Raw genomic sequence first — 910680 nt, forward strand, 5'->3', positions numbered from 1 at the left:
TGTCCACGGTCCGCCGGATCTTCTCCTCCACGGTGAGCGTCTCGTACACCCGGGCGCCGTCGCCCGGGTCCTTCTTGCCGCGCACGTACAGCGAGCAGTCCAGGTCGTCGCAGAGGTAGCTGCCCACCGAGTCGCCCTGCTTGCCGGCCCGCCCGGCGCGCGGGGCGACCATCAGGGCGACGCCGCCCGCCCGGGTGGTGAGGCAGATCGAGCACATGCTGTGCCGCTTGCGCCCGGGGGACGAGGCGGTGCTGCGCAGGGCGATGGCCTGCGGTCGGCCGGCGACGTCGGCGACCAGGTAGGCGCGGTCGGGCGCCCGGGGGTCACGCCAGCCGAGGTAGTCCAGCTCGTCCCAGGGGCGGGTGGCCAGGTCGAGGGGCACGTACAGCCGCTTCGTCTCGCCCTTGGAGCAGTTGACGAAGGAGGCACGGATCTCGTTCTCGGTCAGTGGCTTCATGGAGAGCCAGGCTAATTTGCCTAAAGGTGTTAGGCAAACGCATAATCACTATCGGGAAATCGGCGACAAGGGCAGGCGAGGAACATCATGGTGCGTGCGGGGCTGACCACGGACCGTGTGGTGCGGGCCGGAGCGGAGCTGGCCGACGAGGTCGGCTTCGACGAGGTGACCGTCTCCGCGCTCGCCCGCCGCCTCGGCGTCAAGGTCGCCAGCCTCTACTCCCACCTGAAGAACTCCCAGGACCTGCGAACCCGCATCGCGCTGCTCGCCCTGGAGGAGATGGCCGAGCGCGGCGACGCCGCCCTCGCCGGCCGGGCCGGACGCGACGCGCTCGCCGCCCTCGGCGACGTCTACCGCGACTACGCCCGCGCGCACCCCGGCCGCTACGCCGCCGCCCAGCTACGCCTGGATCCGCAGGCCGCCGCCGCCAGCGCCGGTGGCCGGCACGCCCGGATGACCCGGGCGATCCTGCGCGGGTACGCGCTGGAGGAGCCGGACCAGACGCACGCCGTACGGCTGCTGGGCAGCGTCTTCCACGGCTACGTCAGCCTGGAGCTGGGCGGCGGCTTCAGCCACAGCGCCCCCGACACCCAGGAGACCTGGACCCGCATCCTGGACTCCCTCGACGCCCTGCTGCGCCACTGGCCCGCCCCCACGCCCCCCGCGAACAGCTGAGACGCCGCGGCACACCGCCTCCGGCACCGCCGCGTCGCCGCGCGTCCCCGGGCCCGGCGACCGTGGGGCCTCCCTCGTGCGCTCTCCTGACAAGGGCCTGCCCCGCTGATAGCGTCCGACGGATGGATGGCCGCGATGACGCCCAGGACGTGTCCGTCAACTCCGTCTCGGGGCAGGTCCGGGCGGACACGATCGTCCAGGCGCGGCACGTCATCATGAATCTGGACCTCGATCCGCCGGCCCGCCCCCGGCCGCTGCCGCGCGAGGTACGGCCGCCGCTGGGTCCTTTCGTCAACCGCGCCGCCGAACTCACCCGGCTTGCGGCCCTGCTGGAGACCGGCCGGCACCGGGACGGCCGGGTGGTCGTGGTGGTCACCGGGCTCGGCGGGATCGGCAAGACCTCGCTGCTGGGCCACTGGATCCACGCCCTGGACCGCGAGCTGCACTCCCCGGACGGAGACCTGTATGTCGATCTCGCCCAGCACCGGCGGGACGGGGCGGTGGACATCGGGGCGGTGCTGACGGACCTGCTGCGTTCGCTGGAGGGGGACGGCGCGGGCCCGCCGGCCTCGCTGCCGGCCCGCGAGAAGCGGTTCCGCACGCTCACGGCGGAACGGCGGCTGCTGCTGTTCGTGGACGGCGTGCTCAACGCCTCCGAGGTGCTGCCGCTGCTGCCCACCCGGGGCGTGCTGGTGGTGGCCGCCCGGCGCGCGCTGCCGGGTCTCGCGCTGCGGGCGGATCTGGCCCTGACCGTGGGGCCGCTGGACGGCGCCGCGGGGACCGACCTCGTGCGGACCCTGGTGGGGCCGGCGGACACGACGGCGCCGGAGGAGCTGCTCGAACTGGTGCGGCTGTGCGCGGGGCATCCACAGGCGCTGTTCGCTGTGAGCGAACTGCTCGCCGACCAGGGCGGATTCGGCGAAACCGGCGCCGAGATCCTCACCAGGCTCCGCGACGCGCGCCGGCGGATGGGAGAACTGTCGGTGTCCCAGGTCTTCGACGCGGCGTTCGCGGACTTCCCGCCGGCCGCGCGCCAGGCGTATCTGCTGCTCGGCGTCCACCCCGGCACGACCTTCACGAAGGACCTGGTCACCCGGGTCGCGGGACCGGCCGCCGGGGCGGGGCTGCGCGAGCTGGCCCGGTCCCATCTGGCGGGGCCCGCCAAGGAGACCGGCTGGTTCCGGCTGAACGGCCTCGTACGCGAGCACGCCGCCGACCGCGCCCGGCGGGAGCTGACCGCCCCCGTCCGTGACCGGCTGCTGCGCGCCGTCGTCGACGACTACGTCGCGCTGGCGGCGGCAGCGGACGCGCTCGTGCTCGGCGACCGCTACCGCATCGCGCCGCCGCCCCAGGGCCCTTCCCCCTTTGCCGACCGGGAGGCGGCGGTGGGCTGGCTGGACGCGGAGCGCAGCAATCTGCTGGCGGTGCAGCGGGCGGCGTACGAGAGCGGCTGGTACGAGCCGGTGTGGCGGCTGAGCGAGTCGCTGTGGGCGCTGCACCACGGGCGGCTGCTGTACGCGGACTGGCTGGAGGCCAACCGGCTCGGCCTGGAGGCCGCCCGCTGGGAGGGGCGGACGCCCGCGCAGGTGCGGATGCTCAATCAGCTGGCGCGCTACCACCACGCGATGGCCGATCAGAGCGCGGACGGCGCGGAGGCGCGGACGCACCGGGCCTCGGCCAGGGAACTGCTGTCCGTGGCGGAGGAGCACTTCGGCGCCGCCGACGGGGACGGCACGGGCGGCCCGGGCGGTGCGGACGGGCCGGGCAGTGCCGACGGTCCGGGTCCGGTGCCGCCGGTGCTGCGCGGGGTGATCTGGGAGACCGGCGGGCTGCTGTGGGTGGCGGACGGCGAACCGCGCCGGGCCCTGCCGCTGTTCGCCCGCGCGCTGGCGGCCAACGAGGCGGCCGGCGACCGGCACGGTGTGGCGGTGCAGACCTACAACCTGGCCCAGGCCCACCTAGGCCGTTTCTTTTGGATCATCGTGCTGACCAGGTGTGGATGGCGGCGATGTGGAGTGCGGCCTGGTAGATGGTGGCGGTCTTGTCGTATCGGGTGGCCAGGCCGCGCCATTGCTTGAGTTTGTTGATGCAGCGTTCGACGGTGTTGCGCTGCTTGTATGCCTCTCGGTCGAACGCGGGCGGGCGGCCGCCCCGGCTGCCGCGTCGTTTGCGGTTGGTTGCCTGGTCAGCGGGAACGGGAATGACTGCCCGGATTCCGCGCCGACGGAGGTGGGCCCGGATAGCGCGTGAGGAGTAAGCCTTGTCGGCCAGGACCATCTCCGGTGTTGTCCGGGGCCGGCCGGTCGGCCGGGGCACCCGTAACTGGTTCATGACCTGGGCGAACGCGGGTGCGTCCCCTGCCTGGCCCGGGGTGAGGACGAAGGCCAGGGGCCGACAGCGGCTGTCGGCGGCGAGATGGATCTTGGTGGTCAGTCCGCCGCGGGACCGTCCGAGGGCATGGTCGTCCGGCTCGCCGGCCGGGGCCCCTTTTTGCGGGCCCCGGCGGCGTGCTGGTGAGCACGGACGATCGTGGAGTCGACCGCGATGACCCAGTCCATGTCGCCCTCGGCGTCGGCCTGGGCGAGCAGGGCGGTGAAGACCTTCTCCCAGGTGCCGTCGGCGGCCCAGCACCGCAGCCGGTTGTGGACGCCCTTCCACGACCCGAAGCGCTCGGGCAGATCCATCCACGGCGTCCCGGTGCGGTATTTGAAGGCGATCGCGTCGATCACCGGGCGGTGATCCCGCCACCGCCCTCCCCGCCGAGGTGTCCGGTCCGGCAGCAACGGCTCGATCCTCGCCCACTGGGCATCAGTCAACGACACACATCAACCAACGATCCGATGATCCGCAGGAAACGGCCTAGCCGCCGGGGACCTCCCGGCGGCGACGGCGGCGCTGGGCGACGCGCTGGCGGTGGTGGAACGGAGCGGTGACGACCCGATGCGGTCCAGGATCGGCATCGTGCTGGCGAAGGCGGCGCTGGCGGCGGACGACGCCCGGGCGGCACTGCGGCACGCGACCACGGCCGCGCAATGGGCCGCCCGGCTGGGCCAGCACCCCAAGCTGGACCAGGCCCTGACCCTGGTGATCGGGGCGGCGGAGCGCCTGGGCGACACCGCGCTGCGCACGGCGGCGCAGGCCCGGCGCAGCGCGCTGCGCCAGGACGGCTGACCCCGGGCGCGACGGGAGGGTACGGCCGCCGGCCGCCCGGCCTCAGTCGCCGGTCCGGTACTGCGGGACGAACCGCACCCGGACCGCCGCCGCCCCGGTCCGGATCAGCAGGCCGCCGGTGGCCAGTTCGGCCGCGCTGCCGCCCCCGTACTGCCACAGGTTCACCGCCGCGCCCAGCACCAGCGGGTGCAGCTCCGGCCGGGGCCGGCCCCATTCGCGCGGGCTCTCGGCCTCCAGCAGCCGGCCGTCGCGCAGCCGCAGCAGGCAGCGGTGCGGGCTCAGCGCCGCCGTCGCGACCAGCAGGGCGGGGCTGTCCGCCGCGCGGCGCTCCAGCCAATCGGCCGCCGGGAGTCCGGCGTCGGTCACGGTGCGCGCCGCGACCTCGGCCGCCTGCCGCCACAGCGGGCCGGTCTCGCCGTCGGTCACCGCCAGGAAGCCGCGCGGCTCCGTCCGTCCGGTGCGCGCGACCACCGGGAAGCGGCGCAGCGTCACCACGCCGTCCGTACAGTCCCCCGTCACATCGAAGGTGCACACGCCCGGGGCATCCGTGTGTGCCGTCCGCCGGGGCGGGTCGGGCAGCGCGCCGAGCGCCTCCCGGGCGTCGCCGGACGGCTCCCGTACGCCGCGCCCGGCGAAGAAGCCGTACAGCGCGCGCCGCACCCGGGCCGCCGCCTCGCCGGGCGCGCCGAGCCCGCCGTCCGTGATGCCGCGCAGGGCGTCCGGGTCGTGGTCCTCGATGGCCCGCCGCACCTGGTCCTCGATCGGCCCGTCCGGGTCGAGACGCGGCCCCCCGGTACCGAAGGCGTGGCTGGGTGAGGACGGGTCCAGTTCGTGTTCCCCGGTGGCGGCGAGCAGGACCGGCAGGCCGAGGGCGGCGCCGAGGAAGGAGGTGGAGCCGTGGTCGCCGATCACACAGTCGGCGGCCACCAGCGCCGCACGCCAGCCCTCCTCGGGCGGGATGATCATCAGCCCGGCGTCGAGGGCCTGGGCCAGCCGCCGGTCCACGCCAGCCGGGGTGTGGTGGGCCCACACGTTGGGGTGTGCCACCAGCGCCACCGCGTACTCGTCCACGGGCAGCTCCGTGACCAGCCGCAGCGGCAGGTCCGTGGCGCGGCCGAGCAGCGAGTGGGCGCGCCAGGTGCTGTTGACGACGATCAGCCGCCGGCCGCCGGTCACCCCCAGGGCCCGGCGGTAGTGGTCACGGCGCGGCAGGCTGGCGATCATCCGGTCGTACGACAGGTCGCCGACCACGCGCGCCCGGGGCAGCGCCTCCGGGCAACTGCGCGCCAGCCGCTCCAGTTGCTCCGGGTGCGACACCCCGATCACGGCCGGGACGATCCGTCCCTCGTGCGTGAGTTCCCCCCGGGAGAGCCCGGCGGCCACCGGCTCGCCGTCCGTGACCTCCGGCACCAGCCGGTTGTATCCGACCCCGTGCGGCAGCACCATCAGCGGCGCGTCCACCTCGCGCATGCTGGGGTGGACGGCGAACGCCACCGCCAGATCGAAGCCGCGGCCGGGCGCCGTGGCCTCCTCCCAGGTCAGGAAGCGGCCGGGGAGTGACCGTACGTACTCCTCCAGGCCGGCCGAGAACGCGGACCCGGTGTTGATGGTGAAGAACAGCTCCACGTCCTGCGGCGGCAGCAGGCGCACCAGATCGCGCAGCCGGGTCGCCGAGGTGAGGGTGCGGGCCACCCCGAGAACGTCAACCGCCGGGAGGGGGCGCAGCGTCGCCCAGGCGGGGTCGTACCGCCCGGGCCGGTGACGGGGACCGGACACAGCGGCCACGTTACCGGGTGGAGTGCCAGGTCACCTCGTTCGCCTGGATCAGGTTGCGCACCCGGGCGTTGCCCTGGACGACGTTGTGGACGCTCACGCCGCCGGCCGCGCCGCGCGCCTCCTCGCTCTCCCGCATCCAGGTCCGCAGGTCGGCGGCGAAGGCGGCGTCCTGGAGCGCGCGGGCGTAGATGACGGCCGCGAGCTGCTGCACCTCGGGGTCATCGGGCCGTACGGCGGGCACGGGCTGCGGGTCGGGGTCGGCGGCGGGGGACGGCGCGGGCTCCGGGTCCGGCTCGGCGTCGGCGCGCCCCAGGGCGCGCCGTCCCAGCCGGGTGAGCGCCGCCCAACTGCGCGTTCCCGCCTCCGAGCCGAGTGCGCCGGCCGCGGCCGTGACCGCCGCGGTGATGGCCGCCAATGACAGCGGATCGACCATGTGACCGCCCCCCTTCCGTTCCCGCCCCCTGTTTACCCGCGCGTGCGCCGTTCACGCCGGCCCTGTCCCGCCCCGTTGACCGCGATCAGGTCGAGCAGCGGCGTGCCGCTGTTCCACAGCCCCAGATAGTCGCGGTGAATGGCCAGAACCCGCTGCTGCGTCGCCAGTTCGAGCGCCTGCTTGGTGAACGCCCCCGCTGTGGTCACGAACACCGCCAGGTCAGCCCGGTGGTGCTGGTACACCGTGCCCAGGAACTTCTGCATGTCCGCGCTGCCCACCGAGCGGTCCGCCCGGTACTGCTTGCACTGCACCACCAGCCGCCGCCCGTCCGGCAGCAGCGCCGTCACATCGGCGCCGAGGTCACCGGCCCGCCCCGTCACCTCCACCTGGCCGCAGCCGTCGCGGCGGCACAGCCAGGCGACGTGCTCCTCGAACTCCCGCCAGCTCAGTATGTCCAGCGCCGCCACCGTGGCCCGCGCCCGCGCGCGCCGGTCCGCCGCGCGGAACTCCCGGTCCGCAGCCCTGGCCCGCCGGTCGCGCCGCCACAGCCACCAGCCGAGTGCCCCGAGCGCGGCGGCGCCGAGCGCGATCAGCGGGTACGGCCAGAAGATCACCACCGCTGCCGCCACCGCGATCCCCGTGGCGCCCCACCGGTTGCGCCGCACCTGCCGCTTCCGCCGATTCCGCTGGTTCTGCCGCTTTCCGCCCATGGCGCGCCAGTGTGGGAGGTACGCGCCCTCGTCCGCCAGAGCGCCTTCTCGGCCAGGACGGGGCCCGGGCGGGCGGACGCCGGGGACGGACGGGGAGCGGTCCTGGCACCGGACGATCTGGCTGCCGCTGCGGCCCTCTTCGAAAATTCATTCCCCAACTGCCCTCTGTGGAAATGAACTTGCTCTTGTTAGCGTGATGGATGGCTCTGTCGAGCACCGTACGTGGGCGGGGCGCCCGGGACGGGAGCGCGCGGATGGCGAACGACACGGACATCACTTCCCCGGACCCCGGCCCGCGTTCCCCCGCGCACGGGAGGCGCCGGCGCCGGAAGCCGCACGTGCCTCCCTGACCGAAGAGTTCGGCCCGTTGATGTCCGTCGAGAAGTGGGCACGCGCCGGCGTCCGCCGTGAACGGCCCCGGAAAGGCCAGGGATCGCCGTATGACGTCCCCGGAGGAAGCGTCGGCATGGGTGCGGCGGCTGCCCCGGACATCGACGGATCCGGCCGCCGCCGAACGGGAGGACCTGGCGTTTCTCCTGGCCATGGCCGCGGGCGGAATGCTCAGTGGCCCCGCGTTCCCCCGTCCGGAGGGGGCGCGGGAGAACGCGCCGGATTCCGTCCGGCACTCCGTTCCGAAACCGCCGGCCGGGGCGCGGAAGAACTTCCCGACCGGCATCGTCTTCCACGGCCGCGGCTCCTTCCTGTCCGACGCGGAACTCGCCGCGCTGGACCGGGAATCACGGGACTACCGCCCCCGGGCCGAACGTCTTCCCGACCACTGTGCGGCCTCCGGCGCTCCCGTTGCCGGGGAGGTCTCCCGCTCCCCGGCGATCCACGCGTTCCTCACCGAGAAGGTCGGGGCCTTCGCCGCCACCCGCCGGGCGCGTTACCTCTACTACGACGAGCCGGGACGCGGCGGCGATCCGCACGTCGAGCCGGACGCGTGCGCGCTGCACATCCTCACCCTGCTGGAGCACCGGCCGCCGAGCGGGCACAGACCGGTGAGGCAGGAGGAGCCGGCCCGCTCCGAACTCATCCTCCATCCGCCGGACCTCGGGGCGGTGCGGCTCCGGCTGAGGGCGGGAGAGTCCCTCGTCTTCTTCGCGGGCAGCGTCACGCACCGGCGCACCAGAACCGTCGCGGACGAGCGGGTCCGCCTCGTCTCCTTCGGCTACCGCGTGCTCGGGGACCCGCAGGAGTGACACCCCGGGGCCGGGGCCCCGCCTCTCACCGCTCCGGCGGCTCGGGCGACGGCGGGGGCGGGGGCGGGGTGGGGTGTTCGGGCGGCACCGGCGGCTCGGCGGGCGTGGGCGGCGGCGGCCGGTCGGGCGGCGCCGGGGGCCGGGGGTGCTCGGGCGGTACGGGAGTGGGCTCGCGGTGCGTGGACGGGCTCATGCGTCGACCTCCGTGACGGGACGGTCCGTGGCGTACGGGATGCCCCAGCGTTCGGCGGCGATCCGGGCCGCCTCGGCCGCCTGGTGGCGTGCGGCCGGCCCCCAGCCCAGGAGTTCGGCGGCCTGTGCCGGGGTGGCGAGCAGCCGGTGGTACCTCAGCCCGGTGGCCGGGTCGACGCCGCGCGGGCCGATGGCGGTCACCCGCCCCGCCATGCGGGCGAGCGCCCGTTCCGGGCCCGCCGGGGAGTGGACCCAGCCCAGCCAGCGCGCCTCGTCGACGGTGAGCCGGGCCTCCTCGTACGCCTCGCGGGTGAGCGTACGCACCGGGTCGGGGCCGTCCTGCGCCTCCACCGTTCCGCCGGGGAGCAGGACCACGCCCTCCTTCGGGTCGATGAGTATCACCACCCGCCCGTCCGGGGCGAACAGCCAGCCCCACACCTGGGTCACGGGGGTGCGGTGCGCCACGGGACGGTCGGTGCGCCAGGGCCAGTCGTGTCCCCGCACGACCCGGGTGATCACCGAGTGCTCCTCCAGCGGGGGGCGCGGGCCGGTGTGCCGGCCGTCCTGGAGGTAGACGGTGCCGGTGCCGCCGAGCCGGGCGCGCAGCGCCGCGAGCATGCGGCGGGCGTCGGGGCCCGCCATCCGGTCGGCCGCTTCGGCGGCGTCGAGGAAGGCGTGGTCCTTCAGTTCGCCGGCGGGCAGCCGGATGCGCGCCGCGTCGGCGGGCCCGACCGTGCCGCCGTCGAAGACCGTGTGGAACTCGCCGGGGAACGGCAGGTCCTCGGGCAGCCCTTCGATACGCGGGCTGACGTGGTCGACGGCGAGGGCCGCGCCCGGTGTCCTGGTGAGACCGGTCTCCTCCCACACCTCGCGCCGGCAGCCCTCGCTGGGCAGTTCGCCCGCCTCCACGCCACCGCCCGGCAGCAGCCAGGTGTCGCGGTAGGAGGGCCGTACGAGCAGCACCCGCCCCCACGGGTCGGTCATCAGCGCGGTGGCACACACCCATACGGCGTGCCGGGAGGCGGCGTACTCGGCGTTGGAGGTCACAGGATCTTGCGTCACACCTCATGATCAGCACGGATCGGCGGCCTCACCAGGGCGCTTGACGGCGCGCGGGAAGCGCCCGGGGGCGCACCCCCGGGCGCTTCGCGCACATCAGTGGCCGGCCGCGCCGACCACGCCGCTCAGCTCGTTGGGCACCTGCGGCAGCTCGACGCTGTTCAGCACCTCGCCCGAATGGATGTCCACGGCGTGCAGTTCCTTGCTGCCCGGCTCGGTGACGAAGACGGTGTGGTCACGGACGAAGATCGCCGGGCGCGGCTGCTGCCACTCCAGCGGCTCCTCCCAGGCGTCGATCACCGGGATGGTGTCCGTGACCTCGCCGGCCTCCGGGTCGATGACGTGGATCTGGCCGTCGGTTCCCAGGACCAGGGCCTCGCCGTGCGGGCCGCGCGCCAGGGAGCGGAAGGTGTAGCTGGTCCCGAGGTCGACGAGCTTCAGCGAACCGTCGACCGTGTCGATGAGGGATATCTGCTCGGGGCGCTCCAGTTCGGCGTCCTTGTCCTGCTTGTAGTCGCCGAGGACCACGGTGGACTCGTCCGAGCCGGCCTGGTTGCCGATCCGGCCGTACGCGGTGGGGCTGTCCACCTTGGTGAACGCGCCGTCGCGGTAGACGAGGACGCCGTCCTCGCAGCCGATCACGATGACGTCGTCCTTGGCCGCGGCCTCGCCGTGGACGCCGGGGCACTCCTCGCTGCGGGCGATCTCCTCGCCGTCGGCGTCCAGGACCATGGCGCCGACGCGGCTCTCCTCGTTGCCGAGGGTGACCAGCAGGTCGCCGCTCTCCAGCTCGACGGCGACACCGTGGTGGGCCTCGGCGGACTGGTAGGTGTCGGTGTCCGGCAGGCCGTCCCCGCCCAGGTCGTGCGGGTCGAACAGGGTGACCTCGCCGGTACCGTCCGCGAACAGCACCGTGCGGTCGCCGTGCCGGACGACGTGGCCCGGCTTCTCGCCCGCGAACTCGGCGCCGGTCAGCCGGGCGCCGACGGCGTCCAGGACCTGGAACCCGGTGGAGGTGGAGACCAGCACGTGCTGGTCGTCACCGGCGGGGTTGACCCGGTTGAAGCCGTCGAGGGGGAGGTCCCCGACGACCTCGAACGTGGTCCCGTCCAGGACGAGCAGCCCGCCGTCGTAGGTGACGACCAGCGGTTCGGCGGCCTCGACGGTGGGCGGCGCGCTGTCCTGCGGCTTCTCGCCCTCCTTCGCCGCGCTGCTGTCGTCGGAGGATCCGCAGGCACTGAGGACGAGGGCCGAGGCGGCCAGCACGGCCACCGACGCGGCGATTCTCTTCTTCCGCATGGTTCTTCTCTTCTCTTTTCTCTTCTTATCGCAAGCCGGTAACGATGGCTTCGGTGTTGGAACGCATCAGGTCGAGGTAGGTCTCGGCCCCGCCGCCCGGGGCGCTCAGGGATTCCGAGAACAGCGGTACGACGTCGACGTGCAGTCCGGTCTCCTCGGCGAGCACCCGGGCGAGCCGGTCGGGCTGTTCGGCGTCGACGAAGATCGCGGGGACGCCGGATTCCCGGATGGCGCCGGCCAGGGATTCCAGGTCGGCGGCGGACGGTGAGGCGAGAGTCGTGCCGCTGGGGATGACGGCGCCGACGACATCGAAGGCGTAGCGGTCGGCGAGGTAGCCGAAGACGTGGTGGTTGGTGACGAGGCTGCGGCGCTCCTGCGGTATGCCGGCGAACCGCTCCGTCATCCAGGTGTCCAGCTCGTCGAGTTCGGCGAGATACGCCTCGCTGTTGGCGCGGACCGTCTCCGGATCGACGCCCGGGACCCGCTCGGTCACCTGGTCGGCGATGAGTCCGACGGCGGTGGCGACCCGGGCCGGGTCGGTCCAGAAGTGCGGATCGGGCTCCCCGGCCATGGCGTCGGAGGTGTACGGGAGGGGGTCGATGCCGGCGCCGACCTCCAGCGTGGGGGTGCCGGATCCGGCCGCCGCCGCCACGTGCCGCAGGACGCCTTCCTCCAGGCCGAGGCCGTTGTACACGAGGAGCGCGGCGCTCTCGATGCCGGCGGCCTGGCGGGCGGAGATGCCGAAGGAGTGCGGGTCGGTCCCGGCGCCCATCAGGACGGTGACCTCGGCCTGATCGCCGACGATCCGCTGGGTGATGTCGCCGAGGATGTTGGTGGTGACCACCACGCCGGCCCGGTCCTCGGCGGCGGCGGAGCAGCCGGTCCCGAGCAGCCCGAGCCCGAGGACTCCGGCCAGTGCCGCCAGGCCCGCGCGGATGCCGTGCGCCCTCATCGCCCGGTCTCCACCATGTGGGAGGGAGCGATGTCGAGGTCGAAGGTGCGGGCTATCCGGAGATCATCCGCGTAATCGATCTCATGAATCTTCTGCCCCGCCACATCACTGACATAGGCACGGCTGCTGTCCACCTCAATGCTGTCTCCCGGGAGTTCGGTCCGTGCGATCTCCTCGCCGCTGTCGGGGTCGAGGGACAGCAGTTCCCCGCTGTCGGTAAGTGCGAGCACCACGCCGCCGTTCCCGACGGCGTTCACGGCGATGACGGAGTCGTCGGCGGTGAATTCCCACTGTCCGGTGAGGACATCGAGGGTCCAGAAGCCTTCGCCGTTCACCGCGGTGGCGGCCAGCGTGGTGCTGCCGGCCCGGTGCCGGAACTCCCCGGCCCGCGCGTCTTCCGCCGTACCGTCCGGGTACGGGAGGCGCGCGGCGGTGAACTGTCCTTCCTCCGCGTCGGTTTCCTCCGCCGCTGTGATCAGCAGCGCGCCGTCGGCGCAGCCGAGGACGAGGCCGGCCCGGGTGACGGCGGTGCCCTTGGGGGCGGCGCACGGCTCGTCGACGCCGGGCGCCCGTACGGTGCCGTCCGCGACGGTCACCTCGGCGTCCTTGTAGGGGAGGGTGCCGGCCGGGAGGGTCTCGCCCAGGGCGATGGTGGCGCGGTAGTAGTGCGAGTGATCGCCGTGATCGACGGTCCAGGCGCCGCTGTCGACGACCTGGACGGAGCCGTCGGCGGAGGTCAGGTACCCGTAACGGCCGTCACCGCGCAGGGCGGTGGGCTGCTGCGCGTGGCCCACGTCGGTGATCTCCTCGGTGATCAGGTCGAGCACCCGGATCTCACCGGTGTCCGCGTCGGCGAGGACCAGCCGGGACTGCGGTTCGGCGGCCTCCTCGGCGCCCTCCACGTAGCCGTGCGGGGCGGACTCGGCATCCTCGCTCCCGGCCCCGGCTCCGGACGCGGGTTCACTTTCCTTCTCGGCCGAGGCGCACCCGGCCAGCAGCAGCGCGGGCAGGGTTGCCGCGAGCATGACATTCCTGAGTCTCATGAATGAACTCTCTTTTCCAGCAGGGACTTGGCGAGGGTGGCCAGCGCGGAGGCGAAGAACAGCCCCACCGCGACAGCGGCGATCGTGGCCCCGGCGGCCGTCCCCGCGTGCCAGGAGATGACCAGGCCCGCGGCCGTCGACAGGGCACCGAGCAGCGCCGCGCCGAGCATGATCAGCGGCACCCGCCGCGCCCACAGCGCCGCCGCGGCGGGCGGGGCGATCAAGAGACCGAACACCAGCAGCGTGCCGACCACATGGAAGGACGCGACGATCGCCAGCGTCACCAGGCCGACCAGCACCCCGTGCGCCCAGCGGGGCCGCAGCCCCAGGGTGTGCGCCTTGCGGGGATCGAACGCCAGGGCCAGGAAGGCCCGGTGGCCGAGCACGGCCACCAGCGCCGCGCATCCCAGCGCCACGGTCAGGAAGACCAGGTCTCCGTCCCGCACCGCGAGCACGTCGCCGAACAGGAAGCCGGTCAGGTCGACCGCGAACGACTGCGAGCGCGACACGATGATGACGCCGAGCGACAGCATGCCGACGAACAGCAGCCCGATCCCGGTGTCCCGGGAGATCCGCTTCGAGCGCCCCAGCACGGTCACCCCGAACGCCATCGCCCCGGCGCTGGCCGCCGCCCCGATCAGCAGGGACCCGCCGAGCAGCGAGGCCAGTGCGACGCCCGGCAGCATCCCGTGCGCCATCGCGTCGCCGAGGAAGGCCATGCCGCGCAGCACGACCCACGTGCCGGCCAGGGCACAGATCAGCGAAACGAGGATCCCGCCCCACAGCGCCCGTTGAACGAAGGACACCGCGAACGGTTCGAGCAACCACTCCATGATGGGTCACTCTATAATGAAAACGATTATCGTCAGCAATTAAGGACTGTCATGCCGGTCACACTCCACGAGGTCACCGCCGACTACGCGGGCCACCGCGCCCTGCACGGCGTCAGCGCCTCCCTCCCCGCCGGCCGGGTCACCGCGCTCACGGGCCCCAACGGATCCGGCAAATCAACCCTGTTGAACCTGCTGGCCGGCACCCTCACCCCCACCAGCGGCACCCTCACGTACGCGCGCCCCTGCCGCCCCGCGTACGTCGTCCAGCGCAGCGCGGTGCCGGACACCCTCCCGCTGACCGTCCGCGAGACCGTCGCCATGGGCCGCTGGGCGGACCGCGGACCCTGGCGCCGGCTGACCCGCGCCGACCGCGTGATCGTGGACGAGTGCCTGGACCGGCTGGGCATCGCCCACCTCGCCCGCCGCCAACTCGGCGGCCTCTCCGGCGGTCAGCGCCAGCGCGCCCTGATCGCCCAGGCCCTGGCGCAGCGTTCCCCGCTGCTCCTGCTGGACGAACCCACCGCGTCCCTGGACGCCGAGGCCCAGCGGCAGATCACCGCGACCCTGTCCCGGATCGCGGCGGAGGACGGCACCACCGTCGTCCACGCCACCCACCACCCGGACGAAGCGGCGGCGGCGGACCTGGTGCTCACCCTGACGGCAGGGCACGTGCGCTGAGCCGCAGCCGCTCCTCCTCCACGATCCGCCGGGCCAGCTCCCCCTGCGACACATCCACCGCGTCGGGCGTGGCCGCGGCCACCTCACTGCGCCGCGCGTACGCGTCGAACAGCGCGCTCTTGCCGGCCAGTACCTCCAGCATCCGCTGATCGACGCTGTCGGCGACCAGCAGCCGGTGCACGCGTACGCTCCGTACCTGCCCCATCCGGTGCGCCCGCGCCACCGCCTGGTGCTCCATCGTCGGCTTGATCTGCGGCTCGCACAGGATCACCACCGAGGCGGCCTGAAGGTTGAGCCCCACACCGCCCGCCTGGATCTGGCTGAGCAGCACGGCGTGCCCGCGCGCCGCCGTGAACGCGTCCACCAGCCGCTGCCGTCCGGCCACCGATGTCGTCCCGCTGATGACCCCGGTGACCCGGTCTCCGTCGAGCGCGGCCAGGACGGTCTCCAGCACCGCCCGGAAGTAGGAGAAGACCACCACCTTCGTCCCGGCCTCGGCGGCCTCGGCCACCAGCTCCCGTATCCGCCGCACCTTCATCGACTCGGGAGAGGCGTACGCGGCGCGCCGCATGGCCATGAAGTTCCCCGACTCCACGGCCTCCCGGTAGGCGGCCCCGTCCTGCGGGCCGAACTCCTCCCACTCGTCCACGCGTACCAGCGCGGGCAGTTCGGCGAGCACGTCCTCCTGGTTGCGGCGCAGATAGACGGGGGCCACGGCCTGCCGGAACGCGCGCGAGCCGGCCACCAGCTCCCGCCCGGCCACCTGGGGCAGCACCTCGGGCTGCAACTGCCGCACCAGCGACCTGAACTCGGCCACCCGGTTCTCCATCGGGGTCCCGGTCAGGTAGGCGACCCGCCCGGCGCGCGCCGCCCACCGCCCCACGGCCCGCGACCGCTGGGCGTCCGGGTTCTTCACGTAGTGCGCCTCGTCGACGACCAGCATGGCCGTGGGCACCACGGACTCCGTCCCGCGCAGCGCGTCGAACGTCGTCACGGCGACGCCCCCGTCCGCCTCCCAGCGCGCGAACTCCGCGGCGCGCTCCGGGCCGTACACGGGCACCGCCCGCAGTGTGCTGCGCGCCCGTATCTCCCGCGTCCAGTTGATCAGCACACTCGCCGGGCAGACCACCAGGAAGTGACTCTCGCCGCGCGCCGCCAGGTGCGCGAGCGCGGCGACGGCCTGCACCGTCTTCCCCAGGCCCATCTCGTCCCCGAGCAGCACCCGCCGCTGGGCGAGCAGGAAGCGCGCCCCGAAGGACTGGTACCCGCGCAGCGACACCCGCAGCAGGGAGTCGTCCAGCGCGAAGGCCCGGACCCGGTCGCCGATCTCGGCCGGCACGAAGCCCTGCGCGGCGTCGGAGTCCGGTGGCTGCCCGTCGAGTTCGGCGAGGAGGCTGTAGTAGTCGGCGGACCGCAGCTCGAAGTCCACCCAGGCCTCGACCTCGGTGGCCGGGTCACGCAGCAGATCGACCGCGGCCTGCCGGAACGCCCCGGTCAGACCCCGGCGTTCGGCGTCCGCCGTCAGCTCCTCGATCGCGGCGACCGCCGCCCTGGCCCGGGCCCGCCCCTCCCGCCCGGCGACCAGCATCCGCAGCCGCCCCCTCGCGGGCCGGGCCGCCGGCAGCAACTCCGCCAGCCGCTCCTCGACACCCCGCGCCGCCTCCACCGTCCTGCGCAGCCCGGGCCCGGCCGCCAGCAGCCGGTGCAGCGCGATGACGACGGCGGTGGTCGCCGGGCCCGGCTCCTCCACGTCCAGCCAGACCGATACCGTGCGTTCCACCGCGCGCCCGATGCGGCGCGCGGCGGCCAGCGCCTGCCCGGCGGTCTGCGCCCCCACCCCCGGGACCAGCTGCAACTCCCCCACGGTCGCGGCCCACACGCTGCCGACCGTCCGGTACCCGCCCTCCTCCAGGGCGGCCACCCGCAACCGCCCCTCGGTGACCTCCCGCAGCCGCTCCACCGCCATCGTCCCGAGCCGCTCGGCGACCTCCGCGTCGCGCAGCGGCCGCACCGCCTCCCGCACCCGGCCGACGGCCGCGGCGTGATCGGCCACCACACCGTGCGCCAGCTCCCGCAACTCCATCACCGCATCACCCCACCCGCATCCTGCCACGGGTCACTGACAGTGACGGCCCGCTCGCCGGCCGGCGCGATTCAGGACGGCTCGCACACCGGTTCCGGCAGCAGATCGGCGGTGGTCACCGCCCGTTCGGGATCCGCGATCCGGCGCTGCCCCAGCACTTCGCACAACCGGTCCGCCCACGCCGGCCCACTGATCCGGAACAACGCCGAAAATTATCGGAGAACGATCACTGCCATAGCCGCACACGATTGACCGGAAAGGCGCCTGGACAAGACGAGAGGCCGGTTTTTCCTTCCGGAATCCCAGCGAGAACTGTTGACGCTCCATCGGCTCCACCCCACACTGCTGGGCACGCTGAGTGTTACCCCCACGACTGACCCGCACGGTCATGTCCCGCTGCTTGGAGGACACATGCACGAGGACAGCACTCCCGCCCGGCCGCTCAGCCGCCGGCGCTTCATCGCCCGTACCGGTGCCGTGAGCCTGGCCGCCGCCTCGGCCTCGGCCCTGGTGCTGCCGGGCGTCGCGCACGCCCAGACCATCACCCAGAACCAGACCGGCACCCACAACGGCTTCTACTACTCGTTCTGGACCGACGCCCAGAACACCGTCTCCATGACCCTCGGGAACGGCGGCAACTACAGCGCCTGGTGGCAGAACACCGGCAACTTCGTCTGCGGCAAGGGCTGGCCCAACGGCTCGCGCCGCAACGTCACCTACTCCGGCAGCTTCAACCCCTCGGGCAACGGCTACCTGTGTCTGTACGGCTGGACCGCCAACCCCCTGGTCGAGTACTACATCGTCGACAGCTGGGGCAACTACCGGCCCACCGGCGAGTACCGCGGCTCGGTCAACAGCGACGGCGGCACGTACGACATCTACCACACGATGCGTTACAACGCCCCGTCGGTCGAGGGCACCCGCACCTTCCCCCAGTACTGGAGCGTCCGCCAGTCCCGCCGCGTGGGCGGCACGATCACCACGGGCAACCACTTCGACGCCTGGAACCGCTCGGGCATGAACCTGGGCGCCTTCAACTACTACATGATCATGGCCACCGAGGGCTACCAGAGCAGCGGCAACTCCAACATCACGGTCAACGGCTGACACCGCCCTGATCACCACGGCCCGCCCCGGAAGACACCCCGCGGGGCGGGCCGCGCGCCCCCACCCCCGCGCGGTCCGCAGCCGGAGGACGCTCGCGCCTCAGCGGACTCCCCCGCAACACCCCAGGTCAACGCCACACAGGGCGTACACCCCGTTCGGGTTGATGCACCCCGCGCTCCCTTGTTGGGTTGTTGCCACACCTCTAGCCTGAGGGGGTGTCAACAAATGAGTGTCACGTGTGAGCGCGCTGGAGGGGGAACGATGGAGCGTCCATGGGAGGCGGACCCGGCCGCTTCGTTCAGGACCCGGCTGGGCAAGTCGGCGGCGGAACTGGGCACCACCAATGGCACCGACGGCTGCCCCGACATCTGGCAACTGGACAACGGCGACATCGCGGTCATCGGACGGGACCTGACGCACGCCTACCTGGCGCGACTCCCGGCGGACGCCCAGGTGGCGGCCGATGAGCGGATCGTCATCATCCCCGGCTCCACTCTCCTGGCCGCGAAGGCGGATATCCCGGATGCCTGACCGTACGCCGCCGGTCCTCCGTGCCCGGGACGGGAAGCGGCTCTCCTTCGACGGCTACAAGCAGGACTTCTGGCCGTTCCACCAGGCCATCGAGCACCGGTCCTCCTGGAAGCTGGAACGGCAGCAGAACTTCCAGGAGCTGGGCAGCCCCAGCTGGGAGGCCCACCGGGACGGCGACTGGGAGCGCTCGCTGCGGCTGATGGCCGAGGAGCGGGACGCACTGCTGCGCGTCAGGCGTGAGAACGACGAACGCGGCCATCTCCTCCACCGGGTCAGGGTGGCGGAGCAGCCGCTGACGCCCTACCTCCAGTGGGAGCTGACCTCCCTGCGACAACAGGCCGAGTGCGGGACTCCGGTACGGGTCGTCGGCGATGACGCGATCCGCCCGTACGAGACCGAAGGTCCGCTGCCGGAGCTCGTGGTGCTCGGCGGCGAACGGCTCTACCACGTCCAGTACTCCGCCGACGGCTTTCTGGACGGGGCGATCCTCTTCACCGATCCGGCGCTCGTCCAGCCGTGGGAACGCTTCATCCGGGGGCTGTTCGCGGCGGGCGAGGACATCGTGGCCTTCCACACCCGCGAAGTGGCGCCGCTGCCACCGCCCCGGGTGACCCAGCCGTACTTCCCGTCCGCAGCGCCACGGAACGCCACGTCGGAGAGGTGAGCCCACGCCGTGCCGGACGCCGGCGGAAACGAGCAGAGCGAACGGCGGCCACCGGCCGGCAGTTGGTCCGAGCTGTCGGGTTCCGCCCGCGACGCCGTCCAGGCCGGCCGCATCACCGGCGGAGTGCACTTCCACTCCCCCGCCGATCGCCCCCCGGACGACCCCGCACGACGCGATCCGCCCCGGCAACTGCCCTCGGCACCGCGCGGCTTCGTCAACCGCGCGGAACAGCTCGCCGAGTTGGACACCGTCCTCACCGGCATGGAGGGCATCGCCGGCACCGACGGTACGGAGCCGGCCGCCGGCACCGACCCCCGCGAACCGGCCGCGACGGTCTGCCTGATCGCCGGGACGGCGGGAGCGGGGAAGACCTCCCTCGCGCTGCGCTGGGCCCACCGGGTCAGCGACCGGTTCCCCGACGGTCAGCTGTACCTCAACCTGCGCGGCTACGATCCCGGCGCACCGGTCACCGCCCAGCAGGCGCTGCGGCACTTCCTGATCTCCCTGGGAGTCCCCGCCCCGGCCCTGCCGGACGACATCGACGCGGCAGCCGCGCTCTACCGCTCCGTGCTGGCGCACCGGCGGGTGCTCATCCTGCTGGACAACGCGGCCACCACGGCGCAGGTACGGCCCCTGCTGCCCGGCACTGCGGGTTCGCTGGCCATCGTCACCAGCCGGGAACGCCTGCCCGGCCTCACCATCCGGGACGGCGCCCACCGCCTCACCCTCGGCGTCCTGCCGGAACCGGAGGCCGTCGCCCTGCTGCGCGCGGTCACCGCCCGGCACCGTACCGGTGACGACCCCGATCTCCTCACGCAGCTGGCCCGGTTGTGCGCGCGGCTGCCGCTCGCCCTGCGGATAGCGGCCGAACGCGCCGTCGTGCACCCGCAGCTGCCCCTGGACGAACTGATCGGCGACCTGCGGGACTCCTCCGCCCTGTGGGACGCCCTCAGCGCGGGCGACGGTGAGGAGGCGGAGGCCGTGCACACCGTCTTCGCCTGGTCGTACCGCGCCCTGCCCCCGCAGGCCGCCCGGCTCTTCCGGCTGCTGGGTCTGCACCCGGGCCAGGACTTCGGGGTGGACGCCGTCGCCGCCCTGTCCGGGGCTCCCCGGCGGCGCGCGCGGCAACTGCTCGACACCCTGGTGGGCGCGCACCTGCTGGAACAGACAGGCCCCGACCGGTACACCTTCCACGACCTGCTGCGCGCGTACGCCATGGATCAGGCGGAGCGGGACGAGCCGCAGGAGGAACGGTCCAGGGGCCGGCGCCGCCTGCTCGACTGGTATCTGCACGGGGTGGCGACGGCCCGCACCCGGCTGGCCCCCGAAGGGAATCCGGTAGCCCTCGATCCGCCCGCCGAGGGCGTGCCGGCCGTGGTGTTCGCCGACTACGACCAGGCCGTCAACTGGACGGAGACCGAGTACCCCAACGCGCTGCCGCTGGCCCGCGCGGCCGAACGGGCCGGTGAACGGCGGCGGCTCGCACAGCTGGCGGTCGTACTCCACGACGCGCTGCCCCCGTCGGGCGCGGCGGCCGGCTGGCTCCCGATCGGCACGGCCGGACTGCGCGCGGCACGCGCGGACGGTGATCCTCGGCTGACGGCGCTGCTGCACGAACGCCTGGGCATGGCCCACACCCAGGCGGGGCGGGCCGCGCAGGCCAGGGAACATCACCGGGAGGCACTCGCGATCCGCCGGGAACGCGGGGACGAGGCGGGGGTGGCCGACTCCCTGAATCTGCTGGGGGTGACCGAGCTGCGCGACCGGCGTCTGGGCGAGGCGGAGAGCTGGTTCGGCCAGGCTCTCGAACGGTGGGAGGCGCTGGGTGAACGCCACCGGTACGCGGTCGCTCTGGCGAACCGGGGCGAGACCCGGTACCGGGCGGGGCTGTTGGACCGGGCGGAGCCCGATGTGCTCGACGCCCTCACGGTCTTCACGGAGCTGGGCCCCGCCGGCCTGCGCCAGCGGGGCAACGCGCTGCACCTGCTGAGCGCCGTGCAGCACGAGACGGGCCGGCCGCAAGAAGCACTGGACTCGGCCAAGGAGGCCGTGGACATCGCCCTTGAGCTGCGGTTCCACATCGGCGAGGCGTACTGGCTCATCACCCTGGGCAACGCACAGCGGGCGAACGGCGGGCCGGACGACGCGCTGAGCAGCTACCAGCGTTCGGCGGCCCTGCACCGGCGGTTGGGTCTGCGGGGGCGCGAGGCCCTGGCCTGGGTGGAGACCGCCCGAACCTGTCTGGCACTGGGGCGGGCGGGCCCGGCAGCCGACTTCTCCCGCCGGGCGGCCGGCGTCCAGCGGGAACTGGGCGACGCGTGGCACGAGGCGCAGGCACTGGAACTGCTGGCGCGGGCGGTGGAGACCCGGGAGACCGGCGAGAGCGGCGCGGACCCGGAGCAGGCGACCGCCGCCCGAGCCGCGGCGGCCCGGCATCGGGAGGCGGCACTCCGGCTCCTTGCCCCCTTCGAGGACGCCCGGACGGTGGCGCTGCGCGAGCGCATCACGGCATTGTCGGAGTGAGCGCCAATCTCACCGCACCGCATCCGAAGTGACGGCACCCGATCCCGGTCGGCCGAACACAACTCACCACGTGCCCCGGGCATCTGAACGGCCCGGCCGGCGATCGCCTGCCGGGCGGGCGCTGAGTGACGCACGCAGGGCGGTGATCGACTGCTCATCCGTACCCGCCTGTCGGGGCGGCCCGTCCCCGTGCCGGAAACCAACCTCTGTCGCCGCACGCCCCTTTGAGCGGACCGATCCGAATTTCTCCAAGTCGGGGGCGGTTCCTCCGGTCGGGTGGCACGATCGGTGGGGACGTGACGATCTGAGGAGTTCAGACATGGCGTTGGATGCCCCCGACGGAGCGGTTCCGGAGGCGGCCCCGCGCGGCCAGCGAGCCCTCGTTCTCCTGGACAAGGCCATTGGCGCCCAGAGCACCCTGGTGCGCAAGAACATCTCCCGCGCCCGCCAGCGGAACCCTGAGGCGACACCGGCACAGGTCATCCGCACCCTGGAGCGGATGTACGTGAGCTCCCTGACCGGGACGGGTGCCGCAGTGGGCGGAACCGCGGCGGCGCCCGGTGTCGGCACAGGAGTGGCCCTGGCGCTCTCTGCGGGCGAGGCGTTCTCCTCCCTCGAGTTGAGTGTCCTGTTCGCCCTCTCCGTCGCCGAAGTGCACGGCGTCCCCATCGACGAGCTCGAGCGCCGCAGGACGCTGGTCATGGGCGTCATGCTCGGGGGCTCGGGCTCCGCCACCATCACCAAGGTCGCCGAGCGCACGGGACAGCACTGGGGACGTCAGATCGTCGGCAGGGTGCCCATCGAGACGTTGCGTCAGATCAACAAGGTCCTGGGGCGTAACTTCGTCGCGAAGTACGGGACCAAGCAGGGCGTCATCGTCCTCGGCCGGGTGGCGCCGTTCGGCATCGGGGCGGTGATCGGTGGGACCGCCAACGCCGCGCTCGCCACGGTGGCGGTGCGGGCCAGTCGTCGCGCGTTCGGTCCGCCCCCCGCATCGTGGGCCCGGGAGACAGCCAACGACACGCCCTCCACCGAAGAGCCGCCCGGCCTGCCCCCGGCGCGCTGACGTCGCGCCTCGCCCGGGCGGCGCCGGGGCCCGCGTCGATGCGGGCCCCGGTGTCACTGTGCTTCGGGTGCCGCGTCCACCAGGTGGTCCAGGACCAGCATGTGGCCCGGGGCGTGGGTGATGGCGTACTCCGGGGCCGCGGCCGGGAGGGCCAGTTGGGGGGTGACCCCGCAGGCCCAGAAGACCGGGACGTCGCCGTCCTCGATCACCGGCGGCGGGCCGAAGTCCGGGCGGGACAGGTCGGCGATGCCCAGGGCCGCCGGGTCGCCGATGTGGACGGGGGCGCCGTGGCCGGTCGGGTAGCGGGCGGTGATCTCGACGGCGCGCGCGACCAGGGCGGCCGGGACGGCCCGCATGCTCACCACGAGCGGCCCCGACAGCCGCCCGGCCGGCCGGGTCGGCACGTCCGTGACGTACACCGGCGGCGCCGCCGAGTCCGGCGCGTACCGCACCGGGACGCCGGCCCGGCGCAGTGGCCCCTCGAAGGTGTGGCTGCACCCCAGCAGGAACCCCACCGAGTCCTCGCGCCAGTACGGCGTGATGTCGTGCGGCTCGCCGGCCGGTTCGCCGTGGCGCCACAGGCGGTAGCGCGGCAGGTCGGTGCGCAGGTCGGCCACCGTCGTCCCGATGCGTACCACCGGGTCGCCCGGTTCGGTCACCGCGATGACCGGGCAGGGCTTCGGGTTGCGGACGCAGTACAGCAGGACGTCGTAGGCCAGTTCGCGCGGCACGACGACGAGGTTGGCCTGCTGGTGGCCGTCCAGGATCCCGGCCGTGGGGCCGGTCCAGCGGCCGGCCGCCGCCAGTTCGCGCAGTGCCCGGGGGGTGTCGGGGGTCCCGGCGCTCATGTCAGCTCCAGCTTGCTGGACTCGGGCACGGTGCGCAGCGTGAGCAGCGCCATCGCGGCGGCGCCCATCAGCAGGAAGCCGGGGGCCAGGAGGTTGCCGGTGGTGGCGATGAGCCAGGTCGCCAGGTACGGGGTGAGCCCGCCGCCGATGATGGTGCCGATGTTGAAGCTGAAGGACAGGCCGGTGTACCGGACCCGGGTCGGGAACTGTTCGGCGTACGTCGGGTAGGTGACGGACTGGACGATCGGCATCGGCAGGGCGAGGACGATCATGGCGAGGACGGCGAGCGGGAAGCTCCCGATGCCCATGACGAGCATGGCCGGGACGACGAGGACCGCGTAGCCGGTGAAGCCAATGGTGATGACCTTCTTGCGGCCCCAGGTGTCGGAGAGTCCGCCGAACACGGGCATCAGGCAGGCCACGAAGAAGCTGATCCCGCCCATGATCCAGAACGTCGAGGACTTGGGGTAGCCGAGTTCCGAGGTGAGGTAGATGTTCATGAAGATCAGGCCGACCCAGTAGCCGCAGTTGGACCCGATGGCCAGCAGCGTGACCTTGAGCACCTGTGGCCGGTACCGGGTGAGCACCTCGGTCAGCGGTGCCTTGGCGGTGGCGTCCTCCTCCTTGGTGCTCAGGAACGCCTCGGAGTCCTCAAGGCGGTTGCGGGCGAGCAGCGCGACGGCGATCAGCGGCAGGGAGAGCAGGAACGGGATGCGCCAGCCGAAGTCCTGGAGCTGCTGTTCGGTCAGGACGGTGCTCAGGACGCCGGCCACCAGCGCGGCCGTTCCGCCGCCCAGCGCGACGCCCACAGGGGTGAAGGCGCCGAAGAAGCCGCGCCGTCCGGGCGGGGCGGACTCGGCGAGGTAGGTGGCGGAGCCGGTGACCTCGCCGCCGGCGAAGAAGCCCTGGGCCAGCCGTACCAGCAGCAGTCCCAGCGGTGCGAAGACGCCGACCGATTCGGCGGTGGGCAGCAGGCCGACCGCGGCCGTGGCGGTGCCCATGCCCACGACGGTGAGGATCAGCACGGGTTTTCGGCCCATCCGGTCACCGAGCCGGCCGAGCACGATGCCGCCCAGCGGGCGCATCAGGAAGGCGCTGCCGAAGACCGCGAGGGTGGCCAGCAGCGAGGCGGTGGGGTCGTCGTCGGGGAAGAAGTGCGGTCCGATGACGACGGCGAGGTAGCCGTAGACGCCGAACTCGTAGTACTCGATCGCGGTGCCCGCGGCGGCGGCGACGGCCGCCCTGCGGGAGCGCCGGGGGGTGCTGTCCCGACCCGCTGTTCTCTCCCCGGTCGCGGGTGGGGGCGTTGATAGGCTCGTCATGGGCGTGCTCCGGTTCTGACATGTCCTGTGGCAGGGATGTGCGGCCAGTCGTGCGGGGCGTCCGCGTGCAGACGCGGGTGCGGGTACGGCGCCGGGGGCCCGTATGACGGTCATCCGCAGGACTGGACCTCCTGCTGATGACCGTCGCTTCGTACGAGCGGTGTCAGACGGCGAAGAGCTGCTCCAGGTCGGCGAACGCCTTGAACTCCATGGCGTTGCCGGCCGGGTCGAGGAAGAACATCGTCCACTGCTCGCCGGGCTCGCCCTCGAAGCGGACGTAGGGCTCGATGACGAACGCGGTGCCGATCGCGGTGAGCCGCTCGGCCAGCGCCTTGAACTCCTCGACGGGCAGCACCAGTCCGAAGTGCGGCACCGGGACCTGGTGGCCGTCGACCGGGTTGGTGCCGGCGACGCCGTCCCGGGGGGTCTCGGAGGGGCCGTCGCCGACCTGGTGGGTGACGACCTGGTGGCCGCCGAAGTTCCAGTCGATCCACTTGGTGTCCGAGCGGCCCTCGCTGAAGCCGAGCACCGTTCCGTAGAAGGTGCGGGCCGCCTCGATGTCGTCGACGGGGATGGCGAGGTGGAAGGGGACGAGGCCGGTGGGCTTGGTGGTCATGGTGGCTCTCTTTCGGTGGGAGGGGTGAGGGGGACGGTCGTTGTCGTGCGGGATGGGGGTGGTGTGCGGGCCGGGGTCTCCTCTCAGCGGGCCGGTACGAGGCGCAGCTCGTCCCCGGGCAGGGTCTGGCCGACGAGGTCGATGTCGGTGTCCGTGACCACCCCGATGACCGGGTAGCCGCCGGTGACGGGATGGTCGGAGAGGAACACGATCGGCTCGCCGGACGGCGGGATCTGGATGGCGCCGCGCACCGTTCCCTCGCTGGGCAGGTGCACGGAGCCGATGGCCAGCGGCGGCCCGGTGAGGCGGGCGCCGACGCGGTCGGTCTGGGCGGAGATCCGCCAGGTGGTGGCGGTCAGCCGCTGCCGGTCGGCCGCGTCGAACAGGTCCTCGCGCGGCCCCCAGCGGAACCCGGCGGTGACGGCCCCGGCGACCGGTACGGCGCTGAAGGCCAGTTCGACCGGGACGCCGGGGACCGGGCGGGCGGGGCCAAGGCCCAGCACCGTACCGGCGGCGAGCGGCGGGGGCCCGAGGCCGGTGAGGGAGTCGCGGGAGGCCGAGCCCAGGACGCGTCCGGCCTCGACGCCGCCGCAGACCGCCAGGTACGTGCGGCAGCCGGCCCAGGGGCGTCCGATGGTGAGGCGGGCGCCTGCGGGCAGGTGCACGAGGGTGGGGTCGGGGACGCGGACGCCGTTCACCGTCACCGGCGCCGGGGCTCCGGTGACGGCCGCGTACCGGGCCGTCGAGAGCGTGAGGTCCAGTCCGCCGAGGGTCACTTCGAGGGCGGGGGTGTTCTCGGGGTTGCCGACGAGGCGGTTGGCGAGCGTGAAGCTGCGCCGGTCGGCGGGCCCGGCGGTGGGCACGCCGAGGTGGGCGAGCCCGGTACGGCCCAGGTCCTGGACGGTGGTGGCGACGCCCGCCGCGGCGACGGTCAGGGTGCCGGTGGTGGGGGTGCCGGTGGTGCGGGTGGTGACGGTGCCGGTGCCGTTGGTCATGGGCCGACCGCCTCGAAGACGACGCGGTCGCCGATGGCGAGGCGGTTCGGCGGGGTGGCGTCCACGTCCCACAACCGGGTGGTGGTGACCCCGATCTGGTGCCAGCCGCCCGGGGTTCCGCCGGGGTAGACGACGGTCTGGTTCCCGGCGATGGCGACCACACCGGCCGGGACCCGGGCGCGCGGGCTGTCCAGCCGGGGCAGCCGCAGGGGTTCGGGGAGGCCGTCGAGGTAGGCGAATCCGGGGGCGAAGCCGAAGAAGGCCACGGTGTGTCGGCCGCCGGTGTGCCGGCGGACGGCCTCGGCCCGGGTGAGGCCGGCGCGGGCGGCGACCGCGTCGAGGTCGGGGCCGTCGTAGCGGACCGGGATCACCACGGTACGGGCGGCGGCCCGCGGCCCGGAGCGTACGCCGTCCACACCGTCTCCGCCGTCCACGCCGCCCCCGCCCGCCGCCGCGTCGAGCAGCCTGGTCAGCCGGCCGGCCAGCCGCTCCATGGCGTCGGCGTGCTCGGCCACCACCAGCACGGTGGTGGCGGCCGGGACGACCTCCCGCAGTTCGGCGGACCAGGACGCGGCCCGGATGGCCAGGGCCAGTTCGGCGGGGCGGTGGCCGGGACACTCGATCAGCCAGCCGCGATCACCCGCCCGCCGCAGCCGCGCCTCGCCGGCACCCGCGCCCGTCACGGCGCGACCTCCGGCACGACCTCCACCGATTCCCCGGCCCCGCCCGGGAGTTCCGCCGGAGTGCCGACCGTTACCCCGCCCACCGACAGGGCCTCGCGTACGGCGGCGGCGATGGCGACCGCTCCGGGGGTGTCGCTGTGCACGCACAGCGCCGCGATGTCCCCGCCGTCCGGGGCGACCCGCACCGTACGGCCGTTCACCGAGGCCACCGTTCCCGTCTGCGCCATCCGCAGCGCGCGCCGCGCCGCCTCGGCCGGGTCGGTGATGACGGCGCCGGGCTGGGAGCGCGGGACGAGCAGGCCCTCGTCGGTGTAGCCGCGGTCCACGAACGCCTCGGCCAGGGGCCGCACCCCGGCGATCAGCGCGCGCTCCCAGACCTCGGTGCGCGGCTGGCACAGCAGCGGCAGGTCCCGGTCGTAGTGGGTGACGGCCTCGACGATCGCCGAGGCGTGCCCGGCGTGCCGGGCCGCCGCGTTGTAGAGCGCGCCGTGGGCCTTCACATAGCTGATCCGGCTCCCGGCCAGGCGGGCGAAGATCTCCAGGGCGCCCATCTGGTACAGCAGTTCGTTGACCAGCGTGGCGGGCGGCACCTCGATGAAGCGCCGGCCGAAGCCGGCCAGGTCGCGGTAGGAGACCTGCGCGCCGATCGCGACCCCCCGGGCGGCGGCGTCCGCGCACGTACGGCGCAGGATGTCGGGGTCCCCGGCGTGGAATCCGCAGGCGACGTTGGCGGCGGTGACCCGGTCCAGCAGCGGCCCCTCGTCGTCCGGGCCCCAGGCGCCGAAGCCTTCGCCGACATCGGTGTTGAGGGCGAGCGCGGTCATCGGCCGGACTCCGCCCAGTAGTCGTGGATGGTGCCGCTGCTGTTCTCCCAGGCCGTGTGCAGCCCTTGCTGGCCGCCGTCGATGTGGGCGGTGATCTGCCGGGCGAGTTCGGCGGCGTCGCCGTCGGCCAGGGCCTGGACCATGGCGGCGTGTTCGCTCTGGACGCGGTCGTAGGCGCAGGTGCCGTGCACGTAGAACCGCGAGTACGGCTCCAGGCGGTGGTACATCTGCGCGATGATCTCGTAGCGCAGTGGCAGCCGGGAGAGCCGGTACATGTCGAGGTGGAAGGCGAGGTTGGTGCGGGACCAGGAGTCCGCGCCGGTCTCGGCGACGCGGTCCATGTGGGCGACCATTTCCTCGAACCGGCTGATGTCGCGCCGCGACACGCGCTCGGCGACGTGTTCGGCGAAGCTCGGTTCGATCAGCCGGCGCAGGTTGTAGACCTCGTCGATCTCCTCCAGGTCGAGCACCGTCACGAAGGTGCCGCGGCCCGGTGTCGAGCGCAGCAGGCCCTCGCTGATGAGGGTGCGCATGGCCTCGCGCAGCGGGATGCGGCTCACCCCGAAACGGTCCGCGAGTTCGTCCTGCACCAGGCGGTGCCCGGGCGGGTAGACGCCCTCGACCACCAGTCGGCGCAGCTCACTGGTGACGGCGTCGGCGCCGCCCGCGTCACCCCGGAGAGTTCGGTCTGCTCGGCTCATGCCCATCTGTATACAGTGGATCCACCGAGTTGCGATACGTGTCGACCGGAGTTGATCGGGGATTTACCCGGCCGAAACCGGGCTCACCCCGCGCGCCCCGCCTCCCGGCCGGCCGCCACGGGCGTACGACCGGCGCACATGACCGTCTGCGCCCGTCCCCTGACCGTTCGGTGACCGCCCCCGGGCGGGCGCCGGCCGTTCCCCCGTGCTCCCGCGCAGGTCACCGGCGCCCGGCCCGCCGCCGGGCCGGGGCCACACAACCGCCACGGTGTGCACGGATTGCCAACATGTTGTCGCTGATCGTCAATGCCTGCACGGGTGCTCCTCATGCAGACTCCCGGAGTTGGGTGCCTCCCGGGCCGACCGGCTCACTCGGATCGCATGTCTCACAGAGGGTCAGACTGCGCATGTCTGTTTCCACGCCACCGTCCGTTTCCACACCCCGGACCACCTGGTACGGGGCGACGCCGGCCCAGCAGGGCATCTGGATCCTCGACGGGATCGAGCGCCTGCGCCCGACCTATCTCATCCCCTCGGTCCTGGAGTTCACCGGCCCGGTGGACCACCGGGCACTCACCGAGGCCACCCGCGCCACCGTCGCCCGTTACCCCGCTCTGCGTTCCCGGTTCCGGCTGGACACCCGGCACCGCCGGGTGGAGTACCGCACCGACGGGCCGCCCGCGGAGGTCGGCTTCATCGACGCGGTCGCCGAGGAGTGGACGGCGGAGGAACTGGCCGCCCTGATCGAGGCGCTGTGCTACACCCCGTTCGACCTCGGCTCCGAGGCACCGGCCCGCGCCGAGATCATCCGCACCGGCGCCGAGACGACCCTCCTCGTCCTCACCGTGCACCACATCGTGTTCGACGCGACCTCCCGGGAACTCGTCCTGGACGAGATCACCGGCCGCTACCGCGCGGCGGTCCTGGGCACGCCCTTCACCCCGCGCCGCGCCGTCCACCCGGACGAGGTGCGGCCGGCCGCCCCGGCGGCGGACCTGGCCGAGCGGGTGAGCGAGGCCGCCGCCCGCCTGCGGGGCGCCCCCACCACCGTGGACCTGCCCTACGTCCGTGACCCGCACGGCGACCTCCCCATGCTGGGCGCCCTGCACCGCACCACCCTCGACGCCGGCACCACCGAGCGGGTGACCGAGGCCGCCGCCCGCGAGGGATGCACCCCGTTCATGACGGGGGTGGCGCTGCTCGCCGGGGCGCTCGCCCGGCGCGGCGAGCAGCGCGACTTCCTGTTCGCCGTCGTCTGGCCGGGCCGGGACGACCCGGCCTCCGCCGAGGTCGTCGGGATGTTCATGTCGACGCTGATCCTGCGGGTCGGCCTCACCGCGACCACCACCTGGCGCGAACTCCTGGTCACCGCACGGACCGCGGGCATGGAGACCTTCATCGACTGCGACGTCCCGCTGGACGCGCTCGCCGCCGAACTCGACGCCGACCGCGAGGTCGGCCGGCTCCCTCTGTCCCCCGTCCTGGTCAACATGGCCGACAACCCCGGCACCGTCGACCTCGCCCCCGGCGTGCGGGGCCGCTACCGGCCGCTGGAACCCCAGTACAGCAAGTGGGACCTGGCCCTGTTCGTCCATCTCGACGAGGAGGACGGCGAGCGGCCCCGGCTGGGGTTCTCCCTGGACCACCCGGCGGCGCTGTTCGACGACGCCGCCATCAACGAACTGCTCACGGCACTGCGACGCGGTGCCGCCGATCTCGCACACGACCCGGAGGACCTGGTGCTGAAGCCCGCGGCGGAAGACAAAGTCAACGACCCGGCTGCCCGGCTGGAGATGGTGCGCGCGGTGTGGTGCGAGGTGCTGGGCACCGACCACGTCACCGACGACATCAGCTTCTTCGACGCCGGCGGCGACTCGCTGCGCCTGGTCGTCCTGGTGGAACGGCTGCGCGAGGTGTCGGGGCGGATGGTGAAGACCGTGGACCTCTTCCGGGCCGGCACCGTGCGCGGCCAGGCCGATCTGCTGGCCACCCTGGGCACCACCGGCGACGCGAACGGCGGCGGTGGCAGCGCACGCGACCGGCTGCTCGGCGCGGTGCGGCAGCAGAAAGCGGCCGGACCGCAGGGCTAGGTCCTGTCCGGCGGAGAGCGGCGGGCCCGCCCGGGAGCTCCTCCCGTGGCGGCCCCGCAGCCCCCGTACGCCCGTCCCCCTCGCCCGTCACCGACCGTCCGCCCCGACCTCGTTCCCCTCTCGCCCGTGGCCCCGGCGGCCGTGACGGCCGTGACGGCCGTGCCCGGCCGTGCGCGGGCGGGCCACGGCGGGAATCCGGCTCGCCCTGGAGAGAAAAGATGTCGCTTGATGCGTGCGCGATCGCCGTTCTCGGACCGGACACCGACCCGGCGGCCTTCACCGACCACAGCTTCCTGGCCCTCGGCGGTGATTCGCTGCGCGCCATGAGACTGGCCGCCCTGGCGCGCGAACGCCTGGGCGTACGGCTGTCGTTGTCGGCGCTGCTGGACCGGACCCCGCTCGCCGGGGTGTTCGCCGAGGCGGTGGCCGCCGCCCCGCCCGGCGGTCCCGGCACCGTGACGCCGGAAACCACCGCGGTGCAGCCGGTGCCCGCCGCTCTCTCCCCGGCGCAGCGCGGGATGTGGCTCATCGAACGGCTCACCGGCGACTCCCCGTACCACCTGGTCTTCGTCTGCTTCGTCACCGCGGGCCGGCTGGAGGCGGGCCCGCTCGCCGCCGCGCTCGCGCGGACGGCCGCCCGCCATCCCGGACTGCGCACCGTCTACCGCGAGCACGACGACGAGGCCGTGCCCGAGGTCCTCGCCGACCACACGCCCGAGGTCGAGACCCTCACGTTGAGCCCGTCCGCCACCGACACCGCCGGGACGGAGGCGGCGGTGCGGCGGGCCGCCGAGGAGTTCGGCCGGCGCCCCTTCGACCTCGCCGCCGCCCCCGCCCACCGCTATCTGCTGATCGAGGACGGCAGCGGCGGGCAGGCGCTGGTGCTGACGGCCCACCACATGGTGCTGGACGGCCGGTCCGTCGGCCTGCTCCTGGACGAGGTCATCGCCCGGTACGGGGCGCTGACCGCCGGCACCCCCGCGCCGCCCGACGAGCCCGGCGTGGCGCCCCAGGTGCTCGCCCGCCACCAGGCCGCCGCCCGCGACGGCGGCGACTGGGAGCGGCAGGCCGAGTTCTGGGTGAAGCACCTGGACGGGGTGCCCACCGTGCTGGAGGTGCCGGCCGACCGGCCGCGCCCCGCACTCCAGGACCCCGCCGGGGCCCGCGCCCCGCTGGACCTGGGGGCCGCCGCCAGCGAGGCCGTCACCGTCCGGGCCCGCGCGGCGGGCGTCACCCCGTTCGCGCTGCTGCTCGCCGCCTTCGCGCTGACGCTCGCCCGCCGCACCGGGGTCCGCGCCCTGCTCGTGGGGGTGCCGCTCACCGGCCGGGACACCAGCGAGCTGGAGCGGCTGGTCGCGGTGGCCGGCAATCTGGTGCCGGTCCGCGTCGACGTGGACGACGACGCGACCGTCGACGAGTACCTCCGGTCCGTCCACCACGCGCTCGGCCTCGCCATCGACGCCGGAGGGCTGCCCTTCGAGGAACTCTCCTCCCGGCTCGGCGTGGAGCGCGCCCTGGGCCACCACCCGCTGGTGCAGGTCTCCTTCGGGATGCACGACCAGCTGGTGCCGCAGCGGCTGCGCACCCCGGACGTCGAGCTGCGGGTCGAGGAGGCGCACGGCGGCGGGGCCCAGTTCGATCTCTCGCTGCTGATCGGCCGGTCCGATCCCTCGCTGGCCGGCCATCTGGAGTACGCCACCGGGGTGTTCGACGCGGCCGAGGCCGAAGGGCTGCTCGCCGACCTGACCGCCGCCGTGGCCGGCCTCACCTCCGACGGCGGCACGCCGCTGGCCGACGTGCGCTGCCTGGCACCGGAACGCCGCGCGCTCCTGGAGCGACTCAACGACGTACGGCGCGACTTCCCGGCCCGCTCCGTCGACGCGCTGTTCCGCGCGACCGCCGCCCGCACCCCCGACGCGATCGCCGTACGGGACGGCGCCACCGAACTGACCTACCGCGCGCTGGCACAGGCCGCGGAGGAGCAGACCCGGCGGTTGCGCCGGGCCGGGGTACGGCCCGGCGACCGGGTCCTGGTGGCGCTGCCCCGCTCCGCCGCCGAGGCCGTCGCGCTGCTGGGCGTGGCCGCGGCCGGTGCCGCCTACGTCGGCGTCGATCTGGACCAGGCGTCCGAGCACACGGCGCGGATCGTCGCCGCCGCCGCGCCCCGGGTCGCGCTCGCCGCCCCGCAGGACGCGCCCCGGCTCGCCGCGCTCGGCGTGCCCACCGCCCCGGCCTGGGACCCGTCCTCCCCACCGGACGACGCGGACACCGACGGGGACGGGGCGGCGGACGGCGGGCCACCGCCGGTGACGGACGACCAGCCGGTGTACGTGGCGTTCACCTCCGGCTCCACCGGCCGCCCCAAGGGCGTCCAGGTGCCGCACCGCGCCGTCGTACGCCTGGTGCACGAGGCGGACTTCGTCCGGCTGGGCCCGGGGGAACGCGTGCTGCGCATCTCCCCGCTCGCCTTCGACGCCTCCACGCTGGAGATCTGGGGCGCCCTGCTGAGCGGCGCCACCCTGGAGGTGCTGCCGCCCGGCCTGCCGGCCCCCACCGATCTGGGGCAGTTCCTCGCCGAGCGCGGGGTGACCGTCGCCTGGCTGACCGCCGGGCTCTTCCGGCTCGTCGAGGAGTTCGCCGCCGACACGCTGGGCGGGCTGCGGCAGTTGCTCACCGGCGGCGACGTGGTGCCGCACGAGCACGTCGCGCGCCTGCTGCGCCGCCATCCGGGCCTGGAGATCACCAACGGCTACGGGCCGACCGAGAACACCACCTTCACCACCACCCACACCGTGCGCACCCCCGAGGAGGCCGACGGGCCGCTGCCCATCGGCACCCCGGTGCCCGGCACCCGGGTGTACGTGCTGGACGACCGGCGCCGGCTGGTCCCGCCCGGCGGCGTCGGCGAGCTGTACACCGGTGGCGCCGGCCTGGCGGACGGCTATCTGCACGACGAGGCCGAGACCGCCCGCGCGTTCGGCACCTTCTCCCCCGACGTGCCGGAGCGCCTCTACCGCACCGGCGACCTGGTGCGCGTGGACGGCGGCGGCCGGGTGCGGTTCCTCGGCCGCCGCGACAGCCAGGTGAAGCTGCGCGGCTACCGCGTCGAACTCAGCGCCATCAGCGACGAACTGACCCGGGCCCCGGGCGTGCGCGACGCCGTCGTGGCCGTCACGGACGGGGACAGCGCGGGCAAGCAGCTGATCGCCGCCGTCGTGCCCGAACCCGGAACCACCCCCGACACCGCGCGGCTGCGGGACTTGCTGGCGCAGCGGCTGCCGTCGTACATGGTGCCGGTGCTGTGGGCCGTCCTGGACCGGGTGCCCCTGACCCCCAACGGCAAGGTGGACCGGCGCGCCCTGGCCGCCGCCGCGGGACCGGCCGTAAGAACGGCACCGGCCGCGCCGACCACCGCCCCAGGAGCCGCCTCCGGGCCCGGGTTCGAGGAAGTGGCCGCGGTCTTCGCCGAGTCGCTGCGCGACAAGGCGGTCGACCCGGCCCCCGGCACCGACTTCTTCCGGGCCGGCGGCAACTCACTGGCCGCCGTACGCCTGGTGCGGCTGATACGCGACCGCTTCGGCGTCTCCGTACCGCTGCGCGACTTCCTGCGCACGCCCACCCCCGAGGGCCTGCACCGGCTGGTGACGGACGCCGCCGCCGCGGAGCCCGCCGGCGGTCCGGCGCGGGGGCGGTGACCATGGACACCCACGAACCCCTGGCCGTCGTCGGCATGGCCTGCCGCCTCCCCGGCGCGCCCACCGTCGGCGCCTACTGGGCCGCGCTGCGTGCCGGTACGGAGGGCATCACCCGCTTCCGGATCGAGGACCTGCTGGCGGCCGGCGCCGACCCCGACCGGGTCCGGCACCCGGACTTCGTGCCGGCCATGGGCGTACTGGACGGCGCCACCGACTTCGACTGGTCCCACTTCGGCTACAGCCGGGCCGAGGCCGCCGGGATCGACCCGCAGCAGCGGGTGTTCCTGGAGGCCGCCGCGACCGCGCTGGACGACGCCGCGCTGGACCCCACCCGCTTCCCGGGCCGGATCGGCGTGTACGGCGGCGCCGACCAGGTCGGCGCGGACGACAGCGCGGACGACGGCGACGAGATGGCGGAACTGGCCCGCTTCATCGGGCGCGAGCGCGACTTCCTGGCCACCCGGGTCGCCTACAAGCTCGGCCTGCGCGGCCCGGCGGTCACCGTACAGACCGCCTGCTCCACCTCGCTGACCGCCGTGCACCTGGCCGCCGCCGCGCTGCGCGCCGGGGAGTGCGACGCCGCGCTGGCCGGCGGCGTCGCCGTCGCGGACCGGCGCGACCGGGGCTACCGCTACGAGCCGGGCGGCATCCTGTCGCCCGACGGCCACTGCCGCCCCTTCGACGCCGACGCGGCGGGGACCGTACCCAGCGAGGGTGTTGGGGTGGTCGTCCTGCGGCGGCTGGCCGACGCCCTGCGCGACGGCGACCGGATCGCCGCCGTGCTCATGGGCTCGGCGATCAACAACGACGGCGCGGAGAAGATGGGCTACACCGCGCCCTCCGTCTCCGGCCAGAGCGAGGTCATCCGGCACGCCCAGCGGATGGCCGGCGTCGACCCGGCCGACCTCGACTACATCGAGGCGCACGGGACCGCCACCCCGATCGGCGATCCCGTCGAGGTGCAGGCGCTCACCGACGCGTTCGGCCCGGCCGGCGGCGCGGACACCGGCTGGTGCCGGCTCGGCGCGGTCAAGAGCAATCTGGGCCACACCGGTTCGGCCGCCGGCGTGGCCGGGCTCATCAAGACGGTGCTCATGCTGGAGCGCGGCGAACTCGTGCCCACCGTGCACTACCGGCGCCCCAACCCGCTCCAGGAGCTGGAGACCACACCGTTCCTGGTCGCCGACCGGCACGAGCCGTGGCCCGAACGGGGTGTGCGCCTCGCCGCCGTCAGCTCCTTCGGCGTCGGCGGCACCAACGCGCACGTGATCCTCGGACAGCCGCCGCAGCGTCCCCGCCCTGCCACCGGCCGGGGCGCCCGGGCGCTCACGCTGTCCGCCGCCACCCCCGAGGCGCTGGAGAGGACCGGGGCCGGGCTCGCGGAGCTGCTGCGCGAGGAGCCGGACGCCGATCTCGCCGAGGTCGCCCGGTCGCTGACGGAGCGGCGGGCCCACCGGCACCGCCGTACCGTGGTCGCCGGCTCGGCCGCCGAGGCCGCGGAGCTGCTGGCCGCGCCCGTCAAACCCGCCCGCGCGGAAGGCGGCCGGCCCGCGATCGCGTTCCTCTTCCCCGGGCACGGCCCCCTCTCCTACGCGGCCGGGGCGAGCGCGTACCGCCTGCTGCCCAGCTTCCGCGACCACTTCGACGCGCTGCGCGCGCACGTGCGCGCCACCCACGGCATCGACCTGAGCCCGGTGGTGGACGAACAGGCCGCCGACCCGGGCTGGTTCTCCGATCTCACCCACCACCACCTGGGCCTGTTCGCCCTCGGTCACGCCCTGGGCCGGCAGCTCATCGACTGGGGCGTGCGGCCGGTGGCCATGCTCGGCAACAGCGTCGGCGAGTACGCGCCCGCCGCCCTGGCCGGGCTGTGGGAACCCACGGTCGCCGCCGACCTGGTGCACCGGCGGGCCGCCGCCATGGCGGACACCGTCCCCGGCGGCATGGCGGCCGTGCACGCGCCGTACGAGGAGGTCGCGGCGCGGCTGCGGCCCGGAGACGAGGTCACCGTCGCCGTCCTGGGCGCCGGGGCCGTGGTGCTGTCAGGACCCGAGGAGGCGATGGACCGGCTGCTGGCCGGGGACGCCCTGGCGGGCCTGGACGTGCGGCGGCTCGACATCCGGCAGGCGTCGCACTGCGCGGCGATGGAACCGGCGGCCGAGACACTCGCCAAGGCCGTCGCCACCGCCCCGAACGCCGCGCCCGGCCTGCGCTTCGTCTCCAACACCACCGGTACCTTCGCCGATCCGGGCGCGGTACGCGGCAGCGACTACTGGTCCGAACAACTGCGGCGCCCCGTACGGCTGGCCGACGCGGTCGGCACCCTGCTGGCCGCCGGCTGCGACACCTTCGTCGAACTCGGCCCCGGCACCTCGATGCTGGGCACCGTGCGCCGGCACCCCGACTGGCCGGCCGGGCACCGTACGGTCCCGATGCTCGGCCGTGAGGAGGACGGCGCACGCGGGATCCCGGCCGCCCTCGGCACGCTGTGGGAGAGCGGCGTGGACGAGGTACGGCAGGCGCTGCTCGACCTCGACCTGGCGGACGGCGGCCGGGCGACCCGCCGTTCCCTGCCCGGCCACCCCTTCGCCCGGGTCAGCCCGCAGGCCGCACCGGAGCCGGGGCCCCGGCCGGTGGCCGCCCCCACCGGCGCGCGCACCGCCCCGGTCACCGGCCGGGCGCGGATTCTGGCCGCCGTCGAGGAACTGTGGTGCGCCGCGCTCGGCGTGCCCCAGGCGGCGGAGGGCGACCACTTCTTCCGGCTCGGCGGCGAGTCGCTGATGGCCGTCCAGCTGCTGACCCGGGTACGGGAGCGGACCGGGATCGCCGTCCCGGTGGCCGAGTTCACCGCGCACCCGACGTTCGGCACCCTGCTGGCCCACGCGGCGGCGCACCCCGACCCGGAGCCGGAACCGGTCACCGTCGCGTCCGCCCCGGGCCCCGACCCGGTGACGGTGGTGACCCTGGCCTCCGGCGGCGCCGGTCTGCCGCTGTTCCTGATCGCCGACTCCACCGGCGGCTCGCTCGCCTACCGTTCGCTGGCCGGCGAACTCGACGGCACCCGGCCCGTGCACGCCCTCGACCTGGACCTCGCCCCGGCCGGGGGCACGCCCGGCGCCGAGTCCGTGGCGGCGCTCGCCGCGCACCACGTGGCGGCGCTGCGCCGGATCCGTCCCACCGGCCCCTATCTGCTGGGCGGCTGGTCCTTCGGCGCCGTCCTCGCGCACGAGGCGGCGCGCCAACTGGTGGCCGCGGGCGAACGGGTGGCGGCCGTCGTGTGCCTGGACGCCTTCGTCCAGGGCCGGTACGGCCTGCCGGTCGGCCTCGACCCGGAGTTCCTGGCCGGTCAGGCGTGGGTGCGGATCGGCGCCGCGCTGGGGGTCGGCGCGGTCGGCGCGGCGGTGCGGCGCGATCCGGGCCTGACCCGGGTGCTGCGCGCCAAGTCGCGCACGCTCGCGGTGTACCGCCCGGCGCCGGTGGCCACCCGGGCCGTGGTGCTGCGGGCCGGTACGGACCGGCGGCAGGCGCGGCGGCTGCTGGGCCGGCTGGCGCCGCTCTACGCGGGGGGAGTCGAGATCCACCCGGTGCCGGGGGACCACTGGTCGCTGCTGACGCCGCCCCATGTGGCGGTGCTGGCACAGCGGTTGCGCACTGTTCTGTCGAGAGTCGAAGGGTCGGTTCATGACCACTGAGTCCACGCGCGCCGGCGCCACCGGGACGGCCGGGAGCGCCGGGGCGAGCGAGGTGACCGGGCCCGCCGACGCGGCCGGGGCCGCCGAGGCCGCCGTACCCGCCGCGCCCGAGAAACCGCTGTTCCGCAATCGCGACTTCCAGGCGATGTGGATCAGCCAGTTCTTCGCCGCGGTGGCCAAGGAGTCGGCGGAGATCGCCTATCCGCTGCTGATCCTGGCGACGACCGGCTCGGCGACCTACGCCGGCGCGGTCGGGGCGGTCCAACTGGTCGTCGCCGGGCTGATGTCGCTGCCCGGCGGCAGCCTCACCGACCGGTTCGACCGGCGGATGACCATCATCCTGTGCGATCTGGCGCGGGTGGTGCTGCTGACGCTGTTCGGTGTGCTGGTGATCGCCGGGGAGCCGCCGATGGCGGTGATCTTCGCGATCGTCGTGCTGTCGGCGGCGTGCCTGGGCATCTCCAACCCGGCCGGGCTCGCCGCGATCAAACAGCTGGTGCCGCCGTCCCAGTTCACCCAGGCGACCGCGCAGAACCAGATCAGGTTCTTCGGGGCCACGGTGATCGGCCCGCCCATCGGCGGCGCCTTCTTCGGCATCGCCCGGGCCCTGCCGTTCCTCAGCGCGGCGGTGGCGTTCCTGATCTCGGCGGTGCTGCTGCTGTTCATCAAGAAGCCGCTCCAGGCGCCCCGGGAGACCACCACGGCCGACTCCCCGGCCACCGGGGACGCGGACGACGGGGACGGCAAGGACCCCAAGGGCGGCAAGGACGGGAAACCCGGGAAACCGGCCAAGGGCGGAATGCTCCAGGGCTTCCGCTTCATCCGCCGCCAGCCCGTCATCCTCATCCTGCTCATCTGGGCCATGGGCTCCAACATGGCGTTCAACCACTCCGGCATGTTCCTGGCCCTCATCGCCACCGCCGAACACCGCGACGCCTCCGAGGCCGCCATCGGCACCACCCTCGCCGTGGCCGGCAGCGGCGGACTCATCGGCTCGCTGCTCGCCGGGCTCGTCCTGAAGTGGGTCAAGCCCTCGCTCATCATCGTCTACGCCGTGTGGATCGGCCCGGTGGCGGCCGTCCTGCTGATGCTGACACCCGGCGTCCTGCCGCTGGGCGTCATCGTGGCCTGCGTCTTCGTCCGCGCCGGCGTCGTCAACGCCCTCATCTACGGCTACATCGCCGCGCTCGTTCCCGATGACCTCCAGGGCCGTGTCCTGGGCGCGGTCGGCTTCGTCGGGATGATCGCGCAACCCCTCGGCATCTTCTCCATCGGCGCCATCTTCGACCTGGCCGGCCCGACCTGGGTGTTCTTCTTCATGGCCGTCGCCGGAGTCCTGGCCGCCCTGCCCACCCTCACCCGGACCATTCGCACCCTGCCCGCCCCGCACGAGCTGGCGTCCTGATCCCCCTCGGAGGCTGCGCGATGACCACAGAGATACCCAAGAAGCCCAGCGACCCGCTGCCGACGGAGTTCTTCATGGCACCGGGCGACAACCCCTACGACGGGTACGCGGAGGTACGGCGCACCTGCCCCGTGCGGCGGGTCGACTACCCGGCGGACTCCGAGGCGTACGTCGTCGCCGACTACCGGACGGTGGCCGAGACATTCGGCAACCACACGGTCGCCAAGAGCGTGGAGCACGCCCCCGACTGGTTCCGCGAGGCGCTGAAGGAAAGCAGCCCCATCCTCATCAAGAACATGCTGACCTCCGACCCGCCCGTGCACACCCGGCTGCGCAAGCTGGTGAGCAAGGCGTTCGTGCCGCGCCGCATGGAACTGCTGCGGCCGCGGATCCAGGAGATCGCGGACGACCTGATCGACGAGATGCCCGAGCGCGGAGTGGTGGACCTCTTCCACGACTTCGCCCTCCAGATCCCGATGAAGGTCATCTGCCGGTTCCTCGGCATCCCGGTGGAGGACCGCGAACAACTGCACCAGTGGGGCCTGGTGCTCAGCGGCGCCCCGTACCCCGACGAGGAGTCCAACCGGCGGCTGAAGGAGGTCAGCGAGGCCGTCGAGGTGTACCTGACGGACCTGCTCGGAACCCGCCGCGCCGACCTGGGCGAGGACCTGGTCAGCGTGATCCTGCGGGCGGCGGACGCCGACGACGCCTACACCGACGAGGAACTCGTCTCCACCCTCATCCTGCTGATCATCGCCGGGCACAAGACCACCGCCAACCTGATCGGCAACGGCACCCAGGCCCTGCTGCGCCACCCCGACCAGCTCACGCTGCTGCGCGACCGGCCCGAGCTGGTGGACACCGCCGTCGAGGAGTTCCTGCGGTACGAGGGGCCGGTCTACCGGGCCCCGCCGCGGTACGCCGCCGAGGACGTCCAGGTGGGCGGGGTGGACATCCCCTGCCGCAGCTTCGTGCACCTGCTGATCAACTCGGCCAACCGCGACCCGGAGGTCTTCGAGGATCCCGACCGGCTGGACATCACGCGCAAGCCCAACCGGCATCTGTCGTTCGGGCACAGCATCCACTTCTGCCCGGGGGCGCCGCTGTCCCGGGTGGAGGGCCAGGTCGCGTTCACCACCCTGCTGCGCCGGCTGCCCGGGCTCGCCCTGGCCGTGCCGGAGAACGAGCTGGAGTGGCGGTACGACAACTCGGCCAGCCGGGGCCTGGAACGGCTGCCGATCACCTACGACCGCAGGCTGCCGCGCACGGCGCCGGCCGCCGGGGGGAACGGGGAGTCCGATGCCTGAGACCACGACCGGCGCGGTCGCCGAGGCCACCACCGGCACGGCGGCCGACCGGGAACCGATCCGCCTGGTGTGCCTGCCGTTCGGCGGCTCGGGCACCTCGTTCTTCCGCCCCTGGGACGAACTCACCGGCGACCGCTTCGAGGTGCTCCCGCTGCGGCTGCCCGGCCGCGAGCACCTGATCGACGTCGAGCCGTACCGGGACATCCACCTGGCCACCGACGGGCTGGTCGCCGATCTGCTGGAGGAACTCGGCGGCCCCGCCCGGGTGGTGCTCTTCGGGCACAGCGTCGGCGCGGTGCTGGCCTACGAACTGGCCCAGCGGCTGCGCGCCGTGCCGGAGGTCGAGGTGCTGCGGCTGATCGTCAGCGGCTCGCCCGAGCCCGGCACCCAGCGCACGCTGCGCGCCACCGGGCTGCCGGACGACGCCTTCCTGGAACGGGTGGGCGAGATCGCCGGGTACAGCCACGACGCGATGGCGGTGCCAGAGCTGCGGGAGCTGCTGCTGCCCACGCTGCGGGCGGACGTCGAGATGCACGAGGCGTACCGGCCCAGCACGCTGGATCCACTGCCGGTGCCGATCACCGCGCTCCGGGGGGCGGATGACCAACTGGTGCCGCAGGCGCAGGCGGCGGCCTGGCGGGAGGTCACCACGGCCGGCTTCGAGCTGCACGAACCGGCCGGGGGACACATGTATCTGGTGGACGGGGCGGCTTCTCTGGTGTCGCTGATCGACAGGGCCGTGCACGACCCCTCCGCACCAGACTGATCATTCCCACGAGCAAATAGTCAGGTATTCGCCAAGTATCAGATTTTTCCACCCCGCTCGGCTACAGTCGCCCCCGATCGCGAGCGCCATTCGCGGTGCAGCCGCTGGCCGAAAACAACTGGCCGGCCTATGGAATCCGCACGGAAGGAAACCATGAAATACCGCACGATTGGCAGTAACCCGACCACCCGCCGCGAGGTGAGCGTCCTGGGCCTGGGCGCCATGCTGTTCGGCACGAGCACGGACGAGGAAACGTCTTTCGCCATTCTCGACCGCTTTGCCGAGGCCGGGGGTTCGTTCGTCGACACCGCCAACAACTACGCCTTCTGGGCGAAGGGGACGCAGGGCGGCGAGAGCGAGGCGCTGCTGGGCCGGTGGCGGGCCAGCCGGGGTGTCGGCGACGAGATCACCATCGCCACCAAGGCCGGCGGCCGGCCGAACAAGCCCGGCCTCAGCTTCGCGGAGACCGGCCGGCTGGAGAACATCGAGGGCCTGTCCGCCAAGGCACTGCGCGAGGCGGCCGAGCGCAGCCGTGAACTGCTCGGCCTGGAACGGCTGCACCTGATGTACGCGCACATCGAGGACCCGGGCACCCCGCTCGAGGAGACCGTGCGCGCCTTCGCCGACCTGGTCGAGGACGGCCTCGTCGGCATGGTCGGGGTCAGCAACCACTGGGCGTGGAAGGTGGAGCGGTCCCGGTCCATCGCGGCCGCCGCCGGACTGCCCGGCTACGAGGTGCTCCAGTACCAGCACAGCTACCTGCGCCCGCGCACCGACCTGCCCGCCCGCCGCTCCCCCGACGGCAGCCCCGGCCTGCTCGACGGTGAGCTGCTCAGCTATCTGCGCGCCCACCCGGAGCTGACCCTGGTCGCCTACTCGCCGCTGCTCTCCGGTAGTTACGTGCGCGAGGACAAGCCGCTGGAGCACGACTACGAGCACCCGGGTACGCCGATCCGGCTGGCCGCGCTGCGCGAGGTGGCCAAGGAGGCGGACGCCACCCCCAACCAGGTCGTCCTGGCCTGGCTGATGGGCGGCGAGGTCCCGGTGCTGCCCATCACCGGCGCCTCCTCGGTGGCCCAGCTGAACGAGAGCCTGGCCGCCGTCGACCTGGAGCTGACCGCCGACCAGCGGGCCCGGCTCGACACGGCCTTCTAGCCACGACCGCCCCGGCGCCCGTGACCGGGCGACGGCGCGGCGCGCCCCACGCGCCGCGCCGTCGCCGGTTCCCGCCCGGTCGTCCCGGCCGGGAACCGATGACGTTCGACAGAGAGGAACGGACATGACCGCCCATCGGACCACCTCGGGATGCCCGGTACACCTGGGGACGACCGACCTGATCGACCCGGCCTTCTACAGCTCCGGCGACCCGCACCGGGAGTGGGCGGCCTTACGCGGTCTGGACGCCCTCAGCTGGACCCAGGTGGACGCCGACCGGGGCTTCTGGTCGGTGGTGGAGTTCGCCGACACCGAGCATGTCCTGCGCACCACCGCCGACTTCACCTCCGAACGCGGCACCATGCTCGAACTGCTCGGCATGGACGACCCGGCCGGCGGACAGCAGCTGGTGGTCACCGATCCGCCCCGGCACACCATCATGCAGGCCCGGCTGAAGAAGGCCCTGGCACTGAAGACCGTCGACAAGCAGCGGGACATGATCCGCGACCTCGTCCTGGAGCTGATCGAACCACTGGGCGACGGCGGGGTCTTCGACTTCGCCCAGGCCATGATCGACATGCCGATGTCGGTGACCGGCACCATGATCGGGCTGCCGCGTTCCGACTGGCCCTGGCTGATCCGCGCCACCACCGCCTGCATCGCCGCCGACGACCCCGAGTACCAGGACCCGGGCGGCAAGGAGGCGACCCTGGCCGCGGCGCACCGCGAACTGTTCGCCTACTTCCAGGACCTGGTCTCCTTCCGGCGCGACCAGCTGGGTGATGACCTGCTGAGCGCACTGATCTCCACCCGATTCGAGGGGCGGCACATGTCGCCGGGGGAGATCGTCGCCAACTGCTACAGCCTGCTGCTGGGTGCCAACGTCACCACGCCGCACGCCCCGAACTACGTGATGGCCGAGTTCATCGAGTCCGGGGTGCTCCAGGACTGGGCCGCGCATCCCGAGGTGGGCGCCACCGCCGTGGAGGAGGCGCTGCGCTGGTCCTCGCCGGTCAACCACATGCTGCGCTACGCCACCCGGGACCTGGAACTGCACGGCACCCCCATCGCGGCCGGGGACGCCGTGGTGGTGTGGATCGGCTCCGCCAACCGGGACGAGCGGGAATTCCCCGACGCGGGGCGGTTCGACATCCGGCGCAAGCCCAACAAGCACCTGGCATTCGGCATCGGCCCGCACTACTGCGTGGGCCACAGCGTCGCCCGTATCACCATCAGGACCCTCTTCGAAGAACTGCTCAAGGGTTTCGAGGACTTCCGCCCCGCGGGAAAGCCGGAGCGGATGATCTCCAACTTCGTCTCCGGGTACAAGCACGTGCCCATCACCGCCCGCCGCCGCACGGGAACGCGATAACCGAGCCGGTACATCTGCAAGAAGGCGCAAAGAACACCTAGGGGGAAAAATGGATTTCCCAGCCGACCACAGCAACAGCCCGAACCCTCAGCCGCCGACACCCTCGGCCCACGGGGAGCTGAGCCCCTCCTTACTCCTGCCGCCGCAACGGGAACTCTTCCTCGTCGTCCAGCAGTACATACGTGAGCGTCTCTCGGACCCCGACCTCTCCCCCAGCACCATCGCCTGCGCGCATCACATCTCGCTGCGCCACCTCCACCGGCTGTTCCGGCTGCACGGCCTGACGGTCGCCGCCTGGATACGCCGACAGCGCCTGGAAGGCTGCCGGCGCGACCTCACCGACCTGGCCAAGTTCGCCCAGCCCATCCAGTCCATCGCGATCCGCTGGGGCTTCACCGACAACGCCCACTTCAGCCGGGTCTTCCGGGCCGCCTACGGCTACCCTCCCAGCCACCTGCGGCGCGAGACCGAGACCCGCTGGTACGAACAGCTCATCTCCCGCTTCGGCCCCGTCCACCCCTTCCACGTCCTGGAGCCGCAGGAGACCCACGAGCCGGTCGCCTCCCAACGGATCGCCTGACGAAGGGCGCGGCCCCACCGGGCCGCGCCCCGCCACCCCGACCGCGCCGGGAGGAACTCGCCCTCCCCGGCCCCTCACCGACCTGGCGCACCCCACCGGCCCGCCTTGATCCAGCCCGTCAGCGCGCGGAAGGCCACGCGGTCCGCCTGTATGACCCGCCCCGGCTCATCACTCTCCCGAAGCGCGATCCCCGACCCCACCACGGCTATCTCCACGCAGTTGTTGCCGTCGTGCTCGGAGAACGAAGACTTCTGCCAGCGGCACTCGGTCATGCTTCCCTCACTCCTACAGCTCTTGGTGAATGGAACGGATCAGGTCCCGGGACTCCACAGCCGACAGCGCGACCCTCTCGTTGGCGTCCATCCCACTCCGGACGACAGCCAGCGATTCCGGCACGTCGATGAAGATCGCACCGGCAGGTGAGCCCATGTGTGCGGTGTCAAGCTGCCCGCCCTTGCCCTCCACATACAGCACCGACTCCCCCATCATGGGGAACTCACCCGCGCTGAAGGGAATCACCAAAAGCGTCACACTGTCCCACTCGCTGCCATCCAGCAGTTGGCCGATCTGCCGCTTGGCGGCCTTCCTGCCGCCCACCTGCATCCGCAGCGCCGCCTCGTGGATCACGCCCACATAGGGCACGGCGTCCACGGCGATCCTGGTCTGCCGGGCCAGTCGATGCGCCACCCGCAACTCCACTTCGAGGCGGGACAGAGGCGGATCCAAGAGGTTGAACAAGGCCCGCGCGTACTCCTCCGTCTGGAAGAGTGCCGGCAGGTGTGCCGTCTGCACCGTCCGCATCCGCTCGGCGAAGCCCTCAAGCTCCGAGACGTCGAGGAACTCCGGCGGGATCTTTCCCCGGTACTCGTCCCACCAGCCCTTCTTACGCCCACCCGTCATGGTGGCCAGCGCATCGACGAGTGCGACGTTGTCACACGCGCAGATCGCCGCGAATCGACGCAACCGCGCCTCGCTGATACCGAAACGGCCGGACTCAATGTTGGAAATCGTGGTGCGATCGGTGCTCAGCGCTTCGGCCGCCGCGGACGCCGACATTCCGGTCGCCTCTCGCATGCGCCGCAGTTCCGCACCGAAGCGACGCTGAAGGATCGTCGGCCCTTCCCGCTGTGCCATGTGCTCTCCCTCTCCGCTCGCGCCCATTGTGGCCGTCCGTGACGCTCTCGGTCGACTCAGTGAAGTCGGTGAAACACGTTGGAGTGAATCCATTACTACCTGTTGTAATTTCGGGCTAGCCTGTGATCTGTGCCACTCACCCTGCTCCCCGAGCGGAAGCGCACCGTCTCCCCGCGAGGCGGCAATGACACCGCTCGGACAGCCAGCCTGTGGCCAGCGTCCATTCCCCACCTGACCGCGTCTCAGGAGGCGCCGATGTCCCCGGAACCCCAACAGCCGACTGTGCCCACCCAGAACGCCACCTGCGCGGGGATTCCCCGCCTCGCCCCCATCCCGTTCGCCGAACCCTGGCGCTACGAACTCCACTTCCCCCGCGACCCGCGCGCCCCGCGCATCGCCCGGCTCACCCTCCGCACCGTCCTGCACGCCCACGGCCTCACCGAACTCACCGAGCGGGCAGAGCTCCTCACCTCCGAGCTGGCCTGCAACGCCGTGTGCCACACCGGCGGAGCGGCCTCCGTACAACTCCACTGGCGGCACCCCGTTCTCCGGGTCAGTGTGTGGGACACCAGCGCCGCACTCCCCGACACCCCGGGCACACCTCGCCCGGCCCCTCCCCCGGACTCCCACAACGGCAGGGGCCTGCTCCTCCTCGACGCCCTCGCGGACCACTGGGGCGGCTGCGCCCTCGAAGACGGCCCCTGGGGCCCCGGCGGCAAAACGGTCTGGTTCGAACTCCGCCTCATCCAAGCGGAACCCGCCGCCCTCGCAGCCTGATCGGTCCCCTCCGCTAAACGGACACGTGTCGGTGCACAGACACGTGTCAAGCGGCCAGCCGCCGACCGTCCGGATCCGGTTCGGCCAGATCACGGTCCGTGGCCCGGATAACGGCGTTGAGCAGCCACAGCAGCCGGTAGGACCGCGCCACGCACAGAATGAATGCCGCTTCCACCATCCAGTGGACTCCGCCGGAGTCGCGCTCGGAGACATCCAGGACAGTTGCCAACAAGCAGATGCCGGCGACCAGGAGCGTGGCGGACAAGATGCTCACCCAGTTCCTGCGGAACTGGGATCCCAGGTGCCCGGATGCTCGCAGCACCCGCATCCGTGGTCCGGAGGCGGCACCGTACTGGGCGATGGCCGCCGTGATGAAGCTGCCCGTCACGGCCACCACTGTGGCCCCGGTCGTGTAGATCGCCAATCGCTGTTCACGCCCGGGCCTTCCGAGGAGATCACCACTCCCCGTCAGATGGAACCAGGCCAGATGCGCCCCAAGAACCACGCAGACAACAAGCCAGTCGTATGCCGGCCGGGAGACCCACTGATGGAACAGCCGTCGCGGTCCAACTCCAGAGCCAGGCATCCCTTATCCCCCTGCGCGACCAGTAGAAATGCTTCCCCTCGTCGCGGCCCAGCCTAAAGGTCGGCACCGACAGCGACCCTCAGAATGCGCTCCTGCTCATGAGCCACCCGCGCCAACTCGACCAGGGCGAAGTGCAGGTCGACCGAGTGCCCATCGGTGGACTCAAGAGGAACCTGGCACTTGGTGGTGATGCGCTCGGCCACGAAGTCAATCTTCTCGTCCGCCGCCTGCTGCTCCCAGTCCTCGATGTGCGCGGTCGCCCGCGCCACGTCCACGGCGTCGCTGTTGTCCAGCCAGTCACCGATATCCCTCGCAAAGGCGCTCGTCGAGTCGAGGAGCTGCCGCTGCCCACGCGACCGGCGAACGGGCGAATACCACCGGCGCTTCTTGGGAACCTCCAGCGTCAGTGTGATCGTCATGTCCGGGTACTCCTCGTGCAGCCGGCCGATCGCAGCGCCCAGGTCGGAGCTCTGACTCAAGGCCGTTGGGCTGTCGTACGGCTCGGGCTGCACCCTGACCGTCAGTGTCTCCACCGCGCTGGCACGGGCAAGTTTCTCTCGGGACCGGGCGTTGACCACTGGGCGCAGCTCGATCTCGTCACTCATCAGGTTCATGCCGTTGAACCACCGCTGGAGGGCACTGACACGGGGAGCCGAGATCCCTCCGCTCATGGTCGCCATGACATTGCCGAAGGACAGGAAGTGCACCGTGGTGACGTCGACAAGGCCCTGATTCGCGGCGAGTTGCAGATGGCTGAAGGAACCGTCGTCAAAGTTGATCTGCTGAGGTGCTTCCCGGCGGACCTTCGCCAGGAGCAGATGCGGGGCCGGCTGCAGCGGATCCACCGCGCCGATGAGGGTCTCTCCGTTCCATAAAACCGTCCGATCCCGAAGCGGCATGTCGCGCAGCCGCCGCAGTAGTACGCCCCAGTCCTGAACCGGCAATGGCGGGGCATCGTCCTTGGTGTCGCACACCTGGTAGAAATGGACTGTTCTGTCGCGATTCCGTGCAGCCATTCGTCCCCTCGCAATGACGCTTGCCTACCAGCGTAAGCCGAGGCGGGGCCCGGCCGCACGGATCGTACGGGCCCGCCTCCGCGTCCGAACCGGCTACTCCGTTTCGAACTCGACTTTCAGCCGCAATGTGTTGGCGTTCTCGGTGAGAGTCCGCAGCGTGTCCTCGGGAAAACCCTCCGGCCGCTTCGCCTGAATCTCGAAAGTGATCTCGGCCTCCGCCCCGATCCCATCGAGATGCTGAAGGATATCGAAGACGTACTTCGTGGCGTTCTTGCTGTACTGCTCGGGGGTCATCTGGGCGTTGGCGTAGAAGCGGGTCGGGACCCTGGGGAGGCGGGGCTGTTCGGGTCCGGCCGCCGGAGCGCTGCCGGTGTCCGCGGTGATGGAGGCGTTCACTCCCGGTGGTGAGGTGCTGTGCGAGGCGGCCACGGATGCCGCTTCCCGCCTCAGAGCCGCCGCTTCCTCATCGGCCCGGCGCTGCCCGAGCGCCCGGTCCGGACGGACGAGAAGCGTGGTGTCCGTGATCTGACCGAAGGTGGCATCGCCACCGGGCAGCGCCAAGCCCTGGTAGCGCTCGGCCGCCTCGTCGTACCCGGTGGCGAGCGCGAAGCCTTCCTCCTCCCAGTCGAACATACTCAAGGCACCCTCGATGCCCTGATTCAGGACAGTGCGGTTCACCAGGCGATTCATATACGGGTAGGTGGTGTGCAGTTCCCAGAGGCGGCCGGCACTGATGTGACCATCTCGCTCCCAGATACGGGCGAGCGGGCGGCTGAGCTTCTGGTGCAGGACTGCGGGTGCCTGCTGAAGATTCAGCAGACCGCCGCGCTTCAGTCTTTCCCCGGTCCGTACCGCGACTTCATCCGCCCGCCCGGTTTCGACCTTGATGTTCTCCAGGACGACCCTGGCGCCCTGCTCTTCACCCTGCTCAGGCACCAGGACCCAGTGGTAGGTCTCGCCGATCCGGAGCTCGACCTTCTGATGGGCCTGGTCGCGGCGGGTCCGCGCCTGCTGGCGCTGGCTCTCCGTGAGGTCGTGTTCGAGATGCTGCTCCAGCACCTTGGACCACCCCATGTACTCCCGGGCCGCCTCCATGAGTTCACCCATGCGGGTCTTGTCCGGTGCGAGAAACACCAGCATGTTGCGGTGCGTCCGAGAGGTCGGGCCCTGCGAGGCGAGTGCTTCCTCGGCAAATTCCATCGCCGGGCTGTCGTCTCGGTCCTTGCGATGGGTGTGTTGGGGGTGCAGCAGGACGAGCCGGGCCTCCTCCCGATCAGGGACGTCCCTGGTGTGCCGCGGTGCGACATGCACCGCGGTGAAGTCCCCGCGCCGGTGCTGGATCGGGCTCAGACGCCGGGCGATCTCACCCCAGACGTCCTCATCGCGCCCGATGAGCCGGTCCGCTTCGTCCTTTGCGATGCGCGTGATATTGGCCTGGGTGTCGAACCAGTAGCGGTCGACGTCCCCGTAGAGATAGGTGGAGCGGTCGGCGAGAGTGTTGAGCGCGGTGCGGAAGTTGCCCATGGTGTCACCGGGCATCGCCATGCCCAGGCGGATATAGGGCTCGGCCAACCCCTTCTTCGCGGCTCGCAGCGTGGCCGCGGAGCCCATGAAAACGGTGCGGGCGATGCGCCGGCTCACCGCGCGCTGCCCCAGGTAGGTCTTTTCCCTGTCCACCTCGACGGGGGTGGAGCCGGAACCATCGACATCGGCATCGATGATCGGCTTCCAGCGGTCCTCCAGATAGTGCGTGAGGTCGTTGCTGACCAACTGGTTGTCGAGCGGGATGTCGCCGGGCATGATCATCGGGCTCTGGTTCTGGTTGTTCCACAGGGCGTGGATCACCGCGCTCATGAGTCTCAGCACGCCCCGCGTCCGCTGGAAACGCTCCAGGGTGGACCAGTCCTCATAGAGGCGGGCGAACAGCTCCGGATGGATGGGGTACGTCGCGCGCATCCGCTGCTCGTATTCCGTGCTGTCGGTTCCGGCCGGGAAATCCGCCTTGTGCGAGGCGTAGAACTGGCTGAAGATCCGGGCGGCCTTGTTGATCTCCGCCTGCACACCACCACTCGGACTCTCGAAGAGCCGGCGGCGGACGATCTCGAACGACTCATCCGCACTCGCCGGACGCCACGAGTCCGCCTTGCGGTGGATGACGCTCTGGAGACGGTCCAGCGCGGCGTGCCCCGCCGGCCCTCCGATCTCGTTGTCGTCGCCCTCATTGATCTTGCCGTCCTCGGACGCCGGGATCGAGAGGATGAGCTGGGCGCCGCTCACGGCCTCAACTGCTTCGGTCAAGGACTGGGCGAAGGAGAAGTGGGTCTCGAAGGTGCCCCCCGCGAGAGAGTCGTCGTTGACCAGCTGCCGTGCGTAGACAACCCACTCATCCACCAGGACCAGACACGGTGCGTACGCGGCCAGCAGATCCTGAAGCAGGTCGGTGCCGGGGCTCGTCCGGCTCTGATCAGCCTGGGCGATGATGTCGTACGCACGGCGGCCGTCGAGTTGCCAGGCGAGCTCGCCCCACAGGGTGTTGACCTTGGTGCCGTCGGGCTTCTCCATCGGCTGGCCGGGTGCCAGGGCGGTGCCGACGAGGACCGCCCTGCGCACCCGCTCCTGCGGCAGCCCGGAGGGCGACTCGGTGATCAGCTCCTGCATTTCCTGCGGAAGTCGTTCCTGTCGCAGTCCAGGTGCGTACAGGTGGTACAGGGCCAGCATCGAGTGGGTTTTTCCGCCACCGAAGTTGGTTTGCAGGTTCACCGTCGGCGAGGCGTTGTCGTCACCTGATACGCGCCGCAGGGACTTGCTGAGCAGATCGCGAAGCCCCTCGGTGAGATACGTGCGGTGGAAGAACTCCTCCGGTTCCGTGTACTCGGGCGCCCCCTCCCCCTTCGCAACCCGCGCCAGATTGGCCGCGAATTCCGAGGCATTGAATTTTCCCTCGGCTACGTCGGGGTGCGGGATGAGTACTTCACGCCACGGCTTGAGCCCATCGGCGGCGACGGAGGGCATGGCCGCCTTCTGCCGGGTCGCCCGCTTGGTCTCAGCCTCTATCACGGCACGCTGAAGTTCAAGACGCGACTTGCGCACCCGGTCCACCAGACCCGCGTCGGCCCCGACCGCGGAGAGAAGTCGCTCCGCCGTGTCCAATGATCGGCCGGTGTCATCGGCATTGAAGGACTTGTTGTGGGCCCACCTGTTGCGGATGTCGCTGAGTTCTCCGACGTAGTTCCGGGCGGAAGGCGGCAAGAGGTGCCGGAAGTAGGAACCCCAGTTCTTGATTATCGTGCTGAACAGGAACTGGGGATCCTGTTTCGACGGGGAGGCGTAACCGGCTTCCCGGGCTGCGGAGACCGCGTCATCGAACCAGCTCTCTCCTTGCCGCCGGGCCATCTCCCGTTCCACAAGCGGCAGCAGCCCGTCCGGCAACAGCTCAATCATTCGGCCGATGCGGTCACGGTTACTCAGTGCCATTGTCTCCGGAGTCCTGTCTTCCATTCTCGCGGCGTCCGTCCCACTGTCTTCGTACGCCGACTCGTTGTTCTGCATGCCCCGCCCCCTTGCCTTCTGGCAATGTGTGAGATCAGAAAAGTGGTTCGTCTCCGTGAGTCTTGCCTGTGTCGTCGCCATGGACTGCCTCGAAATGCAACTGGGCGGGCCTCGGCGTATTGATCCCATGCTTCTCGGCCAGGCGGGCGGACGCCTGCATGTCCGACCAGGAGCTGACAAGGTTGTTGAACCACTGACCGCTCTCTGACCATCCGTTGCGCTCACAGATGCTGTACAGGAGATAGGCCAGTTCCCTGATGCTGTCGTCGTCAACCCCGCCCCGGCTGCGGACCCGGGCGAGCAACTCGCCGGCATCCTCGACACCGGAGCGTTCCAGCGTGCGGGAGAGGTGCACGGCGAACTCCCAGATGGACACCCGCACATCGCCCAGCGGGTCATAGCCCGGCGGGAGCACGGTGGGCTTGATCAACTCCACCTTGCTGTCGCCGCTCTTGATCACGCCGGATTCTTCCAGCCCACGTACCGAGGTGTTGTACGCCTTCGACAGCGTCTCGGCGTCGCCGAACCCACCCGGGCTCCACTGAAACTGCTCGAACCACTTCACGCACCAGCGCGTGTGCATGTCGAAATCACCCTCCTGTTCGGAGAGCACCTCGCCAAGCACATCGTTGATCAGCGCGAGTGCCCTGCGCACCCGCATCGGCGTGCCATCCGCCTCGCTCACCTTGGCGTACCGGGAGTAGATGGCGATGCCGGGGCCGATGGCGGACTGCGCCATGTCGACGGGCGCCACGTTCCCCTGTTGAAGCTCACGGAGTGCCTTCGGCAACTCCTTGCGCAGACGACTGAGAAACCCGCGGCGGTCCGTGGTCTCGGCAGTGACCGGGCGGGGGCGGCAGGCGAGCACGATGGAGGAGGCGAGGGCGTTGGTCCCGATCCCAATGGAACGGCCCGCCCGCTCGGTCCGTACGGGCCAGGTGGCCGTCACCATGAGACCGGCTTCCATGAGCCCGTTGAGCATCGTCTCCCAGCCGGTGGATGCCGTGCCATCGATATCGTCGGTCTCAGACTGCTTGAAGGCATAGAAGATCGTGAGGGGAAAATCTGCGGGATGCCCTTCGCGAATCCGAGTAAAGGTCTCAATGAATCCACGCTCGAAGTGATGCTCCGCTTTCTCCTTGCTGCCGCCGTGGCGGTAAGGGGAAGCAATCAGCTCGGCCTGCTTCGGGGCGAGAATAGTGGACATAATATCGGGATACGCAGCCCCAAGTGTTCGACGGAGCCAGACATAGAAAAAGTCAGAAAGGTCGGAATATCCGATATTGTCGTAGTAGGGCGGATCGGTGCTTACTACCTGTCCGCCTCCAAGCTCCACCTTCTGGGCATCCATCTGTATAGCCGCTGCATGCCTGCTTCCAGGAAGCACATCTACCACCGCCGCAACACGGCGCACGGATTCGGAGATACTCCCCGTAGATGTATAGAACGGATTCGCTTCGGCATAATCCCATGTCATGGGCAGCGCCTGTCGCGAAAACGTGGCGCGCACGTGTTGCTTAGTCCCATTCGAGTCCCATGAGCTGATGGTCGATGACTCGTTGGCAAGTCGGTCAACCGAGAACGCCAGGTATGTTCCAACCGCGTCGCCATATTGAGCAGCAGCATGTGCATGCATGCCCGCAGCCACTGCGTCGCATACAACCCTTGCCCGCACTTCACTGACGAGATCACTGGAAGTCGTGAGTGATACCAACTGTCGATGGGTGAACAGTCGATCCATCGATGTGAGACCGTAGTTCACGCACCACAGATTTCGGGGGTCCTCGGCAAGTGGCTGATCAGGAACGTCCGCCGGTCGAGCGACTGCGGCAGCCCGCACATGCTCAGGAACCACTTCCAGATAAATCCGCTGCCGCTTGCCCTCAGCCACCGTCGCCAGGAGCATGGAGCCCATGCGCCCCGCCACACCCTCGCCCTTGATGTACGCGTCCGTGGTGACCTCACCACAGACCAGACAGGCAAACTTCGCGCCCCGCCCCTGCTTGGGCGGGTCGGGCGGTCCTTCCTTGCCGTCTCGAATCGCGAAGCGGATGTGGTTGCCCTCAACCACCGGCTGGATCCACCGCGGCCGATTCTTCTTCTTCGACAGCCACCACGTGGACACCAGCGGCATCTCCGCCCCACACGCCGGGTTCGGGCAGGTCACGGTCCTGGCCCAGAGCCAGGCGATGACCGTCGCCTCAGTACCGTCCGCCAGCCGCGCCTTCGGGTAGTGCTCGCCGATCCGCCGGAACGCCTCCTCGCGCATCCACTTCCCGTACTGACGAACGTCCTCGGCGAGACCGCTCACGCCCGACCAGTCGCCACGGATCTCCGCGTCCGGGGAAACCGGCTTGTGGCCAGCCCACTTGGGCGGGATCTCGATCAGTGCCTTGTTGATGAGCACCGGCACCGGGTTGAGGTCGCTGGCGTGCGCTTCCAGTCCGAGCCGCTGGGCCTCCAGCGGGATCGTGCCACCACCGGCGAAGGGATCAAGGACCGGCGGCGGGTTGCCACCGCACGACCGTGCGATCTCCTCGCGTACCTCGCGCATGATGCGCTCGTCCCGTGTCGCCTCCCACGGCACCATTCGCTCAATCAAGTCGAACAGCCGTGCCCGCTCTCGCTTCTGGTCCTCCTCAGTAGGGAACCGGTCCGGGTATGACGAGGGATCGTCCACAAGCTGGGCGAACAGAACCGCACGGGCCGCAGCAAGCGGCCTTCGTGCCCACCACAAGTGCAGGGTGGACGGGTGGCCATGGCGAATGGACTTCTCCCGTGCGGACTCCTTGTTGATGGCCTCCAGCGGCATCGCCACCTCGATGAGCTTCCGCCTCTGCGGTGCCGTCCGGTTATCCGTCGCGTCGCCGCTCACTGCGGGACCCCTCCCTTGCTCCAAGCGTCCGGCCAGGACAGCAGGAGCCCTTCGGTCTTCAGATCTCCGAACTCGATGTCGGAGAAGGCGTCGCGCACATAGCGCACTTCGTCCCGCTCCGGCCCGTCCGGATGGACGGACACCAGGGCAAGACGGTGCTGATCGCCACGGTTCTTGGCGACCAGAATCTCGTTCCGGCTGATGTAGAACTCCTTCGCTCCCAGTCGGCGGCCTTTCACCTCTATATGGATGAGGCGCCCGTCCGAGCTGAGCGAGCGAACGTCATATCCCGGATTGTTGTGGGCCATCTCCTCGGGGGTGCGGGACAGGCCCCTCTCCGCGCGTAGCACCGCCGCGACCGCCCGGCGATCGGTCTCGTACCCATCGGTGGCGATCGCCGTACGGTCTGGGGCCCCAACCCGGAGGTGCTTGGCCAGCCAGCCAACCGGTACCACCAGAGCGGAGCCCGCGATGACCGGCGGCTTGGCCTGTAAGGCCGCGTCCTTCTCCAGCTCGGACAGCCGCTTCTCACGGCGCGTCTCAAGCTCCTCCGCCCACCCCCGCGCCTTCTCCGGACGGTGCCGGACCTGTCTCCCGTCGGCGAGATCCTGTTCGAGCTTGCCGGCCTGCGCGTACCAGTAACTGATCTCTTGCTTCAACCGCTGCTTGACCTGATTCCTCGTCCGATCTATGACCGGGAGCAGACGCTCCCGCACGTTCCTCAGGTGTTCAGGCACCGCTTCGCGAATCGCCCAGTCCATGGCCCGCGCGTTCCCGCCGTCACGGAGCCAGTCCTCATCGAGCAGGGCCTTGACCGTTTCGGCCTCCATCGGAGTGGGCGGACGGTAGTCCAGGTACGGTGCCGAGCCGGCATTCCTGGCGCTGCCATCCGGCAGCAGCTCGGTGAACGCGAAGGCACGGTCCACCGGACGCCGATGTCCGTCCACCACGTCCTGGGCGAGGGCCACCAGCAGACGGGGCCGGTCACCCCCGTCTGCGGCGTCAACCAGGACGGTTCCTCTGTCCAGCAGGCCCTCGTGCTGGTACGCGGTCTCCTCAAGGACCGCGTCGAAGACAGGGTGCCCCGGTGCTATCAGGTCGGCTCGTGGCTTTCCCGTTACGGCAACCCGGTCACGGTCGAAGCACACCCGCTCGTACTTCCGCTGTGCCGCTCCACCGGGCCCGCTGCCGCGATGGCCGGGCTCCCTCAGGACCGCCGGCACATGGGTGATCTCGAACCGTCCACCTTCGCGCGGCTTGAGCTGCCCACCCAGCCGGGTGAACGCATCGCGGAAGAATGCCTGCACATAGTGCGGGTGCAGTCGGCGGGCCTGGGCTTCTTCCATCCGCAACCGCACCTTGTGCACATCCTCGATGCCCATGACCTGTGCGTCGAGGGCGAGCCCTTTGATCAGTTCAACAGCACGTTCGCCGACCCTGGCATCGATGACCTGGTCGAGCCTGGTCTTCGTCGCCGGGTCGTCGCCGTACCGGACTGCCTCCATCAGGAGCTCGCGCAGTGGCTCGCCCTCGAAGATGTCTCCGAGGACGTTGTAGACCTTTCCTTCGTATGCTTTGCTCTGCTGTTCGATCTTGTCCAGCAGCCGCTGGAAGACCTGGCCCTCTCTGGTGTTGTCGGCGACCAGGTTCCACAAGTGACAGACCTCGTCCTGGCCGATCCGGTGAATGCGGCCGAAGCGCTGCTCAATGCGGTTGGGATTCCACGGAAGGTCGTAGTTGACCATGAGGTGGGCACGCTGAAGGTTGAGCCCTTCGCCGGCGGCGTCCGTAGCGATGAGAACCAGGACATCGGGGTCCTGATTGAAGGCATCCCTGATGTCTCTGCGCCGCTGGCGCGGCGTACCGCCGTGGATGGCCACCACGGCCTCCGGGCGTCCGATCAGCGCTCTGATCCGGCGCGAGAGGTATTCGAGGGTGTCACGGTGCTCGGAGAACACGATCAGCTTGCGGTGCCGCCCCTCGGCGTCATACATGTGGTCGTTGTCCTGCAACAGGGCGGACAACTCCAGCCACTTGCGGTCCTCACCCGAGGCAAGGACCGCACGGGCGAGCTGCTCCAATCCGCGCAGGCCGGCGATCTCCAGCTCCAGCTCGGTGACCGTCAAGGCCGCTGAAGCAGCATCGACGACTTCCTCTTCCAGGGACTCCAGTTCTTCGCCCGTGAGATCATCCAGCCAGCCGTCCAGCGATTCAACGCCTCCGGGGCCACCGGCATCACCTGGCACGGCGCCCCTCCTCCCCGGCGTCCCGTGCCGTTTCCCGGCTAGCATTTCCTCCAGCCTGCCTTCGAGCCGCCGGCGACGCCGCTTCAGGGACTTACCGATCGCCTCGGGGCTGGATGCCAGGCGGCGCTGCAGAACGGTGAGGGCGAAGCCCACCTGGTTTCCGCGGCGGCCGTCGAGGCGCTCGGCACGGTTCATCTCATCCCGCACATAGGTGGTGACCCGTTCGTACAACTCCTGCTCGGCCACCGACAGCTGGTACGGCACGGTGTAGGCACGGCGCTCGGGGAAGAGTTTCCTGCCATCGAAGGTGAGCAGGTCCTCCTTGACCATACGGCGCATCAGCCCCGACGCATCATGCCGGTGTACACCGTCACGGTATTTGCCCGCGAATCGGTCGCCGTCGAGCAGGGCCATGAAGAGCTGGAAGTTCTCCTCGATGCCCGCGTGCGGAGTCGCCGTCATGAGCAGGAGGTGGCGGGTGACACGGCCGAGCAGTCGCCCGAGTTCGTACCGTTTGGTGGTCTTGAGTTCGGAGCCGAAGTAACTGGCGCTCATCCGGTGCGCCTCGTCCACGACGACCAGGTCCCACGCCGACTCCGCAAGCCGTTGCTGAAGCTCATCCGATCGGGCCAGGGAATCCATGCGCGCGATGAGGCGGGGGTGCTTGTCGAAGACACTGCCGTCGATGTTGGCCTCGACGAGCTGTCTGGTGAGCAGAGTGAAGTCCAGCCCGAATTTTTCCAGGAGCTCGTCCTGCCACTGATCAACGAGTCCCCCGGGGGCGACGATCAGACATCGTTCCAGGTCACCACGAAGGGCCAGCTCCTTGATGTAGAGACCAGCCATGATCGTCTTGCCGGCCCCGGGGTCATCGGCCAACAGAAACCTCAGAGGTGTACGTGGCAGCAGCTCGCTGTAGACCGCCTGGATTTGGTGTGGCAGGGGGTCGAGGGAGCTGGTGGAAACAGCCAGCATGCCATCACCGCGAGCCGCCATACGGATCCGCAGGGCTTCGGCTGCCAGGCGAAACGACGCGGGATCCGCATCGAACGCGTGATTCCCGGTAGAGGAAGCGCCTGGGGCAAGGCGAGTGTCGTGATCCCGGTAGAGAATCGCTTCCTCGACGGCACCGTCGGGGCGCCGGTATGTGACCTGGGCGGCAGCCGACCCGTACATCTGTAAAGCGACGATCACCACATCCGACCCCGGCGTGATCCCGGATATCAGCCGACCCGGCGTAAGGTCCTCAAAGCGAAGGCTGCCTTGTTCAGACATGCTTCGCCCCCCGACACGACGCGCTCTGATCAGTCACACGGTCCATCAGTACCTATGATGCCCCAGCGTGAATGTCCTCCACCAGGCTCTCATTTGACGTTCACTCATGAAAAACCGGAAGACGGCCGGCTTGCCTGGCGAAGCGCCTCTCGCCCAAGCGGATGGCAGCACTGACGCGACAACAGAACTGCGAGGCACGGAGTCCGGGACAGTGACGGTGGTGGCTCAGCGCGCGGGCAACCGGACGCCCAGCTCGGTGGCCGCCTCCTGGAGCACGGGTACCAGGGCGATCAGTTCGTCCAGGGAGCGGCGGAAGGCGGGGGCCGCGGTGGACAGGCAGGCGAACAGGCTGCCGTCGGGCCGCAGGATGGGGACCGCCACGGCGCGCAGCCCGGCGTGGTGCTCCTCGTCGGCCGTCGCGTACCCGTGTGCGGCGGCGCGGGCGACGTCCGCCCGCAGCACGTCCCGGTCGGTGATGCTGTGCGGCCCGTACGGGGTGAGATCGACGCGCTCCAGCAGGTCCTCGCGCACCTCGTCGGGGGCGAACGCCATCAGCACCTTGCCCATCGAGGTGCAGTGCAGCGGGCCGTGGCGCCCGGGCTCGCTGCGCACTCCGACCGGCAGCGGGCCGTCCACGTAGTGCACGTACAGGTGGCGGGTGCCGTCGAGCACGGACATGAGGGTGGCCTCCTCGGTGCGCTCCGTCACGCGTCGCATCACGGGGAGCGCGGTGCCGGCGAATCCGTACGCCTGGCCCGCCTGCTGGCCGAGCTGGAACAGGCGCAGGCCCGGCTTGTAGCGCTTGCCGCTCGCCTCGAAGTCCACCAGGCCCTCGCGGGTCAGCGAGCTGACCAGCCGGTGGGCCGTGCTGACGGGGACGCCGCTCGCCCGGGCCAGCTCGGAGAGCGTGATGCCGTGCGGATGCTCGCCGACCAGGACGAGGAGCCGGATCGCCCGGCCGACGACATCGGCCGGGACTGCGCTGGATTCGCTGGTGCTCACGCCCGAGAAATTACCACTGAATGGAAAGGTTTCTCATTCTGCGCTTGACAGCGCGCAGACCTCATGTCAACGATGATTTCCGGTCAGCAGATACTTTTCCCATTCAGTGGAAAAACAGCCAGTGCGGGCCGTGCCACACGTGAGAGGACGACCCATGAGCCACCCCCTGTTCGACGTCACCGGCAAGGTGGCCCTGGTCACCGGATCGAGCCGCGGCATCGGCCGGGCTCTGGCCCAGGGACTCCTCGAAGCCGGCTGCACCGTCGTCCTCAACGGCCGCGACGCCGCCACCCTGGAGGCCACCCGCGCCGAGCTGGCCGCGACCTTCGGGGACGGCACCGTCCTCGCCGAAGCCTTCGACGTCACCGATTCCGCCGCCGTGGCCGCCGCCGTCGGACAGGTCGAGGAGCGGGCAGGCGCGATCGACATCCTGGTCAACAACACCGGATCCCAGCGCCGCGCCCCCTTCACCGAGTTCACCGACGAGGACTGGCACGGCCTGCTCGACACCAACCTCACCAGCGCCTTCCTCGTCGGCCGCGAGGTCGCGCGCCGCATGGTGCCCCGGGGTCACGGCAAGATCATCAACATCTGCTCGCTCCAGAGCGAGGCCGTCCGGCCCGGCATCGCCCCGTACTCCGCCACCAAGGGCGGCCTGAAGATGCTCACCAAGGGTATGTGCGCCGACCTCGGACCCTCGGGCATCCAGGTCAACGGCATCGGCCCCGGCTACTTCGACACCGAGCTGACCTCCGCACTGGTCGCGGACGAGGAGTTCAGCGCCTGGGTACGCAAGCGCACCCCGGCCGGCCGCTGGGGGCAGACCGGCGACCTCGTCGGCGCCCTGCTCTTCCTCGCCTCCCCCGCGTCCGACTTCGTCAACGGCCAACTGCTGTACGTCGACGGCGGCATGCTCTCCGTCCTGTAATCCTCTGGAGCCCTTCATGCACCCCACGACCATCCGCGCCTGCACCGTGCACGCCGCCGGCGATCTGCGGATCGAGGAACGGCCCACCCCCGCGCCCGCCCCCGGGGAGATCGCGGTCGCCATCACGCTCGGCGGGATCTGCGGCTCCGACCTGCACTACTACCACCGGGGCCGGGTCGGCGACTTCGCCGTGCGCGAGCCCATGGTGCTCGGCCACGAGGTGGTCGGCCACGTGGCGGCCCTCGGCCCCGAGACGGAGGGCCCCGCCGTGGGCACCCCCGTCGCGATCCACCCGGCCACCCCGTGCGGCAGCTGCCCCGAGTGCGCCGCCGACCGCCGCAACATCTGCGGCCACACCCGCTACCTGGGCAGCGCCGCCCACCTCCCCCACGTCCAGGGCGGGTTCGCCGAGCGCGTCACCGTGCCTGCCGCCCAGATCCGCGCCCTGCCGCCCGGCCTCACCCTGAACTGGGCCGTGCTGGCCGAGCCCCTCTCCGTCGCCCTGCACGCCGTCAACCGGGCCGGGGACGTACGGGGCAAGCGCGTCCTGGTCACCGGCGCCGGCCCCATCGGCTGCCTCGTCGTGGCGGCACTGCGCCACCACGGCGCCGCCGAGATCGTGGCTTCCGACCTGGTGGACGAACCCCTGCGCATCGCCGCCGAGGTGGGCGCCACCGCCACCGTCCGGGCGGATCACCCCGAAGACCCGGCCTGGACCGCCCCGTTCGACATCACCATCGAGGCATCCGGCGCCCCGGCCGGCCTGCGCACCTGCGTGGAACGCACCCGGCGCGGCGGCACCGTCGTCCTGCTCGGGCTGCTGCCGCCCGGCGAGGTCGGCCTGCTGGGCAACGTCGCGGTCACCCGCGAACTCGACCTGCGCGGCGCCTTCCGGTTCGACAGCGAATTCGACGAGGCCCTGTCCCTCCTGGCTCAGGGCCTCCCCGTCGACCCGGTCATCACCCACACCTTCCCGCTCGCCCAGGCCACCGAAGCCTTCGACCTGGCCGGAAACCGCGAACGCGCCTCCAAGGTCCTGCTGGACCTCTCCACCACCTGACCGGCACCCGACCGGTGTCTTGCCGCCCCCGTCCGGGCGTGGTTGCTTGGATGGGGGAGGCCCCATGGATTTCTCACGCCGCGCCCTGCTGACCACCCTGCCCGCGTCCGCCCTGCTGGCCGCAGCCGCTCCGCTGCGTGCCACCGCCGCCGCACCGGGGGTGGACGACCACGCCAGAATCCTGTCCAACACCCTCGCGATCCTCACCGGCACCCCGGAGTCCAACGCCCGCCCCGAAGTGGCCGCGCGACTTGCCGACATCGCGTCCACCGCCCAACGTCACCTCACCGCGATGGACCGGGCCGCCCCGGGCGAACTCTTCCCGAACCTCCCCCTCGACACGAGCGACCCGAACCTCAACACCACCTACCGCTACCTGTACGAGATCGCCCTCGCCACCCCGGCCCCCGCCACCCAGCGCCGCGTCATCGACGCCCTGGTCTGGCTCCACGACACGTACTACGGCGACCAGTCCCGGGGCTACTACGGCAACTGGTTCACCTGGGAGATCGGCATCTCCACCCACGTGACCAGGGCCCTCATCCTGCTGCGGGACGAACTCACCACCCACCACCCCACCCTGACCGGCACCTACCTCGCCTCGATGGACGCCTACCTGCGCAACGGCAAGAACGGCGACGTCGATCTCGACTCCCGCTTCCACACCGGCGCCAACCTCGCCGACATCACCACCAACCGCATCCTCCAGGGCGCGCTCACGGGTGACGGCGCCCGCGTGACCAAGGCGGTCGCCGACCAACTCACCGTGTACGCGACGGTCGAGGAGGGCGACGGCTTCCACGCCGACGGCTCCTTCCTCCAGCACGAATCGGTCGCCTACACCGGCGCCTACGGCAAGAACCTCCTCACCCGCGCCGTCCAGACCCTCAAACTCCTGCACGGCACCGGCTTCGCCCCCGCCACACCCCTGGCCCCGGTCATCCAGGGCTGGATCACCCACAGCTTCGCCCCGGTCATCTTCGAGGGCTGGCTGATGGAGATCGTCAAGGGCCGCACCGTCTCCCGCCCACAGACCGGGTACGCGGACGTCTCCACCATCGTCGAAGCGGTCACGGACCTCTCCTCCCACACCTCCGACCAGGACGCCCAAGCCCTCAAGTCCTACGCGAAGTCCATCGCCCAGGTCTCCCCCTCACCCCCGGACCCGAAGGACTTCGTCTCCCCGGTCACCATCGCCACATACGCCGACATCCTGGCCGACCCCGCAGTGCTACCGCTGGACCTCTTACCCCGGGAACACCACGCGGCCTTCAACGCGATGGACCGCACGGTCCACCGCCGCCCCGGCTACGCCTTCGCCCTGGCCCGCAGCTCGCGGCGGATCAGCAAGTACGAGTACATGAACGGCGAGAACCTCACCCCCTGGTTCCAGGGCGACGGCGCCCACTACCTCTACCTCACCGGCCAGGACCAGACCGAGACCTTCGGCATCGACCACTTCACGACGGTCTCCCCGTACCACCTCGCCGGCGTCACGGCCCCGGTCGAACCCCGCCGCACGATCCCGGACCTCTACGGCACCCCCTGGTACGACAACCCGGAGGCCGGCTTCACCGCCTCCTCCGAGTCCCAGAACCGCTACGTCTACTTCCCCCTCGCCACCAACACCCACTCCGGCGGCGCCCACCTCGGCCCTTACGGCACGGCGTCCCTCGTCCTCAGCGACGACGCGGCCCACGCCGCCCGCCACGAACTCCCTCCGGACTTCGTCACCTACGCCAACGCCCGTGCCACAAAGTCCTGGTTCATGTTCGACGACGAGATCGTCATCCTGACCGCCGACGTGCACGACCCGGCCGGCCGCCCCCTGACCACCACCCTGGACACCCGCATCACTGACCCCGCCTCCCCCATGACCCTCGAAGAGGGCCCCGGCTGGCTGCACTGCACCAGCCCCGACTTCTCGATCGGCTACCTCTTCCTGTCCGGCACCACCCCCACCGCCCGACTGACCACGGTGACCAACTCCCGCCGCCTGATCCGCACCACCAACCCCGACACCCCGATCACAAAACAGATCTTCACCCTCTCCCAGGAACACCCCCCGACACCCCACCCCCATTCACTGGCCTACGCCCTGCTCCCCAACTCCACGCGTGCCCAACTGGCCTCAAACGCCGACAGCCCCCTGACCATCCTGTCCAACACCCCCCACCTCCAGGCCGTCGAACACAGGAACCTCTCCCTCCTGATGGCCAACACCTTCACCCCCGGCCCCCACCAAGCCGGCCCCCTGACCATCGAAGGCCCCGCCTCCGTCCTCCTCCACACCACCCCCGACGGCACCCTCTCGATCGCGATCTCGGACCCCACCACGAAGCGCGACACCGTCACGGTCCTGCTCCACGGCCATCGCCTGGATGTCGTCTCGGCGGACGAGGGCGTTCGTGTTCGACGGCTTTCGAGCGGAATTCGCCTCACGGCCGACACCCGCTCGTTGAACGGCAGGAGCGTGACTGCGACCTTGCGCTGATCGAGCCCGTGCACGGCCCCGCTTCGTCCGGCACCATGAGCTCCCGGGGCCTACGGCGTTTCGTATCTGCCCCCGTCCTTACACTGAGTACTCGCGCGGCCTCAGGTTCACGCGAGCAGATCACGTAGGGGGACGGGCATGGCACTTGTTGTTCTGCTGGCAGTGGTGGGCGGGGCCTTCGCCTTGTTGGCCTGGGTTGGGCCCCGGAAGCTCTATTGGACCCTCGGGGCATGGGCTCACCGAGACCCCCAGGCCAACGAACCATCAGACGCCGCCTACACCGTCCAGCGTTTCGGATACATCGTGCTGTCAGCGGCATCCGTCGTCGGCGCGATAGCAATCGCTCACTCGCAGGGGATGTTCACGTCGGAGGAGACCCGCGTTCGCCAGGCCGTCGAAAAGGCGGCCGAGCGGATGGAGGAGGCTCACGTCACGAGCGGCGGATCCGCCAACTCGGCAACCGGACGTTACAACTCACAAGTGCAATCGGCTGTCCGACAGGCTTCGCCCGACGACCTCGAACTTGTCGCCACGCATGTGTCGGGGGAGCAGTACACCGTGACCACCGCTGCGGGGGAGCACCCCTTCTGTCTCGTGGTCAAGGCATCGTCACAGAACGTGTACGTGCCAGGCGCCGAAGGCAGCACCATCACCACCTCGTACTTGAAACTCTCTGCCTCAGCACGCGAGGACGCCTGCGGTTGACCTGTCGCTGCTGGTAGGCCCTCACCCTCTCCCACCTGGACGGTGCGGCGAACCACCGACAGAAGAGGGGGTAGCGGTAGGCAATGCGGCGCATGGATGACGCCTTCATTCCGACACCCCAGCCACAACTGAGACGACGAAGGAGACTGTGCCGACCCCGAGCTGAACGCGCACGCCACCGGGCGGCGTATCTGCAGACATGGAAAAGCCCAGGTCACAGTGCATGTGACCTGGGCCTCCGGCTGAGCCGCCTAAGGGAATCGAACCCTTGACCTACGCATTACGAGTGCGTCGCTCTGGCCGACTGAGCTAAGGCGGCGGGTGGTGCTCGATGATTCTACATGGGGGTCGGGGGTGGGGTGACACGGAGGCGGCGGCGGTGGAGGTCGTCCGTTGCCGCGCGCAGGGCCCGCAGGCGTTTGGCCCAGCGGTTGCAGTCCGGGCACTCGGTTAAGTGGGCGTCCAGTTGGGCGTCCGTCATGCCCGCGGGGAGGGGGTTGCCCTCCGTGCGGGCCGAGATCGCGGGGCGGTAGCCCGCGCAGGCTATGGGCAAGAAGCACCTTCCTCGGGACTGACGTTCTCCAGCAGGTAGTCGTTCACCAGGGCGTCGATGCAGGCGTTGTCGCCGTAGGCGGTGTGGCCGTCACCGTCGTTGGTCAGCAGGATGCCGGATTCCAGCTGCTCGGCCAGGCCCTCGGACCAGGCGTACGGGGTGGCCGGGTCGCGGGTGGTGCCGATGACCAGGATGGGGTCGGCGCCGGCCGCCGCGATGGTCACCGGGGAGCCGCTGGGCTCCACCGGCCACACACCGCACAGCAGGGTGGCCCACGCGAAGTCGCGGCCGAAGGTGGGGGACGCCTCCTCGTAGGCGGGCAGCTGGGCCAAGACCTCCTCGGGGGTGCTCGTTCCGGCCGGGCTGTCCAGGCAGCTGATCGCCGGGAAGGCGAACATCGTGGTGCCGTACGAGCCGTCCGCCTCGCGCTCGTTGTACGAGTCGGCCAGCGCCAGCAGGGCCGAGCCGTCGCCGTCCTCCATCGCCGCCGACAGCGCCTGTCGCAGGTCCGGCCACAGGAACTCGGCGTACAGCGCCGCCGCGACGCCCGTCGTCGCCAGCGACTCGGTCAGCGGGCGGTCCTGGCCGGTCTCCAGGGGGTTCTCGTCCAGCTCCGCGAAGAACGCCGACAACCGCTGCGAGGCGTCGTCGCCGCCCTCCGGGCCCAGCGGGCAGGAGTTGCGGGCCGCGCAGTCCTCCGCGAAGGAGCGGAAGGCCGTCTCGAAGCCGCCGGCCTGTTCGCGGTCCAGGTCCACGGTGGACAGGCGCGGGTCCACGGCGGCGTCCAGCACCAGGTGCCCGACGCGCTGCGGGAACAGCCCGGCGTACACCGCGCCGAGCTTCGTGCCGTAGGAGAAGCCGACGTAGTGCAGGCGCTCGTCGCCCAGCACCGCCCGCAGGATGTCCATGTCGCGGGCCGACTCGATGGTGGAGATGTGCTCCAGGAGGCGACCGGAGTTGGCCGCGCAGCCGGCCGCGAACTCCTCGTGCGCGGTCAGCAGCGCCTGCTGCTCCTCCGGGTCGTCGGGGGTGCGGTCTACCTGGGTCGAGGCGTCCATCTCGGGGCCGGTCAAGCACTCGATCGGCTCGCTGCCGCCGGTGCCGCGCGGGTCCAGGCCGACCATGTCGTACCGCTCGCGCACCTCGGCCGGGAAGATGTAGCTCGCCGAGCTCTGCGCGAAGTCCGCCGCCGAGATGCCGGGGCCGCCCGGGTTCATCAGCAGGGCGCCGATCCGGTCGGCCCCGCCGGCCCGGGCCCGGGTGACGGTCAGCTGGATGTCGTCGGCCGGGTCGATGCTGTTGTAGTCCAGCGGCACCGTCAGCACCGCGCACTGGAAGCCCGGCACGCCGGTGCAGCCGCGCCAGGTCAGCTCCTGCTCGTAGTACGGCTGGAGGTCGGCCGCGATCTCCTCGGGCAGCGGTTCGAGCGCCGGGGCGTCGACCGCCGAGCCGCCCTCGGAACCGTCCGAGCCGCCGGTCGCGGTCTCCTCGCCGGCGGACTGCGAGGGGCTGGGGCGTTCTTCCGTGCGCTCTTCCGAGCTGCAGGCCGAGGCCAGCAGCAGTGCGCCGACCGTCAGCAGCGGTAGATACCGGGTCTTTCGAGTCATTTCGGGCCCCCGTGGCGTGCGTGACCTTGATCGCGGATCCCTGGAGCGTATCCGCTCACCGCAGGGCCACGGCCATCGCCTCCACCGCGAGCAACGGAGAAACATTGCGGTCCAGGGCCGTGCGGCACTCCAGGATCGCCTCCATGCGGCGCAGGGTGCGTTCGGGCGCGCTCGCCGCCGCCACCCGTTCCACGGCCGCCGCGCTCTCCCCGCCGGCCAGCGCGACGGCGGAGCCCAACTGCCGGGCCAGCACATCGCGGTAGAACCCGGTCAGCTCGGTGAGCGCCAGGTCCAGGGCGTCCCGCTGGGTGCGGGTGGCACGCCGTTTCTGGCGGTCCTCCAAGTCCTTCATCACGCCCGCGGTGCCGCGCGGCAGGCGTTTGCCCTCCGCCGCGCCCAGCGCCGCCCGCAGCTCCTCGGTCTCCTTCTCGTCCCGCTCCTCCGCGAGCTGCTTGGCGTCCTCGGCGGCGGCGTCCACCAGCTCCTGGGCGGCGCGCAGCGCGCCGCCGATGTCCGTCACCCGCTCCGGGATGCGCAGCACCGCCGCCCGGCGGGCCCTGGCCCGTTCGTCGGTGGCCAGCCGCCGTGCCCGGTCGATGTGGCCCTGGGTGGCCCGCGCGGCGGCCTGCGCCACCTCGGGATCGACACCGTCGCGCCGCATGAGGACATCGGCGACCGCGGCCACCGGCGGGGTGCGCAGCGACAGCGTGCGGCAGCGGGAGCGGATGGTGGGCAGGACGTCCTCGGTGGACGGCGCGCACAGCAGCCACACGGTGCGGGGCGCCGGCTCCTCGACGGCCTTCAGCAGGACGTTCCCCGCGCCCTCCGTCAGGCGGTCGGCGTCCTCCATGACGATCACCTGCCAGCGGCCGCCGGCCGGTGACAGCTGGGCGCGCCGGACCAGTTCCCTGGTCTCCTTGACGCCGATGGTGAGCAGGTCGGTGCGGATGACCTCGACGTCCGCGTGGGTGCCGACGAGGGAGGTGTGGCAGCCGTCGCAGAAACCGCAGCCGGGTGCGCCGCCCAGCGCGCGGTCCGGGCTCAGGCACTGGAGGGCGGCGGCGAACGCCCGCGCCGCGGTGGCCCGGCCGGATCCGGGCGGGCCGGTGAACAGCCAGGCGTGCGTCATCGAGGACCCCGCCAGCCGCGGCTCCTGCCCGGCGTCGATCGCCGTGACGTAGGCGTCGGCGTCCCGGGCCGCCGCCGTCAGCTGCGCCGCCACCCGGTCCTGGCCCACCAGCTCGTCCCAGACCGTCATTCCGTCACTGCTCCAAGCCGCTCCGCACCGCTGAATGCCGTCCCTCATTGTGCCGTCTCCCACTGACAGTCCGGGACCGGCGGCTCTCTGCGCCGTTCGGAGCAAGGCGGGTGGGGCGCGTAGGTCTTTGATCCTGTTCATCACACTATGTGGTCATCGTGTCACGATGATTGGAGTTCCCGGCTCATGTCCCCCCACAAAGCCCTCCCCGCCCTCGCCCTGGCCGCCCTCCTCACCGTCGTCCTTCCAGGCTCCGCCCAGGCCGCCGACCCCACCGGCTTCGCCGCCACCGGGTTCACGGCCACCCTCGGCGGCACCATCCAGATCACCGAGGCCCGCGCCGCCTACCCCACCGGGCCGGTACGCGCCGACGTCTCCTCCGCCCGCTTCAGCTCCCTGGGCACCGTCGCCGGCATCTACGCCGTCACCGGCGAGCACCGTACCGGCGGGACTGCGGCCGAGGCCGGCGTCGCCAGCACCGAACTCGACTTCACCGCCGCCACCCTCAGCACCGGCTCGGTCAGCGCCCGCTGCGTCACCGAGCCGGACTCCGCCCCCACCGCCCGGGTGCGCGTCCATGACGCCGTCGTCGCCGTCCCCGAGTCCGCCCGGATCAACGTCACCGGCAACCCGCAGCCCAACACGACCCTCCAGCTGCCCGGCGGCCTCGGCCAGATCGTCCTGAACGAGCAGGTCACCGGGGCGGACGGCTCACTCACCGTCAACGCCCTGCGCCTCACCCTGGGCGAGGGCGCCGGCAACCTCGCCGGGGACGTCGTCATCGGGTCCGCCACCTGCCCCTCCCTCGTCCCGCCGCCGGAGGAGGAAGAGGAGGAGATCGAGGAGGTCGAGGAGCCCGCCGAGGAAGAGGCCGTCGTCGAGGAGGGCGTGCTCATCTCCGTCGCCGAGGACGCCGACGCCGGGCACGGGGTCAAGGACGTGGTCTTCGACGTCGTGGACGAACGCGGCGCCCTCATCGACACCTGCACCACCGACGCCAGCGGCCGGTGCGGCGTGGCCTTCGTGCCCGGGGACCGCACGTACTACGCCTGTGTTTCCCAGACCCCCGCCGGCTACGGCATGCCCGCCCCGGACGAGGTCTGCGACGGCCCCTACCGCGTCGCCCCCGGCGCCGAGGTGACCATCCACGAGCCCTTCCCGCTGCTCCGGGCAGAGACCGGGACGGAGAACGAGACCGGGACGGAGGCCGAGGCCGAGACGCTCCCGGCCGCCGCCGATCGGTAACCCGCTGGCCCCCACAAGCCGAAACGGCGCTTCCCCCTCAGGGGGAAGCGCCGTTCCACGCGTCGATCGGCCGGCTCAGCGGCCCTTGCCGTCCTCGTCCTCGTCGCGGCGGCGCCCCAGCAGCTCATCGGCGAGCGTCGGCAGATCATCGAGCGGGGTCTCCTCCGCCCACGCCGGACGCGACCGCTGCTGCGGATCCTCCGGGGGCTTCCCGCGCCCCTCCTCGTCCACCTTCGGGATCGGCCGGGTCTCCCCCGCCTCGCCCGGCTTGGGCAGCACGCGCGTCTCGTCGTTCCCCGGGCCCGGGTACGAGTTCGGGATCTGCATCGTCTCGCTGTTGCTGTCGGCCGCGTCCGTGCCCGAGGGCCGGTCGGTGTCCTCGACCTGCGGGATCTGCACCGTCTCGCTGTTGTCGGCCTTCGCCAGGCGCGCCCGCTCGGCCGCGAGCAACGCCTCCTCGGCCTTGCGCTGCACCTCCCGGCGCCGCTCCTCGGCCTGCGCCCGCAGCCGCGCCTCCTCCTCGGCCTCCCGGCGAAGACGCTCCTCCTCCGCACGCCGCAGCCGCTCCTCGGCCTCCCGGCGGCGCCGCTCCTCCTCGGCCAGCCGGCGCGCCTCCTCGGCGACCCGCCGGGCCTCCTCAGCCTTGCGCCGCTCCTCGGCGAGCCGCGCCTCCTCGGCCTCGCGCGCCTTGCGCTCCTCTTCCTCCGCCCGCAGCCGCGCCAGCTCCTCCTGGCGCTCCCGCTCCAGGCGTGCTTCCTCCTCCTTGCGCAGGCGCTCCTCCTCGGCGCGCCGCCGCGCCTCCTCCTCGGCCTTGCGCCGGGCCTCCTCCTGCTCCCGCAGCTCCTGCTCGCTCAGCGGCAGCATCTGGTCCAGCCGGTGCCGTGCCGCCGTGGTGACCGACTCCGGGTCCTGCCCGGCGTCGACCACCAGATAGCGCGCCGGGTCGGCGGCGGCCAGCGCCAGGAACCCGGACCGTACCCGCTGGTGGAACTCGCTCGGCTCCGACTCCAGGCGGTCCGGCGCCTCCGTGAACCGCTCGCGCGCCGTCTCCGGCGACACGTCCAGCAGCACGGTCAGGTGCGGCAGCAGCCCGTCCGTCGCCCACCGCGAGATCCGCGCCACCTCGGTGGCCGACAGATCGCGCCCGGCGCCCTGGTAGGCCACCGCCGAGTCGATGTACCGGTCGGAGATCACCACCGCGCCCCGCTCCAGCGCGGGCCGCACCACGGTCTCCACGTGCTCGGCCTTGTCCGCCGCGTACAGCAGCGCCTCGGCCCGGTGCGAGAGCCCGCCGGTGGAGACGTCCAGCAGGATCGTCCGCAGCCGCTGACCCACCGGCGTGGCGCCCGGCTCGCGGGTCACCACCACCTCGTGGCCCTTGCTGCGGATCCACTCGGCGAGCTTCTCCACCTGCGTGGTCTTGCCGGCCCCGTCGCCGCCCTCGACGACGATGAAGAACCCGTTCGCGGCCGTCGCCTGTACCGGCTCCACACCACCGCCGCGCATCGCCGTCACCAGGTCACGGCGCAGCGGAACCCCGCGCCGGTCATCCGTACGGCCCAGCACCAGCGCGCCGACCGGCAGCAGCAGCGCGCCGATGATCATGAGGGTGTACGCCGCGCCCCCGTGGTCGATGACGAAGTCGCCGCGCTCCACCCGGTGCGGGCCGATCAGCGCCGCCACCAGCGGGGCCACCAGGACCCCGAGCCCGACCGCGATCCGGACCACGGCGTGCAGGTGCTGCGTCAGCCGCGGGCGCCGGAACTCCTCGGTCTCCTGGTCCAGCAGGACGTGCCCGGTGGCCGCCGCGACACCGGCCGCCACACCGGTGGCCGCCGCCGTGAACAGCACCGTCGCCGGGTCGGCGATCATGCCGACCCCGAACAGGCCCAGGCCCGTGACCGCCAGTGCCAGCGCGAAGACCCGACGCCGCGACAGGGCGGGCAGCACCGCCGCCGCCGAGCGCACCCCGGCCGCGACCCCGCCGGTCAGCCCGACGACGAACAGCCCGTAGGCGACCGGGCCCCCGCCGAACTCCAGAACCCGCAGCACGCCCAGCGCGACCGCCGCCGCCACCGCCGCCGCCAGCGCGGCGCACCCCAGCACCAGCACCGGGATCGCGCCCGTACGCCCGCGGTCCGGGGTGGTGCCGGCGGCCGGCCGGCGCAGCCCCTCCAGCGGGGACACCGGGCGGCGCCCGTCGCCCACCGGCAGCTTCAGGAAGTACAGCACCGAGATCGAGGCGGCGAAGAAGCCGGCCGCCACGTACGAGGCCAGCGCCGCCTGGTGCTGGCCGAACCAGTCGATCCCCGTGGCCAGCAGGTTGCTCACCAGGGTGACGGCCACCAGCACGGCGGCCGCGGCCGGCACCGACAGGAACGCGCTGCGCAGCCACAGCCGGCGCAGTGCCTCGCCGTGGTCGGGCAGCGGCCGTACGGCGGCGCCCTCCGGCGGCGGGGGCGGCAGCAGCGCGGGCGCCACGCCGTCCTTGGCGGTGGTCCACACCCGCTCGGCGAGCCCGGCCACACCGAGCGTCACCAGCAGATAGATGTACGCGCTGTCCGGCACCCACACGATCCACAGCGGGGCGACGATCAGCAGGGCGGCGCGCAGCCCGTCCACGCCGATCATCGTCCAGCGCCGGTCCAGCTTTCCGGCCGGCGCGAGCAGCTTGCTGACGGGCCCCAGCAGCAGGACGCCGCCCAGCACCCCGGCCGCCACCCGTACGGTCAGCGCGAGCGTGATGGCCAGCGCCACTCCCCGGTAGCCGCCGCCGAACAGCATCTCGCCGCCCGCGGTGACGTGGAACGCCGCCTGCACGGACAGCAGGGTGACCACCAGGACGGCGAGGATGTCGCCGATACCTCCGGTGAACTGCGCCTCCCACAGGCGCCGCAGCTCCGGCACCCGCAGCAACGCCCGCCGGGCGCGCTCCCGGGAGTCCGCGGCGAGTGCCTCGTCGGTGGCGCCGCAGGTGGGGTCAACAACCGGGTGTTGCTCTGCTCGCGTCATTCGGCCAGCGTAACCGCCACCACCGACACAGGCGTCAGCTACCCGAACATTTGCCCGGGGAACGACCGTGGCGGCGCCCCCATGAGCCACCCGGCCGTACGGCTTTCCTTCCGCACACACCGGCCGGGCTCCGCCTCCCGCGCGCCGCCCTGCCGGGGCTACTCCTCCGAGGGGCCGTTTTCGGCCTTTGACGTGGCCTTTTTCGCCGCCGAGGTTTTCTTCGCCGCAGTCGTCTTCTTGGCCGCCGTCTTCGTCGCCGTCGAGGTTTTCTTCGCGGCGGTCTTCTTCGCCGTGGTCGTCTTGGCGGCGGCCTTCTTCGTGGTCGTCTTCTTCGCCGCGGCCTTCTTGGTGGTCTTCTTGGCCGCCGTCTTCTTCGCGGTCTTCTTCGCCGGCCCCTTGGCCCGCTTCTCCGCCAGCAGCTCGAACCCACGTTCAGGGGTGATGGTTTCGGGATCGTCGTCCCGCCGCAGCGTCGCGTTCGTCTCGCCGTCCGTCACGTAAGGACCGAACCGCCCGTCCTTCACCACCACCGGCGCCTGCGTCACCGGGTCGGTCCCCAGCTCCTTCAGCGGCGGCTTGGCCGCGGCCCGCCCCCGCTTCTTCGGCTGGGCGTAGATCGCCAGCGCCTGCTCCAGCGTGATCGTGAACAGCTGCTCCTCGCTCTCCAGCGAGCGCGAGTCCGTCCCCTTCTTCAGGTACGGGCCGTACCGGCCGTTCTGCGCGGTGATGTCGTCACCGGACTCCGGGTCGGTGCCCACCACGCGCGGCAGGGACAGCAGCTTCAGCGCGTCGTCCAGCGTGATCGTGTCCAGCCGCATCGTCTTGAACAGCGAGGCGGTACGCGGCTTCACCGCGTTCTTCCCGGTCTTCGGCGTGCCCTCCGGCAGCACCTCCGTCACGTACGGGCCGTACCGCCCGTCCCGTCCCACGATCGGGTGCCCGCTCACCGGGTCGGTGCCCAGCTCGAAGTCGCCGCTCGGCTTCGCCAGCAGTTCCTTCGCCAGCTCCACCGTCAGCTCGTCCGGCGGCAGTTCGTCCGGCACGTCCGCCCGCTTGCCCGGCTCGCCCTCCGCGGCGCCCTCCTCGGGCGGCGCCTCCACGTACGGGCCGTACCGGCCCACCCGCAGCACGATGCCCTCGCCGACCGGGAAGGAGGAGATCTCCCGGGCGTCGATCGCGCCCAGGTCGGTGACCAGCTCCTTCAGCCCGCCCAGATGGTCGCCGTCGCCGTTGCCGGCCTCCGCCGCGACCCCGACGCCCTCGCCGCCCTCACCGAAGTAGAAGCGGCGCAGCCACGGCACCGCCTCCGCGTCGCCGGTGGCGATCCGGTCGAGGTCGTCCTCCATCTTGGCGGTGAAGTCGTAGTCCACCAGCCGCCCGAAGTGCTGCTCCAGCAGATTGACCACGGCGAAGGAGAGGAAGGACGGCACCAGCGCCGTCCCCTTCTTGAAGACGTAGCGCCGGTCCAGGATGGTGCCGATGATCGAGGCGTACGTGGACGGCCGCCCGATCTCCCGCTCCTCCAGCTCCTTGACCAGGCTGGCCTCGGTGTACCGGGCCGGCGGCTTGGTGGAGTGCCCGTCCGCCGCCAGTTCGCGCGCGGCCAGCGGGTCGCCCTCGGCGACCTGCGGCAGCCGCCGCTCGCGGTCGTCCAGTTCGGCGTTGGGGTCATCCGCGCCCTCCACGTACGCCTTCATGAAGCCGTGGAAGGTGATGATCTTTCCGGTGGCGCCGAACTCGCAGTCCTGCCCGTCCGCGCCGGTCCCGGCGACGCGCACCGCCACCGACTGGCCGACCGCGTCCTTCATCTGCGAGGCGACGGTCCGCTTCCAGATCAGCTCGTACAGCCGGAACTGCTCGCCGGTCAGCCCCGTCTCGGCCGGGGTGCGGAAGCGGTCGCCCGAGGGGCGGATCGCCTCGTGCGCCTCCTGCGCGTTCTTCACCTTGCTGGCGTACGTACGCGGCTTCTCCGGCAGGTAGTCCCGCCCGTACAGCTGCGTCACCTGCGCCCGCGCCGCCGCGACGGCCGTCTCCGACAGCGTGGTCGAGTCGGTCCGCATATAGGTGATGAAGCCGTTCTCGTACAGCCGCTGCGCCACCTGCATGGTGGCCTTCGCGCCCATCCCCAGCTTGCGCGACGCCTCCTGCTGGAGGGTGGTGGTGCGGAAGGGCGCGTACGGGGAGCGCCGGTAGGGCTTGGACTCCACCGAGCGCACGGAGAACGCCGCGCCGGCCAGGCTCTGCGCCAGCGCCCGCGCCGCCGCCTCGTCCAGCTGGCGCACCTGCCCGGGGTTCTTGAGCTGCCCGTCCGGGCCGAAGTCGCGGCCCTGCGCGATGCGCCGTCCGTCGACCGACACCAGGCGCGCGCCGAAGGTGTCAGGGCCGCCGTCGGTGCCGCCGCCGTCCGTGGCGAACGTCCCCGTCAGGTCCCAGTACGCGGCCGGGTGGAACGCGATCCGCTCGCGCTCGCGCTCCACGACCAGCCGGGTGGCCACGGACTGCACCCGCCCCGCCGACAGCCGGGGCATGACCTTCTTCCACAGGACCGGCGAGACCTCGTACCCGTACAGCCGGTCGAGGATGCGGCGGGTCTCCTGGGCGTCGACCAGCAGCTGGTTCAGCTCGCGCGGGTTGTTGACGGCCGCCCGGATGGCGTCCCGGGTGATCTCGTGGAAGACCATCCGGCGCACCGGCACCTTGGGCTTGAGGACCTCGCGCAGATGCCAGGCGATCGCCTCGCCCTCACGGTCCTCATCGGTGGCCAGGTAGAGCTCGTCGGATTCGGCCAGCAGCTCCTTGAGCTTTCTGACCTGGTCCTTCTTGTCACTGTTGACGACGTACAGCGGCTGGAAGCCGGCGTCCACGTTCACGCCGAGCCGGGCCCAGGACTCCCCCTTGTACTTGGCGGGCACCTCGGCGGCACCGTTCGGCAGATCGCGGATGTGTCCGACGCTCGCCTCTACCACATAGCCCGGGCCGAGGTAGCCCTTGATCGTCTTGGCCTTGGCGGGCGACTCGACAATGACAAGCCGGCGTCCGCCGTTCGTGGTCTCGCTGGTCGGGGACAACTTCTCGCTCTCTTCTCTCCGGTTTCTCCGGTAGCTCTCGGCGTGCTGCGTGCGATACGTACGGGGTGGGTACGCTCGCCGCGCCCCGTGCGGAGTGTGACGCTACCTCCCGGCTCCGTGTCAAACGGGAATACCCCGCGACGCCACTCGAACCGTAACCCGACAGCCCGCGTTCCCGCCGCCCCATGCCCCTGGCAGGATGTCGGCCGTGGACCCGGTCCGTCCCTGACCGGCCGCCCATCCGCTCATCCATCCGCAAGGGGGACTCATGACCGACCAGAATCCGTATCAGCAGCCGCCGCCGGACCCGGGCCAGAACCCGTACCAGCACACGGGTCAGCCCGGTCAGCCGGGGACCCCGCCGCCCGGGGGCCAGCCGGGCCAGCCGGGTTACGGCTACCCGCAGCAGCCGACCGGCCCGATGCCGGGCGCGCCCGGTGGCGGTTACGGCCAGTACCCGCCGCCCGGGTACGGCCAGCAGCCCGGCGCGGCCTACGGCGCGGTCGACCCCAACGCGCCGTTCGGCTACGACCAGTACGGCCGGCCGTACTCCTCCAAGTCGAAGATCATCGCGGGCGTGCTCCAGCTGGTGCTCGGCGGTGTCGGCGCCGGCCGCTGGTACACCGGCCACTACGGCCTGGCGGTGGCCCAGTTGCTCACCTGTGGCGGCATGGGCATCTGGTCGCTGATCGACGGCATCCTCTTCCTGGTGAAGGACGACCGCACCGACTCCGACGGCCGCGTCCTCAAGAGCTGACGGGGACCGGGACCGGACCGGGTGGCGAGGGGAGACGGGGTGAGCAGCATCACGCGGGGGCGGCGGCGGTTCCACCCCGCGGTGCTGCCGCTGGCCACCCTCGCCGCCGGCCTGGCCGGCTCCGTCTATCTGTGGCACACGAATCCGCACGAGGGCGGCGGGCTGCTGCCGCGCTGCCCCGTCAACTGGGCGACCGGGCTGCAGTGCCCGGCCTGCGGCGGTACCCGGATGGCGTACGACCTGCTGCACGGGGACGTGGCGGCGGCGCTGCACGACAACGCCGTGCTGCTGCTCCTGGGGGTGCCGCTCGCGGCGTGGGTGGGGGGCCGCTGGCTGTACGAGGGGCTGCGCGGGCGCCGTTACGTGCCGCGGCTCGGTGGCCGCGCCGGGATGGCGGCGATCGTCGGGATCGCGGTGGTGTGGGCCGTTGTGCGCAATGTGATGGGGTAACGGATCTCACTTCTGTATCGGTGGAAGATCCAGTGCAACCAGGAGCGGTTCCGGGGTGTCTGAGCACCAACAAGCCAACCGGCTTGTCAGTTGATCGCACCATTCGGAACGGAAACCCGCTCATGACCTATCCCCCGGCCCCCGCTCCCGGTGTCCCCGCCGGCGCTCCCGAGTCCCCCAAGTCCAAGGTCGTCGCCGGCATCCTGCAGATCCTGCTGGGTTCCGTCGGCGCCGGCCGCTGGTACACCGGCCACTACGGCATGGCCGTGGCCCAGCTGCTGACCTGCGGTGGTCTGGGCATCTGGGCCCTGATCGACGGCATCCTCTTCCTGGTCAAGGAAGACCGCACGGACTCCGACGGCCTGGTCCTGAAGAAGTAATCCGACGGCACCAGGCGGAGGGCCGCCCCGGGACGCCCGGGGTCGGCCCTTTTGCCATGCCGTCGCCCGCCCCTCCGGGCACCTCGGCCCCTGTGGTCACTCTGCTCACACCGGCAGCAGGAACCCGTCGCCCACCAGGGTCCGCAGCACCTCGGGCACCCCGGCCCGAACCCGCGCCGGATCCGCCTCCAGCAACTGCGCGATGGCGTCGACGATCACCCCGGCCGGCAGCGTCCCGTCGCAACTGCCCGCGAGCGCCGCGCCCACCGTGTCCACCGAGTGCGCCCGCATCATCCCGTGCCGTTGCCGCAGCACCACATGCTCCGGGTCCTCCGCGCCGGGCGCGCCCACCTGCTCCTGAACCACCCCGTCCGCCAGCGTGTACCGCGCCGCCAGCAGGGCCTGGTCGTCGTGCTCCCGCAGGAAGTCGGCGAGCGCGAAGTGCCGCCGTACGGTCTCCCCCAGCGGCTGCTCGACCGCGTGCGGCCACTCCTCCACCGTGATGGCGGGCCGGTCGGTGCCGGTCTTGCGCAGCGTGATCCAGCCGAAGCCCACGCCCCGGGTGCGCCGGCGCTCGAACTCGGCCAGCCACTCCCCGTACAGCCGCTCGTACGCCTCCGGGTCGCCCCGGTGCGCCCCCGCGTCCCGCAGCCACAGCTCGGTGTACTCCGTGACGTCCTGCCGCTCGCGCTGCACGATCCACGCGTCGCAGCCGGCCGGCACCCAGGAGGCCAGCCGCTCGCGCCAGTCCTCGCCCTCCACGTGCTGCCAGTTGGCGAGCAGCTGGCACCAGCCGCCGTCGTTCAACCGCGCCGCTGACTGCTCCACCAGGGTGCGGCACAACTCGTCGCCACCCATCCCGCCGTCCCGGTAGGTGAGCGCGTCCGTGTCGTCGCGCCGCGGCGAGATGACGAACGGCGGGTTGGCGACGATCAGATCGAAGCCCGCCTCCCGCGCCACCGGCTCGAACAGGGAACCCTCCCGCAGCTCCGGCTCCGCTGCACCCGACAGCGCGAGGGTGAGCGCCGCCATCCGCAGCGCGCGCGGGTTCACATCGGTGGCCACCACGCGCTCGGCGTGCTGCGCGGCGTGCAGCGCCTGGATACCGGAACCGGTCCCCAGGTCGAGCACCCGCCCCACCGGCTGCCGGACGGTCAGCTGGGCCAGCGTCATGGAGGCCCCGCCGACCCCCAGCACCACATCACGTTCCTTGCCGCCCGCACCGCCCGCACCGCCGACGCCGAACCCCGGGTCGGAGACGACCCACCAGTCCTCGCCGTCCGGGCCGGAGTACGGGCGGACGTCGACGGTGGCCCGTACGGCCGGGCCCTCGCGCACCAGCCAGCCGTCGCCCAGGAGTTCATCGGCCGGGAGCACGGCGCGCGCCGACTCGTAGGGCACGGGCCGCTGAAGCAGGAACAGCCGGACGAGTACGGCCGCGGCGCCGTCGTCACCGTGGATCGCGCGGGCCGCAGGGACGGTCTCGCCACGGGCCAGGGCGGCGTACGCGGGCGCGCCCAGCAGGTCCAGCAGACCGTCGGCGGTGAAGGCGTCCGCCGCCAGCGCCGCCCGGAGGCGGGCGGTACCGGCGGCGGTGGGGAGGGGGAGATCAGCAGTGCTCACCCTGCCATTGTGGGGCGCGCTCAGGCGTCGTCGGCGTCGGCGTCCGCCTCGTCGCCGGCACCGTCCGCGTCATCGCCCTCGGCGTCGGCGTCCGCGTCCTCACCGGCGTCCTCCCCGGCGTCGGCGTCATCCTGGTTCTCGCTGCCGGAACCGGACGGGGCGGGCGAGCTCTGGCAGCCCTCCTGCTTCAGCATCGCCGTGCGCAGATCCCCCGACTGCAACTCGCTCAGCGCCTGGTCACCGCTCTGCCCCAGCGTGCTCAGCTGGCCCGCGATGTCCTTCAGACCGTCGGAGAACGCGGACACGTCATCCGGGTTCAGCTCGTCGACCGAGGTCTTGAGACCGGCGTACGACTCGGAGATGTTGTTCAGCTCACCGACCGCGTCCTGCCGCAGCTGCGCGCCGTTGTCGACGGGCGGGTCCCCGGCGTCGTTGACGATGGTGGCGAGCGAGGAGTAGGCGTCGGAGATCTCCTGGAACGCCGCGGAGTCCGCCTGCTGCACCTCGGCGGCCGGCTTGCCGCCCTCACTGGCCGCGGTGATGTCGGCGCTGGCGGAACGGATCTTCTCGACCTCCGGCTGCATCTTGTCGCAGACGGACTTGGCCCATTCGTCGGCCTTGCCGCTGTCGTCGCTCCCGCACCCCGTCAGCGTGAGCGTGAGCGCCAGCACCGCGCCGCTTGACCATGTGACCGCGCGTCCGTAGTACACCGTTCCCTCATCCCTTCGAGCCGCTGGGGCGGAACCTACTACGCCGTCGATCCCTCTTCCGAGTGACGGGCGGTGCGGTCGCCCCGGATTGCAGCCATTTGCATCAGCGGCACCAGCATCTCCCGCAACTGACCGGCGTCTTGATAGTGCACCCCGGTCATTCCGGTTCTCCGTGCCGCCTGCACATTCTCCAGGGCATCGTCGACGAACAGACACCGGCCCGGCGCCACCCCCGCCCGCCGGGCCGCGATCTCGTAGATTCCGGGCTGCGGCTTGGCGATCCCGATCCGCGCCGAATTGACCACCTCGTCGGCCACATCGGCGGCGCCGAGCCGCGCGAGGTCCGCCTCCAGGCGGGTGGTGCCGTTGGACACCAGCACCACCGGTACCTTGCGGCGCACCTCCCGCAGCATCCCCACCACCTCGGGATCCAGCCGCCCGGCCCCCGCCGACCATTCGTCGGCCAGCGCCCGCTGACCGGCGGGCAGCAGCTCACGCACGGTGGCCCGCCACTGCTCGTCCGTGACCGCGCCGGTGACGGCGGCCAGCAGCCGGTCCGGCTGGAACGCCAGCTCGTACACCGGGCGCATCCGCTCCCGGTCCGTGTCGTCCCACAGCCGCAGCACCCCGTCGATGTCGCACAGCACCGCACCCAGCACGTTTCGTCACCTCAACAAGTCGGCCCAGGAATGGGACCCGTACACGAGCGAGATCGCGTCGCGCAGCCACCGCCGGGCGGCGGGGCCGAGCAGCGGCAGTGCCGCGGCGAAGTCGATCTCATCCTTCACCCGGGGAGCGGCCGCCTTGTGGAGGAGCTGCACCTGAGGCACCAGATGGGGCACGCCTTCCCCGCTTACGGGGCTCAACTCGCGAATCGGCAGCCTTACCCGCGGGTCCCGGTGAAAGACCCACGTCGCGCCGGCCGCCTCGGCGAGCATGATCTGGACGCGCCAGGGTTCGCCGGGGCCGCGCTGACACCAGATGTCCCGCACGGAGCGCGGCAGGGTCTCACCGGGCCGCCACGGGCGCAGCTGCCCGGGCGGGTCGGCGGCCCACCAGCGCCAGCCGGGCAGGGCACGCTGTACGGCGAGCTGGTCCCGGCGCAGCAGCAGGACATCGATGTCGGCGTGTGCGCGCAGCCGGCGGCCCACGGCCAGCTCGATGGCGTACCCGCCGGCCACCCACCAGGGCGCGGCGGTGGCGGCCGGGGCGAAGAGCGCGGTGACCTCCGTGGGCGTGGCGGGCTCCCAGCGGTCGAAGGGGGTGTGCGGGTGGGGGTACGAGTGCGGGTGCGAGGTCACAGTCATGTCCGAAATCCGCCGGACCCCGGGCCGGTGAGGGCGCAGGCTGGCAGGTGAGAGTGGAGAAGGAGAGAGAAACCGATGACGACGACCACGGTATGGACACGTACGGACAGCCCGGTGGGTGAGCTGGTGCTGGTGGGCGACCCCGGCGGCGCCCTGTCGGCCATCGGGCTCCCGGAGTCGCCGAAGGGCTTCACCGTCGACCCCGGCTGGCGGCGCGACGACGCCGTGTTCGCGGACGCCGTGCGGCAGCTGGACGAGTACTTCGCGGGGCGCCGTACCCGCTTCGAGCTGACGTACCTCCCCCTCGGTTCAGAGTTCCGGCGCCGGGTGTGGGCGGCGCTGGACGACATTCCGTACGGCAGGACGACAACGTACGGTGCTGTCGCCGCGTCGATCGGGGCGTCGCGGGCGGCGGTGCGTGCCGTGGGCGGCGCGATCGGGGCGAATCCGCTCATGCTGGTGCGCCCCTGCCACCGGGTGATCGGCGCGGACGGCTCGCTGACCGGCTACGCGGGCGGCATCGAACGCAAGCGGCTGTTGCTGGAGCGGGAAGGGGCACTGTGAGCGAAGCGGCGGGAACGGGGGCGGGTGCGGGCGCCGGGGTCACCCTCGGGCTGCTGGCGGCCTGGGTGGTGCACGACGCCGAGGAGCTGGCGATGGTGCCCCGCTGGACGCGCGCCCGGGTGCCCGAACTGCGGGAACGCTTTCCCCAGGTGCCACCGGCGCTGTGGCGCCGGCTGGAGTCGGCGGGCGAGAGGCCGGGGTTCGCGGTCGCGGTGGCCGGGGTGGGCGTGGTGATGGCCGCGGCCGCCGTGGACGGGCGGCGTACCGGTGGGCGCTCGGGCTTCTACCAGAGCGCCCTGACCGGGTTCGGGGTGCACGGGGTGGCGCACCTGGCGCAGGCCGCGGCCGTACGCGGGTACACGCCCGGTTCGGTGACCGCCCCGCTGGTGGTGATCCCCTTCACGCTGTGGGCACAGCGGCGGCTGCGCCGGGCCGGCGTGTTGCGGCCGGCCCGGGCGCGGGATGCCGTGTGGGGTCTGGCCCTGGCGGCCGCCGTCACGGCCGGGGCGCACGCGGTGGCCGGGCGGATCGTGCCCCGGGACCGGCCGCGCGGGACCGACGGCTGAGAGCCGGGGCCGACGGGCTGCGACCGGGACCGGGATCGAGGGGTGGCGGCCGGTCAGCGTCCGGGAACGGGCGCGGCGCTCACCTCCTCGCTCTCCTCGTCGTCCTCGACGGCGATGCCCCGCCGCTTGGAGACGTACACGGCGCCGACGATGATGACGAGCGCGACGGCGGTGATCAGGGCCCGCAGCGGCCCGCTCGCGTCGTCCCCGTAGCTGAGCGTGACGACTGCGGGGGCGATGAGCAGGGCCACCAGATTCATGACCTTCAGCAGTGGGTTGATGGCGGGACCCGCGGTGTCCTTGAACGGGTCGCCGACCGTGTCCCCGATGACGGTGGCCGCGTGCGCCTCGCTGCCCTTGCCGCCGTGGTGGCCGTCCTCGACGAGCTTCTTGGCGTTGTCCCAGGCGCCGCCGGAGTTCGCCAGGAACACGGCCATCAGGATGCCGGCCGCGATCGATCCGGCGAGGTAGGAGCCCAGCGCCCCGACTCCGAGGCCGAAGCCGACCGCGATCGGCGCCAGCACAGCCAGCAGGCCGGGGGTGGCCAGCTCGCGCAGTGAGTCGCGGGTGCAGATGTCCACGACCTTGCCGTACTCGGGCTGCTCGCTGTGGTCCATGATCCCGGGGTGCTCGCGGAACTGCCGGCGCACCTCGTACACCACCGAGCCCGCCGAGCGGGAGACCGCGTTGACGGCGAGCCCGGAGAACAGGAAGACCACCGCCGCCCCGATGATCAGACCGACGAGGTTGTTGGGCTGCGATATGTCCAGGGACAGCAGCGTCACATCGGTGATCTTCTCCACGCCCACGTCGCCGATGGCGGTGGCGATGGCGTCCCGGTACGAGCCGAACAGCGCCGCCGCGGCCAGTACCGCCGTGGCGATGGCGATGCCCTTGGTGACGGCCTTGGTGGTGTTGCCGACCGCGTCGAGATCGGTGAGCACCCGGGCGCCCTCGCCCTCCACGTCGCCGGACATCTCGGCGATGCCCTGCGCGTTGTCGGCGACCGGGCCGAAGGTGTCCATGGCGACGATGACCCCGACCGTCGTCAGCAGCCCGGTACCCGCCAGGGCCACCGCGAACAGAGCCAGCATGATCGTCGAGCCGGCCAGCAGGAACGCCGCGTACACGCTCAGGCCCACCAGCAGCGCCGTGTAGACGGCCGACTCCAGGCCGAGCGAGAACCCGGCGAGCACCACGGTGGCGGGCCCGGTCCGCGAGGTCTTGCCGATGTCCCGCACGGGGCGCCGGGACGGCTCGGTGAAGTAGCCGGTGAGCTGCTGGATGAGGGCGGCCAGCACGATGCCGATGGCCACGGCGGCGAGCGCGAACAGCCGGGGGTCGGCGTCGTGCCCGGCGATCTCCGGATCGCCGATCCCGGACAGCTCGGCGAAGGAGGCCGGGAGGTACGCGTAGGCGGCGACCGCCACCAGCACCAGCGAGATGCCCGCCGAGATGAAGAAGCCACGGTTGATGGCGGTCATGCTGCTGCGGTCCCCGCGCCGCGGTGCGACGAGGAAGATCCCGGCCATGGCGGTGACGACACCGATCGCCGGGACCAGCAGCGGAAAGGCGAGCCCGGCGTCGCCGAAGGCGACCGTGCCCAGGATCAGGGCGGCGACCAGCGTCACCGCGTACGACTCGAACAGGTCGGCCGCCATGCCCGCGCAGTCGCCGACGTTGTCGCCCACGTTGTCGGCGATGGTGGCGGCGTTGCGCGGGTCGTCCTCGGGGATGCCCTGCTCGACCTTGCCGACCAGGTCGGCGCCGACGTCGGCGGCCTTGGTGAAGATGCCGCCGCCCACCCGCATGAACATCGCGATCAGCGCGGCGCCCAGACCGAAACCCTCCAGCACCTTGGGCGCGTCGGCCGCGTACACCAGCACCACGCAGGCGGCGCCGAGCAGCCCGAGGCCGACCGTGCACATGCCGACCACACCGCCGGTACGGAACGCGATCCGCATCGCCCGGTGCCGTGCCGGTACCGCGTCGCGCTCATCGGCCGCACGCGCCGCTGCCGCCACCCGCACATTACTGCGCACCGCCAGCCACATTCCGATGTAACCGGTGGCGGCGGAGAAAAGCGCGCCGATCAGGAAGAACAGCGAACGGCCGATGCGCTGATTCCAGTCGTCGGCCGGCAGCAGAAAGAGCAGAAAGAACACGACGACGGCGAAAACCGAGACCGTGCGCAACTGGCGGGCGAGATAGGCATTCGCGCCCTCCTGCACGGCGGCGGCGATCTTCTGCATGCCGGCGGTGCCCTCACCGGCGGCGAGCACCTGCCGGGCCAGCACCACGGCCAGGCCCAGCGCGGCGGCGGCGACCACCGCGATGATCACCACCAGGCCACGATCACCACCGGTCAACTCGGCGGCATGGATGTACGGAATTCCCGCCATTCGTCCTCCTTGACGCTCAGGCGTTGATCCGAAACAGACGTGGCCGGAGTGTAGGGAGAACTACGCGATCCAAAAAGGGGATGCGAAGGGAAAACGTGCGATCAATAACGGGGAAAGATCAAATAAGGAAAGAGATCAAGAAACCGGTGGATCAAGAAATCCGCCCGGGAAAGGGATCACGAAGCGGAGACGGGATCAGGAAAAAGCGGCGTCCAGAGTCGGCCAGCTCATCCGGATCGCACCGCCGTGCTCATCGGCGATGACCTCCACGTCGTCCACCAGACCGCTGATCACCGCGAGCCCCAGCTCATCGGTCTCCTCGGCGGCCTCCGCCGCCGGCTTGCCGTGCGGCACCTGCACCACGCTCGGCGCGTCGTCCCCAACCTCGATCGTGAACGACTTCTCCGCCTCGGTGAGGGTCACGCGCACCGGGGACGTCAGCCCGTGGGACGTGTGCAGCCCCACGGCACGGCTGCACGCCTCACCCACCGCGAGCCGCAACTCGTCCAGCGCCGACTCGTCGACACCGGCCCGCCGCGCCACCGCGGCGGCCACCAGCCGGGCGGTCCGCACATGCTCGGGCGACGCGCTGAAGCGAAGTTCGACGGTGGCCATGCCATCCCCCTCGGTCGTACACGGACACCGCCCCGGGGACCGGTACCGGTCCGGGGCGGCTCACAGTGATGATGTCGTACGGATCCCGCGCCGACTCAGTCGGTCGCCGCGATCGCCTCTTCGACCGACTCGTGGATCGGGAACACCTTCGTCAGACCGGTGATCCGGAAGATCTTCAGGATCCGCTCCTGGTTGCACACCAGCCGCAGCGAACCCTCCTGGGCCCTGACCCGCTTCAGACCACCGACCAGCACACCCAGACCGGTGGAGTCCAGGAAGTCCACGCGCTCCATGTCCACCACCAGGTGGTGATTGCCCTCATTCACCAGCTCTACCAGCTGTTCGCGCAGCTTGGGCGCGGTGTATACGTCAATCTCGCCACCGACCTCGACGACCGTGCGGTCACCTACGGTCCTGGTCGAAAGGGACAGGTCCACGGACTCCTCCAGCACCTTGCTAACGAGCGGTCGCCCCCCATGGATCGGCAGCCGCCATGGCATTCAATCACTTACCGCCTGCCCACGACGACGTCTTACAGCCATTGTCCGTCCAACCAGTGACAGACTCGGTGCTGATGTCCCACGACCAGCCACCGCCAATCGCAGGCGTCCCCACCGCCCGCCGGCCCTCCCCGGGGGAGGTGCTGGCGCGCCTGGGCAGGCCAAGTGACCGCTCCGAGCGGATCACCCATACGGAGCACCTGCCCGCCAGAACGGGCCGTCATGCCCCCTGGCCGCAAGGGATACCGAGCGGGATCACCGACGCCGTACGGGCCGCCGGCATCGACCTGCCCTGGGCACACCAGGCACGTACCGCCGAGCTCGCGCTGGCGGGCACCTCCGTCGTGCTGTCCACCGGCACCGCCTCCGGCAAGTCCCTCGCCTATCAGGTGCCCCTGCTGACCGGGCTGCTCGACGGCGGCACCGCGCTCTACCTCGCCCCCACCAAGGCCCTGGCCGCCGACCAGCGCCGCGCCCTGCGCGCCCTGGCCGCCCCGCTGGGCAGCGCCGTACGCCCCGCCGTGTACGACGGCGACACCCCGCCCGAGGAACGCACCTGGGCGCGCGAGCACGCCAACGCGCTGCTCACCAACCCCGACATGCTGCACCGGTCCCTGCTACCGGGACACCGCCGCTGGTCCGGCTTCCTGCGCCGGCTGCGCTACGTCGTCGTCGACGAGTGCCACGTCTACCGCGGAGTCTTCGGCTCGCACGTCGCCCAGGTGCTGCGCCGGCTGCGCCGGGTCGCCGCCCACCACGGCGCCGAACCCGTCTTCGTGCTCGCCTCCGCCACCACCGCGGAGCCGGGCGCCGCCGCCACCCGCCTCACCGGGCTGCCCGTGACCGAGGTCACCGAGGACTCCGCCCCGCGCGGCGAGGTCGTCTTCGCCCTGTGGGAGCCGCCGCTCACCGAGGCCCACGGGGAACGCGGCGCGCCGCTGCGCCGCACCGCCACCGCCGAGAGCGCCGACCTGCTCACCGACCTCACGGTCGCCGGCGCCCGCACCGTCGCCTTCGTGCGCTCGCGGCGCGGTGCCGAACTGATCTCGCTGATCGCCCAGGAACGCCTCGCCGAGGTGGACCGCTCCCTGGCGGGCCGGGTCCAGGCGTACCGGGGCGGCTACCTCCCCGAGGAACGCCGTGCCCTGGAACGCGCCCTGCACAGCGGCGAACTGCTGGGTCTGGCCGCCACCAACGCCCTGGAGCTGGGCGTGGACATCGCGGGCCTGGACGCGGTGATCCTGGCCGGCTACCCGGGGACCCGGGCCTCGCTGTGGCAGCAGGCCGGGCGGGCGGGACGCAGACGGCAGGGTGCGCTGGCCGTGATGGTGGCCCGCGACGACCCGCTGGACACCTATCTGGTGCACCACCCCGAAGCACTCTTCCGGCAGCCGGTCGAGTCGACGGTGCTGGACCCCGCCAACCCGTACGTGCTCGCCCCGCACCTGTGCGCGGCGGCGGCCGAGGTTCCGCTGACCGAGGCGGACGGCCGCGAGGACCTGTTCGGCGCGGCGGGGGGCGCGCTGCTGCCCAAACTGGCCGCCCGCGGCCTGCTGCGCCGCCGCGGCGCCAGCTGGTACTGGACGCGCCGCGAACGGCCCGCCGACCTCGTCGACATCCGCGGACAGGGCGGGCGGCCGGTGCAGGTGGTGGAGCAGGCCACCGGGCGGCTGCTGGGCACGGTGGACGCGTCCGCCGCCCACTCCACCGTGCACGAGGGCGCCGTCCACCTCCACCGGGGCTCCAGCTACGTCGTGCGGGAACTGGACCTGACGGACTCCGTCGCCCTGGTCGAGGAGTCGAGCCCGCCCTGGTCCACCTCGGCCCGCGATGTGGCCGACATCTCGATCCTGGAGACGGAGACCGAGATCCCGTGGGGCCCGGCGAAGCTGTGCTTCGGCTCGGTGGAGGTGACCAATCAGGTCGTCTCCTATCTGCGCCGGAAACTGCTGACGGGCGAGATCCTGGGCGAGACCAGCCTGGACCTGCCGCCGCGCTCGCTGCGCACGCGGGCGGTGTGGTGGACGGTCACCGAGGACCAGCTGGACGCGGCCCGGATCACTCCGGAGATCCTCCCGGGCGCCCTGCACGCCGCCGAACACGCCTCCATCGGCATGCTGCCGCTGTTCGCCACCTGCGACCGCTGGGACATCGGCGGCGTCTCCACCGCCCTGCATCCCGACACGCTCCTTCCGACGGTCTTCGTCCACGACGGCCACCCGGGCGGGGCGGGCTTCGCCGAGCGCGGCTTCCACACCGCCCGCGCCTGGCTGACCGCCACCCGGGACGCGATCGCCGCCTGCGGCTGCGAGGCCGGCTGCCCGTCGTGCGTCCAGTCGCCCAAGTGCGGCAACGGCAACGAGCCCCTGCACAAGCGCGGCGCCATCCGGCTGCTCACGGAACTGCTGCGTCATGAGGCCCCGCCCGAGCCCGCGCCGTGACGGTGTAGGGACCCACGCCACCCTCGACCGAGAGGTCGGAGATCTCCCCGGCCATGTCGCAGCGCGCGAGTCGCACCCGATGCGCGAGGGCCACCCGTTCGGCCGCCGCACAGGCCGCACCCGCCCCGCCGAGTGCGTGATCGGCGGCGGAGAGCGCCGCCAGGTCGGCACCGGTGGCGACCCGCTGCCGTACCTCGACCACCTGTCCCAGGACGAGGACGGCGCCGAATGCCCCGCACAGCAGCGCCCCGACCGCCGCCCCCCACACGGAGGCGATCCCTCGATCATCCCGGCCGAGCGGCGCGTCGACCCGGCGCAGAGGGAAGGCCGCAGGTCGGACGCCCTCTCCAGAGTGGCGGGGTGGTACCGGAGGAGCCGACCGATGCTCCACCGGGGAGGGGCCGCCGGTGCGACAGCCCGCCGGCTGCCCGCGCCCCCTACCGTGCCCGGTACACCGTGTACCGGCGAACGGCCCAGGGTCGGACCGTGACGGCGGACGCCGGAGAGGCGCCAGCCCAGAGTCGGGCCGTGACGGCGGACGGTCGCCGGCCCGGGCTCGACCCGCACCTTCGCCGCGCATCGTGTGCCCGCCCGACGGCCCACGATCCGGCCGTGACGGCGGACGCCGAACAGCCACCGACCCGGCCTCCCCGGCGGGCGTCCGCCCGCTGCCGGGGGCGCGGCGGAAGGCCCCGAGGATGCCGCCGCCACGGCCCCCGTACGGAGGTGGCGGCGCACTCCGTCCACGGGCGCCGGTCTCCCGGCCCCGCCGACCCATCGCCGGGCGGACCTCCAACCCGCCGGTGACCAACCCACGGCCCTCCCGTGCTCCGCCCGGATCGGTGGAGCGGCCCGGGTCCTCCCGGACCCCGCCATGAGCGTCGGCGGGAACAGGCTGTTCCCGGACCTCGGCGTGGGCGATGGCGAAGGGGTGCTCATCCCGGGCATCGCCCTGACCGATGGCAAGGGCAGGCTCTTCCGGGGCCCGGGCCTCGGCCTGACCGGTGGCAAGGATCGGGCGCTCGCGAGGCTCGGCATGGGCGGTGGCAGCGGCGGAGACGTCGAGGCCCAGGGCGGCCGGGCCGGGGGTGCGAGCCTGGACCTCCACCCGGTGCAGCTTTTCCTCGGTGCGCAACCGGACGTCCGCGCCTTGGGGCGCCGCAGCCCGCGCCACCTCCAGCACGACAGCGGCCGGTTCGCCCCGGGCGGCGGCCCGGGCACCGGCCCGGGCGGCATCACCGCAGCGCAACTGGGTCGCCACCGCGCCCAGTGCCCACAGCAGCAGGGCGAGCAGGGCCACCAGCGCGGGCGCCACAATGGCCGTCTCGGCGGTGACATAGCCCCGTTCGCGCCCACGGCGACGCTCACAGCGGCCCACTGAACGCCTGCTCGATCGTGCCGCGCAGCAGGGCGACGACGGTGTCCGAGGTGAGCACCTGGTACAGCACGGCGGCCAGCGCCGCCGCCGCGATGGTGCCCACCGCGTACTCGGCCGTGCTCATCCCGGCGTCACGTCGCGCACCCCGCAGCGCACTCCAGTTCATCCACCTGGTCATCTCACATCAGCTCCTTCGCGAGTCCGATCACCACGGGGGCGACCCCGATCAGCAAGAACGCGGGCAGAAAGCAGAGGCCCAGGGGCCCCGTCACCAGGACCGCCGCCCGCCGGGCGGTCGTCTGGGCGGCGCGGCCACGCCGCGCCCGGCACTCGGCGGCTTCCGCCGCCACCGTGGCCACGGCGGGGGCGCCGCTGACATCGGCCAGCTCCAGCCGCCTGGCCAGCCCGGAAGCCCCGGGCAACTGGCCGAATCTCTTCCATACGGCGGCCGGCTCGCCGCCCAGCCGCAGTTCGGTGGCCGCCCGCCGCAGCCCCGCCGCGAGCGGTCCGCTCAGCGAGCCCCCCACCGCGCCCGCCGCCGCACCCGGAGCGGCGCCAGCTGCCAGGCAGGCGGCCAACAGCTCGGCCAGCAAGGGCAACTGCGGATCTTCGCGATGAGGCCGCCGCGCGCCCACCCCGGGCGACCGGAGCCTGTCGCGCCACGGGCCGGTACGGGACTCCGGTTCGCGGCCCCGCAACCGGAGCCACGCCCTGCTCGACGCCCACCGCGCCCCGGCAACGGTCCCGGTCGGTCCGGTCCGCGCGATTCTGGATGACGGCCTTCGTCCGGCAGCGGAATGGCGCCCTCGGTCATGACCGGTCCGGGCGGGCCCCGGGAGGTCAGCAGCGGTCGGCTCGGGCTCCACGCTCAGCCAGGCGACATCCCCGTCCACCTGCGCCACGCGAGCCGTGAACGGCGCATCGAGTACACCGGCTTCCCACGTCCGCCCGTCGGTTCCTCCCGACGGCTGCCCGGTGTCCTCGACGGCCGCACCACGTGGACTCCCGGGGGGACCGGGCAAGCAGGCAGGAAGGGCGTCGGCACGTGAATCCCCGGCGGCCTCGGCCACCGACCGCAGCGGTGCGGCACCCTCCTGTTCCGCGCCCCCGTTCAATGGGTCGCCCGTGTCCTCGACGTCGACCCGTCCGGGCGACCCGGGCGACCCGGGCGGCGCCTCGATGTCTGCTTCGCCGGAACCGGGCCGCCCACCCGGCGCCCACGGCGTTCCGGGATCAACGGCGCACTCCGGGGTGGTGGTTCGTGGCCCGGGTGGCCGTTCGGCCGGTGGGAGCAGTCCGGCTCGCTCCCCCAGCCGTGCGATGTCGTCCAGGAAGAGTTCGTGCGGCTCCCGTTCGCCTCCGCCGCCGCTGATGAGCCGCAGTTCGGGGCGCCTTGGCCCGACATCGTCCGAGGGCAGTTCCCCCATACGGTCCGCGGCCGTGTCCGGACGGGTCGCGGCCGAGGTCCGGGGCCACAGGTCGTGCGCCGGGCCCCGGTCCGGCCGGGCCCGGTGCCGTGAGGGGCGGCGTCGTGACCGGGTGGTCGTCGTGGCGCCGAGTTCCTTCCACAGGGCCGCCAGCCGGGCGGCCCTCGTCCGGCGTGCGGCCAGTACGCGCAGCAGCATCAGCGGGGCGGCCACCGCCGCCAGTAGGGGCAGTGCCGTGCGCAGGGTTCCGGTCATCGGGTCGCCGCCTTCTCCGCCGAGCGGGTGATGGCCGTGACCCAGGCCAGGCCCGCGAGTTCCAGCAGGACGCCGATCAGCAGGCAGCCGAGGCCGGCGGTGGAGTGCAGCAGCACACGCAGGGGTTCCACTCCCATCACCGCGCCCAGCAGCAGCCCGAACAGGGGCAGGGCGGCCAGCAGCACGGCGGTGGCGCGCGGGCCCGCGAGGTGGGCGCGCAGTTCCTCCCGTTGATCGTGTTCGGCGCGCAGCGCCCGCGCGACCTTCTCCAGGCCCAGGGCCAGGGACGCGCCGCTGTCCACCGCGACCCGCCAGCAGGCGGCCACGCCGCGCAGCCCCTCCGCTCCGGGGCGGTCGGCGGCGGCGCCCAGTGCCTGGGGCACGTCGCCGCCGTACCGGGCGGCGGCCAGGATCGCCGCACCCGCCCCGCCGAACCCGCTCACGCCGGTGGCTGCCAGTGCCTGGGACGGCTGCCGTCCGGCCCGTACCTCGGCCACCACCGAGCGGCAGAAGTCGATCACCGCCTCGCGGCGCCGGTCGGCCTCCCGCTGCTCCTGACGGCGGCGCCACCAGCGCAGCACCACGGGCGCCGCCAGGCCGGCCGCGATCAGCGGCAGCACGGAACGGCCCCACAGGGAGAGCAGTCCGCCCGCCGTCAGGCACCACAGGAGCACCCGTGCCGTGCCCTCCGCCGGTGGCTTCGGTCGTACGCGCCATCGGCGGCGGTGCCGCTTCGCCCGGTCCGGGTGACCGCCCTCCAGCACCACTCGGGCCCGGCGACCGCGCGACGGTGCGGCCGTGACCAGCAGCCACGCCGCCGCTCCCGCGCACAGCGCGACCACGAACGGCGCGAGCCGCATCAGGTACTCATCCATGCCCGCACCTCCTCCTTCCGTGTGTTTCCGCCGTCCTCCCGGTCCTGTTCACAGCTCCGCACCGCCCCTCGCGCACAGGGCCAGCAGTTCGGCGTGGCCCCGGTCGGGGACGAAGCCGTCCGCGCTCCAGTGGGCCGCCGGTGTGGTGGTGACCAGGCCGGTGGTGGGGTCGCGGTCCAGGGTGTGGATCTCGTCGATCCGGCGGCGCCCCGTGGCGCGGTCGCGCACCACGTGCACGATCAGGGAGAGGGCGGCGGCCGCTTGGCTGTGCAGGGCTGGTCTCGACAGGCCCGCGCCGCTGGCGAGGGCCTCCAGACGGGCCGGGACGTCGGCCGCGGCGTTCGCGTGGAGCGTTCCGCAGCCGCCCTCGTGGCCGGTGTTCAGGGCGTAGAGCAGTTCGAGGACTTCAGGGCCCCTGACCTCGCCGATGACCAGCCTGTCGGGGCGCATCCGCAGGGCCTGCGGCACCAGGTCGCGCAGGGTGACGCGGCCGGCGCCCTCCTGGTTGGCCGGGCGGGATTCGAGCCGCACCACGTGGGGGTGGCTGGGCCGCAGTTCGGCGGAGTCCTCGACCAGGACGATCCGCTCTGCCGGGTCGGCGAGGCCGAGCAGGGTGGCCAGCAGGGTGCTCTTGCCGGAGCCGGTGCCTCCGGTGACCAGGAAGGAGAGCCGGGCCGCGAGGACGGCCCGCAGCAGTTGTTCGCCGCCGGGCGGCACCGTTCCGGCGGCGACGAGGTCGGCCAGTTCGAAGGCGCGGGTCCTGATGACCCGCAGCGACAGCACGGTGCTGCCGCCGGCCGCGACGGGCGGCAGTACCGCGTGCATGCGGGTGCCGTCCGGCAGACGGGCGTCCGTCCAGGGGCTGGCGTCGTCCAGGCGACGCCCGGCGGTTGCCGCGAGCCGCTGGGCGAGGCGGCGCACGGCGGCGGCGTCGGGGAAGCGCACCGGGACCCGTTCCAGTCCGTTGCCGCGTTCGATCCAGACCTCGTCGGGGGCGTTGACGAGCACATCGGTGACGTCCGGTGCGGCGAGCAGGGGTTGCAGCGGCCCGGCGCCGTCCAGTTCGGACCGCAGGGTGCGGACCACCTCGCGCACGGTCGTGTCGCCCAGCAGCCGGCCCCGGTCGCCGAGTGCGGCGGTCACATTCCCCGGTGTCGGTTCGGCGCCGCGCTCGGCCAGTCGTACGCGGACCGTTTCGAGCAGGTCCGCCATGGCGTTCACGCGGCGGCTCGCGCGGCGGGCAGGGCGTGGGTGAGCAGTTCGGCGCAGAAGTGGGCGAGCGGCCCCGAGGGGTTGTCGCCGGGTGGACGGCCCTCCTCGATCTTCTGGGAGAGGCCGGGTTCCTCCGGCAGTTCGCCTGCGAGCGGCAGTCCGAGCACCTGCCCGAGCTCGGCTCCGGCCAGCCCGCCGGGCAGTCGTGGTCCTCGCGCGACCACCCGCAGGTCCCGTACGAGTGCCCCGGCGGTGCCCGCGACCCGGCGGGCGGCGGCGACGGCGCGCAGTTCGCCGGGGACCACCAGCAGGCCCAGGTCCAGTTGGGCCAGTGCCTCGGCGCCGGCCTCGTCCACGGTGCGCGGCAGGTCGAGGACGACCAGGCCGCCGCCGCGCTGCGCGGCGGTGAGGACGGACCGCATGGCCTGCCCGGTCAGCCGCAGGACGGAGCCCCGGTCCCAGCTGAGCAGGCTCACCCCGTGCACCCGGGGCAGTGATTCCTCCAGGGCGGCCCGGGAGAGCCGGCCCTGGGCGGTGACGAAGGCCGGCCAGCGTGACCCGGTGGCGCGTTCGCCTCCGAGCAGGACGTCCAGGCCGCCGCCCAGGGGATCGCCGTCGACCAGCACGGTGCGGTGGCCCTGACGGGCTGCGGTGACGGCGAGGGCGCCGGCCAGGGCGGAGGCTCCGACGCCGCCGCGCCCGCCGAGGACGCCGATGGTCAGCGCGGGGCGGCCGGTGGCCTCGAAGGCGTCGGCGATGCGGTCGGCCAACCACGGTTCGGCGTCCGGCAGATGGGCGACCTCCTCGGCCCCCAGGGCCATCCCCCGCGCCCACACGGTGTGGTCGTCCAGGTCCCGGGCGATGAGCAGCACGCCGGGACGCCGTCCCGGCCAGCCGCGGCCCTGCCGGGCGAGCGCCCGGTCGTCCCCGACCAGGACGAGCGGTGCGTCCGCCCACTGTTCGGCGGTGGGCACCCCGGGGGTGACCTCGGCGGGGGCGCCCGCCGCGGCGCACAGGCGCAACAGGTCGTCCAGCGTGTTCTCGTTCTCGGTGACGATCAGAATCGGGCGCGTGGTGGTCATGAGTCCCGTCCCCTTCGGCGGTGCGGCAGCGACGGGAATCACGGTGACCGATGTCACGGGATTACGGGGATCTCGCTGGGATTCTGTGGATAACCACAGCCCTGTGGATAACTTCGTCACCCCATTCGGTGAACCTCACGCCAAAGGCTTACCGCAGCACGACGATTACGTACGGTTAAGGGAGTGTGGATTCACCATCGCCCCGGCGCTCACGCGGGCGCATCGGTCGAGGTGGGCGCCGTAACCGGGCCCGGACATGCGACGACCCCCGCCGGGGGGGAGAGCGGGGGTCGTCTTCCACGGCCGACTCGGGGGGGAGGAGCCGGACCGGGTTAGCACGGTCGCGAACGATCCGTGACTTCCATGGTGTACCCGAGAGCCTTCTCAGGCAAACCCACGCGCCCCAGCGTACGCCGAATGGCGGCCCTTTATGCTCGGGCAGGTGGAAAACCTGTCCCAGCCGCGCACCGCCGCCTTCTTCGACCTGGACAAGACGGTCATCGCGAAGTCGAGCACGGTCACCTTCAGCCGTTCCTTCTACCAGGGCGGGCTCATCAATCGCCGTGCCGTGCTGCGCACCGCCTACGCCCAGTTCCTCTATCTGGTGGGCGGCGCGGACCACGAGCAGACCGAGCGGATGCGGGAGTATCTGTCGGCGCTGTGCCGTGGGTGGAACGTAGCCCAGGTGAAGGAGATCGTCGCCGAGACCCTGCACCAGGTGATCGATCCGATCATCTACGACGAGGCCGCCTCGCTCATCGAGCAGCATCACGCCGCGGGCCGGGACGTGGTGATCGTCAGCACCTCGGGCTCCGAAGTCGTCGAGCCCATCGGGCAGTTGCTGGGCGCCGACCGGGTGGTGGCCACCCGGATGGTGATCGAGGACGGCCGCTACACGGGCGAGGTCGACTACTACGCCTACGGCCCGACCAAGGCCGAGGCGGTCCGGGAGCTGGCCGCCTCCGAGGGGTACGACCTGGAGCGCTGTTACGCCTACAGCGACTCGATCACCGATGTGCCGATGCTGGAGTCGGTCGGCCACCCGCACGCCGTGAACCCGGACCGGGCGCTGCGCAAGGAGGCGGCGGCGCGCTCCTGGCCGGTGCTGGCGTTCGAGCGCCCGGTGCCGTTGCGGCAGCGGCTGCCGTCGCTGTCGATGCCCACCCGCCCCGCGCTGGCGGCCGGTGCCGCCGTGGTCGCCGCCGTGGCCACCGCGGGCCTGGTCTGGTACGTGGGCCGGCGCCGCGCCGCCCGGGCGGCCTGAGCGGTTCCGGCCGTTCAGGCGTTTCGCGAAGCTCCGGGCGAAAAGTAAAAAATGGCCGTTCGGGGACGATTCGGGTTTCCCTTCGCCCCCGAACGGAGTACAAAGGAATTGACGGCCCGTGAACCAGCGGCATCCGAGAGGATCCCGAGTCACAACGGCCCACGGACCGCATGACATGAACACCGGGCACCCACGCGAAGCCGACCCGCCAACCGGGCCAGCCGCACAGGGAACGGGGCGCGAGTCCCGCACCTGATCGGCTCACTGTCGCGCACGCACTGTTCACTCGGCGTTCGATGTCGGTCGGCGGCGCGGCGTCACAGCGGCGCCGCCGCTTCATGCCCCGGCCCGGCCGCGACCCGGGCTCAGGCCGCTCCGCGCTGCAGGGCCTCGCAGACGGCCACCGACTCCCGTACCCCCAGCTCCACCGCGCGCCCGCAGTGCGCGATCCACTGCGCCATGCCCTGCGCCGTACCGGAGGCGTAGCCGGCAAGGGCCTGGGTGTACGCCTCGGTTCCGGTCTCGGCGTGTCCGGCCTCGGCCGGGGCGACGCCCTTGGGGTCCAGGCCCGAGCCGAGCAGCACGATGCGCTGGGCGGCGCGAGCGACGAGGCCGTTGTGCGTGGTGAAGGGGCGCAGGGTGAGGAGTTCGCCGTGCACGACGGCCGCCGTGACCAGGGCCGGCGCCGCGGAGCCGGTCACCAGCAGCTGGTTGAGGCCGTCCAGCCGTGCCGCCAGCTCATCGGCGCCGGGCAGCGGGATCTGATCCTCCGCCAGTGCGGGCTCGGTGACCGCCTCGCCCGCCAGCCGGGGGCGGCCGATCGACTCCTGCGACGCCCCGTCCGGCACGCCCCCGGAGGCGGCCAGCAGGTGCAGCCGGGCGAGTACGCGCAGCGGCGTCGCGCGCCACACCTGAAGCCAGCCGCCCGCCTCGGCGGTGACCCGCAGCGCGGCGCCGATCGTCCGGGCCTGGTCGCCGTCGCCGAAGTCCGTGCGCCGGCGTACCTCTTCCAGGGCCCAGTCGGCACCGGCGAGGGCGGCGGAGCCGCGGGCGCCGCGCAGGGCGGCCTCGCCGGCGACCTCGGTGGCGCGGCGGCGCATCACCCGGTGGCCGTACAGCCGGTCGACGGCGGTACGGACGGAGGCCACCGTGTCGGGGACCCCCGGCAGTTCGGCCAGGGGGGTGAGGGGGTCGGCGGGGGTGTTGGCGTGCATGGTGCCGAAGCTTAGGGCTTGGCTCGCGGGGGGTCGCCGGGCCACTACGCTAATGAACATGAAGATCGCTTTCGTAGGCAAGGGCGGCAGCGGGAAGACCACGCTGTCCTCGCTGTTCATCCGGCATCTGGCGCACCGGGGGGTGCCGGTCACGGCGGTGGACGCCGACATCAATCAGCATCTGGGTCCGGCGCTCGGCCTGTCGGACGAGGAGGCGGCAGCGGTGCCGCCGCTGGGCGGGCGGCTGCCGCTGATCAAGGAGTATCTGCGCGGCGACAACCCGCGGATCCTGTCGGCCGAGACGATGATCAAGACGACGCCGCCCGGCGCCGGTTCACGGCTGCTGCGGCTCGACGAGGACAACCCGGTCTTCGCCGCCTGCGCCCGTACGGTGGAGCCCGTCGCGGGCGGCCGGCCCGTACGGCTGCTGGCGACCGGGCCGTTCACCGAGGAGGACCTCGGCGTGGCCTGCTACCACTCCAAGACCGGGGCGGTGGAGCTGTGCCTGAACCACCTGGTGGACGGGCGCGAGGAGTACGTCGTGGTCGACATGACGGCCGGCAGCGACTCGTTCGCCTCGGGGATGTTCACCCGCTTCGACCTGACGTTCCTGGTGGTGGAGCCGACCCGCAAGGGGGTGTCGGTGTACCGCCAGTACCGGGAGTACGCGCGGGACTTCGGGGTGGCGCTGCGCGTCGTCGGGAACAAGGTGCTGGGCGCGGAGGACGAGGAGTTCCTGCGCGCGCACGTCGGCGACGATCTGCTGGTGACGCTGGGGCAGTCCGACTGGGTGCGGGCCCTGGAGCGCGGGGTGCGGCGGCCGTTCCCCGAGCTGGAGGAGGGCAACCGGGCGGCGCTGTCCGTCCTGCACCGCGAGGCGGACGCGGCGTACGAGGGGCGGGACTGGGAGCGCTACACGCAGCAGATGGTGCACTTCCATCTGAAGAACGCCGCGAGCTGGGGCAACGAGCGCACCGGGGCCGACCTGGCGGCGCAGGTCGACCCCGGTTTCGTGCTGCGGGAGGAACGGGCGGCTCAGGCGGTCGGCTGAGTGTCGGGCCGAGTGTCCGGTTCGGTGGCCGGCTCGGCGGGCGTGGTCAGGAAGGTCTGCCAGCCCTCGGCCGGCTGCTCCCCGACATCCAGGGTGCGCAGCTTCTCCAGGACCTCCGGGTCCTGCGCGTCAAGCCAGTCGACGAGTTGCCGGAAGGAGACGCAGTGCACGTCCTCCTTCGGACACACTTCCTTGATCACGTCCTCGACGGCGTCCATGTACACGCCGCCGTTCCAGCTGTTGAAGTGGTTGCCGATGATCAGCGGGGCGCGGTTGCCGTTGTGGGCGCGGTCGAAGGCGGCGAGCAGGCCGTCGCGCATCTGGTTGCCCCAGGTGGTGTGCATGGCGGGGTCGCCGCTGCTGGGCCCTGACTGGTTGACCATGAAGTTGTAGTCCATGGACAGGGTTTCGAAGGAGCGGCCCGGCATGGGGACGGCCTGGAGGGGGACGTCCCAGATGCCGTCGGTCTGCTCGGGCCATACCTGCTTGCCGTTGCCGCTGGAGTCGTAGCGGAAGCCGAGTTCGTCGGCGGCCTCCAGGAGGGCGTCGCGGCCCTCCAGGCAGGGGGTGCGTCCGCCGATGAGTTCCTTGTCGTAGTCGAAGGGCAGGGGTTCGAGGTCGGTCCAGCCGGTGGTGCTCTTCCAGTTCTGCACCATCCACTTGGCCTGCTCGGTCTCGCTGATCCAGTCCTGGGCGGACCAGCTGTCGACGCCGGAGGGGCCGCAGAAGTGGCCGTTGAAGTGGGTGCCGATCTCGCTGCCGTCCAGCCAGGCGCCCCGCACCTGTTCGAGGGTGGCGGCGATGTTCTCGTCCTTGAGGTAGCCGATGTCGGAGGCGCCGGCGGAGTGGCCGGGCGGCTGGTACGCCATGCGTTCGGCCTCGGGCAGCAGATAGACGCCGGAGAGGAAGTACGTCATGTGCGCGTCGTACTCGCGGCCGATCTCGCGGAACCGGGAGAAGAGTTTGTTGCTGTCCTCGCCGGCGCCGTCCCAGGAGAAGACGACGAACTGTGGCGGCGTCTCGCCCGGTTCGAGCCGGGTCACCGCGGGCTGGTGGGGCTGGGCTCCGGTGAACGCGGTGGAACCGTCGCCGATCAGCTGCGGGGCGATCTTGGCGGGGGCGTCGCGGGCGGCGGCGCCCTCTTCCTCGCCCGTGCGGTCGGCGGCTGTGCCGGAGCTGCCGCCGTCGCCGCTCCCGCAGCCGGTCAGGCCGAGCACCAGGGCGGTGAGCACCGCGGTGCCCGTCACCGCCCCCGACCTTCCGCGCCGTGTGTGCCCTGTGCGCCGCGTGCCCCGTGGATCGCCCGTGCCGCCTGTGCCGCGTGTGACCGCCATCGGTCCTCCCGCCGTACTGAGTGCCTGGTGGCCGGGGTGGTCCGACCTGGACTCAACCTCTCCGTAAATCCGGTGAGATGTTTGTACGACAAGCGGCTTTTATGATTACTTCACTCAATAGGCGGAACTTGTCCGCTGATCGGGGATCTGCTCTAGAAACTGGCTTTACGCGGCATTACTCTTCGTTTACCAATGCTTGAGAGTAGCCATACCGTCACCAAGCGTGGTTGCTCTCGGTTCTGAACACTGGACCTGGACGGAGACGGAAATGTCCGCCTGCGCCCCCGCGCCCACCTCTTCCACCTCACCCCCTTCCCCCCCACCGCCCGCGAGCGGACGCCGCCCCGTGCTGCGCGCCGATCTGCCGGCCTCGATCTCGGTCTTCCTGATCGCGCTGCCCCTCTCCCTGGGCATCGCCCTGGCCACCGGAGCCCCGCTCCAGGCCGGGCTGGTGGCCGCCGCCGTCGGCGGGATCGTCGTCGGCTGGCTGGGCGGTGCCCCGCTCCAGGTGAGCGGGCCCGCCGCCGGCCTCACGGTGGTCACCGCCGAGCTGATCATCCAGTACGGCTGGCGCGTCACCTGCGCCATCACGGCACTGGCCGGGCTCGCCCAACTCGGCCTGTCCGCACTGCGGGTGGCCAGAGCCGCCCTGGTGGTGAGCCCCGCCATCGTGCACGGAATGCTCGCCGGCATCGGCATCACCATCGCGCTCGCCCAGCTCCACATCGTCCTGGGCGGCAGCCCGGAGAGCGAGGCGCTGGCCAACCTCGCCCAGCTCCCCGGCCAGTTGGCGCAGCCGCACACCACCTCGCTGCTCATCGGCGCGCTCACGGTGGCCGTGCTGCTGCTGTGGCCCCGGCTGCCCGGCCGGGCCGGCGGCAGCGTACGCAAGGCGTTCCCCGCCGCGCTGGCCGCCGTCACCCTGGCCACCCTGCTGACCTGGTCCACCTCGGCCGGGATCGAACGGGTCGACCTGCCCTCCTGGAGCAGCCACGCGCTGCCGCAGATGCCCGAGGGCCCGGTGCTCGGGCTGATCGCCGCCGTGCTCACCATCACGCTGGTCGCGAGCGTCGAGTCACTGCTGTCGGCCGTCGCGGTGGACAAGCTGGCCGCGGCGCGGCACCGACAGGGCGGACCGCGGGTGCCCAGGGCCGACCTGGACCGGGAGCTGCGCGGACAGGGCGCGGCCAACCTGCTCTCCGGATCACTGGGCGGGCTGCCGGTCACCGGGGTCGCGGTGCGCAGCGCGGCCAATGTGGCGGCCGGGGCCGTGACCCGCTGGTCGTCGATACTGCACGGCTGCTGGGTACTGCTGTCCGCCGGGCTGCTCGTCGCCCTGCTGGAGGAGATCCCGCTGGCCACGCTCGCCGCGCTGGTGATGGTGGTCGGCATCCAGATGGTCAACATCACTCACATCCGCACCGTCACCCGGCACCGGGAGGTGGTGGTGTACGCGGGCACCGCCCTCGGGGTGGCACTGCTGGGCGTACTGGAAGGGGTGGCGATCGGGATCGCGATGGCGGTGGCCATCGCGCTGCACCGGCTTACCCAGACCCGGATCAGCCAGGAGCGGCGGCCGGACGGCAGTCACCTGGTGCGGGTGCGCGGTCAGTTGACGTTCCTCGCGGTGCCCCGGCTCAGCCGGGCGCTGGCCCAGGTCCCCGAGAACGCCCCGGCGTCGGTGGAGCTGGACGGCTCCTTCATGGATCATGCCGCGTACGAGACGCTGCACGACTGGCGCACCGCGCACATCGCGCACGGGGCGGCGGTGGAGATCACCGGGCGCTCCGGGCAGGTGGTGGCCGAGCCGGAGGCCGCCCACCGCTGCCGGCCCTGGACACCGTGGCGCAACCACCAGTGCACGGCCACCCCGGCCCCGAAGGGCCAGGTGCCGGGCGGGCGGCGCGACGACGACCGGCTGATGGGCGGGGTGCGCAACTTCCAGCGGCACACCGCTCCTCTGGTGCGCGAGGAGCTGGCCCGGCTCGCCACCGAGGGGCAGCAGCCCGGGCAGCTGTTCGTCACCTGTGCCGACTCCCGGCTGGTCACCTCGATGATCACCTCCAGCGGCCCCGGCGACCTGTTCACGGTGCGCAACGTGGGCAATCTGGTGCCGTTGCCCGGCGCGGAGACCTCCGACGACTCGGTGGCCGCGGCCATCGAGTACGCGGTGACGGTGCTGCGCGTCCCGACCATCACCGTGTGCGGGCACTCGGGGTGCGGCGCGATGCAGGCGCTGCAGGCCACCGTGGACGGCGGGCTCGCCGTGCCGGGGGCCCACTCGCTCGGCCGGTGGCTGCGGCACGGCCGGCCCAGCGTGGCGCGGCTGACCGCGCCGGATGACGCGCGGCCGATGCTGGCCGGGCGGCCGGCGGCGGATGAGCTGGAGACGCTGTGCCTGGCCAACGTGGTGCAGCAGCTGGACCATCTGGCCCAGCACCCGTGTGTGGCACAGCGGCTCGCCGAGGGCTCCCTGGCGCTGCGCGGCCTGTACTTCCACGTCGGTGAGGCACAGGCCTATGTGCTGGAGCACGAAGGGAGTTCCCCGATGGCGGGCCCGCCGGTGTTCACCCCGGTACGGCCCGATGTCCTGACGGTCTGACGGCCCGGCCGCCTGCCGCGGGACCGGCGGCGGGCGGCACGCGGCGGGCGGTCCCCAGCCGGTCTCCGGAACCGTTCGGCGCCGGGTGGGGACCGTTCGCCGCACTCGGGGGGCATTCCCTTGTCAAAGGGACGTGGTGCTGATGGGGTGTGCTCTGGGACACAGCAGTGGGACCACGCCGCAAGGGAGCTGGACTGTGGGTAACGAGAGCCTGGCCAATCTCATGACGGAGGAGCGGAGGTTCGCTCCCCCCGCCGAGGTGGCCGCCGACGCCAATGTCACCGCCGGGGCGTACGCCGAGGCCGCCGAGGACCGGCTGGGGTTCTGGGCCGAGCAGGCGCGCCGGCTGAGCTGGCAGAGCGAGCCGACCGAGGTGCTCGACTGGTCCAATCCGCCGTTCGCCAAGTGGTTCGCGGACGGCACGCTGAACGTCGCCTACAACTGCGTGGACCGGCACGTGGAGGCCGGGAACGGCGACCGGGTCGCCATCCACTTCGAGGGTGAGCCGGGCGACTCACGGACCCTCACCTACGCCGAGCTGCTGCGCGAGGTCTCCCAGGCGGCGCACGCCCTCACCGAGCTGGGCGTGCAGGCGGGCGACCGGGTCGCCATCTACCTGCCGATGATCCCCGAAGCCGTCGTCGCGATGCTCGCCTGCGCGCGGATCGGCGCCCCGCACTCCGTGGTCTTCGGGGCGTTCTCCGCCGACGCGCTCGCCGCCCGCATCGAGGACGCCGACGCCAAGGTGGTCATCACCTCCGACGGCGGCTACCGCCGGGGCGCGCCCTCGGCGCTCAAGCCCGCCGTGGACGAGGCCCTCACCCGCCCCGGGGTGGCCGACCGGGTGCGCAACGTCCTGGTGGTGCGCCGCACCGGCCAGGACATCCCCTGGCAGGAGGGCCGCGACCTGTGGTGGCACGAGGTGACGGAGCGCCAGCCCGCCGAGCACACCCCGCAGGCGTTCGGTGCCGAGCACCCGCTGTTCATCCTCTACACCTCCGGCACCACCGGGAAGCCCAAGGGCATCCTGCACACCACCGGCGGCTACCTCACCCAGGTCTCCTACACCCATCACGCGGTCTTCGACCTCAAGCCGGAGACCGACGTGTACTGGTGCACGGCCGACGTCGGCTGGGTGACCGGGCACTCGTACATCGTGTACGGACCGCTGTCCAACGGCGCCACCGAGGTGCTGTACGAGGGCACCCCCAACACCCCGCACAACGGCCGGTGGTGGGAGATCGTGCAGAAGTACGGCGTCACCCTCCTCTACACCGCGCCCACCGCGATCCGCACCTGCATGAAGTGGGGCGACGACATCCCGGCGCAGTTCGATCTGAGCAGCCTGCGGATCCTGGGCTCGGTCGGTGAGCCGATCAACCCCGAGGCGTGGATCTGGTACCGCAAGCACATCGGTGCCGACCGCACCCCCGTGGTCGACACCTGGTGGCAGACCGAGACCGGCGGCATCATGATCAGCCCGCTGCCCGGGGTGACGGTCGCCAAGCCCGGCTCGGCCCAGGTGCCGCTGCCCGGCATCTCGGCCACCGTGCTGGACGACGAGGGCAACGAGGTGCCCAACGGGTCCGGCGGCTATCTGGCGCTGACCGAGCCGTGGCCGTCCATGCTGCGCACCATCTGGGGCGATGACCAGCGCTATCTGGACACCTACTGGTCGCGTTTCCCCGGCCGCTACTTCGCCGGTGACGGTGCCAAGAAGGACGACGACGGCGACATCTGGCTGCTGGGCCGGGTCGACGATGTGATGCTGGTGTCCGGCCACAACATCTCCACCACCGAGGTCGAGTCCGCGCTCGTCTCCCACCCCCGGATCGCGGAGGCGGCCGTGGTGGGTGCCACCGATCCGACGACCACGCAGGCGATCTGCGCGTTCGTCATCCTGCGCGGCGCGGTGGACGCCTCCGACGAGGACGGCGCCCTGGTCGAGGAGCTGCGACAGCACGTGGCGCGGGTGCTGGGGCCGATCGCGAAGCCGCAGCGCATCCTGCCGGTGGACGAACTGCCCAAGACCCGCTCCGGGAAGATCATGCGCCGGCTGCTGCGCGATGTCGCCGAGAACCGTGAGCTGGGCGACATGACCACCCTGACCGACTCCACGGTGATGGATCTGATCCAGGCCAAGCTCCCCGGGGCCGCCCGCGACGAGTGACCCACCCCGTATCCGAGCGACGCGCGAGGGCGTCCGGCGACCCGCCGGGCGCCCTCGCGCGTGTGAGGCGCCCTGTCCCGCATACCATGCAGGGGGGCCGAACGAGTGGGGGCGGGGCGGCTGTGATCACTCCCCAGGGCTACGACAGGGCGTCAAACGGCCGCTCGGGCGGCGTCGGCGCACCACGCGCACTACTGTCACACGCAGCAACGGCACGAGCCTCCTGGAGAGGGAAGAGGGGAACGCGATGAGCGACGCAGCCGACGAGGGCCGCAGCCTGCGAGAGCTGGTCGCCTCGGCCACCGACGATCTCACCGGACTGGTGCATGACGAGATCGCGCTGGCCAAGGCCGAGATCAGGCAGGACGTCCAGCGCGTGAAACTGGGCGGTGTCGTGGGTGTCATCGCCGGCGTCCTGGCGCTGGTGGCGCTGCCGCTGCTGGCGATCGCCCTGGCGTTCTGGATCCGCGCCTGGTGGGGGGCCCCGCCGGCCATCGCCTTCCTCGTCACGGCGGGTGTCTTCCTGGTGATCGCGGGGATCTTCGCCGCGCTGGCGGCGGCCAAGTTCAAGCGGATCACGCCGCCGGAACGGTCCATCCGTTCGGCCAAGGAGTCCGCGTCCGTGCTGTCCGGGGTACGGCCGCACCCGCGGGCCGCCGCGAACGGCAAGGCCGGCACGCCCGTATGAGCTCCGAGGGACACTCCGAGGCCCGTTCCGCGGTCGTGCTGCGCGACGGGCCGTGGACGCACCGCCATGTGGCGGCCAACGGCGCCAGATTCCACATCGCCGAGCAGGGTGATGGCCCGCTCGTCCTGCTGGTGCACGGCTTCCCGCAGTTCTGGTGGACCTGGCGGCATCAGATCACCGCGCTGGCGGAGGCCGGTTACCGGGCGGTCGCGATGGATCTGCGCGGCGTCGGCGGCTCCGACCGCACCCCGCGCGGCTACGACCCGGCCAATCTCGCCCTCGACGTCACCGGCGTGATCCGCTCCCTCGGGGAGCCGGACGCCGCGCTGGTGGGCCACGACCTGGGCGGCTATCTGGCGTGGACGGCGGCCGTGATGCGGCCCAAGCTGGTCCGGCGGCTGGTCGTCGCGTCCATGCCACATCCGCGCAGCTGGCGCTCGGCGCTGCTGCGCGACCCGAAGCAGACGCTGGCCAGCGGTTCGGTGTGGGGCTTCCAGCGGCCCTGGCTGCCGGAACGGCAGCTGGTCGCGGACGACGCGGCGGCGGTCGGCACGATGCTCACCGAGTGGTCCGGGCCGCGGCAGCCGGAGCCGGAGACGGTCCGGGTGTACCGGCAGGCGATGACGATCCCGTCGACGGCGCACTGCGCCATCGAGCCGTACCGGTGGATGGTGCGTTCCATCGCCCGCCCGGACGGCATCCAGTTCAACCGGCGGATGAAGCGGCCGGTGCTGGTGCCCACGCTGCATCTGCACGGCTCGCTCGACCCGGTGCTGCGCACGCGCAGTTCGGCGGGGTCCGGGGAGTACGTGGAGGCCCCGTACCGGTGGCGGCTGTTCGACGGTCTGGGGCATTTCCCGCACGAGGAGGATCCGGTGGCGTTCAGCACCGAACTCATCGACTGGCTGAAGGATCCCGAGCCCGACCGCCGCTGACGGCCCGTGCCGCCCGCGCACACATGCCTGGCGCATAGTCCGATTCCCCGCCCGCCGGGAGGTTACTGACCTTGGGGCCCGGGCAGGGAGCCCAGTATGGGCTGGACGCACGACTACCGTGACGTGGCACGTAATCGCAGCGGCAAAGGAGCCGCCGCTCGGGCGCCGGGCAGCGCCGTGCGGCGGTTTCCAGGGGGTGGTTTCCCGGATCCGCCGATCGGCTTTCCGCACATCCTGCGCCGCCGGGCCCGCTGGGTCGGCGCGCGCCTGCGGCATCCGCGGAGCTAGCAACAGGCGGCCCGACTCCCGGCGGACGGACTCCCGGCGGACGGACTCCCGGCGGACGGACGGCGGCGCGCGGGTGCGCGGCCCGCCCGGGGCGGGGAGCAGCACCGCGGAAGAACAGCGCCGCCCGCCGGGGCCCGTGGGCCCAAGAGCGGGCGGGTGCGCCCGGTCTCACATTGCGCAGTTCTGGCTGTCCACGGGCGCCGTGGCGGTCGTGCCGCGCTCGATGGTGTCCTCGATCTCCTCCAGGGTGAGCGCGTACCCGGTGTTGTCGTCGTCCAGGGACTTGGCGAACACCAGGCCGTACACCTCGCCCTCCGGGGTGAGCAGCGGGCCGCCCGAGTTGCCCTGCCTGACCATCGAGTACAGCGAGTAGACGTCGCGGCTCACGGTGCCCCGGCGGTAGATGTCGGGGCCGTTGGCGGTGAAGCGCTCGCGCACCCGGGCCGGCCGCACGTCGAAGGGGCCGCTCTCCGGGAAGCCGGCGATGATGGCGTCGTCGCCCGAGAGCGCGTCGCGGTCGCTGAACTGCAGCGGCGGCGCGTCGAGTCCCGGCACGTCCAGGATGGCCACGTCGGACTCCCAGTCGTAGAGCACGACCCGGCCGTCGTACAGCCTGCCCTCGCCCCTGATCTGCACGGTGGGCTCGGTGACTCCGCCCACCACGTGGGCGTTGGTCATCACCTTGTCCTCGGCGAAGACGAAGCCGCTGCCCTCCAGGACCTTGCCGCAGCCGGACGCGGTGCCCGAGACGCGGACGATGGAGCCGGCCGCCTGCTCGATGACCGGGCTGCCGGCCAGTGCCGGGTCGGGCGGATCGACGCGGGTGATCGGCTCGTTGGTGAACGGGGCGAAGACCTGGGGGAAGCCGTGCTGGGCGAGAATGGCCGAAAAGTCATTCATCCAGGTGCCGGCCTCGACCGGCATCACCTGCGAGACGCCCAGCAGCACCCGGGAGGTGCGTACTTCGCGCCCCAGGGTGGGCAGGGTGGTGGTGGCCAGCGCGGAGCCGATCAGCCAGGCGACCAGCAGCATGGCCATCACGTTGACGAGCGCGCCGCCGGTGGCGTCCAGCGCCCTCGCCGGTGACCAGGTGATGTGGCGGCGCAGCTTGTTGCCGAGGTGGGTGGTGAGCGCCTGACCCGAGCAGGCACACACGATGACGATGACGACCGCCACGATGACGCCTATCGGCCCGGGTTCGGCTCCGGAGCTGATCCGGTTCCAGATCACGGGGAGGATGTAGAGGGCGATGAGTCCGCCCCCCAGGAACCCGGCGACGGACAGTATTCCCACGACGAAGCCCTGCCGGTAGCCCACGACCGCGAACCACACGGCGGCCAGCAGCAGCAGCACGTCGAGCATATTCATGCCCGACACGCTCTCACGTATGGGCAGTTCATGCCCCGGGAGCCAGAGGTATCTCCCGATCGGCGTCCCAGGGAAGCTCCCAGCCGGCGAAATGCAGGACCCGGTCGATCACCCCGGCGGTGAACCCCCACACCAGGGTGTCGCCGACCAGGAAGCACGGACCGCGATACCCGGAGGGGTGCACCGCGCTGCGGCGCCGTGCCGGGTCGGCCAGCTCGGAGACCGGCACCGTGAACACCCGCGCCGTCTCGGCCGGGTCCACCGGCGACACCGGCGTCGGCTCGCGCCACCAGCCCAGGACGGGGGTGACGGTGAAGTCGGAGACCGGGATGTACAGCCGGGGCAGCACGGCGAAGATCCGTACCCCGGCCGGGTCGAGGCCGGTTTCCTCCTCGGCCTCGCGCAGGGCGGCGCGCAGCGGGCCCTGACCGGCCGGGTCGCCGTCCTCCGGGTCGAGGGCTCCGCCGGGGAAGGACGCCTGGCCGGCGTGGGCGCGCAGGCTGGAGGCACGTTCGAGCAGCAGCAGCTCGGGGCCGTGCACACCGGACCCGAACAGCACCAGGACGGCGGAGGGCCGGCCGCCGTGCGGCGGCGGCAGCCAGCGGCTGAGCTGCCCGGCCCGCAGGGTCACGGCCACCTCCGCCAGCGGTTCCAGCCAGGACGGCAGCCCCTCGGCGCTCACCCGCACCGGTGGTGGCTCGGCGCGGCGGGCGTCGCGCGGGGTCATGGGGTGGTCCCTTCGCTGGCGGCGGGTGGCGCTGGTGCCTCGGTCGGTGGGGGCGGCGGGCGGTGGCGTGGCGGGCCGTGCTGGTGCGGGGCGGCTCCGGTACGGGGAGGGCCGCTCAGCCGGCCGGTTCGCCGCCGGCCGCCGGGGCGGGCTTGCCCGGGTAGTCGGCCGGCGGCTTCAGCCGCTGCCCCGGGTAGCCGCCCATCTCGTACTTCAGCAGCTTCTTCGCCTTCTCCGGGTCGGTCTCGCCCTCCCCGAAGGAGGGGCACAGGTGCGCGATCGGGCAGGCCCCGCAGGCGGGCTTGCGGCTGTGGCAGATCCGGCGGCCGTGGAAGATGACCCGGTGCGAGAGCATCGTCCAGTCCTTCTTCGGGAAGATCGCCCCGACCTCGGCCTCGATCTTGTCCGGGTCGGTCTGCTCCGTCCACTTCCAGCGGCGCACCAGGCGCTGGAAGTGGGTGTCGACCGTTATCCCCGGCTTGCCGAAGGCGTTGCCGAGCACCACGTGGGCGGTCTTGCGGCCGACGCCGGGCAGCGAGACGAGGTCCTCCAGGCGGCCGGGCACCTCGCCGTCGAAGCGGTCGCGCAGGGCCGTGGACAGCCCTATCAACGACTTGGTTTTGTTGCGGAAGAAGCCGGTGGGGCGGATCAGCTCCTCCACGTCGGCCGGATCGGCGTCCGCCATCGCCGCCGGGGTGGGGTAGGCGGCGAACAGCCGGGGGGTCGTCTGGTTCACCCGCAGGTCGGTGGTCTGGGCGGACAGCACGGTGGCGACCAGCAGCTCGAACGGGTTCTCGAAGTCGAGCTCGGGGTGGGCGTAGTAGTACACCTCCGCCAGCTCGCGGTTGATCTTGCGGGCCCGGCGCACCATGGCCGTACGGCTCTCCGGTTTCGCCTGCTTCGTCCGCTTCGCGGGGGCGGCGGCCGCGCCCGCCCCGGCGCGCCCTCCCGATGTCGCCGGCCCGCCCGTACGGCTCCGCGCGGGCTTTCGTACCGGTTTCGCCGACCCGGCCGCCCCGCGTTCGCCATCAGCGGAATTCGCCGTCGCGTTCACCCTCCCGGCCTCTCTTCCTGGTCTCTCCGGGTGGCCCAGCCCCGTACGTGCACAGGGCCGTTGGCCACCCGGCCAGCGTAAACGGCCACACCGACAATCGTGGGGCGCTCACCCCATACGTCACCCGAATCAGCCCCTGGCGCTGTCCGGGCTTTCCCGGTAAGTCAAACTTGTGACTGATAGCACTGCTGTGGTGTCCGGCATGATGAGGGGTGCATGACCCTTCACGGCCTGGCCGACAAGGAGAGAGAACTCGTGGACGACGTTCTGCGGCGCGCCCCGCTCTTCGCGGCGCTCGATGACGAGCAGGCCGCTGAGCTGCGCGGCTCCATGACCGAGATCACCCTGGCCCGGGGTGAGACCCTCTTCCATGAGGGCGATCCGGGCGACCGTCTGTATGTCGTCACCGAGGGCAAGGTCAAGCTGCACCGCACCTCGCCCGACGGCCGCGAGAACATGCTGGCCGTACTGGGCGCCGGAGAGCTGATCGGCGAGCTGTCCCTGTTCGATCCGGGCCCGCGCACCGCCACCGCCACGGCGCTGACCGAGGTACGGCTGCTCGGTCTGGGCCACGGCGACCTCCAGCCCTGGCTGAACGTACGGCCCGAGGTCGCGGCGGCGCTGCTGCGCGCGGTGGCCCGCCGGCTGCGCCGTACCAACGACAACATGTCCGACCTGGTCTTCTCGGACGTTCCCGGCCGGGTCGCCAAGGCGCTGCTGGATCTGTCGCGGCGCTTCGGGGTGCAGTCGGACGAGGGCATCCACGTGGTGCACGACCTCACCCAGGAGGAGCTGGCCCAGCTGGTGGGCGCCTCCCGGGAGACCGTCAACAAGGCGCTGGCCGACTTCGCCGCCCGTGGCTGGCTGCGGCTGGAGGCCCGGGCCGTGATCCTGCTGGACATCGAGCGGCTGGCGCGCCGCTCCCGCTGATCCGGGCCCGGAGCCGGACCCGGACCCGCTGAGCACATCGGCACACCCCTCGCGGGTGGCCGGTGTGCTTTTTCATGCCCTCGGCCGGACACGACGCGGGTGCCGGCGGGCGCACCTACTCCGGCAGGGCGTCGTCCGGGGTGTCCGGCGGGATCAGCCCGTGCTCGCGCAGGTATTGCAGCTGCGCGAGGACGGAGAGTTCGGCGGCCGGCCACACGGCGCGGTCCACGTCCGCGTACACGTGGGCGACGATCTCGGGGGCGGTGCGGTAGCCGTCCTCGACCGCGTTCTCCACCTCGGCCAGGCGCTTGGCGCGGTGCACGAGGTAGTAGTCGATGACGCCCAGGGCGTCCCGCAGCACCGGGCCGTGGCCGGGCAGTACGGTACGGACCCCCTCGTCCTCGGCCAGCCGGCGCATGACGCGCAGCGAGTCGAGGTAGTCGCCGAGCCGGCCGTCGGGGTGGGCGATGATCGTGGTGCCCCGGCCGAGCACGGTGTCGCCGGTGAGCAGCGCGTTGTCGGCGGGCAGCAGGAAGCACAGTGAGTCGGCGGTGTGCCCCGGGGTGCCGATGACGCGCAGTTCCAGGCCGCCCGCGGTGAGGACGTCCCCGGCGGCCAGTCCCTCGTCGCCGAGGCGCAGCCGGGGGTCGAGGGCGCGTACCGGGGCGCCGGTCAGCTCGGCGAACCGGGCGGCGCCGCCGCTGTGGTCCTGGTGGCCGTGGCTGAGCAGGGTGTACGCCACCCGGCGGCCGGCCCGCTCGACGGTTTCGGCGACGCGCCGCAGATGCGCCTCGTCCTCGGGGCCCGGGTCCAGGACCACGGCGCGGTCGGAGCCGGGTTCGGCGAGGATCCAGGTGTTGGTGCCGTCCAGGGTCATCGCCGAGGGATTCGGCGCGAGCACGCAGGTGGCGCGCTCGGTGGCCGGGCCGGCCGGTGATCCGATCCGGGGTGCGCCGGGCAGCGCGGTCGCGTCGCTCATCTCTCCACCCGCCTTTCGAACTCGTCATGCCCAGGCCAGCTGAGCACAATCTGGTGGCCTTCGGTCCGCAGCCGTACGAGGACGGGCTCGACGGGCCCGGCGGGCGCGGGGTGCGGGCCGGCGGCGAGCTGGCGGAGGGTGGCGACGGTCGGCGGCATCATGATCATCTCGCCGCTCGCGTAGCCGGCCAGGGCTTCGGCGGGCGACAGCCAGAGGGTGCGGTCCGCCTCCGTGGAGGCGTTGCGGGTGCGCTGTCCCGCCGGGAGCGCGGCGCTGAAGAACCAGGTGTCGTAGCGGCGCGGCTCGAACTCGGGGGTGATCCAGCGGGCGCGGGCGGTGAGCAGATCGCTGCGCAGCACGAGGGAGTGGCGGGCGAGCAGCGCGGCGAGCGAGAGCTCGCGGGCGGCCAGGGCGGCGCGGTCGGCCTCCCAGCCGGGGCCGGTGGTGTCGTCGGCGACGGTGTGGGGGTCGGGTCCCGCGAGCAGGACGCCCGACTCCTCGAAAGTCTCGCGGACGGCGGCGCACACGATGGCCTGCGCGCCGTCCGCATCCACCCCGAGCCGCTCGGCCCACTCCTCGCGCCCCGGTCCGGCCCAGGCCACCGCGTCGGCGGCGGCGTCCCGGGGATCGACACCACCGCCGGGATAGGCGTACGCGCCGGCCGCGAACCCCATGGACAGCCGGCGCCGCAGCAGGAAGACCTGCGGCCCGTCCGGCCCCTCGCGCGTCAGCAGCACGGTGGCGGCCCGCCGGGGCACGGCGGGGGTGATCTCCCCGCGCACGAACTCACGCACCCGGCCGGCCCACTCCGCCGGAAACCACTGGCCGTTTCCCATGCCGGGATGCTATCCGGGACGGGTGGAGAGAGGATGGACAAAGGGGACAGGGGATGCGAACGCGACGACGCACGCGATCGAGGAGACGGTGACGATGTCGAAGCACCGGGCCCAGCACGAACGGGAAGCAGCCGGTCACGGAAAGCACGCGCTGACCCCGGAGCGGGTCAAGGAGGCCGAGCACCAGGCCCGGGCGGTGGCGGCGAAGACCCACGGCAAGACGGAGAAGGCGACGGTGAAGCACCGCTCGCGCCTGGGCTGAGCCGGGAAGGGCGCGCGGCCCGGGCCGCGAGGAAGGACAGGACACCCGGCGGCCGAGGAGGGCGGTAGCGCGGCGGTGCGGGCTGGGCACGGCATCCGTCCGCGCCGAAGTGGAGCGTGCCGCTACGCGCTCGACGGGTGAGGAAGCGCCGCCACTGCGAGGACCTCATCGACCGCCAACACCCGTGTGTCTGTGGCGATGTCGCGCCGTCACGAAACGAGGGGCGCGCGGGATTCCGTCCGGGCACCCGTGCGCAGCGGGCTCCTGCCGGGGCGTAATCTGATGTGTCATGGACGTACCGAGAGAAGTACGGATCGAGGAAGCCCTCACCCGGGCCATCCACACCAAGCTGCCCCGGCTCTCCCTGCGCGTCGGCGTCCATCTCCTCGCCATGCATGTCAGCGGTTTCGTGCTGCTGGCCACGTTCCTGTTCCCGCCGTCCTGGGCGGTGGAGGCGTACGCCGTGCCGGACGCGATGCCGGCAGTGGTCATCCTGGCCGTGCTGTTCGGCCTCACGATCTGCCACGTGGCCGTGCAGTTGCCGGCCGCCCTGCTGGGGACCCTGGGGCACCGCCGTTCACCGGCCCGCGCCTACGCGACGGCCCTGGCGACGGCCGGGGTACTGGTCGCACTCCTGGTCTGGATGATCGGCGGTACGTGGGCCGACTGGCTGGACCTCATGGTGCGCCTGATGCTCTCGCTCGCCTGCTACGTCGCCCTCGCGCTGGTCAGATGAGCGCGGCCGGCTCCGTGGCGAGGTGCTCCCGCACCCCGCTGCCCGCCCGCGCGTACAACTCCGCCAGCTGGAACGCCAGATCCAGCGACTGACCGTGGTTCAGCCGGGGATCGCACGCCGTCGTGTAGCGCAGCGGGAGGTCCTCGGCGCGGACCGGTGAGCCGCCGCCCGTGCACTCCGTGACGTCCTCGCCGGTCAACTCCACATGGACGCCGCCCGGATGGCTGCCCAACGCCCGGTGCACCTCCGTGAAGCCGCGCACCTCGTCCCGGATCGCCTCGAAGGCACGGGTCTTGTGCCCGCTGGGCGCGGTCACCGTGTTGCCGTGCATCGGGTCGCACACCCAGCCCACCCGTGCGCCCTCCGCCAGCGCCTTCTCCACCAGCACCGGCAGCACGTCCCGCACCCGCTCCGCGCCCGCCCGCACCACGAAGGTCAGCCGCCCCGGGGTACGGGCCGGGTCGAGCCGGTCGAGATAGCGCAGCACCGTGTCGGGCTCGGTGCCCGGGCCGAGCTTGACCGCCACGGGGTTGTGGACCCCGCTCAGAAAGTCGATGTGCGCGCCGTCCGGCTGCCGGGTGCGCTCCCCCACCCACAGCAGATGCCCGCTGGTCGCGTACGGGCGGCCGGTCCGCTCGTCGGTACGGGTCAGCGCCCGCTCGTAGTCCAGCAGCAGCCCCTCGTGGCTGACGAAGAACTCCGCCGTGCGCAGCCTGCTCTGGTCGGCACCGCTCGCCCGCACGAACGCCAGCGCGCGGCTCACCTCCCGCGCCGTGCGCGCGTAGCGCCCCGCCGCCGGCGAGCCGGCCACGAACTCCTCGTTCCACTCCGCCACCTGCCGCAGGTCGGCGAACCCGCCCCCCACATGCGCCCGCAGCAGATTGAGGGTGGCCACCGACGCCTCGTACATCCGCTCCAGACGGCGCGGATCGGGCCGCCTGGCCGCTTCGGTGAACTCCTGGCCGTTGACGGCGTCGCCCCGGTACGAGGGCAGCGTCAGCGTGCCGCGCCGCTCCACCGGGCTCGACCGGGGTTTGGCGAACTGCCCCGCCATCCGGCCCACCTTGACCACCGGGAGGCCGCTGGCGTGGCTGAGCACCACCGCCATCTGCAGCAGCGTGCGCAGCTTGCCGCGCACCGCGTCCGCCGTCACCCCGGCGAAGGTCTCGGCGCAGTCCCCGCCCTGGAGCAACAGCGCCTCGCCGCGGGCGACGCCCGCCAGCCGCTCCCGCAGCCGGTCGCACTCCTCGGCGAAGACCAGCGGCGGGGCCGCGCCGAGGCGTCCGGTGACCGCCCGCAGGAGGTCCGGGTCCGGCCAGTCGGGCTGCTGTGCGTTCACGGCGATTCCCCTTTCCTTTCCCTCATGTGCCACCAGCTCACGGGACGGGCGGCGGGCCGGTCAAGAATTCCGGGAATGGACCGCATCGAAAGCAGCGGACTGGTCTGGTCGCCGTACGGCGCCCGGTGTTTCGATTGCCGATATCGAAGGGCCGGGAATTCACGAGGAGTTCAGTCATGCCATTGCCGGACGGTGAACCGATAGGGATACGGGTGACGGCGTCCGGACTTCCTCCGCACGACCCTCTCGAACTGTGGACCCGGCTGCGCGAGACCCGCCCCGCCGATGACGTATTCCTGCTGGAGAATCTGGAGAACGACGGCGGGCGGCGATCCGCCGTCGTCGGACACGGGCGGCTGGCGGAGCTGCGCGTGTACGGGGCGGGTGACGGCGGCGGCCGGCTGGAGATCACCGGCCTGCCGGCGCTCCGCGAGCCGCTGGTGGCGCTCGCCCGCCGGCACGGCCTGGAGGGCGACGCCGACCGGCTGCGGTTCGGAGACCCGCGCCCGCTGTGGGACGTACTGGCCGCCGTCCACGGGCTGTTCGCGGTGGACACCACGCTGCCGCCCGACCGGTACGCCTTCGGGTTCCTGACCACCCTCGCCTACGAGTCGGCCTGGCTGATGGAGGAACTCCCGCCCCGTACCAAGGCGCCCCGCGGCCCCGACCTGACGCTCACCCTCTTTCGGGACACCGTCTGGTACGACGACGGGCCGGCCGGGCCACTGCACCTGCGCGCCGAGAGCGAGGCATTCCCCGCCGCGCCGCCGGCCCCGCTGCCGCTGCTGCCCCCGCCCCCGCTGCCGTACGAGGACGGCGTGCCCGACGCCCCGCGCCCGCGCGCCGTGCGGGACAGCGTCAGCCGCGCCACCTTCCTGGAGTGGGCCGATCGCTGCCTGGAACACATCAGGGTCGGCGACATCTACCAGATCCAGATCGGCCACCGCGTCGACGTGGAGACCGAACTGACGCCCCATGACGTGTACCGGCGGCTGCGGGCCCGCAACCCGTCCCCGTACATGTACCTGGTGCCGCGCGCCGACGGACTGCTGATCGGGGCGAGCCCCGAGCTGCACATCCGCACCGAGGGCGGCGAGATCACCATGCGGCCCATCGCGGGCACCACGCCGCGCGGCCCCGACGACGCCGAGAACCGGCACCGCGTCAAGGAGTTGCGGGCCAGCACCAAGGAACGCGCCGAGCACGTCATGCTGGTGGACCTGTGCCGCAACGACCTGGGCCGCGTCACCGTCCCCAGCACCCGGCCGGTGGACGGCCTGATGGAGGTGGAGACGTTCTCGCACGTCTTCCACCTGGTGTCCACCGTCACCGGGCAACTCGCGCCGGGCACCGGCGTGTGGGACGCGATCCGGGCCACCTTCCCGGCCGGCACCATGACCGGCGCGCCCAAGATCCGCGCCATGGAGATCATCGACGGCCTGGAGCAGGAGGCTCGCGGCGCGTACGCGGGCGCCGTGGGGCTGCTGGACGCGCGCGGCACCTGGAGTGAACTCGCCCTGTGCATCCGCACCGTGGCCTACGACGGCGCCACGTACTCCACGCAGACCTCCGCCGGCCTGGTCGCCCAGTCGGAACCGGCGGCCGAATGGCGGGAAACCCTGGCGAAGATGGGGGCGACCTACTGGGCGCTCACCGGTGAGGAGTTGCTGTGACCACCACCCCCGACGCGGGCGGCGCTGCCGCTGCCTCTGCCACTGCCGCGAAGGCCCCCAAAGTGCTGCTCGTCGACGCGTACGACAGCTTCGTGCACATCATCGACCAGTACCTGCGCACCCTGGGGGCCGAGACGGTGGTGGTGCGCTCCCGGACCGGAACACCGGACGAACTGGCCGCGCTGGGGGCGGACGCCGTCGTGCTCGGCCCGGGCCCCGGGCATCCGGCCGCCTCCGGCCATGTGGAGCTGGTCCACCGGTTCGCCGGCCGGGTCCCGCTGCTGGGGGTGTGCCTGGGACACCAGGCGATCGCTCTGGCGTACGGCGGCCGGGTGGAGGTCGCCGACCAGGTGATGCACGGCCGCACCAGCTCGGTACGGCACGACGGTGACGGGGTGTTCGCCGGGCTCGGCAACACCCTGGAGGCCACCCGGTACCACTCCCTCATCGTGGCCGAACCGCTGCCGGAAGCCCTGCTGACCACCGCCGTGTCCGTCGACCACGGCTATGTGATGGGGCTGCGGCACCACTCCCTGCCGGTGGAGGGGGTGCAGTTCCATCCGGAGAGCGTGCTGACCACGGGCGGGCTGCAACTGCTGGAGAACTTCCTGTCCGGCGTCGGGTCCGGATCCGGCTCCGGTGCCGGCGTGGCTGTGGGTTCCGGCGTCGGCTAGGCCGCCAGCTCCCGTACCGCCTCCGCCACCCCCGTCCTGGGCAGCCGGGCATGTCCCAGCACCAGCGCGGGGGTGTCCCGGCGCGGTCGCGCGTGGAACGCCGCGCCGCCCCGCACCAGAACGGAACGGCGCAGCGCCCCCGCCACCAGCGCCGCCTCGTCCGTGTGCCGGGGCAAGCGCACATAGGCGTGCAGCCCGGCCGCGGGACCGAGCACCCGGGCGCCCGGGAGATGCCGGCGTACGGCCTCGTCCAGGGCGGCGCGGCGTACGGCGTTCAGCTTGTTCAGGCGGCGCAGATGCCGGTCGAACAGGCCGCCGCGCAGCAGCTCGGCGAACGCCCGCTGGCCCAGCGACTCACTGCCCAGATCCAGCCGGGCGCGCTGCCGCAGCAACCGCCGCAGCACCGGTTCCGGGGCGGCGAGCCAGCCCAGGCGCAGCCCGGGGCTGAGCGTCTTGCTGGCCGTGCCCGCGTAGATCACCCGGTCCGGGACGAGCCGTTGCAGCGCGAGGGGGCGGGTGACGGCGGGGTCGTACCACAGGCCGCCGTCGTAGTCGTCCTCGATGATCCAGCCGTCCCGCTCGCGCGCCCAGCGGGCCAGCGCCTCGCGGCGGGCCGGGGTGAGGGTGATGCCGGTGGGGAACTGGTGGGCGGGGGTGACCAGTACGGCGCGGGCGCCGGAGGCGGCCAGCCGCTCCACGTCGATGCCCTCGCCGTCCACCGGCACCGGGCAGGGGCGCAGCCCCGACTCGTGGATGAAGTGCCGCAGTCCCGGATGGCCAGGATCCTCCACGGCGAGCGTGCCGATGCCCTGGTCCAGCAGGTCGGCACCGAGCAGGCTGAGCGCCTGCGCGAACCCGCCCGTGATGACGATGCGTTCGGGGGCCGTACGGACGCCGTGCGCGCGGCCCAGATAGCGGGCGAGCTCGACGCGCAGCACGGTCTCGCCCGCCAGCGGCGGATAGCCGTCGTCCCGGTCGCCCGCGCCGGGCGCGGCCAGCGCCCGCTGGTACGCGGCCAGCCACTCGGCGCGCGGGAAGACCGCGCTGCTGTGACCGCCGGTACGCAGGTCCCAGCGGGCGGCCGGCACATGGCCGCCGTCCAGCAGCGGGGAGAGCACCGTCTCGCGCGGCAGGTGCCGCACGACGCGGGTGCTGGCGCCGCGCGCGGTGTCCAGGTAGCCCTCGGCCACCAGTTGGGCGTACGCCTCGACCACGACGCTGCGCGAGACGCCGAGATCCTCGGCGAGCCGGCGGCTGGAGGGCAGGCGGGTCGCGGGCTGGAGCGTACCCTCCTCGATTTCCTCCCTGATGAACGCCTGGATCTGGGCGGTGAGTGACGCCCCAGAATTCCGGGATATGGAGATGGCCATGTGCAGGGGCACGGGAATGCTCTCCCTCACTGGTATGTGCCGGTGGTGCGGAACTGGTCTGGCGCGGCCTCGAAAAGGCGGCCACGATGGGCGGCGCGATCCTTCAATTCCGGCCTTTTGCCGCGTTGTCTCAGCGGAGGAGAATTCCGTGACCGAATCGGAGCAGGACCGCTGGCCGCAGCTGTTGAATTCCCTGCTGGCCGACCGGGATCTGGACGCCGACGCCACCGAAGAGGCCATGGGCCGGGTGATGTCGGGCGAGGTGGGCCCCGCCCGGCTGGCCGCGCTGCTGGTGGCGCTGCGCGCCAAGGGCGAGACCTCGGCGGAGATCGAGGGGCTGGCCCGGGCGATGCGCGCGCACGCGCTGCCGCTGCCGGTGCCGGGCCCGGTGCTGGACATCGTGGGAACGGGCGGCGACGGCTCCGACAGCGTCAACGTCTCCTCCATGGCCGCGATCGTCGCGGCCGGTGCCGGGGCGCGGGTCGTCAAGCACGGCAACCGGTCGGCGTCCTCGCGGTGCGGCTCGGCCGATGTCCTGGAGGAGTTGGGCGTGGAGTTGCGGCTGCCGCCGGAGGCGGTCGCGGAGATCGCCGACGAGGCGGGCATCACCTTCGCGTTCGCGCCGCTGTTCCACCCGGCGATGCGGCACGCGGCGGCGACGCGGCGCGAGCTGGGGGTGCGTACGGTCTTCAACCTGCTGGGCCCGCTGGCCAATCCGGCCGCGCCGGCCGCGCTGGCGCTGGGCGTCGCGGACGCGACGGCGGCCGGGACGCTGGCCGGGGTACTGGCCAGGCAGGGCGTGTCGGCGCTGGTCTTCCGGGGCGACGACGGCATGGATGAGATCACGGTGACCACCACCTCGACGATCTGGTCGGTACGGGACGGCACGGTGCGCCGCGAGACGTTCGACCCGGCGGCGCTGGGCGTCGCGCGCGCCCCGCAGGACGCGCTGCGCGGCGGGGACCGGGCGTACAACGCGGCGGTGGCGCGGGCGCTGCTGGGCGGGGAGCCGGTGGCGCGGGCGGTACGGGACGCGGTGCTGCTGAACGCGGCGGCGGGCCTGGCGGCCCTTGAGCCGGCGGACGGCACCGTGACCGAACGACTGGCGGCCGCGCGGGAGCGGGCGACCGCCGCCCTGGACTCGGGCGCGGCGGCGGCCGTCCTCTCCCGCTGGACGGACGCCTGCGCGAAGCACGCGGAGCGCGTGGAGCGCGCTCCGGGGGTGTGAGGGACGCGGGCGGGTGAGCGGCGTGGGCGACCGCCCGCCGTAACCCGTCGGGGAGCCCTGGCCGCGCCGCGCCACCGGCGTGCACGAAGCGGGCACGCGACGCACGCCACGACGCCCACCGGCGGTACGCGGCGAACCGCCCGCCACCGTCCGGGGGTTGCCGGACAGTGGCGGTGGCGGTGGGGGTGGGTCATCGGGGGGCGGTGGGAGTTGTCAGGGCAGTGACCGCCGTGGCCGGGTCGTCGCCTCGGACCAGCGCTTCGCCGACCAGCACCGCGTCCGCGCCCTGGCCCGCGTACCGGGCGGCGTCCGCCGGGCCGCGGACGCCGGACTCGGCGATCCGTACCACCGTCTCCGGGATCAGCGGCGCGACCCGCCCGAAGGTGTCCGGGTCCACGTCCAGCGTGCGCAGGTCGCGGGCGTTCACGCCGATCACCTCCGCGCCGGCCGCCAGCGCCCGCCCGGCCTCCTCCTCGTCGTGCACCTCCACCAGCGGGCACATCCCCAACTCCGTGGCCAGCGCGCTCAGCCCGGTCAGCTGCCGCTGGTCGAGCGCCGCCACGATCAGCAGCAGCAGGTCCGCGCCGTGCGCCCGCGCCTCCCACACCTGGTACGGGTCGACGACGAAGTCCTTGCGCAGGACGGGCACGTTCACCCGCTCCCGTACCGCCGTCAGGTCCGCCAGCGAGCCGCCGAACCGGCGGCCCTCCGTCAGCACGCTGATCGCCGCCGCGCCACCCGCCGCGTACGAGGCGGCAAGCGCGGCGGGGTCGGCGATCGCTGCCAGCGGGCCCTTGGACGGGCTGGCCCGCTTCACCTCGGCGATCACCCGCAGCCCGCCAGGACCCGGGCGCCGCAGCCGCGCCGCGGTCGCCGCCCCGGCGGCCGGACCGCCCGCGTACGCCGCCGCCCGCTCGCGCAGTGTGCTCTCGGGTACCTCGGACCTGCGCCGCTCCAGGTCCTCGCGCACCCCGGTGATGATGTCCGCCAGCACGCTCATCCCGTGCTCTCCTCGCTCTCCCGGCTCAGCGCCGCTTCGAAGACCCGCGGGTCGGTCTGAGCACCCTCGAACCGTTCCCCTCCGCTGAAGCGGTACACGGGAACGGCGTGAATCCCCTGATCACGGGCCGAACGGACCGCGTTCCTGACCTCTTCGGTCCCTTCCCCGGAGCCGAGGAACGCCCGGGCGGCGTTCTCGTCCAGGCCGGCCGCCGCCGCGCGGGCGGTCAGCACGGCGGGGTCGGAGATGTCGGCGGCCTCCGTGAAGTACGCCGCGAACACCAGCTCCTCCAGCCGTCCGCGCGCCGCGCCCCCGTACTCGCGCCCCGCCCACCACAACAGCCGGTGCGCGGGCAGGGTGTTGGCGGCGAAGCCGCTCTCGTTGTGGAAGGTGACGCCGTGGGCGCGCCCGGCCGCCGTGACCTCCTCGCTCATCGCCCGCGCCCGGTCCGCCCCGTACTTGCTCCCGAGCCACTCCAGCATCGGCATCGGCTCGGCCGGCAGTTCGCCGTCGATCTGGTAGGGGTGCGACACCACTTCCGTGCCCGGCCGGCCGAAGGAGGCGAGGGCGCGTTCGAAGGTCCGCTTGCTGAGGTAGCACCAGGGGCACGACACATCGGACCAGACATCGATTCTCACCGGGACGCCCCTTCGTTGACGGTGGCCGGGTCAAAGCCGCCGACCCGTGCGAACTCATCCGATATGTCTCGCAGTTCGGTGCCCGGGAAGACGTCGTGCACCGCGCGGAAGCCGCCGGGCGCGCGCTGGTGCGCCAGGTCGATGACGACCTCAGGCCCGCGGGCCCGGGCGCTGTGCTGGATGCGGGTGACGGCGGGCAGCCGTTCCGCCTCGTAGCCGGCGAGCGCCGCCCGTACGTCGGTGGTGCCCGCCAGGTGCCGGGCCAGCGACCGGGCGTCGATGATGGACTGGGTGGCGCCGTTGGAGCCCATCGGGTACATGGCGTGCGCGGCGTCGCCGAGCAGCGTGACCGGCCCGTGGGTCCAGCGGGGCAGCGGATCGCGGTCCACCATCGGGTAGATGTACGCCTCGTCGGCGGAGCTGATCAGCCCGGGCACATCCAGCCAGTCGAAGGCCAGATCGGCGAAGTCGGGAAGGAACTCCCGCGGTGACACGGCCCGGTTCCAGTCGGCCGGCTCGAACTCCTCGCCGGGTGCCGCCGCCCGGGCCACCGCCCAGTTCATCAGCACGGAACCACTGCCCGAGGGGCCGGACATCGGGTAGATCACCGCGCGCCGCCGGTCGTCCCCCGCGATGATCATGGTGTGTCCGTCGAGGAACGGCGGCGCCCAGGTGGTGCCGCGCCACACGATGAGCCCGCTCCACGGCGGCGGCCCCTCGCCGGGAACCAGGGCGGCCCGTACGGCGGACCGGATGCCGTCCGCGCCGATCAGCGCGTCCGCCTCGTACCGCCGGCCGCCCGCGTGCACCCGCACCCGGCCGCCGCCCGGCGGTTCCTCGAAGTGCTCCACCCGCGCGCCGGTGACGATCGCGCCCGCGCCGAGCCGCTCGCGCACCGCGTCCGCCAGCACCGACTGGAGCGCGCCCCGGTGGATGGAAAGTTGCGGCCAGTGGTATCCGGCCGCCCGCCCGCGTGGTTCGTGCCAGATCAGCTGGCCGTGCCGGTTGTGGTAGCCGAGCGCGCCGGTGGGCACCGACACGGCCGACAGCCGTTCCAGCAGGCCGAGTCCATCCAACTCCCGTACGGCGTTGGGCAGGATGTTGAGGCCGACGCCCAGCGGCCGGATCTCCGGGACGGCCTCCAGCAGCCGCACCTCGCCGACGCCGGCCGCGTGCAGGCTGAGGGCCGTGGTGAGGCCGCCGATGCCGGCCCCCGCGATGAGCACGCTCATACCGCCGCCCTCCGCTGCCCGTGCGACGCGCGGCCGGCGGACGGCCGGGTCAACTGCGCGGCGGACCGGGTGAGATCGATGATCTGCCGCAGCAGATCGACGCTGGCGCCGCCGCTGCCGACCGGGTACAGCCGCAGGTCCGCGTCGTACGCCTTGCGCGCGATGCCCAGGTGCCGGCCGCGGAAGACCACCAGGACGCGTAGCAGACGGGCCAGCGCCTCGGTACTCGCGCGCAGCGCCGGGGCGCGCCGCTCCGCCTCCGCCGGGTCCTCGCCGAAGGCTTCCACCAGCCGGCCCACGACGGAGGGGGTACGGACCCACCGGTCGTACAGGTCGCGCCAGCGGCGCAGGCTGTACGGGATGGACTCGCGCAGGAACACCTCGTAGCCGGGCTCGCTGTGGTCGGCGGCCCAGATCGCCAGGTCGATCAGCCACAGCGGCACCTGGGCGGCGGCCGGGCCGAGCAGCACCCGGTCGCCGACGTCGATCGCCTCGAAGTAGGGCCGCAGCACGCGCGCGAAGAACTCGGGGCCGACGTTGGCGACCACCATGTCGATGGCGGTGACCGTCATCTCCGTGTGCCGGGTCAGCTCGTCGGTCAGCAGCGCGAACTTGGGGTCGGCCAGGTCGGTGTCGCTGAGGGTGGCGGCGAGTTCGAGGCCGTCGCGCAGCGGCGAGAAGACCATCCGCACGGACTCCTGGAGGTACGCCTCCTGGACGTCACCGGTGTACATGCGCTGCCGGGTGCCCAACGGGTTCCAGGTGCAGTAGTGGTGCACGGTGTCGCGCGGCACCATGTCGGTGCGGCGGCCCAGTTCGAGCAGGACAGGCAGCGCCTCGGGCACCACGTCCAGCGGTTCGGTCCCGTGCCGCTTGAGGGAGCCGAGGAACATGCCGAGGTCGCGCATCGCGGCGACGGACTCCTCGACCGAATAGCAGGCGAGCGCGTCGGGGGCGGGCAGCAGCGCGCGCAGGGCGGCGGCCATCGCCGGGATGTCGGCGGCCTCGTTCTGCCGGCGCAGCGCGAAGCAGGCGCGGTCGGCCGTTAACGGGTCGAGGTCGCGGATGGTGGCCACCCGTATGGGGTTGCCGAGGTCGAGGTCGAGGTGCGGCGTGGCGGGTTGGCTGCGGGTGGGCATCGCGGTCTCCAGAGGGAGGTGTCGGACGATCGGAAGATTCGGGCGAACGGCACGCATCGGGACGGCGGCACAGCGGGACGGCCGGACGGCGCCCGCGCGCGTTACGGCGTCGGCGCGTTACGGCTGACCGCGTACCGCGCGTGACGGCGTGCGGCGTCCGCGTTCGGGCGCGCGTGGGGATGCGGCGGCTCGCGGGCCGGCGCGGGCGCGTGGGGATGAGGTGGCTGCCGCGCGGTGGGGGCGCAGCGGCGGGAGACGGGCGCCGCGTCAGGCGGGCGGCGCGACCAGGGCGCGGGTGTGCGGCGGTGGACCGGTGGTGCCCGGTACGGGCGGTGGTGCCGCGCGCAGGACAACGTGGACGTTGACGCCGGAGATGCTCTGTCCGTTGACGGCGGCCAGGGCGTCCCCGGTGCCGGTTCCGGGGTCGATGTCCGTGGACGGCAGCGGCTGGGCCGCCGTCGGCACGGTGATCGGCAGCCGGCCCCAGTCCACGTACGGCGAGGGGGTGGTGAAGTGCAGGCTGGGCGGCACGGTGCGGTGTTCCAGGCACAGCACCGTCTTGATCAGGCCGGCCACTCCCGCGGCGGCCTCGCAGTGCCCGATGTTGGTCTTGACGGACCCCACCAGCAGCGGGCGCCCGGGGGGCCGGCCGGCGGCCAGCTCCTCGTTGAGGGCGGCCAGTTCGACGCGGTCGATGCCAGTGCCCGTGCCGTGCGCCTCGACGTACCCGACGCTGCCCGGCGGTACGCCGGCCGCCTCGTACGCCCAGCGCATCGCCAGGCGCTGGCCGGTGACCGAGGGGTCGGTGAGCCGTTTCTTGGTGTCGCCGTCATGGCTGATCGCGCTGCCCAGCAGCACCGCGCGCACCCGGTCGCCGTCGGCGAGCGCGGCGCGCAGCGGCTTGAGGACCACCACGCCGACGCCCTCGGCGCGTATGAAGCCGTCGGCCGAGGCGTCCGCGAACTTGCAGCGCCGGTCGGCGGCGAGCACCCCGGCCCGGCCGAAGAGGTCCTCGGCGAGCGGTGACAGCACGGCGTTGACGCCGCCGGCCAGCGCCAGGGTGGATTCGCCGGCCCGCAGGCTGGTGCAGGCGAGGTGGACGGCGGTGAGCGAGGACGCCTGTCCCGTGTCGAGGGTGACGCTGGGGCCGTGCAGCCCGAGCGCGTACGACAGGCGGCCGGCGAGGACGGAGCGCTGCTGGCCGCCGCCGGTGAGGGCGGTGAGCGGGTCGAGCCGGTGTGCGGCGCCGCTCTCGCGCAGCCGCTCCCAGTGGTCGGCCTGACTCTGGCCGGCAAAGACCGCGGTGCGGGTGCCGGCCAGGGTGGCCGGGTCGGTGCCGGCGTCGGCGAGCGCCGCGCGGGCCGTGCTGAGCAGCAGGCGCTGCTGCGGGTCGATGGCGGTGTCCCCTTCGGGGTCCGCGTCGGGGAGGGCGGTGGCGCGGTCGCCTTCGCGTGCGCCCCGGTCGCCGTTCTCGTTGCCGTTCTTGTTGCCGCCCGCGTCGACGTCGTGGTCATCGATGTCGTCGAGGCGTGGTGAGGGCGCTTCGGCGCCCCGGCACAGCAGGTCCCACAGTTGCGCGGGCCCGGCCGCCCCCGGCAGCCGGCACGCCATGCCGATGATGGCGATCGGCTCGGCCGCCGACTGCGCTTCCCCCTGGTGATGTGCGGTCATGTGTCGTTCCCCCCTTTCGCTGATGATCCGGTGGCCGGCGCGGCACGGACCCCCGCCCGCGCCGGCCGCCGTATCACTCCGCGGCGCCTGCCCAGGTCTGCCAGGGCTGCTCGATGATCCATTCCAGTGCCGGGGTGAGGTGCACACCCAGCTCGCGCTCGACGTCCGCCGGTTCCGGGTCCAGCAGGTGCGCGGCCGTACCGCCGGCCACGTGGTGGTAGATGCCGGCCACCCCGGCGGCGGCCGCGGCGCCCACGACCTGGCCGAGGCCCGCCTCGAACTGCTCCACCGGCAGCGGCAGATAGCTCACCTCACGGTCCAGGCCCCGGCTGAACCGGTCGGCCAGCTCGGGCCCGGTGAGGATCTCGGCGCCGCCGACGTTCAGCACCCGGCCGACCACGTCCTCGGCCTCGAAGGCGGCGGCCACCACCTTGGCGAGGTCGTGGTGCGACATCCACGCCACGCGCTGCTCGGCGGGCAGCGGGTACGCGAGGACGCCGTCGTTGACCAGCGCCGGGCCGTTCCAGGGGCTGAAGAGGTTGTCGAGGTAGACCGGCGGGCGGACGACCACGGTGGGCACGCCGCTGCCGAGCAGGATCTCCTCGGCCGCGCGGCGGGTCTCGAACCCGGCGAAGCCGGTGACGGCGTCCGGCAGCGGGGTGTTGGTGTTGTACACGATCCGCTCGACGCCGGCCGCGCGGGCCGCCCCGGCGATGTTGCGGGCGTACCGGGCGACGGTGTCGGCGTCGTACTCCAGCGGCATCACCACGGCGGCGTGCGTGACGCCGTCGAACGCCTTGCGCAGGTCATCGGCGTTGCCGAGGTCGGCGGCGACCGGTGTGACGAGCGGGGCGCCCGGGCCGTCGGAGCGGTCCGGCTGCCGGGCCAGGCCGCGTACGTCGTCGCCGCGGCCGGCCAGCAGCCGTGCGACGGCGCCGCCTTGGAAGCCGGTGGCTCCGGTGACCAGGTAACACCGCTCCCGGCGGTTGTGCGTCATGTGTCTGTCTCCCTTTGATCGGGTGTGGGGACGGGGGGGGTGGGTGCGTACGGGTACGGATACGGGTGGTACGCGGGTGGTGCGGTTCAGGGGGCGGCCGGGGAGCCGCGGGCGGCGCTCTCGGCCGGTGTCCCGGTGGTGGCGGCGGGCGGCGGCGGGGCGGGCACGATCAGCCGCGTACTGAGCAGGGCCGCCAGGACGGCCACGGCGGCGCCGACCAGGAAGGCGGTGCCGAACCCCTCGGTGAGCGCCACCCCCGCGTCCGTGGCGTCACTCGCCCCGGTACGGGCGGCGGCCACGCCGGAGAGCACCGCGAGGCCGATGACGGAGCCGAACTGGAGGCTGGTGTTGACCAGTCCCGAGGCCAGGCCCGCCTCCCGCTCGTCGGTGCCGAGCGTGGCGGCCACGTTGGTGGTGATCGACACCAACGGCAGCGCCACGCCGAGGATCAGCGAGGGCGGCAGCACGTCGGTGACGAAGGAGCCGTCCGCGCTGAGCAGCGACTGCCAGGCCATGCCGAGGGCCACCAGCGCGAACCCGGCGGTCATCACGGCGCGCAGCCCGAACCGTCCGATGAGCCGGTCCGCGAACGACGCGGTCACCACCACGACCAGCGACAGCGGGAGCAGCCCGAGACCGCCGATCACCGGCTCGTGGCCGAGTACGGCCTGGAGGTAGAGGCTGACCAGGAAGAACATCGGGAACAGCGCCATCTGCCACATCGCCGCCAGCAGGTTCGCCAGCCGCAGGGTGCGGCGCCGGAAGATCTCCAGCGGTACGAGGGGGTGCGTGGCCCGGCGTTCCACGGCGACGAAGACGGCGAGCAGGACGAGCGCGGCGGCCCCCGTACCGAGGGTCTCGGGTGCCCGCCAGCCGGTCTCGCCCGAGCTGACCAGGGCGTACGCGAGCAGGGCGAGCCCGAGGGTGACGGTGACGGCGCCCGGCAGGTCGATGCCGCGGCCGTCCTTCGCCGGCCGGTCGGCGGGCAGCAGCCGGCGGACCGGCAGCATGAGGGCGATGCCGACCAGGACGTTCATGGCGAAGGTGGATTCCCAGCCGAGCCAGCTGGTGAGCACGCCGCCGAGCACCGTGCCGGCCGCGCCGCCCGCGCCCGCCATGGCGGCGAAGATGCCCAGCGCGCGATGCCGTTCGGGGCCGTCCTGGAACAGCATCAGCAGCAGCGCGAGGGCGGCGGCCGCGGCCATCGCGGCGCCGACGCCCTGCGCGGCGCGGGCCGTGATGAGCAGGGCGGCGCTGTTGGCGACCGTGCCCAGCATCGAGGCGACGGTGAGGGTGGCGAGCCCCGCGACGAACACCCGGCGCCGGCCCAGCAGATCGGCGGCCCGGCCGCTGAGCAGCAGCAGCCCGCCGAAGGAGACGAGGTAGGCGTTGGCCACCCAGGACAGCGCGGCGGGCGAGATGCCCAGGTCGGCACCCATGGAGGGGGCGGCGACGTTGATGACCGAGGTGTCCAGCAGCAGCAGGAACTGGGTGCAGGCCAGCAGGGCGAGCGCCCACCGGTGGTCAGCGCGCATGCCCGGCCCCCGGCTCCGCCGCGCCGGCCGGTCCGGTGCCCAGGTCGTAGCCGTCCAGGCAGGACTGGGTGAAGGCTTCGAGCCGGTCGGGGTTGCCGTCGCGGACGATGCCGGGCAGGTAGACGTGCGGGGCGCCGTGGTAGAAGCGCTCGTACTGCTCGTGACGGGAGGCGAACTCCGAACCCAGCGCGTCCCAGGCGAGCTTGAGCAGCTTGATGCGCTGCTCGGAGGGGGTGCCCGGGGAGCGTACGTACTTGGCGACCAGCGGGCCGAGTTCGGGGTGCGTCAGGTCGTAGCCTGAAGCGGGCAGCTGGATCAGCCCGCCGCCCGCGAGCATCTTGATCTCGGCGAGGACCTTGGGGTACAGCTCGCCGGCCATGGCGCGGTGCGCGGAGCCGATCTCGCGGTTGATGTGCACCGGGCCGTTGGGGTCGTCGCCGACCCGCTCGTACTCGCTCTCGGCGGCCAGCACCATCGACCGGGCGATGTTGAGCCAGCCGATCAGCCGACCGATCTGCATCTGCACGGGCGGCAGTTGGTAGGTGTTGTTGGACTTGGCGATGAGGATGGCCAGGCCGGTGAGGAACTCCAGCTTGGTCCAGAAGCGCACCGAGGCCTGGTGTACGAAGTTGTGGTACGCGGGGGTGCCCCACCACATCAGGAAGCTGGACTGCACGTCGCGGTAGGTCAGCACCCGCTCCCAGGGCACGAACACGTCGTCGCACACCAGCAGCGCGTCGTTCTCGTCGAAGCGGGAGGAGAGCGGGTTGTCGAAGACGCTGCGGGCGCTCGCCTCGTAGGAGGCGCGGGAGATGAACTTCAGGCCCGGGGTGTCGATGGGCAGCGAGAAGGTCAGCGCGTGCTCGACGTCCTGGGGGGCGAGCGGCTCGATGGTGCCGACGATGACCTCGTCGCCGAAGACGGCGGCGGTGCCGATCATCTTGGCGCCGCGCACCACGATGCCGTCGTCGCGCTCCTTGACGACCCGCACGTACAGGTCGTTCTCCTCCTGTTCGGCGGCGGACTTGGTGCGGTCGATCTGCGGGTTGGTGATGGTGAAGGCCTGGTACAGGCTTCCGCCGCTCATCCGCCGGTAATACGCGTCGAGGTTGGCCCGGCCGTCGAAGCCGCCGTCCGCGCCGGCGAAGATCTCGGGGGCGGAGACGAACCCGGCGATGCCGGCCGCCATGTAGTCGGGCGAACGGCCGAGGAAGCCGAAGCCGGCCTCCGACCAGGTCTTGAACGCCTCGCGGCGCTCCACGAGTTCGTCGTACGAGCGGGGCACGTGGTAGGCGCGCAGGATACGGCCGTCGGGGGCACCCGTGCCGTCCGTGCCGTCCGGGGAGACGGTGAGGACGCCCCGCAGTTCCTCGTCCCGGGCGAGGTCGTACAAGTGGGCTATCGACCGGGTGGTGTTGCGGAAGGCGGGGTGCTCGGTGATGTCCTTGACGAGTTCGCCGTCCAGCCACACGGACCGTCCGTCGCGCAGGGAGTCGAGGTAGTCCTGGCCGCTGCGGGTCATGTCTGGTGTCTCCTGAGGTCACACGGTCGGGAATGCGGTTCTTGGTTCACGCGGGTCCGGGGCCGACTCCGGCTCCGGTTCCGGATCCGGGAGCGGACACGGCCGCGGGTACGGGCGTGGTGGTGCTGTACGGCGAGGGCAGGTTGGCGGCGCCCGGGTCGAAGTGCCCGGCGCGGGCGTACGTCCGTGACAGGGCGGCGAGTTCGGCCCGGTCGATGACCTCGCCGATCCGGCCGAACCCGTCCGGGGCGCGCTCGCAGGCCAGATCGATGACGGCCTCCGGGCCCTTGGCCCGGCTCATCAGCGCCAGCCGGTTCATCGCGGGGCGCCGCTCGCGGTCGTACGCCAGCAGGGCGCGCTCGGGGTCGGGGTCCGGGTCGCGCGCCAGCGCGTGCGCCAGGGCGCGGGCGTCCACGATGGCCTGGGTGGTGGCGTTGGAGCCCATCGGGGCCATGGCGTGCGCGGAGTCTCCCAGCAGGGTGACCCGGCCGAAGGACCAGCGCGGCAGCGGATCGCGGTCGATCAGGGGGAACTGGACGACCGGGTCGGTCCCCGCCAGCACCTCGCTCAGCCGCAGATCGCCCACCCGCCAGGTGTCGAAGTGCGGGGCGAAGGCGGTACGGGGCACCGGGCGGGTGCGCTCGTCGGCCGGCTCGTCGGGCGCGGCGGCCCGGGAGGCGGCCCAGTTGACGGGCACAAGACCGTCCGGACCGGGGGCACCCGCCAGCGGGTACACCACCACCTTCCAGCGGCCGTCACCCATCACCACCATGGAGTCACCGCCGAGGAACGGGCGTACCCGGGTGACGCCGCGCCACACGACGGTGCCGCTGGCGGGCGGCGCGCCCTCGCGGGGGTAGAGGGCGGCGCGCACCGCCGAACGGATGCCGTCCGCACCGATCAGCAGCCCGGCCCCGGTCGTGCTCTCCGTCTCGGTGGGGCCGCCCCGGTGCGTCAGCCGGACCCGTAACCCGCTCTCCCCCGCCCGCTCGAAGCCAGTGACCTTGGCGTCGGTGCGCAGGGCACCGGGACCGAGCCGCTGAGTGACGGCATCAGCCAGGATGGTCAGCAACTCGCCGCGATGTATGCCAAGTTGCGGGTGATGGTGGCCGGCGGCCCGGCCGCGCGGCTCGCTCCACACGGTCTGGCCCAGGTGGTTGTGGTAGCCGAGGCGGCCGATGGTGGCGGCGCGGGCCGCGACCCGCTCGTACAGTCCGAGCGCGGCCAGTTCGCGTACCGCGTTCGGCTGGAGATTGACGCCCGCGCCGTGTGGTCGCACGGCGGGTGCCGCCTCCACGAGTCGCAGGTCGCGAAACCCCGCCTCGTAAAGGCTCAGCGCGGCTGCCAGACCCCCAATACCGCAGCCGGCGATCAGGATTTTCATCGACTGTTCCCCCATGCGTCGGTGATGCGTGGCCGGTCGCCCCCCGCACCCGGTCCCACTCCTGACAGCTTTCATCAGCGCGCGGCTAGGATCAATTAATAAGAAACCAGCACGACTTAAGGATCATCCGTGGACCAAAAAGACGTGCTCAGCGAACTGCTCAAACCGCTGCGGCTGACGGATACGTACTACAGCAAGTGGCTGACGGGCGGAGCTTGGGGAGTCGCGGGCCAGGAAGACAGCCACGCCGTACTGCATTACATGGTGCGCAACGAATGCTTCATCAGCTACGAGGACGCGGAGCCGATCCGGCTGTACGAGGGCGACCTCGCGCTGTTCCCGCACGGCACCGCCCACACCTTCTCCTCCGCCCCCGGCCTGACCACCACCCAGCTGCACCAGGTGCTGCCCGCGCGGACGGCGGGCAGTTCCCATGTGGTCACGGTCGGCGATGCCCGCCCGGACACCGAAATCCTGTGCGCGAGCCTGCACTTCGACAGCACCACCGAACCCGCCCTGTACCGGGCGCTGCCCGAGGTGATCGTGCTGCGCGCCCACATGCTGGGTGACGAACCGCTGTTACTTCGCACCCTCCAGTCCCTCCCGGCGGAGATCACCCGCACCGCGCCGGGCGCCCAGATGGTGTCGCTGCGCGCCTTCGAGATGGTGCTGGTGCTGTCGCTGCGCACCGCCATGGAACGGCTCGCGGCGGCCTCCCCGGCGCTGCGGGCGCTGCGGCACCCCGGGATAAGCCGGGCGCTGACCGCGATGTACGCCTCGTACGCGACCCCGTGGACGGTGGAGACGCTCTCCAGGGAAGCGGGCATGTCCCGTTCGGCCTTCGCCCAGGTCTTCCGCGAACTGGTCGGCGAACCACCCGCCCGCCATCTGATGGTGCGCCGGCTCCAGGAGGCGCGACGGCTGCTGGCGGACCTCTCGGTGCCGCTGCGGGACATCCACCAGCTGGTCGGATACCAGAGCCACGTGGGCTATCACCTGGCATTCCGCAAGGAGTTCGGCGTCACCCCGGGGGAGTTCCGCGCACGCTGCGGACCGGATGAGAATTAACCCGGACCAGACGATAATTGATTGATGAGCCGGGCCCGGGGATTGCAGGGTGGACAGGACCGATAAACCTTGGTGAAAGGGTCCTGCGATGCGCCATCAGCCGTCCCCGGGCGAGATAGTGGACACCGCGGAAAACCTGTCGAGAAAACAGGGTCATGACAATGCCGGGCCGCTGTCGTGGGCCACCGGATTCACCTCGGCGACGCCACCCGCCCAAAGGCTGCCCGCCTCCCACGCCTTGTGGGACGAGGTGGCCGCCGAGCTGCCCGGCCTGTACGCCGGGCTCGGCCTGCGCCGCCGCCTGGAGGCGCTCCCCACCCTGGATGCCGGGCCAAGGGCACTGCCGGACGCCTCTCTGCAACGGGCCGCCACCGTCCTGGGCATCGTCGTGCACGCCTACCACCGGGTGGAACCGCGCCACGACACGCCGACCCCGGCGTCCGTTCTCACTCCCTGGCACCAGGTGTGCGAACGGCTGGGCCGGGCCGAGCCCTTCCTGTCCTACCTCGATCTCGTCATCACCAACTGGCGCCCGCGCACGCCGGAAGGCGATCCGGCCCGGCCGCTCCTGGTGGAGGACGTACGGCTGCTGGTGCCGACCGTCGGCACCGACGAGGAACAGGTCTTCTACCTCACCCAGCTGGAATGCTTTCCCGGGGCACCCCGCTGGTTCCGGCGGCGGCCGACGCCCACGCGGCCGCCGCCGGGAACGACCCGCACACCCTCACCGACCGGCTGCTGCTGATGACCGAGTGCGTGCGGGAGATCACCCGGTACGGGCTGCGGAAGATCGAGCCGAGGGCGGGGCGCCGGTTCCACGTCGACCCGGTGGTGTGGGCCAAGACCGTGGCCCCGCTCGCGGTGCCGCTGGTACGGCACGGGCTCGGTTCCAGCGGTACGGCCTCCCCGATGTTCCACCTGCTGGACGCGGTCATCGGCCGCACCGGCTACCGCTCCTTCATCGGCGAGGAGGCGAGCCGGCTGCGCGCGAACTACCCGCCGAACTGGCGGGCGTTCATCGAGAGCACGGCGGCCGCCGACATCAGCGGCCACCCGGCGGCCACCACCCACCCGCCGCTGCGCGAGGCCCTGATGGGGCTGCGGGCGGCGTACGCCGGGGAGGACGGGCTGCTGGCCCGGCACCGGCTGAAGGTGGCCGGATACCTCAACACCTCCTACCGGGTGGGCCGCGACGTCACCATCTCGGGCTTCCCGGCGGCGGCCCGGGTGGCGGGCGAACTGGCCGCCTCCCGCGCGGAACGCCCCGCCCCGGCGGCACCCGCCACCACCGCCGCGCGCCCCGGCGCGGCCGAGGAGACGACGGTGCGCCTCTCGGAGGTCCTGCGCCACGACCACACGGCGGACCGCTCTTGGATCGTGGTGGACGACGGCGTCTACGACGTGACGGACTTCCTCCCCCGCCACCCCGGCGGCGTGGCCCCGCTGCACAGCTACCTGGGCACCGACGCCACCGCGATCTTCGAGCAGCTGGGCCACCACCGCGACCGGGGCGTCGCGGCCCGGCTGCGCACCCTGCACGTCGGCCGGCTGCACCGACCACCCGGCGCCACCACTGACCCGTACGCCACCTGGCTGCGCTGGGCCACCGAACTCACCCAGCGCGGCAACGCCCTCCACACCGACCTCTCGATCCGCGAGACCCGCACCAGCCTGGCCTCAGAGACGGCCGAACTCACCCCGTACACCCTCCAGTTCGCCATCGAGGCACACGAACGCTTCCACGACCGCACCTACGGCGACATCACGGGCGAGCTCCTGCACGACCTGACCGGTACCCCGCCCTCCCCACCCCCGGCCGACCCCCTCTCCCCCCACCTGTACGCGGCCCTCCCCGGCGCGGACGCGGCCACCCTGCGCCGCCTGGAGAAGACCTGGCGCGAGGCGATCACCCTGGACCAACTCTTCCTGCACACGGTCCGCTCCGCCCTGATCGCCGGCCTGACCCACCTGGAGTCCCACCCCACCACCCCGGCCACCCTGCTCCCCCACCCCACCCACATCCACACCGCCGCCACCACCTACCACCACGACCTGACCACCCTCACCCGCGCCCACACCCACACCGCCGGGTGACGCCCCTCAGCCGCCCAGCAACCCGTTCAGCGCGTCACGCCGAATCCTCCGCGTCAAGCCGAGCTGCGCCCGCAGCACGCGCTCGTGGCTGTCCAGCTGCGTCATCGCCCTCCCGATCGACTGCTGTGTCGGGATGTCGGGCAGTACCACCGGCAACTCCCCCAGGACGCTGAGCGAGATGGTCTTCATCGTCATACTTCCGGTGGAACGGGACTCAAGCCACGAGCGCGTGCGGGCGGTGCGGAGATACGCCGCGGCATAGCCGGGGTCGAGCCCGGCGGGGGGCCGCAGGAGGAAGCAGCCGGTTCCGCAGAGCCAGCCCTCCTGCTCGTCCCCGACCACCGCGCAGCGCCCCAGCTCCCCTCGCCGTGCCAGCACGACGTCTCCCCTGCGGAGACGGAACCGGTCCAGGCGCTTGGCGAGCTCCTCACTGACGCGCCGTATGTCGTCCTCGTCGAAACCGCTGTCGGTCAGGTCCTTGGGCATCACGACGGGGACGCCCGCCTCCTGGTATTCCTCGGCGCGGATCAGGCTCCCCGAAGGCCCGGCGAGAAGCAGGCCGGGCCGCGTTTCCTCAGGGGCGTCCCCGACCTTCCCGTCCACGATGTCCCGCAGCCGCGCGCGCCGCGGCTCGATCCCGCCGAGGGCCGATTGCTCGAAGCTCTCGAAGCGGTCGAAGCTGTTGCGAAGGTAGTCGTACGAGAGGGAACCCCTCTCGCCGAGATCAGCCAGCTGCCTCAGCAGGTGACTCGTTTCGGACGGCTCCGCCTGCTCCTCCGCGACACCGACGTACAACCGCGGATCGAGACTGCCCTCGTTCTCCAGGACCTGCCGGTACGGAACCACACGGGAGAACCCCGGCTCGTCCTGGTCCCGTTCGTGAAGCCGAGCGCTGATGCGCTCCGTGTCCCGCGCGGTGAGGACGCGGGGACGCCGCGGCATCTGCGTACCCAGCCGACTGGCATCGATGAAGATCACCGAGCCCTCTTCGACGGCCGGCAGGCGGGAGGACCTGCCCCGGGCCAACACCCAGATGTGCACCGCAATGGACGTGTGCGTGAAGAGATTCGGCGGCAGCGCGATGACCCCGATCAGGGCACCACCGGAGATCATCGCCCTGCGCATCTCCGCCTCGCGACCGGGACGCCACGCGGCCCCCGTCGGCATGATCACCATCGCGACCCCGTCCTCGCTCAACCGGCTCCAGGCGAACTGCAACCAGGCGAAGTTCGCGCTGCCCTCGGGCGGGGAGCCGAAGGGCCAGCGGGCGTCGCCCACCGGGCCGAGCAACTGATTGAACGGCGGATTGCTGACCACCAGGTCCACATCACCGTGGTCCCGTCCCTGGAACAGCGACGCCGGATCAGAGGCACGGACCACCGGCCGGTCCACCCCGTGCAGCGCCAGGTTCATCGTCGCCAGACGGGGGTTGCTGCGGTCCGTCGCGTACGCCTCGAACGTCGCACCGTCGACGCCACCGCCGATCCGCTCGGCGGCGGCCGCCAGCAGACCGCCCGACCCGCAGGCCGGATCCAGGATGCGATCCCCTGCCCTCGGCGGCGCCAACTCGGTGAGCAGGCGCGCGACCTCACGCGGCGTGTAGAACTCCCCGGCGGTACGGGTGTTCTCCTGAACATGACGGTCGAGAAGCAGGTCGCAGACGTCCGCCCATTCAACCGGGGCAAGTGCCTCGGCCCGCCCCAACAGGCTGATGAAGGCGGCGGCCCACGGCACGTCGTCCAGGTCTTCACCGCCGTTCAGCAGCCCGACCTCATGGTTGCGCATATCGGGCACCGGGAATGCCGGATGCCGGCCGGCGATCCGCATCGCCGCGCGCACATCCGCGAGCGGCGAACGCGAGCTTCCCGCATCGAGGACCGCGCGATCCCACCGTTTGACGAGCTCACCGCCCGCCGCGCCGTTCGACTGTACGAATTTCGCCAGCACCAGGATCGCGAGCATGGACGCGAGGTCCTCGGAGGTGTTGCGCCCACGCTGGTACGGCGCGTACACCCGCCAGAGTTGGTCAACGAGTTGTGCGGCGCGGCTGTCGGTGCTCATGGTCTCCACGGTGGGTCTCCTCACTCGGGGGGCGGCTTACAGCAGGTGACTGACGGCGTACGCCATCGCGCCCGCGACCAGCATCAACAGGGACAGCCGCAGCGTCTTGTCCGTGCTCTGCATCGCCTGTGCCAACAGTTCGAAGAACGACTTCACTCCACGTCTCCCCGGTTCCCGGTCTCGAATATCGAAAATTGCGCAGCGCCAGTGCGCATTTTTCTGATCGCGAACTGGCGGCGCTGCCACGCCGCCTGACTGCGAACCAGAGGCTGAGTGATATGAACTTAGCAGGACAGCAGGGCAGTTGAATGGTGTCCGGCGGCCCACCACCGGGCCGCGCGCAGTCTTGCGCAGCAGCTCTGCGCACTCGCGCGCGAGGGCTTGCTGCTCACGGGCACAACGAGAGAGGGGCACACAGAGAGGGCCGACGCTGGAACGTGCCGAAGATGTGGCGCGCGCCACATCACGCGGCGCGAGGCCCGGGGCGGAGTCCGGCCGGCCCGCCCTTGAAGGCAGTCATGGGCGGGTGGGACCGTGTCCCGGAAAACGCTCAGGGGCCCGATCCATGATCTGGATCGGGCCCCTGGTCTGTCGGGGTGGCGGGATTTGAACCCACGGCCTCTTCGTCCCGAACGAAGCGCGCTGCCAAGCTGCGCCACACCCCGGTGCAGCGAGGCTTACTCTACCCGGCCCGGGGGCGTACGCGAAATCAGGTTTCGCCGTCAGCTGTCCCGGGGGGTCAGCGTGAGCAGCGAGGCCTCCGGTGGGCAGGCGAAGCGGACCGGGGTGTAGCGGTTGGTGCCGCAGCCGGCGGAGACGTGGAGGTAGGCGCGTTCGCCCGCGGATTCGTGGGTGGAGAGGCCCTTCACCCGGTCCGGGTCGATGTCGCAGTTGGTGACCAGCGCCCCGTAGAACGGCACGCACAGCTGACCGCCGTGGGTGTGGCCGGCCAGGATCAGCGGGTAGCGGTCGGCGGTGAAGGCGTCCAGGACGCGCAGGTACGGGGCGTGGACCACGGCCAGGGACAGGTCGGCGCCCGGTTCGGGGCCGCCCGCCACCTCGCCGTAGCGGTCGCGCTTGATGTGCGGGTCGTCCAGGCCGGTCAGCCCGATCTCCGCGCCCGCCGTCTTGACCCGGCCGCGGGTGTTGGTGAGGTTGACCCAGCCCGCCTCGTCGAAGGCGTCGCGCAGCTCCCACCACGGGTTGCGCGGGACGCCCACGGCCGGTGCGTTGCCGTTGAGGCCGTGCCGGCCCTGGACACGTTCCACCAGGTAGCGGCCGGGGTTGCGCAGCTTGGGCGCGTAGTAGTCGTTGGAGCCGAAGACGTACGCCCCGGGGAACTCCAGGAGCGGGCCGAGCGCGTCGAGGGTCTCCGGGACGGCCTCGGGGTCGGAGAGGTTGTCGCCGGTGTTGATCACCAGGTCGGGGCGGAGGGCGGCCAGGGACTGGAGCCAGCGCTGCTTCTTGCGCTGGCCGCTGACCATGTGGATGTCGGAGACCTGGAGGATCCGCAGCGGGCGCATGCCCGGCGGCAGGACCGGCACGGTGACCCGGCGCAGTCGGAAGGATCGGACCTCGAAGCCGGCGGCGTAGGCGAGGGTGGCGGCCCCCAGGGCGGCGATGCCGAGCGGGGCGGCGTAGCGGGCGCGCATGCGTCCCATCGTAGGCAGCCCGGGCCAGGGCTCCGTACCGCCTGTCACAATGACCGCATGACCACGTTGAAGTCCCGGCTCTCCGACGATCTGACCACTGCGATCAAGGCGCGTGACGAGCTGCGATCGAGCACGCTCCGGATGACCCTCACCGCTGTCGCCTACGAGGAGACGGCGGGCAAGCAGGCGCGTGAGCTCTCCGACGACGACGTGCAGAAGGTCATCGCCCGGGAGGCGAAGAAGCGGCGTGAGGCGGCGGAGGCGTTCGACAAGGGCGGCCGGGCGGAGCAGGCGGAGCGGGAGCGGGCCGAGGGCAAGGTCCTCGCGGAGTACCTGCCGCAGCAGCTGAGCGACGAGGAGCTGGCCGCGATCGTGACGGACGCGGTCGCCGAGGCGAAGGCCGGCGGCGCAGAGGGGCCGCGGGCGATGGGCGCCGTGATGAAGATCGTGTCCCCGAAGGTCGCGGGGCGGGCGGACGGCGGCCGGGTGGCCGGGCTGGTGAAGCGGACCCTGGCCGGCTAGCCGCGGCGCACAACGGCGAAGGGGCGGTGGTCGGGTCCGACCACCGCCCCTTCGCCGTGCCGTTCAGTTGTCAGCGGTCACGGCCCCAGCCGTTGCCCGGCCGGTTGTCGCCCCAGTCGAAGTCCTCCCAGTTGCCCCAGTCGCCCAGGTCGATCTCGGGGGTGTCGTCGTCGTTGTCCCGGTCACGGTCGCGGTCCCGGTCTCGGTCCTTCTTGTCGTCGTCCTTCTTGTCGTCGCCGCGCGGCACGTCGACCTCGTTGAACGTCGAGCCGGGTACGCCCGCCAGCGCCCCGCTCATGGCCTGCCGCCAGATCGGGCCGGCGACGGAGCCACCGCCCGCCTTCTCCCAGGTGGTGCCGGCGATCGAGATGTTCTCCATCGGGATCATCTCGGCGTCACCGCCCACCCGGACCGCGGTGGACAGCTCGGGGGTGTAGCCGACGAACCACACGTTCTTGCGGTTGTCGGAGGTACCGGTCTTGCCGGCGTTCTCCCGGTCGGTGAGACCGGCGGTCTGCCCGGTGCCGTCCTCGACGACGCCCTTGAGCATCTGGTTGACGGTGTCGGCGGTGTGCTCCGACATGACCTGGGCGCAGTTGCCCCCCGGCACGTCCATCTCGTTGCCGTTGCTGTCGGTCACGGACAGGATGGCGACCGGCTCGCAGTAGGTGCCGCGGTTGGCGAACGTCGCGTACGCGTTGGCCATCATCAGCGGGGTGGTCTCCAGACCGCCCAGCGTGGCGGACGGGCTGGCGGGCAGCTCGGCGTCGTTGCCGCCGCGCACGCCCATCTCACCGGCCAGGGTGACGGTCTCGCACACGCCGACCCGGCGTTCGAGGTCGGCGAAGTAGGTGTTGACGGACTGGGCCAGGGCATCGCTCATGTCCCAGGTGCCCTTCATGTCCGCCCGCTCGTTCTGCACCGGCCAGTCGGGCTCCGTGGCGGAGCCCAGCGGCTTGTTCTCGCAGTCCTTGAACTCGTTCATGGGCAGCGTGATCTTGCGGTCCGAGCTGTACGTCTCGGCGGGGCTGATCCCCGCTTCCAGGGCCACCGCCGCCGTGATCGGCTTGAACGTCGAGCCGGGCTGGAAGCCGTAGGTGGTGCCGCCCATGGAGCTGGAGACGTTGAGGTTGAGCGTCGTCTCGTTGGCGGAGATGTCCAGGCCGTAGGGGCGGGACTGGGCCATCGACAGGATGTGCCCGGTGCCCGGCTGGATCTGGACGACGGCCGCGGTGACCTCGTCGTCCTCGTAGGCGCCGTCCTTCGCCGCCTGGGCGGCGGCCGCCTGGGCGGTGGGGTCCAGGGTGGTCCGCACGCGCAGGCCGCCGATGCGCCACAGCTCGCTGCGCTCTTCCTCGGTCTCGCCGAAGACGGGGTTGTTGAGGATCTCCTTGCGCACGTAGTCGCAGAAGAAGCCGGCGTCGTGGACGGCGGTGATGCAGCCGTTCTGCGGCCGGGAGACGTTGAGGCCGAGCTCCATCTCCTTGGCCTCGTCCGCCTCGGCGCGGGTGATGTCCTTGGACTCGACCATCTTCTCCAGGACGGTGTTGCGCCGGTTGAGCGCCTTGTCGGGGGAGTTGACCGGGTCGTACGCGCTCGGGGACTGGACGAGGCCGGCCAGCAGCGCCGCCTCGTGCAGTTCCAGGTCGGCCGCGGGCTTGGAGAAGTACCGCTGCGAGGCGGCCTCGACTCCGTACGCCTGCTGTCCGAAGTACGTGATATTGAGGTAGTTGGTAAGGATTTCGTCCTTGGTGAGTTCCTGCTCCAGCTGGATCGCGAACTTCATCTCGCGGATCTTGCGGCCCATGCCCTCGGCGCCGCTCTGCGCGGTGGCCTCGGCCACCGCCTCCGCGTCGTCACCCGCCGCCTCGACGAAGACGTTCTTCACGTACTGCTGGGTGAGCGTCGAGGCGCCCTCCTGCACGCCACCCTCGGTGACGTTGCGGTTCAGCGCCCGCAGCACGCCCTTGAGGTCGATCGCGCCGTGCTCGTAGAAGCGCGCGTCCTCGATCGCCACCAGCGCCTGGCGGACGTACGGACCCATCTCGTCCGCCTCGATCACCGTGCGGTAACGGGAGTACACCTCCGCGATCTTGTTGCCCTCGACGTCCAGGATCATCGTGCTCTGGCTCAGCGGTGGCCGCGTGAGCTCGCTCGGGATCTCGTCGAAGGTCTGCACCGTCCCCTTGGCAGCCAGCCCCAGGGCGCCGACGGCCGGCAGCGCCAGCCCCGCCAGTACGGCCCCGGACAGCACGCTGACCCCGAGGAACTTGGCCATCTGCTGAGTCGTGCTCAGCCCGCCTCCCGGGCGCTTCCTACCCATGGACACCAGCGTAAGCGGTCAAACGCCGGACAGACGGCCGGGCGTTCGTTAGGCTGCCCATACATCGGACAAAACAAGAGCCGTCAAACGATCTTCACTCATGGGAGTGGGATATCGAAATCGCTCTTGTCATATGCACCGGACTGTTGCTAAGAGCAACCCTCGCCCGAAATGCGGATCTTGTTCGACGTTCACTCACGTGGGTGACCAGCGACGTCGTCTAGTCCGAACGGGCCATTCAAAATGGGGCCCACTGGGGGTGTTGCGCCCCCGCCGCCTTCCGTAACGTCCTCAACCGGCAAGGTGAATATGCCACTTGCCGCCGTGGGGGAGCCTCGATTCGGGAGAGGACGGCACCGGTCATGAGCTGGGTTACCGACTGGAGTGGGCAGGCCGCCTGCCGCACCACAGATCCGGATGAACTATTCGTCCAGGGCGCGGCACAAAACCGCGCCAAAGCGGTGTGCACCGGCTGCCCGGTGCGCACCGAATGCCTCGCCGACGCACTCGACAACCGCGTGGAATTCGGCGTCTGGGGCGGCATGACCGAACGGGAACGACGCGCATTGCTGCGCCGCCGCCCCACGGTCACGTCCTGGCGCCGGCTGTTGGAGACAGCCCGCTGCGAGTACGAGAACGCGTACGAGAGTGACGGAGGTTACGCGGCGGCCGGTTAGGGCCTCCGAAAGGCAGTGTGCCCGGTGCGATGATCGACAATCCCTTCCGGGCCGAGAATCACCGCGATCCGCCGCCGCCCCCACCGGCGGGCGGTCCCCACCTGGGCGGACGCCCAGGCCGTACCGCTCCCGGTCGTTAGAGTGGGCGCCATGACGACCGTGACCAAGTGGGAATACGCGACCGCGCCGTTGCTGGTGCACGCGACCAAGCAGATCCTCGACACCTGGGGCGAGGACGGCTGGGAGCTGGTGCAGGTGCTCCAGAACCCCGCCAACCCCGAGCAGCTGGTGGCGTACTTCAAGCGCGAGAAGACCCAGTGAGCGCCGGGCGCGTGGCGGCCCGGCTCGCCGAGCTGGGAATCACCCTGCCGCCGGTGCCCGCCCCGGCCGGGGTGTACGTACCGGCACTGCGCTCGGGCCGCTACATCCACACCTCGGGCCAGGTGCCCCTGGTCGACGGCGCGCTGCCGCGCACCGGCAAGGTGGGCGCCGAGGTCAGCCCGGAGGACGCCAAGGAGCTGGCCCGGATCTGCGCGCTGAACGCGCTGGCCGCCGTCGCCTCCGTGGCGGGCGACCTGGACCGCGTGGTGCGCGTGGTGAAGGTCGTGGGCTTCGTGGCCTCCGACCCGTCCTTCACCGGGCAGCCGGGCGTCATCAACGGCGCCAGCGAACTGCTCGGCGAGGTGCTGGGCGAGGCGGGCCGGCACGCGCGCAGCGCGGTCGGCGTCGCGGTGCTGCCGCTGGACGCCCCGGTGGAGGTGGAGATCCAGGTCGAGATCGACGACAGCGACGACACCGGCGACACCGACAGCGAGGGAGCTCCGGGCACGCATGACTGATCACACACCGGACCAGGACGGGCAGGGCGCGGACGGCGCGCACGAGGCGGACGAGATCACCACCGTCCCCGACTGGGAGCGCCGCTTCCGCGCCCCGCGCCTGAGCCTGCCCCAGTGGGCGCTGGAGGCCCCGCACCGCTCCCTGTTCATCTCGAACGCCACCGGCACCTTCGAGCTGTACGCGTGGGACCGCACCACCGGCTCCCGGCGCCAGGCCACCGACCGCCCCAACGGCACCGTGCACGGCACGCTCAGCCCGGACGGCGAGTGGATCTGGTGGTTCGCGGACAGCGACGGTGACGAGTTCGGCGTCTGGCGCCGCCAGCCCTTCGCGGGCGGCGCCGACGAGATCGCGGTCGAGGGCCTGGAGCCCGCGTACTCGGGCGGTCTGGCCTTCGGCCGCGACGGCACCGTCGCGGTGGGCCGGATGACCGAGGACGTCGGCTCGACCATCCATGTGGCGCGCCCCGGCCAGGCCCCGGCGGAGATCTACCGGCACCGCGAGTCCGCGAGCGTCGGCGATCTGTCGCACGACAGCACGCTGCTGGCCATCGAGCACACCGAGCACGGCGACGCCATGCACTCGGCGGTCCGCGTCGTACGGCTGGACGGCACCCTCGTCGCCGAGCTGGACGACACCGAGGGCGCGACCAAGGAACTCGGCCTGGCCGTGCTCGGCTTCGCCCCGGTGGACGGCGACAGTCGGCTGCTGCTCGGGCACCAGCGGCACGGCCGCTGGGAGCTGCTGATCTGGGACCCGGTCACCGGGGACCAGCGGGAGCTGGCCTGTCAGCTACCGGGTGAGGTGGGCGCCGAGTGGTACGCCGACGGTTCCGGTCTGCTGATCGAGCACGACTACCGGGCGCGCAGCGAACTGTGGCGCGCGGACCTGGACGGCAACGTCATCGGCGAGCTGACCCAGGTGCACACCCCGGCCGGCACCGTTTCGGGGGCGACCGCCAGGCCGGACGGCTCGGTCGAGTTCCTGTGGTCCTCGGCCGCCGAGCCGCCGCGGGTGCAGTCCAGCAGCGGCGCCACCGTGCTGGACCCGCCGGGCGAGATCGCCCCGTCCTCGGTGGCGGTGCAGGACGTGTGGGTGGACGGCCCCGGCGGGGCGGTGCACGCGCTCGTGCAGCGCCCGGAGGGCGAGGGCCCGTTCCCGACGGTCTTCGACATCCACGGCGGCCCCACGCACCACGACAGCGACTCCTTCGCCGCCGCCCCGGCCGCCTGGCTGGACCACGGCTTCGCGGTGGTCCGCGTCAACTACCGGGGGTCGACCGGCTACGGCCGGGAGTGGACGGACGCGCTGCGGCACCGCATCGGGCTCATCGAGCTGGAGGACATCGCCGCGGTCCGTGAGTGGTGTGTGGAGACCGGTCTCGCCGACCCGGAGCGGCTGGTGCTCAGCGGCGGCTCGTGGGGCGGCTATCTGACGCTGCTGGGCCTGGGCGTGCAGCCCGCGCTGTGGACCGTCGGTGTCGCGGCCGTGCCGGTGGCCGACTATGTCACCGCCTACCACGACGAGATGGAGGCGCTGAAGGCGATGGACCGTACGCTGCTCGGCGGCACCCCCGAGGAGCAGCCGGAGCGCTGGCGGGCCTCGTCCCCGATCACCTATGTGGACGAGGTGACGGCGCCGGTCTACATCTCGGCGGGTCTCAACGACCCGCGCTGCCCGATCCAGCAGATCGAGAACTACGTGGACCGGCTGAAGGAGCGCGGCGCCACCCACGAGGTGTACCGGTACGACGCCGGGCACGGCTCGCTGGTGGTGGAGGAGCGGATCAAGCAGACGCGGATGGAGATCGAGTTCGCGCTGAAGCATCTGCCGGGCTGACCGGGTCCTGGTCCTGGTCCGGTGCCTGGTCCGGGTCCGGGGGCGTCTCCTCCCGGGCCCGGTCCTGAGCCGGCGCAGGCGCCGGTACGGGCGCCCCGAGGCCCAGCGCGGCATCGTGCTGGGCCTCCAGCTCGCGGCGGAAGAACCGGTACCACATGAAGAGCGCGAACGCGATGAACGCGAACCACTCCGCCGTGTACCCCAGGTTCTGGAACGCCTTCATGTCCAGACCGGTGTTGGTCGCCGACGCCGGCGGCACCGCCAGCAGCGGGGCCTCGGCCTCGCGCACCGTCACCCAGGCGTTCTCCACCGGGTACGGCAGCACGTTGATCAGCGAGGCCGCCCCGATCACGCCCAGCTGCCCCGGCGGCAGCCCCGTCGGCGGACTCACATCACGCGGCGACTCGGCGCCCTGCAGCGCCCCCACGACCGTCACCTCGCCGGACGGCGCGGCGGGCACGGCGGCCGGATCGGCCTCACCGGGCAGCCAGCCGCGCACGACCGGCAGCGCGTCGCCGCCGTCGGCGGGCAGCAGCGGGGTGAGCACGTAGAAGCCGCGCTCGCCGTTCAGGTCGCGCCGCGGGACGAGCAGTTCCTGCTCCGGGTCGTACGTACCGGTGACGGTGGCCTGCTCCCCCAGCGTCGCGGTGGTGACGGGCAGCAGCTCACGCAGCGGGCGCGGCTCGGAGGTCTCGGCGCGCGCGGCCTGTTCCTCACGCTCGCGGTGGGTGTCCACCCGGCCCTCGAAACGGTCCAGCTGCCAGAAGCCCATCACCAGACAGAACGGGATGGACAGCGCGACGAAGACGTTGATCCCCCACCATCGGGGAGTCAGCAGAAACCGGTACACGTGCCCACGGTACGGGGTGCCGCCCGGCGGTCAGCCGGCCGGGGGGCCCAGCGACTCCAGGACGCCGGTGCGGTAGACGGTCCCGTTGCAGGTTCCCTCGAGGTGGATGTCCACGGCCGGGCCGCCGGCGGGCGGGGTGTAGCGCAGCACGACGGTGCTGTCGGACGGGTCGGGGTCGGGGTCCGAGGTGCCGCCGGAGGGGCCGGAGCCACCGTTGCCGGGGGTGCCGTTCCCGTTGCCGTTGCTGCCGCCGCCCGGGGAGCCGTCGTCGCCCCCGTCGCCCCCGCCGCCGTTCCCGATGCCGTTCCCCGCGCTCGGCTGGTCGACGCCCGGGGACTCGCCGCCCGGACCGCCGTCCGCGCCACCGCTGCCCGAACCGTCCGAGCCACCGGCGCCCGCGGCACCGCCCTCCAGCTCGGAGACCGGATCCGGGGCGGCGCCGGCGTTCGTGCTCAGCCCTGTGGGGTCGGCCTGCACGGCACACACGGTGCTCAGCGCGCTGCCGCCGCTGGGCACCCACGCGAACCGCACCTCATACGCCTCGCCCGGCGGCAGCACCAGCTCGGCGACCGCCTGATCGGGGGTGGGCAGCCCGGTCGCCCGGTCGCCCTCGGCCCGGTCGGCGATCTGGACGTCGCCCGCCGTACCGCCGAGGGCCGGCAGGACGGCGAGGTCGTCGGCCGAGCCGCTGACCCGGCAGGGCTCGGCGGACACGTTCGCGACGCGGATGGTGCCGTACACCTTGCCCTGCGCGTCGGGCTGTTCGGTCACCGCGCTCGCGGCGCCGAGCTGACCGGCCGAGCAGCGCGGGGAGTCGATGCCGGTGATCTCGCCCTCGTACGGCGCGCCGGTCTCGGCGACGGCGCCGCTCGTCCCGTCCGGCTGGTGGGCCTGCCCGTCGTCGCTCCCGTGATACTCGCCGCCCAGCGGGGGTTCACCGATCCCGTCGTACGCCTCGGCGCCGCCGTCCGCGCCGCCCGAGGGCACCGGCTCGCCCTCGGCGGTGCTCTCCCCCGCGAGCCCGGTCGCCTGGTCGTTGCCGCGCCGCCCGCCGTTTCCCGTCGCCTCCAGGACGGCGGGGGCTCCGATGGCCAGGACGCCGACGGCGGCCACGGTGCTCAGCAGCAGCTGGCGCCGGCGGCGGCGCCGGGTCGCGATGCCCTCCCGCAGCGCCTCCAGCGAGACATCGGGGACCGGGATGACGCCGACCGCGTCGTGCAGCAGGCGGCGCAGCGTCTCCTCGTCGGAGAGCTGGCCGGGGCTGTCGGGGATGTCGATGCCTTCGGGCAGGGCGGGGAGGTCGCAGTCGTCACCGGAACGGCCCTTGCCCCCGGAACGGGACCCGGCACCGGAAGCGGAGCCTGTACCGGCCCCGCCGTCCGCCCCTTCCCGGCCGCCGCCACCCCTGCCGCCGGGTTCTCGTTCCTCCCGCGGATCCGGATCGCGGTCGGTCATCGGGCCGCCTCCATGGCGACCCGCAGCGCGGCGATGCCCCGCGAACCGTACGCCTTCACCGATCCGGCCGAGATCCCCAGCGTGCTGGCGACCTCGGCCTCCGTCATGTCCGCGAAGTAGCGCAGCACCAGCACCTCGCGCTGGCGGCGCTGGAGCCCGCGCATCGCCTGGATCAGCTCGGCGCGCTCCAGTTGCTCGTACGCGCCCTCCTCCGCGCTCGCCATGTTCGGCATCGGCTTGGAGAGCAGCTTCATCCCCAGGATGCGGCGGCGCAGCGTGGAGCGGGAGAGGTTGACGACGGTCTGCCGCAGATACGCGAGCGTCTTCTCCTGGTCGCGCACCCGGCCGCGCGCCGAGTGGACGCGGATGAACGCCTCCTGGACGACGTCCTCGCAGGAGGCGATGTCGTCGAGCAGCAGCGCGGCGAGGCCGAGCAGCGAGCGGTAGTGCGCCCGGTAGGTCTCGGTGAGGTGGTCCGTGGTGGTGCCCTCAGCCATGACGGCGTCCGCGTCCTGGGCCGCGCGCCGGGACGCCGGGGCACAGGCGCCGGACGTGGCGGCCGGGGGCGGGCCGGAGGCGGCGGCCGGCAGCGGCGCGATCACGGGCATCCCTCCGGTGGCCCCGCCGGCTTCGTGCTCCGGATCCCTGGGGCGCGCGAGACGTGGAGGTGCCATTGCGGTGAATTCCAGGACCTCTGCCACGCCAGTTGGACACTCTCTCCCCCGCGAAGGTTGTACGGCGCGGGTGGGTTTCTGAATGAGTCACATCGGCTCACACCTACCGCCTACCCTGAAATGCCCGTGTCGTGCAGCGCCACGACGGCCCTCGCGCGAGGGTACGAAAGACGCTCCCCGCACCGCGCCAGGTTCCGTCAGCGGGTGCGGGGAGTTGAAATCGTCCCCCGGGGGATTGGTCCGGATCAAGCGATCCGGACCTACGAATTGGTCACGGGAGCTTCACATCCCGCCAATCTCGTTCAAATGGTCATGCATGACCCGGGTTGTCGTCCGTCAGCGGCCGGTGCCCCCGTACACCACGGCCTCGTCCGACTCGCTGTCGAGCCCGAACGCCGTGTGGACGGCGCGGACCGCCGGGTTCACATCGTCCTCGCGGGTGACGACCGAGATGCGGATCTCGGAGGTCGAGATCAGCTCGATGTTCACGCCGGCGTTCGACAGCGCCTCGAAGAAGTGCGCCGTGACACCCGGGTTGGTCTTCATGCCGGCCCCGACGAGCGAGATCTTCGCGATCTGGTCGTCGTAGCGCAGCGCGTCGAACCCGATGTCGGGACGCCGCTTCTCCAGTGCCGTGATGGCCGAACGGCCCTCGTCCTTGGGCAGGGTGAACGAGATGTCCGTCAGCCCGGTGGAGGCGGCGGACACGTTCTGCACCACCATGTCGAGGTTCAGTTCCGCGTCGGCGAGCGCGCGGAAGATCTTCGCCGCCTCGCCCGGCTTGTCGGGCACACCGACGACCGTGACCTTGGCCTCGGACGTGTCGTGCGCGACCCCAGAGATGATCGCCTGTTCCATCGACTGCTCCCCTTGTCCTTCCCTGTGTGCGGGATGCTCCTGCGGCGGCTCGCTGCTGACCCAGGTGCCCTTGAGACCCGAGAAGGACGACCGTACGTGAATCGGGATGTTGTAGCGGCGCGCGTACTCCACACAGCGGTGCAGCAGCACCTTCGAACCGGAGCTGGCCAGCTCCAGCATGTCCTCGAAGGAGATCCATTCGATCTTGCGGGCCTTGGACACGACGCGCGGGTCGGCGGTGAACACGCCGTCCACGTCCGTGTAGATCTCGCACACCTCGGCGTCGAGCGCCGCGGCGAGCGCGACCGCCGTGGTGTCGGAACCGCCACGCCCGAGCGTGGTGATGTCCTTCTTGTCCTGGGAGACACCCTGGAAACCGGCGACGATGGCGATGTTGCCGTCGTCGACGGAGGAACGGATGCGGCCCGGAGTCACATCGATGATGCGGGCCTTGTTGTGAACGGAGTCGGTGATGACACCGGCCTGGCTGCCGGTGAAGGACTGCGCCTCGTGCCCGAGCGCTTTGATCGCCATGGCCAGCAGCGCCATGGAGATGCGCTCGCCGGCGGTCAGCAGCATGTCCATCTCACGTCCGGAGGGGACGGGGGACACCTCACCCGCGAGATCGATCAGCTCATCCGTCGTGTCACCCATCGCCGAGACCACGACGACCACCTGGTGGCCGTTCTTCTTGGCTTCGACGACTCGCTTGGCGACGCGCTTGATGCCCTGGGCATCGGCAACGGAGGAGCCGCCGTACTTCTGCACGACAAGGCCCACGTGTGCTCGCTCCTCGTATCTCTCACGCCGTGATCCGAGCGGGGACCACGGTCTGCTGAAGTCTACCGAGCAGGCGATTTCCGCCCATCCGGTGCCACATCCTGAGACACCGGGCTCATCCAGCGGGAAGCCCTGCCCGCCAAGGGAAATCGCACACGAAATACGTCCGAAACGTAACGCAGCTCACACGGACGGTCGCCGTCCGGTGGGGGCGCGTGAGCGGTGCGCGCCGGGCGGGCCGCCGCCGCGTCACTTCAGCAGGTGGGAGTGCAGATAGGCCGCCACATCGGCCAGCGAGCCGCCGGAGGAAACGATTCTGCGCTGCCGGGCCGCCCACGAGCCGTTCTCCCGCAGCTCCGCCAGCAACCCAGTGACCAGGGCGAGATCCCCCGCGTCCGCGAGCGCGGGCGTGACGTGTTTGAGCAGCTTCTCCGTCCAGGACCAGGCCGGTACCGGATGCCCGGTGAACACGTCCACGGCGTCCCCCTCCATCCCGTACCGCGCCGCCTGCCAATGCGCGGCGGCCAGCAGCTGATCCGATACGGCGGGCGGCGCCGCGCCCGCCTCCGACTCCTCCAGGCAGGTGGCGACCAGACCACGGGTCAGCGCGGCGAGCAGCACGGCGGTGTCGCCGGTGGGGCACACATCGGCGACCCGCACCTCGATGGTGGGCACGAACTCGGACGGGCGGGCGAACCAGTACGCCATCTTCCGGTCGAGAATCACCCCGGAGGCGACCAGCCCGTCCAGCACCGCGTCGTACGCGGGCGCGTCGGCGAACAGCGGGGCGGGACCGGCGACCGGCATGTAGCCCCACCACACGGAGCGGAAGCTGGAGTAGCCGGTGTCCTGCCCGAGGGAGAACGGCGAGTTCCCGGCGAGGGCCTGGAGCGCCGGTAACCAGGGCCGCAGATGGTTGCTCATGCGGACCGCGTGCTCCCGGTCGGGGATGCCGATGTGGATGTGCATGCCGCAGGTCATGTGCCCGAAGCGCAGCGCGCCGTACTTCTCGTAGATCCGGCGGTACCGCGGGCCCGCGGTCGGTGGCGAGGGCGCGGCCGGGAGCAGTTCGGTGGCGACCGGCACCACGGCGCACCCCACGGACTCGGCCGCCGCCGCGGCGGCGGAGCGCAGGGAGCGGAGGTCTTCGGCGAGCAGCCGCAGATCGCTGTGCGGCTCGGTGGCCGTCTCGATGACGGACTGGGAGGTCTCCGGCTTCAGCCGCTCGGCCGGACCCGCGGCGGCGTCGGCCGCGATGACCTCTTCGGCCACCGGCATCGCCTCCCCGGTCGACGGGTCGGCCAACAAGAACTCTTCCTCAACACCCACGGTGAGCGGTTCCATTGCTGGATGCTCCCCAACCGCCGGGACCGTGAATCCCGGCGGGGCGGCGGCTCCACGGGGAGCCCGCCGACGGTGTACGGGCGGGTTCGGTTCAGTGCAGCCCGTGGGCGGCGAGGGTCGCGTCCAGCAGGCCGCTCTGGACTGCCGGGGTGTAGGTGTCCGGGTCCCCGGCGGCGAGGGCGGCGGCGCCCTCGACCGTCGAGACGAGCGCGTCCATGACGGTGATGACCCGCTCCGGCGGCCAGTCGGGGGCGGCGGCGGTGACCAGCCGGGTGACGCGCTGCCGCCAGGCCCGGTGGTGCGCGCGGTGCAGCGCGGTCAGTTCGTCGTCGCCGACGGCCGCCGCCAGGAAGCCGGTCCACACGACGCTCTCGCGCCGGCCCGGGGCGTCCAGGGAGAGGCCGTGCCGCAGCACGTCGCGCAGCGCGGCGCGCGGCGTGGGGGCGGCGGCCTCGGCGGCCTCGGCGCGGGCGCGGGTGCGTTCGTGCATCAGGCGGCGGGCGTGCAGGAGCAGGGCGCGGCGGTGCGGGAAGCGGTGCATGACGAGCCCGGTGGTGCAGCCCGCGGCGGTGGCGACGGCGCGGATGGTGAGGCGTTCCAGGCCCTGGTGGGCGAGGACGTCGTAGACGGCCCGGGAGAGGCGTTCGTCGGCGTCGCCGTCGGCCGGTCGTGACATGGGTCTCGCCCTCGGAGTCTGGGAAGGCTGGCGTAACGCTTGTTACCGTAACAGCTGTTACGGCGGAGGGAACGCGATGCGCTGGACGATCGAGGACATGGCCTGGGAGGACCCCGAGGGGGCCGCCCTGCGCGCCGGGCAACGGGCCGAGCTGAACGCCCGGTACGGGTGCGAGGACCACGAACCGGGCGCCGCGCCCTCCGCCGCCGACATCGATGTGTTCCTGGTCGCCCGGGACCGGGTGACGGGGGCGGCGCTGGCCTGCGGGGCGCTGCGGCGGCTGGACGCGGGCAGCGCGGAGGTGAAGCGGATGTACGTCGCTCCCGGAGCGCGGGGCACGGGGGTGGCCACGGCCGTCCTGCGTGCGCTGGAGGCGGCGGCGGTGGAGCGTGGCTGGGCGACGCTGCGGCTGGAGACCGGGACCCTGCAGCCGGACGCCGAACGCTTCTACCGGCGTGAGGGCTACCGGGAGATCCCGCTGTTCGGCGCGTACATCGGCTCACCGATCTCGGTGTGTTACGAGCGGGTTCTCGCATGAAAAGCTTTCCCCATGCATGACTCGTTGCGAAAAATGATCGGTCTGGCAGGAGTACTTCTGGGGGTCGGGCTGGCGTTCTGGCTCTTCTTCGGGGCGCCGAACGGCTGGTCGGGCGACATGCGGTACGTCAGGTTCGCGCTCGGCCTCGGGGCCTACGCGCTGATCCACGCCGGGGTGGTCCTCAGCTACCCCGACGAGCTGAAGCCGGGGCATTCGGCGGCGGACCGGGAGGAGAAGGGCCGCACGGCCTGACGACGGGCGGGCGACCGGGCGGGCGATCCGCCCCTCGCCCCGTACCGGCGGGGAAAATCGGGGAACGGACCGCCGCGCAGCGACAACTCCAGCCATACGATGATGAGATGACCACCGCCAGGCAGGCATCCATCGGCGGCCCCGGCTCGCGCTTCGGGCACCGGGCCGCCGCCGTGCAGTGCTGGCTCAGCGCGCTGGTCCTGACCGGACTGCAGATCACCGGCCAACTCGGCCTGGGGTGGTGGCACGCGGTCATCACCATCGGAGTGTCCGTGTTGCTGGTGCTGTTGGGCCTGGCGATCTGGTCCTCGGCCGCCGAGCAGAAGCTGGACACCGAGCGACTGCGGCGGGCGGGGCGGCCGGCCGTCGCGGAGGTCCTCGACGTGGAGGTGAACGAGGACTCCGAAGGCGTGCCCAATATCGTGGTGCTGGAACTGCGGATCAGCGGTACGGATGTGCCGGAGTTCGTGGCCTCCTACCGTGCCGACCGCGAACCCCACTTCCGGACCGGAGCGCGCTTCCACGCCGTGGTCGACCCGTCCGACAACCTGTTCACTCTCCGACCGCTCTGAGCGCCCGCGTCACGGCGCGGACAGCGCCGCGTCAGCCGGCGTCAGGTGCGCGGTTGCGGGCGCAGACCCAGCGGGGCGGCGATCTCGGCGGCCATCACCCGGCCCGCCTGACGCTCCAGGTCGCCCTCCGCCGTCTCGGCCGCCTCGCTGTCGGTGTCCAGACCGTCCAGCTCGGCCAGCGGCGTGTCCAGCCGTACGTGCGCCACCAGGGACTGGAGCGCGCGCAGGGCGGCGCTCGCCGTCGGGCCCCAGTTGGACAGGTAGGAGAACTGCCACCACCACAGCGCCTCGCTGACCCGGCCGGCCCGGTAGTGGGCCATGCCGTGCCGCAGGTCGGTCATGACGTCGGCGAGATCGTCGGAGATCCGGCTCGGCACCGGCATGCTGCGGGGCACGTACGGGTCGAAGACCTCCGAGTAGACGTCGACGGGCGCGAGGAGCAGAGCGAGGCGTTCCCGCAGCTCGTCCATGTCGGGCTCCGGGCCGGTGTCCGGCTCGTACCGCTCCTCGGGAACGATGTCCTCGTGCGCGCCGAGACGGCCGCCGGCGAGCAGCAGTTGCGAAATCTGGAGCAGCAGGTACGGTACGGCGGCGTCCGGATCGTCGCCCTTGGCGACCTCCGCCACCGCGACCGTGAAGCTCTCGATCTGGTCGGCGATCTGTACGGCGAAGGCGTCGGGCCCCTCGGGGCCACCGGCCCCACCGATATCACCGGTCCCGCTACTGAGGGTGTTGGCTTGGGCGTGGACGGTGGACGTCATGCGATCGCCTCCCCAGCGACAGCTCCCCTGGCGTTACACATCGAGCAACCGCCTTCCCTCGAAGGCTCGTCCCAAAGTGACCTCGTCGGCGTACTCCAAGTCTCCCCCCACCGGCAGCCCACTGGCCAGCCGGGTGACTTTGAGCCCCAGCGTGCTGACCATCCGAGCCAGGTAGGTGGCGGTCGCCTCGCCCTCCAGATTGGGGTCGGTCGCCAGGATCAGCTCCGTGACCGTGCCATCGGCGAGGCGGGCGAGCAGTTCCCTGATCCGCAGATCGTCGGGGCCCACGCCCTCAATGGGGCTGATGGCGCCGCCCAGCACGTGGTAGCGGCCCCGGAACTCGCGGGTGCGCTCGATGGCCACCACGTCCTTGGCCTCCTCCACCACGCAGATGACGGCGCGGTCGCGGCGCGGATCCTGGCAGACCCGGCAGTGCTCCTGCTGCGCGACATTGCCGCACAGGGCGCAGAAGCGGACCTTCTCCTTCACCTCGGTCAGCGCGTGCGCGAGCCGCCGTACGTCGGTGGGCTCGGCCTGAAGGATGTGAAAGGCGATCCGCTGGGCGCTCTTGGGACCGACACCGGGCAGCCTGCCCAGCTCGTCGATCAGGTCCTGGACCACGCCTTCGTACACGAGATGCCTTATGCCTTCCGCTGGTTCCTGCGGATGAGGCTAGTTGCCGGTGCGCCGCAGGGCTAGAGAAACCGAGGTACTGGGGGGCCTAGAACGGCAGTCCGGGGATTCCGCTGCCGCCGCCGAGGCTCTGGGCGAGCGGGCCGAGCTTGGCCTGGGCCAGCGCCTGCGCCGCGTTGTTGGCGTCGCGGATGGCGGCGACCACGAGATCGGCGAGGGTCTCGGTGTCCTCGGGGTCCACGGCCTTCGGGTCGATCTCCAGGCTCTTCAGCTCACCGGCACCGGTGACCGTCGCCTTCACCAGGCCGCCGCCCGCGCTGCCCTGCACCGGAGTGCCGGCCAGCTCCTCCTGGGCCGCCGCGAGGTCCTGCTGCATCTTCTGGGCCTGCTGCAGCAGCTGCTGCATGTCGGCCCCACCACCACCGGGAAACACGGGCGATCACTCCTGGCTCGTCGGCAACGTTTCTTTCTTCGCTGTCCTGTCCGAGCCTACGGGCTCACGCCGCCGGGGTCTCATTCGTGGTGGAACTCCTCGATGACCGTCGCGCCCAGCTCGCGCATGATCAGCTCGTGGCCGGAGAGCGAGGAGCTGCCGGGATCACGGTCGTCGGGCTCCGGCAGGTCCTCCTCGGGCGCCGGCGGCGGAGGCGGGGGCGGCGCGGCGGCGGGTGAGGGCTCGGGGGTGGGGGGTACGGGCGGGGGGGCGGAGACAGGGGCGGTGGCGGAGGCGGGTGCGGCGGCGGGCGGGGGTGGCGGGGCCTGCGGGGCCGGGCCCGGCGGGAGGGGGCGGGTCACGGCGGGGGCCGGCGTACCGCCGATTCCGCCGTCGATGACGGTGTCGATCTTCCACTGCACGTGGAAGACCTCGCTGAGGGTCTGCCGCAGCACTTCCTCGCTGCCGCTGCCGAGGAAGCTGTCCCGGGCGCCGACAGTGGCGAAGCCGAGCTGGAGGGTGGTGCCGTCGAACCCGGCGACGTGAGCGTTCTGGCTCAGCAGAATCCAGCTGAACCGCCGCCGCCCCTTCACCGCGTCGAGGATGTCCCCCCACATGCTCTGCACCCGGCCCAGATCCGCGCCCCCGCCGGGGGCGGGAGCGGCGGCCGGAGCGGGAGCGGGTGCGGCGGGAGCCGGTGCGGGTGCCGGGGCAGGCGTGGGAGCCGCAGCGGCGGGCGCGGTGGGTGCGACGGTGGGCCACGCGCCGGGCCGCGGGCCGTCCCCCTGGGCGGGTGCGGCGGTGGGAGGCGTCGCGGGTGCGGCGGTGGGCCAGGCCCCGGGACGGGGCCCCGAGGGGGCGGGAGGCGGCGCCTGGGGCGCCGGAGCGGCCGACGCCTGCGGGGCCGGGGGCTGCGGGGCCGGGGGCTGCGGTGCCGGGGGCTGCGGTGCCGGGGGCTGCGGTGCGACGGCCTGCGGTGCGGGAGCGGGCGGGGCAGGAGCGGCCTGCGGTGCGGGCACGGCGGCCGGCGGAGCCTGCGCGGCGGCGGCCCCGGCGGGCGGCCCGAGCCTCTCCAGACGCTCCACCCGGGACTGCAGCGCCCGCTCGTCGTTCCCGTACGCGGCGGGCAGCAGCACCCGGGCGCAGATCAGCTCCAGCTGCAACCGGGGCGAGGTGGCGCCCCGCATCTCCGTCAACCCGGCGTTGACAAGATCGGCGGCGCGGCTCAGTTCGGCGGCGCCCAGCTCACGCGCCTGCCCCAGCAACCGCTCCAGCACATCCGCCGGGGCGTCGATCAGCCCCTTGTCGGCGGCGTCGGGCACCGCGGCCAGGATCAGCAGGTCCCGCAGCCGCTCCAGCAGATCCGCGACGAACCGCCGCGGATCGTGCCCGCCCTCGATGACCCGGTCCACCACGTCGAACGCGGCGGCCCCGTCCCCCCGGGAGAACGCCTCCACCACGGAGTCCAGCAGCGCCCCGTCCGTGTAGCCGAGCAGCGCGGTGGCCATGTCGTACGTCACACCGCCCTCCCCCGCACCGGCGAGCAGCTGGTCCATGACGGACATGGAGTCCCGTACGGACCCGGCCCCGGCCCGCACCACCAGCGGCAGCACCGTGCCCTCGACGGGGATGGCCTCCTGCTCGCAGACCTGCCCCAGGTACTCGCGCAGGGTGCCGGGCGGCACGAGCCGGAACGGATAGTGATGCGTGCGCGACCGGATGGTGCCGATGACCTTCTCGGGCTCGGTGGTCGCGAAGATGAACTTCAGATGCTCGGGCGGCTCTTCGACCACCTTCAGCAGGGCGTTGAAGCCCGCCGGGGTGACCATGTGCGCCTCGTCGACGATATAGATCTTGTACCGGCTGGACGCCGGCCCGAAGAACGCCTTCTCCCGCAGCTCCCGCGCGTCGTCCACACCACCGTGCGAGGCGGCGTCGATCTCGATCACATCGATCGACCCGGGGCCGTTGCGCGCCAGGTCACGACAGGACTGGCACTCCCCGCACGGGGTGGGCGTGGGGCCCTGTTCACAGTTGAGACAGCGAGCGAGGATACGCGCGCTCGTCGTCTTGCCGCAGCCGCGCGGGCCGCTGAAGAGGTAGGCGTGGTTGACCCGGTTGTTCCGCAGCGCCTGCTGCAGGGGGTCGGTCACATGCTCCTGCCCGATGACCTCGGCGAAGGTCTCGGGACGATAGCGGCGGTACAGCGCGAGAGACGACACAACCCCGACGATAACGGCCACCACTGACAAGGGCCCCCCACGCACCCACCAGAGCCCGCCTACCCTTGCTGCCTTCCGGCCCTGGGGGAGTTCAGCGAGATAGCGCCACGTGAGGGGCTGACGCCAGCCTACCCGATCGGAACCCCTCCCCGCCCCCACCCCCAGCTGGTCGCGACCACCCCTCCGCGTCTTGTATTGTTTCCGGCGGAGGATTCGCCTAGTGGCCTAGGGCGCACGCTTGGAAAGCGTGTTGGGTTCACACCCTCACGAGTTCGAATCTCGTATCCTCCGCCCAGCCTTCACCGGGCTGTACTGAAGGGCCCCACCGTTCGCGGTGGGGCCCTTCGACGTTCTCCCCGACCCCGTTGTCCTGGTTTCTGTCCACAGCGGGTGTCTCCGGAGTCGTCCCCGGCAGGGAACGCGCCCGCACACCCGCCTACTTCCTTTCACGCCAGATGACCGCCAGGACTCAGCCCTTGGGACTGCGCCCGGAACGACGGCTCCCATCTCCGGGAGCCCGGCCACCGGCTTCAGCACCCCCACGGGTCAACAGGGAGCAGCACGGATCTGGAGCGCGATGCGCAGGTGGACGGCCAACTGGTGGAGCGGCTGTACACAGTGGGCGACGAGAACGTCCCCGTGGCCGTCGACGCGGCGCGGCTCACAGGTGTCCGGGACGCCGGCGCGGTGGCCCTTGCGCCCCTCGACCGGCCATCCGGTCCGGGATGGCCACGCCCGTGCGTGACGCGGATGGCGGGACGTTCCCGGAGAGGGGACGTGGATGGACGTGACGTTGTTGCCATGTCGCGCTTGCGCTGAGTTCGCCGTCAGGCGGCGCCACTTCGCCGGCACGGTCGGCGGTCAGTAGTGGTAGCGGGCCTGGACGATCTTCACTTCTTTGTCATCGGTCCGGTAGACAAGCCGGTGTTCGTCATTGATCCGGCGCGACCGGTAACCCGTGAGGTCGCCCTTCAGCGGCTCCGGTTTGCCGATGCCCTCGAAGCGGGTGAGCTGAATCTCAGCGATGAGACGAGTGATCCGCCGGGCCGTCTTCCTGTCCGACGCGAGCCGGAACAGGAAATCGTCCCAGGCAGCGGGGGCGAAGTTGACGTCCCTCACTCCTCTCCTCCGGCCATGTCCCGAAGCTCGTCGATCGTCCTCGCAACTCCGGTCTCGCCCGCCCTGTCCCGGGCGATCGCCTCCATGAGGCGCCGGGCATTGGCGGGGGAGCGCAGAAGATGGATGGTCTCCTGCCAGGAGTCGTCATCATCGGCGGACATCAGGACGGCGTCCCCGGCCTTGGACGTGATCCGCACCGGGTCGTGGTCGGTGTTGACGCGTTCGATGAGGGGAAACAGGCTCTTTCTGGCTTCACCGGCACTGATACTCATGCTCCGCCTCCCTGACTTGACGCTACGAAAAATCGGTGCCGCACTGGTACCACCTTCTGGTACCAGAGCAGTCTTCCCGAGGCTCATCAGGGCTGGATCATCGGGATTCTCTCGCCCCGTGAGGAGCCACCGTTCGCGGTGGGCCCTGCGACGTGCGGGGGTATGACGGGCCCGGGGCTCCGGGCGCCGGAGCACCGCGGTCCGTCGTGGCGTTGCCGCGTCGTGTCACTCGTTCCGGTGGACGGAGCAGTCGTTCTTCGTCTCGGCCGTGCTGCTGAGCCGGTTCATCCGGTCGAGGAGCCGGAGCCGAGAGCGGCCCCCCGGGGGGGTTTCACGCTCCGGGCCGTGGCCGCTGATGCTGAACAGCCGCGGGCTCAGCCCGGGATGGCGGCGAGGCGGCGCCGTTCGAGGACGGCGGCGACGGCGTAGGCGCCACCGCCCGCGATCGTGAGGACCCAGTAGAAGGCGGGGTTGCCCAGGAGCAGGGCCGCGGTGGAGGTCAGGGCGAGCCAGGTGCCGAGGGTGTAGTGGAGCCGGTTGCGGCGCGCGGCGCCTTCGGCGACGTAGAGCAGACCGACGACGAAGCCGGAGCCGGTGGGCCACAGCAGCGTCTGGATGTCGGGGTGGTCGACGGTGGCGCCGAGGCCCGTGATGACGAGGAAGAGAGCGACGAAGGCGGTGACCCAGGCGGCGCCGAGAAGTTGTCCGGTCACGGCCTCCGGTCCGGTCGCGTCCCGCTGGGCACGGAGGGCGGCGCGGGTGGCCAGCACCGTGCCCACCGCGAGTCCGGCACCGAGCAGCGTCATGGGCAGCCAGCCGGGCAGGTCGAGTACGGCAGCGCCGTTCTCGCCCCGGGAGAGGGCGGCGCTGCCATGGCCGAGCACGTAGGCGAGCCCGAAGCTGATGTACGTCGCACGGTTGTCCACCTCGTGCGAGGCGTGCGCCGGGGCCGTGATGACGGCGGTCGGCATGGTGGGGGCCGGCGTGGCGGGGGCGGTGAGGGACATGGCGGATACCTCGGGGTGAGAAGGACGCGGCGGAAGGGGGTGGCGGCGTGCGGCGGTGCGAGACGGGAGAGGGTTGCGGCGTGGTGCGCCGGGCGTCACCTCTCGGGGACGATGACGACCTTGCCGGCCACAGTGCGGGACTCGGCGAGCCTGACGGCGGCGACGGTGTCGGCCAGGGCGAACCGCGCGGCGATCTGCGGGACCAGGCGGCCGTCGGCGACCAGACGCAGGACCTGGGCGAGGTCTTCGGTCGTGCGGCGCTGCCATGAGGCCCGGCAGCGGCGCTTGCCGGCCCAGAGGTTGTAGAAGTGGGCGCTCTTGCCGTTGGGCAGGGCGTTCCAGGCGTTGAGGCGGGCGAAGAGCTTGAGGACGGGCAGCTGCGAATTGCCTTCCTCGTCCTTGCTGGCCGCGGTGCCGTAGGAGACCAGGGTGCCGCCGCGCCGCAGGAGTTGCCAGGAGTCCTCGATGCCGGGCCCGCCGACGTGGTCGAAGACCGCGTCCACACCGTCGGGGGCGAGCTCGCGGATGCGGGCGTACATCTGCGGGTCCCGGTAGTCGACCGGGGTGGCGCCCAGTGCACGCACGGTGGCGTGGTGGCGGGATGAGGCGGTGCCGATCACGGTGATGCCGGCGTGGCGGGCCAGTTGGACGAGGGTGGAACCGACGCCGCCGTTGGCACCCAGCACCACGATCGTCCGACCGGCGCGGACCTTGGCGACGCGGTGCAGCATCTGCCAGGCGGTGACGCCGTTGACGATCACCGTCTCGGCCGCGGCCGGCTCGACCTCGTCCGGCACGGGCATCAGGTCGGCGGCGTCGATCAGCAGGTGGCTGGCCCAGGCTCCGATTTTGGTGATCGCGGCGAACCGGCGCCCGACGAGCGCGGCGTCGACCTGCTCGCCGGTGGCGACGACGGTGCCGACCAGGTCGTAGCCGGGCACGAAGGGGAACGGCGGCTGGTCGTAGTACTTGCCGCGGCGCATCTGCTGCTCGGCGAAGCAGACACCGGTTGCCTCCATCCGCAGGACGACCTGGTCCTTGCCCGGGGCCGGCAGGTCGCGGCTCCGCGACGTCAGGCCCTCGGGCTCGACCTTGCCGGGCAGGACGATCTCGGTCGCGGTGACGGTGGCGGTGCTGCTCATGGGATTGCTCCTTGGGTTTCCCACTGTGTACTTACGACCGTAAGGTTATAAGCGCCAGATCAAGCGACGCAAGAGGCTACGGTCATAAACTTACAGCCGTAAACACTAGAGGAAGGCACAAGGGCGTGACCGGGACAGAACCCGGTCACGCCCTTGAGTCAGGACCCCTTCTCAGGAGTGCGGCCCTCACCCACACGCCCGGTGAGCACGCACAGCGGGCGCCCGGCCGTCCCGGTCGTGGCTCACAGCGCCTTGAGCTGCCTGAGCAGGTGCAGCGAGTCCGAGTTGAGCCAGTACTCGGCCAACCGGCCCTCGCGTATGCGGAGCGTGTCGCTTCCGGTGAAGGTGACCACGGTTCCGGGCGCGGCACCGGCGCCGGGGAAGCCGCCGCTGTACGTGCCGGTGGCCGTCCAGCGCACGGACAGATGGGCGCCGTCGAACAGCGGCGGGACCTCGGCCGCGAACTCCAGGTCGGGGAAGGGCGCGCGGGCGGCGCGGATGTAGGCCACCAGGCCGTCGGCACCGCGGACGGAACTGCTGTCGCCGCCGTCGAGCATGTGGCTGTGGACGCGGAAGTCCTCCGGGACGATGTCGGCGGCGAGGGACAGGTCGCCGTTCCAGAGCCTGAGCCAGGCGTCGAAGAGGGCCTGGTGGCCGAGGGTGTGGGCGGTGGTCATGACGGTGCCTTTCGGGCCGGCGGGGCAGCGCAGGTGGCGAGAGGGAGATGGGTCCTGGAGAAGCCGGGGTCAGCAGCCGGTGCGGGCTTCGGCGGCGGTCTTGAGGTCCTGGAGCCAGATCTCCAGGCCTTCGCCGAGTGCCCCGGTCGAGAGGTCGACGTCGGCCTCGGCCTGGTCGCCGGTCCAGGTCTCCTCGGTGCGGACGAGGGTGCCCCCCTTGACCTTGGTGAAGGTCCAGACGTGGGTGCCCTCGTCGATGTGGATCCCCTCGCCGGTCGCCGGCCCCGTCCAGCGGATGCAGTGGTCGCGCTGGATCTGCTGGACGGTGGAGGTGACCGTCAGGGTGGTGGCGGGCGTGGCGGGGGTGGCGGGCACCGGGGTGGTCCAGCGGAAGGCGGAACCGGTCCGCAGAGGGCCGCGGTCGAGCCGCTCGCTGGTGAGGACGGCGTCCTGCCAGGACGGCCACTGCTCCACGTCCGTCTGGGCCTTGAAGACGGTGCTCGGCGGGGCCTCGATCAGGATCTCGGTCCCGTAGCGCACGAGAGCGTCCGGATCGGTGCCCTGTCCGCGGCATTCGACGGCCTCGCCGTGGTGACCGGCGTGCGCCGGTCCGGATGCGGCCCGGGCGGGCGCGGCGGTGACGGCGAGGGTGCCGGCGGCCGCGGCGAGGGAGAGGGCGAGTGCCGCGAGGCGCGTGCCGGAGGGGGAACGGTGGGGACGGGGAGCGGACATGACAGATTCCTTCCGTGGGCGGCTTCGAAGCGGTTCCGAGGCCGGGGAGCGGGGGTCGGTGCGGGCAGGGCGGCGGGTCAGCGGCGCCGGGCGCCGTGGAGGAGGCACAGGAGAGCGATGGCAGCGGCCACGATCAGGCCGATGAACCCGGGGTGGATGTCCTTCGACAGGCTCGGCGCGCCGTCCGGCCGCAGCTGCCAGATGGCGAACGGGATCGCGTAGACGACGGCGAGGAGTACGGCGCCGGCCCTGACCGCCGTGTCGCGAGTCCGGGCGAGGGAGCCGATCAGCACGATCAGGACCGGGACGAACGCGACGAACGCGAATCCGGTGAGTACAAGGAGAGGGGCCGCCCAGGCGGAGACGGTCACCGCCAGGGGGATGCTCCGCCGCTCGCGGACCGGGGGAACCGGTGATCCTGACATGGCTGTCTCCTTGTGTTCTGCTGTGTCCCGAACTTCGAGCTAACAAGTGTAAGGCTACACTTGTAAAGCGAGCGCGGGCAAGGATTGCCCTCATAAGCTTTTGCGCGTAAGGTTACGAGGATGAACGGGACAGAAGCGACAACTTCGGATGGCCAGAAACGCGCGGCCCGGGTACGCAACCGACGCGGCGAAGGCAGCCGGCTGCGGGAGGACATCGTCGACGCCGCCGCCGCGCTGCTGGACGAGACAGGGGACGAGCGGACGATCACCCTGCGGTCGGTCGCCCGCAAGGTCGGCATCGCCGCCCCGTCGATCTACCCGCACTTCCCCGACCAGCCGTCCATCATGCTGGCCGTCGTCCAACGCGAGTTCGCCACGCTGGAGGCCCATCTGCGCGCCGCCGTGGCGGAGGCGGGCGACGTTCCGCGAGACCGGCTGTACGCCCTGTGCCGCGCCTACCTCGGCTACGCGCACGAGCATCCCGCGCGTTACCGCACCATGTTCGGCGGCCTGTGGATGCCGACCCTGGGCGACAGTTCGCTGACCGAGGAGGAGCTCACCACCCTCGGCGCGACCGCCATGCAGTTCCTCGCCGAAGCCGTCGCCGAGTGTGTCGCCGCGGGGCAGTCGTCGGCCACCGACCCCCCGGTGGACGCCGTCACCCTGTGGGTCTGCCTGCACGGCCTCGCCCACCAGCACGCCGCCACCCGTGTCTTCCCCTGGCCCGAGGAGCCCATCGCCGACGCCATCATCAGCAGGGTGGCGAAGCTGACCGACCCGCCCCCGGCCGGGTGATACGCCCCGCGTAGCCGCCGTCCCCGCCCGACCGCGACACCGGGCCCCGGTCCTGGAAACGACCGGGGCCCTCGTCGTGTCCGCGTCGCGCACCGGCCACCCTGCCCGGGTGCCCGCGGGACGCCGAAGATGCCGGCCGCGACCGGTGCCGGATGTCCGAGCGCTGTGGTGGGGTGGGCCCATGACGTTCGCGACGGAGCGCAAGTCCCTGCTGGAGCCCGGACGGCTGTGGTCGGCCGGTGAGGTGCTGGGGAAGCCGGGGCCGGTGCCCGCAGTGCCCGGGGTCTACGGGTGGCGGTTCGAGGTGGCGCCGTACGACGGGCTAGCGGTGGGCGAGTTGCTGTATGTAGGCATCGCTCCTCGGCGCATGGCCAATCGGACCAGCCGGCAACACCTCCGGTCCCGCGTGCGATACCACTTCCGGGGGAATGCCGAAGGTTCCACATTGCGGCTCACTCTTGGGTGTCTCCTCGGCCTGGAGCTGCGCCGGGTGGGCAGCGGGCGGCGGATGACCTTCGGGGTGCGGGGAGAAGCGGAGTTGTCGGCCTGGATGGCCGAACACGCCCGGGTCTGCTGGGTGGCCTACCCGAAGCCGTGGCTGCTGGAGAGTGCGCTGATCACCGGCCTCGATCTTCCGCTCAACCTCGACCAGAACAAGCACAACGCCTTCCACTCCACGCTGAAGGCCCTGCGCGCCGCCGCCCGGCAGCGGGCCCGCGCGCTTCCCGTCGGCGGCTGACCAGAGTTCGCTTTACAGCACCCCCATGCCCGCATGGCGGGTCGCCCCATTTCGTTCCGGAGGATGCGATGCATGATCTCGGACCTCTCACCGTTCATCGCCGCAAGGGGGAGGAGCCGTTGACGGCCGTCGGTCGGCCGGTGGAAACCCTGGGCGGCTTCTGGAGCTGGGCCTGCTCGGATCTGGCGAGCAACACCATGCGTGGCGTGCTGGCCGAGTACATCGTCGCGACAGCACTCGGCGCGGCGGAAGGAACGCGTACGGAGTGGGACTCGGTCGACATTCGTACCCCGGACGGCACGCGTGTGGAGGTCAAGTCATCGGCCTACCTGCAGTCCTGGGCCCAGGGGAAGTTGTCGGAGATCACCTTCAGCATCGCGCCCGCCCTCGGTTGGGACGGGCAGACCGGGGCATCCTCGACCGAAGCGCTGCGGAACTCCGACGTGTACGTGTTCTGCGTTCTGCACCACCTGGACAAGCGCACTCTCGACCCGCTGGATCTCGACCAGTGGACCTTTCACGTCCTCGCCACCCGCGTGCTGGACGAGAGGTGCGAGCGGCAGAAGACAATCAGTCTGGCCAGCCTCCTCCGCCTCGGCCCCCTGCAGACGGACTTCACCGGGCTGGCGAAGTCCGTCGCCGTCTGCACGGCCGGGTAGGGCTACGCGTCCGCCAGCAGGGGGTCGTACGGGGTGGAGCGGTGGCGGCCGGTCATGAAGGAGAGGAAGTCGCGGACGAACGCGCCGCGCGAGTACGCCTCGTGCGTCCCGGCCTCCGGAGTGCGGTGGAAGCCGGTGCGGAACAGGGCGCGGTACTCGGCCTCGTCGATGACGCCGTTGCCGTCCGTGTCGGTGACGTCGAAGAGGACTTCGGCAACCCGGATCAGCGCGGGACCGGCGTGGGTGGGGGCCGCCGTGGTGTATTCGGCTTTGCTGATGCGGCCGTCGCCGTCGGTGTCCAGGGCGCTCTGGAGTTCGCGCCACCAGTCGGCGTACGCCTGGTACAGCCGGGTCTCCTCGGGTTCCTCGAGGTCGAGGCGGGTCGACAACTCGCGGGCCATGGCGGCGAGGTCGGGCCATTCCAGGAAGCCGTCGCCGGTCTGGTCGAGTACCTGGGTGAAGAACTCCTCGGCGCTGCGGGACGCGCCGCTGCCCCCGGACGGCTCGTCCCGGTCGGCGAACGGGGTGACCAGCCGCAGCAACGCGCCCGCCTGCTGCATCCGTTCGCGCAGTGCGGTGAGCGTCGCGGCGTGCGGGGAGCCGCTTCCCGGGGAGAGGTAGGCGAGGTCCATGAGGGTCTCGGTGCGGATCCAGCCGTCGGGCAGGAAGCGGGCCAGGCCGGTGGCCAGGTAGGCGCTCTGCATGAGGGTCTGGGCGCCGGGGATCTCCGGCAGGCCGGCCCGGCGGCGGAACGGTTCGGGGAGGGACGCGACGGTAATGGTGCCCAGCGCGGGCCCGGCGACGGCGCGGCCGGCCGCCCAGAGGGTGGGCAGGCCGGCCAGCAGCGGCGGGGCCGGAAGGTGGTCGAAGAGCCGGTAGAGGATGATCCGCAGCGCCTCGGTGTTCTCCAGTTCCTCCTCGACCACCCGGTCGTAGTACCGCCAGAACTCCGGGAGGGTGGCGGGCAGATGGTCCGCGTCCACGCCGAGGGCCGCCATGAAGGCGCGGAATTCGGCGTAGAGCTGTTCCATCGCGGCCTGGTCGAGGGCCTGTCCGCTGAGCCGGCACATGGTGACGGAGCTTTCGAAGAGCGTCGCGACCACCCAGGCCCGCACCTCGGGGTCCATCGCGTCGTACGGCCGTTCCTGGGCGTCGGTGCCGCTCAGCCGGGAGTGCAGCCGGTTGAGGCGGGAGGCTTCCTTCTGCCGCACGGCCTCGTCGGCGCCGAACATGCGCTGCAGGCTCACCAGGGTGTTGCGCAGCCGTCGCCACGGATGCATGACGAACGTCGAGTTGTCGATCAGCGCGGCGCCGACCTGGGGATGGGCGGCCTCCAGGACCGTGGCGCGGACGACGGCGAGCGCCCACCGGGGGTCGTTGAAGAACCGGTGGAACTGCGTGTCGGGCCCGAACAGGGCTCCGGGCGGTGTGCCGGTGTCCGTCATGGTGGGGGTTCTCCGTTCGCGTGCGGGGCGATGCCGCCGAAGCGGCGGGCGCGTTGCCGGTAGGCGTGCAGACACTCCACGAAGTGCGGGGCGCGGAAGTCCGGCCACAGCACCGGCGGGAACATCCACTCCGCGTACGCCACCTGCCAGAGCATGAAGTTGGAGATGCGCTGTTCGCCGGAGGTGCGGATGACGAGGTCCACGTCGGGGGTGTCCGGGTAGGGCAGGTGGGCCGCGAAGTGCCGCTCGTCGACGGCGTCTGCCGGTATGCCGCTGCGGATGAGGGAGCGCGCCGCCTCGACGATGTCGCCGCGTCCGCCGTGGTCGAACGCCACGGTCAGCGTCATCCCCCGGTTCGAGCGGGTCAGCGTCATCAGGTCGGTGAAGTCCCGGGCCAGCGGGGCGGGAATCCTCGGGTCGCTCACGCCGAGGAACCGGCAGCGGATGCCGCGCGCGTGCAGCAGCGGGGCGTGTTTGCGCACCACGCGGCGCACCAGGCGCATGAGGAAGTCGACCTCGCCGGCGGGGCGCCGCCAGTTCTCGGTGGAGAAGGCGTACAGGCTCAGCCACTCGACGCCGGCCGACCGCGCGGCCGTGATGACGTCGATGACGGTGCTCTCGGCGGCCCGGTGGCCGGAGGTACGGGGTAACGAGCGCTGTGCGGCCCACCGGCCGTTCCCGTCCATGACGCAGGCGACGTGGCGGGGGACCGCGCCGGGCCGGTCCGGCGGAACCGGGGTCGCCGGGGGGAGTCCCCCGACCTGTTCCATCACTACGAGCGCCCCCCGTACTCCCGGTCGACCGTCCCCACGACGCACGGGGCCACCGGCGTCGGCCGGGTCTGCGGTGCCCGGCGGCACGGGCAGCGCCGGGATGTCCTTCCGCCCGCGCGCGTGCCACTCAGCAGTGTGGGGCCGCCTGACCCCGGCCGCCCTGTTCTCTCGGTACGTTCACCCGCCGGACTCCTGTCCTATTAACTGCCTCGCGTGCGCGGCCGGGCTGGGCCGGGACGGCGACGGGGTCGCCTGCGAGACCTGAGCCGGCGGCGCCCCTCCCGTACACCAACCGCCCCGGCCGGCGGCCCTGTTGGGGCCGGCCCTCGGTAGGGTGCAGCGACCGTGGTCGTACCGGGCGCGGCGGGGAAACGTTCGAGGGGGCTGGGACGGTGTTCGCGGAGCTGGAGGCGGGGGACCCGCGTCAGGTGGGGCGGTACCGGATCGAGGCGCGGCTGGGGGCGGGCGGCATGGGGCGGGTGTTCCTGGCCCGTTCGCCGGGCGGACGGACGCTCGCGGTCAAGGTGCTCCGCGCCGAACTGGCCGAGGACGCCGGGTTCCGGCGCCGGTTCGCGCGGGAGGTGGCCGCCGCGCGGCGGGTCACCGGTGTCTTCACCGCGGCGGTGGTCGACGCCGACCTGGAGGGCACTCCGGCCTGGCTGGCCACCGAGTACGTGCCGGGCCTGCCGCTGGGCCGGGCCGTGGCGGAGCATGGTGCGTGGCCCGAGCCCGCCGTGCTGGCGCTCGGGGCGGGGCTGGCCGAGGCGCTGGAGGCCATCCACGCGGCCGGGATCGTTCACCGGGACCTCAAGCCGTCGAACATCCTGCTGGCGCCGGACGGCCCGCGCGTCATCGACTTCGGGATATCGGTGAGCGACGACGACGGGGCGCTCACCCAGACCGGCGTGGTCGTCGGGACGCCCGGCTTCATGTCGCCGGAACAACTGGCCACGGGGGGACGGGTCGGCCCGGCGACCGATGTGTTCGCGCTGGGGGCGGTGCTGGCGTTCGCCGCGAGCGGTTCCGGCCCGTTCGGCTCCGGTGCCGGGCACGCCCTGAGCTACCGCATCGTGCACGAGGAGCCGGACCTGGGCGCGCTGCCCGCCGGGGTGCGCGCCGTGGTGGCCCGGTGTCTGGCCAAGGACCCGGGGCAACGGCCCACCGTCGCCGCGCTGCTGGAGGAGCTGGGCCGGGCGCTCGGGGACGGGGAACGCGGCCCCGGGCACGACCGGCTGCCGGACGCGGTGGCCGCCGCGCTCCGCGAACGACCCGGCGTCCCCCCGGCACCGCTGTTGCCCACGGGTGCGCCGGACCCGCACGGACCCACCCATGGCGGAAGCACCACGGGGGCCGCCCCCGTGCACCCGCCGACCGCCCTGTCGGCGCCCGCTCCCCCGGCCCCGCCCACCACGCCCCCGGCGGCGCCCCGCCCGGGCGACGCCCCGCCCGGACGCTCCCGCCGTCAACTGCTGGTCACTACCGCTGCCCTGGGGGTCGGGGGCATCGGCTTCGCCGGCTGGCGGCTGCTTGGTGGCGGGACCGGCGATCCGGCCACCGGCGGTCCGGCCGCACCGGGTTCCGGCGACGACGCACCGTCCGGCTCCGGCATCGTGGGCGGCACCCGGCGATGGTCGCTACCGGAGTTCGTCAGCACCTCGGTCCCCGCCCACGCCGACGGGACCCTCTACGTCGCCCTGATCGCGGCTGACCGGTCGCCCATCGTCCACGCGGTGGACACCGCCACCGGCGAGTCCCGCTGGAGCTCACCCCTGCCCGGGGGGAGTTGGTTCCCCACACCCGTGGTCGCCGGAACAACCGTGTACGTCAGCGGCTACGGCAGCGGCCTGTACGCCCTCGACACCGCCAGTGGCGAGCGGCTCTGGGAGTTTCCCCTGCCCGAGGGGCAGAGAGCCAGTTCCCCCGCCTTCGCCGACGGCACGGTCTACGTCGGCGGTGCGAACGGCAGGCTCTACGCCGTCGACGCCGAAACCGGACGGGAGCGCTGGCTCCACCTCTACTCACGGAACGGGATCGGCGGCACCATCCCGGCGCCGGTGGTTGTCGACGGGGTCGTCTACATCGGCGGCGGAGAGGGCGAACTGTTCGCGGTCGACGCCGACACCGGACAGGAACGGTGGGTGCGTCCGGCGGCCAACGACTGGCCGGTGATCCACTCCGTGGCCGTCGCGGACGGCACCGTCTACTTCGTCGACAACAGCAGCACACTGTGCGCGCTGGACGCCGCCGACGGGGAAGAACTCTGGACCGTCCCCCACGACCTCATGCCCTCCCGGCCGGAGGTCCTCGACGGCACCGTCTACGTGCATGACTTGAGCGATGCCTTGTACGCCCTCGACGCTTCCGATGGGCGGCAGCTGTGGAGTTTTCCTCTCGGGGGCCGGGTGCAGGGAGACCTGTCCGCCGGGAACGGCACCGTCTGCTTCGGTGGCGCCGAGGGCACGGTGTACGCGGTCGACGCCGCGACCGGGGACGAGCGCTGGGCGTTCGACGTCCGGGAGCCGGGCGCGGACAGCAGGATGGTCAAGGTCCCGCCGCTGATCGCCGGGGACACGGTCTTCTTCACCGCCGCCGACGACACCCAGATCGAACTGCCCATCCTGTACGCCGTGGCGCTCTGATCCGGCGCCCCACACGGAGTGTCCGGCGGGGCGCGGGCGTCACGCCGCCCCGGGGGTCTCCTTGGGTGAACTCCGGCGCGCCGACGGACCGTCGAGGTGGAGGACCACCGAGGTGTGGAAGCGGTGCACGGCGTCGTCGACGCTGCGGATGAAGCCGCTCTCGGCGTTGCCCCGGCCGCTGCCCATCCCCTTGAAGAGGGACAGCCGGAACCCGGTGATGCGGGTGCCCGCCGCCCGGGGCAGCAGGTCGGCCGGCTCCGGGCGCAGCCGTTCCAGGGTGCCGCGCGGGCCGCCGCCCTCGCCCTCCACCAGGGTTTCGATGTGCAGATCGGCCGGAGCCTCGGCCAGTCGCCGGATGAGCCGTTTCGCCCAGGTCAGCGGGTAGCCCTGCTCGGGGGCGGGGATCTCGACGGAGGTGCGGAGTTTGCCGGTGCGCAGATCGGCGGTGATGGCCAGTACGCCGGGGCCGTTCTCGATCTTTATGTCGGCGTGCAGGCGCCCCTCCGCGCAGAGTTGGTCCGCCGAGCGGGCCCGCCGGACGCCGTGGTCCCCGCCGCGCCGCGCCCGCTGGACGGGCAGGACCCGGAGGCCGAGTTCGCCGCCGAGCCCCAGGCAGACCTGCCGGATCAGCCGTTCCCAGCTCTCGACCACCTCCAGGGCGCGCGGGTCGCCCTGGGAGAGGGTCTCGTCCTCGATGCCGTTGCGGACCGGCACCCAGGACGCCCCCATGTTCTGGAAGCCGTGGCAGCCGGAGTTGTCGTGCTGGAGGTAGTGGAGAAGCTCCTGGAGCAGCCAGGCGTGGGCCGGGTTGCCGACGCCCTCGTGCCGGATCAGGGTCTGTGCCTGGTAGGTGACCTCGGCCCAGGGCAGGTGCCACAGGGCTACCTTGTGCTTGCGGCGCCCGTCCACCCGGACGTCGAGGAGCGGAGTGCCCTCCAGGGCCACGTCGTTGGAGAGCGTGATGACGGCCTCGTAGCCGCGGCGGGCGGCGATGTCCATGTACGCCTGGACCTGCTCGGCCTTGAGATCGTTGCCGTTGGTCTTGGTCTCGACCAGGGCGGTCCACAGCTTTCCGGCGCGTTCGACGCGGATCACCCCGTCCGGGCGGCGGGGGGTGTCGCCGTGCGGCAGGGAGACCTCTGTGAAGGTCTCCATCCGGCCGGCCGGGGCTCCGAACCCGGCGATGAGCCGGCGGCCGAACTCCGGCACCTGCGCCATGACGGACAGCAGGACGGAGGTGGCGCGGTTCTCCCGTTCGCGGTCGCTGCGCAGCGCGGACACGGGGAAGAGCCGGGCGTCCTTCCAGGACTCGTTCTCCGCGAGGGACTTGCGGCTGATCCGGGGCAGGGTGATCTTCTTCTTGGCGGTACGGGGCCTGCGGGGCCGGGCGGCCGGTTCCTCCCCGGCGGGCGGCGGCCCGCCGCGCTGGGCGGGGACGGACGGGGCGGCGGAGCCGGCTGCGGAGGGCTGTTCGCTCCCCGGGGAGGTGACGGGCGCGTCCACGGGTGCGGGTTCGGCGCCGCCGGTGTCCGGGAGGTTCCCCTCCTCGGCCGCGGCGGTGCCCGTGCCGCCGTCCTCGTCGTCGGAAGCTGCGTCGACGGCGTCGACGGCGTCGTCCTCGATGTCCACACCGAAGTCGGTCGCCAGGCCGGCCAGACCGGAGGCGTAGCCCTGGCCAACGGCCCGGAACTTCCAGTCCGTGCCCCGCCGGTACAGCTCGCCGAAGACGAGAGCGCTCACCGCCTCCGTTCCCTCGGGGGCGAAGCGCAGCAGCCGGTCCCCCGCGGCGTCGGACAGGGTCACCCGGAGGTCGTCCAGTTCGTCGAAGCCCGCCGCCCCGTCACGGCTGGCCGCCACGACGATCCGGTCCACGGCGGCCGGCAGCGCCGTCAGGTCGAAGCCGATGCGGTCCTCGCTGCCCTCTGTGCCCGCCGTCTTGCCGAGCAGGTGCACGCTGCCGTCGGGGGCGACCGGGTTGTTGTAGAAGTAGAAGTCGTCGTCGCCGCGCACCTTGCCGTCGGCGTCCACCAGCAGCACACAGACGTCGGCGTCGCCGTCCCCGCCCTGGCTGGTCCAGCCCAGGCTGACGATCACCGATCCGGTGTGCTCGCTCAGGGCCGCCAGCGAGACGTTCGCGCCCTTGACCATGGTGTGCACAGCTGCCCCCTCGTCCCCTGTCCGGACAGGGGTGACCAGCACCCGGACACCCCCTGGCTCCCCGATGTGACGTGGAGCACGGCGCAGACTCTAGTGTGCGCGGGGTGAACGATGTGGCGATTCTGGAAAGTTGATGCCCGCGGTGAGGGCGTGGAACGCCGGCGGGCCCGCAGCCGCACGAGCGGTCCGGATCGGGGCCGCCTCGGCCGTCCCCTCCTCGCCGACCGCAGTGCGATGGTTTGTCTGTTCTTACAATGCGGCGGACGGTGCACGCACAGGGATCGGAACGCACATGGGACGGCAGGGGCCGCGCGGCGGGCTGGAGCGGGAGCTGGAACGGCTCGACGGGGCGCCGTACGGGCGGTACAAGGGGCTGGTCGGCACCTGGGAGCTGGGCCCGGGACGTACGGTGCGCGTCGTGCGGGCGCAGGCCGATCCGTTCGCGCCGCCCGGCCGGGTGGCGCTGCGGCTGGACGGCGAAGCGGCCGGATTCGACCCGGAGTTGTGGGCGACCCCGGTACGGCGGCGGGCGCTGGCCGGGTATCTGGTGCGGTCCGCCGCCCGGGAGATGCGCGCGGAGCGGGCGTACCAGCTGGACGCCGGCGGGCAGGAGGTGCTGGACCGCGGCTCCTGCACGGTGGGGGCGGACGGCTCGGTGACGCTGCGGTTCGGGGTGTCGCTGCCGGGGCCGCGGCGCCGGATCGACGGGCGGGAGGCGTGGCGCCTGCTGGGCCCCGGGGCGGCCCGGGTCGCCGACCGGGCGCTGGTCGCGCGGGCCCACGAGGCGGCGCGGGTACGGGAGTTCGTGGAGACGGTGGAGGACTCGGCGGCGCTGCGGGCGGAGTTGCCGGGGCGGGGCCTGGTCGGTTTCGTGGCGGACGGCGCGCTGCTGCCGCGCCGCAGCGGGGCCGATGACCGTCCGGCGCGCGGCGCGGGCGTGGTGCCGTTCCGTTCGCCGCGGGAGTTGCGGGTCACCGTGCGGCTGCCGAACGCCGGAGAGGTCAGCGGCATGGGCGTGCCGGAGGGGGTGACGCTGATCGTCGGCGGCGGTTTCCACGGCAAGTCGACGCTGCTGCGGGCGCTGGAGTCGGGCGTGTGGGACCACGTGCCGGGCGACGGGCGGGAGCGGGTGGCCGCCCGCGCGGACACCGTGAAGCTGCGCGCCGAGGACGGGCGGCGGGTGGAGCGGGTGGACCTGCACGCGTTCGTCGACCATCTGCCCGGCGGCGCGGACACCACCGACTTCTCCACGGACAACGCCTCGGGGTCCACCTCGCAGGCGGCGTCGCTGTGCGAGGCGGTGGAGGCCGGGGCCCGGGTGCTGCTGATCGACGAGGACACCGCCGCGACCAATCTGATGATCCGGGACGCCCGGATGCAGGCCCTGGTGGCGAAGGAACGGGAGCCGCTGACCCCGCTGGTGGACTCGGTGCGCTCGCTGCACCGCGACCACGGGGTGTCCACGGTGCTGGTGATGGGCGGCAGCGGCGACTATCTCGATGTCGCGGACCGGGTGATCATGATGGACGCCTACCGGCCGGCGGACGTCACGGCGCGGGCCCGGGAGGTCGCGGCGGTGCCCACCGGGCGGCGGGCCGAGGCGGAGTCCTTCCCCGGTGTGGTGCACCGCCGTCCCGACCCGGCGTCGCTGGACGCCACCGCGCGCGGGCGTACCCGCGTCCGCTCGCGCGGTACGGACCAGCTGGTGTTCGGCGAGCACGAGGTGGACCTGCGGTCCGTCGAGCAGGTGGTGGACGGTCCGCAGGTGACGGGGATCGGGCTGGCGATGGAACTGCTGGTGCGCCGGGGCCATCTGGACGGACGGCGGACGCTGGCGGAGGCGCTGGATCTGCTGGACGCGGAGCTGGCGGGCCCGGAGGGCGTCGAGGCGCTGCTGTCGGTGCACGACGAGGATCTCGCCGTACCGCGCCGGTTCGAGGTGGCCGCCGCCGTCAACCGGCTGCGGGCGCTGCGGGTGTTCCGCTGACGCGCCCGGTGCCGGTCAGCCCAGGCCGAAGTGCCGGCTCACCTCCTCGGCGGTGAAGCGGGCCCGCAGCTTGCAGGCGGAGTTCTGGTTGGCGAAGAACCCGGTGCGCCACAGCGCCAGTTCGCGGGGCACCGTCCGCTCCCAGGTGACCGGCACCACCCATTCGCGCCGGTCCTCGCCGTCCGCGCCGTCCTCGGCGGGGGCGGCCGGGGCGGGCCGGGTGTATGTACCGCTCAACGACAGTGCGGCAAGCGGCTGTTCCCGGCCGCCGATGTCCAGGACGGCCTCCTCGAAGGGCTGGGCCCGGCCGGTGACGGTGCCCACACCCACGTACCCGGACTTGGGGATGTGGGTGAACACCCGCGCGCCGATCGGCAGGGCGCGCAGGGTGCGGGAGAACCAGGCGCCGCCGCCCGCCGAGACGAAGCCGTGCCGCCGCGCGTCGTCCCAGTCACGGCCGCCGCTCTCGTCGCCGAAGGAGACGTACCAGTCGGTGCCGTTCCACGGTTCGCGGGTGCCGGTCCTGCGGCCTCCGGTGGGGTCGGTCGCTGTCTCCGGTTCGTCGATGAGCCAGGTGCGGGCCAGGTAGGAGCGGCCGTCGTCCTCGAAGGCGCGGAAGAACATGACGTTCACGGGCACGCCGAAGCCGGTGGCGAGGTAGGTGATGATCCGTTCGGTGGCCGGGTCGAGTTCGCCGGCCACGACGGTGAGGGTGTGCGTGCTGTTGAGGGTGTCCGGCGGGGAGCCGCCGAAGCGGGCGGCGAAGGCCTCGTCCAGTTCGGTGGGCAGGCCGTGTTCGCGCGCGTGGTGGGCGTAGAGGGCGCGGATCTCGTCGTTGCCGAGGTCCCGTACCCAGGAGCCGTAGTCGAGAACCTGGGCCACCACGTCGCGCGGGGTGCGGTCGCGTTTGAGTTCCAGGACGTGCAGGGAGCCCTCTTCGTCCATGCCGAGCAGGTCGATGAACCCGTTGTGGCCGGTGTGCACCTGGCGTCCGATGAGCAGCATGGGGCGGCCGAGGACGTCCGGGTCGGCGACGATGAGGTCCTCCAGCGCGGCCTCGCGCGCCAGGGCCTGCTCGGGGACGCGCTGGGGGACGCGTTCCGGCTTTCCGTCGATCCGCCACAGTCCGAACTCCAGTGGCATGTCGTGTCCCCCTGTGGGTGAGGTGCGGTGTCCCGGATCGGACCGGAGGTCAGGGTATCCCCGTCCCGAGAGTCGCGCCCCCTGCCTCAACTCCCGTGTTGTGCGGTCAGGTTGGGGCATCGAGGAGGCAGGGCGGGCTACCCCTCCGTGCCCGTCCGCTGCCGGGGCACCGGGCGGGCACAGGCGAGCAGCGTCCGGGCGGCGTCGCCCGGGGGCCGGTCGGGGCGGTGGACGGCCCGCAGCCGGCGGGTGAGGTCCAGGCCGCGCACCGGCAGCGGCACCACGGCCCCGGCCGCCGCGTCCCGGGCGGTGGCCAGCGAGCTGAGCACCGCCGGGCCGACGCCCTCGCCGACCGCCGTCTTGATGGCGGTGGTGCTGGAGAGTTCGAGCAGTGGCGGGACCGGCCCGGCGCCGGTGTGACGGTGCAGCGCCCGGTCCAGATGCTGCCGGGTTCCCGAGCCGGACTCCCGGGCGATCAGCGGAGTGGCGGCGAGCTCCTCGGCCGGGACGCCGTCCGCGCCGTACCGGGCCCAGGGGTGGCCGGGCGGGACGATCACGGTCAGCGTGTCGCGGGCCACGGTGCGGCTGACCAGCCCGGCCGGGTCCTCGGGCCCCTCGACGAAGCCGAGGCGGGCGGTGCCGGAGCGGACCGCCCGCGCCACGTCGTCGGAGTTCCCGGTGGTGAGGGAGACGGCGGTGTCCCGGGCCACCGCGCGGAAGCGCGCGAGCCAGTGCGGCAGCAGGTACTCGGCGACGGTGAGGCTGGCGGCGACCGGCAGCCGGGCCCGTTCGGCGCGGGCCAGTGAGCCGATGCCCGCCTCCAGGACGGCCGCCGCGTCGGTGGCGGTACGGGCCCAGTCCGCGACGAGGGCGCCCTCGGGGGTGAGCCGGGAGCCGCGCGGTGAGCGTTCCAGCAGGCCGAGCCCCAGGCGCCGCTCCAGTTGCCGGATGCGGGAGCTGGCGGCGGGCTGGCTGATGCCGTGCTCGCGGGCGGCCGCCCCCAGACTGCCCAGCCGGGCGACGGAGAGCAGCAGCTCGAAGGGGGCGAGGTCGCTGACGCGACGAGGCAGGGGCATAAGAGCAGTTTATGGGCTCATACCGGAATGATCCCTACCGTCGTCCGCCCCCGGACGACAGGCTGGAGACCATGGCCGTCGACTCCCCCACCCGTCCGCTCGCCCCGACCGCGCCCGCGGACCGGCCCCCGCGCCGCCTGCTCCCCGAACTCGACCGGCCCGCCGACGCCCTCCGGAACCTGGGCCCGAACTGGTTCGCCGCCGTGATGGGCACCGGCATCGTCGGCAACGCGGCCGTCGCCCTGCCCGTGGGCGGCCAGGCGCTGCGCCCGGCGGCCACGGTGGTGTGGGGTCTGGCCTGTCTGCTGCTCGTGGCGCTGCTCGGCGCCTGGACCGTGCACGCGGTCCGGCACCCGGAACGGGCCAGGGCCCTGGCCGGGCACCCGGTCATGGGCCACTTCTGGGGCGCCCCGGCGATGGCGCTGCTGACCGTGGGGGCGGGCACGGTGGCGCTGGGCGCCGATGTCCTGGGCACCGCGCTCGCGGTACGGGCCGGCGCCGTGCTGTGGGCGGCGGGCACCGCACTGGGGCTGCTGACCTGCGTGGCCGTCCCCTACCGCACGATGACCGGGGGCCCGGCCCCGGCGGACGCGGCCTTCGGCGGCTGGCTGATGCCGGTGGTGCCGCCCATGGTGTCGGCCGCCACCGGCGCCGCCCTCGTCCCGCACCTGCCGGCCGGCCAGCCCCGGCTGACGCTGCTGCTGGTGTGCGGGGCGCTGTTCGGCGTCAGCCTGTTCTCCTCGCTGATCCTGCTGCCGCAGCTGTGGTCGCGGCTGGTGCACCACGGCACCGGACCGGCCGCCCTGGTGCCCACGCTGTGGATGGTGCTGGGGCCGCTGGGCCAGTCGGTGACGGCCGTCCATCTGCTCGCGGACGCCGCGCCCGGGGTGCTGCCGCAGCCGTACGCCGACGCGGCGCGGGCCGCGGTGCCGCTGTACGGGGTGCCGGTGTGGGGGTTCGCGCTGATGTGGCTGGCGCTGGCCGCCGCGCTCACCGTGCGCCAGGCCCGGCTGGGGCTGCCGTTCTCCCTGGCCTGGTGGGGCTTCACCTTCCCGGTGGGGACCTGTGTGACGGCCTCCGCCGGGCTGGCGCAGCGGCTCGGCTCCGACCTGTTCACCGGTACGGCGCTCGTGCTGTACGCCTTCCTGGTCCTCGCCTGGCTGACGGTGAGCGCCCGCACCGCCCGGGCCGCCCTGCGCGGCGGCATCTTCCTCCCCCCGCCGGGCCCGCCGCCCGCGCCGGAGGGGACGCCCCGGACCTGAGCGGAACGGTCGGGCGCGGGGCGCGAGGCGCTCTGGCGGGACGGGGTGAGCCGTGGCATGTTCACGGGGTTACCCGCGTTCACCTGCGTGAAAGGGCTCCATCACCCATGCACAGACGCCAGTTGCTGCGTACCGCGGCCACCTCGCTGACTCTGGCCACCGCCCTGCTGGCCACCGGGGGTGCCATCGCCCATGACGTGACGCCGACGGCAACGGCGGACTGGGAGATATCCCTGTCCGGCGACAGCCTGATCGAATCCGTCACCTCGGTCTCAGCCGTCGATGAGAACCTCGCCTGGGCCGTCGGCAGAAAGGATCAGCGCGGTGTCCTGATGCGCTGGGACGGGGCGGTGTGGAGTGAGGAGACGGCACCGGAACTGCCGCAGGTATGGACGTGGTCCTCGGTCAGTGCCGTGTCGGCGGATGACGTCTGGGTGCACGGCCTGGCGGAGCGGGATGCCGTTCTCGCGCACTACGACGGCGAGAGCTGGACGACCGTACCCATCCCGCACCCGGTCGGCGATTCCTGGCTCGAAGTCCCCATCAAAGCCGTACCCGGACGGCTCTTCGTGGGCGGCGACTCCCTCCAGACCTACGCGGACGGCGTCTGGGAGAACTTCACGCTTCCCCACCTCGTCAACATCCGGGACATCGACGCCTTCTCGGCCGACGACGCATACGCGACCGGCATGCAGTACCCGGTGGACGACGGACACCCGGTGGCCTATCACTGGGACGGCATCACCTGGACCCGGATGACGCAGCCCCCGGTGCGTACCGGAACGGACACCGCCAAGATCGCCACGGGGGAGCCCGACAACGTCTACGTGGCCGGATGGGCCACCGCACCGCGTGGCGCCCCGCCCGTACCGGGCGTTGCTCACTGGGACGGAACACAATGGCGGGACATCACCGGATCGCTCTCCGATCTCTACGTGCAGGCGATCACCACGGACGGCCGGGGAGGTCTGTGGGTCGCCGGCATGGACCAAACCGAGCCCGCCTTCTCCGGACCGGTGTTCTGGCACTACGACGGCGCGATCTGGAGCAAGGAATTCGGCGCCTGGGCCACGGACGCGGACGCCCGATGGCCGCACTATTTCTTCAACGACCTGGCACCGGTCGGCGACACCGGTGCCCTGTGGGCCGTCGGTAACTACTCCGCCCACCTGCCCGATGGCGACCGTGTCGGCGGCGGACTCATCCAGCGGTCACGGAACGCCCTCCGTGGCACCGTGAACCGGCGGCCGGCGGCATGAGGACCGAGGGCCCCGCCGTGAACGGTGGGGCCCTCGCAGGAAACCGCTGCGGGACCGACGTCTCAGGCCACGCCCGCCAGGGTGAGCACCAGGTCCTTCACCTCCGTCGCCGCCAGCTCCGTCCGGGCGGCGTCGGGGGTGGAGCACAGCAGGAGCGGGCCGTCGTCCGGGGTGGTGGGGAGGCGGCCGTGGGTGCCGGTGACCCAGGTGCCGGTCATCGGGACGACGTTCATCGCGTACCGCAGGCCCAGCTTCTTGCGGGCCAGGCCGGCCGCCGCCTGGAGGCGGGCGCGCGGGTTGTCCGGGTCGAAGAAGAGTTCCGCCGGGTCGTAGCCGGGTTTGCGGTGGATCTCCACGCCCCGGGCGAAGTCGGGGGCGCGGGCGTCGTCCAGCCAGTAGTAGTACGTGAACCACGCTTCCGGCTCGGCCACCAGGACCAGTTCGCCCGAGCGTTCGTGGTCCAGGCCGTACGCGCCCTGCTCCTCCTTGGTCAGGACCTCGGCCACGCCCGGCAGTTCGGCGCACAGGTGCGCCACCTTCTCCAGGTCGGCCGCGTCCGGCACGTAGACGTGGGCCACCTGGTGGTCGGCGACCGCGAAGGCGCGGGAGGTCCAGGGGTCCAGGTACTCCATGCCCTCCTGGGTGTAGACCTCCAGCAGACCGGCGCGGCGCAGCGCGCGGTTGATGTCCACCGGCTGGGACGCCTTGGTGATGCCGTACTCGCTCACCACCACGACGGTGGTGCGGCTCTCGCGCGCGTCCCGCAGCAGGGGGGCCAGGATCCGGTCGACGTCCTGGACGGCGCGGATGGCCTGCGGGCTGTCGGGGCCGTAGCGCTGGAGGTCGTAGTCCAGGTGCGGGACGTAGGACAGGGTCAGGTCGGCGCGCGGCATCAGGCGGCGGGTGGCGGCGACGATCCATTCGCTGGAGCGGATCGAGGCGGTCGGCCCCCAGTAGTGGAACAGCGGGAACGGGCCCAGTTCCTCGGTCAGTTCGTCGTGCAGCTCGGGCGGCCTGGTGTAGCAGTCGGGCGACTTGCGGCCGTCCGCGTGGTAGACGGGGCGCGGGGTCACCGTCCAGTCGGTGTCGGCGCCCATCGCGTACCACCAGCAGACGTTGGCCACCCGGTAGCCGGGGTCGGTCCTGCGGGCGGCGTCCCAGATCTTCTCGCCGCCGACCAGGCGGTTGTGCTGGCGCCACAGGTGGATCTCGCCCTGGTCGCGGAAGTACCAGCCGTTGCCGACGATGCCGTGTCCGGACGGCGGCAGGCCGGTGAGCATCGAGGACTGTACGGAGCAGGTCACGGCCGGCAGCACCGGCGTGAGTTCCGCCTGCCAGCCGGCGTCCGCCACGGCGCGCAGGTTCGGGGCGTGGGCCAGCAGGCGGGGGGTGAGGCCCACGACGTTCAACAGGAGGATGCGGTTGCGGCTCATCGGTGAACGACTCCCACTTCGTGCAGGGCTTGTGCGGTCCAGTTGAGTTCGGCGGCCAGGCCGTCGGCCAGCTCCGCCTCCGTCGTCGGGCGGTGGTGTTCGGGCAGGACGGACCAGGTGTACGTCTCGACCTCCAGGTGGTCGGTCAGCGCCCTGGGGCCGCCCAGCAGTGTCGTGAGGGTCGAGCGCAGATGGCCGGTGGTCGAGGTGAGCGGGGGTTCGGGGTGGCGGTGCAGGGGGGCGTGGAAGTGGACGCGCCACGGGGAGCCGGCGGGCAGGGTGTCGAGCGCCTCGGGGAGGTCGTCGGTCGATCCGCCCGAGGCGTCGCGGACCTGGTGGAGGAAGCGTTCCTCCGTGTAGCGGGACAGTGCCGCGGCGGTGGCCGGGTCGGCGGGGTCGGCCGCCTCAAGAGCCGCCGACACCTGGGCCTTGACGATCGGCAGGCCGGCCCCGGCGAGGTTTCCGATGGCCCGGTCGGGGTTCTCGAAGGCCACGGCCAGATGGCACAGGTCCAGGCAGACGCCCAGGCGGTGGGTGTCGACGCCGGACAGCTGCCGCGCGGCCTGTTCCGTCGTCTCCACGACGCAGCCGGGTTCGGGTTCGAACGCCACCCGGATCGTCCGGCCGGTCTCCGCCTCGATCTTCGCCAGGCCGTCCGCGAGCCGGTCCAGCTGGAGCCGGGCGCGGGCCGCGCTCGCGGGGTCCCACGGGGTGCGCCAGGCCAGCGGAACGGTGGAGATGCTGCCGCGCGCGGCGTCGTCCGGGAGGAGGGCGGCCAGTACCCGGGCGCAGTCCAGCGTGTACGCGAGCCGGTCCTCCCGCGTCCAGTCGGGGTGGTAGACCGCCTGCTTGACCACGGGGGCGTGGAAGCCGCGGTAGGGAAAGGCGTTGAGCGTCACCGTTTCCAGGCCGTGCCGCGCCAGTTCGCCGCGCAGGGCGGTCAGGTCGGCCGGATTCCGGGCCAGGTTCCGGGCCAGCGGGGCGGGGAGCCACAGGCCCAGGGAAAGACTCGGGACGCCCAGCCGGGCGCGCACCGCGGCCCCGTACACCTCCAGTTGGCGGTGGACGCCGGCCAGGTCCTCGGCGGGGTGGACGTTGGTGCAGTACGCGAGGTGGACGGTCGTGCCGTCGGGGTGCCGGAACCTCATGCCGTCCCCCCGACGCCGCCCGCCGCCCCGCCCGCCTCCGGTGCCGGGTCCGGGTCCTTGCGTTCTCCGCGCAGGATCGAGTTGCCCTCCCAGGTGGCGGCCCCGGCGACGTCCTCGTCCAGCAGCAGCCGGCCGCTCTGGGCGTAGAACTCCACCGGGTTGCGCCACAGCACCTTGTCGACGTCGTCCTCGCTGAACCCGGCCGCCCGCATCGCGGCGCCGGTCTTCGCGGTCTTCAGCGGGTCGCTGCGGCCCCAGTCGGCGGCCGAGTTCACGATCATCCGCTCGGTGCCGTACTCCTTCAGCACGGCCGTCATCCGGCCCTCGTCCATCTTGGTGTCGGGGTAGATGGAGAAGCCCATCCAGCAGCCGCTGTCCGCGACCAGGCCCACCGTCACCTCGTTCAGGTGGTCGATCAGCACCATCCCGGGCGGCAGTCCGGAGGCCGCCACCAGCTCCAGGGTGCGGCGGGTGCCCTCCGCCTTGTCGCGGTGCGGGGTGTGCACGAGGACCGGCAGGCCGTGTTCGCGGGCGAGGTCGAGGTGGTGGACGAGGACCTTCTCCTCCGCCTCCGTCATCGCGTCGAAGCCGGTCTCGCCGACCGCGACCACGCCGTCCTTCACCAGGTAGCGCGGCAGCAGGTCCAGGACGCCGGCGAGCCGGGGGTCGTTGGCCTCCTTCGGGTTCAGCGCGATGGTGCAGTGGTGCCGGATGCCGAACTGGGCGGCGCGGAAGCGTTCCCAGCCCACCAGCGTGTCGAAGTAGTCGCGGAAGGAACCCACCGTCGTACGGGGCTGGCCCAGCCAGAACGCCGGTTCGGTGACGGCGCGCACCCCCGCCGCGTACATCGCCTGGTAGTCGTCGGTCGTGCGGGACGTCATGTGGATGTGGGGGTCGAAGATGCGCATCAGTCGGCGTTCCGTTCCGTCAGTCGTATGGCGTCGTCCGGGATCGCCCGGCCCGCCGCCGCCCGTTCGGCCACGAAGGCGCGTGTCATCCGGGTCAGTTCCGCGTCGGCGCGGCGCTCCCAGCTGGCGACCGCGTCCAGCGGCACCTCCATGAACAGGCACTTCAGTACGCCGTGCCGCCAGGGGGAGTCCGGCAGCCGGCGGGCCGCGTAGCCGCCCATGGCCGCCGCCACCAGGCGCGGGTCGTTGGTGCGCAGCGCGTCCTCGACGAGCGGCAGCAGGCCCGGGCGGTCCAGGAGTTCGGGCTCGCCCAGAGCCCGCAGGATCGCGTGCTTCTCGTCGGTGTCGCCGAAGTCGTACAGCTCGCTCAGTTCGGTGTCGGTGAGCGTGCCGACCCGTGCCGCGTCCTTCAGCAGCGCGATCCGGGTCTCCTCCGCCCGCGCGCGGCCGACCTTCCTGGCCACGGCGGGGAAGACGAGGGCGAGCGGGGCGTCGGTCCCGGGCGTCACAGCGTCGCCTCCGCCGCGCGCAGGGCCGCCAGGGCGCGGGCCGCCACGGTGGGGGCGGCGTGGGCGTGGCGCGGGAGTTCGACCGCGACCAGGCCCCGGTACCCGACCTCGCGCAGCGCCGCCAGCGTCGCCGGCAGGTCGATGTCGCCCTCGCCGAACTCCAGGTGGTCGTGGACGCCCGGGCGCATGTCGTCCGCCTGGACGTTGGCCAGCAGCGGGCCGACGGAGCGTACGCAGGTGGCGGTGTCGGCCGGTTCGTTGCACACGGTGTGGCCGATGTCGATGGTGTGGCGCAGGCGCGGCGGGTCGCCGAGGCGGCGGCGCAGTTCGGTGACGCCGGCCAGGGTGTCGAGGAACATGCCGGGTTCGGGCTCCACCGCGCAGAGCACGCCGTGTTCCTCGGCCGTGGTCAGGACCTGGGCCGTGCCCTTGGTGATCCGTTCCCAGCCCTCCTGCGGCGCGGTGTCCCCGGGCAGGATGCCGGACCAGAAGGAGACGGCCTGCGCGCCGAGGTCGGCGGCCACCCGTACGGCCAGGTCGAGGTACTCCACGCGCCGGTCGCGGCCCTGGGTGGAGACGAGGGTGGGCTCGTGCTTGTGCCGGGGGTCCATGAGGTAGCGGGCGCCGGTCTCGATGACCACGGACAGGCCGAGCCGGTCCAGGCGGCGGGCCACCTCCTGGGTTCGGGCGGCCAGTTGGGGCGCGAACGGGTCCAGGTGGTGGTGGTCCAGGGTCAGTGCCACCCCGTCGTAGCCGAGGTCCGCGATCACCTCCAGGGCGTCTTCGAGGCGGTGGTTGGCGAAGCCGTTGGTGCCGTAGCCGTAGCGCAGCGGTGCGGGGGTCGTCATGTGGGGGACACCTTTCGGGAGGCGATGCGGGCCAGCCCGCCCAGCGCGGTGAGCGCGCCCGCCACCACGGGGGCGCCCGCCGCCGCCAGCAGTGCGGATTGCAGGCCGGTGACGCCGCGGACGCCGGTGCCGGTCGCGGCGCGTACGGTGCCGGCGTCGCCGGGGGTGCGCAGCGCGGCGAGCTGGGCGCGGCCGACGGTCGCCGCGTAGCCGGCCAGCGATGCGGCGACCGCCCAGCGGTCCCGGGGGCGGCGGCGCGGTCCGGCCAGGGCGGTGGCGGTGGCGGTGGCCGCCGCCGCGGTGCCTGTCGCGGCCAGGGCGGCGGTCGCGGTGGCCGGGGTGGCGCCGTGCACCTCGCCGCGGCTGAGCGTGGTGACGCCCGCCGTGTGGGCGGCGATCGCCAGCGCGGGCAGCGCGGCGCGGCGCGGGTCGCCGCCGGCTCCCAGCAGCACGTCGAGGCCGCGGGCCAGCGCCATGACGGCGGGTCCTGCGGCGGTGCGCTGTGCCCACAGGTCGTAGGTCCAGATGGTGGCGGTCAGCGGGATCGCGACCCGCAGGGCCCGCTTGCCGCCGGCGACCGCCGACAGGGTGAGGCCGGCGCCGGTGAGGGCGGCGGCCAGGCCGAGGGCCTCGAAGGCGTCCACCCGGCCGGAGGGGATGGGCCGTTCGGGGCGTTCGGAGGCGTCCAGGTCGGCGTCGGCGAAGTCGTTGAGCGCCATGCCCGCCAGGTAGAGGCAGACGGACGCGGCGGGTGCGGCCCAGGTGCGGCCGCCGTACGGCCAGCCGGCAGCCGCCGCGCCGGCCAGGCTGTCGCCGGGGACGGTCAGGGCGGCGGGCAGCCGGACGAGTTCGGCGGCGTCGCGCGGCTTCACGCGCGGGCCCCCAGCTCCGTGCACCAGTCGGTCAGCGCCTGCCACTGCCGGCCGAGGTCGTGTTCGGCCGTGCCGGCCGGGTCCTTGAAGAAGAAGCCGAGCGCGGGCAGCGGGCCGGCCTCGCCCGCCTCGCGGGCCCGGGCGGCGAGCCGCACCAGGTCGAGGACGAGGGGTGCGGCCAGTGCCGAGTCGCAGCCGTTCCAGGTGAACTGGAGGGACATGCGGGTGCCGAGGAAGCCCTCGAAGGAGACGTGGTCCCAGGCGGTCTTCCAGTCGCCGAGGTCGGCGACGTAGTCGATGTGCATCGGGCCGTCGACCGGGTGGCCCAGGATCGCCTCCAGGCCCTGGCCCTTGGTGCGCAGCTTGCTCTGTGCCGCCTCGGGGTCGGCGAGGGTGCGGCCGTCGCCGCCGCCGAGCAGGTTGACGGAGGCCCAGGACCGTACGGCCAGCGCCCGGTGGGCGAACATCGGGGCCAGCGCGGACTTCAGCAGGGTCTCGCCGGTCTTGCCGTCGGAGCCGGCCCAGGGCAGGCCCTCGCGCAGCGCGAGTTCGCCGAGCGCGGGCAGCTTGGGGCCGGGGCTGGGGGTGAAAGCGACCACGGGGCAGCCGGCCCGGAAGGCGGCGTACGCGTACAGGGAGCTGGTGGGCAGCGGGGACTCGCCCCGGTCCAGGGCGGCCTCCAGCAGGTCCAGGCGGTGCAGTTCGGGGGTGTCGGGGGCGGGCGGCTCGGTGCTGGAGACGTCCACGACGACGACCTCGTCCAGGCCGTGCCGGTCGCGGAACGCCCGCAGGTCCTCCTGGATCCGGTCGGCCGCCGCCCGCTGGGTCTCGCCGCCGGGGCCCGCGCCGGGGCGTATCCGGTCGTCGGCCTCGGCGAGTTCGGCGCACAGTGCGCGGGCCAGGGCGGTGGGGAAGACGCCGCCGGCCGCGAGTTCCTCGGCGCGCTTGGGCAGGGAGCCCTCGCCCACCTCGTGGCCGCCGGTGATGATGCCGGTGAGGGCGGGCAGCCCGGCCGCCGCCACCTCGGGCAGTTCGCTCACGCAGCCGTCCGGCGTTCCGAGCCCGGCGCGCAGCGCGAGGGTGCCGACCGTGGCGGTGGTCGCCACCGATCCCCTGGCGCCGATGAACCACGCCCCGATGCGTGGGGTGAGCGGTGACGGTGACATGTGCAGACCTCCTGGTCAGTGGTTCCGCCCGGGTGGCCCCGGCCCGTCGTCCCATGGGCCGGGGCCACCCGGTCAATCTCCGGTCAATACCGGTCAGTCCTGTTCAGTGGCGATCATTCCCAGATCGGTCACGGACGTACCGGATTGAGCGTGACCTCGGCCGTACCGGTGAGCGGAGGCAGCCCGTCCACGCCGGGGTCGGTGTAACTCGCCACGAACACACCCTTGAGGTTGTCGTGATCGGGATCGTGCGAGTCGTCGGTGCCGGTGGTGATGGTGCCCTTGCAGCCGCGCGCCGTGGTCATCGGGTGACCGTGGTCGTCATGGCCCAGGATGTAACTCACCGTGACCCGGGCGCAGTCCACCGGCTGGTCGTCGGTGACCGTCACCTCGAACTCGATGGCGTCCCCGAACCAGAAGGAGCCGCCCGTGACCGGCTTCACGAAGCTGACCTCCGGCGCCTCGTTCCCGATCACGATCTTGACCTCGGCGTTCGCCGACCGGCCCCGGTCACGCCCGCCGATGTCCGTCACCCGCAGCGAGGCGGTGTACGTGCCGTTCTTCTTGTAGGTGAAGGACGGGTTCTTCTTGCGCGAGTCGATCTTGCCGTCGTTGTTGAAGTCCCAGGCGTACAGGAGCTTGTCGCCCTCCGCGTCGGACGTCCCCTCGCTGGAGAAGTTGACCGTCAGCGGCGCGTGCCCGTTCGTCACGTCGGCCGAGGCGACCGGCACCGGGGTGTTGTTGCCGTTCTTGCCGATGTAGTCGATCCGCGCCAGCTGGGCCTCGGGGTTCTCGCTGAAGAAGCCCTTGCCGTACTCGAGGACGTACAGCGCGCCGTCCGGGCCGAACTCCATGTCCATCAGCGCGGAGAACGGCATGCCGGCCACCACGTCCTCGACATGGCTGATGTCGGCGTTCCGGTCCAGGGTCAGGCCCCAGATCTTGTCGCGGGTGAACTCGAAGAACAGCGGCTTGCCCGCGTACTCCTTCGGCCAGGCCCGCGACCCCGGCAGGTTGGCGATGATCCGGTTGTACTCGTACACCGGGCCGGCCATCGGGCCGATACCGCCCGCGCCCAGCTCCGGGAACGCGTCCTCCTCCTCGTACCCGTACAGCAGCTGCGCCGGCTCCACCGGGGGCAGCTCGCGCAGCCCGGTGTTGCGCGGCGAGTCGTTCACCGGCGCGGCGCAGTCGAAGGGCTCACCGGAGACACCGGTCGCGAAGTCGTACTCCACGTACGGCATGTCGGGCGAGACACAGTACGGCCAGCCGTGGTTGCCGGCCTCGCGGGCGGCGACCCACTTGCCGGTGCCGGCCGGGCCGCGATCCGGGTTGTCGAAGCGCGCGTCCGGCGAGTAGTCGGCGACGAACAGGGTGTCGTCACGCGGGTCGATCTCGATCCGGAACGGGTTGCGCAGCCCCATCAGGTAGATCTCCGGGCGGGCGTTCTCCGTCCCGGGCTTGAAGAGGTTGCCGCGCGGGATGGAGTACGAGCCGTCCCGGTTGACCTTGATCCGCAGCACCTTGCCGCGCAGGTCGTTGGTGTTGGCGGAGGTGCGCTGCGCGTCGTACGCGGGGTTGCGGTCCGCGCGCTCGTCGATCGGCGTGTAGCCGGCCGAGTCGAACGGGTTGGTGTCGTCGCCGGTGGACAGGTACAGGTTGCCCGCCCGGTCGAAGACGATGTCGCCGCCGACGTGGCAGCAGATGCCCCGGTCGGCCTCGACCTCGATGATCTGCTGCTCGGTGCTCAGGTCCAGGGTGTTGCCGCGCAGCTGGAAGCGCGAGAGGCGGCTGACGCCCTCGAACGGCGCGAAGTCCTCGGGGGTGCCGGTGATGGGCGCGTCGCCCTCGTTGACGTCCGGGGTCGCCGGGTCATCGGCGGGGGTGTCCAGCGGAGGCGCGTAGTAGAGGTACACCCAGCGGTTGGTGATCCCGTTGAAGCCGGGGTCGATGGCGACGCTCTGCAGGCCCTCCTCGTCGTGGGTGTACACGTCGAGCTGGGCGGCCAGCGTGTTGAGCCCGTTCCACGGGTTGTTGAGCCACACCTCCCCGCCACGGGTGGTGTGCAGCACGCGGCCGTCCGGGAGGACGGCCAGGTCGATCGGCTCGCCCGGGCTGTCGTTGAGAGTGACCTTCTGGAACTCGGAGGTCGGGGCCGGGGGGTTGGGTTCCGGGTGCGACCCGTCATGGGCGGTCGCCGCGGCGGGTACGCTCAGCAGAGCGGCCGCCATCACCGCCACCCAGGCGGTCAGGGTCTTTTTTCTTCGCATTGCATCCCCAATTGGTGCAGTACTTGCGGAGTGGGCCGGCGGTTCCAAGTCCGTGCCGTCCGTGCCGTCGGACAGCACGGCTTCCTGGCGGCGGTCATCCAGCCGCCGCCAGGAGCACGTGGGGTGGTACGGGGCAGGCTCCGGGCATGCCGCCCGGGGCCGTCGTGTCCGGCTACTTGCGGCGCAGGTAGCCGTAGCCGACGCGCGCGGTCTCGATCGGCGTCACATCGGGGCGGTCGTTCTCCACGATGTACTCCTTGACCTGGTGCGCCTTGAAGATCCTCGGGAAGTCGATGATCCCGGTGCCCAGGTCGGCGGTGTCGCCGTCGGTGGCGCTGCGGTCCTTGACGTGGTACTGGAGCACGCTCTGCGGGGCGGCCCGGATCACGTCCAGCGAGAAGCCCTCCGGGTCGCGCTCGCCCAGCTCGACGGCGGCGGTCACCGTCCAGTAGAGGTCGATCTCCAGGTGGACGTAGCGCGGGTCGAGTTCGGCGGTGAGGATGTCCCAGGGGGTACGGCCACGGCCCAGGTCGGTGGTGAACTCGTGGGCGTGGTTGTGGTACCCGTAGCGGATCCCGGAGCGGCAGGCGGCACGCGCCTCGACGTTCATCCGCTCCGCCCAGCGCTGCCAGTCATCGGCGCTGGAGGAAGCCAGGTAGGGCACGTTCATGTACTTCTGGCCCAGGATCCGGGCGTTGTCGATCTTCGTGCGCAGCGCCTCGTCGGTCTCGCTGATGCCCTCGTGGCTGGAGGTGGTGCGGATGCCGAGACGGTCGTGGAAGCGGCGCAGTTCACGGGCGGACCGGCCGTGGTACCCGGCCTGCTCGACCTTGTTGTAGCCGATGCGGGACAGCTCGCGCAGCGTCGCGTCGTACCCGGGCTCACCGCCCAGCGAGTCGCGCAGCGTGTAGAGCTGGATGCTGATCTGGCCCGGGGGGACCAGCGGCTTGCGGCCGTTGCCGTGGCCGGGACCGCCCTGCACGGTCGCGGCCGGGCTCGCCGCGAGCGCGTTGGCGGCACCGCCGGCGGCCAGCGCGCCGGCGCCGAGCGCGACGGCCGCGCCGCGCAGCATCGAGCGGCGGCCCATGCCGCGCGCGGCCAGTGACTGGGTGAGCGTTCTGTCTCCGTCGAATCCGTAGCACATGACGGCTCCTGTGGGTTGGGGGGTGGCCTACGGGGGTGGAGCGGGGGGTGTGGGGGGACAGGGGCGAGCGTCAGGGGGTGGGGACGGCGGTCCAGACGCCGTTGCCCGCGGCGCTCTCCTCCACCGCCGCCAGCAGGCGCTGCACCCGCAGGCCGTCCGCGAAGGACGGTTCGGGGTCGGTGCCTTCGGCGATGGCGGTCAGCAGGTCGACGGACTGGTGGGCGAAGGCGTGCTCGTAGCCCAGGCCGTGGCCCGGCGGCCACCAGGCGTCGAGGTAGGGGTGTTCGGCCTCGGTGACGAGGATCCGGGTGAACCCCTGGGTGACGGTGTCGGCTGTGGCGTCGTGGAAGTGCAGGACGTTGAGGTCCTCCAGGTCGAACGCCAGGCTGCCGCGGGTGCCGTTGAGTTCGAGCCGCAGCGCGTTCTTGCGGCCCGTGGCGTACCGGGTCGCCTCGAACGAGGCGAGCGCCCCGCCGCCCAGCCGCCCGACGAAGACGGCCGCGTCGTCCACGGTGACCTGCCCCGTGCCGCCGCTGCCGTCCGCGAGCGGACGCTCGCGCACGAAGGTCTCGGTGAGCCCGGAGACCCCGGTGATCCACTCACCCGTCACGTACTGGGTGATGTCCACGGCGTGCGCCCCGATGTCGCCCAGCGCGCCGGACCCGGCCCGCTCGCGCGACATCCGCCAGGTGTACGGGGCGGTGGGGTCGCCCAGCCAGTCCTGGAGGTACCGGGCCCGTACGTGGCGCAGTTCGCCGATCCGGCCCTCGGCCACCAGCCGGCGGGCCAGGGTGAGGGCGGGGACCCGCCGGTAGGTGAAGCCCAGCATGGAACGGATCCCGCGGGCGCGGGCCGTCTCCGCCGCCGCCACCATCGCCTCGGCCTCGGCGACCGAGTTGGCGAGCGGTTTCTCGCACAGCACGTGCTTGCCCGCTTCCAGCGCGGCGATCGCGATCTCCGCGTGGGTGTCGCCCGGGGTGCAGATGTCGACGATGCCGACGTCGTCGCGGGCGATGAGCGCGCGCCAGTCCGTCTCGACGACGGGCCAGTCGAACCGGTCGGCGAGCTGGCCGGCGGCCTCCCGGTTGCGGCCTCCGAGGGCGGCGAAACGCGGACGCAGCGGGGGGTCGAAGAAGCTGCGGGCGTTGCGCCAGCCCTGGGAGTGGGCCGCTCCCATGAAGCCGTAACCGATCATGCCGATGCCGATGCCGGTCCGCTCCGTGCCCCGGGGGTCCCCCGAGGCCGGTGGTGGCGTTGGCGTGCTGCTGAGAGAACTCATGAAGGCTGGCCTTCCTTAGGACTCGAAACCCATCGGGGTGTACTGGTCGAGGTTGTCGGCCGTCACGACAGGGGCGTCGAGCACGATGCGGCGCGGGACTTCGATCTGGACGAGGTCGGACAGGCCGCGGTTCTGGGCGATGAGACGGGCCAGCTTGATGCCGTCCGCGGCCTGGGTGGCCGGGTAGATGACGGTGGCCTCCATCTCGCCCGCCTCGATCCAGCGCATGGCGTTGGCGGATCCGGCGCCGCCGATGAAGAAGAACTCGTCGCGCTCGGCGTTGTCGAAGGCGGCCTTGACGCCGACGCCCTGGTCGTCGTCGTGGTTCCAGAGGATGTCGATCTCGGGCGCGGCCTGGAGGAGGTTGGAGGCGGCGCGCTCCCCCGAATCGACGGTGAACTCGGCGGCGACCCGGTTGTCGACGTCCTGGCCGCAGGCGGCGAGGGCGTCGGCGAAGCCCTGGGAGCGTTCCTGGGTGAGCGGGAGCGAGTCGATGCCGGCGATCTCGGCGATGACGGCGTCGTCGCCGAGGTTGTGTTCGGCGATGAGGCCGCAGGCGTACTCGCCGGCCGAGACACCCATGCCGTAGTTGTCGCCGAGGAGGGTGAGGCGGGCGGCGGCATCGTCGGAGAACTCGCGGTCCACGTTGATCACCGGGATGCCGGCCTCCATGGCCTGCATGGCGACCTGGGTGAGCGCGGCGCCGTCGATGGGCAGCAGGACGATGGCGTCCACCTGGTCGTTGATGAACGTCTCGATGTGGCTGACCTGGGTGCTGGGGTCGTCGGTGCCCTCGGCGACCCGCAGTTCGACGTCCTCGTACTGGGCGGCCGTCTCGGTGGCGAACTGACTGATGGCGCCCATCCAGCCGTGGCCGGCCTGGGGTCCCGAGAAGCCGATGACGACGTTCTCGCCGGGGTCGTCGTTGGAGCTGACGGTGGTGGAACCGCCGTCGCTGTCGCCGGTGTCGGCGGAGTTGCTGGTACAGGAGGCCAGCAGACCGGCGGTGGCGAGGGTGGCACAGGCCAGAGCGGCTTTTCTGGGCATGGACATGGCTGTCTCCGAGCGAGAGAGAGATAAGGAGAAGGCGAAGCACGTGGTGCGGAGTGGTGCGGGTGGAGCGGATGGTGCGCGGGCGGCGCCGCGTCGCTAGGGCGTACTGCCCCGGGAGGCCACCCGCTGCTGGAGCAGCACCGCGGCGACGATGATCGCGCCCTTGGCCACGGCCTGGGTGGAGGTGTTGAGGTTGTTGAGCACGAACACATTGGTGAGCGTGGTGAAGATCAGCACCCCGAACACGGTGCCGACGACCGTGCCCCGCCCGCCGCTGAGCAGCGTGCCGCCGATCACCACGGCGGCGATGGCGTCCAGTTCGTACATGCTGCCGTGGGTCGCGATGCCGGCCGTCGTACGGGCCATGATCATCACCGCGGCCAGCCCGCAGGCCAGGCCGAGCAGCACGTAGAGGATCGTGGTGTGCCGCCGGACATCGATGCCGGCCAGCCGGGCGGCCTCCGGGTTGCCGCCGACCGCGAGGGTGCGGCGGCCGAAGGTGGTGCGGTTCAGCAGCACCCAGCCGCCGGCCGCGACCAGCGCGAAGATGATGACCAGCACCGGGACGCCCAGCACCTTGCCGCCGAAGAAGTCGATCAGGCCGCGCTCGGTGACCACCTGGGTCTTCTTGTCCGAGATGAGCTCGGCCAGACCGCGGGCGGCGGCCATCATCGCGAGGGTGACGATGAACGGCGCCATCTTCCCGTACGCGATCAGCAGTCCGTTGACGAGTCCGGCGCCCGCGCCCACCAGCAGCGCGGTGGTCACGATCACGATCCAGTGGAAGTCGGCCGCCATCTGCTGGGTGGCGAGCGTGGTGGCCCAGACGGAGGCCAGCGCCACCAGCGCGCCCACCGACAGGTCGATGCCACCGCCGGTGATGACGAACGTCATGCCGACGCTGATCACCCCGATGACCGAGGCCGCCCGCAGGACCGTCATCATGTTGTCGAAGGAGCCGAACCGGTCCCCGACCGTGGCCAGTCCGACCACACACAGCAGCAACAGGGCGACCACCAGGCCCAGATTGCGGCCGGCCGGACTGCCGAGCAGGGCGCCGATCCGGGCCTTGCCGCTGGGCGGGGCCTGGGGCGCGGCGCCGTCCGGCGCCTGCTGGGCGTGGGTCTGCGCGGTCACGCCGCATCACCTTCCATTACGAGGTCGAGCACGCGGTGCTCGTCGATGTCATCGGCGGCCGCCTCGGCGACGATCCGCCCGTCGGCTATCACCAGCACCCGGTCGGAGAGACCGATGACCTCTTCGATCTCGCTGGAGACGACCACCACGGCGATGCCCTGGGCCGACAGTTCACGGATGAGGGCGTAGATCTCGCTCCGGGCGCCGACGTCCACGCCGCGGCTGGGCTCGTCCAGCAGGAGGACGCGGCAGCCGCGCAGCAGCCAGCGGGCGAGCACGACCTTCTGCTGGTTGCCGCCGGAGAGGTTCTTCACCGGACGGGTCACCCCGGCCGGGCGCACGTCCAGCGCCTGGGTGTGCTCGGTGGCGGCCTCCTGCTCACTGCCGCTGTCCAGGAACCCGGCGCGCTGGAAGCGGGCGAGGGAGGCGAGGGTGATGTTGCGGTAGACGGCGTCCGAGAGGATGAGCGCCTGGCTCTTGCGCTCCTCGGGGCAGAAGCCGATGCCGGCCGCCATGGCGGAGCCGACCCGTCCCGGGCGCACCTTCTCGCCGCCGACCCGGACCGTGCCGGTGGCGGCCTTGCGGGCGCCGTAGACGGTTTCCAGGATCTCGGAGCGGCCGGAGCCGACCAGACCGGCCAGGCCCAGGATCTCCCCGGGACGCACGGCGAAGCCCACGTCGGAGAACTCGCCGGGGCGGGAGAGGTTCTCCACCTCCAGCACCGGCTCCTCGCTCTCGCGCACACCGGGGCGGTCCGGGAAGACGTACTCGATGGACCGGCCGGTCATCAGCCGGATGATCTCCGAGGTCGGGGTGTCGGCGGCGGCGAGCCCGGTGGCGACGGTGCGGCCGTCCTTGAGGACGGTGATCCGGTCGCCGATGCGCCGGATCTCCTCCAGGCGGTGCGAGATGTAGATGATCGCGATGCCCTGCGCGGCCAGATCGGCGACGACGGTGAACAGCCGGCCGACCTCCTCCTGGTCCAGGACGGCGGAGGGCTCGTCCATGATGATCAGGCGGGCGTCGTGGGACAGCGCGCGGGCCATGGAGACGATCTGCCGGCCGGCGGCGGAGAGCCGGCCCACCTCGGTGGTCGGCGACATCTCCGGGTGGCCAAGACGCTTGAGCAGTTCGGCGGTGGCCGTGTTGATCTCCCCGCGGGCGGTGAACCCCCAGGAGGCGCGCTCGTGACCGAGGTAGATGTTCTCCGCCACGGACAGGCCCTCCACCAGGTCGAGCTCCTGGTAGATGGTCGCGATGCCGCGCTCCAGGGAGGCCTGGGGACGGGGGAGGCTGACCTCTTCGCCCTGCCACAGGATGCGGCCGGCGTCGGGCTGGTGCGCTCCGGCGAGCACCTTGATGAGGGTGGACTTGCCGGCGCCGTTCTGGCCGAGGAGGCAGTGCACCTCGCCGGGGAGAACGTCCAGGTCGATGCCGTCGAGGGCGCGGACGCCCGGGAAGTGCTTGACGATGCCGTGCATCGCCAGAAGCGGTTCGCCTGCGTCCGTGACCGGTGCCTGGTGCTGTGGCTGCTCCGGGGACGGGCCGGACGCCTTCGGTGGGCCTGTCATGGCCGTCAACGTAGGGAGGCTTTTGCCGGGAGTCAATAGAAAGTGCAGCAGTTTGTGCGGGAAGATCGGGTGGTACAAGACGTAAGCCCGGTGCGTTGTATCGTGAATCATGCGCTTACGGTCCGCAGTCGACAGAAGGGCAGGGCTCACCATGGCGGAGGCGGAAGACGGCCTGCCATCGGCCGGGCAGGCGGCGGGGGCCGCCACGCTGCTGCGGCTGGTGCGTGACGGCCGGCCGCGTACCCGGGCCGAGCTCGTCGCGGAGACCGGCATGGGCCGCTCGGCCGTCGCCGAACGCGTGGACACCCTGCTCACCTCGGGACTGCTGACCCAGACCGACAACGCCCGCTCGACCGGCGGCCGGCCGCCGTCGACCTTCGTCTTCAACCCGTCCTCGCGGGTCGTCCTGGCCGCCGACGTCGGCGCCACCCACGCCAAGACCGCGGTCACCGACATGGCGGGGGCCGTGCTGGCCGAGGAAGACCTCACCCTGGAGATCGCGGCCGGACCCGAGACCGTGCTCAAGCAGGTCAGCGAACACGGCGAGGCCCTGCTCGGCCGGGCGGGCCGGGACCGCGGCGACCTGCTCGGCATCGGCATCGGCCTGCCGGGGCCGGTCGAACACGCCTCGGGCAAGCCGACCAATCCGCCGATCATGCCCGGCTGGGACGGCTTCGACGTACCGGCGTACGTGGCCGACCTGCTCGGCACCCGGGCGCTGGTCGACAACGACGTCAACCTGATGGCGCTCGGCGAGCACCGCACCCAGTGGCCCGAGTGGCAGCACATGATCTACGTCAAGATCGCCACCGGCATCGGCAGCGGACTGATCGCCGACGGGCGGCTGCACCGGGGTTCCCAGGGCGTGGCCGGCGACATGGGCCATGTGCAGCTGCCCAACGAGGCGGACGTCCCGTGCCGGTGCGGCAACACCGGCTGCCTGGAGGCGCTGGCCAGCGGGGCGGCCCTCGCGGCGAAACTGACCGAACTGGGGATGCCCGCGCTCAGCAGCGCCGATGTGGTGGCCCAGGCGCGCAACGGGTCGGTGACCACGCTGAAGCTGATCCGGCAGGCCGGACGGCACATCGGGGAGGTCCTGGCGACGGCGGTGAGCCTGTTCAACCCGTCCGGGATCGTGATCGGCGGGGCGCTCTCCCAGGCCGGCGAACACCTGGTGGCCGGCATCCGGGAGGTCGTCTACCAGCGGTCACTGCCGCTGGCGACCCAGGACCTGCGCATCGTCCAGTCGGCGGCCGGCGAACGGGCCGGGGTGTACGGGGCGGCCGCGATGGTGGTGGAACACGCCTTCACCCCGGCCGAACTCCCCCAGCACCTGCTGCCCCCGGCGCCCCGGGCGGCGACGGCCTGAGACCGGGCTGCAAGGCCGGGCGAGGCCGGGCGCCCACCCATGACAAAGGGCCGGGCCCCGCATCCGAGGGATGCGGGGCCCGGCCTTCACGCGTGATTCAAAGGTGCGTGAGCGCCTCAGGATCAGGCGGGGACGATGTTCTCCGCCTGCGGGCCCTTCTGGCCCTGCACGACGTCGAAGGTCACCTTCTGGCCTTCCTGGAGCTCACGGAAACCCTGGGTGGCGATGTTCGAGTAGTGGGCGAAGACGTCGGGGCCGCCACCCTCCTGCTCGATGAAGCCGAAGCCCTTTTCCGAGTTGAACCACTTCACAGTGCCACTGGCCATGTCATATCTCCTTCGGGGCAGTTCCGGAACCCGCACCTTGCGGGCTCCGTGTCGCCGCGATGATTGCCCCACCGGAGGAAAACCGGAAAAACAAAAAAACTCCTATCGTCCGGGAGTAACGACCCCGGAGAGCGACAGGAGCATTTCACGTCTGGGAACCACAACTGCAACCAGTTTCCGAGGCTAGCACGACACCGGAGAAGGACGAAGAAAAAACATGAGCAGGGCGCGAAGATCACTCTCCACACCGTGACGAATCGGTCACGGCGTGCCTCATCCCGCCGTCCGCGCCGGGAGCGACCCCGCCCCGGTGCGCCAGAGATCGAACAGGTGCACCCGTTCTCCAGTGGCGCACGGTCACCGAATCATCCGAACGAGGTGTTTGTCGCGGGAAGTTCCGGGACAGACCCGGGCGGTGGGCGCGGCGTGCCTACATTCGTGAGGCCGCCGACCGGGCGGGGACGGGAGAGGTGGTGGCCGGGCCGATGCGACAGACCGTACTGGAGGGTGTACCGGCCGACACGGGCCTCGCCCTGCTGAGAGAACTCGTCGACGAGGCCGTCTGGCTGGACCGCTCCCCGTACCTCAGCCACGCCTTCGGCACCGAGGGCACCAGGCGCTGGCTGCGGCCCGCCACCCTCCCCCGGCAGGCCGCACGGGAGACGGCGGACCCCGCGGCCGGCGCGGGCACCGGCCGCCGGGTGGCCCTCGCCCCCGGCCCTGAACACGGCCCCCGGGCCGCCGAGTGGGCCCGGTCCCACGGGCACCGGCTGCTCTCCCCCGCCGCCGGCATCACCGCCACCGCCGGGGACAAGATCGACGCGCTGGCCCTGCTGGCCGAGGCCCGGGTCCCCGTGCCCGAACACGTCCTCGTCCCCGCCACCGGCCGCCGCGGCACCGCCGCGTACTGGCCCTCCCGGTGGAAACAGGCCGTCCTCCAGCGCCGCGAGAACACCCTGCGCGGCCGGGGCACCGTCCGCGTCACCAGCCGCCCCGAACTGACCCGGGCGCTGTGCGTGTGGGAGGGCCACCGCCTCAAACTCAGCCGGCTGGTGCCCGGCCTGCCGCTCACCGTCACGGGCTGCGCAGGCGGCGACCGCACCGTGGTCTCCGCCGTCTCCCACCAGTTGGTGGGGCTGCCGGAGCTGACCCCGCACTGGGGCACCCCGTGCGGCGGCCAGCTGGCCGGGCCGGCCGACCTGCCGCCCGGGGTGCACGCGGCGGCCCGGGACGCCGCGCACCGGGTCGGTGAGGTGCTGCGCGGGCGCGGCTACCGGGGCGTGTTCGGGCTCGACCTGGTCGCCGAGGACGGCCGGGTGCTGGCGGTGGAGATCAACCCCGGGTTCCAGACGGCGGTCTCCCTCACCCACGCCGCCGAGCGGGCCGCCGGACTGCTGCCCGTCCTGGGGCTGCACATCCTGGCGCAGTTGCTGCCCGCCCTGCCCCCCTCCCGCGCGGTGCACGGCGATCTCCCGCCGCTGAGCCAGATCCTGGTGCACGCGCGGCGCGCGGCCGGCCTGGGCCCGGACCTGCCGAGCCCCGGCCGGTACCGGCTGACGCCGCACGGCCCGCGCCCGCTGGCGGACAGCCCGCCGGTGACGGAGCTGGCGCCGGGTGAGGCGCTGTGCTGGCCGCGTGTGGTGCGCGGGGACGGCCCGGTGCGTACCGGCGACGAACTCATGCTGGTGCAGTTCAACGACCGCGCGGTGCCGCTCGTCCCGCGCCCGCGGCTCAGCAGGGCCGCCAGCGGCTGGGCGACGGCCATCAACCAGGCGCTGGGCGCGGGACGGTAGCGGGACGGCTCAGCCGGCGGGCGCCGGGGCCGGCACGGCCGCTTCGTCGACCGGCGGCACGGACCCCTCGTCCGCCGCGGTGATCCCGTCCTGCGGCGGGCACGCCTCGGCGGCCTCCCCGGCCTCGGCCGCTTCCGGCGCCGGTGCGACGGTGGGCGGCACCTCCCGCGGCGCCTCGGCGATCCCGTCCGCCTCCGGCACCGGCACGATCTCGGGGACCGCCTCCAGCGGGGCGTCGCCGTCCTCGTCCACCGGCGGGACCGGCGCGGGCACCAGCGCCTCCTCCTGCGGCGCCTCGTCCACGGCCTCGTCCACCGGCGCTGGTACGGGCGCGGGCTCGGCCGGCGCCTCGTCCAGGGCCTCCACCTCGGGCGACGGCGCGGGCTTGTCGGCTGCCGAGGCCGACGCCACGCCCCACCCGGCCACGGCCAGCGCACCCCCGGCCGCGAGAGAGACCAGCACCCGACGCATCCGCTGCTTCCGAACGTTCATCACCACTCCAACCGAACCACGCGGCAGGGGCCGACTGCCCCTCGCACAAAGGGAGTACGGAGTGCGGCCGTGCCGGGTTGCACGGCCGGCGGCGCTTGTCCCGGCGCCCCCGGCTGGCGAGACTGGGCCGCATGCAGGGGGATCAGGGGCAAGCGCAGCAGCAGGGGCAGGGGCAGGGCCGCAACGAGTTCTCGGGGCGGGCCCGGAATGTGGTCCAGGCCCACACCGTCCATCTGCACGAGAGCGCGCCCCCGGCCCCCGCCGTACCGCGCATGGCACCCGCCGCCCCGACCCGGTTCGTCGTCCGGGAGGAACTGGGCCGTGCGATCACCGAGGCGCTGCGCCCCGGCGCCCGCGTGGTGCTGGCCGGAGGCGGCGGCTACGGCAAGACCGCCATGGCCGGCTGGGCGGCGCGCGGCTTCGAGGGCGCGGTGCTCTGGGCCGAACTGGGACAACAGCCCGGCACGGAACGGATCGTGGCCTCCCTCGCCGGCCTGACCGCCGCCCTCACCGGTGGCCGGGCCCGGACCTACGCCGATGTGCACGCGGCGTCCGGGGCGTTCGGCTCGGCCGTCGCGACGGCGCGCGGGCGGACCCTGCTGGTGGTGGACGACGCCTGGCAGGCGGACGACGTACGGCCGTTCCTGGTCGGCGCCGACGGGCTGACCGTCCTCGTCACCACCCGCCGCCCCGGCCTGGTGGACGGCACGGAGATCCGGGTCGACGCGATGAACGACCACGAGGCGGTCGCCCTCCTCGGCGGCGGCGACCACGCCCCGCTGCTGCCGCTGCTGGACCGGATCGGCCGCTGGCCGCTGGCGCTCGCCATGCTGCGCGGCCTGGTCACCCTGGACGGCATGACCGTCACCGAAGCGGTCGCCGCCCTGATCGGGGAACTGGACGCCGCGGGACCGGCCGCCCTCGACGAGCTGTACGACGACCGGCAGGTACGCGGCATCGCCCGCACCCTGGAGCTGAGCCTGCTGGACCTCCCGGGACCGGACTCCCGCGACCGCTACGTCTCCCTGGCCGCCTTCCCCGAGGGCGAGGTGATCCCGTACTGGCTGCTCGGCCGGCTGTGGGGACTGAACCCGCTGCGCACGAGGAACGAGGCGCGCCGCTTCGTCTCCCGTTCCCTGGCCCAGCTCCCGCACCCCGACGGCCTCCAGATGCACGACCTCCCCAGGGAGACCCTGCGCCGGGCGGAGCCGGAGCGGATGGCGGCGGTCAGCGCCCAACTCCTCGACGCGCTGCGCCCGGCGGACGGCTGGCACGCCCTGCCGGAGCCGGAGCGCGACGTCCTCCAGGGGCTGGCCTACCACCTGCGCCAGGCCGGCCGCCCGGACGAACTCGGCGCACTGCTGCGGGACATGCGCTTCGTGGTCGCCCGGCTGGCGGATCACGGGCCCACGGCCCTGGAGGCGGACCTGGCGATCCACGCGTCGACCCATCCGGAGGACGAGCACGCGCGGGAACTCACCGTGCTCGTCCGCCAGGAGAGCCACCTGCTGACCGGCCCCGGCCTGTCGGCGACCGATGTGGCCGTCACGCTGGACAGCCGGCTGCACGGCCGGCCCCTGACGATGACGCCGGGACCACACATCCCGCTGCGTGCCCGGCACCCCCTGCCGGACCGCGACGACGGCACCCTGCTGCGATCGGTGCCCATCCGTGGCGACGGAGGGTCCGCCGGGTTCATGGAGGCGCACCCGAGCCTGCCGCTGCTGGCCACCGCCGGTTACGGGCCGGCCGTCGCGATCCATGACACGCGCACCTGGCAGGTGACCGGCTCGATCGAGGTCCCGGGCGCGATCATCAGCACCGCCCGCTGGAGCCCGGACGGGCGGTGGCTGGCGCTGCTCGGCGACACGGACCGGTTCACCGAGCGGCCCCGCGCGCAGGATCCGGAGGACGTGGACACCCGTACCGTCGTCTTCGCGCTGTCGGTGGTCGATCCGCACACGGGGGCCGAGCTGGATGTCCTTCCGGTACCGGGCCGCGGGTTGTTCCACAGCACCCCGCCGGAATTCACCTGGGCCCCGGACTCCCGCTCGCTGGCGGTGATCCGGTCGGAGCGCGAGGTGCACCGGTGGGAGCCGGGGTCCGGCAAGGACCCCGACCCGCTGCCCGGCCCGCCCGACGACGACCTCGGCTGGTGGGACACCCTGGACTGGCACCCCACGCACGGCCTGCTCGCCCATACCGCGGGCGAGGGTGACGCCGAAGGGGCGTTGCTGCACTGGACGGATCCGGATACCGGTCGGGCGCCGTCGGTGTGGCGCCATCCGGACTTCCGCGGTAACGGTGCGGGGCTGCGCTGGCGGCCCGGCGGTTCGACGGCGGTGGTGACCGCGCGCGGACAGTGGATGCTGGTGTTCCCCCGTACCCGGCAGGTGTTCACGCATCCGGACAACGCGTGCCGGACGCGGGCCTGGTGGTCACCCGACGGTACGGCCCTGGCAGCTCTCCACGGCCCGTCCGCCGAACTGATCTCGTGGCGGGTGCCGGGCGACACCGAGATCGCCCGGGGCGCGGCACCGCACCGCGTGCCGGGCGGGGTCCAGCCCGGCAACTTCGTCGCGATCAACGAGAACATCGTCTGGCAGCCGGACCGTACGGCGATCGCCACCGCGCTGGACCGCAAGACGCTCAAACTCTGGCGGCCGATGACCTCGCGTGTCGCGGAACGCCCCCCGGCCGGCCACGGACTGTGGCGCGCGGCATGGCGCCCCGACGGCCGGGCGCTGGCCGTGCGGGACGGCGGTGGCGCGTGGCGCACGACCGAACGCGGCCTTCCGCTGACGGGGCTCCCGGCACGGTCCGATCCGCCCTCCTGGGTCCCCCGGGATCCGCAGCGGAACGTCGGCGAGACCTTGCGGGAGCTGGGTGAGGCACGGGAGTGGGAGTCGGCCCACGGCCGCACCGTGCTGGTCGAATACGCCCCCGGCGAGCGTGCCTACGCCGTGGCGCGCTGGATGGAGCCCCTGCGGGTGGTCTCCACCGACCTCGGCGCGCACACGCTCCCCCTCCCCGAGGACACCTGGCGCTGGGCCGCGCTCTGCTTCACCCCCGGCGGGGAGCGGGTCATCGCCGCCGGCCGCCGGGGGGAGTACACGCGCCTGACCCAGTGGTCGCTGACCGACGCCGCACCGGAGACCTCCGCGACGCACTGGGTCGCGGACCACTCCGCCCCGGTCACGCCGCCGATCGAGCACATCCGGCGCATCACCGCCGACGACACCCACCTGGCGCTGATCGCCAATCCGCGCCTGATCGGGCTGTTCGACCTGGCCACCCTGCGTCCGCTGTGCTGGCTGCGGACGAACTCCCCCGTGCACGACGCGGCGTTCTCGCCGTCCGGCGAGGAGTTGGCCGTCGTCGGCGAGGCTGGCCCGTACCTCTTCTCCGTCTCCCCCTGACCCCGGCGCCGGCCCCCGTCCGGCCCGCCCCCCGACGGGCCGGTTCGCGGGCGTACCTGCGTACGTGATCCGACACCCGCAACCTAGCCGCAGCCACTGACAATCGGCGGTGGCGCGAGCGGCCCGCCCGGGTAAGGGTGGGGGGAACCGACCAGGAGGGGGAGAACATGCTGGAGGAACTGATCATCGCCGGGGGTGCCACCGTCGTCGGGGCGATGGCCACCGAGGGGTGGCAGGTGGCCCGGGACGGGGTGGTGCGGCTGTTCCGGCGGGGCGGTGCGAGCGAGGAGGAGGAAGCCTCGCAGGTGCGGGGGCAGTTGGACCGGGGCGCCGCACGCGTGGCCAGGGCCGGGGACACCGATGAGGCGCGGGCGCGGCTCGCCCCGCTCTGGCAGGACGAGTTCGAGGATCTGCTGCGCCGGCATCCGGAGGCCGCCGAGGAGTTGCGGGAGCTGATCGGGGAGATCTCGGCGGCGCTGACCGCCGACCAGCGCGACCGGGTCGCCGCCGACATCCGCGGCCAGGTGCAGCACGTCACCACGTACGACAACAGCAGCGCCTACGTGTCGCAGGGCGGCGACGTCCACGTGTACCACCGCGACGAGCGGTGAGCCGCCAGGTCTTCCACGTCGAGAGCGGCTACGGCTACGGGGTGGTCGGCGCCGACCTGCACGTCTTCGCCGACCGGGGCCCGGTGTACCTGCTGGCGGAGTACCGGTCCACCGCCCTCCCGGCCGGCCGCCGCGTACCACCGGGGCAGCCGAGCCGGCTGCTCAACTCCCGCTACGAGGTGGTCGACTTCACCGGCCGGGAGCGCGAGCGGGCCGCTCTGGCCGGCTGGCGTGACACGGACGAGGAGTTGTCCGTGCTGTGGCTGCACGGCCCCGGCGGGCAGGGCAAGTCCCGGCTGGCCGCCCAGGTCGCCACCGAGAGCGCGGCGGCCGGCTGGAAGGTGGTCACCGCGACCCACGGCCCGGGCAGCATCGTGCCCTCCCCCGGCAGCCACGACGTACGCCCCGGGCCGGGCGCCCGCGGCCTGCTGCTCATCGTCGACTACGCCGACCGCTGGCCACTCACCCACCTCACCTGGCTGCTCAGCAACAAACTGCTGGACCTGCCCCTGCCCACCCGGGTGTTGCTGCTGGCGCGCTCCGCGTCCGCCTGGCCGGCCGTGCGCGGGGCGCTGGAGGGGGGCGAGCGGTGGGCCGAGACCCGGGACCTGGCGCTGGAGCCGGTGGACGAGGGGCGGGAGGCGATGTTCCGTACCGCCCGGGACTGCTTCGCCGCCCGTTACGGGCTCCGGGACCCCGGCGCGGTCGAGCCGCCCGGCCCGCTGGACGGACCGGAGTTCGGGCTGGTGCTGGCGCTGCACATGGCCGCGCTGGTGGCCGTGGACGCGTACACCCGCGCCGATGAGCTGACGCCCCCGCGGGACATGGCGGGGCTGTCCGCGTACCTCCTGCACCGCGAAGCGGCCCACTGGCGCCGCCGGTACGAGAACCACCGCGAGGGTCTCGACCACCCGACGCCGCCCGGCGAGCTGCGGCGAGCGGTGTTCACGGCCGTGCTGACCGGCGCGACCCCGCACGCGGACGGCGTCGCGGCCCTGGGCCGGCTCGGCTTCGGTACGGAGTCGGCCGGCCGGCTGCTGGATGATCACCGCGCCTGCTATCCGCCGGGGGAGCCGGGAGCCGTCCTCGAACCGCTGTACCCGGACCGGCTGGCCGAGGACTTTCTGGCGCTCACCCTCCCCGGCCACCCGGTCGGCGGCGAACCCGGGGAGCCCTGGGCGCGGGACGCGGTGCGGGGGTTGCTGGCCCGCGACCCGGCGGGTGCCGCACCGGGGTACGCGGGGCGGGCGCTCACCTTCCTGGCCGCCGCCGCGACGCCGCGCCGCTGGCCGCACGTGGCCGGGGTACTGGCGGAACTCCTCGGCGCCGACCCGGCGCTGGCCGTCGACGCGGGCGGCGCCGCCCTCGGGGCGCTGGCCGAGGTCGAGCTGGCCGCGCCGGTGCTGGAGGCCGTGGGCGGCACGCTGCCCGAGCTGGGGCAGCTCGATCTCGACGCGGGCATCGCACCGTTCGCCGAACGGCTGAGCACGGTACGGCTGGCCGCCGCCGGGACTCCCCGCGAGCGGGCCCTGGTCTTTCAGGAGCTGGGTTTCCGGCTGGCGCGGGCGGGCCGGCGCGAGGAGGCCCTGACCGCCAGCCGCCGGGCGGTGGAGGAGCTGAGACAGACGGCGGACCCGGGCGCCGACCCGGCCGGGCTGGCCGCGGCGCTGGGGCAGCTGGCCGAACAGGCGGGCCGGGCGGGACGCCAGGCCGAGAGCGTACGGGCGGCGCGGGAGGCCGTCGCGCTGCACCGGCGGCTGACCCGTGCGGATCCGGTGATGTACGAACCCGAACTCGCCGTCTCGCTCTCGCAGCTGGGCCAGGGACTGCTGCGCCAGCGGCGCGGCCGGGAGGCGCTGGCCACCATGGAACGGGCGGTGGGCACCTTTCAGCGGCTGGCCGCCTCGGACCCCTCGGAGTACGAGCCCGCGCTGGCGATCTCCCTGGGCAACCTCGGCGCCCTGCTGTGGAGTCACCGGCGGTGGGCGGACGGGCGGCAGGCCGTCGAGCGGGCGGTGGACATCCTGCGGCAGCGGATGGCGCGCGGCCCGTCCGGCGGCGGGCTGGGCCGCGCGCTGACGGTGGAGGAGTCCGACCTGGCGGCGCTGCTCAGCAACCTCGCGGTGATGCGCTGGTCGGCCGGGCAGCGCCCGCAGGGGGTGGCCGCCGCCGAGGAATCGGCCGGCATCCTCCGGCGGGCGGCCGAGGTCAACCCGGCCGCGTTCGAACCCGAACTGGCCCGGGTGCTGCACGATCTGAGCCGCTTCCTGCCCGAGTCCGGCCGCTGGCGGGACGGCCTGAACGCCGGCGACGAAGCGGTCACGCTCTACCGGCGGCGGCTCGCGCAGACCGCCGAGGACACCACCAGCCCCCGGCCGTACGAGGCCGAACTGGCCCGGTCGCTGCGGCGGTCCGCGTGGTCCCGGATCCACGCGGGGCACGAACCGGCCGTGGCGCGCGCGGCGGCGGACGAGGCGATCGGGTACTACCGGCGGCTGGTCGGGGTGCGGTCCTCCTGGTTCGGTGACGATCTGCGGGACGCGCTCAAGGCCCGGCAGGCGGCCGAGGACCGGGCCGCCGGGATCCCCGTCGAACCGGCCCCGCGGACCTGGATGGCGGAGGAGCACTGGGTGGTGCTGCTCAACCAGGACGAGATCTGGCAGGACGCCCAGAACAACCGCTACCGCCTCGACAGCATGTCCCCTGCCTACTGCGGCAATGTCGCCCGGTTCGTCCTGCGGCAGGCCGACGAGATCGTGCATCTGCTCGTCGAGCACCTGGGCATCGCGCCCGACGCCCTCGGCCTGCGCCAGGAGGAGCGGGCGACGGTCTGGCTGGAACGCCAGCCGCTGCTCGTCGCGCTGCGCCGCCGCGCCCGTGGGCTCGACGCCCGGCCGGCGCACTGCCACTGCGGCTACCCGGTCCAGCCGGACTGGCACCACGAGCACTGCTACCCGGGGATCGTCGTGGACTGACCTCCACCGGCCCCGACGGACCGGGCGCGCCGGCCGGTGCGCGCCGCCTGGCCATCCGCTGCGCGCCGACGGGCCGACGGGCCGGCGCGCCGGCCGGTCAGCGGTGGTACGCCGGGGCCGGGCCGCGCAGGGTGTGCCAGACGGCGTCGATGCGGTCCAGGGCCTCGGCCGGCAGCGGGCCGCGCCCGGCCGACGTGATGTTGGCGCGCAGCTGACCGGGCGTGGAGGCGCCGATCAGCACCCCGGTGACCAGCGGCCGGTCCACCAGCCAGCGCAGCGCCAGTTCGGGCAACGGGATACCGAGCCCGTCCGCGACCACCGTCAGTTCGGTGACAGCGGCGAACAACCGCTGGTCCCAGTACCGCTCGCGGTACAGCGCCGCCAGCCGCGAGTCCCGGAACCTTCCGTGCTCCGGCGGCTCCCCGAACCGGTGCCGCCCGGTCAGCAGCCCGCCGCCCAGCGGGTTGTAGACGATGGTGGCGATCCCGGCCGACGCGGCGTACTCCGCGTACTCCTCCTCGATGCGCCGCGCGACGAGGTTGTACAGCGACTGCGAGACCCCCGGGACGGGGGCGCCGCGCAGCCGTGCCTCGGCGCGGAGTTCGGCGATGCGCCAGGCGGAGTGGTTGGAGACACCGACCTCCCCGATGAGGCCCTCCGCCGCCAGTGCCGCGAGGGCGTCCAGGGTCTCGCCGATCGCCGTCTCCCGGTCCGGCTTGTGCAGGTAGAAGAGGTCGAGGCGGTCGGTGCGCAGCCGCCGCAGGCTGCCCTCGACGCTGCGCCGCAGCGCGCCGGCGGACAGCGGGGCGGCCCCGGCGGCGTCCTCGTGCGGCATCCCCGCCTTGGAGGCGACCGCGAACCGCTCGCGGCGCCCGCCGGCCGCCAGCAGTGCGCCCAGCATCTCCTCGCAGGCCCCGCCCGCGTACACGTTGGCGGTGTCCAGCTGGGTGATGCCGGCTTCCTCGGCGAGATCGAGCATGGCGGCGGCACCGGCCGCGTCGACGGTGTCGCCGAAGGTCATGGTGCCGAGCACCAGTTCAGCGGGCATGGGCGGGAGCTCCTTCGGTGAACGGGGTGCGCGGGGCCCTCGCCGGGCGGTACATCATGCGGCAGAGAATATCCGCGCAACGGCAGAAATCGGCGGTCATCACCCGGTGCCCGTGGACACGAGGCCCGTGCTGGCGCGGGTTCGGCGGCGCGCGGGCGAGGAGAACATCAACACCTTCGGCGGCTGGGTCGCGCGATGACAGCGGGCGGCACCCCTCCCCCGGGGTGCCGCCCGCTGTCCCGGGTCCGCCGGCCTGAACCCGCCCGCCCCCGGTACGGCGGGGGCGGACGTCCGGCGGACCCGGAGCCGGTGACCGGATCAGACCCCGGCCGTCTCCTTCACCGCCGGGGCCGGCTCCGGCGCGGTGCCGCCCTCGCGCAGGCCGATCCGGGCGTGGACCCTGCGCAGCGGGCCCGGCGCGTACCAGTTCCAGCGGCCCAGCAGGCGCATCGAGGCCGGCACCAGCACGCCGCGCACCACCACGGCGTCCAGCAGGATCGCCAGCCCGCTGCCCAGGCCGAACATCTGCATGAAGCTGATCTGCGAGGTGCCGAACGCGAAGAAGCTCACCGCGAGCAGCAGGGCCGCGGCCGTGACGATGCGGCCGGTGTGCCCGAGGCCGTCGGCGACGGCCGTCTCGTTGTCCGCGCCGGCGTCGTGGAGTTCCCTGATCCGGCTGGTGATGAACACCTCGTAGTCCATCGACAGGCCGAAGGCGATGCAGAACATCAGCACCGTCATGGCGACTTCCATCGGCTGCGGGGTGAAGCCGAGCAGCGAGGACAGGTTGCCGTCCTGGAAGATCCAGGTCATCACGCCGAGGGTGGCGCCCAGGGTGATCATGTTGAGGACCAGGGCGCGCAGCGGCTGCACGACGCTGCCGGTGAACAGGAACAGCAGGATGAAGGTGGTGACGGCGATCAGGCCCAGGGCGAGCGGGATCCGTTCGCCGATGGAGTCCTTGGAGTCGATGAGCGCCGCGTCCGAGCCGCCGACCAGCGGCTGGGACCCGTCCGGGCCGTTCACCGCGCGGACCTCCCTGACCAGGTCCTGCGCGGCGTCGGACGCCGGGGCCAGCCCGCTCACCAGGGTGATCCGTTCCGCGTCGGGCCGGCCGAGACCGGGGTTGCCGGGGGCCGTGGCCGCGGACTCCCCGTCGGTGAAGGTGCCCGCGCTGGTCTCGACCCGGACGACGCCCGGCAGCGCGGACAGTTCGACCGCGTACGCGGCCAGTTCGTCCTGACCCACGCCCCGGTCGATGACGACGTGCACGGCGGCGTCGTCGTTGCCGTCGAAGTCGTTCCGCAGCGCCTCGGATACCTGACGGCTCTCGGCGCCGGTGGGCAGCACCCGCTCGTCGGGGACGCCGAAGGTGATGCCGAGCAGCGGGGCCGTGGCCGCCACCAGCACCGCGAGGACCGGCAGCGCGGTGAGTACCGGACGGCGCATGACGGTACGGGCCAGCCGCCCCCACAGCGAGCCGCCCGCGTCGCGGACCCCCGCCTTAGCCCAGGGCATCCGGCCCTTGTTCACCCGGTGCCCCAGGACCATGAACAGCGCCGGCATGACGAACAGGGTGCTGACGGCCGCGATGACCACGACCCCGACGCCGGCGTACCCGATCGAGCGCAGGAAGTACTGCGGGAAGACCAGCAGGGTGCCCAGCGCCGCCGCCACCGTCGCGGCGGAGAACGCGACGGTCCGGCCCGCCGTGGAGACCGTCTGCCGCACGGCGTCCTCGACCCGGGCCCCGGCGGCGAGTTGCTCGCGGAACCGGCTGGTCATCAGCAGCGCGTAGTCGACGCCCAGGCCAAGACCCAGTGCGGTCGTCAGGTTGGTCGCGGAGATCGACACCTCGGTGATCGAGCCGAGGACCGCCAGCTGCGCGAACGTTCCTGCGATGGCGATGACCACGATGACCAGCGGCAGCAGGGCCGCGACGACGCTGCCGAAGACGACCAGGAGCAGCAGGAGCACCAGCGGAACGGCGATGATCTCGGCCAGGATGAGGTCGTCGACCACCTGCGTGGACATGTCGGAGCCCACGGCGGCGCCGCCCCCGGCGCGTACGGTCAGCGTGCCGTCGTACGTGCCGGTGTAGGTGTCGATGACGGCGTCGGTGTTCTCCTCGAGTTCCATCTCGTCGCCCGCCACATGGACGAGGACGATGGCGCCCTTGCCGTCCCGCGAGCGCAGGTCCGGGCTGCCGGTGTCCCAGTAGGAGACGATGTTGGCGAGGTGCTCCTCCGCGCGCAGTTCGGCCAGGAGCGCCTCGCCGCTCTCCCTGGCGGCCGGGTCGTCGACGCCCTCCGGGGCGCCGACCAGCAGGATCAGATTGGTGCCGCCGCCGAATTTCTCCTCGATGAGCTCCCCGGCGCGGGTGGAGGAGGACGCCGGATCGTCGAACCCGCCGCCCCGCAGCTTCTCGAACGCGCCGCCGCCCACGGCGCCCATCACGAGCACGGCCACGAAGGCGGCGATGAGTACGAGCCGGGGCCGGCGGATCGCCAGCTCGGCTATACGGTCAAACACGTACATTCTCCTTAAAAACGCGCAGGGTGAAGCGGGATACGGCAGCGGGGTGACTGCGGGGAAGCCGACAGGGTGCTCCGCGGGGGCACTTCGCCCTGATCACAGGCGGGTGCGGTGACGCACTCCTCGTCGCCGGCACGACGTTAGTGAGCCCGGCACGGATGCGGGAGTGTCAGATTTGCCTGACACCCCCGCACGTTTGTCACCCGGCGGGAGCGGCATAGGGTCGCCGCATGCCGGCAGACGACGACGCGAAGCCCCCGCTCTCCCTGCGCGAGAGGCGGCGGGCCACCGCCACCCGGGAAATCCTGGAGACCGCCGAGCGCCAGATCATCCGGAAGGGGCCGGAAGGTCTGTCCCTGCGCGGGATCGCCCGCGATCTCCGGATGAGCGTGCAGTCGCTCTACCACTACTTCCCCAACCGGGACGCCCTCATCACCGGGCTCATCACCAAGACCTACGACGATCTGGGCGACGCCGTGCGGGACGCCGTGGACGCCGTGCCGGACGGCGAGGTCGTGGCCCGCGTGCTGGCCGGCATCGAGGGCTACCGGCGGTGGTCCCTCACCCACCCCGAGCTGTTCCAACTGCTGTACGGGACACCGCTGCGCGGCTACTCGGCGCCGCCGGACGGGCCGACCACCCAGGCGGTGCGCCGGATCAGCGCGACCTTCGAGCACGAACTGTTCGGCGGCTTCACCCCCGAACAGCTCGCCGCGGCCGACGTCCCGCCGCTCTCACCCGAACTCCGCGCCCACCTGAACCTGCTGGGGGCGGGCGTCCTGCCGACCCCCGCGACATCGCTGCTGCTCAGCATGTGGGGGCACATGCACGGGCTCATCGTCCTGGAGGTGTTCGGCCACACCGCGTTCGTGGGCCCGGAGCACCAGGCGGAGATCTTCCGCATGTCGATGCGCACGATGGTGGAGGACACCTACCGCCGGATCGCTTCACCCGGAGGGTGAGCCGGCGCGCCCCGGGATCGCACGCGCTGCCCCTGGTCACGGGCTGCGTCGGGCCGGCGGACGGCGGTGCGGCGGCCGTCCGCGCCCGAGGTGCGCGGTGCGCACGGAGAACGCCCGGCCCGGCCGCGTACCGCCGGCCCGCGCGGGCCCGTGGCACCTGCCGGGCTTTCGGCGCGGCGATCGGTCGACCTACCCGTGGTGACACGCACCCGTGTCGTCATGGGCGGGCCGGCCGCTAACCCTCCCGGTGGCTGTCCCGGGTTCCGGGGAGTTCGCGGAAGCCCGCCGACACGTACGTGGCGACGGCCGCGGTGTTGGCGGTCGGGGTGCACACCAGTGCGCTGGAGGAGCCGAGTTCGCGCAGGGCCACCGCCGCGGCCACGGCAATCGCCCGGCCGTGGCCGCGCCCGCGGTGGTCGCGGTGGGTGCCCAGCGGCTCCAGCAGACCGGGCCGCCCCGGCCCTGCCGACCAGACCGTCACCGTCGCGACGGCCGCGCCCCGTTCGTCGTACGCGACCAGGCAGCGGGCGTCCGCGTACGGCACTCCGGCCGCCATCGCGTGCCAGCGCTGGTCCGTGAAGGTCGAGCTGTCGAAGGACGCCCGTTGCACGGCGACCCGGTCACCGACCCGTTCCGGCCGGACCACCTCGATCCGTACGCCGGGGTCCGGCACCGGCCCGGTGAGGTCGTGGCGCAGTGGCGTCCACGGTTCGCCGGCGTGCCAGCCCCGTTCGGCCAGCAGGTCGTGGACCGGGGAGTCCATCGGGGCCTCGACGTCCGCCGTCCCGGGGCCGAGCACGCCCCGTTCCGGGCGCGTCACGTCGTCGACCAGCCGCCGCGCCAACTCCTCGTCGCGGCGCACATCGGGGGCGGTGGTCACCCGGAACAGCCGGGGCCCGTCCAGCAGTCCGACGGCGAGGATCCGTCCGCCCCGGCTCCAGGTGCGGACCGCGGCGGCCGTCGCCCGGGCCCCGAACCGCCAGAACCAGCCCAGGTCCCCGGGGTGCAGCTGGATCGGCTGCCCGTCGTCCTGCCACTGCCGCAGCGCGTCCACGGCCTCGGTCAGTCCGTCGGTCTCCGGCGTGCGCAAGGCGATCGTCATGGGCCTCATCACAGCGCACCGGCGCGGCGGTCCGCACCCGGTTTACCCGCCGGTGGTCCTCAGGGGGAGCCGGTCCCGCCCGTGGCGCCCCGCGACGTGGCGTGGAGGGTGCCCAGCAGGGTCAGGGCCTGCGCGGCGGCGGAACCGGGAGCAGCCTGGTAGATGATCAACTGCCGGCCGGGGGTCTCGCGCACGTCGAACGCGTGGTAGGTCAGGGTCAGCGGGCCGACGTCCGGGTGGTGGAGGTGCTTGGCCGCCCGGGTCTTGCCCCGGACGGTGTGGGCGTTCCACAGTCGGCTGAACTCCGGGCTGCGGCTCGTCAGTTCGCGGACGAGGGCGCGCAGGCGCGGATGGTCGGGATCGGGTCCCGCGGCCTGGCGCAGGTGGCCCGCGAGCGCTTCGGCCGTGGCGTCCCAGCGGGTGTAGAAGTCCCGCCCCGCCGGGTCGAGGAACGCCATCCGGGCCAGGTTGTCCGGCTGTCCGAAGGGGGAGTGCAGGGCCTGGGCCAGGGCGTTGGCCGCCAGGATGTCCAGGGTGTGGCTGATGACGAACGCGGGGGCGCCGGGGTAGCCGTCGATGAGGTCGCGCAGCGCGGGGGCGACCCGTTCCTCGGCGGGCCGCGTGAACCGGTGACCCGGTGTGGTGCCGGCCAGCAGGTGCAGGTGTGCGCGGGCGTCGGTGTCCAGCCGCAGGGCGTCGCCGAGCGCGTCGAGGATCTGGGCGGAGGGGTGGCGTTCGCGGCCCTGTTCCAGGCGGGCGTAGTAGTCGGCGTTCACCCCGGCCAGGACGGCGACCTCTTCGCGGCGCAGTCCGGGCACCCGGCGCTGCCCGTAGCTCGGCATGCCCACGTCCTGCGGGCCCAGGCCGGCCCGGCGTGCCCGCAGGAAGTCGCCCAGGTGATTGCCGGATCCGGAAGGGGACGGGGACGAGGGGCGCGGGGCCCCGGACGGGGAACGGTCGCCGGTCATGTTCTCCAGGCTAGGCCGCCCCGCCCGGCGCCGCCTGGGTGTGCCGCACCCCGGCAACGACCGTCCTGGCCGGCACCGCCCGCCCACCCCAGGCTGGGCCGTGACAGCCAGCGAAGGGAGTCCGGCATGACGGACCACACAAGCGTGGTCGGCCTGTGGGTGACCGCCGACGGTCACATCCGCCAGGAGTTGCGGGCCGACGGCCGGTACGAGGAGGCCCGCGGCGGGCGCCGCGGCGCGTACACCGGCCGCTACACGGTGACCGGTGACCACATCGACTACGTCGACGACACCGGGTTCACGGCGACCGGCGACATCCGGGGCGGCGTGCTGTACCACGAGCACCTCGTCCTCCACCGGGAGAGGACGACGCGATGACCCGCACAACGGCCAAGGTGGTGGCGGTCACCGGCGCGAGCAGCGGGATCGGCGAGGCGACCGCCCGGCGGCTGGCCGCCGACGGGCACCGGGTGTTCCTGGGCGCCCGGCGCACCGACCGGCTCGCCGCGCTCACCGAGGAGATCAACGCGGCGGGGGGAACCGCCGCGTACCGGCCGCTCGATGTCACGGACGCCGCGTCCGTACGGGACTTCGTCTCCGGCGCCCATACCCGTTTCGGGCGGCTGGATGTCCTGGTGAACAACGCCGGGGTGATGCCGCTGTCGCCCCTGGACGCGCTGCGCACCGACGAGTGGGACCGCATGATCGATGTGAATCTGCGCGGCGTGCTGCACGGCATCGCCGCCGCGCTGCCGCTGATGCGGGAGCAGGAGGGCGGCGGGCATCTCGTCAACGTCGCCTCGGTCGGGGCGTACGAGGTCTCGCCGACCGCCGCCGTGTACTGCGCGACCAAGTTCGCGGTGCGGGCGATCTCCGAGGGGCTGCGCCAGGAGTCGGGCGGGCGGGTGCGGGTCACGCTGGTCTCTCCCGGGGTGACCGAGTCGGAGCTGGCGGACGGCATCTCCGATCCGGTCGCCCGGGCGGCCATGGCGGCGTACCGGGCGGTGGCGTTGCCGGCCTCGGCCGTCGCGGACGCGATCGGGTACGCCGTGGCCCAGCCGCGCGAGGTCGATGTCAATGAGATCGTCGTGCGTCCCGTGGGGAGTGCCCAGTGAGTGATCGTCTCGCGGCGCTGGAGCGCCGGCTCGGGGTGCTGGAGGACAAGGAGGCGGTGCGCGCGCTGCTGATGCGGGGGTGGCGGGCGCTGGATCGCGGGGACTGGGAGACGTGGAGCGCCTGCTGGGCCGAGGACGCGGTGCTGGAGTTCGGGCCGTGGGGGGAGATCCGCGGGCGGGACGCGATCCGGGCGCGGGTGGAGGAGGCGGAGTCGCCGTACGCCGCCATGCAGCACCACATCCTCAACCTGCACGTGGAGGTGGGCGGGGGCGCGGCGGGCGACCGGGCGACGGGGATCGGCTACATGTGGTTCGTCGCGGTCGGCGGGCCCGCTCCGGGGGCGGCCGCGGCCCCGTACGCGATGGGTGGCCCGTACGACTGGGAGTTCCGCCGTGATCCCGGGCGCGGCTGGCTGGTGGCGCGCCAGCGGCTCGGCGTCCACTGGACGGACGGAGAGGATCCATTGCGCGCCTTTGAGTGAAGTCCTCGTCTTTTGTGCGCAAAGGGTTGACGGTGTGCAGGGGGCACCGTAGCGTCTCGGCCGTTTATTGAGACGATTCAATCATCGGTCGTGGAAGGGACGTTCCCATGAGACCGTACGGAAGAACGCGAGCCGTCGCCGTCACGGCGGCGCTCGTCGGCGGATTGCTGGCGGGTGCCGCCGGGCCCGGGGCCGCAGCCCCGGGCTCCGGCTCAGGCGCCGGCTCCGCCGCCCTCCAACTGGAGGAGCTGGACCGGGGCCTGGTGGCCGTCGCCACCGACGAGGGCGTGTTCCTCAGCTGGCGGCTGCTCGGCCACGAGGTGACCGGGGCCGGGGAGAACGGCATGACCGGCGCCGACTTCCGGGTGTACCGGGACGGCGAGGCCATCGCCACCGTCACCGACAGCACCAACTTCCTCGACCCGGACGGACAGGACGGCGCCTCGTACCGGGTCGCCGCCCTCGTCGGCGGCACCGAGGTGGATCGCAGCGACGCCGTCTCCCCCTGGTCCGAGGGCTACTACGACATCCCGCTGCGCAAGCCCGCCGACGGCGTGACCCCGGCCGGCGAGGCGTACACGTACCGCGCCAACGACATGAGCGTCGGCGACGTGGACGGCGACGGCCAGTACGAGTTCATCGTCAAGTGGGACCCGTCCAACTCCAAGGACGTCTCCCAGGTCGGCTACACCGGCAATGTCTACATCGACACCTACCGCTTCGACGGCACCCTCCTGCACCGTATCGACCTGGGCGTCAACATCCGGGCGGGCGCCCACTACACCCAGTTCCTGGTGTACGACTTCGACGGTGACGGCCGCTCGGAGATGATGTTCAAGACCGCGCCGGGCACCAAGATCACCCGGTACGGGAAGGACGGCCGCGCCCTCTCCACGAAGTACATCACCATGCCCCGCGAGGACGTTCGCGCCGGTTACGGGCACGGTGACGACTACCGGATGAGCGCCGAGGACTACGCCGAGCACCTCGCCGGCATCTTCCGGGGCTGGCACGAGCACCCCGAGGTCGTCGCCGGGAACTGGCCGGCCACCGTCGAGGAGGCGCTGGGCGCCGAGGACGAGTTCAGCCACAGCTACCCGCTGTCGGCCGCCGACGCCGCCGAACTCACCGACTACTTCATCGATGTCTACGCCCCCTCGCGCAGCGCCAACAACCGGCTGCGGAACTTCGAGGGCTTCATCGTCGACGGGCCCGAGTACCTGACCGTCTTCAACGGCCTGACCGGCGCCGAGCTGCAGACCATCGCGTACAAGCCCGGCCGTCACGACGACGGGCTCATGTGGGGCGACTACGCGATGAACCGCATCGAGCCGGGGAACCGGGTCGACCGCTTCCTGTCCGGCGTCGCGTACCTCGACGGCACGCACCCCTCCGCCGTGTTCGCCCGCGGCTACTACACCCGCTCCACCGTCGTCGCCTACCGCTGGGACGGCCACCGGCTGACCGAGGACTGGTACGTGGACAGCGGCTGGACCCCGATGTCCAACCCGTTCAACGACGGCCCGCACGGCGTCGAGGGCACCGACCCCGAGTACGGCACCCTCACCACCCAGGGCTTCCACTCGCTGTCCGTGGCCGATGTGGACGGCGACGGCAAGCAGGAGATCGTCTACGGTTCGGCGACCCTGGACCACGACGGCTCGCTGCTCTACAGCTCCTACGACTTCGGCCCGCCGGAGTCCAGCGTCCCGGGCGAGTACGTGAAGCTGGGCCACGGTGACGCCATGCACGTCGCCGACATCGACCCGGACCGCCCCGGCCTGGAGATCTACACCGTCCACGAGGGCGGGCCGTGGGCCCCGTACGGGTACGCGCTGCGCGACGCCGCCACCGGCGAGGTGCTGTACGGCGGTTACACCGGCGTGGACACCGGGCGCGGCATGATCGGGGACATCGACCCCTCCCGCCCCGGTCTGGAGACGTGGGGTTCGGGGATCGGGCTGTGGAGCGCCGGCGGTGAGCGGCTGGGCTCGCAGACCCCCGGCACCAACATGAGCATCCGCTGGTCCGGCGACATGACCACGCAGCTGGTCGACGGCGCGATCGATGTCACCCCGACCATCGAGGACTGGCAGCGCGGCACGCTGCTGACCGCCACCGGCACCCTCACCAACAACCACACCAAGGGCAACCCGTCCCTGGTGGCCGACATCTTCGGCGACTGGCGCGAGGAACTGCTGGTGCGGACCGAGGACAGTTCGGCGATCCGTGTCTACACGAGCACGGAGGTCACCGACCGCAAGCTGTACACCCTGATGCACGACCCGCAGTACCGGGTGGACGTGGCGCGTCAGCAGACCACCTACAACCAGCCGTCCTACCCCAGCTTCTACTTCGCCTCCGACACCGACTGGGCGGACGTCCCGGTGCCGGACTACGTGACGCCGGGCGGGGTGAGCGCGCTGAAGGACGCGCTGGACGGGTTCGTCCGGGCCGGGGACGTCGACCGGGTGACCGGGATCCTGCTGTCGGTGCCGCTGCTGGTGGCCAAGGTGCAGTGGGAGCAGGCCGGCAGCGCGCGGGGCGCGGTGGCGGCGCTGGAGTCGTTCGCGTGGCAGCTGGAGAAGGCGCCGAAGCGTTCGGTGTCGGACGGCGCGCGGGCCGCGCTGGGCCATCGGGCGCAGGTGCTGATCAGCCAGTTGCGGTGATGAACGTCTGAAATTCATGGCGCGCCGGAGCCGTTCGGGGCTCCGGCGCGTCTCATCATCGGACCACCACAACGGCTATACATACTGAGTATACACCTCGTGTATAGTCGCTCCGCATGTACGCCAACGCGTTCGCGCCCGAATATCAGGGCGCCCTGAACTCCCTGTCGGTCAACTCCTCGCTCACCGATGTCCTGCGTGCGGCGAGCGAACAACTCCAGATCGCCGAAGCCTCCGGCGACCGGCGCGAAGTGGCCCGTGCCGGACTCGGCGTCGCCGAGGCACGGCGCCGCCTCGGCCAGGTCGCCGAGGCGGACGCCGCGTGGAAGGCCAGCTACCGTGCCGCCCGCGCCGCGGACGACCTCGGCGCCATGGCCTGGGCCATGTGGAGCGGTGGCACCCTCGCCCGGCAGCGCGGCGCGCTGCCACTCGCCCGCCGGCTGCTCACCCTCGCCGCCGATCTCGGCAAACGCGGCGACGACGTCGTCGCCCGCGGCTACTCACTCGCCGGGCTCGCCGAAACCGGCCGAATACAGGGGGACTACCAAGCCGTCGGCCGGCTGCACGAACAGCTCCTCGCCGAGGCCCGCAAGCGCGGCGAGGCCCGGCACACGGTCTGGGCGCTGGAGGGGATCGCCCAGATCCACCGCAACACCGGAGACTTCGACCGCGCGCTCGCCCTCTTCGAGGAGGCCGCCGAGATCGCCCGGGGCGCCGATGACCGGCGCGGCTGGGCCTGGGCCCAGCGCGGCATCGCCGACATCGTCTCGGTCCGCGACGGCGACGCCGACCGCGCGCTGCGCATCCTGGAGAAGGCCGAACGGGCCTGCCGCCGGATGAACCTCACCTCCGCGCTCGCCTACAACCACAAAATGCGCGCCAACGTCCTCTTCCGCGCCCGCCGTTACCGGCAGGCCAAGCGCGGCTACGAGGAGACGCTCGCCGAGTTCCGCGCCATCGACGAGCTGCGCGGCCAGGCCCTGTGCCGGCTCGGACTGGCCAAGACCCTGCACCGGCTGGGGCAGCGCGGCCCGGACGAGACCGCCGCCGAACTGCGGGAACTGCGCACCCTCTTCCAGCGGATCGGGCTGTACCACGCCAGAGCCATGACCGACAAAGCACTGGCCGAACTGCCCACGCCCGCGCCCGCCCCCGCGGAGGCCGCCCCATGATCCGCGAACTCACCCCCACGACAGCCCCCACGGCCACCACCCCCACGACCCCCACGGCCCCGAACACCACCGCGGCCGACATCCTCGCCCGCACCCGGGCCGCCACCGCCCCCGCCCTGGACCGCGCACTGCGCCAACTGCACCCCTGGCTGCACGAGATGGCCACCCACACCCCGGACGGCAAGGGCATCCGCGCCGCCCTGACCCTGCTGGCCGCCGAAGCCGTCGGCGCCGCCCCGGCCACCGCCGTCCCCGGCGCCGTCGCCGTGGAACTCGTGCAGACCTTCTCCCTGGTCCACGACGACATCATGGACGGCGACGAACACCGCAGAGCGCGCCCGGCCGTGTGGAAGGCGTACGGCACAGGGCCCGCCGTGCTCGCCGGCGACGCGCTCCACAGCCTGGCCCTGGAGACCCTCGCCGCCGGCGGCGGCCCGCACACCGCCACCGCCGTACGGCACCTGATCGGCGCCCTGCGCGACCTGGTGCACGGCCAGGCCGAGGACCTCCGGTTCGAGCAGGCGCCCTGGCGCGGCAAGGGCGCCGTCACCCCGCACGCGTACCTGGGCATGGCGGGCCGCAAGACCGGCGCGCTGTTCGGCTGCGCCACCGCGCTGGGCGCGGCCCTCGGCGGCGCCCCGCCCCGTACCGTCGACGCGCTGCGCCGCGCCGGGCTGCACGCCGGGGTGGCGTTCCAGGCCATCGACGACGTGCTGGGCATCTGGGGCGACCCGGCGGTCACCGGCAAGCCCGTGTACGGCGATCTCCGGCGGGGCAAGAAGACCCTGCCGGTGCTGCTGGCCCTGTCCGCCGACCGTGCGGACGCCCGGGCCCTGGCCGCCGTGCTGGACACGGACCCGCTGGGCGACGAACACGCCCGGTACGCCGCCGCCCTGATCGAGGCGGCCGGCGGGCGCGCCGCCGCGCTCGCCGAGGCGGACCGGCAACTGGCCCTGGCCCACCGGTCGCTGCGCGCGGTGCCGCTGGCACCCGGCCCCGCCGGGGAAATCCGCAGCCTTCTTTCATATCTCACCACCCGCCGCGGCTGAACAACCGGTGCGCGGAGAATTCCGCGCACCGTCACCCGGCCCCCCGCGCGCCCGCCGTGGCCGCGCCAGGCACCGCCCATCGGCGCCCTGCCTGCGGGTTTACCGCAACGTCACACGCGCCGCCGCCTGTTACCAGCCGCGCACTGCCCGTATGCCGCCCGCCCGCAAAGTCTCCCAGGTATCGGTAAACAAAAATCTGAGCTACATCTGAGCTTATTGGCCGGGATTTTCCCCTCCAACTGGAGAAACATGGACGCGGACATGAATACGCTCTCCACGCCGAGACGCTGAGGATGGAGCAGACCCATGCGTACCGCTCAACGCGACCCAGGCGAATTGCTGGACCGGCTCAGCAGCGCGTACCGTGCCCGGCTGCTGCGCTACGTGAACCGGCTGACTCTGGGAGACCCCCACCGCGCTGAGGACATCGTGCAGGAGACCATGCTCCGGGTATGGCGCCTGGCCGTGCGGCAGTCCGCGCGAACGGGCGCCGCCGAGCACGAGATCGACTACGACGAGGACCGCCTGGTCGCCTGGCTGTACACCGTCGCGCGTAACCTCGCGGTGGACGCCCACCGCCGTGACCGCACCGTCCCCATGGGTGTGGTCCCGGCACCGATGCTCCAGCGCTGCACGGAGCCCGACATGGCCGACGCCGTCGTCGACCGCCATGTGGTGCACGGAGCGCTTGCCCGCCTCACCCCCGAACACCGCGAGGTCCTCGTCCAGGTGCACCTGTGCGACCGGTCCCGCGCCGATGCGGCCCGCGCCATCGGCGTCCCCCAGGGGACCGTCAAGTCCCGTACCCACTACGCTCTGCTGGCCATGCGCCGCGAGATGCGACGGGAGAATGCCGCGGCATGAGAAACACCGATCCCTTTGAGTTCTTCAGCACGCACCGTGACACGATCTTCCGCATCTGCGGGATCATCGGCGCGCTGCTGATCGTCTTCCTCATCCTGCGGGCCATCGCCATGCGGATGGGCGGCTGGAAGGCCGCCTGGGCCCGCGTCAAGCGCGAACTGGCCGTGACCCGCAACGCGTTCGCCGCCCCCTTCCGCGCCTGGTTCCAGCACCAGCGCCGGCTGCGGCGCCTCGTCCACCACCTGGGCGCCCCGCTCACCTGGCGGGACGCCGAACGCGCCCTGGTCCGCGCCCGTCAGGAGGCCGCCCCCGCCCGCCCGTACGCCGCGCTCGTGGACGACCGCGAGGTCACCGTCCTGCTCGCCGACTCCTCCGAGGCCGGCACCTGGACCATCGACCGCACCGAACTCCCCGCCGTCACCCCCGACCCGGACGCCGTCCGCCCCGTGATCGTCGCGCTCGGCGCCAGCGAGGACGGCACCGGACGCGCCGTCTTCCTCGATCTGGCCACCGGGCCCCAGCAGTTCGCGATCGAGGGCGACCAGCGCGCCGCCGCCGCCCTGCTCCAGGCCATCGCCGCCCAGCTGGACGTACGGCTGCCGGCCGGTCTGGTCACCGTCGCCGAGGGAGTCCACCGCAACCACCAGGGCGAGCCGGTGCGCAACGCCTACCGCGCCGCCCGCGAGACCGAACCGCACTTCGGCCTGGCACCCGTGCTCATCGCCACCGAACTGCCCGACCCGCTGCCGGTGGAGCTGAGCGCGCCACCGTCCGCCGACCTGACCGTCCCGCGCGTCATCGTCACCGGCCCCGGCCGCGGACACGTCCGCCGGCTCCTCGCCGACCGGCACTCCCGCGTGTACGTCACCGGCACCCCGCTGCTGCCGTTCTTCGACGCCCTGGGCCGCGCGCTGGCCCGCGTCCTGCCCCACATCCCACCCGTCCTGCCGCCCGCCCCGCCCACCGGCAACGCCGCGAGCGACCTCTTCGAGGAGGCCGAGGGCCAGGAACAGCAGCAGACGACCCTCGTCAAGACCCGCAAGGCCGAACCCGAGGAAGTCCCGCTCGGCCGCAGCGCCGCCACCCCGCTCGAATCCGTGGCGGACGCGGAGGCCGGCGAGACCTCCGCGGGCCCCGCCGCCGACGCCACCGCAGGCACCGCCCCCTCCACCACCAGCCGCTCCCCGCAGCCCTGAGCTGAGCCGAGAGCGCCCGACGCCGCTGGACTCCCGTGAAACTGACCGTCTCCACCGCCGTCCCCGACGGCCCGCCCACCGACCACCTGCTGGACGTCCCCGAGGACGCCACCGTCGCCGACCTCGGCTCCGTACTCGGCGCCGGGCAGCTCTACCTCGGCGACCGGCAGCTCGACCCCGACGCCACCCTGGGCGCCAGCGGCATCCGCGAGGGCGCCCTGCTCGGCGTGGACGCCCCCGCCTCCCGCGATGGGCGCTCCCTCACCCGCGCCTGGGCCCCGCACGCCACCGACGCCCCGCTGATCGAGGTCCGCCATGTCTCGGGCCCCGGCGCCGGCCACGTCTGGCTGCTCGGCCCCGGCAGCCACGAGATCGGCACCGACCGCGGCTGCGCCCTGCGCCTGGACGGCGGCGGCGCCCCCGAACGCGGCACCTGGATCACCGTCGCCGCCGACGGCGGCGTCAGCTACCGGCTGCCCGAGGAGGCCGACCCGGACCGCTGCGGGCTGCGCTCCCTCACCCCGCCGCCGCCCGTCGACCCCGAGACCGGCACCCCGCTCACCGCCGAGGAGCCCGCGGGCACCCAGGACGGCGGCCCCGGCGGGCACTCCGTGGCGCCGCCCCCACCGGGCCCCGACGGCCAGCCCGCCCCGCCGCCGCTGCCCCCCGTGCACCAGCTGCCGGAGCCCGACGACGGCGAGGAGGAGTGGCCGGCCTGGGCCGACCTGTCGCTCGGCGACCATCTGCTGCGCCTGAGCACCCCGTTCGAGCCGGACGCCGCCACCAACCCCTCGCCCGACGGCCTGGCCGTGGAGTACAACCGGCCGCCGCGCATCGCCCCGCACCTGGACGCCGAGTCCATGCGGATGGCCGGTCCGCCCGCCAAGCGCGGCAACCGGCCCTTCCCGTTCCTGATGCTGATCGCCCCGCTCGTCATGGGCTTCGTGATGGTCAGCCTCTTCCGCACGTTCTTCTTCGTCGTCTTTGTCTTCTTCACCCCGATCATGGCGATCGGCAACTGGCTGGTCGGCCGGCGCAGCGGACGCAAGCAGTACGAGGAGCAGCTGCGGCTGTTCCGGCTGCGCCGCGCCGCGCTGGAGCTGGAGGTCCGCAACGCGACCGTCGCCGAACGCGTCCTGCGCAACGACACGTTCCCCGACCCGGCGTCCCTGCTGCTGACCGCCACCGGCCCCGGCCACCAGCTGTGGGAGCGGCGCCGCCGCGACCCCGACCATCTCGCGCTGCGGATGGGCACCATCGCCCGCGCCTCGCTCAAACAGATCAACGACACCGCCCGCGAGAGCAACCACACGAGCGTGCACTGGCGGCTGGCGGACGTGCCGTACTGCGTGGAGATGACGCAGCTGGGCGTCGTCGGCATCACCGGCCCCGGCGCGGGCCCGCGCCGGGTGGCGTGCTGGGCCGTCGCGCAGTCCGCTGTCCTGCACAGCCCGCGCGACCTGCGGATCGTCGTCCTCACCAGCAACGAGCACGCGGACACCTGGAGCTGGGTGCGGTGGCTGCCGCATCTGCGCCAGGACCGGCCGGCCGCCGCCTCCGCCACCGTGATCTCGGTCGGCAACGACCCCGAGTCCACCGCGCACCGCGTCAACGAACTCGTCGCCGACATCAAGGCCAGGACCGACGCCGCCACCTCGGCGCTGGGCCGCACCCTGATGCACTTCCCCGACACCCTGGTGATCCTGGACGGCTCCCGGCGGCTGCGCGACGTCCCCGGCATCATCGAGGTCCTCACCGCCGGGCCGGGCGTGCGGATCTTCAGCGTCTGCCTGGACGAGCGGGAACGGCTGCTGCCCGAGGAGTGCACCGCCGTCATCACCACCGCGTCCTCCGACACCACGGCCGCGGACAAGGACACCCTGACCGTCCGCATCTCCGGGCTGCCCACCGTCGAGGGCGTCCGCGCCGACCTGGTGACCAGCGAATGGTGCGAGGAGGTCGCCCGCGCGATCGCCCCCGTCCGGGACGTGACGGTGGACGCCGACTCCGGGCTGCCGGCCGACGTCCGGCTGCTGCCGCTGATCGACCAGGAACCGCCGGACCCGCAGGCGCTCCTCCAGACCTGGGCCCGGCGCCCCGCCTCCACCACGTTCACCCTCGGCCAGGGGTACGAGGGCCCCCTCCGCATCGACCTGGTGCGCGACGGCCCGCACGGACTGATCGGCGGCACCACCGGATCCGGCAAGTCCGAACTGCTCCAGACGATGATCGCCTCGCTGGCCGCCGCCAACCGGCCCGACGAACTCGCCTTCGTGCTGGTGGACTACAAGGGCGGCAGCGCGTTCCGCGAATGCGCCCTGCTGCCGCACACCCTGGGCATGATCACCGACCTGGACGGGCACCTCGTCCAGCGCGCACTCGCCTCCCTGGAGGCCGAACTGCGCCGCCGCGAGCAGCTGCTCGCGGACGTCGAGGCCAAGGACCACGCCGAGTACCGGCTCAAGCGCGCCCGCGACCCGCGGCTGCCCGCCCTGCCCCGGCTGCTGCTCGTCATCGACGAGTTCGCCACCCTGGTACGGGAACTGCCGGACTTCGTCCCCGGGCTGATCTCCCTGGCCCAGCGGGGCCGTTCGCTCGGCCTCCACCTGATCCTGGCCACCCAGCGGCCCGGCGGCTCGGTCAACAACGAGATCAAGGCCAACACCAACCTGCGGATCGCGCTGCGCGTCACCGACCGCTCCGAGAGCCAGGACATCATCAACAACCCGGACGCCGCGGCCATCTCCGCCGGCAACCCGGGGCGGGCACTGCTGCGCCGTGGCCACAACAACCCGACCCCGTTCCAGACGGCCTGGGTCGGCGCCGAGCGCACCGACGCCGACCCCGCGCCGGAGCAGGGAGTCGACGAGGACGGGCCGCAGGCACCGGCACCCGGGCGCACCGTCCGCGCCGCCGAGCTGACCTGGAGCGGCCTGGGCCGCCCCACCGATCTCGGCCCGGACGACGACGACCTCCCCGAGGCCCAGCGCCCGGTCCCGGTCGAGCGCCCCACCGATCTGCTCGCCCTCGTCCACGCCATCACGACCGCCGCCGCGCAGCTGCCGGGCTACACCGAGCAGCCCAGCCCCTGGCTGCCGCCGCTGTCCGAACAACTGCGGCTGGAGGACCTTCCGCCCACCGAGGCGCCGGAGACCCCCGGCGGGCTGCCGCTGGTGCCGTACGGGCTGCTGGACCTGCCCGAGTTCCAGGACCGGCGGCTGGGCACCATCGACTTCGCCACCTTCGGCCACCTGTACGTCATCGGCGCCCCGCGCTCGGGCCGTACCCAGGTGCTGCGCACCGTCGCCGGCTCGGCCGCCATGGCGGTCAGCAGCGCCGATCTGCACATCTACGGCATCGACTCGGCCGGCGGCGGGCTCGCCGCGCTGGAGACGCTGCCGCACTGCGGGGCGGTCGTCGACCGGCACGACAGCGAGCGCCTGGAGCGGCTGGTGAGCCGGCTGGTCACCGAACTCAACTCCCGGCAGCGTGCGGTGTCCCAGCACAGCTGCTCCAGCCTCACCGAGCTGCGCGCCAAGCTGCCGAAGGACCAGCGGCCGGCCCATCTGCTGCTGCTCATCGACGGCTGGGACGCGCTCAGCGCGATGATCGACGACTACGACGGCGGCCGGATGTACACGGACGTCATCCGGCTGGTCCGCGAGGGCCAGGCGGCGGGCATCCATGTCATCGCCACCTCCGAGCGGCTGCTGCTGGGCGGCCGGATGGCCGCGCACAACGACCGGCGGCTGCTGCTGCGGCAGACCGACCCGAGCGACTACCACCTGGTCGGCATGGCGCGCGGGAAGGTGCCCGGGCATGTGCCGCCGGGCCGCGGCTGGATGGCGCCGGCCGGCGTGGAGACCCAGATCGGCCTGCTGCCCCAGGAGGGCGACGGCGATCCGGCGGCCGACCAGGGCGAGGCGCTGCGCGCCGTCGGCCGGCGGACCAGCAAGCGGGACACCAAGGTGCCGCAGGCGCGCCGCCCGTTCCGGATCGGGCAGCTGCCCGCGCTGATCGGCTTCACCGAGGCGATGGAGCAGCTGCCGGCCGAGCGGCGGCGTCCGCTGTGGGCGCTGCTGGGCATCGGCGGCGACGCCGGCGTACCGCTGGGCTACGACTTCGCGGCGGGCGGCGGCAGCTTCGTGGTGGCGGGTCCGCCGCGCTCGGGCCGCTCCACCACGCTGGCGGCGATGAGTGTGTCGCTGCTGCTGGGCGGCACCTCGCTGGTGGTGATCACCCCGCGTGGCTCGCAGCTGCGCCGGCTGGGCGTGCACGAGCTGGCGAAGGTGATGACGGACACCGACCCGTCGGCGGAGGAGCTGACCGAGGCGCTGGAGGAGGTCTCGGGCCGGCCGGTGGTCGTCGTGGTGGACGACGCGGACATGCTGGCCAACTGCCGCGCCGACCGGGTGCTGCGGGCGGTGGCCACCTCGGGCCGCGACCAGGGCCGGGGGCTGCTGCTGGCCGGTCCGGCCGAGTCCATCTCCTCGCTGGGCTGGATGGGCGCCGCGCGGCGCTCGCGCAGCGGCGTGCTGCTGGGGCCCAAGACGATCGGCGAGGGCGATCTGATCGGCTCGCGGCTGTCGTCGGAGCAGGTGCGGTCCGCGCTGCCGGAGGGCCGCGGCTGGACCTCCGGGTCGGGTGGCCACGCCGTCGCGGTGCAGATTCCGCTGACGGTGCTGGACGGCTGACGCGCCGGCGTCCGCGCGCGCCGCGGACACCACGAACGGCCGCCCCCGGGAGGAAGGGGGCGGCCGTTCGTGTGCGCGCGGTCGGCCGGGCGGGATCAGCCCTCGGCGTTGGCGGCGGCCTCGGCGGCGGCGGCGTTGACGTCGTTGGTGATCTGGTCGTCCGAGTTCGCCATCTCGGTCGCGAAGTTCTGGAACATCTTCGCGTATTCGTCGATGTTCTTGGCCGAGGCGTCCAGCTGGTTGCTGAACTGGTTGTACGCGTCGGTCATCGCGGGGCTGGCCTTCTCGAAGACCAGACCGTTCTGGAGCAGATTGGCCACGGTGGTCTTGAGGTTCGTCAGCTCGGCGGCGATATCCGCGAGCTTGTTGCCCATCGTCGACGCGGTGGTCTCGATCGCGTCGTAATCAAAGACGACATCATTCGCCATGGGGTTCTCCGGTGGTGGTGAGTGGTGCGTGCGACAGGGAAATCAGCCGGCGTTGATCTTCTCGGCCATGTCGGCGTCCATGTTCTCGATGGACTTCTTGATCTCCTTGAACTGGTTGGCGTACTCCTTGATGGCGTTGGCGCCGGCGATGAGGTTCGTGGTGAACGTCTCGTACTTGGCCTCCAGCGCCGGGCTGGTCGCGGTCAGCACCAGGCCGCTGTTGAGCAGGGCTTCGACCTCTTTCTGCGCTTCCTGCATGCGCGGCACGAGCGTGCTGTCGACGGCGTCGTCCAGGACACCGCACACCCGCTCGATCTCGGCGTAGTCCAGACTGATGTTGGCAGCCATGAGTGGTTCTCTCCTTCATTCGCTGACGTGACGAGGGCTAGTCCTCGACCTCTTTCCACTCGGCGTCCTTCTTGCCGTTGTGGGTGTACTTGGTCACCTCGTCGTCGGAGGTGACTTCCATGGTTCCGGTACCGTCGTCGTTCCACTTCACCACGGCCACACTCTCGGTGCCGTCACCGTAGGTGGTGGTCATGGTGTAGTCCTGGATGGTGCGTTTCTCACCGTCGACGGTGACCTCTTTGGCCGGCCCGTCGAATTCCTGCTCCGAGGTGTAGGACAGGCCGTTCGGGTTGCTGATCTCCGAGGTCTGCTTGGTGATGTTGTAGTCATCGTCGTATTCGAGCGTGACCTTCACCGTGCCCTCGTCGTCCGTGTACGTGTACTCGGTCGGCGGCTTGTCACCCTCGGGTTTCGGGGGCTCGTCACCGGGCTTGAGGGCGTGGTTCCCCTCCGCCTCCAGCTCCCGCCACGCCTCACAGAAGTCGGGCGCGTCGGCCCCGCTGCACACCTGCCGGATGGAGTCGTCGGGGTTCTCCTCGAAATACTCGGTCGCCCCGATGTCCTCCAGCATGTTGTCCCATGCCTCTTTGTCGTCGAGCCACTTGTCGTGGGCCTCCTTGGCGTTGACCCAGTCGTTGAACTCCACGCGCTGGGCGTCACCGCCGCCCCCGGCCGCCATGTTGGCGTCGGTGTCGAACCAGTAGTCCGAGACGCCCTTGAAGGTGTCGGCGAGTTCGGTCAGCCCGTCCTTGGCCTGCTTGGTGCGGCTGCGGGAACGGCTGTAGAAGGTCTGGAAGGCGGCGGCCAGCGACCGGTTGCCGAAGACGTTCTGCGCGTCGCCGAGGCTTCCCTCGCCGAGCTCCTTGAACTTGCCGTCCCCGCCGCCGGATCCGGCCTCGTCCGCCAGGGAACGCATCTTCTCCTGCACGGTGTGCAGCTGGCTGTAGTCGATGGAGAAGTCGGCCACGGGTCCTCCGGACGTTCCTCGGGTGCTGCCCTCTCTACGCGCCGGCCGGGAAGAAGGTTCAACACCGTGGCGTGAGGTGTGCCGCGTTCCGGCTCCGCCGGGTGCCGTTTCCCGCCCCGTCATCTCCGGTTCCCCGGGGATCACGGCGGCGGCGCGCGGGTGAACGGGCGGCAGCTTCCGGTGACATGACGCGAAAGCACGCCGTCACGGGGATCGGATTGAACCACCGGGGGGTCTGCCGCGTAGTAGTGGTGGAAACCCCTCCGTGCAGTGTCGCCGGGGAGTGCCCTCACCGAACGCGGGGACCCGGAAGGAGTGCCGACCATGGCTCGTCCCGAGGACTGGAGCGCCCTCGGCCTCAAGAATGACCCGACGCCCGGCGATCCGGGTCAGCTGGACGAGCTGATCACGTCGCAGGCGAAGCTCGTCACGCTCGCCACGACGATCGACGACGGTCTCACCGAGGTCAAGAACACGGCGGACGGCGCCTTCGTCGGCAAGACGGCCGACGCACTGCGCAAGATCATCGACAACGATCTGCGGAACTACGTCTCCTCCTTCAAGGAGGCACAGGAGAAGGTCCAGTCCGCGCTCAAGACCTATGTCGAGGTCATGCGGACCGAGCAGGAGCGGGCGGACGAGGCCCTGTCCGCCGCCGCGGGTCTCGACGAGGACGACGAGGAGGGGCGCGCGGGCTACAAGTCAACCGCCGAGGACGCCAAGTCGAACCTGGAGAGCGCCGCGAGCACGGCCGCCAGCGAGATCCGTTCGGCCGGCAACAGCATCGACTCGCCGGTGAACGAGTGCGACGAGTTCTGGAAGGCGCTCGGCTGGCTCGCGATCATCCTGATCATCCCGGCCATCATCGTCGGTGGCCCGCTCGCCCTGTTCGTCCTCGCGCTGAACGTGGCGCTGCTGATCAAGACCGCGATCGACTTCTCCCGCGGCAAGGCCAGCGTCACCGAACTGGTGCTGTCCATCCTGGGTGTCATCGCTCCGACCACCAAGGGCCTGTCGGTCGGCAAGCTGTGGAGCGGGTTCAAGGGCGCTTTCAAGGGCGGTGTCGCGGGTGGCAAGGCGTTCTTCGGCATCACCGGCGCCGCCCAGTTCGGTGCCCTGTGGGTCAAGGGCGCGGGCGGACTGTGGACGGGATTCCGCTTCTCGTCCAACTTCCTCAAAACCAACAACCTCGGGATCAAATTCGGCGCCAACCTCAATCACTTCCGGTTCGCCCCGGGCATGGCCGGACTGGCCGTGATCAACAACGTCGGGGTCAGGTCGTTCCAGATCGGCAAGCTGTTCGCCGGCGCGGTCTTCACGGTCAAGAACCTGCCGGTGAACATCTGGCGGGGGATCACCGGCACCCAGGGCCTGCGGTTCTTCCTGCCGGTGGCGGCCAACGAGATCCGGCTGGTGGGTCTCGGCCAGGCGCTGAAGATCGGCTTCATCGACCGCGGTCTGTTCGGCATGCACCGCTACGGTCTCGACCCGGCCGTCCTGGCCGGCGGCGCCAGCAAGGTGTCGGGCGCCGCGTCCGCCGGCGTCAACATCTTCTCCCCGCCGCCCGGCATCGGTGAGCTGGTGCGCTTCAACAACACCGGGTTCGGCACGATGCCGCCGGTGAACATCGGCGGCGGGCTGACGCCCGGCGGCTTCGGCAGCAACTTCTCCGGCGGCGTCCAGGTGGTCTCGCCGCCGCCGGTCAACCTGCACCTCGCCAACCAGAACATCGGCGGCGTCGGCTTCTCCCTGCCCCCGCTGCCCAACATGGGCGCCCTGATCGCGGATGTGCCGTTCTCCGGCGTCGGCGCCATCGGCGCCCCGACGCTCGGCCCCATGGTGCCGGTGGTCAGCCCGCCCGCCACCGGGATCGGCGTCGTCCCGGTGACCAACGTCGGTACGTCCATGCCGACGGTCAACACCCCGGCTCCCGGGACCGTCACCGTGCCCGCCATCGGCACGAACATGCCCGCGGTGAACACCCCGGGCGTGGGCGGCGTCACCGTCCCCGGCATCGGCGCGAACATGCCGGCCGTCAACACCCCCGGCGTGGGCGGCGTCACCGTCCCGGGCATCGGGGCCAACATGCCGGCCGTCAACACCCCCGGCGTGGGCGGCGTCACCGTCCCCGGCATCGGGGCCAACATGCCCGCGGTCAACACCCCCGGCGTCGGAGCCGTCACCGTCCCCGGCATCGGGGCCAACATGCCGACCCTCACCACCCCGGGCATCAACGGCGTGACCACGCCCGGCGTCGGCACCGTCACGGTCCCGGGCCTCGGCACCAGCATGCCCGTCGTCAACGCCCCCGGCGTCGGCGCCGTGAACGTCCCGGGCGTCGGCGTCAACATGCCCGCGCTCAACACCCCGGGCGTCGGCGGCTTCAACCTCCCTGGCATCTCCACCAACATGCCGGGCGTGAACACCCCGGGCGTGGGCGGCGTCACCGTCCCCGGCATCGGCACCAACATGCCCACCGTCAACGCCCCCGGCGTCGGGGCCATCAGCCCCTCGATCTCCTCGCCCGGCATCGGCAGCTTCAACACCATCAACGTGCCGGGCGTGGGCGCGGTCGACGCGCCGGGCCTTGGCGGCCTGGGCAACATCAACACCGGCGGCATCGGCCAGGCCATCACCCCGCCAACCCTCAACAACGTCGGCGGCAAGTTCGGCTCGCTCCAGCTGAGCATGCCGAACATCGACGCCAGGATCGCGGATCTCCCCTCGATCAACGCCCACGTGAACGCCGTGCCCGGCACCGGCGGCACCCCCGCCGCCGGAGGCGTGAGCGTCCCCGAACTCGGCATCAATCTCAACTCCGGCCAGGGCCTCGGCAGTATCAGCACCCCCGAGATCAACGCGATCAACCAGATCGTCCCGCCCGCCGGCGCCACCGTCACCCCGCCGTCCGTCGGCGGCGTCACCGTCCCCACCGTCGGCAACGGCATCCCCCCGCTCAGCACCCCCGGCGTGAACGGCGTCACCACGCCCGGCGTCAACGGCGTCACCACCCCGAGCGTGGGAGGGGTCGGCGCCGTCGACACCCCCGCGGTCAACGCCCTCAACAACGTCAACACCAGCGTCAGCCACGGCATCACCCCGCCCACGCTCCAGAACGTCGGCGGCAAGTTCGACTCGCTCCAGCTGAACACCCCGGGCGCCACCACCCGCCTCGCCGACCTCCCCTCCGTCAACGGTCAGGTGAGCGCCGTACCGAGTACCGGCGGAACTCCCGCCGTCGGCCACGTCAGCGTCCCCGAACTCGGCATCACCCTGGGCGGCGGCAACGGCGCCGGGCGGATCGACACCCCCGAGATCACCACGACCGGCCAGGTCAACCCCGGAGTCGGCGCCACCCTCACCCCGCCCTCCGCGCACGTCGCCCCGCCCGCCGGGCAGGTCGCCCCCGCGACCGGCCAGGTGACACCGCCGCCCGTCGCCACCCCGGCCACCGGTGCCGTCACCCCCACCGTCACCCCGGGCACCTCGCCCGTCGGCCTGGGCGGCACCCCGCACACCACCACCCCCGCCGGTGGCCAGGTCAACGTGCCCGAGGTCAACGCCAAGCACGGCGGCACCCCCGCCGCGAACGAGGTCGGCCGCGTCGACCTGACCCAGCCCGCACCGCCCGCCAAGCAGCCCGGCATCGAATCGCTGGAGCTGAAGACCGGCGGCGCCCACCTGAACCCGCTCAGCCCGATGGACCTCCAGGTCCTGCGCACCCTCGGCCTGTTCGGGCCGAGCGCCGTGGCGCCCCGGCCGATGGTCACCCAGGTGTTCATGATGAGCTCCTCGTCCACCATCCCCGCCGTCCACACCTACAACGGCATCGCCGACCTGCCCGGCGTCTCGGTCCGGGTCGACGCCCCGCACGCCGGCTCCGGCGGCCGCTTCCCCGTCACCATCACCCAGAACACCGAGAGCATCCCCGGCCTGAACGCCTTCGAGGCCCACAACGGCACCCGGCCCGTCATCCGCATCGAGCAGGCGCTCGACGGCGGATCGGTCCGGCGGTGGGACTTCGACATGGCCAGCCACGAGCCCATCGGCGCCCCCACCGTGGTCTCCCCCACCTCGGCAACCGGCACCTCGGGCATCACCGGCACGGTCGCCCCCGCGCTGCCCGCCCCGCGCACCGTCGATCTGCCGGGCCTGGGCGGCCGGCAGATGGAGGTGCGGTTCGGCGCGGGCGGCGGGGTGAGCGGCATCGGGCCGATCGGCCGCGGATCGGACGTCCTCGACATCCGTACCTCACCCGACCTGCGCATCCTCGACATGGACATCCGGGTCGGCCCCCGGCAGATCGACAACCACAGCTTCAACCTCGGCCCGGACGGCACCCCGACCTTCCGCGGCCACCAGCAGAACATCACCCTGACCAACGGCGACTTCCACAACGTCCAGGTCTCCGTCAACCGCGCGGAGGACGGCGGCTTCCTGAGCGCCGACACCCCCCGGGGCAACACCGTCGTCGAGGTGAACGGCGGCGGCGGGCTGCGCATCGACCCGACCGACGGCGGGCGCGTCACCGTCTTCTACGACGCGCACCACGCCTTCAGCCACCGGGACCTGGCCCTGGCCGCCGGAGCCCTGCACGGCATCCAGACCCTGCGGGTCGCCGCGGACGGAACGCTCAGCCTGATCCGCCCGAACGGGACCGTCGCGTCCGCCCCCGGAGACGTCACCACCGTGTCCATCGGTGGCAACCGTGTCCAGTTCGGCGGCCGGGACATCGTCATCGGCCCGAACGGCGACCACACGCACAACGTCATCACCCTGCGGGACGCCGACGGCAACACCGTCGGCGTCGTCCCCCGGCCGACCGCCCCCGGGCACGCCGCGCCCGGCGCGCATCCGCTGGACACGGCCGGCAACCCCATCAACACCACCGACCTGGTCCGGCACGGCGACACCGAGTTCGTGCTGCGCACCGACGACTCGCTCACCTTCCACACGGGCAACGGCGACCACAGCTTCAGCGCCCCCGCCCTCCGCGACACCCCGCTGGACGGCCACTTCCTGCGGGGCGGCACCAACCCCGCCCTGTTCGACGCGAACGGCGGCCTGGTCTCCACCCCGACCGTCCAGCCCGGCGGCGCGCTGCGCATCCAGTACGGCGGCCACGACATCATCCTGGGCCCGGGCAACGTCCACACCCACAACGTCACCACCCTCACCGGTGCCAACGGCGCCACCGTCGGCCACGTGCACCTCCCGGTCGACGGGACGCGCCTCACCCCGGGCAGCCACCCGGTCAACGCCGGCGGCCAGGCCATCACGGACCTCACCGTGGTCCGGCACGGCGACGACGCGTTCGTGCTGCGCGGCAACAACGAACTCACCTTCCACGGCGCGAACGGGCACCACACCTTCAGCGCCACCGCCCTCAACGGGACCCCCCTCAACGGCACGTTCCTGCGCCCGGGCGCCCACCCCCAGCTGTTCAACGCGGGCGGCGACCTCGTCGCCACCCCCACCGTCCAGCCGGGCAACGCCCTGCGCGTCCAGCACGGCGGCCACGACCTCATCCTGGGCCCGGGCAACGTCCACACCCACAACGTCACCACCCTCACCGGCGTGGACGGCAACCCCATCGGCGTCGTGCACCGCCCGACCTCACCCGCGCACGCCTCCCCCGGCGCCCACCCGCTGGACGCGGCCGGCAACCCGGTCAACACCGTCGACCTGGTCCGGCACGGCGACGGCGGCTTCGTCACCCGGACCAACACCGACATCACCTTCCACGGCGCGGGCGGCGGGCACCAGCTCACCGCGCCGCGGCTGCTCGACACCCCGCTCCCCAACACCTTCCTGCGCCTCGGTGACCACCCGGCGCTGCTGGACATGAGCGGCAACCCCATCGCGAACGTCGATGTCGTGCCCCAGGCCGGCGGCGCGACCCGCATCCACAGCGGCAACCAGGGCATCATCCTGGGCCCGGGTCGCGACCACACGCACAACGTGGTCAGCCTCACCCACGGCACCGACACCCTGTTCGCCCCCGTCCCGGTCGGCGGGGCGCTGCCTCCGGGCAGCCGCCCGCTGGACGCGGCCGGCAACCCGCAGACCACCCTGGATCTCGCCCGCCACGGCAGCGACGGCTTCCGCACCACGGGCGACACCCGCATCACGGTGTACAAGAAGGACGGCAGCTTCGACTTCGACACCGTGCGGCTGGGCACCACCGACAACAGCGTGCGGACCTTCAGCGTCACCACCAACGGCCAGACGGTGACCGCCCTGGACGTGGTGAACAACAACACCCTGGCCAAGGTGGACGACGTCCGCATCACCCAGGTCGACGGCGGCGGCTTCCGGTTCCGCAGCGCCGACGGCAACACCATCACCCTGCACGGAGCCGACGGCCGGGTGACCACGACCGCGCGGACCGTCGAGGTCGCGGTGGACGGCGGGAACGTCACCCGGTTCCGGGTCACCCACACCGACGGCACCGCCGGCTTCGACGCGATCCGGCTCTCCGACGACGTGGACGGCGCGTTCCTGCGGGTGGACAACAACACCCTGCTCGACGGGAACTTCGCCACGGTCACCAACCCCCGCTCCACCGTCACCGCCGAGGGCAGCAACTTCCGCGTCGCCCGCGGCAACGGCCAGGGCCTCAGCGCCGGCGAGTACAAGATCTACGACGGCGGCGGCAAGCTCGTCGAGCAGCGCATCAACGTCTTCCGGGACGGAGAGCTCAACCAGAACCAGCACCTCAAGGTCACCTACACGGACGGCGCCACCAAGGGCACCTGGTCGCGGATCAAGACCGACAACGCCGGCGCGGTCATCGCCCCGCCCCCGAACCGGTACACCGGCCTGTACGACGGCGGCGCGGTCGACATGAAGGGCCACGGCAACGGCGTCGTCCGCCTCACCCACCACGGCGGTGCCGAGGTGTTCATGCGCCGGCCGCTGCACAACGGCAACACCCTGGACGTGCACGCCTCCTCCAGCGGCGGCGACTTCGGGCTGACGAGCCAGCGCCCGCGCTGGTCGGAGATCACCCCGGGCGGCACGATCGCCCAGCATGGCACCCGGCACTGGGGCGAGTCCACGCGCAGCTGGTTCGACGTCGCCGACACGGGTCGGATCAGCTCGCTCAGCGGCCGGGTGCGGCACTTCCGCGTCAACCCGGACGGCGGTCACGTGCTCACCGAGATGAACGCCGTGCCGGCCGGCCAGGCCCTCACCAAGGGCACCTGGCATCGCTACGACGCCGACTTCAAGCACCTCGCCGAGGGCACCAGGGACTGGGGCCACGGCCGGGGCTGGACGGACGTCGCGATCAACCCGCGCACCGGCAACAGCGTCACCGTGCACGAGAAGTTCGGCCGCTTCCAGCCCACCCCGCACGACGTGCGCCGCTACCAGCAGCTGACCGTCAACGCCGACGGCTCCTTCAAGGAAGGCAGCTGGATCTCGCACTCCCCGGCCGGCAAGGAGACCGGGATCAGCAAGCAGATGGAGAACGGCAACTGGCTGGAGAGCCAGCGCCTGGCCGAGCAGCGCCCGCCGGTGTGGTTCCGCAACGTCCTCTCGCCCAACATCTACCTCCACACCTCCCTGGACAACTTCAGCTACCTGCGCAGCGACAGCGCCTTCCAGATCTCCGTCTGGAAGGAGAGCCCCACCGCGGGCGGCGCCCCCACCACCAAGGGCATCACGGCCACCAGCGGCGCCGGCACCGTCCAGTCCATCAACCAGGCCGGCGACATGGTCCGCGAGGTGCGCAAGCTCGGCAGCGGCAACGAACTGACCGTCGGCGACGTGAAGATGCCGGCCGGCACCAGCCTCCAGGGCAAGGACCTCCCCTGGTCCGAGGGGACGGGCAAGCTCCAGGGCTTCCGCACCTTCGACCAGGCCGACTTCGCCGTCACCAACACGCGGCCGGGCCCCGCTCCGGCCCCCGCCCCCGGCGCCGCGGCGGGCGCCCCGGCGCCGCAGCCGCCGGTCCGCCCGGACCTGGCCGCCCGGCCGGACACCGACGCCAACACCATGCTGTTCCAGGACCGCTTCCGGCCCGACCAGGCCACCGACGGCGTCAACCCGTACACGCGCGGCGACGGCGACACCCGCGTCACCCGCATCGGGTTCAAGGACGGCTCCCTGATGGAGTTCCGGCCCTCGCCGGCCACCCGCACCGGCGAAGGCGTGACCGTGGGCAGCGGCGACCGGGACTTCCGGCTCACCGTCGACTCCCGCTCCGGCGACTGGACGCACTACGACATCCACGGCAACGTCATCGGCCGCTCCGACACCTTCACCAGCGGCACCGGCGGACAGATCACCGTCATCTCCAAGGGCGCGCCCGACAGCAAGAACCTCACCTGGCAGGCGTTCGACGCGGACGGCGTCGTGGTCGGCTCCGGCACCCGCGGGATGGCCTTCAACGGCAAGGTGGGCAACAAGCTGTACTGGGACCGCGAGTCCTACCAGGACTTCGCCCCCGTCCGCGACGGCGGCGGCAATGTGATCCCGGGCCGGACGGAACTCGTCCGCGAGCACCGGATGCTGGCCGACGGCACCACCCTCGACGCCTGGAAGCAGACCGGCGCCGACGGGAACGTCACCTGGCACTGGAACAAGACCGACCGGCACGGCAACATCCAGTCGTTCGGCGACGTCGGCGACCGCACCCGCATGTGGATCGACGCGAACGGCGCCAAGCACGCGGACTGGCAGAACGGCTTCCGCTGGGAGGACACCTTCACCCGGGGCGACACCACGTACAAGATCCAGGAGATGCCCAAGCAGCCGAACAACGGCTCCACCAGCGCCTGGAGCAACGACGGCCCGCCCCGGGTCCGGGAGTACCACGCACAGGCGCCGGCCGCCGGCACGGTGGGCGGCCTCAACCAGGACCTGCGGGTGTGGAAGGAGTTCGACAACGGCATCGAGATCCGCCGCAGGATCAAGCTCGACGACGGCACCTTCCTGGAGAGCCACGAGTGGACGAAGCAGTGGCGCCGCTACGCCGAGCCCGGCGGCGTCCAGTTCGTCATCAACGAGCGCACCATGTCCGGCTACGTCTACAGCTACGACCCGTTCGGCCGGGTCTCGCTCACCGGCCAGGACGCCCTGCACCGGCTCGGTGACTGGGCGGGCGGCCTGGTACCCGGACGGGCGGCCGCCGCGCCCGCACCGCCCGCGCCGATGTCCTCCATGCCGCCGGCGCAGCTCATCGGCCGCGACACCAACTACCTCGGCCTGGCGACCGAGTACCGCGGCTTCAGCCGGATGTACCGCGAGGTCAACGACCAGCAGTGGACCCGCCCCAACATCGGCGCGGGCGAGTCGCAGTACGCCTCGTTCATGAGCAAGGGCGCCCGGTCGCTCGCGGTGGACATGGCCCAGGAGTGGATCATCGACTTCCTGGCCACCCTCACCATCACCGGCATCATCTCGGCCGCCACCGACACCGAGTTCACCTGGCTGGACGTCGCCAAGGCCGCCTTCGGCGCCACCATCGCCGCGGGTGTCAAGGGCACCTTCGCGCTCGGCCACTTCTCGGACAACCGGGGCGGCTGGACGAAGGTCGGCAACAGCCAGGTGGACGCGGGCAACCCGTTCACCCGGCGCCCCAACGACGACAACATGGGCGGCGAGTACGCGGGCATCGAGAAGATCACCCGCTGGCGGTCCGGCAGTTACGACTTCGGCATCGCCATCGCCTCCGGCATCATCGGCGGCTTCATCTCCGGTGCCGCCTCGGCCGCGATCTTCGGGGTCAAGGACGCCGACGGCAACCTCGTCAAGCTGACCGGCACGGACGCCCTCCTGGAGGGCGCCAGCGCCGCGCTCGGCGGCGTCATCGGCGGCGTGAGCATCGGCGCCGGCCGTACCGCGCTGATCCACAACATGAGCGGCCGGTGGTACCACCGTCAGGGCGCCCTCGACATCTTCGGCATTCCCTTCCTGGGCAAGATCGGCGACAAGGGCTTCAGCCTCGGCTTCATGGGCGGCTGGCTGCGCGAACAGATCGCCCCCGACTGGTACACGGGTGCGGGCGACAATGAGACCGGCGAGAGCACCGAGAGCACCGAGGAAACGAACTGATACCGATGAAGATCCTGGTCGCCCCCAAGGGCCGCGGCGCCCACCGCACCATCGCGCGCGCCCTGGCCGCCGCCGAGGCGGGCGCGGTGATCTCCATCGCGCCCGGCGAATACCCGGAGGCGCTGCGCCTGGAGCGCCGCGTCACCCTGGAACCGGCCGCCGGCGCGGGCTCGGTCGTCATCCGCCCGGTGCAGAGCCCGGCCCTGACCGTGGCCGCCGCCGACTGCCTGGTGCGCGGCCTGGTGCTGCGCGGCCAGGACCCGGCGCAGCCGCTGGTCCGGGTCGAGGACGGCTCCGGGCTCACCCTGGAGGACTGCGGGCTCAGCCACGGCCGGGTGGAGGTGCTGGGCTCGGCCGGGGTGCCGGCCGACCCCGACGGCGGTCCGCTGCCGCTCACGGTGGACGACGATCTGCGCGCCCAGCTGGACGATCCGGTGGCCGGCGGCGTGCTCGTGCTGCGGCACACCCGGCTGCACGGCGCGCACCACACCGCCCTGCACCTGGACGGCGACGCCCGGGCCCGCGCCGAGGACTCCATCATCGACTCGGTGGAGGGCATCGGGGTGGTGCTGTCGGGCGCCGCGGTGCTGCTGGCCGAGCGGCTGCGGGTGAGCGAGGTGTCCGGTTCGGCGCTGCGCGCCCGGGGCAACTCCCGGCTGCTGGTGCGCGACGCGCGGCTGTCCGGGGCGGGGCGGCATGGGGTGCTGGTGCAGGACACCGCGCGCGCCAAGGTGGAGGACTGCCGGATCGACGGCGTGGCGATGTCCGGGGTGCAGCTGGACCACGAGGCACGTGCCGACTTGACGGACTGCCGGGTCACCCGGGCCGGCGGCAGCGCGCTGGCGGCGGGCGGCACCACCCGGCTGACCGCGAACGGCTGCCGGATCGTGGAGCCGGCCGCCAACGGCCTGCTGGCGCTGGGGGACGCGACGGCGGAGGCGGTGAACTGCCAGCTGACCCGTACCGGTTTCTCCGCCCTGCACTTCGCGGACCGCTCCACGGGCACGGTGCTGGGCACCGTCGTCGCCGACAGCCGCGAACACGCGGTGGCCGTCACCGACTCGGCGAGCGCCGAGCTGACCGGCTGCACGCTGACCGGCGCGGTGATGTGCGGGGCGCAGGTGACGGAGGCGGCCCGGCTGACGATGCGCGGCAGCCGGGTGGTGGGCGGCGAGACCGGGGTGCGGGTGCGCTCCTCGGGCGAGAGCGAACTGCGCGAGTGCGCCATCGGCGGCCAGAGCAAGGGCGGCGTGGAGATCGGCACGGACGCCACGGTCGCTCTGCTGGCCACCTCGGTGACCGGGGTGGGCAGCGCCGGGGTGACGGTGGACTCCGGGGCCCGGCTGCGGATGGAGGGCGGCGGGGTCTACGGGTCCGGCGGCAGCGGCCTGGTCGTGTGGCAGGGCACCGAGCCGCAGGTGCGCGGGGTGCGGATCGAACGGGCCGGAAAGAACGGCATCCTGGTCGGGGAGAAGGCGCGCGGCGTCTTCGAGCACTGCGACGTGTCGGTGACCACCTTCCCGGCGCTGCACATCGGGGCGGACGCCGAGCCGGTGTTCCGCGGCTGCCGGGTCTTCGACTGCGAGCAGGACGTGGGTACGGCGAACGGGGCGAAGCCGACGTTCGAGGAGTGCGTGTCGGTCCGGGTGGGCAGCGCGACGCTGACCGGCGGACCGATCGGCACCGGCCCCAAGGGCGGCGGGCCCGCGGGCCCCGGCCCGGGCCCCGGAAGCCCTCCCGCCGTGCCCCAGGACATCAACGGCGGCACCGGCCCGGCCTCGGCCGATGACCCCGACGCGGGCCTGGCCGACGCGGGCGAGGCGGAGCCGGAGCCGGAGACCCTGGAGGAGCTGCTGGCCGAACTCAACGAGCTGGTGGGCCTGGACGGGGTCAAGGGCGATGTCGGCGGCATGGTGAAGCTCATGCAGATGGTGCGGATGCGCGAGGAGGCGGGGCTGCCCGCCCCGCCGCTCTCCCGGCATCTGGTCTTCGCGGGCAACCCCGGTACGGGCAAGACGACGGTGGCGCGGCTGTACGGCCGGCTGCTCAAGGCGCTGGGGCTGCTGGGCAAGGGCCACCTGGTGGAGGTGGACCGCAGCGCGCTGGTCGGCGAGTACGTGGGGCACACCGGCCCCAAGACCACCGAGGCGTTCCAGCGGGCGCGCGGCGGCGTACTCTTCATCGACGAGGCGTACGCGCTGGTTCCGGCCGGTGTCGCCAATGACTTCGGCGGGGAGGCGATCGCGACCCTGGTGAAGCTCATGGAGGACCACCGTGACGAGGTCGTGGTCATCGCCGCCGGATATCCCCAGGACATGGACCGCTTCATCGGCTCCAACCCTGGTCTGTCCTCGCGGTTCACCCGTACGCTGCTGTTCGCCGACTACTCCTCCCAGGAACTCGTGTCCATCGTGGAACACCACGCCCAGCAGCACAGCTACGAGCTGAGCGACGGCGCCCGCGACCGGCTGGCGGCCTATGTGGAGGCCATTCCGCGCGATGACCGGTTCGGCAACGGCCGTACCGCGCGCCAGCTGTTCCAGGCCATGACGGAGCGTCAGGCCATGCGTGTCTCCGAACTGACCAACCCCGAGGCGCAGCAGCTGATGACGCTGCGCGAAGAAGACCTTCCCCTCTGACAGGAGAAGTCCCCATGTCCGATGCACGATTCGCGGAGACCTTCGCCCGCGCGCCCGCCCGGGCGCCGCGCGGTCTCGTTCCCGGCCGCCGGGTGTGGACGTCGCTGGGTTCCGGCGTCGTGCTCGCGGCGGCCACCGTCCTCGCGGTGCCGCTGCTGAGCGCCAACGTCTTCGACAGCGGCAACACGGAACTGGCCGCCGACGTCCGTACCCCCGAGTTCGAACTCCCGCCCCTCATCATCGAGGAACTGCCCGCCGACGAGCCCGAGGAGGAGCTGGTCGAGGAGGAGGAAGAGGAAGAGGAGAAGGAGGAGGAGAAGAAGCCGGCCGACCCGCCGGCCGCGCCCCCGCCCGCCGCCCCGCCGGTGGTGGTCGAGGAGGAGAAGAAGGCGGACCCGCCGGCCGAGAAGGAGGAGAAGAAGAACGATCCTCCGGCCGAGCCCAAGAACGAGGATCCGCCGGCCCCGTACATCACCCGCGGCAACGTCCAGATCAAGGGTCTGGACGGCAAGTGCCTGGACGTGGCCAACTCCCGCACCGACAACGGCACGCCGGCCACCTTGTTCGACTGCAACGGCAGCAACGCCCAGAAGTGGAACTTCTGGTCGGACGGCACCCTGCGCGCGATGGGCAACTGCCTGAGTCTGGTGGGCGCCAAGACCACCGACGGCACGCTCCTGCACATGTGGGACTGCACCGGGAACGCCACCCAGCGCTGGGCCGTCAGCCCGAACAACGACATCGTGAACATGTCGGCCGACAAGTGCCTGGACGTGCCCTGGGCGGACTCCTCCAGCGGCATCCAGCTCCAGATCGCCATCTGCTCGGGCAACCCGGCGCAGAAGTGGACCATCTCCGGCTGATCGCACGGGCGTCCACGGGTGACAGAAGCTGACTCGGGGCAGGGGAAGGGCGTGGGCCGGGTACGTTCCGGCGCATGGCCTACCCCTGCCCCGATTGCGATGCCCCGCAGGCGGTGACCGCGCTGGACGTGCGCGGCGAGATCTTCCTCCACCCGTGCCTGTCCTGCAACTGGGTGCCGGCCGCCGCCCCGCGTGCCTCCGCGCTGCGTGCCAACGCCCCGTGTCCGACCCGGGGTTGTGATGGCTCGGTGGGCGAGATCTACCGCTACGACGACGCGCGTTCGCCGCTGGAGGTGCGGCGCGAGCACTGCCCGCAGTGCTACGGGGGCGGCGCGGCGGCGAAGCCGCTCAGTGCGCCGTCCCGCCGCGCAGCGGCACGGTGAGGTCCGCGCGCAGCGGCGGGAGCGCGCCGGAGTCCAGGGGCGTCAGCGCGCCGTCCACGACCGCCAGCGGCAGCGCCTCGACCTGGGAGCGGCGCGGCGCGCTGTCGGGCTCGGGCTGGGTGAAGTAGACGAGCAGTCCCGCGTCGTCGCCCTGGCCGATCGCGACGGCGTGGTGCGCGGGGTTCTCGCCGGCCAGGACGGCGCCGGGCTGCCGCTCCCAGTGGGTCAGATCGGTGGAGCGGTACACCAGCAGGCCGTCCCAGCAGTCGGTGAGCATCCAGTACGCCCCGGCGTGGGCGAGGACGGTGGGGCCCTCGTGGGCCTGCTCACCCTCCAGGGCGCGGCCGATCGGGCGCCAGGAGAAGAGATCGGGTGAATCCGCGGCGTGAATTGTGGAGCCGTCCGCCTCGTCCTTGAACCACATCCGCCAGCCGCCGCCGGCCTCGGGGGGCAGCGGCCACACGCAGGCGTCGATGACCTTCCCGGAGGAGAGTTCCAGGCGGGAGACGAAGCTCCAGTGCTCCAGGTCGGCGGAGGTGTAGTGGAGGATGTGGCGCGGGCCGCTCCAGTCGGCGCGGATGCCGGTGAGGTAGGTGACGTACATGTGGTACGTGCCGTCGTGCCACAGCACCTCGGGGGCCCAGTAGGTGTTGCGGCCCGCCTCGTACTCCAGGCCGCGGGCGATGCCCCGGTACTCCCAGTGCGCGCCGTCGTCGGTGCTGACGGCGATGCCGATGTCGGTGCCGTGCACCCACTCCACGCCCGCGCCGTCGTGACCGGCCCGGCGGGCGGTGTAGAACATCCACCACGCGCCGGTGTCGCGGTGCCGGATGAGGGTGGGGTCGGTGGCCCCGTCGTGCACGGGGTCGCGGAAGAGAACGGTCATAGGGCCGAAGCGTAGGAGAAACGCCCGCGAATCAACAGAGCTGAACCTAACCCAACATCGCGGGCGGGCGGCCGGTGCGCCGCCCCCGGTCAGCCCAGCAGGGCGGCCACGACCACCAGCACCGGGATGGCCAGCACCGTCGACAGCAGGATCGACTCCCGGGCCAGCCGCACCCCCACCTGGTAGCGGGAGGCGTAGGTGAACAGGTTCTGCGCGGCCGGCAGCGCGGAGGTCACCACCACGTGGAAGACGTCGGTGGCCCCGAGCCCGAAGACCCCGGCCGCCACCGCCCAGGCCACCACCGGCATGCCCACCGACTTCAGGGCGACGGACAGCAGCATCGGCCAGCGGTCGTCCCCCTGCCCCGGCAGGCTGCTGCCGTGCAGCGAGATCCCGAACGCCAGCAGCACGGCGGGCACCGCCATGTTGCCGATGAGCACCGCGGGCTCCAGAAGCTGCTCGGGCACCGTCCAGCCGGAGCCCGCCACCGCGACGCCGGCGAGCGCGCTGATCACCACGGGGTTGCGGAACGGGGTCAGCACCCGCTGCCACACCGGGGTGCCCGCGCTGCCCTCGCCCGACAGATCGAGCACGGTGAGCGCCACCGGCATGACGATGAGCTGCTGGAAGAGCAGCACCGGCGCGACCAGGGTGGCGTCGTTCAGCACGTACACCGCGATGGGGATGCCGAGGTTGCCCGCGTTCACGTAGCTGGAGCACAGCGCGCCGATGGTGGTGCGGCCCACCCCCCAGCCGCGGATCGCGCCGAGCGCGATGAAGACGGCCGCGACCGCGAACGTCGAGATGGCGGTGACCAGCAGCGGGGTGGAGAAGATGACGCCCAGATCGGCGCCGGCCAGGGTGGTGAACAGCAGCGCGGGGGTGGCGACGTAGAAGGCGAGCTTGGTGAGGACCTCCCGCCCGTTCTCGCCGAGCGATCCCCGCCATCCGAGCAGATAGCCGGTGCCGATCACGCTGGCGATGATCGCGAACCCTGTGATCACACCACCCATGCGGGCAACTATGTGTCGTGTACATCTAATAGGTCAATGTGATCTCAACTACGGGGACGCACCGCTGACCTGCGTGACAGCACCGAGCCGGACGCCTACCGTCACCCTCCGTGCACACGAGAATGCGTACGATCATCGCGCCGCTGGCCGTCCTCCCCCTCCTCCTCGGGCTCGCCCCCGAAACCCCCCGGACCGCTGAGGCCCCCGGCCCCGGCGACCGCCTCGCCGAGGTCCTCGCCGAGCGGACCACCGCCGAGGGCGCCCTGCGCCACCTGACCGCCCTCCAGCGGATCGCCGACGCCTCCGGCGGACACCGCGAGGCCGGCAGCCCGGGCCACGAGCGCTCGGCGCGGTACGCCACCGCGCAGCTGGAGGCGGCCGGCTACCGGGTCAGCCACCAGCCCTTCACCTTCTCCCACCGGGAGACCACCGCCGAACGCCTCACCCTCACCGGCGACGGGGAGCGCGCCGTCCCCGTGCGGGCCCTCACGTACACCGCGAACACCCCGCCCGGCGGGCTGACGGCCCCGCTCGCCGTCGCCGGGGGCGAGGGCTGCGCGCCCGGCGACTTCGCGGGCGACGTGTACCGGGGCCGGATCGCCCTCATCGCCCGGGGCACCTGCACCTTCGCCGAGAAGGCCGCCAACGCGGCGGCGGCGGGCGCGGTGGCCGCCCTCGTCCACGACAACGTCCCAGGCGACACCCCCTTCACCGGCAGCCTCAGCGACCCGGACGCCGGGGTGATCCCGGTCGGCGGCCTCACCCTGGCGGACGGACGCGAACTGGCGGCGGCGGACGGGGCGACCCTCCACCTGGAGCTGGAACAGCTCGCCGAGGAGCGCGAGACCTTCAACGTCATCGCCGAGAGCCGGGGCGGCGACCCCGACCGGGTGGTGATGGCCGGCGCCCACCTGGACTCGGTGCGCGAGGGCCCCGGCATCAACGACAACGGCTCCGGCACGGCCGGCGTCCTGGAGACCGCCCTGCGCCTGGCCGAGCACCACCGGGGCGGCGGCGCCACCGTACGGTTCGCGCTGTGGTCCGCGGAGGAGTGGGGGCTGCTCGGCTCCCGCCACTACGTGGCCGGGCTCACCGGCGCCGAGCGGGACGCGATCTCCGTCTATCTCAACTTCGACATGATCGCCTCCCCCAACCACGCCCTGTTCGTCTACGACGGGACCGAGGGGCCGGCCGGCTCGGCCGCGGTGACGGAGCACCTGGTGGCGTCCCTCGCCGAGCAGGGCCTGACCGCCGAACTCACGCCGTTCGGCAGCCGCAGCGACCACGCCCCCTTCGTCGAGGCGGGCATCGCGGCCGGCGGCCTGTTCACCGGCGCCGAGGGCCTCAAGACCGAGGAGCAGGCCCGGCTGTGGGGCGGCACGGCGGGCGAGCCGTACGATCCCTGCTACCACTCCGCCTGTGACGACCTCGGCAACATCGGCCACGCGGCGCTGGCCGCGAACGTCCGCGTGATCGCGCAGACGGTCGGCCGTGCCGTGTGGCACCCGGAGGCGCTCACCACCGCCCCCTGAGGCCGGAAAAAACTGTGCGGCTGCGCGGTGGGGGCCCCGCCCGGTAGGCTCTGCCTGTGATCTTCAAGCGCATCGGAACCGGCCGACCCTACCCTGACCACGGCCGGGAGAACACGCGGCAGTGGGCGGACGTCGCCCCGCGCCCCGTGCGCCTGGACCAGCTGATCACCACCAAGGGCCAGCTGGACCTGGAAACGCTGCTCGCCGAGGACTCCACCTTCTACGGCGACCTCTTCGCCCATGTCGTGAAGTGGCAGGGCGACCTCTACCTGGAGGACGGCCTGCACCGGGCGGTCCGCGCCGCGCTCCAGCAACGCCAGGTCCTGCACGCCCGGGTCCTGGAGATGGATTATCCGCTGTGAGGCCGCGGCCGGTCCGCCGTTCGGGGCCGGTTCCGCCCATCGGTTGATCATTTAGTAGGTCCTGGCGCCGCACATGACTACGCTGCGTCCATGAGCATGCTGACGCCTCCCGGCATGGGCGGAAAGAAGAACCGCGTCACGGGTGACCGCTACCCCCGGATGCGCCCCCCGCGCCGTCGCCGCCGCACCGTTGCCGTGGCCCTCTCCACCCTCGCGGTCCTCGGCCTGGTGGGCACCGGCACGCTCCAGCTCATCCGGGTGTTCTCCGCCGACGCGGAGGGCGACGGCACCCAGCCGGCCGCCTCCGGCGTACGGGAGTGCGCCACCGACCGGCCCGAGGCCGGGGACGAGGCCGAAGGCGCCTCGGGACCGCTGGCGGAACTGCCGGAGCCCAGGACCATCACCGTCAACGTCTACAACGCGACCGCCCGTACCGGCCTCGCCCAGCAGACCGCCGACGCGCTCGCCGAACGCGGCTTCACCATCGGCACGGTGGACAACGCCCCCGAGGAGCTGGACGGCAAGGTCGCCGCACCCGGGCTGCTGATGGGCGCCGCCGACGCCCAGGAGTCCGGCGCGCTGGCCGTGGTCGGCGCGCAGCTGGCCGGCGCGGAGCAGGCCGAGGGGGACGCGGCGGCCGGCACCGCGCCCGAGGGCGAGGAGCAGGACGAGGAGGCCGCGGCCGGCCCCCAGGTCGACTTCGTCATCGGCGAGGGCTTCAAGAACCTGTCCGCCCCCCAGGACGCCGCCCGCGCCCTGGAGGAGCTCAGGAAGCCAGCGGAACAGGAGACCGCCCCGGCCTGCTGACCGGCCGCGTCAGCCGGCCGTCCCGTACAGCCGGTCGCCCGCGTCGCCAAGACCCGGCACGATGTAGCCCAGCTCGTTCAGCCGCTCGTCGAGCGCCGCCGTCACCATCGTGACCGGCGCCCCGGCCAGCTCGCGCTCCATCAGCTCCACGCCCTCCGGGGCGGCCAGCAGACAGATCGCGGTCACGTCGTCGGCGCCGCGCTCGATCAGGTCCCGGATCGCCGCCACCAGCGTGCCGCCGGTCGCCAGCATCGGGTCCAGCACGTACACCTGGCGCCCCGACAGGTCCTCGGGCATCCGCGAGGCGTACGTCGCCGCCTGCAGCGTCTCCTCGTCCCGGACCATCCCCAGGAAGCCCACCTCGGCGGTCGGCAGCAGCCGCACCATGCCGTCGAGCATCCCCAGACCCGCCCGTATGATCGGCACGACGAGCGGCTTGGGGTGTGACAGGCGCACCCCCGTCGTCGCGGCCACGGGGGTGGTGATGTCCACGAGTTCGGTGCGGACGTCACGGGTCGCTTCGTACGCCAGCAGGGTGACCAGCTCGTCAGCCAGCCGCCGGAAGGTGGGGGAATCGGTGCGCTCGTCGCGCAGCGTGGTCAGCTTGTGCGCCACCAGCGGGTGGTCGACGACATGGGTCCGCATGAGTGCGACAGTACCGAATGCCCCGGACACTCCGGCTGCCGGGCGGATGCGGAATATTCCGCGGGTGAACTGCCGGGTTACCCGACAGGGCACCCCTTTTCTGCCACGATGCTGAGTGGCAGAGCCAGACCGAGTGGGGAGAGTCACGGTGTACTTCACCGCACTGCTCGCGCGGACCGATGATGGTTGGGAAGCGAGTGATACCGAGTTCGACGATGTGGAGAGCCTGGACGAGTTGGCCGATCTGGCCCGGGAGGCAGCTCCCGATGACGACACCGTCCTGGTCTGCATCGAGCAGGAGGGCGTCTGGTTCGGCATCGTCCGGATCGACGGCGAGGACGATCCACGCGTCTTCGTCTCGGACGCCGCACGGGCCATGCGCAGCGCGTACGGCGAGATCCTGCTGACGGACGAACTGCTGGGCCGGGAGGCGGCGGAAGCCGACATGCTGGCCCTCGATGACCTGGACGAGCCCGCGGACGACGAGGTCGGGGCCGACCGGGACACGGACGACGACGGGACCGGCGCCGGCGGCGCCCTGGACGGCGAAGGCGACACCGATCCGGACGAGGTGCCGCGCGGCCCGGTCGGGGACGCGGGACTGCTGGCCGATCTCGGCATCGACGCCGGGACCGTGCTCAGGCTCTCCGCCGACGACGCGCTCGGCGAGATCGCCGAGACGCTGGGCGCCGCGGATGTGCTGGAGGCCGTCAGGTGACCGCCCGGGGTGCCGCGCGGGATGGGTGACGGAACGGCTTGCGGCCCCCCGTACCCCGCACACCCCGCGGACCCCGTGCGCGATCCCTGGATCCCCGCGATGCGGCAGGCCATGACCCTGGCAGGCACGGCGGGCGCGGCCGGAGACGTACCCGTCGGGGCGCTGGTGCTGGGCCCCGGCGGGCCGGACGGCGCGGCCGTGCTCGGCCGGGGCTTCAACGAGCGGGAGGCCACCGGCGACCCGACCGCGCACGCCGAGGTGCTGGCGCTGCGCGAGGCGGCCGGGCATCTCGGCGACTGGCGGCTGACCGGCTGCACGCTGGTGGTCACGCTGGAGCCGTGCACGATGTGCGCGGGGGCCATCGTGCTCTCCCGGGTGGAACGCGTGGTGTACGGCGCCAGGGACGCCAAGACGGGTGCGGCGGGCTCGCTGTGGGACGTCCTGCGCGACCGGCGGCTCAATCACCGTCCCGAGGTGATCGGCGGCGTGCTGGGAGAGGAGACCGCGGGCCTCCTCACGGAATTCTTCCGGCGCGGCGGATGCTAAGCTTCCGCACGGTAGCGTGTCCGAGCGGCCTAAGGAGCTCGCCTCGAAAGCGAGTGTGGGGGCAACTCCACCGAGGGTTCAAATCCCTCCGCTACCGCGTGTGTGCGACGGGCCCGACCCCCTTCCGGGGGCTCGGGCCCTCGCCGTATCCGCGGGAGGTGGCGCTGCTGTGACGCTGGAACGCACCCGTCGGCTGCTGCTCTTCGCCCTGCTCGTCTTCGTGCTGTACGCGGTGATCGCGGAGCCGGGGCGGGCCGCGGATTTCGCGGCGATGACGATCGAGGCCGTGTCGGGGGCCGCGCTCGGGGTGGGCCGGTTCGTGGCCTCCCTGGTCCACTGACGCCCGGGGCCCGGCGATCAACACGTCGTACTCGGGTGCTTGCACACAGTGGACATGTCTTGTGATGCTATGACCGCTTTTGCCGTTGATTGAAACGTGAAAGGTCGGTCGGCTGGTGGCGGTGACGCAGACCCGGGGCGCCCAGGCACGGGCGCTGACGCAGGCGCTGTTCGAGCAACTGGACCGGCTGGAGGCCGGCACCGCCGAGCACGCCCGGGTCCGTGGAGCGCTGATCGAGGCCAATGTGCCGCTGGTGCGGTACGCGGCGCTGCGCTTCCACAGCCGCAACGAACCGATGGAGGACATCGTCCAGGTCGGGACGATCGGGCTGATCCACGCGATCGACCGGTTCGACCTGGAGCGGGGGGTGCAGTTCCCCACCTTCGCGATGCCCACCATCGTGGGCGAGATCCGCCGCTACTTCCGTGACAGCGTGCGCTCGGTCCATGTGCCGCGCCGGCTGCACGAGTTGTGGGCCCAGGTACGGGCGGCCACCGAGGAGCTGACGGTGGCGCTGGGACGGGACCCGAACCCGGCGGAGATCGCCGAGCGGCTCCAGATCCCCGAGGAGGACGTGCTGGCCTCGCTGGAGGCGGGCAGCGCGTACCGCGTCTCGTCGCTGGAGGCGGCGCAGGAGCGCGACGACGGGTCCGCCGGGCTGATCGAGCGGCTCGGGTACGAGGACCCGGAGCTGGCGGGGGTCGAACACCGGGCGCTGGTACGGCATCTGCTGGTGCAGTTGCCGGAGCGCGAGCAGCGCATCCTGCTGCTGCGCTACTACCGCAATCTGACCCAGTCGCAGATCAGCGCGGAGCTGGGCGTCTCGCAGATGCACGTTTCGCGGTTGCTCACCAGGAGCTTCGCGCGGCTGCGTTCCGCAAATCCGATCGACGCGTAACTCGTACGAGGGACCCAACTCCTGGAACTCCGGGCTTCGCTGTGCCGTTTTATCGACATGACGCTACATCGTGTTGATGACATGTGACATTCTGCTAGAACCGCGTTTGCCGTGGCGGCAGCTCCGGTATCCACGAGGGTGACGCCACTTCTCGTACCGAGTGCGCCGCCGTGACCCGTCCACGACCTCAAGGGGGTGGCATGTCCGTAGAACTGGGCAGCTCCAAGGTGCTCACCACAGCCGGCACGCCGCAGGAACCCGAACCGCTCCCCGCCGTACCGCCGACCGAAGGCCTCGACACCCGCACGCTCTCCCGTTCCCTCTTCCAGCGCCTCGCCACCCTGGAGAAGGACAGCCCCGAGCGCGGCTATGTCCGGGACACCCTCATCGAGCTCAACCTGCCGCTAGTGCGGTACGCGGCGGCGCGGTTCCGCAGCCGCAACGAGCCGATGGAGGACATCGTCCAGGTCGGCACCATCGGCCTGATCAAGGCGATCGACCGCTTCGACTGCGAACGCGGGGTGGAGTTCCCGACCTTCGCGATGCCCACCGTGGTCGGGGAGATCAAGCGCTTCTTCCGCGACACCTCGTGGTCGGTACGGGTCCCGCGCCGGCTCCAGGAGCTGCGGCTCGCCCTCACCAAGGCCAGCGACGAACTCGCCCAGCGCCTGGACCGCTCTCCCACCGTCGCCGAACTCGCCGTGTGCCTGGGGGTGTCGGAGGAGGAGGTCGTCGACGGCCTCGCCGTCGGCAACGCCTACACCGCGAGTTCCCTGGACTCCCCCGCGCCCGAAGAGGACGGCGGCGAAGGCTCGTTGGCCGACCGGCTCGGCTACGAGGACGGCGCGCTGGAGGGCGTGGAATACCGCGAGTCCCTCAAGCCGCTGCTGGCGAAGCTGCCCGCGCGTGAGCGGCGCATCATCATGCTGCGCTTCTTCGCCAATATGACGCAGTCGCAGATCGGCGAGGAGGTCGGCATCTCGCAGATGCATGTCTCACGGCTGCTGACCCGCACCCTCGCCCAGTTGCGCGACGGTCTGACGGCCGAGGAATGAGAAACCCGGACCGGCGTCGGGGCGCCGGTCCGGGGACGTGACAGGGGTCAGTTGAAGGCGAGCCAGGCCACGCCGGCGAGCGCGATGACACCCACCACGATGCCCACGATCAGCCCGATACGCGGGCCGGCCGACGCCGACTGCTGGGCGCGCCGCTGCGGCGGCTCCTCGTCGACGAAGGCGCGGAACATCTGGGTGCTGCCCGCGGGATCCTGCTGCGGGTTCTGGGGTGCTTGGGGGTTGTGAGCCATGTCCGGTGACCCTAGCGAACGCCTGCCCGCAGAACACAGTCCGGGCCCTTGAGGATGGCTTAACCTCGCCCTAAGCCTGGTCTATACCAACACCTTGTCATGCGCAGAGTGAGCCGCTGAAATAAGGGCCATGAAGCGGAGACACGCACTGCGTACCCCCACCCGCAGACTTCTCGCGGCAGGTCTGTCGCTGGCCCTGGGCTGGACGGCGCTGACGACCATGACCGCGACGGCCGACCAGGAACCGGACACCGATGTGTCCACCGCGGCCGTCCTGTTCCACGACGACTTCAACGGCCCCGCGGGATCGGCCGTCGACAGCTCCAAGTGGCAGATGGAGACGGGTGACAACAGCGGCAACAACCGCGAGCACCAGTACTACACGCCGGGCAACAACAACGCCGCCCTCGACGGCAACGGCAACCTGGTGATCACCGCCCGCAAGGAGAACCCGAACAACTACCAGTGCTGGTACGGGACCTGCCAGTACACCTCGGCCCGGATGAACACGGCCGGAAAGTTCACCACGACGTACGGCAAGGTCGAGGCCCGCATCAAGCTGCCGCGCGGGCAGGGCATCTGGCCCGCGTTCTGGATGCTGGGCAACGACATCGGCCAGATCGGCTGGCCGGCCAGCGGCGAGATCGACATCATGGAGAACATCGGCCGCGAGCCCGGCACGGTGCACGGCACCCTGCACGGCCCCGGCTACTCGGGCGGCGGCGGCATCGGCGCCTCGTACACCCTGCCCGGCGGACGGGCCTTCGCCGACGACTTCCACACCTTCGCGGTGGACTGGGCCCCCGACCGGATCAGCTGGTCCGTGGACGGCGTCACCTACCAGACCCGCACCCCCGCCGACCTCGGCGGCAACCAGTGGGCGTTCAACAAGCCGTTCTTCATGATCCTCAACCTGGCCGTCGGCGGCGAATGGCCCGGCTACCCGGACGGCAGCACCACCTTCCCGCAGCAGATGATCGTCGACTACGTGACGGTCACCTCGTACGACGGCGGGGGCGACGACGGCGGGGGCGGCGACGGCCGCACCGGCCAGATCTCCGGCCTGGCCGGCAAGTGCGTGGACGTGGCGGGCGCGAACACCGCGAACGGCACCCCGGTCGTCCTGTACGACTGCAACGGTTCCTCGGCGCAGCGCTGGACGGTCCACTCCGACGGCACCCTGCGCGCGCTGGGCAAGTGCCTGAGCCTGGTGGGCAGCGCCACCGGCGACGGCACGAAGGTCCACCTGTGGGACTGCACGGGCAACGCGACGCAACGCTGGGCGATCAGCGGCGCGCGGGACATCGTGAACATCTCCGCCGACAAGTGCCTGGACGTCCCCTGGGCGGACCCGGCCAACAACAACCAGCTCCAGATCGCGACCTGCTCCGGGAACGCGGCCCAGAAGTGGACGGCACCCTGATCCGTCCCCGTTCGTTCACCGGGGTATGAGAGCCACGGACAGACCCCTCACACCTCCCAGCCGCCGCGCCCTGATCACGGGCGCGGCGGCGACGGCCGGCACCCTGTGCCTGGCGGCCTGCGGCGCCGGCGGGGACGGCGGGGACAAGAGCACGCCCCCCTCCGAGCTGTCCCTGACCGACGTCCCCGTCGGCGAGGCGGTGGAGGTCGCCACCGCCTCCGGCGAGGAGGCACTGCTCTACCGCGCCGACGACACGGAGCTCGTGGCCTTCACCGCGGTCTGCACCCACATGGGCGGCAAGGTCACCCCCGAGGGCACCCAGCTCCGCTGCCACCTGCACAACTCGGTCTTCGACGCCGCCACCGGCGAACCCCTCTCGGGCCCCGCCCTCAAACCCCTCCCGCCGCTGGACGTCCGTGTACAAGGGGACGAAATCACCGTCGGCTGAAGCTCGGGATGGCAGTCTTGGCCCATGACGCTGAAGCAGCTGAAGGACACCATCGGCAGGATCGGCATCTGGACCCCCGTGCTCCGCTCGGAGGACCCCGAGCGCCGCGCCCAGATCACCGAGGCCGCCACCGAGCTGGACCGCCTCGGCTACGGCGCCATCTGGCTCGGCGGCAGCCCGCACGTCCGGGACACCGTCCCGCTGCTGGAGGCCACCTCACGGATCGTGGTGGCCACCGGCATCCTCAGCATCTGGAACGACGAGCCGGCCGACGTCGCCCAGGCCTTCAGCCGCGTCAACGCGGCCTTCGACGACCGGCTGCTGCTGGGCCTGGGCGTCAGCCACGAGATCCTCACCGAGCGCTATGAGAAGCCGTACGCCTCGATGCGGGACTTCCTGACCGCCCTGGACGAGGCCACCACCCCGGTCCCCAGGGACCACCGCGTCCTGGCTGCCCTCGGCCCCCGCATGCTGGAGCTGGCCCGCACCGAATCCGCGGGCGCCCATCCCTACCTGGTCACCGCCGAGCACACGGCGCAGGCCCGCGAGGCCCTCGGCCCGGACGCCCTGCTCGCCCCCGACCTGAAGGTCGTCCTGGACGACGACCCCCAGCGCGCCCGCGAGACGGCCCGCACCTACCTGGCCCGCTACCTGGCCCTCCCCAACTACACGAACAACCTCCAGCGGCTGGGCTTCACCACCGAGGACTTCGAGAACGGCGGCTCGGACCCCCTCCTCGACGCGGTCTTCGCCCTGGGCACCCCGGACGAGATCGCCGCCAAGGTCGAAACCTTCCACACGGCCGGCGCGGACCACGTCGCCCTGAACGTGGTCACCCAGAACGAAGAAGAAATCCCCCTCCCCCAATGGCACACCCTGGCCGAAGCCCTGCTGTGAGCCCCGCGCTCAGTCGTACGCGGCCAGCACGGCGTTGTAGACGCCCGGCCACCCCCCATAGGTGTCCCGCACCCGCCGTATCGCCTTGCTGAGCGGAACCGGCGATCCGACGATCGCCTCGTTCCGCAGGGCAAGGCGCTCCAGCAGGGCGAACGACGGGCGTCTGCTGGACTTCTCGGCGTTACAGACCCGATGGACGGGCGCAAGATTCCACAAGGCGTCGAGATCGGGCCCCTGCCACGGCCGAACACCACGGCAGCGGTCCATCATCGTGAACGGGAAGACGTGGTCGATCTCGATCGCGTCGTCCTCCGCCAACGGCTCCAGGCACAGCAGGCATCGGCCGTGCTGAAACCCCCGGACGGCATCGTCGACCCGCGCCACCGACCGCCGACGCCGCCGGTCCCGGAGCACTCCACTGCCCAGATCCGCGATCACCTCGCCGGCCATGAGATCCCGGCCGATGCCGGAGTCGAAGGACGCCTCGACGATGGCCAGCCTGGCCCGGTTCTCCGCCCGCAGTCCGGCGATGTGCCCCGCGGCGGCGACATCCCGCATCTCGGGGGTCAGCACGACCGTGCGCTTCTTCCCACGCCCGTCCAGCCGGTAGAAGAGGACGGGCAGGCTCTCCCCACCCACGTTCGGGAACTTCTGCATCACCATCCCGGGCACAGACAGCCTTGCGGCCTCCCGCAGCACATCGGTGGGATGCCCGAGCCTGACCGACTCCCCGGCCTCCCGCCGCAGCACGGCCAGGAAGTCGCCGTCCCCGATCGGGGTGGACGCCGGAGCGTGCGCCGCCCCTTCCGTCTCCCTGCGGGCGAGCGTCATGGCATACGGCTCGACGAACTCCTCCAGCGGCACCTCCTCCCGTCCCTCTCCCCCGAAGTCCAGCAGCGCTTCGGCGAGTGCGAACTTGTATGTACGGGCGTTGGCCCCCATCAGCACCGCCATCCGGAAGCACGCACGGGCCGAACGCTCCAGCTCAAGAAATCCGCTCACCCGGCCACCTCAAAGACCAGCGCGTCCCAGTGCACCAGCGGCCTGCCCATCCGGTCCGGATTCCCGCTTCGTTGCACCAGCGCCAGCCCATGCTCCTCGGCCAGGGCGATCGTCTCATCGGCCGGCACATCGAACATCCGCCGCCCCTCGGGCGGCGGCCCGTGCCGCAGCGTGATGACCACCTTTCCCTCGGGCTCGGCGACCAGCTCCCGCAGCCTTGCCATCCCCACCCGCCGCTCGCCCTCGTCGAGATGCATCCACACCGCCGAGAGCAGCACCAGATCGAAGACCCCACTCACCCCGCCAATCTCGGGCAGCGCGGCATCGACCCACTGCACGCCTGACCCGGAGTGCAGTTCCCTCCCCACATCCCGCAACGCGTCGGTCGGCTCCACAGCCACCACCCGATAGCCACGTCTCGCCAGGGCGGCGGCATCCCGCCCGCTCCCGGCCCCCACATCGAGCACCCGAGCACCCGGCGGCGGCAGATGAGGCAGCACCTCCCGGTGCACATCCTCGAACCGCACCCCCTCATACGCCCGGGCCAACTCCCCCGCCCGAACCCCGTACTCCTCCTGCCCGACAACCCTCACCCCAGCACCTCCCCTTCCCCACCTAGGCTATCCACCCCCACTGCCAACCGACGGGCTCGATTCGGCATTCGGCCTCGTCACGCTGGCCGAGCAGGCTCCTGGTCCTGCCCCTGCAGCAGGGCAGATGGCACCCGGATCACCGTCTCATCGATATCCGACAGACCAAGATCGGCCGCCCCATCGGCGAACTCGTGAGCGTTCAATGGACCACGTCCGCCGCTGTGGGGAACACCCGGCGAAATCCTGCAGATCGGCATCGAAGAAGAGCGGACTCGTGCGCCACCGCCCTTACGAATAACCGGCGCCGCCGACCCGATGCCCCAAGACGACCGTTCCGAATGCCCGCCACCGAAAGATCTGCGCATGCCGCCCGGTCCCATGAGTTCACATGTCAGTTGAAGATCATTTCTCGCGCCCGGCCGATTGATGGCAGAGGCCGGTCGCGGTTACATCGAACGGTGGACGTTCGCAACATGTCGGCCCTGTCGGCCAGCGTCGGACGAGTCTGATCACTGGTTGCCGTGCTTCGGTGCCGTGTTGCAACGTCACTGCACACATTGAGAGATCGATGCCGTGCACCTGAAAAGGACTGGACTACGGGCGGGTTCCTGACCGGCCGCAGGAAGTCGCTTGCTTCGAGCGGATGTTCCAGTATCTTTGCTCCCACGTCGCATCCCATCGCATGGCATCAAGCCGCCCTCCTTAGAGCGACGCAGAAAGGGCAGAGGTATGCCCAAGAAGTACCCGTACCAGCTCCCGCAGCACAAGGTCGATCACGGCGTCGAGATCCCCGTCGAGGAACTCAAGATCGACGACAAGGCCCAGCGCACGCTCAACGAACCCCGCGCCATGGGCATCGCCAAGAACCTGGTTCCCGAGGCACTTGGCACCATAGTCGCGTCACAGCGGGCCAACGGGGACCGCTTCATCGTCGACGGGATGCACCGTTGGCATGCCGCAAAGCTCTCTGGGATCCCTACTCTGATGGCTGAGGTTCACCACGACCTCGATCAACAGGAAGAGGCGATTCTCTTCCTGATCAAGAACCGCGAGTCGAGCAAGCCCCGGCCACTCGACGAGTACAAGATCGGGTTGACCGCAGGGCTGCCCCTCTTTGTTGACACGGAGTCGGCGCTGTTGGCACGTAACCTGTCCATGGGATCGTCCGGGACGAACACAGTGGGCGCCGTCGCAGGCGTGCTTCGCATCACCGACCTGTACGGCCCCGAGATCCTTGAGCGCACGCTCAAGGTGGCCGAGGAAGCGTGGGGTCGAACGAAGGACACCTGGGACGGAATGCTCCTCGGAGGCATCGGCATGTTTCTCGGCCGGCATGGCGATCACGTGGATGACCAAGCGCTTGCAGAGAAGATAGGCAAGAAGGATCCGGCATTCCGCTGGCGTGCCAACATCACTGCCCTCGCATCTGCTGGTGGCACGCAGCACAGCGGAACAGGTTCGAGGGTGAGTACCTGCTACCAGCTTCTCATCACCGAGTGGAACAAGGGAAGGCAGGCGAAGAACAGGATCGCCGTCTGATCTCGTCAGTTCTTCGTAGCTGAGGGCCCGGAAGCTCCGGGCCCTCAGTCATTCCTCGTCCCACCACCGGCTTCCATCGCGTGCACCATGCATGCCACCGCTCTGTGGAGCGGTCGTGGCCCACGACGTGCGGTTGGAACAGCGACTGAAGAACCCACCTGGAGGAGTGACACCAGCACTCAACGCTGTCCCGATCCACGACTGGCCAGAACACTGCCCTGCGACAGCAAGGGACGGACGTACTCCTGCCGAAGCACTCAGCCGGTCACATCAGGGAGTCACCCGGCGTGGTCGACCGGGCTCCCCGAGGGCTGGCAGTGCCGTACCCGGGGAAAGGACGCGCGGCCGCCGAGCCGTCCGAGCGCCGCACGGCTCGATGCGGGTAGCACTCATTCACGCAGTGGCCGAGGAAGAGGTCAGCAAAAGCTCAGCCGCCCCGGCACATTGCACGACCCCAATCGACAGAGGATCGAGCCGCGTGCTCACCGCTACGAGATCCGGCCGATCCCGCTGACTTAGAACCCCCGGCGCACCGCCAGCTCGCTCCTGGTGGCACTCAAAAGGGCGCTCGCAGATCGCCCAGCGCAGCCCGCAACGCTCCCCAGACCGCCATGACCCTGGAGGTCTACGCTGCGGGAAGCGGTACAGCGGCTCGCCAGCGGGTTCAGTGCCGCTGAGAAGCGTGCTGTACTCCACTGCTGTGCGGCACGAAAAAGCCCCGTTCCGGTGAGGAACGGGGCTCCATTCTGTGCGCTCGGCAGGATTCGAACCTGCAACCTTCTGATCCGTAGTCAGATGCTCTATCCGTTAAGCTACGAGCGCCTGCGGCCCGTGTGGACCGGCTTGCGGGGACAACATTACATGACCTGCGGCCGAGGGGGAAATCCGTTCGTCCAGCCCCGCTGAGCTGGGCAAACACACCAAAGCCCTGGTCCTTGGGACCAGGGCTCACGGCGGAGGCTCCGGGATTTGAACCCGGGATGGGGGGTTACCCCAAACCGCATTAGCAGTGCGGCGCCATAGACCAGACTAGGCGAAGCCTCCTCGCACACGGTGCGTGGCACATGATGCCACAGGCGTGGCGGGGTCAGCCAATCCGTTCCGCAACGATCCGGGGGGACGGGCGTTAGGCACGGCGGCGGGGAGTGCCCCGTCCGGAGTCGATCGTCCTGGAGGCCCCCGTGTACAGCAGCTCTCTCGCCGCCCTCGTGCTCGCCGCCCTCGCCGGCACCGCGCAGCCGGCGCCGGCGCCCGCGCCCACCCACGAGCTGACCATCACCGTCAGCGATCACGGGTCCGCCGACGGCGTCCAGCGGCTCCGCTGTTCGCCGGCCGGCGGGGACCACCCGCGGGCGGCCGACGCCTGTGCCGCCCTCGAGGCCGCGCGCACGCCGTTCGCGCCACTCGCCGACGGCACCCTGTGCACCCGCGTCTACGGCGGACCGGCCACCGCGCGGGTTGAAGGGGTGTGGGACGGGCAGCGGGTGGCCGCCGAGTTCAGCCGCACGGACGGGTGTGAGATCGCCCGTTGGGACGCCCTCGTCCCCGCCCTGCCGCCGGTCGGCAACCACTCCTGAACAGCGCTTCCACGAACACACCACCGCGCCGGGGACCGCTGGCCGTAGACTCCCCCCTAACGACTGGCACGGGCTAGGGAGGAACGACGTCGTGAGCAGCAGGCCAGCGAGAGGCGCTGCTCGCCTCGCCGCCATACTCGACGCGCTGCCGGACGCGCTGTTGCTCGTCAACGGCAACGGCACCGTCGTCAACGCCAACGCCATCGCGATGGAGACCCTCGAGGTCCCCGGCGCGCCCCTCATCGGACGCGGACTGCTCGACATCGTCCCGGACTTCGATCCGCGGCGTATCCCGGGCTCCATGCGCCGTCCCGAGGAGGATCCCGCCGCGCGCACCAAGCCGACCCGCATGGTCGCGCGGCGCACGGACGGCGTCGAGTTGCCGGTGGAGGTGACCAGCGCCGGGCTCAACAACCGGCACGCGCACTACGCCTCGGCCGTCGAGGCCGCGTTCGCCGATGACTACTCGGGTGAGGAACTGCTGGTTCTGGTGGTGCGGGACCTGTCCGGGACACTGGACACCGAGGCCGAACTCGTCCGCCAGCAGCGGCAGACGGAGATGATCCTGCGGGCCGCCTCCGAGGGCGTGGTGGGGGTGGACACGGCGGGCCGCATCGTGCTCGTCAATCCGGCCGCCGCGCAGATCCTCGGGCACCGGGCCAGCCAGCTCGGCGGCCAGGAACTGCACCCGCTCATCCAGCACTCGCGCGCCGACGGCAGCCCGCTGCCGTACGAGGAGACCCCGCTGCACGACACGCTGCACTCCGGGCGCAAGCACCGGGTGCGCGGCCGGGTGCTGTGGACCAAGGACGGCCGTGCGGTGCCGGTGGATCTCACCACCGCCCCCGTCCGGGACGGGCAGCAACTGGTGGGCGCGGTACTCACGTTCACCGACCGGCGCCCGTACGACGCGCTCGTCGCCCGGCACGTGCAGCTCCAGTCGGTGCTCAGCGAGAGCCTGCGCGGCCCGCTGGAGCAGCTGCGCGACGAACTCACCACGCTGGCCGCCGATCCGGCCGGGCAGCTGTGGCCGGAGGCCAATCAGCTGCTGCACCATCTGGCCGCCGGGTACGCCCGGATGACCACGCTGGTCGACAACGTGCTCAGCTACCAGCGCCTGGACGAGGGCACCGAGAAGCTGTCCCTGGAGAAGGCGTCGCTGGACGAGGTCGTGGCGGCCGGAGTGGAGGGCGCGACCGAGCTGATCGGCCCGGGCCGGGTGCAGTTCGCCGTGCACGCCCCGCCGATCGACGCCGAGGTGGACCCGGAGCGGCTGGCGCAGGCGCTGGCCCATCTGATCGCCGATGTGGCCGGGGTGGACGCCACCGGCCGCGGCGGCGGTGGCGGGGACGCCACGATCGTGGTGGCCGCGGCGCAGCGCGGGGATGTCGTACGGATCGAGGTACGCGGGCCCCGTCCCGGCGGCGGCGCGGTGCACGAGCCGATCGTGCGCGGGATCGTGCGGCAGCACGGCGGTGTGCTCCAGACGCACGAGGTGCCGGGGGCGGGCGGCAGCGCGTACGTGCTGGAGGTTCCGGTCTCCGGCGGCGACGGCGCGGGCGCGCCCCAGGCCGTCGGTACGGGCGTGGGACCCGGCCGGGACGCCAGCGGTGACACCACGGTGATGCCGGTGCCCGCGCAGCCCGCGCGCGGGACGCAGGCCAAGAAGAAGCAGCCGCAGCCGGCGGCGGAGGCCGAGGCCGAGGCGCCCAGTGGGCGGCGCCGGCGGCAGGGGGAGGCGCTGCCCGCGCTGCCCCCGGGGCCGACGTCCGCTCCCTCGCCGGCCCCCGCTCCCGTGCCGGTGCCCGCGGCGCTGCCTGCGGCGGGGCCCGAGGAGCCGGAGGGGCAGGGCGGCACGCTGGGCGGTCGCCGCCGGCGCGCGCTGGGCCCGGTGCCGGCCGCCGGGCCTGAGCCGGAGATTCCGCAGCAGTCGACGGGGCCCTCCGGCGAGGCGCCGACCGGGCGCCGTCGCCGGGCCAACCCGGGCGAGAGCCAGGGGGCCGAACCGCAGGGGCCCGTTCCCGCCCCGGCGCCCGCGCCGGAGGTGGAGGCGGAGCCCGAACCGCAGCCCGTCGAGCACTCGGTGGTCGCGGCCAGCCCGATCCTGGACGGCAGCGCCCCGCAGAACGCCCTGCCCGTACGTCAGCCCCGCGCCCTGCCGATGCCCGGCAGCGACCGGGCCGGCAAGCCGGACGCCCGGGCGGCTGTGAGCGTGCAGACGCTCGGCCAGGGCGTCCCGGTGCACACGCCGCCGCAGGGCACCGGCACCGGTGCCGCCGGGACGGGAACGCATCCGGGCCGCCGCCGTAAGCTCGCCGCCCCGCCCGCCGAGATCGACCCGCCGCAGCCCGCGGGTGCCGAGGGCGCCGCCGCGCCCGCCGAGGCCCGTGCCGTGGGTGCGGCCCGGCAGGCGGCGCAGAACGTGACGGGCGGCGGGCGGGAGTTCGCCATCAGCGCCCCGGCGGCCGGTGCCGCCGAGGGTCCGGAGCCGCTGGACGGTCCCGGCGGCGCGGTGGAGGTCACCGAGGGCCGCCCGGGCGGCGCCCCGCGGGTGCCCGCCCCGGCCGACGACGAACTGCCGCCGGAGCCGCTGGACAATCCGCGCCGGCTGCTGGTGTGGCCCGAGCCGGACCCCTCCACCCAGCAGGCGCTGACCGAGCGCGGCTACCGTCCGGTCCTGGTGCACTCGCGGGAGGAGGTCGACGCGCAGATCGCCGCCTATCCGGCCGCGCTGTTCGTCGATCCGCTGACCGGTCCGATCACCCGTACCGCGTTGCAGTCGCTGCGGCAGGCGGCGGTGGCCGCCGAGGTGCCGGTGCTGGTGACGGCCGGTCTGGGCCAGGCGAGCCGGGAGGCGGCGTACGGTGCCGATCCGGCCGTCCTGCTGAAGGCGCTGGCGCCGCGCGACAGTGAGCAGCATCCGCCGCGTGTCCTGCTGGTGGAGGAGCAGCCCGCCATCGCGCAGGCCCTTGCCATGTCGCTGGAGCGGCGCGGCATGCAGGCGGCGCACGCCGTCTCGGACGCCGAGGCGATGGAGGTGGCGGCGCAGATCCGGCCGAACCTGGTGGTGATGGACCTGAACCAGGTCCGCCGTCGCCGGGCCGGCATCATCGACTGGCTGCGCATCAACGGGCTGCTGAGCCGTACTCCGTTCGTCGTCTATACGGCGGCCGAGATGGATCCGACGCAGTTGCCGCAGCTGGCCTCGGGCGAGACGGTGCTGTTCCTGGCGGAGCGGTCCACCCATCCCGAGGTGCAGAGCAAGATCGTGGATCTGCTGACCAAGATAGGCGCGCACTAGGCCCCCTGTCCGGCACGGGGCGCATGAACGCATGGCGCCTGCCGGGCCCGCGCCTCCGCACGCCGTGTGGCGGGCGGGGGCGCGGCCGGCCGGACGCGGAGCCGGGCGCGGTTAGCGGGGGACCGGGTCGAGGGTGGTGACCGTCAGGTCGCCCGCCGCGTGGCGGGCTCGCAGCACCTTCTTGTCGTACTTGCCGACGCTGGTCTTGGGGACCTCCTCGATGGTCGTCCAGTGTTCGGGGAGCTGCCAGCGGGCGAGCCGTTCGCCGAGGAAGGCGCGCAGCGCGGCGTAGTCCACCTCGCCGGTGGTGACAGGGACGACGCAGGCGAGCGGGCGTTCGCCCCACCGTTCGTCGGGCACGGCGACCACGGCCGCCTCCCGTACCTCCGGGTGGCCCATCAGCAGCCCTTCCAGCTCCACGGAGGAGATCCACTCGCCGCCCGACTTGATCACGTCCTTGGCGCGGTCGGTGAGGCTGAGGTAGCCGTCGGGGGTGATGGTGCCGACGTCGCCGGTGCGCAGCCAGCCGTCCGGGCTGAAGCGGTCGGCGGGGCGCTCGGGGCCGGTGGCGTCGGCGCCGCCGTAGTAGCCGCCGGCGATCCAGGGGCCGCGCACCTCCAGCTCGCCCGCCGCGGTGCCGTCCCAGGGCATCTCGGCGCCGTCCGGGCCGATCAGGCGGGCCTCGACGCCGGCCGGGAAGCGGCCCTGGCTGAGCCGGTAGGGCCACTCCTCCTCGGGGGTGAGGCCGGGCGGCGGCTGGGAGGTGGTGCCCAGGGGGGAGGTCTCGGTCATGCCCCAGGCGTGGGCGACGCGTACGCCGTACCGCTCGTCGAGGGTGCGCATCAGGCTCTCGGGGCAGGCGGAGCCGCCGATGGTGACGGATTCGAGGGCGGAGATGTCGCGGGGGCGTTCGGCGAGTTCGTGGACGAGGGCCTGGAAGAGGGTGGGCACGGCGGCGGCGTGCCGGGGGCGTTCGGCGGCGATCATGTCGGCGAGGGGCCCCGGCTGGAGGAACCGGTCGGGCATCAGCAGGCTGAAGCCGGAGAGCAGGGCGGCGTGCGGCAGGCCCCAGGAGAGCACGTGGAACTGCGGGACCACGGCCAGGGACACGTCACCGGCGGTGAAGGCCATCGACTCGGCCATGTTGACCTGCATGGAGTGCAGGTAGATGGAACGGTGCGAGTAGACGATGCCGCTGGGGTCACCGGTGGTGCCGGAGGTGTAGCACAGGGCTGCGGCGGCGCGTTCGTCCAGGTCGGGCCACGGGTACGTGGTGGGGCGGCCGGCGAGCAGGTCCTCGTAGTCGTGGACGCGGGCCCGGGTGCCGTCCAGGAGTGAGGTGTCGCCGGGGCCGCTGACCACGATGTGCTCGACCCGGTCGAGGGCGGGGAGCAGGGGCGCGAGCAGCGGCAGGACCGAGCCGTTCACGATGATCACGCGGTCGTCCGCGTGCTGGATGATGAAGCTCAGCTGGTGGGCGGGGAGCCGCAGGTTGAGGGTATGGAGGACGGAGCCCATGGCGGGGATCGCGAAGTACGCCTCGACGTGCTCCGCGTTGTTCCACATCAGGGTGGCGGCGGGCTGCCCGGGGCGGACGCCCAGCTCCCGCAGACCGTGGGCCAGCTGAGCGGCGCGGGCGCCGATCTCGGCGTAGGTGCGGCGCCGGGTCGTGGCCGGGTCACCGGTCCAGGTGATCACCCGGGAACCGCCGTGGATGCGCTGCCCGTGGCGCAGTATGCGTGTGACGGTGAGCGGTACGTCCTGCATCGTGCTGAACACCGGAGCCTCCCGAGGTCACTCTGAGTAACACCATGATGCCTCGGCAGTCTGACAGTGCGGACGCGATCTGTCAGGAGGGTGTGCGGGACGCGCTGTCCGCGCGGGGTTCCCGGCCCGGGTCACGCAGGCCGGATCAGGCGGCGAGGACCTGGGGGCGGGTGACCGCCACCAGCTCGGTGTCCTCGCGCAGCTTGGCCAGCGCCCGGGAGACGGCGCTCTTGACGGTGCCGACCGACACCCCGAGGAGTTCGGCGGTGGCGGCCTCACTCATGTCTTCGTAGTACCGCAGGACGACCATGGCGCGCTGCCGCTCGGGCAGCTTGCGCACGGCCTGCCACATGGCCTCGCGTATCGCCTGCTGCTCGGCCGGGTCGGGCTCGGGCAGCGGGTCGGGCTCGGGCAGCTCGTCCACCGCGTACTCGTCGACGCGGCGCTTGCGCCACTGCGAGGTGCGGGTGTTCACGAGGGCGCGCCGGACGTAGCCGTCCAAGGCGCGGTGGTCCTCGATGTTCTCCCACGCCACGTACGTCTTGGTCAGCGCGGTCTGGAGCAGGTCCTCGGCATCGCTGGGGTTGGCGGTCAGCGAGCGGGCCGTACGCAGCAGCACGGGGCCGCGTGCCTGCACGTAGGAGGTGAAGGTCAGCGGCGTCCCCGACTGGGCCGTCCTGGGCGTGGTCATGGAAACCAACGTAGGCGGGGGCACCCCCTCACCGGATCGGCCACAGGTCGCGATGAGGTATCCCCCCCAGGGAGTAGAGGTGGTCCTGGTGACACCTCCCAGGGGTGGAGGAGCGGTGCACGTCTCCTCAGGGGTCCTCAGGGATCTCCCTGGTGATCGGGATGATCGTCCGCGACCGTCCAAGACCGTCCGCGAGCACACGTGACCGGAGACACGACCGCAGACACCACCACAGACATGACCGTGCGGCCGTACCTTCCGGTACGGCCGCACGGCCTGCCCCTGCCCGGTCACCCTCTGATGACGCACCCCGGTGGGGTGGGCTCAGTGGGCCCGACGGTTCACCACAGGGGGGTGAAGATGACCTGGAAGTTCGTGGTGTCCTGGTCGATCGCCACGAAGGCCGCGTCCTTCACCTGGGCGGCGTTGCTCTGGTTGGTCGCTCCGGTTCCGGTGGCACCCTGCTGGATGGTGCCGGAGTTGCCGGTGTTGATGCCGGCCACCCCGCTGCCGACGGTGCTGATGGCGGTCGCGTCGGAGGCGAGACCCGCCAGGGCGCCACTGTCGCCTACCAGCGCGTGGGCGGTGCCACCGAGCAGACCTACCGCCAGCGGGACCGAGGCGGCGGCAGCGATGACACGGGCGGTGCGGATGCTTGCCATGGAATTCCTCCAGTGAACCGAAGTGGTTGTTGAGCACGACGTCGCGGAAGCAGAGTTGCCCAACCCCACTCCGGTCATTCGCACTCCACCGGGTCATTCCCTCGCACGAATGAAGAGGTCGCGATAAACGTCTTCAGCCGACACGAAAGGCTGAACCCACCTCAGGCAGAGGTGGTCAGTTCTTCGATTCTCTGGGCGAAATCGACGGCGGGAAGCGGCAGTTCGATTTCGTCGACGAAATGTACGGCGTCCGGCACATACCGCAGGACGGCGCTGGCCACGTCCGTCAGACAGCAGTGGTTGCCGCGCAGCAGGCCCAGCACGCGCAGCACCAGGTCAGTGGTGGCGCCGCCGCTCTCGGTGCTCTCACCGGCGTCCGCGGCCTCGCCGGAACACTCGGCGGCCTGGCCGCGCCACAACTGCGCCTCCCACACCTCTCCGAGGGTGAGGTGGTGCAGATACAGGCAATAGGCGGCGGCACCGTCCCCCGCGCCCGCAGCGAACTGCCACCAGAACCGGGCGCTGTCCTCGCGACCGGCGAGCTGGAGCACACAGCCCAGCACCCGCGCCCCGTCCGGGTGCGGAATACGCCGGCCCAGAAAAGCGGACATGTGCTGGAGCGCGCCCTCCCGTTCGATGACGGTGCGGCACAGAATCTCCAGATGCCCGGCGGCCTCGGCGTCGATCTGCACCCGGCGCGGCGGCAGCGCCTCGCCCCGTACCGAACGGATCTCGTCGTCGAAGTGCAGGGCACCGAACAGCACACGGTGGGTGATGCGCGCGGCCAGCCGCAGTTCGGCGGCGTCCAGCTCGGCCTCGGTGTAGGGCCGGGCCGTGAGAGTGGCCTTGGCGAGCATCCGGTCAATCGGCGAGATCGGTGAGGTCACCGCTGCCTCCTTCCCGGTCGAGGCCGAGTGCTTCCTTCAGCCGCCGCCTGGCGTAGCGGGCGGTGGAACGGACCCCGGGCACGCTGATGCCCAGCACATCGGCCGTCTCCTGGACACCGTAGCCAAGGCAGTACAACAGGACGATCACATCATGCTGCCGTTCCGGCAGCTCCCGGATCGCCTGGTAGATGCTGAGGCTCTCCTCCAGTTCGCCGACCGGGTCCACGGCGTCCCGCAGGGCGGCGGTCTCGAAGGCGGCGGTGTCCATCACCACGGGCCGGCGGCCGCGGGCGCGGGCGGCGTCCAGCGTGCGGCTCCTGAGGATGGCCCAGGCGTACCCGGCGGGGCTGTCCAGCCGCAGCGCCTCGCCCCAGTCCTCGGCGAGCTGCTCGAAGGCGGCGTCCACCACGTCCTCGGCACCGGGACGTTCCCCCAGGTACAGCTCGGCCCAGCGCACATAGGCGGGCCGGTACAGCTGGTGGAACGCCCGGAGGTCCGCGGGCAAGGGCACCACCCCCGCCAACGGGGCGCGAGATGCTTCGGTCACCGGTACCCCTCCTGGGCGCGTAGGGCGGCGGGAGTGTGACGCGGGATCACAGACCCACAGGTCCTCTCAAGTCGTGCGCGGCGAAGACACGTTGTGCGCCCTCTGCCCCTCGCAACGAACAACGGGACCCCATCGTGCATCATCAAGACCAGAAAACTTACGGAATGAAGCGTTCCGACTACCCGAAACGATCATTCCCGGGCATACGTCGAGGGGCACCGCCGTACGGAAACGCGTCGTTCCGGACTCCGCGGCACCCCTGGCGAGAACGGTGGCCCGTGGACCGGGGACGGCATCGCCACCCCGACGGTCCTCACGACCACGCATTCCGCCGAGCAAGCCCAGCTTCCTGACCTGCGCCAGTGGCAGGCAACCCCTACCCTACCGCCGCCACTTGCCGACGGAGCCGGTCGTGACGGCCCCAATAGCGGTCCGACGGCCGGTCGGCCACAGGAAACGGGGTACCCCTCCGGACGAAACCAAGACCTTTGCCAGACAGGTAGGGTGACGTCACATCACCTCCTGAGCCCGCACTGAACGCCCCTGGCGCGACAGTCGGCAGGGGTCTCCTCCGGGAGCCGGGAAGGAGGTGATGTTGATGGCACGAGCGCGGCGACAGCGGCAGCGGTGCACGCCCCCGCAGCGGCCCCATTGGCCGGTCTGGGCGGTGGTGACCGTTTCCGCGCTGGGCGCTGTCTCTGCCGTCGCGAGCTGCATCGAGGCGTTCGCTCGCTGAGCGTGGGCTTCGAGGTGAAGGACCGGCCGACGGGCCACCGTAGGGTGGGCCCGACCGCGATGTAATCGGCCGGGCCCACCCGCATCTCGCACTGGGCCTGTCCTCGGCGGCTACCGGGGGCAGGCCCTTTCGTGCGAGAGCTCTGAGCACCCAAGAGCCTCTTTTGCATGAACCATCACCCGTGCTCCTGGGCAGCGCGCCGACGCCTGGACATGCGCGCTCGGTGCCCCTTCCCGGACGGCGAAGCTCCATCGCCGCGACCGGCGCACGGTCCCGCTTCCGTGGCCAAGCTGCTTGTCAATCAGCTTGTCAATCAGCTTGACCAAGCGCCTTGGCCACATCGTATGCGACACCCTGTGGCAACGTCAGGTGACCATCCCGCGTCGCATCCCGACCGCGGATGCCCCCCATGCACAGCCCGATCCTTTGCACCGCGCGGGAGTGTCCCTCTCCACCCCGCCGCCACAGGAAGGCAGGCACCCAGCTGGGACATCGGCCCACTGCGATGTCGCACCGGACGTGACGGAGGGGGTGTCCGGGGTCCGGACACCCCCTCGGGGTCGGCGGTCAGCCGTGCTGCGGAGACTGTGGGATTTGAACCCACGGTGACATCGCTGCCACGACGGTTTTCAAGACCGTTCCCTTAGGCCGCTCGGGCAAGTCTCCCCTGCCGTCCGTCGGGACGGCAGGAGTAAGGGTAACGGCTCGCGGTGGGTGGGACGGTGCTACGCGTCGCCCACCCGCTCGCCCAGCACGATGTCGGCCGTGTGCTCCTGGCCGCCGCGCTGGTACGTCACCGGGACGGTGTCGCCCGGTTCGTACGCCCAGATCTCGCTGATCAGCGTCGGACCGCTGTCGATCACCCGGTCGCCGAAGCGGGTGATCACATCGCCCGGCTGCAGGCCGGCCTCGGCGGCCGGGCCGCCCGGGGTGACCGCGTCGGTGCCCGCGGCGTCGGCGTCCGAGATCTTGGCGCCCAGGGTGTCGCCGCGCGTCTCCACCGAGGCGCCGATGATCGCGTACACCGGCTGACCGTTGTCGATCAGATCCTGCGCGACGCGCTGCGCCTGGTTGATCGGGATCGCGAATCCGAGACCGATGCTGCCCGCCTGGCTCTGGCCCATCCCACTTCCGGGGGTGGACTGGATCGCCGAGTTGACGCCGATGACCTCGCCGTCGCCGTTCAGCAGCGGGCCTCCGGAGTTGCCCGGGTTGATCGAGGCGTCGGTCTGCAGCGCGCTCATGTAGGAGGCGCTGCCGCCCTGGCCGTCGCTGGAGGCCACTGGGCGGTTCTTGGCGCTCACGATGCCGGTGGTGACCGTTCCGGACAGGCCGAACGGGGCGCCGATGGCGATCGTGGCGTCGCCCACCGCCACCGCGTCCGAGTCGCCCACCGGCAGCGGCACCAGGTCGCGGTCCCCCGCGTCCAGCAGGCGCAGCACCGCCACGTCGTACCCCTCGGCGCGGCCCACGACCTCCGCCTCGTAGCTGGTGCCGTCCGAGAAGGTGACCGTCAGGGTGCCCCCGTCGGCGGCCGAGGCCACGACGTGGTTGTTGGTGAGGATGTGGCCCTGCTCGTCGTAGACGAAGCCGGTGCCGGTGCCGCTCTCGGTGGTGCTCTGCGCCTCGATCGTCACCACGCTGGGCAGTGCCGCTTCCGCTATCCCGGCCACCGACTCCGGTGGGCGCGCGGAGGTGCCCTCGCCGGTGCCCGAGCCGGATGCCGCCGTACTGGTGGTGGCCGAGTCGCCGTCCGCCACCAGGTAGCCGACACCACCGCCGACGCCGCCCGCCAGCAGTGTCGCGGCGATCACGGCCGCGATCAGGCCGGTGCGCCGCTTCTTGGGCGGCGGGGCGCCCCCGAACGCCGTCCACGGGACATCGGGCGGACCCGCCGGGGGACCCACCGGCGGGCCGACCGGACCGCCGAACGCGCCCGGCGGCGGACCGGCGGGCGCCGGCGGCGCCTGCGCGCCCGTCACGGTCGGGATCGGCGCGGTCGGCGGCGCCACGGGGGCGGGCGGCGGGCCCGGGGCGGCCGGCGGCACGGGGACGGGCGCCGTCGCGGGCGCGGCCGGGGGCTCCTCCGGCGTGACCGCCGCCGGGGCCGGGGTGGGCCGCTCCTCCGGCTGGGCCAGGCCCTCCTTCTCGGTGCTCACAGCTGTCTCCTCGGGTGCACGAGCGGTCGGGGGTGGTGCGGGGCAGTGCGGGAAGTCTTCCCCAGTGTCTGTCAGCGGGACGTAAACCCGGTGCATGACAGGATGAGCCGATGGAACCCGCACCCCACCGGATTCAGGTGATCGCGCACCGGGGCTCCTCCGAGGACGCCCCCGAGCACACCCTGGCCGCCTACCGGCAGGCCATCGAGGACGGCGCGGACGCGCTGGAATGCGATGTCCGGCTGACGGCGGACGGCCATCTGGTGTGTGTGCACGACCGGCGGGTCAACCGCACCTCCAACGGCCGCGGCGCCGTGTCCACCCTGGAGCTGGCGCAGCTGAACGAGCTGGACTTCGGCTCCTGGATGACGCCCTCCGGCGGTGCCGAGGCGCCCGACGCCGCCGATCCCGAGCGGACCACGGTGCTCACCCTGGAACGTCTGCTGCGGCTGGTCGCGGACGCCGGCCGGCCGATCGGGCTCGCCATCGAGACCAAGCACCCCACCCGCTGGGCGGGGCGGGTCGAGGAGCGGCTGCTGGAACTGCTGGACGCGCATCCGCTGCCGGGCCAGGTCCGCGTCATGTCCTTCTCCGCCCGTTCGCTGCACCGGGTGCGCAAGGCCGCCCCACAGCTGCCCACCGTCTTCCTGATGCAGTTCCTGCTGCCCAGGAACCGCACCGGCCGGCTGCCCGCCGCCGCCTCGATCGCCGGCCCCGGCATCCGGATCCTGCGCCGTGATCCCGGTTATGTGGAACGGGCGCACCGCGCCGGTCACCGGGTGCACGTGTGGACGGTGGACGACCCTGCGGACGTCGAGCTGTGCGCGCGGCTCGGGGTCGACGCGATCATCACCAACCGGCCGCGTACGGTGCGTGACCAGCTGAGGCGCATGGGTTGACCAAAGCCTGACAGGGAGTGCACCGGCGCATTCGCTTCGTATCCGATCATTACGAATACGTCAACGGATGGGGCACGGCCGGTTTCCGCTTTCCGCCCCGGGGGCATCCCCTTCTTGGCGTGGGGCAAAGGAGGTCTCGGGGGTGGCGTTGGTGGTAACTCAGCAGGTACCGACGTCGTCGTCCATGTCGGTCCCCCATGGCCCCGGTGGCGTGGGGACGGCACGACGGCGTATGCGATCGGAATTGCTGGAAAATGGTGCCAGGGAATCGGTCATCGACGATGCGGTATTGATCCTTTCCGAACTGCTCAGTAATGCATATCGACATGCACGGCCACTGAACGAAGGCCGCCATGTCCGGGCGTCCTGGTCCCAGGACGCCGACGGTGAGATCACCATCTCGGTCACGGACGGTGGCGGGCCGACCCGGCCACGCGCCGGCTCCCCGTCCGTCACGGCGCGCGGCGGCCGCGGGCTCACCATCATCACCTCGCTCGCCCGCGCCTGGGGCGTGCACGACGCCGATCCGTCCGGCGCGGTGACGGTGTGGGTGGTGCTGGACCCGCGCTGAGGGGCGGCGGGCGGCCCGCGCGGAGCCACTAAGCTCGCGGCGAAGCCGTAGGAGTACGCGACACACGCAGGAGAGCCGTCCGCATGGCCAAGAAGCGCCGCCCCCGTACCCAGCCCAGCGCCGCGGCCACGCCGCAGCTCACCGACGGCGAGATCCCCGTCGTCGGCGCGCGCGAGCCGTGCCCGTGCGGCTCGGGACGCCGCTACAAGGCCTGCCACGGCCGCGCCGCCGCCCAGGCCGCCACCGAGCTGGTCCGCCGCCCCTTCGAGGGCCTGCCCGGCGAGTGCGACTGGGTCGCGCTGCGTGAGCTGGTGCCCGCCGCCACCGTGCCGCTGACCCTGCGCGAGGGCCTGCCGCAGGACGTCCCGGCGCTCACCCTGGCCACCGTGCTGCCGATGGCCTGGCCCGCGCTGCGCCGCGACGACGGCGCCGTGCTGCTCGGCCTGCAGAACGACACCGCCACCGGCGACCTCTCCCGCGACCTCGCCGATGTGCTCACCCGCGCGCTGGCCACCACCCCCGGCAGCCCGGTGGCCGCCGCCCGCACCACCTCCGGCGGGCCCCGGCTCCAGGACCTGCTGGACCTGTCCGCCCCGTTCGTGCCCGAGGTGCACAGCGGCTTCGAGTTCTGGCTGGACGACGCCGAGTCCGCCACCGGCGAGGTAGCCGCCTCCCTGGAGCGCGCCAACGCCGCCGCCGTGCCCACCACCCGGCTGACCGGTGTGGACGCCGCGTACTGGTGCCGCACCCCCGACAAGAACCACCTGCGGTGGGTCATGCCGCACCCCGAGGACCAGCTGCTGGACGCGCTCGCCCGGCTGCACGCCGCCGGCGCGTCCTCCCTGGGCGAGGACACCCGTCTGGTGGGTTCCTTCCGGGCCCACGGGCTGACCGTGCCGGTGTGGGACCTGCCCAGCGCCTTCGGGGCCGAGGAGTGCGAGAAGCCGGCCACCGCGTTCGGCGAGCGGCTGGCCGAGGCGCTGGCCGCGACCACCCCGCTCACCCCCGAGGAGCGCAAGGCCCGCAGCGGCCTCACGAACCGTCAGATCACCCTGAACTAGGCGCGATAGAGCACAGAGAAGCCCCCGACCTGCGGTCTCCCGCCTGCCGGGGGCTTCTGTCGCCCCTCGTGGGCCGTCTGTGGGCCGTCAGCCTGCCCTGAACTGCTCGAACACCCCGCTGATGACCCGGCGCGTCCGTTCGCGGCTGCTCGGCATCAGGTGGGCATACACCCGCAGTGTCATCGAGGTATCGGCATGACCCAGGTACTCACTCACCGCCTTGATGTTCTCGCCACCGTCGAGCAGCACCGACGCGTAGAAGTGCCTGAGCGCGTGCATGCCGTGTTCCCGGGCCGCCGCCGGACGTTCACCCTCCCGAGGCGCGGGGATGACGCCTGCGGCCACGAGAGCGGGCTTCCATGCCAGCTTGTTGAAGTCGCCCCGCCGGACGTTGCCCCCGCCCGGTGTGGTGAACACCAGCCGGGCCGTAACCGGCGGCCCGTCAAGCCGCTTCCACGGCAGAGTGACGCTCATGGGCGTGTACTCCTTCATGTGGGCCCGGAGACTCGCCGCCACGGCGGCAGGGAGCGGCACGTCTCGTTCTTTGTCGCACTTCGGCGGCGCGAACACCGGCTTTCCTCGGATGAGCTTCACCTGTCGGACCACGTGCAAGGTGTCCGACTCGAAACTCAGCGCGTCCGTTGCCAGGCCGAAGACTTCCCCCTGCCTGAGCCCGCATCCGCCGGCCACGTCCGTCATAGCCCGGTAGGGCGGTGGGAGCGCGGCCCGGACGGCGAAGACGCGTTCCGGCAGCCATGGGACAACTCGCTTGGCGTCAGCAGTCGGCGGCCGTACGGATTGGGCGGCGCACGGGTTGCGACTCAGGTAGCCGTCGTCCACGGCGGCGGACAGAACGGCCCGGACATTGCCATAGATCACGTGGCCGTATGAGCCGGGGATACCGGCGTCTTCGATGTCACGGATCCACTTCCGCATATGGGCAGGCTGGAAAGACCCGAGCGGACGAGAGCCGATGTAGGGGAAGACGTGCAACCGCAGGCGGCTCTCTACCGCGTCACGGGTCACGATGTCCGTGGTCTGCGACGCGAGCCACTGTTCGGCGTACTGCTGGAAGGTGGTGCGGGCGTTCTTGGGGTCGATGTACTGGCCGCGTTCCATGTCGGTACGGGTGTGGTCGAGCCACTGTTCGGCCTCACGGCGCTTGCGGTCGGGGAAGCTCTTGCTCTTCTCGGTGCCGTCGGGGCCGATGTAGCGGGCGCGGTAGCGCAGGCCGGTGCCGTGGCGGTCGGTCTTGACGCGTTTGGTGGTGCCGTCGTTCTGCTTCTCGTCTTTGAACCAGCGGTCTTGGATGTGGCCTGCCATCGGCGGATGTTCCCCTTGTCGTGTGGCTTGTCGCTTGTCTTGTCGCTTGTCGCTTGTCGCCTTGCAGGTCAGAAGGCGTTTTCGTGCGCCCTGCGGCGCCCCGCCCCAGGTGTTCGCGGGCGGGGCGACAAGCGACAAGCGGTGAGTGGTTCAGGCGGCGTTGTACTCGGTGAGGGATGCGACCCAGGCGTGTACGGCGTCGGGGTGGTAGCGCAGGTGCTTGCCGATTCGGATCACGGGCGGCCCGGTGCGGGTCTTGCTCCAGCGGTAGACCGTCTGGACGCTGGGGAGCTGGAGAAGGTGCACGAGGTCTTCGGGGGTGAGGTACTGGGCGGGGAGCTGGTTCGCCGGGGCGGGCGACTGGTTGCCCGGCCGACGACGGGCGGCGGACCGGTCGGCCCCCGACTGGACACCCCGACCGGTCGCCCCGACTCGGGGGTGTTCAGCGGTGTTCAGTCGGGTGTTCACCGCGTTCACGGCCCCCGGACCGGTCGCCTTCAGAGGCGGGCGTCCGGGCCGGTCAGAGGGCGACCACTTGACCCGACTGGACACCCCGACCGGCGGGTGTTCAGCGGCGTTCACCGCGCTCCCATCGGCGTTCACGGTGCTCGTTGGGGTGTTCACGCGGCCACCTCCAGGGCCCACACGGGGTGCGGGGAGTCGGGTGCGGTCGGGGGGTGGACGGGTGTGGTGTTCGCCTGCGGTCGGGTGAGGAGAATGCCCAGGCGGGCGGCTTCCGCGCGTTCGGTGTCGGGGTCGGCCGGCGGGGGCCCGGGAGGGGGCGTGAACACCGGGTGGACACTCGTGGTGTGCACCTGAACGAGGGGGGTGTTCACCTGGACGCCGGGGGTGTCCACCCCGGGCGCCCGGACCGGGCCGGGAAGGTCCTCGGTGGGCTTGTGGAGCGGCGGCGTGAACACCTTGTGGTTGTCGACGTGGACGGGCCGTACGGCGTTGATGAGGACGCCCGGGGTGTTCAGCAGCACCCAGACCAGAGTCCAGGGCAGCGCGCTGCCCTTGGCCTGGTTGCAGGGATCACAGGCGATCACCAGGTTCCGGGGCTTGTTCATCGGCCACAGGCAGTGCGGGATGTAGTGGTCCAGGGTGGCCCCGGCCATGTCCGGGCCGAACGGCACCCGGCAGTAGTGGCAGTGGGCCCCGTCACGCTCCACCAGGTGCGCGAGGATGTCCCGGCGGATGGAGCCCTTCAGGCGCGGTTTCGTGGTCCGCTCCATGCCGGTCACCACCCTTCCCGCACGCCGCGCTGGGCGGCGGGGGAGGCGGGGGCGACGGCCCCGTAAAGGGTGGTGCCGTGGTCGGGGCGCACGATGAGCGGGAGCTGCCAGGCGCCACTGTCGGTGGCTCGTTGCCAGCACGCGGCCCGGCGGCGGGCATCGGGCATCGAATGCCGGTAGAGCCAGCGGCCGGCCGTCGCGCCGTCCGATCCGCGTACGGGCCCGGTGTCGGTGCCGGGGGCGAACTCGTCCGCGAACGCGGTACCGAGCTGGCGGAGCATGAGCGGGGGAAGGTTCCCGCGGCTGGTCGCCCGGATGGTGGCGGCCCCGCCGATGGGGTGAGTGTCGGCGAGGTAGAGCAGCGCGGCGACTTCCCCGGTGTTCATGGGGCGGGCGGTCGCGCCGTGGTACCAGTAGGCCAGACACAGCCTCCAAGCCGCGTGGCGGCAGGCGTGGACCTCCCAGAACTCCTCGACGTCTTCGAGGCCCTGAAAGGCAAGGGCTTCCTCCCGCAGACCGTCCCGCCCCAGACGGCCGGCCGTTCCTTCCACGGCCGCGTGCAGGGTCGGAAGGCTGTGGTCATCGAGCTCGTCAACCTGCGCCTCGAACAGCGCCGCCCCGACTTCGAGGTAGGACAGCTCCCCCGCACGGGTGGGGACGGTGGGCAACGGGGCCCCGGCAGCGCGGCGCTCGCGCAGCCGGGGGCCAGGGGCGGGGGCCGGACGCCCGCCCATGAGGGCGAGCAGTCCGGCGGCGGTACGCGCGTTCACAGGGACACCGCCACAGCCTCAGCAGCGGCACGGGCCCGGATGTCCGCCATCAGGGCGGCCCCGTACGGGCACGGCGGCACATAGGCGCCCGGGGCGCCCCAGGTGCGGCACAGCCGCCACGCGTACGACCACGCGTCGGTGGCGTCCGGGTCACCCAGCGCCTCACCCTCCAGCTCGCACAGCCGCTCCTGGAGCCCTTCCACACCGAGCACCCGCACGACGTCACCGACGACGGCGAACAGCTCCTCATCGGTCGCCAGCAGCGGAACGCGGTCCGCATCCAGGTACAGCGCCACCGCGATCAGCTCACGGGACAGCAGCCCCACACCGGCGACCGGTACGAGCGGGAACGCCGGGGCCTTCATCAGGGAAGTCAGCACGCTCATGCCTCGATCCCCCAGCCCTCCGACCGGACCGGCCCCGAGGACCAAAGGACCTTCTCCGGCTCGAAGAGCGACCGAGGAGCCACCACGTAGCCGGTGGACTCCTCACCGTCCGACTCCGCTTCGACCACACGATCAACCGCAAGCTCAGGCATCATGGAACAACCCCTTTCAGGGGACTCAGGGGCGCGGTGTTCTTGCTGCCAGGCGGGCACCGCGCCCTTTCTTTTGATCGCTTAAGCAACGGCATCCACGCAGGTCACAGACCGTGCGCATCCCCCGTCAAGCGATGCTTAGGGGGGGTTGCCGCCTTGCTTGTTAGGGACCATAGGCGCCCGGGATTCACGGCGTCAAGCCCCCCTTGCTGTATGGTCGCTATGCCCCCTAGGCAGTCGGAGGAGATCCATGCACGACGAGGTTGAGCAGGTGGCCCGGATCGCAGTGCCGGTCGAGCGCGCCAAGGCGGCGATTGGGCTCATGGCGGACTACCAGCACCGTGTGACTGAGCTTTCGCGCATCAGGCGCGAGGCCATTGAAGACGCGGCAGGCAGCGGCATGTCACAGGCCGAGATCGCCGCCCAGCTCGGCGTGAGCCGGGGAAGGGTCGGTCAACTCGCCTCGGCGGGACCGCCGCCGGAACGGGCGTTCTTCGGCACCGGGCCCATGACCGTTCCCCTGGGGGGAAAGTACGAGGCGGGAAAGACTCCTGAGCAGAATCCCAGCGAGGTAATCACCCGGGAAGACCTCAACAACTTCGAGCATCTGCGGAAGCTGTTCACGTCACTCAAACTCGAGTCCGAGTACGAGGTAATCCCTCCGACAGGGATCATCAACCTGAACCGCGATAACCTAGTGGTCATTTGTGGTCCGCGACTGTCGCCGATCATCGCACAAGTTCTGGAAGGAGATAACAATCTCCGATTCCGGAAAGATCGCGCTTGGCATCTCGTTGACCTGAAAACAGAAAAAGAATATAGGTCGCCAATAGACGAGGATGGAACTGCGGGCGACGTCGGCTACGTGGGTCGCCTACCACGACTGGACGGCCGAGGAACGTTCCTTTACATTGCCGGAATCCATTCCATCGGGGCGAGCGGCGTTGTGCACTATCTAGAAAACAATCTAGGAAAGCTCTACCGTGAAGCAAAGACACGCCGATTTTCGGCACTCGTCTCGTGCCAGTATGACCCGAATTCACTGGAAGTACTAGAAAGCCGCCTGGAAACGCCATTGTATATTCACGAGGGGTCCTGATGCGGGTATCAATCGCTACTCAGCCGGGTGGGGCCAAGCCGAACGAGGACTGGGCAGCCGGGACCCCGAAGTTGGCCGTAGTCCTTGATGGCTTGAGCACAGCAGGTCTGGATACTGGCTGCTGCCATGGCGTTCCCTGGTATGTGGCCCACCTCGGCGGCCATCTGGTCTCAACTCTCATGGATCAAAGTCGCCCTCTGCCGGAGTGCTTCGCGCTCTCCCTGAAGCGCGTGGCGGAACTTCACTCTGAATGCGACCTCAAGAACCCCGGAACACCGTCATCAACGGTCTCCATTGTTAGGCAAGGCGAGGAATCCTATGAATACCTCGTGCTGGCCGACTCGCCAATCGCATTCGAGCTCGAAGATGGGCATGAAGTCATCACAGATTCGAGCGTAGATCGAGTGGTAGCCGATCTTAAGAGGGAGGTTCTTAAATACCCCCCGGGCTCCGATGAACATACTGAGAGCCTTCGCCATATGGTCAGTGCTCAGCGAAAAATGCGCAATGTACCGGGCGGATACTGGGTAGCCGGGGCTGACCCGCAGGCTGCCGCCCACGCGATCACAGGGGAAATTCCTGTGGGCGGGGTGCGCTCAATTGCTGTAATGACGGACGGCGCTTCCAGCCTCGTGGATGAATATGCCGTGGCAGATTGGCAGGAAGTATTCAGCATTCTCCGGGAGGCTGGCCCTCAAGCACTGATCGAAGCCGTTCGGGAAGTCGAAGCGACCGACCCTGAGGGCCAACGATGGCCCAGGTTCAAGGTCGGCGACGATTCCACCGTCGTCTTCTGCATTGCCTGACGTTGCGGATACCAACGTGGCCGCCGGGAGCCGACGATGAGCCGCTGAGCAGTGGAGGCAGCGGGTGGGCCACACGAGGCGCGGCCAGCCCGTTGGCTGCGGCTCAGGACCAAAGGCATGAGGGAGCGGCCTTCGGCCGCACGTCCCTCGGGCGCCTGCCGTCTGCGGTGGCTGGCGTGGTCAGGCGCCAGCGGCACCGCGTGCTTGTCACTGTTCGTGTTGGGGAGGGAGACAGGGGGGTTGCCTGATGCCGCGTTTCCGGGGGTCTGATGTCGCGTTCCGGGTGCCTCCCCAGCCTCCCCCGCAGGTCAAAGCCGCTGATCACATGGGGGAGGCAGCCCCGGGGAGGCGTTCGGGGAGTTCTCCCCGCCTCCCCGAACGCCTCCCTTCACTCTCAGCTACATTCGGGCGGCGGTGCGGGGTCGAGTGTCTTAGGTTCAGAAATCTGCGTCCCCCCTTGGTCCTGTGGACCACTACAGGGCTGACCTGCGGAAACCGGGGGGACGCAGGGGGGACGCAGGACCACAGGAGGGGGACGCAGAAACCCCGCCGTGGTCCACAGGGGGTGGCTGGTCTGTCCGAGGTGCTGATTTCTGCGTCACAGCGTCACGAGCGTCACGCGGTGCTGTGACCTGCGGCTTTGCGTGACGCGGTGGCTTGGGGGTGCGTCACCGGTGCGTCATGGACTGCGTCACGGGGTGACGCAGGTGACGCAGGATGACGCAGAGTCCGAGGTCTGCGTCACGCCCGTAATCGCAGGTCAGGAGCCGTTTTCCGTCCAGGCGTGACGCTGTGACGCAGACCTTCCCTACTTAGGACAAAAGAAGGGGTGTCTGTAGTAGTACAGCGCCTTGGGAGAGAAGGGGCCTGCCTGGCGACGCGTTCGTCGGGTGGGCGGCGTCGCCGAACAGCAAGAGGAGCACCCCGTCCCGTGCCCGGTGCCCAGTCGGCGCCTCCTTGCGCACGACAGGTGGAGGGGCCCCACCCAGCGGGCCGCCGGCGGATGCCCCGGACAGGGGCGCCCCGGGGCTGCCGTTGGGCGGCTCGCGGGTCACCTCCCCCCTACACCACGGTCATGGGCCCGGTCATGGCCCCTGGGCTGCAAGGTCATGCCGGTAGAGGGGGGCCGGGTCTTCACCGGAAACCCCCGGATCGCCCTGTGCCCGCCGTGGTGCTCTTCTTGCTGGTTCGGCTGTCGGTTGAGAAGAAGCCACCTCGCGCGGGACGGGGTGGCTTCTTCTGGTCCAAGCAGCGGTGCGGGGTCGAGTGTCTTAGGTTCAGAAATCTGCGTCCCCCCTTGGTCCTGTGGACCACTACAGGGCTGACCTGCGGAAACCGGGGGGACGCAGGGGGACGCAGGACCACAGGAGGGGGACGCAGAAACCCCGCCGTGGTCCACAGGGGGACGCAGGGGGGACGCAGACGGAAAGCTCTGCGTCCCCCCTGGAAACCGCAGGTCAAAGGCTCTTTCGGGGCCCCTGTCCCACAGGGGGACGCAGAACTCCCCCTCTTAGGACAGAAAGCATTCTCAAAGAACTACAAAAGGGACACCCGCAGTGCGGGACCCGCACCCGGCCGCACCCGCCGAACCAGCCCCGGCCACCGAGCACAGCAGGCGCCCGAGGGACGCGCGGCCGAAGGCCGCTCCCTCATGCTCTCCTCTGTGACCCGCGCCCGCCGACCGGGCCGCCACCACGAGCCGGGGCCACAGGGAGGGAGGCAAGGGGGGCGCCCGAGGACGCGGTTTCCGGGGTTCTCGGGGTGGGTTCCGGGGGTACCTCCCTGCCTCCCTGGACGGCCGTTTCCACAGGTGAGAGCGCCAGGGAGCCGTCAGGGAGGCGGACAGTGAGTTCTCCCTGCCTCCCTGACCGCCTCCCTGACCGGAACCGGGCCCCGGGGCCGTCTGTGGGCCGTCAAACGACAGCCAACGACGACTAATAACGACTAACAACGACCCCAACGAGTGATGGGACGCCAGGCCCCCGGCAGGTTGCCGCACGTCGATCCGACGCACCGTCAGTCCACCCTGAACTAGCGGTCATCCGAAAGGAGTGATTCCGGTCACAGGGCCCCAGGTGGATGGCGGGATCCACCCGCGCGGGGGCCGTCCGGGATTTGCGATTCCCGCTGGAGTTGTTACCGTCTGAAGTGAGCCCGGTCGCTGGTGCATCCCCCGTCGCCAGCGACCGGGTTCTTGCGTGTCCGCCCGCGGACGGCCCTCAGTGCGCCAGCCGCGATCCGCCGCCCGGCGTACGGATCGCCGCCTCCACGAGCACATCGAGCAGCGCCGCCGTGCGCGGCAGCCGGATCCGGCCGTCCCGCCCCGGCCACGGGCCGCGCAGCCAGGCCGCCCGGCCGGCCGCCAGTTCCGAGGGCGGCAACGGCACGTAGCCCCCCGCCGAGTGGAACCGCAGCGAGCCCGGCACCAGGTCCTGGGCGTACAGCAGCTCCCCCAGCTCGGCCGGGTCGTACGGCGCCACCAGCCAGCAGGCCCGGGTGGGGGTGACCAGCACCGGCCCGGTCCGCACGCCCCTGTTCGCCAGTTCGGCCTGGGCCCAGGGGGCGGCCGCGGCGGGCAGGCTCAGCGCGCACGGCGCCCCGTCGGTACCGGTGGCCAGGATGATCGGCGCGGTGGGCCGTACGGTCCACCACCACCGCACCATCCGCGGATCGCTGCTGGCCGCCAGCAGCTCGGGGTCCAGGGGGTGGGCACCGGGCACCACGCAGGTGGCCTTCCCGCAGCCGCAGCGGCCGTCCGCTCCCCGCTCGACGCCGGGCAGCACCGGCCAGCCCCAGCGCCGGGCGTAGCCGGAGGCGGCGTCGCGCAGCGCGCGGTCGTCGCCGTGACCGGATCCGTTGTCGTCCTTCCCCCCGCTTTCGCCCTTGCCGTTCTTGCGTCGCATTCCGAGGATCTCGCGCATGAGCGCTCGTCCCTTCCTTCGCGGCTGATTGAGGGCCGGAAGAGATCTTCCGGCCAATCACTCACGTGGAACTTAGATCACCGTGTGTAGCGTCTTGCGCATTGGTGAGGACGCCAGAACCCAAACAACCGTTCCGGCCGTGACTGGCCCGGAGCACTACCCCGTACGTACCCAGCCCGTCCGGCGCGACCGCCGCCGGCTCCTCCCAGTCGATCGCGCGTCCCACGCACCGGCGTTCCTTTTACGCCAAACTCTTCTGGACCCGGCCTGTCGATCAGAGAACACCACAGTCACACGGGCATCATCATTCCCGACCCAAGAGCACACCGGACACCAAGGTCCCGCCCACCGGCAGCGGTGCGCCGTTCCCGGCCGCCACGCACAACAGGGGGGTTTGCGATGAGATCGCGGCAGTCGCTCCTCGACGGAAGAGAGCGCCCATGAGCACATCCGTCCCCTCGAATGTGGCCGGAATCCACCCAACGATCACCCCTGTACCGCAAACTCCTTCACCCGCCGACGCACCCGTCCCACCCGGCGCGGGGCCCGAGCGGCTCGCCTCCTGGATCAGCGACCTCAGCGCTCTCCACGACCTCACCGAGCGCCTCGCCCGTACCAGCACGCTCAGTGATGCAATTCACGAGACTCTGCGTGCCGGCGCGCACCTGATCGGCGCACGCCGCGGCTTGATCGCACTGCGCCCCGAGGAGCCCGGCGACCCCGGCGCGCCGGACGGCGACACCGCCGTTGGCCGGACCCGCCCCGCCGCCCCCGACCGGCTCGTCGGATACGGCCTCACCCCCGGCGAACTCGGCCACCTGGAGACCGTGCCGGACACCGCCGCCCCCCACACCCGGCTCCTGGACGCCGCGGGGGAGGCCACTCCCGCCGGCCCCACCGAGCTGACCCACCACGACATCGCCGCCGACGAGACGCTCGACCCCCGGCACCGCGACGTCGCCCGGCGCCTGGGCGCCGCCGCCAGCCACGCCGTCCTGCTCACCGCCGGGCCGGGCGCGGACAGCGACCCCGCCCGGAGCCCGGACCGCCGGCTGCGCGCCGCCGCCGTCTGGCTCTACGACCAGCCCACCGAGCCCGACCAGCGCCAGCGCCATCTGCTCAGTCGCTATCTGCGGCACGCCGCCCAGCAGCTCGCCCACCACGCCACCCTCGCCGCCGCCCGCGCCGAGCTGGCCACGCTGCGCGAAGGACTGCTGCCCAGCCGGCTGCCGTATCTCCCCGGCGTCACCCTCGCCGTGCGCCACCGGCCCCTGCCGGCCGGCGGCGGCGACTTCTACGACGCCCTCGCCCTGCCCGAGCAGGCACTGGGCCTGGCCATCGGCAGCACCGGCGGCAGCGGCCCGGCCACCGTCGCCGCCATGGGGCGACTGCGCGCCGGGCTGCGCGCCTACGCCGTCATGGAGGGCGAGGACCCGGTCGCCGTCCTCTCCGACCTGGAACTGCTGCTGCGGCTGACCGAACCCGCCCGCTCCGCCACCGCGCTGTTCGGCTACGCCGAGCCCGCCGCCGGACGCCTCGTGCTCGCCTCCGCCGGACACCCGCCGCCCCTGGTCATCGGGGAGCACCGGGCCGAGTTCGCCGACACCACGCTCTCCGCCCCGCTCGGCATGCTCGCCTGCTGGGAGGCGCCCAGCGTCGAGATCGACGTCGCCCGGGGAGAAACGGTCCTGCTGTACAGCGCCGGACTGCTGCGCCGCACCGGCGAGCCCATGGACCGGGCCTTCACCCGGCTGAGAACCGCGGCCCGCGCCGCGGCACCCGAGGTGCGCGCCGACCCCGAGGCCCTCCTCGACCACATGCTGCGCACCGTGACCGCCACCGACAGCGCCACCGACAGCCGCAGCGGCGCCGAGGAGGTCGTGCTGCTCGCCGTTCGCTTCCACTGAGCCACGCCGCGTCACACGGGTGCCACCAGGCGGTACCGGGGAGTGCCATGCCATATGTCTGGCCCTGAACGGCTCTGTCCGGCATCCCCCACTCGCACATACGATGGAACCCGGTCCCCACCGGGACCCGCCGGCACGCGAGGAGGCAGCAGGGTGGCCGAGGAAGCCAAGCCCACGGACGGGAAGAAGCCCGCCGAGACCATCAAGCAGCGCAAGAACAACGTGAACAAGACGGTCTCCGACGAGCTCGCCGAGAACATGAAGAGCGGCTGGGCCGACACCGAGCAGCGCGATCTGGCCCCCGTCCCGCAGGCCGGCCACACCGCCGCCCGGCGCGCCGCGCTCTCCGCCCGTTTCCCCGGCGAGCGGCTGGTCATCCCGGCCGGCCGGCTGAAGACGCGCTCCAACGACACGGAGTACCCCTTCCGCGCCGCCACCGAGTACGTCTACCTCACCGGCAACCAGACCGAGGACGGCGTCCTGGTCCTGGAGCCCACCGAGAACGCCGAGGGCGCGCCGGACGGCCGGGGCCACGAGGCCACGCTGTACCTGCTGCCCCGCTCCGACCGCGAGAACGGCGAGTTCTGGCTCAGCGGCCAGGGCGAGCTGTGGGTCGGCCGCCGCGACAGCCTGGCCGAGGCCGAGCAGCTGTACGGGCTCCCCGTCGCCGACGTGCGCACCGTCGCCGCGCTGCTCAAGGAGGCCACCGGCCCGGTGCGCGTGGTCCGCGGCCACGACAGCACCATCGAGGCGGCTCTCACCGACAAGATCACCGCCGAGCGCGACGCCGAGCTCAAGAGCTTCCTGTCCGAGCAGCGGCTGATCAAGGACGAGTTCGAGATCGCCGAGCTGACGTACGCCTGCGAGGCCACCGCGCGCGGCTTCGAGGACGTCGTCCGGGTGCTGGACAAGGCCGTCGCCACCTCCGAGCGCTACATCGAGGGCACCTTCTTCCTGCGCGCCCGCGTCGAGGGCAACGACGTCGGGTACGGCTCGATCTGCGCGGCCGGACCGCACGCCACCACCCTGCACTGGGTCCGCAACGACGGGCAGGTGCGTCCCGGCGAACTGCTCCTGCTGGACGCCGGCGTGGAGACCCGCTCCCTCTACACCGCCGATGTCACCCGCACGCTGCCCATCGACGGCCGCTTCACCGCGCTCCAGCGCACGATCTACGACGCCGTGTACGAGGCCCAGGAGGCGGGCATCGCCGCCGTGCGGCCGGGCGCCAAGTACCGCGACTTCCACGAGGCGGCGCAGCGCGTGCTGGCCGGGCACCTGGTGGCGTGGGGCCTGCTGGAGGGCCCGGTCGACCGGGTGCTGGAGCTGGGGCTGCAGCGCCGCTGGACCCTGCACGGCACCGGCCACATGCTGGGCCTGGACGTGCACGACTGCGCGGTCGCGCGGCGTGAGGCGTACGTCGAGGGCACCCTGGAGCCCGGCATGGTGCTGACCGTGGAGCCGGGTCTGTACTTCCAGGCCGATGACCTCACGGTGCCCGAGGAGTACCGGGGCATCGGCGTGCGCATCGAGGACGACCTGCTGGTCACCGAGGACGGCACCCGTAACCTCTCGGCCGGCCTGCCGCGCGAGGCCGGCGAGGTCGAGGCCTGGATGGCCCGGCTGACCGGCTGATTCCGTACCTCCGCCGGCCGGGGCCGCGGCCCCGGCCGGCGCCTGAACGTTCCTCCTGGGACGCGAGGTGTCAAGAGGGCGTTTTCGGGTACAGCCCTGGGAACACGGACACCTCCCGTCCCGTTGAACAAGCAGCCAGACCGTTCGCAACCGTGCTGAACGGTGTCACCCACCACGAAAGGAGATAACTTGTCCGCCAATTCGTCGGACCCTCCTGGGCATAGTCCCCGACCACCTCGTCCGCAGAGAACGCACAGCGGCACACGGCGAGGTGGTGTCAGTTGAGTGCCGCGCTACTGGGTCTGCTGGCAGTGATCGTGCTGACAGCGGGTACCGGATATTTCGTCGCCCAGGAATTCGCCTATGTGGCCGCCGACCGGCTGGCCCTGCAGAGCGAGGCCGACGCGGGTGACAAGCGTGCCGCCCGCGCGCTGAAGGTCCAGGAACGGCTGTCCTTCATGCTCTCCGGCGCCCAGCTGGGCATCACCGTGACGGGCCTGATCGTGGGTTTCCTGGCGGAACCCGCCTTCGCCACCCTGCTCGATCCCGTACTGAGCGGCATGGGCGTGCCCGAGGCCGCCGCGACGGGTGTCGCGCTGGTGACGGCGTTCCTGCTGGCCACCGTCATCCAGATGGTCCTGGGTGAGCTGGGCCCCAAGAATCTCGCGCTCGCCGTGCCCGAGCGCCTGGCCAAGTCCCTCGCCGCCTCCACCCTCGCCTACCTGAAGATCGCGGGCCCCGTGGTCCATGTCTTCGACTCGGTGGCCAACAAGCTGCTGCGCAAGGTCGGCATCGAGCCGGTCGAGGAGCTCCACCACGGGGCGACCCTGGAGGAGCTGGGACGGCTGATCGACGAATCCCACGAGCACGGGCAGCTGACGCATGACACCGCGCAGCTCCTCGATCACGCTCTGGAGTTCTCGGACCGCACCCTCGCAGAGGTGATGGTGCCCAGGGTCGACGTGTCCTATGTACGCGCCACCGATCCGGCCTCCTCCGTCGTCGCGCTGATCGGCGAGCACGGCCACTCCCACTACCTGGTGGTCGGCGAGCGGATCGACGACATCACCGGCGTGCTCGGGGTGCGCGAGCTGATGCGCGCGACCCCGCCGGAGCTGGCGGACGCCCAGGCGGGCCCGCTGGCCAGGACCGCGCTGCTGCTGCCCGACACCCTGCCGCTGCCGGGTGCCGTGGAACAGATGCAGGCGGCGGGCGAGGAGTTCGCCGTGGTGCTGGACGAGTACGGCGGTCTGGCCGGCATCGTCACCCTGGAGGACATCGCCGAGGAACTGGTCGGCGACATCGCCGACGAGACCGACGAGATCGAGCTGCCGGCGATCGCCGACGGCACCAGCTGGCTGGTGGACGCGGGCCGCCGCGTCGACGAGGCGGCCGAGGCCACCGGCATCGCACTGCCGGAGGAAGAGGACTTCGAGACCGTGGCCGGTCTGATCATCAACCGCTGTGGCCGTTTCCCCGGCGTCGGCGACCGCATCGAGGTCGGCCTGGCGGACGGCGCCACGGCCGTCATCGAGGTGCTCACCCTCGACCGGCGGGTGCCGGGCCGGGTCCGGCTGGAACGCGTCGAAGCGCCCGCGGAGGGCACCGCCGGGGATCTCCCGGTGGGCGCGCCGCGTGAACGGGTGGAGCAGCGCTCATGAGCATGGGCATGGCAGCGTTCATCACCGTGCTGCTGCTGATCGGCAGTGGCTTCTTCGTGGCCGCCGAGTTCGCGCTGGTCGCCGCCAAGCGGCACCGCCTGGAGCAGGCCGTCACCGAGGGGAAGCGCGGCGCCAAGGCGGCGCTGGCCGGAACGCGTGAGCTCTCGCTCATGCTGGCCGGTGCCCAGCTGGGCATCACCGCGTGCACCCTGGGGCTGGGCTCCATCTCCAAGCCGGCGATCTCGCACGAGGTCGATCCGCTGCTGGAGAAGCTGGGCCTGCCCGGCGGGCTCTCCTACGGCATCGCGTTCCTGTTCGCGATGGTCGTGGTGGTCTTCCTGCACATGGTGGTCGGCGAGATGGCGCCCAAGTCCTGGGCGATCTCCCACCCGGAGCGCTCGGCGATGCTGCTGGCACCGCCGTTCCGCGCGGTGGTGGGGGCGGTGCGTCCGGTCATCTGGGTGATGAACAAGATCGCCAACGGTCTGGTGCGGATGTGCAAGGTGACCCCGCGCGAGGAGCTGACCTCGATCCACGACCGGGAGCAGCTGGCCCATCTGGTCGGCGAGTCGCAGCGGCTCGGCCTGATCAGTGAGGCCGACTCGGGGCTGATCACCCGCTCGCTGACCCAGCCGCTGTCACCGGTGGGCGCCATCCTGGTGCCGGCCGACAAGATCGCGGAGATCCCGGCGGAGGCTGGCGCCGACGCGATCCTGACCGCGGCCACGGCCAGCGACCACACCCGGCTGCTGGTACGGGACGGGGAGCGGATCCTCGGCTCGGTGCACGCGCGCGACGCCATCGTGGCGCGGGCCCGCGGCCAGCGGGTCACCGCGGGCGAGCTGGCCCGGCCGGTGCCCGAGCTGGCCCCGGACGACACCGTCTCCCACGCGGTGGAGCAGCTGCGGCAACGGCGCGCCTCGCTGGCGGTGGTCCGCGACGGTGACGGACGGCTGTCCGGGCTGATCAGCCTGGACGACCTGCTGGTACGGCTGATGCGGCCGGAACCGGTGGCGTAACGGAGCGGGCGAGGGCCCCGGGACGGAGAACCGTCCCGGGGCCCTCGTGTGTGGACGGGGGCCGGGTCAGCGGTTCGGCGCGGGCCGCGGTGCGGTTCCACACGGTGACGGAGTGCCCGGCGTCCAGGAAGGCACCGGCGAGGGCGCTGCCCATGCCGCCCAGGCCGAGCACGGTGACGTCCGTGGGGTGCGGGGTCATCGGACGGGTTCCTTCCCCGTGCCGCTCATCAGGGTGGCGAGCGCGGGGCTGTCCTGGTCGCCGAGTCCGGCGGAGACCGCGCGGTTGAGGAGTTCCTGTACCGGGATCAGCAGCGCCGGATCGACGCCCTGCGCGGTACTGGCCTCAATGAGATTCACGAAACCGGTGGCCTGCATCGCGAGGGGGGAGGACACCGGGCCGAATTCTCCGCTGTCGATCTGCCGGGCCCAGTCCGGGAATCCGGACATCATCGCGGTCATCCAGGGAATCAGCAGTTCGTCGGTGAATTCCCGGGTGCTCCCGCCCTCCGTTCGGGCGAGCGCGGTGGCGTGCAGATATCCGGCGAACATCCCGTACATGCCGCTGAGCAGCGCGAGATCGTACAGGGACGCCAGGCCGGGATCCTCGCCCAGCCAGCGGGCGGCGCCCAGCAGTTCGAGGGCGGCGCGGTGCTCCTCGACGGCGGCCCGGTCGCCGCTGTACAGCACCAGGGAGCCCGGCCCGCCGATCATCGGCGGGACGGCCATGATGCCGCCGTCCACGTACCGTGCGCCGCGCTGGGTGGCCCACTCGGCGAACTCCCGTGCCTGGGCCGGGGTGCCGTTGGTGAGGTGGACCAGGGTCCGGCCCTTCAGGGCGTCGCCGATGGCGCCCAGGGTGGCGTACGCGGCGGTGTGGTCCAGCACGCACAGCAGGACCAGTTCGCCGGCCGTCACGGCCTGCCGGGCGTCGTCTGCCCGGGCGGCACCGCGTGCGGCCAGGGCGTCCGCCCTGCCCGGGGTGCGGTTCCAGACGGTGACCGGGTGGCCGCCGTCGAGGAACGCGGTGGCCAGGGCGCTTCCCATGGCGCCCAGGCCCAGCACCGTCACCGGGGTGACGGGGGATGTCCCGCTCACGTGTATCGCTCCGCTTCGTGTCAATGGGTATGAGAACTGGCGCCAGGAGAAAGCCTGTTCCACGGCGGTACGATCGGCAAGTACCGACTGAAAAGTCAGGTACCTACCAAAAGGTCAGTACGGGCGGGGAGCTGTGATGCGGGAACAGCCTTATGTGTGCGGAATTGACGCGGCCGTCGATGTCATCGGCGGAAAGTGGAAAGTGCTCATTCTGTGGGCGCTGAAGGACGGCAAGCAGCGTTTCGGGGAGGTGAAACGGCAGATTCCCGGGGTGAGCGAGAAGGTGCTGATCCAGCAGTTGCGGGAGCTGGAGTCCGACGAGATCGTGCACCGGGAGGTCTACCGCGAGGTGCCGCCGAAGGTGGAGTACTCGCTGACCGCGCTGGGGGTTTCGCTGAACGAGGCGCTGGGCCCGCTGGGGGACTGGGGCCGGGAGAACATGGCGCACATCGCGGCGGTCCGCGGCGAACTGTGCACGGACAAGGCGGGGAAGACGAAGGCCGGGGCCATGGGCGGCACGCGCTGAGCGTGCCGCCCATGGCCCCGGCGGGCAGTACGGGGGTGGTGCGGGTGCGGTGCGGTCAGTCGCCGATCGTCACGGACTCGATGACGACATCCTTGACCGGCCGGTCCTGGGCGGCGGTCTCGGTGGTCGCGATGGCGTCCACCACGGCCCGGGACTCCTCGTCGGCGACCTCGCCGAAGATGGTGTGCTTCCCGTTGAGATGCTCGGTCGGGACCACCGTGATGAAGAACTGCGAGCCGTTGGTGCCCGAACCGTCCGGGTTCAGCCCCGCGTTGGCCATCGCCAGCAGGTACGGCTCGTCGAAGGTCCGGCCGGAATCGACCTCGTCGTCGAACTGGTAGCCCGGGCCGCCCATGCCGGTGCCCTGCGGGTCACCGCCCTGGATCATGAAGCCGTCGATCACCCGGTGGAAGATGAGGTCCTGGTAGAGCGGCTCGCCGTCCTGCTGCCCCTCCCAGGGCAGCGAACCGTCCGCCAGACCGGCGAAGTTGGTCACCGTCAGCGGCGCTTCCCCGGGGAACAGCGTCACCGTGATGTCGCCCTCGCTGGTGTGCAGGACGGCGCTGGTGGCCTGCGACGCCTCCGCTCCGGCGGGGCCGGCCAGGGAGGACGGGATGTCCTGCCCGGGGTCGCTCTGCTCCTCTTCCTGCCCGTCCTGCTCCCGCTGCCCGCCCTGCTGTTCCTGGCCCTGGGAGTCCGAGGACCCCTCGTCCCCGGATTCGGAGCCGCAGGCCGTCATCAGGCCCAGGCACAGCAGCGCGGCGGCCAGCCGCCGGGATGTGCGGTTCATGTGCGACGCCTTCCGTCCGTGGTCATGTCGGCCAGCACATCATGCATCACACCGGCCCCGCATCACTCGAAAAGGTCACGCCATTCCGGGGCGAGGGCGATCTCCCTCAGCTGCTCCATCGTCAGCGGGCTGCCGGGGCGGCTCACGACATCGTCGTCCTCCAGACCCGGCATATTGCTCACCGTGATGTCCAGCATCCCGCCGTCGGAGAACCCGACCGACGCCGACCAGATACCCGTCGGGTCGCCTTCCGACGGGCCGAGGTCGCACAGCTCGACATGCGTGGCGTCATCGACCCGTTCGTTCGCGCAGCCGAACTCCTCCAGGGCCTCCCGCTCCTCCGCGGTGAGATCCAGGTCGTCCCAGCTGTCGAAGTACCCCTCCATGCTGGGGTCATAGGGCTCGTACGGCTCGTAGGAGGCCCACAGCTGGATCGAGACGTAGGCGGGACCGTCGCCGTCGTCCACCACCAGGTACGCCTCGCCCGGCCCCTCCTCCTCCCGCACGTCGTCGGTGACCGTCAGACGCTCCGGAGCCAGGTCGCGGAACAGGTCCCGCAGCACCTCGGGCGCGACATTGACCATCTCGGGGTCGAAGTCGTCGTCGGCCGGCGCGCCCTGGGTGTCGTCCACCAGGTCGAAGACCTGCTGCCAGACCGGCGCCATGGCGATCGCCGCCAGCTGGTCCTCGTCGAGGAGCGGCTCGTAGCTGTCCGGATCGCCGATCCGCGAGAGGTCCTTGTCGAGGTCGACGGAGACGGAACGCATGGAGGGAACGTCCTCGAAGGGCCCCTCCTTCTCCAGCGTCGCGCTCCAGCTCGTCATGTCCGGCATGTCCTCCATGCCGTGCCAGTCCCACCGCAGATGAGTCAGCACCGAACCGTCGTCCAGGTCCTCCTGGGAGCACCGGTAGCCCGGCTCGTCCGGCGCAACGCACCCCGCCTCCACCCGGAAGTCCTCGGTCGCCCAGCGGTGGAGCGTCACGCCCAGGGTGACCTCCCCGGGGACGGTGTCCCGCAGCGTCAGGAAGATGCTGGGGGTCTCCAGGCCGCGCGGGCTCTCGGCCTCGCTGCTCAGCACCTCCACCCCCTCGGGCAGCATCGAGCTGAGGGTCTCGATCATCTCCTCGCTGTTCTCCGGGGGGGAGTCGGCCACCGGGGTGGTCTGACCGCCGCCGGTGAGCTGGACCGCGCCGACGGACAGCAGTGCCACCGAGGCCGCGCCCGCCACGATGCCGGCGCGCCGGCGGAACACCCGGGTCCGGCCGCGCCGCAGCCCGCCCTCGGCCAGCCGCAGCGGGTCGGGCTCGAAGCCCTCACCGGTCTGCCGGAGCATGGTGCTCAGTTCGTGTTCGAAGCTGGCGGGAGTGTCGTCGTTTCTCTTCATGGGGTGTCTCTCCATCGGCCTTACTGCGCGATCAGTTCAGCGAGACCGGACGCGCCGAGCACGCCTCGGAGCTTGGTCAGGGCCCTACTGCTGCGGGTACGCACCGCGCTGGAGCTGGTGCGCATCATCTCCGCGGTCTGCTCCACGCTCAGGTCCTCCCAGAACCGCAGCACCAGGACCGTCCGGTCCAGGGGCGGCAGCTGGGCGAGTGCCTGGAGCAGGGTGACCTTGAGGGTGGAGTCCGTCGAGGGGGCGGGCTGGTCGGGCAGCGCCACCGCGGGCCGTTCACCGCTGCTGCGGCGGCGCTTGTAGGTCAGGAAGCAGCGCACCAGAACGGTGTGCGCGTACGCCGCCGGGTTGTCGATGCAGCGCTTGCGTTTCCAGGCGGTGTACATCCGCCCGAGCGTCTCCTGGACGAGGTCCTCGGCGAGGTGGGTGTCGCCGCTCGTCAGCAGGCACGCGGACCGGTACAGCGCACCGCTTCGCCGCATGGCGAAGTCGTGGTACGCCTCCAGATCCCGCTGCTTCATCAGGTCCCCCTCAACATTCCCCGGGGCTGCCCCCGCTCACTTCCATGACGCGCGAGCAGCCGCCGGACGTTACAGCCTATTTCCGGGGGTGGCGGTGATCGCCGTCACCGCCACCCCCGGGCGTACCGAACGGATCAGACCGCGGAGGCGCCGAACAGGTCCTGCCAGGCGCTGTCGGCGGCGATGTCGGCCAGCTGGTCCACGCTCAGCGGGGCGTCGGCGCGGGTCGGGTCGCTGTCCCAGTCGGCGACGTTGTACTGGGTGATGTCGAGGCTGGAGCCGTCGGCGTAGTACACGGTGGCGGACCACAGGCCCAGCGGGTCATCGTCGCTCGGCGCCCAGGTGCACACGTTCAGCTCGTTGCCGTTGTCCAGGATGGTGTGCTCGCACTCCGGGCCGAACTCCTCGTCGGCGGCGGCGTCGAAGTCGATGCCCTCCTCGAAGCCCTCCTCGTCCCAGGGGCCGAAGGCGAAGATGTCCACCAGCACGGCGCCCCGGCCGTCGTCGACCAGCAGGGAGGCGTAGTCGACCTCCTCCTCACCGGCCTCGACGGGGGTGACCTCGATGCCCTCGGGCGCCAGCGAACGGAAGGTGTCCTGGAGCTGCGCGGCGGGGATCTGCGGGCCGTCGCCGAAGCCGTCCCACTCCTCCTCGACGGGCTCGCCGTACTCGGCGTCGAGCGCGGCCAGCAGGTCCTGCCACACCTGGGACTGCGCGGCCTCGGCCAGCTGCGCCTCGTCGAGGACCGGGAGGTAGGCGCCGGTGTCGGCGACCTCGGTGAGGTCCTTGTACTGCGAGAGGTAGATGTTGCGGCCGGTCTCGTTCTCGAAGTCGGGGTTGCCCGGGCCCTCCAGCCACACATCCCAGCCGATCGAGTGGTGGGCCTCGCCGTCCTCGCCCTCGCCGGTGCCGTCGGTCTCGTACTCCCAGGTGTTGACCGAGAGCAGCCGGCCGTCGGACAGCTCGGTCTCGACACAGTCGCCGCTCACGACATCCTCGGTGTCGCCCTCGTCGATGTACTCCGGGCAGCCGGCGTAGTCGCGCCAGTCACCGACAGAGCGGTGGACGCCCACATCGATGGTGGTGGCGCCGCCGGTGTTGTCCGTGGCCTCGACGAAGGCGTACGGGTACTCGCTGTCCTGGTACCCCTCGCCGAAGGACTCGGTGATCTCGGTGCCCTCCGGCAGCAGCCCGGTCAGCGCCTCGACGATCTCCTGCCCGGTGGCCGGAGCGGTGCCCTGCTCGGACGCCGCGCTCACGGACGCCGCCCCCATGGTCGTCGCCGCGGCGACGGTGGCGATGGCCGCCGTCAGAGCCGCCCGGCGCCGCCAGCTGCGCTTCACAATCTTCTCCATCGTTCCCTGACCCCCATCCACACCGGCCGCCGGCCGGTGAAAGTGCCTGGCGAGGCGGGGTTTCCCCGTCGCTCTCGCCCTTCACTCCCTTCGATGCGGTGGGCCCGGAACGATGTTGCAGCCCGCCGGAAAGTTTTCCGGCGGGCTGCGGCGGCGGGGCGGGGGGTGAGGGGGTCAGGAGGCCCTGAGGAGGGCGTCCTCGCGCCACTTGAGGACCTTGTCGAAGCTGACGACGGCGCCACCGCCGCCGGGGTGGTTGCCGAACCGGGACGCGTCCGAGAGCGCCTCGATCAGCTGGAGCCCGCGCCCGCCCTGCTCCAGGGCCTGGCTCTCGCGGCGCGGTCCCGGGGGGTCGGCCGGGAAGCCGGGGCCCGAGTCGGTGACCTCGATGCGGCACACGTCCCCGTCGATCGAGGCCGTCACGCGGTACACGGCCCCGCCGCCGCCCCCGTGCTGGACGGCGTTGGCGCAGGCCTCGGTGAGCGCCACGCACAGTTCGTGGGCGATGTCGGCGTCCACCCCCGCCGTCTCCATGGCTCCCAGCAGCAACCGCCGGGCGAGCGGGACGCTGGACGCTTCCCGCCGCAGTTGGAGTGACCACCAGATGCTCATGCTCCAGCCTCCCGACCGCGCCGTGAATTCCCCCTAGGCATTGCCGGTGAGCGCGGCCCGTAAGCGTGGGAGGGAACCAACAACCCCCATTCAGCGGATGTACCGGGAGGCTTACGTCGATATAACGACAGCTGGGTGAGGGTGAATGCGGGCACATGCGTACGATCCCTGATCCCGCCCGTCTCCGGCGTGGCGGCCGGTGAGATGATGAGCCCGCCATGCGAGCCGGAGCCGATCTGCGTCTGCTGAGGGCCGCGGTCTTCGCCGCGGCCTGCACGGCGCTGGCCGCCGCCGGGCACCTGAGCGCCGGTGGCCCCCCGCTGCCGGCCTGGACCCTGGTCACCGCCTGGGCCGCCCTGTGCGCCCTGTCCCTCCCGCTGGCCGGGCGCGAACGCCGCTCGGTGGCCGCGCTGGCCACCGCGCTGGCCGCCGGACAGTTCGCCCTGCACCACCTCTTCTCCCTCGGCCAGTTCGGCCTCCCCACCCACCACGGCGGCGCCGGCGGCGAGGGCCCGCTCGCCCTGGCCGGGCGGCTGCTGTGCAACGGCTACGCCGTCCCCCTCACCGAGGAGCGGGCCGCCCAGATCGTCCGCGACGCCGGACTCGACCCCACCGCGGGCGCCGCACAGAGCGCCGAGGCGACCGCGCACGCCGCCGGGGCCGCGCCCAGCGGCTCCCTCATGCTGCTCGGCCACCTGCTGGCCGCGCTCGCCACCGGCTGGCTGCTGCGCCGCGGCGAGGCCGCGCTGTGGCAGCTGGTGCGGCTGGCCACCCGGGTCGCCGCGGCCCACCTGCCGTGGCCGCTCGCCGTCCGGCTGACCCACCTGCTGTACGGCGCCGCGCGGCCCGTCCCGTACGGCCCCACCGCGCCCCGCGCCGACCGGTACCCGGCCGCCGCCAAGCCGCCCACGCTGCTGCTCGCGCACAGCATGCACCGGCGCGGACCGCCGCCCGGGCTCGCCCTCGCGGCCTGATCGCCCGCCTCTCCGACGGACCCCCGAAGGGAGCGCGGCGCGGTGCCGCGCGCTGCTTCTCCCCCCTCATTCACCCGACGTCCGTCCGTGGAGTGTCCTGTCATGCATCGCACTCGCGTCGCCGCCCGCGCGGCCACGCTCCTCCTCACCGCCACCGGCGTCCTCGCGCTGGCCGGCACCGCCCAGGCCCATGTCTCCGTCGACCCCGGCGAGGCCGGGCAGGGCGGCTACAGCGTCGTCAACTTCAAGGTCCCCAACGAGCGCGCCGACGCCTCCACCGTCCGGCTGGAGATCCACCTCGACCCGGCGTACCCGCTGTCCTCGGTCATGCCGCAGCCCGTTCCCGGCTGGGACGTGGAGATCGAGACCGCGCCGCTGGACGAGCCGCTGGAGCACCACGGCAGCCAGATCACCGAGGCCCCCAGCGTCATCACCTGGAGCGGCGGGGAGATCGCCCCCGGCACCTTCCAGCAGTTCCCCGTCTCCCTGGGCCCGCTGCCCGGCGACACCGATCAGCTCGTCTTCAAGGCCATCCAGACCTACGACAGCGACGAGGTCGTGCGCTGGATCGAGGAACCGGCCGAGGACGGCACCGAGCCCGAGCACCCCGCGGCCGTGCTGGCGCTGACCCCGGCCACGGACGGCGGGCACGGCCACGGCGCCCCCGAGTCCGGGGCGGCCGACGCGGACCACGACGGTACGGAGTCGGTCGTCGCCGAGGCCGCCTCCGCCAGCGACACCACCGCGCGGGTGCTGGCCGGGGCCGGCCTCGCCACCGGCGTCGCCGGCATCGCCATCGGGGTGCTCGCCGGCCGCCGCCGCGCCACCCCCGCCGACCAGCAGTCCTGAGCCGGACGGACGGGACGGGGCAGGCGGTCGTCCCGCCGCCCGCCCCGCCCCGTCCCCCGCCGGCCCCCTGTCCCGAACTCCGCACCACAGGAAAGCCACATGCGTCCGCACACCACTCGCACCCTCACCCGTACCGCCGCCGTCGCCCTCGCCGCGGCCTTCGCCCTCACCGCCTGCGGCGGTGACTCCGGCTCCGGCTCGGACGGCGACGCGGCCGTCGCCGACATCTCCGGGGAGCAGGACCCCACCCAGGGCACCGTGCTCGACACCCCGTTCGCCAAGCCCGCCATCACCCTCACCGACACCGAGGGCGAACCGTACGACCTGGTCGCCGAGACCGCGGGGCACGCCACCCTCGTCTACTTCGGCTACACCAACTGCCCCGACGTCTGCCCCCTCACCATGAGCAACATCGGCAACGCCACCGCCGGGCTCACCCCCGAGCAGCGCGAGGACCTGCGGGTCGTCTTCATCACCTCCGACCCCGAGCGCGACACCCCCGAATCGCTCGGCCCCTGGCTGCGCGCCCAGGGCGAGGACTTCGTCGGCCTCACCGGCGACTTCGACACCATCCAGGAGGCCGCCCGCTCGCTGGGCATCTACATCGACCCGCCCAGCCAGGACGAGGACGGCAACTGGATCTCCACCCACGGCTCGCAGGTGCTGGCGTTCCTGCCCACCGATGACAAGGCGCACGTCATCTACATGGAGGGCGTCACCCAGGACACCTACGCCGCCGATCTGCCCGGCCTGATCGAGGGGCGCACCCCGTGAGGCGCGCGGCACGCGCGGCGGCCGGCCTCGCACTGGCGCTCACCGTGCTCACCGCCTGCTCCTCCGACGGCGGCGGCGAGCCGGAACTGACGGCCGCGGGCGCGTACATCCCCGAGCCCATCACCGCGGACATGGCGGGCGGCTTCCTCGTCATCGAGAACACCGGGGACGCGGACGACACCCTCACCTCCGTGCACAGCGACCTCGCCGGGAGCGTCGAGATGCACGAGACGGTGAACAACGCCATGCGCCCGGTCGACTCCTTCCCGGTCCCGGCCGGCGGGCGGCTGAGCCTGGAGCGGGGCGGCAGCCATCTGATGCTGCTCGGCCTCTCGCACCAGCCGCTCGAAGGCGAGACCGTCTCCCTCGAACTGCGCTTCGAGAAGTCCGAGCCGATCACCCTCGACGTACCGGTCCGGGCCACCACCTACACCGGGGAGTGACCTCCCGCATGCCCACGACCACCACCGCCACCCGCGCCGCCCGGCTGCTCGTCCTGCTGGCGGCGCTCGGCACCCTGCTGTTCGCCGGGGCCCCGCAGGCCGCGGCGCACGCGAGCCTGACCGGGAGCAGCCCGGCGGACGGGGAGGTGGTGGCCACCGCCCCGGACACCGTCGTCCTCACCTTCTCGGAACGGGTCACGCTCAGCGGCGACAAGGCGCTGCGCGTACTCGACCCGGCGGGCGGCCGGGTGGACACCGGCGAGATCACCGACCTGAGCGTGGACGGGACGGTACGGCACGGGGTGGCGCTGACCGGCGGCCTGGCGGACGGCACCTACACCGTCGCCTGGCAGGCCATCTCCGCCGACAGCCATCCCATCGCCGGTGCCTTCACCTTCTCCGTCGGCGCCCCGTCCGAGACCTCCGTGCGGCTGTCCGACCAGCAGCCGGGCGGCGGAACGGTGGGGCTGCTGTACGAGACGGCGCGCTTTCCCGCGTACGCCGGGTTCGTGCTGCTGGTGGGCGGCGTGGCGTTCACCCTGCTGTGCCGTCCCGGCGCGGGGGCGGCGCGGGCCGGCGGGAGGCTGGCGCTGGCCGGCTGGACGGCGCTGACCGGCGCCACGCTCGCGCTGGTGCTGCTGCGCGGCCCGTACACCGGGGTCGGGCTGCGGGACGCCATCGACACCAAGACCGGTACGGCGCTGCTCAGCCGACTGCTGCTGCTCGCCGCCGCCGCGCTGTTCCTCGCGGTGCTGTACGGCGGCGGGGCGCGGGAGCGGCGCGGCGGCCGGGGCCTGCCGGGGTACGCGCTGCCGGTCGCGGGCACGCTGCTGGCGGTGGGGCTGGCGGCGACCTGGGCGCTGTCCGAGCACGCGTCCACCGGGCACTGGACACAGGTGGCCGTCCCGGCGGATGTGATCCATCTGCTGGCGGCGGGGGCCTGGCTGGGCGGGCTGGCCACGCTGCTGACGCTGCTGTTCCGCTTCCCCGGGCAAGTGTCGCGGGCGGTGGTGCGGCGCTTCTCGCTGCTGGCGTTCTGGTCGGTGGTGGCGCTGGCGGTGACCGGGATCTTCCAGGCGTGGCGGCAGGTCGGCGACGCGGACGCGCTCCTCAGCACCCGGTACGGTCAGCTGCTGATCGTCAAAGTCGCGCTGGTGGTGCTGATCCTGGCCGCCGCCTGGATCTCCCGGCGCTGGACGGCCCGGCTGGCCGAGGGGACCGGCCAGCCGGACGCCGACCCACCGGCGGACCACGAGGACCGGGCCCCCGAACCCGCCACCGTGCCGTCCGCCCCCGGGGACGACAGCGACGAGGACCCCGTACGCCGGGCGCAGCTCGCCCGCCAGCGCGCCGCCGTCCGGCAGGCCCGGCGCCGCCGCGACCGCGACGCCGACGCCGAACGCTCGGGACTGCGCCGCAGCGTCCTCGCCGAAGCCGCCATCGCCGCCCTCATCCTCGCCGTCACCACCGCCCTCACCGGCAGCACCCCGGCCCGTACGGAGGCCGCCGCCGCGACCGCGAGCACCCCCGAACCGATTTCCGTCCAGCTCCCCTACGACACCGGCGGCCCCCACGGGCAGGGCACCGCACTGCTGGACATCACCCCGGGCGGCACCGGCGACAACGTGCTGCACCTGCGCCTGACCGACCCCGAGGGGCTGCCCAACGGCGCCGAGGAAGTACGGATCTCCCTCACCCTCCCCGCCGAGGACCTCGGGCCGCTGCGCTACGAGCCCACCCACGTCGACGTCGGCCACTGGGTCTCCGACGACCTGCGGCTCCCCCGCCCCGGCGACTGGGAACTCTCCCTCACCCTGCGCACCTCCGAGATCGACCAGACCACCGAGACCACCACCGTCACCGTCGGATAGCGAACCCACTGCCATGCCAGAACCCACCGCCCCCCGGCCCATCAGCCGACGCCGCCTGCTGGGCACCGCCGGGGCCACCGGCGCCGCCGGACTCGCCGCGGGAGCCACCGGCGGCACCCTGCTCGGCACCGCCCACGCCGGCTCCGGAACCACCCCGCTCACCAGCATCGGCACCACCGCCCACCCCTTCCACGGCACCCACCAGCCGGGCATCACCAGCCCGTTGCAGACCCACGGCCACCTGCTCGCCTACGACCTCGTCCCCGGCACCGACCGGCGGGGCGCCGCCGCCCTGCTGCGCCGCTGGTCCCAGCTGGCCGCCGCGCTGATGGCGGGCGAGGCGGCGGACGTGGACGGCACCCACATCGCGCTGGACGCCGGCCCCTCCGCCCTCACCGTCACCTTCGGCTTCGGCGCCGCCCTCTTCGACACCCTCGGCCTCACCGACGCCCGGCCCACGGCGCTCGCCCCGCTGCCCGAGTTCAGCGCCGACGCCCTGGACCCGGACCGCTCGGGCGGCGAACTGTGGATCCAGATCGGCGCCGACGACGCCCTCGTCGCCGTCTCGGCGCTGCGCCTGCTGCACCGCGCCGCGGCCGGGTCCGCCGTCCAGCGCTGGCAGATGACCGGCTTCAACCGCACGCCGGGCGCCACCGCCCGCCCCATGAGCCAGCGCAACCTCATGGGCCAGATCGACGGCACCAACAACCCCCAGCCCGGTGACGAGGACTACGACCGGCGGATCTTCGTACCGGCCCAGGGGGAGCCGCCGTGGATGGCGGGCGGCTCGTACGCCGTCGTCCGCCGCATCCGGATGCTGCTCGACCCCTGGGAGGAACTGGCCCAGGAGGAACAGGAGCGCGTCATCGGCCGCCGCAAGAGCGACGGGGCGCCGCTGGGCGGCGACAGCGAGACCACCCCGGTGGACCTCGCCGCGCTGGACGGGGCGGGCCGGCCCGTCATCCCCGTCAACGCGCACGTGCGCGTCTCCTCCCCCGAGACCAACGACGGCGCGGCCATGCTGCGCCGTCCCTTCTCCTACCACGACGGGCTGCTGCCGGACGGCGCCCCGGACGCCGGGCTGCTGTTCGTCTGCTGGCAGGCCGACCCGCTGCGCGGCTTCGTCCCGGTGCAGCGCAAGCTCGACCGCGGGGACGCCCTGTCCCCCTTCCTGCGGCACGAGGCGAGCGCGCTGTTCGCGGTGCCGGGCGGCGCGGCGCGCGGCGGCTACGTAGGGCAGGCGCTGCTGGAAGGCTGACCGGGGGCCGGTGGGGAGGGGATACCGTTGCGCCATGACAGCAGCGAGCCGCTACACGTATCTCGGCCCCGAGGGCACGTTCACGGAGGCCGCGCTCCGCACCCTGCCGGAGGCGGCCACCCGGGAGCTCGTCCCGATGATCTCGGTGCCGGCCGCCCTGGACGCGGTACGGGGCGGGCAGGCGGCGGGCGCGCTGGTGCCGATCGAGAACTCGGTGGAGGGCGGGGTCTCCGCCACGGTCGACGAACTGGCCTCCGGCGCGCCGCTGATGATCTACCGCGAGGTGCTGCTGCCGATCGCCTTCGCGCTGCTGGTGCGGCCCGGTACGACGCTGGCCGACATCAAGACGGTGACCGGGCACCCGGTGGCGCAGCCGCAGGTACGGGGCTGGCTGGCGGAGCATCTGCCGCAGGCGCAGTGGGAGTCGGCGGCCTCCAACGCGGACGGCGCGCGGCTGGTGCAGGAGGGGCGGTTCGACGCGGCGTTCGCGGGGGAGTTCGCGGCGGCGACGTACGGTCTCGATCCGCTGGTCACGCAGATCCACGACGCCGACAACGCCACCACGCGCTTCGTGCTGACCGGCCGTCCGGCGCGGCCCGCGGCGCCGACCGGCGCGGACAAAACGTCGGTGGTGCTGTGGCTGCGCGACGACCACCCCGGTGCCCTGCTGGAGGTGCTGCAGGAGTTCGCGACCTGCGGGGTGAACCTGATGCGGATCGAGTCGCGGCCGACGGGGGCGGGCATCGGGCAGTACAGCTTCTCGCTCGACTGCGAGGGGCACATCTCCGAACGGCGGGTGGGCGAGGCGCTGATGGGGCTGCGGCGGTTGTGCCGGGATGTACGGTTCCTGGGGTCCTACCCGCGCGCCGACCGGGTCGCGCCGACGGTGCGGGAGGGGACCACGGATCCGGATTTCCTGCGGGCGGCGGACTGGCTCACCCGGTGCCTGGACGGGCGGAGTGCGTGACGCCGCGTGACGCCTGTGGACGTACGGGGCAGGGACGCGGGGGTTATCCACAGGGTCACCTGGTCGGCTGTGGATAACCCGGCAGGTAACAATCGGTCATTGTCGACATAACGGCTTGGCGACCGCGCCCCTTGTCCACACCTCATCCACAGGGGACAGATCACCCTTCGTCACCCCATTCGCCCGAAGCAACTCTTTGGAGTGAGGGAAATCACCGTTCGATTCACCGGGATTCCCTCGGAAGAGCGAGTGAGGGACGTTTGAAAGGGGAATTGCCAGCCGCACATCCTAGTGGGTCGGTCGCGATCCCCATTCATCCACAGGGGCGCCGGGAGCCTGTGGAAAACATGTGGGAAACCCCGCCCTGACCTGTGGATTCAGCACTGGGAGCCGCACCGACAAAGCGGACAAAGGGCGCCAATCAATTCCCCGGGATTCTGCCCGGAATCACCGGTAGCCTGGTGGGGTGATTGACCTTCGCCTGCTTCGTGAGGACCCTGACCGAGTACGCGCCTCCCAGCGCGCCCGTGGCGAGGACGTCGGCATCGTCGACTCACTCCTCGCCGCCGACGAACTGCGCCGGTCCTCCAGCGTGCGCTTCGACGCGCTGCGCGGTGAGCAGAAGCAGCTCGGGAAGCAGATCCCGAAGGCCACCGGCGACGAGAAGACCGCGCTGCTCCAGCGGGCCGGCGAGCTGTCCGCCGCCGTCAAGGCCGCCGACGCCGAACGCGACGAGGCCGCCGCCCGCGCCCAGGAACTCCTCCTGGGCATCGGCAACCTCGTCCACCCCGATGTCCCGGTCGGCGGCGAGGACGACTTCACCGTCCGGGAAACGCTGGGCACCATCCGCGACTTCGCCGCCGAGGGCTTCGAGCCCAAGGACCACCTGGAGCTGGGCCAGGGCCTGGGCGCCATCGACACCGAACGCGGCGCCAAGGTCTCCGGATCCCGCTTCTACTACCTCACCGGCATCGGCGCCCTGCTGGAACTCGCCCTGGTCAACGCCGCCGTCGCCCAGGCCACCGAGGCCGGCTTCACGCCGATGATCACCCCGGCGCTGGTCAAGCCGCGCGCCATGGAGGGCACCGGCTTCCTCGGCCAGGCCGCCGCCGATGTCTACCACCTGGAGAAGGACGACTACTACCTGGTCGGCACCTCGGAGGTGCCGCTCGCCGCGTACCACATGGAGGAGATCCTGGACGCGGACGCGCTGCCGCGCCGCTACGCCGGGTTCTCGCCGTGCTTCCGCCGCGAGGCCGGCTCGTACGGCAAGGACACCCGCGGCATCTTCCGCGTGCACCAGTTCGACAAGGTGGAGATGTTCTGCTTCGTCGACCCAGCGGAGGCCGAGGGAGAGCTGGAGCGGCTGCTGGCCTGGGAGAAGCAGTGGCTGACCTCCCTCGAACTGCCCTTCCAGGTCATCGACGTGGCCTCCGGCGACCTCGGCGCCTCGGCCTCCCGCAAGTACGACTGCGAGGCATGGGTCCCCACCCAGGGCAAGTACCGCGAGCTGACCTCCGCCTCCAACTGCAACGAGTTCCAGGCCCGCCGGCTCCAGGTGCGGATGCGCGAGAAGGGCGGCGCCGTACGGCCGCTGGCCACGCTCAACGGCACCCTGTGCGCCATCCCGCGCACCATCGTCGCGCTGCTGGAGAACCACCAGCAGGCCGACGGCTCGGTGCGGGTGCCACAGGTGCTGCGCCCCTACCTGGGCGGCCGTGAGGTACTGGAGCCGGTCCGGAAGTGACCGCCTCCCGTTTCCCCTATCAGCTCATCGCCACCGATCTGGACGGCACGCTGCTGCGCGGCGACCAGACGATATCCGAGCGCACCCGGGCGGCGCTGGCGGCGGCCGGCACGGCCGGGGCCGCCCACATCGTGGCGACCGGGCGCACCGTGGCCTGGACCCGGCACATCCTCGACGACCTCGGCTACACCGGACTCGCGGTGTGCGGCCAGGGCGGACAGCTGTACCACGCCGGGGAGGACCGGCTGCTGACCTCGGTCACCCTGGACCGCGCCGTGGCGCGGCGGGCGCTGGAGGCGCTGGAGCAGCGGGTCGGCCCGGTCGTGGTCGCGGCCTCGCTCGACGGGCTGGACGGCGGCATCGCCATGGGCCCCGGCTTCGCCTGGCGCCAGAACCCGGAGGCCGTGCCGCACCCGAATGCCCCCGACCTGTCGCGGCCGGTGGCCGACCGGGAGGGGCTGTGGGCGGCACCGATCAGCAAGCTGTACCTGCGCCACCCCGAGCTGTCGGACGACCAGCTGGCGGCGGCGGGCACGGAGGCGGCGGGCGCGTACGCGGCGTTCGTCGTCTCGGGCGAGGACCTGGTGGAGATGCTCCCGCTGGGCCTGACGAAGGCGACCGGCCTGTCCCTGGCCGCCCGCCGGCTGGGCGCGACGGCGGCCGGCACGATCGCGTTCGGCGACATGCCCAACGACATCCCGATGCTGTCGTGGGCGGCCCACGGCGTCGCGATGGCCGGGGCGCACCCGCACCTGCTGGCGGTGGCGGACGAGGTCACGGCGGGCAACGACGCGGAGGGCATCGCGAAGGTGCTGGAGCGGCTGCTCCTGGGCTGACGCCGGGCGGGAGCGGGGCCCGGGGTGAGGTACGAGAGGGCCGCGGGACGCCAACCTGCGCGATTTTGAGAGTGACACGATGTCACTCTCAAACGGGAGTTACCCACGCCCCCTCTATTTCGCCCCGAACGCGTGACCGTCTGACGATCGGCTCGTTGGACATATCGCGCGGGGGCGACGGGAGCATGAGGCGTCGAGAGGTTGCGCACGGTAGGGGCCGGAGAGCGACGTACCACCCACTGTGAGCCGGTGAAGTGACGAGTAGAGCGGATCTCCTCTCCTGAGCCCTGGTCACGGGCGCACCGGACTCCGGATGCGACGGGGTCCGTCCACCTGCCACAGACGCCCTGAGAGGCCCATCTCGTCATGATCAAGGAACAAGCACTGCTGGAGTCGCGCACCCTGCGCGAGAACGTCCGGGGGCGCACCGAAACCCTCGACAAGGTCAAGGCACTCACGCTGCTGCCCGATGGTCTGCATGTGACGACGGCGCTCGTCGCCACCTACTTCGTTGTCCACAGGAGCACCATCAAGAACCTCGTGGCACGGCATCGGCAAGAGCTGACCGAGAGCGGCCTGACCGTGTTGCAGGGCGCTGACCTGCAAAAGTTCGTTGGACTCAAAATGAGTCCAACGGACGAAAGTTATCCACAGGGCAATCGACGGCACCTCACCCTCTACACCCGCCGCACCGTCCTCAACATCGCCATGCTGTTGCGCGACAGCCCCGTCGCGCGCGAGGTTCGGGCCTATCTGCTCGACGCCGTCGAGGGGAACGGAACGCCCGCCTCCGATCTGGAGCCCCGGGTCGCTGCCCTTGAGGGCCTGATGGCCGACATCGGGCCGGCACTGCGGGATCTCGGGATGGTTCTCCACAGGAGGGACCAGCGGGTTGTCCACAGTCTGCGGCGTGTGGACAACCGGCTGGAGAAGACCGAGTGGATCGTCGCCGGGATGAGTGCCCGGCTCGCTGAGCTGGCCGGGGATCCGGTCATCGCGAACCGGCTGCGCCGCCGTCGGCGCGGACGGCCGTAATCCGTAAGGCTGGTCACGCGGGCGGGCCCGGCGGTCCTTCGCCGGGCCCGCCCCTTTTACTCCCTTCGCTCAGCCCTCGCTCGCCAGCGTCAGCACCCGCAGCCGGCGCGCCGCGTACCAGGTGCCCGCCACCGTCGCCGCGGTCAGCAGGATCAGGGCGGCCGGCAGGCCCACCTCCGAGGTGATGTTCGCGCCCGGCGCGGCCACCTGCTCGGCCAGGGCCAGCGACCACTGCTGGATGCTCAGGGCGCGCGCCCCCGGTACCAGGCTGCCGAACAGCGACTCCCACACCAGCGCGTAGATCAGCCCGTGCACCACCGCGTTCCGCGAGATGGTGCCCAGCAGCAGGAACACCGCGCTGTAGGCGATCGACGAGGCCGCCGCCGCCACGGCCAGCGCGCTCGCGATGGCCTGGCTGTTGCCGTTGAGGATGATCCCCGCCAGCAGCGTGGGGACGACGGTGAAGGCGAGGGTGACGCCGATGGCCACCCACAGCTTGGTCAGGATGATGGTGTGCCGCTTCAGCGGCTTGGCCAGCAGATAGACGATCGAGCCGTCGTCGATCTCGGGCGCTATCGCCCCGGTGCCGGCGATCACGCCGATCAGCGGCACCATGACGGCCAGGGCGAAGCCGCCCAGGATCTCGGTGGCGGCCCGGTCGTCCGCGCCGCCCACGATGCGGATCGCCAGCGCGATGGCGATCAGCAGCGCGGGCAGTGCCAGCAGGATGAGGGCACGGCGCCGGCCCAGCAGGGCCCGGAGGGTGAGCCGGGCGACGGTGTGGTGGTACATCGCAGGGGCTCCTTACGCGCTGACCAGGTAGGAGAAGACGCTCTCCAGGGATTCGTCCGACGGGGAGACCGACAGCAGCTGGATCCCGTGTTCCCGGGCCAGCCGGGGCAGTTGGGCGGTGAAGCGGGGGAAGTCGCCCGCCTCGATCCGCAGTCCGTCCTCCTCGGTGTCCAGGTGGATGCCGGTGGTGGACGGGTCGGCGATGAGGGCCGCGGCCAGCGCGCGGTCGTCGCTGGAGCGCACCAGGTAGCGGTGCGGCCGGTCGGTCATCAGCCGGCGGATGGTGCGGAAGTCCCCGGAGGCGGCGTGCCGGCCGGCGACGATCACCTCGATGTGCGAGGCGAGTTGTTCGACCTCCTCCAGGATGTGGGAGGAGAACAGCACGGTGCGGCCCGCCTCGCCCATCCGGCGCAGGAGTTCCATCAGCTGCATGCGCTGGCGCGGGTCCATGCCGTTGAACGGTTCGTCCAGCAGCAGCACCGACGGGTCGTGGACGAGCGCGGAGGCCATCTTGACGCGCTGCCGCATGCCCTTGCTGTACGTGTCGATGCGCCGGTCCGCGGCGTGCGCCATGTCGACGGTGGCCAGGGCGGTCCTGGCGGCGGCGCCCGGGTCCGGCAGGCCGTGGAGTTCGGCGTTGGCGACCACGAACTCCTCACCCGTCAGGTAGTCGTACATGCCTTCGCGTTCGGGGACGAGCCCAATGTGCCGGTAGACGGTCTCGTTGCGCCAGATCGGTTCGCCGTCCAGCGTCACCGCCCCGGCCGACGGCGGCAGGAAGCCGCCCATCATGTGGATCAGCGTGGACTTCCCGGCGCCGTTGGGGCCCAGCAGCCCGGTGATGCCGGGGCCGATCGACACGCTCACGTCGTTGACGGCGACGACGTTGCCGAACCAGCGCGAGGCGTTCTCGATGCGGATGGTGGTCACAGTCCCGCCTTCCGGTAGCGGCGCAGCAGCAGCGCGTAGCAGGCGGCGGTCAGCCCGATGATCACCGCGAGATAGCCGACGCCCATCGCGCCGGAGGGGACGTACATGTGCGGGAAGTCGGTGGACCCGCCCAGCAGCGCGCCCTGGAACCCGTCCATCAGCGAGCCGGGGGACAGCAACCCCAGCCAGCCGATGGCGCCCTCGCTGCCCTGTTCGCCCAGGACCGCCTGCACCACGGTGACCGCGAAGTACGGCACGGTCAGCGTTGCGATGATGGCCGCGACGCCGAAGCCGCGGCGCGGGGTGAGGGAGGCGATGAGCAGCGCGATCGCGGCGTGCAGCACCGAGAAGACGGCCGACGTCAGCAGCCCCTTGCCGAAGCCGATGGTCTCGTCCACCACGGAGAGCTTCGCGAGCAGGGCGCCGGCGTACAGCAGCACCACGGGGGTGGCGGTGAACAGGAAGAGCGCGGCGGCCAGCGCGGCCACCTTGGCCCGTACGTAGTCGGCGTGCTCGATCGGCCGCGAGAAGTACAGCGGCAGCGTGTGGAAGCGCTGGTCGAGGGAGACGAGCTGCGGCCCGGCCAGCGCGAGGTACAGGCCGACGATCGGCTGCATGAACAGGGCGTACTTGGTGTAGTCCAGCGGCAGGCTGTTCATGCCGACCGTGACCGCCACCGCCACCATCACCATGGCCGGCACGCACATGACGGCGAACAGGGCGAAGGGCAGGATCTTCGAGCGGGCCGAGCGGCCCAGGCCGTACGCGCCGCGCAGGGAGTGCGTGAACAGGGAGAGCCGGGCGTAGGAGACGCCCAGCCGGGGTCCGTCGTAGTGGCGGTAGCCGATGTTGTGGATCCGCGCCGCCGGGGTGGCGGCCACGGGCTCGGTGGGTGCGCTCATGAGGCCGCTGCCTCCCTGTCCTCCTGGAAGACCTCGGCGATCCGGTGCCGGCGCTGCTCCATGCGCACCATGCCCAGGCCGAGGTCGGCGATGGTGTCGCGGACCGTGTCGTACACGCTGTCCTCGTCCGCCTCGACGACGACCAGGCGGGCCGCGCCGGGCAGGGTGCCGGGCTCCGCCACCGGTTCGACGCCGGCGGCGGCCAGCGCGGTGCGCAGCGCCCGCGCGCCGTCGGGGTGGGCGTCGGAGTCGGTGACCTCGACGAGCAGGGTGGTGGTGGTCTCGGTGAAGCTCTGGGTCGACTGCGACTTGAGCAGTTTGCCGCCGTCGATGACCACGATGTGGTCGCTGGTGCGCTCCAGTTCGCCCAGCAGGTGCGAGGTGACGAGCACGGATATGCCGAAGTCGGTGTGCACGCGGCGGATCAGGCCGAGCATCTCGTCGCGGCCGGCCGGGTCGAGGCCGTTGGTGGGCTCGTCCAGCAGCACCAGCTTGGGGTCGTGGACCAGCGCCTGGGCGAGCTTCACCCGCTGCTTCATGCCGGTGGAGTAGCCGCCCATGGGGCGGTACCGCTCCTCGTAGAGGCCGACGTGGCGCAGCGTGTCGGCGGTACGTTCGCGGGCCGCCGTGGCGGGCAGGCCCGACATCCGGGCCATGTGCACCACGAACTCCGTCGCCGACACATCGGGCGGCAGGCAGTCGTGTTCTGGCATGTACCCGACCTGCTCGCGGATGGCGGCGCCGTCCCGGGCGGAGTCGTGCCCCAGGACGGCCGCGCTGCCCTCGCTGGCGGGGGCGAGCCCCAGCAGGATCTTGATCAGCGTCGACTTGCCGGCTCCGTTGGCCCCCACCAGGCCGGTGACACCGGGCCCGATGTCCACGGTCAGCCGGTCAAGGGCGGTGACCCGGGGGTACCGCTTGCTCAGGCTTTCGGTCGCAATCACACTCACCCGGCAGACACTAGTGCCGGCCGGCGGGCGCGTACCTCACTCTCGTGGCTCCCTTTCCCCTTAGGGGAAGGGGAGCACTGCCCCTGAGGACCACGGCGGGCCGGTGCCCGGCCGGGGCTCAGTTGGTGAGCTGGGCGAGGCCCTCGGTGGCGATCCGCTCGAAGACGTCCATGTCGGCCGCGTACACCGAGTCGGGCACCGGGTAGTGCACCACCAGCTCGGTGAAGCCCAGCTCGGCACAGCGCCCGGCGAAGTCGACGAACGCGGTCACCGACTCCAGGGGGTTGACGTCGGGGGCGAGGGAGGAGTCCAGCACGATCTTCTCCAGGGCGCCGGGTTCGCGTCCCGCCTCCTCGCAGATGCCGGCCAGCCGCTCCACCTGGCGGCCGAGCCCGGCCAGGAACGCGTCGGGGCCGCCGTCCAGGGACTTCGGGTCGCCGGTGGTGACCCAGGCCTGTCCGTGCCGGGCCGCGAGCCGCATGCCGCGCGGGCCGGTGGCGGCGACCGCGAACGGCAGCCGGGGCCGCTGTACACAGCCGGGGATGTTGCGCACCTCGTGGGCGGAGTAGAAGTCGCCGCGGTACGAGACCCCGCCGGTGCCGCCCTCGCTCAGCAGCCGGTCGAGCAGCGGGACGAACTCGGCGAACCGGTCGGCGCGCTCCCGGGGCGTCCACGCGTCGTGGCCCAGCGCGGTGGCGTCGAATCCGGAGCCGCCGGCGCCGATGCCCAGGGTGATACGGCCCCCGGACAGGTCATCGAGAGTGATGAGTTCTTTCGCCAGCGTGACGGGGTGCCGGAAATTTGGCGAGATCACCATGGTGCCCAGCCGGATGCGCTCCGTGACGGCGGCGGCTGCGGTAAGGGTGGGCACCGCGCCGAACCAGGGCTGGTCGCGGAAGCTGCGCCAGGACAGGTGGTCGTAGGTGTACGCGGTGTGGAAGCCCAGTTCCTCTGCGTGCTGCCAGCTTCGCCGGCCCCCTTCCTGCCATCGCCAGACGGGAAGGATCACGGTGGAGAGCCGCAGGGGGAGGGCGGGGGAAACAGCCATGCGGGGAAGCCTAGGCCCTTTCCGGTCAGGAATTCACCGCTTCCGGGCGATGGCTCATCCGGGCGGGCCCCCTGCACGCATGGGCGGGCATATGCTGCATGACTGTGCCTGACTCTGTGCCCCCGCCAGTTGCCCGCACCCTCACCCTCCTCCCCCGTCAGCCCAGCAGGGCCGCGCTCCCCCGGCTGATCGCCACCGATCTGGACGGCACCCTGCTGCGCGCCAACGGAACCGTCTCGCCCCGCACCGCCGCCGCGCTGGCCGCCGCCGCCCGCGCCGGCATCGAGGTGCTGTTCGTGACCGGCCGCCCCGCCCGCTGGGTCGCCCCGCTGCGCGAGCACGCCCACGGCGGCCTCGCCATCTGCGGCAACGGCGCCTCGGTCATCGATCTGCGGCGCGGCGGCGCGCTGCTGGCGGCCCGCCCGCTGCCGGTCGGCAACGCGCTCGCCCTGATCGCGGCCCTGCGGGCCGTCGCCCCCGGGGTGACCTTCGCCGTCGAACGCCTCGGCGGCATCCACTACGCCACCGGCTACCCCCCGCTGCACGAGGAGGACCCGACCGTCGTCGGCGTCACCCCCGTCGAGGAACTGCTCGCGGACGACAGCCCGTACGCCGGCCAGCCGCTGCTCAAGCTGCTGGCGCACCACCGCACGCTCGCCCCGGACGCCTTCCTCGCCCTGGCCCGCTCGGTGGCCGCCGGGCGCGGCGAGATCACCCGCTCCTCGCCCACCGCCCTGCTGGAGATCAGCGGACCCGGCGTCAGCAAGGCCAGCACACTGGCCCTGCACTGCGCCCGGCGGGGCATCACCGCGCAGCAGGTGGTGGCGTTCGGGGACATGCCCAACGACCTGGAGATGCTCGGCTGGGCGGGCCGCGCCTACGCCATGGCCAACGCCCACCCGGCGGTGCTGGCGGGCACCGCGCGGCGCACCGCCTCCCACCAGGAGGACGGGGTGGCGGTCGTCATCGAGCGGCTGCTCGCCCGGGGCTGAGCCGGGCCGGGGCCGGGCGGCGACCCGGCGGCGGCCTACGGACGGTTCTCGCCGCCCGTGCCCTCCGTGGTGCCCTCGCCGTCGCCCGCCTCGCCCCTGCGGCGCGGACCCGCGTAGTCGGGGCTGCCGAACCCGGGGGTCGCGTACCCCTTCCCGGGACGCTCGCCGTCCGCGCCGTCGTCCTTGCCGCCGGAGGAGTAGTCCGGGCTGGCGAAGTCGCCCGAGGAGTACTCCCCCGCGGAGAAGTCGCCGGCGGAGAAGTCACCGGCGGAGTAGCCACGGCTCGCGCTGCCGCCGCGCTCGGGGGAGGAGAAGTCGGGCGCCGCGTACCCCTTGGCCCGCGCGCCCTCCTCCGGGTTGCCCTGGGTGGAGAACTCCGGGCTGGAGAAGCGGGGCTGGGAGAACTCCGCGCGGCCGGCGCGCGGGGTGGTACGGGCAGCGCCGCCGGTCGGGCTGGAGAAGTCGGGGCTGGAGAACCGCAGCTGCGGCGTCTTCCGCCCGCCGGCCCCGCTCCCGTCCCCGGGCCCGGACGCGTCCGCGCGCCCGGCGCCGCTGTCACGCAGCGCCGCCGCCTCGCGCAGGAACGGTCCGATGCCGCGCTCCGCCAGGGCCCGCCGCCAGTCCTCGCGCGCCTCGGCCACGTCCCCGGCGAGAGCGCCGCGCCCCGGCGTCCGGTCGCCGGCCCTGATGGCGGAGGCGGAGCCGTTGCGGGCCGCGGTGACGACCAGGCCCGCCACCGCGAGCAGCAGTCCGAACGCGGCGAACAGCGCGAACACCCAGCCGATGTCCCGCATCGATCCGGCCACCCCCGCCTCGTCGTCGGAGAGCCCCATGCCGTAGCCGACCAGCAGGAACACTACGGCCGCGATGCCCGCCAGTACCGGGATCAGCACCGAGATCACCGCGAGGTTACCGCCGCCGGAACGCTCGGGGGCGCCCAGCGCCCCGTCGGGGGCCCGCAGTTGCTCGCGCAGCCGGACATAGCGGTGGTACTCGTCGGCCGCCGTGGCGGTCAGCTGCGGTCGCGCCTCCAGCGCGGCCTCCCGTACCCGGCGTACGACGGTCGCGTCCGCGCCGCCGCCCCCCGGCCGTGCCGAGCGCAACGCCTCGTCGAGGACGCGCTCGAATTCAGCGCGATCCTCTGGCAGCACATCCTGAGCGCTGTTCATATAAGTCCCCAGATGCTCCGAAGGGCCTTCCTGCCGACCGAGCGGCCAGGGTGGGCAGAGAGCTGGTGAGGGACTGATGGTAAAGGGCTTCCGGCGCCCCGTGATAGGAGATCGCCGGAATCTTTCTCTCCACCACCCTCGCCAGAGGGATATCTGGCACCCCCGGGGCGCTTTGTGCCCCGTCTCTCATCTGCCCGCCCTCAAGGCCGCGCACTCCGTACAACAGGGAGCGAACGCTCAATCATCCAGGGGGAGTCGGGCGACCAGCAGCTTTCCGGCCATGGTGACGCCGCCGTCCATCGCGATGGCGAGGGAATCGGCGTACAGGTGCGGGCCGTCGATCCGGGGAGCGGCGTCCGGCGCGTCGGGGTCGCCGGACTCGGATTCGGCCGGCTCGCCGGTCAGATACGGGATCGGGCTGTGGCCGTGCACGATGCGCAGACCGCCGTAGACGTCCAGCAGTTCGCGGGCGGCCTGCGGCCCGTCCTCGTCCCGGAAGGCGAAGCGTTTGGTGAATTTACGGAACAGATCCCAGGTCTCCTCCACGTCATTGCGCGCGAGGGCCTGCCAGATGGCGTCATTGACGTCGTCGACGTTCTCGCCGTATTCGAGATAGGCGGTGGTGTCGGAGTGCAGCAGCAGATGGCCGTCCGCCACGGCCATGGAGTCGAGCCGGGACATCCACTGGATGTGGTGGTCGCGCAGCCGTTCCATGTCGGCGCGCTGGCCGCCGTTGAGCATCCAGGCGGCGTGGAAGGAGGCGGTGCCGGCGCCGGATTCGACCGGGGTGTCACCGAACCGGCTGGCGCCCAGGAACAGCAGTTCGTGATTGCCGAGCAGCGCCTTGCAGTACCCGCCGGCGGCGGCGGCCTCCGCGGACAGCCGCATCACCATGTCGATGACGCCGATGCCGTCCGGGCCGCGGTCGGTGAAGTCCCCCAGGAACCACAGCCGCGAGTTGCCGGCCGCCCAGCGGTCCTCGGCGTCGGTCAGCCCGGCCGCCCGCAGGGCGGCGCGCAGCTCGTCCAGGTAGCCGTGGACGTCACCGACCACGTACAGCGGCCCCGCGCCCTCCAGCACCGGCAGGTCCTGCACGGTGGGGGTGTACAGATCGGGCTCCTGTGCGGGCCGCGGGGGAATGGCCGGACCGCCCTCGGTCGCGCCCTGCCACGTCTTGGGTCCCTCGTCGGCCCCGTGAGTCATCGACCCCTCCACCATCACACGCCGCCTTCACCTGCGGGACCTGCCGTTTCGGCCGGATCCCGGTCTCATTCGCCCATCATAGGAATCCAGCCGCTCACTTGTGACACACCCGGGTGTGACGATCCCCCGGCATGGTTCGCCGGGGCGCCGAGGTTCTGTCGTAAGACGATATTGCCGGAAGCAGCGGCTGGAAACTAGCGATCGCCGAGAGGCGGCGTACGCGGCGCCGTGACGGTGGTGCGCGCGATCCTGCGGGCGGTGCGCTGGGAAGAGGCACGGACGATGAGTTCGGTCGGCATGAGCTGGTGCGAGGGCACCCGGGCCGCCGCCCGTACCCGGTCGCGGTCGTGCTCACGGCCGCGCTCCCCGGCCCCCTCGATGGCGTCGATCAGCAGTTGGACGACGGTGGAGCCGATCCGCCCCGGTTTGAGGGACAGGGTGGTGATGGGCGGTTCGGTGGTGGCGTACACGGGGGACTCGCTGCAGCACACCACCAGCAGGTCATCGGGCACCCGCAGGCCGTAACGGCGGGCGGCGGCCAGCAGATCGGTGCCGTTGGGGTCGAACAGGCCGTAGACGGCGTCGGGCCGGTCGGGCCGGGCCAGCAGCCGGTCGGCGGCCACCGCCCCGGCGCACGGATCGTGTGCCGGGTAGGCCTCGTAGACGGGCTCCTGGCCGACCCGCTCGCACCAGCTGAGGTAGGCGGTGGTGGACAGCCGGGTGTAGGTGTCGGTGCTGGTCCCGGTGAGCAGGCCGATGCGGCGGGCGCCCGAGCCGGCCAGGTGGTCCAGCAGGCCCAGGACGGCGGCCTCGTGGTCGTTGTCGACCCAGGCGGTGACGGGGAGCGCGGCGTCGGGGCGGCCGTCGGAGACCACCGGGATGCCCTGCCGGACGAGTTCGGTGACGACCGGGTCGTGGTCGGCGGGGTCGATGACGACGGTGCCGTCCAGCGCCACGTTGGACCAGACGTCGAAGTCACGGTGGTGGGAGGTGGCCGGGAGGATCACCAGGGCGTAGCCGCGGGCGAGGGCGGCGGAGGTGGCGGCCCTGGCCATCTCGGCGAAGTAGGCGAACTCGGTGAAGGTGAAGGGTTCTTCGCCGTAGGTGGTGACGGTGAGCCCGATGAGCCCGGATTTCCCGGTGCGCAGCGTCCGGGCGGCGGCCGAGGGTCGGTAGCCGAGGCGGTCCGCCACGCTGCGCACGTGCCGGCGGGTGGCGTCGGGCAGCCGGCCCTTGCCGTTGAGCGCGTCGGAGACAGTCGTGATCGAGACACCGGCTGCCGCGGCGACATCTCGGATGCCGGCCCGCCCGCTCGGCCGGCGCCCGGCGGACCGAGTCACCTGATGCTTCGCTGCTGTCATGGCGACCTGATCGTAGGCCCGGGGGCGGGGCCTGCTGAGCCGACGGAGCATGGGGGGCGCGATTACGTTTCTGCAAGGTCAACTAGGCGTTCTGCCTTGGATCAACAGGGGCGTTCGGCCACTTTCCCTGTGATGGAACCGATGTGCGGGCGCTTACTTCCGAACACTTCACTCGAATTCAACGGGCGCCGGTTCACTCTCACGAGTGAAGCGCGCCAGGGCGCTCGCCACCGGCGCGAAATTTCGGGTGGGCGCCGTACCTCGGTCACCGGCAACGCCCGGGGGATACGCCCGGCGCGGCTTTCCTCATACAGTGTGGAGGATGACCGTATCTTCCCAGGACACCCCGCGGGACGCCGCGCCCGAGTCCGCCGCCGCCGAGGTGGCCGGCCCCCGGCTGCGCGCCGTACTGGAGGACATCCCGGCCTACGTACCGGGCCGTCCCGCCGCCGACCGCGCCGACGGCCGTGCGGTGTACAAGCTGTCCTCCAACGAGAACCCGTACCCGCCGCTGCCCGGTGTGCTGGAAGCCGTCGTCGGCGCGGCCGGGGCCTTCAACCGCTACCCGGACATGACGGCGGGCGCCCTGCTGGCCGAACTGGCCGCGCACTTCGGGGTCCCGGTGAGCCATCTGGCGACCGGAACCGGCTCGGTGGGCGTGGCCCAGCAGTTGCTCCAGGCGACGGCGGGCCCGGGGGACGAGGTGATCTACGCCTGGCGCTCCTTCGAGGCCTACCCGATCATCACCCGCATCTCGGGGGCGACCTCGGTCCAGGTGCCGCTGACGGACGGCGAGGAGCACGACCTGGACGCGATGGCCGAGGCCATCACCGACCGCACCCGGCTCATCTTCCTCTGCACCCCCAACAACCCCACCGGCACCGCCCTCGGCCATGCCGAGCTGACCCGTTTCGTGGACCGGGTGCCCCGCGACGTGCTGGTGGTCATCGACGAGGCCTACCGGGAGTTCGTCCGGGACGACGCCGCGGCCGACGGCATCGCGCTGTACCGGGACCGGCCCAACGTCTGTGTCCTGCGCACCTTCTCCAAGGCGTATGGGCTGGCCGGGCTGCGGGTGGGCTTCGCGGTGGCCCACGAGCCGGTGGCGGCGGCGCTGCGCAAGACCGCGGTGCCGTTCGGGGTGAGCCAGATCGCGCAGAACGCGGCGATCGCCTCGCTGCGCGCCGAGCCCGCCCTGCTGGAGCGGGTGGCCGCGCTGGTCGCCGAGCGCACCCGGGTGACGCGGGGCCTGCGGGACCAGGGCTGGACGGTGCCGGAGTCCCAGGCGAACTTCGTGTGGCTGCGCCTGGGCGCGGACACCGCGCGCTTCGCCGCGGCCTGTGAGGAGGCCGGGGTGATGGTGCGGCCGTTCGGTGGGGAGGGCGTACGGATCACCGTCGCCGAGCCCGAGGCCAACGATGTGGTGCTGGCCACGGCGGCCGCCTTCCGCGACGTCGCCTCCGCCTGATCACACCCTTCTGACCTGCGCGTTTACCGCACTACACCGCTCTCGGACCCCCCTGGGGGACCCCGGGAGCGGTGTGCCATCATCGTACTTGTGAATGTGAATACGTTCACAAGGTACGGGGCGCAGGGAAGGAGACCCCCGTGGATCTGGCGCTCGCCGACGAGACACTGGCACGGTGGCAATTCGGCATCACCACCGTCTACCACTTCCTCTTCGTACCGCTGACGATCTCGCTCGCCTCCCTCACGGCCGGCTTGCAGACCGCCTGGGTACGCACCGGCAAGGAGAAGTACCTCCGGGCCACGAAGTTCTGGGGAAAGCTCTTCCTCATCAACATCGCGCTCGGCGTGGTGACCGGGATCCTCCAGGAATTCCAGTTCGGCATGAACTGGTCGGACTACTCCCGGTTCGTCGGGGACGTCTTCGGCGCCCCGCTGGCCTTCGAGGCCCTCATCGCCTTCTTCTTCGAATCCACCTTCATCGGCTTGTGGATCTTCGGCTGGGACAAGCTGCCGCAGAAGATCCACCTCGCCACCATCTGGATGGTGGCGATCGGCACGGTGCTCTCCGCGTACTTCATCCTGGCCGCCAACTCCTGGATGCAGCACCCGGTCGGCTACCGCATCAACGAGGAGACCGGACGGGCGGAACTGACCGACATCGTCCACGTCCTCACCCAGAACACCGCCGTCGCCCAGTTCGCCCACACCATCACCGCCGCGTTCCTCACCGGCGGCGCCTTCATGGTCGGCATCGCCGCCTACCACCTCATCCGCAGGCAGCACATCCCGGTGATGCGCACCTCGCTGCGGCTCGGCCTGATCACCATGGTCGTCGCCGGCATGCTGACCGCCTTCTCCGGCGACCGGCTCGGCAAGATCATGTACGACCAGCAGCCCATGAAGATGGCCGCCGCCGAGGCCCTGTGGGACACCCAGGCACCGGCACCGTTCTCGCTGTTCAGCATCGGTGACGTCGCCCGGGGCCACAACGACGTCGCCATCGAGATCCCCGGACTGCTGTCCTTCCTGGCCCACGACAACTTCAGCGACCCGGTCCCCGGCATCAATGACACCAACGAGGCGATGCAGGAGCAGTACGGGCCGGGCGACTACCGCCCCAACATCCCGGTGGCCTACTGGAGCTTCCGCTGGATGATCGGGTTCGGCATGTCCTCCTTCGCGCTCGGCGCCGCCGGACTGTGGCTCACCCGCCGCCGGCTGTGGCTCTCCGAACGGCTGCGCACCGACGAGGAGACCGTCCCGCGCCTCGCCCTCACCCGCGACCGCGAACTGGGCCCCACCCTCACCCGCGGCTACTGGCGTCTTGCCCTGCTCACCATGCTCTTCCCGCTGATCGCCAACGCCTGGGGCTGGATCTTCACCGAGACCGGCCGGCAGCCCTGGGTGGTGTACGGGGTCATGCGCACCTCCGACGCGGTCTCGCCCGGCGTCTCCCAGGGCGAGGTCATCGCCTCCATGACGCTCTTCACCCTGCTGTACGCGATCCTCGCCGTGGTGGAAGTGCGGCTGCTGGCCAAGTACGCCAAGGCCGGACCACCGGAGCTGACCGACGCGGACCGCAACCCGCCGACCCGGATCGGCGGCCACGACCGTACCGATGACCCGGACGACCCGGACCGCCAGAAGCCGGCGGACCGTCCCATGGCCTTCTCCTACTAGGTGTCCGTCAGGAGCATGTGATGGAACTCCCCAACCTCTGGTTCGCGCTCATCGCCGTCCTGTGGATCGGCTACTTCTTCCTGGAGGGCTTCGACTTCGGCGTCGGCGTCCTCACCAAGACACTGGCCCGCGACCGCACCGAGCGGCGGGTCCTCATCAACACCATCGGGCCGGTCTGGGACGGCAACGAGGTCTGGCTGCTGACCGCCGCCGGGGCCACCTTCGCCGCTTTCCCCGACTGGTACGCCACCCTCTTCTCCGGCTTCTACCTCCTCATGCTCACCGTGCTGCTCAGCCTCATCGTGCGCGGCGTCGCCTTCGAGTACCGCGCCAAGCGGCCGGGGGAACGCTGGCAGCGCAACTGGGAGCACGCGATCTTCTGGTGCTCGGCGATCCCCGCCTTCCTGTGGGGCGTCATCTTCGCCAACATCGTGCGCGGGGTGCCGCTGGACGCCGCCCACGAGTACACCGGCAATGTCTTCGGCCTGCTCAACCCGTACGCCCTGCTCGGCGGGGCGCTCACCCTGGTGCTGTTCACCTTCCACGGCGCGGTCTTCACGGCGCTCAAGACGGTCGGCGACATCCGGGTACGGGCCAGGCGGCTGGCCACCGGCCTCGGCCTGGCCGCCCTGGCACTGGCCGCCGGCTTCCTGCTGTGGACCCAGAGCCAGAGCGGCGACAGCCGTACCCTGGTCGCCATGGTGGTCGCGGCGGTGGCGCTGGGCGCCGCGCTGGCGGCCAACGCCCGGGGACGCGAGGGCTGGTCCTTCGCCTGGTCGGGGCTGGCGATCGTGGCCGCGGTGGCCATGCTGTTCCTGGCGCTGTTCCCCGAGGTCATGCCCTCCACCGGGGACCCGGCGGGCACCCTGACCATCGACAACGCCGCCTCCAGCCCGTACACCCTGAAGATCATGACCTGGTGCGCGGCCATCGCCACCCCGGTGGTCCTGCTCTACCAGGGCTGGACGTACTGGGTGTTCCGCAAGCGCATCGGCACCCAGCACATCGCGCCGGCGGCGCACTGACGTGAGCGGCGACGGCCGAGGCAGCGAGGGAGTGCACCGATGAAGCCCGTGGACCCGCGACTGCTCCGCCACGCCCGGGCGACCCGGGGCTTTCTCGCCGCCTCGGTCGTCCTGGGGCTGGCCGGCGCGGTGCTGCTCATCGGGCAGGCCATGCTCATCGCCGAGATCGTGGCCGGCACCTTCCAGGACGGCAGGGAACTGACGGAGCTGCGCACCCCGCTGCTGCTGCTCGGTGCCGCCGCGCTGGGGCGCGGCCTGGTGGCCTGGCTGACCGAGCTGGCCGCCCACCGGGCGGGCGCGGCCGTCAAGTCCGAGCTGCGACTCCGGCTGCTCGGCCACGCCACCCGGCTCGGGCCCGGCTGGCTGAGCGGCCAGCGCAGCGGGGAGCTGACCGCGCTGGCCACCCGGGGCGTGGACGCGCTGGACGACTACTTCGCGCGCTATCTGCCGCAGCTCGGCCTGGCGGTGGTCGTGCCGGTGGCCGTGCTGGCCAGGATCGTCACGGACGACTGGGTCTCGGCGGCGATCATCGCGGGCACGCTGCCGCTGATCCCGCTGTTCATGATCCTCATCGGCTGGGCGACCCAGGCCCAGATGGACCGCCAATGGCGGCAACTGGCCCGGCTGTCCGGACACTTCCTCGACGTGGTGGGCGGACTGACCACCCTGAAGGTGTTCGGCCGGGCCCGAGCACAGGCCGAGAACATCCGGGCCATCACCTCCGACTACCGGCGCTCCACCCTGCGCACGCTGCGGGTGGCGTTCCTGTCCTCCTTCGCACTGGAACTGCTGGCCACCATCTCGGTGGCCCTGGTCGCCGTCAGCATCGGCGTACGGCTGGTGCACGGCGAACTCGACCTCTACACCGGTCTGGTGGTGCTGATCCTGGCGCCGGAGGCGTATCTGCCGCTGCGCCAGGTGGGGGCCCAGTTCCACGCCGCGCAGGAGGGCCTGTCGGCGGCGGCCGAGGTCTTCGAGGTCCTGGAGACCGAGCCGGCCAGGGGCAGCGGCACGGTGACACCGCCGGAGAACGCGTCGATCGTGCTCGACGGCGTGGTGATCCGCCATGCGGGCCGGCAGCAGGACTCCCTGGCACCCACCACCCTGACGCTCTCCCCCGGTGAGACCGTGGCGCTGACCGGCCCCTCAGGGGCCGGGAAGAGCACCCTGCTGAACGTCGTCCTGGGCTTCGCACAGCCGGTACGGGGGCGGGTGCTGGTGGGCGGCGCCGACCTGTCCACGGTGGATCTGGCCGCCTGGCACCGCCGGATCGCCTGGGTGCCGCAGCACCCCCGGCTGTTCGCCGGCACGATCGCCGAGAACGTCCGGCTGGCCCGGCCCGAGGCTACCGACGAGGAGGTCCTCGCGGCACTGCGGGCGGCGGCAGCGGGCGACCTGGACCCCGGTCACCGACTCGACGAATCGGGCAGCGGACTGTCGGCAGGTCAGCGCCAGCGGGTGGCCCTGGCGCGTGCCCTGCTGACCGACCGCCCGATCCTGCTGCTGGACGAACCCACCGCGGCCCTGGACGGCACCACGGAGGCGGAGGTGGTCGCGGCGATCACCGCCCTGGCGGCCGACCGTACGGTTCTGCTGGTCACCCATCGCCCCGCTCTGCTGGCCGCGGCCGATCGGGTGTTTCACGTGAAACAACCCCCCGGTGGCGCACCGGACCAGGGGGAGCAGCACACCCCGCCGGCACAGCCGGCCGGGGCGATCGCCGCCGGCCCGGACCAGCACCGGCCGGCGGCCGGACGCCCCGACGCGGCGGATACGGCCGAAGCGACGGAACCGGCCGGATCGACGGATGCGGCGGACACCGTGGGGGCCACCCCCGCACCCGGCACCCTCGGACCGCTGGCGTGGGTGCGGCGGACCGGGGCCGGATGGCGCGGCCGGCTCGTCCTCGGGGCCGTGTTCGGGGCCCTCGCCCTCGGATCGGCCACCGGACTGATGGCTGTGTCCGGCTGGCTGATCTCGCGGGCCTCGGAACAGCCGCCCATCCTCTACCTCATGGTCGCCGTGACCGCGACCCGGGCGTTCGGCATCGGCCGGGCCGTCTTCCGCTACACCGAACGCCTCATCAGCCATGACGCGGTGCTGCGGATCCTCGCCGGGCTCCGGGTCTCGGTCTACCGGCGTCTGGAACGCCTCGCACCCGCCGGGCTGCGCACCACCCGGCGCGGGGATCTGCTCTCCCGGGTCGTCTCCGACGTCGACGCCCTCCAGGACTACTTCCTGCGCTGGCTGCTGCCCGCCGTCGCGGCGGGCACGGTCTCGGTCGCCGCCGTGGCCTTCACCACCTGGCTGCTGCCCCTCGCGGGTGCCATCCTCGCCGCCGGACTGCTGCTCGCCGGGGTCGCGGTCCCCGCCCTCAGCGCCGCCCTCGCCCGCCGCACGGACCGCCAGCTGGCCCCCGCCCGGGGCGAACTGTCCACCCGCACCGTCGATCTCCTCACCGGCACCGCCGAACTCACCGTGGCCGGGGCGCTCCCCGCCCAGCTGGGCGCCGTCCGCGAGGCCGACACCCGGCTGACCCGGATCGCCGCCCGCTCGGCCGCCGTCACCGGCCTGGCCGGCGGACTGCTCGCCCTGACCACCGGCCTCACCGTCACCGCCGCCGCCTGGGCCGGCGTCCCCGCCGTGACCGGCGGAGACCTGAACGGCGTCTGGCTGGCCACCGTCGTCCTCATCCCGCTGGCCGCCTTCGAGGCGGTCCTCGGCCTGCCGCTTGCCGTACAGCACCGGCAGCGGGCCCGCCGTGCGGCCGAACGGATCCGGGACGTACTGGACGCCCCCGCCCCCGTCCGGGAACCGGACCGGCCGGCCGCCGCCCCCGCCACCCCGTTCCCCGTGCGGCTGCGCGGACTGACCGCCCGCTACCCGGGCGCCGCCCCCGGGACCCCGCCCGCCCTGGACGGGCTCGACCTGGACCTCACCCCCGGCCACCGGATCGCGGTCGTGGGCCACTCCGGCGCCGGAAAGACCACCCTGGCCCAGGTGCTGCTGCGCTTCCTGGACCCCACGGACCCCGGCGGCTACACCCTGCACGGGATACCGGCCGCCGAGCTGGACGGCGACACCGTACGGCGCCACATCGGCCTGTGCGCCCAGGACGCCCACCTCTTCGACAGCACCCTGCGCGAAAACCTCCGGCTGGCCGCCCCCACCGCCGACGACGACGCGCTGCGCGCCGCGCTGGCCGCCGCCCGGCTGCTGGAGTGGGTGGACGCGCTGCCCGAGGGCCTGGACACCGAGGTCGGCGAACACGGCGCCCGGCTCTCCGGCGGCCAGCGCCAGCGGCTCGCCCTCGCCCGCGCGCTGCTCGCGGACTTCCCCGTCCTCATCCTCGACGAGCCCGCGGAACACCTCGACCTGCCCACCGCCGACGCGCTCACCCACGACCTGCTGGCGGCCACCGAGGGCCGGACCACGGTGCTCATCACGCACCGGCTGGCCGGACTCGACGCCGTCGACGAGGTGCTGGTCCTGGCGGCCGGCCGCCCCGTACAGCGCGGCCCGTACGCCGAGCTGGCCGCCGTCGGGGGTCCGTTCCGGCGGATGCTGGAGCGGGAGGCCGAAGCGGAGGCGGGGGCCGAGCGGCAGCCGCGATCACCGATCCCGACTTTCGCCGCAAAGCCGGACTAATTACCCTCACAGCTATGACACAGCAGGAGGCACCCGCGCCACCGCTCAGCCCCGAGCTGGCCCGCCGGATGCCCCGGCTGCTCGCCGCCATGACCTCCCTGGGCGGCGATGTGGCGCTGCCCACCCTGCTGGAGCGGATCGTGGGCACCGCCGCAGAACTGGCCGGCGCCCGGTATGCCGCGCTGGCCGTGCTGACCGACGACGGCGAACGCGTCGGCGAGTTCGTCACCCACGGCCGTGACCCCGGCATCCCCGGCCGCGACCAGCTCCTGTCCGAACTGCTGGAACGCGGCGGCCGGCCCCTGCGGCGCGCGGAGCCCGACGACAACGCCCCCATGATCGGCGTCCCCATCCTGGTGCACGGGGCCGGCTTCGGCGGCCTGTATCTGGCGGACAAGCCCGGCGGGGAACCGTTCACCCCCGAGGACCTCCAGATGCTCCGCATCCTGGCCACCGAGGCGGGCATCGCGGTCGGCAACGCCCGGCTGTACGAGGCGGTGCGCCAGCAGGCCCGCTGGATGGACGGCAGCGTGGAACTGTCCGCCTCCCTGCTGGCCGAGGACGTGGACAACGCGCTCGCGGTCGTCGCCGAGCAGGCCAGACGGCTCGCCGACGCCGACGCGGGCCTGGTGCTGGTGCCCACCGAAGAACCCGGGACGGTCCTGGAGGTGGTCGCCGCCAGCGCCTCCCCCGGCGGCCCGCCGCTGATCGGCAGCGCGCTGCCCGTCGACGCCGAGACCGTCGCCGGTCTGCTCTCCGGCGAACCAGTCTTCATCGACGACGCCGCCACCGACCCCCGGCTCACCGCCCCCCGCTTCGCCGAACACTTCGGCCCCTGCATGCTGCTGCCCCTCACCAGCGGCGACAAGACCCTGGGCGCTCTCGGCCTGCCCCGGGCCCCCGGCGCCGAGGTCTACTCCGTACCCGAGCGGGCGATGGCCACCCAGTTCGCGCAGCAGGCGGCGCTCGCCCTGGTGCTGGCGCAGGCCCGTTCGGACCGCGAGGCGCTCGCGGTGTACGAGGACCGCGACCGGATCGCCCGCGACCTGCACGATCTGGTGATCCAGCGGCTCTTCGCGGTCGGCATGCTGCTGGAGGGAGCCCGGCGCGCCGCACCCGAGGGCGCCTCCCAGGACACCGATGAACGGCTGGCCAAGGCGGTCTCCGAACTCGACGCGACCATCCAGGAGATCCGCACCACTATCTTCGCGCTCCAGCAGCACCCGGACGAGGCGCACGCCGGACTGCGCACCCGGGTGCTGCGGGAGACCGGCACCGCCGCCCAGGGGCTGGGTTTCGCCCCGTCGGTGTCCTTCACGGGGCCGGTGGACACCCGGGTGGGGGAGGGCGTCGCCCAGAACCTGATCGCCGCGCTGCGCGAGGCACTGTCGAACGCGTCCCGGCACGCGGAGGCCGGCCGGGTGGAGGTGACGGTGGACGCCACCGTCACCCTGTCGGACGGCCGGGAGGCGGTCCGGCTGACGGTCGCGGACGACGGCGTCGGCCTCCCGCCCGAAGGCGCCGCACGGTACAGCGGCCTGCGCAATCTCATCGACCGGGCCACCGCGCTGGGCGGCTCGGCCGACCTCGGCCCGGGCCTGTCCGACCGGGGCCTCGCCCTGGTGTGGCAGGTGCCGCTGTAAGTGACAGCCGATCACCCGTGCGGGTACGGTCGCGCCCATGGTGATCGGGCGCACAGTGGTGATCAGTGGCGGCGGCACGGGCATCGGCCTGGCCACGGCGGAGGCGTTCGCGCGCGGGGGCGACACCCCGGTGCTGATCGGGCGCCGCGCGGACGTGCTGGAACGGGCGGCGGAGCGGATCGAGGGGGCGGTGCCGGTACCGGCCGACCTGACGGACCGGGCGCAGGTGGCGCGGGCGGCGGCGGTGATCGGGGAGCGGTTCGGCACGGTGGACGTACTGATCCACAACGCGGGCGGGCTCGCACCGGCTCCTCCCGGTGACGGGAGCGACCCGCTGGTGGCGGCGGCGCACGAGTGGACCGAGTCCTTCCGGATCAACACCCTGACGGCGGTGCTGCTGACCGAGGCGCTGCGGGACCGGCTGGCCTCACCGGGCGGACGGGTGCTGTTCGTGTCCTCGATCGCCGCCCTGCGCGGCTCCGGGGCCGGCGGCTACGGCGGCAGCAAGGCGGCCCTGCACCCCTACGCCTTCGACCTGGCACGGCGGTTCGGGCCGCGCGGCGTCACGGTCAATGTGGTGGCGCCGGGGCTGATCGACGACACGGAGTTCTTCGGCGGCGGCATGTCGGAGGAGCGGCACCGGGCGCGGGTGGCCGAGACCCTCAACGGCCGGGCGGGCGAGCCAGGTGATGTGGCGCAGACCCTGCACTGGCTGGCCTCACACGCGGCCGGGCACATCACGGCCCAGGTCATCCAGGTCAACGGCGGCGCGGAGCGCGGTCGCTAGGGTTTGACGGCCAGGCCGACGACCAGCAGCTGCTGCCAGATCGTCAGCGACGAGCGGTGCTCCAGCGCGGGCCGCCACTCGGCGGCGGGGCGGATGCCGGGCTCCAGGATGTCCAGGCCCTCGAACAGCGCGGATATCTCCTCGTCCGTGCGCCAGCGGCCCCGGCCGAGCGACCCCTGGAGCAGCCCCTCCAGCTTCGCCGACTCCGGGTCGCGGCGGCTGCGGAAGTGGCTGATGAAGAAGTAACTGCCGGAGGGCACGGCCTCCCGCCAGAACCGCATGACGCCGTACGGGTCCTCGTCGTCGTTGAGGTGATGGAGCACGGCGGAGAGGATGACGCCGACCGGCCGGTCGAAATCTATGAGCCGCAGGAGGGCGGGGTCCTCCCTTATGGCACGGGGACGGCGCAGGTCGGCCTGGATCACGACGGTGTGGTCGTTCTCGGCGAGCAGCGCCCGGCCGTGGGCGAGCACGATGGGGTCGTTGTCGACGTACACCACGCGCGCCTCGGGGGCGTGCCGCTCGGCGACCTGGTGCACGTTGTCGGCGGTGGGCAGGCCGCTGCCGAAGTCGATGAACTGCCGGATCCCCGTCGTACCGGCGATGTCCCCGATGGCCCGTACCAGCGCCTGCCGGTTGTCGATGGCCATCTGGACGGCGCCGGGCAGTTTCACGATGAACTCGTCGCCGAACTCCCGGTCGACGGCGTAGTTGTCCTTGCCGCCGATGAGGTAGTCGTAGGTCCGCGCGATGCTGGGCCGGCTCAGGTCGATCCCCGGGATGGCCTCGTCGCTCATCGCAGTGTCCCTCCGCCGCCGTCGTGGTGAGTGCCCGTCAGCTTAATGCTGAGCAGGCTGGGGCGGGAGGGGTGCGGTCAGGGCCGGGAGGATCGTCCGGCGCGCCGTCCCCGCCCTCCGAAGTCTGGAGGAATGCCGGAGGTTCCGGCACCGGGGGTCTTCCCGTTCCCGGACGTCCGGGTGGGTCACCGGGCGGGGCGGGGCTGCGGGACGGCGTGCCGGGGCGGGTTGATCAGGGTGATCTGGCGCACCAGTTGGTGGAAGGCCACCAGCGCGGAGATCGGCGGCAGCCCGGCGACGGCCAGATCGGTGACCGTGTTGGGGGCCTGCTCGACGCAGAGGTAGACCGCGAGGCCGGAGAAGAAGATCACCACGGCCCAGGAGTGGGCGGCCCGGCGCTGGTGCAGGGCGGCCCGCACGATCGACAGGGACGCGACCAGCCACGGCCCGTAGATCAGCACCGGCCACCAGCCGGTGAGCCCGCTGGCGGCGGTCGGGGAGACCATCTCGCGCAGCGGGACGTAGGAGATGAGGCCGCCGAGAATGCTGAGCATGGCGGCGATGACGGTGAGGCACGCGGCGATGAGCAGACTGCTCCAGCGCAGCCACTGCACCGGGCCGGGCCGGCTGGGCAGCGGGACGCGCCGCCGGGGCCGCCGGTGGCGGGCGCTGGGATCGCCCGCGTCGGGGACGGGGGCGGCGTGCGCCGGTGCGTGGTGGCGGGGGGTCGGCTGGGGGGCGGCGGCGGTCTGCAGGAGCTGGGCGAGATCGCCGTCGAACTGCCAGCTCCCTTCGCCGTTCCGCAGCAGGTGCTGGGTGTCCTCCGCCTCGTACAGGACCGATCCGTAAGGGGGTTCGGGGTGGGCCGAGGGATTCTGTGGAGTCATACTCCGCCAACGACACTGCATTTGGCCTCGATGCGTGGCATTGGAGTGAATGTCCAGTTTATTTATTAATGAAACGATGAATGCCATGGCTTATCTCGGAATTGCGGCTGAATATCCCACTCCCGGGTGAACTTCAGTTCGTTCGGAGCAACATGGCGGAAAGGCACGCTTACCGTACAAACATGAATGATCAGCAGCCCCAGCCGGTACCGCGCCACGAAGCCATCGACATCGGCGACTTCGTCTTCGCGGCGACCGGGGCCCGCGCCCGGCGGCTGACCACCCCGGAGGGCGAGCACTGGTTCCCGGCGGCCGACGTGTGCCGGGAGCTGGGCTACACCACCACGCGCAAGGCCCTGACCGATCACGTCCCCGAGCGGTTCCGCCGGCCGCTGGCAACTGTGACCGGAGGTCACAGTTCTCGCAACATCGCAGGTCAGAACTGGCGGAGGAATTTGCAGATGGTGAATCTCCAGGGGCTGCTGTTCCTGGTGACCGGCTGCACCAAGCCCACCTGCGGGCCCTTCAAGGAGTGGATGCTCGACGTCATCGTCACCATCCAGCGCGAGGGTTCCTACTCCCTGCCCGCCGCCGAACTCCAGCCCGCCGCCCCCGGGGCCCCCGTCGTGTACGCCATGCCGCCCCAGGTCGCCGACGCGATCGTGCGGCTGGAAGAGCGCGCCCTGCGCGATGACGCGGCGCTTGCCGCCGTGCAGCGCGAGGCGAACGCCGCGCGGCGGGAGATGGCGGATGCCCTGCGGTCCGTCGCCGACGTGCTCGGCGGCATCCGTGACCGGCTCGGCCCCGCACCGTCACCGGTACCCGCACCACGGGTGCCCCGGCAGCGTACGGCGCCCCGCCCGCGGGGGCGGGGCGCCGAGGAACTGCTGGCCGGCTGGCGGGAGCGGCTCACGGTCACCGACGACGTGTGGGCCGTCGCTGTGCTGCTCGCTCCCGCCCTCGTCACCGACGGCCAGGTCAACTGGTCCGTCGACGAGATCGCCGCCCGCACCGGCCTCAGCTCGGCCCGGGTGCACGACAGTCTGCGTTTTCTGCTCAGGCGGCACTGCATCCGCCAGATCGGCATTCTGCACAACGCACCGGTGTACGCGCTGCACTGACCGGCGCCGGCCGGAACGCGCCGTGCCCGTCAGCTCCCGTCGGTCTCCGCCAGCGGCAGGTACACCCGGTTCCCGGCCTGCGCGAACTCCTCCGATTTACGGTCCATCTCGGCCCTGATGTCGTGCGAGATCTTCATCGAGCAGAATTTCGGCCCGCACATCGAGCAGAAGTGCGCCGTCTTCGCCGGCTCAGCCGGCAGGGTCTCGTCATGGAAGGCCCGCGCCGTGTCCGGGTCGAGCGCCAGATTGAACTGGTCCTCCCAGCGGAAGTCGAACCGCGCCTGCGACAGCGCGTCGTCCCACCGCTGCGCCCCCGGATGGCCCTTCGCCAGATCCGCCGCGTGCGCCGCGATCTTGTACGTGATCACGCCGGTCTTCACATCGTCCCGGTCCGGCAGCCCCAGGTGCTCCTTCGGCGTCACGTAACACAGCATCGCCGTGCCCCACCATCCGATCATGGCCGCACCGATCGCCGACGTGATGTGGTCGTACGCGGGCGCGATGTCCGTCGTCAGCGGCCCGAGCGTGTAGAACGGCGCCTCCTCGCAGATCTCCTGCTGCAGGTCCACGTTCTCCTTGATCTTGTGCATCGGGACATGCCCGGGGCCCTCGATCATGGTCTGCACGTCATGGGACTTGGCGATCCGGTTCAGTTCGCCCAGCGTCCGCAGCTCCGCGAACTGCGCCTCGTCGTTGGCGTCCGCGATCGACCCCGGCCGCAGCCCGTCCCCAAGCGAGAACGTGATGTCGTACGCCCGCAGGATCTCGCACAGTTCCGCGAAGTGCGTGTACAGAAAGCTCTCCTCGTGGTGCGCCAGGCACCACGCCGCCATGATCGAGCCGCCGCGCGAGACGATCCCCGTCGTACGGCGCGCCGTCAGCGGTACGTACCGCAGCAGCACCCCGGCGTGCACGGTCATGTAGTCCACGCCCTGCTCGGCCTGTTCGATCACCGTGTCGCGGAAGATCTCCCAGCTCAGCTCCTCCGCCCGGCCGCCGGTCTTCTCCAGCGCCTGGTACAGCGGCACCGTGCCCACCGGCACCGGGGAGTTGCGCAGCACCCACTCCCTGGTGGTGTGGATGTCCTTGCCGGTCGACAGGTCCATGATGGTGTCGGCGCCCCAGCGCGTCGCCCAGCGCATCTTCTCCACCTCCTCCTCGATGGAGGAGGTGACGGCGGAGTTGCCGATGTTGGCGTTCACCTTCACCAGGAAGTTCTTGCCGATGATCATCGGCTCGGCCTCCGGGTGGTTCACGTTGGCCGGCAGCACCGCCCGGCCCGCCGCGATCTCCTCGCGCACGAACTCGGGGGAGCGGTCCTCCCGGATCGCCACGTACTCCATTTCCTCGGTGATCTCCCCGCGCCTGGCGTACGCCAGCTGCGTCAGCCCGTCCGCGGGGCGCCGCCGCGCGGCCCGTTCGGCCAGCCATCCGGCGCGCAGCGCCGGCAGTCCGCGCCGTACATCCGTGGTCACCTCCGGGTCGGTGTACGGACCCGAGGTGTCGTACAGCGTCACGTCCCGCCCGTCGGTGAGGTGCACGCGCCGCACCGGCACCCGCAAGTCCGGGCGCGATCCCGTGACATATCCCTTGTGCGATCCGAGCACACGTGTGTCCTGCTTGGTCATGATGACCCAACTCCCTACGCCGGCATTACCCGGTACCAGGTTCGGCGGTCGGCGCAGCTCGTTCAGCGCCCTCTCAGCCCCGTGCTCGGAGCTCCCGCGATGTCACATAATCGCCGCCTACGCTAACGGTTCCCCGGCCCGGCTGAACAGTGCGCCCGGGATTCTCTTGCGATGATCGGCGCGTGACAGACACCCATGGACACAGCCACGGCCACAGCCACAGCCACGGGCCGCCGCCCCCCGTCTCGGCCCATCTGCGGCGGGTCATAGCGGCCGTGCTGATCCCGTTCGCGGTGGCGGTGGCGGGCGGTCTGCTCCTGCTGTGGCCCGGTGGCGCCCCCACCGCGGGCGACGAGCACACCGGCGTCGGCTTCGACCAGCAGTTCGAGGAGGCGAAGGTCACCGGCGTCGAGGAGCAGGACTGCGCCGAGCTCGGGGTGCAGGTTCCGCGCGGCGTGGAGGGACAGTGCGCCCAGGCCACCATCGAGGTGACCACCGGCCCGCACACCGGCCGTACCTTCCAGGAGGTGGTGCCCCCGGACGCCACGCAGAAGTTCCACGCCGGGCAGAAGGTGATCGTGGCGTACGCGCCCAACGCCCCCGAGGAACTCCAGTACAGCGTCTCCGACGTCGACCGGAAGTTCCCCATCCTCCTGCTGGCCGCCGTCTTCGCCGTCGCGGTCGTCCTGGTGGGGCGGATGCGCGGGCTGCTGGCGCTGATCGGCCTGGTGGTCAGCTTCGGGCTGCTGACGCTGTTCATCCTCCCGGCCATCCTGCACGGCTCGAACCCGCTGCTGGTGGCGGTGATCGGCGGCAGCGCCATCATGCTGGTGACGCTCTACCTGTGTCACGGTGTCAACGCCCGCACCTCGGTGGCGGTGCTCGGCACACTCATCTCGCTGGTGCTGATCGGCCTGCTGGGCTCGCTGTTCACCGCTTGGGCGCATCTGTCCGGCAACACCGACGACCAGACCGGCCTGATCCACGCCCTCTACCCCGGCATCGAGATCCGCGGACTGCTGCTGGCCGGCATCCTCATCGGATCGCTCGGCGTCCTCGACGACGTCACCGTCACCCAGACCTCGGCGGTGTGGGAACTCAAGGCGGCCGAGCCGGACGCCGGCTGGCTCAAGCTCTACCGGGCGGGCATGCGCATCGGCCGGGACCACATCGCCTCGGTGGTCAACACCCTGGTGCTGGCGTACGCGGGAGCCGCGCTGCCCCTGCTGCTGCTGTTCACGGTGGCCAACGCGAGCGTGGGCACCGTGGCGTTCAGCGAGCTGGTGTCCGAGGAGATCGTACGGACCCTGGTCGGTTCGATCGGCCTGGTCGCCTCGGTACCCGTCACCACCGTGCTCGCGGCGCTGGTGGTGAGCGCCGACCGGCCCGCGGGGGACGGGCCGGACGGCGGCACGGCTCCTACCAACCGCCGCCGGAGGAGGAGGAAGAGGTGAACTTCCGCACGATGAAGATCAGCAGCGCGATGAGTGCCGCGCAGACCAGGATCTTGAACATCAGACTCATCAGCCACGTGAGCACCGAGGTGATCAGCCCGCCGAAGACCACCAGCACGATGGCGGGGATGGCGACCCAGCGCACCCACCACGGCAGTGACCTGAACAGTTCTTTCATGACGCACGGCTCCTCACATCCGCTCTCCGACATCCCCCGGCACCGTCATGTCGATGCTAAGCGGGCCCGTGGGCGGACGGGAGGCCCCGCGGCCCCGGTCCTCCCCTGACCGTCCCCCGAGGGAACCCTGAGGTCCACGGGCCCGGAGGTCACCCTTCGGGCGGAGAGAAGATGACCATCACCCGCAGATCTTCCGTGATGTGGTGGAACTTGCACGGGGTGTGCGCCGGGACGTAGACGATGCTGCCGCGCGCCACCCGGGTGGTCTCCCCACCCACCGTGACCTCGGCATGACCGCTGACCACGAAGTTCAGCACGTCCTGCCGCTGCGGCCCCTGCGAATCCGTGTCGCCCACATTGAGCGCGTACAGCCCGGCCGACATGCTGCGCTCACGGAGAAACCGCAGGTAGGCGCCGTTGTGGGCGGTTCGCTCCGCCTCCAGCTGATCCAGCCGGAACTGCTTCATCGCCTCGCACCCCTTGCCCGGCCCATGGCCCGGTCTGCAACGATCTCCTGCATGAAGAGCATCCTGTTCAAGTTCATCGCCAACGCCGTGGCGCTCCTGGTGGCGGTATGGCTGGTCAGCGGCATCACTCTCGGCGACGGGGAGACGACCACCGGCGGCAAGGCCCTCACCCTCATCCTCGTCGCGCTGATCTTCGGCCTGGTCAACCTCGTCGTCAAGCCGATCGTGAAGGTTCTGGCCTTTCCGCTGCTCGTCGTCACCCTGGGGCTGTTCACCCTGGTGATCAACGCGCTGATGCTGATGCTGACCGGCTGGATCGCCGGGGACTCCTTCGAGGTCAACGGCTTCGGATCAGCCGTGCTCGGCGGTCTGATCATCTCCATCGTGTCGTGGGCCGTCAATCTCATCCTGGACCGGGACTGACGAACCGGCCATGACCACGCGCGCCGCGCGCGGGGGCCCGTCCGCTCCGTCCGCGCGCCGGCGTCCGCCCCTCGCCGACGGGCTGGGCCTCCCGTCGGGGCGGGCCCGGGGAACAGGCACCGCGGAACGCCGGTAACGGGGCGGTGCTGCCGCCCCTCCCGCCGGCCCCGGGGCCACCGGACGGGGGTACCTCCCGGCCTCCCCCGGACTCCGTCCGGGGGGAGCCCCATGGCTGGGGCAGGATCGAGGGCGCCCCGCCCCACCCGCTGGCCCAGGCCGGCACAGCACTCCACGGAAAGCAGCACCACCCATGAGCCACCCCCCCATCACCGGACCCGGCGACGGAACCCGCTCCGTCCACGCCGGCCTGCCCGCCCCGCGGCCCGGCAAGCCCGCGCTGCCGGGGCCGGTCTTCGCCGCCCACTACCACCTGCCGGGCGACCCGGCCGAGGCCACCTACGGCTACGGCCGCAACGCCAACCCCACCTGGACCGCGCTCGAAACCGCCCTGGCCGAGCTGGAGTCGCCCGACCGGGAGGCGCACGCCGTCGTCTTCGCCTCCGGGATGGCCGCCACCTCCGCCGTACTGTTCACCCAGCTGCGGGCCGGCGACACCGCCGTGCTGCCCACCGACGGCTACCACGGCACCTCGGGCCTGATCCCGCGCCTGGAGGCGTTCGGCATCCGCGTCACCACCGTGCCCACCGGCGGCCCGCGGCAGTACGCGGCGCTCGACGGCGCCCGGCTGCTGTGGACCGAGTCCCCCTCCAACCCGGGCCTCGATGTGTGCGACCTCGCCGCGCTCGCGGACGCCGCCCACGCGCACGGCGCGCTGCTCGCCGTCGACAACACCCTCGCCACTCCGCTCGGTCAGCGCCCCCTGGAACTGGGCGCGGACTTCTCCATGGCCAGCGGCACCAAGGCGCTCAGCGGCCACGGCGATCTGCTGCTCGGCTACGTGGTGACCCGCGACGCGGAGGCCGCCGAGGCGCTGCGCGGCTGGCGGGCCGCCATCGGCGCCATCCCCGGCCCCATGGAGACCTGGCTCGCCCACCGCAGCCTGGCCACCCTCCAGCTGCGCGTGGACCGGCAGGCGAGCAACGCGCTGGCCGTCGCCACCGCGCTGCGCGCCCGCCCCGAGGTGACGGGACTGCGCCACCCCGGGCTCCCCGACGATCCGGCGCACGCCCTCGCCACCCGCCAGATGCGGCGCTTCGGCTGCGTGGTCTCCTTCACCCTCCCCGACCGCGACACGGCCGAACGCTTCCTCGCCGCCCTGCGCATCGTCGACAACGCCACCAGCTTCGGCGGCGTACGCTCCACCGCCGAGCGGCGGGCCCGCTGGGGCGGCGACGACGTCCCCGAGGGCTTCATCCGGCTGTCGGTGGGCATCGAGGACGCCGCGGACCTCGTGGCCGATCTGACGGCGGCCCTGGACCACGCGACCGGCTGAGGTTTCGTACCGGGCGGTACGGGCGACAAGTACCCGCATGACCGATGCACGGCCCGTGGTCAAACGCACCGCCCGCGCCATCCTTCTGACCGCGGACGACACCGAGCTGATCGTGATCAAGCGCACCAAGCCGGGCCAGCCGGCGTACTGGATCACCCCGGGCGGTGGCGTCGAGTCCTCCGACGCCACCGTGCTCGACGCCCTGCACCGCGAGGTGTTCGAGGAACTGGGCGCCAAGATCACCGATGTGGTGCCCGCGTTCGTCGACACCGTTCCGCACCTGCCCGAGCCGGGCGAGACCACCCCGCCGGGGCTGAAGGTGCAGCACTTCTTCGTCTGCCGACTGGCCTCCATGGACCCGGCGCTGCGGCACGGACCCGAAGTGACCAATCCGTGCGGCCGGTACGAGATCGTGCGGCTGCCGTTCACCCCGCAGGGGCTCGCCGCCGTCGACCTCGTCCCGGCAACCCTGCTGGCCTATCTCACCCGCAACATCGCCGGAATGCGGGCGCTCCTCGCCCGCGACCTGGGCTGAGCGGCGAGACGCCCTAGCCGAACCAGCCCGCGCCCGGGTCCTGCGGAGCGCGCCGCTCGGCCTCGGCCAGCGCCCGTTCGGCCGCTTCCTGCCAGTCGTGGGGGCGCGGCGGCGGGACGGGCACCGAGGGCGGCGGCAGCGGCAGTTCGGACTCCGCCGGGACGAGCGGCGGCGGTACGGCGGCGGGCAGCGGCAGCGGCGCGGGCGGCGGTACGGGTCCGGCGGCGGGCGGCGGTACGGGGGCCGGTGGCGGCACGGGAGCCGGGGCGGCCACCGGGGCGGGCAGCGGCGCCGGTACGGACGGCGCGGCCGACGCGCCCGGCGCCGGTCCCGTACCCGGGCCCGCCCCGGCCCCCCTGGCCTCGCCCGCCCCGCGGGCCTCGCGCGCCTGCCGGGCGGCCCCGAAGAAGTCGCCGCCCTTGCGCCGGTAGTCGTCGCTCCCCCACGCCCGCGCCGTGCGCTTGGGCGCCTTCACCAGATGCGGTATGTGCTTGGCGCAGTGGATGTACGCCTCCTCCACGTCCACCCGTACCCACAGCTCCGCCCTGCGCCCCGGTGCCGTGTCGCGGGGCAGTTCCGGGTGCAGCGCCCGCAGTTCGGCGTCCGGCACGATCCGGGCCCGCCCGTTGATGTGCAGCCCGATCCGCGCCCGGTCGAAGTCCATGAGCAGCATTCCGGCGTGCGGGTTCTCGGTGATGTTGCCCATCGAGGCGTGCACCCCGTTGCCCCGGTACTCCGGGTAGGCCACCGCCCGGTGGTCCAGTACGTGGATGAACCCGGCAGGGCCGGCCCGGAAGGTGCTGTCGCACTCGCCGTGCCGGTCGGCGGTGGCCAGGAAGAACATCTCCGCCCTGGCCACGAACTCGCGCATCCGCTCGTTGAGATGATCGAGGAGCTGCTCCTCGTAGAAGCGGTCGGCCCGGTGTTCGCTGCCCAGCTGCCGCTGCAGTTCGTGCTCTCCGTCGCTGCCGGGCAGGCGCGCGCCGTCATCCCCGTGATTCATGATCGATCCGACCTTGCGTCGTGCTGGTCACTGCCGGCGTGCTCACGCCCCCGGGGACATCCCCGCGGCGGCCAACGTACCCGTGAAGTCGTGCCGTATCCGCCGCTCCTCGATTCCGGCGGACACCAGCGCGGCGACGCTGTGCCGGATCATCTGCGGCGGTCCTGACAGATAGCCGTCGAACTCGGGCCACGGACCGTACTCCTTGACCGCCTCCGGCAGCTGCCCGGCGAAGCCGCGGGTCGCGTACTGCGCGACCACCGGGCGCACCGACAACCAGGGGTGCCGCCGCTCCAGTTCGAGGAAGGTGTCCAGTTCGTACAGGTCGGTGTCCCGGTTGGCGCCGAAGAACACCTCCATGCGGCGCTGTCTGCCGCGTTCGGCGACATCCTCCACCAGTGCCTTGATCGGGGCGATGCCCGTCGAACCCCCCACGCACAGCAGCCCGCTGTCGGAGGTGTGGTCGATCGTCATCGCGCCCTCGGGCGGTCCGAGCCGGATCACGTCGCCGCACTGCGCCCGGTGCACCAGGGCCCGCGAGACCCAGCCGGCGGGCACCGCCTTCACATGGAACATCAACAGCCCGTCGGGGCGCGGTGAGCAGGCGAAGGAGTACTGCCGCCACTCGCGCGGCCACCACGGGGTCTCCATGGCGGCGTACTGGCCGGCGCGGTACGGGTAGGGCTGGTCGGGCCGTACGGTGACCACCGCGACGTCGGCGGTGCGCGCCTCGTGGGCGACGATCTCCGCGTGCCACCAGGCGGGGGCGCGCAGTTCGTCGTCGGCGGCGGCGTCGATCATGATCTGGGAGATGGCGGTGTAGGCGCGCACCCAGGCGGCCTCCGCCTCCTGGCCCCAGGTGCGCGGCGCGAACCGCTCCAGGGCCGTCATCAGGCACTCGCCGACGGCCGGGTAGTGCGTGGAGCGGGTGCCGTACTTGCGGTGGCCGCGGCCCAGTTGCATCAGGTAGTCGGTCAGGGTGACCGTGTCGTCTATGTGTTCCGCCGCCTTGAGCAGCGCGCCGAACAGCCGGTCGCGCTGGGCGTCCATCGCGGGCGGGAACATCTGCCGCAGGTGGGGGTGGTTGACGAAGAGCAGGGCGTAGAAGTACGAGGTCACCTCGTCGGCCGCCGGCTCGATCTCCGCCAGCGTGCGCCGGATCACCACAGCGTCGGGGGACGGTCGGCGCCCCTGCTGGAATCCTGTGGCGGCGGTGCCGTCCTCGGCCGGTATCGCGGTCATCTGCTCTGCCTCGCCTCGATCAACTCCCGGTGGCACAGCGGGTCGGTGTGCGCACCGGGGCCGGGTGGTGAGCCGGAAATTCCGGCTTCGAGCCCCCGAACCTCATGAACTGAGCGGCTGGCCGTCGCCCAGCAGGCGACACCGACCCTACCGTTATAGGGACGAGACACAACCCCCTTCCTGTGCCGCGATGGCCGGTCCGAAGGGGTTTTCTAGACTCGGTGGCATGAACATCACCATGAGATACGCGACGAGCGAGGACATTCCGGAGATCGTCGCGATGCTCGCCGACGATCCGCTGGGCGCGGCCCGCGAGAGCCCGGACGACCTCAAGCCGTACGAGACGGCCTTCGAACGCATCGCCGCCGACCCGAACCAGCATCTGATGGTGGCCGAACCCGCGGACGTGGCGGGCCAGGTCGTGGGCACCCTGCAGCTGTCGGTGATCCACGGGCTCTCCCGCCGGGGCGCCTCACGGGCGCTGATCGAGGCGGTGCGGGTGCACGCCTCGCAGCGCGGCAGCGGGCTCGGTACCGAGATGATCGGCTGGGCGGTGGCGGAGGCGCGGCGCCAGGGGTGCGCTGTGGTGCAGCTCACCTCCGACGCCACGCGGGTGGACGCGCACCGGTTCTACGAGCGGATCGGGTTCGAGGCGAGCCACCTCGGCTTCAAGATGACGCTGGGCGACTGATCCGGCGCGGCGGCCCGCCTCCGCCCGCGCCGCCCGGACCGGTTGGACGGGGCGGGGCTCACAGCCCGCCCCAGCCGCCGGGGTCGGCGCCGCCGGGGGTGGGGGCAGCGGGGTCGTAGGGGGTGCGGGTGAAGATGAAGCTGCCCAGGTCGAGATGGGGCGCGGGTCCCTCGGGAACGGCGTGCAGCGTCTCCCCGGCGTAGTACCCCTCCAGGCCCTTCCAGCGCCGGCTGTCCCCGTCCACCGGGCGGAACCGCGAACCGCGCCCGCCGCCGTTCGCCGGGGCGAGGGTGAGGGTGCGTCCGGCGAGCAGCCGCAACGTGTAGGGGATGGTGCCCCAGTACCAGGTGCCGGTCAGGTCGAGCAGCCACGGTTCGGCGTCGGCGGCCGGCATCGGCCGCCAGGGGGCGGGCAGGACCGGCTCGCGGTCGGCGACCTCGGCCAGCAGCGCGGCGGCGAGCGCGCCGGTCCCGACGCCCGAGGTGGCGTTGGCGAACGCGACGGCCACCAGGCGCTCCTCGGGGCAGGTCCACAGCCCGGCGGTGAACCCCGGCATGGAGCCGCTGTGTCCGGCCAGCACCCGGCCGTCGTCCAGGGCCAGTTGCAGGCCCAGGCCGTAGGAGGACTCCCACTGCGGGTCCTGCGGGGCGACGGCGGGGACGCGCATCTCGGCGAGGGTGCCGGCGTCCAGCACCCGCTCGTCGCCCTCCAGCAGGAAGTGGCCGAAGAGACCCAGATCGGTGACCGTGGACCACAGCTGTCCGGCCGGGGCCATCCGCCCGGTGTCGGTGAGCGGCTCCGGCTGCACGGCGTCGGCGTACGGGTGCACCGCCCAGCCGCGCGCGTACGGGGCCTGTGGCAGCGCGGTGGTGCGGGTCATGCCCAGCGGCCGGAGCACTTCCTCGCGCAGCACCTCCTCGAAGGGCGCGTCGCGCAGCCGCTCAACGAGGGCGCCGAGCAGCGCGTACCCGGGGTTGGAGTAGTGGTACAGGCGTCCTGCGGGGTGCTTGTCCGGTGTGTCGCCGAAGATGTCGGCGAGTGCGGGGCGCAGGGCGCCGTCGGTCCGTTCCCACCAGGGGCCGCGTGCCTCGGCGGCGAGGCCGGCGGAGTGCGAGAGCAGCTGGGAGAGGGTGGCGTCGCCGGCGTACGGGGCGTCGGGCAGATGGGTGCGCAGCCGGTCGCCGAGGTCCAGCAGTCCGGCGTCGCGCAGCCGCAGGACGAGGACGGCGGCGAAGGTCTTGGTGATCGAGCCGATGCGGTACTGCCGGTGTGCGTCGGCGGCGCCCTCGCCGTGCGCGCCGTGCCACACCGCGGTGCCCTCCCGTACGACACCGGCGACCACCGAGGGCGCCCTGCCCCGGGCCTGGGCGGTGGCGACCCGGTGACGCAGGGCGCGGCGGGTCTCGGGCAGCAGCTGGTGATCATCGGTCATGGCGTCACCCTGCCACCGGTGCGGCGCGGGGAGTAGTACGCCGGACCTCGCGCGGGCGGGGGAGGCGCCGGGACCGGCCGGGCGGGCAGGGCGGCGGGGCGGCGGGAAAACCGGTCGCGGCGAACGCGTGCGGCGGGTAAGCCTGGACGGCGTGCCGACCTCATCACTCACGCTGCCCGTCCGCCGTCTCACCCGTGCCGATCTGCCGGCGGCCCTGGACCTGGCCGCCGACCGGTCCTGGACCCGGGAGGCGCACAAGTGGCGGCTGCTGCTGAGCGCCGGAACGGGGTACGGGATCGACGCCCCGGCCGATGACCCGGTGGGCGGCCTGATCGGGGCGTTCGTCCTGACCCCCTACCCGGGGTACCGGTGCGTCAGCATGGTGCTGGTCGCGCGGCGCCACGAGCGGCGCGGGCTCGGGGAACGGCTGATGCGGCACGCGATCGCCGAGTCGGGGGACGCGGTGCTCTTCCTGAGCGCGACCGACAACGGCCGTCCGCTGTACGAGAAGCTGGGCTTCACGGCAGTGGGAGCGGTGACCACGCTCCGAGGCCCGTTCACCGGCGGGGAGACCGGCCAGGACGACGGGCGCCGGGACAACGGGCGCGGCCCGGACGGGGTGCGGGTCCGGCCGGCCACGGCGGCCGACATGCCGGGGCTGACGGCCCTGGACCGGCCGGTGTTCGGTACCGACCGCACCGGACTGCTCGCCCGGCTGCCGTCGTTCGCCGACCGGCTGGCGGTGGCGCAGGCCCCGGACGGGCGGCTGACCGGTTACGCGGCGTCCTGGCCGAACGTCACCACCACGGTGATCGGCCCGGTCGTGGCGCAGGACCTCCGCACGGCGCAAGCCCTGATCTCCCACCTCGGCGCGGCGGCCACGCTGCCGCTGCGGTACGACGTGGACGACCGCCACCCCGAGTTGGCCGGCTGGCTGCGCTCCCGTGGCCTGTCGGGCGACTTCCGGTGCGCGCTCATGGTGCGCGGCGCCGCTGACCTGCCCGGGGACATCAGCCGCCGGTTCGCACCGTACTCGGTGGCGCTGGGCTGAACCGGGCGGCGGCGGACCGCCGTTCCAGCGTGGCGGCGAGGACCGCGAGCCCGAGGGCGGCGGTGGTCATCGCCGCGCCGACGACATTGGGCGCGGTGTCGCCGAGTCCGCCCGCGATCACCAGGCCGCCGAGCCAGGCGGCGAGCGCGTTGCCGAGGTTGAACGCCCCGATGTTGACGGCCGAGGCGAGGGTCGGCGCCTGGGCGGCGTGGTCCAGGACCCGTTTCTGCAGCGGGGCGACGGTCGCGAACCCGAACCCGCCGATGAGCAGCAGGGTGAGCGCGGCGCCCGCCTTGTGGTGGGCGGTGGCGGTGAACAGGGCCAGCAGCACGGCGAGGCCGCCCAGCGACACGTACAGCATGGGCAGCAGCGCGCGGTCCGCGTACCGGCCGCCGATCAGGTTGCCGATGACCATGCCGGCGCCGAAGAGCACCAGCAGCCAGGTCACGCTGCCCGGGGCGTATCCGGCGGCGCCGGTCATCATCGGTGCCAGGTAGGTGATGGCGGCGAAGACCCCGCCGAAGCCGAGCACGGTCATGGCCATCGCCAGCAGCACCTGGGGGTCGCGCAGCGCGGCCAGCTCGCCGCGCAGCCCGCCGGCCGGTGCCGGGACCGGTGCCCCGTCGCCGGCCGGTTCCCCGACCCGGTGCGGCACCAGGGCCGCCACCCCGGCGAGGGCGATGACCCCGATCCCGGCGATCACCGCGAAGGTGGCCCGCCAGCTGACCTGCTGGCCCAGCCAGGTGCCCAGCGGGACGCCGACCACATTGGCGACGGTGAGCCCGGTGAACATCAAGGAGATCGCCCCGGCGCGTTTGTGCGGCGCCACCAGCCCGGCCGCCACGATCGCGCCGATGCCGAAGAACGCCCCGTGCGCCAGGGAGGCGACCACCCGTCCGGCGAGCATCACGGCGAAGACGGGGGCGGCGGCGGACAGGGCGTTGCCGGCGATGAACAGCCCCATGAGCGCCATCAGCATCCGCTTGCGGGAGACCCGGGCCCCGGCCACGGCCAGTACGGGCGCCCCGATCACCACGCCCAGGGCGTAGCCGGTGGCGAGGTATCCGGCGGTGGGGATGGACACCGAGAAGGTCTCGGCGACCTCGGGCAGCAGGCCCATGATCACAAACTCGGTGGCACCGATGCCAAAGGCGCCGATGGCCAGCGCGAGGAGCGCGAGTGGCACGGGGTCCCTCCGATTTATTGCATGCAGACAACCTTTAACGGCTTGGACAATAATTGCAGACGCGGGATATATGCAAACGCCGACTCTTGCGGAGGTGAGCTAACCTGGGCACGGCAACCGCCGCCGTGGAAGGAGAGGCCCGATGACGCGCCCCGACCAGAGCCTCAGCCAGGGCTGGTGCGCCCTGTCCGCCCTGCACGGCCGCATCGAGACGGCCATCGAACGCGCCCTCCAGGCCGCCCACGACCTGAGCGTGCGCGAGTACTCCGTCCTCAACGTCCTCGTCCAGCAGCACGAGGGCACCGGCGGTCACTACCGGATGAACGAACTCGCCGAGGCCGTCGTCCTCAGCCAGAGCGCCACCACGCGCCTGGTCAACCGCCTGGAGGACCGCGGCCTGCTCACCCGGTACCTGTGCGCGGACGACCGCAGGGGCATCTACACCGATGTCACCGAGGCCGGCCGGGCCCTCCTGGACCGGGCCCGCCCCACCAACGACGCCGCCCTGGACCGGGCCCTCACCGAGGCCGCGACCCACCCCGAACTGGCCCCCTTGGTCACCGCCCTCCGCGACCACGCCCGGCGCTCCAGCACCCCGGCCGCCACCCCGGCCTGAGCCCCGGCCCCCGGCGTCGCGCCACCCCGGCCCACACGCCCGGCTACGCCCCGGCGCGCCGCACCTCGCGCAGCGGGGCCGAGCACAGCGCCCCCACACCCGTCACGGCCACCGCCAGCGCGCACCCGGCCAGCACCACCCCCACCGGTATGTGCTCGGCCGCCGCACCCAGCGTCAGATTCATCAGCAGCAGCGACCCGGTCTGCACCATCGTCAAAATCGCCTGCACCCGGGAGAGATGGGACTCCGGCGCCGCCGTCAGAATCAGCGGCGCCACATGCGCCCCGAACAGCCCGTTCCCGGCCCCCACCAGCAGCCCGGCGACCACCGCCACCACCGGCGACGCCACCAGCCCCAGCACCGCGATCCCCCCGCCCGCCACCAGCAGCCCGACCCCCGCCGCGACACCGGGCCGCGCCGCGCCCCCGCGCCGCAGCACCACCAGCGACACCGCGACGATGCCCAGCGCCTGCGCACCACTCACCAGACCCACCGGCTCCACGCCCCAGCCCTGCTCCCGCGCCAGCAGCGGCACCAGCAGCGCCACCACCGGCAACAGGAACGCCGCCGCCACCGACACCACCCCCAGGGACACCCGCAACAGCCGGTCCCGCCACGCCAGCCGCAGCCCGTCCGCGATGTCCCCCAGCATCGAGCCCCCGGCCCCGCGCCCGGCACCCTCCCCGGCGAACCGGCCCCGTATCCCCACCAGCACCGCCAGCATCAGCGAGAACGTGCCCACCTGCACCAGCGCCACCCCGGACAGCCCCGCCCGCGCCACCAGCACCCCGCCCAGCGAGCCGCCCGCGAACATCGTCAACTGCACCCCCGTCTGCCGCAGCGCCAGCGCCCGCGGCAGCACCGCCGCCCCCACCAGCCGCCGCGGCATCGACCCCGAGGCCGGCAGATAGAACGCGTCCACCACCCCCGTCAGCAGCGCGGCGGCCAGCAGCAGCCACACCGGCGACCCGAACCGCCACGCCGACAGCGCCACCGCCAGCGACACCAGCACCATGGCGAGATCCCCCGCCACCATCACCCGCCAGGCACCCGCCCGGTCCCCCAGCGCGCCGCCGACCAGCAGCAGCGCGAAGCGCGGCAGATTGACGGCGGTCAGCACCGCACCGGCCACCATCCCCCCGTGCGCCGAGGCGGCCCACCCCAGCGCGAAGAACATCAGACTCGTGCCCAGCATCGACACCAGCGCACCGGCCAGCCACACCCGGTACACCCCGGGCAACCGCACAGCGGGAGCGGCACCGGCCGGATCGTCGGGATCGGTGGGAACGGTGGGATCGGTGGCATCGGGCGCGGTGGACGTCGGGGGAGCGGTCATGCCCCAGACCGTAGGGCGGCGCACTGACAACCCGACCCGGCGGCGGGAAAGTTATCCACAGAACCCCGAATTCTGTGGACAATCAGACCGGACCGGCACCCCGACCGCACGTGTCCGTTTCCTTCAAGACCCCCGCCACACCCCCGCCTACGCTGCCCGCATGGCACCACGATGCGACCTCATCGGACTGATCACCGACGACCTCAGCGCCTCCCTCGCCTTCTACCGGCGACTCGGCCTCGACATCCCCGACACCGCCCCCGACACCCCCCACGTCGAGGCCCTGCTCCCCGGCGGACTGCGCCTGGCCTGGGACTCCGTCGCCACCATCACCTCCTTCCAGCCCGACTGGACCCCACCCCGCGGCGGACAGCGCATCAGCCTCGCCTTCCTGTGCGACAGCCCCGCCGAAGTCGACTCCCTCTACGCCGAACTCACCGCCACCGGCCACCCCGGCGCCACCCCGCCCTGGGACGCCGTGTGGGGCCAGCGCTACGCCACCGTCCTGGACCCCGACGGCAACCACATCGACCTGTTCGCACCCCTCGGCTGACCCCACCGGCCCCACGCCGCACACCACGCCGCAACCCGCACCACCACCCCCGCGCCCACCCCGTACCACGCCGCGATCATGCCCATCCCGCCGCACACCACCGCATTACAGTGCACCGCATGACCGCACTCCAGGGAAAAACCGCCGTCGTCACCGGAGGCTCACGCGGCATCGGCCGGGCCGTCGTGGAACGACTCGCCCGCGACGGAGCCCATGTCGTCTTCAACTACGCCCGCAGCGAGGCGGCCGCCGCCGAGGTCGTCGCCGCCGTCCAGCGCTCCGGCGGCCCCGGCAGCGCCCACGGCATCCTCCTCGACCTCACCAGCCCCGGAGCCGCCGAGGAACTCCTCGACCAGGCGACAAGGTTGCACAGCACCCCCGACATCATCGTCAACAACGCCGCCCTGTCCTTCCCCCCGACCCCGCTCGCCGAGACCGACCCGGCCGCCTTCGACGCGGTCATGACCGTCAACACCACCGCCGTCTTCCGCACCCTGTGCCACGCCGCCCGCCACATGCCCGACAACGGCCGGATCATCAGCGTCTCCTCCCTCAACACCACCCGCCCCGCACCCGGCATCGCCGCGTACGCCGCCAGCAAGGGCGCCCTCGAACAGCTCACCGCCGTCGCCGCCCAGGAACTCGGCCCCCGCGGCATCACCGTCAACACCGTCTCCCCGGGCGCCACCGACACCGACATGCTGCACGGCACCAACCCGCCCGAGGCCCTCGAACACGTCGCCGCCCTCACCCCCCTGCGCCGCCTGGGCACCCCCGCCGACGTCGCCGACGTCATCGCCTTCCTCGCCGGCCCCGACGGCCGCTGGATCACCGGCCAGAACCTCCACGCCACCGGCGGCCTGACCTGACCCACCCTCACCCGCCCTCATCCGCCCAACGCCGCCACCACCTCCCGCGCGGCAGCCCACTCCCGCTCCCCACCGAGCCAGTCCGCCGCCAGCACCATCCGCACCGCCGTCCCCAGCCGCACCGTGTCCCCCTCACCGCCCAGATCCCCCAGCTGAGCGGGCAACAGCAGAGCCAGCGCCCGCGACTCGCCACGCTCCCCCAGCGACGCCACCAGCTCACCCAGCGGACCCGCCACCGCCTCCGGCCGCACCACCCCCGCCCCCGTACGCCGCAACCCGCCCGCCACCGCGATCCGCAGCCAGTTCCCGTACGCGTCCTCGCTCAGCACCCCGGCATGCCCGGCCGCCCGCTCGAAATGCGCCCGCGCCCTCACGCCGTCCCCCGCCTCCTCGTACCCCTGCCCGAGAGCGGCGTGCAGCGACGGATAGAACCCCGCCACCCTCGCGTCCCCGACCGCGTCCGCCAGTTCCAGACACCGCAGGTTCCAGCGCAGCCGCTCCCCGGCCGTGGTCCGCGTCCGCGCCACATAGTGCGCGGCCACGCACCGCTCATAGTCGTCCGACGCCACCTCCCAGGCCCGCAGGAACAGTTCACCGTCATCGTTCGCCATGCCCCGCGCACACAGCCGCACCACCGGGTTCTCAGGATCCATCACGCACCGGCATCACCAGCGTCGTGAAACTGCCCTGGTCCGCCGAGCGCACCAGCACCGGACCGCGCCCCGGCTCCCCCAGCTCCAGCAGCACATCGGGCCCCACCGCCGACTCCACCGCCCCGGCCAGCACCACCGGATCGAACGCCACCCGCACCCCGGGCCCCGTGACCAGCGCCGGCACCCGCACCCCACCGACCGTCAGCCCCTCCTCCCCCGCCGTACGGACCACCACCGGCCCCGTATCCCGCTCCAGCGCCGCACGCAGCGCCACCCGGTCCGCGATCACCCGGTGCCGTACCGGCTCAAGACCCTCCAGCACCAGCCGGTACGCCGGGAACTCCCCCTCCGTCAGGGACACCTCACGCACCCGCTCCCCGTCCCGCACCCGCGCCCGACCCGCTCCGGACACCTCCAGCACCACCTCACCGGCACCCCGCGCCCACTCCGCGACCTCCCGCAGCTCCACCGCCTCCACCAGCAGCGGCCCCGGCCACGCACCGGTCACCGTCCGGGCCCGCAGCGTCCGCACCGACAGCCGGTACCGGTCCGTCGCCACCAGCCGCACCTCCTCCCCGGCCGCCTCGACCAGCACACACCGCAACAGCGGATGCCCGGGATCGGTCGCCGGCACCACCTGCCGTACGGCACCCGCCAGCTCCGCACCGCCCAGCACGACCCGCGCCGGCACCGCCCCCGGCCACTCCCGCAACACCTCGGCGAACACCGCGCCCGCCGCCCGCGCCTCCTCCCGGGTACGCCGCTGCCACTCCTCCAGCACCGCACGCCCCCGCTCGGCCGGACCGTCCAGCACCACGGCGGCCTCCACCAGCGGCAGCCCCGCACCACGCAGCCGGCGCAACAGCACCGCACGCTCCGCCTGACCCGGCGCGTACCGCCGGTAGCCCGTCACCGCGTCGACCTCGGCCGGCGGCAGCACCCCGCAGTCGTCGTAGAAGCGCAACGCGCTGGGGCTCAGCCCGGCCAGCCGGGCGAACGCCCCGATCCCGAGCAACATCTCGTCCTGGTCCTCGTCCATGCCGCTCATGCTGAGCCTTCAGCCAACCCGAGGGTCAAACCCCGCCACCACGACACCCCGGCCCCTTGCCCTGACGCCGACGTCAACGTTTACCGTCACCGACATGCGCATCAGTGAAATCGCCGAACGGGCCGGGGTCAGCACCCGCACCCTGCGCTACTACGAAGCGCGCGGCCTGCTCAACGCCCCGCGCGCCGCCAACGGATACCGCGTCTACGACGACGCCGACCTGGAACTGGTACGCCAGATCCGCACCCTCCAGGAATCCGGCTTCGGCCTGGAGGAAACCCGCCCGTTCGTCGAATGCCTGCGGGCGGGCCATCCGCGCGGCGACTCCTGCCCCGACTCGCTCGACGTGTACCGCAGGAAGCTCGCCGAGATCGACGCGCTCATGGAACGGCTGCGGGCGGTACGCGCCGAGGTGAGCGAGCGGCTGCTGCGCTCCGCGACGGAACCGAAATGCCACCTGGGAGGCTCACCATGAAAACCGGGCTCGCCGACGTCACCGACGCCACCTTCGCCGAGGAGGTCCTGGCGGCGGACCTTCCCGTCCTGCTGAAATTCACCGCCGACTGGTGCCCGCCCTGCCACCAGCTGAGCCCGGTCCTGGCCGCGATCGCCACCGAACGGGCCGGCGAACTGAAGGTCGCCGAACTGAACGTCGACCACAACCCCGCGACGGCCGCCGCCTACGGCGTGCTGTCGGTCCCCACCCTGATCCTCTTCCGCGCCGGGGAACCCGTGACCTCCCTGGTGGGCGCCCGCAGCAAGCAGCGCCTGCTCCAGGAACTCGACGGCCGGTAGCCACCGGCTGCGCCGGGCGGGGCGGCCGGGGCCGCAGGGCTCAGAACCCGCCCTCCATGTTGACGAAGCGCGAGTAGTGGCCCTGGAACGCCACCGTGATGGTGGCCGTGGGGCCATTACGGTGCTTGGCCACGATCAGATCCGCCTCGCCCGCCCGGGGGGACTCCTTCTCGTAGGCGTCCTCCCGGTGCAGCAGGATCACCATGTCCGCGTCCTGCTCGATGCTGTTGTGGATGTTGATGCCATTGGCGATGAAGTTGTGGGTCCCGGGCACCGTCGCGTCGAAGACCTCACGTTCTCCCAGGCTCCGCACCGAGACGACCTCGTCCCAGAACACATCACTGGTGGCCAGCAGTTCGAGATCCTCGGCCCGCAGCACCTCCGCGACCCGGCCCAGCCTGCCCCGGCTCGGGGCACTGCGGTAGAGCGCCGAGCCGTTGTAGCGCACCCCCAAGGCGCTCTGGAACGCACGGGTGCTCATGTGCTCGACGCCCATCAGCGCGCGGACGGTGCCCCAGACCTCCTTGGGAACCGTGTCGATGTTGGTGTTCATCCGGACGTCGCGCAGTCGCTCGGCGGCCGTCACGACATGCCGTGCCCGGGCCCCATGGACGCCCACCCGCTCCAGGAAGCGGCGCTGGTCCTCCACCCCGGAGATGTCCAGGGTCCAGCCCGGACGGCCGGGGGAACCGGTCACCGAGCGCAGACGGGCGCGAATGTCCAGACGCAGCAGCAGCAACTGCAGGTCACGGGCCAGTCGCTCGCTCGTCGTCGCGTAGTACACGCGCACCGCTCCCGAGCGCGACACGGTCACCGAACCGTCGGTGGCCCACAGGTGGCGCAGGAAGAGCCTCAGCTGCTCGTCCGGCAGGGCGAAGATCCCGCCCGGCAAGAACTTCTCATGAGAACGCTTGCCGTAGAGACCGAAGCCGTCGAGCCACTCCGCGATCGGGTTGCGGCGCCCACGCCCGGTCAGGTGCGGCGAGGGCAGGTACAGGTGCCACCAGCTGTCCTGCCGCACCAGCCGCGGAGTGATACCGAAATGCGCCGCGGCCTCCTTCACCGCGGTCAGATTCGCCTCGTCGTTGCTCGTGTAATGCACGGGCTGGCGCGGCGCGACACAGCCGTCACCGATCAGATGGGCGAGCATGATCAGCTCAGCCTCGGGCCATTCCCTCGTGTGCTGCGGCACGCCCGTCCCGCGCGGCACCGCGATCCGCGAACCGGGCGACAGCTCGCCCAGCGGTCGCCAGCCGTCGTACATGAGGAACGGGTGGTTCGCGGTGGCGTCGATCTCCCGCCCCGAGGCGAGCGTCAGCCGGAAGACTTCCTTGACTCCGCTGGAGAACACATGGGTCATCGGCCGGCGGACCAGTCGCAGTTGCTCGTCCAGCGACCACACGGGGAAGCCGCGTTCGCCGCTCTCCATCAACTCGGCGATCGTCACCTCCGCGCCGGTGTCGGCGCGCAGGATTCTGGTCTCGGCCGTGACACAGCCCGATTCACGCAGGTCGGAGACCATCGGCTTCTTGTCGGTGCGCTGCTCGGGGCCACGGTTCAGCTGGGAGAGCGCGATCACCGGGACCTCCAGCTCCTTCGCCAGCAGCTTCAGGTTCCGGGACATCTCCGAGACCTCCTGCTGCCGGCTCTCCGGCCGGCGGCTGCCGCCGGATTGCATCAGCTGGAGATAGTCGATGACGACCAGCCGCAGGTCGTTGCGCTGCTTGAGCCGCCGGCACTTGGCGCGGATCTCCATCATCGAGAGGTTCGGCGAGTCGTCGATGTACAGCGGCGCGTCGTTGACCTCCGTCATCTGCCGTGCCACCCGGGTCCAGTCCTCGTCCGTCATGCTGCCCGACCGCATGTGGTGCAGCGCCACCCGCGCCTCGGCGGACAGCAGACGCATGGCGATCTCGTTGCGCCCCATCTCCAGCGAGAAGATGACGCTCGGCAGTTTGTGCTTGATGGAGCACGCGCGTGCGAAATCCAGAGCGAGCGTCGATTTGCCCATGGCCGGCCTGGCCGCGATGACGATCATCTGGCCGGGGTGGAGACCGTTCGTCAGGGAGTCCAGGTCGGTGAAGCCGGTGGGGACGCCGGTCATCTCGCCGCTGCGGGCGCCGATCGCCTCGATCTCGTCGAGGGCGCCCTCCATGATGTCGCTGAGCGGCAGGTAGTCCTCCGACGTCCGCTGCTCGGTGACCTGGTAGACCTCCGCCTGCGCGGTGTTGACGATGTCGTCGACGTCGCCGTCCGCCGCGTATCCCATCTGGGTGATGCGGGTGCCGGCCTGCACCAGGCGGCGCAGCACCGCCTTGTCGTGGACGATCTCCGCGTAGTACAGGGCGTTGGCGGCGGTGGGGACCATCTGCACGATCGAGTGCACATAGCCCGCGCCGCCCACCTTGGCGAGTTCGCCGCGCTTGGTCAGCTCGTTGGCGACGGTGATGGGGTCGGCCGGCTCGCCCTTGGCGTACAGGTCGAGGATCGCCGCGTAGATCGTCTCGTGGGCGGGCTTGTAGAAGTCGGCGCCGCGCAGTGTCTCGACCACGTCGGCGATGGCGTCCTTGGACAGCAGCATGCCGCCGAGCACCGACTGTTCTGCGCGGACGTCCTGGGGCGGGACGCGTTCGAAGGCGGTGGAGGACGCGCCGTCGTCCGGGCCGGAGCCGTGGCCCTGCCCCGCCCCGGGGCCGCCGCGGGCCGGCGGCGGCCCGTCGCCCGACGCCGCATCGTCCCAGGGGGGTTCACCGTGCTCGAAATCGGCCACCGACCCCACCTCCTCCCGGACCCGTTGTACGGCCCGGCTCCGACATTTCCGTACCGAGCGCGGACCTACGCTACGGCAGTCGGCCGGTGGTCGGGACAGCCGGGGGAGGGCTCCGCCGGACAAGTTATCCACAGGCTATGTGGATTTCAGATCGCACCCTGTGGATAAGCCGGGGCTTCCTGTGGACAAGGTGCGGCGCCCTCCTGCCACCACCCGTTCATGATCCACTTCGCACCCACTCTGACCTGGGCGTTCACTGTCCGCCCACCCCTGATTACGGGAACACCCGTTCACTCGCCGGGCTCACGACAACACCCGCAGAACATCACACCGGAGGTCGACCGAGGTAAGGATCACAAAAGCATTGCGTCTATTACCTGTGGATGTTTGGATCTCCTCGTGTCCCAGCAGAGCGCCACGCACCGCCGCCACGACCGCGAGATACTCACGCTCGCCCTCCCCGCCTTCGGCGCCCTCGTCGCCGAACCCCTCTTCCTCCTCGCCGACAGCGCCATGATCGGCCACCTCGGCACCCCCCAGCTCGCCGGCCTCGGCATCGCCGCCGCCATCCTCACCACGGCCGTCAACGTCTTCGTCTTCCTCGCCTACGCCACCACCGCCGCCGTCGCCCGCCGCCTCGGTGCCGGCGATCTGCCCGCCGCCCTGCGCCAGGGCATCGACGGCATCTGGCTCGCCGCGCTCCTCGGCCTGGCCGTCGTCCTCATCGGCGTCCCCACCGCCCCGGCCCTCGTCGACGCCCTCGGCGCCTCCGCCACGGCCGCCCCGCACGCCACCACCTACCTGCGCATCAGCATCCTCGGCATCCCCGCCATGCTCATCGTGCTCGCCGCCACCGGCGTCCTGCGCGGCCTCCAGGACACCCGCACCCCGCTCTACGTCGCCATCGGCGGCTTCACCTCCAACGTCGCCCTCAACGGGCTGTTCATCTACGGCCTCGGCTGGGGCGTCGCCGGCTCCGCGTGGGGCACCGTCATCGCCCAGTTCGGCATGGCCGCCGTGTATCTGCGCACCGTCCTGGCCGGCGCCCGCCGGCACGACGTCGCCCTGCGCCCCGTCCCGGCCGGCATCCGCGCCAGTGCCAGGGCCGGCGCCCCGCTGCTGGTCCGCACCCTGTCGCTGCGCGCCATCACGCTGCTCGCCACCCTGGTCGCCGCCCGGCTCGGCGACGCGGACGTCGCCGCCCACCAGATCGCCCTGACCATCTGGACGCTGCTCGCCTTCGCCCTGGACGCCATCGCCATCGCGGGCCAGGCCATCATCGGCCGCTATCTGGGCGCGGGCGACGCGGCCGGTGCCCGGGCGATCTGCCGCCGCATGATCGGCTGGGGGGTCGTCTCCGGGATCGTGCTCGGCGCCCTGGTCGCCGTGCTCGGCCCCCTCGGCATGCCGCTGTTCACCGGTGACGACGCCGTGCACGACCGGCTGCTGCCGGTCCTGCTGATCATCGCCGTCACCCAGCCCATCGCCGGGGTGGTCTTCGTCCTGGACGGCGTCCTGATGGGCGCGGGCGACGGCACCTACCTGGCCGCCGCCATGCTGCTCACCCTCGCCGTCTTCGCCCCCGTGGCCCTGCTGGTCCCCACCATCGGCGGCGGCGTCAGCACCCTGTGGTGGGCGGTGGCCGGACTGATGATGGCCACCCGCCTGGTCACCCTGGGGCTGCGCACCCGCACCGGGCGCTGGCTGATCACGGGCGCCGAGCGCGCCTGACACCCGCCGCCTGCCGGCCGGAACGGGGCACGGCAACGGACGAAGGCAACGGGGACAACAACGGAAACGGCGCCGGCCGCGGACCCCGCCCTGCTGGGACGGGGACGCGACCGGCGCCGTACCGGTACTGCCTACCGCGTGCCGCGGATCACCGGAGGATCACCGCGGACCGCTCACTTCGCGGACGAGTCGACGTGCAGTCCGACCTTCGCCACGACCTCCGGGTGCAGCCGGACCGAGACCTGGTGGGTACCCAGGCTCTTGATCGGGTTGCTGAGCTCGATGCGACGCTTGTCGACATCGGGACCACCGGAGGTCTTCACCGCGGAGACGATGTCCGCCGGGGTGACCGAACCGAACAGCCGGCCGCCGGAGCCCGCACGGACCTTCAGGCGGACCGTGACCTTCTCCAGCTGCGCCTTGATGTCGTTCGCCTGCTCGATCGTGGCGATCTCGCGGATCTTGCGCGCGCGCCGGATCTGCTCGACGTCCTTCTCGCCACCCCGGGTCCAGCGGATCGCGACACCGCGGGGGAGCAGGTAGTTACGGGCGTACCCGTCCTTCACCTCGACAACGTCACCGGCCGTGCCCAGGCCGGAGACCTCGCTCGTCAGGATGATCTTCATGATGCTGAACCATCCTTCCTTAGCGCGCGGTCGAGGTGTAGGGCAGCAGCGCCATCTCACGGCTGTTCTTCACGGCCGTGGCGACGTCACGCTGGTGCTGGGTGCAGTTGCCGGTGACCCGGCGGGCACGGATCTTCCCGCGGTCGGAAATGAACTTCCGCAGCAGGTTCGTGTCCTTGTAGTCCACATAGGAGATCTTCTCCTTGCAGAACACGCAAACCTTCTTCTTTGGCTTGCGAGCAGGCGGCTTCGCCATGGTCTCTCTCCGTTGATCTCAATAAGAAGTGAATAGCCGAGCCCGGCCGTTCCCTTCAGCCCGCCGGGGCGGGCCTCAGAACGGGGGCTCCTCCGAGTAGCCGCCACCGGAGCCACCGCCGCCCCAGCCGTTACCACCGCCGCCCTGCTGGCCACCACTGGCCGGCGCGCCGGTCGCCCACGGGTCTCCCCCGGGAGCGCCGCCACCGCCCTGCTGCTGGCCCTGGCCGCCACCGGGGCCGCCGCCCCAGCCGCTGCCGCCACCCTGTCCGCCGCGGCCGCCGCCGCTGGCGCCCCGGGTGACCTTGGCAGTCGCGGTCTTCAGGCTGGGGCCGACTTCCTCGACGTCCAGCTCGTAGACCGTGCGCTTGATGCCCTCCCGGTCCTCGTACGACCGCTGCTTGAGGCGGCCCTGCACGATGACACGCATCCCCTTGGTCAGGGACTCGGCGACGTTCTCCGCCGCCTGCCGCCAGACGGAGCAGGTCAGGAACAGGCCTTCGCCGTCCCGCCACTCGTTGCTCTGCCGGTCGAAGATGCGCGGCGTGGACGCGACACGGAACTTCGCGACCGCCGCACCTGAGGGGGTGAAGCGCAGCTCGGGGTCGTCGACCAGATTGCCGACAATCGTGATGACGGTCTCGCCTGCCATGGTGAACCTCTCGGCGGGGTGCTAACTGCTGTTGCTGCGATGATTACTTATGGCACTGACATCGCTACTCGGTGTCCCGCTGATCCCGCGGAGCGTGATGCTCAGTGGGTCGAGGGACGGAGGACCTTGGTCCGCAGAACCGACTCGTTGAGGTTCAGCTGCCGGTCGAGTTCCTTGACGGTCTCGGGGGCTGCCTGCAGGTCGATGACGGAGTAGATGCCCTCGGGCTTCTTGTTGATCTCGTAGGAGAGCCGACGGCGACCCCACGTGTCGATCTTCTCGACCTTGCCGTTGCCCTCACGGACGACAGCAAGGAAGCTCTCGATCAGCGGGGCGACAGAGCGCTCCTCAAGATCGGGATCGAGGATGATCATCAGTTCGTACTGACGCATTGTGGAACCCACCTCCTCTGGACTCAGGCGGCCACGGGCGATCCGTGGCAGGAGGGTCGTGATGCGTGTCCCCTGCCGTCAGTGACGAAGCACGGGACAGTACACCGTACCCGGCGAGCACCTTCCGGTTGAAATCCGGCCCCGACCCGAGCAATCTGGAGAGATCGGGTACACGGCTTCCGCAGCGCTCCGCAGGAGGTTCCCCATGGCCCACATGACGCTCAGCAGCGTCTTCAACTCCGACGGCCATTCCCATCCCGTCCCCAACATCCTCGCCGCCGTCACCGCGGTCCTCGGCCCGGCGGCCCTCCTTCTCTCCCTGTGGCCCGGCATGCACCTGGCGGCCTCCTGGGCCGGCCTGGCGGGCATCGCCACCGGCGGCTGGGGCCAGCTGGTCTCCGCCACCACGGCCGAACGCTTCGTGCTGGTCATCGGCCTGGGCGCCGCCGCCACCGGCTTCTATCTCGGCATGGCGCACGGCGGCCTGTTCGGCGGCGTCCTGGGCTGACCCGGCCCCCGCGGCCACGGCCCGGCGCCCGGTCCGGCGCGCGAGCGGAACAGCGCCGGACCGGGTGCCGGGCCGGTACGGGAACGGCCCCGCCTCCCGCCCGCGGCCGCCCCGATCCGGCCCCCCGGGCAGGCCGCCGCGCCCCCGGCGTCCACCGCGCCGCTAGGCTTCCCGCCAGACGCCGCGATTGACGCCCAAGGAGCGCCCCGAATGAGCCTGACCCTGAGGACCATCAGCCGCGAGGAGCATCTGGCGTATATCCGCTCCCTGCCGGCCGCCAGCCACATGCAGGTGCCGGCCTGGGGCGACGTCAAGGCCGAGTGGCGTACGGAGTCCCTGGGCTGGTTCGACACGTCCGGCGTCTGCGTGGGCGCGGGCCTCGTCCTCTACCGGCAGCTGCCCAAGGTCAAGCGCTACCTCGCGTACCTCCCCGAGGGCCCGGTCATCAACTGGTTCGCGCCCAATCTGGAGGAGTGGCTGCGACCGATGCTCGCGCACCTCAAGAAGCAGGGCGCGTTCTCGGTCAAAATGGGCCCGCCGGTGGTCATCCGCCGCTGGAACGCCGCCGCCATCAAGGCCGGCATCCAGAACCCCGAGGTCAAGCGGCTGCGCGACGTCGAGGCCAGCGAGCTGGAGCCGCGCGCCTTCGAGGTCTCCGACAAGCTGCGCCGGATGGGCTGGCAGCAGGGCGAGGAGGAGGGCGCCGGGTTCGGCGACGTCCAGCCCCGTTACGTCTTCCAGATCCCGCTCAAGGACCGCTCCCTGGAGGATGTCCACAAGGGCTTCAACCAGCTGTGGCGCCGCAACATCAAGAAGGCCGAGAAGGCCGGCGTCGAGGTGGTGCGCGGCGGCTACGACGATCTGCCGCTGTGGCAGGAGCTGTACGAGGTCACCGCGGTCCGTGACAAGTTCCGGCCGCGCCCGCTGGCGTACTTCGAGCGCATGTGGAAGGCGCTCAACTCCGAGGACCCGGACCGTATGCGGCTGTACATCGCCAAGCACGAGGGAGAGCCGGTGGCCGCCGCCACCATGCTGATCGTGGGCGGCCATGTGTGGTATTCGTACGGTGCCTCCGCCAACCACAAGCGTGAGGTACGGCCCTCCAACGCGATGCAGTGGCGCATGCTCCAGGACACCCACGCGCTGGGGGCCCACGTGTACGACCTGCGGGGCATCGGCGACTCGCTGGAGGACACGGACCATCTCTTCGGCCTGATCCAGTTCAAGGTGGGTACGGGCGGGGAGGCGGCCGAGTACCTGGGCGAGTGGGATTTCCCGCTCAACAAGCTGCTGCACAAGGCGCTCGACATCTACATGTCGCGACGCTGACGACGCCGACCCCGCACTCCGCCCCCACCGCCTTCCCTCACCCCCACACCCCTTCCCACCTCGTACAACCCCAACAGAAGGGTCCCTCCCGGCCATGGCGCTCACCCTTTACGTCGACACCGACCGCTGGCGGGCGCACCAGCGGAAGATCGTCGCCGACTTCCCCGACCTGGTGCCGGTCTGCAAGGGCAATGGCTACGGCTTCGGTCACGACCGGCTCGCCGAGGAGGTCACCGAGCTGGGCATCGAGACCCTGGCGGTCGGCACGGCGTACGAGGCCGAGGCCATGAAGGACCGCTTCAGCGGCGACCTGCTGGTGCTGACCCCCTACCGGCGGAGCGAGGAGCCGGTCCCGCTCCCCGATCGGGTGATTCGTTCGGCCTCCTCGGTGGACGGCGTGTACGGGCTGGTGGGGTCGCGGGTGGTCGTCGAGGTGATGAGCTCGATGCGCCGGCACGGGGTGACGCCGGCGGATCTGGGCAAGCTGGGCGCGGCGCTGGAGGACGTGCGTCTTGAGGGCTTCGCGATCCACCTGCCGCTGGACCGCACCGATGGCACCGACGGGGTGGAGGAGGTCATCGGCTGGATGGACCGGCTGCGGGCCGCCCGGCTGCCGCTGGACACCATGTTCGTGAGCCACCTCAGCGCCGAGGAGCTGAACCGGCTGCGCCAGCAGTTCCCGCAGACCCGGTTCCGGGCGCGGATCGGCACCCGGCTGTGGCTGGGGGATCACACGGCGACGGAGTACCGCGGCGCGGTGCTCGATGTGACGCCGGTGGCCAAGGGGGACCGCTTCGGGTACCGGCAGCAGAAGGCGCCCGGGGACGGCTGGCTGGCGGTGGTGGCCGGTGGTACGTCGCACGGCGTGGGCCTGGAAGCGCCCAAGGCGCTGCACGGGATGTCCTCGCGGGCGAAGGGGATGGCGCGGGCCGGGCTGGCCACGGTGAACCGCAACCTGTCGCCGTTCGTGTGGGACGGCAAGCAGCGGTGGTTCGCGGAGCCGCCGCACATGCAGGTGTCGATCCTGTTTGTGCCGGCCGAGTCGAAGGGGCCGAAGGTCGGGGACGAGCTGCGGGCGATCCTGCGGCACACCACCACGCAGGTGGACCGGGTCGTCGACGAGTGAGCGGACGTATCTCCTGAACAATGACGGCGGCCCGGGCAGATGCCCGGGCCGCCGTCATGGGGGAGCGTGGTGCGTGAGCGTTGCTCAGCGCTCCAGCTCGCCGTTGATGAACTTCTCCACGTTGTCGCGGGCCTCGTCGTCGAAGAACTGGACCGGCGGGGACTTCATGAAGTACGAGGACGCGGAGGTGATGGGGCCACCGATGCCGCGGTCCTTGGCGATCTTCGCGGCGCGCAGCGCATCGATGATCACACCGGCGGAGTTGGGGGAGTCCCAGACCTCCAGCTTGTACTCCAGGTTCAGCGGCACGTCGCCGAAGGCGCGGCCCTCGAGGCGGACGTACGCCCACTTGCGGTCATCGAGCCACGCGACGTAGTCGGAGGGGCCGATGTGCACGTTGCCCTCGCCCAGCTCGCGGTCGCGGATCTGGGAGGTGACGGCCTGGGTCTTGGAGACCTTCTTGGACTCGAGCCGGTCGCGCTCCAGCATGTTCTTGAAGTCCATGTTGCCGCCGACGTTCAGCTGCATGGTGCGGTCCAGGATGACCCCGCGGTCCTCGAACAGCTTGGCCATGACGCGGTGCGTGATGGTGGCGCCGACCTGGGACTTGATGTCGTCACCGACGATCGGGACACCGGCCTCGGTGAACTTGTCCGCCCACTCCTTGGTGCCGGCGATGAAGACCGGGAGCGCGTTGACGAAGGCGACCTTGGCGTCGATGGCGGCCTGCGCGTAGTACTTGGCGGCGTCCTCGGAGCCGACCGGCAGGTAGCAGACCAGGACGTCGGCCTTGGTGTCCTTGAGGACCTTGACGATGTCGACGGGCTCGGCGTCGGCCTCCACGATGGTCTCGCGGTAGTACTTGCCCAGGCCGTCCAGGGTCTGGCCGCGCTGGACGGTGACGCCGGTGGCCGGCACGTCGGCGATCTTGATGGTGTTGTTCTCGCTGGCGCCGATGGCGTCCGCCAGGTCGAGGCCGACCTTCTTGGAGTCGACGTCGAACGCGGCCACGAACTCGATGTCCGAGATGTGGTAGTCGCCGAACTGGACATGCATCAGACCCGGCACCCGGCTGTCCGGGGCGGCGTCCTTGTAGTACTCGACGCCCTGTACCAGCGAGGCGGCGCAGTTGCCCACGCCGGCGATGGCTACGCGAACCGAACCCATTCCGGTTGCTCCCTGTGTGTGTTTCGGCATGGCCCCACGCCGTCGCGGGGCCCGGAATTGTCAAGTGATGGTCAAGTGGTGGTGTCGTTGTCGCCGGAGCCCCCCGGCGGACCGGAACCACCCGGCGGAGCGGTGCCGCGTTCGCGGCCCTCCCGCTCGCTCTCGATCAGCTCATTGAGCCAGCGGACCTCGCGCTCCACGGACTCCATGCCGTGGCGCTGCAGCTCCAGCGTGTAGTCGTCCAGCTTCTCCCGGGTACGGGCCAGGGAGGCGCGCATCTTGGCGAGACGCTCCTCCAGGCGGCTGCGGCGGCCTTCCAGCACCCGCATCCGTACATCACGTGAGGTCTGGCCGAAGAAAGCGAACCGGACACCGAAGTTGTCGTCTTCCCAGGCGTCGGGGCCGGTCTGGGTCAGAAGCTCCTCGAAGCGTTCCTTGCCGGGGCCCGTGAGCCGGTAGACGATCCGGGCGCGCCGCCCCGACAGCGCGGTGGCCCGTGGGTCCTCCGCATCGCTGCCGGGCTCCTCGGCGAGCCATCCGTGCTGGACCAGCGTCTTGAGACAGGGGTAGAGGGAGCCGTAGCTGAACGCCCGGAAGACGCCCAGCGAGGTGTTGAGCCGCTTGCGCAGCTCGTACCCGTGCATCGGGGATTCCCGCAGGAGCCCGAGTACGGCGAACTCCAGGACTCCGGAGCGTCGGCTCACGGCTGGAATCACCTCCCGGGTGGACTGCCTGTCGTGTCGTGCTGTGTCTGAACGGTCTGTATCGCTGGTGCGATGTATTGGGTCGATGTATCGGCCCGATACATCGCCACGATAGAACGGCCCGAGAGGTGCTGCAAGAGGGGTCCTGGTGAAGGGGATCACATCTTCGCTTCACTGAAAGTTAAATGACCGAAGTGGCCGTTATGCCAGGAAAATTGGTCTTTGAGGCTGCGTACGCTGAACCCCGTGTGCGGATCACTGTCCGGGAACCCTGGGGCCGAATTCAGCGTCCTCGTTCACGGTGACGTGCGTCCCGGCCATCGGCCGGGCCGCGCACAACGGGGGGACTGCAAGACACCACACGTCATTGCCGCAGCAGACGTCTCACGTCTGTCCGAGGAGTAGCTGTCCATGAGCGAGCACCGTCGCAAGCCGCCGCAATCGCGCGGCCGCCGCGCCGCGGCGCCTTCCGGCCGTCGGGCCGCGCCGCCGCCGCCGCGCGAGGAGAGCGGCGGGAGCGGGCATCGGCGCGAGGCAGCCGCGAACGCGGCCGAAGGCGCGGGCCGCCGCGCCGCCAGGCGTCGGCCGGAGCCCCCCCCGAAAAAGCGATTCATCGACTACCCGCGCGCCCAGCACACGGGCGCGCGCCGCTGGCTGCCGTCCTGGAAGCAGGTCCTGGGCTCGGCGATCATCTTCATGGGCATGCTGGTCGGTCTGGTCGGCCTCGCGTACGCGATGGTCGACATCCCGGACCCGAACAACTCCGCCGAGAGCCAGAAGAACGTCTACTACTGGGACGACGGCACGGAGATGGTCGTCGCGGGCGGCGGTGACTACAACCGGCAGATCATTCCGTTCACCGAGATCCCCACCGACATGGTGGACTCGGTGGTCGCCGCGGAGAACGCGACGTTCTGGGACGACCCCGGCGTCGACCTCAAGGGCATCGGCCGTGCCGTGGTGAACATGGCCCAGGGCGGGGACACCCAGTCCGGCTCGACCATCACCCAGCAGTACGTGAAGAACATGTACCTGGACCAGAGCCAGACGCTGAGCCGTAAGTTCAAGGAACTGCTGATCTCGGTGAAGGTGTCCTCCGAGGTACCCAAAGAAGAGATCATGGCCGGGTACCTCAACACCGCGTACTTCGGCCGGGGGGCCTACGGCATCCAGGCGGCGGCCCGGGCGTACTACGACAAGGACGCCAAGGACCTCAACGCCAATGAGTGTGCCTACCTCACCACCCTGCTGAAGGGTGCCGATCTCTACGACACCTCGGGCGGCACCGGCGGCGCCGAGCGCGCCCCGGCCAACATCGAGCGGGCCACCAACCAGTGGGTGACGGTCCTGGACCGCCGGGTCGCGGTCGGCAGCATGGACGCGTCGGAGCGCAATGAGTACACCGAGTTCCCGATGCCGCAGGAGCTCAAGCCGGCCACCAACCTGGCCGGCCAGATCGGCTACCTCAAGGAACTGGCCGACAACTACCTGATCAACAACGACGACATCGACGTCGACGCGGACAAGCTCGCCATGGGCGGCTACTCCATCCACACCACCTTCAACCAGGAGATGGTGCGCCAGATGGAGGAGGCGGTCCAGCAGGTCATCGACGACAATCTGGACCCGGAGAACCGCGAGGAGGACGAGCACGTCCAGTTCGGCGGCGCGGCGGTGGTCCCCGGTGACGGTGCGGTGGTCGCCATCTACGGCGGGCACAACGCGGTCGAGCACTACCTGAACAACGCCAACAACGCAGGGGCCCAGGTCGGTTCGACCTTCAAGCCCTTCGTCCTGGCGGCGGCGATGCGCGACGGCGTGCGGGATCCGCAGAAGCCGGCCGATCAGCCGGACAAGGACCGCACCCCGATCTCGCCGGAGAGCGTCTACTCCAGCGAGAACAATCTGCTGATCCGCAACTACGACGGGGAGATCTGGTACGGCGAGGACCCCGAGACGGGCGAGGACAAGGAATGGCATCAGCCGAACTTCGAGGCCGGTGAAGAGGGAGACATCACCATTCGCCGCGCGATGGAGATCTCCTCCAACTCCCCCTTCGTCCAGTTGGGCATGGACGTCGGCCCGGCCACCGTCAAGGAGGCCGCCATGGACGCGGGGCTGCTGGAAGGCACCCTGGGCCCGGCGGATGACAGCGTTCCCTCCTTCGCCCTCGGTGTCTCCACCCCCGGCCCGATCCGGATGGCCACCGCGTACGCCACCTTCGCCGCCAGTGGCGAGCAGGCCGACCCGTACTTCGTGACCCACGCGGAGCGCGAAGGCGTATCCGTCTACGAGCACGAGACGAAGACCGAGCGGCACTTCGATGCCAACATCGCCGACAACGTCACCGATGTGCTGGTCAATGTGGTGACCGGTGAACAGGGCAGTGGCCGGAAGGTGCAGGCGCTCGGGCGACCCGTCGCCGCCAAGACGGGCACCACGGACGGCAACAACAGCGCCTGGTTCGTCGGCTACACGAAGCAGTTGTCCACCGCGATCGGCATGTGGCGCTTCCCGGACTCCGAGGACATCGATCCTGCGGACCGCAAGTTCCTCTCCATGAACGGAACCGCCGGGATGGAGAAGATCACGGGTGGCTCTCTCCCCGCCGACATCTGGCTGGGCTTCATGAAGGAAGCCACCAAGAACGACCCTGTCGAGGACTTCCCCAAGCCCGGCAAGGTCGGCGAGGAGTACCGCGGCATCGGCACTGAGCCCGAGCTGCCCGACCCGCCGCCGGTCGAGGAGACCGAGGAGCCGGACGAGCCCGAGGTCGACGAGAACGAGGAAGAGGAGAAGGAAGAGGAGACGGTGCCGCCGCCGGACAACCCGGACCCGGACCCGACCGACCCCTGTCAGCCCGGGGACCAGAACTGCGCCAGCAACGGTGGCAACTCCCAGGGCAACGACAACGGGGGTACCGGCCTCCCGGGCGGTGGCAACGCCGGCAACAACGAGGGCGGCAGCGGTACCGACTCCGGAGCGGACGCGGGAGCGGATGCCGGAGCGGACGGCGCCTCCGGAGAATCCGACTCCAGCGGCGATTCCGACAGCGGAACTCCAGGCTGGTGGAGCGGAGGAACCGGTTAGCGGTTCTGACAGCTAGCCGAGTCATCGGCTGACCCTGGTGGGTCGTACGGCAGGATTGTGGGCATGGCACCGACCAACCCACCCGTGCCCGTACGGCCCACCACGCATGATGAGGTGGCCGCCGCCGGCAGTGAGCTGATCGGGGGGCCCGCGGGGAAGCGGGTCGCCCCGGGGCGCGGGTGGTGGAACCCGGCCCGGGTCATCGTGCTCGTGATGATCGGGATGTTCGCCCTCGGCATGGTGCAGAAGCTGCCCTGCTACACGGACAGCTGGGTCGGCGGGCCCACCGCCCAGTACACCCAGGCGTGCTACTCGGACATCCCGCACCTCTACTACGGGCGGGGCTTCGCGGACGGGCTCATCCCCTACTTCGACCGCATCCCCAACACCCTCTCCCCCGACAAGGACTTCCTCGAATACCCGGTGCTCACCGGGCTGTTCATGGAGGTCGCCGCCTGGCTCACCCCGGCCGCCATCACCACCCCGGCGCCCGCACAGCTGTACTGGCTCGTCAATGCGGGAATGCTGCTGATCTGTGCGGCGGTCATCGCGGGCTGTGTCAGCCGCATCCACCGGGACCGGCCCTGGGACGGGCTGCTGGTGGCGCTCGCCCCCGCGCTGGCGCTGACCGCCACCATCAACTGGGACCTGCTGGCCGGGGCGCTCATGTGCGGGGCGCTGTTGATGTGGTCGCGCAGCAGGCCGCTCGCCACCGGGGTGCTGCTGGGGCTCGCCACCGCCGCCAAGCTCTATCCGCTGCTGCTGCTCGGCCCCTTGTTCCTGCTGTGCTGGCGGGCCGGGCGGCTGCGGGAGTTCGGGACGACGCTGCTGAGTGCGGCCGGGGCCTGGCTGGTGGTGAACGGGCCGGTGATGCTGCTGGCCTGGGAGGGCTGGGCAACCTTCTACACCTTCAGTGAGGAACGGCCCGTGGACTTCGGTTCGTTCTGGCTGATCCTCGCCCAGCGCACGGACTTCCCCCTGGACTCGGTCAACACCTACGCCACGGCGCTGACGCTGCTCGGCTTCGCCGGCATCGCCCTGCTGGCGCTCCGGGCACCGCGCCGGCCGCGACTGGCGCAGCTGGCCTTCCTCGTCGTGGCCGTGTTCATCCTCACCAACAAGGTCTACTCACCGCAGTACGTGCTCTGGCTGATCCCGCTCGCCGCCCTGGCCCGGCCCCGCTGGCGCGACTTCCTCGTCTGGCAGGCAGGTGAGGTGCTCTACTTCTTCGGCATCTGGATGTACCTCGCGTACATCACCGGGGACGGCAATGACGGGCTGCCGGTGGGCGGCTATCAGCTGGCCATCGCGGCGCATCTCTTGGGCACGCTCTATCTCTGTGTGATGATCGTTCGCGATGCGCTACGGCCCGATCATGATGTGATCCGCCGCGGTGGATCCGACGACCCAGGAGGAGGTGTCCTGGACGGTGCGCCCGATGTCTTCACCCTGCGCCGCCGGACCTCCGCCATCCGCTGGGCCGTTTCACGTGAAACATGAAGGGCGGAACGCGTGACTGTCGTCACCGATCTCCGGACGCTGTGGCGCTTCCCCAACTTCCGGCGGTTGCTGACCGTCCGGCTGCTCTCCCAGTTCTCCGACGGCGCCTTCCAGGTCGGGCTGGCCACCTACGTGGTCTTCTCTCCCGAGCAGCAGACCACCCCAGGCGATATCGCGGCGGCCATGGCGGTGCTGCTGCTGCCCTACTCACTCCTCGGACCGTTCGCCGGTGTGCTGCTGGACCGCTGGCGGCGGCGCCAGGTGCTGCTCTACGGGAATCTGCTGCGGTCGGTGATGGCGGCCGTCACCTGTGCGCTGGTGATCCACGGAGTGCCCAACTGGCTCTTCTATCTTTCGGCGCTCTCGGTGACCGGGGTCAACCGCTTCATCCTGGCCGGGCTCTCCGCTTCACTGCCCCGGGTGGTGGATCCGGACCGTCTGGTGGTCGCCAACGCGCTGTCCCCGACCGCAGGCACCCTCGCCGCCACCGTGGGCGGCGGGGTGACCCTGGTGACCCAGGTCCTCACCCACACCGCCGTCAGTGAGGACGCACTGGCGCTGATCGTGGCCTCGCTGATCTACGGTGCCGCCGGCGTCGCCGCCCTGCGGATGGGCCGGGATCTCCTGGGGCCGAACCCGGGGGAGATCCAGCCGCGGGTGATGGCCGCGCTCGCCTCCACCGCGCGGGGGCTGGCCGCCGGGCTGCGGCACCTCACCGAACGCCGACTGGCCTCCTGGGCCCTGGCCGGGGTGGTGCTGATGCGTTTCGGCTACGGCGCGCTGCTGGTGATGCTGCTGATGCTGGCCCGCAACTCCTGGGGCAACGACGGCAATGGCAGCGGCATGACGCTGCTCGGACTCGCGGTCGGCAGCACCGGCGCCGGTTTCTTCGCCGCCGCCGTGCTGACCCCCGGTGCGGTGGTGCGGTGGGGACGGCTGGGCTGGTTCTCCCTCTGCGCCGCCACCACCGCCGTACTCCTGCCTCCGCTCGGGCTGCCCTTCCACCCGGTGCCCATGCTGATCGCCGCCTTCGTGCTCGGGCTGACCTCACAGGGCGCAAAGATCGTCACGGACACCGTGGTGCAGTCCTCCATCGACGATGTCTACCGGGGCCGGATCTTCGCCCTCTACGACATGCTGTTCAACATCGCCTTCGTCGGCTCGGCCGGGCTGGCCGCGCTGATGCTCCCGACCGATGGACGCTCCGTGCCACTGCTGCTGCTGGTGTCCGCCCTCTTCGCCCTCACCGCGGCCCTCATCTTCCGGCTGCATCGCGGCACTGTTTCACGTGAAACACCACCGCTGCCGCCCGTCAGCCCCGGGAAGCCCACCATTCCTTGAGCGCGGCCACGGCCGCCTCGTGCTCCATCGGGCCGTGCTCCAGGCGCAGCTCCAGGAGGTGGCGGTAGGCCTCACCGATCTCGGGCCCGGGGCCGATGTCCAGGATCTTCATGATCTCGTTGCCGTTGAGGTCCGGACGGATCGCGTCCAGCTCCTCCTGCTCCTGGAGCTGGGAGATCCGCAGCTCCAGCCCGTCGTAGGACTGGGAGAGCGCCAGCGCCTTCCGCTTGTTCCGGGTGGTGCAGTCCGAGCGGGTCAGCTTGTGCAGCCGGTCCAGCAGGGGGCCGGCGTCCCGTACATAGCGGCGCACCGCGGAATCGGTCCACTCGCCGGTGCCGTAGCCGTGGAAGCGCAGATGCAGCTCCACCAGCCGGGAGACGTCCTTCACGAGCTCATTGGGGTACTTGAGCTTGATCATGCGGGCCTTGGTCAGCTTGGCACCGACCATCTCGTGGTGGTGGAAGGAGACCCGGCCGTCCTTCTCGAAGCGTCGCGTCTTCGGCTTGCCGATGTCGTGCAGCAGCGCCGCGAGCCGCAGCGTCAGATCGGGGCCCTCGGTCTCCAGCGCGATGGCCTGCTCCAGCACCGTGAGGCTGTGCTCATAGACGTCCTTGTGCCGGTGGTGTTCGTCCCGCTCCAGTCGCAGCGCCGGCAGCTCCGGCAGCACATGGCGGGCGAGCCCGGTGTCCACCAGCAGGGTCAGTCCCCGGCGCGGACGGTCCGCCAGCACCAGCTTGTTCAGCTCGTCCCGGATCCGCTCGGCGGAGACGATGGCGATACGGTCCGCCATCGCCGTCATCGCGGCGCGCACCTCGTCCGCCACCTGGAAGTCCAGCTGGGCGGCGAACCGGGCGGCCCGCAGCATCCGCAGCGGATCGTCGGAGAACGACGCCTCCGGGGTGCCGGGGGTACGCAGCACCCTGCGGGCCAGGTCCTCCAGGCCGTGGTGCGGGTCGATGAACTCCTTGCGCGGCAGGGCCACCGCCATCGCGTTGATGGTGAAGTCCCGGCGCAGCAGGTCCTCCTCCAGGGAGTCCCCGTAGGCGACCTCCGGCTTGCGGGAGTCCCGGTCGTACGCCTCCGACCGATAGGTGGTGATCTCCAGCTGATAGTCACGATGACCATCGCCCGGGCCGTTTTGCCCCTCTTCAGGGGCGCGCTTGCGACAGCCGACCGTGCCGAAGGCGATCCCCACCTCCCACACCGCGTCCGCCCAGGGCCGCACGATGCGCAGCACGTCCTGTGGCCTGGCATCCGTGGTGAAGTCGAGATCGTTGCCCAGCCGCCCCAGCAGCGCGTCGCGCACCGAGCCGCCCACCAAGGCCAGTGAGAAGCCCGCCGCCTCGAACCGCCCGGCGAGATCATCGGCGATGGGGGAGACCCGCAACAACTCACTCACGGCCTGCTGCTGCACCTGGCTCAGCACGGGGAGGGACTGCGGGGCGTGGGTGTCTTTCCTGTCGTTCGGCACAACAGCACAGGGTACGTGGCCCACCCTCACCGGACCGCCGCTTCCCCCGGCCCGCTCCCCGGCACGGACCCCCGTCAGGCATCGTTACCATGAGTGCGGGTTCTGGGACGAGGGAACGGGGCAATCGCGTGACAGAGGTGCCGGCGATGATCTCCCGTGCCCACCCGGACCGGCGCCGGGGCCCCGCCCTGCGCCGCGCCCAGCTGATCCTGGCCGCGCTGCTCAGCCTGCTGGTCGTGCTCCCCCTGGTCACCGCCGTGAGCCAGGCGCCGCAGGCCGCGCCCGCCCAGGATGTCGGCAGCGGCCAGCGCACCGCCACCATCTCCCTCACCGAGATCACCCCCGATGTCCCGGCGCAGGGCGACACCCTCACCCTGCGCGGCACCATCACCAATGAGGGCGACTCCGCCATCACCGGCAGCCGGCTGGCTCCACGCACCGGCACCTTCCTGGGCTCCCGGGAGGGTCTGAGCGAGGCGCTGGCGCGGACCGGCTTCGACTCCGCGCTGGACGGCCGGCTCGTCAACGAGCACGGTCAGGACATCGGCACCATCGCGCCGGGCATGTCCGCCACCTTCGACCTCCAGCTGCCGGTCGCCGATCTCGATCTGGGCGCGAACGGCGTCTACCAGCTGGCGGTCACCCTGACCGGCCAGACCGAGGCCGAGTCCTGGGACCAGATCCTCGGCGTGGGCCGCAGCCTGCTGCCCTGGCAGGAAGGGACGGGCGACGCGGGCTCCGGCACTCAGCTGACCGTGCTGTGGCCGCTGATCTCCTCCACCCACCTCACGGCCGAGACCGACGCCGACGAGGAGCAGACCCCGGCCTTCCGCGACAACTCCCTGCTCACCGACATCTCCCCCGGCGGCCGGCTGCACGAGCTGGTCGCGCTCGGCGCCGACCTCCCCGTCACCTGGGTCATCGACGCCGACCTGCTCGCCTCGGTGGACGCCATGACCGAGGACTACCGCATCCACACCCCGGACGGTCTCCAGCCCGGCACCGGCCAGGAGGCCGCCCGCAGCTGGCTCGCCGCCCTCGAGGACGCCGTGCAGGGCCAGGACGTGATCGCGCTGCCCTTCGGCGATCCCGATCTGGCTTCGCTCGCCCACCGCGGCAAGGACGTCCCCGGCGCCCTGGGCCAGTTGCGCACCGCCACCGAGGTCTCCGCCCTCACCGTGGAGACGGTCCTGGGTGTCCAGCCCAGCACCGACTTCGCCTGGCCCGTCGAGGGCGCCATCGACCCGGACATCGTCTCCGTGGCCACCTCCGCCGGCGCCCACCACATCATCAGCCGCAGCGACAGCCTGCGCCCCGGCGACTCGCTCGGGTACACCGAGACCGCGGCCCGTCCGATCGGTGGCGGCACCACCGCGCTGGTCGCCGACAGCACGCTCTCCCGCCTCTTCGAGGCCGACATGAGCCTGCCGGCCAACGCCACCACCGCACGCCAGCAGCTGCTGGGCCAGGCCCAGGCCATCGCCCAGCAGGACCCGGGCCGTGACCGCAGCCTCCTGCTCGCCCCGCAGCGCACGCCGACCGCCGACCAGGCCCGGGCGATGGCCGGCGCGATCACCGCTCTCAGCGCGCACCCGGAGTGGATCACCTTCACCGGGCTGACCGAGGCCGCCGACGCCCAGCCCGACCCCGGCGCCAACCGCCAGGTCCCGGGCAGCGGCGCCTACCCCGAGCGGCTGCGCGACCAGGAGCTGCCCACCAGCGCCTTCCAGGAGATGCGCGAGACCCAGCGCACCCTGGACGACTTCCAGGTCATCCTGACCCGGCCCGGCCGGGTCACCACCCCCTTCGGCAACGCCATCCGCCGCGAGATGTCCGTCTCCTGGCGCGGCCACGCCACCGAGGCCGCCCAGTACCGCGCCACCGTGCAGAGCGATCTGACCGGCCTCACCGAGCGCGTGCACCTGATCCAGAAGACCAAGATCACCCTGTCCGGGCGCAGCGCCACCATCCCCATCTCGGTACAGAACAACCTGGTCCAGGGCGTGCAGAACCTGGAGCTGCGGCTGACCTCCAGCCGCAAGATCGGTCTGGATGTCGGCGACGCCCAGCAGGTCACGGTCAACGGCGGCCACAGCGCCTCGGTGAAGTTCTCCACCACCGCCCGCGCCAACGGCCTCACCTATCTGGAAGCGCAGCTGTACACGGCGGACGGCAAGCCGTACGGCACGCCGATGCGCTTCCAGGCCCAGGTCACCTCCATCACCTCCGCCGTGCTGATGGTGATCGCCGGCGGTCTGCTGCTGGTGGTCCTGGCCGGGGTCCGTATGTACACCAAGCGCAAGCGCGCCGCCCGGCCCGCCGACGCCGACACCGCTCCCGAGCAGCGAGGGGCCGCCGAGCCCGCGCCCTCGGGTGAGAGCGGTGCCGACACCGGCGACGACGGCACCAGCACCCCTCCCGATGGTGAGAGGGTGGATCGAAGCGAGTGAGCCGGACTCCGGCCGGGAACCAGAGGTGGGGTAGCGATGCAAGCGCCGTACGACCGTGAAGACGGCCGGGATCCGGGGGACGGCGACCCGCAAGCCGGCCCGTATCCCGCGGGCCCCTACCACCACCAGCAGCACCCCTATCAGCAGCCGCAGCAGCCCCCGTACCCGCAGCACCCGCAGCAGCACCAGCAGCCCTACGCCCCGCGCGACCCGCAGGGCTGGTCCGGCACGCCCCAGCACCCGCAGCAGCCCCAGCAGCCCCACCAGGACGCCTTCGCGCACCTCTTCCGCGACCAGCAGAGCCCGGCCGGGCCCGGCCCCGCTCAGGGCCCCGGCGGCGGCTACCCGGCACAGCCGGCACCGGGACCCGGCACGCTGGCCCCCGCGCCCGCCGCCCAGCAGCCACCGCCGCCCACGCCCGCCCCGGTTCCGGATCCGGCTCCCGCGCCCAAGCGCGGCGGCAAGGCCGCCGGAATACTGCGCTCCAGCGCCATCATGGCCGCCGGCACCCTGGTCTCCCGGCTCACCGGCTTCGTACGCCAGCTGGTCCTGGTGGCCGCACTCGGCGCCGCCGTCCTCGGTGACACCTACACCGTGGCCTGGGCCCTGCCCTCGATGATCTACATCCTCACCATCGGCGGCGGCCTCAACTCGGTCTTCGTGCCCCAGCTGGTCCGGGCCATGAAGAACGACGACGACGGCGGCGACGCCTACGCCAACCGGCTGCTCACCCTCGTCATGGTCGTCCTGGGCGGCCTGGTGGTCGCGGCCGTACTGGCCGCGCCGCTGCTCGTCCGCATGATGTCCGCCAAGATCGCGGACGACCCGGCCGCCAACGAGGTGGCCGTCACCTTCGCCCGCTACTTCCTGCCCACGATCTTCTTCATGGGCGTCCACGTGGTCATGGGCCAGATCCTGAACGCCCGCGGCTCCTTCGGGCCCATGATGTGGACCCCGGTCCTCAACAACATCGTGGTGATCTTCACCTTCGGCATGTTCCTGTGGGTCTACGGCACCCAGCGCAGCTCCGAGCTCGGCGTCACCACCATCACGCCCGAAGGCGTCCGGCTGCTCGGGATCGGCACCCTGCTCGGCCTCGTGGTCCAGGCCCTGTCGATGATCCCGTACCTGCGCGCCGCCGGCTTCCGCATGCGGCTCCGCTTCGACTGGCGCGGCCACGGCATGGGGAAGGCCGCCAAGCTCGCCAAGTGGACCGTGCTGTTCGTCTTCGCCAACCAGGCCGGCCTGGTGGTCATCACCCAGTTCGCCACCTGGGCCGGTGACAACGCCGAACGCGCCGGATTCCCCGGTACCGGCTTCATCGCGTACAACAGCGCCCTGCTGATCTGGCAGATGCCGCAGGCCATCATCACGGTCTCCGTGATGGCGGCGCTGCTCCCCCGCATCTCCCGTTCCGCGGCCGACGGCGACACCGCGGCCGTACGGGACGACCTCTCGCACGGTCTGCGCACCTCGGCGGTGGCGATCGTGCCGATCGGCTTCGCCTTCGTCGCCCTCGGCATCCCCATGTGCACCCTGCTGTTCGGCTCCGCCGGCGACGAGGGAGCCCGGTCCTTCGGCTACATCCTGATGGCCTTCGGCCTGGGCCTGATCCCCTTCTCCGCCCAGTACGTGGTGCTGCGCGCCTTTTACGCCTATGAGGACACCCGCACCCCCTTCTACAACACGGTGATCGTCTCGGCCGCCTGGATCGTGCTGTCCGCCGTGTCCTTCGTCACTCTTCCCGACCGCTGGGTCGTGGCGGGCATCGCGTTCAGTTACGGAATCGCCTACGGTCTGGGCGTCTCCATCGCCTGGCGCCGGCTGCGCGCCCGGATGGGTACCGACCTGGACGGCGCCCGCGTGGTCCGCACCTACATCCGGCTCGCCGGGGCCAGCATCCCGGCCGCGCTGCTCGGCGGCGGCGCCGGCTACGCCATCACCGGCGCCCTCGGCCACGGCACCATCGGCTCCCTCGCCGCCCTGGCCGGCGGCGGAGCGGTCCTGCTGGTGGTCTTCTACCTCACCGCGCGCCGGATGCGGGTCGAGGAACTGACCGCCATGGTCGGCATGGTCCGCTCCCGGCTCGGACGCTGACACCCGCGCTCCCACCGGCCGAAAACCGGTGGGAGCGCCCCTCGTCGGGAACGAGCCGGCCACGCGCTGTACAACCCCTGGCCGCACTCACATGTCGTGCAGGGTGACGGACTACCGGCACAATGAATCTGGCAGTGTCACCAGCGGCAGCCAACACGGGGAGGCGGATTCAACGGTGGCGGAACGGAGCACGGCGACCAGCCCTCCGCAGCGTTCGCAGCGGGACGCGGAGAAGGCGGAGACCGCCGCAACAGCGACGCCCAGCACACCCCCGGCGCCCTCCCGCGCCACCGATCCGCACAGCGGCCACAGACTCGCCAAGCGGTACCGGCTGGAGGAGTGCATCACCCGGCTGGACGGCTTCAGCAGCTGGCGGGCCGTCGACGAGAAACTGCGCCGGGCGGTGGGTGTGCATGTCCTGCCCGCCGACCACGACCGCGCCGCGTCCGTAATCTCCGCCGCCCGTTCCTCCGCACTGCTGGGCGATCCCCGTTTCGTCCAGGTCCTCGACGCCGTCGAGGAGAACGATGTCGTCCAGGTGATCCACGAGTGGCTCCCCGACGCCACCCCGCTGAGCACCGTGCTGCAGAGCGGCCCGCTGGACGCCCACGAGGCGTACGCGCTCGTCAGCCAGATCTCCCAGGCCATGGCCGCGGCCCACCGCGAGGGACTGCCTCATCTGCGGCTCACCCCCGCCACCGTCCTGCGGACCGGCCCCGGCCAGTTCAGGATCCGCGGCCTGGCCGTGGACGCCGCCCTGCGCGGCATCACCTCCGAGCACCCCCAGCGCACCGACACCGAGGCCATCGGGGCGCTGCTGTACGCCGCGCTGACCCAGCGCTGGCCGTACGGCGACGGCGGCTATGGCCTGAATGGCGTAGCGGGCCTGAGCAAAAGCTCGCGGGAGGCCCTGGCCACCCCGGAGCAGGTACGGGCCGGGGTGCACCGCGGCCTTTCCGAGCTCGCCATGCGCGCCATGGTCAACAACGGGGCCACCCCCACCAGCCAGCAGCAGCCCTGCACCACCCCGGAGGAGCTCTCCCGGGCGATCGCGGCCCTGCCGCGCATCCCCGCCCCCGAGCCGCCCCCGGTCGATCTCGCGGGATACCAGCGCACCACCTACCAGCGCGGCCCGCTGGGGGCCGGCAGCCCCCAGGGCGCGCCGCTGCCGCACACCGCCCCGGCACCGCCCGCACCGCCCACCCTGCCCGGCCGTACCGGGGCCGCGCTCAAGTGGGGTGTCTCCGCGCTGCTGATCGCCGCGCTCGCCCTGGGGAGCTGGCAGCTGGCCGACGCGCTGATCACGGGCGACACCCCGGCCGACCCGCCCGCCAAGAACGATCCGCCCGTGGCGGAGGAAGAAGTCTCCGACCCGCAGGTGCACGCGATCCAGGAAGCCGTCGAGTTCGACCCCGCCAAGCCGGGCGGTTCGCAGAACCCCGAGGCGGTGCCCAACGCCTTCGACGGAGACCCCGAGACGTTCTGGCACACCAGCAACTTCTACGGCTACTCGAAGTTCGGCAATCTCAAGGAGGGGCTCGGCCTCATCCTCGATCTGGGGGAGCCGAAGCCGGTGGACACCCTCACGGTGAGCACCGTCGGTGCCACCCAGCTGGAGTTCCGGGTGGCGGGGCCCGATGTCACCACCCGGCCCACGAGCCTGGCAGACTTCCAGCTGCTGGCCCAGGGGGGCGGCGAGTCGCACACCCTCACCGCCGAGGAGCCCGTCACCACCCGGTTCGTTCTGGTCTGGCTGACGGATCTGCCGCAGGGAAGCGACGGCAACTACCGCGGCCGGGTCAGCGAGATCACCGTCTCGGGCTGATCAGCGGGCCGGGCCGCACCCGTCAGAGCAGCGCGACCAGCACAACAGAAGGGGAGGACCCGCCGTGAGCAGGCGCACGCGACGCGTTCCCTCCACCTCCGCCCCGCCGGACGGCCCCACCGACAAGGAGCTCCTGGCCCAGCACGCCGCCGGTGACCCGGACGCCTTCACCGAGTTGGTCCGCCGGCACCGCGACCGCCTGTGGGCCGTCGCCATCCGCACCCTCGGTGACCGCGAGGAGGCCGCCGACGCCGTCCAGGACGCGCTGGTCTCCGCCTACCGGGCCGCCCACACCTTCCGCGGCCAGTCCGCCGTCACCACCTGGCTGCACCGGATCACCGTCAACGCCTGTCTCGACCGGCTCCGCAAGGCCAAAACCCGCCGCGCCACGTCCGTGCCGGAGCCGCAGCGGCTGGAGACCCTGCTCGAACCCCATGAGTCCGCCGCCGCACCCGCCGAGCGCCAGGACCTGCGCCGTCAGCTGCGCACGGCGCTGGACGTCCTGCCCCCGGAACAGCGCGCCGCCCTGGTTCTGGTCGACATGCAGGGCTACCCGGTGGCCGAAGCCGCGGCCATCCTCAACATCCCGGTCGGCACCATCAAGAGCCGCTGCGCCCGGGCCCGCGCCCGGCTGCTGCCGCTCGTCAGTCATCTCCATCCCCGCGAATCCGAGGACGACTCCTCACCGGACCGAGCGGGCAGGAACCGGACACCAGGTACATCCGTCCCACCTCCGAGAGATACCGGAGAGAATGGGGCCGTGCGGGGTGGAGGCGGACGCACATGACCGATATGCATCCCGAGCCCGCTGATATCGCGGCTCTTGACGACGATCTGCACCCGGCCGCAGAGGCACGCCGGCTGCGGGCACATCTGGCCGACTGCCAGGAGTGCCGACAGGTTCAGCAGGAACTCCAGCTACTGCGCCAGGAACTGGCCCAGATGGCGGCTCCGGAGATGCCGCCGGATGTCGCGGCCCGGATCGACGCCGCGCTGGCAGCCGAGGCTGCCGCGACACCCGTCGGCGGCCGTCGGTTCCGCGCCCTGGTTTCACGTGAAACAGGACGCTGGCCCCGGCTGGCGCTGGCCGCCGTGGGCACCGTGGTGGCCCTCGGACTCGGCACCATCGTGGTGCAGGGGCTCAACCTCGGCGGCCCCGGCTCCACGGACGAGCTGGCCACGGAGGCGGCCACCGACGGCGCCGATGACCCGCTGGAGCACCAGGTGCGTGAACTGCTCGCAGAGGCGGACGTGCCGCAGTACGCCGATATTCTTGAGTCCGGCGAAGCCGGCGCGCTCGCCGAGGAGTCCGAGCGGGAGTCCGACGTGCCGGTCCCGGAAACCACCGAGGCGGCAGAGCCGGACGGCAGCGACAGCTTCGGAGCGGCGTCCGCCCCCATCCCCTCCTGTGTCGAGTCGGCGATCGGCCGCAGCGAGGACCCGCTGGCGGTGGAGCCGGAGCGCTACGAGGGCAACGACGCCTATCTCGTCCTGCTGCCGCACTCCGTGGACCCGCTCCGGGTGGACGCCTACGTGGTGGACGCCGACTGTGTGAGCGCCTCCCCGCCGGTCGAGGGCGAAGTCCTGGCCAAGGAGAGTTACCCGCTCGACGAGTAACCCCTCGCACCACCCCCTCGGGGCGGCTGACCGCCGGGAATGTCTGGGACCCTAGGATCTGTTACTGGACTGTGGACCCCATCCGGGGCCCTGGGTGAGTGCCCCGAGACAAGGAAGAATTCCGTGAGCGACGTCCGAAACGTGATCATCATCGGCTCCGGACCCGCGGGCTACACCGCCGCGCTCTATACCGCCCGTGCCTCCCTCAAGCCGCTGGTCTTCGAAGGCGCGGTGACGGCGGGCGGCGCACTGATGAACACCACCGAGGTGGAGAACTTTCCCGGCTTCCAGGACGGGATCATGGGCCCGGACCTGATGGACGGCATGCGCGCCCAGGCCGAGCGGTTCGGCGCGGAACTGATCCCGGACGACATCGTCGCCGTGGACCTCTCCGGGGACATCAAGACGGTCACCGACACCGCCGGCACCGTCCATCAGGCCAAGGCGGTCATCGTCGCCACCGGCTCCCAGCACCGCAAGCTCGGTCTGCCGAACGAGGACGAGCTGTCCGGTCGCGGCGTCTCCTACTGCGCCACCTGTGACGGCTTCTTCTTCCGCGAGCAGCACATCGCCGTGATCGGCGGCGGTGACACCGCGCTGGAGGAGGCCACCTTCCTGTCCCGGTTCGCCAGCACCGTCACCGTCGTGCACCGCCGGGACACCCTGCGCGCTTCCAAGGCCATGCAGGAGCGTGCCTTCGCCGACCCCAAGATCACCTTCCTGTGGGACAGCGAGGTCGCCGAGATCCAGGGCGACGGCAAGCTCTCCGGCCTGAAGGTCCGCTCCACCACCACGGGTGAGCTCTCCGACCTCCCGGCCACCGGCCTGTTCGTGGCCATCGGTCACGACCCCCGGGTGGAACTGTTCAAGGGCGTCCTCGACCTGGACGAGGAGGGCTACCTCAAGGTCGACGCCCCCTCCACCCGCACCAACATCCCCGGCGTCTTCGCCGCCGGCGACGTGGTCGACCACACCTACCGTCAGGCCATCACCGCCGCCGGTACCGGCTGCTCCGCCGCCCTGGACGCCGAACGCTACCTGGCGGCCCTCAGCCACTCCGAGGCCGCCGAAGCCCTTCAGGCCTGATCTCACCGCCTCCCGCCCGGAGGCGCCTCCCACCCCACACCCTCGCAATCCGAAGGAGAACCACCATGGCGGATGCCAAGTCCGGCGCAAAGGCCACCATCACCGTGACCGAGGCCGACTTCGACGAGAAGGTCCTGCAGAGCGACAAGCCGGTTCTGGTCGACTTCTGGGCCGAGTGGTGCGGCCCCTGCCGCCAGGTGGCACCCGCCCTGGAGGCCATCGCCGCCGAGAACGCGGAGAAGCTCACCATCGCCAAGGTCAACATCGACGAGAACCCCGCCATCGCCGCTCGGTACGGGATCCTCTCCATCCCCACCATGAACGTCTACCAGGGCGGCGAGGTGGCCAAGACCATCGTGGGCGCCAAGCCCAAGGCCGCGCTGGAGCGTGACCTGGTCGACTACATCGGCTGACATCACCCGGCCGATTCGGGCGCCACGCGCTCATGAGGAAGGCCCGCTGTTTCACGTGAAACAGCGGGCCTTCCTCATGGAACGAGCCGTGTGCTTACTCGTCCTCGGATTCCTCGCCCTGCAACTGCTGCTCCAGGACCCGTCCCTCGCCCGGGGCCAGCTGACCGAGGATGCGCTCCAGATCGTCCATGGAGGCGAACTCCACCACGATCTTGCCCTTCTTCTGCCCGAGGTCCACCTTCACCCGGGTCTCGAAGCGGTCCGACAGCCGGCCGGCCAGGCCGTCCAGTGCAGGGGAGATCAGCTTGCCCGCCCGGGGCTTACGGTGCCGGCCACCGCTCTTGGCGGCTGCCGCCTGCACGCTGACGATCTCCTCGACCGCCCGCACCGACAGGCCCTCGGCAACGATGCGCCGCGCCAGCTTGTCCTGCTCCTCGGAGTCATCCACCGACAGCAGCGCCCGCGCGTGACCGGCCGACAGCACGCCCGCCGCCACCCGCCGCTGCACCCGCGGCGAAAGCCGCAGCAGTCGCAGCGTGTTGGAGACCTGCGGGCGCGACCGCCCGATCCGGTCCGCCAACTCGTCGTGGGTGCACTTGAAGTCCCGCAGCAGCTGGTCGTACGCCGCCGCCTCCTCCAGTGGGTTCAGCTGCGCCCGGTGCAGGTTCTCCAGGAGGGCGTCCAACAGCAGCTTGTCGTCCTCGGTCGCCCGGACGATCGCCGGGATCGCCTCCAGGCCCGCGTCCCGGCACGCCCGCCACCGGCGCTCGCCCATGATCAGCTCATAGCGCTCCGCGCCGAGCTGCCGGACCACCACCGGCTGCAGCAGACCCACCTCCTTGATGGAGGTGACCAGTTCCGCGAGGGCGTCCTCGTCGAAGACCTCACGCGGCTGCCGCGGGTTGGGAGTGATGGCGTCCAGGGGCAGCTCCGCGAAGTGCGCGCCCGCCACCGTCCCGGCTTCCTGAACACGCGGCAGGTCCGGCTCCGGAGCGGGCCCGGGGACCTCGCCGTACACCTCGGGCTCCGGCGGCGAGACCACCTTGGCCGCGGCGGTCCCCCGCTCGGGGGTCAGCACCGGCACCGCGCTGGGCGAGGTGGTGCCACCCTGCTCCACTGTTGGCGTGGTGGTCTCCGCGCCGGTGGGCGCCGCCGGAATCAGCGCACCCAGCCCGCGCCCCAGACCCCTGCGTCGTTCGCTCACTGATGATTCCCCTCATGCTGCCGTGGAATGGGACCCCGCAGGGCAATCTCCCGGGCCGCCTCCAGATAGGACAGCGAGCCACTGGAACCCGGGTCGTACGTGAGGACCGTCTGCCCATAGCTGGGCGCCTCCGAGATCCGCACCGACCGCGGGATGTTGGTGCGCAGCACCTCCTTTCCGAAGTGACCGCGCACCTCCTCCGCCACCTGAGACGCCAGCCGGGTCCGGCCGTCGTACATCGTCAGCAGGATGGTCGAGACATGGAGATCGGGGTTGAGGTGGCCGCGCACCAGCTCCACGTTGCGCAGCAACTGGCCCAGGCCCTCCAGCGCGTAGTACTCGCACTGGATCGGGATGACCACCTCGGCGCCGGCCACCATCGCGTTGACCGTCAGCAGCCCCAGCGAGGGCGGGCAGTCCACGAAGATGTAGTCCAGCGGCTGTTCATAGGCGCTGATGGCGCGCTGGAGGCGGCTCTCTCGGGCCACCACGGACACCAGCTCGATCTCGGCACCGGCCAGGTCGATGGTGGCGGGGGCACAGAACAGCCCCTCGATGTCCCGGACGGGCTGCACCACTTCGGCCAGCGGACGGCTGTCGATCAGCACGTCATAGATGGAGGGGACCTCGGCGTGGTGGTCGATGCCCAGCGCCGTACTGGCGTTGCCCTGGGGGTCGAGGTCGATGACCAGCACCCGGGCCCCGTGCAGTGCCAGCGAGGCCGCCAGGTTCACCGTGGTGGTGGTCTTGCCGACGCCGCCCTTCTGATTGGCGACGATCATGATGCGGGTACGGTCCGGACGGGGAAGACCGCCGCCGGCCCGGTACATGGCCGCGACCGTCTGCTGCGCCGCCCGCCCCACCGGGGCATCGGCCGCCGCGGGCGCGCTGTGGGCGATGTCAACGGCGCCGCCCGGCGCGTCCACCGGCTCGGACCGGGGTCCGGGGACGGGATCGGCCGTCTGCCCAGCGATATTGGCGTCGGACCGCAATGGTTCACTCTCCTCGACGTGCGAAGGCTCCGTGGAGTCAAAGCCTGCCATGTCTCGGGGGTTGTGAACCAGCGAGGCCCGGTTACGTGTGGACAACTCGGGGGGTGTGGATACGTCGGTCACCCTTTTGGAGGCCGACGACGACTTACGGTCGCGCGGCGCGGCGGCCGCGCGACCACGGCTGAGGATTCCGTTCAGCAGTGAGCGGCGTTTCACGTGAAACACGATGCCCACGCCACGCCGCTCACGGCCGGGCGACACTCCGCGCCCGGGATATATTCAGCTCTTTTGCCTGGTTCGGGGATGCCGCACCGGGAACATCCGGCTCAGCGTGCCCGGCGACCGCTGCGGTTCCCCCGGCTCGGCCAGCCGTCCCGGCTCCCGCGCTGCGAGCGCGACGCCTTGGCCCGCTTCGCCGCGAAGCGCACCCCGCCCGGGCTCTCGCCGACCTCGACCCGCACCACCGTGGACAGCGGATCCACCAGACCCTCGCCCACCTGGAGCACCGAGGTCTCCACGACCCCCAGCTTCCCGAGCGCCGCCCGGGCCGCCTTCAGTTCCTGCTCGGCGGTATCGCCCTTGATGGCGAGCATCTCGCCGTACGGACGCAGCAGCGGAACGCCCCAGCCGGCCAGCCGGTCCAGCGGGGCCACCGCCCGCGCCGTGACCACGTGCACCGGGGTGAAGCTGCCCATCACCTCCTCCGCCCGGCCCCTGACCACGGTCACATGGTCCAGGCCCAGAAGCTCCACGACCTCCTGGAGGAAGTTGGTGCGCCGCAGCAGCGGCTCCAGCAGCGTGATCTCCAGGTCCGGCCGCACCAGCGCCAGCGGAATGCCGGGCAGCCCGGCACCCGAACCGACATCGCAGACCGTCACACCCTCGGGCACGACCTCGGAGAGCACCGCACAGTTCAGCAGGTGCCGCTCCCACAGCCGGGGCACCTCGCGGGGGCCGATCAGCCCCCGCCGTACCCCGGTGTCGGCCAGCAGTTCCGCATAGCGCACCGCGTCCGGCAGCCGGTCGCCGAACACCTCCGCGGCCACCGCCGGCGGCGGTGACAGCTCGGCCTCCGGCGACGGCCCGGGTGTCGCGTCCCCGCTCACGGCAGGACGACCACGCGGCGCTGCGGTTCCTCGCCCTCCGACTCACTGCTCAGACCGGCCGCCGCGACCGCGTCGTGCACGACCTTGCGCTCGAAGGGTGTCATCGGGCTGAGCTTCACCGACTCGCCCGACTCCTTCACCTGCTCCACGGCCTCCTGGGCCAGCGCGGTCAGCTTCTCCCGCTTCTGCGCCCGGAACCCGGCGATGTCCAGCATCAGCCGGCTGCGCTCACCGGTCTCCCGCAGGACCGCGAGCCGGGTCAGCTCCTGGAGCGCCTCCAGGACCTCACCATCGCGGCCGACCAGCTTCTGGAGATCACGCGAGGTGCCCTCGGAGATCACCGACACCGCGGCACGGTCCGCCTCGACATCCATGTCGATGTCACCGTCGAGGTCAGCGATGTCCAGCAGCCCCTCGAGGTAGTCGGCCGCGATCTCGCCCTCCTGCTCCAGGCGGGTCAGGGCGTCGGTGCCCTCAGCGGCGGTCGAGGTGGTGTCCGTCACGGGGGACTCCTTCATCACTTCTTGCTGTTGGGGGACTTGGGCTTACCCGGCTGCGCCTTCTTGGGACGCTGCTTGCCCTGCTGCTGCTTCGGCTGAGCCCGCTCCGGCTTCTCCGGCTGCTCGTCGGAGGGCTGGCCGCTCTCCGGCTTGCCCTGCGGGTGCGTGCCACCGGACTGCCGCTGCGACTTGCTCTGCCGCTTGGGCTGGGTACGGGTGCCCCGCGCCGTCTCGGCGGCCTTCTTGGCCTCCGCCACGGCCGGGTCCTCCTTCAGCTTGCCCTTCTTCTTCAGCCGCTCCTGGCGCTGCTGGAAGGCGATGCTGCCCGGGGTGGGGTTGCGCGTGATGACGTACATCTGCTGGCCGAGCGTCCACACGTTGGTGGTCAGCCAGTAGATCAGCACACCCACCGGGAAGTTGATGCCGAAGACGGCGAACATGATCGGGAAGATGTACATCAGCATCTTCTGCTGATTCATGAACGGCGTCTTGACCGTCAGGTCCACGTTCTTCGTCATCAGCTGGCGCTGGGTGAAGAACTGCGAGGCCGACATCAGCACGATCATGATGACCGTGACCACCCGGACGTCCGCCAGGGAGGCGCCCAGCTCGGCGAGCTTGTCCGCGCTGTCCAGGAAGCGGGCCGCGATCGGGGCGCCGAAGATGGTGGCCTCACGCGCGCTGGTGACCTGCTCCTGGGTGAGCACGCCGACCTGGTCGTTGTTCGCGATGTGGTTGAGGACCTGGAAGAGCGCGATGAAGAACGGCGACTGCGCCAGGATCGGCAGACAGCTGGAGAGCGGATTCGTACCGGTTTCCCGGTACAGCTTCATCATCTCCTCGGACTGCCGCTGCTTGTCGTTCTTGTAGCGCTCCTGGATCTTCTTCATCTTCGGCTGGAGCGCCTGCATGTTGCGCGTCGACTTGATCTGCTTGAAGAACAGCGGGATCAGGGCGATGCGGATCACGACCACCAGGGACACGATCGACAGGCCCCAGGCCCACCCGCTGTCCTCGTTGAAGACCAGGCTGTACAGATCGTGGAACCGGATGACGATCCACGACACTGCGTAATAAAGGGGACTGAGGATCGAGTTGATCGTGTCCACGAGTCAGACTCCTTGGGCATTGTGAGAGGCGCCCCCGGATGGGATCTGGGGGAGAGTCCGGTGCCGCCAGCGATCACGCAGACGCCGATGCCAGACGGGACGCTTACGCGGCGGCACGTGGTCCACACCACCGGGAGACCAGGGGTTGCACCGCAGGATGCGCCATGCGGTCAACGCGGATCCCTTGATCGCGCCGTGCCGGCCGACCGCTGTGTATCCGTAATGGGAGCACGACGGATAGTAACGACAGACCGGCCCGAGCAGCGGGGAGATGGTCCACTGATACAGCTTGATCAGCAGCAACAGCGGGTACTTCACTGACGTACCCCTCCCAGCAGCCGCTCCAGCGCGGCATCGAGATCCCGGGCCAGCTGATCGTTGTCGGCGGTGCCCGCGCCGGGCAGGGCCCGGACAACGACCAGGCTACCGGGGGGCACCCGGAACAGCCGGGCCCGTATGAGATGCCGCAGGCGCCGCTGTACGCGATTGCGCACCACGGCGTTGCCCACGGCCTTGCTCACGACGAAACCCGCACGCGCCGGAAGAGGACTCTCCCGGCCCGCGTGCGGGTCCGTACCACTGCTCAGATGGACGACGAGACGCCGGTTACCGGCCCTGCGACCACGGCGTACCGCGGTCGCAAAGTCCTCACGCCGCCGCAACCGGTTCTCGGGGGGCAGCACCGCATGGACCCGTCGATCCGGCGGCGGCTCAGGCCGACAGCCGAGCGCGGCCCTTGGTGCGGCGGGCGGTGATGATCGCGCGGCCGGCACGGGTCCGCATGCGCAGCCGGAAGCCGTGGGTCTTGGCCCGACGACGGTTGTTCGGCTGGAAAGTGCGCTTGCTCACTCGGGGGCTCCAGAAGTTTTCGGTGTACCGGCACAGGCTGCCGAGACAGGATGCGGCGGGCCGACAGGCTGCCACCGTGCGCCCACGAGGGACTCGCAACGGAACGATTTCCCGCTCGCACGGGAAGGGCGGACCATCGGAGGCAGGCGGCAGCAGCCGTCGACAATGAGACCTCGCAACGGTACGTGCGACACGGCCGTACGGTCAAACCGGACCGGGGCCGGTTGTACACACCCTGTGGACAATGACTTGATGTCCTTGCGCCCCGCTGACTAACGTGGCTCAACTCGACATCTATGTCCCGGTCGCCTCCGCGTCACACCTCATGACCACAGCCGGCGCCACCCCAGCGAGTGAGAGAGCGTGCCCCGTGGCTGACCTACCTGCAGATCTTGCCGCGGTGTGGCCCAGGGTGCTGAGCGCCATCCTCGCCGAGGGGCAGGGCGTGGAGTCCAAGGACCACCGCTGGCTCCATGACTGCCGCCCGCTCGCCCTGGTCTCCGGCACCGCCCTGCTCGGCGTCTCCAACGAGTACGCCAAGAGCGTGCTGGAGGGCCGGCTGGCGCCGATGATCGGCGAGGCGCTCAGCCGCGAGTGCGGGCAGCCCATCGGGCTGGCGATCACGGTCACCGCACCGCCGCCCGAGCCGCAGACCGCCGCGCCGCAGCACCAGGCACCGCACCTCCCGGAGGAGCCCGCGCAGGGGCCCGCGCCCCGCCACGAGCAGCACCGCCCCGCCGAGCCGGCCCGCGACGGGTACGACGGGGGGTACGGCGGCTACGACGGCGGCCGGTACGACGACGGCGGCGGCAACCGCGGCGGGTACGAGGGCTACGACCAGGAGCTGCCGACCGCCAGGCCCGCCTACCCGGACCACCCCCAGGCACCGCGCCCGGCGAGCGGTGGCCGCGCCCCCGGCAGCTGGCCGGGCCCGGACGGCTATCCGCAGATCCCGGCCCAGCCGGCCCGCTACAACCGGCACGAGCCGCCGGCCTACGACTCCGGCTACCGCGGCTACGACCACACCCCCCAGCAGCAGCTGCCCCCGGACGCCCTGCCCGGCCAGAACAGCGGACCCGGCTCCGGGCAGCACGGCCAGGGGCCAGGACGCGGCCAGGGGCACGGGGCGGAGCACCGCGGGGGCCCGGCCGGGTCCTCGCTGCCCGAGCCGGCCGCCGGCGGCGGCACCAGCGGAGTGGGCCCGGCGGAGCCCACCGCGCGGCTGAACCCCAAGTACCTCTTCGACACCTTCGTCATCGGTGCCTCGAACCGCTTCGCGCACGCGGCGGCCGTCGCCGTCGCCGAGTCCCCGGCCAAGGCGTACAACCCGCTGTTCATCTACGGCGAGTCCGGCCTGGGCAAGACGCATCTGCTGCACGCCATCGGGCACTACGCGCGCAGCCTCTACCCGGGCACGCGGGTGCGCTACGTCAGCTCCGAGGAATTCACCAACGAGTTCATCAACTCCATCCGCGACGGCAAGGCGGACGCGTTCCGCAAGCGCTACCGCGACATGGACATCCTGCTGGTGGACGACATCCAGTTCCTGGCCTCCAAGGAGTCCACGCAGGAGGAGTTCTTCCACACCTTCAACACCCTGCACAACGCGAACAAGCAGATCGTGCTCTCCTCGGACCGGCCGCCCAAGCAGCTGATCACCCTGGAGGACCGGCTGCGCAACCGCTTCGAGTGGGGCCTGATCACCGACGTCCAGCCGCCCGAGCTGGAGACCAGGATCGCGATCCTGCGCAAGAAGGCCGTCCAGGAGCAGCTGAACGCCCCGCCTGCCGTCCTGGAGTTCATCGCGTCCCGGATCTCCCGCAACATCCGGGAGCTGGAGGGCGCGCTGATCCGGGTCACCGCCTTCGCCAGTCTCAACCGGCAGCCGGTGGATCTCGGGCTCACCGAGATCGTCCTCAAGGACCTGATCCCCGGCGGTGAGGAGTCGACGCCGGAGATCACGGCGGACGCGATCACCTCCGCCGTCGCCGAGTACTTCGGGCTGGGCGTGGAGGACCTGGCGGGCTCCTCCCGCAGCCGCACGCTGGTCACGGCCCGGCAGATCGCCATGTACCTGTGCCGGGAGCTCACGGACCTGTCGCTGCCCAAGATCGGCCAGCACTTCGGCGGCCGGGACCACACCACCGTCATGCACGCCGACCGCAAGATCCGGGTGCTGATGGCCGAGCGCCGGCCCATCTACAACCAGGTCACCGAGCTCACCAACCGCATCAAGAACGGCTGAGCCGCCCGCCCCACCGACGGCAGGACCTCACAGCGCCCCCGGGACGTCCCGGGGGCGCTGTTCGATTACGGGGTCCCGCGGGCCGGTTTTCCACAGAACTGGGGGTCCCTGGGTGTCCACACCCTGTGGGAACGGCGCGTCGCCCACATCTGTGTCCACAGGGGGCCGGGTGATCGGTCTTCTTCGCAGGTCAGTCGGCTGTGGAAACGTGGATAACGATCTTCCACAGGCTGTGGACAACGACCGAGGTGGACAGGTGTTCACCCCGGGTTTCCCCAGGCGAACCCGCTTGATCCACAGGAGAGGCCAGGTTACCCACAGGTGATCCACAAGGCTGTCCACTGTTCGGCAACACAACGCGCCGACTCACCGTTGAGGGTGAATCGGGTCACAGCGGAGGGCCGCGCGCCCTGTTGATAAGGGGGCCGGATTCTGTGGACGTGGCTGTGGGTAACTCGGGGGCTTCTGTGGACGCCTGTGGACGACCGGGCCGCCGTCCACAGGGACCCCCTGTTCATCCACCGGTCCATGCACAGGGCATGTGGACAAAAAACCGGGCCTGAGCTGGGAAAAGGGAGTTATCCACGGTTTCCACAGGCCCTACTACTACTACGACACAGTTAGAGCGGGGAAGTCGTTTCGAAGTGGGTGCTGTGGATGAACGGGCCTCCTGCGGTCTACCCGTCCCGGATCGATTTGACGCACTCGAGCCCCTACTGTCAGTGCCGTGCGTCAGACTGGTGGCCGGTAGAGAGCCAGCAAGGCAGCAAGGGCTGGGAGCAGCCAGCGACAGCAGGAGGCGGCTGAAGTGAAGATCCGGGTAGAACGCGATGTGCTCGCGGAGGCGGTGGCATGGGCCGCGCGGAGCCTGCCGGCCCGACCGCCGGTGCCGGTTCTCGCTGGCCTGTTGCTGAAGGCCGAGGACGGCATGCTGAGCCTGTCCGGCTTCGACTACGAGGTCTCGGCGCGGGTCTCGGTGGAGGTGGACGCCGAGGAGGAGGGCACCGTCCTGGTGTCCGGCCGGCTGCTGGCCGACATCTGCCGGGCGCTGCCGAACCGTCCGGTGGAGATCTCCACCGACGGGGTGCGGGTCTCGCTGGTGTGCGGCTCGTCCCGGTTCACGCTGCACACACTGCCGGTGGAGGAGTACCCGGCGCTGCCGCAGATGCCGACCGCGACCGGCACCGTGCCGGGCGAGGTCTTCGCGGCCGCCGTCTCCCAGGTGGCGATCGCGGCGGGCCGTGACGACACCCTGCCGGTGCTGACCGGTGTGCGGATCGAGATCGAGGGCGACACGGTCACCCTGGCCTCCACCGACCGCTACCGGTTCGCGGTGCGCGAGTTCCTGTGGAAGCCGGAGATCGCCGATGTGTCGGCCGTCGCCCTGGTGCCCGCGAAGACGCTGCTGGACACCGCGAAGTCGCTCAGCGGCGGCGAGACGGTCTCCCTGGCGCTGTCGGGCTCGGGGTCCGGCGAGGGCCTGATCGGCTTCGAGGGGGCCGGGCGGCGTACCACCACCCGGCTGCTGGAGGGCGATCTGCCGAAGTACCGCACGCTGTTCCCGACCGAGTTCAACTCGGTGGCGGTGATCGAGACGGCGCCGTTCGTGGAGGCCGTCAAGCGGGTGGCGCTGGTGGCCGAGCGGAACACCCCGGTGCGGCTGAGCTTCGAGCAGGGCGTGCTGACGCTGGAGGCCGGTTCCAGCGACGACGCACAGGCTGTGGAGCGGGTGGACGCGGACCTGGAGGGCGACGACATCTCGATCGCCTTCAACCCGGGCTTCCTGCTGGAGGGTCTGAGCGCGATCGACTCCCCGGTGGCCCAGCTGGCGTTCACGACCTCGACGAAGCCGGCGCTGCTCAGTGGCCGCCCGGCGAAGGACGCGGAGGCGGATCAGGCGTACAAGTACCTGATCATGCCGGTGCGTCTGTCCGGCTGAGGCCGGTCGGGGGCGGGACGGGTCACGGGGTCGCGCCGTACGGTCACCGGCCGTACGGCGTCAGCCGTCTGAGCGGCTGACCCCGCAGGTGAGCGCGGGGGCGCGGGCGTAGGCTCGGCGTGAAGTGTTGAGCACGATGAAGGAGTCCTGATGGAGCTGGGTCTCGTCGGCCTGGGCAAAATGGGCGGGAATATGCGGGAACGCATCCGCCGTGCCGGTCACACCGTCGTCGGGTATGCCCACCAGCGGGATGTCTCGGATGTGCACAGTTTGAAGGAGCTGGTGGATTCGCTGGCCGCGCCGCGCGTGGTGTGGCTGATGGTGCCGGCCGGTGAGGCGACCCAGTCCACCGTGGACGAGCTGGCCGAGCTGCTGGAGCCGGGCGATGTCGTCGTCGACGGCGGCAACTCGCGGTGGACCGATGACGAGAAGCACGCGCGTGAGCTGGCGTCCAAGGGCATCGGTTTCGTGGACTGCGGCGTCTCCGGCGGTGTGTGGGGCCTGGAGAACGGCTACGCGCTGATGTACGGCGGTGACGCCGAGCACGTGGCGCGGGTGCAGCCGATCTTCGACGCGCTCAAGCCCGAGGGCGAGTTCGGCGCGGTGCACGCGGGCAAGGTGGGTGCCGGGCACTTCGCGAAGATGGTCCACAACGGCATCGAGTACGCGATGATGCAGGCCTTCGCCGAGGGCTGGGAGCTGCTGGAGACGGTGGACTCGGTCACCGATGTGCGCGAGGTCTTCCGGTCCTGGCAGGAGGGCACGGTGATCCGTTCCTGGCTGCTGGACCTGTCGGTGCGGGCGCTGGACGACGACGAGCACCTGGAGCAGCTGCGCGGCTACGCGGCCGACTCGGGTGAGGGCCGCTGGACGGTGGAGGCGGCGATCGACAACGCGGTGCCGCTGCCGGCGATCACGGCGTCGCTGTTCGCGCGGTTCGGTTCGCGGCAGGACGACTCGCCGCAGATGAAGATGATCGCGGCGCTGCGTAACCAGTTCGGTGGTCACGCGGTCGAGAGCAAGTAGCGGCGGGCCGGCGGGGCGCATCGTGCATGTGACGCATCTGTCGCTGGCGGACTTCCGGTCCTATGCCCGGGCCGAGGTGGAACTCGGCCCGGGCGTTTCGTCGTTCGTGGGCCCGAACGGGCAGGGGAAGACGAATCTGGTCGAGGCGGTCGGCTATCTGGCGACGCTGGGCAGCCACCGGGTGTCCTCGGACGCCCCGTTGGTGCGTTCCGGGGCGGAGCGCGCCGTGGTGCGGGCCGCGGTGGTCGAGGGAGACCGGCGTCAGCTGGTGGAGCTGGAGCTGAATCCCGGGCGGGCGAACCGGGCGCGGATCAACCGTTCCTCGCCGGTGCGGCCGCGGGAGCTGCTGGGGATCGTGCGCACGGTGCTGTTCGCGCCGGAGGATCTGGCGCTGGTGAAGGGCGATCCGGGGGACCGGCGGCGGTTTCTGGACGAGTTGGTGACGGCGCGGGTGCCGCGGCTGGCGGGGGTGCGGTCGGATTACGAGCGGGTGCTGCGGCAGCGGAACACGCTGCTGAAGTCGGCAGCGATGGCGCGGCGGCACGGTGGCCGCGGGGTGGATCTGTCGACGCTGGATGTGTGGGATCAGCATCTGGCGCGTGCGGGTGCCGAGTTGTGGGGTCAGCGGCTGGGGCTGCTGGCGGCGGTGGGGCCGTTGGCGGACAAGGCGTACGAGGAGCTGGCGCCGGGGGGCGGTCCGGTCGGGCTGGAGTACCGTTCGGCGGCCACCGAGGAGCCGTTGGAGGGGGAGCCGGGCCGCGACGAGCTGTACGGGGTGCTGCTGGCGGCGCTGGGGGAGGCGCGCAAGCGGGAGATCGAGCGCGGGGTGACGCTGGTGGGGCCGCACCGGGACGAGTTGGTGGTGCGGCTGGGGGAGTTGCCGGCGAAGGGGTACGCCAGTCACGGGGAGTCGTGGTCGCTGGCGCTGGCGTTGCGGCTGGCGGCGTACGGGCTGCTGCGGGAGGAGGGCCCGGAGCCGGTGCTGGTACTCGACGACGTCTTCGCGGAGTTGGACGCGCGGCGGCGGGATCGGCTGGCGGGGCTGGTGGCCGGCGGGGAGCAGGTGCTGGTGACGGCGGCGGTGGCCGAGGACGTGCCCGCGTCGTTGGCGGGGGCCAGGTTCGCGGTGGCGGACGGGCGGGTCGAGCGTGCGCGGTGACGGGAGCGGGCCGCAGGGCCCGGGGGCGGGGCAGGGGAAGAAGGACGGTGCGGGGGCGCCGGAGCCCACCGGGGTCGATCTGGCGCGGGTGGCGTTGCGGGCGGCGAAGGCGCGGGCGCGGGAGCGCGGTGATCAGGCCGGTCAGCGCCGGCAGGCGCGGCGTGGTGGGGGTCTGCGGTCGGGGGCGCGTCCGGGTGGGCGTGATCCGTTGCTGCTGGGGGCGGCGGTGGAGCGGTTGCGGACGGAACGGGGCTGGGAGGTTCCGCTGGCGGTGGGCGGGGTGATGGGGCGCTGGCCGGAGCTGGTGGGGCCGGAGATCGCCGCGCACTGTGAGCCGTTGTCGTTCGACGAGGCGGAGCGGGTGCTGGCGGTGCGCTGTGACTCGACGGCGTGGGCCACGCAGTTGCGGTGGATGGCGCCCCAGGTGGTGCGGAAACTGAACGCGGATGTGGGTCAGGGTTCGGTGCGGTTGATCAAGGTGTTGGGGCCCGGTGGTCCGCCGCGTTCCGGTGGTGCGGGTGGCCGGTTGAGGGCGCCGGGAAGCCGTGGCCCCGGCGACACGTATGGGTAGATTTGGGCCCCTTGCGATGTGATGCCGGTCACGTTGCTGTGGGTTGACAGGTGAAGGCGCTGTGCGCCGCCTGGAGCGGATGCGGCCCCGGGGCCGCATATGGGGAGTCGGGGGATGCCAGTTCAGGGCGGCACATGCGGACTCAGGGGCCCGCAAACCGCCATCGAGGTTGGCGCTAGCGGTAGACTGGAACGCATCCGTGCTGTCACGGACCAAGTCGAACGACGCAGCCGTTTCTGTGGGAACGCAAACGGCTCGCGCTGTGCCAGAAAGGGCGCTTCGTGGCCGATTCCGGCGATTCCAACAAGAACATTCCGACCCCCGGCGAAGAGCCGGAGGTCGCGCTCGGTGTGCCGGCTGAGGCTGCGGCGTACGACGCCAGTGCGATCACGGTGCTGGAGGGTCTGGACGCGGTGCGTATGCGGCCGGGCATGTACATCGGGTCGACCGGTGAACGCGGTCTGCACCACCTGGTGTACGAGGTGGTGGACAACGCGGTCGACGAGGCGCTCGCCGGTTACGCGGACACCATCGATGTGACGCTGCTGGCGGACGGCGGGGTCCGGGTGGTGGACAACGGCCGCGGTATCCCGGTGGGCGTGGTGCCCTCGGAGGGCAAGCCGGCGGTCGAGGTCGTGCTGACGGTGCTGCACGCGGGCGGCAAGTTCGGCGGCGGCGGTTACGCGGTCTCCGGCGGTCTGCACGGGGTGGGCGTGTCCGTGGTGAACGCGCTGTCCACCAAGGTGGCGGTGGAGATCCGCACGGACGGCTACCGCTGGACGCAGGAGTACGCGCTGGGCGTGCCCACCGCCGAGCTGGCGCGGCACGAGGAGACGTCCGAGACGGGGACGACGGTCGCGTTCTGGGCCGACGGTGACATCTTCGAGACGACGGTCTACTCCTTCGAGACGCTGTCGCGGCGCTTCCAGGAGATGGCGTTCCTGAACAAGGGGCTGACCATCTCGCTGACGGACGAGCGGGAGGCGGCGAAGCAGACCTCGGGTGCCGACTCGGTGGCGGCGGAGGACGACGACCAGCCGCGTACCGTGACGTACCACTACGAGGGCGGTATCTCCGACTTCGTGCGGCATCTCAACTCCCGCAAGGGCGAGCCGGTGCACCCCTCGGTGATCGACATCGAGGCGGAGGACACCGAGCGCAAGCTCTCGGTCGAGATCGCGATGCAGTGGAACACCCAGTACAGCGAGGGGGTCTACTCCTTCGCCAACACCATCCACACGCACGAGGGCGGCACCCACGAGGAGGGCTTCAGGGCGGCGCTGACCGCGCTGGTCAACCGGTACGCCCGGGACAAGAAGCTGCTGCGCGAGAAGGACGACAACCTCACCGGTGAGGACATCCGCGAGGGTCTGACGGCGATCATCTCCGTCAAGCTGGGCGAGCCGCAGTTCGAGGGCCAGACCAAGACGAAGCTGGGCAACACCGAGGCGAAGACGTTCGTGCAGAAGATCGTGCACGAGCACTTCACCGACTGGCTGGACCGCAACCCGTCCGAGGCCGCCGACATCATCCGCAAGTCCATCCAGGCGGCCACCGCCCGGGTGGCGGCCCGCAAGGCGCGCGACCTCACCCGCCGCAAGGGCCTGCTGGAGACGGCCTCGCTGCCCGGCAAGCTCAGCGACTGCCAGTCCAACGACGCCGCCAAGTGCGAGATCTTCATCGTGGAGGGCGACTCGGCCGGCGGCAGCGCCAAGGCGGGCCGTGACCCGCAGTTCCAGGCGATCCTGCCGATCCGCGGCAAGATCCTCAACGTGGAGAAGGCCAGGATCGACAAGGTCCTGCAGAACACCGAGGTCCAGGCGCTGATCTCGGCGTTCGGCACCGGTATCCACGAGGACTTCGACATCGACAAGCTCCGCTACCACAAGATCATCTTGATGGCGGACGCCGATGTCGACGGCCAGCACATCAACACCCTGCTGCTCACCCTCCTCTTCCGCTTCATGCGCCCCCTGGTCGAGGCCGGGCACGTCTTCCTCTCCCAGCCGCCCCTGTACAAGATCAAGTGGGGCCGCGACGAGTTCGAGTACGCCTACTCCGACCGGGAGCGCGACTCGCTGATCCTGCTGGGCCGCGAGCGCGGCAAGCGCATCCGCGAGGACTCCATCCAGCGCTTCAAGGGCCTGGGCGAGATGAACGCCGAAGAGCTGCGCGTGACCACCATGGACGTGGCGCACCGGGTACTGCGCCAGGTGACGCTGGATGACGCGGCGGCCGCCGACGACCTGTTCTCCATCCTCATGGGCGAGGACGTGGAGGCACGGCGGTCCTTCATCCAGCGCAACGCGAAGGACGTCCGGTTCCTGGACATCTGAGCACCACCCACCTGGCAGCCGTAGCAGCCTGAGCAGCTTGAGAGGAATCGGACTTCAGTCATGGCCGACGACATCACCCCCCCCTCGGACGGCGGGGACTCCCCCGTCGCCGAGAACCCCGCCGCGGTGCTCGAAGAAGAAGTGGTCCAGCGCATCGAGCCGGTGACGCTCGAGACCGAGATGCAGCGTTCGTATCTCGACTACGCGATGAGCGTGATCGTCTCGCGCGCGCTGCCCGACGTGCGCGACGGCCTCAAGCCGGTGCACCGGCGCGTGCTGTACGCCATGTACGACGGCGGGTACCGCCCCGAGCGCGGCTACTACAAGTGCGCCCGCGTCGTCGGTGACGTCATGGGGACGTACCACCCGCACGGCGACAGCTCCATCTACGACGCCCTGGTGCGGCTCGCCCAGACCTGGACCATGCGGATGCCGCTGGTCGACTCCAACGGCAACTTCGGCTCCCCGGGCAACGACCCGGCCGCCGCCATGCGGTACACCGAGTGCCGCCTGGCCCCGCTGGCGATGGAGATGCTCCGGGACATCGACGAGGAGACCGTCGACTTCCAGGACAACTACGACGGCCGCAACCAGGAGCCGACGGTCCTCCCGTCGCGCTTCCCCTCCCTCCTCATCAACGGCTCGGCCGGTATCGCGGTCGGCATGGCCACCAACATCCCGCCGCACAACCTGCGCGAGGTGGCGGCCGGCGCCCAGTGGTACCTGGAGCACCCCGAGGCGAGCCCCGAGGAGCTGCTGGAGGCCCTGATCGAGCGGATCAAGGGCCCCGACTTCCCCACCAGCGCGCTGGTGGTGGGCCGCAAGGGCATCGAGGAGGCGTACCGCACCGGGCGCGGCTCGATCACCATGCGCGCGGTCGTCGCGGTGGAGGAGGTCCAGGGCCGGCAGTGCCTGGTGGTCACCGAGCTGCCGTACCAGGTCAACCCCGACAACCTCGCGCTGAAGATCGCCGATCTGGTGAAGGACGGCCGGGTCGGCGGGATCGCCGACGTACGGGACGAGAGCTCCTCGCGCACCGGCCGGCGGCTGGTGATCGTCCTCAAGCGGGACGCGGTCGCCAAGGTGGTGCTGAACAACCTCTACAAGCACACCGACCTGCAGACCAACTTCGGCGCCAACATGCTGGCGCTGGTGGACGGGGTGCCGCGCACCCTGTCGCTGGACGCGTTCATCCGCAACTGGGTGAACCACCAGATCGACGTGATCGTGCGCCGCACCCGCTACCGGCTGCGCAAGGCCGAGGAGCGCGCGCACATCCTGCGCGGTCTGCTGAAGGCGCTGGACGCCATCGACGAGGTCATCGCGCTGATCCGGCGCTCGGACACCGCCGATGTGGCGCGCGGCGGCCTGATGCGGCTGCTGGAGATCGACGAGATCCAGGCGAACGCGATCCTGGAGATGCAGCTGCGCCGCCTGGCCGCCCTGGAGCGGCAGCGGATCATCGCCGAGCACGACGAGCTCCAGGCGAAGATCGACGAGTACAACGCGATCCTGGCCTCGCCGGAGCGGCAGCGCACCATCATCTCCGAGGAACTGGCGGCGACCGTCGCCAAGTTCGGGGACGACCGGCGTACGGCCCTGGTGCCGTTCGAGGGCGACATGTCCATCGAGGACCTGATCGCCGAAGAGGACATCGTCGTCACCATCACGCGCGGCGGCTACGTCAAGCGCACCAAGACGGTGGACTACCGGGCGCAGAAGCGCGGCGGCAAGGGGGTGCGCGGCACCAAGCTGCGCGAGGACGACATCGTCGACCACTTCTTCGTCTCCACCACGCACCACTGGCTGCTGTTCTTCACCAACAAGGGCCGGGTGTACCGGGCGAAGGCGTACGAGCTGCCGGACGCCGGCCGCGACGCGCGCGGCCAGCACGTGGCGAACCTGCTGGCGTTCCAGCCCGATGAGCGGATCGCCGAGATCCTCGCGGTGCGCGACTACGAGGCGGCGCCGTACCTGGTGCTGGCCACCAAGTCGGGTCTGGTGAAGAAGACGCCGCTCAAGGACTACGACTCGCCGCGCTCGGGCGGGGTCATCGCCATCAACCTGCGGGAGATGGAGGACGGCCGCGACGACGAGCTGATCGGTGCCGAACTGGTCTCGGCGGACGACGATCTGCTGCTGATCAGCAAGAAGGCGCAGTCCATCCGGTTCACCGCCACCGATGACTCGCTGCGGCCGATGGGCCGGGCCACGTCCGGGGTGAAGGGGATGAGTTTCCGCCCCGGTGACGAGCTGCTGTCGATGAACGTGGTGCGGGCGGGCACGTATGTGTTCACCGCCACGGACGGCGGTTACGCCAAGCGGACCCCGGTGGACGAGTACCGGGTGCAGGGCCGTGGCGGCCTGGGGATCAAGGCGGCGAAGATCGTCGAGGACCGCGGTTCGCTGGTCGGCGCGCTGGTGGTGGAGGCCACCGACGAGATCCTGGCCATCACCCTGGGCGGTGGCGTGATCCGTACCCGGGTGAACGAGGTGCGCGAGACCGGCCGTGACACCATGGGCGTCCAGCTCATCAACCTCGGGAAGCGGGATGCCGTCGTCGGCATCGCACGCAACGCCGAGGCGGGCCGGGAGGCCGAGGAAGTCGAGGCCATCGAGGGCGACGGCGGCGCCGAGGGCGACGCCGGCCCGGTCACAAGCGACGAGGAGTAGGCGTGAGGGGTGCCGCGGGCGCCGCACAGGGCGCTACGAGCGGTACGAGCAGTGAGGCCGGGCCACAGTCCGCCGGGCCGTCCCAGGAAGAGACGACTCGTGGGGGTTCCACGATGACCAGCGCCAGACCGGTGGATCCTTATTCACAGGACGGGCAGACCGGCCAGACGTACCATCCGCCGCAGGCCTACCCGGCGCCGCCGGGCGGCGCCCCGTCCGTCGGCCACCAGGCCGGCGGCGGGGGCACCTCCGGCGGAGGCACCCTGGGGGGTGGCACCTCCGGCGGAGGGGTGCGCCGGCCGCGTACGGGGGCCCGTACGGTGCCGCGTACCCGCAAGGCGCGGCTGCGGGTGGCCAAGGCCGATCCGTGGTCGGTGATGAAGGTCAGCTTTCTGCTGTCGATCGCGGTCGGCATCTGCACGATCATCGCCGTGTGGGTGCTGTGGATGGTCATGGACGCGATGGGGGTCTTCTCCTCCATCGGTGATGTGATCATCGAGGCCACGGGCGCGGAGGACGGCTCGGGCTTCGACCTGGAGGCGTTCCTGTCGCTGCCGCGGGTGCTGATGTTCACCACGCTGATCGCGGTGATCGACGTGGTGCTGGCCACCGCGCTGGCCACGCTGGGGGCCTTCATCTACAACCTGTCGGCGGGCTTCGTCGGCGGTGTGGAGGTCACCTTGGCGGAGGACGAGTAACCGCAGATCAGGGTTCCGCCAACCGATTTGGGAAGCGGGGCCGGGATGCGCTAACCTTGCCGTGCGCGAGGGGCTATAGCTCAGATGGTTAGAGCGCATCCCTGATAAGGATGAGGCCACAGGTTCAAGTCCTGTTAGCCCCACCAGCGAAAAGGGCCCCGGTCACATGTGACCGGGGCCCTTTTGACGCCTTTACTTGACGACAGTAGTTGTGTCGGGGCCCATCTCCTCCCCGTTCAGCAGATCCGCGAGCTGGTCAGCCGCCGCTCGCTGGTCCTCCGAAACCACCTGGGTGTACACGTCCATCGTCATCCGGATCTGGCTGTGCCGAAGGATCGCCTGGGCGACCTTCGGGTGCACCTTGAGGAAGGCCAGCAGGGTCCCGCACGTGTGCCGGGCGAGCCGGACCGTGATGCGCCGGATCCCGACCTGCTCGCTTCCCTCGGTCGCCTTGACTGTCGCCCTGCTCAGAAGCTGGTCGGGCGACCGACCGGAGTCTTCTGCCATCACGTGCGGACGCAGCGGGATCTTCACCACCTCAGCCGCCCTGCTGACCAGCGTGTCGAAGGTGCGGGAGAAGCCACGGGGTTCGATAGGTCCACCGTGCCGCTCGGTGAAGATCAGGTCCTCACCAGGCGCCTGGTGCCACCGCTCTCCGGCCCGCTCCATCTCCTGCTGCTGAACGAGCTTGCGTCCCCGCAGGGCGGTGGCACAGAAGAGTGGCAGCGGTAGCGGCGCCTGCGACGAGTCGGTCTTGAGCTTCTTGAGGACGAGCTTCCCCTTCTGTCGTTGCACCTGATAGATGGGGGTGAACTGCTCGTTCTCGAAGTCGATGTCCTGCCAGCGCAGCCCTAGGATCTCGCCCCGGCGCAGCCCGAGAACGAGCAGCAGAACGAAGGCCGCGTACAGCCGGTGGAAGCGGGCGAACTTCAGGAAGCCGATCGCTTCTTTGGCCGTCCATGGTTTGCGTTCCGGCTTGTCTGCTGTGGGCATGTCCACCAGCTCCGCGACGTTCCGCGTCACCAGTTCTTCTTTGCGGGCCCGGTTGATGGCGTTCCGGAGCACGCGGAGTACTTCCTGCCGGGTGGGCGCGGGCACCTCGTTCTTCTTCATGGCGACGAGGGCTTGCCGAACCTGGGCGGGGGTCAGCCGGGTCAGCGACTTCGTGCCCAGGTGGGGGATGAGGTAGAGCCGCACCTTGCCTTCGTACTTGGCGTAGGTGTTGTGCTCGGTGTTCGGCTCAACGATCTCCCTGAGCCAGTAGGTCAGCCACTCGCCGATCTTCCAGGAACGGGACGGGACGGGAACTCCTCCACGCTCCTGGTCTTTCAGGGCGCTCAGCTTCTCGTCCACCTCGTCATAGGTGGCGCCGTAACGATCGACGCGGCGTCGGCTTCCGTCGGTGTCGGTGACGTACGCGCGTCCGTGGTACCGGCCGTCCTTACGCCTGGAGATGGTGCCCGCACCGTTGGGGCGTCGCTTGGCCATTCAGTGTTCCTCTTCGAGCTGGTGGTGCATGAAGTTCCGTACGGCGTCGGCGGGAATCCGGCGGGCCCGGCCGATCCGGAAGCTGTCGAGCTTCCGGGTACGCATGAGGTCGTAGATCTTGTTCCGGCTGACTCGCAGTGCGGCCATTGCTTCGGGGACGGTCAAGGCCTGGATGTCTGCTGTGTGCTGCACCGTGTTTCTCCCGATCTGGTGAGACTGGAAGCAGCCAGGCCGCGCGGGCGGTGCGGCTAAGAAGAAGCCACCTCGCGGCGGAGCGGGTGGCTTCTTCTGGTCACGGATAGCGGACGGTGAATGTCTTAGGTTCCGGAATCTGCGTCCCCCTGCGGTCCTGTGGTCCGGAACGCGTTGTGACCTGCGGAAATCGGGGGGACGCAGGGGGGACGCAGGACCACAGGAGGGGGACGCAGAACGCCTTCTGTGGTCCACAGGGGGACGCACGGGGGGACGCAGAGCGCGGGTCTGCGTCCCCCCTGGAAACCGCAGCTCAGGGGCCCTTTCGGGGTGCCTGTCCCACAGGGGGACGCAGGGTTCCCCTTCTTAGGACAGAGAGAGCTTCAAAGAGAACTACTTAGGCCCGGTTGGCTTGGTGGTGATCTCGATGAACCTGGAGCGTCCGGGGTCTTCCTGTCGGGAGCGACGGCCCCATTCGACGATGACGCCCCGGGCCGCCAGTGTCGGCTGCAGCCGCTTGAGCCGGTCGGAGAGCACCTTGCCGGTGGTCGGCCAGCCCTTGGGCACGGGGCGGTAGGCGCTGTCTTCGCTGCTGCCGGAGTAGAGCCGGGTGAAGATGTCGAGCCAGGCCGTGGAGGACTGCTGAGCCGGGGCGGTGCCCATGGTGGCGGCGTACTGGAGCACCGTCTGTGCCAGGACATCGCCTTCGATCACATCATCGGTGAGGTCATCAAGGCTGGCCCGGTAGGCGTTCACCGCGCCCAGGTGATGTGTCTGGTCGAACTGGCTGCACAGGTGGGCGAAGTCCGCCATGCGCAGATCGGTCGGCGTCTCCACCTGCTGCGTCCGGGCTTCAGCGGCCAGGTCGAGAACGCCACCGAGGATCGCGGGCAGGGCTTCGGCGAAGTCGGCCCACAGGTCAGCTTCCGGCCGCCGCCGCTCGGGCCGCTCCAGCTTGAGGTGCAGGAGGCGTTCACCGAGGTCGGGGCGGATGACGCCGACATCGATACCGGTCAGCAGTAGCGGCCGGCGGTAGCGGGAGCGGTGCACATCCCCATCGGTGTAGAGGGCGCGCTTGAGGGTTTCGGCGCCGGTCACGATGCAGCACATCAGGTCGGACATGTCCGCCGACAGGTGCGAGAGGTTGTCCAGCGGGGTGATCCACCCCGCCGCCACGGCCGTGATCAGGCCGTCCTCATCCTTCGGCGCCCTGCGCAGGTCCGCGCTCATGCCCTCGATCACGCGGGTGAGCATCCGGGCCGACGTGGACTTCCCCGAGCCCTGCGGGCCGGTCAAGAACGGGGCGGGCACCGGCACCGTGGGGTCAAGGCACCCCAGCAGCCACGCCACCGCCAGCGCGGAGGACTCGGCGTCGGAGAAGTTGCACAGCCCCCACAGCCGATCGATGCCCGCCAGGCCGTGACCGGACTCGGGGATCGGCAGTTCCCCGGTGAGCTGAGTCCGCCGCCACACCACCTCATTGACCTTCGGGATGCGGACTTCCCAGCCGTCCGGGGCGATCCGCACCGACTGCCCGTCATCCCGCCCCAGATCGAGCCACGTCACACCCGGCGTTGCCGAACACCGTGCGACGCGAAGGCTGACCTCCCGCAGTTCACCGCGCAGGGTCAGGGCCTCGATCAGGTCGAGCGCTTCCTTCATCGCCGTGCCCGAGAACACGCCAAGTCCCTCGTGGAACATGTCGAGCATCAGCTCTTGGCGGTGGCTTCCGGCGACGCCCTGGCTCTTCATCGGCCGGGCCACCGGGTGCCCGGCCCGCTGGGCATAGGGGGTGCCGTCCGGGGTGCGGAAGTACTCGAAGTGCTCCAGCGCGTACTTCGCGATCAGCTCGCGTGCCGACTGTTTGTCGTCCTGCTCGCTCACGCCGCCGCCACCTCTACCCCGGCCGTGGCGAACCCGCGCGCAACGGCGCGGGCCGCGTAGTCCTGCGGGACACCGACGGAGACGGCGGCGCCGATGATGTCCGCGCCGATGCCTTCCAGGTCGCACGGCCCCGGGCAGTCACGGTGCTGGGCACCGAGGAACCGCGCGACCCCGAACGCCTGAGACCCGGCACCGGACTCGGTGCGCGAGCGGACGAGGGACAGGCCCTTGTCCAGGCCGTGACGCACGTACCGGGCGGTGTGACGGCAACCCGTGGCCACCGTGCGATCCCAGCAGGCCGAACGCACCGCCATCGGCCCGGGGGCGGGAACTTCCTTCACTGGCAGCGCGCGAACGGCGGCCGGGAGCGGGGCGATGGTGCCGGTGCCGGGCCCCAGCCAGCGGGCGTAAGCGCCGTAGGACTTGATGTCCACACCGGGCCGCACCGCGTTGTGGGAGCGCATCACGCCCCGGTAGACCCAGTGCTGACCCCGGGTGGTGGCCACCGTGACCGTGGGCGGCAGCGTGGCCCGTGCCCACCCGACGGCGGCCGGGTTGTCCAGGTCCACCACGGTGACGCCCGCGCCGCCGGGGTGGTAGGCCAGCGCTTCCGCGTGCTGCCAGGCACGGACCCACGGGCTGGAGGTGATGACGGCGGGGTCGGTGGTGGCGGCTGCCCAGCCGTGGCAGGGGCGCGGGCAGACGCAGGGCCCGGCGGTCAGCATGTTCGGCCGGCCGCCGCAGCGCGGGACGCGGCGGCTGTCGTTGCGGCAGCCGTCGCAGTTGCCCATGGGCAGTTTCCCGGCGCGCAGGGGCAGCACCGGAAGCCCGTGCGTGGCCCGGTCGAGCGCCACGCGGTGCAGCGCGGGCAGGGTCTGAGATGTCATGCTGGTTGGTGCTCCGTTCTCTGAGCGGGGTGGGTAGAGCCGGGCGGCGGGCTGCATTGGCGTGGAACCCGCCGCCGGGCACATTCAGGCGTGGTGAACGTGGTCGAAGCCCTCAGTAGCCAGCTCGGCGGCGGTGGGCTTGTGGGCGTATTGCTGGCGCACGATCGCGGTGGGCACCTGCCGAGCCCGGTTGGCGTTGCGCTTCTCGCACTCGGCGAGCGGCAGGCCGAAGAGCACCGCTTCGGCGCGGCGCCCCCAGAATCGGGCGGCGGCGAGCAAGCCGCCCCGGACGTGCGGCGCGAGGTTGGTGTCCGCGATGAGCGTCGTCAGACCCCGGGACAACCGCGCCTCCACCAGCGCGTGCTGGACTCGAAGCGCGTCAAGGGTCGCGGACTGGTCGGCTTCGTCGTCGGCGACCTGACCGCGCAGGGTATCCAGACACAGGCTCCAGGTCGCCGGATAGCGGGCGGCGAAGGTGGACTTCCCGGACGCGCTGGGACCCACAAGGACAACGAGCGTCCCGGGGGCGAAGGTGATGGGAGTCATGACGCCTTCCGTCTGCGGAACCGGGCTGTCCGGCTCCCCTCACCGCCGGGAAGGTCCGGCGGATCGGGCAGCCGTCAGCGGGCCGCGTGGTGGAGCTTCAGGGCGTCGGTGAGGATCGCGGCGTGGTCGAAGGCCAGCGGCGGCAGATGGCGCACGTCCCACCAGCGGGCGGCGCGGGCGTCGTCGGCGGCGGTCGGCTGGGTGGGGTGGGGGATGACGGCGGCGTAGGCGGTGGTGACGTACGGGCCCCGGGGGTCGCGGCCGGGCTGGTCGTAGACGCCGACCAGGCGCAGGCTGCCGTCAACGGCGGGGACGCCGGTCTCCTCCAGCAGTTCGCGGTGTGCGGCGGCAAGGGCGGTCTCGCCGGGGTCGATGTGACCGCCGGGGATGGCCCACATGCCCTCGAAGGGCTCCCAGTTCCGCATGATGAGCAGAACGCGCAGGGGGCCGGGGGTGAAGATGATGGTGTCGGCGGTGTGGATGCTCACCGGTTGGGCTCCTATCGGATGTTGAGGTTGCGGGCCTTGACGCGGGCGCCCCGGTGGACGTGGATCTCGGTGCTGGCGCCCGCCCCGGTGTTGTCGGCGGCGGTGGCGCCGGTGCGGGGCATGCGGGCGACGACGGCGGCGAGCGCGAGTGCGGCGAGTCCGGCGGTGCCGAGTCCGGCGAACGCGGAGAGGACCTGTCCGATGCCCCAGCCGGTTCCGGCGGCGAAGACTCCACCGGCGGCGATGACCTGAGCGCGGGGGTCGATGCCCGCCCCGATGCCGCCCCGGGCCGGGGGCGCCGGGGCGGGGGCGGGCGGGGTGAAGTAGTCGGCGGGCAGGATCGAGCGGGGGACGGCGACGAAGCCGTTTCCGGGGCCGGGGACCCACACCATCGGCTCACTCGCCGGGGCGGGTTCGAGGGGTCCGGGGGTGATGGTGGTGGCGGTGAGCGCGGTGGTGGTGTCGGGCAGGCGATCCATGACGTTCCTCACTGTGTGTATCGGGGAGGGAGGCAAGGGGGCGCCCCGGGGATGCGGTTTCCGGGGGTTCCGGGGCGGTCCCTGGGGGCGCCTCCCTGCCTCCCTCGCAGGTCATCGCCGCTGATCAGGCTGGGGAGGCAGGGTGAGGGAGGCGGTTGGGGAGTTCTCCCCGCCTCCCTCGCTGCCTCCCTTCACTCGCTGTCACTTTCGGCGGTGTCGTCGGGCCGGGTGGCGATGGCGTCGCGGACGCGGGCGCGGGCCACGACCATGACGCCGCCGCTCTTGTAGGGGGCGGCCCCGGCCTCAGTCAGGAGGTGGGTCAGGTCGGATGCGGTCCACTCGCGGTACTCGCGCGGGTTGCGTTCGGCGAGCCGCTGCCGCACCTCGTCCGTCCGCATCCGCTCGGCGTCCCCGAGGACGCCGGCGATGTCGGCAAGGTGATCGACGGGGGTGTCGTCCACGGTCGTGGTGGCGGTGGTGACGTTCCCGCGGCTTGCCTTGGCCCGCTCGGCAATCTCGTTCGCGGCGGCGTCATCGACGTAGTGCGTCCGCACGGTGATCGAGGACTGCCCGGCCGGGACCTTGATGCCGTCGCCCGCGACCACGACGGTGCCCTTGTCGAGTCCCTGCCGCAGCAGGTGCGGGGCGGCCCCGCCGTCGATCGCCTTGTCCCCGAGCGCCATCCGGCCCTGAGACTCCGTTCCCAGCACGAGGGACGCGCGGATGTGGGCACCCTCGCGCACGAGCTTGGGAAGGTTGTCGTTGGTGGGGTCCTGCGTCCCCTGCCACAAGGTGACGGACACCGCGCGGCCCTGGTTGTGGATCTTCCGGACGGCGTTGAAGTACCGGCTGTTCGCCTTGGTGCCGCCGTAGGGCCGCTTGTCCTTCCCGATGGCCGGGCACATGAACGCGACCTGCGCTTCGTCCACGATGCCGACCAGCGGGGGGAAGACCGTCCCCTTCGGGGCGAGCATGCGCCGTTCCATCTCGGCGACCAGCCCTTCCACCATCTCGGTCGCCTCGATCACGTGCTCATCGGTCGGCCCCTCGATCAGCACCGTGGCCAAGCCGTCGAACATGCCCCAGTCGCCGATGCCCTTCAGGTCGGCAAGCCGGAACTCGACCGTGGGGTCGAGCGCGAGCCACAGCGCCAGCGCCCGCAGCGAAGCGGTCTTGCCCTGGTTCGACAGACCCGTGATGAGAAGGTGCCGCTGGAACAGGCTGATCGCGGCGGCATCGCCCCGCAGGTCCTGACCCCACGGGGCCCGGCCGGACTTGTAGTCGGCGCCGGTGTCGGGGTCGGTGACCAGCGGGGACGGCCCGATCGGCTCATCCAGCGCGCCCGAGTCGGCGATCCACAACCGCACCGTGCGGGCGGCCGGGGGGATCGTGATGAACACCTCGTGCTCATGCCTGCTGAGGTTCTCAGCGAGCTTCTTCCGGCGCTTTTGCACCTCGTCCGTGGACACACCGGACGGCAACGTCACATCGACTTCGACGCCGCACCCGGCGATCACGATGGGTCCGAGCATCTGCGCTCCGGCGTCGCCCATCCGCTTGATGGCCGTCCGCAGCGGAGCGATCCCCAGATCCCGCAGGGCAGTGACCACGATGCTCGGGGTGATCGGCGCCCCCGCATCGGTCCCGACCGCGCGCTGTGCGGCGGGCATAGCCCAGGTCGGGGCGGTCTGCGCGTGCCGGCCGACCGCCCACAACCCGGCGACGGCGAGCCACGGGGCGGCGGTGGTGGCCGGGCCCCACACCATGGCGATGAAGTCCGCTGCCCAGCGGATGCCCTCGATCAGGCCGATCGTGGGGGTGAGGACATCCGCCCACGAACCGGTGGACCACGCCAGCGCACCCCCCAGCGCCAGCAGCACACCCGCCCCGGTGGCGGCACCGGCGACGGCACCCCGGGCGATCTTCTGCGGGGCGGTCAGCAGGTCCATGCGCCGCTGATGACGGGCCGCGCGGAATGCACGGCCGCGCTCCTCCCACTCCCGCGCAACATCGTGCAGACCGGCGGCTTCAGCGGCCTGCATCATCCGCTCGTACCGGGCGGCGGTACGGGCCGACCACGCCCGCCGCGCGACCACGCGGGTGCCACCGGTGATGTAGAGGCTGTGCCGCACGGCCAAACGGCCTGCGGTGCGGGCGTGTTCGCCCGTGACTGCCTTCCGCAGCGCGCGCCCGGCCTTAAGCACCCGCCGCTTCTTACGCGGCCCCACAGCGGCCGGTGCGGCGGCGGGCGCGTGGGGGTGGAGGGGAACGACCGGCGCCAGCGTCTCAGCGGCGGGGGGCTTCTTGGCCAGCGACACCGGGCTGGGGCGGTTGGCGAGTTTGGGCGGGCGGACGGTGCCGTTCACGGATACGTCGGTCATGCTGAGGGCTCCTGTTCTCACACGTTGGGTCAGGGGCCCCGGGGACGGCCGCGTTGCTGCCAGGCTGGGCAGCCGTCCCCGGGGGCGAAGTCAGCCGCGCGGCTCGGCGCGCTCCACGCGCTTCAGCCGGTTCTCGGCGTCCTTGCGGGCCTTCTTCGCGTCGCCCTTCTCGGCGCGGGACGCGCACCGCTCGGTGGTCCGCGCCACCGCGAGCGTGTTCTTCGCGTCCTCCAGCTCGACCTTCCAGGCGGCGTACTCGCGGGCGAACCGCTCCTCACCGCGCTTGTTGATGCGGTCGATCGCGTTCAGGTGCTTGTCGCTGGCGCCTTCGCCGGCCATCAGGTCGCGGGCCAGTTCACGGATGCGGGCGGCCTTCTCGGACGGGGTGAACAGACGGGGGGTAGACACGGGGATGTCCTTTCGTCGGCCGTGTGGCCGGGTCACAGGGGGTGGGTCAGAGGTCGAACAGCCCGGTCTGGCCCGGGTCCGGCGCCGACGCGGCGGCCTTGCGGGCGGCGCGTCGGGCCTGGTCGAGACAGCCCGGGCACCAGGCGGCCAGCTCACCGCGCGGCAGGCGGGCGGCGGCAACTCCGGTGATGGCCGGGTCGGCGGGTGCGGCGGACAGACGGACCGGGGCACGCCGCTTGCTGGCGTACTTGCCGTGCTCGTGCGTGCAGCGGCCTTCGCCCGTCTTGTGGGGCTGGCCGCACGCGCCCCGGCACTGGCAGCGCCAGCCGGCGGCCCGCATCACCGCACTCCACAGCGACGCGCAGACGATCGGCTCGTTCATGCGGCCACCGCCACGGGGAACATGCGGGCGGCCAAGCCGTGGAGCGCGGCGGCGGCCTGGCGGGGGATGACGCCGTTGCCCAGGGCGTGGAGCTGCTGGTTGCGGCTCAGTCCGGGCACGTCAGTGACCCAGCCGGCGGCCAGGCCCTGCATCCATTCGACGAAGGGCGGGTTCAGTCGTCCCAGAGCGTCGGTTGGAGCGGGTGCGGGCCGTCCGAGGACGTGTTCCCAGCGTCGGATCGCCGGCGCGAACTTCCCCCAGCCCTGGCCGCCTGGTCCAGGTTCACGATGACCTCGTTCAGCGGCCGGGAGTTCCTGTCCAGGATGTTGGAGGCGCCGGACTTCCAGTCCCGGGCGGCCGGGGTGGGCAGCAGCGCCGGCGAGGACGAACAGGCGCTTGCGGATGTGCGGGGCTCCGATGGCCGCCGCGCTCGCAACGTCCCATTCCGCATCGAGCCCGAGGTGGGCAAGGTCGGCGAGGACGGTGTCGAAGCCGCGTCGAAGGTGTCCCGGGACGTTCTCAAAGACCGCGAGTGCGGGTCGTAGACCGCGAAGGGAACCAGCGATCCAGGGCCAGATGTGCCGCTCATCGGCGGTGCCTTTCTGCTGTCCCGCGTCACTGAAGGGCTGGCACGGATACCCGCCGATGTAGATGTCCACCAGCGGCACATCCGCCCAGTTCACGGTCTTGATGTCGCCCAGGTTCGGCACCCCGGGGAAACGGTGCGCGAGGATCGCCGACGCCCCCGGATCGGGGTCCGCGACCCACACCACCTCACCCCCGAACACGGCCTGGACGGCCAAGTCCAGGCCGCCGTACCCCGTACACACCGAACCGATCCGCAGACCGCTCACGACACAACCCCCGCACGGTCGGCCCTGAGAGCGTCCCGCAGCCGGCGGGCGGACTCGGCGGACGTGCGAACCGCCAGCCGGATCGAGTTGGCAGTCAGCCGGGTGTCGTCCCAGTCGGCCGTAGCGGTCCGGGCTTCGGTGAGGAGTTCGTCCCACGACCGCTTCCGGTTGGCCGTGCGGGCGGCCGGGGGAACCGGCGCGCTCACCCGGGCCGGGCGGGGCGAGTCGGCCGCCGCAACCACCGGTCGGGGCGACCGGTCGGGGTCGGAGTCGGGCACGACTGCCGGAGCGACCGGGGCCGACTCGGCAACGGTCTCGGACTGCTGTTCGAGCAGGTCAGAGGGCGACCGCTTTACGGTGTCCTGTGTGGATTTCTCCACATTCACGAGGAGCGGAGCGGGGTCTTCCACCACGACCGGGCCGACCGGTGCAGTCGGGGCGCCTCCGAACATGTCGGCAAGGGCCGCGTCGGCACCGGACTGGAGTCGGGCCCGCTGGATGTCCAGCAGTCCACCGGCGAGAGTCGGGTCACCGTGCCCGACCTTCCGGGCCAGCACCCACGACCGGCGCTCAGACGCTTTCCGCTGCCGGTCGCCCGGGTGGGAGGTGGCGCGGGCGCGGTGGTAGGCAAGCTCCCGGACCAGTTCGGCCGCGCGGGCTTCCGCCTCGACATCCCGGCCGACCTGATGCACCACGATTCGACGCGCAAGGAAGGCCATGCCCTCAGCCGCCACGGTCATGCCCATCGGGGTGACGGCGTAGATGACGCCCTGGCCGATGTCGTCGGCTGCGGTGACGGCCATCGCGGACGCGGCAGCAGGAAGAAGCCACAGCCCGATCCGCACGACGGCGGGGGAGGACTGTCCCAGCATGGTCAGCCCGAGCAGAACCAGCGCGAGCACCGCCGTGGCGCCTTCACCGGCCGCGACGGCGCCGACGGCCGTGCCCTGCCCGTACTCGGCAGCGATGTTCGTGTAGGTGCCGATCCCGCCCGCGACACCGGTTCCGAGCATCGGCACGAACGCCAGCGACAGAACCAGCTTCTGGGCCCAACTGAGCGACCGGCCGCCGCCCTGTGTCTGGGTGTCGTTCACAGGGCACCGCCGATCAGGGTCAGCGCGGCGATGACCAGCAGCGCGCCGCCGGTGCGGATGGCGTCCACGGCCCGCTGAAGCGCGCGGTGCTTGGCCACCGCGATGCGGGACAGCACCGCGATCGCGTGGTGACGGCGGTCCTCGGTCAGCGACTCCCGCACCTGCTCACCGGTCAGACCGGCCCAGTACGGGAAGCTGGCGCGGTCGGTGCCACCGAGGCGGGGGCGGATGACCGACAGCAGCATGACGGCGGCCACCACGAGGGCGGCGGCGCCGGTGCCGGCGGCGATCGCGCCGACCAGCGGCAGCGTCACCGAGCTGCCGGCCGCGCCGATCGCGGCGAGCGAGCCGGTCACCACCGCCATCAGCAGACCGGCCTTGGTGTCCGTGCGGGCGATCTGCGACTGCACCTCCGACAGTGCACCGGTCAGGGCGGTGTCAGCGGCGGGGGTCAGGTCCGGGGTGGTGGTCACTGGGACACCGCCGTCCGGCCCCGGAGGGCGGTGACGAGCTGGCGGTGGGCGAACTCCTCGACGGCCATCACCGTGACGGCGGCCACCGGGGCGATCAGCTCGGGGTCATCCGCCAGGATGTCGGCCGCCGCGTCCATGCGGGCGGCCCGCTCCTCGTCGGTCTCGGTCTCGGAGCCGAGCCACAGCTCGGGCGGCGTGCCGAGCGCCAGCTCCAGGTAGTCACTGTTGTCCAGCACCTCATGGGTGCCGATGAAAGAACGCATGTGAAGGCCCTCCAAGGGGCGGGTAGAGCCGGGGGCAGGCTGCATTTGGCGTGGAACCTGACGCCCCGGCGGCGTGAGAGCGGAACGGGCTGTCCGGCTCCCCTCTGCCCCGCCCGGCACGTGTCCGGGCGGGGGAGGCAACCGTCAGCGGCTTGAGCGGCGGTTGGCCCGCTCAGCGGCAGCGTCAGCGGCCTTCCGGCTGCCGTAGGTCTGCCGGTACTCGCCGTCCGGATCCACGAGGGTCCAGGTCGGACGGCTTCGGGGTGTGTCCTGCGCGACCTCGACCGTGAACCGCCGGCCGGGCATCAGATCGCCGCCAGGACCAGCGCGGCGGCGGCGAGCACCACGACGTGGGCCGTCTGATCGACGTGCGCGGCCCCGCCGTTCTTGGCCCATCCCTGCTGGCGGGCTACCCGCATCCACCACGCGACCGGCCACCGCCGATCGATGAAGGCGTGCGTCCCACCGATCCAGGCCAGCGCGGCGAGCGCGGGTACGAGCGGCAGGCTCCAGCCGAGAACGACGGCGCCGACCGCCAGCAGCAGCCCGCAGGCAGCCACGTGGGTCAGGGCGTGAGCGGCGTTGGCCTTCCACCCGGCCGCCCCGCAGGCCGCCTTGTGTGCGGCCTGGTGATCGGTCTGCAACGGGTAGTCGGCCAGCAGGTGCGCGACGTACAGCAGGATGAAGACCTCAGCGAACACGCTGGTCACCGCCCCTGCTTGAGCTTGGCGTCCTCGGTGGACTGCTTGTTCTGCTTGTCGACCTTGGCCCACAGCTCTTTCTTCTGTTCCTCGGTCATGCGTCCGGGGATACGCTTCACGGATCACTCCTACTTGGCTTAGGTGTGGTCCGGCCCGGGCCAGCGGTCGAGTCGCTGGTTCCGGGCCGTTGTCTTGCGTGGGCGGGGGAGGGATCGCACCTCCATCTCCGCAGAGACCCACTGAGGGCCGCCCTTGGGGTTGCCACCGCCGTGCCCGACACCTCCTTCCGGGGGCTTCGGCGGACCCTTTTCAGTTCTCAAAGATCAGCAGGTCACAGACGGACGGAGCGCGCGGACGTACCGCCTTCTCCGGAGCCGTCAGGCCCGAGTGGAAGCAGCCCAAAGAAGGCCCTTCCGGGGTCTCACTTCGCTTTCGCTCGGTGCGACGTGAACAACATACGCAGCCTGGCTAGGTAGGTCAACCAGGCAAGGAAGGATGAGCAGGATGGCCTTCCTGGGAATCATGGGGAGGTGGCCTACCATGGGAGCCATGAGCCTTGACCCAGATGACACGCGTCCCGCTTTTCAGCAGGTCAGCAGTGCGCTGCGGGCCGAAATCCGAACCGGTAAGTACGGGCCCGGTGACCAGCTCCAGTCAGGCCCCGAGCTGGTGAAGCGCTTCGGTGTTGCGAAAGCGACCATCGCCAAGGCACTCGACCAGCTCCGGGACGAAGGGCTGATCGTGACGCGCAAGGGCAAGGGGAGCTTCGTACGCCAGCGGACGGAGCGGCCGATCGGCCTGCGTCCGCACCTGGAAGCAGCCTTCGAAGAGCAGCAGGTGACCATCGACTTCGCCGGGTTCTCCAGCGAGACCCTGCACGGGGCCATTCAGGAACCGCTCGACAAGGTCCGGTCGGGACGGCTCACGCCGCAGTCCATCACCGTGCGGCTGCTGCTGCCGGACAGCACGGCGCCCATGGCGGTGCCCGTGCTGGTGGACGAACTCCGTGACGACAACGCGCTCCGAGCACGGGCGGGGCGGATCGCCGTGACTCACGCCGGCGGGATCAAGCACTCGGTGGAGGTGCTCGCCGAACTGGGGCTGGTGCAGTCGGCCAAGGTGGAGATCCGGGTCTGCCGGGCATCGGCGCTGTTCAAGCTGTACATCGTGAACGGCTCCGAAGCCTTCTTCGGCTTCTACCCCCTGCGGCAGCGGACCATGGAGGTCGCGGACGAGGAGAAGACGTTCTTCGACATCACCGGCAAGGACACGACACTCTTCCACCATTCGGCGGGAGCGGACGAGTTGGCCCTCGGCTCCCAGTACGTACAGCAGTCCCAGCGCTGGTTCGACAGCGTCTGGGAGAGCATCGCCTTCGAGAGGTCGGCATGAGCGAGCCAATGCGGCAGCTCGTTGCCGCTCTTCCCAGGGTGAAGTGCGTCCTCGCCGACTTCGACGGGCCCTTCTGCGCCGTCTTCGCCGGCCTTCCCGCCGATCAGGTCGCCGTCCGGCTGGTTGAACGGCTGTCGGCTTCGGGCCACAAGGTTCATGAGGGATGGCGAGCGGAGAGCGACCCCTTCACCCTGTTGCACCGCATCGACCGCGAGGCCCCGGAACTGGTGGCCGCTGCCGACGCGATCCTGGTGGAGCTGGAGACCGAAGCCGCCCGCCGCGCCCGGCCGAACGCGGACATGGCGCCGATGCTCGACGCCTGTGCCGAGTCCGGGCGCTCCGTCATTGTCGTCAGCAACAACGCGGGGCCCGCCATCGACGCCTACCTGGAGCAAGAAGGGCTGGCGGACCGCATCGATCGGGTAGTTGGTCGGGCCCCCGGCGATCCGTCGTCCATGAAGCCCAGTCCGCGCCTGCTGCTGGATGCGATGGGCACGACCGACCCCGTGGCCTGTGTGTTCATCGGCGATTCGGTCCGCGACGTGGAAGCGGGACACGCGGCCGGCGTGCCCACCATCGGCTACGCGAACAAGCCGGGCAAGGACAAGAAGCTCACCGAGGCGGCAGCGGCCGTGGTCGTGCCCTCGATCGCTGACATCACCGAAGCCCTGCGCCTGACGCCAGTTGACGACATCGTTTGACGCCAACACCGGGGTACACCGGAGGACTGCGGCGTACGTGCGGGTCATGCGGGGGCGGCTCCGGCCATGGCTCAGCTGGTAGCCTGATCGCCGGGGGATTGACCTGATAAGGATGAGGCCACAGGTTCAAGTCCTGTTAGCCCCACCAGCGTGAACGCCCCCGGCCGGATTCGGCCGGGGGCGTTCTGCGTCACTGGTTGACGCCAACCGCCGGTCGGGGCACCGCGCTCGGGGGCCCGCCCGACCGGGTGAGCCGTACTCGCTCTTGACAGCGGCGCTTCGCCCGGCTCATTCGGTATCATCGGGCGGCGGATGATTGTTTACGTCGAAGAAGGACGAGGTAGCGCGGTGAAGAAGCTCCTCCTGGTCGCACTGGCCACCGTCGGTGGCCTCCTCGTGTACCGGCAGCTCCAGGCCAAGAAGGCCGAGGACGACCTCTGGACGGAGGCCACGGACACCGTGCCGGCCGACTCCACCCCAGCGGGCGTCTGACTCCCAGGAATATCGCCTCCGGGCCCCTGCCGCGCAGCTAGCGGCCGGGGTCCGTTGTGCTGTCGGGCGCCTTCTGGTGGTGGTCCAGGCGGCGCAGTCCGTCGAGGACGATGTCGGTGGTGCGGGTGATGGCGGCGTGCAGGTCCTCGGGGGAGCCGCCGTTCTCCAGGACCACCGAGGCGACCAGCTGCTGGGCGCCGCCGAGCGCGCCGACGGCCGCCATGGCGTCGAGCGGGGTGAGTTCACCGGCGAAGACCTCCGTCAGGGCGTCGGCCAGATCCCGCTGGAGGGCGAAGGTGAGGTGGAGTTCGCGGGCCTGGAGGGCGGGGACCGTGGCCACCAGGGCGTCGCGGACGGGAGCGAGGGCGAAGAGCAGGTCCACTCCGGTGTCCCGGTCGGTGGTGATGCCCCGTACGGTGCGGCTCAGCAGTGTGCTCAGGCTCTCGCCGGGGGCGCGGTCGCTGATGATGGCCAGCGCGTGCCGGCGGCGCGGCTCGAAGTCGAAGAAGACCACATCTTCCTTGCTCGCGAAGTAGCTGAAGAAGGTGCGGGTGGAGATGTCGGCCGCGGCGGCGATCTGATGGAGCGTGGTGCGCTCGTACCCCTGCTCGGTGAACAGGCGCAGGGCGGCTTCGATGAGGGCTTGCCGGGTGCGGCGTTTCTTGCGTTGGCGCAGCCCCGGTTCCTCGGTCACGGCGAGAACCTAGCACATCGTGGCCGAAAACAGCGCTTGCTGAATATTTTCACCGGATGAGATTTTGCATCGAGTGCTTTTTTCTGGGGTAAGGCGTGGTCATGAGCGATGTGACGATGTCCGGCACGGCCGCCGAACCCGCACCACAGGCGCTGCCCCTCACCCGGCCGAACCCCTTCGATCCGCCGCCCGGGCTGACCGCCCGGGCCGGCGAACCGCAGATCCGCCGCATGACCTTCGCCGACGGCCACCTCGGCTGGCTGGCCACCGGCCACACCACCGCCCGCGCGATCCTCGCCGACCCGCGGTTCAGCACGCGCCCCGAACTCAACCACCCGCCCATGGGGCGGCCCGAGAAGCCGAAGGACGTCACCCCCTCCGGCTTCTTCCTGTTGATGGACCCGCCCGACCACATCCGCTACCGCAAGCTGCTCACCGGGCAGTTCACCGTGCGCCGGATGCGGCAGCTGGAGGGCCGGATCGGCGAGATCATCACCGAGCGGCTCGACGCGATGGCCGCCGCCGGACCCCCGTCCGACCTGGTCCAGGACTTCGCGCTGCCCATCCCCTCCCTGGTCATCTGCGAACTGCTCGGCGTCCCCTACTCCGACCGGGCCGGCTTCCGGCGCGACACCGAACGGCTCATCGACTTCGAGCTCCCGGAGGAGGAGGTCACCGCCGCCCTGGACCGGCTGACCGGCTACCTCCAGGAACTGGTGGCCGACAAACGCGCCGAGCCCGCCGACGACCTGATCAGCTCCCTGGCCGCCGACCCCACGCTCTCCGACCGCGAGATCGCCGGCATGTCCACCCTGCTGCTCCTCGCAGGACACGAGACCACCTCCAACGTGCTCGCACTGGGCACCTTCGTCCTGCTGACCGATCCAGCCGTCCGGGCGGCCGCCGCCGATCCGGCCACCGTCAACACCACCGTCGAGGAACTGCTGCGCTACCTCAGCGTGGTGTACGTCCTCGTCCGTACCGCCCTGACCGACGTCGAGATCGAGGGGCAGCTGATCCGGGCCGGCGAGACGGTGACCCTCCACCTCGGCGCCGCCAACCGCGACCCGGCGCGCTTCACCGACCCGGACCGCCCCCACGCGGCGGCCGACCGGCCGGGGCATCTCGCCTTCGGCCACGGCATCCACCAGTGCCTGGGCCAGCAACTCGCCAGGATCGAGCTGCGGCTGGCCTTCCCCGCTCTCCTGCGCCGCTTCCCGGGATTACGGCTCGCCGCCCCGCCCGAAGAGGTACCCGTACGCGCCCGGGCCACCATCCACGGGCTGCACCGGCTGCCCGTCACCTGGTGAGCGGGGAGCGGACCGCCGTCCGGATCACGGCGGATCAACAGGTGTGCGTGGCGGCCGGGATGTGCGCGCTCACCGCGCCGGAGGTCTTCGACCAGGAGGAACACCAGGGCACCGTGGTCCTCCTGACCCCCGAACCCACCCGGGAGCAGGAAGCACTGGTACGCGAAGCGGTCGCCCTTTGCCCGTCCGGCGCGCTCCGGCTGGGCACCGGGTAACCCGCCGGCCGGACCGGCGGGCGGGATGAGCCCGGCGGGTCGGGATCGCGGGGCACGTGACCATGGACCGGATACGACGCACGGACGGGGTTCTCGTCGGCGCGGCGGGCACGATGCCGAGGCTCATGCCGGCCGCGCCGGCGCGTATCTCACGACGCTCGCCGCGTCGGGCCCGGGCGCCCAGGTGCTGAAGGACGACCGGTGCCGGACAGGGCTCGGGGTGCTGCTGCTGGTCGCCCTGGGTGGACGGCGGCTGCGCGACCTCTGCCCGCTGCCGTGCCCCCATGGCTCTCCTCACCGGTCAGCAACTCGACGGCCGCCGTGAGGACCTCCCCATCAGCCCTGGTGGCTCTCGTAGTGCTCGACGGCCTCACGGGTGCGGGCGATGCCGTAGATCCGCAGGAATTCCGCCAGTTCGGGATGGCTGCCGGCGAGCAGCCGGGAGGCGCTCTGGATCTCGGTGGCGTCGGAGACCGAGCGCAGCAGTGCCTGGATCTCGCGGACGACGCGCTTGGTGGGGTTGGCGGGGATGCCCAGGGAGCCGGAGCGGGCGGTGCCGGAGTGGGCGCCCAGGACGTTGCCGCCGGAGTTGCGGCGGATGTCGTCCATGGCGGCGGTGGCCTCGGCGGCGCTCAGGTGGCCGGCGCGTACCTCGGTGGCAAGTTCCTGCAACGCGCGGACCCGCTGGACGACGGCGGGGTTGCCGATCTTCGCCCGCTGGCCGCTCATCAGCTGGGAGAGCATGGGCGCGGAGAGCCCGAGAACGACGGCGAGCCGTGCCTGGTTGAGGCCGAGGTCGGTGATCAGCCTGCGGAAGAGGGTGCCCAGGGGCTCTCCGTACCAGGTGGTCTGCTGCTCTCTCGCCTTCTCCGTGGCCTCCTGCTGGGCTGAGTCCATCGTTCTCTCCCCTTTGTTCTCCCCTGATCGCTTCACGTGAGCGAAGTTGCGCGTCATCCTACGGAGCGCGGTGGCGCGGGGCGATACCCGGTCGGTTTCCGGTGGGAAGATTGGGTACGCTAGGGCATGCCCGAGAGGGCCCCGGGGCCTTAGCTCAGTTGGTAGAGCGCCGTCTTTGCATGGCGGATGTCAGGAGTTCGACTCTCCTAGGCTCCACGATCAAGTCCCCTCTGAACTGCGGAGACGCAGTTTCAGAGGGGATTTTTCGTGACCATCGGCGGGCGCGTTGGTTCTCTCCGGGCGTGGGGGGAGCCCCTGCCTCCCCAGGGATGTGCACTCCTTTGTCTCTTCCGGTGATCTCCTGGGACGTATGCCGGTGCGTGAGGGCTTCCCGCGGGTGCAGGTGGGCTCGGTGGTCGCGACGGTGGGGCCTGGATCCGTGCAAAGTCCGTCACTCCATGGGCTGGTATCGGCACATCCGTGAGACCACCCCCGGCCCTTCCATGGCTCGCCACACTCCAGCCGCTCACCGAAACCCGCAGCTCGGACAGCGAAATCCCGCTGGAGTACTAGGCCGTTTCCTGCGGATCATCGGATCGTTGGTTGATGTGTGTCGTTGACTGATGCCCAGTGGGCGAGGATCGAGCCGTTGCTGCCGGACCGGACACCTCGGCGGGGAGGGCGGTGGCGGGATCACCGCCCGGTGATCGACGCGATCGCCTTCAAATACCGCACCGGGACGCCGTGGATGGATCTGCCCGAGCGCTTCGGGTCGTGGAAGGGCGTCCACAACCGGCTGCGGTGCTGGGCCGCCGACGGCACCTGGGAGAAGGTCTTCACCGCCCTGCTCGCCCAGGCCGACGCCGAGGGCGACATGGACTGGGTCATCGCGGTCGACTCCACGATCGTCCGTGCTCACCAGCACGCCGCCGGGGCCCGCAAAAAGGGGCCCCGGCCGGCGAGCCGGACGACCATGCCCTCGGACGGTCCCGCGGCGGACTGACCACCAAGATCCATCTCGCCGCCGACAGCCGCTGTCGGCCCCTGGCCTTCGTCCTCACCCCGGGCCAGGCAGGGGACGCACCCGCGTTCGCCCAGGTCATGAACCAGTTACGGGTGCCCCGGCCGACCGGCCGGCCCCGGACAACACCGGAGATGGTCCTGGCCGACAAGGCTTACTCCTCACGCGCTATCCGGGCCCACCTCCGTCGGCGCGGAATCCGGGCAGTCATTCCCGTTCCCGCTGACCAGGCAACCAACCGCAAACGACGCGGCAGCCGGGGCGGCCGCCCGCCCGCGTTCGACCGAGAGGCATACAAGCAGCGCAACACCGTCGAACGCTGCATCAACAAACTCAAGCAATGGCGCGGCCTGGCCACCCGATACGACAAGACCGCCACCATCTACCAGGCCGCACTCCACATCGCCGCCATCCACACCTGGTCAGCACGATGATCCAAAAGAAACGGCCTAGCCCTCTTCCGGACGCAAAGTGTCAAAGGTGGCCGTTACGTCGTCCGGGTGGTAGTAGGTGCGCCCGGTGTCGGTGTAGCGACGCCATCGATACGTATGGGCATAGCGGTAAATGGTGCCCTTGGGAATGCGCCAGAGAGTGGCGATGTCATGGGCGGTCAGGCCGGTCACGGCGATTTCGCGATTCACGCTCTTTCCCCCTGGCTGTTTTGCATCCGGCGCGCGAGTTTTGTCCACCAAGTGATCGGCCACGTGTGACCCGAGGACATCGTGCAGGCAATCTCGGAGGAGAAATCCCTGTGCGGGCGGATACGTGCGACCAGTTCACCACCGCATTCGCTGTCGGGGCAGTAACCGACACGCACACGTCGAACGCTGCCCGGATACGCGATGTCGTTGGCGGTACGCGTGAGATCCCGGATTTCGTTCACCAGCTCGCCCGCGGCGGGATGGCGGCTCAGCCACTCGGCGTGCCGCACCAGAAAGTGAGCGAGCGTCCGGACCTCTCGGATCGGTGGCTCCAGTCGGCGCTCGTTGGCGACGAGGCCGGCCCAGGAGGCGAGGACCGTGCAGATCGAAGACCGTATCTCCGCGGCGGCGGGGTTCATCGAATCGGTGCCGGCGGCCTTCCGTGGCACCTTCCGTATGACGCGCACCAAATTTTGTCGGGTGCCCGTGCCGCAGTCGGAATACAGCGTGGGCAGATTGAGCAGATCATTGATGAGACGATCCCGGCACGACAAGCATAAAGTTCCCCCGTCACCGGAGCGGCCTGGTCTTTCCCCCGGACTTCCGCATGCGGATCGGCACAGTGCTCTGCCCACCACATTCCCCCTTCTGGTGTGCATACAACCTCGGCTGGTCAGTCGAGGAATGGTGCCCGTGTGCCCCTGCCACGGGATGATGCGCGGCGCACCGGCAGAACTGTGGTCGGGCCGGACAGCGGCCGCGAGATTGCCGCGTGGCGAAGGATGGCCCAGATTCCTAGAGATGACAGCACTCGTCAAGAGCGATTTGCCATTCTCACTCTGAGTGTCTGATTCCGCTTACTCGCGAGGGTGGAGCGGCGACATGGAGGACCGTGTGACGCAGGTCACTTTTGCTCGTGTCACAGGGGAACCGTCTGTCTCGTCCCATGGGGGAACCCATCCCGACGCAGGAGGCAGACATGAAGGTTGCGGTGGCAGGCGCCGGGTACGCCGGGACTCTCGCGGCGAACCGACTGGCGAAGAAGGTTCCTGAAGCGGAGATCACGGTGATCAATCCGCGGCCCGACTTCGTCGAGCGGGTGCGACTGCACGAGCAGGTCGCCGGAACGGGCAAGGCCGCCACCCCCCTCACGAAGATGCTGCGCGACGGCATCCACGCACGACTGGCGTCCGTCGAGAAGATCGGCAACGGCAGCGTGACGCTCGATCTGGGAGAGAACCTCGACTTCGACTACCTGTTCCTGGCGGTCGGCAGCACGGTCTCGCCGCTGCCCGGCACGATCCCGGTCGGGACGTGGGAGGGTGCGGAGCATGCCCGCACGGCACTGGCGCGGCTGCCCGCCGGCAGCACCGTGTCCGTCATCGGTGCGGGGCTGACCGGCATCGAGACGGCGGCCGAAGTCGCCTACGGGCGCTCCGACCTGCGGGTGCGGCTGGTGGGACAGAGCCTCGCGCCCACCTTCTCGGAAGGGGCCCGCAAGCGGGTACGCACCGGCCTGGAGCGCTTGAAGGTGACGGTGCTGGAGGACACCGTGACCCAGGTGCTGCGCGGTGAGGGCGAGCCGGGAGCCGACAAGGTGCTGCTGCGATCGAACGGGGAGTTCGGTTCGGACCTCACCCTGTGGGCCGTGCTCGGCACTGTTCCCGATCTGGCCGCGCGCAGCAGCCTGAAGGTCGATGAGCACGGCTACGCCGTCGTCGACGCGTATCTGCGCAGTGTGAGTGACCCGCGGATCTTTGTCATCGGCGATTGCGCCGCCGTCCCCGGCGCCCGCCCGGCGTGCCAGACGGCGGGTCCGCAAGGAGCGCACGCCGCCGACACCCTGGCCCGGCTGCTCAAGGGCCGCAAGATCAAGCCGTACTCGCAGGGGTACACGGGGACCGCGCTCAGTCTCGGCAAACGCGATGCCGTGGTCCAGCTGACCCGGCGGGATGACAGCCCGAAGCGGCTGTACATCGCCAGCCGCATCGCGGCGGTGGGCAAGGAAGCAGGGGCACGGACGGCCAAGTACTGCGCGCGCACCGCGAAGATCACCTGGCGGTCGGGGCCGAAGCAGCCAAGCGGCGCCAAGTAAGCCGGAGCCGGTACCGGCTGCCGGGCCCTTGCCGGTCCGGGCGGTCGGCGAAGTCCGCGCCGGACCACCCGCACCGGCCCCGGGCGCGCTCGGTTCTTCCCGTCAATCCGCAGACCGACGGGCCTGGTTCACCTCGCGGTTGACCTCCCAGGCATCGGCCACCGGACCCACATGGCCCAGCTTGTCGGGGTTGATCACCGAGCGGATGGTCTGGATACGCCCCTCGACGATGTCAAGGGACAAGGTGTTGAGCACCTTGTTGTCCCGGTCCCGGAAGATCGCGCCCGGGTGGCCGTTCACCTCGCGTGGCTCCCACTCCACCCCGATCTCGACCATCCAGGGGAAGATCGCACCCAGCAGCCGGGCCACATTCTCCAGGCCGCTGGTTCCATGGGCCAGCTGCGGGGCCTTGCCGCCGCCGTCCCCGACCATCTGCACGTCGGCGGCCAGCAGTTCCCGCAGGCCCGCCACATCGCCTTCCCGGAGCGCCTCGAAGAAGCGCGCCGCCAGTTTCTCCCGCTCCTGGCGGTCGGCCTCGAATCGGGGGCGGCCCGCGTCCATGTGGCGCCGCGCCCGGGCCGCGAGCTGGCGGCATGCAGGCTCCGACCTTCCCACCGCCGACGCGATCTCGGAATAGCCGAACCCGAACACCTCCCGCAGGACGAAGACCGCCCGCTCCAGCGGGCTGAGCCGTTCGAGCAGCAACAGGGCGGCCATCGACACCGAGTCCGCCAGCTCCGCCGACCGCGCCGGGTCCTCGTAGGGGTCGCTGAGCAGCGGCTCGGGGAGCCACTGCCCGACGTACCTCTCCCGCCGGAAGCGGGCCGAGCGCAGCACGTCGATGGAGATCCGGGTGACCGTGGCCGAGAGGAATGCCTTGGTCGAGGTGTGTGGTGTGCTGGAGGACTCGAAGCGCAGCCAGGTCTCCTGGACCGAGTCCTCGGCCTCGCTCACGCTGCCGAGTATCCGGTAGGCGATCGAGAACAGCAGGGGTCTCAGCTGTTCGAACTCCTCGGTCCGGGTCATAAGAACTCCTCTGTGAAGCCTGGGCGCCACGAGGGGTGGCGCGGTTGCCGGCCAAGCTCCGGCTCGGCCCGGGCGTTGGAGAAAGCACGCCCTTCGGTCATCCGCGCACCGCGCGAACCGCGCGGGTCGGCGGGAGCGCCCGCGCCGGCCTGATCTCCCGTCACGCGGTGCCCGTGGCGGTGGTCAGTCCGTGATCAGCTCGGCCGGCGGGGTGCGCTGCTCGTCCACGGGCTCGGTGCGCTCCAGCTCACCCCACACGATGTAGCGGTGGCGGGAGGTGAACACCGGGGTGCAGGTGGTCAGGGTGATGTACTGGCCGGCCTCGGTGGCGCCGGACTCGGTGGGGATGTCCTCCAGGACGGCGGTGTTGTACCGGGAGGTCTCCGGGAGGATCGCGTAGGCCCGGTAGATGTACCAGGTGTTGCGGGTCTCGAAGACGATCGCGTCGCCTTCCTCGATCTTGTGGATGTTGTGGAACTTGGCGCCGTGGCCGTCCCGGTGGGCCGCCACCGAGAAGTTGCCCTCCTCGTCCCAGGGCATGGCGGACTCCACCGGCTCGTTGTAGTAGCCGGCCACGCCGCCGTTGAGGGTGTCGAGGTCGGTGCCCTCCAGAACCAGGATCTCGTCCTTGGTCATGGTGGGGACGTGCAGGAAGCCGATGCCGTCGGAGGGGTCGTACGCCACCGGGTCCTCGGGGTCGGCCTCCTCGCTCTCCCAGTGGTCGCGCACGGCGTCACTGGCGCGGGAGGCCTCCTGGTTGGCGACCACGTTGGTCCACCACAGCGAGTAGGCGACGAACAGGCCCAGCACGATGCCGCCGGTGATGAGCAGTTCGCCGAAGACGGAGATGGCGAGCGCGACGCGGCGCCGCGCGGCGCCGGGCTGCTTCCCGGGCGGTGCGGGGTCCGGCTCGGCGGCTATCTCTTCGGCGCCGGTGTCCGGTTCAGTCGACGAGGGCATCGGGTTTTCCTTCGCTGCGGGGACGCTCCTCGGTCAGCTGCCCCCAGACGATCATCCGGTAGGTGGAGGTGAACTCCGGTGTGCAGGTGGTGAGGGTGATGTAGCGGCCGGGTTCGGTGAAGCCGCCCTGGTCGGGCACGGCGTCGAGGACGCTGATGTTGGACGGGGAGGTGGAGTCGAGCCGGGAGGCCATCTCGTACACGTAGTACGTGGTCTCCGTCTCGATGACGATCGGGTCGCCCGGGTTGAGCTTGTTGATGAAGCGGAACGGCTCGCCGTGGGTGTTGCGGTGGCCGGCGAGGCCGAAGTTGCCCTCCTCGTCCCAGGGCATGGCAGTGGGCAGCTGGTCCTCGGCGGTGTAGTGGCCGACCATGCCCTTGTCGAGGACGGCCTTGGGGTCGACGCCCTCGGCGATGGGGGCGCGGACGTCGAGGGTGGGGAGGTAGATGATGGCGAAGCCCTCACCGGGGGAGAAGACCCCGGCCTCGCGGTCCTCGTCCTCCTCCTCGCGCTCGCCGTTCTCGGCGCGGTCCCACTGTTCCTGGAGCGAGTCGGCCTGGCCGTTGGCGTGCGCCCTGGCCTCGACGTTGGTCCACCACAGCTGGTAGACGACGAACAGCATGAGCAGCACGCCGGTGGTGATGAACAGTTCGCCGATCACATTGCTGATGGCGGTGCCGGTCTGCTTGGCGGCCTTGGCCGCTTTGCGGCGGGCGGCGCGGCCGCCGGTCTCCGGCGGGGCCTCGGGCGGTGCCGCGGGCCGTGGCTCGGGCGCCGGGGCGGCGCCGTGCCGGCCGGCGGCCCTGGCCGCCTTGCGGCGGGCGGCGCGGCCCTCGCCCGGCGGGGGTACGGGGGTGGAGCCGGCCGGGTCCCCGTCCGGTGGGACCGGCGGCAGCACGGTGGTGGCCGCCTCGTCCCCGCCGAGGCCGGCCGGGGGCCGCAGTCCCACGGTCTGCGGGTCGGCGGTGCCGCTGTCGTACGGGGACTGCTCGTACGGGGTGTCCTGGTACGGGGTCTCGTCGTACGGCTGCGGTGACCAGGACGGGTACGGCTCCTGGTAGGACTGCTGCTGCGGTGCTTCCTGGTGCGGCTGCGGGGACTGCTGGGGCTGCTGTGGTTGCTGGTGCGGCGGGTAGTAGGCGTCCTCCCCGGGGTACCAGGGGCCCCCCTCTCCCCCACGCCCGTCGGTCACGCCGCGGGCTCCTGCCGTCCGGCCCGCCCGACGACCGGGGCCAGCCCGTGCGAGCGCTCGACCGCGCCCGGATCGCCGCAGGCTGCCAGCCAGTTGGCGAGCATCCGGTGGCCGCCCTCGGTGAGCACCGACTCCGGGTGGAACTGCACGCCCTCCACCGGCAGGGTGCGGTGCCTGAGCCCCATGACGACGCCCCCGGTGTGGCCGGTGACCTCGAACTCCTGCGGCACGGTGCCCTCGGCGACCGCCAGCGAGTGGTAGCGGGTCACGGTCAGCGGGGAGGGCAGCCCCGCGAAGACGCCGGCGCCGCCGTGCTCGACCTCGGAGGTCTTGCCGTGCAGCAGCTCGGGCGCGCGCCCCACCACCCCGCCGTACGCGACCGCCATGGCCTGCAGCCCCAGGCACACCCCGAACACCGGGACGCCGGTGTCCGCGCAGTGCCGCACCATGTCGATGCACACGCCCGCCTGTTCGGGGGCGCCGGGCCCGGGGGAGAGCAGCACCCCGTCGTAGCGGTCGGCGGTGACGTCGGCGGGGCGTACGGCGTCGTTGCGCAGCACCTCGCACTCGGCGCCGAGCTGGTAGAGGTACTGGACGAGGTTGTAGACGAAGCTGTCGTAGTTGTCGACGACCAGAATGCGTGCGCTCATCAGCCGGCTGCCCCTTGTCCCTGCTCGCCGTTGATCGGCACGTCGTTGAACGGGAGGAGGGGTTCGGCCCAGGGAAAGACATAGCTGAACAGCAGATAGACGACCCCGAGGGCCAGCACCAGGGAGATCAGCGCGCGCACCAGCGTGTTGCCCGGCAGGTGCCGCCAGATCCAGCCGTACATGGCGTCGCTTCTCCTTCGTGTCCCGCTCCGCGCGGCGGCGCCGCGTGCCCCCAGCCTACGACGGGTGGCGGGTGCCCTTCAGAGGATCGGGATCATTCGGCCGGGCCGGCGAACTGCAGGGCGGTGGACCCGGTGTAGGCGGGCAGGGTCACGTCCGTGCCCTCCTCCACCTTCCAGCCCAGGCCGTAGGCGTCCACGTAGGCACGGTAGTTCTGGATGGTGGGGTCCTCGTCCAGGGCGGAGCGCAGCGTTTCGCGGTCGCCGACGGCGGTGACGGTGTAGGGCGGGGAGTAGAGCTGGCCCTGGAGGATGAGGGTGTTGCCGACGCAGCGCACGGCGCTGGTGGAGATGAGCCGCTGGTCCATGACCTGGATGCCCTCGGCGCCGCCGGCCCACAGGGCGTTGATGACGGCCTGGAGGTCCTGCTGGTGGATGACGAGGTCGTTGGGCAGCGGGTCGGGGAGCCCGGGGAGCAGCGGTACGGCGTCGGCGGGTGCGTCGGTGAGGGTGACGGTGAGGGCGTCGCCGGTGAGCTCGCTGAGCCCGGCGGCGTCCTCGACGCGGGCGAGGCGTTCGCTGCCGGCGGGGTCGGCCGGGTTCTCGCGCTTGGTGAGGGCGTCGACCTCGGCGCGCAGCTCGGCGGCGTCGGATTCCAGGCGGGCGTTGTCGCGGCCGCGCTCCCTGATGAGGTCGGACATCTGGAGCAGGGAGTCGTCGGTGCGGATGTTGCTGCCACCGGAGACGCTGAAGCTGACCCAGAAGAGGAGCCCGGCGAGTGCGAAGACGGCGATGGTGCCCAGTCGGGCGGGACGTATCCGGTTCACTCGCACCCCACTCCCACCCCTGGTCTCCTGTATTGGCCGTGGAAGCACTACGCTAGCTGACGATCCCACCGCTGTGCGCGCCCCAGCCGCCGCACGATCGACAGGAGAGTCCCTCGTGCCGAAGTCCCGGATCCGGAAGAAGAAGGACGATTCCTTCAAGGCCCCGGAGAAGAAGGAGACCACCAGGCTGGACATGGGCGGCCGCCGGTGGGTGGCGCCGCTGATGCTGGCGATGTTCGTCATCGGCCTGGCATGGATCGTGTTGTTCTACGTGACCCAGGGCGATCTGCCGGTGGGTGCGCTGGGCAACTGGAACATCGTTGTGGGCTTCGGCTTCATCGCCGTGGGGTTCGTCGTCTCGACGCAGTGGAAGTGACCGGGGCCACACCCTGAGTTATCCACACCGATCATCGGATGGGCTGTGGATAACTTGGGGCGAAGCTCCGGGTGCCACCTCCGGGACGCTGTGTGCCTACCCCGGTTGACCTGCGGAAACGTAGATGTGACGGAGGCGGTCACAGGTTGTGCACAGGCCTGATGCGGCCTGTGGATAAGTAGGATCAGCCCACGAGCTGCTGTGTGCGGATCACGCAGGCCACCACGATCACGGCCAGCACCACCGCACAGGTCGCGACCTGCACCGCCGTCCGGCGGGTGCGCGGCGCGTGCACCATGCCGTAGGCGATCGCCGCCCCGGCCACCAGGCCGCCGATGTGCGCCTGCCAGGCGATGCCCGACCAGGTGAACGTGATCAGCAGGTTGATCGCCAGCAGCACACCGATCGGCCGCATGTCGTACCGCATCCGCCGCATGAGCACGGCCGTCGCGCCGAACAGCCCGAAGATGGCCCCCGAGGCGCCCAGCGAGAGCTGATTCGGCGCCGCGAGCACGTACGACAGCGCCGAGCCGGCCAGCGCCGAGATCAGATACAGCGCGATGTACCGGAGCCGGCCGAGCGCCGCCTCCAGCTGCGGGCCCAGGAACCACAGCCCCAGCATGTTGAATCCGATGTGCCAGATCTCCTGGTGCAGGAAGGCCGAGGTCAGCATCCGGTACCACTGGCCGTCGGCGACACCGATGAAGTCCCAGCCGCCGCGCGAGGGGTCCCAGGCATGCCCGAGCATGCCCAGATCGGTGACCAGCCGGTCCCCGGCCGACAGCACCGCGATGAACACGGCGACGTTCAGCGCCAGGATGATCTTGGTGATCAGCCGGGTGTCCGCCACCAGCGAACCGCCGGCCAGCGTGCGCGGCGCACTGGCGCGCGAGGCCGCCGAGGCGCCCTGCACACAGGACGGGCACTGATAGCCGACCGAGGCCGAGATCATGCACTCCGGGCAGATGGGGCGCTCGCAGCGGGTGCAGCGGATACCGGTCTCGCGGTCCCTGTGGCGGTAGCAGACGGCCAGACCCGCGGGTGGCGGCTGCTGTCCCTGCTGCTCCGTCATGACGTCCCCTCGGCTCCCGGCACCATGGATAGGCCCCCCTGATCCTACGGACAGGGGGGCCTCAATGGTTCCCGAGGTACGGGTCCGGGCGCGAGTCCCGGATCAGCGGCTCTCGATGACCACGGACTCGATCACCACGTCGTTGACGGGGCGGTCGGTCCGCGGGTTGGTCTGGGTGGTCGCGATCGCGTCCACGACCTTCTTCGACTCGTCGTTGGTGACCTCGCCGAAGATGGTGTGCTTCCCGGTCAGCCAGGTGGTCGGCGAGACCGTGATGAAGAACTGCGAGCCGTTGGTGCCCGGGCCCGCGTTGGCCATCGCCAGCAGGTAGGGCTTGGTGAAGGCCAGGTCCGGGTGGATCTCGTCCTTGAACTTGTACCCCGGGCCGCCGGTGCCGTTGCCCAGGGGGTCGCCACCCTGGAGCATGAAGCCCTCGATCACCCGGTGGAAGACCGTGCCGTCGTACAGCTTGTCGGTGCTCTTGACACCGGTGGCGGGGTTGACCCACTCCCGGGTGCCCTGCGCCAGCTCGGTGAAGTTCTGCACCGTCTGCGGCGCGTGGTTCGGGAAGAGCTCCAGCTCGATGTCGCCGCGGTTCGTCTTCAGAGTGGCGTACAGCTTCTCAGCCACGATGTACCTTCCGTTTACGTCAGTGACGGTGAACGATCCTGCCATGCGGTGGCGACACACCCTGCGCCCGGATGCCCGTTTCGCGTGCTGAGACCTCCCCCAAGCGGCATGATTTCCACACAAGTGGAGAGCAGGTCTTGATCGCAGAAAAGCGGTATGGAGGAGGACGTATGACGCACAAGCAAGGGGTGCGGTCGGTACGCGAGCAGGCGGCCTGCTACGCGCGCGGCGCCGGCGCGTATCTGGCCCCACACGCCCAGCGCGCGGCCTGCGCCGCCCGGGACGGCATGCGGCAGGGGTTCAGCCAGGCGCGGCAGAACCTGCCCGAGGGCATGGACGCCGCCGCCGTACGCGCCGCAGAGCGGGCCCGGGTGGCCGCCATCCGCACCCGCGAGGTCGCCGGGCCACGGATCGAGGCGGCCATGGCGGCGGCCGGTCCGGCGAGCCACGAGGCCGCGGAACGGTCCACGGCGGCGCTGGCCGCGCTCCGCGGACAGGTGACCCCCCAGGAGATCCAGCAGGTCCTGCACCGCCGCCGCTGTGTGGCGCGGCGCCGGCGCAACCTGCGGCGGCTGGGCGTGGCCGGCGTGGTGGTCGGGGTGACGGTGATGGCCTGGCGGCTGTGGCAGAACCAGTCCAGCCCCGACTGGCTGATGGAGCCCACCCCGGCCACGGAGGCCGACGCGGCGGACTCCCCCCGGGACCCCGACGTCCTGGGCGAGGACAGCGCACCGCGCCCGTAGGCGGCCCGCGGTGGACCGCCGCCCGGTGGCGCCGGGGCGGTCCGGATACGGGTGAGGGCCCGGCAGCGTGTGCTGCCGGGCCCTCACCCGTGTGCTGCTCGACTCCGCGGTTCCGCGGGGATCAGCCGGTCGCGCCGCCGAACGGCCAGCCGCCACCGCCACCGTTGTCGTTCCCGCCGTCACCGCCGCCCGGGTCGCCGACCGCGCCGGGGTCATAGGTGTAGACGGTCACCTCGGTGTCCTTGTCCACCGTCTGGCCGGGCGCCGGGTTGGTGACGGTGACCACGGCCGTGTCGTTCTCCGGGCCCTCGACCTTCACCCGCAGCCCCAGACCCTCCAGCGTCTGCCGCGCCGAGCCGATCGGCTGGTTGGCCAGCTCGGGGATCTGCACCTGCTCCGGCGGCTGGTTCGGCGAGGGGATCGCCACCGTCAGGGTCACCGTGCCGGTGGGCGACTGCTGGCTGCCCGCGGTCGGCGACTGGCTGATCACGGTGTTCTCGTCACGCGAGTCATCCGTCTGGTTGACCCGGGTGACGGTGAAGCCCGCACCCTCCAGGGTGGCCTTCGCGCTGTCGAACGGCTGGCCCACCACATCCGGCACCGCGATGGTGTCCGGCTCGGTCGCCACCGTCAGCGTGATGGTCTCGTCCGGCTTCGCCTCCGCACCGCCCGACGGGTCCTGGGAGAGCACGGTGCCGGGCTCGACATCGGCGTTGACCTCGGTCTCCTGCTCGATGGAGGTGAAGCCGGCCGCCTCCAGCTCGGCGAAGGCGTCGTCGTACGACTTGTCCGTGACGTCCGGCACCTCGATGGCCGCCGGGCCCTCGGACATGATCACCGTGACCGTGTCACCGCGCTGGATGTCCGAGCCGGCCACCGGGTCGGTCTCGCAGATGGTGCCCTCGGCCTCCTCGCACGCCTTGCTGGCGCCCTCCTCCAGCTCGAAGCCGTTGGCTTGCTGCCCGGCCTCCTCCAGGGTGAGGCCGGTGAGGTTCGGCACCTTGATCGAGCTGGCCGGCGGGTCACCCGCGAACAGCGCCTTGCCGATGAAGATCGCGCCGATCAGCACCAGCACACCGGCCAGCACCAGCAGGATCGTGGAGGTGTTGCTCTTGCGCTGGCGCCGGTCGGCCCGCCCGTAGCCGTCGTCGTAGCCGCCGCCGTCGGCGGGCGGCATCATCGCGGTCTGCGGGTCGGTCGCCCGCAGCGCGGTCGTCGGCCGGTCGTCGTACCCGTACGCCGCGGCGCCCACCGGCATCGCGGCCGAGATCGGGCGGCCGTCGAGGGTGGCCTCGATGTCGGCGCGCATCTCGTCGGCGTTCTGGTATCGGTAGTCCGGGTCCTTCATCAGGGCCTTCAGCACGATGGCGTCGGTGTCCTGAGTGATCTCCGGGTCGAAGACGCTCGGCGGCTGCGGCTCCTCGCGCACATGCTGGTAGGCCACCGCGACCGGGGAGTCCCCGATGAACGGCGGCCGGACCGCGAGCAGCTCGTACAGCAGACAGCCCGTGGAGTACAGGTCGGAGCGGTTGTCGACCTGCTCGCCCTTGGCCTGCTCCGGGGAGAGGTACTGGGCGGTGCCGATCACCGCCGATGTCTGCGTCATGGTCATGCCGGAGTCGCCCATGGCCCGCGCGATGCCGAAGTCCATGACCTTGACCTGGCCGGACGTGGTGAGCATCACGTTCGCCGGCTTGATGTCCCGGTGCACGATCCCGTTGCGGTGCGAGTACTCCAGCGCCTGGAGGACGCCGATCGTCATCTCCAGCGCGCGCTCGGGCAGCAGCTTGCGCCCCGAGTGCAGCAGCTCACGCAGGGTGGAACCCTCCACGTACTCCATCACGATGTACGGGATGGAGATGCCCTCGACGTAGTCCTCGCCGGTGTCGTACACGGCGACGATCGCGGGATGGTTCAGCGAGGCCGCGGACTGGGCCTCGCGGCGGAAGCGGGCCTGGAACGTGGGGTCGCGGGCGAGGTCGGTGCGCAGGGTCTTGACGGCGACGGTCCGGCCCAGGCGCGTGTCATGGGCGAGATGCACCTCGGCCATGCCTCCGCGACCGAGCACGTGGCCCAGTTCGTACCGCCCGCCGAGGCGACGCGGCTCATCCATGATTCCTGCCCTCTCCGTTCGATCCCGGCCGCACCTGTGGTCGGCCCGGCTGGGGTCCCCCGCCCTCGGGCACGAGGGGTCCAAGCTCTGGCTTACGGTACCCGCCGCGAGCCGGGCGCCCGGCTCCCGGCCGCTCGCCGATACGCAACCGGTATCGCGTGCCGCCGGGAAGGGCCCAGTACGGGCCGGTCATGTGTATGACGTGTGACGGGTGGGCGCGGTTGTCACGGTGTGGTCAATTCTGGCCGGCCAGGACGGCTTCCATGACGTCCTTGGCGATGGGGGCGGCGAGCGCGTTGCCGCCGACCTCGTTCCGGTCCTGGGAGCCGTTCTCCACGACGACGGCGACCGCCACCGGGGAGCCGTTGTCCGTCATGGCGTAGGAGATGAACCACGCGTACGGGATGGCCTCGTTGTTCTCGCCGTGCTGCGCGGTACCGGTCTTGCCGCCGACCTTCACCCCGTCGATCTTGGCGTTGGAGGCGGTGCCCTCGTCGACCACGGACTCCATGGCGGACTGGAGCGCCTGGGCGTTCTCGGCGGACAGCGGCCGGGACATCTCCTCCGGCTCGGTCTGCTCGATCACATTCAGGTTCGGGGCGACCAGCTGGTCCACCATGTACGGCTGCATGAGCTTGCCGTCGTTGGCGATGGCGGCGGCGACCATGGCCATCTGGAGCGGGGTGGCGCGGTTGGACGCCTGGCCGATGCCGGCCATGGCGTTCTGCGGCCGGTTGTCCTCGGGGTACTGGCTGGCCTCGGCGCGGACCGGGGTGAAGACCTCTTCGTTGAAGCCGAAGGTCGCCGCGGTGTCCATCATCGCCTCGTTGCCCAGCTCGTCACTGATGCCGAGGAAGACGGTGTTGCAGGACCACATCAGGGCGGTGCGCAGCGAGGCGTCGGGGCAGTAACCGTCGATCAGGTTCCCGACCTCCTGCCCGTTGGTGTCGGGCAGCGGGAACGGGTCCGGGTAGTCGGTGTTCTCGTCCACGCCGTCGATCAGGCCGTTCTCCAGCGCCGCCGCCGCCGTGACCACCTTGAAGGTGGAGCCGGGCGGGTAGGTCTCGCGCAGTGCCCGGTTGAGCATCGGGTCGTCCGGGTTGTTCTCCTTCTGGAGCGCGCTCCACGCCTCGGTGTCGTCCGAGGAGTTCCCGGTGAAGGTGGAGGGGTCGTAGGAGGGAGTGGAGACCAGGGCGAGGATCTCGCCGGTGCGGGGGTCGATCGCGGCGACCGCGCCCTTCTTGTCGCCCAGGCCCTCGAAGGCGGCCCGCTGGGCGTCCTCGTTGAGGGTGGTGACGACGTTGCCGCCGGTGCGGTCCTTGCCGGTGAGCATGTCGATGGTGCGGTTGAAGAACAGCCGGTCGTCGTCGCCGGTGAGGATCGAGTCGTAGATGCCCTCGAGCAGGGTGGTGTTGAACAGCGAGGCGAAGCCGGTGACCGGCGCCCACATCTCGCCGTCCGTGTAGGTGCGCTTGTACGCGAAGTCGTTGTCCTCGGTCTCGACCGAGCCGGTGATGGAGTTGCCCTCGACGATGATGTCGCCGCGCGGGTGCGCGTACCGCTCGATCAGCACCCGCCGGTTGTTGGCGTCGGTCTGGAGCTCGTCGGCTTGGACGAACTGCACCCAGTTGACGCGGACCAGCAGGGCGAGGATGAGCAGGCCGCAGAAGACAGCGACGCGTCGCATTGGTTTGTTCATACTCGTACTACCTGAGTCTGTTCGACGTCCGTGTTGGGCGCGGGGGCGGGTGCGGGTCGTCGTGCAGTGTCGCTGATCCGAAGTAGGAGCGCGATCAAAGCCCAGTTCGCGATCACGGAGGAACCGCCCTGGGCGAGGAACGGCATGGTCATACCGGTGAGCGGGATGAGGCCGGTCACACCGCCGGCCACGACGAAGATCTGGATCGCGAAGACGCCGGAGAGGCCGACCGCGAGCAGCTTGCCGAACGGGTCACGGGCGGCGAGGGCGGTGCGCATGCCGCGCTGCACGAGCAGCCCGTACAGCAGGATGATCGCCATCAGGCCGACAAGACCGAGCTCCTCGCCGACGGTCGCCAGGATGTAGTCGGACTTGGTGGCGATGCCGCCGATGAGGCGGGAGTACCCCTGGCCGAGCCCGGAGCCGAAGAGTCCGCCGGAGCCGAAGGCGTACATGGACTGGGCGGTCTCGGTGACGCCGCCGTTGGCGCCCAGCGCCAGCGGGTCCAGCCAGTTGTTGACGCGTTCGCCCACGTGGGCGTTGACGGAGGCGACCGCCACCGCGCCGGAGACCGACAGCAGCAGACCGAAGATGATCCAGCTGGTGCGCTCGGTGGCGACGTACAGCATCACCACGAAGATCCCGAAGAACAGCAGGGACATGCCCAGGTCGGTCTCGAAGATGAGGATCATCAGGGAGACGGCCCAGATCGCCAGGATCGGGCCCAGGTCGCGCCCGCGCGGCAGGTAGACGCCGAGCACCCGGCGCGAGGCCAGCGCGAGGGCGTCGCGCTTGACCATCAGGTAGCCGGCGAAGAACACGGCGATGACGATCTTGGCGAACTCGCCGGGCTGCAGCGAGCCGACCCCGGGGATGGTGACCCAGATCCGGGCGCCGTTGACCTCGCCGAAGAACAGCGGGGAGATCAGCAGCACCAGCGCGACCACCATGGAGATGTAGGTGTAGCGCTGCAGGATGCGGTGGTCCTTGAGGAAGATCAGCACCCCGAGGAAGAGCGCCACCCCCAGCGCCGACCACATGAGCTGGTTCGGGGCCATCGGTCCGCCGAGCCGGGCGGTGGTGATGGTCGGCTCCAGGTCCAGACGCCAGATCAGCACCAGGCCCATGCCGTTGAGCAGGGTGGCGATCGGCAGCATGAGCGGATCGGCGTACGGCGCCCAGCGCCGGACCACCAGATGCGCGACGGCGGCCATCAGGCCCAGGCCCAGGCCGTAGCCGAGGGTGCCGGTCGGGACGGTGCCGTCCTTGGCCAGGCCCACGTTGACGTAGGCCAGCACGGGGATGAGCACGGCGAACACGAGCATCGCCAGCTCGGTGTTCCGGCGGCTCGGCAGCCCTCCGGTGGAGACGGTGGTGTTGCTGGTGCTCATCGCTTCAGGTCTCTGGGTCGCGCCAGGCCGTACGGCCCGGGAGAGGGCCGGTACGGGCCGCGCTCACGCGGGACGCCTGCTAAGGGGCGCACTGCCGCGAGAGCTGCTGCTGGCGTTCGGTGAGGGTCGGGATCTCGGGTGCGGCGGCTTCGTCGCCCCCGCTGGGCGGATCGGTGGCTTCGGCATCCTCCGGAGTGTCCGGGGCGTCCGGGGTGGGGCTGTTGCCGTCGTTCTTGGCGTCCTGCTTGTCCTGCTCGGCCTGCTCAAGGGCCTCGCGATAGTCGGCGAGCGCCTGGCAGGCGTCCGCCTGCTCACCCAGCTCGGTGATGCGGGTCTGCGCCTCGGCGAGATCGTTGACGGAGATGGAGCCCTCGACCTGGCTGCGCTGGTAGTCGGGGAGCATCTCCAGGGTGATCTCGGGATGGTCCTCCTTGACGCTGGACAGGCTGAGCGGGCCCAGGTCCTGGCTGACGCCCTGGAAGAGCGCGACGTGATCGCCGTTGGCGCCGACGTAGTACTGGTTCTGCGTCCAGCGGTAGCCGGTGTACAGGCCGGCGCCGGCGACGGCGAGGGCCAGGACGGACAGGGTGATGGTGCGCCAGGGGCGGCGCCGGGGCCGCTGCGGTACGTACTCCTCGTCGGTGAACGCGCCGAAGGTGCCGGGCGGTACCGAGCCCTCCGCCGCGCCGGCCGGGGCGCCGGGCTGGGCGCGGCCCAGTTCGGCGGCGCGCGAGGCGGGGGTGGCCGGGGCGTCGCCGCCGGTCTGCGCCTGGGTCTCGGCGACCGCGCCGACGATCTGCGGGGCGTCGTACATCTGCTGGGCGAGGGTGTCCCCGACCTGGGTGTCGACGTCGAGGACGTCGGCCACGATGCAGGTGATGTTGTCGGGGCCGCCGCCGCGCAGGGCCAGCTCGATCAGATCGCGGACGGTGTCCTGCGGGGGCAGGAAGGTGCCGAGGGTGTCCTGGAGGGTGTCGTGGCTGACGACACCGGACAGGCCGTCGGAGCAGACCATGTAGCGGTCGCCGGCCCGCACCTCCCGGATGGAGAGGTCGGCCTCGATGTGGTCGGCGCTGCCCAGGGCCCGCATCAGCAGTGAGCGCTGCGGGTGGGTGGTGGCCTCTTCCTCGGTGATGCGGCCCTCGTCGACCAGGCGCTGCACCCAGGTGTGGTCCTGGGTGATCTGCGTCAGCTCGCCGCCGCGCAGCAGGTAGGCGCGGGAGTCGCCGACGTGGACGACGCCGAGCCGCTGGCCGGTCCACAGCAGGGCGGTGAGCGTGGTGCCCATGCCGTCGAGGCGGGAGTCCTCCTCGACCATCGCGCGCAGCCGGTCGTTGGCGCCCTGGACGGAGGCGTCGAGGGAGGTGAGGATGTCGGAGCCCGGGATGTCGTCGTCGAGCTGGACGAGGGTGGAGATCACTTCGGAGGAGGCGACCTCGCCGGCCGCCTGGCCGCCCATGCCGTCCGCGATGGCCAGCAGCCGGGGCCCGGCGTAGCCGGAGTCCTCGTTGTGGTCACGGATCATGCCGACGTGCGATCCGGCGGCGAATCTCAAGGACAGTGTCATGCTCACCTCACCCGCCTGTTCCGGGGCTCCGAACACGCTGCCCGCCCTCCGGTCATCCCGGTCCTCATGGTGGCCGTCCCTACTTCCGCAGCTCGATGACCGTCTTGCCGATCCGGATCGGCGCTCCGGGCGGGATCGGTACCGGGGTGGTCAGCCGGCCGCGCTCGAGGTAGGTGCCATTGGTCGATCCGAGGTCCTCGACGATCCACTGGCCGTCGCGGTCGGGGTAGATCCTCGCGTGCCGCCCCGAGGCATAGTCGTCGTCCAGCACGATCGTCGAGTCATGTGCCCGGCCGAGCGTAATGGTCTGCCCCTGGAGGGCGACAGTGGTTCCGGTGAGGGAACCCTCGGTGATCACCAGCTTCGTCGGGGCACCGCGCCGCTGCCGGCCGCCGCGAGCGGGCTTGGCCTGCTGCGGCGACTGCTGCTGCCGGCTGCGCGGCTGCATCGGGGCGGCGCTCTGGCGGGCGGCGCCGCGCTGGGTGACCCGCGTACCGAACAGGTCGCTGCGGATCACCTGTACGGCGACGATCACGAACAGCCACAGAACGGCCAGGAAACCCAGCCTCATGACCGTCAGGGTCAGCTCTGACATTGCCCCCGCTTCACCCTTCGGCTTGCCGGTAAATGACGGTGGTGCTGCCCACGACGACGCGTGAGCCGTCGCGGAGCGTAGCGCGTTTGGTGTGCTGCCCGTCGACCACGATGCCGTTGGTGGAACCCAGGTCCCGGATTGTGGCCGGTTCTGTGGCCTGGATCTCGCAGTGCCTGCGGGAGACACCGGGATCGTCGATCCGGACGTCGGCCTCGGTGCTGCGACCGAGGACGAGCGTGGGGCGGGAGATCTGGTGCCGGGTGCCGTTGATCTCCACCCAGCGGCGCACGGTGCCCCGGACACCGGGGGCGGCACCGGGCGGCGGCCCGGCGGGCACCGGGGGCGCGCCCGCCGGCATCCGGGGCGCGCCGGGCGGCGGTGCCATGGGGGCGGAGCCGCCGAAGGTCGGGGCGCCCGGGCCCTGCGCACTGCTGCTGGAGGCCAGCGTGCGGCTGCGGACCCGGTAGAGACCGGTGTCCAGGGTGGGCGACTTCTCCAGGTTGACCTTGATCTCGCCCATGAAGGTGTAGCGCTGCTGCTTGGCGTACTCGCGGACCATTCCGGCCAGTTCGTCGCCGAGCTGCCCGGAGTAGGGGGCGAGCCGGTCGTAGTCGCCGCCGCTCAGTTCGACGATGAAGTCGTTGGGGACGACGGTGCGGTCACGGTTCCAGATGGTGGCGTTGTTGTCGCACTCGCGCTGGAGAGCGCCGGCGATCTCCACCGGCTGCACCTCGGACTTGAAGACCTTGGCGAAGGTGCCGTTGACGAGACCTTCGAGGCGCTGCTCGAAACGCTTCAAGACTCCCATGACGCACCTCCTTCCGGTGTCCCGACAGCCTGCGGTTCGGCGCGGTCATGCTTACTGATCGTATCCACGCGCGAGACGATCAGGTGGTTCCCGGGGTGGCCCCGGACGGTGCCCGCACCCACGCCGCTGCTCCCCCCGGGATCGTAAAGGGGAGCAGAGAACAGTGTCCCGCATGCGCGAAGGTTCTGCGGAGGGATGGGGAGGGTTTACGGCCGTGGGCCGGGGTCGCGGGGGTGCGGAACGGGGGCGTGGATCACCGAGGTGAGAGCGGTGCCCGGTGCGTGCTAATCTTCTGTTCGTCGCCAGGGACCACGGTCCCGACGCAGAACAAGGCGGCAACACCCAATGCGCGGGTGGCGGAATAGGCAGACGCGCTGGATTCAGGTTCCAGTGCCCGAAAGGGCGTGGGGGTTCAACTCCCCCCTCGCGCACCAGTCGGAGCGGCCGGCATCGTCAACACGATGCCGGCCGCTCCGCTTTTGGCTGCGCTCCGTGATCGGCTCCCGCGTCGGAGGGGGACGGCCGGACCGAGGAATGCTGCGGTGTGATTTACACCACGGAGCTTTCCGGCGGGTTGCCGGTGGCGGTCCGCCAGCGGTCCGCCGGCCGACACCGATGCCGACGGGGTGCCGACGGGGCGCCGACGGGGCGCCGACGGTGGGCCGGGGAACGTTCGTCCCGGAGAGAGGGCCGCGTCCCGCGCATCCGCATGGTGCCGCCGCGTACCGCGCACCGGTGTTCACCCGCACGGGGTCAGGCGGCTCCCGGCCCGTCCTCCTCCTCCTCCTCCTCCGGCGCCGCCGGCGCGGGTGGGGCGGCGGGGCAGCGCTCCGGCGGCTCCACGGAGACCGGGTCCTGCGCGAACACCAGCCGGGCCGCGTCCTGCCCGGGGACGAAGCGCACCAGCGCCTCCCCGTCGGGGCCCTGATGCTGCGCGGTGATGCGCTCCTTGATGCCGGCGTCGAACGCGGTCAGCGGATTCCAGAACATGTGCGCCCCGTGCATGACGGCCATGTCCAGTTTCTTCATGTGGCCGATGACGTCCGCCTCTTCGAAATCGGCGACGCGCTCGCTGTCGGTACGCGTGATGTCGAACACGTCGTGGTCGCCGGTGTAGGGCTGCGGCACACCGTTCATGTCCCACCCGTACACCACACCGCCCGTCACGAGGAGCCTTCCCTCGTCCTGGTACCGGGCCATCGTTTCCGCCAGTTCGTGGTGTTCCTCCAGCCTGCGGTCGTAGCGGTCGCGCAGGCCCTGATCGGCTCCCTCGGGCAGGACCGGGACGAAGAAGCCGACCTTGCCCACGTCCAGGTCCGTGATTCCCTCGGCCGCGCCGAGCAGGACGTCGCGGTGGTTGATGGTCTTCGCCTTGATGTGTTCGGGCTTGGGCAGCGCCCCCGCCTTGAGGAGGGGCACCGCGTCGGGATTGGTCGGCCGTACGTCGAAGACGAACACGCGCTCGGCGGAGACCTGGTGGAATTTCTCCTGGTTGGATTCCGGAATTCCCTGGTCCGTCTCGACCGTGCCGGCCGCGACCTCCCGGCCGCAGAACACCGCCGCCCGCTGTTCGGTGGCGTGTCCGACCGCTCCTCCCGACCAGGGGAGGACCGGGAAGAGCGCCGCTGTGAAGGCGACGGCGCACAGGCTCCGCCTGCGTGACCGCGTCCATTTCGTGTTCATGTCTGCCTCGCTCGCGTGGGGGAGCACGGGAGGGTCCCGGCGGCGCGATCCTGCCCCGGAAAAGGGGCCCGGCCACCCCGACCCCCTCCCGGCGAGGCCGAATCACCGGAACGGCCGCGCGGTCCGGTGCGGTGGTCTGCTGAGAGGATCACCGGATGGACATCCCGGCCCGGCGGGAACGGCTCAGGCTGTTCCGCGTACGGCGATGGTGTGGGAAACGACGCTTCTCCGCGCCGCCCGGCGCACCATTCCTGATTCCTGATGGTATGTAAATCCTAGGGTCGCTTCGTGCGTTCAACGCCGTGTGTTTTACGTGCTTTCCCTTTTGTTTTCTGTCATGGTTTTCAACGCCTGTCGGGAAATGGCTTGGGAAGGTTGGTCATGCGCTTTTCTGTGGGGTTCGGAAAACGCGCGGTGGTCTGTGCACTGTCCGCGCTGCTGTTGTCCATCGGGGTGTCCCAGCACACCGCCGTCCCCGCGCCCTCCGATCGGGGGGAAGCCGAGACCGTACCGTTCGCCGAGCGCTACCACGCGGTGCAGCACGGCGGGATCGCGCGGGCCGCCAACTCCGTCATCACCTGCGGCGCGGCCGTCACCATCACCGCCCCCGCCTGCACCGCCGTGCAGCGCGAAGGGGCCGGCGGACGCAGCGGGCAGTACGAGATGACGTACATCGACGTCGACTCCGACCGCAATACCTACAACTCCTCCAGCGCCGATCTGCGGCTGCCGCAGGGCTCCCGGGTGAGCTACGCGCGCCTGTACTGGGGCGCCAACCTCCGGGTCGGCGAGCAGAAGCCGCCGGCCGACAACGACCGCGTCCTGGTCGCGGAACCCGGCGGGAAGTACAAGGAGATCCGCGCCGACTCCGTCGTCGGGCACCGCGACGCGGACGTTCACCAGGGGTTCTCCGCCTCCGCCGACATCACCGAACTGGTGCGGTGGTCCCAGCCGGGCGCCTGGACGGTCGCCCAGATCAATGTCGCCATGGGCAACTCGGACATGGGCGCCTGGGGCGGCTGGACGCTCGTCGTCGCCTACGAGAACCCCGCCGAGCCGCTGCGCGAACTCGCCATCTGGGACGGCTTCGAGTCCGTTGACGGGCCGGGCACGGATGTCGTCCTCACCCTGGACGGGCTGAACATCGACCGGGGCGCCGAGGGCAGCGTCGGGGTCGTCGGCTACCACGGCGAGCGCACCGCGGGCGGGCACGGGCTGACCGTACAGGCCCCGGAGGGGGCGACGGTGCGGCACCGGGCGCTGGAATCCACCATCGCCGACCACGGGCGCAACGTCACCGCGCGCGACCCGGCGTACGTCAACACCCTCGGCTACGACTCCAACGTGCTGGACGTGACCGACGCGCTGGGCGCCGGGCCCGACGAGCTGGAGCTGCGGTTCACGGGCGGGTCCCGCCCCTACCAGCTCGGTGCGGTCTTCTTCCAGGCCGACGCCCGAGAGTGAGGCGGCCCCCGATGACAGCGATGACCGTATTGCACGTCGCGCAGCCCACCGGCGGAGGCGTCGCCCAGGTCGTGACCGATCTGGTGCGCACCCAGACCGCGGCCGGGATCCGTACCGCGCTGCTGTGCCCGCCCGGCGGCCCGCTCGGCGGGGCGGCGCGGGCGGCCGGCGCCGAGGTGCGCGACTGGGTCGCCGGACGGGAACCGGGCGGCAACCTGCCCTGGGAAGCGGCCTTCGTGGCCCGCGCGGTGCGCGGTCTGCGGCCGGACGTGGTCCATCTGCACAGCGCCAAGGCCGGCCTGGCGGGCCGGCTCGGACTGCGCGGGCGGGTCCCGACGGTGTTCCAGCCGCACGCCTGGTCCTTCGAGGCCGCGGAAGGGGTGACGCAGCGGGCCGCGGTGCGCTGGGAACGCTTCGCCAGCCGGTGGGCGGACCGGGTGGTGTGCGTCAGCGAGGCCGAGCGGGACCTGGGACTGCGGGCCGGGATCACCGCCCGCTGGTCGGTGATCAGGAACGGGATCGACCTCGGCCGGTACCCGGCCGCGGGAGAGGTCGACCGGCGGCAGGCGCGGGCCGCGCTGGCGGCCGTGCACGGGCTGCCGCAGCGGGCCCCGCTGGTGGTGTGCGTGGGACGGCTGTGCCGGCAGAAGGGGCAGGACCTGCTGCTCGCGGCCTGGCGGCGGGTCCTCGAACGGGTGCCGGGCGCACGGCTGGTGCTGGTCGGGGACGGCCCGGAACGGGCCCGGCTGGAGGCGATGGCCGACCCGCGGCACGTGCTGTTCGCCGGGCACACGGACGACCCGGTGCCCTGGTACACGGCGGCCGATCTGGTCGTCCAGCCCTCGCGGTGGGAGGGGATGGCGCTCGCGCCGCTGGAGGCGATGGCGGTGGGGCGGGCCGTGCTGCTGAGCGACGTGGGCGGCGGGCGGGAGAGCCTGGCGCCCGGCCAGGCGGACGAATGCCTGGTCCCGGCGGGGGATGTGGCCGCGCTGGGGCAGGCGATGACGGCACTGCTGACCGCGCCCGAGCGGCGGCGCGCACTGGCTCGGGCCGCGCAGGCGCATGCGCGGGCCACCTGCGGGACGGACACGATGGCGGCGGCGTACGCGGAGCTGTACGCGGACGTACGGGGCCCGTGCGGGCCGGCGCACCAGCACCGGTACGGGCACGGGCTCGGCAGCGTCCGGGCCGCCGCAGGACGGCCGGCGCGGCGCGGCCCGGCGGCCCCCGGCACGGCGGCGGCCGAGGGCCGGCCGGCCGACGAGCGGGTGGACGACGTGGGCCCGCAGGTGCCGGTCGCCGACGGGACGGGTGCCGGGGAGACATCGACGCGGGACGGCTCCGCCCCGGTCGCTGCGTCCGCCGCCGAGGGCGCGGACGCCCGCCAGGCGGGGCGGCCGGCCGGTGCGCCCAGGGGACCGGGTGGTCCCGAACGACTGCCGGGCAAGGGCCCGGGTGCCGTGTTCGTGGTCGCGGGCTGGTCACCGGGAACGGAGGGCCCGGACGGGGCGCCGGTGCCGGACGGTGCCGCCGGCCTCCCGGCGGACGCGCACGGTGCCCTGCCCGCCGCGGCGACGGAAGCCGTTCCGGCGCCCGGTGGCGCCCCGACCGCCGGGAGCGGGGAAGGCCCGGACGCCGGTGACGGCGCCCCGGTGCGCGGCACCGAGCCGGCGGCCGTTGCCGTGCCCCCGCCGGCTACCGACGCGGAGTCCGGGGTCCTCGCCGACAGCCCGTCCACCTCCGTGTCCACCTCCGTGTCCACCTCCGCGTCCCCGTCGGCCGCCGGTGCGAACGGAGGCGGGCATGCCCACGGATAGCGTCAGCGTGCCGGACACCGGCACCCGGCCGCGTACCCTGCTCCCCGCCCGCGCCCCCGCACCGGGGCCCGCCCCCGTCGTGCTGCCCGCGCCGGGACGGGCCACCGCACCCCCGCCGGACGCGCCCCGCGCCGCCCGGCGCCGCCGGCGGCCCGGAATCACCGGGCTGCTGCTCGGCGCCGACGTGCTCGCCGTCGTCCTCGTGGCCGCGCTGAGCACCGAACTGCTGCACGGCCTCGCGGCGCTCGCCGTCCTGCTGCCGCTCAACGCCTGGGCCGGGTTCTACCGCCCGACCCCCATGGCCGCCGCCCTCGACGAACTGCCCCGGCTGTGCGGCCACGGCCTGCTCGGCTGGCTGCTCGGCGGCGGCGGCCCCGCTTTCCTCCTCGTACCGCTGCTCGCCGCCGCCGGGCGCGGCGCCGTCTACCAGCTGCGCCGCGTCGCCGTGCGCGAACGGCCGCGCGCCACCCTCGTCGTGGGCACGGGCACCGCGGCCCGCCGGGTCGCCGCGCTGCTCACCGAGCACCCCGAGTACGGCATGCGCCCCACCGCCCAGGCCGAACCGCACGAGGTGGCCGCCGCTCTGGCCGAACACGGCGTGCGCACCGTCGTCTTCACCCGCGCCCAGGAGGACGGCACCCCGCTGCGCCGGTGCTGGGAAGCCGGCTGTTCCGTGTGGCTGGTGGACCCCGAGCCGCCGTTGTGGTTCCCGGCCCCCGCCACCCACCTGTGGGGCTACACCTGCCGCCGCCTGGACCCGCCCGAACGCCGGCCCTGGGGGGCCGACTTCCTCAAGCGGCTGGTCGACATCACCGGCGCCGCCCTCGCCCTGCTGCTCGCCGCACCCGTGCTCGGCGCCTGCGCGCTCGCCGTCCGCCTCGCCGACGGCCCCGGGGTCATCTTCCGGCAGGAACGCGTCGGCCGGGCCGGCAAGCCCTTCACCATGCTCAAGTTCCGCACCCTGCGCCCCGACACCGACCAGGAGTCCGCCACCCGCTGGAACATCGCGGGTGACGACCGCATGAGCCCGGTCGGCCGGCTGCTGCGCCGCACCTCCCTCGACGAACTGCCCCAGTTGTGGAACGTCCTGCGCGGCGACATGAGCCTGGTCGGCCCGCGCCCCGAACGCCCGCACTTCGTGGACGAGTTCAGCCGTACGTACCCCGGGTACGCCGACCGCCACCGGATGCCGGTCGGGCTGACGGGGCTGGCCCAGGTCAGCGGCCTGCGCGGAGACACCTCCATCGAGGACCGCACCCGTTTCGACAACCTCTACATCGAGACGTGGTCGCTGTGGGCGGACCTGCGCATCATGCTGCGCACCACCGCCTCCTGCTTCCGGCTCGGGGGCAGTTGACGATGGCGGCACTCGCCCTCCCCGCCCGCGCCGCGCGGTCCGCCGCATCGCACTGGACGGTGCTGCTCGCCGTCCTGCCCGTCGCGCTGCTGGCGCTGCCGGTGACCAGCCGGGTCACCCCGGCCGACGCCGCCTCGCTCGCCCTGGTGGTGGCGTGCGCGCTGGTGCTGGTGCGGCGCTGGTCCGCCGCGCCACGGCTCAGCGCGCAGGCGGCGGCGATCCTGGGCGCCCCGGCCGTGGCGTTCGCCGTCGTCACGATCGGGGCGGCCGATCCGGTGGCGGCGCTGCCCGGATTCCTGCGCTACGTACAGGTGTTCGTGCTGGTGCCGCTGGCGCTGGTGCTGCTGCTGCGCTCGCGGCGCGATGTGCGGCTGGTCGCCGTGGCGGTCGTCGGCCTCGCGCTGGTGCAGGGTGCGGTCGGGGTGGTGCAGTACGCGACCGGCAGCGGCGCCTCGTACATGGGCGAGAACGTGCGGGCCGTGGGCACCTTCGGCCCGCTGAACGTGATGGGCATGGCCACCGTCGTCTCCTACGGGCTGATCGCCGCGCTCGCGCTCGGCCTGGCCCCGCCGGCGGGCGCGCCCCGCTGGTGGCGGCCGGCGGCGCTGGGCTGCGCGGGCGCGCTGTGCCTCCCGCTGGCGGTGTCGTTCAGCCGGGGCGCGTGGCTGGCCACCGGGGCGGCGGTGTGCACGGTGCTGCTGATCGCCGGCTGGCGGCGGGCGCGCCGTACCCTCGCGCTGCTGGTGTGCGGCGGCGCGCTGCTGGTGGGCGGTGCCGCGCTGGTGTCGGACGCGGTCGCGGACCGGCTCACCAGCATCGGAGCGGTGACCGGCACCCCGGACCAGTCGGTGATCGACCGGTACGCGATGTGGGACGCGGCGCGGGCGATGTGGCGGCAGGAGCCGTGGACGGGGGTGGGCCTCAAGGGGTTCGCCGAGTACCGCGACACGCACGCCCCGCTGGCGCTGTCGGCCGGCAGCGACACCGCCGGGGCGGGCCTGGACTTCCAGGTGCAGGAACTGCTGTCGCCGCACAACATGTATCTGCTGCTGCTGAGCGAGCAGGGACTGCTGGGCGCGGCGGCGGTGGTGGGCAGCTGGGCGGCGCTGCTGCTGGGCGCGGTGCTGCGGCTGCGGCGCTGCGGTCCTGTGGACGGCGGGCTGCTGGCGGCGGGCCTCGTGGTGTGGCTGACCGTCAACTTCCTGTACGCGGACATCGGCGGGCCGACGACGGTGCTGACGGCGGTGGCGTTCGGCCTGGTGGCGTGGTGGGCGCTGGCGCCGGCGGCGCTGCGCCAACAGACGCCGCCGGGCGGTGCGCGGGCGCCGGGTGAGCGGCCGGTGCCGGTGGCCGGGGCGGTGGGTCATGAGCGGCGGTGAGGGCGGCGGGGTGCTGGAGCGGCCCTCCCCCGGCCGTGGTGCGGACACCGGCAGCCGGTTCGTCGCGCGGGCGGCGACCCTGACGGCGGCGCTGGCGGCGGGCGGGGCGCTGTTCGGGCTGCTGCGCGATCAGATGATCGCACGTCTGTTCGGTGCGGATGGGGCGACGGACGCGTTCCTCGTCTCCTGGACCCTTCCCGAGTTCGCCTCGACGCTGCTGATCGAAGAGGCGATGGCGCTGGTGCTGGTGCCCGCGTTCAGTGTGGCCCTCGCCCGGCGGGCAGCCGCCGGGAGCAGCGGCACGGACGAGGACCCAGGCCCCGACCCCGTACGGCGGCTGCTCGCCGACTCCCTGCCGCGTGTGCTCCTGGGCCTGGCGGTGGCCGCCACGCTCGCCGCGCTCGCCGCCCCCCTGCTCGTACGGCTGCTCGCCCCCGGCCTCGCCGACCCGGCGCTCGCCGTGGACTGCACCCGGCTCACCGCCGTCACCGTGCTCACCTTCGGCATCGCCGGCTACTTCAGCGCCGCCCTGCGCGCCCACCGCAGCTACCTGGCCCCGGCCGCCATCTACATCGGCTACAACATCGGCATCATCGCCACCGCGCTGGCGCTGCACGCGCGGTTCGGGGTACGCGCCGCCGCGCTGGGGGTCGCGGTCGGCGGCGCGCTGATGGTGCTGCTGCAACTGCCGTTCTTCCTGCGCAAGCTGCCGGTGCGCGGCGCCTGGGCCGACTGGCGCGCCCGGCGCCGTACGGCTGCGGCCGGAGGGCGACCGTACGTCCTGGGCGTGACCGTGGCTCTCGTCGCACCGATCGCGCTCTTCGCGATCAGCCGTCAGGCCCAGGTCCTGGTGGAACGTTTCCTCGCCTCCTCGCTCACCCCCGGCGCCATCTCGCACCTCAACTACGCGCAGAAGGTCAGCCAGATCCCCATGGTGCTGGCACTCATGATCCCCACCGTCACCCTGCCGCTCGTCGCGCGCGCCATGGCGGAGGGCGACACCCACGGCGCCAGGCGGCGGGTGGAACGCGACCTGCTGCTGGTCGGGATCGTGGCCGTGCTGGGCGCCGCGTACGTCATGGCCTGCGCCCCGCACCTGGTGCAGCTCCTCTTCCAGCGCGGCGAGTTCACGGCGGAGGCGACCGCCGCCACCGCCGAGGTGATGCGCGTGTACGCGCTCGGGCTGCTCGGCCACACCCTGGTCGGCGCGCTCATCCGGCCGTTCTTCTCCGCCGCAAGACCCACCTGGTTCCCGCTGGCCGCCATGGGGGTGGGGCTCGCCATCACGGTGGTCGCGGGCGCCGTCGCCGTCCGGTACTGGGGCGCCGCCGGGATCGCTGCGGCCAACGCCGCCGGCATCACCGCCACCGCCCTGCTGCTGATGCGCGGCCTCGCCGGGCGGGTCGTCCCCATCGACCCGGCCACCGTCATGGCCGGGCTCGGCCGCCTGCTGCTGTCCGGTCTCGCCGCGGGCGCGGCGGGGTGGGCGGTGGCGGACGCGACCGGTTCCCCGCTGCTGTCCGCCGCACTCGCCGCCCTGGCGGTGCCGGCGGTGTTCGCCGCCGGCGCGTGGGCGCTCCGGGTGCCGGAGGCCGTGGCGCTGCTGTCCGCCGCTCAACGAAAGCTGAAGGCCACACCATGACCGAGACGGAACGGGACACGATGTCCTCGCTCGACGAACTGCTCACGGAAGCCGAGCCGGAGCACGACGGGGAAGGGGAACGGGAGCAGACGCCCGTACGGGGCCGCGCCGCGAGACGTCACCTGTGGACGCTGATGTACCACTCGGTCACGGTGACCCCCGCCGATCCGTACAACATCACCGTCACCCCCGACCGGCTGCGCGACCAGCTCGGCTGGCTGCGCAAGCGCGGCCTGCGCGGCGTCTCCGCCGCCGAACTCCTCGCCGCGCACGACGCGGGCGACCCCTCCGGACTGGTCGCCCTCACCTTCGACGACGGCTACACCGACTTCACCCGGCACGCCGTACCGCTGCTGCGCCAGCACGGGTTCACCGCGACCGTGTTCGTGCTGCCCGGGCGGCTCGGCGGCGAGAACGAGTGGGACGAACTCGGCCCGCGCAAGGAACTCCTCGACGAGGCCGGCATCCTGGCCGCCGCCGAGGCCGGCATGGAGATCGGCTCGCACGGGCTGCTGCACCGGGCGCTCCCCGACCTCGACGAGGACACCCTGCGCGCCGAAACGGCCGGCAGCCGCGAGCGGCTGGCCGAGCTCACCGGCCAGGACATCGCCGGCTTCTGCTACCCCTACGGCACGATCGACGAGCGGTCGGTGGACGCCGTACGCGAGGCGGGCTACGCGTACGCCTGCGCCATCGACCCCGGCCCGCTGACCGGGCGGCACGCGCTGCCGCGCGTCCACGTCGGGCAGTCGGACGGCGGGGCGCGGCTGCGGGCCAAGCGGCTGCTGCACCCGCTGCGGCGCCGCCCGGTGGAGGCCCTGCCGTTCGTGGGGGACGGGCAGGCCGCGGCGTGAAGCGGGCCCTGCACATCATCACGGGCCTGGGCGTCGGCGGCGCCGAACGCCAACTGCGTTCACTGATCGCGCGGTTGCCGGTGGAGAGCGAGGTGGTGACCCTCACCAACCCGGGCGCGGTCGCCCGCGAACTGCGGGCCGACGGCGTCCGCGTGACGCACCTGGGCATGGCCGGCAACCGCGACGTGGGCGCGCTGCCCAAGCTGGCCCGGCTCATCCGCCGGGGCCGGTACGACGTGGTGCACACCCATCTCTACCGGGCCTGCGTGTACGGCCGCGTCGCCGCCCGGCTGGCCGGCGTACGGGCGGTCGTGGCGACCGAGCACTCACTGGGCGAGAAGGTGATGGAGGGCAGGCCGCTGACCCGGGGGACGCGCGAGCTGTATCTGGCGACCGAGCGGCTGGGCCGGGCCACGGTCGCCGTCTCCGGCACGGTGGCGGGCCGGCTGCGGGAGTGGGGGGTGCCGGCGGAGCGGATCCACGTGGTGCCCAACGGCATCGCGGCGCGGCGGTTCCGGTACGCGGCCGGGGCGCGGGCGGCGGAACGCTCCCGGCTGGGCGTCCCGCCGGACGCGGTGCTGGTGGGCGGGGTGGGCCGGCTGGTGCCCGGGAAGGGCTTCGCCGACCTGGTACGGGCGGTGGCCGGGCTGCCGGGGAACGTGCGGCTGGTCCTGGGCGGCGAGGGTCCCCTGCGGGGCGCACTGGAACGCCTGGCGGCGGAGTGCGGGATCGCGGACCGGGTCCTGCTGCCGGGTGAGTGCGAGGTGCCCGCGCTGCTGTCGGCGATGGACGTTTTCGTCTCCGCCTCGACGGAGGAGACCTTCGGGCTGGCCACGCTGGAGGCGCTGGCGGCCGGGCTGCCGGTGCTGCACGTGACCTGCCCGGCGATCGACGAACTCCCGCGGCAGGCCGCCCCGGGCGCGCGCCGGGTGCGGGGCGGGGCGGACGCCCTGCGGGCGGCGCTGCGCACCGAGGTGGACCGGGCCCCGTACCGCTTCCCGGTCCCCGAGGCGGTGCACCACTACGACATCGGCCGGGCGGCCGGGCGACTGATGGATGTGTACGAAGGGGCGCAGAGCCGATGAGACGCAAGGCGAAGACGCGAGCGAAGGCCATGGTCCGCCCGAAGCGGCAACGACCACCCGGCCAGGCCCGCCCGGTGGTGCGGGCGGCCCGGGCGGAGCAGGCGGCGGGGGAGGCCGTGGCGGCGGAGGCCGGTGAGGTGGAGGTGGGCGCGGTGGCCCCGGCGGGGGCCGAGGCGCCGGCCGTCCGCGCCGGTGACGGCGGCGCGGCTGAGCGTCCCGGGAACGCGTCCCCGCACGCCGTGGGCGCCGGGGCCGGTCGTCCGGCGGAGGGCGGCGCCGAGGGGCCGTCGGCTCGCCCCGGCGGGCCGGACGCGGTCCACGAGGGAGACGGCACAGACGCGTCACCGATCGCCGCCCGAGCGCCCCGGGGCGGCCGTCGTGGGCACGGTGTCGCGCGGATGGTGGGCGTGGCCTGGCTGCTGTGGTTCCTCATCAACGCCCGGCGCCCGCTGCGGGCCCGGCGGCCGGGCGTCCTGACCTCCCGCCGACCGCGCCCGGCGGGCACCCCCGGGCTCCGGCCGGGCCGCGCCGGCCGGATCCGTACCAGGCCGGGGCTGTCAGCCGCTCCCGCTCGGCAGTCGGCGGGCGACCGGGGAACCCCGCCGAGGGGGAGCACCGACGGCGCGGCGGATCCGGGACCTCAGCGGCCAGCCGGGCGGGACGCCCAGGGCGGTTGCGCGGAGCAGGCGCCCCTTGCGGCTGCCGTGCCGGACAGCGGTGTGGGAATGGGGACGCAGCGGCGAGTTGACGGTGAACGTGCGGAACCCACGCCCGCCTCGGCCGGCCTCCCGGACGGCGAGCTGGAGGCGGTGGCCGGTGGCGTGGACCCGGCATCGCAGGAGGCGTCCGTACGGGGCGCGGTGGGTGCGGAGGGTGGGCGGGTGCAGCCGTCGTCCCGTCCGGCCGAAGCGCGGGGAAGCGAGTCGGAGGTGCCCGCAACCGACGTGTCCGGGCAGGCTCCGGCGAAGGGGGCCTCGGGCCCCGGCCGGTGGTCCGCTCTGCTGCTGAGGGCGCGGCGGCTGTCGGCCCGCGCCGCGCACGCGTGGCCGTTCCCGGGCCCGGGTGGCCGGGAACGCCCCGTCGCGGATCCGGCGCACGAGCCGGAGCAGCGGCGGGAGCAGGTGAGCCACGCGGCGACCGAGTCCGTCCCGGCGCGGCGCGGGCCGGAACCCGGCGTGCCGGCGGGTGAGGAGGGCCGTACGCGGACCGTCCCGGCGGGCTCGCCGGCTGATCCGGCAGCGGCCGGGCCGTCCGGCGAGCGGCCCGGTGGGACGGCGCACGGAGCGGGGGAGAAGGCCGGTACGGAGCCGGCCCGGGGCCGGAAGGTGGCGCGACACCGTGCCGGTGGCGCGCCGCGTGCCCTGCCGGTGGGCTTGTGGCCGGCCCGGGCCAGGCGCGCGGGGTCCGCCGGGTGCCGCGACCTCCGGCGCGTCGTGGCGTGGGCGCGTGGCCGCCGCCGGGTTCCGCTCTGGTGGCCGCTGGCGCTGTGCGGGGTGGCCGGCGCGCTGCTGGGCGGGGGGTACGGGCTGCTGGCCGACCGGGAGTACGCCGCCAGTGGCTATGTGGTCGTCCGGGACGCCGGTCGGGGGGCGGATCCGGCCGCCGCCGTGGGGCTGGCCCAGGCGTTCGGGCGGATCGCCACCGGGGACGCCGTGCTGACCACCGCGCAGACCGATGCCGGGGTCTCGCTCGACCGGCTGCGGGACGGCGTGCGGGCATCGACGTCCCCCGACGCGCCGATGATCGAGATCACCGGCACGGCCGCGCGGGCGGGGCGGGCCGCCGAGATGGCCAATGCCGTCGCCCGTGCCCTGATCGCGTACGGCAATGACGCCACGGACAGCACCGGCGCCCGGCTCACCGTCTTCGCGGAGGCGCAGCCCTCGGCCGCCCCGGTGTCGGCCGCTCCGCTCGTGCGGCTGGCGGTGGGCCTGGTGGCGGGGCTGCTGGTGGGGCTTCTGGTGCTGCTGGTGCGGAGCAACGCCGGTGACCCGCCGGGGCCGGTCAGCACCGTGCCGGCCCAGCCGCGCGACCAGAGCGGCCGGCACGACCCGTCCGAGGAGCGGGAGCCGACGGCACCGCAACCCCGGACGGACCGCCCGATGTCCGGTCGGCCCTAGCCGTCGCCCGGGCGCGGGCCCCGGCCGGGGCCCGTGTCCCCGTCGCCGTCCTCGCCGTCGGCGCCGTCGTCGCCGGGGCGCGGCCCGCGGCCGGGGCCGCCCGTTCCGGACTCCGGCGGCGTCGCCGACAGCGCGGTGCGGAAGACCTCCGAGGACGCCGGGTTCTGGACGCATTGCCACACACCGTGCGGGCAGTAATCACTGATGGAGTGATACACCGGCTGGACCGCGTCGATCCATTCCAGCATCCGCCGCATGTATTCGGGGTTGTCCCCGTTGCGGAACAGGCCCCATTCCGGGAAGGAAATCGGCTTCCCGTGCGCCGCCGCGAAATCGACATGGAACTGAAGTCCGTACGGCTGGCTGATCTGCTCGTCAAACGTTTCGCCGGGCGGCTGGTCGTAGGTGTCCATTCCGATGATGTCGACCACGTCGTCCCCCGGATAACAGCGGTCCCACTCGATCGCGTCGGTCCCTCTGTTCGGTGCGAAATCGAAACGGAAGTCCTGTCCCGGTACGGCGCGCATCGTGGTCACAATGCGCCGCCAGTACCGCTTCCACGCCTCGGGGTCCGGCGCGCAGCGGTGCGTGTACGTCGTTCCGTTCATCTCCCACCCCAGGACGAGCACCGCGTCCGCGAGCCCGGCCGCCACCAGCCGCTCGCCCAGCACCCGGAAGTGCTGGTCGTAGCTTCCCGACGCCCCCGAACGGAGCAGCTGCCCCACCAGGTGGTCGGGCAGATCGTCCTCGTTGCGCTCCAGCATGGGGACGTTGAGGACGAACAGCCGGTCGTCCTTCTCCTGGCGCCATCCCGCCCAGGGGGCGAGGAACTCGGGCCGGCCCTCGATGTTCGACCACAGGTCCCCGGGCAGGTAGGTCCGGCCGACCGTCATCTCCGTGCCGCCCAGCCAGCGCTCCAGCAGTTCGGCGCGGTCCACGCCCTCCGCGCCCGAGCCCAGGAACGCGCCGAAGGAATCGTTGGACAGGGGGGTGACGGAGGTGGTCGCCGCCAGCAGGACGGTCGTGGCGATTCCGAGGCCGATCATGATCCGAGGTTAAGCACAAAATCCCTTGAATGGGCCGCACGAAGGCATTCTGATAGGCCGATCGAGGAGGCTGCCGATCGTATGCGCGGGTGCGGGGAATGATCTGGGGCATGTCGCCGCTCGACACCAGAGTGCCCGCACTGCTGCTCCGACTCGATCACCATCCCTTTCACCACGGTTCGCTCGGTGCCGTTCGCTCACTCGGCCGGGCGGGCGTGGAAGTGCACGCTTTCGTGGAATCCACGCGCGGCCCTCTCGCCCGGTCCCGTTATCTGCACCGGGCGCACCCCATTCCCGGGGCCGCGGATATCGATGTCGAGCGGCTGCTGCTGCGTACCGCGGAACGCATCGGGCGGCCCGCCGTTCTCCTTCCCATGGACGACGCGGGCGCGCTCGCCCTGGCCTCCGGCCTCGCGGACCGCCTGCGCGGCGCCTATCTACTGCCCGGGACGGTGCCCGGCGCCGTGGAGCGGGCCGCCGACAAGGCGCAACTGGCCGGGCTGTGCGCGGAGCTCGGGCTGCCGCACCCCGCCACCGTCGTCCCGGAAGGGCCGGAGGAGGTGGCCGCCGCCGTACGGGAGCTGGGGCTGCCGCTGATCGCCAAGTGGAGCCGCCCCTGGCTGCTGCCGAAGGGCAGCGGGCTGCGCAGCGCGACCGTGATCACCTCGGCCGGTCAGGCGCTGCGGCTGTACGCGGCGCGCGCCCGGGCCGGGAGCCGGCTGCTGCTCCAGCGGCGGCTGGCCGGCGGCCGGAACGCCGACTGGTTCTTCCACGGCTGTTTCGGCCGGGGCGGGGTGCCGCTGTACGGGGGCACCGGGCGCAAGGACGTGTCCTGGCCGCTGGGCGCCGGGGCCACCGCCGTGGGGAGCTGGCGGGAGAACCCCGAGGTGGCGGCGGCGGCCGGTCGGCTGGCGGCGCACCTGGGCCATCACGGCATCCTCGACCTGGACTTCCGCCGCGAGGCCGGCTCCGGCGCGTACCACCTGCTGGATGTCAACCCGCGTCCCGGGGCGCAGTTCCGGCTGTTCACGGATCCGTCGGGGCTCGACGTGGTGCGGGCGCTGCACCTGGATCTGACGGGGCGGCGGGTGCCGGCGGGGCGGGCGGTGCCGGGGCGGATGTTCGTCGCCGAGAACTACGGGCTGCTGGCCGCCCTGACCGCCCCCGCGCGGGTGGCGGCGCTGCGCGGGCGGCCGGTGGAGGCGGCGTGGTTCGCGGCGGACGATCCGGCGCCGTTCGCGGCGATGGCGGGCGGGTGGACGGCGCAGGTGGCGCGCAAGGGGTGGGAGCGGGCGCTGTCCCTCTCCTCTTCCTCCCGCTCTCCTTCCCCGTGCTCCCCGGCCCCCGTCCCGCCCGTCCCGCCCTCCCCGCGCGATGCCGGTCCCGGCCCCCGTGCCGGTGCCCGCGTCGTCCCCCCTTCCACCTCACCCAACCGAGCGAGAGAGAGCGGCGAACCCCGATGCACGACCTGGTAGTGGTAGGCGCCGGCCCGTACGGCCTGTCGATCGCCGCGCACGCGGCGGCGGCCGGTCTGGATCTGCGGATCCTGGGCCGGCCGATGGCGTCCTGGCGGGATCACATGCCCGACGGCATGTTCCTGAAGTCGGAGCCCTGGGCGTCCAATCTGTCCGACGCGGCGCGCGAGCACACCCTCGCCGCCTACTGCGCGGAGCGCGAGGAACGGGCCGAGCACGGCCATCCGTTGCCGATCGAGACGTTCACGGACTACGGCATGTGGTTCGCGCAGCGGCTCCCGGTGCCGGTGGAGGAACAGAACGTCGTGTCCGTGACGCCGCACGGCGACGGCTTCCGGGTGGAGACGGACACCGGCGAGGTCATGCTGTGCCGCACGCTGGCACTGGCGATCGGCGTCATGCCGTTCGTCCATCTGCCGCAGGCGCTGCGCGAACTGCCACGGGAACTGGCCTCGCACAGCAGCGGGCACCGTGACCTGGCCGCGTTCAAGGGGCAGGAGGTGACGGTGGTCGGCGCGGGGCAGGCGGCGCTGGAGACGGCCGCGCTGCTGCTGGAGCACGGCGCGCTGCCCACGGTGGTGGCCCGGGCGGGCGCCATCAACTGGAACACCGTGCCGCAGCCGCTGCGCCGCAACCCGCTGGCCCGGCTGCGCGCCCCGCACAGCGGGCTCGGCACGGGGTGGAGCAGCTGGGCGTACTCGCGCGTGCCGTGGGCGGTGCGCCGGCTGCCCGAGACCACCCGGGTCAAGATCGCCACGACGGCGCTGGGCCCGGCGGGCGCGTGGTGGCTGCGGGAACGGGTGGAGGGGGCGGTGCCGGTCCGGCTGGGACACCGGATCCGGCGGGCGGTACGGATCGAGGACGGCGTGCGGCTCGAACTGGCCACGCCGGGCGAGGGGCGGTCGCTGATCGAGACGGAGCACGTCATCGCGGCCACCGGCTTCGTACCGGATCTGCGCCGGCTCGACCTGCTCGACCCGGCGCTGCGGGACGGGCTGACGGCGGTGCTGGGGACGCGGGCGCCGCAGCTGGACTCGGGCTTCGAGTCATCGCGGCCCGGCCTCTTCTTCGCGGGGCTGCTGGCGGCGCCGACGTTCGGGCCCTCGATGCGGTTCGTGTACGGGGCGTCCTTCACGGCGGGGCGGCTGGTGAAGGCGGTGCGGCAGCGGCTGGCGCGGCTGGCGAGCGTGCCCGGGGGCGCGACGGCGGGGGTGTCCGTGCCGAGCGTGCCCCGGCCGGCCGCCCAGGAGAGCGACGCCGGGAAGGCCGGGAAGGCCGGCGAGGACGGGAAAGCCGGAGCGGACGAGACGGGCGGGACGGGCGTACCGGACCGGGCCGAGGAGGAGGCGGGGGCGGCCGGGCAGGAACAGGCGCGGTCTTCCGCCGGCTGAGGAGAGGCGCCGGACAGCACGAAGCCCCGCCCGTGACGGGCGGGGCTTCGTGGCGTCCGCTGTCGTGCGCGGCGGCGCCGGGGCGCCGGGGCGCCGGGGCGCCGGCTCAGGCGGCGAGGGCCTTGGCGCGGTCGCGGGCCTCCTCGTGCGCCTTGGCGCGGGAGGCGTCGGCCTGCTCGATCAGCCCGGACATGGCCGGCACGATCCGGGCCAGGGTCAGTTCCGGAACGATGAAGCTGACGTCCAGGGCGAGGGTGCTGCCGAGAACGAAGGTGAGGTAGTTCTGGGCGAAGTCGTTGCCCTCCATGGGGGTGCCCGGCGCGTACGAGCCGCCACGGCTGGTGACCACGGTGACGGGGGTGCCGGCGGCGCTCGGGGTCTCGGCCATCGAGGTGCGGCCACCGATGATCACGTGGTCCAGCCAGCTCTTGAGCGTGGAGGGGATCGTGTAGTTGTACAGCGGCGCGCCCAGGACGACGGCGTCGGCCTCCTCCAGCTCCTTGGCCAGCTCGTCGCGGAGCGCGTACGCGGCCTGCTGCTCGGGGGTGCGGTCCCCGGCGTCGACGTTGGGCGCGTAGTGCGAGACGGCGGTGGTGTGCGGCAGCGGCTCGGCGGCCAGGTCGCGGTAGATGACCTTGCCATCGGGGTGATGCGCGAGCCACTCCTCGCGGAAGGTCTTGGTGACCTCGCGGGAGACGCTGTTGTCGCCGTTCAGGGAGGAGTCGATGTGCAGCAGCGTGGGCATGAGGGTGATTCCTTCGTGACGGTCACCGTGGCTGTGACACGCGGTGATGAAAGACGTACGTTACTGCGGCAGAGTGCGCAGATTTCTTTAGCGTAGCAGCTTACTTTTATATAGCAATGTGCCCCTCTTCCCGTAGAGTGGATCCATGGCGGAGCAGCGGGATGGCGAGGAAAGGCCCCCCGTGGGGGTGAAGGAGACGGACGGCGGCCGGTGTACCGAGCCCGACGACGCGATGACCAGGGTCTTCGGCGTCTTCGGGAAGCGGTGGACGGGATTGGTGGTGGCCGCCCTGATGGGCGGACCCGGTCAGTTCGCGGTGCTGCGCCGCTCGATCCCGGGGATCAGCGAGCGGATGCTTTCGGACCGGCTGAGCGAGCTGGCCGCGCTCGAACTCGTCTCGCGCGAGGTGGACCCCGGGCCCCCGCTGCGTGTCACCTACCGGCTCACGGCGGCCGGCGAGGATCTGCGCCCGGCCCTGGTGGAGCTGTCGCGCTGGGCCGAGCAGCACCTGGTGAACGGCGCGGAGCAGTGCCCGGAGGCGCTGCGCGAATGACCCCCTAGGCTGACGGGGTGACAACTGGGGAAGAGCACGAAGCCCGCGACGAGCCCGACGCCCGCGACGAGCGTGAGGAAGCCGCCGCCACCGAGCGTCTCGATCAGGCGGTGCGGGCCGCCGAGGCCGCGCTGATCGAGTTCGAGATCGCGGTGGAGACCTTCCGCATCGAGGTGGAGAACTTCTCCCGGCTCCACGAACAGCGCCTGGGCCCGCTCTACGGCCGCCTCGAGGAGATCGAGGCGGAGATCGCCGAGGCGGTCGCCGCCCGCACCAAGGACCCCGAGGACGAACGCCGGGCCCGCGAGGCGCGCGCCATGGTGGCGCCGATGCCCCAGGTCTCCGAGCTGTTCCAGGGCTGGCTGGACGGCGAGGGCTTCTCGCCCGAGGCCGCCGCGATGCTCACCGAGCAGTCCGTGCAGCCCCCGCCGAAGGTGCGCCCCGGCGAGGAGGCGCGCAAGCTCTACCGCGAGCTGGTCCGCCGGGCCCACCCCGACCTGGTCGCCGACCCGACCGAGCGCGACCGGCGCGGCGCCTTTCTCGTACGGGTCAACCAGGCGTACGGGCGCGGCGACGCGAAGGCGCTGCGCGAGCTGACCGCCGAGTGGGACAGCGGTGTCGGCCCGTCCCCGGAGCCCGCCGCGTACGGGCGGCGCGAGGAGCTGTACGCGCGCCTGGAGTGGCTGGCCAACCGGAAGGAACTGCTGGCGGACGCCGCCGCCGCGCTGGAGGACAGCGCGATCGGGGCGATGCTGCGGATGGCGCCCGAGGACCCGGACGTGCTGCTGGAGGAGATCGCCGGCGAACTGCGGCAGAAGGTCGCGGCCAAGGAGGCGGAACTCGCCGCCCTGCTGGCCGGCGAGTGAGCGTTAGGGTCGGGCGTATGAACTTCGCGAACATCCCCACCGTTCCCGCGGGTGACGTGCCCGCCGATGCCGTACTCCTGGACGTGCGCGAGCCGGACGAGTGGGCGGCAGGGCGCGCCGAGGGCGCGCTGCACGTCCCCATCCGTGAGGTCGTGGACCGGCTCCCGGAGATCACCGAACGGGCCGGGGACGGACCGCTGTACGTGCTGTGCCGGGTGGGCGGCCGGTCGGCGCAGGTCACCGGGTTCCTGGTGCAGCAGGGCATCGACGCGACCAATGTGGCGGGCGGGCTGCAGGCCTGGCACGAGGCGGGCAAGCCGCTGGTGAGCGACGCGGGCGAGCCGTTCGTCCTGTAGCGGGGCGGACGGGCTCACGGGTGCGGGCCGTCGCCGTCGCCGTCAGCGGCCCGCGGTCCTGCGCAGCCCGGCCGCCGGCTCCGTTCCGCCGCCCGTCCCCTCCTCGTCCTCCGTGCGCTTCTTCCTCTTCTTGACGCCCGCGGCGGGGGCGCAGTCGGGGAGACAGACGGGGGTGGCGTGCACGGCCGCCGGCGGGAAGTGCGCCGCCAGCTCCTCCCGCGCCCGCAGGGTCGCGTCGCCGACGCAGATCTCCCGCAGGCTCTGCTCGCGCGCGTTGCCCATGGCCAGCCAGCGGGAGAACACGCACGGGGTGACGCGCCCGTCGGGCAGCACCGCGAGCCGCCCGTGGCCGCAGCGTCCGCACAGCCCGCCGCACTCCGGGGCGCGTCCCGCGCCGTCGGCGGCGGCCCGCCCGTACGGGCGGACCCGGTCCGTACCGATCTCGCGCACCCCCAGCTCCAGCAGATCGCGCCGGGCGCCGTCCCCGGCACGCTGTTCCGGCACGGTGCGCACCTCCTCGATGAGGCTGCCGCGCAGCGGTACGCCCAGTTCGCGGGCGCGCCGGATGTTGGCGCGGGTGCGGGCGTGCGCCCCGGCCGCTCCGGTCACCTCGTCGTGGGCGGCGGGGTCCGCGCTGTAGTAGCTGAAGGCCAGCCGTACCCCGTCGCGGCGCAGCGCCTCCCACAGCGGGGGGCCGATGTGCGTCATGTTGCTGAACACCTCCACCTCCATGCCATGCCGGCGGGCGCGGTGGATGTACGCAGGCAGACCGGGGTGCAGGGTGGGCTCGCCGCCGATGAACTGCACGTCGCGCACGCCGAGATCGCTCAGCTCGCCGAGCACCCGCAGCCAGTCGGCGTCGGTCATCTCGCCGTGGGTGCCCTGCGGGGAGGAACCGGCGTAGCAGTGCCGGCAGCGCAGATTGCAGAAGCCGGTGATCTCCAGCCAGGCGAAGCGGGGGCGCAGGGGGTGCGTGGGCATGGGCGGCGGTCCCTCCGGGGGTGCGGTCGCGTCGTTCGCGCTGTCCGTCGTGCGTCGTGGTCACAGCGCTAACGACGTGACCGCGCCCGAAGAGACGCCCGGCGACGGCGGGTGGCCCGTACAGGGGGAGCGGTACGGATCCGGCCGCGGCCTGTCGGGGTACGCCGGGTGTCAGCCGTGGATCCTCGGGGCCCGGGGCGTTGAGGGAAAGTAGTTCTCGATGCGGATGAATATATGGCGCCAACCATTTCTGTTTGAGAAGATCTTGGGCTTGCTAGCATCTGCGCATGAGCAGCGGCGAGCTTGAAGACGACCTGCGATGGCTGCTGCTGCAGATGAAGTTCGGGCTCACCGTGGCCGAGGACCGGGCCGTGCGGCAGCACGGCATGGACCTGTGGGGGTACACCGTGCTCCTCGGGCTCGCGGAGGAGCCGGCCCGCACCCAGCTGGCGCTGTCCGAGGCGTCGTCCATCGACAAGAGCAAGATGGTCGCCGTCCTGGACGACCTGGAGAAGGCCGGGCTGATCACCCGGCGCCCGGACCCGGAGGACCGCCGGGCGCGCATCGTCACGGCCACCGACGCCGGACAGCTGGCCCTGGCCGCCGCGCGCGCCGAGGTGGCGGCCATCGAACGGCTGGCGCTGGCCGGCCTGGACGAGGCCGAACGCACCGCGCTCAAGGCGATGCTGCGGCGCGCGGTGACCGGCCCGCTGCGCAGGCTGGCCGCCGGCGAACGGCCGCCGGAGGGGACGGGGCCTACGCCGTGGGGCGTGACGGCGCGGCCGTCGGAGCAGCCCCCGCCGCCGGTGCCGCCGCACTGAGCCGTTCCGCCGCCTCCCGCAGCGACTCCGGCCGCTTGCAGAACGAGAACCGCGCCAGCCACGGCGGGGATCCCGGCCCGCCCGGGTTCAGCTGGAAGGCGGAGGTCGGGATCGCGACCACCCCGGCACGCTCGGGCAGTTCGCGGCAGAACCGCACCCCGTCCCTGTACCCCCAGGGCCGGACATCGGCCTGGAGGAAGTACCCGGCCTCGGCGCGGTACGGGCGCAGTCCGGCCGCCGTCAGTCCCTCGGTGAGCAGCGCCCGGTTCGCCCGCAGCGTCTCCCGCAACTGGGCCGTCCACTCCTCGACGCCGTCCAGCGCGCGGGCCAGGGCCGCCTGGTACGGGGTGCCCGAGGCGTAGGTGAGGAACTGCTTCACGGAGGTGACGGCGCTGACCAGGCGGGGCGGGCCGCAGACCCAGCCCACCTTCCAGCCGGTGACATTGAACGTCTTGCCGGCCGAGGAGATGGTCAGGGTGCGCTCGCGCATCCCGGGCAGCGCGGCGAGCGGCAGGTGCCGGCCGCCCTCGTCGTACAGCAGGTGCTCGTACACCTCGTCGGTGACCGCGATCAGGTCGTGCTCGCGGCACACCGCCGCCACGGTTTCCAGTTCGGCGGGGGTGAAGACCTTGCCGGTGGGGTTGTGCGGGGAGTTGAACAGCAGCAGCCGGGTGCGCGGGGTGACGGCGGCGCGCAGCGCGTCGGCGTCCAGGACGAAGCGGTCCCCGTCGGCGGCGAGCGGCACGGCCGTCAGTGTGGCGCCGCTGAGCCGGGCGCCGGCGGGGTAGGCGTCGTAGCAGGGGTCGAAGGTGAGGATCTCGTCGCCGGGCCCGGTGAGGGCGAGGACGGCGGCGGCCAGCGCCTCGGTGGCGCCGGTGGTGACCAGGACCTCGCCGTCCGGCGCGTGCCGCAGGCCGTAGCGGCGCAGCTGGTGGGCGGCGATGGCCTCGCGCAGGGCGGGCAGCCCGTAGGCGGGCGGGTACTGGTTGTCGCCGGCCAGCACCGCCGCGCTCACGTCGCGCAGCAGTGCGGGCGGGCCGGGCAGTTCGGGCACGCCCTGCCCGAGGTTGACGGCCCCCGTGCGCCGGGCCAGTTCGGTCATCTCGGTGAAGACGGAGGTCGCGATCGCCCGGCTGCCGCTGCTCATGGACCTACCTTAGGCGGCGGGTCCCTGGCCCGGCTGCTGCGCGCCCTCCTCCGCGGCCTGCTGCTCGGCGAGCTTCTGGTGCACCTCGGCCATGTCGACCTCGCGGACCTTGGCGATCAGCTCCTCCAGCGCGGTGCCGGGGATGGCGCCGGGCTGGGAGTACAGCACGACGTTGTCGCGGATCGCCATCAGGGTGGGGATGGAGGTGATCTGGAAGGCCTGGGCCAGCTCCTGCTGGGCCTCGGTGTCCACCTTGCCGAACATGATGTCGTCGTGCCGGCCGGCCGCCTCCTCGAAGACGGGGGCGAACTTGCGGCAGGGCCCGCACCAGGAGGCCCAGAAGTCGACGAAGGCGATCCCCTTGCTGGCGACCTGCTCCTCGAAGTTGTCCTTGGTCAGCTCGATGGTGGTCATCGCACTCTCACTCTCTCGGCCATGCGGGTTCGGGTTCCGGCTGCCCCTACCCGGAACCCCCCGGGGTCGATGCGTATTCCGTCGGGCTTCTTGCGCCGAGATACCCCTCAGGGGTATACAGGAGGCAGGGGGCGGGATACCTCCCTAGGGTATATTCGCCCGTGAGGAGAGCAGGCATGAACGACAGCATGAGTGGCAGCGGCACCAGGGACGAGATCGAGCTCGCCATCGGCGGGATGACGTGCGCCTCCTGCGCGGCGCGGATCGAGAAGAAGCTCAACCGCATGGAGGGGGTGACGGCGAGCGTCAACTACGCCACCGAGAAGGCCAGGGTCAGCTACGGGGGCGAGGTGGCGGTGCCCGATCTCATCGCCGTGGTCGAGCGGACGGGGTACACCGCCGCCGTACCGGAACCACCGGTACCCGAGCCCGCCCCCGCCGCGCCGGGCGGCACGGGCACCGGCGCCCGGGCCACCCCCGGTGCCCCCGACGAGCTGGCCACGCTGCGGCACCGGCTGCTGGTCACCGTGGCGCTGTCCGTCCCCGTGGTCGTGCTGGCCATGGTGCCGGCCTGGCAGTTCGAGTACTGGCAGTGGCTCTCCCTGACCCTCGCCGCGCCCGCCGTGATCTGGGGCGGCTGGTCCTTCCACCGGGCCGCCTTCACCAACGCCCGGCACGGCGCCGCCACCATGGACACCCTCGTGTCCATCGGCACCATGGCCGCGCTGCTGTGGTCGGTGTGGGCGCTGTTCTTCGGCATGGCCGGCCACCCCGGCATGACCCACCCCTTCGAGCTGACCATCCAGCGCGGCGACGCCAGCGGCAACATCTACCTGGAGGCGGCGGCCGGGGTCACCGCCTTCCTGCTGACCGGCCGCTATCTGGAGGCCCGCGCCAAGCGCAAGGCGGGCGCGGCCCTGCGGGCCCTGATGGAACTGGGCGCCAAGGAGGTCACGGTGCTGCGGGACGGCGTACCCGTCCTGGTGCCGGTCGGCAGCCTCGCGGTCGGCGACCGCTTCCTGGTGCGCCCCGGCGAGAAGATCGCCACCGACGGTGTGGTGGTGGAGGGCTCGTCCGCCGTGGACGCGTCCATGCTGACCGGCGAGTCCGTACCGGTGGAGGTCGCGGCCGGGGACGCGGTCACCGGCGCCACCGTGAACGCCGGCGGCCGGCTGGTGGTCGAGGCCACCCGGGTCGGCGCCGACACCCAGCTGGCGCGGATGGCGAAGCTCGTCGAGGACGCCCAGAACGGCAAGGCGGCGGCCCAGCGGCTCGCCGACCGGATCTCGGCGGTGTTCGTACCGGCCGTGATCGTCCTGGCCCTGGGCACGCTGGCCTTCTGGCTGCTGACGGGCGGCGGGGCGTCCGCCGCGTTCACCGCCGCCGTGGCCGTGCTGATCATCGCCTGCCCGTGTGCGCTGGGCCTGGCCACCCCGACGGCCCTGCTGGTCGGTACGGGGCGCGGCGCGCAGATCGGCGTCCTCATCAAGGGCCCCGAGGTCCTGGAGAACACCCGCAAGGCCGACACGATCGTGCTCGACAAGACCGGCACGGTCACCACCGGCCGGATGACCCTGCTGGACGTGCACGTCGCGGACGGTACGCGGGAGGCCGACGTGCTGCGGCTGGCCGGGGCGCTGGAGCACGCCTCCGAGCACCCGATCGCCCAGGCGGTCGCGGCGGGCGCGGCGCAGCGCCTGGGGGCACCGCTGCCCACCCCCGAGGACTTCGCCAATGTGCCGGGGCTCGGCGTGCAGGGAGTCGTGGAGGGCCACGCCGTCCTGGTGGGCCGGGAACGGCTGCTGAGGGAGTGGGCCATCGAGCTGCCCGAGGTGCTGGCGGCGGCCCGGGCGCAGGCGGAGGCCGCCGGCCGCACCGCGATCACCGTCGCCTGGGACGGCGAGGCGCGGGCCGTGTTCGAGGTCGCCGACGCGGTGAAGGGGACCAGCGCCGAGGCGGTCGCACGACTGCGCGACCTGGGCCTGACCCCGATCCTGCTGACCGGTGACAACGAGGCCGTGGCCCGGTCGGTGGCGGCGGAGGTCGGCATCGACGCCGAGCACGTCATCGCCGAGGTGATGCCGCAGGACAAGGTGGATGTCGTCCGGCGGCTGCAGGACGGGGGCAGGACGGTCGCCATGGTCGGCGACGGCGTGAACGACGCCGCCGCGCTGGCCACCGCCGACCTGGGCCTGGCGATGGGCACCGGGACGGACGCCGCGATCGAGGCCGGTGACCTCACCCTGGTACGCGGCGACCTGCGGGCGGCGGCGGACGCCATCCGGCTCTCCCGCAAGACGCTGTTCACCATCAAGACCAACCTGGTCTGGGCGTTCGGCTACAACGTCGCCGCGCTGCCGCTGGCGGCGGCCGGGCTGCTGAACCCGATGCTGGCGGGCGCGGCGATGGCCTTCTCCTCGGTGTCTGTGGTGGCCAACAGCCTGCGGCTGCGCACCTTCCGGGCGGCCGAACGCCGGTGACGGCGCGCGGGGCGGACGGCGGCCGGGGAGCGATCCCCGGCCGCCGTCGCCGTTTCCGCCGGGCGCGCCGATGGGCCACCCTGGGACGATGACGCGACAGCCCGACCAGCCCGCCCCGTCCCCATCGCCGGACGAGCCCGACCAGTACGACGCGATGGGCGCGGAGTACGCCGAGCACACCGCCTCGAACATCGTCAACGTCCACTACGACCGGCCCGCCATCCTCGCGCTGGCGGGGGACGTGACGGGCCGGCGGGTGCTCGACGTGGGCTGCGCCGCCGGGCACCTGTCCGCGCTGCTCATCGAGCGCGGCGCCGCGTCCGTCACGGGGATCGACGCCAGCGCGCAGATGGTGCGGCTGGCGGGCGAACGCTGCGGCGACAGCGGCCGCTTCCACCACGCGGACCTCGCCGCCCCGCTGGACTTCCTCCCGGACGCCTCCTTCGACCTGGTCACCGCCTCCCTCGTGCTGCACTACCTGGAGGACTGGAGCGGCCCGCTGGCCGAACTGCGCCGCGTGCTGCGGCCCGGCGGCGCGCTGGTGATGTCGGTGCACCACCCGGGGGAGGACTGGCACTGGTTCGAGCGGCCCGACTACTTCCGCACCGAGCGGGTGACGGACACCTGGACGGTGGCCGACCGCCCCCGCACCGTATGGTTCTACCGCCGCCCGCTCGGCGCGGCCTTCAACGCCCTGCGGGACGCCGGTTTCACGGTGGACCGGCTGGCGGAGCCGATGCCCCGCCCCGAGGCCCGGGAGCAGGACCCGGCGTGGTTCGACCTGCTCTCCACCGCGCCCCGGTTTCTGTACTTCCGCGCCCTGCGCCCGGGGCCGGCGCCGGGGCTGTGACAACGCGCCCCCGTCCGTACGGAACTCGTGTCCCACCCGGGTTCGTTGACGTCAGGTAAGGCTGACGCAACGCACGTCGAGGAGAGCAGACCATGGCCCTGTGGGACCGGATCAAGGATTCCGCCCAGACCATGCAGTCCCAGCTGGTGGCGAAGAAGAACGACCTCAAGAGCGGGGCGTTCCGGGACGCCAGCATGGCCATGTGCGCGCTGGTGTCCGCCGCCGACGGTTCGGTGGACCCGGCCGAGCGGCAGCGGGTCGCGGCGCTCATCGGCGGCAACGAGGTGCTCCAGAACTTCCCGGCCGACGATCTGCGGCAGCGGTTCAACAAGTACGCCGACCAGCTCACCGCCGACTTCGACTTCGGGAAGATCGGGGTGATGCAGGAGATCGCCAAGGTGAAGAAGAAGCCGGCCGAGGCGCGGGCGGTCATCCAGATCGGCATCGTGATCGGCGGCGCGGACGGGGACTTCGACGCCCAGGAGCGCAAGGTCGTCCGTGATGTCTGCTTCGCGCTGGACATCCCCCCGGCTGAGTTCGACCTCTAAACTCAACTGACCGGATGTGAACGAACATGGCCGGGCTTGGTCAACTCCTTGCCCTGCCATGCCAGTTCCTTGACCAACTCTTGGAGAGCGTTTCACCGGGGGCCTGTACTCATGGGCCCTATGCGTAAGATCACTTCGCGATCCCGGACCGGCTACGCGGTCGCCGCCAGCAGCCTGCTGCTGCTCACGGCGGCCTCCGGGGCCACCGCCGTCGCCTCTGCCGACATCAGTGCAGAAACGTTTGGTCACGGTCGTCACCGGCCGCACACCACCTACCCCACCCAGCAGGAGATCCGGGACCAGTTCGACACCTGGAACGACGCCCTCGCCACGCTGGACCCGGAGCAGGTCGCCGACCTGTACGCTCCCGACGGCGTGCTGCTCCCGACCCTCTCCAACCAGATACGTTCGGACCGCGACGGCATCGTCGACTACTTCGAGCACTTCCTGGAGAAGCACCCCTCCGGTGAGATCAACGAGTCCCACGTCGACATCCTGAGCCCGACCTCCGCTGTCGACTCCGGTTCGTACACCTTCACCCTCACCGAGGACGGCGTCACCTCCACCGTCGACGCCCGCTACACCTTCGTCTACGAGAAGGACAGGCACACCGGCGAGTGGCTGATCGTCAGCCACCACTCCTCGGCCAACCCCGAGGGCTGATCGCGCCTACGGGAAAGCCCGGGAGGCGGCGTGGCCGTCCTCCCGGGCTTCACCCTTGTCCGCGTGCTACTTCTCCTGCGCCGGCGGCTTGCGCACGCTCAGGTGCAGCTCCCGCAGCCGGGCCTCGTCCACCTCGCTCGGGGCGCCCATCAGCAGGTCCTGGGCGTTGCCGTTGAGCGGGAAGGCGATGGTCTCGCGGATGTTCGGCTCGTCCGCCAGCAGCATCACGATGCGGTCCACGCCCGGGGCGATCCCGCCGTGCGGCGGGGCGCCGAACTTGAACGCCCGCAGCATGCCGCCGAACTCCCGCTCCACGTCGTCCCGGGAGTAGCCGGCGATGCCGAACGCCTCGTACATCACGTCGGGCTCGTGGTTGCGGATGGCGCCCGAGGACAGCTCGACGCCGTTGCACACGATGTCGTACTGCCAGGCCAGGATGTCCAGCGGGTCCTTGCCGCGCAGCGCCTCCAGGCCGCCCTGCGGCATGGAGAACGGGTTGTGCGAGAACTCGATCTGCCCGGTGTCCTCGTTGCGCTCGAACATCGGGAAGTCGACGACCCAGCAGAACCGGAAGACGCCGTCCTCGAAGTGCCCGGCGCGGCGCGCGGCCTCCACCCGCACCGCGCCCATGATCTTCGAGACCTCCTCGAAGTCACCGGCGCCGAAGAACACGGCGGTGCCCGCGGTGGCGTTCAGCTTGCCGAGCAGGGCGTCGGTGTCGGCCTCGGTGAGGAACTTGGCGATCGGACCGGTGAGCGTACGGCCGTCCTCGCCGACCCGGACCCAGGCCAGGCCCTTGGCGCCCTGGGTGATGGCGTACTCACCGAGCTGGTCGAAGAACTTGCGCGGCTGCCCGGCGGTGTCCGGGACGGCCAGCGCGCGCACGTGCTTGTCGGCGAACGCCTTGAAGCCCGATCCCGCGAAGATCTCCGAGACGTCGGTCAGCTCCAGCCGGGCCCGCAGATCCGGCTTGTCGGAGCCGTACTTGAGCATCGCCTCGCGGTAGGGGATGCGCGGGAAGGGCGAGGTGACGTGGCGCCCGCCGCCGAACTCCTCGAACAGTTCGGTCATCACCTTCTCGATGACCTGGAAGACGTCCTCCTGCTCGACGAAGCTCATCTCGACGTCGAGCTGGTAGAACTCGCCGGGCGAGCGGTCGGCGCGGGCGTCCTCGTCGCGGAAGCAGGGCGCGATCTGGAAGTACCGGTCGAAGCCGGCGATCATCAGCAGCTGCTTGAACTGCTGCGGAGCCTGCGGCAGGGCGTAGAACTTGCCGGCGTGCAGCCGCGAGGGCACCAGGAAGTCGCGCGCGCCCTCGGGGGAGGTGGCGGAGAGGATCGGGGTCGCCAGCTCGGTGAAGTTCTGGGCGGTCATCTTCTGCCGGATGGCGGAGATGACCTGCGAGCGCAGGATGATGTTGCGGTGCATCCGCTCCCGGCGCAGGTCCAGGAAGCGGTACTCCAGGCGGCGTTCCTCGTTCACCCCGTCGTCGGCGTTGATGGTGAACGGGATCTGGTCGGCGGCGCCGAGCACCTCGACCTCGCCGACCTCGACCTCGATCTCGCCGGTGGGCAGCTCGGGGTTGACGTTGTCCGCGCCACGCGCCACGACCGTGCCGTCGACGCGGATCACCGTCTCCTTGGAGAGCGAGCTGAGCTGCTCGTTCACGGCGCTGCCGGGGCGGACGACCAGCTGCACGATGCCGTAGTGGTCGCGCAGGTCGATGAAGAGGATGCCGCCCAGATTGCGGCGATTGTGCAGCCATCCCGACAGTCGGACATCCTTGCCGATGTCCGCGGAGCGCAGCTCGCCGCAGAGGTGGGACCGGTACCTATGCATCATTCATCCAAGTCGTCAACACGTTCCGGGAATGGACCACTCAGACTACCGTCCCGTCCAGGGCCCGGTCACCGCAAAGGGATAAAGCGGTCAAAAGGCAAGAAAGACCGCTTGTCTCCCCTCGGCTCTCCCGTCGGCTCTCCCGTCGTTCAGCGCTTCTCGCGGGTGGCCGGGATGCGCCCCAGCCGTCCGGCCTGGAAGTCGTCGAAGGCCTGGGACAGCTCGGCGTGCGAGTTCATCACGAAGGGTCCGTAGTGGGCCATCGGCTCCCGGATCGGCTGCCCGCCCAGCAGGATGACCTCCAGCGCCGGGGTGTGGGAGTCCTGGCGCTCGTCCGCCCGCAGGGTGAGCGTCTCGCCCTCGGCGCCGAAGACGGCGGTCTGGCCCAGCTCGACCGGGCGCCGCTCGGTGCCCACGGTGCCGCGTCCGGCCAGGACGTAGGCGAGCGCGTTGAAGCCGGGACGCCAGGGCAGCGTCAGCTCGGCGCCGGCCGTGACGGTGGCGTGGATGAGGGTGATGGGGGTGTGGGTGACGCCCGGGCCCTCGTGGCCGTCGAGGTCACCGGCGATCAGGCGCAGCAGGGCGCCGCCGTCGGGGGTGGAGAGCAGCTTGACGTTGCCGCCGCCGATGTCCTGGTAGCGGGGGTTGGTCATCTTGCTTTTGGCGGGGAGGTTGACCCACAGCTGGATGCCGTGGAAGACGCCGCCCGCGAGGACCAGCTCCTCCGGCGGGGCCTCGATGTGCAGCAGGCCGGAGCCCGCGGTCATCCACTGGGTGTCGCCGTCCTTGATGACGCCGCCGCCGCCCTCGGAGTCCTGGTGGACGAAGGTGCCGTCCAGGAGGTACGTGACGGTCTCGAAGCCGCGGTGCGGGTGCCAGGGGGTGCCCTTGGCCTCGCCGGCGGCGTACTCCACCTCGCCCATCTGGTCCATCATGATGAACGGGTCGAGGTGCCGGTAGTTGATGCCCGCGAAGGCGCGGCGGACCGGGAAGCCCTCCCCCTCGAAGCCGGTGGGCGCGGTGGTGACGGTGAGCACCTTGCGGGCCGGCACGGGGGTGTCGCCGGTGGGGGCGGGGGCGGCGACCTTGGGCAGGGTGAGCGGGTTCTCGACGGTGATGGCGGGCATGGCTTACCTCCTCGGCAACGGTCATCAGAATAGTTGAACGATGAACATTCGTCGAGTGGGCGCCCCCGGCGCTGCTTCCGGGTCAGCCGTACATACGGCGCATGGTGTAGTCGACCATCTCGTTCACGGCGGCGGCCTCCAGGACAAGGCGGTGCTCGCCCTCCATGTCCAGCGCGAAGCCGTAGCCGGTGGGCAGCAGGTCCAGCACCTCGCCACCGGTGACCGTGAAGTAGCGCGACTCCTTGCCGGCGTAGCGGCGCAGCTCCCGCAGCGAGGTGAACAGCGGGATGACGGGCTGCTGGGTGTTGTGCAGCGCCAGGAAGCCGGGGGTGTCGCCGCGCGGGCAGTAGATCTTGGCCGCGAGGAAGATGTCGTGGAACTCCTCCGAGGACAGCGCGCCCGAGGTGTACGCGCGCAGGGCGTCGGTGAACGACGGGGGCGCGGGGGCGGCGCCACCGGCGGCGGGGGCCGCGGCGGCCTGCTGCTGTGGCTGGGGCGGCTCGGGGTAGAGCTGCTGCCCGTTGTAGGCGTCCCCGTAGGGCTGCTGCTGCTGACCCTGGTACGGGGTCTGGTCGTAGCCGTACATGCGCAGCAGCCTACTGAGTGAGGAGGGCCCGGTTTCCGCTTGCTTCTTATTACCGGTGGGTAGCATGATGGGAGTTACTGCCCGGTACTGGAGCGAGCTGGAGTCGTCGCCATGGGTCACTACAAGTCGAATCTCCGCGATATCGAGTTCAACCTGTTCGAGGTCCTCGGCCGCGGCTCGGTGTACGGCACCGGGCCGTTCACGGAGGCGGACACCGACACCGCCCGCACCGTCCTGCGGGAGATCGCCCGGCTCGCCGAGAACGAGCTGGCCGCCTCGTACACCGACGGCGACCGCAACCCGCCGGTCTTCGACCCCGCGACGCACACCGCCCCGCTGCCCGAGTCGTTCAAGAAGAGCTACGCCGCCTACATGGACGCCGAGTGGTGGCGGCTGGGCATCGGCGAGGAGCTGGGCGGCACCGTCGCCCCGCGCTCGCTGCTGTGGGGCTTCGCCGAGTTCATCCTCGGTGCCAACCCGGCGATCTGGATGTACGCCTCCGGGCCGGCCTTCGCCTCGATCCTGTACGACGAGGGCACCGAGGAGCAGCGCAAGATCGCCCAGCTGATGGTCGACAAGCAGTGGGCCTCCACCATGGTGCTCACCGAACCGGACGCCGGCTCGGACGTCGGCGCCGGCCGCACCAAGGCGGTGCGCCAGGAGGACGGCAGCTGGCACATCGAGGGCGTCAAGCGCTTCATCACCTCGGGCGAGCACGACCTGAGCGAGAACATCGTCCACTACGTGCTGGCCCGGCCCGAGGGCCACGCGGGCGGCACCAAGGGCCTGTCCCTGTTCATCGTCCCCAAGTACGACTTCGACTGGGAGACCGGCGAGCTGGGCGAGCGCAACGGCGCCTACGCCACGAACGTCGAGCACAAGATGGGCCTGAAGGTCTCCAACACCTGCGAGCTGACCTTCGGCGCGGGCGGAACACCGGCCAAGGGCTGGCTGCTGGGCGAGAAGCACGACGGCATCCGCCAGATGTTCAAGATCATCGAGTTCGCGCGGATGATGGTCGGCACGAAGGCCATCGCGACCCTGTCCACCGGCTACCTGAACGCCCTGGAGTACGCCAAGGACCGCGTACAGGGCCCGGACCTGGCCCGCTTCACGGATAAGACCGCGCCGCGCGTCACCATCACCCACCACCCGGACGTGCGCCGCTCGCTGCTGACGCAGAAGGCGTACGCGGAGGGCATGCGGGCCCTGGTGCTGTACACGGCGAGCGTCCAGGACGGCATCGAGCTCAAGCGCGCGGCGGGCGAGGACGTCGCGGCGGACGAGGCGATCAACGACCTGCTGCTGCCGATCGTGAAGGGGTACGGCTCGGAGCGCTCCTACGAGCAGCTCGCGCAGTCCCTCCAGACCTTCGGCGGGTCCGGCTACCTCCAGGAGTACCCGCTGGAGCAGTACATCCGGGACGCCAAGATCGACACCCTGTACGAGGGCACGACCGCGATCCAGGGGCAGGACTTCTTCTTCCGGAAAATCGTCCGCAACCAGGGCGTGGCGCTGGGCACGGTCTCGGCCGAGATCAAGAAGTTCCTGACCGACGCCCCGGGCGGCGAGGACCTGGCCACCGCCCGCGAACGCCTGACCACGGCCGCCGCCGACCTGGAGGTCATCGCCGGCATCATGCTGACCGACCTCGCGGCCACCGAGAAGGACGTGAAGTCCATCTACAAGGTCGGCCTGAACACCACCGACTTCCTGCTGGCGACGGGCGACGTGGTGGTCGGCTACCTGCTGCTGCGCGGCGCGGCGGTGGCGGCGGAGGCGCTGCCCGGCGCCTCGGCGAAGGACAAGCCGTTCTACGAGGGCAAGATCGCGGCGGCCAAGCACTTCGCGACGACGGTCCTCCCGAAGGTGACGGCGACCCGCACGGCGGCGGAAACGACGGACCCGAGCGTGATGGACCTGGACGAAGCGGCGTTCTGATCCTCCGGCCACGATGACGACTCCGGTCCCCGACACTTACAGGTGTCGGGGACCGGAGTCGTTTCTCGTGCTGTTTCACGATATGCCGGCCGGTATGTCGATCCCTGCCGTGAAGGGGCGTCTAGCGGCTTTCATTCGCGTCGAGGTAATCCAATGAGATCGCGTCCAAATCGGTGACGGGCTGAGGGGAGAGGTGGTCTTCGATATTCTTGTGCAATACCATCCCCTCGCCGACATTGATGAACGGGCCTTCGAGTGTGAACGGGCCTCCCCGTTCGTAGAAGAGAAGCAGCGGTTCGTACGGATCTTCCAGTGCGGGAAGTTCTGCCAGCGTATCCGGAGGAAGGGCTGCCCAGTGGACAGCTCCCCAGCACGTGTTCCTGATGGATCCGCGTGTCACATTCTGGTAGAGGAAGTCCTCCATTTCGGCAGCCAGATCACCGTCGACGTGAATACCGGGTTCGATGGCTTCCCCGAGATCGAAGAACGGCCAGGATTCGGCGGCACCGACCGCTTCTGCCCACTGGGCGGAACGGCGAAGATATTCACGCATGAGTGCCATTCTTGAGCCCGTGTGGTCAAAGGCACCGGTGTCGTCGAGCCAATCGATGGACTTCAGGCGCTCGAAGGCGGATCTCGGGCCCAATTCATGCCTCACTTCAAATTCCATCCCTTCAGGTTCAGGAGCGTCTTGGCGGTCTTCACTATAGCGTCGACATTGGATAGATCTGCAGCGATCTCCATGTGCGCGTGCTCTTCGCCAAAAATCCTTTCCCAGGACCTGAAGTTGCCGTTCACTGGGTTCGGTGCCATCTCATGGGCTCCGAGAAGTTTCGGATCGTGGAAGGGTATTCTTTTTCCGTCCTCGCTCCAGCCGGCGCTGGGATTGTGCGAAATGTATGGCATTCCTGATGCCATCAGGCGGCTCTCAATATATTCATGCGCCATGAGGAATTTAAATTCTCTGAGCTGGGCGGGGGAGATGTTCCCGTCTCTTGCTGCATTCCACATTTCGGCAATGTCATCGCGTGGCGTAAAGGGGCCCCGTTGAAACTCGCCCGGGCCAATGGCAATGTCATGCTGGGATCGGAAGAGATGGCTCTTGACCTGTCGGAGGACAGCTTCGTCAATGCCAGTGTTCTGTGAAATTGCTGGGAGATCCACCTTGTTCGGAGTGCCGCGGATCTCTTCGTAAGCTCTTGCCGCACTCTCCGTGGGTCTCTCGACCCAGCCCGCCCCGCTCCAGCCGGGCTGATCGTGACCACCGGGGGGAACGTTGTGGTCACCGGGCCCTTCGGCCGCCACATTCTCGTTCGCCTCCGCATGGCGCGGACTTTGATGGCCGGTCGAGTCGGAGGCCGTCTCGGTGGGGCCGTCATGGGACCCCCGAGGATCGTCGCTTCCACCGTGTCTGCCTGTGGGCGGTTCGGAATGGCTACTGGACGGCAGATTTCCATCAGCAGCATGCGCAGACGAATGTACGGGGGTGACGTCCGTCTGCGGACGTGGGGCGCCCACCCCGGAGGGCTCGGGGGTGGTGGAGTCCAGGATGGAGCGGTCGCGGGCGGAGATCTCGACCGGGATCTCGTCGGCGGTCTGGATGGTCTGGCCGGTGGGGGATTCCAGGCGGCCGTCCGGGTGGAGGATCGTGCCGTCGTCCCACAGGACCGAGCCGTCCGGCCGGCTCACCGCGTGCTGGCCCGGGGGGAGGGCGTCCATGCTGAAGGGGCCGTTGGACGGGATCACCGAGCCGTTGTCCAGGCGCAGGCCGCCGCCGGGAATCTCGAAGCTGCGGGCCGTGGTCAGGTTCGCCAGCTGGCTGCTGATCTCGCCGAAGCGTGTCATGGTGCTCAGCCCGCGGGTGACGTACGTCATCGGGTCGATGACCGTGCCCACCCGGGCCGCCGCGGCCGTGATGCGGGTCGCCGTGCCCGCTCCGCTCGCCGCCGCCCGGACACCGGCGCCGGCGCCGAAGCTGGCGACCGTCGTCAGGACGTTGAACGTGGTCAGGCCGGCCGCGCGAGCCGGGTCCTCGCTCCACATGTCCCAGGCGACCAGGCCCTTGGCGGTCTCCAGGGTGACGTCCAGGCTGTCGTCCATCCAGTCCTTGACCGCGCCGTCCGGCATCAGGGAGTAGGCCAGCGCGTTCAGCGGGCTGGTGACGATCGCCAGGCCCGTCGCGAGCTGGCCCAGGCCCTTCCAGGACTCCTTGAAGACGTCCCAGCCCTGGAAGCCGAGCAGTCCGCCGAGCCCGGTGATCGTTCCCCAGATCCCGTCGACGATGATGCCGTCCCACACGAAGCTCTTGAGGTGCTGGTCGACGCGGTACCAGGAGTACTCCCGTTCCACCGCGCGGCCCCAGGGCGTCTCACCTGCCTGGGCCATCTCCTCCTCGCTGACGCCGTACATGTGCTCGCCGCCGGAGCCGTCGTCCGTGGTCCACTGCGGGCCGCCCCACAGGGCGTTGATCCGGTTGGCGCAGGACCGCTCGGCGGCCCAGAACTGGGCGACGGTGGTGGAGATGTCCGTGAGGAGTTCGTTGTTGCGGTCGACCTTGGACTCGCTCTTCTTCCAGTCGTCGTCGTTCCGGATGGACTCGACGAACTGTTCCGTCTCGTACCGCAGCCGGTTCAGCCGGCCGACGATCGGGGTGATCTCCTCGTGGTAGTCCCACAGGGCGGAGCGCACCGCCGCCAGATCGTCCGCGAACTCCGCGGCCCGGTCCCGGGCCGGTCCCGTGGTGGCGAAGAGCTGTTCCGCCTCGGGGGCGGTGTAGAAGGAGGACAGGCCCTGGAATTCGTCGTGGACGTCCGAGCCGATGCCGCGGATGCCCGACTCGGCCGCGTCCAGGCCCATGCAGTCGGCCGCCAGCATGGACAGGTTGCCGGTGAACTCGGGGATGCCGGAGGGGTCGACCCGCTCCACTTCGTCGCTCATCGGACCTACACCGGTCCGTTGGGGTCTTCGCCCGGCGCGCGCAGGTCGAGCACGGGGGCGCGCAGTGCCAGGCGCTGGGCCTCGGCGGCCATCGCCTCGTCGCCCTCCAGATAGGCCACGGCGGCGTTGTAGGCGCCTTCCAGCGACTTGCCGATGCGCGCGCCGATGTACATCACATCGCCGCGGGTGTTCTCGGCGAACTGTGACAGCGCCAGGCCGACGAGGCCGATGCCCTCACCCTCGCCGCCCCCGCCGCCGCCCCCGAACGACAGCGTGCCGGCCGATGCCGCCGCGCTCTCCAGGGTCGAGCCGTAGTGCTCGCCCCACCCCTCCAGATCCGAGGCCCGTTCGCCGGCCGCCTCCAGGACGCCCTGCACGCCCTCCGGATCGATGTCCCACCCCGTCATCCCCGTCGTCCCCTCCCTGAGCCGGGTCAGCCGATGCCGTCCACCGCGCCCTGTGCGCGGCGCAGCGTGTTCTGCGCGGTGCCGTCGTTGTTCTCCAGCGTCGACTTGAGCAGGCCGATGATGGTGCGGACTTCCTCCGCCGCCGTGTTCCAGCGCTGTTCCGCGCCGTGGTACTGCTCCGAGACCCCGTCGGCCTGGAAGTCGGCCATGGCGTTCTTCACGTGGCCGTCGCGGGCGCTGATCACCTGCTCCAACTGCTGGATGACGCCGTGGATGTTGGTCTGCGCCTCCCCCGAGGCGTTGACGTCGTACCCGATCCTGTCGTTGCTCATCCCGCCCCCTGTCAGCGGCCCGAGAAGCGGGCGCCGTCGAAGTTGGCCGCCGACATCGCCTGCCGGGCGTTGTCGGAGGCTTCCTGGTCACCGGTACGGAACGCCTCGTCCATGCCGGCCTGGCCCCCGAGGATCGCGCTCAGCGCGCCGTTCAGCTCCGCGGAGATCTCGGTGGAGCGGGCCTTGAAGGCGTCGAAGGCGGCCTTGCCTCCCCCGCTGAACTTGCCTTCCAGTGGTTCCGCCGCCGCGATCAGCTGCTGGATGAGCGTGCCCAGATCCGTGCTGGCACCCTGCGACTGCTGACGCAGCGTCGACAGCACCTGATTGCCCATGTCGAACTTCATGCCCATGGTCCGGCTCCCCTCCCCTGAGTCCGTGTACGGGTGATGACGTTCCGTCTGCCGGAATGGTTCCCCGGATGTGACGCTCTGATCATGGCACGTGTCCGTACGGGATCGTAGGGTGGTGAGCGGAGTGGGAGGGGGGACGGCGTGGCTCGGGATTATGACAGTCAGTTGCTGGAGTCGGTGTCCGTGCGGCGCCGACGGCTGCGGGACGCCCTGCTGTTCGGAGGACAGCGCGTCCGGATGACCCTGGACGAGAACCTGGGGAAGAGCGTCGGCGGGATCGTGCTGGGCGCCGTGCTGTGTGCCGGCTGCGTGGGATGGTCGTTCCTCTCCGGGCGGATGGGGTCGGGCTCGTGGTGAGCCGGGTGACGCTGGTCGGGGACCGGCGGCGGATCGATCTGGTGCTGCCGGCCGAGGACCCGATCGGGGAGTTGCTGCCCGATGTGCTGCGGCTGCTGGGGGAACGGCCCGGCCGTACCCCCGCGTTGCGGCGGCTGGTCACCTCCGACGGCGCCGTGCTCGCCCAGGACGACACGCTCGCCTCGGCGGGCGTCGCCGACGGCGCGGTGCTGCGGCTGGTCCGGGAGCAGGAGACACCGGCCGCCCCGGTGGTGCACGACGTCACCGATGAGGTGGCCGAGGATCTGGATCTGCGGCGCGGGAGATGGGACGCGTCGGTCCGCGCACTGAGCGTCGGCGGGTTCTCGCTGCTGCTCGCGCTCGTCGCCGTCACCCTCGCGACCGCGTGGTACGGGACCGACCGGGTCGGCGGGTGGATCGTCCTGGCCGCCGTGGGCGCGGCGGCCGCCAGCGGGCCGGCCGTGTGGCTCAGGGCCCGGGAGCTGGGGACGGCGCTGATCCTGCTGGGTGGCGTGCTCGGGGTGTACGGGGCGCTGGTCATGACCTGGTCGCACAGCGGTGCCGTGCGGCTCGCCGCCGCGGGGGCCGCCGCGGTCGTCGTGCTGGCGCTGCTCGGTGCCCTCACCCCGCTGGGCCGGGGCGGGCTGGTCGGTGCCGTCGCGGTCGCGGTGATCGTCGGCGTCTGGGAGGTGGGGGCCCTGCTCATCGGCGGGGCGAGGACCGGGGTGCTGCTGGGGGTGATCTCCGTGCTGGCACTGGGTTTTCTGCCGAGGTTCGCGATGATGGCGGCCGGGCTGACGCGGCTGGACGATCAGCGTTCGGGCAGCATCTCGGTCAGCCGGTACCGGGTGGACACCGCGCTGTCCGCCACCCACCGCGGTCTCGCCCTGGCCACCGTGGCCATCGCGGCCTCGGCCGCTGCCGCCGGATGGCTGGCGGTCGGCGAGGTCAGCGGCTGGACGGTGGCGGTCACGGCGCTGCTCGGCATCATTCTGCTCTCCCGTGCCCGGGCCTTCCCGCTCGCCGTCGAGGTCCTCGCGCTGCTGACCGCCGGGGCCGTGCTGTGGGTACGGCTGATCGTGCTGTGGGCGCAGACCCCCGATCAGTCCGCGGCGTGGCCACTGGTGGTCCTCGGGGCATCGGCCGTACTGCCGCTGGCCCTGCTGGTCGCCCGGCCGCCCGACCATGTACGGGTCCGGCTGCGGCGGTTGACGAACGGCATCGAATCGGTCGCGGTGGTGGCCCTGATACCGGTGGCCCTGGGCGCGTTCGGTGTGTACGGCCGGCTGCTCGACACGTTCTGACACAGGGAAGGGGAGGCGGTGATGTCCGCACCGGTACCGGGGGATTGGCAGCGGGATGTCTTTCAGGAGTTGGGCGGGGTGGCGGCCGAAGCGGTGCCGCCCGGCCCGGAGCCTCCGGCCGTGCCCGCGCCGCCGGCCGCCGATCGGCCTGTCGCCGCAGCGGCTCTTCCGCCCCCCGCGCCCGTCTCCGTACCCGTGGTGATGCCCGCGGTACAGCGCGCGGGGCAGCGTGCCCGGCACGGTGATCCGCTGGGCCGGCGAGCCGTGCGGGCGCTGCGCGACGGGCTGTCGTCCACCGCGCGGGACACCGAGGAGGCCACCCGGCTGGCCAGGTCCGTGCAGCAGCCCATCACCACCGGGCGGCAGATCGCGGTCACCAGCATCCGCGGTGGTGCGGGGAAGTCCACGGTGGCGGCGCTGCTCGGGCTGACCTTCGCGCACTACCGCGCCGACCCGGTGCTCGCCATCGAGGCCGACCCGGCGCTGGGCACCCTGCCGCGGCTGCTGGGCGCCAGCGAGGTCCGCTGGACGTTCCACGACCTGGCGCGGATCCTCGACCCCTCCATGCGGGTCACCGATGTGACGGGCTATCTGCTGCCCTACGCGGGCGGTGGCTGGCTGCTGCCCGGCAGCCAGGGTGCCGTCGGGGCCCAGCTCGACATCGACTCCTACCGGATCGTGATGACCTCGCTGCGGCGCTGGTTCGGCACCACCGTCGTGGACTGCGAGACGCTGCCCGCCGAGGTCGCCAGGACGGCGCTGACCACCACCCAGGCGCGGGTGCTGGTCGCTCCGGCCACCGCCGCCGGGGTGGCCACCACCCGTACCGTCCTGGACTGGATCGGCGGGCTGCACCGCAGCATGCTGCCCACCACGGTGGTGGCGCTCGCGCACACCTCCCCCGGCATGGGCGTCGATGCCCGCAGGGCCGCCGAGTATCTGGGCGTGGGCGGCGCCGCCGTCGTCCCGTTGCCCTACGACCGGGCGCTGGCGGAGGGCGGGGAGGTGCGCACCGAACTGCTCGCGCGCGCGACGCGACAGGCCGCGCTCGGGCTCGCCGCCGAGGTCATGGACCGGGCCATGTCCCGAGGGCGGGGCGGAGCGAGGGGCGGCGGGACGGCCGCCGGGGTGGGCAGATGAGCAACCGGCAGGTGCACCGGCCGGCGCGTACCACCCGTCCGCTGCCCGAGCCCGCCGAGCGGGTCATCGAGGCGCCGCCCAACCTCCCCGAGGGCAAGACGGGTTCGGCCGTCACCTCGCTGCTGCCGCTGGCCGGGATGATGGGCTCGATGGCGATGATGACCATCGTCCGCAGCAGCCAGTTCGCCGTGATCGGCGCCGTGGTGCTGGTGATCGCGTTGGTCGGCGGCATCGGGCTGCTGTTCTCCCAGCGCGGGCGGGCCCAGCGAACGCGGCGTACCCAGCGCGAGCGCTACCTGGAGTACCTGGAGGAACTGCGCGAGGAGCTGAGCGCCGAGGACCGCGCCCGCCGGAGCGCGGCCCGGGTGCTGTCCCCCGCCCCCGAGGCCCTGTACGACGTGGTGGCCGATCCCGCGCGGCTGTGGGAGCGGCGCCGCGGTGACCGTGACTTCCTGCGCGTCCGGCTGGGCACCGGCCAGGTGCCGGTCCGGGCGCTGCGCCTGGAGACCAAGAGCGGCTCGGTGCTCACTCCACCGGACCGGTTCATGATCAATGAGGCCGCCGGGCTGCGTGAACGCTTCAGCACCGCCCCCGAGATGCCGCTGACCGTGCCGCTGGACCGGGCGGGCCACGTCAGTGTCGTGGGGGAGCGGGACGATGTGCTGGCCGTGGTGCGGACGCTGCTCGCCCAGACCGCCGTCGGCCATGCCCCGGACGACGTGGCGCTCGCCCTGGCCGTCCCGCGTGAGCGGCTGGCCGACTGGGCGTGGCTGAAGTGGCTGCCGCACATCCTGGACAGCGAGGAGCACGACGGGCCCGTACCCGCCCGGCGGATCGCCCCCGGGCTGCCGGAGCTGGCGCGTGCGCTCGGCGGCGAGCTGCGGCAGCGGGCCACCTTCGCCGCCGAGGTACGGCGCGGGCTGGCCGGGCGGGAGGCGCTGCGGCAGGCGAAGCGGATGGTCGTGGTGGCCGACGGCTACGGCGGCACCGCGGGTGAGCTGGCCCGGCCCGATGACGCGGTGTCGCTCACCGACATGGGCATCACCGTGCTCTACCCGCTCGCCGAACGCACCGACGAACCCGGGCAGGTGTCCGTACGGATCACCGTCGCCCGGGACGACGCCGGCGAGCCGGCCGTCTCCGTCGAGGACCTGCGGGGGGAGGAGCCGGTCACGCTCACCGGAACCCTGAACGAGGTCACCGCCGCCGGGGCGGCCGGTCTGGCCCGGATGCTGGCTCCGCTGCGGCTCACCCCCGAGTCGGCCGCGTCCGGCGCCCCGCTCTCGGGCCCCGTGGACTTCGGCGACCAGCTGGGCGTCGAGGACCCGGGGGCGCTCGACCTGGACCGGCTGTGGGCGCCGCGCCGCGGCGACCAGGCGTTCCTGCGGGTGCCGATCGGCCTGGGCGACACCCGGGAGCCCGTGCTGCTCGACCTGAAGGAGTCCGCCGAACTCGGCATGGGCCCGCACGGTCTGTGCGTCGGGGCAACGGGGTCGGGCAAGAGCGAGCTGCTGCGCACCCTGGTCCTGGCGCTGGTCGCCACGCATCCGCCGGACGATCTGGCGATGGTGCTGGTGGACTACAAGGGCGGCGCCACCTTCGCGCCGTTCGCTCCGCTGCCGCATGTCGCCGGGGTCATCACCAACCTGGAGAACAAGGCGGGGCTGGTCGAGCGCGTGCACGCCAGTCTGGCCGGCGAGGTGCAGCGCCGCCAGCAGGTGCTCAAGCGGGCCGGAGAGCTGCCCGACATCGCCGCCTACGCCGCCGCCCGCGAGGAGCGCCCCGAACTGGAGCCGCTGCCCCACCTGTTCGTCGTCATCGACGAGTTCGGCGAACTCCTTACCGCCAAGCCCGACTTCATCGACCTGTTTCTGTCGATCGGGCGGATCGGGCGGTCCATCGGCGTCCATCTGCTGCTCTCCAGCCAGCGCATCGAAAGCGGCAAGCTCAAGGGCCTGGACACCTACCTCTCCTACCGGCTGGGACTGCGCACGTTCTCCCCGGAGGAGTCACGGACCGTCCTGGACACCCCGGACGCCTTCCACCTGCCGCCCCTCCCCGGTTTCGGCTACCTCAAGGTCGACACCAGCGCGTACGACCGTTTCAAGGCCAGTTACGTGTCCGGGCCCTACCAGCGGCCGGTGCGGCAGGAGAGGGCGTCGCGGGACGACGGGCCCAGGGCCCTGCCGTACCCGGCCTACAACACGCTCGGCCAGGACGGGGCGAAGGACGGCGACGAGCCCGCGGCACCCGCCCCCGCCCGGCGCACCGCCGGCCCCAGCCTGCTGGCCACCGTCGTGGACCAGCTCAGGCAGGCGGCCCCGCCCGTGGCGCAGATCTGGCTGCCCCCGTTGCCGGCCGCGCTCCCGCTCGACGCGGTCGCCGGGCCGCTGGAGGCCGGTGACCCGGCCACCCGGGGGCTGCGCTTCTCCCGGCCCCCGGCGGGCGGCGCCCTGCGCGTCCCGCTCGGGCTGCTGGATGACCCCGGCAAACAGTGGCAGGGCCAGTGGGTCCTGGACCTCACCCGCGCCGGCGGGCACGCGGCGATCATCGGTGGCCCGCAGTCGGGCAAGACCACCCTGCTGCGCACCCTGATGCTCTCCCTGGCCCTGGGCCACACTCCGCACCAGGCCGCCGTCTACGGACTGGACCTGGTCGGCGGAGGACTGGCGACGATGGCCGGGCTGCCGCACACCGGAGGGGTCGCGGGCCGGGCCGACCGGGAACGGGCCGCGCGCACCGTCGAGGAGATCCGCACGATGCTGACGGCCCGCGAGGAGCTGTTCCGCGAGCACGGCATCGACTCGATCGACCATCTGCGGCGGCTGCGCGCGGCCGGCGGCTTCCCCGAACTGGGCTCCACCGACATCGTGCTCGTCATCGACGGCTTCGGCGAACTGCGGGAGGAGTTCTCCGACCTGGAGGACACCATCGGCGAACTGCTGCGGCGCGGCGGCGGGTACGGCATCCACGTGGTGGCCGCGATGCTGCGCTGGAACGACGCGCGCCTGGCCGTCCAGTCCACCTTCGGCACCCGCGTCGAACTGCGGCTGAACGACCCCGGCGACAGCGGCATCGAACGCCGCCTCGCCCAGACCCTGAGCGCCGACGAGCCGGGCCGGGTGCTGACCGACGGCAAGCTGTTCGCGCACGCCGCGCTCCCCCGGATCGACGCCAGGGCCGACGACACCGACCTGGGCGCCGCCGTCGAACGCGCCGTGAGCGCCGTGCGGGCCGCCTGGTCGGGGCCGGGCGCGCCGCCGGTACGGGTCCTGCCCACCCGGCTGCCCGCACGCCGGCTGCCCGGTCTGGCCGCCGAGCCGCTGCGCGTGCCGATCGGCCTGGACCAGAACGCGCTGCGCCCGCTGCCGCTCGATCTCTTCGAGCGCGATCAGCATCTGCTGGTCCTCGGCGACAGCGAGTGCGGCAAGACCAACCTGCTGAAGCTGATCGTGGACGGCCTGGTGGAGCGGTACGGCGACGAGGAGCTGGTGTTCGCGGTGATGGATCCGCGGCGCGGGCTGCACAGCGCCGTTCCCGAGCCGTACCGGGGCGGCTACGCGCACAACGCCCGGCTGGCGGCGGCGCTGTCCGCCGGGATCGCCGGGGAACTCGACAAGCGGATGCCGGACGACACGCTGTCGCCGGAGGCCCTGGCGGCGGGCGGCGCGGTGCCGGGCGGGCCACGGATCGTGGTCGTCGTCGACGACTACGACATCCTCACCACCGCGCGCCAGCAGCCGCTCGACCCGTTCGTCCCCTACCTCTCCTCGGCACAGGACATCGGGCTGCACTTCGTGGTGACCCGGCGGGTGGCCGGGGCGTCCCGGGCGATGTACGAGCCGTTCCTGATGACGCTGCGGGAGAGCGGCACCTCGGCGCTGGTGATGACCGGCGACCGTTCCGAGGGCCAGCTGTTCCCCGGCCTCTACGCCAAGGCCCAGCCGCCGGGGCGCGGCACGTTCGTACGCCGCGGGGAGCCGCACCGGCTCGTGCAGACCGCGCTGGCCCGCGAACCGGAGCAGCGGTGACCACCGCGCAGGGGGAGGAAGAGTGACGACGGACGTCATCGCGCTCACCGAGCGGATGCCCGACCCGTGGAGTGTGGTGGCCAGCCTGATGGCCGGCGGCCCCGACACGCTGCTGTCGGCCGAGCGGGCGGAGGGGGCGCTGCTCCAGCTCTGCGACGAGCGGGGCAGGCCGGTGGTGTCGGTGGAGACGCCGATGCTGGTGCGGCTGCCGGGCGAGGTGGCCCGGCTGCTGGGACCGGAGGCGGCCGTGAGCGGTCCGGTGTGGTGGACGGAGGTGCGGGCCGCCACCGGTGCGCCGCGGGCGCCGGAGCTGGCCGGGGTCATCGCCGCCCGGCTGGCGCGCCGTCTCGGCGGCACGGTGTGGCCCCGGGGGGCGGTGCCGCCCGACGGCGGCGAGGCCCCGGTGACCGGCGTGGTCGGCGCGACGGCCCCGGCCGCGGCGCAGCCCGCGGTGGACGTGCTGACGGACAGCGCGGCCGTCGTCATCCAGGAGCGGCCGCTGGTGGCGGCGACGGCCTGGCTGGGCGACGCGCTGCGGGCGGCGCAGGCCGCGGGACGGGCGCTGCAGATCGTGACTCCGCGCGGTGCCCGGCTGTCCCTGCCGATGCGTTCGCTGCTGGGCGGGCTGCCCAACCGGTGGGTGGTGCAGGACGGCGCCGGGGGCACCTCCCGGGCTGAGCCTGGGGGAGGGTACTACGACGGGCTGTCCGGGTCCGTACTGCGCTGGCAGAACGGGGCGTTCGCCGCGACCGGCACCCCGGCGCCGCAGTTCCTGGACGGGGTGCCGCGGGCGGCGGTGAGCGAGGAGGGGCAGTTGCTGCTCACCTTCACCACCCGGCGGCCCGCCGAACGGGAACTGCTGCTGGGCGGGCCGCTGGAGACGGTGTGGCGGGTGCTGACGGGCGGACCGCCCGCGGGGTGGGGGACCTGCGAGCCGGCGGCGCTTCCGTGGTCGCGGGAGGAACTGACCGACCTGGTACGGGCCCGGGCGCCGGAGCCGACCTGGCTGGTGGTCGTGGGGCATCCCGAGAGTGCGGCGGCGATCGCCACCCTGCGGGTGCGGATCACCACGGGCGGGGTGGAGGAGGAGGTCACCTTCGCGCTCGGGCGTGCGGGCGAGGCCCCCGCCGAGGTGCCCGGCCTGCCCGAGCTGGCCGGGGCGCTGTCCGCCCGGTACGGCCTGGTGTCGCTGCTGGCGCAGCACCGCCGGGCCCGTGCCGATCTCGCGGTGCCCGCCCAACTGGAGGCCGGGCCCGCGCCGCTGGCGTTCGCGCTCGGGGCGGACGACGTGCACCGCATCGGGCTGCCGCACGCGCTGCGCCCGCCCGTGTCCACCACCCCCGTACGGCTGGACCCGGCGGAGCGGCCCGGGCTGTACTACCCGGTCCCGGACGGCGACTGGCAGGCGTTCCAGCACCTCATGGCGCATCTGCACAGTGCCGACCCGGCGCGGGGGCGGGCGGCGGCCGGCGGCTGACGGTCGGGGCCGGGCCGGACACGGGCGGCGGGGGAGGTGTCCGTCGTGCGTGCTCTCGGCGGAAGGTGGCATTCGGGGGATTCGTATGCTGAGGGGTATGAGTTCTTCGCCTTCTTCGTCCAGACCCTTCGATCTCGCGCACACCGACGACCTCATGGGGTTCCTCGCCGCGACGCCCTCGCCGTACCACGCGGTGGCCAATGCCGCGCAGCGGCTGGAGAAGGCCGGGTTCCGGCAGGTCGCGGAGGAGGCCGCCTGGGACGGGGAGAGCGGGGGGAAGTTCGTCGCCCGGGGCGGGGCGATCATCGCCTGGTACGTGCCCGAGGGCGCCACGCCCGCCACCCCGTACCGGATCGTCGGCGCGCACACCGACTCGCCGAACCTGCGGGTCAAGCCGGTGCCGGACAGCGGGCGGCACGGCTGGAAGCAGATCGCCGTCGAGGTGTACGGCGGCACGCTGCTCAACACCTGGCTCGACCGTGACCTGGGCCTGTCCGGGCGGCTGTCGCTGCGCGGCGGCGGCAGCGTGCTGGTGCACGTGGACCGGGCGCTGCTGCGGGTGCCGCAGCTGGCCATCCACCTGGACCGCGGTGTCAACGACGGGCTCAAGCTCGACCGGCAGCAGCACATGACCCCCCTGTGGGGCCTGGGCGAGCCGCGTGAGGGCGAGCTGATCGAGTTCCTCGCCGCCGAGGCCGGCGTCGAGGCCGGGCAGGTCGCCGGGTGGGACCTGATGGCGCACAGCGTCGAGGCGCCCGCCTATCTCGGCAAGGACCGCGAGCTGGTGGCCGGGCCGCGGATGGACAATCTGCTGTCCGTGCACGCCGGGGTCGCCGCGCTCGTCGCCGCCGCCGGGGCGGAGCCCACCGCCATCCCGGTGTTCGCCGCCTTCGACCACGAGGAGTGCGGCAGCGAGTCGGACACCGGGGCGGGCGGTCCGCTGCTCGGTTCGGTGCTGGAGCGCTCGGTCTACGCGCGGGGAGGAACGCCCGAGGACCGGGCGCGGGCGCTGGCGGGCACGTTCTGCCTGTCCTCGGACACCGGGCACGCCGTCCACCCCAACTACGCCGAGCGGCACGAGCCGGGCCACCACCCCATGCCGGGCGCGGGGCCGATCCTCAAGGTGAACGTCAACCAGCGGTACGCCACGGACGGCCGCGGCCGGGCCGTGTTCGCCGAGGCCTGCGAGCGGGCGGGGGTGCCGTGGCAGACGTTCGTGTCCAACAACGCCGTGCCGTGCGGCACCACCATCGGGCCGATCACCGCGGCCCGGCACGGCATCAGCACCGTCGACATCGGGGTGGCGATCCTGTCCATGCACTCCGCGCGCGAGCTGTGCGGCGCCGCCGACCCGTACCTGCTGGCGAACACCATGACGTCCTTCCTGGGGCACTGAGTCCGCCGCCACGGGGACGGGAAGCGGGCCCGGTCCGCATCACGGTGCGGACCGGCCCCGGCAACCCCTCGAACTGACAGGCGTTCGCACCCTAGGATTTGACTCACTCAAGGCATTCACCGGTCCCGCGCGAGCGGCGTACCGTGTGAATACTCCAAGCGACGATCGCCACGAGGGGCCCCGTGACCGTGCATCCCAGCCTGCAAACGTCCATCGATGCCTGGACCCAGTCGATCGAGGCGATATCCGAGCTGGCATCGGAGCTGGTGGGCGGGGAGTGGAATCGCGCCACCGAATGCCCCGGCTGGTCCGTGCGGGACGTCATCTCGCACGTCATCGGCAGCGAGTGCGAGGCGCTCGGCGACCCGCGCCCCATCCACTCCCTGCCGCGCGACCTCTACCACGTACGCAGTGAGGCGGGGCGTTACACCGAGGTGCAGGTGGATGTCCGCCGCCACCACACCGGTCCGGAGATGACCAGCGAGCTGGAGTACACGATCATCCGCCGCTCCCGGCAGCTGCGGAACGAGAAGCGCGACCCGGGGCACGAGCTGTCGCACCCCGTGCTGGGCGACATGACGCTGGAGACGTTCCTGAAGGTGCGCGCCTTCGACGTGTGGGTGCACGAGCAGGATCTGCGCCGCGCGCTCGGCAAGCCGGGCAACCTCGCCACGGACGCCGCGGTCATCAGCCGCGACGTGCTGCTCGGCATGCTCCCGAAGGTCGTCGCCCACGACGCGCAGGCGCCGAAGAAGTCGGCCGTGGTTTTCGACGTGCACGGGCCGGTGGAGTTCCTGCGGACGGTCCGGGTCGACGAGGAGGGCCAGGGTTCGGTGGACCGCAGTCCCTCGCTGGGCCCGGTCGTCACCTTCACGCTCGACTGGGAGACGTACTTCCGGCTGGCCTGCGGCCGTACCCGGGCCCGCCGGGTCGCCGACAAGGTGAAGATCGAGGGCGACGAGGAGCTGGCGGGGCGGATTCTCGCCAACTTCTCGGTCACCACCTGACCCCTCAGCCGCGGTCGGGCTCCCGGCCGGTGGAGACGGTCAGTTCGATGACCATCTCCTCGGGGTCGAAGGGCTCACCGCGTGCCGGGGTCTGGTTGACCACCATGTTCTCGCCCAGCAGCACCTCGTCCTTGTAGACGAGGTTCTCCTCGTACCGCCAGCCGGCCGAGCGGATGCACTCCTTCACGGAGTTGATGTGGAAGCCGTAGAAGTTGGGGGTCGACTTGGCGCCGGGGCTCGCGTCCTGGTCCCAGTAGTTGTTGGCGTGCACGCAGGACGTCGCGTCGATGACCTTCTCCGGGTCGCCCTCCTTGAAGCGGGGCTCCCGTTCGGTGTCGGGGTCGGTCACCTCTTCGGCTCCCGTGTCCGAGCCGCCGCCCGCCTCCGAGCCGTCCTCGCCGTCGCCGTCCAGCAGCGTGAAGACGGCCACCGTCGCGACCACCGCGATCGCCACCACCGCCGCGATCACGACGCCCACCGCACCGCGCCGCCCGCCGCCCGCACCGGCGGCACCGCCGCCGGGTGACACCGGCACGGTGGGGGTGATCGCGTACGGCGCGGGGGTGCCGGGGCCGTGGCCCGGCTGCGGGTAGCCGTACCCGCCGGGCGCGTACGGCGAGGCGAGGGGCGTGGCCGGGTTGGCCTGCGCGACCGACGGCGGGGTCGGGGCGCCGAACTGCGGGTACACCGACGCGGCTATCCCGGCCCCGCTGTTGCCGGCCGCCGCGGCGGCCGGGTCGATGCGCGGTGCCTCGCCGCTCAGCGTGCCGGCCACCCGCAGGCACTCGGCGCGCAGTTCCTCGGCGGAGGGGAAGCGCTCGTTGGGGTTCTTCCGCAGCGCCCGGCCGACCAGCGCGTCCACCGCGGGCGGCAGCGCCGTGTTCACCGTGGACGGAGCCGGCGGCTCCTCCTGCACATGCGCGTACGCGATGGCCAGCGGATTGTCCGCGTCGAACGGCAGCCGCCCGGTGAGCAGCTCGAACAGCATGACGCCCACCGAGTACAGGTCGGAGCGGGCGTCCACGCCGCGCCCCAGCGCCTGCTCGGGCGACAGGTACTGCGGGGTGCCGACGACCATGCCGGTCTGGGTCATGGCGGTGCCGCTGGACTGCATCGCCCGCGCGATGCCGAAGTCCATGACCTTCACCGTGCCGCCGCGCTTGGCGATCATCACGTTGCCGGGCTTGATGTCGCGGTGCACCAGCCCCATCTCGTGGCTGATGTCCAGCGCGGCCAGCACATCGGCGGTGATCCGCAGCGCGGTGGCGGCCGGCATCGCCCCGTACCGTTCGACGTCCTCGTCCAGGAGGTCGCGCAGCGGCCTGCCCTCGACGAACTCCATCACGATGTAGGGGACGGGGGACTCGCCCTGCAGGTCCTCGCCGGTGTCGAAGACCGAGACGATGTTGGTGTGGGTGAGCTTGGCGACCGACTGGGCCTCGCGCTTGAAGCGCTCCCGGAAGTCCCGCTCGCTGCCCAGCTCGGAGTGCATGGTCTTGATCGCGACCTGCCGCTCCAGCACCGTGTCCCACGCCAGGTGCACGGACGCCATGCCGCCGCGCCCCAGCAGGGCCCGCAGCACGTAGCGCCCGCCGCCCACCGTGCGGCCGGTCAAGTCCGCAGGCGGACGGGCCTGGTCATTCATCGGTACTGATCCCCCTAGGCATATGGAGTGTTCCGGGCGCGAAAGGCCCCGGATCCCCGCCCGTATCATACGGACCCGCGTTCCGGGCTCGGCGTGGCGGCGGATAACGACCGCATCAATACTCAACTTGTCAGCGCCACCCCCGAACGGGTTTGATGGCGATTGGACACGCGGCGACAACGGCGAGGACTGATGGCACAGGAGCAAGGCGCGTCGGGCCCGGGCGGGGAAGAGGCCGGGGGGACCGCCAGCGAAGTGCCGGACTCTCCCGAGATGTGGGGAAATGCCGGGTTGGTGGGTGAGGGCCGTTACCGGCTCACGCACCGCCTGGGGCGCGGCGGCATGGCGGAGGTGTTCGCCGCCGAGGACGTGCGCCTGGGCCGTACGGTCGCCGTCAAGCTGCTGCGCGCCGATCTCGCCGAGGACCCGGTCTCCAAGGCCCGCTTCACCCGCGAGGCCCAGTCGGTGGCCGGCCTGAACCACCACGCGGTGGTCGCCGTGTACGACTCCGGCGAGGAGACCGTCGGCCGCAACGTCGTCCCCTACATGGTGATGGAGCTGGTCGAGGGCCAGACCATCCGGGAAGTGCTGATGGGCGCCGAGCCGCCCACCGTCGGCCAGTCCCTGCACATCGTCTCCGGCGTGCTGGAGGCGCTCGCCTACAGCCACCAGCACGGCATCGTGCACCGTGACATCAAGCCCGCCAACGTCTCCCTCACCGACTCCGGCGCGGTGAAGGTCATGGACTTCGGCATCGCCCGTGCCCTGCACGGCGCGGCCCAGACCATGACGCAGACCGGCATGGTGATGGGCACCCCGCAGTACCTGTCGCCCGAGCAGGCGCTCGGCAAGACCATCGACACCCGCTCCGACCTGTACGCGGTCGGCTGCATGCTGTACGAGCTGCTGGCGCTGCGTCCCCCGTTCGTCGGCGAGACCCCGCTGTCCGTCGTCTACCAGCACGTCCAGGACATGCCGGCGCTGGCCTCCGAGGTCAACCCGCAGGCGCCGCCGGAGCTGGACGGCCTGGTGATGCGCTCCCTCGCCAAGGACCCGGACGACCGGTTCCAGACGGCCGAGGAGATGCGCGCGCTGGTGCAGTACGCGGTGCGGATGCTGGAGGAGCACGGCAGTCACACCGCCGGGCTGTGGAACACCGGCTCGGTGACGCCCGGCGGCACCCCGCCGATGGGCACCCCGGCCGCCTCCCGCAACGACGCGCCGACCAGCGCCATCCACACCTCGCCGCTGCTGCTGGGCCACCCCGACGCGGGCGGCGACGGGTACGACCGGTACGACGGCGGCGCCTCGGGCCGGCGCGGCCGGCGCGGGATGATGATCGTGGTGGCGGTGCTCGCCGTGGTGGGTATCGGGGTGGGCGCGGTGATCGCCGCCAACCTCGGCGACGACGGTGGGGAGAAGCCCCCGGTCGACAACGAGCAGGTCATCGACCCCACCGGTGAGGCCGACGATCCGGCGGACGACGAGGAGGCCGACACCACCGAGGAGGACCCGCCCGCCGACGACGACTTCCAGTGGAACCCGGGCGGCAGCAACTCCAGCGGCGGCGGCAGCGGCACCTGGGACCCGCCGGCCAACGAGGACCCCGACGAGCCGACGGACCCCGAGAACACGGACACCGGCTCCCCCGACCCCACCGACACCACGGCGGGCAACGGCTCGGAGGACACCGAGGGCGCGGCCGGCGAGAACAACGGCGCCGACGGTGCCGACCAGGGCGGGAGCGAGACGGACCCCGCGGGGGGCAACGCGACCGGCGACACAGGTGACGGCGGGCAGGACCCGTCCGGCGGCACGCCGGGTACGCCGGGCGGCAGCCCTGCGGGCGGCGGCGAGAGCGGTGCCCTCATCGAGGGTTCCTCCAACTGACCCGGCCCGGGCCCTGCACCGCCTTGACCGTCCGTACGTCCGCACGTCCCGCCGCAGGGGAGTTATCCGGCCGTGCGGCCCTGCACGCCCTGACCCGGCGGTACGGGACGGGCGAGCCGCTGTCCTGCCAGCCGCTGTCCGAGGGGCTGCTCAACCGCGGCTACCGGCTGGCCACCACGCGGGGCCGGTACTTCCTCAAGCAGCACCTGGCCGGTGACCCCGACACGGTCCTGCCGCTGCCCCGCCAGCACCGCGCCACCGCCGAACTGGCCGCCCTGGGCCTGCCCGTCGCCCCGCCGCTGGCCGACCGCGACGGCGCCACCGTCACGCTGCTGGCCGGCCACTGCTTCGCGCTGCACCCGTGGATCGACGGGCGGCACCGCGGCGGCGGCGACTTGGGCCGCGCGGACTGCCGGCGGCTGGGCGCGCTGCTGGGCCTGGTCCACCGGGCGCTGGAACGGGTCATACTGCGCACGGCCCCCGCGGGCACGGCACCGGCCACCGGCCGGGTCACCGCAGCCTGCCCGCACGAGACGCACCAGGTGATCGACGATCTGCTCGCCCGGGTACGGCACCGGCCGCGCCGCAGCGGCTTCGACGAGCTGGCCGAGCACCGGCTGCTGGAGCGGCGCGCGCTGCTGCGGCGGTACGGGGGCCTGCGCCCGGGGGTGACCGAGATACCCGCGGCGGGGTGGGTGCACGGCGATTTCCACCCGCTGAACCTGCTGTACCGGGCGGAGGGGCCGGCCGATCCGCTGGCGATCATCGACTGGGACCGGCTGGGGATACGCCCGCGCGCGGAGGAGGCGGTACGGGCGGCGGCGATCTTCTTCCTGCGGCCGGACGGTTCGCTGGAGCTGTCCAAGATCAGCGCGTACGCCCGTGCCTACCGCATCGCGGCGGGCGCGGATCCGGCGGAGCTGGCGGCGGCGGTGCACCGGGTGTGGTGGGAGCGGCTGAACGACTTCTGGATGCTGCGCTGGCACTACGAGCGCGGCGACACCCGCACCGATCCGCAGTTCGCGGCGGCCTCGGCCCTGGTGGTGTGGTGGACCGGGCACCGGCGGTCGGTGCGGGACGCCTTCTGCGACTAGGCCCTGTCCGGGCGATCTTCTTCGGGCCCGCGACGCCATACACGGCACCTCGCTGCGTTACCGCATCGCGCGAATACGGCCAAGTATGAGCTGCGATCCGGTGCCTTGCGATGCACCGCGTCTGACGTCGCGGGCTGATCCTCGAAGATCGCCCGGACAGGACCTAGCCGCGCGGGCCCGCGTCGCCGCGCGGGTCAAGGTCGCGTGGTTCTGGGCCGTGGTACCCGGCCAGCAGGGGGCGCGGGAGCGGGCCCTTGATGCGGATGCCGCTCTCCTTCTCCTCCCAGGCGTGCGCCAGGATGCCGACGCTGCGGGAGAGGACGAACAGGCCGCGTCCCAGCTCGGGCGGGAAGCCGAGTTCGGCGTAGATGATGGCGGTGGCGCCGTCGATGTTCATCGGGACGGGCCGGGTCCGTCCCTCGGCCAGCGCCGCTTCCAGCGCGAGGCCGGCCGCGAGCGCGTCCCCGGGCACCTCGCCGCTCTCCACCGCCCGCGTCACCAGGGCGAGCAGCGGGTCGCGGCGCGGGTCGCGGGGGTGGAAGCGGTGCCCGAAGCCGGGGAGGTACGTCTTGTTCGCCCGGTACTCGGCGACGACGGCGCGGGCGTCGTCCCCGCCGGTGATGCGGGCCAGTACCTCCATGCACTGCTGGCCGGCTCCGCCGTGCACGTCGCCGAGCAGCCCCGCGCCGGTGGCGACGGCGCTGTTGAGGCCGACGCCGCAGGTGGCGGCCATCCGGGCGGCGGCGATGGACGGCGCCTGCGGGCCGTGGTCGACGGCCGCCACGAGCGCGGCCTCCAGCAGCCGGCCCTGGACGGGGGTGGGCAGGTCGCCGCGCAGCAGCAGCCAGATCTGTTCGGCGAAGGTGATGTCGCCGATGAGCTGCTCGACGGGGTAGCCGCGCAGCAGGATCTCGCCGGGGCGGATGCGGCTGACGGCGGTGGACCAGTAGTCGGTGACGGCGGCCTCGGTGCGGTCGGCCGTGCGGTCGGCCGTGGTGTCGCGCGGGCTGCCGGTCGCGGTGCCGCCGGTGCTGTCGGCGTGCTCGCTCATATCGCGCCCCGTTCCCTGAGTTCGTCGATGTCCGCCGTGCTGTAGCCGAGTTCGGCGAGGACGGTGTCGGTGTGTTCGCCCAGCAGTGGCGGCCTCGCCGGTGGCACCGGGGGCGCGCCGTCCACCCGCAGGGGCCCGCCCAGGACACGCAGCGGGCGGTCCCGGTCGCCGGGGAAGGGCAGTTCGTGGACGAAGTCCCGTTCCGCGAGCTGGTCGAGGTCCAGCGCGTCGGGCACGGACAGCACCCGGGCGGCCGGGACCCCGGCGGCGGACAGGATCTCCTCCCACGCGGCGGCCCCGCGTGCGGCCAGCGCCGACTCCAGCTCGGCGCGCAGCTCCTCGCGGTGCGTCTTGCGGTCGGCGGGGTGCGCGAACCGTGCGTCGGTGATCAGGTCCTCCCGGCCGGTGAGCCGGCACAGGGTGGCGTACTGCTGCTGCCGGTTGGCGGCGATGTTGAGGTGTCCGTCCGCGGTGCGGAAGGTGCCCGAGGGGGCGGCGGTGAAGTTCTCGTTGCCCATCGGCTGCGGCGCGCGGCCGGTGATGAGGTAGTTGGAGGTCACCCAGCCCAGGGCGGTGAGCGCCGACTCCAGCATGGAGACGTCGACGAACGCGCCCTCGCCGGTCCGCCCGCGGCGTACCAGGGCGGCGGTGACGGCGTACGCGGCGGCCATGCCGCCCAGGGTGTCGGCGACCGGGAAGCCGGCCCGCAGCGGCGCGGTGTCCGGGGTGCCGGTGACGCTCATCATGCCGCTGAGGCCCTGGATGATCTGGTCGTAGGCGGGCCGGTCGCGCAGCGGTCCGGTCTGGCCGAAGCCGGAGATGGCGCAGTAGACGAGCCCGGGGTTCTCGGCGCGCAGCGTCTCCCAGCCCAGGCCGAGCCGGTCCAGGACGCCGGGGCGGAAGTTCTCCAGCAGGACGTCGGCGGTGCGCACGGCGCGCAGCAGGGCGGCGCGGCCCCCGGGGTCCTTCAGGTTGAGGGTGAGGGAGCGCTTTCCGCCGTTCTGGGCGAGGAAGGAGGCGCCCAGCAGGTCCTCGGACAGGGCGCGGTCGGCGCCGAGCTGGCGGGCGAGGTCGCCGCTGCCGGGCATCTCGACCTTGATGACGTCGGCGCCCTGGAGCGCGAGCTGGTAGCCGGCGAACGGGCCCGCCAGGACGTTGGTGAGGTCCAGGACGCGGACGCCGTCGAGCAGGGGGGTGGGGGTCGTCATCAGGCGGTGCCTCCGATCGAGCCGAGGGCGGTGAGCGCCCGCGCGGTGTCCAGCAGGGCGGGGACGAAGCCGGCGATGGCCTCGTCGGTGAACCGGACGGTGGGCCCGCCCAGCGCGACGGCCGCCACCAGCCGGCCCGTGGCGTCGAAGACGGGGGCGGCGGCGCCGGACACCCCGGGCTCGCGCTCGCCGTGGCTGACGGACCAGCCGCGGGCGGCGGCGCGCCGCGCGCGTTCCCCGAGGGTGCCGGCCCATTCGCGGTGCGGTCCGTGGGCGGCGACGGCGGCGATCTCGGCGGGCTCGGCGCGGGAGAGCAGGACGTGCGAGGCCGCGCCGGCCCACAGCGGCATCTCGGCGCCGACCCGCACGACATGGCGCAGGGTGCGGTTGCCCTCGTGGCGGGCGACGCAGACCCGGACGTCGCGCTGCCGTACGTACAGGCCGATGCTCTCGCCGCCGCTGGCCTCGCTCAGGTCGCGCAGCCGGTGCAGGGCTTCCTCGGGCAGCTGCCAGGTGGTGCGGGCGAGTTCGGCCCAGCGCAGGAGTCCGGGGCCGGGGACGGTGCGGCCGTCGCCGCGGCTCCACAGCAGGCCGCACTGTTCGAGGGTGTGGACCAGGCGCACCACGGTGGACTTGGGGAGACCGGTGGCGGTGACCAGTTCCCGGACCGTGCGGCTGGGGTGTTCTGCGTCGTAGAGGGCGAGCAGATCCACGGCGCGTTGCACGCTGCGGACCCCGCCCTGGTCGGTTTCCGGCATGGCGGCATCACATCATTGAACCGCTGAACGGCACAAGTGTTCCATCTAGTGGTACGGGCAGGTCAGCGCCGTACCGTGGCCAGCGTCGGGGTCAGCCGCAGATAGTGCGGGGCGGCGGGGTGCGGGGGGAAGGCGCCCTTCTCGCCCGGCGAGGGGACCAGCGCGCGGGCGGTGCCGATCACCTGCACCCCCCAGGGGTGCAGCGACTCGCCGGCGTCCCGGCTGTTGGTCTCGTACGCCACCACCGTGCCGTCGATCAGCCGTCCGCCCTCCAGGGCGCCGGCGGCGATGCGCAGCAGCACCGTCCTGCCGTCGTCCGCCAGCCGGTGCCAGGCGGGGACGATGTACGGCAGGGCGTGCCGGGTCACGGCGGCCCGGCCGTGCGGGGCGCGCGGCAGCAGCCGCAGGGCCTCGGTCAGCTGGTCATCGGCGGGTGGAACGGCATACATGTCCCCCACCCTGCCCGCGCGCGCCACGCGCCCACACGGGGGAAAGGTCCCGGGGGCGGGGGGCGAACGGCCCTATTCCGGGCCGCCGCCCGTGCTGCCCGCGCCGCGCCGGCTCTCCCGCTCGGCCTGCCGCCGGGCGACGAACGCGGCGGCCTGGGAACGGCGTTCCATGCCCAGTTTGGACAGCAGGCTGGAGACGTAGTTCTTGATGGTCTTCTCGGCCAGGTGCAGCCGCTCGCCGATCGCCCGGTTGGTGAGCCCCTCGCCGATCAGATCCAGGATCCGCCGCTCCTGGTCGGTCAGCCGGGCGGTGCGGTCGTCGGGCGCCTCCTCGGTGGTGCCGCCGCGCAGCCGTTCCAGTACCCGCTGGGTGGCGACCGGGTCCAGCAGGGACTTCCCGGCGGCGACGTCCCGCACCGCGGACAGCAGTTCCGTGCCCCGGATGGCTTTCAGGACGTAGCCGGCGGCGCCCGCCATGATCGCGTCGAACAGGGCCTCGTCGTCCGCGTAGGAGGTGAGCATCAGGCAGGCGATGGACTCGTCGCGCGAGCGGATCTCGCGGCAGACCTCCACCCCGCTGCCGTCCGGGAGGCGGACGTCCAGGACGGCCACGTCGGGGTGGGTGGCCGGGATCCGGACCAGCGCGTCGGCGGCGGTGCCGGCCTCGCCGACCACCTCGATGTCCGATTCCATCGACAGCAGCTCGTGCACCCCGCGCCGGACCACCTCGTGGTCATCAAGCAGGAATACGGTGATTTTTCCGTCTTCGGGCACGGGCTCAGTCTCACACAGCTCCCCGGACGCCGCCCCGCATCACCCGTGCATCACCCTTCCGCTGCGCCGGGTGGCGGGGATAACGTGCGAATGTCCCAGGCACTTGCGAGGCTGTGACCACGGTGTTTTCCGCGGATCTTCCCCACCACCCGCGATTTACTTGGAAATCCAGGTAAATCCGCAGGTCAGGGGTGGTTTCGCGGCTTGTGAGCACAATGGGTACCGTGCTTCTAGCGGGCCGCCGGACGGGACAATCCAGTACCGCTCGGATCCGTCCGCGCCGCACCCGACCCCGTGCGCCGTACGGGGCCGAGCGAGCCGCACTGGCTGCCCGGACGACCCCGGGAGCCGGACCGACGGAGGAGCAAGTGACCGTGGAGAGCACCGCCGAACGCGGCACGCCGCGCCGTGGCACCGCCGCCAAGAAGACGGCCGCCAAGAAGACCGCGGCGAAGAAAACCACCGCGAAGAAAACTGCGGCCAGCAGGGCGCCGGCCAAGAAGACCGCGGGCAAGAAGGCGGCCCCCGCGAAGGGCACCGCGCAGCGGACGGCCCCGGGCACGGCGGGCGGCGTCCCGCAGGACCGGCCCGCCATGGTCCAGCTGCTCACCCCCGAGGGTGAACGCGTCGAGCATCCCGACTACACGCTGGACCTGGACGCCGACGGGCTGCGCGGCCTCTACCGCGACATGGTGCTCACCCGCCGCTTCGACGCCGAGGCCACCTCCCTCCAGCGCCAGGGCGAGCTGGGCCTGTGGCCCTCGCTGCTGGGCCAGGAAGCCGCCCAGATCGGTTCGGGCCGGGCCCTGCGCCCGGACGACTACGTCTTCCCCACCTACCGCGAGCACGGCGTCGCCTGGTGCCGCGGGGTGGACCCCACCAACCTGCTGGGCATGTTCCGGGGCGTCAACCACGGCGGCTGGGACCCCAACAGCAACAACTTCCACCTCTACACGATCGTCATCGGCTCCCAGGCCCTGCACGCCACCGGCTACGCCATGGGAGTGGCCAAGGACGGCGCGGACTCCGCCGTCATCGCCTACTTCGGTGACGGCGCCTCCAGCCAGGGCGACGTGGCGGAGGCGTTCACCTTCTCCGCCGTCTACAACGCGCCGATCGTCTTCTTCTGCCAGAACAACCAGTGGGCCATCTCCGAGCCCACCGAACGGCAGACCCGGGTGCCCCTCTACCAGCGCGCGGCCGGCTACGGCTTCCCCGGGGTGCGGGTGGACGGCAACGACGTGCTGGCGGTGCTCGCCGTGACCCGCGCCGCCGTCGAGCGCGCCCGCTCCGGCGAGGGCCCGATGCTGGTCGAGGCGTTCACCTACCGGATGGGCGCCCACACCACCTCGGACGACCCGACCCGCTACCGCCCGGACGACGAGCTGGCCCAGTGGGAGGCCAAGGACCCGATCCTGCGGCTGCGCCGCCACCTCGACCTGACCGGCGCGGCGGACGACGCCTTCTACGCGGCGGTCGAGGAGGAGAGCGACGCGCTGGGGCGCCGGGTGCGGGAGACCATCCGCACCATGCCGGACCCCGACAGCATGGCCATCTTCGAGAACGTGTACGCGGACGGCCACGCCCTGGTCGACGAGGAACGCGCCCAGTACGCCGCGTACCTCGCCTCGTTCGAGCCGGAGGAGAACTGACATGGCCGACTCGGCGACAGCCAAGCTGCCGATCGCGAAGGCGCTGAACACCGCGCTGCGCAACGCCCTGGAGTCCGACCCCAAGGTCCTGGTCATGGGCGAGGACGTCGGCAAGCTGGGCGGCGTCTTCCGGATCACCGACGGCCTCCAGAAGGACTTCGGCGAGGAGCGGGTCATCGACACCCCGCTCGCCGAGTCCGGCATCATCGGCACCGCGATCGGCCTCGCGCTGCGCGGCTACCGGCCGGTGGCGGAGATCCAGTTCGACGGTTTCGTCTTCCCCGCCTACGACCAGATCGTCACCCAGCTGGCCAAGATGCACGCGCGCTCGCTGGGCAAGGTCAAGCTGCCGGTCGTCATCCGCATCCCGTACGCGGGCGGCATCGGCGCGGTGGAGCACCACAGCGAATCGCCCGAGGCGCTGTTCGCGCACGTCGCCGGGCTCAAGATCGTCTCCCCCTCGAACGCCGACGACGCCTACTGGATGCTGCGCCAGGCCATTGAGTGCGACGACCCGGTGATCTTCTTCGAGCCCAAGTCCCGCTACTGGGACAAGGGCGAGGTCAACACGTCCGGCATCCCCGGGCCGCTGCACGCGGCGCGCGTGGTGCGCCCCGGCTCCGACCTCACCCTGGTGGCGTACGGGCCGACCGTGCGCACCGCGCTCCAGGCGGCGGCGGTCGCCCAGGAGGAGGGCCGGTCGGTCGAGGTGATCGACCTGCGCTCGATCTCCCCGATCGACTTCGACACCGTGCAGCGCTCCGTGGAGAAGACGGGGCGGCTGGTGACGGTGCATGAGGCGCCGGTGTTCTTCGGGGCCGGGGCGGAAGTGGCCGCGCGGATATCAGAACGGTGCTTTTATCATCTGGAAGCCCCGGTGCTGCGGGTGGGCGGCTTCCACTCCCCGTATCCGCCGGCGCGACTTGAGGAGGACTACCTCCCCGGGCTCGACAGGGTGCTCGACAGTGTCGACCGCTCGCTGGCGTACTGAGAGAGGCTGAGGAGCGTCGTGACGATGGCTGCTGTGACCCAGCGCTACCGCGAATTCAAGATGCCCGACGTGGGAGAGGGCCTCACCGAGGCCGAGATCCTCAAGTGGCACGTTCAGCCCGGCGACACGGTGAGCGACGGCCAGGTGGTCGTGGAGGTCGAGACCGCCAAGGCCGCCGTGGAACTGCCCATCCCCTTCGACGGGACGGTGCGCGAGCTGCTGTGGGCGGAGGGTGACACCGTGGATGTCGGCTCGCCGATCATCACGGTGGACACCGCCCCGGGTGAGCCGGAGGAGGAGCCGGCCGGCGCCGCGCCGGAACCGGAACCGGCGGCGGAGCCCGCGCCCGCAGCCGAGCGGCCGGGGGAGGAGCCCGGGCCGGAGAAGCCGCCGGCCCGGCAGCCGGTGCTCGTCGGCTACGGAGTCTCCACCGCCGCCACCAAGCGCCGCCCGCGCAAGGCGCCGGTGGCCGCCGTACCGGAGCCGGCCGCCGCACCCGAGCAGGAACCCGAGCGGGCTCCCGCACCCGCGCCCGCGTCGGTGCCCGCCGCCGCCGGCGGCAAGCCGCTGGCCAAGCCGCCGGTGCGCAAGCTCGCCAAGGACCTGGGCATCGACCTGCGGGTGGTCCGGCCGACCGGCCCCGAGGGCACGATCACCCGCGAGGACGTCCAGGCCGCCGCCGCCCCCGCGCCGCAGCCGGCCGACACCGGGGCCGTACCCGAGCCGGAGCGGGAGACGGAGCCCGCGGCCCCCGTCCCGGTCCCCGGCGAGCGGCGCGTCCCGATCCGGGGCGTGCGCAAGGCGACCGCCCAGGCGATGGTGGGCAGCGCCTTCACCGCGCCGCACGTCACCGAGTTCATCACGGTCGATGTCACCCGCACCATGAAGCTGGTGGCCCGGCTCAAGGAGGACCCGGACCTGGCGGGCGTACGCGTCAACCCGCTGCTGATCATCGCCAGGGCGCTGCTGGTCGCGCTGCGCCGCAACCCCGACGCGCACGCCGCCTGGGACGAGGCCAACCAGGAGATCGTCTACAAGGACGCCGTCAACCTGGGCATCGCGGCGGCGACCCCGCGCGGGCTGCTCGTTCCCAACATCAAGGACGCCGGCCGCATGTCGCTCGCCGAGCTGGCCACCGCGATCGGCGACCTGGTCGCGACGGCGCGCGAGGGCCGTACCACCCCCGCCGACATGCAGGGCGGCACCGTCACCATCACCAATGTGGGGGTCTTCGGCGTCGACAGCGGCACCCCGATCCTCAACCCGGGGGAGTCCGCGATCCTCGCCGTCGGCGCGATCAAGGCCCAGCCCTGGGTGCACAAGGGCAAGGTCAAGCCCCGCCAGGTCACCACCCTGGCGCTGTCCTTCGACCACCGCCTGATCGACGGTGAACTCGGCTCGCGGCTGCTGGCCGACATCGCGGGCGTCCTGGAACACCCCAGGCGGCTGCTCACCTGGGGCTGACCGCCCCGGGGCGGTCACACCGGAACAGCGGAAAGGCGCCGGCCCGAAGGGGGGCCGGCGCCTTTCCCGTTTCTCGTGGGTGTCGCCTGTCAGAGGTAGGGACCCGAGCGTGCCGGGCCGTGCGGATCGGCGGGGTGCTCACCCTCGTCGGGCAGCGCCCCGGGCGGCAGCGCCCGGCGCATCTGCTCCAGCTGGGCGCGGGCCGCCATCTGCTGGGCGAACAGCGCCGTCTGGATGCCGTGGAAGAGCCCCTCCAGCCAGCCGACCAGCTGTGCCTGGGCGATCCGCAGCTCCGCCTCGGTGGGCAGCCGGTCGTCGGTGAACGGCAGCGAGAGCCGTTCCAGCTCCTGCACCAGCTCGGGGGCGAGACCCTCCTCCAGCTCCTTCACGGAGCTGGAGTGGATCTCCTTGAGCCGGTACCGGCTGGCCTCGTCCAGCGGGGCCGCCTTGACCTCTTCCAGCAGCTGCTTGATCATGCTGCCGATCCGCATGACCTTCGCCGGCTGCTCCACCATCTCCGTCACGGGAACCTCGGAGTGCTCATCGCCGCCGCCCTCGCCATCGCGCGGGGCGGCTCCGGCGAGCGCCATGCCGTCCGGCCCCACGACCAGGACCTGCGGGCTCTGGTTCTGGCTCTCCTGAGAGGGTTCATTCCTCGGCTGAGTCATACCTCCATCATGCAACGAAGGTCACCCCGCGCGTCGGGCCAGGGTCACCCGGGAGCGGGTGAGCAGCGCGGCGAAGACCAGCGCGATGAGCGGCACCACCACGATGAGCTGGCCGAACGTCTCCCACGGCAGCGCCAGGTGCAGCTCGGGGCGCTCGCCCGAGTCCCAGCCCTCCGCGACGGACTCCTCCCACCAGGTGAGCCGGTCGCGGTGGTCGGCGAGCAACAGGCCCACCGCCGGGATGAGCCCCGAGACGCATCCCAGCACCACCCCCATCGCGGCGATCATCCCGCACTGGAGTCCGGAGAGGGTACGCCGGATGCGCGGTGCCGCGCCGACCGCCGCGAGGGTGGCCAGGTCCGCCTCCGAGTCGGCCTGGGCCAGACCGGTGGCGATGCCCGCCGCGCCCAGCGCGATGACGGTGGCGGCGAGGGCGACGATCAGCAGCGCCATCGAGTTGTCGGCCTTGAAGCCGTTCTCGATCGTCCACTCGGTGGAGCCGGCCGTCAGGTCGCCGATCTCACCGCGGAACGCCTGCTCCTCCGCGCTGGTGGGCACGTGCGAGGTGGCGTAGTAGGTGCCGGTGAACGTGGCGGCCAGGCCGGCCTTCTCGGCGGTCTCCGGGGTGATCAGCGCGTCGATGCCGTAGCCGTGGCCCTCGGCGAGCACGCTGCCGGGCAGGGTGACGACGGTGTCGGGCTTCTCGGTCTCCCAATTCTCGTACAGGTGGAGGGTGACGGTCCCGTCGTCCTCGATGCGGTTGGTGTCGAAGGCCAGGGCCCCGCCGTTCTCCAGCGCCTCCCGGTACTCGGGGCGGTCGATGCCCAGGACCTTGAGGATCTCGGCGTCGCCCACGGCCACCGAGCCGAGGTTGCTCAGGCCCCAGCCGCCGTCGTTGTTCCACGTGCACCGCTCGTCCTGGCGGAGTGCGCGCTTCTCCTCCTCGGTGTGGTTCGCGTCGTCCTCCCAGAGCGGGCAGACCTTCTCGGGCGGGGTGACCACCGCGATGTAGCACTCGGAGAGGTTGTTGCCCCACTCGTCGCGGGCGCCGGATCCGCAGGCGGGCAGGGCGGGCACGGCCGAGGCCAGGTCGGCGCGGTCGGTGACGGGCAGCGTCTTGTCGGCGGCGGCGCGCAGCGGGTCCAGCTGGCTCTCGCCGGCGTTCCACACGGTGAGCGCGACGGTGCCGTCCGGCAGGTCGGGGATGTACCCGGCGCGCTGTTCCGCCTCGCCGCTGGCGACGATGGTGGCGATCGCGACCGCACCGGCGGTGGCGGCGAGCACGGCGGCCACGGCGGGCGCCGTACGGCCCCGGTTGCGGGCGGCGTCGCGCATGGCCAGGCGTCCGGACAGCGGGAGGAAGCGGGCGAGCCTGCCGAAGCCGCCGACCAGCATCGGGGTGAGCGCCACCAGGCCGAGTTCGGCGATGATGGCGCCGGCGCCGACCATCTCGGCGGCGCTCATGACCAGGCCGCCGTACAGGGCGAGGGCGATACCGGCGACGAGGGCGATGGTTCCGGCGATCGGCAGCGCCCGGCCGCCGCGGCGCACGCCCTTGGTGCCGGTGAGCGACTCCAGGACGGAGGAGCGGGAGGCGTTGATGGCGGGGATGAGGGCGGCCAGGGTGCCGATGAACACGGCGAAGGCCGCGACGCCGAGCAGTTCCACCCAGCGGAAGTCCCAGGCGCCGAACCGGGCGCCGTTCATGTTCTCCAGGAAGGGCCTGCCGAGGAAGACGGCGAGGATGCCCAGGATGATGCCGACCACGGCCGCCGCGGCGCCGAGCACGACCCCGCTGGAGAGCATGATGGCGCGCAGTTGGGCCTGGTCGCCGCCGTTGGAGCCCACCAGGCCGAGCTGGCGGCGGGAGCGGCGGGCGCCGACCGCGAAGGCGGGTCCTGCCAGCAGGCAGATCTCCAGGACGACCAGGGCGACGGCGACGCCGAGCACGGCGTAGAGCTCGCCGTCCCCGCCCGAGTCCCAGCGGTGGTAGTCATCGCGCTGGACCAGCGGGATCTCGCTGTCCGCCGGCGGGTTCAGGTGCACCTGGCGGGAGAGGACCTGCAGCCCGTGGGTGTTGGCCTCCATGACCGTGTCCCAGCTGACGCCCCCGTCGACGGCGACCAGGTAGCGGGCGTCGTCCCCGCCGTCCTCGCGGGGCAGCAGCGGCAGCAGCGTGTCGTTGAGCGCCAGCAGCTCATCGGACTTCAGATCGTTGGGCAGTTCGTAGGAGCCGGTGATGCGGACGGTCCGGTCGATCTCGGGGAGTTCGGCGTCCTCCCCGACCCGCAGCCCCGTGTTCGTCAGGAACTGCTCGGTGGCGGCCACCTCACCGGGGCCGGTCGGCCACTCACCGCTGAGCAGGGTGTACTTGCCCCGGCTGAGCGGGTCGGCTGGGTCCGTCTCCTGGATGTCCGCCCACATGACGCCGTAGTCGGTGGTGACGTCGGCGTAGCCGGTGCGCTCGCGCAGCACGGTGGCGCCGTCCGGGAGGTGATCCTCGACGCGGAAGTCGCTGGGTCCGGTCCCGGCCTCGGGCTGCTCGCCGCGGGTGTTCTCCTCCTCCTCCCAGGAGGAGGACCACAGGTCGTCGTTGGTCGGGTGCTGCATGATCGGGGCGCCGGCCTCGTACACCTGGTACTCGGCGTCGGCGGTGCCGATCTGGCGGGCCAGGCTCTCCTCGGTGGAGAGCTGGTTGGTGCGCACGGCCAGGTCGGCGCCGGCCACGCCCAGGATGGGCAGCGCGATCATGGCCACGACCAGGGCACTGCGGCCCTTGGCGCGCAGCGCGTCGCGGCGGGCGATGCGCAGCCCGAGCCGCCAGCGGTTGAGCGTGCGATTCACTGCGCCACCTCGCCGGTGAGCAGCGACTCGGCGGACGGGGAGACGGTCTGGTCGACCATGGAGCCGTCGCGCAGGAAGACGACGCGGTCGGCCCAGGCCGCGTACCGGGACTCGTGGGTGACCATGACCCCGGCGGCGCCCTGGTCACAGCGCTTGCGCAGCAGGGCGAGCACGGCCTCGCCGGTCTCGGAGTCGAGGGCGCCGGTGGGCTCGTCGGACAGGACGAGGCGGCGGTCGCCGACGAGGGCGCGGGCGATGGCGACGCGCTGGCGCTGGCCGCCGGACATCTCGTCGGGGAAGCGGTCGGCGACCTCGACGAGGTTGATCTCCTCCAGCGCGACGAGGGCTTCCTTGCGGGCGGCGCGGGCGGATATGCCGTCGAGTTCGCGGGGGAGCGCGATGTTCTCGGCCGCGGTGAGGGCCGGGATGAGGTTGTAGTCCTGGAAGACGTAGCCGATGCTGGTGCGCCGGATCTTGGCGAGCTGGCTCTTGGTGAGGGCGCCGAGGTCGGTGCCCTCGATGAGGACCTGGCCGCTGGAGGCGGTGTCCAGGCCGCCGGCCAGGGTGAGCAGGGTGGACTTGCCGGAGCCGGAGGGGCCCATGACGGCGACGAACTCACCGGCCCGGACGGTGAGGTCGATGTTGTCCAGCGCCTGGACGGTGGTGACGCCGGTGCCGTGCGTGCGGCTGAGGGCGCGGAGCTCCAGGATGGGCGTGGTGCCGTTGGCGGCGGTGTTCGGGCTGGTCATGCGGTGTTTCCCCCGGTGATGTGGTGGTGCTCGCGGTGATCGGTGTGCTCTGCGTGGTGGACGGTGTCGTCGGCGCCGTTGTCATCGGGCTCGGTCCCGGTCAGCGGCCTCGCGGGGCGCCGGGCCGCGAGGCGCAGCAGCCGGGACTCGCAGTGGTCCAGCCAGCGCGCCTCGGCCTCGGCGGAGAAGATGAGTTGTTCCAGGACCAGCAGCCAGGCGATCTCCTCGCCGGACTCGGGGCCGCCGTCGGCGAGCGCCTGGGCCTTGAGGCGGGTGTAGTCCTGCATGGCCTTGAGGGTGTGGCGGCGCTGGGACTGGATGATGCCGGCCACGTCGACGCCCTCGGTGCCCACGGCCATGGCGAGCTTGATGGCGAGTTCGTCGCGGGAGGGGTGGGTGCGGTCGACGGGCTGCCGGTACCATTCGGCGAGTTCGCGGCGGCCGGCCTCGGTGATGCGGTAGCGCTGCTGCTTCCCGTCGCGTTCACCGGCGGGCTCGATGAGGGTGTCGCGTTCGAGGCGGCCGAGGGTCGTGTAGACCTGGCCGATGTTGAGCGGCCAGGTGGCGCCCGTGCGGGACTCGAATTCGGCGCGCAGCTGGGAACCGTACTTCGGGCCGTAGTCGAGGAGGGCCAGCAGGCCGTAGCGGATGGACATACCGCGTATGTATACCGAGTATGTTCCGCCCTTGGCAAACCGGCGGGCGTCTTGTTACGCCTTAGATACGCCGCAGTCGCAGAGCCAGGACACCAAGACCCGCGCCCAGGCAGGCCAGTCCGGCCCCGAGCGGCAGGACGGGCAGCACCTCACCGCCCCGTACCACCGGGTCGGCCTCGCGGTACGGGACCGGCTCACCGCGCTGCTGGCCGACGCTGTGGTCCGTGGCCCCGTCCGCGTGGGCGGCCGGGGCCGCCAGTGCGAGAAGGGTGGCGAGCGCCGCCGCGATCATGATGACTTCCGTCCACACCCACACCCTCACGGCGCTCGATCCTCCGTAGACCGTCCGATGATGTAACCAGCGTCACATATGCGAAGGAAACGGGCATCTTGAACACGGGGAAAATCTCAGGGTGTCAGGATGATCTTCCCTGTGTGGCCGCTGCGTTCCACGATCCGGTGCGCCTCGCCCGCCTCGCTCATCGGCAGCTCGCGATCCACCACGGGACGCACCCGCCCCTCCTCGATCAGCGGCCACGCCCCCTCGCGCACCGCCGCCACGATCTCCGCCTTCCCTGCCGCCGGGCGGGCCCGCAGCGAGGTGGCGGTGACGGTGCCGCGCTTGGCGAGCAGCGCCCCCAGGTTCAACTCGCCCTTGCGGCCCCCCTGGAGCCCGATCACCGCGATCCGTCCCCCGGTCGCCAGCGCCCGCAGATTGCGGTCCAGATACTGCGCCCCGACGATGTCCAGCACGAGATCGCAGGAGTCCGCCAGCACCCGCGCGAAGTCCTCCTCCCGGTAGTTGACCAGCACCTCGGCCCCCAACTCCCGGCACACCGCCAGCTTCTGCGCACTGCCCGCGGTCACCGCGACCCGCGCGCCGCGGGCCACCGCCAACTGGATCGCCATCGTCCCGATCCCGCTGCCCCCGCCGTGCACCAGCAGCGTCTGGCCGGCCCGCAGCCCGCCCTCCCCCATGAACACGTTCGACCACACCGTGCACACCACCTCGGGCAGCGCCGCCGCCTCCACCAGGGACACCCCCGCCGGCACCGGCAGCAGCTGCCCGGCCGGCACCACCACGCGCTCCGCGTACCCGCCGCCGGCCAGCAGCGCGCACACCGGCTGCCCCACCGACCAGCCGCGCACCCCGGCCCCGACCGCCGCCACGGTGCCCGAGCACTCCAGGCCCGGATACGGCGAGGCCCCGGGCGGCGGGTCGTAGAACCCCTGCCGCTGGAGCAGGTCCGCCCGGTTCACGCCGGCGGCGGCCACCTCGACGAGCACCTCCCCCTCGCCGGGAGCCGCCGGCTCCGCCACCTCGTCCCACACCAGCGCCTCGGGTCCGCCCGGCTTCGTGATCGTGATCGCTCGCATGCCCCGACGCTATCGCCGATCGCCCGCCCCGGCCGGGGACGCCCCAGCCGTTCACGGGACGGGCACGGTCACCTGGGCACGACGGGGTGCGGGCGACGGGTGCGGGCGCGGTGGCGTCGGGGCGGTCGTCAGCGGCGCGGGATGCGCCAGGAACCCGGGCCCTTGCGGGGCTTGCCCCGCTCCCCGTCGGGCGGCACCGGCAGCGTCTCCTCCGCCTCGCGGATGCGGTGGATGACCACCAGCCGGTCCGTCAGCTCCAGGGTGGCCGCGTCCGGGTGGTCGAAGGGCAGCAGGCGGTGGCCCCGTATGACCGAGACGACCAGGTCCTCGACCTCGCGCGGCGAACGGCCCGCCTCCGCCTTGGTGACCGGCCGCTCCCGCAGCGACAGCCCCTTGCCCTGCTGGATCAGGTCCTCCATCACCGCGCCGCTGCTCGGGCTGATCATCGACAGGCCGAGCAGCCGGCCCACCGCGCTGGCGCTGGTGATCACCGAGTCCGCGCCGGACTGCTTGAGCAGCGGCACGTTCTCCTCCTCGCGGACCGAGGCGACGATCTTGACCGTCTTGCTGAGCTGGCGCGCGGTCAGCGCGACCAGCACGGCGGTGTCGTCGCGCTGGGTGGAGATCACGATCTGCCGGGCCCGGTCCGCCCGCGCCCGTACCAGTACGTCGCTGCGGGTCGCGTCGCCGACCACACCCGCGTAGCCGGCGGCGTTGGCGGCGGCCACCACGCCCTTGCTCGGGTCGACCACCACGATCTGGTCCTGGGTCAGCCCGGTGCTCATGAGGGTCTCGGCGGCGCTGCGGCCCTTGGTGCCGAAGCCGACGATGACGGTGTGGTCGCGCAAGATCTTCCTCCAGTGGGCCAGCCGCCACTGCTCGCGGGTGCGCTCGGTCAGGACCTCCAGTGTCGTCCCGACCAGGATGATCAGAAACAGTATGCGCAGGGGTGTGATGAGGAACGTCGTCAGCAGCCGCGCCTTGTCGCTGACCGGCACGATGTCGCCGTAGCCGGTGGTGGAGAGCGAGACGGTGACGTAGTAGAGGGAGTCGAGGAAGCCGACCGGCTCCCCGGTGATGTTGTCCCGGTACCCGTGCCGGTCGAAGTAGACGATGACCACGGCCGCGGCCATCACCGCCGTCGCCATGAACAGCCGCCGCACCACCTGGAGCAGCGGCCCGCCGAGCGAGCGCGGCAGATGGACGCCGTGCGACTGGTCGTCGACGTCACCGCGCTGGGGCGCGACCGTGGGGAAGGCGGCGAGCCTCGGCAGTCTCATGCCGGCGGGAGCTCCAGAAGCTGGACCGGGTCGTGGGGGGCGACCCCGCCCGGTGGGACGACCGCGAGGGCGGAGGCGGCGGCGATGCCGCGGAGCATGGCCGGACCCGCGTAGTTCAGCGGCACCGCGACGCCCGCGCCCCCGCCGCTGCCGCCGTCACCGGCCGGGCAGCGTACGGGCACCAGGTGGGTGTCGGTGCGGTGGCCGCCGAACGCCTCGCCCGCGGTGGCGGTGCGGGTGACCGGCGGCATCCGGCCGGAGAGCGCGTGCAGCAGCGGCGCGGCGAGGGTGAGCAGCCCGGCGACGGCGGCGAGCGGGTTGCCGGGCAGGCCGACGACGGGCGTGCCGTGCTCGGGGAGTTCGGCGAGCAGCATGGGGTGGCCGGGGCGGACGGTGACGCCACTGATGAGGGTGGTGGCGTCCAGGGCGCGCAGGGTGGACCGCAGATGGTCGACGGGGCCCGCGGCCGTACCGCCGGTGGTGACGATGAGGTCGGCGCGGCTGGTCTCGATGGCCTCGCGCAGCGCGTCGGCGTCGTCGCCGAGGCGGCGGGTGACCAGGACCTCGGCGCCGAGGGCGGCCAGCCAGGGGCCGGTCATCGGGCCGAGCGCGTCGCGGATGCGGCCGTCGTGCGGCAGGCCGTGGTGCAGGAGTTCGTCGCCCAGGACGAGTACTTCGGCGCGCGGGAGGGGGTGCACGGCGAGTTCGTCGTAGCCGGCGGCGGCTGCCAGGCCGAGGGCGGCGGGGGTGAGGCGGGTTCCGGAGGGCAGGAGTTCGGCGCCGGAGCGGCACTCCTGCGCGCGGGGGCGGATGTCGGCGCCGAGTCGGGGGAGACGGCCCTGCAGCCGGCTGCCGCGGGCGGTGGCGTGTTCGGCGCGGACGACGGCAGTGGTGCCCTCGGGGACGCGGGCACCGGTGGCGATGCGCAGCGCCTGGCCGTCGCCGAGCCGGGTGGGGTGCCCGGGGGCGCCGGCCAGCAGACCGGGGCCGCCGGCGAGTTCCCAGGGGCCCGGGCCGTTGACCGCCCAGCCGTCCATGGCGGAGGTGTCGAAGGCGGGCAGGTCGGTGAGGGCGGTCAGCGGGGCGGCCAGGGTGTGGCCGAGTGCGCGGTCCAGGGGGAGCCGGCGGGGGGTGAGCGGGACGGCGCTGCGGTACGCGACGGTGCGGGCCGATTCCCAGGTGTGCGGGGGTACGGGGCGCTCGTCGGGGGCGCGCGGCGGGTCGGGGATGACGGGCGCGGCGGGGCCGGCCGGGGTGGTGGGGCGCTCGTGGGCGGGGCGGGGGTGGCGCTCGTGCGGGCGGTGGCCGTTGGCGAGCGCGAGGGCGTCGTCGAACTCGTCGGTCATGCGGGGTGCCCTTCCTTCCCTTCCGGACCCCCTGATGACGTCCCGGCGGACGCCCCCGGCCCCGCCTGGCCCTGCCCGCCCCGGCCCTGGTCGTCCTGTTCCTGCTCGTCCTGTGCGTTCCCGTGCTGCGCGTTCCGTTGGCGCACGGCTTCCCCGCCCGGGGTCTTCCCGGGGTCCTCGCCGGAGTCCTTCTCGGCCTCCCAGCGGGCGGCGAGCGCGGTGACCCGGCGGGCGGCCTCGGCGGGGGTGATGCCGTGCTTGGCGGCGGCGTACCCGATGAGGAAGGTGGTCAGCGGCGCGGCCGGGCGGGCGACCGCGTGGGCGACGTCGCGGGCCGTGTCGAGCAGCACGGTGCGGTGTTCGCCCGGTTCGATGTCGAGTTCGGTGGCGGCGGCGGCGATCCATTCGTCCAGCACGGTCCCATGCTCCTTGATCCGGTCCCGGGCGGTGGCGATCTCCGCCCAGGTGTCGCAGTCGAACGTGGTGGTGGCCCCGGCCAGCCGGTGCAGGTCGAGGGCCGGGAGCAGCGTACGCAGGGGGGCGTGCCGGGTGGCGGGCAGCGCCCCCAGCGCGGCGCGCAGGGCAGCGGTGCGGTAGACGGCGGTCAGGGGCTGGTCGCGGCCGTCGGAGTCCTGGAACAGCACGCCGTCCGCGTCCGGGGGGAGGGCGCCGATGAGGGTGCGCGGGGCGGCGGGGGTGAGGAAGGGCAGGTCGGTGGCGAGGACGGCGACGAGGGGGGCGGTGGCGTGGACGGCTCCGGCGGCGAGCGCGGCGAGCGGGCCGCCGCCGGGCGGCTCCTCGCGCACCCAGTGGACGGGGTGCCGGGTGGGACGGGGCGGGCCGACGACGATGGTGCGGCCCGCGTCGCGGCAGGCATCGAGCACGCGTTCGAGCAGCGGCCGGCCGCCGACCGTCACCGCCGCTTTGTCCACGCCGCCGAGGCGGCGTGCGGCGCCGCCGGCGAGCACGATCGCGTCGAACGCGGGATGGTCGGCCGTCACGTTCCGCACTGTAGACGAGGGGTGGCGGCCGGAGGGGGCCCTGTCCGGCCATCTCGCGAACAGGGCCCTTTCACTCTCCGGAGTGATGACGCAGAGACGATGTACAACTACTCTGAGTAGCGAACGATCGACGCGGGGTGGGTCCGCCGCCCCGGCGATGTTCTTCCGAGGAGTTGAGTGTGATGGGGTCTCGTCTCGCCGCCGTGGCCGGTCTGCTGGCGATCGCCGTGGGTTCGGGGGTGGGCCTCGCCGCCCCGGCCTCCGCGGCGCACGGGGAACTGCGCGGCAAGCACTGGTTCGTGACCAATCCGAGCGGCTGCGTCAACGTCCCCGAGCTGCCGCTCAAGGTCTACAACTTCACCAATGAGTACGCCCTCGTCTACCAGAACCGGGACTGCACGGGCGCGATCGCCGAAGTCATCGCACCCGGTGGCACGTCCGGCGACTTCTCCGCCTCGATCGGCAGGTCCGTATGGGTCGACTGAGGGGCGGGCCGTGATGTCGTGGCGCGTCAGTTCTCGTTCAGCCAGGCGAGGGCGATGACCATGCCGTCGAACCGCCGGCCGGCCGGGGCGCGTACGGCGGTGCAGGCCGTCCGCAGGCCACTGGTGCGGTGGGGGGCCTCGCCGTCGCGGTAGAAGTACGTGAGCTGGTTCGCCGTCGCCCTCGCGCGGTCGCCCGCCGCGACGTCGTCGCGGCGGTGGGAGAGCTCGTCGAGCGGGGTCACGTCGACCGGACACCCGACCCGGAGCACGGACGGCGCAACAAGGTGCCCCTCACCGAGGAGGGGCTGCGGCAGGTGCGGCGCATGGACGAGGTGCTCGACGGGGCGCAGGACGACCTGCTCACGCCGTTGTCGGCGGGAGAGCGGCGGACGCTGACCCGGCTGCTCAGCCGGGTTCTGGGCGGGCACGAGACGAAAGGAGAGGAGGACAGGTGAGGTGACCGCGTGCGCGAACCCGGGGGCGGCGAGCCGGGGATGCCGTGCCTGGTACGGGCGTTGACGGGTTCGGGCCGTCGGTGCGGCAGTACGCTGCCGGGATGACCGCTGCGCCGAAGGACCGGACACCCCCGATCGGCGAAGACGACCGCGACACGGCCGTGCGACGTCTGCACGAGGCGTATGCCGAGGGGCACCTCTCCCACGAGGAGCTGGACCGGCGCCTGGATCAGGTGCTCACCGTCACGACCCGGGGCGAACTCGACTCGGCCCTGGCCTCGCTCCCGGCCCAGAAGGCGCCCACCACTGCCACGATCGCCGCGGCGGGCGGACGGATCCGGCGGCGCGGCGCATGGCGGGTGCCGCGGAACCTCAAGGTCGAGTCGGCGTTCGGCAAGGTGCGTCTGGACCTGTCCCGGGCGGTCATCGAGCACGCGGTCGTCGACATCGAGCTGCAACTCGGTTACGGAGGGGCCAGGATCACGGTGCCGCGCGACGCGGTCGTGGACCTGGACGCTCTGACCACGGGGTGGAAGGACTCGCTCTACACGATCCGGCGGCCCTCCCGCCCCGGTGGGCCGACGATCCGGATCACCGGGACGATGGGGTTCGGCCGGCTGAGGGTCCGCCACGCGCGGCGCCGCTGAGGCGGCACCGGGCCGTTACCGCACGCGGCCGTCCCGTGCGGCACTTCGTGAATCGGGCCGCTCCCCCCGGCCTCCGGCCTGGGTGCCCCCCGGGGGGCGGTACTCCCCGGCTGATGCCGGGAGGTGACCCGGTCGCCTCGCTCAAGGCGCCGGGGCGTCCTCGGGGTGGTGTTCTCCGGGCAGTTCGCCAACGTGGCGAGGGCCCCCGGCCTTCGGCCGGAAGGCGCCCCCCGTAGCCGGGGGCGCGGCCCGGCGAAGGTCCGAAAGGAGACGGCTTCAGAGATCGGCGAGAAGGGAGAGTGGGGATTCCACCCGGTCGGCCACGTGACGCAGGAAGCCTCCGGCGACCGCGCCGTCGCAGACGCGATGGTCGAAGGTGAACGACAGCTGGACGACATGACGCAGGGCCAGCTCACCTTCGTGGGCCCACGGCTTGGGGATGATCCTGCCGACGCCGAGCATGGCCGCCTCGGGGTGGTTGAGGATCGGGGTCGAGCCGTCGACGCCGAACACCCCGTAGTTGTTGAGGGTGAAGGTGGAGCCGGTGAGTTCGGCGGGGGACAGTGTGCCGGCGCGGGCGGTGTCGGTGAGGCGGGCGAGTTCGGCGCCCAGTTCACGGGTGGTGCGCGTGTGGGCGTCGCGCAGGACGGGGACCAGCAGACCGCGGTCGGTCTGGGCGGCGAAGCCGAGGTGGACGGCGGGAAGGGTGACGATTTCGTTGGTGGAGGCGTCGAAGGTGGCGTTGAGCTGTGGATAGCGGGCGAGGGCCGCGACGCAGATCCGGGAGAGGAGGGCGAGCAGCGGGAGTTCGGTGGCACGGCGGGCGGCGAGCAGTTCTGTGGCGTCGGCGTCCACCCAGCAGGTGGCGTCGGGGATCTCGGTCCTGCTGCGGCTGAGCTTGGCGGCGGCGGCAGCCGCGATACCGCGCAGCGGAGTCCGCAGCGCCGCCCCGGCCGGGCCCTGGCCGGGTGGGGACGCCGGTGCGGGGGCTGGCGGTGCGGTGCATGCCGTGACGTCGGCCCGCAGGATCAGGCCGTCGGGCCCGGAACCCTTCACGGTCCGCAGGTCGATGCCGTGGTCACGGGCGAGCTTGCGCACCAGCGGCGAGATCACCGCGACCGCCGACCGGGCGGGGGACGAGGAGGAGGCGGAGGGAGGGGGCGGGGGAGGGGCCCCGGGGGAGGTGGTGGTGCCGGTGCCGTAGCCCACCAGAACCTGACCGGAACCGCCGCCGGACGGTTCGCCGTTCGGAGGGACGGTGTGCGTTCCGTGGCCGTTCGCCCCCTGCGCACCGTTCTCCCCGTGCGCGCCGTGCGCCCCGTGCGTGCCGTCGGTGGCGGCCGTGGCGCCGGTGGCTGTGACGCCGCGCGGTGCGGCGCCGCCCGGGTTGGTGCCGGTGCCGTGGGGCGCGGCGGTGTTGCCGCCGGCCGGGCTCGCGCTTGCCCCGGTGCCCGAGACCGGGCGCGGTCCCGGGCCGGGGATGGTCGCCGGGTGGGCGACGCTGATCAGGGGGGAGCCGACCGGGATTTCCTCGCCGGCCGCGCCGAAACGCTCGGTGACCACGCCCGCGTAGGGGCAGGGGACCTCGACCATCGCCTTGGCGGTCTCGACCTCCACCACCGGCTGGTCGACCGTCACCGCCTCGCCGACCTCCACCAGCCAGCGCACGATCTCGGCCCCCGTGAGGCCCTCGCCCAGGTCCGGGAGGAGAAACGTCTCGGTCATGGCGTTCACTCCTCCCACTGGAGGCGGGCCACCGCGTCCAGGATCCGGGCGCTGTCCGGCAGATGGTGCCGTTCCAGCAGCGGCGGCGGGTACGGGATGTCGTGGCCGGTGACCCGCAGCACCGGCGCGGCCAGGTGATGGAAGCACCGTTCCGTGATCCGGGCCGCGATCTCGGCGCCCGGCCCCGCGAAGCCGGTCGCCTCGTGCACCACGACCGCCCGCCCCGTACGCCGCACCTCCGCGCACACCGTCGCGTCGTCGAACGGGACCAGGGTGCGCAGATCGACCACGCCCAGGTCCCAGCCCCGGGTGCGGGCCTCCTCCGCCGCCGCCAGGCACAGCGGCAGCGAGGGCCCGTACGTGATGAGGGTGGCCGAGGTACCGGGGCGGCGCACCACGGCCCGGCCCAGCGGCTGCACCTCGGGCGGCGCGTCCAGATCGACCGCGTCCTTGGACCAGTACATCCGCTTCGGCTCCAGGAACACCACCGGATCGTCCGAGGCGATGGCCTGCCGCAGCAGCCCGTACGCGTCGGCGACCGTCGCCGGCGTGACCACGTGCAGGCCCGGGGTGGCCATGTAGTACGCCTCGGAGGAGTCGCTGTGGTGTTCCACGCCGCCGATGCCGCCGCCGTACGGGATGCGGATCGTCAGCGGCATCGGCATCGCGCCACGCGTCCGGTTGCGCATCCGGGCGACGTGCGAGACCAGTTGCTCGAACGCCGGATAGGCGAACGCGTCGAACTGCATCTCGACCACCGGCCGCAGCCCGTACATCGCCATGCCGGTGGCGGTGCCCAGGATGCCGGCCTCGGCCAGCGGTGTATCGGCGCACCGCTCGGCCCCGAACTCCGCCGCCAGGCCGTCCGTGACACGGAAGACGCCGCCCAGCGTGCCGATGTCCTCGCCCAGCAGGTGTACCGAGGGGTCCTCGGCGAGCGCGTCGCGCAGCGCGCGGCGCAGCGCCTCCGCCAGGGTGGCCGAACGGGCCGCCGTGATCGTCATCGGGTCCTCGCCTCCTGCCGCAGCCGCGCCGCCTGTTCGGTGAGCTGCGTGGTCGGCCGCGCGTAGACGTGGGCGAAGAGATCGTCGGGGTTCAGCACCGGTTCGGCGTTCAGGCGCTCGCGCATCCCGGCCGCCATCTCCTCGGCGGCGTCCCGGGCAGCCTGTTCGTGTTCCTCGCTCAGCAGCCCGTGCCGGCGCAGCGCGTCGGTGAGCAGCGGCAGCGGATCGTGCTCGCGCCAGGCGGCGACCTCCGCGTCCTCCCGGTAGCGGGTGGCGTCGTCGGCGTTGGTGTGCGCCTCCAGCCGGTAGGTCAGCGCCTCGACCAGGGTCGGCCCGCCGCCGGCGCGGGCCCGCCGTACCGCCTCGGCCAGCACCTCGTACACGGCGGGTGCGTCGTTGCCGTCCACCAGCCGCCCCGGCATGCCGTAGCCGACGGCCTTGTGGGCGATGGTCGGGGCGGCGGTCTGCCGGGCGAGGGGGACGGAGATGGCGAAGCCGTTGTTCTGGACCAGGAACACCACCGGTGCCTGCCAGACGGCGGCGAAGTTCAGCGCTTCGTGGAAGTCGCCCTCGGAGGTGCCGCCGTCACCCACCAGCGCCAGGGCGACCACGTCGTCGCCCTTGAGGCGGGCGGCGTGGGCGAGGCCGACCGCGTGCGGCAGTTGGGTGGCCAGCGGGGTGGCCAGCGGGGCGATGCGGTGGTCCTGCGGCCGGTAGCCGGTGTGCCAGTCGCCGCGCAGCAGTCCGAGCGCGGCGACCGGGTCCAGGCCGCGGGCGACGGTGGCGAGGGTGTCGCGGTAGCTGGGGAACAGCCAGTCCTGTTCGGCCAGGACCAGCGCGGCGGCGATCTGGCACGCCTCCTGGCCGGTGGAGGAGGGGTAGACGGCGAGCCTGCCCTGCCGGGTGAGGGCGGTGGCCTGCTGGTTGTAGCGGCGGCCCAGGACGAGCCGGCGGTGGAGTTCGCGCCACAGCCCGGGGTCGGCGTCGGGCCGTTCGCGGGAGGAGCCGAGGACGTGGTACGGCTCGGTCTCCGGGAGCAGTGGCGCCGGGTCGGTGCGGGGGCCGCGCCGCCAGGGGGGCGGGGGGCCCGTAGTGGCGGCGTCGCCGGTGGCGGTCGGTTCGGTGGCGGTCGGTTCGGTGGGTGACGACGTCTGTGGTTCGTGCAGCACGGTCATGGGTCCGCGCCTCCCCTCTCGCGTCTCCTGCTCCATCTCCCTACCGATTGTTCGGTTGATGAGGCAGGTTGGCCAGAGCCGGTCGGGCGCTGTGGACTGCTGGCCCCGATTGGCGTGCTATGGGTGCAGTACGTCCAGAAAGGGGAGGCCGCTCCATATGCCGGAGGACCAGATGACTTCGAACCCCGCCAGACCCCTCGACGCCATTGACAGCGCGATCCTGCTGCACCTGCGGGCGGACGGGCGGGCCTCGGTCCGTGAGGTCGCCCAGCGGGTGCACATCTCCCGGGCGAACGCGTACGCCCGCATCAACCGGATGCTCGAGAACGGGGTGATCCGGGGCTTCACGGCCCGTGTCGACCAGGAGCGGGCCGGGCAGGGGGCGGCGGCGTACATCACGCTGAAGATCGTTCAGGACAGCTGGCGCACGGTACGGGCCCGCCTGGAGCGGTTGCCGGGCGCCGCGCACATCGCGCTGGTCAGCGGGGATTTCGATGTGCTGCTGCTGGTGCACACGCGGGACAACCGGGAGTTGCGGGAGCTGGTGCTCACCCGCATCCAGGCCATTCCGGAGGTGATCAGCACCCGCACCCTGCTGGTGTTCGAAGAAACGGATCTGCTGCCCGAACGCCGCCCGGTGCGGCAGGTGGAGAAGACACCGCCCGAACGCCGGTGAGTTCCCGCCCGGTGCCGGGTCCGCCCTGTGAGAGAACGAGATCTCGGCGTCCGCGCCACCCGCATCCGCGCGCACTCAGGAGAGCATGATGGGCACCCCGGTCACGTTGCAGACCTTCCTCAGCCTCGACGGCGTCATGCAGGCCCCCGGCGGCCCCGACGAGGACACCAGCAGCGGCTTTCCGCACGGCGGCTGGACGTTCCCGTACGCGGACGAGCAGTTCGGCGAAGTGGTCGCGGACTGGTTCCGGGCGGGCGAGGGCTATCTGCTGGGGCGGCGCACCTACGACATCTTCGCCTCGTACTGGCCGAACGTTCCCGACCCGGAGGAGCCTCCGGTGGCGCAGATGCTCAACAGCCTGCCCAAGTACGTGGCCTCCCGGACCCCCGAGCTGCGCCTGGAGTGGCGGAACTCGGCGCAGCTGGGCGCGGACGTGGTGGCGGAGGTGGCCACGCTGAAGCAGCGCGAGCCGCAGCGTCCGGGCGGGGAGCTCCAGATCCACGGCAGCGGCGACTTCGCGCAGACCCTGCACGGGGCCGGGCTGATCGACGAGTACCGGCTGTTCATCTACCCGGTGGTGCTGGGCACCGGCAAGCGCCTCTTCCCGGAGGGCTCCACGCCGACGGCGATGAAGCTGGTCAACTCCACGGTGACGGCCAGCGGCATCACGATCCAGACGTACCGCCCGGCCGGCAAGCCGACCTACGGTTCCTTCGCCGCCGACGCGTAGACCCCGGTCACCGGGCGGCCGGCCACCGGAGCGGGCGCGGGCGGGTCCGGGTCAGTACGCGTGGTGCTGGACCGGGCACTTGCCTTCGCTGCGGGCCCTGGCGTCGTCGTCCAGGTAGAAGTTCGGGCGCAGTTCCGCCTCGTCGTAGTAGCGGTGGAAGACGGGGGTGATCCCGCCGGAGACCGGGGGGACGATCCAGCTCCAGTCGGCAGGGACGATGCGGCCCTGCTCCTCCTCCCGCGCCAGGTGGGTGAGGAAACGCTGGGACTCGGTGTGGTGGTCGGAGACCTTGACGCCGGCCGCCGCGAAGGAGTGCAGGACGGCGATGTTGAGTTCGACCAGGGCGCGGTCGCGCCACAGTGTGGTCTCGCTGCTGGTGTCCAGGTTGAGGAGCCGGGCGATGACCGGCAGGAGGTTGTAGCGGTCGGCGTCCACGAGGTTGCGGGCGCCGATCTCGGTGCCCAGGTACCAGCCGTTGAAGGGCGCCATCGGGTAGTTGACGCCGCCTATCGACAGCCGCATGTGGGAGATCGCGGGGACCGCGTGCCAGCGCAGTCCCATGCGGGTGATCTGCGGGTAGGCGGGGTGCTCGATCGGCACCTCCAGTACCAGCTCGCGCGGCACGTCGAACAGCTGGGGCTTGTCGCCGGGCACCTGGATGACCAGCGGCAGGACGTCGAACCAGCCGCCGGGCGCCTGCCAGCCGAGCTGGCGCACCTTCTCGGTGAACTCGACGTGCGCCGGGTCGCCGATGACGGTGCCGTCGGGGCGGCGGTAGCCGGCGTACCGGATCAGCTGGCTGTTCCAGACCCGGGGGGCCTCGCGGTACGGGGTCTCGGGCGCGAAGATCGATATGACCGGGCGGATGCGGCCCTCGTTGGTGGCCACCCGCAGGTGGTCGCACAGGTGGGTGTGGATCTCCTCGGGGGTCTGCGCGGTGCGCCGGTCCAGGACGCGCAGGCTCTTCCAGTAGAGGCGGCCGATGCAGCGGCTGGAGTTGCGCCAGGCGACCCGGGCGCCGAAGGTCAGCTCGTCGGTGGTGTGCCGGTACGAGCCGGTGTGCTCGATGTGTTCGCGCACCTGGTGCAGCCGCAGGGTGAGGGGGAGCGGCTGGTCGGGGTGTTCGGCGTAGAAGAGGCGGATGAAGTCCTCTGCCTCGTCCCAGTCGGCCTGGGCCGGCGGGCTGGTGGCCGGAGCCGGTTCGCGCGCGGGTGCCGGTACCGGGGCCCGGGTCTGGGCCTGGGGCCGGGTGGGTGCCGGTCCGTGCACCCGTGGCCGCACCGGAAGCTGCGCGGGTGCCGTGGCGGGCCCCGTGGCCGGTCCCGTGGGCGTTCCGGTGGCTGTTCCGGGCGCCTGCCCCGGCGCCTGGCCCGGGTGGTGCGCGGTGGGCGCGCGTCCGATGAGACGGTCGTTGTTCATGGGCTCCCCGGGGTAAGCGTGCTTGGCGCGCGCGGCTCGGACAACGCCCCCGTCAATAAAAGTGGTTGGCCGATAACAGTAGTTGATGTGTGGCACATGCCGGACCGCTTTGCCCACGGCAGGTGGGCGCGCGGGCTCAGCGGTGCAGCCGCAGCCCCGCGAAAGCGGTGCTCACCACGGCGTCCACCACGGCTTCGTCCACCACGCCCAGCGCGTCCCGGTCCTCCTCGGACGGCGGCCGGTACCACTCCGCCACCGAGTTGATCATCCCGAACAGCAGCCGTGCGGCCAGCCGTACGTCCACTTCGGGCCGCAGATCCCCCTCCGCCGCGGCCTGCCGCAGCAGCGCCGCCACCCGCTGGTCGAACTCCCGCCGCCGCGCCAGCGCCCAGCGCTCGGTGTCCGTGTTGCCGCGCACCCGCAGCAGCAGCGTCACGTACGGCAGCCGGCGCATCAGGACGGCGGTGGTGCGGCGCGTCACGTACTCCAGGCGGTCGATGGCCCGGCCCTGCCGGGCGCCGGGCTCGTCCAGCACGGCGGCGAGCCCGTCCAGGGCATGGCTGACGGCGCGCCGCAGCAGCTCCTCCTTGCTGCGCACATGGTGGTAGATGGAGGATTTGGAGATCCCGGCGGCCTGCGAGAGGTGTTCCATCGAGGTGCCGTCGTAGCCGCGTTCGTTGAACACCGCGACCGCGACCTCCAGCAAGGTCTCCGGCGTGTACGTGGCTCTCGCGCTCACTGGGCGCTCTCCCTCTTCCTCTTCACGCTTCCGCGGTCTTGCCCGACCGATCGTTCGGTAGCAGTATCGTGCATGTCCGACGCACTCGACCCTGACTGCCGCCGACGAGGAGTTGGTCCCGGCCATGACATCTTCGCAGCGCCATCGCGCCACGCTGGACACGGCACTTGAGACTATCCGGACCCGTTCCCACTGGTCCCCGTACCCCGAACACCCCAAGGCTTACGGCGACGGGACGGCCGGCGCCGCCGCCTTCGCCGCGCTGCGCGAACGCGGCCGCTTCGAAGCCCCCGGCCAGCCCGGCACCGACGACTGGGTGGGCGCCGAGGTCTCCCCGTACGGCTTCCCGCTCGGCATCAGCTACCCGCACCCCGACCCCGACGTCCTGCTGCCCGCGATGCTCGACGCCGTACCCGCCTGGCGCGACGCCGGACCCGAACAGCGCGCGCTGACCTGCCTGGAGATCCTCGACCGGATCAGCGCCCGCACCCCCGAGTTCGCCCAGGCCGTCATGCACACCACCGGACAGGCGTACGTCATGGCCCTCCAGGCGGGCGGCCCGCACGCCCAGGACCGGGGGCTCGAAGCGGTCGCGCACGCCTACCAGGAACAGACCCGCACGCCGGAGCGCGCGCCGTGGGCCAAGGGTCAGGGACGGCGCGGCACGCTGCGCCTCACCAACGACTTCACCCCCGTCCCGGTGGGCGTCTCCCTCCTCATCGGCTGCAACACCTTCCCCACCTGGAACGGCTTCCCCGGCCTTTTCGCCTCCCTCGCCACCGGCAACCCGGTGCTCGTCAAGCCGCATCCGCGCGCCGTCCTGCCGCTCGCGCTCACCGTACGGATCGCCCGCGAGACGCTCGCCGAGGCCGGCTTCGACCCCAACCTCGTGGCGCTCGCGGCCGAACGGGACGGCGAGGGCAGCGCCAAGACGCTCGCGCTGCGCCCCGAGGTGGCGCTCATCGACTACACCGGCTCCACCGCGTTCGGCGACTGGCTGGAGGAGAACGCCGTCCAGGCGCGCGTGTTCACCGAGAAGGCGGGCGTGAACACCGTCGTCATCGACTCCACCGACGACTACCGCGGCCTGCTCGCCAACCTCGCCTTCTCCCTCAGCCTCTACAGCGGCCAGATGTGCACCACCCCGCAGAACCTGCTGATCCCGGCCGCCGGCATCACCACCGAGAACGACGGACACCGCACCTACGACGAGGTCGTCGCCGACCTGGCCGCCGCCGTGGACCGGCTGCTGGGGGACGACACCCGCGCCGCCGGGCTGCTCGGCGCCATCGTCAACCAGGGCGTCCTGGACCGGCTGGAGAGCGCCGCCGCGCTCGGCGAGGTCGCCCTGCCCTCCCGCACCGTCAAACACCCCGACCACCCCGAGGCGACCATCCGCACCCCGCTGCTGGTCAAGCGCACCGAACCGGTGGAGGCCGAGTACTTCGGCCCCATCGCCTTCGCCGTCGCCACCGCCTCCACCGCCGAATCCCTGGCCGTCCTGCGCCGCACCATCCGCACCCACGGCGCCATGACCGTCTCCGGTTACACCACCTCCCCCGATGTCGAACGCGCACTCGTCGGCGTCTGCCTCGACGAACGCGCCCAGCTCTCCCTCAACCTCACCGGCGATGTCTTCGTCAACCAGACCGCGGCCTTCGCCGACCTGCACGGCTCCGGCGGCAACCCGGCCGCCAACGCCACCCTGGTGGACGCCGCCTTCGTCACCCCCAGGTTCCGTACGGTGCAGGTGCGCCGGCCCGGCTGATCCGGGGCCTGGATAATCCGGGGTATGGCCCCCTCCCACAGCGTGGCGGTGCTCGCCCTGGAAGGGGTCGTGCCCTCCGACCTGTCGAACCCCGTCGACACCTTCAGCTGGGCGCGGCTCCCGGACGGCAGCCCCGGCTACCGGGTACGGGTGTGCGGTACGGCCCCGGGCGCGGAGATCGCGGCCGGGCCGTTCACCGTACGGGTGGCGCACGGACTGGAGGCGCTGGACGACGCCGACACGGTGATCCTCAGCGGCGTCGACGATCCGCCCGACCCGCTACCGCCGGGGGTACGGGACGCGGTGCGCGCCGCGTACGACCGGGGCGCGCGGGTCGCCTCGATCTGCACCGGCGCGTTCCTGCTGGCGGCCACCGGGCTGCTCGACGGGCAGCGGGCCACCACCCACTGGATGGGCACCGCGCTGCTGGCCGCCCGCTACCCGGCGATCACCGTCGACCCCGACGTGCTCTACGTCGACAACGGCCGCACGCTCACCTCCGCCGGAGCCTCCGCCGGCCTCGACCTGTGCCTGCACATGATCCGGGGCGACCACGGAGCGGCGGTCGCCGCCAACGTGGCCCGCGCGGCCGTCAGCCCGCTGGAACGGGACGGCGGCCAGGCCCAGTTCATCAACCACGAGCCACCCGCCCCGGACGGCTCCTCGCTGGAACCCCTGCTGGCCTGGCTGCGCGAGAACGCCCACAGCGACCTGACCCTGGCCGCCATCGCCGGGCACGCCGCGCTGTCGGTGCGCACCCTCAACCGGCGGTTCCGCGAACAGACCGGTACCACCCCGATGCGCTGGCTGCACCGCGTCCGCATCCGGCGCGCCCAGTACCTGCTGGAGACCACCGACCGGCCCGTCGAACGGATCGCGGTGGACGTCGGCTGCGGCTCACCGACCTCCTTCCGGGACGGCTTCACGCGCGTGGTGGGCGTCAGCCCACGCGCCTACCGCAGGGCCTTCCGCGCCAAGGTCTAGTGGGCGTGCGGGACGCTGCGTACGCTGAACCGGGTGGATATCGGGGGACGTTATCGACTCGACGGTGAACTGGGCTCCGGCGGCTTCGGGCGGGTGTGGCGCGCCCGTGACGAACGGCTGGGGGTGCCGGTCGCCATCAAGGAACTGCGGTTGCCGGAAGCCCTGCCGGAGGCGGACCGGGCCGAACGCCTGACGCGCGCCGCACGCGAGGCGCGCAACGCCGCCCGGCTGCGCGACCACCCCGATGTCCTCACCGTCTACGACGTCGTCATCGAGAACGACGCGCCGTGGATCGTCATGCGGCTGGCGGAGGGCGGCTCGCTCGCCGACCGGATCGCTCGCGGCGGGCCGCTGCCGGTGGACGAGGTGGCGGGCATCGCCCAGGCGTTGTTACGCGCCCTGGGCGCGGCCCACGAGGCCGGCATTGTCCACCGGGACGTGAAACCGGCCAACGTCCTGCTGACGGGTGAGGGCCGGGCGCTGCTCACCGACTTCGGGATCGCGGTACACCGGGAGGACACCACACTCACCGTCACTGGGGCGCTGCTGGGGTCGATGGAGTACGTCGCCCCCGAACGGGCACGCGGCACGACCGCGCCCGGCGGGGACCTCTTCTCGCTGGGCGTGACCCTGTACGAGGCGGTCGAGGGTGTCTCCCCGTTCCGCAGGGACACGGCGACGGAGACCCTGACGGCCGTCCTGTTCGACCCGCCACCCGCTCCGCGCCGTGCGGGACGGCTCGCGTCGCTGATCACCGGGCTTCTGGAGAAGGACCCGGCCGACCGCCCCACCATCGCGGACGCGCTCGCCGAACTGGCCGGTCAGGACCGGACGCTGCGCAGGACGATACGGGTGCCGCGGGAACCCGGGCGGTCGGAGTCGTCGAAGCAGCAGAGGCGGTCGGAGCAGCCGGGGCAACTACAACGGGACACCGGGCGGGTCTCCCTGCCGTGGCAAGGCTGGGCGTCGCTCGCGACCGTCCTGCTGATGTGCTGGCCGGCCGGCGCCGGTCTCGTCAAGGGCCCCGGTCCTCTTGAAAGCATGCTCAGGCAGCTTCACCACGACGCACAGGCCGCGGCGATGACGCTGCTGTTGCTGAGCGCGGTGGCGGCCGGAGTGGCCACCGCCACCGTTCTGGTTCGATTCGGGCGCTTCGCCCTCAGGCGAGTCACCGGCACCATCGGCACGACGATCGCCGGTCTGCTCCACACGGTGACAGCTGTCGTCGGCTTCCTCCTGCCCACCGCCGCGTACATGGGGACGGTGTATCGACTGGAGGAAGCCATGCCGGTGTCCGCCGCCCTCTGGGTCGCGCTCGGCGTGCTCACCGTGGGGCAGATCCTTGTGGTCGGCTGGCAGCGGGAGGCACTGCCGGGGACCGTGAAGGACTGATCACACGCCCGTCGTTGACCCCGGCCGCGCGATCATCAGCACCACGACCACCGCCCACAGCAGGTTGAAGATGCCCACCGTCATGCCGAGTTGCCTGCTCTCCCGGAGCGCCGCGTCGCCCTGCGGAGCCAGCAGCCGAGCCTGTACCGGCAGCACCCGTCCCAGCAGCAGGGCCGCCGCCCCGGCGGTCAGTACCATCGAGACGATCAGCCAGGCGTCCGTGAGCACCCCCAGCCCGATGGCGGTGGCCACCCCGAAGACCGGCACGACGATGCCGACCGCCGCGTATCCCCGGCAGATCCGGTGCAGCAGCCCGAGCGCGGCGGCCGTCCGCTGATCGTCCGGATCGGCCACGGCCTTGCGCACGTACGGGGGGAACATGCTGGCCGCGATGGTCACCGGACCGATCGCGATGATGGCCGCCAGCACATGGACACTCAGCAGAAACTTGTTCACCACCCGACGCTATGAACGGGTACGCGCCCGCAACACGCCATGCGCTGCCACCTTCCGCCGGATTCCCGCCAGGGCGGGCGCGGAAGGCGAGTACGGGGGGTCTTCGGCGCCGTGCCCCGGGTCACGGTGCTCGGTCAGCCGTGGAATGTCGTGGTCTCCGCCAGCGGGGCGCGGTCGGTGACGAAGTGGTTCACGGGTGCGGCGTCGTCGGCGTGTCCGAAGGAGATGCCGAGCAGCAGTTTCCCCTCGGTGACGCCGAGCTCGGCGCGTACCTCGTCCGCGTAGAAGCTCAGCAGTCCCTGCGGGCAACTGGCCACGCCGTAGGCGGTCATCGCCAGCAGGAGCGTCTGCATGTAGGCGCCGACGTCGGCGGCCAGCCGCGCGTTGTCCCGTTCGGGGACGAAGAGGAACGCGACGTGCGGTGCGCCGTAGAACCCCAGGCTCTCGGCGTCGTACGCCGCCCGCGCCGCGTGGTCGTCGAAGCCGATGCCCAGTGCCCCGTAGAGCCGGCCGCCGAAGGCGGCCCGCCGTTCCCGCTGCACCGGCGAGTAGAGGTCATCGCTGTACGGGAGCTCGATCGACGTGCGCCGTGCGGCGTGGGCCGCCCGGAGGGACGCCGCCAGACGGTCGCGCGGCGCGCCACTGACGACCTCCACCCGCCACGGCTGCGCGTTGGAGTTGGACGGCGCGGCACCGGCCAGCGAGAACATCGCGCGCATCGTCTCCTCGGCCACGGGCTCGGGCCGGAAAGCGCGGGTGGCACGCCGGGTACGGATCAGCTTCTCCGCGTAGCCGCTCAGTTCGGTGGGGGCGGACTGGCTCATGGGGGCTCCTCAGGGACAGGGCAGGGCAGAGCAGGTAAACGTGACCGTTTACCTGTGGATCGATGGTAGCCCTGTGCTCCCAGAAAAGTAAACGCGACCGTACACTTTCTTCATGGACGCGATGAGTGAGACGACACGGCGAGGAGGACGAGGCGCCCGGGACCGCATCCTGGCCGCCGCCGCCCAACTGTTCGCGGATCAAGGGATCACGGGGACCGGCATGGAGCAGGTCGCGGAGCGGGCGCCGGTCTCCAAGCGGACCCTCTACGCCCACTTCCGCTCCAGGGACGACCTGGCGATCGCCCACCTGCGGGCGCTGGTCTCCTCGGGGAACACCATGGAGAGCGTGTTGACCCGTGACGACCTCAGCCCGCGCGAGCGGCTCCTGAGTTTGTTCGACCAGCCCGCCACGGACACGTCTTCGGTGCGGGGGTGCCCCTTCATCGACGCGGCGGCGGAGTTCCCCGACCCGGAGCATCCGATCCACGCGTACGCGCGGGAACAGAAGCTCCGGATGGTGCGGCTGGTCACCGATCTGGTGGCGGAAGTGGGCTGCCGCGAACCCGCCGCACTCGCCGAGCAACTGGTGACCCTCGCGGACGGAGCGGCCAGCCGCGCCATGGTGCTGAACGAGGCGGACTACGGTCGGCACGCGCGCGCGGCGGCGGAGACCCTGGTGGAACAGGCCCTCACACCTGCCTCAAGCCGCTGACGGACGGGCCGATCCGCCCCGGCGGTGCCCTCTCCCGGCACGGGGCCACCACCACAACCCGGCCCCCCGCGCCGGGCATCCCCCGTCGGCGCCGCGAGCCGCGCGGAGGGGGACCGGTGGACTACTTTCCCTTGTCCTCCGCGAGGGTGTGGGCGACGAGGGCGTTGGCGTGTCCGTGCCCCAGGCCGTGCTCGGCCTTGAGCCAGGAGACCAGCTCCCCGTGCTTGGTCAGGGGCGAGGCGCGCAGGAGCGTCTTCCACTCGGCGATCGGCCTGCCGTACGTCTTCTCGATCGACGGAAATAACTCGCGGGACCCTTCACACTGTCAGCCATACCCGCAGCATCGCAGGCACCACTGACAACGCCGCCCGCTTGAGCCTGTGCCCCGGCCGGACCGCAGAAGGACGGTGCGGAGCGGCCCTCGCCGGTGTTCCTCACGGGAGAGGGATGCATGCGGAGTTGACCCGTGGTCCGCCGTGAGGACGTAGCGTGGTGGTATGGCAGGTGAGCACCTGGGTGACCGGCTTGCCCGGTTGCGGTGGATGGCCGATCTGACGCAGGAACGACTGGCCGAGCGGGCGGGCGTCTCCGTTGATGTGGTGCGGAAGCTGGAGCAGAGACGCAAGCACTCGGCCCGGCTGCCCACGCTGCACGCGCTGGCGCGTGGCCTGGGAGTCGAGTTGACCGCCCTGCTCGGTGACCCTCCCGGCGTACCGTCCACGGGAGAGGTGGATCCACCGCAACTGGTGGCGATCAGGCGGGCGATCCTGCCGCCGATGTTCGCCGTGCCGCCTGATCCGGGCGGTCCCGAACGGCTCTCCCTGCCCCTGGTGTTCGCCGAGATCACTCAGGCGTGGACGCTCTACCACGCCGCCGGGTTCGGTCGGCTGATGGACCTGCTGCCCGGTCTCATCGATGACGCGCGCTTCGTCGCCACCGTCGGGACGTCCGGCGAACGCGCGGCCGGACAGGCGGCGCTGGCCAAGGCGCTGCAACTCGGCGGTCATCTGGCCATCCGGCTGGGGAAGTCGGATCTGGCGATCTCCGCGCTGGAGCGAGCCATAAGGGCCGCCGAGGCGTCGTCCGACCCGCTGCTCGCGCCGATGATCTGCAACTCGGTCGCCTGGGCCTACCAGCGGCAGAACCGGCTCGATGACGCCGGCCGCCTGGCGGTGTGGGCGGCGGACACCGTGGAGCGCGAGGGCGCCCTCAGCGCCGAAAGCGTGCGCGTGCGCGGCAGCCTGCTGATGTCCGCCGCCACCAGTGCCGCGCGCGGCGGCGACTACGACCGGGCCCGGGACATGATGGGAACGTCCGAGCACTTGGCCGGTTCACTCACCGCGTTGCCGCCACCGGTCAACGGCAAGCTGGTGTCCGTCTTCAGCCGCTCCTCGGTCCGCATCGAGCGGGTACGCCTCGCCGTACAGCACGCACGTCCCGAGGAGGCCCTGACGCTGGCGCGTGGGCTGCGGCTGAGCCGGGACACCCCCGTTTCGTGGCGCACCTGGCTTCTCTTGGACGTCGCCCGTGCGCACGCGGACCTGGGAGACGCGGCCCGTGCGGTCAAGACGCTGGAGTCACTGCGCCGGGCCGCACCGGGGTGGATGCGGCACCACACCCTGGCTGTTGCCGTCGTCAGCGATCTGTGGGCCGGTCCTGTGCGTCCCCCCGGCTTGCGAAAGCTCGCCACAGAATTGGGAGTTGCCGGATAGCCGACGAAAGGTGGGACGTTCCGTCCCTGTCACCGCCCGTGCCCGAACTGTCACCGTGAAGTTATGGACAGTCAGAGCGAACAGCGACCGCCGGTGGGCGAACTGGTCCGCGACACCACCACCCAGCGGGTCGGCCGGGTGATGGATCACCAGGTGGGGTGGGTGTGGTTGCGGCGCCTAGAGGGTGGGGGCGGGAGTGGTGCGTGCTGCCCGAGGACGTGGAGGCGCTGTGAGGCGGCTGGTGGTGGCGGGGGCCGCCTGGGTGCTGGCGGAGCAGACCGGGGAGGGCGTGCCCCGGGGGATCTTCCGGACCGTGTGCCTGACCTGCGGCGCGGAGTCGGGGGCGGTGCGCGACGAGTCGGTGGGGGTGGAGCGCTGGGCGCTGACGCACACGGGTTCGGTGCCGGGGCACCGGGTGTTCCGGCTGGTGAGTGAGTGGTTTCTGCGGGTGGAGCCGGGGCCGGGCAACCCGCTGCGGGACCTGGAGCGGGAGGTGGGGGAGTGACGCGGGGTGATGCCGGGGTGTGCCGGGTCTGCCGGGGGCGGCTGGACGAGGACGGTGCCTTCGATCCGTACGCCGCTCATCCGACCGCCGGTGGCCTGCTGTTCCTCGGCGGGGTGGCCTGTGCCGTGGGCCTGGCCGGGCTCATCGGGCTGGTGCTGGGCCTGGCGGCGCCTCCGGGGTGAGGGTGGCCGCGTACCAGGCCGCCGTCGCCGTCCCCCGCTCACCGTTGCCGTCACACGTCGCGGCGCGCGGGTTCAGTGCGGCGCGGCGTCCGGGCCGTGGTGCGGCCCGCGCTCGGGCCCGGCCCCGCCCGCAGCCGGGGCCGAGGTGAGCAGCCAGTGGTAGAGGGTCATGGCGACGCTGGTGGCGAGGTTGTAGCTGGAGACCTCGGGCCGCATGGGCAGCGCGATGAGGTGCGTGGCGCGGGCGCGGGTCGCGGCGGACAGGCCGTGGCGTTCCGAGCCGAAGGCGAGCAGCGCGTCGGGCGGGATGGGGGTGGTGAGGGTACGGATGTCCGCGCCGTCCGGGTCGAGCGCGTAGAGCGGGCCGGGAGGCAGCTGAGCCGGGCCGTCGCGGTGGGCGACGGGGAGCGCGTAGTGCAGGCCGGCGGCGGCGCGGACGACGTTGGGATGCCAGGGGTCGGTGGTGCCGGTGGTGATGACGCCGGCGGCGCCGCTGCCGGCGGCGAGGCGGATGACGGCGCCGATGTTGCCCAGGTGGCGGGGGTTGTCGAGGACGACGGTGGGGGCGGTGCGCCCGCTGTCCGGCAGGTGCTGGTCGGGCCGCAGCGCGCGGGCGGCCACGCCGGTGGGGTGCGGGCGCGGGGTGAGGGCCGCCAGCTGCGGCGCGGGCACCTCGGTCAGCAGGGCGTCCAGCCGGTCGGTGAGGTCGGGCGCGAGCTGCCCGGCGAGGGTGAGGGCGGCGGCCTTGTCGGTGGTCAGCGCCTCGGTGATGTGCGCGCCGAAGCGCAGGGCGTGCTTCAGCGCGTGGAAGCCGTCCAGCAGGACCGTCCCACCCGGCAGGTCCGTCCCGCTCACGGTTTGTCCGCCCAGGCGGGGGCGTCGCGCGGGGCCTGCGGCGGGATCGGGAGCTGGGACGGTACGGGCCCGGGCGTGGCCCCGGCGGTTGCCGTTGCCCCGTCCGGTCGGGGACGGCGCAGCAGCCGGTCCCGTACCCGGCCGGTGCGCGAGCCCAGCCACAGCAGGAACGCGGTGGGCAGGAATACGGCGTCCATCGCGATCATCGCGAGGGAGAAGAACGGCAGCCCCATCAGTACCGCGATGCCGATGTGCTCGCCGATCATCAGGAACAGCAGGACGTTCTTCGCGCGCCGGTTCAGCAGCGCGAACAGGAACGCGATCTGCACGAAGACGGTGCCGTACGACAGCGCCATCACCACCAGGCCGCTGTTGCTGAGCAGGTCGGTCAGCATGGGCCACGGGGTGAAGTAGTCGAGCTGCATCGGGTAGTAGACGGCGGTGCCGTCCTGCCAGCGCGAGCCCTGGATCTTGTACCAGCCGGCCGTCGCGTAGATCAGGCAGACCTGGAACATGATGACGAGCAGGGTGGCGTTGTGGGTGAGGTTGCCGAGGATGTCGGCGACCGTGCGGGGCTCACCGGCCGGCGCGTACCGCTCCAGCAGCCACCAGCCGGCGTACACCAGCCACAGGCCGGTCAGGAACAGCGACCAGACGGGGCTGGTCAGGTTGCCGCTCACCAGGGAGGCCAGCAGGGCGGCGCCGCTCACCGACCACACGATGATGTCGGCGCGGTCGGTGCGGCCGGGCCGTGCGCGGCGGCGGGCGTCCAGCGACCACACCTGGGCGCAGCGGGTCAGCACCAGGTACATGGCCATGAGGTGGATGACGTTGTCGCCGCCGTCGCCCATGAAGATGGAGCGGTTCTGGAGGGACAGCACGCCGAGCATGAACAGCACGCTCATCAGGCGGGTGCGCCAGCCGAGCAGCATGCCGATGCTGGCGGCGATGGCCGCGTGGTAGACGAACTCGAACCACAGGGTGGAGTCGGACCACATCAGCACGGTGAAGGCGCCGTTGTCGGCGAGCAGGCGCTGCGCCATGTCCCAGCCCCACGGGCTGTCGGGGCCGTACAGCTCGGAGCGGTGGGGCCATTCGCGCAGCAGGAAGATCAGCCAGGTGGCGGCGAACCCGATCCGTACGATCGCCGTCTGGTACGGGCCCAGGGCGCGGCGGGTGATGTGGCCGATCCCCCGGCCGAGCGAGGCATCGAACTTCTTCCCGAGTCCGGCGAAGGGGGAGGGCGGGGGTGCGGAGGCGGGCGTGCCCGGGGTGCCCGGGGTGACCGGGGCGTTCGGCGTACCGGGGGTGCTGGGTGTGCTCACTGGGTGTTCCCCCCGCCGGGCAGGTCCTCGGCGCGGACCGTGCGCCACTCCAGCTCCTGGTAGCCGGTGGTGGTGTCGATGTTCTCCTCGCTCCAGGCGGGCGCCGGGATGCGGGTGGTGGCCGAGCGCAGCTGGATGCGCTCCACGGTGTCGAGGTCGTAGCCGAGGTTCTCGCTCAGCCGCAGCAGCGCGATGCGGGTGACGTACTGCTCGGACAGCTCACCGCGCAGGCCGCGCGGGGCGCCGTCCTCGTCGTGCGAGGAGACGTAGAAGTCCCAGGCCCGGCGCAGTTCGTTCTGGGCGGTGTGGCTGGGGAGGGGCTGGTGCCGGATGTGGGCGACGTCGATGGCCGTGAGGTCCATCCAGTCGGTGGTCTCGATGCTGCCGTCGGCGGGGTCGGTGAGTTCGGCGCGGACCTCGACGGCGACGTTGCGCTGGAGGGGGTTGGGCGCGAACAGCTTCCAGTTCTGTTCGAACTCCGGATAGATGTAGCCGCGGATGGCCGGTCCGTGATCCTTGGTGATCGTGTTGGACGGGGCCACGAAGAGGAACGCGGCGAACGCGTGCCAGGCGGCGAAGACCGCGAGGCCGCCGATGCCGAGCGCGACGGTCAGCCGGGCGGGCAGCGACAGACTGCCGAGCCGTACGGTCGCGGTGTCCCGCGGCGCCGTCCCACCCCGGGCGGGCCCTGTCTGATCGGTTTGATCGTTCTGATCGGTTGGCACCATGCTCCGCCGGCTCCCCCAGACTGCACATGCTTGACCCGAGCACGGTACTACCTGTCGTGCGCCGCCTTGACACGTTCGTGCCCTCCGTCCACCATCAGACCGAACGATCGGTCGGTGAGGATCGACGGGAGGACCGCTCCATGACGGACCCGCACACCCATGACCCGCACACCGCGCGACTGACGGAAGCGTTCGAGCGGACACTGGCCGCCGACGAACGGGTGGAGCCGCGCGACTGGATGCCCGACGCGTACCGCGCCACCCTGATCCGGCAGATCGCCCAGCACGCCCACTCCGAGATCATCGGCATGCAGCCCGAGGCGAACTGGATCACCCGCGCCCCCTCGCTGCGCCGCAAGGCGATCCTCATCGCCAAGGTGCAGGACGAGGCCGGGCACGGCCTCTACCTCTACGGCGCCGCCGAGACCCTCGGCGTGGCCCGCGCCGATCTCCTCGACGCGCTGCACGAGGGCCGCCAGCGCTACTCCTCGATCTTCAACTACCCCACCCTCACCTGGGCGGACGTCGGCGCGATCGGCTGGCTGGTGGACGGGGCGGCGATCACCAACCAGGTGCCGCTGTGCCGCTGCTCGTACGGCCCGTACGCGCGCGCCATGGTGCGCGTGTGCAAGGAGGAGTCCTTCCACCAGCGGCAGGGGTACGAACTGCTGCTGGCCCTGGCGCGCGGCACGGACGCGCAGCGCGCGATGGCCCAGGACGCGGTCGACCGCTGGTGGTGGCCGTCGCTGATGATGTTCGGGCCGCCGGACGCCGAGTCCCCGCACACGCGGCAGTCCATGGCCTGGAAGATCAAACGGCACTCCAACGACGAACTGCGCCGGCGCTTCGTGGACATCTGCGTCCCCCAGGCCGAGAGTCTCGGGCTGACCCTCCCCGACCCCGCGCTGCGCTGGAACGAGGAGAGCGGCCACTACGACCACGGGCCCATCGACTGGGCCGAGTTCAAGGCGGTGCTGCGCGGCGCCGGGCCCTGCAACGAGCAGCGCATCGAACAGCGGCGCCGGGCGCACGCCGAGGGCGCCTGGGTACGCGAGGCCGCCGCCGCCCACGCGGCCAAACAGCGCGAACGCCGCGCGCAGCAGGAGGTGGTGGCCGCATGAGCGCCGAGGACTGGCCGCTGTGGGAGGTGTTCGTCCGGGGCAGGCGCGGACTCGCGCACACGCACGCCGGAAGCCTGTACGCCCCGGACGCCGAACTGGCCCTGCGCAACGCCCGCGACCTGTTCACCCGGCGCGGCGAGGGGATTTCGCTGTGGGTGGTGCCGGCGGCGGCGATCACCGCCTCCTCCCCGGACGAACAGGACCCGTTCTTCGCCCCGGCCGCCGACAAGACGTACCGGCACCCGACCTTCTACACCATCCCGGACGGGGTGAAGCACCTGTGAAGCGGGAGGAGTTGCTCGGGCTCGGCGACGACGCGCTGATCCTCTCCCACCGGCTGGCCGAATGGGCGGGCCACGCCCCGGTGCTGGAGGAGGAGGTGGCGCTGGCCAACATCGCCCTCGACCTGCTGGGGCAGGCCCGGGTGCTGCTCTCCCTGGTCGGTGACGAGGACGAACTCGCCTACCGGCGCGACGAACGCGACTTCCGCAACGTCCAGCTCGTCGAGCGCCCCAACGGCGACTTCGCGCACACCATCGTCCGCCAGCTGTACTTCTCGGTGTGGCAGGAGCTGCGGTACGAACAGCTCGCCCCGGTGCTGCCGCTGGCGGCCAAGGCGGTGCGCGAGACCGCGTACCACCGCGACCACGCCGAACTGTGGACGGTGCGGCTCGGCGACGGTACGGCGGAGAGCCACGCGCGCACCCAGCGGGCGGTGGACGCGCTGTGGCCGTACACCGGTGAACTGTTCGACAGTAACGAGGAGTTGGCCGAGCCGTGGCGGGAGCGGGTGACCGCGACCCTGACCGCCGCGACCCTCACCCCGCCCGAGGGGCCGCCACCGCGCACCGCCTGGTCGGCGGGCGGCGGGCGGCACGGCATCCACACCGAGCCCTTCGGGCGGCTGCTCGCCGAGATGCAGCACCTGCACCGCAGCCACCCCGGGGCGGTGTGGTGAGCGGCGCGGAGCGGCCCGCGACGGCCGGCACGGCGCCCGGGGCGGTGAGCGAGCGCGAGCGCGAACTGTACGCGGTCGCCGGTGCCGTGCCCGACCCCGAGCTGCCCGTCCTCACCCTCGCCGAACTCGGCGTGCTGCGCGCCGTCCGGCTGCCCGCCCCAAACCGCGCCGAGGTGGAGCTGACCCCCACGTACACCGGCTGCCCGGCCGTGGAGACCATGGCCGCCGACATCGGCACGGCGCTGCGCGCGGCCGGGGTCACCGAGGTGGTGGTCCGTACCGTGCTGACCCCGCCGTGGTCCACCGCCGACATCACCGACAGCGGGCGCAGCAAGCTGCGCGCCGCCGGGATCGCCCCGCCCCGGGGCGGGGGCGGCGCCGGAGGGGGTACGCCGCTCACCCTGGCGATCCACTGCCCGCGCTGCGATGCCGTGGACACCCCGCTGATCAGCCGGTTCTCCGGCACCGCGTGCATGGAGCTGCGGCGCTGCGCCCAGTGCGCCGAGCCCTTCGACCACATGAAGGAGATCTGAGGTGGCGGCCTTTCACCCGCTGCGCATCGCCCGCCGCGAGCAGCTCACCGAGGACGCGGTGGCACTCACCCTCGCCGTACCCGAGCCGCTGGGAGACACCTTCCGCTACGTACCAGGACAGCACCTGACGATCCGTCACCGCGACGCGTCGGGCGCTGAACTGCGCCGCACGTACTCGGTCTCGGGCCCGGTGCCCCCCGCCGAAGGACCGGTGCGCGAACTGACCATCGGCATCCGGCACCTGCCCGGCGGAACCTTCTCCGCGCACGCCGTCAAGGACCTCGCGGTGGGCGACACCCTGCATGTCCTGCCCCCGGTGGGCGGGTTCACGCTGCGCGGGGCGGGCGAGGGGAGCGGCGGACACGCGGTCGCCATCACCGGCGGGTCCGGGATCACCCCGGTGCTGTCGATGGCCGCCACCGCCCTGTCCCGCGACCCCGGCGCCCGCTTCACGCTGCTGCGCAGCGAACGCACCGCCGCGGCCACGATGTTCCTCCAGGCGGCGGCCGAGCTGAAGGACCGCCACCCCGACCGGCTGCAACTCCTGTACACCCTCACCCGCGAGGAACGGCGCACCGGGCCCGCAACCGGCCGCCTGGACGCCGGCCGACTGCGGGCCCTGCTGCCCTCCCTGGTGCCGGTACGGGAGGTGACCGCCTGGTATCTGTGCGGCCCGCAGGGGCTGATCGAGGGGGCGCGTGCCGCGCTGGACGCGCTCGGGGTGGCCCGGACCCGGGTGCACACGGAGCTGTTCCACGCCGGTACGGAGCCCGCCGCACCGCCCCCGCCCCCGCCCGCCGTGGCCGGCGGGGCGCTGCTGACCGCCACCCTCAACGGCCGCCGCGACACCTGGCCGCCCCGCCCCGCCGAAACGGTGCTGGAGACGACGCTCCGCAACCGCCCCGACGCCCCGTACGCCTGCAAGGGCGGCGTGTGCGGCACCTGCCGCGCCCGGCTGCTCCACGGCGAGGTGCGGATGGCCCGCAACTACGCCCTGGAGGAGGAGGAACTGGCCGCCGGCTACATCCTCCCGTGCCAGTCGCACCCGGTCACCGGCTCGGTCGAGGTCGACTACGACGCGTAGCCGACCGCGTCCGCAGCCGCACCCGCGCCCGGACAAATCGGCTGCGCCCGTTCCGGCCGGCTGGCAGGATCCGGGACATGCCGTTCGCCGATGTGTCCCCCGGAGTCACCCTCGCCCACGAGACCTTCGGCGACCCCGCCGATCCGCCGGTGCTGCTGGTGATGGGGTACGCCGCCCAACTGATCGCCTGGGACGAGGACTTCTGCCGGGCGCTCGCCGACCGGGGCCACTACGTGATCCGGTACGACAACCGCGACAGCGGCCTGTCCACGATGTTCGACGCGCACCCCGTGGACGTGGGGCGGTTCATGGCCACCGTCGAGGCGGGGGACCTGGACGCCGCCCGCGCGATGGTCCCGTACCGGCTGCGGGACATGGCGGCGGACGGTCTGGGCCTGCTCACCGCGCTCGGCATCGAACGCGCCCACGTGGTCGGCACGTCGATGGGCGGCATGATCGCCCAGACGATGGCCATCGAGCACCCCGAGCGGGTGCTGACGCTGACCTCGATGATGTCCTCGACGGGCGAGAGCGCCTACGGACAGTCCACCCCCGAGGCCCTCGCCGCGCTCGCCCGGCCCGCGCTCGCCCGGCCCGCGCCGGCCGACCGCGCCGGGTACATCGCGGCGGCCGAGCGTGCCCTGGTGTGGTCCTCGCGGCGCTACCCGGACCCGGCCGGCCTGCGGGACCTGGCCGCCCGTGGCTACGACCGCGCGTACCGCCCCGAGGCGGCGGGGCGTCAGCTGGGCGCCATGGTGCTGAGCGGTTCCCGCGCGGACGCCCTGCGCACCCTGCGGGTGCCGACCCTGGTCATCCACGGTCTGGACGACACCCTCATCGACCCGAGCGGCGGGCGGCGCACCGCCGAACTGGTCCCCGGCGCCGAACTGCTGCTCGTCCCCGACATGGGGCACGACCGGCCGCGCGAACTGTGGCCGCTGATCGTCGGCGCCATCGCCGACCACACGCGACGGGCGGAGCAGCCGTGATGCGCGCGACGGAGCGGATGACGCTGCGGGCGTTCACCGAGAACGCGTCCGACGCGGCGCTGGTCCTCGCGCTCGACAGCGACCCCGCCGTGCTGCGCTACATCAACGGCGGCCGGCCCAGGACGCCGCAGGACGTACGGGAGCGGGTCCTGCCCCGGCTGGCCCGCCGCCACCCCTGCCTGGGCGGGCGGCCCGGCTTCTGGGCGGCCGAGGACCGCACGACGGGCGCCTTCCTCGGCTGGTTCGAGCTGCGGCCGGTGGACGAGGACAGCGCCGCCGTTCTCGAACTCGGCTACCGGCTGAACCGTTCCGCCTGGGGCCACGGGTACGCCACCGAGGGCGCCCGCGCCCTGCTCGCCGCAGCCTTCACCGACCTCGGGGCCCGGCGCGTCACCGCGAACACGATGGCGGTCAACGCCGCCTCGCGCCGGGTGCTGGAGAAGGCCGGACTGCGCTTCGTGCGCGGCTACTTCGGCGAGTGGCCGGAGGCCATCCCGGGCTCCGAGCACGGCGAGGTCGAGTACGCGCTGACGGCGGCGCAGGCCGCCGCTACGGGAGATCGCTGACGCCGCCCAGGTTGGCGGCCATCCGGCGCAGGACGTTGACGGCGGCGGCGTACTCGCCCGCCGGCACCCCCCGGTGGATCTGCTCGTGCGCCGCCGCCAGCAGCGCGCGCGCCCGCAGCCGGCCCGCCTCGCCGGCCCCGGTGAGGGTGAAACCCGGGGTCTCCGTCAGCCAGCCGCGCGCCACGAGATCGTCGAAGACCGGCCCGAACTCCGTGCCCGGATCGGCGAACGGCAGCAGCTTGCGCGCCAGCGGGCCGCGCTCCCAGCCGCCCGGGTCGCCCGCCACGTGGTTCAGCGTCCACCAGTGCGGCTGCGTCAGTCCCTCCGTGGACAGCTCGGCGCGGATCCGGCCCAGGACGGCCCGGCTCACCGCCGTGCTCCAGTAGCCGATGGGCTGGGCCGCCAGTTCTTCGGTGGGGTATTCCCTCAGGTCGCTCATGCAGCCGACGCTAGAACCTCAACCTCACCTGAGGTCAACTCCCGTCCAGCACCCGCTGGACCGGATCTCGCGCCCCACGGGTGAACGGACGCGAACCGGAAGACACAGGGGGACCCATGAGTCTCGCGATCGAGACGACAGGGCTGGTGAAGACCTTCGGCGCGCAGCGCGCCGTCGACGGGGTGGACCTGGCCGTGCCGGCCGGCACCGTGTACGGGGTGCTGGGACCCAACGGGGCCGGCAAGACCACCACCGTACGCATGCTGGCCACGCTGCTGCGCCCGGACGCCGGGCGGGCGCTGGTCTTCGGGCACGACGTCGTGCGGGAGGCCGACGCCGTACGGGACCGGGTGAGTCTCACGGGTCAGTACGCCTCCGTGGACGAGGACCTGACCGGCACCGAGAACCTGGTGCTGCTGTGCCGGCTGCTGGGCCACGGCAAACCGGCGGCCCGGGACCGGGCGGCCCAGCTGCTCGGCGTCTTCGGGCTGACGGCCGCGGCCGGCCGGCAGGTGAAGAACTACTCCGGCGGGATGCGCCGCCGCCTGGACATCGCGGCCAGCATCGTCAACACACCGGAGCTGCTGTTCCTGGACGAGCCGACCACCGGCCTGGACCCGCGCAGCCGCAACCAGGTGTGGGACATCGTGCGCGCCGTCGTCGCGCAGGGCACCACGGTGGTGCTCACCACCCAGTACCTGGAGGAGGCCGACCGGCTGGCCGACCGGATCGCCGTCATCGACACGGGCCGGGTGATCGCCGAGGGCACCCCCGGGGAGCTGAAGGCGTCGGTTGGCGCCGGCACTGTCCTGGTCCGGCTGCGCGACGCCGGGCAGCGCGAGCGGGCCCGGCAGGTGCTGGCGGTGGCGCTGGGCACCGAGGTCCGGCCGGGCGCCGACCCGGTGGCGCTCACCGCGCGGGTACCGGCCGGGGGCACCGCCGGGCCGGCCGCGCGGGCGCTGGCCGAACTCGGCGCTGAGGGCATCACGGTCGACGAGTTCTCGCTGGGCCAGCCCAGTCTCGACGAGGTCTTCCTCGCCCTGACCGGCACGGACCCCGGCACCGGACGGACCACGGCACACAAGGAGGCATCCGCCGCATGAGCACCAGCGTGGACACCACGACCGGCACCCCCGCCGACGGCGGGCCCGGCGCCTCCCCCGACACCGGTGTGGCGGACCTCGGAGCGCTCGGGACCGTCCTGGCCCCGGCGGACCGGCCACCGCGCCCCAGCGCGCTGTCCGCCTCGCTCACCTTCGGCTGGCGCGGCATGCTCAAGATCAAGCACGTCCCCGAACAGCTCTTCGACGTCACCGCGTTCCCGGTGATGATGACGCTGATGTTCACGTACCTCTTCGGCGGGGCGCTGGCCGGCTCGACGGGCGAGTACCTGGACTTCCTGCTCCCCGGGATCATGGTCATGAGCGTGACGATGACCACCATGTACACCGGGATGTCCGTCAAGACCGACATCGACAAAGGCGTCTTCGACCGGTTCCGTACCCTGCCCATCTGGCGGCCGTCGGTCATGGTCGGCTATCTGCTGGGCGACGCCTTCCGGTACACCGTCGCCAGCGCCGTCATCCTCACGGTCGGCCTAGTGCTCGGGTACCGGCCGGGCGGCGGGGCCGTCGGGGCGCTGGCCGGAATGGGCCTGCTGGTGCTGTTCTCCTTCTCCTTCTCCTGGCTGTGGACCTATCTGGCGATGCTGCTGCGCTCGGAGAAGTCGGTCATGGGGGTGTCGATGATGCTGATCTTCCCGCTGTCCTTCCTCAGCAATATCCTGGTCGACCCCGGCACCATGCCCGGCTGGCTCCAGGGCTTCGTCGACGTCAACCCGGTGGCCAGGGTCGTGGCGGCGGTGCGCGGGCTGATGGACGGCGCTCCGGTGGCCGGCGACGTCGGCTGGGTCCTGATCGCGTCGGCGCTGCTGACCGCCGTCTTCGGGACGCTGACGATGCGGGCCTACAACCGGAAGTGAGCCGGAGCCGTTCCGGGGTCGGGGCGGTCGTGCGGGCGGTAGACGCAGTGGGTGCCGGTGGACACGGTGGCGCGCAGATGGGCGGCGAGCGCCGGATGGCGCGCGTCGAGTTTGCGCAGGGTGTCGCGGATCCGGGCGGTGACCGTCTTGCGGGCCCGTTCGGCCGCGTCGCCCAGACGCCGGGGGCGGCCCGCGAGACCGGCGGCGGCCCGCAGTTCGGCCAGCAGCGCCGCCCGTTCCGCGTCGAGTGCGGCGGCCCGGTCGTCCTTCCCCAGGGCGGCGGCCCGGTCGATCTCCTCGTCCAGGGCGGCCAGATGCCGCCGGTACCGGGCCCGCGCCTCCTCGTCCAGGACCGGGTCGGAGCCGGGCGCGGGCGCGGCGCCGGCCCCGTCACCGCCGAGCAGCCGTACGGCGGGGATGTCGGTGCCGGGCTGGGCGATCAGCTGCCGCAGGTCGCGCAGCCCCTTGGCGTCGGGGACGTGGACGGTGACCCCGTCGTAGGTGAGCGTCCACACGCCGTCCGTCAGCCGGAACTCGTTGCCGGCCGGTTCCGCCGCTGCCGCCTGCTCCGTCCGGGCCGCCTGCTCCGTCCGGGCCGCAGCCGTCCCCGCGCCGGCCGCCGGCGGGGTCCTGCCACCGGCCAGCCGCGCCATCCCCAGCGCGGCGGCCTCCGTCCGTACCGACTCTCCCAGCGTGGCGGCCCGTTCCGCGTCCCCGGCCGCGCCGCGCGCCGCCAGCGCCGCCGCCAGCCGCGACCCGGCCTCCACCACCCACGGGCGCGCCCCCATCCGCTCCGCCGAGGCGACCGCCGCCTCGAAGGCGGCCACCGCCGCGTCGGCGTTCCCGAGCGCCGACTCCGCGACACCGCGCCACAGCACCAGCGGCCCGCCGATGTCGAACCCGTACAGCGAGACCGCCCACTCCCGCGCGAACGGGGCCAGCGCGTCCCGGGCCCGGGACGCCAGCTCCCGGTCCCCGGTGACGGCGGCGGCCATCGCCTGGAACCGCAGCCACAGTGCCAGCACATCACCCGCGTACCGCGCCCCGTCCTTGCCGGTGCGGGCCAGCGCGCGCAGCACCGCCTCCCGGTCGCCGCGCTGTGCCGCCGCGATGCCCGCCAGCAGTTCGCCGCACGGGTGGTCCTCCGGGTCGAGCCGCCCGGTCAGGGCCTCCAGCGCGGCGACGTCCCCGCGCAGCATGCCGAGTGCCCAGCCCAGATGGATCTCCGTGAACGCCAGTTGCCCCGCGTACATCTCGGTGTCCGCGTCCAGCGCGCGCAGTTCCCGCAACCGGCGCTCGGCCAGGGCGAAGTCGCCGCGCAGCGCGGCGGTGATGGACTCGTCGACGAGGACCGACACCAGGAACCGGGGCGAGCCGTGCCGGGTGGCGACGGCGGTGAACTCGCGCAGCGCCTCCGCGAAGCGCGGGTCGCCCAGCTCCACCAGGGTGACCCAGCGCAGGGCCATGCCGAAGTGCTCGGCCTCCAGGTCGTCGCCGCGCCGGGCGAGGGCGATGATCTCCCGGGTGAGCACCTCGCGTTCATCGGCGTGCCCCGGCGACCAGATGGTGCTGTGCCGCGCCCACAGGCTGAAGGCGAGCGCCTCGTCGTCGCCGCCCCGGCGGGCGTGCACCGCCGCGCGCAGCGCCACCTTGCGGGCCAGCCCCTCAAGACCCGACCAGCCCTCCACGGCGCCGGCCTCGGCCGCCCGGCCCACCGAGTCCAGCGCCCGGGTGGCGGCCAGCAGCAACTCGGTCCGGAACACCTGTTCCCCCTCGCCCTCGGTCTGGAACAGGGACAGCGCCACCCGCGCCAGCAGCCCGGGGTCGGCCAGCGCGAGGGAGATGTCCGCGGTGTCGCGCAGGATCTCCCAGCCGCGTGCCGAGGCGCCGGTGCGCTGGAGGGCGGCGGCGTAGCTCAGCCCGGTCAGCACCTGGTGACGGGTGTCGCCGGCGGCGCCCGCCACCTCGTACGCGTGCCGGCGGTGGCGGACGGCCTCCTCGTGGGCCAGCCGGTGGGTGGCCTCGCTCGCGGCGGCCGTCAGGATCTCCACCCGGCGGGCCACGGGGAGCGCGTCGCCCGCCGGCAGCGCGTGCCCCGCCAGTTCGGCGGCGGACGCCCGGCCGGCGCCCTCCAGCGCGCGGACGGCGGCGGCGTGCCGTTCCCGCGACCGCTCGGGCGGCAGCGCCTCGTACAGCACCTCGCGGACCAGATCGTGCGCGAACGCGTACCGCCCCGGCTCCTCCCCGGCGGTGACCAGCCGGGCGGTGAGCGCCTGCCGGAGCAGTTCCTCCGCCTCGGCGACGGCCATCCCGGCGGTGGCCGCCAGCAGCGGTGCGGCGAATTCCCGTCCCAGCACGGCGGCGTCGGTGAGCAGCGCCCCGACCGGCGCGGGCAGCAGCCCCAGGCGCCGGTGCAGAGCGTCGCGCACGCCGGGCGGAACGGAGCCGAGCGCGGCGGTCTGCTCGATGAAGAACGGGTTGCCGCCGGTGCGCCGGTGCGTCTCGTCGATCAGCTCCGGGCTCGGTTCGCGGCCGGTGGTCCGGGCGAGCAGCGCGCCGGTGGCGGCGCGGCCGAGGCCGGGGAGCACGAGCGTGGTGGCCCCGGCGGGCGGGGGGTGCCGGGTCTCCGAGTCGCGGTAGGCGCCGACGAGCAGCACACGTTCGAACCAGGTGTGGCGGGCGGCGAACTCCAGCAGCCGCAGGGAGGCGCCGTCCGCCCAGTGCAGATCGTCCAGGACCACCAGGACCGGACGTTCCTGGGCGGCGGTCACCAGCGCGGTGGTCACGGCGTCGTGGAGGGCGAACTCGTCCGCGCCCTCGTCGGCCCGGCCCTCGCCGAGCAGCGCGGCCAGCGGGCCCTCCCGGCCGGCCCTCCCGCCGTCCGGCGGTCCTGCGGGCCCGGCGAGCGCGCCGGGGACCTCGCGCCGCAGCGCCCGCAGGACCTGCACCCAGGGCCAGTAGCCGGGGGTGTGGGCGGAGTCCCAGCAGGAGCCGCCGAGCACCAGCGCGCCCTCGCGGCGCGCCTCCTCGGCCGTGCGCCGTACCAGGGTCGTCTTCCCGATCCCGGCCTCACCCGTCACCAGGATCAGCCCGCCGTGGCTCCCGGCGGACCGGCGTACGGCGGAGCGGAGAACCTCGGCGGGGTGGTCGCGTCCGATGAGTACGGGATCAGTGGTCATGGTGCGCCCGACGATACGCGGTAATCGAACAGGCGTTCCTTCCCTTTGGTCCGCATGTTGTAGAGGATGGCACGATGCAGCATTCTGACTCCTCCCCCACCACGCCCCGCCGGATCGCCGACACCTACGTCGACCAGCTCGTGGAACTTAACCCGGTCGTCGGCACCCAACTGGGCGTCAACCCCGGCGCGGACGGCTTCCCCGACTACTCGCCGGCCGGCCACGCCGCCCTCGCCGCCGTCGAGCGGGACACCCTCACCGCCCTGGACGCCGCCGAACGCGCCGGCCTGGCCGAGTCGCCCGACGAGCGGCGCGCCGCACGGCTGCTGCGGGAACGGCTGGGCGCCTCGCTCGCCCTGGAGGAGGCGGGCGAGAACCTGCGACAGGTCAGCAACCTGTTCTCCCCGCTGCAACAGCAGCGCTCCGTCTTCCTGATGATGCCCACCACGACCGACGACGACTGGGCCGTCATCGGCCGCCGCCTCCACAACGTGCCGGCCGCGCTGCGCGATTACGCCGAATCGCTCCGCGCGGGCACCGGGCGCGGCCTGAACGCCGCGCCCCGCCAGGTCGAGACCGTCATCGAACAGCTCGACGCCTGGCTGGAGTCCGACTGGTACCGCACCTTCGCGGCGAGCGGCCCCGAGGCCCGGCGCGCCGAACTGGCGGCGGCGGCCGACGCCGCGACCGGCGGCCTGGCCGAACTGCGGGCCTACCTGCGCGACGACTACCTGCCCGCCGTCGCCGGCACCCCCGACGCGGTCGGCCGCGAACGCTATCTCCTGTCCGCCCGCCGCTGGACCGGCTCCGACCTGGACCTGGCGGACGCGTACGCCTACGGCTGGGAGGAGTTCCACCGCCTGGAGCGCGAGATGCGCGCGGTGGCCGCCGAGATCCTGCCCGGCGAATCGACCTTCGCCGCGATGCACCACCTGGAGAAGAAGGGCCAGGCGATCGACGGCGAGGAGGAAATGCGCCGGTGGCTCCAGGACCTGATGGAACGCGCCATCGTCGACCTGGACGGTACGCACTTCGACCTCGCCGACCCGATCAAGCGCGTCGAGGCCCGGATCGCCCCGCCCGGCAGCGCCGCCGCCCCGTACTACACCCGCCCCTCCCTGGACTTCGCCCGCCCCGGCCGCACCTGGCTGCCGACGCTGGGCGAGACCCGCTTCCCGGTGTGGAACGTCGTCTCCACCTGGTACCACGAGGGCGTTCCCGGGCACCACCTCCAGCTGGCGCAGTGGGTCCTGGTGCAGGAACGGCTCTCCCGCTACCAGGTGAGCGTCGGCTCGGTCAGCGCGGCCACCGAGGGCTGGGCACTGTACGCCGAGCGGCTGATGGACGAACTCGGCTACCTCACCGACCCGGCGCACCGGCTCGGCTACCTCTCCGGCCAGATGCTGCGCGCCGTACGGGTCATCATCGACATCGGCATGCACCTGGGCCTGAAGGTCCCGGCCGGCGAGAGCTACCACCCCGGCGAGGTGTGGACGCCGGAGCTGGCTACCGAGTTCTTCATGACCCACACCGGCCAGGAGCCCGAGTACACCCGCTCCGAACTCACCCGCTACCTGGGCATGCCGGGACAGGCCATCAGCTACAAGCTCGGCGAGCGGGCGTGGCTGGCGGGCCGGGACGCGGCCCGCGCGGCGCGGGGCGAGTCCTTCGACCTGAAGGCGTGGCACATGGCGGCCCTGTCGCTCGGCTCGCTCGGCCTGGACGACCTGACGGAGGAGATCTCCGCGCTCTGACCACCCGCGTGCCCTGCCCGACTCGCCGTCCCCACGCACGGTTGGGCAGGGCACGACGGCCCTCGCGAGGGCTCCCGCCCGCCTAGAATTGCCCGGGTCGGGGTGGGGCACGATGGGGCGGGACGGGGTGGGAGATGTCCGACTGGGACGCGGAGTGGGCCGCTGCCAAGGCGGCGGCGCGCGAGGAGATCGCGCGCACCCGGCTGAACACGCACGAGGGCGGCGGGGCCGGCGGCAACAGCGGCCTGACGGTGACGGCCGGCGCGAAGGAAGCGGCGGCGGCCTACCTGGAGGAGGAACTGAAGCCGGCGGTGACCAGGGAAGGCGCCCTGGTCATGGCGGCCTCGGTGCGCTCGGCCGCCCGGATGGCGGGCTGGCGCTCGGCGGCCGGGCTGGCGCACACCTCCCAGGCGTGGGAGCACAAGCTGTCGGCCCTCGGTGAGTGGCTGGACCTGGAGGCGCAGGCGCTGCGCGGGGTCTCCCAGGCGTTCGTCCACCAGGAAGCCCAGATCGTGCACGACCTGCAGGCCGTCCGCGCGACGCCCATCAACGGGATGCCCGACTGACATGGTGTCCTATCGCGAGGTGGCCGAGCAGGACTTCGGCGCGCTGATCTCGGCGGCCGAGTCGTGGGAGCGCGCGGCGGAGGGTTTCGGGGAGGCGGAGGCGGACCACCGTACCCGCGTCCACCACGCCACCAGCGGCAACGCCGAGGTGTGGAGCGGCCTGAGCGCCGACGCAGCCACCGACCGGTTCGCGGCGACCGAACGCGAACTGGCGGCGGCCCAGGAGGAGTGCCGGGGCATCGCGCGGCTGTTGCGGGACGGCGAGGCGGAACTGGCCCGGCTGCGCGGCCGGCTGATGTCGCTGGTGGAGGAGGCGAGGGCGGCGGGCTTTGCCGTGAACGCCGAGGGCCAGGTGTCGGTCGCCGACCGGCAGCCCAACGACCCGGAGACACAGCGGCTCGACCAGGTCGCCGCCGAATGGCGCCTGGAACTGGACCGGGCGGTGTCGCTGGTGTCGGCGGCGGACATGAGCCTGGCCCTGGAGCTGAAGGACGCGACGACCGGCCTGGACCTCATGGGCGGAGGGATCTTCAACGGTGCCGCGCTGACCGACGCGCAGGTCCCGGCGGGGAGGCAGGCGGCGGACCTGGCCCTGCGGCTCAACGAGGAGGGCGAGCTCTCCGAGCAGGAGTGGTTCGAGCTGAACCAGCTGATGGCGAGCCACCTCGATGACCCGGCGTTCCACCGCATGCTGCTGACGGAACTGGGAGCCGACGGCCTGCTCGCGCTGTCCGCCCAGGTGGCGGGCCACTTGGGCGACGGCGGCGACGAGGAATCCCGCCACCGCTACGCAATCCTTGAACAGCGCCTGGCGAACACGGTGGCGGTGGCCACCCAAACCCCGGCCCTGGACGGCGGGATCCCGTACGGCCAGTGGATCCACACGGAGGAAGGCCGGTTCTACGAGAGCTGGATGTCCGACCTGCGCGAGGTGGGCACCACCCGTTACCCCGTCCCGGGGCTGACCGACCACAGTGTCACCGGGTACCAACTCCTGGCCACCGTCATGTCCTCGGGCGAGGGCTACCCGGACCGTTTCCTCCGGGACCTGGCCGACGACATCCGTACGGCGGAGGATCCCTCGCGCGGCGGCAGCCGGGACATCTGGCAGCAGCGCGCCGAGGAGGGAAACGTCGACGGTCTGAGCGCCGAGGAATTGGAGCGCTTCGCGCTGGACCCCCTGGACACCGTGCTCGGCCTCATGGCGTCCGCACCGGACACGTCGGCCGCCTACCTCGACCCGGATGCCAACGACAACCTGGACTACTTCCTGCACGACCGGAAGTGGAACCATCTCGTGTACTACGGCGAGATGGACATGAACGACCACGCCTACGGCGGGGGAGACAGCATCACGCACCGGCCGACCGAGCCGGACGGCGCCCGCGACGGCCTGGTCAACGCCTTGGAGGCGGCCACCACCGGCATCCCCATGGGCCCCGACTCCCCACCGGCGGACCGCGCCCTGAACCGCACGGAGGAGGGCGCCCGGGTGATGCAGCATCTCGTCGCCGCCTTCTCCGAGGACGGGGGCGCGATGATCGCGGACGACGGCGACTGGGCCTTCATGCGGCCGGAACTGGGGCGGATGACAGCTGCTTATATGGGTGACTTCCAGAACCACGTCAGTGGTGGAATCGAAGTGGTTCCGCTTCCCGAGCACAGACTTGATCTGAACGGCGAAGGCCCTGCCAAGTTCCTCGCACAGCTGGGACGGGATCCGGAGGCCTACGGATACGTCACGGCTGCACAGCAGGCATACACTGCCCTTTCGGTCGACCACGTATTCAAGGACCCGGACGGCACTGGCCTCCCGGCCGGGGATCGATTGCCTCATGCCATCAAGCCGGGGACCATGATCGCTGGAATCATGGCCGATGCACGGGTGACCGCCGTATATGAGGAAAGGATCGCCGAGGACGAGGCGTTCAACGCGAATGTCGACGCCTGGATGACGTTCGCCGGACTGATCCTGGATGAAGGTGTGGGGAAGGCCACCGATGCGATGCCGTACGGTGGCTCACTGGTCGAATGGGGGGTTGAGGAGTTGATGGGATCCGTCACGGAAACCCTTTATCGTGATTCCGGTCCGGAAGCAGCTGCCGAAGCGGGATCCATCTATTTCGGGTTCTACGAGGATTCACTGAGCGCCGCAGTGCTTGCCGTGGAGCTGGCGGCGGGCAACGATTACACGGACGCCGAGAAGCAGCATCTTCAGAATATTGCCATTGAATCCGTGACCGATAGTTTTGATCGGCTCATCGACTGGGACAACCCGGTTTCCAAGGAGTGAGATGTTCGCGAGGTTCCACAGGGGCAGCCGTGCAGTGATGCTTTCATCGGTGCTGTTGATCACCTCCTGCGGAGGTGAATCCGCAGAGCGCAACTATGCGGTGCCGAGTGACCTCTGCGGCCTCGACGTGCCCAAGGATCTCTACGATCCCGCATTCCCGCCGGGATCACAGCTCGCCGTGGAAGATACCTTCGATGTCTCCGGGCCGCTCACCTTGCTCGGAGATACCTGCACGATTGAGGTCGACGGTAGCCAGGTGGTTCACTCCGCCACCTATGCCTGGGACTCCTTCGAAAAGGTCTCGGTGGGCGAGGGGCGGATACTTTCCACGGCGGAAGGTGAAGTCGTCAGTGGTGCGTTCAACGCCATGGTGTGGCCCGGTGTCGCCATGGCCCAGGCGCCTTGCACCATTACCGTGAGCGAGCATCACAACATGACGGAATCCTTCATGGTTTCCCTGGAGATGACCCATCCCGACAATGACGCAGAATCCGTCGAGGTCCTCTCCCAGCTGATCCAGCCCTATATGGCCGCCGCCATCGAAGGCGTGCCCTGTGCGGAGCGCGACGGCTAGGGGCGGTGGTGTGGGGTGATCAGGGCGGATTCGTAGGCCATGACCACCGCTTGGGCTCGGCTGGAGAGGTTCAGCTTGCTCATCACGCGTTTGACGTGTGTCTTCACCGTCGCCTCGCTCAGCACCAGCCGTTCCGCGATCTCCGCGTTGGTCTGCCCGCCTCCGACCAGCCGCAGTACCTCCGTCTCCCGCGGGGTGAGCCCGCCGAGCATCCGCCGGTCCACCGTCGTGCGGTGGTGCTCCGCGTACGTCTCCACCAGGTCCCGGGTGATGCGCGGAGCGATCAGCATGTCGCCCGCCGCCACCGTGCGGACCGCCGTGACGATGCGGTCGGGGGGTGTGTCCTTCAGCAGGAAGCCGGCCGCGCCTTCTCCGAGGGCCGTGTACACGTAGACCGGCAGGTCGAAGGTGGTCAGGATGAGGATGCGGGGGCCGTCCTCGCCCGCCGCCGCCATGATGGCGCGGGTGGCGGCGATGCCGTCCATGCCCGGCATCCTGATGTCCATCAGGATCACGTCGGGCCGCTCCGCGGCGGCCAGTTCCACGGCGCGGGCGCCGTTGTCGGCCTCGCCGACGGTGGTGATGCCGGGGGTGGCGTTCAGCAGGGCGGTCAGGCCGGCCCGGATCAGGGGCTGGTCGTCGGCGACCAGGACGCGGATGGGGTTCACCGGAGGACACCGGCCGGCAGCCGCAGCCGTACCTCGAAGCCGCCGCCCGCCCGGGGGCCGGCGGTCAGTTCGCCGTCGTGGAGCGCGGCACGTTCCCGCATGCCCCTGATGCCGTACGAGCCGGGCTGTCCGGCCGGTGCGGGCACGGTCACGGTCGCCGTTCCGGTGTCGGTCACGGTCAGGGTCACCGTCCGTTCGCCGTGGTCCACGGTGACGCGCGCGGTGGCGCCGGGGCCGGCGTGTTTGAGGGTGTTGGTCAGGGATTCCTGGGCGACACGGTGCAGGCACAGGGCGATGTCCGGCGGCAGGGCGCGGCGTTCCCCGGTGACCGTCAGTTCGGTGGGCAGTCCGGAGTCGCGGGTGCGGCGTACCAGTTCCTCCAGCAGGGTGAGGTGCTCCGCCGCCCGGGGTGGCGTGGAGGCCGGGGCGTCGTCGTCGTCGACCCGCAGCACGTCCAGCAGGCGCCGCAGTTCGGTCAGGGCCTCGCGGCTGGAGTCGCCGACGGTGGCGATCGCCTTGCGCGCGGTGGGGGCGTCGTTGTCCATCACGTATCCGGCGAGTCCGGCCTGGAGCGAGACCACCGACATGTGGTGGGCGACGACGTCCTGGAGTTCGCGGGCGATCCTGGCGCGTTCCCTGGCCGCCGCCCGGCCGGCCTCGCGCGCCCAGCTGCGGGTGGCGCGGCCCAGCATCCAGGCCACGATCGTCACCAGCACCGCCTGCACCACCTCCGACCAGGCCGGCGGCGTCACGGCGGTCTCGTAGACCACGACGGTGAGCGTCGCCATCGCGCCGCACAGGACGGCGGCGGTGGTGCGGGGGCACAGTGTCGCGACCGTGAACATGGCGACCAGCAGTCCGGCCCCGGCGTTGGGGAAGTCGCCGTACCCGAGCACGCTGTAGGCCAGCTCCGCCGCCATGATGACGGTCATCGTCGCCACGGGGGCCACCCGGCGCAGCGCGACCGGCGCGACGGTCAGCGCGGCGAGCGCGCCGGCGGCGGGCCGGATGCCGTCGTCTCCTGAGGTGTGGGCGGTGGTGATCAGGGACAGGGTGGTCAGTACGCAGGCGAGGAGTACATCGACCTGGATCTGCCGGAAGTTCGTCCCCACCCGTCCCACCGTAGTCATACCGGGCGCGGCGTACCCCCAGGGGGGTACGCGAAGTTACCGCACCCGGGTGACGTGGCACCGTCACGCCGCCTCGTAACGTCGGGTCGTGTGAACCGACGTGTCAATACCCTGATAGCCCTGACGATCCTTCCCGCCGTCCTGGTGGCCTGCAACGACGAGGGGGGTGCGGGGGAGAGCCTGGAGTCCCCCGAGGAGACCTCCGCCGCCCAGGTGGCGCTGCAGGCCGACGCCGACGCTCTGCTGGATCTCGGTGCGCCCGGGGTGCTGGCCCATCTCGTCACCCCGGACGAGGAGGTGACGGTGCGCGCCGGGTACGGGGACACCGAGGCGGAGACCGAGGTGCCGTGGGACGCGCGGTTCCGGATCGGCAGCTTCACCAAGCCGCTCGTGGCCACGGTGGTGCTCCAGCTGGTGGGGGAGGGCCAGCTGTCGCTGGAGGATTCCGTGGAGGACTGGCTGCCCGGTCTGGTCCAGGGGGAGGGCATCGACGGCTCCGCGATCACGGTGCACCAGCTGCTCCAGCAGACCAGCGGGCTGCCGGAGTATCTGCTGGGGCTGCCCGACCTGTTCACGCAGGAGGGGTTCGGGCCGGCGCAGGAGGCGGAGTACACGGCCGAGGAGCTGGTCGCGCTGGCCGTGGCCCAGCCGCCGTACTTCGCACCGGGCGAGGGCTGGCAGTACTCGAACACCAACTACGTGCTCGCCGGGATGATCATCGAGAAGGTCACCGGGAACAGCTGGCAGGACGAGGTGACGCGGCGGATCGTCGAGCCGCTGGGCCTGACCGGCACCACGGCGCCCACCGGCGGCGACCAGGAGATTCCGGAGCCGCACGTCACCGGCTGGACCCGCTTCGCCGTGGACGTCACCGGCGAGCAGCCGGTCTTCGGCGATCCGGTGGACACCACGCTGCTGAACCCCGGCCTGCCGGGCGCGGCCGGGTCGGTCATCAGCACCACCAAGGACACCAACATCTTCCTGCGCGAGCTGCTCGGCGGCCGGCTGCTGGGCGAGAGTGAGCTGGCCCTGATGCTGGACTCGGTGCCGGCCGAGGGGCTGCACGCGGCGTGGCCCGACGCCGAGTACGGGCTCGGGATCATGCGGCTTCCGATGGAGTGCGGGGACATCCTGTCGCACGGCGGCGACATCCAGGGGTTCATGACCCGCAACGGCATCACCGAGCACGGCACCCGCAGCGTCGTCGTGTCCGTCAACACCAACATGCTGGTGCCCGATGGCGACACCCCGCTGCCGGAGGGTGACGCCACGCGCGCGCTCATCGAGAACGCGCTGTGTTCCTGACCTCCAGATGAGCCAGCAGGTGTTCGGTGGCGGCGGTGATGTCCGAGACCGCCGCCTCGAACACCTCCTTGTTGTGCGCCGCCGGCTCGCGGAAGCCGCTCACCTTGCGTACGTACTGCCGTGCCGCCGCCTCGATGTCGCCCTCCGTCACCTCGGGGGTCATCGGGGGCCGCAGGGTCTTGATGCTTCTGCACATGTCTCCAGTGTGCCGCGCCCCACTGACAACGCCACGGCGCTGACGCCTCGCGGACGGGCCGCGGAGTTCGCACAGCCGAACAGCCTCGCACCCCCGCCTCACAACACAAGCGCGCAATAGTCCACAGGCGGCCCGTCATCGTCCACACGGTTCCGCCCTAGCATCGAGGCATTGCTCCACGGCATCAGCGCATCACTCCCTGTATGCCGAGCCGCGCGACCCATCCCTCCCACCCCCCACACCGGACGGAGAATCGCATGCGCAGGACGAGCGCAAGGTTCAAGCTGGCATCGGTCGCGGCCATCGCGACCGCCGTGGCGACGCTGGGCGCACTGACCGCCTCCAGCGGATCGGCCGCCGAAGTACCGCAGGACACCGTGTCGACCCTCGCCGTGGGCAGCCCCACCGGCTTCGGGGCCGGCACCACCGGCGGTGCGGGCGGCACCACGGTGACCGTCACCAACGCCAGCCAGTTCACCGAGGCCGTGCAGCGCTCCGGCGCGGTCGAGGTCCGGGTCAACGGCACGATCTCGCTCAGCTCGATGACCAAGGTCTCCGCCAACACGACCATCCTCGGGGTCGGCACCAGCGGCCGGATCACCGGCAGCGGCCTCAATGTGACCGGTGTCAGCAACGTCATCATCCAGAACCTGACCTTCTCCGGTTCGAACGACGACGCCATCAACATCGAGAACTCGACCCGGGTCTGGGTCGACCACAACACGCTGTCCAGCGCCTACGACGGCCTCGTCGACATCAAGCGCGGCTCGGACAACATCACCGTGTCGTGGAACCGCGTCTTCAGCCACGACAAGACCATGCTGCTGGGTCACGACGACGGCAACGCCTCCCAGGACCGGGGCAAGCTGCGGGTCAGCTACCACCACAACTGGTTCGACGGCACCAACCAGCGCAACCCCCGGGTCCGCTTCGGCAACCCGGTGCACGTGTACAACAACTACTACGGCGGGGTGACCAGTTACGGGGTCGCCTCCACCAAGGAAGCCGGCGTCCTGGTCGAGGGGAACTACTTCGAGAACACCAAGGACCCCTTCCACCTCGGTGAGGGCTCGTCCCCGGCCGGCACCCTGGTCGCCCGCAACAACCACTTCGTCAACTCCGGTTCGGGCCAGGCCGGCGGTTCGGTGAACGGCATCCCGTACAGCTACAGCCTCGACGCGGCGTCCAGCGTCAAGTCGATCGTCCAGTCGGGAGCGGGCGCCGGGAAGATCTGACACCCGCACCTACCGCGTACCATCACGCGCCTCCCGCACCACCCGTACCCGGACAGGCCATGGCCTTGTCCGGGTACGGTCATGGGGCTATCTTCCTCTGCACGTTTCCCACGGCGGACGAGGAAGCCCTCCATGGCCACGGCACGACGTCAGCCCCGGCCCACGATCGGGCTCGTCACGGCCAACATTCACCTGGGCGTCGGCGCCACCCTGTGGTCCGGCGTCCTGGAGGCGGCCGAGCGCAACGACGTCAACCTCCTCTGTTTCCCCGGCGGCGCCGTCCGCCCGGAGGGTGCGGACGGCGCCGCCCGCAACGCCCTCTACCGGCTGATCTCCCCCGAGCACCTCGACGGCGCGATCTGCTGGACCTCCACCCTCGGCCTGCCCGCCCCCGGCACCGCCCCCGCCGCCCGGCTCACCGAACGCCTCGCCGAGCTCCCCGCCGTCGTCAGCCTCAACCGCGCGCTGGAGGACCACGAGACGCTGCTGCTCGACAGCAACACCGGCATGCGCCGCGCGGTCGGCCACCTCGCCGGGGAACACGGCCGCCGCCGGCTCGCCTGCCTGCGCGGGCCGCTCGCCAACCCGGTGTCCGTGGACCGCTTCCGCGCCTATACGGACGCCCTCACCCGGCACCACATCCCGTACGACCGCGCCCTGGTGGCCGCCTCCGTCGACTTCGCGCCGGGCGCGGGCGCCGCCGCGATGCGGGTCCTGCTCGATGTGCGCGGGCTGCGCCCGGGACGCGACTTCGACGCCGTCATCGCGTGCAGCGACGCGCTCGCCGCCGACGCGCTGCGCTTCCTCACCCACCGGGGCATCCGGGTCCCCGAGGACGTGGCGCTGATCAGCTTCAACGACTCCGTCGAGGCGCGGATCAGCGACCCGCCCCTCACCTCCGTCGCGCTGCCCTTCGGCGAACTCGGCGCGCTGGCCGTGGACACCCTGCTCGCCCGGCTGCGCGGCACCGCGCCGCCCACCCGCCGGGCGGTGCCCGGCACCCTGGTGATCCGCAGGTCCTGCGGGTGTCACTCGCCGCTGGTGAGCCAGGGTGAACCGCGCGCCGACGGGGGCCCCTTCGGCGGCGGCCCGGGCGATGACCCGGGGAAAGGTCCGGGGGAGGGCCCGGGGGAGGGCCCGTCCGCGCTGCCGCGCGCCCTGGCCGAACTGGCCCCGGCGCTGCGGGAGGAGGGCGGCGGTACGGCGTTCCTGGCCGGTCTGGAGCGGCTGATCGGCAGCCGGATCCACAGCCACGAGCAGGCCGCCGTCTGGGACCGGGCACTGCTGGCGATGCGCGCGAGCGCCCCGGTGCCGGGTGACGCGCGCCGCGAACGCCTGCTGGGCCAGGCCCGCCTCATGGTGGCCGACAAGGCGCAGCGGCTGCTGGAGTACGAGCGCTGGACGAAGGAGCAGGAGGCCCGGCGGCTCCAGGAACTCGCCACCGCGCTCACCACCGTCACCGACACCGCCGCGCTGACCGCCGCCCTGGACCGCCAGTTGCCCCCGCTGGGCGTCCCCGGGGCCGAGTTGCTGCTGGGCGGGGCGCCGGAACTGGCCGCCGCTGCCCGTGCGTTACCCGCCGGCCGGCGCTGGACGGCCGTCCTCGAACCGCTGCACATCGGCGCCGAACACCTCGGGTTCGCCCTGTTCGCCGCCGGGCCGCGCCGCGTCGCCGCCCGGCACGGCGGGCTGTTCCGGGCGCTGGGCGACCAGATCAGCGCGGCGCTGAAGGGCGTACGACTGTTCGAGGAGGTGCGCCGGGCGCGCGACGCCGCCGAGCGGGCCAGCCGCCGCAAGACCCGGCTGCTGGACGACGCCACCGATGAACTGCGCACCCCCGTCGAGGCGATCCTGCGGCATCTCCGGCCGGGCGACGCGGGGCACGCGGACGCCGCACGGCTGCTGCTGCTGATCGATGACCTGCTGGATCTGTCACGTTCGGAGATAGACGCGCTCGATCTCGATCGGCAACTGCTCGATCCCCGGCCGCTTCTGATCGAGATGTACGGTGCCGGGTGCGCCGCCCTCCCCCGCCGGCTGCCGGCCATCGCCGCCGACCCGGCCCGGCTGCGGCAGATCCTCGGCAATCTGCGCCGCGCCGCGGCAGGGCCCGGCAGCAGGCTGACCGCCGACGTCCGGCCCCCGTACCTCGTACTGCGGCTCACCGCCCCCGCCCTGCGGCCCGCCCCGGGCGAGACGGACCAGCTCTTCCAGCCGTTCGCCACCGGGGAGCCCGGCTCCCGGCTGGGCCTGGCCATCGCCCGGCGGCTCGCCGTGCTGCACGGCGGCGCGCTCGGCTTCACCGACGGCGCCTTCGTCCTGCAACTCCCGCTGCCCGCCCCGCCGCCGGACTTCGTCCGGGGAGCGCCCCCGGCCGACCGGGCCACGGGCCCCGGCCGCACCCTGCTGATCGCCACCTCCACCGCGCCGCCCCCCGAACTCACCGCGCTCGCCCGCCTGCACGGCCTGCTGCCGCACCTCCTGCACCCCGACGACGACCTCGCCACCCTCACCGCGGCCCCCGGGCCCGCCGCCATCGCCTGGGACACCGCGCACGCCCGCCCCCAGGAGTGGTCGATGATCCGCCGACTGCACGATCACCCGGCGCTGCGGCACACCCCGTTCCTGCTGTACGGGGGCCCCGCCTCCGCCGCGTACGGCCGTCCCGATCTGCACAGCGCCCTCACCGCGCTGCGCCCCCCGGGGCTCACGCTCCCCGCGCTCATCGCGACCACCTCGCCGTCCGCGCGCGAGGAACTGCGCCGGCTGGCGACGGCTGTCCTGCCGGGCCGTACGGTACGGGCCGCCGCCGACGGCACCACGGCGCTCGCGCTGCTGGCCGAGGACGCCGGGCAGCCGCCCGCGCTGCTGATCACCGATCGCGTGCTGCCCGACATGGACGGCTTCGACCTGGTCGACCAGGCCCGCGAACTGACCGGCGCACCCGCGGCGACGCCCGTACTGATGCTGAGCGACGACGGGTTCACGGCGGCGGACGTCCGGCGCGCCGAGCCGCATCCCGGCCTGGTGCTGCTGGGGCGCGAGGTGCTCACCGGGCCGGAGACGGTGGCGCTGCTGACGGCGATGACCCAGCGCACGGAGCCCGCGCCCGCGCCGGTGCGCGCGGCGCTCGCCTATCTGGAGGCGCACTACCGGCAGCGCATCACCCGCTGGCAGGTGGCGCAGGCGGCCGGCATGAGCGAGGACCATCTGGGGCGGCTGTTCCACCGCGAGATCGGGCTGACCCTGTGGGACTACCTGACCCGGCTGCGCATCCGCCGGGCCAGGACGCGGCTGCGGAACAGCGACGACAACATCCAGACCATCGCCCGCGCGGTCGGCTTCCACGACCGCGCCTACTTCACCCGGGTCTTCCGCCGCCACACCGGCCACACCCCGCACGCCTACCGGGACGGCGGCGGGGGAGCGGGCGGCTGAGCCCTCCGCCCGGCGCCTCGACACGGCGCGAGTGAACGAAATGTTCAACTCAATCCGTTGACAGGGATGCGTTCAAGCACGCAGCATGGAGGCATGACGGAGAACGACCCCTTCACACCCCCCGACGCCGGCGCCGCCCGCGCCCGGCGCGTCTACACCGCCCTGTTCCGCATCGCCGAGCGGCACGCCGCCGACGCGGAGCAGCGCGCGCGGCAGACCCACCCGCACATGCTGGCCCCGCACGAGGCGGTCCGGCTGGTGTCGTTCCTGCTCAGCGGCGCCGCGCTCCCCGTCGAGGGGGAGCCGGAGGTGGACCGCGCCGACATCACCGCCGCGCTCACCCTGGTGCCCCGCGCCCGCGCCGAACTGGACGAGGTGGAGGCCGGGCTGATCGAGATGGCCCGGGGGCGCGGGCTCACCTGGCAGGAGATCGCCTTCGGCCTGGGCCTGGGCACCCCGCAGGCCGCCCGCCAGCGGCACGCCCGGCTGACCGAGCGGCTGCCGGAGGGCGAGGGCGACGCGGCGGCCCCGGCCTGAGACGGATCCGGCCCCGCGCCCGGGCGCGGGGCCGCGGGCTCAGACTGCCCGCAGAAGATCCGCCGCCGCGAGTGAGCCGGGCGCCCGCCCCTCGCGCGCGAAGAGGTTCGCGGTGCGCTGGAGCGCCTCGTTCACCGGGGTGCGCACCCCGTGCAGCCGTCCCAGCTGCACGATCTCGCCGTTCAGATAGTCGGCCTCGATCGACCCCGCGCCGCGCCGCAGGCTCTGCCAGGACGAGCCGTGCGCCGGGTCGCCGCCCGGCACCGGACGCAGCCGCATCCGCTCCCCGCGCAGCGCAGCCTGCTCCGCCTCGCTCGCGTACCCGATGCCCGCGGCCTCCAGCACCGCGACGCCCTCCGCCCGGGCCCGGGCCGCCAGTTCGGCCGCGTCCGGCTCACTCGCCGAACCGGTCACCGCCTCCACCGCGTTCGCCAGGTTCGACAGCAGCTTCGCGTACTTCCAGCGCATCACGTCGGGCGCCACCGGGGCCAGGAAGTACGCCTTCTCCAGGTCGGCCGCGATCCGCGCCGCCACCTCGTCCGTACCGCCGGGGAAGCGGCCGATGTGCAGCATGCCGGTGAGCGGCGCGCACGGCGCGGTGATGATGCCGGGGGCCAGGAACTGCGCGGGCAGCCACACGCACACCCCGTACACCCGCCGGAAACGGCGCAGCGCCAGCCGCTCGTTCACCACCCCGTTCTGCGCGCACAGCAGGGGCAGCAGCTCGCCGGCGGTGCCGCCGCCCTCGACCGGCCGGCCGGCCCAGGCGTCCAGCGCGGCCACGCTGTCCTGGGTCTTGACGGCCAGCACGAGGACATCGTCCGGGCGCAGGCTGACGGCCTCGGGCCGGTCGGCCGCCGGTATGGGCAGGGTGAGGGAGGCGTCGGGGGTACGCAGTCGCAGGCCGCCGTCGCGCAACTGGGCGTAGTGCGCGCCGCGCGCCACGAGAACGACCTCGTGACCCGCTTCGTGCAACCGCCCGCCGATGGCTCCGCCGACCGCTCCCGCTCCGATGATGATGTAGCGCATAACCGCCATCATCACCCGGGCGTCGCCGGATCGGCGCAGGTACGGTTGCGCGGCACGCCCGCCGACCGCAGCGTGGAGGCGTGCCCCTCCACCGTGTGACCCAGGAGCGTACGGACCAGGCCGACGATCTGTACGCGCTGCCCGGCAGCGGCCGGGCCCTGCCGCGCTACACCCTCCCCGAGGGGCCGATGCCGGCCCGCGAGGCGTACCAGCTCATCCGCGACGAGCTGGCCCTGGACGGCAACTCCCGGCAGAATCTGGCCACCTTCTGCACCACCTGGTCCGAGCCGGAGATCCGGGCGCTGATGACGGACACCCTCGACAAGAACATGGTGGACAAGGACGAGTACCCGCAGACCGCCGAACTGGAGTCGCGCTGCGTCCACATCCTCGCCGCGCTGTGGCACGCGCCGCACGGCGAGGCGGCCGTGGGCTGCTCCACCACCGGGTCCAGCGAGGCGGCGATGCTCGGCGGGCTCGCCCTGCACCGCCGCTGGCGGGCGCGGCGCGAGGCGGCCGGGCTGCCCGCGGACCGCCCCAACCTGGTGTGCGGCCCGGTGCAGGTGTGCTGGGAGAAGTTCGCCCGCTACTTCGACATCGAGCTGCGGCAGATGCCGCTGCTGCCCGGCCGCACGACCGCCGACCCGGCGCAGCTGGCCCGGTACTGCGACGAGCGCACCATCGGGGTGGTCGCCACGCTCGGGGTGACCTTCACCGGCGCGTATGAGCCGGTCGAGGACATCGCCGCGGCGCTGGACGCGCTCGCCGCCCGCACCGGGGTCGATGTCCCGATCCATGTGGACGCGGCGAGCGGCGGCTTCGTGGCGCCGTTCCTCCAGCCGGGCCTGAAGTGGGACTTCCGGGTGCCCCGGGTGAAGTCCGTCAACTGCTCGGGGCACAAGTTCGGGCTCGCGCCGCTGGGTGTGGGCTGGGTGGTGTGGCGGGACGCCGCCGAACTGCCCGCCGAACTCGTCTTCCACGTGGACTACCTGGGCGGTGACATGCCCACCTTCGCGCTCAACTTCTCCCGCCCCGGCGGGGAGATCGTCGCGCAGTACTACAACCTGCTGCGGCTGGGCCGGGCCGGCTACCAGGCCGTTCAGCGCGCCTGCGCCGACACGGCGGTGGCGCTGGCGGATTCCCTCGCCGCGCTCGGACCGTTCCGGGTGCTGCACGACGGCCGCGCCGGGCTGCCGGTGGTCTGCTGGACGCTGGCGCCGGACCACAGCACCTGGACCCTGTACGACCTGGCCGAACGGCTGCGGCTGCGCGGCTGGCAGGTCCCCACCTACCCGCTGCCGGCCGACCGGCAGGAGACCGTGGTGCAGCGGGTGGTGGTCCGGCACGGGGTGAGCCGCGATCTGGTGCAGCTGCTGCTGGAGGACATGCGCGGGGCGCTGGCCGAGCTGGGCCGCCATCCGGCGGCCACAGCAGAGCAGCGCCCCGCGTTCCATCACTGAGCCGGCGTGCGCGCCGGCCGCGTCGTCACCAGTGGACGATGACCTTGTCGCCCTCGCGCACGTCGTCGAAGAGCGCGGCGATGGCCGCCTCGTCGCGGACGTTCACACAACCGTAGGAACCGCCGTTGTAGCCGTTGGCGGCGAAGTTCTCCGAGTAGTGCACGGCCTGGCCGCCGTCGAAGAACAGCGCGTACGGCATCGGGGAGTCGTACAGCGTGGAGTGGTGGTTGCGGGACTTCCAGTAAACGTCGAACTCGCCCTCACGGGTGGGGTACTCCTCGGTACCGAACCGCACGTCCATCGTCGTCTGGACCGTGCCGTCGATCACCCACGACAGCGTGTTGGTGGTCTTGGAGATGCACAGCGCGCGCCCGGTCATGCAGCGCTCGTCGAGGTTGGCGGGGGTCTCGACCTCCGGCACCTCGATCGGCGGGAACATGTCGTCCCGGGCCGGCTCGCTGGTCTGCTCCTTCAGCGCGGACCAGGTCGACTCGTCCACCTGGCCGGTGGCCTCGATGCCGGCCGACTGCTGGAAGGCGCGGACGGCGGCCGAGGTGACATCGCCGTAGTAGCCGGTGGGCTTCTCGTCGAAGTGGCCGAGCTGGATCAGCCGCGCCTGGAGCTCGCGCACCGTGTCGGTGTTGTCGCCGTAGCCCATGACCAACTGCGGCGGGTACAGCTCCTGCTGGCTGGGCTCGGCGCTCAGCTCGGTGATCGCCGACCAGGTGCTCTCGAAGACCGTGCCCGAGACCTCCAGGTCCTGCGCCTCCTGGAAACCGGCGACCGCGCCGACGGTGACATCGCCGTAGAAGCCGGTGGGGTCGGCGGCGAAGTGGTCCAGCTGGGCGAGCCGCGCCTGCAACTCCCGCACCTGGTCCGACTCGTCGCCGAAGTCGAGTACGACCTCCTCTTCGGGCTCCGGCTCCTCCTCCGGCTCCTCGTCGGCCGGCTTGTCGTCCACCTGGTCGGCCTCGGGGGCCGAGTCGGCGGGCGGCGGAGCCGCGTCGTCCGAGGTGCCCTGGCCACCGCATCCGGTCAGCAGCAGGGCCGCCGCGGCGAGTGCCGCGACGGCGACGGACGATCTGTGCATGAGCGCGGAGCGCACCATGTCCCCCTGAAGGTTTCGTAGGTCTCAGTAGTAAAGATGCGCTAACCGGCCGATCCGTTGCCGACCAGGCCATAACGATGGGGTATCGGAGGTGTGTCGGATGTACTCGTGCGCCGGTCGCGCGCTCGGGGGGCGTGTGTGTGGGCGCGCGCGGCCCGGTTCCGTCCCGCTATCGGCGCGCCATTCACCGGCTGTTCCGCGGGCCGTGCCGGTCCGCCGACCGGCGTAGCCGATGGGGCAGGCCGAAGTCGGCCTGTCTTCGCGCGTCGCGGCTGGGCAGGATGGGCGGGTCTATTGTCTTCCGCAGGGTGAGGCGACGGTATGGGAAACAAGGCAGCGGCCTTTTTCGATGTCGACGAGACAGTCATCAGAACCAAGAGCATGTTCGCTTTTCTGCGATTCTGGATGGCCGCCAACGGCGATTCGGGCGACGCGTACGAGAAGACGATGGCGGAGATCAGGGCACTCGCCGAGAAAGTCGACCGCAGTGAAGTGAACCGCGCCTACTACCGGCTGTTCGCGGGAATTTCGCTGGACGAACTCACCCGCGCCGGGCAGGAGTGGTACGCGGCCTACCGGGTCACCCCCGACGCGTTCGTGCCGGCCGTCACGGCGGAGTTGTCCCGGCACCGTGCCCAGGGTTCCGCCATCGCTTTGGTATCAGGTTCCTTCCGCCCCGTACTGGGGCCGCTGGCCGAGGAGTACGGGGCGGGCCTGCTGCTGTGCACCGAGCCGGTCACGGACCCGGCCGGGCGGCTCACCGGCGAGGTGGTGCGGCCGATGATCGGCCCGGCGAAGGGGGAGGCGGTGGCCGCCGCCATCGCCTCACTCGGCCTGGCGGCGGGCGACTGCCACGCCTACGGGGACCACCTGTCCGACCTGGGCATGCTGCGGCAGGTCGGTCATCCGCACGTGGTGGCCGGCGGTGATCCGGCGCTGCTCGCGCACGCGCGCGAGCACGGCTGGACGGTGCTTCCCGACGGCCCCGCGGCCCGCCCCGGGGCCCATTCCGTACCGCATTGATTTCCCATCGGTTTCCCTGGTGCCCGGCAGGTGAACGCGGGGTTATTTCCCGGGCGTTACGGATTCTTTGACTTCTCCGACTTCTTCGAGACAATGCCCGGTGACCCACGTCACATCCGAACTCCCGGCCGGTTCCCGGGCAATCCTTGGAGTAACCTTGACGGGTTGACCGCAGGTCGTGCGAGAGCAACTCAAACGGACGGGGAGAAGCCGTGTTGGGTGCAAGGGGAAGTCAGAACGAGAATCACCGAGAACCCGAAATCAATGCCCGTAGAGTCGTGATCGGCATTGGCAACGGACTGCTCCGTTACGGCGTCGAGCGCATGCTTCAGCTGCCGCCCGGAGTGGAGGTGCGGGCCGTCGCCGGTCTCGGCGGCGCGCTCGCCGCCGGACTCGGCGCGGGCGATGTGCTCATCGCCCTGCTCGGTGAGGTCGAGGAGTCCTCGGCGGCCGAGTTACGGCAGCGTGAGGAGCGCGGCGCGAAGATCATGCTGCTCATCGACGATGACGGCCTGGTGGAACTGCCCAAGGTGACAGGATTGCGAGCGGGATTCATGAAGATCGGCAACGTGAACGAGAGCACTCTGAACAAGGGCCTGGCCGCCGTCGCCCAGGGCAAGGTCGCCATCCCGCCCGAACTCGCCCACGATCTGCTGGTCCTGGCCACCCAGCGCCATGAACCGGCCCGCTCCCAGCTGCGGCTCACCCCGCGCGAGCAGCAGGCGCTGGTCCTCATGGTGGACGGCATGAGCAACAAGCAGATCGGGCGCCGGCTCCAGATATCGGAGCACGGCGCCAAGCGGCTGGTCGCCAACATCCTGGCCAAGATGGACTGCAACAACCGCACCCTCGCCGTGTCCAGAGCACTCAGAGAGGGCCTGTACGAGAGATACGCGCGCGCCACGTGAGGGCGGGCGGTGGTCGGACGGGCGCGACGACGGCGACGCGCCGGCCCCTCACTCCAGCGGTACCGCGTACAGGGAGGCGTCGCCCCAGGTGGCCGTGGCCAGCAGGCCCGCCGCGTCCACCCCGAGGGCGACCGGGGAGTTCAGGCCGCTGAGCACCGCCTCGGTGCTGCCGTCCGGGTCCACCCGCTTGATCTCGCCGGCCGCGCGGTCCACCGCGAACAGCTCGTCGTTCCCGGTCACCACCAGGCCGACGCCGAGACCGTCGAAGTCCGTGGAGAACGTCTCGACCGTTCCGTCCGGCGTGACCCGGGACAACTCGCCGCCCACGTAGTTCGACACGAAGATCTCACCGCCGGCGTTCGCGGCCACCCCGACCGGGGTGTGCAGGCCCCGCGCGATCACCTCGGCGCCGCCGTCCGGCGCCACCCGCACGATCTCGTCGCTGGCCCGGTTGGTCACCAGCAGATTCCCGTCCGGGTCGAAATTGATGCCGGTGGGGGTGTGGAACCCGGCGGCGAACTCGCTCACCTCGCCGGGCGCGCTCACCCGCACGATCACGTCCCGGGTGTAGTCGGCGACATAGAGGTCGCCCTCCGGGTCCACGGCCAGTCCGGCGGGCGAGCCGAGACCCTCGGCGTACGTCGTACGGGTGCCGTCCGCGGCGATGCGCTCGACCGTGCCCGCCGACCAGTTGGAGACGTACACCGCGCCGTCGGGCCCGAAGGCGATCCCGGTCGGCGAGGAGAAGCCGTCCGCGCCGTGCCAGGCGTCGGACCCGGCCGCCGTGTCCGTGTCCGTGTCCTCGTCGGTGTCCGGTCCGGGGTCGCCGGTGGCGGGCGGGGACGAGACGGAGGTTCCGCCGGTGGCGGTGTCACCGTCCGCCGCGTCGCCGCCGCCGGCGCACGCCGTCGCGCAGGTCACCAGCAGGCCGGCCATGACAAGTCGCGGCAATAAGGGACGCATGACCACCTCGTGGCAGAAAGGAAAGGGGGCGGGAAACCCCGGTGGGTAAACAACATACAAAATGGAGTGCACTCCAGCGCAAGGGCGAACGGACCACGCTGTCCGTCAACGCCCCGGGGCCCGTTCCGGTTTCGTATACGGAACGGTCAGGACGGCCCGGTCAGCCGCGCGCTGCGGCTGGGGCCGACGCCTTTTCCAGCACCAGCCGCAGCAGCCCGGAAACCGTCAGCTCGGCGGAGAGTTCCTCCTCGTCGACGGGGGTTTCGAACTCCTTCTCCAGCGCGGTCGCCAACTCCACGATGGTGAGCGAGTCGAAGGCCAGATCGTCCAGCGTCGGGTCGCGGTCGAGGGCCGCCACGTCGACTTCGAAATTTTCCCTGAGGATTCCCGTAACCTTCGCCCGCACGTCCGCTTCCATTCCATTCGCCTCTCTCGTGTCCTGCATGTCCTGAACTCCCTCTCCGCTCGTTCGTGTTCAGCCCGCGACCGGCGTGACGTCCGGCCAGCGCAGTACCGTCGATCCCCAGGTGAGCCCGCCGCCGAAGGCCGTCAGCAGCACCCGGTGCCCGGGCCGCAGCCCGCCGCCGAGCGCCGCGTCGGCCAGCGCCAGCGGGATGGAGGCGGCCGAGGTGTTGCCCACCCGCTCGATCTGCGAGACCACCCGCCCGGCCGGCACCCCGAGTTCGGCCGCGACCGCGTCGAGAATCCGCTGGTTGGCCTGGTGCGCCACCACCCGGTCCACGTCCGCGACCGTCCACCCGGTCCGCTCCAGCACCGCCCGCGAGGAGGACGCCATCTGCGCGACCGCCCGCCGGAAGACCTTCTTGCCCTGCATCCGGAAGTACCGGTCGCCACCCACCGGCTGGCGCGAACCGCCCCCCGGCACCGTGATCAGATCGGCGAACGCGCCGTCACTCCCCAGGTCGAACGGGCCCAGCGCGCCCACCTCGGACGCCTCCCCCGCCCGCAGCACCACCGCGCCCGCCCCGTCCCCGAACACCGCGCGGGTGGTGCGGTCCGCCGGGTCCAGGATCGTCGAGTAGGTGTCGGCGCCGATCAGCAGCACCCGCCGCGCGGAGCCGCTCGCGATCAGCCCGGACGCCACCGCGAGCCCGTACACGAACCCGCTGCACACGGCCGCCACATCGAAGGCCGGCACCGTGCCGAGCCCCAGCCGGCTCGCCACCTCGGGGGCGGTGGCGGGGCACGGCCGGTCCGGGGTGGTGGTGGCCACCAGGACGGCGTCCGCCTCGGCCGCGCCCGCCGACTTCAGCGCCCGGCTGCCGGCCTCCACCGCCAGATCGGAGGTCGCCGTTCCCGGCGCGCTCACATGCCGGCTGCCTATTCCCGTACGGGTGCGTATCCAGGCGTCGCTGGTATCGAGTTCACCCGCCAACTCCTCATTCGTGACGATCCTGGGCGGCAGCCACGAGCCGATTCCGGCCAGCACCGCCGCCCGTGCTCCTAATTCCATGTCGGGTCATCTCCTCCAGAGAATCCGGAGGCCCATGGAAGCGTGCGGAACAAAGCGGCGTCAACGCGCAGAGCGGTGACGCCGGCAGTGGATATCGGGGGGCCTGCCCGAAGGGCTACCCCACTCTTCCCGATTGTGGCGGCGGAGCCCGGAAACGAGGATGATCCGCGGGCTTCCCGCATCGATGTTACATCTCTATTTCCAGGAGAGGAACGGGAAATGAGCACGCATGTCATGGTGGTTGCGGATCGCTTCAGCGGATTCGCGGGACCTGGCGTGGTCCGCACCGTCTCCGCCCTCGCGGCCGATATCGGCGCCGGCCGGTACGACGCGGAAAACGGCGACACGGAAAGCGCTGACGCGGACGGCGGTGTCCGGCTCCACGAGGGCCAGGGCGTGGGCCGCTTCGAACGCGCCTATCTGCAGGCCGCGATCGACCGGCGCGGTCTCGCCGGACGCATCCGGTTCGCCGACCCCGGTCTCGAACCGGTCGGGCGCGACATCGTCCACAAGCGCAGCGCCGACAACGTCCTGCTGGCCGGCCTGCGGCGCACCGGCGACCGTACGTACACGGCCGGCATCCGGGTGCACGGCGACAACGAACTGCTGCTGGACCACCAGACCGGCGAGCACGTCCAGGGCATGGTCATCGTGGAGGCCGCCCGCCAGCTGTTCCTCGGCGTCTTCGAGCAGGGCTACCGCGACCGCTGGCCGCTGACCAGCTTCTACATCGTGTGGAACTCGGTCCGGCTGGACTTCGCCGGCTTTCTCTTCCCGCTGCCCGCCCAGATCAGCGGCACCGTCCGCGAGATCTCCCTCGAACGCCCCGGTCAGCAGCTGGAGTTCGCGCTGAACACCGAGCTGAGCCAGGGCGGCCGGCCGGTCGCCGCCGGGGAGATCGGCTTCTCCGCGCTGCCCACCGACCGGATCGCGGCCATCGAACGCCGCAAGGCCGCCCGCGCGGTGAGCGGCGTGCTCGCCACCGTCGCCGCCTGAGACACCAACCGCCCACCCCCACCCCCCGCCCCGACCACGGAGGAGACCCCCGTGTCCGCACCGCTGCTGCTCGTCACCGAAGTCCCGGTCCTGACCGACGCCGTCGACAAGGCCGCCGAGACCTGGAGCGCCCATCCCACCGCCCCCGGCTCCGCCCTCTTCCGCTCCCTGGACGGCGAAGGGCTGCTGGTGGAGCTGACCCCGCTCACCGGCACCGACGGGATCGCGGAGCACGCCGACGCCCACCGCGCCGCGGCCGACGCGCTCGCCCCGCTGCTGGCCGGCGACTTCCGCCGCCAGGTCGTCGCGTTCGTCGAGGCGCCCAAGGACACCGAGGACCCGCTGCCCGCCACCCCGTACCTCCAGCTGCGGCACGTCGAGGTCAAGCCCCCGGTGTACGACGGGTACCGCGCCTGGCGCGAGCGCACCATCTTCGAGGTGGTGCGCGAGCACGCCGAGGTCGAGGTCTTCCTCGCCTACCACTCGCTGCTGTCCACCGAGCCCGGCGTGCTGTTCGTCTCCGGCTTCTCCGTCGAACCCGACACCTACCAGGCGGTGTTCACCTCCCCCGCGTACCAGGAGATCGTCCGCCAGGCCGGCGACACCTACATCACCGACCGGGGCCTGTACACCCGGATCTACGCCCGCGTCACGGCCTGAGCAGGGAAGCGAGCAGCCACATGAGCGACATCGCAGTGATCTCGGGCGCGACCGGCGGCATCGGCGGCGCGATCGCCGAACGCCTGGTGCGCGACGGCGCCACCGTCATCCTCCTCGGCCGCGACGCCGCCCGCCTGGAGGCCACCCGCAAACGGCTGGAGGCCGGCGTCCCGGTCGTCCTCGACATCAACGACCCCGACTCCGTGACGCAGGGCGTCCGCACCGTCCTGGAACGGTTCGGCCGCATCGACGTCCTCGTCAACGCCGCCGGGGACGGGCCGGTCGCCCCGCTCCTGGAGACCACCGACGCCCTGTGGGACTCCACGATCGGCGGCAAGCTGCTCGGCGCGGTGCGCCTCACCCGTACCGTCGCCCGCGCCATGGTGGAACGGGGCAGCGGCCGGATCGTGTTCATCAATGGCTCCTTCCGCCGCGAGCCCGACCCGCTGTTCGTCATCAACGGCACCGTCAACGCCGGGCTGGGAGCCTTCGCCAAGGCCATCTCCCGCGATCTGGGCGCCCACGGACTGCGCGTCAACACCGTGGACCCCGGCGCCACCGACACCCCGCTGTGGTCGCGCACCCTGGAGGACCTGGCCCGCCGGTTCGGCGGCACCGCGCGGGAGACCGGCGCGGACTTCGCCGCCAAGACCCCCTACGGACGGCTCCCCACCCCCGAGGACGTCGCGCAGGCGGTGGCGTTCCTGCTCTCCCCGGCCGCCGCGCAGATCAACGGCGCGTCGATCACCGTCGACGGCGGCGCCTCGGTGGCGGTGTGATGACGGCGCTCGCGCCCCCGGACGCGCCGGCCACCGCGCTGCGCGCCCCCCTCACCGCGGCGGCGGCCACCTGCTGCGCCGTGTCCACCGTGTATCTGACCCAGCCGGTCTTCCCCGAGATCGCCGCCTCCCTGGACACCGGCGCGCAGAGCGTACGGCTGGCGTTCACCGTCACCACCCTCGCCTACGCGCTGGCGTTCTTCCTCTTCGGGCCGCTGACCGACCGGGTCCGCACCACCGTGCTCGGCGGCTGGGGCGCGGTCGCCGTCGCCCTCCTGCTCCCGGCGGCAGCCGCCGCGCCGAACCTGCCGCTGTTCGCGGCGCTGCTGACGGTGGCGGGCATCGCGGCGGCCGCGGTGCCCGCGGCGATGATCGCGCTGATGCCCAGGATCGCGCCGCCGGGCCGGACCGGGCTGTACTTCGGGCTGATCATCGGCGCCACCGTCGCGGGGATCACCCTGGGCCGCTCCTTCACCGGCCTGGTCGCGGGCTGGGCGGGCTGGCGGGAGGCGCTGCTGCTGCTGGCCCTGCTGAACCTCGCCGCCGCGTTCGCGGTGACCCGCCTCCCGGCACCACCGGCACCACCGGCGGCGGCACCGAACTCCCCGGGCCTGGGCCAGGCGTACCGGGCGGCGGCCCGCATGACGACGCACCCGCCGGTGCTGCGCCCGCTGGCCATCGGCTCGCTGCTGTTCTTCGGCTACCTGGGCGTCATCACGTTCCTCACCTACCGGCTGCGCGGCGAACCCTTCGGCTACGGCGCGGGCGCGATCGGCGCGGTCAGCCTCGCCGGACTGATCGGCGTCGCCGGGGCGCCGCTGGCCGGTCGCCTGAGCAGCCGGATCGGCGCCCGCCGCATGGTGCTGCTCGGCCTCGCCCTGGTGGCGGCCGGCATCGGCGCGCTGGGCGTGGCCACCGGCCCCGCGCTGCTGACGGCGGGCGTACTCCTCGTCTTCCTCGGGGTGTTCTCCTGCCAGCCGGCCGTCCTGGTGCTGCTGGCCCGGGCCGCCCCGCCGGAGCGGGCGGGCGCCGCGTCCTCGCTCTACCTGCTGGTGTGCCTGCTGGCCGGCTCGCTGTCCAGCGCGGCGCTCGGCCCGGTGTGGTCGGCGGGCGGCTGGGCCGCGGTGACCGGCACCGGGGTGGCGGCCATCGCCGGGGCGCTGGCCCTGGCCTTCCTCGGCTTCCCGCGAACGGAGGAGACCCCCCGATGAGTACGCGCCTGTCCCGTACCTACGCACTGGACCTCACCACCCAGGGGCCGCCCTACCCACCGAGCGAGATCATGAACGAGGACGGCGACTTCGTGGTCCTCGGCATGCTCAACCACGCCTCGGGGGAGCGCTCGTGGGGCGCGGCGATCGTCAGCGCCACGAGCGAACTGCCGCCGTTCGGTGAGCAGGCGCCGTACACCATCGTCCGCGAGCTGGCGCCGGACGGCGCCGGCGACGAGGACATGGTGCTGTACACCCTGCCGCTCCCGCTGCCGTGCACCAACTACCCCATGGTCTTCGCCCCCGAGCAGCGCCCGGAGGCGGGGCGCGAGGTACGGCCCAGCTATCCGCTGCACCGCGCGCCGATCCCGGATCTGCGGCCGGAGGACGGCCCGAAGGTCACCGAACCGATCACTTACGGCCAATGGTTACGGGCCCGGGGCGAGCTGGAGGTGACCCAGTCCGCCGACCGGCGCAGCGCCGACTTTCGTATGCGATGCGAGGGGCTGATCCCCAACAGCCTGTACACGGTGATGTCGCTGCGCGCCCACGACCTCGACCCGGCGGGACCCACCCGGCCGGGACCGCTCGGCGTCCCCAACGTCTTCGTGACGGACGCCACGGGCGCGGCCGACTACGGTGCGACGCTGCCGAACCCGTTCCCGGTGGACCCGGGCGGCAACCGGATCGTCAACGTCATCGTGCTGTGGATGAGCTATCAGACCAGTTACGGCGGCGCGATCGGCTGGTACGGCCTGGGCGGCGACATCCACGCCCAGCTGAAACTCAAATCCCTCGCATTTCACGAGTTCGCCACACAACCCTAGGAGCGATTCATGCCCTTTATCACGGTGACGACCTGGCCGAATCAGACCGATGAGAAATGCCAGGAGCTGATCGAGGAGATCACCAAGGCCACCCATGCCGTGACCGGCGCACCCCTGGACAAGATCGCCGTCGTCATCCAGGAGATTCCGCAGAATCGCTGGGGCGAGGGTGGGATCATGGCCACCCACCCGGAATTCCCCGAACTCAGCCGGCGGCGGGGCTGACCGTACGCCGTACAAGGAGCGACCGACCATGGCAGCGAACGACCGCGACCGCTTCGGCGAGGGCCTGACCATCCTGCGGGAACTGGCGGGCGAGGAACATCCGTCGGTGCTCGACAGCTTCTCCGACGTGGCCCCGGACCTGGGCAGATTCACGGTCGAATTCCCGTACGGCGACATCTACGCGCGGCAGGCGCTCACCCTGCGGCAGCGCCAACTGGCCACCATCGGCGCCCTGACGGCGCTGGGCCACGCGCTGCCGCAGCTGCGCTTCCACATCAACGGCGCCCTGAACGTGGGCTGCACCCGCCGCGAGATCACCGAAGCCATCATGCACGTGGTGATCTACGCGGGCTTCCCGGCGACCATCAACGCGCTCACGGTGGCCAAGGACGTCTTCGAGGCCGCCGGGCAGGAGCGGGGGAACGAGGAAGAGAACACCGCGGGGAACGCGGGGCGGAACACGGCGGAAACCACCGGGGAGGAAAGCGGGGAATCGCGCTACGACCGCGGCTGGCGGGCCCTGAGCGATATCGACGGAGAGGCGGGCGAAGCGGTCATCAAGAGCCTCGCGGACATCGCCCCTGATCTCGCCCGCTACATCATCGAATTCTCCTTCGGCGACATCTACGTGCGCCCCGGACTCGATCTGCACGCGCGGGAAATCGTGACCATCGCCGCCTGCACGGCCCTGGGTACGGCCCGCCCCCAGCTGAAAGTCCATGTGCACGGACTGCTGAATGTCGGCGGCAGCAAGGAGGAAGTCGTGGAAACGATTCTCCAGATGGCCGTCTACGCCGGCTTCCCCGCCGCCATCAACGGCATCACAGCGGCCCGCGAGGTCTTCACCGAACGAGCCGCCGCCTCCTGACCGCCGTGCCGGTGGCCTCCCTGCCCGACACCGGCACGGGAGGCCACCGCGGTAACCGCCTGTGCCTGGTCGTCTCCCCGGACCCTCCCGTCACGGCGCCGAAACCGGCATGATGGTGGGTTCCGCCGGTACGGGTGAGCCGCTCGCCTCGGTCGGTCAGGGGTGATCGTCGCAGAAGGAGGAGCACGGTGGGGGAGAGGCCGGGCGACCACGGGCGCAGGGCGAACATCGTACGGTTCTGGCGGGCCGTGGAGCTGTTCAGTCCGCAGAAGGTTCCCGCCGTACATCACGCTGAACGAGTGGTGGCCGTCAGACCGGGGCGGGCGCTGCCGTGGGAAGACCCCGACCGGCTGCCGCCGCCCCGTCGTGGATACGTCTGGCAGCACATCGTGTACTGCGGCGTGTTCGGCATTGAGCGGGTGCGTGATGTCCTCGCGGAGCTGTTCCCCGACTCCGCGGCCGAGGACCGTGACGGCCGGCTCACCGGGGACAGCGCCCTCATGTGCTTCACCGTCGACCAGAACGGGCTGCTGCTCAAGGACTCCATCACGTTCTCCGCCTGTGCCTGGGCGGTTGGTCGTACCAGGTCGCCGGGGCCCGGCGATGCCCAATGGCTCGACGGTTTTTCCGATGAGGCGGGTTTCTGCGAGCGGCGGATGCTCGATCTCGGGGACGGAAAGCTCGTGGTGGGAGGGGGAGGGGCGGCCCACGGGGGGTTGCTGGCGACCGCGGGACGGCTGGTCGGTGACGCTCTCAGCGGCGGACTGGTATCCGGAGTCGGAGAGCTGGTGAGGGGCGTGGTGGGTCAGGCTGTTGGGGGCGTTGTGGGCGAAGCCGCGCAATCAGGTGCGGGAGAGGCGGCCGAGACCTTCACCCGGGGAGCCGTCGACCTGATCGGTGGTGACGGGCAGGCGGAGGCAGAAGCTGAAGACACCCCCGTCGGCGGGGCGGAGGCGGAGGATCTCGGCACCCACCCCGTGACGGTGCCGGCCATCGCGGCCTTCACCGCCTGGCTCGCGGACCGTTTCGCGGTCACTGTGGATCTCGCACCCGACGCCGCTAGGGTGAAGAGCGTTCAGGTCCGCGAGGACCGGGCCGACGGGACGACCACCACGGACTTCCTCAACAGCTTCATCAGCGACGACCTGGAGAGGGTCGCCGACGAGCTGGCCCGCGGCCGGGTCGGCCGGGCGCTTGAGGCCTACCTCACCGGTGCCGATCGGATCGAGAGCGCACGCCGCCTGGATGTGCGCCAAGTACCGGAGGCGATCCTGGCAGGGGTGATGCCCGAGGACATTCCGATGGGGCGCTGGCCGTCGGCATCCGATCGGCCACTGGTGCTCAGCCAACAGTTCGCCGTCAACCGGATACTCGCCGAGTTGCGCCCCGGAGACGGCTTGTTCTCCGTGAATGGCCCGCCCGGAACGGGTAAGACCACGATGCTGCGCGATGTCATCGCGGCCCTGGTCACGGAGCGAGCGCACGAGCTGGCGGGACTACGAGACCCCCAGCACGCCTTCGGAAAGGCTCACACCTGGCGAAGCCAGCAATACTCCCGCTCGGTGCGAGAACTGAAGCCGGCGTTCGCCGCGTTCTCCATGGTGGTGGCCTCGGCGAACAACGGCGCGGTGGAAAACATCACGGAGGAGATCCCTTCCCGGGCTGCCATCGCCGAACAGTGGCGCCAAGAAGCGGACTATCTGGGCGAGCAGGCGAGCCTGATGCTCGATGGCAAGGATGCCTGGGGAGCTGTCGCGGCCCGGCTGGGCAACAAGAAGAATCGCAACGACTTTGTCCGTAGCTTTTGGTGGGGCAACCTTCGAGGGAAAGGAGCGGGAGGCCAAACCCGCACCGAACGGGGACTGTGGCATGTGCTGAGGGGGCAGGACGGTACCCCCACGGAGAGGCCGGACTGGGGCGCCAGTGTGGCGCGGTTCACCGCGCAGTGGCGAGTCGTGGAGCGTCTGCGGAGGGAACGACAGCTGGCCGCCCGGGCGTTGCTGGAACTGGCGGCCGCCGAGCGGGATCTGTCGGAGGCGGCCCACCGGGCCAACCAGGTCCGTGCAGCCTTGCCCGGCCTGTCGGGCCGCGCCGCGACGGCACGCCAACGACTTCAATCCCTCCAAGAGGTGGAAGGACAGCTTCGCGCGGAACGCCATGACCACCAGGCGGGGAGACCGGGCCTGCTGCACAGCCTGTTCACCGGCGGACGGACCAACCGTCACTGGCAGGAGGAGTACGAACGTCTGACCGTCGGCATCCGAGAGGCCGGCGAAGCAGTCGCGCAGGCGCGGAGTCACTGCGAGGCGCTTCGCCGTGAGGTGGAGGACGGGCAGCGGGTGGTGGATACGTGGCGGAATCAGCAGAGCCGGACGGCCGAGTGCGCGCAGACCGTGCGCAGCGCCCGGGAACGCTGGGGCGCACACGTCCCCGACCTGGCCGACTACATGCCCGGAGCCGGCCAGGACGGCCTCGAACGCCGGGAGAAGAGCGCTCCCTGGTCGGACGAGGAGTTCACCGCCGCCCGCACCCGGCTGTTCCTGGAGGCTCTGCGGCTGCACCGGGCATTTCTGAGTGCGACCGGAAACACCATGATCAAGAACCTGCACGCCACGATGGATGTTCTCACCGGCGACGCCCCGAAGGATCTCGCCCCCGAGGCCGTGCGGGCTTGTTGGCAGAACCTCTTCCTCACCGTCCCTGTCGTCTCCACCACCTTCGCCTCGTGCGACCGGCTGTTCAGCGGTCTGGGACGGGAGGACATCGGATGGCTTTTCATCGACGAGGCGGGGCAGGCCGCACCGCAACAACCGGTCGGGGCGCTGTGGCGAAGCAGCCGCGCGGTACTGGTCGGCGATCCGCTGCAACTGGAGCCGGTCGTAGTATTGCCCTGGACCGCGCAGCAGCGCCTGCGGGAACACCATGGCGTCGCACAGGAGTGGGTGCCGGCTTGGACGTCGGCCCAGCGGGTCGCCGATCGACTCGGGCGGTGGGGCACAACACTGCCCGCGGCGCTCCCCGACGGCTCCACCCACGTATGGGTAGGCTCTCCCCTCCGTGTCCACCGGCGCTGCGACGACCCGATGTTCTCGGTCAGTAATGAGATCGCCTACGCCGGGCTGATGGTCCACGGAGTGGGTGACCGTGGTGAGTTCAGGCCGCCGAAGGAGAGCTTCTGGTGGGATGTGCGCTCGCAGCAGGCCTCCGGAAAGTGGGTTCCCGCTGAGGGAGAAGCCCTTGTCGAAGCGGTCCGGCAACTGCGCGAACGAGGCCTTCCCGCAGAACAGCTGTACGTGATCAGCCCGTTCCGTGAGGTGGCAGGACGCGCGGCCGAGACGCTGCGTGACCTGGTGCCCGGCCAACGCGTGGGGACCGTGCACACGGCACAGGGCAAGGAGGCGGACGTGGTGATCATTGTTCTCGGCACTCATCCGGATGCTGCGGGGTCCCGGCGCTGGGCCGCGTCGCAGCCCAATCTGCTCAATGTCGCCGTCAGTCGCGCCAAGCGCCGGTTGATGGTGATCGGAAATCACGCGTCGTGGCACGACCAGCGCCACTTCTCCGTCCTGGCCCGTCGGCTCACACTCGTTCGCCGCGACCCGGCTCCGGGATCGAACTCCGGGTGGTTGCCCGGCTCTCCAGGCCTGTCCGGCGGATAAGGGTTCATCCGCCGGACAGAGCACATGATCGGGAGTCAGACCGGAAAGGACGGACCGTTCCGGATCAGAACAGTGCGGACACCAGCGTGCGCAGCCCCGCACCGGCCGGTGTGACCGTGCCGGTCGCCGCCGCGGACGCGGTGTGGCCCTCGTGCGCGCTGTGGTCGGTGTGCTCGGCGTGCCCGCTGTGGGACGCCGCGGCCGCCGCCTCGGCGGTGTTGGCCAGCTCGGTGACCTCCTCCGCGCTCAGCGTCTCACCGTCGCCCATGGTGACCTCGCCGTTGCCGCCGTCGAAGACGATGTCGGAGCAGGAGTAGAAGTTCTCCTGGCTGTCGGAACGGATCCAGTGCACGTACAGCATGTGCGTGCCGGTGCGCTGCGGCAGCTGGACGTCCCAGTAGTAGTGGCCGTTGTCGGAGCCGACGCTGCCGCGCTGCGGCGGGTTGGTCACCGAGTTGATCTGCTCCAGGTCACCCCAGCCCAGGGCCCCGCCGTTCCAGCCCTGCTTGGTGATGTACACGTTGAACTGGCCGGGGTGGTGCGCCCAGTTGCTGTGCCGCAGCTCGATGTTCTGGCCCGAGGTGAGGTGCGTGATGGGCCAGTCGCTGCGGACCGCGTCGTAGGAGGAGAAGTTGAACGGGCCCCGGTTGCCGCCGCTGCACAGCTGCCCGTCCGGGATGTAACCGCTGGTGCGGCCGGCCCCGTTGGAGTCGAGAACGGCGAACCAGTTGTAGAGCGGGCCGGTGCCGGTCGCCTGCACCGCCGCCGCACAGGCGGGGTTGGTCGGCATCTGGGTGCCCATGTTGCGCTGCAGGTCCAGGTAGCACAGGTACGTCCGCGCGCCCGGCAGCATGGTCGCGCCGTGCGCGGACGCGGGGGAGGGGATCAGCGCGGCGACGAGGCCGAGCACCGCGGCGCCGAGTACGGCCAGCAGCCGGGCCTTGCGCGTGGTGGGGGGATGAGTGCTCACGGTTCTCCTTGAAAGGGGATGGACCGTGACGGGCATGCGGCAGCGACGGCCCTGTAGGTCGTACGGGCCGGCGGTACCGACGGCCCGTCGCCGGTACTTCAGTCCGTGCATGGGAGCGCTCCCGCACAACAAAATAGCGCCCTGCGGGCCATTCCAGAACCCCCGCCGCACGCGCCGGGCCCGGAACGCCCACCGCTCGGCGTACGTTCCGGGCCCGGCCGCCGGTTCAGCGGTGCCCGCGCGTCCTCATGCCGCGCTCACGCCCGCGCTCACGCCCGCGCCGCCGGGGCCGCCGGGACCGCCGCGCGCTCCGGCCCGGCTCCCGCCGGCTCCGCCGCCGCGGCCTTGCGCCCCGGGATGAAGGCGGCGATGGCCAGCGCGAGCAGCGCCGCGCCCGCCCCGATGGCCATGACCGTCTTGAAACCGCTCTCGGACGGCAGCGCCTGCCCACCGAAGTCCATCGTCATCTGCGCCAGGATCACGCCCGCGATGGCGCTGGCGGTCGAGGTGCCGATGGAGCGCATCAGGGTGTTGAGGCTGTTGGCCGCGCCGGTCTGGGACGCGGGGACGGCGCCCATGATCAGCGCGGGCATCGCCCCGTACGCGAAGCCGACCCCGGCGCCGATGACGCAGGAGACCAGGACGAGGTGCCAGACCTCCGACATGAGCACGATGTTCAGGCTGTAGCCGGCGGCGACGATGACGGCGCCGGCCATCAAAGTGATCTTCGGCCCCTTCGCCTTGGTGATGGCGGCCGAGAGCGGGGCCATCGCCATCATGATCAGCCCCTGCGGCGCCATCACCAGGCCGACGGTCATCATCGACCGGCCCAGACCGTACCCGGTGGCCTCCGGCAGCTGGAGCAGCTGCGGCAGCACCAGCGACATCGCGAACATCGAGAAGCCGAACGCCACCGAGGCGAGGTTGGTGAACAGCACCTGCGGGCGGGCGGTGGCCCGCAGGTCCACCAGCGGCTGCGGCGCGCGCAGTTCGTACCACCCCCACGCCACCAGCAGCAGGACGGCCGCGGCGCCGAGCCCCAGCGTCGTCGCGCTGGTCCAGCCCCAGTCGCCGCCCTTGGAGATGGCGAGCAGCCCGGACACGAGCGCGGCGGAGAGCCCGAGCGCGCCGGTCAGGTCGAAGCGCCCCCCGGTGCGTACCCGGGACTCGGGCACGAAGGCGAGCACCAGGGCGAGGCCGAGGGCACCGGCCACGGCCGAGGTCCAGAAGAGGAGGTGCCAGTCGAAGGTGTCGGCGATGAACGCGGCGGCCGGCAGCCCGAGCGCGCCGCCGACGCCCAGCGAGGCGCTCATCAGGGCGGTGGAGCCGGCCAGCCGCTCCGCCGGCAGTTCGTCGCGCATGATGCTGATGCCGAGCGGGACGACGGCGGCGGCCAGGCCCTGCAGGACGCGGCCGACGATCATGGGGACCAGGGAGTCGCTGAGGGCGCAGATCACCGAGCCGGTGATGAGCAGCCCCAGGCTGACCAGCAGGGCGCGCCGCTTGCCGAACATGTCGCCGAGCCGGCCCGCGACCGGGGTGGCGACGGCGGCGGCGAGCAGGGTGGCGGTGACGGCCCAGGCGGTGTCGGCGGCGGAGGCGTTCAGGTATCCGGGCAGTTCCGGGACGATCGGGATCACCAGGGTCTGCATCAAGGAGACGACGATGCCGGCGAGTGCCAGGACGGCCACGATGGCGTTGGTGTTCGGGGTGCGTCCCGAGGCGCCTTTCTCGGGGGGTCGGGTGAGCGGATCGGACATCGCGGGGCCCTTCGGGATGGTGACGGTGGTGAATTGCTTGACTTACTCAAAGATACTGCCTCGATTGATTGACTTAGGCAACTTCTAGGTAAAGTCCGGCCGCCCTCACCCGCGCACGGTTACGGTGATCACGCGTGGACGAACCCAGGACCCGGAACCCCCGACCAGGAGACAGGCAGCCACCCATGACGACCGTCGACATCCCCACCCCGGACGGCACCGCCGACGCGTACCTCGCCCACCCCGCCGACGACCGCCCGTACCCGGCCGTCCTCATGTACATGGACGCCTTCGGTGTGCGCCCGCCCCTGAAGGCCATGGCCGACCGCCTCGCCGCGGCCGGCTACACGGTGCTGCTGCCCAACGTCCTGTACCGCGCGGGCCGCGCACCCGTCCTCGACCTGCCGGAGTTCATCGGCCCCGCCGAACGGCCCGCGATCTTCGAACGCCTGGGCCCCGCCCTGCGCGCCCTCACCCCCGAGGCCGCCGGGCGCGACGCCGCCGCCTACCTCGACTGGCTGGCCGCCTCACCGCTCACCACCACGGGCCCGGTCGGGATCACCGGCTACTGCATGGGCGCCGCGCTCGCGCTGCGCACCGCCGGCACGTACCCGGACCGGGTCGCCGCCGTCGCCGGCTTCCACGGCGCGCGGCTGGCCACCGACGCGGCCGACAGCCCGCACCTGCTCGCCGGGGATCTCCGGGCCGAGCTGTACTTCGGCCACGCCGACCAGGACGCCAGTAACCCGCCCGAGCAGATCGACCGCCTGGAGGAGGCCCTCACCTCGGCCGGGGTACGGCACCGGTCCGAGGTCTACGCCGGGGCCCGGCACGGCTTCACCCAGGCCGACACCGCCGCGTACGGCGCCGAGGCCGACGCACGCCACTGGCGGGCCCTGCTCGATCTCCTCGGCCGCACCCTTACCCCCTGAACCGGGGGAGCGGCGCTACGAACGCCGCCGGGGCCGCCCGCGCCGCGCCCCGCCCTTGCCGCCGCCGGACGAGGAAGAGGAGGAGGACGGGGAGGCGGCGGCCCGCCGTTCGGCCCGCGCCTTCGCCTTCGCCCTGGCCTTCACCTTCGGCGCCGGCTCGGCCTGCTGCCGCCCCCGCGAACTGTTCACGGTCCGCCCCCGGACGATCCCGATGAACTCCTCGACCAGCTCACCCGGCTCCCCGTCCGCCCGCCAGGCGAGCCCCACCCGCGAGGCGGGCGCGTCCGTGACCGGCCGGTAGGTGAGGTCCTTGCGGTGGTACAGCCGGGCCAGCGACTGCGGTACGACCAGCACGCCCACCCCGGCCGCGACCAGCTCGATCGCGTCCTCCGTGGTGGCCGGCCGCTCCACCGCGGGCCGCCCCGGCAGCCGCTCCCACTCCAGGGTGTCGTCCAGCGGGTGGAACACCACGTCATCGGCGAGATCCGCGACCGTCACCTCGTCGGCCGCCACCACCACATGGTCCTTGGGGACCACGACCACGGTGGTCTCGGTGTAGAGGGGGATCACGTTCAGCCCCTCGCGGTCCTGCGACATCCGCAGCAGCGCCGCGTCGGCCCGGTCCTCCCGCAGGGCGCCGGGGGCCTCGGCCGCCGCCGTCGCGTCGAGCACGAGCGGGACGCCGGGCAGCCGCTCGTTCCAGATCCGCACCCACTTGCCGGGCGTCACACCCGGTACGTAAGCGAGCCGGAACGTAGGGGCAGCGTCCGCGTCCGAGTCCGAGTCCGAGTCCGTCACAACATCAGGCTATCCGGTCATGGTCGGAGGTATCGCGCGCGCTCGCTACGCTTGAGCCCATGAGCTCGAACCGGACCGACCAGACGATGAAGCCCGCCACGGCGGCGAAGAAGCTGGGTGTGTACCTCCCCGCCACCCCCGCCGGATTCCAGGAGGGCGTCGTCACCCGCAGCGAACTGAACGCGCTGCAGGCCGATCCGCCCCAGTGGCTCCAGACCCTGCGCGCCGAGGGGCCCCACCCCCGGCCCGTGGTCGCCGCCAAGCTGGGCATCTCCATCGCCGGCCTCGCCCGCGGCGGGGTGACCGACCCCCTGACCACGGCCCAGATCGAGGCGCTGAAGACCGACCTCCCCGAGTGGCTCCAGCAGGAACGCGCCACCCAGGCCGACGTCCGCAAGGAAGCCGTCCGCGTCAAGGAGAAGCAGGAGCAGCAGGAGAAGCAGGAGCGGGAGCAGCAGGAGAAGCGCGACAAGCCGTCCCGCCCCTCGCGCCCCTCCCGCACCACCGCGCCGCGCCGCCGTTCCTGACCGGACGGCCCACCGCCGTCAGCCGACCGGCTCGGCCCCGGCCTCCCGCACCACCGCGAGGACCTGGGCCGCGGCCCGGTCCGCCCCGGCCAGCAGGGGGGACGGGGTGCCCGGGGTGGCGCCGATCGCCGAGCCCGGCTGCACCGCCTCCGCCGGTATCCCCAGCACCACGACACGCTCGTCCGCGCCCCCGTCCGCGTCCAGCAGGTGGAAGCCGTCCGGGGTCACGTCCAGGGTGCCGCTGGTGGGTGGTGGGCCGTGGTCGCTGGGCCAGTGGTGCAGCCGCGCCCGGCCCGTGCGCAGCAGCCCCGCCAGCAGCGGGTCGTCGGTGTCCGTCACGATCCCCTTCGACATCCGGGTCTCCACGAACGCCCGGGCCCGCACCGGCGCGTCGCGCCGTACCGCCGACCGGCCGGTGAAGGCGCCGTCCTCGTGGCTCACCGTGGTGTCCTCGCCGAGCAGGTCGAGGACACCCGCGTCGATCAGGGCCAGCACCTGCGCCGTACGGTGCGGCGGCGGGCCGGACGCCAGGGCGAGGCCGAGCGCGGTGAACCAGCCGTCGATGTCCCGCGCTACGCTGCGGCCGTCCAGGGCGCCGCGCGTCACCAGGCGCCGCACCGGGCCGCGTACCGCCGCCATGGCCCGGTTGACGGTGTTGCGCGGGTGGGTGAGCGGAGCGTGCATCGCGTCGAGTTCGTCCTCGACGTGCTCGCGCACCCACCGCCGCCACGTCCCCGGATCCACCGGTCCCGCGCCGCGCGGCCGGTCAAGACGCGCCACCGACAGCGCCCAGCGCTCGTCGGCGACCGCCCCCGCCACCACCGCGTCCACCGCGGCGTCGCTCCGCGCCGCCCGCAGCGCGGCGAGCAGGTCCGGCTCCGCCGCCCCGGCCACCAGCGCCCCGGGCCGGTGCGCGAGCAGCGTGGACAGATGGGCCCAGGCGAACTCGCGCGCCAGCTGCGGCCACACGTCGCGGCGGAAGTCCTGCCCCGGTACGGCGGCGATCCGCTCGAACCACTCCCGGGTGGCCAGCCGGGGCTCGTACCGGGGCGGGAAGCCGCGCGGGTACGCCGCCTTCGACCGGTAGGGCAGCCCGCGCCGCGAACCCGCCACCAGGTGTGGCTCGCGCCCGCCGGGCACATAGCGCAGCCGGGCGGGCCGCGCCGGGTCCCCGGCGGGTTCGAAGTGGCCGCCGCGTCCCTCGGTCAGCAGCGCGACCACGTCGAAGAAGTTGGCGCCCAGCCCCGTCACCAGTACGCTCTCGCCGGCCGGGACCCGGTCCCAGTCGCGTTCGGCGGGCATGCCGGGCTCGATGTACACCAGGCCGTCGCGCTCCGCCGCGGCCACCAGTGCGCGCTCCCGCGCCGAGCGTCTGGCCTGCACCATGCCCTGGGCGAGGATCACGAACCGGCCGGTCAGCGTCCCCCCGTCGGCCAGCAACACCGTACGGGCACCGTCCCCGTCCCCGTCCCCGTTCGCGTCCCCGGTCCGTTCCAGTCCGGTCGCGGTGCCGAGCACCCGCGTCACCCGCACCCGTCCGGTCGCCTCCGCCCGCGCCAGCTGCTCGCGGTAGTACACGCCCTGGATGCGCCGGCTCGGATAGGACCACGGCCGCAGGGCCGCCGCCTCCGCCGCGACCCACGCGGGCCGGTCCGGCGGCGCGGTGCTCTCCCGCGCCCAGGTGATCAGATCGGGGCCTGACGTCACCGGCCCCGTCATCGGCGTGGACGCGTCCGGGTAGATGGTGGTGTGCGCGCTGTAGGTGTTGTTGAGCAGCAGCGGCGACTGGTCCGTGCGCCAGGTGGCTCCGGCGCCCGGCTCCACCCGGTCCAGCACCGCCACCCGTACCGGCGGCGCGCCGTCCGGGTGCCGGGCGGCCAGCCGTTCCACGACGGAGACCGCGCGCGGCCCGCCGCCGACCACGACCACGTCGTAGGCCCTCACGCGGCCTCCAGCGCGGAGGGCCGCACCTGGACGCCGTTCTCGCCGTGCGTCACCCGCACGTCGAGCCCGTACACCCGGCTCAGCACGCCGGCGTCGAACGCCTGCGCCGGCGGCCCGTCGGCGACGATCCGGCCGCCGTCCAGCAGCACCGCCTGGTCGCAGAAGTGCGCCGCGTGGTTGAGGTCGTGAATGGCGATCAGCGCCGTGACCCCCTCCTCCCGGGTCACCGAGCGGACGATCTGCAGCGTCTCGATCTGGTACCGCAGGTCGAGCGCGGAGGTGGGCTCGTCCAGCAGCAGCACCCGGGGCTGCTGGGCCAGGGCGCGCGCGATGAGCACCCGCTGCGCCTGCCCGCCGGAGAGCTGGGACATCGGGCGGTCGCCCAGCTCCGCCAGGCCGAGCCGTTCGATCGCGGCGTCCACGATCTCCCGGTCCGCGCGGGTGGGGCGCAGCCCGATGTGCGGGGTGCGGCCCAGCAGCACGGCCTCCCGTACGGTCTGCTCGAACGGCGTCGCCCCCGACTGCGGTACGTACGCGACGACCCGGGCGTGCTCGCGTCGCGGGGCGGTCAGCAGGTCCCGGCCGCCGAAGGAGACGCTGCCGCCGGCCGGGGTCAGCACCCGGGCGATGATCTTGGTGAGGGTGGACTTGCCGGAGCCGTTCGGGCCGAGCAGGGCGCAGAACGCGCCCTCCGCCACTCGCAGGTCGACGCCCTGAAGGACCTGGTTGCGCCGGTAGGCGAACCGGACCGCGCCGATGTCGAGACTCACTGGGCGGCCCTCCGGGTGAGGATGAGGTTGATGAAGATCGGGGCGCCGATGAACGCGACGACGATGCCGACCGGGATGACTGACGGGGCCAGCACCGTACGCCCCACCGTGTCCGCGATCACCAGCAGCAGTCCGCCGGTCAGGAACGAGAACGGCAGCAGATAGCGGTGGTCGGCGCCGATGGCCAGCCGGGCGATGTGCGGTCCGACCAGGCCGACGAAGCCGATCACACCGCAGAAGGACACCACGACGGCGGCCAGGACGACGGAGACGACGATGAGGCCGACCCGTACGGCGGTGACGTTCACGCCCAGGCTCTTGGCGGCGTCGTCACCGGCGAAGGCGATGGCGTTGAGGTCGCGGCTGAACCACAGCAGCAGCGGCAGCGCGGCCAGGGTGCACGCCCCCACGACGACGACATCGCCCCAGCCGGCGTTGTTCACCGAGCCGAAGGTCCAGCGCACGATGGCCTGGAGGGTGTTCTCGTCCGCGACGAACTGGAGGGCCGCGGTCATCGCCTCGAACAGTTGGGTGAGCGCGATGCCGAGCAGCAGCAGGGTGGCGGTGGACATCGCCTTGGCCGAGGCCAGCCCCAGCACCACGGCGGACACGGCCAGCGCGGTGACCAGCGCGCTGCCGATGACCAGCCACGACCCCGAGCCGGCCGAGCCGCCGGTGAGCAGGATGGCCAGCGCGGCACCGAAGGCGGCGGCCGGCGAGACACCGAGCGTGAACGGGGAGACCAGCGGGTTGCGCAGCAGCCCCTGCATCACCACGCCCGCCAGGGAGAGCGCGGCGCCGGCCACGAAGGCGAGCAGTACCCGGGGCAGCCGCAGGTTGATGATGATCGAGTACGTCTGGGCGAAGTCCCGCTCCAGCACGCCGCCGAGCACGGCGAGCCGGATCGCGCGCCACACGTCCAGGAGCCCGGCGCCGGCCGTTCCGGCGGTGACGGACCAGGTGAGGACGAGGACGGTCAGCGCCGTACCGGCCCACAGGACGGCGGGGCGGCCCAGCCGGGCGGGCCGGGAGCGGCGCTTTTCGGGGGTGGGGCGCGGGCCGGGGGCGGTGCCGGGGCCCGCCGCGGTCCTCGCGTCCCCCGTGGAGATGCTCATCGCCGCTCAGCCCGCCTTCTGGATGTACGCGTCGTCGCCGGGGAAGTCCGCGCCCTGGAACTCGGTGGCCCAGCGCTCCAGGTACGTGCCCGGGTCGATGTCGGCGAACTCCTGCGGGTGCAGCCAGCTCGCCAGGTACAGCGCGCCGATGGCCTTGGACAGGCCGCTGGTGGCCCAGCCGTTGGTGACGAAGACCCGGTCCTCGGCGACGGCCGTGAGGTCCTGCCAGCCGGCCCGGCCGGTGAGCTCGGCGGCCAGGGTGTCGAAACGCTCCTGGCCGGTGGGTTCGGCGGAGGGCCCGAACTCGTGTACCACGACCTGCGGGTCGCGCTCCAGGATCGAGGCGGGGTCCACGGTGGTCTCGGCCTGCTGGTCGCCGCCGGTGTCCAGGTCGCCGTAGATGTTCTCGCCGCCGGCGGCCACGATGATCTGGTCGAAGCCGGAGCCGGGGAGGCCGGTGAGGTAGGGCTGCTCGGTCTCCCAGTACACGCGCACCGGGTCGGTGCCGGCCACCCGCTCGCTGATCACGCCGAAGATCTCGTCGTAGAACCCGGAGACCCGCTGCGCCCCCTCGGTCTCGCCGAAGACCTCACCCAGCAGTTCCACGGTCTCGTGGAAGACATCGAAGTCCCAGGCGGTGGCGACCACGACGGGGATGCCGAAGGGCTCCAGCTGCCGGGCGGCCTCCTGCCAGGCGCCGTTGCGGGGGATGATGAGGACATCGGGGTCGAGTTCGGCGACCGACTCGTAGTTGATCTCCTGGAGGTCCTCGCTGACCACCTCGTCGTCGGATATCCCCAGGTAGGGCAGCCGGGCGGCGGAGACCCGGTCGTAGCCGACGACTCGGTCGCCGGCGCCGATGGCCTGGGCGAACTCGTTGCCGTAGCTGTTGAGGACGACGGCGCGCTCGGCGGGGCCGTCGAGTTCGACGGTGCGCCCGGCGTCGTCGACGACGGTGAGCGTCCGATCGCTGCCGCCGCCGTCACCGCTGGTGTCGTCCGTCTCCTTGACCACGGTGCCGCACGCGCCGAGGGACAGCACGACACCGGTGACGGCGGCGAGGGCGGCGGTGCGGGAAAGCCGTTGGCTCATGATGAGGGGTTCCGTTCTGCGGGTGGGTCAGCGGGCGGGGGTGGGCGCGGCGTCCGGCCAGTACGGGTCGCCGAGGCTGAGCATCAGCCGGTTCGCCCAGCCGAAGAACGCGGTGGCGGCGACCAGGTCGGTCAGCTCGGTGTCCGCCAGCCCTTCGGCGCGCAGCCGGTCCACGTGGGCGGTGGTGGCGCTGACCGGCGTGGTGGCCAGGGCGGCGGCGAACTCGATGACGGCGGCCCACCGCGCGTCCTGCCCGGCGGCGAGCGGGGCGGTCGCGGCCGGAAGCCAGTCCGCGTCCCGCTGGAGGGTGACACCGAGCAGCCGGTCCACGTCCTCGGGCCGCTTCGACATCTGGGCGGACTTGCGCGCGTGCACGGAGGCGCAGTAGACGCAGTCGGTCACCTTGCTGGTCGCGGCGGCGGCCAGTTCGCGTTCGGCGCGGGGCAGCCCTTCGCGGGTGGCGAAGATCGCGGCGTCCAGGGAGGTGCGGGCGGCCAGCACCCGGGGCAGCCGGGCCAGCAGCCGGAAGTACTCGCCGTTGGTCTTGCCCCGGAAGGAGTCCTCCTGCTCGGGGGTGAGTTCGTCGGTGGGAACGGGGGGCACCCAGGCCGTCCAGGACAGCAGCTCACGGGTGTACGCGACGGGGCGCTCGCGGCCGTTGGACGCCACCCGGGCGGTGCTCTTGGTGCGGCCCCGCCCCGGCGTGGGGCGGTGCGGCGTGCCGGCCGGCTCGGGGTTGTGCCCCTGGAGCAGCCGCAGTCCCTGGATGGCGCGCGCCTGGAAGGCGGTGAACGCGGCGACCTGCGAGATGACGACGATGTCGTCGGGCGTCCAGCCGGCCTCGGTCAGCAGGTCGAGGTCCGCGCGGGTGGCCAGGGCGGGGGAGACGGAGAGGAGGTCGATGTGGGCGGCGGCGGCGCGCAGCCTGGGGTCCTCGGGCAGTTCGTCGCTCAGGAACGCGGCGTCCGCCCCGAGCCGTACGTGCTCCCGGACGAGCGCGTCCACGCCGTGCCGGCGCGCGGCCAGGGCGGCCAGCCCCCGGCGTACCGGTACGCTCACCGCCGCCTCGCCGCCGAACAGCGCCTCCGAGGCTTCCTGGGCGCGCTGCGCGACCAGCGGTTTGGTGGCCCTGGCCGCCGCGATCCGCTCGTCGAGCCCGGCCAGTCGTGCGATGTCGTCGGGGTTGCTGCTCATGAGTTCCGCCTCGTGGTGCTCGGTCGCGTGGTCGGCCGAGGCACGGGCAAACATGTCGAAATCGTCGAGGACGAGAACGAGGTCTCACGAGGAGCACGCTTGCCGCATCACCGCAGCCCGGTCGTCGGTCCCGGGGGCACCCCGCCGTGCAGGAGGGTTGCCGGCCAGCGAGCCGGGACTTGGCGCTGGCGCTCTTGACCTGATCAGCAACCTAGCACCACCGACTCCGCGCGAAACACCCACTGTCCGCCATATGAGACCAACGCGTCTCACGCGGAGGGACAGCCCAGTCCTCGCAAGGGCACCCTGTCCGTCATGTGAGACACGCACACGGGTGCGCACACGGGGACGGGCCCCGGGTCGGCGACCCGGGGCCCGCGCGTGCTCAGGGGGAGATCAACAGGAGGAGCCGACCTTGAAGGACGTCATTTTGTCGTTGAAGTGCGAGGCCACCGCCGCTTCGGACTTGCCAGGACCGACGGAGAACATGCAGCCGGTGTACTTGTCGTGCTGGTAGACGGCGACCGTCTTGTCGGTGCGGTTCCAGTAGGAGGTCATCTTGTCGTTGAAGTCGTTGCCGACGTTCGACACGGAGCTCTTGGACTGCAGGAACTTGCCGGTGTAGCTGGAGTGCTCCCACACGCAGAAGTTCCCGGCCGAGCACTGACTGGAATCAGCCGCCGCCGGCACCGCCGCCAGCCCCGCGGTCGCCACCGCGAAGGTCAGCGCCGCCCCGATGCTCGCCAGACGAGAGGCAATCTTCCGGTTTTCCACCTGACATCCCCTATGCCTTGTGTGCCTGTCATTGCACGATGTGTGCGGAAGAATGCTATGAGCGCCACGGTTGCCCGGACCAGAGCACCTACAACCACCCGAACACCGCACCGCTCCTCAACTCGTTCTGAAAACAGCCGAGATGAGAGACGGCCGCACGGGCCGGATCCCCCTGAACGAGTGACCGACACGGCACCGAACTGACGCCCACAGCACCCCCACAGCTTGCTCGCCACCGGCCCCGCAACGACATCGGCGCGTACATCGCTCCACAGCGCGAAGTGGGAGCGAAGATCGACGCGCCGCGGAAGAGGCATGCCGAGGTGGCCGGGCGACGGGAATCCGGCACGAATCTCGCACGGGGCGCCTAACGGATTCGAACACGACGAAGGCCCAGATCGGGGATGGTGTCCTTGACCTGGGCCTTCGTGTAAAGAGCGGGCGACGAGAATCGAACTCGCGCTCTGAGCCCGGGAAGCACTGAACTCTTGGCAGGCCACGGAGGACCGCCGTTGACCGTGAACGACCGCCTTGACGGGCACGCATCGGGCACGGCTCACCGGGCCACAGGGGCCCGCGCAGCCCGCCAAACCTTACGCGGGTGTGTCACTCGAACTGTGCGAAGAACCTCCAGATCTCTCCCTCGGTCCAGGTGGCGACGCCGCTTTCGTCGGGGGAGCCGTCGACCGGACCGGGGATGTGGCCTCCGTCGAACGCGGCCCACTGGACCGGGTACCCGGCACGGCCGGGCCCCATCAGGTGACGGCCCAGCGCTGGTTGCTGCCGTTCCAGCAGGAGTAGAGCTGGAGCGAGGCGCCGTTGCCGGAGCCCGTGGCGTCGAGGCAGAGGCCGGACTGGACGCCGACGATGGAGCCGTCGGAGTTCACGCGCCATTTCTGGTTGTCGCCGCCCCAGCAACTGTAGATCTGGACGCTGGTGCCGTTGCCGGTGCCGCCGGCGTCCAGGCACTTGTTGCCGTAGACCCTGAACTCGCCGTCGGCGGTGCGCGTCCACTGCTGGTTGGTGCCGCCGTGGCAGTCCCACAGCTGGACCTGGGTGCCGTCGGTGGTGCTGGAGTTGGGCACGTCCAGGCACCGCGCCGAACCGACGCCCCTGATCTGCCCACCCGGAGTGGGCGTGGACGAGCCGCCGTTGAGCGCGTTGAGGACGGCGTCGTAGGCGGGCTTCTTGCTGCCGTCGTTGTTGAACAGCAGCGGCGTGTGCTGCGATCGCCAGGAGTCGCTGTCGCGCACACCCCAGACGGTGATGCCGACGCAGCGCGCGACCGCCAGGCAGTCATTGGTCACGTTGGCGTAGGTCGTGGGCGAGGCGCCCTGGATGTCGAGCTCGGTGACGGACACGTCGACGCCGAGCGCGGCGAAACTCTGCAGGGTGGTGCGGAAGTTGCTGTTGTAGGGGTTGCCTTCGTTGAAGTGCGCCTGGAAGCCGACACAGTCGATCGGCACGCCGCGCTGCTTGAAGTCCCGGACCATGGCGTACATGGCCTGCGTTTTGGCCGCGTTCCAGTTCTCGACGTTGTAGTCGTTGTAGCAGAGCTTGGCGGCCGGGTCGGCGGCGCGCGCGGTGCGGAAGGCGACCTCGATCCAGTCGTTGCCGGAGCGCTGTAGGTTGGAGTCGCGCCGGGCTCCCGAACCGCCGTCGGCGAAGGCTTCGTTCACGACGTCCCACTCGACGATCTTGCCGCGGTAGTGGGTCATCACACCGGTGATGTGGTCGGTCATCGCCTGGCGCAGCGCGCCGCCGTTGAGGCTCTGCATCCAGCCGGGCTGCTGGGAGTGCCAGGCCAGGGTGTGGCCGCGGACCTGCTTGCCGTTCTGCACCGCCCAGTTGTAGACGCGGTCACCGGCGGTGAAGTTGAACTGTCCCCGCTGGGGTTGGGTGGCATCGATCTTCATCTCGTTCTCGGCCGTCACCGAGTTGAACTCGCGGTTCGCGATACTCGTGTACACCGAGTCGTTCAACCTGCCCGAGGCGATGGCGACGCCGAAGTAACGATCGCTCTGCGCCGCCGCGGCGCCGAGCGTGCTCTCGGCGGCGTGTGCGCTCGGCGGGTTGACCAGTGCACTGACCACCCCGAGGACGCCGACGACCAGCGCTATCAGGAGACCGTGGAACTTCCGGCGGGCGGTGGGTGGAGATATGGCGTACGAGCCCATGACTGTGCCTCCTGGGTAGACGTCACGGAAGGGCTGAAGTGCGGCGGAGGCGTCGTCCGCCCCCACGCGGCGGGCGGACGAGGCGGGCCGGAACCCAGGGATTACGGGATGACCGGACACCATGGGCGCGCCGAAGGGCAGCGGATTCGGCGGGGACGATGAGCGACGACGACGCCGGGCCGTAGTGGACGACCACGGCCGCGCGTACCGGACGCGGGGCCGTGGCGGGGTTGCGACAGAGGCATGGGGTACTCCATGGCGGCTCAACCGGCGGACCGCCACGCGGAGCGTCGCTTACCTCTCCCATGGTGCGAAGAGCCAGGATGCGCCGGCGTGAAGCTCACCGGATCGGAAACGAGGTGGCGCGGGTGCTGTGGTGCGCGGCTCTGCTGGGCACCACAGATTGCTCGAGGCGGACTGTTCGATGTTCGAACGGCAACGGTCTTCTCAGACAGCGAGATTGGGGGACTGACGGTGGATCGTCAATCTTCCTCGCGGAATGTTCCGCGTCTCGGCCGAAAACTTCCGGAAGCCTGGCGAGTGCGACGGGGTCGGCCGGACCCCCAGCGCCGCCGTCGGTGGGGGCGGTTGGCACGGGCCCCGACGAAAGGATCGAAACAGCAGGTCGGCGAGCTCAAGCGGTCCCTGAGGCGACAGGTCCATGTGCCGGCCGGTCGCGCGAGGTCGGGTGCCGGCCGGGGTCGGACGTGCCCCCTCAAGCGCGAAGGAGAGGCGCTGTTTGTGGACAGATGGGTGACAGGTCTTGACCGAGAGGTCACATGTTCCTACCTTGTGGCGCCAAGGAGTCCGTGAAGTTTCGTAAGTTTTCGATGCTTGACGCTTCCCGTTCCGGAGCTCTCCATGGCCAACACCCACCGGACGCCCAGTGGATCCGCTGGTGTGACGGCCCCCTGGCGGTAACCGTCACAACGGGTCGTCAGCCGGGACGGCTGAAGGCTGGAGGTATCTCTCGGCTCCGTGCACGGCGAAGCGCTCCGGCTGAGCGCCCAGCGCACCACCTCTTCGGCATACGCGGCCGCTTTCGCACCTCTCCCGTCCCTGACCCCCGGGGGCGGCCGTTGCGGTTCATCGGGGTCACCTCACCCCCGACCCCCAGAAAGGGATGCCTCTTATGTGGCTTCGCCGTCCGTCCCCGCTCCGCCTGAGACGCCTGCTCGCCGTCCTTGCGCCCTTGCTGCTCGTGGCCACCTTCCTCGGTGCCCAGCCCGCCAGCGCGGCGACCGTCGATCCCAACGCCTCGTATGTGCTGGTCAACCGCAACAGCGGCAAGGCCCTGGACGTCTACAACCAGGCGACCGGCGATGGCGCCCGCATCACCCAGTGGACCAGGAACGATCAGGCCCAGCAGCAGTGGCAGTTCGTCGACTCCGGCAACGGCTACTACCGCATCAAGTCCCGCCACTCCGGCAAGGTCCTGGACATCCACAACTGGTCCACCGCGAACGGTGGCTCGATCGTCCAGTGGGCCGACCTGAACGCCACCAACCAGCAGTGGCGGCTGGCCGACAGCTCTGACGGCTACGTGAGGTTCATTTCGCGCCACAGCGGCAAGGCCCTCGAAGTACAAGGCGCCTCCACCGCCGACAGCGCGAACATCGTCCAGTACGACGACTGGAACGGCGCCAATCAGCAGTGGCAGCTCGTCAAGGTCGGCGGCGGCAACCCCAGCCCGTGCGCTCTGCCATCGACATACCGCTGGACATCAACGGGCGCGCTGGCGCAGCCCAAGCCGGGGTGGGTCTCGCTCAAGGACTTCACCGTCGCCCCCTACAACGGCCAGCACCTCGTCTACGCGACGACGCACGACACAGGGACGCGCTGGGGTTCGATGAACTTCAGCCTGTTCGGCAACTGGTCGCAGATGGCCTCGGCCAGCCAGAACACGATGTCAGCTTCCACCGTCGCGCCCACGCTGTTCTACTTCGCGCCGAAGAACATCTGGGTGCTCGCCTACCAATGGGGCAGGACCTCCTTCTCCTACCGGACCTCAAGCGACCCCACCAACCCGAACGGCTGGTCAGCCGAGCAGGAGCTCTTCTCCGGAAGCATCTCCGACTCCCAGACCGGTCCCATCGACCAGACGCTCATCGCTGACGACACGAACATGTACCTGTTCTTCGCCGGCGACAACGGCAGGATCTACCGGGCCAGTATGCCGATCGGGAACTTCCCGAGCAGCTTCGGCTCGACCTCGACCGTGATCATGAGCGATACGACGAACAACCTGTTCGAAGGCCCGCAGGTCTACAAGCTTCAGGGTGAGAACCGCTACCTCATGATCGTCGAGGCGATCGGCTCGCAGGGCCGCTACTTCCGTTCGTTCACGGCCACCAGCCTGAACGGCTCGTGGACACCCCAGGCCGCGACCGAGAACAACCCCTTCGCCGGCAAGGCCAACAGCGGCGCCACCTGGACCAACGACATCAGCCACGGCGAACTGCTGCGCACGAGCGCCGATCAGACCATGACCATTGACCCCTGCAATCTGCAACTCCTCTACCAGGGGCGCAGCCCCAACTCCGGCGGCGACTACGGTCTCCTCCCCTACCGCCCAGGCCTGCTGACACTGCAGCGCTGACGGCGTGACACGACTCCGGCTCTGACATGGAGCCGACGTGGCGGGCTCGGCCTTCCGCCGAGCCCGCCGGGTCACGCGACAACGTCAGGACGCATACGGCGACAGAGCGCGGGCCGCACAACGCTCACCAGCCCGAGCGCTCCCACTGCAGCGTCTCGACCTCGACCACCGCGGTGATGCAGAGGAGACCGCGTTGGACGAGCGGGTCGAGAAGACCCCGGACTCCTGAGCCACGTGGTGATGATTCTCCGAGATCCCGCCTCCCGCGGTGATGCGATTTCCTGACCAGCCAGTTCCAGGCCGGTCTTCAGACCAGAGACTTCGGCCGGGTGCGCTTGCCGCTCACGCGCCGCATCGGCTCGGCGACATCCTTGAACGACGCCACGTGCCCCGGGTCGGCGACGACAACCCGTTCAGCGAAAGCCAGTTCCGCCTCCGGAGTGGTGTGGCCAGAAGGAGTCTTCCCGGTGCTCGGGGCGCTGCGCACTCGAAGCTGTTCGGGCATGCCGCTGGATGCACGGGTAGGCGGTGCGGATAAGTGTGGTGCGCATCACGCATTATGTGTGTCGCGAAATGGATACCGGCGGTCTCCGGCGGTCACGCACGAGTTGCAGGCGCGGCTGTCCGGGCGCCTGAGGGCTCCATTTGGCGCGGATCTGGCACGTGACCCCATGCCGGCCTCGCTCAGCAGAAACCCCCAAGCCGTTGACCTGGGGGTTTGAGATGGAGCGGGCGACGAGAATCGAACTCCGCTCTGAGCTTGGGAATCACCGTGCCACCGGGCCAACATGGAGCGCTCACCTGCTGAAACGGCGATCGTTAGCGGCCCGTACCAGTCGTGGTGCACGCCTTGGACGCCCGCAGTGCACCGCCCGGCGGGGCACGCGTCGGGCACGGGCCGACGATCAGGCGTCGGTGGGCCGACCGCGTACCCGGCTTGGTTCCCGCTGGTGAAGGCGTACGGGACCGGTCAGTTTCTGAAGTCCGGTTGCGGCCGACCGCTGTGGCGCAGTTGGAGTCGGCGCCGGGGATGCGAGCGCAGTACGGGGTGGAGGTTCCAGCCTTGTTCCGAGGCGACGCGCAGGACGTAACCGGCGCCCGCGCCTCGGTAGTAGTGCACTCCGAGTTCCAGGTCGCGGTGGACGTACCCGTGGGAGGTTCCCACCAGCCGGGTTCTCTTGTTGATGCGCCGGTCCACTCGTGCCCGGTAGTAAGCTGTGTCGCCCTCCCGCACCAGCGCCACCGGTGTCACGCACCAGCGCGGGATGAACGGCGCCCGGCCCAGCGTGGCGTCCAGCAACCGTGTCGCGCCGTTCTCGGCACGTGGCAGCACGTAGACGATCAGCTGGACCACCATGGCTATGCCGTAGAAGCAGAACGCGAGGCAGAGCCACACCATCCACCACAGTGGCAGGAACACCAGGGTCAGGGGGAGAAGCAGCAGCCAGCGCAGTGCGGCCGGTCGGACGGGGAGTGGCCTCCAAGCCGGCTCATCGTAGTCGTGCACGAACGGTATCCCCCGGGTTCGTCATGGCACTCGACAGCGCACCAGCGAGTCTACGCCGGGCCGCCCCTTCCGAAACGGCGGTGGCCCCGGCTTCAGAACGGTTCCCGCCGGTGTCTGATGTCCTCCCCCTCCCCGACGAGCGCTCGGCGGCGCCGAGCTGATCACCGGCCAACGGGTGACCGGCGACATTACCTTCGAAGCAGCCAGGTTTCCTGTGCGTCGACACGTGGCGTCACCTCGACCGGTTCGCCGCCAAAGGAACCCGGCGCGGTGCATCCTGTGCTGCTCCGCCCTCCGGCCGGACGTGGCGCAAGGTCCGGGACACGGCGGGGCCGCCGCCCAACTTCCGTTTCTACGACCTCCGGCACACCGGCAATACCTTTGTGACCGAGTCCTGCGGTACGCGCGAAAAGGTCATGATGCGCGCTGGCCCGATCGATGGAGAAGACGGGTCTGGACAATAAACAAGCCCCAGGTCACTGACCTGGAGCTTTGTCGTGGAGCGGGCGACGAGAATCGAACTCGCGCTCTGAGCTTGGGAAGCTCATGTTCTACCATTAAACTACGCCCGCCGGGAGCTGGAGCTAGTTTAGCGCATCCTGGGAGTGGCTGGGGACGGGTGTCGGAGGGATCCCTTAAGGTGGCCGCGTTGTCGGCGTCTGGAGGGGTCTCTTTGCAGGTCACCGTTGTCCGTTGTGCCGAGGGGCATGTGTTCGCCGCGCCCCGCTTCCCCCTGCGGCAGCTGCGTCGTGAGCGGATCGGGCCCGCGCGGTTGCTGAGGTGTCCGCGGTGCGGGCGGCTGCGCAGTGCCGTGCCCGTCTCAGACCTGGGTGCGGTGGAAGTTCAGGTATGACCGGGACGGGGTCGGCCCGCGCTGGTTCTGGTAGCGGGAGCCGACCCCGCTCGATCCGTAGGGGTGTTCGGACGGCGAGGTCAGCCGGAACATGCACAGCTGGCCGATCTTCATGCCGGGCCACAGCTTGATCGGGAGCGTCGCCACGTTGGACAGCTCCAGCGTCACATGGCCCGAGAAGCCCGGGTCGATGAAGCCGGCCGTCGAGTGGGTGAGCAGCCCGAGGCGTCCGAGGGAGCTTTTGCCCTCCAGCCGGGAGGCCACATCCTCGGGGAGCGAGACCACCTCGTACGTCGAGGCGAGGACGAACTCCCCGGGGTGCAGGATGAACGGCTCGTCGCCGGCCGGCTCGATCACGCGGGTCAGGTCGGGCTGCTCGACCGAGGGGTCGATGTGGGGGTAGCGGTGGTTCTCGAACACCCGGAAGTAGCGGTCGAGCCGCACGTCGATGCTGGAGGGCTGCACCATCGACGGATCGAAGGGGTCGATCCGTACCCGTCCGGCGTCGATTTCGGTCCGGATGTCCTTGTCTGAGAGAAGCACCCCCGAAGGCTACAGCGTCACAGCGTGCCCAGCTTCACCAGCATCAGCAGGGACAGCAGTTGGATGGCCGACGCCGCCAGGGCGCGCGGCCAGGGGAGTTCGTGGGAGCGGGACACCATCAGGGTGAACAGCGCGCCCGCGAACAGCCAGGTCGCCCAGCCCAGTATCTGCACCACCGGGCTGGCCCCGCCGACGAAGATGGCCACCGCCAGTCGGGGCACATCGGTGAGCGCCATGATGAGCATCGCGAGGCCGGTGGTCGGCGCCCACAGTCCGTTGCCGCCGAACTGCCGCGCCAGGTTGTGGGTCACCGTCGACAGCAGCAGCGAGCCGAGCACCATGGCGACGCCGGTGATCAGCAGGTAGATCACCGCGTTGGAGACCGTGGTGTTGAGTATGTCCTCGCGCGCCTTGTCGAGGCCGAAGACCGCCACCGATCCGTACAGGAAGGTGACGATCAGGGCCGGGCCCCACATGGGGTAGTCCCGCATCCGCCAGAACGTCGGCTCCGGCCGCAGGAGGACCGCCGGCAGCAGTTCCTTCCAGTGCAGCGGGGGCTGAGGGGGCTCGGGTGGCGGTTCGGTCGGATCCGCCGCGCCGTAGCCGTACCCCTGGTGCTGGTTCCCGCCGCCGTCGTCGTAGTACGGATCGGGGACCGGCTGCTGGTACGGGTACGGCTGCTGCGGATCTTGCTCGCGCTTCCTTCGTTGTCCGGGCACAAGTACGAACGTACCCCCTCCCGGCGGTCTTCCGGACCCGGTCCCTGTCAGCTGACGGGGTCTTCCACGCTGCCCTCCGGCTCGGCGGCCGCGACCGGGGTTTTCACCGAGGTCAGCAGGAGCTGTGCGACGTCCACGACCTGCAGGTTCTCCTTCGCGGCGCCGCTCTCCTTCTTCCCGTTGACGGAGTCCGTCAGCATCACGAGACAGAAGGGGCAGGCGGTGGAGACGATGTCCGGGTTGAGGGAGAGGGCCTCGTCCACGCGTTCGTCGTTCACGCGCTTGCCGATGCGCTCCTCCATCCACATCCGGGCGCCGCCCGCGCCACAGCAGAAGCCGCGCTCCTTGTGGCGGTGCATCTCCTCGTTGCGCAGCCCCGGCACCCGGCCGATGATCTCGCGCGGCGGGGTGTACACCTTGTTGTGCCGGCCCAGGTAGCACGGGTCGTGGTACGTGATCAGGCCCTCGACCGGGGTGACCGGCACCAGCCGGCCCTCGTCGATGAGGTGCTGGAGCAGCTGGGTGTGGTGGATGACCTCGTACCGGCCGCCCAGCTGCGGGTACTCGTTCGCCAGCGTATTGAAGCAGTGCGGGCAGGTGGCGACGATGCGCTTGACGGGGATGGAGCCGAACGCCTCGTTGAGGGTCTCGACGTTCTGCTGGCCCAGCTGCTGGTACAGGAACTCGTTGCCGAGCCGCCGCGCCGAGTCGCCGGTGCAGGTCTCCTCGCCGCCCATGATCGCGAATTTCACCCCGGCGGTGTGCAGCAGCTCCGCGAACGCCTTCGTGGTCTTCTTCGCCCGGTCCTCCAGGGCGCCGGCGCAGCCCACCCAGTAGAGGTAGTCGACCTCGGTGAGGTCCTCGACGTCCTGGCCGACGACCGGTACCTCGAAGTCGACCTCCTTGGTCCACTCCAGGCGCTTCTTCTTGGCGAGCCCCCAGGGGTTGCCCTTGCGCTCCAGGTTCTTCAGCATCGTGCCGGCCTCGCTGGGGAACGCCGACTCGATCATCACCTGGTAGCGGCGCATGTCGACGATGTGGTCGACGTGCTCGATGTCCACCGGGCACTGTTCGACGCACGCGCCGCAGGTGGTGCAGGACCACAGCACGTCGGGGTCGATGACGCCCTGCTCCGCCTCGGTGCCGATGAGCGGGCGCTCCGGGGCCTCCTCGCCGGCCAGCAGGTACGGGGCCTTGGCGTGCGCGTGGTCGCGCAGCGACATCACCAGCAGCTTCGGGGAGAGCGGCTTGCCGGTGTTCCAGGCCGGGCACTGCGACTGGCAGCGGCCGCACTCGGTGCAGGTGGAGAAGTCCAGCAGGCCCTTCCAGGAGAAGTGCTCGACCTGCGAGACGCCGAACTGGTCGTCCTCGCCCGGGTCCTCGAAGTCGATGGGCTTGCCGGCCGAGGTCATGGGCTGGAGCGCGCCCAGGGCCGTGCCGCCGTCCGCCTCGCGCTTGAGCCAGATGTTGGGGAAGGCCAGGAAGCGGTGCCAGGCGACGCCCATGGAGGTGTTCAGGGCGACGGTGATGGCCCAGATCATCGAGACGCTGATCTTGATGAGGACGACCAGGTAGACGAGGGTCTGCAGGGTGCCGACGCTGAGCCCGTCGAAGAGGGCGACCAGCGGGTAGGAGACGAAGTACGCCGCGCCGTACCCGTCCACGTGGTGCAGGGCGCCCTCCAGGCCGCGCAGCAGCAGGATGGCGACGCCGATGGTGAGGATGACGTACTCGACGAAGTACGCCTGCCAGGCGGTGGACCCGGTGAAGCGCGATTTGCGGCCCGCCCGCGAGGGCAGGTTCAGCAGCCGGATGGCGATGAGGACGAGGATGCCGACGGTGGTGCCGGCGGCGAAGAACTCCGTCCACATCTCGAAGGGGGTGAAGCCGCCGATCACCGGGAGCAGCCAGTCGGCCTGGAAGAGCTGGCCGTACGCCTGGAGCAGGGTGGGTACGAGGGTGAGGAAGCCGAGGGCGACCAGCCAGTGGGCGACGCCGACGACGCCCCAGCGGTTCATCCGGGTGTGGCCGAGGAACTCCTTGACCAGGGTGAGGGTGCGCGCCCCGGGGTCGCCGGTGCGGGCGCCCTCGGGCACGGGTTGGCCCAGGCGCAGGAAGCGGACGATCTCCACGATCGCCCGGCTGAACAGCGCCACGGCGACAGCGGTGAGCACCAGCGAGACAACGATCGCGGCCAGTTGCATGTCAGCTCCTGTCGGTCTTACTGGGCGGTAACTTAACGGCTTCGTATGAGGGTACCCACTTCACCGGCCATCCTGGAAACATCTTGGAGGACAGTGATGACAAGCCGCCCCGACATTCAGGTGCGGCGGGTGTACGACCCGCCGGACAAACAGGACGGGACCCGGGTGCTGATCGACCGGATCTGGCCGCGCGGCATCTCCAAGGCGGACGCGCACATCGACGAGTGGCCCAAGGAGATCACGCCCTCGACCGACCTGCGGCACTGGTTTCACGGGGAACAGGGGTCGTACGCGGAGTTCCGCCGCCGCTATCTGGCCGAACTGAAGGCCCCCGAACGGGCCGATGAGCTCGAACGGCTGCGCGCCGAGGCCCGGACCCACACCGTCACCCTCGTGACCTCGGTCAGGGAGCCGGAACGCAGCCACGCGGCGGTGCTGGCGGAGCGGCTGCGGGGCCGCTGAGCCGGCCCCGGGGGCCGCTGCCGGGGTCCGGTCGAGGTGCGGGCCCCCGGGGTGCGTGGTGCGATGAGCCCATGATCGTGACCATCGTGGGTGCCGGCAGCATGGCCCGGGGCATCGCCACCCGGGCGCTGGTCGGCGGGCACAGCGTACGGCTCATCGACCACTCCGCCGACAAGGCGCGTGCCCTGGCCGACGAGTTGCGCCAGGCCCACCCCGCCGGCCATGTGCAGCCCTCGGACGCGATCGGCGTCGAGGACGCCGACATCGTCGTGCTGGCCGTGCCGCACCCCGTCGGCCGCGACCTGGTGAACGACTACGGCACCGCGCTCACCGGCTCGGTCGTCGTCGACATCTGCAACCCCGTCGACTTCACCACCTTCGACTCCCTCGTCACCGCGCCAGGGGTCTCCGCCGCCGAGGAGATCGCCGCCGAGGCGGCGCCCGGCGTCCCGGTCGTCAAGGCGTTCAACACCACCTTCGCCACCACCCTGGTGGCCGGTGAGGTGGCCGGACAGCGCCTCGACGTGTTCCTCGCGGGTGACGACGAGGGGGCCAAGGCCACCGTCGCCGAGCTCGTCTCCTCCGGCGGGCTGCGGCCCCTGGATGTCGGGCCGCTGCGCCGGGCGCGGGAACTGGAGGGCTTCCAGTTCCTGCTGATGACGGTCCAGGACCGGCTCGGCTTCGACTGGGCCGGCGCACTCAAGATCATTTCCTAGGGGTGGCGTGAGGCAGATCCGGATCACCACAGCCGACGGGCCGCGCCGCCGCTGGGCGCTGGCCGCAGCCGTGCTGCCGCTCGCCCTCCTGGTGACCTGGGACGGGGTGCCGCGCACCGGGGACGCCGGGGGCGGCGGCGGGCAGCCGGACGGCGGGCCGGCCACCGCGCAGCGGGCCACCGCCCGCCCGGAGGGGATCATGACCCGCCAGGAGTGGGGGGCGGACGAGGAACTGCGCTCCGGGCCGACCACGTACACCGGCGCGGTGAAGGCCGTCTTCGTGCACCACACGGCGCACGACGACGTGTACGACTGCGCCGAGGTGCCCGAGATGCTGCGCGAGATGTACGGGTACCACGTCGGCCGGCGCGGCTGGGACGACCTCGGCTACAACTTCATGGTCGACCGGTGCGGCACGATCTACGAGGGCCGGGCCGGTGGCCTGGAGCGGGACGCGTACGGGGCGCACACCGAGGGCTTCAACAGCGACACGGTGGGTATCGCCGTGCTGGGGACCTTCGACCAGACCCCGCCGCCGCAGGCGGTGCTGGACGCGATCGCGCGGGTCGCCGCCTGGAAGCTGCGGTCCGGGGTGGATCCGCGCGAGCACACGCAACTGGTGTCCACGAATGACGACAGCCGTTTCGGGGAGGGGCAGGCGGTGGACGTCGAGGTGATCTCGGGGCATCGCGACACCTCGTACACCGACTGTCCGGGCGACGCCCTGCAGGAGGCCCTGCCCGTCATCCGCGCTGAGGCCGCCCGGCTGCGGGCGGAGGGGGCCGGGGCCGAGCCCTCGGGGCCCCCTTGAGCGTAAGAATGGGATAAGAGTTGAGTCGGCCACGCTCAGGTCATTTGACGCCGGTGGCAGCCTGCGGCACTCTTGAGTCAGATTCACTCAACAGTGCTGGAGGAAACCGAAATGGCACGAGCGGTCGGCATCGACCTGGGCACGACGAACTCCGTCGTCAGTGTTCTCGAAGGCGGTGAGCCCACCGTCATCACCAACGCCGAGGGCGCCAGGACCACGCCGTCCGTCGTCGCCTTCGCCAAGAACGGTGAGGTGCTCGTCGGCGAGGTCGCCAAGCGCCAGGCCGTCACCAACGTGGACCGGACGATCCGCTCGGTCAAGCGCCACATGGGCACCGACTGGAAGGTGCACCTGGACGGCAAGGACTTCAACCCGCAGCAGATGTCCGCGTTCATCCTGCAGAAGCTGAAGCGGGACGCGGAGGCCTACCTGGGCGAGAAGGTCGCCGACGCGGTGATCACCGTCCCGGCGTACTTCAACGACCACGAGCGGCAGGCCACCAAGGAGGCCGGCGAGATCGCGGGCCTGAACGTGCTGCGGATCGTCAACGAGCCGACCGCCGCCGCCCTCGCCTACGGCCTGGAGAAGGACGACCAGACCATCCTGGTCTTCGACCTCGGCGGCGGTACGTTCGACGTCTCGCTGCTGGAGATCGGCGACGGCGTGGTCGAGGTGAAGGCCACCAACGGTGACAACCACCTCGGTGGTGACGACTGGGACCAGCGCGTCGTGGACCACCTGGTGCGGCAGTTCGCCGCCGCGCACGGCGTGGACCTCAGCAAGGACAAGATGGCCCTGCAGCGGCTGCGCGAGTCCGCCGAGAAGGCCAAGATCGAGCTGTCCTCGTCCACCGAGACCTCGATCAACCTGCCCTACATCACGGCGTCCGCCGAGGGCCCGCTGCACATGGACGAGAAGCTCACCCGGGCGCAGTTCCAGCAGCTGACCGCGGACCTGCTGGAGCGCTGCAAGACCCCGTTCCACAACGTCATCAAGGACGCCGGCATCCAGCTGTCCGAGATCGACCACGTGGTGCTCGTCGGTGGCTCCACCCGGATGCCCGCGGTCGCCGAGCTGGTGCGCGAACTGACCGGTGGCAAGGACGCCAACAAGGGCGTCAACCCGGACGAGGTCGTCGCCATCGGCGCCAGCCTCCAGGCCGGTGTGCTCAAGGGTGAGGTCAAGGACGTCCTGCTGCTGGACGTCACCCCGCTGTCCCTCGGTATCGAGACCAAGGGCGGCATCATGACCAAGCTGATCGAGCGCAACACCACGATCCCGACCAAGCGCTCGGAGATCTTCACCACGGCCGAGGACAACCAGCCGTCCGTGCAGATCCAGGTCTACCAGGGCGAGCGCGAGATCGCCGCGTACAACAAGAAGCTCGGGATGTTCGAGCTGACCGGTCTGCCCCCGGCGCCGCGCGGCGTCCCGCAGATCGAGGTCACCTTCGACATCGACGCCAACGGCATCATGCACGTCTCCGCCAAGGACCTCGGTACCGGCAAGGAGCAGCGGATGACCGTCACCGGTGGCTCCGCGCTGCCGAAGGACGACATCGAGCGGATGATGCGCGACGCCGAGCAGTACGCGGATGAGGACCACCGCCGCCGCGAGGCCGCGGAGACCCGCAACCAGGCCGAGCAGCTCGTCTACACCACGGAGAACTTCCTCAAGGAGAACGCCGAGAAGGTTCCCGCCGAGGTGAAGACCGAGGTCGAGACCGCGGTCGCCGACCTCAAGGAGAAGCTGAAGGGCGAGGACACCGCGGCGATCCGCGAGGCGTCCGAGACCGTCGCCTCCACCAGCCAGAAGCTGGGCCAGGCGATGTACGCCGACGCGCAGGGCGCCCAGGCCGCCGGTCCCGGCGGCGAGGCGGGCGCGGGCGCGGCCGGCGGTGCCCAGGGCGGCGCGGCCTCCGGCGGTGCCGATGACGACGTCGTCGACGCCGAGATCGTGGACGACGACAAGCCGAAGGGCGGTGCGGCGTGACCCAGGACCCGCAGGGCTTCGACAAGGAGCCCGAGGTCCCCGACGGCGATGCCGCGAACGCGGACGCCACCCCCGCCGAGCCGGAGAACCCGGACGGCGGGGGGGCTTCGGCCCCCGGTGACGGGGCGGGAGCCGGTGGTACGGGCGCGGGCCAGGGCGGTCCGGGCGGCCAGGGCGGCGACGCCGGGCAGTCCTCGGTCGAGGTGGCGCTGACCGCGCAGCTCGACCAGACCCGCTCGGCGCTGAACGAACGCACCCAGGACCTTCAGCGGCTCCAGGCGGAGTTCCAGAACTACCGCCGCCGGGTGGAGCGGGACCGGATCGCCGTCAAGGAGATCGCGGTCGCCAATCTGCTCACCGAGCTGCTGCCGGTGCTGGACGACATCGGCCGCGCCCGGGACCACGGCGAGCTGGTCGGTGGCTTCAAGCAGGTGGCCGAGTCGCTGGAGACGGTGGCGGCCAAGATGGGTCTGATGCAGTTCGGCAAGGAGGGCGAGCCCTTCGACCCGATGATCCACGAGGCCCTCATGCACAGCTACTCGCCGGACGTCACCGAGACGACGTGCGTGCAGATCCTCCAGCCCGGGTATCGCATCGGCGAACGGACGATCCGCCCCGCGCGGGTCGGTGTCGCCGAGCCGCAGCCGGGCGCGCAGCCCGCGGCGGCGGGGGCCGACTCCGCGGCCGAGCAGCAGGAGGACAGTGCGTCGACGTCCGAGCCGGAGAACGGAACCGGCGGCGGCAAGAGCGATGCCGCCGCTCCGGACGAGGGCTGAGGCCGGGGGAATGCGGCTGCTGATCGGAATCGGCCTCACCGGGACGACCGGTGAGGCCGGACGGGCCGGGAAGGCCGGAGAGGAGGGATGCCGGGGATGAGCACCAAGGACTTCATCGAGAAGGACTACTACAAGGTCCTCGGCGTCCCGCGCGACGCCACCGAGGCGGAGATCAAGAAGGCGTACCGGAAGCTCGCCCGCGAGAACCATCCGGACGCCAACAAGGGTGACTCCCGCGCCGAGGAGCGGTTCAAGAACGTCTCCGAGGCGTACGACGTGCTCGGTGACGTGAAACGCCGCAAGGAGTACGACGAGGCGCGCGCCCTCTTCGGCGGTGGCGGCTTCCGGCCCGGCCCCGGGGCGGGCGGCCAGCAGTTCAACTTCGACCTGGGTGACCTCTTCGGGGGCACCCAGGGCGGTCCCGGCGCGCCGGGCGGCCCGGGCGGGCCCGGTGGCCCGGCCGGCGGCTTCGGCGGCGGCGGGGGCATCGGCGACGTCTTCGGCGGACTGTTCAACCGGGGCGGCGCGGGCACCCGTACGACCGCGCCGCGCCGTGGGCAGGACGTGGAGTCCGAGGTGACGCTGAGCTTCACCGAGGCGGTCTCGGGTGCCACCGTGCCGCTGCGGATGTCCTCCAGCGCGGCGTGCAAGGCGTGTTCGGGCACCGGCGACAAGAACGGCACGCCGCGGGTGTGCCCGACGTGTGTCGGCACCGGCCAGGTCAGCCGGGGCGGCGGGGGCGGGTTCTCGCTCACCGATCCGTGCGTGGACTGCAAGGGCCGGGGCCTGATCGCCCAGGACCCGTGCTCCGTGTGCCGGGGCAGCGGGCGGGCGACCAGCTCCCGCACCATGCAGGTCCGCATTCCGGCGGGCGTCGGCGACGGGCAGCGTATCCGGCTGCGCGGCAAGGGCGCCCCGGGCGAACGCGGTGGCCCGGCCGGTGATCTGTATGTCGTCGTCCATGTGGACGAACACCCCGTGTTCGGCCGCCGTGGTGACAATCTGACCATTACGGTGCCGGTGAGCTTCCCCGAGGCGGCCCTCGGGGGCGAGATCTCCGTGCCGACGCTGGGCGGCCCGCCGGTCACGCTGAAGCTGCCGCCCGGCACCCCGGGCGGGCGCACCATGCGCGCCCGGGGCAAGGGCGCGGTGCGCAAGGACGGTTCGCTCGGCGATTTGCTGGTCACGATAGAGGTAGTGGTTCCGCGGGATCTGAACGAAGCGGCGCGCAAGGCCCTGGAGGAGTACCGGACGGCCGCCGGGGACGATGACCCTCGGGCAGCGCTGTTCGAGGCCGCGAAGGGAGAGTGACGAATGGACGGCTGGAACGCACCAGGATCCGGGCCCCGCTCACCAGGTGGAGGCCCCGGGCCGGGCCCCGGCCCGCTGACCGACGACACCCCCGTGTACGTCATCTCGGTCGCGGCCCAGCTGTCCGGACTTCACCCGCAGACGCTGCGTCAGTACGACCGGCTCGGTCTGGTCTGCCCCGACCGTACGGCCGGGCGCGGGCGGCGGTACTCCGCCCGTGACATCCAGATGCTGCGCGAGGTGCAGCGGCTGAGCCAGGACGAGGGCATCAACCTCGCGGGGATCAAGCGGATCATCGAGCTGGAGCATCAGGTGGCGGTGCTGCGCGCACAGGCCGCCGAGATGCAGCAGGCGCTGGAGGGCGCGGCGCTGGCCATGCGGCAGCGCGAGGCCCAGGTGCACGCCTCCTACCGGCGGGACCTGGTGCCCTACCAGGACGTCACCCACCAGGGTGCCGTCGTGGTGTGGCGGCCCGACCGGCGCGGCTGAGCGGAACGCGCGTACGAGGGGCCCGGTGCGAACGCACCGGGCCCCTCGCCGTGCGCGGGGCGGCTGTCCGGCTCGGGCGCCCGCCGGGCGTCCGTCACCCGGCGCCGGGCGGCGCGGGACGACGAGGGGCCGGGGGCGCTCCGGTGGTCGGCGGTGGTGGCTCTCCGCTGGTGCCGGGCCGGGAAAACGGGGGGACCGGTGCGTGTCCGGGAACCTAAGGTCGCGTGCATGGCATGGACAGCACCTGGACTGGATTCGGGCGGGGACGGGATATCTCTGCTCGCCCTGCACGGCAGCTTCGGGCGGGGGGCGATCTTCGCGCGTCTCGCCGCCGATCTGGGCCCCGCCTTCCGGGTGCTCGCGCCCGACCAGCGCGGTCACGGGCACTGTCCGCCGCGCCCCGGTGGTTTCGGCGTCGAGCGGTTCACCGACGACGCCGAGCGGTTGTTGACGGATCTGGTCCAGGAGCGGGGCGGCCGGCCGGTCGCGGTGCTCGGCCACTCGCTGGGCGGGATCGTCGCGTACCACCTCGCCGCGCGCCGGCCCGACCTGGTGTCCGCGCTGATCATCGAGGATGTCGGCCCGGTGATGCGGCGCCCGGAGATCGAGCGTCCCGTGCTGGACGTGCGCGGCTGGCCGGCCACCGCGCCCACCCGGGAGGCGCTCGCCGCCGCGATCGAGGCGGCCGGCGTACCGGATGCCACGTACTTCATGGCCAGCGCCGTCCCGGACGAGGAACGCGGCGGCTGGCGGCTGCTGTTCGACTGGGACACGATGACGGAGGTGCAGGCGGGCGGAGTCGGGGACTGGTGGCCGCGATGGCTCGGCTCCCGCTGCCCCGCGCTGGTGCTGCGCGGCGGACACAGCACGCTGCTGCCCGGCCCGCTGGCCCGGGAGATGACCGCCCGCCGCTCGGGGGCCCGGCTGCTGGAGTTTCCCGCCGCCGGGCACTGGATCCACGACGACGACCCGGTGGGCGTGGCGGAGGCCGTCCGCGGCTTCCTCACCCCCTGAGTGGGGCGCGGTCAGTCGAAGACCATGTCGCACCAGTCCCGTTGCCACTCCTCCAGCCACTCACGGGCGGGTCCGCAGTGACCGCCGCCGTCCCGGTTTCCGTGGTGATCGCCGCGGCCGGGGCCCGGTGCGTGTTCCTCCGTACCGGCGTCCTCCTCCGCGCCCTCCGCGCCGGCGGGCGCCGGGTCCGGTTCCGGCTCGGGTTCGGGTTCCGGCTCGGGCGCCGGGGGCGGTGCCGGGGTCGGCGAGGCGGGCGTGAGCCCCTCCTCGGGAGGTTCGGCGGCGACCGCCTCCGGCGTCCACGGCGCCACCTTCAGCGGGGTGTCCGGGCCGGGCGCCGTCCGTTCCACCTGCGGGGAGGGCCCCGGATCCGGCCCCGCCTCGACGGCGGCACCACACCCGGCAACGGCTGACACCACGGCCACCACGACGGCGGCTCCCAGCGAACGCGAACGCATCCGCCGAGTATGGACCTCTCAACACCCCTGGTGCCACCGGCTGTTCACCGGCAGGGACCGTACGCGGCGGACGCCCGGTCAGACCGGCAGGGGCAGCCGTTTGGGCGCCAGCGTCGGGACCGCCGGCAGCACCAGGAACACCAGGAAGCCGGCCAGCAGCCAGCCCCCCAGCACATCCGTCGCCCAGTGCACCCCGAGGTACACCCGGCTCACTCCGACCGCCACCGTCCAGCACAGCAGTAGCACCACGGCCGCCGTCCGTGCCGCGCTGCGCCGCACGGTGAGCAACAGCACCGTGCACAGGGTGAATCCGGCCAGCGCCGAGGTCGTGGTGTGCCCCGAGGGAAAGGACGGCGCGGCGGCGTGCACCACCCAGTCCACCGACGGCGGACGGGGCCGGTTGATGACCTGCACCAGCCCGTACCGCAGCAACTGCCCCACCACCAGCGCCCCGACCCCGGCCAGCGCCCCGACGGCGATGCCGCCGGAGCGCCGCGCCGCCAGCGCGCCGGCCAGGGCCATCAGCAGGATCGGCACCACCCCGGTACCCGAATCGGTGATCGCTCTCATCACCTGGGTGAGCCCGGAGGAGCGGTGCTCCACAAACCAGTTAGTCAGCGCGGTGTCGATCCCGAACGGCTCGCGGCCGTGCACCAGCACGGCCACGGTCAGCAGCACGAACAACACACCTGAGACGGCGGCGGTCAGCAAAGAGCGGGCCATTGGGGCAGGTTAGGCCCCCTTCCGGCCCCTGCCGCGCGTCACCGCGCGGACCAGCGCACGCTGACATCGCTCGCTTTGACGAAGCCGATCCGGTGCCCGACCTGTATCTGGTAGTACGTTTCGCCGCGCACCACCTGATGGTCGGCCGGGTCGAACGTCACCGCCCGGTAGTACTCGCTGGTCGTCCGCAGCCCCACCGCGTACACCTGGTCCGCCGGCACTTCGTAACTCAGCGGGCTCACCGGCTGGTACGGCACGTCCGGCGGGTACGCGGACTCCTGCGGGTAGGCCCGCCCGTACACCGGGATGGTCTCCGCGCCCCGCTTGCCGGTGACGACCCAGCCCTGCGCGTCGAAGGCGGTCGGTGCTCCGGGCGGATTGTGGAACCACGCCTTCTGGCCCAGGTACCAGATCGCCGTCCACTCCCCGCGCCGCTCCGCGACCGCGAACCGCTGCCCCGCGGTGGCCCGCGCGCCGACGTCGTTGACCCCGGTGGAGGACGTGCCGTCCCCGCCGGGATGGGTGCCGATGTCCCGGACCAGCGGGGCGCCGGCGTCCGGCACGGTGTGCAGCCGCACCGCCGAGGAGCCGTGCGGCGCACAGGCGGTGCCCTCGCAGTCGGTGTACACGGGAGAGTGACGGTCGTAGTCCGGGGCGATGGTCACCAGCCCGCCGCGCGGCCCGGCCGTGGGGTGCAGCGGGGCGCCCAGCAGGTCGAAGTAGTGCGACCAGTCCCAGTAGGGGCCGGGATCGGTGTGCATGCCGGGCACGTTGGCGGTGACGGTGCCCTGGACGTTGTCGTGCCCCAGGATGTGCTGCCGGTCCAGCGGAATGTCGTAGGCGCGGGCCAGATGGCGCACCAGCCGGGCCGAGGTGCGGTACATCGCCTCCGTGTACCAGGCGTCCGGGTCGGTCAGGAAGCCCTCGTGCTCCAGGCCGATCGACTTGGCGTTGACGTACCAGTTCCCGGCGTGCCAGCCGACGTCCCTGGTCGGCACGTGCTGGGCGATGTGGCCGTCGGCCGAGCGCAGGCTGTAGTGCCAGGAGACATAGGCCGGGTCGGCGACCAGCGAGAGAGTGCGCTCCCAGGTGGCCTCGGTGTCATGGATGACGATGTAGTCGATCGACTGGGAGTGCGGCCGGTCGGCCTTGTCGTGGTTGCCGTAGCCACCCTCGTCGTCCAGTTCCTCGTACGGCGCGGGCAGCCAGGCGCAGGAGACGGTGCGCGGGCACTCCACCCGGGGGTCGCGCGGCGGATCGGGCAGCCCCAGCGCCGTGCTCTGCGCCCTGTCCGGGGTGACGGGGGTGGCGGGCAGGACCACCCGCTGCCCCTCGGGGGTGGTGCGGGCGGCGCCCTCGCGCAGGACCGTGTAGACCTCGTCGGCGAAGACCTCGGCGGCCTCCCGGGTGTCGGCGCCCGACCAGGCGGCGACCGCCCCGTACCAGTCGGCGGGGTCGGGGCTCGGCGGCAGCCCCAGGGCGCGCTGATGCTCCGCCAGCAGGGCGGCGCCGCCCGCGACGTTGGCCGCGTCCCGCGCGCGCAGCTCGCCCGGGTCGAGGCCGGTGAGCGTGGCGGCCCGCGCCAGGGTCTGCGGGGTGCGGGCGTCGTCCCCGCGCGGGTCCGGCTCTCCGGCGAGCGCGGTGGCGGCGTCCGTCAGATGCATCGGTCCGTACCCGCCGGTGACGCTGGGGGCGCCGCCGTGGCTCTCCCAGCGGGAGGAGAGATAGGAGACCGCGAGGAGCACGGGCTCGGGGACCCCCGACTCCCGCGCGGCGGCGCCGAACGCCGCCTGCAGGGCCCGGTCGTCGTCGGCCGCGACGGCCCCCGGGGAGCTGGGCCCGGCGAGCAGCAGCGGCAGCGCGAGGGCCAGGGCGGCGCAGGCGGTGCTGAGGCGGGAGAACCCCGGGGGGTGTCGTCGCATGGCGGGCTCCTTCGCTGCGCGTCGGGTACAGGGGTAGTGGTTGTTCATGTCCGCGTCAATGCGTGGGTGCGACAGGGGTGTTGCCGTCATCGGTCCACACCCCTGAAGACCGGCCGGATGCCCCTCTCCGTTGCCGTTCCGTGATCTCTTCACCCGATCGAATGACGGAGCTGGACAGCGCCCGCGCCCCGGCAGGACCGTTTCCGCATGGACCTCCCCCACCGCCTGCTGTCCACCCTCACCGCGGGCGCCCTCACCGTCACCGTCCAGGGCGCCGCTGCCCCCGCCGCGCTCGCCGCCGACCCCTGGGCGGACGGTGCGCCCGGCACGGTCGGCAAGATCATCTGGGAGCTGGACGACAACGGCCGTCTCGGGGTCTGCTCCGGCGCGATCGTGGACGCGCCGGGCGGCAGCGTCATCGCCACCGCCGCGCACTGCGTCAGCTCGCCCGAGCGGCCGCAGCCGCCCGCCGAGGTGTGGTTCGTGCCCGGGTACGACCACGGCCTGAGCACCTATCAGCGCGACGGCTGGCGGGTGCTCGCCTTCCACACCCCGCAGCAGTGGCAGCCGGAGCCGGACGGGGACATCGCCGACCTCCTGCCCCACGACTACGCCTTGCTGACGGTGGAGGAGAAGGACGGGCGCACCATCCAGCAGACGCACGGCGCGAACACCCTGGCGTTCGCGCCGGTGCCGGACGGCAAGGACGTGGACGCCCTCGGCTATCCGGCGTCCGCCCCGTACGACGGGGAGTCGCTGCGCGCCTGTTCGGGCGCCACACGGGTGCTGGACGGCCCGGACGCGCCCGCGGCGAATGTCGGCGGGCTGCTGCTGGAGGACTGCGACCTCACCGAGGGCGCCAGTGGCGGGCCCTGGCTCCAGGACTACGACCCGGAGAGCGGCAGCGGCACGCTGGTGGCCGTGATGTCGGCCGGCACCGGCACCGGCCGCGTCGTGGGCCGCCCCTTCCCCGAGGAGGCGCGGGACCTGCTGGAGCAGGCGGCGTCGGCGGACGCCCCCTAGCGCGGCGCGGGAACGCCGTGCACGGCCGCGTACTCGGCGGCCAGCCAGGGGGCCGGCTCCTCGATGAGGAAGCGCAGCGCGGCCGGATCGGCGCACGGCTCCCGGCCGATGGCCGCAGCACGGCGCACCTGCGCGGCCCGTCGCGGGTAGTAGCGGCCGAAGATCTCCGCGGAGGCCGCGAGGTCGCTGGTCCAGCCGCCCCAGCGCGGCATCACCAGGGTGAACCCGGTGCGCACCACCCGCCGCGCGACACGGCGGCTCAGCGCCCGGCGCTCGGCGTCCGTACGGGCCCCGGCCGCCTCGGCGCGCCAGCCGGGGATCCTGCGGGCGAGATCGCCGTTGGTCTCGCGGGCGAGGAGCGAGGTGGGACGGTAACGGGGCAGCCGGGCGGCGAGGTCGGGGCCCAGCAGCGGGGTGCACAGGCAGGCGAGGAAGAACCCGGCGTCGTACCGGACGTCCTCGGCCAGCAGCGCCCGGCGGCTGCCGAGCAGCACGCCGGCCCCGTCGATCTGCGGGAACGCCGTGTCGAGCGCGGCCTCCAGGGCCCTGGCATCCGCCCGGTCGGCGGGGGTGGGCTCGTCGTGCAGCGCGAGCTGGAGGTCGAGGTCGGAGATCCCGGGCACGGCGGTGCCGCGCGGGATGCTGCCGTACAGGTACGCGCTGTGCAGCCGTGAGCCCCCGAAGACCTCACCGATCCGCTCCCGGGCCGCCGCGACGACGGGCCGGTACGGCTCCGCGACCCGCGCCAGGGAGCCCTCCCGCGCGATGGTCCCGTCCGGGTTCAGCCCTCGCTCGTCCATGGAGCCACTGTCCCGGTACGGCGCCTGTCCGGCGAGTGGTTATCCGGCGCTCTGGCCTCAGCCGAAGTCAGTGGTCTCCAGCGCGAACCCGAACGGCTCGACGAGGGGCAGTGGCCTGCCGAACGGGACGGTGCGGATCAGCGTGTACTCCGCCCCGGACGGCTCGGTGCACAGGGACACGGTCCGGCGCTCCCGGTCCACGAGCAGATGGCACGGGATCCCCGCGGCGGCGTAGCAGCGCCGCTTGTCGTGGCGGTCCCGCCCGGGGTTCCCGCCGGTCACCTCGCCGGTGAGCACCACCTCCGCGGGCGGCATCCACGCCGGGGTGCCCCGGAACCCCCGGGCCGCCGCGACAGCGGTGAGATCCGGGATGACGTGGTGCGCCGGCCCGCCGGCCGCACTCCCGGGCAGCGCCAGTCCTTTGTTGAAGGAGAACGCCACGGTGTCCGGTGTCCGCAGGCAGAACTGCCGGGTGATGCGGCTCAGAATGTGTTCGTGGTGGCCGTCCGGCGGCGGTGAGAGGACGATCTCCCCGTCGATCAGTTCGGCTCGCAAGCCCTCCGGCGTGTGGTCACTCAGGGCCAGAAAGCTGTCCGTGAGCCACCGGCCCCCGCCGTCCGCCGCCGCCGTCGCAGTCGTCACGGGGTCATCCTGCGTCCTCGGTCATGGCGTGGGTGGTGGAGGAGGGGCTCTTCACTCGAAAGAGGCCGGCGACGGCCGGGTCGGCCGGTGGTCCTTTTCCCCGGCTGCCAGGTGCGAAAATTGCCTTGAGTGGAGTACGCTCAACTTATCGCATGGTCCATGAGGCAAGCCGGAGGAGTAACGCGACGTGAGTGCCGAGCTGACCAACAGGAGCCGGGAAGCGATCAGTGGTGCCAATGACCGGGCACTCACCGAAGGCCACAGTGACATCACCCCGGCGCATCTGCTGCTCGCCCTCCTGGAGGGGCAGGACAACGAGAACATCCGCGATCTGCTGGCCTCCGCCGGCGCCGACGCCGCCGCACTGCGGGCCGGGGCCGAGCGGCTGCTCGGGGCGCTGCCCACCGTGCAGGGCAGCACCGTCAGCCGTCCGCAGCCCAACCGCGAGCTGATGGCCGTGCTCGCCGACGCCGGGCGGCGGGCCGCCGACCTCGGGGACACGTTCGTCTCCACCGAGCACCTCCTGATCGGGATCGCCGACCGGGGCGGCAAGGCCGGCGAGCCGCTGGACGCCAAGGCGCTCGCCGACGCCTTCCAGAACTCCCGCGGGGCCCAGCGCGTCACCACCGCCGACCCCGAGAACACCTACAAGGCCCTGGAGAAGTACGGCACCGACTTCACCGCCGCCGCCCGTGAGGGCAAGCTGGACCCCGTCATCGGCCGTGACCACGAGATCCGCCGCGTCGTCCAGGTGCTCTCGCGCCGCACCAAGAACAACCCGGTCCTCATCGGCGAGCCCGGCGTCGGCAAGACCGCCGTCGTCGAGGGGCTGGCCCAGCGCATCGTCAAGGGCGACGTCCCCGAGTCCCTGCGGAACAAGCGCCTGGTCTCCCTCGACCTCGGCGCCATGGTGGCCGGCGCCAAGTACCGGGGAGAGTTCGAGGAGCGGCTGAAGGCCGTCCTCGCCGAGATCAAGTCCTCCGACGGCCAGATCGTCACCTTCATCGACGAACTGCACACCGTCGTCGGCGCCGGGGCCGGCGGTGACTCCGCCATGGACGCCGGCAACATGCTCAAGCCCATGCTCGCCCGCGGCGAACTGCGCATGGTCGGCGCCACCACCCTCGACGAGTACCGCGAGCGCATCGAGAAGGACGCCGCCCTCGAACGCCGCTTCCAGCAGGTCCTGGTCGCCGAGCCCACCGTCGAGGACTCCATCGCGATCCTGCGCGGCCTCAAGGGACGGTACGAGGCGCACCACAAGGTGCAGATCGCCGACGCCGCGCTGGTCGCCGCCGCCACCCTCTCCGACCGCTACATCACCTCCCGCTTCCTGCCGGACAAGGCCATCGACCTCGTCGACGAGGCCGCCTCGCGGCTGCGCATGGAGATCGACTCCTCCCCGGTGGAGATCGACGAACTCCAGCGCTCGGTGGACCGGCTGCGCATGGAGGAGCTGGCCCTGGCCAACGAGTCCGACGCCACCTCCAAGGAGCGGCTGGCCCGGCTGCGCCGCGAGCTCGCCGACCGCGAGGAGGAGCTGCGCGGCCTCACCGCCCGCTGGGAGAAGGAGAAGCAGGGCCTGAACCGCGTCGGTGAGCTCAAGGAGCGCCTCGACGAGACGCGCGGCCAGGCCGAGCGCGCCCAGCGCGACGGCGACTTCGAGACGGCCTCCAAGCTCCTGTACGCCGAGATCCCCGCCCTGGAGCGGGAACTCGCCGACGCCGCCGAGGCCGAGCAGGAGACCGTCGCCCGCGCCACCATGGTCAAGGAGGAGGTCGGCCCGGACGACATCGCCGACGTGGTCTCCTCCTGGACCGGCATCCCGGCCGGCCGCCTGCTGGAGGGCGAGACCGAGAAGCTGCTGCGCATGGAGGAGGAGCTGGGCCGCCGCCTCATCGGCCAGACCGACGCCGTACGGGCCGTCTCGGACGCCGTGCGCCGCTCCCGCGCCGGGGTCGCCGATCCCGACCGGCCCACCGGCTCCTTCCTCTTCCTGGGCCCCACCGGCGTCGGCAAGACCGAGCTGGCCAAGGCCCTGGCGGACTTCCTCTTCGACGACGAGCGCGCCATGGTCCGCATCGACATGAGCGAGTACAGCGAGAAGCACTCGGTGGCCCGCCTGGTCGGGGCGCCCCCCGGCTACGTGGGGTACGAGGAGGGCGGCCAGCTGACCGAGGCGGTGCGCCGCCGCCCGTACACGGTCGTGCTGCTCGACGAGGTGGAGAAGGCGCACCACGAGGTGTTCGACATCCTGCTCCAGGTGCTGGACGACGGGCGGCTGACGGACGGCCAGGGCCGTACCGTCGACTTCCGCAACACCATCCTCATCCTCACCTCCAACCTCGGCAGCCAGCACCTCATGGACCCGCTGGCCAAGCCGCACGAGCGGCGTGAGCAGGTGCTGGCCGCGGTACGGGCCGCCTTCCGTCCCGAGTTCCTGAACCGGCTGGACGACCTGGTCATCTTCAGCGCCCTGGACATCTCCGAGCTGGGCCGGATCGCGCGGCTGCAGATCGACTCGCTCCAGCGCCGGCTCGCCGACCGCCGCCTCACCCTGGAGGTCACCGAACCCGCGCTGCACTGGCTGGCCGAGGAGGGCCTCGACCCGGCGTACGGTGCCCGCCCGCTGCGCCGGCTGGTCCAGACGGCCATCGGCGACCAGCTGGCGCGCCGCATCCTGGCCGGGGAGGTCCGGGACGGGGACACCGTGCGGGTCGAGCCGTCCGCCGAGGGCGGCGGGCTGCTGGTGTCGGCGGTTCCGGCCGGATGAGGTGATCTTTCCCGTCCCGTACTGCTTGCCAGAACGGGGCGGGGATGAGCGAGGATGGCAGTGTCTCCTTATACCGAGGAAAGGGACCCATCCCGTGTCTGTCGATCCCTCCGCGATTCCGAACTTCGGCGGCGAACCGGAGAAGCCGGAGAACAAGACCCCTGGTCAGGGCGGAGCGAAGAAGCCGACCGGACCGATCATGCCCAACCAGGACCTGATCAAGCAGCTCCTGGAGCGGATGAAGCTGAAGTACGTGACGGACAAGGAGGGCGACCTGGTCGCCCCCTGGGAGAAGTTCCGCACGTACTTCATGTTCCGCGGGGAGAAGCAGCAGCGGATTCTTTCGGTGCGCACCTTCTACGACCGGCCGCACAGCATCGAGGACAAGGGCCGGCTGCTGGAGACCATCGACGACTGGAACCGCCGCACGCTGTGGCCCAAGGTCTACACGCACACCAATGACGACGGCACGGTCCGGCTCATCGGTGAGTCGCAGCTGCTGATCGGCCTGGGCGTGGCGCCCGACCACTTCGTCAACACGACGGTCAGCTGGATCCGGGCCTCGATCGAGTTCGACAAGTGGCTGGTGGAGACCCTGGGTCTGGAGCAGGACGCCGAGTCCGGCGACGGCGACACCGGCGACGGCGAGCCCGGCAACGGAGACGCCGGTAACGGCGACGACAACGGTGGCGAGACGCGGAAGGGTGGCGACGACGCGTGATCGTCGCGTTCTCCGTCACCCCCATCGGCACGGGTGAGGATGTCGGCGAGGCCGTGGCCGACGCCGTCCGCGTGGTCCGCGAGAGCGGGCTGCCGCACCGCACCGACGCCATGTTCACCAGCGTCGAGGGCGAGTGGGACGAGGTCATGGACGTCGTCAAGCGCGCCACCGAGGCCGTCCAGGCGCACGCCGGGCGGGTCAGCCTGGTGCTGAAGGCCGATCTGCGCGAGGGCGTCACCGACGGCCTGCACAGCAAGGTCGCCACCGTGGAGCGCATCCTCGGCGAGGGCTGAGGGCAGCCAGACACCGAACGGCGGGCCCCGGGGTGATCCCCGGGGCCCGCCGTCACGCGTTCGGGCCTGCCGCCCGCGCTCACACCACCGCGGTGTTCTCCTCGGCGAAGTGGCACGCGACCGGATGCCCGGTGCCGCGGTCCTTCAGCTCCGGCTCCTCGGTGGCGCAGATGTCCTGCGCCTTCCAGCAGCGGGTACGGAAGCGGCAGCCGCTCGGCGGGTCCAGCGGGCTCGGCACGTCACCGGTGAGCACCGTACGGCGCCGCTGCCGCTCCTTCTTCGGGTCCGCCAGCGGGGCCGCCGACAGCAGCGCCTGCGTGTACGGGTGCGAGGGCCGCTCGTACACCTCGGAGCGCTCGCCGGTCTCCACCACCTTGCCCAGGTACATCACCGCGACCCGGTCGGAGATGTGCCGCACCACCGACAGGTCGTGCGCGATGAAGACGTACGCGACGCCGAGCCGGTCCTGGATGTCCTCCAGCAGGTTGACGACACCGGCCTGCACCGACACGTCCAGCGCGGACACCGGCTCGTCCAGCACCAGCAGCTTCGGGGACAGCGCCAGCGCCCGGGCGATGCCGATGCGCTGCCGCTGGCCGCCGGAGAACTCGTGCGGGTAGCGGTTGCCGTGCTCGGGGCTCAGCCCCACCAGCCGCAGCAGCTCCGCGACCCGGTCCTTGCCGCCGTCCCGCCACTGCCCCTGCACCTTCAGCGGCTCGGCGATGATGTCGTTCACCGGCAGCTTGGGGTTGAGCGAGGCGTACGGGTCCTGGAAGACCATGCCGGTCTCGCGCTGCACCGGGCGCAGCTGGGAGGGCTTGAGCCCGGTGATCTCCTTGCCGTTGAACTTCACCGAGCCGGAGGTCGGCTTGATCAGCTGGAGCACGGCGCGCCCGGTCGTCGACTTGCCGCAGCCCGACTCGCCGACCACGCCGAGGGTTTCGCCGGTGCCGACGCTGAAGGACACGCCGCTGACGGCCTGCACCTGGCCGGTGACGCGGCGGATCAGGCCGCCGCCGCGCACCGGGAAGTTGACCACCAGGTTCTCGACCCGCAGCAGTTCGTCGCCGGGTCCCGCGGTCTTCTCGGGGGCCTTCGACAGGTCCGTGGTTGCCGTGGTCGTCATCGTCACCCCTCCTTGCTCTCGGTCGTTTCCGTCACTGCGGCGGTGTCCTCGCGGAAGAACGCCGTCGGGTCCTCCGCCTCGGCGAGCCGGTCGCTGTGGTGGCAGGCCGCCCGGTGGCCCTCGCCGGCCTCGGTCAGCTCGGGTTCGCTGTCCGTGCACTCCCGCGTCGCCAGCGGGCAGCGCGGCGCGAACGGGCAGCCGGGGGGCAGGTGGATCAGCGACGGGGGCGTGCCGACGATGGGCCGCAGCCGGTCCTCGCGGTCCCCGTCCAGCGACGGGATGGAGCCCAGCAGACCGGCCGTGTAGGGCATCCGGGGCTCGTAGAACACCTGGTCCGTGCCGCCGATCTCCACCGGCTTGCCCGCGTACATCACCAGGGTGCGGTGCGCCATGCCGGCGATCACCCCGAGGTCGTGGGTGATCATCAGGATCGCCGCGTTGACCTCGTCCTTGACCTCCAGCAGCTTCTCCAGGATCTGCGCCTGGACGGTGACGTCGAGTGCCGTGGTGGGCTCGTCCGCGATGATGACGTCGGGGTCGTTGATGATCGCCATCGCGATCATCACCCGCTGCCGCATACCGCCGGAGAACTCGTGCGGGTACGCGCCAAGACGCTTCCCGGCCTGCGGGATGCCGACCAGGTCGAGCATGTTCTTCGCCCGGGCCAGCGCCTCCTTGCGCGGCACGAGGTGGTGGGCAAGGACGGCCTCGGCGAGCTGGTCGCCGATGGAGCGGACCGGGTTGAGCGAGGTCATCGGGTCCTGGAAGATCATGGCGATCTTCTTGCCGCGCAGCGCCCGCTGTTCCTTGGGGCGCATGGTCAGCATCTCCTGGCCCCGGTAGCGGATGGAGCCCTTGATGCGGGCGGACTTGGGCAGCAGGCCCATGACCGCCATCGAGGAGACCGACTTGCCGGATCCGGATTCGCCGACAATGCCCAGCACTTCGCGGGCGTGCAGGGTGTAGTCGACGCCGCGCACGGCACGGACGACACCGTCGTCGGTGGGGAACTCGACGGTCAGGTTGCTGACTTCGAGGATGGCCTCATCGGTGGGCCGCTGGGCGTCGGCCAGGGTCAGTGCCTCGTGGACGTCCTCGGCCGCCTCGGTCACCGCGGGGGGTTTGGTCACAGACATCAGTCACGCACCCGGTTCTGTCGGGGATCGAAGGCGTCACGCAGACCGTCGCCGATGAAGTTCACCGACAGGGCGATCAGGATGATGAAGGCACCGGGCCAGTAGAAGAGCCACGGGCGGGTGCCGAGCGCCGTCTGGTAGTCGCTGATCAGCCGGCCCAGGGAGGTGTCCGGCGGCTGGACGCCCAGGCCGACGAAGGACAGGCCGGTCTCCAGCAGCACCGCGGAGGCGATCGCCAGCGTCACGGAGACGATGATGATGCCGATGGTGTTGGGCAGGATGTGCTTGAAGATGATCCGCTTGGAGGAGGTGCCCACCGAGCGGGCGGCCTCCACGAATTCCTTCTCGCGCAGGGACAGCACCTCACCGCGCACCAGGCGGGCGGTCTGCATCCAGGTCACCAGGCCCAGGAAGACCCCGAACAGGACGATGCCCCGGCCCGCGATCATGGTGCCGATCAGGCCGGCGATCAGCAGGGTGGGGATGGCGATGAGCACGTCGGTGGACCGCATCAGGGAGGACTCGGTCCAGCCGCGGAAGTAGCCGGCGGCGGCACCGATGACCGTACCGACGAAGGTGGCGATCAGGCCCACCAGCAGCGCGATGACCAGGGAGACCTGGGCGCCGCGCATGGTGAGGGCGAAGTAGTCGCGCCCGATGTTGTCCTGGCCGAAGGGGTGTTCGCCCAGGTGGACCCCGCCGCCCCCGAGGAACTCGGGGATGACGGAGAGGGTGGGCCGGCCGCCGTTGAGCGCCGTGCCCGTGGTGGTGGGGTCCTTGTCCCACCAGCCGGGTATGGGGCCCGCGCCGATGGAGGTGACCGCGAGGCCGACCACCAGGATGAACAGCACCAGGCCCAGCATGGCGCCCTTGTGCCGGAAGAACCGGCGGCGGACCAGCTGACCCTGGCTGCGGGCGACGACGTTCATGCCCTGGGCGGTGTCGGCCGTGCTCTGCTGGGGTCCCGGCTCCGGCTCCGGCCCCGCCGTCTGCGCTGTGCGCTTCGCGTCCGTCATGTCAATCTCCTTCAGGACAGCCGGATACGGGGGTCGAGGACGGCGTAGGTGATGTCCGCGATCATGTTGAAGACGATGATCGCGCCACCGGAGACCAGGAAGAACGCCATGATGGGCATCGGGTCGCCCTGCTGGATGCCTTCCAGCAGCATGGTGCCCATGGCCCGCCAGCCGAAGACCTTCTCGGTGATGACCGCGCCGCCGAGCACCGTGCCGATGTCGAGGCTCACCAGGGTGGTGATGGGTATCAGGCCGTTGCGCAGGACGTGCCGGGTGACCACGGCGCGCTCGCTCAGGCCCTTGGCGCGGGCGGTGCGCACGTAGTCCTGGTTCATGACCTCCAGCATGCTGGCGCGGGTGTAACGGGAGTAGCTGGCCAGCGAGATCAGCACGAGCGCCAGGCTGGGCAGCGCCAGGTGGCCGAACGAGTCGAGACCGCTCTGCCAGAAGGTGCCGTCGTAGTTGGGGGTGTTGGCGCCGATGGTGGAGACCGGCCGGCCGCCGACCGAGTCGCTGTAGGAGGCGAAGGACTGGAGCATCCGGTCCAGGAAGATCACGGCGCCGGTGAACAGGCCGGTGAAGATGGCCGCCGGGATGGCGTTGCGGCGGTACAGATCGCCGCCGAGGAACCAGCCCAGGCCGTACCCGATGCCGGCGGTGACCAGGGCGAGCAGCACCATGGTCAGCAGGTTCGGGTCCTCCAGGACGGGGCCGAGCGCGAAGTAGGCGACGATGCCGATCACGGCCGAGGCCAGGGCCGCCTTCATGGGCGGTGCCCACTCCAGGCCGCTGACCAGGGTGGTGAAGCCGATGGCGCCGCCGAGGGCGGTCAGGGCCACGACGACCGGGCCCAGGCCCGGGTCGGTGAACCAGCCGGTGGCGGAGACGACCGCGAGCAGGACGGCCATGCCGGCGGCGGTGGTGCCGAAGACGGTGAGCCGGGTGCGGCGGTCGCCCACGACGAGTCCGCCGGCCGCCAGCGCGGTGATGAGGGCGATGCCCGCGATGAACGGCACCGAGATGACGGGGTCGGCGAGCCAGTCGTTGAAGTCGATCGCCATGAACTCCTTCAGGAGGGTGGCGATCCAGAACGACGGGAGCGAGAAGCAGACGAACGCCACGAAGGTGACGGACTGGTCCAGGGCGCTGTACTGGCGCAGTGCGGAGATCACGCCGATGGTGATGCCGACGATGATCGAGATCACGGTGGCGCCGATGACCAGCTGAAGAGTGGCGCCCACGGCCGCGTCCAGCATCGAGTTGACGCTCAGCCCCTGCCGGTTGACGCCGAGATCACCTCTGATCGCGTCGCCGAGCCACAGGAAATATCTGACGATGAAGGGTTCGTCCAGATGCATGCGTTCGACGATCACGGCGATGGCGTTCTCGCGCGTGTTGTCCGGCAGCTGGCGCGCGTCGGCGAGCGGGTCCTTGACCTTGGTGGCCAGGAAGAAGATCACGACCGTGGCGGTGAGGAACACCCAGATCGAGACAAACAGCCGCCGCACGATGAAGACGAGCATGGCGCTGACTCCTGAAGGTGCGAGTGGTGTGGGAGGTGTGTACGGGCTGAAACGGGAGGTGAGAAATGGCAGACGGGGCCGGGGGTTTGAGGCCCCCGGCCCCGTGAGGCGTGTGCCGTGTGGTGCGGTGCGGCGGGTTCAGCTCACCCGGGGAGCGGGTGGGCCGTCACCGCCGCGGCCTCAGCCCTTGGACCACTCGTGGACGTTCCAGGTGACGGAGCCCTGGGACGGGTTGGGAACGATGTTCTGCACGCTGTCGCCCCAGGCGGTGATGCCGGGGTGCTGGAAGATCGGGATGGTGGCCAGGTCTTCCCACAGCAGCAGCTCGATCTCGGCGGCGATGGCCTGGGCGTCCTCAGGGTTGGGGGCGACCAGGATGTCGTCGAGCAGCTGGTCCACCTGAGGGTTGGAGTAGCAACCGTTGTTGTTGCCCTTGCCCTCGACGGTGCACTCGGAGGTGCGGAAGGTGGAGTTCCAGCCGGACATCTGGTTCGAGCCGATCCAGGCGTACTGGGCGACATCGAAGGTGCCCTGCGACAGGCCACCGGTGGTGTCGAAGAAGTCGGCGGAGGAGACGAACTCGACGTCGAAGCCGGCCTGGTCACAGGAGGCCTTGACCAGCGCGCCGGAGTCGTTGCGGCGCTGGTTGTCCAGGGTCTCGACGCGGATCTTGGTACCGACCGCGTCCTCGGCCTCCAGGATCTGGCGGGCACGGTCGATGTCGGTGGTGCCGAATTCGGCGATCACCGGGGCGACGGCGTCCACGCCCAGGTCGTAACCCGGGTCCCAGGGAGCGAGGTTACGGACTTCCTTGACGGTGGCGTCCGGCACGATCGGCTGGATCAGGTTCTCGACGATCTGCTGGCGCGGGGCGCACAGGGCGAACGCCTGGCGCAGCTCCAGCGAGTCCGAGAACGGACCGCGGTCGAAGTTGAAGTCCCAGTGCTCGTACGTGTACTGGTCACCCAGGAAGGTCTGGATGCCGGTCGCGTTCTCCAGCTGGTTGGCGACGTCCACCGTCGGCTGCGGCTGGATGACGTCGACCTCGCCGTTCTGGAGCGCCTGGACCTGCTGCTCCTCGGCGACCATGCGGATGACGATGTTCTTGGTGGCCGGCTGCTCGCCCCAGTACGCCTCGTTGGCGGTCAGGGTGACCGACTGGCCCTCCTCGTAGCCGCTCAGCTTGTACGGGCCGGAGGAGGGGATGATCTCCTCGTTCGGCAGCGCGCCGTTGATCAGCCAGCCCTCGTTGAAGAAGGCGGCGGCGTCGGCCAGCGCGTCGGCGTCCTCCTCCAGCAGCGCGGCGAGGAGCTCCTCCTCGCTCAGACCGCCCTGCGCGGCGACGACGTGCGCCGGCATGATCTTGTTGTTGCCCACACCCGGGCCGGCGGTCTCCCAGTCGGCGTACGGGGTGTCGTAGACGAGGGTGAAGGACTTGCCGCCCGGCTCGCACTCGGGGCGGGTGGTGTCCTCGATGCCCTGGGTGCCGACGGCGGAGAACAGACCACCGATGGCGCCGGCCTGCTGGGTCCACCACAGCTGGATGTCGACGCAGTCGATCGGAACCCCGTCCGACCACTGGGCGTTCTCGTTGATGGTGTATTCGACCGTCAGCGGGTCGTCGGACACCTTCTCGTAGGTGCCGAACTCCTCGTGCGGGGTCACCAGACCGCGCTCACCGTCGAAGCCCCAGAAGCCGCCGACGGTGCCGTTGAGTATCGTGCCGTTGGCGTTGGAGTTCGCGCCCGCGGTCGTGGGGTTGTAGCTGTCCAGCGGCTGGGCCCAGGCGAGCGTCACCGTGTCGGAGGACCCCCCGCCGCCGTCGTTCTTCTTGCCTGCGTCGTCGCCGCCGTCGCTGTCGCTGCCACATGCTGAGAGGACGAGTGCGCCTCCCAGCAGGGCTGCGCCCAGCTTTGACGCCCTGCCGATTCGGGTCATCTTGGGCCTTCCACGGTGTGATGACTTGTAGTGTGAAGTTGCGGAGAGCTTCGTCACAGAACAGCGCGCGAACAAGTGCGCAAGAGTGACCGTTGTGCAGCCGAGATGTGAAACAGACTGAGTTGTTACCAGTATCTACGCGCATATATGGAACAAACGGGCGTTTCCGTAGTGCTAGCACATCGGCAACGTGAACGCGTGTTCGCATTGCGGGCACGGGCAGGAGAACACCTGACCCACCCTGTCCCCGGGGGGATGGAAACCTGCTGAAGTTGGGTAAAAACGCTGTGGGGGCGGCGTGTTCCGTGATTCGGTGATGTCCGTATCCGGGTTCAGCGCCTGGGCGTCCCGCCCAGTGCCTGCCAGGCCCGGCGGACGGAGCCGGCCGAGGGTAACCGGTGGCCGGTCCGTCCCACCATCGATCGCGTGCATGCGGGAGCCGACCCATGCTCACCACCATTCACACCGCCTATACCGACACCAGGGCCGACGACCTGGCCTGGGCGCTGGGCCGCGAGCCCTTGCCGTCCCTGGCCACCCTCGATCTCGAACTCGCGGGCGCGAGCGTGCAACTGCGCGTGCTGGGCGCCTCCCATCAGGTGCTGCTCAGCGCGCTGGGCGACTCCTGTTCCGAAACCGTGGCCTGTATGCCGGGCAGCAACACGCCCCTGCCGCTGGGGGTCTCCAAGCGGCTGGGCAGCTTCGACTACGAGTTCGCCGCCCGCGTCGAGACCCTGAGCGCCGGCTCCTTCACCGGCCGCGCGCAGGAGCTGCTGGCGCTGGTCGCCGAGCATCCCTACGGACTGGCCGCCACCTTCCCCGGTGACCCGAACGCCTTCACGGCCTTACTCGCCCAGCGGCGCGGCCACCAGGTGCACTGGCGCACCTGGCACGCCTATCCGCAGGAGCGGCGCCTGGTGGTCACCCGGACCAGGATCGGCGTGCACAGCTCTTCCTTGGGTGACAGAGTGGGTGCGGGGAGTGACGTAATGTTCGGCTCGTGATAGCTCCATCCGCCCCCGCACCGGGGCGGCCCACGCCCCGGCGGTCCGGTGCGCCGCATGACAACGGGCCCGGCTCCGACGCCACCTGGCTGCCGGTGCCCCCCGGTATCGGCCGGGCGCTGGTGCTGGCGGGCGTCTTCGTCTGCGCCGCCTGCGGCCTGGTCTACGAGCTGGAACTGATCGCGCTGGCCGACCACTTGGTGGGGGACACCGTCACCCAAACCTCGGTCGTGCTGTCGCTGATGGTCTTCGCGATGGGGATCGGCTCGCTCGCCTCCAAACGGCTGCGGGGGCGTGCCGCCGCCAACTTCGCGCTGATCGAGGCGTTCCTGGGCCTGGTGGGCGGCAGTTGCGCCATGGTGCTCTACCTCTCCTATGTGTGGAGCGGCGAGGCACGCTGGGCGCTGTTCGCCTACGCGCTCGCCATCGGGGCGCTGATCGGTGCCGAGATGCCGCTGCTGATGGCGCTCATCCAGCGGATCAGGGAGCAGGAGGCGGATCGCGCCGTGGCCGATCTGTCGGCGGCGGACTACGTGGGGGCGCTGCTCGGCGGGCTGGCCTTCCCCTTCCTTCTGCTGCCGCTGCTGGGGCGGGTGACGGCGGCGCTGGTCACCGGCGCCGTCAACGCGGCGGCGGGCGGGCTGCTGGTGCTGTGGCTGTTCCGGGACGATCTGACCCGGTCCTGGCGGTGGCGGTTGCTCGCGCTCAACGCGGGGGTCATCGCGGTGCTGCTCGGGCTGATCACGTGGGTGGCTCCGCTGGAGCGGGCCACGGACGCGGCGCTGGCGGAGCGGGCGGTGAGCGGCGCGGCCGGTGAGGAGCCGGGATAGCGGGGCGGAGCCGGGCGGCGCCCCCGGGTTTCGGCCGGGAGTGCCCCCAGGTGGGGTGGCCGGATCCGTGTCCTGTGTCGGACTAGTCGTTTAAGCGGCCCCAGTGGGTAGGGTCGCCGCATGGAACACGAGGTCTACGTCCCGTTCTCCGCCGCCGTCCTGCGGAGCGCGTTCGCCGATCCGGAGCGGGTGGCCCGTTGTGTTCCCGGCCTTGAGCTGGACCGGGAGCAGCCGGCCGGGCCGCCCGGGGAACCCTCAGCGCCCGCCGCGGGTTCCGGCGCCGCGGCGGAGCCGGCCACCGTCGCCGGCCGGCTGCGGCTGCGCATCGGCGGCACCTCCATCACCTACCGGGGCACCCTGACCGTTACGGCACCGGCCGGAACCGGGGCCCTCACCCTCACCGCCGAGGGCGGCGAGGCCCGGGGCCCCGGCACCGCGGCGCTGACCCTCACCGTCACCCCGCGCACGCTTGCCGACGGCTCCGGCACCACCCTCGCCTTCAGCGCCTCCGTGCGCGGCGAGGGCCGGCTGGCGGCCGTCGAGGCACGGCAGCGGGAGACGGCGGGCCGCCGGCTGCTGGACCGCTTCCTGGAGGCGCTGGTGGCCGATCTCGGCCAGGAGGAGGTGGAGCGGGGCGAGGTGCCCCCGGTGAGCGGCGCCGGAGGCATCGGCGAGCCCGGTGACAACGAGCGCGTCATCCCCGGCATCCCCGCCCCCGAGAGTCAGCCTGCGGCGGCGTCCGCGCACGGTGGGCAGGAGTTCGAGGACCTGGAGAGCCTGGAGGGTCTTCCGGAGCTGGAGGACCTGGAGGAGCTCGACGGTCTGGAGGATCTCCAGGACCTCGAAGGCCTGGAGGACTTGGAGGATCTGGAGGACCTGGAGGAGGAGGGGGAACGCGCCGCGCGCCGGCACACCCCGGCCCCCGAGGCCGACTTCGCCCGCCGGACCATGATCGGCCGCAGCGCCGAGGAGGTCGACCACGCCCCGCCGCGCGGCCGTTACGCCCCCGCGCCGCCGCCCGGCACCGGGGGCGCCGTCTCCATCTCGCTGCGCTGGGTGGCCCCGGCCGCCGCGCTCGCCCTCGCCTCGGCCGTCGTGGTGGGACGGGTGCTGCGACGGCGCCGCTGAGCGGGCATCGTTATGGTCTTCGGGTGACCACGGATGACTCAGACCGCCCCGACCGCCAGGACGACCGTGCCGAGGAGGGCGTCTCGCTGCGTGCCGGCGGCACCCGGCTGACGGTGCGCCCCGACCAGGGCGCCCGGCTGTCCTCGCTGCTGATCGACGGCACCGAACTGCTGCGGCAGGGCGAGCGCTTCGGCTCCTTCGTGATGGCCCCCTGGTGCGGCCGCACCCGCGAGGGCCGGTTCCGCAACGGCGGGATTTCGCACCAGCTGCCGGTGGACGAGGGCCAGCGGCACGCCATGCACGGCACGGTACGGGGCAGGCCGTGGCGGACGCTGCGGGCCGATGAGCGCTCGGCGGTGTTCAGCCGCGCGATCGGCGCCGGCGAGCAGGGCGACCCCTGGCCGTACGCGGGCACGGTGACCCAGCGCGTCGAACTGGCCGAGGATGGCAGTGGGCTGACGCTCACCCTGGGGGTGGAGACCGCCAAGGTGTCCTTCCCCGCGCAGGCCGGCTGGCACCCCTGGTTCCTGCGGCATCTCACCCCCGGCGCTCCGGGCGCGGAGCTGGGTTTCAGCGCCGGCTGGCAGGAGGAGCGCGGCGACGACCATCTGCCCACCGGGCGGCGCATCACGCCGCTGCAGGGGCCGTGGGACGACTGCTTCGGGATGCCGGAGGGGGTGGACGTCACCCTGACCTGGCCCGGGCAGCTGGAACTGAAGGTCGCGAGCCGCAGCGAGTGGGTGGTGATCTACGACGAGGTGGCCGAAGCGCTGTGCGTGGAGCCGCAGTCGGGGCCGCCGAACGGGCTGAACACCACCCCGCACCTGGTCACTCCCATCGAGCCGCTGGAGATCTCCACGGTCTGGACCTGGCGGCGGCTGCCGTAATGTCGGCTTTCATGAACGCGCGTGAGACCCTGCTGCGGCAGATTCAGAACAAGGCCGTGGTGTACGGCAAGGTGACCCTCTCCTCCGGGGTGGAGTCCGACTACTACGTCGACCTGCGGCGGATCACCCTGGACGGGGAGGCCGCCCCGCTGGTGGGCGAGGTGCTGCTGGAGGCCACCGCGCATCTGGAGTACGACGCGGTGGGCGGGTTGACGCTGGGCGCCGATCCGGTGGCCGCGTCGATGCTGCACGCGGCGGCCGCGCGTGGCCGCCGGCTGGACGCGTTCGTGGTGCGCAAGGCGCAGAAGGTGCACGGACTCCAGCGCCGGGTGGAGGGCCCCGACGTGGCGGGCCGTCGGGTGCTGGTGGTCGAGGACACTTCCACCACCGGTTCCTCGGCGCTGGAGGCGGTGGCCGCGGTGCGTGAGGCCGGTGCCGAGGTGGTCGCGGTCGCCGTGATCATCGAACGCGGCGCGGCGCCGGCCGTCGAGGCCGCGGGGCTGCCGTATGTGCAGATCTACGGCCTGCCGGAGCTGGGCCTGGGCTGACGCCCCCGCCAGCAGTTATCGCGGAGAGTCACTGTTTCACGTGAAACGGTGACTCTCTGTGCATATGGCGGCCGCCACACTGGTGCATCTGTTCCGGTCTGGGAGGATGGGCGGGACGCGGAACCGCACGGATACCAAGGAGCGGACAGATGCCCATCGCAACTCCCGAGGTCTACAACGAGATGCTCGACCGGGCGAAGGCAGGCCAGTTCGCCTACCCCGCCATCAACGTCACCTCGACGCAGACCCTGCACGCCGCACTGCGCGGCTTCGCCGAGGCGGAGAGCGACGGCATCGTACAGATCTCCACGGGCGGCGCCGAGTTCCTGGGCGGCCAGTACGACAAGGACATGGTCTCCGGCGCCACCGCGCTGGCCGAGTTCGCCCACGTCGTCGCCGCGAAGTACCCGGTGAACATCGCGCTGCACACCGACCACTGTCCCAAGGACAAGCTGGACGGCTACGTGCGCCCGCTGCTCCAGCTTTCCAAGGAGCGCGTCGACCGCGGCCTCAACCCCCTCTTCCAGTCGCACATGTGGGACGGCTCCGCCGAGACCCTCAAGGACAACCTGGAGATCGCCGAGGAGCTGCTGGCCCTCGCCGCCGCCGCCAAGATCGTGCTGGAGGTGGAGATCACCCCCACCGGCGGTGAGGAGGACGGCGTCACCCACGAGATCAACGACAAGCTGTACACCACCGTCGACGACGCCCTGCGCACCGCCGAGGCGCTGGGCCTGGGCGAGAAGGGCCGCTACCTGCTGGCCGCCTCCTTCGGCAACGTGCACGGCGTCTACAAGCCCGGCAACGTCGTGCTCCGCCCCGAACTGCTCAAGGACCTCCAGGAGGGCGTCGGCGAGCGCTACGGCAAGCAGAGCCCCTTCGACTTCGTCTTCCACGGCGGATCCGGCTCCACCCGCGAGGAGATCGCCACCGCGCTCGGCAACGGCGTGGTGAAGATGAACCTCGACACCGACACCCAGTACGCCTTCACCCGGCCCGTCGCCGACCACATGCTCCGCAACTACGAGGGCGTGCTGAAGGTCGACGGCGAGGTCGGCGACAAGAAGACCTACGACCCGCGCAGCTGGGGCAAGCTCGCCGAGGCCGGCATGGCCGCCCGCGTCACCCAGGCCTGCGGCGACCTGCGTTCCACCGGCACCCGCCTCAAGTGACACCCCGGGCACCGAGGTGAAAGGCGCCCCCGAGCAGGCAGACTGGACCACATGTCCCTTCACGAGAACCTGCTCGGGGGTCCGCCCCCGACCCACCTGCCCGACGACCCGGAGCCGCGCGAGCTGCTCGCGTCCGGCACCGCCCCCTCCGAGGTGGCCGCCAAGTACCCGGCCTCCTCCCTGGCCTGGGCCCAGCTCGCCGACGACGCGTTCGCCGAGGGCGCTGCCGTCGCCTCGTACGCGTACGCCCGCACCGGGTACCACCGCGGCCTGGACGCGCTGCGCCGCAGCGGCTGGAAGGGGCACGGCCCCATCCCGTTCGAGCACGAGCCGAACCGGGGCTTCCTGCGCGCCCTGCACGCGCTGGCCCGCGCCGCGCAGGCCATCGGGGAGCAGGAGGAGTACGAGCGCTGCACGACTTTCCTGCGCGACAGCTCGCCCACCGCGGCCCAGACGCTGTCCTGAACCTCCGCACCTGATCCCCGGGCCCCCGCGACGCCCATGACGACGAGAGCGCCCCCGCGTACCACGCGGGGGCGCTCTTCGGGCCCCAGGGACGTACTCTGCGGCTGTACCCCGGCGATCCCGGGAAGTACGCAGGTGTACGGACCAGCGTGAAGGAGCGAGCGAGATGTCGGACACCCCCGGCGAGCCGACGCTGCACTACGACGGCAGCACGCCGTACGAGGACTATGTACGGGCCGAGGTGCTGACCCACCTCCAGCGCCCGCTCTCGAAGGACCCGGGCGAGATGGCGTTCCTCGTCACCACCCAGGTCATGGAGCTGTGGTTCACCGTGATCGTGCACGAATGGCGGACCGCCGCCGACGCGCTGCGCGGTGATGACCTCCCGCGCGCGCTGGCGGCGCTGCGCCGCTCCGGGTACGAGCTGAGCGCGCTCAACGCCTCCTGGGAGCCGCTGGCCCACCTCACCCCCGGGCAGTTCAACGCCTACCGGGCCGCGCTGGGGGAGGGCTCGGGCTTCCAGTCGGCGATGTACCGGCGGATGGAGTTCCTGCTCGGCGAGAAGTCCGCCGCCATGCTGGTCCCGCACCGCGGCACCCCGAAGGTCCACGACGAGCTGGCCAAGGCCCTGCACGAGCCCGGCCTGTACGACGAGGCACTGGCCTACCTCTCCCGGCACGGCGACCGGCCGCTGCCCGCCGAGGTGCTCGGCCGCGACTTCAGCGCCCGTTACGTGCCGCACCCGGCGGTGGAGGCGGCCTGGCAGCGGGTGTACGCGGCCGACGGCGGCCCCCTCCAGACGCTGGGGGAGGCGCTGACCGAGGTGGCCGAACTCGTGTGGCGCTGGCGCAACGACCATCTGGTCGCCACCCGGCGGGCGATGGGCGGCAAGACCGGGACGGCCGGCTCCGCCGGGGTCGCCTGGCTGGAGAAACGTGCCGCCAAGAACGTCTTCCCCGAACTGTGGACGGCGCGCAGCTATGTCTGAGGCCGGCACCGGCACGGAGACCGAGGCAGACACCGGGGCCGGGACACCGGCCGTGGCCGGGAACAGGAGCGGACCCGGGGCCGAGGCACGGCGGCTGGACGCGGCCGACCCGCTGCGCACCACACGCGCCGCGTTCGTCCTGGACGACACCGTCTACCTCGACGGCAACTCGCTGGGCGCCCTGCCCCGTACGGTCCCGGACCGCCTCGCCGAGGTGGTGTCCCGCGAGTGGGGGCAGCTGCGGATCCGCTCGTGGACCGAGTCCGGCTGGTGGACCGCCCCCGAACGGGTCGGCGACCGGATCGCCCCGCTGCTCGGGGCCGCACCCGGCCAGGTGGTGGTGGGCGACTCGACGAGCGTGAACGTCTTCAAGGCCATGGTCGCCGCGATCCGGATCGCGCCCTCCGACCGCGACGAGATCCTGGTGGACGCCACCACTTTCCCCACCGACGGCTACATAGCGGACTCCGCGGCCCGGCTGACGGGCCGGACGCTGCGCCCCGTCCCCGCCGAGCGGATCGCGCGGGAGGCCGGACCGCGTACGGCCGCGGTGCTCATCAACCACGTGGACTACCGCACCGGCGAACTGCGCGACCTGCCCGGCATCACGGCGGCGGTCCACGCGGCGGGCGCCCGGGCGGTGTGGGACCTGTGCCACAGCGCGGGCGCCCTGCCGCTCGCGCTGGACGCGGACGGCGTGGACTTCGCGGTCGGCTGCACCTACAAGTACCTGAACGGCGGCCCCGGCGCCCCCGCGTTCCTGTACGTGCGCGCCGGGCACCAGGACGCGTTCGACTCGCCGCTCCCCGGGTGGAACTCGCACGCGGAACCGTTCGCGATGTCCCCCCGCTACCGCCCGGCCGACGGCGCCCCGCGCGGCCGGGTCGGCACCCCGGAGATCCTGTCGCTGCTCGCCCTGGAGGCCGCGCTGGAGGTGTGGGACGGGGTCGACATGGCCCAGGTGCGGGCCAAGAGCCTGGCCCTGACCGCCTTCTTCGAACGCCGGCTGGCCGGGCTGCTGCCCAGCCTCACCCCCGCCGACCCGGACCGGCGCGGCAGCCAGGTCGCCCTGCGCTGCCCGGACGCGCGCCGGGTCACTGCGGAGCTGACCCGGCGCGGGGTGGTGGCGGACTTCCGTGAACCGGACGTGCTGCGCTTCGGCTTCACCCCGCTGTACACCTCCTTCGCGGACGCGGACCGCGCGGCGCGGGTGCTGACCGAGGTGCTCGCCGGGACCCCGGCGCCGCCCCCGGGCGCCGGGGCGCCGGACACCGGCCGGGACGCCGACGAGGCCGCCGTGCTGCTCTCCCGGCCCCCGGCCCCGCCCGTCCGCACCGTGCGGTACGGCCCGCACTCCGCACAACTCGTCGATCTGTACGGGGACGGGGACCCGAAAGTGGCGATCGTGCACGGCGGCTGGTGGCGCGAGCGCTACGACCGCGCCCATCTGGCCCCGCTCGCGGCGGCGCTGGCCGGGCACGGCGTCCCGGCGGCACTGATCGAGTACCGCCGGGGACCGGGATGCTGGCCGCACGCCGCCGAGGACGTGCGCGCCGCCCTGGACGCGCTGCCGGGCAGCGCCCCCCTCACCCTGGCCGGCCACTCGGCCGGCGGCCAGCTGGCGCTGTGGGCGGCGGCCCGCGACCACCGGCGGGTGGCCCGTACGGTCGTGGTTTCCCCGGTCGCCGACCTGGCCGCTGCCGACCGGCTGGGCCTGGGCGCGGGCGCGGTCCGCGCCCACCTGGGCGGGCCGCACCCGCAGGCCGATCCGCTGCGCCTGCCCACCCCGCCGGGCCCGGTGACCGTGCTGCACGGCACGGAGGACGGGCAGGTGCCGCTCGCCCACTCGCTGGCGTACGCCACCCGGCACGGCGCCACGGTGATCCCGCTGCCGGACATCGGGCACTACGCGCCGATGGATCCCGGTACGGCGGCCGGTGCCCGGCTGCTCGACCTCCTCAGGCGAGGCTGAGCCGCAGTTCGGCGAGCCGGGCGAGGTCGTCGGGGACGGTGGCCCGTTCCGCGTCGGAGAGCGGGACAGCCGCCGCCTCGTCCAGGCGCCGGACGAGGGTGGCCGCGTCCTCCCCGGCGCGGTGCGCGACATCGGCGCGCAGGATCAGCAGCCGCGCGAGCTGCACGGGCGTGGGCCGCTGGTGGGTCAGGGCCAGCACCCGGTCCAGCACCTTGGTGGCGGCCGGCAGGTCCTCCTTGGAGTCGGCGAAGAGCACCGCGAAGTGCAGGGCGCGGTCGAAGGTGTCCTGGGGCGCGGGTTCGAAGTGGCCGTCGCCGCCGGTCGGCTGCCCGACCCGGATCGAGTTCCCGCCGGGATCGGTCATGAGGAACTGCCGTATGCCGTACGCCATGTCCTTCACCGGCCCGATCCGGGGTATCCCGCGGGTGGGCACCTTGCCGTAGGTCTCCTTGAGGCCGGCGCGGAAGATCTCGTGGAGGGCGTCGACCTCGTCGGTGAGGATGTAGCAGCCGCCGAGGGAGGTGGCCGGGTCGAAGTCCTTCATGCCGAAGAACTGGAGCTCGACCGTGCCGCGTTCGACGACGAGGTAGGCGTACGGGCGGTGCTGCTCGAAGGTCACCGTGAAGCCGAGCGCGGTGTAGAACTCGGCGACCGGCGCGATGGCCGGGCAGGTGAGGAGCGGAATGGTCTTCTCGGTCATGCCGGGAGTCTAGTCAAATTTGACTAGCGGCGCCTGTGGCGGCGCGGAGCATCGCCGCGTACCGCCGGCCACGGTGACGGCGCGCGGCGGTGCTCCGGCTCAGGCGAAGAACCCCATGACCCCCGCGCCCGGCTTCGCCGCCGCCCGGCGCAGCCACTCCGCGATCGACTCGACGGCCTCCAGGACCTCCCCGTCCAGCGCGGACCGCTGCTCAGGGGTGGTGGACTCCCACTCCGTCAGCGCGCGGGCACAGTCGGCCGCGCTCCACACGCCGTGCCCCGGCACGTCGTCGGGGCGGGGCAGCGGGCCGGGGAAGTCGTGGTACGTGAAGGAGCTGACCTCCACCGCGGTGATGCCCAGCCGCGCCAGGCCCTCGTCCACCCGGCTCAGCCATCCGTACCGGAAGGGCGAGAAGCTGTTGTTGTCCAGCGGCTTGCCGTGGAAGGCACAGATCCGCCGGTAGGCGTACGCGTACTGGAAGGCGTGCGCCTTCTCGAACGGGCCACCGTCGATCACCGCACGCAGCGCCTCGTACGCCGTGGGCGCCCCCTCGGCTATCCGATCGGCGAACCACTCGTCGTCCTGGGCGAGTTCCCGCTTGAAGCGGCCGCCCATCATCCGCCGCTGCTTCTCGTCCCCGCCACCGACGATCCCGCGCACCAGCGCGGGATCGACGAGATACAGGCTCAGTGCGTAACTCATGGCGCGAGTCTAGGAGTCGGCGTCCGCCAGGCGGACCGCCGTGCCGTACGCACACACCTCGGTGCCGAAGTCCGCCGTGCTCACCTCGTACCGCATCGCCAGCACCGCGTTGGCGCCGCGCGCCCGGGCCTGTTCCATCAGCCGCTCCACGGCCTGGGCCCGGGACTCGGCGAGCGTCTTGGTCAGCCCGCGCAGTTCGCCGCCGAACATCGACTTGATGCCGGAACCGATCTGGCTGCCGAGGTTGCGCGAGCGCACCGTCAGCCCGAAGACCTCACCGATCACCTCGGTGACCCGGCGCCCCGGAACGTCGTTGGTCGTGACCACCAGCACTCCCGCGGCCGCGCTCGGGCCGCCGCCGAAATCGTCGATGCTCATGTCCCAACCCTAGGACGGGCGGCCGGTGATGGCGAGAAGGCGTGAGGACGCCGCCGGCCGGGCCGTGGGCCGGGCGGGAAGCCCGGCACCGGGGTGGGGTCATGCCAGGTGCGTGTACGCCACGATGTTGGAGTCGTAGCCCGTCTCCGCCGACCAGGCGCCGCCGCAGGTGATCAGGCGGAGCTGGGGGGTGTCGTCCGAGCCGTAGACGAGGTCGGAGGGGAAGTTGTTCTTGGCGTACATCTCCACCGCGTCCACGATGAAGGTCGCCATGGTGCCGTCCTCCCGGTCGACCTCGACCGTCTCGCCGGGCTGGAGGTTCGCCAGGCCGGCGAAGGCCGCCGGGCCGACGTACGTGTCGAGGTGGCCGACCAGCAGGGCCGCCCCGCGCTCACCGGGGGAGACACCGCCGGAGTACCAGGCGGCGCGCATGGCGTCCTCCTCGGCCGGGGTGGGCGGGCCGCCGTCGGGGTCGAGCTGGGCGCCGAAGACCTCGACGTCCGTGCCCAGGGACGGGACGCGGACCCGGGTCGGGCGGGAGCGGGGCAACGGGGCCCCGTATCCCTCGGCGCCGGTGTAGGAGGGACCGATCGTCGGGCTGGCCTCGGCCTCGGCCGCGGCGGTCTGCTGCTTGCCGAACTCGATCACCGGCTCGGGCGGCCAGATGCCGGCCGTCAGACCGACCGTCACCGCCGCCACCGCAGCCGCCACCTCGTAGCGGCGGCTGCGGCGCGCGAGCCGTTGGAACCGGGTCAGGCTGGAGGCCGGACGCTGGGCAGCGGCGTGCCTGAGACCCCGCCCGCGCGGCGCCGGACGGCGCCGTCCGCTCGGGGTACCCGGACGGGAGCGGGCGCAACGGTAGCGCTCGCCCGCCCGGCGTACGAGAGCGGCCGGACCGCCCAGGAGGCCGCGCAGGATCTCAGTCACGCTCGTGCCCATCAGTAGTAGTGGTTACCGGCGGAGCGGCGGCGCCGGGCGAGGAACACGTAACCCACCGCACCGGCGACGGCGAGACCGCCGCCGACGGCCAGCGCCGTGGTCTGGGCGGTGCTGCCACCGTCCGCCGTGCCGCCGAAGCCGGCCCCCGCGCCACCGGAGGGGGTCGCCGAGGTGAAGGTGAAGTTGGTCGTCAGGGTGACGCCATCGGCGCAGACCAGGGTGACCGGGTAGCTCTTGCCGATGGTCAGGCCGCTGGTCCTGATCTTGCCGGTGCCGGCCCAGCGACCGTCCGACTCCTTGGTGGACAGGTTGATGTCGGCCTGGAACGCCTCCGAGGTGGCGGGCCCGCCCGGCTGGCAGGTGGACCGGACGGTGACCGAGGTACCGGCACCGCCAGCGCTCGGGCTGATGGACAGCGGCGGGTTGGTGGTCTGGCTGCCCTTGTTGTCGCCTCCGGCGACGGCGGGAGCGGCGGCCAGACCGAGGGTCAGAAAGGCGGCGGCGACGCCGGTGACCAGGCGGCGCCCGGTCGAGGACGTCCTTCGCGGTGACTGGGACTTCATAGGAGCGATGACCTCCGGGTCGTCGGCGAACGGCACGCGCGGTGGCGTGACGGGTTGTCACCTATGCGAACAGCGGGTCATGTGATCCGCATCCGGAGTGCGTCCCTGCGGGTGCCGCGTTGCTCCGTACCGGGGTACGGGTGCACCGCGACGGCCTACGGAAGGGCCCGGTCGCCCCTCGGGGGAAAGGACGGCCGGGCGTCTGCGGGAAGGGGACGCGATGCCGCCCTCCCTCCCTTCCATTGTGCTCCCGCGCGGTGCTTCCGCGGGCCCTGCTCGGTGCCCTACTTGGTGTCCAGATCCCGCCTGCCGAAGCCCGCCAGGCCAAGCGCCAGCAGGGCCGCGGCCAGCGCGGTGAGCGTCAGCAGGGACAGCCACGCGGCCCCGTCCAGGGCCGCCGCGGGCAGCTGCGGGACATGGCCGAAGGGGGAGAGATCGTTCAGCCAGGAGGGGAAGCCGATCAATTCCCCCAGATAGCCGCACACGAATGCGTACGCCGGCACGATCCACGCGGCGGGGCTCGCGCGCGGGAACCATCCGTACAGCACCGCCGCGAGCCCGGCCGTGACCCACAGCGCGGGGGCGTACGCCAGCGCCGCGCCCAGCGTCTTCCACAGCAGCGCGCCGTCCGATCCCGACAGCGCGCCGGTGGCGCCGAGGGCGAGACCGCCCACCGCCAGCACGGCGGTGCCGCCCGCCAGCGCCACCAGCAGATGGGAACCGGCCCACCGGGTACGGGACAGGCCCGTCGCCAGCACCGGCTCCGCCCGCCCCGCGCTCTCCTCGGCGTGCGGCCGCAGCGCCGCCATCACCACGTACACCGCCGCCACGATCGCCGGGACGATCAGCACCACGGACAGGAAGGACTCGGCCACGGTCGCCCCGCCGGCCCGCGCCACCTGCTCCCGCACCGCCTCGATGTCCTCGATCATCTTCTCGACGTCGCCCAGGATCGAGCCGTACATCACCCCCAGCAGCGCGAGCCCGGCGGCGAACGCCACCAGGACGCCCCGGTGCAGCCGCAGCGCGAACCCCAGCGGGTGTCCGAGGGCGGCGGAACCGGTCGGGGAGCCCAGCCGCTGCGCGCGCAACCCGGCGCCCACGTCCCGGCGTACCGACAGGGCGAACGCGCCCCACCCGCCGGCCGCCGCCAGCCCCACCGACAGCAGCAGCGGCCACCAGTGGTCACCGGCGAACACATAGGTCCGCTGCGCCCACCCGATCGGCGACAGCCACGACAGCGCGCCGCCGCCGCCGTCCCCGCCCACGTCGCCGACCGCCCGCAGCGCGTACGCCACCCCGATGGCGGCCAGCCCCAGGCCGGAGGCACCGCGCGCGTACGGGGTGATCTGTACGGCGACGGCCGCCAGCGCCGCGAACACGAGCCCGGTGGCGGTGTGCGCCGCCCCGTACAGCAGCGCGCCTGTGGCGCCCTGCCCCCCCACGGCGGCCGTCACCCCGAGGCCCAGCAGCGCGTTGGCGAGGGCGGCGAGCACGAGCGCCGCCGCCAGCTGGGCGTGCCGCCCCAGCACGCCGGCCCGCAGCAGTTCGGCGCGCCCGCTCTCCTCCTCGGCCCGCGTGTGCCGCACCACCGTGAGGACACTCATGAGTCCGACCACGACCAGGACGAAGCCGAGCATCTGGTGGCCGAGCATCGCGCCGAAGCCGTAGTCCCCCTCCAGATAGCGGGCCGGGCCGGTCATGGCGAGCCCGGCCGGGCTGCCGAGGGTGTCGGCGACGGCCTGCCGGTCGGCGGCGTCCGCGTAGGTGGACTCGAAGCTGGAGAGCGAGGAGGCGGTGCCCAGGACGAGGGCGCCGATCCACACCGGCAGCCGTACCCGGTCGCGGCGCAGCGCGAAGCGCAGCAGGACTCCGGTGCCGGTCAGCGCGCCGGCCGGGGCACTGTCCCGGGTGGGCGGGGGGAGGGGCGCGGTGCCGGGCGCCGTCGTGGTGGCGGCGGTCACCGGTGGGCCGCCAGTTCGTCGCCGTAGTGCCGCAGCATGAGTTCCTCGAGGGTCGGCGGATGGCTGACCAGCGACCTGACCCCGTACCCGGACAGCTCCCGCACCACCGCGTCCAGCCGGGCGCCGTCCACCGTGAAGCGCACCTCACCGGGCGCCTCGCCGCCGCGCAGGTCGTGCACCCCGGCGACCTGGGCGAGCCCGGCCGCCGGGCGCTCGGTGACCGCCTCGATGGTGGTGCGGGTCAGGTGCCGCATCTCCTCGAGGGTGCCGGTCTGGACGGTCTTCCCGAGCCGGATGATGCTCACCCGGTCACACAGCTTCTCGACCTGGGCCAGGATGTGGCTGGAGAGCAGCACGGTCTTCCCGGCGGCCTTGGCCTGGAGGATGACGTCCTGGAAGACGACCTCCATGAGCGGGTCGAGGCCGGCGGTGGGCTCGTCCAGCAGGAGGAGTTCGGCGTCGGAGGCGAGGGCGGCGACGATGGCCACCTTCTGCCGGTTGCCCTTGGAGTAGGTGCGGCCCTTCTTCGTCGGGTCGAGGTCGAAGCGCTCGATCAGCTCCGCGCGGCGCCGCGCGTCGAGCCCGCCGCGCAGCCGGCCGAGGAGGTCGATGGCCTCACCGCCGGTGAGGGAGGGCCACAGTTCGACGTCGCCCGGTACGTAGGCCAGCCGCCGGTGCAGGGCCACCGCGTCGGCCCAGGGGTCGCCGCCGAGCAGTGTGGCCGTTCCGGTGTCGGCGCGCAGCAGGCCGAGCAGGACACGGATGGTGGTGGATTTGCCGGCGCCGTTGGGGCCGAGGAAGCCGTGCACCTCGCCGGAGCGGACGGTCAGGTCGAGGCCGTCGAGGGCGCGGGTCCTGCCGAAGGTCTTCACGAGCCCCGTCACCTCGATGGCGGTGGGGGGAGTTGCCTGGGTCATCTCTCGAAGTTATCGAACTTTCAGTAATGTGTGAAGTTAAGAAAGCGCCAAGGGGGGCGGCCGGCGATGAGATGGGAGTATGAGCAGGTGAACGATCAGCAGCCCCGGGACGAGGCAGCCGTGGCGGCCTTCGTGGAACGGTTCGCCGCCGACCTCATCGAAGCCGGCATGGCCCGGATGCCGGCCAGGATCTTCGCCTGCCTGATGGCCTCGGAGGAGGGGGTCCTCAGCGCCGCCGAGATCGGCCGCCGGCTCCAGGTCAGCCCGGCCGCCGTCTCCGGCGGCGTGCGCTACCTCGCCAACGTGCACATGGTCAGCCGCGAACGCGAGCCCGGCTCCCGGCGCGAGCGCTACCGCCTCCACCAGGACGTCTGGTTCGCGGCCCTGCTCCACCGCGACCCGATCATCGCGCGCTGGACGGCCAGCATGCGGGCCGGTGCCGCGGTCGTCGGCACTGGCACCCAGGCAGCCGAACGGCTCGCCGAGACCGCCGACTTCATGGTCTACCTCCAAGAGGAGCTGGGCGGGATGCTGGAACGCTGGCGGGCCCGCCAGGCCGTCGCCGGCGGCACCGGCACCCATGCGGGCAACGGCAACGGCACCAGCACCGGCACCATGGGCACAGCCCTGCCCCCCGCCGCCGACTAACCCCGCGGCATCCGCAGCCGCAGTCCACCCTCCAGCACGGTCCAGGTCCGCGCCCGGGTCGGCCCGCAGTCCATCGCGTCCGCCCGGTACCGGAACCCCTGCCCCGTCTGCCCGGTCACCGTCACCGACGCCGCCCGCACCCGTAGCTCGGACCCACCCCGGACCACCACCTCGGCCAGTCCGCCCGCGGCCCGCACCGACACCGCCGTCACCGGCCGGTCGCCGACCACCAGCACCCGCCCGTCCGCCTCCACCCGCAGCCGCTCACCGCGGACCTGGGCGGCGCCGAACCCGCGCCGCCACCACGGCACCACCGGCGGACGCGGCGCCGGAATGCCCAGCGCCCCGAGCACCACGTCCCCCGCGTCGTCCGTCAGCAGGTCCAGCGGGCGGTCCGCGCCCGCCAGCACCGCCCGCGAGGCGGCCACCGCGTCCGTCGGCACCCCGAGGCCGCGCGCCAGCGCCACCGCCGGACCCGCGCCCACCGGCACCATCGCCAGCGGCGCCACCGCCAGCTCACCCGCGCGGTGCAGCGCCCGTACCGCGCGGACCAGCGCCCGGTCGTCCCCGACGATCACCACCCGGTGGCTGCCGCGCCGGGCCAGCGCCCTCGACATCGCCTGCGGGCCCTCCAGCATGCGGACCTTGGCCTCACCCGCCCCCACACCCGCGCACAGCACATCGCGCGCGATCCTTACCGATTCCCCATCCGCACGCCGTGCCGCCGGGTCGATGACGATGAGCACCTGTTCGCCTCCCGCCCCCATCTCCCGTAAGCTCTCTGTGCAAGAGCCCCTGTCGCGATTGCGCCAGGGGTTTCGTCGATCCGGGGCAGCTGACTTTCCAATGCCCCGCTCGGAAGGGGTGTACGCCTGTGCCCGCACTTGTGCTGCTCGGCGCTCAGTGGGGTGATGAAGGCAAGGGCAAGGCCACCGATCTGCTCGGCGGTTCGGTTGACTACGTGGTGCGTTACCAGGGCGGCAACAACGCCGGTCACACGGTCGTCGTCGGCGACCAGAAGTACGCGCTGCATCTGCTGCCCTCCGGCATCCTCTCCCCCGGCTGCACCCCGGTCATCGGCAACGGCGTCGTCATCGACCCCAAGGTCCTCTTCTCCGAGCTGGACGGCCTGAACGCCCGCGGGGTGGACACCTCGCGGCTGCTGGTGAGCGGCAACGCCCACCTCATCACCCCCTACCACGAGACCCTCGACAAGGTCTCCGAACGCTTCCTGGGCAAGCGGAAGATCGGCACCACCGGTCGTGGCATCGGCCCGACCTACGCCGACAAGATCAACCGGCAGGGTATCCGGGTCCAGGACCTGTTCGACGAATCGATCCTGCGGCAGAAGGTCGAGGCGGCCCTCGACCAGAAGAACCAGCTGCTGGCCAAGCTGTACAACCGCCGCGCCATCGGCATCGACGAGATCACCGGCGAACTGCTCGGCTACGCCGACCGGCTGCGCCCGTACGTCGCCGACACCACCCTCCTCCTCAACCGGGCGATCGACGAGGACAAGGTCGTGCTGCTGGAGGGCGGCCAGGGCACGCTGCTGGACGTCGACCACGGCACGTACCCCTTCGTCACCTCCTCCAACCCGACGGCGGGCGGCGCCTGCACGGGTGCGGGCATCGGCCCGACGAAGATCAGCCGGGTGATCGGGATCCTCAAGGCGTACACGACGCGGGTCGGCGCCGGTCCTTTCCCGACCGAACTGGAGGACGAGGACGGCGAGGCGCTGCGGCGCATCGGCGGCGAGTTCGGCGTCACCACCGGGCGCGACCGGCGCTGCGGCTGGTTCGACGCGGTGATCGCGCGGTACGCGACCCGGGTCAACGGGCTCACCGACTTCTTCCTCACCAAGCTGGACGTGCTCACCGGCTGGGAGCGCATCCCGGTCTGCGTGGCGTACGAGATCGACGGCCGCCGGGTCGAGGAACTGCCCTACAGCCAGACCGACTTCCACCACGCCAAGCCGGTGTACGAGTACCTGCCCGGCTGGAGCGAGGACATCACCAAGGCGCGCTCGGTGAAGGACCTGCCGGTCAACGCGCAGCGGTACGTGCAGACCCTGGAGGAGCTCTCCGGCGCCCCGATCTCCGCGATCGGCGTCGGCCCCGGGCGGGACGAGACGATCCAGATCAACTCGTTCCTGTAACCGCGCACCTCGGTACAACGGCCGGGGGCCGGAACGCGGATCGCGTTCCGGCCCCCGGCCGTTCGTTCTCGCCGTGTGCGGCGCCGCCGGTCAGTACCGGCTCTGGTACGCGCCGGTCAGCGTGTCCGAGAGGGTGGCGCCCTCCAGGGGCTCCATCGTCAGCTCCGGCGCCTCGCTGTCCTCGTCGGAGGTGACGTGGTAGGCGGGCAGCGGGTCGCAACCGCCGCTGGTGACCTCACCCGGGCTGACGGTCATGCCGTCGCCGTTGATGTCGCCGGACACCATCTGGAACTCCCAGGTGCAGGAAGAACCGGTGACGGTCAGCGCCGTCTGGCCCGGGTAGGCGATGGTCTCCGGGGAGACGGTGGCCGAGCCCGCACCCGGGATGTCCACCACCCAGGACTTGCTGATCAGCGCGTACGGCATGGCGTCGCGCTGCACGCCGCCGACCGCCAGCTCGAAGTCGGCCTCCATGCCCGCCGCCGGGACGGTCCAGGTGACCTCGGAGCCGTCCATCTCCAGCGTCTGGTTGCCGAGCGCCGAGCACGAGGCCGAGCTGGGCACGGTCTCGGTCATCTCGTTGGTGAACGTCAGCACCCCGCCGGTGGTGTCCAGCAGCGTGCCCTCGCCCTTGCACAGCACGTCGCCGTACAGGTCCCAGGTGGTGAGGTGGGGGTTGTAGTCGTCGTCGTACGAGACCTCCATCCGGCGCAGCGCGGTCTGGCCGGAGGGGTTCTCGACCTCCGCCTCCCACGCGTTGTAGATGTCGTACGGGATCTCGTTCGGGTCGATGTTCCCCGGCACCTCTTCGATCGGGTCCGGCTCGGGCTCGGGGTCCGGCTCCGGGTCCGTCTCCGGGTCGGTCTGCTCGGTCGGGTGGGGGTCCGGGTCCGCCTGGTTGTTCTTGTCGTCGTCACCGCTGGTCAGGGCCAGGGCCACGCCGACCGCGATGCCGAAGACGGCCACCGCCGCCGCGACGATGAGCCAGGTGAACTTCTTCTTGCCGTTCTGCCCGCCGGGTCCGCCGGGAGCACCCGGTCCGCCGGGGCCGCCCGGGCCCATCGGGTAGACCGCGTTCATGCTCTGGTGCCCGTACGGCGTGGGCTGCCCCGCGCCGGGGCCCTGCGGGTAGCCGTAGCCGGGTCCCTGCTGGCCCGGGTAGCCGTACCCGGTGGTGGGCTGGCCGTACGGCGTGGGCTGGGCCGTGCCGTACATCCCCGGCGGCGGCATCGCCGAGGTCATGGTCTGCATCGCGTCCATGCTGCCCGGACCCTGCCCCGGCACCGGGCTCGGCGGCGGGGTGCCCGGGGCTCCGGGGGCACCGTGGGCTCCGGGGGGCGTCATCTGCGTCGGGGTCGGCAGGGCACCGGGCGGCGGCGGGGTCACCGGGGCGCTCGGCGGGCCGGAGTTCGGCGGCGGCGACGCGGGCGCGGCCGGCGCGTTCACCGAGGACGGCGGCGCGGACGGCATCGCCGGCGGCGGCGACATGGCCGGCCGGGGCGGGGTCACCAGCGGGTCCTCGGAGTCCAGCAGCTCCACGGCGTGCTTGCCGAGCTTGGCGATCAGGGCGCCCGGCAGCCACGGCTCGTCGTCGCCGATCTCGTCGGCGTCGACCGTCCGCTCCAGCAGCGCGTTCAGCCCGGGCCGTTCGCCGGGGAACTGCGCCAGGCAGTCCTCGATCAGCGGGCGGATGCCGTCCGGCACCCCGTCCAGGTTCTTCTCGTCCTGGACGATCCGCAGCATGAGCGCGTGCATCGCGCTGTTGGCGTCGCCGAACGGGGTGTGCCCGGTCGCGGCGAACGTCAGCACCGACCCCAGGCAGAAGATGTCGCTGGCCGGGGTGACCAGTTCACCGCGGCACTGCTCGGGCGACATGAAGCCCGGCGAACCCACGGCCGCGCCGGTACGGGTCAGCCCCTCGCCGTGGGCCTCCAGCGCCCGGGCGATGCCGAAGTCGATGACCCGCGGGCCGTCGATGGTGAGCATGATGTTGGACGGCTTGAAGTCACGGTGCACCAGGCCGGCCGCGTGGATGTCGCGCAGCGCCTTGACGAGGCCGTTCGCGAGGATCAGCAGCGTGCGCTCGGGCAGCTTGCCGTAGGTGGAGGTGACCACCTCGTGCAGGGAGGGGCCGGCCACGTAGCCGGTCGCCACCCACGGCGTGTCGGCCTCGGTGTCGCAGTCCAGCACCGGCGCGGTGAACTCCCCGCCGACCCGGCGGGCGGATTCGACCTCCTGCTGGAAGCGGCGGCGGAATTCGGGCTGCCGGGCGAGTTCGGGCTGCACGAGTTTTACGGCCACCGTGCGTCCACGGTCGGAACGGGCGAGATAAACGCTGCCCATCCCGCCGGCGCCCAATTTCCCCAGCAGCCTGTACTGGCCCACACGTTGGGGATCGGTGGGCCCGAGCGGTTTCATGCTGTGGTACTCCTCTTCGCTCGCGTAAGCCCCCTGAGGATACGGGTGCCTGTACGTACACATGGGGACAGAAGCCGAACCGTAACCGGTTCCCGTTCTCGGGTGTGAGCTTGCGCTCCTTGCCAATTTGTGATCTGGATCATCGAATACCGATCACTTACTGATCAGTAGTCGTGTCAGCCGCTATTGCCGGTAGAAGTCCAGGGTCCGGCCGCCCGGATCGTCGATCCAGCCGACCGTGATCGTGTCATTGGTGCCCCGCGCGACCGTCAGCCGGGGAGCACTGAATTCGCCGCAGGAGTCCAGGCTCGCGGCGGACGCGGACTCCACGTAGACGTCCGGCCCCAGGACGACCTCCCGGTCGAAGACCTGCGCGAGGTTGTTCTCCCACACACAGGTGCCGCGATGGTGGTTCCACTCCTCGTAGGTGAGCACGACCTCGCCGATGGTGCCCTCGGAGACGGTCAGGGTGGTGGCCCACTCGACGCCGTCCTCGTCGGTCCAGGTGTCGCCCCACTCGCCGACCAGCAGATCGGGTACCGCGTCGCTCCCGGCGCGCTCCAGGTCGATCTCCTCGCCGGCGAGGGCGAGCGTCATGTCCTCTTCGCCGACGGCCACCATCCGCTGCACCTCGGGGGTGTCGGGGGTGGGGCAGTCGTCGTCCACCTCGTCGGCGGGCACGCTCCACACCGGCTCGGCCCGGAAGCCCAGCTCCTCGGCGTCCTTGTCGAAGGAGCTGAGCCGCATCTCGTAGGTGCACAGCAGATGGTCGGTCACGGCGGTCACCGTGCCGACGTTCTCGCCCTCCTCGCCCTGGACGACGTCCAGCCGCACCCCGTGCCAGACGTTCTCGCCCTCGTCGTCCACGGTGGTGTACTCGCCCTGCCAGGAGCCCAGATACGCCTCGGTGATCGCTTCGTCACCGCCGCCACCACCGCCGCCACCGCTGCCACTGCCGTTGATGACGTTGGCGGTGATGATGCCGCCCCCGATCAGGGCGACGAAGGCGACGCAGATGCCCGCGATCGCCGGGCCGGACAGCCGGCGGCCGGCGGTGCGGCCCGGGGGCTGGTGCGCCTGCTGCGTGTACACCTGCTGGGAGGGCGGGCCGAACCCGCCCGAGTGGTGCGCGTACGGGCCGGGTGCCGCGCCCGGCTGACTGTAGGGCGAGGGCACCGGGCCGCCGAAGGTGGCCTGGTGATGCGGCGGCTGGGCCACCGAGGGCGGCTGCTGCTGCTGCGCGGCGGCGGGCGTGGCCGGGGTCGCGAGCGCCGTCGGGGTGGGGGAGGAGGGCTCGGGCGCGGGCTCGGGCGAGGATGCGGGCGCGGCCACCGCCGGGGTGTCCGTGCGGCTCTCCGGGTCCTCGGAGTCCAGCAACTGGACGGCGTGCCGCCCCAGCTGGGCCACCAGCGCGCCCGGCAGCCAGGGCTCACCGTCGCGTTCGGCCGCCGTGTAGCGCTCCAGGTCATCCAGGGTGGGACGGGCCGCCGGTTCCTTCGCCAGACACGCGGAGATCAGGCCGCGCAACTGCTCGGGTATGCCGTCGAGTTCCGGCTCCTCCTCGGCGATCCGGAACAGCAGGATGTGCGCCCCGCTGTCCAGCGCCCCGTACGGGGTGCGCCCGGTGGCCGCGTACGCGAGCACCGAGCCCAGGCAGAACACATCACTGGCGGGGGTCAGCCGCTGGCCGCGTATCTGCTCGGGCGACATGAACCCGGGGGAGCCGACCGTGGCCCCGGTCCGTGTCACCCCGGCGCCGGGCTCCGACTCCAGGACGCGGGCGATGCCGAAGTCGATGACCCGGGGCCCGTCGATCGTCAGCAGCACGTTGGACGGCTTGAGGTCGCGGTGCACCAGACCGGCGGCGTGGATGTCGCGCAGCGCCGCGGTGAGACCGTTGGCCAGCAGCCGGATGCTGCGCTCCGGCAGCGGCCCGAAGTCACGGCCCACCACCTGGTGCAGGGAGGGGCCGGCGATGTAGCCGGTGGCGACCCAGGGCGTCGCCGCCTCGGTGTCGGCGTCCAGGACGGGCGCGGTCCAGCGGCCCCCGACCCGCTGGGCGGCGGTGATCTCCAGGGCGAACCGCCGCCGGAAGTCCTGCTCCCGCGCCAGCTCACCGCGGATGGTCTTGACGGCGACGGTGCGGCCGCGGTCGGAACGGGCCAGGTACACCTGACCCATGCCGCCCTCGCCCAGTCTGGCCAGCAGCCGGTACTCACCTATGCGCTGCGGGTCCTGCGGCGTCAGCGGGTCCATGCGAAACGAACTCCCCCGTTCGAAACCTTCGTGCCTCACTGAGGATAGAGGCCCTCCGGCGCGGCTCTGTCAAGCCGCGTTGACCATCCGCTGCTCCTGAAGCCGGCTGAGCCGCTGGACGAAGACGATGGCGGCGATGGAGGCCACGAACAGCAGGAACTCGCTCACCAGCAGCACCCCGAGCACCACCTGGGCCGACTCGATGCTCGACACGCTCGTCCAGGAGTCCCAGGCGAGCGGAAGGTGGAGGCAGGCCATCCACAGCGCCCACAGCACCCACCAGAAGTCGACCGCCTTCATGGGCGGATACGCCTGCGGATGGCTGGCCCGCCAGATGTCCCGGGCGATGCCCCGGGGCAGGAAGAGCATCCCGATCGGAATGAACCAGGACCCGATCGCCATCCCCTTGCCGTACCGGATCCGGCCCGGCGCGAAGATCTCGGCGTTGTGCCGCACCCGGTAGAACCAGATGAGCCACAGCACGATCACCACGCACTGGAGCAGCAGGGCGCCCGCGGCCAGGATCGCGGTCAGCGTCACGATGGTGCGGATCTCGCTGTTGTCGGCGAAGCCGGAGATATCACCGCCCCAGCCCGTCATCCGCTCAACGATGTCGATGTACTGACTGAGGCTGAACGTCGAGATGACCGCCGTGAGCACCAGCAGCCAGGTCAGCGCCGTGGCCAGCCCCTTCACGGGCTTGGTGCCGTGCAGGCGCCCCCCGGGGCCACGGCTGCCGCCCCCGGAACCCGCCTGCGGCGTGCGCGGTGCGGCGGCGTGCGCCGCGTGGGCGACCGGGGAGACCAGCGGCGTGGTGAGCGCGGGGCCGAACCCGGCCGGGGCCGAGGGCACACCGCTGTACGCCGGGGCGGCCTGCGGCCCGCCGTGCGGCGGGGTCTCGGCCAGGGCGACGGCCGGCGGCACCGTCGGCTGGGCCTGCTGCTCGGCCGCCGCCGGCTGCTGCTCGGCCGCCGCAGGACCGGCCCGCCCCATGGCCGGCAGGGGGTCCTCCCGGTCCAGCAACTGAACGGCGTGCCGTCCCAGTTGGGCCAGCACATCGGCGGGCAGCCAGGCGCCGCTCGGCGGTTCGCTGCCGGTCAGCTCCAGCAGCGAGTCGACGGAGGACCGAACCTCCGGGTCCTTGTGCAGACAGCCGCTGATCAGCTCGTGCAGCGGCCCGTCGGGCACCCCGTCCAGCTCGGGCTCCTCCTGCACGATCCGGTACATGAGGGCGTGCCCGCCGCTGTCGGTGGTGCCGAACGGCAGCTTGCCGGTGGCGGCGTACGCCAGCACCGAGCCGAGGCAGAACACGTCGCTGGCGGCCGACAGCCGCTTGCCCATGATCTGCTCGGGCGACATGAAGCCCGGCGAGCCGATCACCGAGCCGGTCCGGGTGAGGCCGCCACCGGTCACCCCGTCGTAGGCGCGTGCGATACCGAAGTCGATGACGCGCGGACCGTCGATGGTGATCAGTACGTTGGCGGGCTTGAGGTCCCGGTGCACCAGGCCCACGGCGTGGATGTCCCGCAGCGCCAGCAGCAGCCCGGAGGCCAGGGTCAGGACCGACTTCTCGGGCAGCGGCCCGTAGTCCTCCGACACCACCTGGTTGAGGGCGGGGCCGGCGATGTAGCCGGTCGCCACCCAGGGGGTGTCGGCGTCGGTGTCGGCGTCGAGCACCGGCGCGGTCCACTGCCCGCCGACCTTGCGGGCGATGGTGATCTCCTGGGCGAACCGCCGCCGGAACTCCGGCTCCCTGGCCAGCGCCGGCTGCACGGTCTTGACGGCCACGGTGCGGCCGCGGTCGGACCGGGCCAGGTAGACCTGCCCCATTCCGCCCTCGCCGAGCTTGCCCAGCAGCTGGTAGGCGCCGATGGCGGGCGGGTCTTCGGGCGCGAGCGGTCGCATGAGCGGCGTTTCCCTCCCCGTATTGCGGTCCCGAACGCCACCGAGAATAGAGGCCGGTCAGCCGGGTCCGTACCGCAGGAGCCCATGAACTGCCCGTGCGGGCAGGGCCGCGGGCACCCGGCACGGCCACGCAGCATACGCCGTATGTACGGTGCGTGCCCGTCCTGGTGCCCGAACCCGGCATACCGCCTGTACCGCCCGGCTCGACCCTTCCGTGCGGGCCGCCCGCGTGTGCCGGGCCCTTCACTGGACCTTCACCCCGGCTCCCTGCCTGGGTCCGGGCGCCGCCCCCGGCCCGCGCCCCGGCGCCGCCTCCCGTTCGTGCTCCGGTGCCGCCTCCGGTCCGGCAGTCGGGGCGGCGGACCCGCAGGGCCGCCCGTACGGCGCCCGCGCCCCGCCACAGGCAGCCCGCCCGCCCTGCCATCCAGGGGAACCACGCCTCCATCGCCCGCTCCCGCATCCCGCTCACCCCCGCGTCGTGCCCACCGTCACCACGAGCGTAGTGTGTGATTACAGAGAGTGACATCATCCGTTCGGGGGATTCTCCGCCTCCAGCCGGTCGAGGGCCTCGCTCAGCCGGCGGAGGGCCGCCAGTGCCCGCGCCAACTCCCCGTCCCCGCCCAGCGCCTCGCTCAGCCGGTCCGCGAACGCCGCGTGGTCGGGGCCGATCGCGCGCATCGCCTCCCGCCCCTCGGCCGTGGGCCCGAACAACTTCGCCCGCCGGTGCGCCGGATTGGGCTCGTATGCCGCGAGGCCGCGCTCCACCAGCAGGTCCGCGATCCGCTGCACGCTCTGCCGGCTGATGCCCATGGCCCGTGCGATGCCCGACACCGGCAGCGGTTCGTCGACGACCGCACCCAGCACCTGCCACCAGGCTGCCGTCAGCCCTGCCGGCCTGGCCAGCCCTTCGGCGACCGACAGAAACTGTCCGTTCAGCCGGAAGGCCGTCAGCGCCGTCCCCGAGAACAGCGCCTGCCGCTCGGCCCCCGCCCCGCTCCCGGCCCCCGCTCCGGCGGCGGCATCCGCGTCCCCGGGCCGCTCCGCGCTCACGCGCCCGCCACCACCGGGTACGCGGCGGCGTCGGACTCCGCGTACAGCCGGAACCACGCGTCGAGCACCTCGGGGGTGAAGACGCCGAGCCGCCGGAAGATCTCCCGCGCGAACGCCTCCTGGTCGGTGGGCCCGGCCGTGATCAGATCCCCGTCCGTCACGGCGTCGGCCTCCCGGTAGAGCGCGCCGCCCGCGTACCCGGTCATGGCCAGGACCGGCGCCGCCGCCCCGGTGTGCGCCCGGGTGTCCAGCAGTCCCTCGGCCGCCAGCCCCGCCGTCGCCCCGCAGATCGCCGCCACCGGCACCCCCGCGTCCAGGAAGCGCCGCGCGGTCCGCGCGAACGCCGCCGTCGGGCCCTCGCCGCTCTCCCATGCCGGGGAGCCCGGCAGGATCAGCAGCGCGCTGTCCGCCGGCCGCAGCTCGTCCAGGGCGAGGTCCGGCAGGACGCGCAGCCCGCCCAGCGTCGTCACCGGCCGGTCGGTGACGCCCACCGCCCGGACCCGGTACCCGCGTTGGCGCAGCTCGGCGATCGCGTGTCCGGGCTCCCAGTTGGCGAGGCCGTCGTACACGGCGAGGTGCACCGTGCTGTCCGTTGTCCGCGGGTGCGTTCCCGCTGCCCTGTCGCTCATGGCAGTATTCTGTCAAGTGGACAGGATGCTGTCAATGAAATCGGGGAACTGTAGTGTGGGTCGGCGTGATTCAACGCAGTACCCTGCGCGAGCAACTCGCCGATGCCCTGCGGGAAGAGATCCTGGCCGGCCGGCTGGCCCCCGGCGGCGAGTTCACCGTCCGGGAGATCGCCGAGCACTACGGCGTCTCCGCCACCCCCGTGCGCGAAGCCCTGGTGGACCTCTCCGCCCAGGGCCTGCTGGAGGTCGAGCAGCACCGGGGTTTCCGCATCCGCCAGGACACTCTCAGCGACTTCGAACGGCTGATCGAGGCGCAGGCGCTCGTCTGCCAGGGTGTGCTCCACCAGAACCCCACCCTCGCCCTGCCGCAGGCCGACCCCGGGGAGTTCACCTCCATCCGCCGCCGCGCCGCCGCTGCCCGGCAGGCCGCCCTCGGCGGCGATCTCGACATCCTCATCGGGTACGACCTGCGCTTCTGGCGCGAGTTCGACGCGCTGCTCACCAACCCCCACATCGGGGAGTTCATGGACCGGATGCGCGTCCGGTGCTGGGCGTACACCGTCCCCTATCTCCGCCGCCGGCACTCCCTCAACGGCCGGCTCTGGTCGGGGCACCTCGAACTCGCCGACGCCGTGGAGCGCCGCGACGCCAAGGACACCGAACGGCTCCTCGGCGCCCACCGCGCCCACACCCTCGCGCTGGCGATCGAACTCTCCGGGGCGTGACCCGGCCGACGGCGGGGGAGACCTCTCCCCACGAACACCCTCGCCGACCCCGACCCGACCCGGCCCCAACACCGACACCGACACCGAGGCCCCTACCCGTATCCGTACCGCACCACCTCCGAGCCGTCCGCCGAACCTCCCTCCGAGAGAACGTGATGCCGTGGCCTGTGATCTGTGGCTGGTCCCCCTTGTCGACGTGCTGTGCCACAGCCCCGACAACCCCTTCGCCGAAGAACTCGCCGAGTACGACCGCGCCCTGGCCGAGGCCGGCGCCCCGCCCGTCCCGGTGCACGGGTACGTCCCCGGCATGTCGGGCGACGTCGCCCCCGTCGCCGGCTTCGACTACACGGCCCTCCATCTCCTGCGCCGCGCCTACCTCCTGCGGCTCAGCGGGCTGCCCGTCACCCCGGTCGAGGACCTGGACGGCGACTACCAGCAGCTGCTGGAGATGTTCGAGGCCGCCGCTCAGCAGACCCACCTCGTGTGGCACTTCGACCACGCCGGCGCGTACGTCCCCGTCGACTTCCCGCACCCGCTCGTCACCGACTCCCTGCTGGCCGGCGGCGGGCCGCTGGGCTCCAGCCACGGTCTGCTGCGCGAGCTGGAGACGGTCGCCCCCGCCTTGGGCATCGACCCCTTCCACCCGCCGCCGAGCCCGCCGCCGCCCGGCCGCCCCACCCGGCTCGACGAACCGGCGCAGGGGTACGCGGACGACGGCCCGTTCGCCCGCGAGCGCCATGTCTGGCTGGGCCTGCACGCCGCCGCCACCCGCAGCCTCGCGCAGGGTTCGATGATCGTCTTCAGCTGATCCGGCGGCGGCCGCCGTGACGTTCAGGGGCGCGGTCCCTCCGGGGGCCGCTGCCTCGGCATGTTCGCCCGGCCGCCGCCCCCGCCGCTCCCGCCGGGCAGCGGCGCGAACCGCGCGCCGCCCACCGCCGGGCACTCCCCGTACCGCTCCTCCCGGTGCCCCCGCTCCGGCCCGATCTGGGCCGGCAGCGGGCCCGGCGCGGACCGGAACTCCACCATCCAGTCGGCGGTCTCCGCCCGCACCAGCTCGGCCAGGTCCTCCGAGAACCGCCGCAGCACCCACAGGCAGCGCTCCGCCGCGTCGCCGGCGCTGCCCTCGGCGGGCCCGAGCACCTCCCGTACGCTCTCCGCCGCCCAGTCGTACCGCAGCGCCTCCAGCCGCCGCCGTACCGCCTGCGCCACCGCCATGTCCCGCATCCAGCCCGAACTCAGGCCGAAGCAGCGGTCGGACGCCGCGCACAGGCCCGCGCCGAGCAGCGCCAGATACCCCCAGCCCGCCAGGGCGCCCCCGCCGCCGCCCCCGCCCGCCCCGGTGAACGCCAGCAGCGGCAGCCCGGCCCCCACCGCCAGCCCCGCCAGCATCCCGCCGCGCAGCGCCCGGGCCGCCCGTCGCTTGCGCTGCCGCGATTCCAGGTACCACTCCATGGTGGCCAGCGCCTCCCGCTCGGCGCGTTCGTACAGCTCCACCAGCCGGTCGGTGGGCTCGTGCCAGTCGGCGCAGGGGGCGGGGCCCCCGGTCAGATCCGCGCGCCGGGCGTGCTCCGGATGGCTCATCCCGCGACTCCCTGAAGAGGTATGAACGAACGAAGATCCCCTTTCCTACCCCGGGAAACAGCGGCGGACGGACCACTTTCGGAGTAATTGCGCCCGTAAGCGGGCGAGATCGGAGGGTGATTCCGTTTGCCTGCTCCGCTCCCCTCACCCGAAGGAGTGAGCCGGGCGGCGGCGCGGATAGGCTGCTGCCCGTGAGGATCCTTGTCATCGGCGGCGGTGCCCGCGAACACGCTCTGTGCCACGCCCTCTCCCGCGACTCCGAGGTGACGGCGCTGCACTGTGCGCCCGGCAACGCCGGGATCGCCGAGGTCGCGACCGTGCACCCCGTCGACGCCCTGGACGGCGCGGCCGTGGCCGCGCTCGCCGGAGAACTGGACGCCGCGCTGGTGGTCGTCGGCCCCGAGGCGCCGCTGGTCGCCGGGGTGGCGGACGCGGTGCGGGAGGCGGGGATCCCGGTCTTCGGCCCGTCCCGGGACGCCGCCCGCCTGGAGGGCAGCAAGGCGTTCGCGAAGGACGTCATGGCGGCGGCCGGAGTGCCCACGGCACGCAGCCACGTGTGTACGACGGCGGAGCAGATCGACGCGGCGCTGGACGCCTTCGGCGCCCCGTACGTGGTGAAGGACGACGGCCTCGCGGCCGGCAAGGGCGTGGTCGTCACCGAGGACCGCGCGCAGGCGCGGGAGCACGCCCTGGCGTGCGAGCGGGTGGTCATCGAGGAGTTCCTGGACGGCCCCGAGGTCTCGCTGTTCGCCGTCACGGACGGCACCACCGTCGTTCCGCTCCAGCCGGCGCAGGACTTCAAGCGCGCCTACGACGGCGACGAGGGCCCCAACACGGGCGGCATGGGCGCGTACTCGCCGCTGCCGTGGGCCCCGGCCGGGCTGGTGGACGAGGTCATGGAGACGGTCCTGGAGCCGACCGTGGCCGAACTGCGCCGCCGGGGCACGCCGTTCTCCGGGCTGCTGTACGCGGGTCTGGCGGTGACCTCGCGCGGCGTGCGGGTCATCGAGTTCAACGCGCGCTTCGGCGACCCGGAGACCCAGGCCGTCCTGGCGCGGCTGCGCACCCCGCTCTCCGGGCTGCTGTACGCGGCGGCCACCGATGAGCTGGCCGCGCTGCCGCCGCTGCGCTGGAGCGAGGGGGCGGCGGTGACGGTGGTCATCGCCTCCGAGGGCTACCCGGCGGCGCCGCGCACGGGCGATCCGATCACGGGGCTCGACACGGTGGCGGAGGTGGACGGCCCCGACGCGTACGTGCTGCACGCCGGTACGCGGCGGGGTGCGGACGGCGCGGTGCTGAGCGCGGGTGGCCGCGTCCTGTCGGTCACGGCCACCGGGGCGGACCTGACGGCGGCCCGCACCCGCGCGTACGCGGCGGTGGGGCGCGTCGAGCTGAAGGGCTCCCACTACCGCAAGGACATCGCGGAGGCGGCGGCGCTGGGGACGAACCCGGCCTGAGCCCCGCCGGGGTGCACCCCGGTCTCCCGCTTCCGGCGCCCCGGCCGCCCGACCCGGCCGGGGCGCCGGCGCGCGCCCGCCCGCTCCGGGCCGGGCCGGGACCCGGTACGCCCTCGTACGGCCCGGCCGTCGGTGCCTTTCCGCCACCGGCGGGTTTGCGTCGGGGTGGCTGAATCAGGTCGTCATCCTTTGCCCAAAGCCCCTCCATCGGGTGACCGATGGTGCTGTCCGGCTGACGCTCGCGCCGCGCGCAACTAGGGTGCGGCGGGAGTTGTCCCACGCCGGGCCGCCGTAGTGATCATGCGATCGGCTCAGCGCACATTGCGATGTCGCTCGGCGGTGCCACAGTGGGATGACGAGCGGTATCGGGGCTGGGCAGGCGGAGGGCAGGGGCATGGGGCAGCGTCAGCAGCACAGAGCCACACACTCCGCGCGCGACCACGCGCTGGCCGTCTTGCGCGCGCGCAACAGCGCGCTGGCGCTCGCGCTCCTCCCGTGCGCCGTCGGCGTCGTGCTGTTCGCCGCGGGTCCCGGCGTGCCGGACGCCGTACGGTGGCCGGTGGCCGCCCTTGCCGTCGTCACGATCGGGGTGGCCGTCGCCGTCGGCGTGCTCATCACCCGCGCCAGGCCGGCCGTCACGCCCACCGTCGAGGTGCCGGAGGCCGCCGCCCCGGCGCTGCACGGCCTGATACGGGACCTCGCCGACCGCCTCGCCGTCCCGCACCCCGGGGGGATCGCCCTCACCCCCGACTGCGACAGCTGGCTGGAGGAACAGCCCCGGGCCCGGGATACGGGTGGCCCCCGTCCCGAGCCGTCCGCCGACACCCGTGCCCCGGTTCTGGTGATCGGGTCCCCCTTCCTGTGGTGGATGCGGGTCAGCGAGCTGCGCGCCCTGCTCGCACCCGTCGTCGCCGGCACCGGCCCCTCCGCCCACCCCGACATCGCCGCGGCCCGCCGCTGCGTCCGCAGCTGGGACGCCGCCGCGGGGCTCGCCGCCGCGGCCTCGCCCCTGCGGCATCCGCTGCTCGGCTTCTCCGGCCTGGTCGCCCGGCTGCTGCTGCGCGCCGCCGGAACGCACGCCGCCGAGATGGAACGCGGGGTGGCCGCTGCCGCCTCCGCCCGCGCGCACAGCGTGGATCACGGCGTGCGGATGGCCGCCCAGGAACAGGTCGGACTCGCCTACGCGGGCTGGGACCGGCTGCTGACCAAGGTCGCGCTGCCCGCCTGGCGCGTCGGCCGCTGGCCGCGCCGCCTCAACGCCGGTGTCGTCTCCGCCCTCACCGAACTCTCCCGCCGCGACCGGCTCGCCCCCCAGGGCTTCGCCTCCCGGCTCGGCGAACGCCCCGCCTGCGATCTGCTGGAGGAGCCGGGACGGATGGACGAGGAGATCTCCTTCCTCGCCGCCCGGCTGTTCCACGGCGGCCCCGCGCAGGGCGGCGCGCCCTGGGCGCCGCTGGACTGGGCCGCCTACCCGGAGGAGGTCGTGGACCGCATCTGGCGGGACCGCGCGGCCCGGCTGTTCGCCGCGCTGGACACCGAGGAGACCCCGACCCTGGCCCGCGCGCTCAGCGAGCTGACCGAGGCCGCCACCGGGCCCGGCGGCGCCGACGCGCTCGCCGCCAGGATCGGCGCCGCCACCCCGCCCCGCACGGCGCAGGAGCCGCCCCCGGCCGCCGCCGACGTCCACACCGGCCTGGTGGCACCGCTCGGCTTCCCCGCCCAGCCGCCGCCCAGCGGACGGGAGTTGCTGGTGGAACACGTGGCCGCCGCGGTGTGCTGCGCCGCCGCCGACACCACCGGCGCCACCCCGGCCCTCGACTGGCTGGACGGGCCGGTGCTGCGGACCGGCAGCCCGCGCCGCCGCGCCGATCTGAAGCGGCTGGGCGGCTGCGTGCACAGCCTTGTGGACGAGGCGGACCCCGAGCCGCTGCGCGCCTGGCTGACGGCGGCCGGGGTACGGCCGGACAAGCCCGTACGCCTGGTCTGAGCCGGCGGGCCGGGGCCGGCGCACCCCGGTGCTAGGGTGACGCCCCTCACTCCAGGGGGCGGACGGCACATGACAGAACCGAGCGGATTCCTGATCGGCGGGGACCTGGCCGTACGACGGCTCGGCTTCGGCGCCATGCAGCTCCCCGCCTCTCCCGCGGCGGCCCGGGAGAACGCGGTCGCCGTCGCCCGGCGGGCCGTCGAACTGGGCGTCACGCTCATCGACACGGCCTATCTGTACGGCGGTGGAGCCAACGAGGAACTGCTCGTCGAGGCCCTCCACCCCTATCCGGACGGACTGGTGATCACCACGAAGGTGGGCGTCGCGCGTTCGGCGGCCACCAATGAATGGGAACTCAACGGTCGGCCGGAGGTACTGCGGGACCAGGCCGAGCGCGGCCTGACCCGGCTGCGCCTGGAGCGGCACGCCCTGCTCCAGCTGCACCGCGTCGATCCGGCAGTGCCGCTCGCCGACCAGCTGGGCACGCTGCGCGAGCTGCGCGACGAGGGCAAGATCGCCCGCATCGGGCTCTCGGAGATCACCGTCGCCCAGCTCGCCGAGGCCCGGCAGATCGTCGAGGTGGCGAGCGTGCAGAACCGCTACAGCGTCTTCGACCGTGAGCACGAGCCGGTGCTCGACGCCTGTACGGCCGCGGGCATCGCGTTCCTGCCCTGGCGGCCGGTGGCCGGTGCGGGAGAAGAGGCGGCCGGGGGCCTCCCGGGGGAGGTCGCCGCCGTCGCGGCCGAACTGGGAGCTACCCCCACCCAGGTGGCGCTCGCCTGGTTGCTGGAGCGCTCGCCTGTCGTCCTCCCGATCCCCGGCACCGCCGACCTCGCGCATCTGGAGGAGAACGTCGCCGCGCAGCGGATACGGCTGACCCTGGAACAGCGCGAGCGCCTGGACGCGCCCGCCGTCTGAGCCGCCCGCCGAGACCGGCCCCGCCGGGCCCCGCTCCTCTCCGGGGCGTTCCCCTGGCGGGCCCGGCTCCCCCGGAGCTCGCCCCCGCCCGCCCCGGCCGGGCCCCTCCCACCCCCCGCCCACCGCTGCGGAGGCAATCACCTCCAGCCATTTCACGACGAACGGTGACAACGCCCTCGCGATGTGTGATGTGCTGGTTCGGCAGTGGAGTTGGGGCGGAGGAGGGGACCTTGTCTCTGGGATCTGTGGGAACCGATCGGATCCGGCGGTGGGAGTCGGGCGCCCTGGCGCACGCCGTGTCCGATCCGTTCGGGCAGGGCCCGCTGCCCTGGCTGCGCGGCAGCGAGCACTACTTCGACGACACCGGACGAGTCGTCCCGTGGTACGTGGACCCCGACGCCCAGGGGCTATGTTCCCCAGGTCGGCGGGGGGACGACCAGCCCGCCGCGGGCCCCCGCACCCCCGATGACGTCGACTGCCAGATCAAGGGTTTCGCCCCGCAGAGCGCCGTCGCGCCCGGCCAGTCCCTCGACTTCCGGGTCACGGTGAACCCGCCCCAGGACTTCTCCATCGACATCTACCGGATCGGGCACTACGCGGGCGACGGCGCCAAGATGCTCACCCGCAGCCCCACCCAGCGCGGCACCCGGCAGCCGGAGCCGCTGCTCGCCGACCGCACCGCCTCCTGCCACAACTGGTGGCTCTCGTGGCGGCTCCAGGTCCCGCCCGACTGGCGGCCCGGCGCGCACGTCGCCGTCCTCACCACCGCGGATGGCCGATTCCGTTCGCACGTACCTTTCACTGTCCGGGACGACCAGCCCGCCGATCTGCTCCTGCTGCTCCCCGACATCACCTGGCAGGCGTACAACCTCTTCCCCGAGGACGGCCGCACCGGCGCCAGCCTCTACCACGCCTGGGACGCCTCGGGTCATCTGCTGGGCGAGCAGGACGCCGCCACCACCGTCTCCTTCGCCCGCCCCTTCGCCGGCGCCGGCCTGCCGCTGCACGTCGGGCACGCCTACGACTTCATCCGCTGGGCCGAGCGCTACGGCTACGACCTCGCCTACGCCACCGCCCGCGATTTGCACGCGGGCCGCGTCGACACCTCCCGCTACCGCGGTCTGATCTTCCCCGGGCACGACGAGTACTGGTCGGTCCCGATGCGCCGCGCCGTCGAGCACGCCCGTGACACCGGCACCTCGCTGGTGTTCCTGTCGGCGAACACCATGTACTGGCAGGTCGAGCTGAGCGCGCTGCCCTCCGGCGACGAGGACGGCCTGCTGCGCTGCCGCAAGCGCCACGGCCCCGGCCGGCCCGCCCTGTGGCGCGAGCAGGGCGAGCCCGAGCAACTGCTGCTCGGCGTGCAGTACGCGGGCCGGGTGCCCCGCCCGTACCCGCTGGTGGTCCGCAACGCCGACCACTGGCTGTGGGAGGCCACCGGCGCCGCCGAGGGCGACGAACTCCCGGGCCTGGTCGCCGGGGAGGCCGACCGCTACTACCCGCGCACCGCGCTGCCCGACAGCGAGAGCCGGATCCTGCTGGCCCACTCCCCGTACCGCGACGAGTCCGGGGCCCGCCGCCACCAGGAGACCTCCCTGTACCGCGCGCCCAGCGGGGCCTGGGTGTTCGCCTCCGGCACCTTCGCCTGGTCGCCGGCGCTGGACCGCCCGCAGCACACCGACACCCGGATCCAGAAGGCCACCGCCAACCTCCTGGACCGCATCTGCAAACGGGACTGACGGGGCGGGCCCCGCGCGCCGGTCACCGGCCGCCATGCGTGAGAATGAACGCCGCGTGGCCCATCGACCGACCGACCGCTTAGCCGCCAGGAGGCACAGTGCCAGGATTCGTCACGAAGCCTGAGCCCGCGCGGGTGCCCGGTCTTGTGCATCTGCACACCGGGAAAGTCCGCGATCTCTACCGCAACGAGGCCGGTGAACTGATCCTCGTCGCCACCGACCGGATCTCCGCCTACGACTGGGTGCTGCCCAACGGGATCCCCGACAAGGGCCGCATCCTGACCCGGCTGTCGCTGTGGTGGTTCGACCAGCTCGCCGATCTGGTGCCGGGGCATGTCATCTCCACCGAGGTGCCGGCCGGCGCCCCCGCCGACTGGGCGGGCCGGGTGATGGTCTGCCACGCGCTGGACATGGTCCCGGTGGAGGCGGTGGCCCGTGGCTACCTGACCGGTTCCGGGCTCGCGGAGTACGAGCGCGACCGTACGGTGTGCGGCCTGGCCCTGCCGGCCGGCCTCGTCGACGGCTCCGAACTGCCCGCCCCGATCTTCACCCCGGCCACCAAGGCGGCGGTGGGGGAGCACGACGAGAACGTCAGCTACGAGGAAGTCGCCCGCCAGGTCGGCGCCGAGACGGCGGCTCAGCTGCGCCAGGCCACCCTGTCGGTGTACGGGCGGGCCCGGGACATCGCGCGGGACCGCGGGATCATCCTGGCCGACACCAAGTTCGAGTTCGGCCGCCGGCCGGGCGCGGGAGAGGGTGCCCAGGAAGGCGAGCTGGTGCTCGCCGACGAGGTGCTGACCCCGGACTCCTCGCGCTTCTGGCGCAAGGACGAGTGGGAGCCCGGCCGCCCGCAGAACGCGTACGACAAGCAGTTCGTCCGCGACTGGCTGTCCTCCCCGGCCTCCGGCTGGGACCGTACGGGCGACACCCCGCCGCCGGAACTGCCGCAGGAGGTCGTGGACCGTACCCGCGAGCGCTACACGGAGGCGTTCCGGCTGCTGACGGGCACCGCGTGGGACTGACCGTGAACGGTCAAGTGGGCCCCGGCCTGGCCGGGCCGGGGCCCACTTGGTAAAAACTCCCCCAACAGGCATGCCGCCGGGCCCGACCACCCCGGCACCGCACCGCCCGAACGGGGAAGAACATGCACGCCGGCACGGATCGCAGCCAGGACAGCCCGCGCGGGCCCGGACGAACAGGGCGCGATGACCGGTCCGGTCCCGCCGTCCCCGCCGACCGCATCGGGCGGATCGAGCGGCTCACCGACCCGGCCGCCATCCGCGACCGCATCGAGGAACTCGCCTTCCACGCCCGCGAGGACATCCTCACCCTCGTCCCGCACACCGAGCTGTCTGCCGCCTACCTCGCCTGGATCCGCCCGCTCGCCCTGCGCTGTCTGCGCCGTGGCGTGGCCTTCCGCACCGTGATGCTCTGCGAGACCCTGGAGGACCCGGCCACTGCGGCGTACCTGCGCGAGATCGAACGGCACGGCGCCCGGGTGCGGCTGATCCCGCACGCCACCGAACGGCTGCTGGCCTGCGACTCCCGCGCCGTGGCGCTCCCGCTGGGCGGCGGCCCCACGGTCGAGCACGGGGCGCTGTTCACCGAGGAGCCGGCCATCGTGGCCAGCGTCCGGGCGCTGTTCGAGCGCGCCTGGGAGCGGGCTACCCCGCTCACCCCCGCGCCGACCCCGACCGAGAACGTCCGGCTGATCCTGGCCGCGATGTGCTCAGGTGCCAAGGACGAGACGGCGGCGCGCGGCATCGGCGTCTCGGTGCGCACCTACCGGCGCCGGATCGCCCATCTGATGGACCATCTCAACGCCGGCAGCCGGGCCCAGGCCGCCCTGCTGGCCCGGGACCGCGGCTGGATATGACACCGGACCGCCCGCTGGCCGACGCCTGAAATGTCCGCTTATTCTCATCGTGCGACGGAGGCGGGGGACCGATCACGGCGGGAGAGGCGGCATGGGCGCAGACGACGCCGCCCGCACGGCCCGCGCCGGTCCGTCGCGGCGGCCCATGCGCGGCCGGGACCCGGGGGAGGCGCACCGCGCCGCGACCCCGCTGGAGCTGCTGTTCGACCTGACCTTCGTGGTCGCCGTCTCCCAGGCCGCCGCCCAGCTCCATCACGCGCTGGCGGAGGGCCGCACCGGATCGGGCCTGTTCGGGTACGCGGCGGTGTTCTTCGCCATCTGGTGGGCCTGGATGAACTTCACCTGGTTCGCCTCCGCCTACGACACCGACGACGTGCCCTACCGGCTGCTGACGCTGCTCCAGATGGCGGGCGTCCTGGTGCTGGCGGCCGGGGTGCCCGGCGCGTTCCAGCACGGCGACTGGGCGCTGGTGGTGGCGGGCTATGTGATCATGCGCGCCGCGATGGTCGCCCAGTGGCTGCGGGCCGCCGCCGCGGATCCGGCCGGCCGCCGGGGCGCGCTGCGGTACGCGGCCGGGGTGGCGCTGGTGCAGGCCGGATGGGTCGCCCGGCTGTGGGTCTCCGGGGGGTGGGCGGCGGTCACGTTCGTCGTTCTGGTGGCGGTCGAACTCGCCGTACCGGCCTGGGCGGAGTTCCGGGGGAGCGTGACGCGCTGGCATCCGGGTCATATCGCCGAGCGGTACGGGCTGTTCACGATCATCGTGCTCGGGGAGGTCATTCTCGGCTCGCTGACGGCCGTCCAGTCGGCCGTCACCGACCGCGGCCTGTCGACCCCCATCCTGCTGATCGCCGTGGGCGGGCTGCTGCTGGTCTTCGCCCTGTGGTGGCTGTACTTCACCGGTCGCGAGGTCCGGCTGACGACCCTGCGCACAGCTCTGACCTGGGGGTACGGGCACTATGTGGTGTTCGCGGCGCTGGCCGCCCTCGGTGCGGGCCTGGAGGCGGCGCTGGATGTCACCGAGCACCACGCCCATCTCTCCGAGCGGTCCGCGGGGCTGACGGTCGCCGTGCCGGTGGCGGTCGTGCTGCTGTTGCTGGGGGCGCTGCACCGGATGACGGGCGCCGCAGCGGTGGGGCTGTGGCCGCTGCTGGCCGGTGCGGCGGCGGTGCTGGTCCTGGGGTTCGGCGCACCGCTGCTGGGCCCTGGCGGTGCGGTGCTGGGCATGGGGGTGGCGGTGGCCGCGACGCTGGCGGCCGGCCTGGTGGCCGGCCGCCGTGCTCCGGCCGGGTGACCGGGGGCCCCGGGCCCCTGCGCTCGGCCGCCCGTCGGCCGCCCGTCAGCCGGCGGTGCGCGTGGCGGTACGGGCCAGGTCCTCCCCGGCCGCTTCGCTCTCCGGTGCCGCGTCCGCCTCGGGGGCCGCGCCCCGCAGCCGCGCTCCCGGGATGAACGCGGCGATCAGCGCGGCCAGCAGCGCCGCCCCGCACGCGATGGCGAAGCCGGTGCGGAACCCGGTCAGCGAGGGCACCTCGACCCCGCCGAAGGTGAGGGTGCTGTTCGCCAGCACCACGCCGATCGCCGCGCCCGCGGTGCTGGTGCCGATCGAGCGCATCAGGCTGTTCAGGCCGTTGGCGGAGGCGGTCTCCGAGACCGGGACGGCGCTCATGATCAGGGTGGGCATCGCCGCGTACGCGATGGCGATGCCGGAGGTGACCACGCAGGAGAAGACGATGACCTGCCACACCTCGTCCATCATCACCAGGCCCAGCGCGTACCCGGCGGCGATGACGACCGAGCCGAGGATCAGCGAGGTCTTGGGCCCCCGGGACTTGGTGATGACGGCCGACAGCGGCGAGAAGAGCATCATCATCAGCCCGCCGGGGGCCATCGCCAGTCCCGCCGCGAGCATGGTCTGGCCGAGCCCGTACCCGGTCTCCCGCGGCAGCTGGAGCAGTTGCGGCGCGATCAGCGACATCGAGTACATGGCGAACCCGATGACCAGCGCGGCGAGGTTGGTGAACAGCACCTGCGGCTTGGCGGTGGTGCGCAGGTCCACCAGCGGGTCGGGGGTGCGCAGCTCGTACCAGCCCCAGGCGAGCAGCACGAGCAGGCCGGCGGCGAAGAGGCCCAGGGTGCTGCCGCTGCTCCAGCCCCAGTCGGCGCCCTTGGAGAGCGCGAGCAGCAGGCAGACCAGGCCGATGCCGATGCCGGCCGAGCCGGCGAAGTCGAAGCGTCCGGGGGAGCGCACCGGCGACTCGGGTACGTAGCGGGCGATCAGGACGAGGGCGAGCGCGGCGAGCGCGGCGGAGGCGTAGAACAGCACGTGCCAGTCGAAGTTCTGGGCCACCAGGGCGGCGGCGGGCAGTCCGAGCGCGCCGCCGATGCCCAGGGAGGCGCTCATCAGGGCCATCGAGGAGGCGACCCGCTCGGGCGGCATGACGTCGCGCATGACGCCGATGCCCAGCGGGATGAGGCCCATGCCGAAGCCCTGGAGGGCCCGTCCGGCGATCATCGGGAGGACCGAGTCGGACAGCGCGCACACCAGCGATCCGGCGATCAGCAGGCCGAGGTTGACGAAGATGATCCGGCGCTTGCCGAACATGTCGCCGAGCCGGCTGGTGGTGGGCATGGCGACGGCGGCGGCCAGGAGGGTGGCGGTGACCACCCAGGAGGCGTTGGCGGCGGTGGTGTCGAGCAGCACGGGCAGCTGGACGAGCAGCGGGATCACCAGGGTCTGCATCAGCGCCGTGACGATGCCGGAGAAGGCGAGGATCACGACGATGACGTTGGCCGACCCCTTGGCGCCGGGGGTGGGTGGCGCGGCGGCGGGCGGCGGCGCGGTGGAGCTGGGCATGGGAAGGCGGCCTCCGGACGGAGTGTGCGGGAGAGGAAGGGAAGGGAGACGCGGGCAGCGGGGCGGAAGGGCTCTCGTCCCCTTCGTGCAGCATACATACGATGTGCATCATGCATATTTCGTTCCGGTGTGGAACGCTCGGCCTTGGGGTTTTCTTTAGGATCCGACCCAGGAGGTAACCAAGGTGGCCCAGTCGCGGGAACGGTTCGAGGGGCTGCAGCGTGAACTGCTGCTCCTGACCCGGTACGAGTTGTCCAGCCGGCAGCGTGACGGCGGCGCCGCCCTGGAGCGCTCGGCCCATCTGCTGCTGACCCGGCTCGCCGCCCAGGGCCCCATGACCATCGCCGAACTCGCCCAGGCCTTCGCCCTGGACACCTCCACCATCAACCGGCAGACCGCCGCCCTGCTCCGGGAGGGCCTGGCCCGCCGGGTGCCCGACCCCGAGGGCGGGATGGCCCGCCGCCTCCAGATGACGGAGGAGGGCGCGCGCCGGCTCGCTGACCGCGAACAGCGCAGCAGGGAGGGCCTGGCCAAGGTGCTCGCCGCATGGGACCCGGAGGACGTACGGGTCCTGGAGGAGTCGCTCACCCGCTTCAACCAGAGCATCGAGGCACGCACCGGACGCTGCTGGCCGCGCCCGGCGGGAGCCGCCGGGCCCGCCGGACCGGCCGGGACCCCGGACAACGCCGCCGGCTGAACAGGCCCGCCGCGCGCCCGCCCGGCCCGGCCGCCTACCTGTCGCGCTCCTCGGCCTCGCGCCGCGCGTCCTCCGCCCGGAAACCGCGCCAGGCGATCCAGGCCACCGTCCCGATGGAGATCGCGAAAACGATCAGGGTGGCAGTCGTCATGGTGCGGCGATCCCTTCGATGGTGCGGGGGTGGGGCCAGGGCGGTACGGGTGGACGCGCGGTCACAGCCAGCCGCGTTCCCGCGCCAGCCGTACGGCCGTGTGCCGGTTCTCGGCGTGCAGCTTGGCCGCCGCAGAGGAGAGGTAATTGCGTACGGTGCCCGGGGCCAGCGCCGCCCGTTCGGCGATCTCGCTGACCGGCGCCCCGTCGGCCGCCAGCTCCAGCAGCTCCGTCTCCCGGGCGGTCAGCGGCGAATCACCCGCGCTGATCGCGTCCGCCGCCAGCTCCGGGTCAATGTAACGGACGCCGCCGTGCACCGTTCGGATGATCTCCGCCAGCCGCTGCGCCGACACCGTCTTCGGCAGGAACCCGCGCACCCCGGCGGACAGCGCCCGCTTCAGATGCCCGGGCCTGCCGTGCCCCGTCACGATCATGGTGGTGCACTCCGGCAGCTCCGTCCGCAGCCTGGCCGCCACCGTCACCCCGTCCGCACCCGGCATCTGGAGGTCGAGCACCGCCACATCCGGCCGGTGCGCCCCCGCCATGGCCAGCGCCTCGGGACCCGAGGCGGCCTCGGCGACCACGACCAGATCGTCCTCCAGCGAGAGCAGCGCGGCCAGCGCACCCCGGATCAGATGCTCGTCGTCCGCCAGCAGCACCCTGATCACGCGCCCACCTCCCGGCCGCCGGCCGGACCCGGCGGCAGTGCCCCGTCCGGCGTCCCGGCCGCCCGCTCCCCGGTGGGCGGCAGGGCCGCACCCGGCTCCTCGCGCCCCGCCGCGTCCGCAACTGAGCCCGTCCGCGACCGCCCCACGGCACCCGCCGGGGAGGGCACCGGCACCGTCGCCGTGAGCCGGAACGAGCCGCCCTTCCGGTCCCCGCCCCCGGCCCCGGCGGCGCCGGGCTCCGCGACCCCGCCCCCGTACGGTCCCGCCGTCAGCGTCCCGCCCAGCGCGCCCAGCCGGCCGCGCAGGCCCCGCAGCCCCGTACCGTCCGACCCACCGGGCGCCGCGCCCGTGCCCCGCACCCCGTCGTTCTCCATCTCCAGCACCGCCACGATCCCGCCCCGCGCCGGCGGCCGCAGCCGGATCACGCACACCGCCGCGTCCGCGTGCCGCAGCACGTTCGTGGTGCCCTCCCGCACCACCCACCCCAGCGCCGACTGGACGGCCACCGGCAGCTCCGTACTGCCCCCGTCCTCGATCCGGCAGCGGATCCCGGCCGCCTCCAGCACGCCGCGCGCCCCCGCCAGCTCCGCCTGGAGATCCGCCTCCCGGTAGCCGCGCACGACCTCGCGCATCTCCTGCTGCGACTCCCGCGCGATCCGCTGGACCTCCGTCATCTGTTCCACCGCCGCCGGCGACCCGCGCCGCGCCAGCTGCGCCGCCAGTTCGCTCTTGAGCGCGATCACCGACAGGTTCCGCCCCAGGACGTCGTGCATGTCCCGGCCGAACCGCAGCCGCTCCTCCGCGACCGCCAGCCGGGCCTCCGTCTCCCGCGCCGCGTCCAGCTTGTTCACCACCCGCAGCGTCCACGCCGTCACCCGGCAGGTGAACGCCATCAGCACCGACAGCCCTCCGGACACGAGCGCCAGCACCAGCGTCAGCTGCGCCGCCATCCCCGCCGCCGTGCCGCCGGCCACCATCGCGCCCACCAGCACCCCCAGGCCCGCCCACAGCTGCCGCTGCGACAGCAGCAGCGAGGCACCGGAGATGCCGAACGCCCACAGCGAGACCAGCGCGCCCACCGTCGTCTCCGGCGCCTGCCCCGCCGCCACCGACACGAACACCAGGCCCAGGATCAGCGCCGTCAGCACCGCCTGCGCGGCCAGCAGCCGCCCCGGCCACACGACGCCGCGCCCCTCGGCCAGGTACCAGCGCAGCCCGACCCGGGTCAGCTGGATGTTGCACAGGCCGTGCAGCAGGATCAGCGTCCCGATCCCGACCGCCGACAGCGGATGGCTGTTCGCGATCCACTGCGGCATGTTCAGCGGCACCGCGACCAGCTCCACACCCGCGAAGGTGTACAGCGTGTACCGCGTGTAGTGATGCACCCGCGCCCGCTGGCTGCTGCCGATCAGCCGGTCCACCCAGCCGCCGCCACCCGGTGCCGCCGTTCCCATGCCGCTTCTCACATCCCTCTCACTGCCGCGGATCCCAGCGGAACCACCGCCGTACAGCAAACACCGACAGACCGGTCCACACCACCGCCAGCAGCAGCGCGAGACGGAGCTCGCCGCCCGTCATCCCGCCCAGCCAGCCGCCGCGCACCAGCTCCACCACCGGCGTCATCGGCAGCGCCCGGAAGACATTGGCCACCCCGTCCGGCAGCCCGTCCAGCGGGACGAAGAGCCCGGAGGCCACCGCCGACAGCATGAAGAACGGCAGGCTGGTGATCTGCGCGCTCTCCACGGTCTTGGTGAACGCCGCCGTGACCGCCGCCAGGCCCACCATCATCACGATCCCCAGCAGCACCCCGACCACCAGCACCACCGGCTGGTCCGGCACCCCCACGTCGAGGAACAGCGCCCCGGAGATCACCAGCAGGGCCACCTGCGCCAGCGCCAGCACCAGCGACGGCAGCGCCGTACCGGTCAGGATCTCGGCGTCCGTCACCTCCCCGGTGCGCAGCCGCTTGAGCACCCGCTCCTCACGCCGCGCCACGTACGCCGTGATGGGGTTGAAGTACGCCACCAGCAGCAGGACGAACCCGATGCCGGCGGTCAGCACCATCTCCCCGACGCTCAGGCTGGTCTGCGTCGACTCCAGGTTGCCGGCCGAGACGTAGGACACCAGCACCATGCCGACCGGCATCGCCAGGCTCATGAACAGCGCCGTGCGGTTGCGCAGCAGCAGCGTCAGCTCGGCCCGCCCCAGCGAGCCCATCCGCCGCAGCGACGCCTTGCTGGGCACCCCCATCAGCAGCCGCCACGTCTCGGTGCTCATCCCCGCGTGCCGTTCGCCGCCACCGCCACCGCCACCGCCGTGCGGCACGTGCCGAGCGTCCTCGGTGCGCTGCTTCATGCTCCCGCCACCTCCAGAAAGACTTCCTCCAGCGAGGCCGAGCGGGCGTCCAGATCCACCAGCTCCACCCCCGCGTCCCGCGCCCACAGCAGCACCTCGGTCAGCGCCCGCTGCAACTCCCGGGTACGGATCTCCACCCGCTGCCCGTCCGCCGCGGCCGGCACCGTCAGCGGCAGCCGCTCGGGCCCCACCCCCGGCGGCAGCGTGAACCGGATCCGGGCCGGCTGCGCCTCCAGGACCTCCCCGGTGGTTCCCGACACGACGATCCGCCCCTCCCGCATGATCGCCAGCCGGTCGGCGAGTACCTCCGCCTCCTCCAGGTAGTGCGTGGTCAGCAGCACCGTGGTCCCCGCGTCGCGCAGCTCGCTCACCAGCTGCCAGGTGCGCTGCCGCGCCTCCGGGTCCAGACCGGTGGTCGGCTCGTCCAGGAACAGCAGCGCGGGCCGCCCCATCAGCGCCATCGCCAGGTCCAGCCGCCGCCGTTCACCGCCGGACAGCTGCTTGACGCGGACATCCGCCCGGTCCGTGAGCCCCACCAGCTCCAGCGCCTCGGGCACCGGACGCGCCCCGGTGACGCAGCCGGCCCACATCCGCGCCGTCTCGGTCACCGTCAGATCGGCCGGGAACCCGCCCTCCTGGAGCATCATCCCGACGTACGGGCGCACCCGGGCCCGCTGCCGGTACGGGTCGTGCCCGAAGACCCGCACCTCGCCGCCGGTCGCCGGGGCGAGCCCCTCCAGCAGCTCCACGGTGGAGGTCTTGCCCGCGCCGTTGGTGCCCAGCAGCGCGTACAGCTCCCCGCGCCGTACCTCGAAGTCCATCCCCCGCACGGCCTCGAAGCCGCCGGGCCCCTCCGGACCGTAGCGGCGGCGCAGTCCGCGCGCCTCGATCACCGTCGTCCCCCACGCATCACCCTTGGTCATGCCTCAAGGGTTCCGCCGCCGGGGCCCGGATCCCACTGCCGACTGTCATGGATCCGTATGACGAATGTCAGATCGGGCGGGGGCACGCGCGCCCCACAACGCCGAAGGGCCCGGTCTGTTGAGACCGGGCCCTTCATCTGAGCGGACGACGAGATTCGAACTCGCGACCCCAACCTTGGCAAGGTTGTGCTCTACCAGCTGAGCTACGTCCGCCTGGTTGCCCCGCCCGGGGCTTCCCGGGTGGTGCGGCACCTACTGTACCCGATCCCCGAGGGGGTCTTGTACCGAGTACTGAGATGCAGAGCGGGTGACAGGAATCGCACACTGCGCTTCCCCCTTGGAAAGGGGGCGTTCTACTACTGAACTACACCCGCATCTCCACCGGCTGGTGCGTATGACGGGCATACGCACCGGAGTGGATAGAGCGGGTGACAGGAATTGCACACTGCGCCTCCCTCTTGGAAAGAGGGTGTTCTACTACTGAACTACACCCGCGCATCCGCCTCGTTCGGGGCTTTTCCGGCCCCGCCCTTCGGCGTGATCCAGACTCTAGCCGATCACCCGGGGTCGTTGGCAAATCGGCCCAACGACCGGATCAGTGCGCCTCGTTGAAGGCGTCGTAGACCTTGCGCGGGATGCGTCCGCGGGCCGGTACGTCGAAGCCGTTGGACTCCGCCCAGGCGCGCACCGCGCGGGGGTCGGGGGCCACCGAGGTGTGGGTGAAGGTCCGGCCCGACTTGGCGCGCTTGCGGCCGGCCGTCACATAGGGGGCGAGGGTGGTGCGGAGTTTCTCCGCGTTCTCCTCGCTGAGGTCGATCTCGTACGTCTTCCCGTCAAGCCCGAAAGCCACCGTTTCCGACGCTTCTCCGCCGTCGATGTCGTCGGAGAGGGTGACCACGACGCGCTGTGCCACGGATATCGGTCCTTTCGGCGGGTGCGTCCCCCGTGCCTGACGGCGACGACGGCGGCGACGGAGCCGGTCCTGGCCGGACCGCGCGCCGGTGTCGCGGGGGCGTTCCCAAGATCGGGAGCAAGGTGCTGTACTGCTGTACGGCGGTGCCGCGTTCGTTATTTGTACATCGGCTGGCTTTTTCTGCGAAGCGCGAAGTCCCGGCGAGTGGGAATTCGGCCGCACGTGTCATGCCGCAATGGGGACCTTACGGTTTTCTCGCCGCTTCTTGCAGGGGTTTCCGTCCCCGATACCTGAACGTGACCGATTCATGCCAGAGGCAGGGCCGTCCGGCGTCAGGTCTACCCGTGTAGATTTGTCCGACAGGTACGCTGATGGGCAGCAGCGTCAGCACCAATCCCACCGGGAGTACCTGTGGCCCGCGTCGTAGTCGACGTCATGCTCAAGCCGGAGATCCTCGACCCCCAGGGCCAGGCCGTGCAACGCGCGCTGCCCCGGCTCGGGTTCGCCGGAATCTCCGATGTCCGCCAGGGCAAGCGCTTCGAGCTGGAGGTGGACGGCCCCGTCGATGAGGCCGCCCTCGCCCGTATCCGCGAGCTCGCCGAGACCTTCCTCGCCAACACGGTGATCGAAGACTTCACCGTGCGCGTGGAAGAGAGCGCGGAAGAGGTCGCGCCGTGAGCACCCGTGTGGGAGTCGTCACCTTCCCCGGCTCGCTGGACGACCGCGACGCGCAGCGCGCGGTCCGGCTCGCCGGCGCCGAGCCGGTCGCCCTGTGGCACCGCGACACCAGCCTGCACCAGGTCGACGCGGTGATTCTGCCGGGCGGCTTCAGTTACGGGGATTATCTGCGCTGCGGTGCGATCGCCCGTTTCTCCCCGGTGATGGAAACCGTCATCGAGCAGGCCAGGGCCGGCCTTCCGGTCCTCGGGATCTGCAACGGCTTCCAGGTGCTGTGCGAATCGCACCTGCTGCCCGGTGCCCTCACCCGTAATGACCACCTGCATTTCATCTGCCGTGATCAGCGGCTGCGCGTCGAGAACGCCGCCACCGCCTGGACCGCCGACTACACGGCCGGCCAGGAGATCACCATCCCGCTGAAGAACGGCGAGGGCGGCTACGTCGCGGACGAGCGCACCCTCGACGAGCTGGAGGCGGAGGGGCGCGTCGTCTTCCGCTACCTGGACGGCAACCCCAACGGCTCGCGCCGCGACATCGCCGGCGTCAGCAACGCCGCCGGCAACGTCGTCGGCCTGATGCCGCACCCCGAGCACGCCGTCGAGTCCCTCACCGGGCCGGGCACCGACGGCCTCGGCTTCTTCACCTCAGTCCTCAAGAAGATGGTCGCCGCCTCATGACGCTCGACACCGTCAAACACGCCGCCGACACCCCGGACACCGAGCTGCCGTGGGCCGAACTCGGCCTCAAGCAGGACGAGTACGAGCGCATCCGCGCGATCCTCGGCCGCCGCCCGACCGGCGCCGAGCTGGCCATGTACTCCGTGATGTGGTCCGAGCACTGCTCGTACAAGTCGAGCAAGGTGCACCTCAAGCAGTTCGGCGAGAAGGCCCCGCACTCCGACGCGCTGCTGGTCGGCATCGGTGAGCAGGCGGGCGTCGTGGACGTCGGCCAGGGCTACGCGGTCACCTTCAAGGTCGAGTCGCACAACCACCCCTCGTACGTCGAGCCCTACCAGGGCGCCGCCACCGGCATCGGCGGCATCGTCCGCGACATCATCGCCATGGGCGCCCGCCCGGTCGCCGTGATGGACCCGCTGCGCTTCGGCGCCGCGGACCACCCGGACACCAAGCGCGTGCTGCCCGGCGTCGTCTCCGGCATCGGCGGGTACGGCAACTGCCTGGGCCTGCCCAACATCGGCGGCGAGATCGTCTTCGACGACTGCTACCAGGGCAACCCGCTGGTCAACGCCCTGTGCGTGGGCGTCATGCGGCACGAGGACATCCACCTCGCCAAGGCGTCCGGCGCCGGCAACAAGGTCATCCTGTACGGCGCCCGCACCGGCGGCGACGGCATCGGCGGCGCCTCCATCCTCGCCTCGGAGACCTTCGAGGACGCGGACGGCAAGCCCGCCAAGCGCCCCGCCGTCCAGGTCGGCGACCCGTTCCAGGAGAAGCTGCTCATCGAGTCCACCCTGGAGCTGTTCGCCCAGGACCTGGTCGTGGGCATCCAGGACCTCGGCGCGGCCGGCCTGTCCTGCGCCACCTCCGAGCTGGCCTCCAACGGCTCCGGCGGCATGCGCGTCGAGCTCGACACGGTCCCGCTGCGCGACTCCTCCCTGTCGCCGGAGGAGATCCTGATGAGCGAGTCCCAGGAGCGCATGTGCGCGGTCGTCGAGCCGGAGAAGGTCGAGCGCTTCCTCGCGGTCTGCGAGAAGTGGGACGTGATCGCCACCGTCATCGGTGAGGTGACGGACGGCGACCGGCTGGAGATCTTCTGGCACGGCGAGCAGATCGTGGACGTGCCGCCGCGTACCGTCGCCCACGAGGGCCCGCTGCTGAACCGCCCGTACGCCCGTCCCGAGTGGCAGGACGCGCTCCAGGCGGACGACGCGGGCGCGCTGCCCAGGCCGGGGACCTCCGAGGAACTGCGCGAGCAGGTCGTGCGGCTGGTCTCCTCACCCAACCAGGCGTCCAAGTCCTGGGTGACGGACCAGTACGACAAGTACGTCCTCGGTAACACGGTGCTGGCCCAGCCGGAGGACGGCGGGATGATCCGGATCGACGAGGAGACCAACCTCGGCGTCGCGATCGCCACCGACGGCAACGGCCGGTACGCGAAGCTCGACCCGTACGCGGGCGCGCAGCTGGCGTTCGCCGAGTCGTACCGCAACGTGGCCGCCACCGGCGCCAAGCCGCTGGCCGTCACCGACTGCCTGAACTTCGGCTCCCCCGAGGACCCGGCCGTGATGTGGCAGTTCGCCGAGGCCACCCGCGGCCTGGCCGACGCCTGCCAGACGCTGGGCACCCCGGTGACCGGCGGCAACGTCTCGCTCTACAACCAGACCGGCGAGCAGGCCATCCACCCGACCCCGGTGGTCGGTGTGCTCGGCGTGATCGACGATGTCACGCGCCGTACCCCGCACGCCTTCGAGGAGGCCGGGCAGCTGATCTACCTGCTCGGTGACACCCGGGCGGAGTTCGGCGGCTCGGCGTGGTCCCAGGTGATCCACAACCACCTGGGCGGTCTGCCGCCGAAGGTGGATCTGGAGCGCGAGCGGCTGCTGGCCGAGGTCCTGATCAACGCCTCCCGCGACGGCATGATCGACGCGGCGCACGATCTGTCGGACGGCGGTCTGGTGCAGGCGGTCACGGAGTCGGCGGTGGCCGGGGGAGTGGGCGCCCGCCTGGTCGTCCCGGACGGCCTGGACGCGTTCACCTTCCTCTTCTCGGAGTCGGCCGGCCGCGCGATCGTGGCCGTGCCGCGCAGCGAGGAGACCCGCTTCACCGACATGTGCGCGGCCCGTGGCCTTCCGGCCGCGCGGGTGGGTGTGGTCGACGGCGAGTCGATCGAGGTGCAGGGCGAGTTCGGCATCCCGCTGGCGGAGCTGCGCGAGGCGCGCGAGGCGACGCTGCCGGCGCTGTTCGGCTGAGCACGGGAGTGTGGGACGGGGCCGGTACGGACGTACCGGCCCCGTCGTGCTGGGTCAGCGCAGGACCAGCTGAACGATCGCGACGGATCCGACCACGACGATGAGCGTCCGCAGCACGGTCTGGCTGAGCCGCCGCCCGACCTTCGCGCCGAGCTGGCCGCCGATCGCGGAGCTGACGGCGAGCAGCGCGACGGTGGTCCAGTGGAAGTCGGCGAGGAAGAGGAAGAAGAGCGCGGCGACGCTGTTGACGATGGCGGCGAGGACGTTCTTCACGGCGTTGAGCCGCTGCATGCTCTCGTCGAGCGTCATGCCCATCAGGGACATGTAGATGATGCCCTGGCCGGCCGCGAAGTAGCCGCCGTAGACGCTGGCGAGCGCGAGCCCGACGGACAGGACCGGCCCGCCGTCGGGGCGGGCGGTGGAGCCGTTGCGTTCGCGGCGCTCGCGCAGTTTCCGGCTGATCCGGGGCTGGAACACCACGAGGATCAGGGCGAGCCCGACCAGGACCGGCACGATCCGTTCGAAGGCGGAGGCCGGCAGCGCCAGCAGCAGCGCGGCGCCGGTGAGACCGCCGACGAGGGCCCCGGCCCCGAACTTGAGGACGCGCGGGCGCTGCCCCCGCAGCTCCCGCCGGTAGCCGATGGCGCCGCTGATGGCGCCGGGGATCAGGCCCATGGCGTTGGACACGGTGGCGGTCACGGGCGGCAGTCCGACCGCCAGCAGTACGGGGAAGGTGAGCAGCGTCCCGGAGCCGACCACGGCGTTGATGGCACCGGCACCGAGGCCGGCGCTGAACACGGCGATCATCTCTCCCAAGGACATGTGCATGTTCGCGATCATAAAACCTGAACATTTCGGCGAGGACCGAAGGGTAGTGGGGCGACACTGGACAGATGGACACCGCTCCTGACCTCGCCGCCGTCGCCCGGCTGCTGGCCGACGGCACCCGCGCCCGGATCTGCTGGGCCCTGCTCGACCGCCGGGCCTGGACGGCCACCGAGGTGGCCCGGCACGCCGGAGTGGCGGCCTCCACGGCCACCGAACACCTCAACCTGCTGGTGCGCGGCAATCTGCTCACCGAGGAACGCCAGGGCCGGCACCGCTACGTACGGCTCGCCGACCCCCAGGTCGCCGACCTCGTCGAGACCCTCGCCGCCCTCGCCCCCAACCGCGCCGCCCCCGTCCGCTCCCTGGCGGGCGTCCGCCGGCACGAGGCCCTGGCCCGGGCCCGCACCTGTTACGACCACCTCGCGGGTGAGGTGGGGGTGGCCATCACGGACGCGATGACCGAGCGCGGGCTGCTGGACTGGCAGCAGGGCGTCCGGCTCACGGGCGACGGGGCGGTGTGGCTCGCGGAGGTGGGGATCATGCTCCCCGTCGTCCGCACGCGCCGCCCGCTGGTCCGCTCCTGCCTCGACTGGACCGAACGCCGCCCGCACCTGGCGGGCGTGGTCGGGGCGGCGCTGTGCCGCCACGCGTTCGAGTCGGCCTGGCTGACCCGTGACAAGTCCACCCGCGCGGTGAGCGTGACGGACGCCGGCCGGGACGCCCTGTCGGCGCATCTGTCCCTGACGCTGTGAGCCGGTGAACGGTGAGGTCGGCGGCGGTGGCGCCGTACGCGGCCGGCCGTGCCCCTACGCCTCCGGGAAGCGCCGCAGCGGACAGTGCGGCCGGCAGGCGTACAGCTGGTACCGGTACCCCCACCGGTCGAGCAGCGGCGGCCCCAGCCGGCGGGCCATGGCCCCCAGATAGCGATTGCACAGCACACAGCGGATGCCCATGAGCTGATGCGGCTGTAACCGGCGCAGGTCCGGCAGTGGCTCGGTCACGGTGCTCACCCCCTACGACGGGGCCCCGACCGCTCCCTGACCGCCTCGATGTGCCAGGTGCTGATGCGGTGATGAGCGACGGCGCGAATGAGACGGAGACGAAGAAGGCGACTGCGATGGCTACGAGCATGACATTCTTCGACCCCGCGCGACAGACCCACCGGGAGCGACCGGCCCGGACGGCTCGGTGACGCCCGCGCTCCGGGCGCGGTCGGGGTCGGTGGTCGGCGAAAACCGGGGTGACAGCGCAGGCGCGCTCCGACGACGATGAGGGCCCACGTCACCGTCGCCGAAGGACACGCCCATGCCCCGCGCCGTCACGCTGATCCGTTCCGCCGAGCTCTCGGACGCCGCCGAGTACGCGTACGCTGCCACCGCTCCGGCCGAGGCCCGGCTGATCTTCCCGGCCGGTTCCTGCCCGCTGAACAAGGACGGCTCCACCGCGGCGATCGGTGACCACGCCGGGCAGGCGGCCGTGTGCGTGGAGAACCTGCGGATCGCGCTGGCCGCCGCGGGTGCCTCGCTGGAGGACGTCATCAGCACCAGGGTGCTCGTCGCCTCGTCCCGGCAGGCGGACCTCGTCGCCGCCTGGGAAGTGGTCCGGGACGCCTTCGGCGACCACGACGTGCCCAGCACGCTGCTGGGGGTCACGGTGCTGGGCTACGACGACCAGCTCGTCGAGATCGAGGCGGTCGCCGCCGTGCTCGACTCCTGAGCGCGGAACACCACAGGACGGACCGGCACCCCTGCCGCGCACGGCGCGATCCGGTCGTACGGGGCTAGGCAGCGCACACCCGGGGGGCGCACAATCTTTCGTCGCTTCACGCAACTCCCACCGGAAGGTTGCTCAGTGAATCGCTTAAGACGCGCGTGCCTGCCGCTGCTGGCCGCCACCCTGCTGCTCTCCGGACTCGCCGGGAACGCCTCCGCCGAGGACCGGACCGACCCGGCCGGTACCCGTACGGCCGACGCCCAGCTCTCGGGCGGGGGCGCCGCTCTCGCCGCCCTGGCGGACACCGACCCCGCCGCCGCGCTGGAGGAGTACTGGACCCCGGAGCGGATGGCCCGGGCCCTGCCCGCCGACAACCTCGTGCCGGGCGCCGCGGATGCCGCGGAGACTGGTGAGGCCACCCCGGCGGCGCAGGCGCCGGGGGACTCGGGGGGTGAGCCCGGCTCGACCGAGCCGGCGCCGCCGCTCCGGCAGGAGGGCGGCGACGTCTCGGCCGCCCTCACCGAAACCCCGGTCGTGGGCCGGGTCTTCTACACCAACCCCAACAACGGCGGGGACTACTGGTGCTCGGCCGGTGCCCTCAACAGCGACTCCAAGCAGATGCTGGTCACCGCCGGACACTGCGTCAACGTGGGCGGCAGCAACGGGAACGCCGGCGCGTGGATGACCAACTGGACGTACGTCCCGCGCTACCGCGAGGGCGCCCGCCCCTTCGGGACGTTCGCGGCCAAGCAGTTCCGGTCATTCAACGGCTGGATCAACAACAGCAACTTCGAGTGGGACGTGGCCATGGTGACCACGTGGCCGCTCAACGGCAACAAGCTGGTCAACGTCACCGGCGGACACGGCCTCAGCTGGAACTACAGCCGCAGCCAGGCCGTCACCATCTGGGGCTACCCGGGGAACCACGCGAGCGGCCAGGTGCAGTGGTGGTGCCAGGGGACGACCGTCGACTCCGGCGGCAGGCTCCGGCTGGACTGCAACTTCGGCGGCGGTTCCAGCGGCGGCCCCTGGCTGCGCGTGTACAACGACAGCACGGGACTCGGCCAGGTCAACGGGGTGACCAGCACCGTCGACTCGGCGGGCGCGAACCGGAGCCCGTACTTCGGTGACAGCGTCAAGGAGATGTTCGACGCCCAGGGCAGCTACACCTAGTGGCCGCCTCCTGCCCGCCCGGTTACGCTGAACCGGGCGGGCAGGGCACGGCACGGCAGACGGTCGCGGAGCCGCCCGAGGAGGACGGACATGGGACGTTCCACCCGGCGCGCGCTCGCCGCCGTCGGCATCCTGACCGGCGTGCTCGTCGTTGGCGCGCTGGCGGGCATGGCGATGGCGCTGGCCTCGGACTCCGGGGAGGCCGAGGACTCCGGCGTCATCACGCACACCACGGACGAGGATCCGCAGGACGTGCTCGACTACTGGACCCCCGAACGGATACGGGACGCCGAGCCCGCCCCCATGCCGAACCCCGACTGACGCCGGCCGCCCGACCCCGCTTCAGGACGGACGGCGCGCCCAGAACAGGGCGTGCCCGCTGTCGCCCTCCGGGACGAACTCCTCCCGCTCGACGGCCAGACCGGCCCCGGTGATCCATTCCCGGTTGGTGGCGGCGTCCGCGTGGCTCCACCACATCGGGGCGCCGCCGCCGAGCCAGTTCTCCTGGGTCCCCGTCCACGCGCCGTGTCCGGTGGTCGCCACGAAGCAGCCGCCGGGGCGCAGCCATCCGGCGATGTTCCGCAGCAGCGGCGGCTGTTCGGGCAGCGGGATGTGGATGAGGGCGTAGAGGGAGACCACGGCGTCGAAGGACGCGGGTGCGAAGGACGCGGTGGTGGCGTCGCCCACCACGAACTCGGCCCCCGGCACGTGCTCCCGGGCCCGGCGGATCTGGGTCGCGCTGATGTCGATCCCGGTGACCCGGTATCCGGCGGCGGTCAGCACCCGGGCCACCGGCACGCCGCTGCCGCAGCCCACGTCCAGGATCCGCCCGCCGGCCGGTACGCGTCGGCACAACTCGCCCAGAAGCGCGGCGTACTTCGTCCCGGAGCCGTACGCCTCGTCGTACCGCGCGGAGACGGCGTCGTACCCGCGCCGGACCAGGTCTTTGGGGTCGATGGCGTCCACGCGCGCGACGCTAACCCGTGACGGCCCGGCCCAGCGAACGGATATCGCGCCCGGAGGGGCCGGCGACTCACCCGCCCACGATCGCCCGCAGCACGAAGTACAGCAGCGACGGGCCGAGCAGGCAGCCCACGCCGGTGTAGAAGGTGGCCGTCATGGCCCCGTACGGCACCAGTCGCTTGTCGGTGGCCGCCAGGCCGCCCGCGACGCCCGAGGTGGTGCCCATGAGCCCGCCGTACGCCATGGCCGACTTCGGGTTGTTCAGGCCGATCGCCGGGGCCACCAGCGGGGTACCCACCATGACCACCACGGACTTGACCAGTCCGGCGGCCACGGACAGGGCGATGACGTCCGATTCGGCGCCCACCGCCGTGCCGGTCACCGGGCCCACGATGTAGGTGGCCGCGCCACCGCCGATGGTGGCCATCGACTTGGCGTCCGTGTAGCCGAACGCGGCGGCGATCAGGGCCCCGGCCGCGAACGAGAGCAGCACGCCCAGCAGGATCGACAGCGCTCCGGCCGCCCCGGCCCGCTTGATGGTTCCGAGGTCCACGCCGTACGCGGTGGAGACGATCGCGAAGTCCCGCAGCATCGCCCCGCCCATCACGCTCAGGCCGGACAGGGCGGCGAAGCCGGCCAGGCCGGAATCGCCGCCGGTCACCGAGCCTCCCCAGTAGGCCAGTGCCAGGCCGAGGAGGATGGCGATGGCCGAGCCCTGGAGACGTCCCCGGGTGAGCGCTTTGGACAGCCATCCGGAGAGCAGCATGAGCGCCCCGACCAGAGCGAAGGCCACCAGCAGGCCGTTGTTCTCGAAGACGGAGGCGAACCGGTCCAGTTCCATCTCAGGCCCCCTGCCGCTCTTCGGAGGCCGCCGGCGGGGGCAGTGGCTCGCCCGGTTCGCCGATCCGTGCCAGTACGGGCACCAGCGCGAGGCCGGCCGCGATCGCGGCGAGACCCGCCAGGATGGCCATCGGGCCTCCGCTGACCGCCTTCACCACGTTCTGGGTGGAGGCCATGGCGATGACGATGGGTATGTACATCGCGCTCCAGAAGAGCACGCCCTGCTCGGTGGCTTGGGGGAAGCGACCCTTCGCCCGGAGCCAGCCGGTGACCAGCACCAGCATGATCATGGCGAATCCGACTCCGCCGACGTTGGCGTCGACCCCTACGGCGGCGCCGATCAGTTCACCGGCGAGTGTGCCCGCGAGCATGCACACCGCCAGTGCCGCGACTCCATAAATGATCATTGTCTTCTCCACGCTGAGAGACCGGGGGCAGGAAAGGGTGAGGAGGGGGGAACAGGGCGAGCAGGGCTGGGTCAGGCGTCGTCGCCGGTGAACAGGCGCGCGTAGCGCCTGCGCAGTTCGGCCTTCTGCACCTTGCCCATGACATTGCGGGGCAGCGCCTCCACGAGCCGGACGGCCCGCGGATGCTTGAACCGGGCGAGGTCACCGCCGATGAAGTCCAGCAGTTCCCGCTCCCCCGGCTCCCGGCCCGGTGCGGGGACGACGACGGCCACCACCGTCTCGCCGAAGTCCGGGTGCGGGACTCCGATCACGGCGGACTCCAGCACCCCCGGGTGCGCGTCGAGCAGTTCTTCGATCTCCTTCGGGTAGATGTTGTAACCCCCGGAGATCACCAGGTCCTTGCCCCGGCCGACGATGCACAGATAGCCGTCCTCGTCGACGCGGCCCAGGTCCCCGGTGATGAAGTAGCCGTCCGCGCGGAACTCGGCGGCGGTCTTCTCGGGCAGCCGCCAGTAGCCGGTGAAGACGTTCGGGCCGCGTACCTCGATGCTGCCGACCTCGCCGTCCGGCAGCACCCGGCCGGTCGCGGCGTCCACCACCCGGATCTCGGTGCCGGGCAGCGGCTTGCCGACGGTGCCGGGCTTGCGTGGCCCGCCCGCGTACGGGTTGGTGGTGTTCATGCCGGTTTCCGTCATCCCGTAGCGCTCCAGGATGGTGTGCCCGGTACGCGCCCGGAACGCCTCGTGGTCGCTCGCGAGCAGCGGCGCCGAACCCGAGACGAACAGCCGTACCGAGGAGCAGGACGCGGCGGTGAGCCGGTCGTTCCGCAGCAGCCGGGTGTAGAAGGTGGGCACGCCCATGAGCACGGTGGCCCGGGGCAGCAGATCGATGATCCTCTCCGCGTCGAACTTCGGCAGGTAGTACATGGAGGCCCCGGCCGTGAGGGTCATGTTCGCGGCGACGAAGAGCCCGTGGATGTGGAAGATCGGCAGGGCGTGGATCAGCCGGTCCTCGTGCGTGAACTGCCACGTGTCGAGCAGCGCTCGGCAGTTGGAGGCCAGATTGCCGTGCGAGAGCACGGCGCCCTTGGAGCGTCCGGTGGTGCCCGAGGTGTAGAGGATGGCCGCCGGGTCGTCGGCCGAGGCCGTGAAGGGCTCCGGCTCCGGGGCGTCCGCTCCGCCGTCCAGCAGGGTTCCGTCCCCCGCCGTGCCCAGGGTCTCCAGGACGAGTTCCGGGCCGGCCCGGTGCGCGTGGCCGGCCCGCTGCTCCGGGGCACAGACCAGGACGCGGGGCCCGGCGTCCTGGATGAAGTACTCCATCTCGGCGCCGGTGTACGCGGTGTTGAGCGGCAGGAAGACACCGCCGACGCGCAGCGTGGCCAGGTAGAGCGCGATGGCCTCCGGGGACTTCTCCACCTGCGTGGCCACCCGGTCGCCCGGGGTGACCCCGTCCGCCAGGAGCCGGGCGGCGATCCGGCGCACGGTCCCCTCCGTTTCGCCGTAGCTGACGCTCCGCCCGTCGGGCAGCTCGAAGAGTGCCTTGTCCGGCCGCCGTTCCACCTGTTCGGCGAAGGACTGGTGGATGGGCCTCAGCAGGGGTGGTGCCATCGGGGCTGTTCCTTTCACGTTCCGCTCGTGTCCCGTGCGGCTGCGGTGTGGGCGTCCCGCATCGGCCCGCCGAGAGCGACGGTGCGGTGGCGTACGAAGTCCTCGTGCCGGCGCTCCAGGTGCTCCGGTTCGTAGCGGTAGTTGATCATCGCGCCGTACGACTGCCGCCAGGCCATGGGCGAGGTGTCGGCCGGCCAGTTGAGCTGCCAGGCGGCGGCCCCGTTGCCGAGGTGGAAGCGGGCGACCGGGTCGAGCGGTCGCCCGTCGCTCTCCCGGGTGCCCAGCACGATATAGTGGGCCAGGGCCGGGAGGAGCCGGGAACGTATCCGCTCGGTCTCCGCCGCCGGGAGAGCGGACATCCGCTGGGGCCCGGCCAGGGCGTCCAGCTCTTCCTGGAGGGCACGCAGCCGCGGGTCGTGCCCGGCCCGGCCGGTGAGCCAGCGGCGGAAGCCGGGGAGCGGGGAGAGGGTGGCGAAGCGCCGCAGATGCGGCAGCCGTTCGCTCACGTCCTCGATGACCTGCTTGATGAGGAAGCTGCCGAAGGAGACCCCGGCCAGCCCGTCCAGCGCGTTGTTGATCGAGTACAGCGCGGCGGTGTCCGCCTGCGCCGGGTCCAGCTCCGGGCCGGGTTCCAGCAGCGGGCCGATGCGGTCGGGCAGGCCGCGTACCAGCGCCACCTCCACGAAGATCAGCGGCACGTCCCCGGTGGCCGGGTGGAAGAAGGCGTACAGGTGGCGGTCGGCGGGCTCCAGCCGGCGGCGCAGTGCGTTCTCGTCCGCCATCGGGTGGACCCGCTCGCCGCGCAGCAGCTGACCGCGCAGCTCCGGCGGCGCGTCCTGCCAGGTCACCCGCGCCATGCGCAGGAATCCGCGGTTGAACCAGGAGGTCAGCAGGTGGTGGAAGTCATGGTCGAGGGGCCGCAGCCGCGGGTGGTGGAGGGCGAGCCGGAGCAGGTCCTCGCGCATGCCGACCAGGGCCAGGGTGGCGTCCGGCGCGTGGTGGAGGCGGCGCAGCAGCTGCTGCCTGGCGGGTTCGACCGCGTCGAAGAGCCGGACGAGTTCGGTGTCGCCGCCGAGGCCGCCGTCCCTGGCGGCTTCCCACTGGTGGAAGGCCGCGCGGACCCGGTCGGCGTCGACGCCGTACGCCGTCGTGACGTGGGTGAAGAACGCCAGCCTGCCGTCGTCGTCGAGTGCGCCGTAGGCGGTGAGGGCGCGGGCCGCGACCGTGCGCAGGGACGCCTCGCCCACGCCGCTCATCAGCACTTCGCAGTCCGCGAGCAGTCTTTCCAGCGGGTCCTGCGGTCCGGGGCCGGAGGCGGGGAAGGGGTCGCTGGGGGGCCGGCCGTCATGGTGTTCCACGTCCGCTCCTCCCGAGAGCCGGTGTACGCATGTGTATGCATCACCGGTCGTGATGTATATAACAGCCGCACCGTAGGTCACCTACGTGCGGTGCGCTACCCCCTGGAACACACCGATTGACCGGATAGCCTGAGCCCGGAGGTGCGCATGGCTCGAATCCCGGAGGCCCGGCGGGTACGGGACGCCCTGGAGAAAGCTGTGGTCGAAGGCCGCTACCGCCCCGGCCAGCGACTGGACCCCGCCCAGCTGGAGCGGGAGTTCGGCTGTTCTCGCACCCCGGTGCGCGAAGCGCTCCAGGCCCTGGAACGCTCGGGGTTGGTGCAGATCCGGGCCAAGCAGGGCACGTACGTGACCGAGTTGAGCGTCCCCGAGCTGGCCGAGCGGTTCGAGGTCATGGCCGAGCTGGAGGGCATGGCCGCCAGACTGAGCGCCCGCCGCATCGAACGCGAGCCACTGGATGATCTGGGGCGGGCCCTGCGGGAGTGCGAGAAGCACGCACTGGCCGGTGACGCCGACCGCTACTACTACGCCAACGCCGACTTCCACGGCATCGTGTACGACTCCTGCGGCAACGAATATCTGCGCCAGCAGGTCCACGCGCTCAAGCGCGTCCTGCAACCGTACCGGCGGCTGCAACTGCGGGTTCCGGACCGCATGCGCCGCTCCCTCGCCGAGCACCGCACGATCGCGCAGGCCATCACGTGCGGCGACGCCGAGGCCGCCGAGGCCGCCGCCCGCGAGCATGTGCTGGTCCAGGTGCGGGAGTTCAGCCAGCTGGTGCGGACCTGGCGCAGCCTCACCCAGGACGTAAGGAAGGTCCCGTGATGATCGACTCCCACCACGACATCGACGAGGCGCTGGTCAGGGCCCTGCTGCGGGAGCAGCACCCGGATCTCGCCGGGCGGGAGCTGCGGCTCGCGGCGACCGGCTGGTCGAACCAGCTGTGGCGGCTGGGGGAGGATCTCGCGGTCCGGCTGCCGCGCCGGGAATCCGCCGCCCCCGAGGCGCTCAAGGAACAGCGCTGGGCCCCCGAAGTGGTGCCGGGCCTGCCACTGCCGGTTCCCCTCCCGATACGCGCCGGGGCGCCGTCCGCGCACTTCCCCTGGCACTGGTCCGTCGTCGCCTGGGTGCCCGGGGAACCCGCGGACCGTGCCCCGATCACCGACGGGCCGCACGCCGCCGCCGAACTCGCCCGCTTCCTGCGGGCGCTCCACCGGCCCGCGCCCGCCGGTGTGCCCGGGCACGCCTACCAGGCCGCTCCGCTGCGGACCCTCGAGGTGCTGCCCGGCATGGAGGACGACCCGGCGGTCCTGGCCGTCCAGCGTGATCCCGCGCTCCGCGCCGTGTGGGAGGACGCCGTGGCCGCGCCCGACTGGTCCGGGACGCCGGTGTGGCTGCACGGGGATCTGCATCCCGCCAACGTCGTGGTCAACGGCGGCACGCTGGCCGGGGTCGTCGACTTCGGTGAACTGTGCGGCGGCGACCCGGCCATCGATCTCGCCGCCGCGTGGCTGCTGTTGCCGGCCGGGGCGGACCTACCCTTCCTGGCCGCGTACGGCGCCGCCGACGAGGCGGTCGTGCGCCGTGCCAGGGGTCTGGCGCTGACCAAGGCGCTCTCCCTCATCGGCATCGGGCGGGCGGGAGAGTTGGGCCGGCCGGGCGGGCAGCCTACCTGGGGGCCGGCCGGCCGAGCGGTGATCGAGCGGCTGCGCGGCGCAGCGCCAGCAGTCCACCCACTCCCGGAATGAGCGACAGCGCCCGGACGGCGGGCGTGGCGTGCGGGAGGCGCCAGGCCAGCAGGATCACGAACAGGTAGGCGCAGCCGTGGACGGGGCCCATCAGGGAGGACAGGGGCCGCAGGTGCACGGTGGCGAGGTTGGCCAGCAGGATGAGGAGCGAGGCCAGCTCGATGTGCGCGGCGATGCGCAGGGGCCGCAGGTGCACGGTGACGTCCTTCGGGGCGGGGGTCGCGGGGGTACGGGCGGCGACTTCGGGCCGCGGCCCGTACGGGGCGTCACCGACGCTAGGCCGCGCGTCCCGCCCGTCCCAGGGGCCCCGGTGCCACGTTTCAACGGGATGGCGCCACCGCGTCGTCGTGGTCCTCGCCATTGCCCCGTCCGCTCGGCCGTCGCCGGTCAGGGCGCCGCCGGCACCGTCCCGAGGGAGAGCCAGATCCGGTCGGGGAGCGTCCGGGCGGCCTCCTCCAGGTCGAACCCCTGCGTACCGGCCAGCCACCGGGTGACGGCGAAGGTCACCGGCCCCATGATCAGCATCTCGGCCTGGGCGGGCGGCAGCGGGCGCAGCCCGTCGGCGGCCAGCCGCGGCCCGAAGAACTCCAGCAGCTCCGCGACCCGGGGCGCCCGCCCGGCGTCCACCCGCTCGGTGTGGGCGCGCAGATAACCGGCGTACGGGGAGGCGTGGATGATGAGCGCCTCCGTACGGTGCGCCGCCGACCAGCGCAGATAGCCGCTGACGAGCGCGGTGACGGCGTCCTTGGCCGAGGTGGCGGGGCGTACCGCCTCGGTGAGGGCGGCCAGCAGGTCGTCCTTGCACCGGATGAACAGGGTGGCCGCCAGCCCGTCGAAGCTGCCGAAGTGGTGGTAGAGGCTGCCGACGCTCACCCCGGACGCCTCGATCACCGCCGGCAGGGTGAACCCCTGGGGCCCGGCGTCCCGGTACACCTCGAACGCGGCCCGCAGCAGCCGGTCGACGGTGTCCTGTCCGCGCCGCTGCTTCGCCGGCCCGGCCGGGGCTGTACGTACCCGCTCCGTCACGTGCCATCACCATATCTTCACTGTCCTCAACGGCCCCGTCTCCTGAGGATATTGACGCACGCCGGGGACCAACTGGAAAGTAGTTCTAGAACAGCGTTCCAGAAGGGGGAGCCCGGGGGGAGGGCTACGGCCATGGAGGATCTCGGGGGCGCCGATCCGCGCCGGATCGGCCGCTACCGGCCGCTCGCCGTGCTGGGCGAGGGCGGCATGGGCCGGGTGCTGCTGGCCACCGGGCCGCACGGCAACCTCGTCGCCGTCAAGCGCGTGCACGAACACCTCGCCGGTGACGCGGAGTTCCGCAAACGCTTCAAGCGTGAGGTCGCGGCGTCGCGCAAGGTCCGCAGCCCGCACACCGCGGCCGTGGTCGACGCCGAGATCGACGCGGATGTGCCGTGGCTGGCCTCCGAGTTCGTGTACGGCCCCTCGCTGCACCGGGTCCTGGACGAGACCGGTCGGCTGCCGGCCGACGCCGTCCTGCGGCTGGCCGCCGGCCTCGCCGCCGCCCTGCGCGACATCCACGCCGCCCGCCTCGTGCACCGCGACCTGTCGCCGTCCAATGTGATGCTGGCCGACGACGGGCCGAAGGTCATCGACTTCGGGATCGTGCGCGCCGCCGAGGGCGCCGGCACCACCCGGCTGCAGACCATGACGACGGCCGTCACCCGCTCCGGCTCGGTCATCGGGGCGCCCGGGTTCATGTCGCCCGAGCAGGCACAGGGCGCGGAACTGACCCCGGCCAGCGACATGTTCTCGCTCGGCACGATCCTGCTGATGGCGTGCACCGGCACCAACCCCTTCGAGGGCCCCGGCATCCCGCAGACCATGTTCAACGTGGTGTACGCGACGCCCGATCTGGGCGCGGTCCCCGACCGGCTGCGCCGCGTCATCGAGCCGTGCCTGTCCAAGACCCCGGCCGAACGGCCCACCCCGGCCCGCGTCCTGGAGCTGATCGGCCCGCTGCCCGGGGCCGGGGCCGGGGCGGGGGCGGGAGCGGCCCGTCCCTGGCCGCCCGCCGTGCACCGGATGACCGAGGCGCAGCGGGCACGGGTGCGCGGACTCGTCCCGGCGGCGGACGCGCCCACGGTCACCGCGGACGCGGTGCCCCCGACGGTGATCGCCCCGCCCACCGGGCCCCGGACGCCGCCGCCCGACCGGCAGACCCCGGCCGGCGGGATGGTGGCCGCCGTGGGCCTGGTCGTGCTGCTGATCCTCGCCCTGGTGGTGTGGTTGCCCGACGACGGCAAGGACGACACGGCCGGCGGCGCCACACCGAGTCCGACCGCCATCGACACCCCCGACGAGGAGGAGTACGAGCCGGACACCGGCACCGACACCGAGTGGGAACCGGAGCCGGAGCCGGAGCCAGAACCCGAGCCCGACCCGGAACCCGACCCGGAGCCCGACCCCGTCGGGGACGCGGAGCAGGGCGACTGCTTCACCAACCACGGCACCATGCAGGACCTCGACCTGGCACCGGCCGGCTGCGGCGACGGCACCTTCGAGGCCGTGGCCGTCTACCACGACAGCACGGACTACGACGACTGCGACGGCGTCCAGGACGTCGACTGGTCCGTCAACTACCCGTACTGGGAAACCACCCTGTGCCTCAGCTACCACCACGGCAACGGCACCGCCTACCACGCACAGCCCGGCGACTGCGTGTACGGCGAGCAGAGCGACGGCAGTTACTGGGGCGAGGCCGACTGCGAGACCGGCAACTTCACCGTGGTCGCCCGCTTCGGCGAGGACAGCCCCTCCAGCGACTGCGATTCCTGGACCTGGCACCACAGCCGCTACTTCTCGGTGGACGGCTGGCCGGAACTGGGCGTACGACTCTGCCTGGCCATGAACTACCCCGACGACGCGGGCGTCGCCCAGCAGAACAACTGCATGATCAAGTCCGGCCCGGACACCTCCGCGACCTTCACCTTCTCCGGCTGCGAGGAGGGGAACGTCTACGTCACCGGCCGCACCAGCACCTACAACGACATCGCGTTCTGCGGCAACGACGGCTCGACCACCTGGCAGAACTCCGACTTCCCCGACCTCGGCTACACGATGTGCTGGCAGTGGCTGTGAGCCGCCGCCGCACGGCTCACGGCGTCAGCCGTGCGCCCAGGACGAGCAGCCCCGCCGCGCGGTCGCCGGACCATGACAGGCTGCTCTCGCCCTCGGCCCTGCGGCCCCACAGCAGCAGAAGCAGCTCCCCGGCCGGCCCCGCCAGGGTGGCCACCGGTTCGCCGGGCCCGTACGTCCACGAGGCCCCGGTGTCCGTCGCCGTCACGCGCAGCGCGTGCGGCGGCTCGGCCGCCAGACCCCGGGTGATCATCCGGGGCGCCATCGTGTCGAAGACCTCCGCGACACCGTCCGCCGCCAGCGCGGGGTCGAGCGGCTTGGCCGCCCCGAGCGCGTGCTCCGCGTCCCACCGGTGGATCAGCGTCTCCTGCGCCCGCCGCCGCTGCCAGAAACCGACCGTGCGCGGCGGGGCGAACGACCAGGCCGGGGCCGCCGGATCGGCGTCCAGGGCGGCCAGCAGCGTCGCGCACCCGCCGTCGTACCACTCCAGCAGCGCTCCGGGGTCCCGCGGCGCGGGCGGGTGATGGTCCCCGTGCCCCTCGGTGACGGCGGCGGCCGCCCAGAGATTGCCGCTGCCCAGGTGCCCGGCCAGATCGCGCAGTGTCCACCTGCCGCAGTGTTCGACGGGCGCGCCCAGGTCGGCGCCCAACGTGGCCCGGAACGCGTCGAGTTCGCGGCGCAGATGGCTCAGGTACGACGCGGGATCCATGCGCCGGACCCTACTCCTGTACGGCAGGATGCGGGGATGCGTTCCGATGTGGCCCTGCTCCCGCTCGACCGGCCCCTGCTGGCCGCGCTGCTCGCCGTGGCGGTCGCGGACGCGGACCCGCCGGAGGTGATGCCGCCGGTCCCCGACCCGGTGGGCGGCGACGGCTGGACGGTGGAGCGCCGGGCCGCGTTCGAGCGGTTCCACGCGTGGCGCTCGCTGCCGCCGGACCCGGTGGAGTCGACGTACGCGATCACCATGGCCGGCCGGGTGGCGGGCGCGGCGCGGCTGTGCGCCCGCCCGGACCGGAACCGGAACCGGGAGCGCGAGGGGCCGGGCACGGTGGAGGCCGGCCTGTGGATCGGCCGCTCGCACCGGGGCGCGGGAGTGGGCGGAACGGTCCTCCGCCTGCTGATCGACCGGGCCCGGGCGGACGGTCACGACCGGCTGTATCTGTCCACGACCCCGGAGAACACAGCGATGCGGCACCTGATGGCCGGCCTCGGCCTGACCGGTGTCCAGGGGGAGTTCACGCTGTGACGGGTACCACCGGTCACGGCGGGACGGCCCCACGGCCGGCGGGCGCGTGGCGGGAGCAGGACGCGGCGGACCGGGGCGCGTACCTCTTCGGCCGCCGCTCAGGGCCGCCGTGGCCGCCCGACCTCGCTGAACCACTCCCGCCCCAGCAGCGCCCGGAAGAGCGGGACGGGCAGACCGAGCAGCGTGCCGGGCAGCTTGCCGCCGGTCTGTGAGCGGTGCTCGGCCAGGGCCTGCTGCTTGAGGGCGGCGTAGCGGCGGACGTTGACGGCGTGCGTGATCTCCGCGCGCGGCAGGAACATCCGCTCCAGGCGGGTGGCGTCCTCGCGCAGCGCCCGCGCCAGCCGGGCCGCCGTCTCGCGCGGCACGGTGCCCTCCAGCAGCCGTGGCACGGCGCCGGACGCGAACGCCCGGCGCCCGATCTCGTGCACCTTCACGTGGTCGCGGTGCCCGTAGCCGCCGTTGCGGTCATAGCCCAGCAGCAGATCGGCCCGCTCCTGCCGCAGCACGTCGGCGAGCCGCCCGGCTGCCTCCTCCGTATCGGCCCGTACCAGGCGCGGCCGGTCGGCCGGGTCGGGGTACAGGTCCTTGCCGTGCCCGCTGTCCGCGTACCCGAGATGGACCACCCGGTGCGCGCCGAGCACACCAGCGGCGGCCCGGAGTTCGGCGAGGCGGGGCGCGCCGTCCGGGGGCACGGCGTCCATGTGGCCGTCGGTCGCGGCCACGATCACCACCCGGTGCCCCTCGGCGGCGGCCCGCGCCAAGGTGCCGCCGGTCAGCAGGACTTCGTCATCAGGATGCGCGTGGAACGCCACCAGAGTCGCCATCGCCCCATCCTGCCTCGCCGGGTTACGGTCCTGCCATGGACGATCCCGGACCGGTCCCCGCGCGCACCTTCCCCGCCCGGCCGGCCCGTGACGTACGCGTGGCCGTCCGGGACATGCTGCCGCACCCGGTCAACGCCTCCGGGCGCGGCTTCGCGATGGCCGGCCGGCTCGCCGCCGCCGAGGCACTGGACCTCCTCGACGGCGCCGTGCGCACCCCGGTACGCGGGCGGCTCGCCGCCCCGGTCAGAGGCCCCCGGCGTACAGCAGCAGATTCGGGGAACCCGCGCCGATCGGTGCGATGACGTCCGGGGTGGCCGAGCCGAGGATCAGGTCGCTGACCTCGCTCGGGGTCGCCCGCGGGTGCTCCTCCTTCACCAGCGCCGCGGCCCCGGACACGTGCGGGGCGGCCATGGAGGTGCCGCTCAGCGTGCGGGCGCCGCCGTCGAGCCAGGCGGAGACGATGCCGACGCCGGGCGCGTACAGGTCCAGGCACCGGCCGTCGTTGCTGAACCCGGCCTGCTGGTCCTCGCGGTCGGTGGCGCCGACGGTGAGCGCCTTCGCCGCCCGCGCGGGCGAGGCGTCGCAGGCGTCCCGCGCGTCGTTGCCCGCCGCGACGACGGGCAGCACACCGGCGTCCGCGACGGCGTCGACGGCGTCGTCGATGGCCTGGGACGCGGCGTCGCCGAGCGACCCGTTCAGCACGGCCGGCTGCCGGGCGTGCTCCGCCACCCAGTCGAGCCCGGCGAGGAACGCGGCGGTGTCGCCGTCCCCGTCACAGCCGAGCACCCGGACCGCGACAAGCGAGACGCCGGGCGCCACCCCGTACTCCGCACCGCCGACCGTGCCCGCGACATGGGTGCCGTGGCCGTGGCAGTCCGCTCCCGCGCGGCCGTCGCCGACGGCGTCGAACCCGGCCGTCGCCCGGCCGCCGAACGCCTCGTGCCCGGTCTCGATGCCGGTGTCCACGATGTACGCGGTGACGCCCTCCCCGGTGCCGGCCGTCACGAAGCGGCCGTCCAGCGGCAGCGCGCGCTGGTCGATCCGGTCCAGGCCCCAGCTGACGGGCGGCGCCTCCTCGGCGGGGGCGTCCGGTGTCACGTCGATCAGACCGTTCTCCTCGACGGCGGCCACCGCGGGCAGCGTCCGCACCAGCCGCAGCTGTGCCGGGCTCAGCGTGGCGGCGAAGCCGCTCAGCGCCTTCCCGTAGACGAACCGCGCCTGCGTGCCGAGTTGCCGCAGCACCTCATCGGGTGAGAAGCCGGCGGCGAGCGTCACGATGTACTCACCGGGCACCGCGCGCCCGGCCCGCTCCACCGGAGGCGGTGCCGCGACCGGGTCCCCGCCCGGTCGGGGCAGCGCCCCGGCGCTCGTGCCGCCGCCCACCACCGGAAGGAGCAGCAGCAGCGCGGCCGACGCCCACCGCACACCACGGCCCCTGCCCCGAACCCGACCCGTACTCCACCGCATGCGGACCCTCACCTCTCCTGCCTCGGACGATCGAACTCCCTTCCCTTCGGCCCGAGTCGCCCCTCTCTTGAACGGGAACGGCCGGACGGAGCACCAACGGACCGGGTCGGCTCCGTCCCGGGACCGATGCGGACGGGCCCGCGGACGGTGAGGATCGGGGGATGCCTGACCACCCGTTCGACGTCGACGCCTTCCTCGCCGCGCCCCGGACCGCGCGCCTGGCCACCAACGGTCCGGCGGGACCCGCCGTCCGGCCGGTGTGGTTCCTGTGGGAGGACGGCGCGTTCTGGACGCTCACCGGCCCCTGGGCGAAGCTGCGTCAGCACGTGGAGGCCGACCCCCGGGTGGCCGTGGTGGTCGACGAGTGCGACCTGGCGACCGGCCGGGTCCGGCAGGTCATCGCGCGCGGCAGCGCCGAACTCCTGCCCTTCGACGTGCCGCGCGGCCGCCGCAAGCTCAGCCGCTACCTCGGCCCCGACGAGTCCCGCTGGGACCGGCGGTTCACCGGGTACCTGTACGGCGACTCCACTGCGGGCGGCGCCGTCTGGCTGCGCCTGACCCCGGCCACCCTCACCGTCAAGGACCTGAGTTACGCCGTGGAGCCACCCGCCGGCCCCGCCTCGCCGTAGCAGCGGCGAAGGGGCGGCGGAACGGCTCAGCCGCCCAGCAGCCGGGCCTGCTCCGCCTTCAGCTCGGTGAACCCGCGCCGCGCGTAGGCGCGGATTTCCTCGCCGGGGAACGGAACCACCGACAGGTGTTGGCTGTAGTCCTCACGCGCCCAGCGCGCCGCGGTGATCTCGTATCCGGAGACGTGCGCGCACAGTTCGAGCAGCACGGGCGGCACCTCGCGCTCGCGCAGCAGGTCGGCGCGCTGGATCACCAGATCGCGCATCGCCTGGATGTTGGGCAGGAACACGGTGGACGCCCACAGCCGCCACTCGCTGCTCTCCCGCTCGGTGGGGCCGGATCCGCCCTCGCCGAACGGCGAGCTGCCGTCCGGCCGTACGTTGCGCTCCAGGAACTCGGCGTAGCTGCGGCTGTTGCCCTCGGTGAGGGCGAACAAGGGCCCGTAGAAGTCGCTCAGTTGCCGGTTCACCCGGGCGAGCCGCTCCTGGCGCTGGGAGAGCCGTACCCCGTTGAGGTACGTGGCGAGATAGCCGGCGAACGCCAGCGCGATGGTCACCACCAGTGCGATCACAAGAAATGATCGTAGTGTCTCAACGGGGGATGCGGCCCGCCCCGGCTCAGTCGTCGACGCGGTCCAGCGCCTCGTACACCCGGTTCTTGAACTCCTCCGGGCTCGGCACGTGCTTGAAGGTCATCTTGCCCTGCTCGGAGGCGGACTGGACGTGCAGCGTGCCGTACCGCATGATCCGCTCCCACAGGGAGGCCGAGAACGACACGTCGTTCACCCGGCTCAACGGGATGCTGCGGCCGACCTTGTTGAGGAAACCGGTGCGCTTGTGCAGGCGCTTGGTGGTCAGGAAGTACACCGTCGAACGCCACTGCAGCATCGGCACCAGCCACCGCCAGATGATCGCGATCCCCGCGAGCCCCAGCACCACCCACGCCACGGGGGAACCCAGGTCCCCGATGATCAGCGTCAGTACGGCCGCCACCGCCGCGATGACGACCAGTTGCACGAACTCACTGACCAGCGTGGTCCAGTGCTGCCTGGTCTCGTAAAGGAGTTCTTCGTCGTCGGCGAGGTAACGGTCCGCGTAAGCCATACCGGGAGCATGGCACAGCGCGCCGAGGGCACAGCCGCCCTCCGGCCACTTGGTATCAGGTTGTCATGTCGTTGCCACCGCGCTGCCACCCCACTTCACCTCCCCAAACGCTGATCTTCCCGCAGGAATGGCCGTAAGCTCCCTCCCATGTGTGCCGTCCGGCGCAAGTCGCGCGCCTACCACCCCGACCGAGTCCGTGACGCGCTGCTCGCGCAGGTGGAACACGTACGGCTGGCCGCCCACGCCCTCACGCCCGAGCAGCTCGCCCGGCCCGCCGCCCTGCCGGGCCGCGACGTCAGCTCCCTGCTCGCGCACATCGCGGGCCAGATCGACGCCGTCCCCCGGCTCCTCGCCCAGCCCGCCCCCGCCGCCACCCGGCCCGCGCTCGACCTCGACGAGTGGGCCGTCCACCCCGGCGCCGGCATCGGCGACGCCCCCGAGGCCGCGGGCGACCCGGTGGAGGCCATCGACGCCGCCGCCGAGGAGCTGGACGCCGTCCTGGAGACGGCCGTCCGCGAGGACCTCCTCCTCCCGCACCGCTTCGGCCCGATGCGCGGCCTGGACTTCACCGTCACCCGGGTGGTGGAGCTGGTGGTGCACAGCGACGACCTGACCCGCTCCCTGCAGAGCCCCGTCCGGCTGGACCGCGGCGCCCTGGCCATCGCCGTCCGGGTGCTGGCGGACGCCCTCGCCGCCAAGGCCCCCGGCAACTCCACCGAGCTGCGCGTCCCGCCGTTCGTCGCCGTCCAGTGCCTGCCGGGCCCCCGGCACACCCGCGGCACCCCGCCCTCGGTCGTCGAGGCCGACCCCATCACCTGGCTGCGGCTGGCCACCGGCCGCGCCACCTGGGCGCAGACCGCCGCCACCGGCCGGCTGAAGGCGAGCGGCGAACGCGCGATCTCCCTCGCCGGCCAACTGCCCGTGCTCGGCTGATGCCACAGGGTGCGGAAACGGGGCAGGTCAGGCACCCGCTGGGGGATGTCTCACAATCCACTGGTTCTTCCCCAGCGGAGAACCTGTCCTAGACTCAACCACGTGCCTCGTGGTGATGGACTCCTCAGCCACGACCTCGACCCCGGTGAAAAGGGCCCGAGGGACGCTTGCGGCGTCTTCGGTGTCTGGGCCCCGGGCGAGGAGGTCGCCAAGCTCTCCTACTACGGTCTGTACGCACTCCAGCACCGCGGACAAGAGTCCGCGGGCATCGCGGTGAGCGACGGATCCAAGATTCTGGTCTTCAAGGACATGGGACTGGTGTCCCAGGTCTTCGACGAGACCTCTCTCGGCTCCCTGCGGGGGCATCTGGCCGTCGGCCACAACCGGTATTCCACCACCGGTGCCTCCACCTGGGAGAACGCCCAGCCGACGTTCCGGGCCACCGGCCACGGTTCGATCGCGCTCGGCCACAACGGGAATCTCGTCAACACCGCCGACCTCGCCGACCTGGTCGCGGAACTCCCCACCGACCACGGCCGCCGCCAGCGCGCCGCGGTCACCAACGACACCGACCTCGTCACCGCGCTGCTCGCCGGCCAGCGGGACGAGGCCACCGGGGAGCCGCTGACCGTCGAACAGGCCGCCCCGATCGTGCTGCCCCAGGTCAAGGGCGCGTTCAGCTTCGTCTTCATGGACGAGAACACGCTGTACGCCGCCCGCGACCCGCAGGGCATCCGCCCGCTGGTCCTGGGCCGCCTGGAGCGCGGCTGGGTGGTCGCCTCCGAGCAGGCCGCCCTGGACATCGTCGGCGCCTCGGTCATCCGGGAGGTCGAGCCCGGTGAGCTGATCGCCATCGACGAGAACGGTCTGCGGTCCTCCCGATTCGCGGACGCGAAGCCTGCGGGCTGTGTCTTCGAGTACGTGTACCTGGCCCGCCCCGACGCCGAGATCGCCGGCCGGAACGTGTACGTCTCCCGGGTGGAGATGGGCCGCCGGCTCGCCGCCGAGGCACCGGTCGAGGCCGACCTGGTCATAGCCACGCCCGAATCCGGCACCCCCGCCGCGATCGGCTACGCGGAGGCCAGCGGCATCCCGTACGGATCGGGACTGGTCAAGAACAGCTACGTCGGCCGTACCTTCATCCAGCCCAGCCAGACCATCCGGCAGCTCGGCATCCGCCTCAAGCTCAATCCCCTCAAAGAGGTGATCCGCGGCAAGCGCCTGGTGGTCGTCGACGACTCCATCGTCCGCGGCAACACCCAGCGCGCCCTCGTCCGCATGCTGCGCGAGGCCGGCGCCGCAGAGGTCCACGTCCGGATCAGCTCCCCGCCGATCAAGTGGCCCTGCTACTACGGCATCGACTTCGCCACCCGCGCCGAGCTGATCGCCAACGGCCTGTCGGTCGAGGAGATCGGCACCTCCCTGGGCGCCGACTCCCTCGCGTACATCTCCATAGACGCGATGATCGAGGCCACCACCATCGCCAAGCCCAACCTCTGCCGGGCCTGCTTCGACGGCCAGTACCCCGTCGAGCTGCCCGACCCCCAGGTGCTCGGCAAGGACGTCCTGGAGCAGGAGGACGCCCGTACCTCGCTGACGCTGCTGACCGGCCCCGGCGCCGCCGACGCGCTGCGCCGCCCCTAGCCGCGGGCGGCCGGGCCCGTACGACCGACCCGACCGCGAGGCGGGTACCTCCCGTACGGACCCCGCACCTTCCCCTTCCCCCGCCCCATCCACAGAGAGACGCGCGATGACCACCCACTCCGGGCAGCCCGGCGCCAGCTATGCGGCCGCCGGTGTCGATATCGAGGCCGGCGAGACCGCCGTCGAGCTGATGAAGAAGTGGGTGGCCAAGACCCAGCGCCCGGAGTCCGTGGGGACCCTCGGCGGCTTCAGCGGGCTCTTCGACGCCTCTGCGCTCAAGAACTACCGCCGCCCGCTGCTGGCCTCGGCCACCGACGGCGTCGGCACCAAGGTCGCCATCGCCCAGCGCCTGGACATCCACGACACCATCGGCCACGACCTGGTGGCCATGGTCGTGGACGACCTGGTGGTGTGCGGGGCCGAGCCGCTGTTCATGACCGACTACATCTGTGTCGGCAAGGTGCACCCCGAACGGGTGGCGTCCATCGTCAAGGGCATCGCCGAGGGCTGTGTGCTGGCCGGCTGCGCGCTGGTCGGCGGCGAGACCGCCGAGCACCCGGGGCTGCTGGGCCCCGAGGAGTACGACGTGGCCGGCGCCGCCACCGGTGTGGTCGAGGCCGACCGGCTGCTGGGCGCCGACCGCATCCGGTCCGGCGACGCGGTGATCGCGCTCGCCGCCTCCGGCCTTCACTCCAACGGGTACTCCCTGGTCCGCCATGTGCTGCTGCGGCAGCTGGGCTGGGCACTGGAGCGCGAGGTGCCCGAGCTGGGCCGCACCCTCGGCGAGGAGCTGCTGGAGCCCACCCGGATCTACTCCCTGGACTGCCTGGCGCTGGCCCGGGACAGCGAGGTGCACGCGTACTCGCACATCACCGGCGGCGGCCTGGCCGGCAACCTCGCCCGCGTCATGCCCGAGGGGCTGCACGCCCGGGTGGACCGCGGCACCTGGAGCCCGCCGCCCGTCTTCGGCCTGGTCGGCGACGCCGGCAAGGTGGCGCGGGCGGAGCTGGAGCGCACGCTCAACATGGGCGTGGGCATGGTCGCGGTGGTGCCGCCGCACGCGGTGGACGGCGCGCTGGCGCTGCTCGCCGAGCGCGGGGTACCGGCATGGGTGGCCGGTGAGGTGACCGAGCGTGCCGAGGGCGATGAGGCCGTGACGCTCAGTGGTGACTACGCCTGATCGGCGAGGGGCAGTACGTGGACAGCACAGCACCCGGTCCGGTGGTACCGGGACCGGGTCGCGTGCTGCCGTCGCTCAGCAGGCTGCTGAGGAACTGCCTGAGATACCGCTCAGGTGCCCCGGCGTTTCGGGGCACCTGACGAGCCGGAGGACCCATGGGACCTGCCGGACCCCTGTTCGTCCTCGTCCTCGTCGCTGTCGTCGCCGTACATCTCCGCGTACTTCGCGTACGGGTCGTTGTCCAGCTCATCGTCCAGCTCTTCGTCGTCCTTGAACTGGTCGCCGTTCGGCGGCTCGTTCGACGGCGATGCACCCAGCTCTTCGGCCAGACGTGTCAGGTCGGTCCCGCCACTGCTGTACTTCAGCTGGCGGGCGACCTTCGTCTGCTTGGCCTTGGCCCGGCCGCGCCCCATTGGCTCGACCCCCTCAACGACGGAGCCCAACGGCCCCGGAGTGTTGACATCCGTTCATAAAGGAGAGCGGGCTCTCGGACGAGGGCCCGATCCATCGGGTTTCAACCGTACCTGCTTCCGCGCGCCTGCGGTACGCCGTCCGCAGGTCCCGGGTCGCCCGAACGATTCCGGTGAAACTCTCCTTGCTGGTCAGCGGCGATTTTACCTTCTTTCGGAGCGCGACTCGCCCTAGGGGTGGTGACATGTCTTACCCGGGGGGCGAGCCGCCGCCCCCGTACGCCCCGCGCGGGGGCCTCAGCGCGGGCCCGCGGCCGCGATCCTGGCCTCGGCGATCCGGTCGGCGGCCACCGCCGGCGGGACCCCCTCGGTGTCGGCGCGCTCGAAGATCTCCAGGGTCGTCCCGTAGATCAACTCGGCCTTCGCCTTCGCACGTGCGAACTCAAAACCATGGAGTTCGTCGGCCACCTGGATGACCCCGCCCGAGTTCACCACGTAGTCCGGCGCGTACAGAATGCCCCGGTCCGCGAGGTCCTTCTCGACGCCCGCGTGGTCCAGCTGGTTGTTGGCCGCCCCGCACACGATGCCCGCGGTCAGCGCCGGCACCGTGCGGTCGTTCAGCGCGCCGCCCAGCGCGCACGGGGCGTAGATGTCCAGGCCCTCGGTGGTGATCAGCGCCTCGGTGTCCGCCACCACCCGTACCCCGGGGTGCGCGTCCTTGACCCGTGCCACCGACTCCGCGCGCACATCGGTGATCACCACCTCGGCGCCCGCCTCGATCAGGTGCCCGGCCAGCAGGTGCCCCACCTTGCCGACGCCCGCGATGCCCACCGTGCGGCCGGCCAGGTCCGGGGCGCCCCAGCGGTGCGCCGCCGCTGCCCGCATCCCCTGGAAGACGCCGAAGGCGGTGAGCACCGAGGAGTCCCCGGCGCCGCCCTGCTCGGGGGAACGCCCGGTGGTCCAGCGGCACTCGCGCGCCACCACGTCCATGTCGGCCACGTAGGTGCCCACATCGCAGGCGGTGACGTAGCGGCCACCGAGCGAGGCGACGAAGCGCCCGTACGCGAGCAGCAGTTCCTCGCTCTTGAGGGTGTTCGGGTCACCGATGATCACGGCCTTGCCGCCACCGTGGTCCAGGCCGGCCAGGGCGTTCTTGTAGCTCATCCCGCGCGCCAGGTTGAGGGCGTCGCGCAGCGCGGCCTCCTCGGGCACGGCCGCCCCGGAGTAGGCGTGGAAGCGGGTGCCGCCGAGCGCCGGGCCCAGAGCGGTGGAGTGGATGGCGATGACGGCCTTGAGTCCTGAAGCCCGGTCCTGGCAGAGCAGGACCTGCTCGTGGCCGCCCTGCTCGGAGCGGAAAAGGGTGTCCAGGACGGAGCCGGAGGGGGCGAAGGGAACACTGTCGGCGCTGACAGCGGCTGTTACGTCGGTCACGGTGGTGACTCCTGCGCTACGCGGCGGATGCCCTCCAAGTGGTCGGGAGGGCCTGCTGAGACGAGCTTAGGGCCTGTCTGATGGATAGCGCCGGTCAGGCCCGCGGCTCCCCCGGCCGAAGGCTGGGGGAGGGTCGCGGGCCAGGCGGGATCGATCAGACAGGCCCGAAGCCTGATGCCGCGCACGGGATGCCGTGGGTGCGTCACACTGCCACGATCGAGGGGTGTGCGGCGGCGGCCCGGCGGGACCGCGCGGGCCGCCCGTGCCGCCGGAGCCGGGACTTGGAGGGACCGCACGTGTCGAAGGTGCCGTACGCGGCGTATCTGCGGGTGTACGAGCCGTTGGGGGCGTTCCCCGAGCCGGAGCGCTCGCACTGGGCGCGGTACGCCGAGCGCGGGGACCTCCCGGGGCCGCAGGAGGAACTGCGGCGCTCGATCCGCGAGCTGATCGCGGTACCGGGACGGGTGGTGCCGCCCAAGGAGAGCGCGGACGCGTTCGTGGCGGTGGTGGACGGGGTGGTGTGCGTGTGCCCCTGGCGGACCAGGCTGCGCTCCTGGGAGGCGCTGGGCGAGGTGGGGCACTGGCTGATGCCGCAGTCGGTGCTGGACGCGGCGCTGCCGCCGCAGGCGCGGGAGCGCGCGGCGGAGGAGTACGGGCGGTGGCGGGAGCGGAACCCGGACGCCCGGCCGTGGATCAGGTCGGCGCTGTGGCATGTGCCGGTGCGCTGGTTCGCGCTGTTCGCGGACGACGAGCGGGAGTTCACGGCGCGGGAGCCGGCGGGGGAGGGGCTGAGGGAGGGCCGGCCGGCGGCGCTGCGCTACCGGACGCCGATGGTCCGGGCGCGGCAGCGGGTGGCGCGCGGGCTGCGGACGGTGCGGGACGCGGCCCGGCAGGCGGCGGCCGAGGCGCCGTCCGAGGCGGGGATCGAGGCGGGGATCGAGGCGGGGGCGCAGGGGGAGGAGCCGGTCGGCCCGCTGGCGGCGGCGCTCACCGATGTGGGTCGCTGGCTGGAGGAGTTTCATCCCCGGTCACTGGTCGAACTGGACTACGGCGGATTGGTCTATACGATCACTGAGGAACAGCTCGCCGCCGATCGCTCGGCGGCGGAGGTGGCGGCGGGGCTCTCCGCGCTGGCGGAGGGCGACCTGGAGCGGGCGGGCAGGCTGTACGAGGAGCTGACCGAGCGCTGGATGACCGTCCGGGAGCGTCAGTTCGCCAACTGAGAGCCGGCCGGGACGCCGGGGCCATGGGACTAAAGGCCCAAGCGTGATGGATGGCACTCTAAGGAAGTCTTGTCAGCAACCCGTCTCCTCGTGCCAAAATAGGACAAGGAGCCCGATCGGGCTTCTTCTATCCGTCGAAGGGCGGATAGATCGGTAATGCACTCCTTGGTGCGCCAGATGCGGACTGATCACGATAGTGACTGATTGTCACTCATCGATAACTGTCCGCTATGGCATGGTCCATCGGCTTCCGCCGAGGTTGAACACCTGAGAGCGCAATTCCATCGGTTTGGCCGACCCGGCTGGACGGATGGTGTAGTTGTAGTGCCGAGGACAAGCCGTTCGTCCTATAACCGACTCGGCCCGCGTCTGCCATTTCGGGCAACGCGGGCCAAGGTGCAGAATTTAGAGGAAAGAACCGTGATGGTTCGGTTCTCCCGAGGAGGCCGCTCATGACCGCTCGCACCCCTGATGCCGAGCCGCTGCTGACCCCGGCTGAGGTTGCCACGATGTTCCGCGTCGACCCCAAAACGGTCACACGCTGGGCAAAGGCGGGCAAACTCACGTCTATCCGCACGCTCGGTGGGCACCGCCGCTACCGCGAAGCGGAGGTGCGCGCACTGCTGGCGGGCATCCCGCAGCAGCGCGGCGAGGCCTGAGCCAGCAGCACAGCAAGCGCAACACCCTGCAACACCTGGCTACACCCGGTAAAACCCCAGTACAACCCAGGTTTCGGGGCCCCCATCCCGGCCTCCTGGTCATAGATCGCGTCGGACTCCGCCGGGTCCGGCGCGATCTGCTTTTCCCCCGGCGTACGCCGGGGCGCCGGCTTCCGGGCCCTTCCGGCATCTTTCGGAGGATCTTCCGGAAGCCCTCTGGGGGCAGTGCAATTGCACATATTAAATAAGCGGGTGTCTCTGCGGGGTCGAACCAGCCCGCTGAGCGATCGTTCCAGGTGACTCCCGTCACACGGGAAAACCCTTGCCCGCACGGCAGTTGCTGAGGTAGTGCGAACCGTTCGCCCGGGTCCGGGCCGCTCCTCCGCGGCGGGGCCCGTTCTTCCTCTGCCCCTCTCCTTCCCCTCAACTCCCCTTTTTCATCGGGGTAGTTGAAAACGTGACACAAAAAAACCGGACCCCCTGTGGGGGTCCGGTTCGTGATGCGGTCCTGACGGGATTTGAACCCGCGGCCTCCACCTTGACAGGGTGGCGAGCACTCCAAACTGCTCTACAGGACCTCGTTCCTTGCGTCGATGACTCTACCCCACCGCCGGGGCGCGGAGCCAATCGGAAGATCGGCCCGCCGCACCGCCGGCCGGCTCAGCGCGCCGGCCCCGGCACCAGCGCGTCGATGGCCTTCACGATCCGCTTGTCGGAGATCGGGTACGCGGTGCCCAGCGCGTGCGCGAAGTAGCTCACCCGCAGTTCCTCGATCATCCAGCGGATCTCCCCGGCCTGCCGCGGCACAGGGCGCCCGGCCGGGAACTGCTCCAGCAGCCACGCGTACTCGTCCCGCATCTCCGCGACCTTCGCCATCCGCGCCCGGTCCCGCTCCGCCTGGTGCGGCAGCTGCTGCAACCGCCGGTCCACGGCCGTCAGATAGCGCAGCAGATCGGCGAGCCGGCCGGCCCCGTGCGCCGTGACGAAGCCCGGCCGCAGCAACTCGCCCAGCTGCTGCCGGACATCGGCCACCGAGGACGCCAGGACGGGGCTGGTGGTGGCCTTCAGCCGCCGCTCGCACGCCTGCCAGGCGATCAGCACCTGCCGCACCTGCCGCACGATCCTGAGCGTCAGATCGACGATGTCGGCGCGCACCGCGTCGAACAGCTTGGTGAAGCTCTCCTGGTCCCACACCACCCCGCCCCGGTCGGCGATCAACCGGTCGGCCGCCGCCGTCACACAGTCCGCCAGCAGCGCCTGCACGCTGCCGTGCGGGGAGGCGGCCAGCGCCAGCTTCGCCGCGTTGTCCAGCTTGCCCACCGCGAACTTCGCCGGATCGGAGGGCAGCTGGAGCATGACCAGCCGCCGTACCCCCGGCCACATCGCGGCCAGTTGCTCCTCCTCGGTGTCGAACAGCCGCACCGCGACGCTCGACCCCTCGTCCACCAGCGCCGGGTACGCCTGCACCGGCTGCCCCGCCCGCCGGGTCTCGAACCGGCGCGGCAGCGTCCCCACCGTCCAGGAGGTGATGCCGCCGCGCTGCTCCAGGGCCACCTGGGAGGTCTCCCCGCCGGCGGCCTGCCCGGACGCCTTGAACGCCCGCGAGATGGCCTCCCGCGTCTTGGGCTTGAGCGCCAGCCGCAGCGCCTCCAGGTCCTTGTCCTCGCCGAGCGTGCGGCGCCGCTCGTCCACCACCCGGAAGGTGATGCGCAGATGGGCCGGCACCGCCTGCGGCGAGAAGTCCTCGGCCGACACCCGTACCCCGGTCATCCGCTGGAGCGCCGCCGCCAGCTCCACGCGCAGCGGCCGGGAGGTCGGCCCGGAGATCCCGGCCAGGAAGCGGGAGGCGTAGTTCGGCGCCGGTACGCAGTGCCGCCGGATCGGCTTCGGCAGCGAGCGGATCAGCTCGGTCACCAACTGCTCGCGCAGCCCCGGGATCTGCCAGTCGAAGCCGTCCGGGGTGGCCTGGTTGAGGACCTGGAGCGGTACGTGCACGGTGACGCCGTCCGCGTCCGTGCCCGGCTCGAACTGGTACGTCACCCGGAAGGAGAGCCGGCCCTGCCGCCAGGTGTCCGGGTAGTCCGCCTTGGTGACGCCCTCGGCCCGCTCGTTGATGAGCATGGACTTCTCGAAGTTCAGCAGATCCGGCTCGTCACGGCGCTTCTTCTTCCACCAGGAGTCGAAGTGCGCCCCGGAGACGATCTCTTCCGGAAGCCGCTGATCGTAGAAGTCGTACAGCGTCTCGTCGTCCACCAGGATGTCGCGGCGCCTGGCGCGGTGTTCCAGCTCCTCGACCTCGGCGAGAAGTGCCCGGTTCTCCCGGAAGAACTGGTGCTGGGTGCGCCAGTCGCCCTCCACCAGGGCGTTGCGGATGAACAGGTCCCGGCAGGTCTCCGGGTCGATCCGGCCGTAGTTGACCTTGCGCTGGGCGACGACGGGGATTCCGTACAGCGTGACCCGCTCGTACGCCATCACCGCCGCCTGCTTCTGCTCCCAGTGCGGCTCGCTGTACGTGCGTTTGACCAGGTGCTGGGCGAGCGGCTCGATCCACTCCGGCTCGATCTTCGCGTTGACCCGGGCCCACAGCCGGGAGGTCTCCACCAGCTCGGCCGACATGACCCAGCGCGGCGGCTTCTTGAACAGCGCCGAGCCGGGGAAGACCGCGAACTTGGCGCTGCGGGCGCCCAGGTACTCGTTCTTGTCGGTGTCCTTGAGCCCGAGGTGGGAGAGCAGCCCGGCCAGCAGCGACTGATGGACGACGGTGGGGGAAGCGGCCTGGTCGCCGGGGGTGACCCCCATGGTCTTGCCGACCGAGCGCAGCTGGGCGTAGATGTCCTGCCACTCCCGTATGCGCAGGTAGTTCAGGAACTCGGTGCGGCACATGCGGCGGAAGGCGGAGGAGGACAGCTCGCGCTGCCGCTCGCGCACGTAGTCCCACAGCGCGACCAGGGCCAGGAAGTCGGACTCCTCGCCGGGCCCCTCGCGGAACCGCCGGTGCTTCTCGTCCGCCGCCTGCTGCTTGTCGGCGGGACGCTCGCGCGGGTCCTGGATGGACAGCGCGGCGGCGATCACCATCACCTCGCGGGCGCAGCCGTTGCGGCCTGCCTCCAGCACCATCCGGGCCAGCCGGGGGTCGACCGGCAGCTGGGAGAGCTTGCGCCCGGTGTCGGTGAGCTTGGCGCCGTGCAGCGCGCCCAGCTCCTCCAGCAACTGCACGCCCGCCTTGACGCTGCGGTGGTCCGGGGGATCGATGAAGGGGAACTTCTCGACCTCGCCCAGGCCGGCCGCGTTCATCTGGAGGATCACGGAGGCGAGGTTGGTCCGCAGGATCTCGGCGTCGGTGAACTCGGGCCGGGAGAGGAAGTCCTCCTCCGAGTACAGCCGGATGCAGATGCCGTCGCTGGTCCGCCCGCAGCGGCCCTTGCGCTGGTTGGCGCTGGCCTGCGACACGGGCTCGATCGGCAGCCGCTGCACCTTGGTGCGGTGGCTGTACCGGGAGATGCGGGCGGTCCCCGGGTCGATCACGTACTTGATGCCGGGCACGGTGAGCGAGGTCTCGGCCACGTTGGTGGCGAGCACCACCCGCCGCCCGCTGTGCTGCTGGAAGACCCGCTGCTGCTCGCTGTGCGAGAGCCGCGCGTACAGCGGCAGGATCTCGGTGAACCGCAGCCGGCGCTTCTCCAGCGCGTCGGCGGTGTCCCGGATCTCGCGCTCCCCGGAGAGAAAGACGAGGATGTCGCCCGGCCCCTCTCCCTGGAGCTCGTCGACGGCGGCGCAGATCGCGGAGACCTGGTCGTCGTCCTCCTCCGGCTCCCGGTAGCGGACCTCGACCGGGAACGTCCGCCCGGACACCTCGATGATCGGCGCCGACCGCCCCTCCCCGGGGTCGAAGTGCCGGGCGAAACGCTCGGGGTCGATGGTGGCCGAGGTGATGATGATCTTCAGATCGGGCCGCCGGGGCAGCAGCTGGGCGAGGTAGCCCAGCAGGAAATCGATGTTGAGGCTCCGCTCGTGGGCCTCGTCGATGATGATCGTGTCGTACTTCAGCAGCTCGCGGTCGTGCTGCACCTCGGCCAGCAGGATGCCGTCCGTCATGAGCTTCACCAGGGTCGAGTCCCCGACCTGGTCGGTGAACCTGACCTTCCAGCCCACCGTCTCCCCCAGCGGCGTCCCCAGCTCGTCCGCGACCCGCTGCGCGACGGTACGGGCCGCGATCCGGCGCGGCTGGGTGTGGCCGATCAGCCCGCGCACCCCGCGCCCCAGCTCCAGGCAGATCTTCGGGATCTGGGTGGTCTTCCCGGACCCGGTCTCACCGGCCACGATCACCACCTGGTGATCACGGATCGCGTCGCGGATCTCGTCCTTCTTCTGGCTGACGGGCAGCTGCTGGGGATAGACGATCGCCGGCAGCGCGGCCCGGCGCGCCTCCACGCGCAGCTCGGCCCGGTCCATCGCCTCGGCGATCTCGGCCAGCACGGACTGCCGCGCCTCGGGCTTGCGGATCCGGCGGGCACCGTCGAGCCGCCGGCCGAGCCGCCGCTCGTCGTGCAGCATCAGCTGGGGCAGGCGCTCGGCAAGGGCGGCGGGGGAGGGGGGCTGCGTAGACATACGTATCCAAGCGTCTCACCTGGCGACGGGGAGCGGCGAACCAATATCGGGAAGATTTATCCCTTTAGAGTGCGTATGTGAGTCGCTGGCAGGCGTTCAAACACTCCCCCTACTACGCGGCGGTGGTCATCTCCCTGCTCGCCGCCGTCGGCGCGGCCGTCTTCGCCGGCTCGTACACCTACGCCCTCGCCAACCCCACCCCGCACCGGATGCCGGTGGCGGTGGCGGGCGAACCGGAGTCGGCCAGGACCACCGCGTACGTCTCGGCCTTGGAGGAAGCCCTCCACACCACGCTGCGCATCCGCGCCTACCCGGATTATCCACAGGCTGTGGACGCGGTGGAGCGACAGCGGGTCTTCGCGATCGTGCGGGAGCGGGACGACGCGATCGAACTGTCGGTCTCCAGCGCATCGGGCGCCTCGGTGGCGGAACTGCTGAAGACGGCCGGCCCGGCGGCGGCCCAGAAGATCGGCGCCCGGGTCACGGTGACCGACCTCAAGCCCCTGCACTCCGGCGACCCGCGCGGCCTGGCGCTCTTCTACATCACCCTGGCCGCGGTGATCATCGGCTTCCTCGGCACCATCCAGCTGAGCGTCCACGCCGCCCGGCTCACCCCGGGCGAGCGGATCGTGGCGGTGGCCGGCTTCTCCGCCCTGGGCGGCTTCCTGATCGCGGCCACCGTGGACTGGATCCTGGACGCGGTCCCGCTGCCGCTGATCAGCTGGCTCCAGCTCATGCTGACGATGTTCACCGCAGGCATGGTCTTCACCGTCTTCAACACCTTCTTCGGCCGCTGGGCCCTGCTGCCGACCTGGGCCCTGCTGGTCATCCTGGGCAACCCGGCCTCCGGCGGCCCCGTCTCCTGGCCGCTGCTCCCCAGCGTCCTGGGCATCCTGGGCCGCTGGCTCCCCCCGGGCGCCTCCGTCAACGCCCTGCACAACGCGGTCTACTTCCACGGCCACCAGCACCTGCAGCCCTATCTGGTCCTGCTGGGCTGGGCCCTCGTCTCCTCGGCGATCTTCTGGACCTGGCGCACCCGCCATCCCGGCGGCCGGGAGAAACACGAAAGCCCCGCGCTGTGAGGCGCGGGGCTTGTCGATGAAGGAAGGTGGCTGGGGCCGGGGTCGAACCGGCGACCTTCCGCTTTTCAGGCGGACGCTCGTACCAACTGAGCTACCCAGCCAGAGCGGTCCTGACGGGATTTGAACCCGCGGCCTCCACCTTGACAGGGTGGCGAGCACTCCAAACTGCTCTACAGGACCTGGCTTGTGCGACCGGCTCTCCCGATGTCGCTGAAGCAGCGTATCACGGTGCGGAGACCCCGCTGAGCGGCGCTTTCAGCAGCCGGCAGACCCGCTCCACCGCGAACGCGTACCCCTGGACACCGCAGCCGACGATCACTCCGGCGGAGGCGGCGGCCGAGACGTAACTGTGGTGCCGGAACGCCTCGCGGCGGTGGATGTTGGAGATGTGCACCTCCGCGATGGGCAGCCGGTCGCACGCGCTCAGCGCGTCCAGCAGACCGACCGAGGTGTGCGAGTACGCGGCCGGGTTGATCACGATGCCCGCGTGCTCCTCCCTGGCCTCCTGGATCCAGTCGATCAGCTCGCCCTCGTGGTTGCTCTGCCGGGCGTCGACGGTGACGCCGTACGGGGCGGCCGTCTCCACGCACAGCCGGACGACGTCGGCCAGGGTGTCCGTGCCGTAGATCGCGGGTTCGCGCTTGCCCAGCAGATTGAGGTTGGGACCGTTGAGGACCAGGAGCGGTCGGTCGGACACCCGGCATCACTTCTCTCGTTCTCGGGGCGGCTCGGGGCCGCGGGAGGCGGCGAAAAGGCGGCGGAAAAACGGAAAAAGGCAAAGAGCCACCCACAGACGGAACGCTGCGGATGGCTTCGGGTGGTGCCCCCAACGGGATTCGAACCCGTGCTACCGCCTTGAAAGGGCGGCGTCCTGGGCCACTAGACGATGAGGGCCTCCGGTCACACCGACACCGCGAAGTGACGGGTGAACGCGAGAAGCATAGGCGATGCCCGAACGGATCACCAACACGGATCCTCATCCCCAGCCCAGTTCGTGCAGCCGCTCCTCCTCGATGCCGAAATGGTGGGCGATCTCGTGCACGACGGTCACCGTCACCTCGTGCACCACGTCCCGCTCCGTCTCGCAGTAGCGCAGCGTGGGGCCCATGTAGATGAGGATCCGGTCCGGCAGCACCCCCGCGTACCACTCGCCGCGCTCGGTGAGCGGCGTTCCCTCGTACAGGCCCAGGAGTTCGGGGTCGGACGGGTCGGGTTCGTCCTCGACGAAGACGGCGACGTTGTCCATCAGACGGGCCAGTTCCGGGGGGACCTGGTCCAGCGCTTCGCTCACCAGTTCCTCGAATGACTCACGTGTCATCTTCAGCACACCCCCATTGTCCGTGACCCCCGGGCCCGGATGGCAGTTGGGCAGGGCGCCTGTCCTTGCCGTCCCACCGTGCCCCGGAGGTGCGCCGCCGTGCGTCCACTCGTTCCCGTCGCTGTCACCTCTCTCACCTCGCTGCTGGCGCTGACGCTCACCGGCTGCCTCAGCGTCGATCCCGAGGCGCCGGCCGGCGGTCCGACCGAGGCCGGGAACGCCTCGCCGCTGGTCGAGGAGGAGGCCGGGGAGGGGCCGGCCGAGGAGGGCCGGGAGCCGGCCGCGCCGGACGGGTCCCCGCCGGGCGAGGACGCCGGCCAGGACCCGGAGGACGACGGCAAGGTCGGCGCGGACGGGGCGCAGAAGCGGGAGGACCGGCCCACGGGGCCCGCCGAGCGGCCCGAACCGGGCCGGGTGCCCGCCCCGTCCGCCGACGACGGGGAGCCGGGCCCCGCGCCGGGTCCGCGCCCCGGGGGCACCCCCACCTCGCCGGGCACCGTGGCGCCGCCGCCCGCCGAGCCGGAGCCGAGCACGCCGCCGGCCCCGGAGCCGCCCGCCTCGCCCGAGCCCAGCTCGCCGCCGGCCGCGGACCCCGACCCCGAGCCGGAGCCGGACCCCGAGCCGGAGGGCGACGGCTGAGCGCCGTTTGCGTTCGCGCCGGTGCGGTGCGTATGCTTGTAGATCGTTTGATCCCACTTGCCCGGCGCCCGATCGCAGCGCGCCGTGTGGCGCGTTCCTCGTCAAGCCGTGGCTGACCGCAAAGACAGGCGGTCTTGAGCACCTACGGAGCTAAGGCGCGTGCCGACCAAGACTCCGGAAGGGTCTCATTTCGCATGTCCGTAACAACCGCTGACGCCATCCTGCCCCTGGATGAGCCGACGACCACCTTCGCCGACCTCGGTCTCCCGCAGCCGGTCGTGCGCAAGCTCGCCGAGAACGGCGTGACCACCCCGTTCCCCATCCAGGCCGCGACCATCCCGGACGCGCTGGAGGGCAAGGACATCCTCGGCCGCGGCCGTACCGGCTCCGGCAAGACGCTGAGCTTCGGTCTGCCGACGCTGGCCCGCCTGGCCGGTGGCCGCACCGAGAAGAAGAAGCCCCGCGCGGTCATCCTCACCCCGACCCGTGAGCTGGCCATGCAGGTCTCCGACGCGCTGGAGCCCTACGGCCACGAGCTGAACCTCCGCTTCAAGGTGGTCTGCGGCGGCACCTCCATGGGCAACCAGATCTACGCCCTGGAGCGCGGCGTCGACATCCTCGTCGCCACCCCCGGGCGGCTGCGCGACCTGATCGCGCGCGGCTCCTGCTCGCTGGACGACGTCGAGGTCGCCGTCCTGGACGAGGCCGACCAGATGGCGGACCTGGGCTTCCTGCCCGAGGTCACCGAGCTGCTGGACCTGGTGCCCCCGGGCGGCCAGCGCATGCTGTTCTCCGCCACCCTGGAGAACGAGATCGACACCCTCGTCAAGCGCTACCTGGTCGACCCGGTCAGCCACGAGGTGGACGCGGCGCAGGGCGCGGTGACCACCATGACCCACCACGTGCTCGTGGTGAAGCCCCGCGACAAGGCCCCGCTGACGGCGGCCATCGCGGCGCGCGAGGGGCGCACGATCGTCTTCGTGCGGACCCAGCTGGGCGCCGACCGGGTCGCCGAGCAGCTGCGGGAGTCCGGGGTGCGCGCGGACGCGCTGCACGGCGGCATGACGCAGGGCGCCCGTACCCGCACCCTGGAGGACTTCAAGGGCGGCAAGATCAAGGTCCTGGTCGCCACCGACGTGGCGGCGCGCGGTATCCACGTGGACGGCATCGACCTGGTGCTGAACGTGGACCCGGCCGGGGACCACAAGGACTACCTGCACCGTTCCGGGCGTACGGCGCGGGCCGGGCAGTCCGGCACCGTGGTGTCGCTGGCGCTGCCGCACCAGCGGCGCACGATCTTCCGGCTGATGGAGGACGCGGGCGTGGACGCCTCGCGGCACGTCATCGGGCGGGGTGACCTCTTCGACGACGAGGTCGCCGAGATCATCGGCGCGCGTTCGCTCACCGAGGTGCAGGCGGAGGCCGCCATGGGCGCGGCGCTGCACGCCGACCGTGAGGTGAACCGGCTGACCCGGGAGCTGGAGCGGGCCCAGGAGCGGGCCGGCGAGCTGCGTTCCGAGGCGGAGAAGCTGACCGGGCGTGCGGCGCGCGAGCGCGGCGAGGACCCGGCGGAGGCGATCGCCGCGGCGGCCGAGGCGCAGGCCGTGGCCGAGGCCGAGCGCGAGGCCAAGCGCGAGGCGCGGCGTGCGGAGCGGGCCGCGAAGGCGGCCGAGGAAGAGCGCGAGCGCGGCGACCGGCGCGATGACCGGCGTCCGTACCAGAACCGGCGCGATGACCGCGGTGGGTTCCGGCGGGACGACCGGCGCGATGACCGCCGGGGCGGCGACCGTGACCGGCGGGACGACCGCGGTGGCTACCGCGGTTCCTTCGACCGGGACCGGCGCGATGACCGCGGTGGCGACCGCGGCGGCTTCCGGCGCGATGACCGGCGCGATGACCGGCGTCCGTACCAGGGCCGCCGTGACGACCGCGGCGGCAGCACCGGCGGCGGCGACCGCGGTGGGTTCCGGCGGGACGACCGGCGCGATGACCGCCGGGGCGACGACCGCCGGGGCAGCACCGGTGGCGGCGGCTACCGCGACGACAAGCCGCGCTGGAAGCGCGGCAGCTGACACCGTGACAGCCCACCGGGGCCCGGCCACCGCGCCGGGCCCCGGTGGGCGTGCACTCCGCCGCGTCTGTGCCGTATTGCCTGCGAGCCGCGCCAGGGGTGCGACTATGCTGCTGTCTGCGGGCCGTTAGCTCAATTGGCAGAGCAGAGGACTTTTAATCCTTTGGTTGTGGGTTCGAGTCCCACACGGCCTACCGTTCCGTTTCTGTGGACGAAAGCTCCCGCGCGTGCCGTGCGGGAGCTTTCGCGTGCCGCCCGGCCGGCCCCGTCGGCCGGCGGTCGCGTGGCGTACGCCCCGCCGGTGCCCTCCGCCGGTGATCGACTCGCCGCCGGTCGCCGGGCGCGGCAGATTGGGTGTGTGTACCCGACACCACAGCAGCCGGCCAGGGGGCTGAGATACGTACGCCTCGTCCCCGCCGTGCTGATTGTCAGCGGTCTGGTGCTGAGTGCGGTGACCCCGCCGCATCTGACCTTCACCCCGTTGTTCGTGGCCCCGCCCGTGCTGGCCGCCCCGGTGCTGAGCTTCCGGGGCACGCTGTACACGGGGCTCGCGGCCATGCTGGCGTCGGCGCTGCTGGTGTTCACCGGGCGTACCGCGGTCACCGGCCAGGAGATCATCACCTTTCTGACCGTGTTCACGGTCTCCGGCCTCGCCCTGCTGATCAACCGGGTCGTCGCCCAGCGCGACCAGTGGGTGGCCTCGGCACGCGGGGTGGCCGAGATCGTGCAGCGCTCGGTGGTGCCCGAGCCGCCGGGCCGGGCCGGGCCGCTGCTGGTGGCGGCGCGCTACCGGGCGGCGCAGCGCGACACGCTCATCGGCGGTGACCTGTACGCGGTGCGCGAGACCCCGTTCGGGGTGCGGCTGCTGGTGGGCGATGTGCGCGGCAAGGGGCTCGGCGCCACCGAGATGGTGTCGGTGATCCTCGGTACGTTCCGGGAGGCCGCAGAGTACGAGGAGGAGCTGGGGACGCTGTGCACCCGGCTCCAGGCGGCGGTGGACCGGGAGAAGCGGGCGCGGGGGGCGATCGATCCGCAGGAGGAGTTCGCCACGGCGCTGGTGGTGGAGGTGCCCAGGGCGCCGCCGCACGAGCTGCGGCTGATCAACCTCGGCCACCCGCCGCCGCTGCTGCTGCCCGGGGGCGCCCCGGCGCACTATCTGGAGGTGACGGACCCGCAGCTGCCGCTGGGCCTGATGGATCTGTCCGGCTGGACGGGCTGCCCGCAGACGTTCGCGTTCCCGCCCGGTGCGCAGTTGCTGCTGTACACGGACGGGGTGAGCGAGGCGCGGGACGGGCGGGGCGTCTTCTTCGATCCGGCGCACGCGCTGGACGAGGAGACCTTCCGGAACCCCGAGGAGCTGCTGGACCGGCTCGTCACGGACGTACTGCGGTACACGGGTGGCCGGCTGAACGACGACATGGCCCTGCTGGCGGTCGCCCGGCCGACGGGGAACCACGGCAGCTGACGCGCGCACCATTGCTGTGTCACAGGTCACTCATACAATCGGGTGACGGTTTGTCAGCGTGTCCGGGGGAAGGGCGGGAATGCGACGATGACGGCCACCGTACGGATTCGGGTGGAGGGGACGGGAGCCACCCAGGAGGACATCAGGCAGCTGCGTCTGTGGCTGGAGGCCGATCCCGAGCTGCGGGAGGTGACCGAGCGGATCGGCCGGGAGCCCCGGCCGGTCGACAACGCCATGGGGGTGTGGGACGACCTGCTCCTCCATCTGGCGCAGCGGGCCGCGGGGGCGGCGATGGTGCTGTTGCTGCGCTCCGTGTACAACCATCTGCGCAACCGGCCGCGCCGCGATCTGCGGGTGACCGTCGAGGTGGCGGGGAATCTGCGGGTGACGGTGGAGGGGGACCGTACGTACTCGCGCGGTGAGCTGGCCGAGAAGGCGCGGCTGGCGGCGGAGGCGATCGACCCGGGGGCGGGGGCCGGGCCCGGCTCGGGTTCGGGTCCCGGCCCCGGCGCGGCTCCTGGTCCGGGCCCTGGTTCGGGCCCCGCCGAGTGACGGGGCGGTGAGCTTTCAGCCGGACGCCGGGCGGTCCCGGGTGGTGCTGATCGGGGTGGCGCGGTACGACCACGCCGCCGACTATCCGCCGCTGCCCTCGGTGACGGCGAACATCGATCAGTTGTACGAGGCGCTCGGCGACGACGTGCTCGGCCGGCTCGGTCCCGCGCTCCTGCCCCCGCTGCACTCTCCCCGCCGCGAGGAGATCGTCCGCACCGTCCGGCGCGCGGCGGAGGAGGCCGAGAGCCTCCTGCTGTGCTACTTCAGCGGGCACGGTCAGCTCGTCGAGGAGGAGTCCGGGCCCGGCCGGCTGCACCTGCAACCCCGCGAGGCGAGCGCGAGGGAGGCCGGACTGCTGGGCATCCGGTACGCCGAGCTGCGCGACCTGCTGTGCCGTACCCGCGCCGAGCGGGTGGTGCTGATCCTGGACTGCTGCTTCTCGGGCAACGCCCGCCTGGAGCCGCTGCGGGAGGAGGTGCCGTTCGCACTGGTGACCTCCTCCCGGCCGCTGGGCCGGCAGGACGCCGGGGACGGCCGGGGCCCGACCCCGTTCACGGCCGCGCTGCTCGACATCCTGCGGGAGGGCACCGGCAGCCCCGACGGGGGGCCGGTGACGGTCGCGGCGCTGCGCGCACCGCTGCGGGAGAGGGCCGGGCGGGACGCGGCGGCGGCGCCCGCCGACAGCGACCCCGACGACTGGCAGCCGTACGTCGGTTTCCAGAACGGCGCCGAGGACACCGTGCTGTCCCAGGCGATCGCCACCCCGCCGCCGCGTGCGGCGCGCCGGCTGCTGCCCGCCTGGCCGGCCACGGCCCGGCGCCTGATCAGGGAGCGCCCGGCCCGCGCCCTGCTCGTGGCGGCCGGTGCGGCGCTGGCCGGTACGGGCCTGCTGGCGCTGGGCGCCGCGGTCGGCGGCGCGCTCAACCCGCCGCCCCCCGACTGCCCCGTCCCGCTGGAGCTGCGGATCCTGACCAGCCCCGAGTACGAGCGGCCCCTCGCCCGGGTACTGGAGACGTTCGAGGGCTCGGCGGCGGCGCGGGAGGCCATCGGCGGCCGTCCGGCGGGCTGCCGCCAGCTGAACGCCTTCGTCTACGCGGCCCCCGACGGGGACGCCGCGCAGGCGCTGGGCCGCTCGGCCGCCTGGGCGGAGCCGGAACGCACCTGCGCGGCCGACGCCTCGTCGCACGCGGCGGGGCAGGAGTGCGCGCGGCCGCTGCGCGACATCGGGCCGCGCCCGGATGTGTGGCTGCCGTCCTCCTCGATCGCGTTACGGGGGACGGCGGAGGCTGTGGACGGGGCGGAGAGCGCCGCGTACCCGGGGGAGCCGGTGACGGTGGCCACCTCGCCCGCCGTCGTCCTGCTGCCGGGCGAGCCGCCGGGTGGACTGCGGCGCTCCGGCGAGCCGCTGGAACGGCTGCTGGCGGCGGCCGGCGAGCAGGACCTCACGGTGGTACGGGCCCGCCCCGCGGGCTCGGCGGCGGCGCTGCTGCACGGGATGACGGCCGGGCCTGGCGGGATCCGGGACGTGCCGCTGCCGCCGGCGGACGACGCGGCGCTGCTGTGCTCGCTGGCGCGGCCGGCGGGCGGCGGGCCCGCCACTGCGGCGCCGGCGCTGCTGGTCGCGGAGCGGACGGCGGTGGACCTGGTGCGCGCCGAGCGGCGTCCGGCCTGCCTGAGCGGTGCGGCCGGCGCCCATCTCGACCAGCTGGCCTGGGACCAGCGGTACCGGGCGTACTACCCGCGGGACGTACCGCCGCTCGATCTGACGTTCGTGCCCGTGCACTGGGAGCACGCCGCCGCCGACGACGCGGAGCGGCGGGAGGCGATCGGGCGGCTGGGGGCGTGGCTGGGCTCGGCGGAGGGGACGCGGGCGCTGGGCGCGCAGGGCTTCCGGGACCCGCGGGACGAGCGGCGCGCGCTGATCGAGGCGCCGCCGCTGAATCACGAGGCGTTCGTGACCGCGCCCGCGCTGCCCCGGCTGCTGGCGCCGGACGAGGCGGCGGCGGCCGGGTATCTGCGCGCGGAGGAGAGCCGGCAGGGGCCGCGCGACGTGGTGTTCGTGGTGGACGTGTCCTCGGGTTCGTACGCCCGGGAAGCGCAGTACGCGGCGCTGCTGCGGACGGCGATCGGGGTGCTGGGGCCCGAGGACGGGTACGCGCTGCTGGCGACACCGGGCGGCGGCGCCGGTCCGGTGCATACGGTGCGGGGCCTGGCGCCGTACGACGGGGCGGACGGGGTACGGGCGGCGGTCGACGCGCTCGCCCCGGTGGAACGGCACGCCCCGATCACCCCGGCGCTGGAGGCGGGCCTCGCGCTGCTGACGCGGGAGCCGGACGCCGCAGAGCCGGACCGGGGCCGGCTGGTGGTGCTGATCACCGATGACGAGGACAGCGCCGGGCGGCTGGACGTACCTGCGGACGCGGCGCCGCCGGTCGCTGTCGTCTCGTACGGCTCGCTCGGCTGCGAGCACCTGTACAACCGGATGCTCATCGCCTCGGGCGGCCTGTGTTTCGACAGCTCGGGGTCGCCGGGGGCGGCGCTCGCCGGGACCCTGCGGGGCCTGACCGCGCCCCGGGAGCCGTGATGACGCGGCATCGCGCGGTACGGGCGCGGGTACTGTCGGGGCTGCTGGCGCTGTCGGTGGCGGCCGGGTGCAGCGGGGCGCCGGACCCGGGCCGGACTCCGGCCCGGCCGGACGACGGGCGCCCGCTGGTGGTGGTCAGCGGCGCGGACCTGACCAGCCGCGAGGGCGAGGGCGTACGGCAGGCGCTGATCGACGCCTGGAACGCGGACGAGGACAACCGCCCGGCCCGGCTGGTGGAGCTGCCGCGCACCGAGGACGGCCAGCACAGTGAGCTGATCGCCGCGCTCCAGTCGGGCAGCGCCGACTTCGACGTGCTGAACCTGGACACCACCTGGGTACCGGAGTTCGCCGAGGCCGGGCTCATCCGTCCGCTGGACGACACCCTGCTGGACGCCGGCTTCCTGGCCCAGGCCGCACAGGCGGGCCGCTGGCGCGAGCGGGCGTACGCCGTGCCGTTCAACACCGACGTCGGACTCCTCTACTACCGCCAGGACCTGCTCACCGCGCTCGGCCGCGAACCGGGGGAACTGCTGGGCCACGAGACGCTCGGCGAGCTGATCGCGCAGTGGCCGGGCGGCCAGGAACACCCGCTGTACGTCACGCAACTGCGCCCGTACGAGGGGCTGACGGTCAACGTGCTGGAGGCGTTCTGGAGCGTGGGGGTGGAGCTGACCGACGAGCGGGGCCGCTACCGGGGCAGCGAGGAGGAACTGCGGCGCGGGCTGAGGGAACTGCTGCGGATCGCGGACGGCAGCAAGCTGAGCGAACGCGCCCGGGAGGCGGACGAGACCGGCGCGCTGCGCGAGTTCACGGGGGAGACGGACGGCGGCGACCCGTCCGGGGTGGTGCTGATGCGGAACTGGCCGTACGCGTACCAGCACCTGGACGCCACGCTGCCGGACGGCGCGGACTTCGGTGTGGTCCCGCTGCCGGGGGCGGCGGCGCTGGGCGGGCAGTCGCTCGCGGTCTCGGCCGACAGCGCGCGGGCGGCGGACGCCGAGCGGCTGATCCGCTTCCTGACGGCGGAGCCGGACAGCCAGCGCAGGCTGCTGGAAGCGGGGTTCGCTCCGGCCCTGCGGGACGCGTACGGCATCGGGGACCCGACGGAACTGGACTGCGCGGCCGTCACGGCGGTGGCGGTGCCCCGGGCGCCGGGGGAGCCGGCGGAGGGCGCGGTGCGCGAGGTGCCGCCGGGGTATCCGGAGTTGCTGTGGTGCGCGCTGGAGGAGGCCAGGGCACGGCCGGCGAGCCCGTACTATCCGGCGTTCTCGCGCGAGTTGCGGCAGGAGGTGGCGCAACTGCTGGCCGGGAACGGGTCGGTGGAGGGGACGGCGGAGCGGCTGCACCAGAAGCTGGCGCTCGCACTGGAGGGACGCCTTTCACCGTGAGTGATCGGAAGACATCACTCCGATAACAACTGACACACCGTCAGAAACACTTGCCATGGCAGCAACAAAAATCTATGGGGTAATTTGCCATGATCCACACCTGTTTGAGGGGGGAAAGTGCCTGACTCAATTCCCGGATCCACTTGGAATTACGGCGGGCCGTCTATTAACGTTCGATAACGCAGCGCGGTCGTCTCCGCCGTCGCCAAGACGGCGGTCGTGCTGTACCGCCTAATCCACGGCACGCCACCAGCGCGCCGGGAACCGGGGAACCACCACTTGGGGTGCATCGGACGGCCCACCGTCCGTAGGAGACCTTCCTGCTCCGAACCCGTCAGCTAACCCGGTCGGCGAAGGAAGGAAAGGAGAACGCCTCCGTGGCGTCGAACCCGCACGGGTCCCACCCCGCCTACTACGGGCCGCAGACCATCGAGGACGAGCCCCGTACCGAGTGGAACCCCAGCGCCGAGACCCTGCGCCCCGTGCGCGGCCGGCACCGGGTCGCCCGGCAGCGTGGCGGCACCATGGCACGCAGCCGCGCGGTCCTCGGCGTCGGCATGTTCGCCGCCGTCGGTGCCGGCGGCATGGCCACCGCCCAGGAGGGCGGCACGGGTTCCGTACCCGGCCTCGACTCCGTGCGCTCCATCCCCGACCAGATCCCCGTCCTCGGCGACCTGATCTCCTCCCCGGAGAGCGAGCCGGAGGTGCAGGACACCACCTCGGTGACCGCGTTCACCGAGGCCCAGGACGCCGGCGAGGCGCTGCGCGCCCGCATCCTCCAGCAGGCCGAGGAACAGGAAGCCACCGCCCAGGCCGCCGAGCACGCCCAGGTCCTGGCCAGCGCGCAGAGCGACGCCGTCGCCGCCGCCGCCGAACTCGCCGAGGCCGAGCGGCTCGCCGAGGAGCAGCGGCAGCGCGAGGCCGAGGAAGAGCGTCAGCGCCTGGAGGAGGAGCGCCGCCTCGCCGAACTGCGCGCCAGCTACACCCTCCCCCTCACCAGCTACACGCTGTCCTCCGGCTTCGGCGCCAGCGGCTCCATGTGGTCCTCGACCCACACCGGGACCGACTTCGCCGCCCCCACCGGCACCCCCGTGAAGAACGTGCACACCGGCACCGTCAAGGAAGCCGCCTGGGCCGGCTCGTACGGCTACCGCATCATCATCGAGCAGGAGGACGGCACCGAACTCTGGTACTGCCACCTCTCCTCGATGAACGTCACCGCGGGACAGTCCGTCGACACCGGCGACACCATCGGCCGGGTCGGCTCCACCGGGAACTCCTCGGGGCCCCACCTGCACCTGGAGGTCCGCCCCGGCGGCGGTGACCCGATCGACCCGCTGGCGTGGCTGCGTGGCAAGGGCCAGGCGGTCTGACCGGCCAACGACCATCCCCCCACACCGCCGCCGGCCCTGGTGACTCCCCCCGACACCAGGGCCGGCGGCATACCCTGACCGCCATGAACCCCATCGGCGATCTTCAGGTGTCCGGGCTCTGCCTGGGCGGCAATGTCTTCGGCTGGACGGCGGACGAGGCCGAATCCTTCGCGGTACTGGACGCGTACGTCGCGGCCGGCGAGAACTTCATCGACACCGCCGACGCCTACTCGGCCTGGGTGGAGGGCCACCGCGGCGGCGAGTCCGAAACGGTGATCGGCCGCTGGCTGGCGCGCCGCGGCCGGCGCGACGACGTGGTGGTGGCCACCAAGGTGGGCCGCCACCCGGAGCACATGGGCCTGTCGGCCGACACCATCAAGGCGGCGGCGGACGCCTCGCTGCGCCGCCTGGGCGTGGACCACATCGACCTCTACTACACCCACTTCGACGACGAGTCCGTCGAGGTCGCGGAGATCATCACGGCCCTGGACGACCTGGTCCGCGCGGGCAAGGTCCGCGAGATCGGCGCCTCCAACATCTCCCCGGACCGCCTGGAGGCCTCGCTGGCCTTCTCCACCCGGGAGAACAAGGCCCGCTACACGGCCCTCCAGCCCCGCTACAACCTGATGTCCCGGGACAGCTACGAAGGCCCCCTCGCCGACCTGGCCACCCGCCACGGGCTGGCGGTCATGCCGTACTCGGCCCTGGCCAGCGGCTTCCTGACCGGCAAGTACCGCCCCGGCGCCCCCGTCACCAGCGCCCGCTCGACCGCGGCCTCCCGCCACCTGGACACGGACCGGGGCCGCGCCGTGCTGTCGGCCCTGGACGAGGTGGCGACGGCCCACAACACCGAACTCTCCACCATCGCCCTCTCCTGGCTGGCGGCCCGCCCCACCATCACCGCCCCCATCGCCAGCGCCCGCACCCCCGACCAACTCCCCCCACTCCTGAAGTCCACCACCGTGACCCTCACGGAAACAGACCTCACGACCCTGACAAACGCCTCGGCCTGAGGAAGCCGGTGGGTGGACGATCACATACGATCGTTCGGTCCGTTGTGGCCGAGAACTGGAGGGCGCGTGAACGAGGGATCGCGGAGCGCCGATCCGCGCCCCACGCCGTCCTCCGCCGCGGTCTCCTCCCGCATGAGCCGGCAGGCCAGCCGCAACACCGGTCCCGAGCTGGCGATCCGTCGTCTTCTCCACGCCACCGGGCACCGATACCGCCTGCACCGGAAGGTGCCCGGGATGTCCCGTCGAACCATCGACATCGCCTTCCCGGGCCCCAAGGTCGCCGTATTCGTGGACGGCTGCTTCTGGCACGGTTGCCCCGAACACGCGACGCAGCCGAAGGCGAACAAGGACTGGTGGCGCCAGAAACTCGACAAGAACATCAACCGGGACCGGGAGACGACCGAGCGATTGTCCGCCGAGGGCTGGAGGGTGCTGCGCTTCTGGGAGCACGAGAAGCCGGATGCGGTGGCCGTCCGGATCGCCCAAGTGGTGGCTGCCCGCGGGGCGGGCGAATGACAACAAGAATGAGGGAGAGATCTTGATCTGCCTCGCACCTCCGGACAGGGAAATGACCGACGTTCATATGTGAGACGTACGAGGAGACCAGTCTGACAGTGAAGGCTTCCCCGAAGGTCGCCACAGCATCCATGGCGCTTGAGGAGTTGAAGTCACCAACAGCGTCCCCGCCGCCTGCGAATGGACGGGTGAACTTGAAGGGGAGGTCCTGCAAGCACGCTCAGACCTGCTGGGGTGGCGCTGTTGCCATCCCCGAGGAGTTCATGAACACAGCCACCAATTTCTCCATCGCTACTGGGCGGGGTTCGCACCCATCTTGCTCGATGGCTGGCAGTAGTGAGTTCGCGGTTCTCGTCCAACAACCGCCAGCAGTAGTCGTTCTGGCCACCGCACCTTCTCTGAAATCCTGGAGGGGCCTGGAGGTCTCAATCGCCAGGCTGGCCAAGGTGACTCAACGGCTTTTGCGTTATGCCTCGCGAAGCCGGGGGACAGCGCTCCGAAGAGATGGCCTTCACCAGACAAGCACCTTTCGGTACCATGCGCCGAGGGGGATTTCGGTTGGGGTGGGACGAGGCAGCGCATCCTCGTACGAGGCTTGAGAAGTCCTGTCACATGCCGCTGCGCAGAGCACACAGACGAATCGACCGCACAGGGCTGACCGGGTACGGAGCGTAAAAAAGATGGAGTTCGACGTTGCTGCTCCCGACCCTGCCGGCATGGTGGCGTCCCTCAGTTCACTCGGCTACTCCCTTCCTGCCGCCGTCGCAGATCTCGTGGACAACAGCATCTCGGCAGAGGCCAAGAACATTGACATCGACTTCACATGGGATGGACCGGGTTCCTGGATTGCGGTGACGGACGACGGCAGGGGGATGACGGAGCCGGAGCTGGTGACCGCCATGACGGTGGCGGCCCGCGGCCCGTCCACCGAGCGGAGCGCCACGGATCTCGGCCGTTTCGGGGTGGGGTTGAAGTCCGCTTCCTTCTCCCAGTGCCGCAAGCTCACCGTCGCCACCGTCAAGGACGGGATTTGGCACGTTCGGACGTGGGATCTCGGTGTCGTGGAGCTCTGCAAGGAGTGGCGGCTTCTCCGTAACTCCGGCGACATGACCACGACTCGCCTGCGTCGGATCGCAGGAAGTATGCAGCACGGGACTGTCGTCCTTTGGGAGCACCTCTCCGGCTACCACAACACCGCTGTGACCAGTGACGACGAAAGGATGCAGTCCCAGTTCTATACGGAGGCCGAGCGAACTCAAGCCCACCTGTCAATGGTCTTCGCCCGCTTTCTGCAGCGTCCTGCCCGGTGCCGGATCCGGGTGCGCGGCTCCGAACTTTCCCCCTGGGACCCGTTCCTGTCCACGCACCCATCGGTACAGCGGGTCCCCTGGGAACCGTTGCCGCTGGGATCGGAGTCGGTGCGCGTGGAGCCCTTCGTCCTCCCGACAGCCCAGCGCCTCTCGGGGGCCGAGTATGAGTCGGCTGCCGGGCCCAGGGGATGGCTGGGGCAGCAGGGGTTCTACGTCTACCGACGTGACCGTTTGATCCTGGCCGGTGACTGGCTGGGGATCCGCGGGCTGCGGTGCGAGGAGAAATACAACCTCGCGCGGATCGCGGTGGACATCCCTGCGGAGACCGATGTCGACTGGGGCGTGGATGTGCGCAAGGCGAGCGTGGTTCCCCCCGTCTCCTTGCGTCGTCACTTGGAGAGGATCGCCAGGTACACCCGTGAGGCCGCCTCACGTTCCGCACGACAACGTGGTCAGGTGGTGTCGCGAGCGCATGGTAGCCCCCTGAAGTTCGCCTGGAACGTGAAGCGTCACGATGGCCGGATCGTTCTGCGTATCAACAGAAAACACCCTTTGGTGGAGGCCGCGATGGATTATCAGGGCGGGAATCCGGACGTTCTCCGCTCGATGATCCGCCTCTTGGAGGAGACGGTCCCGGTCACAGCGCTCCGCATGCTCCACGAGACCGACACGGTTGACGACCCCGAACCTTTCGGCGGCCCGGGGCCGGCCGCTCCGGAAACCGTCGCCATCGCCCGCCAGGTGTACGAAACACTCCTTGGGCAGGGCCGCTCTCCTGAGAACGCCCGGGGAGTGCTCAGCTCCATGTCTCCCTTCGACGAGCAACAAGGTTTCTGGAACTCCTGACCCACCTGGTAGTCCCCACTCCCAACCGATCCGGCCGCAGGAGGTCGCTGTGAGCACCATCCCCGAAGACAGTCTCGAGAAGGCCGAGCAGACTGCGGTACTGCTCCTGCCAGGTGACCGCCAGGCGACGTCGGCCGAGGTGGACTTCGCCGTGAACACCGCGGTCAGTATCCTCGCTGCGCAGGGGATCACCGTAGAGCGTGGCCAGGTGCGGAAGGTGCTCGAAAGCCGGACTTCCGTGTTCCAAGCTGATTCCTCCGCATTGAAGAACGACGAGGGCCACGTACCCTGGCTCGCCGACGCCAAGGCCGACCGTAAGTGGGACTTCTGGGACCGCTACCGGCGCTACCTCCTGAGCGTCTCCAAACTCCCAACGCAGGTCGTACGCCGACTGGACCAGAGCACCGACGACGTTCTCGGTGAGCTGGAAGACCCTCAGCGAGAAGGCGCCTGGCGCCGGACCGGGCTCGTGATCGGACAGGTCCAGTCCGGCAAGACAGGACAGTTCATCGGGCTCGCGGCGAAGGCAGCCGACGCCGGATACCGGCTTATCGTGGTGTTCGCCGGGATCCACAACGACCTGCGCAGCCAGACCCAACTCCGTATCGACGAAGGGCTCCTCGGGTTCGACACTCAGTACCAGTTCCGCTCGGACGATGACGCTCGTCGTCATATCGGTGTCGGCGCGATGTCGCACGACAAGCGTCTGAAGGCAGCGTCGCTTACCACCAGTCACGAGAAGGGGGACTTCGCCCGGAAGACGGCGGTGTCCGCGAACGTGCCGGTGGGCAGTGTCCCGGTAGTCCTCGTGGTCAAGAAGAATCGTCGAATCATTGACAACCTGCGTGACTGGGTGATCGACAACCACGGCGTGAAGGACCCGGAGACCGGCCGGATGGTCGTTCCGGACCTTCCCTTGTTTGTGATCGACGACGAAGCCGACAACGCTGGGGTGAACACCTCCAAGGACCCTGACACCAACCCCTCGGCGATCAACAAGGCCATCAGGCGGTTGGTCAACAGCTTCACAAAGGCGTCCTACGTCGGCTACACCGCGACCCCTTTCGCGAACATCTACATCAACCCGGACACCGACCACGACGAACTGGGCCCCGACCTTTTCCCGGAGAGCTTCATCCGCACCCTGCGGGCGCCGTCCAATTACCTTGGTCCCGAACGTCTCTTCGGTTTGCAGACCGATGGCGATGAGGAGGACATCGAGCCGCTGCCACTTATAAAACACATCAAGGACACGGACCTCTGGGTGCCGGATAAGCACAAGTCCTACCACCGGGTTCCCGAATTCCTGCCCGAGTCGCTGCAGCGCGCCATCCGGTCCTTCGTCCTGACCTGCGCCGCACGTCGAGCACGGGGGCAGGTCTCCGTGCACAACTCCATGCTGGTGCACGTGACCCGCTTCACGGCGGTACAGCAACAGGTCCGCGACCAGATCGACGCTCACGTGCGTCTACTCTTCGACGTTCTCCAGGACCGGTTCAGCAGTGCCCGCGAAGAACTAGAGGAAGAGCTGCAGCAGCTGTGGGACGAGGACTTCGTCCCCTGCACCGAGGACATGACAGGGGACAGGCTCGACTGGGAAGAGGTCGAACCGCACCTCCACGCCGCCCTCGCGAAGATCACCGTCATGGCCGTCAACGGCGCGGCGAAGGACGCCCTCCAGTACTACGAGCGCAGGGAGAACGGCCTGTCGGTCATCGCCGTCGGTGGCGAGAAGCTGTCCCGCGGTCTGACCCTCGAAGGGTTGTCGGTCAGCTACTACCTGCGTGCCTCCAAGACGTACGACACCCTGCTGCAGATGGGCCGCTGGTTCGGCTACCGCCCCCGTTACGAGGACCTGTGCCGGTTGTACACAACACGTACGCTGCAGCGCCAGTATGCGGAGATCACCGCAGCCACCGACGAACTCCGACGCGACGTCGAGGAGATGTCTGCGGTGGGACTCACCCCCCGCGAATACGGTCTCAAAGTCAGGACCTCGTCGCTCGGCCTCGGCATCACCGCCTCGAACAAGATGAGGCAGGGCACGCGTGTCCGCCTCAGTTACTCAGGTGAGCTTCCCGAGACGACCATCTTCGACCTTTCCGAGAAGGTGGTTCGTAACAACCATGAGCTTCTCGAGTCGTTCGTTGCGCGCCTCGATGCGCTCTCCGCCGGGAAGGTGGACGATCGGAGCGGGAGCATCACGTGGAGTGGCGTCGCAGCCTCGGACGTCACCGAGGGTTTCCTCGACTTCTACCTCACCGACCGGCAGGCCCAGCGGGTTCGGCCGGCCTTCATCGCGGAGTACGTACGTCAATGTGCCGTGCAGGGTGAGCTGGGTAGCTGGACGGTACGCTTGGCCAGTCGGCTGCCCGAGGGAGCGGCGGCGGAGATCGCGGGCCATTCCGTCGGTCTCATCACGCGCAGCCACTCCAAGTCATCGGAGGTCGTTCCCGGCCGCTACACGATCAAGCGCGTACTCAGTCCCGCCGACGAGCTCTGCGATCTGACGGGTGAGCAGAAGATCCGTGCGCTGAAGGCCACGAAGGAGGCCGCGAAGGGGAAGCTCAACCGGCAGGGCGATCCGCTGGACCCCGACACCCCCCGGGGTCGGCCTCTGCGTCACCAGCGCCGCCCCGACCAGCCGTTGCTTCTGCTATATCCTCTCTGCCCTGCCGAGGCGGCCAAATCGTCAGGGAACACCGAGCCGGTGGCCCCTCTGGTCGGGTTCTCCATCAGTTTCCCCTTCTCCCGCCACCAGTTGAAGACCGAGTACGTAGTCAACGACATCTGGTTCAAGCAGGACATGGAGTTCGACGACTTCGAGGGCGAAGAGTGATCGACGAGAGTGTGTGGCAGGAGTTGGAGGCCCACCAGCAGACCCCGGGTAGGTCCACCCGGCGGCTCCATCCGGACTCCCCGCACGACATTCAGATGTCGGTGACGCATCCTGCCCTCCGGCGGATGCTGCTGCTCGGCACGGACGCCAGGACCGCCGACACCGTACGTCAGGAGATCCAGGAACTGCAGGCCACCCGTGGCCTGCAGTTGAACCTGTCGTCGGTGTCCGGCGACCACTACGAGCTCCAGGTCATGCTCACCGACGACGAACTCACGGAGGTGTTCACCCCGCTCGTCTCCGACATAGCAGAGGTGGTGCGGGACGCGCCGACTACTGAGACTGCGGCGGAGGCTGCGGTTCGCCGCTACGCCCGGTGGCAGCAACTGCTGCGTTCCGTGTCGCGCGAGGGCCTGTCCCGGCAGGCCCGGTGCGGCCTCTTCGGCGAACTCCACTTCCTCCTTGAGTACGTACTTCCGGCCGTGGACCAGCACACGGCCGTCAGCTCTTGGACCGGCCCACGGCAGACGAACCAGGACTTCCAGCTGCCCGGCGCCGCGGTCGAGGTGAAGGCGACCACAGCGCGCTCTCCCAGGACGGTCCAGATCGCGAGTGAGCGCCAGCTGGACACGGCCGGCTCGACATCTCTCGCGCTGGCGCACGTCGTCCTTGACGACCGCCAGCGGGGGCTCGGCACGAGTCTCAACGCCTTGGTGGACGAGATACGGGCCCGTCTGACCTCACCGTCCGCCTCCCAGCGCTTCGAGAGCCTGCTGGTCCAGGCCGGATATCTGCCTAACCAACGGGACCTCTACGACCACGACCGCTACACCCTGCGTCGCAGCGAGTTTTGGATGGTCGGGGAGGGTTTCCCTCGGATCGTCGAGGCCGAGCTGCCGCCCGGGGTCGGCAACTGCACCTACACGATCGACGTGTTGGCTCTGGCCACCCACAGCGTGACCGCCGAAACACTGGTTGACCTGATTCGAGGAACCCATGGTTGAGCACGACCTCCACGAGTACTCCCGCGCGCTGGTCACCGACATCCAGGCGCTGGCGGACGCCGAGGGCGGCTCGATCCCGAACACGTTCACCCAGCACGTACTCGAGATCCTTGAGGAAGCCGGTGTCGTCACCGACGCCGCACTCGCGTACCACTCCTCTCGGGGACTGGAGATCTACGGCTATGGCCTGCCCGAGGACGGGTCCAGCCTCGATCTCTACACAACGGACTTCAACCTGACGCCGTCGAGCAGCAAGCTGACCAAGGCCGAGTCCGATAGACTCTTCCGCAGGCTGTTCGCGTTTCTGGGCAAGCACGCGACCATCCGCCCCAATCAGGAGGACAACACCGATGTACATGACATGTGCGTCGGTGTCGAGAAGGCGCTGACGAGTGTTCCGAAGATCCGCCTCTTCCTTCTCAGCAATCGGGTAAGCACGACGACCGCCCCGGAGCCCACGGAGTTCGCGGGAATCCCCGTCGCCTACGAGCTCTGGGACCTCGTGCGGTTCCACAGGCACGAGACCTCCGGGAGCATCGGCGAGCCCATCAAGGTCACCTTCGATCGTCCCCTTCCTTGCCTGGCGGCGCACAGCGATGAGCCGAACTACTCGGTCGTCTTGGCCGTCATCCCAGGCCGGCAGCTTGCCGAGCTGTACAAGGAGCACCGGACCCGGCTGCTCGAACTCAATGTGCGGTCCTTCCTCCAGACCCGTGGTGCCGTGAACAAGGGCATCCGCGAAACCCTGCTGAACGCCCCCGGCCGGTTCCTCGCCTACAACAACGGCGTGACTGCCACTGCCTCGGACGTGGACTTCGAGACCGACGAGGCCGGAAGCCCCGTCGCCATCAGGAGCATGACCGGCCTCCAGATCGTCAACGGCGGCCAGACCACCGCCTCACTGCACCACGTCCTGATCCGTGACAAGCGAGACCTGGACGGGGTCCACGTTCAGATGAAGCTCACGATCGTCGACCCCGCGCACCTTTCCGATATCGTTCCGAGGATCTCTCAGTATTCCAACACCCAGAACAAGGTGACCCTGGTCGACTTCAGCTCGAACCACGAGTTCCATGTTGCCTTCGAGCGTGTCTCCCGCAGTCTGTGGGCTCCTGCGGCCGATGGCAGCGGCCAGGAGACACGATGGTTCTACGAGCGGGCACGGGGCCAGTACACCGACAAGTCCGCAGAGCACGAGACCCGCGCGGCCCAGCGCAAGTTCAAACTGATCACGCCGACGCGGCAGAGATTCAGCAAGTCCGACCTGGCAACCTTCGTGCACTCCTGGGAACAGCTTCCGTACTGGGTGAGCCGCGGCGCCCAAAAGAACTTTGCCCACTTCATGGAGCGGATCGAGAAGTCCGACCCCGTCGTGGACGTGCAGTACTGCAAGCGCGCCATCGCGACCGCCCTCCTCTTCCAGGCAGCCGACAGGATCGCACGTACACACTCGGCCGGCAGCCACAAACGCCTGATCACGACCTACACAGTCGCCCGGCTCTCACTCGCCGCAAAGAAGCGGATCGACCTCGACAAGATCTGGAACGAGCAGGGCACCACGGACGTCCTGAGGGATGCTCTCGACGAACTCTGCCCCCTGATCATGGAGACGGTGCTTTCCGGCGACCGGCACGTGTCGGAGTGGGCGAAGAAGCCTGACTGCTGGGACGAGGTGTCCCGCATCCCGTGGGCGCTCCCCGACGCGCTGGCCGCCGAACTCACGACCGAGCCTTTCGAGATTGCGTCCCCGGAGAACACCGTTTCCGACGAGGCCGAAGCCGCCATCGAGGACATCCCTGGCGATGTTTGGCGGGCTCTCGCGGATTGGGCCCGCGAAGGCCGGTTCCTGCGCTCCGTGGACAGGCAGCTCGTCGAGCGAGTTGCGAATCGTTTGTCCGCGGGGCGAAAGGTCGTCGGGGCACAGGCCAGGCAAGCGATGCAGGTCTACGAAGAGGCCCTGCGGCATGGGTTCCACCCAATGCCTGGGAGATTCGACCACGGGATGGCATGAACGCGGCAGTCACCGGAACTGCTGGGGCTGCCGCTACAAAGTTCCCCTGCCCAAAGCGCATCGCCGACGCCACGTCGCAGTGTCCCTGTTGCCCCGGGAGCGTCCCGGTCAGTCTGCGGTCAACGCAACATCGAAGGTGACTCCGGTTCCCTTGTCCTCTTGAGGACGAGTCGGGCAGTGGTTGCTCAGCGGGCAGCTTCCACACACGGGCTGCTTATCCCGGCACAGATTCTCACCGATGAATCTAATGGCGGCCATGCGCACAGGCGCGTCACGGCCGGCACCCAGAAGCTTGATGAGGTTGAGCCGACCCTCGGTCAGCCGGTTGGTCAGGTGCGATTGATTCTGCTGCATCCTCGCTGCCACCCGCAACGCACTCTGGCTGACCAGCATTATGTCGCCGCCGGCCAGCAGCTTGAACAACGCGAGTTCGGCCGGCTTGAGTTCCAGCACTTTGCTGTGATCAAGAATTGAATCCGCGTTCAGGAAGACCTCGGGCCTGTCGACGACCGGGCCGAGTCGGCCTTCCAAACGCTTGCGAACTGCTTCTGTCGGCGCCGCGTTCAGGAGCCTGAGGTAGACGTCTCGGGTCAATTCCTTGCACCCAGCGACATTGTCCATCACATGAACGAGCTGCCTAGGGTTCAGTTTGCTTCGTGAGAGCAGCGCCATGACGAGAGCCCCGAGCGGCTTCATCTTCAGACCATGGGGAAACTGGTGCCACCCCTTACCAGCACGCTGCTCCTTGGCCCAGCTGGTCAGCTCCGCGCGCACCTTCGGCCACTTGTCCGCGACCTCGTTCTCGGCGGGAACATCCTGAGGCAGGAGAACCCGGGCTGCGGCTTCGCCCAGCAGGGGGGGAACCGCATTGCCGATTTGTCGAAAGGCATCGCTCCGAGTACCTGCGAACCGAAAGCGATCCGGGAATGTCTGGATTCGCGCGGCTTCGCGCACAGTCAGCGTCCGTGGCTCTTCAGGATGGATGTACCAGTAACCGTCCTTGGCGATGTGCGCGGTGATGGTGCGGCTCAGTTCGTTCCAGTCGAGTTTCTTGTATTTGTCTGTGAACTGCTCCGCATCGTACCTTTGGAATTCCTTCTCGTCGTCTCCTAGCTTCTCGCCAAGCTCGGAGTACAGGGTTTTGGAATCCATGATGGTGAAGATCTTGAAGTCGTCGGTTCGAACCCGCCGCGTCATGTGGTCATGAATCACACCTTCATGCGCTTCCTCGCGCATCTCCTTGGCGAAGGAAGAAAGCGAATCCTGCTGCTCGTTGTAGTCGAGAACTCGGGCGCCGACCGGATCCAAAGGTTTCGGGTTGATCGCAGGAAGGTCACCGATGGCATCTCGGAGGGTGGTCTGCTTCTTTGGCTTATTCCAAGTGAAGCCGCCGCTATCTCTCCGCGCGACCAGGATCAGCCGCTTCCTGTGCTGCGGCACACGATAGTTCCACGCATCGACGAGACGCACCTGGGTCAAGTATCCAAGGTTCTCCAGCTTTGCCTCGATGATGCGGATCACACTGAAATCATCGCCGAGCCCCATGTCGGGGACATTCTCCATGAGGACGGCGCGTGGAAGGAGCTTCTCCACGACATCGACATAGGCGCGCCACAATTCTTTACGAAGATCGTGCGGGTCACGGTTGTGATATTCGACCAAGTGTCGGATCTTGCTACGTCCGGCACGACTGAATGGCTGACAGGGGGGGCCTCCCGCCACGATGTCGATCTCGGCGCCGGAGTCAAGAATTCGCTGGACGAAATCGCCTCGCTGCGCATCATCCCCGAGGTCGATACAAAGACTCATGCCGGGGAAGTTCGCTGCATGTGTCTCGCGAGCTCGCTCGTCGAAGTCCACGGCTGCAGCAGTTGTCCATCCGGCCCGCTCAAGTCCGAGGCTCAGTCCGCCGGCGCCTGAGAAGAGGTCAACAGCCAGACGCTTGCCTTTTCCGTAACCGGACTGGACCCATTTCCTGAAATATTCGGGCTCGCAGTGGTACTTGTGCTTCTCCGGCTTGAGGTAGTCGCTCCGCTCCAGGGGCACGCCATACGTGTTTTTCTCCCCCTTCTCCTTCGCCACGACTCACTCCTCCAACCTGTTGACCTGAACGACCACCAGGAGATCACGCACGACGCCGCAGAGGCAAGGCTTCCGGTCGGTCCGCGCCGCGATGAGCCTGGATTGCAACCCGGGTGACCTGCCCAGCGAACACTGCGTTTCGCTCACCGTAGTCCAGCCTCGGCCGGAGCAGGGCCCTCCTCTTGAGGCCCCATATTAATGGACGCCCCATGGGCTTCTTCTAGCGACTGGCTCTGTCCGGGGGGTGCCACATCCACGAACGTCATCTGTCTCAAGCAACCCCTGAACAAAAAGCCCGTTCGATCCTAGGAGTGTGCCTCCTTCTGTGCCCTGCAACCACCTCGTTCGCTGCCCCAGTGCACTTTCCGCCCAAATCTCTCGCCCCGTCAGCCTCAGACCCGCCACCGTACTTCGGCACGCGAGGCGCGGATCGCGTCAAGAGCCTTCGAGCCTGACACGGGAAGAGCTTTGAACAGTCAGGAGACCATCGGCTCGGAGGCCACCTGCCTCAACACACCTGGCCCGCCCTGCAGCATGCTGACGTCCGCCAGACAGTGTCCACCGAGTGCCTACGGCTCGTGGCGGAAGAGGAGGTCTTTCACCGCGTGGCCCTTGGAGAGGCCCTGGGACTCGAAGCGGGTGAGGGGGCGGGTCTCGGGGCGGGGGGTGAAGGTCTGGGTGGGGGAGAGGTTCGTCAGGGTGGGGGACGCGGTGAGGGCCTCCAGCATCGCGTCGGCGTACGGCTCCCAGTCCGTCGCGCAGTGCAGCAGCGCGCCCGGGGCCAGCCGGGTCACCGCCAGGTCGATGAAGTCGCGCTGGATGATGCGGCGCTTGTGGTGGCGCTTCTTCGGCCAGGGGTCGGGAAAGTACACCCGCAGGCCCGCCAGCGAGGCCGGCGGGAGCATCTCGCGCAGCAGGATGATCGCGTCGCCGTTGGCCACCCGGACGTTGGTCAGGCCCCGCTCCTCCGCCAGCCGCAGCAGGTTGCCCTGGCCGGGGGTGTGCACGTCCACCGCCAGGATGCCGGTGTCCGGGTCGGCCGCCGCCATCGCGGCTGTGGCCTCGCCCATGCCGAAGCCGATCTCCAGCACCACGGGCCGGCCGGCGAAGAGGGCCGGCAGGTCCAGGACGGACTCCCCGTCCACCTCCAGGCCCCACTGCGGCCACAGCCGCAGCAGCGCCTCCCGCTGCGCGGTGGTGACCCGGCTGCGGCGGGGCTGGAAGCTGCGGATGCGGCGTTCGTGGCGGTCGCCGGCGGGGTCGGCCGCCGGGCCGGTGCCCGCCGCGAACATGGGGCGGGGGGCGTCGGACGGCGCGGGGTTCGGTTCGTTGTGCACAGTGGTGCCATGGTACGTCCGGGGGCGGATGTGACCGGGGTCATACCCGGCACCGGCCCTTACCGGCCATGCCGGGGGCCAGTGCCTCTGTCATGTGCAACGTCACGCAGGAGCAGCCAGGAGCGGACGGGCCTGCTCCTGGAGTTCTTTGACCAGCGGTTCGTTGCCGTACGGGGCCAGCCGGTGCAGCAGATCGCGCACATAGTCGGTGGTGCGCGCCGAGGAGATGCGGGCGGCCACCTCCACGGCCCGGGCACCGACCGCCACCGCCGCGTCCAGATTGCCCGATTCCAGTTCCGCGACCGCCGCGACCACCAGCCGCAGCCCGTGGGAGCGCACGAACTCCTCGGTGGGCTCCTGGAGCGCCCGTTCCGTGAAGCGCCGCACCTGCCCCGGCAGCTTCAGGTCGCTGTAGCACTCGGCGGCGTCGGCGGCCAGCCGGTCGTAGGCGTAGAAGGACAGCCAGCTCGGGTCGCCGTCTCCGGGGCGCGAGCGCTCCAGCCAGCCCTCCGCCGCCGAGAGCGCCGAACCGCAGCCCGGCGCGTCGTTGGCCTTCGCCAGCGCGCGCGCCTCCACCAGGTGGAAGAAGCTCATGGTGCGCGCGGTGGCCAGGGAGCGGTTGCGTTCCAGGGCCGCCTGGGCGAGGTCCACGCCTTCCTCGGCGAAGCCGCGGTAGGTCGCCTGGAGGGACATCGAGGCCAGGACGTACCCGCCCAGCGGTACGTCGGCCGCGGCCTTCGCGAGCCGCAACGCCTGGATGTAGTACCGCTGTGCCGCCTCCTGCTGTCCGGTGTCGAAGGCCATCCAGCCGGCCAGCCGGGTGAGTTCGGCGGTGGCGCGGAAGAGGGAGCGGCCGACCTCGTCGCTGTAGCTGCCCAGCAGCAGCGGCGCCGCGTCGGTGCGCAGGCACTCCGGCACCATCGAGGAACGCCAGTCCCCGCCGCCGTACTTGGAGTCCCAGCGGCGTGCCTCCTCGGCGGCCTCCTGGAGCTTGGACACGTCCGAGTGCCCGACCCGGCCCCAGCCGCCCTCACGCGGACGTTCGGTCTCGCGGGTGACGGTGGCGTCGGCCGGGCGTATCAGCCAGCGGGAGACGGGTGTCGCGTAGGCGCTGACCGCGAAGGAGCCGGCCAGCGACTGCCAGATCCCCTTGCCGGGCGAGGAGTCGAGCCGGTACAGCTCGGTGGCGGACTCCACGGCGTGCGCGACCTTGCGCGGGAACGCCAGACCGACCTCCGGCGCCGGATCGGTGTCCGCGAGGCCGATCTCGTGCAGCGGCACGGGTCTGCCGAGCTTGCTGCTGATCGCCGCCGCGATGAGATGCGGGGCGGAGCCCTGGGGCACCATCCCCTTCGTCACCCATCGTGCGACGGAGGTTTTGTCATATCTCAGAGTCAATCCCCGCTGCGAGCCGAGATCGTTCACCCGGCGCGCAAGACCGGCGTTACTGATACCGGCCAGAGCGAGGATCGTCCCCAGCTTCTCGTTCGGCCCGCGTGGCTCCCTGGTCATCCGCGCACCCCTGACACACACCGACGCCTTCCGCCAACCCAGCGTAGTTCGGTGCCTGCTGACCGTTAAGGGGTTTGTTCCCGGATGGCGGAATCATGTCCGTACACAGATTCGAGCGCTTCCCCTCTTCCGGATTGTGCTCCGGGCATGTGGCCGTGCGCCCGGGTGTGCGCTCTGGGCACCGGGCGAGGGCAGAGGTTCGATGGATAACGCGTGGGTCGGCCCGTTGGCCCTCAGGGTTCCGGCGGGCCGGGGGAGCCGCCGTCTCATTCCCCGCGGACGGCGGTCTGGTCCGGGAGACGACCAGCGTCTCCCGGACCACAACATCTTCCGCCCTCCGGGCGTCCTCGCCAACGGCCTTTCCTCAGCCAGAGTTTGGCCGAAACACACCGGTTTTTCGGAGCGGGTGCCGGAGCCGGTCGGTTTGGCATGCCCGCCGAACACCCCCCTGGGTATGTCCCGTTCACCGCGCTCCCATGGCAGCATGGGGCCTAAGGTCCAGTGGGGGAGGCGGCGATGCGGTGGTTGGTCGGGTGGTGCGGCGCGTCGGCCAGCGCTGCCCGTGACATCCAGCCCCTGGGCGCGCACTTGCTGTGGGACGGCCCCGACCCGCTGTGGGCCGTGGGCGACTGGCGTCCCGACGAGATCCGCCTCGTCTTCGCGGACGGGGACACCCATCTTGCCGTTTTCGGCTACTGCGGTGCCACCGATGAGCAACTGCGGCGCTCGCTCGTCTCCGCGCGCGCCGGCGCGCTGCGCCAGCTCACCCTGTGGCCCGGCAGCTACACCGCCGTCGCCCGCTTCGGACGGCGCACCGTCATCCCCGCCGACCTCGCCGGCACCCGCCCCGTCTTCCACACGGACTGGGCCGGCGGCACGGCCTACGCCACCGCCGCCCTCCCGCTCGCCGACCTGACCGAGGCACAGCTCGACGTCCCGCACCTCGCGGCCCTGCTGGCCTGCCCGGACACCCCCGAGGCGTACGGCGACGGCACCCCGTACGCCGGGGTCAGCCGCGTCCCGCCCGGCCACGCGCTCAAGCTGCGCGAGGGCGGCAGCCGCAGCACCGTCGACTACGAGCCCACCGCCCCGCTGGTCGTCGCCGCGCCGCCGCTCGCCGGCGAGGACGCCATCGCCGGAGTGCGCGACGCCCTGATCGAGGCCGTCCGCACCCGGCTCGCCGCGCCACGGCACGCCGACCTGGCCGAGGGCGGTGGTACGGCGCCCGGCGTCGGCGCGGATCTGTCCGGCGGCAGCGCCTCGGCGACACTGGCGCTGCTGGCCGCCGGGCTGCCGGGGATGCCGGGCACGGTGTTCGGTACCGGCGCCACCCAGGCCGGCGAACGGCTGCTCGCCGTCACCTTCAACGACCTCACCGGGAGCGGCAGCTCGCCCCTGGACCTGGAACGGGCCCGCCTGATCGGCGAGAACCCCCGGCTGCACCACGTGGTGGTCACCGGCGGCGAGGAGGCCCTGCCCTACTCCGACCTCGACAACGGCCCGCTGACCGACGAGCCGGGGCCCTCGCTCATCAGCGCCGCCCGGCACCGGCACCGCCTCGCCGCCGGCAGCGCCGACCACCTCATCGGCAACGGGGCCCGCCAGGTGCTCGACGCCCACCCGGCCCGGCTGGCCGACCTGCTGCTCGACCGCCGCCGGCGCCATCTGCTCAGACCGGTCTCCGCCCTGGCCAAGGCCTCGGCGACGGGGGGCCTGCTGGTGCCGTTCACCATCTACCGCGCGGCGCGGCGGCTGGCCCGTACCCCGTACCCGGAGGGCCTGACCAGCACCGCGCTCCAGCTGCGCCGGCCGCCCGACGAGGCGGCCCCCGGGACGCGGGACGGCGCGCTCGGCGCCTCGCTCGCCGCGCTGGCCTGGAGCCGGCCGGGGCCCGCGGCGCGCTGGCTGACGGGGGAGTCGCTGGCGGAGGTGTCCATCCGGCTGGAGGCCGCCGCCGCCCGCCCGCACTCGGGGTCCTCGGCCGGCCGGCCGGGCGTACGCCGGGCGCGTGCGGCGCTCGCGCGGCACGCCGCCGACCACCGGGTCTTCGAACAGGCCACCGAGGTGCGCCACCAGCGGCTGCACGCACCCTTCTACGACAATCAGGTGGTACGCGCCTGCCAGGCGCTTCCGGAGAGCCTGCGTGTCCAGCCGGGAGCGCGCGCCCAGGTACTGCGCGCCGTGCTGGAGGGCGCGGGCGTCCGCGAACTGCCGCCCGGCTGGGGCACCGCGAGCCCCACCGCCCCCGCCGACCCGGTCCGCACCGGCATGCGCGCCAACATCGGCGACCTCGTCGACCTCTTCGACGCCCCGCTGCTCGCCGACGCCGGACTGATCGAGGCCCGCGTCGTCCGCAAGGCCCTGCGCGCGGCCACCGAGGGCGAACCGCTCCCCCTGGACGGCCTCGCCGAACTGGTCTCCACCGAACTGTGGCTGCGCCGCCTGCTGACCCGCCGCGGCTCGTGCTGGACCGCCGAGGGCCACCACGACCCGCGCGCCGTCACCAGCGGGGTCGGGCCCTCCGCCTGACCGCGCGGCGACGCCCCGTGCCGGTGAGGCCGAGCGGTGCGCGGAGCGGGGCACCGGACAATGGGGCGGTGCGGTTCTTCATCCTGGGCGCCACCGAGGCGCGACACGAGGACGGCCGGGTCATCCCGCTCGGCGGACCGCGCGTGCGCGCCCTGCTCACCGCGCTCGCCCTGCGCGCGGACGGTCCCGGCCCGGTCCCCGTCGACACCCTCATCGCCGACATCTGGCCCGACGGCGACGCCCCGGCCGACGCGCCCGCCGCCCTCCAGGCCCTCGTCGGCCGGCTGCGCCGCGCCCTGGGGGAGGAGGGCAAGCGGCTCATCGGCCACCACCGGGCACCGGCCGGCTACCGGCTCACCGCCGGGCCCGAGTCCGTCGACCTGTTCCGCTTCCAGCGCCTGGTGCGCGAGGCCGACCCCGCCCACGCCGACCCCGCCACGGTGGCCCGTACGCTGCGCACCGCCCTCGCCCTGTGGCGCGGGCCCGCCCTCGCCGACCTCCCGGAAGCGGCCCGGCACCCCGTCGCCGTGCGCGCCCGGACGCTGCGGCTGACCGCCCTGCGCCGCCGGATCACCGCCGACCTCGCCCTCGGCCCCGCCGAACCGCTGCTGCCCGAACTGCGCGAGCTGACCGCCGAGCACCCCCTGGACGAGCCGGTACGCGCCCTCCACCTCCGTGCCCTGCGCGCCGCAGGACGCCCGGCGCAGGCGCTCGCCGCGTACGAGGCGGTACGCACCACCCTCGCCGAGCGGCTCGGCACCACCCCGGGCCCGGAACTGCGCGCCCTGTACGCCGAACTCCTCGCCGAGGACTCCGAGGACGCCGCACTCTCCGAGGACGCCGAGGTCCCCCGGGACGCCGGGGAGGCAGGGGACCCCGGGAACCGCGCCGAAGGCCGCCCCGCGCCGCGCCGCCCGCCCCGCACGGCGACCGCCGGCAACATCCGGCCCCGGCTCACCAGCTTCGTCGGCCGCGAGGCGGACCTCTCCGCACTGCGGGCCGAACTGCGCACCGCCCGCCTGATCACGCTCACCGGGGCCGGCGGGTCCGGCAAGACACGGCTCGCCGAGCAGGCCGCACTCGCCACCGACGGCCGGGACCGCTACCCCGACGGCGCCTGGATCGCCGAGCTGGCCAAGCTCGACCACCCCACCGCCGTCCCCGGCGCCGTGCTCTCCGCGCTCGGCCTGCGCGAGACATCCGTGGAACACCACCACGACCCGGCCGCCCGGCTCCTCGAATACTGCGCGGGCCGCGAACTGCTGCTCGTCCTCGACAACTGCGAACACGTCATCACGGCCGCCGCCACCCTCGCCGAGACGCTGCTCACCCACTGCCCGCGCCTGACCGTCCTGGCCACCAGCCGCGAGCCCCTGGGCATCCCCGGCGAACGCGTCCGCCCCGTCGAACCCCTGCCGCCCGCCCCCGCCCACCGGCTGTTCACCGAGCGCGGCGCCGCCGTACGCCGTGACCTGCCCGCCGACGAACCCGCCGTCGCCGAGATCTGCCGCCGCCTGGACGGCCTCCCGCTCGCCATCGAACTCGCCGCCGCCCGGCTGCGTACCCTCACCCCACGCCAGATCGCCGCCCGCCTGGACGACCGCTTCCGGCTGCTCACCAGCGGCTGGCGCACCGTGCTGCCCCGCCAGCAGACGCTGCGCGCCGTCGTCGACTGGTCCTGGGATCTGCTGGAGGAGCCCGAACGCACCGTGCTGCGCCGGCTGTCGGTGTTCGCCGGCGGCTGGACGCTCGTAGCCGCCGAGGCTGTGTGCGCCGACGGGCGCACCATCACCTCCGGCCAGGTGCTGGGCCTGCTCGGCTCGCTGGTCGACAAGTCCATCGTCCTGGCGGACACCGGCACCGACACGACGGACGGGGCGGATGCGACGGACGGGGCGGACGACGCCGACGCCGGCCCCGACGACGGCACCGGCGCGCGCTACCGCATGCTGGAGACCATCCACGAGTACGCGGCCGAACGCGCCGCCGAACACCCCGCCGAGCGCGCCGCCACCCGGGCCCGGCACACCGCCCACGTCCTGCGCTTCGTCCAGCGGGCCGAGCCCCGGCTGCGCGGCCCCGGCCAACTGCACTGGTTCGCCCGCGTCGAGGCCGACCTCGACAACATCCGCGCCGCCCTCCGGCGCGCCCTGCGCGCCGCCGACCAGGACAGCGCGGGACAACTCGTCCTCGGCATGGGCTGGTTCTGGTACCTGCGCAACTACCGCGCCGAGGGCCTCGAATGGACCCGGCACACCATCGCCCTGGACCCGGACGCCGACCAGGACGCGGCCCCCGTCCCCGCCGACGGCGAGCCCTGGCCCGACGATCCCCGTTACCTGCACCGCCTCGAACTACGCCTGCTGACCACCTTCCTGATCCAGGACCAGGACCACAGCAGCTTCGACTTCACCGATGAGATCCTGCACCGTCAGGCCCGCCGGATGTTCACCGCGTTCGGTGTCACGGACCTCGAACGCGGCACCCGCTTCCCCGGCATGCTGTGGCCGTTCACCGGCTTCATGATCGGCGAGACCTTCAACGACGTCGCCCGCCGCATGACCGAGTCGGTCGGGCGGCTGCGCGCACGCCGCGCCTCCGCCGCCGCGCGCGCCACCGGCCCCGGCAGCGGCGACTGGGAGCTGGCCGTCATGCTCCTCTTCCGTTTCCGGGTGAGCCTGGACGTCCCCGGCGCGTACTCCACCGTCCGGCACCGCGCCGCCCACGACGTCGAGGACCTCGCCGAACTGGAGGACTTGGCCCACCGGGTCGGCGATCGCTGGCTCACCTGCCAGACCCACGGGATGCGCGGCGAGTACTTCGTCCTCCTGGGCGACTACCGGGGCGCCGCCGACGCGTTCACCCGGGCCGTCCGCACCGCCGAGGAGGTCGGGGCGCACGCCGAGGTGCCCTTCTTCACCGCCCGCCTCGCCGAAGCCACCTACTACGCGGGGGACATCGACCGCGCCCGCACCCTGCTCGACGCCACCGTCGCCCGCGCCGAGGAACTCGGCCTGCCCGACTGCCTCGGCCTCACCCAGTACCTGGGCGCCACCATGGCGCTGGAGAACGGCGACCCCGCCACCGCCCGTACGCTGCGCGAGCGCGCCGCCCGCAACCTGAAGGCCGGCACCCCGGCCCCCATGTTCCAGGTCATCATGGGCATCCTCACCAGCCGGCTGCTGCTGGCGGAGGGAGCCTCGTGGCGGGACGCGCTGAGCGAACTGCGCACCGCGCTCTCCTACGGCGTGCTGGTGGGCTGCTCCGATCTCCTCTTCAGCCAGCTGCTGCTCGCCGCCGCGGCCACCGTCTCCGCCGGCGGGCGGACCGCGGTGGCCGCACGACTGCTGGCCACCGCGTACGCCCTGCGCGGGGACCTGCCGCTCACCCCGCCCGAGCGGCGCGCCATGGACGCCCTGTCCCTCCCGCCGCCCGGCGCCGAACCGCCGCTGGAGCGCACCGAGGCCCTGGACCTCGTCACCACTCTGCTCAGCGACAGCTGATCTCCGACTGCGCCCAGCCGGCCAGCGCCAGCGCGCTCAGCGGCCGTTCCGGCTCCGTCACCAGCCGCAGCACGGACACCCCGTCCAGTGGCACCTCGACCGGGACGGCCCGGTCCCCCGTGGCGATCACCCCGGAGCGCCACAGCTGTTGGCCGTCCCCGTACACGCTGAAGGTGGCCGAGCCCAGCCCGAGGGCGTTCATGTCGTCCATCCCCGCCACCGCGCGGTAGGAGGTGCAGGAACGGTTGAGGTCGATGGTCACCGAGGAGCGGCCGTTGACGGTGATGCCGTGCGCGTACGTCTGCCCGCCGATCGACACGTTCGAGCGCTGCCACACCCAGCCGCTCTCCCACAGCCGGATGGCCGGCTCGGTGCCGTCGTTGAACAGGTCGAAGCGCAGGGTGCGCAACTCGTACGGAGTCGGCTCCGGTTCAGGCTCCGGTTCCGGCTCCGGATCGGGTTCCGGTTCCGGGTCGGGCTCGGGTTCCGGCTCGGGCTGCGGTTCGGGGCCGGGTTCCACCGGTACGGGATCGGGCTCCGGCGCGGGGGTCGGCTCCGACGGTACGGGTACGGGCTCGGGTTCCGGCGCGGGGTCGGGCGCCGGCGCGGCCGGGGGGTCGGGCTCCGGCTCAGGATCGGGTTCGGGTGCGGGTGGCTCCTCGGCGGCCGGCGGCATCACCGGGGCGGCCGGCGGCGGATCGGCGGCGCGCGGTGGCTCCTCCTCGCCCGACCCGCCGATCAGCGCGAACGCCAGCACGGCCGCCGCCGCGACCACCACCACGCCGGTGGCGGCGCCCGCCTTCACCGAGGAGCCGAGCCCCTCGGCGGCGGCCCCGCCCCCGCCCCCGCCCTTGGACAGCACCCCGCCGACGCCCCCGGCCGCGGCGGCGGCGCTCGCCGACGCCCCCGCCCCACCGGCACCCAGCAGCAGCGCGCCGATCTTGCCCGAGGATCCCGCCGCGAACCAGCCGATGACCGCGATCGGCAGCACCGTACGGATGGTCTCGTTCAGGTCCTTCACCTCGGAGGCGGCCAGCCGGCAACGGGCGCACTCCTCCAGGTGCTTGCGCAGCCCGCGCTCCGCGCGCATCCGCAACTTGCCCCGGGTGTACGCCCCCAGCCGGTCCGCGTACCGCGCGCAGTCCCCGCCGTCCGCCCCGGCATGGCCGACATGGGCCTGCAGGTACGCCTGCTTGAGCCCTTCGCGCGCGCGGTGCGCCAGCACCGCCGCCGCGTTCGGTGTGAGCCCCAGCAGCGGGGCGACCTCCTGCGGCGAGGACTCCTCGACCGCCGTGTGCCACAGCACGGTCTGCCAGCGCTCGGGCAGCGACCGGAACGCCTGCACGGCGAGGGACGCCTCCGCGTCCCGCATGGCGATGACATCGGGGCCCAGGTCGAGGGTGTCCTCCTCACTGGCCCGCGCCCCCGCCGCCGACACCGCGAACACCGCGAAATCCTCGATCAGTTGCTCGCGCCGGGCAGTGCGAGCCCAGTCGGCGGCCACCCGCCGCACGGCCGTCAGCAGATAGGCGCGCACCGCCGTCTCGGGCCCGGCGCCGCCGCGTACCGCCTGGAGGGTGGCCGCGAACACCTCGTTGGTCAGGTCGTCGGCGGTGTCGGCGTCCCGGCAGCAGGTACGGGCGTAGCGGCGCACCGGGTCCCGGTGCCGCCGGTACAGCTCGTCGTAGGCGGCCTCGTCCCCCTGCCGCATCCGCTCGACCAGCTCGATGTCGGCGGGGCCGAGGTCCTCCGCGCCGGGCCCGGACGCGCTCTCGCCCGCCGTGCTGCCGGCCGCGAGGCGCTCGCGCTGCCTGGGCACCTTGGAACCCTCGGCGGGTTCCTCCGCGGGACCGTCCGCCCGGCCCTCCGTGTGACCGTCCGCGAGGCCCTCGCGCTCCCCCGAACCATCCTGAGCCTCATCAGCGTCAGCACCCATACGGGAAAGCCCCCCGGTATTGACATACGTGTCAGCGACTTGGGTCAGGTTGCCACACGAACGGCCCACCGCGATCAAAGTTCGCCGCAGAACCACCCTTCCGAGCGGTCTCGCGAACACACATCAGTCACGGCCGGGCCGCAGCCCGCGTAACAGCACCTCCAACAGCCGCTCGGCGGCGGCCTCCTGGCGCCCCGGGTCCGCGAGCCGCGGCGGCGCGGCGGCGATCACCAGCATCACGTCCGCCACCGTCACATCCGCCCGCAACTCCCCGGCCACGCGCGCCTGTTCCACCAACTGCCCGACGGCTCCCAGGAGTTCCCGGGTCGACCCGCTCTCTCCCCCGGCGCCCTCCGCCCCGTTCGCATCCTCGGCGCCGGCCCGCTGCCGCGGCACCCTCCCCCAGCCTTCGGCCGGGGGTGCCCCCACCCCAGCCTCGCCCGGGATGACCTCCACCCCAGCCTCGCCCGCAGGTACCCCCACCCCAGCCTCGGCCGCGGATACCCCCACCCCAGCCCCGGCCGGGCGAACCCCCGCCCAGGTCTCCGCCGCCTCCGGCGCCGCCCCCGGCCCCTCGCCCTGCGCCCACCACAGCTCGGGCGGCAGCAGCCGGCCGGACCCCGAGGCGGCCGAGCCCCGCACGAACCCTTCCAGCCCCTGCCACGGCCGCCCGTCCGACGCCACCACCAGCGCCTCGGCGGCCCGGTCCGTCAGCCACCGGGTCTGCTCGGCCGCGATGTACCGCACCAGCGCCTCCTTGCTCGGAAACCGCCGGTACACCGTGCCGACCCCCACCCGGGCCCGCCGCGCCACCTCCTCCATCGGCGCCCCGTACCCCTGCTCCCCGAACACGTCCCGCGCCGCGCTCAGCACGTGCCGCAGATTGCGCTGCGCGTCCACCCGTAACCCACCGGTCCGGGCGCCCCCGCCACCCGTCCGCCCGCCCGTATCATCCATCCGCGTCATGTCCGTCAACCCCCGTCAGCACGGACGCCCCCCTCAGAACGCCCCTCCTCCATCTGACCCCCGAACATAGTTCAGCCCACCGGCACTGAGAAGCGCCGTGCCACCACTCTCAGACACCCCGTGGCAGCGCAGCGCGACCGGTCGGCCCGACAACCGCCCGTTCGGCGCAGCGTCCTGTCCGACCTGTGGACAACACCGCACCACCGAGTGCCTCATGGACAGGTGACCAAGGACGCCACGAAGCCCCCGCACATCCTGATCATCGGAGGCGGCTCGGTGGGCCTCTACACCGCCCACCGCCTCCAGCGGCACCTGCGGCGCGAGCTCGGCCGCGGCGACGTCCGCATCACCATGGTCAGCCCCGACCCGTACATGACCTACCAGCCGTTCCTGCCGGAGGCCGCCGCCGGCAACATCTCGCCCCGCCACGTCGTCGTCCCGCTGCGCCGCGTGCTCAACCGGTGCCGTTTCGTCACCGGCGAGGTCTCCGCGATCGACACCGACCGCCGGGTGGCCACCATCCGCACCGCCGCCGCCCAGGACCACGGAGCGCCCCCGCTGGAGATCGGCTACGACGAGCTGGTCCTCGCCCCGGGTTCGGTCTCCCGCGTGCTGCCCATCCCCGGGCTCGCCGCGCACGGCATCGGCTTCAAGACCGTCGAGGAGGCCATCGGGCTGCGCAACCACGTCCTGGAGCAGCTCGACATCGCCTCCTCCACCCGCGACACCGCCATCCGGCAGGCCGCCCTCACGTTCGTCTTCGTCGGTGGCGGGTACGCGGGGGTCGAGGCGCTCGCCGAGCTGGAGGACATGGCCCGCTACGCCTGCCGCTATTACCCGAACATCCGGCCGGAGGAGCAGAAGTGGATGCTCATCGAGGCCACCGACCGGATCCTGCCCGAGGTGGGTGTCGAGATGGGCCGGTACACGGTGCGCGAGCTGCGCGGCCGCAACATCGACATCCGGCTCTCCACCCGCCTGGAGACCATCGAGAACCGGGTCGCGGTCCTCAGCGACGGCTCGCGCTACCCCACCCGCACCCTGGTGTGGACCGCCGGCGTCAAACCGCACCCCGTGCTGGCCACCTGCGGCATCCCGCTGGACGAGCGCGGCCGGATCCGCTGTACGGCCGACCTGCGGGTGCTGGACACCCCGCACGTGTGGGCGGCCGGCGACAGCGCCGCCGTCCCCGACCTCACGGCGGACGATCCGACCGCGCTGTGCGCCCCCAACGGCCAGCACGCGGTACGCCAGGGCCGGCACATCGCCCGCAATCTGCTGGCGACCCTGCGTGGCACGGTCGTCACCCCGTACCGGCACGCCTATGTGGGCTCCGTCGCATCACTGGGTCTGCACAAAGGTGTCGCACAGGTGTACGGACGCAAGCTGAAGGGCTTCCCCGCCTGGTTCATGCACCGCACGTACCACCTGAACAAGATGCCCACGATCAACCGGAAGGCGCGTGTCCTTGCGGAATGGACCCTTGCGGGATTGTTCAAACGTGAGATTGTCTCTCTCGGCTCCCTGGAACACCCGCGAGCCGAGTTCGAGGAGGCGGCCGGCGGCACACCCCGCACGGACCGCCCCTGACGCCCGCATGTGACCATGGGTGGGCGGCAGCTCACCCAGAACGACAGACGACGAATGATCGGATGGCAGTGAACTTGACGCGCTGGAGTATCCGGCTGCCCGGAGCGCAGCGGCGCAACGCCGCTGCCGCCCGGGCGGAGACCGGCGGCGTCCCCGCGGCGCGCACGGAACCCCAGCCGCCGCCCGCCGCCCCGGCGCCGGGCGGCGGACGCGGCGTCGACTCCGCCGCCGTCCACGAACTGCTCGGCCAGGTCCCCGCGCCCGTCGCCGTCGTCCACGGCTCCGAGCACCGCCTCGTCTACACCAACGATGCCTACACGGCCGTCTTCGGTTCCCGCGAGCCGGGGAAGCCGGTCCGCGAGTCCCTGGCCGAGCTGGTCGACGTCGGTCTGCTGCCGCTGATGGACCAGGTGCGGCGCAGCGGCACCTCGCGCACGCTCAAGTCCCGCCGGGTCGACGGCGCGGCCACGGCCGGTGCCCGCGAACGCGACAGCTTCTACACCTTCACCTGCACCCCGGTGGAACTGCTGACCCCCGAGGACGGCTCCACGGCCGCCGGGGTCCTGGTCTTCGCCTCCGACGTCACCGACCAGGCCGCCTCCGCCGAGCGCCTGCGGGAGAGCGAGAGCCACCAGCGCGAGGCCGCCGTCACCCTCCAGCGCAGCCTGCTGCCGCAGAAGCTGGAACAGCCCGACGACCTGCGGGTCGCCGCCACGTACCAGCCCGGCGGCATCGACGCGGCGGTCGGCGGCGACTGGTACGACGTGATCACCCTCGGCGCCGGCCGCACCGCGGCCGTGATCGGCGACGTGATGGGCCGCGGGGTGCGGGCCGCCGCCGTCATGGGCCAGCTGCGTACGGCGGTACGGGCGTACGCGCGCCTGGACCTGCCGCCGCACGAGGTGATCCAGCTGCTCGACGGCCTGGCCGGGGAGATCGCCCCCAGCCAGATCGCCACCTGCGCCTACACCGTCTACGACCCGAACGAGGGGACGCTGACGTACGCCTCGGCCGGCCATCTGCCGCTGATCGTGCGCGACGCGGACGGCGAGATCCACCGGGTCACCGACCCGACCGGGCCGCCGCTGGGCACCGGCGGCTGGCTGCACACCTCGGGCTCCGTACCGTTCGGCCCTGGTGCGAGCGCCGTGCTGTACACGGACGGCCTGGTGGAGCGCCGGGACGCCGACATCGACGTGGGCCTGACCGCGCTGGAGCGTGCCTTCGCCGGCTCGGGCGACAGCCCGCAGATCGTGTGCGACCGGCTGCTGCGCGCGCTGGGCATCACCGGCGACCACGACGACGACGTGGCGGTCCTGGTGCTCGCCTGTCCCGAGCGGGACGGCGAGGAGGCGGACCTCTTCCGGGGTGCCGCACTGGAACTGCTGGGCGGCGTCGAGGCGGCCTCCCGGGCCCGCGCCTTCGCGGAGGGCGTGCTCACCAGCTGGCGCTTCCCCGAGGAACTGCGGGAACTGGGCGTCCTGACGGCCAGCGAACTCGTCGGCAACTCCCTCAAGCACGGCAAGGCCCCGATGCGGCTGCGGCTGCGCAGGACCGACCGCCGGCTGATCGTGGAGGTGACGGACGGGGACGAGCACCTGCCCCGCCGGCAGCAGGCGGACGCGGCCGACGAGACGGGCCGCGGCATCGCCGTGGTCGCGACGATCGCCTCGGAATGGGGCGCCCGGCGGCTGCCGGAGGGCGGCAAGGCCGTGTGGGCCGAGTTCGAGTTGACGTGATGCGGACCGGTGCGTAATGTTCTCCGAGCTGTCCGCCCCTCGGGGCTCGGACGGCACATCTCGCCGCTCATGATCGTCTGATCACGAAGACGGCACTCACTCGAAAGAGAACGACCCCGCGAGGGCCTTATTTGGCTTGCCCAAATTCGGTACTCGGCCCCGGATTTTGAATCCGGCGGGGAAATCCTCTAAAGTAGTGAACACGCCGGAGGGCGCAAAACTTACCGGGCCGAAAGGCTCAACTCCTCTCAGCGGAGGCCAAGTTCGGGAAACCGAGTGTGGTAAGCTGGGAAACACGAAGGGAAAGCCCGGAGGGACCCGAGAGGGAACCAAAGGAAGCATCCGTTCCTTGAGAACTCAACAGCGTGCCAAATAGTCAATGCCAGATTATTTACTGAGTCTGTGCCTCGACCTCGTCTGAGGTGCAGCATTTAAGCGAGGATTTTCCTTGCTCTTACATGAAGCATTCATGGAGAGTTTGATCCTGGCTCAGGACGAACGCTGGCGGCGTGCTTAACACATGCAAGTCGAACGATGAACCGGTTTCGGCCGGGGATTAGTGGCGAACGGGTGAGTAACACGTGGGCAATCTGCCCTGCACTCTGGGATAAGCCCGGGAAACTGGGTCTAATACCGGATACGACACATGAGGGCATCCTCGTGTGTGGAAAGTTCCGGCGGTGCAGGATGAGCCCGCGGCCTATCAGCTTGTTGGTGGGGTAGTGGCCTACCAAGGCGACGACGGGTAGCCGGCCTGAGAGGGTGACCGGCCACACTGGGACTGAGACACGGCCCAGACTCCTACGGGAGGCAGCAGTGGGGAATATTGCACAATGGGCGAAAGCCTGATGCAGCGACGCCGCGTGAGGGATGACGGCCTTCGGGTTGTAAACCTCTTTCAGCAGGGAAGAAGCGAAAGTGACGGTACCTGCAGAAGAAGCACCGGCTAACTACGTGCCAGCAGCCGCGGTAATACGTAGGGTGCAAGCGTTGTCCGGAATTATTGGGCGTAAAGAGCTCGTAGGCGGCCTGTCGCGTCGATTGTGAAAGCCCAGGGCTTAACCCTGGGTCTGCAGTCGATACGGGCAGGCTAGAGTTCGGTAGGGGAGATCGGAATTCCTGGTGTAGCGGTGAAATGCGCAGATATCAGGAGGAACACCGGTGGCGAAGGCGGATCTCTGGGCCGATACTGACGCTGAGGAGCGAAAGCGTGGGGAGCGAACAGGATTAGATACCCTGGTAGTCCACGCCGTAAACGGTGGGCACTAGGTGTGGGCAACATTCCACGTTGTCCGTGCCGCAGCTAACGCATTAAGTGCCCCGCCTGGGGAGTACGGCCGCAAGGCTAAAACTCAAAGGAATTGACGGGGGCCCGCACAAGCGGCGGAGCATGTGGCTTAATTCGACGCAACGCGAAGAACCTTACCAAGGCTTGACATACACCGGAAACGGCCAGAGATGGTCGCCCCCTTGTGGTCGGTGTACAGGTGGTGCATGGCTGTCGTCAGCTCGTGTCGTGAGATGTTGGGTTAAGTCCCGCAACGAGCGCAACCCTTATCCTGTGTTGCCAGCGGATCCCTTCGGGGGTGCCGGGGACTCACGGGAGACTGCCGGGGTCAACTCGGAGGAAGGTGGGGACGACGTCAAGTCATCATGCCCCTTATGTCTTGGGCTGCACACGTGCTACAATGGCCGGTACAATGAGCTGCGATACCGCGAGGTGGAGCGAATCTCAAAAAGCCGGTCTCAGTTCGGATTGGGGTCTGCAACTCGACCCCATGAAGTCGGAGTCGCTAGTAATCGCAGATCAGCATTGCTGCGGTGAATACGTTCCCGGGCCTTGTACACACCGCCCGTCACGTCATGAAAGTCGGTAACACCCGAAGCCGGTGGCCTAACCCCTTGTGGGAGGGAGCTGTCGAAGGTGGGACTGGCGATTGGGACGAAGTCGTAACAAGGTAGCCGTACCGGAAGGTGCGGCTGGATCACCTCCTTTCTAAGGAGCTTCTAGGCTGCCTTTTGGTAGTCCAGAGCCACTACGCCGGCGAGTGTCCGGCGGTGGTTTGCTCATGGGTGGAACATTGACTGCAACATTTGGTTCGCTGTTGGGTGTCTGAAGGTACGGCTGTGAAAGGTCGAATCTTCGGTTGTTGTTTGAGAATTGCACAGTGGACGCGAGCATCTGTGGCCAAGTTTTTAAGGGCGCACGGTGGATGCCTTGGTACCAGGAACCGATGAAGGACGTGGGAGGCCGCGATAGTCCCCGGGGAGTTGTCAACCTAGCTGTGATCCGGGGGTTTCCGAATGGGGAAACCCGGCAGTCGTTATGGGCTGTCACCCACTGCTGAATGTATAGGCGGTGTGGAGGGAACGCGGGGAAGTGAAACATCTCAGTACCCGCAGGAAGAGAAAACAACCGTGATTCCGGGAGTAGTGGTGAGCGAAACCGGAGGAGGCTAAACCGTATGTGTGTGATACCCGGCAGGGGTTGCGCATGCGGGGTTGTGGGAGCTTTTTTGATCGTTCTGCCGGACGGTCGGTGAGTAAGAAACTGTGTGGATAGGCGAAGGGCATGCGAAAGGCCCGGCGTAGAGGGTAAGACCCCCGTAGCTGAAATCTGCATGGCTCACTTAAAGGTTTCCCAAGTAGCATGGGGCCCGAGAAATCCTGTGTGAATCTGGCGGGACCACCCGTTAAGCCTAAATATTCCCTGGTGACCGATAGTGGATAGTACCGTGAGGGAATGGTGAAAAGTACCGCGGGAGCGGAGTGAAATAGTTCCTGAAACCGTGTGCCTACAAGCCGTGGGAGCGTCGTCATGCGCACTTGTGTGTATGGCCGTGACTGCGTGCCTTTTGAAGAATGAGCCTGCGAGTTTGCGGTGTGTTGCGAGGTTAACCCGTGTGGGGTAGCCGTAGCGAAAGCGAGTCCGAACAGGGCGATTGAGTAGCATGCCCTAGACCCGAAGCGGAGTGATCTAGCCATGGGCAGGGTGAAGCGAGGGTAAGACCTCGTGGAGGCCCGAACCCACCAGAGTTGAAAATCTGGGGGATGACCTGTGGTTAGGGGTGAAAGGCCAATCAAACTCCGTGATAGCTGGTTCTCCCCGAAATGCATTTAGGTGCAGCGTCGTGTGTTTCTTGCCGGAGGTAGAGCACTGGATAGGTGATGGGCCTTACCGGGTTACTGACCTTAGCCAAACTCCGAATGCCGGTAAGTGAGAGCGCGGCAGTGAGACTGTGGGGGATAAGCTCCATGGTCGAGAGGGAAACAGCCCAGAGCATCGACTAAGGCCCCTAAGCGTGTGCTAAGTGGGAAAGGATGTGGAGTCGCAGAGACAACCAGGAGGTTGGCTTAGAAGCAGCCACCCTTGAAAGAGTGCGTAATAGCTCACTGGTCGAGTGATTCTGCGCCGACAATGTAGCGGGGCTCAAGTACACCGCCGAAGTCGTGTCACTGCAACAATACTTCTAACGAAGGTTGTGGTGGGTAGGGGAGCGTCGTGTGCCGGGTGAAGCAGCCGTGGAAACGAGTTGTGGATGGTATGCGAGTGAGAATGCAGGCATGAGTAGCGATACAAGAGTGGGAAACTCTTGCGCCGATTGACTAAGGGTTCCTGGGTCAAGTTGATCTGCCCAGGGTAAGTCGGGGCCTAAGGCGAGGCCGACAGGCGTAGTCGATGGATAACCGGTTGATATTCCGGTACCCGTTGTGGAGCGCCAACGCTGAATCAGGCGATGCTAAGCCCGCGAAGCCGCCATCTGTCCCTTCGGGGGTGGGTGGAGTGGTGGAGTCGGTGGTCCAGACCTGTAGTAGGTGAGTGATGGGGTGACGCAGGAAGGTAGTCCAGCCCGGGCGGTGGTTGTCCCGGGGTAAGGGTGTGGCCCGTGGAGCAGGTAAATCCGTTCCACACGAGGGTGAGACCTGATGCCGAGCCGATTGTGGTGAAGTGGATGATCCTATGCTGTCGAGAAAAGCCTCTAGCGAGTTTCACAATGGCCCGTACCCTAAACCGACTCAGGTGGTCAGGTAGAGTATACCGAGGCGTTCGGGTGAACTATGGTTAAGGAACTCGGCAAAATGCCCCCGTAACTTCGGGAGAAGGGGGGCCATTTCTGGTGATGAGACTTGCTCTCTGAGCTGGGGGTGGCCGCAGAGACCAGCGAGAAGCGACTGTTTACTAAAAACACAGGTCCGTGCGAAGCTGTAAGGCGATGTATACGGACTGACGCCTGCCCGGTGCTGGAACGTTAAGGGGACCGGTTAGTCACATTTCGGTGTGGCGAAGCTGAGAACTTAAGCGCCAGTAAACGGCGGTGGTAACTATAACCATCCTAAGGTAGCGAAATTCCTTGTCGGGTAAGTTCCGACCTGCACGAATGGCGTAACGACTTCTTGACTGTCTCAACCATAGGCCCGGTGAAATTGCACTACGAGTAAAGATGCTCGTTTCGCGCAGCAGGACGGAAAGACCCCGGGACCTTTACTATAGCTTGATATTGGTGTTCGGTTCGGTTTGTGTAGGATAGGTGGGAGACTGTGAAGCCTGGACGCTAGTTCAGGTGGAGTCGTTGTTGAAATACCACTCTGATCGTGCTGGATGTCTAACCTGGGTCCGTGATCCGGATCGGGGACAGTGTCTGGTGGGTAGTTTAACTGGGGCGGTTGCCTCCTAAAGAGTAACGGAGGCGCCCAAAGGTTCCCTCAGCCTGGTTGGTCATCAGGTGGTGAGTGTAAGTGCACAAGGGAGCTTGACTGTGAGACTGGCAGGTCGAGCAGGTGCGAAAGCAGGGACTAGTGATCCGGCGGTGGTTTGTGGAAGCGCCGTCGCTCAACGGATAAAAGGTACCCCGGGGATAACAGGCTGATCTTCCCCAAGAGTCCGTATCGACGGGATGGTTTGGCACCTCGATGTCGGCTCGTCGCATCCTGGGGCTGGAGTTGGTCCCAAGGGTTGGGCTGTTCGCCCATTAAAGCGGTACGCGAGCTGGGTTTAGAACGTCGTGAGACAGTTCGGTCCCTATCCGCTGTGCGCGTTGGAGTCTTGAGAAGGGCTGTCCCTAGTACGAGAGGACCGGGACGGACGAACCTCTGGTGTGCCAGTTGTTCTGCCAAGGGCATGGCTGGTTGGCTACGTTCGGGAGGGATAACCGCTGAAAGCATCTAAGCGGGAAGCCTGCTTCGAGATGAGGACTCCCACCCACTTGATGGGGTAAGGCTCCCTGTAGACGACAGGGTTGATAGGCCAGATATGGAAGCCTCGTGAGAGGTGGAGTTGACTGGTACTAATAGGCCGAGGGCTTGTCCTCAGATGCTCGCGTCCACTGTGATTTTTTTTCGAATGACAACCATTTAGAGTTTCGGTGGTCATGGCGAAAGGGAAACGCCCGGTTACATTCCGAACCCGGAAGCTAAGCCTTTCAGCGCCGATGGTACTGCATGGGGGACCGTGTGGGAGAGTAGGTCGCCGCCGAACAATCTTTGAAGTGAGCCCCACCGGGTTACCGGTGGGGCTCACTTGCGTTGTGGGTTACCGTGGCAGCCATGAACGCAGGGGCGGCAGCGCGACTGATGTGGGACGACGGAGTCACCCGATATGACTTCGGGCCCGAACATCCCATGAAACCCGTGCGACTTGAACTCACCATGCGGCTCGTCGAAGACCTCGGCCTCACCCGGCACCTCGACCTCGCCGGGGCCCGCCCGGCCGGCGAATCCACGCTGCGGCTCATCCACCGCCCCGACTACATCGAGGCCGTACGCCGGGCCTTCGCCGACCCCCGGGACACCGACCGCTGGCACGGCCTGGAGACCGAGGACAACCCGGCGTTCGCCGGCATGCACGAAGCCGCCGCGCTCATCGCCGGCCTCTCGGTCGGCGGAGCCGAAGCCCTGCACAGCGGAGCCGTCACCCATGCCGTCAACTTCTCCGGCGGGCTGCACCACGCCATGCCCGGCTCCGCGGCCGGCTTCTGCGTGTACAACGACGCGGCCCTCGCCATCGCCCGTCTGCTGGAGCTCGGCGTGCAACGCGTCGCGTACGTCGACCTCGACGCCCACCACGGCGACGGCGTCCAGGAGGCGTTCTGGGACGACCCCCGCGTGCTGACCCTCTCCGTGCACGAACACCCGCGCACGCTCTTCCCGCACATCACCGGCCGGCCCGACGAGACCGGCGACCCGGAGAAGGCACCCGGCAGCGCCGCCAACCTGGCGCTGCCAGCCGGCACCTCCGACGCCGGCTGGCTGCGGGCCGTGCACGCCGTCCTCCCCGAGCTGCTGGCCGACTTCCGGCCGCAGGTCCTGGTGAGCCAGCACGGCGCCGACACCCACTTCGAGGACCTCCAGGCGCATCTCCTGCTCAGCCTGGACGCCCAGCGGGCCGGCATCGAGGCCGCGCACGACTGGGCCCACCGGTACGCCGACGGACGCTGGCTGGCGCTCGGCGGGGGCGGCTACGCGGTCGTCGACGTCGTCCCCCGCCTGTGGGCGCACCTGACGGCCGTCGCCGCCCACGCGCCCGTCGACCCCGCCACGCCCGTGCCCGACAGCTGGCGGCAGACCGTGTACGCGCTCACCCGCGAGAGCGGCCCGTGGCGGATGACCGACGGGCGCACCCCCAAGTGGCTGGACTGGGAGGCGGGTTACGATCCGGCGGATCCGGTGGACCAGGCCGTCCTCGCCACCCGCCGGGCGGCCTTCCCGCAGCGCGGGCTGCTGCCCTGACGAACGGGCGGCGTACGACGGCCCCCTCCCGTACTACGTCACCTGATTGCGTGGCGCGCGTACCCCGTGCGGTGTTCTCCTCCCCCCGGTGCGGGCGGGAAGTGTCGACTTAACGACCCCATTGCGGGTACGGAGGCCGGCGCCCCGTGCGCGATGCGGGGCACGGGGGAGCCGGGCGGGCGCATGGGTTTTCTTCACCCGGGCCCCAGCACGCCCCCGGCGCACACAACTGCCCCAGCTCTCCGCCGGATGGACCGTACTTTCCCCCGGCGGTGGCCAAGGCCGCAGGCCACGGGCGGTGTCCGGGGGCGCGCGGGGGGGCCGGCGGCGGGACCGCGGGGCGCGGCCCCGGCCGGGGTACGGGGACAGCCCGGCGGTCCGCGGCACGGGGCGCGCGGTGCCGGCCCGCACGGATGTGGCCCCGGCTTGCGCCCGAGAGCCCCTGATGCGCTATGGGCGCAATCGGCGTTCTCTGTCAGCTTGGTGGCAAACGGCCGGTTGAGGCACCTCTTCCTCACTCGCATCACCCGCCCCTAATCTGGGGAGGAGCGCACTTGCGAGAGGGAGTCACCGGAGGGGAAGCCGGTGCCCGACATGTGCGGAAGGTCAGGTGTGACATGGCTGCTGGTGAAAGGCTTCTGAGCGAAGCCAAGTTCCTGACCGTGGCGGAGGTCGCCGCGGTGATGCGAGTGTCCAAGATGACCGTGTACCGCCTGGTGCACGCCGGTCATCTGCCCGCGATCCGGGTAGGAAGGTCCTTCCGGGTCCCCGAGCAGGCCGTCCACGAGTACCTGCGGGAATCCTTTGTAGGGGTGGAAAGCGCCTGATGGCGGGCCGGGAGAAGGCCCGCTAGGCACTCGATTTACCCGTATCACCCGGTGACCGGTAGGCTGACCCCCATGTAGGTCGTGTGGGCTCGGACGCCCCGCACCGAGTCATCGAAGTGAGCGAGGGTAAGTCGTGGGCTCTGTTATCAAGAAGCGGCGCAAGCGGATGGCGAAGAAGAAGCACCGCAAGCTGCTGAAGCGCACCCGCGTGCAGCGCCGCAACAAGAAGTGAGCGAGCGCGGCTGAACCGGTCCTCCCGTCATACGGATGGGAGGACCGACGCATGCCGCCGCTCCGCGGCGCGGGGCCGTCACACGGCCGGCGCGGAATACGTGAAGTGGCCCGGTCGCGGTGTCTTGTCGACACCCGCGACCGGGCCACTTCGTGCTGCTTTCCCGGACTGTTGTCCGCCGTCGCTATTCGGCGTTCTTCACGTTCAGCCCGAGGCCCGGGAGCAGGTCCTGCACCAGGGGCGGGATGGTGACGTCCGGCTGCGGCAGGGGGCCGAGCGGGGCGTCGCCCGAGCCGCCGTCCTCGTCCGTGCCGGTGCTCGGCGCGGGCGGGTTGAGCAGCCCGGTGCCGCCGAGCAGTCCCTCGTACTCCTCGGCGGCCGTGGAGGGGCTCTCCTGGCCGCCGGGGACGTCCTCGGTGTCCTCGGAGCCACCGGGGGCCTCCGTGGCGTCCGTGTCGGGCGTACGCGGCGTTTCGTCGGCGGACGGGGCGGAGTGCTGCCGGTCGCCGGCGTCGGGGTCGGCGGCGGCGGAGTGCTCCGGCTCCTGGGGGAGCAGGGTGCGCAGCGGGACGATCTCGTCGTCCATGGCGTCGAAGACGGAGGTGACCTCCTCGCCGATGTCCCACAGCTGGGCGGGGAGTTTGCCGCGCAGCAGGTCCCAGGTGTCGCGGTGGCCCTCGGCGAAGGACGACAGGGTCTGGAGCGGATCCAGCGAGCCGTCCGCCGCGTGGGCCTGGCTGAGCAGCCGGTGTCCGTGGGCGGCGTCGTCGGCCATGCTGCTGAGGGTGGTGCGGATCTCGTGCAGCTGCTCGTGGTCGAGGTCGCCGGCCCGGCCGCGGTCCATGAGGCGGTGGGCCTCGTGCAGCCGGGTGGAGGCGTGGTCGAGGTAGAGCTGGGCGCGTGCGGTGTCGCCGCCGGTGAAGTCCAGGCGCAGGTCCTCCATGCCCCGTTTGAGGCCGTAGAGGGTGTCGCCGGGCAGGGCGTTGGTGCTGGCGACGGCGGCGCCGCCGAAGGCACCGGCGGCCACGCCCATGGACAGGCCGCCGGCGGCCAGGCCCTTGGTGAGCCGGCTGCGCGGGCGCAGCCGGCTGAAGGCGTCACTCAGCGGGGTGGCCCGGTGGGCGCCGCGGCCGGTTCTGGCCGCGGCGCGCTGTTCGGGGATGTGCTCCTCGCCGCCGCGGGCGGCGGCGAAGGCGGTTTCCATGGCGGCCATCAGCTGGGCACGCTGGGTGGTTTTCGTCTCGGCGCTCAGCTCGGGCCGGGGCAGGGCGGTCAGCCGGTCCGTCACGGACAGCAGGGCTGCCTGTTCGGTCCCGTCGGCCGGCGGTGCCTCTTCGGGCCCGCCCGCCACGGCCGCCTCGTCCGGCCGGGGCTCCTCGACGGCCCGGGCGAACTCCTGGGCCCGTCGGCTTGCTGGCACGGATCCGATCACGGGCGGCACCTCCTCTCGTCAGCACGGTCGACTCCCCGATGCGGATGGATGGTTGCCGGTCGCCACCGCTATCACCCGTTCGGGTGATAGCTGGGTGGTGGGGCCGGTCATAGGGAGTCTGCGAACTCGACAACGAGTGGACGGGCACTCGGGTTACGGCTGGAAGATAATGTTACTGTTCGCCGTTGACTGGTGACGCATGGCGGTCATGGGGCCGTGCTCCCCGCACGCTCACGGGCGGCACGAGGGGCGGGGCGGGGGAACGGCGGCGCTATCTCGCGTCGTCGGGCAGCAGCCGGGCCAGGGTGCGCACCGCGCGGTACTGGAGGGTCTTGATGGCCCCTTCGTTCTTGCCCATCACCCGGGCGGTCTCGGCGACCGAAAGGCCCTGGAGGAAGCGCAGGGTCACGCACTCCTGCTGCTGCGGGTTGAGCTTGCGGACCGCTTCCAGCAGCGCGGTGTTGGACAGCGACTCCAGGACGGAGTCCTCGGGGCTGCGCTCGACCTCGTTGGCGTCGAGCATCTCGCCGGTGGTGATCTCCAGCCGGAAGCGGCTGGACTTGAAGTGGTCGGCGACGAGATTGCGGGCGATGGTGACCAGCCAGGCGCCGAAGTCGCGGCCCTGCCAGGTGAACGTGCCGATCCGGCGCAGGGCGCGCAGGAACGTCTCGCTGGTGAGGTCCTCGGCGGTGGCCCGGCCGCCGACCCGGTAGTAGATGTACCGGTAGACGGTGTCGGAGTAGTGGTCGTAGAGGCCGCCGAAGGCCTCGGACTCGCCGGCCTGGGCGCGTTCGACGAGGTCCATCATGCGCCGGCTGTCGCTGTCGGCGGCGGGGCGGCGGGCGGTGGTGTTCCTGGGGATGCGCCTGCCGGTGCTGGGGGCGGGGGCCGCGGGGGCGGTGGCCGGGGCGGTCGCGGGTGGGGTGGCGGGGACGGGGGTCGGTGAGGCGGAGGTGGTGCCGGCGGTGCCTTCGGCGAGGACATAGGCGGGGCCGGCGGGGACAAGTGCGGCGGAGAGGGTGGACATGGCGTACGCGGGGGGGACGAAGACGCGCAGCCGGCCGAAGACCGTCGTGCGCAGCGTGGCCAGGCCCGAGGTGTCAACCCCGACGTGTGGGTACACGGGACTCCCAGAGGCAGAGCTTCCGACACGTGCAGTGGTGCGGGTCCGTCAGCCGACGCCTGGGGGGAGACGCCTGGGGACCGGAATGCGTCTGAGGAGAATAACGCTTTGTACTTGGCGTGCTACGCGTAGTTGCGAAAATCGCCGATTAGGTTTGAAGAGTTACGTGTTGTTGTCGGCGCGCTACCCAACGCCATGGGCTTGCTGATCGCCGAATGCCCGGATGCGATCACTGGATGAACGAATGTGACCGATGGCCGGTCGGGGGACTGTCCGCCGCGAGCGCGGGGTAAAGGGCCGGAATGCCTCTGGCGCGCCGGGGTGCGCCTGCGGTTCAGCGCCGGCGCCGCCGCAGCGCGACCGCCGCGACGGCGCCGCCCGCCACGGCTCCGGCGCCCGCGGCGGCCGGGACCCCGATCCGCACCGCCTTGCGGCCGGTGCGGTAGTCGCGCACCCGCCAGCCCTGTTTGCGGGCGTGCGCCCGCAACGCGCTGTCCGGATTGATCGCGTAGGGATAACCGACAAGAGACAACATCGGGATGTCATTCGCCGAATCGCTGTACGCCGCGCAGCGCTCCAGGTCCAGCTCCTGGCGCCCGGCCAGCGCCCGTACCGCCATCGCCTTGGCCGGGCCGTGCAGCGGTTCGCCGACCAGCCGGCCGGTGTAGATCCCGTTCACCGACTCGGCGACGGTGCCCAGCGCCCCGGTGAGGCCCAGCCGCCTGGCGATGATGGTGGCCGTCTCCACCGGGGCCGCCGTCACCAGCCACACCCGCTGCCCGGCGTCCAGATGGGCCTGGGCCAGCGCCTGGGTGCCGCGCCAGATGCGCCCGGCCATGTACTCGTCGTAGATCTCCTCGCCCATCGCCATCAGTTCGGCCACCTTGTGGCCCTTGACGATGGACAGCGCGCTGTCGCGGGCGTCCCGCATGTGCTCGGCGTTCTCCGAGCCCGCCATCCGGAAGTACGCCTGCTGCCAGGCGAACCGCACCAGATCCCGGCCGCTGAAGAACTTGCGCTTGTACAGGCCGCGCCCGAAGTGGAAGAGGGCCGCGCCCTGCATCACCGTGTTGTCGAGATCGAAGAAGGCCGCCGCCCGGACATCACCGGGCACCGGGAACTCCGGCTCGGCCACGGTCTCCCCGGCCGCCTCCGCCGACGCCTGCCCGGCCAGTTCGCTGCGCCGAGTGGGGGCCTGGCCCGGCCACCGCCAGCGGCCCCTGGCCAGGTCGGCCAGCAGACCCGTACGGCTCCCGGCGGTGCCGCCGTCCTCGCCGCCCGGATCGCCGCCCGGACCGGCGTCACGGTCACCGGTACTGAGGTCAGAGCGGTCGGCGGGCTGGTCCAGCGGCGAGCTTGCCATGTGATCGAGGATAGCCAGTCGCGCGCGGAGCACCGGTTGCGCGGGCATGTCGCCCGGATTGCCATGCACGGCACAATGGGCGGCATGAGACCCCTGCTGCGCCGTGCGTCCCGTAAGTCTCCCCAGGACCGCGTCGTCACGTTGATCGGGAAGCCCGGCTGTCATCTGTGCGATGCCGCCCGGGAGGTGGTGGCGGCGGTGTGCGAGGAGACCGGGGCTGCCTGGGAGGAGCGGGACATCACCGTGGACGCGGAGCTGCACCGGCTGTACTGGGAGCAGATCCCGGTGGTGCTGGTGGACGGTGAGCAGCACGATTTCTGGCGGGTGGACGCCGGGCGGCTGCGCAGCGCGTTGGGAGCTTGAGCCCGGTTTGGTTTAGCATGCGGGGTCGTTTTTTCCGTTCCGGTGCACATACGTGAGGAGTGTGACCAGGTGTCCCTGTTGATGCGTGTGGCACCGGTCACTTTGGACGGACAAAGCGGACACCATCTTTGTGCACGCGTTCACAAAGGCATAGCCTGGGCGCGACGGGGCGGTCTCGGCGCGTGCGCCGTACGCGACCGCTCTCCGCTTGGCTCGACCGGCAGGAGCACCGTGGCAACTGGCCGAAACCACCGACCGGCGACGCGCAGCCGAGGAATCCCCGAGGCGACTGTCGCCCGGCTTCCGTTGTATCTGCGGGCGCTGACCGCGCTGTCCGAGCGCTCGGTGCCGACGGTCTCCTCGGAGGAGCTGGCAGGCGCCGCCGGGGTGAACTCGGCGAAGCTGCGCAAGGACTTCTCCTACCTCGGCAGCTACGGCACCCGGGGCGTGGGGTACGACGTCGAGTATCTCGTGTACCAGATCTCGCGTGAACTCGGGCTCACCCAGGACTGGCCCGTGGTCATCGTCGGCATCGGTAATCTCGGCGCCGCGCTGGCCAACTACGGCGGCTTCGCCTCCCGCGGCTTCCGGGTCGCGGCGCTCATCGACGCCGACCCGAAGATGACCGGCAAGCAGGTCGCGGGCATCGGCGTGCGGCACGTGGACGAACTCGAGTCGATCGTGCACACCAACGGTGTCTCCATCGGTGTCATCACCACCCCGGCGGGCGCGGCCCAGCAGGTGTGCGAGCGGCTGGTGGCCGCCGGCGTCACCTCGATCCTGAACTTCTCCCCCACGGTGCTCTCGGTGCCGGAGGGGGTGGACGTGCGCAAGGTGGACCTGTCGATAGAGCTGCAGATCCTCGCCTTCCACGAGCAGCGCAAGGCCGCGGACGAGATCTCGCGCGGCGTACGGCCGCGCGGTGCCCGTACCGCCGCGCCCGCCGACGGCGGCGCGGACCGGCCCAAGGGGCAGGGCCCCGACGGGGACATCCCGGCGGTGATGCCGGCATGACGTTGCTCGTGGTGGGAGTGAGCCATCGCAGCGCCCCGGTGAGCGTGCTGGAGCGCGCCGCGATCGCGCCCGGCGTACGCGCCGAGCTGCTGCACGATCTGCTGGCGGCCGAGCCGGTGCTGGAGGCGGCGCTGCTGTCGACCTGCAACCGGGTCGAGCTGTACGCGGACGTGGACCGGTACCACGCCGGGGTCGCCGAGCTGTCCGGGATGCTGGCGCGCTACGGCGGTGTCGGGCCGGACGAGCTGGACCCGTACCTGTACGTGCGGTACGAGGACGAGGCCGTCACCCATCTGTTCACGGTGGCCTGCGGGCTCGACTCGATGGTGGTCGGCGAGGGGCAGATCCTGGGGCAGCTGAAGGAGTCGCTGGCCCTCGCCCAGGAGGAGCAGACCGCCGGGCGGATGCTGAACGAGCTGTTCCAGCGTTCGCTGCGGGTGGGCAAGCGCGCGCACAGCGAGACCGGCATCGACCGGGCCGGACAGTCGCTGGTGACCTTCGGCCTCGGGCAGCTGGACCCCGACCGGGACCGGGTCCTCGCGGATGGCGCCCAGCCGGACATGTCGTGGGTGCGCGGGCTGCGCGCGCTGGTGATCGGTGCCGGGTCGATGTCGTCGCTGGCCGCGACGACGCTGGCGCGCGCCGGTGTCGCCGAACTGGTGATCGCCAACAGGACGCTGGAGCGCGCGGAGCGGCTCGCCGCCTCGCTGGACGCGGAGCGCGGCACGGCCGCCGGACCCGACCACGCCGCGCACGGCACGGCCTCCGAGGGCGTCGCCGGTGACGGCGAGAGCGCCGGCCGGGCCACCGTGCCCGCCCAGGGCGGGCAGCACGGCCGGATGTGCCCCGTCGGCGACGGCTGCGACCACGCCCCGGCCGCCGCCGGGCCCCGGGCCCGCGCCGTGCCGATCAACGCCATCTCCATCGCCGCCGAGCTGAAGCTCGCCGACCTCGTCATCTCCTGCACCGGCGCCACCGGCCTGGTGCTGTCCGCCTCCGCCGTCGCCGGCGCGCTGGGCGAGCGGCACGCCGGGCAGGGCGAGCCCGCGCTGCTCGACCTGGCGATGCCGCGCGACATCGACGCGGCCGTGCACCGGCTGCCCGGGGTGCGCCTGGTCGACATCGAGTCGCTGGCCGCCGCCTCCGCCGACGCCCCGATGGCCGCCGACGTGCAGGCCGTGCGGGACATCGTCGCGCAGGAGGTCGCCGACTTCGGCGCCGCCCTGCGCGCCGCCTACATCACCCCCACCGTCGTCGCCCTGCGCGCGATGGCGGCCGACGTGGTCTCCAGCGAACTGGCCCGGCTGCACGGCCGGCTGCCGGGGCTGGGCGAGAAGGAACGCGCGGAGGTCACCCACGCGGTGCGCCGCGTCGTCGACAAGCTGCTGCACGCGCCGACCGTGCGGGTCAAGGAGCTGGCCGGTGAGCCGGGCGGTGCCGATTACGCGGCCGCCCTGCGCGAGCTGTTCGATCTCGACCCGCACGCGGTGGCCGCCGGTGGCGGCAGCACCAGAAGTAACGCGGAACAGGAGCGGTCATGACCACCCCCCACCGGGCCCTGCGGCTCGGCACCCGGCGCAGTGCCCTCGCCATGGCGCAGTCCGGGATGATCGCGGACCAGGTCCGTGCCCTCACCGGGCGACCGGTCGACCTGGTGGAGATCACCACCTATGGCGACGTCTCCCGGGAGGCGCTGGCCACCATCGGCGGCACCGGAGTCTTCGTCTCGGCGCTGCGCGACGCGCTGCTGGCCGGCGAGATCGACTTCGCCGTGCACTCGCTGAAGGACCTGCCCACCGCGCAGCCCGCGGAGCTGGCCCTGGCGGCCGTGCCGGTCCGGGCGGACGCGCGGGACGCGCTGGTCGCCCGCGGCGGGCTGACCTTCGAGCAGCTGGTGGTGGAGAACGGCGTCACCCGGATCGGCACCGGCTCGCCGCGCCGCATGGCGCAGCTGAACGCGTGGGCCCGCTCGCTGGGTTGCGAGTTGGACACGGTCGCCATCCGGGGGAATGTCGACACCCGGATCGGGTACGTGAGCGGCGGCGAACTCGATGCCGTCGTCCTCGCCTCCGCCGGGTTGCACCGGCTGGGGCGGGAAGCGGAGATCACCGACTTCCTGCCGCCCGACACAGTCCTGCCCGCCCCCGGCCAGGGGGCACTGGCGGTCGAGTGCGCCGCGTCGAACGCGGAGCTCGCCGCCCAGCTCGCGGAGCTGGACGACCCGTTCACCCGGGTCGCCGTCACCGCCGAGCGAAGCCTGCTCGCCGCCCTGGAGGCCGGTTGCAGCGCACCTGTGGGTGCGCTGGCCGACCTGCGGAGCGATGAGCGGGATGTCACCGAAATGCGCCTGCGCGGCGTCGTCGGCACGACCGACGGCACCACGCTGGTGCAGCTGTCCACCACCGGTCCCGTACCGGCGTCGCCCGCCGAGGCGGTGGCCCACGCAGCACGTGTGGGTGCCGAACTCGCCCGGGAGATGCTCGCCAAAGGCGCGGCCGGTCTGATGGGGGAGCGAGCACTTTGAGCCCCACCGCCGCACGCATCCTGGCGGCCCAGCCGGCCGGTCACTCCGGTCCGTACCACGGGCACGTCACCTTTCTCGGGGCCGGACCGGGTGATCCGGGCCTGCTGACCCTGCGCGCCGTGGAGGCGCTGGCGCGGGCCGATGTCCTGGTCGCCGATCCACGCGCGTACGACGTGGTGCGCACACATCTGCGGCCCGGCACGGAGACCCCGCTGCAGAACGCCGCCCTGGGCGCACCGACCGCGGCGGCGAGTGATGCCGCCGATCTTGTCATGCGGGCCGCGCGCGGCGGCAAGCGGGTGGTCCGTGCGGTCGCCGGTGATCCGGGGATGGACGCGGACGCCACCGCCGACATGCTCGCGCTGGCCGCCGAGGGCATCACCTTCGAGGTGGTTCCCGGTATCGCGCACGCCGTGGGCGTGGCCGCGTACGCCGGGGTGCCGCTGCGCGACCCGGACGGCGCCGATGTGCGGTTCGTGGACGCGGCGACCGCCGACGAGCGGTGCTGGACCGAGGTCGGGACCTCCGACGCCACGGTGGTGGTGTCGGCGGTGCTGGAGTCGGTGGCCGGTACGGCGGCGCGGCTGATCTCCTCGGGCCGCAAGCCGGACACCCCGGTGTCGGTGACGATCGCGGGTACGACGACGCGGCAGCGCACGTGGTCGGCGACGCTGGGCACGGTGGAGCGCACGCTGAAGTCGGCGAAGGTGCTGCCCTCGGCCGAGGGCGACCGGCCGGTGATAGCGGTCGTGGGCGAGCGCGGGGCGCCGGAGTCGCGCGATCAGCTGGCGTGGTTCGAGTCGAAGCCGTTGTTCGGCTGGAAGGTGCTGGTGCCGCGCACGAAGGAGCAGGCGGCGTCGCTGTCGGAGCAGCTGCGCTCGTACGGCGCGGTGCCCAGCGAGGTGCCGACGATCGCGGTGGAGCCGCCGCGTACCCCGCAGCAGATGGACCGGGCCGTCAAGGGCCTGGTGACCGGGCGGTACGAGTGGATCGCGTTCACCTCGGTGAACGCGGTGCGGGCGATCCGGGAGAAGTTCGAGGAGTACGGGCTGGACGCGCGGGCGTTCGCCGGGATCAAGGTCGCGGCGGTCGGTGAGCAGACCGCCCGGGCGCTGATCGAGTTCGGTGTGCGGCCCGATCTGGTGCCCAGCGGCGAGCAGTCGGCGGCGGGGCTGCTGGAGGACTGGCCCCCGTACGACCCGGTCTTCGACCCGATCGACCGGGTGTTCCTGCCGCGCGCCGACATCGCCACCGAGACGCTGGTGGCGGGCCTGGTCGAGATGGGCTGGGAGGTGGACGACGTGACGGCGTACCGGACGGTGCGCGCCTCGCCGCCGCCGGCCGAGACCCGGGAGGCGATCAAGGGCGGTGGCTTCGACGCGGTGCTGTTCACCTCCTCGTCCACGGTGCGGAACCTGGTCGGCATCGCCGGCAAGCCGCACAACGTGACGGTGATCGCGTGTATCGGGCCGGCGACGGCCAAGACCGCGCAGGAGCACGGGCTGCGGGTGGACGTGCTCTCGCCCGAGCCGTCGGTGCACGCGCTGGCCGAGGCGCTGGCCCAGTACGGCGAGGAGCGCCGGGCGGCGGCCGCCGCCTCCGGCGAGGTGCTGAAGCGGCCGAGCGAGAAGCGTCCGCAGCGACGGAGGGCCCGTACCTCGTGAGTGAGCCAGTGAGCAGCGGATACGGTTCTGCACCGGTCGCGCCGTCCGCGCCGTCCGCCGTGCCCCGGTTCCCGGCGGCGCGGCCCCGGCGGCTGCGGACCACCGCGGCGATGCGCCGGATGGTGGCCGAGCACCAGGTGCGTCCGGCCGATCTGGTGCTGCCCGCGTTCGTGCGGGAGGGCGTCGCCGAGCCGGTGCCGGTCTCCTCGATGCCGGGCGTCGTCCAGCACACCCTGGACTCGCTGCGGAAGGCCGCCGCCGACGCGGTGGCGGCCGGGGTGAGCGGGATCATGCTGTTCGGGGTGCCGCTGGTCAAGGACGCGGTCGGTTCGGCCGGCACCGACCCGGACGGCATCCTGCAGCGGGCGCTGCGCGCGGTGCGGGCCGAGGTCGGCGACGAGCTGGTCGTGATGGCGGACACCTGCCTGGACGAGGTCACCGACCACGGCCACTGCGGGGTGCTGGACGCGCACGGCCGGGTCGACAACGACGCCACGCTCGCCCGGTACGCCGAGATGGCGGTGGTGCAGGCGGACGCCGGCGCCCACATGCTCGGCCCCTCCGGGATGATGGACGGTCAGATCGGGGTGATCCGGGCGGCGCTGGACGCGGCCGGGCACCAGGACGTGTCGCTGCTGGCGTACACGGCGAAGTACACCTCGGCGTTCTATGGCCCGTTCCGGGAGGCGGTGAACTCCTCGCTGCGCGGGGACCGCAAGACGTACCAGCAGGACCCGGCGAACGGGCGGGAGTCGATGCGCGAGCTGGCGCTCGACCTGGCCGAGGGCGCCGACCTGGTGATGGTGAAGCCGGGCATGCCGTACCTGGACGTGCTGCGCCGGGTGGCGGACGCGGTGGACGTACCGGTGGCCGCGTACCAGATCTCCGGTGAGTACGCGATGGTCGAGGCGGCGGCCGAGAGGGGCTGGATCGAGCGGGAACGCGCGATCGACGAGACCCTGATGTCGTTCAAGCGGGCGGGCGCCGATGTGATCCTCACCTACTGGGCCACCGAGGCGGCCCGGCGGCTGGCAGGCTGAGGGCCGCAGCACCGGTACGCGGAACGACGCAGGAGAGAAGGCGCCATGAGCAGCACCGCCATACAGGAACCCACCACCGCGCCCACCGCCGTGGTGAGCGGGGCGAGCAGCGGGATCGGCGCCGCCACGGCGCGCCGGCTCGCGGCGGCCGGGTACCGGGTGGTGCTCACGGCGCGCCGCGCGGAGCGGATCGAGGCGCTCGCGAAGGAGCTGACGGAGGCCGGGCACGCGGCCCTGGCGTACCCGCTGGATGTCACCGACCGGGCGGCGGTGGACGCGTTCGCGGCCTCGCTGGAGCGGGTGGACGTCCTCATCAACAACGCGGGCGGGGCGTACGGCCTGGACACCGTCGCGCAGGGCGATCCGGCGGACTGGCGCGCCATGTACGAGGTCAATGTGCTGGGCGTGCTGCACATGACGCAGGCGCTGCTGCCGGCGCTGGTCGCGAGCGGGGCCGGCACGGTGCTGGTGGTGTCCTCGACGGCCGGGCTCGGCACGTACGAGGGCGGTGGCGGCTATGTGGCGGCCAAGCACGGGGCGCACGCGCTGACCGGGACGCTGCGTCTGGAGCTGGCCGGGGAGCCGGTGCGGGTGATCGAGATCGCGCCGGGGATGGTGGCGACCGAGGAGTTCTCGCTGAACCGCTTCGGCGGGGACGCGGAGCGGGCGGCGCAGGTGTACGCGGGGGTGGCGCAGCCGCTGACCGCCGATGACGTGGCGGACACCATCGCGTGGACGGTGACCCGGCCGCCGCACGTGAATGTGGATCTGCTGGTGGTCCGGCCGCGCGCGCAGGTGTCGAACACCAAGGTGCACCGGGAGAGCTGATGCCGGCACGGGCCGGGGTGGTGGCGGTGGCGCGGGCCCTGGCCCGCCCCGGGTTCGTGGTGCTGGCGGTGCGGGACGGCGCGGTGCTGGCCGAGGGAGCCGGCGGGTGGGCGGTGCGCTGGGGCGCGGGCCCCGGCGGGCCGGTCGAACTGCCGGTGGGGGACCACGTGCTGATGACCGTGGACACGGTGTTCGATCTGGCGTCGCTGACGAAGCTGTACACGGCGCTGCTGGTGGCGCGGGCGGCGGACGAGGGGCTGCTGGATCTGGACGCGCCGGTGGGCCGGTATGTGCCGGAGGTGCCGGACCCGCGGGTGACGTTGCGTCTGCTGCTGGCGCACCGCGGCGGGATGGCGGCCGACCTGGACCTGGCCCCGTACGGGACGCGCGCGCTGCGCCTGGCGGCGGTGTTCGGGGAGCCGCTGGAGTATGCGCCGGGGGAGGGTGAGCGGTATTCGGACCTCGGGCTGATCACGGCCGGGGTGGCGGTGGAGCGGGCGGCGGGTGCCGCGCTGGACGTGCTGCTGGAGCGCTGGTTCACCGGGCCGCTGGGGCTGGTGGACACCGGGTTCCGGCCTTCCGCTGACCGGGTGGCGCGGTGTGCTGCCACCGAGTACCAGCCGTGGACGGGGCGCGGGGTGGTGCGCGGTGAGGTGCACGACGAGAAGGCGTTCCTGCTGGGCGGGGTGGCCGGGCACGCGGGGGTGTTCGGTACGGCGCGGGAGGTGGCCGTGCTGGCTCAGGTGCTGCTGAACGGCGGCCGGTACGGGGGCGTGCGGGTGCTGAGCGAGGAGCGGGCGGCGCGGTGGCCGGGGTGGGAGCGGGACCGGCCCGCGTACATGGGCGCGCTGGCCTCGCCCCGTACGTACGGCCACACCGGTTTCACCGGGACGAGTGTGGTGGCGGACGCCCGGAGCGGCACCGTGCTGGTGCTGCTGACGAACCGGGTGCATCCGGGACGGGAGCGGCCGGTGGCCGGAGTCCGGGCGGCGGTGGCCTCGGCGCTGTGAGGCCCGTCCCGGGTGGGACGAGCCGGTGGGCCGCTCGCGGCCGGGGTCCGGTCAGCGCCGGTGGCAGGTCTTCAGGTAGCTGAGGAAGGACGCCTGGAGGCCGGTGACGTGGGTCTCCCGCAGCAGCGCGCGCGAGACCTGTTCCGACCTTCCCCGGGTGTGCAGTTGTTCCACCGTCGTGAGGACGTGCCGGGCCATGCCGCGGTAGAACGGGATGTCGCCCAGCACTTCGGCTTCGTTCAGCGTGATGTGCAGCCGGGGAGCGGCGGCGTCCTCGCCGGGGTCCGGGAGGGCTTCGACGAGGGTGAAGATCTGGCTGTCCTTGCTGGCCACGCCGGGGCTGCCCGCACCGACGCTCGCGAAGAGTCCGGTCTCGCGCAGCCAGGTGTAGAGGGCGAAGAGACCTCCGTAGGAGTAGCCGAAGAGGCCGTGCCCGGACTCGCTGACCCGCAGCTTCGACCGCAGGTGGGGGTGGAGTTCGCCGGTCAGGAAGTCGAGGAAGACGTCGGCTCGGGCTTCCCCCAGCTCCGCGAGGTAGGCGTCGATCTGTTCCTGGGTCATGGCCCCCGACTCGCGGGCTGCCGTGAGGGTGGCCAGCGTGTCGTCACCGATGGGTTCGCCCGGGGGCACGAGGTCGCGGTTGCGGATCTGTGCCCAGGCCGCGGCCTCCTCGCCGGTGTAGCCGATGGTGACCTGGATGTAGGGGGCGATCGTCAGGTACGGGTCCGCCTGGCTGACGATGAGGGGCGCGGTGAGGCCGACCGTCCAGTTGCCGTCCAGTACGTAGATCAGCGGCAGGGGGTCCGTGGAGTCCGCGTATCCGGGGGGTGTGGTGACCCAGACGCCGTAGCGGTGCCCTGAGCGGGCGGTGATCTCCAGGTACTCCGTGTCCGGCAGGCAGCCGTGCCATATCTCGCTCATCGGGTTGCTCCCCTCCTGCGGCCGTGGCCCGCGCAGCTATCCTCAACAGTGGTGAATTGATCTTGCGATAACGTACTCAACAGTGGTGAAGCTGTCAAACGGAGGCAACGTGAGATCACCGGTGGGGGAAGGGAAGCAGCGTCTCCTGGAGGCGCTGTTCGAGGAGTTCGGCGAGAACGGCCCCAGCCCGAACCTGTCGATGCGCCAGGTGGCGGAACGGCTCGGCGTGCACCACACGCTGCTGACGTATCACTTCGGGTCGCGGCCGGGGCTGCTGCGTGCCGTGCTGGCGGAGGCGCGCCGCCGCGACAACCTCGTCATCGCCGCGACCGGCGAAGAACTCGGGTTCGAGGCCCTGTGCCGAGCGATCTGGACCTTCTACTCGGACCCCGCACACGAAGATCGCACGCATGCCTTCTTCCACCTGGTGGGGCTCGCGGTCTATGAACGCGACGCGTTCCAGGAGCTCGTCGTCGACATCGACGGCCTGGCGCACCTGCTCGAAGCGGCAGCCCTTCGCGACGGCGCGACGGCAACCGGCGCCAGGCGGCAGAGCATCATCGCGACCGCGGGTCTGCGCGGCCTCCTGCTGCAGAGGCTGCTGACCCCGACCGCCGAGGTCGACGCGGCGGCCGAGCACTTCATCACCTCGCTGGCCGCGTTCGGGAGTGAAAGTCACCCGTAGGAGGTCACCCGTCGTCAACGGGGGGGGGCCGGCGGCCCGACGTTCTGTTCGCCATCGCGGGCGAGGACATCGTTTCGGGTGGTCAGGGGGCCGAAGTGAATACCTCGATGTCGCACTTCGCCGCGCCGCCGCGTGTGCTCCTCGCGTCGGCGGTGATGAGGGGCATACCGAGCGTTTCGGCGAGGGCGACGTAGTGGGCGTCGTACGCGCTGAGGTTGGCCCGGAGGGACTGGCCGGCTTGGGTGGCGCGGATCTTCATCATCTGCACGGCGTCGTCGGAGACGTCGCGAATGGTCACGGCAGCCATGAATGCGTTATAGCAGCGAAGAATGCATAGTGCATTCAATGAGGCGTGGGGTGCGCGCGGCTGAACGGGATGGTGCCCCGCCCGCCGCTGCTGCGGCGGGCGGGGCGGTGATGTGCTGTCGGGCCCTGGGGGTTACGGGACCTGGAGGAGCTTGTTCGGCGAACCGGTGCCGGGGCTGCCGACCTGGCCGGTGACGGAGGCCGAGTCCAGGGCGGACCAGACCTGGGCGGGGGAGGCGCTGGGGCTGCCGGCGAGGTAGAGGGCGGCGACACCGGCCACGTGCGGGCTGGCCATCGAGGTGCCGGAGATGGTGTTGATGGCGGTGTCACTGGTGCGCCACGCGGCGGTGATGCTGGTGCCCGGGGCGAAGATGTCCACGGTCGCACCCCAGTTGGAGTAGCTCGCGCGGGCGTCGTTGCTCTGGGTGGCGCCCACCGTGATGGCCTCGGCGACCCGGGCCGGCGAGTAGTTGGCGGCGTTGGCGTTGCTGTTGCCCGCGGCGACGGCGTACGTCACGCCGGAGGCGATGGAGTTGCGGACGGCCGCGTCCAGCGCCGTGTTGGCGCCGCCACCCAGGCTGAGGTTGGCGACGGAGGGGCCGGAGGCGTTGGCGGTCACCCAGTCCACGCCGCCGATGACGGAGGCGGTGGTGCCGCCGCCGCTGTTGTCCAGGACGCGGACGGAGACCAGGTCGGCCTGCTTGGCCACGCCGTAGGCGGTGCCGGCGGCGGTGGAGGCGACGTGGGTGCCGTGGCCGTTGCCGTCCGCGCCGCCCTGGTTCCAGTAGTCGTAGCCGAAGCTGGCCCGGCCGCCGAAGTCCGAGTGGCTGTGGCGGATGCCGGTGTCGACGACGTAGATGGTGACGCCGTCACCGGCGGAGTCCGGGTAGTTGTACGTCTGGTTCAGCGGGAGGCTCGGCTGGTCGATGCGGTCCAGGCCCCACGACGGGGGGTTGACCTGGGTGGCGTCGAGAGACACCCGCTGGTTCTGCACCACTTCCTTGACCGACGGGTGCGCGGCCAGGGCGAGCGCGTCGGCCTCGCTGGCCTCGATCTCGTAGCCGTTGAGGGCGTGTTCGTAGGTGGTGACGATCTCCGCGTCGAACTTGTCGGCCAGGTTCTCGGCGGCGACGGAGGCCGCGGAGAACGTGGTGTCCTCAAGTATGACGATGTAGCTGTCCTCTATCGTGCCCGGGGCGTCCGCGTTGGCGATGAAGCCCAGGGGCTGGTCGGCTGCGCCCGTGTTGGCCGAGGCGGGAAGTGCAACGCCGATGCCGAGTGCCACGACTGCGGCGGTGGCCAGAACGGTCTTGCGCATCGCTGCCATCTGAGGGGTCCTCCTCATAGAGGTGCTGCGGTGGGGGTGAACCGATGCGTGATGATCGTGGGCATGACACCCGCGATCGCTCAGCCGAAATCATTCGCCCCGGCAGAGGAGACCGGCAAGGGGGCGTCGGTGTTTGTCACGTATATGTCATCCGACGGTCACGTAACGACACAACAGGCGTGATGTCGAAGCGGTATTCGGCAACTCAAACCACAAAGGGGGCGGGGAAACGCCAGAATTCTGGCAGCTTCCTCCGCCCCCACCGGGGGTGCCGACGCTCCGTCCTACAGGCGCTCGGGCGTCTCGATGCCCAGCAGCGACATGCCCTGGCGCAGTGTGCGCGCCGTCAGCTCGCACAGCAGCAGCCGGTTCTCCACCATGGCGGGCGACTCCGCCTTCAGCACCGGGCAGTTCTCGTAGAACGTCGCGTAGTGCGAGGCCAGCGCGTACAGATACCCCGTCAGCCGGTGCGGCTCGTAGTGCCGCGCCACCTCGTCCAGGGTCTGCCCGAACTCGTCCAGGTGCAGCCCCAGCGCCCGCTCGGCCGGGGCCAGCGGCAGTTCGGGGTGCGCCACCGCGCGCGTGATGCCCTGCTCACGCCCGCGCCGCAGGATCGACTGGATACGGGCGTACGCGTACTGGAGGTACACGCTGGTGTCGCCGTTGAGCGAGACCATCCGGTCCAGGTCGAAGATGTAGTCCCGCGAACGGGAGGTCGACAGGTCCGCGTACTTCACCGCGCCGATGCCCACCTGGGTGGCGCGTTCGGCGATCTCCGCCTCGGGCAGCTCCGGCGCCTTCTCGCGGACGACCGAACCGGCACGCTCCACGGCCTCGTCCAGCAGGTCCATCAGGCGTACGGTCTCGCCCGCCCGGGTCTTGAACGGCTTGCCGTCCTTGCCCAGCACGGAGCCGAACGGCAGGTGGTGCGCCACCCCGTCCGGCAGCCAGCCGGCCCGGCGCGCCGTCTCGAAGACCATCTTGAAGTGCAGCGACTGCCGCGCGTCCACGATGTAGAGCATGGTGTCGGCGCCCAGCACCCCCACCCGGTCGCGGACCGCCGCGAGGTCGGTCGCCGCGTACCCGAAGCCGCCGTCCGCCTTCTGTACGATCAGCGGAACCGGCCGGTCGTCGGGGCCCTTGACGTCGTCGAAGAACACGCACAGCGCGCCGTCCGAGCGGACGGCCACCCCGGACTCCTCCAGCTCACGCGCCAGCGTGGGCAGATCGCTGTTGTAGGCGGACTCGCCCACCACGTCCTCGTCGGTCAGCAGCACGTCCAGCCGGTCGTACACGGCGTTGAAGTACAGCTTCGACTCGTCGACGATCCGCTGCCACAGCGCCAGCGTTTCCGCGTCGCCCGCCTGGAGCTCCACCACCCGGCGCCGGGCGCGCTCCTTGAACTCGGCGTCCGTGTCGAAGACGGCGCGCGAGGCCCGGTAGAGGTGGTTCAGGCGGGAGATCGCCGCCTCGCCGGCCTGCGTGCCGCCCTGGTGGTCCAACTCGTCGGGGTGCTCGATCAAGTACTGGATCAGCATCCCGAACTGGGTGCCCCAGTCGCCGATGTGGTTGCGCCTGACGACCTTCTCGCCCCGGTGCTCCATCAGCCGCACCAGCGCGTCCCCGATCACCGTGGAGCGCAGGTGGCCGACGTGCATCTCCTTGGCGACGTTCGGCTGCGAGTACTCGATGATCATCGTGCCCGGGTCCGTGGTGAACGGCACCCCGAGGCGGTCGTCGGCGGCACGCGCGGCGAGGTTGGCGGTGATGGCCTCGTCGGTGACCGTGATGTTGAGGAAGCCGGGACCCGACACCTCGACATCCTTGATCGGCCCGTCCCCGCCGGTGGTGAGCGCCGCCACCACCTCGGTGGCCAGCTCTCTCGGGTTGGACTTCAGCCGCTTGGCCAGCGCCAGCATCCCGTTCGCCTGGAAGTCAGCCCGGTCACTTCGTCGCAGCAGCGGGTCCGCACCGGCGGCCTCGGGCCGGGCGGCCCCGAGAGCCTCGGCGAGGCGCTGATCGACGACGGTGGCAAGGGCGGGAACCGAGGACATGGGAGAGCGAGCCATTCCGTAGGAGACAATGGATTCGCGGAGTCAACGCGGATTCTGAGAATCTTCGTCAGTATCCCACGCGGACCGCCACCCGGTTTCAGCGCAAGCGCGGCAGAAGGAAGTGCACAGCAGTGGATCGGACCACCCCGGAGACCGACTGGGTCTCCCGGCTCGCGGACGAGGTCATCGCCGAGGCGGAGCTGCGTGCGCCCGGCAAACCCGTTGTGTGCGCCTCGGGGCTCAGCCCGTCCGGACCGATCCACCTGGGCAACCTGCGCGAGGTCATGGTGCCCCACCTGGTCGCGGACGAGATCAAGCGGCGCGGCGTCGAGTGCGTCCACCTGCTCTCCTGGGACGACTACGACCGGTTCCGCAAGGTCCCGGCCGGGGTCGAGGGGGTCGACGCGTCCTGGTCCGAGCACATCGGCAAGCCGCTGACCTCCGTACCGGCGCCGGCCGGCAGCCCGTACGGCAGCTGGGCCGAGCACTTCAAGGCGCCGATGCTCACCGCCCTGGCCGAGATGGGCATCGAGGTCCGCGCGATCAGCCAGACCGAGCAGTACACCTCGGGCGTCTACCGCGAGCAGATCCTGTTCGCGATGCGCGAGCGGCGGCGGATCGACGCCGTGCTGGAGCGGTACCGCACCAAGGCGAAGGCGGCGAAGGCCGGGGGCGGCAAGCCCTCGCAGAAGGCCGTCGACGAGGCCGAGCTGGCCGCCGCCGAGGGTTCGGGCGCCGCCGCCGAGGACGACGGCAGCGCGGGCAGCGGCGACTACTACCCGTACAAGCCGTACTGCACCGTCTGCGAGCGGGACATGACCACGGTCACCGCCTACGACGAGGAGACCACCGAGCTGACCTACCGCTGCGAGGCGTGCGGGCACGGCGACACGGTGAAGCTCAGCGCGTTCGACCACGGCAAGCTGGTGTGGAAGGTCGACTGGCCGATGCGCTGGGCGTACGAGGGCGTCGTGTTCGAGCCCTCCGGCGTGGACCACCACTCGCCCGGCTCCTCGTGGGTGGTCGGCGGCCAGCTGGTCTCCGAGATCTTCGGCGGCAAGCAGCCCATCGGCCCGATGTACGCGTTCGTCGGCATCAGCGGCATGGCGAAGATGTCCAGCTCCAAGGGCGGCGTGCCGATCGCGGCCGACGCGCTGGAGATCATGGAGGCGCCGCTGCTGCGCTGGCTGTACGCGCGGCGCAAGCCCAACCAGTCGTTCAAGATCGCCTTCGACGGCGAGATCCAGCGCACCTACGACGAGTGGGACGCGCTGGCGAAGAAGGTCGCGGACGGCGCGGCCCAGCCGGCGGACGTCGCCGCGTACCGGCGGGCGATCGGCACCGCGGCGGGCGAACTGCCCGCCACCCCGCGCCGCCTGCCGTACCGGATGCTGGCCTCCGTGGTGGACATCACCACCGGCGACGACGAGCAGACCCTGCGGATCCTGAGCGAGCTGGACCCGGAGCACCCGGTCACCGACCTGGCGCAGACCCGGCCGCGTCTTGACCGGGCGGCGCACTGGGTGGCCACTCAGATGCCGGCCGAGGCCCGTACCCAGGTGCGCGCCGAGCCCGACGCCGAACTGCTCGGCTCGCTGGACGAGACGCAGCGCGAGTCGCTGCGGCTGCTGCGGGAGGGCCTTGCCGACCACTGGTCGCTGGACGGACTGACGACGCTCGTCTACGGGGTGCCGAAGATCCAGGCCGGGCTCGACCCGGAGGCGAAGCCGACGCCCGAACTGAAGGTGGCGCAGCGGAGCTTCTTCGCGCTGCTGTACCGGCTGCTGATCGGCAAGGAGACCGGGCCGCGGCTGCCCACGCTGCTGCTGGCGGTGGGGGCGGACCGGGTGCGGCTGCTGCTGGGCGGCTGAGCGGGGGGCCGGGCCGCCCACCGGGGCGCGGCGCGCCGCGCCCGACCTCCTACCCTGCACGCATGGCACAGGTGATCGACTACGGGCGGTTCGCCGCGCGCCTGCGGCAGGCCCGGGAACGGGCGGCGGCCGACCCGGGGCAGCGCTGGGCGCTGCTCGACCAGGTGCAGCGGGAGTGGGGGTACACCGACCCCGGGGGCGATCCGGTGTGGCGCCCCGGGGACGGTGAGAACACCGACGAGGGCGTCGACCCCTCGCTGCCGGTGCCGGCCGCACTCACCGAGTGGTGGGACACCCCCGTCAACTCCTTCGCGCACCGGCCCCGGTTGTACTGGGTGCACACCCAGTGGCCGCCGGCCACCACGGAGGACGGCCGGATGTGCGTCTTCCTGTCCGAATACCAGTACTGCAACGAGTGGGGCTACCCGGTGGCCGAGGCCGGCCGGGACGATCCGCGGGTCCTGGTGCGGACCGACCGGGACACCTGGGAGCCCCAGGCCGCCTCGCTCTCCGAGTTCCTGCTGCACCTGGCCCTGGAACGGCTGCCGGCGCACTTCGGCTTCACCGCCGTCCTGGACCACGAGGACCTGGAGACGGACCCGGCCGTCCTGGACCGGCTGCGCGCCTCGTACCCCGGCATGGGCCTGCTGCCCTGGCACGAACTGGGGTCCGACGCCGTGCTGTACGGCGGGCCCGATGTCGTCATCCGGCACGGCCGCGGGTACGGGGCGGACTGGCCGCTGATGGTGTACGGCCGGACCCGGCGGGCGGTGACGGCGGCGTTGGCCGTACTGGCGCCCGGTGGCGAGCACGCGGTGGTGCCGCCGGAGGAGGAGCCCGACCGGCTGCTGGACCTGCCGCCGGTGGCCTTCCGCGTGGGCGAGGAGGACGCGTGGGAGCGCTGGACGGTCCGTTCGGCCGACGAGCCACCGCCCGGCCGCCCCGACGCGCTGTCCGGCGCCGCGCCGCAGTGGCCCGCGGGCACGCACCGGGCCCCGGTCACCGCCGTGACCCGGCTGCGCACCGGACCGCAGGCCGCGGACACGCTGGTGGTGAGCGGTGACGCGGCGGGCGTCCTGCGGATCGGCCCGGCCGGCGGCCCGCCCGCACCCCGCCCGCTGGACCGGCGCGGTACGCCGGTGACTGCCCTGGCCTCCGCCGTGCTGCCCGGACACGGCCCCGTGGTGGCCGCCGCCTGGGCCGACGGACTGGTGCGGCTGTGGGACCTGGAGACCGGCTGCACGGATGTCGCGGCCGACCTGCGGCTGGGCACCGGCATCGGGGAACTGCGGCTCACCGGGGACACGGAGTTGTGGGTATGCGGCCCGCACGGCTGGGCGGCCCTGCGGCTGGACCCGGTGGAACTGTGGGTCCTGCGCCAGATCAGGGAACGGACCGACCGCGTCCCCTGGGACCGGCTGCGCTGCAACCCGGGGTGGGCCCACGAGGTGCCCACCCAGATCCTGCGGGCCGGCTGGGACGACGAGGCGGTGGCCGCACGCGCGGCACGCCGGCTGGAGGAACTGCTGGTGCACGGCCACGGCGCCACCGCGGCCCAGGCCGCCGCGCCGCTGCTGGCGATGCTGGTGGTCAACGGCTGGACCCCGGACCGGGGCCGGCTGCTGAGGCTGCTCGCCGCCCTCGCCCGCGTCCGCGCCGGCCACTCGGAGGCGGCCGACGCGCAGCGGGACATCCTGGGCCGACTGCTGCCCACCCTGCGGCTGCTGGCGGATCACCCCGACGAGGCCGTGCGCGCGGGCCTCGCCGAACTGGAGCGTGCCTGCGCCGCCTGACGCGGCCGGCTCGCGGGCTCAGACGCTGGTGCCCATGTCGGCGTTGTAGCGCTCCTTGAAGCCGTGGTTGCGCATGAAGTCGCGCACATGCTGCTCGGTCAGCAGATTGCCGTGCGCGTCGGTGACGTTGTAGCGGTCGTTCAGCATGAGGGAGAGCTGGCGGGCGGTGGGGAAGGCGTCGTGCTCGACGACGTACTGGTGGAACGCCTGGTAGTACAGCTCGTCCTGGGCCAGGTCGTCGGGCAGTTCGACGGGCTCCTGCGGGGGCTCCTCGCCGCCGGCGCCGCTGCGCTGGGCCGGCAGCAGCCCGGGGGCCGGGGCCTGGCCGAGGGTACGGCGGCGGCCCGGGGCGACCGGGACGGTGGCGTCGGGGTACGGGTCCGGGTCCGGCTCGGGGACGGCCTCGGGCGCGGGCGCCCGTCCGGCGTCCTCGGGTACGGGGGCGGGCTCCCCGTGTTCCGGCGTCCCGGACGGCGACCGCTCCTCCTGCGGGGCCTGTGTCCGGGGGTCGTACCACTCCTCGCGCTCCGGCCGGGGCTGGAGCACCGGCAGTTCGGGCAGCGGGATGCGGGGCGGCTGCACGGCCCGGGTGGCCCGTTCGTCGGCCCCGGCCCCGGTCCCGGTTCCGGCCCCGGTCTCGGTCCGCTGCGCGGTGCCGGGGAGGGTCGTCTCCGAGAGCGGGACGCCGAAGCGGGCCAGCTTCAGCGGCATGAGTTCCTCGACCGGTGCGCGGCGGCGCCAGGCGCGGCCGTACTCGGCGCGCAGCCGGGTCTGGTAGACGAGGCGGTCCCGCTCCATGGTGATGACCTCGTCGTAGGACCGCAGTTCCCACAGCTTCATGCGGCGCCACAGCCGGAAGGTGGGGATGGGGGAGAGCAGCCAGCGCCACATGCGGACGCCCTCCATGTGCTTGTCCGCCGTGATGTCGGCGACCCGCCCGATGGCGTGCCGGGCCGCTTCCACGGTGATGACGAAGAGCACGGGGATGATCGCGTGCATGCCGACGCCCAGCGGGTCGCCCCACGCGGCGGCGCCGTTGAAGGCGATGGTGGCGGCGGTGAGCAGCCAGGCGGTCTGGCGCAGCAGGGGGAACGGGATGCGCAGCCAGGTCAGCAGCAGGTCCAGGGCGAGCAGGACGACGATGCCCGCGTCGATGCCGATGGGAAAGAACGGCGAGAAGGCGCCGAATCCCTTCTTCTCGGCCAGATCGCGGACCGCCGTGTACGAGCCGACAAAGCCGATGGCGGCGATGACGACCGCCCCGGCCAGGATGATGCCGACCAGGACGCGGTGTGCGCGTGTGAGTTTGATCGCGGCCACCCGTGGGCCTCCCCGTAATGAAACTGGTGTTCCCTCGCGGGGCAAGACTCGCACACCGCGGATCCGGCCGCGGTGGCTCGGCTACTCGTCGTCCTTCTTGTCCGTGTCCGCGCCATCCTCCGCGCCGTCCGCGTCCTGACCCTCGTCCGCGGCCGTCGCGCCGAGCCGCTCCACGGCCTCGGCCGCCGCCGTCTCGGCGCGCTCCTTGATGCCCTTGGCGCCCGGCAGGTCGTCGCCCTCCAGGCCGGTGCCCGCGTAGTCGACCGTGATCACGACATTGCCGGTGCGCACGACGACCCGCTGCTGGCGGAAGTCCTGCTTGTCGTCGTCGATGTCCTTCTCGGCGTTGTACGCGAGGGTGACCGCCGAGTCGCCGGTGCCGGCCAGCTCCTCCTGGTCGACGTCGCTGTTGGCGCCGTCGCCGGTGATCTCCTCGATCTGCTGCGCGATGAAGCCCTGCGCCCGGTCGTCGCCGCTGCCCAGCGACAGGTCCGACTCGAAGCGGCGCAGCGAGACGGTCAGCGAGCGGTACTGGTACTCCTTGAGCCCGCTCCACAGGCAGGTGCCGGAGAGGGAGGTGTCGTTCGAGGTCAGCGCCGAGCCGCCCTCGGGGTCGGCCTTGGGCACCAGGTCGCCGACGGTGTCCCCGCTGATCGTGGCGCAGGGGCTGGGCAGATCGGTGAACCGTACGGGCTCGGGCTCCGGAGCGCTCTGCTCCTCGCCCGCCGCGGAGTCGTCCTTGGCGTCCTCGCCGGAGGGGGAGGAGGAGCAGCCGGCGATCAGCAGGGCCGGGACGGCGGCCCAGGCCAGCGCGCGCAGTCGGGGGCCCCTCCCAGCCGCCAGGCTGGGGGACCTTCGGGGAGTCGCGGTGGGGTGCATGATCTCTTCGCTTCCGTTAATTCAGGGGGCGCTCGGGACGGTGCGCCGCACAGCACGGTACGCCCTCGGCCCGCCGGGGGTGCTAATCGTCGAACCCGCCCGCCAGGTGCCGGCCCACCCGCTGGGCGCCGTCCTGGAGCGGTCCGCTCTCGGGTGGTGCGTCGGTGCGGGTGGTGATCTCGGTGTAGTGGACGGTGGCGATGACGTTCGCGCTGCGGAACGCCACGGTCACGTCGCGGTGCGCTCCGGTGGCGGTGGTGCTGAGCCGGTCATCGAGGTAGGCGTCGTGGCCGATGCCGATGTCGCGCGGGACGGGGTTGCCGTCGCTGTCGGTGCCGGTGGGGGCACCGGCGTCGGTACCGCTCTCGGTGTCGTCGCTGTCCGCGTCGTTCTCCGCGTCGCTTCCCGCGTCGCCCTCGCCGGTGTCACCGCCGGTGTCGTCGCCGTCCTGCGGGGCGTCGGGTGACCCGGGTGATTCCGGGTCCTCGGGAGCGTCGGGGGAGGGGAGGCCGGCCTCGGTGGCGCGGGCGGCGAAGTCGAGTTCCGCCTGGTCGTCGTCGCTGACCTGCGGGTCGTAGGAGATGACCCGTTCGAAGTCGACGGTGAGCCGCAGGGTGTTGCCGGTCTCCGGGTGTGTGCCCTGCCAGGTGCAGCCGCTGCGGCGCCCGGAGTCGTACGTCTCGGTGGGCGTGCCCCGGTACACCTCGGGAGCCGCGTCGGGCAGCAGCCGTTGCAGGGTGCTCTCGCTGACGGAGCCGCACGGTTCGGGGAGTGCCGAGTACCGTCCGGGCTTGCCGGGGCCCGAGGCGCTGCCGCTGGGGCCCGAGCCGCCGGTGCCGCTCTGGGTGCCGGAGTCGCCGCCGCACCCGGCGGCGAGCGCGCACAGGGCCACGGCGGCGAGGGTGGTGCGTACCACTGCTGCCGCACTGCGCATGGCTGCCTCCCGGTCGGTGTGTCGCGCGGACATGGTCAGGGGGTCATGTCTACCGCACACCCCGACCGGGCGCCCGTCCGGTTGCCGTAATAAGGTAGTTTGTCTTATTTCTGGCGGTCATGGGGTTGGCTGACGGTACGGCGGTACGCGTGCGGGCCGACACCGGTGGCGCGTGGGAAGCGATTCCGGATGGCGGCTATCCGTCGGAACCTGGCAGTCACGCCGCTGGGCGGCGCGGTGCCGCCCGCCTAGCGTCGAAGGTGCTCCGGCTCCGTTCCGCGATGCGAGGAAGCGCCATGCACGTTCAGATCGTCCTGTCCGACGGCTTCGGGCCGCTCGATGCCGTCGTCCCCTCCGAGGTCCCGCGCGGAGGCGCCGCCGCCCCCGACGGTGCGGTGGGCCACCGCACCCCCGGGAGCGTGACCGCGTGAGCCTGCGCCACTACTTCCGCCGCCCACCGGCCGTGAGCGCGGCCGAGGCGATCCGCCTCGTCGCGGACGGCGCCCTCGTCGTGGACGTACGCCGTGCTGTCGAGTGGAACCGGACCCACATCCCGGACGCCGTGCACATGCCACTCGAAGTCCTGCCGGAACGCTGCCTGGAACTCCCCGAGGACCGGCTGCTCATCACGTTCTGCACCGGTGGCATCCGGTCGGCCGGCGCCGCGAACCTGCTGGTCGAAAACGGCTTCGAGGCCGTCAACATGAGCCGGGGTCTCATCGACTGGCGCGCCGCGGGCGGCCCGCTCACCACCCGGTGAGCGCTGGAGCGAACCGGACGCGAGCCGAGCGGGCCGGATCAGGTGATCAGGGCCAGACCAGGCAGTACGGCTGGTGGCCGGCCTCGTGGAGGCGGCGGGAGAAGTCCTGCCACTCGTTCAGCAGCCGGTAGACGCCGAAGGCGTCGGTGGGGCCGCGCCGGTCGGGGACCGTGGACCAGATGAAGGCCGCCGCGCCCACCGTCTCGTCGCCGATCGCGCGCAGCGGGTCCACGGCGGTGGTGGGGAGCTTGACCACGGCGTAGTCCGGGTGCAGCACCACCAGTTCCAGCGGCGGGACCCGGTGCAGGGGTATGCCCTCGATGCCGGTGAGCACCATGGCGGCCATCGTCTCGGGCTTGATGCGGGTGAACATGCCCTGGCCCAGCTCGTCGCCGCCCAGCTCCTCGGGGCGCATCGACAGCGGCACGCGGGCCGCGGTGGCGCCGTCGGGGGCACCGAAGTATTTGTAGGTCACGGACAGCCTGCCGTTGCCGAGCCGGATCTCGCTCTCGCCGCCGCTCCCGCCGGGCCCCGGGACACCGGTGCCTCCGGGGGCGCCGCCCTCACCCTTGCGGCGATGCCGGCCACGGCGCGAACGCGGGCGCGGGGCAGGCTCGGGACCGAGGTCCCCTTCGCCCAGTCCGCCTCCGCGCTGCATGTCACCGCCCCGCCTCGGCGCGGTCCCCGCCGCGCAACCCGATCATCGTCTCAGAGGACCTCCCCCGACAGGCGCTCGCGAAACGCCCGAACGCACAGCTGTCTGAAGGCTCTGCCACCATGGAACGCGTGACGCACACCTCTGAGGCCACCCCAGTTTCGCAGACACTCTTCTCCCGCGCAGCCAGTGTGACCCCCGGCGGCGTGAACTCTCCGGTGCGCGCCTTCGGCGCGGTGGGCGGAACGCCCCGGTTCATGGCATCCGGTTCCGGTCCGTACGTGACCGACGCCGATGGACGGGAGTATGTCGATCTGGTGTGCTCCTGGGGGCCGATGATCCTCGGCCACGCGCACCCGGCCGTCATCGACGCGGTCCAGGCGGCCGTGGCCAAGGGCACCTCCTTCGGCACCCCCACCGAGGGCGAGGTGGCCCTGGCCGAGGAGATCGTGGCCAGGATTCCCCCGGTGGAGCGCGTACGTCTGGTCTCTTCGGGTACGGAGGCCACCATGTCCGCGATCCGGCTGGCCAGGGGCTTCACCGGCCGCGAGAAGATCATCAAGTTCGCCGGCTGCTACCACGGCCACGTCGACGCGCTGCTGGCCCAGGCCGGCTCCGGCGTCGCGACTTTCGCGCTGCCCGACACCCCCGGCGTCACGGGCGCCGCCGCCGGCGAGACGGTGGTGCTGCCGTACAACGACCTGGAGGCGGTGCGCGCCGCCTTCGCGCGTCACCCCGGCGAGATCGCCTGCGTCATCACCGAGGCCGCCCCCGGAAACATGGGCGTCGTGCCGCCGCTGCCCGGCTTCAACCAGGGCCTGAAGGACCTGTGCGCCGAGCACGGCGCGCTGTACATCTCGGACGAGGTGATGACCGGCTTCCGGGTCAGCCGTCAGGGGTGGTACGGCCTGGACGGGGTGACACCCGATCTGATGACGTTCGGCAAGGTGATGGGCGGCGGCTTCCCGGCCGCGGCCTTCGGCGGGCGCGCGGACGTCATGGAGCGCCTCGCCCCGGCCGGTCCCGTCTACCAGGCGGGCACCCTGTCCGGGAACCCGGTGGCCACCGCCGCCGGGCTCGCCCAGCTGCGGCTGCTGGACGACGCCGCGTACGCCGTCGTCGACGACGCCGCGGCCAAGGTGCGGGCGCTGGTGACCGCCGCGCTCGCCAAGGAGGGCGTCCCGCACACCATCCAGTGCGCGGGAAGCATGTTCTCCGTCTTCTTCACCGAGGCGTCCGTCCCCGACTACGCGGCGGCACGCGCTCAGCAGACCTTCCGGTTCACGGCCTTCTTCCACGCCATGCTGAACCAGGGCGTCTACCTGCCGCCGTCGGCCTTCGAGGCGTGGTTCCTGTCCACCGCCCACGACGAGCGCGCCCTGGAACGCATCGCCGACGCCCTGCCGGGCGCCGCCCGCGCCGCCGCCGAGGCCACCGCCCCCGCCACCGCATAAACCGATCTGGAGCGTCACCTAGTGAGCAGCGAGAACAGCGAGAACAGCGACAGCGGCGACAGAGTGCGCACCACCGTCCACCTGATGCGCCACGGTGAGGTCCACAACCCCGACGGGCTGCTGTACGGGCGCCTGCCCGGCTACCACCTGTCCGAACTGGGTGAGCGGATGGCCGAGGTGGTGGCCGAGTCCCTGACCGGGCACGACATCACCCACGTGGTGGCCTCCCCGCTGGAGCGCGCGCAGGAGACCGCCGAGCCGGTCGCCAAGGCGCATGGACTGCCGGTGGCCACCGACGGGCGGCTGATCGAGGCCGCCAACGTCTTCCAGGGCAAGAGCTTCGGCGTCGGGGACGGCTCACTGCGCCACCCGGGCAACTGGAAACACCTGCGCAACCCGTTCCGGCCGTCCTGGGGCGAGCCGTACGTCGAGCAGGTGGTGCGGATGAAGAGCGCCCTGGACGCGGCCCGCGACGCGGCGCGCGGCCACGAGGCGGTGTGCGTCAGCCATCAGCTGCCGATCTGGATCGTCCGCAGCTTCGTCGAACACCGCAGGCTGTGGCACGACCCGCGCAACCGGCAGTGCACGCTCGCCTCGCTGACCAGCTTCACGTACGAGGGCGACCGCATCGTCTCGGTGCGGTACTCGGAGCCCGCGCTGGAGCTGGTCCCGCCGCATCTGCGGGCGGGCGCCAAGCCGAAGAAGGGCGCGAGCAAGGGCTTCGGAGCCTAGCCGCCACCCGCCGGAGCAGGGGTGTTCTCCCAGCTCAACGGGGCTGGATTCGGGACAAGGGGGGCGCGGAAGATCGCCTCGGGGCGCATGGGAAACTTTTCACATGATCGAGAGCCGCACATCCCTGCGCCGTCGACACCTCGGGTTCAGCGCCGCCGCAGTGGCCCTGACCGCCGCCCTCACCGCCTGCTCCGGCGCCTCGGCCGGGCCCTCCGGTGGCGACAGCAACATTGTGCAGGGCACCGGCCAGATCACCCATGTCGCGGCCGGTGACCGGCAGCCGCTGCCCGAGCTGAGCGGGGAGACCACCGAGGGCGAGGAACTCGACCTGGCCGACTACCGGGGCCAGATCCTGGTGGTCAACGTCTGGGGATCGTGGTGCGCCCCCTGCCGGGCCGAGGCGCCGAACCTGGTGGCGGTCGCCGAGGACCTCGCCGATGACGGGGTGCAGTTCGTCGGCATCAACACCCGTGATCACAGCGCGGCGAACGCCCGCTCCTTCGACGAGCGGTTCGGCGTGCCGTACCCCAGCCTCTACGACCCGCAGGGCAAGCTGCTGCTCCAGTTCCCCAAGGGCAGCCTCAACCCGCAGGCCATCCCCTCCACCCTGGTCATCGACCCGGAGGGCAACATCGCGGCCCGCGCGCTGAAGCCGCTGACCGAGGAGGAACTGCGGGCGGCCATCGAGCCGGTGCTGGCCGAGACCACCGACGCCGCGGGCACCGCCGGGGCCGGCGAGGACACCGGGACCGACGACACCACCGAGAAGTGACCCGGACATGCACTCCGTCACCCTCGCCGCCGTCACCGACTCCAACGAGACGATACTGACCGGCGCCCTGCTGCTGGCCATACCCGTCGCCCTGTTCGGCGGTCTCGTCTCGTTCTTCTCGCCCTGCGTCCTGCCGCTGGTCCCCGGCTATCTCTCCTATGTCACCGGGGCGAGCGGCGCCGACCTCAAGGACGCGCGGCGCGGCCGGATGTTCGTGGGCACCCTGCTGTTCGTCCTCGGCTTCACCGCGGTCTTCGTCTCCACCGGCGCGCTGTTCGGCGAGTTCGGCCGCACCCTGCTGGAACACCGCGAACTCCTCAACAAGATCGCCGGCGTGCTCATGGTGATCATGGGCCTGCTGTTCATGGGCCTGCTGCCCCGGCTGTCCGGGCGGCAGTTCAAGCTGCCGATAAAGCCCGGGGTCGGCCTGGCCGGCGCGCCCCTGCTGGGCGTGGTGTTCGGCATCGGCTGGACCCCGTGCATCGGCCCCACCCTCGCCTCCGTGCAGTTCCTGGCCTTCAACGAGGCCACCGCCGGGCGTGGCGCGCTGCTCACCGTCTTCTACTGCCTGGGCCTGGGCGCGCCGTTCATCATCGCCGCGCTGTTCTTCCGCCGGGCGCTGGGCGCCTTCGCCTGGTTCAAGCGCCACTACGTGTGGATCATGCGCCTGGGCGGGCTGATGATGATCGTGACGGGCGTGCTGCTGTTCACCGGCACCTGGGACCGTCTGGTGTACGACCTTCAGGTGTGGTCGTCCGAGTTCGACGTTTGGATCTGAACACCATGGCCAGCGACAACCTGAACGACGACCGCGACGACCAGCCCCGTACGGACGGCCCGGCCCGTACGGACGGCCGGGACGGTACGGACGAGGCCGCGGCCACCGCCGGCCTGTCCACCGCCCCCGCCCAGGACGAGGAGGGCGCGGCCCCGGAGCGGCCCGGCGAGGGCACCGCCGTCCCCGGCTCGTTCGGCGGCGTACGCGGCCCGGGCGCCGCCGGTACGGTCCGGTGGCTGGGACGCGAGACGGCCGGCTGGACGCGCTGGATGTGGCGCCAGCTCACCTCCATGCGGGTCGCGCTGATCCTGCTGTTCCTGCTCGCGCTCGGCGCCATCCCCGGCTCCCTCATCCCGCAGAGCGACGTGAACGCGCTCCTCGTGGAGCAGTTCAAGGCCGACAACCCGACACTGGGCGGGCTCTACGAGCGGCTCCAGCTGTTCGAGGTGTACTCCTCGGTGTGGTTCTCGGCGATCTACATCCTGCTGTTCATCTCGCTCATCGGCTGCATCGTCCCGCGCACCTGGCAGTTCGTCGGCCAGCTGCGCGGCCGTCCGCCGCGCGCCCCGCGCCGCCTGGACCGGATGCCCGCGTACACCACCTGGCGCACCGACGCCGAGCCGGCCACGGTCGTGGACTCGGCCCAGCGGCTGCTGAAGCGCCGGTGGTTCCGTACCGCCCCCGCCCCCGACGGGGGCTCGGTCGCCGCCGAGAAGGGCTATCTGCGCGAGGCCGGCAACCTGCTCTTCCACATCTCGCTGATCGTGCTGCTGGTCGCCTTCGGCACCGGCCAGCTGTTCTACTCCGAGGGCGGCAAGCTGGTCATCCAGGGCGACGGGTTCTCCAACACGCTGCCCCAGTACGACGACTTCTCCTCCGGGTCGATGTTCGACGTGGACCACGACCTGGACCAGTTCGGTTTCACGCTGAACGAGTTCACCGCCGAGTTCTCCCGCGAGGGCCCCGACCTCGGCACCCCCACCGAGTTCCGGGCCGACATCACCTACTGGCTGCCGGACGGCACCGAGACCGACGCCACCGTCCAGCCCAACAACCCCGTCCACATCGGCGACTCCAAGGTCTATCTGCTGGGCCACGGCTTCGCCCCGGTCATCACCGTCACCGACGGCCAGGGCCGCACCGCCTTCTCCGGCCCTGTGCCGTTCCTCCCGCAGGACACCGGGCTCACCTCCACCGGCGTGGTGAAGGTGACCGACTACCTCGACGAGAACGGCGACCCCGAGCAGCTGGGCTTCCAGGGCTTCTTCAACCCCAGCTACGCCATCGACGCGGAGCGCGGCCCGCACTCCACCTTCCCCGACCCCGACCTGCCGGTGCTCACCCTCACCGCCTACCACGGCGACCTGGGCCTGGACTCCGGCATCCCGCAGAACGTGTACCAGCTCAACACCCGCAAGCTGGAGCAGTTCACGTCCGAGGACGGCGAGCCGTTCCGCTTCGACCTGCTGCCCGGCGAGTCGATCGACCTGCCGGAGGGCAAGGGCACCCTCACCTACGAGAGCTACCAGCGCTGGGCCACCTTCCAGATCACCACCAAGGCCGGCAACGGCTGGGCCCTCGCCGGCTCGCTGGCCGCCGTGCTGGGCCTGGCCGGGTCGCTGCTGCTCCAGCGCCGCCGGGTGTGGGTGCGGGCCACCACCGACGGCGCGGGCCGTACCGTGGTCGAGCTGGCGTCGCTCGGCCGCACCGAGTCGGCGAGGATCCCGCACGAGCTGGCGGACCTCGCCGCCGCGCTGCAACCGGACGCCCCCCTGATCCCCGAGACCTCCGAGACCTCCGAGTCCTTTGACGCCGCGGATTCCGCCGACTCCCCCGAGTCCACCGAGTCCTCCGGGTCCGCCACGACCGCCGAGTCTCCCGAGTCTTCCGAGTCCTCTGACGACCAAGGAGCGCGCGCATGAATCTCGCCATGAGCGAGGAGCTCGCCGACCTCAGCAACTATCTGATCTATTCAGCGATGGCGGTCTACTCCCTCGCCTTCCTCGCCCACATCGCCGAGTGGCTCTTCGGCAGCCGCTCCAAGGTCGCCAGAACGGCGGCGGCCCTGACCGCGGACGGCGGGGCGGCGGCCGTACCGGCGCAGCAGTCCACGATCAGCGTGACCGTACGCGGCAAGGGCGGCGCCACCGACGTCTTGGAGCGGCCCGCGGTCGTCACCCGCTCCGCGAGCCCGCGGCGCGACGCCGTCCCGGACGGCCCCGGCCCCTCCGGCGGGGACGAGAAGGGCGACCTGTACGGGCGGATCGCCCTCTCGCTGACGGTGCTGGCCTTCCTGATGCACTTCTCGGCGGTCCTGGTGCGGGCCATCGCCGTGGAGCGGGCCCCGTGGGCCAACATGTACGAGTTCTCCACCGCGTTCTCCATGACGGCGGTCGCCGCGTACCTGCTGTTCCTGCTGGCGAAGAAGAACGTCGGCTGGCTGGGGCTGCCGCTGGTCACCACCGTGCTGCTGGACCTGGGCCTGGCGGTGGCGGTGCTCTACACCGAGAGCACCCAGCTGGTGCCCGCGCTGGACTCGGTGTGGCTGTGGATCCACGTCGCGCTGGCCATCACCTGCGGGGCGCTGATGTACCTGGCGGTGGTCTCCACCGTGCTGTTCCTGTTCCGCGACTCCTACGAGAACAAGATCGCCTCCGGCGGCACCCCCGGGCGGCTGGCGACCTCGGTGCTGGAGCGGCTCCCGTCCTCCGTCTCGCTGGACAAGCTCGCCTACCGGATCACGGCCGCCGTCTTCCCGGTGTGGACCTTCACGATCGTGGCGGGCGCCATCTGGGCCGAGAACGCCTGGGGCCGCTACTGGGGCTGGGACCCCAAGGAGGTCTGGGCGTTCATCACCTGGGTCGCCTACGCCGCGTACCTGCACGCGCGCGCCACGGCCGGCTGGAAGGGGCGCAAGGCCGCCTACCTGGGCATCGCCGGCTTCGTCTGCTATCTGATCAATTACTACGGTGTGAACATGTTCGTGAACAGTCTGCACTCGTACTCGGGCGTCTGAGCCCGGCCGGGCCGGACGGCGGGACGGGAGCCCGCCGTCACTTGGCCGGAGGGTCCTGCGGGCCGCTGTCGTCGGAGTTCTTGTCCTCCTTGCGGAGGTCCTCCTCGCGGCGCCGCAGGTCCTCCTCCCAGTTCTCCAAGAGTTCCTTGTCCTTGGCGTTCTCCTCGCGCTGCTTCTCGTCGTTCAGCGAGCGCAGGAAGTCGGGGTTGTCGTCCGGCGCGACCCAGCCGCCACCGCCGGACCTGCGGCCCGTGGCCTGACGTCCGCCGGTCCCGCCGACCGCCGCGGCGCCGCGCTGGCGGCCCACGAAGATCCACGCGATCGGGCCGATCAGCCAGGCGAAGACGATCAGCAGCAGCCAGATCAGCTTCGGGAGGTGCTTGACGTCCTCGTCCTTGGTGCTGATGCAGTCCACCAGGGCGTAGATGGCAAGCGCGATCGGTACCAGAAACATCAGCACCCTGAGCATTGTGGTCCCCCTGGGGAAGTGTGGCCACGGTCGGGGCGGGGCCCCCTGACTAAGGCCAGGGTAATGCGTCAGCAATACTGAGGCGCATGGCATACGACGACCTGCGCGCACTGCTGAAGGCCCTGGAGAAGGACGGGGAGCTGAAGCGGGTGAGGGCGGAGGTCGATCCGCACCTCGAAGTGGGCGAGATCACCGACCGCGTCAACAAGGCCGGCGGCCCCGCGCTGCTCTTCGAGAACGTCAAGGGCTCGACGATGCCGCTGGCCATGAACGTGTACGGCACGGACCGCCGGCTGCTGAAGGCGCTGGGCCTGTCCTCGTACAACGAGATCAGCGAGAAGATCGGCGGCCTGCTGAAGCCGGAGCTGCCGCACGGCTTCACCGGGGTGCGGGAGGCGTTCGGCAAGCTCGGCGCCATGACGCACGTGCCGCCGAAGAAGGTCAAGAGCGGCCCGGTGCAGGAGGTCGTCCTCAAGGGCGACCAGGTGGACCTGGAGGCGCTGCCCGCGCTGTTCACCTGGCCCGAGGACGGCGGCTCCTTCTTCAACCTGGGGCTGACCCACACCAAGGACCCCGACAGCGGCGTGCGCAACCTGGGCCTGTACCGGCTCCAGCGGCACGACAAGCGCACCATCGGCATGCACTGGCAGATCCACAAGGACAGCCGCAACCACTACCAGGTGGCGGCCCGGCGCGGTGAGCGGCTGCCGGTCGCGATCGCCTTCGGCTGCCCGCCGGCCGTCACGTACTCCTCCACCGCGCCGCTGCCCGGCGACATCGACGAGTACCTCTTCGCCGGTTTCCTCCAGGGCAAGCGGGTGGAGATGGTGGACTGCGTGACGGTGCCGCTCCAGGTGCCCGCGCACGCCGAGGTCGTCCTGGAGGGGTGGCTGGAGCCGGGGGAGATGCTGCCGGAGGGCCCGTACGGGGACCACACCGGCTTCTACACCCCGCAGGAGCCGTTCCCGGCGCTGACCATCGACTGCGTGACGATGCGGAAGAAGCCGATGTTCCAGTCGATCGTGGTGGGCCGGCCGCCGACCGAGGACGGGCCGCTGGGGCGGGCGACGGAACGGTTCTTCCTGCCGCTGCTGAAGATCATCATCCCGGACATCGTGGACTACCACCTGCCCGAGGCGGGCGGCTTCCACAACTGCGCGATCATCTCGATCGACAAGAAGTACCCGAAACACGCGCAGAAGGTGATGTCGGCGGTGTGGGGGGCACACATGATGTCCCTGACCAAACTGATCATCGTCGTGGACGCCGACTGCGATGTGCACGACCTGCACGAGGTGGCGTGGCGGGCGCTGGGCAACACGGACTACGCCCGCGATCTGCTGCTCACCGAGGGCCCGGTCGATCACCTGGACCACGCCTCCTACCAGCAGTTCTGGGGCGGCAAGGCCGGCATCGACGCCACCGCGAAGTGGCCCGAGGAGGGCTACACCCGCGACGGCGGCTGGCCGCAGATGGTGGTCTCGGACCCGGATACGGCGGCCCTGGTCGACCGCCGCTGGAAGGAATACGGACTGTGACCGCCCTCCCCGCCTCAGCCGGCCGGCCCGCCCCCGCGGCGGTGCCGGGCCGGCTCCGCGCGTTCCTGAACGTGGTGATGTTCGAGCACTCGATCTTCGCCCTGCCCTTCGCGTACACCGCCTCCCTGACGGCGATGTTCCTGTCCGAGGGCCGGCGGATCGAGTGGGACACCCTGGGCCTGGTCACGGCCGCCATGGTGGGGCTGCGGTCCTTCGCTATGGCCGCCAACCGGATCATCGACCGCGAGATTGACGCGCGTAACCCGCGCACCCGGGGCCGCGAGATGGTGACGGGCGCCCTGTCGGTGCGGGCCGGCTGGATCGGCGCGGCCCTCACCCTGGCCCTGTTCCTGGGGGCCGCGGCGCTGCTGAACCCGCTGTGCCTGGTGCTGGCGCCGGTGGCCGTGGTGCCGATGGTCGTCTACCCGTACGGCAAGCGGTTCACGGACTTCCCGCACGCCATCCTGGGCCTGGCCCAGGCGGCCGGGCCGGTCGGCGCCTGGCTGGCGGTCACCGGCACCTGGTCGTGGGACGCGGTCCTGCTGGGCCTGGCGGTGGGCATCTGGATCGGCGGCTTCGACCTGATCTACGCCTGCCAGGACATCGCCACGGACCGGGAGACGGGCGTACGGTCCTTCCCGGCCCGCTTCGGTATCGCCACGTCCCTGCGTACGGCGCGGGTGTGCCACGCCGTGACGATGGCCCTGCTCGTCTGGTACGCGGCGGCCACCGGCGCGGGCCCCTTCCTGTGGGTCGGCCTGGCGGTGGTCGCGGGCGCGTTCGTCTACGAGCACTCGCTGGTCAAGGCGGACGATCTGTCCCGCCTGAACCGGGCCTTCTTCACGGTCAACGGCTTCGTGGGCATCACCCTGTTCGCCTTCGCGCTGACCGACCTGCTGACCCGCGGCCTGATCGTCTTCTAGTCCGCTTGGTCCGCCCTTCTGCCGGGACCCACCCCTTGCCCCGCTACTCCCACGTGGCGGCGTCCGGGTCGATGCCGTGGGCCCGCGCCTCGGCGTCGACCAGGCGCCGGAACCAGCCCGCGAGGCCGGGCCGCACGGTGTCGTAGTGCGCGGTGAAGGCCGGGTCGGTCTCATACATGCGGGCCAGGCAGACCTGCATCTGCCGGGTGAGCGGAAAGTACGCGGCGAACACCTCACGGTGCCGCCCGACGAGCCGGCCGGCCTCGTCGCTGCCCGGCGTGACACCGGCGTCCATCGCCTCGCCCAGTTCCCGGTCGAGCCCGGCGACGGCGTCGGCGACGGCCTGCCACTCGCGTGGGCCGCGCGCGGCCGAACGCTCGGCGTACTGCCGCCACTGCGGGGTGTCCCCGTAGCGCTGCCGCGCCTCGGCGGGCCACGACGGGTCCCAGCGGGGGCCGAAGACCGCCGCCTGCTGTTCGACGGTCAGCAGCAGACCGCGCTCGTGCGCCTCGATCATCCGCTCAAGACCGGTGTCGAGCCGCTTCAGGCGCTCGATCCGCTCGGCAACCTGGGCCCGCTGCGCGCGCAGCGCGTCGGGCACGTCGGTGGCCGGGTCGTCCAGCACGGCCCGGATCCGGTCCAGGCCCAGGCCGATCTCGCGGTAGACGATGATGCGGTGCAGGCGTTCCAGGTCACCGGCGGTGTAGAGCCGGTATCCGGCGGCGGTGCGCAGCGACGGGCGGGCGAGACCGATCTCGTCCCAGTGGTGCAGGGCGCGGACCGTCACGTCCAGCCGCGCCGAGACCTGACCGACGGTCAGGCCCTCGGCGTCGGCGTGGGCGTTGGCCTCCGAGGCGTCAGGCATGGGTCCCATGATCGGCGCCGATGGTGTCGGGCGCGGTGATCCCCATGTCCGCCAGGTTGCGCGCCTCCTGGCTCTCCGGATCGAACGGCTTCGCGGCGGTGAGCACGACCCGGGCGTTCTCGGGGGTGATCACCTCCACGTCGCGGGTGTTCCAGGGCGTGTCCCGCGGGCCCTCGACCGACTCCGGGCGCAGCGCGCGGCACGCCTCGGCGAGCCCGTCGAGCTGGCCCAGCACGCACGCGAAACTGACGCTCATGGCCGGTGGCCGCTCCACCGCGTTCGGCGCGGCGACCAGCAGGATGTCCTGGAAGGCCCAGCGGCGCAGGTGCACCAGGGTGCCGGGGATGCTGAACAGTTCGAAGAAGCCGAGCCCGCGGACCCAGAAGTCGACGGAGCCCGCCAGGTCGGTGGTGGGGATGGTGACGAAGGCCGGCATGCCGTAGATGCCGCGGAACGGTTCCGGCGGCACGGCGTCCGGGCCGGGGGCGGGTACGGGGCTGAACTCGAACGCGTTGTAGTAGTCGCTCATGGGCCCCACGGTGCAGCCTCACGCAACGTGAGGGGCAAGTCCGGACGCCCGCCGCCGGTGGCGCGCGGGCTGTTGGCGCTGGGTCAGGTGCGCGGGACGTCCTCGACGAAGTGGTCGAACTCGTTGTTCTGGACCCCCAGCACGAACGCGTCCCACTTCGCGCGGGTGGTGGTGACCACCTTCTCCGGCTCGTCGGTCTGCCGGATGTGGATCAGGTCCCCGTCCCCGGCGGCCACCTCGAAGCAGTGCTCGTCGCTCCCGTCCTCGACGGGGGCCTGGATCCAGTCGAGATGATCGAGATTGCGGCTCTCCGCCATGACAGACCTCTCCTGAGCGTGACCTGAGCGGTGCTTACGGTACCCGTCGGAACGGCACAGGGCGACGCCGCCCGCGTGCGCCCCCGTTCGCGCCGGGGAGCGTGCTCCGCCGTACTCCCCACGGGTTATGGTCGCGCCCTTCCGGCCGGGACAAGATCGCGATCGACATCCGGTCCGCGCGCCGGCCGGACGGCTCGCGCGCGGGCCATGACCCCGTGCGGAATGAGGAAAGCGCTGTGACACTCAATGCGGCAACGGTCGCGTCGGAACTGGAGGCCGCGAACCAGGTCGGCGACCCGGAGGCCGACGAACTGGTGGCCGAGCTGATCGAGAAGCGCGAAGTGGATGGGGTCAACGCGCTGTTCCGCACCATCGGGACCCTGAAGCCCGGCCAGGACCTGTCGACGCTGCCCGAGCGGCTCGCGGAGTTCCTGCGCGGGGCCACCGCCCCGCCGCCGGACTGGAGCGAGGCCGATGTCAGGGCCGCCGAGAGCTTCTTCGGCCGGCACCACGGCGAAGTCTCCATGCTCCAGGGCACCGTGGGCCTCATCGGCACGTACCTCTCGCCGACCGGCGCCTTCACCCTGCGTTCCACCGGCCGCCTCGGCGGGGTCGAGGGGCCCGGGCGGCGCCTGTCGCAGTCCTCGCGGCTGTTCATCGACATGGGCAACAAGGACGCCATGCGCGACGGCACGCTCGCCGCGAACGTGACCAAGGTGCGCCTGGTGCACGCCTCCGTGCGGCAGCTGCACAAGAAGAGCGGCGAGTGGGACTACGCCAAGTGGGGCGAGCCGGTCTCCCAGAAGTACACCACCGGCGCGGCCTGCGTGTTCAGCACGCAGATCGTCCAGGCCATGCGGAACCTCGGCGTCGACGTCTCCCGCTCCGACGCGGACGGCTTCATGTGCGCCTGGCACTACGTCAGCCACTACCTGGGCACCCCGGAGAAGTGGTTGCTGCCGAAGGACGCCGACGAGGTCGAGCGGCTGTGGAACCAGGAGCGGGACAAGGAGTGGAAGAAGTCCGAGGACGGCGTCTTCATGACGGCGCAGGCGGTCGAGTTCTACAAGAAGTTCTTCCCGCCGGGCTTCCACGACGCGTTCGTGGCGATGGTCCGGGTGGCGCTGACCGACAAGTACGCCGACATGGCCGGGCTCGCCAAGAACCTCCTCGACGAGGCCGGTAAGCCCCTCGCCGCAGGCCACAAGATCGCCAGCGGTCTGGGCGGCGGCCTGTTCGGCGGCGCGGCGGAGAAGACCGTCGGCGTCAACCCGTACAAGGAGACCCTCGGGGTCGCCTCCAAGGCGTTCAACGAGGTCGAGAAGTACGCCCTGACCCACGACCAGGACGACCAGCCGCAGATGCACCAGGAACTGGACGACAACCGGTGACGGCTGGCTGGTGGTTGTAGGGCCCGGCCCGGGACGGTGTCGCCCCCTGCCGTGGACGGCAGGGGGCGGTGGCCGGACCGTTCGTCATCGCTTCAGCGAGCTGACGAACGCGGACCAGGCGGTGGTGGGGAAGGCCACCACGGGGCCGCCGTGCCGGTGCTTGGAGTCACGGACGGGGACGATGCCGTGGGAGGCGGCGAGGTTGGCGGCGACCTCGATGCACTGGCCGCCGTTGCCGCTGTACGAGGACGTGTGCCAACGGGCGGAGGTCATCACGGCGGTCTCCTTCGGCTTCAGTGCTTGAGGGATCCGAGGAACGCGGACCAGGCGGTGGTCGGGAACGCGACCACCGGACCGCTGTGAGCCTTGGAATCACGGACCGGGACGATGCCGTGGGAGGCAGCGACCTCGCGTGTGACCTCGACGCAGGCGCCGCCGTGCTCGCTGTAGGAGGATGTAAACCAGTGGAGGGTTTCGGTCGTCACGGGGTGCCCTTTCGAAACTGGTCGATCATGGCCACGGATGTTGCTTGAGAGAGCGCTTCGGCCTGTAGTTGATGGTAGGCGGTCAACATGGGTACGACGGAAGTGATTTCTCGCTCAAGCTGGCCACGCTGTGCGGACTCCGCGTAGGAGAGAAGTGCCCGGCTTTCCATGGTCAGGATGTATAGCGGCAGATTGAGTGGGCGACGGTCGCCCATGTCGAACGGGGCGATCTGGAGAACGGTGTTCGGCATCGCGGCGAACTCGATCAGTCGCGCGAACTGGCCATCCATAACCGTCCGGATCCCGACGGGCCTCCTGAGGCAGCTCTCATCCAGTACGACGAACACCAACGGTGGCGGCGTGCGCTGGAGAGACGCCTGGCGAGCCATGACGAGTGCGTCCCGCTCATCACCCTGCTCGGGCGTAATGGCGCCTCGCTCGACCTCGCGTGCGGTCAGTGCAGCCGCGTACTCCGGTGTCTGAAGGATGCCGGGCATGACACCGACTTCGTACAGCCTGATCTCTGCGGCGCGTGCCTCCTGCGTCACGTACTCGGGGAACCCTTCCAGCAGCGCAGTGTGCCGAATGGCGCGACTCTGCCGCTTGAGCCTGTCCCCGGTGCCCATCACCCTGTCGGCACTTGCCGCAAAACGTTGAGTTGGAGGACGACGACCGGTTTCCACCGCGGAAATATGCGTCCCGGAGCACCCCATGCGCTCGGCCAGCTCGTCCTGGGTCCAACCGCGCTCATCCCGCAGTAGTCGAAGACGTTGCCCGAACGCTGCGCTCGGTGATTGCTCTGGGTTCAACTCTTTCCGGTTCAAGGGGCACCCCAACTCTCTGTACAAAGTCCGCAAGTTGAAGACCCTCCGAGTCTAAGTCACGCTGAATGCTCCTGGTAGTGAAATCACTACGGAGAGGAGTGGTCATGCGTGCGACCATTCACCCGGAACTCCCCAATGTCCCGATGGAGCTCCTTCAACTGCGGGAGGCCCTGGCTCTGCTGGGTGTCTCCACGACGCAGGTCAGTCTCAATCCCGGGCTCGCGCCGACGATCTCGGTTCACCGGATGTCGCTGGGGATCGTGCGGCGGCTCGTTCCGGACCTTGTCTGCGGGCTGGCGCGTCAGCACTTGTCGCCGGGGGCGGTGGTGTGGAGTGCGGAGTTGGAGCGGGTGGTGGTCGTCGTCTACACGGTGGGGGCGCTGATTCGGGTGCGGGCGTACGACGATCCGTCGTTCGAGACGCACACCCCGGCCGCTGATCTGCGGCCTGCGACCGTGCGGCAGTTGGCGGCTGTGACGCGGGCGGTGTCCGGATGAGCGTTCCGGAGGTGGTGGAGATCACCGCCGAGACGGTGCTGGTCGGTGACGTGATCCAGGTCGGGGGCCGGGCGTTGGTCGTCGCGGATCTGGTGCTGACCACCCGGGGTGGGCGGCGGCTGGAGTTCGCGACGGGGGAGGCACTCACCCTGCACGCCCGGTCCCGGCTGACCGGCACCCGCCTCAGCAGCCGTGGGAGGCCGAGGTGACGTCGATTCCCCGGCTTCCCGATCTCAGGTTCGCCGAGATCCGGCCCCTGCCACCACGACTGGCTGCGGGCGCTTCCCGGCCGGAAGCCGGGGGAGGGCCGGAATGGGTGCTGGGGCGTTGCTGGCTGTGGTGCGGGAACCGCTGCACCTGGGTGCTGTGGCTCGGCTCGGCGTCCACCGCCGGGCACTACGCCCAGTTCTACGTCTGCGAGCCGTGCCTGGCCCGGCTGCACCACACGATCATCGACTACGCCGACGCCGTGCGCGAAGCACCCACCGATGCCGCAGGGTTCAAGGTCCCGCTCTACGTAGCCCCCGAGGACCCGCCCCGCCCCGAACCAATCCGCTATCCCCGCCCCGGCACCCGTACCCGCCGCCCCCGCACGGCCCTCGGCCGCCTGTGCCACCGCCTGATCACCGGCCGGGAAAGACCCTCGGCCCCGGTCGCCTGACCCCGGCGCCCGGGATCAGGGCGTCTCCGCGAAGGCCGCCCGGTGATCGTGCACCCACTGCTCGAACGTGCCCGCCGGGCGGCCGAGTATCCGCTGCACATGGTCCGTGAGGTAGGCGGTGCCGCCCGCGCGGGCCCAGTCGATGCCGGTGACGACCTCGGCCGGCAGCCGGCCGAGGATGTCCGTGGCGTCCGTGATCCGCACGGTCCGCCCCAGCACCCGCCCCAGGATCGACGCCTGGTCGGCGAACGTCAGCAACTCCGGGCCGGTCAGGTCGTACCGCTGTCCATCGTGGGCGTTGCCGGTCAGGGCCGCGACGGCGACCTCGGCCACGTCCCTCGGGTCGATGACGGCCTGCCGGGCGTCACCGGCCAGGTTCGGGACGGGTTCCCCGGCCAGGATCAGGGCCCGGTGGGCGAGGAGGTTCGAGGCGAAGGACGGTGGGCGGAGCATCGTCCACGCGAACCCGCCGGCCTCGATCGCCTCCTCGGCGGCGACGTGCCACGCGCCGATGGTCTGTCCGCCGAAGATCCCGCCGCTGCCGATCGCCGACAGCTTGACGATCTTCCGGACCCCGGCCGCGCGTGCGGCGTTGACCAGGGCGAAGTCGTGGTCCGCCGTCGGCGCGGGCGGCACGGTCACCAGGAAGACCGTGTCGACACCCGCGAGCGCGCGGTTCAGCGACGCCGGGTCCTCGAAGTCCGCCTGCACGTGGCCCGGGTGGGCGCGGCGGGACATCGCCCGGAACGGTACGCCCTGTTCGGAGAGGAGGCGTACGACATGGCTGCCGATGGTGCCCGTGGCACCGGTGATCAGGATCATGAATCCGACGATGGCAGCGCCTCCACACGGCCGGATAGGAAGTTTCGGCACTATCGTGGAGCGGTGGGTTCCCTCAACGTGCCGCCCGCTCTGCTGCGTTGGGTGTCCGGGATCGATGTCGCCACGGCGACGGCCGGACCGACAGCGGTCGACGTACCCGACCACGCCACCACCCTCCTCCTACGCGTCGAACGGCGCGAGCTGATCGTGATGGGCCCCCGTACCCGGGCCGCCTATCACGCGGGCGGGCCCAGTCACTCGTGCGTGCGGGTCCGCATGCGGCCGGGGCGCGTGCAAGCCCTGCTCAGGCGTCCACTGCGTGATCTCGCGGACCGGGTCCTGCCCCTGCGCGCCCTGCCGGGCCTGGACATCGACCAGTTCGCCACCGACCCGGCGACCGCACTCGACGGGGCGTGGGCCGGCCTGCCGGAGCCCCCGGCCCGGCTCGACGAGGCCGCGCGGCTGCTGGCCGGTGGCACGGTCGCGGCGACGGCGGCCCGGCTGAACCTGAGTGAGCGCCGCCTGCACACCCTGTTCCTGGACGGCACCGGTCTGTCCCCCAAGCGCTTCGCGCGCATCGACCGGCTGCGGACCGTACTGGCGGCGGAGGCGGTGCCGGGGCGGTGGGCGGACATCGCGGCGTCGGCGGGGTACTACGACCAGTCCCACATGACGGGGGAGTTCCGCCGCCTCATGGGCGTCCCACCGGCCGCGTTCGCCGCCGGACACTACCCCGCCGCGACCTCCTGCACGGAGCGGCAGGGACACCCCTGACGGCGCGGCGGCGCCACGGTGTTCCGGGCGCCCATGGTCGTGGGACCGAGAGCCGTACATCTCGCCCGTAGGGGCTACCGCTCCGCTTCGGTGAAGCGGTCCAGTCCGAGCACGGCGAGGAGTTGCAGCTTCTCGTACCCGGGGGACCGTGATGGCGCGGTGAGCACGAGCAGCGTCTGGGACTGGTCCTCGGTGAACAGGGCCTGACAGTCCAGTTCGATGGGGCCGACCTCGGGGTGGAGGAGCGTCTTGTGGTCCTCGAAGCGCTGCGCGACCTCGTGCCGCTCCCACAACGCGGCGAACTCCCCGCTCGCCGTCCGCAGCGTGCGCACCAACTCACCGGCCTGGGACCGGGGGCCGCGCAGTCCGTGGGCGGCGCGCAGGTTCGCCACCTGGGCGCGGCTCTGCCGGTCACGGTCGGCCTCGGGATAGACGGATCGTTCCGCGGGGTCGGTGAACCAGCGGTAGATCGCGCTGCGGGCCGGACCCGTGTGCCGCGACGCGTCCCCGAACAGGGCGATGGCCATCGCGTTCTGTACCAGCGTCTCGCCCAACTCGGTCAGGATGAGCGCCGGAGTGTCGTCGAGGCGGTCCAGGACCCGCAGCAGGGCGGGGGCGACGTGCGGGGAGGCCGACAGCGAGGCCGGGGCGTCGTGGCCGGACACCCGGTACAGGTAATCGCGTTCGTCGCCCGTCAGCCGCAGGCCCGGGCGAGCGAGGCCAGCATGTGCTTGCTGGGCTGCGGGCCGCGCCGCTGTTCCAGCCGGGTAACGCGGCCAAGGGCCGGGCCGCTCTGGAACGGATCGGCGGCAACTCCTCGCTGCGCGCGCTCGACCTGGCATCGCTCGCGTCGGTCGCGGCGCTGGCCGACCGCCTGAACGACGAGGGGCGGCCGATCCACATCCTGATCAACAACGCGGCCGTCATGACACCCCCACCCGGCACACCACCGCCGACGGCCTGGAACTGCAATTCGGCACCAACTACCTGGGGCACTTCGCCCTGGTTGCCCGCATCCTGCCGCTGCTCATCGCCGGGCGCGCCCGGGTCACCGCGCAGTCCGCCCTGGCCGCCGCGCTGGCCAGGACGATGAACTGGGCTGACCTCCAGTTCGAGCGCGGCTACAAGCCCTGGCCCGTGTACAGCCAGTCGAAGCTGGCCACCCTGCTCTTCGGCCTGGAACTGGACCGCCGCAGCCGTGCCAACGGCTGGGGCATCACCAGCAACGTCGCCCATCCCGGGTTCACCCGGACCAACCTCCAGAGCGCGGGCCCGAGGATGGGTGGCGGCAGGGCACCGTTCGATGTCGCGTTCCGGATCTTCGCGCCGCTCGGCTGGCCCGTCCAGCGCGTGGAAGGCGGGCTGCGCCCCGCACTCCACGCGGCGACCAGCCCCAACGCCGGGGGCGGACGCTTCTACGGCCCCCGGGGCCTGGGACATCTCACGGGCGCGGCGACCGAGGAGAAGATCTACCGCTCCGCCCGCAACCCGGAGGACGGCTCCCGGCTGTGGGACCTCTCCTGCGACCTGGCCGACGTCACGTTCCCCTGACGGGCATGCGCACGGCGGCGAACCCCGCCGGATCGGCCTCCCCCCACCGCTGACGGCGCCGCCTCACCCAGACACGACGTCCAGCCGTGGAAATGGTGGCACACCGGAGCGTGTCGGCAGCGGAACGTATCCTGGGCGCCAGGCGTCTCGGCGGGGAGAGGTCGACGGGGAGGGGACCGGACCGTGGAGGATCGTGGGACGTATCGGGGCACGTACAGGGGCCACGGTGTCGAGGACTACGCGGCGGCGCAGTTGCAGAGCATGACCCACAGGGAGTTGGAGGGTCTGCTGGCGGGGGCGAGGCCGGACATGCTGATCCAGCGGGGGGAGACGCTGGAGGCCGTGGCCGAGACGGTGGAATGGCTGGGCGACCAGATCCGGGCACGCGCCAATGAGTTGGAGTGGCAGGGTCAGACGGCGGACGAGTTCCGCGAATGGATCCGCCACTTCCATCACACCTCGGTGGATCTGAAGACGTACGCGAGTTTCATGGCCCACGCGATCACCAACGCGGGGGTGGCACTGCGCCAGGCCCAGAGCGAGATGCCACCCGCCCCGCCCCAGGAGATGCCGGCGACCGCTCTGGACGTGGCCTACGACTCGGGCGACGGCGACCGCCCGATGACGATGACCGAAGCCGACTCCAGCCGCCAGGAAGCCATCGCCGTCATCAACCGCCTGGGCTCGGTGTACAAGACATCGGCGGGCACGATCCAGTACGTGAACGAGCGGGAACCGCAGTTCACGGAGCCGCCGACTGGCGCACCGGAATGGGAGCCTGGCTCGACCGGCCCGTCCTTGATCAACTCTCCTCCACCGGCGACGGCCGACCAGAATCCTGCACTGCACGCGCCATCACCTCGGGTGAGCGCACCACAGTCGACAGAACCGCCCCAGGGATCGCTACGCCCCTCAGCCCAGGATCCCGCAACGGGCGCTTTCCCGGGGTTCCGTGATGCCGAGGGAGTGGGGACATCGTTGGATTCGGTGGGGGTGGTGCCGAATGGTGCGGCTCCTCCGGCTCCTCCTGTGGCGTCGGGGCCTCCCGCGCCGGTGATGCCTGAGCGGCCGGTGACCGGTGGTGGCTTTCCGCAGCAGCCAGTGGCGGGTCCGTTGCCGGGGTGGCCGGCGCCGGGGCAGTCCGGGCCGGGCCGTGGCGGCGCTGGGGGGCAGGTTCCGCCGGTGCGCCCGTCCGGTCCACCGGGTGGTGCGGGCTCGCAGCCTCCCGCGATGGGGCGTCCTGCCGGGCCGGGGATGCCGAGTGGGCAGCAGCCTCCCGTGGGCCGTCCGCCCATGAGCGGCCCAGGTGCCGGCAGCGGCAAGGGCCCGGAGGGCGGCAATCCCTGGGGGCGAGCCAACAACTATGGCCTGTTGGGCGGGAAGCCGGTGCCGAACGGGAAACCGACCCTCGCGTCACGTATCCCGCCGGGCGGGGTGATCCAGCCCGGCATGAACCAGACCAACTCCCGCCTCACTCCCGCCAAGAAAGACCAGCCCGCAACCCCGCGCCCGGCCTACGGCAATGCGGCCGTCGACGGCCGCCCCGCCAAGAGCGGGGCACATGGGCGGGCTCTGCCGAAGCCGACCGGGGTGATCGGTCTGCCCGGCCAGGGCAGGAAGAACGGTAAGAAGAAGCAAAAGAAGAACGAGAGCAAGGACGACAGGCAGCAGCCATGACCCCAACCCGCCGGGCCCTCGCCACCACCCTTGCCCTCACCGCAGCTCTCGCCACCGCACCCACCACCGCCCAAGCGGCCGGAACCCCCCAACACCCCTGGTACTTCGACACCCTCCGCGTCGAAGAAATGTGGGAACACACCACCGGTGAAGGCATCACCGTCGCCGTCATCGACACCGGAGTAGATGCCACGCTCCCTGAACTCCAAGGGCAGGTCCTCGGAGGCATCGACCTGACGGAGGGTGCTGAAGGCGGGCATGTGGACACAGCAGGACACGGCACACACATGGCGGGGCTCATCGCCGGTACAGGAGAGGGAAACGGGATTCGGGGCCTTGCCCCAGGCGCCAAGATTCTTCCTGTTCGCGTCATCAACAGCAATGACATCTCTATCAATAGTGTTAGTCGCTGGGTGGAGGGGATTCAGTACGCCATTGATTCTGGTGCAGATATCATCAGCATTTCCGTAACAAGAGAAGACATCATTGGCGCCGCAGGGCCATTGTCGGAAATGGTGGAAGAAGCGGCTCGGCAGAACGTGCTTTTCTTCGCTTCGGCCGGAAACAAGGGGGAAGGCGCGAACACGGCTCAGCCGCCCGCGAGCCTTGACGGTGTGGTGGGTGTCGGCGCCGTGAAAAGTGATGGGGAGCGGTCTTCCTACTCCACGTCGGGAGCGCACGTGGCCATCGCCGCCCCTGGCAACGATGTGCCCTCGCACTGTGACGGTCTGGATGGCCCGCTCTGCTTGATGGAAGGTGGCGGAACCAGTGCCGCCGCAGCCCTGGCTTCCGCCTCCGCCGCGCTGATCTGGTCGCAGAATCCGGACTGGACGAAGAATCAGGTCCTGCGGGTGATGCTCAACACGGCCGAGCGGTCCGACGATCAGCGGCGGGACGACTTCACCGGGTACGGTATCGTCCGCCCCGACCGCGTCATCATCGACGGGGAGGGCGACCCGGGAGACCCCGACAGCCCGCCCATCTTCCGCGACTGGGAAGCCGCCCTCGTGCCCCCCGCCACACCCGAGCCGACGCCCGAAACGACTCCGGACGACAGAACCGATCCCGCCCCAGGACCCGAGGTGGAAGCCGCCTCAAGCAGCGACGACAGCAACTCGCTGCCCTGGATCCTCGGCGGCACAGCCGTCATTCTGATCGCCGGCGTGACCGGATGGCTGCTGCTGCGGCGACGCGCTTGATCTCCCCTCGGCGATGACGAGCTCGCGCGGACGATGCCTCACCGGCGGGCTTTCCGTGATGGGTTGGGGCCCACGGCTGGCTCGCACTCCAACCGTGGGCCATGATCTTCCGGGCCGGGGCTGTTGTCGTCAGTGGCGACTGTCGCTCGCGCGGCTTGGTGACGCCGCCGCCAGAATGACCGGCGGGTTCAGTGGGCTGAGTCGTGGACAGGAACAGAGACATCCGCTCCATGGGCCAAGCCACCCACCATGGCCGGGCTGGAGTACCAGGGTCGTTCCGGCGGCAATCCGGCGCCGAAGGGCGAGCGCGCGGCTCATTCGCGGTTCGCCCCACAGAAGAACGAGAGCAAGGACGACAGGCAGCAGCCATGACCCCCACCCGCCGGGCCCTCGCCACCACCCTTGCCCTCACCGCCCTCCTCGCTACCGCGCCAGCGGCCCAAGCAGCCGACACACCCCAACACCCCTGGTACTTCGACACCCTCCGCGTCGAAGACATCTGGGAACACACCACTGGCGAAGGCATCACCATCGCCGTCATCGACAGCGGCGTCGACAGCTCGCTCCCCGAGCTGGAAGGCCAAGTCCTCGAAGGCACCGACCTCACTGGGAGTGCTGAAGGCGCACACGTGGACACCGACGGACACGGTACCCACATGGCAGCGCTCATCGCTGGAACAGGAGATGGAAACGGAATTCGAGGTATTGCCCCAGGCGTCAAAATTCTTCCTGTTCGCATCGTCGAAAGTGGAGAATTCTCCATCAGTGGTGTCGCTCGATGGGTAGAGGGAATTCAATACGCCATTGATTCGGGGGTGGACATCATCAACATCTCCGGCACGCGGGAAGACATCATTGGCGCGGCGGGGCCACTGTCTGAAGTGGCAGAAGAAGCAGCCAGGCAGGGCATACTTTTCTTCGCTTCTGTTGGTAACGAAGGGGAGGGGGCGAACACGGTTCAACCGCCGGCAAGCCTTGACGGTGTCGTAGGCGTCGGTGCCGTGCGGAGCGACGGTGAAAGGTCCTCTTATTCCACGTCCGGCGCGCACGTAGCCATCGCCGCTCCTGGCAACGGTGTTCCCGCGTACTGCGGCGATCTGGGCGGCTCCCTCTGTCTGATCGAGGGTGGTGGGACGAGCGCCGCTGCCGCATTGGCGTCGGCCTCCGCCGCGCTCATCTGGTCCCAGAATCCCGACTGGACCAAGAACCAGGTCCTGCGCGTCATGCTCAACACCGCCGAACGCCCCGATGATCAGCGGCGGGACGACTACACCGGGTACGGCATCGTCCGGCCCGACCGGGTCATTGTGGATGGGGAAGGCGACCCGGGAGACCCCGACAGCCCGCCGATCTTCCGCGACTGGGAAGCGGGCCTGATGCCGCCCGCCACACCCGAGCCGACGCCCGAAACGACTCCGGACGACAGCGCCGATCCCGCCCCCGGGCCCGAGGCGGAAGCCGCCCCTGCCAGCGACGACAGCAGCCCCCTGCCCTGGGTCCTCGGCGGCACCGCCGCCGTCATCCTCGTCGGTGTGACCGGATGGCTTCTCCTCCGGCGACGCGCCTGATCAGCCGCCGGCGCGTACGACATTTCCCCGATGGGCGGTCTTCCGCCCTGGCCACCTGGTCGGTGCCGCAATCACGCCCTCTCGTTGGAGGCCGCCCCGGGTGATGAACGTTGCCTTTGGCGAGGCGCTCAGGGAGATGCAGCGCGAGAGGGCTCAGAACTGCTGCTGCTCAACGCCGGGTGGGAGGAGGCAGGGGGTGCGGACGATCAGGAGCAGGTGGTTCTCGTTCTCTGGAAAGTCGGCAGCACTAACAGAATGTTGATCCTCTGGATGCCGCATCTGGAGGAGGTTGGCCGGCGATACTGATGGGTCCGAGCGGTACCCCTGGACTTCGAATCCCTTCCGCTCCAGAGTGTCCCGGATGTCGATGACTGCCCGTGCATGATCTTCGGGTGGAACCACGACGTGGGCGGAATAGGTGTGCTGGAAGCGGCCGTCCCCGGCCACTTCGTCGTTCTTTCCCAGACATTCGAAGAAATCGATTTTCTTCGTCTCGTCAGCGATGTCGCCGCCTGCTGTGCGGGCCATGGATTCAATCCAGTGGGCAGCCCAATCCTCAGCATCCTCACGGCTCATTCGGGGAAGTGGATCATTGACCCCCGACGACATGCAGCCTCCCAGGGCCATTGCCAAGCACAACGCGGCTATGCCGTTGCGCAGTACTCCGATTCTTGATCTCATGCCATTACCTGTCGTGTCATCTCATCAGTGGCTGCTGGCCGGCAATGATCAGGCCGATGTTTTGCAGACTCTGGCTCTCTTCGTTCCAGTAGCCACTGTGTCCCGACGTATCGACTGACATTTCCCGAGCACCGAAGTCCTTTTCATGAGGTTCGGCTCCGAGCGACCATCCGGACAAGTAGTTCACCACGGGGTCGTCTTCGGCGGCGCCGACCCACAGCCGATCAGGATCGATATGAAGATCTGATGCGTGACCGACGGACATACCAGGGCTGCCCAAGACAATGATGTCATCCGCTCCCAGGCCGTCGCCTCCCTTGTCCGCTGCACCGACCATCGTGGAACCGTAACTGTGGCCCACTACCGTGAGATGACTGTCACGGCCCTGCCGAGCGGACTCCAACCCTGCGGTAAAGCTCCGCAGATCGGCTGCTGCGGCGTCGGCTCGGCCCGTCGTGGCCACGCCTCCGGGGATCTCCGGTGCGTCATAACCAAGCCAGGAGACCACGGCTACCTCCTCGTTCGTATACCTCCGGGCTTCGCCCTGCATCTGGTCGATCCGTGCGATCTGGCCGCCCGCCGAGGTCATGTCCGTGCCCGTGCCTGGGACCAGGATCGCCGTGTGGGCCGCCGTGTCCGGGTTGCCCTGGGCCAGGACGTACTGGCCGTCGTGGGAGGTGTCGAAGCCCAGCAGATACAGCTGTTTGTCGCCCTCCGCGCCCGCCGCCAGGTCGAGTTGCTCGCGCAGGTGATTCAGGCCCGCGTAGGAGATGCCGTCGTGGATGCCGTGGGTGTGTTCCCGCGCCGCGTACTCCTCCAGCAGGGCATCCAGGGCACGCCGGTTGGCGATGTCGCGGTCGGCGGTCGGTAGGCCGTCCAAGACGCCGACCTCGGCCGGGAAGTACAGCAGGTACGCCTCGCGCTGGCTCTGGCTCATGCCGTTCCACCAGCGGGCGTTGGCGTCGGGGCTCCCGTCCTCGGGGATGTCCTCCACGTTCGCGCCGATGTCCAGCCGGGCGCCCATCCGCGCCGCGAGGTCCAGGGCCGTGGTGCGCCCGTACTCCTTGTCGAAGGCGAACCAGTCGACATCCCGGAGTACCCCCGCGGCCCTCACCGCCGCGCTCGTGGCGTCCGCGACCGCCTGTTCGATCTGCTGCCGGTACTCGCCCAGACCGGCGTTCGCCGCCTGGGACAGCCGCTCGTAGTCCGGGTCGTTGCGCATCTCCGGGTCCAGCTCGCGGGGCTGGACCCAGCCGTCCTCGCGGACCGTGAAGCCGTCGGCCTCCGCGCCCTCGACCGCGCTGCGCAGCTTCACCTGGGCGATCTGCATCGTGCGGTTGGCCCGGCGCAGCGCGGTCGCCATGAGGGTCATGTTGATCGCGGCGGTGTGCAGGATGCTCTGGGCCACCTCCATGGAGCGCAGCCCGGTGGTCGCCGCCTGGCCGGTCCAGTCGGCGGCGATCAGCGGGGCCGAGACCCGCTGGTACGACTCCTCCTGGGCCTCCAGCAGCGCCTCGGCCATGCGGGTCCACGCGGTGGCGACCTCCGCGAGGGCGCTGAAGTCCTGGGTCATCAGTTCGCGGAACTTCTCGGGCATCAGACCGTGCCCCACGTACGGAACTGGCGGCCGATCTCCATGTCGGTCTCGGACATGCCGTACGAGAGCATGTCGAGCCCGTCGGCGTGGCCGATGAGCCGGTCGGAGGTCTCACACAGCTTGTCGCCCCACTTGTCCGCCGTGATGGTCAGCCGCGGGCCGAGGTCCCATCCCTGGAGGGACTCACCTGCCGCGTGGGCCTTGGCGATCGCGTCGTCGATGACGGGCCGCAGGTCGCTCTCCACATCGCGCGACGCGCTCGACGCCGAGCGCAGGACGTCCAGCGGGACGCTCAGATCGGTGCGTCCCGGGGCGGAACCGCCGTTGCCCGCCTCGTCGGAGTTCAGACGCGTGCGCGTCATGTCCTCGCGGGCGGTCTGCTTCGCCGCCGCCCATGCCTCTTCCCATGTCATCGTGACCGGTGACCTCCCCCGTACGGTCCGTACCGGAGGCCACGATACGGCCATCGGCCGGCCGGCGGTCAGGATCCGGGCGCACCTCCAGCGCGGGGCGCCGGGACGGGGGTCCGTACGACAGCGGCGCGGCTCGGGCCGTGACCTGGGGGCGATGGTGAGGCGGAGGGAGACGAAGGTCTTGCCGCGGGGACGCACGCGAGGCCATCCCCCGCCTCATCTGCCGGTGCCCAGACGTCCGTTCGCCGGAGGGAACTGCCGCGTGAGCCGGGCTCGTGCCGCGCGGCGGTCGACAGCGCTGTCATGACGGCGAGCCAGCTCCGAGGCGTAGGCGCGGTTGAGACCGGTCAGGACATACCGATCGGGGCGCTGCACGTGGAGGAGATGCTGGCGGGTCAGCTCCTCCAGCAGGGGCCGCACCGTCGAGGTCGTCACTCCCGCGAGGCTCGCGGCCGCCGGCGCGGATATCCAGGCCGCGTCGGAAAGGGAGAGCAGGCGGAACAGGCGCGCCGCGTCCGCGCTCAGGACCCGGTAGGACCACGAGAGGACCGTCCGCAGGTCGGTGTTGGCATCGGCCCCGGTGAACAGGTCCAGGCTTCCGCCGGCCCGGCGCAGCTCGTCCGCTATATGGGGCAGCGCGTGGTTCGGGCGGGTCTGCGCGACCGTGGCGACGATGGCCAGCGCCAGGGGCAGCCGCCCGCAGAGGTCGATGATGTCCCGCACCGCTTCGGGATGGGCCTCGATCTGATCCGCGCCGAGGCGTTGGGCCATGGCCTGACGTGCCTCTTCCGGGGAGAAGACGCCCAGGGTCATCGGACGGACGTCGTGCGTGACGATCAGGCCGGGCAACTGGGCGCGGCTGGTCACCAGAGCCATGGAACCGCGCGTGCTCGGCAGCAACGGCCTGACCTGGCCTTCGTCGAGTCCGTTGTCCAGGACGACCAACACACGACGGCGGGCCAGCAGGCTGCGGAACATGGCGATCTTCGCGTCGAGGCCCGCCGGGACGCGGGCCTGCGGCACGTCGAACGCACCCAGGAAGTCGACCAGGGCATCGGCCGGGTTCAAAGGCCGGTCGGACTGGTCGTAGCCGCGCAGATTGACGAAGAGCTGTCCGTCGGGGAAGGTGTCGGCGGCCCGGTGGGCCCAGTGGACGGCGAGCGCGGTCTTTCCACTGCCGGCCGCCCCGTCGATCTGTACCGCCCGTGTGGTCGTTCCGGCCTGCTCCTCGTCGACCGACCTCCGCAGTCCCGCCAGTTGGGCCGACCTTCCGACGAACGTGGACAGGTCGGCGGGGAGTTGCGCGGGCCGCGACAGGACGTCGTGCGGATCGCGCCGGGGTATGCGCTCACCCTGGGGCCGACTCCCGTCACGGGTCGGCCCGCGAGGGGCCGGATGCTCCAGCCGGATGTCGTGGTTCAGGATCGCCTGGTGCGTACCCCGCAGTTCGGGACCCGGGTCGACGCCGAGTTCCTCGCCGAGCCGTCGGCGTACTTCGTCGAAGCGCCGCAGGGCGTCGGCGGGACGTCCGGACAGGTAGAGGGAGCGGAGTAAGAGGTTCCAGGTCCTCTCCCGCAGTGGATGACGAGCCGTCAGGTCCTCGGCCACCAGCACGGCCTGCTCGAACTCCCCCTCGTTCAGCAGTGCTTCCGTGCGCAACTCCACGGCTTGCAGGCGCAGTTCCGTCAATCGGGCCGACTCGCGCATCGCGAACCTGTGATGCTCGACGTCCGCGAGCGCCGTGCCCCGCCACAGCGCCAGCGCACGGTCGATCTCCGACCGGGCCTCCGCGGCCCGGCAGTCCGCCAGCAACTGCCGGGCACTTACGACCAATCGCTCGAAGCGCGCGGTGTCGCGGACTTCTTCGGGCAACAACAGGGCATAGCCCGTGGACTCCCGGGCGAGGACCTCGTGGCCCGCTCGGCGCGAGCGTGCGGGTTCCAGGACATCGCGTAGTCTGCTCACATGCGAATACAGGGTCGCGACCGCGCTGGGTGGCGGCCGCCCCTGCCAGACATCCTCGCACAGCACATCGACGGGAACGGAGCGGCTGTTCTCCAGAAGCAGCCGGATCAGCAGTACGCGCCGCAGGTGTGGCCCGAGGTTGAGATCCTGCCCTCTGCGGCCGATGGCCAGCGGGCCGAGCATGGAGACCCGTATATCGATTTCTACCACCAGGCGGCTTTCCAATCCCCCCCGCTGAGGATGTTCCGTCCGCCGTTGAACTGGGGGGACGGTTGTTGATCATGCTAGACCGTCGCCGTGCGGTTCCCGCTTGACGCGTTCGGTGTGTCGAGTGTGAACGCCGGGAGATGTCCCGGCTGTTCCCCCCGGTGGCGTCCTTCGGCACGTCACTCGGTCTGCGCACCCTGCGCAAGCATTCGGCAAGTGTGCGACAAACGGTCCGCAAGTCACGGGTGAGAAGGTCAAAGCACTGCCCTCGCCGGTTCTCAGCGCGCGAAAACTGGAAACCGGCCCCGTTGCCGGCCGTGCACGCATACCGTCATGCCTTCGGCCGGCCGTGACGAACCGTCGCTCATTCACCCATGGGGCGACGGGATAGCGCCTTGTCCGCATTCAAAGATCCCGACATGTTCCGGACGTCCGGGACGGTGAAATCCGCCGACGGCCGGGGCCTCTCATGTGCAGCGCACGGAATCACTCGTTCCGCTTGTCGCAGGAATCCTTTTCTGCGCCATGTCCGAGCAGTGGCCAGGGACATCCGACGGTTGAAACATCTCAAGGGAGCTCTTCGTGGCGACGCGCCCTCCAGCACAGGCACAGAGGTCTTCTGACATTCACGGCCAGGCCGGCAATCTTTTCATGACGAGATCAGGCGATATCCGAGGGGATTCCGGGATCGCCGGGCAGGGGCAGGATTCCGCCCCGGAGTGCGCCGTCGAGTTGTCGGCCGAACAATGGCTCATCCACCGGGCCGAGATCGTGCACTATGTCAGGCATCTGCTGGACGGCGACATCCACACCGCCGAGGACGTGGCACAGGAGACGGCCATCCGGTTATGGCTCCATCCCGAGGTGCTCAAGTCCGGGCGGTCACTGAGGCCGTGGCTGCGGACCGTGGCCCGGAACATCGTGGTCGACCGGCACCGTCGGGCCCGGGCCAGGCCGACCGAGGTGAATCTGGCCACCGAACTGGACGCGGAGGGGCCGCAGGCCACCGCCAGCAACGTTCTGGATGGCCACCGTGCATTCGAGACCATCGAATCGGAGACGGTCGTCGCCGACATGTTGTCGTGTCTTTCACCGAAGCACCGCGCCGCCGTCCTGGCGGTCTATGTACAGGGTCATCACGTGAATGATGTGGCGACCATGCTGGGCATTCCCCCCGGCACCGTCAAATCCCGATGTCATAAGGCGATACGACAGCTCCAGCAGGTCTTCCGTGTTGAGGCGAAGTCGCCCATGGCGGCGTAGTGACACCGTCCAGAAGGCCGGATTCCTCTGCCAGGCAGAGGAATCCGGCCGAATGGAGTGCTACGCGCCGACTGCGTGAAAACCGCCGTCCACCCACACCATGGATCCCGTCGTGGCGGGCAGCCAGTCGGACAGCAGCGTGCACACGGACCTGCCCACGGGTTCGGGGTCATCGACCTTCCACCCGAGCGGGGCCCGGGAGTCCCACTGCGCCTCGATGTCCCCGGACCCGGGGATGGACCGGGCGGCCATGGTCCGGACCGGACCGGCGGCGACCAGGTTCACCCGGATCCCGCGGGGGCCCAGTTCCTTGGCGAGGTAGCGCGTGACGGACTCCAGGCCGGCCTTGGCGACCCCCATCCAGTTGTAGTCGGGCCAGGCTTGGCGTGCGTCGAAGTCCATCCCGACCACCGAGGCCCGTTCGCTCAGCAGCGGAAGCACGGCGCGCGTCAGCGACATGAACGAGTAGGCGGAGACCTGGACCGTGGTGGCGACGTCCTCCCACGGTGCCTCCAGGAAGGGGTTGCCGAGGCAGGAGGGCGGCGCGAACCCGATCGAGTGCACCACCCCGTCCAGGCCGGACACATGCTCGGACACCTTGCCGGACAACGCGTCCAGGTGCTCGGAGTTGGTGACATCCAGTTCGATCACCGGAGCCGGCGCGGGCAGCCGCCTGGCGACCCGTTCGACCAGGCTGAGCCGGCCGAACCCGGTGAGTACCACGTCGGCGCCCTGCTCCTGCGCGACGCGCGCGACGTGGAACGCGAGCGAGGCGTCCGTGAGCACCCCGGTGATCAGTAGTCGTTTGCCGTCGAGCAGTCCCGTCACGATCTCTCCCTTTGCTGACTCAGTGGCCCATTCCGAGGCCGCCGTCGACCGGCAGTACCGCGCCGGTGATGTAGGCCGCCGCCCCGGAGGCGAGGAACGTCGCGGCCGCGGCGATCTCCGTGGTGTCCGCGCCGCGACCCAGAGGGACCTGGCTCAGGATGTCCCGCTTGCGTTCGTCCGGCAGGACCGCGGTCATGTCCGTGGTCACGAACCCGGGGCTGATCACGTTCGCGGTGATGTTGCGGCTGCCGAGTTCGCGGGCGAGTGACCGGGCGAAGCCGACGAGGCCGGCCTTGCTCGCCGCGTAGTTCGCCTGACCCGCGCCGCCGGACAGGCCCACCTCCGAAGAAATGAAGACCAGTCGGCCCCAGCGTTTGCGGAGCATGCCGCGGGTGGCGCGCTTGGCGACGCGAAACGATCCGGTCAGATTCGTGTCCAGGACGCGGCTGAATTGTTCCTCGCTCATTCTCAGCAGCAAGGAGTCGTCGGTGATACCGGCATTGGACACCAGGATCTCGACCGGACCGTGCGTCTCCTCGATTTCCGTGAACGCCGCGTCGACCTGTCCGGAGTCGGTCACATCGCAGGTGACGCCCAGCATTCCGTCCGGTACGGGTGCGCCGCGGTGGGTCACCGCGACGCTGTCCCCCTGCTCGGCGAATCTTCGCGCGATCGCCAGTCCGATGCCGCGGTTGCCGCCTGTCACCAATACCGACCGTGCCATGTTCGATTCCTCCATTCCCCCGACGTGTTGGGGCGGCATTCACCGAGGCGCCTCGGATGCGTAACAGATGCCGTGGAACGCGTGCCGGTAGCCGAGCTTCTCGTACCACTTCTCCGTCGCGGTTCCCGCTTCCGTCTGAAGAAACAGGAAGGTGGCGCCGGCGTCGAAGGCAAGGCCGGAACATTCGTTCAGCAGCGCACGGCCCACACCCCGGCGCCGCGCGTCGGCCACCGTGCCGACCGCGTACACCCCCGCGTGTGAGCCGGCCACCAGCAAAACGGCGACACCGACGGCCCTCCCGCCGGATCGGGCGAGCAGATAGAACTTCTTGTACTCCGGCCCGGTGATCTCGAAGCTGCGGCGGAGGGCCTGGAGATGACTTTCCTCCAGCGGCCCGTACAGATTCACGGCGTCATCGCTGGAGTATGCCGAGGAGAACGCGGAAAGGAATTCTTCCCGGGTGTCCTCGGCGATGCTCCGCACCTCGATACCGGGTGTGATCTCGGTGTCCCGCGGACTCGCCTCACGCAGCATCCAGGAGTCGCACGCGTGGGGGGAGAAGCCGGCCGGACCGTCTTTCCCCGTCGGCGAGAGGGGTGTCGTGTACAGGGCAGGCCGCCGGCCGCGATCGTGCAGCGCGTCGCTGAGGGAACCGAGGGCGGACCACGTGAAATCGGCGTCGGGACAGAAGAAGTTGTAGTAGGGGTCCGCGATGAGATCGCTCAGCATCAGGTCCCCGTGCGGCATCGGATGCCGTTCGGAGCAGAATGTGCTCAGCAGGAAGGTGTGGTGCAGTCCGAGCAGCGTACGGATCTCGGAATTCTTCATCCGATCCTCCCTGGATTGTCGTGCGCATGGTGTACATGGCTGACCTGATCGCCGTTCGGGGAACGCGGGGTGGGCGGGTCGTGCTCACTCGGGGTCGGTCATCTTGATCCACTCACCGCCGTCGGCGACGACGGCCTCTCCGGTGATGAAGCTGGCCCTCCGCGAGGCCAGGAACGCGATCACCTCGGCGATCTCGGCGGGCTCGGCGACCCGACCCAGGAAGTTGCCGTCCCTGGGGCCCCCGGGCCGGCCGATCTGCTCGAAGTACGCGATGGCCGGCGGAGTCCTGACCCAGCCCGGCAGCACCGCGTTGACCCGGATGCCGAACTCGGCGAGATCGGCCGCCGCGTGCTTGGTGAACGCGACCAGACCCGCCTTCGACACCCCGTAGGGCGCCGTCTGGGGCGTGGCCTGGATCGCGCTGATCGACCCCACGTGCACCACGGCCCCCCGGGTCCGCCGCAGCGCGGGGACGGCGGCGACGGTCGTCGCGATCGGTCCGATCAGGTTCGTGCCCAGTACGTGATCCCACGCGGCGGGCGGCAGCTCCGCCACGGGCCCGGGCTCGCCGACCCCACCGTGCGCGGTCACCAGCACGTCGAGCCGCCCGAACGTGGACACCACCTCGGCCACCGCCGCCGCCGCGGCCTCCCACGTGGACAGGTCCGCGCGGACGGCGTGCACACCGGGGAGGTCACGCGCCGCGCGGTCCAGCCGCCGCTGGTCGCGCCCGCACACCGCGACGGCGTGCCCGCGCTCGCGCAGCAGACGGGCCGTGGCCAGGCCGATCCCGCTGGTTCCGCCGGTGACCAGGGCCACCGGGGCGTCCGACGATTTCATGCAGTCCTCCTGGCTCCCCGCACGGGAGCGGTCAGGTGCGCAGCGCGCACAGATAGGTCTGGGTGGCCCGGCACACCACCGGCCCGTCGAGCAGCTCGATCTCGACCTCGAGGACGAGCTCGTACCAGTCGCGGACCCGGGGCCGCGCGCGGGCGAGCCGGAAACGGCCACGAACCCCCTCGCCGGTGGGGACGGGAGCGCGGAAACGCACGCCGTCGAGCCGGTGGTTCACCGTGCGGAGCGTGTCGGTGACGGTGAAGGCCTCCGTGGACATGACCGGGATCAGCGACAGCAGCAGATGCCCGTGGACGATCGTGCCCCCGGCGGCACGGGCCCGCCCGGGGTCGACGTGGATCCACTGGTCGTCCCCGGTGACCCGGGCGAACGCGTCCACGCGCTCCTGGTCGATCCGGTGGTCCGCGCTGGTACCCAGCACGCGGCCCACGTGATCGGGCAGCTCCGCGGTCGTGAACGCCCGGGGTGGGCCGGCCCCGTTCACGTGGCCACCATGGTGACGGCCCCCGGGCGGGCCCCCCGGCGCGGGCGGTCCGGCGGTGGCGCGACGTCCCCGAGTCCCCCGACGGCGTCACGTGCCGCGCGGTCCCGCTCCGTGACCGTCACAGGCCCAGGCGGCGGCGGTAGGTCGCGAGGGTGTGCAGGAAGCCGTCGACCTGCTCCTCGGTGTGGCCGGCGTGCGGGATCAGGCGCAGCAGCGCCTGATTGCGGGGGACCGCCGGGTAGCAGAAGACCGGCACGAGATAGCCGTCCTTGACGAACCACTCCCGCATCGTCATCGCGGCGTCGTCGTCGCCGATCGGCACCGAGAGCATGTAGGAGGCGGCCGGGGTGGTCGGCATGCCCATCTCGTGCATGCCGGCGCGCAGCCGGTCGGCCCGCGCCAGGTAGTCGTCGACGATCGACGGGTCGTTCGCCAGCGCCTCGATGGTGCGCCCCGCGACGTGGGCGGTGGGTGGCTGCATGGCCGCGGTGAACATCGAGGTGCCGGAGAGTACTTCGAAGGCGTCGATGGCGTGGGCCGGGCCGGCCAGGGCGCCGCCCTCCAGACCGACGGCCTTGGACAGCGAGACCATGACGAAGTCGGCCCGCTCCCGGATCGCCGCGTACTCAGCGGCGAACGGCCGGTGGGAGGGCCCGTACAGCATGAAGCCGTTCGCGTCGTCGACCATGCTGATCGCGCCGTGCCGGTCGCACTCGTCGAGCAGGTCCATCACCGGCGCCATCGATCCGTCGGCCGAGTAGACGCTCTCGATGATCACCACGACCTTCCGCGACCGGACGCGGCCCAGGACACGGGCCAGGTCGGCGACGTCGTTGTGCCGGAACGCGTGGACGGAGCGCCCGTACTCAAGGCCCTCGACGGCTTTCCAGAGGCTCCAGTGGGAGTCCCGGTCGAGCACGAAGACGGTGTCGCGGTTGTGTACCTGGAGCGCGTCGTCGAACCGGGCGGAGTGGCTCATGGCATGGACGAAGCCGATGTTGGCCAGCAGCCCGGTCGCGAAGGTGAGGGCCCGCTCCTTGCCGGTCTGGCGGGCGATGGACTCCTCCAGCACCTGGTGCGGGCGGCAGACCCCCTGGGTCATCCGGGAGCCGCCGGTGGTCAGGCCGTAGGTGTGGGCCGCGTCGGTGAACTCGCGGGTCAGCGAGAGACGCTGCCCCAGGTCGAGGAAGTTGATGCTCGCGAAGTTCACCAGCTCGCGGCCGTCGCGGACGATCGTGGGCCCGACGACGCCGTCGATCACCGGCGGCCGGGTGACCATCTCGTGGCCGTTCGCGTCGACGAACTCCGCGAAGGACCACGGGGCGAGACGGTCGGTGGGGGGCGAGGTACTGGTCATGGTGTGCTGTCTCCTGAGGGCGGGGCGGGTGGGGAGAAGGCGCGGCGGTCGGAGGTCCGGCCGGGCGACCGGCCGGACCTCCCGTACCCCTGATGTCAGCTCTGGTGGGCCGCGATGTAGCGGACCGCGTCATCGACCGTGCCGGCCATCTCGTCGTCCGGGATCTTGACCCCGAACTTGTCCTCGGCCTGGACCACGATCTCCAGCAACGACAGCGAGTCGATGTCCAGGTCGTCCACGAAGGACTTCTCCAAGGTCACGTCAGCCGCCACCACGTCGGCGATCTCCTCGATGATGTCGCGGAGATCGGCCAGGATTTCCTCGTTCGTCGCCACCTGCTGTGTCCTTTCCTGAGTCGCCTGAGTCGCCTGAGTCACCTGATGCGCATTGCGGTCACGGACGGATCGCCACGTGCGCCGGGGTCACCGAGCGCCGGGATCGGTACGGACGACGAGGGCCGCGTTGTGCCCGCCGAAGCCGAAGGAGTTGCTGAGGGCCACCCGCATACCCGTGTGGGTCTGCGCCTCGTGCGGTACGAAGTTGATCCCCGGGTCGATCGGACGGTGGCAGTTCACCGTGGGGGGCACGGTCCCGGTGCGCAGGACCTGGATCGCGGTGACCAGTTCCACCGCCCCGGCCGCCCCGATCATGTGCCCGGTCATCGACTTGGTGGAGCTGACCGGGATGCGGGTGACCCGTTCGCCGAGCACGTCGCGCAGGACCGCCGTCTCGACGGCGTCGTTCAGCACGGTCCCGGTGCCGTGGGCGTTGACATAGTCCACCTCGCCCGGCGCCACCCCGGCGTCGCGCAGCGCGCCCTCGACCGCCACGCGTGCCCCCCGGCCCTGCGGATGCGGCGCGGTCCAGTGGTGGGCGTCGGAACTCGCGCCGTAGCCGATGAGTTCGGCGAGGACCGTCGCGCCCCGGGCCGCGGCGGTCTCGGCCGCCTCCAGCACGAGGACCGCGGCGCCCTCGCTCATGACGAACCCGTCGCGGTCGGCGTCGAACGGACGGCAGGCCGCGGCCGGGTCCTCGTTGCGCGTCGAGAGGGCACGGGCGTTGCCGCTGCCCGCGAGGTCGATCCTGGTGACGCAGGCGTCGGCGCCGCCGGCCACGACCGTGTCGGCGTCCCCGGCGCGGATCATCCGCAGCGCGGCGCCCACCGCGTCCGAGCCGCTGGCGCACGCCGTGCTCTGGGCCCGGCTCGGGCCCTGCGCGCCCAGACGCATGCTGATCTCGCCGGCGGCACCGTCGATGGCGGTGGTGATCGGGGTGAACGGGCTGATCGCCGCCGCGCCCTTGTCGCGCAGGGTGTTCACGGAGCGGGCGAAGGAGGCGACCGGGCCGTAGCCGCTGCCGATGACGACGGCGACCCGCGGGGCCATCTCCTCGTCGACGACGAGCTTGGCGTGCTCGCTCGCCTCCAGCGCCGCCGCCAGGGCGTACTGGGCGTAGGGGTCGGTGCGTCGCCGGACCGGCGAGGGCATGTGGCGGGCCGCGTCGAAGCCGCGGACCTGACCACCGATGCGCACCCCAAGGCCGGTGAGGTCGATGCCCTCCAGGACGTCGATGCCGCTGCGGCCGGCCAGCATCGCGTCCCAGGTGGCGCCGGCGGTGTGGCCCAGCGGGGTCACCGCGCCGTATCCGGTGACGACGACCTTGCGTGGCGTGTCGCTCACTGCGGGATCACCTCCGCGTCGCGGATGGGCGGGGGGATGTCGTCGGGATCGACCGGCACCATGAGGACGGCCGTGCCGCCCTGTGCGCAGACCTTCCGCGCGGTGCGCAGTTCGTCGGTCAGCGCCTCCTTGTCGCGCAGCACCCGGTGGTGGATGCTCGCCTCGTCGAACGCGGGCGGCGGGGTACCGGGGCGGGCGAAGGCGTAGCGTTCGCCGTCGAGGCCGAGGCGGGCGCGCTGGGCGTCCAGCCATCCATAACCGCCGTTGCACAGCACCACGTAGAGGACGCCGCCGTGGGATCCGGCCGTCGCCGCGATGTCGCCGCGCGCCGCGACGAAGGCGCCGTCCCCGATGAACGCCGTCACCTCGTGGTGCGGGGCGGCGCGCTTGACCCCGATCGCCGCGGCCGCGCCGAAGCCCAGCGGGGTCTGCTCGGAGGGCACGATCGAGCCGCCGCCGGCGTGGAAGGGGTAGCAGTAGGACCACATGTCCTGCAGGCCGTTCTCGGCCACCAGCACCCGGGGCTCGCTCGACGTGGCGTCCAGCGCGGCCAGCAGTTCGGCGATGCGTACCCCCGGCAGCTCCGCCGCCCGGGCGCGCTCGTCGTCGGCCTCGGCGGCCATGGCCTTGCGGGCGACGGCGATCTCGCGCGCCCACGGCTCGGTGTGACCCCGGAGCCCTTCCGCGTGCGCGTCGCTCAGCGCCCGCGACCAGGCGAGCACGGCGCGGCGTGCGTCGCCGAGCACGCGCGGGCCCGGGAACTCGGCCGACAGGCCTGCCGGGTCGATGTTGACCTGGAGGACGGGCACCGGCGGCCAGGGCGTCCCGCCTTCGGTGACGGTCTCCTCCAGCCGGCCGGCCAGGGATATCACCAGGTCGCAGTCGGCGAACAGTTCACGGGCGGGTGCCGAGGCGTAGAGTCCGGCCACCCCGCAGAACAGCGGGTGGCGCTCGTCGACGGTGCCCCGGCCGGACGCGGTGGTGAACAGGGCCGCGTCCAGGCGCCCGGCGAAACCCTCGATCGCCCCGTCCGCGTTGAGGTGGCGCATCCCGCCCCCGACCAGCACCACCGGGCGCCGGCTCGCGAGGACCGCCGCCGTCGTCGGGCCGCCGGTGAGGGGGAAGGACTCGTCCTCCAACGGCTCGGGCAGGCTCGGCCACGGGCCCGTCCGCACGATCTCCGCCGTGCGGACATCGTCGGCGATCTCCAGGTAGACCGGGCCCGGCGGGGGCCCTGCGGTCAGGGCGAGTGCCTTCGCGGCGGCGGGGACGACGCGGTCGGGATGGCCGACCCGGTGGGCCCACCGGACCAGCGGCGCCACCGCGGCGACCTGGTCCAGCTCCTGGAAGCCGCCGCTGCCCCGGCCGCGCTCCGGGGTGCCCGCGGCGAGCAGCAGGACCGGCGCCCCGGACTCGCGCGCCTCCAGCAGCCCGGTCGCGGCGTGCGTGACCGCTGGGCCCTTGCCCAGCGCGCACACCCCGGGCCGGCCGGACTGGAGCGCGTAACCGGTCGCCATGTACACCGCGTTGCGCTGGTCGCGGCACGGCACGACATCCACGCCCGCGGCGTCGAGGGCGCGCAGCAACTCCATGTCGTCGCCCGGCAGCCCGAAGCAGGTGTCCACGCCGGATCGCACGAGCAGGTCGACGACGGCCGACCAGGCGCCGTCGTAACGCGCCCCGTCCCCGGTCACGACCGGCCCGCCGCGACCGGGCCGACGGAGGGCAGGTAATCGGCCGCCGACTTGGACATCAGCAGCGGCTCGGAGCGCCGCTGCCCGCCGACGGAGAGATAGTTCGCCATCATGCCGAGCCCTCCGAACGGCCTGTTGCCGTTCTCGGCGTCCAGCAGCGTCTGGTCGACGCAGACGCGGTGCCGCCTGGAGAGCACCTCGACCGTCTCCGGGTCGGTCCCGTACACCATGGCGCCCAGCGCGCGCTCGCCGACGTACGGGCTCGACAGCCGCTCGCGCAGCCGCTCCCCGTCGGGATAGGCGACGATGTTGAACACCGGCGCGAACATCTCGTCGAGGGGCATCTTGTCGTCGAAGTCCCAGGCGAGGACGGTCGGCTCGACCCGCCGTGTCCGAAGGTCGATTCCGCCGCCCGTCCGGATGTGGTCCGCGTACCGCAGGAGGTACTCCGAGCACTGGCTCAGGGCCGCGTCGTAGTACATCGGCCCGTAGTCGCAGCCGGGGTCGGAGTTGGCGCCGTAGCGCAGGGAGGAGAGTTTCGCCGAGAGCAGGTCGATGAACTCGCGCGAGCGCTCCTGGGGCACGAAGACGACGTCGGGGCCGTAGCAGTCCTGCCCGGAGTTGTAGAGCCGGATGGCCGCGAGGTCGTGCACGGCGTGCTCGAAGTCGGCGTCGGGCGCGACGACGAACGGGTTGAGGCCCTGGCCGAAGAACAGGAACAGCTGGTCCGCGGTCAGCTCCTCGCGCACCGTCTCGGCGTTGGCGTAGCTGCCGGTGAACACGATGAGATCGGCCTCACGGACCGGTCCGGTGACGAACTTGCGCTGGGACAGGTCCGACAGCTCGATCGGCAGGCCGTGCACCGGGGCGAGCAGAGCGTGCAGCCGCCGCGCCTGGTGCGCGATCTGTGAGGACGGCCGGAAGGTGACGGTGTCGGTGTAGAGCGACGCCACCAGCAGATAGAGCGCGTAGGCGTACAGCGGAATGTTCGACGGCATGAACACCGCGGCGCGGGGCACCCGGCCGGGCCGGAAGTGGCGGATCTCCTCCTCGGCCCCGTCAAGGGTGGCCAGGAACGACTGCAACTCAGCGACGGCCGTGCGGTGGGGCGAGACCTCGGTGAGGATCTCCAGCACGGCGTCCTCGTTGTCGTGCGCCCAGCGGCGGACCGCGCGCAGCGCCTCCAGGCGCTCCGGGAAGGGGATGTGTTCCCCGGCGGGGCGGGACGCGGAGGTGTCGCCGCCGGGTTGGCCGGCGGATGTGGACGGTAATGTCATGGCAAGGGACTCCAGTGCGGCGGGGTCGGGCTTTCCGGTGCTGTTCAGGGGGAAGTCACGGACCACGAGGACGTCGTCGGGCTGCTCGTAGCGGGCGAGCACCGCGCGGAACGCCCGCTTCCAGTACGCGCGTCCGCGGTCCTGCGCGTCGGCCACCACGAAGACCAGGCGGACGCCACGGCGTTCGTCCTCCAGTGCGACGACCTGGGTCGGGGCCCCGGCCGCCTCGGCCAGCTCGGCGAGATGGTCGGGGTAGAGCGTGTGGCCGTCGCGGTGCACCGCGCGTTTGCGGCCGATCGGGACCACCCGCCCCTTGTCGTCGACCCAGCCGATGTCGCCGGTGTGGTGCACGGGGCCGGGCACCGGGACGATCTGGCCGTCCGCGCCGAGGTGACCGCTCATCAGGCCCTCGCTCCGCACCACCAGTTCGCCGAGCCGGCCGGGCGGCAGTGGCCGGCCGGCCTTGTCATGGACCTCGACGACCACGCCGGGCAGCGGGGTCCCGCACCGGACGGGGTCGGACGGCGGGGCGAGGGCGATGTTGCCGACCTCGGTCGCCCCGTAGCCGTCCAGCAGGGGCCGGCCGGTATCGGCCTCGAAGCGGGCGGCCAGCGACTGCCCGAGCGGGGCGCCGCCGACACACCACGCGCGGACCCCGCTCAGTGCGTCCCGCAACACGGGCCGGCTGTCGAACAGGTTGAGCAGGCTGTGATAGGTCGGCGGGGTGGCGTCGACGATCGAGAGCCCGTGCGCCGCGCCGGCCTCCAGCGCGCGGTCCAGGCGCGTCGTCGGCCCGTAGACCACCAGCGTGCCGCCGCCCAGCCACCAGCACAGCACCAGGGACAGGCCGTACTGATGGGAGTAGGGCAGGACCGGCAGCAGAACGTCGTCGGCGCGGTAGCCCATCCGCTCGGCGCTGAGGGTGAGGTTGTCCAGGATCGATCGCCCCGAGCGCACGATGCCCTTCGGCGCCCCGGTGGTGCCCGAGGACCACGAGATGACCGCGTCCGTCCTGCGCGACCAGGCCGTGAGATCCGGCACCCGCTCGGGCCGGCCGCGGGGCCCCGGGACGGAACCGGGCGGCGCCGACGCACCGTCGATCTCCAGCACGACCCGGGCGCGTTCCCGGACCGAGGCGCGGTGCGCCGCCGTGGCCCGGTGGTCGCACAGCACCACCGAGGCGTCCAGGTGGGCCAGGGCCAGCAACGCCACGACCCATTCCGGCGCATTCGGACCGGACAGCATCACCCGCGACCCCGGCCCGATTCCTCGACGGGCCAGAGAATACGCCTCGGAACGCACGCGGGTGATGATCTCGTCGGTTTCCCACGTAGTTCCATCAGGCACCAGTAATCGCCTGAAAAGAAACATCGGGCCCCTCCAGGGTGCCTGCGCATGGACATCGCCGAATAGGCGCGGAATTCTCGGTCAACTGTGGCGCTTTTCAGGGGTTTCCTCGGCGCGGAAGGCGCGGACTCCGGCTCACAACACGGTGCGAGAACCTCCCGGTGCCGCACATCCGCCCTGTGTGAACGGGGGGTGCGACGGCGCTGAGAACATCGCAGCCTCTACCGAGAACACGGCGCGGACCGCCGCGGTGGTTCATTCGCGGTGGAACCGAGCACCGCGAGAAAATGCGGCGGATCCGTGTGCGGAGCCCCGATGAACCGTGGACGGCCGCCGCTGCGTGTTCAGTACGTGACCCCATCTCAGTTGAGCTTCGCGCACCCTTACCGGCAAGTATCCGAAGTGAGTTGGACGGAGCGGCAAAGCGCCGGCCACGAAAGCGCGGCCGGCCGGCGATCCAGGCGCGCATTACGACGCTCCGGCGTGTTCCGCCCCGGGGCCCAGCCTCGTTCGGCCCCGGCATGACAGAGCCGTACGCGCCCGAATGGGGCGCCTCGATGCGGGCGGCCCGGCCGTACCTCGGCACCGGCACCGAGGACCACGGCGCGGTCGACCACTACAACCAGGACCGGCCGCCCGGGCCCATCTATGTGCAACGGGCCTACGAGTACGGCCGGTCGGGCGTGCAGAGCTACATGGGGCTCCCGCTCTGCCTGACCCCCGAGGACCTCGTGGCCGGCGGGATCGACGTCGCCGCGTGCGGGGTGCCCTGGGACGCCACCGGCACCGGCCGCAGCGGCGCCCGGCGCGGTCCCGTCGCGCTGCGCACCAGCGGGATGAACTCCACCCAGGAGTTCGCCCTGCCCGACCTGCACACCCGGGTGGACCCCTTCAAAGTGCTGCGCTGCGCGGACTACGGCGACGCCCCGACCGCGTCGGGCAACACCCCGGAGACCTACGAGGACATCCGCAAGTTCGTCACCACCATCCTTGAGGCCGGCGCCCGCCCCCTGGTGCTGGGCGGTGACCACGGCATCACCTGGCCCTGCCTGACCGCGGTGGCCGACCATCACGGCCACGGCACGGTCGGGGTCATCCACCTGGGCGCGCACACCGCCATGGAGCCGGTCCAGGGCTGGGAGATGGGCGGCGCCCGCAGCGCGCTGCGCCGCGCGGTCGCATCGGGCGTGATCCGTGGCGAGCACGTGATCCAGCTCGGCGCCCGCGGCTTCGACACCAGCGTGGGACTGCGGTCCTGGCTGCACGACAACGGGGTACGCGTCCACCCGGCGGCCGAGGTCGATCAGCACGGCATCGACACCGTCATCGACCGGGTGATCGCCGGGGCCACCGCTCCCGGAGCACCCGCCGGCCACTACCTGTCGATCTCCATCGACGTGGCCGACCCGATGTACGCCCCCGGCACGAGCAGCCCCGAACCGGGCGGGCTGCGCAGCACCGCCCTGCTGCGCGCCGTCCGCCGCATCGGTGCCGAGGTCGATCTCGTCGGTCTCGAACTCGTCGAACTCAGCCCGCAGTACGACAACTCCGGCCAGATCACCACGCTGCTGGCCCACCGCGCCCTGCACCACACCCTGACCGGGATGGCCATGCGACGTCTGGGCCTGACCCAGCGCGACTGGCTCCACCCCGACGCCCTCGACCATGGCCTCGCCGACCGTCCCGGAGACCTCTCATGACCGGCACACACCACAGCCCCGACCACGCCGACCAGCACGCCCACGACCACGGGCACCACCACGCGAGGTGGCCCGAGGGGTTCTGGTCGCAGCCGCCGCGGCTGGGGGCGGGCCTCGAAGGACACGAGGCCATCGACGACTACAACAAGGACCGCAGGCCCGGCCCCATCCACGTCAACCGGCGCTACGAGGGCGGCTACTCGGGCATCCAGACCTTCGGCAAGCTGCCGGTCTGCCTGACTCCCGAGGATCTCGTGGCCGGCGAGATCGATGTCGCGGTGTGCGGGGTGCCGTGGGACTCGACCACCAGTGGTCGCAGCGGGACCAACCACGGCCCGATGGTGATCCGTTCGGCGGACCACCAGGCCGGCTACGGCCACCCCCAACTGAGCATGGACACCGGCGTGGACGCGTTCGAGGTGCTCAACTGCTGCGACTACGGCGACGCGCCGATCAGCGTCGGGAACACCCCCGTCACCTTCGAGGGCATCCGCAAGTTCGTCGGCACCATCGTCGACTCCGGCGCGATCCCCCTCATCCTGGGCGGGGACCACGCGATCACCTGGCCCTGTGCCACGGCGGTCGCCGACCACTGGGGTTACGGCAAGGTCGGCATCGTCCACTTCGACGCCCACGCCGACACCGGCGCCGACGCCCCGCAGAGCCTGGCCAGCCACGCCACACCCATGCGCAAGCTCATCGAGTCCGGGGCCGTGCCCGGCTCGAACTTCGTCCAGGTCGGTCTGCGGGGCTACTGGCCCGACCCGGAGACCCTCGACTGGATGAAGGAACAGCGGATGCGCACGCACTTCATGGCCGAGATCGAGCGCTTCGGGTTCGACCACGTCCTGCAGCGCGCCGTGGACGAGGCCCTCGACCAGGCCGACCACCTCTACCTGTCGCTGGACATCGATGTCGCGGACCCCGCGTACGCCCCGGGCACCGGCACACCGGAACCGGGCGGACTGACCAGCAACGAGATCCTGCGCGCGGTCCGCCGGCTCTCCTCCGAGGTCGGCATCGTCGGCATGGACATCGTCGAGGTCTCCCCGCCCTTCGACGACAAGAGCGAGATCACCTGCCTGCTGGCGAACCGCGCCGCCCGCGAAGCGCTCACCGGGACCGCGATGCGCCGCCTGCGCATGACCGGTGCCGATCACCCGGTGACCGCCGCCCCGAGCACGGAAAGGTGACCGCGTGAGCCCGCAGCATCCCCTCGACCCGCTGACCGCCGAGGAGATCACCCGGGTCGGCGAGATCGTCCGCGCCCACCCCGTCTTCACCGACCGGACGCACTTCTCGTCCATCACCCTGGCCGAGCCGGGCAAGCAGGTGCTCAAGGACCACGCCCGCGGCGCCGTCGTCCCCGACCGGGAGGCACAGGTCGTGCTCTACGACCGCGAGCACCGTATGGTCCGCGAGGCGCGGGTGTCGCTGACCGGCGGCACGGTGGTCTCCACGGTGGACCGGATCGGGCAGCGGCCCCGTATGCAGAGCGCGGACTTCCAGGATGTCGTCGCCGCCATCAAGAAGGACCCCGAGTGGCTGGCCGCCATGAGCCGCCGCGGTCTGACCGACCCCGCCGTGATCGAGGTCCATCCGTGGCCGCCGGGTTACCACGACGAGCGCGACGACTACGCGCACCGCCGGGTGACCAAGGCGCTGACGTTCGTGCGCCCCACCCAGGACGACAATCCGTTCGCCCGCCCGCTGGAAGGGGTGGTGGTCACGGCCGATCTCGATACCGCCGAGGTCCTGCGGGTCGAGGATGTCGCCCGGGTGCCGGTCGGCGAGGACGGCGGGCGCCACGGTCCGCGGCAGGCCACCCGCCAAGGCGTACGCCGACTGGACATCACCCAGCCCGACGGCCCCAGTTTCACCCTGGACGGCCATCTGCTGCGATGGCAGAACTGGTCGATGCGGGTCGGCTTCAACGACCGTGAGGGACTGGTGCTCCACCGGATCAGCTACGACGACCGGGGCCGCCGGCGCTCGATCATCCATCGCGCCTCGCTCTCGGAGATGTGGGTCCCCTACGGCGATCCCGCGCCTCTGCACCGCAACAAGGCGGTGTTCGACGAGGGCGAGGCGGGTCTGGGGAAGCTCGCGAACTCGCTGGTGCTGGGCTGCGACTGCCTCGGCGAGATCCGCTACCTCGACGGCGTCTGCGCCGACTGGGACGGCAGCCCCTCCGTCATCGAGAACGCGATCTGCATCCACGAGGAGGACACCGGCATCGCCTGGAAGCACACCGGGCACAGCGAGGGCTTCGAGGAGACCACCACCGATGTCCGCCGCGGCCGCCGCCTGGTCGTCTCCTCGTTCTCCACACTGGAGAACTACGACTACGGATTTTTCTGGTACTTCCACACCGACGGCAGCGTGGAGTTCGAGGTCAAGCTCACCGGCATCATCTCCACGGGCGGCGTGCCCGCCGGCGAGGTGCCCTCCTCGGGCACCGTGGTCGCGCCCGGGGTCTACGGGCCGCATCACCAGCACGCGTTCAACGTGCGGCTGGACATGGCCGTGGACGGCGACCTCAACTCCGTCGTCGAGTGCGACTCCCGGCCCGCCCCGCTCGGCCCGGACAATCCCGTCGGCAACGCCTGGACCGTGCACACCACCCACCTGGAGCGTGAACGGGGGGCCCAGCGCGTCGCCGACGCCTCGGTCGCGCGAACCTGGACGATCCAGAACGAGCGCGTCAGCAACGCCCACGGCCAACCGGTCGGCTACCAGTTGATCCCCCAGTCCGGGGTGCTGCCGCTGCTGCACCCCGACAGCCCCATGCTCGGCCGGGCCCAGTTCGCGACCAAACACCTGTGGGTGACGCCCTACCGGGAGGGGGAGCTGTTCGCCGCCGGGGACTACCCGTTCCAGAGCCCGCCGGGTGAAGGGCTGCCCCGCTACACCGCCGGCGACGAGAACGTCCGCGACACCGACATCGTGGTCTGGCACACCTTCATCGCCCACCATGTCGTCCGGCCCGAGGACTGGCCCGTCATGCCGGTGACCACGGCCTCGGTGCACCTGCGGCCGGCCGGGTTCTTCGACCGGAACCCGGCGCTCGACCTGCCGCTGCCCCGCGACACCACCAGCGGGTGCCACCCCGCCCCCGGCGCCGGAACCGGCGCGGACGCGGTCTGCCATCCATGAACCCGTCCGCGACCTGGCGCCTGGTGATCCTTTCCGTCGGCGCGTTCGTACTCGCCATCGACGGGTTCGTGCTGCCCGGTCTGCTGCCCGAGGTGGCCGCGGATCTCTCGGTGAGCGTGGCGGCGGCGGGACAGCTGATGACCGCGTTCGGCGTCACCTACGCCGTGAGCTCGCCGGTCATCGCGACCCTCACCGGACAGCTGGACCGCCGCCTCGTCATCTGTACGGGCATGGTGGTGTTCCTGCTCGGCATGGTGCTGCAAGCCGCCGGGCCCACCTACGGCGTCGTCATGACCGGACAGATCGTCGCCGCGCTCGGCGCCGCCGCCTTCCAGGCCAACGCCTTCGCCGTCGCCGGCGTGCTCGCGCCGCCCGGCCGCCGCTCCCGGGCGTTCGCCATGATCGCCGCGGGCGCCGGCCTGGCCGCCGTCCTCGGCATGCCCATCGGGCTCCTGATCGGCCAGCTCTGGGGGTGGCGCGGAACGTTGTGGACCATCGCCGCGATGGCCGCGGTCGCGGCGGTGCTGGCCGGCCTGTTCGTGCCGTCGGTGACCTTGCCGGCCACCACGATGCGCGCACGGCTCGCGGTCCTGGTGAACCCGCGCATCCTGGCCCTGCTCGTGGTCAGCGCGCTGCTGATCATGCCGCAGTACCTGCTCGGCTCGTACGTCTCGGCGGTGGTGGGCATCAGCTCGCCGGGCGACGGCACGGCCATCATGATCGCCCTGCTGCTCTACGGGGCCGGGGTCTTCGCCGGCACCCGGGTGATCGGCCGGTTCGCCGACCGCTTCACGGCCGTCGCGGTGATCGTCACCGGTCTCGGCGTCGTCGCCCTGAACTCCGTGCTCCTCACCGCGGTACAGCACTGGTTCCTGCCCACTCTGGCCGTCCTGTTCATCCTGGGCATGACGGCCCTGTCCCTGGTCATCCCCCAGCAGAACCGGGTCTTCGTCGCGGGCGGCGATGTCGCCGTGATCGCGCTGAGCCTCAGCGGGGCGATGAACCACATAGGTGCCGCGATGGGCGCCGGAATCGGCGGTGCCGTCCTCGCCGGCGCCGGCCCGCTGTGGCTCGCCCCCACCGCGGCGGTACTCGCTCTCGGCGTCATCGCGGTGGTCCTCGTCACCGCTCCCGAATCCTCCGCCGCCCGGCGCGCCCACTCGGGGCGGGGCCGGTCCCGCGACGTCCGGCTGACGTGAACCGCCCGGTGCCCTCCGTCAGGTGACCGTCAGGCGCAGCACGCTGGTCGCGGTCAGGAGGTACAGGTCCTCGCCGTCCGGGGTGGGGAGGACGGCGTGCAGGGCGCCCAGGTCGTTGGTCAGGAAGGGCTCGGGGGTGGCGTTGGGGAGGGGGTAGCGCCACAGGGTGCCGGTTTCCGTGGTCATCCACAGGGAGCCGGCGATCTGGGTGAGGTCGGTGGGGTTCTCCGTGGCCGGGACGGTGGTGTCGGCCGGGGGGAGGGGGTTCTCGGGGGTGATGGGCTGGACGTCGGTGGTGGTGCCGTTGCCGGGGTCGATCGTCCACAGCTGGCCCATCGGGTCCCAGGCCAGGCCGCGCAGGTCGGTGTGGCCGGTGGAGATGGCGGCGGTGGCCGCGGGGCGGGCGGGGTCGATGCGCAGGATCTCGCCGGCCGGTCCGGTGCTGGTGTACAGCATGCCGTCCGGGCCGAAGGCCATCAGGCCCGCGCCGCGCGGCAGGTCGCGGGCGGCGGCGGAGCCGCTGGGGCGCAGGGTGCCGGCCTCGTAGGTGTAGCGGGAGATGCGGTTGTTCTCGGCGCCCTCGTAGGCGATGTAGACGGACTCCTCCCACGTGGCGATGTCCACGATGGTCGTCTCGTCCGCGGTGGTCTCTATCTCGCCGGCCTGTGTCACCGTGCCGCTGGCGGGGTTCAGGTGGTAGACGGCGCCGCCCGTGTCGGGGGTCAGCAGCAGGGAGCCGTCGGGGAGGGGGGCGGCGTGGCGCAGGCCCTCGGGGAGGTCCTCGGTGATCGTTTCCGCTATCGCCACCGAGCCGTGGGGTGGGGCGATGACGACCGGGGGGTCCTGCGGCTCTTCCTCGCCGGGATCGCCGTCCGGATCGCCGTCCGGGCCTTCGCCGGGGGCCCCGTCCTCCGGTGGTGGGTCCTGGGGCGCGGGCTGGGCGCGTGCGACCTGTTCGGCCCGGTTCTGGGCCGGGCCGCCGGCGCAGGCCGTGGTCAGGGCGGCCAGGGCGAGAGCCAGGGCCGCCGCCACGGCCGGCGCACGGTGCATCGCGGCTAGACCGCCATGCCGTAGATGATGGTGAACAGGGTGCCGAGCGATCCGATGATGAACACCCCGGTCAGCCCGGCCACGATCAGGCCCTTGCCCTGTTCGGCGCTGAAGGAGTCCCGCATCGCGGTGGAACCGATCCGCTGTTTGGCCGCCCCCCAGATCGCGATGCCCAGGCAGATCAGGATGGCGAGCGCCATGATGACCTGGACCATCGTCCGTGCCTCATCACCGACCGTGGCGAACGGGCCCCAGTCCGGGGCGATTCCGCCGATGAGTTCAGTGATGTCCTCTGAGTCCGCCGCAAGGAACATCCGGGTTCACCGCCCAACTGGCTCTGTGCTGTTCGATACTCGCTCTCCGCTTGCGATTGTGCCACGCCGCACTGACCGAAGTACGTTCCATGGCGGTTGTGTTCGGGGAAACGCCGGGCAGACTGGGGGGAGATCGAGGGGAGCGGTGGGAGATGCGCAAGGTCGCGCTGGTCGGCGGGCTGGGGCTGGGGGGCCTGGCGTTGTTCGTGGCGCTGCTGGTGGTCGGGGTGTACAGCGCCGCCGCCGGGATCGTCGGGGGCGCGGGCAAGAACGGCGGGAAGCTGGCCAAGAACGCCGTGCCGGCCGCGTACGAGGATCTGGTGCAGGAGTGGGGGAACCTGTGCGACGAACTGTCGCCCGCGCTGCTCGCCGCCCAGCTCAACCAGGAAAGTGGCTGGAATCCGAGCGCCCAGTCCCACGCGGCGGCGCAGGGGATAGCGCAGTTCATCCCGGGCACCTGGGCGGTGCACGGCATCGACGCCAATGGTGACGGGGTCGCCGATGTGTGGGACCCCGAGGACGCCATCCCGTCGGCCGCCACCTACAACTGCTCGCTGGCGTCGTACGTGCGCGATGTGCCCGGGGACCCGGTCGAGAACATGCTCGCCGCCTACAACGCCGGCCCGTACGCGGTGATCCAGTACGGCGGCGTGCCCCCGTACACCGAGACGCAGAACTACGTGCGGATCATCCGCGCCGCCGAGGAGAGCTTCGCGGCGCCGCCGGAGGACCAGCAGCGGCTCGCGCCGTCCGAGCTGGCGGCCGGGGCGGTGCACTTCGCGCAGGAGCAGCTCGGCACCCCTTATCTGTGGGGCGGCAACGGCACCCCGGAGCACGACGGGCGGTTCGACTGCTCGGGGCTGACGAAGGCGGCCTACGAGGCGGTGGGGATCGAGCTGCCGCGGGTGGCCAACGACCAGTGGGCGTCCGGTCCGCATCCGGAACGCGACGAGCTGTTGCCCGGTGACCTGGTGTTCTTCGCCAACGACCTGACGGACTCGCGCAGCATCCACCATGTGGGGATCTATGTGGGCGGCGGCTACATGATCGACGCCCCGTACACTGGCGCCGAGATCCGCTTCGACCCCATCGATTCGGCCGATTATTTCGGCGCGACGCGGCCCACGGCAGGGTAGTAGTCTTACCGTCGCGCTCCGTCACACCACGGGCGTCTCTCTTCGGTAACGCTGTGGTGCTCTTTCGGGGACATCGGAACTCCAGGCGCGGAACATGCCGTTTCCTGGACGGGTACGCGGGCGCTCCCCTCCACCCCCACGACGACATCATGAAGGGGCCGTAACGGCACATGGCTGGACTCGACAACCCCGACATCGATGTCGATCTTCTCTACAAGATCAACGGCTATGCCGACAGCCTGCCCGGCTGGGTGTCCGACGCGGTGACCTTCCTGGTGGAGTACGGCTTCGCCATCGGCCTCGTGCTCGCGGTGCTGGGCACCTGGTTCCTGGTGCGGTCCAGGGCCGGCTCCGCACAGGCGGTGGCCGGGGTCTCCTGGGCGCTGGGCGCGGCCGGGGTCTCCTGGCTGATCAACCAGCCGATCAGCAGTTTCGTGGCGCGGCCGAGGCCGTTCATCGACCATCCGGATCTGCATGTGCTGGTCGAGGGCAAGACGGGCTGGTCGTTCGTCAGCGATCACTCCGCCGGCGCCATGGCGATCGCCGTGGGGCTGCTGCTGGTGCACCGCAAGATCGGGATCGCCGCGATCGCGCTGGCCTTCGTCCAGGGCTTCGGCCGGGTCTTCACCGCCGTCCACTACCCCACCGATGTGCTGGCCGGTTTCGCGCTGGCCACGGCGGTGGCGCTGCTGCTGTCCCCGCTGGCGCTGTACGCGCTGACCCCGCTGGTGCGGGTGCTGGCCGGTACCAGGCTGCTCGGCTGGATCGCGGTCGGCGAGGACGTACGGCCGGGCCAGGACCGCGAGCGGGAGCAGGGGAGTGCCGACGGTGCCGATGGTTCCGGTGGCGAGCAGGGCGGGGACGACGGGGGTGGCAGGCACCGGGCGCGGGCCCGGCGCGGGGTGACCGCCGCGTAGGTCCTATCCGGCCCGCCGCTGCGCGAAGGTTTTCGACGGCCCGTTCCGCCTGATCTCTCGGGCGGAACGGGCCGTCGCCGTGTGGGCGGCGGCCTCCTCGCGTGCCAGCGGGCGGGGGCGCCGCGCCGCGATGGTCAGGTCTCGCGCGGACGGCCCGGGCGCCCGCGTGCACGGCCGGATGCGTCGCGGGGTCGCACGCGCGCGGGTGACGCCGCGGCCCGCGTCACGAAGTTCCACAGGTTCCCCCGGGCATGGCCCCGGGGCCCGGTGCCGTCATCGCCCGCGTGGCCCGCTGCCCTGTCCGGCCGGGCCACCCTCACGGGGAGGGCTGCCGGTCCGGCGCGGACGGGGGAACGGGGGCGCCGGTGGCGCCGTCCGCGAAGAGGATGCGCAGCTGCATGGCGTCCTCGCGGAGTTCCCTGGCGCGGGTGTACTCCGGTGAGTCGTACCACGTTCTGGCCCGCTCCAGGTCCGGGAATTCGAGGATGACCAGCCGGGCCGAGTCCCAGCTTCCCTCGACCGGGCGCGGGGTCGGCCCGGCCACCACGTAGCGGCCACCGTGGGCGAGGACCGAGGGTATCGCCACCTCGCTGTAGGCGAGGGCGGCCTGCTGGTCCTCCATGCTGACGACATCGACGATCACATAGGCGGGCATCCGCATCCTCTCCACCGGGCGTTTACTACACGCCGTATACTTTTGCTGCACCGTAGATTAATGCACCGCTGTAACCTGTCAAGGTGAGTGAGCAGACCCCGCCCATGCGCCGCCGCGAACGACTGCGGGCCGAGACGATCCGCGAGATCAAGGCCATCGCCCTCGCCCAGCTGGCCGACGCCGGGCCCGGAGCGATCTCGCTGCGGGGCATCGCCCGCGAGATGGGCATGACACCCCGGGCCCTGTACAGCTACTTCGCCACCCGCGACGACCTGATCACCGCGCTGACCGGCGGTATCGCCACCTCCCTCGCCGACACGGTGGAGGCGGCCCGCGACGCGGTGCCCGCCGGTGACACGGGCGGCCGGCTGCTGGCCTGGGCGCTGGCCACCCGGGAGTGGTCACTGGCCAACCCCGAAGGCTTCCGCCTCTTCTACGGCGACCCCATCCCCGGCTATCAGCCACCCGAGGACGGCCCGGTGGAGGCGGCGTCGCGCCGCATCTGCGGCGGTCTGACCCACCTGGTCGCCGACGCCTGGCCCCGGGCCGCCCACCTCCAGCCGCAGGAGGTCACCTGGGCGGACTTCCCGTCCCCGTTCCTCGCGAAGGTCCAGGATGGCGACGGCGAGGTGCCACCCGGCGCGGCGGCGCTCGCGCTGCGCGTGTGGGGCCGGATGCACGGCCTGCTCACCCTGGAGATCCACGGGCATCTCCGCGCGGTGACACACCACCCCGCCGCGCTGTACCGGACGGACATGCTCGACCTCATCCGCTCCCTGGGGCTCACCCCGCCGGACTGACACGGCCAGGACGGTCCGGCGTCCACCGGCCGGTACGGGGACCCGCGTTCCGGGCGGCGACCGGGGCGGGGGCGCCCGCTCCATCCCCCCGACCCTCGGGCGAGCCGGGTCGATCTCTCAGGCGGAACCGGCCGTCGCCGTGTGGGCGGCGGCCTCGTCGCGGGCCAGTGGCCGGGAACGCCGGGCCGGGCCGTACCAGCCGCAGCTGCATCGGGGGGCGACGAACGGTCCGCGTTCGTTCAGGGTGACCTCGTGCCGGACCTGATCGTTCTGGCTCGCTTCGTGCACCTTCCCACGGTAACGAGTGGCCGTCCGCGTCGTTAGGCAGGCCATGGTGGGCAGAATCGCCTCGCTGGCCGCCCTGCTGCTCGCGGTCTGCGGGTGCACGGGGACGGGTGCGGCGGCGGAGGAAGACGCCGGGACGCGGCAGGCCCGGGAGACGGTGCGGCAGCTGCCGGAGGTGCTGGCGGGCGCGGGCAGTTCGCTGGTGGCGACCGCGATGGAGATGACCTCGGGCGGTACCCGGGTGACGATCCGCGGCGAGGGGGGCTATGACTTCGTGACGCGCTCCGGTGAACTGCGGGTGACGCTGCCGCTGGAGATTCCGGCCGGTGCGGTGCCTCCGGTGACGGAGGTGTTCACCCCGGGTGCGCTGTACATGAAGAACCGGGGCGCCGGGGTGCCGGCCGACAAGTGGGTGCGGGTCGATGTCACCACGCTCACGGACGGCAATCTGGTGGCCAACGGCGCCACGGATCCGCTGCTGGCGGCCGAGCTGCTGCGCGGGGTGGTGAGCGTGCGGGAGCTGCCGGAGCTGGAGCTGAACGGTGAGTGGGTGCGGCACCTGCGGGGGGTGACGGATCTGGTGGTGGCCGCGCGGGAGGCGTCGGGCCCTGCGGGCGAGCAGCTGGTGGCCGCGCTGGCGGGGTTCGCGGACTCGATGGTGCCGTTCGACGCGTATCTGGGTACGGACGGGCTGCCGCGCAAGATCCGGCATCAGTTCAGCCTGGGGAGCGGCGAGGGTCTGGACGGGGTCGATGTGGCGTCCACGGTGGAGTTCTCCGGCTTCGGGACGCCGGTGACGGTGTCCCTGCCGGTGCCGGACGACCTCTACACGGGCGCGGTGGGCTGAGCGCCGCCCATCGGGCCCGGTTCCCGGCCGGCCCGGGGCAGCGGCCCGCGAAGGTGAACGGCGCCATCGCTGAGGGTGACCTACGGGCGCTACGGGGGCGGGTACGGCCGTACCGCGAGGCCGGGTGCGGCGCCGCCGGGGGCGCCGCGGTCCGGTGTCAGGTGCGCAGCAGCCGGGCGATCGCGGCGGTGGCCTCCTCAACCTTGGCGTCGATCTCGGGCCCGCCCTCCTGGGCGGCGTGCGCCACGCAGTGCCGCAGGTGCTCCTCCAGCAGCTGGAGCGCGAAGGACTGGAGCGCCTTGGTGGAGGCGGAGACCTGGGTCAGTATGTCGATGCAGTAGACGTCCTCGTCGACCATCCGCTGGAGGCCGCGGATCTGGCCCTCGATGCGGCGCAGCCGTTTGAGGTGGGCGTCCTTGTCCTTGCTGTAGCCATGGGGACCCACGGTGGCCGGTACGGGCGTCTCCTCGGTCGTGGTCATGATCGTCCTTCCCTGCGGCCGTATACCCCCGATGGGTATAGCGTAACGAATGCGCCGTCTGCCTGGCAGTATCGTGCACCTCCCGGGTGACGTCAGGTGGCGTCCGGGCCACCGGGCTGCCCTGTGGGGTTCATTTTCTGTTCACTTATGACCTTCAGTCGCTTCATCTGCTCTGCTTACTTTCGGTCTCGGACGTCTCCCGGAAGGACTGAACGACAGTGAAGCTTGGCGCCGCAGCGGCCCTGGTCACCAGCGCTCTGCTCCTCACTGCCGCCTGCGGTACCGATGACAACTCCGGGCTGCCGGGCGCGGTGGACTTCTCGGCCGATCATCTCGAGTGCGGGCCCAGCGGCTCGCTGCTCGCCTCGGGCTCCAGTGCGCAGGCCAACGCCATGGAGGTCTGGGTGAACACCTACCAGGCGAATTGTGACGACAGCCAGATCAACTACAAGGCGACCGGTTCCGGTGCCGGCATCCAGGAGTTCCTCCAGGGCCGCACCGCCTTCGCCGGCTCCGACTCGGTCATGAGCGACGAGGAACTGGCCGCCTCCCGCTCGGTGTGCGCGGACGGCGGGCAGGCCATTCACCTGCCGATGGCCGCCGGCCCCATCGCCATCGGCTACAACCTGCCGGGCGTCGAGGACCTCGTGCTGGACGCCCCCACCCTGGCGCGCATCTTCGACTCCGGCATCACCCGCTGGAACGACCCGGCGATCGCCGCGCTCAACCCGGGCGTCACCCTGCCCGACCTGCCGATCACCCCCTTCCACCGGTCGGACGGTTCGGGCACCACCGACAACCTGACCCAGTACCTGAACGGCTCCGCGCCCCAGGAGTGGCCGCACGAGCCGGGCAAGAACTGGAAGGGCAAGGGCGGCCAGGCCGCCGACGGCTCCTCGGGCCTGGTCGGCATGGTGCAGCAGAACGCCGGGGCCATCTCGTACTTCGAGCTGTCCTACGCCCACCAGAACAACATCAGCACGGTGAGCATCGACACCGGCGCGCCCGAGCCGGTCGCGGTCTCCGTGGAGAACGCCTCCAGCGCCATCGCCGCCGGTGAGGTCGTGGGCGAGGGCGGTGACCTCGCGCTCGAACTCGACTACGCCACTCGCGAGCCAGGTGCCTACCCGATCGTTCTCGTCACGTACGAGATCATCTGCGACAAGGGGAACAACCCCGGCACGCTCGATCTGACCAAGGCCTTCCTCGGCTACGCCGCCGGAGACGAGGGACAGGGCGCCCTCGCGGAGATCGACTACGCGCCGATCCCCGACCGGATCATCGCGCAGGTGCGCGACCGTGTCGCGGGGATGTCCTGACGTGAACGCCGCCGACGCTGTACGTACGCCCGCGACCGCCGGGGCCCCCGGGACCCGCGGACCGCGTGCGACCTCCGAGATACCCGAGACGTGTGAGCCGATGCCGATATGAGCGGAAAACTCATGGGAATGCCCGACGCCGCCCCCAGGAAGAACACGGTGCGCCTCGGTGACCGGGTCTTCAGCAACCTCTCCAAGGGATCCGGGATCGCCCTCCTGGTGATCATGGCGGCGATCGCCGTCTTCCTCACCATCCGCGCGGCCGTCGCCATCTCGAACAACGAGGGCAACTTCCTCACCACCTTCCAGTGGAACGCCAACGACTCGCCGCCGGTCTTCGGCATCGCGGTGCTGCTGTTCGGCACCGTGGTCTCCTCGGTCATCGCCATGGCGCTCGCCGTCCCGGTGGCCATAGGGATCGCGCTGTTCATCTCGCACTACGCGCCGCGCCGGCTCGCCGGCCCCATCGGCTACGTGGTCGACCTGCTGGCCGCGGTGCCCAGCATCATCTACGGCCTGTGGGGCGCGCTGTTCCTCGTGCCGCACATGACCGGCCTCTTCGACTGGCTCGACCGTTTCTTCGGCTGGACCGGGATCTTCGCGTACAACGGCACCCCCGCCCGCTCGCTGATGACCGTCGGCATTCTGCTGGCGATCATGATCCTGCCGATCATCACCAGCGTCACCCGGGAAGTCTTCAAGCAGACCCCCAAGGCCAACGAGGAAGCCGCCCTGGCGCTGGGCGCCACCCGCTGGGAGGTCATCCGGATGACGGTGCTGCCCTTCGGCCGCTCCGGCATCATCAGCGCCTCCATGCTCGGCCTGGGCCGGGCCCTGGGCGAGACGATGGCCGTGGCCACCGTCCTGTCGCCCAGCTTCCTCATCAACGCCAGCCTGCTGGAGTCCGGCGGCGGCACCTTCGCCCAGAACATCGCCAGCCAGTTCAAGGAGGCCGGCTCCATGGGCCGCGACGCGCTGATCGCCTCCGGCCTGGTGCTGTTCATCCTGACCCTGCTGGTCAACGGCGCCGCCCGGCTGATCATCGCCCGGCGCAAGGAGTACTCGGGGGCCTCATGAGCGACGCACGCGCGGCTGCCGTGCCGCAGACGACAGCGATGCCCGCAGGTTGCCGCGCGGGCGGAGAAGCGAATAAAGGGCCGCAACCATGAGTGACAGCCAGACCACCCTGATCGAGGAGCCGCGCCCGCGCCGCTCCGTACGGCCCGCCACCCTGCGGCAGCCCCGGCTGCCGGCCTGGTCGCGCGGCGCGCTGCTGCTCGGCTCGGCCGCCATCGGCATCGCCACCGGCCTGGTCGCCGGACTCGACAGCCGGATCCAGTGGGGCCTGATCGCCGCCCTCGTCTTCGTCGCCGCCGGGTTCGCGGTCACCTCCGCCGTCGAGGGCCGCCGCCAGGCCGTCGACCGGCTCGCCGCCTCCCTGGTGTGGACCAGCTTCCTGGTCGCCGTCATCCCGCTCGCCTCCCTCCTGTGGGAGACCATCGCGCGCGGCATCCCCGGCGTCAGCTGGTACTTCCTCACCCACTCCATGAACGGCGTGCTCAGCTGGCAGGACGGCGGCGGCGTCTACCACGCGCTGCTCGGCACCGTCGAACAGGTGCTGCTCGCCTCCGTCATCGCCATACCGATCGGCCTGCTGACCGCCGTCTACCTGGTGGAGTACGGCTCCGGCCGGCTCGCCCGCGCCATCACCTTCTTCGTGGACGTGATGACCGGCATCCCCTCCATCGTGGCCGGTCTGTTCATCCTCTCCATGTGGATCATGATGATGGGCTTCGGCTACTCCGGCTTCGCCGGCGCCCTCGCCCTGTCGATCCTGATGATGCCGATCGTCGTCCGCTCCACCGAGGAGATGCTCAAGCTCGTCCCCAACGAGCTGCGCGAAGCCTCCCTGGCGCTCGGCATCCCCAAGTGGCGCACCATCCTCAAGGTCGTGCTCCCCACCGCCATCGGCGGCATCACCACCGGCATCATGCTGGCGCTGGCCCGGATCGCGGGCGAGACCGCCCCGATCATCCTGCTGGTCTTCGGCAACAACATGATCAACGGCAACCCCTTCGAAGGCGCCCAGTCCTCGCTGCCGCTGTTCGTCTACGAGCAGTGGGCGTTCGGCACGGAGTCCGCGTACGACCGGGCCTGGGCCGCCGCCCTGGTGCTGATCGCCTTCGTCATGATCCTCAATCTGGTCGCCCGGGCCATCGCCCGCTGGAAGGCCCCGAAGACCGGCCGCTGACCGGCCACCCGAGAGTAGGAGGTACACCCCATGGCCAAGCGCATCGATGTCACCGGCCTGACCGCGTACTACGGCGCCCACAAGGCGATCGACGACATCTCCATGCACGTCGAGCCCAAGTCGGTGACCGCGTTCATCGGCCCCTCCGGCTGCGGCAAGTCCACCTTCCTGCGCACCCTCAACCGCATGCACGAGGTCACCCCCGGCGGCCGGGTCGAGGGCAAGGTCCTGCTGGACGACGAGGACCTGTACGGCCCGGGCGTCGACCCGGTGTCGGTACGCCGTACGGTCGGCATGGTCTTCCAGCGGCCCAACCCGTTCCCCACCATGTCCATCTACGACAACGTGGCGGCCGGACTGCGGCTGAACGGCTCGTACCGCAAGTCCGAGCTGGACGAGATCGTGGAGAAGAACCTGCGCGGCGCCAACCTGTGGAACGAGGTCAAGGACCGGCTGAACAAGCCCGGTTCCGGCCTGTCCGGCGGGCAGCAGCAGCGGCTGTGCATCGCCCGCGCCACCGCGGTGGAGCCCGAGGTGCTGCTGATGGACGAGCCGTGCTCGGCGCTCGACCCCATCTCCACCCTCGCCATCGAGGACCTCATCGGGCAGCTGAAGTCGACGTTCACCATCGTGATCGTCACCCACAACATGCAGCAGGCGGCGCGGGTGTCGGACCGTACCGCGTTCTTCAACCTGGCGGCCGTCGGCCAGCCGGGCAAGCTGATCGAGATCGGCGACACCGACCGGATCTTCTCCAACCCGACCGTGCGCGCCACCGAGGACTACATCTCCGGCCGCTTCGGCTGAGCCGCGCGACTCCCGCCCGGACCTGGCTGAGCGGCCCGCCCCCAGCCGGGCGGGCCGCTCAGGTCATGGGGCGGTCAGGCGGTGCGGTAGGCGTCGATGACGGTGATGGTGACGGCGTTGCCGTCCCCGTCCGTCAGCGCGGCGCGCAGCGAGACCGAGCCGCCGGCCGCCGGGTTGTCGACCGTGATCGCGCCGTCCTCGACAGCCCTCTCGCTCCAGCTCGCGCCGCCGTCGAAGGACACCTCGACGGTGAGCGAGTCCACTCCATTGTCCAGCGCCGCGCCCTGGATCTCCAGCGGAACGGGGAAGCCGCTCTCCCCGGCCGGGGCGGTGGAGTCCAGCGCGAGGGCCGGGCCGAACCGCACGACGCTGACCGGCAGCGCCTCATGGCCCGGGGTACGGGCGGAGCGGAAGGTGAGGTCGGCGGTGACCTCCGTGGCGACCGGATACAGCTGAGGGTCCCGGCTGCCGGTGGTGACCAGGCGGTACTCCGCCTCGTCGGGCGTCAGGGCGAACCCGGGCCACATCAGGTCGAATTCGGTGTCGTCCCGCGCGTACTCCTCGCCGTTGCGGTAGAGCACCGTGGACTCCTCGCTGAACTCGCCGAAGCCCTCGTGGCCGGCGCCGTCGGTCAGCAGGTGGAGGGCGCCGCTGAGTTCGTCGCCCTCGCGGTACACGCCGCCCCAGTAGCCGGTCAGGGTTGGGCCGAACACACCGGTGTTGAAGGTGCGCTCGTACGTCTCGCCGGGAGCGGCGGGCAGATCGCGGCCGACGACCGAGGCGAACCCGGGCTCGGTCACCCACATCTGCTGGATCCAGCCGAGGTCGCCCTCCATGAACACCCGCCGGGTGCCGGGCAGATCGATGTCGTGGCCGACGGGCTCGGCACCCGTCACGTAGGGCCAGGTGAACAGCGACGCCCGGTCGGAGCCGTCCGGCGAGCCGAAGTGCGTGACGGTCTCGGCCAGATCCTGCTGCCGGATCTCCCGGCTCAGCCCGGTGGAGAAGCCCGACAGGTTCTCGTCGAAGGTGTGGTAATCGGCGTCGCCGTGCGACAGCAGGGTGGTCAGATAGCTGGCGAGCTGCCAGCCCTGCGGCACGTCGCCCAGCTGCGCGGTGCGGAAGAAGCCGTCGAAGCTGCCCAGGGCCCAGGAGGCGTAGAAGCCGTCAGGCGCCCCGTCCTCGACGAGCCGGTACGCGAGCGCCTGGTCCCGCCGGGTGGCCGCCGGGTCGGGCGCGGTGATGGCGATCTCCCCGGCGTCGGCGGCGTGCGCGTCGACCGTCACCGGCGCGTCCACCGTCAGTGCGGGGTGGACCAGCCAGGACAGCCCGTCCTCCTCGTAGACGTTGAGGTCGACCAGATACCGGCCGCCCGGTACCCGTGCCGAGCCGGCCTCCTCGGAGCTCAGCCAGGCGGACTCGCCGGTCACCAGGTTGACGAGGTAGCCGTCCCAAGCGCCGGCCGTCTCGCCGCTCAGGTCGCGGGCGTCGACGGTGACCTCGAACTTCTCCGTCTCGCGGTCGACCACACCGGCGGTGCGCACGGACTGCCCGTCACCCGTGGCGGTGAGGTACAGGCTGTGCGCGCCGTAGGCCGTGCCCCGGGAGGTGTCGGCGGTGACCTCGACGGTGGCGGTGCCGCCGGCCGGGACGGTCACCTGGTCGGCAGCGAGGGTGAACAGACCCTCGGGTGCCGGGTCGCCCTCGGGGTCCAGGGTGTCGGCGGACAGCTCCAGGGTGACGTCGGTGTCACCGAGGTTGCGGTACGTCAGCTCGCGGACGACCGGGTCGGCGTCCTCATGCGGGAAGGGCACCGTGCCGAAGCCGAGCGAGGTGGTCTCGGCGATGACGGTCTGCTCGATGGCGGCGGCCACGTCGATCCGGCCGGAGCCCTGCTGGTAGGCGCTCAGGCCCGCGCCGCCGAGGGTGGAGCCGGTCAGCGCGGCCTTGAGCTGCTCGCCGGTCCAGTCGGGGTGCCGCTGCTTGAGCAGCGCGGCGGCCCCTGCGGCGTGCGGGGTGGCCATGGAGGTGCCGGAGATGGCGACATAGCCGTCGGCGACCGGGTCGCCGTACCGCCAGATCGCCGCACCGGGGGCGCCGGCCGCCGCGATGTCCACGCCGGGGGCGGTGACATCGGGCTTCAGGCCGCCGTCGCGGGTGCGCGGGCCGATGGAGGAGAAGTCGGCGAGCTGGTCGGACTTGTCGACGGCGCCGATGGTGAGGGCGGCGTCGGCGGTGCCCGGGGAGTCGATGGTGCCCGCACCGGGGCCCGAGTTGCCGGCGGCGATGACGAACAGCGCGTCGGACTCCTCGGAGAGCCGGTTGACGGCCTCCTCCATGGGGTCGATGTCCGGTCCGGCCCAGCCGCCCAGGCTCATGGAGATGATGTCGGCGCCCTGCTCGACCGCCCACTCCATGCCCGCGATGATGCCCGACTCCCAGCCGCTGCCGTTGTCGTCGAGCACCTTGCCGTTGAGGATGCCGGCGCCGGGGGCGACCCCGGTGTACGTGCCGCCGGCGTGGGCACCCGTACCCGCCGCCGTGGAGGCGACGTGGGTGCCGTGGCCGTCGCGGTCGCCGGTGTGGCCGGTCTCGGCGAAGTCCTCGGCGGCGATGACCTTGCCGCCGGCCAGGTCGGCGTGCTCCTCGCTGACCCCGGTGTCCAGGACGGCGATCTTCACGCCCTCGCCGTCGTAGCCGGCCTCCCACGCCTCGTGGGTGCCGATCTGCGGCACGGACTCGGCGAGCGTCTTCTCGACGATGCCGTCCAGCGCGATGGCCGTGATGCCGGGGGCGGCGGCGAGGGCGAACGCGTCCGCGCCCTCAGCGGCCGGCCGGGTCAGCACGTCCCACAGGCTGCTGGTCCCCTCGGCGGTGACGGTGAACGCCTCGCCGTTGATGGACTCCAGCGCCGTACGGTCCTGCGCCGTGTCCTCGGCGGCGTCGGCGAGCAGGGCGGCGGCGGTGTCCTGGACCCGCCGGTCGCCGCCGTAGGTGACGATCAGCGGGAGTCCGCCGAGGTCGCGGTAGCGGTCGGCGGCCAGCCGGGTGATGTTGAACAGCCGCTCGTCCAGCGTGCCGGCGTCGATGAGGGCGCGGGCGTCCTGCGGGATGACGAGGGTCTCGCCGTCCCGGGTGAGGGTCTGGACCGGGATGGACGCGCGGCCCTCGGCCGGTATCAGCCCCTGGTACGTGCCCGCGTCGTCGATCAGGACGCGGTCGCCGGTGATGAGGAAGAGGTCGTGCGGTCCGGCGGAGCCGGTGCTCGCGGGCGCGTCCGGGGCTCCGGGGCCACCGGGGGCGGCCCCGGCGGGTGCGGCGAGCCCGGCGGCCAGGGCCACCGCGATCGCTCCGGCGGCCAGGCCGCGCGGGAACTTCTTGGACAACTGTCCTCCATGAACGTGGTGATGGGCAGCCGTCAGCCGCCCCACCAGGGAGGGCTGCCGGCGAGGCCAGATCATGTCCGGGTCAGGACGGGCCGATGAGGTCAAGGAGTGGATGAATGGTGAAGGAGTCGAGGCGCTTTTCCGAGGTTGCCTTGTTTTCGGCCGAGGTGATCGATCTCCGGCCCAGGAGGCGGCCGTCACCCTGCTGACCACGCGAAAGGGCGGCCCCCACCGGAACCCAGATTCCGGTGGGGGCCGCCCCTTCGTGCGTGGTGCGGAACGATCAGGCGGTGCGGTAGGCGTCGATGATCGTCTGTGTGCTGGTGTTGCCGTCCGCGTCGGTGACCTCGGCGTGCAGCGACACGGAGCCGCCGGCCGCCGGGTTGTCCACGGTCGCCACGCCGTCCGTGACGTCCGCCTCCAGCCAGGTCTCGCCACCGTCGGTGGAGTACGAGATCACGACGGTGGACCCGTCACCGGCGCCCGAGCCCTGCACGGTGAAGGGCACCTCGAAGGAAGCCTCACCGGCCGGGGCGGTGGAGTCCAGCGCCAGCGCCGGGCTGTAACGGACCCCGGAGGCGGGCAGCTGGACCCACTCCTCGTCGGTGCCGCCCGAGGTGAAGGTGAAGGAGGCGGTGATCTCGGTGGTGACCGGGAAGACGTCAGCGTCGCGGCCGACGGTGGTCACCAGCTCGTAGTCGGCCTCTTCGGCGGGCAGCTCGAAATAGGAGTAGTCCAGCATGTCGTCGAAGACCGCGAACTCCTCGCCGTCGCGGTAGAGGACCGTAGTGGCGTTGTCCTCGTCGTAGGCGGAGTAGCCGAAGTTGCCGCCGCCGTCCGCGAACGGCAGCAGCGCGCCGTACAGGGTGTCGCCGTCACGGACCAGGCCGCCGTACTCGCCGTCCACGATGGGGCCGAACACCCCGACGTTGAAGGTGCGTTCGACGGTCTCACCGGCCTCGTACGCGCGCGGCAGGCTCTCGAAGAAGCTGTCGGACGCGAACGTCCACAGGTCCTGTCCCCAGTCGGTGGTGCCGGTCTCGACGAACACCTGGGTGGTGCGAGGCAGTTCCTGCTCGGTGCCGGAGGCCATGCCCAGCTCGGCGGCCCAGGTGAACAGCACGCCGGAGTCGCCGGCGATCGGAGAGCCCTGGTGGGTGACGATCTCGGCGAGGTCCTCGGGCTTGATGCGCCGCTCAAGACCGGTGAAGAGGCCGTCGTCGTGGACGTATGCGCCCTGGTACTGGGTGTTCTCCCGCTCCCAGGTGGTGCCGGCGTACCCGGTGATCCGGTTGCCCTCGTCGGGCTCGCCCAGCTGTGCGGTGCCGAAGCCCTCGGGCAGGCCGCCGGCCGACCAGCCGGAGTTGAGGCCGACGCCGTCGCCCTCCAGCAGGTAGCTGACCATCAGGTCGATCTGTTCCGCGGCGTCGTCCGGGGAGGCGTACACGACCTCCTCGGCGTCGCGGGCGTCGGCACTCACGGTGGTGTCCTCGGTCACCGTCAGTCCCGGGCGCACCAGCCAGTCGATGCCGTTGACGTTCTCCTGCTCGGCATCCAGGTCGAAGACGGAGACGTCGAGGGCGTACTCGCCCTCGGGCACCCGGGCGGTGCCGTACACGTCGATCCACTCACCGGTGTTCAGGTCGTACAGGTCGCCGTAGTAGAACTCGGCGTCCTCGCCGTCGCGGCCGGTGACCTCCAGGGTCAGGTCGAACTTCTCCGCCTCGCGCTCGACGGCCCCGGCGGTGCGGATGCTCTGCCCGTTGTCACCGGTGGCGGTGATGTACGCGCTGTAGATGCCGTACTGGTCGCCCAGCGCGGTGTGGGCGGTGACCTCGACGGTGGCGGTGCCGCCGGCCGGGACGGTCACCTGGTCGGCGGAGAGCGTGTAGAAGCCCTCCGGCGCGGCGCCGCCCTCCGTGTCCAGGGTCTCCAGGGCGAGGTCCAGGGTGACCTCGGTGTCACCGAGGTTGCGGTACGTCAGCTCCTGCGTGACCGGGTCGGCCTCCTCGTGCGGGAAGGGCACGATGCCGAAGCTGAGCGAGGAGGTCTCCGCGATGACGGTGGCGTCCATCGCGGACGGCACGTCGATGCGGCCCGAGCCCTGCTGGGTGGCCGTCAGACCCTCGCCGCCGATGGTGGAGCCGGTGAGCACGGCCTTGAGCTGCTCGCCGGTCCACTCGGGGTGCTGCTGCTTGAGCAGCGCGGCGGCGCCCGAGGCGTGCGGGGTGGCCATCGAGGTGCCGGAGATGGCGACGTAGCCGTCGGCGACCGGGTCGCCGTACTGCCAGATGGCGGCGTCGGGGGCACCGGCGGCGGCGATGTCGACGCCGGGGGCGGTGACGTCCGGCTTCAGCGCGCCGTCGCGGGTGCGCGGGCCGACCGAGGAGAAGTCGGCGAGCTGGTCGGACTTGTCGACGGCGCCGATGGTGAGGGCGGCGTCCGCGGTGCCCGGCGAGCCGATGCTGCCCGCGTAGGGACCGGAGTTGCCGGCCGCGATGATGAACAGTGCGTCGGACTCGGCGGAGAGCCGGTTGACGGCCTCCTCCATCGGGTCGATCTCGAAGCCGGCCGGGCCGCCCAGGCTCATGGAGATGATGTCGGCGCCCTGGTCGACGGCCCACTCCATGCCCTCGATGATGTCCGACTCCCAGCCACCGCCGTCGTCGTCCAGCACCTTGGCGCTGATGATCTCCGCGCCGGGGGCGACACCGGTGTACGTACCGCCGGAGTGCGCGCCGGTGCCGGCGACCGTGGAGGCGACGTGGGTGCCGTGGCCGTCGCGGTCGACGGCGTCGGGCGAGTCGGAGAAGTTCTCGGCGGCGGTGACCTTGCCGTCGGCCAGGTCGGGGTGGGCGTCGCTGACGCCGGTGTCGACGACGGCGACCTTCACGCCCTCGCCGTCGTACCCGGCCTCCCACGCCTCGGGCGCGCCGATCTGCGGCACCGATTCGGCCAGCGTCTTGTGCGCCACGCCGTCCAGGGCGATGGCGGTGATGCCCGGCGTGGCGGCCAGCGCGAACGCCTCGCCGCCCCCGCTGGTGCGGGTGAGCGCGGCCCACACGTCCGGGGTCTCCTCGGCGGTGACGACGAGTGCCTCGCCGTTGAGGGACTCCAGGAAGGTGCTGTCCTCGGAGCCCTCCGGCGCGGCGTCCGCGAGCAGGGCGGCGGCGCTGTCCTGGGTACGGGCCTGGCCGCCGTAGGTGACGATCAGCGGCAGCCCGCCGGCCTGCTGGTAGCGCTCGGTCGCCAACTGGCTGACGTTGAACAGCCGCTGGTCCAGGCTTCCGGCCCGGATGAGGGCGCGGGCGTCCTGCGGGATGACGTAGGAGTCGCCGGCGATGGTGAGGTGCTGGACGGGTATGGACTCCCGGCCCTCGGCCCGTATCAGACCTCTGACCTGGCCGTCCTGGCCGACGACGACCTGGTCACCCGTGATGAGGGTGACGCGCAGCCCTGAGCCGTCGGAGGCGATGGAGTCGATGCTCTCCTGGGAGCCGCCCGGCGCGGCGACGGCCGGAACGGCCGCGCCCGCGGCCATCGCGACGGCGATGGCCCCGGCAGCAAGGGATCGATGGAATTTCTTCCGCAACTGTGCCCCCACATGTCGGTGGTGTACCGATGGCGGGAGGCGTCCGCGGCCCCCCGCACCGCCCAGATCATGTCCGGGTCAGAGGGGCCGTGCGACAGCCGTCCTGGGAGGAGCCGTGAAAGAAAGGTGCGGCTTTTATGTGGTTCCCCGTTTTTCAGCCGTTGCTGGTCGAGGTTCAGCCGAAGGCTCAGCGAAGGCTCAGCGAGGGCTCGGCCGGGGACTCAGCCGAAGAAGAGGTGGATCACCCAGTACGTGATCGCCGCCACGGCGCCGGCCGCCGGCATGGTGATGAACCAGCCCTTGACGATCGACTTGGCCACCCCCCAGCGCACCGCGCTGACCCGCTTGGTGGCCCCCGCGCCCATGATCGCCGAGGTGATCACGTGGGTGGTGGAGATCGGGGCGTTGAAGACGTACGAGGCGGAGTACAGCACGGATGCGGCGGTGGTCTCGGCGGCGAACCCGCGCGGCGGGTCCAGCTCGATGATCCGGCGGCCCAGCGTGCGCATGATGCGCCAGCCCCCCGCGTACGTGCCCAGCGACAGCATGCCGGCGCAGGCGATCTTCACCCACACCGGGATGGCGCCGCCCTCCGGCTCCACGTCGGCGATGACCAGCGCCATGAAGACCACGCCCATGGTCTTCTGCGCGTCCTGGAGCCCGTGCCCGAGCGCCATGCCGGCGGCCGAGACGGTCTGCGCTATCCGGAAGCCGCGCTGCGCCCGGTGCGGGTTGGCGCGCCGGAACAGCCACAGGATGGCCACCATCACCAGATAGCCCAGCAGCAGGCCGATGAGGGGCGAGACGAACATCGGGATGACGATCTTGGAGAGCACCCCGTCCCAGTGGACGGTGCTCGCCCCGGCCAGCGCCGCCCCGACCAGGCCGCCGAACAGGGCGTGCGAGGAGGACGAGGGGAGGCCGAAATACCAGGAGATCATGTTCCAGGTGATCGCCCCGAGCAGCCCGGCGAACAAGATGATCATGCCTTGTTTGCCGGTGGGGGTGTCGATCAGCCCTTCGCTCACCGTCTTGGCGACGCCGCTGCCGAGGAAGGCGCCGGCCAGGTTCATCACGGCGGCCATGGCGAGCGCGACCCGCGGGGTCAGCGCCCGGGTGGAGATGGAGGTGGCGATGGCGTTCGCCGAGTCGTGGAAGCCGTTGGTGTAGGTGAAGAAGAGCGCCGCACCGATGACGACGAGAAGGGCGAACGTGTCCACGTGGGTCAGGACTCCTTGACCACGATGGTCTCCACCGTGTTGGCGACGGCCTCGAAGGCGTCGGCCGCCTCCTCAAGGACGTCCACGACCTGCTTGAGCTTCATGACCTCTATGGCCTCGTAGGTGCCGTTGAAGAGGTGGGCGAGCAGCTTGCGGTGGATCTGGTCCGCCTGGTTCTCCAGCCGGTTGACCTCGATCCAGTACTCGTTGAGGTGCTCCATGGTGCGCAGGTGCGGCATGGCCTCGGCGGTCAGCTCGGCCGCGCGGTGCAGCACCTCGATCTGCTGGGCGACGCCCTTGGGCAGCTCCTGGAGTTCATAGAGGACGACGAGATCGACGGCCTCCTCCATGAAGTCCATGATGTCGTCCAACCGGGAGGCCAGCCGGTAGATGTCCTCGCGGTCGAACGGGGTGATGAACGAGGAGTTCAGCTGGTGGAAGATCGCATGGGTCGCGTCATCCCCGGCGTGCTCCGCCGCGCGCATCCGGTCGGCGATTTCTACGCGCGTGGCGGGTTCGGCCGCCAGCAGTTCCATCAGCAGCTTCGAGCCACTGAGGACGTTGTCGGCGGAGATGGCGAACAGGTCGTAGAAGCTCGTCTCCCGGGGCGTCAGGCGAAATCGCACTGGAGTTCCTCTGGGGTTCATCAACGGGTGTACCCGATGATGCTAAGTGCTGATTCCGGCCACGGCTAACCATGCGACCCGACTCGTTACCTCTTGGCGGCCGGTCAGCGGTTTCCGTTGTACGGACCGTACGGCCCGTCGCTGCTGCTCCAGCCGCCGCCCCGGCCGCCGGGGCCGCCGCGCCCGGTCACGGCGGCGATGGCGGGCTTCACATCCACGATGTAGACGATGGCGGCCACGAGGCCGACCAGATTCAGCAGCAGGAACCCGAGCGGGAGCAACTGCACGACGACGGCCAGACCCAGGATGATCAGCCAGAACGGCTTCGTCTGTTTGCCGGCGGCCCGGAAGGCGTCCTCACGCTGGAGCGCAGCGTGCACCAGGGCGTAAATGCTCAGGATGAGCAGCGCGAGGGTGAGAAGCCCCCACAGGGAGTAGAACCCGTTCAACAACATGCCGTCCACCACCATGATCCGCGCCAGCCGTCCACTCCCACGCTACCGGGCGCGGTGCCGGGCGCGTAGTGCTGAAAGGTGCTGAAAGTCACCTCATGCCCGCGGGGACTCCGTGTCACTCTTCGTGTCGTCCTTCGCGTCGCTCTTGGCGAGCGGGGTGACCTCGGGCTCCGCGCGCTCCACGATCACCTGGGGGGTCTCGGCGTCCCGCTCCTCCTCCTCGCGCGCCGCGGCGGCCCGCTCGGCGCGCCAGGTCTCCACGGCGCCCTTGCCGCGCTCGGACAGCTCGTCGTAGGTCTCCTTGGCCTTGGCCGCGTACACCCGGAAGGTGCTCTGCGCCTGCTCCCGCAGCTCGGGGGCGTGGGTGCGCAGCTCCCGCAGCTTCTCGGCGGCCAGGTCGGCGGTGCCGGCGGCCGCGTAGCTCGCGGTGGTCACGGTCTTGCGGATCTCATCGGTGATGGTCACGGCTTCTCCTTGTCCTGCCTGCTCCGGTCGTTGCGGAACGAGGTGTAGATCTGTAGCAGCGCCTGCTTCTGTTCGTCGGAGAGGTCGGGGTCGGCGAGCACCGCCGCCGGCACCCCGCCGGTCTCCGTCTGCTCCTTGACGGCGTCGGCGTCGAGAATCCCGGCCTGGACGTAGAGCGTCTCCGCGGAGATCCGCAGGCCCTTGGCGATCTGCTGGAGGATCTCCGCGCTGGGCTTGCGCAGCCCGCGCTCGATCTGGCTGAGGTAGGGATTCGACACCCCGGCGACGTCCGCGAGCTGCCGCAGCGACAATTTCGCCTGCCGCCGCTGCTCCCGCAGAAACTCTCCGAGTGACGCCATGCCTCAAGACTGCCGCACGGTGCTAACTTCTGCAAGCAGATTCGCTAGCAGATGTGCAGCAGCCCCCGGAACGGCCCGGGGTAGTACGGGGCAGCGGCCCCCGCGCATACCCGCTTGAGCCGGACCGCGCACCGCGCCAGACTCACCCGGATGACGGACGAGATCGAGAGCGGGAACGAGGATGTGCCGGTGCGGGCCGGGGACGGCGTCCGGCTGTGGACGACCCGGGTCGGTACGGGCCCGCCCGTGGTCCTGTGCCACGGCGGTCCTGGCCTGTGGGACTTCCTGGGCGACCTGGCCGGGTCGCTCGCGGACCGGGCCACCGTGCACCGCTGGGACCAGCGCGGCTGCGGCCGGTCCCAGCGCGTCGGGCCGTACTCGCTCGCCCGGTCCGTGGCCGACCTGGACACCGTCCGCCGCCACCACGGGCTGGACCGGATGCTGCTGCTCGGCCACTCCTACGGCGCCGACCTGGCCCTGCGGTACGCGCTGGAGCACCCTGGGCGGGTGAGCGGGCTGGTCTACGTCTCCGGCACAGGAATCGACCACCGGGACACCTGGCGGGCGGACTACCGGCGGAACCTGCGCGCCGGCCTCGGGGCTCACCTGGCGCGCTGGGAGGAGCTGGAGGCCCGCCCCGGGCGCACCGGGGCGGAGGAACGGGAGTGGTGCGTGCTCCAGTGCTCGGCGGACTACGCCGACCGGGAAGGGGCGCTGGAGCGGGCGCGGGCGGCGACCACGCCCTGGTTCGGGGTGAACGCCGAGTGCAACGCGACCCTCAACGCCGAGGTCGGCCGGGAAGCGGGAACACCGGAACTGCGGGCCGCGTGCGAGCGGCTGGAGGTGCCCGTTCTGCTCGTGCAGGGGGCCCGGGACATCCGTCCCCACCGGGTGCTCGACTCCCTCGAAGCGGCCCTTCCGCGCGTGGCGCGGACCGTGTTCAGCGGCGCGGGACACCTTCCGTGGGTGGAGGAGCCGGACGCCTTCCGCGCGGCGGTCGGCGGCTTCCTGGCCCGCACGTAGCGGCGGCGGGCGCGGCGCGGCCCGGGTTCAGTGGCCCGTCACCGCGGTGCCCGGTGCGGAACCGCTCGTCCAGCACCTCGTAGAGACCGCCGATCATCTCGCCCGCCATGCTCCCCGTCCTTCGCTCAAGGTCACCGCATACGATTCCAGTGCATCCTGTCGCCGGAAAGGGGCCGCACGCATGACCGACTTCGGGTCGATCTACCAGCACGGATTCGCCCGGGTCGCCGCGTGCACCGGCCACGCCGCCATCGCCGACCCGCCCGCCAACGCCGAGGCCGTCCTGCGCCAGGCCCGCCGCTGCGCCGAGGACGGCGCGGCCGTCGCCGTCTTCCCCGAGCTGTGCCTGTCCGGCTACTCCATCGAGGACCTGCTGCTCCAGGACGCCGTGCTCGACGAGGTCGAGGCCGCGCTCGCCACCGTGGTCGCCGGGTCCGCCGAGCTGCTGCCGGTCCTGGTCGTCGGCGCCCCGCTGCGCCACCGCCACCGGATCTACAACTGCGCGGTGCTCGTGCACCGCGGCCGGATCCTCGGCGTCGCGCCCAAGTCGTACGTGCCGAACTACCGCGAGTTCTACGAGCGCCGGCAGATCGCGGCCGGCGACGACGAGCGCGGCGGCACCCTGCGGATCGGCGGCGCCACCGTCCCCTTCGGCACCGACCTGCTCTTCGCGGCCGAGGACATCCCCGGCCTCGTCCTGCACGCGGAGATCTGCGAGGACATGTGGGTGCCGGTGCCGCCCAGCGCCGAGGCCGCCCTGGCCGGCGCCACCGTGCTGGTCAACCTCTCCGGCAGCCCCATCACCGTCGGCCGCGCCGAGGACCGCACGCTGCTGTGCCGCTCCGCCTCCGCCCGCTGCCTGGCCGCGTACGTCTACGCCGCCGCCGGGCTGGGCGAGTCGACCACCGATCTGTCCTGGGACGGGCAGACCATGATCTACGAGAACGGCACGCTGCTCGCCGAGAGCGACCGCTTCCCGCAGGGCGACCAGTACGCGGTCGCCGACATCGACCTCGACCTGCTGCGCCAGGAACGGCAGCGGATGGGCACCTTCGACGACAACCGCCGCACCCACGCCGCCCGCACCGGCGGCTACCGGCAGATCCCGTTCACCCTCGACCCGCCCGCCGGGGACCTGGGACTGCGCCGCCGCCTCGAACGGTTCCCCTTCGTCCCCGCCGACCCCGGCCGGCTCGCCCAGGACTGCTACGAGGCGTACAACATCCAGGTCGCCGGGCTCCAGCGGCGGCTCGCCGCGATCGGCGGCCCCAAGATCGTCATCGGCGTCTCGGGCGGCCTGGACTCCACCCACGCGCTGATCGTCGCCGCCCGCGCCATGGACCGGGCGGGCCGCCCGCGCAGCGACATCCTCGGCTTCACCCTGCCCGGCTTCGCCACCAGCGACCACACCAAGGACAACGCGCACAAGCTCATGCGCGCGCTGGGCATCACCGCCGCCGAACTCGACATCAGCCCCACCGCCCGCCTGATGCTGGCGGAACTGGGCCACCCGTTCTCCGCGGGCGAGCCCGTCTACGACATCACCTTCGAGAACGTGCAGGCCGGACTGCGCACCGACTACCTGTTCCGGCTGGCCAACCAGCGCGGCGGCATCGTGCTCGGCACCGGCGACCTGTCCGAACTGGCCCTGGGCTGGTGCACGTACGGCGTCGGCGACCAGATGAGCCACTACAACGTCAACTCCGGCGTGCCCAAGACGCTCATCCAGCACCTCATCCGCTGGGTGATCAGCACCGACCAATTCGGCGCCGAGACGAACGAGACACTCACCGCCATCCTCGACACCGAGATCAGCCCCGAACTGGTGCCGGGCGAGGAACTGCAGTCCACCGAGTCGAAGATCGGCCCGTACGCGCTGCACGACTTCACGCTCTTCCACATCCTGCGGTACGGCTTCCGGCCCTCGAAGATCGCCTTCCTGGCCTGGCACGCCTGGCGCGACCCGCGCACCGGCGGCTGGCCGCCGATGTTCCCCGAAGCCGAGCGGGTGGCGTACGACCTGCCCGAGATCCGGCACTGGCTGGACACCTTCGCCCGCCGCTTCTTCGGCTTCGCCCAGTTCAAGCGCTCCGCGATGCCCAACGGCCCCAAGGTCCTGGCCGGCGGCTCCCTGTCCCCACGCGGCGACTGGCGTGCCCCCTCCGACACCACCGCCGACGCCTGGCTGCGCGACCTGGAGCGCTGGGAGTGGCCGCGGGCTTGACCCTCACACCGTGGCAGGCCGTGTCGTGGGAGGCGTCATGATCAGTATCGGAGACTTCGCCAGATACGGCCGGGTGTCGGTGCGCATGCTGCGCCACTACGACGCCCTCGGCCTCCTCGTGCCCGCCCGCACCGACCCGCACAGCGGTTACCGCTGGTACGAGGCCGGTCAGCTGGCCCGGCTCAACCGCATCGTCGCGCTCAAGGGGCTCGGCTTCTCACTCCAGCAGGTCGGGGAGATCCTCGGCGAGCGGGTGAGCGGCACCGAGCTCCGCGGGATGCTGCGGCTGCGCCGTGCCGAGCTGGCGGCGGCCCTGGAGGCCGACGCCCGGCGGCTGGCCGGTGTCGAGGCGAGGCTCCGCGTCATCGAGAGCGAGGGGCACATGCCCACCAGTGATGTCGTCATCAAGAAGATCCCCGGCGCCCGTGTGGCCGAGCTGACCGCGACCGCCGCCACCGCCTCCCCGGAGGCGATCGGCCCGGTCATCGGGCCGCTGTACGTCAGGCTGACGGAGCTGCTCGCCCAGGCCGGCATCCGGCCCACGGGCCCCGGGATCGCCCGTTACGAGCCGGCCCCGGGCGGCGAGTCCGTCACCGTGCACGCCGGGATCCAGGTCGCGGTCGACGCCGACCACGCCGGGGCGCGGGCCGCCGGGATCGCCTTCGTCGACCTCCCGCCGATCGAGACCACCGCCACCGTCGTCCACCACGGGCCGATGGCGGACCTGCTGCCCACACTCCAGACCCTGGCCCAGTGGATCGCGTCCCACGGGTACGTCTCCGCCGGGTACGCGCGCGAGCTGTACCTGGAGTGCCCGCCCGGGGACGAGAGCGCCTGGGTGACCGAACTCCAGGAGCCGGTCGGACGCGCGTCCTAGGTCGGACACGGCCTCCTAGCCGGCGGCGCCGAACAGCTCCAGCAGATCGGCCTTCGCGAACATCCGGGCGGTGTCGATGGCGGAGGGCTGCCCGGCCGCCGGGTCGGCGCCCGCCGCCACCAGCGTGCGGACCACCTCCGTCTCGCCCTTGAACACCGCTCCCGCCAGCGGCGTCTGGCCCCGGTCATTGGCCCGGCCGGGGTCGGCGCCGCGCTGGAGCAGCGCCTCCACCGTTCTGGCGTGGCCGTGGTAGGCGGCCAGCATCAGCAGGGTGTCGCCCTTGTCGTTGCTGAGGTTCGGGGGAACGCCCGCGTCCACGTAGGCCGCCACCGTGTCCGTGTCCCCGTCCCGGGCGAGATCGAAGATCTTCGCCGCGAGCTGGAGCACCTCGGGGTCGTGCGCGGGTTCGTGGCGCTCTGGGGACGTCATGGCGGTATGCCTCCTGGGGACGGGGGGCTTCCAGCCTACGTACTCTTGCGGACATGACCCCGCCGATGTTCCGCATGGACAGGGTGACGCTGATCGCCGGGCTGCCGCTGCTCGCCGACTCGGTCCTCTTCGCGGTACGCCGCGCCGAGGCGTCGCCCCTCCACCTGTGGCTCACCTGGCTGCTGGGCGCCGCCGCCTGGGCGCTGCTGGGACTGCGGCACCGGTTCCCCATCCCGGTCGGCGTCCTCACCATGATCGCGGCGGTCGCCTACTACCCGCTGTCCAGCCTGGACGGGATCACCCCGGTGGTCGCCTTCGTCATCGCCGTCTACACCATGTCCCGCGCCGGCCATCTCGTCGCGGCCGTCACGCTCGCCGTGACCTCGATGCTGGCGATGACCTACGGCGAGTTCGTCGCCTCCACCAGCGAGGTGCGGCATGTCGACAACATGTCGATGGTGCTGTTCGAGGGCTGGTTCCTCGCGGTGATCGCCTTCGGCCACGCCATGCGGGTGCGGCACGCCTACCAGGAGGAGAGCGAGCGGCGCGCCGCCGTCGCCGAGCGGCTGCGGATCGCCCGCGAGATCCACGACGTGCTCGGGCACAGCATCTCCCTCATCAACGTGCAGGCCGGGGCCGCCCTGCACCGCAGCGCCAAGCGGCCGGGCGAGACGGCGGAGCTGACCCGGGCGCTGGAGTTCGTCCGCGACACCAGCAAGGACGCGCTGCGCGAACTGCGCGGCACGCTCGGCATGCTGCGGCAGGTGGACGAGGAGGCGGCCGGCGCGCCGACCTCGCCCACCCCCGGCTGGGAGCGCATCGGCGACCTCGCCGACCGGGCGCGCGCCACGGGCCTGACGGTCACGGTCCGCACCGACCGGGAGGGGCTGCCGGCCGGCGGCGTCGGGGCCGGGGTGTCGCTGGCCGCGTACCGCATCGTGCAGGAATCACTGACCAACATCGCCCGGCACGCGGCCGGAGCCAGCACGGTGCTGATCGAGGCGCGGTACGAGGACGGGGCGCTGCGGGTGAGCGTCGAGGACGACGGGATGGGCGGACCCGGCCACGGACCCGGACACGGACCCGGCTCCCGTGAGTCCGGCAGCGGCATCGGCGGGATGCGGGAGCGGGCCCGCGCGCTGGGCGGCGAACTGACCGCCGGTCATACTGACTCCGGTTTCCGGGTGACCGCCCGGCTGCCGCTCATCGCCGACCGGCCCCCCGCCCTCGAAGGACAGTCATGATCCGCGTGCTTCTCGCCGACGACCAGCGGCTGGTACGGGCGGGGTTCCGCTCCATCCTGGAGGACGAGGACGACATCGAGGTGGTCGGCGAGGCGGGCGACGGTCACCAGGCGCTGCGCCTGGCCCGTGAACTGCGGCCCGACGTGGTGCTGATGGACATCCGGATGCCGGACCGCGACGGCCTCGCCGCCACCGGCGACATCGCCCGCGACCCGCGCCTGGCCAGCACCAAGGTCGTCATCCTCACCACCTTCGACATGGACGACTACGTCTACGGGGCGCTGCGCGCCGGTGCCTCCGGGTTCCTCGTCAAGGACACCGAGCCGGCGGAACTGCTGCACGCGGTACGGGTGTGCGCCCGCGGCGACGCGCTGATCGCCCCCGCCATCACCCGCCGCCTCATCGCCGAGTTCGCCGGCCGCGTCAAGCAGCCCGACCCCGCCCCCCGCCTCAACGCCCTCACCGAGCGCGAACGCGAGGTCCTGGGCCTGGTCGGGGCGGGCCTGACCAACGACGAGATCGCCCGCCGCCTGGTGCTGAGCCCCTCCACGGCCAAGACCCACGTCTCGCGCATCATGACCAAACTGGACGTCCGCGACCGCGCGCAGCTGGTGATCCTCGCCTACGAGACCGGAATGATCACCCCGGGCTGGCTGTCCTAGCAGCGAGGTGCCGTAGTTGACGTCGCGGCCCTGCGAAGATCCAGACGGGACGCCCTAAGGGTCACCCTGAGCACCACCGGAGTACGGCGCCGGGGCACGCGCGGCACCAGTGCCGTACCCGGGGTGTACGCCACGGGCCGACGCGCCCGCCCGCACCCTGCCGCGACGGTGGGGGCGTGGATCCCCAGACCCTTGATCTCGCCCGGTGGCAGTTCGGCCTGACGGCCGCAGGACACTTCCTCTTCGCCGCCCTGATCGCCGTCAACGCCGCCCTGCCGCTGCGCGCCGCCCGGCGCGGGCCCGTCGAGAGCCCGGGGGTCTGACCGTCATGGACCTGTTCGCCGTCGCCCTGCTGGGCTTCTTCACCGCCGGGTATTTCGCGCTCGCCGGCGCCGACCTGGGTCTGGGCCTGCTGCTGCCCTTCCTGGGCCGCGACCGCGCCGACCGGGACCGGATCGCCACCGCCCTCGCCCCGTACTTCCTGGGCAGCGAGGTGTGGCTGGTGGCCGCCGCCGGAGTGTTCATCGGCTGCTTCCCCGCGCTGGAGGGCGAGCTGTTCACCGAACTGCTGCCGGTCCTGGTGCTGTTGCTGGCCGGGTGGGTGGTGCGGGACGCCGGGCTGTGGTGGCGGGTGCACGGCGGCGGGGCGCCGGACGTGCTGATCTGCGCCGGCAGCTGGGCGCTGGTGGCCGCCTGGGGCTGGGCGGTGGCCGAACTCCTGGACGCCACGGGCGCGGTACGGGTGGCGACGATCGCCGGAACGGTGCTGCTGTTCGCGGCGCACGGCCTGGGGTACGGGGCGCTGCGGCTGACCGGCGAACCGTACCGGCGGGCCAGGCAACTGGCCGGGAGCCGGGGCGGCGGGCAGACGTTCGCGCTGACCGGGACCGTCCTGGCGGCGCTGCCGCTGCTGGCCGGGGCCGGGCTGCCGCTGCGCGAGAACGCCGCGCAGGGCCCGGTGCTGGGGCTGCTGGTGCCCGCGCTGACGGCGTTCGTCCCGGTGCTGGTGGCCGCCCAGTGGTGGCTGTGGCGCGCGCTGCGCGATCCCTCCCGCCGCACCCCCTTCTTCTTCTGAACGTTCCTCCGGACGCCCCCGCCGGGCCGCTCCGGTTCCTCCACGCGAGAAAGAGACATGTCATGACCGTCTTCGAACGGCTCGCCGGGTTCTCCCACCGGCACCGCTGGACCGCCCTGATCGTGTGGGTGATCGTCCTCGTCGGGGTCTGGGCCGGCGCCTCGGCGGCCGGGGACGACTACCGGCAGGACTACTCGCTGCCCGGTACCGAGTCCCAGCGCGCCCTGGAACTGCTCACCGAGCACGGCTCGGACCAGGCGGGCGACAGCCTGGAGATCGTCTTCCAGGACCCGGCGGGCCTTGAGGCACCCGCCACCCGCGAGCGTCTGGAGACGATGCTCGCCGAGGTCGCCGGGCTGCCCGCGGTGGCCCAGGTGCACGAGACGACGCTGTCGGCGGACGGCACCACCGGCTACGCCACCGTCGTCCTGGACGTGCCGTCCGAGCAGATGGCCCCGGCCGACACCGAGCGCGTCCTGGAGGCGGCCACCGCCGTCGCCGGGGACGGGCTGCGGGTCGCCCTGGGCGGCGAGGCCGCCCGGCAGCTGGCGGGGGAGGACGGCGGCGGCGCCGAGGGCGCGGGCATCATGGCGGCCCTGGTCATCCTGGTGTTCATGTTCGGCACCGTGACAGCCGCCGGACTCCCGGTCATCACGGCCGTCTTCGCGGTCGGCGCCACGATGGCCGTGATCGTGCTGGCCTCGCACGTGTTCACCATCCCGGACTACACCCCGTACGTGATGATGCTGGTCGGCCTCGGCGTGGGCATCGACTACGCGCTGCTGGTCTTCGCCCGCTACCGTTCCGAACTCGTCGCCGGCGCGGGCCCCGAGGAGGCGAGCCGCCGGGCGCTGGACGCGGCCGGACGTACCGTCTTCTTCGCCGGCTGCACCGTCATCCTGGCGCTGCTGGGCCTGGTGGCGCTGGGCCTGGGCCCGCTCCAGGGGATGGCGCTGGGCGTGGCGCTCACCGTTCTGGTGACCATGATCGCCTCACTCACCCTGCTGCCCGCCCTGCTGGGCGTCTTCGGCGCCCGCTTCGCCCGCCAGTTCCCGGCCCGCGCCGAGAAGCGCGCCGCCCGGGGCAAGCCGGCCACCGGCGCGGGCTGGCGCCGCTGGGGGGCCTTCGTGCAGCGCCGCCCCGTGGCCGTGCTGCTGGTCTCGGTGGCCGCGCTGGGCGCGCTGGCGGTGCCCGCCGCGCAGCTGCGGCTCGGGTTCGCCGACGCGGGCAACGATCCGGCCGGGTCCACCAGCCGGGAGGCGTACGACCTGCTGTCGGACGGGTTCGGGCCCGGTTTCAACGGGCCGCTGGTCGTGGTCACCGAATCGGCCGACGGCACCGCTACGCAGGCCGCGGGGGAGGCCGCCGCCGTCCTGGAGGGCACCGCCGGGGTCGCCGCCGCCACACCGCCCATCCCCACCACCGACGGCGCCGTGGCCACGGTGATCGTCTTCCCCGCGTCCGCGCCGCAGGACGAGGCGACCTCCGCGCTGGTGGCGGCGCTGCGCACCGAGGTCCTGCCCGCGCTCGCCGAGCGGACCGGCGCCACCTACCTCGTCGGCGGTGCGACGGCCGCCGTCGAGGACTTCTCCGACACGGTCGCCTCCCGCATGCCGCTGTTCGTGGCGATCGTCGTCGGTCTCTCCGTCCTCCTGCTGATGGTGGTCTTCCGTTCCCTCCTCATCCCGCTCAAGGCGGCGCTGCTGAACCTGCTGTCGATCGGGGCCGCGCTGGGGGCGGTGACGCTGGTGTTCCAGCACGGCCTGCTGGGGTTCGAGCCGGGCCCGATCGAGGCGTTCATCCCGGTGCTGATCTTCGCCATCGTCTTCGGGCTGTCCATGGACTACGAGATCTTCCTCATTTCCCGTATCCACGAGGAGTGGACGCGTACCGGGGACCACCGGCTGGCGGTCCGGGAGGGGCTGGCGCACACCGGGGCGGTGATCACCGCGGCCGGCGCCATCATGATCGTGGTCTTCTCGGCGTTCATGCTGAGCGCTGACCGGATGCTCCAGCAGTTCGGGTTCGGGATGGCCGTGGCGATCTTCATGGACGCGGTGGTCATCAGGTGTCTGATCGTGCCGGCGGTCATGCGGTTGATGGGCCGCCGAGCCTGGTGGCTGCCGGCCCCGCTGGCACGCCTGCTGCCGACGGTGGAACTGGAGAAGCACCAGCGGCCGCACCCGCGGCCGGCGGACCGGAACTCCTGACCAGCGCCGCGTATCCGGCGTAGGCGGCCTCTACGGCGCTGGGGCTGGGCACACGGCCCAGCCCCAGCGGTTTGGCCGCCCGTCTCAGTACGGTGTTGACGGTGCCTGCGGTGCGTTCCAGCTGCTCCGGCAGATCGGCGGCGGAGGTGTGCCGCACTATCTGGGCCTGTCGTACGACGTCGGTGAAGACGGACTGCACCCGTTTGTACGCCAGATAGCGTGGGAGGTCCTTGGAGACCCCGGCCGCCGCGCCGGGCAGCGCCGACGAGACGGCCGCCGACCAGCGCTGGGTCAGCCCGCGCTGCCAGCCGGCCGGATATCCCATCAGGTGCAGATGCGTCGCGAGATCGTAGACGGGGTCACCGAGCAGGGCGAGTTCCCAGTCGATGGTCCACAACGCCCCGTCCGACTCGGCGATGATGAGGTTGTCGCGGTGCAGGTCGCCGTGCAGCAGGGAGAACGGCCGTTCCGTCAACTGGTCGGCCTCCCTGGCCAGTACGCCGTACGGGCCGAGTACGGCGTCGCCGTCGATCCGCAGCGCCGCGAACAGCCGGTGCAGCTCCGGCCGGTGCACGGCGTACACCCGGGTGCGGGTGAAGCTGATCAGCCGGCGCAGGAAGTCCCGGCTGGTGCGGGGTCTGCGGCCGGGCGGGCAGCGGTGGACGAGTTCGAGCGCGCTGGGCGGGATCGCCGCCAGTTGCCCGAACTGGTCCATGAGCTGGGCCAGGTACGGCTCCGGCAGGGGGGTGCCCGGGGGGTGCGGGCGGGAGAGGGTCTCCCCCTCGATGTATCCGTGGACACGCAGCCCGTCCTCGCCCACGTGGTGCACGGGCGGGATGTGCTCCATGCCGAGCAGGGACAGTTCGATCAGTACGTCCTCCTCCGCGGTGAAGCAGCGGGGGTCGAAGTGCGCCACGCCGGGACGCGGTCGGCCGGCCTTCAGCCGGCCCAGTCCGGCCAGCTGGCCTTGCGGGCTGAGTACGTGCCAGACCCGGTGGTGACCACCGAGCAGGGGCATCGTCGGTCTCGTCATGATCGGCTCCGAGAGCTGTACGGTCGCGAGGTAGCAGCACCGTACGCCCCCAGAGCCTCATGACATGAGGCAAAGCACTCAAATCACCCGTGAGTTGGGGCAATAAGCGCAGTCAGGACATGCTCCAGGGAGCGGGTGACATAATCGGCGCCCGCCCGGCGGAAGGCCTCGGCCTGGGCGTCGTCCATCGCGTAGCCGAGGAACTCCACTCCGGCGGAGCGGGCGGCGGCCAGATCCGTGCTCGTGTCCCCGATCATCAGCGCCCGCCCGGCGGTTGTCCCGGTGGAGCGCAGCGCCCGCAGGACGGGGTCGGGATGCGGCTTGAGCAGGGTGATGTCGCGGGTGCGGCCGTGCACCCGGCCGCCGACGTAGCCGGACAGCTGCTGCCGGCGCAGATAGAACTCGGCGGCCAGCGGCGAGTTGTTGGTCACGATGGCCACCTGGCGGCCCCGGGTGGACAGCGCGGCGATCAGGGAGGCCGCGTAGGGGGTGGGTGCCGCGGTCGCGGCGGCGGAGATCTCCTCGCGGGTGAGGGCCGCCTCGATGCGGTGGACCACGGTGGGGGAGGGGTGGTGATGGGCGATGCCGCGCAGCACCTGCTGGGGGTCGGGGGAGGCCCGTAACTGGGGGGTCAGCAGCGAGGCGGCCCCCAGCTCGACGGCCAGCGCCCGCAGGCGGTGCGCGATGCCGTCGGCGGGCCGGGCGGCGAACAGACGGCAGATGGGGCCGTCGAAGTCGAAGAGAACACAGTGGGCGTTACTGAGAAGTCTCCTCATCTAACCGAGTGTGAGTGGTCGCGAGATCGTTGACCAGAGGGACTCGAACCACAGACGGGACTCGGTGACGTAGGCGGCCTCCTGTTCGTCGCGGCTGTCCTTGTCGGACGAGGACCGGAAGATCTTGGAGGACAGGCCCAGGACGTCGTAGATCTCCAGGTGTTCCTTCTCGTACTCGACGGTGCGCGGCACGACGGTGTAGTACGCGGTGAGCGCCTCGGAGCCGTTCAGGAGATAGAGCTTCTGGAGCGGGGTGACGGCCACGGTGCGGATCTCCACGCTGACCTCCGGGACCAGGTTCATCTCCGCGAGGGAGTTGAGCTGGTGCCGCAGTGAGGTGGAGAAGGTGCGGGTGAGTTCGCGCAGCCGCGCGATGGGGCGCGGGTCGGTGGGGTCGGTGACCAGCCGGGGGTAGGCGAGCGGCGCGTCCCAGGAGGGCAGCAGCACGCGCACCGTGATGGAGCGCGGCTTCAGCTCACCGGCGGAGATCGCTATCAACGGCCCGGCCAGGGCGGAGTTGAGCGTCTCGGTGGTGAGGGTGAACGCGTCGATGGACACCCGTTCGGCCTGGAAGGCCAGGGCGATCCGGTCGGCGACCTCCACCCCGGCGGGCCGTGGATGGTCGGAGGCGGGCGCCGACACCACGGCCGGCGCCCCCCTGCCGCGCGCGCTGACAAAGCCCTCGCGTTCGAGGAGGGCGAGAACCTGGCGGACGATGCCGCGGTTCACGCCGAACTCCTCGGCGAGGGCGCGCTGGGTGGGCAGCCGGGTGTTCCGTCGCAGCTCGCCGGAGCGTATCCGGCCGCGCAGGGTCTCGGCGATGCGTTCTGGGGCGATCTCCTCGCTCACGCGCACACCTTACAACTTGACATCCGGTCCGAGAGGTTGGCGGGAAAGAGTTTGGCCAGTTCGACCAACTGGGGATAACAATCCTAGAGTTGGTCGCCAACTCCACCAACTATCCAAAAGATACCTGCCAGTTGTCGCCGGATGTGTCGATGTAGGGAGGGAACATGATCGTTTCAACCATCATCGCCGCTGCCCTCGCCATCGTGGTCGATGAGGCAGTGGAAGTTCAGTTCGGACTGCCGGGCGTGATCGGCTTGCTGATCCTGCGGACCGGCCTGCGCAAGCGCAACTTCACCTGCATCTGTGTCGGAATCACAGTGCTGGTGATGCTGGGACTGAACACGCTGTGAGAGGCGCCCCTGGGCGTCCGGACGCGACGACCGGGACCGGTGGAGGTCCCGTCAGAAACCGTCCGGGCACCAGGGGCGCGCTCCCGTGGTCAGCAGCGCGTTCGCCCGGGACACGGCACCCGGCGTCTCCTCGGTGAGCAGCCCCGCACCCGCCAGCCGGGTCGCGGTCGTCTCCCCCAGATACAGCGAACCCAACTCGCCCACCCCCAGGGTGAGATCGGCACCGCGCGAGGTCGGCGCGCACTCGGCGCCCTCCGGCGAGGCACTCAGCGCGAAGCGCCCACCGGCCAGACCCAGCGGATCGTGGACCTCCAGTACCAGGTCACCGGTGGTGGCGTACGAGCGGGAGGCCAGCAGGGCCGGCACGTCCAGCGGTCGCAGCCACAGGAAGTCGCTGATCCCGTTGAGCACGGCGGCACGCGCGTCGGGCAGCAGCAGCGGCAGCAGGTCGTCCGGACCGCGGTTCTCGCTGCGCAGCGTGGTGACCCAGTCGATGGAGACCAGGAACGACCACAGCGCCCGCTGCGCCGCCGTGGTGGTGGCGATCAGCTCGTGCACGGTCAGCGTGTTGTCCGGCAGTTCGCCGTCCCACTTCTTGTCCGTCGTGTACTTCACCAGGCCCTGCGGCACCCCGGCGCCGTCCCGGTAGAGGACGTAGAACGGCTCCTCCCAGGTCTGATGGCCGAAGCGCACCTCACCGGTGAACTTCTCCCACCACAGCGGTTTGCGGTCGATCGCGCCCACCTGGCCCCGCCGGAAACGCTCGTGCAGTTCCGGGCCGATCTTGCGTACCTCGGCGCCGTCGATGTACGTCACGGAGCCGCCTTCCTCGGGCGCCGACCAGCGTGACCCGAGCCCCGAACGCAGGCCCTTGACGGTGAATTCGGCGAGCGAGGCCGCCGGACCGTATCCGAACCGGCCATAAATCCGGTACTCGGCGGCGATCAGCGTGGCCGCCAGGGCGCCGCGCTCCTTCGCCTCGGCGAGGTCGGTGCCCATCAGCCCGCTCAGCAGGCCCCGCCGGCGGTGGGTGGCGGTGACCGTCACGGCGGAGACGGCGTTGACATCGACGAGGGCGCCGCCGGGCACGGTCAGCTCCTGGTCGAAGCTCCGGAAGGTGGCCACGCACCGGTCGCCCTCGAACACCCCCCGGGCCCGGTCGTACTCCTGCTTCTCACGGCGTAGCCGCAGCTCGTCCTCGCCGAGAGGGAATGGATCCTGGAAGCCGAGCATCACGGCGCGGTTCCAGGCGTCGATGTCGGCGTCGCTGCCGGTGACGAAGCGGGTGTTCAGGGCCATGTCCCCGAGGCTATCCGGGCGCCCCGGGCCCGGGCCAAGGATTTTCCGTACGGCGTGCGGCCGTGGTGCGGGGTCGGCCGCGTGTGCCCCCACGGGCCGACCGGGGAGTGCCCGGGCGGACCGCGGGGAAGATCGCCCGGAATTCACCGCTCAGGCGAGCAGATCATCTACCTGGGCCTCGCCCTCGCGGTACCGGCGGGCGATTTCCCCGCTGCACCCGTCGGCGGTGCGCTGGAGCGCCTGGCGGCGGCGGGAGACCTGTGCCTCGTACCGGGCGAGGCGGCCCAGCGCGTCATGCAGTTCGTCGTCGGTGCGGGCCAGCAGATCCGACAGCTCGACCTCCGCCAGCATCTCCTCCGCCAGCTCCCGGTACTCCCGCCCGGCCGGCGGGCCCACCGTCACATGGCGGGCCGAGGACCGCTGCGGGGAGGGGCTGTCCGCCAGGATCTGCGGCAACCGGTCCAGCAGATCGGCCTCCGGGTCCAGGCGTCTGCGCCGTTCCGCCTCCAGGATGTCGATGCGGCCCTGGAGCAGTCTGCGGACGAAGCTGAGGTCGGCCTCCTCGCGCTGGGCGCCGCGGCGCAGCTCCCGCAGCTCGGTCAGCCGCAGCCGGCGTAGTCCGGAGGGGGTCTCGTCTCCGCGTGGCTCGCCGCCGTGCCGTACCCGTGGGCCGCTGCCCCACCGGGCGGGCGCGGCGTCGGCGACGGTGGTGGTGGCAGCGGCGGCCGGCTGTGAGCCGGGGCCCGGTGTGATCATGCGGAATTGTCCCCTCATCCCCATTTCGGCGTGCTGGCGCGGTACGTACCCCGTGCCACGCATCGTGTCACTGTGTACCCAGCTGACGCAGCGACTTCGCATGCATCCGGCCGCCATTCAGTACGAGGGAACGTTCCGGCATGATGGCCGCCATGCGAGCAGTGGTGCAGAGGGTCGACGGGGCGAGCGTCACCGTGGACGGCGAAACGGTCGGCGAAATCGTTGGCCAAGGACTGTGTGTGCTGGTGGGCGCCACCCACGAGGACACGGATGAGCAGGCGGCGCGGCTGGCGAACAAGCTGTGGACGCTGCGCGTGCTCGACGGTGAGAAGTCCTGTTCGGATGTGGGCGCTCCGTTGCTGATTGTTTCGCAATTCACACTCTACGGTGACGCCAGGAAGGGCAGACGGCCCACATGGAACGCCGCCGCACCGGGCGAGGTCGCGGAGCCACTGGTCCAGGGGTTGTGCGCTCATCTGCGCGCGCTGGGGGCGCACGTCGAGACAGGCCGGTTCGGCGCGAAGATGCGGGTCAACCTGACCAATGACGGACCGTTCACCGTCTGGCTGGAGGTCTGATGGACCGCCCGGCCCCGCGCACCCCCCGACGCCCCGCCGCGGTCCTCGCCCGGTGCGCCGTCCCGGTGGCCCTGGCGGCGCTGGCCCTGGCCGGCTGCGGCACCCAGACCGCGCCCCCCGAGACGGAGACGGACGCCGCCGCCCCACCGCGCCCGCCGTCCCCCGAGCCCGAACGCCCCGACTGCCCCGAATCCGGGGTGCGCGTCACCGAGGACGGCGGCGACGCGGCGATGGGTCTGCGGGTGATGGGCCTGCGCCTGACCAACTGCGGCACCGAACCCTACGAACTGAACGGCTACCCCACCGTCGCCGTCCTGGACGAGGACGGCGACCCGTACGACATCAAGGTGCTGCACGGCACGGGCGACATCACGGCGAGCCTCACCGGCTTCGACGACCCGCCGGCTCCCCTCACGCTCCAGCCCGGCGAGCACGCCCTGTCCGGGCTGGTGTGGCGCAACACCGTCGATGACCTCAGCCGGACCGTCGCCAACGGAGAGCGGCTGAGCGTCCGGCCCGCCGATGGCGTCGCCGCCCAGCGGCTGGCCCCCACGTACCCCGTGGACCTCGGCACCACTGGAGTCCTCGGCGTCAGCCCCTGGCACCCGCCCCGGAAGCCGTGACCGGGCCCGGCCGTGCCTCCCCGGGGCGCCGAAGGGCTACGGCTGGACGATCGTCTCCTGGGCCGCCGGGGTGTCGCCCGCCAGCAGCGGGGCGTCCGCCGGCACACCGCGCTTCACCACGGCCAGCGCGATCGGGCCCAGTTCGTGGTGGCGGGCCGAGGTGGTGACGACGCCCAGCTGCCGGCCCTCCGTGCCGTCCGCCGCCAGCCGTACCGGGGCGCCGTGCTCGGGGATCTTCACCTCGCTGCCGTCCAGGTGCAGGAACACCAGGCGGCGCGGCGGCTTGCCCAGGTTGTGCACCTTGGCCACCGTCTCCTGCCCCCGGTAGCAGCCCTTGGCCAGGTGCACCGCGCTCTCCAGCCAGCCCAGCTCGTGCGGGATGGTCCGCTCGTCCGTCTCGCGGCCCAGCCGCGGCCGGTGCCCGGCCACCCGCAGCGCCTCGTACGCCAGCACACCGGCGGCCGGCCCGGCCTGCGCGGCGAAGGACTCCAGCGCGGCGCGCGGGACGAACACGTCCCGCCCGTACGGCGTCTCGCGCACCACCCACTCCGGGCCGGTCTCGGCGATCGAGCCGGCCGGCAGGAAGACCACCGCGAACTCCCCGGTCCGCTCGGCGGCTTCCACCCGGTAGAAGAACTTCATCGACTCCAGGTAGCCGAGCAGCGCCGCCCCCCGGCCCGGTTCGGTGTGCAGCCAGGTGGTGGTGCCGTCGTCCACCAGGTAGAGCGCGTGCTCGATGCGCCCCTGGGCGGTCAGGATCAGCGCCTCGGTCGCCTGCCCGGCCGGCAGCTCGGACACGTGCTGGGTGAGCAGCAGATGCAGCCAGCTCAGCCGGTCGGGGCCGGTCACCGAGAGCACCTCGCGGTGCGACAGGTCGACCAGGCCCTGCCCGCGGTCCAACGCCCGTTGTTCGCGGAAGAGATCACCGTAGTGCGCGGCGACCCCGGCATCGGGGGCGTCCGCGGCGACCGCGCCGGGCAGGGACAGCAGAGGACTGGCGTACGACATGCCCCCAGCCTACGGCGCGGGCGGAGCGTCCGGCCCGGCCGCGCAGTCCCGGCAGCGGCCGAAGATCGCGAAGTGCCGCAGATCCGTCTCGAAGCCGAAGTCCTCGCGCAGCCGCTCCGCGAACGGCTCGGCCACCTCCAGGTCGGCCTCCAGCACGGTGCCGCAGTCCCGGCACATCAGATGCAGGTGGTGGTGGCGCTCGGCGAGGTGGTACGTGGGCGCCCCGTGCCCCAGGTGGGCGTGGGAGACCAGGCCCAGCTCCTCCAGCAGCTCCAGCGTGCGGTAGACGGTGGAGATGTTGACCCCGCCCGCCGTGCGGCGCACCTCGGTGAGGATGTCCTCGGGCGTGGAGTGCTCCAGCCTGTCCACAGCCTCCAGCACCAGCTGCCGCTGCGGGGTCAGCCGGTATCCACGGTCGCGGAGCGAGGTCTGCCAGTCGGTGCTCACCACGAGGCCAGTGTAGGAGGAATCGGCGGGGGCGTAGGGTCGCGCGTTAGCGCCTCCGCACGGAGGCGGCCGGAGGGGATCGGCGACCCCCGTGCGGGGAGGCGGTCCCCACCCTGCCGCAGGGTGTGTCAAACCGGCATAAGGCTGATGGCTCGCGGAGCCTGGGAGGAAGCGCAGCGATGGATCTGGGACTGGCGGATCGGGTCTATGTCGTCACCGGAGGCAGCAAGGGGCTGGGCCACGCCACGGCCGCCGCGCTGGTCGCGGACGGCGCGAAGGTGGTGCTGGCCTCCCGGGACGCGGCGAACGTCGAGGCGGCCGTGGAGCGGCTGGCGGCGCCCGCGCACGTAACGGGCGTCGCCGCGGACCTCGCCGACCCGGAGGCCGCCGAGCGGCTCGCGCGGACGGCGCTGGAGCGGTACGGGCGGCTGGACGGTGCCCTCATCTCCGTCGGCGGCCCGCCGCCCGGCACCGCGGCCTCCGCCACCGACGAGCAGTGGCGGGCCGCCTTCGAGTCCGTCTTCCTCGGCTCGGTGCGCGCGGTCCGCACGCTGGCCGGGCGGCTGACCGGCGACGGCGCGATCGGCATGGTGCTGTCCACCTCGGTGCGCCAGCCGGTGGGCGGCCTGGGCATCTCGAACGGGCTGCGTCCGGGGCTGGCGATGGTCGCCAAGGACATGGCGGACGAGTTCGGCCCGCGCGGGGTGCGGGTGCTGGGCCTGCTGCCCGGCCGGATCGCCACCGACCGGATGACCCAGCTGGACGCGGCGTTCCCCGACGCGCGTGCGGCGGCCGTGGCGGGCATCCCGCTGGGCCGCTACGGCGACCCCGCCGAGTTCGGCCGCACCGCTGCTTTCCTGCTCTCCCCGGCGGCCTCGTACATCACCGGCTCGGTCATCCCGGTGGACGGCGGCTCCCTGCGGGCGATCTGACGCTCCCGCCCGGTGGCCCGTGCCCCCCGGCCCCGGTGGCTCCGGCCGCCGGTGGCCCGGCGGCGGGGTCAGAAGCGCGGGCTGCGGCCGCCGCCGCAGGTGGCGTCGCGGTGGGTCAGGACGGCTGGGAAGCGGTCCAGGACCTGTATCTCCTTGGCCGCCTCCGTGCTGATCCACCCCAGCACGCGGTAGATCATCCGGTGGTCGAGCGCCAGATCGCGGTGGTGTATCGGCTCGTGGTGCATGACCCGGTTCCGCAGCAGCCGCAGCGCGTCCAGCACGCCGTGCAGTTCGTCGCGGCGCCCCGCGTAGTGCGGGAACGCCTTGTGCAGCGCGGGCACCCACAGCTGCCGGTCGTACTGGCCGCCCCGGCCGCCCTTGCTCAGCAGCGAGACCCAGAAGCCGAAGTTCAGCTCGGCCACCACATGGTCCGGGGCCACCGGCCCCGGGCCGCGCCGCCGGCCCTTGCGGCCCGCCTCGCGGGTGAGCCGCCGCCCGCCCTCGTTCAGCGGGGCCGCCAGCCACCAGTCGGGCCGCCCGTAGGCGGCGCGCAGCTGGTGGTGCAGGGCGTTGCGTAAGGAGATCTCCAGGCAGTGCAGCGGCCCGTACAGCGCGGCCGACGCCTCGACGTTCCACCAGTAGAGCCGTTCGGCCTGCCCGGGATCACCGCCGCTCGCCCGCAGATAGCCGGCCAGCCGGGGCCTGGAGAAGGACTGGATCATCCACGCCGGGGGCGCGGGTGGCTCCTGGGTCATGCGTGTTCGGGTCTCCTCGCCGGGCCCTGCCCCCCGTGGTACGTTCGAGGAGTGAGCCTCGGGTCCGCCTCTGACTGACATGCCGCCCGAGGCAAGGCTTCACCGGATGCCCCCGGTGCCGCGCGAGCGGCCGGGGGCATTCCGCTGTTCAGCTCCGGGTCCAGCCGCCCGCGCGCCGGTCAGCGGAAGAAGGCGATGCCGTCGTCCGGCAGGTCCTTGAGGTTCTTGGCCCAGGTGCTCGGGTCCACGACCTTCTTCAGGTGCGCCGACATGTAGGGGCGCAGCGGCACCTCGGGGGTCGCCTTTTCGCCGACCCACATCAGATCGCTGTTGACGTAGCCGTACAGCCGCTTGCCGCCGGTGTAGGCGCCTGCGGACGGCGTACGCGCGATGGCATCGGTGACCAGCTCGATCCGCGGCTTGCCCTCGGCCAGTTCTCCGTACCAGACCTCGGCGACGCCGTCCTGGCGGATGAGGACCGCCTCGACCTTGCGCTCGCCGGTAACCCGCCAGAAGCCGTGCTCGGACTCCAGCGGGCGCACTTTCTCGCCCTTGTCGTCCAGCTGCCAGGTGTGCGAGGAGAACTCCAGGAAGTCCCGCCCGTCGTGCGAGAAGGTGACTTCCTGGCCGAAGTTCATGGACTCCTCGCCGGTGAACTCGGCGACGCCGGCGCCGGTCCAGTCGCCGAGCAGGAAGACCAGGGGTACCAGGTCGGGGTGCAGATCTGAGGGGATCTCGATCATCAGCGCTGGCCCTGGTAGAGCTTCTTCACGACCAGGCCGGTGAACGCGGCGGTACCCACCCCGACCAGAACCATCAGGGTGATGAAGAATGCCTCGAGCACGGGTGCTCCTAGTGCGTCGGCGGGAAAAATACGGTGCTCTGCCGAGTCTAGCTGGCCCCCCGGCGGGGAAGCGGAGTGAGGTAGGCCAGCTGGCTTCGCCGCCTGCCGCGCCCATTGACCGTTTTGTGATCACGCCGGACTGAACGGGTTCGGCGGCTCGTGCGTCTAACGGCGTGGAGAGGATGTGATCATGAATTGTCCGAACTGTGGCGGTAACATGCACCAAGGACCCGCGGGTGACTGGGTCTGTGGCAACTGCGGGACGGTGAGCTGACCGACCCAGTCACTGATCTTGGAAACGACACCGTCCAACCAGGAATCCCAGGAATCCGAACCCCCTGATACACGAAGACCGCGCCCCCTCCGGCGATCACCGGAAAGGGCGCGGTCTGGCTTTCGCGGGCCGGGCGGGCCGTTCGCCGCCGCCCCGCCGTCACCGCCAAGGCCGTTACAGCGCGATGGCGACCTCGGCCAGCGCACCGCGCTCGGCCAGCACCACGGTGCGGTCCGCACTCGCGCCGGGGACCAGCGCGCGGACGGTCCAGGTGCCCTCGGCCGCGAAGAAGCGGAACTGGCCGGTCGCCGAGGTCGGCACCTCCGCCGTGAACTCGCCGGTGCCGTCCAGCAGTCGGACGTACCCGCTCACCGGTACCCCGTCACGGGTGAGGACGCCCTGGATGGTCGTCTGGCCCGCCGTGGCGGCGGCGTCGGGGCCGCCGGACTTCGCTCCGCACATGATTCCTCGATCTCCTCTTACTTGGCCGGGCCGGTCTCGACCGGGACGCCCACCAGCGAGCCGTACTCGGTCCACGAACCGTCGTAGTTCTTGACGTTCTGCTGGCCCAGCAGCTCGTGCAGCACGAACCAGGTGTGCGCGGAGCGCTCACCGATGCGGCAGTACGCGATGGTGTCCTTGCCCAGGTCGACGCCCTCGCCCTCGTACAGCTCCGTCAGTTCCTCGTCGGAACGGAAGGTGCCGTCGTCGTTCGCGGACTTCGACCACGGGATGTTGCGGGCGGAGGGCACGTGCCCGGCCACCTGCGACTGCTCCTGCGGCAGGTGCGCGGGGGCCAGCAGCTTGCCGCTGAACTCGTCGGGGGAGCGCACGTCCACCAGGTTCTGCACGCCGATGGCCGCCACGACCTCGTCGCGGAAGGCGCGGATGGACAGGTCCTGCTCCTGCGCCCGGTACTCGGTGGCGGCGCGCTCGGGCACCTCGGCCACCAGGTCGCGGGAGTCCAGCTCCCACTTCTTGCGGCCACCGTCCAGCAGCTTGACGTCGCCGTGGCCGTACAGCTTGAAGTACCAGTACGCGTACGCCGCGAACCAGTTGTTGTTGCCGCCGTACAGCACCACCGTGTCGTCGTTGGCGATGCCCTTGGCGGACAGCAGCTTCTCGAAGCCGGCCTGGTCGACGAAGTCACGGCGCACCGGGTCCTGGAGCTCCTGCTTCCAGTCGATCCGGATGGCGTTCTTGATGTGGTTCTTCTCGTAGGCGGAGGTGTCCTCGTCCACCTCGACGATGACGACCTTGGGGTCGTCGATGTGCTGCTGGACCCAGTCGGCGTCCACGAGGACGTCACTGCGGCTCATGCTCGTTCTCCTTCGGCTGTGGTGAGCAGGGGGGAGTCGTACCGGATCGGGATGACCGGACACGTACCGGCGTACACGCGTGCCGAGACGGAGCGGGGCAGGGCGCGCCAGGGGCGCGGGGGATCGCGGTGGTACGGCGGTACGGGGGGTGGCGCGGCTGTCAGCCGGCGCGGCGACAGAGCATGGCGGCGACGCGGCAGAGGTCCACTGCCCGCCGCTTGGTGAGTCCCCCGGCGGGGGTGCCCGCAGCCTGACGCATCATGTCCGTGATCGTACGGATACGGTCCCCGCCCTGTCACGGGGCTTCCGGATGCTGAGACGGTGATGTCCGCTATATGAAACGCGGTGCGGTGCGGCGCGAGATCAGCCGACCAGGCTCAGATCGCTGCCCGAGACCGTCAGCTCCAGACCCTCCGGGCCCGGCGTCACCGACGTGAGCGCCAGGCCGTCGGGCAGCCCGGAGATGGTGCGCTCCACGCCCGCCTGCTCCTGGATCAGGGTCTCCACCTGCGGCAGCACGGAATCGGGGATGCCCGTCAGCGCCTCGGTGTCCACCTCGACCCGCACCCGGTCGCCCTCCAGCGTGATGTCACCGGGCACGTCGCCGACATTGATGCGCTGCCCCATCACGGACGCCTGGAGGGTGATCAGCAGCCGCCCGTCCTCGGCGGGGCCGAAGGCGACCCCCAGGCCCGTGCTCTCCGAGCCGAGCAGTTCGCCGTACGCGCGGCTCAGCTCCTCGTACGTGATCAGGCCGGTGCCGTCCGCGTGCCGCGCGGTGGCGGTGGAGAAGTTGGAGCCCAGCTTCAGGTCGCGCAGCTCGATGTCCAGCTGCTCCACGGTGACGGCGGTGCCGTCCACCTGGGCGGGGTACGAGCTGACCCCGACGTCGACCCGGCTGAGGTTCTTGCCCGCGATCTGGGTGAGGAAGGGGAAACCCTTGATCGAGACGTCCGGCGTCTCCGACAGGCCCAGAGAGCTCTGGGCGCGGGAGGCGACCTCGTCCTCCGCCCAGGACACCGAGAGCCGGTCGGCCACGGTGAAGAGCACGCCGAGGACGACGAGCACGATCAGTGATATTCGCAGAGCGCGCATTCGGGTTCTATTCCCCCATGGAGTGACCGGACTGCCGCGAGCGTAACCCGGGGTTCCGTTTCGCGGCGGTCCGGCCGGAGCCTTGCAGCAGCTCCGTTACACGTGCGGGCTCACAGCAGCGCCCGGGCCAGCGGATACACCGCCGGGGCGGCGGCGGTCAGCGGCAGCGCGACCCCCGCGGTGAAGTGCACGAAGCGGGAGGGGAAGTCGTAGGAGGCCACCCGCAGGCCCGCCAGCGCACACGCCCCGGCGGCCGCGCCCAGCGCCGCGCCCTTCCACAGGTCGAGATCGGCCACCTGCGCGGCACCGGCCCCGGCGGCCGTCGCCAGCACGAAGGCCAGGGCGGGCGCCACGAACGCCGCCGTCACCAGGCCGCGCGCCACCGCCGCCACCGCGACCGCCGCCGAGGCGACCACCACCGCCGTGGAGGAGAACTCCACCGCCGCCAGATGACCGGCGGCCACCACCGTCAGCAGCGTAGAGGCGGCCGTCGCGGTCAGCGAGTCCAGACGTTCGTCGCCCGAGCCGCGGTGCCGCAGCTGGAGCAGCACCACCAGCAGGAACCAGACCCCCAGGGTGCCGATCATGGCCGTGATGCCGTGCTCGCGGGAGGTGGACAGCAGCACGACATCGGCCGCCAGGCCGCCCGCGAACGCCAGCAGGATGCCCTGCCGGGCCGGCCACATCCCGTTCAGCCGGAACCAGCCGGCGGCGGTCACCGCCTGGAGCACGATGACCGGCCCCAGCAGCGCCCACTGCCCGTGCGGGGCGGTGACGGCGAACAGCGCCGCGAGCGCGGCGGTCAGCAGGGCGGGCTGGATCCCGGGCGGGATGATCGGCGAGGTGGCCCGGTGCGAGGCGCCTGCCGCGCGCGTGTCGCCGGGGTTACGGGTGGGGTCAGAGATCTCACTCACGGGGCTATTTTCGTACGGATGGACGGCGGGACGGGCCGCGTCCCCCTCCGGGTGCTCCGTGCCGCGCCCGCGACCGGGCCCGGCGCTCACCGCGCCCCGCCCGCGAAGGGCGGCAGCACCTCGACGGTCGCGCCCTCCGGCAGCGTCACCGTGTCATGGCCGCGCTTGCCCACCTGCTCGCCGTTCACCAGGAAGGAGCAGCGGGCCAGCACCCGCGCGAACTCCGGCCGGGCCGCGTGCCGCTCCCGCGCCGCCGCCAGGACCCCGGCCAGGGTGGCGGCCTCGAACCCCTCCTCCGCCGTACCGGCCGCGGCTTTCGCCGCCGCCCAGTACCGGATGGTGCCGCTCGCCATCAAGATCCTCCCGCGTCGCTGTCGCACCCATGATGGCGGTTGTCCGTCCCGCTCCTTAAGACGGCCCCTGCGCAAGATGAACTGTTTCGGCTATGCTGCTGGGCACGTAAAGGATCCGGGCGATGGCGCCATACCGGGTCCTTTTGTGCTTTCAGGGCAGAGCCGCTCGAATCGTCCCGTCGCACAGCAGCCCCGCCGCCAGGACCGAGGAAGGAACGCCCCCCGATGAGTTCCCTGCTTCTGCTGACCAACGCCCTCCAGCCGTCCTCGCAAGTGCTCCCCGCCCTCGAACTGCTGCTGCACAACGTCCGCGTGGCCCCGGCCGAAGGCCCCGCCCTGGTCGACGCCCCCAGCGCCGACGTCATCCTCATCGACGGCCGCAAGGACCTCCCCCAGGTCCGCTCCCTGTGCCAGCTGCTGCGCTCCACCGGGCCGGGCTGCCCGCTGCTGCTGATCGTCACCGAGGGCGGGCTCGCCGCCGTCACCGCCGACTGGGGCGTGGACGACGTGGTCCTGGACACCGCCGGGCCCGCCGAGGTCGAGGCGCGGCTGCGGCTGGCCACCGGCCGCCAGCAGCTGGTGAGCGACGACAGCCCGATGGAGATCCGCAACGGCGACCTGTCGGTCGACGAGGCCACCTACAGCGCCAAGCTCAAGGGCCGCGTCCTGGACCTCACCTTCAAGGAGTTCGAGCTGCTGAAGTACCTGGCGCAGCACCCGGGCCGGGTCTTCACCCGCGCCCAGCTCCTCCAGGAGGTCTGGGGCTACGACTACTTCGGCGGCACCCGCACCGTGGACGTCCATGTGCGGCGGCTGCGCGCCAAACTGGGCCCCGAGCACGAGTCGCTGATCGGCACCGTGCGCAACGTCGGTTACCGCTTCGTCGTTCCGGAGAAGGAGAAGCCGGCCGACGACCACGCGCGTGCGGTGACCCGCGAGGCCGAGCAGCTCATCAAGGAGGCCGCGCGGCGCGCGTGAACGCCGCACCACACCTTCACCTTCCGCGTCGCCCTCCGCCCCTGGGACCTGTGTTCCGGGGGCGGTTGCGCGCGTAGACTGCCGAGGTGGCCAAGGTGACGCGGGACGATGTGGCGCGACTGGCGGGTACGTCGACCGCGGTCGTGAGCTATGTCATCAACAACGGACCGCGCCCCGTCGCGGCCGGCACGCGCGAGCGGGTGCTCGCCGCGATCAAGGAACTCGGGTACCGCCCGGACCGGGTGGCGCAGGCGATGGCCTCCCAACGCACCGACCTCATAGGCCTGATCGTGCCCGACGCCCGGCAGGCGTTCTTCGCGGAGATGGCGCACGCGGTGGAACAGGCGGCGGCCGAGCGCGGAAAGATGGTGCTGGTCGGCAACTCCGACTACCGGGACGAGCGCGAGGTCCACTATCTGCGGGCGTTCCTGGGCATGCGGGTCTCGGGCCTGATCCTCATCAGCTCGGGCCCCAGCGAGCACGCGGCGGCCGAGATCGACGCCTGGGACGCCCGGGTGGTGCTGCTGCACCGGCGGCCCGACGCGATCGACGACGTGACGGTGGTACTGGACGACATCGCTGGCGCGCAGCGGCTGACCCGGCACCTGCTGGACCACGGCCACCCGTACGTGGCCTGCCTGGGCGGGGTGGCCTCCACACCGGAGTCGGGCGACCCCGTCACCGACCACGTCACCGGCTGGCGCCGGGCGATGGACGAGGCGGGCCTGTCGACGGAGGGGCGGCTCTTCCAGGCCCCGTACAACCGGTACGACGCCTACCGGGTCGCGCTGGACCTGCTGGCCGGCCCCGACCGGCCGCCGGCGCTGGTGTGCGCCACGGACGACCAGGCGATCGGCGTGCTGCGGGCGGCCCGCGAGCTGCGCATCGAGGTGCCGCAGGAGCTGGCGGTGGCGGGCTTCGACGACGTCAAGGAAGCGGCCCTGACCGACCCGCCGCTGACGACGGTCGGCTCGGACCGGGTGGGCATGGCCCGGGCGGCGGTCGAGCTGGCGATCAACGACCAGGACGGCCCCGCCCTGGAGCGGCACCGCCAGTTCCCGGCCTCCCTGCGCGTCCGCCGCTCCTGCGGCTGCCCGGCGGAACCGGTCTGACACCCGCAGGGCACCACCCGGCGTCACCCTGATGGCCCACGGTCATACGTTCGGGTGAAGTGGGTCGGTAGACCCGGTTTGGGTGCTCCGTGCATGCTGGAGTGGGTGTCGGCAATGTAAGGAGTCCGCTGTGAGTGTGCCTGCTGTTGAACCCCCGTATGTCCGGGGAGAGACCTGGGATGAGCTCGTCAGGGTCTGGGAGGAGATGGATGTCCCCCCGGGCTGGAAGGCGGAGATCATCGAGGGGTCCATCGTCATGTCGCCCGCGCCGTCGAAGCCGCACACCTTTATCGCGACCAAGCTGCAATGGCGACTGCATCCAGCGATTCCCGAGGGCTGGGACGTCTACCAGAACGTCGACGTGCGGATTCCGCTGCGCTCGGGCGTCTTCCAGCCCGACCTGGTGGTGCTGCCGGAAGCCCTGATGCTGGACGGTGTCCCCGAGACCCGGGCGGGAGACGCCGCCCTGGTCGTGGAGGTCACCTCACCCGGCAACGCGGGCCGGGACCGTGTCGAGAAGCTCGCCGGGTACGCCCGCGCCGGTGTCCCGCTCTACCTGCTCGTGGATCGCGTACCTCCGACGGGGCCCGTCATCACGCTGTTCGGCGCACCTCAGCGCGGTGTGTACCAGACGCTGTGGACCGGGAAGTTCGGCGATCCGATCCCGCTGCCCGCCCCCTTCGATTGCTCGCTGGACACCGGCGACTTCCCCACCGGCTGACCTCACAGGGGAACTCTGAGGCGGTTCTCAGCCTCCTCTCATCTTCGGGGCGCACTGTCGGTGCATGAGCGAAAACCAGGGGAATCAGCCGTTCCACCCGCACCCTCCGCAGCCCGGGCAGGCGCCGGAGGCCGCAGCTGAAGGTCTGGCTCCGCCGGCCCAGCCGGCCTCGCACCGGGGGCGCGGCCGCCGCGCGGGGACATCCGTGGCGCTGCTGGCCGCCGTGGCCGTGGTCGCCGGCGGGGTGGGGGGCGGGACCGCCGCGCTGCTCGGGGACGCCGGGTCCGTCGCCGCCGGGAGCGGCTCCAGCGTCAGCGGCACCAACGTCTCGGTCCACACCGACGGCTCCGTCGCCTCCGTGGCCGCCGCCGTGTCGCCGTCCGTCGTGGAGATCTCCACCGGGAGCGCCACCGGCTCCGGGGTGATCCTCTCCTCCGACGGCGAGATCCTCACCAACAACCATGTCGTCTCCGGTGCCGGCCAGGTGCGGGTCACCTTCGCGGACGGCTCCACCGCCACCGCGACCGTCACCGGCTCCGACCCGGACACCGACCTCGCCGTCATCCAGGCCCAGGACGTCTCCGGGCTCACCGCCGCCACGCTCGGCGACTCCGACGCGGTGGCCGTGGGCGACCAGGTCGTGGCCATCGGTTCGCCCGAGGGGCTGTCCGGCACCGTCACCAGCGGGATCGTTTCCGCACTCGACCGGGATGTCACCGTCAGCACCGGCGACAGCTCCCAGCAGCAGCCGCAGCAGCAGTGGCCCTTCGAGTACGGCGGCGGCCGCTACAACGGCGACACCGGCGACTCCACCACCACCTACCAGGCCATCCAGACCGACGCCTCCCTCAACCCCGGGAACTCCGGCGGCGCCCTCGTCACCATGAACGGCGAGGTCATCGGCATCAACTCCGCCATGTACAGCACGTCCGCCGAATCCGGCAGCGCCGGTCTCGGCTTCGCCATCCCGATCAACACCGTCAAGAGCGTGCTCAGCGCGCTCGAAGACGGAAGCTCCGGTTCGTCCCACAACGTCTGATGCGAGACTGACGCGCATGAGTGATGGTTCGCGGGTGCTCATCGTCGACGACGAGCCGGCCGTGCGGGACGCCCTGCAGCGCTCCCTCGCCTTCGAGGGGTACGCCACCGAGACCGCCGTCGACGGCCTGGACGCTCTGACCACGGCCGAGCGCTACCACCCGGACGCGATCGTCCTCGACGTGCTCATGCCCCGCATGGACGGGCTCACCGCCGCCCGCCGGCTGCGCGCCGCCGGGGACCGGGTGCCGATCCTGATGCTGACCGCCCGGGACACGATCGGCGACCGGGTCAGCGGCCTCGACGCCGGGGCGGACGACTACCTCGTCAAGCCGTTCGAACTCGATGAGCTGCTGGCCCGGCTGCGGGCCCTGCTGCGCCGCAGCGGCTACGCCCGCCCGGGCGGCACCGCCGCCGGGGACGGCCGCGACGGCGCCGCCGACCCGGACGCCGGGCTGCTGGCCTTCGGCGAGCTGCGGATGGACCCCACGACCCGGGAGGTACGGCGCGGCCCCCGCCCCGTCGAGCTGACGCGCACCGAGTACACCTTGCTGGAGCTGTTCCTCACCCACCCCCGCCAGGTCCTCACCCGCGAGCAGATCCTGCACGCCGTCTGGGGCTTCGACTACGAACCGTCGTCCAACTCGCTGGACGTCTACATCATGTATCTGCGCCGCAAGACCGAGGCCGGCGGCGAACCGCGCCTGGTGCACACCGTGCGCGGCGTCGGCTACGTGCTGCGGGACGGCCAGTGACGTCCGGCAGCGGTGGTCTGTCGCTGCGCTCCCGGCTGGCCCTGCTGACGGCCCTCGCGGTGGCGGTGGCCGTGGCGGCGTGCGCGATCGCGGCCTGGTTCCTGGTCCGCGACCAGCTGATCAGGTCCCTCGACGACACCCTGCGGGACAACCGGGCCGACCCGGTGGCGGTCTACCGCATGTGGCAGAACGGCCAGTGCTACCCGGAACCGGCCGACGTCCCGCAGAACGTGCCGATGCCGTTCGACTCCACGATCCAGGTGGTCAACTCCGACGGATCGAGCTGCATCATCTCCGGGGCGGCGACCCTGGACGTCTCGCCCTCCGACACCGCCGTCGCGGACCGCAGGGCCGCCGAGTCCTTCCACAACACCACCGGCTCGGACGGTGTCACCTACCGGGTGCTCACCCGCCCGCTGGAGACCACCACCAACGGCGCCGTCACGGTGGCCCGCCCGCTGGACGAGGTCACCGACCCGCTGCGCTCCCTCGTCGTCGTGCTGGCCCTGGTCGCCGCCGCCGGGGCGATCACCGCCGCCGGGGCCGGAGTGGCGCTGGCCCGGGCCGGGCTGCGGCCCGTGGACCGGCTGACCGCCGCCGCCGAGCACGTGGCCAGGACCGAGGACCTCACCACCCGCATCCCGGTGGCCGGCGACGACGAGATCGCCCGGCTGTCCGCCGCCTTCAACTCCATGACCGCCGCCCTCGCCTCCTCCCGCGAGCTCCAGCAGCAGCTGATCGCCGACGCCGGGCACGAGCTGCGCACCCCGCTCACCTCGCTGCGCACCAACATCGAGCTGCTGGTGCGCAGCGAGCAGACGGGCCGCCCGCTGCCGCCCGAGGACCGGCGGCGGCTGCTGGAGTCGGTGACCGATCAGCTGACCGAACTGGCCGCGCTGATCGGCGACCTCCAGGAGCTGTCCCGCCCGGAGCGGCCCGCCGGGGGCGGGCGGCTGGAAGTGGTGGGGCTGCACGAGGTGACGCGCCGGGCAGTGGACCGGGTGCGGCTGCGCGGGCGGGCGCGCGGGCTCGCCATCGACGCCGAACTCGATCCGTGGTTCGTGCGCGCCGAACCGTCCGCGCTGGAGCGGGCGCTGGTCAATCTCCTGGACAACGCGGTGAAGTTCAGCGGCGACGGCGAGGTGGTGGAGGTGACACTGCGCGGCGGGCTGCTGCGCATCCGCGACCACGGCCCCGGCATCCCGCCCGACGAACTCCCGCACGTCTTCGAGCGGTTCTGGCGCTCCCCGGGCGCGCGCGGGCTGCCGGGCTCCGGGCTCGGGCTGTCGATCGTGGCCCGCACCGTGCGCGAGAGCGGCGGCGGGATCGCCCTGCACCCGGCGCCCGGCGGCGGTACGGAGGCGGTCCTGCGGCTGCCCGGCGCCCCGACCCCGCCGCCCGCCTCGTTAGGGGCGCCGACGCCGGGCCGCTAGGCGCAGGCCGTTCCGCAGCCGGGGGCGCCCTCGGGGGCGTTCTCCAGCAGCCGCACCGGGCCGGGACCGCGCTGCCCGCACACGTCGGACGGGTTGGCCAGCGAGCAGCTCTCCAGGGACAGGCAGCCGCAGCCGATGCACTCGGTCAGATCATCCCTGATCCGGGTCAGCTGCCAGATCCGCGCGTTGAGATCGGCCTTCCAGAACTCGGACAGCCGGGCCCAGTCCTCCTTGGTGGGGGTACGGCCCTCGGGCAGTTCGTGCAGCGCGTCGCGGATGGCGTTCAGCGGCATCCCGACGTTCTGCGAGACCTTGATGAACGCCACCCGGCGCAGCGTGTCGCGGTGGTAGCGGCGCTGGTTGCCCGAGGTGCGGCGGCTGCTGATGAGGCGCTGCTCCTCGTAGAAGCGCAGCGCCGAGGTGGCGACCCCGCTGCGCTCGGCGAGCTGGCCGATGGTGAGTTCCTTGGTGATGGTGGGAGACACACCCGCCATCGTACGCATAGCTCAATCTTGATTGAGGTTCGCGTTTCGCCGGCCGCGCCCGGTGGCAGGACTCAGCCCATGGGGAAACTGCTGGCCATCAGCGATCTGCACGTGGCCTACGACGAGAACCGCAAGATCACCGAGGAGTTACGTCCCGAGTCGGACGACGACTGGCTGCTGGTGGCGGGCGACGTGGGGGAGACGTTCTCGGACATCGAGTGGGCGCTGACGCTGCTCGCTTCCCGCTTCGCCCGGGTGGTGTGGACGCCGGGCAACCACGAGTTGTGGACCCCCGCCGCCGACCCCGTGCAGCTGCGCGGCGAACGGCGCTACGAGCGGCTGGTGGAGCTGTGCCGCGGCCTGGGGGTGCTCACCCCCGAGGACCCGTACGCCGTGTGGCAGGGTGAGCGGGGACCGGTCGCGATCGCGCCGCTGTTCCTGCTGTACGACTACACCTTCCGGCCGCCCGGCACCCGCACCACCGCCGAGGCGCTCGCGGTGGCGGAGGCCGCCGGGGTGGTGTGCACCGACGAGTACCTGCTGCATCCGGACCCGTACCCCAGCCGGCAGGCGTGGTGCCGGGCCCGGCTGGACAGCACCGAGGAGCGGCTCGCCGCCCTGCCCGAGGACCTGCCCACCGTGCTGATCAACCACCACCCGCTCATCCGGCAGCCCACCCGGGTGCTGCGCTACCCCGAGTTCGCGCTGTGGTGCGGGACCGAGGCGACCGACGACTGGCCGGTACGGTTCCGGGCCGCCGCCGTCGTTTACGGGCATCTGCACATCCCGCGCCGCATCACCCGGGACGGCGTGCCGCACCACGAGGTGTCGCTCGGCTACCCGCGCGAATGGCGGCCGCGCGGCGGCACGCCGGGCCGGCCGGTGGTGATCCGCGCGTGATCGGGGAACTCCTGCCGCCGCCGGTGAGCGCGGTCGAGATGTTCGGGGACCCGGAACGGCTGCCCGAGCTGTTCCCGGAGGAGGAGGCGGTGGTGGCGCGGGCGGTGGCCAAGCGCCGCACCGAGTTCGCCACCGTGCGCGGCTGCGCCCGTACCGCCCTGGAGCGGCTCGGCGGGCCCCGGGTGCCGCTGCTGCCCGGTGAGCGCGGGGCGCCCCGGTGGCCGGCGGGGTTCCTGGGCTCCATGACGCACTGCGCCGGCTACCGGGCGGCGGCGGTGGCCCGTACCGGAGGGGCGCTGGCGTCCATCGGCCTGGACGCGGAGCCGCACGAACCGCTGCGCGACGCGGGCGTGCTGGAGCTGGTGTCGCTGCCCGAGGAGCGCGAACACCTGGCCAAGCTGGCGGCCGGCCATCCGCGGGTGCGCTGGGAGCGGCTGCTGTTCAGCGCCAAGGAGAGCGTGTACAAGGCGTGGTTCCCGCTGACCGGGCAGTGGCTGGACTTCGAGCAGGCGCGGGTGACGTTCGACCCCGGGGCCGGCACGTTCGGGGCCGAACTGCTGGTGCCGGGGCCGGTGGTGGACGGGGTGAGCGTGGGACGGTTCGACGGACGGTGGCTGGTACGGGACGGGGTGCTGCTGACGGCGATCGCCGTGCCGCGCCCCTGACCCGTACCGGCCACCGTGCCGGGCGTTACGGAAGGACCGTGATCCGGTCGGCCGCCGGCGCCGCCAGCGGGGCGTCGGCGGAGGAGTGCGCCAGCAGGTAGTCCGCCAGCACCCGCATGTCGTCGTTGCCGACGCGCGGGTCGGTACCCTCGGCCAGGGTCGGGAAGCCGTCGCCGCCGCCCGCCAGGAAGGAGTTGACCGCGACCCGGTAGACGCGCTCCGCCTCGATCGGCTCACCGTCCAGCAGCACGGTGTCCGCCACGATCCGGTCGGCGCCGGAGCGGCTCAGGTCCAGGGTGTAGGTGAGCCCCTCGGAGGGCTGGAGGATCTTGGGCGTGGCGGCGTTGGGGCCGCTGACCTGCTCGCGCAGCACCTGGAGCAGCTGTTCACCGGTGATGCTCAGCAGATTGACGGTGTTGGAGAACGGCTGGACGGTGAAGCCCTCGCCGTACGTCACCACGCCGTCGCCCTCGTCGCCCGAGGCGGCGTACACCAGGTCGGCGCGCACCCCGCCGGGGTTCATCAGGGCGAGGTCGGCGGTGCCCTCCAGCTCGACCGCGTGGGCCAGCTGGGCGTCGGCGATCAGGTCACCGAGGGGGAACTCGGGGGTGCCGGCGCCGCGGCCCTGGATGTCCTCGGAGATGTAGCCGATGGGGGCGTTGGCGACCGGGGCCGCCAGCTCGTTCCAGTAGTCGATCAGCCGGGTGAGGTCGCGGGCCGGCTTCCGGTCGCGGTCCACGACCCGGTTGGTGCCCTCGACCGAGGTGCGCACGATGTCCTTGGTGCGCGGGTCGTACTTCATGTTCAGCTCGGTGAACAGCCGGCCGTTGGAGGCGGCGGAGGTGACCAGGCGGTCGTTGCCGTCCGGGTCGGGGATGGTGCACACGTACGGCTGGTGGGTGTGGCCGGTGATCAGTGCGTCCACGTTGGCGTCGATGGCCCCGGCGATCTCCACGATGGGCCCGGAGATGCCGTCGGCGCCCGCGTCGCAGTCGGCGTTGTACGCCGGGTCGGCCGGGTAGCCGCCCTCGTGGATCAGCGCGACGATCGCGTTGACGCCCTGGGACTCCAGCTCGGCGGTGTAGCGGTTGATGGTCTCGGCCTCGTCGAGGAACTCCAGGCCCTCGATGCCGTCCTGGGTGACGATGTCCGCCGTGCCCTCCAGGGTGACGCCGATGAAACCGACCTTGACGCCCTTGATGTTCTGGACGCTGTACGGGGCGAGGATCGGTTCGCCGCTGTCCTCGTGGACGACGTTGGCGGCGAGGTAGGGGAAGTCGGAGCCCTCGAAGGTGCGGTCATCGGCGTAGCAGCCGTCGACCGGGTGGCAGCCGCCGTCCTGGAGGCGCTGGAGTTCCTCCCAGCCCTCGTCGAACTCGTGGTTGCCGACGCCCGCGACGTCCATGCCCAGCTTGTTGAGCGCCTCGATGGTCGGCTCGTCGTGGAAGAGGCCGGAGAGCAGCGGGGTGGCGCCGACGAGGTCACCGGCGGCGACGGTCACCGAGCGCTTGTTGCCCTTGCGGGCGTCGCGCAGCCCGGTGGCCAGGTATTCGACACCACCGGCGGCCAACTGCTCGGTGGTGCCGTCCTCGTGCCGGTGGGTGACCTGGCCGTTGGAGCCCTCCGGGGGTTCCAGGGCGCCGTGCAGGTCGTTGATGGCGAGGATCTGGAGGTCGAGGGCGGGACCGGGGCGGCTGTTGCCCTGCCCGTTGCCGTTTCCGGTACCGGCCTGGGCGGCGGGTACCCCGATGGCGAGGGCGCCGGCGGCTGCGAGGGTGACCGCGCCCGCCGTCAGTCTGAACCGGCGCGAACGCCGGGTGGCCAAGGTGCGCATCAGCGGAGATTGCCTCTCGTGGATTCAGGGGACAAGCAAGGAAGAGGGGGCGACGGCCCGATCGGCATCCCGGCCGGCCGTAGCGGACAAAAGGGGACAGTTGTCAGGGAGATGACATGACAGTGCGACGGCAGCCTACGGCTACGCGCGTAGCGTGTCAGGGGGCCGCGGGTAACAAGCGGATGAAGGGTCCGGGCGATATGGGCATAGAGTCTTCGTCATGAGTGACGTCATCGTGGTCGACGAGGTGACGGGCCCCCAGCTGCGTGAGGCCGAGCGGCTGATCGACGCGGCAGCCCGCACCGACGGGCAGAGCGCCGTATCGGAACAGGGCAGGCTGCTGCTGCGCGGCGGCCGGCGCACCGGCGTGAAACACCTGCTCATGCGGCACCACGGCCAACTCGTGGGGTACGCGCAGCTGGACGGCACCGACCCGGTCGAAGCCCCCTCCGGCGAACTGGTGGTGCACCCCGACCACCGCGGCCTGCGCCACGGCCGGCTGCTGGGCGAGGCGCTGCTCGCCGAGTCCGGCCACCGGCTGCGGCTGTGGGCGCACGGCGGTCACCCGGCCGCCCGGCACCTGGCCCAGGTCCTGGGGCTGACCCTCTTCCGCGAGCTGCGGCAGCTGCGCCGCCCGCTGGGGGGACTGCGCGACGTCGACCCCGTACTGCCCGAAGGGGTGACGGTGCGCAGCTTCGTGCCCGGCCGCGACGACGCCGCCTGGCTGGAGCTGAACGCCGCCGCCTTCGCCCACCACCCCGAGCAGGGCGGCCTCACCCAGGTGGACCTGGACGCCCGGAAGAAGGAGCCCTGGTTCGACCCATCCGGGTTCTTTCTCGCGGTGCGCGGCGACCGCCTGCTCGGCTTCCACTGGACGAAGGTGCACAGCGCCGAGTCGCTGGGCGAGGTCTACGTGGTGGGGGTCTCGCCGGACGCCCAGAACCTGGGGCTCGGCAAGGCACTCACCCTGATCGGCCTGCGCTACCTGGCGGCCGACCGGGCCCTTCCTACCGCGATGCTGTACGTGGACGCCGACAACGTGGCGGCGCTGCGGGTGTACGAGGGCCTGGGGTTCCGGACCCACGAGACCGACCTGATGTACCGCACGGAAACCTGATCCGCATCCCGGCCACCTTTCGGTCACGCCGCTGACGTGCTCTGTTCGCACACTTGGCGGGAGAATGGGGGCATGAGTCCTGAGGTGCGGGGAGCGCGGAGCGCGCGGGTCGGCCCGGACGCGGCGAAGGCCGCGGCGGCGTCACGGAACAAGGGCGCGCCGGAGCCGGACCGGAGGACCGAGCCGGGCGCGGCGGCGGAACCGGAGCCGGAACCCGGGCCGGAACCCGGGTCCGTCGCGGAACCCGGCTCCGGGGGGCCGGAGGACGGCCCCCACCCCGGCGACGACCGGGACCGGGACCGTACGGTGCCGCCCCCGTCCGCCGCCGCCCACCCCGTGACCGTGGCCGTACCCGACCCCGCGCCCGAACCGGTCGAACGCGCCCCCGCGGCGGCCACCACCGTGCCCGACCCGGCCGGCGCCCCGCTGCCCGAACACCGCTTCCTGGACCGCGAACGCAGCTGGCTGGCCTTCAACGAACGCGTCCTCGAACTGGCCGAGGACCCCGCCACCCCGCTGCTGGAGCGCGCCAACTTCCTCAGCATCTTCGCCAGCAACCTCGACGAGTTCTTCATGGTGCGCGTCGCCGGCCTCAAGCGCCGCATCGCCACCGGCGTCGCCACCCGCTCCCTCACCGGCCAGCTGCCGCGCGAGGTGCTGGAGGACATCTGGACCCGCTCGCGCGAACTCATGGTCCGCCAGGCCGCCTGCTACCAGCGGTCCGTCGCCCCCGCGCTGGGCGCCGAGGGCATCCATCTGCTGCGCTGGCCGGACCTGACCGAGACCGAGCAGACCCGGCTGTTCACCCTCTTCCGGCAGCGGATCTTCCCCGTCCTCACCCCGCTGGCCGTCGACCCCGCCCACCCCTTCCCGTACATCTCCGGCCTGTCCCTGAACCTGGCCGTCGAGGTGCGCAACCCCGCCACCGGCCACAAGCACTTCGCCCGGGTCAAGGTCCCGCCGCTGCTGGACCGTTTCCTCGAAGCCTCGCCGCAGCGCTTCGTCCCCGTCGAGGACGTGATCGCCGCCCACCTGGAGGAACTCTTCCCCGGCATGGAGGTGCTCGCCCACCACGTCTTCCGGGTCACCCGCAACGAGGACCTGGAGGTCGAGGAGGACGACACCGAGAACCTCCTCCAGGCCCTGGAGAAGGAACTGCTGCGCCGCCGCTTCGGCCCGCCCGTCCGCCTGGAGGCCGAGGAGTCCATCGACCCCGGCGTGCTGCGGCTGCTGGTGCGCGAGCTGAAGATACGGGACGAGGAGGTCTACACCCTGCCCGGGCCGCTGGACCTCACCGGGCTCGGCGACATCGCCTCCCTGGAACGCCCCGAGCTGAAGTACCCCAAGTTCGTGGCCGGCACCCACCGCGAACTCGCCGAGGTCGAATCCGCGTCCGCCCCCGACATCTTCGGCGTGCTGCGCGAACGCGACGTGCTGCTGCACCACCCGTACGACTCCTTCTCCACCTCCGTCCAGACCTTCCTGGAACAGGCCGCCGCCGACCCGGACGTCCTGGCCATCAAGCAGACCCTGTACCGCACCTCGGGCGACTCCCCGATCGTGGACGCCCTCATCGACGCCGCCGAGTCCGGCAAGCAGGTGCTGGTGCTGGTGGAGATCAAGGCCCGCTTCGACGAGCACGCCAACATCAAGTGGGCGCGCAAGCTGGAGGAGGCCGGCTGCCACGTCGTGTACGGGCTGGTGGGCCTCAAGACGCACTGCAAGCTGTCGCTGGTGGTCCGCCAGGAGGGCGAGACGCTGCGCCGCTACGCCCACGTCGGCACCGGCAACTACCACCCCAAGACGGCCCGGCTCTACGAGGACCTGGGACTGCTCACCGCCGACGCCGAGGTGGGCGCCGACCTGTCCGACCTGTTCAACCGGCTCTCCGGCTACTCCCGCCGCGAGACCTACCGCCGGCTGCTGGTCGCCCCGCGCTCGCTGCGCGACGGGCTGCTGGCCCGGATCGGCCGGGAGATAGCGCACCACCGGGCGGGCCGCCCGGCGTCGATCCGCATCAAGACCAACGCGATCGTCGACGAGGCGGTGATCGACGCCCTCTACCGGGCCTCGCAGGAGGGCGTTCCGGTCGACATATGGGTGCGTGGCATCTGCGCCCTGCGCCCCGGGGTGCCCGGCATGTCCGAGACCATCCGGGTGCGCAGCGTGCTGGGGCGCTTCCTGGAGCACTCGCGGGTGTACGCGTTCGCGGCGGGCGGCGACAGCGAGGTGTGGCTGGGCAGCGCCGACCTGATGCACCGCAACCTGGACCGCCGCATCGAGGTCCTGGTCCGGGTCACCGACCCGGCGCACCGCTCCACCCTGACCCGGCTGCTGGCGGCCGGCACCGCCGACACCACCGCGTCCTGGCACCTGGGCCCGGACGGGGCATGGACCCGGCACTGGACCGGCACGGACGGCCGGCCGCTGCGCAATGTGCAGGAGATGCAGATCGAGGCACGAAGGAGACGCCGTGGAACGAACGGCTGAGGAGGAGACGGTACGGGCGGCCGGCTGCGTGCTGTGGCGGTACGCGGCGGGCCCGTCGGGCGAGGTGGAGGTGGCGCTGGTGCACCGCCCCCGCTACGACGACTGGTCGCACCCCAAGGGCAAGCTGCACCCGGGGGAGGAGCCGGAGGACGCGGCGCTGCGCGAGGTGCTGGAGGAGACCGGCATGATCTGCGTGCTCGGCGCCCCGCTGCCCACCGCCCGGTATGTGGTGCGCGGGCGGCCCAAGGAGGTCCACTACTGGGCCGGTGAGGCGGTCGGCGGCCGGTTCTCGCCCAACGACGAGGTGGACCGGCTGCTGTGGCTGCCGCCGGAGCAGGCCCTCACCCAGCTGACGCACGCACAGGACCGGCCGCTGCTGGCGGCGGCGCTGGACGCGCTCTAGCGGCGCCGTCCAAGTGGCGGCCCCCGCCGGGGCACGGACCCGGCCCCGCGCCCGCCGGTTCGGACCGGGCCCGGGACCACCCGGCTCGGCGGGGGCGGCGGGCACCGCCGGGTTCTTCGGGGATGGTCGGCACCGTCCGGCCTGTCCGGCGCGTCTGCTCCGGCCGGGATCACCAGCACGACCGGGTTCGGCCGGCACCACCCGGCTCAGCCGGGGCCGGCACCCCCGGGCGCCAGCGCCGCCCACCGCACCGTGACCTCGCCCTGCCGCCAGCGCCGTACGTCATCGGCCAGCGGCCAGCCTGCGGCGGCCAGGGCCCGTACCGCCGTGACCCAGCGCTGCCGGGCGCCGAGCGGCGCGTACGGGGCGGCGGCGGCCCAGGCGCGGTCGAAGTCGGCCAGGAACCGGTGCACGCGTTCGCCCGGCACATTGCGGTGGATGAGCACCTTGGGCAGCCGCTCGGCCAGGTCGGACGGAGTACCGAGATCCGCCAGCCGGGCGGCGAAGGTGACCGTGCGCGGCCCCTCCGGCCCCAGCGCCACCCACACGTGCCGCCGCCCCGGCTCGTCGCAGGTGCCCTCCACCAGCAGCCCGCCCGGCGCCAGCCGCCCGCACAGCCGCTCCCACACCGCGCCGACCGCGTCCTCCGGGTACTGCCGCAGGACGTTCGCGGCCCGGATCAGCAGCGGCCGTTCCCCGCCGGGCAGCGGCATCTCGAACCCGCCGCGGACGAAGGAGAGCCCGTCCCGTGCGTACGGCAGCGCCGCCGCCACCCGCTCCGGGTCGATCTCCACCCCCGCCACCCGGGCGTCGGGCCGCACCCGGCGCAACCGCCCCAGCAGCTCGACCGCGGTCCAGGGCGCCGCCCCGTACCCCAGATCCACGGCCAGCGGCGGGTGGTGGGCGCCGCGCAGGGCGGTGCCGTGCGCATGGGCGATCCAGCGGTCCATGCGCCGCAGACGATTGGGGTTGGTCGTCCCCCGGGTGACCGTCCCCTCAGGCATGCCGGCGAGTCTACTTTTCGGGCGCCACCCGGCGCGTGCCGTCCCCGGACCGTTGGGCACACTGGTGTGGGGGAGACGTCCGTTTTCCGCTCTCGGCCCGTCAGGAGACGCAGTGGGGCACCGACCGCGCCGGGTGGCGATGCTGAGCGTTCACACCTCTCCGCTGCATCAGCCGGGCACCGGCGACGCGGGCGGCATGAACGTCTACATCGTCGAACTGTCCAGACAGCTGGCGGCGCTCGGCACGGAGGTGGAGATCTTCACGCGGGCGGCCCAGGGCGGGCTGCCGCCGGCCGTGGAGCTGGCGCCCGGGGTGCTGGTACGCCACGTGGACGCCGGCCCGTACGAGGGGCTGAGCAAGGAGGAGCTGCCGGCCCAGATGTGCGCGTTCACGCACGGCGTGACCCAGATCTGGGCGGGGGAGCGGCCCGGGTACTTCGACCTGGTGCACTCGCACTACTGGCTGTCGGGGCAGGTGGGCTGGCTGGTCGCGGAGCGCTGGGGCGTCCCGCTGGTGCACGCGATGCACACCATGGCCAAGGTGAAGAACGCCGCGCTGGCGGCCGGCGACAGCCCGGAGCCGGCGGCCCGGGTGATCGGCGAGACCCAGATCGTGCGGGCGGCGGACCGGCTGATCGCCAACACGGCCGAGGAGGCCGCCGAGCTGGTGCGGCACTACGAGGCCGACCCGATGCGCACCGCGGTGGTGCACCCCGGCGTCAACCTGGACGTCTTCCGCCCGGCGGACGGGCGAGCGGCGGCACGGGCCCGCCTCGGGCTGCCGCAGGACGCGCTGATCCCGCTGTTCGTGGGGCGCATCCAGCCGCTCAAGGCCCCCGATCTGCTGCTGCACGCGGTGCGGGACCTGCTGGACCGCGACCCGTCGCTGGCCGAGCCGGGCCGCATGGTCGTCCCGATCGTGGGCGGCCCCTCGGGCACCGGCCTGGCCCGCCCCGAACGGCTCCAGAAGCTCGCGGAACGGCTGGGCCTGTCCCGGCTGGTCCGCTTCCACCCGCCGGTGGGGCAGGAGCGGCTGGCGGACTGGTACCGGGCGGCGAGCGTGCTGGTGATGCCCTCGTACAGCGAGTCCTTCGGCCTGGTGGCGGTGGAGGCCCAGGCGTGCGGCACCCCGGTGATCGCGGCGGCGGTGGGCGGGCTGCCGGTGGTCGTGCGGGACCAGGCGACCGGCTTCCTGATCGAGGACCACGACCCGGTGCACTACGCGGACGCGCTGGGCAGGTTCGCGGCCGACGCGTCGCTGTCGGCCCGCCTGGGCCAGGCGGCGGCGCTGCACGCCTGCCGCTTCGGCTGGGCGGCGACGGCGGCCGGCACGGTGTCCGTGTACCGGGAGGCGACGGAGTCGCACCGCTTCGCCCTACGATCGGCGCATGGCTGAGGACACCACCGCGACCACCGTCGAGGACACGCTGAACGACCTGGGCGTGGAGTGGGAACGCCCGGACCCCGGCCACTACGTGGTCACACTGCCGGGCACCCGCAAGCTGGCCACCACCTGCTCGCTGCGGTTGGGCCGGCACGCGCTGTCGGTGAACGCGTTCGTCATCCGCCGCCCGGACGAGAACCACGAGGCGGTCCACCGCTGGCTGCTGGAACGCAACGCCCGGCTGTACGGGGTGGCGTACGCCCTGGACGCCCACGGCGACATCTACCTGGCCGGCCGCCTCCCGCTGGCGGCGGCCTCTCCGGCGGAGCTGGACCGCCTGCTGGGCGTGGTCCTGGAGACGGCGGACGGCGCGTTCAACACCCTGCTGGAAATGGGCTTCGCGACGGCCATCCGCAAGGAACACGCCTGGCGCGTCTCACGCGGCGAACCCACCCACAACCTGGCGGCGTTCACCCACCTCTTCCCCCCGGACTGACCCCCGAGAGGCACGTCCCCCCGCCCCAGCGCCCGGAGTTGACTCCGGGCGCTGCTGTTTGCGCCCCCTGTGCGCCGTGGTGGCGGGGGTGAGGGCTGTGCGAGGGTTGGCGGCGTTGGTGCGGGGAAGAAACTCAGAGAAATTTCTCACATGAGGGAGAACGCAGTGAGGATGACCTTCAGCGGCACGACAAGTCAGTACGGCGAGTGCCCCGCCGTGTATGAGACCGACAGGGACACGGTCGTCATCCAGGGCTGGAAAATCGACCACACCGATCAGGCGTACCAGGACGCACGGAATGTGGCCGAGAACGAGGAACTCGTAGAGGTCCCCCGGGAATTGTTGGAGCGCTTCGCCCCGAAGAAGCAGACGCCCGCGTCGTACGACCTTCGGACACAGGAGGAGTGGGACGCCCTTTTCACCGACTTCAAGCACTCGGCTCGCCGGCTGGAGACCCAGACCCACTACGACGTTTCCTACGAGCGGGAGCACTTCGACCGGTTCCTGGCCGGCGAGGAGAGCGACTGGGAGTGGATGAAGCCGTGGACCGATCTGATGCGCAGCCACGCGGATCAGGGGAAGACCGTGGCCCGGGTGCGGGTGGTCCCGGAGCAGCTGACGGATTATCTGCGGTGGGAACTCGATCTCACGCGGTGCAACATCCAGGAAGGCAAGGAGGACATCCGCTACCTCGAGCGGGCCACGGCCGACCAGGTGGGGCTCCCCAACCGCGACTTCTGGCTGTTCGACTCGCATACTGTGGTTGTGCTGCACTTCAACGAGGTAGGACGGAGGGTGCGCACCGAGGTCATCACCGATCCGGCGGTCGTGATCGAACACGCACGGTGGCTTGACGTCGCCTTCCAGCACGCCACCGCCTACGAGAAGTTCGTGAAGGAGCATCCCCCGCGTTGAGTTCGGCACCCAGAGGCGTACACGAAGCCAGGCAGGAGCTTGGCGGACGTCTGCGTGCCCTCAGGGAGGCGGCCGGCATGGACGGCCGCACCCTTGCTGGGCGGCTCGGCTGGCCGCCCAGCAAGGTCTCCAAGCTTCAGCTCGGACGGCAGTCGCCGACCGACAGCGACATCCGGGAGTGGTCGGCCGCTTGCGGTGAACCGGATGCGGCCGAAGAGTTGTTGATCCTGCTGCGGGATCTCAATCGCCGCTACGCGGACTGGCGCAGTCAAGCGCGACAGGGGCATGCCGCCGTGCAGCGCGCCTGGGGAGAGGCCGAGGCGGCGGCCCGCATCATCCGCACTTTCGAGACGTGCTGGATTCCGGGCCTGCTGCAAACCGCGGAGTACGCGGAAACCCGTTTTCAGGAAGCGTCTCGGATCATGGGTGGTCCCTCCGACATCGAAGAGGCGGTGGCGGCCCGGCTGGAGCGGCAGAAGGTGCTCTACGCGCCGGGCCGCCGGCAGCGGCACATCGTGCTGTCCGAATCTGCCCTCCACTACGGGATGGCCCCGGCCCCTGTGATGCGGGCCCAGATCGACCGGCTGGTTTCGGCGACCACTCTTCCCGGACTCAAGCTGGGCATCGTCCCGTTGCACAGGCGGCTGCCCGCGTCGCCCTCGCACAATTTCTGTGTCTTCGACGACCGGCTTGTCACCGTGGAGATCGCCAGCGCAGAGCTGCGGTTGGGGCTTCCGGAGGAAGTGGCGCTGTACCGGAAGGTGTTCGACGCACTGGCGACCAGTGCGCTGTACGACTCCGACGCCCGCCGGCTTCTCACCTCCGCCGCCGAATCCTGGGTCTGAGAAATCTTCAGAAATTTCCTGGACGCCCCATTCTCCCCTGCGCAAGCATGGTCACGCACGGCAGCCAACTCGGCGCCGAATGTGACCAGATGAAGGGATGTGCGCCATGGGCAAGCACGACAAGCCGAAGCCGGAGGAGCAGAAGCCGCAGGGGCCTTCCGGGACCGGGGACCACCAAGTGCCTGCGGATGTCTTCAAGCCCGGCGGCGGGACGCACAAGAAGGACGGCGGCAAGAAGTGATCACCTCGCCCGACACGGAGGTCTTCCGCCGGCGGCTCACCGAGTCGCTGGACCGGGACGGCTACTTCCGCGCGGAGTGGCTGCGGCTGGTGTTCGGCCGCGTTCCACGGGAGAAGTTCGCCCCGCACACGGTGTGGCGCTGGTCCGACGGCGGCTGGCGTCCGCTGCACCGGCGTGAGGACCCCGAAGGCTGGGCCGAACTGGTCTACCAGCCCGGCGGAGCGCTGATCACGCAGATCGACGACGGCGCCCCGGTGGCGGACGGCGCGCGGATCGGTGCCACGAGTTCGATGAGTTCGGCCGACGTGGTGCTCAACATGCTGGCCGCTCTGGACCTCCGGCCCGGCCACTCCGTTCTCGAAATCGGCAGCGGCACCGGGTACAACGCCGCGCTGCTGTGCGAACGCGTGGGCGCCGAACGCGTCGTCACGGTCGAGATCGATCCGCTGCTCGCGGAGCTTGCCGCCAAACGACTCGCCTCGGCCGGCCACCGTCCGCAGGTGGTCTGTGGGGACGGCGAGATGGGCCACCCGGACCGGGCGCCGTACGACCGGCTGATCGCCACGGCCTCCGTGCGCCGGGTGCCCCCGGCCTGGCTGCGCCAGGTGGTGCCGGGCGGCGTGCTGGTCATCCCCTGGTATCCCGGTGCCAGCGGGTTCGGACTGATCCGGCTCCGGATGGGCGACGACGGCACGGCTCGGGGGCGTTTCCAGGGCCGGGAGTCGTTCATGCCGGTGCGCGGCCAGCGCATGACGCCCCCCAACATCGGGTCGCTCTGGGAGGCCACCTGGGAAGACTCGGAGGAGATCGAGGGCGACGCGGGGCTGCTGGACCTCGGCTCGGCCCACGCCCGTTTCGCGCTCGGCGTGCGGTCGCCGGGCTTCTCCGCGCAGATGCAGGGCGACGGGGTTCTTCTGCTGTCCGAGGACGACGCGTCCTGGCTGTGGGTCAGGCGCGATGCCTGCCGTCGCTACGGGCCGCGTGATCTGGTGGCGGAGGCCGCACAGTTTCTCTCCTGGTGGCGCGAGCGGGGCTGCCCGCGGACGGAGGAGTTCGGCATGACCGTCACCCCCGACGAGCAACGCGTGTGGCTGCGCGACGCGAGCCGGGTTCTCCTTCGGTCCGCCGGCTGAACCGGGGGCCCCGGCCACCAGGGGCCATGGGGTGCCGGCACCCGGCCGCCGCGTCGCCGTCGCGTTCCCGGCCGGTCAGTCGGGCTGCTTCTCCATGTGGGTGAGGACGCGGTTCGAGATCCGGGCGAGCGTGTCGAGTTCCTCCGGGGTGAGGGCGTCGATGAACAGCCGGCGGACGTGGGAGACGTGCGTGGGCGCGGCCTCCTCGATCGCCCGGTGGCCGGCCGGGGTGGCGACGATGAACGCTCCGCGTCCGTCGTCGGGGCACTCTTCCTTGGCCACCACTCCGCGTTTCGCCATCCGGGCCACCTGGTGGGACATGCGGCTCTTCTCCCACTCCACCAGCTTGACCAGGTCCATGAAGCGCATCCGCCCGCCGGCCTCGGTGAGTTTGGCCAGCACAATGTAGTCGGAGGGGGACATGCCGGAGTCCTCCTGGACCCGGCGGGAGAGCCTTCCGATGAGCTTTTCGTGCATGCGGATGAAGGCGTCCCAGGCGGCCTTCTGCTCCGAGGTCAGCCAGGGAGGCGTTGCGTTCATGGGGTGAGCGTAGTGACATACCCGATCGCTGATCCATCCCGTGGACGTGGCCGATTCCGGTTCCGTCCGTCCCCCCGGGGTGCGGGGTGCGCCCGGGTGACGGCTTCGGGCCGGTACCGCCCGGCTTGTCGCACACCGTCAAGGCGCCCGCCCGGAGGGCTGGTTGACGCGTCAACCATGGCGCTCTAACGTAGATGACACGTCAACCGAATGGTGAGGGTTCGCCGGCCGGTCGGGGTGGTCCGTACGCGTGCACGGTCCGCCCCCGGATGCCGGCGCACCGTCCGTGGCCGCGCAAGCGAAGCCCCAGAGAGGGAATCCCATGAGCACCGAGAACAAGGCCGGACTCGACGCGCTGCTGACGCCCGAGGAGAGCGTCCTCGTGCTGATCGACCACCAGCCGTTCCAGTTCGCCAACCTGAACAGCCACGAGCCGACGATGATCGTCAACAACGTCGTCGGTCTTGCCAAGGCCGCCAAGGTGTTCGACGTCCCGACCATCCTGACGACCGTGCTGGAGGAGCGCGGCGGCCTTCTCCTCCAGGATCTGCAGGATGTGTTCCCGGAGCAGAAGCCGATCAACAGGACATGGGTCAACACCTGGCAGGACGAGCGCGTCGTGAACGCCGTCAAGGCGACCGGGCGCAAGAAGCTGATCCTCGCCGGTCTGTGGACGGAGGTCTGCCTGGCGATGCCCGCCATCCAGGCGGCGGGCGAGGGTTTCGAGGTCTTCGCTGTCACCGACGCCTCGGGCGGCGCCTCGAAGGAGACCCACGACATGGCCGTGCGGCGCATGGCTCAGGCGGGCGTCGTCCCGATCACCTGGATGGCGGTGATGAGCGAGTGGCAGCGTGACTACGCCCGCGAGAAGACCCTTCCGGGTCTCGTCGAGGTCATGCTGGCGCACACCGGTGCCACCGGTGTGGCCTACGCCTGGGAGACCCAGCTTCTCGCCGGACAGGGCCGCAACGGCGGCTGACCCGGCCACCGCGCCGGCTTGTCCTGCGTACCGTGGTACGGCCTGTCGCCCACCGGCTCCCCGGCGGGCGGTGGCCGGTCTGCCACGCTCGCACAGGACATCCGGCACGAGACATCAACAGTCGGGGCGGACGTCTCGGCACTCCCGCCGAGTCCGTCCGCCCCGACCGCTCAGGAGGACACATGACCGTGGACGTGCGTGACGTACCCGAGGCCAACCGGTACGAGGCCCGGCTCGACGGGGAGACCGGCATCGCGGGCGTGGCCGCGTACATCCGGACGACGGAACTCATCGCCTTCGTGCACACCGAGGTTCCGCCGGAGCACGAGGGCAAGGGGATCGGGTCGGCCCTGGCCCGCACCGCCCTCGACGAGGCGCGCGCCGCGAAGCTGCGGGTGCTGGCCACCTGTCCGTTCTTCGCGGGGTGGATCGCCCGGCACCCCGAGTACCAGGACCTGCTGTACCAGTCCCGCAGCACGGTCAGCGACTGAACCGTCCGGGCAGAGCGGCGACGGAGGCCGTGATGAGTACCAGAAGCGAGAAGAAGGCGTACGAGGGCCGGTCGATCACCGTGACCTTCGAGGCCGCGCGCTGCCGGCACGCCGCCGAATGCGTCCGGGGCCTGCCGGAGGTCTTCGACACGGCCCGGCGCCCGTGGATCCGGCCCGACGGCGCCGAGGCCGGGCGGCTGGCCGAAGTGGTCCGGCGCTGCCCCTCGGGCGCGTTGCAGTACGAACGGTACGAACCGGTGGACGGCGTGGAGGAGACTCCGGGCCGCCCCGCGTAGCTCACGCGTCATGCCGCCGGCACCACCGTCGGCGGCACGCTTCACCACCTCCCCGGATCCAACGAAAGGCATGACCATGCCCGAGAACGCCGCGGCGGACCAGGCCCGGCGCAACACCGAGATCGTGCTGACCGCCATGCGGGAACTCTTCGCGGAGAAGGACCTGACCGCGCTCGACCGGTACTGGGCCGAGCCCTACGTGCAGCACAGCCCCCGGATGGCCGGCGGCCTGGACACGCTGCGCGCCGTGGTGCCCGGCCTGGAGGGTTTCGTGTGGGAGCCGCAGCGGACCGCCGCGCAGGGCGACCTCGTCTTCACCCACAGCGTCGTCCACGGCTGGGCGCCGGACCCCGTCGTCATCGTTGACATCTTCCGGCTCGACAAGGGCCGGATCGTCGAGCACTGGGACGTCGTTCAGGAACTCGTCCCGCCGGGGGAGACCGTCAGCGGCCGGCCGATGGTCTGACACCGGGGACGCTCACCGGCGTCCCCGAAACCGGGGCCCTGCCCTCAGGAACCCGCCCTCAGGAACCCGCCCCGCGCAGCCGGTCCATCTCGCGGCGGTCGCGCTTGGTCGGGCGGCCCGCGCCACGGTCCCTGATGCCCGCCGGGGCCACCGCCTCGCGCGGCGGGGGCGGCGGGCTGTGGTCCACGTAGCACTGCACGGCCACCGGGGCACCCACCCGCTTGCGGATGAGCTGGGTGACCTTCACGATCCGCTCCCGGCCGTCCTGCCGCAGCCGGACCTCGTCGCCCGGCTTCACCGGCTGGGCCGGCTTCGCGCGGTCGCCGTTGATCCGGACGTGGCCGGCCTTGCAGGCCGCCGCCGCCGTGGAGCGGGTCTTGGCCAGGCGGACCGACCAGATCCACACGTCCACTCTCACCGTGCCGCCGCTGCCGCCCTGCGTCTCCATGACAGCGAGCCTAGCGCCGTCCCGCCGCCCGGCTCACGTGGTTTCCGGCAGCCGCTGCTCCGCCCAGATGACCTTGCCCTCGGGCGTGTACCGGGTGCCCCAGCGGTCGGCGTACTGCGAGACCAGGAACAGGCCCCGGCCGCCCTCGTCCGTGTCCGTGGCGTTCCGCAGGTGCGGTGAGGTGCTGCTGCTGTCGGAGACCTCGCAGATCAGCGACCGGTCGCGGAGCAGCCGGACGCCGATGGGCCCGGCGGCGTGCCGGATGGCGTTGGTGATCAGCTCGCTCAGGATCAGCTCCGTGATGAACGCCGTGTCATCGAGGTGCCAGTCCGCCAGCTGCCGGCTGACGGCGGACCGCAGCGGGGCCACCGCGGTCGGGTTGGCGGCCACGTCCCAGCTGGCCACCTGGTCGTCGCGCAGCGTGCGGGTGCGGGCGACGAGCAGCGCGACGTCGTCCGCCGGGCGGGCGGGCAGCAGACGTTCCAGGACGGTGTCGCAGGTCTGTTCAGGGGCGGGGCCCGACGCGGCGAGCGCCTCCCGCAGGCGCTCCAGTCCCTCGTCGATGTCCCGGGTGCGGCTCTCCACCAGCCCGTCCGTGTACAGCACGATCCGGCTGCCCTCGGGCAACTCCACCCGCGTCGTCTCGAACGGCACACCGCCCACGCCCAGCGGCGGCGCGGCCGGCAGGTCGGCGAAGCTGACGGTGCCGTCGGGCAGCACCAGCGCGGGCGGCAGATGTCCGGCCCGCGCCATCACGCAGCTGCCGTCCACCGGGTCGTAGATCGCGTACAGGCAGGTGGCGCCGGTGATGGCGCCGCCGTTCCCCTCGGTCGTCTCGTCGGCGTCGACGCGGGAGGCCAGTTCGTCCAGGCGTCCCAGCAGCTCGTCCGGGGTGAGGTCGAGCGCCGAGAAGTTGTGCACCGCCGTCCGCAGCCGTCCCATGGTGGCCGCCGCGTGCAGCCCGTGTCCCACCACGTCGCCCACGACCAGCGCGACGCGCGTACCGGACAGCGGGATGACGTCGAACCAGTCGCCGCCCACCCCCGACTGCGCGGGCAGATAGCGGGTGGCGGCCTCCAGGGCGTTCTGCCGGGGCAGCCCGCTGGGCAGCAGGCTGCGCTGCAGGGTGACGGCCATGGTGTGCTCGCGGGCGAAGCGGCGGGCGTTGTCCACGCACACCGCCGTACGGGCCGCCAGTTCCTCGGCGAGGGACAGGTCCTCCTCGGAGAACGTGGGGGAGCTGTCCGCCCGCCAGAAGTTGACCACGCCCAGCACCACGCCGCGGGCGTGCAGCGGCGCGGAGATCAGCGTGTGGATGCCGAAGTCGAGGAGTTCCCGCGCGTGCTCGGGGTCGGCGGCCCGCCACCAAGTGGTACCGCGCAGGTCGCGTTCGGCCCGCGCGTGTCCCAGCAGCAGGCCGCGTACCTCGGGGGAGGTGGTGTCGAGGGTGACGCCGTCACCCCCGTACAGCGGGTGGTCCTCGCGCACGCCGCGGGTGGCGGTGCGCCGCATCCGGGTGCCGCTGGCGACGGGTTCCGCGCCGCGCGTCACCTCGTCCACCAGGTCCACGCTGATGTAGTCGGCGAACTCCGGCACCCCGACCTCGGTCAGCTCCTCGGCGGTGCGCACCACCTCCAGCGTGGTGCCGATCCGCACGCTGGCCTCGTACAGCAGCCGCAGCCGGCGCTGGGCCGCCTCGGCCCGTCCCGCCACCACGCTCAGCTCGGTGGAGTCCCGCAGGGTGGTGACGGAGCCGGGCGGGCCGCCGTGCAGGTCCATCGGGCGGTGGTTGACGGCCAGCAGCCGGCCGCCGAAGCGGTGCACCTCGTCGGTGGTCTCGCGCCCGGAGGCCAGCAGTTCGGCGGTGGCGGGGGCGAGGCCGAGGTCGCCGACGGGGCGGCCCTGGGCGTTCTCGGGCAGGTCGAGCAGCCGGCGCGCCTCTTCGTTGGCCAGCAGCAGCCGCTGGTCGCCGTCGAGGATGACGACGCCTTCCCGCACGGAGCGCAGAACCGCGTCGTGGTTCTCGTACAACCGGGTGATCTCCGAGGGCCCCAGGCCGCGGGTCTGCTTCAGCAGGCGCCGGCTGATGAGCGCGGTGCCGGCCAGGGTGAGCAGCAGGGCGCCCAGCGCGCCCAGGATCAGCGGCACCCGGGCGGAGAAGTTGATGGTGATCTCGTCGAGCAGGATGGCGACCCCGATGGCGCCGACCACGGTGCCGGCGTCGTCCCGGATGGGGACCACGCTCTGCACGGCGGGGCCGATGGCCGCGTTGAGCGACTCCTGGACGATGTGGCCGTCCAGCGCGGACCGTACGTCCCCGATGAACGGCTTGCCGATCTCCGCCGGGTTGGGGTGGGTGAGGCGGATACCGGCCGTGTCGGTGACCACCACGCCGCCCACCCGGGCCGCCTTGCGGACCGCCTCGGTGTGCGGCTCGAGGACGGCGGTGGGGTCGGGGGAGCGCAGGGCGTCCGCGACGCCGGGGGAGTTGGCGAAGGTGGTGGCGACGGCGAGGGTGCGGTTGTACGCGGCGGTGCGCTGGTTGCGGTCCATCTGGAGGTAGATGGTGATGGCCGCGGCGGCCACCAGCACCAGGACGGTCACCACCTGGAGGGCGAACATCTGCCCGACGATGCTGCGGACGCCCAGTGCGGACCGCACCGCCGCCAGCCGTCCGCCGCCGCCCGCACCCCGGTCCCGGGAGAATGCCGTCATTCCTCCACTTTGCACCAATATGAGGCGGAAGCAGGTAACCCCACAAACGGCCCCCGCCCCCGGGCCGTCTACGCTCGGGGCATGGCCGACGCACCGTACAAGCTGATCCTGCTCCGCCACGGCGAGAGCGACTGGAACGCCAAGAACCTGTTCACCGGCTGGGTGGACGTCAATCTCACCGAGAAGGGCGAGAAGGAGGCGGTCCGCGGCGGCGAGCTGCTGAAGGACGCCGGGCTGCTCCCCGATGTCCTGCACACCTCCCTGCTCAAGCGGGCCATCCGCACCGCCAACCTCGCCCTGGACGCGGCCGACCGCGTCTGGGTCCCGGTCACCCGTTCCTGGCGGCTCAACGAGCGGCACTACGGCGCGCTCCAGGGCAAGGACAAGGCCGCCACCCTCGCCGAGTTCGGCGAGGAACAGTTCACCCAGTGGCGCCGCTCGTACGACACCCCGCCCCCGGTGCTCGCCGCCGACGCCGAGTGGTCGCAGGCCGACGACCCGCGCTACGCCCACATCCCCTCCGACGTGCGCCCGCAGACCGAGTGCCTGAAGGACGTCGTCGAGCGGATGCTGCCGTACTGGTACGACGGCATCGTCCCCGACCTCGCCGCCGGCCGCACCGTGCTGGTCACCGCGCACGGCAACAGCCTGCGCGCGCTGGTCAAGCACCTCGACGGCATCTCGGACTCCGAGATCGTCGGCCTGAACATCCCCACCGGCATCCCGCTGCTGTACGAGCTGGACGCTGACTTCCGCCCGCTCAACCCCGGCGGCACCTACCTCGACCCGGAGGCCGCGCGCGCCGCCATCGAGGCCGTGAAGAACCAGGGCAAGAAGTAGCACGTCCGTACGAATAAGGGGTGGCCCGCGCCGCCGGTCGCCTACGCTCGATGACATGACCGAGACAGCGGCCGGCGTCAGCGGCCGGTTCACCCGGCCGCAGCGCTGGCTGCTCCCCGGCGATCTGCTGACCGAGCCGGCCGATCACGCCGCCGCCGCCCCCGGCGCTCCGGGCGCCGCCGTGCGCGCCCCGCGGCCCCGGCCCCCGCGCCGCACCCCGCGCGACTGGGCCGTGGACCTCACCCTCTTCGGCTGGTCCCTCGGCATGTGGGCGCTGATGGTCTTCGCGGTGCTGCCCACCCTCGAACACACCCCGGAGTGGATCCGGGTCATCGACGCGCCGCTCGGGCTGCTCGCCTGCTGCGCCCTGTGGGTCCGCCGCCGTCACCCGCTCGCCGTCGCGCTCCTCATCGTCCCCGTCGGCGCGGTCTCCGCCAGCGCCTTCGGCGCCCTGGGCGCCATCATGCTCAGCACGGCGCTGCGCCTGCCGACCCGGCGCGCGCTCGCCCTGCTCGCCGCCAACATCGCCGTCGTCATCCCCTACTTCATCCTCTGCTCCCTCCCGGAGGAGAACAGCGGCTGGGGCGACATCTTCTTCAGCGTCGCCTACCTGCTCATGTTCTTCGCCTGGGGCGTCGCCACCCGCGCCCGCCGCCAGCTGGTCGTGCGGCTGCGCCAGGACGCGGGGCGCGAGCGCGCCGAACACGCCCGCCGGATGGCCGACGCCCGCCGCACCGAACGCGAGGCCATCGCCCGCGAGATGCACGACGTGCTGGCGCACCGCATCTCCCTGCTGTCCGTGCACGCCGGGGCCCTCGCGTACCGCACCTCGGGCGCCGCCGGCGCGCACGCCAAACCGCTCAGCGACACCGAGGTGGGCGAGAGCGCCCAGGTCATCCGCGACAACGCCCACCAGGCTCTGGAGGAGCTGCGCGAGGTGCTGACGGTGCTGCGCGGCACCGTGCCCGGCGCGCTCACCGAGGCGGGCGGCCGGCCGCAGCCGCGGATCGCCGAGATCGGCGAGCTGGTCGCCGAGGCCACCCGGGCGGGACAGCGCGTCGTCCTGGACCAGAAGTACGCGGAGGGCGCCACCGAGGCCCTGCGCGACCAGGCGCAGCGCACCGTCTACCGGGTGGTGCAGGAGGGGCTCACCAACGCCCGCAAGCACGCGCCGGGCGCGCTGACCACGGTGACCCTGGTGGGCGCCGCGGGACAGGGCCTGACGGTACGGATCCGCAACCCGCTGCCGGTGACCACCGGGGCCGGGCGCGAGCACATCCCCGGCGCGGGCGCGGGGCTGGCCGGCCTGGAGGAGCGCATCGCCCTGGACGGCGGCACCCTGCTGCACGGCACCACGAACGGGGCGTTCGAACTGGTCGCCAAACTCCCCTGGCCGGCGACGTAGCCGAGCCCCGCTCGGCGGGCCGCCGGGGTCGGCCCCGACCGGCGGAAGTCTCGGGCACGGCACCCTGAGCGGAGCATCCGAGCCGGCGGCCGAGCGGCCTTGGCCGGCGACGTGGCCCGGCCCCGGGCCGCGGGCCGCCCGAGTCGTCCCGGGTGGCGGCAGCCGGCCGCGTACGCCCCCCGGCCCTGGCCGGGGGCTCCGCCCGCCCCGGCCCCCGCCGGGTTCGCGCATGGCATGACCCCGGCGCGGGGCCCGGAGGAGACCGGGGCCCCGCGCCGGGGTCATCGGTACCGGCGCGGCGGCTGGGCCGCCGCCCGGCGGCGCGGCAGCGCCGTCAGCAGCCCCCGCACTGGCAGGAGCCGCCGTTCTGGCAGCCGCAGGAGCAGCCGGAGCCGCACGAACAGGCGGCGGTTGTCGGGAGAGTCGCGGGACGGTTCGCCATGAGGTGCCTCCTGGGCAGCAGAATTCCTCCACACACACCCGTGCCCTTCCATGGGAAGCCCGCCGCCGCCCGCCCGTCAACGGGGCGCACAGGGGCGCAATCGGGAGCGCCCCCGCCCGCCCCTCCCGGCCTCGCGCCCTGCCGTGCCCCGCCGCGCCCTGCCGGGCTCAGGCCGTCTCGGGCTCCGGCTCCGGCGCGAACTCGTCCGCGTGCTCACCCGTCACCAGGTAGACCACGCGCCGCGCGATCGACACCGCGTGGTCGGCGAACCGCTCGTAGTAGCGGCCCAGCAGCGTCACGTCCACCGCCGTCTCCACCCCGTGCTGCCAGCGGTCGTCCATCAGGTGACGGAACAGCGTCCGGTGCAGGGTGTCCATCTCGTCGTCGTCCTGCTCCAGCTGCATCGCCAGCTCGACGTCCTTGGTGATCAGCACCTCGGTCGCCTTCGCCATCAGCCGCTGCGCGAGCTGGCCCATCTCCAGGATGGTCGCCGTCAGGTCGCGCGGCACCGCCGAGTCGGGGAACCGCAGCCTGGCCACCTTCGCCACGTGCTCCGCGAGGTCACCGCACCGCTCCAGGTCCGCGCTCATCCGCAGCGAGGTCACCACGATCCGCAGATCCGTGGCCACCGGCTGCTGCCGCGCCAGCAGCGCGATCGCGCCGTTCTCCAGGTCCCGCTGCATGTCGTCGATGCGGTCGTCCGCGTCGATCACGCTCTCGGCGAGCTTGAGATCGGCGTCCAGCATCGCCGTGGTGGCCCGCCCGATGGCCGAGCCCACCAGCCGCGCCATTTCGACCAGCGTGTCACTGATCGCGTCCAGTTCCTCGTGATAAGCGTCACGCATGAGTGATCGTCCTCCCTCGGACGGAAGCCCGAGCCGTCGTGTACGGGTGTACGTACCTAGCTGCTGCCTGTTGTCCTGCCTTGCCACACTCCGCCCGCAAGACGGCGGATCCCGCCCCGCAGAGTGAACCCGAGCTGTCACGAAGGTGAACACTCGCGGGACTGCCGACGAGCATCTTCATCCATGCCTGTGGTTCACGGTCAAGCCCCGCATAACCTGAGGATATGGACGTGAACGCGGCGGTGGCCGCAGTGGCCGCGATCGCCGGGCTCAGCACCGGCGTCATCGCCATGCTGGCTTTCCGCATCAGTGAGCGCGAGCGTACGCGCCCACCGCGCGGCGCCCACCCCGCTCCCGACGCCACCACCCTGCCACCGGGCGTGGACACGGTGCTGTCCGTCCTGCGCTCCTCGGCGGTCGTCCTGGACGAGTCCGACGCCGTCCTCAAGGCCAGCTCCGCCGCGTACGCGCTGGGGCTGGTGCGCGGCGGCCGGCTCTCCGTGGAGCCGATGCTCGCGATGGCCCGGCAGACCCGCAGGGACGGCGAGATCCGGCAGGTCGAGCTGGACCTGCCGCAGCGCGCGGGCAAGGGCCTGGGCCGCACCGACGTGCTCGCGGTCTCCGCCCGCTCCGCGCCGCTGGGTTCCCGCCTGGTGCTGCTGCTGGTCGAGGACCTCACCGAGGCCCGCCGCATCGAGGCGGTGCGCCGCGACTTCGTCGCCAACGTCAGCCACGAACTGAAGACCCCGGCCGGCGCGCTGTCCCTGCTCTCCGAGGCCGTGCTCGACGCCGCCGAGGACCCCGAGGCCGTCACCCGCTTCGCGGGCCGGATGCAGCACGAGGCCACCCGGCTCACCAACCTCGTCCAGGAGCTGATCGACCTCTCCCGGGTGCAGGACGACGACCCGCTCACGCACGCCGAGCTGGTGCCCGTCGACGAGCTGGTCACCGAGGCCATGGACCGCTGCCGCCAGCAGGCCGGCAACAAGTGGATCACCATGGCCTCCGGCGGCACCGCCGGGCTCGCGGTCTGGGGCAACCGTGGCAAGCTGGCCGCCGCGCTCGGCAACCTCGTCGAGAACGCCGTCAACTACAGCCCGCCCCACACCCGGGTCGCCATCGCCGGTGCCCGCAACCGGACCCGGCAGGGGGATCTGATCGAGATCTCCGTGACCGACCAGGGCATCGGCATCCCGGACAGCGACAAGGAGCGCGTCTTCGAGCGCTTCTACCGGGTGGACCCGGCCCGCTCCCGCGCCACCGGGGGTACCGGCCTGGGGCTGTCGATCGTCAAACACGTGGCCGCCTCGCACGGCGGGGAGGTCCTGGTGTGGAGCGCTGAAGGACAGGGCTCCACCTTCACCCTGCGGCTGCCCGAACCGGGCAGCGCACAAGAACGCCAGCAGGCCCGTACGGCCGCCCGCGAGGGCGCCGGCGGACTGTCCGGCAGTCTGCACAAACCGGCAGAGTTCCCCGCTCCCGCGGCGGAAGGCGAGCCGGCGGCCACCCGCACCAACGATCCTGCCCGGGAGGCACTCCCGTGACCCGAGTGCTCGTCGTCGAGGACGAGGAGTCGTTCAGCGACGCCTTGTCGTACATGCTCCGCAAGGAAGGCTTCGAGGTCGCCACCGCGGCCACGGGGCCCGATGGGCTGGATGAGTTCGAGCGCAACGGCGCCGACCTGGTCCTGCTCGACCTCATGCTGCCGGGGCTGCCCGGCACGGAGGTCTGCCGCCAGCTGCGCGGCCGTTCCAATGTCCCGGTGATCATGGTGACCGCCAAGGACAGCGAGATCGACAAGGTCGTCGGCCTGGAAATAGGCGCTGATGACTACGTCACCAAGCCGTTCTCCTCGCGCGAGCTGGTGGCGCGCATCCGCGCGGTGCTGCGCCGGCGCGGCGAGTCGGAGGAGGAGAGCCCGGCCGCCCTGGAGGCGGGCCCGGTCCGGATGGACGTCGACCGCCACGTGGTGACCGTCGACGGCCGCAAGGTGGATCTCCCGCTCAAGGAGTTCGACCTGCTGGCGATGCTGCTGCGCAACGCCGGGCGGGTGCTCACCCGGATGCAGCTGATCGACCGCGTCTGGGGCGCCGACTACGTCGGGGACACCAAGACGCTGGACGTGCACGTCAAGCGGCTGCGGGCGAAGATCGAGCCGGACCCGGGCGCCCCGCGCTATCTGGTGACGGTGCGCGGCCTGGGCTACAAGTTCGAGCCGTAGGCGGCGGCGTCGTACGACGCACACACGGCGGCGGGGCGCCCCATCCGGGGGCGCCCCGCCGCCGTGTTGTGCGGGTGCCGGCTACGGGGTGGTGAGGCCGGCGCCGTCCTCGTTCTCGACACCGGAGCCCGGGGCGCCCGCGTCGGCGCCGGTGCCGGTGTCGCCCTCGGCCCCCGCGTCGGCCGCCTCGCCTTCGGTGCCGTCCGTCGCGCCCTCATCGGTCTGCTCGGTACCGGCGTCGGCGTCGCCTTCGGCCTCGGCGTCGCTCTCCTCGTCCGAGGGGACGGCCGGCGGGGTCGGGCCCCAGTCCGCGTAGTAGGTCCAGTTCTCGGAGGCCGGCACCACGGTGGCGGCCAGCTCGATCGCCCCGGTGTCGCTGAGCAGGAAGACCAGCTGCTGGGCGTTGCCCAGCGCGATCTGCGCGGCGGCCGGGTCGGCGATGAACGCCGACGCGTTGCCCTCGCCGCCCAGCGCCACGGAGCCGCGCGCCGGAACCACGACCTGGCTCTCGTTCCCGGCGGGGGTCAGCTCGACCACCACGCCCGAGCCGGGCAGGGTGATGGACTCCAGCACCTGCTCGGTGGTGCTCTCGTTGAAGATCCGCGCGCTGATGCCGGCCGGGCCATCGGTCCCGTCGGGCAGGATCACATTGACGTTCTGGACCTTGATGGCGTCGACCTGCACGGCGGCGTTGTCGGGCTTGATCTTCTGTGTCTCCGCCTCGAAGCCCGCCCCACAGGCGCTGAGCGCCACGACGGTCGAAAACGCGAAGACGGCGGCGACGGCGCCGCGTCGAAGGCTGCTGCTCACGGCGGCGGCATCTCCTCGGACGAACCTCGGCGGACCGGCCAGGTCGCCCGGTCCGGTTGATCGAAATCAGCGGCCCAAGCCTACCGACCCGTCTCCCGCCGCCCTCACCCGCCCCGCCCATGGGGCGTGACCACCCGCGGGAGTGAATCCGGTCATGATCCAGGTATGAATGTGAAGGGGGATCACGGGAGTGTTACGGGAGAATGTGCTGATCAATTCTTCGACGCACGAGACTGTGCCCGAACGCTTTCTTCCAACTGTGACAAAACGGACACCTTTCCAGGGCTTCGCGAAGTTCTTTCCGTATCGCGGCGCATTGTTCAAGGGGCGCGAAACCCCGCTCCCACCTGCGGATACCCGCCCCAGCGCACCTCTCGCAGCATGCCGAAGCCGCGCTTGTCAACCCCCGAGATATGGCCTGACCTGCGAAAACGTCATTCAGAAGGGTGCTGGGCCGTGTTACCCTGGAAAGCCACGGAAGGGGTACCTGTCACATGACGTTCAAGGTTGGCGACACCGTGGTCTATCCCCATCACGGGGCCGCGTTGATCGAGGCTATCGAAACTCGCCAGATTAAAGGCGTAGACAAGCTCTACTTGGTTCTGAAGGTCGCCCAGGGCGACCTCGAAGTGCGCGTACCGGCGGACAATGCCGAACTCGTCGGCGTGCGCGATGTCGTGGGGCAGGAAGGTCTGGACCGGGTCTTCGAGGTGCTGCGTGCGCCGTATGCCGAAGAGCCCACCAACTGGTCCCGCCGCTACAAGGCGAATCTGGAGAAACTCGCCTCCGGTGACGTCATCAAGGTCGCCGAGGTCGTACGTGACCTGTGGCGTCGTGAGCGTGAGCGCGGACTCTCCGCCGGTGAGAAGCGCATGCTGGCCAAGGCCCGGCAGATCCTCGTCAGCGAGCTCGCGCTCGCCGAGAGCACCAACGAGGACAAGGCCGAAAGCCTGCTCGACGAGGTCCTCGCGTCCTGACCGTCACCCCAGCCCGTACCCCCTGAATTCTCGGACCGCCGGACATCGCAGATCTCTCCGGCCGGCCCGGAAACAAGGGCTCGCTTGCCCCAGCGCCCGAAGGCAGTCGCCCTGCCCAGCGGGCGCTGCGGCATGTACGGATCGTTCCCCAAGCGGTGTGCCGGGCCTGCCACTGACTCGACCGGCATGTCACGGAAGGGTCCGATCGGGTCATGCCCGGCACGCTGTGGCCATACCCACTCCCACCCTGGAAACAAACCTCTCACGGTGCCAATGTCAGACATCGCCCCTGTCCCCGGCGTCCCCCACACGGCCGTCATCATCCCCGCGGCAGGCCGAGGCGTACGGCTCGGGCCCGGGATTCCCAAGGCCCTGCGCCTGCTGAACGGGGTGCCGATCCTCGTGCACGCCGTGCGCGCCATGGCCGCCGCCCGCTCCGTGGCCACCGTGATCGTGGTGGCCCCCTCCGATGGCGCCGAGGGCGTACGCGCCCTGCTCGACGAGCATCCGCCCCCGCGCCCCGTCCACGTCCAGGTGGTGCCCGGCGGGGAGACCCGCCAGGAGTCGGTACGGCTCGGCCTCGCCGCGCTGCCCGCCGACGCCGATGTGGTGCTGGTCCACGACGCCGCCCGCCCGCTGGTCCCGGTGGACACCGTGGAGGCGGTCGCCGCCGCCGTCCGCGCCGGGGCCCCCGCCGTGGTGCCCGCCCTGCCGGTCACCGACACCATCAAGCAGATCGCCGCACCCGGGAGCGAGGGTGTCCCCGAGCCGGTCACCGGCACCCCGGACCGCTCGCTGCTGCGCGCCGTCCAGACCCCGCAGGGCTTCGCCCCCGACGCGCTGCTGGACGCCCACGAGCGGCTCGCCGGGCTCGGGGGCGCCGAGGGTGCCAGCGACGACGCCGGGATGGTCGAGCGCCTCGGCCTGCCGGTGGTGCTGGTCCCCGGGCACGAGGAGGCGTTCAAGGTCACCCGTCCGCTCGATCTCGTCCTCGCCGAGGCCGTGCTCGCCCGCAGAAGGATCACCGATGGCTACTGACACCCCCCCGCCCGCGGCGGCGCTCCAGCCGCGGGTCGGCATCGGCACCGATGTGCACCCGTTCGAGGAGGGCCGCGAGCTGTGGTGCGCCGGGCTGCACTGGCCCGGGGCCGGCGCGGGCCTGGCCGGCGACTCGGACGGTGACGTCGCCGCGCACGCCGCCTGCGACGCGCTGTTCTCCGCCGCCGGGGTCGGGGACCTCGGCGCGCACTTCGGCACCGGCCGCCCAGAGTGGGCCGGCGCCTCCGGGGTGCGGCTGCTGGGCGAGGCGGCCCGCATCGTCCGCGCCGAGGGCTTCACCATCGGCAATGTCGCCGTCCAGGTGATCGGCGTCCGGCCCAAGATCGGCACCCGGCGCGCGGAGGCACAGCGCGCGCTGTCGGACGCCATCGGCGCGCCGGTGTCCGTCTCGGGGACCACCACGGACGGGCTCGGCCTCACCGGGCGCGCCGAGGGCCTGGCGGCGATCGCCACGGCGCTGCTCTTCACCCGCTGATGCCCTCTTCCGGCCCCGTCCGGGATTACGGTGGACGCTGCTTGAACTGTTCTGTCTCCCAGCAACTCCCGTATCAGGCAAAGGAGCCAGTGTGTCAGCGGAACTCTCCGACAAGCTCAAGGAAATCCTCGACGGTCCGGTGTTCGTCACCATCGCCACCATCCAGCCCGACGGCAGCCCCCAGTTGTCGCCGGTGTGGGTCGCCAGGGACGGCGACGACGTCCTGATCTCCACCACTGTCGGACGGCAGAAGGAGAAGAACCTGCGCCGCGACCCCCGGGTCACGGTCCAGGTGCAGCCGTTCGACAACCCGTACACGTACGCCGAGATCCGGGGCACCGCCACCCTCACCACCGAGGGCGGCCAGGAGCTGATCAACCAGCTGTCCCAGAAGTACACCGGCAAGACGTACGCCGAGTTCAACCCCGCCGCGGGCGACGACGCCGAGCGCGTGGTCGTCCGGGTGGCCGCCCGCAAGGTCGTCGGCCGGGTCTGAGCGGGGCGCGGGCCCCGGCCCGCCCCGTAACGATCCCCCCTCGCCCCGCGCCGACCGGCGCGGGGCGTGCCGCGCGCCTACTACTCTGGACGCGTGACTCTTCGCCTGTACGACACCGACGCCCGGCAGATCCGTGAATTCACCCCGCTCGTCCCCGGGTGCGTCTCGATCTACCTGTGTGGCGCCACCGTGCAGGCCGCACCGCACATCGGGCACATCCGCTCGGGCCTCAACTTCGACATCATGCGCCGCTGGTTCGCCCACCGCGGCTACGACGTCACCTTCGTCCGCAATGTGACGGACATCGACGACAAGATCATCGCCAAGAGCGCCGAGTCGGGCGTGCCGTGGTGGGCCATCGGCTACGCCAACGAGCGCGCGTTCAACGACGCCTACGACGCGCTGGGCTGCCTGCCGCCCACCTACGAGCCGCGCGCCACCGGCCACATCCCGGAGATGACCGAGATGATGCGGGTGCTGATCGCCAAGGGCCACGCCTACGCGGCCGACGGCAACGTCTACTTCGACGTGCGCAGCTTCCCCGGCTACCTCGGGCTCTCCAACCAGGACCTCGACCAGCTGCTCCAGCCCTCGGGCGAGGGCGAGACCGGCAAGCGCGACCCGCGCGACTTCGCGATGTGGAAGGCCGCCAAGCCCGGCGAGCCGAGCTGGGAGAGCCCCTGGGGCCCCGGCCGCCCCGGCTGGCACCTGGAGTGCTCGGCGATGGCGCACAAGTACCTCGGCTCCGCCTTCGACATCCACGGCGGCGGCATCGACCTGGTCTTCCCGCACCACGAGAACGAGATCGCCCAGTCCCAGGCGTTCGGCGACGCGTTCGCCGCGTACTGGGTGCACAACGCCTGGGTGACGATGAGCGGCGAGAAGATGAGCAAGTCGCTCGGCAACTCGGTGCTCGCCTCGGAGATGCTCAAGCGCTGGCGCCCCATCGTGCTGCGCTACTACCTGGGCACCCCGCACTACCGCTCGACCATCGAGTACAGCGAGGCCGCACTGGCGGAGGCGGACGCCGCCTTCTCCCGGATCGAGGGCTTCCTGCACCGGGCCGCCGAGCGGACCGGGGAGATCGTCCCGGCCGCCGCCGTACCGGCGGAGTTCGCCGCCGCGATGGACGAGGACCTGGGTGTGCCGCAGGCCATGGCGGCCGTGCACACCACGGTGCGGCAGGGCAACGCGGCGCTGGCCGAGGGTGACAAGGAGTCGGTGGCTTCGCTGGCCGGGCAGGTCCGTGCGATGCTGGGTGTGCTGGGCATGGATCCGCTGGATTCCGGGTGGCACGGCGGCGGCGACCGGGGCGAGGAGCTGACCGGCATCGTCGACTCGCTGGTGCGGCTGGTCCTCGCGCAGCGCACGGCGGCGCGCGAACGCAAGGACTACGGCACCGCGGACGCGATCCGCGACGAGCTGAGCGCCGCCGGGCTCGTCATCGAGGACACGCCCAACGGACCCCGGTGGGAGCTGGGCTGAGCGCGCCGGCGCCCGGCCCGTCCAGGCTTCCGAGACCCCTCGGGGGCTCCGACCACCACGCAGTATTCGAGGAAACGTAACCCATGGCAGGCAATCCCAACCGCCGCACGTCCAACAAGAAGGGCGCCCAGGTCGGCAGCGGCGGCCAGCGCCGCCGCGCCCTGAAGGGCAAGGGCCCGACCCCGCCCGCCGAGATGCGCAAGGGGCACGCCAAGCAGCGCGCCGCGCAGCTCAAGGCCCGCAAGCAGTCCAACAAGCCGGCCCAGGCCAGGCGCCGCCCCTCCTCCGAGATGGTGGTGGGGCGCAACCCGGTGCTGGAGGCGCTGCTCGGCGGGGTCCCCGCGACCACGCTGTACGTGCAGCAGTTCATCGACAGTGACGACCGGGTCACCGACGCGGTGAAGGCCGCCATGGAGCGCGGCGGCATCCACCTGATGGAGGCGCCGCGCGCCGAGCTGGACCGGATGACGAACGGGCTCAACCACCAGGGCATGGTGCTCCAGGTGCCGGCGTACGAGTACGCGCACCCGGACGACCTGCCGGCCGCCGCGGCCGACCGCCGGGAGCTGCCGCTGATCGTGGCGCTGGACGGGGTGACCGACCCGCGGAACCTGGGCGCGGTCGTCCGTTCGGTGACGGCGTTCGGCGGGCACGGTGTCGTGGTGCCGGAGCGGCGCGCGGCCGGGATGAGCGCCGGGGCGTGGAAGACGTCGGCCGGTACGGCGGCGCGTACGCCGGTGGCCCGCGCCACCAATCTGACCCGGGCGCTCCAGGCGTACCAGAAGGCCGGCATCCAGGTCGTCGGCCTCGCGGCGGACGGCGAGGCGGAGCTGGGCGACCTCGATGTGCTGGACGGTCCGGTCGTGATCGTCATCGGCAGCGAGGGCAAGGGCATGTCGCGGCTGGTGAGCGAGGTGTGCGACGTACGGGTACGGATTCCGATGCCCGGCACCGCGGAGTCGCTCAACGCCGGTGTGGCGGCCGGGATCGTGCTGTACGAGGCGTCCCGCGCACGGAGTTGAGCCCTCGCGGGCACCTCGTGGACACCCCCATCACCCGTGGCGGGCGGGGCACTTGAGGGTGTCCGGCGGGTGCTTGACGGGTCGCGGACACTTCGTCGGGTCAAGGCAGTGTCTTAAACCTCTGTCACTCGGTTAGATGAGTGTGGACACCAGAACACACCGCCCACCCGCTGGGGGGACGCCGCGCGGTTTCTTCGAGGAGGAGCAACCGCTGCTCTCCACGGTGAAGGTGCCGTGCGATCCCGCACAAGTCATCGTGAACCACGCGAGTTTCCGGGTGGATCTCCCGGTCTCGCACCCGCTGGGCGGGCGCCGCCCCGTCGTGCTGGCCGGAGCGGGCGGGGCGGGGGGCCCGGACATGAGTTCGCTGCTGGCGACCGCCGTTCGCGCCGCGCCCGCGCGCACGGCGCTGCGCCCGGAGCCGGACGGGGTCTCCACCCAGGTGCTGCCCCGGCTGGACCCCGCGGTGCTCGGCGCGGTGCCGGTGCCCCGCCGGGGCGCCGAGGACACTCAGCTGCTGCCGCCGATCAGGGAGCCGCAGGCGTTCGGCGCCGGTGCGGGTTCCGGGGGCACAGGCCCGGGCGCGGCGGGGCGGGACGACAGGGCGGTCACGGTCGGCCGCGGAGCCGACAACCGGCAGGCGTACAAGCCCGACCGCCGGCTGGACCTGGGCGTGGTGCTGCTGCCGCTGCGCTTCCTGCTCGGCTTCCTGGCCATCTCGGCCGGGATGAGCAAGATCACCGACCCGGTGTACTTCGACGGCGGCGAGCGCGGCTCGATGGTCACCTGGCTCGGTTCCCTGGAGCCGTGGGCGGTGGCCGCGCCGCTGCACAGCTGGGCGCTCAACCACCCGGTGGCCGCCGGGCTCACGGTCGCCTTCATCCAGATCGTGGTCGGCGTCCTGACGATCTTCGGCCTGTGGCAGCGCTGCGCGGCGGCCTTCGGCGCGGCCCTTTCGCTGGCGCTGCTGGTGACCGTCGCCTGGCGCAGCGGCCCGGTCTACGACGCCCCCGACCTCATCCTGCTGGCCGCCTGGAGCCCGCTGATCATCGCGGGCGCCCCGGTGTACTCGCTGGACGCGCGGCTGGCCGGCGAGGCGTGGCGCACGCTGGGCCCGCGCGCCCCGCTGAGCGAACTGCGGCGCCGGGTGCTGCGGCGCGGCGCGGTGCTGGCCACCGTGCTGGTCGGTCTCGCCCTGCTGATCGGCTCGATGCTGGGCGGCGCGGTGCGGTCCTCGCAGATCGCGCGCCTGCCCGAGCCGGGCGAGCCGCCGCGCAACCACCTGCCGGGCCAGCCCCTCGACATCGAGGAGGAGGCCGAGGAGGCGGGTGAGGAGACGGCGGGGGAGACCGAGCCGAGCGCGGGCGTCAGCGGCGACGAGGAGACGTCCACGGCGCCGGGCGAGGACGACCCGGCCACCGGGGACTCGGCCGAGGAGCCGCAGGAGACGGCGGACGAGGACCAGCCGCGCAGCGAGCAGACGGTCCCCGCCCCGCAGCAGCCGGCCGCCCCGCCGGCCGCGCCACCCGCCCAGAACAACACCCCCGAGCAGATCCCGACCCCGGGTGGCGACGGCGGTGAACCATCGGCCGAGACGGACAACGGTCCGGCCGATGAAGGGGGTGATGGCAATCGCAGCAGCCTGGATCCGATCGGAGGGCTGCTCGGTTAGGTGGCGTCCTGGGCAGCGGCGGCTGACCCTCTGACCCCCCGAACACCGGGCATGCCGATCACCCGGCCCCCGCGGCGCGTCCTCCACGCCGCGGGGGCCGTGGCGTTTGCCGGAACGGCAAGCCCTCTTGGGCGGCGGACCCGGCCGTCGCAGGATGAGGACCACACCGGAACCCTGTCCACGGACCTACGTGGACGCGCGCACATCGTCGTCACCGGTATGCAGGAGGCCACCGCCCATGTCCGAGCAGCAGCCCGTTCACCGCACCGTTCACGAGCCGGTGCACCGTGTCGTGGAAGTCCCCGGCGGCCGGATCCACTGCGTGGAGCAGGGCAGCGGTCCGCTGGTCCTGCTGGTGCACGGCTTCCCCGAGTCCTGGTACTCCTGGCGCCACCAACTGCCCGCGCTCGCCGACGCCGGATACCGGGCGGTCGCCATCGACGTACGGGGCTACGGCCGTTCGTCCGCGCCGGCGGGGGTGGACGCGTACCGCATGCTCGCCCATGTCGCCGACAACACGGGGGTGGTGGCCGCGCTGGGCGAGCGCAACGCCGTCATCGTCGGCCACGACTGGGGGTCGCGGATCGCCGCCGACTCGGCGCTGCTGCGCCCCGACGTGTTCACCGCCGTGGGCATGCTCAGCGTGGCGTACAGCCCGCACGGCGGGCCGCGCCCCAGCGAGGTGTTCGCGTCGATGGGCGGCGAGGAGGAGTTCTACGTCAGCTACTTCCAGCGCCCCGGACGCGCGGAGGCGGAGATCGAACCGGACGTACGGGCCTGGCTGGCCGGTATCTACACCGGGCTGAGCGGGGAGGAGAACCACGGCGGGCTGTTCTTCGTGCCGCCCGGCGCGCGGATGGCCGACCGGTTCCCGGCCGGGCCGCTCCCCGCGTGGCTGAGCGAGGCCGATCTCGACGTCTTCACGGGCGAGTTCGAGCGCACCGGGTTCACCGGGGCGCTCAACCGCTACCGGAACATGGACCGCGACTGGGAGGACCTGGCCGCCTGGCGCGGCATGCCGATCACCCAGCCGTCCCTGTTCATCGGCGGCGCGGCGGACGCGTCCACCACCTGGCTCTCAGACGCCATCGACGCCTTCCCCACCACCCTGCCCGGCCTGGTCTCCTCCCATCTGCTGCCGGACACCGGCCACTGGGTGCAGCAGGAACAGCCCGAGCACGTCAGCGGATTGCTGGTGGACTGGCTCCGCACGGTCGCCCCCGTCCCTTAGCCGGGTGGCAGCGCCCACGGTCCGTCCCCGCCGGCGGGAGCGTATGTTGAGACGCGACCGGTGATCGGTGGGGGCATCGCGGCCCGCGGGTGAGGAGTGGCATGGTCGCGCAGGAGACGTACGACGCGCAGGGCAGGGGCGACGCGCAGGACACGGCCCGGCGGCTGCGGGCGATCAGCGCGGAGCTGTCGGACCGGTTCTACGAGCGGGACGACGTGGTGCGCACGCTGCTGGTCACCCTGCTGGCCGGGCAGCACTCGCTGGTGCTCGGCCCGCCCGGCACGGCCAAGTCCGAGCTGGCCAGGGAGCTGACGGGCCGGTTCGAGGGGGCGGCCTACTGGGAGATCCTGCTGTCGAAGTTCACCGCCCCGACCCGGATGTTCGGCCCCATCGATGTCGCGGCGCTGGCCAGGGGCGAGTACCGGCAGGTGTACGACGGGCGGGCCACCACCGCGCACGTCGCGTTCATCGACGAGATCTTCAAGTGCTCGACGGCGGCGCTGAACGAGGCGCTCGGCTACCTCAACGAGCGGATCTACCACCCCGAGAGCGGCGGCGAGCCGATCCGCTGCCCCCTCATCGGGGCCATCACGGCGAGCAACGAGCTGCCGGACGGCGAGGATTCGGCCGCCATCTACGACCGGCTGCTGGTACGGATCGAGGTCGGCTACCTGGAGGACCCCTCGAACTTCGCCGCGCTCGTGCGCTCCGCCGTCCGCCGCCCGGCCCCGCCGGAACGCACCACGGTCACGCTGGACGCGCTGCGGCAGGCGGTGACCGGGGGCGTCCCGGCCGTGGAGGTCCCCGACGCGATCGTGGACGCGGTGTGCACGCTGCGGGCCGCCCTGCGCCGCAGGGAACTCATCGCCTCCGACCGGCGCTGGCGGCAGGCGGTGGGCCTGCTCCAGGCGTCCGCGTACCTGGACGGGCGCCCGGCGGTCGCCGAGACCGATCTGTCGGTGCTGACCCATGTGCTGTGGGACTCGCCCGCCCAGCGCCCGGCGGTCGAGCGCGAAGTGCTGCACCTGGTCAACCCGGACGCCAAGGAGGCGCTCGATCTGGCCGACACCATCGAGGAGTTGGAGGCCCAGCTCGACGCGATGGCCGGGCAGTCCCGGGAGGCGCTGAGCGAGTGGGTCATCAAGAAGGCCCACAACAAGCTGGCCATGGCGGGGAAACGGCTGGCGGAACTGCGTGCGGAGGCGGCGGGCGCGGGGCGTTCCACCGCCGCCATCGACCGCGTCACCGGCCGGCAGCGTGCGGTGCGCGCCCGGGTGCTGACCGAGGCGCTCGGCATGGACGCGAGCATGGTGCAGGCCCAGTTGTCGGCCGCGCAGTTGTAGAAGGGCCGGCCGGGGGCGGGCGGTGGCTTTCGCACCGGACACACACGGACAACAAGGGGTGGGCAACGTGGTCGGGACGCCGGGCGGGCGGCCGGACGAACTCTCGTCCGCCGCCGTGGTCGCGGACCGGTTCGACCGGATCACCTGGCGCGACACCTACGAACAGTCGGCCGGGCTGCGTGAGCTGGCCGGGGAACTGGGCGCGCGCCACGACGGCGCCGCCGACCTGCTGACGGACGTCTTCCTGGCCGCGTACCAGGTCCGGCCGAAGCTGCGCGCGGCTGCCGCGATGGATCCCACCCGGCTGGTCAACCACGAGATCGTCGCGGGGCTGCTGGAGTCGCCGGGCTTCGCCGAACTGCACCGGGAGACGGCGGGGGACCCGTACGCCGCCGCCATGGCGGTGCTCGCCCAGGGCGCCGCGTTGCGCGGGATGCTGGAGGGCTCCCGCGAGGCGCAGGAGCGGGCGGAGCAGGCGGACGAGGCGGAGCGGGCCCGGCAGGACGCCGAGGCGGCGGCGGACGCGTCGGCCGACGACGAGGCAGCGGAGCCGGACGGGCCGGACGGGCCGCAGGCGTCGGACGGGCCGGACGAGGGCGCCGAGTCCGGCGCCGGGCCCGAGCGGGACCCGGGGGCGGCACGCCGGGCCGCCGAGGCGGCGCGGGACGCCGCCGCGCAGGCGCTCGCCGCGGCGTCCCCCGGTGTCCGGGCCGCCGCCCGCGCCGCGTCGGCCCGGGCGGCCCAGGCCGTACGGGAGGAGGCCGCGCTGATGCGCGCCTGGGGAGTCGGTGCGGGCGAGCTGGAGCGGATGCCCTTCGAGCGGCGCGCCCGGCTCGCCGAGCGGCTGCGCACCGGGCGGCTGGCCCAGTGGGCCGAACTGATCGGGCGCTTCCGGCAGATGGCCGCCGGGGAGCGGGCCCGGAAGGTGGAGAACACGACCGGCGAACTGATCGGGGTCACCCTCGGCGACGACCTGTCCCGGGTCATCCCCTCCGAGCTGGCCAACCTCGGCCTGCCCGCTCTGCGCGCGGTCTTCGCCGCCCGCTACGCCGCCGGGGAACTCATGCTCTACGACAGCCAGGGAGAACAGACCACCGGACGTGGCGCGATCATCGCCTGCGTGGACACCTCGCACTCCATGTACGTGGCGGGACCGGGCGGCGTCACCCGCGAGGCGTGGTCCAAGGCGTGTGCCCTGGCCCTGCTGGACCAGGCCCGCCGTGCCGGACGCGACTTCGTCGGCATCCTGTTCTCCTCGGCCGACCGGCTCCGGGTCTTCCGCTTCCCGGCGGGCGAACCCGCCGGGATCGACCGGACCCTGGACTTCGCGGAGAGCTTCCTCGGTGGCGGCACAAGCTACCAGGCGCCGCTGACCAGGGCCGGCGCACTGCTGGAGGAGGAGTTCAACGACGCCGCCCGCGCACGCGGCGACATCGTCCTGATCACCGACGACGAGTGCGGCGTCACCGAGGAGTGGACGCGCGGCTGGAACGAGGCCAAACAGCGCCTCGGCTTCCGCCTCTTCGGCGTGGCCGTCGGCGCCCCGCGCGCGGCCGGATCGGGCTCGGTCCTGGAGGCCCTGTGCGACAACCTCCGCTCCATCGAGGACCTGACCGAAGTCCAGGGCGCGGCCGACCTGTTCCGGGTGATCTGACCCGGGGGCGATGAGCGGGCGGACGCGCCGCGCACGGAGCCGCGGTGCGGCCGAGGCGCCACGGCCGCCGCTCACCCGGCCGTGGCCCGGGCACGCATCTGTGCTGCCTGCCGCCCGAGTTCGGCCGCCGTCGTGGGGGAGACGTCGCTGAGCCCGCTGTACATGGCCGCCGGGCTGCGCAGGAAGCGCCGCACCAGGGCCACGAGCAACCCTTCCGGCAGGGTTCGCAGCGCGCCGAACGCGCGGGGGACCGGCGGGGTCGGCATGGCCGCCAGGTTCTGCCGTATGAGGCGGAGCATGCCGCGTATCGCCTCGGGATCCTCGGCCAGCGCCACCGGGCCGCCCGCCGCGTGCGCCGCCTGCGCGAGGGGTATCTCGAACGCGGCGTGAGTCGTGAGCCAGGCATCCATCCGCGGCTCGGCCTTGGCCGCGATCCCGGCGGTGCGGAACTCCCGGACGATCCGTTCCAGTCGCGGGGTGGTCCGGCCGTCGGGTTCGCCGATCGGCATCGGGACCCGGCTGGTCAGGAAGGTGGTCGCGCGGTGGCGGACCACGTCCCCGTCCATCGTGCCGCCCAGCGTCGGGAAGCCGAGCAGTACGCGCTCATGGCCGATCGCCGCGCCCAGCGGCTCCGCGCCGGCCACCCAGTTGAGCAGGAACAGCACGTCGCCTTCGAGGCCGGCGAGTGACTCCAGCACCGCGTCGACCTGATGGGTGCGGACGACGACGGCGGTCAGGTCGTACGCACCGGCCGGGTGCTCGACCACTGGTACGGGTACCCGCCTGACGGCGGGGCTGTCCCCCTCGGCGAGTTGCACGCCGTGCCGGCGCAGGGAGGCCAGACGCTCGCCCCGGGCGAGGAGCGAGACATCGTGCCCGGCCTCATGCAGGCGGGCGGCGAACAGGCTGCCGCAGACCCCGGCTCCGTACACGAGCAGTTTCATGACAACCTCTCCCACGCACCAGTAAGTCAAACGTTCGTTTAAATCGAACGTCTGTAGAGTACGGTACATGGCGCCACCCGATACCCGGAGCAAGATCCTCGACGCGGCCGAACGCCTCTTCGCCGAGCACGGCTACCGCGGCACCTCGGTCCGCGCGATCACCGACCTCGCCGGGGCGAACCTGGCCGCCGTCGGCTATCACTTCGGCTCGAAGGCGGAACTCCTGGCCGAGGTCGCCCGCCGCGTGACCGCGCCCATCATCGCCGCCCAGAGCGCCGGGCTCGACGCACTGCTCGCCCGGACCCCGGACCCGTCGGTCGCCGAACTGGTGGAGGTATTCGCGGGGCCGCTCTTCGACGGGATGCCCGCCGGTGATGAGAGCGGAGCCCGGACGTCCCGGCTGATCGTGACGATCCTCAGCGACCCGGCCGAGGAGGCGCGCAACTGGACAGGGCCGGACGAGAACATGGTCGGCGAGCGTTACCTGGCGGCTTTCGCGCGCGCCCTGCCCGGCCTTGCCCCACAGGAGCTGTTCTTCCGGATCCGGGGGATCTTCGCCGTGACAGCCGTGGACCGCGTCGAGGTCTACAACCGGCCCACCCCCGCCTGCCCGGCGGAGCCGGCGGGCGAGGAAGCCCGGCGCTGGGCGATCACGTTCCTGACGGCGGCACTGAGCGCGCCACCGACCCGGGCCGGGCGATAAGCCGGGGGCGGCCTCACCCACCGCCAGGAGACCGGCGTGTGACGCGTCGTGACGAGGGTGGGCCGGGGGCGCGCGCCGCGTGCCGGAGACCGTCCGTCGCCCCGTCGTCGAAGGACCGTTTGACGACGGGCAGTCGGCGCGACCGATGAACCCGTGCCGTCCGGCGGCGCCCGGCGGGCCGTCAGGCGGCCTCTTCGCGGGCGAGGTAGCCGGCCAGCCGGTCCTGCCGGCCGGGCAGTCCGTAGGAGGCGATCAGGTGGCCGACGTTGCCGAACTGACGGTTCTCCGTGCGCCAGCAGCCGGGGTTGTCGGCCAGCAGCCCGGCCAGCCGCCGCTGCCGGTCCGTCAGCTCACCGGCCGGTGTGCCCGGGCGTAGGGCTCCGTCGGGGAAGGCCAGGGCAAGCGCCGCGTCCAGGACGGGCAGGATCGGCGGGCCGGACAGGCGCGGGAGTTGGCCCAGCAGCCCGTCGAAGGTGGCCGCGTCCGTGGCGGGATCGCCGAGCGCGCGCAGGGACTGGGCGGCGTACCCGCGCACGTTCCCGTCCAGGAACGGTATGTCGGGGTGCCGGCCGCCGTACCCGCTGCCGTCCCGGGCGAGCCAGGCCCGGAGTTCGCCGATCGCCCGCTCCCCGGCGGCCGGCCCGCGCAGCCGGGCCAGCGCCGTCGCGGCGCCCCACCGCACCACCTCCGGGGCGTCCCCGGAGACGGCCGAGTCCAGCGCCCCGGCCACCGCCGCGTCGTACGGGGCGCCGAGCAGCCCGAGCCCGGTGAGGGCGATCGCGGCCGTGGCGCTGTCCTTCCCGGCCGCCGCCGCGATCAGTACGGGGACGGACTCCGCCGCGTCCTCGGGGAACCAGGCGAGCAGATACGCGGCGGCCCGGCGTATCTCCGGCGGCTCGTGCTCCGCCGTCAGCTCACGGACGGCCGGCAGCCCGGCCCGCACCGCGTCGTAGGCCGCCAGCGCCACGTGGGCGCCGAGCCGGTTCTGGTCGGCCTCCGACAGCGACGCCTCGTAGAAGTACCGGGCCGGACCGTCGTCCTCCCAGCCCTCGTCCCCGCCCTCCCGAGGGCGGTCGGCCAGCTCGAACGCGTGGGCGGTCGCCGCCAGTTCCGCGCCGCCGCGCGCGGCCCGCCGCAGCTCGGCCACAGGGAAGCCCTCCGGGACGAACGGGTCGTCGTACCCGATGGCCAGCGCCGCCAGCAGCCACAGCACACCGTCACGTTCGGGCGTGCCCGGATCGGTGGCCAGCGCCAGCAGGAACGGCACGGCGGGCGCGCTGGCCTCGTACCGGGTGCCCTGGTGGAAGATGTTTCCGTACAGCGCGCTCAGCGCCGCCTGCCGCTCCTCGGGCTCGGCGGAGGACAGTGACCGGAGCTGCCCCGGCACATCACCGGCGTATCCGTACGCGTGCGTGAGCCGGGCCCAGCCGGTCTCGTCCAGTCGTTCCAGCATGGTTGCCAGCGTGCCAGCCGGGTCTGACAACGACGGCGGGACGCACAGCGGGAGACCGGCCGTGCGCCGTGCGCCGACCGGCCCCGTCCCGTGCCGCGTCCGTCAGCCGCGCCCCTCGCGGGCGTCCAGTTCGCGGGCGGCCTCCCGCAGGTCCTTCACGGTGTCGATCGCCCGCCAGAACGTGCCCTGCGGCAGGTCGAAGCCCGCCAGCCGCCGCGCGCGGGCCAGCCGCGGGAAGGTGGTGCGCTCGTGGTCGCCCCGGTCCGGCAGCAGCGCCGTGAACTCGGGGGCGAAGACATAGATGCCCGCGTTGACCAGGTACGGGGAGGGCGGGGCCTCGATGAAGTCCAGGACGTGCCCGAACTCGTCGGTCTCCACCACCCCCCACGGGATGCGCGGCCTGGCCAGCGCCAGCGTCGCCGTCGCGTCCCGCTCCGCGTGGAAGGCGGCCATGTCGCGCAGCGAGAAGCTGGTCCAGATGTCGCCGTTGGTCGCGAACCACGCCTCCTCGGGGCGGGGCAGCGCGGTCGCCGCGTACTTCAGCCCGCCGCCGCGGCCCAGGGGCTCGGTCTCCACGACCGTGGAGACCCGCAGCGGGAGATCCGCCTTCTCCAGCCACTCCTGGAGCACCTCGGCGAGATGGCCGCAGGAGATGACGGCGTCGGTGACGCCCTCGGCGGCGAGCCAGCTCAGTTGGTGGCCGATGATCGGCACCCCCGTACCGGGGATCTCCACCATCGCCTTGGGCCGGTCGTCGGTATAGGGCCGCAGCCGGGATCCCTGGCCGCCGGCCAGGACCACCGCCTGCGTGGGCTGCGGGGCAACAGTCATGCTCCGCAGCCTACGGGATGCCTCGCGCACCGCTCCGGGCGTCCTGGAACCGGGGCGTCTCCTCAGCTGAACTCCATGACACCGGTGGCGAAGGACGTGTCGCACACCGGGCGGGCGTGCTGCTGGGCACGCAGCGCGCTGCCGTACTTCTCCACCGCCGCCCGGCCCAGCGCACGGGCGATGTCCATGCAGTGCTCGGCGAGGGTCGGCTCGCGGTCGACGGCCTCCTGGAGGGCGGTGAGCGCGACGCCCGGGTCCTCCTGGCGCAGGGTGGTGATCAGCTGCTCCTGGAGCACGGCCTCCGGGGCCGCTACGTCCTGGGGAGCGGCGTCCGGCGAGGTCCTGGCGTCGGCCTCGGCGGAGGCGGGCAGCAGCAGCGCCTCGGACGGTGTGGAGGCCCACGGCACCTTGGTGATGGCCAGGGTTCCGGAGAGCACCAGGACAACGGGAAGGACAATGGCGAGACTTCTGCCGATGCGGCGAACTGCCAGATTCACTGGTGGTGTCTTCCTCGCGAGACGACGGGTGGATTGAACGGGCCATGCGATCGTAGCGAGGAGTAGCGGTTTGATGGCAGCTGGTCACTCTCAAGAGTGACCGTGTTTTTCTGTTTTCGAATTTCCCCTTGACGCGCAAAGGGCCGCGCATCCGTACCGGGTACGGAATGCGCGGCCCCAGGGCCACGAAAGGGGGGAATATCAGGTGAGACGCGCCCCGCTGCTGACCGCGAAGACGTGGGTCTCGCCCGGGCGGGGCACGACGTGCAGCTTGGCGCCCTTCTCCGGGATCTCGCGGCCGCCGACCCGGATCACCAGGTCCTTGGTCTCGCCGCCGACCTCGGCGGTGCCGTAGACGTAACCGTCGGCGCCGAGCTCCTCGACGACGTTGACGGTGACGGCCAGACCGGCTTCCTTGTCCGCGTCGGCCTTCTCCAGGCCGCCGCCGTTGCCGTTGACGATGTCGAAGTGCTCGGGACGGCAGCCGACGACCACGCGGGTGTCGCCCTGCTTCTGCGCCTCGGCGAGCGCGGCGCGCTCGACCGGCACGACGCTGTTGCCGAACTTCACGCCGCCGTCGGTGATCGGCACCTCGACCAGGTTCATGGCGGGGGAGCCGATGAAGCCCGCGACGAAGAGGTTGGCCGGCTTGTCGTACATGTTGCGCGGCGAGTCGACCTGCTGGAGCAGCCCGTCCTTGAGGACGGCGACCCGGTCGCCCATGGTCAGGGCCTCGACCTGGTCGTGGGTGACGTACACCGTGGTGACGCCCAGGCGGCGCTGCAGGCTCGCGATCTGGGTACGGGTCTGGACGCGGAGCTTGGCGTCGAGGTTCGACAGCGGCTCGTCCATGAGGAAGACCTGCGGCTCACGCACGATGGCGCGGCCCATCGCCACACGCTGGCGCTGACCACCGGAGAGCGCCTTCGGCTTGCGCTCCAGGTACTCGGTGAGGTCGAGGATCTTGGCGGCTTCCTCGACCTTGGTGCGGATGTCGACCTTGTTGACGCCGGCGATCTTGAGCGCGAAGCCCATGTTCTGCGCGACGGTCATGTGGGGGTACAGCGCGTAGTTCTGGAACACCATCGCGATGTCCCGGTCCTTCGGCGGCAGGTGGGTGACGTCGCGGTCGCCGATGCGGATGGCACCGCCGTTGACGTCCTCCAGGCCGGCCAGCATCCGCAGGGAGGTGGACTTGCCACAGCCGGACGGGCCGACGAGTACGAGGAACTCACCGTCCGCGATCTCGATGTCCAGCGCGTCGACGGCGGGCTTCTCCCCGCCCGGATAAATCCGGGTCGCCTTGTCGTACGTAACCGAAGCCATGTTCTGTTCTCTCCTTCTACCGGCAGGAACGTGCCGGACGATCCGAGTAGGAAGGCGCCACGTCCACAGTCCCTGGTGAACGCATGGCGAACCTAACTCGAAGGGACAACGTTTGTCACGAGTCCTGTGCGAAAAAGTGCGGAGAGCCGTCCGCTTTTACTCCAGGTTGTTGACGCCCGCGAAGAGTTTGTCGGCGACCCCGGCGCACAGATAGCTGTCCGGGTCGCGCGGAATTCCGGGGGCGAGAGCCACCGAAACCGGCCCCTCGGAGAGCAGCGGCCCCTCCAGCGACGGCACCCGCGCGGCGAGCGCCGCCCAGTCCAGCCACAGCCCGGCCGCGGGCGCCCCGGCGGCGGGGCGCGGCAGGTCTCCGGTCTCGGCGGCGGCGACGACGCGGCGCTCCTCGGCCGCGGCGGCCGGGCCGCCGCGCTCGCGCAGGGTGAAGACGCGATCGAGGAGGGGATCACGGCGAGCATGTCCCAGCCGTGTTCGACGAGCACCTCGTCGATGTCGTCGAGGACGTCCCGGATCCACTCCTCGGTGCCCAGCAGCAGCCGCCGCACGGTGGCGTCGTGGGCGGGGTCGGCGCTGCGTACGTACGGGAGCAGGTCCACGCTCCCGGTCACGGTGCCGTGCTGGGCGATCCAGAGCCGGAAGCAGGACCCGTACCAGAGGATGAGGTACGGATCGAGGTGGTCGGTCTCCTCGAACGCCTCCCGGGCGGCGTCCAGGGTTCCGGCGGCGTAGATGTCCCCTTTGCGGGCGCCGCCGGATCCGACGGAGAACTCCAGGAGGTAGCAGCTGGGCTCAGTCATGGTCACACTCCGTACCGTCGATCGCGTACGAACATATGTTCGCATAGTGCGGGGCGGAACGGCGGGGCGCCGCACGATCCGGACGGGCGGTGGCCGGGGCGGAAAACCCGTGGCGCGCCGGACGGGGTCCCGTCAGCATCGTCGGATGGACGAAGACGACCTGAGCCGCCTCGCCGACCACGCCATCGCCTGGGCCGAGGGCCACCTCGACTCCACGGCCTACGCCACGCGCTGCCTCGCCTTCGTCGAGGACGCCTACGAACGCGCCAACGGCCTCGAACTCTTCGGCGGCGACACCGCCCACGAATCCGCCGTGCTGTACGGGGCCGCCACCCGCACCGGGCCGCCGCCGCGCGGCGCGTTCGTCTTCTACGACGGCGTCGGCGAACTCCTCGGCGCCCGCCGCAACTGGGGCCACGTCGGCATCGCCCTCGGCGACGGCCGCGTCATCCACGCCTGGGACCGCGTCCGTATCGACCCCGCCGAGCATCTGGAGGACCTCACCCCGCCGCCCGGCTGGGATCCCCTGCGCCGGGCCGGCTGGGCCCCGGCGGAGCGCTTCCTGCGGGGCTCCCGCCCCAGACAATGGACCACCGACGCCCCGGCCGCCGCGCTCCACGACCAGACCACCCGCTTCGGCTCGGGCGCCTGAGGCGGGGCACCGGGTCCGGTCGCCGGCGGCGTCCGTCCGGGGCGCTCACCAACTGCCCTGCGGTCAGGGAAGCGAGGTAGGCTGTCCGCGCCCCGGAAGTTGCCCGGGGCGGCGCCGCCTTAGCTCAGCCCGGTCAGAGCACCGTACTTGTAATACGAAGGTCGTCGGTTCGAATCCGACAGGCGGCTCTCAGGGGCAGGCCCCCCGGACGTGTCCGGGGGGCCTGTGCGTTGTCCGGGCCTGGGGTTGGCCCCCCGTCGTGCTCCAAGATCCGCCACGGCGTGGCCCTGTGGGCCTTGCCGGTCGCCGCTACCGCCCCGCCGCCGTGGGGGTCTGGGTCCGGTACGAGCGCCCGAGTTCGGGGCCCAGGCCGTAGTAATGGCGGAAGTTGTAGAGGAGCGGGCTCCAGGCGGCGGGGCTGATGTGGTCCGTGCCGGGGACGGTCAGGCGCGGGTCGGCGTGGACCTTGCGGACGTGGGCCTCGACGATCAGGAAGTCGCCCTCGGCGTCCGGACGTACCCGGGCCGCTCTCGCCTCCAGGTGCAGGGGGCACTCGCTGACGCGGGGCGGCCGGACGGTGTGCGAGGGCGTCGGGTGGAGCCCGGCGGCGCCGAACTTGTCCGGCTCGTGGCGGCAGCCCTCGGCCTTGGTGGCGGGGACCGGATGGCGGCCGGTCAGGGGTGCCAGGCGTTCGACCGCGGGCCACTGGTCCGGGGCCGGGAGGTTGATCACCAGGTCGGGGCGGTGGGTGAGGTTGTGCGCCGTCTGACCGTCGCGTCCCAGGCCCAGGACGACGGTCTGCCCGAGGGCCCAGGCCGATGAGATGGGCGCCAGGTTGAAGGTGCCGTCCTGGTTCTCGGTGCTGAGGAGCACCACGGGGGTGCCGAAGTAGAGGATGGACGGCTCGATGGCGATGTGCATGGTCCGGAGCCTAGGAGCGGGTTCCTTCGGTCCCCGCCGAAGCGACGGGGCCGTCGCCGTGCGCGGAGCGGTCGGCGCGGCCGTCAGCCGTCAGCCGTCATCGCCGGAGCCGGGCCCCGGGCCGGGGTCGGTGTCGTCCTCGGCCGGGATCGTCGGATCCCGGCGGGCGCTGTAGATGCCCGTGCCCCGGCAGTTGCGGCAGTTGCCCATGCGGGTATGGGTGACGGCGTCCCGGAAGCGGAAGGGGTCGTTGCCCGGCACGTAGGCCCAGGTGTAGGGGCGGACGCCCTCGCCTTCGCACCAGTTGCAGCGTTCCGGGTTGGTGCGGGATTCGGAGGCGTACGGGGTGGTCATCGGGGCTGCCCTCCAGGTAGAAATATCGCACACGACTCAACATGTTCGATCAATCAAGCAGAGGCCGCAGATGCGACACGACGGGACCATTGTTCATCTTCGGGCCGCCGGGGTCAGCCTGGTGCTGAACTGCACGGGCACCGGGCTGCCGCGCGCCGTGCACTGGGGCGCCGATCTGGGCGAGCTGTCCGCCGCGGCGCTGGCCGCGCTCGTACGGGCCTCGGTGCCGCCGGTCGCGCCCAACGGCACGGACGAGACGGTCCCGGTGAGTCTGCTGCCCGAGCAGTCGGCCGGCTGGCTCGGCACCCCCGGGCTGACCGGGCACCGGGCCGGTGCGGACTTCTCCACCGCCTTCGCCGTCACCGCGCTCCACCCCGGCGAGCGCTCCCTCACCGTCGACGCCGAGGACGCGCACGCCGGGCTCGGGCTGCGGCTTGAGGTGGAGCTGACGGAGTCCGGCCTGGTACGCCAGCGGGCCACCGTGGCCGGCCTGCCGGCCGCCGCCGACCGGGCCCCGTACACCCTGTCCGGCGTCCTGCTCACCCTCCCCGTGCCCGACCGGGCCACTGAGGTGCTCACCCTCACCGGCCGGCATCTGCGCGAGCGCAGCCCGCAGCGGCACGCGTTCACGCTCGGCACCCATCTGCGGGAGAACCGCCGGGGCCGCACCGGCACGGACGCGGCGACCGTGCACGTGGCCGGGACGGACGCCTTCGGGTTCCGCTCCGGGGAGGTGTGGGGGCTGCACGTGGCGTGGAGCGGCAACCAGCGCTCGCTCGCCGAGCGCACCAGCCACGGCGTCTCGCTGCTGGGCGGCGGCGAACTGCTGCTGGCGGGCGAGGTGACGCTGGGCGCGGCGGGCGAGGAGTACGTGACGCCGTGGGTGTACGGGAGCTACGGCGGCTCCGGGCTCGACGAGCTGGCGGCGCGCTTCCACCGCCACCTGCGCGGGCGCGCGAGCCACCCCCGTACCGACAACCGGCCGGTCACGCTGAATGTGTGGGAGGCGGTGTACTTCGACCACGACCTGGCCCGGCTGAAGGAGCTGGCGGAGGTGGGGGCCTCGGTCGGGGTGGAGCGGTTCGTGCTGGACGACGGATGGTTCCGGGGGCGGCGCAGCGATCACGCGGGTCTGGGCGACTGGTACGTGGACGAGGAGGTGTGGCCGCAGGGGCTGCACCCGCTGGCGGAGCACGTGCGCGGGCTCGGCATGGAGTTCGGGCTGTGGGTCGAGCCGGAGATGGTCAACCCGGACTCGGACCTGGCGCGTGAGCACCCCGAGTGGGTCCTGGCCACCGGCGACCGGCTGCCGCCGCTCTCGCGGCACCAGCAGGTCCTGGACCTGGGGCACCCGCAGGCGTACGCGTACATCCTGGGGCGGCTGGACGCGCTGGTGGACGAGTACGCGCTGACGTATCTGAAGTGGGACCACAACCGCGACCTGATCGAGGCCGGGCACAGCGCGGCCGGCGGCCGGGCGGGGGTGCGCGAGCAGACGCTGGCCACCTACCGGCTGCTGGACGAGCTGCGGGCCCGGCACCCCGGTCTGGAGATCGAGTCGTGTTCCTCGGGCGGCGGCCGGGTCGATCTGGGGATCCTGGAGCGCACCGACCGGGTGTGGACGAGCGACTGCATCGACGCGCTGGAGCGGCAGTCCATCCAGCGCTGGACGGGGCTGCTGCTGCCGCCCGAGCTGATGGGGTCGCACGTGGGCTCCCCGCGGGCCCACACGACGGGGCGGGTGCACCGGCTCGACTTCCGGGCGGGCACCGCGCTGTTCGGGCACTTCGGGATCGAGTGGGATCTGACGGGGGCGAGCGGGGCGGACCGGGCCGGGCTGGCGGAGTGGATCACGCTGTACAAGCGGCTGCGTCCCCTGCTGCACGGCGGTGACGTGGTGCGCGGCGACCATCCGGATCCGGCGCTGTGGGTGCACGGGGTGGTGGCGCCGGACGCCGCGCGGGCGGTGTTCGCGCTGGTGCAGACGGCGACGAGTGTGCAGTCGCCGGTGGGGCGGGTGCGGCTGCCGGGCCTCGACCCGGCGGGCGTGTACCGGGTGACGCCGCTGGCGCCGGGGGACGCGGCCGGGGTGTCGTCGTGGCTGACGCTGCCGTGGTGGGGCGACGAGGACGGGGTGACGCTGCCGGGCCGGGTGCTGGACGCGGTGGGGGTGCAGCCTCCGACGCTGCATCCGGAGCGGCTGGTGCTGCTGGAGGCGGTGCGGGTGGGGTAGCGCGGCGGGGGTGGCCGGCCCCGTGACCGGCCACCCGGGGACCGGGCTACGGGATGAGGACCACCTTGCCGGTGGTGGCCCGCGTCTCCAGGTCGTGGTGGGCGCGGGCGGCCTCCGCGAGGGGGTAGCTCTGCACCAGCGGGGTCAGCACGCCCTCGGTGACGTAGCGCATCGACTCCTCCTCCAGGACGCGGATGTTCTCCATGCCGCCGATCTTCGCGGCGAGCGCGGGGCCGAAGGTGCCCTCGGAGGTGATGCCGAGCCGCCGCCGTTCCTCCTCCGGGACGATCAGCAGGTCCCCGGCGCCGGAGGCGTAGCCGTACGAGAGGTGCGCGCCGCCCGGGGCCAGCAGGGGGATGGCGGTGCGGGCGTACGTGCCGCCCACTCCCTCGAAGACGCGGGTGAGGGGGCGTTCGCCGTAGGCGGTGCGGATCCGGTCGGCCCAGTCGGGCTGGTTGTAGTCGAGGGCCAGGTCCGCGCCGAGGGAGGCGACGGTCTTCGCCTTCGCCGGGCCGCCGGCCGCGCCGATGACGGTGGCGCCGCGGTGCCTGGCGTACTGGACGAGCAGCGCGCCGATGCCGCCGGCCGCGGCGAGGACGAGCACGGTGTCCCCGGGGCCGATGGTGGTGAAGCGGAGGATGCCCATGGTCATCCGGCCGGTGCCCATCATGGCGACGGCCAGATCGGCGGGGAGGGTGTCGGGGAGCGGGTGGAGGCGGTCGGGGGTGGTGACGGCGAGTTCGGCGTAGCCGCCGGGGACCATGCCCAGGTGGGCGGCGACGCGGCGGCCGATCCAGGAGGGGTCGGTGTCCTCACCGACGGCGTCGACGGTGCCGGCGACCTCGCGGCCGGGGATGGTGGGGAAGGCGGGTTCGGGCCAGGTGGGGATGGGTGCGGAGCGGATGGCGGTGTCGACGAGATGGACGCCGGCGGCGGCGACGGCGATACGGACCTGGCCGGGGGCGGGCTGGGGGTCGGGGACTTCCTCGTAGCGCAGGTTCTCGGGCGGGCCGTAGGCGTGGAGCTGGATGGCGTGCATGGGCGGGGGTGTCCTTCCCGGAGGGTGGCGGGCGGCGGCCGGGGCAACGCCGCGCATGCCCCAACGGTGCGACTTCAAGGGGACTTGAGGTCAAGCCTCACACCTTCGGGTGATCATCGCCGGGGCGCTCTGTCGGCGCGCCGGGCCACGCTGGGAGGGTCGGGGCATGAACGTGGGAACGGCGACGGCCCTGGACGGATACGCGGCGATGGCCGCGGTGGCCCCCGGCGGGTGGCGGGTGGAGCTGGTGGACGGCCATGTGCGGGTGACCCCGCAGGAGGACGCGGGGCACGCCGAGATCGTGGCCTCACTGGCGGCCCAGCTCGGCGCCCAGCGGCCGGACCTGACGGTGCGTTCGGGGGTGGGCCCGGTGCCGGTGCTGGAGCTGGCGGACGAGGAGATGCCGGGGCGGGTGCTGCCGGACGTGGTGCTGCTGGCTCCGGACGGAGAGGGCGGCGTGCGGGCGCTGCCGCTGCTGGTGGCGGAGGTGACGATGAAGGCGACCGGCAATGTGGACCGGGTGGAGAAGGTCCGCTCGTACGCCCGGGCGGGCTTTCCCGCCTACCTCCTGGTGGACCGTCATTACCGTTCGACGATGCTGTTCACGCAGCCCTCGGGGGCCCGCTACATCCAGAAGAACTCGGTCCCCTTCGGTGAGCGTCTCACCCTCCCCGCCCCGTTGAACGTCTCCCTCGACACCGCAGTCTTCCCGGCCCCGGTCAAACCGAACACCTGGTGATCACACCTTCGGGTGGTCGGTCCCGCGACGGCTGTCGGTGGGCAGTTCTACGCTGGCAGGGTTGCGTTCGGTAAGAAGGAGGTACGCCATGACCGTGACTCTTCCCGAGCGTGATCACCGCACCCGTGATCAGAGCGACGAGCCCCGGAAGTCCTGGCAGCAGCTCTCCGATGCCGAGAAGATGTACGCGGTAGTGGAGTCCACCTTCGACGAATTGAACGCGACCGCCCCCGAGGGGTGGCGCGTGGAACTGATCGAAGGGGATATCCACGTCGTGCCACCGGCGAACGGCCCACATGAGGCGATGCTGGCAGAGTTGGTCACTCAGGTGGCCCGGCGCAGTACGGAAGAGTCGCTGCGTACCTACACCGGAATCGGATTGCTGTTGCCCTCCCAGACCCTGACCAGCAAGGTGGTTCCGGATCTGGTGGTGGCGGTGCGCGGAAGCTTTATGGCGCCCGAGCTCTATCACGATCCCGAACCGGCGGTCCTGGTCGGTGAGGTCACCTCGGCGTCCACCGGGGACAACGACCGGGGGAAGAAGCTGCGCGGGTACGCCCTGGCCGGGATTCCCCACTACCTGCTGGTGGACCGCAAGGAATCGACGGTCACACTGTTCAGCGAGCCTGCCGGGGAGGAGTACCGCCACAAGCGGGCGGTGGGGCTCTCGGAGCGGATCGTGCTTCCCGAGCCGCTCGGATTCGCACTGGACATCAGCGAATACGGTGACTGACGCTCGTTCTGAATGCGCTCACAGAGTGGCGGCCCCCGCATCACGTCACGTGTGCGAGGGCCGCCGCGATTCCCTGGTGGCTCAGTGGCTCAGTGGCTCAGACGTTGACGCCGAAGTCCTGGGCGATACCCGCCAGGCCGGAGGCGTAGCCCTGGCCGACCGCGCGGAACTTCCACTCGGCGCCGTTGCGGTACAGCTCGCCGAAGACCATGGCGGTCTCGGTCGAAGCGTCCTCGGTCAGGTCGTAGCGGGCGATCTCGCTGCCGCCGGCCTGGTTGAGGACACGGATGTACGCGTTCCGCACCTGGCCGAAGTTCTGGCCGCGGTTGTCGGCGTCGTGGATGGAGACGGGGAAGACGACCTTGTCGACATCGGCGCCCAGGGAGCCCAGGTTGATGTTGATCGTCTCGTCGTCGCCGTCGCCGTCGCCGGTGGTGTTGTCACCGGTGTGCTGGATGGCACCGTCGGGCGAGACCAGGTTGTTGTAGAAGATGAAGTGCTGGTCGGAGACGATCTTGCCCGCGGCGTTCACCGCCAGGGCGCTCGCGTCGAGGTCGAAGTCGGCGCCCGTGGTGGTACGGACGTCCCAGCCGAGGCCGATCGTGACCGCCGTCAGGCCCGGAGCCTCCTTGGTCAGCGAGACATTGCCGCCCTTGGTCAGGCTCACACCCATGGAGAATCCCCTTTAATCCAGCTTGGTTGATCGGTTGCCCGATTGCGGGTACACACCCGCGCACCCCTTCAACGACGACAGGGGGTCCTCGGGTTCCATCACGCCCCACAGCGTCCCGAAAGTGGGATGCGCGCGCCCCGGGGCGCGTAGGACCATGGACACATGTCCGGTCCCTATGTCATCCGAGGTGCGGTCCTCCTGCCCGAGGCCGAGCTGCGTTGGCGTTTCTCCCGATCCTCGGGGCCCGGCGGTCAGCACGTCAACACCACCGACTCCCAGGTGGAGCTCTCCTTCGATCTGGCGGCCACCGAGTCGCTGCCGCCGGTGTGGAAGGAGCGGGCGCTGCGCGAGCTGGCGGCGCGCGGGCGGCTGACGGGCGGGCGGCTGGTGGTCGTACGGGCCTCCGAGCACCGTTCGCAGTGGCGCAACCGGCAGACCGCCGCGCTGCGGATGGCGGGGCTGCTCGCCGAGGTGACGGCTCCGCCGCGCGCGCCGCGCCGGGCGACCAGGATCCCGAAGGGGATCAACGAGCGGCGGCTGCGCGAGAAGAAGCAGCGCGGGGGCGTGAAGCGGGGGCGTTCCGGGCGCGAGGGCTGGGACTGACGGACGCCGGGGGGTGACGGGCGGGATCGGCCGGGGCCGGGGGCCCGTTCGGGGGAACGTCCTCGGCCGAAGGGACCAGGACCGGGACCAGGACCGGCCGGGGCCCGGCCGCCCGGCCCCGCCCGCTCAGGCGAGGTGGCGGTAGCGCCCCTTGTAGTAGGTGAGCGGCCCGCCCTCCACCGCCGGCAGCCCGACCGACAGCACCCGGGCCACCACCAGCGTGTGGTCCCCGGCCGCCACGCGCTGATCGGTACGGCACTCCACCGTGGCCAGCGCGCCGGTCAGCAGCGGCGCCCCGGTGATCTCGCCCAGGGCGTGCGGGACTTCCTGGAACAGCAGTTTGTCGCTCAGCCGCCCCTTCATCGCGAACCGGCCGGCGATGGCGCGTTCGCCCTCGGCGAGCAGCGAGGCGGCCCACAGGGGCTGACGTTCCAGCAGTTCGTCGATCCGGGAACCGGTCCGTACACTCACCAGCACCAGTGGCGGGTCCAGGGAGACAGACATGAAGGCGGTGGCGGTCATCCCGGCGGGCGCGCCGTGCGGCCCGTCCTCCTCGTCGTGGGCGGTCACCAGGACCACGCCTGCGGCGAGCCTGGCCATCGCGCCCTTGAACTCGTCCTCGCTCACCCCTTCAGGATGCGGGACGAGCGGCTCGGGTGCCGGGACCGGTATCTGGGGTGACTCAGTGGGGAGGCGCACGCCGCCACGCTAACGGCGCACGTCGCGCAGCGGTATCGGACCCGAGAACCAAAGCGGGTGACCCCGCGTCCTACATCGTGCGACCGAGCCCTTCCGCAGTGTGACTTGAATCACAGCAGGCGAGTTATCGCTGACCCTGTGTACCTAGTGGGCAGCTCCCTGTGATTCAGTGGCCTGTGTATCTGCACGTGCATTCGGGTCGTTCGGGGGAGTGATGGAAACGGAGACGGAGCCATACGTTCGACTCGCCTCGCTGCGAGAGCTGCACCGCGTCCTCGCGAAGCTCAGCACCGCCCGCAGTGTGGCCGACACCTTGCAGACCATCGCCAACGGAGTCGTCGAGGCCGTCGGCTTCGAACTGGCGGCGGTCAACTACGTCAGACCTGACGGCGACCTCCTCGTCGCCGCCGTCGCCGGGAACGAGATCGTCGAGGCGGAGGTGGCCGGCCGCTCCGGCTCCCGCGAATCCTGGGAGCGCCGCCTCACCATGGGTGAGCGCTGGGGGGAACTGCGCTTCATCCCGTACACCGAGGGCTGGGTCCTCGACCACGACGACGTCCCCCAGTGGCACACCACAGGACCCGCGCCCCGCTACCCGGACGAGTGGCACCCCATGGACCGCCTCTTCGCCCCCATGCGCGCGCCTGACGGCGAGCTGCTCGCCGTCCTCACCGTCGACAAACCGCGCAACGGCCGCCGCCCCGGACCCTGGGGCTGCGAGGCGCTCCAGATGTACGCCACCCAGGCCGCCATCGCCCTGAGCAACGCGCGTCTGCGTGGGAATATGCAGCGCGCCCTGGTCCGGCTCGAACGCGAGCAGCAGGCTTTGCGCGCCAGCGAGGAGAGCTTCCGGCAGGCCTTCGAGTACGCGCCCAGCGGTATGGCCATAGCCGAGGTCGGCGGCGAGGAACACGGCCGGCTGCTGCGCGTCAACGACGCCCTGTGCCGGCTGCTGGGCCGCTCGGCCGCCGTCCTGCGCCGCTACGGCTTCGCCGACCTCGTCCACCCCGAGGACACCGGCGTCCTGCTGCGCACCTCGGCCGAGGGCGGGCGCGCCGAACTGCGCCTCGCCCGCCGCGACGGCAGCTACGTGTGGGTGAGCCTGCGCAACTCGGTCGTCGCCGACGCGGCCGAGGGCGCCCGGATGCTCCTCACCCATGTGGAGGACATCGAGGAACGCAAACGGCACGAGCTGGCCCTCGCCCACCGCGCCAGCCACGACTCCCTCACCGGTCTGCCCAACAGCGCCGAGCTGCGGGCCCGGCTCGGCGACCGGATATGCGAGCAGACCCCGCGCCGGGCCCGGCACGGCCGGGCCGCCACCCCGGCGGAGGCCGCCGCCGACGCCTTCGACAGCGGCGGCAAGGGGCCGCTGCGGGCCGGCTACGACCACCACGAGCACATCAGGTCGCCGGAGGCCGCCGACGGGGACGGCAAGGGCCTCGCGGTGCTCTTCTGCGACCTGGACGGCTTCAAGTCCATCAACGACCGCTTCGGGCACGTCTGCGGCGACGCCGTCCTGGTGGAGGTCGCCCGGCGGCTGGAGCGCGGCGTGCGGGACAACGACACGGTGGCCAGGCTCGGCGGTGACGAGTTCGTCGTCCTGGCGGAGGGGCTGGGTACGGCCGACGCCTCCGACCTCGCCGTGCGGCTGCGCAACGCGATCATCCCGCCGATCCGGGTGGAGGGCCGCCCGGTGCGGGTCGGCGCGAGCTTCGGCATCGGCTGGGCCGCGTGCGGCATGACCACGGCGGAGATCCTGGAGTCCGCCGACCAGCGGATGTACGTGGAGAAGCGATCGAGGTCACAGGGACGCCGCCGGGCGGGCTGAACCGATCAGGCGGCGCTGTCCCCCGAACGGGGTAGGCTCGCGCCCGTATGTACCAGGGCGGGGCACAGCAGTGACAGGTAAGGGTAAGGAGCGCGGTCGATGAGTGCGGGGAGCCAGGGCAGAGGTACGCCTGAGCAGGGTGACGACCCCTTCGGGTACCTCTATCGGCCCGAGGGCGGCCAGGGAGCCGGGCAGTCGCCGGCGCCGCAGCCGCCCCCGTCGTACCACCAGGTCCGCCCGGTCGGGGAGCGGACCTTCGCCGGGCAGCGCGGCCAGGGCAACGGCCACGGCCAGCAGGACGCCCACTACGCGGCGCCCGAGACCCAGGGCGGCGGCTCGTACGGTGGCGGCGGCCACGGCGGCCGTGGGCGCGGTCGCGGTGACCAGGGCCCGCCCAAGCGCAACGGGCTGCTGATCGGCGCCATCGCGGTGGTCGCGGCGGTCGTGGTCGGTGTCGGCGCGGCGATCATCTTCAGCAGCGGCGGCGACGACAAGGATCAGAGCCAGGGCCAGGGCGACGACAAGCCGGTCGACCCGACCGGCGACAACAACGACGACGACCTCAACCCGGACGACGAGGACCCGGGCGACGAGAACGAGGACGAGGACGGCGACCCGGACGGGGCGCTGCCGACGGCGGACCTCACCGATTCCGGCGAGGTGGTGCTGAGCAGCGGCGCCACGCTGGAGTCCAACATCCCCGGTGCGCGGTCGGACAATGGTGCCTACGTCGGCGGGATGAACAACCACCACGCGACCGTGACCTGGACGATCGACTTCCAGGGCGAGCCCGGTGAGTACTACTTCAATATGGGCTACACCGTGAAGGGCAACCAGTCGCTGAGCTTCGCGGTCAACTCCGCGATCCGCGAGGACAAGATTGACGCGGAGGACTACAACGGTCCGCACATCGATGACTCGGCGGGCCTGGACGAGCGGTGGACACGCACCTGGAAGCTGGTGAACCTGGAGCCGGGGGAGAACACCTTCCACATCGGCTGCACGCCGGGCGACAAGTGCGATGTGTACATCGACAAGCTGTGGATCACCGATGAGCAGGTCACCAACTGACGCCTGCCGCGTCTTCCCCGCTCAACACGCACCCGCCGCACGGCCGCCACCCCCCACCTCGGGCGGCCTTATTTCTTTCCTTCACGGCTTCACCAGCCATTCACCTCGGCGCATCACGCCCACCACCGTGAAGTCCGCGTCCAGGACCACCAGGTCCGCGTCCTTGCCCTCCTCGAGGGAGCCCGTCCGGTCCGCGATGCCCAGCAGCCGCGCCGGGGTCGTGGACAGGGCGCGGACCGCGTGGTCGATCGGGCGGCCGTCCACCGTGACCGCCCGGCGCAGGGCGTGGTCCAGGGTCAGGGTCGAGCCCGCGATCGTGCCGTCCGGCAGCCGCGCCACCCCGTCGGTCACCTCCACCCGCAGCGGGCCCAGCGGGTAGCTTCCGTCTCCCATGCCGGCGGCGCCCATCGCGTCCGTGATGAACGCCACCCGGTCCGGGCCCGCCGCGCGCAGCGCGAGGCGGAGCACGGAGGGGTGCAGATGGGTGCCGTCGTTGACCAGTTCGACGGTGATCCGTTCGTCCTCCAGCAGTGCCGCGACCGGCCCCGGCGCGCGGTGGCCCAGGGGCGGCATGGCGTTGAAGAGGTGGGTGGCGGCGCGGGCGCCCGCCTCGATGGCGGCGCGGGTGGTCTCGTACGTGGCGTCGGTGTGGCCGATGGCGGCGATGGCGCCGCGTTCGGCGAGCAGCCGGACGGCCTCGATGCCGCCGGGCAGTTCCGGGGCGATGGTCATCATCCGGGCGGTGCCGCGCGCGGCGTCCAGCAGGCGGCGGACGGCGTCCGGTTCGGGGGCGCGCAGCAGGTCGGGGTCGTGGGCGCCGCAGCGGCCGGGGGAGATGAAGGGGCCTTCGAAGTGCAGGCCGGCGAGGTCGCCCTGCTCGACGAGTTCGGACAGGGCGCCCGCCTGGCGGGCCAGGTCGTCGAGGGTGCCGGTGACGGTGGAGGCGAGCATCGTGGTGGTGCCGTGCCGCCGGTGGGTGTCGATGGCGGTCAGGGCCTCCTCGGCGGTGCCGGCCGAGAAGGAGGCGCCGCCGCCGCCGTGCACGTGGATGTCGACGAAGCCGGGCACGATCCAGTGGCCGGTGAGGTCGTGGGTCT

General features: G+C 71.8%; 811 protein-coding genes, 20 tRNA genes, 3 rRNA genes, 1 other RNA gene, 9 pseudogenes and 3 riboswitches (2 of these 847 only partly in view). Of the genes and pseudogenes, 421 read left to right on the forward strand and 423 right to left on the reverse strand.

The window, feature by feature from the left end; translation table 11 throughout:
* Positions 1-457: the 5' portion of an FBP domain-containing protein gene (locus ACTFAP_RS12500; protein ID WP_500469089.1), read on the reverse strand. 41 nt of this gene lie to the left of the window's left edge; the window shows 457 of its 498 coding nt (coding positions 1-457); its start codon is at positions 455-457; its stop codon lies off the left edge, out of view.
* Between the two features lie 87 nt (positions 458-544).
* Here ACTFAP_RS12500 and ACTFAP_RS12505 point away from each other — a divergent pair, with 87 nt between their 5' ends.
* Positions 545-1132: a TetR/AcrR family transcriptional regulator gene (locus tag ACTFAP_RS12505; protein WP_436980176.1), complete on the forward strand. Its 588-nt coding sequence runs from the start codon at positions 545-547 to the stop codon at positions 1130-1132.
* 122 nt (positions 1133-1254) lie between these two features.
* Entirely contained in the window at positions 1255-3210 is a 1956-nt protein-coding gene (locus tag ACTFAP_RS12510) for a hypothetical protein (protein WP_500469090.1), read from the forward strand.
* Here ACTFAP_RS12510 and ACTFAP_RS12515 read toward each other — a convergent pair.
* A pseudogene (locus tag ACTFAP_RS12515) lies at positions 3110-3954 on the reverse strand (IS5 family transposase). The gene ACTFAP_RS12510 and the pseudogene ACTFAP_RS12515 sit on opposite strands and share 101 nt — an antisense overlap.
* A gap of 118 nt (positions 3955-4072) precedes the next feature.
* Between ACTFAP_RS12515 and ACTFAP_RS12520 the strand changes: the two are divergent.
* Positions 4073-4303 carry a hypothetical protein gene (locus ACTFAP_RS12520; RefSeq protein ID WP_500469091.1) on the forward strand — a complete coding sequence of 77 codons (231 nt, stop codon included), beginning with the start codon at positions 4073-4075 and terminating at the stop codon, positions 4301-4303.
* 42 nt (positions 4304-4345) lie between these two features.
* On the opposite strand, the gene ACTFAP_RS12525 is transcribed toward ACTFAP_RS12520, so the two are convergent.
* The 3 genes from ACTFAP_RS12525 to ACTFAP_RS12535 are packed head-to-tail and all read right to left on the reverse strand — an operon-like array spanning position 4346 to position 7222.
* Positions 4346-6079 carry a hypothetical protein gene (locus ACTFAP_RS12525; RefSeq protein WP_500469092.1) on the reverse strand — a complete coding sequence of 578 codons (1734 nt, stop codon included), beginning with the start codon at positions 6077-6079 and terminating at the stop codon, positions 4346-4348.
* A gap of 10 nt (positions 6080-6089) precedes the next feature.
* Positions 6090-6512 carry a hypothetical protein gene (locus ACTFAP_RS12530; protein WP_500469093.1) on the reverse strand — a complete coding sequence of 141 codons (423 nt, stop codon included), beginning with the start codon at positions 6510-6512 and terminating at the stop codon, positions 6090-6092.
* 32 nt (positions 6513-6544) lie between these two features.
* Positions 6545-7222 (reverse strand): restriction endonuclease, encoded by a 678-nt coding sequence (locus ACTFAP_RS12535; protein ID WP_500469094.1) that lies wholly within the window; start codon positions 7220-7222, stop codon positions 6545-6547.
* A gap of 440 nt (positions 7223-7662) precedes the next feature.
* Here ACTFAP_RS12535 and ACTFAP_RS12540 point away from each other — a divergent pair, with 440 nt between their 5' ends.
* Positions 7663-8424 carry a hypothetical protein gene (locus tag ACTFAP_RS12540; RefSeq protein ID WP_500469095.1) on the forward strand — a complete coding sequence of 254 codons (762 nt, stop codon included), beginning with the start codon at positions 7663-7665 and terminating at the stop codon, positions 8422-8424.
* Positions 8425-8449: 25 nt separating this feature from the next.
* Here ACTFAP_RS12540 and ACTFAP_RS12545 read toward each other — a convergent pair whose 3' ends face one another.
* The 6 genes from ACTFAP_RS12545 to aztB form a co-directional block, all read right to left on the reverse strand.
* Positions 8450-8617: a hypothetical protein gene (locus ACTFAP_RS12545; RefSeq protein ID WP_390118450.1), complete on the reverse strand. Its 168-nt coding sequence runs from the start codon at positions 8615-8617 to the stop codon at positions 8450-8452.
* Complete coding sequence (locus ACTFAP_RS12550; RefSeq protein WP_500469096.1) at positions 8614-9678, reverse strand: NUDIX hydrolase; 1065 nt, start codon at positions 9676-9678, stop codon at positions 8614-8616. The genes ACTFAP_RS12545 and ACTFAP_RS12550 overlap by 4 nt, the downstream gene beginning before the upstream one ends.
* A gap of 93 nt (positions 9679-9771) precedes the next feature.
* Positions 9772-10974: a zinc metallochaperone AztD gene (aztD, locus tag ACTFAP_RS12555; RefSeq protein ID WP_400013041.1), complete on the reverse strand. Its 1203-nt coding sequence runs from the start codon at positions 10972-10974 to the stop codon at positions 9772-9774.
* A gap of 25 nt (positions 10975-10999) precedes the next feature.
* Positions 11000-11926 carry a zinc ABC transporter substrate-binding protein AztC gene (gene aztC, locus ACTFAP_RS12560; RefSeq protein ID WP_390118443.1) on the reverse strand — a complete coding sequence of 309 codons (927 nt, stop codon included), beginning with the start codon at positions 11924-11926 and terminating at the stop codon, positions 11000-11002.
* Positions 11923-12969, reverse strand: a complete 1047-nt coding sequence (locus ACTFAP_RS12565; RefSeq protein ID WP_500469097.1) for a hypothetical protein — start codon at positions 12967-12969, stop codon at positions 11923-11925. The genes aztC and ACTFAP_RS12565 overlap by 4 nt, the downstream gene beginning before the upstream one ends.
* Positions 12966-13802 carry a zinc ABC transporter permease AztB gene (aztB, locus tag ACTFAP_RS12570; RefSeq protein ID WP_390118437.1) on the reverse strand — a complete coding sequence of 279 codons (837 nt, stop codon included), beginning with the start codon at positions 13800-13802 and terminating at the stop codon, positions 12966-12968. Before aztB ends, ACTFAP_RS12565 begins: the two co-directional genes overlap by 4 nt.
* 51 nt (positions 13803-13853) lie before the next feature.
* Here aztB and aztA point away from each other — a divergent pair, with 51 nt between their 5' ends.
* Positions 13854-14480, forward strand: a complete 627-nt coding sequence (aztA, locus tag ACTFAP_RS12575) for a zinc ABC transporter ATP-binding protein AztA (protein ID WP_390118435.1) — start codon at positions 13854-13856, stop codon at positions 14478-14480.
* On the opposite strand, the gene ACTFAP_RS12580 is transcribed toward aztA, so the two are convergent.
* Both ACTFAP_RS12580 and ACTFAP_RS12585 read right to left on the reverse strand, forming a co-directional pair.
* Complete coding sequence (locus tag ACTFAP_RS12580; RefSeq protein WP_500469098.1) at positions 14452-16563, reverse strand: DEAD/DEAH box helicase; 2112 nt, start codon at positions 16561-16563, stop codon at positions 14452-14454. The two genes, aztA and ACTFAP_RS12580, sit on opposite strands and share 29 nt — an antisense overlap.
* A gap of 71 nt (positions 16564-16634) precedes the next feature.
* Positions 16635-16766: a hypothetical protein gene (locus ACTFAP_RS12585; protein WP_495684619.1), complete on the reverse strand. Its 132-nt coding sequence runs from the start codon at positions 16764-16766 to the stop codon at positions 16635-16637.
* 208 nt (positions 16767-16974) lie between these two features.
* On the opposite strand from ACTFAP_RS12585, the gene xynA reads away from it, so the two are divergent.
* The 5 genes from xynA (at position 16975) to ACTFAP_RS12610 (ending at position 22454) form a co-directional block, all read left to right on the forward strand.
* Positions 16975-17670 (forward strand): endo-1,4-beta-xylanase XynA, encoded by a 696-nt coding sequence (xynA, locus tag ACTFAP_RS12590; protein ID WP_500469099.1) that lies wholly within the window; start codon positions 16975-16977, stop codon positions 17668-17670.
* Between the two features lie 261 nt (positions 17671-17931).
* Positions 17932-18201: a hypothetical protein gene (locus tag ACTFAP_RS12595; RefSeq protein ID WP_495684620.1), complete on the forward strand. Its 270-nt coding sequence runs from the start codon at positions 17932-17934 to the stop codon at positions 18199-18201.
* The gene (locus ACTFAP_RS12600; RefSeq protein ID WP_495684621.1) at positions 18194-18865 is read left to right on the forward strand and encodes a DUF6879 family protein; all 672 of its coding nucleotides are present in this window, start codon (positions 18194-18196) and stop codon (positions 18863-18865) included. Before ACTFAP_RS12595 ends, ACTFAP_RS12600 begins: the two co-directional genes overlap by 8 nt.
* Positions 18866-18874: 9 nt before the next feature.
* On the forward strand, positions 18875-21388 hold the full coding sequence (locus ACTFAP_RS12605) for an ATP-binding protein (protein WP_500469100.1): 2514 nt from the start codon (positions 18875-18877) through the stop codon (positions 21386-21388).
* A 319-nt stretch (positions 21389-21707) separates the two neighbouring features.
* Positions 21708-22454, forward strand: a complete 747-nt coding sequence (locus ACTFAP_RS12610) for a hypothetical protein (RefSeq protein ID WP_500469101.1) — start codon at positions 21708-21710, stop codon at positions 22452-22454.
* A gap of 53 nt (positions 22455-22507) precedes the next feature.
* Here the strand turns inward: ACTFAP_RS12610 and ACTFAP_RS12615 are convergent, their stop codons facing one another.
* From ACTFAP_RS12615 to ACTFAP_RS12645, 7 genes are all read right to left on the reverse strand, one after another.
* On the reverse strand, positions 22508-23302 hold the full coding sequence (locus ACTFAP_RS12615; protein WP_500469102.1) for a putative hydro-lyase: 795 nt from the start codon (positions 23300-23302) through the stop codon (positions 22508-22510).
* Positions 23299-24624 carry an MFS transporter gene (locus tag ACTFAP_RS12620; RefSeq protein ID WP_500469103.1) on the reverse strand — a complete coding sequence of 442 codons (1326 nt, stop codon included), beginning with the start codon at positions 24622-24624 and terminating at the stop codon, positions 23299-23301. Before ACTFAP_RS12620 ends, ACTFAP_RS12615 begins: the two co-directional genes overlap by 4 nt.
* Positions 24625-24787: 163 nt before the next feature.
* On the reverse strand, positions 24788-25240 hold the full coding sequence (locus tag ACTFAP_RS12625) for a VOC family protein (protein ID WP_500469104.1): 453 nt from the start codon (positions 25238-25240) through the stop codon (positions 24788-24790).
* Positions 25241-25323: 83 nt separating this feature from the next.
* Positions 25324-26235: a 5-oxoprolinase subunit C family protein gene (locus ACTFAP_RS12630; RefSeq protein WP_500469105.1), complete on the reverse strand. Its 912-nt coding sequence runs from the start codon at positions 26233-26235 to the stop codon at positions 25324-25326.
* Positions 26232-26918, reverse strand: a complete 687-nt coding sequence (locus tag ACTFAP_RS12635; RefSeq protein WP_495684627.1) for a carboxyltransferase domain-containing protein — start codon at positions 26916-26918, stop codon at positions 26232-26234. Before ACTFAP_RS12635 ends, ACTFAP_RS12630 begins: the two co-directional genes overlap by 4 nt.
* Positions 26915-27742 carry a LamB/YcsF family protein gene (locus ACTFAP_RS12640; protein WP_390118406.1) on the reverse strand — a complete coding sequence of 276 codons (828 nt, stop codon included), beginning with the start codon at positions 27740-27742 and terminating at the stop codon, positions 26915-26917. Before ACTFAP_RS12640 ends, ACTFAP_RS12635 begins: the two co-directional genes overlap by 4 nt.
* The gene (locus ACTFAP_RS12645; RefSeq protein ID WP_390118402.1) at positions 27739-28443 is read right to left on the reverse strand and encodes a GntR family transcriptional regulator; all 705 of its coding nucleotides are present in this window, start codon (positions 28441-28443) and stop codon (positions 27739-27741) included. Before ACTFAP_RS12645 ends, ACTFAP_RS12640 begins: the two co-directional genes overlap by 4 nt.
* Before the next feature lie 407 nt (positions 28444-28850).
* Here ACTFAP_RS12645 and ACTFAP_RS12650 point away from each other — a divergent pair, with 407 nt between their 5' ends.
* The 9 genes from ACTFAP_RS12650 (at position 28851) to ACTFAP_RS12690 (ending at position 44505) form a co-directional block, all read left to right on the forward strand.
* Positions 28851-30533: a condensation domain-containing protein gene (locus ACTFAP_RS12650; protein WP_500469106.1), complete on the forward strand. Its 1683-nt coding sequence runs from the start codon at positions 28851-28853 to the stop codon at positions 30531-30533.
* Positions 30534-30751: 218 nt separating this feature from the next.
* Entirely contained in the window at positions 30752-34228 is a 3477-nt protein-coding gene (locus tag ACTFAP_RS12655; protein WP_500469107.1) for a non-ribosomal peptide synthetase, read from the forward strand.
* A 2-nt stretch (positions 34229-34230) separates the two neighbouring features.
* Positions 34231-37920 carry a type I polyketide synthase gene (locus ACTFAP_RS12660; RefSeq protein ID WP_500469108.1) on the forward strand — a complete coding sequence of 1230 codons (3690 nt, stop codon included), beginning with the start codon at positions 34231-34233 and terminating at the stop codon, positions 37918-37920.
* Entirely contained in the window at positions 37910-39325 is a 1416-nt protein-coding gene (locus ACTFAP_RS12665; protein WP_500469109.1) for an MFS transporter, read from the forward strand. The genes ACTFAP_RS12660 and ACTFAP_RS12665 overlap by 11 nt, the downstream gene beginning before the upstream one ends.
* Positions 39326-39345: 20 nt before the next feature.
* Positions 39346-40632 carry a cytochrome P450 family protein gene (locus ACTFAP_RS12670; protein ID WP_500469110.1) on the forward strand — a complete coding sequence of 429 codons (1287 nt, stop codon included), beginning with the start codon at positions 39346-39348 and terminating at the stop codon, positions 40630-40632.
* Positions 40625-41398 (forward strand): thioesterase II family protein, encoded by a 774-nt coding sequence (locus ACTFAP_RS12675; RefSeq protein WP_500469111.1) that lies wholly within the window; start codon positions 40625-40627, stop codon positions 41396-41398. Before ACTFAP_RS12670 ends, ACTFAP_RS12675 begins: the two co-directional genes overlap by 8 nt.
* 153 nt (positions 41399-41551) lie before the next feature.
* Positions 41552-42553 (forward strand): aldo/keto reductase, encoded by a 1002-nt coding sequence (locus ACTFAP_RS12680; protein ID WP_500469112.1) that lies wholly within the window; start codon positions 41552-41554, stop codon positions 42551-42553.
* 124 nt (positions 42554-42677) lie between these two features.
* Positions 42678-43925 carry a cytochrome P450 gene (locus tag ACTFAP_RS12685; RefSeq protein ID WP_500469113.1) on the forward strand — a complete coding sequence of 416 codons (1248 nt, stop codon included), beginning with the start codon at positions 42678-42680 and terminating at the stop codon, positions 43923-43925.
* A gap of 49 nt (positions 43926-43974) precedes the next feature.
* Entirely contained in the window at positions 43975-44505 is a 531-nt protein-coding gene (locus ACTFAP_RS12690; protein ID WP_500469114.1) for a helix-turn-helix domain-containing protein, read from the forward strand.
* 74 nt (positions 44506-44579) lie between these two features.
* Here the strand turns inward: ACTFAP_RS12690 and ACTFAP_RS12695 are convergent, their stop codons facing one another.
* On the reverse strand, positions 44580-44777 hold the full coding sequence (locus ACTFAP_RS12695; RefSeq protein ID WP_500469115.1) for a DUF397 domain-containing protein: 198 nt from the start codon (positions 44775-44777) through the stop codon (positions 44580-44582).
* 13 nt (positions 44778-44790) lie between these two features.
* Complete coding sequence (locus ACTFAP_RS12700; protein ID WP_500469116.1) at positions 44791-45639, reverse strand: helix-turn-helix domain-containing protein; 849 nt, start codon at positions 45637-45639, stop codon at positions 44791-44793.
* 255 nt (positions 45640-45894) lie between these two features.
* Here ACTFAP_RS12700 and ACTFAP_RS12705 point away from each other — a divergent pair, with 255 nt between their 5' ends.
* Complete coding sequence (locus ACTFAP_RS12705) at positions 45895-46416, forward strand: ATP-binding protein (RefSeq protein WP_500469117.1); 522 nt, start codon at positions 45895-45897, stop codon at positions 46414-46416.
* Positions 46417-46462: 46 nt separating this feature from the next.
* Here the strand turns inward: ACTFAP_RS12705 and ACTFAP_RS12710 are convergent, their stop codons facing one another.
* The 6 genes from ACTFAP_RS12710 to ACTFAP_RS12735 form a co-directional block, all read right to left on the reverse strand.
* Positions 46463-46804, reverse strand: coding sequence for a hypothetical protein (locus ACTFAP_RS12710; RefSeq protein ID WP_500469118.1), 342 nt, complete (start codon positions 46802-46804; stop codon positions 46463-46465).
* A gap of 251 nt (positions 46805-47055) precedes the next feature.
* Positions 47056-47976: a hypothetical protein gene (locus ACTFAP_RS12715; RefSeq protein ID WP_500469119.1), complete on the reverse strand. Its 921-nt coding sequence runs from the start codon at positions 47974-47976 to the stop codon at positions 47056-47058.
* A 135-nt stretch (positions 47977-48111) separates the two neighbouring features.
* On the reverse strand, positions 48112-51567 hold the full coding sequence (locus tag ACTFAP_RS12720) for a DUF499 family protein (RefSeq protein WP_500469120.1): 3456 nt from the start codon (positions 51565-51567) through the stop codon (positions 48112-48114).
* 34 nt (positions 51568-51601) lie between these two features.
* Positions 51602-54442, reverse strand: coding sequence for a DUF1156 domain-containing protein (locus ACTFAP_RS12725; RefSeq protein WP_500469121.1), 2841 nt, complete (start codon positions 54440-54442; stop codon positions 51602-51604).
* Positions 54439-57963: a helicase-related protein gene (locus ACTFAP_RS12730; RefSeq protein ID WP_500469122.1), complete on the reverse strand. Its 3525-nt coding sequence runs from the start codon at positions 57961-57963 to the stop codon at positions 54439-54441. The genes ACTFAP_RS12725 and ACTFAP_RS12730 overlap by 4 nt, the downstream gene beginning before the upstream one ends.
* A gap of 225 nt (positions 57964-58188) precedes the next feature.
* Positions 58189-58965 (reverse strand): IclR family transcriptional regulator, encoded by a 777-nt coding sequence (locus tag ACTFAP_RS12735; protein WP_500469123.1) that lies wholly within the window; start codon positions 58963-58965, stop codon positions 58189-58191.
* A gap of 154 nt (positions 58966-59119) precedes the next feature.
* Here ACTFAP_RS12735 and ACTFAP_RS12740 point away from each other — a divergent pair, with 154 nt between their 5' ends.
* From ACTFAP_RS12740 to ACTFAP_RS12755, 4 genes are all read left to right on the forward strand, one after another.
* Positions 59120-59893, forward strand: coding sequence for an SDR family oxidoreductase (locus ACTFAP_RS12740; RefSeq protein WP_500469124.1), 774 nt, complete (start codon positions 59120-59122; stop codon positions 59891-59893).
* Between the two features lie 16 nt (positions 59894-59909).
* Positions 59910-60953 (forward strand): L-idonate 5-dehydrogenase, encoded by a 1044-nt coding sequence (locus tag ACTFAP_RS12745; RefSeq protein WP_500469125.1) that lies wholly within the window; start codon positions 59910-59912, stop codon positions 60951-60953.
* Between the two features lie 64 nt (positions 60954-61017).
* Complete coding sequence (locus tag ACTFAP_RS12750) at positions 61018-63447, forward strand: polysaccharide lyase family 8 super-sandwich domain-containing protein (protein WP_500469126.1); 2430 nt, start codon at positions 61018-61020, stop codon at positions 63445-63447.
* 138 nt (positions 63448-63585) lie between these two features.
* Complete coding sequence (locus tag ACTFAP_RS12755; protein ID WP_500469127.1) at positions 63586-64152, forward strand: DUF6199 family natural product biosynthesis protein; 567 nt, start codon at positions 63586-63588, stop codon at positions 64150-64152.
* Between the two features lie 245 nt (positions 64153-64397).
* Here ACTFAP_RS12755 and ACTFAP_RS12760 read toward each other — a convergent pair.
* The 3 genes from ACTFAP_RS12760 to ACTFAP_RS12770 form a co-directional block, all read right to left on the reverse strand.
* Positions 64398-64471: transfer RNA gene (locus tag ACTFAP_RS12760), tRNA-Thr, on the reverse strand.
* Positions 64472-64695: 224 nt separating this feature from the next.
* Positions 64696-66312 (reverse strand): alpha/beta fold hydrolase, encoded by a 1617-nt coding sequence (locus ACTFAP_RS12765; protein ID WP_495684645.1) that lies wholly within the window; start codon positions 66310-66312, stop codon positions 64696-64698.
* A gap of 55 nt (positions 66313-66367) precedes the next feature.
* Positions 66368-67570, reverse strand: coding sequence for a DNA polymerase III subunit delta' (locus ACTFAP_RS12770; protein WP_400011355.1), 1203 nt, complete (start codon positions 67568-67570; stop codon positions 66368-66370).
* Positions 67571-67756: 186 nt separating this feature from the next.
* Between ACTFAP_RS12770 and ACTFAP_RS12775 the strand changes: the two genes are divergently transcribed.
* On the forward strand, positions 67757-68815 hold the full coding sequence (locus ACTFAP_RS12775; RefSeq protein WP_500469128.1) for a choice-of-anchor P family protein: 1059 nt from the start codon (positions 67757-67759) through the stop codon (positions 68813-68815).
* A gap of 75 nt (positions 68816-68890) precedes the next feature.
* On the opposite strand, the gene tmk is transcribed toward ACTFAP_RS12775, so the two are convergent.
* Positions 68891-71827 carry a dTMP kinase gene (gene tmk / locus ACTFAP_RS12780; protein WP_500469129.1) on the reverse strand — a complete coding sequence of 979 codons (2937 nt, stop codon included), beginning with the start codon at positions 71825-71827 and terminating at the stop codon, positions 68891-68893.
* Between the two features lie 158 nt (positions 71828-71985).
* Positions 71986-74895, reverse strand: a complete 2910-nt coding sequence (gene topA / locus ACTFAP_RS12785) for a type I DNA topoisomerase (RefSeq protein ID WP_500469130.1) — start codon at positions 74893-74895, stop codon at positions 71986-71988.
* A gap of 268 nt (positions 74896-75163) precedes the next feature.
* On the opposite strand from topA, the gene ACTFAP_RS12790 reads away from it, so the two are divergent.
* From ACTFAP_RS12790 to ACTFAP_RS12800, 3 genes are all read left to right on the forward strand, one after another.
* Positions 75164-75652: a TM2 domain-containing protein gene (locus ACTFAP_RS12790; protein WP_500469131.1), complete on the forward strand. Its 489-nt coding sequence runs from the start codon at positions 75164-75166 to the stop codon at positions 75650-75652.
* A 39-nt stretch (positions 75653-75691) separates the two neighbouring features.
* Positions 75692-76102, forward strand: a complete 411-nt coding sequence (locus ACTFAP_RS12795; RefSeq protein ID WP_174864315.1) for a DUF2752 domain-containing protein — start codon at positions 75692-75694, stop codon at positions 76100-76102.
* 122 nt (positions 76103-76224) lie between these two features.
* Positions 76225-76482, forward strand: coding sequence for a TM2 domain-containing protein (locus ACTFAP_RS12800; protein WP_386539722.1), 258 nt, complete (start codon positions 76225-76227; stop codon positions 76480-76482).
* A gap of 105 nt (positions 76483-76587) precedes the next feature.
* Here ACTFAP_RS12800 and ACTFAP_RS12805 read toward each other — a convergent pair whose 3' ends face one another.
* Genes ACTFAP_RS12805 through ACTFAP_RS12820 form a run of 4 tightly spaced genes read right to left on the reverse strand, consistent with a single transcriptional unit; the run spans position 76588 to position 80122 of the window.
* On the reverse strand, positions 76588-78105 hold the full coding sequence (locus ACTFAP_RS12805; RefSeq protein ID WP_390118340.1) for a DUF7059 domain-containing protein: 1518 nt from the start codon (positions 78103-78105) through the stop codon (positions 76588-76590).
* 20 nt (positions 78106-78125) lie between these two features.
* Positions 78126-78815, reverse strand: a complete 690-nt coding sequence (locus tag ACTFAP_RS12810; RefSeq protein ID WP_451747748.1) for a small secreted protein — start codon at positions 78813-78815, stop codon at positions 78126-78128.
* A gap of 38 nt (positions 78816-78853) precedes the next feature.
* Positions 78854-79474: an HAD family hydrolase gene (locus ACTFAP_RS12815; protein ID WP_390118335.1), complete on the reverse strand. Its 621-nt coding sequence runs from the start codon at positions 79472-79474 to the stop codon at positions 78854-78856.
* A gap of 6 nt (positions 79475-79480) precedes the next feature.
* Positions 79481-80122: a nucleotidyltransferase domain-containing protein gene (locus ACTFAP_RS12820; RefSeq protein WP_500469132.1), complete on the reverse strand. Its 642-nt coding sequence runs from the start codon at positions 80120-80122 to the stop codon at positions 79481-79483.
* Positions 80123-80197: 75 nt separating this feature from the next.
* Between ACTFAP_RS12820 and ACTFAP_RS12825 the strand changes: the two genes are divergently transcribed.
* Together ACTFAP_RS12825 and ACTFAP_RS12830 are read left to right on the forward strand one after the other, a co-directional pair.
* Positions 80198-80686: a methylated-DNA--[protein]-cysteine S-methyltransferase gene (locus ACTFAP_RS12825; protein WP_390118329.1), complete on the forward strand. Its 489-nt coding sequence runs from the start codon at positions 80198-80200 to the stop codon at positions 80684-80686.
* A complete protein-coding gene (locus ACTFAP_RS12830) occupies positions 80683-81252 on the forward strand; it encodes an HXXEE domain-containing protein (protein WP_500469133.1) in 570 nt (189 codons plus the stop codon). Before ACTFAP_RS12825 ends, ACTFAP_RS12830 begins: the two co-directional genes overlap by 4 nt.
* Positions 81253-81305: 53 nt before the next feature.
* On the opposite strand, the gene ACTFAP_RS12835 is transcribed toward ACTFAP_RS12830, so the two are convergent.
* From ACTFAP_RS12835 to ACTFAP_RS12845, 3 genes are all read right to left on the reverse strand, one after another.
* Positions 81306-83654: a sodium-translocating pyrophosphatase gene (locus ACTFAP_RS12835; protein WP_500469134.1), complete on the reverse strand. Its 2349-nt coding sequence runs from the start codon at positions 83652-83654 to the stop codon at positions 81306-81308.
* A gap of 195 nt (positions 83655-83849) precedes the next feature.
* Positions 83850-84269 carry an ATP-binding protein gene (locus tag ACTFAP_RS12840; RefSeq protein WP_400011366.1) on the reverse strand — a complete coding sequence of 140 codons (420 nt, stop codon included), beginning with the start codon at positions 84267-84269 and terminating at the stop codon, positions 83850-83852.
* Between the two features lie 95 nt (positions 84270-84364).
* The gene (locus ACTFAP_RS12845; protein WP_026047464.1) at positions 84365-84706 is read right to left on the reverse strand and encodes an STAS domain-containing protein; all 342 of its coding nucleotides are present in this window, start codon (positions 84704-84706) and stop codon (positions 84365-84367) included.
* A 56-nt stretch (positions 84707-84762) separates the two neighbouring features.
* On the opposite strand from ACTFAP_RS12845, the gene ACTFAP_RS12850 reads away from it, so the two are divergent.
* Complete coding sequence (locus ACTFAP_RS12850; protein ID WP_500469135.1) at positions 84763-87210, forward strand: DEAD/DEAH box helicase; 2448 nt, start codon at positions 84763-84765, stop codon at positions 87208-87210.
* Here the strand turns inward: ACTFAP_RS12850 and ACTFAP_RS12855 are convergent.
* From ACTFAP_RS12855 to ssd, 7 genes and pseudogenes are all read right to left on the reverse strand, one after another.
* Positions 87164-87478: an Rv3654c family TadE-like protein gene (locus ACTFAP_RS12855; RefSeq protein WP_500469461.1), complete on the reverse strand. Its 315-nt coding sequence runs from the start codon at positions 87476-87478 to the stop codon at positions 87164-87166. The two genes, ACTFAP_RS12850 and ACTFAP_RS12855, sit on opposite strands and share 47 nt — an antisense overlap.
* Positions 87479-88297: 819 nt before the next feature.
* A pseudogene (locus ACTFAP_RS12860) lies at positions 88298-88588 on the reverse strand (TadE family type IV pilus minor pilin); the annotation flags it as partial.
* Complete coding sequence (locus ACTFAP_RS12865) at positions 88575-88766, reverse strand: DUF4244 domain-containing protein (RefSeq protein WP_495684659.1); 192 nt, start codon at positions 88764-88766, stop codon at positions 88575-88577. The pseudogene ACTFAP_RS12860 and the gene ACTFAP_RS12865, both read right to left, overlap by 14 nt.
* 1 nt (position 88767) lies before the next feature.
* On the reverse strand, positions 88768-89187 hold the full coding sequence (locus ACTFAP_RS12870; protein WP_400011370.1) for a type II secretion system F family protein: 420 nt from the start codon (positions 89185-89187) through the stop codon (positions 88768-88770).
* 1079 nt (positions 89188-90266) lie between these two features.
* A complete protein-coding gene (locus tag ACTFAP_RS12875) occupies positions 90267-91145 on the reverse strand; it encodes a type II secretion system F family protein (RefSeq protein WP_500469136.1) in 879 nt (292 codons plus the stop codon).
* A gap of 48 nt (positions 91146-91193) precedes the next feature.
* The gene (locus tag ACTFAP_RS12880) at positions 91194-92357 is read right to left on the reverse strand and encodes a TadA family conjugal transfer-associated ATPase (protein WP_500469462.1); all 1164 of its coding nucleotides are present in this window, start codon (positions 92355-92357) and stop codon (positions 91194-91196) included.
* Positions 92358-92362: 5 nt separating this feature from the next.
* The gene (gene ssd / locus ACTFAP_RS12885) at positions 92363-93439 is read right to left on the reverse strand and encodes a septum site-determining protein Ssd (protein ID WP_500469137.1); all 1077 of its coding nucleotides are present in this window, start codon (positions 93437-93439) and stop codon (positions 92363-92365) included.
* Between the two features lie 430 nt (positions 93440-93869).
* Here ssd and ACTFAP_RS12890 point away from each other — a divergent pair, with 430 nt between their 5' ends.
* The gene (locus tag ACTFAP_RS12890) at positions 93870-94703 is read left to right on the forward strand and encodes an HAD family hydrolase (RefSeq protein WP_390118305.1); all 834 of its coding nucleotides are present in this window, start codon (positions 93870-93872) and stop codon (positions 94701-94703) included.
* Positions 94704-95068: 365 nt separating this feature from the next.
* Here ACTFAP_RS12890 and ACTFAP_RS12895 read toward each other — a convergent pair whose 3' ends face one another.
* On the reverse strand, positions 95069-95917 hold the full coding sequence (locus ACTFAP_RS12895) for a Fic family protein (RefSeq protein WP_500469138.1): 849 nt from the start codon (positions 95915-95917) through the stop codon (positions 95069-95071).
* A 58-nt stretch (positions 95918-95975) separates the two neighbouring features.
* Here ACTFAP_RS12895 and ACTFAP_RS12900 point away from each other — a divergent pair, with 58 nt between their 5' ends.
* Positions 95976-96968, forward strand: a complete 993-nt coding sequence (locus tag ACTFAP_RS12900; protein ID WP_375878285.1) for an ATP-binding protein — start codon at positions 95976-95978, stop codon at positions 96966-96968.
* Here the strand turns inward: ACTFAP_RS12900 and ACTFAP_RS12905 are convergent.
* Positions 96953-98302 (reverse strand): polysaccharide deacetylase family protein, encoded by a 1350-nt coding sequence (locus ACTFAP_RS12905; RefSeq protein WP_500469139.1) that lies wholly within the window; start codon positions 98300-98302, stop codon positions 96953-96955. The two genes, ACTFAP_RS12900 and ACTFAP_RS12905, sit on opposite strands and share 16 nt — an antisense overlap.
* A gap of 268 nt (positions 98303-98570) precedes the next feature.
* Here ACTFAP_RS12905 and ACTFAP_RS12910 point away from each other — a divergent pair, with 268 nt between their 5' ends.
* The 5 genes from ACTFAP_RS12910 (at position 98571) to ACTFAP_RS12930 (ending at position 104985) form a co-directional block, all read left to right on the forward strand.
* A complete protein-coding gene (locus ACTFAP_RS12910; RefSeq protein ID WP_500469140.1) occupies positions 98571-100904 on the forward strand; it encodes a SulP family inorganic anion transporter in 2334 nt (777 codons plus the stop codon).
* Positions 100905-101100: 196 nt separating this feature from the next.
* Positions 101101-103074, forward strand: coding sequence for an acetate--CoA ligase (gene acs, locus ACTFAP_RS12915; RefSeq protein WP_500469141.1), 1974 nt, complete (start codon positions 101101-101103; stop codon positions 103072-103074).
* A 247-nt stretch (positions 103075-103321) separates the two neighbouring features.
* Entirely contained in the window at positions 103322-103762 is a 441-nt protein-coding gene (locus ACTFAP_RS12920) for a phage holin family protein (RefSeq protein WP_390118289.1), read from the forward strand.
* Entirely contained in the window at positions 103759-104697 is a 939-nt protein-coding gene (locus tag ACTFAP_RS12925) for an alpha/beta fold hydrolase (RefSeq protein WP_030735421.1), read from the forward strand. Before ACTFAP_RS12920 ends, ACTFAP_RS12925 begins: the two co-directional genes overlap by 4 nt.
* A 96-nt stretch (positions 104698-104793) precedes the next feature.
* Entirely contained in the window at positions 104794-104985 is a 192-nt protein-coding gene (locus tag ACTFAP_RS12930; protein WP_078635671.1) for a hypothetical protein, read from the forward strand.
* 168 nt (positions 104986-105153) lie between these two features.
* Here ACTFAP_RS12930 and ACTFAP_RS12935 read toward each other — a convergent pair whose 3' ends face one another.
* The 3 genes from ACTFAP_RS12935 to nth all read right to left on the reverse strand — a co-directional run bounded on the left by ACTFAP_RS12935 (position 105154) and on the right by nth (position 108134).
* Positions 105154-106353 (reverse strand): MarP family serine protease, encoded by a 1200-nt coding sequence (locus ACTFAP_RS12935; RefSeq protein WP_495684668.1) that lies wholly within the window; start codon positions 106351-106353, stop codon positions 105154-105156.
* Positions 106354-106381: 28 nt separating this feature from the next.
* Positions 106382-107080 (reverse strand): NUDIX hydrolase, encoded by a 699-nt coding sequence (locus ACTFAP_RS12940; RefSeq protein WP_390118281.1) that lies wholly within the window; start codon positions 107078-107080, stop codon positions 106382-106384.
* Positions 107081-107195: 115 nt separating this feature from the next.
* On the reverse strand, positions 107196-108134 hold the full coding sequence (nth, locus tag ACTFAP_RS12945) for an endonuclease III (RefSeq protein WP_500469142.1): 939 nt from the start codon (positions 108132-108134) through the stop codon (positions 107196-107198).
* Positions 108135-108389: 255 nt separating this feature from the next.
* On the opposite strand from nth, the gene ACTFAP_RS12950 reads away from it, so the two are divergent.
* Positions 108390-109064 carry a Crp/Fnr family transcriptional regulator gene (locus ACTFAP_RS12950; protein ID WP_030735429.1) on the forward strand — a complete coding sequence of 225 codons (675 nt, stop codon included), beginning with the start codon at positions 108390-108392 and terminating at the stop codon, positions 109062-109064.
* A 115-nt stretch (positions 109065-109179) separates the two neighbouring features.
* Here ACTFAP_RS12950 and ACTFAP_RS12955 read toward each other — a convergent pair whose 3' ends face one another.
* Positions 109180-110043: an MBL fold metallo-hydrolase gene (locus ACTFAP_RS12955; RefSeq protein WP_495684670.1), complete on the reverse strand. Its 864-nt coding sequence runs from the start codon at positions 110041-110043 to the stop codon at positions 109180-109182.
* Complete coding sequence (locus ACTFAP_RS12960; protein ID WP_500469143.1) at positions 110040-110879, reverse strand: NUDIX hydrolase; 840 nt, start codon at positions 110877-110879, stop codon at positions 110040-110042. Before ACTFAP_RS12960 ends, ACTFAP_RS12955 begins: the two co-directional genes overlap by 4 nt.
* Before the next feature lie 94 nt (positions 110880-110973).
* On the opposite strand from ACTFAP_RS12960, the gene ACTFAP_RS12965 reads away from it, so the two are divergent.
* Complete coding sequence (locus tag ACTFAP_RS12965) at positions 110974-111141, forward strand: hypothetical protein (protein WP_390118270.1); 168 nt, start codon at positions 110974-110976, stop codon at positions 111139-111141.
* A gap of 289 nt (positions 111142-111430) precedes the next feature.
* A complete protein-coding gene (locus ACTFAP_RS12970; RefSeq protein ID WP_495684672.1) occupies positions 111431-111877 on the forward strand; it encodes a hypothetical protein in 447 nt (148 codons plus the stop codon).
* Here ACTFAP_RS12970 and ACTFAP_RS12975 read toward each other — a convergent pair.
* Entirely contained in the window at positions 111870-113216 is a 1347-nt protein-coding gene (locus ACTFAP_RS12975; RefSeq protein ID WP_500469144.1) for a class II 3-deoxy-7-phosphoheptulonate synthase, read from the reverse strand. The genes ACTFAP_RS12970 and ACTFAP_RS12975 overlap by 8 nt on opposite strands.
* Positions 113217-113392: 176 nt before the next feature.
* Between ACTFAP_RS12975 and ACTFAP_RS12980 the strand changes: the two genes are divergently transcribed.
* Entirely contained in the window at positions 113393-114889 is a 1497-nt protein-coding gene (locus ACTFAP_RS12980; protein ID WP_500469145.1) for an anthranilate synthase component I family protein, read from the forward strand.
* Positions 114890-114951: 62 nt separating this feature from the next.
* The gene (locus ACTFAP_RS12985; protein WP_495684945.1) at positions 114952-115563 is read left to right on the forward strand and encodes a glutamine amidotransferase-related protein; all 612 of its coding nucleotides are present in this window, start codon (positions 114952-114954) and stop codon (positions 115561-115563) included.
* Here ACTFAP_RS12985 and pdxR read toward each other — a convergent pair.
* Entirely contained in the window at positions 115560-116945 is a 1386-nt protein-coding gene (gene pdxR / locus ACTFAP_RS12990) for a MocR-like pyridoxine biosynthesis transcription factor PdxR (RefSeq protein WP_495684675.1), read from the reverse strand. The genes ACTFAP_RS12985 and pdxR overlap by 4 nt on opposite strands.
* Positions 116946-117081: 136 nt before the next feature.
* On the opposite strand from pdxR, the gene trpD reads away from it, so the two are divergent.
* Positions 117082-118161 (forward strand): anthranilate phosphoribosyltransferase, encoded by a 1080-nt coding sequence (gene trpD, locus ACTFAP_RS12995; protein ID WP_495684676.1) that lies wholly within the window; start codon positions 117082-117084, stop codon positions 118159-118161.
* Positions 118162-118351: 190 nt separating this feature from the next.
* Here the strand turns inward: trpD and trpC are convergent, their stop codons facing one another.
* The 9 genes from trpC to ACTFAP_RS13040 all read right to left on the reverse strand — a co-directional run bounded on the left by trpC (position 118352) and on the right by ACTFAP_RS13040 (position 129279).
* The gene (gene trpC / locus ACTFAP_RS13000) at positions 118352-119161 is read right to left on the reverse strand and encodes an indole-3-glycerol phosphate synthase TrpC (protein WP_495684677.1); all 810 of its coding nucleotides are present in this window, start codon (positions 119159-119161) and stop codon (positions 118352-118354) included.
* Complete coding sequence (locus ACTFAP_RS13005) at positions 119158-119799, reverse strand: DsbA family oxidoreductase (RefSeq protein ID WP_500469146.1); 642 nt, start codon at positions 119797-119799, stop codon at positions 119158-119160. Before ACTFAP_RS13005 ends, trpC begins: the two co-directional genes overlap by 4 nt.
* Positions 119796-121031, reverse strand: a complete 1236-nt coding sequence (locus ACTFAP_RS13010; RefSeq protein WP_495684679.1) for an FAD-dependent monooxygenase — start codon at positions 121029-121031, stop codon at positions 119796-119798. Before ACTFAP_RS13010 ends, ACTFAP_RS13005 begins: the two co-directional genes overlap by 4 nt.
* Complete coding sequence (locus ACTFAP_RS13015) at positions 121028-122170, reverse strand: monodechloroaminopyrrolnitrin synthase PrnB family protein (RefSeq protein ID WP_495684680.1); 1143 nt, start codon at positions 122168-122170, stop codon at positions 121028-121030. Before ACTFAP_RS13015 ends, ACTFAP_RS13010 begins: the two co-directional genes overlap by 4 nt.
* 267 nt (positions 122171-122437) lie before the next feature.
* On the reverse strand, positions 122438-123841 hold the full coding sequence (locus ACTFAP_RS13020; protein ID WP_500469147.1) for a beta-ketoacyl [acyl carrier protein] synthase domain-containing protein: 1404 nt from the start codon (positions 123839-123841) through the stop codon (positions 122438-122440).
* 73 nt (positions 123842-123914) lie between these two features.
* Positions 123915-124838: an NmrA family NAD(P)-binding protein gene (locus ACTFAP_RS13025; protein ID WP_495684682.1), complete on the reverse strand. Its 924-nt coding sequence runs from the start codon at positions 124836-124838 to the stop codon at positions 123915-123917.
* A gap of 86 nt (positions 124839-124924) precedes the next feature.
* Positions 124925-126373, reverse strand: coding sequence for an MFS transporter (locus ACTFAP_RS13030; RefSeq protein WP_495684683.1), 1449 nt, complete (start codon positions 126371-126373; stop codon positions 124925-124927).
* Entirely contained in the window at positions 126363-127895 is a 1533-nt protein-coding gene (locus ACTFAP_RS13035) for a 4-hydroxyphenylacetate 3-hydroxylase N-terminal domain-containing protein (protein ID WP_495684684.1), read from the reverse strand. Before ACTFAP_RS13035 ends, ACTFAP_RS13030 begins: the two co-directional genes overlap by 11 nt.
* Positions 127896-127941: 46 nt before the next feature.
* Positions 127942-129279 (reverse strand): FAD-dependent monooxygenase, encoded by a 1338-nt coding sequence (locus ACTFAP_RS13040; protein ID WP_495684685.1) that lies wholly within the window; start codon positions 129277-129279, stop codon positions 127942-127944.
* Between the two features lie 129 nt (positions 129280-129408).
* On the opposite strand from ACTFAP_RS13040, the gene ACTFAP_RS13045 reads away from it, so the two are divergent.
* The 3 genes from ACTFAP_RS13045 (at position 129409) to ACTFAP_RS13055 (ending at position 132441) form a co-directional block, all read left to right on the forward strand.
* On the forward strand, positions 129409-130347 hold the full coding sequence (locus ACTFAP_RS13045; protein WP_495684686.1) for a cupin domain-containing protein: 939 nt from the start codon (positions 129409-129411) through the stop codon (positions 130345-130347).
* An 88-nt stretch (positions 130348-130435) separates the two neighbouring features.
* Entirely contained in the window at positions 130436-131092 is a 657-nt protein-coding gene (locus ACTFAP_RS13050) for a PrnB family protein (RefSeq protein ID WP_500469148.1), read from the forward strand.
* Entirely contained in the window at positions 130993-132441 is a 1449-nt protein-coding gene (locus ACTFAP_RS13055) for a cytochrome b5-like heme/steroid binding domain-containing protein (RefSeq protein WP_500469149.1), read from the forward strand. The genes ACTFAP_RS13050 and ACTFAP_RS13055 overlap by 100 nt, the downstream gene beginning before the upstream one ends.
* Before the next feature lie 6 nt (positions 132442-132447).
* Here the strand turns inward: ACTFAP_RS13055 and ACTFAP_RS13060 are convergent, their stop codons facing one another.
* The 3 genes from ACTFAP_RS13060 to ACTFAP_RS13070 form a co-directional block, all read right to left on the reverse strand.
* Positions 132448-134502, reverse strand: a complete 2055-nt coding sequence (locus tag ACTFAP_RS13060) for an N-6 DNA methylase (RefSeq protein ID WP_495684688.1) — start codon at positions 134500-134502, stop codon at positions 132448-132450.
* A gap of 591 nt (positions 134503-135093) precedes the next feature.
* Positions 135094-135167: transfer RNA gene (locus ACTFAP_RS13065), tRNA-Pro, on the reverse strand.
* A 57-nt stretch (positions 135168-135224) separates the two neighbouring features.
* Positions 135225-136154 (reverse strand): metallophosphoesterase, encoded by a 930-nt coding sequence (locus ACTFAP_RS13070; protein ID WP_495684689.1) that lies wholly within the window; start codon positions 136152-136154, stop codon positions 135225-135227.
* A gap of 57 nt (positions 136155-136211) precedes the next feature.
* On the opposite strand from ACTFAP_RS13070, the gene ACTFAP_RS13075 reads away from it, so the two are divergent.
* Positions 136212-136676 (forward strand): GatB/YqeY domain-containing protein, encoded by a 465-nt coding sequence (locus ACTFAP_RS13075; RefSeq protein ID WP_400011395.1) that lies wholly within the window; start codon positions 136212-136214, stop codon positions 136674-136676.
* A gap of 70 nt (positions 136677-136746) precedes the next feature.
* Here ACTFAP_RS13075 and ACTFAP_RS13080 read toward each other — a convergent pair whose 3' ends face one another.
* Positions 136747-138999 (reverse strand): transglycosylase domain-containing protein, encoded by a 2253-nt coding sequence (locus ACTFAP_RS13080; protein ID WP_500469150.1) that lies wholly within the window; start codon positions 138997-138999, stop codon positions 136747-136749.
* A gap of 362 nt (positions 139000-139361) precedes the next feature.
* Here ACTFAP_RS13080 and ACTFAP_RS13085 point away from each other — a divergent pair, with 362 nt between their 5' ends.
* From ACTFAP_RS13085 to ACTFAP_RS13100, 4 genes are all read left to right on the forward strand, one after another.
* Positions 139362-139676 carry a WhiB family transcriptional regulator gene (locus tag ACTFAP_RS13085; RefSeq protein WP_495684691.1) on the forward strand — a complete coding sequence of 105 codons (315 nt, stop codon included), beginning with the start codon at positions 139362-139364 and terminating at the stop codon, positions 139674-139676.
* A 159-nt stretch (positions 139677-139835) separates the two neighbouring features.
* Positions 139836-139997 carry a Sp36 family protein gene (gene sp36 / locus ACTFAP_RS13090; RefSeq protein ID WP_106438433.1) on the forward strand — a complete coding sequence of 54 codons (162 nt, stop codon included), beginning with the start codon at positions 139836-139838 and terminating at the stop codon, positions 139995-139997.
* Positions 139994-140515 (forward strand): RidA family protein, encoded by a 522-nt coding sequence (locus tag ACTFAP_RS13095; protein WP_500469151.1) that lies wholly within the window; start codon positions 139994-139996, stop codon positions 140513-140515. Before sp36 ends, ACTFAP_RS13095 begins: the two co-directional genes overlap by 4 nt.
* The gene (locus ACTFAP_RS13100; RefSeq protein ID WP_500469152.1) at positions 140508-142355 is read left to right on the forward strand and encodes a S9 family peptidase; all 1848 of its coding nucleotides are present in this window, start codon (positions 140508-140510) and stop codon (positions 142353-142355) included. The genes ACTFAP_RS13095 and ACTFAP_RS13100 overlap by 8 nt, the downstream gene beginning before the upstream one ends.
* On the opposite strand, the gene ACTFAP_RS13105 is transcribed toward ACTFAP_RS13100, so the two are convergent.
* The 6 genes from ACTFAP_RS13105 to ACTFAP_RS13130 form a co-directional block, all read right to left on the reverse strand.
* Positions 142303-143205 (reverse strand): SURF1 family protein, encoded by a 903-nt coding sequence (locus tag ACTFAP_RS13105; RefSeq protein WP_500469153.1) that lies wholly within the window; start codon positions 143203-143205, stop codon positions 142303-142305. The two genes, ACTFAP_RS13100 and ACTFAP_RS13105, sit on opposite strands and share 53 nt — an antisense overlap.
* A gap of 30 nt (positions 143206-143235) precedes the next feature.
* Positions 143236-144660 carry a hypothetical protein gene (locus ACTFAP_RS13110; RefSeq protein ID WP_500469154.1) on the reverse strand — a complete coding sequence of 475 codons (1425 nt, stop codon included), beginning with the start codon at positions 144658-144660 and terminating at the stop codon, positions 143236-143238.
* Positions 144657-145361 (reverse strand): SigE family RNA polymerase sigma factor, encoded by a 705-nt coding sequence (locus tag ACTFAP_RS13115; RefSeq protein ID WP_495684696.1) that lies wholly within the window; start codon positions 145359-145361, stop codon positions 144657-144659. The genes ACTFAP_RS13110 and ACTFAP_RS13115 overlap by 4 nt, the downstream gene beginning before the upstream one ends.
* 309 nt (positions 145362-145670) lie before the next feature.
* Positions 145671-146972 (reverse strand): aspartate kinase, encoded by a 1302-nt coding sequence (locus ACTFAP_RS13120; RefSeq protein WP_030735506.1) that lies wholly within the window; start codon positions 146970-146972, stop codon positions 145671-145673.
* Between the two features lie 249 nt (positions 146973-147221).
* On the reverse strand, positions 147222-148301 hold the full coding sequence (locus ACTFAP_RS13125) for a carboxylate-amine ligase (protein ID WP_500469155.1): 1080 nt from the start codon (positions 148299-148301) through the stop codon (positions 147222-147224).
* A gap of 106 nt (positions 148302-148407) precedes the next feature.
* On the reverse strand, positions 148408-148992 hold the full coding sequence (locus tag ACTFAP_RS13130; protein WP_500469156.1) for a TetR family transcriptional regulator C-terminal domain-containing protein: 585 nt from the start codon (positions 148990-148992) through the stop codon (positions 148408-148410).
* A 76-nt stretch (positions 148993-149068) separates the two neighbouring features.
* Between ACTFAP_RS13130 and ACTFAP_RS13135 the strand changes: the two genes are divergently transcribed.
* From ACTFAP_RS13135 to ACTFAP_RS13145, 3 genes are all read left to right on the forward strand, one after another.
* Entirely contained in the window at positions 149069-149530 is a 462-nt protein-coding gene (locus ACTFAP_RS13135) for a GNAT family N-acetyltransferase (protein ID WP_500469157.1), read from the forward strand.
* A gap of 12 nt (positions 149531-149542) precedes the next feature.
* Complete coding sequence (locus tag ACTFAP_RS13140) at positions 149543-149782, forward strand: hypothetical protein (RefSeq protein WP_390118205.1); 240 nt, start codon at positions 149543-149545, stop codon at positions 149780-149782.
* A gap of 107 nt (positions 149783-149889) precedes the next feature.
* The gene (locus ACTFAP_RS13145; RefSeq protein ID WP_500469158.1) at positions 149890-150354 is read left to right on the forward strand and encodes a hypothetical protein; all 465 of its coding nucleotides are present in this window, start codon (positions 149890-149892) and stop codon (positions 150352-150354) included.
* Positions 150355-150395: 41 nt separating this feature from the next.
* Here the strand turns inward: ACTFAP_RS13145 and ACTFAP_RS13150 are convergent, their stop codons facing one another.
* The 5 genes from ACTFAP_RS13150 to ffs all read right to left on the reverse strand — a co-directional run bounded on the left by ACTFAP_RS13150 (position 150396) and on the right by ffs (position 154524).
* Positions 150396-151115, reverse strand: a complete 720-nt coding sequence (locus ACTFAP_RS13150; RefSeq protein WP_390118199.1) for a DUF5063 domain-containing protein — start codon at positions 151113-151115, stop codon at positions 150396-150398.
* A 33-nt stretch (positions 151116-151148) separates the two neighbouring features.
* Positions 151149-151748, reverse strand: coding sequence for a recombination mediator RecR (recR, locus tag ACTFAP_RS13155; RefSeq protein WP_376047719.1), 600 nt, complete (start codon positions 151746-151748; stop codon positions 151149-151151).
* A gap of 88 nt (positions 151749-151836) precedes the next feature.
* Entirely contained in the window at positions 151837-152181 is a 345-nt protein-coding gene (locus ACTFAP_RS13160) for a YbaB/EbfC family nucleoid-associated protein (RefSeq protein WP_376047722.1), read from the reverse strand.
* A gap of 80 nt (positions 152182-152261) precedes the next feature.
* On the reverse strand, positions 152262-154403 hold the full coding sequence (locus tag ACTFAP_RS13165) for a DNA polymerase III subunit gamma and tau (protein ID WP_500469159.1): 2142 nt from the start codon (positions 154401-154403) through the stop codon (positions 152262-152264).
* A gap of 26 nt (positions 154404-154429) precedes the next feature.
* Positions 154430-154524, reverse strand: an RNA gene (ffs, locus tag ACTFAP_RS13170) — signal recognition particle sRNA small type.
* 85 nt (positions 154525-154609) lie between these two features.
* On the opposite strand from ffs, the gene ACTFAP_RS13175 reads away from it, so the two are divergent.
* Positions 154610-154694: transfer RNA gene (locus ACTFAP_RS13175), tRNA-Ser, on the forward strand.
* A gap of 570 nt (positions 154695-155264) precedes the next feature.
* Here the strand turns inward: ACTFAP_RS13175 and ACTFAP_RS13180 are convergent.
* From ACTFAP_RS13180 to ACTFAP_RS13210, 7 genes are all read right to left on the reverse strand, one after another.
* Positions 155265-155522, reverse strand: coding sequence for a Txe/YoeB family addiction module toxin (locus ACTFAP_RS13180; protein ID WP_500469160.1), 258 nt, complete (start codon positions 155520-155522; stop codon positions 155265-155267).
* Entirely contained in the window at positions 155519-155794 is a 276-nt protein-coding gene (locus ACTFAP_RS13185; protein WP_500469161.1) for a type II toxin-antitoxin system Phd/YefM family antitoxin, read from the reverse strand. The genes ACTFAP_RS13180 and ACTFAP_RS13185 overlap by 4 nt, the downstream gene beginning before the upstream one ends.
* A gap of 374 nt (positions 155795-156168) precedes the next feature.
* The gene (locus ACTFAP_RS13190; protein ID WP_375878246.1) at positions 156169-156801 is read right to left on the reverse strand and encodes an ABC transporter permease; all 633 of its coding nucleotides are present in this window, start codon (positions 156799-156801) and stop codon (positions 156169-156171) included.
* A 95-nt stretch (positions 156802-156896) separates the two neighbouring features.
* A complete protein-coding gene (locus tag ACTFAP_RS13195) occupies positions 156897-157943 on the reverse strand; it encodes a medium chain dehydrogenase/reductase family protein (protein ID WP_500469162.1) in 1047 nt (348 codons plus the stop codon).
* A gap of 242 nt (positions 157944-158185) precedes the next feature.
* Entirely contained in the window at positions 158186-158620 is a 435-nt protein-coding gene (locus ACTFAP_RS13200; RefSeq protein WP_500469163.1) for an ester cyclase, read from the reverse strand.
* Positions 158621-158689: 69 nt separating this feature from the next.
* Positions 158690-159352, reverse strand: a complete 663-nt coding sequence (locus ACTFAP_RS13205) for an SRPBCC family protein (RefSeq protein WP_375878243.1) — start codon at positions 159350-159352, stop codon at positions 158690-158692.
* 77 nt (positions 159353-159429) lie between these two features.
* Positions 159430-159777 carry a hypothetical protein gene (locus ACTFAP_RS13210; protein ID WP_500469164.1) on the reverse strand — a complete coding sequence of 116 codons (348 nt, stop codon included), beginning with the start codon at positions 159775-159777 and terminating at the stop codon, positions 159430-159432.
* A 120-nt stretch (positions 159778-159897) separates the two neighbouring features.
* Here ACTFAP_RS13210 and ACTFAP_RS13215 point away from each other — a divergent pair, with 120 nt between their 5' ends.
* From ACTFAP_RS13215 to ACTFAP_RS13225, 3 genes are all read left to right on the forward strand, one after another.
* Complete coding sequence (locus tag ACTFAP_RS13215; protein ID WP_375878241.1) at positions 159898-160572, forward strand: TetR/AcrR family transcriptional regulator; 675 nt, start codon at positions 159898-159900, stop codon at positions 160570-160572.
* 181 nt (positions 160573-160753) lie between these two features.
* Positions 160754-161311, forward strand: coding sequence for a GIY-YIG nuclease family protein (locus tag ACTFAP_RS13220; protein ID WP_375878240.1), 558 nt, complete (start codon positions 160754-160756; stop codon positions 161309-161311).
* 68 nt (positions 161312-161379) lie between these two features.
* A complete protein-coding gene (locus ACTFAP_RS13225) occupies positions 161380-161970 on the forward strand; it encodes a hypothetical protein (RefSeq protein WP_500469165.1) in 591 nt (196 codons plus the stop codon).
* 2 nt (positions 161971-161972) lie between these two features.
* Here ACTFAP_RS13225 and ACTFAP_RS13230 read toward each other — a convergent pair whose 3' ends face one another.
* The gene (locus ACTFAP_RS13230; protein WP_500469166.1) at positions 161973-163415 is read right to left on the reverse strand and encodes an oxygenase MpaB family protein; all 1443 of its coding nucleotides are present in this window, start codon (positions 163413-163415) and stop codon (positions 161973-161975) included.
* Entirely contained in the window at positions 163412-164101 is a 690-nt protein-coding gene (uppS, locus tag ACTFAP_RS13235) for a polyprenyl diphosphate synthase (protein ID WP_500469167.1), read from the reverse strand. The genes ACTFAP_RS13230 and uppS overlap by 4 nt, the downstream gene beginning before the upstream one ends.
* A gap of 479 nt (positions 164102-164580) precedes the next feature.
* Here uppS and ACTFAP_RS13240 point away from each other — a divergent pair, with 479 nt between their 5' ends.
* A complete protein-coding gene (locus ACTFAP_RS13240; RefSeq protein WP_500469168.1) occupies positions 164581-166827 on the forward strand; it encodes an outer membrane protein assembly factor BamB family protein in 2247 nt (748 codons plus the stop codon).
* A 39-nt stretch (positions 166828-166866) separates the two neighbouring features.
* Here the strand turns inward: ACTFAP_RS13240 and ACTFAP_RS13245 are convergent, their stop codons facing one another.
* On the reverse strand, positions 166867-168975 hold the full coding sequence (locus ACTFAP_RS13245) for a TerD family protein (RefSeq protein ID WP_500469464.1): 2109 nt from the start codon (positions 168973-168975) through the stop codon (positions 166867-166869).
* A 301-nt stretch (positions 168976-169276) separates the two neighbouring features.
* Between ACTFAP_RS13245 and ACTFAP_RS13250 the strand changes: the two genes are divergently transcribed.
* Positions 169277-170971, forward strand: a complete 1695-nt coding sequence (locus tag ACTFAP_RS13250) for an ABC-ATPase domain-containing protein (protein ID WP_500469169.1) — start codon at positions 169277-169279, stop codon at positions 170969-170971.
* 15 nt (positions 170972-170986) lie between these two features.
* Here ACTFAP_RS13250 and ACTFAP_RS13255 read toward each other — a convergent pair whose 3' ends face one another.
* Together ACTFAP_RS13255 and ACTFAP_RS13260 are read right to left on the reverse strand one after the other, a co-directional pair.
* Complete coding sequence (locus tag ACTFAP_RS13255; RefSeq protein WP_500469170.1) at positions 170987-172114, reverse strand: endonuclease NucS domain-containing protein; 1128 nt, start codon at positions 172112-172114, stop codon at positions 170987-170989.
* 137 nt (positions 172115-172251) lie between these two features.
* Positions 172252-173190, reverse strand: coding sequence for a LysR substrate-binding domain-containing protein (locus ACTFAP_RS13260; protein WP_500469171.1), 939 nt, complete (start codon positions 173188-173190; stop codon positions 172252-172254).
* A 71-nt stretch (positions 173191-173261) separates the two neighbouring features.
* Here ACTFAP_RS13260 and ACTFAP_RS13265 point away from each other — a divergent pair, with 71 nt between their 5' ends.
* On the forward strand, positions 173262-174452 hold the full coding sequence (locus tag ACTFAP_RS13265; protein WP_500469172.1) for a TDT family transporter: 1191 nt from the start codon (positions 173262-173264) through the stop codon (positions 174450-174452).
* A gap of 107 nt (positions 174453-174559) precedes the next feature.
* Entirely contained in the window at positions 174560-175711 is a 1152-nt protein-coding gene (locus ACTFAP_RS13270; protein ID WP_500469173.1) for a hypothetical protein, read from the forward strand.
* 62 nt (positions 175712-175773) lie between these two features.
* Here the strand turns inward: ACTFAP_RS13270 and ACTFAP_RS13275 are convergent, their stop codons facing one another.
* The 13 genes from ACTFAP_RS13275 to ACTFAP_RS13335 all read right to left on the reverse strand — a co-directional run bounded on the left by ACTFAP_RS13275 (position 175774) and on the right by ACTFAP_RS13335 (position 190959).
* Positions 175774-177144: an alkaline phosphatase family protein gene (locus tag ACTFAP_RS13275; RefSeq protein ID WP_500469174.1), complete on the reverse strand. Its 1371-nt coding sequence runs from the start codon at positions 177142-177144 to the stop codon at positions 175774-175776.
* The gene (eboE, locus tag ACTFAP_RS13280) at positions 177141-178292 is read right to left on the reverse strand and encodes a metabolite traffic protein EboE (protein WP_500469175.1); all 1152 of its coding nucleotides are present in this window, start codon (positions 178290-178292) and stop codon (positions 177141-177143) included. The genes ACTFAP_RS13275 and eboE overlap by 4 nt, the downstream gene beginning before the upstream one ends.
* Positions 178289-179200, reverse strand: coding sequence for a TatD family hydrolase (locus ACTFAP_RS13285; RefSeq protein WP_500469176.1), 912 nt, complete (start codon positions 179198-179200; stop codon positions 178289-178291). The genes eboE and ACTFAP_RS13285 overlap by 4 nt, the downstream gene beginning before the upstream one ends.
* Positions 179200-179709 carry an EboA domain-containing protein gene (locus tag ACTFAP_RS13290; protein WP_500469177.1) on the reverse strand — a complete coding sequence of 170 codons (510 nt, stop codon included), beginning with the start codon at positions 179707-179709 and terminating at the stop codon, positions 179200-179202. Before ACTFAP_RS13290 ends, ACTFAP_RS13285 begins: the two co-directional genes overlap by 1 nt.
* Entirely contained in the window at positions 179706-180557 is an 852-nt protein-coding gene (locus ACTFAP_RS13295; RefSeq protein ID WP_500469178.1) for a sugar phosphate isomerase/epimerase family protein, read from the reverse strand. The genes ACTFAP_RS13290 and ACTFAP_RS13295 overlap by 4 nt, the downstream gene beginning before the upstream one ends.
* The gene (locus ACTFAP_RS13300; protein ID WP_500469179.1) at positions 180554-181429 is read right to left on the reverse strand and encodes an SCO3242 family prenyltransferase; all 876 of its coding nucleotides are present in this window, start codon (positions 181427-181429) and stop codon (positions 180554-180556) included. Before ACTFAP_RS13300 ends, ACTFAP_RS13295 begins: the two co-directional genes overlap by 4 nt.
* Entirely contained in the window at positions 181426-182595 is a 1170-nt protein-coding gene (locus ACTFAP_RS13305) for an inositol-3-phosphate synthase (protein ID WP_500469180.1), read from the reverse strand. The genes ACTFAP_RS13300 and ACTFAP_RS13305 overlap by 4 nt, the downstream gene beginning before the upstream one ends.
* 128 nt (positions 182596-182723) lie before the next feature.
* Complete coding sequence (locus ACTFAP_RS13310; RefSeq protein ID WP_500469181.1) at positions 182724-184865, reverse strand: PQQ-dependent sugar dehydrogenase; 2142 nt, start codon at positions 184863-184865, stop codon at positions 182724-182726.
* Between the two features lie 172 nt (positions 184866-185037).
* Positions 185038-186009 carry a sugar phosphate isomerase/epimerase family protein gene (locus ACTFAP_RS13315; RefSeq protein WP_500469182.1) on the reverse strand — a complete coding sequence of 324 codons (972 nt, stop codon included), beginning with the start codon at positions 186007-186009 and terminating at the stop codon, positions 185038-185040.
* 70 nt (positions 186010-186079) lie between these two features.
* Positions 186080-187288, reverse strand: coding sequence for a Gfo/Idh/MocA family protein (locus ACTFAP_RS13320; RefSeq protein ID WP_390118127.1), 1209 nt, complete (start codon positions 187286-187288; stop codon positions 186080-186082).
* A 15-nt stretch (positions 187289-187303) separates the two neighbouring features.
* Positions 187304-188341 carry a substrate-binding domain-containing protein gene (locus ACTFAP_RS13325; protein ID WP_390118125.1) on the reverse strand — a complete coding sequence of 346 codons (1038 nt, stop codon included), beginning with the start codon at positions 188339-188341 and terminating at the stop codon, positions 187304-187306.
* 96 nt (positions 188342-188437) lie between these two features.
* The gene (locus tag ACTFAP_RS13330) at positions 188438-189478 is read right to left on the reverse strand and encodes an ABC transporter permease (protein ID WP_400011446.1); all 1041 of its coding nucleotides are present in this window, start codon (positions 189476-189478) and stop codon (positions 188438-188440) included.
* Entirely contained in the window at positions 189475-190959 is a 1485-nt protein-coding gene (locus tag ACTFAP_RS13335; RefSeq protein WP_500469465.1) for a sugar ABC transporter ATP-binding protein, read from the reverse strand. Before ACTFAP_RS13335 ends, ACTFAP_RS13330 begins: the two co-directional genes overlap by 4 nt.
* A gap of 241 nt (positions 190960-191200) precedes the next feature.
* Between ACTFAP_RS13335 and ACTFAP_RS13340 the strand changes: the two genes are divergently transcribed.
* A complete protein-coding gene (locus ACTFAP_RS13340) occupies positions 191201-192418 on the forward strand; it encodes an ROK family transcriptional regulator (protein ID WP_400011447.1) in 1218 nt (405 codons plus the stop codon).
* A gap of 122 nt (positions 192419-192540) precedes the next feature.
* Here the strand turns inward: ACTFAP_RS13340 and ACTFAP_RS13345 are convergent, their stop codons facing one another.
* Positions 192541-192744 (reverse strand): cold-shock protein, encoded by a 204-nt coding sequence (locus ACTFAP_RS13345; protein ID WP_019434089.1) that lies wholly within the window; start codon positions 192742-192744, stop codon positions 192541-192543.
* A gap of 485 nt (positions 192745-193229) precedes the next feature.
* Here ACTFAP_RS13345 and ACTFAP_RS13350 point away from each other — a divergent pair, with 485 nt between their 5' ends.
* Positions 193230-194537 (forward strand): ATP-grasp domain-containing protein, encoded by a 1308-nt coding sequence (locus tag ACTFAP_RS13350; RefSeq protein WP_500469183.1) that lies wholly within the window; start codon positions 193230-193232, stop codon positions 194535-194537.
* A 9-nt stretch (positions 194538-194546) separates the two neighbouring features.
* Here the strand turns inward: ACTFAP_RS13350 and ACTFAP_RS13355 are convergent, their stop codons facing one another.
* On the reverse strand, positions 194547-195029 hold the full coding sequence (locus ACTFAP_RS13355; RefSeq protein WP_500469184.1) for a hypothetical protein: 483 nt from the start codon (positions 195027-195029) through the stop codon (positions 194547-194549).
* Between the two features lie 131 nt (positions 195030-195160).
* Between ACTFAP_RS13355 and ACTFAP_RS13360 the strand changes: the two genes are divergently transcribed.
* From ACTFAP_RS13360 to ACTFAP_RS13370, 3 genes are all read left to right on the forward strand, one after another.
* The gene (locus tag ACTFAP_RS13360) at positions 195161-198448 is read left to right on the forward strand and encodes a hypothetical protein (protein WP_500469185.1); all 3288 of its coding nucleotides are present in this window, start codon (positions 195161-195163) and stop codon (positions 198446-198448) included.
* Positions 198449-198615: 167 nt separating this feature from the next.
* On the forward strand, positions 198616-199059 hold the full coding sequence (locus ACTFAP_RS13365; protein ID WP_500469186.1) for a hypothetical protein: 444 nt from the start codon (positions 198616-198618) through the stop codon (positions 199057-199059).
* On the forward strand, positions 199056-202034 hold the full coding sequence (locus ACTFAP_RS13370) for a hypothetical protein (RefSeq protein ID WP_500469187.1): 2979 nt from the start codon (positions 199056-199058) through the stop codon (positions 202032-202034). The genes ACTFAP_RS13365 and ACTFAP_RS13370 overlap by 4 nt, the downstream gene beginning before the upstream one ends.
* A gap of 97 nt (positions 202035-202131) precedes the next feature.
* Here ACTFAP_RS13370 and ACTFAP_RS13375 read toward each other — a convergent pair whose 3' ends face one another.
* Positions 202132-203082 (reverse strand): aldo/keto reductase, encoded by a 951-nt coding sequence (locus ACTFAP_RS13375; RefSeq protein WP_500469189.1) that lies wholly within the window; start codon positions 203080-203082, stop codon positions 202132-202134.
* Between the two features lie 318 nt (positions 203083-203400).
* Positions 203401-205620, reverse strand: coding sequence for an MMPL family transporter (locus tag ACTFAP_RS13380; protein ID WP_500469191.1), 2220 nt, complete (start codon positions 205618-205620; stop codon positions 203401-203403).
* A gap of 227 nt (positions 205621-205847) precedes the next feature.
* Between ACTFAP_RS13380 and ACTFAP_RS13385 the strand changes: the two genes are divergently transcribed.
* Positions 205848-206579, forward strand: coding sequence for a TetR/AcrR family transcriptional regulator (locus ACTFAP_RS13385; protein ID WP_500469192.1), 732 nt, complete (start codon positions 205848-205850; stop codon positions 206577-206579).
* Between the two features lie 235 nt (positions 206580-206814).
* Here ACTFAP_RS13385 and ACTFAP_RS13390 read toward each other — a convergent pair whose 3' ends face one another.
* Complete coding sequence (locus ACTFAP_RS13390; RefSeq protein ID WP_500469194.1) at positions 206815-207681, reverse strand: GNAT family N-acetyltransferase; 867 nt, start codon at positions 207679-207681, stop codon at positions 206815-206817.
* Positions 207682-207740: 59 nt separating this feature from the next.
* Positions 207741-208649: a helix-turn-helix transcriptional regulator gene (locus ACTFAP_RS13395; RefSeq protein ID WP_500469196.1), complete on the reverse strand. Its 909-nt coding sequence runs from the start codon at positions 208647-208649 to the stop codon at positions 207741-207743.
* A gap of 126 nt (positions 208650-208775) precedes the next feature.
* Between ACTFAP_RS13395 and ACTFAP_RS13400 the strand changes: the two genes are divergently transcribed.
* The 9 genes from ACTFAP_RS13400 to ACTFAP_RS13440 all read left to right on the forward strand — a co-directional run bounded on the left by ACTFAP_RS13400 (position 208776) and on the right by ACTFAP_RS13440 (position 221890).
* A complete protein-coding gene (locus ACTFAP_RS13400; protein WP_030732250.1) occupies positions 208776-209027 on the forward strand; it encodes an Atu4866 domain-containing protein in 252 nt (83 codons plus the stop codon).
* Positions 209024-209764 carry an SDR family oxidoreductase gene (locus ACTFAP_RS13405; RefSeq protein ID WP_400011462.1) on the forward strand — a complete coding sequence of 247 codons (741 nt, stop codon included), beginning with the start codon at positions 209024-209026 and terminating at the stop codon, positions 209762-209764. Before ACTFAP_RS13400 ends, ACTFAP_RS13405 begins: the two co-directional genes overlap by 4 nt.
* Positions 209761-210246: a nuclear transport factor 2 family protein gene (locus ACTFAP_RS13410; protein ID WP_400011463.1), complete on the forward strand. Its 486-nt coding sequence runs from the start codon at positions 209761-209763 to the stop codon at positions 210244-210246. Before ACTFAP_RS13405 ends, ACTFAP_RS13410 begins: the two co-directional genes overlap by 4 nt.
* A gap of 107 nt (positions 210247-210353) precedes the next feature.
* Positions 210354-212915, forward strand: coding sequence for a rhamnogalacturonan lyase (locus tag ACTFAP_RS13415; RefSeq protein WP_500469198.1), 2562 nt, complete (start codon positions 210354-210356; stop codon positions 212913-212915).
* A gap of 116 nt (positions 212916-213031) precedes the next feature.
* Positions 213032-214087 (forward strand): tetratricopeptide repeat protein, encoded by a 1056-nt coding sequence (locus ACTFAP_RS13420; RefSeq protein ID WP_400011465.1) that lies wholly within the window; start codon positions 213032-213034, stop codon positions 214085-214087.
* A complete protein-coding gene (locus ACTFAP_RS13425) occupies positions 214084-215136 on the forward strand; it encodes a polyprenyl synthetase family protein (protein ID WP_500469200.1) in 1053 nt (350 codons plus the stop codon). The genes ACTFAP_RS13420 and ACTFAP_RS13425 overlap by 4 nt, the downstream gene beginning before the upstream one ends.
* 306 nt (positions 215137-215442) lie before the next feature.
* Positions 215443-216000: a sigma-70 family RNA polymerase sigma factor gene (locus ACTFAP_RS13430; RefSeq protein WP_390118070.1), complete on the forward strand. Its 558-nt coding sequence runs from the start codon at positions 215443-215445 to the stop codon at positions 215998-216000.
* Entirely contained in the window at positions 215997-217196 is a 1200-nt protein-coding gene (locus ACTFAP_RS13435) for a hypothetical protein (protein WP_390118067.1), read from the forward strand. Before ACTFAP_RS13430 ends, ACTFAP_RS13435 begins: the two co-directional genes overlap by 4 nt.
* A 35-nt stretch (positions 217197-217231) precedes the next feature.
* On the forward strand, positions 217232-221890 hold the full coding sequence (locus ACTFAP_RS13440; protein WP_390118064.1) for an FtsK/SpoIIIE domain-containing protein: 4659 nt from the start codon (positions 217232-217234) through the stop codon (positions 221888-221890).
* 95 nt (positions 221891-221985) lie between these two features.
* Here the strand turns inward: ACTFAP_RS13440 and ACTFAP_RS13445 are convergent, their stop codons facing one another.
* Genes ACTFAP_RS13445 through ACTFAP_RS13455 form a run of 3 tightly spaced genes read right to left on the reverse strand, consistent with a single transcriptional unit; the run spans position 221986 to position 223633 of the window.
* Positions 221986-222318, reverse strand: coding sequence for a hypothetical protein (locus tag ACTFAP_RS13445; protein WP_390118061.1), 333 nt, complete (start codon positions 222316-222318; stop codon positions 221986-221988).
* Positions 222319-222360: 42 nt separating this feature from the next.
* The gene (locus ACTFAP_RS13450; protein ID WP_390118058.1) at positions 222361-222666 is read right to left on the reverse strand and encodes a hypothetical protein; all 306 of its coding nucleotides are present in this window, start codon (positions 222664-222666) and stop codon (positions 222361-222363) included.
* Positions 222667-222703: 37 nt separating this feature from the next.
* Positions 222704-223633, reverse strand: a complete 930-nt coding sequence (locus ACTFAP_RS13455) for a serine/arginine repetitive matrix protein 2 (RefSeq protein ID WP_390118055.1) — start codon at positions 223631-223633, stop codon at positions 222704-222706.
* Positions 223634-223957: 324 nt separating this feature from the next.
* On the opposite strand from ACTFAP_RS13455, the gene ACTFAP_RS13460 reads away from it, so the two are divergent.
* The 4 genes from ACTFAP_RS13460 (at position 223958) to ACTFAP_RS13475 (ending at position 237580) form a co-directional block, all read left to right on the forward strand.
* Positions 223958-233695, forward strand: coding sequence for a hypothetical protein (locus ACTFAP_RS13460; protein WP_500469203.1), 9738 nt, complete (start codon positions 223958-223960; stop codon positions 233693-233695).
* A 5-nt stretch (positions 233696-233700) separates the two neighbouring features.
* Positions 233701-236334, forward strand: coding sequence for a right-handed parallel beta-helix repeat-containing protein (locus ACTFAP_RS13465; RefSeq protein WP_500469205.1), 2634 nt, complete (start codon positions 233701-233703; stop codon positions 236332-236334).
* A gap of 14 nt (positions 236335-236348) precedes the next feature.
* Positions 236349-237197 carry a ricin-type beta-trefoil lectin domain protein gene (locus ACTFAP_RS13470; RefSeq protein WP_390118047.1) on the forward strand — a complete coding sequence of 283 codons (849 nt, stop codon included), beginning with the start codon at positions 236349-236351 and terminating at the stop codon, positions 237195-237197.
* A 74-nt stretch (positions 237198-237271) separates the two neighbouring features.
* The gene (locus tag ACTFAP_RS13475) at positions 237272-237580 is read left to right on the forward strand and encodes a hypothetical protein (protein ID WP_390118045.1); all 309 of its coding nucleotides are present in this window, start codon (positions 237272-237274) and stop codon (positions 237578-237580) included.
* Here the strand turns inward: ACTFAP_RS13475 and ACTFAP_RS13480 are convergent.
* Positions 237546-238466 carry a glycosyl hydrolase gene (locus ACTFAP_RS13480; protein WP_500469207.1) on the reverse strand — a complete coding sequence of 307 codons (921 nt, stop codon included), beginning with the start codon at positions 238464-238466 and terminating at the stop codon, positions 237546-237548. The genes ACTFAP_RS13475 and ACTFAP_RS13480 overlap by 35 nt on opposite strands.
* 89 nt (positions 238467-238555) lie before the next feature.
* Positions 238556-239479 (reverse strand): AEC family transporter, encoded by a 924-nt coding sequence (locus ACTFAP_RS13485; RefSeq protein WP_390118041.1) that lies wholly within the window; start codon positions 239477-239479, stop codon positions 238556-238558.
* 122 nt (positions 239480-239601) lie between these two features.
* On the opposite strand from ACTFAP_RS13485, the gene ACTFAP_RS13490 reads away from it, so the two are divergent.
* The 3 genes from ACTFAP_RS13490 (at position 239602) to ACTFAP_RS13500 (ending at position 242180) form a co-directional block, all read left to right on the forward strand.
* Entirely contained in the window at positions 239602-241011 is a 1410-nt protein-coding gene (locus ACTFAP_RS13490) for a M28 family peptidase (RefSeq protein ID WP_500469209.1), read from the forward strand.
* A gap of 56 nt (positions 241012-241067) precedes the next feature.
* Entirely contained in the window at positions 241068-241373 is a 306-nt protein-coding gene (locus tag ACTFAP_RS13495) for a type II toxin-antitoxin system VapB family antitoxin (protein WP_390118037.1), read from the forward strand.
* 90 nt (positions 241374-241463) lie between these two features.
* Entirely contained in the window at positions 241464-242180 is a 717-nt protein-coding gene (locus tag ACTFAP_RS13500) for a LytR C-terminal domain-containing protein (RefSeq protein ID WP_500469210.1), read from the forward strand.
* A 9-nt stretch (positions 242181-242189) separates the two neighbouring features.
* Here the strand turns inward: ACTFAP_RS13500 and upp are convergent, their stop codons facing one another.
* Positions 242190-242825, reverse strand: a complete 636-nt coding sequence (gene upp / locus ACTFAP_RS13505) for a uracil phosphoribosyltransferase (protein ID WP_200366110.1) — start codon at positions 242823-242825, stop codon at positions 242190-242192.
* Between the two features lie 148 nt (positions 242826-242973).
* Between upp and ACTFAP_RS13510 the strand changes: the two genes are divergently transcribed.
* The 6 genes from ACTFAP_RS13510 to ACTFAP_RS13535 all read left to right on the forward strand — a co-directional run bounded on the left by ACTFAP_RS13510 (position 242974) and on the right by ACTFAP_RS13535 (position 246382).
* Positions 242974-243543, forward strand: coding sequence for a tRNA adenosine deaminase-associated protein (locus tag ACTFAP_RS13510; protein WP_500469212.1), 570 nt, complete (start codon positions 242974-242976; stop codon positions 243541-243543).
* Between the two features lie 21 nt (positions 243544-243564).
* Positions 243565-244089: a tRNA adenosine(34) deaminase TadA gene (tadA, locus tag ACTFAP_RS13515; RefSeq protein ID WP_500469214.1), complete on the forward strand. Its 525-nt coding sequence runs from the start codon at positions 243565-243567 to the stop codon at positions 244087-244089.
* Between the two features lie 10 nt (positions 244090-244099).
* A tRNA-Ser gene (locus ACTFAP_RS13520) sits at positions 244100-244186 on the forward strand.
* A 72-nt stretch (positions 244187-244258) separates the two neighbouring features.
* Positions 244259-244429 (forward strand): hypothetical protein, encoded by a 171-nt coding sequence (locus tag ACTFAP_RS13525; protein ID WP_200366105.1) that lies wholly within the window; start codon positions 244259-244261, stop codon positions 244427-244429.
* A gap of 115 nt (positions 244430-244544) precedes the next feature.
* On the forward strand, positions 244545-245327 hold the full coding sequence (locus tag ACTFAP_RS13530) for an RNA polymerase sigma factor SigF (protein ID WP_030732314.1): 783 nt from the start codon (positions 244545-244547) through the stop codon (positions 245325-245327).
* A gap of 200 nt (positions 245328-245527) precedes the next feature.
* Positions 245528-246382, forward strand: coding sequence for an RNA polymerase sigma factor SigF (locus ACTFAP_RS13535; RefSeq protein ID WP_390118027.1), 855 nt, complete (start codon positions 245528-245530; stop codon positions 246380-246382).
* Positions 246383-246429: 47 nt separating this feature from the next.
* On the opposite strand, the gene ACTFAP_RS13540 is transcribed toward ACTFAP_RS13535, so the two are convergent.
* Positions 246430-246633, reverse strand: coding sequence for a hypothetical protein (locus ACTFAP_RS13540; protein ID WP_500469216.1), 204 nt, complete (start codon positions 246631-246633; stop codon positions 246430-246432).
* Positions 246634-246763: 130 nt separating this feature from the next.
* Here ACTFAP_RS13540 and ACTFAP_RS13545 point away from each other — a divergent pair, with 130 nt between their 5' ends.
* The 3 genes from ACTFAP_RS13545 to ACTFAP_RS13555 are packed head-to-tail and all read left to right on the forward strand — an operon-like array spanning position 246764 to position 249401.
* Positions 246764-248056: a family 16 glycosylhydrolase gene (locus tag ACTFAP_RS13545; RefSeq protein WP_390118025.1), complete on the forward strand. Its 1293-nt coding sequence runs from the start codon at positions 246764-246766 to the stop codon at positions 248054-248056.
* A 25-nt stretch (positions 248057-248081) separates the two neighbouring features.
* Positions 248082-248504, forward strand: a complete 423-nt coding sequence (locus ACTFAP_RS13550; RefSeq protein ID WP_436980002.1) for a Rieske (2Fe-2S) protein — start codon at positions 248082-248084, stop codon at positions 248502-248504.
* A gap of 24 nt (positions 248505-248528) precedes the next feature.
* The gene (locus ACTFAP_RS13555) at positions 248529-249401 is read left to right on the forward strand and encodes an LLM class F420-dependent oxidoreductase (protein WP_500469217.1); all 873 of its coding nucleotides are present in this window, start codon (positions 248529-248531) and stop codon (positions 249399-249401) included.
* A gap of 9 nt (positions 249402-249410) precedes the next feature.
* On the opposite strand, the gene ACTFAP_RS13560 is transcribed toward ACTFAP_RS13555, so the two are convergent.
* The gene (locus tag ACTFAP_RS13560) at positions 249411-250403 is read right to left on the reverse strand and encodes an HNH endonuclease (protein WP_500469219.1); all 993 of its coding nucleotides are present in this window, start codon (positions 250401-250403) and stop codon (positions 249411-249413) included.
* Positions 250400-250996, reverse strand: coding sequence for a class I SAM-dependent methyltransferase (locus tag ACTFAP_RS13565; RefSeq protein ID WP_500469221.1), 597 nt, complete (start codon positions 250994-250996; stop codon positions 250400-250402). The genes ACTFAP_RS13560 and ACTFAP_RS13565 overlap by 4 nt, the downstream gene beginning before the upstream one ends.
* Positions 250997-251725: 729 nt before the next feature.
* Here ACTFAP_RS13565 and ACTFAP_RS13570 point away from each other — a divergent pair.
* Positions 251726-252535 carry a DUF6551 family protein gene (locus ACTFAP_RS13570; RefSeq protein WP_500469222.1) on the forward strand — a complete coding sequence of 270 codons (810 nt, stop codon included), beginning with the start codon at positions 251726-251728 and terminating at the stop codon, positions 252533-252535.
* Between the two features lie 749 nt (positions 252536-253284).
* On the opposite strand, the gene ACTFAP_RS13575 is transcribed toward ACTFAP_RS13570, so the two are convergent.
* Together ACTFAP_RS13575 and ACTFAP_RS13580 are read right to left on the reverse strand one after the other, a co-directional pair.
* Positions 253285-253357 (reverse strand) — tRNA-Arg (locus ACTFAP_RS13575).
* 132 nt (positions 253358-253489) lie between these two features.
* Positions 253490-253579 (reverse strand) — tRNA-Ser (locus ACTFAP_RS13580).
* Between the two features lie 137 nt (positions 253580-253716).
* On the opposite strand from ACTFAP_RS13580, the gene ACTFAP_RS13585 reads away from it, so the two are divergent.
* Both ACTFAP_RS13585 and ACTFAP_RS13590 read left to right on the forward strand, forming a co-directional pair.
* Entirely contained in the window at positions 253717-254112 is a 396-nt protein-coding gene (locus ACTFAP_RS13585; protein WP_500469224.1) for an SSI family serine proteinase inhibitor, read from the forward strand.
* A 91-nt stretch (positions 254113-254203) separates the two neighbouring features.
* Positions 254204-257413, forward strand: a complete 3210-nt coding sequence (locus ACTFAP_RS13590) for a hybrid sensor histidine kinase/response regulator (protein WP_500469226.1) — start codon at positions 254204-254206, stop codon at positions 257411-257413.
* Between the two features lie 111 nt (positions 257414-257524).
* Here the strand turns inward: ACTFAP_RS13590 and ACTFAP_RS13595 are convergent, their stop codons facing one another.
* The 7 genes from ACTFAP_RS13595 to ACTFAP_RS13625 form a co-directional block, all read right to left on the reverse strand.
* The gene (locus tag ACTFAP_RS13595; RefSeq protein ID WP_500469228.1) at positions 257525-259192 is read right to left on the reverse strand and encodes a long-chain fatty acid--CoA ligase; all 1668 of its coding nucleotides are present in this window, start codon (positions 259190-259192) and stop codon (positions 257525-257527) included.
* Between the two features lie 133 nt (positions 259193-259325).
* Positions 259326-259871, reverse strand: coding sequence for a SigE family RNA polymerase sigma factor (locus tag ACTFAP_RS13600; protein WP_030732344.1), 546 nt, complete (start codon positions 259869-259871; stop codon positions 259326-259328).
* Between the two features lie 341 nt (positions 259872-260212).
* Complete coding sequence (locus tag ACTFAP_RS13605) at positions 260213-260533, reverse strand: hypothetical protein (protein WP_390118007.1); 321 nt, start codon at positions 260531-260533, stop codon at positions 260213-260215.
* 161 nt (positions 260534-260694) lie between these two features.
* The gene (locus tag ACTFAP_RS13610) at positions 260695-261420 is read right to left on the reverse strand and encodes a hypothetical protein (protein ID WP_500469229.1); all 726 of its coding nucleotides are present in this window, start codon (positions 261418-261420) and stop codon (positions 260695-260697) included.
* Positions 261395-261967, reverse strand: a complete 573-nt coding sequence (locus ACTFAP_RS13615) for a sigma-70 family RNA polymerase sigma factor (protein ID WP_500469231.1) — start codon at positions 261965-261967, stop codon at positions 261395-261397. The genes ACTFAP_RS13610 and ACTFAP_RS13615 overlap by 26 nt, the downstream gene beginning before the upstream one ends.
* A 1315-nt stretch (positions 261968-263282) precedes the next feature.
* Positions 263283-263369 (reverse strand) — tRNA-Ser (locus ACTFAP_RS13620).
* A gap of 59 nt (positions 263370-263428) precedes the next feature.
* The gene (locus ACTFAP_RS13625) at positions 263429-264862 is read right to left on the reverse strand and encodes a S1C family serine protease (protein ID WP_500469232.1); all 1434 of its coding nucleotides are present in this window, start codon (positions 264860-264862) and stop codon (positions 263429-263431) included.
* A gap of 110 nt (positions 264863-264972) precedes the next feature.
* Between ACTFAP_RS13625 and ACTFAP_RS13630 the strand changes: the two genes are divergently transcribed.
* The 3 genes from ACTFAP_RS13630 to ACTFAP_RS13640 all read left to right on the forward strand — a co-directional run bounded on the left by ACTFAP_RS13630 (position 264973) and on the right by ACTFAP_RS13640 (position 267393).
* Positions 264973-265761 carry a glycerophosphodiester phosphodiesterase gene (locus ACTFAP_RS13630; RefSeq protein ID WP_400011492.1) on the forward strand — a complete coding sequence of 263 codons (789 nt, stop codon included), beginning with the start codon at positions 264973-264975 and terminating at the stop codon, positions 265759-265761.
* A gap of 142 nt (positions 265762-265903) precedes the next feature.
* Positions 265904-266332, forward strand: coding sequence for an ATP-binding protein (locus ACTFAP_RS13635; protein WP_390117999.1), 429 nt, complete (start codon positions 265904-265906; stop codon positions 266330-266332).
* Positions 266333-266415: 83 nt separating this feature from the next.
* Entirely contained in the window at positions 266416-267393 is a 978-nt protein-coding gene (locus ACTFAP_RS13640; RefSeq protein ID WP_500469234.1) for a DUF5926 family protein, read from the forward strand.
* Positions 267394-267480: 87 nt separating this feature from the next.
* On the opposite strand, the gene ACTFAP_RS13645 is transcribed toward ACTFAP_RS13640, so the two are convergent.
* The 6 genes from ACTFAP_RS13645 to ACTFAP_RS13670 all read right to left on the reverse strand — a co-directional run bounded on the left by ACTFAP_RS13645 (position 267481) and on the right by ACTFAP_RS13670 (position 271262).
* Positions 267481-268716: a tyrosine-type recombinase/integrase gene (locus tag ACTFAP_RS13645; RefSeq protein WP_500469236.1), complete on the reverse strand. Its 1236-nt coding sequence runs from the start codon at positions 268714-268716 to the stop codon at positions 267481-267483.
* A gap of 150 nt (positions 268717-268866) precedes the next feature.
* Positions 268867-269184 (reverse strand): helix-turn-helix transcriptional regulator, encoded by a 318-nt coding sequence (locus ACTFAP_RS13650; protein ID WP_500469237.1) that lies wholly within the window; start codon positions 269182-269184, stop codon positions 268867-268869.
* A 152-nt stretch (positions 269185-269336) separates the two neighbouring features.
* Positions 269337-269951, reverse strand: a complete 615-nt coding sequence (locus tag ACTFAP_RS13655) for an HNH endonuclease (RefSeq protein ID WP_500469238.1) — start codon at positions 269949-269951, stop codon at positions 269337-269339.
* A gap of 5 nt (positions 269952-269956) precedes the next feature.
* A complete protein-coding gene (locus ACTFAP_RS13660) occupies positions 269957-270721 on the reverse strand; it encodes a hypothetical protein (protein WP_500469239.1) in 765 nt (254 codons plus the stop codon).
* Positions 270718-271107 (reverse strand): hypothetical protein, encoded by a 390-nt coding sequence (locus ACTFAP_RS13665; protein WP_500469240.1) that lies wholly within the window; start codon positions 271105-271107, stop codon positions 270718-270720. Before ACTFAP_RS13665 ends, ACTFAP_RS13660 begins: the two co-directional genes overlap by 4 nt.
* Positions 271104-271262 carry a hypothetical protein gene (locus ACTFAP_RS13670; RefSeq protein ID WP_500469241.1) on the reverse strand — a complete coding sequence of 53 codons (159 nt, stop codon included), beginning with the start codon at positions 271260-271262 and terminating at the stop codon, positions 271104-271106. Before ACTFAP_RS13670 ends, ACTFAP_RS13665 begins: the two co-directional genes overlap by 4 nt.
* Before the next feature lie 247 nt (positions 271263-271509).
* On the opposite strand from ACTFAP_RS13670, the gene ACTFAP_RS13675 reads away from it, so the two are divergent.
* Together ACTFAP_RS13675 and ACTFAP_RS13680 are read left to right on the forward strand one after the other, a co-directional pair.
* Positions 271510-272358 (forward strand): sigma factor-like helix-turn-helix DNA-binding protein, encoded by an 849-nt coding sequence (locus tag ACTFAP_RS13675; protein ID WP_500469243.1) that lies wholly within the window; start codon positions 271510-271512, stop codon positions 272356-272358.
* Positions 272359-272588: 230 nt separating this feature from the next.
* Entirely contained in the window at positions 272589-273164 is a 576-nt protein-coding gene (locus ACTFAP_RS13680; protein ID WP_500469245.1) for a hypothetical protein, read from the forward strand.
* A gap of 2219 nt (positions 273165-275383) precedes the next feature.
* Here the strand turns inward: ACTFAP_RS13680 and ACTFAP_RS13685 are convergent.
* The gene (locus tag ACTFAP_RS13685; protein ID WP_500469247.1) at positions 275384-276085 is read right to left on the reverse strand and encodes a bifunctional DNA primase/polymerase; all 702 of its coding nucleotides are present in this window, start codon (positions 276083-276085) and stop codon (positions 275384-275386) included.
* A gap of 440 nt (positions 276086-276525) precedes the next feature.
* Between ACTFAP_RS13685 and ACTFAP_RS13690 the strand changes: the two genes are divergently transcribed.
* From ACTFAP_RS13690 to ACTFAP_RS13705, 4 genes are all read left to right on the forward strand, one after another.
* The gene (locus ACTFAP_RS13690) at positions 276526-277992 is read left to right on the forward strand and encodes a PP2C family protein-serine/threonine phosphatase (protein ID WP_500469249.1); all 1467 of its coding nucleotides are present in this window, start codon (positions 276526-276528) and stop codon (positions 277990-277992) included.
* Between the two features lie 153 nt (positions 277993-278145).
* Positions 278146-279627: an aminopeptidase P N-terminal domain-containing protein gene (locus tag ACTFAP_RS13695; protein WP_495684761.1), complete on the forward strand. Its 1482-nt coding sequence runs from the start codon at positions 278146-278148 to the stop codon at positions 279625-279627.
* 281 nt (positions 279628-279908) lie between these two features.
* The gene (locus tag ACTFAP_RS13700; protein WP_495684762.1) at positions 279909-281288 is read left to right on the forward strand and encodes a CNNM domain-containing protein; all 1380 of its coding nucleotides are present in this window, start codon (positions 279909-279911) and stop codon (positions 281286-281288) included.
* Positions 281285-282307, forward strand: coding sequence for a CNNM domain-containing protein (locus ACTFAP_RS13705; protein WP_495684763.1), 1023 nt, complete (start codon positions 281285-281287; stop codon positions 282305-282307). Before ACTFAP_RS13700 ends, ACTFAP_RS13705 begins: the two co-directional genes overlap by 4 nt.
* A gap of 67 nt (positions 282308-282374) precedes the next feature.
* Here the strand turns inward: ACTFAP_RS13705 and ACTFAP_RS13710 are convergent.
* Together ACTFAP_RS13710 and ACTFAP_RS13715 are read right to left on the reverse strand one after the other, a co-directional pair.
* Positions 282375-282506: pseudogene (locus ACTFAP_RS13710) on the reverse strand (NAD(P)-binding domain-containing protein); the annotation flags it as partial.
* Positions 282503-283402 (reverse strand): NAD(P)-dependent oxidoreductase, encoded by a 900-nt coding sequence (locus ACTFAP_RS13715; protein ID WP_500469252.1) that lies wholly within the window; start codon positions 283400-283402, stop codon positions 282503-282505. The pseudogene ACTFAP_RS13710 and the gene ACTFAP_RS13715, both read right to left, overlap by 4 nt.
* A 136-nt stretch (positions 283403-283538) precedes the next feature.
* On the opposite strand from ACTFAP_RS13715, the gene ACTFAP_RS13720 reads away from it, so the two are divergent.
* Complete coding sequence (locus tag ACTFAP_RS13720) at positions 283539-283928, forward strand: winged helix-turn-helix transcriptional regulator (protein WP_500469254.1); 390 nt, start codon at positions 283539-283541, stop codon at positions 283926-283928.
* A gap of 55 nt (positions 283929-283983) precedes the next feature.
* On the opposite strand, the gene ACTFAP_RS13725 is transcribed toward ACTFAP_RS13720, so the two are convergent.
* The 5 genes from ACTFAP_RS13725 to ACTFAP_RS13745 form a co-directional block, all read right to left on the reverse strand.
* Positions 283984-284532, reverse strand: a complete 549-nt coding sequence (locus ACTFAP_RS13725; RefSeq protein WP_495684948.1) for a peptidylprolyl isomerase — start codon at positions 284530-284532, stop codon at positions 283984-283986.
* A 248-nt stretch (positions 284533-284780) separates the two neighbouring features.
* Positions 284781-286103 carry a hypothetical protein gene (locus ACTFAP_RS13730; RefSeq protein ID WP_495684766.1) on the reverse strand — a complete coding sequence of 441 codons (1323 nt, stop codon included), beginning with the start codon at positions 286101-286103 and terminating at the stop codon, positions 284781-284783.
* Between the two features lie 20 nt (positions 286104-286123).
* The gene (locus ACTFAP_RS13735) at positions 286124-286633 is read right to left on the reverse strand and encodes a SigE family RNA polymerase sigma factor (protein WP_262833587.1); all 510 of its coding nucleotides are present in this window, start codon (positions 286631-286633) and stop codon (positions 286124-286126) included.
* Between the two features lie 134 nt (positions 286634-286767).
* Complete coding sequence (locus ACTFAP_RS13740; RefSeq protein ID WP_500469256.1) at positions 286768-287988, reverse strand: hypothetical protein; 1221 nt, start codon at positions 287986-287988, stop codon at positions 286768-286770.
* A 174-nt stretch (positions 287989-288162) separates the two neighbouring features.
* Entirely contained in the window at positions 288163-288600 is a 438-nt protein-coding gene (locus tag ACTFAP_RS13745) for an ATP-binding protein (protein WP_400011503.1), read from the reverse strand.
* Positions 288601-288818: 218 nt separating this feature from the next.
* On the opposite strand from ACTFAP_RS13745, the gene ACTFAP_RS13750 reads away from it, so the two are divergent.
* From ACTFAP_RS13750 to ACTFAP_RS13795, 10 genes are all read left to right on the forward strand, one after another.
* Positions 288819-289574 carry a hypothetical protein gene (locus tag ACTFAP_RS13750; RefSeq protein WP_500469258.1) on the forward strand — a complete coding sequence of 252 codons (756 nt, stop codon included), beginning with the start codon at positions 288819-288821 and terminating at the stop codon, positions 289572-289574.
* A 102-nt stretch (positions 289575-289676) separates the two neighbouring features.
* The gene (locus tag ACTFAP_RS13755) at positions 289677-290423 is read left to right on the forward strand and encodes a YcnI family copper-binding membrane protein (RefSeq protein ID WP_500469260.1); all 747 of its coding nucleotides are present in this window, start codon (positions 289677-289679) and stop codon (positions 290421-290423) included.
* Between the two features lie 99 nt (positions 290424-290522).
* Positions 290523-291197, forward strand: coding sequence for an SCO family protein (locus ACTFAP_RS13760; RefSeq protein WP_500469261.1), 675 nt, complete (start codon positions 290523-290525; stop codon positions 291195-291197).
* Positions 291194-291640: a copper chaperone PCu(A)C gene (locus ACTFAP_RS13765; RefSeq protein ID WP_400011506.1), complete on the forward strand. Its 447-nt coding sequence runs from the start codon at positions 291194-291196 to the stop codon at positions 291638-291640. Before ACTFAP_RS13760 ends, ACTFAP_RS13765 begins: the two co-directional genes overlap by 4 nt.
* 8 nt (positions 291641-291648) lie before the next feature.
* Positions 291649-293511: a copper resistance protein CopC gene (locus tag ACTFAP_RS13770; RefSeq protein ID WP_495684772.1), complete on the forward strand. Its 1863-nt coding sequence runs from the start codon at positions 291649-291651 to the stop codon at positions 293509-293511.
* Positions 293512-293524: 13 nt separating this feature from the next.
* The gene (gene efeB, locus ACTFAP_RS13775) at positions 293525-294769 is read left to right on the forward strand and encodes an iron uptake transporter deferrochelatase/peroxidase subunit (protein WP_500469263.1); all 1245 of its coding nucleotides are present in this window, start codon (positions 293525-293527) and stop codon (positions 294767-294769) included.
* A 34-nt stretch (positions 294770-294803) separates the two neighbouring features.
* On the forward strand, positions 294804-295736 hold the full coding sequence (pheA, locus tag ACTFAP_RS13780; RefSeq protein WP_390117968.1) for a prephenate dehydratase: 933 nt from the start codon (positions 294804-294806) through the stop codon (positions 295734-295736).
* Between the two features lie 466 nt (positions 295737-296202).
* Positions 296203-297483 carry a serine--tRNA ligase gene (serS, locus tag ACTFAP_RS13785; protein ID WP_495684774.1) on the forward strand — a complete coding sequence of 427 codons (1281 nt, stop codon included), beginning with the start codon at positions 296203-296205 and terminating at the stop codon, positions 297481-297483.
* Entirely contained in the window at positions 297480-298319 is an 840-nt protein-coding gene (locus ACTFAP_RS13790; protein ID WP_495684775.1) for a Cof-type HAD-IIB family hydrolase, read from the forward strand. The genes serS and ACTFAP_RS13790 overlap by 4 nt, the downstream gene beginning before the upstream one ends.
* A 366-nt stretch (positions 298320-298685) precedes the next feature.
* The gene (locus ACTFAP_RS13795; RefSeq protein ID WP_262833581.1) at positions 298686-299354 is read left to right on the forward strand and encodes a hypothetical protein; all 669 of its coding nucleotides are present in this window, start codon (positions 298686-298688) and stop codon (positions 299352-299354) included.
* A 69-nt stretch (positions 299355-299423) separates the two neighbouring features.
* On the opposite strand, the gene ACTFAP_RS13800 is transcribed toward ACTFAP_RS13795, so the two are convergent.
* The 5 genes from ACTFAP_RS13800 to ACTFAP_RS13820 all read right to left on the reverse strand — a co-directional run bounded on the left by ACTFAP_RS13800 (position 299424) and on the right by ACTFAP_RS13820 (position 303976).
* Positions 299424-300146: an ABC transporter permease subunit gene (locus ACTFAP_RS13800; protein ID WP_451751294.1), complete on the reverse strand. Its 723-nt coding sequence runs from the start codon at positions 300144-300146 to the stop codon at positions 299424-299426.
* Between the two features lie 12 nt (positions 300147-300158).
* A complete protein-coding gene (locus tag ACTFAP_RS13805; protein ID WP_500469266.1) occupies positions 300159-301076 on the reverse strand; it encodes an ABC transporter ATP-binding protein in 918 nt (305 codons plus the stop codon).
* Positions 301073-301978 carry an ABC transporter permease gene (locus ACTFAP_RS13810; RefSeq protein WP_500469268.1) on the reverse strand — a complete coding sequence of 302 codons (906 nt, stop codon included), beginning with the start codon at positions 301976-301978 and terminating at the stop codon, positions 301073-301075. The genes ACTFAP_RS13805 and ACTFAP_RS13810 overlap by 4 nt, the downstream gene beginning before the upstream one ends.
* Positions 301975-302928, reverse strand: a complete 954-nt coding sequence (locus ACTFAP_RS13815) for an ABC transporter ATP-binding protein (RefSeq protein WP_390117955.1) — start codon at positions 302926-302928, stop codon at positions 301975-301977. The genes ACTFAP_RS13810 and ACTFAP_RS13815 overlap by 4 nt, the downstream gene beginning before the upstream one ends.
* 118 nt (positions 302929-303046) lie before the next feature.
* On the reverse strand, positions 303047-303976 hold the full coding sequence (locus tag ACTFAP_RS13820) for an LLM class flavin-dependent oxidoreductase (protein WP_495684778.1): 930 nt from the start codon (positions 303974-303976) through the stop codon (positions 303047-303049).
* Between the two features lie 98 nt (positions 303977-304074).
* On the opposite strand from ACTFAP_RS13820, the gene ACTFAP_RS13825 reads away from it, so the two are divergent.
* The gene (locus tag ACTFAP_RS13825) at positions 304075-304968 is read left to right on the forward strand and encodes an HAD family hydrolase (RefSeq protein WP_500469269.1); all 894 of its coding nucleotides are present in this window, start codon (positions 304075-304077) and stop codon (positions 304966-304968) included.
* A gap of 35 nt (positions 304969-305003) precedes the next feature.
* Here the strand turns inward: ACTFAP_RS13825 and ACTFAP_RS13830 are convergent, their stop codons facing one another.
* From ACTFAP_RS13830 to ACTFAP_RS13840, 3 genes are all read right to left on the reverse strand, one after another.
* Complete coding sequence (locus ACTFAP_RS13830) at positions 305004-306137, reverse strand: hypothetical protein (protein ID WP_500469271.1); 1134 nt, start codon at positions 306135-306137, stop codon at positions 305004-305006.
* A 237-nt stretch (positions 306138-306374) separates the two neighbouring features.
* The gene (locus ACTFAP_RS13835; protein WP_390117949.1) at positions 306375-307355 is read right to left on the reverse strand and encodes a metallophosphoesterase; all 981 of its coding nucleotides are present in this window, start codon (positions 307353-307355) and stop codon (positions 306375-306377) included.
* Between the two features lie 179 nt (positions 307356-307534).
* Positions 307535-308701: a LacI family DNA-binding transcriptional regulator gene (locus ACTFAP_RS13840; protein WP_390117948.1), complete on the reverse strand. Its 1167-nt coding sequence runs from the start codon at positions 308699-308701 to the stop codon at positions 307535-307537.
* Positions 308702-309023: 322 nt separating this feature from the next.
* On the opposite strand from ACTFAP_RS13840, the gene hisC reads away from it, so the two are divergent.
* From hisC to ACTFAP_RS13870, 6 genes are all read left to right on the forward strand, one after another.
* Complete coding sequence (hisC, locus tag ACTFAP_RS13845; RefSeq protein ID WP_495684781.1) at positions 309024-310169, forward strand: histidinol-phosphate transaminase; 1146 nt, start codon at positions 309024-309026, stop codon at positions 310167-310169.
* A gap of 140 nt (positions 310170-310309) precedes the next feature.
* The gene (locus ACTFAP_RS13850) at positions 310310-311851 is read left to right on the forward strand and encodes a cytochrome ubiquinol oxidase subunit I (RefSeq protein WP_495684782.1); all 1542 of its coding nucleotides are present in this window, start codon (positions 310310-310312) and stop codon (positions 311849-311851) included.
* A gap of 20 nt (positions 311852-311871) precedes the next feature.
* On the forward strand, positions 311872-312876 hold the full coding sequence (gene cydB, locus ACTFAP_RS13855; protein ID WP_495684783.1) for a cytochrome d ubiquinol oxidase subunit II: 1005 nt from the start codon (positions 311872-311874) through the stop codon (positions 312874-312876).
* A gap of 39 nt (positions 312877-312915) precedes the next feature.
* Positions 312916-316524: a thiol reductant ABC exporter subunit CydD gene (gene cydD, locus ACTFAP_RS13860; RefSeq protein WP_500469274.1), complete on the forward strand. Its 3609-nt coding sequence runs from the start codon at positions 312916-312918 to the stop codon at positions 316522-316524.
* A gap of 14 nt (positions 316525-316538) precedes the next feature.
* A complete protein-coding gene (locus ACTFAP_RS13865; protein ID WP_500469276.1) occupies positions 316539-318167 on the forward strand; it encodes a sensor histidine kinase in 1629 nt (542 codons plus the stop codon).
* Between the two features lie 43 nt (positions 318168-318210).
* Entirely contained in the window at positions 318211-318954 is a 744-nt protein-coding gene (locus ACTFAP_RS13870; protein WP_390118728.1) for an SDR family NAD(P)-dependent oxidoreductase, read from the forward strand.
* Here ACTFAP_RS13870 and ACTFAP_RS13875 read toward each other — a convergent pair.
* Both ACTFAP_RS13875 and ACTFAP_RS13880 read right to left on the reverse strand, forming a co-directional pair.
* Positions 318951-319751: an SAM-dependent methyltransferase gene (locus ACTFAP_RS13875; RefSeq protein ID WP_500469278.1), complete on the reverse strand. Its 801-nt coding sequence runs from the start codon at positions 319749-319751 to the stop codon at positions 318951-318953. The two genes, ACTFAP_RS13870 and ACTFAP_RS13875, sit on opposite strands and share 4 nt — an antisense overlap.
* 185 nt (positions 319752-319936) lie before the next feature.
* A complete protein-coding gene (locus tag ACTFAP_RS13880; RefSeq protein WP_500469279.1) occupies positions 319937-320638 on the reverse strand; it encodes a DUF2637 domain-containing protein in 702 nt (233 codons plus the stop codon).
* A gap of 182 nt (positions 320639-320820) precedes the next feature.
* Between ACTFAP_RS13880 and ACTFAP_RS13885 the strand changes: the two genes are divergently transcribed.
* Positions 320821-321759 carry a BRO-N domain-containing protein gene (locus ACTFAP_RS13885; protein ID WP_500469281.1) on the forward strand — a complete coding sequence of 313 codons (939 nt, stop codon included), beginning with the start codon at positions 320821-320823 and terminating at the stop codon, positions 321757-321759.
* 29 nt (positions 321760-321788) lie between these two features.
* Here the strand turns inward: ACTFAP_RS13885 and thiC are convergent, their stop codons facing one another.
* Positions 321789-323387 carry a phosphomethylpyrimidine synthase ThiC gene (thiC, locus tag ACTFAP_RS13890; protein WP_500469282.1) on the reverse strand — a complete coding sequence of 533 codons (1599 nt, stop codon included), beginning with the start codon at positions 323385-323387 and terminating at the stop codon, positions 321789-321791.
* A riboswitch (TPP riboswitch) is annotated at positions 323382-323495 on the reverse strand. It overlaps the preceding gene by 6 nt.
* Before the next feature lie 74 nt (positions 323496-323569).
* Between thiC and ACTFAP_RS13895 the strand changes: the two genes are divergently transcribed.
* Positions 323570-324841 carry a YibE/F family protein gene (locus ACTFAP_RS13895; RefSeq protein WP_500469283.1) on the forward strand — a complete coding sequence of 424 codons (1272 nt, stop codon included), beginning with the start codon at positions 323570-323572 and terminating at the stop codon, positions 324839-324841.
* Here the strand turns inward: ACTFAP_RS13895 and ACTFAP_RS13900 are convergent.
* Together ACTFAP_RS13900 and ACTFAP_RS13905 are read right to left on the reverse strand one after the other, a co-directional pair.
* Complete coding sequence (locus tag ACTFAP_RS13900; RefSeq protein WP_030732470.1) at positions 324807-325019, reverse strand: DUF5326 family protein; 213 nt, start codon at positions 325017-325019, stop codon at positions 324807-324809. The two genes, ACTFAP_RS13895 and ACTFAP_RS13900, sit on opposite strands and share 35 nt — an antisense overlap.
* 149 nt (positions 325020-325168) lie before the next feature.
* A complete protein-coding gene (locus ACTFAP_RS13905; RefSeq protein ID WP_390117929.1) occupies positions 325169-325486 on the reverse strand; it encodes a cupin domain-containing protein in 318 nt (105 codons plus the stop codon).
* 51 nt (positions 325487-325537) lie between these two features.
* On the opposite strand from ACTFAP_RS13905, the gene ACTFAP_RS13910 reads away from it, so the two are divergent.
* The 3 genes from ACTFAP_RS13910 to ACTFAP_RS13920 all read left to right on the forward strand — a co-directional run bounded on the left by ACTFAP_RS13910 (position 325538) and on the right by ACTFAP_RS13920 (position 327897).
* On the forward strand, positions 325538-325909 hold the full coding sequence (locus ACTFAP_RS13910; protein WP_390117928.1) for a phage holin family protein: 372 nt from the start codon (positions 325538-325540) through the stop codon (positions 325907-325909).
* A 310-nt stretch (positions 325910-326219) separates the two neighbouring features.
* Positions 326220-327362: a cystathionine gamma-lyase gene (locus ACTFAP_RS13915; protein WP_500469284.1), complete on the forward strand. Its 1143-nt coding sequence runs from the start codon at positions 326220-326222 to the stop codon at positions 327360-327362.
* A gap of 37 nt (positions 327363-327399) precedes the next feature.
* Positions 327400-327897, forward strand: coding sequence for an NUDIX hydrolase (locus tag ACTFAP_RS13920; protein ID WP_500469285.1), 498 nt, complete (start codon positions 327400-327402; stop codon positions 327895-327897).
* A 13-nt stretch (positions 327898-327910) separates the two neighbouring features.
* Here ACTFAP_RS13920 and ACTFAP_RS13925 read toward each other — a convergent pair whose 3' ends face one another.
* Both ACTFAP_RS13925 and ACTFAP_RS13930 read right to left on the reverse strand, forming a co-directional pair.
* Complete coding sequence (locus ACTFAP_RS13925) at positions 327911-328900, reverse strand: pyridoxamine 5'-phosphate oxidase family protein (protein ID WP_500469287.1); 990 nt, start codon at positions 328898-328900, stop codon at positions 327911-327913.
* 42 nt (positions 328901-328942) lie between these two features.
* Positions 328943-330142, reverse strand: coding sequence for a globin domain-containing protein (locus ACTFAP_RS13930; protein ID WP_495684791.1), 1200 nt, complete (start codon positions 330140-330142; stop codon positions 328943-328945).
* Positions 330143-330368: 226 nt separating this feature from the next.
* Here ACTFAP_RS13930 and ACTFAP_RS13935 point away from each other — a divergent pair, with 226 nt between their 5' ends.
* Complete coding sequence (locus ACTFAP_RS13935) at positions 330369-330833, forward strand: GNAT family N-acetyltransferase (protein ID WP_495684792.1); 465 nt, start codon at positions 330369-330371, stop codon at positions 330831-330833.
* Between the two features lie 58 nt (positions 330834-330891).
* Here the strand turns inward: ACTFAP_RS13935 and ACTFAP_RS13940 are convergent, their stop codons facing one another.
* Positions 330892-332265, reverse strand: coding sequence for a serine hydrolase (locus tag ACTFAP_RS13940; protein WP_495684793.1), 1374 nt, complete (start codon positions 332263-332265; stop codon positions 330892-330894).
* A 151-nt stretch (positions 332266-332416) separates the two neighbouring features.
* On the opposite strand from ACTFAP_RS13940, the gene ACTFAP_RS13945 reads away from it, so the two are divergent.
* Positions 332417-333316: a GNAT family N-acetyltransferase gene (locus ACTFAP_RS13945; RefSeq protein ID WP_500469289.1), complete on the forward strand. Its 900-nt coding sequence runs from the start codon at positions 332417-332419 to the stop codon at positions 333314-333316.
* Here ACTFAP_RS13945 and ACTFAP_RS13950 read toward each other — a convergent pair.
* Positions 333276-334502, reverse strand: a complete 1227-nt coding sequence (locus ACTFAP_RS13950) for an MFS transporter (RefSeq protein WP_495684795.1) — start codon at positions 334500-334502, stop codon at positions 333276-333278. The two genes, ACTFAP_RS13945 and ACTFAP_RS13950, sit on opposite strands and share 41 nt — an antisense overlap.
* A 142-nt stretch (positions 334503-334644) precedes the next feature.
* Here ACTFAP_RS13950 and ACTFAP_RS13955 point away from each other — a divergent pair, with 142 nt between their 5' ends.
* Positions 334645-335118 carry a MarR family winged helix-turn-helix transcriptional regulator gene (locus tag ACTFAP_RS13955; protein ID WP_500469291.1) on the forward strand — a complete coding sequence of 158 codons (474 nt, stop codon included), beginning with the start codon at positions 334645-334647 and terminating at the stop codon, positions 335116-335118.
* Between the two features lie 43 nt (positions 335119-335161).
* Here ACTFAP_RS13955 and ACTFAP_RS13960 read toward each other — a convergent pair whose 3' ends face one another.
* Positions 335162-336454, reverse strand: a complete 1293-nt coding sequence (locus tag ACTFAP_RS13960) for an MFS transporter (protein ID WP_500469293.1) — start codon at positions 336452-336454, stop codon at positions 335162-335164.
* Positions 336455-336614: 160 nt separating this feature from the next.
* Between ACTFAP_RS13960 and ACTFAP_RS13965 the strand changes: the two genes are divergently transcribed.
* Together ACTFAP_RS13965 and ACTFAP_RS13970 are read left to right on the forward strand one after the other, a co-directional pair.
* A complete protein-coding gene (locus ACTFAP_RS13965) occupies positions 336615-337007 on the forward strand; it encodes a VOC family protein (protein ID WP_400011545.1) in 393 nt (130 codons plus the stop codon).
* 119 nt (positions 337008-337126) lie between these two features.
* Positions 337127-337876, forward strand: coding sequence for an SDR family NAD(P)-dependent oxidoreductase (locus ACTFAP_RS13970; protein ID WP_500469294.1), 750 nt, complete (start codon positions 337127-337129; stop codon positions 337874-337876).
* 17 nt (positions 337877-337893) lie between these two features.
* On the opposite strand, the gene ACTFAP_RS13975 is transcribed toward ACTFAP_RS13970, so the two are convergent.
* Positions 337894-338487 (reverse strand): hypothetical protein, encoded by a 594-nt coding sequence (locus tag ACTFAP_RS13975; RefSeq protein WP_500469296.1) that lies wholly within the window; start codon positions 338485-338487, stop codon positions 337894-337896.
* Positions 338488-338518: 31 nt separating this feature from the next.
* Entirely contained in the window at positions 338519-339568 is a 1050-nt protein-coding gene (locus ACTFAP_RS13980) for a DNA polymerase III subunit beta family protein (RefSeq protein ID WP_500469298.1), read from the reverse strand.
* A 103-nt stretch (positions 339569-339671) separates the two neighbouring features.
* Between ACTFAP_RS13980 and ACTFAP_RS13985 the strand changes: the two genes are divergently transcribed.
* Both ACTFAP_RS13985 and ACTFAP_RS13990 read left to right on the forward strand, forming a co-directional pair.
* On the forward strand, positions 339672-340052 hold the full coding sequence (locus tag ACTFAP_RS13985) for a MerR family transcriptional regulator (protein ID WP_500469300.1): 381 nt from the start codon (positions 339672-339674) through the stop codon (positions 340050-340052).
* Positions 340049-340372, forward strand: a complete 324-nt coding sequence (locus ACTFAP_RS13990) for a thioredoxin family protein (RefSeq protein ID WP_390117904.1) — start codon at positions 340049-340051, stop codon at positions 340370-340372. Before ACTFAP_RS13985 ends, ACTFAP_RS13990 begins: the two co-directional genes overlap by 4 nt.
* A 40-nt stretch (positions 340373-340412) precedes the next feature.
* Here the strand turns inward: ACTFAP_RS13990 and ACTFAP_RS13995 are convergent, their stop codons facing one another.
* Positions 340413-343274: a replicative DNA helicase gene (locus ACTFAP_RS13995; protein WP_500469302.1), complete on the reverse strand. Its 2862-nt coding sequence runs from the start codon at positions 343272-343274 to the stop codon at positions 340413-340415.
* Between the two features lie 267 nt (positions 343275-343541).
* Here ACTFAP_RS13995 and ACTFAP_RS14000 point away from each other — a divergent pair, with 267 nt between their 5' ends.
* Positions 343542-344873: an MATE family efflux transporter gene (locus tag ACTFAP_RS14000; protein WP_390117901.1), complete on the forward strand. Its 1332-nt coding sequence runs from the start codon at positions 343542-343544 to the stop codon at positions 344871-344873.
* A gap of 173 nt (positions 344874-345046) precedes the next feature.
* On the opposite strand, the gene rplI is transcribed toward ACTFAP_RS14000, so the two are convergent.
* From rplI to rpsF, 4 genes are all read right to left on the reverse strand, one after another.
* Positions 345047-345499 carry a 50S ribosomal protein L9 gene (gene rplI / locus ACTFAP_RS14005; RefSeq protein WP_030732522.1) on the reverse strand — a complete coding sequence of 151 codons (453 nt, stop codon included), beginning with the start codon at positions 345497-345499 and terminating at the stop codon, positions 345047-345049.
* A 19-nt stretch (positions 345500-345518) separates the two neighbouring features.
* Positions 345519-345755 carry a 30S ribosomal protein S18 gene (rpsR, locus tag ACTFAP_RS14010; protein ID WP_003978893.1) on the reverse strand — a complete coding sequence of 79 codons (237 nt, stop codon included), beginning with the start codon at positions 345753-345755 and terminating at the stop codon, positions 345519-345521.
* Positions 345756-345830: 75 nt separating this feature from the next.
* Positions 345831-346406, reverse strand: coding sequence for a single-stranded DNA-binding protein (locus tag ACTFAP_RS14015; RefSeq protein ID WP_390117898.1), 576 nt, complete (start codon positions 346404-346406; stop codon positions 345831-345833).
* A gap of 101 nt (positions 346407-346507) precedes the next feature.
* A complete protein-coding gene (gene rpsF, locus ACTFAP_RS14020; protein WP_030732527.1) occupies positions 346508-346798 on the reverse strand; it encodes a 30S ribosomal protein S6 in 291 nt (96 codons plus the stop codon).
* A gap of 205 nt (positions 346799-347003) precedes the next feature.
* Here rpsF and ACTFAP_RS14025 point away from each other — a divergent pair, with 205 nt between their 5' ends.
* From ACTFAP_RS14025 to ACTFAP_RS14035, 3 genes are all read left to right on the forward strand, one after another.
* Positions 347004-347306, forward strand: coding sequence for a hypothetical protein (locus tag ACTFAP_RS14025; RefSeq protein WP_386541355.1), 303 nt, complete (start codon positions 347004-347006; stop codon positions 347304-347306).
* Positions 347307-347516: 210 nt separating this feature from the next.
* Positions 347517-348635, forward strand: coding sequence for a lipid II:glycine glycyltransferase FemX (locus tag ACTFAP_RS14030; protein ID WP_390117896.1), 1119 nt, complete (start codon positions 347517-347519; stop codon positions 348633-348635).
* 94 nt (positions 348636-348729) lie between these two features.
* A complete protein-coding gene (locus tag ACTFAP_RS14035; protein ID WP_390117894.1) occupies positions 348730-349761 on the forward strand; it encodes an alanine racemase in 1032 nt (343 codons plus the stop codon).
* 84 nt (positions 349762-349845) lie between these two features.
* Here the strand turns inward: ACTFAP_RS14035 and ACTFAP_RS14040 are convergent, their stop codons facing one another.
* Positions 349846-350928: an inositol-3-phosphate synthase gene (locus ACTFAP_RS14040; RefSeq protein WP_200365999.1), complete on the reverse strand. Its 1083-nt coding sequence runs from the start codon at positions 350926-350928 to the stop codon at positions 349846-349848.
* 71 nt (positions 350929-350999) lie between these two features.
* Complete coding sequence (locus tag ACTFAP_RS14045; protein WP_030732538.1) at positions 351000-351632, reverse strand: PadR family transcriptional regulator; 633 nt, start codon at positions 351630-351632, stop codon at positions 351000-351002.
* Between the two features lie 411 nt (positions 351633-352043).
* On the opposite strand from ACTFAP_RS14045, the gene ACTFAP_RS14050 reads away from it, so the two are divergent.
* The 3 genes from ACTFAP_RS14050 (at position 352044) to ACTFAP_RS14060 (ending at position 357563) form a co-directional block, all read left to right on the forward strand.
* Entirely contained in the window at positions 352044-354722 is a 2679-nt protein-coding gene (locus tag ACTFAP_RS14050; RefSeq protein ID WP_500469306.1) for a transglycosylase domain-containing protein, read from the forward strand.
* Positions 354723-354785: 63 nt separating this feature from the next.
* On the forward strand, positions 354786-356222 hold the full coding sequence (locus ACTFAP_RS14055; RefSeq protein ID WP_500469308.1) for a glycosyltransferase family 87 protein: 1437 nt from the start codon (positions 354786-354788) through the stop codon (positions 356220-356222).
* A 12-nt stretch (positions 356223-356234) separates the two neighbouring features.
* Positions 356235-357563, forward strand: a complete 1329-nt coding sequence (locus ACTFAP_RS14060) for an MFS transporter (RefSeq protein WP_495684805.1) — start codon at positions 356235-356237, stop codon at positions 357561-357563.
* On the opposite strand, the gene ACTFAP_RS14065 is transcribed toward ACTFAP_RS14060, so the two are convergent.
* Positions 357535-359034: a CCA tRNA nucleotidyltransferase gene (locus tag ACTFAP_RS14065; protein WP_500469310.1), complete on the reverse strand. Its 1500-nt coding sequence runs from the start codon at positions 359032-359034 to the stop codon at positions 357535-357537. The two genes, ACTFAP_RS14060 and ACTFAP_RS14065, sit on opposite strands and share 29 nt — an antisense overlap.
* 146 nt (positions 359035-359180) lie before the next feature.
* Here ACTFAP_RS14065 and ACTFAP_RS14070 point away from each other — a divergent pair, with 146 nt between their 5' ends.
* The 7 genes from ACTFAP_RS14070 (at position 359181) to trxA (ACTFAP_RS14100) (ending at position 368522) form a co-directional block, all read left to right on the forward strand.
* Entirely contained in the window at positions 359181-361484 is a 2304-nt protein-coding gene (locus ACTFAP_RS14070) for a DUF6049 family protein (RefSeq protein ID WP_500469466.1), read from the forward strand.
* Positions 361485-361520: 36 nt separating this feature from the next.
* A complete protein-coding gene (gene murJ / locus ACTFAP_RS14075; protein ID WP_500469311.1) occupies positions 361521-363581 on the forward strand; it encodes a murein biosynthesis integral membrane protein MurJ in 2061 nt (686 codons plus the stop codon).
* 91 nt (positions 363582-363672) lie between these two features.
* Positions 363673-365406 carry a protein kinase family protein gene (locus tag ACTFAP_RS14080; RefSeq protein ID WP_500469313.1) on the forward strand — a complete coding sequence of 578 codons (1734 nt, stop codon included), beginning with the start codon at positions 363673-363675 and terminating at the stop codon, positions 365404-365406.
* A gap of 64 nt (positions 365407-365470) precedes the next feature.
* Positions 365471-366193, forward strand: a complete 723-nt coding sequence (sigM, locus tag ACTFAP_RS14085) for an RNA polymerase sigma factor SigM (RefSeq protein WP_495684809.1) — start codon at positions 365471-365473, stop codon at positions 366191-366193.
* A complete protein-coding gene (locus tag ACTFAP_RS14090) occupies positions 366190-367023 on the forward strand; it encodes an RsmA family anti-sigma factor (RefSeq protein ID WP_495684810.1) in 834 nt (277 codons plus the stop codon). Before sigM ends, ACTFAP_RS14090 begins: the two co-directional genes overlap by 4 nt.
* Positions 367024-367146: 123 nt before the next feature.
* Positions 367147-368109 (forward strand): thioredoxin-disulfide reductase, encoded by a 963-nt coding sequence (gene trxB, locus ACTFAP_RS14095; protein ID WP_390117878.1) that lies wholly within the window; start codon positions 367147-367149, stop codon positions 368107-368109.
* 65 nt (positions 368110-368174) lie between these two features.
* Complete coding sequence (trxA, locus tag ACTFAP_RS14100; protein WP_046724106.1) at positions 368175-368522, forward strand: thioredoxin; 348 nt, start codon at positions 368175-368177, stop codon at positions 368520-368522.
* Positions 368523-368616: 94 nt separating this feature from the next.
* On the opposite strand, the gene ACTFAP_RS14105 is transcribed toward trxA (ACTFAP_RS14100), so the two are convergent.
* From ACTFAP_RS14105 to rpmH, 8 genes are all read right to left on the reverse strand, one after another.
* Complete coding sequence (locus tag ACTFAP_RS14105; RefSeq protein WP_495684811.1) at positions 368617-369726, reverse strand: ParB/RepB/Spo0J family partition protein; 1110 nt, start codon at positions 369724-369726, stop codon at positions 368617-368619.
* Entirely contained in the window at positions 369723-370769 is a 1047-nt protein-coding gene (locus ACTFAP_RS14110) for a ParA family protein (protein ID WP_390117875.1), read from the reverse strand. The genes ACTFAP_RS14105 and ACTFAP_RS14110 overlap by 4 nt, the downstream gene beginning before the upstream one ends.
* A gap of 275 nt (positions 370770-371044) precedes the next feature.
* Positions 371045-371824, reverse strand: coding sequence for a 16S rRNA (guanine(527)-N(7))-methyltransferase RsmG (rsmG, locus tag ACTFAP_RS14115; RefSeq protein WP_390115622.1), 780 nt, complete (start codon positions 371822-371824; stop codon positions 371045-371047).
* Positions 371821-372342, reverse strand: a complete 522-nt coding sequence (locus ACTFAP_RS14120) for a Jag family protein (protein WP_375879571.1) — start codon at positions 372340-372342, stop codon at positions 371821-371823. Before ACTFAP_RS14120 ends, rsmG begins: the two co-directional genes overlap by 4 nt.
* Positions 372342-373424: a membrane protein insertase YidC gene (yidC, locus tag ACTFAP_RS14125; protein WP_390116122.1), complete on the reverse strand. Its 1083-nt coding sequence runs from the start codon at positions 373422-373424 to the stop codon at positions 372342-372344. The genes ACTFAP_RS14120 and yidC overlap by 1 nt, the downstream gene beginning before the upstream one ends.
* Positions 373425-373436: 12 nt before the next feature.
* Complete coding sequence (gene yidD, locus ACTFAP_RS14130; protein ID WP_390115625.1) at positions 373437-373751, reverse strand: membrane protein insertion efficiency factor YidD; 315 nt, start codon at positions 373749-373751, stop codon at positions 373437-373439.
* Entirely contained in the window at positions 373748-374116 is a 369-nt protein-coding gene (gene rnpA, locus ACTFAP_RS14135) for a ribonuclease P protein component (protein ID WP_030732583.1), read from the reverse strand. The genes yidD and rnpA overlap by 4 nt, the downstream gene beginning before the upstream one ends.
* Before the next feature lie 28 nt (positions 374117-374144).
* Positions 374145-374282: a 50S ribosomal protein L34 gene (rpmH, locus tag ACTFAP_RS14140; RefSeq protein ID WP_078635495.1), complete on the reverse strand. Its 138-nt coding sequence runs from the start codon at positions 374280-374282 to the stop codon at positions 374145-374147.
* Positions 374283-374652: 370 nt separating this feature from the next.
* On the opposite strand from rpmH, the gene dnaA reads away from it, so the two are divergent.
* The 9 genes from dnaA to ACTFAP_RS14185 all read left to right on the forward strand — a co-directional run bounded on the left by dnaA (position 374653) and on the right by ACTFAP_RS14185 (position 387075).
* Positions 374653-376527 carry a chromosomal replication initiator protein DnaA gene (gene dnaA, locus ACTFAP_RS14145; RefSeq protein WP_500469316.1) on the forward strand — a complete coding sequence of 625 codons (1875 nt, stop codon included), beginning with the start codon at positions 374653-374655 and terminating at the stop codon, positions 376525-376527.
* A gap of 808 nt (positions 376528-377335) precedes the next feature.
* Positions 377336-378466 (forward strand): DNA polymerase III subunit beta, encoded by a 1131-nt coding sequence (dnaN, locus tag ACTFAP_RS14150; RefSeq protein ID WP_390115628.1) that lies wholly within the window; start codon positions 377336-377338, stop codon positions 378464-378466.
* A 150-nt stretch (positions 378467-378616) separates the two neighbouring features.
* Positions 378617-379492, forward strand: coding sequence for a phosphogluconate dehydrogenase (NAD(+)-dependent, decarboxylating) (gnd, locus tag ACTFAP_RS14155; RefSeq protein ID WP_030732591.1), 876 nt, complete (start codon positions 378617-378619; stop codon positions 379490-379492).
* A 22-nt stretch (positions 379493-379514) separates the two neighbouring features.
* A complete protein-coding gene (gene recF, locus ACTFAP_RS14160) occupies positions 379515-380651 on the forward strand; it encodes a DNA replication/repair protein RecF (protein ID WP_495684813.1) in 1137 nt (378 codons plus the stop codon).
* On the forward strand, positions 380641-381222 hold the full coding sequence (locus ACTFAP_RS14165) for a DciA family protein (RefSeq protein ID WP_500469318.1): 582 nt from the start codon (positions 380641-380643) through the stop codon (positions 381220-381222). Before recF ends, ACTFAP_RS14165 begins: the two co-directional genes overlap by 11 nt.
* Positions 381223-381503: 281 nt before the next feature.
* Positions 381504-383558, forward strand: coding sequence for a DNA topoisomerase (ATP-hydrolyzing) subunit B (gene gyrB, locus ACTFAP_RS14170; protein ID WP_500469320.1), 2055 nt, complete (start codon positions 381504-381506; stop codon positions 383556-383558).
* Positions 383559-383618: 60 nt separating this feature from the next.
* Entirely contained in the window at positions 383619-386231 is a 2613-nt protein-coding gene (gene gyrA, locus ACTFAP_RS14175) for a DNA gyrase subunit A (RefSeq protein ID WP_495684816.1), read from the forward strand.
* A 113-nt stretch (positions 386232-386344) separates the two neighbouring features.
* Entirely contained in the window at positions 386345-386929 is a 585-nt protein-coding gene (locus ACTFAP_RS14180; RefSeq protein WP_390115638.1) for a DUF3566 domain-containing protein, read from the forward strand.
* 69 nt (positions 386930-386998) lie between these two features.
* Positions 386999-387075: transfer RNA gene (locus ACTFAP_RS14185), tRNA-Ile, on the forward strand.
* 46 nt (positions 387076-387121) lie between these two features.
* Here ACTFAP_RS14185 and ACTFAP_RS14190 read toward each other — a convergent pair.
* From ACTFAP_RS14190 to ACTFAP_RS14260, 15 genes are all read right to left on the reverse strand, one after another.
* Positions 387122-388417 (reverse strand): tyrosine-type recombinase/integrase, encoded by a 1296-nt coding sequence (locus ACTFAP_RS14190; protein ID WP_386537894.1) that lies wholly within the window; start codon positions 388415-388417, stop codon positions 387122-387124.
* Positions 388418-388609 (reverse strand): helix-turn-helix domain-containing protein, encoded by a 192-nt coding sequence (locus tag ACTFAP_RS14195; RefSeq protein WP_500469323.1) that lies wholly within the window; start codon positions 388607-388609, stop codon positions 388418-388420. It lies immediately after the preceding gene.
* 393 nt (positions 388610-389002) lie between these two features.
* Entirely contained in the window at positions 389003-390493 is a 1491-nt protein-coding gene (locus ACTFAP_RS14200) for an AICE element replication initiation protein (protein ID WP_500469325.1), read from the reverse strand.
* Positions 390490-391380, reverse strand: coding sequence for a bifunctional DNA primase/polymerase (locus ACTFAP_RS14205; RefSeq protein ID WP_500469327.1), 891 nt, complete (start codon positions 391378-391380; stop codon positions 390490-390492). Before ACTFAP_RS14205 ends, ACTFAP_RS14200 begins: the two co-directional genes overlap by 4 nt.
* Before the next feature lie 84 nt (positions 391381-391464).
* Positions 391465-391926, reverse strand: a complete 462-nt coding sequence (locus tag ACTFAP_RS14210) for an AAA family ATPase (RefSeq protein WP_500469328.1) — start codon at positions 391924-391926, stop codon at positions 391465-391467.
* Positions 391927-392000: 74 nt separating this feature from the next.
* Positions 392001-392414: an NUDIX domain-containing protein gene (locus tag ACTFAP_RS14215; protein ID WP_500469329.1), complete on the reverse strand. Its 414-nt coding sequence runs from the start codon at positions 392412-392414 to the stop codon at positions 392001-392003.
* Between the two features lie 11 nt (positions 392415-392425).
* Entirely contained in the window at positions 392426-392893 is a 468-nt protein-coding gene (locus tag ACTFAP_RS14220; protein WP_500469330.1) for a hypothetical protein, read from the reverse strand.
* A 191-nt stretch (positions 392894-393084) separates the two neighbouring features.
* Positions 393085-395274 carry an FtsK/SpoIIIE domain-containing protein gene (locus tag ACTFAP_RS14225; RefSeq protein WP_500469331.1) on the reverse strand — a complete coding sequence of 730 codons (2190 nt, stop codon included), beginning with the start codon at positions 395272-395274 and terminating at the stop codon, positions 393085-393087.
* A gap of 90 nt (positions 395275-395364) precedes the next feature.
* The gene (locus tag ACTFAP_RS14230; RefSeq protein WP_500469333.1) at positions 395365-395682 is read right to left on the reverse strand and encodes a hypothetical protein; all 318 of its coding nucleotides are present in this window, start codon (positions 395680-395682) and stop codon (positions 395365-395367) included.
* A 46-nt stretch (positions 395683-395728) separates the two neighbouring features.
* Positions 395729-396064 (reverse strand): hypothetical protein, encoded by a 336-nt coding sequence (locus ACTFAP_RS14235; protein WP_500469334.1) that lies wholly within the window; start codon positions 396062-396064, stop codon positions 395729-395731.
* A complete protein-coding gene (locus ACTFAP_RS14240; protein ID WP_500469336.1) occupies positions 396061-396918 on the reverse strand; it encodes a DNA cytosine methyltransferase in 858 nt (285 codons plus the stop codon). Before ACTFAP_RS14240 ends, ACTFAP_RS14235 begins: the two co-directional genes overlap by 4 nt.
* Complete coding sequence (locus ACTFAP_RS14245) at positions 396915-398012, reverse strand: conjugal transfer protein (RefSeq protein WP_500469338.1); 1098 nt, start codon at positions 398010-398012, stop codon at positions 396915-396917. Before ACTFAP_RS14245 ends, ACTFAP_RS14240 begins: the two co-directional genes overlap by 4 nt.
* Positions 398009-398485, reverse strand: a complete 477-nt coding sequence (locus tag ACTFAP_RS14250; RefSeq protein ID WP_500469339.1) for a Pycsar system effector family protein — start codon at positions 398483-398485, stop codon at positions 398009-398011. The genes ACTFAP_RS14245 and ACTFAP_RS14250 overlap by 4 nt, the downstream gene beginning before the upstream one ends.
* Positions 398482-398748, reverse strand: coding sequence for a hypothetical protein (locus tag ACTFAP_RS14255; RefSeq protein WP_500469341.1), 267 nt, complete (start codon positions 398746-398748; stop codon positions 398482-398484). Before ACTFAP_RS14255 ends, ACTFAP_RS14250 begins: the two co-directional genes overlap by 4 nt.
* A 305-nt stretch (positions 398749-399053) precedes the next feature.
* Positions 399054-399449, reverse strand: coding sequence for a DUF3307 domain-containing protein (locus tag ACTFAP_RS14260; RefSeq protein ID WP_500469468.1), 396 nt, complete (start codon positions 399447-399449; stop codon positions 399054-399056).
* A 549-nt stretch (positions 399450-399998) separates the two neighbouring features.
* Between ACTFAP_RS14260 and ACTFAP_RS14265 the strand changes: the two genes are divergently transcribed.
* From ACTFAP_RS14265 to ACTFAP_RS14275, 3 genes are all read left to right on the forward strand, one after another.
* Entirely contained in the window at positions 399999-400841 is an 843-nt protein-coding gene (locus ACTFAP_RS14265; RefSeq protein WP_500469343.1) for a GntR family transcriptional regulator, read from the forward strand.
* Between the two features lie 8 nt (positions 400842-400849).
* A complete protein-coding gene (locus ACTFAP_RS14270) occupies positions 400850-401542 on the forward strand; it encodes an HAD family hydrolase (RefSeq protein WP_500469344.1) in 693 nt (230 codons plus the stop codon).
* A 348-nt stretch (positions 401543-401890) separates the two neighbouring features.
* Entirely contained in the window at positions 401891-402034 is a 144-nt protein-coding gene (locus ACTFAP_RS14275; protein WP_218941161.1) for a DLW-39 family protein, read from the forward strand.
* 37 nt (positions 402035-402071) lie between these two features.
* Here the strand turns inward: ACTFAP_RS14275 and ACTFAP_RS14280 are convergent, their stop codons facing one another.
* Entirely contained in the window at positions 402072-402728 is a 657-nt protein-coding gene (locus tag ACTFAP_RS14280) for a TetR/AcrR family transcriptional regulator (protein WP_500469346.1), read from the reverse strand.
* A 101-nt stretch (positions 402729-402829) separates the two neighbouring features.
* Between ACTFAP_RS14280 and ACTFAP_RS14285 the strand changes: the two genes are divergently transcribed.
* Both ACTFAP_RS14285 and ACTFAP_RS14290 read left to right on the forward strand, forming a co-directional pair.
* Positions 402830-404038 carry a cytochrome P450 gene (locus ACTFAP_RS14285; RefSeq protein ID WP_500469347.1) on the forward strand — a complete coding sequence of 403 codons (1209 nt, stop codon included), beginning with the start codon at positions 402830-402832 and terminating at the stop codon, positions 404036-404038.
* Positions 404035-404253, forward strand: a complete 219-nt coding sequence (locus ACTFAP_RS14290; protein WP_495684835.1) for a (4Fe-4S)-binding protein — start codon at positions 404035-404037, stop codon at positions 404251-404253. The genes ACTFAP_RS14285 and ACTFAP_RS14290 overlap by 4 nt, the downstream gene beginning before the upstream one ends.
* Before the next feature lie 336 nt (positions 404254-404589).
* On the opposite strand, the gene ACTFAP_RS14295 is transcribed toward ACTFAP_RS14290, so the two are convergent.
* On the reverse strand, positions 404590-405150 hold the full coding sequence (locus tag ACTFAP_RS14295) for a helix-turn-helix domain-containing protein (RefSeq protein WP_500469349.1): 561 nt from the start codon (positions 405148-405150) through the stop codon (positions 404590-404592).
* A 143-nt stretch (positions 405151-405293) separates the two neighbouring features.
* Here ACTFAP_RS14295 and ACTFAP_RS14300 point away from each other — a divergent pair.
* Positions 405294-405366 (forward strand) — tRNA-Ala (locus ACTFAP_RS14300).
* A gap of 394 nt (positions 405367-405760) precedes the next feature.
* Positions 405761-406605: pseudogene (locus ACTFAP_RS14305) on the forward strand (IS5 family transposase).
* A gap of 15 nt (positions 406606-406620) precedes the next feature.
* Here ACTFAP_RS14305 and ACTFAP_RS14310 read toward each other — a convergent pair.
* Together ACTFAP_RS14310 and ACTFAP_RS14315 are read right to left on the reverse strand one after the other, a co-directional pair.
* Complete coding sequence (locus ACTFAP_RS14310; RefSeq protein ID WP_390115648.1) at positions 406621-406812, reverse strand: hypothetical protein; 192 nt, start codon at positions 406810-406812, stop codon at positions 406621-406623.
* Positions 406809-407366, reverse strand: a complete 558-nt coding sequence (locus ACTFAP_RS14315; protein ID WP_495684836.1) for a hypothetical protein — start codon at positions 407364-407366, stop codon at positions 406809-406811. Before ACTFAP_RS14315 ends, ACTFAP_RS14310 begins: the two co-directional genes overlap by 4 nt.
* A gap of 425 nt (positions 407367-407791) precedes the next feature.
* On the opposite strand from ACTFAP_RS14315, the gene ACTFAP_RS14320 reads away from it, so the two are divergent.
* Positions 407792-408907, forward strand: a complete 1116-nt coding sequence (locus tag ACTFAP_RS14320; protein ID WP_500469351.1) for an NAD(P)/FAD-dependent oxidoreductase — start codon at positions 407792-407794, stop codon at positions 408905-408907.
* A 102-nt stretch (positions 408908-409009) separates the two neighbouring features.
* On the opposite strand, the gene ACTFAP_RS14325 is transcribed toward ACTFAP_RS14320, so the two are convergent.
* The 6 genes from ACTFAP_RS14325 to ACTFAP_RS14350 form a co-directional block, all read right to left on the reverse strand.
* Complete coding sequence (locus tag ACTFAP_RS14325) at positions 409010-409933, reverse strand: RNA polymerase sigma-70 factor (RefSeq protein ID WP_390115654.1); 924 nt, start codon at positions 409931-409933, stop codon at positions 409010-409012.
* 183 nt (positions 409934-410116) lie between these two features.
* Positions 410117-410893 (reverse strand): class E sortase, encoded by a 777-nt coding sequence (locus ACTFAP_RS14330; RefSeq protein ID WP_500469352.1) that lies wholly within the window; start codon positions 410891-410893, stop codon positions 410117-410119.
* Positions 410877-412085 carry a class E sortase gene (locus ACTFAP_RS14335; RefSeq protein WP_500469354.1) on the reverse strand — a complete coding sequence of 403 codons (1209 nt, stop codon included), beginning with the start codon at positions 412083-412085 and terminating at the stop codon, positions 410877-410879. Before ACTFAP_RS14335 ends, ACTFAP_RS14330 begins: the two co-directional genes overlap by 17 nt.
* Positions 412082-412735, reverse strand: coding sequence for an aminodeoxychorismate/anthranilate synthase component II (locus tag ACTFAP_RS14340; protein WP_495684840.1), 654 nt, complete (start codon positions 412733-412735; stop codon positions 412082-412084). The genes ACTFAP_RS14335 and ACTFAP_RS14340 overlap by 4 nt, the downstream gene beginning before the upstream one ends.
* Entirely contained in the window at positions 412735-412917 is a 183-nt protein-coding gene (locus ACTFAP_RS14345) for a hypothetical protein (RefSeq protein WP_030732646.1), read from the reverse strand. The genes ACTFAP_RS14340 and ACTFAP_RS14345 overlap by 1 nt, the downstream gene beginning before the upstream one ends.
* A gap of 92 nt (positions 412918-413009) precedes the next feature.
* Positions 413010-413747, reverse strand: coding sequence for a DUF881 domain-containing protein (locus tag ACTFAP_RS14350; RefSeq protein WP_390115662.1), 738 nt, complete (start codon positions 413745-413747; stop codon positions 413010-413012).
* A gap of 109 nt (positions 413748-413856) precedes the next feature.
* On the opposite strand from ACTFAP_RS14350, the gene crgA reads away from it, so the two are divergent.
* On the forward strand, positions 413857-414117 hold the full coding sequence (gene crgA / locus ACTFAP_RS14355) for a cell division protein CrgA (RefSeq protein WP_030732651.1): 261 nt from the start codon (positions 413857-413859) through the stop codon (positions 414115-414117).
* Positions 414118-414301: 184 nt separating this feature from the next.
* Here crgA and ACTFAP_RS14360 read toward each other — a convergent pair whose 3' ends face one another.
* Positions 414302-415189 (reverse strand): rhomboid family intramembrane serine protease, encoded by an 888-nt coding sequence (locus tag ACTFAP_RS14360; RefSeq protein WP_500469357.1) that lies wholly within the window; start codon positions 415187-415189, stop codon positions 414302-414304.
* A gap of 102 nt (positions 415190-415291) precedes the next feature.
* Positions 415292-415819 carry a peptidylprolyl isomerase gene (locus ACTFAP_RS14365; protein ID WP_030732659.1) on the reverse strand — a complete coding sequence of 176 codons (528 nt, stop codon included), beginning with the start codon at positions 415817-415819 and terminating at the stop codon, positions 415292-415294.
* 170 nt (positions 415820-415989) lie between these two features.
* On the opposite strand from ACTFAP_RS14365, the gene ACTFAP_RS14370 reads away from it, so the two are divergent.
* Complete coding sequence (locus tag ACTFAP_RS14370) at positions 415990-416562, forward strand: DUF5324 family protein (protein ID WP_390115668.1); 573 nt, start codon at positions 415990-415992, stop codon at positions 416560-416562.
* A 121-nt stretch (positions 416563-416683) separates the two neighbouring features.
* Here the strand turns inward: ACTFAP_RS14370 and pknB are convergent, their stop codons facing one another.
* The 6 genes from pknB to ACTFAP_RS14400 form a co-directional block, all read right to left on the reverse strand.
* Entirely contained in the window at positions 416684-418675 is a 1992-nt protein-coding gene (gene pknB / locus ACTFAP_RS14375; RefSeq protein ID WP_500469359.1) for a Stk1 family PASTA domain-containing Ser/Thr kinase, read from the reverse strand.
* Positions 418676-418910: 235 nt separating this feature from the next.
* Positions 418911-420374, reverse strand: coding sequence for a peptidoglycan D,D-transpeptidase FtsI family protein (locus ACTFAP_RS14380; protein WP_500469360.1), 1464 nt, complete (start codon positions 420372-420374; stop codon positions 418911-418913).
* Positions 420371-421765 (reverse strand): FtsW/RodA/SpoVE family cell cycle protein, encoded by a 1395-nt coding sequence (locus tag ACTFAP_RS14385; RefSeq protein WP_390115674.1) that lies wholly within the window; start codon positions 421763-421765, stop codon positions 420371-420373. Before ACTFAP_RS14385 ends, ACTFAP_RS14380 begins: the two co-directional genes overlap by 4 nt.
* Before the next feature lie 79 nt (positions 421766-421844).
* Entirely contained in the window at positions 421845-423332 is a 1488-nt protein-coding gene (locus ACTFAP_RS14390; RefSeq protein ID WP_500469362.1) for a PP2C family protein-serine/threonine phosphatase, read from the reverse strand.
* A 79-nt stretch (positions 423333-423411) separates the two neighbouring features.
* Positions 423412-423927 carry an FHA domain-containing protein FhaB/FipA gene (locus tag ACTFAP_RS14395; protein WP_390115678.1) on the reverse strand — a complete coding sequence of 172 codons (516 nt, stop codon included), beginning with the start codon at positions 423925-423927 and terminating at the stop codon, positions 423412-423414.
* 10 nt (positions 423928-423937) lie between these two features.
* Positions 423938-424735, reverse strand: a complete 798-nt coding sequence (locus tag ACTFAP_RS14400; RefSeq protein WP_400011584.1) for an FHA domain-containing protein — start codon at positions 424733-424735, stop codon at positions 423938-423940.
* A 347-nt stretch (positions 424736-425082) separates the two neighbouring features.
* Between ACTFAP_RS14400 and ACTFAP_RS14405 the strand changes: the two genes are divergently transcribed.
* Positions 425083-425169: transfer RNA gene (locus tag ACTFAP_RS14405), tRNA-Leu, on the forward strand.
* A 319-nt stretch (positions 425170-425488) separates the two neighbouring features.
* On the opposite strand, the gene ACTFAP_RS14410 is transcribed toward ACTFAP_RS14405, so the two are convergent.
* The gene (locus ACTFAP_RS14410) at positions 425489-426418 is read right to left on the reverse strand and encodes a hypothetical protein (protein WP_500469365.1); all 930 of its coding nucleotides are present in this window, start codon (positions 426416-426418) and stop codon (positions 425489-425491) included.
* 381 nt (positions 426419-426799) lie between these two features.
* Between ACTFAP_RS14410 and ACTFAP_RS14415 the strand changes: the two genes are divergently transcribed.
* The 8 genes from ACTFAP_RS14415 (at position 426800) to ACTFAP_RS14450 (ending at position 438136) form a co-directional block, all read left to right on the forward strand.
* Positions 426800-427882: a DUF3344 domain-containing protein gene (locus ACTFAP_RS14415; RefSeq protein WP_500469367.1), complete on the forward strand. Its 1083-nt coding sequence runs from the start codon at positions 426800-426802 to the stop codon at positions 427880-427882.
* A gap of 20 nt (positions 427883-427902) precedes the next feature.
* Positions 427903-429699: a glycosyltransferase gene (locus ACTFAP_RS14420; protein WP_500469369.1), complete on the forward strand. Its 1797-nt coding sequence runs from the start codon at positions 427903-427905 to the stop codon at positions 429697-429699.
* The gene (locus ACTFAP_RS14425; protein ID WP_500469370.1) at positions 429686-431056 is read left to right on the forward strand and encodes an exopolysaccharide biosynthesis polyprenyl glycosylphosphotransferase; all 1371 of its coding nucleotides are present in this window, start codon (positions 429686-429688) and stop codon (positions 431054-431056) included. The genes ACTFAP_RS14420 and ACTFAP_RS14425 overlap by 14 nt, the downstream gene beginning before the upstream one ends.
* Positions 431057-431058: 2 nt before the next feature.
* Entirely contained in the window at positions 431059-432435 is a 1377-nt protein-coding gene (locus ACTFAP_RS14430; RefSeq protein ID WP_500469371.1) for an O-antigen ligase family protein, read from the forward strand.
* The gene (locus ACTFAP_RS14435) at positions 432422-434077 is read left to right on the forward strand and encodes a lipid II flippase MurJ (protein WP_500469373.1); all 1656 of its coding nucleotides are present in this window, start codon (positions 432422-432424) and stop codon (positions 434075-434077) included. Before ACTFAP_RS14430 ends, ACTFAP_RS14435 begins: the two co-directional genes overlap by 14 nt.
* A 134-nt stretch (positions 434078-434211) precedes the next feature.
* Positions 434212-434931: a polysaccharide deacetylase family protein gene (locus ACTFAP_RS14440; protein WP_500469470.1), complete on the forward strand. Its 720-nt coding sequence runs from the start codon at positions 434212-434214 to the stop codon at positions 434929-434931.
* Entirely contained in the window at positions 434928-436016 is a 1089-nt protein-coding gene (locus ACTFAP_RS14445) for a glycosyltransferase (RefSeq protein ID WP_500466502.1), read from the forward strand. The genes ACTFAP_RS14440 and ACTFAP_RS14445 overlap by 4 nt, the downstream gene beginning before the upstream one ends.
* The gene (locus ACTFAP_RS14450; RefSeq protein ID WP_500466503.1) at positions 436013-438136 is read left to right on the forward strand and encodes a hypothetical protein; all 2124 of its coding nucleotides are present in this window, start codon (positions 436013-436015) and stop codon (positions 438134-438136) included. Before ACTFAP_RS14445 ends, ACTFAP_RS14450 begins: the two co-directional genes overlap by 4 nt.
* On the opposite strand, the gene ACTFAP_RS14455 is transcribed toward ACTFAP_RS14450, so the two are convergent.
* Positions 438133-439182, reverse strand: coding sequence for a glycoside hydrolase family 26 protein (locus ACTFAP_RS14455; protein ID WP_500466504.1), 1050 nt, complete (start codon positions 439180-439182; stop codon positions 438133-438135). The genes ACTFAP_RS14450 and ACTFAP_RS14455 overlap by 4 nt on opposite strands.
* Positions 439183-439292: 110 nt before the next feature.
* On the opposite strand from ACTFAP_RS14455, the gene ACTFAP_RS14460 reads away from it, so the two are divergent.
* A complete protein-coding gene (locus ACTFAP_RS14460) occupies positions 439293-440657 on the forward strand; it encodes a carboxylate--amine ligase (RefSeq protein ID WP_500466505.1) in 1365 nt (454 codons plus the stop codon).
* Positions 440642-442048, forward strand: a complete 1407-nt coding sequence (locus ACTFAP_RS14465; protein ID WP_500466506.1) for an NAD(P)-binding domain-containing protein — start codon at positions 440642-440644, stop codon at positions 442046-442048. Before ACTFAP_RS14460 ends, ACTFAP_RS14465 begins: the two co-directional genes overlap by 16 nt.
* 106 nt (positions 442049-442154) lie before the next feature.
* Here ACTFAP_RS14465 and ACTFAP_RS14470 read toward each other — a convergent pair whose 3' ends face one another.
* Positions 442155-442793, reverse strand: a complete 639-nt coding sequence (locus ACTFAP_RS14470; protein WP_495684855.1) for an NAD(P)H-dependent oxidoreductase — start codon at positions 442791-442793, stop codon at positions 442155-442157.
* 232 nt (positions 442794-443025) lie between these two features.
* Here ACTFAP_RS14470 and ACTFAP_RS14475 point away from each other — a divergent pair, with 232 nt between their 5' ends.
* The 3 genes from ACTFAP_RS14475 to ACTFAP_RS14485 are packed head-to-tail and all read left to right on the forward strand — an operon-like array spanning position 443026 to position 444568.
* Positions 443026-443346 (forward strand): winged helix-turn-helix transcriptional regulator, encoded by a 321-nt coding sequence (locus ACTFAP_RS14475; RefSeq protein WP_046725643.1) that lies wholly within the window; start codon positions 443026-443028, stop codon positions 443344-443346.
* A 17-nt stretch (positions 443347-443363) separates the two neighbouring features.
* The gene (locus tag ACTFAP_RS14480) at positions 443364-444212 is read left to right on the forward strand and encodes a hypothetical protein (RefSeq protein WP_495684856.1); all 849 of its coding nucleotides are present in this window, start codon (positions 443364-443366) and stop codon (positions 444210-444212) included.
* 17 nt (positions 444213-444229) lie between these two features.
* Complete coding sequence (locus tag ACTFAP_RS14485) at positions 444230-444568, forward strand: rhodanese-like domain-containing protein (protein ID WP_390115702.1); 339 nt, start codon at positions 444230-444232, stop codon at positions 444566-444568.
* A 42-nt stretch (positions 444569-444610) separates the two neighbouring features.
* Here the strand turns inward: ACTFAP_RS14485 and ACTFAP_RS14490 are convergent, their stop codons facing one another.
* Positions 444611-445549 (reverse strand): radical SAM/SPASM domain-containing protein, encoded by a 939-nt coding sequence (locus tag ACTFAP_RS14490; protein ID WP_500466507.1) that lies wholly within the window; start codon positions 445547-445549, stop codon positions 444611-444613.
* Between the two features lie 287 nt (positions 445550-445836).
* On the opposite strand from ACTFAP_RS14490, the gene ACTFAP_RS14495 reads away from it, so the two are divergent.
* On the forward strand, positions 445837-446370 hold the full coding sequence (locus ACTFAP_RS14495; RefSeq protein WP_500466508.1) for a MarR family winged helix-turn-helix transcriptional regulator: 534 nt from the start codon (positions 445837-445839) through the stop codon (positions 446368-446370).
* Here ACTFAP_RS14495 and ACTFAP_RS14500 read toward each other — a convergent pair.
* Together ACTFAP_RS14500 and trxA (ACTFAP_RS14505) are read right to left on the reverse strand one after the other, a co-directional pair.
* Positions 446306-447517, reverse strand: coding sequence for an aminotransferase class I/II-fold pyridoxal phosphate-dependent enzyme (locus ACTFAP_RS14500; protein ID WP_500466509.1), 1212 nt, complete (start codon positions 447515-447517; stop codon positions 446306-446308). The genes ACTFAP_RS14495 and ACTFAP_RS14500 overlap by 65 nt on opposite strands.
* A gap of 9 nt (positions 447518-447526) precedes the next feature.
* On the reverse strand, positions 447527-447931 hold the full coding sequence (gene trxA, locus ACTFAP_RS14505; RefSeq protein ID WP_390115710.1) for a thioredoxin: 405 nt from the start codon (positions 447929-447931) through the stop codon (positions 447527-447529).
* A 176-nt stretch (positions 447932-448107) separates the two neighbouring features.
* Here trxA (ACTFAP_RS14505) and ACTFAP_RS14510 point away from each other — a divergent pair, with 176 nt between their 5' ends.
* The 4 genes from ACTFAP_RS14510 to ACTFAP_RS14525 all read left to right on the forward strand — a co-directional run bounded on the left by ACTFAP_RS14510 (position 448108) and on the right by ACTFAP_RS14525 (position 452472).
* A complete protein-coding gene (locus ACTFAP_RS14510; RefSeq protein WP_500466510.1) occupies positions 448108-450411 on the forward strand; it encodes a heavy metal translocating P-type ATPase in 2304 nt (767 codons plus the stop codon).
* Between the two features lie 88 nt (positions 450412-450499).
* Positions 450500-451261: a class I SAM-dependent methyltransferase gene (locus ACTFAP_RS14515; RefSeq protein WP_500466511.1), complete on the forward strand. Its 762-nt coding sequence runs from the start codon at positions 450500-450502 to the stop codon at positions 451259-451261.
* 92 nt (positions 451262-451353) lie between these two features.
* On the forward strand, positions 451354-451809 hold the full coding sequence (locus ACTFAP_RS14520) for a tellurite resistance TerB family protein (protein WP_453854566.1): 456 nt from the start codon (positions 451354-451356) through the stop codon (positions 451807-451809).
* Between the two features lie 120 nt (positions 451810-451929).
* Positions 451930-452472 (forward strand): SgcJ/EcaC family oxidoreductase, encoded by a 543-nt coding sequence (locus tag ACTFAP_RS14525; protein ID WP_500466512.1) that lies wholly within the window; start codon positions 451930-451932, stop codon positions 452470-452472.
* Positions 452473-452538: 66 nt separating this feature from the next.
* Here ACTFAP_RS14525 and aspS read toward each other — a convergent pair whose 3' ends face one another.
* The 3 genes from aspS to ACTFAP_RS14540 form a co-directional block, all read right to left on the reverse strand.
* Entirely contained in the window at positions 452539-454311 is a 1773-nt protein-coding gene (gene aspS / locus ACTFAP_RS14530; RefSeq protein WP_436979881.1) for an aspartate--tRNA ligase, read from the reverse strand.
* Positions 454312-454460: 149 nt separating this feature from the next.
* Complete coding sequence (locus ACTFAP_RS14535) at positions 454461-455438, reverse strand: pirin family protein (RefSeq protein ID WP_500466513.1); 978 nt, start codon at positions 455436-455438, stop codon at positions 454461-454463.
* 82 nt (positions 455439-455520) lie between these two features.
* On the reverse strand, positions 455521-456024 hold the full coding sequence (locus tag ACTFAP_RS14540; RefSeq protein ID WP_390115724.1) for an SseB family protein: 504 nt from the start codon (positions 456022-456024) through the stop codon (positions 455521-455523).
* Positions 456025-456135: 111 nt separating this feature from the next.
* Here ACTFAP_RS14540 and ACTFAP_RS14545 point away from each other — a divergent pair, with 111 nt between their 5' ends.
* Positions 456136-457965 (forward strand): acyl-CoA dehydrogenase, encoded by a 1830-nt coding sequence (locus tag ACTFAP_RS14545; protein WP_500466514.1) that lies wholly within the window; start codon positions 456136-456138, stop codon positions 457963-457965.
* Positions 457966-458086: 121 nt separating this feature from the next.
* On the opposite strand, the gene ACTFAP_RS14550 is transcribed toward ACTFAP_RS14545, so the two are convergent.
* The 5 genes from ACTFAP_RS14550 to ACTFAP_RS14570 all read right to left on the reverse strand — a co-directional run bounded on the left by ACTFAP_RS14550 (position 458087) and on the right by ACTFAP_RS14570 (position 461985).
* Positions 458087-458635, reverse strand: coding sequence for a hypothetical protein (locus tag ACTFAP_RS14550; protein WP_500466515.1), 549 nt, complete (start codon positions 458633-458635; stop codon positions 458087-458089).
* Entirely contained in the window at positions 458620-460839 is a 2220-nt protein-coding gene (locus ACTFAP_RS14555) for a hypothetical protein (protein WP_500466516.1), read from the reverse strand. Before ACTFAP_RS14555 ends, ACTFAP_RS14550 begins: the two co-directional genes overlap by 16 nt.
* Before the next feature lie 68 nt (positions 460840-460907).
* Positions 460908-461309, reverse strand: coding sequence for a DUF6507 family protein (locus ACTFAP_RS14560; protein ID WP_500466517.1), 402 nt, complete (start codon positions 461307-461309; stop codon positions 460908-460910).
* A gap of 26 nt (positions 461310-461335) precedes the next feature.
* On the reverse strand, positions 461336-461641 hold the full coding sequence (locus ACTFAP_RS14565) for a pore-forming ESAT-6 family protein (RefSeq protein WP_030732761.1): 306 nt from the start codon (positions 461639-461641) through the stop codon (positions 461336-461338).
* An 11-nt stretch (positions 461642-461652) separates the two neighbouring features.
* A complete protein-coding gene (locus ACTFAP_RS14570; RefSeq protein ID WP_390116126.1) occupies positions 461653-461985 on the reverse strand; it encodes a hypothetical protein in 333 nt (110 codons plus the stop codon).
* 147 nt (positions 461986-462132) lie between these two features.
* On the opposite strand from ACTFAP_RS14570, the gene ACTFAP_RS14575 reads away from it, so the two are divergent.
* The 7 genes from ACTFAP_RS14575 (at position 462133) to ACTFAP_RS14605 (ending at position 472703) form a co-directional block, all read left to right on the forward strand.
* A complete protein-coding gene (locus ACTFAP_RS14575) occupies positions 462133-462348 on the forward strand; it encodes a hypothetical protein (protein WP_030732764.1) in 216 nt (71 codons plus the stop codon).
* The gene (gene eccD / locus ACTFAP_RS14580; RefSeq protein ID WP_495681040.1) at positions 462306-463652 is read left to right on the forward strand and encodes a type VII secretion integral membrane protein EccD; all 1347 of its coding nucleotides are present in this window, start codon (positions 462306-462308) and stop codon (positions 463650-463652) included. The genes ACTFAP_RS14575 and eccD overlap by 43 nt, the downstream gene beginning before the upstream one ends.
* 201 nt (positions 463653-463853) lie before the next feature.
* Positions 463854-464792, forward strand: a complete 939-nt coding sequence (locus ACTFAP_RS14585; protein WP_500466518.1) for a CpaE/TadZ family protein — start codon at positions 463854-463856, stop codon at positions 464790-464792.
* Positions 464789-468823, forward strand: coding sequence for a type VII secretion protein EccCa (eccCa, locus tag ACTFAP_RS14590; protein ID WP_500466519.1), 4035 nt, complete (start codon positions 464789-464791; stop codon positions 468821-468823). Before ACTFAP_RS14585 ends, eccCa begins: the two co-directional genes overlap by 4 nt.
* 22 nt (positions 468824-468845) lie before the next feature.
* Positions 468846-470300 carry a DUF6177 family protein gene (locus ACTFAP_RS14595; RefSeq protein ID WP_500466520.1) on the forward strand — a complete coding sequence of 485 codons (1455 nt, stop codon included), beginning with the start codon at positions 468846-468848 and terminating at the stop codon, positions 470298-470300.
* 97 nt (positions 470301-470397) lie between these two features.
* Positions 470398-471696: a M18 family aminopeptidase gene (locus ACTFAP_RS14600; RefSeq protein ID WP_495681044.1), complete on the forward strand. Its 1299-nt coding sequence runs from the start codon at positions 470398-470400 to the stop codon at positions 471694-471696.
* 182 nt (positions 471697-471878) lie between these two features.
* The gene (locus ACTFAP_RS14605) at positions 471879-472703 is read left to right on the forward strand and encodes a maleylpyruvate isomerase family mycothiol-dependent enzyme (RefSeq protein ID WP_500466521.1); all 825 of its coding nucleotides are present in this window, start codon (positions 471879-471881) and stop codon (positions 472701-472703) included.
* Between the two features lie 4 nt (positions 472704-472707).
* Here the strand turns inward: ACTFAP_RS14605 and ACTFAP_RS14610 are convergent, their stop codons facing one another.
* On the reverse strand, positions 472708-474348 hold the full coding sequence (locus ACTFAP_RS14610) for a protein kinase domain-containing protein (protein ID WP_495681046.1): 1641 nt from the start codon (positions 474346-474348) through the stop codon (positions 472708-472710).
* A gap of 192 nt (positions 474349-474540) precedes the next feature.
* Here ACTFAP_RS14610 and ACTFAP_RS14615 point away from each other — a divergent pair, with 192 nt between their 5' ends.
* Complete coding sequence (locus ACTFAP_RS14615) at positions 474541-476238, forward strand: protein kinase domain-containing protein (RefSeq protein WP_495681047.1); 1698 nt, start codon at positions 474541-474543, stop codon at positions 476236-476238.
* A 23-nt stretch (positions 476239-476261) separates the two neighbouring features.
* The gene (locus ACTFAP_RS14620) at positions 476262-477332 is read left to right on the forward strand and encodes a phosphotransferase (RefSeq protein WP_495681048.1); all 1071 of its coding nucleotides are present in this window, start codon (positions 476262-476264) and stop codon (positions 477330-477332) included.
* 163 nt (positions 477333-477495) lie between these two features.
* Here ACTFAP_RS14620 and ACTFAP_RS14625 read toward each other — a convergent pair whose 3' ends face one another.
* The 5 genes from ACTFAP_RS14625 to ACTFAP_RS14645 all read right to left on the reverse strand — a co-directional run bounded on the left by ACTFAP_RS14625 (position 477496) and on the right by ACTFAP_RS14645 (position 481572).
* Positions 477496-478383, reverse strand: a complete 888-nt coding sequence (locus tag ACTFAP_RS14625) for a citryl-CoA lyase (protein ID WP_500466522.1) — start codon at positions 478381-478383, stop codon at positions 477496-477498.
* On the reverse strand, positions 478380-479591 hold the full coding sequence (locus ACTFAP_RS14630) for a CoA transferase (RefSeq protein WP_495681050.1): 1212 nt from the start codon (positions 479589-479591) through the stop codon (positions 478380-478382). Before ACTFAP_RS14630 ends, ACTFAP_RS14625 begins: the two co-directional genes overlap by 4 nt.
* A complete protein-coding gene (locus tag ACTFAP_RS14635) occupies positions 479591-480349 on the reverse strand; it encodes an IclR family transcriptional regulator (RefSeq protein ID WP_500466523.1) in 759 nt (252 codons plus the stop codon). Before ACTFAP_RS14635 ends, ACTFAP_RS14630 begins: the two co-directional genes overlap by 1 nt.
* 62 nt (positions 480350-480411) lie before the next feature.
* Positions 480412-480798, reverse strand: coding sequence for a pyridoxamine 5'-phosphate oxidase family protein (locus tag ACTFAP_RS14640; protein ID WP_500466524.1), 387 nt, complete (start codon positions 480796-480798; stop codon positions 480412-480414).
* A 72-nt stretch (positions 480799-480870) separates the two neighbouring features.
* Positions 480871-481572 carry a response regulator gene (locus ACTFAP_RS14645; protein ID WP_390115761.1) on the reverse strand — a complete coding sequence of 234 codons (702 nt, stop codon included), beginning with the start codon at positions 481570-481572 and terminating at the stop codon, positions 480871-480873.
* 368 nt (positions 481573-481940) lie between these two features.
* On the opposite strand from ACTFAP_RS14645, the gene pdhA (ACTFAP_RS14650) reads away from it, so the two are divergent.
* The 3 genes from pdhA (ACTFAP_RS14650) to ACTFAP_RS14660 are packed head-to-tail and all read left to right on the forward strand — an operon-like array spanning position 481941 to position 485679.
* Complete coding sequence (gene pdhA, locus ACTFAP_RS14650) at positions 481941-483224, forward strand: pyruvate dehydrogenase (acetyl-transferring) E1 component subunit alpha (protein ID WP_500466525.1); 1284 nt, start codon at positions 481941-481943, stop codon at positions 483222-483224.
* 1 nt (position 483225) lies between these two features.
* Complete coding sequence (locus ACTFAP_RS14655; protein ID WP_386537693.1) at positions 483226-484215, forward strand: alpha-ketoacid dehydrogenase subunit beta; 990 nt, start codon at positions 483226-483228, stop codon at positions 484213-484215.
* 24 nt (positions 484216-484239) lie between these two features.
* Positions 484240-485679 (forward strand): dihydrolipoamide acetyltransferase family protein, encoded by a 1440-nt coding sequence (locus tag ACTFAP_RS14660; RefSeq protein WP_500466526.1) that lies wholly within the window; start codon positions 484240-484242, stop codon positions 485677-485679.
* A gap of 89 nt (positions 485680-485768) precedes the next feature.
* Here ACTFAP_RS14660 and ACTFAP_RS14665 read toward each other — a convergent pair whose 3' ends face one another.
* The 9 genes from ACTFAP_RS14665 to ACTFAP_RS14705 form a co-directional block, all read right to left on the reverse strand.
* The gene (locus ACTFAP_RS14665) at positions 485769-486347 is read right to left on the reverse strand and encodes a bacterial proteasome activator family protein (protein ID WP_390115768.1); all 579 of its coding nucleotides are present in this window, start codon (positions 486345-486347) and stop codon (positions 485769-485771) included.
* 21 nt (positions 486348-486368) lie between these two features.
* The gene (locus ACTFAP_RS14670) at positions 486369-489191 is read right to left on the reverse strand and encodes an ABC transporter permease family protein (RefSeq protein ID WP_500466527.1); all 2823 of its coding nucleotides are present in this window, start codon (positions 489189-489191) and stop codon (positions 486369-486371) included.
* Positions 489188-489940, reverse strand: a complete 753-nt coding sequence (locus ACTFAP_RS14675; protein WP_500466528.1) for an ABC transporter ATP-binding protein — start codon at positions 489938-489940, stop codon at positions 489188-489190. The genes ACTFAP_RS14670 and ACTFAP_RS14675 overlap by 4 nt, the downstream gene beginning before the upstream one ends.
* Positions 489937-490596: a helix-turn-helix transcriptional regulator gene (locus tag ACTFAP_RS14680; protein ID WP_495681058.1), complete on the reverse strand. Its 660-nt coding sequence runs from the start codon at positions 490594-490596 to the stop codon at positions 489937-489939. Before ACTFAP_RS14680 ends, ACTFAP_RS14675 begins: the two co-directional genes overlap by 4 nt.
* 61 nt (positions 490597-490657) lie before the next feature.
* Complete coding sequence (locus ACTFAP_RS14685; protein WP_500466529.1) at positions 490658-490918, reverse strand: hypothetical protein; 261 nt, start codon at positions 490916-490918, stop codon at positions 490658-490660.
* Positions 490919-491004: 86 nt separating this feature from the next.
* Positions 491005-491973, reverse strand: a complete 969-nt coding sequence (locus ACTFAP_RS14690) for an NAD(P)H-quinone oxidoreductase (protein ID WP_500466530.1) — start codon at positions 491971-491973, stop codon at positions 491005-491007.
* A 128-nt stretch (positions 491974-492101) separates the two neighbouring features.
* Positions 492102-493253: a potassium channel family protein gene (locus tag ACTFAP_RS14695; protein WP_200365890.1), complete on the reverse strand. Its 1152-nt coding sequence runs from the start codon at positions 493251-493253 to the stop codon at positions 492102-492104.
* A complete protein-coding gene (locus ACTFAP_RS14700; RefSeq protein ID WP_500466531.1) occupies positions 493250-494599 on the reverse strand; it encodes a molybdopterin molybdotransferase MoeA in 1350 nt (449 codons plus the stop codon). The genes ACTFAP_RS14695 and ACTFAP_RS14700 overlap by 4 nt, the downstream gene beginning before the upstream one ends.
* Positions 494596-495600, reverse strand: coding sequence for an NTP transferase domain-containing protein (locus tag ACTFAP_RS14705; protein WP_495681062.1), 1005 nt, complete (start codon positions 495598-495600; stop codon positions 494596-494598). Before ACTFAP_RS14705 ends, ACTFAP_RS14700 begins: the two co-directional genes overlap by 4 nt.
* 182 nt (positions 495601-495782) lie before the next feature.
* Here ACTFAP_RS14705 and ACTFAP_RS14710 point away from each other — a divergent pair, with 182 nt between their 5' ends.
* Complete coding sequence (locus ACTFAP_RS14710; RefSeq protein ID WP_390115786.1) at positions 495783-496085, forward strand: hypothetical protein; 303 nt, start codon at positions 495783-495785, stop codon at positions 496083-496085.
* Between the two features lie 26 nt (positions 496086-496111).
* On the opposite strand, the gene ACTFAP_RS14715 is transcribed toward ACTFAP_RS14710, so the two are convergent.
* On the reverse strand, positions 496112-496327 hold the full coding sequence (locus ACTFAP_RS14715) for a nuclear transport factor 2 family protein (RefSeq protein WP_500466532.1): 216 nt from the start codon (positions 496325-496327) through the stop codon (positions 496112-496114).
* Positions 496328-496369: 42 nt separating this feature from the next.
* On the opposite strand from ACTFAP_RS14715, the gene ACTFAP_RS14720 reads away from it, so the two are divergent.
* A complete protein-coding gene (locus tag ACTFAP_RS14720) occupies positions 496370-496540 on the forward strand; it encodes a hypothetical protein (RefSeq protein ID WP_500466533.1) in 171 nt (56 codons plus the stop codon).
* A gap of 101 nt (positions 496541-496641) precedes the next feature.
* On the forward strand, positions 496642-497187 hold the full coding sequence (locus ACTFAP_RS14725; RefSeq protein ID WP_500466534.1) for a DUF1707 SHOCT-like domain-containing protein: 546 nt from the start codon (positions 496642-496644) through the stop codon (positions 497185-497187).
* A gap of 276 nt (positions 497188-497463) precedes the next feature.
* On the opposite strand, the gene ACTFAP_RS14730 is transcribed toward ACTFAP_RS14725, so the two are convergent.
* Genes ACTFAP_RS14730 through pdhA (ACTFAP_RS14740) form a run of 3 tightly spaced genes read right to left on the reverse strand, consistent with a single transcriptional unit; the run spans position 497464 to position 501091 of the window.
* Complete coding sequence (locus tag ACTFAP_RS14730) at positions 497464-498912, reverse strand: dihydrolipoamide acetyltransferase family protein (protein WP_500466535.1); 1449 nt, start codon at positions 498910-498912, stop codon at positions 497464-497466.
* Positions 498913-498917: 5 nt separating this feature from the next.
* Positions 498918-499916 carry an alpha-ketoacid dehydrogenase subunit beta gene (locus ACTFAP_RS14735; protein WP_500466536.1) on the reverse strand — a complete coding sequence of 333 codons (999 nt, stop codon included), beginning with the start codon at positions 499914-499916 and terminating at the stop codon, positions 498918-498920.
* Positions 499913-501091, reverse strand: a complete 1179-nt coding sequence (gene pdhA, locus ACTFAP_RS14740; RefSeq protein ID WP_500466537.1) for a pyruvate dehydrogenase (acetyl-transferring) E1 component subunit alpha — start codon at positions 501089-501091, stop codon at positions 499913-499915. Before pdhA (ACTFAP_RS14740) ends, ACTFAP_RS14735 begins: the two co-directional genes overlap by 4 nt.
* A 157-nt stretch (positions 501092-501248) precedes the next feature.
* On the opposite strand from pdhA (ACTFAP_RS14740), the gene ACTFAP_RS14745 reads away from it, so the two are divergent.
* Positions 501249-501767 carry an Lrp/AsnC family transcriptional regulator gene (locus ACTFAP_RS14745; RefSeq protein WP_030732838.1) on the forward strand — a complete coding sequence of 173 codons (519 nt, stop codon included), beginning with the start codon at positions 501249-501251 and terminating at the stop codon, positions 501765-501767.
* Positions 501768-501852: 85 nt separating this feature from the next.
* The gene (locus ACTFAP_RS14750) at positions 501853-502497 is read left to right on the forward strand and encodes a dihydrofolate reductase family protein (protein WP_500466538.1); all 645 of its coding nucleotides are present in this window, start codon (positions 501853-501855) and stop codon (positions 502495-502497) included.
* A 51-nt stretch (positions 502498-502548) separates the two neighbouring features.
* Here ACTFAP_RS14750 and ACTFAP_RS14755 read toward each other — a convergent pair whose 3' ends face one another.
* Together ACTFAP_RS14755 and ACTFAP_RS14760 are read right to left on the reverse strand one after the other, a co-directional pair.
* Positions 502549-503916, reverse strand: coding sequence for a nitric oxide synthase oxygenase (locus tag ACTFAP_RS14755; protein ID WP_500466539.1), 1368 nt, complete (start codon positions 503914-503916; stop codon positions 502549-502551).
* 136 nt (positions 503917-504052) lie between these two features.
* Positions 504053-504655, reverse strand: a complete 603-nt coding sequence (locus ACTFAP_RS14760) for a TetR-type transcription factor C-terminal domain-containing protein (RefSeq protein WP_400012067.1) — start codon at positions 504653-504655, stop codon at positions 504053-504055.
* Between the two features lie 124 nt (positions 504656-504779).
* Between ACTFAP_RS14760 and paaN the strand changes: the two genes are divergently transcribed.
* From paaN to ACTFAP_RS14775, 3 genes are read left to right on the forward strand one after another with little or no spacing between them, the layout of a single operon-like run.
* Positions 504780-506423, forward strand: coding sequence for a phenylacetic acid degradation protein PaaN (paaN, locus tag ACTFAP_RS14765; RefSeq protein WP_500466540.1), 1644 nt, complete (start codon positions 504780-504782; stop codon positions 506421-506423).
* A gap of 24 nt (positions 506424-506447) precedes the next feature.
* Positions 506448-507407, forward strand: a complete 960-nt coding sequence (locus ACTFAP_RS14770) for a GlxA family transcriptional regulator (RefSeq protein ID WP_500466541.1) — start codon at positions 506448-506450, stop codon at positions 507405-507407.
* A gap of 33 nt (positions 507408-507440) precedes the next feature.
* On the forward strand, positions 507441-508799 hold the full coding sequence (locus tag ACTFAP_RS14775; protein WP_500466542.1) for a serine/threonine-protein kinase: 1359 nt from the start codon (positions 507441-507443) through the stop codon (positions 508797-508799).
* On the opposite strand, the gene ACTFAP_RS14780 is transcribed toward ACTFAP_RS14775, so the two are convergent.
* Both ACTFAP_RS14780 and ACTFAP_RS14785 read right to left on the reverse strand, forming a co-directional pair.
* Positions 508800-509255, reverse strand: a complete 456-nt coding sequence (locus ACTFAP_RS14780) for a hypothetical protein (RefSeq protein WP_495681073.1) — start codon at positions 509253-509255, stop codon at positions 508800-508802.
* A 134-nt stretch (positions 509256-509389) separates the two neighbouring features.
* Positions 509390-510079: a nitroreductase gene (locus ACTFAP_RS14785; protein ID WP_500466543.1), complete on the reverse strand. Its 690-nt coding sequence runs from the start codon at positions 510077-510079 to the stop codon at positions 509390-509392.
* A gap of 112 nt (positions 510080-510191) precedes the next feature.
* Here ACTFAP_RS14785 and ACTFAP_RS14790 point away from each other — a divergent pair, with 112 nt between their 5' ends.
* Positions 510192-510791 carry a TetR family transcriptional regulator gene (locus ACTFAP_RS14790; protein WP_500466544.1) on the forward strand — a complete coding sequence of 200 codons (600 nt, stop codon included), beginning with the start codon at positions 510192-510194 and terminating at the stop codon, positions 510789-510791.
* Between the two features lie 121 nt (positions 510792-510912).
* Here ACTFAP_RS14790 and ACTFAP_RS14795 read toward each other — a convergent pair.
* A pseudogene (locus ACTFAP_RS14795) lies at positions 510913-511124 on the reverse strand (DUF4287 domain-containing protein).
* 164 nt (positions 511125-511288) lie between these two features.
* Here ACTFAP_RS14795 and ACTFAP_RS14800 point away from each other — a divergent pair.
* The 3 genes from ACTFAP_RS14800 to ACTFAP_RS14810 all read left to right on the forward strand — a co-directional run bounded on the left by ACTFAP_RS14800 (position 511289) and on the right by ACTFAP_RS14810 (position 513190).
* Positions 511289-512503 (forward strand): helix-turn-helix domain-containing protein, encoded by a 1215-nt coding sequence (locus ACTFAP_RS14800; protein WP_500466545.1) that lies wholly within the window; start codon positions 511289-511291, stop codon positions 512501-512503.
* Between the two features lie 229 nt (positions 512504-512732).
* Positions 512733-513008 carry a DUF7848 domain-containing protein gene (locus ACTFAP_RS14805; RefSeq protein ID WP_500466546.1) on the forward strand — a complete coding sequence of 92 codons (276 nt, stop codon included), beginning with the start codon at positions 512733-512735 and terminating at the stop codon, positions 513006-513008.
* Positions 513005-513190, forward strand: coding sequence for a hypothetical protein (locus tag ACTFAP_RS14810; RefSeq protein ID WP_500466547.1), 186 nt, complete (start codon positions 513005-513007; stop codon positions 513188-513190). Before ACTFAP_RS14805 ends, ACTFAP_RS14810 begins: the two co-directional genes overlap by 4 nt.
* A gap of 72 nt (positions 513191-513262) precedes the next feature.
* Here ACTFAP_RS14810 and ACTFAP_RS14815 read toward each other — a convergent pair whose 3' ends face one another.
* From ACTFAP_RS14815 to ACTFAP_RS14825, 3 genes are read right to left on the reverse strand one after another with little or no spacing between them, the layout of a single operon-like run.
* Entirely contained in the window at positions 513263-514045 is a 783-nt protein-coding gene (locus ACTFAP_RS14815) for a TrmH family RNA methyltransferase (protein WP_500466548.1), read from the reverse strand.
* A complete protein-coding gene (locus ACTFAP_RS14820) occupies positions 514042-515370 on the reverse strand; it encodes an HTTM domain-containing protein (RefSeq protein WP_500466549.1) in 1329 nt (442 codons plus the stop codon). Before ACTFAP_RS14820 ends, ACTFAP_RS14815 begins: the two co-directional genes overlap by 4 nt.
* Positions 515367-516098 carry a DUF5819 family protein gene (locus tag ACTFAP_RS14825; RefSeq protein WP_500466550.1) on the reverse strand — a complete coding sequence of 244 codons (732 nt, stop codon included), beginning with the start codon at positions 516096-516098 and terminating at the stop codon, positions 515367-515369. The genes ACTFAP_RS14820 and ACTFAP_RS14825 overlap by 4 nt, the downstream gene beginning before the upstream one ends.
* A gap of 140 nt (positions 516099-516238) precedes the next feature.
* On the opposite strand from ACTFAP_RS14825, the gene paaA reads away from it, so the two are divergent.
* From paaA to ACTFAP_RS14860, 7 genes are all read left to right on the forward strand, one after another.
* Complete coding sequence (paaA, locus tag ACTFAP_RS14830; RefSeq protein ID WP_400012054.1) at positions 516239-517219, forward strand: 1,2-phenylacetyl-CoA epoxidase subunit PaaA; 981 nt, start codon at positions 516239-516241, stop codon at positions 517217-517219.
* Positions 517216-517503 (forward strand): 1,2-phenylacetyl-CoA epoxidase subunit PaaB, encoded by a 288-nt coding sequence (gene paaB / locus ACTFAP_RS14835; RefSeq protein WP_030732874.1) that lies wholly within the window; start codon positions 517216-517218, stop codon positions 517501-517503. The genes paaA and paaB overlap by 4 nt, the downstream gene beginning before the upstream one ends.
* On the forward strand, positions 517500-518177 hold the full coding sequence (paaC, locus tag ACTFAP_RS14840) for a 1,2-phenylacetyl-CoA epoxidase subunit PaaC (RefSeq protein ID WP_500466551.1): 678 nt from the start codon (positions 517500-517502) through the stop codon (positions 518175-518177). Before paaB ends, paaC begins: the two co-directional genes overlap by 4 nt.
* Entirely contained in the window at positions 518174-518710 is a 537-nt protein-coding gene (gene paaD, locus ACTFAP_RS14845; protein WP_500466552.1) for a 1,2-phenylacetyl-CoA epoxidase subunit PaaD, read from the forward strand. Before paaC ends, paaD begins: the two co-directional genes overlap by 4 nt.
* Before the next feature lies 1 nt (position 518711).
* A complete protein-coding gene (locus tag ACTFAP_RS14850; RefSeq protein WP_500466553.1) occupies positions 518712-519794 on the forward strand; it encodes a 2Fe-2S iron-sulfur cluster-binding protein in 1083 nt (360 codons plus the stop codon).
* Between the two features lie 77 nt (positions 519795-519871).
* Positions 519872-520783, forward strand: coding sequence for an alpha/beta fold hydrolase (locus ACTFAP_RS14855; RefSeq protein WP_500466554.1), 912 nt, complete (start codon positions 519872-519874; stop codon positions 520781-520783).
* A complete protein-coding gene (locus ACTFAP_RS14860; RefSeq protein ID WP_400012128.1) occupies positions 520783-521349 on the forward strand; it encodes a GNAT family N-acetyltransferase in 567 nt (188 codons plus the stop codon). The genes ACTFAP_RS14855 and ACTFAP_RS14860 overlap by 1 nt, the downstream gene beginning before the upstream one ends.
* Here ACTFAP_RS14860 and ACTFAP_RS14865 read toward each other — a convergent pair.
* Positions 521333-521788, reverse strand: coding sequence for a winged helix DNA-binding protein (locus ACTFAP_RS14865; protein ID WP_500466555.1), 456 nt, complete (start codon positions 521786-521788; stop codon positions 521333-521335). The genes ACTFAP_RS14860 and ACTFAP_RS14865 overlap by 17 nt on opposite strands.
* A gap of 116 nt (positions 521789-521904) precedes the next feature.
* On the opposite strand from ACTFAP_RS14865, the gene ACTFAP_RS14870 reads away from it, so the two are divergent.
* A complete protein-coding gene (locus tag ACTFAP_RS14870; protein WP_500466556.1) occupies positions 521905-522891 on the forward strand; it encodes an ATP-binding cassette domain-containing protein in 987 nt (328 codons plus the stop codon).
* Complete coding sequence (locus ACTFAP_RS14875; protein ID WP_390115849.1) at positions 522888-523769, forward strand: ABC transporter permease; 882 nt, start codon at positions 522888-522890, stop codon at positions 523767-523769. The genes ACTFAP_RS14870 and ACTFAP_RS14875 overlap by 4 nt, the downstream gene beginning before the upstream one ends.
* Here ACTFAP_RS14875 and ACTFAP_RS14880 read toward each other — a convergent pair.
* Positions 523754-526948 carry an ATP-binding protein gene (locus tag ACTFAP_RS14880; protein ID WP_500466557.1) on the reverse strand — a complete coding sequence of 1065 codons (3195 nt, stop codon included), beginning with the start codon at positions 526946-526948 and terminating at the stop codon, positions 523754-523756. The genes ACTFAP_RS14875 and ACTFAP_RS14880 overlap by 16 nt on opposite strands.
* 74 nt (positions 526949-527022) lie before the next feature.
* Here ACTFAP_RS14880 and ACTFAP_RS14885 point away from each other — a divergent pair, with 74 nt between their 5' ends.
* The 4 genes from ACTFAP_RS14885 to ACTFAP_RS14900 all read left to right on the forward strand — a co-directional run bounded on the left by ACTFAP_RS14885 (position 527023) and on the right by ACTFAP_RS14900 (position 532135).
* Complete coding sequence (locus ACTFAP_RS14885) at positions 527023-528702, forward strand: DUF885 domain-containing protein (protein WP_500466558.1); 1680 nt, start codon at positions 527023-527025, stop codon at positions 528700-528702.
* 134 nt (positions 528703-528836) lie between these two features.
* Positions 528837-529268: a hypothetical protein gene (locus ACTFAP_RS14890; RefSeq protein ID WP_500466559.1), complete on the forward strand. Its 432-nt coding sequence runs from the start codon at positions 528837-528839 to the stop codon at positions 529266-529268.
* A 1-nt stretch (position 529269) separates the two neighbouring features.
* Complete coding sequence (locus ACTFAP_RS14895) at positions 529270-531561, forward strand: hypothetical protein (protein ID WP_500466560.1); 2292 nt, start codon at positions 529270-529272, stop codon at positions 531559-531561.
* Position 531562: 1 nt separating this feature from the next.
* Positions 531563-532135: a hypothetical protein gene (locus ACTFAP_RS14900; RefSeq protein ID WP_500466561.1), complete on the forward strand. Its 573-nt coding sequence runs from the start codon at positions 531563-531565 to the stop codon at positions 532133-532135.
* On the opposite strand, the gene ACTFAP_RS14905 is transcribed toward ACTFAP_RS14900, so the two are convergent.
* Both ACTFAP_RS14905 and ACTFAP_RS14910 read right to left on the reverse strand, forming a co-directional pair.
* Positions 532132-532803: a response regulator gene (locus ACTFAP_RS14905; protein WP_500466562.1), complete on the reverse strand. Its 672-nt coding sequence runs from the start codon at positions 532801-532803 to the stop codon at positions 532132-532134. The genes ACTFAP_RS14900 and ACTFAP_RS14905 overlap by 4 nt on opposite strands.
* Positions 532800-533915 carry a sensor histidine kinase gene (locus ACTFAP_RS14910; protein WP_500466563.1) on the reverse strand — a complete coding sequence of 372 codons (1116 nt, stop codon included), beginning with the start codon at positions 533913-533915 and terminating at the stop codon, positions 532800-532802. The genes ACTFAP_RS14905 and ACTFAP_RS14910 overlap by 4 nt, the downstream gene beginning before the upstream one ends.
* Before the next feature lie 108 nt (positions 533916-534023).
* Here ACTFAP_RS14910 and ACTFAP_RS14915 point away from each other — a divergent pair, with 108 nt between their 5' ends.
* Positions 534024-535238 (forward strand): serine hydrolase, encoded by a 1215-nt coding sequence (locus ACTFAP_RS14915; protein WP_495681092.1) that lies wholly within the window; start codon positions 534024-534026, stop codon positions 535236-535238.
* On the opposite strand, the gene ACTFAP_RS14920 is transcribed toward ACTFAP_RS14915, so the two are convergent.
* Complete coding sequence (locus ACTFAP_RS14920) at positions 535213-535434, reverse strand: DUF2277 domain-containing protein (protein ID WP_390115872.1); 222 nt, start codon at positions 535432-535434, stop codon at positions 535213-535215. The two genes, ACTFAP_RS14915 and ACTFAP_RS14920, sit on opposite strands and share 26 nt — an antisense overlap.
* Positions 535435-535691: 257 nt before the next feature.
* Between ACTFAP_RS14920 and ACTFAP_RS14925 the strand changes: the two genes are divergently transcribed.
* The 3 genes from ACTFAP_RS14925 to ACTFAP_RS14935 all read left to right on the forward strand — a co-directional run bounded on the left by ACTFAP_RS14925 (position 535692) and on the right by ACTFAP_RS14935 (position 540644).
* Positions 535692-536669, forward strand: coding sequence for a pectate lyase family protein (locus ACTFAP_RS14925; protein WP_495681093.1), 978 nt, complete (start codon positions 535692-535694; stop codon positions 536667-536669).
* Between the two features lie 132 nt (positions 536670-536801).
* Positions 536802-540107, forward strand: a complete 3306-nt coding sequence (locus ACTFAP_RS14930) for a substrate-binding domain-containing protein (protein ID WP_500466564.1) — start codon at positions 536802-536804, stop codon at positions 540105-540107.
* A gap of 93 nt (positions 540108-540200) precedes the next feature.
* Entirely contained in the window at positions 540201-540644 is a 444-nt protein-coding gene (locus tag ACTFAP_RS14935) for a DNA-binding protein (protein ID WP_390115877.1), read from the forward strand.
* A 39-nt stretch (positions 540645-540683) separates the two neighbouring features.
* Here ACTFAP_RS14935 and ACTFAP_RS14940 read toward each other — a convergent pair whose 3' ends face one another.
* Positions 540684-541673 (reverse strand): 2-dehydropantoate 2-reductase N-terminal domain-containing protein, encoded by a 990-nt coding sequence (locus tag ACTFAP_RS14940; RefSeq protein ID WP_495681095.1) that lies wholly within the window; start codon positions 541671-541673, stop codon positions 540684-540686.
* A gap of 80 nt (positions 541674-541753) precedes the next feature.
* Here ACTFAP_RS14940 and gad point away from each other — a divergent pair, with 80 nt between their 5' ends.
* Positions 541754-543133 carry a glutamate decarboxylase gene (gene gad, locus ACTFAP_RS14945; protein ID WP_495681096.1) on the forward strand — a complete coding sequence of 460 codons (1380 nt, stop codon included), beginning with the start codon at positions 541754-541756 and terminating at the stop codon, positions 543131-543133.
* A gap of 25 nt (positions 543134-543158) precedes the next feature.
* On the opposite strand, the gene ACTFAP_RS14950 is transcribed toward gad, so the two are convergent.
* Positions 543159-544223 (reverse strand): L,D-transpeptidase family protein, encoded by a 1065-nt coding sequence (locus tag ACTFAP_RS14950; protein ID WP_390115882.1) that lies wholly within the window; start codon positions 544221-544223, stop codon positions 543159-543161.
* Positions 544224-544562: 339 nt separating this feature from the next.
* Between ACTFAP_RS14950 and ACTFAP_RS14955 the strand changes: the two genes are divergently transcribed.
* Positions 544563-545264, forward strand: a complete 702-nt coding sequence (locus ACTFAP_RS14955; protein WP_500466565.1) for an HAD family hydrolase — start codon at positions 544563-544565, stop codon at positions 545262-545264.
* Positions 545265-545542: 278 nt separating this feature from the next.
* Positions 545543-546172, forward strand: coding sequence for a helix-turn-helix transcriptional regulator (locus tag ACTFAP_RS14960; protein WP_500466566.1), 630 nt, complete (start codon positions 545543-545545; stop codon positions 546170-546172).
* Positions 546173-546220: 48 nt separating this feature from the next.
* Here the strand turns inward: ACTFAP_RS14960 and ACTFAP_RS14965 are convergent, their stop codons facing one another.
* From ACTFAP_RS14965 to ACTFAP_RS14975, 3 genes are all read right to left on the reverse strand, one after another.
* Positions 546221-547135: a Vgb family protein gene (locus ACTFAP_RS14965; RefSeq protein ID WP_500466567.1), complete on the reverse strand. Its 915-nt coding sequence runs from the start codon at positions 547133-547135 to the stop codon at positions 546221-546223.
* 160 nt (positions 547136-547295) lie between these two features.
* A complete protein-coding gene (locus ACTFAP_RS14970) occupies positions 547296-547580 on the reverse strand; it encodes an acyl carrier protein (RefSeq protein WP_500466568.1) in 285 nt (94 codons plus the stop codon).
* 30 nt (positions 547581-547610) lie between these two features.
* Positions 547611-548609: a beta-ketoacyl-ACP synthase 3 gene (locus tag ACTFAP_RS14975; RefSeq protein WP_495681101.1), complete on the reverse strand. Its 999-nt coding sequence runs from the start codon at positions 548607-548609 to the stop codon at positions 547611-547613.
* Between the two features lie 219 nt (positions 548610-548828).
* Between ACTFAP_RS14975 and ACTFAP_RS14980 the strand changes: the two genes are divergently transcribed.
* The 8 genes from ACTFAP_RS14980 (at position 548829) to ACTFAP_RS15015 (ending at position 557834) form a co-directional block, all read left to right on the forward strand.
* The gene (locus ACTFAP_RS14980) at positions 548829-549605 is read left to right on the forward strand and encodes an AfsA-related hotdog domain-containing protein (RefSeq protein WP_500466569.1); all 777 of its coding nucleotides are present in this window, start codon (positions 548829-548831) and stop codon (positions 549603-549605) included.
* Between the two features lie 51 nt (positions 549606-549656).
* Positions 549657-550265, forward strand: coding sequence for a hypothetical protein (locus ACTFAP_RS14985; RefSeq protein ID WP_400012027.1), 609 nt, complete (start codon positions 549657-549659; stop codon positions 550263-550265).
* A gap of 20 nt (positions 550266-550285) precedes the next feature.
* Complete coding sequence (locus tag ACTFAP_RS14990; protein WP_495681103.1) at positions 550286-551044, forward strand: SDR family oxidoreductase; 759 nt, start codon at positions 550286-550288, stop codon at positions 551042-551044.
* Positions 551044-552255: an MFS transporter gene (locus ACTFAP_RS14995; RefSeq protein WP_500466570.1), complete on the forward strand. Its 1212-nt coding sequence runs from the start codon at positions 551044-551046 to the stop codon at positions 552253-552255. The genes ACTFAP_RS14990 and ACTFAP_RS14995 overlap by 1 nt, the downstream gene beginning before the upstream one ends.
* Positions 552252-553082, forward strand: coding sequence for a hypothetical protein (locus tag ACTFAP_RS15000; RefSeq protein WP_495681105.1), 831 nt, complete (start codon positions 552252-552254; stop codon positions 553080-553082). The genes ACTFAP_RS14995 and ACTFAP_RS15000 overlap by 4 nt, the downstream gene beginning before the upstream one ends.
* A 9-nt stretch (positions 553083-553091) precedes the next feature.
* Positions 553092-553307: a tautomerase family protein gene (locus ACTFAP_RS15005; protein ID WP_030732957.1), complete on the forward strand. Its 216-nt coding sequence runs from the start codon at positions 553092-553094 to the stop codon at positions 553305-553307.
* Positions 553308-553335: 28 nt separating this feature from the next.
* Entirely contained in the window at positions 553336-554175 is an 840-nt protein-coding gene (locus ACTFAP_RS15010; protein ID WP_495681106.1) for a carboxymuconolactone decarboxylase family protein, read from the forward strand.
* 248 nt (positions 554176-554423) lie between these two features.
* The gene (locus tag ACTFAP_RS15015) at positions 554424-557834 is read left to right on the forward strand and encodes a DEAD/DEAH box helicase (protein WP_500466571.1); all 3411 of its coding nucleotides are present in this window, start codon (positions 554424-554426) and stop codon (positions 557832-557834) included.
* A 64-nt stretch (positions 557835-557898) separates the two neighbouring features.
* Here the strand turns inward: ACTFAP_RS15015 and ACTFAP_RS15020 are convergent, their stop codons facing one another.
* Positions 557899-558804, reverse strand: a complete 906-nt coding sequence (locus ACTFAP_RS15020; protein WP_500466572.1) for a lytic polysaccharide monooxygenase auxiliary activity family 9 protein — start codon at positions 558802-558804, stop codon at positions 557899-557901.
* Positions 558805-559073: 269 nt separating this feature from the next.
* Positions 559074-560564 carry an MFS transporter gene (locus ACTFAP_RS15025; RefSeq protein ID WP_500466573.1) on the reverse strand — a complete coding sequence of 497 codons (1491 nt, stop codon included), beginning with the start codon at positions 560562-560564 and terminating at the stop codon, positions 559074-559076.
* Positions 560565-560749: 185 nt separating this feature from the next.
* Between ACTFAP_RS15025 and ACTFAP_RS15030 the strand changes: the two genes are divergently transcribed.
* Complete coding sequence (locus ACTFAP_RS15030) at positions 560750-561496, forward strand: dienelactone hydrolase family protein (RefSeq protein ID WP_500466574.1); 747 nt, start codon at positions 560750-560752, stop codon at positions 561494-561496.
* A gap of 15 nt (positions 561497-561511) precedes the next feature.
* On the opposite strand, the gene ACTFAP_RS15035 is transcribed toward ACTFAP_RS15030, so the two are convergent.
* Positions 561512-562294, reverse strand: coding sequence for a LysR substrate-binding domain-containing protein (locus ACTFAP_RS15035; protein ID WP_500466575.1), 783 nt, complete (start codon positions 562292-562294; stop codon positions 561512-561514).
* Between the two features lie 59 nt (positions 562295-562353).
* Between ACTFAP_RS15035 and ACTFAP_RS15040 the strand changes: the two genes are divergently transcribed.
* Positions 562354-562821, forward strand: a complete 468-nt coding sequence (locus ACTFAP_RS15040) for a DUF5997 family protein (protein ID WP_495681112.1) — start codon at positions 562354-562356, stop codon at positions 562819-562821.
* Between the two features lie 18 nt (positions 562822-562839).
* Here ACTFAP_RS15040 and ACTFAP_RS15045 read toward each other — a convergent pair whose 3' ends face one another.
* The 8 genes and pseudogenes from ACTFAP_RS15045 to ACTFAP_RS15080 form a co-directional block, all read right to left on the reverse strand.
* Positions 562840-564765 carry an FAD/NAD(P)-binding protein gene (locus ACTFAP_RS15045; protein WP_500466576.1) on the reverse strand — a complete coding sequence of 642 codons (1926 nt, stop codon included), beginning with the start codon at positions 564763-564765 and terminating at the stop codon, positions 562840-562842.
* The gene (locus ACTFAP_RS15050; RefSeq protein ID WP_495681114.1) at positions 564762-565535 is read right to left on the reverse strand and encodes an ATP-binding cassette domain-containing protein; all 774 of its coding nucleotides are present in this window, start codon (positions 565533-565535) and stop codon (positions 564762-564764) included. The genes ACTFAP_RS15045 and ACTFAP_RS15050 overlap by 4 nt, the downstream gene beginning before the upstream one ends.
* Positions 565532-566650, reverse strand: a complete 1119-nt coding sequence (locus tag ACTFAP_RS15055; RefSeq protein WP_500466577.1) for a FecCD family ABC transporter permease — start codon at positions 566648-566650, stop codon at positions 565532-565534. The genes ACTFAP_RS15050 and ACTFAP_RS15055 overlap by 4 nt, the downstream gene beginning before the upstream one ends.
* 6 nt (positions 566651-566656) lie before the next feature.
* On the reverse strand, positions 566657-567742 hold the full coding sequence (locus ACTFAP_RS15060) for an ABC transporter substrate-binding protein (protein ID WP_500466578.1): 1086 nt from the start codon (positions 567740-567742) through the stop codon (positions 566657-566659).
* A 27-nt stretch (positions 567743-567769) separates the two neighbouring features.
* Positions 567770-568990, reverse strand: coding sequence for a peroxidase-related enzyme (locus ACTFAP_RS15065; RefSeq protein ID WP_495681117.1), 1221 nt, complete (start codon positions 568988-568990; stop codon positions 567770-567772).
* 36 nt (positions 568991-569026) lie between these two features.
* Positions 569027-569136: riboswitch (SAM riboswitch) on the reverse strand.
* A 196-nt stretch (positions 569137-569332) separates the two neighbouring features.
* A complete protein-coding gene (locus ACTFAP_RS15070) occupies positions 569333-569710 on the reverse strand; it encodes a peptidase inhibitor family I36 protein (RefSeq protein ID WP_030732988.1) in 378 nt (125 codons plus the stop codon).
* 606 nt (positions 569711-570316) lie between these two features.
* Positions 570317-570454: pseudogene (locus ACTFAP_RS15075) on the reverse strand (RICIN domain-containing protein); the annotation flags it as partial.
* Between the two features lie 11 nt (positions 570455-570465).
* Positions 570466-571887 carry an endo-1,4-beta-xylanase gene (locus tag ACTFAP_RS15080; RefSeq protein ID WP_500466579.1) on the reverse strand — a complete coding sequence of 474 codons (1422 nt, stop codon included), beginning with the start codon at positions 571885-571887 and terminating at the stop codon, positions 570466-570468.
* Positions 571888-573019: 1132 nt separating this feature from the next.
* Here ACTFAP_RS15080 and ACTFAP_RS15085 point away from each other — a divergent pair.
* On the forward strand, positions 573020-574486 hold the full coding sequence (locus tag ACTFAP_RS15085) for a non-reducing end alpha-L-arabinofuranosidase family hydrolase (protein WP_500466580.1): 1467 nt from the start codon (positions 573020-573022) through the stop codon (positions 574484-574486).
* Positions 574487-574793: 307 nt separating this feature from the next.
* On the opposite strand, the gene ACTFAP_RS15090 is transcribed toward ACTFAP_RS15085, so the two are convergent.
* The 3 genes from ACTFAP_RS15090 to ACTFAP_RS15100 all read right to left on the reverse strand — a co-directional run bounded on the left by ACTFAP_RS15090 (position 574794) and on the right by ACTFAP_RS15100 (position 576565).
* A complete protein-coding gene (locus tag ACTFAP_RS15090; protein ID WP_495681120.1) occupies positions 574794-574991 on the reverse strand; it encodes a hypothetical protein in 198 nt (65 codons plus the stop codon).
* Positions 574992-575456: 465 nt separating this feature from the next.
* Complete coding sequence (locus tag ACTFAP_RS15095) at positions 575457-575993, reverse strand: hypothetical protein (protein ID WP_495681121.1); 537 nt, start codon at positions 575991-575993, stop codon at positions 575457-575459.
* A 498-nt stretch (positions 575994-576491) separates the two neighbouring features.
* Positions 576492-576565: transfer RNA gene (locus ACTFAP_RS15100), tRNA-Gly, on the reverse strand.
* A gap of 77 nt (positions 576566-576642) precedes the next feature.
* On the opposite strand from ACTFAP_RS15100, the gene ACTFAP_RS15105 reads away from it, so the two are divergent.
* Positions 576643-576846, forward strand: a complete 204-nt coding sequence (locus ACTFAP_RS15105) for a hypothetical protein (RefSeq protein WP_432052361.1) — start codon at positions 576643-576645, stop codon at positions 576844-576846.
* On the opposite strand, the gene dcd is transcribed toward ACTFAP_RS15105, so the two are convergent.
* The 3 genes from dcd to ACTFAP_RS15120 are packed head-to-tail and all read right to left on the reverse strand — an operon-like array spanning position 576814 to position 580312.
* Positions 576814-577389, reverse strand: coding sequence for a dCTP deaminase (gene dcd, locus ACTFAP_RS15110; protein WP_030733001.1), 576 nt, complete (start codon positions 577387-577389; stop codon positions 576814-576816). The two genes, ACTFAP_RS15105 and dcd, sit on opposite strands and share 33 nt — an antisense overlap.
* Positions 577390-577406: 17 nt before the next feature.
* Positions 577407-578108 (reverse strand): Yip1 family protein, encoded by a 702-nt coding sequence (locus ACTFAP_RS15115; RefSeq protein ID WP_390115926.1) that lies wholly within the window; start codon positions 578106-578108, stop codon positions 577407-577409.
* Positions 578109-578155: 47 nt separating this feature from the next.
* Positions 578156-580312 (reverse strand): heterodisulfide reductase-related iron-sulfur binding cluster, encoded by a 2157-nt coding sequence (locus ACTFAP_RS15120; RefSeq protein WP_495681122.1) that lies wholly within the window; start codon positions 580310-580312, stop codon positions 578156-578158.
* A 96-nt stretch (positions 580313-580408) separates the two neighbouring features.
* Between ACTFAP_RS15120 and ACTFAP_RS15125 the strand changes: the two genes are divergently transcribed.
* The 8 genes from ACTFAP_RS15125 to ACTFAP_RS15160 all read left to right on the forward strand — a co-directional run bounded on the left by ACTFAP_RS15125 (position 580409) and on the right by ACTFAP_RS15160 (position 587883).
* Complete coding sequence (locus ACTFAP_RS15125) at positions 580409-580774, forward strand: DUF488 family protein, N3 subclade (RefSeq protein WP_495681123.1); 366 nt, start codon at positions 580409-580411, stop codon at positions 580772-580774.
* 71 nt (positions 580775-580845) lie between these two features.
* A complete protein-coding gene (locus ACTFAP_RS15130) occupies positions 580846-581490 on the forward strand; it encodes an NAD(P)-binding domain-containing protein (RefSeq protein WP_495681124.1) in 645 nt (214 codons plus the stop codon).
* A gap of 7 nt (positions 581491-581497) precedes the next feature.
* Positions 581498-582301 carry an N-acetylmuramoyl-L-alanine amidase gene (locus ACTFAP_RS15135; protein ID WP_495681125.1) on the forward strand — a complete coding sequence of 268 codons (804 nt, stop codon included), beginning with the start codon at positions 581498-581500 and terminating at the stop codon, positions 582299-582301.
* A gap of 111 nt (positions 582302-582412) precedes the next feature.
* Complete coding sequence (gene dnaK / locus ACTFAP_RS15140; protein WP_390115937.1) at positions 582413-584293, forward strand: molecular chaperone DnaK; 1881 nt, start codon at positions 582413-582415, stop codon at positions 584291-584293.
* Complete coding sequence (gene grpE / locus ACTFAP_RS15145; protein ID WP_500466581.1) at positions 584290-585069, forward strand: nucleotide exchange factor GrpE; 780 nt, start codon at positions 584290-584292, stop codon at positions 585067-585069. The genes dnaK and grpE overlap by 4 nt, the downstream gene beginning before the upstream one ends.
* Before the next feature lie 96 nt (positions 585070-585165).
* Positions 585166-586380: a molecular chaperone DnaJ gene (dnaJ, locus tag ACTFAP_RS15150; RefSeq protein WP_390115940.1), complete on the forward strand. Its 1215-nt coding sequence runs from the start codon at positions 585166-585168 to the stop codon at positions 586378-586380.
* Positions 586381-586383: 3 nt separating this feature from the next.
* Complete coding sequence (locus ACTFAP_RS15155) at positions 586384-586869, forward strand: heat shock protein transcriptional repressor HspR (protein ID WP_386536767.1); 486 nt, start codon at positions 586384-586386, stop codon at positions 586867-586869.
* Positions 586870-587097: 228 nt separating this feature from the next.
* Positions 587098-587883 carry an alpha/beta fold hydrolase gene (locus ACTFAP_RS15160; RefSeq protein WP_500466582.1) on the forward strand — a complete coding sequence of 262 codons (786 nt, stop codon included), beginning with the start codon at positions 587098-587100 and terminating at the stop codon, positions 587881-587883.
* 11 nt (positions 587884-587894) lie between these two features.
* On the opposite strand, the gene ACTFAP_RS15165 is transcribed toward ACTFAP_RS15160, so the two are convergent.
* The 3 genes from ACTFAP_RS15165 to ACTFAP_RS15175 form a co-directional block, all read right to left on the reverse strand.
* A complete protein-coding gene (locus tag ACTFAP_RS15165) occupies positions 587895-588341 on the reverse strand; it encodes a hypothetical protein (protein WP_500466583.1) in 447 nt (148 codons plus the stop codon).
* Between the two features lie 78 nt (positions 588342-588419).
* A complete protein-coding gene (locus tag ACTFAP_RS15170; RefSeq protein WP_500466584.1) occupies positions 588420-589064 on the reverse strand; it encodes a phosphatase PAP2 family protein in 645 nt (214 codons plus the stop codon).
* A gap of 38 nt (positions 589065-589102) precedes the next feature.
* Complete coding sequence (locus ACTFAP_RS15175; protein WP_500466585.1) at positions 589103-590986, reverse strand: N-acetylmuramoyl-L-alanine amidase; 1884 nt, start codon at positions 590984-590986, stop codon at positions 589103-589105.
* 207 nt (positions 590987-591193) lie between these two features.
* On the opposite strand from ACTFAP_RS15175, the gene ACTFAP_RS15180 reads away from it, so the two are divergent.
* Positions 591194-592009 (forward strand): trypsin-like serine peptidase, encoded by an 816-nt coding sequence (locus ACTFAP_RS15180; protein WP_500466586.1) that lies wholly within the window; start codon positions 591194-591196, stop codon positions 592007-592009.
* On the opposite strand, the gene ACTFAP_RS15185 is transcribed toward ACTFAP_RS15180, so the two are convergent.
* Both ACTFAP_RS15185 and ACTFAP_RS15190 read right to left on the reverse strand, forming a co-directional pair.
* Positions 592006-592809 (reverse strand): nucleotidyltransferase, encoded by an 804-nt coding sequence (locus tag ACTFAP_RS15185; protein ID WP_495681131.1) that lies wholly within the window; start codon positions 592807-592809, stop codon positions 592006-592008. The genes ACTFAP_RS15180 and ACTFAP_RS15185 overlap by 4 nt on opposite strands.
* Before the next feature lie 57 nt (positions 592810-592866).
* Positions 592867-593451, reverse strand: a complete 585-nt coding sequence (locus ACTFAP_RS15190; RefSeq protein ID WP_500466587.1) for a Uma2 family endonuclease — start codon at positions 593449-593451, stop codon at positions 592867-592869.
* 187 nt (positions 593452-593638) lie between these two features.
* Between ACTFAP_RS15190 and clpB the strand changes: the two genes are divergently transcribed.
* The 3 genes from clpB (at position 593639) to ACTFAP_RS15205 (ending at position 597238) form a co-directional block, all read left to right on the forward strand.
* Entirely contained in the window at positions 593639-596224 is a 2586-nt protein-coding gene (gene clpB / locus ACTFAP_RS15195; RefSeq protein ID WP_500466588.1) for an ATP-dependent chaperone ClpB, read from the forward strand.
* Positions 596225-596318: 94 nt separating this feature from the next.
* On the forward strand, positions 596319-596945 hold the full coding sequence (locus ACTFAP_RS15200; protein ID WP_500466589.1) for a YbjN domain-containing protein: 627 nt from the start codon (positions 596319-596321) through the stop codon (positions 596943-596945).
* Complete coding sequence (locus ACTFAP_RS15205; RefSeq protein ID WP_500466590.1) at positions 596942-597238, forward strand: MTH1187 family thiamine-binding protein; 297 nt, start codon at positions 596942-596944, stop codon at positions 597236-597238. The genes ACTFAP_RS15200 and ACTFAP_RS15205 overlap by 4 nt, the downstream gene beginning before the upstream one ends.
* A gap of 79 nt (positions 597239-597317) precedes the next feature.
* On the opposite strand, the gene ACTFAP_RS15210 is transcribed toward ACTFAP_RS15205, so the two are convergent.
* The 5 genes from ACTFAP_RS15210 to ACTFAP_RS15230 all read right to left on the reverse strand — a co-directional run bounded on the left by ACTFAP_RS15210 (position 597318) and on the right by ACTFAP_RS15230 (position 603977).
* Positions 597318-598364 (reverse strand): ABC transporter ATP-binding protein, encoded by a 1047-nt coding sequence (locus ACTFAP_RS15210; RefSeq protein ID WP_400011997.1) that lies wholly within the window; start codon positions 598362-598364, stop codon positions 597318-597320.
* A gap of 2 nt (positions 598365-598366) precedes the next feature.
* Positions 598367-599500 carry an oligopeptide/dipeptide ABC transporter ATP-binding protein gene (locus ACTFAP_RS15215; protein WP_495681134.1) on the reverse strand — a complete coding sequence of 378 codons (1134 nt, stop codon included), beginning with the start codon at positions 599498-599500 and terminating at the stop codon, positions 598367-598369.
* Positions 599500-600516 (reverse strand): ABC transporter permease, encoded by a 1017-nt coding sequence (locus tag ACTFAP_RS15220; protein WP_453854453.1) that lies wholly within the window; start codon positions 600514-600516, stop codon positions 599500-599502. Before ACTFAP_RS15220 ends, ACTFAP_RS15215 begins: the two co-directional genes overlap by 1 nt.
* Positions 600517-600527: 11 nt before the next feature.
* Entirely contained in the window at positions 600528-602039 is a 1512-nt protein-coding gene (locus tag ACTFAP_RS15225; protein WP_390115961.1) for an ABC transporter permease, read from the reverse strand.
* A 180-nt stretch (positions 602040-602219) separates the two neighbouring features.
* Positions 602220-603977: an ABC transporter substrate-binding protein gene (locus ACTFAP_RS15230; protein WP_495681135.1), complete on the reverse strand. Its 1758-nt coding sequence runs from the start codon at positions 603975-603977 to the stop codon at positions 602220-602222.
* Between the two features lie 446 nt (positions 603978-604423).
* Here ACTFAP_RS15230 and ACTFAP_RS15235 point away from each other — a divergent pair, with 446 nt between their 5' ends.
* The 9 genes and pseudogenes from ACTFAP_RS15235 to kynU form a co-directional block, all read left to right on the forward strand.
* On the forward strand, positions 604424-604981 hold the full coding sequence (locus ACTFAP_RS15235; protein ID WP_500466591.1) for a DUF2617 family protein: 558 nt from the start codon (positions 604424-604426) through the stop codon (positions 604979-604981).
* Positions 604978-605787: pseudogene (locus tag ACTFAP_RS15240) on the forward strand (spermidine synthase); the annotation flags it as partial. The gene ACTFAP_RS15235 and the pseudogene ACTFAP_RS15240, both read left to right, overlap by 4 nt.
* Before the next feature lie 144 nt (positions 605788-605931).
* Complete coding sequence (locus ACTFAP_RS15245) at positions 605932-606939, forward strand: SRPBCC family protein (protein WP_500466592.1); 1008 nt, start codon at positions 605932-605934, stop codon at positions 606937-606939.
* 23 nt (positions 606940-606962) lie between these two features.
* Positions 606963-607826, forward strand: a complete 864-nt coding sequence (locus ACTFAP_RS15250) for an aldose epimerase family protein (RefSeq protein ID WP_500466593.1) — start codon at positions 606963-606965, stop codon at positions 607824-607826.
* Between the two features lie 11 nt (positions 607827-607837).
* Complete coding sequence (gene pyrE / locus ACTFAP_RS15255) at positions 607838-608374, forward strand: orotate phosphoribosyltransferase (protein ID WP_030733069.1); 537 nt, start codon at positions 607838-607840, stop codon at positions 608372-608374.
* A gap of 149 nt (positions 608375-608523) precedes the next feature.
* Complete coding sequence (gene fbaA, locus ACTFAP_RS15260; RefSeq protein ID WP_400011992.1) at positions 608524-609546, forward strand: class II fructose-bisphosphate aldolase; 1023 nt, start codon at positions 608524-608526, stop codon at positions 609544-609546.
* A 51-nt stretch (positions 609547-609597) separates the two neighbouring features.
* Positions 609598-610011 (forward strand): DUF3151 domain-containing protein, encoded by a 414-nt coding sequence (locus ACTFAP_RS15265; RefSeq protein WP_390115971.1) that lies wholly within the window; start codon positions 609598-609600, stop codon positions 610009-610011.
* A 166-nt stretch (positions 610012-610177) separates the two neighbouring features.
* Complete coding sequence (locus ACTFAP_RS15270) at positions 610178-610999, forward strand: tryptophan 2,3-dioxygenase (RefSeq protein WP_500466594.1); 822 nt, start codon at positions 610178-610180, stop codon at positions 610997-610999.
* Positions 610992-612233: pseudogene (kynU, locus tag ACTFAP_RS15275) on the forward strand (kynureninase); the annotation flags it as partial. The gene ACTFAP_RS15270 and the pseudogene kynU, both read left to right, overlap by 8 nt.
* A 724-nt stretch (positions 612234-612957) precedes the next feature.
* Here kynU and ACTFAP_RS15280 read toward each other — a convergent pair.
* The 7 genes from ACTFAP_RS15280 to ACTFAP_RS15310 form a co-directional block, all read right to left on the reverse strand.
* Positions 612958-613671 (reverse strand): bleomycin resistance protein, encoded by a 714-nt coding sequence (locus ACTFAP_RS15280; RefSeq protein WP_500466595.1) that lies wholly within the window; start codon positions 613669-613671, stop codon positions 612958-612960.
* A gap of 99 nt (positions 613672-613770) precedes the next feature.
* Positions 613771-614373, reverse strand: coding sequence for a DUF7691 family protein (locus ACTFAP_RS15285; RefSeq protein ID WP_495681140.1), 603 nt, complete (start codon positions 614371-614373; stop codon positions 613771-613773).
* 9 nt (positions 614374-614382) lie between these two features.
* A complete protein-coding gene (locus ACTFAP_RS15290) occupies positions 614383-614751 on the reverse strand; it encodes a YbjQ family protein (protein WP_390115979.1) in 369 nt (122 codons plus the stop codon).
* A 99-nt stretch (positions 614752-614850) separates the two neighbouring features.
* A complete protein-coding gene (locus tag ACTFAP_RS15295; RefSeq protein WP_400011985.1) occupies positions 614851-615678 on the reverse strand; it encodes a class F sortase in 828 nt (275 codons plus the stop codon).
* 11 nt (positions 615679-615689) lie between these two features.
* Entirely contained in the window at positions 615690-616289 is a 600-nt protein-coding gene (locus ACTFAP_RS15300) for a hypothetical protein (RefSeq protein WP_495681141.1), read from the reverse strand.
* Between the two features lie 248 nt (positions 616290-616537).
* On the reverse strand, positions 616538-618217 hold the full coding sequence (locus tag ACTFAP_RS15305; RefSeq protein WP_500466596.1) for an ABC transporter permease: 1680 nt from the start codon (positions 618215-618217) through the stop codon (positions 616538-616540).
* Entirely contained in the window at positions 618214-619134 is a 921-nt protein-coding gene (locus tag ACTFAP_RS15310) for an ABC transporter ATP-binding protein (RefSeq protein ID WP_500466597.1), read from the reverse strand. Before ACTFAP_RS15310 ends, ACTFAP_RS15305 begins: the two co-directional genes overlap by 4 nt.
* Before the next feature lie 66 nt (positions 619135-619200).
* Between ACTFAP_RS15310 and ACTFAP_RS15315 the strand changes: the two genes are divergently transcribed.
* Positions 619201-619782: a MarR family transcriptional regulator gene (locus ACTFAP_RS15315; protein ID WP_495681143.1), complete on the forward strand. Its 582-nt coding sequence runs from the start codon at positions 619201-619203 to the stop codon at positions 619780-619782.
* Here the strand turns inward: ACTFAP_RS15315 and ACTFAP_RS15320 are convergent.
* The gene (locus tag ACTFAP_RS15320; RefSeq protein WP_390115991.1) at positions 619779-620549 is read right to left on the reverse strand and encodes a diacylglycerol kinase family protein; all 771 of its coding nucleotides are present in this window, start codon (positions 620547-620549) and stop codon (positions 619779-619781) included. The genes ACTFAP_RS15315 and ACTFAP_RS15320 overlap by 4 nt on opposite strands.
* Positions 620550-620656: 107 nt before the next feature.
* Between ACTFAP_RS15320 and ACTFAP_RS15325 the strand changes: the two genes are divergently transcribed.
* Complete coding sequence (locus tag ACTFAP_RS15325; RefSeq protein WP_400011978.1) at positions 620657-621940, forward strand: adenylosuccinate synthase; 1284 nt, start codon at positions 620657-620659, stop codon at positions 621938-621940.
* A gap of 90 nt (positions 621941-622030) precedes the next feature.
* On the opposite strand, the gene ACTFAP_RS15330 is transcribed toward ACTFAP_RS15325, so the two are convergent.
* The 5 genes from ACTFAP_RS15330 to ACTFAP_RS15350 all read right to left on the reverse strand — a co-directional run bounded on the left by ACTFAP_RS15330 (position 622031) and on the right by ACTFAP_RS15350 (position 630198).
* Complete coding sequence (locus tag ACTFAP_RS15330) at positions 622031-624358, reverse strand: serine/threonine-protein kinase (RefSeq protein ID WP_500466598.1); 2328 nt, start codon at positions 624356-624358, stop codon at positions 622031-622033.
* Between the two features lie 183 nt (positions 624359-624541).
* Positions 624542-626614, reverse strand: coding sequence for a serine/threonine-protein kinase (locus ACTFAP_RS15335; RefSeq protein WP_500466599.1), 2073 nt, complete (start codon positions 626612-626614; stop codon positions 624542-624544).
* 69 nt (positions 626615-626683) lie between these two features.
* Positions 626684-628519: a protein kinase domain-containing protein gene (locus ACTFAP_RS15340; protein WP_500466600.1), complete on the reverse strand. Its 1836-nt coding sequence runs from the start codon at positions 628517-628519 to the stop codon at positions 626684-626686.
* Between the two features lie 525 nt (positions 628520-629044).
* The gene (locus ACTFAP_RS15345) at positions 629045-629488 is read right to left on the reverse strand and encodes a MarR family transcriptional regulator (RefSeq protein ID WP_495684951.1); all 444 of its coding nucleotides are present in this window, start codon (positions 629486-629488) and stop codon (positions 629045-629047) included.
* 77 nt (positions 629489-629565) lie between these two features.
* On the reverse strand, positions 629566-630198 hold the full coding sequence (locus ACTFAP_RS15350; RefSeq protein ID WP_500466601.1) for a DJ-1/PfpI family protein: 633 nt from the start codon (positions 630196-630198) through the stop codon (positions 629566-629568).
* Between the two features lie 65 nt (positions 630199-630263).
* On the opposite strand from ACTFAP_RS15350, the gene ACTFAP_RS15355 reads away from it, so the two are divergent.
* Entirely contained in the window at positions 630264-630923 is a 660-nt protein-coding gene (locus tag ACTFAP_RS15355) for a GntR family transcriptional regulator (protein ID WP_390116000.1), read from the forward strand.
* A gap of 160 nt (positions 630924-631083) precedes the next feature.
* A complete protein-coding gene (locus ACTFAP_RS15360) occupies positions 631084-631731 on the forward strand; it encodes a putative DNA-mimic protein (protein ID WP_030733123.1) in 648 nt (215 codons plus the stop codon).
* Between the two features lie 23 nt (positions 631732-631754).
* On the opposite strand, the gene ACTFAP_RS15365 is transcribed toward ACTFAP_RS15360, so the two are convergent.
* Complete coding sequence (locus ACTFAP_RS15365; RefSeq protein ID WP_500466602.1) at positions 631755-632504, reverse strand: SLATT domain-containing protein; 750 nt, start codon at positions 632502-632504, stop codon at positions 631755-631757.
* A 191-nt stretch (positions 632505-632695) separates the two neighbouring features.
* Between ACTFAP_RS15365 and purD the strand changes: the two genes are divergently transcribed.
* The 7 genes from purD to ACTFAP_RS15400 all read left to right on the forward strand — a co-directional run bounded on the left by purD (position 632696) and on the right by ACTFAP_RS15400 (position 641772).
* The gene (purD, locus tag ACTFAP_RS15370) at positions 632696-633961 is read left to right on the forward strand and encodes a phosphoribosylamine--glycine ligase (protein ID WP_495681150.1); all 1266 of its coding nucleotides are present in this window, start codon (positions 632696-632698) and stop codon (positions 633959-633961) included.
* Between the two features lie 394 nt (positions 633962-634355).
* Entirely contained in the window at positions 634356-635948 is a 1593-nt protein-coding gene (locus ACTFAP_RS15375) for a hypothetical protein (RefSeq protein ID WP_500466603.1), read from the forward strand.
* A 69-nt stretch (positions 635949-636017) separates the two neighbouring features.
* On the forward strand, positions 636018-636866 hold the full coding sequence (locus ACTFAP_RS15380) for an aldo/keto reductase (RefSeq protein WP_500466604.1): 849 nt from the start codon (positions 636018-636020) through the stop codon (positions 636864-636866).
* 245 nt (positions 636867-637111) lie between these two features.
* Complete coding sequence (locus ACTFAP_RS15385) at positions 637112-638605, forward strand: N,N-dimethylformamidase beta subunit family domain-containing protein (RefSeq protein WP_500469473.1); 1494 nt, start codon at positions 637112-637114, stop codon at positions 638603-638605.
* 98 nt (positions 638606-638703) lie between these two features.
* A complete protein-coding gene (locus ACTFAP_RS15390) occupies positions 638704-639627 on the forward strand; it encodes a phosphoribosylaminoimidazolesuccinocarboxamide synthase (RefSeq protein ID WP_495681152.1) in 924 nt (307 codons plus the stop codon).
* 122 nt (positions 639628-639749) lie between these two features.
* Positions 639750-640481: a hypothetical protein gene (locus ACTFAP_RS15395; protein ID WP_500466605.1), complete on the forward strand. Its 732-nt coding sequence runs from the start codon at positions 639750-639752 to the stop codon at positions 640479-640481.
* Positions 640482-640572: 91 nt separating this feature from the next.
* Positions 640573-641772: a low temperature requirement protein A gene (locus ACTFAP_RS15400; RefSeq protein ID WP_495681154.1), complete on the forward strand. Its 1200-nt coding sequence runs from the start codon at positions 640573-640575 to the stop codon at positions 641770-641772.
* Positions 641773-641817: 45 nt separating this feature from the next.
* Here the strand turns inward: ACTFAP_RS15400 and ACTFAP_RS15405 are convergent, their stop codons facing one another.
* Positions 641818-643332: an MFS transporter gene (locus ACTFAP_RS15405; protein ID WP_495681155.1), complete on the reverse strand. Its 1515-nt coding sequence runs from the start codon at positions 643330-643332 to the stop codon at positions 641818-641820.
* A 184-nt stretch (positions 643333-643516) separates the two neighbouring features.
* On the opposite strand from ACTFAP_RS15405, the gene ACTFAP_RS15410 reads away from it, so the two are divergent.
* Positions 643517-644029, forward strand: coding sequence for a MarR family transcriptional regulator (locus ACTFAP_RS15410; protein WP_495681156.1), 513 nt, complete (start codon positions 643517-643519; stop codon positions 644027-644029).
* A gap of 212 nt (positions 644030-644241) precedes the next feature.
* Here the strand turns inward: ACTFAP_RS15410 and ACTFAP_RS15415 are convergent, their stop codons facing one another.
* The 8 genes from ACTFAP_RS15415 to ACTFAP_RS15450 all read right to left on the reverse strand — a co-directional run bounded on the left by ACTFAP_RS15415 (position 644242) and on the right by ACTFAP_RS15450 (position 649038).
* Positions 644242-644847 (reverse strand): response regulator transcription factor, encoded by a 606-nt coding sequence (locus tag ACTFAP_RS15415; RefSeq protein WP_390116020.1) that lies wholly within the window; start codon positions 644845-644847, stop codon positions 644242-644244.
* On the reverse strand, positions 644844-646301 hold the full coding sequence (locus tag ACTFAP_RS15420; protein ID WP_500466606.1) for a sensor histidine kinase: 1458 nt from the start codon (positions 646299-646301) through the stop codon (positions 644844-644846). The genes ACTFAP_RS15415 and ACTFAP_RS15420 overlap by 4 nt, the downstream gene beginning before the upstream one ends.
* Positions 646302-646320: 19 nt before the next feature.
* A complete protein-coding gene (locus tag ACTFAP_RS15425) occupies positions 646321-647202 on the reverse strand; it encodes an ABC transporter permease (RefSeq protein WP_500466607.1) in 882 nt (293 codons plus the stop codon).
* Positions 647199-648125 carry an ATP-binding cassette domain-containing protein gene (locus ACTFAP_RS15430; protein WP_495681159.1) on the reverse strand — a complete coding sequence of 309 codons (927 nt, stop codon included), beginning with the start codon at positions 648123-648125 and terminating at the stop codon, positions 647199-647201. The genes ACTFAP_RS15425 and ACTFAP_RS15430 overlap by 4 nt, the downstream gene beginning before the upstream one ends.
* Before the next feature lie 140 nt (positions 648126-648265).
* Positions 648266-648338, reverse strand: a tRNA-Gly gene (locus ACTFAP_RS15435).
* A gap of 89 nt (positions 648339-648427) precedes the next feature.
* A tRNA-Gly gene (locus ACTFAP_RS15440) sits at positions 648428-648499 on the reverse strand.
* Positions 648500-648548: 49 nt separating this feature from the next.
* Positions 648549-648620 (reverse strand) — tRNA-Gly (locus tag ACTFAP_RS15445).
* Between the two features lie 100 nt (positions 648621-648720).
* On the reverse strand, positions 648721-649038 hold the full coding sequence (locus ACTFAP_RS15450) for a histone-like nucleoid-structuring protein Lsr2 (protein ID WP_453854414.1): 318 nt from the start codon (positions 649036-649038) through the stop codon (positions 648721-648723).
* Between the two features lie 411 nt (positions 649039-649449).
* On the opposite strand from ACTFAP_RS15450, the gene purS reads away from it, so the two are divergent.
* From purS to purL, 3 genes are read left to right on the forward strand one after another with little or no spacing between them, the layout of a single operon-like run.
* The gene (purS, locus tag ACTFAP_RS15455; protein ID WP_030733160.1) at positions 649450-649716 is read left to right on the forward strand and encodes a phosphoribosylformylglycinamidine synthase subunit PurS; all 267 of its coding nucleotides are present in this window, start codon (positions 649450-649452) and stop codon (positions 649714-649716) included.
* Positions 649713-650393: a phosphoribosylformylglycinamidine synthase subunit PurQ gene (purQ, locus tag ACTFAP_RS15460; RefSeq protein ID WP_200365722.1), complete on the forward strand. Its 681-nt coding sequence runs from the start codon at positions 649713-649715 to the stop codon at positions 650391-650393. Before purS ends, purQ begins: the two co-directional genes overlap by 4 nt.
* Complete coding sequence (gene purL, locus ACTFAP_RS15465; RefSeq protein ID WP_432745304.1) at positions 650390-652645, forward strand: phosphoribosylformylglycinamidine synthase subunit PurL; 2256 nt, start codon at positions 650390-650392, stop codon at positions 652643-652645. The genes purQ and purL overlap by 4 nt, the downstream gene beginning before the upstream one ends.
* Positions 652646-652699: 54 nt before the next feature.
* Here the strand turns inward: purL and ACTFAP_RS15470 are convergent, their stop codons facing one another.
* A complete protein-coding gene (locus ACTFAP_RS15470; protein WP_495684953.1) occupies positions 652700-653467 on the reverse strand; it encodes a TSUP family transporter in 768 nt (255 codons plus the stop codon).
* A gap of 71 nt (positions 653468-653538) precedes the next feature.
* Between ACTFAP_RS15470 and ACTFAP_RS15475 the strand changes: the two genes are divergently transcribed.
* Positions 653539-654225: a metalloregulator ArsR/SmtB family transcription factor gene (locus tag ACTFAP_RS15475; protein WP_495681161.1), complete on the forward strand. Its 687-nt coding sequence runs from the start codon at positions 653539-653541 to the stop codon at positions 654223-654225.
* Between the two features lie 54 nt (positions 654226-654279).
* Here the strand turns inward: ACTFAP_RS15475 and ACTFAP_RS15480 are convergent, their stop codons facing one another.
* Positions 654280-654474 carry a hypothetical protein gene (locus tag ACTFAP_RS15480; RefSeq protein WP_390116032.1) on the reverse strand — a complete coding sequence of 65 codons (195 nt, stop codon included), beginning with the start codon at positions 654472-654474 and terminating at the stop codon, positions 654280-654282.
* Between the two features lie 304 nt (positions 654475-654778).
* On the opposite strand from ACTFAP_RS15480, the gene ACTFAP_RS15485 reads away from it, so the two are divergent.
* From ACTFAP_RS15485 to ACTFAP_RS15495, 3 genes are all read left to right on the forward strand, one after another.
* Positions 654779-655189, forward strand: coding sequence for a Rid family hydrolase (locus ACTFAP_RS15485; RefSeq protein WP_495681162.1), 411 nt, complete (start codon positions 654779-654781; stop codon positions 655187-655189).
* 135 nt (positions 655190-655324) lie between these two features.
* The gene (locus ACTFAP_RS15490) at positions 655325-656359 is read left to right on the forward strand and encodes a trypsin-like serine peptidase (protein ID WP_500466608.1); all 1035 of its coding nucleotides are present in this window, start codon (positions 655325-655327) and stop codon (positions 656357-656359) included.
* Between the two features lie 90 nt (positions 656360-656449).
* Entirely contained in the window at positions 656450-656680 is a 231-nt protein-coding gene (locus ACTFAP_RS15495; RefSeq protein WP_390116035.1) for a hypothetical protein, read from the forward strand.
* Between the two features lie 21 nt (positions 656681-656701).
* Here the strand turns inward: ACTFAP_RS15495 and ACTFAP_RS15500 are convergent, their stop codons facing one another.
* From ACTFAP_RS15500 to ACTFAP_RS15520, 5 genes are all read right to left on the reverse strand, one after another.
* Positions 656702-657325 (reverse strand): class I SAM-dependent methyltransferase, encoded by a 624-nt coding sequence (locus tag ACTFAP_RS15500; RefSeq protein WP_500466609.1) that lies wholly within the window; start codon positions 657323-657325, stop codon positions 656702-656704.
* A 67-nt stretch (positions 657326-657392) separates the two neighbouring features.
* Positions 657393-658163: a malonate transporter subunit MadM gene (gene madM / locus ACTFAP_RS15505; RefSeq protein ID WP_495681165.1), complete on the reverse strand. Its 771-nt coding sequence runs from the start codon at positions 658161-658163 to the stop codon at positions 657393-657395.
* A 1-nt stretch (position 658164) separates the two neighbouring features.
* Positions 658165-658569, reverse strand: a complete 405-nt coding sequence (gene madL, locus ACTFAP_RS15510) for a malonate transporter subunit MadL (protein WP_390116039.1) — start codon at positions 658567-658569, stop codon at positions 658165-658167.
* A gap of 71 nt (positions 658570-658640) precedes the next feature.
* Positions 658641-660176, reverse strand: coding sequence for an AMP-binding protein (locus ACTFAP_RS15515; RefSeq protein WP_495681166.1), 1536 nt, complete (start codon positions 660174-660176; stop codon positions 658641-658643).
* Positions 660177-660190: 14 nt separating this feature from the next.
* Entirely contained in the window at positions 660191-661534 is a 1344-nt protein-coding gene (locus ACTFAP_RS15520; RefSeq protein WP_500466610.1) for a malonyl-CoA decarboxylase domain-containing protein, read from the reverse strand.
* Between the two features lie 147 nt (positions 661535-661681).
* On the opposite strand from ACTFAP_RS15520, the gene ACTFAP_RS15525 reads away from it, so the two are divergent.
* Together ACTFAP_RS15525 and ACTFAP_RS15530 are read left to right on the forward strand one after the other, a co-directional pair.
* Positions 661682-662359, forward strand: a complete 678-nt coding sequence (locus ACTFAP_RS15525; protein ID WP_500466611.1) for a GntR family transcriptional regulator — start codon at positions 661682-661684, stop codon at positions 662357-662359.
* The gene (locus ACTFAP_RS15530; protein WP_500469475.1) at positions 662359-663282 is read left to right on the forward strand and encodes a phosphotransferase; all 924 of its coding nucleotides are present in this window, start codon (positions 662359-662361) and stop codon (positions 663280-663282) included. The genes ACTFAP_RS15525 and ACTFAP_RS15530 overlap by 1 nt, the downstream gene beginning before the upstream one ends.
* Here the strand turns inward: ACTFAP_RS15530 and ACTFAP_RS15535 are convergent.
* Both ACTFAP_RS15535 and ACTFAP_RS15540 read right to left on the reverse strand, forming a co-directional pair.
* A complete protein-coding gene (locus ACTFAP_RS15535) occupies positions 663203-663643 on the reverse strand; it encodes a hypothetical protein (protein ID WP_500466612.1) in 441 nt (146 codons plus the stop codon). The two genes, ACTFAP_RS15530 and ACTFAP_RS15535, sit on opposite strands and share 80 nt — an antisense overlap.
* A 26-nt stretch (positions 663644-663669) precedes the next feature.
* Positions 663670-664308, reverse strand: a complete 639-nt coding sequence (locus tag ACTFAP_RS15540; protein WP_500466613.1) for a TetR/AcrR family transcriptional regulator — start codon at positions 664306-664308, stop codon at positions 663670-663672.
* A 132-nt stretch (positions 664309-664440) separates the two neighbouring features.
* On the opposite strand from ACTFAP_RS15540, the gene ACTFAP_RS15545 reads away from it, so the two are divergent.
* Entirely contained in the window at positions 664441-666387 is a 1947-nt protein-coding gene (locus ACTFAP_RS15545) for a serine/threonine protein kinase (RefSeq protein ID WP_500466614.1), read from the forward strand.
* A gap of 16 nt (positions 666388-666403) precedes the next feature.
* Here ACTFAP_RS15545 and ACTFAP_RS15550 read toward each other — a convergent pair whose 3' ends face one another.
* Complete coding sequence (locus tag ACTFAP_RS15550; RefSeq protein ID WP_500466615.1) at positions 666404-667093, reverse strand: maleylpyruvate isomerase family mycothiol-dependent enzyme; 690 nt, start codon at positions 667091-667093, stop codon at positions 666404-666406.
* Between the two features lie 36 nt (positions 667094-667129).
* On the opposite strand from ACTFAP_RS15550, the gene ACTFAP_RS15555 reads away from it, so the two are divergent.
* A complete protein-coding gene (locus ACTFAP_RS15555) occupies positions 667130-667630 on the forward strand; it encodes a GNAT family N-acetyltransferase (protein WP_500466616.1) in 501 nt (166 codons plus the stop codon).
* A gap of 98 nt (positions 667631-667728) precedes the next feature.
* Here ACTFAP_RS15555 and ACTFAP_RS15560 read toward each other — a convergent pair whose 3' ends face one another.
* Entirely contained in the window at positions 667729-668454 is a 726-nt protein-coding gene (locus tag ACTFAP_RS15560) for a PIG-L deacetylase family protein (protein ID WP_500466617.1), read from the reverse strand.
* Between the two features lie 35 nt (positions 668455-668489).
* Here ACTFAP_RS15560 and ACTFAP_RS15565 point away from each other — a divergent pair, with 35 nt between their 5' ends.
* Positions 668490-668756 carry a hypothetical protein gene (locus tag ACTFAP_RS15565; RefSeq protein ID WP_500466618.1) on the forward strand — a complete coding sequence of 89 codons (267 nt, stop codon included), beginning with the start codon at positions 668490-668492 and terminating at the stop codon, positions 668754-668756.
* Here ACTFAP_RS15565 and ACTFAP_RS15570 read toward each other — a convergent pair.
* Positions 668698-669921, reverse strand: coding sequence for a S8 family peptidase (locus tag ACTFAP_RS15570; protein WP_500466619.1), 1224 nt, complete (start codon positions 669919-669921; stop codon positions 668698-668700). The two genes, ACTFAP_RS15565 and ACTFAP_RS15570, sit on opposite strands and share 59 nt — an antisense overlap.
* A gap of 161 nt (positions 669922-670082) precedes the next feature.
* On the opposite strand from ACTFAP_RS15570, the gene ACTFAP_RS15575 reads away from it, so the two are divergent.
* Positions 670083-670550, forward strand: coding sequence for a pyridoxamine 5'-phosphate oxidase family protein (locus tag ACTFAP_RS15575; RefSeq protein WP_500466620.1), 468 nt, complete (start codon positions 670083-670085; stop codon positions 670548-670550).
* Positions 670551-670576: 26 nt separating this feature from the next.
* On the opposite strand, the gene ACTFAP_RS15580 is transcribed toward ACTFAP_RS15575, so the two are convergent.
* Both ACTFAP_RS15580 and ACTFAP_RS15585 read right to left on the reverse strand, forming a co-directional pair.
* Positions 670577-671119, reverse strand: a complete 543-nt coding sequence (locus ACTFAP_RS15580; RefSeq protein WP_436979684.1) for a hypothetical protein — start codon at positions 671117-671119, stop codon at positions 670577-670579.
* Between the two features lie 46 nt (positions 671120-671165).
* Positions 671166-671651: a PH domain-containing protein gene (locus ACTFAP_RS15585; protein WP_390116058.1), complete on the reverse strand. Its 486-nt coding sequence runs from the start codon at positions 671649-671651 to the stop codon at positions 671166-671168.
* 147 nt (positions 671652-671798) lie between these two features.
* Here ACTFAP_RS15585 and ACTFAP_RS15590 point away from each other — a divergent pair, with 147 nt between their 5' ends.
* From ACTFAP_RS15590 to purM, 3 genes are all read left to right on the forward strand, one after another.
* Positions 671799-672584, forward strand: a complete 786-nt coding sequence (locus tag ACTFAP_RS15590) for a sterol carrier family protein (protein ID WP_500466621.1) — start codon at positions 671799-671801, stop codon at positions 672582-672584.
* Positions 672585-672686: 102 nt separating this feature from the next.
* On the forward strand, positions 672687-674228 hold the full coding sequence (purF, locus tag ACTFAP_RS15595) for an amidophosphoribosyltransferase (RefSeq protein ID WP_495681179.1): 1542 nt from the start codon (positions 672687-672689) through the stop codon (positions 674226-674228).
* Between the two features lie 106 nt (positions 674229-674334).
* Entirely contained in the window at positions 674335-675408 is a 1074-nt protein-coding gene (purM, locus tag ACTFAP_RS15600) for a phosphoribosylformylglycinamidine cyclo-ligase (protein ID WP_262833486.1), read from the forward strand.
* A gap of 110 nt (positions 675409-675518) precedes the next feature.
* On the opposite strand, the gene ACTFAP_RS15605 is transcribed toward purM, so the two are convergent.
* On the reverse strand, positions 675519-675821 hold the full coding sequence (locus ACTFAP_RS15605; RefSeq protein ID WP_390116065.1) for a DUF3073 domain-containing protein: 303 nt from the start codon (positions 675819-675821) through the stop codon (positions 675519-675521).
* 294 nt (positions 675822-676115) lie between these two features.
* Complete coding sequence (locus ACTFAP_RS15610; protein WP_390116066.1) at positions 676116-677249, reverse strand: Leu/Phe/Val dehydrogenase; 1134 nt, start codon at positions 677247-677249, stop codon at positions 676116-676118.
* Between the two features lie 296 nt (positions 677250-677545).
* On the opposite strand from ACTFAP_RS15610, the gene ACTFAP_RS15615 reads away from it, so the two are divergent.
* The gene (locus tag ACTFAP_RS15615) at positions 677546-678472 is read left to right on the forward strand and encodes a DUF8083 family protein (protein ID WP_500466622.1); all 927 of its coding nucleotides are present in this window, start codon (positions 677546-677548) and stop codon (positions 678470-678472) included.
* Positions 678473-678924: 452 nt separating this feature from the next.
* Positions 678925-679131, forward strand: coding sequence for a developmental transcriptional regulator BldC (bldC, locus tag ACTFAP_RS15620; RefSeq protein ID WP_019431930.1), 207 nt, complete (start codon positions 678925-678927; stop codon positions 679129-679131).
* 503 nt (positions 679132-679634) lie between these two features.
* Here the strand turns inward: bldC and ACTFAP_RS15625 are convergent.
* A tRNA-Asp gene (locus ACTFAP_RS15625) sits at positions 679635-679709 on the reverse strand.
* A gap of 82 nt (positions 679710-679791) precedes the next feature.
* A complete protein-coding gene (gene hrpA / locus ACTFAP_RS15630) occupies positions 679792-683739 on the reverse strand; it encodes an ATP-dependent RNA helicase HrpA (RefSeq protein ID WP_500466623.1) in 3948 nt (1315 codons plus the stop codon).
* Positions 683740-683816: 77 nt separating this feature from the next.
* Between hrpA and ACTFAP_RS15635 the strand changes: the two genes are divergently transcribed.
* On the forward strand, positions 683817-684821 hold the full coding sequence (locus ACTFAP_RS15635) for an ABC-2 transporter permease (RefSeq protein WP_500466624.1): 1005 nt from the start codon (positions 683817-683819) through the stop codon (positions 684819-684821).
* A 27-nt stretch (positions 684822-684848) separates the two neighbouring features.
* Here the strand turns inward: ACTFAP_RS15635 and ACTFAP_RS15640 are convergent.
* From ACTFAP_RS15640 to ACTFAP_RS15660, 5 genes are all read right to left on the reverse strand, one after another.
* Positions 684849-684922: transfer RNA gene (locus ACTFAP_RS15640), tRNA-Phe, on the reverse strand.
* Positions 684923-684926: 4 nt separating this feature from the next.
* Positions 684927-685001 (reverse strand) — tRNA-Asp (locus ACTFAP_RS15645).
* A 43-nt stretch (positions 685002-685044) separates the two neighbouring features.
* The gene (aroQ, locus tag ACTFAP_RS15650) at positions 685045-685518 is read right to left on the reverse strand and encodes a type II 3-dehydroquinate dehydratase (protein ID WP_500466625.1); all 474 of its coding nucleotides are present in this window, start codon (positions 685516-685518) and stop codon (positions 685045-685047) included.
* Positions 685519-685639: 121 nt separating this feature from the next.
* Positions 685640-685715: transfer RNA gene (locus tag ACTFAP_RS15655), tRNA-Glu, on the reverse strand.
* Positions 685716-685797: 82 nt separating this feature from the next.
* Positions 685798-686148 carry a metallopeptidase family protein gene (locus ACTFAP_RS15660; protein ID WP_030733240.1) on the reverse strand — a complete coding sequence of 117 codons (351 nt, stop codon included), beginning with the start codon at positions 686146-686148 and terminating at the stop codon, positions 685798-685800.
* 90 nt (positions 686149-686238) lie between these two features.
* Here ACTFAP_RS15660 and ACTFAP_RS15665 point away from each other — a divergent pair, with 90 nt between their 5' ends.
* From ACTFAP_RS15665 to ACTFAP_RS15730, 14 genes are all read left to right on the forward strand, one after another.
* A complete protein-coding gene (locus tag ACTFAP_RS15665) occupies positions 686239-686778 on the forward strand; it encodes a hypothetical protein (RefSeq protein WP_500466626.1) in 540 nt (179 codons plus the stop codon).
* A 194-nt stretch (positions 686779-686972) separates the two neighbouring features.
* On the forward strand, positions 686973-688850 hold the full coding sequence (locus ACTFAP_RS15670) for a DEAD/DEAH box helicase (RefSeq protein WP_500466627.1): 1878 nt from the start codon (positions 686973-686975) through the stop codon (positions 688848-688850).
* A gap of 120 nt (positions 688851-688970) precedes the next feature.
* Positions 688971-689043 (forward strand) — tRNA-Lys (locus ACTFAP_RS15675).
* Between the two features lie 164 nt (positions 689044-689207).
* The gene (locus ACTFAP_RS15680) at positions 689208-690314 is read left to right on the forward strand and encodes a SpoIIE family protein phosphatase (RefSeq protein ID WP_495681185.1); all 1107 of its coding nucleotides are present in this window, start codon (positions 689208-689210) and stop codon (positions 690312-690314) included.
* 87 nt (positions 690315-690401) lie between these two features.
* Positions 690402-690866 (forward strand): effector-associated constant component EACC1, encoded by a 465-nt coding sequence (locus ACTFAP_RS15685; RefSeq protein ID WP_500466628.1) that lies wholly within the window; start codon positions 690402-690404, stop codon positions 690864-690866.
* A 7-nt stretch (positions 690867-690873) separates the two neighbouring features.
* The gene (locus ACTFAP_RS15690; protein ID WP_500466629.1) at positions 690874-693450 is read left to right on the forward strand and encodes a caspase, EACC1-associated type; all 2577 of its coding nucleotides are present in this window, start codon (positions 690874-690876) and stop codon (positions 693448-693450) included.
* Entirely contained in the window at positions 693450-694838 is a 1389-nt protein-coding gene (locus ACTFAP_RS15695) for an extracellular solute-binding protein (protein ID WP_500466630.1), read from the forward strand. Before ACTFAP_RS15690 ends, ACTFAP_RS15695 begins: the two co-directional genes overlap by 1 nt.
* A 218-nt stretch (positions 694839-695056) precedes the next feature.
* Positions 695057-695206, forward strand: a riboswitch (cyclic di-AMP (ydaO/yuaA leader).
* Positions 695207-695215: 9 nt separating this feature from the next.
* Positions 695216-696211 (forward strand): M23 family metallopeptidase, encoded by a 996-nt coding sequence (locus ACTFAP_RS15700; protein WP_500466631.1) that lies wholly within the window; start codon positions 695216-695218, stop codon positions 696209-696211.
* 83 nt (positions 696212-696294) lie between these two features.
* Positions 696295-697224, forward strand: a complete 930-nt coding sequence (locus ACTFAP_RS15705; protein ID WP_500466632.1) for an aldo/keto reductase — start codon at positions 696295-696297, stop codon at positions 697222-697224.
* 66 nt (positions 697225-697290) lie between these two features.
* Positions 697291-697740 carry a very short patch repair endonuclease gene (locus ACTFAP_RS15710; protein ID WP_500466633.1) on the forward strand — a complete coding sequence of 150 codons (450 nt, stop codon included), beginning with the start codon at positions 697291-697293 and terminating at the stop codon, positions 697738-697740.
* Between the two features lie 680 nt (positions 697741-698420).
* On the forward strand, positions 698421-699896 hold the full coding sequence (locus ACTFAP_RS15715; RefSeq protein ID WP_500466634.1) for an ATP-binding protein: 1476 nt from the start codon (positions 698421-698423) through the stop codon (positions 699894-699896).
* A 49-nt stretch (positions 699897-699945) separates the two neighbouring features.
* The gene (locus tag ACTFAP_RS15720) at positions 699946-702735 is read left to right on the forward strand and encodes a Z1 domain-containing protein (RefSeq protein WP_500466635.1); all 2790 of its coding nucleotides are present in this window, start codon (positions 699946-699948) and stop codon (positions 702733-702735) included.
* Positions 702732-703739 (forward strand): PD-(D/E)XK motif protein, encoded by a 1008-nt coding sequence (locus tag ACTFAP_RS15725; protein WP_500466636.1) that lies wholly within the window; start codon positions 702732-702734, stop codon positions 703737-703739. Before ACTFAP_RS15720 ends, ACTFAP_RS15725 begins: the two co-directional genes overlap by 4 nt.
* Entirely contained in the window at positions 703732-705750 is a 2019-nt protein-coding gene (locus tag ACTFAP_RS15730) for an AIPR family protein (RefSeq protein WP_500466637.1), read from the forward strand. Before ACTFAP_RS15725 ends, ACTFAP_RS15730 begins: the two co-directional genes overlap by 8 nt.
* 108 nt (positions 705751-705858) lie before the next feature.
* On the opposite strand, the gene ACTFAP_RS15735 is transcribed toward ACTFAP_RS15730, so the two are convergent.
* From ACTFAP_RS15735 to ACTFAP_RS15745, 3 genes are all read right to left on the reverse strand, one after another.
* A complete protein-coding gene (locus ACTFAP_RS15735) occupies positions 705859-707832 on the reverse strand; it encodes a DNA cytosine methyltransferase (RefSeq protein ID WP_500466638.1) in 1974 nt (657 codons plus the stop codon).
* A gap of 569 nt (positions 707833-708401) precedes the next feature.
* Positions 708402-709124, reverse strand: a complete 723-nt coding sequence (gene trmB / locus ACTFAP_RS15740; protein WP_500469476.1) for a tRNA (guanosine(46)-N7)-methyltransferase TrmB — start codon at positions 709122-709124, stop codon at positions 708402-708404.
* A 147-nt stretch (positions 709125-709271) separates the two neighbouring features.
* A complete protein-coding gene (locus tag ACTFAP_RS15745) occupies positions 709272-710681 on the reverse strand; it encodes an NsdA family TPR-like regulatory protein (RefSeq protein ID WP_390116088.1) in 1410 nt (469 codons plus the stop codon).
* 516 nt (positions 710682-711197) lie between these two features.
* Here ACTFAP_RS15745 and ACTFAP_RS15750 point away from each other — a divergent pair.
* Together ACTFAP_RS15750 and ACTFAP_RS15755 are read left to right on the forward strand one after the other, a co-directional pair.
* On the forward strand, positions 711198-713210 hold the full coding sequence (locus ACTFAP_RS15750) for an asparagine synthase-related protein (protein WP_500466639.1): 2013 nt from the start codon (positions 711198-711200) through the stop codon (positions 713208-713210).
* Between the two features lie 68 nt (positions 713211-713278).
* Positions 713279-716713, forward strand: a complete 3435-nt coding sequence (locus tag ACTFAP_RS15755; RefSeq protein ID WP_500466640.1) for an AfsR/SARP family transcriptional regulator — start codon at positions 713279-713281, stop codon at positions 716711-716713.
* On the opposite strand, the gene ACTFAP_RS15760 is transcribed toward ACTFAP_RS15755, so the two are convergent.
* Positions 716700-718649, reverse strand: a complete 1950-nt coding sequence (locus ACTFAP_RS15760; RefSeq protein WP_500466641.1) for a sigma-70 family RNA polymerase sigma factor — start codon at positions 718647-718649, stop codon at positions 716700-716702. The two genes, ACTFAP_RS15755 and ACTFAP_RS15760, sit on opposite strands and share 14 nt — an antisense overlap.
* A 123-nt stretch (positions 718650-718772) precedes the next feature.
* Complete coding sequence (locus ACTFAP_RS15765) at positions 718773-719615, reverse strand: helix-turn-helix domain-containing protein (RefSeq protein ID WP_500466642.1); 843 nt, start codon at positions 719613-719615, stop codon at positions 718773-718775.
* Between the two features lie 222 nt (positions 719616-719837).
* Here ACTFAP_RS15765 and ACTFAP_RS15770 point away from each other — a divergent pair, with 222 nt between their 5' ends.
* The 8 genes from ACTFAP_RS15770 to ACTFAP_RS15805 all read left to right on the forward strand — a co-directional run bounded on the left by ACTFAP_RS15770 (position 719838) and on the right by ACTFAP_RS15805 (position 730729).
* Positions 719838-721205, forward strand: coding sequence for an NAD(P)/FAD-dependent oxidoreductase (locus ACTFAP_RS15770; RefSeq protein WP_390116097.1), 1368 nt, complete (start codon positions 719838-719840; stop codon positions 721203-721205).
* A gap of 68 nt (positions 721206-721273) precedes the next feature.
* Positions 721274-722944 carry a SpoIIE family protein phosphatase gene (locus ACTFAP_RS15775; protein WP_495684955.1) on the forward strand — a complete coding sequence of 557 codons (1671 nt, stop codon included), beginning with the start codon at positions 721274-721276 and terminating at the stop codon, positions 722942-722944.
* Positions 722945-723410: 466 nt separating this feature from the next.
* Positions 723411-724940, forward strand: a 16S ribosomal RNA gene (locus tag ACTFAP_RS15780).
* Positions 724941-725130: 190 nt separating this feature from the next.
* Positions 725131-728253, forward strand: a 23S ribosomal RNA gene (locus tag ACTFAP_RS15785).
* A 50-nt stretch (positions 728254-728303) separates the two neighbouring features.
* Positions 728304-728420: ribosomal RNA gene (gene rrf / locus ACTFAP_RS15790) — 5S ribosomal RNA — on the forward strand.
* Together the 16S, 23S and 5S rRNA genes form the textbook arrangement of a ribosomal RNA operon.
* Positions 728421-728515: 95 nt before the next feature.
* Positions 728516-729670, forward strand: coding sequence for an acetoin utilization protein AcuC (locus tag ACTFAP_RS15795; protein ID WP_500469478.1), 1155 nt, complete (start codon positions 728516-728518; stop codon positions 729668-729670).
* Positions 729671-730287: 617 nt separating this feature from the next.
* Entirely contained in the window at positions 730288-730497 is a 210-nt protein-coding gene (locus tag ACTFAP_RS15800; RefSeq protein WP_019431885.1) for a helix-turn-helix domain-containing protein, read from the forward strand.
* A gap of 133 nt (positions 730498-730630) precedes the next feature.
* On the forward strand, positions 730631-730729 hold the full coding sequence (locus ACTFAP_RS15805) for a 30S ribosomal protein bS22 (protein WP_003948845.1): 99 nt from the start codon (positions 730631-730633) through the stop codon (positions 730727-730729).
* Positions 730730-730913: 184 nt separating this feature from the next.
* On the opposite strand, the gene ACTFAP_RS15810 is transcribed toward ACTFAP_RS15805, so the two are convergent.
* The 3 genes from ACTFAP_RS15810 to ACTFAP_RS15820 all read right to left on the reverse strand — a co-directional run bounded on the left by ACTFAP_RS15810 (position 730914) and on the right by ACTFAP_RS15820 (position 734647).
* Positions 730914-732161 (reverse strand): DUF5667 domain-containing protein, encoded by a 1248-nt coding sequence (locus ACTFAP_RS15810; protein WP_500466643.1) that lies wholly within the window; start codon positions 732159-732161, stop codon positions 730914-730916.
* A 271-nt stretch (positions 732162-732432) separates the two neighbouring features.
* A complete protein-coding gene (locus ACTFAP_RS15815) occupies positions 732433-733284 on the reverse strand; it encodes an ECF subfamily RNA polymerase sigma factor, BldN family (RefSeq protein ID WP_495681196.1) in 852 nt (283 codons plus the stop codon).
* 334 nt (positions 733285-733618) lie between these two features.
* On the reverse strand, positions 733619-734647 hold the full coding sequence (locus tag ACTFAP_RS15820) for an HAD-IB family hydrolase (protein ID WP_495681197.1): 1029 nt from the start codon (positions 734645-734647) through the stop codon (positions 733619-733621).
* A 75-nt stretch (positions 734648-734722) separates the two neighbouring features.
* On the opposite strand from ACTFAP_RS15820, the gene ACTFAP_RS15825 reads away from it, so the two are divergent.
* From ACTFAP_RS15825 to ACTFAP_RS15860, 8 genes are all read left to right on the forward strand, one after another.
* Positions 734723-735010 carry a glutaredoxin family protein gene (locus ACTFAP_RS15825; protein ID WP_390124135.1) on the forward strand — a complete coding sequence of 96 codons (288 nt, stop codon included), beginning with the start codon at positions 734723-734725 and terminating at the stop codon, positions 735008-735010.
* 231 nt (positions 735011-735241) lie between these two features.
* Positions 735242-736024 carry a redox-sensing transcriptional repressor Rex gene (locus tag ACTFAP_RS15830; RefSeq protein ID WP_400013428.1) on the forward strand — a complete coding sequence of 261 codons (783 nt, stop codon included), beginning with the start codon at positions 735242-735244 and terminating at the stop codon, positions 736022-736024.
* Positions 736021-737565 carry a glutamyl-tRNA reductase gene (gene hemA, locus ACTFAP_RS15835; RefSeq protein WP_500466644.1) on the forward strand — a complete coding sequence of 515 codons (1545 nt, stop codon included), beginning with the start codon at positions 736021-736023 and terminating at the stop codon, positions 737563-737565. The genes ACTFAP_RS15830 and hemA overlap by 4 nt, the downstream gene beginning before the upstream one ends.
* Positions 737562-738548 (forward strand): hydroxymethylbilane synthase, encoded by a 987-nt coding sequence (gene hemC / locus ACTFAP_RS15840; RefSeq protein ID WP_500466645.1) that lies wholly within the window; start codon positions 737562-737564, stop codon positions 738546-738548. The genes hemA and hemC overlap by 4 nt, the downstream gene beginning before the upstream one ends.
* Positions 738545-740212: a uroporphyrinogen-III synthase gene (locus ACTFAP_RS15845; protein WP_495681200.1), complete on the forward strand. Its 1668-nt coding sequence runs from the start codon at positions 738545-738547 to the stop codon at positions 740210-740212. The genes hemC and ACTFAP_RS15845 overlap by 4 nt, the downstream gene beginning before the upstream one ends.
* Positions 740213-740271: 59 nt before the next feature.
* The gene (gene hemB, locus ACTFAP_RS15850; protein WP_500469480.1) at positions 740272-741252 is read left to right on the forward strand and encodes a porphobilinogen synthase; all 981 of its coding nucleotides are present in this window, start codon (positions 740272-740274) and stop codon (positions 741250-741252) included.
* Positions 741253-741297: 45 nt separating this feature from the next.
* Positions 741298-742080 carry an SDR family NAD(P)-dependent oxidoreductase gene (locus tag ACTFAP_RS15855; protein WP_495681201.1) on the forward strand — a complete coding sequence of 261 codons (783 nt, stop codon included), beginning with the start codon at positions 741298-741300 and terminating at the stop codon, positions 742078-742080.
* Complete coding sequence (locus ACTFAP_RS15860) at positions 742080-743090, forward strand: serine hydrolase domain-containing protein (RefSeq protein ID WP_500466646.1); 1011 nt, start codon at positions 742080-742082, stop codon at positions 743088-743090. Before ACTFAP_RS15855 ends, ACTFAP_RS15860 begins: the two co-directional genes overlap by 1 nt.
* Before the next feature lie 51 nt (positions 743091-743141).
* Here ACTFAP_RS15860 and ACTFAP_RS15865 read toward each other — a convergent pair whose 3' ends face one another.
* The gene (locus ACTFAP_RS15865) at positions 743142-744011 is read right to left on the reverse strand and encodes an alpha/beta hydrolase-fold protein (RefSeq protein WP_495681203.1); all 870 of its coding nucleotides are present in this window, start codon (positions 744009-744011) and stop codon (positions 743142-743144) included.
* Between the two features lie 109 nt (positions 744012-744120).
* Between ACTFAP_RS15865 and ACTFAP_RS15870 the strand changes: the two genes are divergently transcribed.
* The gene (locus tag ACTFAP_RS15870; protein ID WP_495681204.1) at positions 744121-744696 is read left to right on the forward strand and encodes a TetR family transcriptional regulator; all 576 of its coding nucleotides are present in this window, start codon (positions 744121-744123) and stop codon (positions 744694-744696) included.
* A gap of 82 nt (positions 744697-744778) precedes the next feature.
* On the opposite strand, the gene ACTFAP_RS15875 is transcribed toward ACTFAP_RS15870, so the two are convergent.
* The 3 genes from ACTFAP_RS15875 to argS form a co-directional block, all read right to left on the reverse strand.
* On the reverse strand, positions 744779-745003 hold the full coding sequence (locus ACTFAP_RS15875; protein ID WP_500466647.1) for a type II toxin-antitoxin system VapC family toxin: 225 nt from the start codon (positions 745001-745003) through the stop codon (positions 744779-744781).
* 132 nt (positions 745004-745135) lie between these two features.
* Complete coding sequence (locus tag ACTFAP_RS15880; RefSeq protein ID WP_495681206.1) at positions 745136-746329, reverse strand: S8 family serine peptidase; 1194 nt, start codon at positions 746327-746329, stop codon at positions 745136-745138.
* A gap of 284 nt (positions 746330-746613) precedes the next feature.
* Complete coding sequence (argS, locus tag ACTFAP_RS15885) at positions 746614-748383, reverse strand: arginine--tRNA ligase (RefSeq protein WP_500466648.1); 1770 nt, start codon at positions 748381-748383, stop codon at positions 746614-746616.
* Positions 748384-748514: 131 nt separating this feature from the next.
* On the opposite strand from argS, the gene lysS reads away from it, so the two are divergent.
* A complete protein-coding gene (lysS, locus tag ACTFAP_RS15890; RefSeq protein WP_500466649.1) occupies positions 748515-750254 on the forward strand; it encodes a lysine--tRNA ligase in 1740 nt (579 codons plus the stop codon).
* Positions 750255-750316: 62 nt separating this feature from the next.
* Entirely contained in the window at positions 750317-752047 is a 1731-nt protein-coding gene (locus ACTFAP_RS15895; protein ID WP_500466650.1) for a hypothetical protein, read from the forward strand.
* Positions 752048-752065: 18 nt separating this feature from the next.
* Here ACTFAP_RS15895 and ACTFAP_RS15900 read toward each other — a convergent pair whose 3' ends face one another.
* The 3 genes from ACTFAP_RS15900 to ACTFAP_RS15910 all read right to left on the reverse strand — a co-directional run bounded on the left by ACTFAP_RS15900 (position 752066) and on the right by ACTFAP_RS15910 (position 755213).
* Entirely contained in the window at positions 752066-753367 is a 1302-nt protein-coding gene (locus ACTFAP_RS15900; RefSeq protein ID WP_500466651.1) for a DUF2637 domain-containing protein, read from the reverse strand.
* Between the two features lie 81 nt (positions 753368-753448).
* Positions 753449-754246 carry a DUF3558 domain-containing protein gene (locus ACTFAP_RS15905; RefSeq protein ID WP_500466652.1) on the reverse strand — a complete coding sequence of 266 codons (798 nt, stop codon included), beginning with the start codon at positions 754244-754246 and terminating at the stop codon, positions 753449-753451.
* A gap of 82 nt (positions 754247-754328) precedes the next feature.
* Positions 754329-755213, reverse strand: a complete 885-nt coding sequence (locus ACTFAP_RS15910) for a hypothetical protein (RefSeq protein ID WP_500466653.1) — start codon at positions 755211-755213, stop codon at positions 754329-754331.
* Positions 755214-755476: 263 nt separating this feature from the next.
* Between ACTFAP_RS15910 and ACTFAP_RS15915 the strand changes: the two genes are divergently transcribed.
* Complete coding sequence (locus tag ACTFAP_RS15915) at positions 755477-755611, forward strand: hypothetical protein (protein WP_500466654.1); 135 nt, start codon at positions 755477-755479, stop codon at positions 755609-755611.
* A complete protein-coding gene (locus ACTFAP_RS15920; protein WP_500466655.1) occupies positions 755608-755940 on the forward strand; it encodes a rhodanese-like domain-containing protein in 333 nt (110 codons plus the stop codon). Before ACTFAP_RS15915 ends, ACTFAP_RS15920 begins: the two co-directional genes overlap by 4 nt.
* Before the next feature lie 46 nt (positions 755941-755986).
* On the opposite strand, the gene ACTFAP_RS15925 is transcribed toward ACTFAP_RS15920, so the two are convergent.
* Positions 755987-756598 carry a hypothetical protein gene (locus ACTFAP_RS15925; RefSeq protein WP_390124096.1) on the reverse strand — a complete coding sequence of 204 codons (612 nt, stop codon included), beginning with the start codon at positions 756596-756598 and terminating at the stop codon, positions 755987-755989.
* A 119-nt stretch (positions 756599-756717) separates the two neighbouring features.
* On the opposite strand from ACTFAP_RS15925, the gene hemL reads away from it, so the two are divergent.
* From hemL to ccsB, 6 genes are all read left to right on the forward strand, one after another.
* The gene (gene hemL, locus ACTFAP_RS15930) at positions 756718-758049 is read left to right on the forward strand and encodes a glutamate-1-semialdehyde 2,1-aminomutase (protein ID WP_495681214.1); all 1332 of its coding nucleotides are present in this window, start codon (positions 756718-756720) and stop codon (positions 758047-758049) included.
* Positions 758050-758133: 84 nt separating this feature from the next.
* Positions 758134-758781 (forward strand): histidine phosphatase family protein, encoded by a 648-nt coding sequence (locus ACTFAP_RS15935; protein ID WP_390124151.1) that lies wholly within the window; start codon positions 758134-758136, stop codon positions 758779-758781.
* 103 nt (positions 758782-758884) lie between these two features.
* Positions 758885-759553, forward strand: coding sequence for a TlpA family protein disulfide reductase (locus ACTFAP_RS15940; RefSeq protein ID WP_500466656.1), 669 nt, complete (start codon positions 758885-758887; stop codon positions 759551-759553).
* 7 nt (positions 759554-759560) lie between these two features.
* Positions 759561-760331, forward strand: a complete 771-nt coding sequence (locus ACTFAP_RS15945) for a cytochrome c biogenesis CcdA family protein (protein WP_500466657.1) — start codon at positions 759561-759563, stop codon at positions 760329-760331.
* Between the two features lie 5 nt (positions 760332-760336).
* The gene (gene resB, locus ACTFAP_RS15950; RefSeq protein WP_500466658.1) at positions 760337-762253 is read left to right on the forward strand and encodes a cytochrome c biogenesis protein ResB; all 1917 of its coding nucleotides are present in this window, start codon (positions 760337-760339) and stop codon (positions 762251-762253) included.
* Positions 762250-763347 carry a c-type cytochrome biogenesis protein CcsB gene (gene ccsB, locus ACTFAP_RS15955; protein WP_500466659.1) on the forward strand — a complete coding sequence of 366 codons (1098 nt, stop codon included), beginning with the start codon at positions 762250-762252 and terminating at the stop codon, positions 763345-763347. Before resB ends, ccsB begins: the two co-directional genes overlap by 4 nt.
* A gap of 37 nt (positions 763348-763384) precedes the next feature.
* Here ccsB and ACTFAP_RS15960 read toward each other — a convergent pair whose 3' ends face one another.
* A complete protein-coding gene (locus tag ACTFAP_RS15960) occupies positions 763385-763816 on the reverse strand; it encodes a PLD nuclease N-terminal domain-containing protein (RefSeq protein ID WP_500466660.1) in 432 nt (143 codons plus the stop codon).
* 86 nt (positions 763817-763902) lie between these two features.
* Between ACTFAP_RS15960 and ACTFAP_RS15965 the strand changes: the two genes are divergently transcribed.
* Both ACTFAP_RS15965 and mqnP read left to right on the forward strand, forming a co-directional pair.
* The gene (locus ACTFAP_RS15965) at positions 763903-765354 is read left to right on the forward strand and encodes a menaquinone biosynthesis decarboxylase (protein WP_500466661.1); all 1452 of its coding nucleotides are present in this window, start codon (positions 763903-763905) and stop codon (positions 765352-765354) included.
* Complete coding sequence (gene mqnP, locus ACTFAP_RS15970) at positions 765351-766277, forward strand: menaquinone biosynthesis prenyltransferase MqnP (RefSeq protein ID WP_030729938.1); 927 nt, start codon at positions 765351-765353, stop codon at positions 766275-766277. Before ACTFAP_RS15965 ends, mqnP begins: the two co-directional genes overlap by 4 nt.
* A gap of 43 nt (positions 766278-766320) precedes the next feature.
* Here mqnP and ACTFAP_RS15975 read toward each other — a convergent pair whose 3' ends face one another.
* The 3 genes from ACTFAP_RS15975 to ACTFAP_RS15985 all read right to left on the reverse strand — a co-directional run bounded on the left by ACTFAP_RS15975 (position 766321) and on the right by ACTFAP_RS15985 (position 767988).
* On the reverse strand, positions 766321-767151 hold the full coding sequence (locus ACTFAP_RS15975) for a MerR family transcriptional regulator (RefSeq protein WP_500466662.1): 831 nt from the start codon (positions 767149-767151) through the stop codon (positions 766321-766323).
* Positions 767135-767671, reverse strand: a complete 537-nt coding sequence (locus ACTFAP_RS15980; RefSeq protein WP_500466663.1) for a VOC family protein — start codon at positions 767669-767671, stop codon at positions 767135-767137. Before ACTFAP_RS15980 ends, ACTFAP_RS15975 begins: the two co-directional genes overlap by 17 nt.
* 83 nt (positions 767672-767754) lie before the next feature.
* Complete coding sequence (locus ACTFAP_RS15985) at positions 767755-767988, reverse strand: DUF397 domain-containing protein (RefSeq protein WP_030729929.1); 234 nt, start codon at positions 767986-767988, stop codon at positions 767755-767757.
* Positions 767989-768224: 236 nt separating this feature from the next.
* On the opposite strand from ACTFAP_RS15985, the gene ACTFAP_RS15990 reads away from it, so the two are divergent.
* Positions 768225-769379, forward strand: coding sequence for an oxygenase MpaB family protein (locus ACTFAP_RS15990; protein ID WP_500466664.1), 1155 nt, complete (start codon positions 768225-768227; stop codon positions 769377-769379).
* An 84-nt stretch (positions 769380-769463) separates the two neighbouring features.
* Here ACTFAP_RS15990 and ACTFAP_RS15995 read toward each other — a convergent pair whose 3' ends face one another.
* The 3 genes from ACTFAP_RS15995 to ACTFAP_RS16005 are packed head-to-tail and all read right to left on the reverse strand — an operon-like array spanning position 769464 to position 770688.
* Complete coding sequence (locus ACTFAP_RS15995; protein ID WP_500466665.1) at positions 769464-769652, reverse strand: DUF397 domain-containing protein; 189 nt, start codon at positions 769650-769652, stop codon at positions 769464-769466.
* Positions 769653-769672: 20 nt separating this feature from the next.
* Positions 769673-769864, reverse strand: a complete 192-nt coding sequence (locus ACTFAP_RS16000) for a DUF397 domain-containing protein (protein ID WP_500466666.1) — start codon at positions 769862-769864, stop codon at positions 769673-769675.
* Complete coding sequence (locus tag ACTFAP_RS16005; protein ID WP_500466667.1) at positions 769861-770688, reverse strand: helix-turn-helix domain-containing protein; 828 nt, start codon at positions 770686-770688, stop codon at positions 769861-769863. Before ACTFAP_RS16005 ends, ACTFAP_RS16000 begins: the two co-directional genes overlap by 4 nt.
* A 104-nt stretch (positions 770689-770792) precedes the next feature.
* Here ACTFAP_RS16005 and ACTFAP_RS16010 point away from each other — a divergent pair, with 104 nt between their 5' ends.
* The 3 genes from ACTFAP_RS16010 to ACTFAP_RS16020 all read left to right on the forward strand — a co-directional run bounded on the left by ACTFAP_RS16010 (position 770793) and on the right by ACTFAP_RS16020 (position 771846).
* Positions 770793-771185: a hypothetical protein gene (locus ACTFAP_RS16010; RefSeq protein ID WP_500466668.1), complete on the forward strand. Its 393-nt coding sequence runs from the start codon at positions 770793-770795 to the stop codon at positions 771183-771185.
* Positions 771182-771394: a hypothetical protein gene (locus tag ACTFAP_RS16015; protein WP_500466669.1), complete on the forward strand. Its 213-nt coding sequence runs from the start codon at positions 771182-771184 to the stop codon at positions 771392-771394. The genes ACTFAP_RS16010 and ACTFAP_RS16015 overlap by 4 nt, the downstream gene beginning before the upstream one ends.
* A 107-nt stretch (positions 771395-771501) precedes the next feature.
* Positions 771502-771846 carry a hypothetical protein gene (locus tag ACTFAP_RS16020; RefSeq protein WP_500466670.1) on the forward strand — a complete coding sequence of 115 codons (345 nt, stop codon included), beginning with the start codon at positions 771502-771504 and terminating at the stop codon, positions 771844-771846.
* Positions 771847-771861: 15 nt separating this feature from the next.
* Here ACTFAP_RS16020 and ACTFAP_RS16025 read toward each other — a convergent pair whose 3' ends face one another.
* Positions 771862-772668, reverse strand: coding sequence for an NAD(P)H-binding protein (locus tag ACTFAP_RS16025; protein WP_495681228.1), 807 nt, complete (start codon positions 772666-772668; stop codon positions 771862-771864).
* Positions 772669-772731: 63 nt separating this feature from the next.
* Between ACTFAP_RS16025 and ACTFAP_RS16030 the strand changes: the two genes are divergently transcribed.
* Entirely contained in the window at positions 772732-773442 is a 711-nt protein-coding gene (locus ACTFAP_RS16030; RefSeq protein WP_495681229.1) for a helix-turn-helix domain-containing protein, read from the forward strand.
* A 74-nt stretch (positions 773443-773516) separates the two neighbouring features.
* Here the strand turns inward: ACTFAP_RS16030 and ACTFAP_RS16035 are convergent, their stop codons facing one another.
* On the reverse strand, positions 773517-774107 hold the full coding sequence (locus ACTFAP_RS16035; RefSeq protein WP_500466671.1) for an MmyB family transcriptional regulator: 591 nt from the start codon (positions 774105-774107) through the stop codon (positions 773517-773519).
* Positions 774108-774169: 62 nt separating this feature from the next.
* Here ACTFAP_RS16035 and ACTFAP_RS16040 point away from each other — a divergent pair, with 62 nt between their 5' ends.
* The 5 genes from ACTFAP_RS16040 to ACTFAP_RS16060 all read left to right on the forward strand — a co-directional run bounded on the left by ACTFAP_RS16040 (position 774170) and on the right by ACTFAP_RS16060 (position 779437).
* Positions 774170-774535: a hypothetical protein gene (locus ACTFAP_RS16040; protein WP_500466672.1), complete on the forward strand. Its 366-nt coding sequence runs from the start codon at positions 774170-774172 to the stop codon at positions 774533-774535.
* A complete protein-coding gene (locus tag ACTFAP_RS16045) occupies positions 774532-774993 on the forward strand; it encodes a Rossmann-fold NAD(P)-binding domain-containing protein (protein WP_500466673.1) in 462 nt (153 codons plus the stop codon). Before ACTFAP_RS16040 ends, ACTFAP_RS16045 begins: the two co-directional genes overlap by 4 nt.
* A gap of 309 nt (positions 774994-775302) precedes the next feature.
* Positions 775303-776670 carry a WXG100 family type VII secretion target gene (locus ACTFAP_RS16050; RefSeq protein WP_500466674.1) on the forward strand — a complete coding sequence of 456 codons (1368 nt, stop codon included), beginning with the start codon at positions 775303-775305 and terminating at the stop codon, positions 776668-776670.
* On the forward strand, positions 776667-777869 hold the full coding sequence (locus ACTFAP_RS16055; RefSeq protein ID WP_500466675.1) for a S8 family serine peptidase: 1203 nt from the start codon (positions 776667-776669) through the stop codon (positions 777867-777869). Before ACTFAP_RS16050 ends, ACTFAP_RS16055 begins: the two co-directional genes overlap by 4 nt.
* Positions 777870-778237: 368 nt before the next feature.
* A complete protein-coding gene (locus tag ACTFAP_RS16060) occupies positions 778238-779437 on the forward strand; it encodes a S8 family serine peptidase (RefSeq protein WP_500466676.1) in 1200 nt (399 codons plus the stop codon).
* 153 nt (positions 779438-779590) lie between these two features.
* Here the strand turns inward: ACTFAP_RS16060 and ACTFAP_RS16065 are convergent, their stop codons facing one another.
* From ACTFAP_RS16065 to ACTFAP_RS16080, 4 genes are all read right to left on the reverse strand, one after another.
* A complete protein-coding gene (locus ACTFAP_RS16065; RefSeq protein WP_500466677.1) occupies positions 779591-780013 on the reverse strand; it encodes a hypothetical protein in 423 nt (140 codons plus the stop codon).
* A gap of 121 nt (positions 780014-780134) precedes the next feature.
* Positions 780135-781715: an alpha/beta hydrolase gene (locus ACTFAP_RS16070; RefSeq protein ID WP_500466678.1), complete on the reverse strand. Its 1581-nt coding sequence runs from the start codon at positions 781713-781715 to the stop codon at positions 780135-780137.
* A complete protein-coding gene (locus ACTFAP_RS16075; protein ID WP_500466679.1) occupies positions 781715-782128 on the reverse strand; it encodes a hypothetical protein in 414 nt (137 codons plus the stop codon). Before ACTFAP_RS16075 ends, ACTFAP_RS16070 begins: the two co-directional genes overlap by 1 nt.
* Positions 782129-782344: 216 nt before the next feature.
* The gene (locus ACTFAP_RS16080; RefSeq protein WP_500466680.1) at positions 782345-784303 is read right to left on the reverse strand and encodes an AfsR/SARP family transcriptional regulator; all 1959 of its coding nucleotides are present in this window, start codon (positions 784301-784303) and stop codon (positions 782345-782347) included.
* Positions 784304-784882: 579 nt separating this feature from the next.
* On the opposite strand from ACTFAP_RS16080, the gene ACTFAP_RS16085 reads away from it, so the two are divergent.
* On the forward strand, positions 784883-785563 hold the full coding sequence (locus ACTFAP_RS16085; RefSeq protein WP_500466681.1) for a sigma-70 family RNA polymerase sigma factor: 681 nt from the start codon (positions 784883-784885) through the stop codon (positions 785561-785563).
* A 60-nt stretch (positions 785564-785623) separates the two neighbouring features.
* Here the strand turns inward: ACTFAP_RS16085 and fabI are convergent, their stop codons facing one another.
* From fabI to ACTFAP_RS16135, 10 genes are all read right to left on the reverse strand, one after another.
* The gene (gene fabI / locus ACTFAP_RS16090; RefSeq protein WP_432745116.1) at positions 785624-786391 is read right to left on the reverse strand and encodes an enoyl-ACP reductase FabI; all 768 of its coding nucleotides are present in this window, start codon (positions 786389-786391) and stop codon (positions 785624-785626) included.
* Positions 786392-786410: 19 nt separating this feature from the next.
* Positions 786411-787115, reverse strand: a complete 705-nt coding sequence (gene fabG / locus ACTFAP_RS16095; RefSeq protein ID WP_500466683.1) for a 3-oxoacyl-ACP reductase FabG — start codon at positions 787113-787115, stop codon at positions 786411-786413.
* A 39-nt stretch (positions 787116-787154) separates the two neighbouring features.
* Entirely contained in the window at positions 787155-787943 is a 789-nt protein-coding gene (locus ACTFAP_RS16100; RefSeq protein WP_500466684.1) for a GNAT family N-acetyltransferase, read from the reverse strand.
* A gap of 84 nt (positions 787944-788027) precedes the next feature.
* Positions 788028-788783: an SDR family NAD(P)-dependent oxidoreductase gene (locus tag ACTFAP_RS16105; RefSeq protein ID WP_500466685.1), complete on the reverse strand. Its 756-nt coding sequence runs from the start codon at positions 788781-788783 to the stop codon at positions 788028-788030.
* Between the two features lie 31 nt (positions 788784-788814).
* Positions 788815-789282 (reverse strand): MaoC/PaaZ C-terminal domain-containing protein, encoded by a 468-nt coding sequence (locus tag ACTFAP_RS16110; protein WP_495681242.1) that lies wholly within the window; start codon positions 789280-789282, stop codon positions 788815-788817.
* A 118-nt stretch (positions 789283-789400) separates the two neighbouring features.
* Positions 789401-790639: an aminotransferase class I/II-fold pyridoxal phosphate-dependent enzyme gene (locus ACTFAP_RS16115; protein WP_495681243.1), complete on the reverse strand. Its 1239-nt coding sequence runs from the start codon at positions 790637-790639 to the stop codon at positions 789401-789403.
* 95 nt (positions 790640-790734) lie between these two features.
* Positions 790735-790974, reverse strand: coding sequence for an acyl carrier protein (locus ACTFAP_RS16120; RefSeq protein ID WP_500466686.1), 240 nt, complete (start codon positions 790972-790974; stop codon positions 790735-790737).
* A gap of 87 nt (positions 790975-791061) precedes the next feature.
* On the reverse strand, positions 791062-792318 hold the full coding sequence (gene fabF / locus ACTFAP_RS16125; protein WP_500466687.1) for a beta-ketoacyl-ACP synthase II: 1257 nt from the start codon (positions 792316-792318) through the stop codon (positions 791062-791064).
* Positions 792315-794012, reverse strand: coding sequence for a thiamine pyrophosphate-binding protein (locus ACTFAP_RS16130; protein WP_495681246.1), 1698 nt, complete (start codon positions 794010-794012; stop codon positions 792315-792317). The genes fabF and ACTFAP_RS16130 overlap by 4 nt, the downstream gene beginning before the upstream one ends.
* Positions 794009-796660 (reverse strand): aldehyde dehydrogenase family protein, encoded by a 2652-nt coding sequence (locus tag ACTFAP_RS16135; RefSeq protein WP_500466688.1) that lies wholly within the window; start codon positions 796658-796660, stop codon positions 794009-794011. The genes ACTFAP_RS16130 and ACTFAP_RS16135 overlap by 4 nt, the downstream gene beginning before the upstream one ends.
* A gap of 497 nt (positions 796661-797157) precedes the next feature.
* Between ACTFAP_RS16135 and ACTFAP_RS16140 the strand changes: the two genes are divergently transcribed.
* The 4 genes from ACTFAP_RS16140 to ACTFAP_RS16155 are packed head-to-tail and all read left to right on the forward strand — an operon-like array spanning position 797158 to position 802691.
* Positions 797158-798336, forward strand: coding sequence for an arginase family protein (locus ACTFAP_RS16140; RefSeq protein WP_495681248.1), 1179 nt, complete (start codon positions 797158-797160; stop codon positions 798334-798336).
* Entirely contained in the window at positions 798333-799529 is a 1197-nt protein-coding gene (gene speB / locus ACTFAP_RS16145; protein ID WP_495681249.1) for an agmatinase, read from the forward strand. Before ACTFAP_RS16140 ends, speB begins: the two co-directional genes overlap by 4 nt.
* 4 nt (positions 799530-799533) lie before the next feature.
* Positions 799534-801492 carry a primary-amine oxidase gene (locus ACTFAP_RS16150; protein WP_500466689.1) on the forward strand — a complete coding sequence of 653 codons (1959 nt, stop codon included), beginning with the start codon at positions 799534-799536 and terminating at the stop codon, positions 801490-801492.
* Positions 801489-802691, forward strand: a complete 1203-nt coding sequence (locus ACTFAP_RS16155; protein WP_500466690.1) for an MFS transporter — start codon at positions 801489-801491, stop codon at positions 802689-802691. The genes ACTFAP_RS16150 and ACTFAP_RS16155 overlap by 4 nt, the downstream gene beginning before the upstream one ends.
* An 18-nt stretch (positions 802692-802709) precedes the next feature.
* Here ACTFAP_RS16155 and ACTFAP_RS16160 read toward each other — a convergent pair whose 3' ends face one another.
* Entirely contained in the window at positions 802710-803741 is a 1032-nt protein-coding gene (locus ACTFAP_RS16160) for a PQQ-dependent sugar dehydrogenase (RefSeq protein ID WP_500466691.1), read from the reverse strand.
* Between the two features lie 5 nt (positions 803742-803746).
* Positions 803747-804055, reverse strand: coding sequence for a DUF8827 family protein (locus ACTFAP_RS16165; RefSeq protein WP_030729828.1), 309 nt, complete (start codon positions 804053-804055; stop codon positions 803747-803749).
* Between the two features lie 152 nt (positions 804056-804207).
* Between ACTFAP_RS16165 and ACTFAP_RS16170 the strand changes: the two genes are divergently transcribed.
* Both ACTFAP_RS16170 and ACTFAP_RS16175 read left to right on the forward strand, forming a co-directional pair.
* Complete coding sequence (locus ACTFAP_RS16170; protein WP_500466692.1) at positions 804208-805191, forward strand: C40 family peptidase; 984 nt, start codon at positions 804208-804210, stop codon at positions 805189-805191.
* A gap of 170 nt (positions 805192-805361) precedes the next feature.
* A complete protein-coding gene (locus ACTFAP_RS16175) occupies positions 805362-806108 on the forward strand; it encodes a phosphatase PAP2 family protein (RefSeq protein WP_495681254.1) in 747 nt (248 codons plus the stop codon).
* Positions 806109-806424: 316 nt separating this feature from the next.
* Here the strand turns inward: ACTFAP_RS16175 and ACTFAP_RS16180 are convergent, their stop codons facing one another.
* Positions 806425-806763: a DUF1330 domain-containing protein gene (locus ACTFAP_RS16180; RefSeq protein WP_500466693.1), complete on the reverse strand. Its 339-nt coding sequence runs from the start codon at positions 806761-806763 to the stop codon at positions 806425-806427.
* Between the two features lie 83 nt (positions 806764-806846).
* On the opposite strand from ACTFAP_RS16180, the gene ACTFAP_RS16185 reads away from it, so the two are divergent.
* Positions 806847-807563, forward strand: a complete 717-nt coding sequence (locus ACTFAP_RS16185) for a TetR/AcrR family transcriptional regulator (RefSeq protein ID WP_500466694.1) — start codon at positions 806847-806849, stop codon at positions 807561-807563.
* A gap of 117 nt (positions 807564-807680) precedes the next feature.
* Here the strand turns inward: ACTFAP_RS16185 and ACTFAP_RS16190 are convergent, their stop codons facing one another.
* Positions 807681-807851, reverse strand: a complete 171-nt coding sequence (locus ACTFAP_RS16190) for a hypothetical protein (protein WP_500466695.1) — start codon at positions 807849-807851, stop codon at positions 807681-807683.
* A gap of 43 nt (positions 807852-807894) precedes the next feature.
* Here ACTFAP_RS16190 and ACTFAP_RS16195 point away from each other — a divergent pair, with 43 nt between their 5' ends.
* Positions 807895-808695 carry a hypothetical protein gene (locus ACTFAP_RS16195; RefSeq protein ID WP_500466696.1) on the forward strand — a complete coding sequence of 267 codons (801 nt, stop codon included), beginning with the start codon at positions 807895-807897 and terminating at the stop codon, positions 808693-808695.
* 157 nt (positions 808696-808852) lie between these two features.
* Here ACTFAP_RS16195 and ACTFAP_RS16200 read toward each other — a convergent pair whose 3' ends face one another.
* Positions 808853-809176, reverse strand: a complete 324-nt coding sequence (locus tag ACTFAP_RS16200) for a metal-sensitive transcriptional regulator (protein WP_030729820.1) — start codon at positions 809174-809176, stop codon at positions 808853-808855.
* A 218-nt stretch (positions 809177-809394) separates the two neighbouring features.
* Between ACTFAP_RS16200 and pstS the strand changes: the two genes are divergently transcribed.
* The 4 genes from pstS (at position 809395) to pstB (ending at position 813553) form a co-directional block, all read left to right on the forward strand.
* Positions 809395-810495 carry a phosphate ABC transporter substrate-binding protein PstS gene (pstS, locus tag ACTFAP_RS16205; protein ID WP_495681258.1) on the forward strand — a complete coding sequence of 367 codons (1101 nt, stop codon included), beginning with the start codon at positions 809395-809397 and terminating at the stop codon, positions 810493-810495.
* Between the two features lie 123 nt (positions 810496-810618).
* The gene (gene pstC / locus ACTFAP_RS16210) at positions 810619-811572 is read left to right on the forward strand and encodes a phosphate ABC transporter permease subunit PstC (RefSeq protein ID WP_500466697.1); all 954 of its coding nucleotides are present in this window, start codon (positions 810619-810621) and stop codon (positions 811570-811572) included.
* An 88-nt stretch (positions 811573-811660) separates the two neighbouring features.
* Positions 811661-812746: a phosphate ABC transporter permease PstA gene (pstA, locus tag ACTFAP_RS16215; protein WP_495681259.1), complete on the forward strand. Its 1086-nt coding sequence runs from the start codon at positions 811661-811663 to the stop codon at positions 812744-812746.
* 30 nt (positions 812747-812776) lie between these two features.
* Entirely contained in the window at positions 812777-813553 is a 777-nt protein-coding gene (gene pstB, locus ACTFAP_RS16220) for a phosphate ABC transporter ATP-binding protein PstB (protein WP_030729812.1), read from the forward strand.
* 74 nt (positions 813554-813627) lie between these two features.
* Here the strand turns inward: pstB and ACTFAP_RS16225 are convergent, their stop codons facing one another.
* The 7 genes from ACTFAP_RS16225 to ACTFAP_RS16255 all read right to left on the reverse strand — a co-directional run bounded on the left by ACTFAP_RS16225 (position 813628) and on the right by ACTFAP_RS16255 (position 823656).
* Positions 813628-816939: a S8 family serine peptidase gene (locus ACTFAP_RS16225; protein ID WP_500466698.1), complete on the reverse strand. Its 3312-nt coding sequence runs from the start codon at positions 816937-816939 to the stop codon at positions 813628-813630.
* A 283-nt stretch (positions 816940-817222) separates the two neighbouring features.
* Entirely contained in the window at positions 817223-820480 is a 3258-nt protein-coding gene (locus ACTFAP_RS16230) for a S8 family peptidase (protein ID WP_500466699.1), read from the reverse strand.
* 272 nt (positions 820481-820752) lie between these two features.
* Positions 820753-821751, reverse strand: a complete 999-nt coding sequence (locus ACTFAP_RS16235) for an inorganic phosphate transporter (RefSeq protein ID WP_390124003.1) — start codon at positions 821749-821751, stop codon at positions 820753-820755.
* 5 nt (positions 821752-821756) lie between these two features.
* Positions 821757-822377 (reverse strand): DUF47 domain-containing protein, encoded by a 621-nt coding sequence (locus ACTFAP_RS16240; protein ID WP_030729801.1) that lies wholly within the window; start codon positions 822375-822377, stop codon positions 821757-821759.
* Positions 822378-822481: 104 nt separating this feature from the next.
* Complete coding sequence (locus ACTFAP_RS16245; RefSeq protein ID WP_495681262.1) at positions 822482-822832, reverse strand: DUF2516 family protein; 351 nt, start codon at positions 822830-822832, stop codon at positions 822482-822484.
* A 93-nt stretch (positions 822833-822925) separates the two neighbouring features.
* Positions 822926-823297, reverse strand: coding sequence for a hypothetical protein (locus ACTFAP_RS16250; RefSeq protein ID WP_495681263.1), 372 nt, complete (start codon positions 823295-823297; stop codon positions 822926-822928).
* A complete protein-coding gene (locus tag ACTFAP_RS16255; protein WP_500466700.1) occupies positions 823294-823656 on the reverse strand; it encodes a helix-turn-helix domain-containing protein in 363 nt (120 codons plus the stop codon). Before ACTFAP_RS16255 ends, ACTFAP_RS16250 begins: the two co-directional genes overlap by 4 nt.
* A 150-nt stretch (positions 823657-823806) precedes the next feature.
* Here ACTFAP_RS16255 and ACTFAP_RS16260 point away from each other — a divergent pair, with 150 nt between their 5' ends.
* From ACTFAP_RS16260 to ACTFAP_RS16270, 3 genes are all read left to right on the forward strand, one after another.
* Positions 823807-824679 (forward strand): alpha/beta fold hydrolase, encoded by an 873-nt coding sequence (locus tag ACTFAP_RS16260; RefSeq protein WP_500466701.1) that lies wholly within the window; start codon positions 823807-823809, stop codon positions 824677-824679.
* Between the two features lie 181 nt (positions 824680-824860).
* Entirely contained in the window at positions 824861-826903 is a 2043-nt protein-coding gene (locus tag ACTFAP_RS16265; RefSeq protein ID WP_495681266.1) for an NAD(+) synthase, read from the forward strand.
* A 37-nt stretch (positions 826904-826940) separates the two neighbouring features.
* Positions 826941-827780: a MerR family transcriptional regulator gene (locus ACTFAP_RS16270; protein WP_500466702.1), complete on the forward strand. Its 840-nt coding sequence runs from the start codon at positions 826941-826943 to the stop codon at positions 827778-827780.
* A 15-nt stretch (positions 827781-827795) separates the two neighbouring features.
* Here ACTFAP_RS16270 and ACTFAP_RS16275 read toward each other — a convergent pair whose 3' ends face one another.
* Positions 827796-828209: an ankyrin repeat domain-containing protein gene (locus tag ACTFAP_RS16275; protein ID WP_030729783.1), complete on the reverse strand. Its 414-nt coding sequence runs from the start codon at positions 828207-828209 to the stop codon at positions 827796-827798.
* Positions 828210-828262: 53 nt separating this feature from the next.
* Here ACTFAP_RS16275 and ACTFAP_RS16280 point away from each other — a divergent pair, with 53 nt between their 5' ends.
* The 5 genes from ACTFAP_RS16280 to ACTFAP_RS16300 all read left to right on the forward strand — a co-directional run bounded on the left by ACTFAP_RS16280 (position 828263) and on the right by ACTFAP_RS16300 (position 833400).
* Entirely contained in the window at positions 828263-829453 is a 1191-nt protein-coding gene (locus tag ACTFAP_RS16280) for a sensor histidine kinase (RefSeq protein WP_500466703.1), read from the forward strand.
* Positions 829450-830115, forward strand: a complete 666-nt coding sequence (locus tag ACTFAP_RS16285; protein WP_500466704.1) for a response regulator — start codon at positions 829450-829452, stop codon at positions 830113-830115. Before ACTFAP_RS16280 ends, ACTFAP_RS16285 begins: the two co-directional genes overlap by 4 nt.
* 176 nt (positions 830116-830291) lie before the next feature.
* Entirely contained in the window at positions 830292-830438 is a 147-nt protein-coding gene (locus ACTFAP_RS16290) for a hypothetical protein (RefSeq protein WP_500466705.1), read from the forward strand.
* Positions 830439-830443: 5 nt separating this feature from the next.
* Entirely contained in the window at positions 830444-831190 is a 747-nt protein-coding gene (locus tag ACTFAP_RS16295; RefSeq protein ID WP_495681271.1) for a cytochrome d ubiquinol oxidase subunit II, read from the forward strand.
* Between the two features lie 62 nt (positions 831191-831252).
* Positions 831253-833400, forward strand: coding sequence for an MMPL family transporter (locus ACTFAP_RS16300; protein ID WP_500466706.1), 2148 nt, complete (start codon positions 831253-831255; stop codon positions 833398-833400).
* A gap of 289 nt (positions 833401-833689) precedes the next feature.
* Here the strand turns inward: ACTFAP_RS16300 and ACTFAP_RS16305 are convergent.
* The 3 genes and pseudogenes from ACTFAP_RS16305 to ACTFAP_RS16315 form a co-directional block, all read right to left on the reverse strand.
* A pseudogene (locus ACTFAP_RS16305) lies at positions 833690-834433 on the reverse strand (phosphotransferase family protein); the annotation flags it as partial.
* 83 nt (positions 834434-834516) lie between these two features.
* A complete protein-coding gene (locus ACTFAP_RS16310; RefSeq protein ID WP_453857162.1) occupies positions 834517-835209 on the reverse strand; it encodes an HAD family hydrolase in 693 nt (230 codons plus the stop codon).
* Positions 835210-836058, reverse strand: a complete 849-nt coding sequence (locus tag ACTFAP_RS16315) for a winged helix-turn-helix domain-containing protein (RefSeq protein ID WP_390123976.1) — start codon at positions 836056-836058, stop codon at positions 835210-835212.
* A gap of 164 nt (positions 836059-836222) precedes the next feature.
* Between ACTFAP_RS16315 and ACTFAP_RS16320 the strand changes: the two genes are divergently transcribed.
* Entirely contained in the window at positions 836223-836408 is a 186-nt protein-coding gene (locus tag ACTFAP_RS16320; protein ID WP_030729756.1) for a hypothetical protein, read from the forward strand.
* Between the two features lie 51 nt (positions 836409-836459).
* Here ACTFAP_RS16320 and ACTFAP_RS16325 read toward each other — a convergent pair whose 3' ends face one another.
* Positions 836460-837707: a GNAT family N-acetyltransferase gene (locus ACTFAP_RS16325; protein WP_495681273.1), complete on the reverse strand. Its 1248-nt coding sequence runs from the start codon at positions 837705-837707 to the stop codon at positions 836460-836462.
* Between the two features lie 150 nt (positions 837708-837857).
* Complete coding sequence (locus ACTFAP_RS16330; RefSeq protein ID WP_390123972.1) at positions 837858-838463, reverse strand: RsiG family protein; 606 nt, start codon at positions 838461-838463, stop codon at positions 837858-837860.
* A 152-nt stretch (positions 838464-838615) separates the two neighbouring features.
* Here ACTFAP_RS16330 and dtd point away from each other — a divergent pair, with 152 nt between their 5' ends.
* The gene (gene dtd, locus ACTFAP_RS16335; protein WP_390124148.1) at positions 838616-839041 is read left to right on the forward strand and encodes a D-aminoacyl-tRNA deacylase; all 426 of its coding nucleotides are present in this window, start codon (positions 838616-838618) and stop codon (positions 839039-839041) included.
* Positions 839041-839664, forward strand: coding sequence for a DUF4232 domain-containing protein (locus ACTFAP_RS16340; RefSeq protein ID WP_500466707.1), 624 nt, complete (start codon positions 839041-839043; stop codon positions 839662-839664). Before dtd ends, ACTFAP_RS16340 begins: the two co-directional genes overlap by 1 nt.
* Before the next feature lie 36 nt (positions 839665-839700).
* Here the strand turns inward: ACTFAP_RS16340 and ygfZ are convergent, their stop codons facing one another.
* Both ygfZ and ACTFAP_RS16350 read right to left on the reverse strand, forming a co-directional pair.
* A complete protein-coding gene (gene ygfZ, locus ACTFAP_RS16345; protein WP_495681275.1) occupies positions 839701-840672 on the reverse strand; it encodes a CAF17-like 4Fe-4S cluster assembly/insertion protein YgfZ in 972 nt (323 codons plus the stop codon).
* A 9-nt stretch (positions 840673-840681) separates the two neighbouring features.
* Complete coding sequence (locus ACTFAP_RS16350; RefSeq protein ID WP_495681276.1) at positions 840682-841122, reverse strand: transcriptional repressor; 441 nt, start codon at positions 841120-841122, stop codon at positions 840682-840684.
* Positions 841123-841298: 176 nt separating this feature from the next.
* Here ACTFAP_RS16350 and ACTFAP_RS16355 point away from each other — a divergent pair, with 176 nt between their 5' ends.
* The gene (locus tag ACTFAP_RS16355) at positions 841299-842051 is read left to right on the forward strand and encodes an SDR family oxidoreductase (protein WP_500466708.1); all 753 of its coding nucleotides are present in this window, start codon (positions 841299-841301) and stop codon (positions 842049-842051) included.
* 68 nt (positions 842052-842119) lie between these two features.
* Here ACTFAP_RS16355 and ACTFAP_RS16360 read toward each other — a convergent pair whose 3' ends face one another.
* The 8 genes from ACTFAP_RS16360 to ACTFAP_RS16395 all read right to left on the reverse strand — a co-directional run bounded on the left by ACTFAP_RS16360 (position 842120) and on the right by ACTFAP_RS16395 (position 847605).
* On the reverse strand, positions 842120-842806 hold the full coding sequence (locus ACTFAP_RS16360) for a hypothetical protein (RefSeq protein ID WP_500466709.1): 687 nt from the start codon (positions 842804-842806) through the stop codon (positions 842120-842122).
* A gap of 179 nt (positions 842807-842985) precedes the next feature.
* Positions 842986-843549, reverse strand: coding sequence for a heme-binding beta-barrel domain-containing protein (locus tag ACTFAP_RS16365; protein WP_495681278.1), 564 nt, complete (start codon positions 843547-843549; stop codon positions 842986-842988).
* Positions 843550-844098: 549 nt separating this feature from the next.
* On the reverse strand, positions 844099-844386 hold the full coding sequence (locus ACTFAP_RS16370; RefSeq protein ID WP_030729716.1) for a DUF1416 domain-containing protein: 288 nt from the start codon (positions 844384-844386) through the stop codon (positions 844099-844101).
* Positions 844387-844403: 17 nt separating this feature from the next.
* Positions 844404-845243 carry a sulfurtransferase gene (locus ACTFAP_RS16375; protein WP_453857153.1) on the reverse strand — a complete coding sequence of 280 codons (840 nt, stop codon included), beginning with the start codon at positions 845241-845243 and terminating at the stop codon, positions 844404-844406.
* A gap of 160 nt (positions 845244-845403) precedes the next feature.
* Positions 845404-845505: a putative leader peptide gene (locus tag ACTFAP_RS16380; protein WP_346133130.1), complete on the reverse strand. Its 102-nt coding sequence runs from the start codon at positions 845503-845505 to the stop codon at positions 845404-845406.
* 101 nt (positions 845506-845606) lie between these two features.
* Entirely contained in the window at positions 845607-846338 is a 732-nt protein-coding gene (locus ACTFAP_RS16385) for an LmeA family phospholipid-binding protein (RefSeq protein WP_495681279.1), read from the reverse strand.
* Between the two features lie 110 nt (positions 846339-846448).
* Positions 846449-847252 carry a hypothetical protein gene (locus tag ACTFAP_RS16390; protein ID WP_390123958.1) on the reverse strand — a complete coding sequence of 268 codons (804 nt, stop codon included), beginning with the start codon at positions 847250-847252 and terminating at the stop codon, positions 846449-846451.
* A gap of 86 nt (positions 847253-847338) precedes the next feature.
* On the reverse strand, positions 847339-847605 hold the full coding sequence (locus ACTFAP_RS16395; protein ID WP_495681280.1) for a MoaD/ThiS family protein: 267 nt from the start codon (positions 847603-847605) through the stop codon (positions 847339-847341).
* 225 nt (positions 847606-847830) lie between these two features.
* On the opposite strand from ACTFAP_RS16395, the gene ACTFAP_RS16400 reads away from it, so the two are divergent.
* The 6 genes from ACTFAP_RS16400 to ACTFAP_RS16425 all read left to right on the forward strand — a co-directional run bounded on the left by ACTFAP_RS16400 (position 847831) and on the right by ACTFAP_RS16425 (position 853642).
* Complete coding sequence (locus ACTFAP_RS16400) at positions 847831-848583, forward strand: winged helix-turn-helix transcriptional regulator (RefSeq protein ID WP_364245453.1); 753 nt, start codon at positions 847831-847833, stop codon at positions 848581-848583.
* A gap of 86 nt (positions 848584-848669) precedes the next feature.
* Entirely contained in the window at positions 848670-849695 is a 1026-nt protein-coding gene (locus tag ACTFAP_RS16405; RefSeq protein WP_030729699.1) for a LacI family DNA-binding transcriptional regulator, read from the forward strand.
* Between the two features lie 205 nt (positions 849696-849900).
* On the forward strand, positions 849901-850416 hold the full coding sequence (locus ACTFAP_RS16410) for a Uma2 family endonuclease (protein ID WP_495681281.1): 516 nt from the start codon (positions 849901-849903) through the stop codon (positions 850414-850416).
* A gap of 64 nt (positions 850417-850480) precedes the next feature.
* Entirely contained in the window at positions 850481-851455 is a 975-nt protein-coding gene (locus ACTFAP_RS16415; RefSeq protein ID WP_495681282.1) for a trypsin-like peptidase domain-containing protein, read from the forward strand.
* 16 nt (positions 851456-851471) lie between these two features.
* Positions 851472-852209 (forward strand): response regulator transcription factor, encoded by a 738-nt coding sequence (locus ACTFAP_RS16420; RefSeq protein WP_500466710.1) that lies wholly within the window; start codon positions 851472-851474, stop codon positions 852207-852209.
* Positions 852206-853642 carry a HAMP domain-containing sensor histidine kinase gene (locus ACTFAP_RS16425; RefSeq protein ID WP_500466711.1) on the forward strand — a complete coding sequence of 479 codons (1437 nt, stop codon included), beginning with the start codon at positions 852206-852208 and terminating at the stop codon, positions 853640-853642. Before ACTFAP_RS16420 ends, ACTFAP_RS16425 begins: the two co-directional genes overlap by 4 nt.
* On the opposite strand, the gene soxR is transcribed toward ACTFAP_RS16425, so the two are convergent.
* Complete coding sequence (gene soxR / locus ACTFAP_RS16430) at positions 853639-854136, reverse strand: redox-sensitive transcriptional activator SoxR (protein WP_495684959.1); 498 nt, start codon at positions 854134-854136, stop codon at positions 853639-853641. The genes ACTFAP_RS16425 and soxR overlap by 4 nt on opposite strands.
* Positions 854137-854205: 69 nt before the next feature.
* On the opposite strand from soxR, the gene ACTFAP_RS16435 reads away from it, so the two are divergent.
* Both ACTFAP_RS16435 and ACTFAP_RS16440 read left to right on the forward strand, forming a co-directional pair.
* Positions 854206-855027 carry a metallophosphoesterase family protein gene (locus tag ACTFAP_RS16435; protein WP_390123945.1) on the forward strand — a complete coding sequence of 274 codons (822 nt, stop codon included), beginning with the start codon at positions 854206-854208 and terminating at the stop codon, positions 855025-855027.
* Positions 855024-855692 (forward strand): 4'-phosphopantetheinyl transferase superfamily protein, encoded by a 669-nt coding sequence (locus tag ACTFAP_RS16440; protein ID WP_495681285.1) that lies wholly within the window; start codon positions 855024-855026, stop codon positions 855690-855692. Before ACTFAP_RS16435 ends, ACTFAP_RS16440 begins: the two co-directional genes overlap by 4 nt.
* 25 nt (positions 855693-855717) lie before the next feature.
* Here the strand turns inward: ACTFAP_RS16440 and ACTFAP_RS16445 are convergent, their stop codons facing one another.
* A complete protein-coding gene (locus ACTFAP_RS16445; protein ID WP_500466712.1) occupies positions 855718-857526 on the reverse strand; it encodes a bifunctional metallophosphatase/5'-nucleotidase in 1809 nt (602 codons plus the stop codon).
* A 220-nt stretch (positions 857527-857746) separates the two neighbouring features.
* Here ACTFAP_RS16445 and mshD point away from each other — a divergent pair, with 220 nt between their 5' ends.
* From mshD to ACTFAP_RS16460, 3 genes are all read left to right on the forward strand, one after another.
* Positions 857747-858643, forward strand: a complete 897-nt coding sequence (mshD, locus tag ACTFAP_RS16450) for a mycothiol synthase (protein ID WP_495681287.1) — start codon at positions 857747-857749, stop codon at positions 858641-858643.
* Between the two features lie 72 nt (positions 858644-858715).
* Positions 858716-861133, forward strand: coding sequence for an RNA degradosome polyphosphate kinase (locus ACTFAP_RS16455; RefSeq protein WP_500466713.1), 2418 nt, complete (start codon positions 858716-858718; stop codon positions 861131-861133).
* Positions 861078-861536: an NUDIX hydrolase gene (locus tag ACTFAP_RS16460; RefSeq protein WP_390123936.1), complete on the forward strand. Its 459-nt coding sequence runs from the start codon at positions 861078-861080 to the stop codon at positions 861534-861536. Before ACTFAP_RS16455 ends, ACTFAP_RS16460 begins: the two co-directional genes overlap by 56 nt.
* A gap of 206 nt (positions 861537-861742) precedes the next feature.
* Here ACTFAP_RS16460 and ACTFAP_RS16465 read toward each other — a convergent pair whose 3' ends face one another.
* On the reverse strand, positions 861743-862540 hold the full coding sequence (locus tag ACTFAP_RS16465) for a class I SAM-dependent methyltransferase (protein ID WP_400013311.1): 798 nt from the start codon (positions 862538-862540) through the stop codon (positions 861743-861745).
* A 139-nt stretch (positions 862541-862679) separates the two neighbouring features.
* On the opposite strand from ACTFAP_RS16465, the gene mshA reads away from it, so the two are divergent.
* The 6 genes from mshA (at position 862680) to ACTFAP_RS16495 (ending at position 867554) form a co-directional block, all read left to right on the forward strand.
* Entirely contained in the window at positions 862680-863936 is a 1257-nt protein-coding gene (mshA, locus tag ACTFAP_RS16470; RefSeq protein ID WP_495684960.1) for a D-inositol-3-phosphate glycosyltransferase, read from the forward strand.
* The gene (locus ACTFAP_RS16475; RefSeq protein WP_390123932.1) at positions 863929-864420 is read left to right on the forward strand and encodes a type III secretion system chaperone family protein; all 492 of its coding nucleotides are present in this window, start codon (positions 863929-863931) and stop codon (positions 864418-864420) included. The genes mshA and ACTFAP_RS16475 overlap by 8 nt, the downstream gene beginning before the upstream one ends.
* Before the next feature lie 171 nt (positions 864421-864591).
* A complete protein-coding gene (locus ACTFAP_RS16480) occupies positions 864592-865335 on the forward strand; it encodes a DUF6879 family protein (protein WP_495684961.1) in 744 nt (247 codons plus the stop codon).
* Complete coding sequence (locus ACTFAP_RS16485; RefSeq protein ID WP_495681290.1) at positions 865332-866180, forward strand: Scr1 family TA system antitoxin-like transcriptional regulator; 849 nt, start codon at positions 865332-865334, stop codon at positions 866178-866180. Before ACTFAP_RS16480 ends, ACTFAP_RS16485 begins: the two co-directional genes overlap by 4 nt.
* 106 nt (positions 866181-866286) lie before the next feature.
* Positions 866287-866421, forward strand: coding sequence for a hypothetical protein (locus tag ACTFAP_RS16490; RefSeq protein WP_262833434.1), 135 nt, complete (start codon positions 866287-866289; stop codon positions 866419-866421).
* Positions 866418-867554, forward strand: coding sequence for a methyltransferase domain-containing protein (locus ACTFAP_RS16495; RefSeq protein WP_500466714.1), 1137 nt, complete (start codon positions 866418-866420; stop codon positions 867552-867554). The genes ACTFAP_RS16490 and ACTFAP_RS16495 overlap by 4 nt, the downstream gene beginning before the upstream one ends.
* 75 nt (positions 867555-867629) lie before the next feature.
* On the opposite strand, the gene ACTFAP_RS16500 is transcribed toward ACTFAP_RS16495, so the two are convergent.
* The gene (locus ACTFAP_RS16500) at positions 867630-868094 is read right to left on the reverse strand and encodes a MarR family winged helix-turn-helix transcriptional regulator (protein ID WP_500466715.1); all 465 of its coding nucleotides are present in this window, start codon (positions 868092-868094) and stop codon (positions 867630-867632) included.
* A 322-nt stretch (positions 868095-868416) separates the two neighbouring features.
* Here ACTFAP_RS16500 and ACTFAP_RS16505 point away from each other — a divergent pair, with 322 nt between their 5' ends.
* From ACTFAP_RS16505 to ACTFAP_RS16520, 4 genes are all read left to right on the forward strand, one after another.
* Positions 868417-869073: an isochorismatase family protein gene (locus ACTFAP_RS16505; protein ID WP_495681293.1), complete on the forward strand. Its 657-nt coding sequence runs from the start codon at positions 868417-868419 to the stop codon at positions 869071-869073.
* Between the two features lie 182 nt (positions 869074-869255).
* A complete protein-coding gene (locus tag ACTFAP_RS16510) occupies positions 869256-869564 on the forward strand; it encodes a GNAT family N-acetyltransferase (protein WP_390123916.1) in 309 nt (102 codons plus the stop codon).
* A 32-nt stretch (positions 869565-869596) separates the two neighbouring features.
* Positions 869597-869860, forward strand: a complete 264-nt coding sequence (locus ACTFAP_RS16515) for a (4Fe-4S)-binding protein (protein WP_495681294.1) — start codon at positions 869597-869599, stop codon at positions 869858-869860.
* A 76-nt stretch (positions 869861-869936) separates the two neighbouring features.
* Positions 869937-870326 carry a nuclear transport factor 2 family protein gene (locus ACTFAP_RS16520; protein ID WP_495681295.1) on the forward strand — a complete coding sequence of 130 codons (390 nt, stop codon included), beginning with the start codon at positions 869937-869939 and terminating at the stop codon, positions 870324-870326.
* Positions 870327-870384: 58 nt separating this feature from the next.
* Here the strand turns inward: ACTFAP_RS16520 and ACTFAP_RS16525 are convergent, their stop codons facing one another.
* Both ACTFAP_RS16525 and ACTFAP_RS16530 read right to left on the reverse strand, forming a co-directional pair.
* The gene (locus ACTFAP_RS16525; protein WP_495681296.1) at positions 870385-870774 is read right to left on the reverse strand and encodes a S4 domain-containing protein; all 390 of its coding nucleotides are present in this window, start codon (positions 870772-870774) and stop codon (positions 870385-870387) included.
* Positions 870775-870807: 33 nt separating this feature from the next.
* Positions 870808-873489 carry a SpoIIE family protein phosphatase gene (locus ACTFAP_RS16530; RefSeq protein ID WP_500466716.1) on the reverse strand — a complete coding sequence of 894 codons (2682 nt, stop codon included), beginning with the start codon at positions 873487-873489 and terminating at the stop codon, positions 870808-870810.
* An 81-nt stretch (positions 873490-873570) separates the two neighbouring features.
* On the opposite strand from ACTFAP_RS16530, the gene ACTFAP_RS16535 reads away from it, so the two are divergent.
* Positions 873571-874329: a phosphoglyceromutase gene (locus ACTFAP_RS16535; protein ID WP_030729636.1), complete on the forward strand. Its 759-nt coding sequence runs from the start codon at positions 873571-873573 to the stop codon at positions 874327-874329.
* 55 nt (positions 874330-874384) lie between these two features.
* A complete protein-coding gene (locus ACTFAP_RS16540; RefSeq protein ID WP_500466717.1) occupies positions 874385-875734 on the forward strand; it encodes a sensor histidine kinase in 1350 nt (449 codons plus the stop codon).
* Between the two features lie 609 nt (positions 875735-876343).
* Here the strand turns inward: ACTFAP_RS16540 and phoU are convergent.
* On the reverse strand, positions 876344-877021 hold the full coding sequence (phoU, locus tag ACTFAP_RS16545) for a phosphate signaling complex protein PhoU (RefSeq protein ID WP_030729634.1): 678 nt from the start codon (positions 877019-877021) through the stop codon (positions 876344-876346).
* A gap of 224 nt (positions 877022-877245) precedes the next feature.
* Between phoU and phoR the strand changes: the two genes are divergently transcribed.
* Together phoR and phoP are read left to right on the forward strand one after the other, a co-directional pair.
* Positions 877246-878565, forward strand: coding sequence for a two-component system sensor histidine kinase PhoR (gene phoR / locus ACTFAP_RS16550; RefSeq protein WP_500466718.1), 1320 nt, complete (start codon positions 877246-877248; stop codon positions 878563-878565).
* 5 nt (positions 878566-878570) lie between these two features.
* Positions 878571-879242 (forward strand): two-component system response regulator PhoP, encoded by a 672-nt coding sequence (gene phoP, locus ACTFAP_RS16555; RefSeq protein ID WP_019431776.1) that lies wholly within the window; start codon positions 878571-878573, stop codon positions 879240-879242.
* A gap of 81 nt (positions 879243-879323) precedes the next feature.
* Here the strand turns inward: phoP and ACTFAP_RS16560 are convergent, their stop codons facing one another.
* Complete coding sequence (locus tag ACTFAP_RS16560; protein WP_495681300.1) at positions 879324-880052, reverse strand: DUF461 domain-containing protein; 729 nt, start codon at positions 880050-880052, stop codon at positions 879324-879326.
* A gap of 494 nt (positions 880053-880546) precedes the next feature.
* On the opposite strand from ACTFAP_RS16560, the gene ACTFAP_RS16565 reads away from it, so the two are divergent.
* The 10 genes from ACTFAP_RS16565 to ACTFAP_RS16610 all read left to right on the forward strand — a co-directional run bounded on the left by ACTFAP_RS16565 (position 880547) and on the right by ACTFAP_RS16610 (position 891466).
* Positions 880547-881029, forward strand: coding sequence for a CarD family transcriptional regulator (locus ACTFAP_RS16565; protein ID WP_030729628.1), 483 nt, complete (start codon positions 880547-880549; stop codon positions 881027-881029).
* Between the two features lie 273 nt (positions 881030-881302).
* Positions 881303-882067, forward strand: coding sequence for a 2-C-methyl-D-erythritol 4-phosphate cytidylyltransferase (gene ispD, locus ACTFAP_RS16570; RefSeq protein ID WP_495681301.1), 765 nt, complete (start codon positions 881303-881305; stop codon positions 882065-882067).
* On the forward strand, positions 882057-882563 hold the full coding sequence (gene ispF / locus ACTFAP_RS16575; protein WP_495681302.1) for a 2-C-methyl-D-erythritol 2,4-cyclodiphosphate synthase: 507 nt from the start codon (positions 882057-882059) through the stop codon (positions 882561-882563). The genes ispD and ispF overlap by 11 nt, the downstream gene beginning before the upstream one ends.
* A gap of 91 nt (positions 882564-882654) precedes the next feature.
* Positions 882655-883059: a TIGR03618 family F420-dependent PPOX class oxidoreductase gene (locus tag ACTFAP_RS16580; protein WP_495681303.1), complete on the forward strand. Its 405-nt coding sequence runs from the start codon at positions 882655-882657 to the stop codon at positions 883057-883059.
* Between the two features lie 93 nt (positions 883060-883152).
* The gene (cysS, locus tag ACTFAP_RS16585) at positions 883153-884544 is read left to right on the forward strand and encodes a cysteine--tRNA ligase (RefSeq protein WP_495681304.1); all 1392 of its coding nucleotides are present in this window, start codon (positions 883153-883155) and stop codon (positions 884542-884544) included.
* Between the two features lie 83 nt (positions 884545-884627).
* Positions 884628-885566, forward strand: a complete 939-nt coding sequence (gene rlmB, locus ACTFAP_RS16590) for a 23S rRNA (guanosine(2251)-2'-O)-methyltransferase RlmB (RefSeq protein WP_400010476.1) — start codon at positions 884628-884630, stop codon at positions 885564-885566.
* Positions 885567-885702: 136 nt separating this feature from the next.
* Positions 885703-887238 (forward strand): DoxX family protein, encoded by a 1536-nt coding sequence (locus tag ACTFAP_RS16595; RefSeq protein WP_500466719.1) that lies wholly within the window; start codon positions 885703-885705, stop codon positions 887236-887238.
* A gap of 238 nt (positions 887239-887476) precedes the next feature.
* Positions 887477-888469: an alpha/beta fold hydrolase gene (locus tag ACTFAP_RS16600; RefSeq protein WP_500466720.1), complete on the forward strand. Its 993-nt coding sequence runs from the start codon at positions 887477-887479 to the stop codon at positions 888467-888469.
* 101 nt (positions 888470-888570) lie between these two features.
* A complete protein-coding gene (locus ACTFAP_RS16605; RefSeq protein WP_500466721.1) occupies positions 888571-889812 on the forward strand; it encodes an AAA family ATPase in 1242 nt (413 codons plus the stop codon).
* 67 nt (positions 889813-889879) lie between these two features.
* The gene (locus ACTFAP_RS16610; RefSeq protein WP_500466722.1) at positions 889880-891466 is read left to right on the forward strand and encodes a VWA domain-containing protein; all 1587 of its coding nucleotides are present in this window, start codon (positions 889880-889882) and stop codon (positions 891464-891466) included.
* Between the two features lie 71 nt (positions 891467-891537).
* Here ACTFAP_RS16610 and ACTFAP_RS16615 read toward each other — a convergent pair whose 3' ends face one another.
* Positions 891538-892410 carry a ketopantoate reductase family protein gene (locus ACTFAP_RS16615; protein ID WP_500466723.1) on the reverse strand — a complete coding sequence of 291 codons (873 nt, stop codon included), beginning with the start codon at positions 892408-892410 and terminating at the stop codon, positions 891538-891540.
* 67 nt (positions 892411-892477) lie between these two features.
* Here ACTFAP_RS16615 and ACTFAP_RS16620 point away from each other — a divergent pair, with 67 nt between their 5' ends.
* Complete coding sequence (locus ACTFAP_RS16620) at positions 892478-893113, forward strand: TetR family transcriptional regulator (RefSeq protein ID WP_495681310.1); 636 nt, start codon at positions 892478-892480, stop codon at positions 893111-893113.
* 181 nt (positions 893114-893294) lie between these two features.
* On the opposite strand, the gene ACTFAP_RS16625 is transcribed toward ACTFAP_RS16620, so the two are convergent.
* The 5 genes from ACTFAP_RS16625 to ACTFAP_RS16645 form a co-directional block, all read right to left on the reverse strand.
* On the reverse strand, positions 893295-894566 hold the full coding sequence (locus tag ACTFAP_RS16625) for a hypothetical protein (protein WP_500466724.1): 1272 nt from the start codon (positions 894564-894566) through the stop codon (positions 893295-893297).
* Positions 894567-894668: 102 nt separating this feature from the next.
* Positions 894669-895397 (reverse strand): nucleotidyltransferase family protein, encoded by a 729-nt coding sequence (locus ACTFAP_RS16630; RefSeq protein WP_390125220.1) that lies wholly within the window; start codon positions 895395-895397, stop codon positions 894669-894671.
* 62 nt (positions 895398-895459) lie between these two features.
* On the reverse strand, positions 895460-895894 hold the full coding sequence (locus tag ACTFAP_RS16635; protein ID WP_390125222.1) for a hypothetical protein: 435 nt from the start codon (positions 895892-895894) through the stop codon (positions 895460-895462).
* Positions 895895-896095: 201 nt separating this feature from the next.
* Positions 896096-897220: an ABC transporter ATP-binding protein gene (locus ACTFAP_RS16640; protein WP_386540103.1), complete on the reverse strand. Its 1125-nt coding sequence runs from the start codon at positions 897218-897220 to the stop codon at positions 896096-896098.
* Positions 897221-897376: 156 nt separating this feature from the next.
* On the reverse strand, positions 897377-897754 hold the full coding sequence (locus ACTFAP_RS16645) for a hypothetical protein (protein WP_500466725.1): 378 nt from the start codon (positions 897752-897754) through the stop codon (positions 897377-897379).
* Positions 897755-898180: 426 nt separating this feature from the next.
* Between ACTFAP_RS16645 and ACTFAP_RS16650 the strand changes: the two genes are divergently transcribed.
* Both ACTFAP_RS16650 and ACTFAP_RS16655 read left to right on the forward strand, forming a co-directional pair.
* A complete protein-coding gene (locus ACTFAP_RS16650; RefSeq protein ID WP_500466726.1) occupies positions 898181-898687 on the forward strand; it encodes an NlpC/P60 family protein in 507 nt (168 codons plus the stop codon).
* Positions 898688-898800: 113 nt separating this feature from the next.
* Positions 898801-898875, forward strand: a tRNA-Thr gene (locus tag ACTFAP_RS16655).
* A 121-nt stretch (positions 898876-898996) separates the two neighbouring features.
* On the opposite strand, the gene ACTFAP_RS16660 is transcribed toward ACTFAP_RS16655, so the two are convergent.
* Positions 898997-899608, reverse strand: a complete 612-nt coding sequence (locus ACTFAP_RS16660) for a flavin reductase family protein (protein ID WP_500466727.1) — start codon at positions 899606-899608, stop codon at positions 898997-898999.
* A gap of 90 nt (positions 899609-899698) precedes the next feature.
* Complete coding sequence (locus ACTFAP_RS16665; RefSeq protein WP_390125230.1) at positions 899699-899962, reverse strand: hypothetical protein; 264 nt, start codon at positions 899960-899962, stop codon at positions 899699-899701.
* Between the two features lie 70 nt (positions 899963-900032).
* Between ACTFAP_RS16665 and ACTFAP_RS16670 the strand changes: the two genes are divergently transcribed.
* Entirely contained in the window at positions 900033-902195 is a 2163-nt protein-coding gene (locus tag ACTFAP_RS16670) for an alpha-galactosidase (RefSeq protein ID WP_500466728.1), read from the forward strand.
* A gap of 46 nt (positions 902196-902241) precedes the next feature.
* Here the strand turns inward: ACTFAP_RS16670 and ACTFAP_RS16675 are convergent, their stop codons facing one another.
* Entirely contained in the window at positions 902242-903234 is a 993-nt protein-coding gene (locus ACTFAP_RS16675; protein ID WP_495681317.1) for a zinc-binding dehydrogenase, read from the reverse strand.
* A gap of 166 nt (positions 903235-903400) precedes the next feature.
* Between ACTFAP_RS16675 and ACTFAP_RS16680 the strand changes: the two genes are divergently transcribed.
* The gene (locus tag ACTFAP_RS16680; protein ID WP_495681318.1) at positions 903401-903973 is read left to right on the forward strand and encodes a Uma2 family endonuclease; all 573 of its coding nucleotides are present in this window, start codon (positions 903401-903403) and stop codon (positions 903971-903973) included.
* A gap of 88 nt (positions 903974-904061) precedes the next feature.
* Complete coding sequence (locus ACTFAP_RS16685) at positions 904062-904706, forward strand: Uma2 family endonuclease (RefSeq protein WP_500466729.1); 645 nt, start codon at positions 904062-904064, stop codon at positions 904704-904706.
* Between the two features lie 97 nt (positions 904707-904803).
* On the opposite strand, the gene ACTFAP_RS16690 is transcribed toward ACTFAP_RS16685, so the two are convergent.
* A complete protein-coding gene (locus ACTFAP_RS16690; protein WP_386538952.1) occupies positions 904804-905379 on the reverse strand; it encodes a TerD family protein in 576 nt (191 codons plus the stop codon).
* Between the two features lie 162 nt (positions 905380-905541).
* Between ACTFAP_RS16690 and arfB the strand changes: the two genes are divergently transcribed.
* Positions 905542-905982 (forward strand): alternative ribosome rescue aminoacyl-tRNA hydrolase ArfB, encoded by a 441-nt coding sequence (gene arfB / locus ACTFAP_RS16695; RefSeq protein ID WP_390125241.1) that lies wholly within the window; start codon positions 905542-905544, stop codon positions 905980-905982.
* A gap of 126 nt (positions 905983-906108) precedes the next feature.
* On the opposite strand, the gene ACTFAP_RS16700 is transcribed toward arfB, so the two are convergent.
* Entirely contained in the window at positions 906109-906609 is a 501-nt protein-coding gene (locus tag ACTFAP_RS16700) for a flavin reductase (RefSeq protein ID WP_495681320.1), read from the reverse strand.
* A 286-nt stretch (positions 906610-906895) separates the two neighbouring features.
* Here ACTFAP_RS16700 and cdgB point away from each other — a divergent pair, with 286 nt between their 5' ends.
* Entirely contained in the window at positions 906896-908512 is a 1617-nt protein-coding gene (gene cdgB, locus ACTFAP_RS16705; RefSeq protein WP_390125246.1) for a diguanylate cyclase CdgB, read from the forward strand.
* A gap of 99 nt (positions 908513-908611) precedes the next feature.
* Positions 908612-909583 (forward strand): carbohydrate-binding protein, encoded by a 972-nt coding sequence (locus tag ACTFAP_RS16710; protein ID WP_436979509.1) that lies wholly within the window; start codon positions 908612-908614, stop codon positions 909581-909583.
* 81 nt (positions 909584-909664) lie between these two features.
* Here ACTFAP_RS16710 and nagA read toward each other — a convergent pair whose 3' ends face one another.
* Positions 909665-910680 carry the 3' portion of an N-acetylglucosamine-6-phosphate deacetylase gene (gene nagA, locus ACTFAP_RS16715; RefSeq protein WP_436979508.1) on the reverse strand. Its footprint extends 163 nt past the window's final position, so 1016 of the gene's 1179 nt are visible here — the last part of the coding sequence; its start codon lies off the right edge, out of view; the stop codon is at positions 909665-909667.

This window comes from Streptomyces sp. PH9007 (assembly GCF_059813725.1).

Coding starts and splice junctions, on each gene's coding strand:
- ACTFAP_RS16600 (WP_500466720.1), top strand. CDS start 887,477: ATGTCCGAGCAGCAGCCCGTTCACCGCACCGTTCACGAGCCGGTGCAC.
- ACTFAP_RS15340 (WP_500466600.1), bottom strand. CDS start 628,519: ATGCGACCGCTCGCGCCCGAAGACCCGCCCGCCATCGGCGCCTACCAG.
- ACTFAP_RS13465 (WP_500469205.1), top strand. CDS start 233,701: ATGAAGATCCTGGTCGCCCCCAAGGGCCGCGGCGCCCACCGCACCATC.
- ACTFAP_RS13955 (WP_500469291.1), top strand. CDS start 334,645: ATGACGCGCCCCGACCAGAGCCTCAGCCAGGGCTGGTGCGCCCTGTCC.
- ACTFAP_RS13405 (WP_400011462.1), top strand. CDS start 209,024: ATGACCCGCACAACGGCCAAGGTGGTGGCGGTCACCGGCGCGAGCAGC.
- ACTFAP_RS13035 (WP_495684684.1), bottom strand. CDS start 127,895: ATGACCCGCAGCGGCCAGGACTACCTCGACTCCCTGCGCGACGGACGG.
- ACTFAP_RS12620 (WP_500469103.1), bottom strand. CDS start 24,624: ATGACGAGCCTATCAACGCCCCCACCCGCGACCGGGGAGAGAACAGCG.
- pyrE (WP_030733069.1), top strand. CDS start 607,838: ATGAACGCGCGTGAGACCCTGCTGCGGCAGATTCAGAACAAGGCCGTG.
- ACTFAP_RS15265 (WP_390115971.1), top strand. CDS start 609,598: ATGTCCCTTCACGAGAACCTGCTCGGGGGTCCGCCCCCGACCCACCTG.
- ACTFAP_RS15055 (WP_500466577.1), bottom strand. CDS start 566,650: ATGAGCATCTCCACGGGGGACGCGAGGACCGCGGCGGGCCCCGGCACC.
- ACTFAP_RS15380 (WP_500466604.1), top strand. CDS start 636,018: ATGACAGAACCGAGCGGATTCCTGATCGGCGGGGACCTGGCCGTACGA.
- ACTFAP_RS13555 (WP_500469217.1), top strand. CDS start 248,529: ATGACGCTGAAGCAGCTGAAGGACACCATCGGCAGGATCGGCATCTGG.
- ACTFAP_RS13880 (WP_500469279.1), bottom strand. CDS start 320,638: ATGACTCCACAGAATCCCTCGGCCCACCCCGAACCCCCTTACGGATCG.
- ssd (WP_500469137.1), bottom strand. CDS start 93,439: ATGACCACCACGCGCCCGATTCTGATCGTCACCGAGAACGAGAACACG.
- ACTFAP_RS14585 (WP_500466518.1), top strand. CDS start 463,854: ATGCCCGCGGTACAGCGCGCGGGGCAGCGTGCCCGGCACGGTGATCCG.
- ACTFAP_RS12545 (WP_390118450.1), bottom strand. CDS start 8,617: ATGAGCCCGTCCACGCACCGCGAGCCCACTCCCGTACCGCCCGAGCAC.
- ACTFAP_RS16435 (WP_390123945.1), top strand. CDS start 854,206: ATGGGGAAACTGCTGGCCATCAGCGATCTGCACGTGGCCTACGACGAG.
- ACTFAP_RS13935 (WP_495684792.1), top strand. CDS start 330,369: ATGAACATCACCATGAGATACGCGACGAGCGAGGACATTCCGGAGATC.
- ACTFAP_RS13655 (WP_500469238.1), bottom strand. CDS start 269,951: ATGGAGCGGACCACGAAACCGCGCCTGAAGGGCTCCATCCGCCGGGAC.
- ACTFAP_RS13420 (WP_400011465.1), top strand. CDS start 213,032: ATGTACGCCAACGCGTTCGCGCCCGAATATCAGGGCGCCCTGAACTCC.
- ACTFAP_RS16255 (WP_500466700.1), bottom strand. CDS start 823,656: ATGGCGTCACTCGGAGAGTTTCTGCGGGAGCAGCGGCGGCAGGCGAAA.
- ACTFAP_RS15485 (WP_495681162.1), top strand. CDS start 654,779: ATGCCCCGCGCCGTCACGCTGATCCGTTCCGCCGAGCTCTCGGACGCC.
- ACTFAP_RS15975 (WP_500466662.1), bottom strand. CDS start 767,151: ATGGGACCCATGCCTGACGCCTCGGAGGCCAACGCCCACGCCGACGCC.
- ACTFAP_RS14035 (WP_390117894.1), top strand. CDS start 348,730: ATGGCGCTCACCCTTTACGTCGACACCGACCGCTGGCGGGCGCACCAG.
- ACTFAP_RS15495 (WP_390116035.1), top strand. CDS start 656,450: ATGGGACGTTCCACCCGGCGCGCGCTCGCCGCCGTCGGCATCCTGACC.
- ACTFAP_RS13840 (WP_390117948.1), bottom strand. CDS start 308,701: ATGACAGCAGCGAAGCATCAGGTGACTCGGTCCGCCGGGCGCCGGCCG.
- ACTFAP_RS15905 (WP_500466652.1), bottom strand. CDS start 754,246: ATGCACCCCACCGCGACTCCCCGAAGGTCCCCCAGCCTGGCGGCTGGG.
- ACTFAP_RS14635 (WP_500466523.1), bottom strand. CDS start 480,349: ATGCCGGAAACCGACCAGGGCGGGGTCCGCAGCGTGCAACGCGCCGTG.
- ACTFAP_RS16100 (WP_500466684.1), bottom strand. CDS start 787,943: ATGAAGAATTCCGAGATCCGTACGCTGCTCGGACTGCACCACACCTTC.
- ACTFAP_RS13490 (WP_500469209.1), top strand. CDS start 239,602: ATGCGTACGATCATCGCGCCGCTGGCCGTCCTCCCCCTCCTCCTCGGG.
- ACTFAP_RS13205 (WP_375878243.1), bottom strand. CDS start 159,352: ATGTCCGCTCCCCGTCCCCACCGTTCCCCCTCCGGCACGCGCCTCGCG.
- dnaK (WP_390115937.1), top strand. CDS start 582,413: ATGGCACGAGCGGTCGGCATCGACCTGGGCACGACGAACTCCGTCGTC.
- ACTFAP_RS14880 (WP_500466557.1), bottom strand. CDS start 526,948: ATGACCACTGATCCCGTACTCATCGGACGCGACCACCCCGCCGAGGTT.
- ACTFAP_RS15160 (WP_500466582.1), top strand. CDS start 587,098: ATGGCATGGACAGCACCTGGACTGGATTCGGGCGGGGACGGGATATCT.
- ACTFAP_RS16690 (WP_386538952.1), bottom strand. CDS start 905,379: ATGGGTGTGAGCCTGACCAAGGGCGGCAATGTCTCGCTGACCAAGGAG.
- ACTFAP_RS12660 (WP_500469108.1), top strand. CDS start 34,231: ATGGACACCCACGAACCCCTGGCCGTCGTCGGCATGGCCTGCCGCCTC.
- ACTFAP_RS13500 (WP_500469210.1), top strand. CDS start 241,464: ATGAGCATGCTGACGCCTCCCGGCATGGGCGGAAAGAAGAACCGCGTC.
- ACTFAP_RS13345 (WP_019434089.1), bottom strand. CDS start 192,744: ATGGCCAGTGGCACTGTGAAGTGGTTCAACTCGGAAAAGGGCTTCGGC.
- ACTFAP_RS12650 (WP_500469106.1), top strand. CDS start 28,851: ATGTCTGTTTCCACGCCACCGTCCGTTTCCACACCCCGGACCACCTGG.
- ACTFAP_RS13690 (WP_500469249.1), top strand. CDS start 276,526: ATGAGCACATCCGTCCCCTCGAATGTGGCCGGAATCCACCCAACGATC.
- ygfZ (WP_495681275.1), bottom strand. CDS start 840,672: ATGTCGTACGCCAGTCCTCTGCTGTCCCTGCCCGGCGCGGTCGCCGCG.
- ACTFAP_RS16260 (WP_500466701.1), top strand. CDS start 823,807: ATGACGGACGAGATCGAGAGCGGGAACGAGGATGTGCCGGTGCGGGCC.
- ACTFAP_RS16295 (WP_495681271.1), top strand. CDS start 830,444: ATGGACCTGTTCGCCGTCGCCCTGCTGGGCTTCTTCACCGCCGGGTAT.
- ACTFAP_RS16360 (WP_500466709.1), bottom strand. CDS start 842,806: ATGACCCAGGAGCCACCCGCGCCCCCGGCGTGGATGATCCAGTCCTTC.
- ACTFAP_RS13830 (WP_500469271.1), bottom strand. CDS start 306,137: ATGAACAGCGCTCAGGATGTGCTGCCAGAGGATCGCGCTGAATTCGAG.
- ACTFAP_RS14700 (WP_500466531.1), bottom strand. CDS start 494,599: ATGACCGACGAGTTCGACGACGCCCTCGCGCTCGCCAACGGCCACCGC.
- trmB (WP_500469476.1), bottom strand. CDS start 709,124: ATGTTCGCGGCGGGCACCGGCCCGGCGGCCGACCCCGCCGGCGACCGC.
- ACTFAP_RS14255 (WP_500469341.1), bottom strand. CDS start 398,748: ATGCGTTCTTTCATCGGCACCCATGAGGTGCTGGACAACAGTGACTAC.
- ACTFAP_RS16055 (WP_500466675.1), top strand. CDS start 776,667: ATGACCCCAACCCGCCGGGCCCTCGCCACCACCCTTGCCCTCACCGCA.
- ACTFAP_RS13925 (WP_500469287.1), bottom strand. CDS start 328,900: ATGAATCACGGGGATGACGGCGCGCGCCTGCCCGGCAGCGACGGAGAG.
- ACTFAP_RS14120 (WP_375879571.1), bottom strand. CDS start 372,342: ATGAAGGAGTCCCCCGTGACGGACACCACCTCGACCGCCGCTGAGGGC.
- ACTFAP_RS12940 (WP_390118281.1), bottom strand. CDS start 107,080: ATGACCCCGCGCGACGCCCGCCGCGCCGAGCCACCACCGGTGCGGGTG.
- ACTFAP_RS16060 (WP_500466676.1), top strand. CDS start 778,238: ATGACCCCCACCCGCCGGGCCCTCGCCACCACCCTTGCCCTCACCGCC.
- ACTFAP_RS13570 (WP_500469222.1), top strand. CDS start 251,726: ATGCCCAAGAAGTACCCGTACCAGCTCCCGCAGCACAAGGTCGATCAC.
- ACTFAP_RS13080 (WP_500469150.1), bottom strand. CDS start 138,999: ATGGGTAGGAAGCGCCCGGGAGGCGGGCTGAGCACGACTCAGCAGATG.
- ACTFAP_RS13275 (WP_500469174.1), bottom strand. CDS start 177,144: ATGAGCCGCAACCGCATCCTCCTGTTGAACGTCGTGGGCCTCACCCCC.
- ACTFAP_RS16490 (WP_262833434.1), top strand. CDS start 866,287: ATGGGCAAGCACGACAAGCCGAAGCCGGAGGAGCAGAAGCCGCAGGGG.
- ACTFAP_RS14515 (WP_500466511.1), top strand. CDS start 450,500: ATGACGCGACAGCCCGACCAGCCCGCCCCGTCCCCATCGCCGGACGAG.
- ACTFAP_RS15040 (WP_495681112.1), top strand. CDS start 562,354: ATGAGCTCGAACCGGACCGACCAGACGATGAAGCCCGCCACGGCGGCG.
- ACTFAP_RS15765 (WP_500466642.1), bottom strand. CDS start 719,615: ATGACGCGGATGGATGATACGGGCGGGCGGACGGGTGGCGGGGGCGCC.
- ACTFAP_RS16155 (WP_500466690.1), top strand. CDS start 801,489: ATGAACCCGTCCGCGACCTGGCGCCTGGTGATCCTTTCCGTCGGCGCG.
- ACTFAP_RS15565 (WP_500466618.1), top strand. CDS start 668,490: ATGGACGATCCCGGACCGGTCCCCGCGCGCACCTTCCCCGCCCGGCCG.
- pheA (WP_390117968.1), top strand. CDS start 294,804: ATGACAGCAGCGAGCCGCTACACGTATCTCGGCCCCGAGGGCACGTTC.
- dnaJ (WP_390115940.1), top strand. CDS start 585,166: ATGAGCACCAAGGACTTCATCGAGAAGGACTACTACAAGGTCCTCGGC.
- ACTFAP_RS14055 (WP_500469308.1), top strand. CDS start 354,786: ATGGCACCGACCAACCCACCCGTGCCCGTACGGCCCACCACGCATGAT.
- ACTFAP_RS13820 (WP_495684778.1), bottom strand. CDS start 303,976: ATGGCTGTTTCCCCCGCCCTCCCCCTGCGGCTCTCCACCGTGATCCTT.
- ACTFAP_RS15715 (WP_500466634.1), top strand. CDS start 698,421: ATGGAGTTCGACGTTGCTGCTCCCGACCCTGCCGGCATGGTGGCGTCC.
- ACTFAP_RS14710 (WP_390115786.1), top strand. CDS start 495,783: ATGGGGTCTCGTCTCGCCGCCGTGGCCGGTCTGCTGGCGATCGCCGTG.
- ACTFAP_RS13425 (WP_500469200.1), top strand. CDS start 214,084: ATGATCCGCGAACTCACCCCCACGACAGCCCCCACGGCCACCACCCCC.
- ACTFAP_RS16530 (WP_500466716.1), bottom strand. CDS start 873,489: ATGACGGCATTCTCCCGGGACCGGGGTGCGGGCGGCGGCGGACGGCTG.
- phoR (WP_500466718.1), top strand. CDS start 877,246: ATGGACGTGAACGCGGCGGTGGCCGCAGTGGCCGCGATCGCCGGGCTC.
- ACTFAP_RS12630 (WP_500469105.1), bottom strand. CDS start 26,235: ATGACCAACGGCACCGGCACCGTCACCACCCGCACCACCGGCACCCCC.
- ACTFAP_RS13050 (WP_500469148.1), top strand. CDS start 130,436: ATGCGCCATCAGCCGTCCCCGGGCGAGATAGTGGACACCGCGGAAAAC.
- ACTFAP_RS14990 (WP_495681103.1), top strand. CDS start 550,286: ATGAGCGACATCGCAGTGATCTCGGGCGCGACCGGCGGCATCGGCGGC.
- ACTFAP_RS12740 (WP_500469124.1), top strand. CDS start 59,120: ATGAGCCACCCCCTGTTCGACGTCACCGGCAAGGTGGCCCTGGTCACC.
- ACTFAP_RS14380 (WP_500469360.1), bottom strand. CDS start 420,374: ATGAACAAACCAATGCGACGCGTCGCTGTCTTCTGCGGCCTGCTCATC.
- ACTFAP_RS14460 (WP_500466505.1), top strand. CDS start 439,293: ATGTCGCCGCTCGACACCAGAGTGCCCGCACTGCTGCTCCGACTCGAT.
- ACTFAP_RS12820 (WP_500469132.1), bottom strand. CDS start 80,122: ATGACTGTGACCTCGCACCCGCACTCGTACCCCCACCCGCACACCCCC.
- ACTFAP_RS12755 (WP_500469127.1), top strand. CDS start 63,586: ATGGCACTTGTTGTTCTGCTGGCAGTGGTGGGCGGGGCCTTCGCCTTG.
- ACTFAP_RS15080 (WP_500466579.1), bottom strand. CDS start 571,887: ATGGGCTCGTACGCCATATCTCCACCCACCGCCCGCCGGAAGTTCCAC.
- ACTFAP_RS16540 (WP_500466717.1), top strand. CDS start 874,385: ATGACCGAGACAGCGGCCGGCGTCAGCGGCCGGTTCACCCGGCCGCAG.
- ACTFAP_RS14425 (WP_500469370.1), top strand. CDS start 429,686: ATGCCCACGGATAGCGTCAGCGTGCCGGACACCGGCACCCGGCCGCGT.
- ACTFAP_RS14370 (WP_390115668.1), top strand. CDS start 415,990: ATGACGCACAAGCAAGGGGTGCGGTCGGTACGCGAGCAGGCGGCCTGC.
- ACTFAP_RS15165 (WP_500466583.1), bottom strand. CDS start 588,341: ATGCGTTCGCGTTCGCTGGGAGCCGCCGTCGTGGTGGCCGTGGTGTCA.
- ACTFAP_RS16180 (WP_500466693.1), bottom strand. CDS start 806,763: ATGCCCGCCTATGTGATCGTCGATGTCGTCAGCATGGAGGACCAGCAG.
- madL (WP_390116039.1), bottom strand. CDS start 658,569: ATGATCATTTATGGAGTCGCGGCACTGGCGGTGTGCATGCTCGCGGGC.
- ACTFAP_RS15155 (WP_386536767.1), top strand. CDS start 586,384: ATGGACGGCTGGAACGCACCAGGATCCGGGCCCCGCTCACCAGGTGGA.
- ACTFAP_RS13685 (WP_500469247.1), bottom strand. CDS start 276,085: ATGCGCGAGATCCTCGGAATGCGACGCAAGAACGGCAAGGGCGAAAGC.
- ACTFAP_RS15170 (WP_500466584.1), bottom strand. CDS start 589,064: ATGGCCCGCTCTTTGCTGACCGCCGCCGTCTCAGGTGTGTTGTTCGTG.
- cydD (WP_500469274.1), top strand. CDS start 312,916: ATGAAGCCCGTGGACCCGCGACTGCTCCGCCACGCCCGGGCGACCCGG.
- ACTFAP_RS15320 (WP_390115991.1), bottom strand. CDS start 620,549: ATGGGGGCGGGAGGCGAACAGGTGCTCATCGTCATCGACCCGGCGGCA.
- ACTFAP_RS14015 (WP_390117898.1), bottom strand. CDS start 346,406: ATGGCAGGCGAGACCGTCATCACGATTGTCGGCAATCTGGTCGACGAC.
- ACTFAP_RS13225 (WP_500469165.1), top strand. CDS start 161,380: ATGCATGATCTCGGACCTCTCACCGTTCATCGCCGCAAGGGGGAGGAG.
- ACTFAP_RS14320 (WP_500469351.1), top strand. CDS start 407,792: ATGAAGGTTGCGGTGGCAGGCGCCGGGTACGCCGGGACTCTCGCGGCG.
- ACTFAP_RS15375 (WP_500466603.1), top strand. CDS start 634,356: ATGGGGCAGCGTCAGCAGCACAGAGCCACACACTCCGCGCGCGACCAC.
- ACTFAP_RS13400 (WP_030732250.1), top strand. CDS start 208,776: ATGACGGACCACACAAGCGTGGTCGGCCTGTGGGTGACCGCCGACGGT.
- ACTFAP_RS15525 (WP_500466611.1), top strand. CDS start 661,682: ATGGCTCGAATCCCGGAGGCCCGGCGGGTACGGGACGCCCTGGAGAAA.
- ACTFAP_RS15880 (WP_495681206.1), bottom strand. CDS start 746,329: ATGGCAGCGATGCGCAAGACCGTTCTGGCCACCGCCGCAGTCGTGGCA.
- ACTFAP_RS15030 (WP_500466574.1), top strand. CDS start 560,750: ATGACGACCGTCGACATCCCCACCCCGGACGGCACCGCCGACGCGTAC.
- ACTFAP_RS16625 (WP_500466724.1), bottom strand. CDS start 894,566: ATGCTGGAACGACTGGACGAGACCGGCTGGGCCCGGCTCACGCACGCG.
- ACTFAP_RS13760 (WP_500469261.1), top strand. CDS start 290,523: ATGCGTCCGCACACCACTCGCACCCTCACCCGTACCGCCGCCGTCGCC.
- ACTFAP_RS13795 (WP_262833581.1), top strand. CDS start 298,686: ATGATCAAGGAACAAGCACTGCTGGAGTCGCGCACCCTGCGCGAGAAC.
- ACTFAP_RS16365 (WP_495681278.1), bottom strand. CDS start 843,549: ATGATCGAGATCCCCTCAGATCTGCACCCCGACCTGGTACCCCTGGTC.
- ACTFAP_RS15980 (WP_500466663.1), bottom strand. CDS start 767,671: ATGAGCGACTACTACAACGCGTTCGAGTTCAGCCCCGTACCCGCCCCC.
- ACTFAP_RS13220 (WP_375878240.1), top strand. CDS start 160,754: ATGACGTTCGCGACGGAGCGCAAGTCCCTGCTGGAGCCCGGACGGCTG.
- ACTFAP_RS12640 (WP_390118406.1), bottom strand. CDS start 27,742: ATGACCGCGCTCGCCCTCAACACCGATGTCGGCGAAGGCTTCGGCGCC.
- ACTFAP_RS13930 (WP_495684791.1), bottom strand. CDS start 330,142: ATGACCGCGATACCGGCCGAGGACGGCACCGCCGCCACAGGATTCCAG.
- ACTFAP_RS15985 (WP_030729929.1), bottom strand. CDS start 767,988: ATGGCGGAGAGCCGCAATCTCGATCATCTCGACTGGATCCAGGCCCCC.
- ACTFAP_RS14995 (WP_500466570.1), top strand. CDS start 551,044: ATGACGGCGCTCGCGCCCCCGGACGCGCCGGCCACCGCGCTGCGCGCC.
- ACTFAP_RS13210 (WP_500469164.1), bottom strand. CDS start 159,777: ATGTCAGGATCACCGGTTCCCCCGGTCCGCGAGCGGCGGAGCATCCCC.
- ACTFAP_RS16595 (WP_500466719.1), top strand. CDS start 885,703: ATGAGTGTGGACACCAGAACACACCGCCCACCCGCTGGGGGGACGCCG.
- ACTFAP_RS12955 (WP_495684670.1), bottom strand. CDS start 110,043: ATGAGCGACGCGACCGCGCTGCCCGGCGCACCCCGGATCGGATCACCG.
- ACTFAP_RS13865 (WP_500469276.1), top strand. CDS start 316,539: ATGACACAGCAGGAGGCACCCGCGCCACCGCTCAGCCCCGAGCTGGCC.
- ACTFAP_RS14660 (WP_500466526.1), top strand. CDS start 484,240: ATGGCTGCTGTGACCCAGCGCTACCGCGAATTCAAGATGCCCGACGTG.
- ACTFAP_RS15350 (WP_500466601.1), bottom strand. CDS start 630,198: ATGAGCGACAGGGCAGCGGGAACGCACCCGCGGACAACGGACAGCACG.
- ACTFAP_RS14570 (WP_390116126.1), bottom strand. CDS start 461,985: ATGAAGTTCGACATGGGCAATCAGGTGCTGTCGACGCTGCGTCAGCAG.
- ACTFAP_RS12520 (WP_500469091.1), top strand. CDS start 4,073: ATGCGGTCCAGGATCGGCATCGTGCTGGCGAAGGCGGCGCTGGCGGCG.
- ACTFAP_RS14565 (WP_030732761.1), bottom strand. CDS start 461,641: ATGAGCAACGACAGGATCGGGTACGACGTCAACGCCTCGGGGGAGGCG.
- ACTFAP_RS13285 (WP_500469176.1), bottom strand. CDS start 179,200: ATGCGCATCTTCGACCCCCACATCCACATGACGTCCCGCACGACCGAC.
- ACTFAP_RS15705 (WP_500466632.1), top strand. CDS start 696,295: ATGAACCCCATCGGCGATCTTCAGGTGTCCGGGCTCTGCCTGGGCGGC.
- ACTFAP_RS16565 (WP_030729628.1), top strand. CDS start 880,547: ATGACGTTCAAGGTTGGCGACACCGTGGTCTATCCCCATCACGGGGCC.
- ACTFAP_RS15605 (WP_390116065.1), bottom strand. CDS start 675,821: ATGGGGCGCGGCCGGGCCAAGGCCAAGCAGACGAAGGTCGCCCGCCAG.
- ACTFAP_RS14745 (WP_030732838.1), top strand. CDS start 501,249: ATGCCGGAGGACCAGATGACTTCGAACCCCGCCAGACCCCTCGACGCC.
- ACTFAP_RS14510 (WP_500466510.1), top strand. CDS start 448,108: ATGAACGACAGCATGAGTGGCAGCGGCACCAGGGACGAGATCGAGCTC.
- ACTFAP_RS12880 (WP_500469462.1), bottom strand. CDS start 92,357: ATGGCGGACCTGCTCGAAACGGTCCGCGTACGACTGGCCGAGCGCGGC.
- ACTFAP_RS16480 (WP_495684961.1), top strand. CDS start 864,592: ATGACCTTCAGCGGCACGACAAGTCAGTACGGCGAGTGCCCCGCCGTG.
- ACTFAP_RS14545 (WP_500466514.1), top strand. CDS start 456,136: ATGGGTCACTACAAGTCGAATCTCCGCGATATCGAGTTCAACCTGTTC.
- ACTFAP_RS14455 (WP_500466504.1), bottom strand. CDS start 439,182: ATGATCGGCCTCGGAATCGCCACGACCGTCCTGCTGGCGGCGACCACC.
- dtd (WP_390124148.1), top strand. CDS start 838,616: ATGCGAGCAGTGGTGCAGAGGGTCGACGGGGCGAGCGTCACCGTGGAC.
- ACTFAP_RS15825 (WP_390124135.1), top strand. CDS start 734,723: ATGGGCGGCATGAGACCCCTGCTGCGCCGTGCGTCCCGTAAGTCTCCC.
- ACTFAP_RS16420 (WP_500466710.1), top strand. CDS start 851,472: ATGAGTGATGGTTCGCGGGTGCTCATCGTCGACGACGAGCCGGCCGTG.
- ACTFAP_RS12610 (WP_500469101.1), top strand. CDS start 21,708: ATGGCGTTGGATGCCCCCGACGGAGCGGTTCCGGAGGCGGCCCCGCGC.
- ACTFAP_RS16370 (WP_030729716.1), bottom strand. CDS start 844,386: ATGTGCGGAGCGAAGTCCGGCGGCCCCGACGCCGCCGCCACGGCGGGC.
- ACTFAP_RS14930 (WP_500466564.1), top strand. CDS start 536,802: ATGGCCACGGCACGACGTCAGCCCCGGCCCACGATCGGGCTCGTCACG.
- ACTFAP_RS15420 (WP_500466606.1), bottom strand. CDS start 646,301: ATGGGAACGGCGGCACCGGGTGGCGGCGGCTGGGTGGACCGGCTGATC.
- ACTFAP_RS15225 (WP_390115961.1), bottom strand. CDS start 602,039: ATGCTCGTCTTCATCGTGCGGCGGCTGTTTGTCTCGATCTGGGTGTTC.
- ACTFAP_RS13310 (WP_500469181.1), bottom strand. CDS start 184,865: ATGCGAAGAAAAAAGACCCTGACCGCCTGGGTGGCGGTGATGGCGGCC.
- ACTFAP_RS16665 (WP_390125230.1), bottom strand. CDS start 899,962: ATGACCACCCCGTACGCCTCCGAATCCCGCACCAACCCGGAACGCTGC.
- ACTFAP_RS13900 (WP_030732470.1), bottom strand. CDS start 325,019: ATGAAAGAACTGTTCAGGTCACTGCCGTGGTGGGTGCGCTGGGTCGCC.
- ACTFAP_RS13200 (WP_500469163.1), bottom strand. CDS start 158,620: ATGACCACCGCCCACACCCTCGGCCACCAGGCCCTCTTCGACGCCTGG.
- ACTFAP_RS13545 (WP_390118025.1), top strand. CDS start 246,764: ATGAAGCGGAGACACGCACTGCGTACCCCCACCCGCAGACTTCTCGCG.
- ACTFAP_RS13255 (WP_500469170.1), bottom strand. CDS start 172,114: ATGCCACTGGAGTTCGGACTGTGGCGGATCGACGGAAAGCCGGAACGC.
- trxA (WP_390115710.1), bottom strand. CDS start 447,931: ATGACCACCATCGAGCTGACCAAGGACAACTTCGAGGAGCAGGTCGCC.
- ACTFAP_RS12825 (WP_390118329.1), top strand. CDS start 80,198: ATGACGACGACCACGGTATGGACACGTACGGACAGCCCGGTGGGTGAG.
- ACTFAP_RS13975 (WP_500469296.1), bottom strand. CDS start 338,487: ATGGCGAACGATGACGGTGAACTGTTCCTGCGGGCCTGGGAGGTGGCG.
- ACTFAP_RS15960 (WP_500466660.1), bottom strand. CDS start 763,816: ATGCTCAGGGTGCTGATGTTTCTGGTACCGATCGCGCTTGCCATCTAC.
- ACTFAP_RS12960 (WP_500469143.1), bottom strand. CDS start 110,879: ATGGGAAACGGCCAGTGGTTTCCGGCGGAGTGGGCCGGCCGGGTGCGT.
- ACTFAP_RS16620 (WP_495681310.1), top strand. CDS start 892,478: ATGGCGCCACCCGATACCCGGAGCAAGATCCTCGACGCGGCCGAACGC.
- thiC (WP_500469282.1), bottom strand. CDS start 323,387: ATGACCAAGCAGGACACACGTGTGCTCGGATCGCACAAGGGATATGTC.
- ACTFAP_RS16140 (WP_495681248.1), top strand. CDS start 797,158: ATGACAGAGCCGTACGCGCCCGAATGGGGCGCCTCGATGCGGGCGGCC.
- ACTFAP_RS14180 (WP_390115638.1), top strand. CDS start 386,345: ATGACCAGCGCCAGACCGGTGGATCCTTATTCACAGGACGGGCAGACC.
- ACTFAP_RS14440 (WP_500469470.1), top strand. CDS start 434,212: ATGTACCACTCGGTCACGGTGACCCCCGCCGATCCGTACAACATCACC.
- soxR (WP_495684959.1), bottom strand. CDS start 854,136: ATGGCGGGTGTGTCTCCCACCATCACCAAGGAACTCACCATCGGCCAG.
- ACTFAP_RS12890 (WP_390118305.1), top strand. CDS start 93,870: ATGCTCGGGCAGGTGGAAAACCTGTCCCAGCCGCGCACCGCCGCCTTC.
- ACTFAP_RS14755 (WP_500466539.1), bottom strand. CDS start 503,916: ATGAACAACGACCGTCTCATCGGACGCGCGCCCACCGCGCACCACCCG.
- rlmB (WP_400010476.1), top strand. CDS start 884,628: ATGGCAGGCAATCCCAACCGCCGCACGTCCAACAAGAAGGGCGCCCAG.
- ACTFAP_RS13055 (WP_500469149.1), top strand. CDS start 130,993: ATGCTTTCCCGGGGCACCCCGCTGGTTCCGGCGGCGGCCGACGCCCAC.
- ACTFAP_RS13735 (WP_262833587.1), bottom strand. CDS start 286,633: ATGAAGCAGCGGGATCTGGAGGCGTACCACGACTTCGCCATGCGGCGA.
- ACTFAP_RS14390 (WP_500469362.1), bottom strand. CDS start 423,332: ATGACACTGTCCTTGAGATTCGCCGCCGGATCGCACGTCGGCATGATC.
- ACTFAP_RS13720 (WP_500469254.1), top strand. CDS start 283,539: ATGCGGGAACAGCCTTATGTGTGCGGAATTGACGCGGCCGTCGATGTC.
- ACTFAP_RS13990 (WP_390117904.1), top strand. CDS start 340,049: ATGAAAACCGGGCTCGCCGACGTCACCGACGCCACCTTCGCCGAGGAG.
- ACTFAP_RS14730 (WP_500466535.1), bottom strand. CDS start 498,912: ATGACCGAGACGTTTCTCCTCCCGGACCTGGGCGAGGGCCTCACGGGG.
- ACTFAP_RS13605 (WP_390118007.1), bottom strand. CDS start 260,533: ATGGCAAGCATCCGCACCGCCCGTGTCATCGCTGCCGCCGCCTCGGTC.
- ACTFAP_RS13070 (WP_495684689.1), bottom strand. CDS start 136,154: ATGCGCGCCCGCTACGCCGCCCCGCTCGGCATCGCCGCCCTGGGGGCC.
- ACTFAP_RS15860 (WP_500466646.1), top strand. CDS start 742,080: ATGCCGGCACGGGCCGGGGTGGTGGCGGTGGCGCGGGCCCTGGCCCGC.
- rpsR (WP_003978893.1), bottom strand. CDS start 345,755: ATGGCGAAGCCGCCTGCTCGCAAGCCAAAGAAGAAGGTTTGCGTGTTC.
- ACTFAP_RS12840 (WP_400011366.1), bottom strand. CDS start 84,269: ATGGCCACCGTCGAACTTCGCTTCAGCGCGTCGCCCGAGCATGTGCGG.
- ACTFAP_RS15940 (WP_500466656.1), top strand. CDS start 758,885: ATGATCGAGAGCCGCACATCCCTGCGCCGTCGACACCTCGGGTTCAGC.
- ACTFAP_RS14265 (WP_500469343.1), top strand. CDS start 399,999: ATGAGCCTTGACCCAGATGACACGCGTCCCGCTTTTCAGCAGGTCAGC.
- ACTFAP_RS14465 (WP_500466506.1), top strand. CDS start 440,642: ATGCACGACCTGGTAGTGGTAGGCGCCGGCCCGTACGGCCTGTCGATC.
- ACTFAP_RS15180 (WP_500466586.1), top strand. CDS start 591,194: ATGGACCTCCCCCACCGCCTGCTGTCCACCCTCACCGCGGGCGCCCTC.
- ACTFAP_RS13980 (WP_500469298.1), bottom strand. CDS start 339,568: ATGGACGAGGACCAGGACGAGATGTTGCTCGGGATCGGGGCGTTCGCC.
- ACTFAP_RS13230 (WP_500469166.1), bottom strand. CDS start 163,415: ATGACGGACACCGGCACACCGCCCGGAGCCCTGTTCGGGCCCGACACG.
- ACTFAP_RS13985 (WP_500469300.1), top strand. CDS start 339,672: ATGCGCATCAGTGAAATCGCCGAACGGGCCGGGGTCAGCACCCGCACC.
- ACTFAP_RS14495 (WP_500466508.1), top strand. CDS start 445,837: ATGAGCAGCGGCGAGCTTGAAGACGACCTGCGATGGCTGCTGCTGCAG.
- ACTFAP_RS14470 (WP_495684855.1), bottom strand. CDS start 442,793: ATGCCCACGCTGCTGCACATCGACTCCTCCCTGAACGGCGACAACAGC.
- ACTFAP_RS12530 (WP_500469093.1), bottom strand. CDS start 6,512: ATGGTCGATCCGCTGTCATTGGCGGCCATCACCGCGGCGGTCACGGCC.
- ACTFAP_RS16670 (WP_500466728.1), top strand. CDS start 900,033: ATGCGACACGACGGGACCATTGTTCATCTTCGGGCCGCCGGGGTCAGC.
- ACTFAP_RS14970 (WP_500466568.1), bottom strand. CDS start 547,580: ATGCAGGACACGAGAGAGGCGAATGGAATGGAAGCGGACGTGCGGGCG.
- ACTFAP_RS13015 (WP_495684680.1), bottom strand. CDS start 122,170: ATGCCCACCCGCAGCCAACCCGCCACGCCGCACCTCGACCTCGACCTC.
- ACTFAP_RS15405 (WP_495681155.1), bottom strand. CDS start 643,332: ATGCCCAGCTCCACCGCGCCGCCGCCCGCCGCCGCGCCACCCACCCCC.
- ACTFAP_RS13745 (WP_400011503.1), bottom strand. CDS start 288,600: ATGAGCATCTGGTGGTCACTCCAACTGCGGCGGGAAGCGTCCAGCGTC.
- ACTFAP_RS12665 (WP_500469109.1), top strand. CDS start 37,910: ATGACCACTGAGTCCACGCGCGCCGGCGCCACCGGGACGGCCGGGAGC.
- mshD (WP_495681287.1), top strand. CDS start 857,747: ATGAGTGACGTCATCGTGGTCGACGAGGTGACGGGCCCCCAGCTGCGT.
- ACTFAP_RS15470 (WP_495684953.1), bottom strand. CDS start 653,467: ATGTCCTTGGGAGAGATGATCGCCGTGTTCAGCGCCGGCCTCGGTGCC.
- ACTFAP_RS14735 (WP_500466536.1), bottom strand. CDS start 499,916: ATGACGATCACGGCGGCCCGTTCGGCCACCCTGGCGGAGGCGCTGCGC.
- ACTFAP_RS13705 (WP_495684763.1), top strand. CDS start 281,285: ATGAGCATGGGCATGGCAGCGTTCATCACCGTGCTGCTGCTGATCGGC.
- ACTFAP_RS13960 (WP_500469293.1), bottom strand. CDS start 336,454: ATGACCGCTCCCCCGACGTCCACCGCGCCCGATGCCACCGATCCCACC.
- ACTFAP_RS14560 (WP_500466517.1), bottom strand. CDS start 461,309: ATGACGGGGTGGGACATCGATCCGGAGGGCGTGCAGGGCGTCCTGGAG.
- ACTFAP_RS16050 (WP_500466674.1), top strand. CDS start 775,303: ATGCTGATCCAGCGGGGGGAGACGCTGGAGGCCGTGGCCGAGACGGTG.
- ACTFAP_RS13600 (WP_030732344.1), bottom strand. CDS start 259,871: ATGACCACGCCCAGGACGGCCCAGTCGGGGACGCCGCTGACCTTCACC.
- ACTFAP_RS13150 (WP_390118199.1), bottom strand. CDS start 151,115: ATGACGTCCACCGTCCACGCCCAAGCCAACACCCTCAGTAGCGGGACC.
- ACTFAP_RS16045 (WP_500466673.1), top strand. CDS start 774,532: ATGAACTGGGCTGACCTCCAGTTCGAGCGCGGCTACAAGCCCTGGCCC.
- hemC (WP_500466645.1), top strand. CDS start 737,562: ATGACCACCCCCCACCGGGCCCTGCGGCTCGGCACCCGGCGCAGTGCC.
- ACTFAP_RS15550 (WP_500466615.1), bottom strand. CDS start 667,093: ATGGATCCCGCGTCGTACCTGAGCCATCTGCGCCGCGAACTCGACGCG.
- ACTFAP_RS14680 (WP_495681058.1), bottom strand. CDS start 490,596: ATGTCCATCCGCTACGGCCTGCTGGCCCTCCTCGACTACGGCCCGAAG.
- ACTFAP_RS14790 (WP_500466544.1), top strand. CDS start 510,192: ATGGACGCGATGAGTGAGACGACACGGCGAGGAGGACGAGGCGCCCGG.
- ACTFAP_RS12565 (WP_500469097.1), bottom strand. CDS start 12,969: ATGAGACTCAGGAATGTCATGCTCGCGGCAACCCTGCCCGCGCTGCTG.
- argS (WP_500466648.1), bottom strand. CDS start 748,383: ATGTCCTCGGTTCCCGCCCTTGCCACCGTCGTCGATCAGCGCCTCGCC.
- ACTFAP_RS14025 (WP_386541355.1), top strand. CDS start 347,004: ATGGCCCACATGACGCTCAGCAGCGTCTTCAACTCCGACGGCCATTCC.
- ACTFAP_RS16385 (WP_495681279.1), bottom strand. CDS start 846,338: ATGCGCGCTCTGCGAATATCACTGATCGTGCTCGTCGTCCTCGGCGTG.
- ACTFAP_RS16615 (WP_500466723.1), bottom strand. CDS start 892,410: ATGAAACTGCTCGTGTACGGAGCCGGGGTCTGCGGCAGCCTGTTCGCC.
- mshA (WP_495684960.1), top strand. CDS start 862,680: ATGCTGAGCGTTCACACCTCTCCGCTGCATCAGCCGGGCACCGGCGAC.
- ACTFAP_RS14330 (WP_500469352.1), bottom strand. CDS start 410,893: ATGCCCTCGTCGACTGAACCGGACACCGGCGCCGAAGAGATAGCCGCC.
- ACTFAP_RS14340 (WP_495684840.1), bottom strand. CDS start 412,735: ATGAGCGCACGCATTCTGGTCGTCGACAACTACGACAGCTTCGTCTAC.
- ispF (WP_495681302.1), top strand. CDS start 882,057: ATGGCTACTGACACCCCCCCGCCCGCGGCGGCGCTCCAGCCGCGGGTC.
- ACTFAP_RS14225 (WP_500469331.1), bottom strand. CDS start 395,274: ATGACCGACGTATCCGTGAACGGCACCGTCCGCCCGCCCAAACTCGCC.
- ACTFAP_RS14485 (WP_390115702.1), top strand. CDS start 444,230: ATGAACTTCGCGAACATCCCCACCGTTCCCGCGGGTGACGTGCCCGCC.
- ACTFAP_RS13430 (WP_390118070.1), top strand. CDS start 215,443: ATGCGTACCGCTCAACGCGACCCAGGCGAATTGCTGGACCGGCTCAGC.
- ACTFAP_RS13825 (WP_500469269.1), top strand. CDS start 304,075: ATGACTGTGCCTGACTCTGTGCCCCCGCCAGTTGCCCGCACCCTCACC.
- ACTFAP_RS14345 (WP_030732646.1), bottom strand. CDS start 412,917: ATGTACGGCTGGATCTGGCGGCACCTGCCGGGCAACACGCTGGTGCGC.
- ACTFAP_RS13445 (WP_390118061.1), bottom strand. CDS start 222,318: ATGGCGAATGATGTCGTCTTTGATTACGACGCGATCGAGACCACCGCG.
- pstB (WP_030729812.1), top strand. CDS start 812,777: ATGGCCAAGCGCATCGATGTCACCGGCCTGACCGCGTACTACGGCGCC.
- hrpA (WP_500466623.1), bottom strand. CDS start 683,739: ATGTCTACGCAGCCCCCCTCCCCCGCCGCCCTTGCCGAGCGCCTGCCC.
- ACTFAP_RS13295 (WP_500469178.1), bottom strand. CDS start 180,557: ATGACGACCCCCGCACCGCTGCGCTACGGCTACGGCACCAACGGCTTC.
- ACTFAP_RS16465 (WP_400013311.1), bottom strand. CDS start 862,540: ATGCCTGAGGGGACGGTCACCCGGGGGACGACCAACCCCAATCGTCTG.
- ACTFAP_RS14030 (WP_390117896.1), top strand. CDS start 347,517: ATGAGCCTGACCCTGAGGACCATCAGCCGCGAGGAGCATCTGGCGTAT.
- ACTFAP_RS13965 (WP_400011545.1), top strand. CDS start 336,615: ATGGCACCACGATGCGACCTCATCGGACTGATCACCGACGACCTCAGC.
- eccD (WP_495681040.1), top strand. CDS start 462,306: ATGGTCGTTCCTCTCCGGGCGGATGGGGTCGGGCTCGTGGTGAGCCGG.
- ACTFAP_RS15245 (WP_500466592.1), top strand. CDS start 605,932: ATGGAACACGAGGTCTACGTCCCGTTCTCCGCCGCCGTCCTGCGGAGC.
- ispD (WP_495681301.1), top strand. CDS start 881,303: ATGTCAGACATCGCCCCTGTCCCCGGCGTCCCCCACACGGCCGTCATC.
- ACTFAP_RS15220 (WP_453854453.1), bottom strand. CDS start 600,516: ATGACGGACGCGAAGCGCACAGCGCAGACGGCGGGGCCGGAGCCGGAG.
- ACTFAP_RS12865 (WP_495684659.1), bottom strand. CDS start 88,766: ATGACCAGGTGGATGAACTGGAGTGCGCTGCGGGGTGCGCGACGTGAC.
- ACTFAP_RS12690 (WP_500469114.1), top strand. CDS start 43,975: ATGGATTTCCCAGCCGACCACAGCAACAGCCCGAACCCTCAGCCGCCG.
- ACTFAP_RS15530 (WP_500469475.1), top strand. CDS start 662,359: ATGATCGACTCCCACCACGACATCGACGAGGCGCTGGTCAGGGCCCTG.
- ACTFAP_RS14435 (WP_500469373.1), top strand. CDS start 432,422: ATGAGCGGCGGTGAGGGCGGCGGGGTGCTGGAGCGGCCCTCCCCCGGC.
- ACTFAP_RS12685 (WP_500469113.1), top strand. CDS start 42,678: ATGACCGCCCATCGGACCACCTCGGGATGCCCGGTACACCTGGGGACG.
- ACTFAP_RS15575 (WP_500466620.1), top strand. CDS start 670,083: ATGCCTGACCACCCGTTCGACGTCGACGCCTTCCTCGCCGCGCCCCGG.
- ACTFAP_RS13010 (WP_495684679.1), bottom strand. CDS start 121,031: ATGAGCGTGCTCATCGCGGGGGCCGGCATCGGCGGCCTCACCACGGCC.
- ACTFAP_RS16680 (WP_495681318.1), top strand. CDS start 903,401: ATGAACGTGGGAACGGCGACGGCCCTGGACGGATACGCGGCGATGGCC.
- ACTFAP_RS16525 (WP_495681296.1), bottom strand. CDS start 870,774: ATGGAGACGCAGGGCGGCAGCGGCGGCACGGTGAGAGTGGACGTGTGG.
- ACTFAP_RS16075 (WP_500466679.1), bottom strand. CDS start 782,128: ATGACATGGGAAGAGGCATGGGCGGCGGCGAAGCAGACCGCCCGCGAG.
- ACTFAP_RS14205 (WP_500469327.1), bottom strand. CDS start 391,380: ATGACATCTCAGACCCTGCCCGCGCTGCACCGCGTGGCGCTCGACCGG.
- ACTFAP_RS13315 (WP_500469182.1), bottom strand. CDS start 186,009: ATGTGCTACGGATTCGACGGAGACAGAACGCTCACCCAGTCACTGGCC.
- ACTFAP_RS16355 (WP_500466708.1), top strand. CDS start 841,299: ATGGATCTGGGACTGGCGGATCGGGTCTATGTCGTCACCGGAGGCAGC.
- tadA (WP_500469214.1), top strand. CDS start 243,565: ATGGGTGACGGAACGGCTTGCGGCCCCCCGTACCCCGCACACCCCGCG.
- ACTFAP_RS16475 (WP_390123932.1), top strand. CDS start 863,929: ATGGCTGAGGACACCACCGCGACCACCGTCGAGGACACGCTGAACGAC.
- ACTFAP_RS14070 (WP_500469466.1), top strand. CDS start 359,181: ATGATCTCCCGTGCCCACCCGGACCGGCGCCGGGGCCCCGCCCTGCGC.
- ACTFAP_RS15915 (WP_500466654.1), top strand. CDS start 755,477: ATGCACGTTCAGATCGTCCTGTCCGACGGCTTCGGGCCGCTCGATGCC.
- ACTFAP_RS13355 (WP_500469184.1), bottom strand. CDS start 195,029: ATGAACGTTCGGAAGCAGCGGATGCGTCGGGTGCTGGTCTCTCTCGCG.
- ACTFAP_RS12655 (WP_500469107.1), top strand. CDS start 30,752: ATGTCGCTTGATGCGTGCGCGATCGCCGTTCTCGGACCGGACACCGAC.
- ACTFAP_RS16510 (WP_390123916.1), top strand. CDS start 869,256: ATGACCGTGGACGTGCGTGACGTACCCGAGGCCAACCGGTACGAGGCC.
- hemL (WP_495681214.1), top strand. CDS start 756,718: ATGGAACGCGTGACGCACACCTCTGAGGCCACCCCAGTTTCGCAGACA.
- rplI (WP_030732522.1), bottom strand. CDS start 345,499: ATGAAGATCATCCTGACGAGCGAGGTCTCCGGCCTGGGCACGGCCGGT.
- ACTFAP_RS15475 (WP_495681161.1), top strand. CDS start 653,539: ATGGACACCGCTCCTGACCTCGCCGCCGTCGCCCGGCTGCTGGCCGAC.
- ACTFAP_RS14875 (WP_390115849.1), top strand. CDS start 522,888: ATGAGCACCAGCGTGGACACCACGACCGGCACCCCCGCCGACGGCGGG.
- ACTFAP_RS13670 (WP_500469241.1), bottom strand. CDS start 271,262: ATGATGCCTGAGCTTGCGGTTGATCGTGTGGTCGAAGCGGAGTCGGAC.
- rpsF (WP_030732527.1), bottom strand. CDS start 346,798: ATGCGTCAGTACGAACTGATGATCATCCTCGATCCCGATCTTGAGGAG.
- ACTFAP_RS15175 (WP_500466585.1), bottom strand. CDS start 590,986: ATGCGACGACACCCCCCGGGGTTCTCCCGCCTCAGCACCGCCTGCGCC.
- ACTFAP_RS15910 (WP_500466653.1), bottom strand. CDS start 755,213: ATGTCCGCGCGACACACCGACCGGGAGGCAGCCATGCGCAGTGCGGCA.
- ACTFAP_RS15060 (WP_500466578.1), bottom strand. CDS start 567,742: ATGAGCCAACGGCTTTCCCGCACCGCCGCCCTCGCCGCCGTCACCGGT.
- aztA (WP_390118435.1), top strand. CDS start 13,854: ATGCCGGTCACACTCCACGAGGTCACCGCCGACTACGCGGGCCACCGC.
- speB (WP_495681249.1), top strand. CDS start 798,333: ATGACCGGCACACACCACAGCCCCGACCACGCCGACCAGCACGCCCAC.
- gnd (WP_030732591.1), top strand. CDS start 378,617: ATGGAGCTGGGTCTCGTCGGCCTGGGCAAAATGGGCGGGAATATGCGG.
- ACTFAP_RS13475 (WP_390118045.1), top strand. CDS start 237,272: ATGGCCTACCCCTGCCCCGATTGCGATGCCCCGCAGGCGGTGACCGCG.
- ACTFAP_RS15800 (WP_019431885.1), top strand. CDS start 730,288: ATGGCTGCTGGTGAAAGGCTTCTGAGCGAAGCCAAGTTCCTGACCGTG.
- ACTFAP_RS14210 (WP_500469328.1), bottom strand. CDS start 391,926: ATGACTCCCATCACCTTCGCCCCCGGGACGCTCGTTGTCCTTGTGGGT.
- ACTFAP_RS12850 (WP_500469135.1), top strand. CDS start 84,763: ATGGCATTCAATCACTTACCGCCTGCCCACGACGACGTCTTACAGCCA.
- trxA (WP_046724106.1), top strand. CDS start 368,175: ATGGCGGATGCCAAGTCCGGCGCAAAGGCCACCATCACCGTGACCGAG.
- ACTFAP_RS13755 (WP_500469260.1), top strand. CDS start 289,677: ATGCATCGCACTCGCGTCGCCGCCCGCGCGGCCACGCTCCTCCTCACC.
- ACTFAP_RS13340 (WP_400011447.1), top strand. CDS start 191,201: ATGGCGGAGGCGGAAGACGGCCTGCCATCGGCCGGGCAGGCGGCGGGG.
- aspS (WP_436979881.1), bottom strand. CDS start 454,311: ATGCATAGGTACCGGTCCCACCTCTGCGGCGAGCTGCGCTCCGCGGAC.
- arfB (WP_390125241.1), top strand. CDS start 905,542: ATGTCCGGTCCCTATGTCATCCGAGGTGCGGTCCTCCTGCCCGAGGCC.
- efeB (WP_500469263.1), top strand. CDS start 293,525: ATGCCAGAACCCACCGCCCCCCGGCCCATCAGCCGACGCCGCCTGCTG.
- ACTFAP_RS14415 (WP_500469367.1), top strand. CDS start 426,800: ATGCGCTTTTCTGTGGGGTTCGGAAAACGCGCGGTGGTCTGTGCACTG.
- ACTFAP_RS14870 (WP_500466556.1), top strand. CDS start 521,905: ATGAGTCTCGCGATCGAGACGACAGGGCTGGTGAAGACCTTCGGCGCG.
- ACTFAP_RS14630 (WP_495681050.1), bottom strand. CDS start 479,591: ATGACGACCCCCACCCCCCTGCTCGACGGCGTCCGCGTCCTGGACCTC.
- ACTFAP_RS15335 (WP_500466599.1), bottom strand. CDS start 626,614: ATGGACCCGCTGACGCCGCAGGACCCGCAGCGCATAGGTGAGTACCGG.
- ACTFAP_RS14525 (WP_500466512.1), top strand. CDS start 451,930: ATGCGTAAGATCACTTCGCGATCCCGGACCGGCTACGCGGTCGCCGCC.
- ACTFAP_RS14395 (WP_390115678.1), bottom strand. CDS start 423,927: ATGTCAGAGCTGACCCTGACGGTCATGAGGCTGGGTTTCCTGGCCGTT.
- ACTFAP_RS14270 (WP_500469344.1), top strand. CDS start 400,850: ATGCGGCAGCTCGTTGCCGCTCTTCCCAGGGTGAAGTGCGTCCTCGCC.
- ACTFAP_RS16400 (WP_364245453.1), top strand. CDS start 847,831: ATGAGTTCCCTGCTTCTGCTGACCAACGCCCTCCAGCCGTCCTCGCAA.
- hisC (WP_495684781.1), top strand. CDS start 309,024: ATGACCGTATCTTCCCAGGACACCCCGCGGGACGCCGCGCCCGAGTCC.
- ACTFAP_RS14980 (WP_500466569.1), top strand. CDS start 548,829: ATGAGCACGCATGTCATGGTGGTTGCGGATCGCTTCAGCGGATTCGCG.
- ACTFAP_RS15120 (WP_495681122.1), bottom strand. CDS start 580,312: ATGCAACTGGCCGCGATCGTTGTCTCGCTGGTGCTCACCGCTGTCGCC.
- ACTFAP_RS15365 (WP_500466602.1), bottom strand. CDS start 632,504: ATGAGCCATCCGGAGCACGCCCGGCGCGCGGATCTGACCGGGGGCCCC.
- ACTFAP_RS15280 (WP_500466595.1), bottom strand. CDS start 613,671: ATGACCGAGAAGACCATTCCGCTCCTCACCTGCCCGGCCATCGCGCCG.
- ACTFAP_RS14925 (WP_495681093.1), top strand. CDS start 535,692: ATGCGCAGGACGAGCGCAAGGTTCAAGCTGGCATCGGTCGCGGCCATC.
- ACTFAP_RS13730 (WP_495684766.1), bottom strand. CDS start 286,103: ATGAAGAGAAACGACGACACTCCCGCCAGCTTCGAACACGAACTGAGC.
- ACTFAP_RS13470 (WP_390118047.1), top strand. CDS start 236,349: ATGTCCGATGCACGATTCGCGGAGACCTTCGCCCGCGCGCCCGCCCGG.
- ACTFAP_RS14625 (WP_500466522.1), bottom strand. CDS start 478,383: ATGAGCGAGCACGCCGACAGCACCGGCGGCACCGCGACCGGCAGCCCG.
- ACTFAP_RS16675 (WP_495681317.1), bottom strand. CDS start 903,234: ATGCACGCCATCCAGCTCCACGCCTACGGCCCGCCCGAGAACCTGCGC.
- ACTFAP_RS15820 (WP_495681197.1), bottom strand. CDS start 734,647: ATGGCAAGCTCGCCGCTGGACCAGCCCGCCGACCGCTCTGACCTCAGT.
- upp (WP_200366110.1), bottom strand. CDS start 242,825: ATGCGGACCCATGTCGTCGACCACCCGCTGGTGGCGCACAAGCTGACC.
- pdhA (WP_500466537.1), bottom strand. CDS start 501,091: ATGACCGTGCTGCACGAACCACAGACGTCGTCACCCACCGAACCGACC.
- ACTFAP_RS13415 (WP_500469198.1), top strand. CDS start 210,354: ATGAGACCGTACGGAAGAACGCGAGCCGTCGCCGTCACGGCGGCGCTC.
- ACTFAP_RS16505 (WP_495681293.1), top strand. CDS start 868,417: ATGAGCACCGAGAACAAGGCCGGACTCGACGCGCTGCTGACGCCCGAG.
- ACTFAP_RS15695 (WP_500466630.1), top strand. CDS start 693,450: ATGACGCGGCATCGCGCGGTACGGGCGCGGGTACTGTCGGGGCTGCTG.
- ACTFAP_RS13030 (WP_495684683.1), bottom strand. CDS start 126,373: ATGCGCGCTGACCACCGGTGGGCGCTCGCCCTGCTGGCCTGCACCCAG.
- eboE (WP_500469175.1), bottom strand. CDS start 178,292: ATGAGGTTCCGGCACCCCGACGGCACGACCGTCCACCTCGCGTACTGC.
- ACTFAP_RS16445 (WP_500466712.1), bottom strand. CDS start 857,526: ATGCGCACCTTGGCCACCCGGCGTTCGCGCCGGTTCAGACTGACGGCG.
- ACTFAP_RS14400 (WP_400011584.1), bottom strand. CDS start 424,735: ATGGGAGTCTTGAAGCGTTTCGAGCAGCGCCTCGAAGGTCTCGTCAAC.
- ACTFAP_RS15400 (WP_495681154.1), top strand. CDS start 640,573: ATGGGCGCAGACGACGCCGCCCGCACGGCCCGCGCCGGTCCGTCGCGG.
- ACTFAP_RS15875 (WP_500466647.1), bottom strand. CDS start 745,003: ATGGCTGCCGTGACCATTCGCGACGTCTCCGACGACGCCGTGCAGATG.
- ACTFAP_RS13020 (WP_500469147.1), bottom strand. CDS start 123,841: ATGACCGCACATCACCAGGGGGAAGCGCAGTCGGCGGCCGAGCCGATC.
- ACTFAP_RS13195 (WP_500469162.1), bottom strand. CDS start 157,943: ATGAGCAGCACCGCCACCGTCACCGCGACCGAGATCGTCCTGCCCGGC.
- ACTFAP_RS13250 (WP_500469169.1), top strand. CDS start 169,277: ATGGGACGGCAGGGGCCGCGCGGCGGGCTGGAGCGGGAGCTGGAACGG.
- ACTFAP_RS15685 (WP_500466628.1), top strand. CDS start 690,402: ATGACGGCCACCGTACGGATTCGGGTGGAGGGGACGGGAGCCACCCAG.
- ACTFAP_RS16455 (WP_500466713.1), top strand. CDS start 858,716: ATGAGTCCTGAGGTGCGGGGAGCGCGGAGCGCGCGGGTCGGCCCGGAC.
- ACTFAP_RS14040 (WP_200365999.1), bottom strand. CDS start 350,928: ATGGGTTCGGTTCGCGTAGCCATCGCCGGCGTGGGCAACTGCGCCGCC.
- ACTFAP_RS12875 (WP_500469136.1), bottom strand. CDS start 91,145: ATGGATGAGTACCTGATGCGGCTCGCGCCGTTCGTGGTCGCGCTGTGC.
- ACTFAP_RS13915 (WP_500469284.1), top strand. CDS start 326,220: ATGAGCCACCCCCCCATCACCGGACCCGGCGACGGAACCCGCTCCGTC.
- ACTFAP_RS13905 (WP_390117929.1), bottom strand. CDS start 325,486: ATGAAGCAGTTCCGGCTGGATCAGCTGGAGGCGGAGCGAACCGCCCAC.
- ACTFAP_RS16330 (WP_390123972.1), bottom strand. CDS start 838,463: ATGATCACACCGGGCCCCGGCTCACAGCCGGCCGCCGCTGCCACCACC.
- ACTFAP_RS16200 (WP_030729820.1), bottom strand. CDS start 809,176: ATGACCACGACCGAGGAGACGCCCGTACCGGCCACCGTGGGTCCCCAT.
- ACTFAP_RS16070 (WP_500466678.1), bottom strand. CDS start 781,715: ATGCCCGAGAAGTTCCGCGAACTGATGACCCAGGACTTCAGCGCCCTC.
- ACTFAP_RS15965 (WP_500466661.1), top strand. CDS start 763,903: ATGGCATACGACGACCTGCGCGCACTGCTGAAGGCCCTGGAGAAGGAC.
- ACTFAP_RS13665 (WP_500469240.1), bottom strand. CDS start 271,107: ATGAGCGTGCTGACTTCCCTGATGAAGGCCCCGGCGTTCCCGCTCGTA.
- ACTFAP_RS13085 (WP_495684691.1), top strand. CDS start 139,362: ATGAGCTGGGTTACCGACTGGAGTGGGCAGGCCGCCTGCCGCACCACA.
- ACTFAP_RS14920 (WP_390115872.1), bottom strand. CDS start 535,434: ATGTGCAGAAGCATCAAGACCCTGCGGCCCCCGATGACCCCCGAGGTG.
- ACTFAP_RS13100 (WP_500469152.1), top strand. CDS start 140,508: ATGACTGATCACACACCGGACCAGGACGGGCAGGGCGCGGACGGCGCG.
- ACTFAP_RS14885 (WP_500466558.1), top strand. CDS start 527,023: ATGCAGCATTCTGACTCCTCCCCCACCACGCCCCGCCGGATCGCCGAC.
- ACTFAP_RS15945 (WP_500466657.1), top strand. CDS start 759,561: ATGCACTCCGTCACCCTCGCCGCCGTCACCGACTCCAACGAGACGATA.
- ACTFAP_RS16310 (WP_453857162.1), bottom strand. CDS start 835,209: ATGAGGAGACTTCTCAGTAACGCCCACTGTGTTCTCTTCGACTTCGAC.
- ACTFAP_RS13675 (WP_500469243.1), top strand. CDS start 271,510: ATGCACGACGAGGTTGAGCAGGTGGCCCGGATCGCAGTGCCGGTCGAG.
- ACTFAP_RS15230 (WP_495681135.1), bottom strand. CDS start 603,977: ATGACCCGAATCGGCAGGGCGTCAAAGCTGGGCGCAGCCCTGCTGGGA.
- paaA (WP_400012054.1), top strand. CDS start 516,239: ATGACGGACCCGCACACCCATGACCCGCACACCGCGCGACTGACGGAA.
- ACTFAP_RS13335 (WP_500469465.1), bottom strand. CDS start 190,959: ATGCACGGCATCGTCAAGCACTTCCCGGGCGTCCGCGCCCTCGACGGC.
- ACTFAP_RS15010 (WP_495681106.1), top strand. CDS start 553,336: ATGGCAGCGAACGACCGCGACCGCTTCGGCGAGGGCCTGACCATCCTG.
- ACTFAP_RS13305 (WP_500469180.1), bottom strand. CDS start 182,595: ATGTCACCGTCACCGCTCACCCCACGCATCGGGGCGTGGTTCATCGGC.
- ACTFAP_RS15895 (WP_500466650.1), top strand. CDS start 750,317: ATGGCACAGGTGATCGACTACGGGCGGTTCGCCGCGCGCCTGCGGCAG.
- ACTFAP_RS14855 (WP_500466554.1), top strand. CDS start 519,872: ATGCCGTTCGCCGATGTGTCCCCCGGAGTCACCCTCGCCCACGAGACC.
- ACTFAP_RS12580 (WP_500469098.1), bottom strand. CDS start 16,563: ATGGAGTTGCGGGAGCTGGCGCACGGTGTGGTGGCCGATCACGCCGCG.
- ACTFAP_RS14475 (WP_046725643.1), top strand. CDS start 443,026: ATGACCAGGGTCTTCGGCGTCTTCGGGAAGCGGTGGACGGGATTGGTG.
- ACTFAP_RS13075 (WP_400011395.1), top strand. CDS start 136,212: ATGACCACGTTGAAGTCCCGGCTCTCCGACGATCTGACCACTGCGATC.
- ACTFAP_RS13875 (WP_500469278.1), bottom strand. CDS start 319,751: ATGAGCGACGAGGCCATCCCGGGGATCGACCTGAGCCGGCCCAGCATC.
- ACTFAP_RS14550 (WP_500466515.1), bottom strand. CDS start 458,635: ATGGAATTTGAAGTGAGGCATGAATTGGGCCCGAGATCCGCCTTCGAG.
- ACTFAP_RS15750 (WP_500466639.1), top strand. CDS start 711,198: ATGCGGTGGTTGGTCGGGTGGTGCGGCGCGTCGGCCAGCGCTGCCCGT.
- ACTFAP_RS15315 (WP_495681143.1), top strand. CDS start 619,201: ATGAGATGGGAGTATGAGCAGGTGAACGATCAGCAGCCCCGGGACGAG.
- resB (WP_500466658.1), top strand. CDS start 760,337: ATGGCCAGCGACAACCTGAACGACGACCGCGACGACCAGCCCCGTACG.
- ACTFAP_RS14610 (WP_495681046.1), bottom strand. CDS start 474,348: ATGAATGACCAGGCCCGTCCGCCTGCGGACTTGACCGGCCGCACGGTG.
- ACTFAP_RS15560 (WP_500466617.1), bottom strand. CDS start 668,454: ATGGCGACTCTGGTGGCGTTCCACGCGCATCCTGATGACGAAGTCCTG.
- ACTFAP_RS12800 (WP_386539722.1), top strand. CDS start 76,225: ATGACCTATCCCCCGGCCCCCGCTCCCGGTGTCCCCGCCGGCGCTCCC.
- ACTFAP_RS15430 (WP_495681159.1), bottom strand. CDS start 648,125: ATGACCAAGGGTGATGCGTGGGGGACGACGGTGATCGAGGCGCGCGGA.
- ACTFAP_RS14675 (WP_500466528.1), bottom strand. CDS start 489,940: ATGACCAGCCCGAACACCGCCGCCAACGGCACCACGCCCATCCTGGAG.
- ACTFAP_RS12900 (WP_375878285.1), top strand. CDS start 95,976: ATGAAGATCGCTTTCGTAGGCAAGGGCGGCAGCGGGAAGACCACGCTG.
- ccsB (WP_500466659.1), top strand. CDS start 762,250: ATGAATCTCGCCATGAGCGAGGAGCTCGCCGACCTCAGCAACTATCTG.
- ACTFAP_RS13395 (WP_500469196.1), bottom strand. CDS start 208,649: ATGACCGGCGACCGTTCCCCGTCCGGGGCCCCGCGCCCCTCGTCCCCG.
- ACTFAP_RS14600 (WP_495681044.1), top strand. CDS start 470,398: ATGAGTTCTTCGCCTTCTTCGTCCAGACCCTTCGATCTCGCGCACACC.
- ACTFAP_RS16460 (WP_390123936.1), top strand. CDS start 861,078: ATGTGCAGGAGATGCAGATCGAGGCACGAAGGAGACGCCGTGGAACGA.
- ACTFAP_RS12675 (WP_500469111.1), top strand. CDS start 40,625: ATGCCTGAGACCACGACCGGCGCGGTCGCCGAGGCCACCACCGGCACG.
- ACTFAP_RS15745 (WP_390116088.1), bottom strand. CDS start 710,681: ATGACCAGGGAGCCACGCGGGCCGAACGAGAAGCTGGGGACGATCCTC.
- ACTFAP_RS14750 (WP_500466538.1), top strand. CDS start 501,853: ATGATGGGCACCCCGGTCACGTTGCAGACCTTCCTCAGCCTCGACGGC.
- aztD (WP_400013041.1), bottom strand. CDS start 10,974: ATGCGGAAGAAGAGAATCGCCGCGTCGGTGGCCGTGCTGGCCGCCTCG.
- ACTFAP_RS13940 (WP_495684793.1), bottom strand. CDS start 332,265: ATGACCGATGATCACCAGCTGCTGCCCGAGACCCGCCGCGCCCTGCGT.
- ACTFAP_RS16160 (WP_500466691.1), bottom strand. CDS start 803,741: ATGCACCGTGCGCCGGCCGTGGCGGCGGCCCTGGCTCTCGCCCTGGCC.
- ACTFAP_RS15865 (WP_495681203.1), bottom strand. CDS start 744,011: ATGAGCGAGATATGGCACGGCTGCCTGCCGGACACGGAGTACCTGGAG.
- ACTFAP_RS13460 (WP_500469203.1), top strand. CDS start 223,958: ATGGCTCGTCCCGAGGACTGGAGCGCCCTCGGCCTCAAGAATGACCCG.
- ACTFAP_RS16115 (WP_495681243.1), bottom strand. CDS start 790,639: ATGACCAGTACCTCGCCCCCCACCGACCGTCTCGCCCCGTGGTCCTTC.
- ACTFAP_RS16660 (WP_500466727.1), bottom strand. CDS start 899,608: ATGCACATCGCCATCGAGCCGTCCATCCTCTACTTCGGCACCCCCGTG.
- ACTFAP_RS16135 (WP_500466688.1), bottom strand. CDS start 796,660: ATGTTTCTTTTCAGGCGATTACTGGTGCCTGATGGAACTACGTGGGAA.
- ACTFAP_RS12645 (WP_390118402.1), bottom strand. CDS start 28,443: ATGAGCCGAGCAGACCGAACTCTCCGGGGTGACGCGGGCGGCGCCGAC.
- ACTFAP_RS12505 (WP_436980176.1), top strand. CDS start 545: ATGGTGCGTGCGGGGCTGACCACGGACCGTGTGGTGCGGGCCGGAGCG.
- ACTFAP_RS16520 (WP_495681295.1), top strand. CDS start 869,937: ATGCCCGAGAACGCCGCGGCGGACCAGGCCCGGCGCAACACCGAGATC.
- aztB (WP_390118437.1), bottom strand. CDS start 13,802: ATGGAGTGGTTGCTCGAACCGTTCGCGGTGTCCTTCGTTCAACGGGCG.
- purM (WP_262833486.1), top strand. CDS start 674,335: ATGACCACCCACTCCGGGCAGCCCGGCGCCAGCTATGCGGCCGCCGGT.
- ACTFAP_RS14090 (WP_495684810.1), top strand. CDS start 366,190: ATGACCGATATGCATCCCGAGCCCGCTGATATCGCGGCTCTTGACGAC.
- ACTFAP_RS15670 (WP_500466627.1), top strand. CDS start 686,973: ATGTCCGTAACAACCGCTGACGCCATCCTGCCCCTGGATGAGCCGACG.
- ACTFAP_RS13385 (WP_500469192.1), top strand. CDS start 205,848: ATGCCGGCAGACGACGACGCGAAGCCCCCGCTCTCCCTGCGCGAGAGG.
- aztC (WP_390118443.1), bottom strand. CDS start 11,926: ATGAGGGCGCACGGCATCCGCGCGGGCCTGGCGGCACTGGCCGGAGTC.
- ACTFAP_RS16015 (WP_500466669.1), top strand. CDS start 771,182: ATGAGCGTTCCGGAGGTGGTGGAGATCACCGCCGAGACGGTGCTGGTC.
- ACTFAP_RS15855 (WP_495681201.1), top strand. CDS start 741,298: ATGAGCAGCACCGCCATACAGGAACCCACCACCGCGCCCACCGCCGTG.
- ACTFAP_RS14360 (WP_500469357.1), bottom strand. CDS start 415,189: ATGACGGAGCAGCAGGGACAGCAGCCGCCACCCGCGGGTCTGGCCGTC.
- ACTFAP_RS15545 (WP_500466614.1), top strand. CDS start 664,441: ATGGAGGATCTCGGGGGCGCCGATCCGCGCCGGATCGGCCGCTACCGG.
- ACTFAP_RS14640 (WP_500466524.1), bottom strand. CDS start 480,798: ATGTATGCCGTTCCACCCGCCGATGACCAGCTGACCGAGGCCCTGCGG.
- ACTFAP_RS13970 (WP_500469294.1), top strand. CDS start 337,127: ATGACCGCACTCCAGGGAAAAACCGCCGTCGTCACCGGAGGCTCACGC.
- ACTFAP_RS15585 (WP_390116058.1), bottom strand. CDS start 671,651: ATGGCTTACGCGGACCGTTACCTCGCCGACGACGAAGAACTCCTTTAC.
- ACTFAP_RS16230 (WP_500466699.1), bottom strand. CDS start 820,480: ATGGCCGCGGGCGCGGCCGTTCCGGCCGTCGCCGCGCCGGGCGGCTCC.
- ACTFAP_RS15290 (WP_390115979.1), bottom strand. CDS start 614,751: ATGAGCATCGACGATTTCGGCGGCGGCCCGAGCGCGGCCGCGGGAGTG.
- ACTFAP_RS16105 (WP_500466685.1), bottom strand. CDS start 788,783: ATGAAATCGTCGGACGCCCCGGTGGCCCTGGTCACCGGCGGAACCAGC.
- ACTFAP_RS14785 (WP_500466543.1), bottom strand. CDS start 510,079: ATGAGCCAGTCCGCCCCCACCGAACTGAGCGGCTACGCGGAGAAGCTG.
- ACTFAP_RS16195 (WP_500466696.1), top strand. CDS start 807,895: ATGGTGGGCAGAATCGCCTCGCTGGCCGCCCTGCTGCTCGCGGTCTGC.
- cydB (WP_495684783.1), top strand. CDS start 311,872: ATGGAACTCCCCAACCTCTGGTTCGCGCTCATCGCCGTCCTGTGGATC.
- ACTFAP_RS13270 (WP_500469173.1), top strand. CDS start 174,560: ATGCACAGACGCCAGTTGCTGCGTACCGCGGCCACCTCGCTGACTCTG.
- ACTFAP_RS13375 (WP_500469189.1), bottom strand. CDS start 203,082: ATGCCCGCTGAACTGGTGCTCGGCACCATGACCTTCGGCGACACCGTC.
- ACTFAP_RS14535 (WP_500466513.1), bottom strand. CDS start 455,438: ATGCCCGCCATCACCGTCGAGAACCCGCTCACCCTGCCCAAGGTCGCC.
- ACTFAP_RS14825 (WP_500466550.1), bottom strand. CDS start 516,098: ATGGTGCCAACCGATCAGAACGATCAAACCGATCAGACAGGGCCCGCC.
- ACTFAP_RS14500 (WP_500466509.1), bottom strand. CDS start 447,517: ATGAGCAGCGGCAGCCGGGCGATCGCGACCTCCGTCTTCACCGAGATG.
- ACTFAP_RS14615 (WP_495681047.1), top strand. CDS start 474,541: ATGGCACAGGAGCAAGGCGCGTCGGGCCCGGGCGGGGAAGAGGCCGGG.
- ACTFAP_RS14190 (WP_386537894.1), bottom strand. CDS start 388,417: ATGGCCAAGCGACGCCCCAACGGTGCGGGCACCATCTCCAGGCGTAAG.
- ACTFAP_RS14490 (WP_500466507.1), bottom strand. CDS start 445,549: ATGCCCACGCACCCCCTGCGCCCCCGCTTCGCCTGGCTGGAGATCACC.
- ACTFAP_RS15570 (WP_500466619.1), bottom strand. CDS start 669,921: ATGCGGTGGAGTACGGGTCGGGTTCGGGGCAGGGGCCGTGGTGTGCGG.
- ACTFAP_RS13025 (WP_495684682.1), bottom strand. CDS start 124,838: ATGACGCACAACCGCCGGGAGCGGTGTTACCTGGTCACCGGAGCCACC.
- ACTFAP_RS12535 (WP_500469094.1), bottom strand. CDS start 7,222: ATGGGCGGAAAGCGGCAGAACCAGCGGAATCGGCGGAAGCGGCAGGTG.
- ACTFAP_RS13245 (WP_500469464.1), bottom strand. CDS start 168,975: ATGGTCAAGGGCGCGAACGTCTCGCTGGCGGCCCTGAGCGAGCACACC.
- ACTFAP_RS13645 (WP_500469236.1), bottom strand. CDS start 268,716: ATGGCAGGCCACATCCAAGACCGCTGGTTCAAAGACGAGAAGCAGAAC.
- ACTFAP_RS16065 (WP_500466677.1), bottom strand. CDS start 780,013: ATGAGCCGTGAGGATGCTGAGGATTGGGCTGCCCACTGGATTGAATCC.
- tmk (WP_500469129.1), bottom strand. CDS start 71,827: ATGACGCGAGCAGAGCAACACCCGGTTGTTGACCCCACCTGCGGCGCC.
- ACTFAP_RS12705 (WP_500469117.1), top strand. CDS start 45,895: ATGTCCCCGGAACCCCAACAGCCGACTGTGCCCACCCAGAACGCCACC.
- ACTFAP_RS13480 (WP_500469207.1), bottom strand. CDS start 238,466: ATGACCGTTCTCTTCCGCGACCCCGTGCACGACGGGGCCACCGACCCC.
- ACTFAP_RS12965 (WP_390118270.1), top strand. CDS start 110,974: ATGTCGAAGCACCGGGCCCAGCACGAACGGGAAGCAGCCGGTCACGGA.
- ACTFAP_RS13130 (WP_500469156.1), bottom strand. CDS start 148,992: ATGTCACGACCGGCCGACGGCGACGCCGACGAACGCCTCTCCCGGGCC.
- ACTFAP_RS13740 (WP_500469256.1), bottom strand. CDS start 287,988: ATGGAGAAGATTGTGAAGCGCAGCTGGCGGCGCCGGGCGGCTCTGACG.
- ACTFAP_RS13835 (WP_390117949.1), bottom strand. CDS start 307,355: ATGGTGGAGGGGTCGATGACTCACGGGGCCGACGAGGGACCCAAGACG.
- ACTFAP_RS16300 (WP_500466706.1), top strand. CDS start 831,253: ATGACCGTCTTCGAACGGCTCGCCGGGTTCTCCCACCGGCACCGCTGG.
- ACTFAP_RS16340 (WP_500466707.1), top strand. CDS start 839,041: ATGGACCGCCCGGCCCCGCGCACCCCCCGACGCCCCGCCGCGGTCCTC.
- ACTFAP_RS16710 (WP_436979509.1), top strand. CDS start 908,612: ATGAGTGCGGGGAGCCAGGGCAGAGGTACGCCTGAGCAGGGTGACGAC.
- ACTFAP_RS14690 (WP_500466530.1), bottom strand. CDS start 491,973: ATGCGAGCGATCACGATCACGAAGCCGGGCGGACCCGAGGCGCTGGTG.
- ACTFAP_RS12835 (WP_500469134.1), bottom strand. CDS start 83,654: ATGGCGGGAATTCCGTACATCCATGCCGCCGAGTTGACCGGTGGTGAT.
- ACTFAP_RS16275 (WP_030729783.1), bottom strand. CDS start 828,209: ATGACGTCCCCAGAGCGCCACGAACCCGCGCACGACCCCGAGGTGCTC.
- ACTFAP_RS12700 (WP_500469116.1), bottom strand. CDS start 45,639: ATGGCACAGCGGGAAGGGCCGACGATCCTTCAGCGTCGCTTCGGTGCG.
- ACTFAP_RS15125 (WP_495681123.1), top strand. CDS start 580,409: ATGACAAGCCGCCCCGACATTCAGGTGCGGCGGGTGTACGACCCGCCG.
- ACTFAP_RS15310 (WP_500466597.1), bottom strand. CDS start 619,134: ATGACCCAGGCAACTCCCCCCACCGCCATCGAGGTGACGGGGCTCGTG.
- ACTFAP_RS14110 (WP_390117875.1), bottom strand. CDS start 370,769: ATGGCAGGCTTTGACTCCACGGAGCCTTCGCACGTCGAGGAGAGTGAA.
- gyrA (WP_495684816.1), top strand. CDS start 383,619: ATGGCCGACGACATCACCCCCCCCTCGGACGGCGGGGACTCCCCCGTC.
- ACTFAP_RS14430 (WP_500469371.1), top strand. CDS start 431,059: ATGGCGGCACTCGCCCTCCCCGCCCGCGCCGCGCGGTCCGCCGCATCG.
- ACTFAP_RS13135 (WP_500469157.1), top strand. CDS start 149,069: ATGCGCTGGACGATCGAGGACATGGCCTGGGAGGACCCCGAGGGGGCC.
- ACTFAP_RS14955 (WP_500466565.1), top strand. CDS start 544,563: ATGGGAAACAAGGCAGCGGCCTTTTTCGATGTCGACGAGACAGTCATC.
- ACTFAP_RS12670 (WP_500469110.1), top strand. CDS start 39,346: ATGACCACAGAGATACCCAAGAAGCCCAGCGACCCGCTGCCGACGGAG.
- phoU (WP_030729634.1), bottom strand. CDS start 877,021: ATGCGTGACGCTTATCACGAGGAACTGGACGCGATCAGTGACACGCTG.
- ACTFAP_RS14285 (WP_500469347.1), top strand. CDS start 402,830: ATGAGCGATGTGACGATGTCCGGCACGGCCGCCGAACCCGCACCACAG.
- ACTFAP_RS12600 (WP_495684621.1), top strand. CDS start 18,194: ATGCCTGACCGTACGCCGCCGGTCCTCCGTGCCCGGGACGGGAAGCGG.
- ACTFAP_RS15590 (WP_500466621.1), top strand. CDS start 671,799: ATGTGTGCCGTCCGGCGCAAGTCGCGCGCCTACCACCCCGACCGAGTC.
- ACTFAP_RS13535 (WP_390118027.1), top strand. CDS start 245,528: ATGTCCGTAGAACTGGGCAGCTCCAAGGTGCTCACCACAGCCGGCACG.
- cdgB (WP_390125246.1), top strand. CDS start 906,896: ATGGAAACGGAGACGGAGCCATACGTTCGACTCGCCTCGCTGCGAGAG.
- fabG (WP_500466683.1), bottom strand. CDS start 787,115: ATGGCACGGTCGGTATTGGTGACAGGCGGCAACCGCGGCATCGGACTG.
- ACTFAP_RS15330 (WP_500466598.1), bottom strand. CDS start 624,358: ATGAAACCGCTCGGGCCCACCGATCCCCAACGTGTGGGCCAGTACAGG.
- xynA (WP_500469099.1), top strand. CDS start 16,975: ATGCACGAGGACAGCACTCCCGCCCGGCCGCTCAGCCGCCGGCGCTTC.
- ACTFAP_RS12510 (WP_500469090.1), top strand. CDS start 1,255: ATGGATGGCCGCGATGACGCCCAGGACGTGTCCGTCAACTCCGTCTCG.
- ACTFAP_RS13060 (WP_495684688.1), bottom strand. CDS start 134,502: ATGAGCACCGACAGCCGCGCCGCACAACTCGTTGACCAACTCTGGCGG.
- ACTFAP_RS13185 (WP_500469161.1), bottom strand. CDS start 155,794: ATGAGTATCAGTGCCGGTGAAGCCAGAAAGAGCCTGTTTCCCCTCATC.
- ACTFAP_RS14655 (WP_386537693.1), top strand. CDS start 483,226: ATGGCCGACTCGGCGACAGCCAAGCTGCCGATCGCGAAGGCGCTGAAC.
- ACTFAP_RS13640 (WP_500469234.1), top strand. CDS start 266,416: ATGGCCAAGAAGCGCCGCCCCCGTACCCAGCCCAGCGCCGCGGCCACG.
- ACTFAP_RS13910 (WP_390117928.1), top strand. CDS start 325,538: ATGAAGAGCATCCTGTTCAAGTTCATCGCCAACGCCGTGGCGCTCCTG.
- bldC (WP_019431930.1), top strand. CDS start 678,925: ATGACCGCTCGCACCCCTGATGCCGAGCCGCTGCTGACCCCGGCTGAG.
- ACTFAP_RS16245 (WP_495681262.1), bottom strand. CDS start 822,832: ATGTTGTTGAACGGGTTCTACTCCCTGTGGGGGCTTCTCACCCTCGCG.
- ACTFAP_RS15065 (WP_495681117.1), bottom strand. CDS start 568,990: ATGTTTGCCCGTGCCTCGGCCGACCACGCGACCGAGCACCACGAGGCG.
- ACTFAP_RS13350 (WP_500469183.1), top strand. CDS start 193,230: ATGCGACAGACCGTACTGGAGGGTGTACCGGCCGACACGGGCCTCGCC.
- ACTFAP_RS14540 (WP_390115724.1), bottom strand. CDS start 456,024: ATGTACGGCTACGACCAGACCCCGTACCAGGGTCAGCAGCAGCAGCCC.
- ACTFAP_RS12905 (WP_500469139.1), bottom strand. CDS start 98,302: ATGGCGGTCACACGCGGCACAGGCGGCACGGGCGATCCACGGGGCACG.
- ACTFAP_RS12935 (WP_495684668.1), bottom strand. CDS start 106,353: ATGAATATGCTCGACGTGCTGCTGCTGCTGGCCGCCGTGTGGTTCGCG.
- ACTFAP_RS12730 (WP_500469122.1), bottom strand. CDS start 57,963: ATGTCTGAACAAGGCAGCCTTCGCTTTGAGGACCTTACGCCGGGTCGG.
- ACTFAP_RS15215 (WP_495681134.1), bottom strand. CDS start 599,500: ATGTCTGTGACCAAACCCCCCGCGGTGACCGAGGCGGCCGAGGACGTC.
- ACTFAP_RS14695 (WP_200365890.1), bottom strand. CDS start 493,253: ATGAGACTGCCGAGGCTCGCCGCCTTCCCCACGGTCGCGCCCCAGCGC.
- ACTFAP_RS14555 (WP_500466516.1), bottom strand. CDS start 460,839: ATGCTGGCGGCCGACTGCATGGGCCTGGACGCGGCCGAGTCGGGCATC.
- ACTFAP_RS16010 (WP_500466668.1), top strand. CDS start 770,793: ATGCGTGCGACCATTCACCCGGAACTCCCCAATGTCCCGATGGAGCTC.
- ACTFAP_RS13215 (WP_375878241.1), top strand. CDS start 159,898: ATGAACGGGACAGAAGCGACAACTTCGGATGGCCAGAAACGCGCGGCC.
- murJ (WP_500469311.1), top strand. CDS start 361,521: ATGCAAGCGCCGTACGACCGTGAAGACGGCCGGGATCCGGGGGACGGC.
- ACTFAP_RS13810 (WP_500469268.1), bottom strand. CDS start 301,978: ATGAGCGCACCCACCGAGCCCGTGGCCGCCACCCCGGCGGCGCGGATC.
- ACTFAP_RS13265 (WP_500469172.1), top strand. CDS start 173,262: ATGGCCGTCGACTCCCCCACCCGTCCGCTCGCCCCGACCGCGCCCGCG.
- ACTFAP_RS15090 (WP_495681120.1), bottom strand. CDS start 574,991: ATGCCCGAACAGCTTCGAGTGCGCAGCGCCCCGAGCACCGGGAAGACT.
- ACTFAP_RS14725 (WP_500466534.1), top strand. CDS start 496,642: ATGACCGCTGCGCCGAAGGACCGGACACCCCCGATCGGCGAAGACGAC.
- ACTFAP_RS16170 (WP_500466692.1), top strand. CDS start 804,208: ATGCGCAAGGTCGCGCTGGTCGGCGGGCTGGGGCTGGGGGGCCTGGCG.
- ACTFAP_RS13800 (WP_451751294.1), bottom strand. CDS start 300,146: ATGTACCACCACACCGTCGCCCGGCTCACCCTCCGGGCCCTGCTGGGC.
- ACTFAP_RS12910 (WP_500469140.1), top strand. CDS start 98,571: ATGTCCGCCTGCGCCCCCGCGCCCACCTCTTCCACCTCACCCCCTTCC.
- ACTFAP_RS16650 (WP_500466726.1), top strand. CDS start 898,181: ATGGACGAAGACGACCTGAGCCGCCTCGCCGACCACGCCATCGCCTGG.
- ACTFAP_RS15555 (WP_500466616.1), top strand. CDS start 667,130: ATGCGTTCCGATGTGGCCCTGCTCCCGCTCGACCGGCCCCTGCTGGCC.
- ACTFAP_RS13450 (WP_390118058.1), bottom strand. CDS start 222,666: ATGGCTGCCAACATCAGTCTGGACTACGCCGAGATCGAGCGGGTGTGC.
- ACTFAP_RS15795 (WP_500469478.1), top strand. CDS start 728,516: ATGTGGGACGACGGAGTCACCCGATATGACTTCGGGCCCGAACATCCC.
- ACTFAP_RS14220 (WP_500469330.1), bottom strand. CDS start 392,893: ATGGATCGCCTGCCCGACACCACCACCGCGCTCACCGCCACCACCATC.
- ACTFAP_RS14385 (WP_390115674.1), bottom strand. CDS start 421,765: ATGAGCACCAGCAACACCACCGTCTCCACCGGAGGGCTGCCGAGCCGC.
- ACTFAP_RS14800 (WP_500466545.1), top strand. CDS start 511,289: ATGGCAGGTGAGCACCTGGGTGACCGGCTTGCCCGGTTGCGGTGGATG.
- uppS (WP_500469167.1), bottom strand. CDS start 164,101: ATGGACGGGAACGGCCGGTGGGCCGCACAGCGCTCGTTACCCCGTACC.
- ACTFAP_RS16605 (WP_500466721.1), top strand. CDS start 888,571: ATGGTCGCGCAGGAGACGTACGACGCGCAGGGCAGGGGCGACGCGCAG.
- ACTFAP_RS15515 (WP_495681166.1), bottom strand. CDS start 660,176: ATGGCACCACCCCTGCTGAGGCCCATCCACCAGTCCTTCGCCGAACAG.
- pknB (WP_500469359.1), bottom strand. CDS start 418,675: ATGGATGAGCCGCGTCGCCTCGGCGGGCGGTACGAACTGGGCCACGTG.
- ACTFAP_RS13325 (WP_390118125.1), bottom strand. CDS start 188,341: ATGTCCATGCCCAGAAAAGCCGCTCTGGCCTGTGCCACCCTCGCCACC.
- ACTFAP_RS13770 (WP_495684772.1), top strand. CDS start 291,649: ATGCCCACGACCACCACCGCCACCCGCGCCGCCCGGCTGCTCGTCCTG.
- ACTFAP_RS15085 (WP_500466580.1), top strand. CDS start 573,020: ATGTGGCTTCGCCGTCCGTCCCCGCTCCGCCTGAGACGCCTGCTCGCC.
- ACTFAP_RS13040 (WP_495684685.1), bottom strand. CDS start 129,279: ATGAAAATCCTGATCGCCGGCTGCGGTATTGGGGGTCTGGCAGCCGCG.
- ACTFAP_RS16630 (WP_390125220.1), bottom strand. CDS start 895,397: ATGACTGTTGCCCCGCAGCCCACGCAGGCGGTGGTCCTGGCCGGCGGC.
- ACTFAP_RS16175 (WP_495681254.1), top strand. CDS start 805,362: ATGGCTGGACTCGACAACCCCGACATCGATGTCGATCTTCTCTACAAG.
- ACTFAP_RS15270 (WP_500466594.1), top strand. CDS start 610,178: ATGTCGGACACCCCCGGCGAGCCGACGCTGCACTACGACGGCAGCACG.
- ACTFAP_RS16375 (WP_453857153.1), bottom strand. CDS start 845,243: ATGAGCCGCAGTGACGTCCTCGTGGACGCCGACTGGGTCCAGCAGCAC.
- eccCa (WP_500466519.1), top strand. CDS start 464,789: ATGAGCAACCGGCAGGTGCACCGGCCGGCGCGTACCACCCGTCCGCTG.
- ACTFAP_RS12775 (WP_500469128.1), top strand. CDS start 67,757: ATGTCCCCCCACAAAGCCCTCCCCGCCCTCGCCCTGGCCGCCCTCCTC.
- ACTFAP_RS15005 (WP_030732957.1), top strand. CDS start 553,092: ATGCCCTTTATCACGGTGACGACCTGGCCGAATCAGACCGATGAGAAA.
- ACTFAP_RS14235 (WP_500469334.1), bottom strand. CDS start 396,064: ATGAACGAGCCGATCGTCTGCGCGTCGCTGTGGAGTGCGGTGATGCGG.
- ACTFAP_RS16410 (WP_495681281.1), top strand. CDS start 849,901: ATGGATGTCCCCCCGGGCTGGAAGGCGGAGATCATCGAGGGGTCCATC.
- ACTFAP_RS12540 (WP_500469095.1), top strand. CDS start 7,663: ATGACGTCCCCGGAGGAAGCGTCGGCATGGGTGCGGCGGCTGCCCCGG.
- ACTFAP_RS14900 (WP_500466561.1), top strand. CDS start 531,563: ATGTTCGCGAGGTTCCACAGGGGCAGCCGTGCAGTGATGCTTTCATCG.
- ACTFAP_RS12615 (WP_500469102.1), bottom strand. CDS start 23,302: ATGAGCGCCGGGACCCCCGACACCCCCCGGGCACTGCGCGAACTGGCG.
- ACTFAP_RS13630 (WP_400011492.1), top strand. CDS start 264,973: ATGGAACCCGCACCCCACCGGATTCAGGTGATCGCGCACCGGGGCTCC.
- ACTFAP_RS16415 (WP_495681282.1), top strand. CDS start 850,481: ATGAGCGAAAACCAGGGGAATCAGCCGTTCCACCCGCACCCTCCGCAG.
- ACTFAP_RS12920 (WP_390118289.1), top strand. CDS start 103,322: ATGAGCGACGCAGCCGACGAGGGCCGCAGCCTGCGAGAGCTGGTCGCC.
- ACTFAP_RS12895 (WP_500469138.1), bottom strand. CDS start 95,917: ATGCACGCCAACACCCCCGCCGACCCCCTCACCCCCCTGGCCGAACTG.
- ACTFAP_RS13550 (WP_436980002.1), top strand. CDS start 248,082: ATGAGAGCCACGGACAGACCCCTCACACCTCCCAGCCGCCGCGCCCTG.
- ACTFAP_RS13750 (WP_500469258.1), top strand. CDS start 288,819: ATGCGAGCCGGAGCCGATCTGCGTCTGCTGAGGGCCGCGGTCTTCGCC.
- ACTFAP_RS16025 (WP_495681228.1), bottom strand. CDS start 772,668: ATGATCCTGATCACCGGTGCCACGGGCACCATCGGCAGCCATGTCGTA.
- ACTFAP_RS16515 (WP_495681294.1), top strand. CDS start 869,597: ATGAGTACCAGAAGCGAGAAGAAGGCGTACGAGGGCCGGTCGATCACC.
- ACTFAP_RS15235 (WP_500466591.1), top strand. CDS start 604,424: ATGCTCACCACCATTCACACCGCCTATACCGACACCAGGGCCGACGAC.
- ACTFAP_RS16165 (WP_030729828.1), bottom strand. CDS start 804,055: ATGTTCCTTGCGGCGGACTCAGAGGACATCACTGAACTCATCGGCGGA.
- ACTFAP_RS13145 (WP_500469158.1), top strand. CDS start 149,890: ATGACCACCGCCAGGCAGGCATCCATCGGCGGCCCCGGCTCGCGCTTC.
- ACTFAP_RS12695 (WP_500469115.1), bottom strand. CDS start 44,777: ATGACCGAGTGCCGCTGGCAGAAGTCTTCGTTCTCCGAGCACGACGGC.
- ACTFAP_RS14450 (WP_500466503.1), top strand. CDS start 436,013: ATGAGACGCAAGGCGAAGACGCGAGCGAAGGCCATGGTCCGCCCGAAG.
- ACTFAP_RS15760 (WP_500466641.1), bottom strand. CDS start 718,649: ATGGGTGCTGACGCTGATGAGGCTCAGGATGGTTCGGGGGAGCGCGAG.
- ACTFAP_RS15995 (WP_500466665.1), bottom strand. CDS start 769,652: ATGACCTCCGCCCGTTGGCACACGTCCTCGTACAGCGGCAACGGCGGC.
- ACTFAP_RS13540 (WP_500469216.1), bottom strand. CDS start 246,633: ATGGCTCACAACCCCCAAGCACCCCAGAACCCGCAGCAGGATCCCGCG.
- ACTFAP_RS13110 (WP_500469154.1), bottom strand. CDS start 144,660: ATGACCGACCGCGATCCGGATCCGCGGGAGGAACGAGAACCCGGCGGC.
- ACTFAP_RS13140 (WP_390118205.1), top strand. CDS start 149,543: ATGCATGACTCGTTGCGAAAAATGATCGGTCTGGCAGGAGTACTTCTG.
- ACTFAP_RS16270 (WP_500466702.1), top strand. CDS start 826,941: ATGATCAGTATCGGAGACTTCGCCAGATACGGCCGGGTGTCGGTGCGC.
- ACTFAP_RS14410 (WP_500469365.1), bottom strand. CDS start 426,418: ATGAACACGAAATGGACGCGGTCACGCAGGCGGAGCCTGTGCGCCGTC.
- ACTFAP_RS15925 (WP_390124096.1), bottom strand. CDS start 756,598: ATGCAGCGCGGAGGCGGACTGGGCGAAGGGGACCTCGGTCCCGAGCCT.
- ACTFAP_RS14940 (WP_495681095.1), bottom strand. CDS start 541,673: ATGCGCTACATCATCATCGGAGCGGGAGCGGTCGGCGGAGCCATCGGC.
- ACTFAP_RS13190 (WP_375878246.1), bottom strand. CDS start 156,801: ATGTCCCTCACCGCCCCCGCCACGCCGGCCCCCACCATGCCGACCGCC.
- ACTFAP_RS14665 (WP_390115768.1), bottom strand. CDS start 486,347: ATGACTCAGCCGAGGAATGAACCCTCTCAGGAGAGCCAGAACCAGAGC.
- ACTFAP_RS15130 (WP_495681124.1), top strand. CDS start 580,846: ATGATCGTGACCATCGTGGGTGCCGGCAGCATGGCCCGGGGCATCGCC.
- trpC (WP_495684677.1), bottom strand. CDS start 119,161: ATGAGCGTGCTGGCGGACATCATCACCGGGGTGCGCGAGGACCTGGAG.
- ACTFAP_RS16280 (WP_500466703.1), top strand. CDS start 828,263: ATGACCCCGCCGATGTTCCGCATGGACAGGGTGACGCTGATCGCCGGG.
- ACTFAP_RS12720 (WP_500469120.1), bottom strand. CDS start 51,567: ATGCAGAACAACGAGTCGGCGTACGAAGACAGTGGGACGGACGCCGCG.
- pstA (WP_495681259.1), top strand. CDS start 811,661: ATGAGTGACAGCCAGACCACCCTGATCGAGGAGCCGCGCCCGCGCCGC.
- hemA (WP_500466644.1), top strand. CDS start 736,021: ATGACGTTGCTCGTGGTGGGAGTGAGCCATCGCAGCGCCCCGGTGAGC.
- ACTFAP_RS15185 (WP_495681131.1), bottom strand. CDS start 592,809: ATGGACGAGCGAGGGCTGAACCCGGACGGGACCATCGCGCGGGAGGGC.
- ACTFAP_RS14865 (WP_500466555.1), bottom strand. CDS start 521,788: ATGAGCGACCTGAGGGAATACCCCACCGAAGAACTGGCGGCCCAGCCC.
- ACTFAP_RS16380 (WP_346133130.1), bottom strand. CDS start 845,505: ATGATGCGTCAGGCTGCGGGCACCCCCGCCGGGGGACTCACCAAGCGG.
- ACTFAP_RS15935 (WP_390124151.1), top strand. CDS start 758,134: ATGCGCCACGGTGAGGTCCACAACCCCGACGGGCTGCTGTACGGGCGC.
- ACTFAP_RS12680 (WP_500469112.1), top strand. CDS start 41,552: ATGAAATACCGCACGATTGGCAGTAACCCGACCACCCGCCGCGAGGTG.
- ACTFAP_RS13390 (WP_500469194.1), bottom strand. CDS start 207,681: ATGACGATCGCCTTGCGCACGCCGGAGACCGACGGACTGACCGAGGCC.
- ACTFAP_RS13485 (WP_390118041.1), bottom strand. CDS start 239,479: ATGGGTGGTGTGATCACAGGGTTCGCGATCATCGCCAGCGTGATCGGC.
- ACTFAP_RS13885 (WP_500469281.1), top strand. CDS start 320,821: ATGAATGATCAGCAGCCCCAGCCGGTACCGCGCCACGAAGCCATCGAC.
- ACTFAP_RS12625 (WP_500469104.1), bottom strand. CDS start 25,240: ATGACCACCAAGCCCACCGGCCTCGTCCCCTTCCACCTCGCCATCCCC.
- ACTFAP_RS15730 (WP_500466637.1), top strand. CDS start 703,732: ATGGTTGAGCACGACCTCCACGAGTACTCCCGCGCGCTGGTCACCGAC.
- ACTFAP_RS16535 (WP_030729636.1), top strand. CDS start 873,571: ATGGCCGACGCACCGTACAAGCTGATCCTGCTCCGCCACGGCGAGAGC.
- ACTFAP_RS14860 (WP_400012128.1), top strand. CDS start 520,783: ATGCGCGCGACGGAGCGGATGACGCTGCGGGCGTTCACCGAGAACGCG.
- ACTFAP_RS16320 (WP_030729756.1), top strand. CDS start 836,223: ATGATCGTTTCAACCATCATCGCCGCTGCCCTCGCCATCGTGGTCGAT.
- ACTFAP_RS13920 (WP_500469285.1), top strand. CDS start 327,400: ATGACCGATGCACGGCCCGTGGTCAAACGCACCGCCCGCGCCATCCTT.
- ACTFAP_RS15535 (WP_500466612.1), bottom strand. CDS start 663,643: ATGGCGAGGACCACGACGACGCGGTGGCGCCATCCCGTTGAAACGTGG.
- ACTFAP_RS16395 (WP_495681280.1), bottom strand. CDS start 847,605: ATGGCGAGCGGCACCATCCGGTACTGGGCGGCGGCGAAAGCCGCGGCC.
- ACTFAP_RS14950 (WP_390115882.1), bottom strand. CDS start 544,223: ATGCACAGATCGTCCGTCGCCGTCGCGGCACTCGCCGCGGCGGCCCTG.
- ACTFAP_RS12770 (WP_400011355.1), bottom strand. CDS start 67,570: ATGACGGTCTGGGACGAGCTGGTGGGCCAGGACCGGGTGGCGGCGCAG.
- ACTFAP_RS16640 (WP_386540103.1), bottom strand. CDS start 897,220: ATGGCTTCGGTTACGTACGACAAGGCGACCCGGATTTATCCGGGCGGG.
- ACTFAP_RS15285 (WP_495681140.1), bottom strand. CDS start 614,373: ATGAGTTACGCACTGAGCCTGTATCTCGTCGATCCCGCGCTGGTGCGC.
- ACTFAP_RS13260 (WP_500469171.1), bottom strand. CDS start 173,190: ATGCCCCTGCCTCGTCGCGTCAGCGACCTCGCCCCCTTCGAGCTGCTG.
- ACTFAP_RS13320 (WP_390118127.1), bottom strand. CDS start 187,288: ATGAGTTCTCTCAGCAGCACGCCAACGCCACCACCGGCCTCGGGGGAC.
- ACTFAP_RS14965 (WP_500466567.1), bottom strand. CDS start 547,135: ATGCGTCCCTTATTGCCGCGACTTGTCATGGCCGGCCTGCTGGTGACC.
- ACTFAP_RS12980 (WP_500469145.1), top strand. CDS start 113,393: ATGCCATTGCCGGACGGTGAACCGATAGGGATACGGGTGACGGCGTCC.
- ACTFAP_RS12595 (WP_495684620.1), top strand. CDS start 17,932: ATGGAGCGTCCATGGGAGGCGGACCCGGCCGCTTCGTTCAGGACCCGG.
- ACTFAP_RS12925 (WP_030735421.1), top strand. CDS start 103,759: ATGAGCTCCGAGGGACACTCCGAGGCCCGTTCCGCGGTCGTGCTGCGC.
- pstC (WP_500466697.1), top strand. CDS start 810,619: ATGGGAATGCCCGACGCCGCCCCCAGGAAGAACACGGTGCGCCTCGGT.
- madM (WP_495681165.1), bottom strand. CDS start 658,163: ATGGAACTGGACCGGTTCGCCTCCGTCTTCGAGAACAACGGCCTGCTG.
- ACTFAP_RS14935 (WP_390115877.1), top strand. CDS start 540,201: ATGACGGAGAACGACCCCTTCACACCCCCCGACGCCGGCGCCGCCCGC.
- purL (WP_432745304.1), top strand. CDS start 650,390: ATGACGCTCGACACCGTCAAACACGCCGCCGACACCCCGGACACCGAG.
- ACTFAP_RS13380 (WP_500469191.1), bottom strand. CDS start 205,620: ATGTACGTGTTTGACCGTATAGCCGAGCTGGCGATCCGCCGGCCCCGG.
- ACTFAP_RS14975 (WP_495681101.1), bottom strand. CDS start 548,609: ATGGAATTAGGAGCACGGGCGGCGGTGCTGGCCGGAATCGGCTCGTGG.
- ACTFAP_RS14895 (WP_500466560.1), top strand. CDS start 529,270: ATGGTGTCCTATCGCGAGGTGGCCGAGCAGGACTTCGGCGCGCTGATC.
- ACTFAP_RS12745 (WP_500469125.1), top strand. CDS start 59,910: ATGCACCCCACGACCATCCGCGCCTGCACCGTGCACGCCGCCGGCGAT.
- ACTFAP_RS12765 (WP_495684645.1), bottom strand. CDS start 66,312: ATGACTCGAAAGACCCGGTATCTACCGCTGCTGACGGTCGGCGCACTG.
- ACTFAP_RS15395 (WP_500466605.1), top strand. CDS start 639,750: ATGCACGCCGGCACGGATCGCAGCCAGGACAGCCCGCGCGGGCCCGGA.
- ACTFAP_RS14770 (WP_500466541.1), top strand. CDS start 506,448: ATGGCCCCCTCCCACAGCGTGGCGGTGCTCGCCCTGGAAGGGGTCGTG.
- ACTFAP_RS12750 (WP_500469126.1), top strand. CDS start 61,018: ATGGATTTCTCACGCCGCGCCCTGCTGACCACCCTGCCCGCGTCCGCC.
- ACTFAP_RS14420 (WP_500469369.1), top strand. CDS start 427,903: ATGACCGTATTGCACGTCGCGCAGCCCACCGGCGGAGGCGTCGCCCAG.
- ACTFAP_RS13435 (WP_390118067.1), top strand. CDS start 215,997: ATGAGAAACACCGATCCCTTTGAGTTCTTCAGCACGCACCGTGACACG.
- ACTFAP_RS12970 (WP_495684672.1), top strand. CDS start 111,431: ATGGACGTACCGAGAGAAGTACGGATCGAGGAAGCCCTCACCCGGGCC.
- ACTFAP_RS14080 (WP_500469313.1), top strand. CDS start 363,673: ATGTCGTGCAGGGTGACGGACTACCGGCACAATGAATCTGGCAGTGTC.
- ACTFAP_RS14050 (WP_500469306.1), top strand. CDS start 352,044: ATGAGCGAGCACCGTCGCAAGCCGCCGCAATCGCGCGGCCGCCGCGCC.
- ACTFAP_RS16685 (WP_500466729.1), top strand. CDS start 904,062: ATGACCGTGACTCTTCCCGAGCGTGATCACCGCACCCGTGATCAGAGC.
- ACTFAP_RS15025 (WP_500466573.1), bottom strand. CDS start 560,564: ATGTCCGATCCGCTCACCCGACCCCCCGAGAAAGGCGCCTCGGGACGC.
- ACTFAP_RS16265 (WP_495681266.1), top strand. CDS start 824,861: ATGACCGACTTCGGGTCGATCTACCAGCACGGATTCGCCCGGGTCGCC.
- ACTFAP_RS13360 (WP_500469185.1), top strand. CDS start 195,161: ATGCAGGGGGATCAGGGGCAAGCGCAGCAGCAGGGGCAGGGGCAGGGC.
- ACTFAP_RS14890 (WP_500466559.1), top strand. CDS start 528,837: ATGTCCGACTGGGACGCGGAGTGGGCCGCTGCCAAGGCGGCGGCGCGC.
- ACTFAP_RS15425 (WP_500466607.1), bottom strand. CDS start 647,202: ATGAAGCAGCGCACCGAGGACGCTCGGCACGTGCCGCACGGCGGTGGC.
- ACTFAP_RS13365 (WP_500469186.1), top strand. CDS start 198,616: ATGCTGGAGGAACTGATCATCGCCGGGGGTGCCACCGTCGTCGGGGCG.
- ACTFAP_RS15000 (WP_495681105.1), top strand. CDS start 552,252: ATGAGTACGCGCCTGTCCCGTACCTACGCACTGGACCTCACCACCCAG.
- ACTFAP_RS14295 (WP_500469349.1), bottom strand. CDS start 405,150: ATGGACTCAGCCCAGCAGGAGGCCACGGAGAAGGCGAGAGAGCAGCAG.
- ACTFAP_RS12790 (WP_500469131.1), top strand. CDS start 75,164: ATGACCGACCAGAATCCGTATCAGCAGCCGCCGCCGGACCCGGGCCAG.
- ACTFAP_RS14325 (WP_390115654.1), bottom strand. CDS start 409,933: ATGACCCGGACCGAGGAGTTCGAACAGCTGAGACCCCTGCTGTTCTCG.
- ACTFAP_RS16285 (WP_500466704.1), top strand. CDS start 829,450: ATGATCCGCGTGCTTCTCGCCGACGACCAGCGGCTGGTACGGGCGGGG.
- ACTFAP_RS14520 (WP_453854566.1), top strand. CDS start 451,354: ATGGCCCTGTGGGACCGGATCAAGGATTCCGCCCAGACCATGCAGTCC.
- ACTFAP_RS16325 (WP_495681273.1), bottom strand. CDS start 837,707: ATGGCCCTGAACACCCGCTTCGTCACCGGCAGCGACGCCGACATCGAC.
- paaN (WP_500466540.1), top strand. CDS start 504,780: ATGACATCTTCGCAGCGCCATCGCGCCACGCTGGACACGGCACTTGAG.
- fbaA (WP_400011992.1), top strand. CDS start 608,524: ATGCCCATCGCAACTCCCGAGGTCTACAACGAGATGCTCGACCGGGCG.
- paaB (WP_030732874.1), top strand. CDS start 517,216: ATGAGCGCCGAGGACTGGCCGCTGTGGGAGGTGTTCGTCCGGGGCAGG.
- ACTFAP_RS15210 (WP_400011997.1), bottom strand. CDS start 598,364: ATGACGACCACGGCAACCACGGACCTGTCGAAGGCCCCCGAGAAGACC.
- ACTFAP_RS12930 (WP_078635671.1), top strand. CDS start 104,794: ATGGGCTGGACGCACGACTACCGTGACGTGGCACGTAATCGCAGCGGC.
- ACTFAP_RS16500 (WP_500466715.1), bottom strand. CDS start 868,094: ATGAACGCAACGCCTCCCTGGCTGACCTCGGAGCAGAAGGCCGCCTGG.